Genomic DNA, 674,143 nt, shown 5'->3' with positions numbered 1-674,143 from the left:
CCTGAGTACCGCGGGACACGTGAAACCCCGTGGGAATCTGGGAGGACCATCTTCCAAGCCTAAATACTCCCTAGTGACCGATAGCGTACCAGTACCGTGAGGGAAAGGTGAAAAGAACCCCTGTTAGGGGAGTGAAATAGAACCTGAAACCATGTGCCTACAAGCTGTGGGAGCGGACTTGTTCCGTGACCGCGTGCTTTTTGCATAACGGGCCAGCGAGTTACTCTGTATTGCAAGGTTAAGCGTAAGTGTAGCCGTAGCGAAAGCGAGTCTGAATAGGGCGACAAGTAATGCGGAGTAGACCCGAAGCCGGGTGATCTATCCATGAGCAGGCTGAAGCTTGAGTAAAATCAAGTGGAGGGCCGAACCAGTATCGGTTGAAAACGATTTGGATGACTTGTGGATAGGGGTGAAAGGCCAATCAAACCCGGTGATAGCTGGTTCTCGTCGAAATATATTGAGGTATAGCGTGTAGTTAGTTTTGCGGAGGTAGAGCACTGACAAGGCTAGGGGCCCCACCAGGTTACCAACCCTTATCAAACTCCGAATGCCGTAAAATGATGCTATGCAGTCAGGCTATGGGTGCGAAGGTCCATGGCCGAGAGGGAAACAGCCCAGACCAACAGCTAAGGTCTCGAAATCAATGCTAAGTGGGAAAGGTGGTGGAGTTGCTGATACATCCAGGAGGTTGGCTTAGAAGCAGCCATCCTTTAAAGAAAGCGTAATAGCTCACTGGCCTAGCGATTCTGCGCCGAAAATGTAACGGGGCTAAGCATTGTACCGAAGCTTTGGGTTCATAGTTTACTATGAGCGGTAGACGAGCGTTCTCAGATGGGATGAAGGTGAAGCCGTAAGGCACGCTGGACTAATGAGAAGTGATTATGCTGGCATGAGTAACGATAAAATAAGTGAGAAACTTATTCGCCGTAAACCTAAGGTTTCCTGGGTAAAGCTAATCTTCCCAGGGTAAGTCGGCCCCTAAGGCGAGGCTGAAAAGCGTAGCTGATGGGAAACAGGTTAATATTCCTGTACCTGTATATGTGTGCGATGGAGGGACGCAGGAGGATAGATGATCCGGGTGTTGGATATCCCGGTGCAAGCGTGTAGGCTTGAGGAGTAGGCAAATCCGCTCTTCTTTAAGGCCGAGACGTGATGCCGAGTCTTTAAACGACAGAAGTCATTGATTCCATGCTGCCAAGAAAATCTTCTAAGTTTAGCATATGCAGACCGTACCGCAAACCAACACAGGTAGGTGGGTCGAGCAGACCAAGGCGCTTGAGAGAACTCTGGTTAAGGAACTCGGCAAAATGACCCCGTAAGTTCGCGAGAAGGGGTACTCGATAATGTGATCTTATTTACTTTGTGAGCATTATTGAGGCGCAGTGAATCGGGGGGGGCGACTGTTTACTAAAAACATAGGTCTCTGCTAAGTCGTAAGACGATGTATAGGGACTGACGCCTGCCCGGTGCTGGAAGGTTAAGAGGTGGGGTTAGCTTCGGCGAAGCCCTAAATCGAAGCCCCAGTAAACGGCGGCCGTAACTATAACGGTCCTAAGGTAGCGAAATTCCTTGTCGGGTAAGTTCCGACCTGCACGAATGGCGTAACGATCTCCCCACTGTCTCAACCAGAGACTCAGTGAAATTGAATTCCCAGTGAAAATGCTGGGTACCCGCGGAAGGACGGAAAGACCCTGTGCACCTTTACTGCAGCTTGACATTGGTATTTGATTATTCATGTGTAGGATAGGTGGGAGACTTTGAAGCATGCACGCCAGTGTGTGTGGAGTCACCCTTGAAATACCACCCTTGAATACTTAGATATCTAATCCATGACCGTTATCCGGTGTGGAGACAGTGTCTGGTGGGTAGTTTGACTGGGGCGGTCGCCTCCCAAATAGTAACGGAGGCTTGCAAAGGTTCCCTCAGGCTGATTGGAAACCAGCCGTTGAGTGCAAAGGCATAAGGGAGCTTGACTGTGAGACAGACATGTCGAGCAGGAACGAAAGTTGGTCTTAGTGATCCGGTGGTTCCGCATGGAAGGGCCATCGCTCATAGGATAAAAGGTACGCCGGGGATAACAGGCTGATCGCGTCCAAGAGTTCACATCGACGACGCGGTTTGGCACCTCGATGTCGGCTCATCACATCCTGGGGCTGAAGCAGGTCCCAAGGGTACGGCTGTTCGCCGTTTAAAGTGGTACGCGAGCTGGGTTTAAAACGTCGTGAGACAGTTTGGTCCCTATCCTCCGTGGGCGTAGGAGAATTGAAGAGGGTCTGCCCCTAGTACGAGAGGACCGGGGTGGACGAACCTATGGTGTTTCTGTTGTCGCGCCAGCGGCATTGCAGAGTAGCTATGTTCGGTACGGATAACCGCTGAAAGCATCTAAGCGGGAAGCCCGCCTCAAGATTAGTTCTCCCTGGACATTAGTCCCTAAAGATCCCTTGAAGACTACAAGGTTGATAGGCTGGAGGTGTAAGCAATGTGAGTTGTTCAGCTGACCAGTACTAATAGATCGTGCGGCTTATTTTACAAATTATGGAATTCTCTCTTCTCCCTATTGACTATATATCTCGAACCCTACGGTTCACCAAATTTTCTTGGTGCCCAAGGAGGAGGGGGTACACCCGGTCCCATTCCGAACCCGGTAGTTAAGCCCTCCATCGCCGATGATACTGCATGGTAGCGTGTGGGAAAGTAGGTCGGTGCCAAGGAATCTTTCAAAAGCCCTTCAGTGAAAACTGAAGGGCTTTTTCTGTTGTCTTGCAACAATCAGGCATACCCCTCATAAAACACCTACCTCATTCGTGCTATCCACTCTCGCTGTCGGTGCAGAGTTAGCGCTGGCCAGCTCTCTCGGCAATACACATCCGAGCTAGAACACCTGATGTGCCCTTGTGTCCCCATATCCAGATAAGTGTGAACTGCTCGTAGGGTAGTTCAGACCTGGAGATAGGGTGCGCTTTCCCCCGAAATTCGGACCACCGGTTAAAGTGGAATCTGCGTCCTTAAACCGATAAGGAAGGACGTATGACAAAGAGCAACAAAAGACGGAAGCATTCGGATAAGTTCAAGGCCAAGGTCGCGCTGGAAGCTATCCGTGGCGTGAAAACGTTGGCGCAGTTGGCTGCGGAGTACAAAGTGCATCCCAACCAGATATCCACCTGGAAAAGGCAGCTCCTTGAAAATGCCGAAGGAATCTTTTCCGGTGGCAAGAAAGCCAAGAGCCAGGAGGAGGTCACCGCACCTTTGTTCGAGGAGATCGGTCGGCTCAAGATGGATATCAAGTGGCTTGAAAAAAAGTTGTAAGCCTGCCGCTTGAGGTACGCCGCCAGTGGATCAAACCGGATCGGGAGTATTCCATCCGGCGGCAATGCAAGTTGGCAGGCATTTCCCGCTCGGGGTTTTACTACAAACCTGCAGCCGAGTCCGATGAGAACTTGGCCTTGATGCGTCTCATCGACGAGCAGTATCTGCGTCAGCCGGATTACGGCTCGCCGCGCATGACGGATTGGCTGAAGACACAAGGCCATCAGATCAACCACAAGCGAGTTGAGCGACTGATGCAGCTGATGGGCTTGCAAGCGATTACTCCAGGGCCGCATACGAGTGTCCCCAACCCGGAGCATCCCGTGTTTCCTTATCTGCTGAAAGGAGTTGCCATTGAGCGAAAGAATCAAGTCTGGAGTGCTGACATCACCTACATCCCCATGCAGCGCGGCTTTCTGTATCTGGTGGCAGTGATTGACTGGTGGAGCCGATTCGTATTGGCTTGGGAACTGTCAAATTCCATGGACAGTTCGTTTTGCGTGGACGCACTGAGCAAGGCATTGCGCATCTCCACGCCAGAGATGTTCAATACGGACCAGGGAGCGCAATTCACGAGCCGTGAATTTACCGGCGTTTTGCAGAGCAAGGGCATTGCAATCAGCATGGACGGCAAAGGCCGTGCAATCGACAACGTATTTATCGAGCGGTTGTGGTGGACGGTGAAATACGAGGATGTTTACCCCAAGGCGTATTCTGATGGAATCGAGCTATACCATGGGCTTACGCGCTATTTTCGGTATTACAACGAAGAGCGCGGACATTCGTCGTTGGACAAAAGAACTCCCGCTGCCGTATACAGAGGCAACCTGAATGTTCATTGACTTGGCTCGCAGCCGTTGCTCCGCTCCGCCCTCGGCCCTTCGGGCCGCCCCTGCGGGGACGGGCTACGCTCCACAACGGCTGCGGCGAACCGCCTCCACGGAGGCACAAACTCGGACGCAGGACTCCACCTTAAAAAGGCCGATCAGTGGTCCAAAGGATGGGGGGAGGCGCAGGGGAGATGGGATGATCTTGATATGATAACTTGTGAGTTCAAACTTCATCTAATATATTTGTGTATAGTGTAAGTTTAGCCGCTGAACTGATTATAGATACCGAAATCACTGTTCTTTAGGTGAATCCTTTATTCCATTTTTACCACAATCTTGTGAGGATGCTGGTGGGGCATTTGAAATAGCTTAGGTTTATTACCATGTGATAATCTGAGTTTAGAAGTCTACTCAATCGAAATTGAAATAATGGTTAAGTCTACGTGATCAGCATGCTAAACTCATCAATAGTTTGATTGAGTATTGAGGAGTAATTAGGAGAGGCGTGTATGGCAAAACTAACAATTGTACCCAAAGTCATTCCTATCCGGAATAAAGAACAAACAAAGGAAAAGCTCATACAATCCGTTGGCGAGGTGTTAGCTGAAGTCGGCTTTCAAAAGCTGGGCGTGAATGTTGTGGCGAGGAAAGCAAATGTCGATAAAAAGCTAATCTATCGTTATTTTGGAGGTCTGGAGGGACTGGTAGCAACATATGGTAACACGATTGACTTTTGGCCAAGCGCACAAGAGCTGATAGGTGGTGATTCTTCCACATTACGGAGCATGGAACCGTATGTGCTAGTTTCGTTGTTTTTCAAGCGGTATTTGAGAGCTATTTTACGTAGGCCTCTTACTTTGGAAATATTGGCGTGGGAAGCCATAGAGCGCAATCGGTTAACGATGGCCTTAGAAGACATTAGAGCTAAAACGGCACTCGAGTTTTTTGAACTCATGGAGGAGGATCCGCCTCAAGGTGTAGATCTGACAGCGCTTGTTCTGCTTATGGCGGGAGCCATAAACTTTCTTGCCGTAAGATCAAGAATTCATAGTAGTTTGGGAGGTGTCGACCTGCAAAGTGAAGAAGGGTGGGAGCGAATCGAAAATACCATTGATCAGCTTATGGAAGGTGTGTTGAAGTAGGTGGTCGAAATGAGAAGTAGGATTATGAAAGAAAGGTGCACTATGTAAAACAAAAGGCCCAGAATCATTCTGAGCCTTGATATTATTTATTCTTCCCACGCTTTGTCCAGAGTTGCATCTCTTTCATCTTCTTTCTTCGTTCTCTTTGGAGAGATTTGCACACCAAGGGGAGCTTCTTCTTGTAGCCAAATTTTTCTCTATACTCATCTGTGGTCATATCGTGGCTTGATAAGTGTTTACGTGTGAGTTGCGCTTTCCCCCGAAATTCGGACCACTGGTTAAGGTGGAATCTGCGTCCTTAAACCGATAAGGAAGGACGCATGACAAAGAGCAGCAAAAGACGGAAACATTCGGACAAGTTTAAGGCCAAGGTCGCACTTGAGGCGATTCGTGGCGTGAAGACGCTTGCGCAACTGGCTGCGGAGTACAAAGTGCACCCCAATCAGATTTCCACGTGGAAGCGGCAGCTCCTTGAGAATGTCGATGACATCTTTTCCAGTGGCAAGAAAGCCAAAAGCCAGGAGGAGATAACCGCACCGTTATTTGAGGAGATCGGTCGGCTCAAGATGGACATCAAGTGGCTTGAAAAAAAGTTGTAAGCCTGCCGCTTGAGGTGCGCCGCCAGTGGATCAAACCAGATCGGGAGTATTCCATCCGGCGGCAATGCAAGTTGGCAGGCATTTCCCGTTCGGGATTTTACTACAAGCCTGTAGCCGAATCCGATGAAAATTTAGCCTTGATGCGTCTCATCGACGAGCAGTATCTGCGTCAGCCGGATTACGGCTCGCCGCGCATGACGGATTGGCTGAAGACCCAAGGCCATCAAGTCAACCACAAACGAGTTGAGCGACTGATGCAACTGATGGGCTTGCAAGCCATCACTCCAGGGCCGCATACGAGTGTCCCCAATCCGGAGCATCCCGTGTTTCCGTATCTGCTGAAAGGAGTTGCCATTGAGAGGAAAAATCAAGTCTGGAGCGCTGACATCACCTACATCCCCATGCAGCGCGGCTTTCTGTACCTGGTGGCAGTGATAGACTGGTGGAGCCGCTTCGTGCTGGCTTGGGAGCTATCGAACTCGATGGATAGTTCTTTCTGCGTGGAGGCGCTCAACAAGGCTTTGCGCATTTCTACGCCGGAGGTGTTCAACACGGACCAGGGAGCGCAGTTCACGAGTCGTGAATTTACCGGAGTTTTGCAGAGCAAGGGAATTGCAATCAGCATGGACGGCAAAGGTCGCGCAATCGACAATGTCTTCATAGAGCGGCTGTGGTGGACGGTGAAATATGAGGATATTTACCCTAGGGCGTACTGTGATGGAATCGAGCTATACCATGGGCTTACGCGCTATTTTAGGTATTACAACGAGGAGCGCGGTCATTCGTCGTTGGACAAAAGAACTCCCGCTGCCGTATACAGAAGCAACTTGAATGTTCATTGACTTGGCTCGTAGCCGTTGCTCCGCTCCGCCCTCGGCCCTTCGGGCCGCCCCTACGGGGACGGGCTACGCTCCACAACGGCTACGGCGAACCGCCTCTAAGGAGGCACAAACTCGGACGCCGGGCTCCACCTTAAAATGACCGATCAGTGGTCCAAAGGATGGGGGGAGGCGCAAGTATCTTGAAAGACTTACCACACACACAGCAAAGAATTGATTTCTCACGGATGGCCTTGGCAGGGTCGACCGCATACTCTTCTTCATGTTCAACTATATCACCTTCAGCTATAGCCTTGATGCCGTTGGATAGCTTCTGCACCATTGAAGTGATTTCGTCTTCAGTCATAGTTCTAACACTAGCTTGCGCTTTGACGATCTCCAATGCCTCTTTTAAATAGTCTTCCATTTTTCCCTTCTTAAGTAATAAAATGCAAGGGGCTGTACCAGATAACTAGCCCATATGTCTTCTAACCCACTGTTTCAGTTGTTTAAACTGGCTTCGCGGATTGCTGTTATTAAAACGCCACTCGCATTCCTTTAAAAACAGAGAAAAATGCTTGGTTGGAATGCCGTTGAATTTCCTCATATGGCGTTTGGCCTGGTTCCAAAAATTCTCGATTCCATTGATGTGGTTGTGGCTATCTGCAAACAGCTTCGAGTGGTTGATTCGGAAGTGTTTGAACGCTGACACATCAAGGACATTGTAGCCATACCAGCAGTCCGAGTAAACCACACTGTCTGGCTGGATTCTTTCCTGAATAATGGGAAGCAAGGTTTTACCTTTCGCATCAGGAATCACCTGTGTATAGACCTTCCCGCCCCTTTTAAGGATTCCAAAAACAGGAACCTTACCAGCCGCCCCACGTCCTCTTTTGCCCTTTCGCTTGCCACCGAAGTAGCTCTCATCGACCTCAAATTCGCCAAAATCCATCCCTTCACAGGACTCTTCTACCGCTATGATTTCCCGGAGCCGGTGAAAGTAATAGGCGGCTGTTTTGACGTTCACACCAACCAGATCGGCAGCGCAACGAGCTGTCGTGCCAGCCACAAAATGTTCGATTAAACGAAGCTGCTTGTCCTTGCTCAAACGACTTTTTCGCATTGCCATACCGATAACCCAAAGGAGTTATCTGGTACAGCCCCAAATGCAAATATAAAAAGGATTCCGTGCATGAACCCATAATTTACGATTCTAAAAGTAAACGTAACAGCCGACGCTAGAAGATTTATATTATTTAACCTATACACCTTGTCAATACAAAGAAGAGACCTCTGCGCATCCCCTTTTCGCGTCCGTGCCTTGCGCTCCGCACCCAATTTGATGTTCTGACCGCACCCCAGCTTGGGCTCATTCCCGGCCTTTTCCTGCCATTTCTGGCCGAAATGCCGGATTTTGGACGCACCTCTCCCTTCAGGCTCGCGCCAGTCGAACAGCTTTTTTCAAATTGAACGCCATGGCGAGGATGTGGAACTCTCCCTCCACCTTCTCACGACCCACGTATCGGGACCGAAAGAATGCGTAGCCACGTTTGAGTGTGCCGAAGGCCCGCTCGACTATTTGCCGAATGCTGCTGATGTCACGGTTGCGGGTCTTTTCGAAGTCTGTCAGCCTGCCGCCACGAGGCGTCTTGTCCATGGTTCCGTCCTCCAAATCGCGATCAAACAGAATGTCCCGGTTCTTCCCGCTGCAATAGCCCTTGTCCGCATAAACCCGTGCGCCGGGATCAAGGCCGACGCCATTCACGAGCCGCTCGAATTCGCCCGTGTCCGAATGGTTCGCGGGAGTGATGTGACCACAGAGCAGAAACCCGTCTCGACTGTCCGTCGCGGCATGGAGCTTGTAGCCGTAATAGGCCCGATTTCTCTTGCGGAGCCAGGCCGCCTCCTCGTCATCCGAATAGCTGACCCGGCAGTCCACCGGCCCATCCTGTTCTTCGGCGTCCTCGGAACGGTCCTCAGGCATCACGTCGATAACCTTGCGCGGCCGCCGCTGCGACTCGACTACCGAGGCGTCCACCACGGCTCCCTCACGGACAAGAAGCCCTTGTCCTTCAAGCTGGCGGTTAAGCATGTCGAGCAAGGAGTCCAGCACCTTCAGGCGGATCAAACCGTTACGGAAACGGCATATGGTGGTCTCGTCCGGCACGTCGTCCTCGATGGAAAAACCGGTAAATCTGACAAAGGAGAGCCGGTCGAGCAGCGCCTGCTCCACGCCCGGATCACTCAGGTTGTACCAACGCTGCAAGAGCAGAATCTTGAACATCGCCAGAGGCGGATAGGCGGGATTGCCCACGGCGTTGGCCTTGCGCCTGATCTTCTTGCACAGAAAGGCGTTGATGGGCTGCCAGTCGATGAGTTCGTTGATCTCATCCAGAAATGTGGTCTTGGTTCTGCGGTGCCCCAGGAAGTAATCACCCAACCGAGGTCCTTTCTGCCGAATAGCCATGCCTTCCTCCTTTGGATGGAGAAATAATAGCATAATAAATCAAATAGTTAAAGAGTAAAAGTGTGGGATTTGCCGTGCAGAGGTCTCAAGAAGCATTAGAAAATGCCCTAAAGTGTCACGAGATTGTTGCTACTGCTTGCCTAAGAGGGCTTGGTGAAGTATACGTTTTCTACTTTGCAGCAAATGCAGAAACGAATTTCATGCAATGGAGTGATGAATGACGAACGAAAATGGAAAGATCCATAAGTTGGAAACGGTTAAGGGCGACGAAGAACAAAGCCAGGGAGCAGAAAGCGTTGCTGCAGTTGAAGCAGGAGTCGCAGAAGCTCAAAAAGATATGAGTAAAGTAGCTATGATAGTTTCTTTGCTTGCAGTACTGTTGCTCGTGATTTTCTTTTTTGGCATGAATCGTAATATTGCCGGACTTACTGATGAAGTAAAGTCGTTGGGCATATTACGTGATGATGTTGCCCAGTTGGACCAGCGCATGGTTAAAATGCAAGAAGAAGTTCCTGTTACGATGAAACGGATGCTTGCACACGATCTTGTTAACGAGATGGCCATGAAAGCGTTTTATCTGACAGATACTTTGGAAGATGAAGCCCTGCGCAGCAAAATGCAGGAAGTTCTTGTCGGTCTCAAAGAAGTTCGTACCGGACTAGAGAATTAGTTGTTATATTGCTCTACAAAAAAGGGTGTGACGCTAATGTCACACCCTTTTTTTGTTTGCGTAGATGACCCGCCCCATCCCTGTGGTATGACCAACAGATTTGATCACTGAAATTTCTCTTCGTGCCCGTCGGCATACGAATATCCCGTGATAGCATTAACCAACCAACGCTATTTGATTGAATTATTGCATTCACATTATCCCGTTTACATTTGGGACCCTCGAATAACCAATGCGCTCATTCCAAGATATTAAAAACACAATTCATCCTATAGCCTCTCTTATGACGCCAGGCATGTGGCGTGTGTGGGCTTCAACCGTATTCCTCAGTTTGAATGGCGTATGCATCAAGCTTGCGAGTGAGCATGCACATGTAATGCAAATTGTAACAGTACGAAGCTTTTTAGGGCTGCTGCTATGCATCGCTTCTGCAAAGGGAAATATACAGTCCTTGTTTGGTAGGAATAAACTGTTGTTGAGTGTGCGAGGAGTGTTGGGGATGTTTGCCATGATTGCAACTTTCACGGCTTTTTCCATACTCCCAGTAGCAGAGGCGACAGTCATATTTTTCGTAAATCCTGTGTTGGTTGCATTGTTGGCCTGGCTGGTGCTTGGAGAGAAGGTCGGCTTGATTGGTGGAGTCTCCGTTCTCGTTTGTTTCGGTGGAGTGCGCTTTCCCCCGAAATTCGGACCACCGGTTAAAGTGGAATCTGCGTCCTTAAACCGATAAGGAAGGACGTATGACAAAGAGCAACAAAAGACGGAAGCATTCGGATAAGTTCAAGGCCAAGGTCGCGCTGGAAGCTATCCGTGGCGTGAAAACGTTGGCGCAGTTGGCTGCGGAGTACAAAGTGCATCCCAACCAGATATCCACCTGGAAAAGGCAGCTCCTTGAAAATGCCGAAGGAATCTTTTCCGGTGGCAAGAAAGCCAAGAGCCAGGAGGAGGTCACCGCACCTTTGTTCGAGGAGATCGGTCGGCTCAAGATGGATATCAAGTGGCTTGAAAAAAAGTTGTAAGCCTGCCGCTTGAGGTACGCCGCCAGTGGATCAAACCGGATCGGGAGTATTCCATCCGGCGGCAATGCAAGTTGGCAGGCATTTCCCGCTCGGGGTTTTACTACAAACCTGCAGCCGAGTCCGATGAGAACTTGGCCTTGATGCGTCTCATCGACGAGCAGTATCTGCGTCAGCCGGATTACGGCTCGCCGCGCATGACGGATTGGCTGAAGACACAAGGCCATCAGATCAACCACAAGCGAGTTGAGCGACTGATGCAGCTGATGGGCTTGCAAGCGATTACTCCAGGGCCGCATACGAGTGTCCCCAACCCGGAGCATCCCGTGTTTCCTTATCTGCTGAAAGGAGTTGCCATTGAGCGAAAGAATCAAGTCTGGAGTGCTGACATCACCTACATCCCCATGCAGCGCGGCTTTCTGTATCTGGTGGCAGTGATTGACTGGTGGAGCCGATTCGTATTGGCTTGGGAACTGTCAAATTCCATGGACAGTTCGTTTTGCGTGGACGCACTGAGCAAGGCATTGCGCATCTCCACGCCAGAGATGTTCAATACGGACCAGGGAGCGCAATTCACGAGCCGTGAATTTACCGGCGTTTTGCAGAGCAAGGGCATTGCAATCAGCATGGACGGCAAAGGCCGTGCAATCGACAACGTATTTATCGAGCGGTTGTGGTGGACGGTGAAATACGAGGATGTTTACCCCAAGGCGTATTCTGATGGAATCGAGCTATACCATGGGCTTACGCGCTATTTTCGGTATTACAACGAAGAGCGCGGACATTCGTCGTTGGACAAAAGAACTCCCGCTGCCGTATACAGAGGCAACCTGAATGTTCATTGACTTGGCTCGCAGCCGTTGCTCCGCTCCGCCCTCGGCCCTTCGGGCCGCCCCTGCGGGGACGGGCTACGCTCCACAACGGCTGCGGCGAACCGCCTCCACGGAGGCACAAACTCGGACGCAGGACTCCACCTTAAAATGGCCGATCAGTGGTCCAAAGGATGGGGGGAGGCGCAGAGTTCTTTTGGTGGCGCAGCCTTCATTTTTCTTTGAGAGTGGTGGATCTCTCCCTTTTATGGGAGTTGTCTCCGCATTGGTTGGAGCGTGTTTTTCTGCTGGGGCTATGGTTACTGTTCGAGCCTTGGGACACAAAGAGATCGCACTTTCTCCAGTTTTTTATCTGAATTTGTGCACCTTTGTTGGAACCGTTTATTTTGCCATACAGGACTGGGTGTGGGGATCTTGGGAGCTTTGGTTAATCCTCATAGCTATTGGAGTGCTTACTCATTTTGGTCAGTATTTCATGACCAGAGGGCTGGCGATGGAAACAGCCGGGCGGGGAAGTGCGGTTGGGTATTTCCAAATAGTTTTTGCCATTATCTGGGGAGTGTTGTTCTTTTCAGAGTTGCCAAACCTCTTGGCATTGATTGGAGCGGTGTTCATTTTCTTGGGTACACTTGGGTTGCGTGATCGACCGAAAGGGGCGCCCAATTCCTAATCTTGTTTAACATCCTTATTGTTGTCGCTAACGTTTCAGCTTTGGAATGTCAGTCTCTTGGAAAAGTGTTCCTTTGATTGGGGTGATGCTATCCATTTAAAAAAATGAGCAGTGAGTTGATCATTGTTGTTCAAAAAGCTGTTGACCTGATTGCTTTTACGAGTTATGTCTAATTGAAGAACAGTGAACAACAAAGGTTGTGGTTAGCATGGAGAAACGGTTTATTAGTTTACGCGAAGTGGGACGGCGGTTGGATATACCGCCTTCTACTGTTGTGTATTATAAGGATAAGTTTTCTCGATTTATCCCCTCTGAGGGAGGGGGGGGGAGGCGTCAACGTTACCCTGTAGAAGTGTTGGAGATATTCAGGAGGATACGTGAAATGTTCAATAGCAATTGGTCAACTGAACAAATCGAAAGAGAATTAGCCCTTAAATTTAGCGCATTAATGGGAAGTAGAGCGACTGATCAAAAAGGTGATCAGTTGTACAATGGAAGGGCGGAGTCCTTTGCTCAGGACATTGGTGCCGTTCTCTCAAAGATGTCAGAAGCGCTTGAAGATCAGTCGTTGTTCAGGAGTGAAATCCGTTCCCTTCGTGATGAGGTTGCCGAGCTCAGGAAGGAGCGCAAGGCTTCCGAAGAAATGTATCAGCGTCAACTTGGAGAGCTTGAACAGCAGATTCATGAACTTCGCAAGGTCGCTGCTGCCCGCTCCGGAGCTGGCGACCTGAACTTTCCTTCCAATGAATTCTTGTCTTCGCCGCTCGTCATATGTTCGGAAGGTGAGTATCTGGGGGTTCAAGGTAAGGGGCGCAAGCATTTTACGCTGAAGGATTTCGTGCATCTTATCGAGCGTAAGGTGTCTGATTCGATGTCGGTTGAGACTTCATGGAAAGAGCAAGGTGGGGCTTGGGTTCTTGTGGTTCGGACAAGCGATGCAAAAAAAGAGCGTCAGCAGGATATCGTTTTGGTTTCCAAGAAAACGATTACTCCCAGCAATAATGTCGTAACCGAAATTGTTCGTCTCAATATTGATGGTAATGATGCTCCTGATGCTTTGTTGCTGACGCTGTTCAGGCAACTCAAGTCAGTGTTCAACGGCTAATTTTTTTTGCTGCTGAAAACTCTAGAAAAAATCTTGATTATTTGCCGTGTTTCGCTTATATGTTTTTTGCTAAATGGAGCAAGGTAGTCGGTTTGCGGGTTTGATTAAGGAGAGGGTATGCCCCAGGTTGCTGCAAGAATTACCACAGATCAGGAAAAGTGGCTTAAAGATTATTTCAAGACAAAAAGCGCTGGTGCGGAATTTATTCTGCCTTGGGCTGTCGATGTATTCTTTAAGTCAATTCGTAATGTTTCCAGTGATTTCTCTGTTGCAGAGCTCAAGACAATCCTTGAATCACACAAAGATGTGAAACTGTTACCAAATCAGTCCAAACAGGCCTACCTGATGCTTCGTGTAGAGGAAGCGTGTGATGAGCACAATGTGCATATCCAGCACGGTGCAAGTAAGTCCAATCTTGAAGTTAAACTAAGACGGCTTAGCGATTTGCAGGCTACCGCGTTGATGATTTGGGCTACAGCGTACTGGGTTTCCAAAGCCTGGAATGGTGTGTCGGTCGAAGATTACGTTAAGCTTTCTTGCGGCTAGTTTTTACCTTATCCGGTCAGTTGAGCTGTCCGTATTGCGGTTATCGTTTGTAGGTGCTATCGCCTGCCGATAATCGTTTTTTTTTGGGGGGAGTAGGATATGGGCAGGACGCCATGTGTTTTGACTGTAGCCGGATCGGATTCGGGCGGAGGTGCCGGGATTCAGGCAGACTTGAAAACTATCAGTATGCTGGGTTGTTATGGCGCAAGTGTGTTGACTGCACTCACAGCGCAAAACACCGCAGCTGTGACCGATATCCATGCTCCACCTCCTGTTTTCGTGGCCGAGCAGTTGCGAACAGTATTGAGTGATATTTCAGTTGATGCTGTAAAAACAGGTATGCTTTTTTCTGAGGGTATCATCAGCGAGATAGCTCCCTTGCTTTCCAGGGCCGGTATGCCGTTGGTCGTCGATCCGGTCTGCGTTGCAACATCAGGAGCCAAGTTGCTCAAAGATGACGCTGTTGACGCGATGGTTCGCAAAATTTTCCCCCTCGCTGACATACTGACACCAAATATTCCTGAGGCCGAACTGTTTACTGGGCTAACCATCAACGACCGTGATGATGTGTTCCAGGTCGCGGAAGTGCTTCTCAAAATGGGCCCTAAAAGTGTTTTGATCAAAGGTGGGCATTCCAAATCATGGGCTATTACCGACTGGTTTGTTGAGTCTGGCAAAGAGCCCATTCCTTTTATTCAGCAGCGTGTAGACACACCAAATACCCATGGAACGGGCTGCACATTGTCTGCAGCAATTGCCACTGGATTGGCTCAAGGTAAGAGTCGGGCAGCCGCCATTCAGCGTGCTCAGCGTTATCTCCATCTCGCATTACGGGCGGCATATCGCCTTGGAGAAGGAGGAGGGCCTCCCAACCACATCGCTCCCTGGATCAAGGAAACGGCGCGAAGCACTGTCTTGAAAGAAGTGGAGCAAATCGCTCGGTGGATACAAGAAACACAGCTTGAAAGGCTGTTGGGGGCTGAAAAAAGCAATATTGCGGCTTCGATCCCTTATGCTGATGTCCTTTCGGATGTTGCTTCCTTCTCTGGTGGGCTTATTTCCTCGCATACGGGCCAGGTGTTTGTTGCAGGAGCTCCTGAATTTGGGGTGGAGCAGGCGGTCAGCAAGGCTCTGTTGGCTGTGCGACGTTTCAATGACCAGCTTGCCTGTGGCGTGAGTGTATCCGGGAATACTCCTCTGAAACGAGTGCTACACGATTTGGACACCGAGGTCATGTGGATCGAGCGAAAGCTCAAACCGGATTATCTCTCAAATGATCATGGAGCCTGCGTGGAGTGGGGAGCCTATGAAGGGCTCAAGAAACACGCGTCCCCTGATGAGGTTCGAATCATCGTCGATCCTGGAGATATGGGGTGTGAATCCAGGGTTTATATATTGGAAAAGGATGGCGCTCGCCTGCAACGATTGTTGCTGAAATTAGCTGAATTGGTATCGAAACAGCAGTAAAAATGGCAATCTGAGCACTGTTTCTGCTGTTTAGTGCTGTGGAAGGTTGACATATTGCGTGGAGCTTGCTTAATAAGCACGTTCTTTTTGCGGGCGTGGCGGAATTGGTAAACGCGCCAGATTTAGGATCTGGTACCTCAGGGTTTGGGGGTTCGAGTCCCTCCGCCCGCACCAGGAATTGCAATATTACGCACCAGTAGGGTGTTCAGGAGGATAGGTCGTCATGGAATACAATGTAGAAGAAATTTCCCCGGTAAAACGGAAAATTACGGTGGAAGTACCGGCTGAAGAGGTTAACGCCGCACTTACCACTACCATTGCCCTGTATCGTATGCAGGCAGATGTGAAGGGGTTCCGGAAAGGCAAGGTGCCGTCCTCTGTCGTTGAATCCAAATACCGCAAGCAGGTCTATAGTGAGGCCACCACGGATCTCATCAACTATCAGATCAACGAAATCATGAGCGGTTTGTCCATGCAGCCCATGTCCCGCATTGATGTTGATGCGAAGGAACTGGAACGCGACACCGATTTTAAATACGCCATTGAATTCGAAGTGGCTCCCAAGCTTGATCTCCCTGAGTACAGAGGTTTGAGCGTTGAGGAAGTCAAGGCTGAAGTAACCGAAGCAGAAATTGCCGAAGTTGAAGGTCGCATCCTTGAAAACAATGCCGAAGTTAAAGTGATCGAGGACGTTCGTCCTCCTAAAGACGGCGAAGTTGCAACTGTGACTTTCGGCGCCTACCAGGGTGATAAGGTTGTCGAAGGCATTCAGGCTGAAAACTTTGACCTGCTTCTCGGACAGGGCCAGTCCTTGCCTGAGTTTGAAGAGCTGGTCAAAACTCTTACCACTGGTGAGAGTGGCGAAACTGAAATCACCTTCCCCTCCGATTTTATCAATGAAAATCTCGCAGGTCAGACTGTGACCATGAAGTGCAAACTGCACGCGGTCAAAGAGCGGATCACTCCTGAGATGAACGACCAAGTTGCCAAGAAGGCTGGCTTCAGCGATGTTGAAACCATGCGTAAGGGCATTGAAGAGTCCTACATGAACCAGCGCAAGCAGATGAACAAGTCTGCTGCCCAGTCTCAGCTTCTGTCTCAGCTCATCGAAGGCATCAAAGACTTCCCGCTGCCTCCTGCAATGGTTGAAGATCGTATTGATCGTCTTGTTCAGGACCTGGAGTACAAACTGGATCGTCAGGGCAAGGGGCTTCAGTCTTTGGGTAAAAGCCTGAAGGAAATCCGTGATGGATTCAAGGCTGAAGCTGAGTCTACTGTTAAATCCGAGATATTCCTGCTGGCTGTAGCCGCTGAGGAAGGCCTGGATATCTCTCCCGAAGAGATCGAAGCGACCCTGACTCAGTTGGCAATGCAGACTCGCCAGCCGCTTCACGAACTCAAGAAGTACTACGAGGACAACAACCTCATCGTGCCTCTGAAAGATCGCCTTCTGTGCGACAAGGCTTCCGAGCTCATTTATGATGCAGCCGAGGTCAAGGAAATCGATCCTCCGGCAGCCGGTAGCAAGCCTGCTTCTGCCGAGAAAAACGAAGCTGATGAAGGTGAGGGGCGTTTCGCCAGCAAGGCTGAAGCCGTTGAATGGGCCGTTGCCAACCTGGGCATCAAAGAGTCCACCGCAAAAGGCTATTCTCTGGCCAAGCTGGAAGAGCGAGCTGAAAAATTCTACGCCGAGCAAGGCGAGTAGTTTTTCAACAATAAGCATATTAACGGCGGCCCGGGGTTCCTGGTCGCCGTTTTTCTTTTTTTTACCCCTTGACCATGCTGCACACGTGTCTATTTATAGCTGTGGTAGCGGGGATTTTCTCCTTGTCCTTCAATGGGAAATGTCTCATACTATAATAATTCTAGGGGCTGTACCAGATAACTCCTTTGGGTTATCGGTATGGCAATGCGAAAAAGTCGTTTGAGCAAGGACAAGCAGCTTCGTTTAATCGAACATTTTGTGGCTGGCACGACAGCTCGTTGCGCTGCCGATCTGGTTGGTGTGAACGTCAAAACAGCCGCCTATTACTTTCACCGGCTCCGGGAAATCATAGCGGTAGAAGAGTCCTGTGAAGGGATGGATTTTGGCGAATTTGAGGTCGATGAGAGCTACTTCGGTGGCAAGCGAAAGGGCAAAAGAGGACGTGGGGCGGCTGGTAAGGTTCCTGTTTTTGGAATCCTTAAAAGGGGCGGGAAGGTCTATACACAGGTGATTCCTGATGCGAAAGGTAAAACCTTGCTTCCCATTATTCAGGAAAGAATCCAGCCAGACAGTGTGGTTTACTCGGACTGCTGGTATGGCTACAATGTCCTTGATGTGTCAGCGTTCAAACACTTCCGAATCAACCACTCGAAGCTGTTTGCAGATAGCCACAACCACATCAATGGAATCGAGAATTTTTGGAACCAGGCCAAACGCCATATGAGGAAATTCAACGGCATTCCAACCAAGCATTTTTCTCTGTTTTTAAAGGAATGCGAGTGGCGTTTTAATAACAGCAATCCGCGAAGCCAGTTTAAACAACTGAAACAGTGGGTTAGAAGACATATGGGCTAGTTATCTGGTACAGCCCCTAATTCTAATAATAAGCGTGTCTGACCCTGAGGACAATAAATCATGTCCACACTGCAAGAGGGTTCTGGCGCGCTAAATGATAAACATTAAAGCTTTTCAAGGAGACATGCATGGTCGCCATCCCGATGGTCATCGAAACGACCGGTCGTACAGAACGCGCTTACGACATTTACTCCCGACTTCTCAAAGACCGGATCATCCTTCTCGGCAGTGCTATTGACGACAATGTTGCCAGCTTGATCTGCGCTCAGTTGCTTTTCCTGGAGTCAGAAGATCCGGAAAAGGAAATTTACATGTATATCAATTCCCCCGGTGGATCCGTTTCAGCCGGAATGGCGATTTATGATACTATGCAATACATTTCTGCTCCGGTGGCGACACTTTGCCTTGGACAGGCTGCAAGCATGGGCGCCCTTTTGCTGGGAGCCGGTGAAGCAGGCATGCGTTATGCGTTGCCGCACAGTAGAATCATGATCCATCAGCCTCTTGGTGGAGCCCAGGGGCAGGCTTCTGATATCCATATCCATGCGCAGGAGATTCTCAGACTTCGTGATGAATTGAATGACATTTTGGCCGATCATACAGGTCAGGATATTGAAAAGATCAGAAAGGACACGGAACGAGACTTCTTCATGAGCGCCAAGGAAGCCATGGAGTACGGTATCATCGACAAGGTGATGCGATCCCGCTCTGATGCGACTGAAGAAAAGGACGAAAAAGGTAAGTAGATATGGCTGAGAATGAACAAAAATCCTCTGAACTGAGCTGTTCGTTTTGCGGAAAAACACAGGTGGATGTACAACGCCTGATCGCCGGACCAGATGTGTATATCTGCGACGAGTGCGTTTCGCTTTGTAACGACATTATGGCTCAGGAGACCATCAGTGAGGAGTTCGAAGACGGGCGCTTGCTGCCTCCCCAGGAGATCAAGGCCCTTCTTGATGAATATGTCATAGGTCAGGAGCAGGCCAAGAAGATTCTCTCGGTGGCTGTTCACAACCACTACAAGCGTGTTTTCTACGCCGCAGCTAACAAGAATGCCGACGACGTAGAGATCGATAAGTCCAATATCCTGCTCATCGGGCCTACAGGCTCTGGTAAGACGTTGCTCGCTCAAACACTGGCTCGGGTCCTTAAGGTTCCATTTGCCATCGCTGACGCAACTACGCTTACCGAAGCAGGATATGTTGGCGAAGATGTCGAGAATATCCTTGTGCAGCTTCTGCAGAATGCAGATTATGATATTGATTCGGCTAGTCGTGGTATCATTTATATCGATGAAATCGACAAGGTGGCCCGTAAGGGCGATTCTCCTTCAATCACCCGAGATGTCTCCGGTGAAGGCGTACAGCAGGCTCTGTTGAAAATTATCGAAGGAACCGAGGCGAACATTCCTCCCAAGGGTGGCAGAAAGCATCCGCAGCAGGAGTTTATTCGCATGGACACCTCGAATATCCTGTTTATCCTCGGTGGAGCATTCATTGGCCTGGATACCATTGTACAGAAGCGAAAATCCGGTTCCGGCATGGGATTTGGTGCCAAGGTTGAAGCCAAGAAAGAGATGAACATGAGTGAATCCCTTGCTCATTCTGAGCCTATGGATTTGATCAAGTTCGGTCTTATTCCTGAGTTCATTGGCCGTATTCCTGTGCAGACAGCGCTCGAAGAGCTCACCGAAGAAGATTTGGTGCGCATTCTTCAGGAGCCCAAGAATGCACTGGTGAAGCAGTACAAGAAGTTGTTTGATCTGGACAAGGTCGAGCTTCGCTTTACTGAAAATGCCATGTCTGCCATTGCCCGGCAGGCGATTGAACGTAAAACCGGTGCGCGCGGTCTTCGCAACGTGCTGGAAAAAACCATGCTCGAAATCATGTACAAGCTTCCTTCAATGACAGGAGTTCGTGAGTGCGTGATCAATCAGGCCGTTGTCGACAACGGTATGGAGCCTCTGCTCCTTTATCATCAGGAAGTGAAATCCGCTTAGTTTCAAGCGGTGGATTGGATTGACAATTGATCCAACGGTATTACTTCCAACCATCGACGGCAATCGCTCGCTTCTCCTACATTGGGGGAAGCGGGTGTCGCCATATATGCAACCACTCGGAGGAATAGATGCCGACCTTTGGTTTTGACGGCAAGAAATCCCCTGAAAGCATGAACCTCCCCATGATGTCTCTGCGGGAAGTGGTCATGTTTCCCCGATCCATTGTACCGCTGTTCGTCGGTCGCGAAGCTTCAATCAAAGCGATTGAGACTGCTGTTGCCGATTACGGCAAACAGATTTTTCTCGTAACGCAGAAGTCTCCTGAGAAGGAACATCCTGAAGCAGATGATCTGTACGAGATGGGTACAGTCAGTAAAATTTTGCAAATGCTTCGCTTGCCCGATGGCACCATCAAAGTGCTTTTTGAGGGTGTTTCACGTGCATTGTGGGACCCCAAAGAGAGCAAGCTCATTTATGAAGACATAGCTGAAGATGAGTACCCGCAGGCTACGGTGACCATGCTTCCTGAAGAAGAAGTGGAAAACCCCGAAGCCATGGCGCTTATTCGTGCTGTCCACGAGTCCCTTGATGAATTTGGCAAGGTCAACAAGAAGGTCGCACCTGAGGCCATTCTCGCCATGTCGACGTTGAAGGACGCAGGGCAGTTGGCGGATCAGGTCATGCCACACCTCAAGATCGATTTTGCCCGCAAGCAGGAAATTCTTGAGGAAATGGATGCCATCAAGCGCCTTGAGCGAGTCTATGAACTCCTCTTGGGTGAGATCGAAATTGTTTCCATCGAGAAGCGCGTCAAAGGTCGCGTTAAAGATCAGATGGAAAAGAATCAGCGTGAGTACTACCTGAACGAACAGGTGAAAGCGATCAACAAGGAAATGGGGCGGGAGGATGATCCCCTTGCCGAAGCACAGGAGTTGGAAGATCAACTCGATGCCAAGCCCATGTCCGAGGAGAATCGTGAGCGTGTTCGCAAGGAACTCAAGAAGCTGCGCTCCATGCAGCCTAGCTCCGCTGAATATACTGTTGTCCGCAACTACATCGATTGGGTACTTGATCTCCCCTGGGATCAAGTCAAAAACGATGGCGATGTAGACATCAAACAAGCTAGGGAAATCCTTGATCAGGATCATTTCGGTCTGGAAAAGCCTAAAGAGCGTATCCTCGAGTACCTGGCTGTTCAGACGTTGGTCGAATCAATGAAGGGGCCGATTCTTTGTTTTGTTGGCCCTCCTGGTGTTGGTAAGACTTCCATTGCCAAATCGATTGCCCGCTCCATGGACAGAGAGTTCATCCGACTGTCGCTTGGCGGCGTAAGGGACGAAGCAGAAATCCGTGGTCACCGCCGTACCTATGTCGGTGCCATGCCCGGTAAGATCATTCAGTCTTTCAAACGGGTAAAGAATAACAATCCGGTCATCTGTCTGGATGAGGTCGATAAAATGTCGGCCGATTTCCGTGGTGATCCCTCTGCAGCTTTGCTTGAGGTCCTTGACCCCGAGCAGAACTACGCATTCAACGATCATTACCTTGATCTTGATTACGACCTTTCCAAGGTGTTTTTCATCACAACTGCCAACCAGCTTGAAGGTATTCCATTGCCTTTGCAGGATCGTATGGAGATCATCCGTCTGCCTGGTTATCTTGAGACTGAAAAAGTTGAGATTGCCAAAGGCTTCCTTCTGCCTAAGCAGATTGAGCAGCATGGGCTGAAGCCGGAAAATATCCAGTTGTCTGACAATGCTCTTCTGGACATTGTTCGCTACTATACCCGTGAGGCTGGTGTTCGTAATCTCGAACGTGAAGTCGCCTCTATTTGCCGCAAGTCCGCCATGAAGATAGTGGAGGAGCAGGATAGGGATAAGACGGTTCATGTTACCAAGCAATCCCTTGAGAAAATGCTTGGAGTGCAGAAGTTCACCTATGGTGAACGCGAGCAGGAAGCACAGGTCGGCGTCTGTAATGGTCTTGCCTGGACGCAACTGGGCGGCGAAATGCTGCTTGTGGAAGTGGCATTGATGCCTGGTAAGGGAAAGGTTGAGATTACCGGTAAGCTTGGCGATGTGATGCAGGAGTCTGCCCGTGCAGCCATCTCCTATATTCGCTCCAGATCAGACCTGCTGGGACTCAAGCCGGACTTTAACACCAAGGTTGATATTCACATTCACGTTCCGGACGGTGCTACACCGAAGGACGGCCCGAGTGCGGGTATCACCCTGACAACAGCGCTTATCTCCGCGTTGCTCAACATTCCGGTTCGCCATGATCTGGCCATGACCGGTGAAATAACACTTCGCGGTCGTGTGCTTGCCATCGGTGGACTGAGAGAGAAGCTGCTCGCTGCCCATCGAGGACTCATTAAAACGGTTCTTATTCCCGCGGATAACGAGAAAAACCTCAAGGATGTCCCTAAGGACATTCTCAAGGAATTGGAAGTTATCCCGGTCAAGACAATGGACGAAGTTGTCGACAAGGCCCTTGAGAATGGTGGCGAAGCTGTTCTTATCCCACAGCACGGTGAGCCGCCGCTGGCTAACGAGCTGCTGAAGGAAGAACAACGCAAACCAGCTCGTCAGTAACAGCGGTAAAATGTCAAATATGAGCCGAACGGTTTTGCCGTTCGGCTCTTTTTTATGATAGCGAGTATTACATATGATCAAGATATCGGATAAAGTACTTGGGTCGCTGAAAGAGGCTGCCAGACAGGCCGCACAGAATGCCTATGCCCCCTACAGCAACTTTTCGGTAGGGGCTGCTCTCCTCACGGAAGACGACGTTATTTATGTGGGCTGCAATGTTGAGAATGCCTCATTCGGATTGACCAACTGTGCCGAGAGGACTGCACTCTATTCTGCTGTTGCTGATGGCAGGGGGCGTGGTGATTTCCTAGCGTTATTGCTTTATACGCCGAGCGCTGCGCTTCATTCGCCATGTGGAGCTTGCCGGCAGGTGTTGGCTGAGTTCCTTGCAGCAGAGTCTCTGGTCTATTCTACTTGTGACACCGACGAAACGCTTGTTTGGCATATGGATGAGTTGTTGCCAGACCTGTTTGAAATGCCGGTTGCCGACGAGGTGTAGTGATGTTGATCCCCCAGGAAATCATTCGCAAAAAGCGTGATGGGCATTCTCTGAGTGCAAGAGAAATTGAATTTTTCATTGATGGCTTAAGCAGCGGAAGCATTTCTGAGGGACAGATCGCCGCGTTTGGTATGAGCGTCTATTTCAATGGTATGTCCTTTGCGGAATGTGCAGCCCTTACAGACGCAATGGCTCGGTCGGGAGATATGCTTGAGTGGGACTTGGATGGCCCTGTTCTGGATAAACACTCCACCGGAGGGGTGGGAGACTTGGTCAGCCTGATCCTTGGGCCAGTCATAGCCGCCTGTGGGGGATATGTCCCCATGATCTCCGGCCGTGGGCTTGGGCATACTGGGGGCACGCTGGATAAGTTGGAAGCTATACCAGGGTATACGACCAATATTGGTGTTGATCGATTTCGTGAGGTTGTGCGTGATGTCGGCGTGGCTATCATTGGGCAGACCGGCGACCTGGCACCTGCGGATAAGCGGTTTTATGCGATCCGTGACGTGACGGCCACGGTTGAGTCCATTCCTTTGATCACAGCCTCCATACTTTCCAAGAAGATAGCTGCCGGCCTGGACGCTCTCGTAATGGATGTGAAAAGCGGCAACGGAGCTTTCATGACAAGCCATGATGATGCATGTCGATTGGCTAATAGTATTCAGTCTGTAGCCAATGAGCTTGGCCTGAAACAGATGTCCCTTGTGACTGATATGAGTGAGCCGCTGGCCCCATGTGCCGGAAACGCCCTGGAAGTTGCAGAAGCTGTTCGCTTTCTTACCGGAGAGTCTGTTGATCGCCGAATTATGACCATCGTCAAACCGCTTTGCGCTCAACTGTTGTGTCTTGGAGAGTTGGCTGAGAACCTTTCAGCAGCCAATACCCAGATTGAGAGAGTGCTTGCCAATGGGGAAGCAGCGGAACGATTTGCCCGTATGGTCCATTCTCTGGGCGGCCCGTCTGACTTCATGGAAAAACCACTTTCTTATCTTTCGTCATCTCCAAGGATGGAACAGGTGTCAGCTCCCAGGAGCGGATATGTTGCCAGTTGGGATACGCGGGCGCTTGGAATGGCTGTAGTTGCACTGGGGGGAGGCAGAATGCGTCCTGAGCAATCCATTGATCCTGCTGTGGGATTGTCTGATATTGTTCGTATAGGAACATATGTGCATGCAGGGGATCCACTTGCTGTTGTTCATGGATCTGACCAGAACATGGGAGAAGTTTCAACGATAGTTCAGGAGGCTGTTTGCATAGAGGTGGAACCTCCTGATCCATGTGAAGATATTTATAGCTGTTAACCAATAATTCGAAGATTCAAGGAGTCGACATGGCTGAATTGACGCGAAAGGACAGGGCAATGGGAGCTGTTGTTGGTATGTATATCGGTGACGCCCTTGGACTGGGGCCACATTGGTATTACGACCTGGACAAACTGCGTCAGGACTATGGCGATTGGATTACGGATTACATGGCCCCAAAGCAGGGGAGATACCACGATGGCTGCAAGGCGGGAGATGTTTCGCAGACCGGACAGGTGTCCATGCTTCTTCTCGATTCCATTGTGGATAAAGGAGCGTATGACGAGGACGATTTCACCGATCGTCTGGATGAATTTCTGGATACGTTGGATGGCACTCCAAGTGGCGGACGATATACGGATATTGCCATGCGTGAAGTGTGGAAGGCGCGTAAAGAGAATGTTCCGTGGGGACAGGCCGCAGGTATGGCCGATAGCGGTGAGGCCGCAATACGTGGCGTTATGCTGGCTGCCCGGTACGCAGATGACCCCAGAGAGCTTGCAGCCAAGGCCAAGAGTAATATTCATCTGACACACGCTGAACCGTTCGTAGCCGCCCAGTCGTTGGCGTTCGTGCTGTCTGTTTGCCGACTCATCCGAGGCAAGACATTGGAAAAATCCGGCAAAAGCCTGATGGGGTGGGCGCAGAAGGAGGTCGATCGCGCATTGATCGATGTTTTTTTGCAACCGGGCTTTGTCTATGATGCTGCAACCAGCCCGGCTATTACAATTGACCCTCCATACGCGATTGCGCAGATTTACGGTCTTGCCTGCCAAATGGGTTTCATGGCTCCGGCTGCGTATTGGATGGCCAGCAAATATCCGGATGATTTTGAAACTGCCGTGTTGACGACAATTAATGGTGGCGGAAACAACATGGCTCGGGCGTGCATGACGGGAGCATTATGCGGGGCAATGGTCGGCATTCAGGGAATTCCGGACCGCTTTATTGAGGGATTGGTCGATAAGGATGCAATACTGACCAATGCTGAAGCGATAGCATCCGAGTTGAGCTAAAAAGTTATTGATCTAATTGTGGTCCCAGTAAAGACTGCAGTTGAGCGAAGAGTGACTGTCGCTTGAGCATCTGAATGCCTGGTACCGCTTCGCCCGATGGAGCAGCACTTTGCTTGTGCTTCGCTTCATCGGGGTCAATGCCAAACTGTTGCACGAGCGATTCTTCATCTTCTGCCTTTTCCTCTTTTTTGCCGGGCATTTTTTCGGTTACGGAGGAAAGGCGGGTCTCCATCTTTACGCCGGTCAATTCTTCCAATTCTTTCTCTATTTCCTTGATTCGCTCCCGCTGTTCTTCTGAGGGGCGTCCGTCAGCAAGGGAGAGCAACTGAGAAAGCATGTTTTGTAAAAACAGAACACGCTGCTCCTCTTCAGGAGTCAGTTCTTTCTGGAAGGAAATGGTTGAAGCTTGGGCTTCTTGCTTTTCATGGCTTTTTTCTATCTCTTGATCAAAAGAGGATTGCTTCTGGCGCTTATTTTGAACGCCGGTGAAGTCTTGGAACGGATCGTGCGAATTAACTGATGAAATCATGCAATGACTCCTTGGAATAAATTTCCTTCTTGCATTCATTGCAAAAAGTAGACCTTGGAATCTTTTGCCTTTCTGTCTTTTGAACGAACTGTCCAGCGAATGACTTTCAGTTAAGAGGGAAGGCTTTTAGCGCAAAAAAAGGCGCCCTTCATATGAAGGGCGCCTTTTGGTTAATTCAGCTTGGATGTTATGTTGTGCTCTATCCAGCGATTGTCCCACCACTCAATGGGTTGGACAGGAATGCCTGCAACAGTAACTCCGTAGTGGAGGTGGTCGCCTCCAGCCAGGCCGGTTGTGCCAGTATGCCCAACGATATCTCCCTTGTTGACGGCGTCGCCGGTGTTGACGGTGATGCTGCTAAGGTGAGCGTAGAGCGATTGAAGGCCCAGGCCATGATCAATAACCACTACGTTGCCGTAGATGCCCAAGAAGTCCGCAAAAACGATGGTACCGTTATTGCCTGCCGGGACAGGGGCGTGTTTGATGCTTGCCAGATCCAGGCCGAGATGGGTTTGGAAGTCTACCTTCTTTCCCTTGTACATGTAGTCTCGAGAATCCGCATAGCGTGCTCTGTTCGCTGCGTTAGGAAGACGCTGGAAAGGTCCGCTCCACAGCATAGTGGGTGCAGTATTGCGGCTCAGCTCGACAAGCTTTGCACGGTTTTGCTTGCGAAGGGTATTGTTGATGTAAATGTACTTATCAATGGGCGATCCTTCCTGGGGAATGAGGCTATGGAATTCCGGCAATGTCTTATCAATGAAGGAGTCGGACAGCCGAATTTTATCGCGCCTGAAGTTGCGTGCGTTCGTGTGGTGATTGAAGGCCCGCTGTGCGGAGTTGCCTGCTTTATCGTTTGCGACGATGACCGGCTTGAACTCTGCTGGCGGGGTGTCCCAAGGCATGGCGAACATGCAATAGTAGAGGTTGTTACCATTCGTGGATGATTGTAGGTACGCAGGGAAGAAGCGTTCTCCAAGCTGGATGCCGGTGGTTTCTGCCACTTCGGAAAGCGAGTACACCATCAGCGCCGAACCACCCTGATTGAGGTTATTGGTGTGTGACTGCACATAAATCCGGGGTGGAGTGGCGTCGTATTCATACATCATGGTGGCGCTGGAAAGACCGGCTTCACCGAAGGGGTACAGGGAGGCATCCTGGGCCGAGACATGTAAGGTGAATTCCCCTTCGCTCACTTCACCTTTTGCCAGCACCACGACTTCATCCACTTCAGACACACCACCGGGGTAGTCCTTCTGGATAAGAGGGATGGTCTTGTCTCCCTGGCTCGCGACAATAGTTACCGACTTGAGGCCACTTCCCGTGTCTTTGACGGCAATATGGATTTCAGTCCCCTTGCCGACGTTGGCGGTGTCTGGGCTGATGGTGATGACTGGAGGGTTCGTATCTTTAAGTAACAGAAAGCCTCCAGCCCCTAGAGCCAGTAGAATGATGATAGCGCTTAGCACTGCCGGGAATGATGATTTTTTTTCCTTATTCATGAAGCTACTCTTTGTGTTTATTCATTATGAATGGATTGTCTAGACTATTTCTATACCCTTCCAGCACAGGAAACAAGGGAGTTTTACATGTTAGCTGAAAAGGTAAAAAGTAATGTAAAAAATACAAAAAAGCCGCACCTTTTGCAGGAACGGCTCGTGGATTTTCTATGATAATCTGCCTTATTCGTTCAATGCGTCCATCAGCTTGATGGTCAGTCGCAGGAAATCGGCTTCTGTCAGAATGCCGATGAGCTGGCTGTCTTCAACAACAGGCAGGCATCCGTATTTGTGATTGAGTAGAATCTGTGCTGCATCCTTGAGCGGTGCATCGCTGGCTATGGTGGCAATATCTGTCCGCATTATTTCCCGTATGGGGATGCCGGAGTCGATTTCCTTTTGTGTTTCAGGGTCGAGGTCCGCCAGTTGAGAAATGGTTGCCGAAAGAATGTCACGATGGGTGATTAAGCCGGTAAACACGTTGTCTACGGTCACGATCGGGATGTGTCGTATCCGTTGCAGATTCATGAGTGATCGCGCACTGTGCAAAGAGTCTGTCTCCTTGAGCGAGAAGACCGGGGAACTCATGAGGTCTTTTACTATCATAACTATATCCCTCCGATTAATATATCGTTTCATGGACCACTGAATGTGTCAAGAGGGTGAGGGAGAGTCGCTTGATATCTCTGCGAGAGTTGACTTTAGAGGCATAATCTGGTCAGCATCCCCGAGGAAAAAATCCATTGGTCAGTCGTCATTTTTTCAAGGAGTATTCATGGTTGATCCGGTTCGGTCGAGAGAGCGCATGGTGCGTGAGCAGATAGAGAAGCGTGGCATCTCCGACCCTGCTGTACTCCAAGCTATGAGGACGCTGCCTCGCCATCGCTTTGTTGAAGAAGCGTTGGCTTACAAGGCATATTCGGACTCTCCGTTGCCTATTGGCGAGGGCCAGACCATTTCACAGCCGTATATTGTGGCTCTCATGTCGGAGCGACTGCAGGTCGAGCCGGGGATGAAAACCCTGGAGATTGGCGCAGGCTCCGGATACCAGGCTGCGGTTCTCGATCACATGGGAGCGGACGTATATACTGTCGAGCGCATCAAGAAGTTGTTTTTTGCAGCCCGAAAGCGTTTTATGGATATGCGTATGTTTTCGGTCAAGATCAAGCTGGATGACGGAACCATGGGGTGGCCGGATGAAGCGCCGTTTGATCGTATCATCGTGACAGCTGGAGGCCCGGAAGTTCCTGAGCCTCTTGTTGCCCAATTGGCGGAAAACGGACGAATGCTCATCCCTGTAGGGAACTCCAAGCAGTCTCAAGAGTTAATCCAAATTGAAAAGGTCGATGGAAAGATCGTCCGGACCAATTTGGGAAGCGTCGCTTTTGTTGATTTGGTCGGAAAACATGGCTGGTAACGAAATGAATGAAAAATCGATGACTCTCAAAGAAGCGTTCATGGCCAGCCCCGGCCCTTGCGGTTGCAAAAGTACGTTTTTCCTTTTTCTGAAAGGTTTTTGCATGGGAGGAGCGGATATCATTCCTGGCGTATCCGGTGGTACTATCGCATTCATTACCGGAATATATACGCAACTTGTGGATGCCATCAGGTCCTTTGATATCAATTTTGCTCGTCGATTGTTCCAGTTGGATATTGCGGGTGCACTGGCCGGAGTTCATTTGCGATTCCTGGTCTGTCTGCTTTGTGGCATATTGCTAGCTGTTATGAGCATGGCCAGAGTCATGCATTACATGCTGGCCCAACACCCAATAGCAATCTGGTCCATGTTTTTCGGGCTGATCGCCGCATCGATCTTCGTCATAGGTCGAGGCATCAAACCCATGAGTGTATGCAATATTGGTTTTGTCGGCTTGGGGGCTCTTTGCAGTTTTTTGTTCGTCGGCATGATTCCGGTAAGCACTCCAGAAACCCTTCCATTTATCTTCTTCTGTGGTGCAATTGCCATCTGTGCGATGATTCTGCCGGGAGTAAGCGGGGCGTTTCTCCTTTTGATGCTGGGGAAGTACGAGTATGTGACCGGAGCATTGAAGAACCCCTTTATTGGTGAGAATCTCGTTATATTGAGTGTTTTTGCACTAGGGGCGGTTTCGGGGATAATTGTGTTTTCCCGGTTGCTGCATTATCTTTTACATCGATGGCATGTACCGACTGTCGCTGTCTTGACCGGGGTCATGATCGGAGCGCTCAGGAAGGTCTGGCCGTGGAAGGAAGTGCTCGAATCAACAGTCATTCGTGGCAAGATACATATACTCAGAGAGCAGAACGTCATGCCTGGATTGGATGAAGGCGTTTGGGTTGCTTTGGGGTTGGCACTGCTGGGAGCGGCCGTGGTTTTGTTGTTGGATCACTTCACCAGAAGAAAGGTGATTGTCTAATCGACGATCACCACAAGAATAAGTGAGAAGAGCATGAGTGGGTGCAGATCTGGCTCCTGCGGGGGCGCAAAGGGTGGCGGAAAAAGCGCCAAAATGATGATTCAGGATGAAATGATCAAATCCACATTGGAGAAGATCAAATACAAGCTGTTCATCATGAGCGGAAAAGGCGGTGTGGGGAAAAGCTCCGTTACCGTCAATGTTGCCGCAGCCCTTGCAGACAAGGGGTACAAGGTGGGCATTCTGGATGTCGATATCCATGGCCCCAGCGTGCCGACGCTGCTCGGACTTTCCGGTATGCTTGATGCCGACCGTGGCTCTCTGGTTGTACCCAAAAAATACAACGATAATCTTCGAGTCATCTCGATGGAATCACTGCTCAAGGACCCAGATCAGGCAGTCCTTTGGCGTGGGCCCATGAAAACTTCGGCAATCCGGCAGTTCATTTCTGATACACAATGGGGCGAGTTGGATTTTCTTGTTGTGGATTCCCCTCCGGGCACTGGAGATGAGTCCATGACTGTTTTAAAGACCATTCCTGAGGCTCTTGCTGTCGTTGTCACCACACCGCAGGAAGTGTCGTTGTCAGATGTGCGTAAATCCATTAATTTTCTTCAATACGCCAAGGCGAATATCCTTGGTGTGGTTGAAAACATGAGCGGCCTTATCTGTCCACATTGTCATGAATCCATCGACCTCTTCAAAAAGGGTGGTGGGCGTGAGTTGGCTGAACAGTACGGCCTGGAGTTTTTAGGCGCCATCCCGCTCGATCCGGCGACTGTGGTTGCTGGCGACTTGGGAACGCCTGTGGTACTTATGGAAAATGATTCATTCGCAAAGCAGGGATTCACTGAACTTGCGGAAAAAATAGTGGAAGCTGCTGAGAAAAGCTTTGAAGCAGCCTCCAGTACACATGCTTAGGTAGGACTCATGAACAAAGAAATATTCAATTTACCCAACTGTTTGACGATGACACGCATTCTTGCAGCTCCTATCGTTGTGTTTTTGCTGTATCTGGAGATGTGGTTCGAGTTTCGACTGGGAGCTTATGGAGCGTTCGCCGTATATGCTCTTGCATGCATCACTGATTATTTTGATGGTAAGATAGCCCGGAGTCAGAATACCATCACCAATTTGGGCAAGTTCCTTGATCCCCTGGCTGACAAATTATTGATCGGTTCCGCCTTTATCATGCTCGTACGACTGGGACCGGATTGGCGCGTACCTGCGTGGATTGTCATCATCATTATTTGCAGGGAGCTTGCAGTTACCGGAATGCGTGCAGTGGCAGCGGAGATGGGGGAAGTGGTTGCCGCCGACAAGCTTGGCAAAGCCAAGACCCTGGCGCAGAGCCTGGCTGGTGGTTTTCTGATTTTCCATTATCCGATCATGGGATTCGACCCGAGACCCGTGGGGCAGGTGCTTCTTTGGATTGCGCTTTTATTGACGGTCATTTCAGGTGGTAACTACCTGTATGACTTTTATAAAAAGTGGATTAGCTCTGCCGGGTAGTTCAAACTGAAGATACGTTGTAATCCCGCCGTCGGTTCGCGATGCGCGGGATTTTTTTCTTGGTCAACTTAGTCGGTGAATTGCTTGGTTTTCTTCCATTAGATAATAATGGTCTGGAAAAAGTTTAGACTGTAACAATTGGCTGTATGTCAAGCATAAGTAACTGGTTGGGTATATTGAGTAATTTCGATAGTGACAGAGGTTGGGTAACGTGGTAATGGTAGAGTGTAGTAAGCTAAGCAATTTAACGTATTGTGTGGTCAATATCGCACGAAATCGGGTGAAACCACGATAGTAGTATGACTGACTCCAATTCTGTGAGTTATCTCGTTCGAATAACCAACTGCCTCCAGACTATTCTGGAGCTGGAACCCCAGCTTGAGCGGTTGGAGCATGGCAACTCTCTTCTTGATGAGTTCGCCGTGCTCAAGTCGTTTTTGCAAAAAATTGATGAAGTCGATTTGAGTGAGGCTGATGTTCAGCGCATTGAATCGGCCACGGCTAATTTCCTGAAAGAACTGCAGGCGCCGCTGGCAAGAGCTGAATCGAGTAAGTCAAAAGGGCGCAGGTTGCAGTAGGCGTTATGCGAGGTCGAATTGTACTTATCGCTCTGTTGCTCATTATCAATATGTTTTTGTTGGTACGATTGATATGGAGTGATCAGGGCGTTTTCGCATATTTGGAATTGAAAGGCCGGTACGAGGTACTGCAGGCCCGTCTGAATGCAGTGGATGAAGAGAGTCTGGATTTGAGCCAGGAAATCAGAAGGCTCAAATCGGACAAGGCCTATCAGGAGAAAGTGGTTCGCGAGCGGATGAATTTCGTTAGACAAGACGAGATATTGTACATATTTCCTGACAATGCCGTAGAAAGCGGAGAGCGTGCTGATGAGCGAAAAAATTGAGTGGTACCAAGAAGTTCTTTCTCTGGAGCCAGGCTCCAGGGTCTTTTTTCCGTTGGCGAAGCTGTTTGTGGAAAACGGTATGCCCGAAGAGGCTGTCCACACATTGCGTAAGGGGTTGGACCGTCACCCCGATTATCTTGAAGCGCGTATGTTGCTCGTCGAGTTACTGACGGAGCTTGACAGGGAAGACGAGTTGCACGATCAGCTTGAGCGCGTAATCACTCCTTTGCAGGATTATCCTGCCTTCTGGCGTGGCTGGGCGCGAAGCCTGCCTGCCGATCAACGCGATCTTGCTGTTTTTCTCATGCTGGTCACCTCCAATCTTACTGGTGATACAATCAAGTGGACGGATGTCGTCTTTGAAGGTATCAGCACTCTGGCAAAACGGCTGGTTGGTGCTCCTTTGCCCCCGCCATCTGACAGGGTGACCTCTGTCTGCAAGCCGACCGTCGATACTTTGGCCGACGATGACTTTGTCGATACGGAGTACGAAGTTCCCAAGCTGGGAGGCGGTGCGTTTCGGACAAAGACCATGGCCGACCTTTTGGCTTCTCAGGGAGATGTCGACGGTGCGCTGGAAATTTATCGGGAATTATTACATTCATCGATGTCTGATGAAAGACGTGGTGAATTGAGCAAGCGCATCAGTGAACTGGAAGGAAAAGCTGATACGGGCTTGACGATTGACCGTGGTGAGGATGCGTTCAGCGTCCATTCCAAGAATCGTCTTATTAGTACCTTGGAAACTCTGGCTTCCCGATTCGAGGCCAGGGTTCAGAATTAACAAAGAGTTTCCGAACATCGGCCAGATGCTCGGGTCTTGTATAAAGTTGAGTAACATGAAGAAATGTATCGCGTTGATGCTGACAACGCTGTTTTTGGTTTCCGGTTGTAGTGCTTGGGATACAACGGCTGATTATGCTGTTAAATCCTGGAAAACGACCAAGGATTTTGTTGACCCGCCGCCGCAGATCGACACGGATAGCTACCAGTTTGAGAATCCGAATCAGGAAAAGCTGGCCAAGCTCTTTACCCCGGTCGATGGCCCTCTCACGACACTTGCCCGTTTCGTATACAATACGGACACCATGCCTGACCTGGATTGGCTTGATCTGTTGATGGCCCGGTTCCCGTGGGTGAACAGGGTGGTTGTGACGGATGATGCCGGAACCATCGTGTTCATGCAGCCTGAGTTGCCGGTTAAAAAGATCAGCAAGCCGTTGAAATTTGAAGGAGTCTGGCGAGACATTCGCCTGATGACTGTTGTTGACTATTCTGACCTTGGACCGGAACTGTATATTGGCCGTCCCTATTTCAGAGATGTGGATTTCAGAGGTATCATCGGCGTAGGTTTTGACCCTCGGTCTTTGCTGTCCTTGAGTCCTTCCCCTCAAGAGTTGGTAATTATCCATCCTGGCGCTGGCGTATGGTCGCGAGGTGCCGATGTTGATAAAAAAGGGCTTTTAGAGGTAGATTGGGACGAATTGCTGGAAGATGAAGTGCATGGTCAGGTACAGGTTGGAGAAAAATACTATACGTGGATCGTGCGGTATATCGGATCTGATGCCTATGTCTACGCGACTGAAAGCGTTGATCCCAAAGCCGAGTCCGGTTGGCTCTTCTAGTCTGCCTTATTTTATTTTAGTCAAAGGAATCAAGGATGTCACAGCAGGTTACAGTTACGGAACACATCCTCTTGCACCAGAAGCTGGTGCCGGGAGCAACGGGTCAGTTTACCCGTTTGTTCAATGAGCTGGTACTCTCGGCCAAAATAATATCTCGTGCGGTCAATAAGGCCGGCCTTGTTGATGTACTCGGGTTTACCGGTGATGTTAACGTGCAGGGTGAGGAAGTAAAGAAGCTGGACGAGTATGCCAATCGCATCTTGATCCACAGACTTGCGCGTTCAGGAGTGCTGTGCGCCATGGCTTCTGAAGAGAATGCCGATATTATAGAAGTTCCTGAGACTTTGCCCAGGGGTGAGTACATCATAATATTCGATCCTCTGGATGGCTCGTCCAACATTGACGTCAATGTCAATATCGGGACTATTTTTTCCATTTACAAGCGCAAATCCAGCCCCGATGCTGCCTTGATGTCTGGCGATGTCCTCCAGAAAGGTAGAGACCAGGTCGCTGCCGGGTATATTCTTTATGGTTCGTCTACAATGCTGGTTTTCACCTCCGGCGAAGGGGTACACGGGTTCACTCTCGACCCCAGTGTTGGCGAGTTCATTCTTTCGCATCCGAATATCCGTATTCCCGAACAGGGCAAAATCTACTCCGTCAACGAGGGGTACGAGCGGTATTGGGACCGTGATACGAAAAAGGCTCTGGCATACTTTAAATCACCCAAGAATGCGCTGCGAAAACCCTACAGTGGCCGATACATCGGATCGCTGGTTGCTGATTTTCATCGCAACCTCTTGTACGGTGGCATTTTCATGTATCCTGCTGATTTGCGTGATCCTAAAAAGCCCACGGGCAAGCTGCGCCTCACCTGTGAATGCAATCCCATGGCATACATCGTCGAGCAAGCCGGTGGGATGGCCACGGATGGCTTGACGCCCATTCTGGATATTGAGCCTGATCACCTGCATCAGCGAGTACCGTTTTATTGCGGTTCAATGAATGACGTTCAAGTCGTGCAGGACATCTTCGAATCCGAGGCTCGGAGAAAGAAGAAAAAGTAATGCTTACTCTCGGAATCGAGACTTCTTGTGACGAAACTGCCGTAGCGCTGGTTCGTGACGGGCGGTTGGTGGGTGAAAAGCTTTCCACCCAAATAGATTTGCATGCTTTGTTCGGTGGCGTGGTTCCTGAAATTGCCTCCCGTGAACATCTGCGTATGCTGCCGCGGCTCTTTAATGAGCTGATGGATGAATACGACGTCACACCTCAGATGATCGACAACATAGCTGTTGCCAGGGGACCAGGGTTGTTGGGAAGCCTATTGGTCGGTGTCAGCTTTGCAAAAGGCCTTGCACTTTCAACCGGTGCTTCCCTGGTCGGAGTCAACCATTTGTGGGCGCATTTGCTGGCTGCCGGACTGGAAAGCGAGCTGGTCTTCCCTGCACTTGGCTTACTTGTGTCAGGCGGCCATACGCATACATACCGTATCGATTCCCCAACCGAATTCCAGCTCATTGGTCGGACGTTGGATGACGCAGCCGGTGAAGCCTTCGATAAGGTAGCGAAAGTCCTGAATTTTCCATATCCTGGTGGTCGACATGTGGATAAGTTGGCACAGGAAACCGAACCTGATACCTCGCTCTTCCCGCGGGCATTTATCGACAATCCGAGTCTTGATTTCAGTTTCAGTGGCCTGAAGACGGCCGTTGCAAACTACGTGAATGCCCATCCTGAGTTGATCTTCAAGGAAATGGCAGACGAGGCTGCGCTCGATGCGTTGTCTGGTGAGCGGCGTGCACACTTGTGCCGTGTTTGTGCCTCATTCAACTGGAGCGTGGCAGATACCCTGCGGATCAAAGTTGAACGCGCCTTGAAAAAAAACAAGGGAATGAAAAGTTTGATCGTTGCCGGTGGCGTTGCTGCAAACTCCATGGTGCGCAGCACAATGCAGCGGGTGGCCGACGCCAAAAGGTTGCAGTTGACTTTGCCAAATCTCAACTTATGTACGGATAACGGGGCGATGATAGCATATGCCGGTTCACTTTTAGCCGGAGAAGGGCTGTATCATTCCCTTGATTTGGAAGCTGTACCCCGCGGACGTGTGGTCCCATTGGACTGGAAGGTTGGCAAAAGAGACTGAGACAGGTAGTATATCTCGACTATCCTTGACAGCAGGGTGCGGACAAACCTATTTTATAACAATTAGTGAGCATGTACCGACTTGTATGGGTCGGTTTTATTTAAGCGAATATGACGGCTGGGAGCCGAAAAAAGGAGAATCAAATGGCAAATCAGATTACGGACGGCAATTTTGAACAGGAAGTCATCCAGAGTGAAGTACCTGTCCTTATTGATTTCTGGGCTCCCTGGTGCGGCCCTTGTCGCGCAATGGGACCTGTCATTGATGAGCTGTCCGAAGAGTACGCCGGTCAAGTTAAGATCGTGAAGATGAACGTGGATGAAAACTCCGCAACTCCTGGCAAGTACGGCATTCGTGCGATTCCGACACTCATTCTGTTCAAGGATGGAGAAGTCGTTGACCAGTCCACCGGCGCTGTCTCCAAGAGCAGCATCAAGGAAATGATCACCAAGAAGGCTTTGTAAATAATGAAATCGTATGACGCTGTAGTCATTGGGGGCGGCCCGGCAGGAATGACGGCTGCCCTTTATCTTTTACGGGCTGGTGTGAAAACCGCCATGATCGAAAAGCTTGCTCCTGGTGGCCAGGTTCTCATGACGTCTGAGATTGAGAACTATCCGGGTTTTCCCGGTGGGTTGCAGGGCTGGGAACTCGCTGACAAGTTTGCGGCTCATTTGGACGAACATCCGCTTGAGCGGATCACCGACGAGGTGTCGTCCATTGAGCTTGGGACTTCCATCCACACGATTCATGTCGGTGGTGAAAAGGTTCAGGCGCGAGTGATTATCCTGGCAACAGGTTCACGGTATCGCAAGCTGGGAATTCCGGGAGAAGAACGTCTGCTTGGCAAGGGAGTGTCTTATTGCGCTCTCTGCGATGGCAACTTCTTCCGTGACCGTGACGTGGCAGTGATTGGCGGTGGTAACTCTGCGCTTGAAGAAGCGTTGTATCTCGCTCGTCTTGTCAACAAGGTTTACCTGATCCATCGTCGTGATGAGTTCCGGGGCTTGATTTGTTATCAGGACAAATGCTTCAACAACGAAAAAATCGAAGTTATTCGTAACACCGTTGTTGATGAAATTGTTGGTGTTAATGGAGTTGAATCCGTTTCACTTCGGGATGTTTCCACTGACGCCACTTCAGAGCTCAAGGTGGATGGTGCATTCATTTTTGTTGGTTTCGAGCCTATTCTGGATTTCGTTCCTGAAGTGGTCGAAAAGGATGCCAATGGTATCATTACCGATGTGGAAATGCGCACCAATGTTGCCGGCATTTTTGCGGCTGGAGACATCCGGTCCAAAATGTGTCGTCAGGTAGCCAGTGCTGTGGGCGATGGCGCCACTGCTGCAAACGCTGCTTTCACTTACCTTGAACAACTCGGAATTTAGGAGTCGACATGCGTTCCACGTTGGCTCTGGTCTCTGTCCTTGCCCTTTGGCTCCTGTCGGGCTGTGCCTTGATCGACAGCTACTTCTTGCCGCCGCCGGAAGACACGGCGCAGGAATTGTTTGAAGCTGGAATGGATGCCATGGGCGAGAAGGAGTACGGAGATGCGCAGGAGTACTTCACCAAGATCAAGGATCGGTTCCCTTTCAGCCCATTCGCTCTCAAGGCAGAGCTGGCTTTGGGGGATGCGTATTTTCTTGACGAAGACTACCTGCTGGCACTCGATGCGTATAAAGAGTTTGAGGCACTACATCCGACGAACGAGGATATCCCGTATATTCTTTATCAGATTGGTAACTCCAACTACATGCTTTTTGAGTCAATTGATCGTCGACTGGAGAACATCAAGGAAGGGCTTGAGTATTTCTACCGGCTGCAGGAGACTTATCCCGGTACAAAGTACGCTGATGCAGCTTCTGACCTGATAGTTAAAAGTCGACGAATTCTTGCAGAGCATGAAGTGTATGTAGCTGACTTCTTTTGGCGAACCGAGCAATACGGGCCGGCATGGCACCGGTATCAGTATGTTGTAGAGAACTTCTCCGATGTACCTGATCTGCGTGATTATGCGAGACAGCGAGCTGAATACTCCTATTTCGAGTATCAGAAAACGCTGTCGGAAGAAGAGAGGCTACGTATCCAGAACAGTTGGAAGCTGTGGCTTAAAAAATGGTTATAATTTAAAAAACGGGCGGTCTTCGGGCCGCCTTTTTGTCATCATGAAAAGAGTAACACATGTTTTCCCGGATTGGATTGCTGACCTTGTCCCCGCTGATGAGGTCTTTGCCCGTGCCTATGATCAAATTGCCGATCACAATAGGGCCTGGATGAAAACAGCCATTGCTCGACTCTATGACTGGTATGGCCCGAGGAAGGTGGAGAGTGGAGAGTTCCGTCAGCAATGGCGGGCGGATTTCACCACACGTACACGTTTTCAGACCGTTGATTTTGCAGTGGTACTCTTTGATGGCAGCCTTCTTTCTTCTTCTCGATTGTTGGCGGCGCTTGTTCCTGCTCTTGCCGGCGGTGTTAAGCACGTGCTCGCCGCCCGTGTTGGCAGTGACACGCCGTGGCCGAACTCCATTTTGACCGGGTTGGAGTTGGGCGGGCAGGAATTGGTAGCCAATGTGACAGACGTACAGGCTCGTCGCCTGTTTAATGAGTTAAGGGAAACCGGACTGACCGGAGCTGTAACGGTTCTGGGCCCTCGTGCTGCTGTTATTAAAACGACCGAGTTACAAGCTGCATCACGTATTTCCTTCTGGCGCCCCCGGTTCAGTCGAGCTGCCTCTGTCTGGATGGAGGGAGCAGACACCTTTGATCTCGAAGCATTAGCTTTCACTCACCCTGATATCGTTTTCAGCGTATTTGGCGTCGAAGTAGAGATGCCCGCAGATAATTTTTCCTATGAAGGCGATAGCTTCAGCGAATGTGTTGATGCTATTGTTGATGTGGCGTATCTTCCAGAGGAGCGTGCGAACAGCGCTCAGAGCAAGGCTCGGCTGGTTCTTGGGCCGGGACAGGAAGGTTGCTGGATTTGGCCTGATCTTCACCCTGAGCATTTTCAATTTCATTCTACTGTCTGGACCATCGGAGGTTGACGTGACCAAAACGAATGCCCCTTCTGCGAAGGCGCTCAGAAACCTTCGCAATATCGGTATTATTGCCCACATTGACGCTGGAAAGACCACACTGACTGAAAGAATTCTTTATTATTCAGGAAAAATCCATCGGCTCGGCGAGGTGCATGAAGGCACTGCCACAATGGATTACATGCCCGAAGAGCAGGATCGCGGCATTACTATCATGTCGGCTGTGACATCCTGTGAATGGTCGCCCTGTATGATCAACATTATTGATACCCCCGGGCATGTTGATTTCACCATCGAAGTGGAGCGCTCCTTGCGCGTGCTGGATGGAGCCGTGGGTGTTTTTTGTGGTGTGAGCGGAGTTGAGCCGCAGTCCGAAACCGTTTGGCGTCAGTCTGAATCATACCATGTTCCAAAGCTTGCCTTTGTCAACAAAATGGATCGGCTGGGAGCGGATTTTGAGAATGTTGTCGAATCAATTCGAGGCAAGCTCAAGGCCAATGCCATCCCTATTCAATATCCAGATGGACAGGGCGACGAGTTCAAAGGGGTTTTTGACCTTGTCGAGATGAAGTGCCTTGTTTTCGATCAAGATTCAGACGGTGAGCAGTTTGACGTTGTCGATCTGACAGAAGAGCAGAAAGGCATGTTGGAGCCCTGGCGGGAAAAGCTTATTGAAACGGCCTCGGACAATGATGAGGAAATTCTTGAGCTGTATCTCTCGGGCGAAGAGATTCCAGCTGACAAAATCCGTGCAGCTTTGCGCGAAGCCACACTTGCACAGAAAATCGTCCCGGTGCTGGTAGGGTCGGCGTTGAAGAATATTGGTGTTCAGCCAGTACTCGATGCCGTTTGTCATTACCTGCCAAGCCCTCTGGAAGTCCCACAGACCAAAGGGATTAATCCCAAGACCGGTGATACGGTTTCTTTTGGAGTCTCGCACAAAGAGCCTCTGTCCGCTTTGGTCTTCAAGGTCGCAATGGATTCCGGTCGCAAAATGGCGATGATGCGTATTTACTCCGGAAAGCTCGAGGCAGGGCAAGCGGTGTACAATATCACACAGGATAAGAAAGAGCGGGCTGCCCGACTTTTTCGACTGCATGCCGGACGCAGGGAGAAAATTGATACTGCCTATGCTGGGGACATGATTGGAGCGGCGGGTATGAAATTCGCCAGGACAGGGGATACCCTTTGCCTGGAAGATGCGCCTATTTTGCTGGAGCAAATCGCTGATTATAAGCCGGTAATCTCTTTGGCAATTGAGCCTCGCAACTCTGACGAGTCCGACAAGTTGGATGAGGTTCTCGAAAAGTACCTCATGGAAGATCCTACCCTGGAACTCAAGCACGATGAGAACACGGATCAGATTATTCTTTCCGGCATGGGCGAACTCCATTTGGACGTCATCCTCAAGCGTTTGAAAAGAGAGTACAAGCTGGAGCCACGGTCTGGTAATCCGCAGGTCGTTTATCAGGAAACCATCCGCTCCAAAGGCAAGGCTGAGGGAGAATTTGATCGTGAGTTGGGTGAAGAGGTCCATTACGGTAATGTGCAGTTGACCGTAGAACCCAAAGAACGAGATTCTGGCAGGAAAGTTTCTTTTGAAGTGGATTTGGAGGAGTGGCCTGCCCAGTGGTTGGAAGCGATTGAAGAAGGCATCAGTGATGGGCTTCAGAGCGGTGTCGTGCGCGGTTATCCTGTGCAGGATGTGCACGTTCGCGTTACCGGTTTGAAAAGGCGGGCCAATGATTCCACCGCTGTAGGATATCGCATGGCCTCGGCTATTGCGCTGAAGGAAGCTTTGAATGATGGTGATCCGAAACTCATGGAACCCATCATGTGGGTCGAAGTTTCGGTGCCGGAAGAATTCGTCGGTGATGTTGTCGGTTTACTGGGGAGCAAAGGGGCAAAGATTGAAAACATGATTGACCGTTCTGGTCAGAAAATTGTACAGGGATTTGCCCCGCTAGCCAGTCTTTTCGGCTTTACCACCGATCTACGATCCGCGACCCAGGGGCGTGCTGCATTCATTATGAAATTTAATAGGTTTGATGTTTTGGAGTAGTCGTTGAACGAACTTCGTCGAAGCCCATCGTCGTCTCGCAGGGCCGAAATAGAACAGATCAATAGGTGGAAAGGTTTCAAACGGTGGACCAAGTATTGGTACCTCCGTTTGATGCGTCAAAAATCAAGTCCCAAGAACCTGGCTGCGGCCATGGCCTTGGGGATGTTCATTGGCGCAATGCCGATTATGCCTTTTCAGTCTGTTGTAGTGATTGCCTTGGCCTTTGTAATGCGAGTCAACAAGCTCGCAGCATGGCTTGCAACCTGTTATTCCAATGCGGCAACCATGGTGCCGTTTTACTTCTTCCTTTACGAAATAGGTGAGTTGGTCACCCAGTTGGAAGTGGCTTTTGATCCACAACATCTGGAGATGGAGCAACTTATCCATGCAGGCTGGGACGTGTTTATCGTTATGTTCGCCGGTGGGCTGACGTTTGGTATTCCTGCAACAATTATTACCTATTTCGTGTCCTTGTTTGCTATCCGCAGGTATCGTGAGCGACGGGCTATTCGCCTGCTTCGCAAAAGGTCCGGTACGTGATTTGTTCGGATAGTCTCTTTCCGTTGCTTATTATCTCATTTGATCAGGCGTAATTGCTTTTCTTTCTAATACGGCGTACCCATATTAGGGTAATCAATGTATTTTTATGACAATTGCCAATATTTACCGTTGGGGTAATGGAGAAAAGCATGCTGACTCGTTCGCGATCGCTCGTCATGGGCCTTGGGATAGTTTTATCCTTGATTTTTGCCGGTAGTATGTATGTGGGAAGTTGGACCGCCTTCAGCTTTGGATTGGCCTCGGCAATACTTTGCACGATCGGTTTTACCGCTTTGGCTTCTCGAAATGAGGCGCAAATGAGTTTGGCTCTTGAGCAGCTCATAGAAAACGGTGAGTTGAAAGATTCCAATGTTGCTAAAGAAGTGCTTGGAGAGTCCTTTTCGGACCTGGGTAATCTTCTGAGTGAAACCCGTTTCATGAGCCAGTTCCATAAAAATGCATTGCGTGAGTTGGGCTACCCGGCTCTTGTATGCGACAAAGACGGTCTGATCGTTTTTGTCAGCGTTCCGTTGTGTACTCTGCTCAACAAGAGCGAGCAGGATGTTATCGGTCAAAAGGTCGATAAAGCCATCTACAACAAGGAAAGCGGTGCTCTCTCTGAAGTCGTACTGCAAACAGGCAAAGGCGTAGAGAAGATAGCAACGCTCGATTTGTGGGATGGGCGCAATATTACTGTTCACCTCTACATGAATCCAATTCATGATGATAATGGGGCTGTCATTGGTGTAACAAGCTCTTTTGTTGACATAACCGAAAGCGTGGCGAGCAAGCAGCAGGTTGAAGCTCAGAGCGCCAGTATGAAGCGTGCAGGAGAGCAGTTGAGCGGCCTTGCCGAGCATGTTGCATCGGCGACAGAACTGTTGTCTGCCTCTGCTGACGATCAAGCTCATGGTGCGCAGAAGCAGCGATCACAAACGACTTCTGTTGCAGCGGCCATGGAGCAGATGACAGGGACTGTGCTGGCCGTGGCACAGAATGCATCGGCAACAAGTGAAGCTGCTGATCAGGCAAAGGATTCTGCTACAGAAGGGGCGGCCATGGTTTCCAGGGCCGTTGATGCCATTATTGAAGTTTCTGAATCAGCTGAACAGTTGGGCGAAGATATTGGTGAGCTGAATGGTCAGGCAGGGGAGATTGGCCGCATAATCGGTGTCATCAATGATATAGCCGACCAGACGAATTTACTTGCATTGAATGCAGCCATCGAAGCAGCCCGGGCAGGCGAAGCCGGACGAGGGTTTGCCGTTGTTGCTGATGAAGTCCGAAAGTTGGCAGAGAAAACTGTCGCGGCAACCAAAGAGGTTGAAGAGGCGATTCGCGCAATTCAGCGAGGTTCAAGCCACGCGATGGAATCGATGCAGCAGACGGAAAAGCAGGTGAGCCAGAGTACTGAGCTTTCAAATCAGGCAGGTGAAGTCATTCATCAGATCATGGCGAACATCACGGACATGGTTGATCGGGTGACGCAGATCGCCACGGCCGCAGAGCAGCAGTCGTCTGCAGCTGAGGAAATCAACAGGAGCATTGATGAGATAGCGGAGATAGCCAGTGAAGCTGATGAAGCCGCTGGTCAGGCCGCAGATGCTACTCGCGAATTGGCCGGCCTTGCACAGGAGCTGTTAGGGGTTTCCAAAGGCTTTCTCGAGAATGGAGAAACCCGATTGCGGGAGTCGGATGCTCAGATGAAGGGAATTCTGCTCAAGCTGACACAAGGTTTCGTCCTCAAGGCATACGGCCAGAGTGTCTATGATTCCATGCAGGATGAACTGGGTGGGCCGACCTTCCTGCCCGCTGAAAGCTATCCGGATCAGGTCCTTATGCAAATGGCCGAAGTGGTGTCCTCGTTGAAAGGCATTAGTAAACGAACCTTCTTTCTCGATTTGGGCAAATACACACTGGGTAAGTTTCATGAGATGTATCCCCGTCAGTTCAAGAATGAATCCCTTAAAGAGTTTTACATGCGCATGAACGACATTCACGCTCAACTCACCAAGGATCAGCCGGGAATAAAGCCTCCGCGTTTCACTTTTGAGGACAAAGGGGATGAGTTGTTCATGAATTATCATTCCAATCGCGGGTTATTCGACTATTTCGAAGGTATATTGCTTGGGGCTGCCGATTTCAAAAAAGAACGGGTTACCATTCGAGTCAAGCCCTTCGATGCTACATCGGCGCGAGCGGAGATTACATTTCATGGGAAAGCGTAATCCTTTACGTTAACAAGCAAATTATAATGGGCCATGTGTATCGTTTTCTGCGATACTCGTAGATATTCAGATTCGAACTAGCTTCCAAGACATGTGGAATACAGTGACGTTGTGAGGAGCGCTTAGATGTCCGACGATCTTAATAAGCAGATATTCAAGGAAGAAGCCTACGATTTATTGGGCGAACTGGAGGGAGCGCTTCTCGAACTGGAGGAAGCACCCGATGATATGGATGTGGTGAACCAGATTTTCAGGGCGCTGCATACCATCAAGGGGTCTGGCTCCATGTTTGGTTTTGAGGATATTGCTGAGTTTACACACGAGGTCGAGAGCGTTTTCGACATGGTGAGGAACGGCGATCTGGAAGTTTCCCAGAAGCTGTGCAGCTTGTCGCTCAAATCCAGAGATTACATCAAAATGATGCTGGATAGCTCTGACGATGACGAGGTTATCGCGCCTGAATTGATGGAGGAAATCCTTTCCGGGCTCAAAGAATTGTCCCTCGGCGAAGAGAGTGAAACTGAAGAGGAACCTGTTGCCGAGGTTGAAGAGGAATCCGTTACTGAAGCACAGGAACAATCTGTCAGTACGTTTTATATCAAGTTGATAGCCAAACAGGGAGTAGAGGTTGATGAACCAATGCTCGAAAACCTGTTTGATGAGTTGGTGAAGCTTGGCGATTTCAAAGTCGTTACGCGTCCCGGCGATACTCCGGCTGCTGCTGATGCGCCAAAAAGCTGGGAATTGAGCTTGGTGACTGATGTTCCCAAGGATAATGTCGCGGACATATTTTTCTTTATCGATGTTGACCTTGAAGTTCAGATTTCTGAGGAGGGCGAAGGTCCCGAGACAGAGGCTGCGGGAGAACCTGTAGCTCAAGAGGAGGACACCGCTGCTCAGGTTGAACCTGTTGTCTCTGAGCCAGAAGTTGAACCGAAGGTGGAAGATGTGGAGCCCGTGGCAGAAGAGGAAATGCCAACCGAGGACTCCGACGAAGCCTCGACTCTTCGCCTTGGTGAAATGCTTGTAAAGAGCGGCGATATCTCGGAAGAAGATGTCGAAAAGGCGCTGAAAAAGCAAAAGCCGATTGGACAGATTCTGACCGAAGAAGGCAAGGTCACTCCAGAAAAAATTGAGCAAGTTGTCAAAAAGCAAACTCAAGTCAAGGATCGCGAGATCATTCAGAAACGGCAGGAAGCCATGTCGAGTATTCGCGTAGCGGCTGACAAGCTCGACTTTCTTGTCGATCTCGTTGGTGAGCTAGTTATCGTGCAGGCACAGATTTCACAGGTTGTCAGTGAACGCAGTGATCCGCAAATGACTGCGCTTGCTGAAGAGTTGGAGCGATTAAGTGATGAGTTGCGAGACTCTACACTGGGTATTCGCATGCTCCCGATCGGTACGTCCTTTTCCAAGTTCAAACGGTTGGTTCGTGACCTTTCGGGCGAACTGGGCAAGGAAATCGGATTGCGTACAAGCGGTGAAGATACCGAATTGGACAAGACGGTTATCGAACGTCTTGGCGATCCGTTGGTTCACCTGTTGCGCAATAGCCTTGATCACGGCATTGAGCCGCCTGCAGAACGTGAAGCGGCTGGTAAGCCCGCACAGGGCATGATCCTGCTGTCTGCAGAGCATTCCGGTGGTGAGGTTTTGATCCGTATCACGGATGATGGCCGTGGTATGAGTGCCGATTCTATCCGCGAAAAGGCAATAGAGCGTGGGCTTATTGCCAGTGATGCGGACATGACAGACAAGGAACTGCTCAAGCTCATTTTTGAACCAGGATTCTCCACCGCAAAAGAGATCACAAACGTTTCCGGCCGCGGCGTAGGTATGGATGTCGTTAAGCGGGCAATTGACTCGCTTCGAGGCACCATCGATATCGACAGCAAGCCGGGCAAGGGAACAACCATAACCATTCGGCTGCCGTTGACCCTGGCCATCATTGATGGGCTGCAGGTTCGCGTTGAAGATGAATACTATGTGATACCTCTTTCACTTGTTGAAGAGTGCGTAGAGCTGGCGAGAAGTGATGTTGATGAGCAGTCCGGTCAGCGCATCCTGCATTTACGTGGTGAAATTGTTCCATACATCCATATACGAGACTGGTTTGAGATTGAGGGAGAAAATCCTCCCATCGAGCAGATCGTCATAACAGGCGTCGAGGGAAGCAGGGTTGGAATCGTCGTTGATACTGTCATTGGTGAGCACCAGACAGTGATCAAGAGTCTCAGCCGAGTCTACAAGGATGTCGAAGGTATTTCCGGGGCAACGATTAAGGGTGACGGATCAATAGCTTTGATACTCGATATACCAAGTCTAGTTCGTCGTGTTGTAGCAGAATCGAATTAGCCACAGAATCAGCGAGGACATTTATGCGGAAAGTACGTGTGCTTATTGTTGATGACTCAGCAGTTGTCAGACAAACCCTTGAAGATATTCTCAGTGCTGATCCCGGAATTGAAGTTATGGGGACAGCGAGTGACCCCTATGTCGCAGCCAAGAGACTGAAAAGCGAAGTTCCAGATGTAATTACCCTGGATATTGAAATGCCGCGAATGGATGGCCTGACCTTTTTGGAAAAGCTTATGAAGCAGCATCCAATTCCGGTGGTCATCTGTTCTTCTGTCGCAGACAGGGGAACGAAGAACGGTTTGCGGGCTCTCGAGCTGGGTGCTGTTGAAATAATCACCAAACCAAAAGTCGGAACCAAAAAGTTTTTGGAAGAGTCGCGCATCCGGCTGGTTGATAAGGTAAAAGCTGCCGCTCTTGCCGGTGCAGCAAAGCCGGTGAAACGGCCAGTCAAACCGCTGAAAGTATCTCCCAAGTTGGATGCCGATGCCGTTATCCCCAAGGGAAAACCACAGCCAGTGGGAGCTACGGAAAAAATCTGCTTGGTCGGCGCCTCCACTGGTGGAACAGAAGCCCTGCGGGTTTATCTTGAAGCCCAGCCGGTGAATTGTCCGGCCATTGCCATTGTCCAGCACATGCCGGAACACTTTACCGCAGCCTTTGCCAAGCGGCTCAACTCCATTTGTCAGATTTCAGTCAAGGAAGCCGTAGATGGTGACCCCATGCTGCGCGGTCAGGCGCTGATTGCTCCAGGGGACAAGCATATGCTGCTCAAACGTTCCGGCTCTAAATATTACGTTGAAGTTAAAGACGGGCCCTTGGTATCCAGGCATCGTCCTTCCGTCGATGTGCTCTTTCGTTCAGGAGCTAGGTATGGTGGAAGCAATGTTGTTGCATCCATTATGACCGGCATGGGTGACGATGGTGCAAAGGGTATGAAGGAATTGTTCGATGTGGGCGCGTACACCATTGCTCAGGATGAGGCGTCCTGTGTTGTTTTTGGTATGCCGCAAGAGGCCATCAAGCATGGCGGTGTAAATAAGGTGTTATCATTGGAAAAGATAGCAGCCGAAATGATACGAGCCTGCGGAAAATAACTGCACATGAAAAGGCCCCGAAGCATCGGGGCCTTTTGTTATTTTCTGTCCCGTCCTGAAATAGGTTGACACCCAGAGGACCTATTTATGGAAGACAAATCCAAACAGCGAGTTAGACGCACCCAACGCGATTACACGATGGCCTTTAAATTGTCGGTTGTGGCACAGGTGGAAAAGGGCGAGATGACGTACAAGCAGGCTCAGGCTCTTTATGGTATTCAAGGGCGAAGCACTGTGCTGAAGTGGCTCAGGAAGCACGGCACCCTTGATTGGAGCAAGTCCATGGTACATTCCCGAAAAGACCCAAAAGCCAGAGAAACACCGGTCCAGAAGATCAAACGGCTGGAGAAAGAGCTTGAGGAAGAAAAGATCAAGACCGCGCTTCTCAATAAAATGATTGAGATTTCCGACCGCGAGTTTGGGACTTCTATAAGAAAAAAGCTTACCCCCGAGCTGCACGAAGTCTTCAGAGAGAAAGACAAATAAGCTTGTCTGCTTGTTGCAGGCAGCTCGGGGTCAGTCGGCAGTCCGTGTATCAGGCTGAAAAGCGCCATGATGCACGGGAAGCCATGTATCAGGAGGCAAAGGCCATGGTCCTGAACGTGCGGACCAGGATGCCCCGCCTTGGGACTCGAAAGCTGTACCACCTGTTGAAGGACGCATTTTCCGCAAAGGGAATCAGGCTCGGACGTGATGGGTTGTTTTCCCTGCTGCGGCGAGAGCATATGCTCATCAAGCGACGGAAAAACTATACAAAGACAACCAACTCGAAGCATTGGCTAAAAAAGCATCCCAACTTGTTGAAAGATGTTCAACCGAGATGTCCTGAGCAGGTGTTCGTAAGCGACATTACCTACGTGAATACACGTGAGCAAACATGCTATCTGTCGCTGGTGACAGATGCATTCAGCCGGAAGATAATGGGATACAACGTGAGCCGGGATCTCAGTGCGGAAAGCACAACCAAAGCGCTGGACGCGGCAGTTGAAAACAAGCGAAGGAGGGTGAATACAATTCACCATTCAGATCGAGGACTCCAATACGCTTCTTCGGTCTACCAGAGAAAACTCCAGGAATCCGGCATGGTTCCTTCCATGACAGATGGCTATGACTGCTATCAAAATGCCTTGGCGGAACGGATGAATGGAATTCTGAAGCAAGAGTTCATGGTCACCAAATGCAACGACTTTGCAGAGCTCAATACCCTGGTGAGGGAATCCGTTGAGATATACAATTCACAACGGCCACATCTCAGCCTAGGAATGAGAACGCCAAACGATGTACACGAATCAGGCTGTGGGGCTAGCCCCACAGCCTGATTGAAACCTTCAAAAACCGTCAACCTATTTCAGGACGGCTCATTCCTTTCGAGTGACGATAGATGGTCACGTCAACAGTCTCCCGGGTGACCATGCCTTCAGTCACTATCTTGTCCAGAAACGCGAGAAGCTGCGTCAGATTGTCTGGATGTTCCACTATCTCAACGATAATGGGGAGATCTTCGGAGAGTCGCAGGATTTTTGTGGTGTGCAAGAGGCTGTTGGCTCCAAAGCCGCTCATGCCTCGAAAAACTGTAGCGCCAGCCAGTCCCTGTTTTCTCGCTTCTTCCACTATGACATCCGCAAGCGGTCGACCGTTGAATTTGTCGTCTTCGCCAAGATATATTCGGATTCGTTCCGCTTTTTCCAGCAGTTTCATACGCCCTCCGTGGTGAAACTATATGAGCCGCCCCAAAGCTATTCCTAATAATACAAATACTAACCCGGCTACGGATTGTCCAACAACGTTCAACATTGCCATGGCTACTTGTCCGAATTTGACCAACTCTGCGGTCTCGAACATGTATGTCGAGAAGGTCGTAAAAGCTCCCATGAAGCCCGTGAGGCACAATAATCGTATTTCACTCCCGGGCAAAAGTCTGTTCTCGAAAAAACCCCAGACTAGGCCAAACAGGAGACAACCGACTATGTTCACGGTAAAAGTGCCCAGTGGAAATGAACCACCGACCATGCGCTGGGCGACACCCGAGAGCCAGTATCTGGAGAGAGTGCCGGCTGCTCCACCGATGCAAAGAGACAGGATTTTCATTAACATTGCATTACCTTTGTGCGTAGCGTAGCAAGCAGACAGGAGAAAGCCAATGCCTCTTGAGTGTGAATTGAAATATATAGGCGTCGATTTGGGCGTATTAGATCGCAAGTTGCAGGTCGTGAACGCGAAGTTCTGTGGGCGCTACTTCGAGTCGAATCTAGTCTATGACAAGCCTGGACGCGTACTCAAAGAGTCGGGTGTTCTGCTTCGGCTGAGAGAGAAGGCTGGAGTTGCAGTGCTTACTGTGAAGAAACCTCCCAATGAGCCTGTTTCTCAAGCTGTTAAGGTTTTCGAGGAGATAGAGACAGGCGTTACTGATCATGCGGCCATGAAAAGTGCTCTGGAGGCAATCGGATTTGATGTTGCATTTGCCTATGAAAAGGTCAGAGCAAAGTGGAAGTATCTGAATTGCACCTTGTGTCTTGATATGCTCCCTTATGGTGATTTTGTGGAACTGGAGGGGGATGAGGATAGTATCTTTTCGTGTGCTGCGGAACTGGGGTTGAACGAATACGAAACAACCACCAAGACCTATCACGCCTTGAACATTGAATATCGTGAGAGAATGGGGATGGAGCCTGATGAGAGCTTTGTTTTTTCTTCCGGGGAACGAGAGCGTTTGTTGGAAGAAATCGGTAAAGAATGATAATCCCCACTCGACAGGGCTGTGAATCGAATTTATATTGGAAACTAGGATATAAAAAGCGGATTGTTGGAGAATAATGCCCATGAGTGACCATATAACCGGCGATAAATTTGATTCTGAACTCCTTGATAAGCAGGATGTTCGTGAACCGAGAAAATACAAGGTCCTGCTGCACAATGATGATTACACCACCATGGATTTCGTGGTTGAGGTGTTGATGCGGGTCTTCCGAAAGAATGAGGCCCAGGCAACGGCCATAATGCTTGCTGTACACAATCAGGGATACGGTGTTTGTGGTTTGTACACGGCTGAAGTTGCTGAAACCAAAGTTGATTTGGTGCACCGGTTGGCCAAAAGCGCAGGGTTTCCTCTCAAGTGCAGCATGGAAGGTGAGTAAGTATGACGATGCTCAGTAAGGAATTGGAAAGTGCATTGACAGCCGCTGTCAATGAAGTGAAGCAAAGGAACCATGAGTTCCTTACGTTAGAACACTTATTGTACGCCATATCCATAGAAGAGCAGGGCGAAGAGATTCTGGAGTCGTGCGGAGCCGAAATGGAAAGGCTGCGTGACCAGCTCGGTCGTTTTTTTGTGGAGAACATGGAAGCGCTTCCTGAAGGAACCGAAACGGAAGTGATTCAGACCCTGGGTGTTAGGCGTGTATTGCAGCGTGCTGTATGGCAGAAGAAGGCCTCAGGAAAGAATATTGTCGATCTGGGCGATGTTCTGGCGGCTATGTTTGATGAAGAAGACTCATATGCGGTCTACTTTTTACGTACGCATGATATTTCGCGGCTGGATATTCTGGAGTTCATTTCCCATGGCATGTCTACGGGAGAAGATTGGCATGATCTGGGGAATGAGACCGGCCCCATTGATGAGCCGCTTGATCGTTCCGGGGAAAAGAAGAGCCCGTTGGAAGAGTATACCGTCAATTTGACTGAGCGTGCAGCTCAGGGCTTGATCGATCCGCTTATCGGGCGTGGTGATGAGTTGGAGCGAACTGTTCAGGTGCTCTCAAGACGTCGCAAGAATAACCCGATTTTTGTCGGTGACCCCGGTGTCGGCAAGACAGCCATGGCCGAGGGCCTTGCCTTGATGATTGTCGAAGGGAATGTCCCCAAGGAATTTCTCAGCGCCGAGGTTTACTCGCTCGATATGGGCTCTCTGCTCGCAGGGACCAAGTATCGTGGTGACTTTGAGGCTCGCCTGAAGGGCGTGCTTGGTGAACTCAAGCGCAACAAGGATGCCATCCTCTTTGTGGATGAGATTCATACTATTGTCGGGGCAGGATCTGTTTCCGGTGGCAGCATGGATGCGTCGAATATATTGAAGCCTCTCCTGCAATCCGGTGAGATTCGCTGTATTGGTTCGACCACCTTTGAAGAATATAAGAATCACTTCGAGAAGGATCGAGCGTTGTCTCGCCGGTTCCAGAAGATTGAGATCAGTGAACCCACTGTTGAAGAGACCATCGCCATTCTCAAGGGATTGAAGCCGCACTATGAAGATTTCCACGGCGTCAATTACACGCATTTCGCCTTGAAGGCCGCTGCTGAATTGTCCGAGCGTCATATCACGGATCGTTTCCTGCCTGACAAGGCTATCGATGTGGTTGATGAGGCTGGAGCGCTCTATAAGCTCTCTGGGCGTCCTCGCAAGGGTGATCGTATCAAGGTCTCTGACATCGAAAAGGTTGTGGCCCGTATGGCCCGCATTCCGGCCCGTCGACTGACGGTTTCCGACAAGGCCCGCCTGCAGTCGCTTGAAAGCGATCTCAAGGCTGTGGTCTTTGGTCAGGACGATGCTGTAGACGCCCTTGCCAAGTCCATTAAGCGTTCCCGCGCTGGAATGAGGCAGGCCGGTCGACCGGTCGGGTCATTTCTTCTTACGGGTCCCACCGGGGTTGGTAAGACGGAGTTGGCTCGTCAGTTGGCGTCCGTACTCGATATCGCCTTCCTCCGCTTTGACATGAGTGAATACATGGAAAAGCATGCGGTTGCTCGTTTGATCGGTGCTCCTCCCGGCTATGTAGGCTTTGATCAGGGCGGATTGCTCACGGAAGGAGTGCGAAAGAAGCCTCACTGCGTGGTGCTGTTCGATGAGATCGAAAAGGCCCACCCGGATGTATTCAATATCCTTTTACAGGTCATGGATTACGCCACGCTTACCGATAACAATGGGCGCAAGGCCGACTTTCGACATGTTATTTTATTGATGACCTCCAATGCCGGAGCCAGGGAGATGACCAAGGGAGCCATAGGCTTTACCCGGAATGAACATTCCGACCGAACAGACGGAGCCATAAAGGCTCTGGAGAAGCTGTTCAGCCCTGAGTTCCGTAACCGATTGGATTCCATTGTTACATTCAACGCCCTTGAGCAGCCGGTCATGGAAATGATCGTCGACAAGTTCATCAAGGAATTGAACGACCAGCTTCAGGATCGTCGTGTTGTGGTCAAGTTGACAGATGCTGCACGGAGTCGTCTGGCCGAACTGGGTTATGACTCTCTGATGGGAGCTCGTCCGATGGGGCGGGTTATTCAGACAGAGATCAAGGACTTCATTGCGGACGAACTCCTCTTTGGTCAACTAGCCAAGGGAGGCGTTGTTGTGGTTGATCGAGTAGGCGCAAAGGATGACGTGGCCGAGATCCCGGCTGTGAACGATTCCGGTGAGTTTGTTTTCACCTTCGAGTAGGTCGCAAGAACCAATTAATTATACGTAATTCATGGGGCGGCTTTATGCCGCCCCATTCGTTCCTGGGTATGAAGAATGACCATTTATCGTCTTTTTGAAGAACCGATTTTCCCTGACCCGGAAGAGGCTGAGCCGGATGGTCTTTTGGCGATTGGCGGCGACTTGAGCCCTCAACGTTTGTTGACCGCTTATGCCAATGGTATTTTTCCCTGGTATGCAGAGGATTCACCAATTATGTGGTGGTCCACAAACCCACGCCTTGTCCTTATTCCTCAAGAGTTCCATATGCCGCGCAGTTTGAGGCGTGTACTCAATCAAGGGCGCTTCCAGTTCACCATGGACACGTGTTTCGAGGGGGTGATTACGCGGTGCGCCAGTTCTCCGAGGCCGGATCAGGATGGAACGTGGATAGTGGACGAAATGGTGGAAGCCTATTCACTGCTCCATGAACTGGGGTATGCTCATAGCGTTGAGGCATGGCAGGATGGTGAATTGGTCGGTGGACTCTACGGAATTTCTCTGGGGTCGGTCTTTTTTGGTGAGTCCATGTTCTTTCAAGTCCCGGATGCATCAAAAGCTGCATTCGCCGTGTTGGTGCATCAGTTGCAGCACTGGGGCTTCACAATGATCGATTGCCAACAGACAACGCCGCACTTGTTGCGTTTTGGGGCAAAAGAAATCCAGCGCTATCGTTTCCTTGCCATGCTTAGAGAGGCAATGAAGGTCCCTACCCGTGAAGGGTGTTGGAGTTTTGATGGGCAGTGCTTGCCCTGATCTGCCTAATTATCGACGAATATCACTCTTCGACTATGGGTGGATGCCGATCCAGATCGTACAGTCCTTTCATGGGTAATCCCAATGAATAGCTCGGGATTTTTTCAAACTCGATAATTCCGATACTTTTGTTGGGGGCAATCTGGGAAAGTCCTGTCATTCCACTTGGTACCGGAAGCTCAATGGGGGTGGATCGGATGGCCGTAATCCTTGTGGAATACTGTTCTTTCAGGTAGTTGATTATTGTGTCGCGTTCTTCGGAGGAAAAGGTCTCCAGGATCACATTTCGGCTGCTATCATTCTCACCTTGTTGACCAGAGATCAGCGTGTCCCAGTCGAAATCAGATGCATCGATTGTATCCCAGGTGCTGCGAAACAGATGTACTTCTACATCACGGCGGCCTTTGAAGCTCTTGATAACCATGGAAATGGAATAGCCGTATTGCACATGGTCGTGAGTGGGGGCAGTAGTCTCATTTGTCACTGTGGTGCTCCACGTAAAAATTGATTACCTGTTTAATACTACAATGATCCGGCTAACAGAACAAGTATGACGGTTTAGTAATGCCAGACTTCAAGCTTATCAGCGAATTTACCCCCATGGGGGATCAGCCCGCCGCAATCGGGCAATTGGTAAACGGCCTGCGCTCCGGAGTGCGTGATCAGGTCTTACTTGGTGCCACGGGAACAGGTAAAACGTTCACCATGGCCAACATCATTTCCGAGTTGAACAGACCTGCTTTGATTCTCGCTCCGAACAAGACGCTGGCAGCCCAGCTTTATACCGAGTTCAAGGGACTTTTCCCGGATAATGCCGTTGAATACTTTGTAAGTTATTACGATTATTACCAGCCTGAAGCGTATCTCCCACATTCTGATGTCTACATAGAAAAAGACTCATCCATCAATGACAACATTGATAAGCTTCGGCACGCTGCAACGCATGCGTTGCTGACACGACACGATGTACTCATCGTTGCGTCTGTTTCCTGTATTTACGGTCTTGGTTCGCCGGATTTCTATGCGAAGATGGTTATCCCTGTGGAAGAGGGGCAAACCATGTCCATGGAGCATCTGCTTGAGCGGCTGGTTGAGATTCATTACGAGCGCAACGACTACGACTTCCATCGCGGAACATTCAGGGTGCGCGGTGATGTTGTTGAGATTATTCCTGCCTACAGCCGGGAAAAAGCGTTGAGAATAGAGTTCTTCGGTGACGAGATCGACTCCATTGCTGAAACGGATCCATTGACGGGTGAAGTGAAGGATCGTCTGCGCAAGACAGTTATTTATCCCGGTAGCCACTTTGTCTCTGACAAGGACAACCTGGAACGTGCCATTGAAGATATTCGCAATGAGTTGCAGGAAACCCTGTCCGGGATGAAGAAAAGAAACAAGCTTGTCGAGGCGCAACGACTTGAACAGCGGACGATGTATGACCTCGAAATCATTGAAGAGCTTGGGTACTGTAACGGTATCGAAAACTATTCGAGGCATCTGGATGGCCGTACGGTTGGACAACCTCCGGCCACGTTGCTGGATTATTTTCCGGATGATTTCATTCTGTTTGTGGACGAATCCCATATTGCACTCCCGCAGGTTGGCGGTATGTACAATGGCGATAGGTCCAGAAAGAGTACATTGGTTGATTTTGGTTTCAGGCTCCCATCAGCGCTGGATAACCGGCCGTTGAACTACAAGGAATTTCAGGAGCGGATTCATCAGGCTGTTTATGTGTCCGCCACTCCCGGCGAGTTGGAGTTGGACCTGGCGCAAGGCGTTGTCGTTGAGCAGATCATTCGCCCCACAGGGCTTGTTGATCCCGAGGTCGAGGTTCGCAAGGTCGAAGGGCAGATTGATGATCTGCTGGACGAGTGTAAAAAGCGTCAGGAGAGGGATGAGCGCGTATTGGTGACAACATTGACCAAACGCATGGCCGAGGATTTGAACGACTATCTCAATTCCATGGGCGTTCCATCCAAGTATTTGCATTCCGACATCGATACCCTGGAGCGAATGGCCATCATTCAGTCGCTGCGAGCAGGTGATTTTTTTGTTCTTGTCGGAATCAACCTTCTTCGAGAAGGGCTGGATATCCCGGAAGTATCTCTTGTAGCCATTTTGGATGCGGATAAAGAAGGATTCCTGCGTTCCAACAGGTCGCTTGTCCAGACATTCGGGCGTGCAGCACGTAATGTCGGGGGCAGGGTCGTTTTGTACGCTGACAGGGTAACCGAATCCATGCGAACGGCCATGGAAGAAACATCCAGGCGTCGTGAAAGGCAGCAGGAATACAATGTAGAGCATGGTATCACGCCGCAGACTATTCGGAAAAAAGTTGATACGTCTTTTGCTGAGTTGGGTGGTTCCAGCGCATCGGAATCGATCGTCATGGCTGCAGAGCCTGCTGCTGACTATGGGACCAATCCCAAGCAACTTGCCAAGCACATCAAACGTATGGAGCGGGAGATGCGGGAGGCTGCCAAAGAGCTTGAATTCGAACGTGCTGCTGACTTGAGAGATAAGGTCGCCATGTTACGAGAGCGATTGTTGGAGTTGGGGTAGCGTATGATAGAACGACTGCATAGGCGCATGCTGAAGCTGAGGGCCAAGTCCGGCTCGCTCTGGAGTATGTTTCTCGGCATCGGATACTTATTGTCTGTCTTTGCCTTGGGCATCGCATTCTACATGGGGTATGAGCACTGGGACTTCGCCAGTTCCTTTTATATGGTGGTCATTACCCTTTCCACCGTTGGCTATATGGAAGTCAACGAGTTGTCTGAAACCGGTCGAATTTTTACAGCCTTTCTGATTATGGGCGGCGTTGGCGGATTTGTGTATATCGCTGGTGCTTTTGCTCAGGTCCTTATTGACGGTCGTTTGCAAATCATGTGGGGAAAGCGAAAAATGATGAAGGAAATTAATAAGCTGAGAGGACACTTCATTGTCTGTGGGCATGGTCGAATCGGCAGTATTGTTGTGCAGGAGATCATGGCTGACGGTCATGATGTCGTGGTCATCGAGCAAGACCCTGATTTGATAGACAAGATGGAGCAGGATGGCATCCTGTGTATTGAAGGTGATGCGACAAGTGATGAAATCCTTCTGACCGGCGGCCTGCTGCATGCCAAATCATTGATTTCCGCATTGACCAGTGAGGCAGCCAATGTCTATGTCACACTCACCGCCCGTCAGCTTAACCCTGATATCAATATCGTTGCCCGAGCCGGGGACAAGTCGCACATATCACGATTGGAACTGGCGGGTGCCGACCGTGTCGTTCTCCCGCATTTCATTGGTGGTCTGCGCATGGCCCAGAATGTCCTGCGACCGACCGTTACCAACTTCATTGAACTGGCGGTTCGCGGTGGTATCGACCTGCAAATGGAAGAACTCCTTGTGTCGCCCGGGTCGGAGTTGTGCGAACTGGATTTGATAGATTCAAAAATCCGACCCAGATTCAATCTTATCATCATCGCAATAAAGAAAGGCTCGGGTGAAATGGTGTTTAACCCAGGCCCCAAAGAGATCATCAACGCGAATGACACTTTGCTGGCTGTTGGTAAAAAATCCAATTTGAACGAGATTAAAGAAATCCTGTAACATTACGGAAAAATATATGGTTTCCTCTGACGTCGCTCAGCGCGTTGCTTCGTTGCGCGCAACTATCGAATATCACGATCACAGATACTACGTTCTTGATGATCCAGAAATAACAGATGCCGAGTACGATGCTTTGTACCGTGAACTCGTAGCCTTGGAAGAGGCGCATCCCGAACTGGACGATGCGCATTCTCCTACCAAACGTGTTGGTGGCGAGCCAGCTGTCGGCTTCACTCCGTACGAGCATGCAATGCGCATGTACAGTCTGGATAACGCCATGAACATCGAAGAGTGGTTCACGTTTACAGACAGGGTTGCCAAGGGCATTGGTCGACCTGATGCGGAATACTGGACCGACCCGAAGATGGATGGTCTGGCGGTCGAGGTGATCTACGAGCAGGGAAAGTATGTGAAGGCTGCCACACGTGGTGATGGCTTTGTGGGTGAGGAAGTCACGCACAACATGCGCACACTGATGAATCTCCCGCTGAAGCTGCGGGGTGACAACATTCCCCGCCTGTTGGAGGTTCGGGGTGAAGTTGTCATGTCCAACAAGGATTTTGCCCAGCTCAATGATCGTCAACGCAAGGCTGGTAATAAGGTCTTTGCCAATCCGAGAAACGCAGCGGCAGGCACCATACGTCAGCTTGATCCCAAGGTTGCTGCGTCGCGACCCCTGCGCTTCATGGCGTATGGAATCGGACGAGTTGAGTGGAGCGCTCCGTTGTTCGGCTGGACGAGTCAGAAGGATATTATGGAAGGGCTTCAGTCTCTTGGATTCTCCATTCCGCCGGAAGCAAAACTCTGTTCGTCGAAGCAGGAAGTCGCTGATTATTACCAGCAGCTCATGGAGCAACGGGCATCACTTCCTTTTGAAATTGATGGAGTCGTCGCCAAGCTGAATAATCTGGATATGCAGAGTGCTCTTGGTTTTACCTCGCGTGCGCCGCGGTGGGCGTTGGCTTTGAAATTTCCGGCATTGCAGGCAAAGACTGTCTTGAAATCCATTCGTATCCAGGTGGGGCGAACCGGAGTTCTGACGCCGGTTGCTGAACTGGAGCCGGTGCACCTCGCGGGTGTTATCGTTTCCAACGCCACACTCCATAATAAAGGATACATAGTGGAGCGTGACTTCCGCCTTGGCGATACTGTTCTCATTCAGCGGGCAGGGGATGTCATTCCGCAGGTACTGTCTGTTGACCTCGATCAGCGTCCCGACAATTCTGAACCCTATGAATTCCCCATGGTCTGTCCTGTCTGTGATAGCGAGGCTATCGAAGACGGTGAGGCTGTTCGCTGTACCAACCCTGCCTGTCCGGCCAAAACGGTTCAGCAACTCATCCACTTTGTCTCCAAAGCCGGACTCGATATGGATGGTGTCGGCAAAAAATGGGTAGAACGGCTTGCTTTGGATGGGGTCCTCGACACCCCGGCCGACCTGTTTACCTTGCACTCAACTGATCTGCTTAAATATGGCGGGATGGGAAGTAAATCTGCTGACAAGTTTATCGCAGCCATCGAGAAATCAAAACAAAACGCTCCGTTGTGGCGGTTGATAGCAGGGTTGGGAATTCGACATGTCGGAGAACAGACGGCTCGTGTGCTGGCTGATAATTATGCTGACCTTGATGCCATTGCAGCCGCTTCAGTTGATGACCTCCAGCAACTCAACGATATTGGTTCTGTTGTGGCCGAGAGTGTGGTCGAGTATTTCACCTCGGCCCGTGCTGAAGAGTTGTTTGCTCGTTTCAAGGATGTTGGATTTTGGCCTACGGCTGAAGGAAAGAAAGAGAGCGTTGGAGACTTGCCACTGGCCGAGAAAGTCTTCATCTTTACCGGGTCCCTTCCGGGCATGACACGCGACCAGGCCCAGCAGTTGGTCGAAGAAAAGGGAGGGCGATCGGTCAAAGGGATTTCTAAAAAGGTCGATTATGTTGTTGCCGGTGAAAAGGCCGGCTCCAAGATAGCCAAGGCTGAGAAGCTCGGACTGACCGTACTTGATTTCGATGAATTCATGCAGTTATTGGATGATTCGAAGTAATTGAAAAGAGAGGAGAGAGAGTTATGACTACGGATATCGTTATTCTTGGCGCCAAGGGGCGCATGGGGAATACTTTGGTAAACCTGACTCAGGCCGATGACGACTTGCGGCTGGTCGGCGCGTGCGAACGCCCCGGTAATGCTGATGGCTTGTCCATTGATGGCTGCATTGTTACTGACGATCTGGATGAGCTGCTCCCGCAGGTCCCCGGGGCAGTGATTATTGATTTCACATCGCCCGAAACGTCGGTTGCCACCGCAAAGGTCGCTGCTAAACATGGAAATCCAGTTGTTGTTGGAACTACCGGCCTCAACAAGGAAGAGCAGGCTGAATTGGAAAAGTCTGCGCAGGAAGTTCCGTTGTTCTGGGCGCCTAATATGTCTGTGGGCGTGAATACCCTGCTCAAGGTTTTACCTGCTCTTGTCCAGGCTCTCGGGTCTGAATACGACATGGAAATGGTCGAAACGCATCATAAAATGAAAAAGGACTCCCCCAGTGGAACCGCCCTCAAGCTGGCTCAGTGCCTGGCCGAGGCCCGTGGCTGGGAGTATGATGACGTGAAGAATCACTGCCGCGACGGTATCATCGGCGAGAGGCCTCATGAGGAAATCGGTGTGCAGACGCTGCGTGGTGGGGATGTGGTTGGTGATCACACCATGTTCTTCTTCGGCCCAGGTGAACGCATTGAAGTGACTCACCGCGCTCATTCTCGAGAGACCTTTGCCTCTGGTGCGCTGCGCGCTGCCAAATGGTTGAGCAGCCAAAGCTCCGGGAAATTATACGCTATGGCTGACGTTATTGAGTAGCCAGAGTTACAACATAGATAGCAATAAAGGGCTTCCTGAGATGGAAGCCCTTTTTTATTTACAGGATGGGAGAAAGCAGTCTGGTGAATTTGATGACTGTCTGGGTAATAATACCTTTTTGATGGTATTCATTGGGGCCGGTTTCTTCGCATCGTGCAAAGTCTGCGCGAAACATGGCTTCCACTTCACTACAAAAGCGTTTGTCTTCAACAAGTGCAGTCATTTCAAAATTGAGTCTGAATGAGCGGTTGTCGAGGTTGGCCGTGCCGATGGCTGCAATCTGATCGTCTACCAGAAACGCCTTTTGATGCAGGAAGCCGTGCGTGTATCTATAGATACGAATACCGGGAAGATCGAGATCCTTGAGACAGGCGAAGCCGGCAAGGTAGACGAGAAGGTGGTCCGCCTTCTGTGGCAACATGATCCGAACATCCACACCGCGCATCGCCGCAAGCTGGAGGGCTTTGGTTACCGGACTGTCCGGCACATAATACGGGCTAGATATCCAGAAGCGTTTTTCTGCGGCATTGATTGCTCTGATAAACATGAGCGAACATGACTCCAGGTCGTCCACAGGACCGGAGGAAAGTGTGAGCACATCCGTGTCCCCAGTGGGTGGTGGCATGGTCAGGTCCAGATCATGAACGATACCTGAGGCCCAATACCAATCTTTGGCAAAACTGATGCGCGGGCCAATGGCTGCCGGACCGGAGATGCGGAGGTGAGTGTCGCGCCAGGCCTCGAACCGTTTGGATTTCCCGAGATATTCGTCCCCGATGTTGTGCCCACCGACAAACACTGTGTGACCATCAACAATGACTATTTTTCGATGATTGCGGAAGTTCAGTTGGAAGCGGTTGCCTCTGCCCTTGGTGGTTTTGAAAGGATGAACTTCAACCCCTGCTTCGCGCATTGTCTCCCAATACGACTCGGGCATGGCATGACAGCCTACTTCATCATATAGAAAACGGATTTGGATACCCTGCTGGGCCTTGGCTATGAGCAGGTTCCTGACTTTGTTACCCAGGCTGTCGTTCTTAACAATGAAGAACTGGATATGCACGTACGAGGTGGCTTCTTTAATACCATTCAGAATGGCCTCGAATGTGGCGGGGCCATCGATAAGCAGTTCGACATCGTTTCCGTCAAGGTAGGGGAGTTCTGCAAGTGTTTCAAAGGCACAACGAGGAGCGCCCGGGTTTCGCCGCTCGGAAAGAGCTTTGACAGGCGGTACTTCTCGTGCACTGGCAACCAACTCGTTAATGCGCGATTCTCCCTCACGCATGGCCTCCACGTAGCCGTGAAATTTGTTGCGGCCAAAAATCCAGTAAAGGGGCAGGGTCATCAGTGGAAAGGTAACCAGAGCGATGGCCCAGGCGATTGAACCTTGGGGGGTGCGGGTGTCGCGGACGGCTGCAACGGCTGTGACGACGCCAGCAAACTCTATTAATGTGTAGAGGACACTTAATCCCATCAACCAGTAAGGTATATTCATATTCTCCATGGTTGCTGATTATCAGGAAAAAGTGAAAAGTGAAACTTCTATGGTTGCTGCTTGCTGCCAAATGTGATCAGAATCGATCATTGTTAGCCATAAACACTATTGATCCAGTCTAAAATATGAGCCAATCCAGTCATCCTTTTATCTCCACGCCCAATGGCACACTGCTGAAAATGTCAGTACCCGTGCTGTTTTCGCTGATAGCTGAACCATTGACAGGCTTGGCTGATACCGCATTTGTCGCGCGACTGCCTGGCGCCGCTCCTGTTGCAGCACTTGGTGTCGGCACAATGGCTTTTACTTCCATTTTCTGGGCTTTCACCTTTTTGGGTGTCGGAACACAAACCGAGGTGGCGCAGGCCGAAGGCCGACGAGATCATGAGCAGGCAACCAAGGTCGCCTCGCTGGCTTCGATTATGGCTGCGGGAATTGGTACCGCTTTGATGTTGCTCATGCTTCCGTTCCTGGAAGAGATAGCTTTGTTGCTGGGTGGACAGGGGGAAGTCAACACACTCGCATGCGAATATATGCGCTATCGATTGCTTGGTGCGCCTGCGGTCTTGGTTACCCTTGCGTGTTTCGGTGCTCTTCGTGGTGTACAGGATATGCGTACCCCGTTGTATGTTGCTGTGGGCATCAATGTGATTAATATCCTTTTGGATTGGGTATTGATTTTTGGGCATATGGGGTTACCCGCGATGGGGGTTGCCGGTGCGGCGTTGGCGAGTACCATCAGTCAATGGATAGGCAGTGGCTGGGCGTTATGGGTTCTGTCTCGTAAGCTTGGTTTTACTTTCAATATCCATGGGGCGGGCATTGCCAAGCTTGTCCGAATCGGTGGTGACCTTTTCATACGAACAGGCTCAGTACTGCTCTTTCTGTCCTTATGCACACGCATAGCCAATCTGGCAGGGCCGAATGAAGGAGCTGCCTATCAGGCAATACGTCAGTTTTTCATCTTTTCTGCACTGTTTCTGGATGCCTTTGCACTGACCGGACAGAGTCTTATAGGCTATTTCCTGGGAGCCGATGACAAGCATACAGCACGAAAGGTAGCCGGATTGGTCTGTTTTTGGAGTGTGGTGACGGGATGCATCTTATGCATTGGAATGCTTGTTGGGCAGGATGAGGTGGTGTGGTTGCTCGTTCCTGAACAGGCAGTGGCCGTCTTCATTCCTGCATGGTGGGTGGTGGCTTTGACACAACCTGTCGGGTCCTTGTCTTTTGCAACAGATGGTGTTCATTGGGGAACAGGGGATTTCCGTTATTTGCGCAATGCCATGCTCATAGCTTCTGCCATTGCTGCGACAATAGTCGTTTTCATTGGTTCGATTCGAGCTGATGATGTGTTGGTGTATATATGGCTTGCTACAGCTCTATGGACATGCATTCGTGCTGGACTGGGATTGGTCCGAATATGGCCTGGGGTAGGTATTGCCCCCCTTGGTAAGCAGAATGGTCAAGGTGTTTGATTTTAGTGCTCGGCAAGAAAGGTGAACATAAAAGCATAGGCATCCTGAATCTCTGATTCCAAGGTGTCAATCAGTGACTGCGCTTCAGTCATATCTTGATTTTTGGAAGCGTTTTCCAGCAGCAGACAGCAGTCTCTGACTCCTGTGACCCCCATGGTAGCTGCTCCCCCCTTGAGAGCATGAGCAAGGTGTCTCAGTTTTTCCATGTCCCTGTCTTCGATCGCCTGTCGAATTTCCCCGATACGCTTAGGTTCTTGGGAGATGAAAACAGTGAACATGCGCTTGAGGAAAGGGTGTTTACCTTCCATGGATTCGAGAAATTGATTGTCGACAGCTTGCTTTACCGACATGATCTATCCGCCTATATTGTATTGAGTATTTTGCTTTTGTTTCAAATCAATTTGTAACTGTTGTGTAAATATTCAGCAAGATTTTTGACACAAAAATGACATCCTGCGAATTATACGGAATATCAACAGATAAAGAACCACATCAATGGATTGTTTTGATCCAGAGAGTGGATGATGAGTCGACATTAAAGGGATAAAAAAAGGGAAGGCCAAAGACCTTCCCTTTTGGATGTCGAGTTGCTGGTACTACATTCCGTAGAGTTCAGCACCAGGAATGATGGTGATGTTGTTCTTTTGCAGAATCTCAATTCCCTGTTCTGTCCGATCAAAACGGAAGATCAAAACAGCGGAGTCGCCGGACTGCTGTACGAAAGCGTACATGTATTCAACATTGATCCCTGCATCCTGAAGCATGCTGAGGATGTTGTGCAGTCCGCCCGGATCATCGGAAACCTCGACGGCGACAACTGAAGTGCGGCCCACGGTGAAGCCTTCTTCTTTCAGTTTTTCCTTGGCTTTATCAAAATCAGACACGATGAGTCTGAGGATGCCGAAATCGGAAGTGTCGGCCAGTGAAAGGGCGCGAATATTCACTTTGGCTTCGGAAAGGATACGGGTAACCTCGGCCAGTCGACCGGCACGGTTTTCCAGAAATATGGAGAGCTGATTAACTTTCATTCTATTCTCCTTGGTTGTTGGCGGTTAGCCTTCGTTTCGCTTGTCAATAATGCGTTTTGCCTTACCCATGGAGCGTTCGATCTCCTTGGGGTTGACCAGTCGGACTCTGGCTGTGACGCCGAGGAACTCCTTGATATTTTTCATTACCTTTGATTCCACGCGTTGTAAATTCTTAATCTCATCAGAGAACATGCTGTCACTGACTTCGACCTGAATTTCCAGGGTGTCAAGGTTGCCCTTACGCTCAACGATCAACTGGTAATGCGGTGTGAGGCCTTCCGTTTCGATCAGAATCGATTCGATCTGGGATGGGAAGACGTTGACACCGCGAATGATGAGCATGTCGTCGGAACGGCCTGTGACACGCTTCATACGGGCAGTTGTTCGACCACATTTACACGGCGTGGTGTCGAGGGTGGTCAGGTCGCGGGTGCGGTAACGAATGAGCGGAATGCCTTCCTTGGTCAATGTGGTGAAGACGAGTTCACCTTCTTCGCCCGGACCGACGGGTTCTCCCGTTTCCGGGTCAATGGTTTCGGCAAGGAAGTGATCTTCCTGAATGTGGAGGCCATTTTGTGCCTGCCAGCATTCAATGGCAACGCCGGGGCCCATGATCTCGGACAAGCCGTAGATGTCGATGGCGGTGATCCCAAGCCGCTTTTCAATCTGGAGTCGCATTTCATCGGTCCATGGTTCAGCGCCGAAAATTCCTATGCGAAGTGGCAGTTCCTTGATGTCGATCCCCATCTCTTCACCGGTTTCCGCAAGGAACAAGGCGTACGAGGGGGTGCAGCAAATGACATCTGGCGCAAAGTCTTTGAGCAGCATGACCTGGCGCCTTGTTGCTCCACCCGAAATGGGAATGACGGTAGCGCCTAGGGCCTCGGCTCCGTAATGCGCACCCAGACCACCGGTGAACAGACCATATCCGTAGGCGTTGTGAACGGAATCCGATGCAGTGGCGCCTGCCGCCATGAAGGAACGGGCCATGAGTTGGCCCCAGTTGTCGATGTCACGCTGTGTGTATCCGACGACAGTGGCTTTGCCTGTGGTGCCGGAAGAAGAGTGGATGCGAACAATCTGGTCCTTGGGAACGCTGAACATTCCAAAGGGGTACTGGTCGCGCAGGTCCTGCTTGACCGTGAACGGCAAGAGCGAAATGTCTTTCAGGCTCTGAATGTCGTGAGGTTTGACGCCCAGTTCATCGAACTTTTTCCTGTAGAAGGGGACGTTGGCGTAAACCCGTTCACACAGAGCCCTGAGCCGTTTCAACTGGAGCTTCTCCAAGTCCTCTCTTGGCATGGTCTCGTTTTTAATGTCGTAAATCATCCTCTCTCTCCTTATTGCAGGCCCTCAGCCTTCGTTTATCCAAAAAAAAGACCACGGTCCGGAAGCCCGTGGTCTTTTTGTAGTCAGCATTATGCGGTTTCCACGAACTTCCTAATGGAGGCTCATAAAAAAGAAACTGCGGTTGAATAGAGTAATTTGCATAGGCCGAAGATTGCCCCAAGTTGTCAGTTGCGTCAAGAGGATATCAGGATGGGTTGGCATTGTTGACCATAAAAAAGGCATTGGGAGGCTATATTTCACAACATGAAGTCTCTTTGCTTTTCGCGATATGGAGACATGTCGTTATTGGTGCTGCTTTTCAACGGTATTGTTTGTTTGGGATGGATGTTTATCTTTCACTGGGAACAAGATAACTGGTTGGTTTGCACACTTTGCTTACAACTCGTTCGAGCGCTGAGTTGATATTCATTCAAGGCTGTCGCGTCCGGGTTATATAGTGGGCGGTGAGCTAAATCCGCCGTTGCGGGTATTGGCAAACTCCTTTATGTATTGGCACTCAACATGGTGGAGACAATATGAAGTTCAAGGAATTGGTTGCGGCCAACAGATCCCGACGAAAGTTCGATCAGGCACGTCCAGTTGATGTGGGCACACTCGTCGAACTTGTCGATTTGGCACGACTTGCTCCATCCGGCATGAACAAACAGCCACTTAAATATATAGTAACTGCCGATCAGTCTCAGTGTGAGGATATCTTTCCGTTATTGGGATGGGCTGGCTATTTGAAGGAGTGGCAAGGGCCGGACCCCGGTGAGCGTCCAACCGGGTACATCATTATTTTATTGGACAAGACGATTGCCGACAAAGCCTTCAGTGACCATGGAATTGCTGCCCAGACAATGATGCTGGGGGCAGTGGAGAAGGGCTTGGGCGGATGTATGATAGGTACTATCAAGCGCCGGAAGTTAGCGGAGTTGCTCAAGCTGGATGAACAGTATGAAATTCTCCTGGTTCTTGCCTTGGGAGTGCCAAACGAAAAAGTGGTGATTGAACCACTTTCGACAGACAACAATATCGAGTACTGGCGTGATGCTGACAATATTCACCACGTTCCCAAAAGGGGAATGAGTGAAGTGGTATTGGCACAGTATCCAAAAGGATGATTCGATTAACCAAAATGAGTTGATATATGAAAAAAGAAAAGAAATTCGTTCAGATTCCCAGCGAAGAAAAAGCACGCATGGTGGCAGAGTGGCTCACCGACAAACAAGGTGAAAACATCGTTATCATGGATGTGTCGAAGATCAGTTCTGTGACGGATATGACGCTGATAGTCTCTGCCCGCGGCGTGAAGCACGCTCAGGCTCTGGCTAATCAGCTTCTGGAGAAAGCGGCAGAGAACAGCATCGAATTTCTGGGTATGGAAGGGCAGCAGACCGGTGAATGGATACTGGTGGATCTTAACGATGTACTTATTCACGTATTTATTGATGAACTGCGCGAATTCTACAACATTGAAGGCATGTGGGCTGAAGCCCCGCGGCTGGAAGCGTAACCTACCGAGGGACGAAGATGGCAGAACCTAAAAAGACTCTCCTGTTGATTCTTGATGGCTGGGGGATAGCTCCAGATGGGGAAGGCAATTGTGTAAGCAATGCAGCGACCCCGTATCTCGACAAAGTACTCGGCGCGTATCCTCATACGGAATTGAGGTGTTCGGGACGGGACGTCGGGTTACCTGATGGATTCATGGGGAACTCTGAGGTTGGCCACATGAATATCGGTGGTGGGCGCGTGATCTATCAGGACATGACCCGAATCGATATGGCTATTGAGCAGGGAGAGTTTGCAGGGAATCCGACTCTGGTAGAGCTGTTTCGCAAAACCAAAGCCGGTAGCGGCCGTCTTCATTTGATGGGGTTGGTTTCTGATGGTGGTGTTCATAGCCACCAGAATCACATTTATGCATTGCTTGAAGCCGCTAAGCAGTATGGGCTTGAAGAGGTTTTCATCCACGTCTTTCTGGACGGAAGAGATACGCCACCCACAAGTGGGCTTGGGTATACTCGTCAATTGATGGAAAAGATGGCTGAGTTGGGGATTGGTAAGATCGCAACAATCAGCGGTCGCTACTGGGCCATGGATCGGGATAATCGCTTTGAGCGTGTGGAAGTTGCCTATAAGGCAATGGTCGATGGCGAGGGTGTTCAGATGTCTGACCCCTTGACCGGTATCCAGGCGTCCTACGATGTCGGTGAGAACGACGAGTTCGTGAAGCCCGGCGTTGTCAGCGGTGTCGATGGAAGCATTGGTGATAATGACGGTGTGTTCTTTTTCAATTTCCGGGCTGATAGAGCGCGAGAAATCAGTCGAGCGTTGTTCGAGCCGGAGTTTGCTGAGTTTGCACGTAACCGCCGTCCGAAATTCGCTGAATTTGCGACTATGACGCAATACGAAAGCTCTTTCCCTCTCCCTAATGCTTTCCCGCCTGAGTCATACGATTCCACGCTTGGTGAAGTCGTTTCCGGATTGGGGATGAAGCAATTGCGGATTGCTGAAACCGAGAAGTACGCTCATGTGACCTATTTTCTCAATTGCGGCCGTGAAGAGCCATTCGAGAACGAAGATCGGGTTATGGTGCCTTCTCCTCGCGAGGTCGCAACTTATGACCAAAAGCCACAGATGAGTGCTGATGAAGTGGCTGATATACTTGTTGATAAGTTTGAAGAGTATGATCTTTGTGTCTGCAATCTTGCCAACTTGGATATGGTCGGCCATACCGGTATCATCAGTGCCGCGATGGAAGCGTGTGTGACTGTAGACGGATGTGTGAAGCGTATCGTTGAAACAGTGTTGGATAAAGGCGGTCGGGTTTTACTGACTGCAGATCATGGCAATGCAGAACAAATGATTGCCGAAGATGGCACTCCACATACAGCGCATTCCACTAATCCAGTTCCATTTGTATACATTGAGCAGGGATGTGAGGACGCAACCCTTGAGAAAGGGATTCTCGGTGACATTGCGCCAACGATTCTCGGGCTTTGGGGGGTAGATCAGCCTCAGGCCATGACTGGTAAACAACTGATCAAAAGGGGATAACCGTGGCTGGTAGCAAACCGTTAACACCTGTGAAACCCGCAGGTATGGAAATGATTTTTCTTTACCCATGCCCTCATTGCAGTAGAGAGGTTCCGCTTATCTCGCCGTCACGTCCTGCCATGGCACAATGTGACGCCTGTCGTGAGAACTTTCCTATTGTTCCAGTGGATGATCGAACTATTCGTTATATGAAAGTCATTTTAGCTGGAGGCAAGGCTGCCATTGATCCTGACTTCCTTTGATTGATGAGAGCTAAGCTCTTAAAGATTCGATAGATAAAAAGGGCGACGTACCTAAGGTACGTCGCCCTTTTGTTGTGCTTTGTATTTTGATTGGCCTCGCTCTTGCTATTCTCTTTCCCGATAATCATTTAGCAATGCGGGGGAGTTTTCGCGATGAAGTCCAAGAATTCCAATTTTTTTAGACTGTTGACGTTCAGTGTTTTTGTGATGATCGGTATGCTGGGCTGTGCTGATCAGGCTGTAGCCAGTGAAGAGAGTGTGACAATTCTGTCAGCAAAAGTTGAGTTGCTGACATGGTCACTGGTTGCTTTGGGTGGATGTTCCGTTTTGGGAATGGTTGGGGTGTGGTTGCTTGTGTCACGTAATAAATCAAATAAAATTAAAATTTTGTCAGATTACATGGAGTCGGTGGGCAATGGGTCTGGTAGCTGTGAATCATTAGCTTCCTTAGGTGACAAAATTGGCGAAGCTCGTGGTGGTATACACCATATTGTTAATTACATAGATGAGTTGGAAAAACGGATCAAATCCAACGAAACTGTCCTATTTGAATCAGAGCAAGCAAAGTCTCAAGCTCAAAAGCAAGAAAAAGAAGCGCGTGAAAAGGGTGAGGCTGCTCGTTGCGAAGGGTTGCTTTCAGCTTCCCGGACCCTTGATGTTTCAGTGCAGGGTATAAGTACCGAGGCCCGAAATTTAGGAGAATCCTCTGACCGTGCATTGACAGGAGCTATGGATCAGCAGCGTTATATCACGGAAGCAGTCTCCGCTATGGAAGAAATGAACTCCACTGTTTCAGAGACTGCTGCCAATGCTGAGGCCGCTGCTCAAGAAGCGGTTCAAACAATGGAAAATGCCGGGAATGGGGCAACTATAGTCAGTAAGACCCTTACATCCATCAGCAAGGTTTCTGGTGATTCTCAGGCTTTGACTGACCGGGTCGCCGGGCTTGGGGAGCAGGCGGAAGGGGTTGGCAAGATCATGGGTGTTATATCCGATATTGCTGATCAAACAAACCTGCTTGCGTTGAATGCTGCCATTGAAGCGGCCCGGGCCGGTGAAGCGGGACGAGGGTTTGCTGTCGTGGCCGATGAGGTCAGGAAGTTGGCTGAGAAGACAATGGATGCCACCAAGGATGTTGGGACGGCAATTGACGGTATTCAGGAGCAGGTTCACCTTACCATCAAGGGAGTGCGGGATATGACTGAGCTTGCTGATGGAGCCGCATCGCTTGCTCATGATTCCGGGGAGGCATTGGAAGAAATAGTCCATTTGGCAGAGAGCAGTGCTGATAGGATTCGTTCTATTGCGTCTGCCTCGTCCCAGCAGTCGATCGCCAGTGAAGAGGTGACGCGAACCATTACCGAGATTCATTCCATTTCACAAAATACAGGTGAGCAGATGGAGTCGGCCATGGCGGCCCTTGGTTCATTAACAGCCAGGGTGGACGAGCTTTCAACTATGACGGGTGTTTTTCGCATGGTAGGTAATGGGACCGTGCAGGATGTAATACGCAGGCTCGCTGCTTCACCGAAGATTCATTCCAAGGATCGTGCACAGCAGGAAGACGCCATGCGTAGTGCTTTACGTGCAAATGAATTCCTTGAACTCTTGTACCTTACCGATGCTGATGGAGTACAGACGGTTAGCAACATGGGAGGAAGAGTCACAGACTTTTCGGAAGACAAAATCGCATATGGTAAAAACTGGAAGGACAGAGCCTGGTTTTCCGGTGCAGTTGAAAACAAGACGTTTTATATATCTGAAGTCTATGTTTCTTCTGCTTCTGGAGATAATTGCATCACCGTATCAAGTCCTTTTTTTGATGAGAATGGACAGGTGAATGGTGTCATTGCGGCGGATGTGAGAGTCTAGACTCTCATTGTTATAATGATATTTCAAACGAGTGAGAGAGTAGGGTCTTGTTTGATGGAAGTTAGGCTCCTTTATATTGCATGAGGGCGTTTCCGATGACGATAAGACCCAGCCCTGTAAAAGTTGATGGCAAAATCGTTTCTCCGATGAGGAAGTGAATCAATATAAGCGGAGACCTCTGCGCATCCCCTTTTCGCGTCCGTGCCTTGCGCTCCGCACCCAATTTGATGTTCTGACCGCACCCCAGCTTGGGCTCATTCCCGGCCTTTTCCTGCCATTTCTGGCCGAAATGCCGGATTTTGGACGCACCTCTCCCTTCAGGCTCGCGCCAGTCGAACAGCTTTTTTCAAATTGAACGCCATGGCGAGGATGTGGAACTCTCCCTCCACCTTCTCACGACCCACGTATCGGGACCGAAAGAATGCGTAGCCACGTTTGAGTGTGCCGAAGGCCCGCTCGACTATTTGCCGAATGCTGCTGATGTCACGGTTGCGGGTCTTTTCGAAGTCTGTCAGCCTGCCGCCACGAGGCGTCTTGTCCATGGTTCCGTCCTCCAAATCGCGATCAAACAGAATGTCCCGGTTCTTCCCGCTGCAATAGCCCTTGTCCGCATAAACCCGTGCGCCGGGATCAAGGCCGACGCCATTCACGAGCCGCTCGAATTCGCCCGTGTCCGAATGGTTCGCGGGAGTGATGTGACCACAGAGCAGAAACCCGTCTCGACTGTCCGTCGCGGCATGGAGCTTGTAGCCGTAATAGGCCCGATTTCTCTTGCGGAGCCAGGCCGCCTCCTCGTCATCCGAATAGCTGACCCGGCAGTCCACCGGCCCATCCTGTTCTTCGGCGTCCTCGGAACGGTCCTCAGGCATCACGTCGATAACCTTGCGCGGCCGCCGCTGCGACTCGACTACCGAGGCGTCCACCACGGCTCCCTCACGGACAAGAAGCCCTTGTCCTTCAAGCTGGCGGTTAAGCATGTCGAGCAAGGAGTCCAGCACCTTCAGGCGGATCAAACCGTTACGGAAACGGCATATGGTGGTCTCGTCCGGCACGTCGTCCTCGATGGAAAAACCGGTAAATCTGACAAAGGAGAGCCGGTCGAGCAGCGCCTGCTCCACGCCCGGATCACTCAGGTTGTACCAACGCTGCAAGAGCAGAATCTTGAACATCGCCAGAGGCGGATAGGCGGGATTGCCCACGGCGTTGGCCTTGCGCCTGATCTTCTTGCACAGAAAGGCGTTGATGGGCTGCCAGTCGATGAGTTCGTTGATCTCATCCAGAAATGTGGTCTTGGTTCTGCGGTGCCCCAGGAAGTAATCACCCAACCGAGGTCCTTTCTGCCGAATAGCCATGCCTTCCTCCTTTGGATGGAGAAATAATAGCATAATAAATCAAATAGTTAAAGAGTAAAAGTGTGGGATTTGCCGTGCAGAGGTCTCAAGCGACAAAAAAGGTGACAGGAAAATAAGATTCGCTATCCGTGCTGTCCCTCCACCATCAGGTTTGGCTGCATACTTCATGGCGGTGAGCCAGAGTACGAAAGTGATTCCCATCTCGAAAAGCCCTACGTAGGCGCCTCCTGCAATAGCTTCAAGTGTCAGCGTCGGCATTTGGGAGTATATTAGTGTCGCTATGAATATGAGCGGCAGGGCTGTTGAGAAGTTGAGGAAGAGCCCGACAATGGGGTCAATTATACTTTTCGTGTTTCCTATCCAGTACAAAGCCCAGATGATCGTCGATGTCAGGGCGAGTGTTACTCCCATGGGGTTGGAAAAGTTGAGAGAAAGAATCTGGCCGTGCGTTGATATGATCAGCACCCCTGCATAACTGATCAAGATGGCAACGACCTCTTTGAACCGTAGTTTCTGGCCGAGCAGTGGGACTGACAGAATCGAAAGAGTAATGGCCCAGGTGTAGTTGAGTGGTTGAGCTTCCTGGGCGGGAAGCAAGTCATATGCTTTGAACAAAATAATGTAATACAGGAATGGGTTGAGTACTCCCATACCGGCTGCAAACAGATATTGTCTTGCAGAAAGATGGCGTAGGGCGGTGATTTTCCCCTGAACAATAATTATGGAACCCAGGACCAACAGTGACACTGTGCAGGCGCACAGCAGCAGTTGGATTGGATCAAGATGGCGTAGGGATATCTTGAAGGCTGAGGCGACAGTGGACCAGATGCCCACTGTCGCCAAGCCGTATAATAAGGCTTTTGTGCTGTTGGTCACACTAAATAATTACATGCTTCTTGATGTGGCTGACCACTTCATCCGGGTCATCGGTGACCTTGAAAAGATCCAGGTCATCTTCGTGGCAGAACGAGTTGGTAACAAGCTGATCCTTGAACCAGTCGACAAGGCCACCCCAGAATTCGGAACCAAACAGGATAATGGGGAACGGCTTGATGCGATGTGTTTGAATAAGCACCAATGCTTCGGCCAACTCATCCAGAGTACCATAACCGCCAGGCAGGGCTACATATGCCATTGCGTACTTGATGAACATCAGCTTACGAATGAAAAAGTACCTGAAATCACTGCGGATATGCAGGTATGGGTTGTTGTGCTGCTCCATCGGCAGGTGGATGTGGAGTCCGATGGACTCTCCTCCATTTTCGAACGCTCCTTTATTTCCAGCTTCCATAAGGCCTGGGCCGCCGCCCGTGATCACTGAGTAGCCGGCTTGAGAGAGTTTTTTGGAGATTTCCACGGTCTTTTCGTAAAGGGGTTCTTCCGGCTTGACTCTGGCCGAGCCAAACAGGGATACCGCCGGACCGATATCAGAAAGATTTTCGAAACCATCGACGATTTCGGACATGATTTTGAAAAGTCGCCACGATTCCTGAATGGAAAGGTCGTCGATGAGAAACTGTTTGGAGCGCTGGGTCATGGATATCTCCTTGGTGCGAGTTTGATTACATTATGCATCATGATAGATAGTTGATTGATCGTCGTTAATGATGCATGTAGTTTGAGGATGGATAATGGGTGATATCATCCCGTATGTTTCTCAATACACCGATTTTTTCCCTTTCGGAAGTGGATTATTGCACAGATGGTTGGAAGAATCGGATGAAAGGACGATTTATGAAGATTACCTTTATGGGCGCGGCCCGGACTGTCAGTGGATCCTGTTACATAATCGAATGCGCCGGAAAGCGGTTTGCCATTGATTGCGGGTTGCATCAGGGAAATAAGGAAATTGAAAAAAGAAACTGGAATTTTGATGCGTATGACGCAAAGAATCTTGATTTCATACTGATCACGCATGCGCATATAGACCATAGCGGCTATCTCCCCGCGCTTGTTTCCAAAGGGTATAAAAACCCCATCTACTGCACGGCCCCAACACGTGATCTTCTGGAGATAATGCTTCTTGATTCAGCACATATTCAGGAAATGGAAGCAGAGTGGAGCAACAGAAAGCGGCAGCGGGTGGGGATTCAAACCATTAAAGCCCTCTATACGATTAATGATGCGGAAAACACTATCCCCCTGTTGGCGACGACTGAGTATGATCAGGTCTTTGAACCTGCTCCCAATATCAAGGTAACGTTCAAGAACGCCGGACATATTCTGGGGTCAGCTTTTATCGAGATTGAAGCCATAGAAGATGGGAAAGTCGTTCGATCGGTATTCTCGGGTGACCTTGGACGGCCTGAACAGCTTATCGTTGAAAATCCGGATGATTTTGAAGCTGCTGACTATATATTTATCGAGTCGACCTATGGCAATCGCAACCACCCGGCAGAAGAGGAAAGTCTCGAACAGTTGGCCGCAGCTATTGAGTACAGTTACTCGAACAGAGAGAAAGTGGTCATCCCTGCCTTCGCTGTCGAGCGATCCCAACAAATAATCTATTCGCTGTTTCTTCTGAGCAAACAAGGGCGTTTGCCTGCTGATATGCCAGTGTACCTGGATAGTCCCTTGGCGATTCGTGCCACTGAAATATTTAGAAAACATCCTGAATTCTATGATGAGCAGACGCAGGAATTCATCAAGAATGGTGATCATCCCCTTGATCTTCCCAATCTGCATTTCACGGAAAGCAAGGAGCAGTCCCAGGCGATTAACGAATCCAAAGGCCCCGCCGTTGTTATTTCAGCCAGTGGCATGGCTAACGCTGGTCGCATAAAACACCACTTGCGTCATAATTTATGGAAAGCTGGTGCAAGCGTGGTTTTTGTTGGTTGGCAAGGGGTCGGAACTCCGGGCAGGAAGATTCTTGGCGGTGCTAAGAAAATTAGGATTTTTGGTGAGGAAGTGGCTATTAATGCCAAGGTTTTCACCATCAATGGATTTTCTGGTCACGCTGGACAGGATGATCTTATGGACTGGCTGGGTACCATGCGGGGCAAGTCGGTGAAGGTTTTTCTTGTCCATGGTGAGGCAGAGGTCCAGAAAGAATTTGGTGATCTCATCACCAGTCGTTTCGGATTCGAAGTACATATCCCTGAATACATGGAAGAGTTGGAGCTGGAGCCAGGCGTGGAACATGCTCCAGTCATCGACATGGAAGTGGCCCGGCCCCGTGTGGATTGGGAATACCTGCTCAAGGATTCCGAGTCGTTGTATGACGAACTTCGACAGCGGGTTAAGGATGTGGAGAATCGTCCATGGGTCGATCAGGTGGAGCTGCGTGATAAGCTGCTCGACGTTAACCGCGAGATCATCGCGCTGATTTCTGAGATGTAAATGCGTATTGTTGGTGGTTTATATAAAGGTCGGAAGCTAAAGACCTGTGAAGGACCGGGGTACCGACCTGCAACCATGAAAGTCAGGGAATCAATATTCTCCATGCTCATGGCGCGGGGCGTTTTCTTTGAAGACGTGCGCGTCATAGACATGTTTGCAGGGAGCGGTAGCCTCGGTATTGAATGTTTGAGCCGAGGGGCGGAGACAGCCTGGTTTGTTGAAAAAAACAAAAAAGCTGCGTCGCTGATCCGAAGCAACCTCAAAGAACTGAAAGTCCCTGCTCGCAATGCAAAGGTTGTTACAAAAGACCTGTTTTCCTTGTTGAGCAGCCAGCCTGAAAAACCTTTTGACTTAGTTTTCATTGACCCGCCATACGGTAAGGATTTATTGGTTCCCGCTTTGGAAAAAGCTTTGGCCAATGGATGGATAGCAGATGACGCTTTTGTGTTGGCCGAAGTCGAAAGTACAGTGAAGGCTCCTGATGAAGGAGCTGTAGCGAATATGGAACTTATAACCGACCGTGAATACGGCCAGACCAGGATATTGTTATGGCGGAAGTGAACCCCAAGTTGGCAGTCTATCCCGGAACGTTTGACCCTTTGACAATGGGACATGTCAGCCTCATTCGACGCGGGCTGAAAGTCTTTGATAAAGTTATATTGGCAGTGGCAGAGAGTACCCCCAAGAAAACGCTGTTTTCCATTGAGGAGCGACTGGAGCTTGCCAAGGAAGTGTTCAGAGATGAGCCCAACCTGACTATCGAGCCTTTTAACAACCTCTTGATTGATTACGTGGAGGATAAAGGCGCCGGTGTAATAATGAGAGGGCTGAGGGCTGTCTCGGACTTCGAGTACGAATTTCAGATGGCGTTGATGAACCGAAAACTCGAGCGAGAGATCGAGACGGTGTTCATGATGACCGACTTCAAATGGATGTACCTCAGTTCCACCATAGTCAAGGAAGTGGCTAAATATGGTGGCGATGTTTGCGGGCTTGTCCCCGGTCCTGTAGTTAAAGCTCTTCAGGTCAAATATGGCATGAAGTTTGGCTGTGGGTCCAAGGAGTAGTCCGAATGAGTGAGGCGCCGCCGATCGTTTGCATACTTGGCCCTACGGGGACAGGTAAGACTGCCGCAGCCATAGCTGTTTCTCGTCGCATACCTGCCAGCGTGATCAATTTCGATTCACGACAGGTCTATGCTGACTTCCCTCTTATCACCGCCCAGCCCGATGCAGAGGAGCAGGCAGCCTGTCCGCACTTGCTGTATGGTTTTCTTCCTACTGAGGAAAAAATGAATGCTGCCCGCTTCATCGATCTTGCCATGCGCACTATTGATGAAGTCCGAGCAGAGGGCCGTTTGCCGATACTGGTTGGTGGAACCGGGTTGTATTTGCGCTCGCTGTTGAGTGGCATTGCCCCAATTCCAGAAATACCGACAGATATTCGAGAGTCGGTCCTTGAAAGGGTACGGCTTGAGGGGCCGCAAAAGCTGCATGCCGAATTGGATTCGGTAGACCCTGATTATGCTGCAAAGATCCACCCGAATGACTCACAGCGAAATGCGAGAGCAGCTGAAGTGTATTTGGCAACCGGTCATACTATGACATGGTGGCACACAAATAGTGAACACAAGGCGGCGCCATATACCTCTTTGAAAATAGGTGTGAGCATCGAACTGAATACCCTGGAGCCGAAGCTGGCTCAACGGATAGATGCGATGATTGCCGGGGGTGCGCTTGATGAAGCCCGCTCTGCAATGGCAAGGAATGCTGATCCTGCCGCTCCCGGCTGGACAGGAATCGGATGTGCCGAAGTCCTGGGCTATTTGCGTGATGAGTATACCTTGGAAGAAGCCAAGAAGCTTTGGATCAAGAATACTCGAGCTTATGCCAAAAGACAGATCACATGGTTCAAGAAAGAAGAAAACATTAATTGGTTTTCTCCTGGCGAAAATGACGCCATAGCTGATCTAGTCGAAACCTGGATCAGGGACAGAGGTTAATCCTCGGCTATAAGGGCTAACTGTGAAGGGGAGAGCGCCCAGTTGAGTTGGCCCGCCTTTTCAGAAAAAGAATAATCAATCTGCATTAATCCGCCATTGGTGATGCTCAAGTTCATTTTATCGCTACCCACAAGAAGGTATGATGCGATTTGAGCGAGTGACGGCAGGTGTCCGGCAATGAAGATGGAATCCAAGCCATTGTATTCTCGTAAGAATGCAATGGCTTTCAATGGATCAGCCATTGCTTTGACGGAGTCCGAGATTTCAATGCGGCGTACTGGATATCCTGTGTGTTTTGCAATGATCTCGGCCGTCTGTTGAGAGCGTGTTTTGCGACTGGCGATAATCAGTTCAAATCTCAGGCCGAGAATCTTGGCTGCCTTTGCTGATTTGGTCACCTGCTCTCGCCCGAGGGGGCTGAGCGGCTGATGGGCATCGAGTTCCTTTGGTAATGAGGCTCCGTGCTGCATGAGGTGTATAAGCATACTCGCTCCCAATGATAGTGTTTGATAAAGACTAGCACTGCCGGAACGACACGGCAAGCCGCTTGCGGAAATCGGTCAAGCGCGATACATGAGGGCAGTTTTCCAAGTCATAGCAACCTTTTTTTGATTACCAAGGACCCTACATCATATGTCTTTGAGAATAATTCTTCTGTGTCTCGGTATAGTGCTTGCTTCTCCTGGTGTCGGGGTAGCCTTTGACGGCTACGTGCAAACATTTGAATCCAACGGGACTATCACATGGGGCAATGGCGCCATCACAGTGAAGCGGTCAATTGAGCAGCCGGAAACGGATGATGGGGAGGTAGCGGTTCTCGATCCTCTTGTTACTCGAAAAGCTGTTTCTTCTGCCAGAAAGCAGATGCTGGATATGATCCTGTCCACACGGATAGATGCCAAACAGACCGTTCACTCCTACCTGACTCAGGAGCCGGAATTGGCGACTGAAGTTCGTGGAGTAGTACAGAATTCTCCTCTTGAACGCCCTGCTGTTTTCGATGGGGTCGGCGAGGTAGTGGCTTCTGAGATTCTTCGAGGTCGTCTGGCCGATCTGGTGTTGCCCACGACCATTCCGTTTCAGAGCGGCATTCCCCCAAAGCTTGCCACTACATCGGAAGAAACTGATGCTGAAGGCGGCGAACTCCCCGAGGAAGCGGGTGGTGGAGCCGGTTTGTTTACTGGACTGATTATTGATGCTTCTCATCTTCAGATGACACCAAGCCTGACACCTGTTGTATATGGACAGGATGGAATTGGTGTGTATGGAGCTTTCATGGTGAGCCGGGCTAATGCCGTGGAAAAAGGGGTGGTTGCTTATTCTACCACTGCCGATCCGCTGGCTTTGAAGACTCGTGTTGGCAACAACCCACTCCTCATTCCCGCATCAAGTGCTTTTGGTTCCTGGCGAACCGATGTAATCATTCCCACTCCCATGGCACGATTGGCCCGGGCTATTTTGCAGTCGCATGAAGTTGTTGCAAATTGTCGTGTCGTCATTGTCATGCCTGTGCCTGAATCTTCTGAAGATCCCGAAGCTGTTGAAAATGTTCTGAAATCCGAGGATTTGCAATAAAATGAATTCGTTAAAATATGTTTTTTTCGCTTTAATCTTGAGCGTGGTTACGGTTTCAACAGCATCTGCGGGCGTTGTTGAAGTCTTTGTCCCGGCTGATCCTGAGACATCGGTTATGGCATTGAGAAACAAGGCCATGACAGAAGGGTTTGCCGAGGCCCTGTTGCAGGAAAGTTCACTTATTTTGCCCGGGATTATGAGTGAAGAGCGAGGGACTTTGTTCAAAGAGTACATGGTCACTCGATACAAGCCATATATTCAGGGATATAAAGTCGTATCAATGCATTCGGGTGAAGAGGGTGTTAACCTGACGCTTGATGTGCGCGTTAACAGGAACCTGCTGCGCTCAGCACTGCATAACATGGGGTTGTCTGTCACCTCCACTGAGCCCCTGGGTGCTTCTGTCTCTTTGCCTGAGTCCTTTTCGGAGGAGCAGATTTCAAGTGTTCAGGGATTCATGACTCTGACGGGTATTCGCAATACGCCTGACGCCTTTCCCGCTTTTTATTTTGAGCCTGGACCTGAAGGGACTTTCAAGGGGCGTTTTGAAACTGAAGACAAAGAGTGGACTGCCGTTAGCAAGGATATTTCCGTTGTCTGGTTTACTCTTTGGAGCCGTTATTTCAAGCAGCTTGCCGACAAGAGTGTCGCCAAGGACAAGGAAGTGCTTTCCGTGAACGGGTGGTTTTCCTCTGATGCAGCGCTGGAGTTTGATGCCCGGTTGCGTGGATGGGAAAACGCCGTGCAGGAAGTTGAGCTGGTTGAGTTGGACATGCTGCCGTCTGGAGTCGGTGGAACCTGGACGCTGCGCTATATTGATGCACAGAGGTTCCGTATGCTCTTGCAGTCTTATCTGCCGCAGCGCGGCTTGACCTATCAGTTGGCGGGAGATTCCGTAAAAGAATAGGAGTTGCCGTGGGGCGGGATGCTATTTGGACAGTTCCCAACATCCTTACGATAATCCGGATTCTTCTGACCCCGGTGTTCGTGATGGCTTATATCAGCGAGAACTTCACGCTTGCGTGGATCCTATTTCTGGTTGCAGGGCTGACAGATGCTCTGGATGGTTTTTTGGCCCGTATTTGGAACCAGCGTACGCAGTTGGGGGCCATGCTTGATCCTTTGGCGGACAAAGCTCTTCTTGTTACGACATTTATCTGCCTTGCCGTGAAAGGGTGGTTGCCAGCCTGGGTTGCCGTCCTTGTTGTCAGTAGGGATGCCATTATCATTGGCGGGCTTTCAGTCCTGAATTTTTGGGGAGTGGACGTCCGCAGCAGAATCAGGCCCATCTGGATCAGCAAATTCAACACGGTAGCTCAGATTTTCTTGGTGTTTTTCGTTATGGTCAGTCGTACCTTTGGATTCGATTCCCCGCTTTTTCTGTTTTTTCTCGTTTGGCTGACAGCACTGACCACGATTCTATCCGGAATTGCCTATGTTCGTCGCGGTTTTGAGCTGTTTGCTGAGAATTCACCAGAACCGAAATAACATCCCCATCACGATTTTTGGAAAAACAAAAAGCCCGGCTGCATGTGCAGTCGGGCTTCGATCTTTTTCATAAAGGGAAAGACTAGGCGTCTTCCTTCTTTTTTTCTTCTTCTTTTTTAGGAGTAACGTCGATCTCCTCGGGCTCGTTGGAGGCTTTTTTGAAGTTGCTGATAGCGCGGCCTACGCCATCGCCGATCTCGGGCAATTTCTTGGCACCGAAAATAACCAGGACTATAACAAGGATAATTAAGAGTTCCCAAACTCCGAATCCACCAATCATATATTGCCTCCAAAAGTAAAAGTCTTCATTTCATGAGTGATAGTGGCTATACACCTGACATAGTGTGAGGTCAAGAAGATGGCTCGTTTTGATTTGCCTAAAATTGCGAATGAAAAGGAAGCCGTCTGCCTTTACAATTACTGGTATGGGCTTTACATCTTCTAAGCAAAATCAACCACTATTCCGACTTTGCTCAAGAGTTGGCACATGGTTGGTCAAGGAAGTGTAATGGCTGAAATAGAGAAACTGCCGGGATTGGGATGTCGTCATTTTGCGGCAGGGCGCTGCCTGTATCAGGAGCACCTGAATCCTGGATACAACCAGAAGTGGCGATGTCGAGTCATTTCTCGTTGGGAAGCTGCCTTTGATTCTTTTGTGGAACGTGCCGAATGTTTCAACGTTTCGCAGGAGGCCGTGCCGGATTTGTGGCAGATGCGGTTCAGCCGTATGGCACGGGAAGTTTTGCAGTGTGAAGATTATGTATTCCACCAGGAAGGTGGGGTAGTTGATTGTACTCATGTACAAGATGATATTTGCGTGCTTTTGCTGCCTCTGTGCCAGGGGCGATGCCGCCATTATTCCCTCAATAAGCTCGAGGACTGAAGGAGTCTTATATGTTGCTGTCGTTTCCTTACATGCATTCGGTTCTGTTGTCGGATAATCTCCCTGATTCGCTGGTGGTATTTGACCCGGGCGTTTCCGAGGAAGAGGGTGCGTTTCGCCCTGCCAATCTCCCGCTGGAGAAAAAGGTAGCCATGGCCCTTATCAATGACTGCATCCGATTCGGTGAGCAGTTCAAGGATCCGAGTGAAATGGCGTATTTTGGCGCAGTGACTGCCGATGACTATTATGATGGGTCCTCCATGTCGATTCAGGCCCAACTGACTCGTCAGTTCGATGATGGGACTGGCTCCAAGCAAGAACGAGAATTGAAGGAAGCCACCTCGAAAGCACAGTTCGTTCTGTTGTTGGCGTGGTTTTTCGAAGAAAAAATGATTGAGTTGGCATCAATCGAAGATGGTGTCAGGAATTCATGGAAATCCATGGACAAAACTCTTGGCGTTGACGAAGATGATCGCATTGATGAGCGTGTCCTCGATCTCGGTAACCGTGAGAGCCACACCGGCGGAGCCTCGGACGAGCAAACTGTTCCTTTGCCGTGGAAGCGCATCGTTGAAGCACTGCCAGCTTTTATTTCTGAAGACACCACGCTGCTGTGTACGGATAGTCAGATTATTAGTGAATGGGATGATATGGAAATTTCATTTGCACCGGCAGACACGGTCGATGGGTTGCCGGAAGGGGCTGAAGTAGCCACTTGCCCGGCATGGGTTTTTGCAGGGCGCAGGCGTGAACCGGCTGATCTTCCCTTTGCGCTGAAAAATATTACTGTGGCGATAATTCGATAATTCAGGAGATTTCATGGCAATAGCCAATCAACTTATGAATACAAGCTTGCTCGAAGGACTGAAGTGTGTCGTCTTCGACTGTGATGGCGTTCTCATCGATTCGTTGCAGGCCAACATACATTATTACGGAAAGATCAAAGAGCAGCTTGGGTTGTCTCCGATCACTCCGAGCGAGATCGAGTATGTGCATATGCACACGCACAAGGATGCCATCATTCATATTGTGCCTGAGGATAAACTCGAAGAGGCATGGGAAGCGACCAGGAATTTCGACTCTTCGACGCTTGTTGAGTACCTCAAGCGTTCCGAAGGGGTTCGCGAGTTTGTGAGTTGGCTTCGCAGTGCCGGATTCAAAATGGCGGTTAATACCAGTCGAGGGGAAACCATCGACTTCATATTGAGTCTTATGGACCTGGAGGGCTTTTTCCATCCGGTCATCAACTCCACAAAAGTGGTGACCCCGAAACCGCACCCGGAAGGAATAAACACCATTTTGGGTGTTCATGGTTTGCGCCCGGATCAGGTGGCATATATTGGCGATTCCCTGGTGGATGAAAAGACGGCTCAAGCCTCTGGGGTTCGGTTCTGGGCATACAAGGATCAGAGACTTGATGCGGAAGTGCATATTGAAAGTTTCTGGGATATTAAGGCCGCAATGCAGCAATGCTATCACGGCGATCCTTGCGCGTTTTAGGACTTGATTATTGCACCTTGGTGTGCGAAATTACAATCATTGATATTACCGGCAGTGGGTTATGACCCATGCCTTCTGGAGGATTCATGGACTTGATTGTCCGCGCTATAGCGACTGTACTTGGTTTGGTTCTCAACGCCTATTTCTGGATTGTCATCATATCCGCGTTGCTTTCCTGGGTGAATCCTGATCCGTACAATCCCATCGTGCGCTTTTTGCGCGGTGTGACTGAACCGGTTTTCTACAAGATTCGCTCAATCATTCCTTTCGCCGTTGTGGGCGGCATAGATCTCTCGCCTGTGGTGGTCCTTCTGGCCATTAAGGTGTGTGAGATCGTTGTTGTCGGCAATCTCATGCGGCTTTCCTTTTCTTTGGGCACTGGCGTTCCAATGTAGTGATGCTTTACTTCAAAGAGGTTTCTCTTGAAGGAGGAAGACATGACCGTTTCCAAGATTGATTTACTCAATAAGCAGTTTTCCCGTCGCATGTTCGGGTATTCAACCACTGAAGTTGACCAGTTCATGCTTGAACTGGCTGAGGTTCTTGGTAGTGCCGCGGACATGCAAAAGGGCTTGCGCAAGAAGATCAAGCGGCTGGAAAGGGCTGTCAAAGAGTATCGCCAGAGGGATGAGACATTGCGGGACACCTTGATATCGACCCAGAAAATGGTGGATGATCTCAAGGTCTCGGCTGGCAAAGAAGCGCAACTCATCATTGATGAGGCGCGTGTCAAAGCTGACGCCGCTGTGCAGAGCGGTCACAACCGTATTGCTCAACTGCACGAGGAAATTGAATCCCTCAAAAGACAGAGATCACAGTTTGAGATTCAGTTGAAAGGGTTGCTCAAATCGCACATGGAGATGATTGAGTTGAGCAATGGCCCTGAAAAGGAAAAAACTGAAGAGTTGGAGTCGAAGCTCAAATACCTCAAAAAGGTAGAGTAGTGACCGTGAACGCTCTTGTTCGTCTGTGATAGTAAAAGGTTACAGATTATATTTGACGGATAAAGGTATGTCGAAGCACACTGGAAGTGGTTTAAGTCGGCATCAATTTTTTAATCGCTTTATTCGGAACGTGGTCAAATCATAAATCCAACAGTTTTTGTTGCATTTTTTTAGACGACGTTGAACAAAGAAAAAAGTCAGTTAGCATATACATGCCGATTTGAAGAGTCGGTGAAAGCATCTGACTTACAATAGTACGGACGCACTCGACTTCGCTGCTTTCGGGTGCGGCGGGAAGTCCGTAACAACCAGTAACAAAGGAGCGGTACATGGAAGCCCAAGACCTTGAACTGATTGAAAAGTACGAGGCAGAAGATCCCCAATTGAAGGCTCTGTGGGATCAGCACACTGCATACGAAAAGATGCTCGATAAGCTTGAATCCAAGTCTTATCTGTCTCCCACAGAGACCCAAGAGATCAAGGAACTCAAGAAGAAGAAGCTGGCTGGCAAGACTCAGTTGCAGACCATGCTCGATAAGTACCGTTCGGAGGACTAAATCATGAAATTGACCGGGGCCCAGATGCTGCTCAAGTGTCTGGAGGAGGAAGGAGTTGATGTGATGTTCGGGTTCCCTGGTGGAGCCGTCATCGACATCTATGATGAAATACCCCAATCATCCGTCGAGCATATCCTAGTTCGTCATGAACAGGGTGCCATACATGCTGCTGACGGGTATGCAAGAGCTACTGGCAAGGTTGGTGTATGCCTAGTTACCTCCGGCCCCGGTGCAACAAATGCTGTGACGGGTATTGCCACGGCCTATGCGGACTCTATCCCTGTGGTCATAATTACAGGGCAGGTTCCGAGACCGCTTATTGGCAATGACGCGTTTCAGGAAGTTGATATAGTCGGCATTACCAGGCCGTGCACGAAGCACAATTACCTGGTTCAGGACATCAAGGATTTAGCCGAGACGGTCAAGCAGGCCTTTTATCTGGCCCGCTCTGGCCGTCCCGGTCCTGTCCTGGTGGATTTGCCTAAAGACGTGCAAAATCAGATTGCGGAATTCCACTATCCAAAAGAAGTGGAGATGCGGAGCTACAAGCCGACCAAAAAACCGCATATCGGGCAAATCCGTAAAGTCGTTAAGCTGCTTAAAAAGGCAAAGCGACCTCTTTTCTATACTGGCGGTGGTGTTATTACTTCTGGAAGCCATGAAGAACTTACATGGCTTGGGAAGAAGATGCACATCCCGGTCACATCCACTCTCATGGGGCTTGGAGCTTTTCCAGGCGATGACGAGATGTTCCTCGGCATGCTGGGCATGCATGGAACCTACGCGGCAAATATGGCTGTGAACAATTGTGACCTGCTGCTGGCTGTTGGGGCCCGGTTTGATGACCGCGTCACGGGTAGAATTGATACGTTTGCTCCAAATGCAACCATTGTGCATATTGACGTTGATCCGACATCCATCCAAAAAAATGTTTCAGTCGACGTTCCTCTCGTAGCGGATTGTAAATCTGCTCTGGCTGCCCTGGTCCAGGAGACCGAAGCTTCCATCGATGACTTTGATTGGAAGGAAGCGCATGGAGAGTGGGTTGATCAGGTTCAGGAGTGGAGCACCACACATCCTCTGACCTATACCGATGATAGTGAAATCATCAAACCTCAGTTCGTGGTTGAGACAATCTATGACATCACCAAGGGTGATGCCATTATCGCCACTGAGGTCGGGCAGAATCAGATGTGGGCAGCGCAGTTCTACAAGTACAAAAAACCGAACACACTTCTCACCTCCGGCGGCCTAGGAACCATGGGCTATGGTTTCCCTGCTGCAATGGGTGCCCAGCGCGCGTTCCCTGACAAGCTGGTAATTGATATCGCCGGTGACGGGTCTATCCAGATGTGTATTCAGGAAATGATGACAGTTGTTTGCAATAAACTGCCAGTGAAGATCGTTATCCTGAACAATGGCTACCTCGGCATGGTTCGACAGTGGCAGGAATTGTTTTACGAAAAGAATTATTGTGAAACGTGCATGGATGCACAGCCTGATTTCGTGAAACTCGCAGAAGCTTATGGAGCGGCAGGCTACCGCGTCACAGAGAAGAAGGACGTTGAGTCGACTTTGCGTGAAGCATTTGCCATCGATAAGCCTGTTATTGTTGATATTCGCGTTGCCAAGGAAGAGAATGTGTACCCGATGGTTCCAGCTGGAGCCTCGTTGACAGAGATGCTGCTCGTTTAGGAGATTGACGATATGAGTAAACATACACTTTCCGTCATTGTCGAGAATGAGCCGGGCGTATTGTCACGTGTGGCGGGCCTCTTTAGTGGCCGTGGTTTTAATATTTATTCGCTCAATGTTGCTCCTACTCTTGAGAAAGGGGTGTCGTTGATGACAATCGTGGCTGAAGGTGATGACAACATCATCGAGCAGATTGTCAAACAGTTACGAAAATTGGTTCCTACCATAAAGGTCAAGGATTTTACGGAATTGAATTCAGTGGACCGTGAAATGGTTCTGCTGAAAGTCAATGCTGAGGATTCCAAGCGAGCCGAGATCCTGCGTATTGTTGACATCTTCCGGTGTAAGGTTGTAGATGTCAGCGCCGACGAGTTGACGATTGAGGTGACTGGCGATCAAGGTAAGATCAAGGCCATCGTCGAACTGCTGACTCGTTTTGGTATCAAGGAAATTGCCCGTACAGGCAATGTGGCCTTGAAGCGTTCCATGCAAATCGATCTATAGTTTGCAACCAAGCGATGCTCCGGGCCAGAGGTTTTACCTCTCGCCCGGTTTTGCGCATGTTTATATAATTTAGTAGATTGCGGCCACTTGTGGCGAAAAATATGAGGAGAGAATTCCCATGAAAGTGTATTATGAAGATGATGCGGACCTGAGTTTGTTGAAAGATAAAACCGTGGCCGTTGTCGGTTATGGTAGCCAGGGGCATGCCCATGCTCAGAACCTGCGCGATTCAGGTGTTAACGTCATCGTAGCCCAGCGTCCCGGTGGTCCCAACTATGATCTGGCCAAAGAGCATGGTTTTGAGCCCATGGCTGTTGCCGATGCTGCCAAGCAGGCTGATTTGATCATGATCCTGCTGCCCGATCAGCATCAGGCCCAAGTTTTCGCCAATGACATCCTGCCTCACCTTGAGGAAGGCAACGTCATTGCTTTCGGTCATGGCTTCAACGTTCATTTCCAGCAGATCGTTCCGCCCAAGGGTGTTGACTGCGTCATGATCGCACCCAAAGGCCCTGGTCATCTGGTACGCCGCACCTACACTGAAGGTGGAGCCGTTCCTTGTCTGGCTGCTGTTGCTGTTGATGCTTCCGGCAAAGCCATGGACATCGCCCTTGCATACGCCAAGGGTATTGGTGGAACTCGCTCCGGTGTCATCGAAACCACTTTCAAGGAAGAGACCGAAACCGACTTGTTCGGTGAGCAGGCTGTTCTTTGCGGCGGTTTGACTGAATTGTGCCAGGCTGGTTTCGATACCCTGGTTGAAGCTGGTTACCAGCCTGAAGTCGCATACTTCGAGTGCCTTCACGAACTCAAGCTGATCATCGACCTCATGTATGAAGGCGGCATGGCTAAAATGCGTTACTCCATCTCTGATACTGCAGAGTTTGGCGATTACGTAACCGGTCCCCGTATCATCACTGACGAGACTCGCGAAGAAATGCGTCGCGTATTGAAAGATATTCAAACTGGTAACTTTGCCCGCGATTTCATCCTGGACAACCAGGCTGGACAGGTGAAGCTGAAGACCATGCGTCGCATTGGTGCTGAATCCCAGATTGAAGAAGTTGGTGGCCGCCTCAGAGATATGATGAGCTGGTTGAAAAAGTAGTATGATACTTTGAACTGATTTGAAGGCGATCTCATTTGAGGTCGCCTTTTTTTATGGAGTTGATGATGGCTGGAGAAATGAAAGCGGAAATCTCTCGATCCTTTGTTCTTGAGCTTGCCAATAGTATCAGCAGTCTCGATTCTACTTTTGATGCTGAACACTTCCTGCAAATTCTAGATAATCAATGGATAGATCGTGAGTTGAAAGATCGAATATCCACTGTGGCTAAGGGGCTGGGGGAGGCATTCAACTCTTCCTATTCTGACAGTCTAGAGACTCTGTGTTTGGCAACAGAAGGGTGCTCCGGTCTGAAAGCTCTGACCTTTCCTGAATATGTCAGTCAATTCGGGTTAAATCACTGGCAAGAGTCCATGCATGCCTTGGAGCGTTTTACGTTGCTATGTTCATCCGAGTTTGCAGTGAGAATTTTCATTCGCGCTGATGAAAAGAAGATGATGAAGCAGCTTATGGCATGGGCCGACTCTTCAAATCATCACCTGCGAAGACTTGCTTCTGAAGGATGTCGTCCAAGGCTGCCATGGTCCCAACCTTTAAGACGGTTTATTGCAGATCCAAGCCCTGTCATTGATGTTCTAGAAAAATTGATTGAAGACGATGAAGAGTATGTTTGCCGGAGTGTCGCCAATAATCTTAATGACATATCAAAAGACCATCCTGAGCTGGCTTTGCAATTGGCGGAAAGGTGGATTGTCAAAAAAGGCAAGGCTGCGTGGATCGTCAAACACGGTCTTCGAACGCTCTTGAAAAAAGGTAACACGCAGGCCATGCGGTTGTTTGGTTTTGCTGACCCTTCCTCAATCGCGGTATCAGAGGTAGCCATCGGATCGGGAGTGGTGAGTATTGGTGATTCTGAAGATGTTGTAATTCGTTTCGATGTCGAAAGTTCAGAGCCGGAAAAATTGCGCGTTGAGTGCGCCGTCGGGTATTTGAAGGCAAATGGAAAGCATTCGGAAAAAGTGTTTCAGGTTGGCGAGTACCATCTGGGAAGAGGACAGTACTCCAAGACAAAGCGTCTATCCTTCAAGCAGATGACCACAAGAAAACATTACCCCGGTGAGCATTACATAGTCGCCATAATCAATGGGCAACGAAAAAAGCGTACTGAATTTGTCGTTGAGGAGACTGTGTGATCGGTCGAGCAAGGATTTGATATCCTGCTATTTGGGGATGTTGTCAGTTTAACTGGTCAATGAAGGATGACAGTGATGAGTTGAATGCTTCGGGCTCTTCATAAAAAGGAAGGTGACCACTGTTTTCCAGTACGACGAAACGTGAGCCTGGGATGGAGCCTGCAACAAATCTGCCTGTTGAAGGACCAAAACACATGTGTTTGGAGCGGCCATATATGACCAGTGATGGGATCGAAATACTTGGTAGGATCGGTGTTTGATCTCGGGTCACATAGTCTACGTAGATAGTTCTGGCTGTCTCGTTTGATACTGCGACTTGTTCGGAAAGCATCCATGAAAAGGCATGGGAAGGAGCTTCTCCAGACAAAAACATATTGTGAACGAAGCGAGCTCCAAATGATTCTCTATCGCAGGCCATTTGATCCATGTCAGCTTGCAAAGCCTGAATATTGTTGTTGCGATATGCGTGGATATTCCATGGCGCTGAGGCCATTGGGTATGGACCCGTTTCGACGAAACTGATGGCGGATAGGGCGTCCCCTCCATATTTCTGCCAGTACTCCATGGCAACTGAGCCGCCCATGGACCACCCCAATAGCAGAGCATCTCGGAGCCTGAGAGCTCGAATGACTTCGCGTACATCACGAGCATAGCGAGGAACTGTCTGTCCTCTGAGAGTCGATGGCGATTTGCCGTGCCCTCTGAAATCTATAGTAATGATTTGGTATCGGTTGCTCAGCGTCAATTGTCGTTTCCAGAACGCTGAACTCATTGTCCAACCGTGGAGCAGGATGATCGGCCGGCCTTTGCCGTAAACGTCAACCCAGATTTTTGCGGCATCGGTCGTCATAATCCAACCGCCGACGTGATTGTCGCTTTTTGTTTCTACCGCTTTAAATCTTTCCATTATGAATGAGGGGGCTCTTTGGGTTTTGATTTGATGTCTACCACAGGGGTTCCATCAATAACTTCGATGGGTTCGACAATCAAGTTGGAATTGTTATCAATTGCTTTAAGAGTAACCCTGTGGACACCAATAGGGTTGGGGCGAAAGGGTGAGCGGGTGGTGAAAACGCCACGCATCGGACGATCTTTTATTCCCCTGGGGTGCACCTTGAGAACTGAACGGTCAGCCTTGTGGAGCCACGTGAATATATCAAGTTCTGCTCCCGGCTCCATCTGGTCCAAGCCATCAATGTACGCTGGGTCCAACTCAATTGTAGCCTGAACAGCTCCCGGCTCATCTTCCATTTTGGGCGCTTCTTCCAAATTATCAATGGATGAACGGACATACCCAATAATGACCAACTCCTTGTCCATGGTAGCTCCTACTTGCTGAAATGATCAAAACCTTGAGCCGTGAATGGATGGCCATTGACGGTCAATCCGGGTGTTTGGGTCACATGGCCGATACGTGTGAATCCCGGTACTGACTCGGCCTTGCCTGCTTCAAATGGGGAAACCGTGCCCAACAGCGCGTAGTCTTCCCCTCCTAATATGGCGATTTCAAGTGGGTCGAGTCCGGTGTCTCGCGCATAGGCAATGACATTGCTATTCAGTTGGTCTGCAGAAAGTTGAATGTCGGCACCAAAATCCGGGCCGAGCAGTCGAGGAATGTCTCTTGCCAAGCCATCCGATAAGTCCATTAAACTGCTTACCCCGGCCGCATTGAGCAACGTACCGATGAGGACTTTGGGTTTGGGGCGAAGATGGGCTGCAACGGCCGCAGGGTATGTATCTCGAGCAGCCAGTCCATGTTCTTCCAATGCCAGCCGTCCGGTACGTGCCAGCCCCGTGTCGCCCACCAGGAACAGGATGTCTCCATGGTTGCAGTTCGTGCGGTGGATAAATCCTGTTGAGCCACTGACGCCAAAAATGGATATTGATACCCCCAGTTTATCAGCTCTGGAAATATCACCACCTGCAAGGACTATATCATTTTGGCGGGCAAGATTACCCATGGACTTGAAAAACTCATCCCAAAACGCATCATCAAGATCGGCTGGAGCCATAAGGTCCATGGTGAAGGCAACAGGCTTTGCACCCATACCAGCAATATCGCTTATGTTAACCGCAAGGGCCTTGTAACCGATATCGGCTGCAGAAAAGTACTTTCGGCGAAAATGATAATCTTCGAGAAACAGATCCGAGGAAACACAGTATTGATTTCCGGCTGCCAGAACAGCGCAATCGTCGCCTCGTCCAAGCTGGAGAAAGTCATGCTCGCGCACGAAATATGAGTCGATAAGGTCCAGGAATTGTTGCTCGTTCTTCATTGTCATTCACATGGGTTAGAGTAGTTCGAGGTAGTCGCCAATGATGGTTTTGATGCCAAAACCGGGAAAGTTGACTTTGTACTTGTTCGGTTCAGGTCGGGCTATGATCTTACCTTTGCCGAAAATCTTATGCTTGCAGAATCCGAGTTGTTTGGGGTCGGGTTTCGCGGCTGCATGGTTTTGTGTCGTACTGGATGGCTTCGAATAAGAGGGAGATGTGTACGAGTTTGAGGGGGCATGCCTCTTCTTCTCCAGCCCACCACCATAAGATTCGTTCAACTTGTCGAACACGTTGTTGGGCAGTTCGAGAATGAAGGGGCTTGGCAGGGTCGGATCAGACATGCCGCTTGCCCTGTTGTAAACAGAGCTTGGAACCATCATTTTCAGGCATTCCTTGGCTCTGGTACATGCAACATACATCAATCTTCGTTCTTCTTCGAGGTCTTCTGCTCGCTGCATGGCCTTGCGTGACGGGAAGCGGTCCTCGACAAGGTCAATAATGATTACAGCGCTCCATTCCAGTCCTTTGGCTGAATGGACGGTGGACAAAACTACTGCGTTTTCTTTGCGTTTTTCGTCTTCCGGGTCGCCGTCGAGACTGAGGTCACCGAGGAATTGCTCCATATCGGAATAGCTTGCCGCGATCTGATTCAATTGTTCGAGACCCGCTTGTCGCTTTGGATAATCATCAGGATATTTTTCAATCAATATGGGCTGATAGAATGCGGATATCCGTTCAAGAAGAGCTGCGGGACGGCGTTCGATGGACCGAAGTCCGTTCAGCTCGTTGAGCAATTCTCGAAGCGGTTCATGTTTCTTTGTAATCTTGGCCATATACTTTTCATCGCCGGAATGAATGGCCTGATAAATTTTGGCGACTGTTTTCGGTCCAACGCCCTTGATGTGATCCAAGGCTCGTTGCCAAGCAAGCAGATCATGTGGGTTAAGGACAAGTCGCAGGTAGGAGAGAACATCTTTGACATGGGCTGCTTCATGAAAGCGGATGCCTCCGTATTTTTGATAATCGATCCCTATGCGGGTGAGGGCCACCTCAAGTGGGAATGACTGGTATCCGGCTCTAAACAGGACTGCAATATCATGTAGCAGGTACTTTTTCTTTAACTCCAGGATTTGATCAACGACCAGTCGTGCCTGGGTTTGGTCACTCAAGGGGTAGACGACCTCGGGCAGCTTGTCGCTTTTGAGGTCGGAATAAAGATTCTTGTCAAATTTGGTTGCTGCCCCTGCAAGTATCTCGTTCGTAAGATCCAGAATAGGTTGCACAGAACGATAATTCTGCTCCAGACGAATCACTTTGCCACCATCGAAAATTTTGGGGAAATCCAGTATGTTTTGAACGTTGGCACCTCGGAACGCATAGATCGACTGCGCATCATCACCGACAGCCATGACATTGCCGTTCTTCCCAGCCAGTTGTTTGACTATACGCGCCTGAACAAGGTTGGTGTCCTGGTACTCATCCACCATGATATAACGGTAGCGAGCCTGCAATTGGTTACGAAGCGGTTCATTTTCTTCAAGGAGTTTATCCAGAAGGAAGAGCAGGTCGTCATAATCGACCAAGGCATGCTGCTTTTTGAAATGGGCGTAACCTGTCGCAATTTCGTTCATGTCATCAAGGTAAGGGCTCAAGTGGTACGCCTCTTTTTCCATGATCACTTCAATAGGGGCTTCCTTGTTTCGCGATTTGGTGATCATGTCGAGAAGGGTCCCTTTTTTGGGGTAGGAGCGATCACCCTTGCCAAGCTTCAGGTTGTCTTTGACTTCCTTGCAAATGTTCTCGCTGTCGGCGCGATCCATGAGGGTGAAGCCATTCTCGAACCCGATGTCGGCGGCATTTCGTCGAAGTGTGGCGTAGGCAAACGAGTGGAATGTTCCACCGCTTGTTCCTGTCAGTGGACGACCAAGAATCGTTTCAGCGCGATTGAGCATTTCCTGAGCAGCTTTTCGCGTGAAGGTGAGCAGCAGAATCTGTGCAGGGTCTACTCCTTGTTCAACAAGGTGTGCCAATCTATAGACGATTGTCCTTGTCTTACCCGATCCTGCACCGGCAATTACCAGAACCGGTCCTTCTGTTGTCTGAACTGCCTCACGCTGTGCTTCGTTCAGTTCGTTCTCAAAATCTATAGGCATGGATTATTGTTCCAATATGTTGAAATGGTTCAGAATGATTTTGCCTGTTTCGCGCATTCGTTCTGGAGTCGATCCTTCTGAGTCGTAAAAAACAGCTCCGTGGACAGTGTGCGTTCCTGTGCGCCCATGGTGACTGAAGATTTCTGATCTATCAAACTTTGCCTTGAGATCAAACCCGGGTCTGGTCTGGCAAATGAGGTCAGGCGTTTGAGGTGATGTTGATCCCGGGTAAAGCGTACACCCTGTATGCACCTCTTCCATGACGCGCTCTCCATTTAAGGTCAAGGTCATCAGGCCTTCGCGAATGGAGTCCATCAGTTGTGCCTTGTCGTTATCTGATACGCCTCCCCGGGCAAACCGCGAATCATGTATGTAGATTCGGCCTGGATCAAGAGCGAAAGCCTGGGAGGTTGGGGCGATTATTCGTGCATCCCATTCACTTGCCGGAGTGCCTTCTGTTTGAAGGTAGCCATTATGCTTGAGCCATGTATTGATGCAGACTTCACTCTTCAGCTCAGTGAAGCCATGGTCTGCCAGTACGAGCAACCGTTTGGGGGAGGGCAACTGCTCGAAGCGATCGAGAAAGTCGCCTATGGCATTATCCCAGTGGGCCAGAAATGCTATGCATTGAATGTGCTGCGGATGATCATCATGAAGCACAGCATCCATAAAAAAGTGAAACAGTCTGTCTGTTTCCGTGAAAACATGGATGAACAAATCCCATGAAAGGTCTGGCCACAACAAATCCAGCGCCTGCTTCCGTGATCGGAGTGTATCCCGTAACTCATTAAGCAGGAATGTGAGGTCGGAGCTTCCCCTGTTGGTGTCCGCCTCCAGTTTGTAGTCCAAGTCGGCAAGTTTACCCGCAAGGAATGGAGGATACGCGGCTTTTGCCAGATCATGGGATACGAACCCAGAAACCAACATTCCTTTCATCGGAGCAGCTGGATAGGTGTTGGGCAGATTAACGACCCGGGAAGTGATGCCTGCATCACCCAAATGATCAAAGATCGTTTTGCACTGGATAATGTCTCTGTCGGCTATTGATAATTCATAGGTCGCAGGATCAATGGATGAAAACCCAAACACCCCATGGCGCTCCGGGCCTTCCCCAGTGAAAAAGGAAGTCCAGTTGACCGGGGACAACTCTGGTATTTCTGCGAAAACACTCGTTGCGTTGCTGGCTATGCGATGAATATTGGGAAACGTCCTCCCCAATCGCTTGGCCAGTTTCAGAGACAATCCATCCAGTCCCAGTACAACAAGGCGTTTTCTGGTTGTGTTGGAAGACAGTAGAAGACTCATGATGATTACGTGATCGTGGCCTCGTATTTCTTGAGAAAGAAAGCCGGGTTGTACGAGAGTTTGGCCTTGCGTAAACCTGGATCGCCCAGATCCTGTTCGCGGTTGACGTTGGTATATTCAGCCGCTTCATTTTCCAGGAACATCTGGTTAATGGCCTGATAAACGCCCTTATGCCTGATGTCTCCCTTTTCAAAGTGGATGACGATCGAGTCGTCGCATAACGGCTCAGCAACTGTGTAGGCTATAACTTTGCCTTCTACTCGAAGCGTTGCGCCAAGCAATCCGTGAATTTGGTCAATGTGTTGAAGTACTCTCGTGATCGCGTGGTTTTCCGCTTTAAGCTCTTCTGAAGGATTGTTTTCTTCATACCACTTGTACCACTCATCCTGCATGTCCAAAACTTCCTCTACACACTCAGGAGCCATAGGTTCGTATTGGTAGAGGTACTTCTTCTTAAACTGATTCAGCAGGTTCTTTTTCTTGTGAAATTTCTTTCCTTTGAGGGCGATGAGTTCTTCGATGGAATATATGTAATCCCAGTGATCCCGGTTTTCGGTGAGCGTAATGTCGCCATTGAAGGCTTTTTCCCAGATTTTTGCTAATTCTTCAGGAATTCTGGTGAAGCGCCCGCTGTCACGCATGGCATTGCACATCTTCCAATCATACTCTTCCCATGCTCCGACCGGCGCCCAGTAAATAGTATCTGGTTTGGTCTGGCGTATGAAGCATAATCCTTTGTGAAAGGCCCACTCCAATCCATAGAAATCAGCCCAGCCGAAAATGTTTGCAAAGGAGAAGTCGCTTGTAAGGAGCTGTGGGCATCCTTCCAATGCGTCGTGGTATTCTTTTTGTCTGTCCAGTGTGATTGGTTCGAATTGTAATGTCATATCGTTTTCCCTGGTAAAGGAGTCGTTTTGGGGGTTCGGTTTTTGATCATAGCGAACCGCTGCCAATTTTTGAATGCATAAAAGTACAAAAGAACAGATGCTTGTACTATTTGTGAGCAGAACATGGCAATCCAGATGCCTTCGGCTTCCTGCATCCCGACGTGGCCCAATCCATAGGCCAACGGCAGGCGGATCAGCCACGTGGCCGCTCCCATGATGAACATGTTGTACATGGTGGCACCTGCGCCATTAAAAGCACCTGCCAATATCATACTAGTCAAGGTGAATGGTATCGCGAGCATATTCCACTTGAGATAGCTCACGGCTTGGGCCGCGACGGCTGCATCGCGAGTAAGCAGACCCACCCATGGGGTGATGAATTGCCATACGACAATGGAGAACATGCATATTGAAACAAGGCCCAGTACCAGTATCCTGTATCCAAAAAATTTGGCCTGATCAGGCTCGCGTGCGCCAAGATAGTGTCCTATGAGGATTGAAGCGGTCATGTTGAATGCAAAGGCCGGAAGGAAGAGCAGTGCTTCAATCCGTAAGCCAATGGCCATTCCTGCCAACGCATTAACTGCATTCCAGGGCAGGCTGGCGGTAATTGCATAGAGAACAAGATAACCGGAGTGCCAGACTACCTGCATCAGGCCTGCCGGCCATGCTACCTTGAGCAGGTATGGAAGGGCACGCTTCATCCAGCGCAGTGGAGCGAAGCTGACACGTCGCAGCAGCCCCTGCTTCGCCAGTATGGTCAGATTGAGCAGTGCGCCTGCTGTTACCGATCCGAAAGTGGCCCAGGCGAGTCCCTTAAAACCTATATTGGGCAGGCCGAACATGCCGAGTCCAAGGCCAATATCCAGAAATGTGTTAGCGACTGTAACCAGCATCATTGAGTACAGTGGGAACATGACCTGCTGACGTGCTCGAAATACGGCGTTGGTAATGATGAGAATGTAGTATGGCGGCAAAAGCAGCAGATATACTTCCAGGAAGTAGCTGGTTACAGGCCGCATGGCTTCAGGTACTTGCAATGCTGTGACGAGGAGGCCCTTGAAGGGGAGTCCCAGAATGAGGAAAACCCCACCCAGAAGGGCGGCAAGTATCAGACAAAGGCCCACGTACCGTTTTACACGCTTGTGCAGGCCTGCCCCCATGGACTGGCTGATTGCAGCAACAGAGCCATTGGCGACAGCTACTGCAACAACGAGCAGAAAGAAGAGTGACTGGGAGATGATACCGAGAGATGCCTGAACTTCACGATTGATATGTCCAGCAACCCACACATCAACGAGACCGATGAAAAAGTGAAACACCATCATGATAACCTGGGGCCATGCCAGATTCCAGATGGTGCGGTAGGGCGCTTGTGCCATGTTCGTGCTGAGATCGTTGTTCATGCTGTGAGAGGAGTTTCAGTCGGACCAAGAAGTGGACAGGTCGTTTTGATACAATATGTATCAGATAGCATTTGCCAAGGGGGAAATGATATTTTTTGCAAATTTATAAACTGAATGCGCATCCTTGCCCCTTCATGGTGGACATTGGCTGGTTTAATGCGACGCGTATTACTTTGGAAACATGTGGATTCTGGCTTGCTTGGGGTGCGAGAAGATCGTTAGTGCTGGTGAGGAACATCACCCTCTTCATGAACATGGGTATGCGTGTGAGGTTTGAGTTCCCCTTGGCGAATGTGCCCGTTTCTCATTGCCAGCAATTTGTTTGTTGTTGCGGCCAGAAAGTCCGGTTCGTGTGAAACAACAAGGCGAGCCATTTCCAGATTCTGTAGGATGTCGATCAACCGTTCCTTGGCTTCAGGCGACAGGCCTGTTGTTGGTTCATCAAGAATGAGCACCTCCGGCTCCATGGCAAGAATTGTTGCCAGCGCAACCAGTTTCTTCTCGCCTCCGGACAGTCGGTATGGGACACGATCCTCGAACCCTTTCAGCCCGACACAGCTTAAGGCTTCAGTGGCTTTGCTTTTCGCTTCATCAGCAGATAACCCCTGATTGAGAGGGCCAAATGCGACATCATCGAGAACTGTAGGGCAGAACAGTTGATCATCGGAGTGCTGAAAGAGGAATCCGATCTTCAGCCGGGCCTCGTCAAAACACTTTTTTGAGTCCGATAGGGTACCAAAAAGTCGTACTTCACCTTTCTGGGGCTTGATCAAGCCCATGAGAATGTGAAGCATAGTTGATTTCCCTGCCCCGTTAGGGCCGAATAATCCGACCTGCTCCCCCGGGAAGAGTGAGAAGCTTAGATTTTCCAATGCGTTGTTTCTATTTGGAAAGTGGTACGTTATATCCCGTAGCTCTATTATTGGAGCGGTCATACAAAGACTCTCTTGAAAATATCATTTGTGTGAACAGCGATGATCATCACCATGCAGCCCATTAAAAAGCAATAGTCAGTCACACTGGTAGTGAATGAAGCCAGTGAATAAAATTTCCCCTTGAAACCACGACACATCATGGCTCCATGTACCCGTTCGGCGCGGTCCCAGCTTTTAACCAGAAGCATCCCCACGAGCCAGGCATAGGTTCGATATGTGTGTGTGTTGGTTGTCGGACAAAAACCGCGGGCAGACATGGCCTGGCGCATGGTCTGATACTCTTGGTGAATGACGAAAATATAGCGATACGTGAAGACAAGCAGATGACAGAGCTTGTCCGGTACCTTGAGGGACTGCATGGCTGGACCGAGGTCCTGTACTTTGATGGTCCCCAGCAGCGCTATAAGGGTCAGGATAATGGCATTTGATTTGAGTGTGACAAGCGTGGAAAGCACAAGACCTTCATGCGTCACAGTCAGCGGGCCAATGGTGCCAATAGGGGATCCGGGAGTTGAAAAGGGGATAAATAGCCAGAGGAACGCAATGAATGTATTAACGATCGCCAGTCGGCTCAATACTCTTGCTGGCGATAGTTGTGCGGTCCCGATCAGAACTACGCCAAGTATCAGCATGGCTATCGATTGATCGATTCGTAGCAGCAATGCTGTCGGTACGGTCAGCAGAGTTGCGCATATCAATCGGATGCGGGGATCTATCCCGTGTATCAGAGATTCGCCATGGGCGAACGGTTCTCCCAACGTCGGCACAATTAATCCTTTCTATACAAAGAAATCATGTCTTTCTTCAGTACAATAGGGAGTAGTACATATCACTTGATCTCGCAACATCTGCTGGTCGTTGAGCACGCTACTCGGCTGTTAGCCCTACATTGGGCGCAATGGCAGTTATGGAGGCTATGGCGATTTGAAGAAATTCAGTCAACTCAATACCGAGCTTGTCACACTCACGAATACAGTCGCGATTAACACTGGCTGCAAAGGCCTTGTCTTTCATTTTCTTCTTCAGGCTCTTTGGTTTCATCCCATCTATCTTTGTCGGGCGCACAAGCGCTGCAGCATGAATGAGGCCGGTAACAGTCTCACCGCATCGAAGGGCAAAATCCATTTGTGTGCTGGGTTCTTCAGCCCCATTCATTTCACAGGCATGTCTCCTGATCGCGTTGAGTGCTTCTTCAGGAAGTTTTCCTTCAAGCATATCAACAGTATCCAGCCCATGGCGATCATGATCTTCTTTTGTTGTTGCATAATCGAGATCATGCAACAGACCGCTGATACCCCACAGTTCTTCGTCCTGCCCTAATTTTTCAGCCAGCCCACGCATGACAGCTTCAGACTCAAGAGCGTGGCAGATCAAGTTGTGTTCGTTGTTTTTTGCATGCAGTAATTGCAGCGCTTCTTCTCTGGAAATCATAGCGGCTCCACCTGTTTGATCTATTACAAAATGTGATTGGCCTCTTTCGACAAAAGGCATGTTAGTTGTCTACTGAAAGATAATATAGGAACAGATATGGGGAAAAATGGCATAACAGATTTAATAAAGCCAGCAGGCAACCTCGGTGTCCGCTCCCATTTTTTTGGGTTTCGGTCGCGCGTTGGGGCATTTATCAAAAGCCTCGGGACACCGAGGGTGAAAAGGGCAGCCAGTTGGGGGATTCATGGGGCTTGGCAATTCTCCAGTAAGTGGAATCGGCTCAGCCTGCATTGTCGGGTCAGCATGAAGCACTGATGATAGCAGTGCTTTAGTATATGGGTGTTTAGGATTACTAAACAGCGTGTTTGACGGCCCTGATTCCATGATTCGTCCCAGATACATGACAGCCACGCGGTCCGCCACATGGCTGACCACAGAGAGATCGTGAGAAATGAAAACGTATGTCAGATCAAACTCTTTTTGGAGTTGTTTCAGCAGCTTGATAACCTGTGCCTGGACAGAGACATCCAAGGCTGAGACTGGCTCGTCGCAAACGATGAGTTGAGGATTGAGAGCCAAAGCGCGGGCTACCGCGATTCGTTGCCTTTGACCGCCTGAAAACTCATGCGGATAGCGACTTCCGTGTTCCTCTCGCAATCCGACAAGTGTCAGCAGTTCGTTGCTTCGAGCTTTTCGGTCATACGAAGATCCAATACCGTGGATATCCAGTCCTTCACGGATAATTGAATGGATTTTTTGGCGAGGATTGAGTGAAGAGTATGGATCCTGAAAAACCATCTGCATATTGCGTCGCAGATCCTTTTCGTCCCACGCACTCAATGACTTGCCATTAAAAAGTATATCCCCGGAAGTCATTGGTTCAAGGCCCATCATACACTTTGCCAGTGTAGACTTGCCGCAACCGGATTCTCCGACCAAGCCCAAAGTCTCGCCTCGTTTAACCGTTAAATCCACTCCATCAACAGCTTTAACCCAGTCGGTTTTAAGACCAAGCACTCCGCTTGTAACTTTGTAATATTTTTTGACGTTGATGATTTCCATCAGTGCAGACATACAGATTATTCCTTCTCATGAAGCCAGCAGCGAACGAATCGTCCCGGTTCCGGTTCGGTTAAAGGCGGCAGGATCAATGAACACTTGGAAAATGCATGAGGGCATCGTGGGTGGAATCTACAGCCTTGCGGAAGGTCGAAAATGGACGGAACAATGCCAGGGATGGGGATGAGCTCGGACTTGTCTCCCATAGTGGGGACAGAAGCGAGTAATCCCTCAGTGTATGGATGCAACGGGTTTGAAAAGAGTTGATCCCTATGGGCCAGTTCAACAATTTTCCCTGAATACATGACCGCTATTCGTTGCGCCATTCGTGCAACGACTCCAAGGTCATGGGTGATGAGCATGAGTGAACCATCCATTCGTTCCTTGAGTTCGTTCATGAGATCAAGGATTTGGGCCTGTATGGTTACATCGAGGGCAGTGGTTGGCTCATCTGCAATAAGTAGATCGGGATTACATGAAAGCGCCATGGCAATCATGACGCGCTGACGCATGCCGCCTGACAGCTCGTGCGGATAGGCTTTCGCGACTTTTTGGGGATTGGCGATTCCGACCAGCTGAAGTGAATCCACTGCTTTTGCCAGAGCTTCTTTTTTGGTAAGGTTCTGATGAAGAACCAGTGGCTCGGCAAGTTGTTCATTAATGCGGAACACCGGATTCAGAGCAGTCATTGGCTCCTGAAAGATCATGGAAATGCTGTTGCCGCGAACTGATCGTAGTTCTGATTCATCCATTTCCAGAAGGTCTTCCCCTTTATAGAGTATGGTTCCTTCCGTAATTCGACCGGGCGGGTCCGGGATGAGTCCAAGGATGGAGAGTGCAAGAACTGTTTTCCCGCAGCCGGATTCACCGACTACGGCAAGGGTTTCTCCTTGCATAAAGGATAGGCTGACGGTATCCACCGCCTTGGCTATACCTTGGGGTGATGTAAAGCATGTTGTCAGCTTGCGTATGTCGAGAAGAGGTGTGGACATCATAATACCACGGCTTATAATTTTTTTTATTCTTTATACGGGATAATACTGCAAACGTAAACGAAATCGGGGATATGAAATGCCAAAGGTTATCATAGTTGGAGGAGGCTTGGCCGGAGTGGATTGCGCTTGGCAATTGGCCAACGCCGGTGTTGAGGTAGAGCTGTATGAAATGAAGCCTCACAAGCACTCCGAAGCCCATTCTGAGGACGGTTTGGCTGAGCTTGTATGCTCGAATTCCTTCAGGGCAACTGGTAGCGCTGCGGCTATCGGTTTACTCAAAGAAGAAATGGAAGCGCTCGGCAGTCTGGTCATGGAAGCAGCCTTTGCCACACAGGTTCCCGCCGGTGGTGCGCTGGCCGTGGACCGAACTCTGTTCTCCGAATACGTCACACAGAAATTGGAAGATGCGCCCAATGTTACTGTCATCAGAAAGGAAATTACCTCTCTGGATGCGGAGGAACTGGCCGGGGCTGATGGTGTCGTCATTGCCGCAGGTCCCATGGCGAGTGAAGAGTTGACCCAGAGCCTCATGCAAGTAGTCGGTGATCAACGGTTGTACTTTTACGATGCAATAGCTCCTATTGTGTCCCGGGACTCGATTGATTTTGATAAGGTTTTTTGGGGATCACGTTGGAAGCCCGAAGATGATGATTACCTGAACTGTCCCATGAACGAAGAGGAATACAAGACCTTTGTTGCCGCCTTGGTGGAAGGGGAGAAGGTCAAGCCTCGGGATTTTGAGAAGGAAGTACATTTTGAAGCATGTCTTCCGGTGGAAGCCATGGCAGAGCGCGGGGAAATGACCCTTGCTTTTGGGCCGCTGAAACCCGTTGGCTTTGTCGATCCCAAAACCGGTGAACGACCCTTTGCTATCGTTCAGTTGCGCACTGAGAACAAAGATAAGACCGCGTTCAATCTCGTAGGGTTTCAGACTAAACTCAAATACCCGGAACAAAAACGCGTATTTCGAATGATTCCAGGCCTGGAACAGGCAGAGTTTTTGCGTCTTGGTTCAATTCATCGCAACACATACGTTAATGCTCCCGACGTATTGGATGGTGAGTTGCAATTGAAGGCTCGGCCTGGTTTTTACTTGGCAGGCCAAATCACAGGCGTTGAGGGGTATCTCGAATCTGCCGCTTCCGGTCTGTGGTTGGGGCTGTCTCTGGCTACAAAATTCGAGGGTAAATCCTTGAAGCCTCTTCCGTCGGAGACTGCTTTGGGAGCCTTGCTTGGTCATTTGTCTACTCGTTCTGACAAAGATTTCCAGCCTTCCAATATCAACTTTGGTTTGATGCCGGGGTTGGAAAAGAAAATGAAAAAGAAGTTGCGCAAGGAAGCCTACGGTAAACGGGCTCAGGAAGCGTTCGCCAAATGGATGGAAGCGGTCAAGGCTGAATCCGATTAGCATTTGATGGTGTGATGAGTGTTATAAAAAGACCCTATGAGTACGGGGTTGCTTATTCAATACGTTTTGCGCATGTTACTAAGTATGAATATTTGTATGAGCCGAATTTGTAACAAGGGAGCTAGTCATGGCTGAAAAAACGTACGGACCACAGACACAGGCTCTGCACGCAGGGCATGCCCCGGATACCGATACCGGGTCACGTGCTGTGCCTATCCACTATACAACCGCATACTTGTTTAAGGACGCGGATCATGCCGCCAACCTCTTCTCACTCAAAGAGCCGGGGTACATATATACACGTATTATGAACCCGACGACCTCTGTGCTGGAAGAGCGGCTTGCCGCTTTGCACGGCGGGCTGGGCGCTTTGGCGGTCTCTTCCGGCATGGCTGCTATTTTCTATTCCATCGTCAACATAACGTCTGCGGGGCAGAATATTGTCACCGGCTCCAACCTCTATGGTGGTACGCAGACCTTGTTCGAGCACACCCTGAAACGGTTTGGTATTGAAGCCCGTTTTGTGGATTCCTCCGATCCTGCGAATTTTGAAGCGGCCATTGATGAGAATACCCGACTTGTTTACAGCGAATCAATCGGTAACCCGAGCTGTAATGTGGATAATATTCAGGGTATTGCCGATGTCGCACATACGTACGGTCTGCCTTTCATTCTGGATGCCACAGTGTCGCCTCCGCCGATGTTCAATGCGTTTGAATATGGTGCCGATATAGTTGTTCATTCTTTGACCAAGATCATAGGTGGACATGGTGTGGCAATGGGGGGTGCCATTGTAGAAAAGGGTGATTTCGATTGGGGTGCCAACCAACGGTTCCCAGAATTTACTACCCCTGACCCCACTTATAACAATGTGAATCTGTGGGAGGCTCTTGGAGGTGCTGATGGTAACCCGTGTCCTATCTTTACAGTCAAAGCTCGGATTGGGCTGTTGCGAGATACAGGGGCAGCCATATCACCAGCAAATAGCTTTCAGATAATCCAAGGCATGGAGACACTGCCGCTTCGTGTACAGAAGCATTGTGAAAACGCCCAGAAGGTCGCTGAATTTCTGGACACTCATTATGCCGTGGAATGGGTTAATTACGCAGGTCTGAAAAATCATAAGGACCACGAACGAGCCAAGAACCTGTTCCCTCACGGGCCTGGAGCCGTTTTCGGCTTCGGTGTCAAAGGTGGGCTGGAAGCCGGCCGGACATTCATTAATTCCGTTCAGCTATGCTCGCATCTTGCAAATATTCTCGATGCAAAAACCCTGGTGGTACATCCGGCATCGACCACTCATGGTCAATCCACGCGAGAAGAGCGTTTGGCCGCGGGGGTTCCCGATGATCTCGTTCGTATCTCAGTCGGGCTCGAAGATGTTGAAGATATAATAGAAGATCTTGATCGCGCTTTGATCGCCTCTCAAAAATAATCCAACCCAGGTCGACCAGCACTTTGCTGGTCGACCTTCTTAATACCTCATAGAATATAGGCGTTGCTTTTTTTGCTCGTTTTGTCTACCTCAGTTGGAGTTTCTCTGCTGGGGTTGTCTTTTGTTCTTTTTTTATGAGCAGAATGACTGTTTTTGTTGATGATACGAGCATAATGGAGTCGACGTGAAGAGGGTTCTGCTGGTTGCTGTCTGCATGATGGGGCTATTGATTTCAGTTGGTTGTAAGAAGACAACCACATCCGGTGATATCGGATATTCGTTTTTGTACACTCCCGGGGATCATTTGGAGGAACTGGTTGAAGCTAAAAAGTATGATGAAGCTTCAATGGTTTATAATTCCGAGGAGATGTGGTTTGTGGAGCGCCAGGATGATCAAGAGATCATGTCCCTGTTGCAGGTTGTGTATAAAGAGCTTGATGCTAAATATTTAACCCCACTTGAACAAGAGACTAGCCGAGTTGCAGCGATTCAGTGGCCAGTTGAAAGAAATCAATGGAAAGCCACAAAGAAGACTCTGGACGCATTTTACGTAGATATTCAAAAGTCGGCTTCCATTCGTCTGTTTCAAGCTCCTGGCTTTAAGAGTGATACCATAGATAAAGCCAAGACTACGTTGGCATCCAAGCGTAAGCAGTTAATCGAATATGCACCCACTGCGCTGGGCAAGTATCAGTTAACTACGGATGAGTGTTTTTTTGAAGCATACCCCGTCGAGGTAAATGGTGAGCAGTTTGTCGAGGTCCACGCTGTAGTTTTTCAAGAAACCATTACTAAAGCGAAAGGGAAAGAACTGCTCCATATTAATGAGAAGTATGTCGACTATCTGACCTCGGACCTCAAAACGCTCTTGGCAGATGAGTATTTTTCCGCTCATTGTCCTTCTCCGGAAAAGGCAGACCTCAAGCAGCTTATGGCCGCCTATTCAAAGGTGAACGAAGCTGGCTTGGAAATTGATTCTGTGCCGGGGGTGAAAATTTCATTTCTCGAAGTAACTAGTGAGACACTGAAAGATAAGGGCGTGATCGAGTTTCCGGTGGGAGTCGAGATGGACATGCCTTTTTCCGCTACGAGCGCAGGGCTTAGTAAAGGGTTTGAGCATAAAGATGTGAAGAGTGCCGATATCGTCATTCTTTTCAATTTGGCCTCAACGAAAACCTTTCGACGGGTGGACAGCAGCAACTACGTCAAATCCAAGTTCCTGGCTGGGCATAAACAAGTCAATAACCCTGAGTGGGATGTGCTGCAGGTGGAACTGCAGCAAGCCAACATGGAGATCATGACCAACTCCGGCGGCAGGCTGAGCACAAGCACTGCTAATCCGTATACAAACCTTGGCAATGCACTTGCTAACCTTGGACGAGATCTTCAGATAAATGAAGCCAAGGACAAGGTTGAGGAGTTGAAGGAGAAGTTCAGAAATACCCCTCGGTACATTGATGAGCCCGTGTATGAACCGTATCACTTCCAACGAGTGGAGATGGAAGTCGAAAAGACAGGTACGGTTCAGTATTACGTCATCGATCAGCGTAGAAAGACGTATTATACTGATTTCTTCGACATCCATTCACAGGAGTTTTTCACCGTCGCCTACAATGTTTTGGATGAGGACCCTGATAAGGAAAAGCATCAGACCACAAACGTAACAGAGGTTGTGGTCGATGAATTCGAGGGTGAAGCCATTTCGGTGAAAATTTCCGAATTACTCGACCATTACTCCAAGAACAAAGCGAACCATAAACGGTACGCATCGCTGAGCACCATTCGGAAGGATGTGGTTAAGAATCGTAATGTTGCCGTGGCAAAGGCCAAAGAGAAAGAATACGGATTTGACAAGAAAAAAGATAAGCGTTTTGAAAGTGTGGTGGTCGTTCAGGCTTCCAACTCTTTGGGGACAGGGTTCTACGTTACAAGCAACCTTGTTTTGACCAATTATCATGTGGTGGAAGAACAGAAATTCGTCGAGCTTAAAAAGTGGGATGAAATTGAAACCTTTGGAAAAGTGATAGCCAAAGATGTTCGCTTGGATCTTGCCTTGATCAAGGTTCAGGACAGAGGACTTCCCGTGACATTCTATTCTAAAAAGAAATTACCTGTAGGCGAGACTGTTGAAGCAATTGGTCATCCCAAGGGGCACCTCTTTACACTGACTCGGGGAGTCATCAGCACGATTCGAAAGCATGAGACTGTCATGGGAGTGAAGGGTAAACCGGTAATGTTTGTGCAAACAGATACACCCATTAATAGCGGTAACTCGGGAGGCCCTTTGTTTCTTGGCAATCAGGTTGTCGGGGTAAATGATTGGGGGCTTAGCAAACAGATTTCTGAAGGATTGAACTTTAGTATTCATTATTCAGAAGTGTTTACTTTCCTTGATGATAATAATGTTGACTACCGAAAAGGAAAATAAAATGTTCACTAGATTCAAATATATAGTCTGTGTTGTTTTGGTTTCAATGGTGCTGGCTTCATGTACTGCATCCAAAAGCCGACTGGGGATGGTGCAGAGTCCGGATGGTCTGATGTATGGGTCAGCAATGGATAGGCAGTTTATCGTGGACTCCAGTCTCTTTGTTAACAACAAGATTAAACTGAGAATCCGCAACACGTCTGGTGATCCGGCTTTCAATCTTTATGAGTTCAAAAATCGCCTGGAAAACGCCTACGCTGCACAAGGGTATGAGCCTACGGATGGAAATGATTTTGGTATTCTGCTGGATATCAACGTAAACTACTCCGGCCAAATACAAGAAGACATGCGTGGTGAAGGGCTGTTGGCCGGTGGAGCATTGGGTGGTGTGGCTGGTGCCTATGATCCCATAACAACCGGTTCCGGTAATACATGGGCCAAAGGAACTGCTGGAGCGGTTGTCGGTGCAACAGTTGGCTATATTCTTGGTAGTTACGTGACGGACGACACATATATCATTCGTTCAGACATAACTTTAGCTACTATCGCTCCTAGAGAAGAGAACGATGGTACGACTATCGTCTTCGGAAAGAGTGAGAAGATAAGCCGCAAAAAGAATAACTTCAGGGGCTTTCGTCAGCGTGAGAAAGTTACTTTGGCAGTATATGCTGGTGGCCGAAATGTTGATCAGTCAGAGATTACATCAGGCGTTCAGCAGAGAATGCTGAGAATTTTGACCGATGTAATTTAAAAGCACTGATTCACCTGTGCGATCACTTTCTCTATTGGTGAAAGTAAGATGGTAATTGGAAGCTGGAGTATAGGAAGTGCGTTGTCGCTTTTATGCTGAGTTGTCGAGTTGAAAGCTTAGAAATGCGAAAGCCCCGTTCTAAACGGGGCTTTCGTTGTTTTAATCACCTAGAAAAGTATTTTGTCAGCAGGACGGCGTTCCGGAACTACTTCTTTTTCAATGGTTCCTTCATTGTACTCTTTGCTGACATATAAAGCACAGAAGCAAGCACCGTATTCTTTGATGTCTTCTTCTCTGTAGGTGCAGGGGCAAATGATATCTTTGTCTGCTTCGATCTCGCCGTTGGCAAGACGGCAAGGACAAGCCATGTAACCCAACCGCTCTTTGTTGGTAAGGAGTGATTCAATAAGCGGCATGGTCATTTCCATGTCTTTATTGAAGTAATAGCCTTTGGGCTCTTGAATTTTTTTCAGCGCATCATACAGTTGTTCAGCGTTCATTGATTACTCTGCCTTTTTAAGCGCTTTGTCGATCTTGTCCTTGTGGTATCCGACAACCACTGTGTCCTTTATGACGATAGTCGGAAAAGAAACAGCCGGATTGTGGTCCTTGAGTTCTTTGACGACTTCTTTTCGCTCTTCTCCTTTGAGCTCATCGACATGCACGCAGCTGTATTTTATGCCACATTCATCAAGATATTTTTTTGCATTTCTGCAATGAATACAAGTGGAAAGAGCGTATACTTTCACATCGTCCATCTAGGCCTCCAAGTCAAGCGGTTCACTTTGTCTCTGTCGCAGATATGCATATCAACCATGTCTACCAACGCGACGAGGATGTAAAATTCATTGTGTAAGACCCCACGCTAATTCCTTTGCAAAACAAGTTCAAGTTTTCTGATAGCTATTGAGCAGAGAAATGTCAGGACAAAGTACATGATGAATACCGTAGTCCATATCTCAAAGCTCCTATAGGTTGTGGTCATTATCTGTTGTGCCTGGAAAGTGAGTTCTTCGATGGAGATGACTGACACAATTGCAGAGTCCTTGATAATGGATATAAACTGACCGGCCAATGCGGGGAGCATGCGCTGAAGGGCTTGAGGAAGGATGACGTACCGCAGGCACTGGCTACGGCGCATCCCAAGAGCTGTGGAGGCTTCCCATTGCCCGGTTTCAACGGATTGAACTCCTGCTCGCACAATCTCAGCTATATAGGCTGCTTCAAAAAGAGCCAGGGTCAGGACTGCGGAAAAGAACTGAGGAGCACGGTTAATTGGGCCGATGAAAAAAGATAGTGCTGACTTGTATTCAGTTGGCAAACCATCAATGAAAGTTTCAAGGTTGATGGCCTTCATGATCTGGTCGCCAATGAAGAAATAGAAAATGAAGATAAGTACCAATGGGGGCGTATTTCTGATCAGGCCGATATATGTCGTAGCGATCTGACGCTTGAATAGGGATGGGCTCACACGAAATAGTCCAAAAATGATCCCCACAATGAGCGCCAGGATCGTGCCCCAAATGGAAAGGCGCAGGGTGGTGTAGAGTCCCTGTAGTAGCAGCCCGGCTTCCCAACTGCCGGAGGCATCGTCAAACCGTAGGATATACTGAGGGATTATCTCCCATTTCCAGTGATAATTCAGGCCGGTGGCTGCTTTGAAGACAAGATAAAAGACAGCCCCCGCCAGAGCTGCCAGTATGGCAGCATCCAGCAGGGTAATCTTTAATTTTTTACGATGGTGAGGGTAAGACAAGGTCTACTGCTTACTGAATCTGGTTTTCCCATTCTTTGGAAAAGAACCAATAGTCGTAACGATTTTGCAACCACCCCTTGCTCATGTTGACTCTGACCCAATTGTCCAACCAGTTCAGGAAGTCGTGATCACCTTTGCGTACAGCAAACGAGATTGGCTCTTTGGTGAAGTCTTCGTCCAGAGGGAGGTACAGTTGCTCTGCATACTCTTTTGCCAGATTGAAGGGCAGAGGGTTGGATGCGACCAGGGCGTGAACACGATTGTTCAGCAGTTCCTGGATGGTCTGCGATTCTTCGGCAAAGTACAGCTTTTCTGCTTTGGGAAGAAAGTTCTTGGCTGCTTCGGCAGCAGTTGTCCCAAGTCGCACGGCAATCTTGGTGTCTGGAGTATTGAAGTCTGCAAGAGTTGATCTGTCCCCAGCCTTGGATTTGCTGGCAACGATGGACATCCCCGAGAATTCGTAGGGAATGGAAAAGTTAACCTTGAGATTACGCTGTGGGGTGATGGACATGCCACCGATGATGATATCGAATTTGCCGGTGAGAAGGGCAGGAATGATGCCGGACCATTGTGTGGGAACAAACTCGACTTTGACTCCCATGTCCTCGGCCAGTTTTTTGGCAACTTCGATTTCAAAACCGATATAATCGCCTTTTTTATCTTTCATTGCCCATGGCTTGAATGTGTCGAAGCCGACCTTGATGGTGCCGCGTTTAAGGATGGTTTCAAGCTGGCTTTGATTGCTTTCACTTGCTTGAGCGGTGGTGACGCTGAAAGAAAATGCGAAAATGCAGAGAATGAAAAACAGGAATGTTAATCGGATGGATTTCATACGTAATCTCCTTGGACCAATGTGGTCGATATTATTAAAGTTATGCTTTGCAGGACTCTTGAGCGAAGGTGACATGGGATACTCCCAAAATCGCAATCATGGTTCCTTCTCCCGTGTTGATTGCACGCCAAATGGTCATTTTATACTCCATGTGGTTGGGGTTAAAGCGAAATGCTTTTGGTGCGCCGCTCCATAAAATTGACCAGGCCAGACAGTGTCGTGGTTATGACCAGATATATGGCGGCAACCGTAAACCATATTTCAAAAGTTAAGAATGTTTCCGCATCGATCATCCTGCCTCGCTGTGTCAGATCAAGGATAGCCACCGTAGATACAAGCGCAGAATCTTTGATTAAAGATATTGCCTGACTTGTCAGTGGAGGAAGTACCCGTCTGATTGCCTGTGGCAGGATAATATGTCGATACATCTCCAGCGGGGGCATGCCGAGACTCTTGGCCGCTTCCCACTGGCCTTTGTCTATGGATGTGATTCCAGCGCGGAAAATTTCCGAAGCATATGCCCCCTCAAAAAGCGAGAGCGCAAGGACTGCTGCCCAAAAACCGGACATATCCATGATAGGGGCTATAACAAAATAGATGAAAAAGAGCTGAATAAGGAGTGGCGAATTGCGGATCAACTCCATGTAAAACCGAGCGAGACCTTGTCCCACCCAGGAATTGGACATGCGCAGAAGGGCCGTGGTCAGACCAAACAGCAGCATGAAAACCATTGATATGGCGGTTATCTGCAGGGTGACACCGAGTCCTTGCATAAGTGGCCCCCAGGAGAGACCTCCCTCAGTCATCGTAAAGATATACTGAGGAACCCGGTACCATTGCCAGTTGTATCCAAGCTGATTGGTTCCAAGTAGAACAAACCAGAAAATCACTCCGAGGAGTGCTATGAACTTGAATGTATCCCAAATGGATGAAATGGGAACTCGTTGGAGTAATGGCGGTTTTTCCGAATGCTGCAACGTCATGAATCTGTGGTGTTTATTGATTGGCTACGACCTGTCGAGCTTGTTTGCATAACATAACAGATTCAATCAAATAATCCAGTAACTATTCCTTTTGCAGCGACTCGGCAGCTTTATCATGGCTTGGGAAAGCTTCAATCAGTGACTTGATGCCATCGAATACTTCATCTGGCGTACCGTTGGCGCTGATGGATTTGATCCTGTCCTTGTTCAGTGCAGCCCAGGTCTGGTAGCCCTCGCGGATTCGGTTGTGAAACGAAATGTGTTCAGCTTCAAACCGGCCCTCTTCCTTGGCTTTACCTTCTTCCAGGTTGCGAAGGGTAGCGCGCTTCAATCCGATTTCGGGATCAATATCGAGGAGTATGGTCAGGTCTGGCCACATCGAATCCACGGCAACCTCATTCAGGTGCTGTAACGTGGCTGTGTCTATGCCTCGACCGTATCCCTGATAGACGACTGTTGAGTCGGCAAATCGATCGCACAGTACGACCTTGCCTTCTTCCAGGGCAGGGCGAATTACTTGTGCCACGTGTTGCGCTCTGTCGGCGAGATACAGAAAGAGTTCTGTTATGGGCGTGATATCATCATTGTCGACATGGAGAAGCATTTTTCTAAGCTCCTGCCCAATGCGACTTCCCCCAGGTTCGAGCGTGAGTAACACCTCGCGCCCTTTGGATTCAAAGTACTCTTTGACTTTTAATATCTGCGTCGATTTCCCGGTGCCTTCTATGCCTTCAAAGGTAATAAACATTGGTTCTCCGGCTTGTCGTTTTTCTTTTTCCCCATATCGGGGGTCACGGTCGGACGGAAGACGCTTCGTTCGAGGAATCTGAGGTAAGGCGACCATTGCTGATCAGTTTTTTCCATATCCTCGTACGCCTGATCGATAATGTTGAGTTTGGCGTCCATGTTGTCAGCAAAATGAAGAACAAATGCTTCGGGCGTATTGGGGCGCACAGGGGAGCCGAACTCGTGTTCACCATGATGGCTGGTGATCAAATGCCGAAAATGCAACTTGAGTCCATCATCAAGGGATTTGGATCGCTTGAGAAATGGCTCCAGTTTTTCCTGACCGAGTTGTATGTGACCGAGAAGTCTGCCTTCGTCGGTGTAGTCGTTTGCAAGACCACCGGTGAGTTCCCACGCTTTGCCAAGGTCATGAAAGATTGCTCCGGCCAACAGTGTCTGTCGATCCAGATCTCGGTATACATTGCATATTGCCATGCACGACTGAGCCACGCGGAGCGAATGTTCTAGTAATCCACCGATATATGCATGGTGGACTGTTTTGGCACCAGGAGCCGTCAGCAGCCGATTTCTGATATCATCGTTGCTCAGTACTTTGCGGCAGAACGACTTCCATGGAGCGTATTTCATATGCTCCGTAATCAAGTCTTCGACTTGTTCTAGCAACTCAGTAGGCGGTGTTTTTGATGTCGGAAGGTAATCGGCCAAATCTATTGAAGGCTGGTCTGCACTGACAAGTTCAAGGTGATCAACTTTGAGTTGATTCTTGTCCCTGTAGCTTTCGACAAATCCTTGAACACGAGTTATTTGTCCCGCAACGAGTGAAGGGTATTCTTGGCTTTTAGGGCTCCATATCTTACCATCCACTTTGCCGGTCGCATCTTGAAACGTCAGGTTCCAGTACGGGCCGTTTCGTGACTGAGCCAGACTCGCTGCGCTCAGCATGAAATAGTCATTAACCGGTATGCCGGGGGTCAGGTCTTGAATATATTGCGACTTTTGGGTCACGAATCTTGCTATCTCTTTAGTGTTGAGGTACCTCGCCCATAACCTTAGCCGAAGTGAGCGATGTGAAATGCGGATTGTCCGCTTCAAGGTTAGAAACCCGATTTCACTTGGATTGTCAAATCTAATACCACGGGGTGATCATGAATATACTACTTGCCAACGACGATGGAATCCAGGCCATTGGCTTGCGTTCGCTTTACTTTGCACTTGTTGAAGCCGGACATACGGTTCGAGTGGTCGCTCCCGTGACCGAGCAATCTGCTGTTGGTCACGCCGTAACGCTCTTCATGCCCATCAAAGTCAAAGATTTCCGTGAAAACGGATTTGTTGGGCAAGGAGTACATGGAACACCTGTTGATTGCGTCAAACTCGGCCTTTCAACCTTGCTTGATAAAGCTCCGGACCTCGTTCTTTCCGGTATAAATGCGGGTGCCAATGTCGGGGTCGACATCCTGTATTCGGGTACAGTTTCCGCTGCGACGGAAGGGGCCTTGATGGATATTCCGGCAATGGCTGTATCCATGGATTGCTTCAAACCGACAGACTTGGTCGGACAAGCTCGGTACACCGCAGAACTTCTCGATAAAATCCCTTGGGACAGTTTGGCTCCTAAATGTGTTCTGAATCTCAATTTCCCCAACTGTCCCATCGAAGAGGCCAAGGAAATGGTGGTTTGCGCTCATACTCGCGCGTCATATACAGACTATTATGATACACGTCAGGATCCCAGAGGAAGTGACTACTACTGGCTGAATGGTGCGATTCCACCTGAGAGGATCAGTGCAGATAGGGATAGAGCCTTGTTGACGAAAGGGCATATCACGATGACGCCGTTGCATTTTGACTTCACCGAACGTGAAACAATGCAAGTGCTCAGCGAAAAACTATTATGATGGTTGACGAAAAAATATTTCAGGGCGTATTGTAATTCGTCTTCCTAGGCATTTGTAAAAATAACACAGCACACCAAGTGAGGAGGAAGCTGTATGGCTGTTAAGATCGGTTTGAACGGATTCGGAAGAATTGGCAGATACTTGGCTCGACTAATTGCAGAGAATGATGATCTGGAGTTGGCTGCTGTAAACGCTCGAGCTTCTAATGAAGATCTGGCTCATCTTCTGAAATATGACTCTGTCCACGGTCGCTTCATGGATGTGGAGCCGACAGAAGACGGTTTCGTCATGAATGGAAAACCCGTTACCGTGACCCGTAAAGCTCCCGGCGAGTGGATTTGGGGTGACTTGGGCTGCGATATTGTTGTTGAATCCACTGGTAGCTTCCGTGATAGGGAAAGCTGCGAGAAGATGATTGCATGTGGCGCCAAGAAAGTTCTTATCTCCGCCCCCGGCTCTGACCCTGATTTGACTGTTGTCATGGGTGTTAATGACGAGCTCATCAAGCCGGAGCACAACATTATTTCCAATGCTTCCTGCACAACGAACTGCCTGGCTCCTGTGGCCAAGGTCATCAATGACAAGTATGGGATCAAGCATGGTAATATGACCACTGTGCACTCCTACACAATGAGCCAGCGTATCCTTGATGGTTCCCATAAGGACATGCGTCGTGCTCGTGCTTGCGCTGTCAATATGGTGCCGACCACAACTGGTGCTGCAAAAGCTGTAGGGTTGGTCATCCCTGAGTTGAACGGTGTTCTGGATGGCATGGCTATCCGTGTCCCGACCCCCAACGTTTCCCTCGTGGACTTGGTTTGCGAGTTGGAAAAGCCGGTTACCGCTGAAGAGGTCAATGCGACTTTGAAGGCTGCTGCCAACGACTCCATGGGCTACACCGAAGAGCCTCTGGTTTCGGTAGACTTCATGGGTTCCACCTTTGGTGGCGTGGTCGACAGTTCCCTGACTCGCGTCATGGGCGATACGCAGCTCAAACTTATCATTTGGTACGACAACGAAGCCGGGTTCACGAACCAGTTGCTTCGCTTGACCAAGAAAGTGGCAGGCATGCTCTAATTTGAGAGGATGTCGAGCCGGAAGGCGCTGCTTTTAGCGCTTTCAACGACGTAGATTGGATCCCCCTGTTTCTTATGCAGCAGGGGGATTTTTTTTGGCATTGTGCAAAAAAAGAGACGCCCTTGGAAGAGGGCGTCCCAGTTGTGACATATCTGTATCAGCTCAGGTGTTACGCTTGTGAAGCCCTGACGTCATCACGGAACAACTTGTAGTTGATCGCATCAACGACCGCCTGCCAACTTGCTTCGATAATGTTGTGCGAAACCCCCATAGTGGTCCATCGCTCGTTCTTGTCTCCCGTTTCAATGAGGACGCGAACAAATGATGCTGTTCCACCAGTGTCTCTCACGGCACCGGAAAGAACTCGAACCTTGAAGTCCAACAGTCGTACTTCCTTGAGTTTGGGGTAGAATCGCTCCAATCCTTTTCTGAGCGCTCTGTCCAGGGCGTTAACAGGTCCCATGCCGGTTGCGGCCGTGTGTTCCTGTTGTCCCTTCACGTCGAGGATAACTGTGGCTTCCGTGAACGGTTCCGGGTCTTCTTCTCGCTTGGCGTCCACGACAAAGAAGTTCTTGAAACTGAAGTAGTTCAACTCCTTGCCCATTGCCTGCTGAAGAATCAATTCAAAAGAAGCATCGGCAACAGAGTATTCATACCCCATGCTTTCTTTAAGCTTAAGCTCCTTGAGAAGTCGGTCAACTGTCGGATCATCTTTCCCTAACTCATAGCCCAGTTCTTTGGCTTTGAAGAGGATGTTCGATTTACCCGCCTGATCAGACAGCAGTACGCGCTGCTCATTACCTACAGATTCGGGGGTAATATGCTCATAGGTCTTTGAATCCTTGAGAATCGCGGAAACATGAATGCCCCCCTTATGCGCAAATGCGGATGCGCCAACGTAAGGCTGTCGCATGAAGGGGCGAAGGTTTGCTGTTTCACTTACAAAGTGTGAAGTGACCAGGAGTCGTTTCAGGTTTTCGCGACCGATGGTTTCAATATCCATCTTCAATTCAAGGTTGGGGATAACGGAGCAGAGATTGGCATTGCCGCACCGTTCCCCGTAGCCATTGATTGTCCCCTGAACCTGACTGGCTCCCATTCTCACGGCTTCAACCGCATTGGCGACAGCAAGTTCGGAATCATTGTGCGTGTGAATCCCGAATTCGGCATCAGGAAGAGTCTCCTTGACCGCTTCGATGATCTCAGACAGCCGGTGCGGCATGGTGCCGCCATTGGTGTCGCAAAGAATCAGCTTGTCGGCGCCAGCTTCATAGGCTGTCCTGAGTACTTCCAATGCGTAGTCTGCATTGTTGATATAACCATCGAAAAAATGTTCGGCATCAAAGAACACTTCATCGGTGCGTTCCTTGATGTACCGGACACTGTTACCTATGAGTTCCAGGTTGCGTTCCAGGGGAACACCGAGAGCAATGGTTGCGTGCAGGTCCCAGCTTTTACCGAAAATGGTGATAACCGGAGTTTCAGCTTCCAGAAGAGCTGCAAGATTGGGATCGTTTTCAGGCGTCTTTTTGGCAAAGTGTGTGGAGCCAAAAGCAGCCAGTTTTGCGTTTTCGAAGGTGTGCTTCTTGATATCCTCAAAAAAACGCTTGTCCGTTGGATTGGAGCCGGGCCAGCCGGCTTCAATATAATGGATGCCCAGTTCGTCCAGCTTGTGGGCGATTCTGATCTTGTCTTCGGTAGTCAGGTTCAGTTCTTCGGCCTGGGCACCATCTCGCAACGTCGTGTCATATATGCTTACTTTTCTCATAATGTCTCTAATGGTTCGCCTTCATCAAGATGGAAGGCTTTGTGAAGAGTGCGCACCGCTAATTCGGTGTATTTGTCGTCGATCAGGCATGTGACCTTGATCTCGGACGTGCTGATCATCAGGATATTGATATTCTCATCGGCAAGCGCTCGGAATGCGTGTGAAGCGACTCCGGAGTGGTTACGCATGCCGACGCCGATAATCGAAACCTTCGAGACATTGAGGTTTGAGTTTAGCTCTTCATATCCAATTTCATATTTTAGTTTTTCCAGTGTCTTAATAGTCTGATCTACGTCTGCCCTTGGTACGGTAAACGTCATATCGGTTTTACCGTCCTTGCTCGGATTCTGAACGATCATATCGACAAGGATTTTCTTTTCAGCAAGAGGGGAAAAAATTTGTGCGGACACGCCAGGGGTATCTTTGACGTGTACGAGAGTAATTCGGGCCTGATCCTTATCGTATGCGATTCCGGAAACAAGTACGGATTCCATGGTTTCATCCTCCTGCGTGACTATGGTGCCCGGCTCATCAGCGAAAGTGGAGCGGACGTGAACGGTTACATTGTATTTTTTTGCGAACTCAACGGAACGAATCTGTAGGACTTTAGCGCCCATGCTGGCCATCTCCAGCATCTCGTCATATGCGATCTTGTCCATTTTGCGTGCTTTGGAGCATACATTGGGGTCTGTGGTGAATACTCCCGGGACATCTGTATAGATTTCACAAACATCCGCTTTGATGGCTGCAGCCAGAGCCACAGCTGAGGTGTCTGACCCACCTCGTCCGAGAGTGGTGATACGTTGTCCGTGGTCGCATCCCTGAAATCCGGCAACAACGAGTATGTCGTACTCCTTGAGCATGCCTTTGAGCTTGTTCTCGTCAATATTGACGATACGAGCCTGACCGTACGAGTCATCCGTTTCGACTGGAGCCTGAAAGCCAAGCACCGAGCGGGCTTTGACGCCTTGCTGTTTCAGCAGCATTGCAAAAAGGGCACAGGAAACCTGTTCACCGGTGGAGACTAGGGAATCAGCCTCTGCCGGGTCCGGGTTGTCTGACCATTCATTGACCAAATCCAATAGGCGATTGGTTTCTCCCGCCATTGCGGAAAGAACGACGATGACTTTGTTGCCTGCTCGATAGGGACGGAGCACCTTCTGCATAACTTGACGCTGGCATTCAAGGTTGCGTACCGAGGTTCCGCCAAATTTCTGTACGACGATGTTCATGTTAGCTCTGTGTTCTACTTGATTTTAAATTGATCCGGTAAGGATCGGGCTATATCTAAAGCCGCTCCACTTGTTGCGTGAATAGTCACATTGCGCCCCGTCTTTGACGGAGTCCATATCAAGTGGAGAGCGTTACTAGGCCACTCTTCTTTGTCGAGGAATTGAATCCACTCAACGATTGTCAGCATCAGCGGATTATCAAAACACTCGAACAGCGCGTCATCCGGTGGCATTCCTTCCAATCGGTAGAGGTCGAAATGGGCCACTGGAGGCGTTGTGGGATAGAGGTTGAAAATATTAAAACTCGGACTTGATACTTCCGCCTGGTCTGCCCCCGGCAAAGACTCCACTAATCCGCGCACAAGGGTGGTCTTTCCCGATCCGAGATCTCCCTGCAGAAGCAGGGCGGGAGGACAACTGGTAGCCGCGAAATGCTTTGCCAGTTCTTTTCCAAGGGCAACGGTCGCAGTGCTGTCTGGAAGATGAAGTGCCAATGAGTCCAAAGCGATACCTAGCTCTGCAGCAGCGTTTTCAGAACGTCTTCTTTACCCACCACACCAACAAGGGCTTCATCCTCGATGACGGGCAGCGTATAGAGCTTTTCATTGGCCATCATGGTTGCAATGTCATCAATCTTAGTTGCAGGCGAGATAAATGTCGGGGTCGGAGTCATGGCCTCGGCAACTGTCAGTGCAGAAATCTTGGACATTTCTTTTTCCAACTCCTCATGAGAGGAGATGGGGAAAACTCCATCCAGCAGAGTGAAGAATGAAGGCAGGGTGATTTTCTTTTGCTGAGCCACGAGATCGGATTGGCACAAGATACCAACAACTTTTCCTTCATCAATAACCGGAGCGCCGTTAATCTTGTTTTCCAGCAAGGTCTTTGCAGCGGTTGCAATGTCGGTTTCAGGAGTCAATGTGATGCAATCGGTGGTCATGATATCTTTAGCTGTAAGCATGGTGTAAACTCCTATAGTTCTTGTTGTACTGCTTTGGGCAGTGAGTTGGCTATGTCTAATGCCAGATTGCCTCTGGCTGGAAAATTCTTCTTTAGCAAACGGCCTGTGGCTCCGTGCCAGTAGACGCCAATGCAGGCAGCATCCCGGGGAGTGTGTCCCTGTGCCAACATGGTTCCTATAACACCCGCCAGTACATCTCCAGAGCCTCCGACTGAGAGGTTGGGCTCGCTGAATGGGCTGAGACAGGTCACATCTTGATCGGTAACAATGGTCCCGGCTCCCTTGAGAATCAAGACTGATTTGCATGCCGTAACAAATTGTTGCGCCACGTTCAGCCGATTTCTCTGGATTTCCTCAGTCGTCGAGTTGATAAGTTTCGCCATCTCACCAGGATGTGGAGTGAGTATGGTGTCGTTTCTCAGTTCAGATAGCAACTGCGGATGTTGAGCCAAGGCGTATAATCCATCTGCATCAATAATTGTTCGCGCTGGACACTTTGCAACAAAAGACTTGAGGAAATCAACTGTTTTCCTTGCTCTGCCAAGACCCGGGCCTATGACGACAGAGTCGTATTCAGGGACTTTTTCGAGCAGGATTTCCGCCATGGAAACTTCCCATTCTGATCCACTCCCAAGAGGAAAAGTCATGATATCCGGCGAGTTGGCCTTTACTGATTCACATACTCCCATAGGGCATGTCACCGTGACGAGGCCTGCACCACTCCGTAACGCCCCAATAGCTGTCAGGTGGGGAGCACCGGTTAGCCCCTCGGAGCCTCCGATAACAAGTACTTTGCCTGCCGTTCCTTTATGCATATCCTGTTGAGGAGTGCGCACAGATTGCAACGCATGATCGGATATCAAATAGTGGCGTGTTGAGTGTTTACTCTGTATTTGCTTGGGAATGCCTATGTTGCAAGTGTGGAGGCAACCGACATGCTTCGTTGCTGATGGGAGGCACAATCCCAGCTTTGGCGCCTGGAAGGTCGCCGTAGCATTGGCGTAAACAGCTTCAGGCTGGGCTACCCCATTTAAGCCGTTGAGGCCGGATGGGATGTCTATCGCCAGCACAAAGCTTCTCCTTCCTAATCGATTGATCTCCCTTACGATAGAAAGTGTGGATTCGCGCAGTGTGTCTTTGAAACCAGTTCCGAGTAGGCCATCTATGATGATATCGGGCTGGGGAAGGGGAGCTTGGATGCTGGGCAGGTGAACCATCGAAATGGATAGCTTTTGTGCCCATTTGAGATTGGTGCGCGCATCTCCACGGTATTGCTTTTTCGGTTTTGTGTGAAATACCGAGACCTCAGCCCCAAGATCAATCAGTATGCGGGCCATGGCGAAAGCATCGCCACCGTTATTGCCCGACCCGGCAAAACAGAAGACTTTTTTCCCAGAGACCGAACCATATTCAGAAAGCAGAACATGGACAGCCTCTCGACTTGCGCTTTCCATGAGCGTCAAGCCGGGAATTCCGATGTCACGAATGGTCCTGTTGTCCCATTCTGCCATTTCAGCCGGGGTGGGCAAAGGTTTCAGCATGTTACTCTCTCATGAACTACGATTGTGTTCCTTCCAATATGACTGTGGCGGCTGCCATGTCGCGAGAATGCGTTATGGTGAGATGCACGTTAGTCACTCCCATTGAGCGACACTTGTTCAGCCCTGCCCCAAGGAAGGTGAGGTAGGGTTTTCCGTTGGAAGAATGGAGAATCTCTACACATTTGAAGTGAATGCCTTCTGCAAAACCTGTCCCCAGTGCCTTTACAGCAGCCTCTTTTGAAGCGAACAGGGCTGCCAGCCGGGGGACCGGATGTTTGGGCAATTCAGCTATCTCTTTGTCCGTCAGAATCTTTTGAGCGAATTTTTCGCCGTAAGTATCCCAATTGGACTGAATTCGGGGAATCTCTGTAATGTCCATCCCCAGACCGATAATCATGGCTCTCCTTAGTCAGAGAAGGTTCGAATTGTCTCAACCATATCACGAACGGCTCTATCGAGTCCGACATAGATGGCCTTGGCCATAATTGCATGCCCGATGGAGTACTCTTTGATGCCGGGGACATCTTTAAAAGCCAGAATGTTTCTGTAGTTGAGGCCATGTCCGAGGTTTACTTTAAGCCCTATGCCCTGAGCAAGTTTGATTCCCTGGATGATCTTTTCGAGTTCTGCATTTCGGGCATTTATTTCTTTTGCATCGGCAAAATGGCCCGTGTGGATTTCAATGTATTCTGTACCGATGGCTCGTGCTGATTCGATTTGCTTGGGGTCGGCGTCGATGAAGAGGCTCGAACGAATGCCTTTTTCATGCAGTGGAGCCAGATAGTCGGAGAGTTCTTGTTCACGACCGATGCAGTTGAGACCGCCTTCAGTGGTGAGCTCTTCACGTTTCTCAGGAACCAGACATACGAACTCCGGGTCAGTTTTTAGCGCGATACCCTGCATTTCTTTGGTTGCAGCCATTTCCAGATGCAAACGGGTGTTGCAGGTCTGCTTGATGAGTTCTACGTCCCTGTCCTGAATATGACGGCGATCTTCCCGAAGGTGAACGATAATGCCTGTGGCGCCAGCAAGCTCGGCCATGTAGGCGGCAGTAACAGGTTCTGGTTCTATTCCCATACGAGCTTGTCTGAGTGTAGCAACATGATCGACATTAACAGAAAGTACCGGCATATATTCCTCCGAGATACGTATTAGATTGATATCCGTATTGGTTAAGCCTTCTTGATGCGCTTGGCAACCGTCTAGAATCAGGCTTGTGACTCTTTATCTATTTTTACTTCGAGTTGACACGAAAAGCGAACACAATGTATCCGCATGACCTGATTGAGTACAAAACCTCTATTTCGGAGAAAGACATATGAATGTTTGTATAGTTGGCACTGGGTATGTGGGATTGGTTTCTGCTGCCTGCTTTGCCGAGATGGGAAATAATATTTTTTGTGTGGATGTGAATCCGAAGGTTGTTGAAACTCTCGAAGCCGGCAAAGTGCACATCTATGAGCCGGGTCTGGAAGACCTGGTAAAGCGTAATACGGCGCAGGGACGTTTGAATTTCACCACGAGCCTTGAAGAAGGAATGGCGGATTGCCAGGTCATTTTCATCACCGTGGGAACGCCTAGCCTGCCTGATGGACGCTGCGATCTCAAATATGTTGATGCAGTTGCTCGAGAAATCGGCCAGAAGATGACTGGACCGAAAATCGTCGTTGATAAATCCACAGTCCCTGTCGGTACGGCTGATCGTGTCCGTGGTATTATCAACGAAGAGTTGGAAAAGCGCGGAGAATCAATACCTTTCGATGTAGTTTCCAATCCTGAGTTCCTGAAAGAAGGTGACGCGGTCAATGACTTCATGAAGCCTGACCGGGTTGTCGTTGGAACTGAGAATGCCGAATCCGCAGCCGTTTTGCAGCAGTTGTACGGTCCCTTTGCTCGCAGCCGTGAGAAGCTGATCGTTATGGGAGTGCGTTCTGCAGAGATGACCAAGTATGCCGCCAACTGCATGCTTGCCACCAAGATTTCTTTCATCAACGAAGTGGCCAATATTTGTGAACGCGTCGGAGCGAATGTCACCGAGGTTCGCGCTGGAATCGGCTCTGATAGCCGAATTGGCTACAGCTTTATTTATCCCGGTGTTGGTTATGGTGGTTCTTGTTTTCCCAAGGATGTCAAAGCACTCATCGATACGGCGAAGGATTACGGCTACGAAGCTCGTCTTATTCAGTCCGTGGACAGCGTCAACAACGCCCAAAAGCATGTACTCGCTGATAAGATCAAAGAATACTTCGAGCCTCAGGGTGGGGTGAAGGGACGCACCTTGGCATTGTGGGGAATTGCTTTTAAGGCCAACACTGATGATATTCGTGAGGCATCTGCTACGGAAATCATTAAAGATCTGACAGCGCTTGGAATGAAAGTACGCGCTTACGACCCTGTGGCCAACGAAAGGGCTCGCGAAGAAATCGGAGACATTGAGGGATTGGAGATCATTGACGATCAGAATGCGGTGCTCGAAGACGCCGATGCCCTGGCCGTTGTGACCGATTGGAATCAGTTCCGTGATCCCGATTTTGATAACATCAAGCGTCAATTGAAAGCGCCCATCGTTTTCGACGGTCGCAACCTTTATCAGCCTGAACGTATGGGAGAAGCCGGTTTTGCTTACTTCAGCATCGGTCGACAGCCTGTAAAGTAAATGTACTGAGCCGTCCTGAAATAGGTTGACGGTTTTTGAAGGTTTCAATCAGGCTGTGGGGCTAGCCCCACAGCCTGATTCGTGTACATCGTTTGGCGTTCTCATTCCTAGGCTGAGATGTGGCCGTTGTGAATTGTATATCTCAACGGATTCCCTCACCAGGGTATTGAGCTCTGCAAAGTCGTTGCATTTGGTGACCATGAACTCTTGCTTCAGAATTCCATTCATCCGTTCCGCCAAGGCATTTTGATAGCAGTCATAGCCATCTGTCATGGAAGGAACCATGCCGGATTCCTGGAGTTTTCTCTGGTAGACCGAAGAAGCGTATTGGAGTCCTCGATCTGAATGGTGAATTGTATTCACCCTCCTTCGCTTGTTTTCAACTGCCGCGTCCAGCGCTTTGGTTGTGCTTTCCGCACTGAGATCCCGGCTCACGTTGTATCCCATTATCTTCCGGCTGAATGCATCTGTCACCAGCGACAGATAGCATGTTTGCTCACGTGTATTCACGTAGGTAATGTCGCTTACGAACACCTGCTCAGGACATCTCGGTTGAACATCTTTCAACAAGTTGGGATGCTTTTTTAGCCAATGCTTCGAGTTGGTTGTCTTTGTATAGTTTTTCCGTCGCTTGATGAGCATATGCTCTCGCCGCAGCAGGGAAAACAACCCATCACGTCCGAGCCTGATTCCCTTTGCGGAAAATGCGTCCTTCAACAGGTGGTACAGCTTTCGAGTCCCAAGGCGGGGCATCCTGGTCCGCACGTTCAGGACCATGGCCTTTGCCTCCTGATACATGGCTTCCCGTGCATCATGGCGCTTTTCAGCCTGATACACGGACTGCCGACTGACCCCGAGCTGCCTGCAACAAGCAGACAAGCTTATTTGTCTTTCTCTCTGAAGACTTCGTGCAGCTCGGGGGTAAGCTTTTTTCTTATAGAAGTCCCAAACTCGCGGTCGGAAATCTCAATCATTTTATTGAGAAGCGCGGTCTTGATCTTTTCTTCCTCAAGCTCTTTCTCCAGCCGTTTGATCTTCTGGACCGGTGTTTCTCTGGCTTTTGGGTCTTTTCGGGAATGTACCATGGACTTGCTCCAATCAAGGGTGCCGTGCTTCCTGAGCCACTTCAGCACAGTGCTTCGCCCTTGAATACCATAAAGAGCCTGAGCCTGCTTGTACGTCATCTCGCCCTTTTCCACCTGTGCCACAACCGACAATTTAAAGGCCATCGTGTAATCGCGTTGGGTGCGTCTAACTCGCTGTTTGGATTTGTCTTCCATAAATAGGTCCTCTGGGTGTCAACCTATTTCAGGACGGGACATACCTACAAAAAAAGCCCCCGCTCATATGAGCGGGGGCTTTTTTTGTGTGATTTGGTAAGAGCTAGAATTGCCCTTTGTAGCAGGTTCGGTATTGTAACTCTTGCAGGATGACGCGTTCATATTCCGGGTTGTATTCCAGGTCCAACTGCTCATCCTGATCCAGCAATTTGGCAAGCTGCTGGGTTTCTTCCCAAAAGTCCAAAAGCTCTTCGTCCGCCAGGTTTTTGACCTGTTCTTCGATAGAGGCATGATCGGTGAAGGAAGCGTATTGACCCATATGGTGCGGTCCATCCTTTTTTGTAAAAATTCAAAGAAAATCAGGCGTGTACGCCATTTGTGGTGCCTAAGTTATTCCTTTATCTCCTGTGCGTCAACTCCCTATCGACAACATTGTGTGAGAAGCCATTCAACAGATATGTTTTATTGGAAAAAAAAATGACTGCTTTGCATGGGCGATGGGTATTTCATGCAGCTTCATGGGGACTGAGTGTGTTCCGGGTTTTTAATTGACAAAGATGAGTGTGGTTGACACATTGATGGCGTTGAAATTCGGGATGTTTTTGATAACGTCTGCAAGAGGTGTTCATGAGCGTTGAATACGATGATGCTGTTGATGCTGAAGAGGTAGAGGCGGATCAGAATTTGATCCAGCTGGTAACTTTCAGCATTGGCGAAGAAGAATTTGGTGTAAATATCCTTCAGGTGCAGGAGATTATCCGCACCATGGAAATTACCAATGTCCCGCGTGCGCCGGAATTTGTCGAAGGCGTGATTAATCTGCGAGGCAAGGTGATTCCTATTGTTGACATGCGCAGCCGGTTCGGACTTGAATCGAAAGAGCACGATAAATACACACGTATCATAGTTGTTGAAATCGGCATGATCATTGTTGGATTTGTCGTTGATTCTGTCTCCGAAGTGCTCCGTATTCCTGCCAGTTCCGTACAGCCTCCGCCGCCGGTCGTTGCTGGTATGGATTCCGACTATATTGACGGTGTCGGTAAACTTGAAGACAGACTCCTTATCTTGCTTGATCTCGATTCCCTCATCGATAACGAGGAAATGGAAGCGTTAGGCGCGGTGTAGCCGAAAGGTATTTATAGGTGACAATCCGCCTTTCTCCCGTTAGGGAGGAGGCGGTTTTCTTATTGTATATCCAAACCCGGCCCAGTTCCGGTGCTAATCCATGACGACAAAGCTTCCCCCAGCAATTAACGATTTTATCACAGGATCCAGCGATGTGGTCCGGGTCTTCAAAAGTGGGCCTGCAACCCAAGCGTTTCTTGGAACCTACCTCCTTTCCAAAGGGAAGAGTCCCGTCATTGTCTTGCCTGGAGCGGCTGAATTCAAACAGATGCAAGCACTGCTGGCACTGTTTTCCGGTTCAGATCAATCTTTGTCACCCGTATGGGAGCATGATTGGATTGCTTTCCCTCCCTACCTCGCCCAACAGCCCGACGCGGTTGCTTGGAGTCAGCGTTGGGCTGCGTTGTATGCTCTCCATTATGGTAAAAAGCCATGCGGACTGATTATGACTGTGGACAATCTGTTGCCGCACTGGCCTGCGGCGGAAGTCCTACAGGAAAACTGGGTGACCTTGAACAAGGGCGAGGAGATGTCGCCCGAGATTCTATTGGAGCAGTTGGTCTCGTGGGGCTATACACGGCGTAAGATTGTCACTGGTCCAGGTGATATGGCCATGCGTGGTGATATTCTCGATTTGCATGCCCCGGGTTATGACTTGCCATTGAGATTGGAGTTCTTTGGAGACTTCCTGGAAGAGATTCGGTTGTTCGATGGTGCGACTCAGCGATCGAAAGCTGACCTCGCAGAGGCGGTGCTTTTGCCAGTGGCGCCCGGGATCACCACTGACAGTTACACAGACCAAGCTCGGAGTGTTTGGAAGCGACTGAGAACGACTGGTGAAATGTCCGCTTCTGAAGAGCACGCGTTGACTGAGCGGCTCGAGTCCAATGATGGCTTTGTATGGCCGGGGATGTACTACGAGGAACCGGTAGGACTGGAGGCGCATTTCTTAAAAGACTCAGTGTTTTTGCTTTCATCAGGGAGCACGTTACGAGCTAGGTTGGAAGATCAGGATCAGGCCTGGCGGGACTACGTTGATGAGCAATACCGTCAGCACAGTGTGCGTTGGCCCTTGCGATTTTTTGGACGATCCCACGAGGGGGCTCGTCAGGTATGGCAGGGTTCCCGGCAAATAGTATTTGAAGAATTGACTATTGGTCGCGAGAAAAACGGTATTGATCTGGCTGAGTCCCCGTACAGCGACTTTACCGATTTATTCTGGAAACCCGAAGCCTCCAGACGTCCCTGGTCGGCTCTTATGGCTGGCATTAAAGAGTGGCACCGTACGCAATTTCAGACCATTTTGAGTTTCCGTTCTGAGCGTTCGCGTAAGAAATTTCTTAAACTGGCCGAGCAGGAACACCTGCCCATCTCCCTTGATTATTCGCCGCGAGCACAAGGCATCTTCGCGCTGGTTTCTCCATTGCGAAAAGGAATGGAGTTGGTCTGGAACCAAACCAGAATCTTGGGCGAGGAAGTTCTTCAGCCTGAGCCACCAAGAGCCCATGGTGGCCGAGACAAGGCGTTCAAGGGGCTGGAAAAGTATGATGATCTGAGTGAGGGAGACCTCCTCGTTCACAGAGATTACGGTCTTGCTCAGTTTGGTGGCCTACACAGCATGAAGCTGGGAGATGCTGCCAACGATTACCTGTTGTTGTTCTTTTCCGGTGATGACAAGCTGTATCTGCCGGTTGACCGTCTGAAACTTGTTCAGCGTTTCAAAGGGCCTGAAGGTGCCAAACAACCATCTTTGGATAAGCTGGGCGGCACAAGGTGGGCTAAAACCACCGCTCGTGTTCGTAAAGCCATTGAAAAGATCGCTCATGAACTTGTGGAAATGTACGCTTTCCGTCGTGTCGCAAAAGGGTTTCAATATGGGCCGCTGGATGAAATGTACGCCGACTTTGAAGCGACATTCGGTTTTGAAGAGACCCCGGATCAGGACAAAGCCGTAAAAGATGTATTTCGTGACATGGAAAAGCCTGAGCCCATGGACCGTCTTGTATGTGGTGATGTCGGATTTGGCAAAACTGAAGTTGCGTTGCGTGCGGCATTTCGGGCCGCACTTGAAGGGCTGCAAACAGCACTCTTGTGTCCGACAACGGTCTTGGCCGAGCAGCATTACCAGACATTCATGAAGCGAATGGAAGGCTTCCCTGTCAGGATAGGTCTTTTGAGTCGTTTCGTATCGAGGAAGCGTCAGAAAACAGTTCTCGAAGCTGCGAGCAGGGGGGAAATTGATATACTTATTGGTACCCACCGACTTCTCTCCAAAGATGTCGAGTTGCCGAATCTGGGATTGTTGATTCTGGACGAAGAACAGCGATTCGGGGTCAAGCATAAAGAAAAACTGAAGCAATTCAGAAACAATATTGACGTCTTGACGTTGACAGCCACCCCGATTCCGAGAACGTTGCAACTGTCTCTTTCCGGTATTCGTGGCCTTTCCGTCATTGAAACTCCGCCAGTGGACCGTAAGCCGGTAGAAACGGCTATCAGTGAACGTGACAAATTGGCTCTGCAGGGAATTCTTCGTCGAGAGCTTGATCGTGGTGGTCAGGTCTACTGGGTGTATAACCGTGTGAACGGGCTTGAGCGCGTGGCGGATTTTGTTCGCGAGTTGGCTCCTGACGCCAAAGTCGGGATGGCCCACGGTAAAATGACCGAAAAAGGACTTGAGGAAACCATGCGAGGCTTCTGGCATGGAGAAATCGATGTGCTGGTCTGTACGGCCATTGTCGAGTCCGGGCTTGATTTTCCCAATGCCAACACGCTTATAGTTGATCAGGCGCAGTTATTTGGCCTTGGGCAACTCTACCAATTACGTGGCCGAGTGGGACGTAGCGACAGGCAGGCGTATGCGTATTTTGTTGTTCCAAACGTGGAAGATCTTTCGGAAGTTGTCAGAAAACGCCTTCGCATAATATTGGATATGGATTACTTGGGCGCAGGGTTCAAGATTGCCATGGAAGACTTGCGTCTGCGCGGTGCGGGTAATATCCTTGGTGAAGCTCAGTCTGGTCAGATTGCCAAAATCGGCCTTGATCTATTTTTGGAAATGCTTGAGGAAGAGGTACGGCGTGTGCGAGGAGAGTCTTCGGCGCGAGTCTCGGAACCTGAACTCAACTTCATTTTTGAGGCTCATATTCCAAGCAGCTTCATTCCTGATGCTAAAGAAAGGCTCCGTTACTACAAGGCGTTGTCTGCGGCTGACGACGAATATTCCCTCAGAGAATTGGAGGCGGAGATCAAGGATCGCTTCGGTCACTTACCCGAGCCCGTTGAATCCTTCTTGGGAGTCCTTCGAATCAAGCAGGTTCTGTCGCACCTTCAAGCCGATAGGGCAGAATTGTACCCCGGTAGAATTGTTGTCTCCTGGGGGGACAATGCAGCCTCTACAGATCCACAGGTCCTTTTGAAATGGGTGGATGAACGCAACGACAGAGCCAAGTTGCTGCCTCCGGCCAAACTTGAACTTCGGTACAAAGTGACGGAGTCAATGCGAGTTGCACTTGAAGATGCCGCCCTTGAATTGGAATTGTTGCAGGAGACTCCTGCCGAAGCGGTGAAACAATAATAGTATAGTAGTGAGTCAGAATATGGTGCGGAACATACTTATAGTGGCTGCATTCGTCTTGTTGTTCGGATGTGCCAATGATGCCGATGATATGGGGATTATTGCCAGAGTGAATGGCGATCCCATCTACCTTTCATTGCTTGAGTTTCAGCATGATCAGTTCCAGTCGGATGTGGCCGGTGCATACGTGCCGAGCGTACAGAAACTAAAAGATGAGTATGGCGAAATATTAAGCGACCTGATCGTACATGAACTAGTAGTTCAGGAGTTGGCGCATCGGGATCTGCCTGTTTCGGACCATGAACTGTTGAAAGCTGAAGAGCAGGTTCGAGCCGATTACCCGGAAGGGGCTTTCGATCAGATGCTTGTCGAAGAATATATTGATTTGAAGGCCTGGCGATTGCAGCTTCGCAACCATCTGGCCATGAAAAAATTCTACCAGCAGGTACTTCGTCCTCAAATTAAAATTGATTACAAGGAAGCAGAGCAGTACTACCGAAACCATATTTCCGATTTCTACCTGCCTGAAACCTTACGTATTCTTGTGGTTCGTGGCCCCAGCCGGGGCATTGTCGGCAAAGCTGTAGACAAGTACATGAAGGAGCGCGATTACGTCAGCCTGGAAACAGCGTTTGGTGAAGTGGAAACCCGTGAGGTGGTTATCCATGAAGGGCGACTTTCTGCGGCGTGGAAAAACGCTATATCGGGTCTGGATGTCGGTGAATCGAGTGGGATCTTGACCGATCGTTTCGGGTTCGAGTCCCTGGTGTTGCTCGAACGCAGTCCTGCCAAGGTGCTTGAGCCTGCACAGGCCTATCCATTAGTTGAAAAAGCATTGTTGGAAAAGAAATTGCGGACGGCCTTCCAGAACTGGCTTGATGGTGCAGTCCAAACTGCCAACATTACTGTGAGCAGCCATTTGCTCCCGGATAATGATAAGCTGGAAGATGTGCCTGCAGCAGAAGAGCAGGTCCAGCCTATGGACATGAATGACATAGAGAAAGAGTTGGAAGGCGTCAGTTCTGAAAATGAAGGCTAAATGGGCCATTCCGTTGCATACTTTTCATAAACAGACTAAGATTCGTCAAAAATAATGAGAGCCCCCTTTGGCGGGGAGCTAAGGAGCTGTACGTGGTTCGTTTTTTAGCAATATGGTTTGTTCTGCTGGTTTTCCCTCTGGGGGCAACGGCAAGTGATGCAGTTTATGATCGTATCCTCGTAAAAATTAACGAGGATATAATTACACAATATGATCTTGATGAAGCGATGCAGCCGGTGCTGAAACAAATTGGTGATCGAGAGTTGAGTGCCGCTCAACAGGAACAGGTTGCCGTTTTACGCAAGCAGGCTTTGGAAAAACTCGTTAACGATACGTTGATAGCCCAGGAGATTGAACGATACGGCATTGAGATTTCCAGTGATGCCATCGATAAGGAGATCGAAGCGCTCAAAAGAAACGAAGGGTTAAGCGACGACGAGTTTCTGGAAGTTGTTAAAAGTGACGGGATGACAATTGAAGAGTTTCGTGACCAGTTGAAATCAATTATCGAAAAGCGTGAACTGCTTGGTTATGCCGTGCATAGCAAGGTATTGGTCACTGACACTGAGATCAAGGAAGAATACGAAGCCCGGCGTTCTGCTTATTCCATGGGCAAGATTGTTGAACTTGGAATAATCATGCTTCCGCCTGATGTTGCTGCTCAAGAGGTAAAAAAGCGTATTGAAGACGGTGAATTGACTTTTACAGAAGCTGTTGCAAAATATAGTATTGGCCCGGCCAAGGATTCGGGCGGATCAATCGGAGAAGTCGCTTGGGCGGATCTTGCCGATGATTGGCGCGACTCAATCAACGGCGTTGAAGAAGGGGAAGTTGGCGAACCGCTTACTGTCCGGGGTAACGAATCCTTGTTGTCTCCGATCAAGATCATTGAAGATCAAATGATCCCCCTTGAGGATGTTCGCGACGATATCTTTGAAGATTTGATGGATGAGAAACGGGAAACTGTTTTTAAAGATTATTTTGATAAATTAAAACAACGATCTGTCATTGTTTATATGGATTAAAACAAATTGACATCAACGGAGATCGATATGGATTTTCAGGAGCTCGGGTTAACGCTGAAGCGTGAACGGGAAAATAAAGGGCTGACAATTGAAATGGTCATGGAAGCGACTAAAATCAGTCGCTCCAATATTGTGGCCATGGAAAACGGCGATCGTGCCTCATTGCCTCATCCTGTCTACGCCAAAGGGTTCGTCAAAAGTTATGCACGGTACCTGGGGATGGACGCTGAAGAGCTTTCCCTGGTTGTCGATCAGGAATATCAGGATCAGGCCAATGGACCGGAAGAGCATATTTACGAGGTTTCTCCGGCCGCAGAAAAGGCTTTTCAGGATGGCGGGGAGATGGATTCCAAGCGGAAGTCCAAGTGGCCTACGCTCCTCATCCTGGTTTTGTTGCTGATCGGTGCTGCTATTTTTTTCTTCAATATGAATGGAATGGATGAGCAACAGGATCAGACTCCCGAAGTGAGCATGGAGCAACAAAACGAAAATGTTGCTCCGCAGATGGAGCAACCTGAGCCTGTGGCGCCGGCAGAGGAAATTGCTTCGGAAGAAGTTGTTTCCGATGAAGAGTTTGGTGTTGATGCGTCGGCAGAAGCTGATGTCACCCCTAATGCGTCTGATGAACAGGCTGTAGTTGAGGATGAAGAGCAGGTGGTAGCCGCGACTGAACCTGACCGGTCTGCAGTTGAGGTACAGGAGGATGCTGCGCCTGCTCAGACTGCAGCAACGCCTGCTGAACCTGCGCAGAGAGAGGTCGTGGAAGCTGAAGATCCCAAGTATGCCCATGTGTTGGTTGTCCAGGCTACCACGGATAAAGGTTGCTGGGTTGGCGTGTGGAAGGGAGATGAAGCACGTATGTCTCGCGACTTTGTTTTGCAGAAGGGCGAACCTCTTCGGTTGATGTTCAATACCCCCAGACGCATCCGTATTGGTAATGTTGCCGGAGTCACGGTTACATACAACGGTGCACCATACGAACTCAATAAGTCTAAAAGCAACATCCAGACGTTACGATTTGGACAATAGATATCTTTTCGACCTGCGCATTGGGAGTTGGGCATGAATGCCACTGAAAGAGCGTTGGTTCTGAAGATTGGTCGTTTTCGCGAAGCTGATGTTTGGGTCCGTATGCTGACGCCCAATCGTGGCGTTTTCAATGCATTTGCTTTTGGTGGTAGCAGGAGCCGCCGCCGTTTTGTTGGGTGTCTCGACCCTCTATCTCACGTTTTGTTCACTTTAGGGACCAGCAGGCGCGGTGATTACACTGTGCTGGAAGAAGGCTCTCTGCTGAACAACTTCTCTGAAATTCGGAAGGATTCTGTAAGAACCGGTATTGCTGTCAATTGCATGCGGTTTGTTGAGGCTGTTGAGGTTAACCCTGACGACGCCGGTATAGCGTATGATCTGCTTCTTGAAACGTTGACCATGCTCGATGAGAGTCAGGCCAATCCGGAATTTGTACCGTGGTTGTTCAGGGCGAAGTATGCGTTCGAGTCAGGCTTCACTCCCGACTTTATGGCATGTGGTGCCTGTGGGAAGCCTGTGGGGATGGAAAGTGGGTACAAGTTTGGCATTGAAAGGGGTATGATTGCCTGTCCGACTTGTCTTTCAGCCGGGAAACCGTTAGATGGACTTGCTCGACCAATTTCTACAGGCGCTCTTCGTGCTCTCGACTGGATTCAGCAAAGCACTCCATCAGACTGGGCTACTACAGTCATGGATAGTGAAGTTCGGCGCCAGTGCAGTCAGTTGGTTGAACTGTTTGTAGCCTATCACCTGGGGCTCTCCTGGGATAATGGTATGTATAAAAAGGTATAGTTGGAGAATCTGATGAATTTTCAGGATGTTATATTAAATCTTCAAAATTTTTGGGCCAATTACGGATGTGCCGTTGTTCAGCCGATGGATATCGAGTGTGGAGCAGGTACGTTCAATCCGTCCACTTTCTTTCGCGTAATAGGGCCTGAGCCCTGGAAAACCGCCTATGTGGAACCTTCCCGCCGTCCTACTGATGGTCGGTATGGTGAAAATCCCAACAGGCTGCAGCATTACTATCAGTTTCAGGTAATTTTGAAACCCTCGCCTGATAATGTTCAGGAGCTATACCTCGAGAGTCTTGCGACGCTTGGCATTGATGCCAAGGCGCACGATATTCGCTTTGTTGAGGATGATTGGGAATCTCCGACTCTTGGTGCATGGGGACTTGGTTGGGAAGTGTGGCTCAACGGCATGGAAGTCACTCAGTTCACCTATTTTCAACAGGTGGGCGGTATTGATCTGAAGCCGGTTTCCGTTGAGTTGACATATGGACTTGAGCGTATCTGCATGTACCTTCAGGAAAAAGAATCCGTTTATGATCTGATGTGGAATGACGAGATCACATACGGGCATGTTTTTCACCAAAATGAAGTTGAGATGTCCAAGTACAACTTTGAGTTGTCCAACCCAGAGATGCTCTTTGACCTTTTCAACAAGTTTGAAGCGGAGTGCTTGAACTTGTGTGAAGAGGGGCTGCCTTGGCCTGCATACGATTGTTGTCTCAAGTGTTCCCATTCTTTCAACATGCTTGATGCTCGGGGAGCTATTTCCATTACGGAACGTGCTTCATACATCGGCCGGGTGCGAAATCTGGCTTCCAAGATAGCTCGCCTCTACGCAGATCAGCGTGAGGAAATGGGTTATCCCATGTTGAAGAAATAGTGATATAAATCAGTAGATCAGGAAAGAGAAATATCATGGCCGAATTCGTACTTGAGATCGGAACCGAGGAAATGCCAGCTCGTTTCGTTCCGAAACTGGCAGCAGAACTCAAAGGGGCTTTTACCAAGCTGCTTGATGATGCGATGTTGGAGAACGACGGGGTAGAGACTTATGCTACGCCAAGAAGAATCACCGCTCATATTCCCGCATTAGCGGATAGCCAGCGCAAGGAAGAAGAAACCGTTACCGGGCCTCCTGTGCGGATTGCTTACGATGAGGATGGCAATCTGACTAAAGCTGGTGCAGGCTTTGCCAAAACGCAGGGTGTTGAGGAAAGCGCATTGTTCTCCATGGACACGGGCAAAGGTGAGTACCTTGCTGCAAAAAAGGTTGTCGGTGGTGGGAGCGCTTCGGATATTTTGCCAGAGCTTTGTATCAAGGCAATAGAGTCACTGTCCTTCCCGAAGAAAATGCGTTGGGGTGGATATAACTTCGCTTTCGGACGCCCTGTCCGTTGGCTTCTCGCGCTTCTGGATGAGAACGTTGTAGACTTCACCATTGAAAATCTGCAGTCAGGCCGTTCCACTCGTGGGCATCGTGTAATGGGGCATGGTCCATTTTCCATCGAAAATGCCGCTTCCTACTTCGCTGTGGTTAAAAATGACTGTAAGGTCATCATTGATCCTGAAGAGCGTAAACGGATGATTTTGGAAGATGGAAACCGTCAGGCTGAAGCTCTGGGTGGCGAAGTTGTCTGGAATGACGCTTTGCTTGACGAGGTCGCTAACCTCGTTGAGTATCCTCGGCCTTTGATCGGTGACATTGATGAATTATATTTGGAGCTGCCTCGTGAGGTTTTGTTGACCTCCATGCAGTCGCACCAGAAATCCTTTGGAGTCCAGGGTGCCGATGGAAAGCTGTTGGCACACTTCCTGACCACACTTAACCTTGATCCCACTGATGTACAGTTGGTGAAAAAAGGGTGGGAACGTGTCCTTAAGGCGCGCCTTGAAGATGCTCGTTTCTTCTGGGAAGCTGACTGCAAAGTTGATTTGAATACATGGATCAAAAAGCTTGAGAACGTCGTATTTCTGGGGCCGCTTGGCTCTGTTGGCGACAAGGCTCGTCGTATCGAGGTGCTGTGTACAGAGTTGGCCGAGCGCATTGCCGACAAAAAGAAGATTCTCCCTGGAGAAGTTCAGAAGTATGCAGAGGCCGGTCGATTGGCAAAAGCTGATCTCGTTTCCGAGATGGTCATTGAGTTCGATTCCTTGCAGGGTAAAATGGGTGGTATTTATGCGGCTCGGGCTGGCAAGGGTGAGATAGTTTCCCAAGGCATATATGAACAGTATCTGCCTGCTGGACCCGAAACTCCTGTGCCATCAAGTCTGTCTGGTGCCTTGGTCTCCATGGCTGACAAGGCTGATACACTTGCCGGTTGTTTCGGCCTGGGTAAAAAGCCCACTGGAGCAAATGATCCGTTTGCCCTTCGTCGTTGCGCCCTGGGCATTGCCAGGATCATTATGGAGCATGAGCTTGATATCAACCTCAAAGACTTCCTCGCTGCTGCACAGAATGCATACAGCAAGGATATCAAGTGGAAGGTTGCTCAGGACGAGTCTCTGGAAAACCTCCTCGAATTCTTTGCTCAGCGCCTGAGGGCATTGTTCATTGGGCAAGGATTTGATACTCGAGCTGTTGATGCCGCCATTGGCGCAGGATATGACAATGTCCGTACCTTAAAGGCTCGCCTTGAGGCATTGAGTGCATTCACGAAGGAAGATGACTTTGAACAGGCCGTCCTTACCTTCAAGCGTGCAGCCAATATCATTCGCAAGCAGGGTGCTGAAGCTGGTCAGACCTTGACCGGAGCATATGATCCGGAGCTGTTCCAGGATGAAGCTGAAACTGCTTTTGGTACAAAGTTGGAGACTGTAGCTCCGCACTTTGATGAATTATGGGAAAAAGACGACTTTGCCGGATTGCTTGGTTTGCTTCGCGAGCTGCGTCCGTCTGTAGATGCGTTTTTTGATAATGTTATGGTCATGTGCGATGACAGTGATGTTCGATTCAACCGACTGAACCTCTTGAAGGCTTTGGTCGATCGATTGGGCAGACTTGCTGACTTTAACGCACTGCAAGTCTAAAAAGGCTTGACATCAGGGGGAGAGTCCGTATAAAAGGCCCTCCCTTTGGGGAATAAATGCAATCAATAGCTTTTTAATGCGATAATAAATTGATCAGGAGAAATTACCTTGGCTAATCACAAATCCGCCTTGAAAAGGCACCGTCAGAGCTTGAAGCGTCGTGCACGTAACCGTATTTCCAAGACCCGTATCAAGAACAGCGTGAAGGCTGTTCGTGCTGCTATCGAGGAAAAAGATCTCGCAAAGGCAAATGAGGCCCTTGTTGAGGCTACCTCTGTTCTTGATAAAGCTGCTCGCAAGAATGTTATCCACGCCTCTCAGGCCAAGCGTCGCATTTCTCGCTTGCAGACCGCTGTCAACAAGATTGAAGCGTAGTTAGCTGCAGCTGATTTAGCTACCAATGTAGCCCGCCACACATTTGTGTGGCGGGCTTTTTGCGTTGGGGGATTGCGCATAGTGTCAGAGTGTTAGCAAGAATTAAGTCTTTATGAGCATAATGGTATCGTGTTAGAGAGTCGAAATTGTTTTCGTAATTCCAAAGGAGTAAAAAATGAAAAAAGTTCTCTGTTTTGCGATGGCATTCATGCTGCTGACAAGCATGGCATATGCCTCAGATGCCCCTTGTAAGGCGACGTATGGAAGTAGCGACACCGTCTATAAAGTAGCGACTGGTAGCCCCGGCGAGCTCGGTCTGCTTGAAGTGCTGGCTGAAGCATTTAATGCTGAGCATGGTGTGACTATGTGTTGGGTAAAGGCTGGTTCAGGAAAATCTTTGAAGCTCCTCAAGGCCGGTAAAGTGGACGCATGCATGGTGCATGCTCCGGCAGCTGAAAAGCAGGCTATGAAGGACGGCTGGGCTGTTGGCAGAACACTGATTGGTTCAAATGAGTTTTATATTGTTGGCCCTGCAAATGATCCGGCTGGAATTGCGAATGCTTCCAGTGTTGCTGAAGCCTATGGCAAAATTGCAAAAGCCAAAGCAACCTTCCTGTCCCGTGGCGACAATTCCGGAACACACAAAAAAGAGTTGGCAATCTGGAAAAAAGCGGGTGTCTCTCCGAGTGGTGACTGGTATGTCATTACCAAGGATTTCATGATGACTACGCTTAAGCAGGCTAATGATGTAAAGGGTTACTTCATGACGGACAGCTCCACCTGGGTTGCCGGTATGAAGAATATGGACAATTTGAAGGTGTTGTTCCGTGGCGATCCGATGCTGATCAATACCTATCATGCCCTGGCAATGCCTGAAGGAGCCCCCAAACACGAGCTGGCCGTGAAGTTTATTGAGTTCCTTGGCTCCGAGAAGGGACAGTCGATTATCAGAGACTATGGCAAAGATATGTATGGTGAAGCCATGTATAATGACGCCGAATACGCCAAGCAATATGACCACTAAAAACTAGTAGAGCTTTACGCAGTGAGGGGAATAGTCAGACGACTGTTCCCCTCTTTTGTTATCGACCTTCATTTGCAAGTGTCTCTAGTCTGTTTCGATCAATTATCGTGATTTCCTTACCATCGATTTCAATAATTTCATCTTCAGTAAGACGTTTGAATATGCGTGATAAAGTCTCTTGAATTGTTCCGAGATAAAACGCGATTTGTCCCTTGGGTAAATCAAGTTTGAATGTATCCGAATCCTGTGACGAGCGAAGTAACAGTAAATACGATGCTACACGTGAAGGGGCTTCTTTGAGGCTCAGCTCATCAATTTTATTGACGAGGATTCTAAGGCGTTGGGAAAGCATTGCCATCATTTTCATGGCAAGGTCCGGGTCATCCTTGATCATTTTTTCAAAATCATTTCGTGGGAAGAACAATGCTTTGCACTTCTCGATAGCCTGTCCGTGAGCTGGAAAAGTTCCTCCCTCAAAAACCGGAACCTCCCCAAATGCTTCACCGGGACCAAAGATATGCAGAATCTGCTCTTTGCCAGAAGGGGAGGTGCGAAAAATCTTAACTCGTCCGGTTATGGGCGCAAAAAAACCATGTGCATGGACATCGGCTTCAAAAAGAAGTTCACCCTTGTTGAAAGTTTTTATGTGAGAAATTTCTGCAAGCTTTTTAAATTTTTCATTGGGCAAGCCTTCGAAAAAATTTATCATTTTTACTGCTGATAGTTTATCCATAGCAAAAAAATACTCCTGTATAGTGGAATTCTTCGCTTAAGTTGACCTAAGTCATGGGTATCGTCAAAAAAAAAGTCCATTCTTTGCTCACGGAGACACGGAAATGAATCGAATACTACTATCCATACCCATCCTCGCTTTGATCCTTTTGGGCGCACATGAGTTGCGACAGGGGGACTACGGACTTGCTGCTTCTTTAATTCTATTTCCAACGCTGTTTGTAACACAGCAGTCCTGGCTTCGATTGGCGACTATCGCTGTTTTGGTTTGGGGAGGACTTGAGTGGGCGCAGACAACCGTCAGTTTCATCAGCTTCCGTCAGGCGATGGGTGCTCCTTGGACTCGGTTGGCTACAATCATGGGTGGAGTCATTCTGTTTAATTGTCTTGGGTTGTGGGTGCTGCTGACTAATACGTGCCGCTCTTTCTTCTTGAAAGACTCTGATCAGGGCACTACACGAGCTGCCATGTTTATTTTGACGGTGGTCGGCCTTGCTGCTGCACGTGCTAATGTCTCTTTTCCCATTCTTTTAGCTGATCGGTACTTTATGGGGTGGGGCTGGCTGGAAATATTTTTGCTCGGATTTTATGCCCAGTGGATAGGTGGAAAGATGCTTTCTCCCAAAGGGCACAGAACGAATCGTCCTAGAATTTGGGGCCTGTTTTCAGCAGTGTTTTTCGGTCAATTGGTTTTGGGGCTTATTGGAATGGAGCGTATGTTGATGACTGGAACGCTCCACCTGCCAGTCCCGGCTCTTATCGTCGCTGGCCCGTTGTTTCGCGGAGATGGTTTTTTCATGATCATACTGTTTACAGTCACTGTTCTGCTTGTGGGACCGGCTTGGTGCAGCCATTTGTGTTACATTGGTGCATGGGATGATGCCATGAGTCGAGTGGGGCAACGTCCTGCTCCCTCCAAGCGGATTCGCCGGTATAGCATTTGGGGGCGCTTGGGGACCTTGATTCTAGTGGTCGTTATGGCAGTTGTTTTGAGGCTTTTCGGAGTTTCTGGAGTCAATGCAGTTTTGATTGCAGCAGTTTTTGGTGCAGTTGGATTAGCGGTCATGCTGGTTATATCCCGCAAGGCTGGATTGATGGTACATTGCACGACCTATTGTCCGATGGGCATTGTTGCAAACGTGCTGAGCAAGGTTACTCCATGGCGGATACGAATAGGTGACGGCTGTACTCAGTGCGGAGCATGTTTGACCCGTTGCCGCTATAATGCATTGGACGAAGAGAGCCTTGGCAGAGGCAAACCGGCTATTTCCTGCACCATGTGCGGAGATTGTGTATCGGCATGTCGGCACAGTCAGATTTCATATAATTTTCCGGGCTTGGATGCGGGAAAGGCTCGCACCTTGTTCATAACCCTGATTGTAAGTCTCCATGCCATTTTCCTTGGTGTGGCAAGAATTTAATATACGAAAATAAAATGAGGTAGTTATCATGATTAGCAAGAGAAAAATGATCACCATTGATGAAGAGCTTTGTAACGGTTGTGGCGAATGTGTTCCTGCATGCGAAGAAGGGGCTCTTGCCATTGTTGACGGCAAGGCCAAGCTCGTGAAGGAAATCTATTGTGACGGCCTTGGCGCCTGTCTCGGAGATTGCCCGACCGGCGCTTTGAAGGTGGAAGTCCGTGAAGCTGAAGACTTTGATCCTAATGCTGTTGCAGAACACCTCAAGGCGCAGGGACGGTCTGTGCCTGATCATATGCCCAGCCCTGAAAGCCTTCGTATTAATGAACAAGCTCCTGGTGGTCCTCGCCCAATGGGTGGATGCCCAGGATCTGCTGTACAGTCTCTTTCTCCGTGCGGACAGGCAAACATTCCAACGCAAAATACAGGAGGAGCTTCCGCTCTTACCCATTGGCCTGTCCAGTTGCGTTTGGTTCCGCCCACAGCGCCTTTCTTGAAGGGAGCCGACCTGTTGCTGACCGCCGACTGCGTTCCGGTCGCCATGCCTTCCTATCATAGCGAGTTCCTGAATGGGCGCGTGGTGGTCATGGGGTGTCCCAAGTTTGACAACCAGATGGAGTATGTTGAGAAGCTGGCTGCTATTCTGAGCGAAAGCAAGTTGAACTCCATCACTGTCATGGAGATGGAGGTTCCTTGTTGTGCCTCCATGAGCGCAATCCTTGCTGAGGCTGTGAAACGTTCCGGGAAGCAAGTTGATACCAATCGAGTGACGGTATCACGTACAGGACAAGTCATAGCTGATGTTAAGCTGCAATTTTAAGCCAAGGAGATAAATATGAAGAAGATAGAATTATTCAATGAACATGGATTTAAGGATTTGACCTTTTCCAATTATCTGGTTCATGAGTCTGAGTTTATGAAGGTAATCAATTTCAACTTCAAGGCTGGACAACAACTCCCGGTTCATTCCCATGATCTTGAGGGAGAGTTGACATTGACCATCCTTGAAGGTGAAGGAGAGTTCCTTGGCGAGAATGGCGCTACGATTCCAGCACATACTGGTGATGTCCTGGTTTCGGAAATCGCCGAGCCTCATGGAGTCAGGGCAATCACTGATATGCGTGTGCTGGTCACTATTGCTCCTCCTATCTAAATCGCAAACTCATTATTGGAACAGATAAACATGAGCACTGATAAACTAATCGCCTCATTACCCGCGGGAGCTTGTCGCTCCCGCGGAGAGGGCATTTATTCGATAATGGCTCGCACACCTCTTGGCGATGTTTCAGCGGAAAAACTCAATATCATCAATTCGGTAGTGCAGGATTTCCACTTGCCGGGCGTTCGCGTCACTGGGCGTCAGCGAGTTCAATTGCTTGGTATCAAGGAAGAAGACCTCCAGGCAGTGGTGGAGCGCTTAGGTCAGGTTGGGGAAGTCTGCAAGTATTTTGTCCAAGCATGTGTGGGTAATACTGCATGCCGGTTTGGAATGCAGAATTCTCTGGCCATGGGCGCTGACTTGGAAGCTTTCCTCAATACAACTAACCTCCCTGCAAAACTGAAGAGCGGGGTCTCTGGCTGTTCCATGTCTTGTGCGGAAAGCTACGTACGTGACGTGGGAATGGTGGGTAAGAAAAGTGGTTGGACCATTTTATTTGGTGGCAATGCCGGTAAGCAGGTCCGAAAGGCTGATGTCCTGGCTGAGAGCGTATCTGCAGAAGAAGGGCTGAAAATAATCGGCAAAGCACTTGATTTTTACAGCGAAAACGCCAAGAAGAAGGAGCGCACGGCACGTTTTGTCGAGCGTGTCGGTTTTGAAGCGGTCAGAAAGGCCGTGTTCGACAGATAACTATCTTTTTCAGGAGTTTTCTCATGACGGCAAATGATACGCCCAAAGGGGCTATTCTTCAACGTGACAAGAAGACATATGCCATTGTTCCCCGCACACCGGTAGGCTTGGTAACCCCCGAAATACTGGAAGCACTGGCCAGGGTGGGAAAAAAATATGAAATTCCCATCATGAAGATCACATCTGGTCAGCGTATAGCTCTGGTCGGCCTGGAGCAGGATCAGGTTGATGCTGTATGGGAAGATCTGAAAATGGACGTTGGTCCGGCCGTCGGGCTCTGCGTTCACTATGTCCAAGCTTGTCCTGGCACGGAAGTGTGCAAGTTCGGCGTGAGAGATTCTCTTGGTCTGGGCATCGAGCTGGAGGAAATGTTCGTCGGCAAAGAGTTGCCTGCGAAAATGAAGGTCGGTGTTTCCGGTTGCCCAATGTGTTGTGCGGAGAGTTATGTGCGCGACATCGGCCTCATCGGTAAAAAGAAAGGGTGGACCGTTGTAGTGGGTGGAAATGCTTCCGGAAAACCTCGTATTGCTGATACGTTGGTGGAAAATATCACTCGATCTGAAGCTGTGGACGTTGTTGGACGTTTCATGGATTTCTACAGAGATAATGCGACAAAACGTAGTCGTTCTTCCATGCTTCTCAAGAAGGTCGGGATTGACGCAGTTAAAGCTGCCATTCTTTAGTCCTTTGTCCCATCAGAATCTTTGTGAGTGAATCTAGTTAAGGTTCACTCACATTTTGTTTTTCTTATAAAGAGGTTAGCCGTTTTTTTGCTGGTGTTGCGCATACAGTAAAAGACAGGTACAACCCTTGAGTTGTGCATTTCCCAATGCAAGGAGAAGAGCTTTGCGTATCATTATCATTGGTGCCGGTGAGGTTGGATATCATATCGCACGTCGTTTGGCAGTGGAGAACAAGGAAGTCGTCGTTATCGATACGAGTTCCGAAGCTCTACGCAAGCTTGCAGAAGCATCCGATGTTCAGACCATACGAGGGTCCGGCTCCAGTCCTAAAGTTTTGGAAGACGCAGGGATAGCTCGCGCAGATATTTTCCTGGCGGTGACTGATAGTGATGAGATAAATCTCATTGCCTGTTTTTTTGCCAATATGTTGGGTGGTGAGAAGGTTACCAAGCTGGCCCGTATTCGGGGCAGTATGTACACCAATTACAAGGGCCTGCTTATGGATAAGGGGGCAGGTATCACTAAAATCATCAACCCCGATGAAGAAGTCGTCAACTCGGTACTGCGGCTCATGAGTGTGCCCGGTGCAGTGGAAATCAACGAGTTTGCCGGTGGCAAGATTCGTCTTATCGGCATGAAACTGCCCGAGGATAGCCCTATCGTGGGAATGCAGCTGATGCATCTTCGGGACAGGATCGGCGAAGATTTGGGCCTTGTGATTGCGGCACTTGTTCGCGACGGAGAACTGATCATCCCCAGTGGTCTCGATGAGGTCAAAAAAGGGGACATCGTCTATTTTGTTTGTGACATCCGGGATCAGGATCAGATTGTTGAGCGATTGGGTATCGATACAGAGCCTGTTCGTGAGGTTATGATTATCGGTGGCGGTAATATTGGCTACAAACTCGCCAAAGCGCTCGATAACAAATTTTATCATACTCGTTTGTTGGAAAACAGGGAAAAGCGCTGTCGTTTTCTCTCCGAGCGCCTGGACAGACCTATTGTGCTGATGGGCGACTCCACGGATCAGGATATTCTGCGCGAAGAGAATATTCAGGATATGGATATGGTTATTGCCGTAACCGGGGACGAGGAAACAAATATTCTTACGTGTCTGCTTGCCAAAAGTCTGGGAGCAAAACGAACTGTCACCCGAGTGAATAACTTTGGTTATATGCCGCTCATTGAACCCATTGGTATTGATTATGTTGTGTGTCCGAGACAGTCTGCCATCAACTCCTTACTTCATTTCATTCGTCGTGGTCGAATTATCTCTTCGGTTAATATTCGAGGTGAAGAGGCCGAAGCGCTTGAAGTCATCGCTGTGGAAGGCTCTCCGATAGTTGGCAAAGAAGTTAAAGATATCAACTTCCCACGAGGTTGTCTGATCCTTTGTTTCCAGCGAGGGGATGAAGTTGTCATTCCCCGAGGCGATACCGTTATTGAACCGGAAGATAAGCTCATTATTATCTCGACACGACAGAATATTCCCAAGGTCGAAAAAGTGCTGACGACATCGGTGGAGTTTTTCTAAATGCGCTGGAAGTACGTGCTTCACGTCATAGGTGCTCTTGTTGCCTGCATCGGGTTGACCATGATTTTCCCGCTTGCATGGGGAGCATATTACGGAGATGGTTCTGCCAAGCCATTGTCGTATGCAATGTTTCTTACAGTTGTTTCCGGCGTTGTTTTGTTCTTTGCCTTCCGGGACCCGGAAGCATCCAAAGCCTCTTCCGTAATGACCCACCGGGAGGGGATGGCGATTGTCGCTCTGGGGTGGTTTGCCGCAGGTTTTTTTGGTGGATTACCGTTCTATCTGGCTGGAACATTCGAGTCTGTTGTCGATTGTGTTTTTGAGTCTCTTTCCGGCTTTTCCACCACTGGTGCATCGGTACTCAGCAACATTGAAGCTGTTCCAAGAGGAATCCTATTCTGGCGAAGCCTGACCCATTGGCTGGGAGGCATGGGTATTATTGTATTGTCTCTTGCCATACTGCCGTTTCTGGGCGTTGGAGGCATGCAGTTGTACAAGGCTGAGGTGCCGGGACCCGTCCCTGACAAGCTCAAGCCGCGCATCAAAGATACCGCCATGACACTTTGGAAAGTGTATGTCATGTTCAGTGTGCTGGAAACCATCCTGCTTATGTTTGGCGGCATGGATTTGTTCGATGCGCTCTGTCACACATTCGGAACCATGGCCACTGGCGGGTTCTCCACCATGAACAGTTCGGTGGCAGCGTTTGACAGCGCGTATATCGACTATGTCATCACGGCTTTCATGCTCATAGCCGGTATCAACTTCACATTGCACTATATGCTGCTGAAGGGGCGTTTCGATTCAATAATCAAGGACCCTGAATTTAGAGTCTTTGCTGGTATGGTTGTACTGGCAATAATTGTGATCACGGTTGCCGTCTACCAGGGGCAAAACTACGATAACGTCCCTGATGCGGTTCGGTATACTTCTTTTCAGGTCGCATCCATACTGACCACTACCGGATATGCAACCGCAGACTATGAAATGTGGCCTGGTATTGCTCAGGCAATATTGCTCTTTTTCATGTTTGTCGGTGGCTGTGCCGGGTCAACTGGTGGCGGAATGAAAGTCATGCGTATCATGCTCCTCGTAAAGCACTCATACAAAGAACTGTTTCGACTCATTCATCCCCGTTCTGTCAACCATGTCAAAATGGGAAAGACAGTTGTTCAGGATGATGTAATCAGTGGTGTTTGGGGCTTTTTCATTCTCTGGATCGGGTTGTTTGTACTGGCGGCTTTTATTGTGGCAGGAACCGGGGTGGACGTGGTTACATCCTTTGCCGCATCCCTTGCATGTATTGGTAATATCGGGCCGGGAATCGGCGGGGTAGGACCGACGGATAACTTTGCATGGCTTCCTGACACGGCTAAATGGGTTCTGACCTTTTGCATGGTACTTGGCCGCCTTGAAATCTATACTGTCATCATCCTTTTCGTTCCCGAGTTCTGGCGAAAGTAGTCATGAGCCACAGAACAGGTTAAGATCTCTTTTCACGGCTTACCAGTGAATGAGCGATTTACCGTTTTCTGTAGAATTTTGTAAAATTAAAAGTCTAGAGATTTACTAATAAATCTCTAGACTTTTAATTTTTTAGTATTATTCTAACCTGCTATGCAAGGCTGTGGATTGAGTGGGCACCCTCAGAGGGTTAGTCCACTCTGTAGTGGCATCCCTTGGTTTCTTTATTACGAAGAGCTGCCAAAGTGATAATATAGGCTGTCTGAGAACCGTGAAAAAGGTCAATGATCGGTTTGCTGAGTGGGGTCTGTTTGTAAAAGTCCTGTAAGTCCTTGGTCAGCTTGCGAAGGTCGGTGAATGCACGTGTCAGTCTGTGCTTAGTCCGTGATACTCCGACATAGTTCCACATGGTATTGCGGATATTTGCCCAGTCCTGAGCTACCAGCGCCGGATCTTCATTCTGTTTGTCTCCGTGGGGGACCCAGTCAGGAATGGAGTCATTGAGCTTGCGACTCAATTTTGATCGCGGGCTTGTCCTTTTGGCGATATCTTCACCTGCGCTGTAACCCCATAAGAGTCCCTCAAGCAGTGAAGTGCTGGCTAGGCGGTTAGCGCCATGCACCCCCGTGCAACTGCATTCCCCAGCAGCGTAAAGACGGTCAAGGGTGGTGCGTCCGTTGTTGTCCGCCAATACGCCACCGCAAAAATAGTGTGCAGCCGGAACAACAGGTACTGGGTCGCACTTCATGTCAACACCGATCTTTTGGCAACGATCATAAATGGTGGGAAATCTCTTTGCCACATCGTGCTTTACTTTAGAAACATCCAGGTAAACACAATCATCACCCGAGTGGAGCATTTCGTCCATGATGGCTCGCGTTACAATATCGCGTGGGGCAAGGTCAGCTCGGGAGTCATAGCGGGGCATGAAAGCGTCGCCCTTGCCGTTTATAAGAAACGCACCTTCGCCACGGACGGCTTCGGATACAAGAAAACGCTTTTCACCGCGTTTGGCACCCCCAAACAAGGCGGTAGGATGGAACTGGACATACTCGCAATTCATCAATTGCGCACCAGCTCGGGAAGCCATGGCCAAACCGGACCCTATTGAGCCAGGCGTATTGGTTGTGTGCAGATAAATCTGGCCAATGCCGCCGGTGGCGAGCAGGGTGAAGTTGGACACAATGGTCTCAACAGTCCCGGTTTTTTCATTGAAAACATATGCTCCGACACACTGGTTGGACAAGCTGTACTTGAAATCAAGGTGCTTCGCATGATGCTGTGTCGTCAGCAGGTCGACAGCAGTGCGCCTCGTCAAGACGCGGATATTGTCGTTTGCCTCCAAGGCTTCGCTCAGCACGTCCATTATATTGCGACCAGTATGATCATCGCAATACAATATGCGAGGAAGGCTATGGCCGCCTTCTTTGGTCAGATACCAGTCCCCAGGCTTCCGTTGGTTGAAAGGAATTTCATACTTGTCGAGGAAGATCTTTTGGAGAACCTCTGGTCCTTTACGACAAAGATACCGAACAGCTTTGCCGTAATTGTGTTCCCAGCCAGCCGTTTTTATATCTTTTTCAAGAATCCTGGGGTCATCATTTTCATTGCGATAAACGATTCCGCCTTGAGCCAGCGCAGTATTCCCATTGGCAATGGTATCGCTGGCAGTGATGAGTATTACATCAAGCCCTTTTTCTGCCAGAGTGAGGGCTGCGACAGCCCCGGCGATACCCGAGCCGATAATAAGAGCATCGCTTTGCAGACGGTAGTCGTTCATAGGTCAGATCACTTTGTTAAGAGCATGCTTTGAGCATCCGTTCGAGAGCCAGTTTTGCAGGTTCCTTGATGGAATCTTCTACTTCAACCGGTTGTATGTTTTCTATATTCTCAAGCAAAGCTGCGAGATTAACAAGGGTTATTTTTCCCATATCTTCACAGAGGCTCACAGACAAAGGCTTAATGGTCTTTTCGCCTTCAAACCGCTTGGCAAGTCGTTGGACCAGATTGTCTTCTGTTCCTATGTAGATTGTTGCCCCTGAAGGTGCCTCTTCTACGTATTTGATAAGAAATGTTGTAGACCCATTACCATCAGCAGCCTGGACCACTTTTGGGTCGCACTCAGGGTGAACGACGATCTGAGCCTCAGGCTCTTCCTGGCGGATGTGCTGGATGGTTTCAAGCTGAAATTCTTCATGGATGGGACAAAACCCCGGCCATATGATCAGATCTTTATCGGCGGCCTGGTCAGTAAAGACGTGCAGCTCCGGGTCGCTATCGATGACAGCATCGCTCAAGATGATCCGCTTGTCTTCGGGGATGCCCAGGGTGTTGGCCGTATTTCGGGCGAGGTGCTTGTCAGGAAGAAAGAGAACGGCATCTCCTTGACCCATGGCCCACTCGAGCATGGTCTTGGCGTTAGCAGAGGTGCAGACAGAGCCTCCGAAGCGTCCGACAACACCTTTAACGGCAGCAGAGGAATTTACATAGGTCAGAGGGATTATCTTGCGGCCGTCTTTCTGCAGGATGTTGAGAGTCTTTTCCACATTCTCAGCAATCGCCATATCTGCCATGGGGCAGGTAGCCTCAGTGTTCGGGATATGGATTTTTTGGCCTTCGCGCTGCAGGATTGCTGCGGATTCAGCCATGAAGTAAACTCCGCAAAAAACTATATATTCTGCATCAAGTCCGCTGATCCTACGGGAAAGCTCAAGAGAGTCTCCCCGAATATCCGTATACTGGATGACCTCATCGGATTGGTAGTGGTGTCCAAGAATGGCGAGCCTATCGCCCATGGCCTTTTTAATGGAAAGAATCGTGTCAGTTGCTTTGTTCACAGTGGTCTCCCTCTAGCTAATGGGCACGAATTGCATGCTGAAGTCGCTGGACGGAGCAGAGTGGGTTAGTTGGCCCACGGAAATGTAGTCCGGTCCAAGTTCAGCAACATCTTTTATATTGCTCAAAGTGATATTTCCGCTGATCTCGCTTTCGATGGAGTCAGGGATTAAGGCTAAAGCCTTGGTGACGGTCTCAGCGTCCATATTGTCGAGCATGATTCTTTGAATCTGGCACTTGCTCGCCTCTTCTACCTCTTCCAACGTGCGGCATTCCACCTCAATGGGAGGACAGGGATTGTGCGCATTGTGAAGGGCGGCGACAGCCTGCGTAATAGAACCGGCACGATCAATGTGGTTGTCTTTGAGCATGAGCATGTCCGACAGGGTAAGCCGGTGGTTTTTGGCGCCACCAGCCAGAACAGCGTATTTTTCGGGGAATCGAAGGCCTGGAAGTGTCTTGCGGGTATCCAGCAGTTGAGTATTGGTGCCTTCCAGAGCTTTGACAAAACGAGATGTCATGTTGGCAATGCCGGAAAGGTGACAGAGAAAATTCATGATAACGCGCTCGGCTTTGAGCAGCTGTATCGTTGATCCCTGAAGGGCTGCAACCATGGTGCCTTCCGATACACGTTCTCCTTCCTCAACATTGAGGTGGACCTGGCAGTCGGCTCCACCAAATTCAAGAACAAGTGGGATAATTGGAAGACCGGCCACAACAGTTTCCTGTTTGGCAACGATCATGGCTTGCGTCATGTCGTTTTCATTGAAAAGGCCCATTGAAGTCAGGTCTGAACCGTCTTCAGCCAGTGCAATCCGTATTGTCGCAAGCAGAAACATTCTGGCTTCTGCCTGGAAGAACTCATCGAAAATGTTGGTAGGCATGATAGTATCCCATATTATGTTTGTTGGTTGAAGCCAAGTAAAGCACGGTTTGGCATACGTCAAGGGCACTGCGTGTTGATGAAATATTTCACAAGTCTGCTCCCCGAAATAAGTCTGAATTCTTTGACCTTGGTATTGAATTAAGCTAGGAAATTTCCCCATGAGCGTAAAAGAGGAAATGCACATTAAAGGTGATGAATTGATTGATGGCCTGACAGCTGCCGAGCTTGAAGCTCAGCACCCGGCTGATGCCGCGGAGACCATTGAAGGTCTTGATATGTCGGATCAGGTTAAGTTCGTCAAACAGCTTCCAATCAAGGATGCTGCCGAGTCTATTGCGGAGATGGAATCCAATGACCAGATCGCGCTCATTCAGAATCTGAATAGAGGACTCGCTGCACGCATTGTTAACCAGATGTCGCCGGATGACGCGACTGATCTGTTGGAAGGACTGGACGAAGTCCTCCGTCAGGCTCTTCTTCAGCGAGTGCCTGCGGAAGAGCGAGCCGAACTCAAGACTCTGTTGACGTTTGGTCCTGATACTGCTGGTGGTGTCATGAATACGGAGGTCGTGATCCTTGATCAGGACCTTCATGTTGATGAGGCCATCACCAAATTACGTCAGGAAGTTGAAGATAAGGAAATACCATATTACGCCTACTTGACTGATGCCAAGGATCGACTGGTTGGAGTTGTCTCTTTACGAGAACTCCTGCTTGCCAAACGCGGTGTCAGGTTGAAGGATTTGGTTAAAACGCAGAATCTTATCTCTGTCGGCTATAATATCGACAAGGAAGAGGTTGCGCACCATATCGCAAAATATAACCTGCTTGCTCTGCCTGTTGTCGATTTTGGCAATCGCCTGCTCGGTGTCGTCACTGTTGATGATGTCATTGACATTATTCATGAAGAAGCCAGTGAAGATATGCAGACAATGGTTGGTGCTGGTGCTGATGAAACAACCGATTCGCCCGTTATCTTTTCAGTTAAAAAGCGTATTCCGTGGCTCATTATCAACGTGGCCAACTCGGCTATAGCCGCATATGTTGTCCATTTATTCGATGATACGATTGCAGCCATGGCAATCCTTGCAGCACTTATGCACATTGTTTCCAACCAGGCAGGTAATACGGGACAGCAAGCCTTGGCGGTCATGATTCGTCAGTTGGCAATGGAAAAATTTGATCGTAAAAAAGCGTGGTTCGCTGTTTTTCGTGAGATCAAGATTGGCCTGATCAACAGTGGCCTGATCTCTATGCTCGTGCTGTTGGCAATCATTGCATTTACCGGTGATTTCAAGCTGGCTGCGTGTATGGGAATAGCCTTGGTTATCGACATGTTGGTCGGTGCGTTGGCTGGCTCTTCCATTCCGCTTATTCTTAAGGAAATTGGCCGAGATCCAGCTCAGGCATCATCGATTTTCCTTACGACTATTACGGATGCCATAGGCTTTTGGAGTTTCCTGGGACTTGCAGGCATACTCCTTTTATAGGAGCCAAACATTTGATCAAAAAAAAGCCCGTCACATGCAGTGACGGGCTTTTTTTTGATTGGTGTCCCGTCCTGAAATAGGTTGACACCCAGAGGACCTATTTATGGAAGACAAATCCAAACAGCGAGTTAGACGCACCCAACGCGATTACACGATGGCCTTTAAATTGTCGGTTGTGGCACAGGTGGAAAAGGGCGAGATGACGTACAAGCAGGCTCAGGCTCTTTATGGTATTCAAGGGCGAAGCACTGTGCTGAAGTGGCTCAGGAAGCACGGCACCCTTGATTGGAGCAAGTCCATGGTACATTCCCGAAAAGACCCAAAAGCCAGAGAAACACCGGTCCAGAAGATCAAACGGCTGGAGAAAGAGCTTGAGGAAGAAAAGATCAAGACCGCGCTTCTCAATAAAATGATTGAGATTTCCGACCGCGAGTTTGGGACTTCTATAAGAAAAAAGCTTACCCCCGAGCTGCACGAAGTCTTCAGAGAGAAAGACAAATAAGCTTGTCTGCTTGTTGCAGGCAGCTCGGGGTCAGTCGGCAGTCCGTGTATCAGGCTGAAAAGCGCCATGATGCACGGGAAGCCATGTATCAGGAGGCAAAGGCCATGGTCCTGAACGTGCGGACCAGGATGCCCCGCCTTGGGACTCGAAAGCTGTACCACCTGTTGAAGGACGCATTTTCCGCAAAGGGAATCAGGCTCGGACGTGATGGGTTGTTTTCCCTGCTGCGGCGAGAGCATATGCTCATCAAGCGACGGAAAAACTATACAAAGACAACCAACTCGAAGCATTGGCTAAAAAAGCATCCCAACTTGTTGAAAGATGTTCAACCGAGATGTCCTGAGCAGGTGTTCGTAAGCGACATTACCTACGTGAATACACGTGAGCAAACATGCTATCTGTCGCTGGTGACAGATGCATTCAGCCGGAAGATAATGGGATACAACGTGAGCCGGGATCTCAGTGCGGAAAGCACAACCAAAGCGCTGGACGCGGCAGTTGAAAACAAGCGAAGGAGGGTGAATACAATTCACCATTCAGATCGAGGACTCCAATACGCTTCTTCGGTCTACCAGAGAAAACTCCAGGAATCCGGCATGGTTCCTTCCATGACAGATGGCTATGACTGCTATCAAAATGCCTTGGCGGAACGGATGAATGGAATTCTGAAGCAAGAGTTCATGGTCACCAAATGCAACGACTTTGCAGAGCTCAATACCCTGGTGAGGGAATCCGTTGAGATATACAATTCACAACGGCCACATCTCAGCCTAGGAATGAGAACGCCAAACGATGTACACGAATCAGGCTGTGGGGCTAGCCCCACAGCCTGATTGAAACCTTCAAAAACCGTCAACCTATTTCAGGACGGCTCATGGTACGTCTTTAATCAAGGCCGAGAGAGGCGAGGAGGTCATCTACATCATCCTGGTTTGTGTCGGCTGTTGGACCGGACAGGGTAGATGTTGCCTTGTTTTTAGCCTCTTCGGACAAGGATTCAAAATCTCGTTGTGGCTCTTCTTTCCGCTGTTTGATCATGAGACCTGTCGATAGCATGACTTCTCGGACGATTTTTTCCACCTGTCTGATGGAGTTGATGATGATCTTGATGCGTTGTCCGGTAAGGTCCTGGAAGCTAAGCGTGACCATGATGGTGGACAAATCATTACCAAGGGTGTTGTTGATCTCCTTGAGCGCCTCTCTGTCCTCTTTAGTTACGCCGCCGGACTCGAATCCCTTCACAATTGAAGCGACAGAGCCCTGTAGCTCCTGGAGGTTTTCCACGATCTCAATGATGTCCACTGCTGCTTTTTCCGTCGTCTGCAGTACGGCATCAAGCTGATCTGATGTTTCGCTGAACAGTTCTTCAGGATCGATATCGGCTTCAATAGACTTGATTTCAGATCCGCCCCGAGCGGCCTTTACTTCCCGATAGATTTGCTTGAGACCGCTTTGAAGGTCATCGTTGACTCGGCGATAGAACTCTCCTTCAAGGAGTGTTTGTGACAGATTCTCCGCTATTTCCTTTTCAACCGCCACACTAATGGCGTTTTTGAGCTTGTTTCCAAGGTCGGCGGAAACTTTATCCAATATCTCTTGAACGAGTTCTTCGTTGCCAGTCATACAATCACTCCTCAGGCAATCTAATATTTTGAATTGCGAATTTGTTCCCGTTGTTGTTTGAAGACATACTGGACGATTGCTTCCATGTCGGAACCTCGCAAGTCTACAAACTCGAAACGATAGAGGTTGGTTTCTTCTTCAATGCCCAACACACGCCCTTTGCTGCCGGCCATCCGGACAGGAACCTGGCTCAGAACTATGACGATCTCAAGTGCGCTATCCACTGCAAACTTCTGGGAAGACCTGATTTTAACACCTGCAGCAGACAACTCCATTATTTCAATGTCGTATGGGAAGTCATCCCTGAGGTTGTCCTTACTGAGTATGCCGAGTATCCGGTCCATCTTTCTATCCATCTGCAGTAGAAAGTTGGTGAGATCTTCAGGCAGTTTCGTATTTCGAAAGAGTTCCTCTCGGTTGGGTGCTTCTTCAACGGCATCCCCAGAGAATAGTTGAGAGGATTTCAATGAACGCATGGGACGGGCATACCCCTTCAGTCTGACTGGCACACGTGAAAAAGTTCGTTTTTCGTCGCTCATGCTTTCTCCGAAATGGTTAATTGTTGTCTTCGAGATCCAGTGTCATCGCTTTGACCGGACAAACTCGCGTACACATGCCACAAGCAGAACATTTCTCCACATCGAACAGGACTGTTCTGTCACTCATTTCCAGAATGAGAGCGTCAGTGGGGCACATTGCTGTGCACATACCACAATGAATGCAGGATTCTTCATCTCTGAAAATCTTATGTGCAACAGGGGTTATGCGAATTCCATTTTCCTTGAGGTAGGCAATGCCCTTATGAAAATCTTCCTCAAGACCGGTGAATTCCAGGGTCATGGTCCCTTCATGTCTTGGGCTGATGTCGGCCTTCAATATGTTGATATTCAGGTCAAACAAACGCGCAAGGTTGGACACGATAGGGCGTCCGGACGACTCTGGCGGAAAAGTAAGATATACTATTTTTCTAAAACCTTTAATCACTTCTTTCATTGGTTATCCTGTTTTATCAAATGTATGGCACAAGGAGCCCTGCTGTCGCAAGTGTCAGCAGGTTATTTGTTTTTTTCCAAAAACCGCTTCGCCTGGGTTGCTTCCACAGACTTGGGGAATTGGTTGATGACCTGTTCCATGCGAAGTTTGGCAAGTTCAGGCTTCTTCAAATAATCCCAGCAGTACCCGGCTTTCAAAAGGGCCGATTTGTATTTTGAACTCTTTTTGAACCGTTCAATGACGTCTTCAAAGAGGATGGCAGCCCGGGCGTAATCTTTGAGTTTGAAGTAGCACTGCCCCTGCCAAAAAAAGGCACTGGCAGAAAAAGGATGGCCCTTAAATGTATCTGTGAATTCAGCCCAGTAGGATCGAGCCTTTTCAAACTCGCCTTCCTTGTACAATGCGTATGCTTTGTCATAAAGGGCTTTAGCTGGATCAGCATCTTCTGCAGGCGGGGTAGTGGCAGGGACTGGAGTCGGTTCTCCAACTGTAACCTTTTCCGGGAGACCCTCGGGCGTGGTTTGACCAGGATTCGCCGCCGCTTCTTTTTTCACCTTGGCCATATCAACCTGGAGCTCATTTTCAAGTATGAAAACGATTTCATCCAATTGGCTGTCAAGTCCACCTAACGTCAGGTCAGACTGAGCCGGACCAACTTGTCTATCCAGTCTGATATTGAGCGTATCCACGTTTCCGCGAAGTTTCGCGATATCGGTACGCAGTCCCTGAAGCTCTGCCCACATATCGGCTGTGCGCTGGCGAACAGGTGTTTGTGATTGCTCAATCTCATCCTGCAGTAGGCTTTTGGTTTCAGCCAGCTCGTTTTCAAGCTGTTTGATACGGTTCAGGTCCTGTCGTCTTTCGAGTTGCAACGTTTCAAAGTCTGTTTTCGTGACGCAGCCAGCGACAGAAAAAATCAGTACAGGTAAAAGTAACGCACTAAAAACATTTATTTTTTTGGTCATGGATTTTTGCTCCCTCGTTTTCTTCCGATGAAAAGATACGCCAGTGAGCCTAATATTGGAACAAAAATGCATATTTGAATCCACAGGACTTTTTCATTCGTTGATTCAAATATACGCTTCCAGCAATCGAGTATGGACCACGCTGAAAAGGAAAAGCATAAAGAGACAATGGCAATAATGATGATCCACTGTGTGGAGGTTAGAGCGGAGAAGTCTGCAATCATCAAAAAAGCTCCTTAGGCAACGAAAATCAGCTCGTGGTGTCTCGATGCCGGTTGATAATCAATGAGAAGATGATGCACCCTGCGCCAACAGTGAGGGCGCAGTCGGCAATATTGAATGCAGGCCAGTGATAGTCCCCGACATAAAAGTCGAGGAAGTCGATTACTGAACCTGTACGGATTCGATCGATGAGGTTGCCCACAGCACCGCCTGCGATGAGCCCTAGCCCAGTAATGAGCCAGTTGTCATTTTTTTCAGCGGTTTTGAGCATGTAGAAAATGAAGCCAAGGGCTACAAACGTAATGGCAATGAAGAGCGGCCGCTGCCAACTGATGCTTTCACTGTTGAGAAAGCCCCACGCAGCGCCTCTATTGAGGACGTGGACAAGATTGAACAGGCCGGGAATGATTACCTTGCCTGTCCAAACTTCCATGGTTGAAGTCACCCATAGTTTGGTGGCCTGGTCGATTATGACCATAGCCACCGCCCATATGGATGCTTTGAGATACCGATTCATAGTTTTTACGACAGTGTCTTCAGAACCGCCGTGCAACGGGGGCATGCATCTGCGAATTCAGGATCAGGGCCAAGCTCTTCGCTGATTCGCCAGCACCGTTCGCATTTTTCGCCAGTTGCCGGTTCAACACCAACCTTGACATCTGCGACTTCTTCACGGGCAAATGCGTCTTCCGGCGCGCTTGCTAAATCTTCAAGCTTTACTTGAGAAACAATGAAGAACTCCATGCTGTCAACTTCATTGGATTCGACCATTTTACGAATCTTTTCAGTTGTGTACAGGGTGATGGATGCATCAAGGGATTTACCGACAACACCGTCTTTTCTTTTGGGTTCGATGGCCTTGTTGACCACACCGCGAACAGCGGCAAGCGTTTCCCATTTGGCGCGTTCGTCGCTGGTCATCTCAACAGAATCAGGAGTGAAGCGCAGGGCAAAAACGGTATCGTTTTGGTCAAGGCTTTCCTTGATGGTATTCGGCAGGTTTTGGAATGCCTCTTCTGCTGTAAAGGAAAGTACAGGAGCCATATCCTGAAGGAGCATCAGCAGGACCTGCCACAAGACTGTCTGGGCAGAGCGGCGCTTAAGGCCGTTCTCTTCTTCCACGTACAGGCGGTCTTTGATGATATCCAGGTAGAAGGACGACAGGTCTACGACGCACAGGTTGTGCAGGGTGTGGTAGACCTTGTGGAATTCAAAACCTTTGTATGCATTCTGGATGACATTGTGATGACGAGTGACCATGTCCAGTGCGTACTTGTCGATGGGCAGCATGTCTTCAGGCTTGACGCGATCTTTAGGATCAAAGTCGTTCAGATTGGACAGCAGGTAGCGACAGGTGTTGCGAATGCGGCGATATGCGTCAACCAGGCGATTGAGGGTTTCATCCGAGATACGGATATCTTCCTGATAGTTGGAAGCGGATACCCACATGCGGAGGATTTCAGCGCCATATTTGTCGATGATCTCTTGCGGAGCAATAACGTTGCCGATGGACTTGGACATCTTGCGGCCTTCCGCATCAACAACATATCCATGCGTGAGAACGGTTTTGTAAGGCGGAATGTCTCGGGTGCCTACGGAAGCGAGCAGGGAAGAGTGGAACCAACCTCTGTGCTGATCTGAACCTTCAAGGTAGAGATCTGCCGGGAATCGGGTTTCCTTGCGTTGCTCGACAACGGCCGCATAGGAGGTGCCGGAGTCAAACCAGACATCAAGGATGTCGGTTTCACGTTTCCAGTGCTGACCACCGCACTTGGCGCAGGTCAGTCCTTCCGGAACGATTTCCTCAATGGGAGCTTCAAACCAGTAGTCGCAACCGGTCTCGTGCTGAGCGTACTTGTCACAAATATCGTAGACCCACTGTGCGTCGAACCACGTTTCATCGCAGTCCTCACAGATGAGTGCGGAAATGGGGACACCCCAGTTTCTTTGGCGAGAGATACACCAGTCAGGTCTGTTGGCGACCATGTTGTAAATACGTTCTTCGCCCCAGGCGGGTACCCACTCAACCTGGTTGCGGATGGCGTCCAGGGAGCGCTTTCTCAGGTCGTTTTCGTCCATGCCGACAAACCATTGGGTTGTCGCACGGAAAATGACAGGCTCCTTACAGCGCCAGCAGTGGGGGTAGGAGTGAGAGATTTCTTCCGATGCAAGCAGGTTACCCAGTTCGGTGAGCTTCTCAATGACTTTGGGGTTGGCATCCCAAACATTCAGGCCTGCGAAATGCTCTACCTCAGGCAGGAATTCCCCTCGATCGTTCATGGGAGAGTAAACTTCCAGTCCATACTTGAGGCCGGTCTCAAAGTCCTCACGTCCGTGACCCGGCGCAGTGTGGACACAGCCAGTACCGCTTTCCAGCGTTACGTAATCAGCCAACACAACAGGAGATTCTCTGTCGTAAATCGGGTGCTTGGCTTTTAAGCCTTCAAGTTCAGCGCCTTTGACTGTTGCGACGGTCTTCGGAGCTTCCCACCCAAATTTCTGAGAGCATTCTTCAAGAAGGCCCTCGGCAAGAACGTAGAACTCGCCGCCAACTTCAACGATCACATAGTCAAAGTCGGGATGAACAGCTACAGCCATGTTGTCTGGGATGGTCCATGGGGTGGTGGTCCATATGGCGACATACAGTTTGGAGACATCGATGTCCGCGATTTTGGCGGCGTTGTCGTCTGCCATGGGGAAGCGAACAAAAATGGAGGGGGATGAGTGGTCTTCGTACTCGACCTCCGCCTCAGCAAGAGCGGTACGACAGTCACAGCACCAGTAAATGGGCTTTTTGCCGCGAACCACACCCTCACGTTCCATGAATCGACCCAGTTCGCGAGCAGTAGCTGCTTCATATTCGGGATTCATGGTAAGATACGGTTCGTCCCATACTCCAAGAACGCCAAGGCGTTTAAATTCGTTCCGCTGGGTGTCCAGCCATTTGGAAGCGTAGGAGCGACAAATCTTACGGATAGTGAGTGTGTCGAGCTCTTTTTTCTTCTTTTTGAGTTCTTGTTCAACTTTGTGCTCAATAGGAAGACCATGACAATCCCAGCCGGGGACGTATTGCGCTTTCTCGTTCTGGAGGTTGCGCGATTTGACTACGATATCCTTCAGCACCTTGTTCAGGGCGGTGCCCATGTGAATGTGGCCGTTGGCATACGGCGGGCCGTCGTGCAGCACGTATTCGTTTTCATCGCTGCCAGCGGCAACCATTTTGTCATAAGCCTTGTTCTCTTCCCAAAATTTCAGCATCTCAGGCTCGCGCTGCTTGAGGTTTGCTTTCATGGGGAATTTGGTTTTCGGCAGGAGCAGGGTCTTTTTGTAGTCACTCATTGTTATCGGGTCCTCCGGCAAGATATATCTTTAACTATACAATCGGTTCAAATGAATCGGTGTACATTGGTATAAGAGGTCTCGGAAGTCAAGAGGCACGCCATTTTTGCACACGATTTGGTTACGATTGCGCTAGGCTAAACCATCTGAGCCTGCTACAATCTCGACCGAACAACTCAACATAGAACATTTTTTTGATAAGGAGAATTTATGGGAGTCCATAAGCGTCAACGTGAAGAGGAGAACCGCAAGGACAATTATATCAAAAAGTCCTCGTGCTACCTGCTCGTTGTTATGGCCTTATTGGCTGGAGCATTTATTGGAAACACAATCACCATGCTTTACATGGGACAACAGCGCCCAATGCAGCAGCAGGCTAATGTGCCTCAGAAAAAGCAGTCATCAGCACCTACAGCCGACGCGAGTCGACTGGCAGAACTTGAGGCTGAGGCCGCAGCCAATCCTACCGATTTCGACGCATGGTCGAAACTTGGTCATTACTGTTTTGATAATGGACTGCCCGCCAAGGCTATTGTTGCCTATAAGCGTGCCATTGAGTTGCGGCCCATGCATGTCGGGGTCTGGTCTGATCTTGGTGTAATGTACCGCCGTACCGATCAGTTCGATAAAGCCATTGATGCCTTTCAGCATGCTGCGTCACTTGATCCCAAGCATATCGTTTCTCGTTTCAATATGGGGATAGTCTATCTTCATGATCTGAATGATCGTGAGGCAGCGGCAAAAGCATGGAAAGAAGTGTTGGCTCTTGATCCGAATGCCAAAGCACCAAACGGTCAGCCGTTATCGGAGTTGGTTAAGGGTCTTGGACTGTAATTCAGTTAGCTAAAAATGAAAAACGGCAGCCTTTTTTAAGGCTGCCGTTTTTGTTTTTAGATTCCACCACCATCGATGAACGATTGCTGTAGCGCTCGTGATTGGACGATCTGTGCTCCGGCGGGAACATCTCTTGTAATCCAGACATTACCACCGATGACAGCGCCTCGGCCAATTGTGATTCTACCCAGTATTGTGGCTCCTGCGTAAATGATCACGTCGTCCTCCACCATAGGGTGCCGCGGCAGTCCCTTGATGAGTCGCTCGTCGTCCCCTTTGGGGAAACTTTTTGCTCCCAGGGTGACGCCCTGGTACACGCGAACATTATCTCCGATGACGCAGGTTTCACCTATGACGGTTCCTGTTCCATGGTCCATGAAAAAGGATTTACCAATGGTCGCTCCCGGATGAATATCTATGCCGGTGTCGGAGTGCGCCATCTCCCCAATGATTCTTGGAATGATATCCACTTCGAGTTTGTACAACTCATGCGCAATGCGATGATTCGTCATTGCGCGAATCGATGGATAGCAGAAGATGGTTTCACCATGCGTCTTGGCCGCAGGGTCACCGTCGTAGGCGGCCTCGACATCAGACAACAGGAGTTGTCGGATCATTGGAAGTTTGGTGATGAATTGTCTTGCCAATTCTTTTGATCTTTCAATGCAGTTGGTGCAGCGGTCTGTTTTGGTCTTGTCGCAGACAAAGCAGTATCCACGGTTTATTTGATCAGCCAGTTGGCGTTCTATCTTGTCAAGTTTGGCGCCGATATAATACGGCATCGTATCCGGAGTTATTTCAGATGTTCCAAAATATCCAGGGAACAATACAGTACGTAAATCTTCAACGATACTGGTCAATATCTCTACTGAAGGCATGGGAACGTCTTCAGAGTACCGATGTGAGGCAGGGCCGGAATCTCCAGACTCGACAAGAAGTGCAACAACATCTGCCAGCGTTAAATCTCTATCCGTCATCTCTCAGCCCTTATTCAAACAGGGGAGTGCTCAGGTAGCGCTCGCCAGTATCGCATATGATGAATACAATCATTTTGCCTTTAAACTCGGGACGTTTGGCCAGCTCGATGGCTGCAGCACAGTTCGCACCCGAGGAAATGCCACACAGAATGCCTTCACGCATAATTAACTGTTTCGCCGTTTCGAATGCCGTTTCATTGTCTATGGTGACGACTTCATCAACAACATCCCGGTTGAGTGTGGCAGGAACAAACCCGGCCCCAATTCCCTGAATCATATGGGGAGAAGGTTCTCCACCTGAAAGGACAGGGGATGCTTCGGGTTCAACCGCTACGATGTGTACGGAAGGCTTGTTATTCTTAAGCACAGCCCCAACGCCGGAAACAGTACCGCCAGTACCAACTCCTGCTACGAATGCGTCAACCTGTCCATCTGTGTCTTCCCATATTTCGACCGCTGTCGTTTCGCGGTGTACTGCAGGGTTGGAGATGTTTTCGAACTGCATGGGCATGAATGCGTTGTCAAGTTCGGCAACGATTGATTCAGCTTTGGCAATGGCTCCTTTCATGCCTTTGGCAGCCGGAGTCAAGACGAGTTCCGCGCCAAACCCTTTCAGCAGTTTGCGGCGCTCGATAGACATGGATTCCGGCATTGTCAGTATGAGTCGCAACCCTTTGACTGCACAAATGAAAGCCAGTCCAATTCCGGTATTACCGCTCGTTGGCTCAACCAGTGTTGTGTCTTTGTTGATCCGTCCATCCGCCATGGCCTCTTCAACCATCTTTTTGGCGATGCGATCTTTAACAGACCCACATGGGTTGTTGAATTCAAGTTTGGCAACCAGTGTCGCCTCCAGGCCTTCAGACAGTTTATTCAGCTTGACCAGAGGTGTGCGGCCAACAAGCTCTGTCATGTCTTGTGCAATTTTCATAATTCTCTCCGACTAGTTTTGGGTCGGCAGTTCTTTCTCGGCAGAGAAGGGAGAAAGCTTACGCAGATTTTCGATGAGCTTTGGCATGGTCTCAAGGACAAAATCTATCTCCTCTTCCGTATTGAAGCGGCTGAGGCTGAAACGAATGGAGCCATGAGCAAAGGTAAACGGAACTCCCATGGCCCGAAGAACGTGGGAAGGTTCCAGGCTGCCAGATGTGCACGCGGAACCGGAGCTGGCGCATATGCCCACCTGATCCATCATAAGGAGAATAGCTTCACCTTCAACATACCCAAATGAAATGTTTGAAGTGTTCGGGAGTCGGTTGTCTTTGTCTCCATTGAGGATTGAATCAGGTATGGTTTCCAGCAACCCTTTTTCCAGCTTGTCTCGAAGATTCTTGACGATGGTGTTTTCGGCTTCCATGTTTTCCAGAGCTAGCTGGCAGGCTTTGCCCAAAGCGATGATACCGGTTGTATTTTCGGTACCCGCACGTCGACTACGCTCCTGGTGACCACCAATCAGAAAAGGGCGGAAGGGCAGGCGTTTGCGGACGTACAGTGCGCCTACGCCCTTAGGGGCGTGGAGCTTATGACCTGACAGCGAAAGCATGTCGATAGCAGAACTCTTTAGATCAACGGGGATTTTGCCCACAGCTTGAACGGCGTCCGTGTGGAAGAATACGCCGTGTTCTTTGGCGATTTTTGCCATTTCTTCGACCGGATAGATGTTTCCGGTTTCATTGTTTGCCCACATTACAGAAACGATCGCAGTGTCATCGCGGAATGCCTGACGGTACTCGTCAAGGTCGAGCCGTCCGTGTTCGTCTGTTCCCAGATAGGTTACTGCATACCCTTCTTTCTTTTCGAGGAATTTGCAAAGGCTCAGGATAGCGGGGTGTTCAACGCGAGTCGTGATGATATGTCTTTTATTAGGCTGTGCGTTGAGAGCAGAACGGATCGCCGTGTTATCCGATTCCGATCCGCATGAGGTGAATATGATTTCATCCACATCGCAACCAAGCAGTGCTGCAACGCTTTCACGGGCTTCTTTGAGTTTGACACCCACCTGGCCACCGAAGCGGTGCATCGAAGAAGGGTTCCCATACAGCTCAGTAAAGAAAGGCTTCATTTCCTCGAAAACCGCCGGGTCAACCTGTGTCGTGGCATTATTATCCATATAGATGGTTTTCATAGCTATCCCTCGCGAACGGTGATTGATGGGTCTACCTTTTCCTTGAGCTTGCCTTCAACCAGATTGTTCAATGTCAACTGGCTGGAGGGGCAGTTGGAACACATACCCAAAAATTTGACGATAACTTCAGTCTTATCGATGTCCTGTAAAACGATATCGCCTCCATCAGCCTGGAGAATGGGGCGGATTTCGTCTTCAATGACGGATTCTATGAGGTGCATACGCTGAATGTTTGTCATTCCCTGAGCAGGAAATGTTTCACCTTCATTCGGTGTTTCACACACGCCTTCCCCTTTGGCTTCCTTGAGAAGGCGCTCCAAGTCGTCGATGCACTTTCCACATCCACCGCCGGCCTTGGTGAAGTTGGTAACGTCCTCAACGGTTTTCAGGTCGTTTTCCTTGATGGCGCGAAGAATTTCTTCATCGAAAATACCGAAGCACTCACAAATCAGTTCTCCCTCATGAGAGTGCACAGCTTGAGGCGGTGCTTCACCACGCATATTTTTGATGGCTTGTTCAAGAGCTTCCTGCCCCATGACAGAGCAATGCATTTTTTCGCGGGGCAAGCCACCCAGGTATTCGGCGATATCCTTGTTGGTCAGCTTTTCTGCTTCCTCGACGGGCTTTCCAATCAGCATTTCCGTGAGGGCAGAGCTGGAAGCAATGGCACTGGCACATCCAAATGTCTGGAATTTCGCATCAGTTATTACTCCGTCATCCACCTTGATATAGAGAGTCAGGGCATCCCCACAAGCCAGAGAACCTACTTCCCCGACGCCATCAGCATCTTCAATTTTGCCCGCATTGCGAGGGTTCAAAAAGTGTTCTTTAACTTTGTCGGTGTATTCCCACATGAGGTTCTCCTGGTAAAGATAGTATCAATATAGTTGATAACCTATTCATAGAAAGGGTTTCAACTGTCAACTTTCATCGTAGCATTGAATTGTAAGTACTACTAGTCGTGGTGTAAAGATGGTTTAACGAAGAAATCCGACTTTTTTAGTCGGATTTCGATGGAAGTCGTATGAAAATTAATCAACTATAAAGCCATAACTCCGGGGATCAGAGCGGCTTTTTGGTATATGGCGACAATTACATCACTTGAATCCGCAGCAATTTCTACAGTGATACTTGTATACTTTCCTGTTTTGGATTCCCTTTTTTTGATATCGTGCTCAGGAAACAGTTTCTCGACCTGAGAAAGACTTTGCTGTGGGACTATGAATTTGAAGGTATATGGGCAAGGCCAATCATGGCATTCATCCAGGACCTGCTGAAAGCGGGAGGTTTGATCTGACATGCTTTACTCCTTTGCTGTGTCGTGACTGCCGTCTATATTTGCTCTACGGCTTTGTCAAACTTGGTGTGTACTTCAAGTGAATAATGATATTCTATAAAAAAATTATAAGATACGGTTATCGAATCATCTGATACATCTGTTTGAAAGGAAAACTGTTATTACTATCCCAACGGAAGAGCATATAAATGACTGAACGTGTCGATATACTTGCAGTTGATGATGAGCGAATCAACTTGAAACTCATTGAGGGAATTCTTCGCGGATCGGATTTGAACGTTGTAATGGCGTCTTCTGGTAGCGAAGCGTTGGAGCGAGCTCGTGAGTACGATTTCGCCGTGGCATTACTTGATGTCATGATGCCGGGGATGGACGGTTTTGAGCTGGCGGATAAACTCAGAAGTACAGAAAACAACAAGCATCTTCCTATCATTTTCATTACAGCCATCAGCAAAGAGCAGAGTCATGTCTTTCGTGGATATGAGCTGGGGGCAGTGGACTATTTGTTCAAACCAGTTGAGCCGGCCGTTCTGAGAGGAAAAGTCGGAACTTTTGCCGAGCTGCATCGGAACAAGAGGACTCTTGAAGAGACTACCAAAAGACTTGAATCGACTATCAATGCTCTCGAATCCTCCCAAGCAGCGCTCATTGATTCCGAGCAGCGGTATCGGATGGTTGCAGATTATAACTATGATTGGGAGAGTTGGATAGACCCTGAAGGTAACCCGGTTTATGTGTCGCCGTCGTGTCAAAGGATTTCCGGCTACCCGCCTGACGTATTCTTATCCGACCCGAACTTTTTCGAGCGAATTGTTCATGGTGACGATCTGTTCATCTGGCACAACTACATGAATGACGGAAGCTCTGGTGACGACAGTGGTATCGATTTCCGAATCAACAGAAAGGATGCCCGTGTTCGATGGGTGAGTATGATCAAGCACTCCATTTCCGAGAGTGGCCGTCCGTTGGGAGTCCGAACCAGTATTCGAGATGTCACTAATAGAAAACGTATGGAAGAGCTGTTGAAGCACAGTTCGTTGCATGATCCTTTGACAGGCTTGTCCAACAGGGCTTTGTTTCTCGATCGCGTGGGGCGCGCTATTGAGCGATCCAAGGGGCAGGGCAAAGTCTTTGGTGTACTTTTCATTAATCTGAACAGGTTTCACGCCATCAATGATCACTACGGGCACAGCATGGGGGACAAGCTGCTTGTGAATGTCGGGGTCAGGCTCAAGCAGGTTGTTGGTTCTAGCAATACCGTTGCCAGATTTGGCGGGGACGAATTTGTCATCCTCTTTGAAGACTGTGAAAGAAAAGATCAGATTCGCGATATGATGCGAGAGGTGCGTGCCTCGTTTGAAGAGCCTTTTTCCATTGATGGTGTGGAATTTCCAATTTCTGCCAGCTACGGTCTGGATACAGCTCGCAATGGAGGGGCCGACAGAGAGCAGTTGGTGCACAATGCCAAGCTCGCTATGTATAAGGCTAAAAACACAGGTAAGAACCGCTGCCTCATTTACAATAAGAAGATGCGCGAAGGTATCATAAATGTAGTGGCAGTAGAGACAGACCTTAAGCGCGGATTGAACAACGGTGAATTTGAAGCTCACTTCCAGCCCATAGTCAATTTGTCTGATGGCAGTTTGTATGGATTTGAGGCTTTAGCGCGTTGGAATCACCCGGAAAGGGGTATGGTCAGTCCTGGAGAGTTTATCCCCATAGCCGAGGAAACAGGTCTTATTGTAGAGCTTGGTGAACAGATTCTTGATCAATCTTGCTCTACAATGAACGAGTGGCACAAGCAGTACCCCGAGTATGATCATTTGAATATTGCGGTCAATATTTCTGCAAAGCAGTTTGTTGAAGCATCACTTATTCCGAAAGTTGAATCGATACTCAAAGAGACAGGTTTACCTCCCAATCAACTCAAGCTGGAGATCACAGAGACTGTTGTCATGACAGACGTGGTGGAATCAACCAATCGCCTAAATCTGTTGAAAGGGTTGGGGGTTCTTTTGAGTATTGATGATTTCGGGACTGGCTACTCCTCTATGAGCTATCTGCAGAAATTCCCGATGGATCAGCTGAAGATTGATTTGAGTTTTGTCCGTCGTATGGAAGAATCTACTGAAAACATTGAAATAGTCAGAGCAATAATAAACATGGCTCACAGCCTCAGGTTGCGTGTTGTTGCCGAAGGCATTGAGACCGAAAGACAGCGGGACTTGCTTTATTCCTTGCAATGCGATTACGGACAGGGCTATCTCTACTCAAAACCGTTGCCCAAAGAGAGCGCGGTGGAGTTGCTGCAAAGCATGAGCTGACCATTCGAATCACATTGATCAAGGAGAGTCCCGAAGAATGAACCTGAGCGCACCGCAAATTCTGACGTGGATTATCGGCGTCATCATCGGCCTTGTCGGCATCCTCATTCAGGTGGATGTCATGTCCATACCCGCACTGGAAGACCTGGTGAGGCCTTTCTGGTTGGTCTCTACCGGCTTTATTATACTGGCTGTATCAAATGTCTTTCGGGGGCTGTGACCAGTACGTGCCACACTCCTAATGCAATTACCTGAGAGAGACCTCTGCACGGCAAATCCCACACTTTTACTCTTTAACTATTTGATTTATTATGCTATTATTTCTCCATCCAAAGGAGGAAGGCATGGCTATTCGGCAGAAAGGACCTCGGTTGGGTGATTACTTCCTGGGGCACCGCAGAACCAAGACCACATTTCTGGATGAGATCAACGAACTCATCGACTGGCAGCCCATCAACGCCTTTCTGTGCAAGAAGATCAGGCGCAAGGCCAACGCCGTGGGCAATCCCGCCTATCCGCCTCTGGCGATGTTCAAGATTCTGCTCTTGCAGCGTTGGTACAACCTGAGTGATCCGGGCGTGGAGCAGGCGCTGCTCGACCGGCTCTCCTTTGTCAGATTTACCGGTTTTTCCATCGAGGACGACGTGCCGGACGAGACCACCATATGCCGTTTCCGTAACGGTTTGATCCGCCTGAAGGTGCTGGACTCCTTGCTCGACATGCTTAACCGCCAGCTTGAAGGACAAGGGCTTCTTGTCCGTGAGGGAGCCGTGGTGGACGCCTCGGTAGTCGAGTCGCAGCGGCGGCCGCGCAAGGTTATCGACGTGATGCCTGAGGACCGTTCCGAGGACGCCGAAGAACAGGATGGGCCGGTGGACTGCCGGGTCAGCTATTCGGATGACGAGGAGGCGGCCTGGCTCCGCAAGAGAAATCGGGCCTATTACGGCTACAAGCTCCATGCCGCGACGGACAGTCGAGACGGGTTTCTGCTCTGTGGTCACATCACTCCCGCGAACCATTCGGACACGGGCGAATTCGAGCGGCTCGTGAATGGCGTCGGCCTTGATCCCGGCGCACGGGTTTATGCGGACAAGGGCTATTGCAGCGGGAAGAACCGGGACATTCTGTTTGATCGCGATTTGGAGGACGGAACCATGGACAAGACGCCTCGTGGCGGCAGGCTGACAGACTTCGAAAAGACCCGCAACCGTGACATCAGCAGCATTCGGCAAATAGTCGAGCGGGCCTTCGGCACACTCAAACGTGGCTACGCATTCTTTCGGTCCCGATACGTGGGTCGTGAGAAGGTGGAGGGAGAGTTCCACATCCTCGCCATGGCGTTCAATTTGAAAAAAGCTGTTCGACTGGCGCGAGCCTGAAGGGAGAGGTGCGTCCAAAATCCGGCATTTCGGCCAGAAATGGCAGGAAAAGGCCGGGAATGAGCCCAAGCTGGGGTGCGGTCAGAACATCAAATTGGGTGCGGAGCGCAAGGCACGGACGCGAAAAGGGGATGCGCAGAGGTCTCATAGAAGGTGTCCTTGAGGACGTTACTGCCCGCAAGCAGCAGGAAATGGACCTGAAGCATCTGGCGACCATAGACAGCCTGACCGAAATTCCCAATCGACATCTTTTCTTTGATCGATCCGAAAGAGCATTGAAGCAGGCCAAACGCTACGAGAAGAAAGTGGCTGTCCTCTTCATTGATCTCGATAACTTCAAGTTGGTGAACGATACCTATGGTCATCGTACCGGCGATGAACTCCTCCGGGAGGTGGCGGCTCGTCTGATCAGGCGAATCCGCGAATCCGACACCCTGGCGCGATTGGGTGGCGATGAATTTGGCGTACTGCTGCCTGAAATCGAAACCGAAGAAGCTGCCAAAGTGGTGGCGAGAAGTCTGCTTGAGGAACTTGATCGTCCGTTCATGATAGATGGAGAATCCGTTAATGTGGGGGCGACTATCGGTATCAGTTTCTTTCCCGAAGATGGAAAGGATTGCGTATCCCTCATTAGTCGGGCCGACTCTGCCATGTATGGCGCTAAGCGAAAAACCGGTATCCGGTATGGAACATTTCGTGAGTTTGGAATCCCCAAGTAGCAAATTATAACATATTCGACCTCTCAAAGAAGCGCTTCGTCCTGACGGAGCGCTTCTTTTTTTATTCCGCTTGGGAAAAAAAGCGCAATTTTGTGATGGCGCGGCGAGTGAGGAACTGCACGGGTTCTCGAAGTCTAGACTTTGTTTAGATCGTGAGCAGAGTTAACAAAATAGACGACTTACGAGGTAGGAGATATGCGAAAAAAAGAGCTATGTACTTGACTAAACCCTTTTATCGGGGCATTGAGGACGGTAACTCTGAGAAAATAGTTTTTGTTCGGAGTTCCTAGCAAATTTACTGCCAAAGGACTTGGGTATGGTTTTCAACTGGCTACATTTTGCGATCGTATTGTTCTTGCTTGCGGGCTTCCTTTTTGCCTGTGGGCCATTGATTCTGGCAATGCTGCTTGCTCCGAAAGCTCGGGGCGGGGACGTGGGGATGCCGTACGAGTGCGGCATGGTCCCTTACGGCAGCTCATGGGCGAGATGGGGTGTATCCTACTATGTATACGCCCTGATCTTTCTCGCCTTTGATGTGGACGTCCTTTACCTGTTTCCGGTGTCCACGGCGTACGCAGACGTCGATGGATGGATTCCCTTCGTAAAGGTCTTCATCTTCCTGTTCTTCCTCATTCTTTCCGTCGCCTACTTCTGGGCGAAAGGGGTTTTCACATGGCCGCGCAGGATTCAGTAATGCAAAAGGATTTCCTGACGGCGGGCAAACATCACATGGATGCGCCCATCGTCAACATCCAGCTGGCGCAGGACATACTGGACGTCTGTCGTTCCATGTCCTTGTGGCCGATGACATTCGGGCTCGCCTGTTGCGCCATCGAAATGATGGCTACCGGCATGGCGCGGTTCGACATGGCTCGTTTCGGTGCGGAGGTTTTTCGCCCGTCACCGCGCCAGTCGGACGTGATGATCGTTGCAGGGACGGTCACCAAGAAAATGGCACCGGCAGTTGTCCGGTTGTACGAACAGATGCCCGGTCCCAAATGGGTCATCGCCATGGGGAACTGTGCGATTTCGGGCGGACCGTTCAAAATCAAGGACAACTACAATGTTGTTGCAGGGGTGGACACCCTTATCCCGGTGGATGTGTACGTGCCGGGATGCCCGCCCAGGCCGGAGGGGTTGCTGGAAGGATTCTTCCAGTTGCAGCGCCAGATTACCGGTAAGCGTTGGTGGCCCGTAGCCGCCGAAGTGGAGGGTTAGCCATGTTGCAGGCGCTTGAAGGAATAACCACACAATGCGTGGCCCGACAGGAGAAGGCGACGACTGGTCATGACTGGTCGGTCTTTCTCGCCCCGGGCCAATTGGTCAAGGCTGCGAAACAGCTCTACGCAGCCGGGTATTCGCTTGAGGATGTCCTTGCCCTGGATTTTGAAGAAGGGTTTTTGGTCCTCTATCATTTCAACCGTTGGGATGTGGATGAACGTGTGACGCTTCGTGTGCTGGTGGGAAAAGACAACCCCACGGTGCCGTCCATCGCGTCCGTGTTCGATGGTGCAGAGTGGCATGAGCGTGAGACTCGGGATTTTCACGGGGTGGTTTTTGAAGGAAACCCCAATCTTGTCCCGCTCCTGTTGGCCGCTGAAGATGTGGACTTCCATCCACTGGTCAAAACCGCCAAGGTTCGCAAATCCATCAAGGATATTCTGAGTCTTGGCGAGATCGTTTCCTGTGGCAGGGAAATAGAAGCATTGTTCGCGGAAGAAGAGGCCGAGGAGGCCTCTGATGCGTAGGCCGGGGCAACCGGTCGGTATTTAAACACCGGACTGAGAGTATATGTCGGCTTACCAAAATTTTGAACAGATGACGGGTGATTTCTACACCCAGAAGTTCGAGGCCGGGAAGCAGGACGGAACCTTAATCATTAATATGGGGCCGCAGCATCCGTCGACGCACGGCGTGCTCCGAATAGTGATCGAGGTAGACGGCGAGTACATCGTTCGTGCCGAACCAGTACTCGGGTACCTGCACCGCATGCATGAAAAAATGGGCGAGACTCAGACCTGGGGTGGCTTCATCCCGAATATGGGCCGCGTCGACTACGGACACGCAATGGCCTGGAACTGGGCCTATGTCGGGGCCGTGGAAAAACTGATGGGCATCGAAGTGCCCGAGCGCGCCGAATACCTGCGCGTGATAATGACAGAGTTCAACCGCCTTACCTCGCACCTTCTGTGGTGGGGCGCCTATATCCTCGACCTTGGTGCATTCACCCCCATCATGTACGCGTTCGACGATCGTGAAATGATACTGGACATCCTGCAACGCCCATCGGCTTCCAGGTTGACCTACTCGAACTTCCGTGTCGGCGGCGTACAGATGGACCTCGATGACAAGTGCATCGAAATGATGAAAGCGTTCATCCCGCACTTCAGGGAACGCCTGCCCATGTACCACGATCTCGTCACCGAGAATCTCATTCTCCGCAGACGTATCGAAGGGGTCGGGATCATCGATGAAGACATGTGTCGTCGTTATGGCTGCACCGGACCGGTTGTTCGCGGTGCGGGCGTTCCGTACGACGTCCGTCGCGCCGAACCGTATTCGGTGTATGACCGTTTCGACTTCGATATCCCCACACAGACATCGGCATGCTCGGCAGGTCGGTATCATGTGCGTCTGGCGGAAATGGAGCAATCCATGCGCATCATCGAGCAGGCATTGGAGCAGCTTGACTCCGCAGAAGGCGGGCACATCGTCAAGAAAGCGCCCAAGCCAGCGATGAAACCGCCGGCAGGCGAGGCGTACTTCAATGTCGAGGGCGGACGAGGCAAGGTCGGCGTGTATGTCGTGTCGGATGGATCCAAGGTGCCGTATCGCGTCAAGCTGCGTGCTCCCGGGTTCTCCAACATGAATGCCTTTGCCGAAGCAGCGACCGGGACCATCCTTGCGGATGCCGTCGCCATTCTCGGCAGTCTGGACCTGATCATTCCGGAACTCGACAGGTAGGGTGGAAATATGAATGCATTTATTGAACACATCGTACCGCTGCTGATAGCCGCTGTCGGGGCCATGGTCTGGCTGGGAGTCAACGCATTGGTGCTGGTCTACTGTGAACGTAAGTTCGCCGGCCACATCCAGCGACGTCCCGGTCCATACGAGGTCGGTCCGCACGGCGCATTACAGCCGCTCATCGACGGCCTGAAACTCATGAGCAAACAGCTCCTGACACCGGACAACTCCGATGCAATCCTCTTTTGGATGGCACCGATTCTGTCCATGATTCCGGTGCTCCTGCTCTTCATGCCCATTCCCTACGGTCCGGTTCTGACCGGAATGGAAGTCAACCTCGGTCTGCTTCTGATCCTGGCTTTCTCCAGTTTCAATGGGCTGGCCGTCATTCTGGCTGGTTGGGCATCCAACAATAAATGGGGCGTTCTCGGCGCGGCTCGTGCCGTGGCCCAGACCGTTGCCTACGAAATCCCGCTGCTGCTCACCGTTCTCACGGTCTCCTTCATGACAGGTACACTGAACCTGTCGGAGATCACGCTGATGCAGGGTGGGCATATCGGTAACTGGATTATCTGGAAGCAGCCGCTGGCCTTCCTGATCTTCATCATCGCCATGTTCGGTGAAACGAACCGTGCTCCTTTCGACCTGGCCGAAGCCGAGTCGGAACTGACCGCCGGTTTCCACACGGAATACTCCTCCATGGGATTCGGCCTCTTCTTCATGGCTGAATACGGGTACATGGTCGTCATGTGCTCCGTCTGTTCGGTCCTGTTCCTGGGCGGATTCAACGGTCCCTTCCCCGGCGTGGAAGGGTGGTGGTGGATGCTGATCAAGACATATGCGCTGCTCTTCGTCATGATCTGGGCTCGCTGGACATTCCCCAGGGTACGCTTCGACCAGTTGCTGAATATCAACTGGAAGTGGCTCCTGCCGCTGGCTACCGCAAACCTGCTCGCCACGGCGCTGCTCATCAAGCTGTAGAGGTGTAGGAATATGAGTACATTCAGAAAACACGTCATACAGCCCATATTGGACTGCTGGTCATTGCTGGTCGGTCTCAAGATCACCGGTAAGTACTTCTGCAAACCGCAGGTCACCGTCCACTACCCGCGTCAGGTCATCGATGATGAGAATCTGTCGACCTATGGCGGACACGTGGAACTTATCGGCAAGCCCAAGGATCCGGCCATGCCCAAATGCATCTCCTGCATGATGTGCGTGACCAACTGCCCGAGCAAGTGCCTCAAGCTGGTGAAGCAGAAAGCACCCAAACCTACGCCCGAAGAAGAAGCAGCCATGAAGGCTGCCGAAGAGGCGGGGGAAAAGGTCGTCAAGCCAAAGGCGCCGAAGAATCCGGCCAAGTTTACCTACGATTACACCCTGTGCAGCCTGTGCGGTACCTGTATCGACAACTGTCCGGTGAAATCGCTGAAGTTCTCCAACAACATCTACTGGGTCGCCTCGAGCAGAGAAGAGATGAACATCGACCTCATCGCTCGCCTGAAAGAGCAGGCAACACAAGTGTCTGCATCGGCACCCAAGGCCAAGGCCCAGAAAGCCGAGGCGGAGAAGGAGGCGTAAGTTATGGAAGTAATGGCTAAAGTCGCATTCAGCGTCTACACGCTCATCATTCTGGGCGGATCCATCGTAGCTGTCTCCAGCTCCAGTTTGGTCCGCGCTCTGGTGGGCCTTATCACGACGCTCATCGGTGTGGCCGGCATGTACATGCTGCTGGCAACCCCGTTCATGGCTTTCATGCAACTGCTCATCTACGTGGGTGCCGTTTCGGTTCTCATCTTCTTCGCGGTCATGCTGACCCGTGCGGAGAAGGGCGGGGATGAATCCGGTGCCGCCCCCATGAAGACCTATGTGTTCGGATTGGCGGCCACTATCGCGCCCGCTGCGGTCCTGGGCTGGCTGGTCATGACACGGCCGGTGGAATCCATCGCGGTTCCTGCCGAGGTCACGATCAAGCAACTGGGGCTTGAGCTTATGGGCTCCTACTTTCTGCCCTTTGAGTTGATATCGGTCATCCTCATGGTCGCCATGTCCGGCGCCGTGCTGCTGACCTGGGAAAAGAGGGGGAAGAGATAGATGAGCGCCCTTACCTTATATCAAATTGTAGCGCTGATTCTGCTGTGTGCCGGGCTTTTTGGCCTCACGCAGAGAAGAAGCCTAATCGGTATGCTGATCTGCGTGGAGCTGATGCTCAACGGAGCCGGTCTGTCCATGGTGGCAGCGGCCCAGCTCACGGATTTCAGTGCGGCCCTCGGTCAGCTCGGCACCCTGTTCGTCATGGGACTTGCCGCGGCTGAAGCGACTCTTGTGCTGGCTATCGTCATTGTCGTTGCCAGACGGTTCGGTTCCGCGAGAACCAGTGACATCACTACCTTGAAGGATTAGCTGTTATGAATGGGGTTACCATAGAAAGTGCCCGGATTCTGCTGCCGGTGGTGATTACACTGATCGCACCGCTCTTTGTCTGGCTCATGAGAAAAGATGAGAACAAACGTGAGGCTGTCAGCTTCATTGCTGCTGCAACCACGTTTATGACTGTGTTGTCCATGGCTCCGGCCGTCCTGAACGGCGAAGTCTGGTATTACCATGTAACGACGATCATGCCCGGGATAACCATCGCGTTTGCCGCAGACGGTTTGTCCATGGTCTTCGGCCTGATCGCACCGTTCCTCTGGTTCTTCGTAACCAGCTACAACATCGGCTACATGCGCGGTCTCAATGAACACGCGCAGACCCGGTACTATGTCTGTTTCGCCGTTGCCATCTTCGGTGCCATCGGCGTTGCCCTCTCGGCCAACGTGTTTACCCTGTATCTCTTCTACGAGATCATCACGGTCTTCACGTATCCGCTTGTTTATCATCACGAAGATGAGGAAGCACGGATCGGCGCCCGCAAGTACATCGTTTACTTGATGGGTACCTCGAAGCTCTTCCTCCTGCCCGCGATGGTCCTGACCTACGTGCTGGTCGGTAACCTCGACTTCCACCTGGCGGACATCGTCAACGGCATGTTCACCCCGGAAGTGGTTGCGGAGAGCCCGCGACTTGTCGCGCTGACCTACTGGCTGTTCATCTTCGGTATCGGTAAAGCGGCGCTCATGCCGTTCCACAACTGGCTGCCTTCGGCAATGGTCGCACCGACTCCGGTTTCGGCTTTGCTGCACGCAGTGGCCGTTGTTAAGGCCGGTGTCTTCTGTGTCTGCCGCATCATCCTGTCCGCCTTCGGAACGAAGACCGCCGGGATGCTGACCATGAGTCAGCTCTTTGTCGGCGCACCGGGCACCTGGCTTGGTGATCTCTCCATCGCCCACGGAACCGCGTACATCGCCGGGTTCACCCTGGTGGTGGCATCATTCATCGCCCTGACCAAAGACGACATCAAGGCGCGGCTGGCTTACTCGACGGTAGCCCAGCTTTCCTATGTCGTGGTCGGTGTGACCATGCTGGTCGATGCGGCGGTGCAGGGCGGCGTGATGCATATCGCGCACCACGCCTTCTCCAAGATCACACTCTTTATGGGTGCCGGTGCCATCTATGTGGCCACGCACCTTAAAAAGATATCGCTCATGGACGGACTGGGACGGAGAATGCCTTGGACCTTCGGTGCGTTCGGTATCGCCTCTCTCTCGATGATAGGCATGCCCCCGGTCTGCGGGTTCGTGTCCAAATGGTATCTGGTCAATGGAACACTCGATTCCAACCAGTTGCCGCTGTTGGTTATGCTGCTGCTCAGTACGGCTCTGAATGCCGGTTACTTTGTGCCTATCCTATACCGCGCCTTCTTCAAGGAGCCGGCACCGGAGGCCAATATCAATCAGTATAACGAGGCTTCCAAGACCATGGTTGTGCCGCTGTGCATCACGGCGACCATCTCCGTGTTCCTGGGTCTGTATCCGCAGACGTTCCTGAACTTCGTCAACATTCTGGGCAAGTTCTAGGGGGTATATATGAGTCAACAAGGTTTAGGGGAACTCCTCGCCAAATGGAGAGACAACGCAAAGACGTGGAAGTACATCTTCTTTGCAGTGCTCGGTGTGCTGCTGGTACTCAACGTCCCGTTTGTTTCCCATCATCCGCACTTCGGTCTCGACAAGTACCCCGGATTCTTTGCCGGATTCGGACTCTTTGTCGGTCTGGGCATGGTAATCATCATGAAGAAAATCGTGCAGCCTTTTATCAAGCGCAAGGAGGACTACTATGGAGACTAGTTTCGTCCATCCCTCCATGGCGTTTCTGGCGCTGGCGGCCATTGTGCCGCTTGTCCCGAAAGGGCTGTGGCTGAACAAGGCCTTTCGCGGCACCCTCGGATTGGTTGCGCCGCTGATGGCTATCGCTTCGGTCATGTCGGTGGAACCCGGCATGTACGGAGCCGTCGAATATCTTGATCAAACCCTGACATTGGGAAGAGTGGACAAATTGTCCCTCGTTTTCGGTCAGGTCTTTGCCATTATCGCCTTCATCGGCGGTATATACGGCATGCACGTGGAAGACAGGGGCCATTATGTGGCAGGATCGCTCTATGTGGCAGGTGGCTTCGGCTGCGTGTTCGCCGGCGATCTGCTGACGGTCTTCCTGTTCTGGGAGCTGATGTCCATCGGTTCCACCTTCCTGATCTGGCAGGCACGGACCAAAGAGTCTGTCCGCGCAGGTTTCCGCTACTTCGTGTACCACACGGTGGGCGGTCTCTTCCTGCTGGCCGGTCTGCTGCTCAAGTACAAGGCCACCGGTTCATTCGCCTTTACGGCGGCTGATCCCACGGCAGGTCATTTGTACGACTGGCTGATCCTCGCCGGATTCTGCGTCAACGCCGCTGTGGTGCCGCTGCACGCATGGCTGCCCGATGCCTATCCGAGAGCATCCATCGCCGGTGCGGTGTACATGTGTGCCTTCACCACCAAGACGGCTGTCTACGTTCTGGCCCGCGGCTTTGCCGGGTGGGAAGTGCTGGCTATAGCCGGTACCTGTATGGCGGTCTTCGGCGTACTGTACGCGTGTATCGAAAACAACGCCCGCCGCATCCTGTCCTACCACATCGTTTCACAGGTCGGATACATGGTCGCCGGAATCGGCATAGGTACCGCCATGACGCTCAACGGCGCAGTGGCTCATGCGTATGCCCATATCCTTTATAAGGGTCTGCTCTTCATGGGCACCGGTGCCATCCTCTACGCAGTGGGCACTGCCAAGCTCGATAAGCTCGGCGGTCTGGCCTACAAACTGCCATGGGTCATGGTCTGGTACATGGTCGCGGCCCTGTCGATCTCGGGTATGCCGCTCTTCAACGGCTTCATCTCGAAGACCATGACAATCACCGGTGCGGCCGAGGCCCACCGCGTGTTCCTGGCGCTCGGCATGGAAATCGCCGCTGTTGGTACGTTTATCTCGGTCGGTATCAAGCTCCCATACTTCGCGTTTTGGGGTGGCAAGAAGGAATACACCGGCGAGATCAAGCCGCTGCCGTTCAATATGTACGTCGGCATGGGCATTTGCGGTCTCCTGTGTATCGCTCAGGGTGTATATCCGGACATGCTCTACCGCTATCTCCCGATGGCCGTGGAACATCAGTTCGAGCCCTGGCATATCGACAAGGTCATCAACTCGGGTCTGCTGCTCGGCTTCTCCGGCCTGGCATTCTACCTGACCCGTTCGGTCATCAAGCCCCATGATTATCTCAATCTGGACTTTGACTGGTTCTACCGCCTGATTGGTCGCGTGACCATGCGTGCGGTGTGCTGGCCTGTATCCAAGATTGACGATGTTTGGACCGAGGTCTACCGCACGGTCGGCCTCAAGGCCTTGGTCAAGGCGGGTAGTGGCACCAGTGTCTTCGATAAGAAGGGCATTGATACAGTGGTGGACGGAAGCGCCTATTCCGTCAGGTATCTGGGCAAGGTCGGAGCCAAGGTTCAGACCGCGAATCTGCAGGATTACCTGGCGTTTGCAACCGTTCTTGGTTTGGGCATTTTCGCCCTGGTATGGTACTTCGGCTAAGCCGGACAATCTAAGGAGAGCTCATTTTGGACTTCGGATATCCGGTACTCACACTGTTGATCGCATTCCCGCTTGTGGCGGCATGTGGTCTCTTCTTCATCAAGGCCGCGCCGGTGGTGAGGGTCTACACCCTTGCAGTGTCACTCCTCGAGTGCCTGCTCGCCGTGCCGCTCATGAACTTCAAACTCAACGCTGAATTCCAGTTTGTCGAGAAAATCGACTGGGTCCACCAGTGGGGCCTGCAGTATTATCTCGGCGTGGATGGAATCAGCATCCTCATGGTCCTGCTGACCATAGCGGTCCTGCCGCTGTGCGTTCTGTGCTCTTGGACCTATATCGGCAAGCGGGTCAAGGAGTTCCACTTCTGTCTGCTGTTCATGACCTCATCGGTCCTCGGCGTTTTCTGCGCGTTGGATCTGGTCCTGTTCTATGTGTTCTGGGAGGCCATGCTGATCCCCATGTATCTGCTGATCGCAGTATGGGGCGGCGACGATCGCAAGTACGCATCGTTGAAGTTCTTCCTCTACACGCTGGCAGGCTCAACGCTGCTTCTGGCGGCCATCGTTGCCTTCAGAATCACCGGTGGAACCTTCTCCATCCCCGATCTGATGCAGATGAACTTCAGCTTCCGCTTCCAGTTCTGGGCATTCCTGGCAATGGCCCTCGCCTTTGCCATCAAGGTGCCCATGTTTCCGTTCCATACATGGCTGCCCGCAGCGCACGTTCAGGCGCCTTCGGCCGGTTCCGTCATACTGGCGGCCGTTCTGCTGAAGATGGGAACCTACGGATTCCTGCGCTTCTGCCTGCCGCTCACCCCGGCTGCCAGCGAATACTTCGCCCCGATGATGATCGTGATTTCACTTGTATCCATCATCTACGGCGGAGCCATCGCGCTGGGACAAACGGACATCAAAAAACTGATCGCCTACTCATCAGTCGGGCATATGGGATTTGTCACACTCGGCATCTTCCTCTTCAATATGCGCGGCGTGGAAGGGGCGTTGTTCCAGATGCTGAACCACGGCATCGTCACCGGCGCACTCTTTATGATGATCGGTTGCGTTTACGAGCGCAGCCATAGTCGCGAAATCGAGGATAACATGGGTATGGGCAAGTATCTGCCTGCCTTCATGTTCTTCTGGGGGCTCATGGCCCTGGCCTCATTCGGCTTCCCCGGGACCAACGGGTTCGTCGGTGAGATTCTCGTTTTCGTCGGCGCATTCCAGGAGAGCACCTGGATTGGTTTCCTGTGTGTTCCCGGCGCATTGCTGGCCGCGGCATACATGTTCCGCGTATCGCTCAAGATGGCATGGGGTAAGCCTTCCACGGCCAAGACATGGAAGGATCTGAATGCGCGTGAGTGGGTCTACCTGACCATTCCCGCAGTATTCGTCCTCTGGATCGGTCTGGCACCCACGCCGTTCTTCAAGATCATCGATCCGTCAATTGACAAGCTGCTCAACGACTTCGACAAGCGCAAGGTCGCGCATCTCGAAGAAGGGCAGCCGATGCAAACTGCCGCCAATGACATTCTCAGTGTCTTTGCGGGCAATAAGTAGGGGGCCTTGACGTGAACTACAATCTCAGTCTCATCGTCCCGGAACTCTTCTATCTCTTCCTTGTGGTGGCTTTGATGATTCAAAGCTGCGGCAACAGGGAGTGGAAGCCTGATGTCGAGAAATGGCTGCCTTTTGGAGCCGGTCTTGGCCTGTTTACAACAATTGCAGCCTACAGCGCCCATGGCACACTGTTTTATGATGTCTACAAAGTGGACCTCATGTCACAGTTCTTCAAGATCGCCATTGCGTTCGGCTTCTTTGTCATCGTCCTGAATACATCGCGTCAGCCCACGCTGGCCGACGAGAAACGAGCCGATTATTACATGTTGCTCGGCTTCTCCACCCTTGGCCTGATAATGCTCGCTTCCTGTGTGGAACTGATCACCATCTACCTGGCGTTGGAGCTGGCCTCCTACTCCATGTATGCGATCATCCCGCTGCGGGCCAAGTCCAAGGGTGCTGCTGAGTCGGGCGTGAAGTACATTCTGTTCGGCGCCGTAGCCACGGCTCTGGCGCTGTATGGTTTGTCCTATGTCATGGCCAGCCAGCACACGACGTATATTGCTGAACTCGCCACGAAGAACTGGCACTTTGCCGAGAACCCCATGGCCGTGGTCGGACTCTGTCTGTTCCTTGGCGGGATGTTCTTCAAGCTGGCATTGTTCCCGTTCCACTTCTGGTGTCCGGATGTCTATCAGGGAGCCAGCAACGAGACTGCAGCCTTTGTGGCGACCATGCCCAAGATGGGTGCCATCGTTGTTCTGGTTCGTTTGGCTACTTTCCTTGAACCGGGACTGGAAATCACCACGCTGCTCGCCATACTGGGCGCGTGTTCCATGACCTTCGGCAACCTCAGCGCACTGGTACAGAAGGACCTCAAGCGACTGCTTGGTTTCTCTTCGGTGGCGCACGCCGGGTACATCATGGTCGGTCTGGTCAGCGGCACGCCGGAAGGTCTGGGTGCTGCGGCGTTTTATGCCATGGCCTACCTGTTGATGAACCTGCTGGTCTTCTGGGTCATTTCTCGCGTAGCAGTGGATGGACGAAACCTTGAGTACAGTGACCTGAATGGATTGTACAAGAAGGCGCCGGTGCTGGCGTTCTCCCTCGCGGCCGGTGCGTTTGCTCTTGTCGGGCTGCCGCCGACCATGGGATTCATGGGCAAGTTCTTCCTGATCACCTCTGCATGGGATCATGGATACAACTGGCTGGTTATCATTCTGGTGCTGAACTCCGCCATCGCCATCTACTATTATCTGAGTCTGTTCCGTCACGCCTTCACTGAAGAGAAGGTACCCGGAAATCACCCTGATCCGGATAACGGTTGGTTTGCTTCGGCTGGAGCCGGTATGCTGGCTGCTGCCGTGTTGGTCGTGGGAATCCTCCCGGCGCCATTGTTCAACTTCGCCATTGACGCTGGCAAGGTCCTCTACGGCATCGCTGTCGCTACTGGTGGCGGCGGACACTAGATAGTCCTATTAACGAATATAAGCCCCTGTCTGAAAACCAGGCAGGGGCTTTTTTTATCTAATGAACAGGAATATGTTTTGTAAGAATGAGCGTTTTTTCTGCTCTCACTTGCTTCACCCGTTTTGGGGCGTTATCTTGTAAGAAGGGAGATACAATATGCATGAAACAAGTTTGGGCGGAACGATCCGCGATTACCTGACTGGTGAAGAGATCGATGAAACGACGTTTGAGGAGTTTCGACAGGCGTTGGCGCGCTTCATGGTCGAGGAAAAGGGATATCCCAAGGAACGGCTCAAGGCCAAGTTGCCGTTGACATATTGTGTCGAGGACGAAGAGTTTGAGCGGCCAATTGATCTGGTGTTGTATGATGAGAACGACAAGCCTATCTTTCTGGTAATCTTCTGTGCCGGAGAGGTGGGGACTTTTGAGCGGGAAACAGTCTGTGCAGCCCGACTCATTGAGGGTGGCCCGGTGCCTTTCGCCGTTGTCTCCGATTCCATGGATGCGTCCCTGCTCGATACCCGAACAGGTGAGCTGATCGGCAAGTCCATGCAAGCGATACCTGATTACGAAGCGTTGATGGAGATGGTCAACGAGGCCGAGATTCAGCCTTTGACCGATGAGCAGCGCGACAAGCAGACCCGCGTTTTTCATACATACTGCGGCTTCATATACGGAACGTGCTGCAGTGAATCCTGCTCCTTGCCGCCCATGCCTGAGCGTGTGAAGGGCAGTGAATAGCAGAGGATATCATTTTGCATGAATCAAAAGATAAGCGACCGGTGATAGAGGAGAAATCACCGGTCGCTACACCACAAGAAGCTGACTCTAGTTGTTAGCAGTCCACGAAGACAATGCATCCTTCGGGGCATGAATTCATGATATCCTGCACTTCTTCTTCCGTAACCTGGGAGCGACAAACATACGGCATATCGAGATTGTCGTCCCATTCAAAAACATCAGGGTTCAAGTCGACACAGCCCTGGCACAGGCGGCAATCGCCCAGCTCGATGGCGACCTCACGAAGTTGTGTACAAGTCTTTTTCGTTGTCATGATTTTATAGTAGTAATAGTTCCTATGTTTGACAAGTGCTATTGATACAATTTCCCTAAAATATAAAGGATTGTGGCGTCAACGAATCATGGATGCTTATTTTTGAGCTATGTAAATCGTTGAATCTCAGCCATTTTTGCTCTACGTTGCTCGTTATGGAGTTGAAAAGGAATATATATCTGATTGGCCCCCGGGCTTGTGGCAAGACCAGTATTGGGCGTGCTCTGGCTACATCGTTGGGTGTCGATTTCATTGATACTGACCATGCGCTTGTAGAGAGTGTGGGCATGGAAATTTCCGACTACATCGATGCCAATGGTTGGGATGGTTTCAGAGAAAAGGAAAGCGACATCTTGTCATCGGTTTCCAGCAGTTCTCCGAAAGTGGTCGGATGTGGCGGTGGTATCGTTCTTCGGGAGCAGAATCGTTCTCTGCTGAGTGGCGGCACGGTGATTTACCTGAAAGCTTCTGTCGATACGCTGGTCCAACGGCTGATGGCGGATCCCAATGAAATGCAACGCCCATCATTGACCGGGAAACCACTGGATGAAGAGGTCCGGGAGATTCTGGCAGAGCGTGCGCCTCTGTATGAAAGGTGTGCCGATATTATCCTGCCGGAAGGGGAAATCGATGAGATCGTCCAGTACGCAATGTATAAATTGGACAATATTTCCTGAGCTTTTTGACAGTTCGCCCCGACAGGCATACACCCCGTTGTATGTTTCGAAGTATCTGTAGCACGGTGTCGGTCAAGGAATGACATGCGTTCGAAAGTGATTTCGCCATACTGGCTGCCAATTTTCTTTTTTGCAGGCCCCATTCTTTTGGGAGGACTGGCTCTATATCTGGATGCCAGTCATCCTGGCGGCCCGTTGAGCTTTCTGGATGCCTTGTTCACCGCAACATCGGCCATGTGCGTCACCGGTCTGATTGTTGTTGATACCGGCAGTTACTTTTCTCTCCTCGGCCAGACTATCATCCTGCTGCTGATCCAGCTTGGCGGCCTGGGGATCATGACCTTCACAACCCTGCTGATCTACCTTCTGGGACAGCGTGTTCCGCTGAAAGACCGTTTTGCTGTCGGCCAGACCTTGCTGCATGATCCTTCCTTCAGCCTCCTTCGTTTTCTTCTTCTTGTGGTGGGAGCAACATTTTTCTTTGAGCTGTCTGGAGCAGTGGCGTTATGGCTACTGGACCCTGTCGGGTTCCATCCGTATTCCGCGTTGTTTCACTCCATATCAGCCTTTTGTAACGCCGGTTTCTCTCTCTACCCGGATTCACTGTCCAATTGGAGCGGCGATGCCGGAATCAATATCGTATTCATGGCGTTGATTACCCTCGGCGGGCTGGGATTTTATGTGATTCTGGAGTGCTCCCGCCTGTTGAAGCGGCTGCTGACCAATCGTCATTCGCTCAAGACGGGTATGCCCTTGCTCAGTTGGCATTCTTACATCGTTTTGAAAACATCCGCATTTCTAACGCTTGCAGGGGCCGCGATCTTTTTTATCGCTGAGGGAGCTGCAGGGAATGCTCCTGACTCTTACGGGGAGTGGATCCTTACATCGTTATTCCAGTCTGTGACCAGTAGGACAGCCGGATTCAATACTGTGGATATCGGGACCATGACCAATGTTTCACTGGTCTTCATGATGGCCTTGATGTTTGTCGGTGGCTCTCCCGGTTCGTGTGCCGGAGGAATCAAGACGACAACCTTCCGGGCATTGTGCAGTTTTGTAGCTGCCCAGTTCCGGGGCGAGAGCCAGGTCAGAATCGGGCGTTTCGCCTTGAGTCCGGCGGCGATGAATAGGGCAATCACCCTGTTCACCATGTCCGTTTTGCTGGTATTTGTCGGTACCATCTGCCTCACTTCGCTGGAAAGTGCTGATGTTGCTTCCTATTTGATGGGCAGAGATAAATTTATGGTCAACATGTTTGAAATAGTTTCCGCATTCGCCACCGTCGGTTTGTCCACGGGCATCACCGGTGATCTGAATGGCGCGGAAAAAAGTATGGTAATCGTATTGATGTTCGTGGTCAGGCTGGGGCCTCTCTGGCTGCTGTCCGCATTGAATAGCTGGCAGTCCGAGCGCCGGTACGAATTGCCCTCGGCGGATTTGCCGCTGGGGTAAGGCAGGAGTTGCGTCATGGCAGACAGAAAGGAAATAGGCGTCATCGGGTTGGGAAAATTCGGTTATTCCCTAGCGGAAGCATTGGTTGGCCTTGGTCATTCCGTGGTTGGCGTAGATAATCAGGGCGACAATGTTCGCAAGGCACAGGATAAGCTAACGCAAGTCTTCAGGGCCGATGCCACTGATGAAAAAGCGCTGGAGCAGATCGGCTTCAAGGACCTGGAGCGGGTGATCGTTTCCACTGGCGATTCCATGGAGGCGTCCATTCTTGCGGTACTGAATCTGTTGTCGCTTGGGGTGGAGGAAATCTGGGTCAAAGCAATCAGCGAGGAGCACGAACGGGTGCTTTATAAACTGGGTGTACACCATGTTGTCTTTCCCGAGGCTTTTGTCGCTTTTCAGTTGGCCCAGCGCCTGACCACACCCGGGATTCACGATTACTTCGGGCTAGGGTCGGATGTCGCCACCCGCGAGATACTGGTCAAGTCATGGGCAGGAAAGACCTTGCGTGAACTGGATTTGACCAATACTTTTCATATACAGGTGATAGCCGTTCGCCGCCGGGAGGAAGCAGAATTCAGCTTTGTTCCCAAGGCTGATATGGTATTTGAAGAAGGAGATGTCATTGTGTTGATAGGCAAGACCAATGACGTCATGCGCATAGAGAAATCCTAGGGAGAGAGTATGTACGGAAGTACGTTTGGAGAACTGTTCAGGCTGACCACGTTTGGGGAATCCCATGGCGCGGGGCTTGGGGGAGTAGTTGATGGTTGCCCTGCGGGTATTCCACTGGATGAATCCATCATTCAAAAAGAGCTGGACCGTCGCAAGCCAGGTCAGGGCGGCGTGGCGTCGACCACGCGAAAGGAGCCGGATCAGGTTCGCATTCAGTCGGGTGTGTTTGAGGGAGTGACCACTGGAACTCCCATCGGTTTATTCGTGGAGAATACAAATCAGCGTTCCCATGACTATTCCACTATCAAGGAAATTTTTCGCCCGGGACATGGTGATTTCACCTATACCGGCAAGTATGGCGTTCGCGACTACCGCGGCGGCGGACGTTCGTCCGGGCGGGAGACCGTTTCTCGCGTAGCCGGTGGTGCCATTGCTCAGGAGCTGCTCAAGCAGGAAGGGATTTCAGTATACGCCTACACGGTCGAGCTGGGCGGAATCCCTGCTGAAGTGATTGACTATGAAGGCTCCACAGACAGGGAATATTTCAGCCCGGACCCGGATGCGCCTGCCAAATGGAATGAGTATGTGAGTCAGGTTAAAGACGAGGAAGACACCCTCGGTGGTGTTGTCGAGGTCCGAGCAACCTCGGTTCCCATCGGGCTGGGTGAGCCGGTATTCGGCAAGTTCGATGCCCGTATCGCCCATGCGCTGATGTCCGTTGGTGCAGTCAAGGCAGTGGAAATCGGCGCAGGAACGGAAGCGGCTCGCAAGCGTGGAAGCGAGAACAATGATCCGCTCACACCAGAAGGCTTCCTTTCCAACAACGCCGGTGGGATACTTGGCGGTATTTCCTCGGGACAGGATGTGGTCGCTCGGGCATACGTCAAGCCTATCCCTTCTATTCTTCAGGAACAACGGACGGTTACAGTCGACGGGCAGGAAACGTTCGTGATGATTGGTGGCCGACATGACATCTCAGCTATTCCCCGTATCAATATGGTCCTCAAGTCCATGTTGGCACTGACCATAGCCGACCTCCTGCTCATAGACCGTCGGCTCGGCCGAACCCGCTAGACCGGCTGGACATTGAACAGACCATGGTATAATTATTCGAACATGCTGTTAATACTGAATCGTTTTGCGAGGAAATACGTATGAAGAAATTGATGGTCCTGCTTATCGTACTGGTACTGGCTGGCTGTGGTGCCCAAAAGAGTGATCTTAATATCGGTCATGCCTTTGTCAAAGACGGTAATTGCGCTGAAGCGTTGCCTTATCTGGATCAAACCATCAGTAATCCTGATGACCTGATGGATATAGCGTACGCATTTTTCCTCAAGGCTCGTTGTGCGGAGAAGGCCGGTGAAATGGCCAAAGCATACGAGTACTTATATACAACCAAGCGTGTGACTTGCTATTCGGTTGAACATGAAACCAATGTGAATCTGAATACATATGCCCGCAGTGAGTACTGCCAGGAGGGGCTTCCGGCCAAGCTCAAGGAACTGGAGCCGTCGGCTGGAGATGTAAAAGCCATTAGGCAGCAGGTTGATAGCCGTCTGCACGCCAAGTATCTTGAGCAATTTGTCGTCAACAAATGATAAAATGGTGATTCAGAGACAATCATGAAGTGATCAACGCCCCGATATCCTGCGATGTCGGGGCGTTTTTGTGAAGCGAGTGAGGGGACAAGGTCCAGCCGGTGGCGATGAGGTCTATACTGAGGAGTCGCGCTATGCCATTAACGGATTATTCGGGAGTCGTGGAACGTTTGCAACGTGGGCTTGGCAAAGGGTTTGCCGATGAACCATGGATGCTGAACATGCCGGGGCGATCCATAGCCTGCAAAATTGATCAGTACTATTATCTGGCTGTCATGCCGGGGTTTGTGGATAAGCTGGGCAGGCTCGGGGGATTGTTTCCCGATCAAGTGACCGAGACTCTGGTCCGAACAGGTAATTTCATCACCCGTGCGCCGGAGCGAGACCCTGAAGTGTCGCTGACGGTAGCCTGGGGCGGCAGACCCGTGACGGTCAAGGCGGCGTTTGTTGATGCGGATTTCATCGATAGAGCCGTCAAAACCTACGGGCAGTTCGGCTCGATATTGAATGTGTCGGACCTGAAAATCAGTGGTGCGGACAAGGCCAAAGTCGATGAATTCTTTGAGGGAAAGACGCCTCCTCAAAAGTTGGCATATTACTGATTCCTTCTTCCAACAGCCTGATAAAGCGAATTTTCTTTCAGATAGAAAAACGGCCCGATCTGCACTTGGCAGGTCGGGCCGTCCTTTATGTGATGTGAGCAGGTTTTTTACTGCTGAGTGGTGCTCTTGGGGCAGGTGGAGCTGAGGTAGCAGATTTCACAGCCACCATTGTAGGGATAGGGGGTCAACACGGCGTATTTGCGATTGACGCTTCCCTCTTGGTTCCAGGTAAGCCCCAGTTCGCTGAATGCGCCGAGTACACCTTCGCCCGGACGGGGCAGCGGTGCACATTGTCCGTCGCTCAATTCGGGAATGAATCCCTGTGCTGAACTCATGACCATGGTGATGGCAAGAGCGTGGATCAGCAGACCGTGGGTGGGGGAGTCCTGCCAGATGCCGTCAATGGTGCTGTCTACTTCCTCGTCGAGGTAGATGAGCAGAAATTTGCCTTCACCCTCAGGGTTTTTCAGTTCATATGCCTTCAGGTTATTCGCCGCCCATTTGTCCCAGAAAGGACCGAACTCATCCATCATTTCCTGATCGATGCGCGATTCGCCAGCGATCTCCATGTAATACATGATGTCGAATTCCGGCTTCGGCTCCAAAGGTGTAATATCGTATTTCGCCATGATGCTCTCCTGCATTGGTCATTGTTGTCGGGAGGGATTCAAGTACCCTTTTTCCGTTCCCGGCTCAAGCTTTCCCGTTGATTCTTGATTTACGAGCAATAGTCCTGCTATATATTCAATAGGGTGAAGTATATCGGGCGCATTCATTGTCAATAACCGAGCCAACATGAACGCTGGAGACTCCATGCCCGGAGAACGAGGGGAATCATTATTTGAGCGCCTTACACGGCCAAACGTGAAACATCTTTTTTTGGCCATCCTGATAGGTGTTCTTGCCGGTTACGGCGCGGTGGTATTCAAATACATACTCAAATCAATGCAGTGGCTGTTCTATCAGAACACTGAGGACATGATTTTCATACATGACACCATCCCGTTGTGGATGAAGATTGTCATGCCGGCGGTCGGTGGACTGGTGGTCGGGTTGGTCATTTCTTTCTTTGCCAAAGAAGCAAAAGGGCACGGTGTTCCCGAAGTTATTCAGGCCATCGCATTGCGAGGTGGGCGAATCCGAAAACGTGTGGCGGCTGCAAAGATTTTTGCCTCGGCCGTGACCATCGGTTCGGGTGGGTCGGTTGGTCGAGAAGGGCCAATGGTTCAGATAGGATCGTCCATCGGCTCTTCCATAGGACAACTTTTCAAGATTCCCAGTGTTCATATGCGAACCATGGTCGGTTGCGGTGCTGCCGCCGGTATTGCCGCTACCTTCAATGCCCCCATCGCCGGCGTCCTGTTTGCCCTTGAGATCATTATCGGTGACTTCGGCGTCATGCAGTTCTCGCCAGTGGTCCTTGCATCGGTTACGGCCACGACCATATCCCGTTATTACTTTGGCAACTTCCCTCATTTCAGTATTCCGGCGTATTCCATTGTCTCCCTGTGGGAGTTCTTTTTCTATCCACTCCTTGGCATCCTGACAGGACTTGTCGCCTTGGCATTCACTAAGATTTTGTACTGGTTCGAAGATCGGTTTGAAGCCATGCCGATACCGGACTGGATCAAGCCGGCCATTGGTGGCGGATTGCTCGGCGTTGTTTTCGCCGTCTACCCCCAGGTCTTTGGCGTAGGATATGGTGCCATGAATATGGCGCTGAACAACTCCATGGAGTTGCACCTTTTGGTGGTCCTTGTTTTTGTCAAGATTCTTGCCTCGTCGTTGACACTGGGGTCCGGCGGGTCCGGTGGTGTGTTCGCGCCTTCCCTGTTCATGGGAGCCATGACAGGCGGAGCATTCGGCATGGTGCTCCACGCATTGCTTCCCGGGCAGACATCACTCCCCGGCGCCTATGCGCTGGTCGCCATGGGAGGCGTTGTTGCCGGTACAACGTATGCGCCTATCACCGCCATTCTCATTATCTTTGAAATGTCGGGGACGTATTCCATCATACTGCCGTTGATGCTGACCTGCATTACGGCGACGGTCATGAACTCGACCATTCGCCGTGCCTCCATTTACACCACTAAGCTGCTTCGGCGTGGCATAGATATCGAGGCTGGGCGGGATCGCCATCTGTTGGAGCATCTGCTGGTCAAGGAGGTCATGACCCGTGATGTTGTGACCATACCGGAGTCCCTACCACTGCAGCAGATCATCTGGACATTCAAAACCCAGAATGCCCCGTATCTGCATGTGGTCAATGAAGAAGGGCGACTGACCGGCATCATTTCCTTCCGCGATATCCGAGCTGTATTGCAGGAAGAAGGATTGCAGCAGTTGATCATTGCCATGGACCTTGGAACGCGTGAGCTGGTGACGGTGACCACCGAAGATACGTTGCAAACGGCGCTGGACAGGATTACGGACAGTGGTGTCTCACAGGTTCCGGTCCTTGTACCGGGAGAGCGCGGGACACTGGCCGGTACCTTGACGGAATCGGCCATCAATAATGCCTACAATTCTGCTATCGTCAAACATGAGATCATGAGCGACAGCTCGAAGTAGGAGCGTCGAATGGCAGGCGTTGTACTGCGTTTCGTTGTGTGCTAATTGCCTCGGTTCGGTTGCTGCCGAATTTTTATGCAAGGACGAACGCAATGAATGACATCCGTATCACCGCCACGCTTTCTCTGGATGAGAAGAATCCGGAAGACGCATACATCGACATCAACCTCTCGGTTGACGGCCAGTATCTGCATGAGATCAATGTGTACATTGATCCTGTCGCGCTGGTGACATCATCCACCATGTCCGGTGAGTTTTTCATCTATACCTGTGACTGCGGCAATCCTGCATGTCAGGGCATCGATGAAGGGGTTGTGGTTTCACATACCGACGATACCGTCATCTGGCGTCTTAAAAATCCGATTTCCTGGCCTGCCGATGAGCCTCGCCCTGAATGGGCGCATGACGCAGAGTTCCGTTTTCCCAAAGCTCATTACACGGAGCAGGTCTGCATGGCGCTCGATCACGCCAAACGTTTGGTGCGTGGTTTCAATGTACAGGGAACGCTGTGGGCTGGCCCTGCATTGACAGTTGAAGGGTTACTCGCTTTGGAAATCCCTCAAAATGATGGTTTTTTCGTACAGGAACCCGACGAACACGCTCTCCATTAAGCGTCCGTATATCCCCTGAAAACCCCCGGTTGCTTTAGCTGAACCATTGTTGTACACTTGAGTCACCTTGCTCAAGGCTGCTTCCCCCTTTGGAGAAATCCGAAAGGAGGAGCAGACATGTCTATTGAATCATCACACCACACTGCAGAACGCCTCGTACGAATTGATCGTGCGCCGCCCGGGTGCGTCATGTATTTGCGCGAATAGGGGAGTATTGTTCGCGTTGATCTGTGTTCAGGACTCGGGCCAACGGCCTGCGGGAGGAGTACCTGTTTCCGGAGTGGATATCGTTTCCACTTAATTCTTGCCGAAAACAAGGTGCACCTATGTTGTACATTCCAATTAAAATCTACTCAAACGAACAGAGTGTGCGAAGCAGTGTTGTCTTCGCAGCCATTTGTCTGGGCCTGGCCATAGCCGGGTTCCTCAACATCAAGCAGGCGGATATCCGCATATCGGCCTCACTGGTCCTGATGGTCGGCTTTTGTATTTGCGTCGTCAATGCAGCCGCCGCCATGATGCGGCAGCCCATGCTCAAAGTGCTGGATGACCGGTTCTCGGTGTTCACACCTTTCGGCTATGTCATGATTCGCTTCGGTGAAGTGCTGGCATTCAGGGAAGGGGGTGTTCCGGGGATGAGGACACTGCGCATCGAAATCAACAAGTCGGCCAAGCCCCGATTTTCGTCCGGGGTTGCACGGGCATTGTATGCGATCACCTGGTTGAACTTCACCAACAATATCTCCATCAAGGGGTATATGTTGGGACCTCAACTCGGTCCGGTCATTAAAATGCTCGAAAACCGCCGTCTGGCAGCCGTTCGTCTGGATAGCATCAATGACTATGAGCCGTCTGCGGCTCCGGTGACGGGTTGATTAAAAAAGAAAACCGGGAAGTCCACGTATGGCGGGCTTCCCGGTTGTTTTTTCTTGTTTCGGTTGCAGTTACTTTACAGCCACTTTCATGATGACTTTATGTAGCTGATCGTCCGAAATCATGGGCATGTGTCCGTCTTCGGGAAAGTAGATCCCGAACTGGCCAGGACCGATGGCAGTCCATGCTGATGGTTGGTCGGCATAGAACTGAACATCGTTGCGCGGATCTGATGCCTCGGTTGGTTGCCCGAGGTCTTTGCGCGCTTTCCACCCTATGTTGTCAGTCCCTTCAAGGACGTATTGAATATCGATGTAATTATCGTGCGTTTCAAGCAATGCGTCTTCGGGTTTCCTGCCGAGGCCCATGGCGACCACAGCGTACACCTTGTCGCCATCAACTTCATGGCGACCTTCTTCAAGTATGTTGAGGTCGGTCTGTCGCAGAAAGTCGAAAGCTGTTTTCAAATGTGGGTTGAGTCCCGCATAGAAATCCGCATTGGTTAATACGTCGATGATCATTTGCTTTGTTTACGCTCCGCTTTGAGGGCTGCAAGCAGCGATTCGTCAAGGGAGGGGTGGGCGAAAATGGTGCCGTGCACGTCTTTTTCGGTCCATCCCTGCTCAACGATCATGGTTGCTCCGAGGCAGAGGCGTGAAACATCATGACCCACTGCCGTGATTCCTACGACCTTGCCGCCGGACCATACCACCTTGACAAATCCCTGGGTCGCGGCGTGTGCCTGCGCCATGGGATTGGCTGCCAACTGAGCGGTGGAGGTTTCCGTATTCTCATAGTCGGAGAGGAATGCCTCGTTTTCCATCATACCCACGCGCATGACTTCGGGAGAGCCGTAGAGCACACTTGGCACATGTCCGGATGCGTACGGCGCGTCTGTCTTGCCCGTAATGCGCGAGACAACATAGTGGGCCTGATGGGCAGCGGCATGCGCCAACTGAATCTCGCCGTTGACGTCGCCAATGGCATAGATGTTATCCGCAGCCTGCAAATTGTCGTTCACAACGATCTTGTTGAACTCCAGTTCGATTCCGGCTTCTTCAAGGCCCATGTCAGCTGTGACTGGGCCACGCCCTACCGCTACCAGAATCTTTTCTGCTTCCAGTTTGTCGCGGGTGTCGAGTGTCAACACGCCTTTACCGTCTACAGTCTGTACTCCGGCCACGCGTTTTTCGAGCAGGATATCCCACTTCCAACGCTTGAACACCGAGCGGAGTGCCTTTGAAACAGCGGGGTCTTCCAGGGGAGCCACCCGGTCCATGGCATCGATGACCGTAACCTTGGCACCCATGCGATGGGCTACCTGAGCCATTTCCAGCCCGATGAAACCTGCGCCGACCACGATCAGCGACGAGGGCATGGTTTCCTGGGCCAGGAACATGTTGGAATCAAGAACACACTCTCCATCAGGCTCCAGGCCGGGGAAGAATATTGGTTTTGATCCCGAGGCAACGATCAGATTCTTGTATTCAAGAGTTGTGTCTCCGTCTTCGCCGGAAACGACAACTGTATTGTCTCCACCGAGCTTTCCAAATCCTTCAACGAGTTCCACGCCAGCTTTTTTGAGCTGCATGGCCATGGCTTTTCGGGTGCCGGTCAGGTGTTTTTGCACCCGAGCCTGCAGGGCGGGGAAGTCGACGTTGACTTCACCCGAGGCGACTTTCATCTTCGCCTGATTATGCAGTTCCTCGATGGCTGATGTCGCACCAAGCCAGAGCTTGGTCGGAATGCATCCCCAGTTGAGGCAGGTGCCTCCGAGGACGTCTTTCTCAACCAGTGCGACCGAGAGGCCGAGGTCTGCTGCTTCAACGGCAGCATCAAATCCCCCGGGCCCGGACCCGATTACCACGAGATCATAAATCATCAGTTAACTCCATTGCGCGTGCAGCATGTGTTTCATCCAGACGGGTGACAGGCAGCGTTACAGGGGCCGCCTTGATGGCCTCGGGGTCGGTCTTGGCCTGCTCCGCGATGGCGATCAGGTCGTCGATGAACCCGTCCAGCGTTTCTTTGTTTTCCGTTTCAGTCGGCTCCACCATGAGTGCTTCGGGCACGATCAGCGGGAAGTATACGGTGGGGGCGTGGTGCCCCTTGTCCAGAAGCGCTTTGGCGATATCCAGCGCACGAACGCCGTTTTTGGCCTGTGGTGAGGCCGATGCAACGAATTCGTGCATGCAGATGCGGTCGTAGGGGATATCGAAGTGATCAGACAAACGTTTCCGCATGTAGTTGGCAGCCAGAACCGCGTTTTCGGTTGCGCGGGTCAGGCCAACGCCGCCAAGACGCAGGATGTAGGCGTATGCCTTGAGGTAGACGCCGAAGTTGCCATAGAAAGGTGCAACATATCCGATGGATTTCGGATAGTTGTAGTCAAGGAAGAACTGTCCGTCTTCCTGCTTGGCCACACGGGAGATGGGCAGGAAGTCGACGAGCTTTTCGCTGACGCCGACCGGCCCGGAACCGGGACCGCCTCCACCGTGTGGTGTGGCAAAGGTTTTGTGCAGGTTCAGGTGTACGATGTCGAAACCGGCGTCGCCGACTCGCATTTTGCCCATGATGGCGTTGAGATTCGCGCCGTCGTAATAGAGCAGAGCGTCGACTTCTCGCAGCATTCGGACAACTTCAGGCAGATTCTTCTCGAACAGTCCCAACGTATTGGGACAGGTCATCATCATACCGGCGACTTCATCATCCAGCACTTCCGCGAGGGCGCCCGGATCGACAATGCCGTCCACGGATTCGACCGTGACCACATCATATCCGGCAATGGCAGCGGATGCGGGGTTGGTGCCGTGTGCGGAGTCCGGAACGATGATCTTGGTTTTCTTGTTGCCCTTGTCCTTGTGGTAGGCAGCCATGAGCATGACACCGGTCAGCTCACCGTGCGCACCGGCCATGGGATGCAGGGTGTATGCAGCCATTCCGGTGATTTCGCTGAGCAGATTCTCGGTTTCGTACATGACCTCAAGCGCGCCCTGACACATGCCTCCGGCTCCCTGAAGCTGCGGCAGCACCGGGTGCAGGCGGGTGAACCCGGGCAGTCCGGCAACGGACTCGGTGAACTTGGGATTGTACTTCATGGTACAGGAACCCAGCGGGTAGAAGTTGCCATCCACACCAAAGTTGCGCTGTGAGAGCTTGGTGAAATGGCGAACCACATCCAGCTCGCTGGCGGATGGCAGTCCGATGTCGCCGTCGCGCAACAGGTCAGCAGGAATGTATGCTTCTTCGGCCATGCCTTCGCAGGGCCAGCAGCCTTCGCGTCCGGCTACGGATTTTTCAAAGATGGTTTTCATTTGAGCGCCCCCTTGAGCATCTCGGCAAAGATACCGATCTGTTCTTCGCTGGTCTTTTCCGTGCAGGCCACCAGCAGACCGTTTTCCAAGTCGTCATAGTATTTCCCGAGCGGGAAGCCGGGAACAAAGCCGCGATCCGTCAGCTTGGCGATGACATCAAACGCGTTGACCGGCAGGGTGATGGCAAACTCGTTCCCGAAGGGTCCCTGTGTCAGCATTTCCACACCGTCAATGGCGGTGAGGCGCTCGGCGCAGATATGGGCGCGTTCAATGGAAAGGCGGGCGGCGCGTTTCATGCCGAGTTCGCCCAGAGCGCACATGTGTACCAGTGCGCGCAGGGCGCAGAGGGATTGGTTGGAGCAGATGTTGGATGTCGCCTTCTGTCGGCGGATATGCTGCTCACGAGCCTGAAGGGTCAGGACATAGCCGGTGCGGCCCTCGCTATCCACGGTACGTCCGGCGATGCGTCCGGGCATCTGGCGGACCATCTTCTTGGTGCAGGTCATGATGCCGAGGTAAGGCCCACCGAACGAAAGGGGCAGTCCAAGGGACTGTCCTTCGGCGACGGCGATATCGGCCCCCATGGAACCGGGAGTCTTGAGCAGGCTCTGTAGTACAGGGTAGCTTGAGATGATGGATACGGCCTTGGCTTCGCGACATGCATTGAACAGCTCGGTGAAGTCGTTGATGGACCCGAAGAAGTTAGGGTTCTGCACCAGCAATGCTGCGGTTTCATTGTCGATGGCTGCTTTCAATCCTTCAATGTCGGTCATGCCGCCCTTGTGGGGGACTGTGACGAATTCGAGATCAAGGTTGGAAGTGTAGGAGCCGAGCATGACCCGGTAAATGGGGTTCAGAGCTTCGGAGACAATGATTTTGCGGCGTTTCGTCTTGCGAACGGCCATCATCAGTGACTCGTACAGGGCCGTGCCGCCGTCGTATACGGATGCGTTGGCGCAATCCATGCCCAGCAAGCGGCAGACAGCGGTCTGGTATTCGAAAATTGCTTGCAGCGTGCCCTGGGAAGATTCGGGCTGGTACGGGGTGTATGCGGTGTAGAACTCGCCGCGCATGGTCAGCGCATCCACGGCCGCCGGGATATAGTGATCGTAGAAACCGGCACCCAGGAAGCTGACGCGGTTGGTGACGTTTTTGTCCGCCATGCCTTCCAGCTTGGCGAGCACTTCCATTTCACTGAGGCCTTCGGGCAAGTCGAAACTCTGTGGGCGCATCTCTTCCTTGATCTCGGCAAAGAGATCATCAATGGAATCAACGCCGATGGTTGCGAGCATTTCCCTTACTTCATCTTCAGTATGGGGAACATACGGCATGGGGTTACCCTCTCGTCTGCCTGATGACGCCATCCGTTAATGAACAGATTGCTACCGGCAGCTCATAATAAGTTGATGAAAAGAAAAGGCCGAGACACGGGACGTCTCGGCCTGGAAAGTTCTTCTTAACCTTCGGACTCGATGACGCCGGCATAACCTTCAGCGTCAAGCAATCCTTCGGGTTCGCCCTTGATCTTGAACTTGAGCAGCCAGCCGGAACCGTAAGGCTCTTCGTTCACTTTTTCAGGAGCGTCTTCCAGCTCCTCGTTCACCTCGATGACTTCGCCGGTGACCGGAGCGTAGATTTCGCTGGCGGCCTTGACGGATTCGACAGAACCCATTTCAGAGCCGGCTTCAAAGGTGTCGCCCACTTCGGGAAGCTCGACGAACGTCAGGTCACCAAGCTGCTCCTGGGCGAACTGAGTGATGCCGACAGTGGCAATTTCACCTTCGACCAGCACCCACTCGTGGGATTTAGCGTACTTCAAATCTTCGGGGATCATAGCGTTGCTCCTTGTATTGGAAAAGTTTTGCAGTGCTCTCTACGTTATCCGGCATTCATATCACGGGAAAAAAATGTTGGAAATAGTAAAAAAAATGACGCTTTTCCAGCGGATTGGCTGTTAGTCAACAAAACTCACTTCAAGTGTCAGTTTTTTGACGATCGAGTGTTTGGTCACTGAAAAAATACAGGCAATATTCGTCGGTTATGGATGGAGTAGTGCGGTAGTTGTGTCTTGTTGAAATGTAGATGGTGTCTTTTGTGTTACGCTTTATGTTGACCGTGGCACTTTTGATGTGTAAAAAGTGTCATTGATATGAGTGATTCGGATATGAACATACAAAAAGCAGACAGGCTTTGCACCCTGGACCCAGGGTCTCGTGTTGAGGTCGAGGTCGAAGGGAAGACATGGATTTTAGACCGGGCTGCCGATATGGAAGCTCTCTGGGATGCCATGGATGAGCGTGATCTGGATGAAGATGAGCGGCTTCCTTATTGGGCCGAAGTCTGGCCTGCAAGTGTGCTGCTTGGCCGTCACATCCTGCGCAATGCCGACCTGTTGCGCGGAAAGCCCTGTCTTGATCTCGGTTGTGGTCTTGGATTGACCGGCATGATCGCCAGTTCCGTGGGGGCCGAAGTCATTGCTTTTGATTACGAGTGGCCCGCTGTCCGCTTTGCTCGCCACAATACACACATCAATGATGTTCCACAGCCGGTCTGGGCCTTAATGGATTGGCGGTATCCGGCTCTTCGTCCAAATGCATTCGAGCATATCTGGGGCGGCGACATCTTATATGAAAAACGATTTTTCGATCCGATTATACGACTGTTTCGACATGCACTGGCGCCGGGAGGTTCGATCTGGATCGGCGAACCTGTGCGAACCGTTTCACGGCCGGTATGGGATGAGCTGCGAAACGAAGGATTCAAGCCGGAAAAAATCACAACGGAAAAAGTGGCTCTTTGCGGCCAGAATGCCACAGTGAACCTGTGGGAAATAACCATTCCTTAATACTGGAGGTTTTATGGGCAAGACAATTCGATTCGGTGTATCACTTGATTCCGACCTGCTGGAGAAGTTTGACACGCATTGCGAGGAGCGAAGCTACCAGACTCGTTCCGAGGCCATCAGGGACCTTATCCGCAATACGCTGGTCCAACGTGAATGGGAACAGGCGGAAGGCGATCTCGCCGGGACCTTGACTCTGGTCTACGATCACCATAAATCCGGTCTTTCACAGCGGCTCACCGAGATTCAGCATGATGCGCATGACGTCATCCAGTCTTCGCTGCACGTCCACCTCGATCATCACAACTGTCTGGAAGTGATTATCCTCAAGGGCGATGCGGACACAATCAAGGACCTCGGGCAGAAATTGATTTCAACCAAAGGCGTCAAGCACGGCAATCTCGCACTGACCACCACCGGTCGGGATTTGATCTAACCACGCTGCAACATCACTGCAGTCGTCCGTGGCTTGAACGACGACATTCATAAGAGGAAGCCAAGATGGAAGATGTTCAGAAGCATCAGGCGGCCATCGCCATGCCTATTGATCGGGTTGGCGTAAAAGGGCTGCGTTTGCCCATCATTGTCCGTGACCGAGAGTCCGGCATTCAGCATACCGTGGCTCAGGTGTCCCTTTCCGTTGATCTCCCTGCTGAGTTCAAAGGGACGCATATGAGTCGCTTCATTGAGGCGCTCGAACATTGGTCCGGCGAGCTGGATTATCATTCGTTCCGCACCCTGCTCGATGATGTCGTTGTTCGACTGCAGGCACGCAGCGCCCATGTGCGTTTCGTGTTTCCGTTTTTCCTGCGCCGTCCCTCCCCGAAAAGCGGTGCCAACGGCCTTATGGATTATACCTGTCGAGTCGACGGGTACCTCAAGGAAGGCAAACTGCGGTTCACTTTGGGCGCGGACGTGCCGGTGATGACTGTCTGTCCTTGCTCCAAGGCCATTTCCGAGGAAGGAGCACACTCCCAGCGCGCCGAAGTGCGCATCCGCACCCGCTTTGACGGATTTGTCTGGCTTGAGGATCTCATCGAAATCGCTGAAAAGTCCGGGTCGTGTCAGGTCTACTCTCTGCTCAAGCGTGAAGACGAAAAGTTTGTGACCGAGGCGGCATTCGCCAATCCTACTTTTGTCGAGGATGTCGTGCGCGAAGCGGCCAAGGGGCTTGATGAACACGAACAGATCAACTGGTACAAGGTCGAAGTCGAAAGCTTCGAGTCGATCCACAACCACTCGGCCTTTGCCATCATCGAGGGGGGCGAGTAGCCCTCCCTTGCATGGCGGCGACGACACGGGTATACTTGAGTCTGGCTGTTTCCTCCAAATGCTCGGGAGGGAGTTAGAAAATGTCCGAAGTCAATGCATCCGCGTTATCTGCGCTGAGTACAGTTCAGCAGGTATCCGCCAATAATATCGCCAACGTCAACACGGATGGTTTCCAGCCCAGTTCCGTCGGTCTCGAGACTGGCCCGGAGGGGCAGGGGGTCCGTGTCGGGTCCATCAACCAGTCTTCGGAACAGGGACCGGTCATTGATGGTGTGGAACTGTCCAATACCGACCTCGGGACGGAAATGGTTGATATGATGACCACAAGTAGAGCGTTTTCCGCCAACACCGCCGCCATTCGCGTCTCCGAACAGATGACGGGCCATCTCCTCAATATGGTTGCCTGATTTCATCGGTTGACAACTTCAGATTTTATGTCTTACGGTCTATCATGGCCCGTCTGCGCGCGCTCCTGATTTGGAGCAGAGTACGCCCAGCACGGGCCATACTTGCGTTCTGCATGCAGTGTCGGCCTGTGCCGTGTACATCATGCGAATGCGCTACATAAAATCGTTGGAGACGTTTCAGTTCCGCCTCGAAGCGGTTCTTGTCGGGAGGGAATCCGACAGTGCGACTGTCTCCCAAAAGAGGAAATCATGACTCAGAAGACCGTGAAAACCGATTACGATGTCATTATCGTGGGCGGTGGCCCTGCCGGATTGTTTGCCGCATATTATCTTGGCGAGCATTCCGACCTGGATGTACTGCTTATCGACAAGGGCAAGCGTCCCCTCAAACGGGACTGTCCGCTTTCCGGCGACCAGGAATGTATCAAATGCCGTCCCTGCAATATCTTGTGCGGTGTCGGCGGTGCCGGCCTTTTCTCTGATGGCAAACTGAACTTCATTCACAAGTTGGGCAAGACCGACCTGACACAATTTGTCGGCATCAATGAAGCGCGCGCCCTCATCAATGAAACCGAGGAAATCTTCAACCGTTTCGGAATGGACGGTCAGGTATTTCCCACGGATATGGATATGGCCAAGGACATTCGCAAGGATGCCCGCAAGCACGGTATCGATCTGCTGGTGATCAAGCAGAAGCACCTTGGAAGTGATAATCTCCCGGGGCATATCGCCGGTATGGCCGACTACATCATGGATAAAGGCGTTGCCTTCCACACTTCCGAGAGCGTGAAGGACCTGAAGGTTGAAAACGGCAAGGTGACCGGCGTCGTTACCAGCCGCAATGAATATTCTGCCAAGAACGTCATTCTGGCTCCCGGTCGTGTCGGGGCAGAGTGGGTTGGTCAGGCTGTGCAGCAGCACGGCATCGAAGTATCCCAGCGCGGCATCGAAGTCGGTGTTCGCGTGGAAGTGCATAACGAGATCATGCAGGACCTGTGTTCTGTCATTTACGACCCGACCTTCTTCGTGCGCACCAACAAGTACGACGACCAGACCCGTACCTTCTGCACCAACTACGGTGGTTTCGTGGCGCTGGAAAACTATCAGGATTTCGTGTGCGTCAACGGACACGCGCTGATGAATACCAAGTCCGAGAACACCAACTTCGCGTTCCTGTCCAAGGTTGTGCTCAATGATCCAGTTGAGGATAACCAGGCTTATGGTGAATCCATCGGCCGCCTCGCCACCCTCATCGGCGGGGGCAAGCCGATCCTTCAACGCTTCGGTGACTTGCGTCGTGGTCGTCGTTCCACATGGGATCGCATCGGCAATGGCTACATCGAGCCGACCATGAAAAATGTTGTTCCCGGCGATATCGCCATGGCATTGCCCGAGCGCATCGTCACCAACCTGGTGGATGGACTTGAGCAGTTGAACAACATTGTTCCCGGTGTCTCCAATGACGAGACACTGCTCTATGCTCCCGAAATCAAGTTCTTTGCCACGCAGGTGGAGACCAGGGAGCACCTGGAGACTTCGGTCGACGGCTTGTTCGTGGCTGGCGATGGCCCCGGTGTTGCCGGAAACATCGTAGGCGCGGCAGCTACGGCATTGATACCAGCCAAGGAAATCATCCGTAGAAGCTAATCCGGTTTAAAGAGTAAAATAAGGCCCGGGCTTTCGAGTCCGGGCTTTTTCTTTTGCCATAATGCGCTGTCCCATGTTCGTGAATGTAGGAACATATGGATCGAGATGTATATCTACTTGTTGTAATTAGGTAAAATCGCAGTTCAGATAGAGCGGGAAGGGGTGAGCTACGCAAGCAATGATTACTGGTCTTGCGTCGATCGTGATAGTAATCGTTCTAACCTCTCTGTTTCCCGTGTTATTTTTCGTAAAATTTGTCGGCCAACCGTTGACATGCCGTCATTTTCTTGACAGAGGAAATGTATATTAAAGAAATAGTTGCGGACAGGAACCCAGACGCCTGCCGTTTCATTGAATTGACGCTGGAGGAAAAATGGCTCTCGATTTGAAAGGTATCATTGGCGATAGTCCGGCGTTGACCGGCGTTTTCAAGGTACTGGAAAAAGTTGCACCCACGGACAGCACCGTGCTTGTGACCGGAGAATCCGGTACAGGTAAGGAACTGTTGGTGCGAGCTCTCCACGGCAACAGTGATCGGCATTCAGGTGCTTTTGTTCCCATCAACTGTGGTGCTATCCCCAAGGAATTGCTGGAATCCGAACTGTTCGGCCATGAAAAGGGCGCCTTCACCCACGCTGTCCGTTCGCGGCCAGGGCGGTTTGAGCTTGCAGATGGTGGTACCATTTTCCTCGATGAAATCGGCGAGATGGACCTGTCACTGCAGGTCAAGATTCTTCGCGCCTTGCAGGAAAAGGAGATAGAGCGTGTCGGTGGAACCACCATCAAAAAAGTTGATGTGCGTGTTGTCGCCGCGACCAACCGGGACCTGGAGGACGAAGTTCGGACCGGCCGGTTCCGTGAGGATCTCTTTTATCGCCTGAATGTCATTCCGCTTCACTTGCCGCCTTTGCGCGAGCGGGGAAATGACATCCTGCTCCTCGCCGACCATTTTCTCAATGATCATTGCAAGTCCAAGTGCCGGAAACGCTTGACTATCGACGAGAAAGCCAAACAGATGCTGCTGACCTATTCATGGCCCGGCAACGTCCGTGAGCTTGAGAACTTCATGGAGCGTCTTTCCATTCTGTGCGAAGGTGATGAAGTGACTCCCGAAGACCTTCCGGATAAAATTTTCCATGATATCGGTGAGCAACCACTCAAAAAGGTTGAGGAGACAATCCCCCTGCGCCCTGTCGGTTTTGTATGGCCGACTCTTGGTGATATGGGCGATAAAGATCTCAAGCTCAAAGAGTTTCTGGAGGCGATCGAGGGGCGGCTTCTTTCGGAGGCCCTCGAAAAGGCCGATGGGGTGAAAAACAAGGCTGCCGAGTTGGTGGGCATCAAGCGAACGACCCTCATTGAGAAGTTGAAAAAACGGGGCTTGTTGTAATTGCTTGGGTTTATTTGAGTGAGTGAAAAGGGGATTCTTGCACGGCATTTGCATAACCATTCGACGTGACAGTGAAAAACGCCATAAAAATGATCCAGCCATGGGTGTTGGCCCTTATCATGGGTATGCTTGCAGCGTCCCCGGCTCTGGCTCTTCGTGTGAATTTCAGTTCGCAGGGAGATTCGGATCGTTTGATTTTCGCTTTTGATTCCAAACAATTGCCAGAATTTGAGGTCAGTCGCGTCGGCGAGCGTGAACTGAACATCTCTTTACCCAACGGCATCTGGGACTCTGAAACCAAACCTACCAGCAAAGATTTCCCGGGCAAGCTCGTGGAATCACTCCGAACAACGGAAAATGGGGTCGAATTGGTCACACGAACCAATGCGTTTGGGTACATCAATGTCGCGACTCCGGGAAAACCCGAATTTTTATTACAGATTTTTCGTGATCCCATTGGCGCCCGCTGGAAGGCCCCGGTAGAGCGGCAGGAGACAGTCGCGCCAGAAGCCGATACTCCGGCTGAAAATGTTACTGAGACTGAACCGGTTACCGCTCCTGAGCCGCAGCCTGCTGCTCCGCAGAATACTGCACCACAGGTGCAACCCGCTCCCCAGCCAGCCCAGCCTCAAGCTCAGGGAAATGGGGAAGGCCAGCGGCAGCCGTTTTTTGCCGTTCCATATTCCGTTCGCAATGAAGTGCAGGCCCCGGGGCAGGCAAGTGAACCGGTATCCGGTGCCACTGCTGATCCGGCTCCCGTTCAGGAGGAGCCTGTTGAACCGGTTGCGCCGCAGGAGCCCGAGGTTACGTATCCGCCTTCCAGTGAACTCCGTTTCAAAGTCTCGGATAGTACGCCGGAAGAGGCTGGTTTTGCCGAACTTGCTGAAGAATCTATTCTTGATTCGACTCCGGCTCCCTCTGAGCAGCGTGGAACAGTTGGGGCTGTGACGCCGCCTGTGGACAATGGTGATATAGCCGAAGTTCAAGAGCCTGCATCCGGTTCGGGGGCGGCAGGAGGCAGCGTTGCTCCACCACCCGGAAGTACGGCAGCCTCCGCTCCTACGGTCTCGGGCCAGGGACAGGCTGGTGGGACCGTGTCACCGCCTCCGAGTGTTGTGGAGGGAGCACCGCCACCGGAACCGACCGCTGAAGAGGAAGCTCTCGTTCAGCAGACCATGGAGAATCCGACAGAGCAGCTCTCTGTTCAGGAGCAGATAGCATTGCAGGAGGGGGGCGAAGGTACCCCTGTTCCTGAAGAGCCGGTTGCGGCTGCCGAAGAAGAGTTGCAGGCGGAAGCCGATACTGCTCAGGAAGGTGAGCCGCAGACGCAGGAACAGCTTGATCAAGCGATACGTGACAAGTTGTACGAGGCGCAGTCCATGATGTTCAGCGGCGCCCTCGACAATGCCCTGCCCATGTTTGAGGATATCCTCAAGCAGCCCAATATCCCTGATGATGTCCGTGAGGAAACCCTGTTTGCCGTGGCGGACATCAAGAAGGAGATGTTCAAGGATCAGCTGGACGAAAAATTCAGTGAGATAACTCAGGCTTATATTGAAGCGATGAATGCGAACCCTCGATCCAATCGTGTACCGCGTTCGCTGCTTAATCTCGGGCTCCTGAACCTTCGGATGGGCAACTTCCCGGAAGCCAAGGCCTACTTCAAAATTTTACAGGACAAGTATCCTGATGATGAGAATATTCCCTCCATCAGTTATTACTGGGGTGAATATTACTACAACAAGGGCGACTACAAAAAAGCGGCGGATCAGTTCCAATACCTGATCCAGACGCATCCCGAGCACGAGCTGGTCAAACAGGCTGCCTATTATCTGGCGGACTCCCTGAACAAGACCGGCTTTGTCGAGCAGGCGTTCCAGATTGTCGACTACATAGACAAGCGTTGGCCTGACTACTACATGGAAAATCCGCAGTTCCTCCGGCTTGCCGGTGGCGTGGAAATGAAGCTGGAAAAATGGCCTCAAGCCAAGAATCACTTCTTCACGTATTACAATATCAATCCCGAGGCTGATGGGGCTGATCTTGTACTGGCTCGAATCGGTGATATTTATGTCCGGCAGGGCGAGAATGATGCCGCTCGACAGGTCTATCAGAAAGCGATCAAGGACTTCCCTGACAAGGACGGCGGGCTGATTTCCAAGATGCGTCTGGCAGAGGAAGGTATCTACGACGAGCCGGCCATGGCTGAGATGGCCTCTGTTTTTGATCGTCCGTACAACAAGCGCCCGGAAAATATTTACAAAGAGATTGTTGAGAACCACCCGGACAGTCCCTTGGCACCCATAGCCCAGCTCAAGCTCGCCATGTGGTACGCTTTTAACGAGCAGTACCCGGAAGCGCTGACCGCTGCACAGGACTTTGTCGACCTGTATCCCGAGCACCAACTGGTGGATAGGGCACGTACGCTGGGTGATTCCGTGTTTGCATTGGCTGTTCCCGGCATGATCGAAGAAGAGCGGTATGGGCGTATTGTTCGCTACTGGGAAACATATGACTTCATCGGTCAGGAAGATACCAAGGTCGATGATCAGACTCGACTCAATGTCGCCACAAGCTATTGGAAAGTAGGTCAGCCGGAAAAGGCGCTGGAAATCATCAAGCCGTTTTTGCAGGACAAGCAGATTCCCGGTATTTCCGACGAGGCACTGGGACTGGCTGTTAATATTTATCTAGATGATCTCGCGTGGCAGGAGATTGCCGATCTGGTGGCAATGGCCAAGAAGAACTGGGATCTCAAGCCTGCGCAGTTGCGCCAACTCGATTATGCTCGCGCCATGTCCCTGCAGAATCTCGGGCAGGACAATCAGGCGCAGGCCATGTGGGCCGAACTCGCCAAGGATATGGATGTTGAACCCGCATTCCGCGCCTACGCAATGTACTACATGGCCAAGGCGGCCATGGAGCGGCAGGACCTGCGCAGAGTATTTGTGTACGCACAGGAAGCGCTGACTCTGCTGCTGCAAAATGATGGTGATCCCGAAAAGATCAAGGACGCCGTGCTGATGTCCATCTATGCCACCGAGCGCTCCGGGCGCTATGAAGAGGCGTTGAAGTGGGCCAAGCAGTATGACGAGTACATCAGTGTCGATAATCCTGAATGGGCTTCCACACGCTTCAAGCTCGCTCGCATCTACCGCAAGGCGGGTGCCATGGAAGAATGGAAGCAACTGCTCACCGATATCATTGAGAAGAAGCCGGACAGCCTGCAGGCTCAATTGGCAAAATCCGCTCTGGACACCTATGATCTGGAGCAGCAGGTACAGCAGTATCAGCCTGGCCCCCGATAGAAAGCGTTATTTAGCCATTGAGCGCGTCTGATTGGTTGTCAGCGCGCAACTGGTGGTTTACCCTCATAGATTCCTTTGAACGCCATCCTGCTCAATAATGGAGGTATACTATGCTAAGGCAACCTGTGGTCGCCGGTCGGTTTTACGATGATAATCCGACCCGCTTGAACGAAATGGTGGACAGATTTATGGGCGAATCCCAACAGGACGCTGCTTCAACGTTGTTGGCCATGGTTCCCCATGCGGGATATATCTTTTCTGGCGCGGTGTGCGGACAGACTCTTGCCAAGGCGAATCTGGCCGACACCATCGTCCTGCTCGGCCCGAATCATACCGGGCGCGGTGAACGCTTTTCCGTGTGGAATGAAGGGAGTTGGAATATCCCGGGTGGTTCCGTCTCTGTGGATGAGGAACTGGCAGCCAAACTTCTGGAAGCCACTCCGTTGTTGAGCGCGGATACGGCCGCACATACGGGTGAGCATTCACTTGAAGTCATACTGCCTTTCCTGCATCGCTTGAATCCCAAGACCACGATTGTTCCCATAGCCATTTCGGCATTCGAGTTCGATGCGCTGCAACAGGTCGGGGAGAGTATCGGAGCTGTACTTAAATCGTTGGGCCGCCCCGTGTCCATTGTTGTCAGCTCGGACATGAGCCATTACATCAGTCATGATCAGGCCAAGGAAAAGGATACGCTGGCACTGGATGCAGCCGTGAGCCTGGACCCGCGGGGCTTGTTCTCAACAGTTCGTGAGCATGAAATATCCATGTGCGGCGTTCTCCCGATGACAACCGGGCTTTTTGCTGCTCTCGCAATGGGAGCGACCAAGGGGGATTTAGTGACATATGCCACGTCCGGTGAAGTCTCAGGCGATTTTGATCAGGTTGTCGGTTACGCCGGTGTTCTTGTCAGTTGATTGCAACTAACAAAGCCTCCCTGAAAAGAGAGGCTTTTTTCAAATATGCATCTCGACAACCTGCCGAGCATCAGACATTTCATGAACCACCATTGAATCCCAGGGAAATAGCATCCCCATCGACGATGACAGGAATTCGTCGTCTCCCATCCGAGAGAGCCAGCATCTTATTCATGTTGTCATCAGAAACCAGTACATCAACAAATTCGGCCTGAGGGTAAGCTTCCAAAGCGCGCTTTGTGTGCGGACAGGTCGGTTTTCCGTAAATCACGATTTGCGTCATAGGATACTCCTTCGTAATTAACGGTATCATTATTTCGTTTTTTGTGTCCATCGCAAGGAAGTCTTTATTGCTTCTATTGCCTGCTTCAATGGATTCCCCAGAAAATTTCTATACAGACCATGACTTTGGTTGCGCGGAGCTTTAAACGAAAAAAAGCCGTGACTGCAAAAGCAGTCACGGCTTGATTGTTTATAGTCGGGAGTGACTAGCGACGTCCGCCGCCACGGTTGTCGCGGCGACCACCGCCACGATTGTCGCGTCCACCGCGATTGTCACGGCGACCACCGCGGTCACCACGGTCACCACCGCGAGGTGCAGGGCGCTTGAAGTCGTCCAGGTTGACTTCCTGACCGGCTTCTTCCATGAGCCATGCCTTGCGGGAGAGACGGATGCGTCCGCCGGGTTCCAGTGCGATGCACTTGACCCATACTTCCTGGCCGAGCTGGACCACGTCTTCCACACGTTCCACGCGCTCGAAGTCGAGCTGGGAAATGTGGAGCATGCCTTCCTGGCCGGGGAGAATCTCGACAAGGGCGCCCACTTCGAGAACTTTACGGACGGTGCCGAGGTAGTTCTTGCCCGGTTCGGGCTTCTGGTCGTAGTAGAGGACCATTTCCTTGGCCTTTTCCATGGATGCCATGGTCGGGGCGAAGATGGAGATTTTACCGGAATCTTCGATATCGATGTCGGCTTCGGTCTCAGCAGTGATCGCCTTGATGTTCTTGCCACCGGGTCCGATGACAGAACGGATCTTTTCGGGATCAATGTGAACAACAGCCATCTGCGGAGCCAGCTCGGACAGGGACTCACGCGGGGTTTCCAGTTCTTCGGCCATGTGGTCGAGGATGTGGATACGTGCGTCTTTTGCCTGGTGCAGGGCCTTCTTCAGAACGTCCTGTGGGATACCGGCGATCTTGATGTCCATCTGAATGGCGGTGATGCCATCGCGAGTACCGGCGACCTTGAAGTCCATGTCGCCCAGTGCGTCTTCATCACCGAGGATGTCGGTGAGGATGAAGTACTCGTCGTTCTCCTTGCACAGGCCCATGGCGATACCGGCAACCGGCTCGGTGATGGGGACACCAGCGTCCATCAGGGACAGGGTGGCGCCGCATACGGAAGCCATGGAAGAGGAACCGTTGGACTCCATGATCTCGGAGACAACACGGATGGTGAACGGGAATTCCTCGGGGCTCGGGAGTACCGGGGACAGAGCGCGTTCAGCCAGGGCACCGTGGCCGACTTCACGACGGGAGGTGCCGCGCAGCATACGAGCTTCACCCACGCAGTATGGGGGGAAGTTGTAATGGAGCATGAAGCGCTTGGTAGCATCGCCCAGCAGGGAGTCGTAGCGTTGCTCATCGCGAGTGGAGCCGAGGGTGGCGACTGCCAGAGCAGAGGTCTCACCGCGGCGGAAGAGCACGGAACCGTGGGTCTGCTGCAGCAGGCCGGTTTCGATGGACAGCGGGCGAACCGTGGTGGTGTCGCGGCCATCGATACGCTTGCCTTCTTTCACGATGCGCTCGCGAACGATTTTCTTGGTCATATCGCCGATGACATCGCCAACAGCTTTGAGCTTGGCTTCGTCTTCGGGGAATTTTTCGGCAACAGCTTCCTGTGCCTTTTTCTTTGCAGCGTCCTTGGCAGCATAACGAACCATCTTCTCAGGGGTGGTCAGTGCTTTCTCAAGGTCTTCGGTGATGAAGTCGCCCAGAAATTCAACGATTTCCTGATCCTGCTCGGGGGCAGCGACTTCGAGCTTGGGTACACCGACTTTCTCGCGAAGCTGGTCCTGAATGTCGAAGAGCGGCATGACCTGCTCATGGCCCCAGGCCAGAGCATCGGCAATGATGTCTTCGGAGATGAACTGAGCGCCACCTTCTACCATGACCATGGCGTCGCGGGTTGCCGCGAAGACGAGGTTCAGGGAAGACTGCTCTTCAATACCTTTATAAGAAGGATACAGAACAAACTCGTTGTTCACGTATCCGACACGGGCACCAACGATGGGGCCGAGGAAGGGCATCTTGGAGATGTGGCAGGCTGCGGAAGCACCAGTCAGCGCCAGAACGTCCGGATTGACGTGTTTGTCAGCGGACAGAACGGTTGCAATGATCTGTACTTCGTCGGCAAAACCTTCTGCGAAGAGCGGACGAATAGGACGGTCGATGAGGCGGGAAACCAGGGTTTCGTGCTCGGAAGGACGTCCTTCACGACGGAAGTAGTTACCCGGAACGCGACCGGCGGCGTATGCCATTTCCTGATAGTTACAGGTCAGCGGGAAGAAGCCGCGATCAACGGCAAGGGGCTGGGTAACGGCAGTGACCAGTACGGTCGTATTGCCGGAAGAAATGGTAACTGCGCCGCTTGCCTGTCGGGCGTATTTACCGGTTTCAATAGTGATGTCGATGTCGCCGACATTTGCGGTGACACTGGTCGAATCAAAGGGGGTCAACATATAGTGAATCCTCCAATGTAATAGGTGGATCACTCTCTGCGTAAGGCCCTCGGTGTGGGTTAGCCGGCTTGGGGAGGAGCTTTTGGGATGTAATTGGGAGACAGTGTGTCGCCCAAAAACGCCTTCCGCAGCCAACTAAACGTCGCTTGAGGGGGGAAACGGATCAGCCTGTTACGTTACAGACGGCTCCGTCGCAGAAAGTGACAGAAAAGGGTGGGGGAGACCGAAGCCTCCCCCTTGTACTCGATTGTAAAAGAACTACTTGCGCAGGCCGAGGCGACCAATGAGGTCACGGTAGCGCTGGATGTCCTTGTTAGCAAGGTACTTGAGCATTTTCCTGCGCTGGCCGACCAATTTCAGAAGACCGGTGCGGGAGTGGTGGTCCTTCTTGTGGGTCTTGAAGTGTTCGGCAAGGTACTGGATGCGGGCGGTTACGAGTGCGATCTGCACTTCCGGGGAACCGGTGTCGCCTTCACAGGTCTTGTACTCATCAATGATCTTTTGCTTGTCTTCAGCAGTCATCACCACAGCGATATCCTCCTAGCTAGAGTGTTATTGTATTGTTTGCTTTTCATACGATTCCTTGGCGGCTCAGTCCTGTCCCCACAGGCCACGTAAAATGGACCATTTGGGTTTGTTGTCCTGAAGCTTCGCCTCTACCAGCGCCAGCGGTTTTCCTTCGTGATCAAGCAGCATGGCCTGATCGCCGAGTTCTCCTGCCAGCATTTCTCCCGGTTCATCGTTGACCGGCAGCCAGGTCCCGTTCATGACGAGTCCTGACAGTGGTTCAGTCAATTGAAACCGGGGCCAGTGAGGAAGGGTATCCCGTAAGGGAATCACCTTGTCCGGAAAGGATTCCGGATGCTCCAGAACGTCCGCGAGTTCGTAAGCCTTGTCGAGTCCGAAAGGTTCACTCTCTTCGCGGTTCAGGCTGGTCAGCACAGCGCCGCACCCCATTCGCTTCCCCAAGCTGTGGACCAGGGAGCGTATGTAAGTGCCGGCGGAGCAACTGACCCTGAACGATGCCTCTGGCAATCGTACGTCCAGCATTTCCACATGAGAAATAACTATGGGCTTGATTTTTACCGGTACGTCTTCGCCCGCACGGGCTAAGGCATACAAAGGCTTGCCCTTGTGTTTGGCTGCGGAATAGGCCGGAACTTCCTGCTCTGTCAACTCTTTCCAATATAAAATTTCACGTTCGACATCTTCGGCAGTAACGTTTACTTCGCTTTCTGAAACGGTTTCCCCTTGAATATCGAGGGTATCCGTCGTCATTCCAAGGCGAAATGTTCCGGTATAGGTTTTTGTTGCGCCAGTGAGATACGGACCAAGCTTTGTACCGTGCCCGAGCATGACCAACAAAACACCTGAAGCCAAGGGGTCGAGCGTTCCGGCATGACCGATCTTGTATTGCTTGAGCTGGTGCTTGATGTCGTTGAGACAATCAGCAGAAGTCGGTCCTGACGGTTTGTTCAGAACCAGGACTCCATCGCACTGCTCTTTGCTGCGCTTTCTTTTACGTCCCATCTAGTCCAACTCCAACGCCGCAGTTATGGCGGAAACCAGGAGTTCGCGGGCTTCATCCAGCGGTGCCTCGATGGTCCCGCCGGAAGCGTTTTTATGTCCGCCGCCACCGAATTGGGAGGCTATTTCCTGGACATTGTCGTTGCCGTAGGAGCGCAGGCTGAACTTGTAGCAGTTCTCTCCTTCTTCGCGAAGGATGGCTGCCACACGAACGGATTTCAGGCGGCGGATGAAATTGATGATGTTTTCGGTATCGCCCGAAGTCGTGCCGGTGCGCTCGAAAATTTCCTGTGTGATCGTGCCGACGGCAACGCGTTTGTCTGCAAACAGTTGGACGTCGCTCATGACCTCGGACCACAGGCGCATGCGCTCTTCGCTCCACTGTTTTGTGATGCGCTCATTCATACGGGCAAGGTCAAGTCCGTGGCGGAGCATGGTTGCAGCAAGCTCCAGAGATTCCGGTGTGGTGGAACCATAGGAGAAGAAGCCTGTATCAGTTGCGACAGCCAGGTAAATGCACTCGGCCAGTCCGCCGATCAGCGGGACTTCCAGCTCAGTGGCCAGTTCCGCGATCATGGAACCTACTGCCGGTTGCCTGACATCGACCCAGTTTATTTCGCCATAGTCGCCGTTACCCAGATGGTGATCAATATCGATGATGCGGGTTTGGTCCACCCGTTTCATCAGCTCGTCACCCATACGGTCCTTTGCTCCGCAATCGAGAACAATGGTCCATTTGGGAAGGCGCTCGGGCAGTTCCGTAAGAATCTCGGCAGGCTTGTTCACAAAGTCGTATCGCTGAGGAACGCCGGACGTGTTGTACAGCGTGAACTGCTTACCCAAAGCTTTGAGAATGTGGCCCATGGCACATGTCGACCCGAGGGCGTCGCCGTCCGGGTTGTAGTGCGAGACAACCAGAAAGTCGTCTTCTGAGCGCAGTACTCGGCTAATCTGCTTGATTGGGCTTTCCATACACTACATCCTCAAGAAAATCGTCAAAGATGAAACGCAGTTCCGGAGTATACTGCAATTTCAGGCGGCGTCCGATCTGGGACCGCAGGAATCCGCTGGCTTTTTCCAGACCTGCCTGTACTTCCTTGCGATGTGCTTCGTCGCCGGAGACCGTGTAAAATATTTCGGCTATGCGCAGGTTGGCATTCATCCGAACACCGGACAGCGTAACCAGTTGCAGGCGAGGGTCGTGTGCCTCTTCCACAAGCAAGGTCGCCACTTCGCGCATGACCTGATTTCCCATGCTTACGGCACGGCGGGATGTTGAAGCTTTCATAATATCAATCCTTAGTCCGAGTCGCTGAATATCTCGGTATTACAGTTCGTCAGTTCTGCCGGCGAGATGGCTTCGACCATTGCGAGAGCCTTTGCCAACCGGCTTTCAACCCGGGCGGTTTCATTTGCGGTGGTAACCACGCCCAGTACCAACTTTTCGTGTACATCCATGGCCTCGACTTCCGCTACAGCCACATTGAACTTGTTGCGGAGCTTCTGTTTCAGACTTTGGGCAATCTTGCGTTTTCCCTTGAGGGAGCGATTGCCATGGAGATGAAACTGGAGTGTGAGGACGCCTATGATCATAACTGATTCAGCTGATAAAATAAAACGGGCGGCTCATTTTGCAACAAGCCGCCCGTCAGATAGTGCATATTACTAGTCGATCGTACGGGCGATTTCCTTGTTTTCGAATGCTTCGATGGAATCGCCGACCTTGATGTCGTTGAACTTCTCGAGTCCGATACCGCACTCGTAGCCCTTTGCGACTTCGCGGACATCGTCCTTTTCGCGGCGCAGGGAGGATACTGTACCGGTGTAGATAACCACGCCGTTACGAAGCAGGCGAACCATGGCTCCGCGGGTGATCTTTCCATCGGGTACGTAACAACCTGCAATGGTGCCGGCCTTGGGTACGGAGAAGGTCTGACGTACTTCGGCCTGGCCGAGGTAGACCTCTTCGATATCCGGGGCGAGCATGCCGGACATGGCGTCCTTCACTTCCTGCACCAGCTTGTAGATGATGTCGTAGAAGCGGACTTCGACGCCTTCCTGCTCGGCAACTTCCTTTACCTTGAGGTTGGGGCGTACGTTGAAGCCGATGATAACAGCTTCGGACGCGCCGGCCAGCAGGATGTCGGATTCGGTGATGGCACCGGCTCCACCATGGACAACGTTGATTTTGACTTCGTCCGTGGAGAGCTTGTTGAGCGCTTCGGTGACGGCTTCGAGAGAACCCTGCACGTCAGCCTTGAGCACCAGGTTAAGGGACTGGGCTTCATCGTTGGGCTTGGAGGCGAGGAAGGATTCCAGTGTGACCTTGGTTTTGGCCGACAGAATCTTCTCACGCTGCTTCATTGCTCGGGACTGAGCAATGCGGCGTGCCATCTTTTCCTCATCAACAACGAAGAGTTCGTCACCAGCTTCCGGCAGACCGTCAAAACCCTGAATTTCTACAGGCATAGCCGGTCCGGCCTTTTTCAGCTTCTTACCCTGATCATCAAACATCGCTCTGACCTTACCGAAGTGGACACCGGAAACGAACGAGTCGCCCTGGTTGATCGTACCTTCGGTGATCAGCATGGTGCCAACAGGGCCGCGACCCTTGTCAAGACGCGCTTCAACTATATGACCGCGAGCGTGTTTGTTCGGGTTGGCCTTCAGTTCCAGAACTTCTGCCTGGAGGAGGACCATTTCGAGCAGTTCATCAAGACCTGTACGCTGTTTGGCGGATACATGGGCAAAGATGGTGTCTCCGCCCCAGTCTTCAGGTACGAGTTCCAGTTCGGCAAGCTCACGCTTGACGTTATCCGGGTTCGCGCCTTCCTTATCGATTTTGTTCACGGCAACAACGATGGGAACTCCGGCAGCCTTGGCGTGGCTGACAGCTTCACGGGTCTGATCCATGACGCCATCGTCCGCTGCTACGACCAGGATGACGATATCCGTAACCTGGGCGCCACGCATACGCATGGTGGTAAACGCTTCGTGACCGGGAGTATCGAGGAATACGACTTCACCGCGATCCGTTTGGACATGGTACGCACCGATATGCTGTGTGATGCCGCCTGCTTCGCCGTCTGTGACGTTCGAGAGGCGAATGGCATCCAGCAGTGAGGTCTTACCATGGTCAACGTGACCCATGATGGTAACCACAGGAGGACGAGGCAGCAGATCTTCATCCTTGTCCGCCTCCGTGGGAGTCAGGAATTCCTGCTCATCAAAAGAAACGTTCTCCACTTCGTAGCCGAACTCGCCAGCCAGCAGGGTGGTGGTATCAAGGTCCAGAGACTGGTTGATAGTCGCCATGACACCCATGCCGAACAGAGCCTTGATCAGATCCTGAGCTTTGACACCCATCTGGTGAGCCATGTCGGAAAGACGGATGGCTTCATCAAATCTGATCTTACGCTTTGCGGCCTTCATGGGAGCTGTCTTATGCTGCTCGAGTTTCTGTTGAATATTCTGCCTGCGACCGCCTTTTTTCTTGCGGCCTTTGCGTCCCTGAGGGAATGCGCTGTCATCGAAACGAGCGCCTTCGCGACCCTTGTTGCCGAATTCGACTACGCGGCGATCCTTTTTGCCTTTCTTCTTTTTGCTGCGACCGTCCGGCATGGGCGGTTGGGCAGCAGGCATTCCGGGAGCACCGGGGCGACCTCCAGCAGGACGGCCGGGACCACCCGGACGACCTCCACCAGGGCGACCAGGGCCTCCGGGACCACCGGGGCGACCTCCACCTGGACGTCCGCCACCGGGGCGGCGCGCAGGCTGAGACATGGCCTTGGCTTCTTCGCGAGCCTTGACCTCATTGGGGTCGGGCATGGAAATAATTTTAACTTTGGGAGCTTCAGGCTCCTTTTTCTTCTTCTTTTTCTTCTTTTCAGGCTTATCGCCTTTTGCCGCAGGCTGGGCCTTCTTTTCTTCCTTGGGAGCCGGCGCTTCGACTTCTTTCTCGGCTTTGGCTTCCTCGGATTTGGCTTCTTCCTTGGCAACAGCTTCAGGCTCGGCCTGCTTTTCCGTCACTGCTTCCGGTTCGGGAGTGACCTCTTTTGCAGGAGCTTCGGCTTCTTCAGGCGCGGGTTCGGGCGCTGCCTCTTCTGCCACGGGAGTTTCTTCGGGAGCCTCTTCGACTGCGGGCTTGATCACCCGTACCTTGGGGGCTTCCTTCTTGGCCTTTTGCTTCTTGGCAGGTTTTGCTTCGGCCTCTTCCGCCACTGGCTCTTTGGGGGTCTCTTCCTTGGCGGGCGGTTCGACTTCGGCTTGCGGAGCGGTTTCCTGCGGAGGCTCGGCTTCGGCTTCGGACGGCGCGTCTGCCGTTTCCACAGGTGTTTCCTCCGGGGCTTCCGCCTCGGCTTCCTTGGATTTTTTGCGTCGGCGTCGAACAATGACGCCAGACCCGGTCACACGACGAACTTCGTTCTTCTTGCTACCGGTGCTCTTCAGTTCCGCCTTAAGACGGTCAACATCTTCATCATCGAGAACGGCTTTCTGGCTTTTCGCCTGAATTCCCAATTCTCGAAGTTGTTTGATTATTTCCTTGTTACTGAGTCCTAGCTCAGTAGCCAAGTCTTCTACCCGAACCTTTGCGGTCATTTAAAAACCCCCTTGCGTTTCTTCATCAGGCCCTTGATCATTTTCGGGAAGTGTTCCCGGCAACGGGCCTGGACGCATACGTAAAAACCACGTCCCGGTCTGTTTTTACCCGGGTCCGGAACCGGACCGTCCGTTTCCAGTTCCTTCGCAGTATCCGGACACACATACCTGTCAAGCTCCCCCTTGGGGTAGCGTTGACGACATACAATACACATACGAACAGGTTCGTGAGTCATTCCTGTCTTCTCTGCGTACCGTACCGGCACGGTGTCTATTTTGTCTCCTCGCCCTCGGCGGGAGTCTCGGATTCCTCTTCAGTTGTCTCAGTCGATTCAGTCTCGACTACATCATTTTCCTCAGTTGCCTCGGGCAGTTCTGTCGGAACTTCTTCCGTTTCATTGCTGCCGAAGTCACCGGGAGCCAGCATGTTGATGGCTACGCGGATGTCCGCGATTTTGGTATCGGTCAATCCCTTGACGGAGAGCAACTCTTCATCCGTGGCATTGACGATGGATTCGATGGATTCGAAACCGGCGTTGAAGAAGTTGTCCATGGACACTTCGGCAACGCTTGCGATCTGATCCATACCCTTGCGGGCTGCGTTGAGTTCGCCATAACGGGACTCGGTAAAAATGTCGATCTTCCAGCCAAGGAGCTTGGCAGCAAGCTTGACGTTCTGCCCTTTCCGGCCAATGGCCAGAGTGAGCTGATCGTCGGGGCATACTACTTCCAGCGTTTCTTCTTCCTCATCAACGGTGATGCGGGTGATAACGGCAGGGGAGAGGGCATGCTGGGCGTACATGGCGATGTCCGGAGACCAGACAACGATATCAATGCGTTCGCCTTTGAGTTCCTGAACCACGTTCTGGATACGGGAACCGCGGATACCGACACAGGCGCCGACAGGATCGACGTCGCGTTCGCGGGACATGACAGCAACTTTGGCACGCAGGCCAGCGTCGCGGGCAACACCCATGATCTTGACGGTGGAGTCGGCAACTTCGGGTACTTCGCGCTTGAACAGCTCGATCATGTAGTCCGGGTGCGAGCGGGATACCACGACCTGTGGGCCACGGGATTCCTTGAGCACATCGATGATATAAGCCTGGACGCGGTCACCACGCTTGTAACGTTCCCTGGGGATCTGTTCATCCTTGGGCAGCAGCGCTTCGGTGCGTCCGAGGTTGATGATCCAGCCGGTACGATCACGGCGCTGGATGATACCGCTGGAGATTTCGCCCACGCGGTCCTTATATTCTTCGTAAATAATTTCCTGTTCGGCATCACGCATGCGCTGAATGATGACCTGCTTGGCGGACTGAGCAGCGATACGGCCAAGATCTTCGATTTTGACCGGGAAGCCCATTTCGTCGTCCACGCGGGCATTGGGATCATGTTCCCGTGCGTCTTCCAGGGAAATTTCACTGATGGGATCGTGAACTTCTTCAACAACGACCTTGAATTCAAAGACTTCGATCTCTCCGTTATCTTCGTTGAAGGAGACCTCGATATCCATGGTCTCGCCATATTTGCGAGCCACGGCAGAACGCACGGCTTCTTCGAGAGTGTCGACGAGAAGATCGCGGTCAATGCCCCTGTCTTTGCTAATCTGGTCGATGGCTTTTTTCAGCTCCGACATGATCAAACCTCCGCTCTTCACTCCCTCGGCCCAAACCGATTCGCTGAAGAGAGCTTAATATCTCTGGTGTGTTACCTGTGGTACAACTTAAAATTCATACACAAGACGAACATCTTTGATGTCTGTCCAGTGAAGGGTAACGTCTTCGCCGTCAATTTCCAAGGTGAAGGCATCATCTTCTACGCTTTTGAGTTCGCCGGTGAATTTGCGGCGACCATCAAATACATCGTAGGTCTGGGCGGTCATTTTCTTGCCCATGTAATCGTGCATCTGCTCGGTCGAGAAGAAGCGACGATCCAGCCCAGGCGATGATACCTCGAGAGTGAAAGCGCCGGGAATGATATCTTCGACTTCGAGCATCAATCCAACCTGGCGGCTGACTTTGGCGCATTTGTCAATGGTAGCGCCTCCCTCATCTTCAATATATATCCTTACTATACGCTTCTTGCCCTTGTTGGGAGCTGTAAGTCCCCACAGATTGCAACCGAGAGCCTCTACTTCAGGCCGGATGAGTTCGGTCAGCGTTTCTTCAAAATTTCTGCGCATAGTTTTCTCCGATACAAATAAAAAAGGCGAGCCCGAGCTCACCTACGCGAACCCCGCAAGACCGTACAGACCAGTCATGCGAAAGGCATTGGAGCGGGTGACGGGGGTCGAACCCGCTACTCTCAGCTTGGGAAGCTGACACTCTACCAATTGAGTTACACCCGCTTGGAAACGAGGTTATTTATACACATATAAAATGAATGTCAACAGTGCGGGGGTGTGAGGAAGGCAGCCGAATCTACTATACCGACTATGGTTTTCAGTCAATCGAAAAATGCACACAGGGTTGAAGGAGAGTGACCTCTTCCGTGTCCTCCATATCCTCCAAATGGGGTTGGCATGCTTAGTGCAATTGTTCCTGCCAACAGGAGGACAGCACTATGCGAGATAGTAGTTTAAGCGCATTATTCGGGGCTTTGTCCAATGAAATGAGGATGTCAACCATCGCCAATAATTTGGCGAATGTTAATACGACGGCGTATAAAAAGGATACGATGGCGTTTCACGACGTGTTCACGCGTTTTGCGCATGACAACGTAGTCACCACCAAATCCTTTCTGCGCGACAAGGATATGTTCCCGGACCCGAACATCATGGCCAAGCCGAGGCTTTCGGAACAGGCTGTGGATTTCACCCAGGGCGGCATGCAAAAGACCGGCAATCCACTCGATTTCGCCCTCAGTGGAGAAGGCGTTTTCCGCGTGCAGGCGCCGGAAGGCATATTGTACCAGCGGGCCGGCAACTTTGCCGTTGATGTCAACGGTACGCTCGTCAACAAGGACGGCCATCCCATAATGGTTGATGGCGGTCAGCTCAATATTCCGGCAGGGGCCGAAGTCACTGTCGACGGCGGTGGCGGTATCTATCTTGACGGTCAACCTGCGGGCAATCTTGATCTGGTGACGTTTGACACCATCGGCAAGCTGGAGCGTGTCGGATCGAACATGTTCCGTGCACCCGAAGGCGCTGCCGAGCAGCCACCGGAAGACCTGACCGTACAGCAGGGCTTCTTGGAGAAGGGCAATGTCGAAGTAGTGACGGAAATGGTCTCCATGATTGAGAGCCAGCGATCCTTCGCCATGTACGCCAAGGTGATGCAGAACTCGGATCAGATGGACAGAAAGATGATCACACAACTTTCCAGACTTAGATAAGTAACAGGAGGATAGCAGTTATGATGCGCTCTCTTTGGACTGCTGCGACAGGCATGGTTGCCATGCAGACGCACATCGATACCCTGTCGAACAACCTGGCCAACGTAAATACGACCGGGTTCAAGAAATCCAGGGCCGAATTTGAAGACCTCATGTACCAGACGCTGCAAATCGCCGGTACCCAGAATCAGTCCGGTGGCAGGCTCCCCGTGGGCATGCAGATCGGTATGGGTGTTCGGCCTGTGTCGGTGCACAAGTTCTTTTCGCAGGGTGATTTCCAGAACACCGGCAACCCCCTCGATATGGCCATCGAAGGCAAGGGGTTTTTCCTTGTCGATATGAATGGTGAGGATGTCTACACCCGCGCCGGTGCATTCAAGCTCGATGATCAGGGACGCGTTACTACCGCTGGTGGTCATGTCCTGCAGCCTGAGTTCACCGTACCGCCCGAGACTGTTTCCGTTGTCGTGACCGAAACCGGCAATATCGCGGCTCTGGACAAGGACGGTACGGCATTGGCCGAAGCGGAAATTCAGATTTATCGATTCCAGAACCCAGCCGGTCTGACAGCCATTGGGCGTAACTTCTATCGTGAAAGTGAAGCGTCGGGTGCTCCTGTGGCCGGTACTCCCGGTGATGAGAACTACGGCACGCTCGCTCAAGGATTTCTCGAAGGATCAAACGTGGAAATGGTTGACGAAATGGTCGGTCTGATCGTGGGACAGCGAGCTTACGAAATCAACTCCAAGGCGATCACGACCTCTGACGCCATGTTGCAGACGGCTATCAACATCAAGCGTTAACGGTGAGTAATACGTTAGTAGGAAGGGCGGTACCATGCAAAATGCAAAAGGGACAAATCGGATGAAGACCGGACTGTACATGATGGCGCTGATTGGCATCATGGTTCTGGGCAGTGCCCCCATGTTGGGTGCTGCATCGGGGCCGGGCCAGAATTGGCGTCTGATGGTAAAGAGCGCAGCCTGCGTACAGGGTCCCCGAGTTTTGCTTGGCGAGATTGCCGACCCGTTGCCGGGCGTGGATGCCCGCACCTGGGCGACCCTTTCCAAGCATAAGCTTTGGAAGGCTTCCGACAAGCGGGGACGGCCTGTGACCGTGAGTCGCGACAAACTGCATCAGGTTCTGAAGCATTACATGGGCACCATGGTGAACAACCTCGTGCTGCCGAGCCAATTGACGGTGCAGACCGGCGGCAAGGTCGTGGATGCGGAAGAACTGCGAAACAGGGTTGTCGCTTTTTTGACGCCTCGGGCAAAAGATCTTGGTGGAGAGGTGGTCTTCAAGGACTTGAATCTCCCCATGCATTTCTTTTTCGACAATGAGTACGACAAGCTCAGCATCAACCTGACCGACACCATCAAGCCCGGTCGCAATCAGATACAGCTCAAGGCCGTTTCTTCGGAAGGCAAGATTCTCTCATCCAAGGCAGGGACAGTCTTCCTGAACGTATGGAAGGCGGTACCCGTGGCGGCCAAACCGTTGAATAGAAATGAGCGCGTGACCAAGGATAAGGTAACATTCATGCGGGTTAACCTCGCTTACAAGCCGGAACTTTGGGATGGCACAGGCGGGCCGTGGCGCATGACAAGAACTCTTGGCCGAGGCCAGCCGTTTACCGCAACGCACCTGGAGCCTGTTCCGCTGATCGAGCGGGGGGAAAAGGTCACACTGGTCTACAAGAATGATCGTATACAACTTTCCATCAAGGCCGAAGCGCTTGGCGAAGCCGGAATGGGACAGCAAGTCGGAGTACGCAATTTGCAAAGCAAGCGTACTGTGCGTGGAACCGTTGTTGGCGACAACATGGTCCTGGTTCGATAATCGGAGGATGAACTGATGAGACATCATATTTTTACCACGTTGGCGGCAACATTGCTCGGCTCCACTGTCCTGATGGTCGGGTGTGCTTCCCGGTATGTGGAGCAGCCCATGCCGATTTTGACACCCCCGGTTTACGAGGAGCAGGACCCGACATCCAATCCGGGGTCCCTCTATGATGCCAACCGTTCCGAGTTTCTTTACGACGACAACCGTGCAAGCCGCATTGGTGACATCGTGCTGGTCAAGGTGTCCGAATCCGCTACTACCAATATCAAATCGGAAACCACCGCTGACAAGGAAAACAGCATCAACAATGAAGTGACGGCCATGCCCAACACAGGGATCATCAGCAATATCCCCCTGGCCAAGGAGCTTGGCGCATCGGTTGGTGCAAACATCGGGGCGTCACAGTCATCGGAGTTTTCGGGAACAGGCGAAACCAAGCAGGAATCAAATTTCGAGGCCACCGTGGCAACGCGGATCGTCCGACGTTTGCCCGGCAACCTGTTGCAGGTTGAAGGGGCACGGCGAATCAGGGTCAACGCGGAAACACAATTTCTGGTGGTTCGCGGTCTGATTCGTCAGCGCGACATTGCCTCTGACAATTCCATTCCTTCCACCAGTCTGGCTGAGGCGCAGATCGAAATTTACGGTCAGGGCGTATTGGCTGACAAGCAGAAGCCGGGATGGCTTTCTCGCATACTGGATAACATTTACCCGTTCTAATGACGGTGATGAGCGACATCCTGCATAAAGGTAACGGAGTGAGCGACATGCATACTGACAATCAATCAAAATATATTGACGCAAAGCGGACGGCGAGATCGCTGATGCTGGTCATCCTGGTGATGGCTGCCTCGGTTTTCTGGACCACCGCCATCGTGCCGAGCCCTGCTGAGGCAGCACGGTTGAAGGACATCGCCAGCTTCAGCGGCGTGCGAACCAACGAACTGGTTGGTTACGGTCTGGTGGTCGGTCTGGCGGGAACCGGTGACGGCACCTCCTCGACGTTCACCTTGCGGTCCATGTCCAACATGCTCGAAAAGATGGGTGTGGAAACCAATCCTGACGATCTCAAGCCAAAAAACGTGGCCGCGGTCATGGTCACGGCCAAGCTGCCGGTTTCGGCCAAGCCGGGATCGAGCCTGGATATTACGGTTTCTTCTCTCGGTGATGCAGAGAGCCTGCTGGGTGGAATCCTTCTGGTCACTCCGCTCAAGGGACTTGATGGCAAGGTGTATGCCGTGGCTCAGGGCGCATTGACCATCGGCGGTTTTTCCGCTGTAGGTGAAGCGGCTACCGCACAGAAGAACATCCCCACAGTCGGGCGCATTCCCAATGGAGCGGTGGTCGAACGATCCGTTCCCTTCCGCTTCAATAATCAGGATCGCATGACGGTCAATCTTTCCGTCCGTGACTTTGGCACGACCATGCAGGTGGTGAACAAGATCAACTCGGCTCTTGGCGGCAATTATGCTTCTGCCAAGGATATTTCCACTGTTGAACTGGATCTTCCGGATCAGTTCCGCGGCAATATGGTCCCGCTCATGGCATCGCTTGAGAACCTGTCCATCGCACCCGACGGCAAGGCCAAGGTCGTGGTCGATGAAAAGACCGGTACCGTTGTTCTGGGTCAGGATGTGCGCTTGAGCAAGGTGGCCGTGGCACATGGCAATCTGCAAATCGTGATCGCGGAATCCGAAGATGTGAGCCAGCCCGGTCCGTTCTCTGACGGAACCACGGTGGTCACGCCTCGTACCGACCTGGAAGTGAACGAGCAGAATAACCCGCTGATGTTGGTGGAAGGTGCAACTCTGCAGGAACTGGTTGATGGCTTAAATGCTATCGGTGCCGCACCTCGGGATCTGATTTCCATCATCCGTGCGCTCAAGGCCGCAGGTTCATTACACGCAGACGTGGAGGTCATATAACATGATCAGTTCCGGAATCGATCCCCAAATGATTGCAAGGCAGGCCGATGCCAAGGATGTCGTTCGTTTCAAGCAGGAAATGGACGGACTCAAGCAGCGGTTGGCCGGCGATGGTGACGGCAAGGAAAAGCAACTCCGGAAGGCGTGCCAGGATTTCGAGGCCGTGTTCATCTCCAAGTTGTGGAAGGGCATGAAGTCTACTGTTCCCAAGGAGGGCTACCTCCATTCCAAGCAGGAAGAGCAGTACATGTCCATGTTTGACCGGCAGTTTGCGGAGAAGATGTCACAGGCCGGAGGTATCGGGCTTGCGGACATGATTTACGCACAGTTGAGTGAGAAGCTGAAGAATACCAGCCGCACGACGCTGTCGGGTGGCGTGGATATCAAGCCGCTTGAGCCGCAACCTATCGCCTTGAATCAGCCGACCACCAAGGGCGTTCCCTTGAATCCCTCGGATTCCATGACTCTGGAAGATTGGGGGGGCGCTGCATCTGCCAAGGATGCCGGAAATATTTCCTCGAATGGTGAAGCTATTTCTCAGGATCGAGGAAGAAATGCAGGCGTGCTGACGGATGTAGAGGTCAAGACCCGTCTGGACGAGTTGACGCGCAAGCTTGAAGCGGAACGACTCAAGGCGGAACTGTTGGCAACACAGCCGAACAAGCGGAGTGAAAACTACGGCAAGAATGGATCGAATGCTGTTGGCCGAGATTTTGCAAAGATTGGGTGAATCCTCAATTCCGGCAAAAGGTTCCGGAGTTGATTTGCAAGTAAAAATGTAGTGTTACAATATTCGGAGGCCCCATGATCCAGCTCATAGAGGAAAATTTAGTCCGGCAAAATAAGGCGCTGATGCTTCTTTTCATCCTGTTGGAGGAAGAATTTTCCCGCCTTATGCAGTCCAATCCGCAGAGCGTTTCACAGATCGAACTTTCCATTCAGGAACTCATGCGACAGATCGCTGTCGAGCGTGCCTCCTTGCGTAGAAAGGTTCAGCAGGTTTCCCCAGGTTCTGACCGGGTTGGCGAGCTGCTTGAAAACATGGATGAATCTCGTCGCGAAGCCTTTGAAGGGTTGCTTGGCTTGTTGGACGACACACAGCAGAAGTGTGCTGTTCAGGCTGCCAAGAACCACCAGATGGCAATGGCTCTGTTTGATCAGTCCAAGGGACTCCTCGATTTCATGCACAATCAAGTCAAGCCCAAGAACACCACGTCCTATGCTGCCACGGGGCAGTATGCCAAGGTGTCCAGCAGCGCGCGTATCCTTACCGGGAGGCTCTAAATGTCCTTCGGCGCCAACTCCATACTCGACATGGGCCGATGGGCCCTGTTTGCCTCGCAGGTTCAGCTGCAGGTCACCGGTCAGAACATTTCCAATGTCAACACCGAGGGCTATGCTCGCCGTTCCGTTGTGTTGGAGGAAGGTCCGTACGTCGACTATTCTCCCGGCCAGTTGGGTACCGGCGTCAAGGCCAAGGAGGTCGCACGCAGCTTCGACGAAATGGTCGAGTCATTGTATCTGGAACAGGCGTCGCTCAAGGACAAGTGGGGCAACCTCTGGGAACAGTTGAAGTCGGTTGAAAACCTTCTCAACGAATCCAGTGGAACCGGTGTCAGCAATACGCTTTCCCAATATTTCAATTCCTGGAACGAAGTCAGCCAGCGCCCGGAAAACTACGGCGCACGCCAGTCCGTCGTTAACGATGCTGCCACGCTCATTTCCACTTTGAAGCAGGTGGATGCCGACCTGTCGCTCATGCAACAACGGATCAACTCCACTGTCTCCGCCCAGGTGGATGAGGCCAACAAGCTGATGGCTGAAATTTCCGATCTGAACAAGGAAATTCAGGTTCACCACATCGAAGGCCAGAACAATGCCAATACGCTGCTGGACGAGCGTGCGCGCAAGGTGCGTGAACTCGGCAAGCTGGTTGACATCAAGACCATTGATAACGGCGGTGGCAACTTCACCATTCTGACCAAGTCCGGACAGAACCTTGTGGACGGTGCTTCGCATTTTCAACTTTCCTTTGATTCTCCGAGCAAGACCGTTGACCTGCGGACCGGTTCTACCTTTGAAGGCAACGTATATTTTGATGGCAGTGACGACTTTGAGTACACCATCGAGTTTGTCGGCTCATCGAGCGGCAGCAGTGTGGCTGGACAGGTCACATCAGGCGCCGATGCTGCGCAGTTCCGCGTTTCGCTTGATGGCGGTGTGACTTGGCTTACCGATGATCGAGGCGATCAAAAGCTGTTCAGCGCCCGCGATTACGATTCGCGAGTGAATGTGGAAGGGTTGCAGATCTGGTTTGGCGACTTGGATGATCAAAAGGCCACTCCGAATGGAACATTCCAGGAAGGAGACAGGTTTGTCATCAGCCCGCATCAGGGGCTGTACTGGGTGGAAAACACATCGCATCGGGAAGAGATTACGCCACAGCTGCATTTCAATGGTGAAGAGAATTCGACGCGACTCACCGGCGGGTCCATTGCGGCCATGCTCGCCTTCCGCGACAACTATGTCGGCAGGTACAGGGAGAAGTTGGACAATCTGGCTGAAGGCATTATTTGGGAAACCAACCGCAGACACAGCCAGGGCGCTGGTTTGCAGACATTTACTCAGATCGAAGGCACGTATCAGGTCTCAGACACCACCAAGGCGCTGGCTTCCGACTCCACTGGGCTCGCTTTCGGCGATAGGCTCCAGTCGGGTAGCTCGTTCGTGTATGTGTACAACGAGTCCACTGGGCTGCTGACATCTTCGGCTGCACTCGATTTCGGTGGTGGGGCCACTTTTGATCCCAATACCCATTCTCTTCAAGATGTAGCTGATGCCTTCAACAACACCTATCCCGGCATGGTCAACGCAACCATCGTCAACAACAAGCTCAAGCTAGATGCCGAAGACGGGTTCACCTTTGCCATGGGAACGGACAGCGCCGGATTGATGGCCGGGTTGGGTATCAACACCTTCTTCCGAGGCTCTTCCCCATCGGACATGCAGATCAACGAGAAGATCACGAGTGACCTCGATTATCTTGCCACGGGACATGTCAACGGTGCCGGTGAAATAAACACCGGTGACAACACCACGGCCTTGTCGATGTTTGATTTGCGAGAAGCAAGTATCCAGATTTCCTCGGTGACCGAAGGCACCACTGAAACCACGCTGCTTGATTATTACAACGGCCTGGTGGGCAATGTGGGAACGGACACCAATCGGGCGGAATTCAATCAGAACTTTTATACGACCCTGGCCAATGATCTTGACGAGCGGCAGCAGCAGGTTGCCGGCGTCAACCTCGATGAGGAAATGAGTGATCTCATCAAGTATCAGGCGTCTTACACCGCGGCGGCCAAGCTCATCACCACCGCTGATCAGATGCTGCAGACGATCCTGTCGCTGAAGCCGTAGGGAGGAAAGGGAAATGCGCGTATCGCAACAAATGCTTTTTGACAGGTATGTTTATAACCTGAATACGTCCCTGACTTCCTTGATGGACCTCAACGTCAAGGCGCAGACGCAGAAGCGGATCAACAAGCCGAGCGACGATCCGACCGGAATGACACGTATTCTGGATCACCGGGACACATTGCGTTCCCTTGAACAGTACAAGGAGAATATCTCCACGGCCAAGGGATGGCTGGGTACTGCCGATGAAGCGCTGATGCAGGTCTCGACCATTCTTACCCGAGCCAAGGAGCTTGGGACACAGGCCGCTACCGGTACGGTCGATGAAAACAACCGCGAACAGATCAGTTACGAATTGCGCAGTCTGTTTGAGCAGCTTGTCGGGCTGGCCAATAGTGACTTTGAAGGCAAGTCTATCTTCGGTGGGCAGAAGGTCGACCAGCCCGCATTTGAAGAGATCATGTGGCTGACCACCAACGATGACGATTTCGGCAGTTCCGTGGACTTTACAGTGAACGGTTCGGCCAGTCAGACCGTGTTGGTGCAGTTTGTGGACAACACCGGCACCGTGGGCGTGGGGGAGCAGATGAACCTCTCCAACGCCGGAGTACGTTATTCGATCGATGGCGGTGAGTCGTGGCTGGATGATGGCTATATGAGTTTCAGTGGGGGAGAAGGAACGCTTCATCTCCCATCCAGTGGTACCAGTGTTGACTTCCACAATGATACAATGGTCAGGAACAACGATCCTGACGATGTGAATAATGCGGATGGAACGTGGTTGTGGATTCGTCCTTCGGCGCGTTATCTCGGCGATGACGATGATCCGCCACCATTGGTGGACAAGCTCGGACCCGGTGTTTCAAATATTGATGCCGAAGCTTCGGGGGCATTCCTGAGTACCAATGTCACGGTCCGTATCGACAATACTTCTGCTGTGAATATGGATGAGGAAATTCAATACTCCTACAGTCTTGACGGCGGTATCAACTGGGTGACCGGTAACGTTGCCAACGCCGATACTTCGCCCAACCAATCCACACTCAGCGTGGCCAATGGCGGTATCCTGACCCTGATGTCAAATGGCTCCAATACCTTGGAGCCCGGACAGCAGTTCGTTATTCGGCCGAGGTCCGCTGATATCGATCTGGATATTTCGTCCAGTGAACGGGTCACGGTCAACAATGTCGGCAAGGATGTGTTTGGCGGTATCTATATGGACCCCGACAATGTCCTGGCCGAAGGTGGCAATATCGTGACTCTGGGCAGTGAGAATGCGGGACGGGTGTTCCATTCCAATGGGGCGCCGAATATGGCCATCTCCATTCAAGGTGACGATGAGTACTCCAAGAACCTTTTCGAGGTCGTTGGTAACCTTGTGGCCTTCACTGAAACCAACAATCAAACTGGTGTGCAGCAGGCATTGGCGAATTTGTCCGAGGCCCAGAAGCACATCATGAATTCCATAGCCGACGTTGGTGGTCGCGAAAATCGCATCGCCGTGGGGGAAACCATCATCGACGGCCTGAAGCTCAATGAACAGACACTGGTCAGTTCCATTGAAGATGCGGACGTCAGTGAATTGATGACTGAGTTGGCGCAGCAGCAGATCGTGTACGAGTCCGTTTTACGGTCCACGTCGATGATCATGCAGTTGAATCTTGGCAAGTTTATCTAATAAGGATTCGTAACCTACTGGACGTGCGGTGAAACGTGATGTAGTTCGCATACGAAGGGGTTCGCAGGGAAGCGGACAGCTAAACCCAATGGTGGAACAATGTTGATACTGACCCGGAGACCGGGAGAAAGCCTATATCTGGGCGATAACATCAAGCTGAAGATCCTGAGTGTTCAGGGGAAGCAGATAAAAATCGGCCTGGACGTCCCTGAAGACATGACTGTCTACAGGGAAGAGGTGTATTTGAAGATCAAGGAACAGAACAAGCAGGCGCTGGAATCCAGCCAGCAGGACCTGCTCGCGGCGGCTGCATTATGGTCAGAGATAGAAAACAAAAAATAATGACGAAGCTGGGCGAGCGCGAGATCAGCCCGGAAGGTATCGTATATTTCCCCCGTGGCCTCATTGGCATGGAGAACAAACGGGAATTCGCGCTCCTGAGTGTTAAGGATGAACGGTCCCCGTTCCTGCTGTTGCAGTGCGTGACTGATCCGGGATTGGGCCTGCTTGTGGCAGACCCCTATGCGTTCATGGATGAGTATGATGTCCGGCTGGAGAAGCTGGAAAGAAAGACGCTGAAGATCGAAAACGTCAAGCAGTTGGCCATTCTCGTGACAGTGTCCATCCCACAAAACAAACCCGAAAACACCACTCTTAACCTCCAGGGACCCATTGTTATCAATACCCAGGCGAGGATAGGTCTTCAGGTGCCGCAGACTGACGCGGGATATCCCACCCACTACAATCCCATTCAAAAATAGTATGAATGCGGTGGTAGCTGTTGATATCGCCTGTTAACAACAGCTTACAATGTATCCGATAAATATGGTTGATGAAGGTTCAGCAGGTTTTCCCTGCTGCCTTGAGATGCCATGTATTTTTACCATGCGAGAATTGTTGTTCTCAATAAGGCAAGCGAGTGAGTTATGGAACTGTATGAACAGGGGAGCATCAATATTTGGTCAGACCCGTACATCCGTAAACAGCTGTTGCTGGCGCATTTGAATGCGAATTCAGATGCAGCCAGTCGCAAACCTGAGACTATCAGTGCGACCATTGATTGGATGTTGAAAGATAGTGCCCCCGGGGCATTTATCGATTGGGGATGCGGGCCAGGACTCTATTCCAACGAAATCTCAGCGCGTGGCTGGGATGTGCTTGGAGTTGATATCAATGAAGAGTCAGTAAAGTATGCTGAGAAAAAGGCTTCTGAGAAGACGTTGTCAGCTCGGTATGCCGTCGGCTCATACCTCGATCAGTTGAGTTTCGGAAAATTTGATATTGCCGCCTGCATTTATTGTGACTTTGGTGCATTGAAACCAAACGACAGGGCAGCGTTTCTGGAAAACGTCAAAAATAATCTTGGTGAAGGTGGTACCTTTGTCTTTGATGTCTTTGGCGAACAAGTGTGCGCAGGCAAGACGGAAGGGCGCAACTGGCTTCGCGAGGAAGCGAAAAACTTCTGGTGTGAATCGCCATGCTACGTTCTGACAGAGTGCGAACATTTCAAGGAACAGAGTGTCTGGGGAGATAAATACGTTGTCATCCCGGATTCAGGAGAGCCTTTCAGCACAGTTATCTGGACCCATTACTTCACGGTCGAGGCTATTTCGACGCTTCTGTCCGATTTCGGGTTTGAAATGACAGAGACCAACCAGAATCTGGTGCAAAATGGTGAGTTCATCTCATCTGATGTGATTTTCATTCGAGCAGCGGTGTCAGGTAGCTAAGCTCTGATGCCGTACTCCTGTTGTTGATAAAAGGAACCATCTATACGCTCAGTTGCTGTCCTCAACTCTTCAAGCACAAAAAAGGCCTTCAATGATGAAGGCCTTTTGAATTTTGTTGAAATACGAATTGGTTAGGTCGTGATGGTTCTGTGAGGATTCGACCATAGGAGTAGTGTTGTCAACCATCTGAGTGTGGTGTCAGGTTGATGGAGCGAGGGAGTCGGGCTGCCACTACCTCTTGTTGAATGTGGTCATGTCCTCGGGGCAATAGTCCCTTACTTGACGAAAAGATCCAGGTCGTCGCGAATCAGGTTTGCTGCGGCCTTCTTCACGTCGGGCTTGTATGTGCCGTCCTTGACCTGCTGCTTCAGGCGGTCAACCTTTTCGCGCCGGACATCGGGCGCATCATTGGCTGTCTGCAGGGATGCACCACGCAGACGGGCTTCGGACGAAAGGACCACGCGATCAGCGTTGTCAGCAGTCGTCTTGGCTTGTCCTTGTGACTTCTGCGCCTGCTCGGCCTGACTCTTGTTGTCGATCTTCTTGTTTGCGTATGGGTGTTGGTCCCCTACGATACTCTTGATAACCATATTTTCCCTCCCGAGAGTTCGGGACTATCAAAGCATTGTTTGGTCAACCTTTGACAGTGTTATCTCCCACAACCGCCTCATTACCTTGTTCCTATCGGCCCCGGTAAGTTCGTGCGGTCCGTTTTCCGTATCCCTTAATATCTGAACGTCGGTTCCGTCCACCGGATACTCATAAATAAACCGTGTGCCGAATTCCTCTTCCATCTGTCTCATGATGGCGGCAACAACGGGAGTGTGCTCGGTGTTGACTATCAGATTTTCAATGACCTCGTGCGCTATACGCTCGACCATTTCGCGACGCCTGGCCTGTCGGGCCACATCATCCATAGGGGGCGTGCCTCCCATGGCCTGACGAAAGCGTGCAAGACGCTTGGCGCTTGTAAGCTGCTTTCCATAGGTGCGCAGCATGTTGCGAACTGTAGCCGATTGAGTCTTCACATTAATAGTCCTTCCTTGATTGTTAGAATCGACGCAGGATGAAAAAACTTTAGGGGTGTTTACGCAAAAAATCAAAGAATGTGAACTTTTCTCAAAAGCGGAATCCGACATTTTTTGAAAAAGGTTGAATGTTTTTGTAAATTTATCTACTAAAATGAAGCATTGGTCCACAGGAGAGAATAACTGTTCACCCGCTAAATGGTTTCTAATCCGGCGGCACAGTTTACACAATCATTCTATCTTTATTTGATGGAGAAATCGAATGGGTTTTGACCGGAATTTCGAGTCGGTGCTGGATATTTCTTACGGCAAACATGTCTCCCTGGACGCGTTGCTGCTTCATTTCATGACGGAAAACCATCTGGAATACACCATTGATCCGGACAAAAACGGCTCAATGGAACAACTGCGTTTCATGATGGCCCTCGAAGATGGCGAGTTCTATGCTCCGTGCTCTGATGAGATGTTCATGATGCTGTTGCAGGAAGGGCTGCCCGATGAACTGCTCAAGGATTATCTCAAGCAGTGGAAAACGTTCATCAAGCTGACGCGAAACTTCTGTTCCGAACGGGAGCAGGCCAGCCGCTTCATTCAATTGGCTCGACACAAGTTCCGAATGGTCCTGGCCTCGCCCATCGTTATCCCGTCACGGTTGATGAAGCGACTCATCACTATTTTCATGACCCAGTCGGGAATCGATGATCCGTATCGCTCCATTCGACGGGCGCTCAATCGCCGTGCCGCACGCATTGTCGATTCCGACGTGTACGACAAGATGGTGCATGACTGTCTGGTGGATGACGAAAAGTGCGAACGCATTGATGATCTGCGCCACAAGCTCGACATGCTTGAGGTGGAGCGACTGATGCGCATGTCCACCCTGACCGACAACTGGTCGCCGGAGTCCTTTGATGAGGAGGCACTGCGCAGGGCCAAGATCGATGATGAAATTCGCCAGAGTTCAGAGTTGTTTACTCCGGTCTGCGATGCTCTCGGTAAAGGGGGCGATGACCCGAAACGCATTCTGTACATACCCAACAGAGCCGGTGGGCTGATGTTTGACCTTCAAGTGATCAAGGCCTTGTTGCGCCTTGGACACAGGGTGGTTCTGGCGCTCAAGGAAGGATTCTTTTTCGAGTATCCCACTTTCTGGGACCGTGATGCTGATCCGGTCCTGTCGCAGCGACTCAAGGGCGCACATTTCGTCAGCGAAGATCGACTCTCGAAAAATCAGTTGCTGGCAATCATGGCCCAGCACAATTTCGTGGTCATCTCCGATGGAACCCGGGAAACGTTCAACCCCTATCGCTGTTCGGTGACATTCGCCCGTGCATGGAAGGAGTGCGACATTGTTCTGGCGAAAGGGCGTTCCATGAATAAACGAATGATCGGTTCAAGCCACAATTTCACTCGCGATGTGGTCAGCTTTTACCGAAGCAAGGAAGGCGAGTTCAAGCTCCATTACAAACACAAGCCTGAAAAAGTACACAAGTTCAGCGAGAGCTACATTACTTCCAAGGCTGATGCCATTATCGCGGAAATGCGACAGGCCAAGGCGCAGGGCAACACTGTCATGTTCTATTCGGGGATCATCGGTTCGGTACCGGGGCAGACCAAAGTCGCCATTGAAGTGATCTCCGCTTATGTCAATCATCTCAGAAACACACTTGACGATGCCTACATCATCAACCCCGGTGAGCATTTCGAGGAAGGAATGGACGCCGACGACCTGATGTACATGTGGGAGAAGGTCCAGCGCAGCGGCTATATCAACGTCTGGCGTTTTCAGACGTATTTCGATATTGAAAAGAGCTTCGAGCTGCTGGGACGGAAAGTGCCGCCTGTCTGGACAGGAAAGGATGCCACATATTCCACTGGTTGTACCAAGGAGATGCATATCGCCCTTGACGTCCAGAGGGCATATCCCGAATTGCAGATCATCGGCCCCAACCCGGAAAAATTCTTCCGGCGTCGGGAGTATGGCGTGGGTAAGTTCTGCGATGTCGCAATTGATTCGTGTGGATAATGGAATGTGATTTGAGTGGAAGATGAAAACTGAGTCGATCGAAAGGCGTATCCAAACAGGATGGCGCTGCCTTTTCCTGCTTCTCGCGCTCTGTGTGCTGGCGGCCTGTGTCAAACGCGTCGGCGATGTGAACGATGATGCGACGAAGGTCGCTGTCGAGACCGAAAAGGTGCCCGACGAGAAAGTGGAGGCATCACCAAACGCGTGTGATGTCGTCAAACGACCGACTTCCACTCAGGAGGCACTCGGTCTGCTTCGTTCATCGCGCCAGTTGCGACTGACGTTGCGGGTGGAACCGAAGCCGGAGACCCTGCCGTTTTGCGAGTTGTTTTTCCCACTCAATAGCGAGGAAGGTCTGCAAAGTTCCTCGCGGATTGATCTGAAAAGTCAGGGACTGACTTCATGGACCGCATTGGCCGGCCCGGTGCAGCGCAGCCTGGAGTACGCCCTGAATATGCCGCAGGATCAACCGGCATTGCTTCAGCCTGGCATGTCCCTCAAGTGGGCGCAGGTGGTCAGGTCCCTTGAGGAATTTCTCGACCTGCTGCCGTACCTGGATGAACAGCCGGAACTTCTTGCCAATCGTTTCGTTTGGTATGGCATGAGTCAGAAGCCGCTGATGACCGGGTATTACACCCCGGAGATCGAGGCGAGTCTTACACGGCGACCGGGCTATGATTTCCCGATCTACGGCGTACCTTCCGATCTTCGGTTCGGCATGGTGCGTGGGCATGAGCAGTTTTACCGACTGGACCGCGGGCGGGTACTGCCGTACTATGATCGCGGGGATGTCGATGTTCGCAAGGTTCTCGCAGGGCGGAAGCTCGAAATAGCCTGGGCCAAAGACCCACTCGATGTGTTTTACATGCAGGTTGAGGGATGTGGTCGTTTGCGTCTGCCCGATGGCACGGCGCGTAACGTGCTCTACGGTGCAAAGAACGGCCACGGATTCCGAAGCCTGGGGCGCATTCTTCACGCCAAGGGATTGCTTCCCAAGGGGCGGTTGTCGAAGAATCATGTGAAAAAATATTTTTCCAAGCATCCCAAGGACATGTTCAAGCTGATGGCGGAAAATCGCAGCTACGTGTTTTTCCGGCTTGAAGATTCGCCGCCCGAAGGTACCATAGGAAAGCCGTTGACGCCGATGGTTTCGCTGGCTACAGACCGAAAGCTTCTGCCGCTTGGAAGCGTGCTCGCTTTCGAGGCGGATATCCCCCATGCGAAGAACGGTCGCCCTGTTGGCAAACGGCGGGTGACCGGCATTGGCTTGGCGCAGGATACCGGCACGGCCATCAAAGGGCCGCGGCTGGACTATTACATTGGTGAAGGGAATGAGGTGGAGCCCGTTGCCAATAATATAATGACAAAGGCCACCGTCTATTTGTTGATAAGTAAGGAAGCATTGATAAATGGCTGATATTACATATGATGAACTGAAAGAAATGATTCAGGACGCCGTAGCGCACCAGTTGCGCTCCGTCACCGATTGGCACCTGGGCGATCCTGTGTACGATGATGAGGGAGAGCCTTCTCCCGATCTCGCAGGGGTGGCAGGATTTCGCGAACTCGTGGGCCGCCAGCACTGGGTGAATTTCAAGCTGTGGCACGTGGAAGACCGTGCTCGTCGCAAGGATGTCGATGCCACTGTCATTGCTGATTGCAAGTACGCCATCGACAAGCTCAATCAGAAACGCAACGACCTTATCGAGCGTGTGGACGAGTGTCTGATCGGTATGCTGACCCCGCTGCTTCCGGCCGATGGCGCCGAGCGCTACAACACCGAGACCGTCGGTGCAGCCCTTGACCGTCTTTCCATTCAGGCGCTGAAAATCTACCACATGAAGGAACAGTGCAGCCGCAAGGATGTGGACGAAGGACACGTCAAGCAGTGCTCCGACAAGGTGCTGACATTGCAGCAGCAGCATGAAGACCTGACTCGCGCCATTGTAGAACTCATCGAAGAGTACGAAGCTGGAACCAAGAAGCCGAAGGTGTATTTCCAGTTCAAAATGTACAACGACCCGAGCTTGAATCCGGAACTTTACAAGAACAAGAACTAGGGAAGGAGAGAGCCCTCATGTCCCGCTATGAAACCGTCATCGGGCTGGAAGTACATGCCCAGCTCAAGACGAACACCAAGATTTTCTGCGCCTGTTCCACCAAGTTCGGCAACGATCCCAACGAAAACGTGTGCCCGGTTTGTTCCGGCATGCCCGGTGTCTTGCCGGTGCTCAACGAAAAAGTGGCTGAATATGCATCCAAAATGGGGCTGGCCACCAATTGCACCGTGAATCAGAAGTCTGTTTTCGCTCGCAAGAACTACTTCTATCCCGATCTTCCCAAAGGGTACCAGATTTCGCAGTTCGAGCTGCCCATCTGTGAATTCGGGCATGTTGATATTGAAGTGGACGGCGAGAAGAAGCGGATCGGCCTGACCCGAATCCATATGGAAGAAGACGCAGGCAAGAACATTCACTCCTCTGCCGATAACGCCAGCTTTGTCGACCTGAACCGTACCGGCGTTCCGCTCATCGAGATTGTTTCCGAACCGGATATGCGTTCCGCTGAGGAGGCCGTTGCCTACCTCAAGGAATTGCGTTCCATTCTGCTCTATCTCGGCATCTGCGACGGCAACATGGAAGAGGGCAGCTTCCGCTGTGATGCCAACGTTTCCATCCGTCCCTACGGGCAGGAAGAGTTTGGCACGCGTGCCGAGCTGAAAAACCTCAACTCCTTCCGTCACATTCACAAGGCGATCAATTATGAAGTCGAACGTCAGATCGACCTGATCGAAGATGGTGAAGAGGTTGTGCAGGAAACCCGCCTCTACAATGTAGACAAGGGAACCACGCACTCCATGCGCGGCAAGGAAGAGGCCCACGATTATCGCTACTTCCCGGACCCGGACCTTGTGCCGCTCGTCCTGCAGGAAGAATGGATTGCCCAGTGGCAGTCTGAGCTGCCCGAGCTGCCCAGCGACAAGCGTGAGCGTTTCATGGATGAGTACGAAATGGCTGATTACGACGCCGCTCTGCTCACAAGTGAGTTGGTGGTTGCAGACTATTTCGAGGCTGCCGTGGAAGCGTATTCCGGCGAAATCAAAAAAGTGACCAACTGGGTGGTTGGTGAACTGCTCCCGTTCTGCAACGATACCGAAGTCCAGGCTTGTGATGTTAAGCTTTCGCCTGAAAAACTGGCCGAGCTACTCAAGCTGGTTGATGACGGCACCATCTCCGTGAAAATCGGCAAGGATATCTTCCGTGACTTGTGTGAGTCCGGTGATTCTCCCGCTGATTACGTCAAGGCCAAAGGACTGGTCCAGATGTCGGATACCAGTGAGCTGGAAGCCATGGTTGATCAGGTGCTGGCCGATAATCCTTCTGAAGTCGAAGCCTACAAGGGCGGCAAGACCAAGCTCATGGGATTCTTCATGGGACAGGTCATGCGTCTTTCCAAAGGGCAGGCCAACCCTGGTATCGTGACCAAACTGATACAGGAAAAGCTCTCCTGATAGACGGTGTTTGATGCGCCTTGTCGCGGCTTTTGCGACAGGGCGTACCATGTAGTCGAGGCGGCGAGGCAAATGTAACCAATCAGGAATACAATAGCATGGCATTCCAAGCTCCGACGGAGACAGATAGTGACTGAACATATTCAATATTCTGCTGAAAAAGATGCTCTGATCCTCCTTGACCAACGCTACCTGCCGAACCGTGAAGACTGGTTCGAGTGCAAAACCACGGATGATATCTGTTTCGCGCTGGTGGTCATGGTTGTTCGTGGTGCTCCGGCTATCGGTGTTACTGCCGCTTACGGCTGCTATCTCGCCGGACGCGAAGTGCAGGGCATGGACGGAGATTGGAAAGCCAATCTGGAAAAGAAACTCGACCAGATTCACGATGCACGCCCCACTGCTGTCAATTTGCGTTGGGCTGTTCGCGAAATGCGCCGCATCTGGAAAGAAGCTGGCGATGTGTCCCTCGAAGAACTGCTCTCCATCTGGCTTGAGCGCGCCAAGGTCATCCATGTGGATGATATCAAGATGTGTGAGATGATCGGCAAGTTCGGTGGTGAGTTGATGGATGACGGCGATACCATCATGACGCACTGTAATGCCGGTGCCCTGGCGACTGCCGGATACGGCACGGCTCTGGGTGTTGTTCGCGGTGCCATTGATCAGGGCAAGAAGGTCTCGGTCATTGCCAATGAGACCCGCCCCTTCCTGCAGGGAGCTCGTCTGACCGCCTACGAACTGCACAAGGACGGCATTCCGGTCAAGGTGGCGTGTGATAACGCCTGTGCACTGCTGATGAAGCGCGGCCTGGTGGACAAGGTTGTTGTCGGTGCAGACCGCATCACGGCCAATGGCGATGCAGTGAACAAGATCGGTACATTCGGCGTGGCTGTTTTGGCCGAGCGGTTCGGCATTCCTTTCTATGTTGCAGCTCCTCAGTACACCATCGATATCGAAACCCCCACGGGTGATGATGTCCCCATCGAGGATCGTGACCCGAAAGAAGTGACCCACATCGGTGATCATCGCATCCCACCTGAGGGTGTGGAGGTGTACAACCTCGCCTTTGATCCGACTCCCAATGAACTGATCGCCGGAATCATCACGGAAAAAGGTGTGCTCTATCCCCCGTACACCGAATCGATCAAGAAACTTTTCGAAGAAGAGTAGAGTGACTGTTTTTTTCTGATTTTTAGGGACATGGTGCGTTGCATCATGTCCTTTTTTTTGAAGAAGTGGTCTAGACCGGATTGATAACCAAAATGGAATAATATAGGTTTGCTGGAGTTTTGATCCGATCGTCAAACGTGCGTTTGGCAAACACCAAACTATGAGAGAAGTCTGGAGAGTGTCGTTTTGAAAGTAAAGAGTATCAACACCGTTGTGTCGTTGCTGGTGGCGTTTGTCATTGTGACGACTGTGTGCATCGGCGTTCTGTGGGTGAATAACAGTACCTACAATACTGTGTTTGCCGAACAGAAAGAGGCTATGGACAATGTCGTCAAACAATCCATGGCGGCATTGGAGAGCTATGTCGCTCAAAATGAAAGCACCGTGAACATGCTTGCCACCCAGAAGGTGGTGACATCTGCCCTTCAGTGGAATGATACATATGGCGCGGAAGTGCTTTGCAATAACTTCCTGAGTGCTTCAAAAGGTTTTTGGGCAATCAATGTGTTCGACTCCAGCGGGATGGTGGTGGCTGGATACGATCAGGCAGGAAACAATCTCGCAAATACGGACCAGAGCAACAGCGACTATGTGAAAGCTGTTCTCAGCGGAGAGGTCGAGACCTATATTTCAGATACCATCACCATGGTCGATGATACGGAAAAGACAATGATCTTTGCTGTAGCCCATTCCGTTAAGGATACTGAAGGAAAGGTTATTGGCGGTGTGACTGTGTTTCCTGTGTGGAATGAATTTACCTCAACATTTATTGATCCGTTTCGTGTTGCCAAGAATGGATATGGCTTCATTCTGGATAAGAACGGGCGTATCATTGCCCATGGAGTCAACAGAGATCTGCTGCTCACGGACCTGAGCGACTTGGGATTCGTACAGACCGCCATTTCTAACGCAAACGGCAGTGCCAGTTACGATTGGGAAGGTCGTGACAAGTTCATGCGATTTGGGACTCTGAGTCAAAACGGCTGGACAGTGGTCATGTCTGCCTACGAGACCGACATGGCAGCAGCTGCCCATGAACAGCGGAATGTACTGGCTATTGGCGGCATTGTCGCTGCCATACTTGTCATCGGAATCATGGTGCTGTTCCTGCGCAAGCTGGTTCTTCAGCCCGTGAACGGGATTCTCGAATTTTCGACCAAAGTGGCTCATGGCGATTTGCGTGCAACTCTTGATGGTAAATACCGTTTTGAATTCAATCAATTGGCCGAGCAGATCGACACCATGGTGGATGAGCTCAAGAACAAGCTTGGTTTTTCCGAGGGCGTGCTGAAGAGCATCGCTCTGCCTTGCAGTCTTGTAGGCCCGGATTTCAAAATGCTGTGGGTTAATCAGCAGCTGTGCTCCCTCATGGAACGAAACGGGCAGGTGGACGAGTATGTCGGCATGCCGTCGGGCGAGTTCTTTTACGACGATCCGAGTCGTGAGACTATTTCCGACGAGGCGATCAAGATGCACCAGCAACTGGATCGTGAAATCGACTACACCACCACGAGCGGCAAGGTTCTCAATATCCAGGTGGTAACCACGCCGTTCTACGATATGGATGGTGACATTCTCGGATCATTGACGATCTGGGTTGATGTCACGGAAATACGCAAGCAGCAGAAGCTCATTGAAGAGCAACACAAAAGAATCAACATAGCGGCCAGTGAGGCGGAAGATATCTCCCGCTCCCTGTCCACAGCATCCGAACAGCTTTCCGCGCAGATTGATGAGGCCAACAGTGGAGCCGAGGTACAGCGAAATCGTGTTTCGGAAACCGCAACCGCCATGGAAGAAATGAATTCCACTGTGCTGGAAGTGGCACGAAATGCGAGCCATGCATCCGAAGAGGCAGACCAGGCCCGTGAGCAGGCCAAGAACGGCGAGTCGATCGTCAGCCAGGTCATTACCTCGGTAGGGGATGTTCATTCCCACGCAGAGGAGCTGCGTCGCTCCATGGAAGAGCTTGGCAAGCAGGCTGCCGATATCGGAAATGTCCTTGAAGTCATTACAGATATTGCCGATCAGACCAACCTTCTGGCTTTGAACGCTGCCATTGAAGCGGCTCGGGCCGGTGAGGCAGGACGCGGGTTCGCGGTGGTTGCCGATGAAGTTCGTAAACTTGCAGAGAAGACCATGAGCGCCACGGGCGAGGTCGAGGGTGCCATTGCCCGGATTCAGTCCATGACGAAGAATAATGTCGTGGCTACCGAGAAGGCGGCCCAGGCTGTCTCTCGCAGTACGGATTTGGCGAACGAGTCCGGTCAGGCTCTTGCCGATATCGTTGCTCGCGTGGAAACCGCCTCGGATCAGGTCCGGGCCATTGCCACGGCTTCCGAGCAGCAGTCGGCCACCAGTGAGGAAGTCAACCGCGCCACGGATGAAATCAACAAGATCGCCATGGAGACATCGCACATCATGCGCGAATCAGCCCAGGCCATTCAGGAAGTGGCAACCATGGCGTCACGACTCAATGCCGTTATCGAGGATATGGGCCGTAGTTAGAGATTATAATCGAATGTGTCGGGAACAATAGACTCGACATTTGATTCAAGGTACGCTACTCCCCGCGCTTCCCGTAAAAGGAAGCGCGGGGTTTTTCGAATTTCGAAATCATTACATCTGGAGCCTAATCATGTTGCCTATAGTCGCACTCGTCGGACGCCCCAATGTGGGTAAGTCCACACTTTTCAATCGTCTACTCAGAAAGTCGAGGTCCATCACCCACGACATGCCTGGGGTGACGCGCGATCGGATCTATGGGGAATGCCGCATGGGTGAAGTCCGGTTTGATCTCATCGATACCGGTGGAATGGTTCTGGAATCCGAGGCAACGCCTGAGCTCTCCAAAGATTTTGAGGACGAGATTTTCGAGCAGGCTCAAGAGGCGATCACTGAAGCGCATGCTATTATCTTCGTCGTTGATGGCAAGGAAGGACTGACACCACTGGATCGACAGGCTGCAGAGTATGTGCGCCGCTCAGGTAAGCCCATTTTTATGCTGGTCAACAAGATCGATGGCAGCGAGTTTGAAGCCGAGCTGACAGCTGAATTCCATTCCATGGGGCTGGATTTCATGCCGGTTTCTGCCGCTCACGGGTACAATCTCACTGATGTGCGTAAGCGTGTTCGTAAATTCGTCGTCGGTTTGGATGTTCCCTCAGAAGAAGATGACGGAATTGAACGCGGTCTTAGGTTGACCATGCTCGGTCGTCCCAATGCGGGCAAGTCGTCCATCATCAATGCGGTTATCGGCAAGGATCGGCTCATCGTATCTGATGTGGCTGGAACCACCCGTGACTCCATTGACGTGACCTTTGAGAAGAAAGACAAGCGATACACCTTTGTCGACACGGCTGGTGTTCGCAGGCGCGCCAATATTCAGGACCACCTTGAGAAAATCAGTGTCATCAGAGCGCTGAAGAACGCAAAGCGGTCCGATGTCACAATCCTGACCATTGACATTACCCTTGGCGTTGGGCGTCAGGATAAGCGTCTTATCGAATTTCTCGCCAAGGAGAAGGTGCCGTTTATCGTGGTGGTCAACAAGGCTGACCTCGTGCCCAGGAAGGAAACCAACATGGCGTTGGAAGCTTTCCGCCGCGAACTGCGCATCATTCCGCATGTGCCCATTGTCATGACATCTGCTCACAAGGGCGTCGGGATCGGTAAGCTCCTGCCTTTGGCTGAAGCCATGCGCAAGGAATGCGAAATCCGCATTGGTACCGGCATCCTGAACCGTTCGCTCCAGGCCGTGCTTGAGCGCCAGCAGCCGCCGGTTGTGAAGCGCAGACGTCCGAAGTTCTTTTATGTGACTCAGGCGGATGAAGAGATTCCAACATTCGTCTTTTTCTGCAATGATCACACACTGGTCAAACAGTCATATACGCGTTATCTTGAGAACCAGTTCAGGAAAATGCTGGGCATCAATACAGCCCCGATCAATATCGTGTTCCGCTCCAGTCACGACAAGAAGGAATGGGAAAAGTCGCGAGGAATCTCCGGCATTGGCAAACGTGGCCCGGGCCGCGAACGCATGGGCGGAGCCAAGACTCGTCGCCATGAGACAAAGTACAAGGCGCTCAAGCGCAAACGTCGGAAAGACGCCGAAGCAGAAGACAAAAAGAATAAATAAGGAACAACCTTATTGACAAATATCAGGGGGAAAGGTAGACGTTTTCCCCTCGGAACGACGATTCACATCGCCGTTTCGAAGTGTGGAGAAGTGGCCGAGCTGGCTGAAGGCGCACGCCTGCTAAGCGTGTTATGGGCGTAAAACTCATACGAGGGTTCAAATCCCTCCTTCTCCGCCAGATTTCAAGGGGTTACGTATAAAAACGTAGCCCCTTTTTCTGTGCAAAAAAGAGCCGAAAAACAAAAAGTGTGGAACAAAGTGTGAACATTTTTCCGGGAAACTGAGCCGTCCTGAAATAGGTTGACGGTTTTTGAAGGTTTCAATCAGGCTGTGGGGCTAGCCCCACAGCCTGATTCGTGTACATCGTTTGGCGTTCTCATTCCTAGGCTGAGATGTGGCCGTTGTGAATTGTATATCTCAACGGATTCCCTCACCAGGGTATTGAGCTCTGCAAAGTCGTTGCATTTGGTGACCATGAACTCTTGCTTCAGAATTCCATTCATCCGTTCCGCCAAGGCATTTTGATAGCAGTCATAGCCATCTGTCATGGAAGGAACCATGCCGGATTCCTGGAGTTTTCTCTGGTAGACCGAAGAAGCGTATTGGAGTCCTCGATCTGAATGGTGAATTGTATTCACCCTCCTTCGCTTGTTTTCAACTGCCGCGTCCAGCGCTTTGGTTGTGCTTTCCGCACTGAGATCCCGGCTCACGTTGTATCCCATTATCTTCCGGCTGAATGCATCTGTCACCAGCGACAGATAGCATGTTTGCTCACGTGTATTCACGTAGGTAATGTCGCTTACGAACACCTGCTCAGGACATCTCGGTTGAACATCTTTCAACAAGTTGGGATGCTTTTTTAGCCAATGCTTCGAGTTGGTTGTCTTTGTATAGTTTTTCCGTCGCTTGATGAGCATATGCTCTCGCCGCAGCAGGGAAAACAACCCATCACGTCCGAGCCTGATTCCCTTTGCGGAAAATGCGTCCTTCAACAGGTGGTACAGCTTTCGAGTCCCAAGGCGGGGCATCCTGGTCCGCACGTTCAGGACCATGGCCTTTGCCTCCTGATACATGGCTTCCCGTGCATCATGGCGCTTTTCAGCCTGATACACGGACTGCCGACTGACCCCGAGCTGCCTGCAACAAGCAGACAAGCTTATTTGTCTTTCTCTCTGAAGACTTCGTGCAGCTCGGGGGTAAGCTTTTTTCTTATAGAAGTCCCAAACTCGCGGTCGGAAATCTCAATCATTTTATTGAGAAGCGCGGTCTTGATCTTTTCTTCCTCAAGCTCTTTCTCCAGCCGTTTGATCTTCTGGACCGGTGTTTCTCTGGCTTTTGGGTCTTTTCGGGAATGTACCATGGACTTGCTCCAATCAAGGGTGCCGTGCTTCCTGAGCCACTTCAGCACAGTGCTTCGCCCTTGAATACCATAAAGAGCCTGAGCCTGCTTGTACGTCATCTCGCCCTTTTCCACCTGTGCCACAACCGACAATTTAAAGGCCATCGTGTAATCGCGTTGGGTGCGTCTAACTCGCTGTTTGGATTTGTCTTCCATAAATAGGTCCTCTGGGTGTCAACCTATTTCAGGACGGGACAAACACATTTTGTCGGCCATGAAAAAGGCCCCCGAGGGGGCCTGTCTGGCGGCTATTTGGTTGGTCGCTATTTGACGACCTTGAGGTATTTCGGTTTCCGTGGTCCGTTTTTGGATATTTCTTCCAACTTGTTGGCCACACCCTCGTCCACCCGCATCTTCTCCAGGTAGATCTTGGTTGTTGACGGCCGCTGATGATCAAGCATTTTGCCGATTCTTTCCTCGGGGACTTCGGCCTTGTCGAGCATGTGTGACCCCCAATGCCGCAGGGCATGACCGGTCACGTGTTCGATTTCGATCTTGAGGCGCTTTTCAAGCCGCTTCTTGATGTTTGTGAACAAGTGCTTGATGAGCGATGCGTTGCGCTGATACCGGTTCCCGGACAGTGGGTTGACAAATACGAACGGGCTGTCGGTTTCCCGTTCCCGGAACCGGCGCTTGAGGATCTCGTATACCGTGTCGTTGAGGTGTATCCAGACCGTGGTTATCGTCCCGTCCCGCTTCCCATGCTTGAATCCGGCTTTTCGTTCTGTCAGCTTGACGTTCGTCCATTCCAGCGTCCTGATGCTCCTCCCGCGCTGTATCGTGTTGCACATGATCTCGATGTAGTCCGACTCGTCACCGGGACGGGCCTCGCCACGGTACAACTGCACCGTTTCATACGTCGGCACGGGCCGGGAGTATTCTTCCACGGTGAACGGCTTGATGTCACAGGTAGGGTTGTCGATGTATTGCTTGGTCCGCCTGATCCCGTCTATCAGCCCCCTGGTGATGGCGTGGGTCCACACCGCCCCGATTTCCCTGCAATGCCGGTTGCCTGTCTTGTTCGAACACCCCTCTTGCGCAGAGGCGTGATACATGTACCGCTCGATAAGCGGTGACGGGACGTCGTCAAGCTTCGCATCAATGCCGTCAGGGTGGTGCTGTGCGAGAAATTCCAGGAATCGGGCATAGATTCCGACCTTCCCGCAATACGTCCCTTTTCCCCACCTCGACTTACCCCAGTCAAGGTAATCGTTTGATGCGCCTAAGAAGGTTATGCGGGTCGCCCTCTCCGCTTCCAGGGCCTCCAGCTCCCGCATCTGGAGGATTTCCGTCTCCTTCTCGTTGCCCCATTCTTTGGCTTCCCTTACCGTCTTGAACCCCTGCTTGCTTGCAAGCTTCGTTCGGCCTTCTCGAAGCCAAGCGCGGTACACGATGCCCTTTTTCTTGGTCTTGACCCTTTCCGTGTCCAGTGTGAATCTCGCCATAGTTCACCCCATTCCTCCCGATAATGAACGATTCCACATCTTCCGGGCAGAACAACGCAGACCTCAGCGTCCTTCCGCTCGTTGCAAACGTGTGTGGCCATGTCTGCCACAGGTTGTCCCTGCGGATCATAGCCTTTGTCACCCCCTGCAGGTGGTCCCTCAACAGCGTGTCAATGTCAACCAGCACTCAGCTCCCCCAAACAAAGTTGAAAAACGCCTCCAACTATTAATATCAGCGAGAGCATACCATCCGAAAAAGCCAAATCAACAACTATTTCAACAAGTTGACAGTTCCTGTTTTTTGCATCACGATTTAACACACTAAAAACATTAAAGATATAAAGATATGTGCAAACCACTGCACGCAAAAAAGTTTACGACCCTCAAGCCGGAGGTCGCAAAAAAGGGGGAAGTCGGCGACCCGTTTCCGGGGAGGTTGCGCCGACTTCCATAGAGGAAATGAAGAAGATGACTTAACTATCGCTCCCCGCATATCCTAAAGGCACGTTTTCCGGCCGAGAAAAATGAAGGCGCAGAAAAAAAGGAAGAGGCCCCGGAAGGGGCCTTTGGGTTTGGTTGGCGGGTGGCGGTGGGGGGGCGGTAGCGGTGGCGCTGGGTACGTGGCTGCCGGTCAGATCTCGCCCCTGGCTCTGGCCATCTCGTCTATTTTCTTGTCGATCAGCTCGACCTTACGGTCGCTGATGTCCATGCCGAGCAGCTCCATGGCGACGGCCATGTACCGCATCTGGTCGTCCCTCGTCGCGTCGATCTTGCTGCCGGCGACCTCAGCCATGGCGGCGTATTCAGCGTCGATCTTGTCCTCGTCGAGAGCCGGGACGCAGACACCGAGGTGCCATGTCGCGTCATCCCCGTCACCGACCGCCATCAGTTCGACGGCCCCAGTCGTGAGCGGAGTCACGAAGATCATCGTTCCGGTTTCAATCTGCACGGCGTCGCACAGGGCGACGTTGCCGAGGCCGTCCTTGATCAGCGTTCCGCCGAGGAATGTGCCGATCTGGCCGCACGAGCCGCCGTCGATCGTCAGCGCACGGGGGCCGTTGGAGGCCAGGAACAGGCCCAAGGCCTTAGCGGCTAGGGTGTTGGTTTTGGTGGGCATCTTCTTCATTTTTTCACTTCCTTTTTTTCCGGCTTCCCCGGTCCTGATCGTCGAACCACTCGGAGGTTGATCTTGCCGTCATGCTTGGATTTGATGACGCCGCAAGGTCAAAAGTCAAGACCTAACAGGCTTGAATGTTTGAACAACATACAAAGTTCAGGCGTTGTCAACTATCGCCGGGCGAAAAACGCCTGAACGCCATGGACTTTCCCAGCGGTGGCACGAACGAGATAGTTGTGCCACCGCCTGGTTTATGGGCTATTTGTGGTTCCGAAATGGGGTGAGCCACTCTGCGTCAACCTGCGGCTCGGGGATTGGGCCGACAAACGTATGCCACTTGTCGGGGCAAGTCAGGTCGCACCGCCACAACGGGCGGCCGCAGCCGCCGATCCTGTCGGGATCGTCGTAGTGGGAGATGGCCCTTGGTTCCGGGTCGATGCCATGCTCGAGGAGAAACTGGAGGTAGTCTTCGAGCCTGTTGCGCGGATCCGTGAACCACCACTCGTCCGGAGGCCAGGGGTGGATGTTGGGCAGGTCTGCCTGGGTGAAGAACCTGGTCTGGGGCTTGGCGGTCTTATCGGTCATCGGACACCCCCTGGGCGTCGAGCAGGGAGGCCTGTCCGGCTTTGGGGCAACGCTTGCGCTTTGCAGTGCGGGGGCGGGGGTAGTTTGCCGGGTTGCGGTCGCCGAAGTCCGTGAAGTCAAAATAGCCGGCGTCGTGCAGGACGCGAACGCATCGAACGCCGGCAAAAGGTCGACGAACATTTCCGGCGTAATGTCCAGTTCGATGTCGATGACGCCGTTGGGAGTCTCGACGCAACCGGCCAAGATCATGTTTTCGGAACCGAAGACAACTTCAGCACCGGACAGGAGATTCCCGCCAAATTTTTTGACGAAGATCTTACGCTGGGTGTTTTCGACGCGCTTCACTATTCCGACTTTTAAGAGGGGGTGGAGCAGTTCGGAGGGGTTGATACGTTTGTTTCTGGTCATCATAGACTCCAGAGAGTCTTCCGGCATGAAAATAGTTTCCGCTGACAATGAAGTTTGTCAGCCGCATTGCCAGTATGGCAGTGCGTTACCGGGTCTTCCGACGCTTACATATGTATTTCTTCTATAAGCACTCCAAATAATGCAGATTTTTGTCACTTCCAGATTTCCGGCTGTTCGGCAATCTCGGTCACGACGGCCAATGTCTCTCACAAATCTAAGGCAATGTCAAAAACTTTTTTGTCCAACCTTTATATATTCATTATTAAAGGACTGATGGCAACGCATTTTTTCAATCCGAAAAGTCCAACAAAAACGGTGGTTGCATCAGTCGATCTTGTCGAGATCGCGCTCGAACATCGGAGACCGGACCATGCATGACACCAGGATCCGAACGCTGACGACCATGCATGTCCCAAGCATGACCGGGACGGCATCCCCATCGTTGACGGAAGTGATGGCCGTCTCCGCCGCAAGGAATACCGCCGCCACCCCGGCTAGGGACACCAGGACCGGGAGCCGCAGGTTGCAGTCCCAATGCCCCATGACGGCCCACAAGTAGAGCGGGGTGGTCAGCATGGCCGTCCAGACGGCGTACCAGATCGACCCGCCGGGGCCGACAAGGAACCGGATCACTAACACGGCCACAAGGCCGACGAAGACGGCAACCCATGTAGCGAGATCAAGCCGTGCGATCCCCATGCTATCCCTCCTCTCCATCATCGTAGGTGTCAAGCGGCAGAATGTCCGCCAAAGACACCCGGAGCGTGTTCTCGCCGCTGACGACGCTGGCAATGCCGAGGACGGCCATATCTGCCGCTTCCGACCGGCTGACACCCCACCTTTTTGCCAATCCACTGAGATCCGCTCTGGTCAGATCAGAAAGCAAAAATGTGACCGACGCAATGTCGCCACGTTCGACCCGTTCTATGAACGAATCGTCATCGTACACAACCCTTACGCACGTCGCCAGGGCCGTCGGGAGTGCGATCCCGTTCCGGTTCCATATTTCCAGGATCTCCCTGGCCTCTAGGCACATAGTCAGGTTGATGCGCTTCCACCCCTTGCCGCTGTCGGCCAACTTGACCTTCTTGACTTTCTCCATGTCAGTATCTTCTTCTGGCCTATCTGGCAGGGAACTGGTCGTTGATGGTCGGGAGCCATTCGTGCATCCGCAGGTCCTTGTTTTCAATCCACCACCGAGCCTGGGTCGGGCGGCTCATGGCCTCGAGGATCTCTTCCATCGGAGTCCGCTTCATCCTGGAGAACATCACCGCTTCCTTGCGGCACTTTTCCGCATACGACACTTGGGATGCCGTGCCGGTCAACTCCGGAAGCCCCATCTCGGCATTCGCCAGTGCGGCGGCTTCGCATTCCGCAACGAACCTGGCTTCTTCCTGCGCCTTTTTGCACTTCGGGCAGGGCATCGCTTCCCGGTGTTCGATCTGCCGCTGGACGCTGTGCGCGGGGCCGTTCAACCTGTACTTCCGTTCGTGTCCGCAGCTGTGTCTGACCGTTTCCATCTTCATTCTCGCTTTCGTTATCGTTTCCGTTCCGCCCTTAACGTGAATATTTCACGCCAAGCCCCCTGAAGTCAAGTTTTTGGGCCGAGAAATCCGAACTTCCAAGCATCTCCAGGGTCGCCGAAAAAGCCCTTGGCATCAGGCGTTTTTCGCCCTGAACCGAAGTCTTCGGGGCGGGAATGGATTGAAAAAGAGAAAAAAGATGGCCCCGCCGAAGCGTGGCGGTTCGTGGTTACTTCCAGCCGCTGGTCTTGACGACGGGGTAGCTGGCGCAGACCAGGGACATGGCCATGGCGGCCAGGGCGATGCCGAGGTTGCCGACGACTGCGTTGATGCCGGCGACGACCGCCGAGCCGAAGGCGGCGGACATGAATGCGATCTTGACGAACTTGCTAATCTTCCCTTCTGGGGGATGTTTTCAACGGCCGCACCATGCGGCCATTCACAAGCTTATTCACCGCCGCAGAGGCAACTTGGCCGAAAGATGGGATTGAAATGATGAAAAAGTTGGAAAAAGCATTGGAAAGGTGGTGGGCGGGTGCGGTCCGGATGATGCGGAATGAGGAGCAAGAGCCCCGGTGTGGCGACTTGCTGTTGGCGTTGGCGGTGGGGTTGTGGCAGCTACTCGAGGCGGTCCGGACGATCGGTGGCGGAGTCAAGGAACATTGCCCCATCGCGGGGCAGAACGACCGAGGCGACCACGGCCGCGAATGCGATCAGCATACGCCAGGGGAGACCGGTCTCGACTGCCTTCAGGCCTGTCATGACAAACAGGAACGCGGAGCATGTGGAGGTGGTGGCGATCAGCGCCGGCACCCGACGGGATACCGACCAGTGTCCGGCGATGGCCTAGGCGTTCAGGGTTGCCGAAACGAGGGTCACGGCGAGGGCCAGGTTGACTCCGGTGGAGTCGCACTGGGTCGATGACAGGCGGCAATAGACGGCGGCGACTAGGGCAAGGATTGCCGGCAAGACGGTCGTGAGTTGCAATCTAGCGAGTCCCATTGTTGTCTCCATATTTTTGCGGGAGCCTGACAGTCGGCAGGAATACAGTCAACGGTGCGCTGACACCGTGGATACTGTCCGAGATCGTGTTTTGGACCATGATATCAACAGCCTCGGACCTGGACACCGACCACTGCTCTGCCAGTTCGTCGACCGCCTCGAGAAGGTCGACCGGGATCCGGAGGCCGATCTGGACGAGTTTCCACCGCTTCACTTTTATCCGGAGCGGCTCCCCGACCGACAATCCGTACCGAACGCACGCGATCACCGATGTGGTTGTGTTGATCCCCTGGTTACTCCACCGCTTGATTTGGGCGGCGGTGGAGTGGGCGATCTTGATCGAGATCAGCTTGGTTTTCATATCCATCTTACTCGTCCTCCCCCTGGATCGCCTTCCTGGTGTCGCTGATGATCGCACGGTCAGCTCCGGCCTTTTCGACCTCTCCCAGGACACAACGTGCGATGATTTTCGCGTTCATCAGCAAGTCGACCGACTTGGTCAAAATGTCGTACAGAGGCTCGTGGCCGCCGCCTACGAGGAGGTGACTGGAACCGAAGGCGGCCATGAAAACCGCGTTAAGTGTTCCGAGGCTGACAACACCGCTGGTGTCGCCGTCGACGACAACAACTTTGGTGTTTCCGATGTCGTGTGCGTCCATCAGCCTGAGCAAATCACTCGTCGCCTCGTGCACTTGCGAGCGTAGTCTTCCTGCACAACGTACCGCCCCTCGCTATCCTGTTCAAGCGTGTCCAGCCACTTCCGGCCCCTGTCAGTGATTTCGTTCGTATTCTTTCCCATTGTCTTTCTCTCCCTTCGGTCTTTATTTCGTCTTCGTTTTTTGGTTTCCGGCCCCCGTCCTCCTGCCCGGTTCGTCCGGGCCGGGGGCTTTGCGATTGTAGGTCTTACAGTTCCCGCTCAACGATCTCGGCAGGGACGTAGCTGTCGACTCTGTACTCGAGCCAGTCCTCGTATTGCTCGGTGTCGTCGTCGTACCTGCTGACCAAAAGCCAAGCGTCGTATTCGCGGGTCTCGATGTTCGCGAGTCGCGTCTTCAGGTTGACCGCGTATTCGCCGTCGCTCATGTCCTCTCCGCCGACCAGCCGCTCGACGATCTTGATCTGTGTCCGATTCCCGAAGTCGTCAACTTCGGCAACCCGCATCACGATACCACCAGCCGTATCCTCGCGGGGTTCGATCTCCCACTTTCCGCAGTCACCATTTGCCATCAACTGCCTGTCGTCATCCCAGGACCAGACCTCGCCGTCCGGTCGGCCAAGTTCGCCGAAGTGGGGCAGGTCGAACGTCCGGACAACCTCGTCCAACCTCGGGATTTCGGGGTCGCAGCTGTCACGCTCGTCGGCCGACTGCATTTCGTCGTAAGCGTTCAGGGCGTTGCACAGATCGTCAAGGTCCGTTGCTCCGTTGATTTCCGCGATCATCCGTTCGACCATCTTCTTTCCGTTTTCCTTCGTCATCTTGATTTCTCCGTTTTTTGTTGTTTCTTCGCACCGTCCTGGGACCATTTCCCCATCCGGCATAACATTATTATACTACCACCAAGCCACAGAGTCAAGTCGAGATCGGAAAAAAGTGGAGACAAATCTCGTACTTGAGACGAAAAAGCCTGAGGCTCATGGGTTTTTGGAAAGGATGGAAGGGGATGGAAGAGGGGGAAATCGAGGGATCAGGGAAGGATCGGGAGAAAGAAGGTCCCCGTAAGGGGGGCCAAGGAAATCAAGGACATGTGCCCCCTTCACTCAGCTTCGTGTTCCCATGTCCATGGGGAAGCGTGGGGGAAACGGCCAGACAGAGCCGTCTCAGTACGGGCGACAGGTGATGCTGAAACGGCACGGACGGCCGAGGACATCAGCGGAGCCGCCCACGGTGTTCGGTGATCGAAAACACTGGCGGATTCTTGCGGTTGGATGTCGCCTTGGAACGCTCGAACGCTGTCAGGACCCGGAGCATCATCCTGTCTTCCCGGAGGGGTGGTAGGTCGGACAGGGGTGCCTTGGTGTCGGGGATGGCCGAAAGAAGGTGAGGAGGCGGTCAATCATCCGCATGAAACCTCCGGACGGCGGCTTTGACCACCTTCTCGTCGACGACGTAGCCGAGCGGATTGGTGTCCATCCTGGGCTTCCTGCGTTCGCCAAAGACGTAGATGTTGCCAGCTACATTAAGACGAAAGTCACCATCAAAAGAGTGGTCGACACCACGCTGTTCCAGGACTCCGAGGTGTTTATCGAGAACGCCGCTTTCACGGAACCAGACAAGATCATGGACAAGCATCCTGTACGTCTTGCCGCTTTCGACTCGGCCCCAAGTTTCCCGTTGCGCTTGGTGTCGAGCTGGCTCAGTTCAAGGTATGGCTGTTCGCACACGTAGCACCGAGTCAGCGTTTCGCCATCTTTCCCGGCAATCGTTCCGCCGTTGAAAAACTTGATCCTGGCCATGGTTTTTCTCCTTGTTTCCTGGCCGCCTCATTGCGACCTACAAGCTTATTCGCCGCCACAGAGACAAGTTGGCCGAAAAAGGACCTTGATTGCCGAAAAAAAGGAAAAAATTTCCGCCCCCCTTCACTCTGATGCGGTTCCGGGCGGGGGAAATGGTGTTTTTTGATCAAAAACGATCGAAAAACGGAAAACGGCCGCCTTCTTGAAAAAGCGACCGCAAACATTTTGGAGTCCATAAGGATACAAAGTAAAGTCCACAGGAACCGTACTTAAGAAGGAAAGAAAAAAGTTGGCATCAACTGTCTCGCTCTCCACCGGAAAAACCGGAGCCGACAAACCAAAAAACATGGGCGGTCATTGTTCCAAACAACTTTTTCCTACCAAGACGACCTCGATATCATCTCCGTCACCGAAATCCGGGTAGTATTCCTTGATACGGACTAGGTCCAACTCGGTCATAACCATCCTTCTCGCACGGATCCCGTCGCCGTCATCGGTCTCCGGCAACCCGGCATACCCGGCGACATCAGGACCGCCACGGAGCATATCGTACCGTTCAAGGTTCTCCTCGACGATATCGAGCATCCTGGAGATCAGCTTGTTCGCCCACTGCCGACTCCACCGCCGCCAGTAGACAACGTAATCAACGGCGCCCGGTTCCCATTAGCCGTTCTCGTCGACCGGGAACTTCTGGACACAACCACATTCAAGATACAAGTCCAGGATCTTCCTGGTCATCCTGTCCATCCTGTCCCCGATGACCATTTCGAGATCCCGGCGCATGTGGATGCGGTCGTCTATGCCGACCCGAACACGTTACCGCCCGGAGCCTTCCCAAGTTCGCCGTTCTGTACACATTTGCCCGTGATAGTCCCTGCGTTCCCGGCCTTGTCCCTCTCGTCCACTAGCCAGCGCAGGGCTTCCTCTGCCGATCGGAATTCCTTTTCGTAAGTCATGCCAGCTTATTCGCCTCCGCACAGCAACTTGCTGGCAATGCCCCAGTAAAAGACAAAAAAGATGAAAAAGGGCTTCTTCTACAAGAAAACTGAAGAAAAAGCTGGGCTCCAAGACGAAAAAGAGCGAAGGGTGGAGCGGAAACAGGAAAAAACTGGAGGAAAAAGGATGACTTGGCTTATCTTGATCGGCATTCTGGTGTTTGTCGGCTTTGTCGGCTTTGTCGGCCGGGCAACCCTCGGAGTCATCAGCGGAAGCGGAGGCATGGACTGGGCGGCTCAGGACGATGATGATTACGTGTCGGTGTGGGATGACGACTGGATGGGCAACGACGACATATACACCTTGCCTATCTACTCGTGGATGACATGCAACATTTGGCATGACCCGTTTGCCGACGATTTTTCGTGGTCATCGAGCAGTGACGACGACTGGATGTGGGACAACAGTGATGACTGATTTTCAGGCTGGTTTCTTAGTGGTTTTGGTGCTGGCGATCTGGTTCGGGATCGCCTTGCTTGGGGCGCTTCATGGATCTTGTGGCGATGCTGATGCCGTGGCCTCCGACGACGAGGACGATTTCACGATTTTTTCGGACATCACCGATCCGGCGAAGTCTTACCTGATCGGAAATATTTACTATGATGACGGAGGCGATTGATGGACTTTGCGGCAACCGTTTACAAGGAAGGCCCCCTTGCGGGGGCCTCTTTTGCGTTGAACGGTTTGGTGGTGGCTATTTTCCCTGGGCCTTCCAGGTGCTGAACCAGCGTAACATGTCATCAGCGTCGTGGCCTTTTTCGTCAGCGTATTCCCTGATCTCGTGCTCGGGACGGTCCTTTAAATATTTGTACGCGATGCGGTATTTTCTAGCCCCATCAGGGACCACTTCTGCCTTCTTTTCCTTGATCTCGGCAACTAGGCTCTTGAGTCCCTTGTTGTGTATCAAGTGGTTGAGGAGTGAGCCGAAACTCTTTTTCGCATTTGACTTCACGTATTCGATCACGTCTATGGCGTCAGCCTCCGGCAGGGCGGCCAGGGCGGTGATGAAAGCCTTGTCAGACCTGGAAGCAGGGGGAAGGGCGGACAACACCGTGGGGGATACGGTGGAGGCAGGGATGGGCTCTGGTGTGTCGGATGCCGATTCCTTGGCGACGGGCTGTGCGGCCTGTCTTTTATTCGTCTCGTCGACCAGCTTGTCGAGTGCTGATGCCGTGTCAGCTTCGATCCCGTTTTTGACTACTGCAAATGCCTGGGGGATGCTTTTGGTAGAAAACACGTACCGAGCGTCGTCTGCACGGCCGATCTTCTTGGCGGCGATCAGCCATCCGGTTTTGTCAGCTATCTCCTGCAGACGGGGGCGGACGTATGCCGAGAATGCTCGGCTGACGGGGATGTCGCCACCACGCTCTTCCCCAAGCCACGTTCTGCAAAAGCGCCGTGCGCCAACGTCCAACTTGTTGCCGTGGAAGAGGTGCGTCTGCATCAGTGCGTACAGTGACATGGCAAGTCCGCCCAGCGGGAGAATGTGGCGGAGGGCGAGATAGTGGACCTGGTTCTCGCCGCTTTCAAGTGCGTCGAGGTAATCCTGTGAAAAATCAAGACGCATGGCGGCAGCCCCAACTGGTGACACACCGAAAAGGCGGAATTCCGTCGTCCCGTTCGCGGCCGGAGACTTGATCTCTACGTTCAATCGGCTGTACCTGCGCAGTGCGTTTCTGACCGAGTCGTAGGACGACTTGGCCCTGGTCAGCCCGATTCCATCAACAACGTCTCTGACGTTGACAATGATCGTTCGAACGCTTTCGTCTTTTGCCCTTGCACGGCCGAGAACGCCAAGCACGTAATAGTATGCCGGGGCATCTGTCGGGAGCGGAAGCGTGTCGCCGACTGTCCTGTGCGTCAGCGTGATTTTGCCACGGAGAAAAGTCTGAATTTCGATATCCCTGGCCGTCATCCCGTTGTTCCTGTTTGGATGCGACTCAGCCAACATGCGAAGCTCCTTGACCACTGTCTTGGCCGGGTCGAGCGGGAGGCTGGGCGAATGCGCTTCATTCTTCATTTCTTCTGCCATTTTGAAATACCTTGAGGTTAATACTTGTGCCTGTTGCTTCACTTCTATTTTGATTGAAACAGTAAAGTCAATTGACATAGTGAAATTTAAATCACATTTTTTGAAATACTCATGTGGTTCAGTGCAAAAAGCCATGTGGTTTGATGAAGTATAGCTGGCTTATCATGTGGTTCAATGTAAAAGCCATGTGGTTCAATGCAAAAAGTCGGTGGCAAACCCTTGTCCTGCGCGGGTTTTACAACCTCCTCAAATAGAGAACATATCAAATACAAACTCTACGACGACGAGAGGCATGTCGTCGTTTTTTGTTTTTGATTTTTCAAAGGGTCTGAAATCAAAGCCATCTCGACCGGAGAAGAGTGAAGAATGGCCTATAAGGAGGAAGGTTAGGCGGTCACCGTCGAACTCGTCGCCGATCACGTCCAATACGATGTGCCAGACAGACCCGTAGAAGCGTTCCGTATTCAAAGTGGACTGTCCATCCGTCTTTTGAAGTCAATGCCACCAGAACGGCTGTTTGACCCTTTCCTGACCGCATCGCATCAGCTTCCACGTCTTGCAGAACCGGAGCGGCTTCCGAAACCCATAGAAAAAAACGGCGACCGTCTCGAGTAGGTCCTCCAGCTTCCCCTTAGGGGAAGCCACACTGGTTCCGCCGCCGCCGGAGTTGAGATCCACCTGTGTGGAGACGTATATTACGGGAATGACCGTCCGGCTACCGTCCAGGCTTCCTTCCTTCCGCACCTGTCGCAACCCGCCGCTTCCTCCCTGTCTTTTTTCCGGCCGAAACAACAGACTGAAAGGACTGAAAACCACGCCGCCCAGGCGGGAGGCGAAGGAAATGGAAGGAAATTGAAGTAAAAAAGTAAAGGAAATCAAAGTGAAAATAGCTTGCAGACGCAGGAAATGGCGGCGGCTGTAGCCGCCGGGAAGGCAGAGGGAAACTATAGCGGATGGACTCCTGGTGGCACTGGGTGATTAACCGGATTGAACAAGAAAAAAAAGGAAGCCGTGATGACAAGTCCAGGAAGCGAGTCTTCGGCTACGAGATGGCTGGCAAGAATAAGGTAAAGCGGCCCGAGCTGGTCGACTGCTTTCTCGGCCCGGGCGACGTCATTGCCAGCTCGTACAGTCATCGGTACGTAGTGACCAATGACAGGAGCCTGAGAAGGGCGGTGATCTATTTGTTTCCCCCTGTTCCCCGCTGACCAAGGGCGGCAAGATGCCAGAGTGAAGGGGGCGAGGATCCTTTGGCCCTTTGCGCTTTCCCCCGAAATTCGGACCACCGGTTAAGGTGGAGTCAGCGTCCTTAAACCGATAAGGAAGGACGCATGACAAAGAGCAGCAAAAGACGGAAACATTCGGACAAGTTTAAGGCCAAGGTCGCACTTGAGGCGATTCGTGGCGTGAAGACGCTTGCGCAACTGGCTGCGGAGTACAAAGTGCACCCCAATCAGATTTCCACGTGGAAGCGGCAGCTCCTTGAGAATGTCGATGACATCTTTTCCAGTGGCAAGAAAGCCAAAAGCCAGGAGGAGATAACCGCACCGTTATTTGAGGAGATCGGTCGGCTCAAGATGGACATCAAGTGGCTTGAAAAAAAGTTGTAAGCCTGCCGCTTGAGGTGCGCCGCCAGTGGATCAAACCAGATCGGGAGTATTCCATCCGGCGGCAATGCAAGTTGGCAGGCATTTCCCGTTCGGGATTTTACTACAAGCCTGTAGCCGAATCCGATGAAAATTTGGCCCTGATGCGTCTGATCGACGAGCAGTACCTGCGTCAGCCTGATTACGGCTCGCCGCGCATGACAGATTGGCTGAGGACACAAGGGCATCAGGTCAACCACAAGCGGGTTGAGCGACTGATGCAGATGATGGGCTTGCAGGCCATTACTCCAGGGCCGCATACGAGTGTCCCCAACCCGGAGCATCCCGTGTTTCCTTATCTGCTGAAAGGAGTTGCCATTGAACGAAAAAATCAAGTCTGGAGCGCTGATATCACCTACATCCCCATGCAGCGCGGCTTTCTGTACCTGGTGGCAGTGATAGACTGGTGGAGCCGCTTCGTGCTGGCTTGGGAGCTATCGAACTCGATGGATAGTTCTTTCTGCGTGGATGCGCTCAACAAGGCTTTGCGCATCTCTACGCCGGAGGTGTTCAACACGGACCAGGGAGCGCAGTTCACGAGTCGTGAATTTACCGGAGTTCTGCAGAGCAAGGGAATTGCAATCAGCATGGACGGCAAAGGTCGCGCAATCGACAACGTCTTCATTGAGCGGCTGTGGTGGACGGTGAAATATGAGGATATTTACCCCAGGGCGTACTGTGATGGGATCGAGCTATACCATGGGCTTACGCGCTATTTTCGGTACTACAACGAGGAGCGCGGTCATTCGTCGTTGGACAAAAGAACTCCCGCTGACGTATACAGGGGCAACTTGAATGTTCATTGACTTGGCTCGTAGCCGTTGCTCCGCTCCGCCCTCGGCCCTTCGGGCCGCCCCTACGGGGACGGGCTACGCTCCACAACGGCTATGGCGACCCGCCTCCTCGGAGGCACAAACTCGGACGCCGGGCTCCACCTTAAAAAGACCGATCAGTGGTCCAAAGGATGGGGGGAGGCGCACATGGCTTCGGGCGTGGCCATCTCATGCACAAAGTAGAGAGCGTCGAGCAGGCCCTTCGGCGTGTCCGTATCCGGGTTCATGAGCACATTGACGAGTTGGTCGTAATCGATGCCGTCGGAGGCGGACGGCGGTGGCAACGTCAATCCTCGGCCGTCGAAGTAGGGCTTGTGAGGTTTCAGCAGAGCCAATAGGTGCTCACGCGCGATGGCCTTGAGGCCGTCGGCATGGGCAAAACGCCTGAGATTGTACGTCGCCATTCGTTCTTTCCTCCTTGTTCTTTATAGCCAGGCCGTTCCCGGCGTTTGCGTTTCCGAGCCGGGCCGCCTGACGGCGACGACCTTGCCGATGATGCGCAGCCCATCGTCGGGCCCCACGGGGATCGGTCGATGCTTCCGGTTTTCCGGTCTCAATTCAATTCTCTCACCGCGGATATAAAGCCGCTTCACCGTGGCTTCGTCTTCCAACAACGCGACCACGATGTCGCCGTTTTCAGCCACGGGCTGTTGGCGCACCACCACCAGGTCGCGCTCCCGGATTCCGGCGTCCACCATGCTGTCCCCGGTCACTTCCAGAGCGAAGCACCGGCCTGCCCGAGCGATCCCGCCTTCGACCAGCACCTCTCCGACGATGTTTTCCTCGGCCAGGATCGGTTGGCCGGCCGCCACTCGGCCGATGATGGGGACGGCCACAAGATCGGGGATGTCGTCCACGGGTTCACGGACAACCGCAATGCCACGAGCCTTCCGGGGTTCGCGCTTCAGATAGCCTTTGCGGACAAGTTGGTTCACCTGACCGTGGACGCTGGCATGCGATATTCCGAGGATGTCCGCGAGTTCCTTCATGGTCGGGGGGAACCCCCGCCGGTTCGTGAAGAGGCGGATCTCCTTCAATGTACGGCGTTGCGGCTCTGTTATTTCCTGAACTGGGCGTCTGCCTCGCGGTCTTTGACTCATGTGTATCCTCAACCATCCAAATGGCTTATTTGTGAACGCCAATGGCCGCAGGGCCCAGTCAGGGCAAACTACGGCCACATTACAGGCTGATATTATACGACCTGATAGGCATCAGGTCAATATAAAAAATGTACATGAATCAGGAGGTTTGGGGAATTGCCGGCGGGGATGAGAAGAAGGACCGGTGGTCGGACGCGGGCATAATGAAGCTGCCGGTTGCCCTGAGCGGATCGTCAGTTCATCCGCTCGGCGGTCAGCCTATCCCATATCTTTCGTTGACGTGACCAGTGAGCAACGGCGGCAATGGGACGGACCTCTTTCTCCCGAATCTGGTCACGCCCCTTGACCGTCCGGGGCAGGAAAAGAATCGCTTCTTGGATGTCCGGGGCCAGATTGAGCAGGTTCATGATCTGGGTGATACGTGCGCGCGTCACATAGCCGAGCCTGGCCAGATCAGCGTAGTCCCGCACCTCACCACGCTGGACCAGACCGTCGAAGCGGATTGCCAGGGCCATCAGCTTTGAGACGCGGGGCAGATTCCCCGGCTCGATGCTTCGGTCTTCCTCGCGGAGATGGTTGTCGCTCTTTCTCCTGTTCTTGGGTTTGAAACTGAAGGAGCTCTCCAATCGGCTCAGTCCGGTTCCGTCGGATGCGGTATTTTTCATGCGGACACCTCCCGATTGCGGATGTCGGCCTCGCTGCACAGCGCCTTGACTCCCGGTGAGCGGAAGGTCACGGTCACTCTGCCATCCCGCCCGTCATACCCGACGCGTTCGACGAGGAGTCGGACGATCCGCGTTTGTTCTCGGGGAGACAGCGACTCCCAGACCGGGTCGAAGACCGCCAGCGCTCGGGCCATGTCCCCTTCGTCAACGGTTTCTCTCTGGATGGCGATGACCTCTTCGCGTATGGCGGTCATCCGCTGTTCTATGGTTCGAATCCGATCCTGAAGGTCGGCGAGCTGGTCCATAGCCGCCCCTCCGTTCGAGACGGCGGTGAAGGACTCGCCCACCAGCTTCTGGACTCCGGTGTGCAGCCGTTTGAGTTCACGCTCATGGCCGCGTTGTTCGGTTTCCAGTTCCGCCATGCGCTTGCCGCTCTCTTCTCGAACCTTCGCAGCCGTCGCTGAGATGATTTCCTCATTTCTGCCTATGCTTCGGATGTGTCCGACCACAGCGGTCTCGATCTCGTGCGCGTTGAGCGACTTGGTCGGACAGGATGCCCAGCCTCGTTGCTGGGCGTTCAGGCAGACGTAGTAGCGATACCGTTTGCCGTTGTCCTTGGCCGTGTAGGTATGCACCATCCCGGTGCCGCAGGGGGCGCAGTAGAGAAGCCCCTTCAAGAGGGCTCCGTACTTGTTGCGCACCTCCTTGCCGCCGGTGCTGCCGTTCCGCCGTAGCGCATCCTGCACCCGCTGCCAAAGATCGATGTCAACGATCTCACTGTGTTCGCCGTTGTAGATGGTTCCTTTGTAGTCGACCTTGCCGGTGTAAATCACGTTGGTCAGAAGCCGGAAGAGGCTGCTTTTGCTAAAGGGTTTTCCACCGCGATCCTGGCCCTTCTTGGTGGTCCACCGCTTGGTCTGCCAACCGCGGCGGTCGATCTCCTGGACGACAGGGATCATGGCTCTGTGCTCCAGGTAAAGCTGGTACATTCCCCGGACCTGTGCAGCTTCGTCTTCGTTGACGATCAGCTTTCCGCCCTTCGGGTCCACGTCATACCCGAGAACCGGCATCCCGCCGACCCACTTGCCCTTGCGCCGCGCGGCGGACATCTTGTCGCGGGTGCGCTCCGAGATAATCTCCCGCTCGAACTGGGCAAAGGATAAAAGGATGTTCAAGGTGAGCCGCCCCATGGAGCTGGTCGTATTGAACTGCTGGGTGACCGAGACGAAGCTCACGGCGTGCTTGTCGAAAAGCTCCATCATGCGGGCGAAGTCCAGGAGGGACCGGCTCAGCCGGTCGACCTTGTAAACCACCACGCAGTCGATGTCGCCCGACTCGATGCCAGCGAAGAGCCGCTTGAGGGCGGGCCGCTCCATGTTGCCACCGGTGAAACCGCCGTCGTCGAAACGATCCGGGATGCACACCCACCCCTCGTGTCGTTGGCTCGCGATATAGGCTTCCGCGGATTCCCGCTGTGCGTCGAGGCTGTTGAACTCCTGTTCCAGCCCCTCGTCTGTGGACTTGCGTGTGTAGATGGCGCAGCGGATGGTCCCGTTGGTTCTTGATGCCGACTCCCGGGCTTCTCCCCGGCCACGGTTATTGTTTTTGCTCATTCGTTCCTCCGTTCCTCCTCTCGGGTTTGAGGCTCTTGCCCTTGGCCGCGGCATCGGCGATACCGAAGAAGAGGAACCCGTTCCACTTGCTCCCGGTGACCTCCTGGGCGATGGCTGAGAGGGACTTGTACCGTCGGCCGTCGAACTCGAAGCCGTTGTCGAGTACCTTGACCACAATGTCGCGGCCTTGGAACTCGCGGGCGAGCAGAGTTCCGGGCAGCGGCAGCCTCGGGTCGTGCGACGGGGATATGCGGCTGGTCACCGTTCTCGCTTTGACCTCGGCGGAACCCGAGGCGACCGGATCACGCGGAGACCGCGTTCTCAGGTCAGCGTCATTGGCCAGTTCCTCAGCCCTGCGCCGGGCCCGCTCCGAAAGGTCACCCTCCGCCAGGGCCTGGATTCGCCAGGCGATTCGCTTGCGAAGAAACTCCTTGTGGTAGGAGCGGGTCTCTTCCCCAAAGACCTCGAGGTATTTGTCCCGGAGTTCTCCGACGGTCATCCGGGAGAGCCCCTGGACCTCTTGATACGTTGTTGCTTCCATCCGAAACCTCCTTGGTTCATGGGCTTCGCCCCGCGGGCGGCCCGTCCGCACCGCAATCTCAGGGCGTTAACTCGTGAATGAATGAAGGCTTCGGTGGCCCGGAATATCAAGGCGTTTCTCCGTAAACGCCTAAGATTCTTCAACTTGCGCCACATGCTCTGCCCCACTGCCGGAATCTGGGGCGATTCGGCGTCCGTTTCGGTGGCGCATGTAACCCCGGGCAAGGATCGTAGCGATCTCCGATATCACCTCGTCGAGAGAGATTGGGACGTGTTCGTTGGCCGGCATCCGGTCCTCCTTTTGCGGGAGGCCGCGGAAGGTTTCCGTCATGGATGCCGCGGGACTGGATAGGCCGGTCATCGAGAAGGCCGTTGGAGCCCGTTCGACACCGCCTGAAGGCGATGTCGTCGGCACCCACAACGGTCTCCGATCTCACGGCTGTTTCCGCTGTCTGGTAATCCGCTTGCGCCGGACCCACTGGTCCGGCTTTCGGCAGATACCTACCGGAGGGGAGTTCGAAATGTCGAAGAGGGTGCAAGAATGCAACGGGGCTGTTAAACAAGGCGGGTCGAAAAACGGAGAACGGGAGAATTCGGAAAGGACATTTTCGGTGAGCGCCTGTAACCCACAGGGTTGTGCACGGACCCCAATTATTTCATGTCTTCAAGCGTGGCTCACAAGTCAAGTATGCCATCAGCATAATAACCATTTCATCCACGAATGTATCCCGAGGAATGAATTGATCATCGGGATGGGCCGCAAAACGATGGGTTAGACTCTCGACACATTGTACAACAACAAAGCAAGTATGCTCCAAGCCGCTTTGCCGAACGTCGGGATATAAGCGAAAAAGACCTGCCACCGTTTTGGCGGCTTGTCGTTCAGCTTCGAGCAATGCCTGGTGGACTCGTTCGGGTAGTGGAGTCTCCTCGAGTAAGATATGCTGCAAGCGTGGCTGCCGGGAGTGCATCTCCAGCATCCCCGTTACATAGTCGTGAAGGGCCTCGATTAGGCTATGCTGCTCAACAACCATATGTCCGACCCATTCGTGCAGTCGATGGTTGGTATCGACAATATGCCGCTCGAACAGCGCTGCAGCGATTGCCTCCTTACTGGGAAAATACTGATACAACGTTCCAATGGACACTCCTGCTCGTTCAGCGATACGATTGGTTGTGCCGGCCGCATAGCCGTGAGCCTCGAAAACCTGAGCAGCTGCTACGAGAATAGCATCCACCGTAGCCTTGGAACGACGCTGAACCGGCTGTTTTCGGGGATTTAAACGTTGCTTTTGAGCTGCCACATTCCACACCCTAAATGCGAGTTGACATAATCTGAATTATTATTCATATTTGAAGCAAATGTCAATATCAAAAAAAATTGTTTGAGGACATTAAGATATGACATTCAATTAACGCGATGCAAGGAATTGTTATGACTATTTCATTTAATAATATGAATAATTACTCACTTCAAAGGCCACGCGTCTCAACGACTGTTCTTTCTTTAGGGGGGCTATCCGGACTCAGTGAGGAAGAAGCCCGAGGTCGATTTGAGAAGGAGGGGCCGAACGAACTCCCGTCGAAGAAGAAACGCAGTATGTTGACCATTGGCCTTGAGGTTGCTAGGGAGCCAATGTTCCTTATGCTCGTTGCCGCGGGAAGCTTATATCTTTTCATGGGTGAGCCTGCTGATGCGCTGATGCTGCTAAGTTTCGTATTCGTGGTTATGTCTATCACCGTTATTCAGGAAAGACGTACTGAACATGCCCTTGAAGCATTGCGTGATTTGTCAAGCCCCCGCGCTTTGGTCATACGCGATGGTGTGCACCGGCGGATCGCCGGACGGGAAGTGGTCAGAGGTGACTTGATCGTCCTAAGTGAAGGTGATCGTGTGCCTGCGGATGGCCTATTGCGGCGAAGCATCAATCTTTCGACGGATGAATCGCTGTTGACTGGTGAATCCATTCCAGTACGAAAAACTGCCTCGGAATTAGCCCAACATTTAGACAGGCCGGGAGGCGATGACCTACCATCTGTATTCTCCGGAACTCTGGTTACCGCCGGCCAGGGGGTTGCTGAAATCATTGCCACCGGAGCTGGCTCAGAACTTGGAAAAATCGGCAAGGCACTGGAACGCGTCGATCCGGAGCCAACACTTTTGCAGAAAGAGACCAGAAGGCTGGTTCGTACTTTCGCCATCGTGGGGCTCATGGCCTGTGCACTGGTGGTTGTCGTCTTTGCGATCACCCGTGGTGGTGGCGCCGATGTCTGGAAACAAGGCTTGCTCGCCGGCATTGCCATGGCCATGGCCACCCTGCCCGAAGAGTTTCCTGTTGTCCTGACCGTGTTCTTAGCCTTGGGTGCCTGGCGGATCTCGCGCAGCCAGGTACTGACCCGGCGAATGCCCGCAGTAGAGACGCTGGGGGCGGCTACCGTTTTATGCGTCGACAAGACCGGAACGCTGACCCAAAACCGGATGACCTTGCGCAATCTTGCTGTCTCCGGAAACCTTGTCGATTTGACGGCCCATCGCGATGGCCTGCCCGAGGAATTTCACGGCCTGCTGGAAAACGCTATCCTGGCCAGCAAACGCGATCCCTTCGATCCCATGGAGCGTGCGCTGCACGAGGCTGGCGATCGTTTGATCAAAGACACGGAGCACCTGCATCCGGGCTGGTCGCTGGCTCGCGAATACCCGTTGACCCCTGGCCTGCTGGCTGTAAGCCATGCCTGGTGCACTGGAGACGGCGACGAAGTGGTGGTGGCGGCCAAGGGTGCTCCCGAAGCTATTGCGGATCTCTGTCATCTGAGCCCGGAGCATCAGCAAGCGCTCTCTCGATGGGTGGACACCCTTTCTTCTCAGGGACTTCGCGTTCTGGGTGTTGCACGAGGTGTCACCAGCCAGGAAATTCTGCCTGAGGCGCATCACGACCTTTCGCTGGAGTTGATCGGCCTGCTTGCCTTCGAGGACCCGCTGCGAACGACTGTGCCAGCCGCTGTCGCTGAATGCCGGGCCGCCGGTGTTCGGGTGGTAATGATCACCGGTGACTATCCCGCCACCGCCCAAAGTATCGCCCGCCAAGCAGGACTTTCGAATTGCGATACGGTGATCTCCGGAGCAGAACTCGACCGGATGTCTGACGAGGATTTAGTTGGGCAAATAGATCAAGTGCAGATTTTCGCCCGTGTCGTTCCAGAACAGAAGCTGCGTATCGTTAACGCGCTGAAAGCAAACCGGGAGGTCGTCGCCATGACCGGCGACGGGGTCAATGATGCCCCTGCGCTGAAAGCAGCCCATATCGGCATTGCCATGGGCGGTCGCGGAACGGACGTGGCCCGTGAGTCCTCATCGATAGTGCTCTTGGATGATGATTTTTCGTCCATAGTTGCCGCTGTGCGTCTCGGGCGGCGCATTTTCGACAACATTAAGAAGGCCATCGCCTTTATTCTGGCAGTACACGTACCAATCGCGGGGTTGTCGATGATCCCGGTTTTTTTTGCTGACTGGCCGCTGCTCCTGCTGCCAGTGCACATCGTATTCCTGGAGTTGATAATAGACCCGGCCTGTTCCCTGATCTTCGAGGCAGAGCATGCCGAGGCCAATGTGATGCAGCGCCCCCCCAGGAGTCCGGATGAACGGCTTTTTTCAATGCGGACCATCGGTGTTGCCGTGTTGCAAGGACTAAGTGTTCTTGCAGCCTGCCTGGGTGTGTTCCTGCTATCTCGATCCGGCCATTCGTCAGAAGCCGCACGGGCGCTGACTTTTGCAACCCTGGTTGTGGCTTTCATTGTCATCATTCTCGTCAACCGCTCGTGGACCAAGTCCGCATTTGCGATGCTCTGTGTTCCCAATACTGCCTTAAAATGGGTAGTAACAGGTGCCTGCGCCTTCCTGGCGATTATTCTTTCCGTACCTTTTGTACAACGACTTTTTGACTTTGCACCGCTTCACCCAATGGATGTTGTCTTCAGCTTGGGGGCCGGATTGGTCTGCGTTCTTTGGTTCGAATTACTGAAACTCGGAATACGACGCCAGGAGGCGCGAAATTGACCTTGATGAACATGATATCAAACTGCATATCTCCCCGATGGGGAAAATAAAGGAGTCGATAATGGACTTAGAGGACCTTTTCAACCGTAACCACCGCAGACGCGAACACGGATCTCACGATGATAAAAATAATCACGGGCACTATGGGCATGGAGAAAACCGGCATGCTCCCTTCTACCATGACCATCACAATGATAGTGACCAATGGCGCAAGCACGGTGATCACCAATACAACCATCACAACGATGATTTGCTTAATCTTTCGCATCTTGTGCCCCGTCTGCTTGCCAACAAGAAGATTCTGATCACGGCTGGCATAGTGATTTTAGCAATCATCGTGCTTGCCCTCATCATCATAGTGCCGCTGATAGGTCATGCCATCGATTTTATTAGCAAAAGCGGGCTTCAGGGAGTGATCGACCGACTGCTGCAATTAACGGGTGGAGCGAAGTAGGCGTCTCCATGTGGATTCTGATTTGTTTAGCCACTCGATTGATTAAAGTTAGTCATAATCCATGGTGTTGTGTCCAAAATGGCTTAGATAGAAGGGCTGGAGCGAAATTTTGCCAAACATCCAAATCCGCGCCCGACTATTTATTTGAATAGGGGAAAGAATGCACAAACATAAAACTATAATGGTATCATTGATAGTCATCTGCATCGCAGGATTCGGTGCCTTGTTTTCGGACGTCGTCATGGCCGATAATGAACACGGTTTTGAAAGGCATTTCGAGAGGGAGGACCAGCATAGTATCCCATTCTTGGAAACCGACAATGAGGGCAATGAAACCGCCGGCCAGATGGCTGCATGGCTTCTGCTTGTGGCGAACCTGCCCGTAGCTTTGAGCCTTCTGATAAAGGGGATGAATCGATTTGCGCCTATAGGTGCCGAATTAAAGAAGACACTGGCGAATATTAACCGGATGCAGAAAAAGGCCCTCATGTGGCTGCATTATTATCTCAATCTTTCAATTCTTGGCATTGTCCTATGGCACTGGCTTTCTTCGCGATGCAAGTCGTCAGCCCTGCCTGAACTTGGATTGATTGTTATGGTAACCGTTATCGCTTTGGGTTTTTTCATAAAATTCAAGTTGTGTCCCAAATCCTTTCGCAAGCTTGCTTATCAGATACATACGCAACCTGTTGTTTTTATTGTTATGATTCTGGTTTTGACGATCGGACATCTGATTGTCGATTAACCTTGATTTACAAAGGTGGATGGAAGGCATCTCTTTCAATAACCGGTTGGCCGGAAAGGAGAAGATCATGAATATTTTACGCAACAGAATCATGTGGTGGGTATCGCTGTTATTGCTTTTGGTTGTCTTTGCACCGGAAATTAGTGCAGATGATGACAATAAAGGACATCAACGGCGCGAACGCAAACGCGGTGAAAACAATCATAGTATAGACAGCCACTTGAAACCGGTCAGCAACGCCACTTATGCTGAGCAATGCGGTGCCTGCCATTTTGCCTATCAACCGGAATTATTGCCAGCCGGTTCGTGGAAACAAATTCTTGACGGCACCGATGATCATTTCGGAGAGGCGGTAGACCTCGATGAGGGCGCAAGGCTTGAAATTAGTGGTTATCTGGCATCAAATGCCGCAGACAAATCATCTGCCAAACTGGCCAAAAAAATAATGAGTTGCCTGGGAGGTATGACACCGCTGCGAATCACTGACATTCCTTGTATTCGCAAGGAGCATCATGAAATTACGCCGCAGACAGTCCAAAGAAAGTCTGTGGGTTCATTGTCGAATTGTATCGCCTGCCATCGAACTGGGGAAAATGGCGTTTATGATGATGAAAACGTCTCCATTCCCAAATAAGGAAAGCTGGATATCCTTCAAACTATATCATAGGAAGCAGCAACAGGATGGGGCGAAAAAGATAGTTTCAGCAGATGGTTACAACAGTGAATTCGAATGGTCGAAACGGGTGCCCGGATGCAACCGGGCTGTTAAACAAGGCGGGTCGAAAAACGGAGAACGGGAGAATTCGGAAAGGACATTTTCGGTGAGCGCCCGCAACCCCCAGGGTTGCACCCGGCCCCCGGACTTCGGGCTTCGAAACGGAGAATCAGGGTAAATGTGCGGGCGGGCGTAAGTCGGCGTGGGCACGCCAGAAACGACGAGACCCCGAGGGGATCACCCCACGGGGTCTCGTCGTTAAATAAGAACCGCCGGATTCGGCGGATTGTTTTTTGGCTCCCCGTGTGCAACCCTCTTCATAACCGTTCTCCATCCGGCCTTTGATTCGTAAGCCTTCGATATTCAACGAGTTATCAAAGAGCAGGCCGTTCCCGGCGGACCGGAAGCGGCGTTGATTATGATTTCCGCTTCTATGCCTACAAGATTCCCGATTTCCGACAGCCATCAACGAACGCGGTTTCCGGGGTGGAATTTCACATCTCCCATACGACCTCGCAAGCCAGGTATTCGCTCAGGACCATCCGCACAATAACACCCCCTGTCTCAGCCACCGCATATCGATAACGATCAGGTTGAACTACGATCCAGTCCCCGGAAAGCGGGAGTCGGTCGGGAGACTTACCGAATGCCCTAAGGAATGCACGGCTGCCGATTTCCGGCCACAAGTCGAGCTTGCCGTCGGCAAGCTGCTCGAACGCCGATATTTCCCCGTCACTCAATATCTGCATGGGCGCAAAACTGACTACGGTCGGTTCCTCCAGTTTTGGATACAGCTCATATGCGGCGTGCCCTCTCGCGAGCTTCAGGACCACGTTCCGAACCCGACCGGCCTCCGGTTCCCATATCAAGTTGCCCGCCTCATCTCTTTTCCGAGCCCCCTCTATCCTCCATTGCAGCGCCGGATTACCTTCCAGAATCCGTTTAACGTTGGGACGATGAAGATCAGAGGCCTCTGCGCCGCCGCGGATGACACAATCCAAGAAGCAAGCCAGATATTGCTCATCCAGCGAGAACGAAGCGTTGCACTTTTCGCAGGCACCGACGACCGGTAACTCCGGAGGGTAGGGTTCATCCAATAACACCTTCGACGGAACGTGATCACGCGTGTCGGGACGAGTGCCACAGTAGACGCACATTCCGGTGTGACGTTCATCGATGAATAGGTGTCTTGGGTCCATAAGTCGCCCTGATTTGCTATTTTAAAGACCCCCGGTTCATTGCCTGTCTCTTGCTGATTCGCTCGCCCTGGCTCGGACAGCCGCCTCAATGCGGTCCACACAAGCCTCAGCATTTTTCTTTACTTCATGCTCCCAAATACGGAGGACAAGCCAGCCCTCTCTTCGCAGCTTCTTGAAATTCCGCTGATCCCTGCGGCGGTTTCCTTCTATCTTCTGCCTCCAATATTTGCCGAGTTTATCCTTCCATTGGGGGAACCGCCAGCCATGCCAAAAATCGCCATCAACGAACACTGCAACTCTTGCGCTTGAAAATACCAAGTCTGGTCGTCCAGCAAGTCCATCCTTATGTTTCCGAAACCGCAGACCCCGTGCATGTGAAAGCCTGCGAATCTTCAACTCCGGAGTTGTATCTTTACTCCGGATTCGCGACATCGTGTAGCTCCGTTGCTTCGGCGTGAGGTTGTCTACCATGTTGTCACTTATTCATCACCGCGGCTGGTGTCTACACGCAGACGCCAGACAGCAGTCATTGCTTTGTCGATTCGAACCACAGCCGTGTTTCCATTCATCTCTAGTTCCCGACCGTGAACAACCCGAACGACATCCCCAGAACATGGCAGATCGTCCTCTATCTTCATCCAATCACTTGGTATCTGCTCAACAGATGCATTTTGCCCAGCTATAGTGCCAGAGCGTACCGCGAGACTTAATGTCGTGAGCGAGACGCCCTGAATCAGTCGACTCTCTGCATCTATTACATTGCCTTCAACATGTGAACCGCAGCCAGGGGACCATTCAGGCTTCACTGAAGCCCAGAACGAGGTGCAGAATGGGATGCATACGCATGACTTGCAGCTCTGGGGTGAAGGCGAAGCAAGATCGCTGAAGACGGCTCCATTATTGACCGCGGCATTAATGGTTTGAAGTTGCGTTCTGGCGCTGTTTGCTTCTGCTTCGGCTTCCGCCGGCGAGATTGGAAGTTCACAACGCTGACCGCTACCGCGAACGACAATCCCTTTGGATACATAAATGCCATTTTCACCGGCGAGATAAGCATACAGGCGAAGCTGACGAGCTTCTGAATCAGAAACGGCATCGGCATCTGCTCCAACTACATATCCTGATTTATAGTCAACGACGCTTTCCGATTTGCCGTCGATATGATCGGCGCGACCAACGATTAATCCATCCTTAGAGCACAACCGTGATTCGGTCCGCACTGGCGAGGTCGATGCCCTTAACGTTTCAACGGGTGATCCGGTTGACAACCGAGAAACGGCTATATGCGCTGCAATGATTGAAGTCCGTTCACGATGGAGATTATAATATGGCAGGCGTTCAGGTATGGGGAACTTCAGTTTAACAAGCGGATGGGCTTTTTTGTGTAATGTTCGGACTGTCTCATCAAAGAGTTGTCTTGCAGGAGTGCGGTCGGAGTGGTTTGCTGCCATCAACGTACCGCGGTGCGCTGCTGCGACAACTTCATGAAAGGATGTCCCGAGAATCGCCGCAGGATTGTCGGGAAGCACCCCGTGCCCGCCAAGAGCGTACCATGCAGCCTTGGCCAGACAAGTAAGGCCGGCTTCGTAAATGCTCGGTGTTATGCGGGCGAGTTGAACTAGGTCTGGAGGCTCTGGAGCAAACATGCCTTAATCGACTCCTTATTCATACGGGAAGCGGACGGCATGAAACACAGAGCGCAGCGTCACTCTGAACCCTTGGCCTTGTGCGTCTGCAACAGCGGCAGCCACCTCCGGGCGGAAGTTGGCCGCATCCGTGTCCCAGAGGGGATGGATCAGAATGAATGCTTCGTTGTTGAAGGCGTCGACCCCTCCTGACAGCGTGTCGAATGTCCTTGCCTGCAGGCTGAGGCCCCCGAAATAAGGTGGGGCAATGCGGGCGACCAGATCGAACCAGTAGCTCTCGGTTAGGTCGATGTGGGCGCCGGGGTCGAGAGCCAGCCGTGCCATATCAAGCCCCAGCCTCCAGTCGAGTATGGGATGGTAGGCCATATTCCCGAATTCCCGAAGGCACCGGTGGCAGGAGCTGACGCAGTCGTGGCTGTGCGGCGGCGTAACAAGCGGGCTATGGAATGAATCGGGCGGGGTGCTCCGGGTCCAGGACGGACGCGCCTGCCCCAGCACAAACCGAAGGAGTTCTTCGAAGCGGTTAGGATCTCCGAGGAACGTGCTGTATCCGGCTCCGTTCTCCAGGCTGTCGGAGATGAAAATTCTGGCGGTTGGAGGCGCGAACGGCGTAGAAAAATCGGGAATGGGTTGGATGCCGAGGTCGAGTTCCGACTCGTTTACGTCAAGACTCACTGCGGCGGCCCGCCGGACGAGGAATCCGAATGAGTACCACGCAGCTTTCGCCTCTGGCTTCGACGGATTCAGGCAGAGCCCAACCGGAACAACGTTGATCCCCGCCGCCATGACGTCCGTATTGGATATAGCGGCGAGGGCGCGCCGAACTGGGGGCGTCGCTGAATCAAACGAGGGTCGTTGAATTCGACGTTGCTCGGCGGCAGGGAGATCTCGAAGAGCGCTGTCGAACGCCTCCTCAACCATCCAGAAGTGTCGGTGATCCAGCTTTCGGAATTCAAAGTCGTTTCCATCGTTGTCGTTGATGCGGTAGATTCTGGCCGAACCTGCATCGATGCTGAAGTTCCCGTGAGGTCTGTAGTTGTTCAGTCCGGCTCCCATGCGGGCCCTCAAGGCCCTGGGCGTAAACTCAAAGCCTCCCCGGAACTCGGCTCGGTCGGAAATCCACCACCAAGTGCTGAACCCAGGAGGTTCGGTTAATTCCGCCAGTCGATAGCCGTCCGATCCCTGCGCCGCCGAGCAGAATGGACACGTTCCCATCGGCATTGGCTGCGGGACCAAAGCCTGGCATCGACGGCATACTCCAACCGTCTCCGACTCGCCAAGAGGATTTGGCCCTTCGACGGCGTTGCCCGCCTCTGGGACGAATTCAACTACTCCGACGGCTGTATGAAGCTTGTCGTCCTTGATCGACTGCGCGCCTGGAGCGAACTGACTTATGGCAATGTCGAGCTCCCGGTCGATGATCCCGTATTGAGGAGGCCAGCGAAGCGGCCGCTTATGGTATAGGAACCGCGTCCGCGTCGGGAAGCCGAACATCGGAAAGAAGTGGCCTCGGAAAACTGGACCACTCGATAAGGTGGACATAAACTGCCCGAAGGAGGCAATTCATGTCCAAGACGAGAAAACGTTTCAGCGCGGAATTCAAAGCCCGAGTCGCCCTGGATGCCCTGTCCGGGGAACACACCCTGTCGGAACTCGCCAGCAAGTACGGCGTACACCCCAATCAGGTTTCCCAGTGGAAGAAGCAGGCCAAGGAAGGGATCGTGGCGTCCTTTTCAGGCAAGGCCGTCGGCCGTCAGGATAACGGGGCCCAGATCAAGGAGCTTCACGCCAAGATTGGCCAGCTCACGGTGGAGAAGGATTTTTTGCAACAAGCCTTCGCCAAAATTTGAGCTGTGAGCGAAGGCGAGAGGTGGTCGACAAGACTCACCCCGAGCTCAGTATCCGGCGGCAATGCCGAATTCTCAAGCTGTACCGATCGACGTACTACTACGAACCGATCGGCGAATCTCCGGCCAACCTGGCCCTTATGCGCCGAATCGATGAGTTGTTTATGGAGCTGCCGTTTTTCGGTTCCAGACAGATGCGTAATACCCTACGAGACGAAGGGCAAAGGGTCGGTCGTGAACGGGTACGACGTCTGATGCGTAAAATGGGCCTGATGGCGATTTACCAAAAGCCAAAGACAAGCCATCCGCATCCGCAACATAAGACGTATCCGTATTTGCTGCGGCACAAGGCGATTACGAAGCCCAATCAGGTTTGGTGTGCCGACATCACGTATATCCCCATGACACGCGGCTTCTTATACCTTGTGGCGGTCATGGACTGGCACAGTCGGGCCGTCCTGTCGTGGAGGCTCTCAAACACGATGGATGCTGATTTCTGCGTGTCTGCCTTGGAAGAAGCCCTGAATCGTTATGGGGTGCCGGAAATCTTCAACACCGACCAGGGATCACAGTTCACCAGCTACGAGTTCACACGGACGCTCAGAGAGGCTGGAATTCGTATCTCCATGGACGGTCGAGGCCGATGGATGGATAATGTGATGATCGAGCGTCTGTGGCGTTCGTTGAAATATGAATGTGCTTACCTGCGTGAGATGGGAACCGGAAGCGAACTGCGGCAAGCCTTGGCTTGGTGGTTCGATTTCTACAACAATCGACGTCCGCATTTTGCTTTTGACGGCAAGAAGCCGATGGAGATATATCAGAACCGTTCCAGGCCAGAGGGGGTACCCCCTCTGGCCTGGAACGAAAGAGCGGCGTAGCTCGTAAACGTGTCCACCTTAAAATCGTCGCTCAGTGGTCCGAAGAACCGAGGCCACTTCTGTTTTTAAAGGAATGCGAGTGGCGTTTTAATAACAGCAATCCGCGAAGCCAGTTTAAACAACTGAAACAGTGGGTTAGAAGACATATGGGCTAGTTATCTGGTACAGCCCCTTGTTCTAAACAGTAGTGTCATGGAAAAAGTTATGGATTATTACTCAAATAATTCTGATAACAGCAAAATGATAAAGGCAGCTTTGGAGTCAAGTACTTATGAAGATCTAATGAGTTTTGCACAAGTCTATGAATACCAAGGCATGGCATTGAGATCAGTTTTAATGCATAAAAATGCATTTAATCCTCTTTCTGATAGTGTCTTAGAAAATGTAAAACAAGATTTTCTTGATGTACTAGAGGATGTTTTTAAGTTGTCTTTGTTTAAATTTATTGGTTTCTCCGGGGGATTTGATGATTTAAGAAGGTTTTCTCCTGCGCAGTTGGCTGGTGTTGAATATGCATTTATTGGTGACGCGTTAGATCGTTTGTATGTTCTTTATGTTTTTGAAAAAATAACTGGTAATTCTCTAGTAGAGAATGATGGATTAAAATTTGAAGATCTCCTCGCTCGTAAGTTTGGGCATTTGCTTTATGATGAGCTACTTCCGCAAAAGGTAGAAATTGATCTAAAATCGGTTGATGGAGTGTTTAGCTCTTTGCATAAAATAACACCAGATCAGCCTGAGCTTGATCTGCATAAAGATGTGAAAGAGTTATCGAGGATAGATCCTGACAAGAAGATTTCAGAAGACAATAAGAAAAAAATTATCGATATTTCAAATAGATACAATTTGGAGTTTGCCGCTCATGCAGCTTACGCACTAGGGTATACAGGGTATTATTCGGTTGTTGCAGACATAAGTGTTAAGGGTAAAAGACGGTATGTTTCAATAATGTGTCCTGTTAAGGGCGAGCATGATGGCACGTGTGTTGCTGAATTGGTAAATGACTTTACTGATCATATTACAAATCAATTCGATAAGTATTTGGTTGAAGTTCTGTATGTAAAAATTGATTGGATACCAATTACATCATTAGTTCCTATTCTAATAGTCTTTAGAGATGATGATTATGAAGCTGTTGAGCAATTTGCCAAAGCGCGAGAATTTGATCGTTGTGCTGTATTGTTGCAAAAAATATTAATGATGACAATGCGGAGACGAGGTGGAAAAACATACCATGATATTGATGATTATAATAATTATGGTTTTTGTGTGATGAATGCAGGAGGGTTAGAGAAGGCTGAAGTTGTTTTTAAAGACTGCAATGATGCACATATTGTCTCCAAGATTAACTATGCCTATTTGCAAATGTGCAAAATGAATTATATGAAGTCTAAAAAAATGTACAAGTCTTTGATTAAGCAGCTCACACCTGATTATGAATGCAGGTTTTTGAATTTGGCAATTGTACATGATGAAATTGAAAGTGCACAAACTGTTATTGAAGATGTAATTGCAAGAAATGTTGTTTGTTGGAATGCTGCTTTAATGAGCTCGTATTTACAAGAATCGAGACCTCTGCACGGCAAATCCCACACTTTTACTCTTTAACTATTTGATTTATTATGCTATTATTTCTCCATCCAAAGGAGGAAGGCATGGCTATTCGGCAGAAAGGACCTCGGTTGGGTGATTACTTCCTGGGGCACCGCAGAACCAAGACCACATTTCTGGATGAGATCAACGAACTCATCGACTGGCAGCCCATCAACGCCTTTCTGTGCAAGAAGATCAGGCGCAAGGCCAACGCCGTGGGCAATCCCGCCTATCCGCCTCTGGCGATGTTCAAGATTCTGCTCTTGCAGCGTTGGTACAACCTGAGTGATCCGGGCGTGGAGCAGGCGCTGCTCGACCGGCTCTCCTTTGTCAGATTTACCGGTTTTTCCATCGAGGACGACGTGCCGGACGAGACCACCATATGCCGTTTCCGTAACGGTTTGATCCGCCTGAAGGTGCTGGACTCCTTGCTCGACATGCTTAACCGCCAGCTTGAAGGACAAGGGCTTCTTGTCCGTGAGGGAGCCGTGGTGGACGCCTCGGTAGTCGAGTCGCAGCGGCGGCCGCGCAAGGTTATCGACGTGATGCCTGAGGACCGTTCCGAGGACGCCGAAGAACAGGATGGGCCGGTGGACTGCCGGGTCAGCTATTCGGATGACGAGGAGGCGGCCTGGCTCCGCAAGAGAAATCGGGCCTATTACGGCTACAAGCTCCATGCCGCGACGGACAGTCGAGACGGGTTTCTGCTCTGTGGTCACATCACTCCCGCGAACCATTCGGACACGGGCGAATTCGAGCGGCTCGTGAATGGCGTCGGCCTTGATCCCGGCGCACGGGTTTATGCGGACAAGGGCTATTGCAGCGGGAAGAACCGGGACATTCTGTTTGATCGCGATTTGGAGGACGGAACCATGGACAAGACGCCTCGTGGCGGCAGGCTGACAGACTTCGAAAAGACCCGCAACCGTGACATCAGCAGCATTCGGCAAATAGTCGAGCGGGCCTTCGGCACACTCAAACGTGGCTACGCATTCTTTCGGTCCCGATACGTGGGTCGTGAGAAGGTGGAGGGAGAGTTCCACATCCTCGCCATGGCGTTCAATTTGAAAAAAGCTGTTCGACTGGCGCGAGCCTGAAGGGAGAGGTGCGTCCAAAATCCGGCATTTCGGCCAGAAATGGCAGGAAAAGGCCGGGAATGAGCCCAAGCTGGGGTGCGGTCAGAACATCAAATTGGGTGCGGAGCGCAAGGCACGGACGCGAAAAGGGGATGCGCAGAGGTCTCTTCTAGTAATAGTGACAGTCCTTTTGATCATGTGTATATACTCGCAAATATTAATCTTGAGAGGAAAAGAGGAAGTCTATGCGTGATTTGGCTGAAAGCAAAAGGGTTCACTTAGCGATAGGTATTGGTGGGTTTCTTGTAGGTGTAATAGGATTAGTCTTTGCCGCATCTACATATTATAAATCATATGAAGATAATAAGAAAAGAGATCGTCAGGCTCAAATTGATAAGGCGGAGTCAAGAGAACAAATGGCGTTACTGCGGAAAGAGAATAGCAAGCAGACCCAAGAGATTTTGAAATTTAATAAAATGTTTGATGCAAGTGGGGTTCCAAGGGCCGCAACGAAGAGTTTAGAATTGTATTCTGATTGGGGCTGTACCAGATAACTCCTTTGGGTTATCGGTATGGCAATGCGAAAAAGTCGTTTGAGCAAGGACAAGCAGCTTCGTTTAATCGAACATTTTGTGGCTGGCACGACAGCTCGTTGCGCTGCCGATCTGGTTGGTGTGAACGTCAAAACAGCCGCCTATTACTTTCACCGGCTCCGGGAAATCATAGCGGTAGAAGAGTCCTGTGAAGGGATGGATTTTGGCGAATTTGAGGTCGATGAGAGCTACTTCGGTGGCAAGCGAAAGGGCAAAAGAGGACGTGGGGCGGCTGGTAAGGTTCCTGTTTTTGGAATCCTTAAAAGGGGCGGGAAGGTCTATACACAGGTGATTCCTGATGCGAAAGGTAAAACCTTGCTTCCCATTATTCAGGAAAGAATCCAGCCAGACAGTGTGGTTTACTCGGACTGCTGGTATGGCTACAATGTCCTTGATGTGTCAGCGTTCAAACACTTCCGAATCAACCACTCGAAGCTGTTTGCAGATAGCCACAACCACATCAATGGAATCGAGAATTTTTGGAACCAGGCCAAACGCCATATGAGGAAATTCAACGGCATTCCAACCAAGCATTTTTCTCTGTTTTTAAAGGAATGCGAGTGGCGTTTTAATAACAGCAATCCGCGAAGCCAGTTTAAACAACTGAAACAGTGGGTTAGAAGACATATGGGCTAGTTATCTGGTACAGCCCCTTCTGATTTTCTTAAAAATGAAGCCAAGGCGGCAGTTCACATGAGATTAAAAGAAGCTTCAGAAGCTCTTGAGAAAGAATATGAAAAGCATATAGCCATGGGGGAAGTAGCATACTCACAACAACAATATGGAGATGCTATGACGCACTTTATAGTAGCTTCATATTTCGATAAGGATGCTAATGAGCCTTCCTATTACATAGATAAAATAAGAGCTGAGAGTGGCTTAAATATTCATTATATGAATCATGAAATTAGTCTGGAAAAATCTGCTCCAGGTGCAAGGGTAATTCGAAAAGAAGGAATCGAGTTTGCGCTTGCAGAAAGCAGAAGGTCAGGGGATGTTGTTACATGTGACTTTAAGCTTGTGAATACTAATGATAAGGATGCGGTTTTTTCTTTTAAGGGAGAGACTGCAATTGTGTCGCAAGGAGGGGAAAAGTCTAATATTCAAAAAGTATGGATTTCTAATGAACTCAAGCATCCTGGATCGAAAATTATTCTCTCTAGCAATGAGGTGAGGACAATAAAAGCTAGGTTCATATTGCCGTCAAAAGAACAGGCTATGTCTCTTCAATCTCTTAAAGTGGTAGGGTATTGCAATGGCTCAGAAATTTCAATCAGTTATCCTGATGTGTTATTGCATGGTAGGAATGAGTCTAAAATTAAAAAAGAGCATTCAGACTTAGCTTTGGTGCTTCTAGGGCGTGAAAGGGAAGGTAATATGTTGATATTCAATATGATGGCTACAAATATGAAAAAGAATAGCCCTGTCACCATTACTGGTCTTGGAAATAGTAGGTACGAGAATCAAAGTGGTTTGGATTTAAAGCCAATTAAGCAGAAGTTGCGTGGGAAATTGGAGCATCCAGGGTCTCATATGAAATTAGCTCCCGAACAATCTCTTAAATTCGCAATGGTTTTTGAGAAAGACCGGAGAAATGACGTATCGTTTGGTAAGGGAAAAAGACTCATCATCAGGACTAAAATGTTTGATAGTGAACACTTTTTTGAGTTTGCACTTGATTAAAGGAAAGTTGTTAACAAAAAGGACCGGATATCCGGTCCTTTTTGTTAACAAGATTAATATAAATGAGAATTATCTTTACCTCCGTATGTAGTCTTGGCTGTCTCCGGTAAAGGTGATGAAGTATCTTCTCTTAGTGTGATATGAGGTGCCTTCCTGAAAGAATTTGTCGATGGCGTCAGTGTTTTGGAGCATGAGTCCATATTTCCCTTGTTCGGTATACTCTTGGTATTCATTTCGAGCATCACAATAAGCTGCAATCTCTTCTTCGAAAACGTGCTTGCCTAAGCGAGGGTATATGTATTCGATTAGAGAGTAGAGTGGCTCAATGAATTTAGACCCTTTGGATATTTCACTTATGAGCAAGGCGCATAGAAAACGGTGCTTAGCTCCGTACATACGCTCTGTGGTTATCGCCAGCGCCAGCGGATAGAAAATGACAAATTCGAATGTGAAGATGGAGCCATAGAGAAGCGGAGAATATTTATGAAAAGTGAAACTGAAGATTGCAGCTACACATGCAGCTAATGGGATAGCCCAATAAAACGGGACTAAGAGGTTAGAAGATAGTGGGATTGGTTTGAAGAATTTTGAAGACCTTCCAGGATTTGGTTTGAACGACTTCTTAGACATTGTGTTCCTTTGAGATGTTATATGTTTCAGAAAGTCTCATTGGTAAGCATCCTATATCATCTAATACCATTCGGTGGAACATAAGAACGAAATTGATTCTCGTGAGTATCCGGTGAGTATCCAAAAAAAAAGGCTTACAGAGTTAATCTGTAAGCCTTTGATTTTCTTGGTAGCGGGGATAGGACTTGAACCTATGACCTTCGGGTTATGAGCCCGACGAGCTACCAACTGCTCCACCCCGCGTCACCTGAGAAAGACGTTCTATGTGGACCCATGATTTTTGTCAATCACTTTTCTGGAAAAAGTTGAAATTAGTTTTTTATTGATAATTTTTCAGTGCATTTTCGTTCGGGGCGGTTGCAGTGGTTTACAACGGGCATCAAATTCCGTAATGCATCCTCGATATGAATAAGAAAGAAAAATTTTCCGTGGTGCTGCCGGTTTTCAATGAGCAGGACAACCTTGAGGAGCTCTTCTCTCAGGTCAAGAAAGCCGCAGATTCCACTGGCAGGGAATGGGAAGCCGTATTCGTGGATGATTGTTCCACCGACGGCAGCCTTCCTATTATACGTAGTCTGGCTGGATCGCATGATGAAGTGCGATATGTTGCTTTTGCCGAGAACCGGGGGCAGTCCGCCGCCTTTTGCGCAGGGTTCGACGCTGCCCAGAGCGGCATTGTCGTAACCATGGATGCGGATCTGCAAAACGATCCGGCTGATATTCCGAAGATGCTGGATATGCTCGGTGATGACTGTGACATGGTCATCGGCTGGCGTGCCAAGCGCAAGGATACGTTTATCAAGCGTGTTTCATCCAAGCTGGCCAATTCCATCCGCGATGCCATCGTCGATGACGGTGTCCATGATACCGGGTGTTCACTCAAGGTCATGCGCACGGAAATGTTGCTGAAATTGCCACGATTTAAAAACATGCACCGCTATTTCCCTATTCTGATGCTCAAGATCGGAGCACAGATCAAGGAAGTGAAGGTCAACCACCGTGAGAGATCCGCAGGTGTTTCCAAATACGGTACGCTTGATCGTGCTCTCGCTGGCATATATGACCTTATAGGTGTGCGTTGGCTCATCGATCGGCACATTGATTATGCCGTGAAAGAGAAAAAATAGCGCATGCAATTTCCCGCCTATTGGTGGCTTCTAGCCCTCTTGATTTGTCTCCAGGGGGCTTTTTTCGTTCGAATTACCATTGTACGTCTACAGCGGAAAGAGGTACAACCCCTCTCGCCGAGTGCGGCAGTCGTGTTGTATCTGTCAGCCATACTTGGGCTGGTGTACGCCGTTGTTCAGCGTGATCCCGTTTTTTTTCTGGGACAGGGCTGTCTGCTCGTAGTGTATTATCGAACGCAGCGATTGGAACAAGATAATGAATGATAGAGATAACAAGCTTGGCATGCGGGCCGTTGCCAAGGGACTGGTCATGCTGGCCGGTCTCGGCCTTGCCGTATACCTTGCACGGATGTTCGGCATTGGGGATATGCTCAAGAATACCCAATGGTTCAACGACCATGTCCTTGGCGAAGGTCCGCTGTCAGTGTTTATTTTTCTGGGCGTCGGTGCGCTGTTTACCGCAGTCGGGCTGCCTCGTCAGCTTGTTGGCTTTCTCGGTGGTTTCGCTTTTGGCATCGTGTGGGGAACGGTCCTGTCAACTCTTGGGTCTGGCTTGGGATGCGCGTTGGCATCCTGCTATGCCCGCTGGGGCGGTCGCGAACTCGTAGCCCGAAAGCTCGGTCACAGGATTCAACGCCTTGACGGATTTCTTCGGTATCGCCCGTTCAGGACCGCGCTGGCTATTCGATTTTTCCCACTGGGGAGCAATGCGTTGACCAACCTTGCAGCCGGGATCAGCTCCATTCCACTCGTCCCGTTCATCCTCGGTTCCACCATTGGATATACGCCTCAGAACTTCATTTTCGCCTTGTTTGGCGCAGGCATGAAAAAAGAATCCACCGTGGGAGTGGCTCTTTCGGTCAGTATGGGCATCGTTCTATTTGCCGTTTCAATATGGATCGGAATCGCTGTTTATCGTAGCTACAGAAAAGAAGCCCGCGAGGCGGGCTTGGTTATCGAGGACGATGATTAGCGGTCACACCGCATGAGTCGGCTCAGTCCGTAACGCCACAGCAGCCAGACCGCGACGCCTGTGACAACGCCATAAAGCCAGCCGGCCAGCACATCCGTTGGATAGTGTTTGCCGAGATACACACGAGAGTAGCCGACCACAAGCGGCAACAGAAGCGGCCACTTTTTCAGGCCCGGCCACAGGAACATGGTAAGAATAGCCAGGCACATGGTATTGGCGCTGTGAGCGGAAGGATAGGATGATCCCGCTTCCTTGGTCTGTACAAAGTCTGCAGGCCGCTGACGCCATTCGCCGTCTTCCTGAAAATGGGTCAGGGGGATTGCGTTGAGAGGGCGGACGCGCTTGACGCTTTTCTTGATGTGATTGCTGGTGGCATCGGTTACGCCGAGTCCCAGCACCAGGATGAGAAAGAGTAAAGCCTGACGTCTTCCCTTGAAGTACCAGGTCAACAAGAGGAGCAATGCCCCGACGCCGAACAGAACACTCTGTGACGAAATGATGGGCATGAATATATCAAGCGGCAGCGCACGCAGTTTCTGATTGATGAGAACCAACAAAGTGTGGTCGAGAGCCGGTGTCTGGAAAATCATGATACTCCTTGTTGTGAAAAACTCGGGAAATCAATAGCCTTCTTTGAATCGGTCCGCAATATCTCCGCCTTGTCAAAATCACGAAATTCATTCAAAAGGTACCCCTATGACGAAACCGACACACACATCGCGCATAGCCGTGACCATGCCACGCCTGAGTCAGTATGGCGGGGCAGAGTCCTTTGCCTGGCGTCTGTCCGCAGCGCTGGCCCAGCGCGGTCATGAAGTCGATTTTATTTGTGGGCGGTGCGAAGGCAATGCGCCCGAAGGGGTCAATCCGGTGGTGGTTGGCCGGTTCGGCGGTACTCGGCTGATCAAGCTTCTATGGTTCACTTTCATGTGCGCCCGGAAGCAGAAGCAGGGTGGATATGATCTGGTGTTCGGCATGGCCAACTCGCCCGATCAGGATATTTTACGCATCGGGGGCGGGCCGATTTCCGTCTTCTGGCAGTTGTCCAAGCAGGCATGGCCCGCAGGAGCAGCACGTTCATTCAAGATGCTGCGGCGGCGGCTCAATCCTACCAACTGGGTGATGCATAAGCTGGACAATCTGCGTATGCGGCGTACCAAAAAAGTGGTGGCCGTGTCGCATTTTGTGCGCGATCTCATTTTACAGGCGCATCCCTATCGGACGCCGGAGTCCATCGAAGTCATTTATAATCGCCCGGACCTGTCCAAATTCTCTCAGCCCACGGATGAGGAGCGAGCCGCCTTGCGTCAGCAGGCCGGAATTGAGCAGGGGCGTGTCGTCATAGGTACAGCCGCCACCAATTTCGCTCTCAAGGGAGTGCGGCAGTTGATTACTGCATTGGCGGACTTGCCCGAACACTTCGAGCTTCACATTGCCGGAGGTCGACGCCCGGATAAGTATATCCGGCTCGCGCAGAAGCTGGGTGTCGAAGATCGCGTCCGTTTCCTGGGCAAGGTCGATGACATGGCGTCGTTTTATCGTCGGATAGATATTTTCATCCTTGCCACGTTCTATGATGCCTGTTCCAATGCCGTGCTTGAAGCGTTGGCATGTGGCTGTCGGGTGGCTTCGAGTGCCCGCAATGGAAGTGCATATTTCCTGCCCGATTCTCATGTCTTTCCAGACCCCGCAGATGTTCCTGCAATGACAGCACTGCTTCGCAAAATGGAGAAGGAGGAGCGCCCCGTCGAATTTCAGTGGCCTTCCGACGTTCCTTCGGGTATAGACCCATTCATTTCAATTATTGAATCAATGGTTTCGAAATAATGAAGGTCATGTTTCTGGTCCCGCACGGGACACGTCGCTCTCAGGCGCGGTATCGCGTTTCGCCCCTCGTCCGCTATTGGTCCGAGAAGGGGATTGATGCATTCTGGAAAGAAATGCCGCAAGGCCTGTATGCGCGGTATTCTTTCTTCAGCCGACTGCCGCATGCAGATGTGGTGGTCGTGCATCGTGAGCTATTGTCTTCCTACGAACTTGGCATAGTACGTCGATTGAGCAGGAAGCTGGTATTCGACTGTGCTGATGCTGTCTGGGCGCTTCCGGCTGCCGGTCAGGGGATCATGGCGTCGCGGAATCGATTGGAGCGCGGTTTTCAGCGGATGTGCCAGGGGGCGGATGTTTGTGTTGTAGACAACAAGGCATTGGCCGAAGAAGCTGCCAAATACCAGGATCAGGTGCACGTCGTCACAACCCCAATCGATGTGGAGCATTTTGTTCCGGGGAATGGTGGCAAGAACGGCGGACCGACACTGGTGGGCTGGTGCGGTAATTGTGACAATCAATCCTATGCCGAGCAGGTAATGGGAACGCTGACGCCGCTGACTGGAAGTGTGCAGTTCTCGATTCTGTCAAAAGAGCCGTATGCCGGTCCAGCCCGTGAATACGCCATGTGGACGTCGTGGACTCCGGGGCGTGAAGTCAGCCATCTCCAGGCCATGGATATCGGCCTCGTGCCGGTTCCATCAGATAACAACGGACAGGTCGGAAATGGTATCGAGGCTCTGAAGCTCATGTCCCTCGGGCTGCCTGTGATTGCATCCGATGTAGGCGTTCATGCCGAAATGATCGATCATGGTGTCGATGGATATCTTGTGCGGGATGAAGGGGATTGGGCAAAGTATGTCAAGGTTCTCGCTGACCAGCCCGATCTGCGCCGTCGTATGGGCGAACAGGCCCGAAAGAAAATGGTTGAACACCACGCTCTCGATATTATTGCCCCGCAACTGCGGCGTGTGCTCGGGGTGTAGAGAGACCATTGCTCAACCCGTAATCGGGCGTCAAATCTTCCACTTGCCATGTCTGAGGCGGATTATACGGACAGAGTCGACTGACGTTATTCGGCTATTCGTCTTCAATCGACTTGAGATACCCGTCAAAGTACTCGATGGTTTTCTCAAGCCCCTGTCGTAACGGAACTGTCGGCTCCCATCCCATGGCTTTCTTCGCCAGGGAAATGTCCGGCTTGCGTTGCATCGGGTCATCGGATGGAAGGTCTTTGAAGACGATCTTCGATTTGGAACCCACCAGATCAATGACGTTTTCTGCCAGTTCAAGAATGGTGAATTCTCCGGGGTTACCCAGATTCATGGGACCGGTGAATTCGTCCGGCGTGTCTTCCATGAAGCGGATAATTCCTGTTACCAGATCATCTACATAACAAAAGCTGCGCGTCTGCTCTCCCTTGCCATAGACCGTGATATCCTCGCCGCGAAGGGCCTGAACCACGAAGTTGGACACCACGCGCCCGTCGTCCATGGCCATGCGTGGGCCGTAGGTGTTGAAAATGCGCCCGACCTTGATTCGCAGGTTGTGCTGTCGATTGTAATCGAAAAAGAGCGTTTCAGCACAGCGCTTGCCTTCGTCGTAGCAGGAGCGCAGGCCGATGGGGTTCACATTACCCCAATAGCTTTCTGTTTGCGGATGTACCTCGGGGTCTCCGTATACTTCGCTTGTGGAAGCCTGAAATATCTTTGCCTTGATGCGTTTCGCCAGTCCCAGCATGTTGATGGCGCCGTGTACGCTGGTCTTGGTGGTCTGCACCGGGTCATGCTGATAGTGGATCGGGGATGCCGGGCAGGCAAGGTTGTAGATTTCATCCACTTCGACATAGAGAGGAAACGTTACGTCGTGGCGTAGAATCTCGAAATATGGATTATCCATGAGGTGCAGGATGCTCTCCTTGCGCCCGGTGAAAAAATTATCCACACAGATGACTTCCCGCCCTTTGGAGAGAAGCTGTTCGCAAAGGTGCGAGCCGAGAAAGCCGGAGCCGCCGGTGACGAGAACGCGTTTTCTATTCATGGATATCACGTTGTAAAAAAAGTGTCGCTTTGTCAATGGGCTGGAGGGATGGGAGTCTCTTTTGCCCCTTGCTTTTACCTGCTGAATGTATTCTTTGTATTGATGTTGTTAAAAAATGATGCAAAACCTTGATCTCTTGGCAGTACCATGACAGGTATGTAAGAATAATGATTATCAGCGAGTGAGTAGTATGGTTGTCAATATAGTCGAGTGTTTGAGTGGTGCACAAAAAGCCCGTGGGCTGGTTGTGGTGATCGACGTGTTCCGGGCCTTTTCCGTGGCGTGCTACGCTGTGGAAAACGGGGCGGAGGATTATTACGCCGTGGGTGATGTGGAGCTGGCTCGCTCCCTTGCCAAAGAACACAACGGGGTGCTGGTCGGCGAACGTGATTGCATCAAGATCGAGGGATTTGACTATGGCAATTCTCCCACAGAAATTGAATCCGTTGATTTTACCGGTAAAACGTTGGTTCACACGACCAGCGCCGGTACACAGGGGCTGGTCAATGCCGTGCATGCTGATGAAATCATTACCGGTTCATTCGTCAATGCCGATGCGATCGTCCGCTACATTCGCGCTAAGAATCCGGAACTGGTGACAGTGGTTGCCATGGGGACCGGCGGTGTCATGCGCGCTCAGGAAGACATGATGTGCGGCATGTATATCAAGAATGAACTCGATGAGTATCCAAACTCATTTGAAACACTGAAGACATTTCTTGCCGGGGTTGATAGTGCGGAAAAGTTTTTTGATCCTGAGAAAACCTACGCCCCGGAAAAAGATTTTGAGCTCTGCATGGATCTTGATCGGTTCGATTTCGTGCTCGGAGCCACACCAAATGACGATGGTTCCGTGCGGTTACGAAAAATAACGGTAGCGGACGTATAAATCCTTTAGAGTACCTTTCATGAGCCAAGCTATGCAGAAAGTCCTCATAGTTGATGATTCACAGACAAATCTTGCCCTCCTGGAGCACATGTTGCTGCGGGAGGGGTGTGAGATTGTTTCGGCAGAGTCCGGTCAGCAGGCCATTGAGCTTGTCGCGGAACATGATTTTGCATTGATCCTGCTCGATATACAGATGCCGGAAATGAACGGCTATGAGACCGCCAACCGCATCAAGCTTCTTGAGCGCGGGAAGCATGTTCCGATAATATTCATTACGGCCATTTTTCAGGATGAAGAGAATGTGCGGCAGGGGTATCAAACCGGAGCCGTGGATTATCTTTTTCGGCCTGTCGATGTGGAGATGCTCAAGAGCAAGGTGAAGGTCTTTCTTCAGATGAATGCGCAAAAGCAGCGTCTGGAGCAGGAGATAGAAGAGCGCAAGAAACAGGATGCGACGGTCAGTCTCAGCGAGTTGAAATATCGGGCCATGTTCGAGCGATCTGTGGAAGGACTCTTCCGCGCTTCCGTGGAAGGGACGTTCCTGGAAGTGAACCCCGCCATGGTTCAGATTCTTGGCTATGATTCCGTTGAGGAAGTGATCAACGTGGAAGGGATGCGGCAACGGATCATGCCCAATATCCATGACCAGCAGACGTACCTGGAAACTCTTCGTCGTGACGGCTTTGTCGCCAATTTTGAATTTCTTGCCAAACGCAAGGATGATGAAACCATCTGGTGTTCGGAAAGTTCCCGCCTGGTTGGGGCCGAAGATGGTAAGGAATATATAGAGAGACCTCTGCACGGCAAATCCCACACTTTTACTCTTTAACTATTTGATTTATTATGCTATTATTTCTCCATCCAAAGGAGGAAGGCATGGCTATTCGGCAGAAAGGACCTCGGTTGGGTGATTACTTCCTGGGGCACCGCAGAACCAAGACCACATTTCTGGATGAGATCAACGAACTCATCGACTGGCAGCCCATCAACGCCTTTCTGTGCAAGAAGATCAGGCGCAAGGCCAACGCCGTGGGCAATCCCGCCTATCCGCCTCTGGCGATGTTCAAGATTCTGCTCTTGCAGCGTTGGTACAACCTGAGTGATCCGGGCGTGGAGCAGGCGCTGCTCGACCGGCTCTCCTTTGTCAGATTTACCGGTTTTTCCATCGAGGACGACGTGCCGGACGAGACCACCATATGCCGTTTCCGTAACGGTTTGATCCGCCTGAAGGTGCTGGACTCCTTGCTCGACATGCTTAACCGCCAGCTTGAAGGACAAGGGCTTCTTGTCCGTGAGGGAGCCGTGGTGGACGCCTCGGTAGTCGAGTCGCAGCGGCGGCCGCGCAAGGTTATCGACGTGATGCCTGAGGACCGTTCCGAGGACGCCGAAGAACAGGATGGGCCGGTGGACTGCCGGGTCAGCTATTCGGATGACGAGGAGGCGGCCTGGCTCCGCAAGAGAAATCGGGCCTATTACGGCTACAAGCTCCATGCCGCGACGGACAGTCGAGACGGGTTTCTGCTCTGTGGTCACATCACTCCCGCGAACCATTCGGACACGGGCGAATTCGAGCGGCTCGTGAATGGCGTCGGCCTTGATCCCGGCGCACGGGTTTATGCGGACAAGGGCTATTGCAGCGGGAAGAACCGGGACATTCTGTTTGATCGCGATTTGGAGGACGGAACCATGGACAAGACGCCTCGTGGCGGCAGGCTGACAGACTTCGAAAAGACCCGCAACCGTGACATCAGCAGCATTCGGCAAATAGTCGAGCGGGCCTTCGGCACACTCAAACGTGGCTACGCATTCTTTCGGTCCCGATACGTGGGTCGTGAGAAGGTGGAGGGAGAGTTCCACATCCTCGCCATGGCGTTCAATTTGAAAAAAGCTGTTCGACTGGCGCGAGCCTGAAGGGAGAGGTGCGTCCAAAATCCGGCATTTCGGCCAGAAATGGCAGGAAAAGGCCGGGAATGAGCCCAAGCTGGGGTGCGGTCAGAACATCAAATTGGGTGCGGAGCGCAAGGCACGGACGCGAAAAGGGGATGCGCAGAGGTCTCGAGAGGCTTGTCGTTTTATACGGCAAGCCTCTTGTCGTTAATTCCGTATTTATGATAACGAATCTTGTAATTGGAATAGAATAGCCACCGCTCTTCATGTTCTACATGGGCGGTTCACATTAGGAGGAAAGGAGTTCATGGCTGATTTGAAAAGCTGGAGTCAGGACGAAATAGTCCGGATGCGGCGTGAGATGGATCGTTTGTTTGATGATTTGTGTACCGACTTCGATTTGCCGTCCATGGTTTGTCGCATGACAGGGGATTTGGAACTTCGAGAAGAAGGTGGAACGCTCATCGTTCATATGGAAATGGGGAATATGAACCCGGAGGATGTGAACGTGACTGTCCACGAGCGAGATTTAATCATTTCTACTCATTCCGTTGAAGTCAGTGAGGGCAGAAGAGAAACAAGGACATTCAGAAAGGAAGTTAAGTTACCTTGCATTATTCGCCCCGATAAAGTGGTGGCAGAGTTCGACGACGGAATCCTTGAGGTGCGACTACCCAAGTGTCCGACCCAGAGTGGTCAAAAGATTCAAATCAAGAAAAAGTAGGGAGCCTGCGAATGCCGACAAAGAAGACACCCAATGAAGTTCCCGTTGAAAAAATGAAATGGACCCTTAACTCAAAGCAACTCAAAATTAAAACAACGGATGACCTTGAACCCCTTACCGATATCATAGGGCAGAAGCGTGGAGTGGAAGCCTTCCGATTTGGTATGGGAATGGTAAAGAAAGGGTATAATATTTTTGTGACAGGGCAACCTGGCACGGCGCGTCTGGATACAGTCAAAAAAATGCTGGGTGAGATGGCTGACAAGGCTAAAACGCCTTGTGACCTGTGTTATGTTAATAATTTCAAACACCCGGAAGCACCCATTTTATTGCGTTTCAAGTCTGGGGAAGGCAGCAAGTTCAAAAAGGACATGCAGGACTTTTTAGACAATGTGAAACGGGAAGTTCCACAGCTGTTTGAAAGTGAAGACTATATCGCTCGCAAAAATCAGATTGCCGAAGCTCATGAGAAAAAGATCATGGCATTTTATCAAGCCATTGAAGATCAGGTGAAGGATACCGGGCTGGTAGTAGTCCGAATGCAAATGGGGCCCATTCAGCGCCCGGATGTGGTTCCTTTGGTTGATGGTGAGCCAAAGCGGTTGATTGAATTGGAGGAGATGGTTGAGAAAGGTAGATTCCCCAAAGATGAATATGAGCGACTTAAGGCGAAGCGGCTTGAGCTTAAAGAAGAGATCGACAACATAGTCAATGAACTCAAAAATCTACAGAAAGAGGTGGTTAAAAAACATGATGAGATCGACAGGCTCATGTTCACATCGCTTGCTGAAGATTTCCTGAAACCTTTGAGGGAAAAGTATCCAGATAAAAAAGTTCTAAGGTATTTGGATAGTGTGCTTGAGAATATGGCTGATGAGCTTGATGCCATTAAGGCTCTCGGTGGCCCACCCAAGCAGGGACCTTTCCCTGGCATGATGATGGGAGGTCCTTCTCCTGAAATGGTTTTCAGACCCTATCAAGTCAATTTATTGGTTGATAATGTTGAATCCGAGGGACCGCCTGTCATAGTCGAGTCCTACCCGACGTATCGTAATTTGTTTGGAAGTATTGAACGGGTTCAGGACCGAACTGGTGGGTGGCAGACCGACTTCTCGAAAATTAAAGCCGGCTCTTTTGTAAAAGCCAATGGCGGGTATCTGGTTATCAATCTGATGGATGCCATTTTTGAGCCGGGCGTATGGCAAACACTCAAGCGCTCTCTGAAAACCGAGCAGATCGAAATCGAGACATATGATCCCTACTACTTCATCAGCGCGACAGGGTTAAAGCCTGAGCCTATTGATATGGACGTCAAAGTCGTTGTTCTGGGTAGTCCATATCTTTACATGATGCTTAAGCATTACGACGAGGATGTTCCCAAAATATTCAAGGTTCGTGCTGACTATGAATCCAGTATGGATATTAATGATGACTCCGTTCACCAGTTTGCTCGATTCATTAAAAGCGAAGTGGACAAGTACGAACTGAAGCCCTTTGATATCAGTGGAATCTCAGCTGTCATGGAAGAGGGCGTTCGATGGGCTGGACGACAGGAGAAAATATCTACGGCCTTCCCTGGACTCAGTGACTTGATCAGTGAAGCAGATTATTTTGCTTCTCGGTCTGACAGTGAAATCATCACTGCCGAACATGTGAAGGAAGCGGTGTATGCCAAGGTGTACCGCTCCAATCAGATCGAAGAGCGTATTCAGGAGATGATTGACCGTGGCAGTCTGTTTGTGGATACGGACGGCGAGGCTGTAGGACAGGTCAACGGTCTGGCTGTCTATTCAATGGGTGACTACGCCTTTGGAAAACCCGCTCGGATTACGGCTGTTACAGCTCTCGGCAAGGAAGGTATTATTAATATTGAGCGTGAAGCGGATATGTCCGGGCCAACGCATAATAAGGGGATGCTGATCCTTTCCGGGTATCTCAGGAGTCGTTTTGCCCAGGATAAGCCGCTTTCATTGGCCGCAAGTATCGCCTTCGAACAGTCGTATGGTGGTATCGATGGTGATTCCGCATCTTCGACCGAGCTGTATGCGCTCCTGTCCAGCCTTTCAGGGAAGCCGTTGCGTCAGGATGTCGCCGTGACAGGGTCTGTGAATCAGAATGGAGAGGTTCAGCCCATCGGTGGCGTAAATGAGAAAATCGAAGGGTTCTTCCTTTGTTGTAAGAATGCTGGTCTGACAGGCAAGCAGGGCGTGATGATTCCACATCCGAACGTGAAGGATTTGATGCTTCGCGATGAGGTGATCGACGCTGTCAAAGATGGAAAGTTCCACATTTGGGCGGTCAAGACCATTGATGAAGGAATCAAAATTCTGACAGGCGTAAACGCTGGAAGACGTGGTAAAAACGGCAAGTATCCCAAGAATTCCATTAATGGCTTGGTTGATGAAAAACTGAAGAGCCTTGTTGATGAATTGATGGCGTATGGGAAGGATGAAGACGACAAAAAGTCCAATAAAGCGACTTCTAAAAAGAAGTCTTCTTCAAAAAAGAAGTGACTAAGTAGTAATTAGTCACGTATGGAAGGGGTTGTGATTTTATACGCAACCCCTTTTTATAGTGAGAGTAAAATGAATTTGTTAAGAATGAATATCTGGAGAAAATTGATTCTCGGTGGTTATGTATTAAGCATAATCGGGCTGTTTGCCATTGACTGGGGGTACAACTTTCACATCGGTCATGTTGTTCGTATCACAATCGGAGCTGCAGCTTTTTGGCTTGCCGTCGACAGGTTGTAAATCAAAGTAAATTGGGATCTGGTCTTGACGAAGGGTAGTATTCCGAATATGAAAATTATTAATTAAATCAAAAAGGTTTTTTTATGCGTACTTTCGACAACAATATCCTTCTTCCCAACTCCGTCCTAGTGGTCGGCGTATCTGTAGTAGTGCAGGTAGTAGTAGGTGATGTCGAAATGGACGCACCATAGTGGGATTGTTGCATAAATAGAGTATCAAAACCCCGCCGGTGCAGACCGGCGGGGTTTTTCTTTACCTGCCGGGCCGGCGAGCTAGGAGGCGAAGATGAAACTCAATGGCGCGGAAATCATTATCAAATTGTTGGAGAGGCAAGGGATTTCGACAATAGCCGGAATTCCTGGTGGCGCGAATCTGCCCATGTACGATGCACTGGGCAAAAGTGAGAAAATTCAGCACATTTTAACACGACACGAGCAAGGGGCAGGGTTCATAGCTCAAGGGATGGCTCGAGTAACTGGAAAACCCGCCGTATTTTTCGCTACTTCTGGGCCAGGTGCAACAAACACGCTGACTGCGATTGCAGACGCCAAGCTCGATTCAATACCCATTATTTGCATCACCGGCCAGGTCCCACTGAACATGATAGGAACAGACGCTTTCCAGGAAGTTGACACATATGGACTGAGCGTTCCTATCACAAAACATAATTATCTTGTCCGCTCCATAGAAGAGTTGTTTGACGTTATTCCCAATGCTTTCAGAGTTGCCTGTTCCGGTAGGCCTGGCCCTGTAGTTGTGGATATCCCCAAAGACGTGCAGACAGCGATATACGAGTTTGAATCCTGGCCAGAGCCAGGATGTAGAAATGACTGTACCGATGTTCTTGGTGCAGAAGTTTGCAAGGCGGCAAAGATGATAAACGAAGCTCAGAGTCCAATTTTGTATCTGGGTGGGGGAGTCATTCAATCCGGGGCGTCGGAGCAAGCCGTTGAGTTGGCGGAAACAGGGGCTATACCAACAGCCACATCACTTATGGGACTGGGTGTTATTCCTTCTTCCCACCCTCTGAACCTTGGAATGTTAGGTATGCACGCAGCCCGATATACGAATATGGCGTTGGAGCAGTGCGATCTGCTTATAGCTGTCGGTGTTCGTTTCGATGACAGGGCGACCGGTAAAGTTGCTAAGTTCTGTCCACAAGCCAAAATCATACATATCGATATCGATCCCAGTGAGTTGGATAAAATAAAGACTGCGCACGCTTCTGTCACTGGCGATATCGCCGAGGTCCTGAAATCGTTGATTCCGATGATCCAATCGAAGGATAGGGCAAATTGGTTGGACCAAATTGAAAACCTGAAAGAAGTGCACCCCATGATTATCCCTGGTGCCGATACTGCGACATCTCCGTACGGTGTCATTTGCAAGGCGGCTGAACTTGCAGGAGATGATGTTATAGTCTGTACGGATGTGGGACAGCATCAGATGCGTACGGCACAGGCATATCCGTTCTCTAAGCCTCGTCGCTGGTTGACCTCTGGTGGATTGGGGACGATGGGGTTTGGCGTACCTGCGGCTATTGGAGCGGCTTTGGCCTCACCTGATAGCACTGTTCTTTGTTTCACTGGCGATGGTTCGATAATGATGAATATTCAGGATCTGGCAACCGCCATGGAAAATGATGTTAACATTAAGATAATTTTGACTAATAATAATGCACTTGGTCTTGTGCGTCAGCAGCAGGATTTGTTTTATGGCAAGCGCTATTACGCTTCTGATTACCAGAAGCGGGTTGACTTTGTGACCATTGCCAAAGGGTTTGGCATAGCAACCTATGACTTTGCTGATGAAGGCAATCCGGAGGATATGCTTGCAGAAGCTTTGAGTACGAGAGGGCCGGCACTTATTCATGTACCAATAAGTGCGGATGAACCTGTGTACCCCATGGTTCCTCCTGGGGCTGCCAATTCGGAAATGATTGGAGGTGAAAACCATGCCTAAGCAAACTGTTCTTGAACTGACTGTGAATAACCATCCCGGCGTCATGTCACACATTTGCGGGCTTTTTGCCCGTAGAGCATACAACGTCGAGGGTATTGCCTGTATGCCCGTCAATGGTGGAAAGATTAGTAAAATTTGGCTGCTTGTTGATGTGGCCCAGCCCTTGGATCAGATGGTCAAGCAAGTTGATAAGTTGGAAGACGTAATAGTTGTTGAGCGGCACGACAGTGGGCATGAGGTGTTCAAGGGGATTGCCCAACTCGTTTGATCAGTACTTTTTCATTTGAAGTGCAATATCCAAAAACGTTTCGGTAGCAATGTTTGCCGAAACGTTTTTTATTTTCTTGTCCTTCTTTTGTGTTGAAAAAAGTTTTGACTCTAAAGAAATGGACGTAAGTGCCGATAGGTAAGTTGGGATAGCATAAATTCCCTGTGGAGAACCTATGGCATTGTCGGATGTAGAAAGAAGTCTTCTGTTTAATTATTCTCAACAGCTCCTGCAACAGGATATGTTGACGAATCAACTGTTTGCTGGCTCCAAGGTCGGCCAAGACCTTCGATCACTTGTCCTTGGCGATTCCAACAAGGCAACTACTTTTACCAATCCCTTCGAAGAAGCCATCAGTGGGCGGTTGCGATCAGATTCTGAGACAACTCGGCAGGCTGGTCGAAATGTAGGTGAAGCCGCCTCAATGATGGGTATTGCTCGAAGCAGTATGTCCACCATCGTTGATACCCTTGAATCAATGGAATCCATAATTGAAGATATTGAAGCGGGAAATCTGAGTCCTACAAGTTCAGTTGTTCAAGGAGACTATAATGACCTCCGCGACAAGATTACCGGTTTGATTTCTTCAACGGATTATAACGGGATATACTTTCTGGATAGCACCCAGTGGGGGACTGAGCAGATTAATGCTTCTGGTCAGGTTCATATACAATCCAATGACGACAGTGGGTTCAATGTCAATTTTCATGCAGTGGATGCTGGCACTTCGTCTGTGGATTGGTCTGATTTGAGTGGTGCCGCCCTCAATGGATCGATAGCGACACAAAAGAGCTATGTTGACAGCTTGAAGCAGTGGGCGAGTTCTATCGAGGATATGTACGGAACCAAAGAGGATGCACTTGCCAGTCAACAGATCAATCTGGAAAGTCAGGCACAACTTCTCGATAGTGCCGCCCAAATGCGGAAGCCATCTGACCCGGATTACTCATTGGAAAAGCTGCTCGCTGATCTCATTGTTCGTGAAACAGGAACTATTTATGACACAAATGGATAGCCGAGCTAACTGATCATTCTGACGCTGTTGAACTAAGTAATAGTAAAAGAAAATCGCCCTTCGTGAGAAAGGCGATTTTCTTTAATATATGGAGCTGACGAGCAGGATTGAACTGCCTACCTCATCCTTACCAAGGATGCGCTCTACCGATTGAGCTACGTCAGCTTTCCGTCTTTTTCGAAGAACGGTGAGTCGAATATTTCGTCGACTCACCAGGGTCATTCTTCGTTTGGTCGGGATGAGAGGATTTGAACCTCCGACCCCTTGAACCCCATTCAAGTGCGCTCCCAGGCTGCGCTACATCCCGACGCGAAGTGAGTGTCTATCTGTGGGCGGCTCGATTGTCAATGCTTTTTTTATAAAAAAATGCAACATGATGATTTTTTTATGATTCGTAAGCATAATCCAGAAGGGGCCTTTTGACCAAAATCGACCGGATAATTAAAAAACAACCCCATTTTATAATGGTTTTTTGCACCATGAATGTATATTACTTAGTTTATCGACGCTGTGCAGGGACTCGTTTTCGCTGCTCCTGCCAGCCAAGTTTGTAATTACGTACAATAATCCTCAATAACTCGGGGGAAGTATAATGGCCGACGACGTATTGAAAGACATCAATCAGTTTTTGACCTTTACTCTTGGAAAAGAAATTTTTGCTTTGGACATCGGGACGGTGAGAGAAGTCCTTGAGTTGACTTCTATCACTAAAATTCCCCGCACCCCTGATTACATGCGTGGTGTAATCAACTTGCGCGGACACGCCGTGCCGGTTGTGGACATGCGCTTGAAATTGGGAATGTCCAAGGGAGAGGATACAGTAGATACCTGTATCATCATAGTCGAAATTGAATTCGACGGTGAGTTCACCATCATGGGAGCTCTTGTTGATTCCGTACGCGAAGTATTCGAAATGATGCCTGACACCATTGAGCCTGCTCCGAAGATGGGCGCAGCTATTAATGCTGAGTACATCAAGGGTATGGGCCGCCAGAATGAACAGTTCATCATTATCATCGATATCAACAAGATATTCTCGGCCGAAGAGCTCGCAATGGCCAAAGACATAGCAAGTCTCGGTGGCGGCGCAGATATGCCCGTTGAGGATGCCTCTGCCGCAACTATAACTCTGTAGTTCAAGTAGACTCAAAGAATGAAGCCTCTGCTCCAGATGGAGCAGAGGCTTTTGTTGTTTTGATGATGAGCTTTGCGGGTTGATGGGGGATGAATTAGGCAACACATGGCTTGGCTAGTCCATGTTCTCCCAGTTATACATTTTATCCCACACGATTTTTCCCTGACTTTTTTTGTACTTGCGGAGCAGAACGTACACTGCCCCGGCTCCTCCGTCTTTGGGTTGGGCAGTACAAAAAGCGAGCACCACGCGTTTGAGCGGGTCGTGGGTCAGCCAGGTTTCAGTTTCTCTTCGTAATATGGATTGTCCTCCTGGGGAGTTCTTTCCGCGGCCAGTGACAATCAATACACATCGGTGTCCCTGAAGGTAGCTTTCGCGCAAGAAGAAAAGGAGGTTCTCCTTGGCTTGATCCAGTGTCATCCCATGCAGGTCGAGATGAGCAGCGACGCTGAGGGAACCTGATTTCAGTTGTTGAAATGTTTTGATGTCCAGTCCTCGGACATAGCCATACATATATTCTTCCGTGTACTCCAATTCAAACTCAACCTCTCCACGGAGAAAGCGTTTCAGGTCGTTTTTGGCTCTTTCTTCAGGGTCAGGTATGTTTTGATTGGCTGAAGGAGATGTTGTTGGAGCAACTTGCCGTCCGCCTTTCCCTTCCATCTGCTTGACTCCCTGCATGGCTGAAAGAAAAATTTCTTCTTCCTTTGCTTCGTCATGCTCTTCAGGTTCAGGCTCTTTCTTTTTTTTCTTCTCGTACGGGAGAGAGTAGACGTCCTTCTTTTCTTTTTTAAATGCCAAAGATTTGAGGTCGTTTAAGTTCTTAATTGGTTTTTTTTTGCCCATCTATCGCTCCGCTCGTATTGCTGATGTGATTTGAATGCTTATTGTACCATACAGGTTTTAAAAACAGACTGTTTGGTTCCGTATCATTTGACGATTCACTGGACTTCCAAAGCAGCCTTAAGTAAGAGCCTTTTTTGCAAACAGACTCTTAAAGTGAGGAACTACATGCTGACCATAGAAGACTTGCATGTCAATATTGGCGACAAACAGGTCCTTGACGGGATCAATCTTGAAATAAAGGAAGGCGAGACCTTTATCTTGTTTGGACCTAACGGTTCCGGCAAAACGTCTCTCCTCATGACTCTGATGGGATTCGCCGGTTATGAAGTAACCAAAGGGCGAATCTACTTCAAAGGACAGGACATCACCGAGGCTCCCATGTATGAGAGAGCTCGTCTTGGAGTAGGGATGTCTTTCCAGCGACCGCCTACAATTCATGGTTTGCGCACCAGACATTTAGTCAAGATGTGTGCACGCAAAGGCGAGGTCAATCCTGACATGCTGGCTGATATTGTCAATATGACGGATTTCCTTGATCGTGATATCAACTCCGGTTTTTCCGGTGGTGAAATCAAGCGTTCGGAGCTGCTCCAGCTCATGGCGCAGCAGCCTGACCTTGTGCTTTTTGACGAGCCTGAATCCGGTGTAGACATGGAGAACATGCAGCTGGTTGGTAAGGTTGCTCGAGATGTTCTGGATGGCAACTTCAACGTTGCTCCTGATCTGAGTCTCAAAGAGCGGAAAGAGCGGACCAGGACTGCCGGTTTGATCATTACACATACCGGATACATTCTTGATTACGTTAATGCTGATCGTGGCCAGGTCTTGTATAAAGGACATCTTTGCTGTGAAGGGCGCCCACGTGATATTCTCGATCACATCCGTGAGCATGGCTATCAGGAATGTGTGCGTTGCATGAACTAGCCGCGCTCTAGAAGGATTATCATAATGAAAGAAATCGATCTGTCAGAATTCAAGTTTCAGGGGCTCGAACAGGAGGCCTTGCAGGACCTCAACGACCTTTCCGAGGAAGATAAGGAACAACTGCTCATGGCAGGTGTTGTTTCCGACCTCTCCACTCGATCCGCGTCCTATTTGCAAATGGACCAGTCCGCTGTGCATTGCAGTTCCAAAAACGACGATGTCGAAATCATGGACATCAAGGATGCACTGAAAAAATATGACGGTCTGGAAGAGTATTTCTGGACGTTGGTGGACAAGGATAAGGATGAATTTACCCGTTCCGCTTACGAAAACCTGCACGGCGGCTACTTTATCCGCGTCAAGGCAGGGGCCAAGGTCAAGGAACCAATCCAGTCCTGCCTGATGCTCAAGTCTGAAAACGTTGGTCAGAATGTTCATAACATTGTGATCATTGAAGAAGGTGCCGAAGCTCACATTATTACCGGTTGTTCGGTTGCACACGGCACCAAGGCCGGAGCTCACCTCGGTATTTCCGAGTTCTTTGTCAAAAAAGATGCCTCTCTCACATTCACTATGGTTCACAACTGGAGCGAAAATGTAGCAGTACGTCCTCGCTCTGCCGGTGTGGTGGAAGAGGGCGGCAAGTTTCTGTCGAACTATGTCCTGCTTAAGCCGGTTAAGGATCTTCAGATGTACCCCAGTATTGAAATGAATGGTCCTAACTCTGTGGCTCGTTTCAATTCTGTCGTTGTGGCGCCAAAAGGATCTCATTTGGACATGGGTAACCGAGTCGTCATGAACGCGCCGAATACACGGTGTGAGATCATTGCAAGGACCATCGCAACCGGTGGTACTATTATTAACCGTGGTCATATTGGCGCTCACTACACTCCGAGCAAGGGGCACCTCGAGTGTCAGGGCCTCATACTCGGCGATGGTCGGATTTGGGCAATCCCCGAACTCGACGGTTCGACCGAGGGAGTAGAGCTGTCGCATGAGGCTTCGGTTGGTAAAATTGCGCAAGACGAGATCGAATACCTTATGGCTCGAGGAATGGATGAAGACGAAGCGACGTCTACCATTGTTCGTGGCTTTCTGAATACGGACATCATGGGACTTCCAGAGAAGCTTCAGAAGGAAATCGACAAGCAGATTGAAGAGCTGCAAGCTTCAGACGCTATGTAACTAGCGACAATATATGCTTCGTAAAAAGGCGGGACAATGTGTCTCGCCTTTTTTTATTCAATTAATGACGTTTTATCTGCTAGTTAAGGATGAGCGTTTCTGGGGGATGCTAATGAAGACATGGAGTTAACATGACACTCTTAATGGGTAGGGTTATGAAAAGGTTAAATGAATACTTGAAGAAATAGCGTAGGCATACTAATTACTTTGAAGTTGGAATATGGTGTCGAATATAATTTATGATGAGAAGAGAGGGGCTGATGTCTAAGAAAGACAAGATACTTGTTGCCGCCCAGGAGCTGTTTGCAAAAAGCGGATATGCCGGAACTACCATGAAAATGGTGGCAGAAGAGGCAGAGGTGGCATCCGGTCTGGTCTTTCACTATTTCGACAACAAGGAAAACCTCTTCATGGCCGCAGGAAGTGAACTGATTGATACGATGATCTTGTACCTGCGCGATAGAATTGCAGACTCAGCAAATGGTTGTGAAGCGCTTGGGGCATTTGTCGAAGCGTATCTTGAGTTTACAATTGTTAATGAAAAGACTTTCCCCACTTTGATTCGATGCTCACCATTTAGCGACGATAATCCTGATTTGGATAGGAAAAAAATTGGCGCGAAATTTCGAGAATTGATCGATATGGTTGAAGAAATACTTCTTCGAGGTATCGAAGATGGTTCAATCGTCGATCTACCTGTGACGCAAACGGCGTTCATGGTCTACGCGAATATTGTTGGTGCTGTGCGAACCCGTTTTCTTGCTCCGTATGAGATACCTGGACTGTATGATGAGGCTCGGGATTTCATTTTGCGCAGCGTTCAGACGCCACGCTTGATTGCATCTTGATTGTGATTTAAAATCCTTCCTTATGCCTGGATACAAAGGACATTTGGCCGGCGGGCTTTTCTTTGCCTGCATGGGGCTTGTTGGTGCGGTATTGCTCGGCTGGTGGGTTTTCAATCCGATATCAGCCAGTGCCCTGATATGTTTTTGCCTGCTTGGCGCGTTATTTCCCGATGTTGATACGGATTCTAAAGGACAAAATCTGTACTATGTTGTTTTCGCGCTATTGGACTTGGGGTTGATTCTGAAGAAATATTACATGTGGTCTGCATGGCTGGGCTTTTTTGCCATGCTGCCGGCAATTGGCTCTCACCGAGGATGGACACATACATGGTGGGCAATGCTTTTGGTGCCGGTGCCAATTGTAGCGCTTCCGGTCCTGATTCACGGGATAGATCGATTCGCAGACTTCATTCCATTTTATTTAGCGTTTGCAACAGGATATTTCTCTCACCTCTTATTGGATGGAGAGTTTTGCTAACCAATAAAAGAGCCACTCTCTCAGAGAGTGGCTCTTTTGGTGTGGTAAGCTCTTTTTATTACTAATCGCGCAGTACCGACGCGGTAATTTCCGCAACAGCCTCAAGGCTCGGGCAGACGTGGAAACCAGCCTGTCGCATGGCTTCCAGCTTACTTTCGATACCTCCACTTTTTTCCAGGATGGCTCCGGCATGTCCAAGGCGCTTGCCAGGAGGAGCGGTGCGTCCGGCAATGAATGAAATGACTGGTTTGTCGAATCCGGTTTCCTTTACATATTGCGCCAGATTCTCTTCTGCTGTCCCGCCGATTTCGCCAAGCACGACGACAGCCTTGGTTTCATCGTGATTGCGGAGCATATCAAACATATCAACGAAGTTTGTGCCAATGAATGGGTCTCCACCTATACCAACACAAAGCGATTGGCCGATGCCGCTCTCTGTCAGTCGTGCAGCAACCTCATAGGTTAACGTTCCGCTACGCGACAGAACAGCAACAGGACCGGGGGAGAATGGGATGGTGGGAAGAATTCCAATTTTTGTCTGTCCCGGAACGATAATTCCTGGTGTGTTGGGGCCTACAACTCGCGTTGGGCTTTCTTTGATTTGTTCGAAAGTCGATAACATGTCGTGTTGTGTGATGCCTTCGGTTATGCAGACAGCCCATGGAATTTCATTGCATGCAGCTTCTTGTATTGCATCTGCAGCCATACGAGGAGGAACGAAGATGATACTTGCACCGATTTCGTGAGCTCGTTTGGCGTCAGCGATGGAGTTGTAGACGGGAACTCCCAATACCTCCTGACCACCTTTGAAAGGGGTGACACCAGCGACAATGTTAGCACCGTATTCCTGCATGAGGCGAGTGTGCAGTTGTCCTTCGCGACCTGTAATGCCCTGTACAAGAATAGGAGTATCTTTCTGTATGCCAAAAGAAGCACTGGAAACATACCCGTTATTCTTGGGTCTTTGCTCGGGAGATTGGATATCGGGTGCAGGGAAAGAGACTGTAGGTGCACTGTCGGGCTTCAGGTCAGCGAGGATGTTGATTGCTGATTGCATGTCGGCGGCAAGGTGCAGATTGTCAACATTCAGGCTTTTGAGAATTTCCAACCCTGACTCGGCGTCTTTGCCAGACATGCGTGCAACGATCGGCTTTTTGGGGGCTTTACCATTCAATGCACCTTGCATGGCCAGCGCGACTTTTTCACAGGAGAGTATTCCACCGAAAAGGTTGATGAAAATAGCCTGAACCTGATCGTCACCGAATAGCAGTTCAAGTGCGGTTTGCATACGCTCTTGATCTGCAGCACCTCCAAGGTCAAGGAAGTTGCTCGCTGGCAGTTTGGAAAAGTTGAGTAAATCCATGGTGGCCATTGCCAATCCGGCTCCATTGACCATGAGGCCGACCCAGCCTGGCAGTTTGACAAAGGAAAGGCCTGCATCACGAGCCTCGTTCTCTTCTGGGCTGGCGTGTTCTCGCTGGTAGTATGCTTCCATATCCCTATTGATATCAGCATAGTTGTCATCGATTTCGACTTTGCCATCCAGAGCTAAGAATTCGCCTTCTCCAGTCAGGACCAGCGGATTGATCTCCGCCATGAGTAGCCCGTTGTCCAGTACACAGGAGAAAAGGTTGCTCAATAATTCTGCGAAGCTTTTCAGATATTCTTTTTCCAGATCAAGATGGAAGAATGCGGCGCGAATCTGATGAGGAGCAAGTCCACCGGGAAGTTTGATTTGCTGCACCAGAAGATTGTCGGCTCCCAGATTCTCGATCTCCACACCTCCTTCACGGCCGACTGTCAGCAATATGCACTTTAGCTCCCGAGAAACGGTAAAAGATATGTAGAACTCTCGCTGAATATCGGAAGCGGGTTCAACTCGTATGAAGGGGACGGAGTGGCCTTTTATTTCAAGATCGAACAGCTTTTTGGCCGTTGAAGAAAAATCTGCTTCATTGTCGACACGGAGTATGCCGCCAGCTTTACCTCTGCCACCGGTCAGAACCTGTGATTTAAGAAACCAGGGTGTCGAGAATTCTGGTTTGAAAGAGTCTTCCTGGCCGGGGTAGACAGAATGGCCTTCCGGTACAGGGATGCCGGCGCTGGCAAACAGTTTTTTGCTCTTGTGTTCATTAAGAAGCATGGGTCCCTCTTGGAATCTGTTTTTGTGATATTGGCGTTGTTGTATTACGTTTGGCCTATCGATATACAGAGCATCATATTGCTGCCCTTGAGGATAGTGGGTATATAAAGGAATATCGACAGAAGTGCTAGGAGTTCCCATGGATGATTTCAGAGATTACGCAGATCAGCTACAGCAGGAAGTTGTTTCGGAAATGGCTGAATCGTATTTTGGATCTCGAAAAGATCTCGAAGACAAGATTACTGCTTTCGAGCAGATGGTAGAAGAGTTTCGCTCAAATATTCCAAAACTATTCAGGGCGGCATCTCGCCTCCATATGTTGTTGCTGGATAAGGGAACGATCAGAGATTTTTATATTGCTCTGGACATCTTGCCATCCTGTATCCCTTTTGCTGATGAGTATAACTCTTCAACAAAGATACGGATTCCCTTTGCTTTTACTATGAAGGGGCGATACGAGCGGTGCCTTTGTCGAGCCTATCACCTGTTTCGGGAAGTAGCGGATGAGTACTTGAATGGTCACTACTTTGATGATCCAGAGAACCCCGGCAGAAAACGGCTGACAGTTCACTATCTGCGGCTTAAAGCGTTGGCAGAGTATATTAATGAAGAGGTAGAGCGAGTGAATAATGCTCTGCCGCCAAGTAGTGCGCTGGAATACGTTAAGCAAATGGATACGGTCCAAATGGAGCGGGAGAAGATAATGGGCGAAGCGTGCGAGGTGCAAGGGTGTGCCTTGGATAAAGATCTTCGTTTCCAGCCTATTGATTTTGAGGCTTATGAGCTTCCTGTTGTTCAGGACCTGCCTGCCTTAAAAACTGTTCAGCCAGCCATCATTTCATTTAGTCGAGATATTTATTCGGATCGAAAAGCAGATATTCTTGCATTGCTTGAATCGATAAAAGAATAAAAAAAAGCGACTTCAACAGCGGGATGCGTGTTGAAGTCGCTCAATCTGTCTGATCAGGGCTTAACCGTCTTTATTAATCTGGGAAATAATCTTGTTTAATACTTCGGACACTTCACTTTCTGCGACCTGACATGTTCCAACGGCCTTATGTCCGCCACCACCGAAAGACAACATAAGTTTACCCACGTCCGTCTTGCTGGTTCTGTTGGTTATGGAGTGTCCGACTGTGAGAACCACGTTCTGCTTTTTGAACCCCCATATGACTCGTATGCTGACGTTGCAGTCAGGGTACAGGGTGTAGATCATGAAGCGGTTGCCGCAGTAGATAGGGTCCTGACTGCGTAGATCTATGACAAGGGCATTGTCATAGACCGTCGTATTATCTTTGAGCATTTGGACGAAGTTGTCCTGGTCCTCGTAGTATTTGTCGATACGCTCTTTGACGTCAGGAATCTGCATGATTTTTTCAGCACTTAGAGTCCGACAGTACTCGATCATATCCAACATGAGCTGGTAGTTGCTGATCCGGTAGTTTCGGTATCTGCCAAGGCCGGTTCGCGGATCCATGATGTACCCAAGCAGAATCCAGCCTTCCGGTGCCGTGATGTCTTCAACGGAGAGTTGTGCTGAGTCGACCTTGTCTACAGCGTCGAGCATGGGGGTAAAGGCGTCGGGGAATTTGTCCGCTCCATAGTATTCATATATTACCCGCGCACAGCTTGGCAGAGGTTTGGATGCCCCTTCAAACTCAATGTTTCCCAGCCGTTCCATTTCACTGGTGTGGTGATCGAACCATAAGCCACATCCTTCAACATAGGGGACATTTGCCAAAACATCCTTCCGCCCGACTTCAACTTTTCCATCCTGCAAGTCTTTGGGATGGGCAAAGAGGTAATCATCGATAATTCCAAGGTGTTTGAGCAGGGTAGCGCAGACAAGACCATCAAAGTCAGACCGGGTGACAAGTCTCATGAAACAACTCCGTTATTAGATCATTGTGTTGGGACTGCGACACCTTACGCAGTAAGGCACAGTTAATTGATATTGTTATCTTCCAGGCGAAAAAAAGTCAAAACCCGAGCATTATTATTTGGGCTTTCTATTGATTTTCCCTGCGCGGAGTTCTCGGAGCCTAATCCCAGATTCCCTACCACGGTTCTGCCACTCTGGAGGAAGCGTAGTGGCAAGGATGGTTTGTAGATCTCTCTTGGCTATTTCAGAATAGTCGGTGCCTTGATTTGCTTTTACAAGAGAAAAAAATGCGTTGAATGTATCTGATAGATGCAGAGCCATGAGCAGGTCGACTCGAGTACCTGGTCGCAATTGAGTATACTGCCCACCAATCATATGCCACTTGCTCGCAATTGCACCTCCAGCAACATATACATTGGAGAGTCGAAGACGTTTTGCCAGGTTTTTCGCCATTGTAACCCCTGCGTAGTCATGGCCGTGATGTTTGGGGAGGTCTGGGGTGGGTGTCAGAGTTTTACCGAGATCGTGGCACAACCCCATCCAAGCGGCTAAAGGGTTACCTGCCAGTTTGTCCATTATGCGACAGGTGTGCTCAATGACATTTGTATCATGATATGCCGGTGGGCCTGCCGGGATTGTTTCAGCCGCAAGAAATTCCTCGAACCAGGGAGCAAGGCAATTGCTTTGGGTCAACAGGCGCAAATAGTTTCCTGGACGAGGAGCTGAAAGAGCTTTGACTGTTTCTTGACCAATTCGATCAGCGAACACGGAATCAAGCAGTTCCGCTTTGGCTACCTGTCGCATGGTGTCTATTAACGAAGGGTGAATCGAAAAGTCTGGAAAACGAGCTGCGAACCGTGCGGCTCTGAATACTCGAAGGGGATCATCTATGAATGATTGTTGAGAAGCGGGGCGTAGTGTTTTGCTTTTGAGATCTTCGAGCGCCTTCGGGTGGCAGTAGAGATCTCCGTTTTCATCCAGCAGCAGTGAATTGACAGTGAGGTCTCTGGACAGTAATTCTTCGTTGATGCTTTCGCCACGCGGAAAGGAAAATTCTTGCTTGTCGATGAGGTAAATAGGGAAGGCCCTACCAACCAACTGGGCGGACGGGTGTTTTTGCTCAAACTCCTTTTGGGTGACACCGGTTACCAGATAGTCTCTGTCTATAATCGTGTTTCCCAATAATAAATCGCGGACGGCTCCGCCAGCCAGATATATCTGCATTCAGAAATACTTAGCATAAGGTAAACCATGTTGCCACCAGGAATTTATTTGTGGGAAACGGGTGTTGAACCCATTGTTTCTCCTGTGACGATTGAGCAGGTTGCTGAATCGTGTAGCGGTTGGGCAAAGGATATAAACGATATGGGGCCATGGGGAGACCCTGTTGATATCAATGGTCACGGTGTTTTTCGTAAAAGTGGTCAACACTTGGACACCGTAGTCGTTGTCGTTGGAGAATGTTCTACGACGATGGAGGTTGCTAGATATCTGGCTGATGCTTCCCTGATTGACGAATGGGGGGCTGTTGTCAGTGTTGCTCAGCGGTCGGGCAGGGGGCAGATGCGCAGGCCGTGGGTTTCCCCTCCAGGAAATCTATATGTCTCTGTTCTTTTGCCAGAAATGCCTCAAAGTGGCCCATGGGAGTCAGCTCTTCCGCAGTTGCTCTCCTTGTATTGTGGATACGTCATTGCGAGTGCCATGGAGGTCGTGGGCGGAGCTCTACAAATCAAGTGGCCCAATGATTTGCTTCAGAAGGACAGGAAAGTGGGTGGAATGCTTATAGAGTCCGCCGGGACTTTAAATATTCTGGGGTTCGGACTTAACCTGGACTATTCTCCGCCAGACCAGCAAATGCGTGAAGATCGTGCGGTTCCAGCTGCAAAAATAGAGATTGATTCAACGGTGACAGGCCCTTTGAGCCTTTGGTGGCATCTTGTAAATCGGTTTAAAAACGTGTACGAAGATGTGCTCGACGAGTTGGACCCTCCTGAGTTTTTGTCCGCTTTATTGGATAAAATGGCCTGGGTTGGACATCGCGTTGAGATAAGAGAGAGCGGAGACATATCTTTTTATGCTGTCGTCGTTGGTGTTTCAACTGACGGCGGACTCATTATACGCAAAGCGGAAGGAGAAGCCGTTCTCTATTCCGGTTCTATTGCTCCTCTGTAGCCTCTGTCCAAAACGAGGTGAGGAGATGTTATTGTCATTTTTTTCAGGGAGAACAGTGATTTCCATGCAGCCGAAGTCCTTTGAAAAGGTACTTGAAGAGGTCAAGGGAAAGCGGATTTTAGTGGCTAACCGGGGAATTCCGGCTAGACGCATCTGTCGTTCCATTACAGAGATGTTCAACGCCAAGGCTATCATGACAGCCACAGACGTTGATAAAACTTCTCCCGCTTCCTCGGGTGCCAACGAACTGTTGTTGTTGGGATCGGACCCGCGCGCTTACCTTGACTTGGACAGGGTAATCAGAAAAGCCAAGGCAAATGATGTAGTCGCTATTCACCCGGGTTGGGGATTTGGTTCCGAGGATGATTCGTTCCCGGCTCGTTGCGAAAAAGCCGGCATCATTTTCATTGGCCCCCCGCAGGAGCCCATGCGCATCCTTGGCAACAAAGTCGCCGTACGAAAGCTTGCTTTGGAACAGGATGTTCCGGTCGTGCCAGGCTCGGAAGGTGCCGTTTCCATTCCTGAAGCTCGGGAGATAGCCAAGGAGATTGGCTTCCCGGTAATGCTGAAAGCCGAAGGTGGCGGTGGTGGACGAGGTATTTATGAAGTCTACAAGGATGAAGACCTGGAAAAAGCATTTTCCAAGGCATCCGCCCTTGCGCAGGCCTCTTTTGGCAATCCTCGTTTGTACGTTGAAAAATTGCTCACTTCTGTACGCCACATCGAAATTCAGGTTGTTGCCGATAAATATGGCAATGTTTTCTGTTTTGATGAGCGTGATTGCTCGGTGCAGCGAAACCACCAGAAACTTATTGAGATCACACCTTCTCCATGGCCGAAGTATTCCGAAGAACTTCGTGCACAGTTGAAAGAGTATTCCCGACGCCTCATCAGTGCTGTTGGATACTACTCCCTGGCAACTGTTGAGTTTCTCGTGGACGCAGATGGTGAACCGTACCTTATTGAAGTTAACACTCGCCTTCAGGTTGAGCACGGCATTACTGAGTGTCGCTACGGCATTGACTTGGTGGAAGAGCAGATTGCCATTGCTTTTGGGGCAGAGTTGCGTCTTTCAGAAGAAAAAAACAAGCCTTATCAATGGGCGTTCCAATGTCGTATTAACTGCGAGGATCCTCAAAAGAATTTTGAACCCAACTCAGGGCGTATTACTCGGTATGTTTCTCCGGGTGGACAGGGTATCCGTATCGATTCCTGTGTGGGGGACGGTTACCGCTTCCCCTCCAACTATGATTCCGCTGCTTCATTACTCATAGCATACGGTAATAGTTGGAATAAAGTTGTAGCTTTGATGAAGCGCGCTTTGCGCGAATACATGATCGGTGGATTGAAAACGACCATTCCCTTCCACCGGAAGATCATTGATCACGCCAAGTTCATTGAGGCAGATTACGATACTAATTTTGTTCGCCATAATTATGCAGAGTTGATGGACTACTCTGATCGCGAACCAGATTTCTTCCGTTTGACTCGTCTGGTCGCGGAAATCTCTGCCCTTGGGTACAACAAGTATATTCAGCTTGGAGAATACAGAGGCCGGGAAGACAAGCGGATTGGTCGTTTCCAGTTGGCTGAGTCTCCCGAGGTATCAAGCTGGTTTGAGCCACACATTACTCGTGGAATGGATCGCGATAGTATACTTGATACGCTCCGTAGCGATCGTGAAGCGGGCATTGTCCATATGACCGACACCACGACGCGGGATATCACACAGTCCAACTCGGGTAACAGGTTCCGCCAGGCTGAAGATGCCATTGTTGGGCCTTCGCTTGATAAGTGCGGCTTTTTCTCGCTGGAGAACGGAGGCGGGGCACACTTTCACGTGGCCATGCTCGCCAACATGACCTATCCATTCTCCGAAGCTGCCGAGTGGAACAAGTTTGCTCCCAATACTCTCAAGCAGATCCTTATTCGTTCAACGAATGTGCTTGGCTATAAGCCACAGCCCAAAAATGTGATGCGGTTGACCGGCGAAATGATCAACGAACATTACGATGTTATTCGTTGTTTCGATTTCCTCAACCACATCGAAAACATGCGGCCTTTTGCCGAGGTAGCCCTTAATTCAACGAAGAATATCTTTGAGCCGGCCATTTCATTGTCCTGGGCAAAAGGGTTTGATGTTGAGCGTTACCTGACAGTGACTTCTGAAATCATTCGGATGTGTGCTGATGTCGCCGGTGTGAGCGAGAAAAAAGCTGAGAAGATGATCATTCTCGGCTTGAAGGATATGGCTGGCGTATGTCCGCCGCGCTTCATGAAGGAGTTGATTGGCACCATTACCCAGAGGTATCCTGAACTGGTTGTGCACAGTCATCGTCACTACACGGATGGTCTTTTTGTCCCGACCATGGGGGCGGCAGCAAAGGCCGGTGCGCACATTGTTGATGTTGCGGTTGGTGCTTCTGTTCGCTGGTACGGGCAGGGTGAAGTCTTGTCCACCGCTGCATACATTGAAGATGAAATTGGTCTGAAGACGCATCTTGATAAGGATATGATTCGAGCTACGAACTTTAAGCTCAAGCAGATCATGCCTTACTACGATAAATACACGGCCCCTTATTTCCAGGGGATTGACCACGATGTGGTCAGACATGGCATGCCGGGTGGTGCAACGTCATCCTCACAGGAAGGAGCATTGAAGCAGGGATATATCAAACTGCTTCCGTACATGCTCAAATTCCTTGAGGGAACCCGCAAGATTGTCCGCTATCATGATGTAACTCCTGGTTCACAAATCACCTGGAATACGGCTTTCCTTGCCGTGACTGGAGCATATAAACGTGGCGGAGAGCGTGAAGTACGCCGTCTGCTCAACATTCTGGATGTCGTCAACCTCTGCAAAGAGGATGAACTGACGAGCCACGAACGTAGTGCGCGACTGGACTTGTATCGTGACTCCAATGATGCTTTCCGTAATCTGCTGCTTGGCAAGTTCGGCAAGTTGCCCCTTGGATTCCCTGCAGACTGGGTGTACCAGTCCGCATTTGGAAAAGGGTGGGAAACGGCTATCGCAAAACGGACAGAAGATTCACCTTTGATGACTCTGGCTGACGTTGATCTCGCTGCGGAAAAAGAAGCTCTTCAGAAACGTTTGCACCGTCAACCGAGTGAAGAAGAGTTCGTTATGTATCTCAATCACCCCGGTGATGCGATTACGACAATTGAATTCTGCGAGAAGTATGGAAACATCAACAATCTGCCCGTTGATATTTGGTTTGAAGGCCTGGAGAAGGGTGAAGTGCTCAACTTCCAGGGGAACTGCAAGAAACCGCATAGAATGCGTATTCTCGACATTTCCGAACCGGATGAGAACGGTATGGCAGTTGTTCGCTATGTGCTCGACTCTGAGATCATGAGTCATCAGGTCAAGGTGGCTGAACCTGACACAGGTTCCAAGGATGTTTTGGAGTTGGCTGACCCTGGCAATCCATTCCATGTCGGCTCTCCGAGCAATGGCGATCTTTGGGTTACCCATGTTCGTCCCGGCGATACCGTCAAGGTGGGCGAAGAGCTGTTTAATATATCCATCATGAAGCAGGAAAAATCTGTACTTTCTCCTGTTGATGGAGTTGTTCGTCGTGTCATCAAGTCGGCAAACTACACGGAAGATAAAAAGATGATTCCGGTAGTCGAAGGTGAACTGCTTGTTGAACTTGGGGCCACCGCTGGCGTATGTCCCACGTGTAAATCTGAAGTCCCGAATAGCGACTTCAATTTCTGTCCGACTTGTGGTCAGAAGATGTAAAAAATAATATTAATATAAAATTGGTCCAGTTCTAGCCAGCTAGAGTAATCTGGATTAGATAAAAAACACATTAAAGACTACCAAGGCATAAGACCTTGGTAGTCTTTGTTTTTTGTGGAAATATGATTTGAAATAATACAGTTTCATTGCTCAGAAATTGGTGTTTTGATGATATAATTGGACCATTGGTAGAACCAATAGTTTAATTGACTAACTGTTGGAATTACCTGTAAGCGGGGTCTACTTACTCATTGGGATTTAACTGTATTGTACTCAAAAAAACACTATTGGGATTCTAGACGATCATGAAAAATGAGCACTACTTGCTCAGCAAACATGACGGAATTCCAAGGAGGGCGAAATGGCCAAAACCCAGAAGAAGCCTGCTAAAAAGACTGCGACAGCCAGTAAGGCTGAAGCAAAGCTCGAACGGCTTAAACAACAATTGGTGCTCAATGGTGCCGAGATTAAGTCTATAGGAGAAGAAGCTGAACTCCTTGTCGGCGGTAAAAACTATAATACTGCCATCATCAGCCAGGTGCCGGGGATTCGTGCCCCTGAGTTTCGTGCTATTTCATCCCATGTTTTCCATACCATCCTTGATGAAACCAAGGTGAATGCAGCTGTAGTTCGGTCTACAGTAGACAAAGAATACAACAAGATTGATTGGGCTTCAGATGAGGTCAATCAGGATTCTGAATATCTTCAGCACTTTGTGCGTTTTGTCGGAAAAAAAGTTCGCGAAGAAACTGCGAAGCAGTCCGGCACACCGATCAAACTGCGAACCTTCATTAATAATGTAGTAGATGGATTCGCCACTTCTCCAGAAGGAATTGATCAGCTTCGAATGCGCTCTGTTTTGGTTCAGTCCGCTATCCTTTCTGTTGATCTGCCTAAAGAGATTGTTGACGAAGTCAAAGGTGCCTATCTTTCCATTTGTAAGGAAGCGGGCATGGATGACGTTCCCGTGGCCGTACGTTCTTCCGCAGCCGGTGAGGACAGCCGAAAGAAAGCTTTTGCAGGACTTCAGGATACCTATCTGAACATCGTAGGGGCAGAGACCTGTCTCGAAGCCTACCATTGGGATTGTGCATCCGCATACAACCTGCGTTCAATGACGTATCGTCGTGAAGCAATTCTGGATGCAATCACCAAAGCAGAAGAAACCGGTGACGATTCTATCGCTGAAATTGCAAAGCAGGAGTGGGCCATTGAGCACACCTCCTTGTCTGTTTGCATCATGCGCATGATTAATCCGGTTATTTCCGGTACTGCATTTAGCGCAGATACAGCAACAGGTTGCCGTGGAACGGATCGTAATGATCTGGTTTCCATCGACGCAAGTTACGGCTTGGGTGAGGCTGTTGTCGGTGGAATGGTGACACCTGATAAATTTTATGTATTCCAGCGTGATAGTGAACGCGAAGTCGTTATCCGCTACATGGGATGCAAGGAAAAGAAGATCGTCTACAAAGAAGACGGTAGCGGGACTCATGTCGTCAAGGTTCCTGAGAATGAAGTAAACCGTTGGGCATTGTCCATTGCGCAGGCTGAAATGGTTGCGCAGGGTGTACGGGCTATCTCGAAAGCTTATGATGGTATGATAATGGACACTGAGTTTTGTATCGACAAAACAGATCGTCTTTGGTTTGTCCAGGCTCGTCCCGAGACCCGCTGGAACGAAGACTTTGAGCAACATCCTGATACCATTTTCATGCGTCGTCTTGAAGTCGACAAGAAGGCTCTCGATAGCGCAGAGGTCATTGTAGAAGGTAATGGCGCATCTCGTGGCGCTGGTCAGGGTACAGTGAAATATCTCCGATCTGCGTTGGAACTTAACAAGATCAACAAGGGCGATATTCTTGCTGCCGAACGTACTGATCCGGATATGGTTCCCGGTATGCGTATCGCATCTGCCATCCTTGCGGATGTTGGCGGCGATACCAGCCACGCGGCCATCACATCCCGAGAGCTGGGAATCCCGGCTATTATCGGTATTCAGCGCTTGGAAGCGTTACGATCTCTTGAGGGCCAACAGGTGACTGTTGATGGTTCGCGCGGCAAAGTATACCGCGGAGAACTGCCCCTGGTTGAAGTTGGTGGAGAGATCAACGTCGCCGAACTGCCTCCGACGAAGACTAAAGTCGGCCTGATTCTGGCCGATGTTGGCCAGGCCCTTTTCCTTTCCCGTTTAAGAAATGTTCCTGATTTTGAGATCGGTTTGTTGCGTGCAGAGTTCATGCTCGGCAACATTGGTGTGCATCCTATGGCGCTTGAAGCCTACGATAAGGACACCCTGAACGACCTCGTGGAAGAGAAGCTCGCCGAGATGGACAAGCGACTCACCAAGGTGATGAAGGAGCAGTTGGCGGATGGTCTTATCCGTGTTCCGCTCAAGCTGCGTGAGTATGTCGGTCTCATTACCGGCCTTTCCAAGAAAATGGATTCCCTGGCAGAGCAGGAAGGTTCCCGTTCTACGGATGAGGTTCTTGCCATGCATCGTCAGCTCCGTGAAATGGATCATAAGCTTGATGATCACATTTCCATGGCAACTGACCGACTGGATGTGCTGAAAACATCCATTGACTTGGAAGCACACGTATCCGTCATTCTTGGCTACCACGATATGTTGGAGCCCATGCCCGAACCGCGTACGGAAGCTTGGCAGACTCGTCAGGAGCACGAGCGCATTGTTTGGGATTACGTTGAAAAGATCAAAGATGAGCCGGAAGTTGTTGCTTATCTGGATCAGGTAACCGCCATGCGTGAAGAAGTCGCGCTGAAGATGGGGCTCAAGTCCGAGATGGATGAAGTCGCCACGTTACCTGATCGTATTCGTAAGCTGCTCGAGTCTCGTGGTTATACGACTGGTAAAGAAAACTACATCCAGACCCTCTCGCAGGGACTGGCTCTGTTTGCCATGGCTTTCTATGGAAGCACGATTGTTTACCGAACCACTGACTTCAAGTCCAACGAGTATCGAAATCTGCTTGGTGGCTCCTTGTTCGAAGCATATGAAGATAACCCGATGATTGGATATCGTGGTGTTTCCAGAAATATCCATGACTGGGAACTGGAAGCCTTCAAGCTTGCTCGTGGTATCTACGGCGGCAAGAACCTGAGCATCATGTTCCCATTTGTGCGTACGCTGGAAGAAGCCCGGTCCATGAAGCGATACCTCAAGCAGGTTCACAACCTTGAGTCCGGAAAGGATGAGCTGAAAATTATCCTGATGGCTGAGATTCCGAGTAATGCCATCTTGTGCAAGGAGTTCCTCAAAGAAGTCGACGGATTCTCCATTGGATCCAACGATATGACGCAGATGGTACTCGCCACGGATCGTGATAATGCCAGCCTGCAGCACATCTACGATGAAGAGGACCCTGCGGTTGTGTGGGCGATCCTTTCTGCTATCTTTGCCGGTCAGAAGGTCGGCAAGAAGGTTGGTTTCTGCGGCCAGGGTGTAAGCAATAGTGTCATTCTGAGAGGCTTGGTAGCCATTGCTGGAATTGTGTCGGCATCGGTTGTTCCTGATACATACCACCAGACCAAAATTGATATGGCGGCTATTGAAGCTGAAAATATCAAAACCAGAGACTTGGGCGATTGGCTCAAAAAACAACATATGGTCAATCTGAATAAGTTGCTGGAAGCAAACAGTTACGGCCATATTCTTAAAAAATACAAATCTCCTGAAGACTTCATGGAATGGTATGAAGGCGAACTTGATCGCTTTAGCGAACAGCTTCGTGAACATATGGAGACACCCAAAGAAGAGTTCTATCGCCAGGAAATGGAACAGTTCCGTGGAACTTTCCACAAGCCGGTAATTTATGCCTGCTGGGATTGGAACAACACTGTCGTCGATGCCATGCATCACGCTGGATTTGAATCCTTTGATGAGCAGGAAGCCGCACTCGCAGCCCAGCGAGAAAAAGAGTGGTAGAGTAGGGACTAAATATGAAAAAAGAGGCTTCGTCTAAGACGAAGCCTCTTTTTTTGATCAACTAAAAGGATTTTGCAATCTCGATAGCCTGATTGATGGCTTGTTCTTGTGCTTTTAGGGCGGCGTCAGGTCCTCCTGCCAACGTTGGCTGGACAGTGACTGACTGTATGTCGGTGATACCAATGAAACCAAGATAGTGTTTTACATAGGATGCTTGGAAGTCAAAAGCTGACCCATCTTCATATGCTCCACCACGAGAATAGGCGATAAATGTTTTAGCGCTCACTAAGCCCTCATAGCCATTGGGACCAACCTGGAACGTGTAGGTTGGCTGAGCTATGATATCCATAAAGTGTTTGAGCTTATAGGGTATGGAAAAGTTCCACATAGGTATTGCGAAGACGAGTTTGTCAGCCTTTTTAAAATCATGGATTACTGTTTCCACAGCACTCCATTTTTCCTTTTCGCTATCAGTGAACTCTCGGCCATGCATGATATTGTATTTGCCAACCAAAGTGTCGTTGTCCAGCTCGGGAAGGCTCATTTCATGTAGCTTATAAATTTGAATATTCGCTTTCTCGTCTACTGTTTTCAGTGTGTTTACGAAAGCGTCTGCTACTGCAAGCGAGTGAGATCGAGCTCCTCGCGGAGATGCCTGAATGTAAATGATATTGCTCATGCTGCCTCGCTAGATATTAAACGACTTTGTCAGTGATGCTGCCCATGCCGTCCATTATGGACGTATTGATTGCATGGGAAATATCGATATCTGTGCCAGTTGAACTGAAGTCGGTTCCAGTGCCAAGGAAGTCTGTCGTGCGAGATGCTATCTCTGCTCCTGCAACAGCGTGCTCCATTGTATCTGGACCGCCTTCATTAAAGCCGGAAATAGCTGTGCTTGAGCTATCTTGCATCGACTCTGTCCCTGAAGCCAGGTTCTCCATGGCCATTGATGCAGGCGTGATGGCGGAAATGCTGAAATCGGACATACTTTCCTCCTGTGATTCCTTAACTCATAATATGCCTTACCCATATGGGTAAGGCAAGTGCATTAGAGAAACACGGAAAGCCCTTTACCTATCAGGCAAAGGGCTTGAGTGTCCGAAATTGGCTGCCGGCTATTATGAAATCTTGTCCAGAAAACCCCGTTCGAGATTCTTTAACGACTTGGAGAGCTTCAGGAGGTCGTCTTCCGGGATCTTTCGTATGGTCTTTCCGTCACTGTCGACAATTTCGACTTGGACGGTTTCACCTTCTTCAAGAACATTGAACTTGAGGTTGATATCCTGTTGTTCCAAGTGCTCCTGGGCTTCCTTGATGATGGAATCAAGGTGTGCCTTGTCAAAGTGTTGCTCACCAGAACTGTTTGAGTTTGCTCCATCCTGCTTTGACGCGGCAGCGGGGACAGTTCTGACTGAACCTTGGTCCGGGGCAACCCTGTCCTCGGTTTGGACACGGGTTACGTTCTCCGAACGTACGTTCTGCTTTATGTCATTGGATATTTCGGGGATATTCATGGGCTCCCTCCCTGGTGTTACACGAATCATCCCAACCTAATTCGCCTTCTATGGTCTTGTTATCGGCAACTTTGCGCCTTTCTTTAGGGGTAATTCCTTTTATTATTAAGAATAGGCTAATCTATTAGAAAAACTAAATGGATTGACTGTAATACGTAATTGAACTATGGTTACAAACTCTAAAAATAGTCTGTCATATAGGGGTGTTCAGAGACTGTTGTCGATAATTCTTGATGGAGAAGCCTTAGGCTAATGCCTTTTTATTTGAAGCATCACTTTGATCCACTTGTGGATGAGATTCGTCTTAAGCCGCAAGAGCAGGATGACGGTAGCGTCGACCACTACGAGTTGAATTATATTCAAAACGTTGAAGCCGGTGCTTTACTTGCAGAGTGGGTTGATCCTGAGACTGTTGACTCGAGCGAATATGATGAACGGTTTCTGTTCTCGGAGAAGCGTTTTCCTGCCGGTCGAGGGACTGGCGTTAAGCGACGCGAGCCCGACAAGTTATTTGCCGCAGTGAATGGGTGCGTGCTGTATGATAATGATAAAATTATTGTTAAGCGCAATCTGACTCTTTTGGAGGATATCGATTTTAGAATCGGGAACATTCACTATGTAGGCGATCTTATCATTGGCGGCGCTGTTCGCACCGGATTTTCTGTTCATGCCAATAATATTTCCGTCCAGGGGCAGGTAGAAGGTGCCCACATAGAAGCATTAAACGACCTCAATTGTCGAGGGGGCGTAAAAGGTGGCAAGTCGGCAATGCTGGAAGCAGGGCATTCAATAAAGGTATCATTTTGCGAGTTTGGCACAATGAAAGCCGGAGAGGATGTCATGGTAAAAGGTTCTCTCATGCATAGTCGCGTATACGCGGGTAAACGTCTGGCAGTTGGGGGACGGCTGACTGGCGGAGATTATTTTTCACATGACTATATCTACGTTGGTGAGCAATTGGGAGGTGGGCTTGGAACCGACACATCTTTAGTGGTCGGTTATGATCCTGTCTTGTTGCACGCAGATGAAGAGTATAATCAGCGTATTAAACAACTTCATAAAGACATCGCACTTTATGAAAAATTGTTGAATAAGAATGATGAGCATAAAGAGGAGCTGACAATCAAGAAGGATTCAGCCCAGAAAGAGCTCAGCTTATTGAAGAAATTGAAGAAGAAACTGTGGGAAGGCATTCGGGAATCCGAGAACTTAGATCGCTGTAAGATTCTAGTGACGGGAGTGGTCAAGCCTGGGGTTGAGATCAGTATCGGATCCGCATTCCTCAAAGTGGATGATTTTCTTGAAGACGTATATTTCTATTATGATAATAATGAAGTAAAAATCGGCACAACTGCCAAAAAACTATAAGATAGCTTATGGATATTGCAACGTTAATAGGTCTCGTCGGTGCATTTGGGCTTGTCTTTACCACCATTTTCATGGGTGGTAATGCTGCTGGTTTCCTCGATATACCTTCGATAGTCGTTGTTGTTGGAGGCACTTTTGCCGTTACATTCGTCATGTTTCCAATGGGGACGGTCATCGGCACAATCAAAGTCGGTTTGAAGACGCTTCTATTCAAATCGAACGATCCGCAGGATATTATTCGCCAGATAACGACATTGGCCGATACTGCCCGTAAAGAAAGTCTGGTTGCACTGGAAAAGGTCAACATCGATAATGAATTTCTCAAAAAAGGGGTCATGCTGGTTGTTGATGGCTCCAGCGAAGCGCTTGTGCGAAACGTCATGGAAATTGAACTCGAATTCATGAAACAACGCCATAGACAAGGGCAGGCAGTCTTTAAAGGCATGGGGACCATGGCTCCTGCGTTTGGAATGATCGGAACCCTTATTGGTCTTGTGAACATGCTGTCCAACCTTTCAGACCCCTCCTCAATTGGTCCGGCTATGGCCGTTGCCCTTTTGACGACGTTTTATGGTGCAGTCATGGCAAACTGTGTTTTCCTGCCCCTTGCCACAAAACTTGAAGAGCGCTCAATCGAAGATGCGTTATATATGCAGATCATGATTGAAGGGGTTTCGTCTTTGCAGCGTGGAGACCACCCGTCAGTCGTCAAAGAAAAGCTTGAAGCCTTCCTGGCCCCCGCCATGCGTGAAAACGCAGCGTAAAGCAAAGAAGCATCATTATGGCTGAAAAGGCAGAAGAACAAGTTCAAAGAAAGCCTCCTGAGGAACCCAAAGGGGATGAAGGGCTGCCGGCATGGATGGCCACCTTTGCCGACATGGTGACCTTGTTGCTTTGCTTCTTTGTTCTGCTGTTATCTTTTGCCGAACAAAGCGAGCAAAAGTATCGTGATGCTTTAGGCTCTATCAAGGGCGCCTTTGGCGTTAAGGAACTAAGAGCCGTATCAGATGATATGGCTGAATTTAATACCAGCAAGACAGCCAAGGAAATGGCTGCAAAGATATCACATGACGAGCGCCTTTTGTTGGGTGTGATCATGCGAATCAAATCCCTGCTTGAAGACCAGGATGTGGAGATCAAGGAGGGGACCGGCGTTACTGCTGATCGTGATGGCGTTATCTTCAGTGCCAATTCCTCATCTATGTTTAAGCCTGGGACGGCAGAGTTGACAGGGAATGCCGACACAATTCTAGATAATGTCATCAAAGTCTTGAAAGATTATAAATTAAATCTTGTTGTACGAGGGCATACTGATGATCGCCCGATATCCACACGAAAGTTTCCTTCTAATTGGGAGTTGTCTGCTGCTCGAGCGGCAGTGGCTCTCGATTATATAGTAAATAAGGGCGGTATAGAAATCAGTAGGGCCAAAGCTGTTGGATATGCCGATACAAGGCCTTCTGCACCGAACGACACACCAGAGAACAGAAAAAAGAATCAACGGGTAGAGTTCTACCTTCATATGCCGCAGCGGGATGCGTGGTAATTGGTCATGGCTGAAGAGCAAGTAGAAGAACAAGCGGGTGGGGTTAAGTCTGCGCCACCGAAAAAAGAGGAAGGCATTCCAGCATGGATGGCTACATTTGCCGACATGGTGACATTGCTTCTCTGTTTTTTCGTTTTGTTGTTGTCTTTTACCAATCAGGACATCACCAACTTCCGACTCATGATGGGCTCGATTCAAGAGGCCCTCGGAGTTCAGTTGGAAGATGAATCAGCCCTGGCGACCCCTTACGCTGAGTCGAACTTCAAAGAGCGTAGAAGTGTTCGGGAAAACCGGGAAATTGTTGAGTTGGGCGCTAGGCTGAGAAAGTTTATACGAGCCAAGGACCTAACCAATATGGCTCGAATCAGTAGTGATAAATCCGGTGTGATGTTGCGTTTTGATAACAGTGTAATGTTTCGTAAGGGAACAGCCGAATTGAATCCTCAAGCCCGAGAAGCTATTGCAGTTGTCATACATGGACTTGAAAATAAGAACTTCAACCTTGTTATCCGTGGGCATACTGATGGTGAACGTCCAGAATCTGACTTGTTCTCTTCGAACTGGGAGTTGTCTGCCGCTCGAGCAGCCCGCTGTTTGCGGTATATTCTTGATAACTCTGAAATAGAATCCACACGGATGAAGGCTGTTGGCTATGCCAGTGCAAAGCCTATTTTGCCCAGTACTACTGAAGCGAATAAGCGTATCAACAGGCGGGTTGATTTCTTTTATCTGCCCGTTGGACGAAGCAAGTGGTAGTTGAAAAAACTACTTACTGCTAGTGAACACACCTGTTACTCTTATTGCCCTTCATTAAGATTTAACTTCTCCAATGCAGCATACAGTTGGTCACTCGTTACCGGCTTGGAAATGTAGTCATTCATTCCCATTTTTAAAAATTTATCTCTGTCTCCAGGCATTGCGTGAGCAGTGAGTGCGACAATTGGTATGTCTGATAGGTGGGCCATATCTTTCGATTGACGAATGATATTGGTTGCTTCAATCCCGTCCATGATTGGCATCTGAATATCCATGAAGACACAGTCGTATTCAGCTTTCTTCAATGCTTCTAAGGCTTTTTTCCCATTATCCACACAGGTGGGGGAGTGTCCCATTTTTTGAAGCATTCTGCTGATAGCTATTTGGTTGACCCTGTCGTCCTCTACTATCAGGATCGTATACCTTCCGTGATCATCCTTATTAAGGTTTTTATTGACCGAAAGTTGGGCCATTTGTTCTTTGCTTGGCACTTTCAATTGAAGTGTCACGAACATAGTTGTTCCTTCGCCAAGATCACTATCAACAGTAATTGTTCCATTCATGTGGGTTACAAGGTTTTTAACAATGCCTAGCCCTAAACCTGTGCCTTGGTAACGTCGCGTGTATGTTCCGTCGACTTGTGTAAATGACTCGAATACATAGTTTATCTTGTCGGCAGGGATGCCTATTCCAGTGTCGGCAATTGTGAACAACACTACGATAACATCGTCTTTGGGTCTGATTGGAAGCTTTTGAATGTGAACATGTATTGAGCCGTCTTCAGTAAATTTGACTGAATTGCCAACGAGATTGAAGAGGATTTGACGTATCCGTACTTCATCGCCGATCAAATGAGCTGGAAGGCCGGGTTCAACTTCCATAGTAAGATCAACATTCTTGGAAAGAGCCGAATGCTTGAAGAATTTATAAATGGTCTCAAGTATCTCGTGTAATGAGAACAGTTGACCATGCAGGATGAGCTTGCCAGCTTCGATTTGTGCGATGTTAAGGATGTCATTAATAACATTAAGCAAAACTTTACTCGAGCTGATGGCTGTATCGAGATACTCAAATTGCTCTGTGGTGAGCTTTGTGTCTCGTGTGAGCTGGAGCATACCCAGAATTCCATTGAGTGGGGTACGCAGTTCATGGCTCATGTTCGTAAGGAACTCGGTTTTAGCCTGGTTTGCAGATTCAGCATCCTGCTTGGCCTTGACCAGCGCTGTTTGAATGGCTCTGCTTTCCGTAATATCTTCAGCGATACCAACCATTCGAACACGTATTCCCTTGTCATCATATACAGGAAAAGCCTGAGCTCTTACCCATCTCTGGTTGCTGGTAGGAAGAAGTATCTTGAATTTTTCATCTACTATCTTCCCATCGGTGCGTAATGCGTTGAAAGCGTCTGTCACACGAAAGCGGTCAGAAGTGGGTTCAGGAAACTGGACCACGAGCTAAGGTGGACGTAAGAAGCCCAAAGGAGGCTTTTGATGTCCAGGAAAAGAAGGAACTTTACCGCCGAATTCAAGACCCGTGTCGCGTTGGATGCCTTGTCCGGCGAACACACCCTGTCCGAGCTCGCCAGCAGGTACGGCGTGCATCCCAACCAGGTTTCCCAGTGGAAGAAGCAGGCCAAGGAGCAGATCGTAGCTGGCTTTGCGGGCAAGGCCCAAAAGACCCAACAAAGCGATGAGGCCCGGATAAAAGAGCTTCACGCCAAGATCGGCCAGCTCACGGTGGAGAAGGATTTTTTGCAACAAGCCTTCGCAAAGATATGAGCTGCGAGCGAAGGCGAGACATCGTCGACAAGGGGCATCCGATGCTCAGTGTTCGACGGCAGTGCGAAATCCTCAAGCTGCACCGCTCAACGTACTATTACCAGCCGATCGGCGAGTCCGCGTCCAACTTGGCGCTCATGAAGCGCATCGACGAGTTGTTCCTGGAGTTGCCGTTCTTCGGCTCCCGGCAGATGCGCAACATCCTGCGCGATGAGGGCCATCAACTCGGGCGCAATCGCGTCCGGCGGCTCATGCGCAAGATGGGGTTGATGGCGGTCTATCAGAAGCCGCGAACCAGCCAGCCTCATCCGCAGCACAAGACGTATCCGTATCTGCTGCGCGGCAAGGCGATCACGAGGCCGAACCAGGTGTGGTGCGCCGACATCACGTACATCCCGATGAAGCGGGGCTTCCTGTACCTCGTGGCGATCATGGACTGGCACAGCCGCGCGGTGCTCTCCTGGCGGCTGTCGAACACCATGGAAGCGGACTTCTGCGTGTCCGCCCTGGAGGAGGCCCTGAACCGCTACGGCGTGCCCGAAATCTTCAACACGGACCAAGGCTCGCAGTTTACGAGCTACGAGTTCACACGGACGCTCCGGGAAGCCGGAGCCCGCATCTCCATGGACGGCCGCGGCCGCTGGATGGACAACGTCATGATCGAACGCCTGTGGCGATCACTGAAATACGAATGCGTGTATCTGCGGGAATTGGAAACGGGAAGCGAGTTGCGGCAGGCCCTGGCCTGGTGGATCGATTTCTACAACAACCGCCGCCCACACAAGGCGTTTGACGGCAGAAAGCCGATGGAGATATATCAGGAAGGCCCCAAGCCAGAGGGGGTACCCCCTCTGGCTTGGCCCCACAAGGCGGCGTAGCCTATGAAACTGTCCACCTTAAATTCGCCGCTGACTGGTCCAAGGAAGTGAACCCACTTCTGTCTTCAGCATCAATCGCCATGAAAAACGTATCCGCATTTTCATACAGGGATTCTCTGGTACGCCCCCAAATTATTTCATACGAAGGGCTGACATAGATGATTTTTTCGTTATCGAAATCGGAAATCCAAAAAACTTCATGGATATTTTCGACCAACTGGCGAAACCGTTCTTCGCTTTCTTTATTAGTCTGCTCTCTGGCGTTGATGCGTTGAAGCATGTCATTGAATCTGTCTTCAATGACAGACAGTTCTTTGAATTGCTCCAACTGGCTACTGACGTTTTCATACTGACCTTGAGCTGTTAGCTCAATTGAATCCGTGAATGCCGCAAGGGGCTTAACAATGGATTCTCGCAATTTATATTGTAGTAGATGAGCGAAAATAAAAAACAGGCTCAAGATGATTGTCAGTAGGGCGAAAAGAGGGGCGAGAACTGGCAAGAAAACATCTTTAACAGGCTGAGACCTCAATAAAAGCCAATTATTTGGCTGGATAGAAGCCAATGTCCCATAATAGTAGGTGCCTTCAGATTCATACAGTGCTGTGTGGTTTCCTTTTTCTCTGAAATCGCGGATGATACTTAAGTGACCAATATTCTCTTGAGTCACTACTTTGCTATAGTCTGGATGGGATATGAGGTTGCCATAGTAGTCGCACAGAACCAGTTTTCCCTCTCCAGAAGGAAGCATGTCGGTGAAATGTTCATTGAGAGACTTTATGCTGAGTTCTCCAATGAGAATATTGCCGTTTGTCATGCGCATACCAATATACACGACGACTTTGTGTGTAAGTGGAGAGTTTATTGGTTGGGAGAGTAATGTTGGTTCGTCAGAGACTTTGTCTATGAACGATTCCATGGATATCAGGGAGTCTACCTGGGGCGAGGTGGCCAAAAGCTTGCCATTTGGGCTTAGGTAAACGAGGCGTTCATAGTGTGGGTAGGCAAGAAGAAAATTGCTAAGGACCCAGTGAAACCAGAAGGGATCGTAACGAGTTATACTGGACGAAAGAGAAGCCAGGGCAGATTTTGCATCATTGGTTTGAGATACGACATGTTTGCTTAGAGCTTCAATGAGTACGGTGTTTTGTGATTGAAAATCTCTGCTTTTTTCGTAGGCTGCATAAATGCCGAGCAGCAGTATGATGCATATGCTTGGTATAAGCATCCAACTGTTCAGGTTCCGTTGAACTAACTGCCTTAATGATTCTGTCGCCATAATATTCAAGCCGTGGTTAGCGCATTTCTATTGTCCTGTACTGACCATTTTGAATAGTCGTAATGAAGATCTTTCTTTCAACGTCCCCATACTCATTCAGCCTAAAAGAATTGATGACCCCTTTGATGACAGGGCTTGGCGCTAAACTTTCGACAAGGCCTTTGGAGTTGCCGTTGGTTTTTCTCAGGCCTTCGGCCAACGCCAATACTGATTCATAACTAAATGCAGAAGCAAAGTTTGGAGTGGTCCCAAAGAAGTGGCCTCGGTTCTTCGGACCACTGAGCGACGATTTTAAGGTGGACACGTTTACGAGCTACGCCGCTCTTTCGTTCCAGGCCAGAGGGGGTACCCCCTCTGGCCTGGAACGGTTCTGATATATCTCCATCGGCTTCTTGCCGTCAAAAGCAAAATGCGGACGTCGATTGTTGTAGAAATCGAACCACCAAGCCAAGGCTTGCCGCAGTTCGCTTCCGGTTCCCATCTCACGCAGGTAAGCACATTCATATTTCAACGAACGCCACAGACGCTCGATCATCACATTATCCATCCATCGGCCTCGACCGTCCATGGAGATACGAATTCCAGCCTCTCTGAGCGTCCGTGTGAACTCGTAGCTGGTGAACTGTGATCCCTGGTCGGTGTTGAAGATTTCCGGCACCCCATAACGATTCAGGGCTTCTTCCAAGGCAGACACGCAGAAATCAGCATCCATCGTGTTTGAGAGCCTCCACGACAGGACGGCCCGACTGTGCCAGTCCATGACCGCCACAAGGTATAAGAAGCCGCGTGTCATGGGGATATACGTGATGTCGGCACACCAAACCTGATTGGGCTTCGTAATCGCCTTGTGCCGCAGCAAATACGGATACGTCTTATGTTGCGGATGCGGATGGCTTGTCTTTGGCTTTTGGTAAATCGCCATCAGGCCCATTTTACGCATCAGACGTCGTACCCGTTCACGACCGACCCTTTGCCCTTCGTCTCGTAGGGTATTACGCATCTGTCTGGAACCGAAAAACGGCAGCTCCATAAACAACTCATCGATTCGGCGCATAAGGGCCAGGTTGGCCGGAGATTCGCCGATCGGTTCGTAGTAGTACGTCGATCGGTACAGCTTGAGAATTCGGCATTGCCGCCGGATACTGAGCTCGGGGTGAGTCTTGTCGACCACCTCTCGCCTTCGCTCACAGCTCAAATTTTGGCGAAGGCTTGTTGCAAAAAATCCTTCTCCACCGTGAGCTGGCCAATCTTGGCGTGAAGCTCCTTGATCTGGGCCCCGTTATCCTGACGGCCGACGGCCTTGCCTGAAAAGGACGCCACGATCCCTTCCTTGGCCTGCTTCTTCCACTGGGAAACCTGATTGGGGTGTACGCCGTACTTGCTGGCGAGTTCCGACAGGGTGTGTTCCCCGGACAGGGCATCCAGGGCGACTCGGGCTTTGAATTCCGCGCTGAAACGTTTTCTCGTCTTGGACATGAATTGCCTCCTTCGGGCAGTTTATGTCCACCTTATCGAGTGGTCCAGTTTTCCGAGGCCACTTCTTGCTTCATGTTCAATCCATCCTTTGCAAGTATAGATTCTTTTGAGAATGCGGATATATTTCTATTAAATATCTTATCTGTGCTTTTTCCGCAATGAATCTATTTTTAAAGAGGGTACATGATGATTCTTATCGTAAAGAGTCGCTATCTTGTCAGTATTTGATCAGTGTTCACTTAAGCGCTGAATAGTCGGCTTGCTGCCGCGCCGCAAAAAAGGGTTAGAGATTTTGTATTGCTGGAAAAGAAGTCAAATTAGAGATTTTAATTACTATGATTTCAAACCAAAGTCTTATCTATCGTCAGAGTATAGCTGAAATAATGAGGTAAATTGGTTGATGAAGGGTGTTATTGTAAGTATAGGTTGGCTTGTATTTGCGTGTCGTTTGCTTTGACTGTTTAAGACTGCGCTTTCCCCCGAAATTCGGACCACCGGTTAAGGTGGAGTCAGCGTCCTTAAACCGATAAGGAAGGACGCATGACAAAGAGCAGCAAAAGACGGAAACATTCGGACAAGTTTAAGGCCAAGGTCGCACTTGAGGCGATTCGTGGCGTGAAGACGCTTGCGCAACTGGCTGCGGAGTACAAAGTGCACCCCAATCAGATTTCCACGTGGAAGCGGCAGCTCCTTGAGAATGTCGATGACATCTTTTCCAGTGGCAAGAAAGCCAAAAGCCAGGAGGAGATAACCGCACCGTTATTTGAGGAGATCGGTCGGCTCAAGATGGACATCAAGTGGCTTGAAAAAAAGTTGTAAGCCTGCCGCTTGAGGTGCGCCGCCAGTGGATCAAACCAGATCGGGAGTATTCCATCCGGCGGCAATGCAAGTTGGCAGGCATTTCCCGTTCGGGATTTTACTACAAGCCTGTAGCCGAATCCGATGAAAATTTGGCCCTGATGCGTCTGATCGACGAGCAGTACCTGCGTCAGCCTGATTACGGCTCGCCGCGCATGACAGATTGGCTGAGGACACAAGGGCATCAGGTCAACCACAAGCGGGTTGAGCGACTGATGCAGATGATGGGCTTGCAGGCCATTACTCCAGGGCCGCATACGAGTGTCCCCAACCCGGAGCATCCCGTGTTTCCTTATCTGCTGAAAGGAGTTGCCATTGAACGAAAAAATCAAGTCTGGAGCGCTGATATCACCTACATCCCCATGCAGCGCGGCTTTCTGTACCTGGTGGCAGTGATAGACTGGTGGAGCCGCTTCGTGCTGGCTTGGGAGCTATCGAACTCGATGGATAGTTCTTTCTGCGTGGATGCGCTCAACAAGGCTTTGCGCATCTCTACGCCGGAGGTGTTCAACACGGACCAGGGAGCGCAGTTCACGAGTCGTGAATTTACCGGAGTTCTGCAGAGCAAGGGAATTGCAATCAGCATGGACGGCAAAGGTCGCGCAATCGACAACGTCTTCATTGAGCGGCTGTGGTGGACGGTGAAATATGAGGATATTTACCCCAGGGCGTACTGTGATGGGATCGAGCTATACCATGGGCTTACGCGCTATTTTCGGTACTACAACGAGGAGCGCGGTCATTCGTCGTTGGACAAAAGAACTCCCGCTGACGTATACAGGGGCAACTTGAATGTTCATTGACTTGGCTCGTAGCCGTTGCTCCGCTCCGCCCTCGGCCCTTCGGGCCGCCCCTACGGGGACGGGCTACGCTCCACAACGGCTATGGCGACCCGCCTCCTCGGAGGCACAAACTCGGACGCCGGGCTCCACCTTAAAAAGACCGATCAGTGGTCCAAAGGATGGGGGGAGGCGCAGACAGACACTTTTTAGGAACCTTTTACTTTCATAATTTGGGTTGAAAATGAAAAAAGTACTTCTTTGCTTATCCTTGGTCTTTTTGTTGGCTGCTTGTGGAACTCGGCATCATGATATGGTTTTCGAAAATGGTCATACTTCATTGCCTTCTGAATCCAAGTACACCATAGGCTCTGTTGAAGATGAATCCGGTTATGTGTTTGCGGATGATGAGGAGAGTCTTGATATTGCAGAGAGCATGCGGATTGCGCTTGTCGATGAGTTAAGCGAGGAAGGCTTGTATAGTGAAGAAAATTCCAACTACACGATAGATCTAACAGTAAAAAAATAGGGGCTGTACCAGATAACTCCTTTGGGTTATCGGTATGGCAATGCGAAAAAGTCGTTTGAGCAAGGACAAGCAGCTTCGTTTAATCGAACATTTTGTGGCTGGCACGACAGCTCGTTGCGCTGCCGATCTGGTTGGTGTGAACGTCAAAACAGCCGCCTATTACTTTCACCGGCTCCGGGAAATCATAGCGGTAGAAGAGTCCTGTGAAGGGATGGATTTTGGCGAATTTGAGGTCGATGAGAGCTACTTCGGTGGCAAGCGAAAGGGCAAAAGAGGACGTGGGGCGGCTGGTAAGGTTCCTGTTTTTGGAATCCTTAAAAGGGGCGGGAAGGTCTATACACAGGTGATTCCTGATGCGAAAGGTAAAACCTTGCTTCCCATTATTCAGGAAAGAATCCAGCCAGACAGTGTGGTTTACTCGGACTGCTGGTATGGCTACAATGTCCTTGATGTGTCAGCGTTCAAACACTTCCGAATCAACCACTCGAAGCTGTTTGCAGATAGCCACAACCACATCAATGGAATCGAGAATTTTTGGAACCAGGCCAAACGCCATATGAGGAAATTCAACGGCATTCCAACCAAGCATTTTTCTCTGTTTTTAAAGGAATGCGAGTGGCGTTTTAATAACAGCAATCCGCGAAGCCAGTTTAAACAACTGAAACAGTGGGTTAGAAGACATATGGGCTAGTTATCTGGTACAGCCCCAAAAAATATGAGCCAGGCAATGCATTTGGCAGGTGGTTGATGCCAGGGGCAGGCTCAACTGTTTTGAAGGTTTCGAGCCAGGTCCGAGAATCAGAAATTCTGATAGGTAATATTGAGACTAAGAACACGATCGATGCAGGAGGCGCATATTCGATTGGGGCTTGGAAGTCGATTTTCAGGGACGCTGCAATTGAGATTGTCAAAGAGTTGAAAGAGTCGATGGGGTTAATAGCTGAACCTGCGAAATAGCATGTGGATATAAGCCCTAGATGTATCATATAGGGCTTTTCTGCGTTCTTTGGTCAGAGCAATGGAGCAAGCCCCAAACATCATGAGGAATGCAGCACTGAAAATTGGTGGAAATGTGTAGCGAGAAATTGTTCTTTGTCTTTCTTTATTGTTCAATGAAGAAATTGGAAAAAGGAGGAACCAAAACAAGACTATCTAGACAGATAGTAGGTAGTTGGTGGAGGGAACGCCGACCTACCGCAAAACAGTCTCAAAGCCCGCGCTCCTCGTAACTCCTTGATAATAAACGCCGAAGTCATCTTGCACAACCACTTCCCGACAACCTGACCAGAGAAACGATTTTCTCCCCCGATTTCCCGGCACCGGACGGGGGTGACGGGTTTGTAGTAAGACCGGATACCTGGCGCTTAACCGCAACAACTTCGAATCCGGTTTTCGGACGCCGGTTCGGTTCCCAAAAGCGGAATCGAACTGGACCCGCAGTCGTTCTTAATCTCCAAAACATCCATTGTTAGAAGTACTCTGGCCTTGGGCGGCGAGTATCGGGATCTCCTGTTTTCACCTTTTCAACGGCTTAATAGCTGAGCGGAGAGCCTGAAAGCGGCCCGTTTCGCTCAGAAATCGAACAACTCGCCGAGCAAGGACTTTCGCTTGTGTTGCTTGTGTTTGTAATCGTGATGACGGTCACCTTGGGGATAACGTTGCTCTACGCCATGGTCGCGTCCGGTATCTCGATATGGTTCTTTACCTGATGGGACCGCTTCCTGCATTGACCGTTCGATGATCTTGTCCAGCTCGCCACGATCTAGCCATACACCACGACATTCGGGGCAATAATCGATTTCAATGGACTGTCTTTCCGTCATTACCAGATTGGTTTCTTTGCACACCGGGCATTTCATTGCACGTCTCCTTTCTGTTAAATAAAACATGAGCATAAACTCGTATCATTTTTTTGCCAAACTCGTCTATTCCAAACCTGCTTGCCATTGATGCCGCATGGCCGGACAACTCGTGTCGCAACGTGTCATTTTCCAGCAGGAGCTGTACTTTTTCTGTCCAGGCGGAGATATTCTGCATCGTTTTAAATCCGGTCATGCCGTCAACAACAAAATCATCGATGCCGCTGGCCCTGATCGACACAACGGGCATTGCGCTTGCCATCGCTTCAAGGATAACCATCCCTTGTGTTTCCGAGGTGGACGCGAAAACAAAGATATCACCCAGGCTGTAGTAGGCTGGCATGGTTGCGGGAGGAACCGCGCCTGGAAAGAGCACGGTATCCTGTAAACCTAAAGTCTCGGCCATCTTATAAAGACGTTCCCGCTCAGGGCCGTCACCAATAAGAACAAGCTTGAATTTCCGCGAACAATACTTTGTCAGAAGGGAAACCGCTTCGAGCATGAAGCTTATATTTTTCTCGGCGCTCAATCTGGAAACACTCAACAGCACCAGTTCATCGTTTGCTATGCCAAGCTCAGCGCGCAATCGGGCTCCTTCCAGTTCAGACAGTTTGGCAAACTTGTCGGTTTCGATACCTGTAGGCACGACGAACACGGGAGTCTTCACGCCAATCATGCGCAGATAATGTTCAGAAGCTTCCGTGGGAACGACGATGGCGTTGCATTGGTTGCCGAGCCTCCGCACCAGCGCGTGAGATAGAAAATTGCGAAACAGGGCTTTGGGCAAAGGGACTGCGTAAGAAAAATGTTCCAGCCGTGTATGGTAGGTGTAGACCGCCGGTATCTTTAATCGCCTTGCCATCCAGAGTCCTACTGTTCCCATCCAGTAGGGATGATGGATATGAATCACGTCAGGCGCGAATTCGCGCACTTTTCTGATTGCCGCCAAGGAGAAAATATTTGGCACCACGATCCCTTTGTCGGCCGCTTGCCTAAAAAGACAAGGAAGCCTGAAGACATCACCCCGTTCCTCCGGCGGCTCTACGATTTGTTCGTATTGTGGTGCCAGAATCAGGACGTTATGCCCCAGCTCTTTGAGAACTGAAGAGAGTCGATAGATCGAAATCGGAACGCCGCCAATAAAGGGCAGATAGTTATTGGTGAACATGGCGATCTTGATCTCTCGATCAAGATTCGGTTCGGATGGCTGATTGAAATCAGGATAGTAATCCCGTTCTTTCAACAGGAGTGAATATAGCCAGTAAGCGCTGACAATGAGAAAGCAAACAATAAGCAGGTAATTGAGATAACCGACATAGAACAAAGAATGAATAAAAAACCAGATGCTTTCAACTGTACGAAAGACCGTGTGCTGTCCGATATTCAGCCTGACAGGTTCAATATCCACCTGGCTCCGGCTGACCTGGACCTTCACGTAATGATAAAAACTGCGATCATTGTTGAGAATAAACCCACCTGCGCCACCCGTCACAACAAAAGGAGTACCGTTGTATTCCTGGACTGAAAAGAGCGGCAAATTCGACGAGAAGACCGCTTTTATTCTGGAATCCCGGAACATGGGCATGAGAAGACTACGGAATTCCTCATCTGGCAGATAATCGTCATCGAAATCGAATGTGCCTTTTTTGTCAACCGGCAGAAGAGGATGCCCGACGAAAAGGAAAACATTCTGATTCGGCGCGACTTCAAGCTCTTCCTCCAGCCAGCGGGCCTGCCACTTAAAGGAGGTTTTTCCGGAGCTGTCGAGAAAGATAAATCTGCTGTTCCCCGCTGAAAATGCGAAAACATATGGCCCGTAGTGGTCATAGTATCGGAAACCACCAAAAGTGCCGTGCTCGTTATCGCCAAAAGTCAGGAGATAGGGTTTTTCAAGATGACCCATGGTCCGGTGCAGTGCGCGGTATTTATCTTCGCCTGCACCGCTGACCGCGTTTCCGGCGGAAACGACAAACGCTACATCGCTCTGGTTGAGTTCGGGAATGATCTTTCGCTCAAAAATGCCCACAGAGTTATTGATGTTTCCAACAACGGCGAAACTGAACGTCTCTTCTCCATGCAGAATCGATTCGACGCTCTCAATCTGTTCAGCATGGACGGCACCGTAGTCCTGTTCAAAGAAATTGAGGTAGATCTTATAGAAAATAACCAGGAACAGAATAAGCATGTTTAGATAGAAGAGCGCCCGCCACCATGACAATCTAGCCATTGCCAATCCTCCAACGGGTCAGCTCATGCAAGGTTACGGGGATTCCAATAAGCATGCCGAGGTAGATGGTCAAAAACCGCCAAACCAGTATGATGCCGACCAGTTCGGACGCATGAATGAGCGAGGCGAAAAACAATCCGAAAACACCCTCGGCAAATCCAGCCCCTCCAGGCGACGGCGCGAAATACATGATACAGGTCGACACCACCAGTAGGCCGGTGGTTGTAAAGTAATTCGTCTGATAGCCCGCGCCCCAGAACAGTACAGAGGGGAACGAAAACAAAGAAAGGAGGAAGATAAAGGTAAAGAAGACGGAGAGGAATACGTCTATCCTGTCCCCCCGAACGTAAATTTTCAAACAGCGCGAGAATCGTACCGCTTCCCTGAGAAATTTAGCTTTGATACGCCGCGTTCTTTCATGGCTGGTGAGGCGCAACCAGACCAGCCCTTTGGCGGCCAGGTCGAAGAGTCGCAGCAGCCAGCGTAGACGAAACAACAACACGAGAAAACAGGCGAGGTAGCCGATGGCGACACTGGCCAAAATCCAGCCGACACTGGTCATCATGCCGCCATCCCGGAAATACGGCATTCCCGCGACAAGGAACGGTATGGGGAGAAAAATCAGAAACATCGCAATAAACGTCCGAATGGTTGTCGCCGCCGTGGCCGTGCCAATCGAAACGCCGCGTCGATAAAGAAACCAAACCTGGGCAAAACCTCCGCCAGTCGCCATGGGGGTAATATTGGAAAAAAGAATATTGATGAATGTCAGTTTGCCGAGGTTCCCTGCGGCGAGGTTGTGCCCCGACGCCTTGAGAATGAAGTGCAGGCGCAGTGCATCACTGACAAAATAAATCGTCAGAAGCAGGACGAGTGCGGAAATAACCGGCCAGGACCACAGGTGCTGATTGATAGAAAATGACTGTGCGCCGACCTGCCGATAAATAAAAAAAGGCACGCCACAGCTCAACCCAAGAAACAGTAAGGCGTAAGCAGTCCAGCGAACCGAAACTGCCTTTTTTGTATCCTGCCGCGAGGGTTCCAGGCCTTTTACGCTCACCGACCTACCCTTCATGTCAGTACCGTTGTCACCAGGTAGGCTGTGTAACAGACATAACAGGCCAATAGCACCGCGCCCTCGATACGGTTGATGCGGCCCGGCCCCCGGAACCCATAACCGAAGATGAACAGCGACAGAGTCAGCACGGCCATGACAAGGATGTCGCGGTTGAAGACTTCCGGCCCGACCGCCATAGGGTGAATCGCTCCGGCGATACCCACCACCGCCAAGGTGTTGAACAGGTTGGAGCCGAGGATATTGCCAAGTGCGATGTCATGTTCCCCCTTGCGGGTGGCGATGATCGACGAAGCGAGTTCCGGCAGCGAGGTGCCGACCGCGACGATGGTCAGGCCGATAATCAGGTCGCTGACCCCGAATCCATGGGCGATCTCCACCGCGCCCCAGACCAGGATGCGGGAGCTCACGATAAGCGACACCAGACCCACCACCAGCCAGAAGACCGCACGGCGGATCGGCATGGCGCGGACGTCGAGTTCCTGCTCCACCTCGCTCCCAAGCGCATCGGCTTTTTTCTGCATACCCTGCCAGATGGTCCAGGCCATCAACCCGGCGAATACACAGAGCAACACCACAGCATCGAACCGGGTGATCTCGCCATCCCAGAGTTGCCATGCCGCCAGGGCAGTCACGCCGGTGAGGATTGGCAGTTCCTTGCGCAGCACCTGCGAATGTACGGCGATGGGACTGATCAAGGCCGTCACCCCCAGGATCAGGGCGATGTTGGTGATGTTCGAGCCGTAGGCGTTCCCTAGGGCGATGCCCGGGTTACCCTGCGAGGCGGAAATAGCCGAGACCACCATCTCCGGCGCGGAAGTGCCGAATCCGACGATCAACATGCCGATCAGCAGTGGCGGCATACCGAAATGGCGGGCGGTGGAGGCCGAGCCCTCCACAAAACGGTCGGCGCTCCAGACGAGGAGTGCCAAACCGAAAAAAACAGCGATAAAGGGGAGTGTCATGCCACCCCCCTTTTTATATCAGACAGTCCCGCAAGGCTCTTGATCAGCCCCATGACCATATCCCGCAAATGGTTGTACCACTCGATCATCTTCTGTTTCATCGTCGTCAGTATGTTTTCTTGGGTCTCTTCAATGGAAAGGGCCTTGCCTTGAATCTGCAGGCTTATTCGTTCGGCCCGCAGAGCCGGATCGGGATGGCTGGAAAGAAAGGAATGGCCGCTGCCCAGAGCAGCGAGTTTGTTCAAGGCCGAAACCGCATCCTCCGGCGCATAACCTTGTGCCTTGAGGAACGACAGGCCATAGTCATCCGCCACCTTCTCCTCAAGCTGCGAGAATTGCGCTGCGGTCAAGCGTTGCACCAACCCTCCCAGTTGCGAGCGGGCAATATCCGCCACCACCCCCTCCTGTGCCGCCAGCCCCTTGCGCACAGCGCTGGCGGCATAGGCAAGGCGCAACTGCTTGGCGGTGTGCTGTTTCACGATATGGCCCATTTCATGGCCGATCACAAATCGAAGTTCGCCATCATTGAGCATATCCATCAGGCCGCTGAAAATCCGAATAGATCCGTCCGCCATGGCAAAAGCATTCACCTCGTCGCGCAGATACACCCTGTAATTGAATGTGTAGCCATCCTGCTCATACAGATCGCCGACCAGCGACCGCAACCGCTTGGTATACTGGTTTTCGGGCGGAGCAACCGAATGCTGTTTGTCCATTAAGGCTGATGATTTCCCAGCCAACTCCATCACATCCTGGTCGGAAAGGGTAACGGCTTTAAAGGCATCAACTCCAGCCTCGGTAGCCAGCTGCATATCGGTATTTTCGCAGCCGGTAAGAATTGTGGCCAACCCGGCCACCAGCAGGAGAAAAAAAAGATGTTTGCGCCAACCCAGTAGGGCGCGACCGGATGCAACATTGGCAAAGGCGAGCATCATGCGCCAGCCTCGGCCGCATCGACTGTCCCCGGATTTGTCACCACATGTACGCTTCGTTGCGGAAATGGAATGGTCAGCCCGGCCTTCTCGATTTCCTCTTTGACTCGTTTGTTCAAATCCCAGTAGGTTTGCCAATAGTCTTCAATTGTTGTCCATCCCCTAAGCTGGAGGTTTACGGAACTTTCAGCCATGGAGACAACCATCGTCTCTGGAGCCGGGTCCCGCAAAAAACGTGGCTCTTCCACCGCTATTCTTTTCAACACATCAAGACCGACATCAATAGAATCGGAATACGCGATTCCGATGACGATATCCATACGACGTCTGCCGTTACGCGTGTAGTTCTTGATGTTGTTTCCCCAAATCACGCTGTTAGGCGAGGCTATATAGATTCCGTCGAATGTCTCCAAGATGGAAGTGAACAGATTGACCTCTTTGACGGTCCCCTTGACTGATCCAACCTCGACAAAATCACCGGACCGAAAAGGACGAATAAACAACAACATAATTCCAGCCGCAATGTTGCTTAAGGTGTCCTTTAGGGCCAAGCCGACAGCAATGCCCGCAGCACCCAGCAAGGCGATGATACTCGTCGTGTTCACCCCGAAAATATCAAGAATGAACACACCGCCAATGATATAGATCACATAGCTAGCCGTAGCACAGAGGATGGGCACCAGAGTGGCATCAAGCCTCTCAAAGCGATCATTTGCCTTTTTAATCGAACGTCTTACCCCTTTGGCGACAAGTGTGCAGGCAAAAAGAATTGCGACGCACAACAGAGCCTTATACCCAATGCCAATAATGCTCTCCGAATGGGAATTCCAAAACTCAATAATCATTTATACTCCTCCTATTTATGTGATATTCCCAGCAACATGTGCGAATGCCCCAAGTGATGCCTTCGACATTGCTGCAATTGGCGGGCAGTGGAGGCTGAGCCTTTTACGAAGCGATCGGCACTCCAGACAAGAAGTGCCAGGCCAAAAGCGATTGCTGCATATGCCGTTATCATGATTTCTTTTCTTGTGATCCGCCATCAATCCTGGCAGAACATTGCATATCAAGGAGATCATTTATATTGCCGAAAATCTTTTTGATACTCTTCGGCGGATTTTTCATTGAGCACCTCCGCATCATATCTCCTTCGCGAAAAGCTATTATCACTGCGTCGATCTCTTGCACCGGCTCCAAAAGATTCTTTTTCATGGAACGTAAAAAGATCATGCCAACCATGAAGGTGATGGTTGCCATGAACACAACCCCCCAGGCTCCGGCGTATCCCAATTGCTTAGCATTGGCGTCAGCCCTCCGCATTGCGGCTCGGTTAATATCTCCCAATGTAACGATTGCATTAACCGTTTTCTTCTGAGCAATGTTATTGCCTTTGTACGCATCTTCGTAGTGATGGATAATTGTATCAATGACGGCAGATTCTTCTTTCTCAGTGATATTGTTTTTCGCCTTTGTCAATGCATTGACAAATGATTCGATTAACTCGGCAGAAGGAATCTCAGATGTCTTTATATTCAACAGGGCTGCCAGCATTTCTTCAGATGCTTCAAGTGACACCTCGTTTTGGGAGATGATTACCTCGATTGCCGGAGCCATCCGCATAAATATCCATATCGACCCAAAAGCTATAAGCAGGTTGAGTGCGATAAGAAACCACGCGCCAACTTTCACTGATTGTGCGAGTTTCATAACTGAAACCCCTTGGTTAATTGTGGTATAGCCGCTTCACTCGAGACAATAATCAGATGGTCATTTGCACGTAGAGGATCACTCGGTGATGGCTGGAGAATTCTGGCAGGGCTTCCTCTGCGAATGCCGACTACCATAACGCCAAAACGCTTCGGCAAAGAGAGCTCAATGAGGTTTTTGCCAATCATTGCCGGTTGAATCCGAATCTCCGTGAGATGCAAGTCTTCACCAAGACTCGTATCGACAACTATATCTCTATAAAGCAGTCGGTTCGCAAATCGTTTACCAAACTCCTGCTCAGGGTTAATGACCTGGTGAGCACCGACGAGTTGCAATATGCGTTGATGCATCTTGTCGTTTGCCCGTGCAATTACTACAGGTGCTCCCATTTGGCGCAACAGAGCAGTGCAGATGATGGAAGATTCCTTCGAATCGTCACCTATCGCGCAAACAGCGGAATCCCTCTTGCTGGGCTCCAGACGCGCCAGCTCAACCTCGTCGGTGCCATCGATAACCACTGCCTCTGCCACAAACGCGGCAGCTTCATCGACCAGATTCCTGCTTATATCCACGGCAAGCACCTCTGCTCCCTTGTCGGAGAGTGTCCGGGCAAGAGACATCCCGAACTGACCAAGTCCGATTATCAATATTTGTTGTGACATTCACTGACCTCGCTTCTTATGTTATTGACACGCTTTCCACCGGATGTCTGGTATCGGAAACCGCCTGATCATCGTTTAAAAGCATGAATAAGGTAATCGGCCCGATACGTCCGGCGAACATGGCAATGATGATGATTACCTTGCCTATTTCGTCCAGCAAGGGAGTGGCTCCGGTAGACAGGCCGACCGTGCCTATTGCCGATGTGGCCTCGAAAATCAAATCCCGGGAGGATATTTCCTGGGTGACCTGTAACATCAGTACGACAACAAACCATATAGCCATACCGGAAACAAGAACGGTGACAGCACGATAAATCGTTCCGGAATGAATACGTCTGTTTTGAGTGATGATTTGGTTTTGATTCGTGACATTTGACCAAAAGGTCATCGCAAGTATTCCGATCGTCGTGGTTTTCACGCCACCGGCTGTTCCGCCCGGACTGCCGCCGATAAACATAAAGGCGATCATAATCAGAAGCGTTGGACTCGATATATTGGCAATATCAACGGAATTGAATCCGGCCGTTCGCAGGGTCACCGACTGGAACCACGCATTCTGTATTTTGTCGACTATTGATAATCCACCCAAAACACCATTCCATTCAAAGGCGAGCACAAAAAAAGTTCCCGCTATCAGCAGAGCAACTGTGGTAATCAAAGCGATTCTTGCTGAAATCGGAACGGGTTTTCCTCTCACCCATTTCGGTACAATCAAACTGGTGGCCGGTGCCATCCCCCCGAAAACGATAAGTCCGGCGACAATATGCAGGACAAAAGGATTTGCCTGGTAAGGAATCAAGCTATCAGTTTGCAAGGCAAACCCTGCGTTGCAAAAGGCCGATACCGCTGTGAACAAACCCCTCCAGAGGGCTTGGCTGAATTGATCTCCCGAAGCATAGAACAGCATTGTCAGGGACAACGCACCCAATCCTTCGGCAAGAAGGGTGAACTTGAGAATAGTAGCCAGGGCTCGAATCAGATCCTGATGATTGGTATCTGTCATCGACGCCAAAAGTCGTTCATGCTTGAGACTGAGACGGCGACCCATCGCTTGTAGCGCGACCGTCGTGATACTCATAATGCCGAGCCCGCCAAGCTGAATTAGCAGCAAGATGAATATCTGTCCGACGAGAGTGAAATCATTGGGTGTGTCGAGAACAACGAGGCCGGTCACACACACCGCACTTACAGAAGTAAAGATTGCGTCGACAAGGTCAATGGCACCGTTTTCGGTCGATGCCGGAACAGTGAGTAAGAGCGAACCCACCGTACAAAGGATAAAAAATGTCGTGAACAGGATTCTGCCAGGATGGTTAACTAAAACGTCCCACCAATGATCTTCGCGCTCAAGGATGTTTCGATAACTAGGAATCATCATGAGATTGATAAGACTTACTATACCAACCATTCCAGCGACACTCATTGCCGAAGGCCATAGCAACAAAAGGACTATGGCCAAAATACCGATTGCTGACAGGGCAATGCGTGGCTTTGATCGCATCTTCACTGCCCAGTGGAGAAAAAGAGACTGGGCAATAAGAGAAGAAGCTGCAAAAATGTACAATGCTGGTGAACTCGCAGAGAGCTCTAATGGCAAAGAAACGACGACGACAGCGGGTACTGTCAGAGCAGCCCAACGAGCCCGCTGGAGGCAGCGTTCGACATGATTGCTCCGCTCTCCAGTGATTCTAATGTCAAAATCAAACAACATGGCGGCGACAAAAACAAGACCTACTGAACCGGTAAGCGCAGCAAAGGGACTTGTTGAGAGATACGGGAATGCGGTTATATAGCTCGCAACAGAAGCACCGGCACCAAGCACTTTGCCGAATAATGGACGACGGAAAATAGTCAGAGCGCACACCAAACAGGAGATTGCCGCAATGGCCGAAATGATCAGCTGCCAACTCTGTGGATACACTGACTCGAGTCCGAGAAAAGGGAGCGCAAGCGGACATGGTGAAAGAGCCATGAGAACTCCCTCCAGTCCTATTCGCGAAATATATGCTCGTGATTTCATTTCAGTGGCAGTCCTTATTCCGCCTTCTCGGAAGACACCGGTTTGCTATAGCCATGAATCGGGTTTTTACAGTTTCCCTTATGTGCCATATAGCCATAACCCTGGTTGTTTCCATTCGTTTCCTTGTAAATAATGTATTCGCAGCCATCTATAACGACAATGCTCACGTCTCCTTGCTGAACACGCTTGATTCCGTTTTCTGCCTCAATTTCCATGGCCGTTTTTGCCCTGGGTGGCCTTTCCTGTTCACACCCCATCAAAGCAAAGAAGGCAGCCACAACAATCCACAGGATAAAGAGCTTTCGAGGCCAACTATTCTGTTTTTTGTCTTCATTCATATTTATTCCTTCAAACGCGGCCATTATCCGGCCCCAATCTTATGCTTGACGTCCACATCGAAATTTTCGGCATTGATCTTGGACGTGAGCCGGTCATTATTTAGAACTCGGAGGACCGTTTCGATATCCTCCTCCGTAACCAGAAGTTTGCCGTCTGTTGAGTATTGAATCCCCCAAGCCTCTTTTTCGTTGACTTTTTTGAGGTTTTTCAGAAATGAGGGGTCTTTGTAATAGCCAGCTTTTTTAACCTGAGAGAGCCTTCTTAAACGGCGAAGATTATTCCCGACCAGATCAGAAACCGCAGCCGCATTCTCGAACAAGCCAAGTGAAGAAAATTCTTTGACGATTTCGTCCCGGTTCCGCTCCATGCCTTCTCGAAAATTCAATGCGGTTTCGAAGTTCTTCTTGTCGGCGATAAAAATAATGCCGTCATAAGTGAAGAAGTCGACCTTGCCATCGATGCGGAAAATCTCCTGCTCTCCAAGGTCTACCAGCATATTATTCTGAAACACCATATTGATTAGCTGCATCACCTTTTTGGTGGTCCACCCCTCCGAAACGCGGCGAGCAGAAAAGAGAGGAGGCTGATCCTTGATGTCCAGGCGAGCGATATAAAGCCAGGAACCCAGCAGTGCTTCGTACTGGTCTACTGTCGGAGGGTCTTCATCATCTTGGAGAGTTTGAAGAATGGCTTGTAAATCCGTATCGGCGGTCGGCAAGCCAAGCAGGTTGTCATCCAAGTCGGCCGTGTTGAAATCGTACTCAATCGCCACGTTGGACTTCTTGATTTTTCCTGAGGTTATGCCTCTCAACTTTTTTCTAAGTGGCTCGTCAACATTGACGTGAAAAATGTCATATTTCGCGCTGCGCTGGATAAGCTTGCGCTTGACGACAAAGAAAGAAACCGAGGCGCTGTCCCAGTCAATTGTTTTGATCGTACCGAGTGTTTTTTTTAGCTCGTCCATGTTCACACCTCTGGGTTGCGCTCAGTTACGACATATAGCTGCTCAGATATCTCAACGATTCGACAGCGTTCGTTTTTTCGAAGGCGGGGTCCCTTTACCAGAAAGAAATCCTCGCACTCATTGCCATTCCGTTCGTAATGAACGTCATAGATGTTGTACCCCATCACGGCCAGCACCGGATTGATGAAAATATTGTGGGTTTTCATGGTGAGCCAGTACATGATGAACATGAAAAATCCAAAGCTGAGCAGCAGCTTCAGATTGCCGAGATCCATAACAAAAAAGGAAATCATGTATGGAATGCTGTAATTGATGAGTTCCCCGGAGCGATTGGAAACCGACTTTACGCTTATCGGGGGCGAAGAACTCTTGAGATAACGAACTGCCACCCAAAGGAGAACACAGGACAGAAGGGATAGTCCCAGGATGGGCCAAACAATCTCTGGGTGCATAACCTCTTTTTTGGCAAAATCGAAGTCCTGAATCAAAAAGATTATGGAGAGCGGCGAGTATGCACTCAGAAAAATCAGTAGGGACGACGCGAACCTTAGCTTCATGGTTGTACCTCCCATATCTCACAGGTGGTAGCGTGCAGTGCCGTTCCGGCCTGCTGCAAAACCTGAATGGCTGCCGTTTTAACGTCCATGGCTTACCCCCGTCGCGGTTTGATCTGACTGTTGATAGGTCACGCCGAAGATGGTGTCACCCAGCCACTTCTTGAACGACGGGTTATCGCTGAACTGTTTGAATAACTCGGTGTGGTCGGCCAACAGCTCGATCATGACCCGCTGGAGCGCGGCGTCATGTTCGATTCGGGCGGTTTTCTTGTCGTTGTTTTTCATGGCGTTCTGGTAGGCCACATCGGCACCTACCTTGGCAGGGATCTCCTCGGCGATGACCTTGCGGATTTTGTCGCCATCCTTCCATGCAATATTGCCGAACTGGTCGTTGAACGCCTTGATGATGTTGCTCAGTTGATCCAGCTCTGGTTCCGGTTTGCGCCCGCCGCCACTGGTGGGCACGGGGCCTATTTCAGCATCCTGGTCCGCTAGGCAAACCTTCAGGCTGGTTTTAACCTCGACACGGTAGCTGTCCATGTCGATGGCTTCCAGGATACCCCGGGACAGATCCTCTTCTTTGGGCGCAGGGAGTTTGGGAATCAGGAAATTTAGGAAGATCGACAGTTTCTCCCAAGCTGCATTCGAGAACGGCAGGATGGACGATAGAAAGCCGTAAGTTCGAGTGAAAGCCTTGGATTTACCCTTGAAATCCACCTGTCCGTCTTCGTCGAGATCGGCGTTGTAGGTGGCCACGCAGGCGTCCAGAATCGGGTCGAGCTTGTCGCGGTCCGCGCCGTTCAGGTAGAGCCCCACCAGATCGTCGATTTGCGCCTGCGAATAGACCTGGTAGCCGTCCAGATCCGATTTCAGGTCGTGCAGCTTGTTGGGGTCGGTCTCGTCACTGAGGATGGTGGTGCGGTAATAGGGCTCGAACGACTTCTGGATGATTTCCGAGTCGTTATAAAAATCCAAGACAAAGGTATCGTGCTTTTTCGGGTGGGCGCGATTAAGGCGTGAAAGCGTCTGTACCGCCTTTATGCTTGAAAGCGCCTTGTCCACGTACATCGTGTGAAGTAATGGCTCGTCATAGCCGGTCTGGAATTTGTCGGCAACGATCAGAAAGCGGTACGGGTCCTGCTGGATTTTGTCAGTAATTTGGCTGCTCGGGAATCCATTCAGCGTTGCCTCCGTGACCTTCTTGCCGCCGTACTCGTGCTCGCCGGAAAAGGCCACAATGGGCTCGTAAGGGCTTTTGCGCTCCTTGAGGTAGTCGTTGAAGGCGTGGAAATACTGAATGGCCCGCACGATACCGTTGGTGACGACCATGGCCCGGGCGTGGCCGCCGATTTTGCGGTGGCCGATCACCTGTGCGTGGAAGTGGTCCACCATGATCTCGGCCTTCTCGCGGATGGCGTGCTCGTGGGATTCCACATAGCGGCGCAACTTTTTCTGGGCCTTATTGGCGTCGAAGAGCGGATCGTCCTCCACCGTCTTGGCCAGACGGTAATAACTCTCCACCGGGGTGTAGTTCTTCAGCACATCGAGGATGAAGCCCTCCTGGATGGCCTGTTTCATGGTGTAGCTGTGGAACGGGTGGTGCTTCACGGTGCCGTCGGGTTGAGGGTCCGGCTCGCCGAAGATCTCCAGGGTCTTGTTCTTGGGGGTGGCGGTGAAGGCGAAGTAGCTGGCGTTGGTCACCATCTTCCGGCCTTCCATGATCTTGTTGATCTTGTCCTCGACCGTCTCTTCCCCCTCGTCATCAGAGCCGCCGTAGGGCGCGGTCTCTTCCAGCACACGATTCATCGCGGCAGTGGTCTTGCCGCCCTGGCTGGAATGGGCCTCGTCGATGATGATGGCAAACTTGCTCTTGCGGTGTTCGTCGCCGATCTCATCGAGGATGAACGGGAACTTCTGCACCGTGGTGATGATGATCTTCTTCCCGGCCTTAAGGAATTTGCGCAGGTCACCGGAGTGCTCGGCATGGCCGACCGTGGCGGAGACCTGGGCAAACTGCTTGATGGTGTCGCGGATCTGCTTGTCGAGCACCCGCCGGTCGGTGACCACGATCACCGAATCGAACAACGCCTTGCTCTCGTGCTCCAGCCCCACAAGCTGGTGCGCCAGCCAGGCGATGGAGTTGCTCTTGCCGCTGCCCGCCGAGTGCTGGATCAGGTAGCGCCTGCCGACGCCGCTCTCAGCGGCATTGGCCAGCAGCATGCGCACCACCTTTAGCTGGTGGTAGCGGGGGAAGATCTGCTTGTGCCTTTTTTTGCCGGTCTTCTCGTCCTTTTCCTCCACCACCTGGGCGTAGTTTTCCAGAATGTCGGTCAACCCCGCCTTGGAGAGGGCCTCCTTCCACAGGTAGTCGGTGGCGAGCCCGGCCGGGTTGGGCGGATTGCCAGCACCGTCGTTGTAGCCTTTGTCGAAGGGCAGAAACCACGAGCCCTTGCCCTTGAGGTGGGTGCAGAAACGCACCTCGTGATCATCCACGGCAAAATGGACGACGCAGCGGCCGAACTGGAACAGCAGCTCCTTCGGGTCGCGGTCGCGCTGGTACTGCTGCACGGCATCGAGCACCGTCTGCTTGGTGAGCTTATTTTTGAGTTCGAAGGTGGCGATGGGCAGGCCGTTGATGAACACGGCCATATCGAGGGAGAGCGCGGTCTCGTTGCGGCTGTAGCGGAGCTGGCGGGTGACGCTAAAGATGTTGGCCGCGAACCGTTCCGCCGCCTTCACATTGCCCGGCGTCGGCGTGCCGTAAAAAAGGTCCACATGGGACGGGCCGTGCTTGATGCCGCCGCGCAGCACGTCTACCACGCCGCGCTTGGCGATCTCGCCCTGCAGGCGGTGCAGGAATTGTGTGCGCTTGGGGCCTTCCTCGTCGATGCCGAGAGCCTCATAGGTATCGGGTTGGGTGGCGGCGAGGAACTGCAGCAGTTTGGCCAGGTCGACAGCGTGTTCCCGGTCGTAGTCCTGCGGATCACCCTGAACGTATCCGGCATCCTCCACAAGGGAGGCGACGATGATCGATTCCAGGCCCTTTTCGCTGGTGTCAGTCGGTTTCATCCATGTCCCCCTCGTCATCGATCACGTCATCGGATTCGGCGGTGTCCTCTTCCAGGGCCAGCAGCTCGTCCTCGGCAACCTCCGGCACTTCGATACCACGAACATCCACCTGGCCTGTGACTACATCGGAAATCAGCCGGGTGCGGTATTCGCGCATCAGCTCGATCTCACGTTCAGCCCTTGAAATCGATAGCGGCGGTGATGCGGTCGTTCTTGTAAACGTCCACGTAGTTGCAGAGCAAGACCGGGACTTCGTCCACGTTCGCGTTCTTGTCGACGCCACTGGCCCTGACCGCCGCCAGCGTGCGGAGCCGTCTGGCATCCCAATGCTCCGGAATATCTCCGATCCATTCCACGCCGCTGGGCTTGAGTTTGACGTTGGGATTGAGCCCCCGGGTCACGGCCTGATTGATGACGTTCTGCTTCTGCTCCTTGAGAAGTTCAATGAACCGCCGCTTGTTGCGGATAAATTTTCGGAACAAGCGGTCTTGTGCCTTCAGGAATCGTGCGATGGTTTGCTGCTCTTCCTGAGGAGGGCAGACCACCGGCATGCTCAGAAATTTATCGGGATAGAGCCTGAGCCGGGAAGAGCGAATGCCCGTTGACCGGCAAATGTATTCCGACCGATATCCTCCAATCCGCAACAGGCTGTCGAGATAGTAGTAGTCGTAATCCTGGTTGCTTCTTGGTCGGTAAACACCATAGGCAGGACTCACAATTCCAGCATGGTTCGAGACGCCCAATGCAGACATCCAGGCCCACATCGTATTGATGATCAGATCGCCGGGTTGGCAACGTTTCTGACCGACATTCGACTCGGCCTTGAACATGGTCACGTTCTTCTGGCTGCGGGGAGTCACTCCCGTGATGTGAGACACCGAGAGCATTTCTTCATCGCCTGTTTGGGAGCGATCATCAATCTCTTTGAAGTAATACTTTGCCCGCTTCTCAGGCCAATGTGCTGGAATGTTCCCGACCCAGCTCACTCCCGCGTCTTTGTATTCTGGATAAGGGGCCAGCTTCATCACTCAGCCTCCCCGACAATCTGTTCCAGAAGGCCTTCGGTCTCCTGCTCCAGGGCGTAGATGTCGGCTTTGATCTCATCCAGGGCGCGCATGGGCGCTGGCCGGTAGAAATGGCGGGTGAAGGAGATTTCGTAGCCCACCAGTGTCTTGCCCGGGTCGATCCAGGCATCCGGGGTGTAGGGCAGCACCTCGCGCCGGAAGAATGCCTCGATGCCGCCTTCCTCCAGCAGCGGCACCTGCTCGCTGTCGCGCAGGGCGGTATCCGGCTCGTATTCGACCACACAGGTCTTGCCGTTTACCTCGGCCTCGAACAGGCCGTGAATGGAATCGGGCGTGGTCTTGCCCGGCTTGTGGACCTTCTTCAGCACCGGCGCGGCGTCCTCGCTGGTGTCGCAGAGGTCGCTCTGCAGCAGCTTCTTGCGCTTGGCGGTGAGCTTGACGCCGTGTTTGTCGGCATCGATCTCACAGGCGTCCATGAAGGCGTTGAAGTCCAGGTGCGGACCGGCTCCAAGCGTCTTGGCCACGCGGCGGGCCAGGTTGGCCAGCGGCTCTTCCTTGGCCTTGGCGCAGGCCCGCTCGAACCGACCCAGCCGTGCCGGGCTCAGATCAACGGCAAGACGCAGCGGACGATCCACCGTCACCTTCCAATAGCCAAATGCCTCGTTGGGGAAGATCTTGGATTTCTCGGTTTCGACCGGATTCACCACCAGGTCGCAAATGGCGCGGATGTGTTCCTCGGAGAACTCGCAATTCTTCTTGCCGAGGTTGCGGCGCAGCGGCACGTACCATTCGGTGGCGTCGATGAGCTGGACCTTGCCTCGGCGCGTATCAGACTTGCGGTTGGTCAGGACCCAGATGTAGGTGGCGATGCCGGTGTTGTAGAACATGTTCTCCGGCAGGGCGATGATGGCCTCCAGCCAGTCGTTCTCGATGATCCAGCGGCGGATGTTGCTCTCGCCCTGACCAGCGTCGCCGGTAAAGAGCGACGAGCCGTTGTGGACCTCGGCGATGCGGCTGCCGAGGCGGGTGGTGTGCTTCATCTTGGAGAGCTTGTTGACCAGGAACATGAGCTGCCCGTCCGAGGAGCGGGTGATCATCTTGTATTCCGGGTCGCCACCGTGCTGGGTGACAAAGCGCGGGTCCTTGATATCACCCTTGCCACCCAATCGCTCCAGGTCGGTTTTCCAGCTTTTGCCGTAAGGCGGATTAGAGAGCATGAAATCGAATTCCTGCGACGGGAAGGCATCGCTGGAGAGCGTGGAACCGTACTTCATGTTCTCCGCTTCGGCCCCTTCGCCTTTGAGGAGCAGGTCGGCCTTGGAGATGGCGTAGGTTTCCGGCTGCACCTCCTGGCCGAACAGGTGAATGGAGACGTCCTTGCCGTGGCTTTCGGCCAATTCAGCCAAGCGCTCTTCAGCAACTGTCAGCATTCCGCCGGTGCCGCAGGCTCCGTCATAGACAAGGTAGGTGCCCGACTCGATATCGTCGGCCACCGGCAGGAAGATCAGATCGGCCATGAGCTTGACCACGTCGCGGGGCGTGAAGTGCTCTCCGGCCTCTTCGTTGTTCTCCTCGTTGAAGCGGCGGATCAGCTCCTCGAAGATGGTGCCCATGGAGTGGTTGTCGAGCGCCGGGAGAAGTTCGTTTCCGTCCACGTCCTGCACCGGCTTGGGGCTGAGATTGACGCGGCCGTCGAGAAACTTCTCGATCAGGTGGCCGAGGATGTCGGCCTCGATCAACGTAGGTATCTGGTTGTGGAACTTGAACTTGTCGAGGATCTCCTGGACGTTGGGTGAAAAGCCGTCCAGATAAGCTTCGAAATCGGCCTTGAGCTGTTGTTGCTTGGCGCGGTTCTTCAGGTCACGCAGGGTAAAGGGCGAGACGTTGTAAAAGGCCTCGCCTGCGGTCTGGCAGAGCGCGGCGTGCTGGTTGGCGATTCCGGCCCCGTCAAGCTGTTTCTTCATGCCGAGCACCTTTTCCTTGCTCGGCTCCAAGAGCGCGTCGAGACGGCGGATGACCGTCATCGGCAGGATCACGTCACGGTACTTGCCGCGCACATAAACATCGCGCAGCACATCGTCAGCGATACCCCAGATAAAATTCACGATGCTGTTGTGGATCACATGGTTCATAGCCCGTTATTACTCCTTACGCTTCTTGTCGGTTTCCGCAGGCTCGGCCGCGCCGCCAGCCTTGACCCACGCGTCCACTTCATCTTTCTTGAACTTCCAAAGACGACCCATGCGGTGGGCGGGCATACCATGCTTGTCGATCCACTTGTAAACGGTGTCATTGCTGACCCCGAGGTACTTGCAAATCTCGATTATTGATAACCAGCGGTCTTCCATCTCGTTCATTCTCTTGCTCCACGGGCGCTTTGTTTGTTTGCCACGTCCGCCAGAGGCGAAACGGGAGAGACTGGGCGCACCTCTCCCAAGTTAAAAAACTTCATCAATATACAAAGGCACTATGTGCTATGTCAAACGATCTTTACCGATTTGAGCCGATTATTTTCTATCACGCTCGATGCCAGACGCCGGAGTCAAGCCGAGTGCCGGTTTCAACACGGGGCATCCGGTAGGTCCAGGCTGGAATCGAGGTGCGCTTGCAAAGCACCGCCACCATCACCCGCTGGTACATGCTATGCCCGCCGGGCCGGAAACCTTCCAGCCGGTCGATGGGCGGCAGATCACGCTGCGGGTCGGTGAAGGTCATCAGCTCCCCATGGATCAGATCCCAGTCGCCGGTCGGGCGTCCAAAGCGTGGCGCGCCGATTCCCTGTTGCTTGCGAGCATCGGCCAGTGGGTCGGCGGTGCCTCGGGCCAGGATCAGCCCTTCCGGCACTTCCAGGGCCGGGAACCCGGCGTTGAGATGGTAGAGCCTGCCCCAGACAACGGCCGGTTCGATGCTGCGGGCCTGGGCGCAGAAGCGTTGATGGTTCCAGTAGCCCCGTTTCAGGGTACCGTAGACGAACAGCCGGAGGATGGTCTCGGGAGCGTCTTCCGGGTTTGTGTTCAGCTTCGCGGTGTCTCCAATGTTCATGCATTCACTCCTTCGGGCAGTGTCCCTTTGCGCTCCTGGGGTATGAAGCGGAATTCGCTGTTTTCGATGGCCCGCACATCCTCGTGGCGGATGGTGAGCATGGTCATGGGCGGCACTTCCAGCTCGCGCCAGCCCTTCTCGTTGTCCACGGCAAAGTCGATGAAGGCGGCCTCCGAGGCGTAAAGCACCACCCGGTGCTGGCGGTGGATGAGCAGGCAGAGCGGCTTGTTGCCCTTGAGCACGGTGATGGTGCCGGGGTCGAGCCGCGAGGCCAGCACGGCGCTCATCTGACCGCGACAGAGGGCAAGCGCCTTCTTTAGCCCCTCCTGGTCGATGGGGCCTTCGAGTGCGAAACGGTCGGCCAGGCGGAAGATCAGCTCGCTGTCCACCTCGGCGTAGCGCGGCAGCCCGAGGCGGCGGAACAGATAATCGGCGTTGTAGATGGTGCCATTGTGGGTGCCGATGACGATCCCGGCCCGGATGGGATGGTTGTTGCGGTTGTTGAGCTCGTTGCCCCGGGTGCGCCAGCGGGTATGCCCCATGAGAACGGTGGTCTCGTTGTCGACCTGTCCGAGCAGCTCCTGGAACGGTTTTTCGTAGACCAGCTCGTGCGCCCGCATCGGCCGTTTGAAGATCCGGTGGCTACCGTCGGTCTTGAGCCAGGCCAGACCGGAGGCGTGCGGACCGCGTTCCTCGCTGTGCAGCAGCATGCGGATGAAGAGTTCGCGCAGGTAATCCCGCTCGTCGGGCCGTCTGCGCTTGCGGCCGAAGATTATGCCTACTTGTCCGCACATGGAGCCGGGTCCTCCTTGCCGCCGAAGTTCTTGCCGAGCGGTCTCGTTCCTTCGAGGACGAAGGCCGCGTATTCGCGCCGGTGGTCCGCCAGCCACTCGGCCACCTCCGGGTAACCCATCTCGGCGGTCAGCCGGGTCACCTCCGGGTGGTCGAGCATGTTGGTGCGCCCGGAGAGCCGTACCGTCTCCAGGGCTTCGAGGAAGCGGTCCGGCCAGGGATCGCTGGCCTTGTCGTCGGACAGAAACTCGATCAGGCCGTGCCGGGCCAGACGGGTGAGAAACTCGGCGGCCGCAGCGGCGGCATCCTCCGGCAATGGCTGGGTCGGCCCGCCTTCGATGCCGGAGAGCACCTCGGTCATGTAATCCCGGGGCGCTCGGCTGGCGGTGAACGGCGTCTGGCCGCGCATCAGCTCGACCACCTCAAGGCAGTCAGCGGCCTGGATGGTTTCCCCGCTACCGGGGATCGGTTCGCCGTCCAACGTGGTGGAGCGGATCAGAATCTTCATGGGGCACCTCCTTAAACAGTGAGGCCGGGAACTTGCCCGGCCTCGTTGGTGAGAGTGGTGGTTGTTTCGTCCGGGAGGACGTCCTCCGGTTTGGGCCGTCCGTTCTTGAAGGCGGCGTCGCCCGGCATGTTGGCCATCAGATGCTTGCGGGCGGTCTTGAACTCGTCGCCGATCAGGCCGAGGTGGAGCAGGAAGACCCGGAAGTCGTACTTGGCGCTCTGGGGATCGAAATCCCGCTTGCGGCTGGAGGCAGCCCGGCCATTGAGCGCCTTGGCGGCGACGGCGAGGCAGAATTGCAGGTAGGCCTTGATCCGCCCTGCGTGGAGGGTCGCCTCGAACCAGCGGAACTCCACCGTGCCCCGGTACCAGACGTTGTGCAGGTTGACCCCGTGGTAGCGGCTGTTGTCGTAGTGCTGGGGCTGGCGGTTGTGGTAGCCGTACCAGATGCGGTTGAGCTGGTCCTTGGTGCGGGGGCGATGCTGTTCGATGCGCTGGATCAGCTCGTCGCTGACCGGCCGGGTGTAGCGGTTGAGACGGTCGCGGCTGATGCCGAGGGCGTGGAGGATCAGCGGCTCCTGCTTGTAGATGATCTTGGCCAGGTTACCCAGGTGTCTGCCGTCGAAGGGCGCGGCGTCGATATGGATGTGAATGCCGCACTGGCTGTTGATCTTGCCTCCGGCGCGGCGGATGGCCCGGACCACCTCCTGCAGTTGCGGGATGTCGTCGTAGCCGAGCACCGGGCTGACCACCTCGGCCCGCAGATGGGCCGGGACGCTGGTCAGGGAGGCGTCCCCCACCACCTTCCAGACGCGGCCGCGCAGGTCCTCGACCTCCCATGGGTCATAGCTGCTGGGGATGCCGACATGGCGGACCGTGCCGCCCACCACCGAGTGGATGGCCCAGGCGATCTGTTCCCGGGTGCGTTTTACGGTCTCGATCTCGATCCCGTAGTGGATCTCTTTCAGGTTCATGCGTGCCTCCGTCGTTCGTGGCGCTTATAAGTCGTTGTCTGGCAAGGCTTTTCAGCCTCTGGCTACACCATGAATGAATGCTTCTTTCCGGACACAAATCAAGTAGAAGAACAGCCGAAGACGACATTTAACACCTTTATTTTCAATGACTTGCGAGCTTGGCCGGATTGGGCGGCGCACAGACGGCAGAAACCCCGGAACGGGCTGGCCGTATCCGGGGTTTCTGGGTTGGCGGTGGCAGTGAGCCGGTCAGCCGGAGGCGGTATCAGAGGTGATCAGACTGGCGTGCAGTTCGAGGTTGCGCGACTCGTCGGCTCGCATCCGCGCCAGCAGCGCCGTGAAGGCCTCGGCTTCGTCGGCCGGGAGCTTTGATGCCCGTTCCAGCCGCGCCAGGCGCTGGTGCAGATTCTCCAGCAGTCCCAGGGCGTGGTCGCGGATCAGGCCGTCGCGCTTCTCCTGCGGCGTGGGGATGAACTCGGTCAGGCCGCCTTTGCGTCGAACGATCATGGCCGTGCCTCCTTAGCTCAGGGTCGCGCCCAGCGAATGGATGCGCGGGTAGATCAGCGGCGTGCCGGTCATCTCGGCCTTGTAGCGGACCTTGTTGCCGGTGTTGTCGGTGAAGGTGCGCACCAGGGTGTACTCGGTCCAGTTCTCGTCGATGGGCCGGGTGTCCTGGATGGTCATCGCCTCCCAGGTCAGGCCGCCGTCGTTACTGGCGAACCATTGCAGGGTGGTGCCGCTGGGGATTTGCATCTGCACATAGGCCTTGGTCGATTCCACTCCCTGGGTCAGCTCGTTCTCGCGGGTCAGGTAGGCCCCGGTGGTCTTGTTGAGGTAGCCCACCAGGTTGACGTCGCGGAAGTTGATGGCTGGAGTGTCGTTGGAAAGCGAGCTGCTCAGACGCACGCGGATCTGGACCCGGGTCGCGAGGTTAGGCAGCCGTTCCTCCTCGGCGGGAACCATGGCGTCCCAGGTCACGCCGCCGTCGGTGGAGTATTCCCAGTCGAGGCCGGTGCCCTGCGGGATGGCCGAGTATTCGTCGAGGTTGATGTCGGAGAACTGCACGCCGGTGATCGGCTGGAAGCGAATCATCCCTTCGGACTGAAAGTTGTAGCCGTAGATCTTCATCGCCAGGTCGGAGCCGTTGAGCGGCGTCCAGGTTTCGGCGTTGGAGCTCTCCAGCAGCACGCCTTCCATGTAGGTCTGCTGGGTGATGATGCCCCAGCGGCCCATCTTGCCGAGGGTGGCGGTGCGGACCTTGTAATTAGTGCTGTTGGTCAGCAGCACCACGGCATAGCTGGTGTTGGCCTCGGCGTAGAACGGGTCGTCGAAGCGAATGCGGGTCTCGCCGCTCAGGCTGATCTCGTTCGGGGCCAGCACCTTCTCGGCGAACACCACGCCGTTGGGCAGACCGGTGGTGACGCCGCGAATCTGCACCGTAACCGGGATACTCGGGTCCCTGGCGGTAAACTGCAATCCGATGCTGGAGATCACCTGGTTTTGGGTGAAGCTGAAGGTCTGGGCCAGCGGGTCACGGGGCACGAAGATGGTCTGGGTGCGCCAGACCACCTGCACCACGGGCACGCGGATGATGCGGTTCTCGATGATGCGCTCGATGCGGGTGATGACCAGCGGATCGTTGATCTGCAGGCTGGCCCGAGCCGAGTAGACGCCGTCGGCCATCTCCACGATGCGGTTGCCGTTGCGGGCGTTGGTCGGGATGGTGAAGGAGGCGCTGACCCGACCGGCCTCGTCGCTGATCAGGTTGCTGGCCATCACCTGGCCGTCGCAGCGCAGCACGATGCCGGACTTGCTCGGGGTGAAGTTGATGCCGGTGACGGCGATGCCGGTCTGGCCGCGCCGCCCGAGGTTGGGCGTGATCTGCAGCATGGCCGGGGGCTTGTCAAACACCGCGTAGGGGTTGATGTTGCGCTCCTCGGACCAGTCGTTCTGCTCCACCAGCACGGTCTCGTTGCCCGGCAACAGCGCCAGGCTGCCGAAGAAGCTGGCGTTGCTGCCCGCCTGATCGACCGAGAGCACCGTGGAGTGCGGAATGCGGTCCGGCGCGACGAAACGGGCGATCTCGTTGACCCGGGCATCCCATTCGGCGTGGTAGATGTCCGACTGGGCGGTGTTCGAGAAGTCGTCCGAGTAGATGCCTTTCTTGGTCTGGGCGTCCCGGTTCTGCAGCTCGTTGTTCATCTGGTACTGGGCGTCGTTGTACTTCAGGTCCTCGACGTCCTGGATGATGTCGTGGATCTGGTCCATGGTGATGCGAGTCAGGCCGAAGTTGCGGATCTCCATGTCGGTGGAGTTTGGCGGGCAGTCGATGCTGCACAGCCCCAGGGCGTTTTCCGGCACGATGGGCAGCTTCGGAAAATCGGCCGGAGCCCCTTCCAGCCGCTTGATCTCGGTGGTGGTGGCGTAAACGATGTCGCGACGGCCGAGGTAATAGTCGTAGTCCAGACTGCAGTTGGAGCCGTTCACCGGCTGGTCGCCGAGGCTGCCGCGCCCGAAGTTGATCACGTTGAGGTTGCCCAGCTCGAGCTGCACCGGCGACATGGTGAGTCCGGCCGTGTTGGTGGCCGGAGGCGAAGCGGTGCCGATCTCCTCGACACCGTCGTCGACATAGGAGAGCGCCTCGCTGCCCAGTTCCATCAGTCGCTTGTAGTCGGTACGTGCGCCGTTGGTGGCGGCCCGGTAGACGCGATAGCCGGTCGCGCCGCTGACCGGCAGCCACGAGAGCTTGTTCATCTCACCGGCGGCGGTGGCCCGGGCAATGACCGCAGCGGCGTTGAAGGCCGTCTCGCCCGTGGCGTTGTAGGCGGTCACCAGATAGAAATAGTTTCCGGCCGCCGGATGGTTGGGCTGTCCGAACCAGCCGCTGTCCACGTAGTCGGTGCCCTTGACCATCTGCTTGGTGTAGGTCCAGCGCACCGTGTAGGTGGTGCCGATGGCTGGTTCATTACCGGAGCCGAGCCAGTCGACATGGTTGCCCGACTGCTGCCAGTCCACGCCCTCCTGGAAGATGGTCGCTCCCTGGCTGACCTCGAGGATGTCCACGACGGGATTGGGGTCGAGCAGGTCTTCGCCGCCGCCCACCGAGCCGCGAGTGACGTTGCGGGTAATCTCGACGATGGCTTCCACCTGGGTCGTCTCCTTGAGCGGCGTGGAGTTGACCGGATAGCGGCGCTTGTTGATATCGAAGGTCTTCTGCTCGCCGCGCACCGACTTGGTGGCGATGGATTTGGGCACCAGGGTCGAGGTGGGCAGATCGCGCTGATGCCGGAAGCCCTGGATGTAGGCGCGTCCGGCGTTGGTGATCGCCTCCACGCTGTCGTCGTCGACGCCACCGATGAAGGTGTCGAAGCCCCGCACCAGGTAGCTTCCGGCCTGGTCGAAGGTGCGCTCGGCCAGGTTCTGAATCAGTGAGTTGAGACCCTCGGCGGCGGCGAATGAGAGCTGGTCCTCGGTGATCGAGGAGACGGTGATCCGGCTGCCCGGCAGTGTGCCCAGCAGATCCCGTAGGTAGAGGTTGGACTTCTCCTGCACCGTGGGCGTGACGTCGCCGCTCTCGCGGTCGAACTTGTAGATCGGGATCACCAGGCGCTCGGCCACGTTGTTGGGCAGCGTCTGGCCGCTGGTGTCCGTCGCCTTGAGGGAGAGAACCCATTTTTCCCGCTCGGCGGTGGGCTCGCCGGTGGCCGGATTGATCAGGGCCGGGTCCTGGGTGTAGCCGTAGTTGTACTTCAGCAGCTCCACGTAAACGTAATCGGCCCCGCTGGTGGTGGCCGGGTCATAGGTCAGGGTCGCGCCGCTCACCTGTTCCAGATGGCCGTCGATGTAGACCACGCCCGGGGCCAGGGTCAGGACGTTGGCGGCCGCGCTGACCTCCAGGCCCATGATGATGGAGCCTTCCTTGAACAGGATGTCGGCGATCTTGCGCCGCTCCAGGTTGATGATGTCCTGTTGTTCGTTGAGTTCGGAATCCAGCAGGTCGCGATCCTGATGGTAGCGGATGCGCTTGTAGTTCTTGGTCGGGTCGAATGTCTCGCGTGAGATGCTCATGTTTGAATCCTCCAGTTAGATCTTGATGATCCCGACCAGCTCCACGCGGGTGTCGGAAATCTTGTTGAAGTCGGGAATGTTCTTCACCTCGTACAGGTAGCCCGGGCGCAGCACCTCGCCGGTCGGATTGGTGTCCTGATGGAACACGCCGCCCATGGCGAGATCCCCGGTGACGCTTTCCACGTACTGCACGTCGCCGCCGAAGAAGCCGTATTCGCGGATGGTGATGCCGTTGGCCTCCGCCTCGTCGAAGCGGAAGAAGACACCGATGGTGTTGGTCTCCTCGCCGGTTTCGAGGTAGCGCACGCCGTTGACCAGCAGCGCCCCTTCGGCGTCCTCCTTGAGGAAGGTCCGCTTGTAGTAGCGCTTGCGGGCGCGTTCGTTTCTGAGTCCGGTCTGGCCGATGTCCGGCGCGGGCGGATTCTGCGGGTCGGTGAAGCTGGCATCCCCGTCGCCGATGGCGCAGTGGGTGATGCCGTCCACGGCCTGGCCGAGGAGGAGTTTGGCCGTCAGTATCCGGCCGGTTTTGACGATGAGTCCCAGTGCCATTGCTGTTCTCCTTTAGGTCTGAATTTCGTGGTCTTGATCGATGAGCACCGCGAACAGGATCTGGCGCGTGTCGGCCAGCAGCCCGGCCGGGATTGCGATGCGCTGAACGGTGTCGGATCGGCTGATGTGTGCGCCGGACGTCCGGACACTGGTGTCGTTGCTCCGCAGCCAGGGGCGCGTCACCCGCACCGCCGCGTCGGCATCGATGCCCAGGCGGCCATGAACGACGAGCCACAGGTCGGCGCTCCGGTTCAGGCGGTTGTGGATGACTTGGCCGGTCCTGATGATCCTTGCAATTTCCGCGAGGACAACCGCTTGAGCCTGCGTGGCAACTTCAATGGAGCGCTGAACGCGACAGGAGAGATCCATCTCCGCGAAGATCCCGCGCAGGAGCACCTGGCGGGTGTCCATCTCACTCACCCGTGACCGGGTCACCCTCGCGGAAATATCGATGTCTATCGTAATAGCTGCCATCGGAGCTCCTTAGAGGATCGGGTTTTCCGTGCCGGTCAGGCGCAGCTTGATATCGAGCTTGTTCTGCACCGGCGTGCCCGGGAGCACCGTGCAGCGTCGCCAGAAGGACAACGTCTGCTGGAAGGTCTTGTCGCCGAGATTGAGCGGTGCGCCCTGGATAGCGGTGTCGAGATCCACCTGGGTCAGAGCCAGGCGGTACCACACCGATTCGTCGGTGCCGGTCTCGTCGATGGGATCGAGCACCAGCCCGGTGTAGTCGTAACCGGAATAGACGGTCGCCCCGGCGTTGTGCGCGGCCGAAGCGGTGTTGGCCACGCCCCGTTGCACGGTGAGATTGACAGTGCCGCCGCCGCTTTCGATGAGCATCTGCTCGCCGTCGATGATGATGAGTTCGCCGTCGGCAAAGCGCGGTTCGACCAGCGCGATGCTGGTCTGCGCCAGGTCGATGGCCGAGGCGAGGCTCGTCTGCTCGTTGGCGACGTGGAGTTGCCGATCCTTGATGTCGCCGTCGGTACCGTTGTAGCTCTCGGCCTCGGGACGGCTGAAATCCCCCTCTGAAATCTGCTGCATCAACGCTTCGTCAAGATAGAGATGAATCGCCATGGGTTCTCCTTCAGGTGGGCCACTGGGTGGCGCGATAGTTGTTGGTGGCGGCCTCGAACCCGGCCTGCGCCGGTGCGTGCAGATCCTGCTGACGGAACAGCCAGCGGTAGGAAGGCCGCGACCAGCGGAATCCGGCCTGGTTGAGGCGCATGCGGCTGATGCGCATGGGTCGGGTCCGGTCCACGGAGAGGCGCAGACCGGTGGTGTTGAGCGGGCTCGCGCCCAGCTTCATGGTCTCGACCCGATGGCGCTGGAGAGAGCCCGTGTCCACGTAGACTTCAAGCGAGGCCCGTTCGCCGGCCAGATTCGCATTGCTCAGATACCGGGTGTTCAGGGTGTTCGCGTTGAGCCGGAACACAGGCCCTCTCCGCCGCCATCGGTCGATCCGGTCGACGGCCAGGGTGACGTCCGCGTCGCAGCCAGCGGTGGAGGCGAGCAGCAGATTGCTGATACCGCCCTGGTTGGCGGTGAGGTCGAGACCAGCGTTGAGCCTGGCGCGGCCGAGCTGGAAGCAGAGACGGTGACGAGATTCCAGCGGCAGATGCAGGTCGTACTTGGCTTCCACCCGCTCGGCCGGTTCCGTCTGGTTGCTGAAAAAGAAATCCTTTTGCCGAAAGCAGTAGCGCAGTTCGGTCTCGCCATGGGTCAGCGATTTACGGTTGAGATGGCTTTCGCCGAGCCCGAAACCGCTCTCCAGCACATCTCCTTCGAAATCGCGGCCGGTGTAGATGGGCGTGCAGAAGGAAACCCGGTCCTCGCCGACACGGGTGTACGGAAGCCGCCAGTCGTTGAGGGTCCGGTGGTTCAGACGCATCCGATTCTGGCGGCCGTGAAAACGAGAAACCTTAACGGCGGCCCAGTCGATCTCCGGAATCATCTCCGTGGTGCTGGTGAGCTGCAGCAGCTCCCAGGCCTTCTGCTTGTTGGTCAGGTGACGGCAGGAGCCGAGGTAGGAATGGCCAAGCACGAAGGTCTCGTCGAGAAAGGCCAGCACGATCCGACGAACGGCATTGGCGTGCCCGAAGTCGAGCATCGCGCCGCCTTCGATCCATTCGAGCAGAAACTGGAGCCAGAAACAGCGCGTGCCCGCCGGGTGATGAAACACCAAGGCGTCGCGCAGCCCCTCGGTCTGGTTGAGACACAGCACGCGAAACACCCCGAGGCTGAACACCAGCCCGGGCAGTTTGGCATTGCTGAGCCTGGAACGGGCATTGAGGCGCAGAGCCGAGCGGAAGGTCTCCTGCAGCTCCCCCTGCCAACCAAGCGCGTTGAAGTCGCGCTCGATGGCTGGAATGGTCCCCTTGCGGCGATAGATTTCGACCGCCTCCCGCACGCGGCGGCGCTGGCAGTCTAGCGAGCAGGTGCCGTCCACCTCGAGGCCGACGAGCCTTGCCAGCAGCGGCAGAAAGCGCTCGTCGCAATGATCCACATCGAAGATGGTCGGGAAGTCGTCGATGGCGTGTTTGAGTTCGTCCAGCGTCCCGGCCGGAAGACTCAGGAAGGTGCGCAGGTCTCCGGCCTCGTCGTTGTGCTCGTAAAGCGGCGGCAGCAGGCCGAGCAGATTGTCCTTGAACCAATCCGACATCAACCGGCCCTCCGCAGATCGAGGTTGACGCTGCCGAGAACCGGAATTTCGCCGTGGCGCAGTTCGATGTCCTGCTGCGGCGCGTACAGATGCATGTGGCTGACACCGCGCACGCCGTCGATCAGGGCGACCAGGTCGGAGAAGTGAATGGTCTGGCCGAAGGAGACCTGGTCGAAAGAAAAGAAATCGGAAAGTGCGGCTTCGATGCGGCTGCGCACGTTTTCCAGCGGTTCGCCGGGCCAGATGTAGACCTCGGCGTCGATGGAAACGGGGCGGTAGATCGGGTCGAACAGGTTAATCTCGACCGTGATGACCTTGCGGCGTTCGAGAAACTCGGCGAGGTCCCGCTTGAGCAGCGCCGAGGGCATTCCGCCGCCATTGGGGGCGATGGACAGTTGGACGTTGTAATAGCGGATGTTCTGACAGGCATTGGTGTCGAGCACCTTGGCCTTGGCGACGCCGGGGTAACCTTCGGCGAGCGCCTGGTAATCCTCCAGGGTGACGGCTTTCCAGAGACTGCGCAGCTCCGCCGGTGCCTGTCGGCGGGCGTGTTCGAGGGCTTCCCGCGAAGCGCCGCCGGTGGCGGGCACAGGATTGGTGACGGTCAGGGAAACCTGGCCTCCGTCAAGGTAGATCGGGCTCAGCAGTTGAGTGATCCGGTTCGGTCCGAGGTTTCCCTGGTCCCCGATGGTCTGCAGATAGCTGACAGCGATGGCGCTTCCCTGAGCGGGCACAGCGCCGCTTTGCCCGTCGCCGAAAATCAGGGTGGAGATGTCGAGGGCGTCGAGATCTGCCATGAAATGACGGCTGTCGGCCAGGCTGTCCTGGAAGTGATCGACCTCGCTCCAGGCGTCGTCTCCCACCGAAACGGTGATGGTGCCCTGGGCGATGACGTCGCCGGTCAGGCGGATGCGCTGGAACGGCAGTCCCGTCGAAGTGAAGGTCTCGGTGCGGCGCACGCCTTGCCGGGCCGGGATGTCCACCGAGAGCACGCCTCGCGGGATCAGGCCGTCCTCGACCGTCTCGAAATCCGCTTCGCCGTCACTCAGCAAGGCGCGGCAGGCCGTCCCCGCCGGAATGATCAGGTCCTTGCCGAGCGGGGCGGATAGCCGGAAGCGCAGCGTGGTGGTGGAGGCCACCGGCGAATCCAGCCGGTAGCCGATGAGTTTGCAGAGGTTGATGACGTTCTGGCGCTGGCGGGCCGTGGGCAGGAAAGCCTCCGCCGCCTGGGCGTCCAGGTAGTAGGCCAGCATGTCGCCCACGCCGCAGAACAGATCGAGCAGGACGACACCGAGATCGGAGTGATTGAAATCGGTCCAGCGGTCGGTGAGCTGCGGGATCTTCGCCAGCAGCTCCTGACGGATCGATTCGTAATCCTTGTTGATGTATCCGATGCTTGCGCGGCCCATGGTCTCTCCGGTTTTCGACGGTTATGCGAGAGCTCCTGATGCTCTCGCCACGCCGGTTACTTACCGGAAGGGACCTGGATGTGTCGGAGGCGGGCAGCCTCAGATCGGGCCGCGCAGTTGCCAGACGGGATTGGGCTGCCCGGAGGTGTTGTTGAGGTAGTGGGATTCCTTCTTGCCCTCGAAATAGAACAGACCGATGCGGCCCGGCTCCAGGGTGGTGATCCGGTGAACGGTGCCAGCGGCGTTGTCTTCCGCCTGACTCTGGGTGTCGAAGCCCAGACCGCTCGCGGCCAAATAGAGGGCGTGCTCGGCCTGGGGCGCTTCGGTTTCGGGCGCTCCCTCGAAGACCAGATAATGGCCGTGGTTGTCACCCGGATCGCTGACAATCCACTTGCCGTTGCGGTCCTGAAAGGCTCCCTCGATGTAGGTGACTTCGTATTCTCCCGCTGGCCAGATGAAGGAATCGTCCGGATCGGGGCTCATCTCGGCCGCGTCGAACCAGAGCAGATTAAACAGCGAGCGCACGTCCGGCGACAGGCGCACTGTGCGCACCGGCGGCGGTTCCGGCTCGGGCTCCGGCTGGGGATAGCTGGGCGCGGGATTGTTCGGGTTTTCTCTGTAGAAGGGATAGACCAGGTTGCCGTCAACCTGGCTCTGGATCACCCGGTAGGCAATATGTACCAGTAGCAGATTGCCGTCGATGTTCAGCGGCCGGTCGTCGAAGCGCACCTCCGTGATGATCACCCGCTTTTCCCAGCGCTTGATGGCGTCGATCACGTAATGGCGCAGCAGGCCCTTGAGCACCTCGTCGTTCTGTTCGAACACCAGATCCTTCAGCCGGGAGCCGAACTCCGGATTCATGAACCGTTCGCCGATCCGGGTGCCGAGGATCTGCAGGATGCTTTCGCGGATATGCTCGTGCTCCCGCGAGGTGGCGGTCGAAATCTGGGTGCCGCCGGATACCGACTGAAACCGGAACGGGTAGCGCAATCCCTTGCCGAGAAAGTCATAGCTCATCAGGTACGCTCCTCGCAGTCGATGCCGCATTGACCTGAGCAGCCATTTTCCGAACTGTCGTCGATAGCTTCTCCCTGGAACCGGACCACCAGATCCAGACCGCTCTTGAGTCCCAGATGGATGGTGCCGTCCGCCTCGATCAGCCCGCCGTGGCCGGACTGGCCGCACTGGAATCCCTTGGCTCCGCCGGAGAGCAAACGGACGGCGATGGTTTCACCGATGCCCTCGATACGGCCGATGCCGATGATGTCGATTGGCCCGGCCGGATTAATCAGGCTGATAAACCGCTCCCGGTGATCGACGTCGAGACGGATGCCCTCGGGCAGAACCACCGCGAAGCGTTCCGCGCCCATTGCGGTCGGCTCGATCCCGGCAGGCAGTCCGCTGATACCGGCTGCCTCCTGGGTCGAACGCAGATAGGACTCGACCAGGGTGTAGAGGCGTCCCGGGGCGACCTCGATGGCCGTGCCGGGTCCGGGGGTGATGACCTGCTGTTCCCCTCCGTCGATAACGCAGATTCGCTGGTCGTCCGTGGTCCGCAGGATCATGCCGTCGGGCAAGGTGAAGAACCGGTTGCCGTCCGGCAGATCCCTGGGTTCGGTGCCCGCAGGCAGTTCGACGAAGGGATAGAAATCGGGCTCCGGCTCGACCTGTACCTGATCCAAATACTCCTGGGTCTTGGCCTGCTGGGCCTCCAGATAGGCCTGGGCCTGGCCACGCATCGCCTCCGAGGCGGCGTGACCGGCCTCCAGCAGCGTGCGGATGCCGGAAAGCTCCTCACGGATGCCGGACAGGTGATCGCAGAGCGCCCGTAGCACATACTGCTGTTCTCCGGAATCGGTCTGTTCGATGGTGGCCTGCAAATCGGCGGGTTCTTCGGAAATCATGGACAGCCTCCGTTACATGCCGACGTTGGCGGGTTGGGATTGATAGCTCATGGCGTTGACCGGCGTCACTGTCCCGGTCGTGCCGTCGATTTCGAAGACAGTCCAGACCGTGCCCGGGGCGTTGGGAACGGTGAAGGTCTGCTCACGGCCATCGCTCAGGAATACCTTCACCGATGCTCCGGACTGCGCCAGGCCGGTACTCGGATTGGCGTTGCGGTTGGTGTAGTCGTGGACCGCGTAACGGTAGACGCCGGGGATGAGCCGATGGATGGTGATGGTCTCCGGCCCGTAGGAACTGGTGTCGTCCACGTCCAATTCCGCCGCCTCGTTTTCGATGGTGTGGGAATAGAACACATGGAAGCGGTCGCCCGATGGCGTCGGTCCGGTGAGATGGGAATCAAGATCCCGGGGGTTGAGCCCCCACTGCAACACGATGCGGGCGACCTGGCCGTCGAGTTCGGGCGAGAGAACGATCTGGATGTCGCCGGAGGTGTTGGGGTCGGCGTTCACCCAGCCATGCCAGGCGATGTATCCCGGCGCGGTGACCTCCACGTAATAGAATCCCTCGGGCACGGACAGCTCGAACCTGCCATAGGCGTTGGCAAAGGTCTGGAACGCCGCCGGGCCGGTTTCCGAGCGGCGGAATTCGATCAGCGCGTTGCCGACACCGCTGGTGTTGAGGGCGTTGACCACCATGCCGCTGAGGAAGACCGATGCTCCGCTGGCAAAGTCCGGATGGTCGGCGAACCAGGACGGATCGCGAACCTCCACCAGTACATGACGGAGGCTGTCCCGGACCGAGGATCGCCAGACCATGAGCACGGCATTGCCGATGGTCCAGCCGCAGCGAACGACACCGTCCGGCCCGATCTCCGCGACCTCCGGATTGCTGGAGGTAAAGACCGGGGCGTCCACGTCGCCGCGCAGGGAGAGCGGAACCCGTTGCTCGAACTCGCCAGCGGAGAGGCGGATGGAGCGCGGCTGAACCTCCCAGTGGCTGTAGTCTGACGCGGTATCCGTCATGAAGGAACCTCCACCGGTGCGGAGACGCCGCCGCCATAGACCTCGACCTGGACGTGACGCAGGCTGAGCCGCTCGGGCGAATCCCAGACCAGGATCATGGCCGCCCCGGGAACGAAGCCGCACTCGACATTGCCGTCCTCATCGACACTGGCCACGTCGGGATTGGACGATTCGAACACCGGCGCTTCGGGTAGACCACGGATCGAGAGCGGAATGCGCTGGACGAATGGGGATCGCGAGACCCGGATCAGTTTCGGGAAGACATCCCAGTATTGCGGTTCCTGCGGCTGTTCGAGATTGTTCATGGCGGCCCCCTCAGTTGTCGATGGTGTCGGGACTGCCGGTGACGATGATGGCTCCGCAGGCGGTGATGTCGCCGATGCGGGCGTTGGGCAATCCTTCGGTGATGGTGTCGAAGCTGCCGGTCACAATGGGCGTCACGCCATGCCCAGGGATGGGACAGACGTGCAGATCCCCCATGCGGGCCACAGGCATGCCGTTGTCCAGCGTCCGGCTCGCCCCGGTGATGATGACGCCGCCGTGACTGCTGATGTCGCCGAGTCGCGCCTGGGAGCTCATGGGTTCACCTTCAGCAACAGATGGATCAGAAAGCCGACGAGTCCGCCGATGGTGCTGCCGATGGTCAATACCAGGCCGACGATCTTCCACATGGTCTCGGTCCCCATCTTGGAGCCGACCCGGGCATGCAGCCGGTCGATCTCCTCGGCGTGCCGGTGCAGATCGGAATAGATCGAGCGGACCAGCACCTCGACGTTTTCCTTGTCCGATTTCTTCTCGATTTCACGCTCGATCTTCTCGAGGCGATCCTGGATTTCCCGGCGGTGGTTTTCGAGGATACTGCGGAATTCCTCCCGCCAATGCTCGAAGGTCCGGGCCAGCAATTCCTCGCTGGCCGAGAGTCCGGAGGGCGTTGTTGTTCTTTCTCCCATGCAATGCTTCCTTCAGGTGTTGATCAAGACGGTGTTTGTCGAGCGAATGATGATGTTTCCGGCCACCCCATCCATGAACACGAGGCTGCCGGACTTGTCGGTGGCGCTGATGCTCTCCTGGCCGGGCGCGGCGTTCATGCGCACCACCTGACCGGACTTGTCGGTGAGCCGGATCTGTTCGGCGGCGGCGGTGGAATCGACGAGGATTTCCTGGGTGCCGTTGAGTCCCCAGATGTGAACCTTCTCCCGGCCCTTAGTGGTGTCGATGAGGATTTTCTGCCAGCGGGAGCGGCCCTTGTCGCAGGAAAGGATGTGGACCTTCTCCTTGTCCTGCCAGGCTTCGAGGATCACCTGCTGGCGGCAGAGGTCTGTGAGCTGGATGCGGGCGCGGGAGCCGACGATCTGCGAGGCGATGTCGAGCTGGTCGCCTTTCTCGGCGTCCTTCGTGCCTCGGCGCAGGGCGTTGCCGCTCTGCATCTCCGGCTTCACCTTCCCTTCCATGGTGAGGATCTGTCCGGCGCGGTCGATGATCCGCAGCAGCTCGTCGCCGTCGCGGTCATCGGCCAGGATGGTATGGCCGGTTTCGGTCTTGAGCAGAACCTTCAGGCGCGGACAGTAATACGGCGGATGGCCGTGGTACTTCTTGTGTTCGAGATCGTCATGCCTGTTGGCCTGATGCTCGACCTTGTCCTCGCAGTCATGACAGAAGGCATTCGCGCAGGTGCGCTCCGATTCCTCGGGCTGCTCACCGGGATTGCTCTTGGCCAGCCAGACCCCGGTCCAGATCGGATGCTGGACGACGCCGCCCTCGAACTCGGCCCAGACCGAGGCTCCTTCCTCGGGGACCAGGAACATGCCGGTGTCGTCGTTGCCGCCGTAGGGAAAACAGGGCGCGGCCCATTCGGACCAGTTCTCCCGCCCGCTGCCGAGCACGGCGGGGATTTCCAGCCGGACCCGGCCAAGGCGTTCGGGGTCGTTGTTGTCGCGCACGAAGGCCCGGTACTTGCCGTACCAGCGGTTGCGGTAGCGCTCTTCGGATTGACGGTCGCGGGTTTCAAGCATGCTCCGCCTCCCGCTTTCGACTGGCGTCCCAGGCCAGCCAGCCGCCCAGGCGAACCGCCCAATACATGACCTGCCTTTTCCACAGAGGCACGCCCAGGGCCGCCATCAGTTCGAGAAAGAGGCGGTCGGCCGCAAGCCGCGAGACCTTGCCGGTGTGGTAGAGGTAGTCGTGAACGACGGCCGCCGGGGAATATCGTCCCCAAGGCGGCACCACGCGCCAAAACAGGCGCGGCACCGAGGCGAAGTCGGTCTCGAACCCGGCGGGCACTTCGATGATGCGGCCAGCGCCGGTGCGGACACGGAACGGCTGGGTCAGCCTCGCGGTCATTCCATTGGGCAGAATCTCCACCCGAAGAGGTCCGGAGAGACCCAGCGCGGTGCCCGAAAACAGGGACTTGGTTTCGGCGCTCATGACCGCCACCTCGCCTTGCCCGACTGGCGCACGTCGAGATGGACCCAGGAGGCGTAGACGCCGATGCCGCCCTCGCAAAAGAGTGGAATCTCCTCGGCGATGACCGCCAGTTCCTCGGGTGAAACGCCTGCGGGACAGCTCACGTCGGCCGCCATGCCCAGCGTGTGGAAACTCTGCTCCGCGCCGCCCACCGCCTTGTTGTGCCTGTTGCAGCGGAAGCCGCTGGTGATGGACAGCGGTTTGCCGATGCGGTCGCGCAGCGTCTGCAGGGCGTCGACCAGGTCGGGATGGACTGCAGCCGAATGGCCGCAACAGTTCGTGCCTTTGCAGGCGAATTCCGAACGGTTGAAATTCTTGCTGAGATCACCCATTGCCGCCTCCTTGTGTGACCGCGCCGGAATCCGCGTCGATGGTCACCATGGCTGGCGGCTCGTTTTGCGGCGTGGGCGGGGCCTCCTTGTCGTTGGGTTTGCCCTGGGACTCGGCGGACTTGTCGCCCGCGCCCTTGCCGAGGGCGTTCTTCTTGAGTTTGAGTTCGCAGAGGTAGCCAGCGCCGCTGATGCTGTGGCGCACCGAGTGGCAGTAGTAGATGCCGGAAAACTTCCGTCCCACGCCCTTGATCTCGACGTTCTTCTTGGCGCGTAGCTGGGGAATGCCGATGGTGGCGGCATCCGCCTCGACCTGGCGCAGCTCGGCCTCGCGGAATTTGCCCTCGGCGCTGTCCTGGGCGGGCTCCTGGCGCGGCTCTTCGTGAAAACCTTCGGAACGGTCGAAGCTGGGCACGATCTGCCCCGTCTCCTGTTCCTTGAAGCTGCCTTCGCCGGTGTTGCCGTCGACCAGATAGGTCTGCTTGCCCAGGGCCGTCCGCTCGGGCGTGGTGGCGTTGTTGGCCTTGTGCTCGACCACGTCCTTCTTGCGCGGATCGATGCCGACCGTCTTGGTCTCGACACCCGCGCCCTTGGCTCCCTGGGATTGGGTGCTGGGGCGGAACGAGCGCAGCAGGCCCTTGGTGTCGGTGAAATATTCGAGGGTCAGAAGCGGCGTCTGATCGAGCTCGCGGGGATGGAAATGGAGTTCGTCGTCCTGGATGTAGAAGACATAGCCGCTCACGCCGTCGCCATCGCGGTCGCGGGCCTTTTCCGCCAGCTCCTTGAGGAACTGGGCATCCGAGATGTTGCTTTGGGTGACGCGGAGATGGGTCCCCTTGGTGGCCGTGACCACCGGGGTGAGGCCGTTGGCGGCGGCGATCTGTTCGGCGATTTCCGAATAAAGGATGCCGGGAGCGGGTTTCTGCCAGACTTTTTGGTTCTCCTTGCCCGCGAGCTTGAAGCCCTTGTCGTAGGCCTTGATGCGGATGGTCGGATCGCCGTTTTCCGGGAAGTCGTAATCGATGTCCTTGATGACCGCCTTCTTGCGCGGAGAGAGGTTCCCCACGTAGCCGAAGCGGGCCACGATCTCGTTGCCTTCCTGGAACAGCGGATCGTCGACGAACTGCAGGTTGTGGTCGGTCACCGACAGTTCGAGGACATCCAGCTCCTCCTCGTTGTCGGTGAAGACGAACGAGGTGATTTCCTGGGTGATGTCCTTCGAGAGGTCTTGCCCCTCGATCTGAATCAGAAATGTCGGTTTGAAGGTATCCAGATCCATGCGTATCTCCGGCGGTTCGCAGTTCCCTGCTTACTTACCGGAAGGCATGGCGAGGTGTCGGACGCTTCAGTCGAGCAGGCGCATCTGGACGTGTTCGCGGGAGGGAATGCGCAGCGCCAGACCCGGCTCGAGCGCCAACGGGAAAAAGAGGTCGTTGTAGTCGCAGATGATCCACCAGAGCCGGGCGTCACCCAGATAGCGGTGCGCGAGCAGATCCAGACGGTCGCCTTCGACCACGGTGTGCAGGCGGTCGTCGTGTCTGGGGGTGGTGTCGATGCGCTGGCGCATGCCGACGGAGGTGCCGTCGCTGTCCCGGTAGAGAATGCTGTGGGCGTAGCGGGAATCGCGACCAATCATGAACGTACCTCCGACCAGTTGATGGAACGGTCCACATATTCTTCGAGGACGATGTCCACCTCGGCCCGTTGCGGCAGCAGGTTGTCCCGGTCGAACAGGCCGAAGAACCGCGCCTTCACCTGCCGGACGATGCAGGTCACGCCGGGGTAGAGATCGCCGAAGATGAGCAGCACACGGTGCGGCGCGTTCTTGAGCATGGTTCCGGCGTGTTCCGGATATTGCAGCGAGCGGAGCCAGTCGACCTTCTGTTTGACCGGCCCCTTGAACAGCTCGACCTTGAAGGCGATCCGGCGCGGTTCCCCGGCGACGTACTGGTAGCGGGGATGGCTCATGCCGGGGATCTTGATCGTCGCGTAGTCGGTCGACTTCTCGTCGCTGATGGAGTTGGGGTTGTACTGGAATTCGAGCCGCTCCCCCGTGTCGGCGTCCACCAGATATCCCTTGATGGGCTGTTGATCCCAGGCCATTGCTTACACCTCGGCGATCTCGAGGATCGGCTTGCCCAGTTGTCCGGCCCGGTCCAGTTCCCGCCGCATGCCGTTGGAAATGCCCTTGCCGGTAAACGCCCACACCTCGTCGCAACATTCCATGTAGGCCAGGCCGCAGGCGATGCCCGTCTCCCGCTGCTCGGGAACGCTGTCGTCGGTGAAGGTCGGATACAGCAGATGCGGCGCGAACGGCGCGTGACCGCTTCTCATGACCCGACGGCAAAGCGCCTCGGCGACCCTGACGTTTCGGGCTATGTCGCCCGCGAACGGGCTGCAGACAAAGATGCGTTTCATCGGTTCTCTCAAAGGGTTTCGTAGTTTCTGATCTTCCGCTCCCGAAGATCCTTGTAGACGGCCTCGGCCACCTTCCGGCCATCGATGTTGGTGGTCACGCTCAGTTCCACCGGTCGGTCGGCCAAGCCATTGAGGCGCGAGAGCAGCGATTCCAGCAGTTCGCGCAGCCCCGGACCGGCGTCCTCTCCGTGCATGGGTGTCGCGGGAGCGGTGCGAGCCGGAGCGATCAACCGCTCGGAAGGCACTGTCTCGGCGAGTCCCGATTGCAAGGGCTTCGCTATCGGAGTCGGCGCGGTTGTCTTGGGCCGCTCGATCCCGGCCGGAGCCAGAGAGGCATCTCCGTTTTCCAGTGCCGGTTCCACCGCGAACGGCTGGATATAGCTCTTACTTACCGGCTCGACGGCCGCCGCGACGGTCTGCACGAGGCCGTTCATCGGTTGCGGAGGCGGCGCGGCAGTGGCCATGACCGGCTGGAGCATCAGCATGGCGCTCAGGGCCTTGAGCACCAGGCGCTCGTCCAGACGCGGCACGAGACTCAGCACGCTTTCGATGATGCGTTGCCCAATCGATTCAGCGGGCTGCACGGTCTCGAGCGGTTGCTTCTGCTCGGCCACCTGCAGAATCGGGGTCTGGACTCCCAGCATGGCGCGAGCGGATGAGAGCAAACCGTTGGCGATCCCGGCACTGCGATCCTTGATCGCCTGAATGCCCGCGCTCGCGCCACTGGAAAGCCTCTGCCAGAGGGTTTGCCCCTCGGCACCGGCGTTGGCAAAGATTCGACCGACAGCGCCGGGGACGGCCGACAGCGTGGCAACGATCCGGTTGCGGAGATTGACGGCTCCCGTGGCCAGCGCGTCCCAAGCATTGACCTGGGGCGGTTTGAGCGCCAATACGGGCGTGTCGCCAAACAGGGATTGTTTGAGACCGCCGAAGATGGCACCGGCCTTGGCCGCGACGGTTTGAGCCCCGGAGGTCAACCCATCCCAGAGTTTTCCAGCCATGCGGAAGGGAGCCGAGGCGGCGTCCATGAGGTTGCCGCCCGCCGTCTTGATCTGCTGCCAGGCTCCCGCAGCGGCTGTGAGAATCCCGCGAGTGGCGAAGCCGAACACTTTCGCGGGCAGCGACTGGGTAAGGCTCATGCCGTCGGCAAGGGTCTTGAGCAGCGCGGAACCGGAGGCGGTCAGGCTGGCGAGTGGTCCCTCGCGGGCATCGGAGAACGGCAGCAGATTGCGCAGCTTGCCCAGGGCGTTCTTGAGCATGGTGAAGGGATAGGTCACCGCCGACCAGATCCCTTCGCCCAGGGTGATCAGCAGCTTTTTGCCCGCCTCGAAGAAGGTGGTGTCCCCGGCGAAGAAGGAGCGCACGGTGGCAAACAGCTCACGCAGGGTGCTGATAATCGGCAGATTCAGAATCGCCTGGCCGATCTGTCCAGCGGCGTCGGCCACCAGGCGTCCGATGGAGGTGAATATCCCGGAAATGAAATTCCAGACCCCGACCACCACATCCCGCGCCCAGCGGAACGGGGTGGCAAGAAAATCGTAGACCGCGCCGCCGATGGCCTTGAGACCGTCCAGCAGGGAGATGTCGCCGCTCAGCACCTGCCAGACCGCATAGACGATCTTCCCGGCGGCCATGAAGGCCTCGCCGATCATGCGCACAGGCAACAGGAACTTGTAGATGAACTTGGTCGCTCCGATCAGTGATCCGACGATGGCCTTGCCGACCCAGCCCACGCTGCGCACCACCACCGCCAGGGCTCGCACGATGAGCGACAGGTTCCAGGCCACGATCTTCAGCGCGAACGCCAACCCCTGCAGAAGCACACCGGCGACGATGCCGATAACCGTGCCGAAGGTGCGCCAGGACGACCCATCGGTGGCGCTGGCGGCCACGCCGAAGATCTCCACCACCGAAAAGACTGCGCTGGCCAGCGCCGCATAGGCACTCATCAGGGTGCGGACGGTGGGTTCGAGGATGGCGCGGATGCGGTCAAAGGCATGGGAAAAAGCGCCCCACAATCCGGCCATGGCCTCACGAACCCGGTAATAGGCCTTGAAAACGGTGACCACGAAGCCCAACAGCCCGGCGGATTCGAGCTTCTGGGCCAGTTCGGCCGACATCTGCCCGACGCCGCCGCTGAGCGAACCCACCAGCTCTCTGATCCCCTGGAAGACCAGCGAGACCTTGTTCCAGGCCCCGGTGATGATTTCCTGAATGCCGCCGAAGTTGGTTTCCCAGGCACGTTTGAGCAGATATACCGACAAGATCACGCCCGCGATGATCGCGGTGACGGGCAAAAAATAGGTCGCAACCGCCGAACCCACCCCGGCGAGCGCGGCGCTGATGGCCACGAACCCGGCCTTGATGGCGGGCAGCATGAGTCCCACCATGCCCACGGCGGCGGTGACGGCTCCGGCCACGACCAGAATGGTGCCGAGGGCCATGGATAGTCCAAGGACCACCCGGGTCACGCCCGGCATCGATTTGGCCATGCGCTGCAGGAACAGAATGACGCGGGAGACGCCGTTGATCACCGGCGTGACCACCGGCAACAAGGTGCGACCCAGGATTTCGCTGAGGTTGGCCATCTGCTGGCGCAGAAGCAGGAACCGGGCTCCGATGTCCTGGTTCATGGCGTCGGCCATCTGTTCGGTGACCGCCGTGCCGGTCTTCATGGCTCGGCCCACCGACTGGATATTGCCTTCGAGGCTCTCCATGCCCGCCGACATCTGTAGCAGGAACTTGACCGCCTCGTCGGAGCCGAAGGCCTTCTTCAGCTTCACTTGGGCGGCGGCGTTGGAGAGGTCGGGGAACTGGCGCTTGATCTCCTGCAGGATGGGAACCACGCCCTTGAGACGGCCGCTGGTGTCGGTGAAGGACAGCCCCAGCTCGTCCCCGGCCTCGGCCGCCTTCATGATGAACGCCTTGTACAGCGTGCCCGCCTCGGAGCCGGGCATGGTGGTCTGAAGCTGGCCAAGCACGGCGAGCTGCTCGTTCAGCGGAATGTTGCTCGCAGCCGCCACCGCGCCGATGTTCTTGATGGCGTCGGCCATCTGGGTGCCGTTGGTCTTGAACGAGGCCACGGTCTGCGCCATGGCTCCGGAAAAGGCGGTCGCCCATTCCATGTCGTTCATGTCGGCCATGATGGGCTTGAATATCCCGTAGGCCGTGGTGAAGGTGCCGACCATTTCCTGGGTGGTGGCCTTGGTTGCCTTTGCGGTCATTGCGGCCATGGAGGTGAAAACACCCACGGCCTCGTCGCTCAGGTTGGACAGTGCCGATTTCACGTCATAGGTGGCGGTGATGAAAGCGGCCTTGTCGGCACCGGACCACTGGTTGGTGAAGGATTCGGCGGCGTCCTCGATGGCCCGGAGGTCCTGCACGCCGAGGGACGCCAGCTCGCCAAGGGCCTTTTGGGTCGCGGCGGTGGAGGCGACTAGAACTGCGGGCGCGGCCATCAGGGCCAAACCCGCCCCCAGCATCATGGTGCCTTGCTGGATGCGGTCCATGTTGCGGGTCATCCGCTCGCTGGCATCGGCCACGGTGGAATCGAGGTCCATCATGGAACCACGGATGCGCTGCGCGTTCTGCGAGAACGCATCCTTCATCGATACCACTATGCCCAGTCCGAGATCGCCGTTCATCTATCGCCGTTCCGTTTGCTCACGTTCAAAATCAAGTTGCCGCTCGAGGGCCTCGACGAACTGACGCCGGACCCTGAGCGGCAGCGAGCGGGTTTCCGACCAGCCCCAGTGCAGTCCGCCGTAAGCGAGAAAGAATGCGTCGCTTACAAGCGAACTCCGGGGAACAAAAAAGCCGGTTCGGCCTCCAGACGGGTGCGGATCTTGGTGCCGCAGCCATCGCATTCGGTTTCGACCGAGGTGTCGATTCCCGCGTCGACCCGCGACATCTCCTGCCGCAGCGCGTTGCGGTCGCGCATCGACATTTCCGCCAGGCTCTTCTTGGAGGGAGCCTTGCCGTCGATGTCGAGGACGCGGATGAGCATGGCCGAGGTGATGTTGGGCTCGCGCAGGCTGGCCAGACGCTTTTCCTTGTGGCCATCGAGATATCCGAAGCGCACGGTTTTCTTCGAGCCTGGCAGCTTGAAGGCGAACTCCCGCTCCTCGCCGTAGGGGGTGACCTTGAGATCCTCGAGATTGATGGTCACAAAGTTGGTCATGCGGCAGGAGCTGTTCGGGCAGCTCAGCTCCAGCTCCACCTCGTCGCCGAGGGAAATCTGGCGCAGGCGGACCAGGGCGAACAGCCGGTCACCCGAGAGCAGGTTCATCACCTCGCCGATATCCGGATCGGTCTTGTCGCCTAGCTTCACGAAACAGTTGCGGAGCACCTGGTTGATCGCCTCTCCGGAACGGATCAGGCGCTGGTTGGTGAGCAGTTCTTCCTCGGCCCCGGTCATTTCCCGGAGCTCGAGTTCAATGCCGCTTGGCAGTTCAAAGCTGTACATGGTCGATCCTCCGGTTTAGGTCCAGTATTGGAAGCAGATGGTGAGCTTCTCGATGGTGTTCTCGGTGTTGCCGCCCTCGAGCTCGTCGTATTCGAGCGCCTTCACCCAGGCCCCGTGCAGGGTCCAGCGGCGGGTCTCGTTGCCGGTGCGGTCGTAGCGGACAACGTCGATGTCGCGCATGTAGTCGGCCGGAAGACCGCCGGTGACGGCGTTCACGTCCACCTGTTTCTTGATCCATTCGCGGGCCGCCTCGTCGGAGCCGTCCTGCAGGTTGCCTTTCTCGAGGGTGATGTCCTCGAACTTGACCCGCCCCGCCACCTTCTGGTCGAACATCGAACCGGCCGGGGCAAAGGCCACTTCCTCGAATTCTGTTTTTGGCTCCTGTCCCTTGTGGAACAGGGCCACGTCGAAGCCATTTACCTCGATGGCGAATTGCCAGTTCTGGTAAAGGCTCTTGGGCATGTTTCCGCTTCTCATAGCCGTGTTCTCCCGTTAGATGATTTCTTTGAAGTCCGCGCCGGTGCTGGTCAGGATGAAGTTCAGCTCGATGAACTCCGCCGTCTTGGTCGGCTTGACGAACACGCGGGCCACCATTTCGTTGCGGTCGATGACCGCCGGGGTATTGGTCTCCTCGTCGCACTGGAATGCGAAGTCGTAGAGGCCACCCTTGTCCTTGATGTCCTGCAGGAAGGGGTTGATCAGGCGGCCGAGGGCACGCCAGGTCTGGGGATGATTCGGCTCGAACACCACGAAGCGGGAGGATTCCGAGATGGCTTCCTCCATGAACATCATCAGACGGCGCACGTTGATGCGGTCCACGGCCGAGGGCTGGCTTTGCAGCGTCTTCTGGCCCCAGATGTTGATGCCGGTGTCGGGGAACACGGCGATGACGTTGACCCCTTCCGGATAGAGCACATCGCGCTCGCCACGGCTGGTCTTGTAGGCCAGGGAGAGCGTGTTGAAGATGCGGCCACGGTCGATACCGGCGGGCGCGTTCCAGACGTTGGTCTTCTGGTCGCTGCGGGCGATGCATCCCGCCACCGCGCCGCAGGGCGGCACCAGCTTCTTGCGCGAGTTGACCGGATCGCTGATCTCCAGCCAGGGGTAGTAGAGCGCCGCGTAGGAGGAGTTGAAGGCCGCGTGGCTGTACATCCCTTGTCCCTTGCGGAAGTCGACCGCTTCGAGCGGCTCCAGGTGCATGGGCGTGTCGGCGATGAACAGCAGATCCTTGCGCCCCTCGGCATAGGCGATTCCGGCGTTGATCACCGGCACTGTGGTGACGCCGGGGACCATCAGCAGGTTCAGGGCGTCGATCTCGTCAAAGCCATAGAGGCCGGTATGCTGCGAGGGATCGCCGATGAAGTCCGCATCGGCCAGATCGGTCAGACCATTGTCGCCGCCGCTGAGCGTGAACACGCCCAATGCCGGACGGTCGCTGGGCGTTCCCATTGCTGCGGCCAGATCCTGGACCAAGATGAAATCCGAGCGGTCGTTGATCGCCAGCTCCACATGGTTCGGCAGCGTCTCGTCCATGCTCAGATCCTTGAACACCTCGACCACATCGCCTTTGTGCCGGACCACCAGGTTGAAATGGTGGGCCGGATCGAGAGAACCGTCCTCGATGGAGATGGAGAGTCGGTCGCCCCAGACGCCTTCGTTCACGGCCTCGATCCGCAGGGCGTCGGCGGGCGTCGCCTCCCGGTTCTGCAGCACGATGGAAGATTTGAGCGCCGTCAGGGTGTCCCGGTCGGTGGAGTCGGTGAGATGGGCGATGCGGGTGACGTAGAGGACCGACCCGCCGTTGTCGAAAAACGCCCGTGCGGCGTAGGCCAGATAGCTTTCGTTGATATAGGAGCCGAAACGGTTGATAAACTGTTCCCAGCTCGTCACCAGCACGGGCTTGTTGATCGGGCCTTTCTCGGCCACTCCGACCATGGCAGCCGACGAGGTCGAGATCTGCTTCACATAGAAACTGAAATCCGTTTCCCGGGTGTAAATCCCGGGCGATAGATAGGTCGGCATGGTTATTTCCTCCGCTTGCTGGTGGTCTTGGCCTCATCGTTTCCGGTGTCCTCGGTCGCAGTAGGCGTTTCCGGTTCCGGTGCCGCGCCGCCGGTCAGGTCGGTGATGCGCACCAGGCCGCGTTTTCCGGCGGTCTGGATCTCGGCGGAGAGATCCTTGCGGGCGATGCTCTTGCGCTCTCGCGGTCCGAGGTGGAGGGTTCCCTGGCCGGAGAGGTTGAACGTCAGGGGTTGGAACTTCAGGTTTCTGATCTCGATCACGGTTGTTCTCCTTTACGGTTGAATGGTTCGTTGCTCTGTCACGTCGCCGTGAAATTGGAAGGTCCGGTCCCGGATCAGCCGACCGTCGCGCAGGTCGCCGTCGTACACCGGGCAGGATTCGATGCGGATGCGTCCGGAGCTCTGCCGGAGATTTGAGAGGTTCACCCGGGCCAGGCCACCCAAAGGAACCAGTTCGGTAAGGTTCAGGCTGCCCTGGTCGGCGATGGCGATCTCCGGGTAAAGCTGGAGGAACCGCGACACCGATTCGTGAAAACCAAGCAGTTCGGCCTCCCGGTCCACGGTCACCACCAGGTCGAAATCGAGGTGATAGAGACGGGGAAACCGGCACTCCTCGAAACTCAGCTCCGCGACATTCTTCTCGAACAGGCGGCTCTGGCTGCGGCGGAAACGGTCTTCCGCCAGCTTCGGCCCCTGGAGGATGACGCTGGGGGTACGCTGGACCTCGAACAGGTCATCCGGGAACACCAGCACGGTGTCCGGGTGGATGGCCTGTTTGGCCAGGCGGATCAGGATTTCTGTGACGGTCTGTATCGTGCTCAAGGGACGCCTCCGTTTTCTGCCTGGTTACTTACCGGAAGCGCTGGCGATGTGTCGGAGGCTCAAAGCGCGGAGCGGATCGCCTCGCGATAGTTCTGGAGGATTTGCTCGCGGTACTTCTCCATCACCGGATGCAGAAAGGGTCTAGCGGGGATGACGATGGTCGCGCCGTTCGGATGTTTGATGGTGGCCCCGTACTCCATGACGGCACCGATGTTCACCATGTCTTCCCCGTCCTTGTTGACGGTGCCGCGCAGCAGGCCGACGAACGCCTTGTCGGCCATGATCTTCTGGGTGATGGCGTTGACGAGAAAGCCGGTGTCGATGAGCGCCTTGCTTGAGCCTTTGCGCTCGATGGTGCTCTCGGCGAGTTTGACAAAGGCCTGTCCGCCCGGGGCCTGGGAGCGAATCCCCCGCTGAATCTCGCGTACCAGAAAAAGGACGTTGCGGATCGTGGCCTGACGCAGTGCCGTGGCCAGGCGCGGCCCCATGCCGGAGGTCAGTTTGGCGCGGGCCTTGTCCCAGTCACCGGTTCGCCTAACGCCCATTGAGTTTCACCAGTTGCAGGTTCTTGTGGGTGATGGTGCCGAAGAAGTGTTCTTCTTCTACACTCTGTATGCGATAGTTTTCCCTGTCTGCGACCAGGCGGTCTTCACCCTGGACGTCGGCATCGGGAAGGACACAGGCGAGCGCGTCGATTTTGCCGCTCAGCTCCTCCGGCGGGGTTTCGTTCAGTTCGAGGGGGATGACAGAGACTTCAGCATATTCGGCATCGTCGGTGCCGTAGAGCCGTTCGCCGGGAACCACGCGCAGGACGCGTGCGGTCTGGCCCGAGGAGAGGATCAGCCGGGCGACGTCGGCCACGGCTTCGGCGCGTTCCCGGTCATTCAACAACATCGAGATCGATCCCTTGTTCGTAGATTACCGGCGCAAGGCCGCTCGGGGTCAGAATGTAGGCTTCCTGATCGAGCTGGGTGGCCGGGCGCAACTCGGTGAGCCGCTGGCGGTAGTCCGCGAGCAGATCGGCTTCGAGCTTGGCCCAATGGCCAGGCTGGCCGGTTTTGTCCACCCGCTTGTCGCCGCTGGAAAAAGAAAAGGCGTTGGCGGTGGCCGAGCGCATGACCTGGCAGGCGTGGATCTGCGCCATGATCACCAGGAGCTCCCGAACCTCTCCGGAGGGATCGGGGATGATCTCTCCGGCCGTTACCGTCAGTGTTTGGTCAAGATCGCGGCCGACTCGAAAAACGGCCTTCCGGACGCATCTATCCAGAGTCAGGTCCTCGAAGAGAGATGCGCCCGGATCGGAAAGATCGAGCCGCAGGTCGGCGATCAGATCACTCAGCAGCACCTTGCATGCCCTCCAGACGGCTCTTGAGCGCGTCGATCACCGTGCGGCGTTTTTCGGTTTCCATGTAGCCCTTGAGGGTCTCGGGATTGGCCTCCTCGTTGACCTTGGAGATGGCGTCTGTGGCGGAGAGCTTGCTCAGGTCCACCGGCTCCGCGTCCTGGTCGGGCTCGGGACTCACGACCGGTTCCTGCTTCGGTTTGTCTGCCATGGCCAGGCGTCCGTTTTTCAGGGCAGCCTGGATTTGTTTGGTAAAGTGTTCCACCTCGACGACCTGTCCGGGCTTCAGTTTCAGCCCGGCATCAGGAATGACCAAGATACCGGGCCGGATGTTTTTGATTCGATTCATAACGCATTACCTCCGGGATTATGGAACCAGTTTGATTTTGGCCATGACGTCGGGACGGGTAATGCCCTGGCCGATCTCGGACCACACCAGCCAACCGGTTTTAAAGCGGGTCTTCTGGTCGATGGACTCCGTCTTCAGGTTCTCGCGAACCGGCATCTTTCCGACCTCTTCATCCGGGACGATGATGATCTCGTCCAACGGCATGGAGGCGGTCAGCAGAATGCCGCCGGTGCCGTAGTTTTTGATGACACCCTTCTGACGCAGCTCGAGCTTGGTCTGGGGATCGAGATTCCAGCCGCGCATGTCGTTGAACCGGCGGCCGCGCATGACGATGTACTTCACCGAAAGCTCCAGGTCCTCGATGATCGAGATGGCCTCGTTCAGCGCCTCTTCGGTGAGCACGTCACCGGTGACCTCGATGATGTTGGACGCCGGGATGGCCGAGGACAACACCGAGATGGTACGGCGGTCCATCTCCTTGCGGATGGCGTCGGCGGCGCTGGTCTGGATGTCCATCAGCGTGCCGATGTTGCCATTCTTGAGGACGGAAACATCCACCATCGGATTGGAGTGGATACGGTTGGTGGGGAACTCGACCTCGTCCTTGCCCACCTCCTGCTCCTGGGCGTCGCCATCCTTGCTGATCCAGTGGGCCTTGACGGTCGGTTTCTTCTGGTAGACCGGCCGTTCGCCCTTGGGTAGCGTGTGCTTGGTGAGCAACAGCGAGGAGATCTCCTTGCGCTTGATCTCCTGTTCGATAGGCGCGGCAATGGCGGCGGCCAATGCCCGCATGCCTTCCGGCGACTCGAGAGCCTCGCTCATGAGCCGCGCCATGGTTTCCATGTATTCCTGGGAATGAATCTTCAACTGATTGGTTTTCATGTGCGTTGGCTCCTTGGGTTAGACGAACAGACGGAATTTGAGAACGCCGCTCTGTACGGAGATGGCCTGGGCGACCAGGCGTTCTCCCGCTGCGATACCGTTGGTCAGTCGGCCGTTGGCGGAGACTTTCAGGTCGTCTCCTGCGGCGATAGTCCCTTCGAAGGCGTCGGTCTCGTAAACGCCGCCGTCGCAGTAGATGCCGGGCATCTCTCCACCGGCGTAGTCCTTGATCAGGATGCCGAAGGAGCGCTTGGTGGGATCGGTGTTGACGGCGAACAGGTCGTTGCCGACTACGCGGACCATCTGACCGAGCTGCCCGTCGCCCTGGATGTGGCCATCGCCGTAGGCGAGGCTGCGGTGACACGGATTAATGAATGACATGGTGTTTCCTCCTTATGCGTTGTGTTCCGAGTGTTCGGGAGAGTCCTCGCCGACACGGTTGCGGTAAGCGGCCATGAACCCGTCGCGCAGACGATCCTCGAGCGACACCTTGCGGTCATCCACATCGTGGGGACGGACACCAGCGTCGCTGCGCAGCGGTTGTTCCGTCGATGCTTTGGCGGCGGGCTTGTCCCCCGGGTCGCTGGCGGCGAGTTTCTCCTCCTTGGCCGATTTGGGCAGGCGCTCGTAGGCCGCCTCAGTGGCGGTGAAGGCTTCGTCGGAAAGTTCCGCGAGTCGCTTGAGTTCGGCGTCACGGTCCGCCTCGGAGGCAAAGGAGAGTCCTTGCTTCTCCACCAGACGGGTCAGGAGCTTCTTCGCCCGGGAACGGCAGGCGGCGGCTTTTTGCTCAGCCTCCAGTTCCTGGACGCGTTTCTGCAGCTCGGCCACCTGGGCTTTGAGCTGCCGGTTTTCCTTTTCCAGGTCGGAAACACGGGCCGGGTCGGTCTCTTGCTGCACCGGTTTTTTCTTGGCCGCGTCTGATTCAGTCTTGGCGGCCGGGTCATCGTTGGGTTTGTTTTTGTCTTCCATCGTGGAATCTCCTTCGTGTTGGGATTGGTCGGGTTGGCTCTGAATCGATGCTACCTGCAGAATTCGGGCGTTCTCATCCGCACCCTTGCGGTCGAGCAAGCCCAGTCCGGTAAAGGTGACACCCTGCAGAATTTCGAAGACGGGTTGGCCGTTGAAATCACGACCCTTGAACTTGCGCAGGTGCGTGCAGTAGTCGGCCTTGTTTTGGAAGCGTTTGTGGCAGACCGAACATTCGCCTTCCTGGTAGTCACATTCCATGGAAACCTGGGAGATGATCCCGCGCTTCATCAGCTTGTAAGCGAGTCGAGCCGCCGGGGTGTCGTGGACATAAAGCTCCCCGACGCATTCCACCCGGCCGCCGTTGTCGTCTTCCAGATAATCGGCGGCGACGACACCACCCACGATATCGTTGAACTCCTGAGAGTGCTGCAGATCGACCTTCTTGTTTACGGCTGTCATGTGCCGTCCGGAGAGTTCATCGGCAGTGAAGTGATCGCCGTTTTTGTTGGTGCCGGTGCGGCAGAGCACGAAACTGAACTGGGGGTCGCCCGGTGCCCCGACATCCATACCCTCGGCGCTCAAGCGTTCCGCCTCACCCAAGCGAATGTCCACGGGAATACTGGTGTGGAAGTTCGCGGCAGCGGCCAGCGGCACCGGTTTCATCTCTTGCTCCGCTTTGGCTGTTGAGCCGGGGATGCAGACGAACAGCCGTTCCTTGGCGTTCGAGGCATCTCCGTGCCGGGAGGTGATGACGTAATGGTGATCTTTCGATTTCATCTGGCTTTGCTTGCCGAATGAACCGATGATTTTCTTCATCTCCTGCTCATTCGGATAAGCGTGATCGCGGTAGGAGATCAGCCAGTGTCGGATGTGCTTGGCATTGCCGAGAAAGGTCTGGAAAAACTCGCTGGCATTACTCTTGGTGACCGTCTTGTGGTCGGTCTCGTAATACTTGACCTTGGTGTCGGCCTTGATCTCGAGGCCGTCCCAATAGGTCATGAGCCCCTCCACGAAGTGGTAGGCTCGCTCGTAATTGGTGGTGGAAAATTCGGTGGCGTAGGGCGGGTCGAAATAGGCCAGATCCGCCTTGGCTTTCGGCAGCAGGTCGTTGATGTCGTGACGGTGAGCCTTGTTCTCCTTGCCGTTGTCAAAGACCAGGGCGTTGATGCGTTGCAGGTTTTTGCGCAGACGCTCTTTGAATTCCTCGGGCGTGTCCTTGCGTCGACCGTAATCGGTCGAGGATGAAAAATGCCCGAAACCACCTTTGCCGCTCATGCAGGTCTTGCCCAGGCCAAACAGGGCGATGTCCTTTTTGATGCCGGAGAGTTTGTCGCAGTTGGCGCGGATCGTATCGATCAGAGCATGGACGCCTTTGGCAAAAAAGATCCCCTTGAAATTGTCCTGAACGAAGCTGCCAGCCTTGGCGTTGTCGGCCATGAGCGCTTCAATTTCGTCCTCGCTCAGGCGAACCGAGTTGTTCTCGATGATCGCCCTGGCGGCGTGGTGGCAGTAGCGCAGCCGGTCGTTGGCGATGACCTGGAGGCCCTTGGTCTTGTACATGTAGGCCACGACCGCAGACCCCGAAAAGGCGTCGAGCACGGTGCCAACGCCTTCCGGGGTATGCTTCCAGATCCAGTCGACGAGCTTCTGCTTACTGCCGATGTAGTTGGTGATGTACTTGGGGCGTTTCTCGGGAGGGAGCTCTTCAGGAGCGGACTGTTCGGCGGCCTCGGTCCCAAGCGCATCGGGATCGAGAGTCAACGCCGCATCGGCCTCCAGTAGAAACGCCAGCCTTTCCAGGTCTGTGGCGAACAGTTCCATCAACGTCTCCGGTCAGTTTGCTGTGCTCTCCGCGACCTGCGGGGAGCGTTCAGCGGTTACTTACCGGAAGCGTCGGCGATGTGTCGGAGGGTGACGGCGAATTTCAGCGGGCGGGATTCAGCCTGGCCAGAACGGCCTTCCCGCAGGCGTCGAGGGGGTTGGTGAAACCGGAGTGTTTTTCGAGTTTTCTCTTGCAAAACAGGCGGCAAAAATGTAAATTAACGCGGTTTTGTGGGCCACCCTTGTCGGCCCGAAGAATAACCCTTTTTTGGAGGAATACATGAGTACCGATGGCAGTAGTAGCCCGACTGTGACTCAAACCGTTGTCGAACACGAACCAGAAGACCCCGGCCCTCACCAGTGCTGCGGGGCGGTCATATTGACGTACTCATCCCTCCTCGATTGAGCTGAGACTGGGTTCGCCTCGGGCCGCTCCTTCACAAGTGCGGCCGGACAGGAGGTGAACCATGAAAAATCCCATTCTTGTCCCGGAATTCCGGGAATATCTCTCCCACAATAGCATCGAAGCCCTGCGCGAGATCTGCGAGGCGGAACATCTCGCTGTGGTGGCCAGGGGACTGGCCGCACCTGCCGCTTCACTAATTCCATTCAAACCTTCCATCTTGGGTCAGTCGCCCTTCCAGCCGTTCGAGGGAGGGGTGCGCCATGATTAAAGGACTGTTCAAAACCGCCGCAAATGGTTCGGGGGCGCAATCGTCCACCCGGAGCTCTTTGAATGACCATGAACGGAGATTGGCGGATCTCTGTAACGCGCCTGTCCAGAATGCTATCGATTCGCTTGACGCCTCGCTTGACGGGCTGAGATCCAAGGAGGCGGAAAAACGCCTGGACCAGTATGGTCCGAATGAATTGACCCACCTGAAACGCCTGGGTTTCTTGGCCGACATGTTTAACCGGCTCAAAAGCCCGCTGGTTGTTCAACTCCTCATCATCGCCCTGGTTTCGGCGATCATCGGCGAATTGAAATCCACCGTCATCGTCTCAGCGATGATTGTTCTGAGCGTGGGCCTGTCCTACATTCTTGACCGGCGCTCGACCAGTACCGTCGATTCGCTGGGCAAGCGCGTTCAATCCCGCACCTTCGTGCTGAGGGATGGAGCGGAAACCGAGGTCAGGATATCGGAAATCGTTCCTGGCGATATCGTTCTCCTGCAGGCGGGCTCCATCATTCCGGCGGATCTGCGGCTGCTGGCCGCCAAGGACTTCTTCGTCAGTCAGTCCGCGCTCACCGGCGAATCGATGCCTGTTGAAAAAAAGGTGGATACGTGCGCCACGGACGTCCAGTCGGTCATGGATCTGCCGAACGTCTGTTTTTTCGGCACCTCGGTAACCAGCGGCACGGCGCGGGGCGTGGTCGTGAACACCGGGACCAGCACCTTGTTCGGAGCCCTTTCCGAACGGCTGAACGAAAAGCGCGAGGAAACCAGTTTCGACAAGGGTGTTCGTTCCTTCACCTGGTTGATGATTCGCTTCATGCTGGTGATGGTCATGGCGGTCTTTTTCATTGTCGGTCTGACCAAGGGGAACTGGCTTGAGGCGCTGCTGTTCGGCCTCTCCATAGCCGTCGGACTCACCCCCGAGATGCTGCCGATGATCGTCACCGTCAACCTGGCCAAGGGGGCGCTGACCATGGCCGGGAAGAAGGTTATCGTCAAAAGGCTGCCGTCGATCCAGAATTTCGGCGCAATCGATATCCTGTGCACCGACAAGACGGGAACCCTGACCCAGGACCGGGTGGTCATGGAGCGCCACGTCGATATCCTCGGCAACAGCAGCGAGGACGTTCTCAGTTACGCCTATCTCAACAGCTACTTCCAGACCGGGCTGCGCAACCTGCTCGACCGGGCCGTGCTCGAACACGCCGATCTGAACGTGGAACGGGACTGCCGCCTGGTGGATGAATTGCCCTTTGACTTTCAACGCCGCCGGATGTCCGTGGTGGTGGATTTCGAGGGGGATCACGTCCTGATCTGCAAAGGCGCGGCCGAGGAAATCTATCAATGCTGCACTCATTACCAGATCGATGAAGAGGTCTATCCTCTGATCGACATGATTCGCTCCGATCTGTTCGAGGAGGTCGAGAAACTCAATCGCGACGGGTTCAGGGTACTTGGCATCGCCTATCGCGAATTCCCACGGGCCAAAAAGGAGTTCACCGTTGCCGACGAAGAAAAGCTGATCCTGCTCGGCTACATTGCATTTTACGATCCACCCAAGGTATCGGCCATGGAGGCGATTGAGCTCATGGCCAAAGCCGGGGTTCAGGTTAAGGTTCTGACCGGCGACAATGGCCTGGTGACCGAAAAGGTCTGCCGGGATGTGGGGCTCGCCGTGGGCCGGATGGTCACCGGCTCGGATCTGGCTCAGCTTCCGCCGGATGATTTCTCGAAAACGGTCCAGGACGCCAACGTATTCGTCAAGCTGTCGCCCGCGCAGAAAGAGCAGATCGTCATGGCACTGCGCGCTAGCGGCCATGTCGTGGGCTTCATGGGCGACGGCATCAATGACGCGCCCGCGCTGAAGGCGGCGGATGTGGGTATCTCGGTGGATACGGCGGTTGATGTGGCCAAGGAAGCCGCAGACATCGTGCTGCTCGAAAAAAACCTGCTGGTCCTGGAGGAAGGCATCCTCGAGGGTCGGAAGGTTTTCGCGAATATTGTCAAGTACATCCGCATGGGGGCAAGCTCCAATTTCGGCAACATGTTCAGTGTGGTGGGCGCAAGCTATCTGCTGCCTTTCCTGCCGATGCTGCCGGTGCAGATTCTCACCAACAATCTGCTCTACGATTTTTCGCAAACCGGCATCCCCACGGACAGGGTCGACGAGGAACTCGTCGACAAACCCCTGAAATGGAATATCGACAACATCAAGCGTTTCATGGTCTGGGTCGGGCCGATCAGCTCGATATTCGATTACGCCACCTTCGCCCTGATGTGGTTTTTCTTTCATTGCAGCGATTATCTCAACCCTGCAACCACCGCCGTTCAGAAAGAATCGTTGGCAAGCCTCTTTCAAACCGGATGGTTTGTTGAATCCCTGCTGACCCAGACCTTGATTGTCCACATCATCAGGACCAGACGGATACCTTTTTTCGAGAGCAGGGCTTCGATCCACATGACCATGACTACCCTGCTCATCATGGCCATCGGTGCGTGGCTGCCGTACTCGCCCTTTGCCGCTGACCTGGGGATGGTCCCGCTGCCGCCGATCTATTGGGCCTGGATAGGGCTGTTCCTTGCCACGTACGCCGTTCTGACCCACATGGTAAAGAGCTGGTTTTTCAACCGATATGGAGGTGATTGATGGACACGATACTGGACGCCATTCAGGAAGGCCGGTTGTTCGAACTGCCGGAGAATGACAAATGGCACGCACTGCAATTTCTGGCGCACATCATCGAAGCCTTCCCCGAGACAACCGCCGGAACCGATGTGGTCGGACTGGTCGCTAAAAGGGAAGAAGCGACAAATACCGCCATCGGCAAGGGCTGGGCCTGCCCCCATGCACGTCTGAGCTATGAAGAAGACCTGATGTGTGTCATCGGCTGGAGTCCCAAGGGAATCGATTACGGCGCTCCGGACGGTATCCCTGTGTCGCTCGTCGTCATGTACATGGTGCCGGACAACCAGCGGAATCATTACCTGCGCGAGGTGTCGATACTTGCCAAAACCATCGACGCGCAGCCAGGGCTCGAGAAACTCTGTCAGGCGAAAAACCTGGACGATGTCCGCCACTATCTGCTCGATCTTGTTGAAACGGCCAAGGGTGCGGTTGGTCCGGATGCCCGGGCCAAGATGATCCGGTTGCAGACCAGGGAAACGCTTGAAAAATTTTCGTTTCGCGACCTCTCAAATCTGATTTGCGAGCCAGTAACGCTGGTGGCGGCCGCCGGTTCGGCTTTGCATATCGCCCTCACCCAAAACGGCGAACTGGCGGAACGGCTAGACTCCGCAAGTGATGTGATCGAAAAGATGGCAGCGGTTGGCGTATACCAAACCGGGGACTGGCGGCTTCTGCGTCGGGCAACGGTGAACTATCCGGGAGGGCGTGTCACCTACGATTGCCTCGCTATCAAAATAGCCAAAGACAACTCGAGAGGGGGCAAATAAGATCTCACCGAGGGAAAAACACTTTCTGTCAGGGCCAGTTATTTTCTCAGCCGGGCCAGAACGGCCTTGCCGCAGGCGTCGAGGTAAGGGTATTCACCGGTCTCGGTGATCTCGGAAAAGACCCCGTCGTAAGGAGAGCGGGACAGCCGGTGGTATTCGAGAAAATCCACCGGAAGCGAGGTGGCCCCGGCCTCGACCAGACGGTTGACCACCCAGGCGGCTTCGTCTTTGCGGTCGGCAAGCCCGCTCGGCCCCCGGTCGAGGTAGTACATCTCCACATCCAGACCGGGACCCGGCCCCTGAACCCAGACGCCCACGGGCAAGTATTCCGGCACGGTGGCTTGCCGGTCTGCGATTATCGAGTCGAGCATATAGCGCAGCTTCATGACCAGTCCTCCGCGATCCGGAGATGCTCGGCCAGAAGCTGGGCATCAATTCGGCGGAATCTCTCGGCGTTTTTCCGGCGGTAGGCGATCCAGCGTTGCCAGTCCGCCGCGAGTTCGGGCTCCGACACCGGCTCGATCATTTCGACATGGTGAATGCGGCCCAGGTCGTCGGTCAGCTCGACAATCAGCCAGCCTTCGTCCTCCTTGCCGTCATGTTCGGCCGTCAGGGTGTCTTCCACCCGGACATCCACCACCTTGACGGTGTGGGCGTGCTGGAAGCCCTCGTCGTAACCGAGTGCCTTCCACAACAGCCAGAAATCGGTGCGCAGATGGTTTCCAGCGGTGTCGAAATGGGGAGTGATCCGGGTGACGGTGAAGCTGTCCACCAGGGCGTCCAGAAAGAGATCCCCGGATTCTCTGACGGTCATGCGACTGCCCCGGTTGTTGAACCAGTGCAGCGCTTCCTGCAGCCGTCTTTTCTCCTGTTCGATAAAGTCCTTCATGGTCATTGTTTGCGTTTGCTCCAGCTTTGCGGGGTATGGACGATGTCCTCCACCTTGCGCCCGTCGGGCAGTTTCTTGATGCCGCGCCGGGTGAAACTCTGGATGATCTCCCGACGTTCGTTGTCGCTTCTGGCCACGATGAACTCGATGTTGTCCAGCAGCGTCACCGAGTATTTGAAGATGGTCTCGTTGCCATGGCGCTGCGAGAATCGCTTCCAGTCGTCGATGCTGGCCCCCCGGTTGCGCTGCACGTAGTCGTCGATCACCTTGCCGTAGGCGTCGTGGTCATAGCTGATGGCGTCCATGCGCCGCAGCATCTGTTTCTTGAAGTAGAGGGCCGGTGAGGCGTCGCTGGCCGGTTGCTTCTTGATTCGGGTGAAGAAATAGCTCGCGCCGCCGGTCTGCATGTCGGCCACCGGGGACATTCCGCCCGGAGCCACGCCCATGCGCATCTTCTCGACCGTGCTGACCATGGCTCCGTTGTTCTCCATGATCAAGTCGATGAAGCCGGACATGCTCTCGCCGTTGGTCAGATCGTGGACCAGCGAATAGCCCTTCATCTGTTTTTCCAGCTCCTCATCGGTGATGTCGAACCGGAACTGGTGCCGGTATCCGCCCTTGGCGTCGCGGTCCAGAAAACCCGCCTGGTATTCGCCCAGCGGGTTGTATCCGGAAAGCTGGGTGATGTCCTGAACTCCCAGTTCCTTTTGCCAATAGCCGCGCAGAGCCTGGACCCGCTCGGTGGTGGTGGCATTGCGGTCGTCGAGGGATTTCTGCAGTCGTTTGTAGTCGGCGCTCTTGTCGGTCTTGCGGATGTAGGCGAGCTTTTCGAGATACATCTGCTCGGCGTTTTCCGCCGTGGCCACCCGGGTATCGATCCCAAGCTGTTCGAGCTTTTCCAGCATCGCCTCGACCCGTCCAGGGGTGGCGTCGCCGTCCAGGATCATTTCCAGCTCGCCGCGCTGGGCATAGAGGTTGGTGTCGGACCAGGGGCGATAGCGGACCCGGGTGCCGTCCTCAAAGGTCACGGTGTACTGGTGCCCGTCCTGCATGCGGGAGTTGTGATTGAACAGCGTCCGGTTGTCGATGTCGTCGGCCTCGACGGTGATGGTGCCGGACCCGATCCTGCGCTTGGTATGGGTCACCTTGCCACGTTCCACCTTGAACGGCGGTTTCTCCTTGGGTTTCTGCGCGTCGAGCTTGGGCAAGTACTGATCGAATACGCCGTTGGTGGCCCGGTCCCAGTCGACGGACTCTTCGATCTCCTTGACCCATTTCAGATAGTGGTCCGCCATCTCCTTGACCTTGGGGTCGGCGCTCTTTTGCAGGGTCTCCAGTTTCTTGCGCAGGCGCAGGGCCTTGTCGATCTTGGTCCGGTTGTACTTGCCGTCGCCCACGTGGAAGTTGACGTTTTTGACGGCGTCCAGAATCGTCGGAAAGAAGCTGTCTTCGACCAGCGGTTGTCCCTTTTCCCCGGCCGCCGTCTGCACATACCTGCGCAGCACCTCGTCGATGCGGCGGTCGGTGTCCGGCCGGATCTTCATCTTGACCACGGTGCGCTTCTCCCCCTTGAAGCTCTCGGTGAAGATCAGCGCGTTCTGGTCCTCCACGTCGCCGCTGTCGAAGGGCAGCGTCTTGCCCTGCCAGCCGAGTTTGCGGGCCTCCTCGACCAGGGTCTCTTCGGCGGAGGAGAGCAACTTTTTCTTCCCGGTGGCGGCGCTCAGCTTGTCGAAACGGAAGCCCCGATCCCCCAGCACATCGGCGTAATAGCCTTCGAAGTCCCGCCTGAGATTGTGTTTCCGCTCCAAGGCCAGATCATAGAAATGCCGCAGCCCGGCCGGGTCCTTGGAAAACCGTCCCTCGGCGTAGGGCCGCAGCAGATCGAGGTAATCCTCGTCGGCGATCTTTTCGACTTCCTGGATGTAGCGAAAGGTCGCGTTCGGATCGACCCGTACCTTCCCTTCCTTGGCCGCCCGGAAGACCTTGTTGTAAAACGGCTCTTCCTCGCCGCAGACACCGTTGGGGTGATAGTCGAGCGAGAGCTTGTCCTGCCCCAGAAACTTGAATGCCTGGCCTTTGTCGATGCCGTAGACGCGACCGTCCCGGGCGCGGATGAACTGCTTGGAATGTCCGTCGTGGTTAGCGATCAGCCAGTCGACCACATGCTCGCGCTGGATCTGCTCCAGTTCGATGGTGGTCAGATCCTGTGGCAGGATGTTACGAAAATCGAAGTCGTCCCGCAGATCGGTACGCCATTTCTGGATGGAGCCGGTGCGGCCGTTCAATTGGATGGTGCGCACCTCGATGGAATGGGGGTCGATCAGGCGGCCAATCTTGTAGGCGGCTTCCTCTCCGAAGGCGATGAACTCATCATCCTTGCGGCCAATGGGCTTGAACAGCCATTTGTCGCCGTTTTCGTCGGTCCAGAACTCCTTTTCGTGTGCGCCGCCGACAGCGGCCTTGCCGGATTTCTTGAACTTCGAAGGCAAACCCTTCTGCTGCCATGCGTTATCGTCGGTGGCGAACTCCGCGCCTTTCTTGACGATCTTGGGCTCGGGCGGCTTGACCGGACTCGGTTGTGGAGCCGGTTTCGGCGGCTCTTTCTTCGTCGTGGCGGGCTTGGCAGAAGCGGTTTTCTTCTTGCCGCCATGTTTTTCGGCCCAGGCTGCGTGCTTGGTGTCGATGCTGGCCTGAACCGCCTTGATTTTCGCGGGATCGGTCTCGGTGAAGAGCGTGGTCAGCTCGTCTTTGTTGGCCCACTGCCAATATTGAACCTTGGTCTCCTTGGCGAGGGTCTTGAGCTCCGTCGATTTCAGCTTGCCGACCTGGTCCTGGAAGAGCTGTTTCTTGAGGGCGATTTCCTTGCTGTGGGCCGCCAGCAGATCCTGGGGTAGATCGGTGCCGCCGGAAACCGCCTGTTCCGCCTTGGCAATCGCGTCGAGGAAATCCTTGTAGCCGGTCGGCGTGTCGGGAACGACCACGGCCTTGGCGGCGTCTTCGAGGGCCGTTTTCTGTTTCAGGATCAACTTCTGCTTGGCCTCGTCGACCGCCTTTTTCTTGACCGACTCAGCCATGTCAGTACCGGCCTTCTTCTGCAGCGCCTCGACGAGCTGCTGTTTGTTCTTGAGAATGCCGATACCGTGCTTCTGTTTGGCCGCCGCGAGTTCCTTGCCCATCAGGCCGTTGTGATCCACGCCGGGCTCCAGCTTGTCGAGCAGCTCGATGGTCTCCTGTTTGGTCATATTGAGGGAGATGCCGTTCTCCTTCGCCATCTCATTGAGCTGCTGGGCGGTCATGCCCTCCAGCCCCTCGGCGGGAGGGATCTTTGCCATCTGGGCGGCGAGCAGCTTGGCCTGTTTGAGTTCCGTCTGCTTCAGCCCGAGCAAATCGACCAGTTCTTCCTTGGTCCGCAGCAGGCCGATCTTGTGTTCCTTGAGCTTGGCGCTGAGTGCCGCTCCGGCCAGGTCACCGTGATCGATCCCGGGTTCGGCCAGATCGAGCAGCTTGATGAAATCGGCCTTGGTCCGGGCGATGGCCACGCCGTTCTGTTTCGCCAGGGTCTGGAGCTGTTTGACCGTCAGCGAGCCGAGGTCGGCGATGTCGCCGTTTTCAAAGGCGCTCTTGAGCTTGGCGTTCTCCTTGGCCTGGGCGTCGGCCATGCCTTCCAGCACGTGGGGCGGGAGAATGCAGGCGTCCCCCTGCGATGCCTGGGTGGCGGCCTTGGCGACCATCTCGCTGCCGCAGACGGTCATCGGCCAGGCCACGATATTTGTGCAGCGGCAGTGCGGATGCGCGGGTTGCTGGGGGAACTTGTCGATGGGAAAAGTCTTGCCGTCCAGGCCGCCGCAGACCGGGCACATGCGCTCGTCCTCCATGGCCAGCCATTCCAGTTTCTGGATGCCGACCCGCTCGTGGAACTTGAGCCTGCCCATGTTGTGGGCGCGGAGGACCTCGGTGCGGGCGATCATCTCCATGCGGTACTGGGCCTTGCTGAACACCCGGCTTCCGGCCTGGCGAAAGGAATCCTTGTCGACGATTACCTTCCCCATGTCCCGGACGATGTCGTCGGCTCCCTTGCCCGTGGCGATGCCGTTCAGGATGGTGCGCTTGATCCCGCCTGCGAGTTCGCGATGAACGTCACCGGCGAGTGTGAGGTTGTACTGCGCCATGAAGTCGAGGGCATTGGTGTCGACGATGGTGAACACCTTGGTGGCCAGCTTATCGATGCCTTCGGGCTTGAGGTCGGCGTAGAACGGCAGCGCGGCGTCGGCGAGCTCTCCGATTCCCTGCTGGATGCCGAGCTTGAAGGAGTCCTTGGTCGTCTTGCGAAAGACCAGGGTCTGCTCCCGCTTGAGCCGCTTCATGGTGTCGTCGAGTTCGAGCTGGAGCTTTTCCAGCCCCTTGAGCGCGGCGAGCTTGTTGTCCGGCAGGGAGCCGAGGGAGCGGTACTGAAGGATGGCGCGGGCGACCTCGTCTTCGGCCTGTTTCAGCGCCTGGGTGAGTTGGGCCGTGACCTGGTCGTTGTAGCGGTTGCGGGCCGTCAGGCTTTTCAGTGTGGCCGCCTGGATGCGCTGCTTGAGGTCCGATGGCATCAGCGGGGCTCCCGGCGGTCGATGAAGCGACAGGCCGGGGCGTCGAAGGTGCGCTCGCTGTTGTGGACCCGGCAGTGGTTGGTGTCAGCAATGAAGTGGCTGCACTCGTCGCACACGGCCGCATCGCCGGTGGACTCCAGGTCGCCCGACCAGACCAATGCCGCCTCCGCCGTGGGTTCATCGTCTTCGGCCGGAATTCCGAGCATCTTCCGGGCGCGAGGCACGCTGAGGATGCCGGAGACGACCATATCCACCACCGGCTTCACCTGTTTCTCGTCCATCAGGTCGATCTGCTTGCGTTCGGTCTCGCGGTTGGCAGCCTCGATGTCCGGGTCCAGGTCCATCTTGAGCTGAAGGCTGGAGCGGCTGATGAGTTTGCGGTCGTAGAGTTCGATGAGAAGCTTCTTGAAATCGACCGCGTCGCTGGGGTCGAGGTCGTTGAAGATAAACTGGATGCTCTTGTCGCCGTGGCCGTTCAGCTCCATCCAGTCGTCGAACACCCAGTCGAGGAGCTTGCGTGCGGCCTGTTTGATCTCGCGGATCATGACCATCATCTTCTGCATGCTCACCGAGGCGGTGGCGAAATTCGGGCCGTCGCCGGTCACCAGCGAGCGTGACAGACCCAGGGCCACCACGATGTCTTCCTTCACCTCCTTGACCTTGTCCTCGACGTTGAGGACCTGACCATCGGTGCCGTGGGTTTCGACATTGACGTAGAACGGGACCACCAGGCCGCTTTTCATGTCCATCTTGTTGACCATGTCGCGGACCTGTTCGAGCATCCGCTGGTCCGGCATCACCATCTTCTGGCCGAACGCGCCGCCCACCTTGAGCAGGCGGAACGGCGTGGCCCAGCGCTTGGCGATGGCCTGTTCGGCTCGGCGGTAGTCGCGCAACAGTTCGATGGCTTGAAAGGCGGGAAGCACGAGGGAGTTGCCCCGGGGCGAGAAGGCTGGAGCATCCCATTTGAGGTGGACCACCTGTTCGACGGGCAGCGGGATAGATTCCCCGCCGCCGGGGGTGTCCTCGGGAAATTGCCGGGCCTCGATCAGCTCGCCCTGGGCGTATTTGACCTTGACCGAGACCGGGTTGACGCAGACCAGTTCCTCGATGTCCTGGCCGGACTTGGTGAAGCGCTTGAAGCCGATGGCGTCACCTTTCACCAGGAGCTGAAGAACCATGTCCTTGATGAATTGCGTGACGTTCAACCGCCAGGCGGCCTCCAGAGCCTGCTCCTTGAGGTTCTCGTCATCGCTGGTGATCTTGATCTCGTCGCCCACGGCGAAGGTGCGCCAGGAGTTGACGCAGTTCTTCACCAGCGGCTCCTCGACGTAGTATTCCCAGGCCTTACGGGCGCGTTCTTCCCAGGTGGCAGGAATCGCTTCGGCGGCGTTCACCTTGGCGAAGGCGGCCGAGTCGAGCGCTGCCGCTGCGGCCAGCGGCGCGATGACAAAGCCGGTGGTGTCCAGGCTTTCTGGTTGTTCGTCCTGATGGGCGGTGCTTTCCACGTGATCCTCTCGGTAGTTTCTGCCATGACAGCCGCACATCCGGCCCGTGTGGGCCGAACCCGGCTCGATGCCGGTTACTTACCGGAGCGGGGTGGAAAGCGTCGGAGGATGCGATCAGATGAAGACCGGATTGGTGAGCACGGGTTTGAGCGAAACCACCTCTTCGCCGACCGGGTCGAGATTACCTTCTTCCCGGATCAGCATGGCGCAGCGCACCGCGTCGATGATGTGGTCGTTGCCCTTGGAATAGATGATCTTGCCGTCCCGCAGGGTGTAGGTGTGGGTGGTGAACTGGTCTTCCACCTCCAGGTCGTCCGAGGGGAAAATGACCTGCTTACGCTGTAGGGCTCCGTTGATGAGGCTGGTCATCAGCTCCTTGGTTCGCTTCTTGATTTCCTTGCCGTCCCGCACCGCCAGCCGGGTCATGCCGCCGAAGTCGTATCCCTTGAGCCTGCCTTCCAGCTCCAGCCCTTTGTACTTGTCCAGGGTGAGCAGCTCCTGAACCACGGCCAGACCGTTTCCGCCGTTGTCCACGCCGATGCCCGCCGGGGTGTAGTAACGCTCCAGCAGCGCGATGATCTGGGCGATGTGCGGATAGGAAACGTGTTCAAGATGCACGCGCAGGATCATCTTCAGCAGCGTCCGCTCGCCGATCTCCGTCTCCTGGAATACGACGATCTCGGTGGGGTCGTTGGTGTAGCCCAGGTCGCCGCCAACCCAGAACTGCCCGCTGCGGGGCGTGAGGTTGAGCAGCATCTCCAGCCGGTCGTGGGCCGCTTCCTCAGTGTCGCAATCGCGCAGCTCGGAATCGGTGATGACGATCTTCTGATACTCCAGCAGATCCTGCCTACAGAGGTTGAACTGTTCGACATTGAAGGCCCCATAGGAGGGCTTGCCGTGTTCACCGGCCACCTCGTGCTGCCAGCCGGAACTGTCGCGGCCGCCGTAGAACTCCAGCAGTTCGGCCTCGCGATCTTCGGTCCACAGGGGATTGAGCCAAGACGGCCAGCGGAACACATGGAACTGCTCCGACGAGGTGAGCCGGTAATAGGTGGTGTCGCGCAGGCCGTTGGGCGTGGAGTAGATGCGTAGCGTCCCCCCGGCCTTGAGGCACTGGCGCAGCGCCTTCCAGGCCCGTTCGGTCAGCCAGGCTCCTTCATCGACCCAGACACGGCCAACATGCAGGGACCGAAAGGCGTCACCATAGGCCCCGGCCGGGCGGAAATAGAGCACCGAACCGTTGGTGAACTCCAGCCGGAAATAGGGTTTGCGGTGGATCTTTGGCTTGCCGTACTTGGTCAGAGCGATGCTGTTCATCAGATCCGGGTTGCTGTCGAGCTGGAACTCGATCTCCTCGATGATGGTGTCGAGGTGCCCCTGGTGCGGAGCCGCGATGAGGCCCTGACCGCCCCGGGTGGTGAAAGCGTAATGGAGCGCGTCGGTCGAGAGCACGATGGACTTACCCACGTCCCGTCCGTCGAGGTGGATGATGTTCTTGGCCGGGCAGCGCAGGTCCTCCACCTGATGCGGCCAGTAGTCGCGGCCTGAGCCATCCCGGTTGTAGAGGTAGGCTTGCCCCCACAACACGGGATCGCTCAGGGTCGCCGCAAGTTTGCGCTCCTTGTCGGTTACCGCCATCAGTGCATTCCCGTCCTCAAGGCGCTGCCGAGGATGGTGCCCACCAGTTCCGTCAGGATCTGCTGCACGGCCAGGGTGTTCTTCCGGTCGTGGACAGCCTCCTGAATGTCGATGATGGCCTGGTCCAACTCCGCCCAGGCCCGGTACTGCTGCTGAGCCGCTTCCAGACGGCCGAGGGCATTCTCGATCCGTCCCGCCGCCAGTTCGGTGCCGATTTCGACCAGCGCCTCACCGGCCTGGCGGACGGCATCGCTGTTTTCCTGAAGGATCTCTTTCATTGGCCTGACTCCTGGTTCGAGCCATTGGCCCACTGGTCAAGGGCGTCCACGGCGGACTGCAGGCGCAGGCCGACACCGGTCAGGCGCTCGGCGTCCGGGTGACCGACCTCGCGCAGCGCCTTGTTGGCCTCGGTCACATACTCGGGTGTGTGGCGGTTGACGGTGGCCACCGCCGACTGGATCTGGGCCGGAGGCCGGTAGGTGGCGCAGCCGGTCATGATCCCGGCCAGGGCCAGCGGGATGGTCCATTCGAGGGTCTTCTTCAACATGTTGATCTCCTTTGGTTATGGGTTTGGGGAACATGCAGAAAGATCTCTGCAAACACTTGATTTCCAACGAAATAGAAGCGTCATTGGATGTGACGCGGGATGGTCCCGCATCCACGAAAACCGGAACCGGAGGCAGGCCATGACCTACGACAGAAACCGCCAGCAGGCACTCAAGGCGTACCGAGAAAAGCAGGAGAACATCGCCCGGCTGATCGAGGGCATTCGCGGCAAGCTCGAAGCGGACGCGAAGCAGCCGGACATCACCTGGGCGAGCGTCGGCTCCCTCGGCCACGTCGAAGAACTGCTGCGGGAGCTGGACGAGTTCCTGTCCTGAACACACCGGGCCACCGACAAAGGAGACATCGACATGACCGAATGCACCGTGCATCAAGCCGCCGAGGCTTTCATCGGCCACCTGCGGGAATCCGGAAAGAAAGAGCGGACCCTCTACACCTACCGGAAGGACCTCGACGTGGTTGAGTCCTTCTTCGGCGCGGATCGCCAGCTCGCCGAGATCCGGCTTCCCCAGGTCGGAAAGTTCTACAAGTCCGACCTGCTGCTCAAACTCCCCGACGGCAAGGAGCGGGCTGAGCGCACCATTGCCAAGACCGTCCGGGTGTTCCGCATGATGATGGTCTGGGCCAGGGAGTCGGGGCGAATCGAGGAGCTGCCGCTGCCCAAGAGCACGCCCATGGGCCACAGCCGGGTGAAGGAGTCCAGCGATGAGCAACCGAACGGCTGACCTCGATCTGACGGGCGCAACGGAGGCGTTCTGTGCCCGCCTGTCGGCGGAAGGCCGCTCCCCTGCGACCATAGCCGCATACCGCCGGGACCTCGCCCTGGTGGCCCGCGTGGCCGGGGCGTTGGCCCCGGGCATCGTCTGCCGGGCGGTCACGGCTGGGCTCATTGACCAGGTGCTTTCCGCCGGGGCGGTCACTGAGAGTGAGCGAGGCCCACGCTCGGCGGCCTCGCTCCATCGGATGAAGGCGGCGGTGCGGGCCTTTTTCGCCTGGGCCGCCGAGACGGGCGTGGTCGGTGACAACCCGGCCCGGTCCATCCGCATGCATCGGCTGCCGAGAAAGCTGCCGGTCTTCCTGACTACCGCCGAAAAGAAACGTCTGCTCAAGGAGCTCAAGGGGCGGACCGATTTCTCCACTCTGCGCGACCGCGCCATGATCGAGGTGCTGCTGGGCACCGGGATCAGGCTTGGAGAGCTGGCCGCGCTCGACATGGATGACATCGACCTCGACGCCAAACATCTGCGGGTGCGGGCCAAGGGGAATGTGCCGCAGGTCAAGTTCATCAAGACCGACCTCCGCACATTGCTTCGCCGTTACCTGGCGGAGCGCCGTCGACACGGCCGCCCGGAAATGGAAGCCCTGTTCCTGTCGAACCGGGACGGCAGACTCTGCCAGCGGCAGATTGCAAACCGGCTCGCCCACTGGCTGCGGAAGGCCGGGATCGAAAAGGAATTGACGCCGCACGGGCTGCGGCACACCTTCACCACCCACCTCTACGGCGCGACCAACGACCTGCTCGTGGTGCAGCGGGCCTTGGGGCATCGCGACGTGTCCACCACCCAGATCTATACCCACCTCGTGGACGGCCAGCTCGAGGAAGCCCTCGAACGCCTCTGATCCTTCCGGACCCGACGATGGGAGCGGCCTCGGCTGCTCCTGTTTTCGTCGGCCGAGACAGTGTCGAAGACAGTGAATGACAGTGCCCGCAGAAGAACACATCTGCCGATGATGAATGATCATGACGATGGTTCTCAGCCTCCCTGGCAGAGCGGGAAATATCGATTGACCGGAATTTCTCCTTTTCTGTTTGTCGGCCGCACATGGCTATAACTGCTTGGCTTATGCGCTCCGGGCGCGGAACACACATGGCAATATCTGCTTGGCTTATGCGATGGCCGCTGGCGAAGGAATGGCTGTTTGCGGGGCTTGGCCGGTTCTGCCTGGGGCTCGACATGCCCATATTTACTTGGGTTGTGTGAGAGAGCCCCGGCGTGAACATGCCAATATCTACTTGGGTTATGCGGCTCGGCTTATGCGCACACATGCCAAGCGGATATCGAGAGCTGCAGGAAGAAATCGAGGAGTGGTAATGATGATCGACCGCCGGAGAATGCCGATTCCGAAAGTGCAAGGAACACGTCTTATCCGCAATTCCTGGTGAAGCTGTCTGCCGCAAGTCGCCGTGAGCCGGGGTCATCGGAAAAGCCCTCCATGGTGTTATCCGCAATTCTTTCCGCGTTTCTTGCGGCCGGAGGGTTTCGCGCCCGGTGCGTTGGCGGCCTCGGCCACCTTCTCGAGCAGCGCCGCCGCCCATTCCGCCGGAGAGGTCTGCGGGCCTTTCGGCTCCTCACCCTCGCGGGCAATCTTGGTGGTCTTGAGATCCTTCATGTGGCAGCGGATCATCCGGTCGAGCTTTTCGGCGGCGTCCGTGTTCCCCTCGATCTGGGCGCGGACCAGCTTCACCGAGTAGACGCCCACCAGCTCCACCTGCAGGAAGTCACTGGACTTGTTGAACTCGAAATCCTGGTTGAGGCGGTCGATGATCGCGTCGAACATGTCCTTCTCTTCCGGGGTCAGGCAGCGGTCGGCGAAGATGCCGTGACGCAGCCGGTTCTGGTTGCCCTCGGGCGCACCAGGCCCGCGCCAGGGCGGTTCGGTCTTGCCCTCGTTGCGGTGCCAGCGGTCCAGCGTCTCTTTGTCCGGTTTGTTCAGTGCCACGTGGAAATCCTGCCGAATATTGTTTTCCCAAGCCGGGATACGGGGCGGGAGGCCGATTTAGCCTCCAAACGCGCTCCCGCCGGTTCAGGGGTTACTTACCGGAAGCGGCGCTAAACTGTCGGTCCCGATCCTGTTTTCGTTCGGCGGCGATGATCTGATTGACCCGGCGGGTGGTCACACCGGCGAGGTTGGAGATCTCCTGGCTGCTGATCCCCTGCAGATGAAGGGCAAGCACCAGGTCGCGACGTTCCTGGTAAAACCGGCTCGGTGCCGGGACCCAGAGAATTCCGGTGTAGTGCTTCTGGATCTGCTCGAAGAGTTCCTCGGGCAGGACATCCTTGGCGTTGGCGTAGCGTTTCTTTTTCTTCACGGCTCAATCCTCCACTTTCTTCATCCACGGCTGCGGCACCTCCGGGTTGTAGAACCGCAGCGTGCTGGGACGCCCGGACTTCTGCCCATGGATAATTTCGATAGAACGCTCGGTGACCTCGCCAATCTCCTGATCGCCATCAACGAAACAGACCAGGCCGTAGTCCTCGCCGCAGGGAAACCGGAAGCGGCCCTGGTTCTGATAGAGGCGTGCCTCGGACCAACCCTTGGCCTTGGCCTCCTCACGGATGGCGTCTACCTTGGCGACAGCCTGGGAAGTCACCGGCTGCTTACATTTCCAAGCTTGGTTCCCGGGATAAATCCAGTCCTTTCTGGGAACTTCGGCGGGTTTCTTCTGGGGATCGGGACGAAGCGCGGGTGGCTGGTAGTTCTTCGGGGAAAAGGACTGCAGGACCTCCTGGAGGCTTTCCTTGCCGAACTCCCGGATGGCCAGCTCCTGCATGGCGTTGAATCGCTGCCGCAGCGTGTTCCAGGCATCCTCGGGGAGCTTTCCGGCCTTGTGCGCGGCTTGGGCCGTGACCATGCGGGAACGTAGCCAGGCAAAGTATTCAGGCGACAGACAGCGACACAGCGTGCCGTTGATCTCCCTGTCTTCAGGCCAGTCGCGGGCGTCTTCGATCTTGTGAACGTCGAGCCCGGTGGAGACATAGATGGCGGGCTGCGGTGGTTGCGGTGGTAATGATGGGGTTTCACATCCTGCCGAGGCTTCCCGCCCTCCTGCGGTGTGCTTGATCATGGTTTTCAGAAGGCTCATGGTTTCAGGCTCCAGAAATGCGGGTTAATCGCTTTTCCCGTTACTTACCGGAGCCCAAAGCCAGATGACGGCGGACCGATGCCTTCGCTTGTAATCGTTTTTTGAGCGAGAGGCCGTTTTGTAACTGTTTTTTGAGGTCTCTAAACGCTTTTCGAGAAACTGGCAGGTTCTGCGGTGGATATGTGCGGTGGCTGCGGTGGTCGTGCGGTGGAAGATTTTCTCGTCCCACCGCAGGGGGTAGTTCTTTGTTTGTTATTTGTTTTTAGATAGTTATGAAGAAAGAGAAGAGAGAGTGCGGTGGTTGCGGTGGTATTTGGGGAATGTCTCTCACGCTGGGCCGGAATTTCCCTGGCGTGGGATGTCGGGTTTAGTAGGAAGAAAAAATATTTCAGCCCATAGGGGGTGAGACCTCTGGATTTACCACCGCAACCACCGCAAAGGCCATGAAAGCCTTGTCTGGCAAGGGTTTGGTGTGCGGTGGTCATCCACCGCAAGGGACAGCGGTGATCACCGCACCACCGCAAAAGAAAAGGACGCCCGAGAGCGTCCTGGATGATTGTGGATCGAATTGGTTGAGGTTCAGACCTGGAGAATGTTTTCGACCAGCTTGTAAACCGTGGTGCCGCCAAGGGCTCGTGGCCAGTCGGCACAAGGAGGATTGTCGCGCAGCCTGGCGCGGCGGATGGCTTCATCGATTCGGTCGCGGGTGATCTTGCGTGCGTCGATCCCCTTGTCGTAACCGGGAAGATGCCGCTTCAGCCGGTCGCTGCAATCCCGTGACGATGCGATGCCGGTGCCGTCCTCGAAATGAAGCAGCAGCCAGTATTCGAACTTGGGGTTGCTGAGGGCGAAACCGTAATTGTTGCGTGCCTGAGCCCAGGCATGAAGCTGGTCCAACTGTTCGTCGGTCCACTGATCCTTGTCCACCACGAGCCAGGCTTCGTCGGAGGATCTCAGCTCCTCCTGCCGGAGATGGTCCTCCATCCGTTTCAGTACCTGTGGCGGGGAGCTATCATGGCTACCTTTGAGACAGTTCACCCGGATCACCGATTGCTGGTCATTGAAGATGGCGAAATACTGCGGCTCGGTCTTCACGCCTTCCACCGCGATCACGAACAGTTTGCGGTAGCGACGCTCGCCAAGGGGTCTCTGGAATCTGCGTCTCTTCGGTGGCATCAGTCATCCCCCTCACTTTCTTCGGTGAGGCAGGGATTGGTCAAAGCGCCTCCCAACAGAATCCGGGGAATTCCACCCAGTCGTCCCTGCAGGTAGCTCTTGCGAATGTCCTTGTCGTACCGGACATCCTTGTACTCGCTGAAAGAGAGCAGGTTCGAAGCTCCGGTGGCGTCTCTTTCGGCTACCCACATCTCGTCACGGCGCAGCAGTTGCTGATCCATGAGCAGCACGTCATGGGTGGTCAACAGTAACTGCGTTCTGGTTTCCGTGGAGCAATTGGCGAGGTACGCTTCGAGCAATCTGCGTGTCAGCAGCGTGTGCAGGCTACGGTCGACCTCGTCGATCACGTAGACCTTCTTCGAGACCTGGGCCGACAGCTCAAGAAACGCGGGCAGCAGATCGATCACCCGCTGTGAGCCGTCCGACTCCTGGCGGATCTCGAACTTGGCTTCCGTGCCGTCCGCCTTCGGATGATAGGTCACCAGCTTCTTGGCGATCAATTCACCACCTTTGCGGGTCACCACGAATCGTTCGTTGATCGGCTCGGTCAGCAGACGAACGGTCATGCCTTCCTTGACGTCTTCCTGCAGCTTGGTCTTCAGTGGCTCGGGCAACGGAATGTTCTCGAAAGGGATCTCCTCGCCGCCCAGATGCGCGATGCCGGTGTCGAGTTGCGGCAGCATCTCGTTCATGGTCGAGTAGAGCGGATGCCCCTCGTCGAGGAACTGCTCGAAAGGCTCGAAGCGGGAATCGGGCGCGACCAGCTCGAGCGTGTCCTTGAACCAGTCGTAGACCGGCCGGAAATTGTCGACCTTCTGGGAGACCGAGTTGGTCAGAAAGAGTTGGTTGTCCCGGGTCCCTTTGAAGGCGAACTGGAGGAACTGGTCCTTGGCCAGGGAATCATCGAAGTTGGGCTTTCCGTCCCGACGGTGGTAGAGCACCTTTTCACTGGTGCTGGTTATGACCACCAGCTTCTCTTCCAGAACCGCCTTGCGGGTCACCGCGAAGCTGAACTCGTAAATGATCTCGTCGATCAGCAGCTCGAAGCCAAACCGTGACGGCTGATCGGCCACCTTGGCGTCCAGCCGGAACGGCTCGACAGGAATCAGGCTGTCGGGCTGGGTGCCCTTGACGACCAGCGCCTTGGCGAAACTCAGGGCCTTGAAAAAATTGGTCTTGCCCGACGCGTTGCCGCCATAAATTGCCGCAACCGGAAGAACTCTCGTCTGGTACTTGCCGAGCTTGGGAACCCTGTCTCCATGTTGGCGCTCCCTGCTGGCGACCATCGAAAATGTGACCTGGTTGCGGAAGGACATCCAGTTTTCGAGTGAGAAACTGACTATCATCTTACCGTCTCCTAAAGTGAAATATTCGCTTTATCATGCCTTTAATATAGGCATGGGCGGTCTGAAAGTCAATCTAAAAGAGAAAATATCTCTTTAAACACCTCTGCAGCCGATGCGGTACTCGAAGTTCTTGGTGTGGGCGTTGCGCTGCCGGTCGATGTCGAACCCGGCGTCCCGGATGACGTCCAGGTCGTTGCTGATGCGCCGACCGAGCTGGGCGGGCTTCTTGTATTCGAATTCGAGGTTGAATTCCCGGCCGACCCTGCGCAGCGCCGCGAGCAGCCGTCCCGCCGACACCGGCTCCATGGTGTTCTCGTTCTCGAACCTCACCTGGTAGCGTTCGATGAACCCCACCACGTGGTTTGCCCGGTCGTCCTCGCCGTAGCGGGCTTTCTCGTCCAGCTCCACCGCGTTCCGGTAGGAATGGAAGAGCGATGCCAGCGCCGTTGCGATGGGGTTTGACTCCCGCGCCATCTCCTGGCTGGTGTCGTTGATGGAATGGATCTGCTCGATGAACAGCGGGCTCAGATCCTCGAGTCCGGTGGTCACCTCGTGTTCCTCGGACCCGGCCAGCATCATCAGGTACATCAGGCTCAGATAATCGTTGCACCGGCGCTTGCCATGGGTCGGCATGGTTCGGTGCAGCAGGCGCATGACCTGTTTCTGGGCTCCGTCCCGGATCATCGCCAACACATGGCTGGTCCGCTTCATAATGGCCGAGATGATCAGGTCCCGGTTCTGCTGGATGGCGGAGATGACCTCCGACTCTAGAAAGCAGTCGCTGGCCTGGTTAGCCAGGTCGAAGTTGATGACGAAGGACCTCGACAGGATCTCCGAAAGCTCTCCGCACAGCGGCTCGATGCCGGTGGTGTTCAGCAGGCACTTGGTCCGCTCGGTGATGGTCTCGCTGTCAGTGCCGCTCTTGCGCTTCTCTTTGGCGATGCCGGTGATGCTGGTCAGCATGAAGGTAGTGAGATCCTCGGTCATCTGCTTGACCTCGATGTTGTCGAGGACGATGAGCGGGTTCTGCGAGCCATCGGTGTAGTTCGCCGCGTCGGTGGCTTTCTTGTGCTGGGGCTCGCCGTAAAGCAGCGTCGACGTGATCTTGCTGGCGGTGGTCTTGCCCGATCCGGCCGAACCCTCGAAGCGGGTCATGGGCCGCGTCCCGGCGAAGTCGATCAGCAGGAAACAGGAGAGCCAGGAAAGGATGAGAAAGCGATCCCCCTGCGGACAGGTCATGTTGCCCACCAGCAGATCGACCAGAAGCCGGTCCGCCTCTTCGAGGTCGGCATCGGGCAGGAATTTCAGCGGCTTCATCTTGCGCGAGCCATCCAGGATGATGCCGTCCTCGTTGCCGCCGTTCTTCATGATCTGAATCTCGTCCGGGGTGATCTTGGCGATCTCGTGCTCCGGATTGTTCAGGTTGAAATAGACGGTGTAGGAAGCCACATCGGTGTGCAGCCAGGAAAAATGGTCGCGCACCTGGCCACGGATCATCGCCAGGCTGGGCAGTACCTCGAAAAATGTCCGTCCGCCGTTGGAGGTCGGCACCATGCCCGTGTGCTTGTAGAGCATGGCCGCGTAATGGCGTTTGCGGCCCCGGTCCGGCGAATCCATCCAGTAGATGGCGTTGTCGAAATACATGAACGGCTCGCCCTGCAGGGTGTGAAAGAACTGGGCACCGTTGGCGGTGAACCAGTCGTAAGCGGCCTCGGCGGCCAGTGTGTAGTCGGGAGCGCCGTTCTCCAGTTCCGTGTCGATCAGCACCTCGTCGACCCGGGCGCGGCATGATCCGGGCATCGCGCCGGACATCCGCTTGGCCTTCTTCTTTTCGTTGCGGAACTCGACCTTGCGGTCCTTCTGGATGGCGCGGATCTGCTCTTTCAGGGTGGCCATCGAAACGCCACCGCCGATGCGCTCCTGCACAAGCTTCAGCAGGCGGGCCTGTTCCAGCGGCGACTGCTCGGAAATCTCCCCGAGGATCGGCTCGAGCAGGCGGTTGCGCTCCTCTTCTTCAGCGCCCTCGGGCAGCGAGCGCACGCCGAACTCGATGGGCGTGCTGGCTTCGGCGAGCAGGCGTTCGAAATCCTCCCGGGTATGCCCGGCGGCAATGTAATCGTTGACGTCGATCTTGGCGGTGGCGAGAAGCGCCTCGGCCGCCTGAATCTCTTCGACGGGCCGTCCCGCCAGCAGCTTGGCCAGCTCCTTCGGCCCCACGCTCGCCGTCAGGCCAAAGCGTTCGGTCAGCTCCTGCCGGGCCGAGATTTGTGTCTCCGACAAGGGCAGCGTCACCAGGCGGGTGTCGATCTTGTGTTCGGCCAGGGTGCGAGCGGTTTGCAGCGCCCCTTTGAGACCGGCCTGGGAGAGTTCGTTGTCCTGACAGATATAGACTGTTTCGACGCCGCGCAGCTTGGGGATCAGGCGCTCCCAATCGGCGGCCCGGATGCGGACGGTGACCGGAGATACGGTGGGCAGGCCCAGTTGCATCAGCGCCAGGCAATCGGTCACCCCCTCGGTGATGATCACCTTGCCGGGCCTGGCGAGCAGGCAGTCCTCGTTGAACAGCAGCGCGTTGTTGATGAAATCGGCGACGTAGGGTCGCTGGTGCTCGTCGTGAACCGGCAGCTTCTTGTATTTCCCTTGCTCCCAGCCCACGTCCGGGGTCCACGGCGTTTTACGGCCGATCATGAACACCACCCGGCCACGGCTCCAGTAGGGAAAGACGATGCGGCGCTCGAAAAATGGCGTCAGGCCGTCCTGGCTCGTGGGGCGGAAAGCGCCGGTGGCGGCGAGCTCCCGCTTGGAGAAGCCGTCTTCACCCCCGGTCAGTTGGGCGACCGCGCCGGACGCGTTGTCCGCGTAGCCGATCAGGATATCGTCGATGGTCTCCTCGCTCAGGGCGTATTTGGATTTCAGCCAGTCGAGGACCTCTGGCGACTCCTTGAGCCTGGCATGGTAAAGCCTGGCCAGCGCGGTCAGCGCGTCCTTGACCCTCAGTTCGAAGGCACGGTCGGCCTCTGTCTGGGCCAGACGCTCCTGGCTGAGGCCATAGCGCGACAGCGGCGGCAAGCCCGCCTTCTTGGCGAGATAGTCCCTGGCCTGGCGGTGGCTGTCCGGCATCGGACCAGATTGTCCGGCGGTGACCGAGCCCGTCTGAATGAACTCCACGAGCTGCAGCACGTCGCCGCCGACCCCGCAGCCGAAGCAGTACCAGCCCTGCTTGTCGAGCATCACGTGCAGCGACAGACGAGACTGGCTCTGATGATTGGGGCAGTCACACATCAAGCGCTGGCCGGTCTCCTGGGTGATCCGTCCCGGCAGGAGTTCCCGGCCCACCTCACCGATGTCCATCTCGGTGACGAGCCGATAGTACTCCCTGACGTTATCCGTTCCGCCCATACTCATTCGGCCTCCGCGACACGGGCGAAGTCGTCTTCCGCGTGCTGGGCGGCGTCCAGGAACAGGGGCAGGAAGGTCCGGCGGTCATCCACCTGGCACCGCTTGGCGCAGTTCTGGATGCCCCAGTGATCACCCAGGACAATGGCGGTGCGCCGGGCGCGGGTCACCCCGGTGTAGAGCAGATTGCGGTGGTGCATGAAGGAATGTGCCTTGTGGACCACCACCACGGCGCAGGGGAACTCGGAACCCTGGGTTTTGTGAATGGTGAGCGCATAGGCGAGCTGCAGGTCTTGAAGGTCGGGCGACCCTTTCTCCAGCTCCACCGGCATGCCGTCGAAATCGATGACCAAGGTGCCGTTCGCGAGGACATCGACCACATAGCCGATAGCACCGTTCATCACGTTCAGGTCGTAGTTGTTCCGGGTCTGGATCACCTTGTCGTGCTTGAGAAACGGAGCGCGGCGGCCCATGGCGACCGGCGGCACCTCTGTGTTCCAGAGCTTGCGCTGGATGAGCCGCTGCAGTTCCTCGTTCAGTTCCTTGGTGCCGAGCGGACCCTTGTGGGTCGGCGTCAGCACCTGCACGTCCTTGATGATGTCGAAACCCAGGGCATCGAGCCGCTCCTGAAACAGCTCCAGCAGGAACGAGCGTGCCGCCATCGGATCGGTAAACTGATCCACCAGATACCAATCCCGGCATCCGGATACTGACGCCTCGCTGGTCTTGCGCACCTCGCCCTTGAGAACGGCGGTGCAGTTCTCCTTGAGGACGCCAGCCTGACGCACGACCTTGTCGAGGATGACCGTGGGAATGGCGCGTGTCTGGATCAGATCACGCAAGATGTTTCCTGGCCCAACCGGCGGAAGCTGGTTGTGGTCTCCGACCAACAACACCGTGGTCCGCGACAGGTCAACCGCCTCGAACAGGTGCCAGGCCAGCGGCACGTCGACCATCGAAAACTCGTCTACCACCAGAACATCGGCATCGATGGGGTTCTCCTTGCTACGCGAGAAACCCTTGCCGTCATAGCCGAGCAGGCGGTGGATGGTGGTGCCGCTGCGACCGCTGACTTCTTCCAGGCGCTTTGCTGCCTTGCCGGTCGGTGCGGCGAGCACGACCTCCAGATCGCTCTCCTCGCAGATCGTGTTGATGACCGAAATGGTGTAGCTCTTGCCCGAACCGGCTCCACCCGAAATCAGGCTGATGCTGTGCTGGAGGGCCGAGCGCACCGCTTCAAGCTGCTTCTCGTTCAGCGTCGCTGCGCAGCGCCGAATCAGGGCGTCGAGTTTTTTGATGGAATGGAAATGCGGATTGGGTGTTTCGGCTTGGCCGAACAGCGCAGCCAGCTCCCGCTCCATGCGGACGATCTCCGGCAGAGCGACCACGAAACGTCCGCCGTGGGAATCGCAGGCAAGCGCCTGTTCTCCGATGAGCGCATCGAGGGCGCTCTCGATACGAACCCGGCTGTCCAGGGCATCCATGACCAGCAGCAGATTGGCCTGGTCGACCAGATCCTCGTATTCGATCCAGCAGTGGCCATTGTCCAGGGCTTCACGGATGCAAAACAGCAGACCGGCCCGGATACGGGGAACGTGGTCCTTGGGTGTGCCCAGCTTGCGGGCAATCTTGTCGACCTTCTTGAAGCCGAATCCCCGGATCTCCCGAATGAGGATGTACGGGTCTTCCTTCAGGATATCGAGGCAGTTGCCGCCGAGTCTTTCGACCAGAGTGGTGACCTGATGATGGGTCAGGCCGAATGCCGACAGCCAGGCCATGACGGTGTTGACGCTGCGGTTCTTCAACCATTCGTCACGCAGCCGCCGGGCCGCGTCCAGAGGCAGTCGAGCCTTGAGCGCGATGCGTTCGGGGTCATTCAGAAGGGTTTCTTCAAAGGCGTCGCCGAAACTCTCGACGATCAATCTGGCCTTGGCCGGACCAATGCCCTTGATCTCCGGATGGTTAGCCAGATAGTGGATCAGCCCCTCCGGATCGAGTTCGAGATCGTGCTCCATGCCGTCGACCTTGAACTGACGGCCGTATTTGGGATGGGTGGACCACGACCCGAGCAGGACCACAGGCTGATTTTCCCGGGCGAACAAATTGCCCGCGAACTGGACTTCCTCACCGGTCGGGGTGAGCAGTCGGCCTGCGGAAAACTTGGGTCCGGCATAGTAAACGCGCTCTATTCTTCCCCGGAGTCGCGCCGGGTTACTCTCATTTCTTTTTGGCATCTCGCGATCCTCCGGTGAAAACGTGTCAGGTACTCCTCGACAAAACGGCAGGCGGCCTGCCGGTCCGAGCAGAAGTAGACGGGGACACCGAAGTCGACGACGATGGAGGCGACCGTTCCAATCAGCGCATGCGGGTGGGCATCGCTGCGGTAGCGGCCATCGACCAGATCGCGAAAGTTGCACTCGACAACCACGCAGGCGGATTCGTAGGCGGAGAGCTTTTCTAGCTCGCGGTGAAACCGCTTTCGCCCCCGGATGACGGTGGAGACGAAATCCGTCAGGGATTTGCGCTCCACCGCCACCCGTTCCTCAAGGCCGACCAGTGAGTAATCACCGGCGGGCAGCGCCTTGCGAACCGCCGAAACCTTGTCACTATCGAAGCTGTAGGGCTCCTGTTCGCGGGTGTCGACGACAACGGTGATCCGGTCCATCATCAGAACGGGATCATGTCGTCCATCGCCGCGCCGGGAGCCCCGGCATCGTCGGCCATGACAATGCGACGGTTGAAGTAGATGTTCTCGTTTTCACCGCGAGTGCGTTTGGTCACCTCCAGCTTGATGTTGAGAAGCTGCTCAAGGTGGCCCGGCAGGTCGGAGAGCTTCTGAAGCTGCAGCCCGCAGGTGTAGAGGTCCTGTTTGAGCCACTTGATGTTCTCATTGCTGGCCATGACGTTATTGCGCCAGAGCAGACGGCCCTTGTGGGTCGGCGCGAGAATGCGCAGGGTCCACTTGAGCATGGGATTGCCCGAGGTCTGGGCGCGGGTCAGTTCGACCCGGTCGACGTTGACCTGGTATTTGCCGTCGGGAACGGCCTCGAACTCACGCTCCTCGACTTCGGCGGTTTCGAAGGCGTCGTCGAACTGCGCCAGGTCGAGGTTGCTGTTGGATTGGTTTTCGTAGTGTTCCATGGTCGGATCTCCTTACTGTTGGGGTTTCGCCGCCGCACTCGCGGTCGGCTCCGGCTTCGGCCGGGCGGCACTCGCCGCAGCTCCGGCTGCCGTGTTGTTGAACGCTTTCATGAAGCTCGGAAAATCGAGGGGGATGACTTCGGGGAGTCGGCCGGTGCGGTCACCGGCGTCGTAGTTGGGACTGGGCTTGGTGCGCATCACGCGCTGCCAGACAGGCTTGCCGTCCTCGCCGGTTTTCATGTCCAGGTCGCAGAACAGGATCAGGTCCACCAGGCCGGTGACCAGTTTCCGCGCCTTTTCCGGCAGCGTCGGCACGATGCGGGTGTGTTTGCCGGTCCGGGTCTCGATGTCCCGCTCCTGGGAGTGGGAGATCAGGATCAGCCCATAGGGCAGAAAGGCCAGCTTGTTGATGACGCGCTGGAACTCGTTGTTGATCAGCGCGTAGCCCTTGCCGTAGCCCAGGTCGGACTCGTGCTCGATCTTGAATTTCTTGCAGACGTAGTCCGAGCACATCTTGTAGGCGTTATCCACCGTGTCGACGACGATGGTCTTGAACTCGTGCTTGCCCTCGGCGATTTCCGCGCAGGCTTGCAGAAGATCGTCCCAGCAGGTGATCGGGGTCTGAAACACCTCCAGGGCGTTCAGACCCGGCTCGGTCGCCAGGAACAGTGCGTCATCGGCCTTGGAACACCAGGTGCTCTTGCCGATCTTGCTCGGGCCGTACACCAGGGCGGTGAGGTCCGAGAGCGTGTGTTTGGGTTTGCTTTTGGTCTTGGGAAGCATGGCTTCGTCTCCTTATGGTTGGGATTTAAAACACCGGAGCGGCGTCTTCACCGGCTCCGTCCCGCAGCTCTTCGTGCGGGGCGATCCGTTGGAAATGGTTTTCGATGACGTTGGGGTTGCCGCCCGAGCGGCAGAGCTGGAAGTAGGCGCAGGGCCTTCCGTACTGGAAGCAGTAGCTGGTGTTGCGGTAGAAGGTGTCGCGCCGACGGGCGTCGAGCATGGCCTTGGAGAGTTCCCACAGCTCCGCCCGCAGTTCCTCGAACTGGTCGCGGGAGATGTAGAGCACCTCGCGGTGGAACATGCCCGGCTCGAGGTACTTCTCCTGAAGCCGCTGCTGGAAGGTGTCGTCGTCCTCGGGCAACTTGCGCTTGGCGCTGCTCTTGCCGGTTTTCGACTTGGCGATCAGCTCCGCCCGGCGGGCCTCGAATTCGGCCTCGGTTTCACCCTTGCCCTGGCGCAGCTTGGCCTTGACCAGGACGTTGTAGATGATGCCGCTGACCGTGATGCCGAGGGTCTGCTCCAGGTACCAGGCGTAGAGGATGATCTGGAAATCGGTCCACAGCCGCTCCAGGTAACTGGCATCGATCTGCGAGGCGGTTTTGTGTTCCAGCAGGAAATACTGGCCATCCTGACGGACGATGCCGTCCACCTTCCCGGCGAGAATGAAACTGCGCGAGGTCGCGCCGGTCGCCGGGTTGACGATGGGACCTTCGAAGGTCTTTTCGAGCGCGACGACCTCGAAGTCTTCAGCCGGGTAGTGTTCCGCATAGGCGCTCATCATGGCTCGGGCGAGATGCCAGTCGGCCTGTTGATGATCGTCCTGCGCCCGGTTCGGATAGGTCCGGTCGATGTGGTCGAGGACCTTGGCCAGATCCCGCTCGCCGTGCCAGCACTCCAGGCAATCGTGAATGACCGAGCCGAAGGCCAGATTGGGGTCGCGCTCGAGCGGCACCAGCTCGTCGATGTAGCGCCACTTGCAGGCCATGCGGCAGTTGCGGAACAGCCGCCACATGGAATAGGTGGTGGTCATCAGCTCGCTCATACCGCCACCCCCGCTGTAGCGGCGGCGGGCGCTGCGCGATGTTTGGAGGCGCAGGCGCAGCCCGTCGGCTGAGATCGTTCGATCAGGACCGAGCGTTCGCCGTATTCCTTGGTGGCGAAACCGGTGAAAATGCGGGCGAGGTCGCTGCCGACATCGGTGGAGGCGTCGATCACGCAGGTACGGCGGGCCTTGTCCAAATTGAACCGGCTCTCCATCCGCACACGGGAACGGCCATGCAGGCTTTCGACGGCCAGCATCGCCAGCATGAAAGTGTCTTCCAGTTCCTGGGCCGGGACCGACTCGTCAAAACGGTACTTGTAGGTGTCGTGAGTCATGGTTGAACTCCTCTTTTGTTCAGGTTCTGATTTCCGAGGCCCCGGATAGCCGCACCATGCGGCACGGTGCTTACTTACCGGAGCCGGGGCCGATGCGTCGGAGATCACAGGTAGTCGGTCAGGCCAGACTCGCTGAAAGCCTCGCGCAGCTTGCTCAGCCGGTCGTAGAGGGTGGTTCTGGGAATGCCCATCTCGCGGGCGATTTCGGCCATGGTGCTTTCGTGCAGGCGCACGCACAGATCCCGGAGCTCTTCCGGCAGCGAGGCGATGGCCCGGTCGAGGTCCATGCGGATCTCATGGGCGAGGCGCTCCCTTGTCTCGCGGGTGCCGCTTCCCAGAGAGCCCTCGCTGTCCAGGAAGTCGATCCGCTCGGTGGTGTCGCCTTCGCCGTTGTCGAGGGGTTCGTTGAGTGAGGTTTGGCAGAGCCGCCAGTCCCGGCATTGGGCGAACCGGGCCTCCAGAATGGTGGAGATGTGACGTTCGACGATCCGGGCCATGAAGGTGGTCTTCTTGGCCTTGGCGGGATTGAAATGCCGCATCCGCTGCAGCAGATCGATCATCAGTTCCTGTTCGAGGTCGGGTCTGTCGTCCTCGGTGAATCCGGCCTTGCCTACGAGTTGACGTGCTTTGTGCCGAATGAGGTCGGCGGCATACTTGTCGATGCCGTCGTAAGAATTCTGTGAAACCATCGGGGCCTCCTCGGAGCGAGGAGGAGGTCCGCGTGGGTGTCGGCACGGGCCAGATCACAGGACAAAGCTGTCGCGTGGGCGAAGGGGTCGTAGGTACGCCGCCAATTGCCGTATTCGGCTCGGCGACACCCACAACAGCCTCCGCCATGCGTCCAGCTTGTTGTCCAGTGTCTAAGGGTTCAGGTCGTTACGTGTTCAGGCTGCCCGTTCCTCGATGCGCATCAGGAACGGGAGACCGTGCTTGATCTCGAGCAGGCAGACTTTTCCGCTGCCCATCTGTGCGAGGTGCTCCAGCAGCGCCACGACCTCTTGCTTGAGGATGAAGTCATCCTGGTCGCGCTCGGGCCGAGGACCGCTCTGTCCGCCCAGCTTGATCTCGCGCTCGATGACCGTGTCAGGGGTGAGTTCCGGCTCGCCGTCGCGGACCGGAATGTTGGTGATGCGGCCGAAGTTGATGTCCTGCATCAACTCGATGAGTCGCCGCTTCGGTGGGGTGAGGTGTGCTTTGTTGACTTGTGCCACTGCCAGTCTCCTTGTTCGGAAGTTCTGGCACGCCCGGTGGCCAACCCTGTGCTGACCAATAAAAAACGCCGGATCGCGCCTTCATTGGGGAAGGCGCTACATCCGGCGTCGCAATGGCTACATTTGGCGTAGCGGAAATTTTTTTTAGTTTTTTCTTCCTGGGTGGTCCCGGGTCATTCGTTGACTATCGGGCGGACCTCCCAAACGATCTCCTCTTCGGTCCGGTAGACCGGTTCGTTGCCGCACTTGATGGACTCCTTCAGGTGGACGGCCAGCGGCTTATCGTACTTCTCCAGATACTTGATGGCCCGGTTCACGGCGTTCCGGAAGGCGTCGCGGATGTTCTTCCGTTTGTCGTTGGATTTCCGGAGTTTGCCACCCAGACCAACCGCCTCGTTGATTGCGGCGGTGATCTGTGTCATTTCGTCCTCAAGTCGCTGTATTTCGGCATCGTTGTTTTCTGCCCGGGCTTCTTCAATCTCCCGAAGAAGCTCGTGAGCCGTCTCCCGGTATTGCTCGACGGCCTTGCGGTCGGCAACGAAGCCTGTATCACCCAACGGAACCCCCTGGGTGACCTGAAAACCTTCGTCGGTTTCATTGGAGTTCAGGACCGCGTTGCAGCTATCGATGGCAAACCCGCAGACGATCTCGTAGACCGAGGTTTCTTTGTTGGGCCTCGCCAGGAGGAAGTTGATGTACTCGGCTCCTTTGTCGACACCCGTCACGAGCACCTCGGCGTTGCCGTTAAAGCGTGCGGCCCAGACACCCCCGCGCTTCCTGAAATAGTTGTCCGGCTGCTTCTGCTCGACCGGAATGGCGGGGACTGAGATCACCGATCCCGATTCATAGACCGTCCGAAGCAAGCAGTCTCCTGGCAAGGTGCGCTGGCGGATGGCCGTGATGTTGCGGGCGACCATGGTGTCCATCGCTTCGCAGACCTCCTTGGCGTGGCGCTTGTAAAGGTCATAGACCTTCTGGGCCACGCTTCCGGGGTTCCCATTCAGGTAGCGGAAGACCCGACTCACTTCGCTGAATCGAGCGATAAACTGGGTGATGTCATCCTGATCACGGACCTGGTTGGCACGCTCCAGATACGCGGCCGCCATGATCTTGTCTTCGTCCTTGCTTCGGCTTTGGGTGAAGATGTCGGCCTTGTAGGCATCGACAGGATCATATTGATCGGCCTTCGCCGCAATAACGGCAAAGCGCCGGTCGATGCACTGCGAGCAGGTGCCGCAGTGGGTATGGTGATTGGTCATCTCCCAGGTGTGCGTGCAGGTGGTCGATGCCGCGATCATCTCCTGGCACCCGGCTTTGGTAATGACCCCGACGACGTCAGCCTTGGTTTTCCAGATGTAGGGATTTTCAATGGTGAAGGGTTCGCCAGCCACCAGGCTGATGATTTCCTGAAAGCCTCGGATTACCCTGGGATGAGTGGTGCGCGTTGCTCGGCCGCCGACGACCTGGGCACAGACCGGCAGATTCAGACTGATGACACCGTTCTCGTAGAAACGGACGCTCTTCAGGTTGATCATTTTGGCGATGGTCGCGCCGATTGACACGTAGAGGAAGGAGCGGCTTCGCTGAGTGTACTCGTAGTTCAGCCCCTTGTTCTTGTTGACGCGAACGCCGATGTGGAGCGGAGCGTTTTCCCCGGCCTTGTCGGCGATCATCTTTTCCAGGCGGCGGTGGCGCTTGTTGAGCTTCGGGGTTGACTTGTGGGTCACCAGAACGACCCGGTGCTTTTCGTTCAAGACCTCGTCGATAGCTCCGGCCAGCGAATCCAGCCCGCCTGAAAACATCACCACCTGCTCCGGATAACCGAGAAGACGCCCGTCATCGTTGAAGTCCAGATAGCCCTGGAATGCCTGAGCCTCTGTCAGCTTGGTGAATTCGAAATGATAGCTGTCATCAGACAAGAACCCAAGCGTCGAGCACAGGGCCTGCTGAATCTCCTCACCATTCCAGAAATCCGGGTTCCGGACCGGAATGATGAAATGCAGATTTCTCCGCCAACCATGACCAAAGGAATCAACGTCATCGGCCCCACGGGGAATGGCCTGGTCGGCGCTGTACACATAGGTGGCAATTTCGAGCAGATCCTGGAAGGAATCCGGCACGTCCTTGCTCATCTTTTTGTGGATGTCCTCGATGCGTAAGGTGATCTTGTCCGGCCCATCCTTGCCCCACAACCGCAGGCGCAAATCCCGATCCGGGTTCTCCTCGATTCCGCTGGTCGGTGCGTTTCCGCAGATGATGTAACGCTTATCTTGCATCGGCTCGCGCTCCTTCTTTCAATTCGTCCTTCATTTTCTTCAGCGCATAGGAGGCGAAGCCGTTGGACGACTCCCGGGAGATATCACCGCCTTCTTCGTATTTGTGCTTGGAAAACCAATCCGCCGAAAACTGTTCGACGATCAGGGATGCTTCTTTGCAGTGCGTGGTCAGGGCTTTCTCGAATTGTCCCATTTCATTCATGGTGGCAAAGCGCTGGCCTTCGCCCAGATGGGTCGCCAGCGTTTTTGACAGGAAATAGTTCATGCTCTCGTTGGTCAGCTTGGCGAAGAACGTACGGGACAACTCGCCGAACTCCCGTTTTTTTCCGAGCGACGCCAATGCCGCCTGAACGTCGCTGGCGTCTGGTGTAAACAAGGAGGGCAATTTGGGAGAGATGTGTTCGACCAATGCTCCAACCAAGGCTCGCTGCGACATCTCACCCAAGTCAGAGCGGCTACCGTTGGAATCAAGTTTCCGATCCATTGCCTCTGCAACAGCGGCGGCAACGTCCGGCAATGAGGTGTCCTGCGGCAGATTGATGCCGACCGACAGCAGGTGATCGTTGAAGTTGTCCTTCTTGGCGGCAATGGCAAGCTGGGTCATCAGCCATACCGCCTCGGTAAACCCCTCATCGTTGAGCACAAATGAGAAGGCCTTGTCAGCCGCCCGTATTGTGGCGTTTGCGATCTGGGACACGTCGGCACCGGCCGTGATCAGGCCGACCACCTCTTTCCATGCCCTCGACCTTGGAAGGCTCCCAAGTCTGACGTGCCCCATGTCGATCTCCTTATTGTTCGCGACCCTGCATCGTTATTCGGGCCTCCTGATGACGACGATGCTTCGGGCCTTACGAGCTTCTTTCTTCAAATAGCCTTTACGGACCAGTTGAGCGATCTGCTCGTGGGCGCTCGCGTGGCTGATACCGAGGACTTCCGACAATTCTTTCACCGTTGGCGGCAACCCCTTTTCATCGATGATTTGGCAAATGACCCTCAGCGTCCTGGCCTGCGGGTCGGTTATTTCCGATAGCTTTTTCTTTCCCATGGCGATTGCTCCGTGTCATGGCCACTGAGCGGATTAAGCCCAATTTATGACCAAGAAATATACGACCTGATGAATATCAGGTCAATCAAAAACAGGACTTTTCATCTGATTCCGACATCTTGCTCGTCCTTCCGGTAGGTAACGAACGCAAGTCCGGTTAAAGCCGGGCACAACCAGATAACCGACCAGAGGCGGAGCTGAGGCGGTTGTGGGTGCCATCGAACGCGCATCCCGACCGCCACCGTTTTCTGGCATCCACACCATCCAGCCCCCCGGTCCCACCGGAGGTGTTCGATGTTGGATGTACAGGAAATGAATGATGGGCCGGGGACGGATGACCTTGGCGAAAACGGCAAACCCGGCCGCCTGTCGGGTGAGGCGAGGCTCCAGTCAGCCGCCTCTATTCTGGCCACGGCGATCCTGCGCCGAAAGGCAAAAAACGCATGTGTGGGCAATGAGTTAGAGGTTTTCGAAGATTCTTCCCCTGTGCTCGGAGAAGGACTTGATTCATTGCCGGAACAGAGCATTCATTCATGACAACTCGTCCGGAAACCAAAACAAGGAGTTGAAAATGAATGAGTTACAGAACGCCGCCACCGGCGGCAAGAATCAGGACCGAACCCGAAACTCGGTCCTTCGGCAGATGGCCCTGCTGCAATCCATGTCCCTGGAGCAGCTCCGGGAAAAATGGCTCGACCTCTACGGCGAAGAGCCGCCCCAGTACAAGAAGCAATTCCTCATCAAGCGGCTGGCCTATCGCATCCAGGAGCTTTTCTACGGCGGGCTGTCCGAGCAGGCCAAGGTCCATCTCCAGCAGGCCGCCAAGGAGGACCCGGTAGCCACTGTCAATCGACGCATCCCAGAAGAGCGGAAATCGAACGAGGCGATCCTGCCCGGGACCAGGCTGGTGCGGGTCTGGAACGACCGGCGTTATGAGGTGATCGTCCTTGCCGATGGCTACGAGTTTGAAGGCCGCACCTTCCGGTCGCTCAGCGCGGTGGCCAGGGAGATCACCGGGACCAGGTGGAACGGCAAGGTCTTTTTCGGACTGAAGAAGGTTTACGGCAGAAAAGCCGAGGGAGGTTCGGATGCTTGATAACAGCAATGTCGCGCCGGGCAAAAACAAGACCCTGCGCTGCGCCATCTACACCCGCAAGAGCCACGAAGAAGGTCTCGAGCAGGAGTTCAACTCGTTGGATGCGCAACGGGAATCTGCGGAACACTATATCGAAGCCCAGAGGATGCGTGGCTGGACGGCTCTGCCGGATCGCTACGACGATGGTGGATTCTCGGGTGGGAACATGGAGCGCCCGGGGCTGCGCCGACTGCTGGCGGACATCGACGCCGGGAAGATCGATGTGATCGTCGTCTACAAGGTCGACCGGCTGTCCCGCTCGCTGCTGGATTTCATGAAGATGATCGACCTCTTCAACGAGAAGGGTGTCAGCTTCGTCTCGGTCACCCAGCACTTCAGCACCACCGATCCCACCGGCCGGATGTTTCTCGGCATCCTGATCACCTTCGCCCAGTACGAGCGGGAGGTCATCGCCGAGCGTATCCGGGACAAGGTGGCGGCAGCCAAGCGCCGGGGGAAATACTGCGGCGGCGTACCCATCCTCGGATACGACGTCGACAGGGACAACAAGAAGCTGCTGGTCAACCCCGATGAAGCCAGGACAGTGCAGTACATCTTCCGCCGGTTCATCCAGATCGGCTCGGCCAAGAAGCTGGGCCAGGAATTGAACGAACAGGGTTACCGCACCAAGGCCTGGACCACCAAGAAAGGCAAAGTGCGCGAGGGCTCCGAATGGAACACCGCCCACATCTACCGGCTGCTGAACAACCGGATCTATATCGGCGAGATCGCCCACAAGGACCGCAGCTACCCCGGTGAGCACGAAGGGATCATCGACCGGGCGACCTGGGACAAGGTTCAGGCCATCCTGGAGGACAACAAACCGGTCAAGGTTTCCATGGCCAGGACCAAAATGGTCGCCCCGCTGAAAGGCGTCATCCGCTGCGGCCACTGCGGATGCGCGATGGGACCGACCTACGCCCGCAAGAACGGCCGCCACTACACCTATTACATCTGCCAGAAAGACAGCAAGCGGACCGTGAGCCGATGCCCGCTCAAGCGGATTCCCGCCGGGGACATCGAGCAGGCGGTGATCGAGCAGTTGAGCGCGGTGTTCCGCACACCGACGCTGGTGGCCAAGACTTACTTCGCAGCCCGGGACATCGAGCAGGCAGAGCGGGAGCGGTTGTTCAAGCAGAAAGCCCAGCTCGAGATGGAGTTGTCGCAGGCGCGGGAGCAGGCACTCGAATTGATGAAACCTGGCAACGATCAGACGGGCAAGACCGAGATGCTAACGACGGTCAATCGCCAGGCGGTCGAGCTCTCGAAACAACTGACCCATGTGAGCGAGCGCTGCAAAGCCTACCAGGGGAACAGCATCACGGAACAGGACGTTTCGGAGGCCTTCCAGAATGTCGAGGGCTTCTGGGAAGACCTTTTCCCGGTGGAGCGAAACCGGCTCATCCGACTCCTGGTGGATAAGGTCGAGATCCGCGAGACCGGAATCGACATGGAGCTGCGAACCAACGGGCTGACAACGCTCATCGCCGAGCTGGCTGGTCTGGCATGCGAAGTCACCGAACGGAGGGCAAGCCGATGAAAATGAAGCCGACCATTACCGTAGCCGACAACGGCAACCTGCAGATCCACATCCCGATGTTGATCCGGCGCATGCGCGGCCGCAAGACGGTCATCGCTCCCCAGGCCCTGGATGGAGAGATCCCCGGGGCGCAAGAGCTGGTGCAGTCCGCCATCCTCCAGGCGCTGGCAAGAGCCTTTTCCTGGGCCGACATCCTCGAATCCGGCCAGATCAAGTCCATCAGCGAGCTTGCCCGTACCCTCGACGTCGATGGCTCGTATGTGGCCCGCATTCTCAAGCTGACGACCCTGGCCCCCGACATCGTCGAAGCCCTGATCAACGGCGAGGAACCCAACGGGCTCTCGCTGGCGAAGCTGACCCAGACTTTTCCCGAGGACTGGGCCGAGCAGCGCCGCCAGTTCGGCTTCGTCACCGACTGACGACCGGACCGGAGACCGCCCCAGAGAGCCGACCATCAGCGTCGGCTTTTCTATTTTTTGGGGTAGGAAAGCTGAGTTGACCACGCTTCTTTTCATGGGCGAAGCGGGTGATTTCGAAAAAAACGTCCGGTTGCGGGATCGAACGATGACCTAAGACAACCGCTAAAAACGGCAACCAGCCGTAAACCCATATCAATCAAGGATGTAGCTTTCCGGACGCGCTTCGGACTTCGTCCGGAGAAAACAGAGAATCAGGGACCAAACAGAGAAAGAAAGGCGGGAAGATGGGGAGAATCGATGGTGCGGAGGGGTGATTTGGAAAGATGTGAAACGGGCGCAAACCCTTTAGAAACAAGGGAAAAAAGAAAACCCGTCACCCCGGAGAATGACCCCAGAGAGACGGGTTTGTCTTTTCTAAATGGTGGAGGGAACGACGACCTACCACAAAACAGTCTCAAAGCCCGCGCTCATCGTAACTTGACCTCGGTCGTCAATAGCGGACACCAAACGTTAAGCGATTAACCGCTCTTTGAAATATTGTTGCTCATAGGCTGCGGGCGAAAGATAACCGAGCCTCTTCTGCTTCCGTTTTCGGTTGTAAAAGACTTCTATGTAGGTCGTGATCTCCCGTATCGCCTCCTGCCTGGTCGCATAGCGACGATGATGCACGAGTTCGTTTTTCAAGACGCCCCAGAAGCTTTCAATCGGCGCATTGTCGTAACAGTTCCCGCGACGGCTCATTGAGGCTCGCATTTTGAACTGAACAAGGAGCTTGCGAAACTCCTTCGCGCAGTATTGGCTGCCGCGGTCGGAATGATGGATCAAGCCAGCAGCGGGTCGTTTGGCCGCAACGGCGCGGAACAAGGATTGGGAGACGAGATTCTTCGTCATTCGCTCTCCCATGGCGTAGCCCACGACTTCTCCGGTGTAGAGATCCTTATGGCCGGCAAGATACAGCCAACCTTCCGCCGTGGGGATATAGGTTATATCGGTCACCCAGATCTGGTTCGGGGCGTCCGTGGTAAAATTCTGGTCCAGCAGGTTCTCAGCAACCGGCAACGCGTGATTCGAGTTCGTAGTTGCCTTGAACTTCTTGACCTGCTTGCAGCGCAAGCCCAGCTTTCTGCGAATTCGTTTGATCCGATGAACACCAACATGAACGTCGTGATCAGCCAGATCCTCTTGCAGGCGCTCTGGGCCGTAGGTTGCTTCGGTTCTTCTATGAGCCGCAATAATTTCGAGTTCGAGCCGTTTCTCTTCTTTCTGCCGAGGAGACTCAGGCCGTTTCAACCAGGCGTAAAAGCCACTCGTTGAAACCTCCAGAACCCGGCACAGGAAAGGAACCGGATACTCAGATCGAAACTGTTTTATCAACGCGTACCGGGCAGCGACTCCTTGGCAAAGTACGCGGCGGCTTTTTTTAAGATATCGCGCTCCTGTTTGACCTGAGACAGCTCTCGTCTGACGCGAGCGAGCTCTTGCTCAACTTCGGTCAAAGGACGGCTCTCACTGCCGATATCGTTAAGCTTACCGGCCTTGTGAGCTCTGACCCAGTTCTCCAGGGTCGATTTCGGTAAGGAGAGTTGCCGTGACGCTTCGTATGCAGTCAGGCCGCCTTCTATCACCAGTTTCACGGCTTCGTTACGAAACTCTTTCGAGTAACGACCGTTCGATCTTTTAACCATTGTGACACCTCCGTTCGAGAACGATTGTAAACTTTGGTGTCCGTTATTTTCAACTTAGCTCAACTCCTTGATAATAAACGCCGAAGTCATCTTGCACAAGCATTTCCCACCAACCCGACCAGAGAAACGATTTTCTCCCCTGATTTCCCTGCACCGGACGATGGTGACGGGTTTGCAGTAAAACCGGATACCTGGCGTTGAGCCGCAACAACTTCGAATCCGGTTTTCGGACGCCGGTTCGGTTCCCAAAATGGGAATCGAATAGCCGCCCGGATAGGCTTACTGCAGCCCATACTTTTTCTTGAAATCCCCAATCCAATCTTCGTGTCCGCCCGATTCTTGTATGGCCTCAACAACCATTTGAATGGTCAATCTGCCAACTCGATGACGTAGGTTCTGCGGGATCGCCTCATATAGAAATGGCCACAACCCGCCGTGCGCCATCCCATCATCCGTTGACCTCAAAAAAGCCGGGTTCCTTGCATCGTGCAGCAATATGAAGGTCCCTTGCTTGGCAAAGGCAAACATCGCCTCACGAAAAAACTGGTAGTAGTTCGCAAACGGACATATGGCCCCGTTAGCAAGAGCCGCTTCCGAAAAGCCAAGTTCCTCCAAGCGCTGCCAATATTTCCTGCCGATATGGTGCAAGTAACATTCGCCAAGCCGGTCTGGATATGGATTTCGACCCTCGCAATCACCGCCAGCAAAAACGGAGCATCCTCCAAACTCTCGTTCCACCAGCTTTGCTTCAATAAAGAGGCTGTTGCATGAGCCTGACAGAATGATGTCGATTGACGTGGGCTGGCCATTGTCTTCGTTAAAGACTGATCGGTCGTCGTGCTCAAAAACCGCCTCGACGTCCCCTCCTGGCCATTCGACACCGAGCCTTTCAATCGCAATCTTCAAAGGTTCGAGATCGTTGCGCACAATCAGAGGGCCAATCAGATTGAAGGCCATCGCCTGACTGCTTAGTCCGTGATGCAGGTATTTGTGCAGAGGGAACGAATCCTCGCCGAGATGTCTCTCCTGTTCTTGGCGGATGTAATCCGCGACATCTTCACAAATGAGGTTCATGGGCCAAAGATCATGACGTGCGAGACAGTACCCCATCCTGGGATGGGGTTCGCATCCTCGCTCGCTGAACCATTGTTCCGCAGCCTTACGCAGAGATGCCTCGAAACTCTTGTATCGTGTGTAAGGCCAAGTTCTGGCCAATTGCCGACTATTGGTGTTTTTCATGAAAGCGGTCCTTGCTTGCCAATCAGCCTTTCAGTCAGTTCCAAAGCATCCACCGGCCAGAAGCACTCTGGTCGCGGGCGGTTGACGCCGGGATGTCCGGCCTTGGGGCGGCAGTTCAGGACCTGGGCGACCCACTGGGCGGGTATGGCGTCCAGGCCGTACACCGCGCCAAGTAGCGCCCCACAAATGGCTGCGTTGGTATCGGTGTCGCCACCCCGCATGACCGTATCGACGACGCCCGCTTCAAAGCTCGGGGCATTGAGCAGTTGCCACAGGGCATTTCTGAACGCGATCAACACCCAGCCCTGTTGCTGGACGTAGTCAGCAGGTGGAGCTTCGGCGACTCCTTGGATAGCGTCCATGAGAGCCGGTTCGACTGCCAGGTCGGCAGCCCACTGTTTGATATTCTGGTAAAGCTTCTCGGCCTCGCAGCCCGAGGCAATGGCGTGGGCAATCGCCATGGTAAAAAGCGAGTTCGCCTGAAGGCACGCCGGATTGGGATGCGTCAGAGCCGCGTCCTGCTTGGCCCAGTCGCCCACTGTCTCCAATGGGTGGTTGGCCCCGAAAATGCCCAAGGGGCTGATTCGCATCATGGCTCCGTTGGCCTGGCTGTCGGGGTTCGGACGGCCCCGCAATCCAGTGGCGATGGTCATGCCGCAGTCAAAGGGATCGGAGTCGAGCCAGAATTGATAAGCCTGAAGCGCGGCATTGGGATCATAGGCACCACGTTCTGTCAGCATCCGGGCCAGCAGCAGCGCCATTTCCGAGTCATCGGTCGGCTGACCGGCAATGGTGTTCCATGTGCCGCCATCGGCCAGTTCCCGCACACCTTCTGGGTAGTTGCGGAGGATCTCCTCCGGCGACTGGAACTCTACCAGGCTGCCGAGGGCGTCTCCGGCAAGCTGGCCAAGTAGGCAGCCTTGGGCGCGAGATAGCCTGGGTCGATGATCTGGATTTCTACTGCAGGAGTTCATTCATCCTCTCCTGGAAATAGTTTGGGTATTTCTCCATTACCTCCCTGGCTCCGTCCCGATCTTTTTTCAGCGCCTTCACGAGATCCTTCTTCTGGGTCGCTGTCAGGTTCAAGGATGCGGCGAGGTCCTGAGCGATGACGCGGTCCGAAAAGCCAAGCTCGTAAATGGCAATGGTGGTTTCGGTTGGAAGACCATATTTCAGACGCTTTTGAAAAAGCTGCAGACGATTGATCAGGTCTCCAGTGCCATCTTGGTCGAGGGTTTCGATGAATTCACACACAGCGCCTACAACGAGCGCTCCGTCATAAGCGAGCGTCCCTTCGCAGACATCGACGACATGATCGATTTTGAACTCCCTCCGGCGGGTGCCCCATATCATCTTGGCTTTTCGCTTACGGATGATTTTCAGGAGATCGCTGAAGGGTTTTCCACTGATCCACCCATGCGCGATTTCTTTTAGCACCTCCGGCTTATCGAACTTGGTGAATACGCCACTGTTGATATTCCGGGTAAGCAATGGCCAGGCAAGATCGAGCGCGTCCGTTTCATCAACAATCGAAAGCAGACTGTCGGCGTTGGTATGGACCCACCCCTCGATGACTTGGGCATCTTGAATGCCGTAAAGCGTCCGGCCATAGATTTTACGGCGAGCCGGATCAGTGATGTTTGCAGAGATGTTCCCTGCGAGAAGCTGAAACAACTCGCGGATATGCTCCTTTTTCTGATCATCAGCCAGGAAAAAAGCAAGCGTTTCTTCAGCCAGTCGAATCACATCTTCTTCCGAAAGACCATTTTCTACCTCATCCCAATGAGATAATAGGTAACTCTCAACTGCGCAGATAAGATTGATTCTCCAGGCGATTTGTCGCTCGACACCATCCTTTGAGAATTTTTTGCTCCTGTGTCGAGCAGCTATGTCGGCTGCCAGTTTGCCAACTTCATCAGGGTCACTGATATAGGCCTTGGCAAAATCCAGGGCCTCCATTGTGATGGTGTACTTCTCGTCATCACTCTTGATTGGTTCGAAGATGGATAGGAGATTGCTTACGCAGGGCTCGGAATTGCGAGGTTCTAATAGTTCTTTAACTTGATTCCATCGCCACTTATCATCGTGGGATTTCCTTTTGTCGAATACCACAGGATCTGCAAATAATACACTGCCTTCGGTATGCATCCCCGCACGACCAGCGCGTCCTATAAGGTTGTGGAAGTCACGAACTTTAATTCGTTCTAGTCCTTGGTAAACGCTGGTTACTATAAGATACCTAATCGGAAGATTAACCCCTTGTGCCAGGGTTGACGTGCATATGACAAATCGAATGCTCTCAAGCCGCATCGCGTGTTCAACTGCCAATCGTATTCCATGAGGCGTATTCCCATGATGGGAGAAAATGCCTATCCGAGCACTAATTGCAGATGGACTTTCTGATCCAAGATTCGTGTTGATAAGGTAAATCAGTCTTGAAATTTCGTCCTGGTCAGAAAAGTCCGAAGGAGCAGCCAGAGGCAGCTTTCGCGAGAAGCGTTCTGCAGCCAGCTCACAAAGACCAGATGCAGTGTCCTTTCTTCCACAAAAGATCGCTACTGCCCCTTTTGAAACAAGTTTCAGCCCAAGAAATATTGCTATTTCTCTCCCCTCCGTGGGATTAGGGAAGTATTTTGGTTTGGTTAGCGACTCGCCTTTTTTCCTTTCGAGCTTAATCTTATCAATGACTTGTGGCACAAAATATTCAAGATCTTCAGGACTTTCAGGATTTACATATTTCATCCATCCGGTTCTAATTGCGGCCCCCTTCAGGTCAATGAAGCTGGCAAATGCAACGCTGCGATGTGTTGGCAGTAAATTTTGTCCATCAACAGTTTTGGGTTCCCCGTTCAGCCATTCTCCAACAGCCTCGGCGTTGCTGATGACCGCTGAAATCAGCACCTTCTGGGTTCCTTTGGGAATCATGGAGCGTAGTGACGTCAGGAGCAGCTCGTATGTGATGCCTCGGGTGCCGCTGTCGAACTGGTGGCCTTCATCAAAAACCAGCAGGCCAACATGGGCAGCCAGCTCCGGAGCATGCCGAAGGACATAGAGCAGCTTCTCGGGGGTTACGACCAGGATCTGTTGGTGCCCCAGAAGTTCGGCAATCTCGAAGTCGGTCTGTAGGGCATCGGATAATTCATCCACCTTGGTGGTTTCGTTGTGGAACGCCTCGACGAGGCTGTTCTTTATCTCATGGCACAGCGCCCGGAACGGGGCGATGATGATGGCCAGTGATACGCGCTCAGCCAGGAACGCACTTCGAAGGATCAGCTCCGTTGCCTTCGTTTTGCCAGCGCTGGTGGGCATCTGAACGATGGCAGACTCGCCTTTGAGAACATCCGCCTGGCCCAAAAGGTGTTGTGCAGGCCAAAGTTCCTTGATGAACGAATCCTTTTGCAGCGCATGGAGCCATTTGTGGCGGGGCAGCCCGGAATATGACGGTAACGCCTTCCAGGCGGAATTCTCCAACTTTTTCCTCAGAACGGCCGCGATCACATCACCAAACAGAAGCTGCCTGGGCGTGCCGAATTCATAGACGGCGTCCCGCAGCTTCGTTGCCAAATCGAGGAGATTTTCTTCGCCGTTCCCATCCTCAAAAAACTGGAGAATCCACTTTGAAATCCCGTCGATTAATCCGCCGAACGGCCCCTCAGCTCCATCAAAATAGGTTTCCAAATCGGCCTGCAGCAACCAGAGCAACAGGTCCTCCAAACCATCGCCATCCAGGTCCGGGCAGTCGCCATCGATACGCTTCGCCAATACCGACGCGCTTCCGGGAAGATCGCATAGGTAATAGGAGGCAGAGCCCAGAAGCACGAGGTATGGATCAAGTGTCTCGTTCAGCTTTGATTGGAGGTAGGAGTCGAAAAAGCGGGCGGAAAACAGCAGATTGGTTCTCAGCTCCGAGAGGGAATCGGGATCTGGCTCGTCCCGGTTGATAGCGGCGGCAAGATCGCCCAGCAAACCAATCGAGATAGTGAAGAGCTTGGCCGGATCTTGAGTGATCTTGATGTGATGCTCTTCAGGAACACTGTACTCGAGCATCTTGGCCTTTGACCGTGTGACGCCCAGCAGAAGTTGGGATTTCTGTTCAGGCCTCATCCGCAGCCCTCCTGTAGAGCTCGTGGACGAGTGCCATCATCTGATCCCCTTTGATGACCACTAACGCAAGGTCACCTGAATGCGGATGAGAGGAGGCATCGGTCGAGGATGTCAGGTGGCCGTCAAAAAGCGGATTCTCAAAGAGCGCGACAGCTCCATAAACCTCCTTGTATGGGTGATCCACTTCGTTCTGGAAGCGCTCAATTTTTTCGGCATCATCGAGCTCATTCCGACCGTGCAGCCTTTGCTTGATCGCATTCAAAGACTCCGCCTTCCGTGCGATGTCTTTTGCTGAGCCATCCACAGCATCTTGAAGTCTCGCCTTCGCCTTTTTCCCTGAGAATTGCGCCTTCGCTTCAAAGATCGCCAGTCTATCCTTCGAAGAGGCTTTGCCATCCTTGACGATATGGAAGCCGATGATGTCACTGCCTTTTGTCGACTCGTTCCGGATGGTTTTGTCACCATAGCGAGTGCGTGGAACCCAGTAGCCAAGCAGGTATTCAAGAAAATCGGCAACCAGCACTTCTCCAAAATCGCCAGCGCGGATACTGGGTCCTGGCGCATCTTTTGGGTCCGGGAACTTTATGGTGTTGAGATACTCTCCACGAGAGCACTTGTACCCTCTGCGCCAATAATCAATCTCGCTGTCAAAGCAGTAATGATTCCGGAAGTGTTTCGCCCAGGCCGAGAGCACTGCCTCGTCGTTCTCATGACGGAACTCCCAGACCTCGACCTCCTTGCCGTCGGCGGTCTTCAGTCGTTCGCCGGTGTCGACCAGCCATTTAGTGTGTTCCGAAGTCCAAGGCATTCACGTCCCATCCCTGATTTAGTTGCCCTTCAATTTCAACAGCTCATCGTCCAGTCCATAGCGAACCACGTCGATCCGGTCGCTGCGTTGGGATACAAAATCACCGGTCATCACGGGGAGCTGAAATGGGAAGAATGCCGGGTTGTTCAGGAGCAGCCCCAATGCGCCCTTGGCCTCCGGGGTGGCCAGGAGTGCGGATTCGAACATCAAGATGGCCAGGTTTGGCTCGGCAATGCTCACGGGGGCGGCTTTCTCATAGCAGCCTTTGGCCTCGGAATCCTTCAGGGCTCCCCAGGCGACAAAGGAACGGATGACAAATCTCGCATAGCGGCTCACGGTTTGCCGGTCGCCGTACTGTTCCTTGAGGCGGTTGATGATCTGGGTCTGGGTCACCTGATCCTGCAAGGCCAGCAAACGGCCGGTCTGGCGTGCCACGTTGAACCAGAACGGATAGACCGCCGAGATCATCCCCCAGTGGACCGCTAGGGCCATGGACGGGTTTTCCCGCAGAAACGCCAGCGAGGCATCCCGGAATGGAATCAGCTCGGGGTCAGGAGAGACCCAGATCTTCATCAGGTTGTTGACCACGAAGGTCCGGGTCTGATCGCTTCGCTCGCCCTCTGAGCCGTTGCCTTTTCTGTCCGCGAGGAACTCGTGCAGCTCCTGGCGGATGGTTTTGGCGTCGAGTCCTGCCAGCAGCAGATTGGCTGCTTTCTGCATCCACTCGAAACGAATCGCCTGCTTGATGCCGATGGCTTCGTGTCTTTTTCCCATCACCGTGTTCTCCTTTCAAACTTCACAAGGGGCACGATGACTTCTTCGATGGCTACACCGCCGTGACCTACGATGGCATCTCCCGGGTTCACGAATGCGTCGCGGCCACCGGCCACCAGGGGGAAATAATCTGCGGGCAACCCGACCGGCTGCCACTCGTGGGCAAACGGGAAGGCCCCAGCAACCTGAGCGCGAAGTTCCGGCGTGGGATAGACACGAACCCGCTCGCCGCGAGTTTCGGCAATCACACCTTCAGATGGACGGCCTTTACCGTCGCATTGGATATTGCCGTGATCGGCCGTCAGCCAGACCTCATAGCCGTAATCCAGCAGTTGGCAGACCATCGCGGAAAGAAATCCTGCATGGCACCATTGCTTGATCTGGTTGTGCATCCCGGCCGAACCGAGTTGCATGCCGTGCATGATTTTGTCCACTTTATCCACGACCAGCCCCACCACCTTGGTCTTCCCGGGGTGGATTGCGGAGTCGAGGACGCCCGCAGCATCACCGTCGCCAAGGCCGCGTTGGTAGGCGACATCAAGCCGAGACAGACCATGGCCTTCCCAGAACTGCTTCCAGAGCTTCTCTTCGCTGTTGGTCGAGTTAATGGATGACGGGAAATAGAGCGGCGGTTTGCCCGAGAAGATCGACTGCCGCGATACCGAGGTCAGCGTCGGAATCCAGGCGAAGGTCGCGGATTCCCGCATGACAAGATTGGCATCTTGCTTTTGCAGAAGCTGGCGAATGGTCACCCACTGGTCCAAGGCCAGGCCATCAACTACGATTAGCGCGGCACGGCTGCTACCGGAGTCCTCGATGTCCCTTGCCAGGCGGCGCGGCACATGGTGCAGCATGGCTGGATTGGTCGGCGGCAGGTTGATCAGACTGGAGTAGTGGTCCGCCAGCCAACCGGCGAAGGTCGAGTTCAGTGCATCGCCGATTTCCTTGAGCCGGGTCTGATACTCGGTGCTGTTGCCGCAGTGAACCAGCGAAGAAAGTTCGGCCCATTTCAATGCAAAGGCGGTCCAGTCCGAGTAACGCGCTTCCGCAGAGGGCAGCTCCTTTTCGACCAGGTCAAACAGGCGGGAAATCCGAAGCGCGTCATTGTCCGTGCCGGAGGTGGCGATACCGCTACGGACCCAGGACCCGGCATCCACTTCAATATCTGTGGCTTCGACCGGGGTGAGTTTCCCCTCCAGGAACAGGTTGTCGATGTAGACCTTGATGTCCTGATGGTCGAACGGCAAGCGGTCAGGGCCGGGATACTTGAGGCCGTATTGATGCTCACCATCCCTGGTTCGCACCACAAGGGCATCGCTTCGCGATGTCCCAATAGGCTGTCCTGCCCATTGGTCCGGAGAATCCTCTCGCACCTGATTGGCGCTACCCAGCCGGGAAAGAAAGAGCGGCCAGCGTTCCTGTAAAAAGGCGAAGAAGGCCTCATCGTCCGGAACGATCTCGGAAAGCGGCCAGGCTTTGAACCCATCATGGCCTTTCAGAACCTGGATGAGCCGCTCGGCCAGCATCAGCGGAATTTGGAGCTTGCCGTAGTGCAGGCGCAGCAAGGCGCGAAGCAGCTCCACCTCGTTGGCGATCAGCTCCGCCGCAATGCCGAACACATGGCGGAGAATGAAATCCTTGGTGGCGTTGTCGCCCATGCGATCCGGCGGTGACTTGCGCTGGGCCTCGAATAGCGCGTCCAGCAGGCTCCGGTCGAGTTTCTCGATGACCGGGTAGCTCAGATTGGGAAAGAGCTCCCCCAGGTTGAACGACAGCTTCCGGCCCGCCTGGAGCAGATCGTATGGCAGGGACTCCAGCTCCGCATTCTGCAAGCGAAGGACCACCACCAGATCGGTGTGCTCACCCCGGTCCCAGATCGAACGGTACTTGGACTCATAGGCGTATCTGAATTCGACCGGGTCACTGAACTCGATCAGGTCGAAGCCGCGCCCGCGAAGTTCCAAGGCCAGCTTTTCCTCGGTCAGCAGGCAATCCGGGTCTGCGACCAGGGTCAGCTTGCTGACGTTCGGTACAAAATCGTTCAGGATGGCGTCTCGCCAACTACTCATTGAGCGCCTCCCTTGATGATCCGCAGCATCAGCAGCGGCCGGATTTCCGGCACGATCTGCCTTGCCGATTGCAGTTCATGCCGCCACTCGGATTCGTCCGCATCGCAACGGGACAACCTGAATTGCCGTACCTCCGGCAATCCAACCCGCTCGATGGCCTTGCGGCGCGAGGCAAAGGAAACGATGCCGCGTTCCTCCTCGCGAGCCACAGAGGCGAGATGCGCCTGCTGTAATGCGTCGAACAGCTCCTGTCCGGCTTGCTCTGCCGCTTCCTGCAACCGCTCATGGGCGATGATGGATTCGTCCTGGCCGAGGGTGGCCTGCACCTGGGCTTCCGCTGTCTGCAGCGCATCCCAGATATGCCGGGCCGTGGGCAGAAACAGTTTACCTTCCTCGCTTACGAACACACTGACATAGCCCCGCCGCACCATGGGAATGCGCAGGAGTTGTGTCTTCTGGTGCATCCCGGCCTGAAGGCGGATCTCAAAGAGTCCCCAGAGTCCGGAGATGCTGGCTGGCAACCCGCTCACGCTTACACAAGGCAATGGCTGGCCAGCCGCGATCTGCGGCAGGTTCAAGGCCAGCCCACGGACACGACTGTTTTCAAGATTGAGCAGGGTTGCATCGGTCAGACGATCCGCTTCCCGGGCGTTGAACACGGCTTTGCGATGCTCCTGGCCGTCCGGCCAATTCAGGTCCCACCAGGAACGTTTACGGCTGGCCACACCGCCGTGCGAGTTGAGGTAGCCCACCGTCATCCGCTCCACCCAGTGAGGCAGCGGATGGGAACGCAGACGCTCAGCCGCCTGCACATCCGGCTCCTCGGAGATGCCATAAATGGCGGAGGCCTCGCGCACCTGCTGAATCTCATCGCGAAGCCGAGCCACCGTTTGATCGACGGAGGTTTCGATCCCGTCAGGATTGAGGATGGCCGAGGCGAACACATCCTCGAACAGCTCACCGGCTTGGGCGGAGTCGAGTACGTCGCCAGTCTTGTCGATGCCGAACTCGTCGAAGATTACTGAAAGCTTCTGCTCCAGCACTTCGCGGACCCGGAACTCGACCGAGTCCTCAAACACGAAGTTGATTGCCCGCACCTTCTTGGGCTGGCCGATACGGTCCACACGGCCGATCCGCTGTTCCAGCCGCATCGGATTCCAGGGGATGTCGTAGTTGATGATGACATGGGCAAACTGCAGGTTCAGGCCCTCACCACCCGCGTCGGTGGAAACCAGCACGCGATGCGATTTGCGGAAGGCATCCTGGACCTGCTTACGTTCCTCCATATCCATGGAGCCGTTCAGGGTGACGACCGAGATGCCACGGGCTTCCAGAAACTCTTTCAGCATCTGCTGGGTCGGCACGAACTCGGTGAAGATCAACACCTTAAGGTCCGGTTCGTTTTCCTCGGCTTGCAGTTCGTAGACCCACTCGATCAACGCCTCGGCCTTGGCGTCCGGACCAGCCTGTTCACAGCGAACCGCCGCATCGAGCAGGGTCTCTACATGGCTGCCTTCGCTCTGCAGAGCCGACACATGAGATTTCAGCAGCTCATCGAGCAGCTCCTGGCCGTCCATGTCGTAGAGTTCGGCCATTTCATCGTCTGGGCTTTCCGATCCCTCCGTACCGTTTTCCAGCTCCGCCAGCCGCAGGCTGGCCTGCTGTTCGCCTTCCTTGAGTGCGGCGAGTCGCCGTTCCAGCGTGGTGCGGATCGCCCGGGTGCTGGAGACCACCAGACGCTGCATCAGGATCATCAAAAAGCCGATATGGCGCTTCTTCTCGCGCAGGGCCTGGTTGTAGCCCTCGCGCACATAGTCGGTCACTGCCTCGTAGAGGAGCTGCTGCAGGTGATGACGGCTCTCCCAGGCCACCGGGGCCATCTGCGTCCGCCGGGGTTTGAAGAGCGGCTTGCCGTCGGCATCGATGGCCTTGCGCTTCTCGGTACGGATGACATACGGGGCCACCCGCTCGCGGGAGACGCTGTCCATGTCCGGGAAGGCGTCGTCATCCAGTAGGTTCATCAGGCGATGGAAGGCATCGGTCTTCCCCTGGTGGGGAGTCGCCGAAAGGAGCAGCACATAGGGCGCGGCCTCCGCCAGCCCCTTGCCGAGCTTGTAGCGGGCGACCTGATCGGTGCTGCCGCCCAAGCGGTGCGCTTCGTCCACCACCACCAGATCCCAACCAGCGGTGATCAGATCTTCGAACCGGCTGCGGTTGTATTCGGCAACGCGCTCGGCGGTCCAACCGCGCCGTTTGTCCATGGGCTTGACCGAATCCAGGGAGACGATGACCTGATCGAACATCGACCAGGCTGAGTTCCGGTGGTCCGCGCCTGTAGCCAGGCGCTGCAAGGTGCCGATGTCGTCTCCCAGCACGAGCTGGAACTGCTCGTTGAAGTGCGTCTGCATTTCCGCCACCCACTGGGTGGCGATGCCTTTGGGAGAGACGACCAGAATTCGCCGAACCAGCCCGCGCAGCTTGAGCTCGCGCATGACCAGACCGGCCTCGATGGTCTTACCGAGGCCCACCTCGTCGGCCAGCAGGTAGCGCACGCGGTCGCCGGAGATGGCCCGTGACAAGGCGTGGATCTGGTGCGGCAGTGGAATGACGTTGGACTCCATGGGAGCCAGCAATACATGGCCTTCGGTGGCGCTGGTGGAACCTTCGAGCACCTCGGCCACCTTGGCTGCGGCGGCCACATAGGCAATGCGTCCGGCCTCGATCTCCGGTCGCAGGTCGGCACTCAGCGGCCGCAAGGCGGAGCGGGGCACGCGCACCACCGCGTCCTGGTTCGGCAACCAGACACGGCACACCGTCTGCCCCCACAAGGTCTGTTCTTCGATGACCTTGCAGGCGCTGTTATGAACGGTGCTGTATTGCCATATGGAGCTAGTTCCTCGCACCTCTGCAACTACACTAAAATTATCAGTGGAAAGATCCATGCTAGATTCCTTCAGGTAGTACCGACATATTCCTTACCCCCGTCTCAAGCTGCTGCTCAAGCAATCTAAGCCCATTAGGTGAATTCAGCACTCTGAAATCAAGGCGAAGAACGCCAATAGAAATGACTCCCTTCTGAAAACCGACACTGGTCTCCCATCGTTCGAACTGAGGCACTTTCTCATCTAAGTCTTCTGTAAATGGCTGCACTATCAATCCAGCACGAGTCCCAGCGGACATACAAGAGCAAACCACCTGATAAAAATTGCCCGCGTCCAATTTGTGCTTCTTGGTTTGTGCTTCTGTGCCTATGCGCCCGACATATTTTGAATCGGAAACTAAGATAGGGCGCATACTTTCAGAGCAGTACAAAATATCATCCGGCCTAACATACCTGCTCCTATAACCCAATCCAGGCCCGGAACGCTTCACGAACTCCCAGGTGCTTTGCGCCTGTGTTTTTATGCCAATTCGAGAAGAAATCCGCCTGTAAAGATATGACACCATCGCCTCATAGCATTCATGCATTATGGCGATCACACCGCATATTCTTTTGTCAGATCTTGTAGTTGATACTGAACGACGGCGTGCTCTTAAAAGTTCCTGCGCCAATTCGAAAGGTTCACGGTATATTGACATCCCTGGTGGTAATGGTCTGAGCGTGGGGAACCTGAAAGAATCACTACTTTCTACTTGCGGTAGCCGATCTAGAGCAGCTTTTAAAGCAAGCTGAGTTTCGCGAGCACGCGCTAATCGCTGGAATTCGATTACCGCCCACCTTAACAGATGAATGTATTCATTATTATTAGTAAATTCAGAAAACGAACATGAAACCTTGTGCTGGCGAGTTGGTGATTTGATTAGTTGCTTATGTAAAAGAATCCTGCCACGGACAAAAGATAGTTCTCTCTTAATTCTGTGGTAAGCCAACAGAGGATGGCTTTCAAGGGCCTTCAGAAGTGATTGGGCGAAAAGGCGAGCAAACGGGTCTACGAAGCGCGAGGTTAGCCACGCTGCAGACAACGTACCCGGAAGAATTACCATCCTACCTGGTCCGCCACTCAATACTAAAGCATTGCTTAGTCGAGAAACCCAATGATTCTCGCCCATGAATTTTGGGCGAATGGTGACAAAGACTGGGCCGAGGCTCAAAAATCCTGAAATACCACTAAACCGGATCTGCCTCCGATAGGGATCTAATTGAATAGGAAGCTTTTCCGATAGAGCATTAGTGGATACGAGGCGTCTGTTGCAGACAGATACAGCTTTTTCCAAAAGCTGTATCCCATCGTCCCGCAGTTCTGGAGGAAGAGAGTACCAATGATTCTCTTTGCACTCCATTGTTGAAACTGAGCTATGGTTATTCAAGGATTCTCCTGAACATTATTTTCAGCCGCAATTTCACCTTCTACCTCTTCAACATCTTCAGCTACCTGCTCATCTTCTTGCGGCCATCCTTCCGCACCAATTCCTGCTATAACCTGCATTATTTCCAGCCATTCATCAGTTGTTTGCTCATCTTTTACATGCAGCCACCCGGTCGGCTCCACAAGAAGGTCACCGACTATGATGTCGGCCCCAGAATCAAAAACAAAAAGTCTCTTCTCGTTGGCTTCTCCTCCTAGAATTGTCTTCAATAGCTCCTGCTGATCTCGGAACATCTCCTTAAGTTGGGGAATAACCTTTTCGCGGAATGCTGCTATCAATGCTTGTTTCCTGGACTTTACGGTGCCGGTTTCAGGAGCGAACACCTTCCAGAAATAAGCATGTCCCAGGCGAAAATCGGTGCCTCGAAAAACAGCTATGTTCCGGTTAATTTTTTCTAGCAACTTGCAGGCAAGGAAGGAAATTCTGTTCCACTCATCATGCTCTCCAACATTGAGGAAGCCTTTAACGATTTGAACCTGAAGTTTTAACAGTTCTATGTCCGGGCCTATCTCTATGATTTGGAAACGCCGCCGCAGAGCACTGTCCAAAGGGGCAACAGAACGATCCACAGAATTCATAGATGCCAAGGTGTAAAAATGGAACGGCATTACGAAAATACCATCTTGGGTAACTGGTCCGTTTTCCGGTGGATAGGGCAACATAACCTCTACAGTCAAATCCGTTTGTGTTCCATCCGCTGCCTTGCGCTTATCCACCTCTAGGACGGTAATAAGTTCCCCAAAAATTTCCGCAGTGTTTCCTCTATTGATCTCATCAATTAACAGGAGAGATGCCGCCTCGTGTCCGGCGGCATTTTCAGCCAGTTCTATGAAAGGTCCTTTTTTAACCTTATAAGTGATAGAGCCGCTCGTTGGATCGATATCGGGTCTTAGTCCAGCAACAAAGGACTCGTATGACATGCTTTGGTGGAAAGTGACAAAGAGCGATTTCTTAACAACTTGGCCCTCTGGAAAAGATTGCATAGGGGCAGATTGGAAAGGGTGGTTGAGATCATCTTCGGCAAAAAGAACTGGCGCTATCCCTTGCTCAAAACATTTCTGTACCGATTTCATCAGCCAAGTTTTTCCTGTTCCTGGAGGCCCGTACAGAATTACATTATGAGTCGTTTTCAATGCTTCAATTATGCGGGATATGGTCGGATTCTTCAGAATAATTCCACCTTCATCTCTCAGATCTATAGCCCCATACGCCTTCCCTTCTATTTTTACTCTCAACTCTGTCGGAAGATGATCTAAAGAGCGAATAAACCGAGCGTGGTACTTGTCCTCTTGATCTCGAATTAGCACAATATAAGCGCTATTTTCGTCTGGCCGATCTTCCCTGACAGGTTTGGACCAAGCTATAACAGGATGTGTCCTCTGGTTGTTGAATCTAGCTTCCCCTTCTCGTTGTCCATGCTGAATTCTGAAACTCAATTCCTGTGCCACTAAATCTGGATCACTATTCACAGGTTCAAGTTGAATTGATGCATATTCGCTTTGACCTTCTGCACTCCAAACCAATTCATCATTAGCAAGGTCATCAAGCCATCTTTTGTTTTTCCCAATAGAAATATATGTATGGCCTGTATTCTCTTCAGCATTCTGCAAGACGTCGAGGTCGGTTTTCCCAAGACGTTTGAATACAATGTATTTAATTTTGAGCACACGTTCCTCCTGTCGTACAGAGCTTAAGAGATTCGAGTTATTGCTTGGTCATACCACATGAGCAGCTTGGGATCTTCTTCCAGGACGTTGTTGGGAATCTTTTCAGCCACTGCTACGATTACAGTGTAATCTCTCTCTTGCCAGGCCTTCTTGAAACCGGCTCGAACAGCTTCCAGCCGGAAAACTTTGAGATTCTTCTTGGCACCTTTATATTCCTCGAACTCCTTCAGCAACGCCCTTTCGCGTAATTTTTCGAGATCACCAGCCTTATTTGGATCGGGCACGTACCAGCGATCACGAGCTTTCGCAATGAGCCCTGAATCATCTTTGGGGCGGTTGCGGAACTCCGGCCAGTTAGTCGACAGATAACTGTGAATTTGGCTCGGAACTTCACCACGCCCTTCGAATCGCAAGAAGTTCTGCTCTAGCAACGTAGACAGTTCAAGAGCTTTCTCATTCTTGCTCCACCCACCAATTTCCCTCAAAAACTGTGGGTGGAGATCCTGGAAGGTCTGCGGTTTATCACGGAGAAGGCTTCTCAACCATTCAATTGCCGAAGATTCATCAGAAACAAACAGAGTACCTTGAATCAACCGTTCAACGGTTAAGCGTTTTTTGTCATACTCTGCAGCTTGTTCGGGAAGAAAAAACATCCCATCACGCTCAGCAAACCTCTGTCTAATACCGAGCTGGAATTCTTGATTAGAAATAGGTACGGGATATCCATTCCTAACATAGTAGGCCACCATTTGATCGAACAATATTCTGGAGTCCCTTTCGGTGAGATACGCAACATCACTCCCTACCTTCTTGAAAGTTGGGAGATGAGAAAGATAGTTACGAACAAACTCCCAAACACCGCTCTCTTCTGAGGCAGATGCGTTGAATTTCTCAAGGAATTGAGTTGAAGGCTTGTAGGCGGAGATAATCAAATCCTGGACAACAGCCCCCGGCCTTATATCGGCAAGTATTGTTGTAGATCCTTTATCAAGCTTGCATACCTGAGCAACCACGAAACCTGCTTCAGATATCGCATTTTGTATTAGGTTCCAGACCGAAGCTTGCGTGTTGTGAAACTCTACAGTGAGCCATTTTCCTGGCCTTAATACTCTGTAACACTCTTTAAACGCTCGAAGCATTAACCGGCCGTAATCTTCAAACTCCTTATGCTTTGTTTCATCGATTACTGCTTCTGGTGAATTGTTAGATCTTACCTTTAACCATCCCTCGAGAATCAAGTTCATTTCGCTGTATATGATGTTTGCACCAAAAGGAGGATCGGTATAGATGTAATCAATGCTCTGATCTACAATCTGATCGAGCTTCGTGGCTGACTGCGTTGTTACAAGATGGCCTTCATGGTTTCGTGGCTTTTCACTTTCGGCATCAATGAATTTTTTTATCTTTCTTCTGAGAGAGTCGTAGATATTTTTTTCCATTCGAACGATTGGCATATACAGGTTTCCTGACATGCCTCCACCGCCACCGAAATATCCTTGACGCTCTGATATGACAGTGAAAATTGACGTTAAGCACGATCTAATAGCATTGCGTATGGACGCGTCGTTGATTTCTGCCATACGTTGCCACAGGTCGGCAAAGACCAATCGGTTTCTTTCTGATAGAAACTTGCTAACGTCTGTAATTGCTTTGTCGCCTAACTGAGCGAGCTTTGCTGAGTATCCAGCTGGGTCTATTTCATCAGATGGAATCCACAAAGGTGTATCTTGTAGGGCAGATATCACTTTGCGCACAACATCTCGATCGAAATCGTTTGGCTCTCGGTTAATCCGATTTCTTCCAGACGCAGCATTTACCCAAGCAAGAGATTTTTTCTTTCCATCAGTTGTAAGTACCCGTTCAACTTTCCTTACGTTTAGTTCAGCGCCACATGATGGACACTCAAATTGCTTTTTAGTCTGGACCTTGTTGCCATGGTGAATAACGCCGTGCGGGAAAAACGGAAATTCATGAACACACTCAGGGCAATTAAACACATCCGTCCATACGTAATAGTTAACACTTGTACGCCTTCCGGCATCTTCAGTTTCATACACCCAGCTAAATTTTTTCTCGGACTGCCTTATTAAATTCTCAATTTCTTTTTTGAATAAGTGTTTGTCGAAACTAGACGTATTAACGCTAGAGATAAATGTCGCTATTGGTGAAAGATCGTTGACAATAACATTTCTTCCGCACTCTCTGGCGGCTACGCCCGTCATTCCAGTCCCACAGAAAATGTCCAGTACCAAATCACCTGGGGAGGTGTAGTAGGTAATCAACTCCTTGATAATCTCTGGAGGCACTTTGGTATGATAAGGATGAAATGAATAAACAGGATGCCGACCTGTCGCGGCAAGATCGCCCGAATATGGTTCCGAAACTACTTCCGTTGAGGAAGGATCTCCATATATCGACAAAAATTCCCCAATCCACGGATTAGGACAAGCGGTGTAATACGGCGGATCGCTGAGGTTCAGGATGTCCTCGTCGCTGCCAATGGGAAAGCCTTCGATCTTGCGAAACTCCGGGTCCTGCAACTTCTTGCGCAGCTCCTCGGTAAAGTGGGCGCGGCGAACCTCGTCGTTCTCGAAGGTCATGCCGAGACAGGTCACCGGGCCGGAGGGCTTCTGCGGCTCTTCAAACAGCGAGTCAAACAAACTGGTTTCTTTCATCTTCATATTCCTTTTTGGCGTCTTGTTTCTCAGCTTGGTCACTTCATGGGTGACCAAGCTCGGCGGAGTTGGTCACTCACTTAGTCACTCTTATTCCATGACGATCCGCACCTTGGCCGGGTCCTTGCCCTTGGTGAGCTGATCGATGTACTCCTCAAAGCGTTTCTTCATCTCCGCCGGGGTGGCCGGGCCGTCGGTAACCTGCAGGGCCTGTTGCAGCTCCTGCGCCTTGACGGTGACCTTGACCAGACCGGAGAGCACTTCCTTCAGGGCGTGGACAAAGTTGCTGTCCAGCGGCACCGGCAGTTCTTTCGACTTGATGAAGGCTTCCAGGGGCTCGCGGTCGTCGATCTTCAGCAGGTCCATGTTGGCCTGGGTGATCGGGTCCTCCAGGTTGCTGAGAATGGTGGAGGTCCAGGCCGTCACCATGGCGTCGAGCTGGGCGTCCATCTGGTCGATCATCTGCGAGCCTGCCGCCGTGCCGGTTTCTACCGAAGGCCGGAACCCGCAATGCGGGCAAATGGGCGAGGCGTCGAGGTTTTGCTCGGTCAGGGCGAAGCAGCTTTTCAGTCCGGCCAGGCGGTTCTGGTAATCGGTGAGCTGCTGCCGGGGCATCAGGTCGATACCGGCCAGCTTGAGCAGGGTTTGCAGCCGCTGGTCATTGAGCAGGCCCGCCTTGCGCTTGTCGTCGTTCACCCCCAGCCGGGCCTTGGCGTGCAGGCCGATGTAGGCGACGGTGTAATCCTTCTTCAGCTTTTGCAGCTTGGCCCCGATGCTCTGAGACTGGCTGGCCAGCTCGGTCAGGTCGGCCTGCTTGAGGGCATCGAGCACATCCTGCCGGGTGGTCTTCATGCGATCCACCCAGTCATGCTCGGCGGTCAGCACCGCCTCGGCGGTGGAGAGCCAGGACGCCGTCGGGCTGTGGTCCATGATGAACTCGCGCAGGGCATCCAGCTCATCGAGCGCCTTCACGGCCTTTTCGTGGGCCAGCACCTCGGGAGCGCTGTAGCGGAAGTTTTTCAGCTTACCTGGCGAGGAGTAGGCCTGGAGCGATTCAAAGAAGCCCTTGGCCTCGTCCAGCCCACTGGCCTGGCTGGCCAGGTCGGTGCCCGCGAGCAGATCCAGACCCCAGAAGGAGAGCCCTTCGCGCAGGGTCTGCTGGGTCATGACGATGCGCTTGACGATCTTGCCCACTGCCTGCTGCAGGTTCTGCACTGGCTCGTCCTTGCCCTGGGTGACGAGCTGGGCCATGCCCGGCGTCATGCCGAGCAGTTCGAACAGCGCTTTGAGCGCGGGCAGGTTCCATTCCTTGGGCTGCTCCAGGTGCTTGAAGCGGACCAGTTCGTCCATGCCGGTCGCGGCAAGCTGCTGCAGCCCGGTGGCGTCGAATTTCTTGCCCGGGATGGAGAGCACAATGTCGCCGGAGTAGACCAGGGCAGCCACCAGGACACTCACCCATTCGGGTTCCAGGCGCGAACCGCCCGGGTTCATGTATTCCAGCCCATGGTCGTCCTGGATGATCTCGCTGCGGTTGACCACCTGGCCGTGGCCCTTGGCCTTGACGGCATCGAGGATGAACTTGGTGTACTTCGACTTGTAGGGGTCGATCTTCTCGCCGTCGAGCAGCTCCAGGGCGTCCAGCACGGCGGTTGCCTGCTTGGTGCGGTTCTGCCCGGCGATGGCCCGCAGGGCGTCCTGCGCGGCCTGGGCGCGGTTGTTGCCGGTGATCAGGACCGAGAAGAACGGGTAGTCCGGGGCCTGGTTCTCGAAGTTCGGTGCCAGGCAGACACCGGCAATGGTGTTCACCAGGTCACGGAAATTGATAGTCTCGTGGGGCGACAGACCGGACAGATCGCGGATGGATTTGCCCTTGGCCCATTCTGTCATGGACTTGGCGCGGCCCTGATAAGTGACCTCGAAGGCGTCGCTCATGTGCTTCTGCAGCCACTGGACCAGCTTCTTCAGGAAGCCGTTGGCCTTCGATTCATAGGTGGCCTTGGCGTGGCCCGATGAGGTAGCTGCAAGATCCAGGGCTGCCGCGTAGCTCTTCAGCGCGGTCTGGAATTCCTCGTCGGTGCCTTTCAGGCGGAAGAAGACCTCGTCGTTGACCTTGTCGTCCTTGAAGCGCGGCGGGTCGTTGGGCTGGATGAAGTAGAGGTAGAATTCCCGCTGCGGCACGGCGGTGGAGCGCTCGTTGGGAGCGCCGAAAAAGAGGTAGCCAGTACGGGCGGCCTTGTGTTCCTGCCAGACCAGTTCGTGCTGCCAGATCTTATAGCCGGTCACGTAGGTGGCGTCCTGGCACTCCATGACCCGCTTGAGCGCCTCGTAATAGAAGCGGTCGAGTTGAGCCTGGCCCAGGCTTTCGGCCCGCTTGTCGATCAGGGCGTCGAAGTCGTCGGTCTTCTTCAGGTCGAGATAGAACTGGCGGTTGTCGGCATTAAAGGAAATGAACTGGCCGCTGACCGTTTTGTGGATCTCCCGCAGGACCGTTTCCACATGGGTCTGCAGGTCCTTGTCGGGTTCGTCGCTGCCCAGTTCGGCGATCAGCGGGTCGAACAGGCAGAGGCGGTCGCGCAGTTCCTCGGCGGACGCGCCCATGGGGGCATAGATGTCGCCGGTGGTGAGGCGATGGACGGACAGCGCATGGATCAGGCGCAGTGCCATCGGCTTGTATTGTTTCCGGGTGATGGCGTTTTCGATGCGGGATTCCAGCACCTGGCTGCAATCGATGACCGCCCGAATCTCGGGAATGGCGCGGAACGAGGCGTTCTGCTTGAGCGTGTTCCAGTAGCTGTCGAAGGCGATCAGGCCGGGTTCGTCCTGCGGCACATCCTTGCCGAGGATGCCTTTCATGCCCATGGACAGTGTCTTGAGCACCTCGCGCTTTTCCACCACGGTGACGCGTTCGAATGTGTCGATGTAATCGGGATGCACCGGAAAGAGCCGGACGAACTCATCCATCCGCTCGTTGAGGCCGCCATAGTATTTGGCAAAGGGCATCAGATAGTCGCGGATCTTGGCCTGTTGCTCGGTGGTTTTCTTGAGCAGGCGCTCGGCCACAACGAATTTGACGTCGCTGCGGGCAATGAGGATCTGCTCGAAGCGGTCCTTCACCCGGCGGATGCTGTCGGCGACAAAGGCGAAGCGCGGGCTGTCGAAAATGGCTTCCTGGACACCGGCCATGAAGCGGAAGCGCAGATCCTTGCAGACCTCGCCGACCTCGCGGAGGAAGTTGAGGTCGAGGATCAGCTCCTGATCCTTGCGGGTGCGCAGGTAGTCGAGCAGCTCGTCGACCACCAGCAGCAGGCCGTGTTCAGGGAAGACCTCGCCGAACTTGGCCATCATGTCCTCGAAGGCCCGTTTGTGACTGGTGATGGTGCCCGCCTCGGGGAACACATACTCCACGCCGAGTTTTTCGAGATGCTCTTCCAGTTCGGCCACCAGGATGTCGCGCAGGGACATGGTGGTGGCTCCGATCTCGGTACGGATGACCTTGAACCGACCGGCGATCTGAGAGGCCGCATCGCGGACACCGGCGTGGTTCAGCCCTTCCAGCAGGGAGGCGTCTGCGGCAAGACTGGAGACCACCGACATCAAGTGCGACTTACCGGTGCCGTAGTTACCGACAACCAGCAGGCCCTTGTTGTCGACCGGCTGATCGAACTGCATCTGAGGAATGACAAGCTGCGTGAGCCGTTCGGCCATTTCCTCGGAAATGACATAGGTGTTCACGAGTGTGTGCGCGGCGCTGGATTTGTCCGCGTCACGCAACTGAACGACCGACTCAATCGGGTCGAATTGGATAAGGTCTCCGTATTTCATGCTTGTCCTGCCTCTCTATTGTTTTTTGCCGAATCGACCGTGGCCGTGCCATCCATGCCCACAATCAGCGCATCGACCGAGTCATAGCTGCGGTACTCGGGATGGCCGGTTTCGGCGTACAAAAGCCTCCCGGAATTCATGATTCCGTTCCACGAAGCCACCACGGCCCGGTTTCTCGAAATGGACTGCAGCAGGCGTAAGGGGTCCTGCCGGAGATCCTTGTCGAAAAGGATCTCGAGATTATCCAGCACCACCGGTGACTGCGTCTGGTCAGCGATCTGATCGAGGATGCCCGGCAGCCGCAGTGACCGCTGCTTGGCTGTCAGCTCAAGCAGTTCGCCTGAAAGCGCCAGATTGACGTTAACGACGGATGAGCCGAACTCTTCGGCAATATCCCGAAGAACGCTGGTCTTACCGGAACCGGTCTCACCCACCAGCAATACCAGGCGGTGATACAGCCCTTCGGCTGCCTGGAGGGATCGTTTTATCTTGTCGTGAATCGGCTCGGCCATGGTCGCTCCTTATTGCTCGGTGTCCGGCTTATCGGATTTGTCAGCCGCACCGCCGGAGCGGACCCATTCATCCACTTCGTCTTGTTTGAACATCCAGCGACGGCCGACGCGATGACCGGGCATAGCCCGTTGTTCGATCCACTTGTAGACCGTCTCGTTGCTTACATTCAGGTATTTGCAAATGTCATCGACCGTCAGCCATCTCTCATCCATAGCCTTCGTCCTTCGTTCATCATGTTTTCGGTAAAAGCCCGAAGGTCTCCGGGAAACCCGAAATCCGGACACAGTGCCGCAAATTAACCCCCACAAATTACATTGGCGGATTGCCAAAATCAAGCGTTTTGTGCCGATTAGTGCCGACTTTTCCAAAAAACGGCCTGATTGTCGTTGGTGACCCGGTGACCGTTCTGAGGCGCATACATGGTGTAAGTCCATACCGCACAGGCGATTGAGCCCCTGGCAGCCGCCACCATCACCCGCTGGTACATGCTGTGCCCGCCGGGCCGGAATCCTTCCAGCCGGTCGATGGGCGGCAGGTCGCGTTGCGGGTCGGTGAAGGTCACCAGTTCCCCATGGATCAGATCCCAGTCGCCGGTTGGGCGGCCGAAGCGCGGCGTGCCGATCTCCTGCTGTCTGCGGGTGTCGGCCAGTGGATCGGCGGTGCCCCGGCCCAGGATCAGGCCCTCTGGCACTTCGAGCGCCGGGAAACCGGCGTTGAGATGGTAGAGCCTGCCCCAAACCACGGCCGGTTCGATGCTTTGGCCGTGGGCGCAGAAGCGTTGATGGTTCCAGTAGCCCCGTTTCAGTGTGCCGTAGACGAAGAGCCGGAGGATGGTCTCGGGAGTGTCTTCCGGGTTTGTGTTCAGCTTCGCGGTGTCTCCAATGTTCATGCATTCACTCCTTCGGGCAGTGTTCCTTTGCGCTCCTGGGGTATGAAGCGGAATTCGCTGTTTTCGATGGCCCGCACATCCTCGTGGCGGATGGTGAGCATGGTCATGGGCGGCACTTCCAGTTCGCGCCAGCCCTTTTCCTTATCCACGGCAAAGTCGATGAAGGCGGCCTCCGAGGCGTAAAGCACCACCCGGTGCTGGCGGTGGATGCGCAGGCAAAGCGGCTTGTTGCCCTTGAGCACGGTGATGGTGCCGGGGTCGAGCCGCGAGGCCAGAACGGCGCTCATCTGGCCGCGACAGAGGGCGAGCGCCTTCTTTAGCCCCTCCTGGTCGATTGGGCCTTCGGGCGCGAAGCGGTCGGCCAGACGGAAGATCAGCTCGCTGTCCACCTCGGCGTAGCGCGGCAGCCCGAGGCGACGGAACAGATAGTCGGCGTTGTAGATGGTGCCGTTGTGGGTGCCGATGACGATCCCGGCCCGGATGGGATGGTTGTTGCGGTTATTGAATTCGTTGCCCCGGGTGCGCCAGCGGGTGTGCCCCATGAGGATGGTGGTCTCGTTGTCGACCTGCCCGAGCAATTCCTGGAAAGGCTTCTCGTAGACCAGCTCGTGAGCCCGCATCGGCCGCTTGAAGATGCGGTGGCTGCCGTCGGTCTTGAGCCAGGCCAGACCGGAGGCGTGCGGTCCGCGCTCCTCGCTGTGCAGCAGCATGCGGATGAAGAGCTCGCGCAGGTACTCCCGCTCGTCGGGCCGTCTGCGCTTGCGGCCGAAGATGATGCCTACTTGTCCGCACATGGAGCCGGGTCCTCCTTGCCGCCGAAGTTCTTGCCGAGCGGTCTCGTCCCTCCGAGGACGAAGGCCGCGTATTCACGCCGGTGGTCCGCCAGCCACTCGGCCACCTCCGGGTAGCCCATCTCGGCGGTCAGGCGGATCACCTCCGGGTAGTCGAGCATGTTGGTGCGCCCGGAGAGCCGCACCGTCTCCAGGGCTTCGAGGAAGCGTTCCGGCCAGGGATCGCTGGCCTTGTCGTCGGGAAGAAACTCGATCAGGCCGTGCCGGGCCAGACGGGTGAGAAACTCGGCGGCCGCAGCGGCGTCCTCCTCTGGCAACGGCTGGGTCGGCCCGCCTTCGATGCCGGAGAGCACCTCGGTCATGTAGTCCCGGGGCGCACGGCTGGCGGTAAACGGCGTCTGGCCGCGCATCAGCTCGACAACTTCGAGGCAGTCGGCGGCCTGGATGGTTTCCCCGCTACCGGGGATCGGTTCGCCGTCCAGCGTGGTGGAGCGGATCAGAATCTTCATGGGGCACCTCCTTAAACAGTGAGGCCGGGAACTTGCCCGGCCTCGTTGGTGAGAGTGGTGGTTTCGTCCGGTAGGACGTCCTCCGGTTTGGGCCGTCCGTTCTTGAAGGCGGCATCACCGGGCATGTTGGCCATCAGATGCTTGCGGGCGGTCTTGAACTCGTCGCCGATCAGGCCGAGGTGGAGCAGGAAGACCCGGAAGTCGTACTTGGCGCTCTGGGGATCGAAATCCCGCTTGCGGCTGGAGGCGGCCCGGCCATTGAGCGCCTTGGCGGCGACCGCGAGGCAGAACTGCAGGTAGGCCTTGATCCGCCCCGCGTGGAGGGTCGCCTCGAACCAGCGGAACTCCACCGTGCCCCGGTACCAGACGTTGTGCAGGTTGACCCCGTGGTAGCGACTGTTGTCGTAGTGCTGGGGCTGGCGGTTGTGGTAGCCGTACCAGATACGGTTGAGCTGGTCCTTGGTGCGTGGGCGATGCTGTTCGATGCGCTGGATCAGCTCGTCGCTGACCGGCCGTGTGTAGCGGTTGAGCCGGTCGCGGCTGATGCCGAGGGCGTGGAGGATCAGCGGCTCCTGCTTGTAGATGATCTTGGCCAGGTTACCCAGGTGCCTGCCGTCGAAGGGCGCGGCGTCGATATGGATGTGGATGCCGCACTGGCTGTTGATCTTGCCTCCGGCGCGGCGGATGGCCCTGACCACCTCCTGTAGTTGCGGGATGTCGTCGTAGCCGAGCACCGGGCTGACCACCTCGGCCCGCAGATGGGCCGGAACGCTGGTCAGGGAGGCGTCCCCCACCACCTTCCAGACGCGGCCGCGCAGGTCCTCGACCTCCCAGGGGTCATAGCTGCTGGGGATACCGACATGGCGGACCGTGCCGCCCACCACCGAGTGGATGGCCCAGGCGATCTGTTCCCGGGTGCGTTTTACGGTCTCGATCTCGATCCCGTAGTGGATCTCTTTCAGGTTCATGCGTGCCTCCGTCGTTCATGGCGCTTCTAAGTCGTTGTCAGGCAAGGCTTTTCAACCTCTGCTTACACCATGAATGAATGCTTCTTTCCGGACACAAATCAAGTAGAAGAACAGCCGAAGCAGACATTTAACACCTTTATTTTCAATGACTTGCGAGATTGTCCGGATTGGGCGGCGCACAGGCGGCAGAAACCCCGGAACGGGCTGGCCGTATCCGGGGTTTCTGGGTTGGCGGTGGCAGTGAGCCGGTCAGCCGGAGGCGGTATCGGAGGTGATCAGGCTGGCGTGCAGCTCGAGGTTGCGCGACTCGTCGGCCCGCATCCGCGCCAGCAGGGCCGTGAAGGCCTCCGCTTCGTCGGCCGGGAGCTTTGATGCCCGTTCCAGCCGCGCCAGACGCTGGTGCAGATTCTCCAGCAGGCCCAGGGCGTGGTCGCGGATCAGGCCGTCGCGCTTCTCCTGTGGCGAGGGAATGAACTCGGTCAGGCCGCCTTTGCGTCGAACGATCATGGCCGTGCCTCCTTAGCTCAGGGTCGCGCCCAGCGAATGGATGCGCGGGTAGATCAGCGGCGTGCCGGTCATCTCGGCCTTGTAACGGACCTTGTTGCCGGTGTTGTCGGTGAAGGTTCGCACCAGGGTGTACTCGGTCCAGTTCTCGTCGATGGGCCGGGTGTTCTGGATGGTCATCGCTTCCCAGGTCAGGCCGCCGTCGTTGCTGGCGAACCATTGCAGGGTGGTGCCGCTGGGGATTTGCATCTGCACATAGGCCTTGGTCGATTCCACGCCCTGGGTCAGCTCGTTCTCGCGGGTCAGGTAGGCTCCGGTGGTCTTGTTGAGGTAGCCCACCAGGTTGACGTCGCGGAAGTTGATGGCCGGGGTGTCGTTGGCAAGCGAGCTGCTCAGGCGCACGCGGATCTGGACCCGGGTGGCGAGGTTGGGCAGCCGTTCCTCCTCGGCGGGAACCATGGCGTCCCAGGTCACACCGCCGTCGGTGGAGTATTCCCAGTCGAGGCCGGTGCCCTGCGGGATGGCCGAGTATTCGTCGAGGTTAATATCGGAGAACTGCACGCCGGTGATCGGCTGGAAGCGGATCATCCCCTCGGACTGGAAGTTGTAGCCGTAGATCTTCATCGCCAGGTCGGAGCCGTTGAGCGGCGTCCAGGTCTCGGCGTTGGAGCTCTCCAGCAGCACGCCCTCCATGTAGGTCTGCCGGGTGATGATGCCCCAGCGGCCCATCTTGCCGAGGGTGGCGGTGCGCACCTTATAGTTGGTGCTGTTGGTCAGCAGCACCACGGCATAGCTGGTGTTGGCTTCGGCGTAGAACGGGTCATCGAAGCGAATGCGGGTCTCGCCGCTCAGGCTGATCTCGTTCGGGGCCAGCACCTTCTCGGCGAACACCACACCGTTGGGCAGACCGGTGGTGACGCCGCGAATCTGCACCGTGACCGGGATGCTCGGGTCCCTGGCGGTGAACTGCAGGCCGATGCTGGAGATCACCTGGTTTTGGGTGAAGCTGAAGGTCTGGGCCAGCGGATCGCGGGGTACGAAGATGGTCTGGGTGCGCCAGACTACCTGCACCACGGGCACGCGGATGATGCGGTTCTCGATGATGCGCTCGATGCGAGTGATGACCAGCGGATCGTTGATCTGCAGGCTGGCCCGGGCCGAATAGACGCCGTCGGCCATCTCCACGATCCGATTGCCGTTGCGGGCGTTGGTCGGAATGGTGAAGGAGGCGCTGACCCGACCGGCCTCGTCGCTGATCAGGTTGCTGGCCATCACCTGGCCGTCGCAGCGCAGCACGATGCCGGATTTGCTCGGGGTGAAGTTGATGCCGGTGACGGCGATGCCGGTCTGGCCGCGTCGCCCGAGGTTGGGCGTGATCTGCAGCATGGCCGGGGGCTTGTCGAACACCGCGTAGGGGTTGATGTTGCGCTCTTCGGACCAGTCGTTCTGCTCCACCAGCACGGTCTCGTTGCCCGGCAGCAGCGCCAGACTGCCGAAGAAGCTCGCGTTGCTGCCCGCCTGATCGACCGAGAGCACGGTGGAGTGCGGAATGCGGTCCGGCGCGACGAAACGGGCAATCTCGTTGACCCGGGCATCCCATTCGGCGTGGTAGATGTCCGACTGGGCGGTATTCGAGAAGTCGTCCGAGTAGATGCCTTTTTTGGTCTGGGCGTCCCGGTTCTGCAGCTCGTTGTTCATCTGATACTGGGCGTCGTTGTACTTCAGGTCCTCGACGTCCTGGATGATGTCGTGGATCTGGTCCATGGTGATGCGGGTCAGGCCGAAGTTGCGGATCTCCATGTCGGTGGAGTTGGGCGGGCAGTCGATGCTGCACAGCCCCAGGGCGTTTTCCGGCACGATGGGCAGCTTCGGAAAATCCGCCGGAGCCCCTTCGAGCCGCTTGATCTCGGTGGTGGTGGCGTAAACGATGTCGCAGCGGCCAAGGTAATAGTCGTAGTCCAGGCTGCAGTTGGAGCCGTTCACCGGCTGGTCGCCGAGGCTGCCGCGCCCGAAGTTGATCACGTTGAGGTTGCCCAATTCGAGCTGCACCGGCGACATGGTGAGTCCGGCCGTGTTGGTGGCCAAAGGCGAAGCGGTGCCGATCTCCTCGACGCCGTCGTCGACGTAAGAGAGCGCCTCGCTGCCCAGTTCCATCAGTCGCTTGTAGTCGGTGCGTGCGCCGTTGGTGGCGGCCCGGTAGACGCGATAGCCGGTCGCGCCACTGACCGGCAGCCAGGAGAGCTTGTTCATCTCCCCGGCGGCGGTGGCCCGGGCAATGACCGCAGCGGCGTTGAAGGCCGTCTCGCCGGTGGCGTTGTAGGCGGTCACCAGATAGAAGTAGTTTCCGGCCGCCGGATGGTTGGCCTGTCCGAACCAGCCGCTGTCCACGTAGTCGGTGCCCTTGATCATCTGCTTGGTGTAGGTCCAGCGCACCGTGTAGGTGGTGCCGATGGCCGGTTCGTTGCCGGAGCCGAGCCAGTCGACATGGTTGCCCGACTGCTGCCAATCCACGCCCTCCTGGAAGATGGTCGCCCCCTGGCTGACCTCGAGGATGTCCACCACAGGATTGGGGTCGAGCAGGTCTTCGCCGCCGCCCACCGAGCCGCGAGTGACGTTGCGGGTGATCTCGACGATGGCTTCCACCTGGGTCGTCTCCTTGAGCGGCGTGGAGTTGACCGGATAGCGGCGTTTGTTGATGTCGAAGGTCTTCTGCTCGCCGCGCACCGATTTGGTGGCGATGGATTTGGGCACCAGGGTCGAGGTGGGCAGATCGCGCTGATGCCGGAAGCCCTGGATGTAGGCGCGTCCAGCGTTGGTGATCGCCTCAACGCTGTCGTCATCGACACCGCCGATGAAGGTATCGAAGCCCCGCACCAGATAGCTTCCAGCCTGGTCGAAGGTGCGCTCGGCCAGGTTCTGAATCAGGGAATTGAGACCCTCGGCGGCGGCGAAGGAGAGCTGGTCCTCGGTGATCGAGGAGACGGTGATCCGGCTGCCCGGCAGCGTGCCCAGCAGATCCCGCAGGTAGAGGTTGGACTTCTCCTGCACCGTAGGCGTGACGTCGCCGCTCTCGCGGTCGAACTTGTAGATCGGGATCACCCGGCGCTCGGTGACGTTGTTGGGCAGCGTCTGGCCGCTGGTGTCCGTCGCTTTGAGGGAGAGCGCCCATTTTTCCCGCTCTGCGGTGGGCTCGCCGGTGGCCGGATTGATCAGGGCCGGGTCCTGGGTGTAGCCGTAGCTGTATTTCAGCAGCTCCACATAGACGTAATCGGCCCCGCTGGTGGTAGCCGGATCATAGGTCAGGGTCGCGCCGCTCACCTGTTCCAGATGGCCATCGATGTAGACCACGCCCGGGGCCAGGGTCAGGACGTTGGCGGCCGCGCTGACCTCGAGGCCCATGATGATGGAGCCTTCCTTGAACAGGATGTCGGCGATCTTGCGCCGCTCCAGGTTGATGATGTCCTGCTGCTCGTTGAGTTCCGAATCCAGCAGGTCGCGATCCTGATGGTAACGGATGCGCTTGTAGTTCTTGGTCGGGTCGAATGTCTCGCGTGAGATGCTCATGTTTGAATCCTCCAGTTAGATCTTGATGATCCCGACCAGCTCCACGCGGGTGTCGGAAATCTTGTTGAAGTCGGGAATGTTCTTCACCTCGTACAGGTAGCCCGGGTGCAGCACCTCGCCGGTCGGGTTGGTGTCCTGATGGAACACGCCGCCCATGGCGAGATCTCCGGTGACGCTTTGCACGTACTGCACGTCGCCGCCGAAGAAGCCGTATTCGCGGATGGTGATGCCGTTGGCCTCCGCCTCGTCGAAGCGGAAGAAGACGCCGATGGTGTTGGTCTCCTCGCCGGTTTCGAGATAGCGCACGCCGTTGACCAACAGCGCCCCTTCGGCGTCCTCCTTGAGGAAGGTCCTTTTGTAGTAGCGCTTGCGGGCGCGTTCGTTTCTGAGCCCGGTCTGGCCGATGTCCGGCGCGGGCGGATTCTGCGGGTCGGTAAAGCTGGCATCCCCGTCGCCGATGGCGCAGTGGGTGATGCCGTCCACGGCCTGGCCGAGGAGGAGTTTGGCCGTCAGTATCCGGCCGGTTTTGACGATGAGTCCCAGTGCCATTGATGTTCTCCTTTAGGTCTGAATTTCGTGGTCTTGATCTATGAGCACCGCGAACAGGATCTGGCGCGTGTCGGCCAGCAGCCCGGCCGGGATCGCGATGCGCTGAACGGTGTCGGATAGGCTGATGTGTGCGCCGGACGTCCGGACACTGGTGTCGATGCTCCGCAGCCAGGGGCGCGTCACCCGCACCGCCGCGTCAACATCGACGCCCAGACGGCCATGGACGACGAGCCACAGGTCGACGTTCCGGTTCAGGCGGTTGTTCACGCGAAGCGCGAGGTCAGATCGACGTTCGAGCCGATGGGCGACCCGCACCGCGCTGTCGGCCCGGACCATCAACGTGCGCCTGGCCGGTGCCCCAGAAAACAGATCGAAGAGCGCTCCGGGTTGCGCCGCGCCGATGGCGAGCAGTTCCGGCCGCCGGATGCCTCGGCGGGTGGTGATGGATGCCAGTTGTCCCTTATGCACGGCCACGGCGAATCCTCCCGCTGAGCTTGAGCGCCCGGCCACGGTTCATGGACTCAAGCGTTTCCGGGCGACGCTGGCCGGTGATCGTGGTGATGGTTTTGAGCTTTCCGCTATGCGTTGCCATGGCGTTACTCCTTCACCGCGCACCAGCCGCCGGTGGTCAGGTTGAACACGCGGTAGCTGTCTGTTCCGATTTGAATGGTGTCTTCCGAGGCGACATTGCCGCCGCCCACGGCGAAGATCTCGATGAGTTCGCCGCGCAGTTCCTGGTAGGCTGCGGAGCCGGACATCGAGGCGAGCCAGGGAAAGAGGATGGTGGTGCCGTAGCGCATCTCCGGATCGGTTTCGCCCTGGAGCCCGCCGTGAGCCGCGCCGCAGCGGCCCTGCTGGCCGGACGCGGAGGTCCAGCCGTCGAACTTGTTCACGGCGTAGAAGGTGCCCGGCGCGTTGTAGTAGCTGTTTACGACCGGCTGCGGGTCCTCGCCGATCTTGGCTCCCGATGCGTAATCCCGAACGATGGTCTCGACGGTGATGGTGTTCGGCGTGGCAGCGGTGTCGATGGCGCTCACCCGCACACGTTCGATGCCCGCGTCGTCCTTGATCACATAGTCCTGTCCGGGCGTGACCACGGTGGCGTCGTTGACCTGAAGCACTACGCCGCTTCCTGCAGTGACCGCCGCCTGTGTGAGCGCGACGGCCCCGGACCAGAACCGTTTCAGCAATCCGCTGTAGTGGCCGTAGTAGGTGGAGACGAGCTTGGTCACCACGAAGACGTGGTCCAGGTCGGCGAACAGCCAGAAGATGAAGTCGGCGCTGTCCTCCACCCGCAGGTAGGTGTAACTGGTGTGCGAAGCCTCGTTGACGCCGGTGTGGGTGGCTGCGTCCCAATACTGGAATGCGGCGACGTGAATCCGCCCGGAGGTGGTGCTGATACGGAACTGCAGATAGACGTCCTCAGCCCCGGATTCTCCGTGCGACTTGAAAACGAAATACGGCTGCGGGTCGGCCGACTGGTCGTCGTGCAGGGTCCATCCGGTGGTGGTCACCAGAAAGGTCCGCAGTTGATTGAGCAGGTCGAGCCGACCGTGGGCGAGTCCTTGAATGCTGTGGTATGCCATGGCGGCCTCCTTAGAGAATCGGGTTTTCCGTGCCGGTCAGGCGCAGCTTGATGTCGAGTTTGTTTTGCACCGGGGTGCCCGGGAGCACGGTGCAGCGCCGCCAGAAGGACAGCGTCTGCTGGAATGCCTTGTCGCCGAGATTGAGCGGTGCGCCCTGGGTGGCGGTGTCGAGTTCGCCCTGGGTCAGGGCCAGGCGGTACCAGACCGATTCGTCGGTGCCGGTTTCGTCGATGGGATCGAGCACCAGACCGGTGTAGTCGTAGCCGGAATAGACGGTCGTCCCTGCGTCGTGCGCGGCCGGAGCGGTGTTGGCCACGCCCCGCTGCACGGTGAGATTGACGGTTCCGCCGCCGCTTTCGATGAGCATCTGCTCGCCGTCGGTGATGATGAGTTCGCCGTCGGCAAAGCGCGGTTCGGCCAGCGCGATGGCGGTCTGCGCAGCGTCGATGGCCGAAGCGAGGTTCGTCTGCTCGTTGGCGACGTAGAGTTGCCGGTCCTTGATGTCACCGTCAGTGCCGTTGTAGCTCTCGGCCTCGGGACGGCTGAAATCCCCCTCTGAAATCTGCTGGGTCAGCGCTTCGTCAAGATAGAGGTGAATCGCCATGGGTTCTCCTTCAGGTGGGCCACTGGGTGGCGCGATAGTTGTTGGTGGCGGCCTCGAACCCGGCCTGCGTCGGCGCGTGCAGATCCTGCTGCCGGAACAGCCAGCGATAGGAAGGCCGTGACCAGCGGAAGCCAGCCTGGTTGAGGCGCATGCGGCTGACGCGCAGGGGTCGGGTCCGATCCACGGAGAGGCGCAGGCCGGTGGTGTTGAGCGGGCTCGCGCCCAGTTTCATGGTCTCGACCCGATGGCGCTGGAGAGAGCCCGTGTCCACGTAGACTTCAAGCGAAGCCCGTTCGCCGGTCAGATTCGCATTGCTCAGATACCGGGTGTTCAGGGTGTTCGCGTTGAGTCGGAACACAGGCCCTCTCCGCCGCCATCGGTCGATCCGGTCCACGGCCAGGGTGACGTCCGCGTCGCAGCCAGCGGTGGAGGCGAGCAGCAGATTGCTGATGCCGCCCTGGTTGGCGGTCAGATCGAGACCTTCGTTGAGCCTGGCGCGGCCAAGCTGAAAACAGAGGCGGTGCCGGGATTCCAAGGGCAGGCGCAGGTCGTACTTGGCTTCCGCCCGTTCAACCGGTTCCGCCTGCATGTCGAAGAAGAAATCCTTCTGCCGAAAGCAGTAGCGCAGCTCGGTCTCGCCATGGGTCAGCGATTTGCGGTTGAGATGGCTCTCGCCAAGCCCGAAGCCGCTTTCCAGCACATCCCCGTCGAAGTCGCGGCCGGTGTAGATGGGCGTGCAGAAGGAAACCCGATCCTCGCCGACGCGGGTGTACGGAAGCCGCCAGTCGTTGAGGGCCTTGTGGTTCAGGCGCATCCGGTTCTGGCGGCCGTGAAAACGGGAGACCTTCACGGCGGCCCGGTCGATCTCCGGGATCATCTCCGTGGTGCTGGTGAGCTGCAGCAGCTCCCAGACTCTCTGCTTGTTGGTCAGATGACGGCAGGAACCGAGCGAGGAGCGGCCAAGGACGAAGGTCTCGTCGAGAAACGCCAATACGATCCGGCGCACGGCGTTGGCGTGCCCGAAGTCGAGCATCGCGCCGCCTTCGATCCATTCCAGGAGGAACTGGAGCCAGAAACAGCGGGTGCCCGCCGGGTGGTGAAACACCAGGGCGTCGCGCAGCCCCTCAGTCTGGTTGAGGCACAGCACGCGAAACACGCCGAGGCTGAACACCAGCCCGGGCAGCTTGGCGTTGCTGAGTCGGGATCGGGCATTGAGACGCAGAGCCGAGCGGAAGGTCTCCTGCAGTTCCCCCTGCCAGCCGAGTGTGTTGAAATCGCGTTCGATGGCCGGGATGGTCCCCTTGCGGCGATAGATCTCGACCGCCTCCCGCACGCGGCGGCGCTGGCAGTCCGGCGAACAGGTGCCGTCCACTTCGAGGCCGACCAGTCTCGCCAGCAGCGGCAGAAAGCGTTCGTCGCAGTGATCGACGTCGAAGATGGTCGGGAAGTCGTCGATGGCCTGCTTGAGCTCGTCGAGCGTTCCGGCGGGAAGGCTCAGAAAGGTGCGCAGGTCACCGGCTTCGTCGTTGTGCTCGTAAAGCGGCGGCAGCAGGCCGAGCAGATTGTCCTTGAACCAATCCGACATCAACCGGCCCTCCGCAGATCGAGGTTGACGCTGCCGAGAACCGGGATTTCACCGTGGCGCAACTCGATGTCCTGCTGGGGTGCGTAGAGGTGCATGTGGCTGACCCCGCGCACGCCGTCGATCAGGGCCACCAGGTCGGAGAAGTGAATGGTCTGGCCAAAGGAGACTTGGTCGAAGGAAAAGAAATCGGAGAGTGCGGCTTCGATGCGGCTGCGCACATTTTCCAGCGGTTCACCGGGCCAGATGTAGACCTCGGCGTCGATGGAAACGGGGCGGTAGATCGGGTCGAACAGGTTGATCTCGACCGTGATGACCTTGCGGCGTTCGAGAAACTCCGCGAGGTCCCGCTTGAGCAGCGCCGAGGGCATGCCGCCGCCGTTGGGGGCGATGGCCAGTTGGACGTTGTAATAGCGGATGTTCTGGCATGCATTGGTGTCGAGCACCTTGGCCTTGGCGACGCCTGGGTAGCCCTCGGCGAGGGCCTGGTAATCCTCCAGGGTGACGGCTTTCCAGAGACTGCGCAGCTCCGCCGGTGCCTGTCGGCGGGCGTGTTCGAGGGCTTCCCGCGACGCGCCGCCGGTGGCGGGCACCGGATTGGTGACGGTCAGGGAGACCTGTCCGCCGTCGAGGTAGACCGGGCTCAGCAGTTGGGTGATCCGGTTCGGACCGAGATTGCCCTGGTCTCCGATAGTCTGCAGATAGCTGACGGTGATAGCGCTTCCCTGAGCGGGTACAGCGCCGCTTTGCCCGTCGCCGAAAATCAGCGTGGAGATGTCGATGGCGTCCAGGTCGGCCATGAAATGGCGGCTGTCGGCCAGGCTGTCCTGGAAATGATCGACCTCGCTCCAGGCGTCGTCCCCCACCGAAACGGTGATGGTGCCCTGGGCGATGACGTCGCCGGTCAGGCGGATGCGCTGGAATGACAGCCCCGTCGACGTGAAGGTCTCGGTGCGGCGCACGCCTTGACGGGCCGGGATGTCCACCAAGAGCACGCCTCGCGGGATCAGGCCGTCCTCGACCGTCTCGAAATCCGCCTCGCCGTCATTCAGCAAGGCGCGGCATGCCGTTCCCGCCGGAATGGTCAGATCCTTGCCGAGCGGGGCGGAGAGCCGGAAACGCAGCGTGGTGGTGGAGGCCACCGGCGAGTCCAACCGGTAGCCGATGAGCTTGCAGAGGTTGATGACGTTCTGGCGCTGGCGGGCCGTGGGCAGGAAAGCCTCGGCCGCCTGGGCGTCCAGGTAGTAGGCCAGCATGTCGCCCACGCCGCAGAACAGATCGAGCAGGACGATGCCGAGATCGGAGTGGTTGAAATCGGTCCAGCGGTCGGTGAGCTGCGGGATCTTCGCCAGCAGCTCCTGGCGGATCGATTCGTAATCCTTGTTGATGTATCCGATGCTTGCGCGGCCCATGGTCTCTCCGGTTTTCGGCGGTTATGCGAGAGCGCCTGATGCTCTCGCCACGCCGGTTACTTACCGGAAGGGACCTGGATGTGTCGGAGGCGGGATGCCTCAGAGCGGGCCGCGCAGTTGCCAGACGGGATTGGGCTGTCCGGAGGTGTTGTTGAGGTAGTGGGATTCCTTCTTGCCCTCGAAATAGAACAGACCGATGCGGCCCGGCTCCAACGTGGTGATCCGGTGAACGGTGCCAGCGGCGTTGTCTTCCGCCTGACTCTGGGTGTCGAAGCCCAGACCGCTCGCGGCCAGATAGAAGGCGTGCTCGGCCTGGGGGGCGTTTGTTTCGGGCGCTCCCTCGAAGACCAGATAATGGCCGTGGTTGTCACCCGGATCGCTGACGATCCACTTGCCGTTGCGGTCCTGAAAGGCTCCCTCGATGTAGGCGACTTCGTATTCCCCGGCTGGCCAGATGAAGGAATCATCTGGATCGGGGCTCATCTCGGCCGCCTCGAACCAGAGCAGATTGAACAGCGAGCGCACGTCCGGCGACAGGCGCTCGCTGCGCACCGGCGGCGGTTCCGGATCGGGGTCCGGCCCAGGTTCCGGCTGGGGATAGCTGGGCACGGGATTGTTCGGGTCTTCTCTGTAGAAGGGATAGACCAGGTTGCCGTCCACCTGGCTCTGGATCACCCGGTAGGCGATATGCACCAGCAGCAGGTTTCCGTCGATATTCAGCGGTCGGTCGTCGAAGTGTACCTCCGTGATGATCACCCGCTTTTCCCAGCGCTTGATGGCGTCGATCACGTAATGGCGCAGCAGGCCCTTGAGCACCTCGTCGTTCTGTTCGAACACCAGGTCCTTCAGCCTGGAGCCGAACTCCGGATTCATGAACCGTTCGCCGATCCGTGTGCCGAGGATCTGCAGGATGCTTTCGCGGATGTGTTCGTGCTCACGGGAGGTGGCGGTCGATACCTGGATGCCGCCGGATACCGACTGAAACCGGAACGGATAGCGCAGCCCCTTGCCGAGAAAGTCGTAGCTCATCAGGTACGCTCCTCGCAGTCGATGCCGCACTGTCCCGAGCAGCCATTTTCCGGTGCGCCGTCGTCGATGGCTTCTCCCAGAAAACGGACCACCAGATCCAGTCCGCTCTTGAGTCCCAGATGGATGGTTCCGTCCGCCTCGATCAGCCCACCGTGGCCGGACTGGCCGCACTGGAATCCCTTGGCTCCGCCGGACAGTAGACGGACAGCGATGGTTTCGCCGATGCCCTCGATGCGACCGATGCCGATGATGTCGATAGGTCCGGCCGGGTTGATCAGGGTGATGAACCGCTCCCGGTGATCGACATCGAGGCGGATGCCCTCGGGCAGAACCACCGCGAAGCGCTCCTCGCCCATGGCGGTCGGCTCGATCCCGGCAGGGAGTCCGCTGATACCGGCTGCCTCCTGGGTCGAACGCAGATAGGACTCGACCAGGGTGTAAAGGCGTCCCGGGGCGACCTCGATGGAGGTGCCGGGTCCAGGGGTGATGACCTGCTGTTCCCCGGCGTCGATAACGCAGATTCGCTGGTCGTCCGTGGTTCGCAGGATCATGCCGTCGGGCAAGGTGAAGAGCCGGTTGCCGTCTGGCAGATCCCGTGGTTCGGTGCCCGCAGGCAGTTCGACGAAGGGATAGAAATCGGGCTCCGGTTCGATCTGAACCTGGTCCAGATACTCCTGGGTCCTGGCCTGCTGGGCCTCCAGATAGGCTTGGGCCTGGCCGCGCATCGCCTCCGAGGCGGCGTGACCGGCCTCCAGCAACGTGCGGATACCGGAAAGCTCCTCATGGATGCCGGACAGGTGGTCACAGAGCGCCCGCAGCACATACTGCTGTTCGCCGGAATCGGTTTGTTCGATGGTGGCCTGCAAGTCGGCGGGTTCTTCGGAAATCATGGACAACCTCCGTTACATGCCGACATTGGCGGGTTGGGATTGATAGCTCATGGCGTTGACCGGCGTCACTGTTCCGGTCGCGCCGTCGATTTCGAATACGGTCCACACCGTGCCCGGGGCGTTGGGAACGGTGAAGGTCTGCTCACGGCCATCGCTCAGGAACACCTTCACCGATGCTCCTGACTGCGCCAGGCCGGTGCTCGGATTGGCGTTGCGGTTGGTGTAGTCGTGGACCGCATAGCGGTAGACGCCGGGGATGAGCCGATGGATGGTGATGGTCTCCGGCCCGTAGGAACTGGTGTCGTCCACGTCCAATTCCGCCGCCTCGTTTTCTATGGTGTGGGAATAGAAAACATGGAAACGACCGCCCGATGGCGTCGGTCCGGTGAGATGGGAATCGAGATCCCGGGGGTTGAGGCCCCACTGCAACACGATACGGGCGACCTGACCGTCGAGCTCTGGCGAGAGTACGATCTGAATGTCGCCGGAGGTGTTGGGGTCGGCGTTCACCCAGCCATGCCAGGCAATGTATCCCGGCGCGGTGACCTCCACGTAATAGAATCCCTCGGGTACGGACAGCTCAAACCCGCCATAGGCGTTGGCAAAGGCCTGGAACGACGCCGGGCCGGTTTCCGAGCGGCGGAATTCGATCAACGCGTTGCCGACGCCGGTGGTGTTGAGGGCGTTGACTACCGTGCCGCTGAGGAAGACCGATGCTCCGCTGGCAAAGTCCGGGTGGTCGGCAAACCAGGACGGATCGCGAACCTCCACCAGTACATGACGGAGGCTGTCCCGGACCGAGGATCTCCAAATCATGAGCACGGCATTGCCGATGGTCCAGCCGCAGCGAACGACACCGTCCGGCCCGATCTCCGCGACCTCCGGGTTGCAGGATACAAAGACCGGGGCGTCCACGTCGCCGCGCAGGGAGAGCGGTACCCGTTGCTCGAACTCGCCAGCGGAGAGGCGGATGGAGCGAGGTTGAACCTCCCAGTGGCTGTAGGCTGACGCGGTATCCGTCATGAAGGAACCTCCACCGGTGCGGAGACCCCGCCGCCATAGACCTCGACCTGAACATGCCGCAGGCTGAGCCGCTCGGGAGAATCCCAGACCAGGATCATGGCCGCTCCGGGAACGAAGCCGCACTCGACATTGCCGTCCTCATCGACACTGGCCACGTCGGGATTGGATGATTCGAACACAGGCGCTTCGGGTAGACCACGGATCGAGAGCGGAATGCGCTGGACGAATGGGGATCGCGAGACCCGGATCAACTTCGGAAAGACATCCCAGTAGTGCGGTTCCTGCGGCTGTTCGAGATTGTTCATGGCGGCCCCCTCAGTTGTCGATGGTGTCGGGACTGCCGGTGACGATGATGGCTCCGCAGGCGGTGATGTCGCCGATGCGGGCGTTGGGCAATCCTTCGGTGATGGTGTCGAAGCTGCCGGTCACGATGGGCGTCACGCCATGCCCAGGGATGGGACAGACGTGCAGATCACCCATGCGGGCCACTGGCATGCCGTTGTCCAGCGTCCGGCTCGCCCCGGTGATGATGACGCCGCCGTGACTGCTGATGTCGCCGAGTCGCGCCTGGGAGCTCATGGGTTCACCTTCAGCAGCAGATGGATCAGAAAGCCGACGAGTCCGCCGATGGTGCTGCCGATGGTCAATACCAGGCCGATGATCTTCCACATGGTATCGGTTCCCATCTTGGAGCCGACCCGGGCGTGCAGCCGGTCGATCTCCTCGGCGTGCCGGTGCAGATCGGAATAGATCGAGCGGACCAGCACCTCGACGTTTTCCTTGTCCGATTTCTTCTCGATTTCACGCTCGATCTTCTCGAGGCGATCCTGGATTTCCCGGCGATGGTTTTCGAGGATGCTGCGGAATTCCTCCCGCCAATGCTCGAAAGTCCGGGCCAGCAATTCCTCGCTGGCCGAGAGTCCGGAGGGCGTTGTTGTTCTTTCTCCCATGCAATGCTTCCTTCAGGTGTTGATCAAGACGGTGTTCGTCGAGCGAATGATGATGTTTCCGGCCACCCCATCCATGAACACGAGGCTGCCGGACTTGTCGGTGGCGCTGATGCTCTCCTGGCCGGGCGCTGCGTTCATGCGCACCACCTGACCGGCCTTGTCGGTGAGCCGGATCTGTTCGGCGGCGGCGGTGGAATCGACGAGAATTTCCTGGGTGCCGTTGAGTCCCCAGATATGAACCTTCTCCCGGCCCTTGGTGGTGTCGATGAGGATCTTCTGCCAGCGGGAGCGGCCCTTGTCGCACGAGAGGATGTGGACCTTCTCCTTGTCCTGCCAGGCTTCGAGGATCACCTGCTGGCGGCAGAGGTCGGTGAGCTGGATGCGGGCGCGGGAGCCGACGATCTGCGAGGCGATGTCGAGCTGGTCGCCTTTCTCGGCGTCCTTCGTGCCGCGCCGCAGGGCGTTGCCGCTCTGCATCTCCGGCTTCACCTTCCCTTCCATGGTGAGAATCTGTCCGGCACGGTCGATGATCCGCAGCAGCTCGTCGCCGTCGCGGTCATCGGCCAGGATGGTGTGGCCGGTTTCGGTCTTGAGCAGGACCTTCAGTCGCGGGCAGTAATACGGCGGATGGCCGTGGTACTTCTTGTGTTCGAGATCGTCGTGCCGGTTGGCCTGATGCTCGACCTTGTCCTCACAGTCATGACAGAAGGCATTCGCGCAGGTGCGCTTCGATTCCTCGGGCTGTTCGCCGGGATTGCTCTTGGCCAGCCAGACGCCGGTCCAGATCGGATACTGGACAACGCCGCCCTCGAACTCGGCCCAGACCGAGGCACCTTCCTCGGGGATCAGGAACATGCCGGTGTCATCGTTGCCGCCGTAGGGAAAACAGGGCGCGGCCCATTCGGACCAGTTCTCACGCCCGCTGCCGAGCACGGCGGGGATTTCCAGGCGGACCCGGCCAAGGCGTTCGGGGTCGTTGTTGTCACGCACGAAGGCCCGATACTTGCCGTACCAGCGGTTGCGGTAGCGCTCTTCGGATTGACGGTCGCGGGTTTCAAGCATGCTCCGCCTCCCGCTTTCGACTGGCGTTCCAGGCCAGCCAGCCGCCCAGGCGAACCGCCCAATGCATGAGCTGGCGTTTCCACAGAGGCACGCCCAGGGCCGCCATCAGTTCGAGAAAGACGCGGTCGGCCGCAAGCCGCGAGACCTTACCGGTGTGGTAGAGGTAGTCGTGAACGACGGCCGCCGGGGAATATCGTCCCCAGGGCGGCACCACGCGCCAGAATAGGCGCGGCACCGAGGCGAAGTCGGTCTCGAACCCGGCGGGCACTTCGATGATGCGGCCAGCGCCGGTGCGGACACGGAACGGCTGGGTCAGCCTCGCGGTCATTCCATTGGGCAGGATCTCTACCCGAAGCGGTCCGGACAGTCCTAGCGCGGTGCCGGAAAACAGGGACTTGGTTTCGGCGCTCATGACCGCCACCTCGCCTTGCCCGACTGGCGCACATCGAGATGGACCCAGGAGGTATAGACGCCGATGCCACCCTCGCGGAAGAGCGGGATCTCCTCGGCGATGACCGCCAGTTCCTCGGGCGAAACGCCTGCGGGACAGCTCACGTCGGCCGCCATGCCCAGCGTGTGGAAACTCTGCTCCGCGCCGCCCACCGCCTTGTTGTGCCTATTGCAGCGGAAGCCGCTGGTGATGGACAGCGGTTTGCCGATGCGGTCGCGCAGCGTCTGCAGGGCGTCGACCAGGTCGGGATGGACCGCAGCCGAATGGCCGCAGCAGTTCGTGCCTTTGCAGGCGAATTCCGAACGGTTGAAATTCTTGCTGAGATCACCCATTGCCGCCTCCTTGTGTGACCGCGCCGGAGTCCGCGTCGATGGTCACCATGGCTGGCGGCTCGTTTTGCGGCGTGGGCGGGGCCTCCTTGTCGTTGGGTTTGCCCTGGGACTCGGCGGACTTGTCGCCCGCGCCCTTGCCGAGGGCGTTCTTCTTGAGTTTGAGTTCGCAGAGGTAGCCAGCGCCGCTGATGCTGTGGCGCACCGAGTGGCAGTAGTAGATGCCGGAAAACTTCCGTCCCACGCCCTTGATCTCGACGTTCTTCTTGGCGCGTAGCTGGGGAATGCCGATGGTGGCGGCATCCGCCTCGACCTGGCGCAGCTCGGCCTCGCGGAATTTGCCCTCGGCGCTGTCCTGGGCGGGCTCCTGGCGCGGCTCTTCGTGAAAACCTTCGGAACGGTCGAAGCTGGGCACGATCTGCCCCGTCTCCTGTTCCTTGAAGCTGCCTTCGCCGGTGTTGCCGTCGACCAGATAGGTCTGCTTGCCCAGGGCCGTCCGCTCGGGCGTGGTGGCGTTGTTGGCCTTGTGCTCGACCACGTCCTTCTTGCGCGGGTCAACGCCGACCGTCTTGGTCTCGACACCCGCGCCCTTGGCTCCCTGGGATTGGGTGCTGGGGCGGAACGAGCGCAGCAGGCCCTTGGTGTCGGTGAAATATTCGAGGGTCAGAAGCGGCGTCTGGTCGAGCTCGCGGGGATGGAAATGGAGTTCGTCGTCCTGGATGTAGAAGACATAGCCGCTCACGCCGTCGCCATCGCGGTCGCGGGCCTTTTCCGCCAGCTCCTTGAGGAACTGGGCGTCCGAGATGTTGCTCTGGGTGACGCGGAGATGGGTCCCCTTGGTGACCGTGACCACCGGGGTGAGGCCGTTGGCGGCGGCGACTTGTTCGGCGATTTCCGAATAGAGGATGCCGGGAGCGGGTTTCTGCCAGACTTTCTGGTTCTCCTTGCCCGCCAGTTTGAAGCCCTTGTCGTAGGCCTTGATGCGGATGGTCGGATCGCCGTTTTCCGGGAAGTCGTAATCGATGTCCTTGATGACCGCCTTCTTGCGCGGAGAGAGGTTCCCCACGTAGCCGAAGCGGGCCACGATCTCGTTGCCTTCCTGGAACAGCGGATCGTCGACGAACTGCAGGTTGTGGTCGGTCACCGACAGTTCGAGGACATCCAGCTCCTCCTCGTTGTCGGTGAAGACGAACGAGGTGATTTCCTGGGTGATGTCCTTCGAGAGGTCTTGCCCCTCGATCTGAATCAGAAATGTCGGTTTGAAGGTATCCAGATCCATGCGTATCTCCGGCGGTTCGCAGTTCCCTGCTTACTTACCGGAAGGCATGGCGAGGTGTCGGACGCTTCAGTCGAGCAGGCGCATTTGGACGTGTTCGCGGGAGGGAATGCGCAGCGCCAGGCCCGGATCGAGCGCCAACGGGAAAAAGAGGTCGTTGTAGTCGCAGATGATCCACCAGAGCCTGGCGTCACCCAGATAGCGGTGCGCGAGCAGATCCAGACGGTCGCCCTCGACCACGGTGTGCAGGCGGTCGTCGTGTCTGGGGGTGGTGTCGATGCGCTGGCGCATGCCGAGTGAGGTGCCGTCGCTGTCCCGGTAGAGAATGCTGCGGGCGTAACGGGAATCACGGCCGATCATGAACGCACCTCCGACCAATTGATGGAGCGGTCCACATATTCCTCGAGGACGATGTCCACCTCGGCCCGTTGCGGCAGCAGGTTGTCCCGGTCGAACAGACCGAAGAAACGCGCCTTCACCTGGCGGACGATGCAGGTCACGCCGGGGTAGAGATCGCCGAAGATGAGCAGTACGCGGTGCGGCGCGTTCTTGAGCATGGTTCCGGCGTGCTCCGGATATTGCAGCGAGCGGAGCCAGTCGACCTTCTGTTTGACCGGCCCCTTGAACAGCTCGACCTTAAAGGCGATCCGACGCGGCTCCCCGGCGACGTACTGATAGCGCGGGTGGCTCATGCCGGGGATCTTGATTGTCGCGTAGTCGGTCGACTTCTCGTCGCTGATGGAGTTGGGGTTGTACTGGAATTCGAGCCGCTCCCCCGTGTCGGCGTCCACCAGATATCCCTTGATGGGCTGTTGATCCCAGGCCATTGCTTACACCTCGGCGATCTCGATGATCGGCTTGCCCAGTTGTCCGGCCCGGTCTAGTTCCCGCCGCATGCCGCTGGAAATACCGTTGCCGGTGAACGCCCATACCTCGTCACAACATTCCATGTAGGCCAGGCCGCAGACGATGCCCGTCTCCCGCTGCTCGGGAACGCTGTCGTCGGTGAAGGTCGGATACAGCAGATGCGGCGCGAAGGGCGCGTGACCGCTTCTCATGACCCGGCGGCAAAGCGCCTCGGCGACCCTGACGTTTTGGGCTATGTCGCCCGCGAACGGGCTGCAGACAAAGATGCGTTTCATCGGTCCTCTCACAGGGTTTCGTAGTTTCTGATCTTCCGCTCCCGAAGATCCTTGTAGACGGCCTCGGCCACCTTCCGGCCATCGATGTTGGTGGTCACGCTCAGTTCCACCGGGCGGTCGGCCAGGCCATCGAGGCGCGAGAGCAGCGATTCCAGCAGCTCACGCAGACCCGGACCAGCTTCCTCTCCGCGCATGGGTGTCGATGGAGCGGTGCGAGCCGGAGCGATCAACCGTTCGGAGGGCACCGTCTCGGCGAGTCCCGATTGCAGGGGCTTTGCAATCGGAGTCGGCGCGGCCGTTATGGGCAGATCGATCCCGGCCGGAGCCAGAGAGGCGTCTCCCTTTTCCAGTGCCGGTTCCATCGCGAAAGGCTGGATATAGCTCTTACTTACCGGCTCGACGGCCGCCGCGACGGTCTGCACTGTGCCGTTCATCGGTTGCGGAGGCGGAGCGGCCGAGGCCATGACCGGCTGGAGCATCAGCATGGCGCTCAGGGCCTTGGGCACCAAGCGCTCGTCCAGACGCGGCACGAGACTGAGCACACTTTCGATGATGCGTTGCCCAATCGATTCGGCGGGCTGCGCGGCTCCGAGTGGTTGCTTCTGTTCGGCCACCTGCGGAATCGGAGTCTGGATTCCCAGCATGGCGCGAGCGGAGGAGAGCAAACTGTTGGCGATTCCGGCGCTGCGATCCTTGATCGCCTGAATGCCCGCGCTCGCGCCGCTGGAAAGCCTTTGCCAGAGGGATTGCCCCTCGGCACCGGCGTTGGTAAAGATTCGACCGACAGCGCCGGGCACGGCCGATAGCGTGGCAACGATCCGGTCGCGGACAGTGACGGCTCCCGTGGCCAGCGCATCCCAGGCATTGACCTTGGGCGGCGTGATTGCCAGCTCAGGCGTGTCGCCAAACAGGGATTGTTTGAGACCGCCGAAGATGGCACCGGCCTTGGCCGCGACGGATTGAGCCCCGGTGGTCAACCCATCCCAGAGTTTTCCAGCCATCCGGAAGGGAGCCGAGGCGGCGTCCATGAGGTTGCCGCCCGCCGATTTGATCTGCTGCCAGGCTCCCGCAGCGGCCGAGAGAATCCCGCGAGCGGCGAAGCCGAACACTTTCGCGGGCAGCGACTGGGTAAGGCTCATGCCATCGGCGAGGGTCTTGAGCAACGCGGAGCCGGAAGCGGTCAGGCTGGCGAGTGGTCCCTCGCGGGCATCGGAGAACGGCAGTAGATTGCGCAGCTTGACGAGGGCGTTTTTGAGCATGGTGAAGGGATAGGTCACCGCTGACCAGATCCCTTCGCCCAAGGTGACGAGCAGCTTCTTGCCCGCCTCGAAGAAGGTGGTGTCCCCGGCGAAGAAGGAGCGCACGGTGGCAAACATCTCCCGCAGGGTGCTGATGATCGGCAGATTCAGAATCGCCTGGCCGATCTGTCCGGCGGCGTCGGCCACCAGGCGTCCGATGGAGGTGAAGATGCCGGAAATGAAATTCCAGACCCCGACCACCACATCCCGCGCCCAGCGGAACGGGGTGGCAAGAAAATCGTAGACCGCGCCGCCGATGGCCTTTAGCCCGTCCAGCAGGGAGATGTCGCCGGTCAGTACTTGCCAGACCGCATAGACGATCTTCCCTGCGGCCACGAATGCCTCGCCGATCATGCGCACGGGCAGCAGGAACTTATAGATGAACTTGGTCGCTCCGATCAGGGCCCCGACGATGATCTTGCCGACCCAGACCACGCTGCGCACCACCACCGCCAGGGCTCGGACGATGAGCGACAGGTTCCAGGCCACGATCTTCAGCGCGAACGCCAGCCCCTGCAGAAGCACACCGGCGACGGTGCCGATAACCGTGCCGAAGTTACGCCAGGACGACCCGTCGGTGGCGCTGGCCGCCACGCCAAAGACCTCCACCACTGAAAAGACCGCGTTGGCCAATGCCGCGTAAGCGCTCATCAGTGCGCGGACGGTCGGTTCGAGGATGGCTCGGATGCGGCCAAAGGCATGGGAGAACGCGCCCCACAATCCGGCCAGGGCCTCACGAACACGGTAATAAGCCTTGAAGACGGTGACCACGAAACCCAGCAGTCCGGCGGATTCGAGCTTCTGGGCCAGTTCGGTCGACATCTGCCCGACGCCGCCGCTGAGCGAACCCACCAGCTCTCTGATCCCCCGGAACACCAGCGAGACCTTGTTCCAGGCCCCGGTTATGACATCCTGGATGCCCCCGAAGTTGGTTTCCCAGGCGCGTTTGAGCAGATACACCGAGAGGATCACGCCCGCGATGATCGCGGTGATGGGCAGAAAATAGGTCGCGACCGCCGAACCCACCCCGGCCAGCGCGGCGCTGATGGCCATGAACCCGGCCTTGATGGCGGGCAGCATGAGTCCCACCATGCCTACGGCGGCGGTGACGGCTCCGGCCACGACCAGAATGGTGCCGAGGGCCATGGACAGTCCCAGGACCACCCGGGTCACGCCCGGCATCGACTTGGCCATGCGCTGCAGGAACAGAATGAAGCGGGAGACCCCGTTGATCATCGGCGTGACCACCGGCAGTAGAGTGCGGCCCAGGATTTCGCTGAGGTTGGCCATCTGCTGGCGCAGGAGCAGGAACCGGGCTCCGATGTCCTGGTTCATGGCGTCGGCCATCTGTTCGGTGACCGCCGTGCCTGTCTTCATGGCCCGGCCTACCGACTGGATATTGCCTTCGAGGCTCTCCATGCCCGCCGACATCTGCAGCAGGAACTTGACCGCCTCGTCGGAGCCGAAGGCCTTCTTCAGCTTCACCTGGGCTGCGGCGTTGGAGAGGTCGGGGAACTGGCGCTTGATCTCTTGCAGGATAGGAACCACGCGCTTGAGGCGGCCGCTGGTGTCGGTGAAAGACAGCCCCAGCTCGTCCCCGGCCTCGGCCGCCTTCATGATGAACGCCTTGTACAGCGTGCCCGCCTCGGAGCCGGGCATGGTGGTCTGAAGCTGTCCAAGCACGGCGAGCTGCTCGTTCAGGGGAATGTTGCTCGCCGCAGCCACCGCGCCGATGTTCTTGATGGCGTCGGCCATCTGGGTGCCGTTGGTCTTGAACGAGGCCACGGTCTGCGCCATGGCTCCGGAAAAAGCGGTCGCCCATTCCATGTCGTTCATGTCGGCCATGATGGGCTTGAAGATCCCGTAGGCCGTGGTGAAGGTGCCGACCATCTCCTGGGTGGTGGCCTTGGTCGCCTTGGCGGTCATGGCGGCCATGGAGGTGAAGACGCCCACCGCCTCGTCGCTGAGGTTGGACAGGGCCGATTTCACGTCGTAGGTGGCGGTGATGAAGGCGGCCTTGTCGGCACCGGACCACTGGTTGGTGAAGGATTCGGCGGCGTCCTCGATGGCACGGAGATCCTGCACGCCCAAGGACGCCAGCTCTCCCAGGGCCTTCTGGGTCGCGACGGTAGAGGCGACCAGGGCGGCGGGCACTGCCATCAGGGCCAGTCCCGCCCCCAACATCATGGTGCCTTGCTGGATACGGTCCAGGTTGCGGGTCATCCGCTCGCTGGCATCCGCGACGGTGGAATCGAGGTCCATCATGGAGCCACGGATGCGCTGCGCGTTCTGCGAGAACGCATCCTTCATCGATACCACTATGCCCAGTCCGAGATCGCCGTTCATCTATCGCCGTTCCGTTTGCTCACGTTCAAAATCAAGCTGCCGCTCGAGGGCCTCGACAAACTGACGCCGGACCCTGAGCGGCAGCGAGCGGGTTTCCGACCAGCTCCAGTGCAGTCCGCCGTAAGCGAGAAAAAATGCGTCGCTTACAAGCGAACTCCGGGGAACAAAAAAGCCGGTTCGGCCTCCAGACGGGTGCGGATCTTGGTGCCGCAGCCATCGCATTCGGTCTCCACCGAGGTGTCGATTCCCGCGTCGACCCGCGACATCTCCTGCCGCAGCGCGTTGCGGTCGCGCATCGACATTTCCGCCAGGCTCTTCTTGGAAGGGGCCTTGCCGTCGATGTCGAGAATGCGGATCAGCATGGCCGAGGAGATGTTGGGCTCGCGCAGGCTGGCCAGGCGTTTTTCCTTGTGGCCGTCGAGATATCCGAAGCGCACGGTTTTCTTCGAGCCGGGCAGTTTGAAGACGAACTCCCGCTCTTCGCCGTAGGGGGTGACCTTGAGATCCTCGAGATTGACGGTCACGAAATTGGTCATGCGGCAGGCGCTGTTCGGGCAGCTCAGCTCCAGCTCCACCTCGTCCCCAAGGGAAATCTGGCGCAGGCGGACCAGAGCGAACAGCCGGTCACCCGAGAGCAGGTTCATCACCTCGGAAAGATCGGGATCGGTCTTCTCGCCCAGCCGGACGAAACAGTTGCGGAGCACCTGGTTGATCGCCTCTCCGGAGCGGATCAGGCGCTGGTTGGTGAGCAGTTCTTCCTCGGCCCCGGTCATTTCCCGGAGCTCGAGTTCAGTGCCGCTTGGCAGTTCAAAGCTGTACATGGTCGATCCTCCGGTTTAGGTCCAGTATTGGAAGCAAATGGTGAGCTTCTCGATGGTGTTCTCGGTGTTGCCGCCCTCGAGCTCATCGTATTCGAGCGCCTTCACCCAGGCCCCGTGCAGGGTCCAGCGGCGGGTCTCGTTGCCGGTGCGGTCGTAGCGGACAACGTCGATGTCGCGCATGTAGTCGGCCGGAAGGCCGCCGGTGACAGCGTTCACGTCCACCTGTTTCTTGATCCATTCGCGGGCCGCCTCGTCGGAGCCGTCCTGCAGTGCGCCTTTCTCGAGGGTGATGTCCTCGAACTTGACCCGTCCCGCAACCTTCTGGTCGAACATCGAACCGGCCGGGGCGAAGGCCACTTCCTCGAATTCGGTTTTGGGCTCCTGTCCCTTGTGGAACAGGGCCACGTCGAAGCCGTTTACCTCGATGGCGAACTGCCAGTTCTGGTAAAGGCTCTTGGGCATATTTCCGCTTCTCATAGCCGTGTTCTCCCGTTAGATGATTTCTTTGAAGTCCGCGCCGGTGCTGGTCAGGATGAAGTTCAGCTCGATGAACTCCGCCGTCTTGGTCGGCTTGACGAACACGCGGGCCACCATTTCGTTGCGGTCGATGACCGCCGGGGTGTTGGTCTCCTCGTCGCACTGGAAGGCGAAGTCGTAGAGGCCGCCCTTGTCCTTGATGTCCTGCAGGAAGGGGTTGATCAGGCGGCCGAGGGCACGCCAGGTCTGGGGATGGTTCGGCTCGAACACCACGAAGCGGGAGGATTCCGAGATGGCTTCCTCCATGAACATCATCAGGCGGCGGACGTTGATGCGATCCACGGCCGATGGCTGGCTCTGCAGTGTCTTCTGGCCCCAGATGTTGATGCCGGTGTCGGGGAACACGGCGATGACGTTGATCCCTTCCGGATAGAGCACATCGCGCTCGCCACGGCTGGTCTTGTAGGCCAGGGAGAGCGTGTTGAAGATGCGGCCACGGTCGATACCGGCGGGCGCGTTCCAGACGTTGGTCTTCTGGTCGCTGCGGGCGATGCAGCCCGCAACCGCGCCGCAGGGCGGCACCAGCTTCTTGCGCGAGTTGACCGGATCGCTGATCTCCAGCCAAGGGTAGTAGAGCGCCGCGTAGGAGGAGTTGAAGGCCGCGTGGCTGTACATCCCTTGTCCCTTGCGGAAGTCGACCGCTTCGAGCGGCTCTAGATGCATGGGCGTGTCGGCGATGAACAGCAGATCCTTGCGCCCTTCGGCATAGGCGATTCCGGCGTTGATGACCGGCACCGTGGTGACGCCGGGGACCATCAGCAGGTTCAGGGCGTCGATCTCGTCAAAGCCATAGAGGCCGGTATGCTGCGAGGGATCGCCGATGAAATCGGCATCAGCCAGATCGGTCAGCCCGTTGTCGCCGCCGGTGAGCGTGAACACGCCCAATGCCGGACGGTCGCCGGGCGTTCCCGTTGCTGCGGCCAGATCCTGGATCAGGATGAAATCCGAGCGGTCGTTGATCGCCAGTTCCACATGGTTCGGCAGCGTCTCGTCCATGCTCAGATCCTTGAACACCTCGACCACATCGCCTTTATGCCGAACCACCAGGTTGAAATGGTTGGCCGGGTCAAGGGAGCCATCCTCGATGGAGACGGAAAGCCGGTCGCCCCAGACGCCTTCGTTCACGGCCTCGATCCGCAGGGCGTCGGCGGGCGTCGCCTCCCGGTTCTGCAGCACGATGGAAGACTTGAGCGCTGTCAGGGTGTCCCGGTCGGTGGGATCGGTGAGATGGGCGATGCGGGTGACATAGAGGACCGAGCCGCCGTTGTCGAAAAACGCCCGGGCGGCGTAGGCCAGATAGCTCTCGTTGATATAGGAGCCGAAACGGTTGATGAACTGCTCCCAGCTCGTCACCAGCACGGGCTTGTTGATCGGGCCTTTTTCGGCCACCCCGACCATGGCGGCCGACGAGGTCGAGATCTGCTTCACATAGAAACTGAAGTCCGTTTCCCGAGTGTAAATCCCGGGCGATAGATAGGTCGGCATGGTTATTTCCTCCGCTTGCTGGTGGTCTTGGCCTCATCGGTTCCGGCGTCCTCGGTCGCCGTGGGCTTTTCCGGCTCCGGTTCCGCGCCGCCGGTCAGGTCGGTGATGCGCACCAGGCCGCGTTTTCCGGCGGTCTTGATCTCGGCTGAGAGGTCCTTGCGGGCGATGCTCTTGCGTTCTCGCGGCCCGAGGTGGAGGGTTCCCTGGCCGGAGAGGTTGAACGTCAGGGGTTGGAACTGCAGGTTTCTGATCTCGATCACGGTTGTTCTCCTTTACGGTTGAATGGTTCGTTGCTCTGTCACGTCGCCGTGAAACTGGAAGGTCCGGTCCCGGATCAGCCGACCGTCGCGCAGGTCGCCGTCGTACACCGGGCAGGATTCGATACGGATGCGTCCGGAGCTTTGCCGGAGGTTGGAGAGGTTCACCCGGGCCAGACCGCCCAGAGGAACCAGTTCAGTGAGGTTCAAACTGCCCTGGTCGGCGATGGCGATCTCCGCGTGAAGCTGGAGGAACCGCGACACCGATTCGTGAAACCCGAGCAGTTCGGCCTCCCGGTCCACGGTCACCACCAGATCGAAATCGAGGTGATAGAGTCTGGGAAACCGGCACTCCTCGAAAGTCAGCTCCGCAACATTCTTCTCGAATAGGCGGCTCTGGCTGCGGCGGAAACGGTCTTCCGTCAGCTTCGGCCCCTGGAGGATGACGCTGGGGGTGCGCTGGACCTCGAACAGGTCATCCGGGAACACCAGCACGGTGTCCGGATGGATGGCCTGCTTGGCCAGGCGGATCAGTGTTTCTGTGACGGTCTGTATCGTGCTCAAGGGACGCCTCCGTTTTCTGCCTGGTTACTTACCGGAAGCGCTGGCGATGTGTCGGAGGCTCAAAGCGCGGAGCGGATCGCCTCGCGATAGTTCTGGAGGATTTGCTCGCGGTACTTCTCCATCACCGGATGCAGAAAGGGTCTAGCGGGGATGACGATGGTCGCGCCGTTCGGATGTTTGATGGTGGCCCCGTACTCCATGACGGCACCGATGTTCACCATGTCTTCCCCGTCCTTGTTGACGGTGCCGCGCAGCAGGCCGACGAACGCCTTGTCGGCCATGATCTTCTGGGTGATGGCGTTGACGAGAAAGCCGGTGTCGATGAGCGCCTTGCTGGAACCTTTGCGCTCGATGGTGCTCTCGGAGAGTTTCACGAAGGCCTGCCCGCCCGGGGCCTGGGAGCGAATCCCCCGCTGGATCTCGCGCACCAGAAAAAGGACGTTGCGGATCGTGGCCTGACGCAGGGCCGTGGCCAGGCGCGGCCCCATGCCGGTGGTCAGCTTGGCGCGGGCCTTGTCCCAGTCACCGGTCCGCCTAACGCCCATTGAGCTTCACCAGTTGCAGGTTCTTGTGAGTGACGGTGCCGAAGAAGTGTTCTTCTTCCACACTCTGTATTCGATAGGTTTCCCTGTCTGCGGCCAGGCGGTCTTCACCCTGGACATCAGCATTCGGAAGGACACAGGCGAGCGCGTCGATCTTGCCGCTCAACTCCTCCGGCGGGGTTTCGTTCAGTTCGAGGGGGATGACAGCGACTTCCGCGTATTCGGCATCGTCGGTGCCGTAGAGCCGCTCGCCGGGAACCACGCGCAGGATGCGTGCGGTCTGGCCGGAGGAGAGGATCAGCCGGGCGACGTCGGCCACGGCTTCGGCGCGTTCCCGCTCATTCAACAACATCGAGATCGATCCCTTGTTCGTAGATGACCGGCGTAAGGCCGCTCGGAGTCAGGATGTAGGCTTCCTGATCGAGCTGGGTGGCCGGACGCAGCTCGGTGAGCCGCTGGCGGTAGTCGGCGAGCAGATCGGCTTCGAGCTTGGCCCAGTGGCCGGGCTGGCCGGTTTTGTCCACCCGCTTGTCGCCGCTGGAAAAGGAGAAGGCGTTAGCGGTGGCCGAACGCATGACCTGGCAGGCGTGGATCTGCGCCATGATCACCAGGAGCTCGCGGACCTCGCCGGTGGGATCGGGGGTAATCTCTCCGGCCGTGATCGTCAGCGATTGGTCGAGGTCACGGCCGACACGGAAAACGGCCTTCCGGACGCACCTCTCCAGAGTCTGATCCTCGAAGAGAGATGCGCCCGGATCGGACAGGTCGAGCCGCAGGTCGGCGATGAGGTTACTCAGCAGCACCTTGTAGACCCTCCAGACGGCTCTTGAGCGCGTCGATCACCGTGCGGCGTTTCTCGGTGTCCATGTAGCCTTTGAGGGTTTCCGGATTGGCTTCCTCGTTGACCTTGGAGATGGCGTCGGTGGCGGAGAGTTTGCTCAGGTCCACCGGTTCCGCGTCCTGGTCGGGCTCTGGAGGGGCGAGCGGTTCCTGCTTCGGTTTGTCGGCCATGGCCAGGCGGCCGTTCTTGAGAGCCGCCTGGATCTGCTTGGTGAGGCGTTCCACCTCGACCACCTGACCGGGTTTGAGTTTCAGCCCGGCGTCGGGGATCACCAGAACGCCGGAACGGATGTTCTTGATTCGATTCATCTCACGTCACCTCCCGGATTACGGAACCAGTTTGACCTTGGCCATGATGTCGGGCCGGGTAATTCCTTGACCGATCTCGGACCACACCAGCCAGCCGGTCTTGAAGCGGGTCTTCTGATCGATGGACTCCGTCTTCAGGTTTTCGCGCACCGGCATCTTTCCGACCTCTTCATCCGGGACGATGATGATCTCGTCCAGCGGCATGGAGGCGGTCAACAGAATGCCGCCGGTGCCGTAGTTCTTGATGACACCCTTCTGGCGCAGCTCGAGCTTGGTCTGGGGATCGAGGTTCCAGCCACGCATGTCGTTGAAACGGCGGCCGCGCATGACGATGTACTTCACCGACAGCTCCAGGTCCTCGATGATCGAGATGGCCTCGTTCAGTGCCTCCTCGGTGAGCAGGTCGCCGGTGACCTCGATGGTGTTGGCCGCCGGGATGGCCGAGGAAAGCACCGAGATGGTGCGTCGGTCCATCTCCTTGCGGATGGCGTCGGCGGCGCTGGTCTGAATGTCCATCAGCGTGCCGATGTTGCCGTTTTTGAGGACGGAAACGTCCACCATCGGGTTGGAGTGGATGCGGTTGGTGGGGAACTCGACCTCGTCCTTGCCCACCTCCTGCTCCTGGGCGTCGCCGTCCTTGCTGATCCAGTGGGCTTTGACGGTCGGTTTCTTCTGGTAGACCGGACGTTCGCCCTTGGGCAACGTGTGCTTGGTGAGCAGCAGCGAGGAGATCTCCTTGCGCTTGATCTCTTGTTCGATGGGCGCGGCGATGGCGGCGGCAAGCGCCCGCATGCCTTCGGGCGACTCGAGAGCCTCGCTCATGAGCCGCGCCATGGTTTCCATGTATTCCTGGGAATGGATCTTCAACTGATTGGTTTTCATGTGCGTTGGCTCCTTGGGTTAGACGAGCAGGCGGAATTTGAGGACGCCGCTCTGTACGGAAATGGCGTGGGCGACGACGTGCTCTCCGGCCGCGACGCCGTTGGTCAGGCGACCGCTCGCCGAAACTTTCAGGTCGTCTCCGGCGACGACGGTCCCTTCGAAGGCGTCGGTCTCGTAAACGCCGCCGTCGCAGTAGATGCCGGGCATTTCGCCACCGGCGTAATCCTTAATCAGGATGCCGAAGGAGCGTTTGGTGGGATCGGTGTTGACGGCGAACAGGTCGTCGCCGACCACGCGGACCACCTGGCCGAGCTGGCCGTCGCCCTGGATGTGGCCGTCGCCATAGGCGAGGCTGCGGTGACACGGATTGATGAATGACATGGTGTTTCCTCCTTATGCGTTGATTTGCGAGTGTTCGGGAGAGTCCTCGCCGACACGGTTGCGGTAAGCGGCCATGAACCCGTCGCGCAGACGGTCCTCGAGCGACACCTTGCGGTCGTCCACATCGTGGGGCCGAACACCGGCGTCGCTGCGTAGCGGGGTTTCCGTCGATGCCTTGGCGGCGGGCTTGCCGCCGTGGTCGCTGTCGGCGGGTTTCTCTTCCTTGTCCTTGTCCGCCTTGGCCGATTTGGGCAGGCGCTCGTAAGCGGCCTCGGTGGCGGCGAAGGCTTCGTCGGACAGTTCGGCCAGGCGTTTCAGCTCGGCTTCCCGGTCCTCATCGGATGCAAAGGAGAGCCCCTGCTTCTCCAGCCGGGTGAGCAGTTTCTTGGCGCGGGAGCGGCAAGCGGCCGCCTTTTGTTCGGCTTCCAGTTCCTGGACGCGTTTCTGCAGCTCGGCCACCTGGGCCTTGAGCTGCCGGTTTTCCTTTTCCAGGTCGGAAACGCGGGCAGGATCGCCTTCCTGTTGGGCCGGTTTCTTCTTGGCCGCTTCGACGGCCGGGTCATCGGTAGGTTTGGTTTTGTCTTCCATCGTGGAATCTCCTTCGGGTTGGGATTGGTCGGGCTGGCTCTGAAGGGACGCCACCTGCAGAATCCTGGCGTTCTCGTCCGCGCCTTTGCGGTCGAGCAGTCCCAGTCCGGTGAAAGTGACGCCGTGCAGAATCTCGAAAACGGGTTGGCCGTTGAAATCACGGCCCTTGAATTTGCGTAGGTGGGTGCAGTAGTCGGCCTTGTTCTGGAAGCGCTTGTGGCAGACCGAGCATTCGCCCTCCTGGTAGTCGCATTCCATGGAGACCTGGGAGATGATCCCGCGCTTCATCAGCTTGTAGGCCAGCCGGGCGGCCGGGGTGTCGTGGACGTACAGCTCGCCGACGCATTCCACGCGGCCGCCGTTGTCGTCCTCCAGGTAGTCGGCGGCGACGATGCCGCCGACGATGTCGTTGAACTCCTGCGAATGCTGCAGATCGACCTTCTTGTTCACGGCCGTCATGTGCCGACCGGACAACTCTTCGGCGGTGAAGTGGTCGCCGTTCTTGTTGGTGCCGGTGCGGCAGAGCACGAAGCTGAACTGGGGGTCGCCCGCCGAACCGACATCCATGGCCTCGGTCGCGAGGCGTTCGCCTTCGCCCAGCCGGATGTCCACGGGAATGCTGGTGTGGAAGTTCGCGGCGGCGGCCATCGGAACGGGTTTCTCCTCCCGCTCGGCGCTGGCCTTGGCCCCGGGAGCGCAGACGAACAGACGCTCCTTGGCGTTGGAAGCCTCGCCGTGCTTGGAGGTGATGGCGTAGTGGTGATCCTTGGACTTCATCCGGCTCTGCTTGCCGAAGGAGCCGATGATCCGCTTCATCTCCTGCTCGTTGGGATAGGCGTGATCGCGGTAGGAAATCAGCCAGTGCGGGATTTGCTTGGCGTTGCCGAGAAAGGTCTGGAAGAACTCGTTGGCGTTGGCCTTGGTGACGGTCTTGTGGTCGGTCTCGTAATACTTGACCTTGGTGTCGGCCTTGATTTCGAGCCCTTCCCAATAGGTCATGAGCCCCTCCACGAAGTGGTAGGCCCGCTCGTAGTTGGTGGTCGAAAACTCGGTGGCGTAGGGCGGATCGAAGTAGGCCAGATCCGCCTTGGCTTTCGGCAGCAGGTCGTTGATGTCCTGCCGGTATGCCTTGTTCTCCTTGTCGTTGTCGAAAACCAGGGCGTTGATACGCTGCAGGTTCTTGCGCAAGCGATCCTTGAACTCGTCGGGGGTGTCCTGGCGGCGGCCATAATCGGTGGACGACGAGAAGTGGCCGAAGCCACCCTTGCCGCTCATGCAGGTTTTGCCGAGGCCGAACAGGGCGATGTCTTTCTTGAACCCGGAGAGCTTGTCGCAGTTGGCGCGGATGGTGTCGATCAGCGCATGGACGCCCTTGGCGAAGAAAATGCCCTTGAAGTTGTCCTGAACGAAGCTGCCCGCCTTGGCGTTGTCGGCCAGGAGTGCCTCGATCTCGTCCTCGCTCAGGCGAACCGAGTTGTTCTCGATGATCGCCTTGGCGGCATGGTGGCAGTAGCGGAGCCGGTCGTTGGCGATGACCTGGAGGCCCTTGGTCTTGTACATGTAGGCCACGACCGCAGACCCCGAAAAGGCATCCAGCACCGTGCCAGTGCCCTCCGGGGTATGCTTCCAGATCCAGTCGACGAGCTTCTGCTTACTGCCGATGTAGTTGGTGATGTACTTGGGGCGCTTCTCGGGAGGGAGCTCTTCAGGAGCGGACTGTTCGGCGGCCTCGGACCCGAGCGTGTCGGGATCGAGAGTCAGCGCCGCATCGGCCTCCAGTAGAAACGCCAGCCTTTCCAGGTCTGTGGCGAACAGTTCCATCAACGTCTCCGGTCAGTTTGCTGTGCTCTCCGCGACCTGCGGGGAGCGTTCAGCGGTTACTTACCGGAAGCGTCGGCGATGTGTCGGATGGTGACGGTGAATTTCAGCGGGCAGGGTTCAGCCGGGCCAGAACGGCCTTACCGCAGGCGTCGATGGAGGGGTATTCGTCGGTCTCGGTGATCTCGGAAAAGGCCCCGTCGTAGGGAGAGCGGGACAGCCGGTGGTATTCGAGAAAATCCGCCGGAAGCGAGGTGGCCCCGGCCTCGACCAGACGGTTGACCACCCAGGCAGCCTCATCCTTGCGGTCGGCAAGCCCGTTCGGTCCCCGGTCGAGGTAGTACATCTCCACATCCAGACCGGGACCCGGTCCCTGAACCCAGACGCCCACGGGCACGTATTCCGGGACGGTGGCATGCCGGTCGGCGAGTATCGAGTCGATCATATAGCGCAGTTTCATGACCAGTCCTCCGCGATCCGGAGATGTTCGACCAGAAGCTGAGCGTCGATCCGGTGGAATCTTTCGGCGTTTTTTTGTCGGTAGGCGATCCAGCGTTGCCAGTCCGCCGCGAGCTCGGGCTCCGAGACCGGCTCGATCATTTCGACATGGTGAGTGCGGCCCAGGTCGTCGGTCAGATCGACAATCAGCCACCCTTCGGCCTCCTTACCGTCATGTTCGGCTGTCAGGGTGTCTTCGGCCCGGACATCCACCACCTTGATGGTGTGGGCGTGCTGGAAGCCCTCGTCGTAACCGAGCGCCTTCCACAACAGCCAGAAATCGGTGCGCAGATGGTTGCCAGCAGCGTCGAAATGGGGTGCGATCCGGGTGACGGTGAAGCTGTCCACCAGGATATCCAGAAAGAGATCCCCGGATTCTCTGACCCTCATGCGGCTGCCCCGGCTGTTGAACCAGTGCAGCGATTCCTGCAGCCGCCGTTTTTCCTGCTCGATAAAGTCCTTCATGGTCATTGTTTGCGTTTGCTCCAGCTTTGCGAGGTATGGACGATGTCCTCCACCTTGCGCCCGTCGGGCAGTTTCTTGATGCCACGCCGGGTGAAACTCTGGATGATCTCCCGGCGTTCGTTGTCGTTTCTGGCCACGATGAACTCGATGTTATCCAGCAGCGTCACCGAGTATTTGAAGATGGTCTCGTTGCCATGGCGCTGCGAGAACCGCTTCCAGTCGCCGATGCTGGCCCCCCGGTTGCGCTGCACGTAGTCGTCGATCACTTTGCCGTAGGCGTCGTGGTCGTAGCTGATGGCGTCCATGCGCCGCAGCATCTGTTTCTTGAAGTAGAGGGCCGGTGAGGCATCACTCGCTGGTTGCTTCTTGATTCGGGTGAAGAAATAGCTCGCGCCGCCGGTCTGCATGTCGGCCACCGGGGACATTCCGCCCGGAGCCACGCCCATGCGCATCTTCTCGACCGTGCTGACCATGGCTCCGTTGTTCTCCATGATCAAGTCGATGAAGCCGGACATGCTCTCGCCGTTGGTCAGATCGTGGACCAGCGAATAGCCCTTCATCTGTTTTTCCAGGTCATCCTCGGTGATATCGAACCGGAACTGGTGCCGGTATCCGCCCTTGGCGTCGCGGTCCAGAAAGCCCGCCTGATATTCGCCCAGCGGGTTGTATCCGGAAAGCTGGGTGATGTCCTGGACGCCCAGTTCCTTTTGCCAATAGCCGCGCAGGGCCTGGACCCGCTCGGTGGTGCTGGCGTTGCGGTCGTCGAGGGATTTCTGCAGTCGTTTGTAGTCGGCGCTCTTGTCGGTCTTGCGGATGTAGGCGAGCTTTTCGAGGTACATCTGCTCCGCGTTTTCCGCCGTGGCCACCCGGGTATCGATCCCAAGCTGTTCGAGCTTTTCCAGCATCGCCTCGACCCGTCCGGGGGTGGCGTCGCCATCCAGGATCATTTCCAGCTCGCCGCGCTGGGCATAGAGGTTGGTGTCCGACCAGGGGCGATAGCGGACCCGGGTGCCGTCCTCGAAGGTGACGGTGTACTGGTGTCCGTCCTGCATGCGGGAGTTGTGATTGAACAGCGTCCGGTTGTCGATGTCGTCGGCCTCGACGGTAATGGTGCCGGAACCGATCCTGCGCTTGGTGTGGGTCACCTTGCCGCGTTCCACCTTGAACGGCGGTTTCTCCTTGGGTTTCTGCGCGTCGAGCTTGGGTAGATACTGCTCGAAAACGCCGTTGGTGGCCCGATCCCAGTCGACGGATTCTTCGATCTCCTTGACCCATTTCAGATAGTGGTCCGCCATCTCCTTGACCTTGGGGTCGGCGCTCTTTTGCAGGGTCTCCAGTTTCTTGCGCAGGCGCAGGGCCTTGTCGATCTTGGTCCGGTTGTACTTGCCGTCGCCCACGTGGAAATTGACGTTTTTGACGGCGTCCAGAATCGTCGGAAAGAAGCTGTCTTCGACCAGTGGTTGTCCCTTTTCCCCGGCCGCCGTCTGCACATACCTGCGTAGCACCTCGTCGATGCGGCGGTCCGTGTCCGGCCGGATCTTCATCTTGACCACGGTGCGCTTCTTCCCCTTGAAGCTCTCGGTGAAGATCAGCGCGTTCTGGTCCTCCACATCGCCACTGTCGAAGGGCAGCGTCTTGCCCTGCCAGCCGAGTTTGCGGGCCTCCTCGACCAGGGCTTCCTCGGCGGAGGAGAGCAGCTTTTTCTTGCCGGTGGCGGCGCTCAGCTCGTCGAAACGGAAGCCCCGATCCCCCAGCACATCGGCGTAATAGCCCTCGAAGTCCCGCCGGAGATTGTGTTTCCGCTCCAGGGCCAGATCGTAGAAATGCCGCAGCCCGGCCGGGTCCTTGGAAAACCGTCCCTCGGCGTAGGGCCGCAGCAGATCGAGGTAATCCTCGTCGGCGATCTTTTCGACTTCCTGGATGTAGCGAAAGGTCGCGTTCGGATCGACCCGTACCTTCCCTTCCTTGGCCGCCCGGAAGACCTTGTTGTAAAACGGCTCTTCCTCGCCGCAGACGCCGTTGGGGTGATAGTCGAGCGAGAGCTTGTCCTGGCCCAGAAACTTGAATGCCTGGCCTTTGTCGATGCCGTAGACGCGACCGTCCCGGGCGCGGATGAACTGCTTGGAATGTCCGTCGTGATTGGCGATCAGCCAGTCGACCACATGCTCGCGCTGGATCTGCTCCAGTTCGATGGTGGTCAGATCCTGGGGCAGGATGTTGCGAAAATCGAAGTCGTCCCGCAGATCGGTGCGCCATTTCTGGATGGAACCGGTGCGTCCGTTCAATTGGATGGTGCGCACCTCGATGGAATGGGGGTCGATCAGGCGGCCGATTTTGTAGGCGGCTTCCTCTCCGAAGGCGATGAACTCATCGTCCTTGCGGCCAATGGGCTTGAACAGCCATTTGTCGCCGTTCTCATCGGTCCAGAACTCCTTTTCGTGTGCGCCGCCGACAGCGGCCTTGCCGGTTTTCTTGAATTTTGACGGCAGACCTTTCTGCTGCCATGCGGTATCGACATTGGCGAACTCCGCGCCTTTCTTGCCGATCTTGGCCTCGGGTGGCTTGATCGGACTCGGTTGTGGAGCTGGTTTCGGCGTGGCGGGCTTGGCCGGTGCGGTTTTCTTCTTGCCGCCATGTTTTTCGGCCCAGGCTGCGTGCTTGGTGTCGATGCTGGCCTGAACCGCCTTGATTTTCGCGGGGTCGGTCTCGGTGAAGAGCGTGGTCAGCTCGTCTTTGTTGGCCCACTGCCAATACTGAACCTTGGTCTCCTTGGCGAGTGTCTTGAGCTCTGTCGATTTCAGCTTGCCGACCTGGTCCTGGAAGAGCTGTTTCTTGAGGGCGATTTCCTTGCTGTGGGCCGCCAGCAGATCCTGGGGTAGATCGGTGCCGCCGGAAACCGCCTGTTCCGCCTTGGCAATCGCGTCGAGGAAATCCTTGTAGCCGGTCGGCGTGTCGGGAACGACCACGGCCTTGGCGGCGTCTTCGAGGGCCGTTTTCTGTTTCAGGATCAGCTTTTGTTTGGCCTCGTCGACTGCCTTTTTCTTGACCGACTCGGCCATGTCGGCACCGGCCTTCTTCTGCAGCGCCTCAACGAGCTGCTGCTTGTTCTTGAGGATGCCGATGCCGTGCTTCTGTTTGGCCGCCGCGAGTTCCTTGCCCATCAGGCCGCTGTGGTCCACGCCGGGCTCCAGCTTGTCCAGCAGCTCGATGGTCTCCTGTTTGGTCATGTTGAGGGAGATGCCGTTCTCCTTTGCCATCTCCTTGAGTTGCTGAGCGGTCATGCCCTCCAGCCCCTCGGCGGGAGGGATCTTCGCCATCTGGGCGGCGAGCAGCTTGGCCTGTTTGAGTTCCGCCTGCTTCAGTCCGAGCAACTCGACCAGTTCTTCCTTGGTCCGCAGCAGGCCGATCTTGTGTTCCTTGATCTTGGCGCTGAGCGCCGCTCCGGCCAGGTCGCCGTGATCGATCCCGGGTTCGGCCAGGTCGAGCAGCTTGATGAAATCGGCCTTGGTCCGGGCGATGGCCACACCGTTTTGTTTCGCCAGGGTCTGAAGCTGTTTGACCGTCAGCGAACCGAGGTCGGCGATGTCGCCGTTTTCAAAGGCGCTCTTGAGCTTGGCGTTCTCCTTGGCCTGGGCGTCGGCCATGCCTTCCAGCACGTGGGGCGGGAGAATGCAGGCGTCTCCCTGCGATGACTGAGCGGCTGCCTTGGCGGCCATCTCGCTGCCGCAGACGGTCATCGGCCAGGCCACGATGTTGGTGCAGCGGCAGTGCGGATGCGCGGGTTGCTGGGGGAACTTGTCGATGGGAAAGGTCTTGCCGTCCAGGCCGCCGCAGACCGGGCACATGCGCTCGTCCTCCATAGCCAGCCATTCCAGCTTCTGGATGCCGACCCGCTCGTGGAACTTGAGCCTGCCCATGTTGTGGGCGCGGAGGACCTCGGTGCGGGCGATCATCTCCATGCGGTACTGCGCCTTGCTGAACACCCGGCTTCCGGCCTGACGAAAGGAGTCCTTGTCGACGATCACCTTGCCCATGTCCCGGACAATGTCGTCGGCCCCCTTGCCCGTGGCGACGCCGTTCAGGATGGTGCGCTTGATGCCGTCTGCGAGCTCGCGGTGGACGTCACCGGCAAGGGTAAGGTTGTACTGCGCCATGAAGTCGAGCGCATTGGTGTCGACGATGGTGAACACCTTGGTGGCCAGCTTGTCGATGCCTTCGGGTTTGAGGTCGGCGTAGAACGGCAGCGCCGCGTCGGCGAGTTCTCCGATTCCCTGCTGGATACCGAGCTTGAAGGAGTCCTTGGTCGTCTTGCGAAAGACCAGGGTCTGCTCCCGCTTGAGCCGCTTCATGGTGTCGTCGAGTTCGAGCTGGAGCTTTTCCAGCCCCTTGAGGGCGGCGAGCTTGTTGTCCGGCAGGGAGCCGAGGGAGCGGTACTGGAGGATGGCGCGGGCGACCTCGTCTTCGGCCTGTTTCAGGGCCTGGGTGAGTTGGGCCGTGACCTGGTCGTTGTAGCGGTTGCGGGCCGTCAGGCTTTTCAGGGTGGCCGCCTGGATGCGCTGCTTAAGGTCCGACGGCATCAACGGGGCTCCCGGCGGTCGATGAAACGACAGGCCGGGGCGTCGAAGGTGCGCTCGCTGTTGTGAACCCGGCAGTGGTTGGTGTCAGCAATGAAGTGGCTGCACTCGTCGCACACGGCAGCAATGCCGGTGGACTCCAGGTCGCCTGACCAGACCAATGCCGCCTCCGCCGTGGGTTCATCGTCCTCGGCCGGAATCCCGAGCATCTTGCGGGCGCGAGGTACGCTGAGGATGCCGGAGACGACCATATCCACCACCGGCTTCACCTGCTTCTCGTCCATCAGGTCGATCTGCTTACGTTCGGTCTCGCGGTTGGCGGCCTCGATGTCCGGGTCCAGGTCCATCTTGAGCTGAAGGCTGGAGCGGCTGATGAGCTTGCGGTCGTAGAGTTCGATGAGGAGCTTCTTGAAATCGACCGCATCGCTGGGGTCGAGGTCGTTGAAGATGAACTGGATGCTCTTGTCGCCATGGCCGTTCAGCTCCATCCAGTCGTCGAACACCCAGTCGAGGAGCTTGCGTGCGGCCTGTTTGATCTCGCGGATCATGACCATCATCTTCTGCATGCTCACCGAGGCGGTGGCGAAATTCGGGCCGTCGCCGGTCACCAGCGAGCGTGACAGACCCAGGGCCACCACGATGTCTTCCTTCACCTCCTTGACCTTGTCCTCGACGTTGAGGACCTGACCATCGGTGCCGTGGGTTTCGACATTGACGTAGAACGGGACCACCAGGCCGCTTTTCATGTCCATCTTGTTGACCATGTCGCGGACCTGTTCGAGCATCCGCTGGTCCGGCATCACCATCTTCTGGCCGAACGCGCCGCCCACCTTGAGCAGGCGGAACGGCGTGGCCCAGCGCTTGGCGATGGCCTGTTCGGCCCGGCGGTAGTCGCGCAGCAGTTCGATGGCTTGAAAGGCGGGAAGCACGAGGGAGTTGCCCCGGGGCGAGAAGGCTGGAGCATCCCATTTGAGGTGGACCACCTGTTCGACGGGCAGCGGAATGGATTCCCCGCCGCCGGGGGTGTCCTCGGGAAATTGCCGGGCCTCGATCAGTTCGCCCTGGGCGTATTTAACCTTGACCGAAACCGGGTTGACGCAGACCAGTTCCTCGATGTCCTGGCCGGACTTGGTGAAGCGTTTGAAGCCGATGGCATCACCTTTCACCAGGAGCTGAAGAACCATGTCCTTGATGAATTGCGTGATGTTCAACCGCCAGGCGGCCTCCAGAGCCTGCTCCTTGAGGTTCTCGTCATCGCTGGTGATCTTGATCTCGTCGCCCACGGCAAAGGTGCGCCAGGAGTTGACGCAGTTCTTCACCAGCGGCTCCTCGACGTAGTATTCCCAGGCCTTGCGGGCGCGTTCTTCCCAGGTGGCAGGAATCGCTTCGGCGGCGTTCACCTTGGCGAAGGCGGCCGAGTCGAGCGCTGCCGCTGCGGCCAGCGGCGCGATGACAAAGCCGGTGGTGTCCAGGCTTTCGGGTTGTTCGTCCTGATGGGCGGTACTTTCCACGTGATCCTCTCGGTAGTTTCGGCCATGACAGCCGCACATCCGGCCCGTGTGGGCCGAACCCGGCTCGATGCCGGTTACTTACCGGAGCGGGGTGGAAAGCGTCGGAGGATGCCTCCAGACAAAGTGTTGCCACTTCCGAAAAACTGGTAACGTTTTGTCTGGCTCAGATGAAGACCGGATTGGTGAGGACCGGCTTGAGCGAAACCACCTCTTCGCCGACCGGGTCGAGGTTGCCTTCTTCCCGGATCAGCATGGCACAGCGGACCGCGTCGATGATGTGGTCGTTCCCCTTGGAATAGATGATCTTGCCGTCCCGCAGGGTGTAGGTGTGGGTGGTGAACTGGTCTTCCACTTCCAGGTCGTCCGAGGGGAAAATGACCTGCTTGCGCTGCAGGGCTCCGTTGATGAGGCTGGTCATCAGCTCCTTGGTCCGCTTCTTGATTTCCTTACCGTCCCGCACCGCCAGCCGGGTCATACCACCGAAGTCGTATCCTTTGAGCCTGCCTTCCAACTCAAGCCCCTTGTACTTGTCCAGGGTGAGCAGCTCCTGGACCACCGATAGGCCGTTGCCGCCGTTGTCCACGCCGATGCCCGCCGGGGTGTAGTACCGCTCCAGCAGCGCGATGATCTGGGCGATGTGCGGATAGGAAACGTGTTCGAGATGCACACGCAGGATCATCTTCAGCAGCGTCCGCTCGCCGATCTCCATCTCCTGGAATACGACGATCTCGGTGGGATCGTTGGTGTAGCCCAGGTCGCCGCCAACCCAGAACTGTCCGCTGCGGGGCGTGAGGTTGAGCAGCATCTCCAGACGGTCATGGGCCGCTTCCTCGGTGTCGCAGTCGCGCATTTCGGAATCGGTGATGACGATCTTCTGGTACTCCAGCAGTTCCTGCCGACAGAGGTTGAACTGCTCGACATTGAAGGCCCCATAGGAGGGCTTGCCGTGTTCACCGGCCACCTCGTGCTGCCAACCGGAACTGTCGCGGCCGCCGTAGAACTCCAGCAGTTCGGCCTCGCGATCCTCGGTCCACAAAGGGTTGAGCCAGGACGGCCAGCGGAACACATGGAACTGCTCCGATGAGGTGAGCCGGTAATAGGTGGTGTCGCGCAGGCCGTTGGGCGTTGAGTAGATGCGTAGCGTCCCCCCGGCCTTGAGGCACTGGCGCAGCGCCTTCCAGGCCCGTTCGGTCAGCCAGGCTCCTTCATCAACCCAGATACGACCAACATGCAGGGACCGGAAGGCGTCACCATAGGCCCCGGCCGGGCGGAAATAGAGCACCGAACCGTTGGTGAACTCCAGCCGGAAATAGGGTTTGCGGTGGATCTTTGGCTTGCCGTACTTGGTCAGAGCGATGCTGTTCATCAGATCCGGGTTGCTGTCGAGCTGGAACTCGATCTCCTCGATGATGGTGTCGAGGTGCCCCTGGTGCGGAGCCGCGATGAGGCCCTGACCGCCCCGGGTGGTGAAAGCGTAATGGAGCGCGTCGGTCGAGAGCACGATGGACTTACCCACGTCCCGTCCGTCGAGGTGGATGATGTTCTTGGCCGGGCAGCGCAGGTCCTCCACCTGATGCGGCCAGTAGTCGCGGCCTGAGCCATCCCGGTTGTAGAGGTAGGCTTGCCCCCACAACACGGGATCGCTCAGGGTCGCCGCAAGTTTGCGCTCCTTGTCGGTTACCGCCATCAGTGCATTCCCGTCCTCAAGGCGCTGCCGAGGATGGTGCCCACCAGTTCCGTCAGGATCTGCTGCACGGCCAGGGTGTTCTTCCGGTCGTGGACAGCCTCCTGAATGTCGATGATGGCCTGGTCCAACTCCGCCCAGGCCCGGTACTGCTGCTGAGCCGCTTCCAAACGGCCGAGAGCGTTCTCGATCCGTCCCGCCGCCAGTTCGGTGCCGATTTCAACCAGGGCCTCACCGGCCTGGCGGACGGCATCGCTGTTTTCTTGAAGGATCTCTTTCATTGGCCCGCCTCCTGGTTCGAGCCATTGGCCCACTGGTCAAGGGCGTCCACGGCAGTCTGCAGGCGCAGACCGACTCCGGTCAGGCGCTCGGCGTCCGGGTGGCCGATCTCGCGCAGGGCCTTATTGGCCTCGGTCACGTACTCGGGCGTGTGGCGGTTGACGGTGGCCACCGCCGACTGGATCTGGGCCGGAGGCCGGTAGGTGGCGCAGCCGGTCATGATCCCGGCCAGGGCCAGCGGGATGGTCCATTCGATGGTCTTCTTCAACATGTTGATCTCCTTTGGGTTATGGGTTTGGGGTACATGCAGAAAGATCTCTGCAAACACTTGATTTCCAACGAAATAGAAGCGTCATTGGATGTGACGCGGGATGGTCCCGCATCCACGAAAACCGGAACCGGAGGCAGGCCATGACCTACGACAGAAACCGCCAGCAGGCACTCAAGGCGTACCGAGAAAAGCAGGAGAACATCGCCCGGCTGATCGAGGGCATTCGCGGCAAGCTCGAAGCGGACGCGAAGCAGCCGGACATCACCTGGGCGAGCGTCGGCTCCCTCGGCCACGTCGAAGAACTGCTGCGGGAGCTGGACGAGTTCCTGTCCTGAACACACCGGGCCACCGACAAAGGAGACATCGACATGACCGAATGCACCGTGCATCAAGCCGCCGAGGCTTTCATCGGCCACCTGCGGGAATCCGGAAAGAAAGAGCGGACCCTCTACACCTACCGGAAGGACCTCGACGTGGTTGAGTCCTTCTTCGGCGCGGATCGCCAGCTCGTCGAGATCCGGCTTCCCCAGGTCGGCAAGTTCTACAAGTCCGACCTGCTGCTCAAACTCCCCGACGGCAAGGAGCGGGCTGAACGCACCGTCACCAAGACCGTCCGTGTGTTCCGCATGATGATGGTCTGGGCTAGGGAATCTGGGCGCATCGAGGAGCTGCCGCTGCCCAAGAGCACACCCATGGGCCACAGCCGGGTGAAGGAGTCCAGCGATGAGCAACCGAACGGCTGACCTCGACCTGACGGCCGCGACAGAGGCGTTCTGTGCCCGCCTGTCGGCCGAAGGACGCTCCCCTGCGACCATAACCGCATACCGCCGGGACCTCGCCCTGGTGGCCCGCGTGGCCGGGGAGCTGGCCCCGGGCATCGTCTGCCGGGAGGTTACGGCCGGGCTCCTCGACCAGGTGTTCTCCGCCGGGGCGGTCATCGAGAGTGAGCGAGGCCAACGCTCGGCGGCTTCGCTCCATCGGATGAAGGCTGCGGTGCGGGCCTTTTTCGCCTGGGCCGCCGAGGCGGGCGTGGTCGATGACAATCCGGCCCGGTCCATCCGCATGCATCGGCTGCCGAGAAAGCTGCCGGTCTTCCTGACTGCCGCCGAAAAGAAACGTCTGCTCAAGGAGCTCAAGGGACGGCCCGACTTCTCCGCGCTGCGCGACCGCGCCATGATCGAGGTGCTGCTGGGCACCGGGATCAGGCTTGGTGAGCTGGCCGCGCTCGACATGGATGACATCGACCTCGACGCCAAGCATCTGCGGGTGCGGGCCAAGGGGAATGTGCCGCAGGTCAAGTTCATCAAGACCGACCTCCGCACATTGCTTCGCCGTTACCTGGCCGAGCGACGTCGACATGGCCGCCCGGAAATGGAAGCCCTGTTCCTGTCGAACCGGGACGGCAGACTCTGCCAGCGGCAGATTGCCAACCGGCTCGCCCATTGGCTGCGGAAAGCCGGGATCGAAAAGGACCTGACGCCGCACGGGCTGCGGCACACCTTCGCCACCCACCTCTACGGCGCGACCAACGACCTGCTCGTGGTGCAGCGGGCCTTGGGGCATCGCGACGTGTCCACCACCCAGATCTATACCCACCTCGTGGACGGTCAGCTCGAGGAAGCCCTCGAACGCCTCTGATCCTTCCGGACCCGACGATGGGGGCGGCCTCGGCTGCTCCTGTTTTCGTTGGCCGAGACAGTGTCGAAGACAGTGAATGACAGTGCCCGCAGAAGAACACATCCGCCGATGATGAATGATCATGACGGAGGGTCTCTTCCTCCCGGGCGGAGCGGGAAATATCGATTGACCGGAATTTCTCCTTCTCTGTCTGTCCGCCGCACATGGCTATAACTGCTTGGCTTGTGCGCTCCGGGCGCGGAACACACATGGCAATATCTGCTTGGCATATGCGAGGGCCGCTGCCGAAGGAATGGCTGTTTGCGGGGCTTGGCCGGTTCTGCCTGGGGCTCGACATGCCCATATTTACTTGGGTTGTGTGAGAGAGCCCCGGCGTGAACATGCCAATATCTACTTGGGTTATGCGGCTCGGCTTATGCGCACACATGCCAAGCGGATATCGAGAGCTGCAGGAAGAAATCGAGGAGTGGGAATGATGATCGGCCGCCGGAGAATGCCGATTCCGAAAGTGCAAGGAACACGTCTTATCCGCAATTCCTGCTGAAGTCGTCTGCTGCAAGTCGCCGTGTGTCGGGGTCATCGGAAAAGCCCTCCATGGTGTTATCCGCAATTCTTTCCGCGTTTCTTGCGGCCGGAGGGTTTCGCGCCCTGAGCGTTGGCGGCCTCAGCCACCTTCTCGAGCAGAGCCGCCGCCCATTCCGCCGGAGAGGTCTGCGGACCTTTCGGCTCCTCACCCTCACGGGCGATCTTGGTGGTCTTGAGATCCTTCATGTGGCAGCGGATCATCCGGTCGAGCTTCTCGGCAGCGTCGGTGTTCCCCTCGATCTGGGCGCGGACCAGCTTCACCGAGTAGACGCCCACCAGCTCCACCTGCAGGAAGTCGCTGGACTTGTTGAACTCGAAGTCCTGATTGAGGCGGTCGATGATCGCGTCGAACATGACCTTCTCTTCCGGTGTCAGGCAGCGGTCGGCAAAGATGCCGTGACGCAGCCGGTTCTGGTTGCCCTCGGGCGCACCAGGCCCGCGCCGGGGCGGTTCGGTCTTGCCCTCGTTGCGGTGCCAGCGGTCCAGCGTCTCTTTGTCCGGTTTGTTCAGTGCCACGTGGAAATCCTGCCGAATATTGTTTTCCCAAGCCGGGATGCGGGGCGGGAGGCCGATTTAGCCTCCAAACGCGCTCCCGCCGGTTCAGGGGTTACTTACCGGAAGCGACGGCCAACTGTCGGTCCCGATCCTGTTTTCGTTCGGCGGCGATGATCTGATTGACCCGGCGGGTGGTCACTCCGGCGAGGTTGGAGATCTCCTGGCTGCTGATCCCCTGCAGGTGAAGGGCAAGCACCAGATCGCGGCGCTCCTGGTAAAACCGGCTCGGTGCCGGGACCCAGAGAATCCCGGTGTAGTGCTTCTGGATCTGCTCGAAGAGCTCCTCTGGCAGGACATCCTTGGCGTTGGCGTAGCTTTTCTTTTTCTTCACGGCTCAATCCTCCACTTTCTTCATCCACGGCTGCGGCACGTCCGGGTTGTAGAACCGCAGCGTGCTGGGACGCCCGGACTTCGGCCCGTGGATAATTTCGATAGAACGTTCGGTGACGTCGCCAATCTCCTGATCGCCATCGACGAAGCAGACCAGGCCGTAGTCCTCGCCGCAGGGAAACCGAAACCGGCCCTGGTTCTGATAGAGGCGTGCCTCGGACCAGCCCTTGGCCATGGCCTCCTCACGGATGGCGTCGACCTTGGCGACAGCCTGGGAAGTCACCGGCTGCTTACATTTCCAAGCTTGGTTGCCGGGATAAATCCAGTCCTTTCTGGGAACTTCGACGGGTTTCTTCTGGGACTCGGGACGAAGCGCGGGTGGCTGGTAGTTCTTTGAGGAAAAGGACTGCAGGACCTCCTGCAGGCGTTCCTTGCCGAACTCCCGGATGGCTAGCTCCTGCAGGGCGTTGAATCGCTGCCGCAGCGTATTCCAGGCATCCTCGGGGAGCTTTCCGGCCTTGTGCGCGGCTTGGGCGGTGACCATGCGGGAACGTAGCCAGGCAAAGTATTCAGGCGACAGACGGCGACACAGCGTGCCGTCGATCTCCCTGTCTTCAGGCCAATCGCGGGCGTCCTCGATGTCGTGGATGTCGAGCCCGGTGGAGACATAGATGGCGGGCTGCGGTGGTTGCGGTGGTAATGATGGGGTTTCACATCCTGCCGAGGCTTCCTGCCCACCGGCGGTGTGCTTGATCATGGTTTTCAGAAGGCTCATGGCTTCACGCTCCAGAAATACGGGTTAATTGCTTTTCCCGTTACTTACCGGAGCCCAAAGCCAGATGACGGCGGACTGATGCCTTCGCTTGTAATCGTTTTTTGAGCGAGAGGCCGTTTTGTAACTGTTTTTTGAGGTCTCTAAACGTTTTTCGAGAAACCGGCAGGTTCTGCGGTGGATATATGCGGTGGCTGCGGTGGTCGTGCGGTGGAAGATTTTCTCGTCCCACCGCAGGGGGTGGTGCGTTGTTTATTTATTGTTTATCGATAGTTATGAAGAAAGAGAAGATAGAGTGCGGTGGTTGCGGTGGTATTTGGGGAATGTCTCTCACGCTTGGCCGGAATTTCTCTGGCGAGGAATGCCGGATCGGTGGATCAAAAAAATATTTCAGCCCATAGGGGGTGAGACCTCTGGATTTACCACCGCAACCACCGCAAAGGCCATGAAAGCCTTGTCTGGCAATGTTTTGGCGTGCGGTGGTCATCCACCGCAAAGGACAGCGGTGTTCACCGCACCACCGCAAAAGAAAAGGACGCCCGAGAGCGTCCTGGATGATTTTCCAAGCCACCACGGTGGCGACTCGGAGCGTTTCAGATTGACAGTTGACCCGTTTTCGGACTATATTTAGTCATGTAAAGGAGGATGGATATGAAGCTATCAAGCCAAATCAAACCGATTAGTTACCTGAAAGCCCATGCCGCAGAAATCGTGCGCAACATGTCAGGGCAAGGTGAACCCCTGGTCATCACTCAGAATGGCGAAGCCAAGGTCGTGATGCAGGACATCGAAAGCTATGAGCAAACCCAGGAGACCATGGCCCTTCTGAAGATCCTGGCGCTAGGCTCGCGTCAGATCGAGGAAGGCAAAGTCCAGCCCGCCGGTGATGTCATCCAGCGGCTTCGCGACCGGAGCAAGAGTCGCTGATGACCTTCCAGTTATTTCTGACCGACGATGCGTCACGGGATTTGGAGGAGTTGTACGACTACATTGCATCCCACGATGCGCCGGGAAAAGCGGATTACGTTCTCGATCAAATAGAGAAGGCCTTTTCGAGCCTCTCCGAGAATCCGGAGCGAGGAGCCTATCCAAAAGAACTGCTGGCCATCGGGCTTCGCGAGTACCGTGAGATATTTTTCAAACCCTACCGCATCATCTATCGAGTCATGGCCGAAAATGTTTATGTCATGGTGATTGCCGACGGCCGCCGTGATATGCAGACGTTGCTGCAACGTCGTCTATTACAGGCATAACTCTCCAGTTCTCCTTCATTTTCCCCTGTTCGCGCTGATCCAATACTCGAAATTCTTGGTGTGGGCATTGCGCTGCCGGTCGATGTCGAACCCGGCGTCCCGGATGACGTCCAGGTCGTTGCTGATGCGCCGACCGAGCTGGGCGGGCTTCTTGTATTCGAACTCGAGGTTGAATTCCCGGCCGACCCTGCGCAGCGCCGCGAGCAGCCGTCCCGCTGACACTGGCTCCATGGTGTTCTCGTTCTCGAACCTCACCTGGTAGCGTTCGATGAACCCCACTACGTGGTTTGCCCGGTCGTCCTCGCCGTAGCGGGCCTTCTCGTCCAGCTCCACCGCGTTTCGGTAGGCATGGAAGAGCGATGCCAGCGCCGTTGCGATGGGGTTCGACTCCCGCGCCATCTCCTGGCTGGTGTCGTTGATGGAATGGATCTGCTCGATGAACAGCGGGCTCAGATCCTCGAGTCCGGTGGTCACCTCGTGTTCCTCGGACCCGGCCAGCATCATCAGGTACATCAGGCTCAGATAGTCGTTGCACCGGCGTTTGCCATGGGTCGGCATGGTCCGGTGCAGCAGGCGCATGACCTGCTTCTGGGCTCCGTCCCGTATCATCGCCAGCACATGGCTTGTCCGCTTCATGATGGCCGAGATGATCAGATCCCGGTTCTGCTGGATGGCGGAGATGACCTCCGATTCCAGAAAGCAGTCGCTGGCCTGGTTGGCGAGGTCGAAGTTGATGACGAAGGACCTCGACAGGATCTCCGAAAGCTCCCCGCACAGCGGCTCGATGCCGGTGGTGTTCAGCAGGCACTTGGTCCGCTCGGTGATGGTCTCGCTGTCGGTGCCGCTCTTGCGTTTCTCCTTGGCGATGCCGGTGATGCTGGTCAGCATGAAGGTGGTCAGATCCTCGGTCATCTGCTTGACCTCGATGTTGTCGAGGACGATGAGCGGGTTCTGCGAGCCATCGGTATAGTTTGCCGCGTCGGTGGCCTTCTTGTGCTGAGGCTCGCCGAAAAGCAGCGTCGACGTGATCTTGCTGGCGGTGGTCTTGCCCGATCCAGCCGAGCCCTCGAAACGGGTCATGGGCCGCGTCCCGGCGAAGTCGATCAGCAGGAAACAGGAGAGCCAGGAAAGGATGAGAAAGCGATCCCCCTGCGGACAGGTCATGTTACCCACCAGCAGGTCGACCAGGAGCCGGTCCGCCTCTTCGAGGTCGGCGTCGGGCAGGAATTTCAGCGGCTTCATCTTCCGCGAGCCGTCCAGGATGATGCCGTCCTCGTTGCCGCCGTTCTTCATGATCTGAATCTCGTCCGGGGTGATCTTGGCGATCTCGTGCTCCGGATTGTTCAGATTGAAATAGACGGTGTAGGAAGCCACATCGGTGTGCAGCCAGGAAAAATGGTCGCGCACCTGGCCACGGATCATCGCCAGGCTGGGCAGTACCTCGAAAAAGGTCCGTCCGCCGTTGGAGGTCGGCACCATGCCCGTGTGCTTGTAGAGCATGGCCGCGTAATGGCGTTTGCGGCCCCGGTCCGGTGAATCCATCCAGTAGATGGCGTTGTCGAAATACATGAACGGTTCGCCCTGCAGGGTATGAAAGAACTGGGCACCGTTGGAGGTGAACCAGTCGTAGGCGGCCTCGGCGGCCAGGGTGTAATCAGGTGCTCCGTTATCCAGCTCCGTGTCGATCAGCACCTCGTCGACCCGGGCGCGGCACGATCCGGGCATCGCGCCGGACATCCGCTTGGCCTTTTTCTTTTCGTTGCGGAACTCGACCTTGCGGTCCTTCTGGATGGCGCGGATTTGCTCTTTCAGGGTAGCCATCGAGACGCCACCACCGATGCGCTCCTGCACCAGCTTCAGCAGGCGGGCCTGTTCCAGCGGCGACTGCTCGGAAATCTCCCCCAGGATCGGTTCGAGCAGACGGTTGCGTTCCTCCTCTTCAGCGCCCTCGGGTAGCGAGCGCACGCCGAACTCGATGGGCGTGCTGGCTTCGGCGAGCAGGCGTTCGAAATCCTCCCGGGTATGCCCGGCGGCAATGTAATCGTTGACGTCGATCTTGGCGGTGGCGAGAAGCGCCTCGGCTGACTGGATTTCTTCGGCTGGACGTCCCGCCAGCAGCTTGGCCAGTTCCTTCGGCCCCACGCTCGCCGTCAGGCCGAAGCGTTCGGCCAGCTCCTGCCGGGCCGAGAGCTGTGTCTCCGACAAGGGCAGCGTCACCAGGCGAGTGTCGATCTTGTGTTCGGCCAGGGTGCGGGCGGTTTGCAGCGCCCCCTTGAGACCGGCCTGGGAGAGCTCGTTGTCCTGGCAGATGTAGACGGTTTCGACGCCGCGCAGCTTGGGGATCAGGCGCTCCCAATCGGCTGCCCGGATGCGGACGGTGACCGGCGATACAGTTGGCAGGCCCAGTTGCATCAGCGCCAGGCAATCGGTCACCCCCTCGGTGATGATCACCTTGCCGGGCCGGGCCAGCAGACAGTCCTCGTTGAACAGCAGCGCGTTGTTGATGAAGTCTGCGACGTAGGGCCGCTGGTGCTCGTCATGAACCGGCAGTTTCTTGTATTTCCCTTGCTCCCAGCCCACGTCCGGGGTCCACGGCGTCTTGCGGCCGATCATGAACACTACCCGGCCACGGCTCCAGTAGGGAAAGACGATGCGGCGCTCGAAAAATGGCGTCAGGCCGTCCTGGCTGGTGGGACGGAAAGCGCCGGTCGCGGCGAGCTCCCGCTTGGAAAAACCGTCCTCACCCCCGGTCAGTTGGGCGACCGCGCCGGACGCGTTGTCCGCGTAGCCGATCAGGAGATCGTCGATGGTCTCCTCGCTCAGGGCGTATTTGGATTTCAGCCAGTCGAGGACCTCCGGCGACTCTTTGAGTCTGGCGTGGTAAAGCCTGGCCAGCGAGGTCAGCGCGTCCTTGACCCGCAGTTCGAAGGCACGGTCGGCCTCCGTCTGGGCGAGACGCTCCTGGCTGAGGCCATAGCGCGACAGCGGCGGCAAGCCCGCCTTCTTGGCGAGATAGTCCCGGGCCTGACGGTGGCTGTCCGGCATCGGACCGGATTGCCCGGCGGTGACCGAGCCCGTCTGAATGAACTCCACGAGCTGCAGCACATCACCGCCGACTCCGCAGCCGAAGCAGTACCAGCCCTGCTTATCGAGCATCACGTGCAGCGACAGGCGCGACTGGCTCTGATGGTTGGGGCAGTCGCACATCAAGCGCTGGCCGGTCTCCTGGGTGATCCGTCCCGGCAGGAGTTCCCGGACCACGTCACCGATGTCCATCTCGGTGACGAGCCGGTAATACTCCCTGACGTTATCCGTTCCGCCCATACTCATTCGGCCTCCGCGACACGGGCGAAATCGGCATCCGCGTGCTGGGCGGCGTCCAGAAACAGGGGCAGAAAGGTCCGGCGGTCATCCTCCTGGCAACGCTTGGCGCAGTTCTGGATGCCCCAATGGTCACCCAGGACAATGGCGGTGCGCCGGGCACGAGTCACCCCGGTGTAGAGCAGATTGCGGTGGTGCATGAAGGAATGCGCCTTGTGAACCACCACCACGGCGCAGGGGAATTCGGAACCCTGGGTTTTGTGGATGGTGAGCGCATAGGCGAGCTGCAGGTCCTGCAGGTCGGGCGAACCCTTTGCCAGCTCCACCGGCATGCCGTCGAAGTCGATGACCAGGGTGCCGTTTGCGAGGACATCGACCACATAGCCGATGGCACCATTCATCACGTTCAGGTCGTAGTTGTTCCGGGTCTGGATCACCTTGTCGTGCTTGAGAAACGGGGCGCGGCGGCCCATGGCGACCGGCGGCACCTCGGTGTTCCAGAGTTTGCGCTGGATGAGCCGCTGCAGTTCCTCGTTCAATTCCTTGGTGCCGAGCGGCCCCTTGTGGGTCGGCGTCAGCACCTGCACGTCCTTTATGATGTCGAAACCCAGGGCATCGAGCCGCTCCTGAAACAACTCCAGCAGGAACGAGCGTGCCGCCATCGGGTCGGTGAACTGATCCACCAGATACCAATCCCGGCATCCGCCCACCGACGCCTCGCTGGTCTTGCGCACCTCGCCCTTGAGAACGGAGGTGCAGTTCTCCTTGAGGACGCCAGCCTGGCGCACGACCTTGTCGAGGATGACCGTGGGGATGACGCGTGTCTGGATCAGATCGCGCAGGATGTTCCCTGGTCCCACCGGCGGAAGCTGGTTGTGGTCTCCGACCAGCAGCACCGTGGTCCGCGACAGGTCGACCGCCTCGAACAGGTGCCAGGCCAGCGGCACGTCGACCATCGAAAACTCGTCGACCACCAGGACGTCGGCATCGATGGGGTTCTCCTTGCTGCGCGAGAAGCCCTTGCCGTCATAACCGAGCAGGCGGTGGATGGTGGTGCCGCTGCGACCGCTGACTTCCTCCAGGCGCTTGGCCGCCTTACCGGTCGGCGCGGCGAGCACGACCTCCAGATCGCTCTCCTCGCAGATGGTGTTGATGACCGAAATGGTGTAGCTCTTGCCCGAACCGGCTCCCCCCGAGATCAGACAGATGCTGTGCGTGAGGGCCGAGCGGACTGCGTCGAGCTGCTTCTCGTTCAGCGTTGCCGCGCAGCGTCGAATCAGGGCGTCGAGTTTCTTGACGGAATGGAAATGAGGGTTGGGCGTTTCGGCCTGGCCGAACAGCGAAGCCAGCTCCCGCTCCATGCGGACGATCTCCGGCAGAGCGACGACGAAGCGCCCGCCGTGCGAATCACAGGCAAGCGCGTGTTCGTCGATAAGTGCATCAAGGGCGCTCTCGACACGGACCCGGCTGTCCAGGGCATCCATAACCAGCAGCAGATTGGCCTGGTCGACCAGATCCTCGTATTCGTTCCAACAGTGGCCATTGTCCAGGGCTTCCCGAACACAGAAATTCAACCCGGCCCGGATACGGGGAGTGTGGTCCTTTGGGGTGCCCAGCTTACGGGCGATCTTGTCGACCTTCTTGAAGCCGAATCCCCGGATCTCCCGAATGAGGATGTAAGGGTCTTCCTTCAGGACATCGAGGCAGTTGCCGCCGAGTTTTTCAACGAGGGTGGTGACCTGATGGTGGGTCAAGCCAAAGGCCGATAGCCAGGCCATGACGGTGTTGACGCTGCGGTTTTTCAGCCATTCGTCACGAAGACGATGCGCAGAATCCTTGGGCAGGCGGGCTGCGAGCGTGATGCGCTCAGGGTCCTTCAGGAGGGTCTCTTCAAATGCATCGCCGAACGTCTCAACGATCAACCTGGCCTTGGCCGGACCAATGCCTTTGATCTCCGGATGGTTGGCCAGATAGTGGACCAAACCCTCCGGATCGAGCTCAAGGTCGTGCTCCATACCATCAACCTTGAACTGGCGGCCGTACTTGGGATGGGTGGACCACGTCCCGAGCAGAACCACAGGCTGATTCTCTCGGGCGAACAGGTTGCCCGCGAACTGAACCTCTTCCCCGGTTGGGGTGATTAGACGGCCAGCGGAAAACTTCGGTCCGGCATAGTAGACGCGCTCTATTCTTCCCCGGAGTCGCGCCGGGGTACTCTCATTTCTTTTTGGCATTTCGCGATCCTCCGGTGAAAACGTGTCAAAAACTCCTCGACAAAACGGCAGGCGGCCTGCCGATCCGAGCAGAAGTAGACGGGAACACCGAAGTCGACGACGATGGAGGCGACCGTTCCGATCAGCGCATGCGGGTGGGCATCGCTGCGGTATCGGCCATCGACCAGATCGCGGAAATTGCACTCGACAACCACACAGGCAGCCTCGAAGGCGGAGAGCTTTTGCAGCTCGCGGTGGAACCGCTTGCGCCCACGGATGACGGTGGAAACGAAATCCGTCATGGATTTGCGCTCCACCGCCACCCGGTCTTCAAGACCGACCAGTGAGTAGTCACCGGCTGGCAGCGCCTTACGGACCGCCGAAACCTTGTCGGCATCGAAGCTGTAGGGCTCCTGTTCGCGGGTATCGATGACAACGGTGATCCGGTCCATCATCAGAACGGAACCATGTCGTCCATGGCCGCGCCGGGAGCCCCGACATCGTCGGCAAGAACAATGCGACGGTTGAGGTAGATGTTTTCGTTTTCACCGCGAGTGCGCTTGGTCACCTCCAGTTTGACGTTGAGAAGCTGTTCGAGTTGGCCGGGAAGATCGGAGAGCCGTTGAAGCTGCAGCCCGCAGGTGAAAAGGTCCTGCTTGAGCCACTTGATGTTTTCATTGCTGGCCATGACGTTATTGCGCCACAGCAGGCGTCCCTTGTGGCTCGGCGCGAGAATGCGCAGCGTCCATTTGAGCATGGGGTTGCCCGAGGTCTGGGCGCGGGTCAGTTCGACCCGGTCGACATTGACCTGGTACTTGCCGTCGGGAACGGCCTCGAACTCACGTTCCTCGACTTCAGCAGTTTCGAAGGCGTCATCGAACTGCGCCAGGTCGAGGTTGCTGTTGGATTGGTTTTCGTACTGTTCCATGGTCGGATCTCCTTACTGTTGAGGTTTCGCCGCCGCACTCGCGGTCGGCTCCGGCTTCGACCGTGCGGCACTCGCCGCAGCTACGGTTGCCGTGCTGTTGAACGCTTTTATGAAGCTCATAAAATCAAGGGGGATGACTTCGGGGAGTCGGCCGGTGCGGTCACCGGCGTCGTAGTTGGGACTGGGCTTGGTGCGCATCACGCGCTGCCAGACCGGCTTGCCGTCCTCGCCGGTTTTCATGTCCAGGTCGCAGAACAGAATCAGGTCCACCAGCCCGGTAACCAGCTTCCGCGCCTTTTCCGGCAGCGTCGGCACGATGCGGGTGTGTTTGCCGGTCCGGGTCTCGATGTCCCGTTCCTGGGAGTGGGAGATCAGGATCAACCCATAGGGCAGGAAGGCGAGCTTGTTGATGACGCGCTGGAACTCGTTGTTGATCAGCGCGTAGCCCTTGCCGTAGCCCAGGTCGGATTCGTGCTCGATCTTGAATTTCTTGCAGACGTAGTCCGAGCACATCTTGTAGGCGTTATCCACCGTGTCGACGACGATGGTCTTGAACTCGTGCTTGCCCTCGGCGATTTCGGCGCAGGCCTGCAGAAGGTCGTCCCAGCAGGTGATCGGGGTCTGGAACACCTCCAGGGCGTTCAGACCCGGCTCGGTCGCCAGGAACAGTGCGTCATTGGCCTTGGAGCACCAGGTGCTCTTGCCGATCTTGCTCGGGCCGTACACCAGGGCGGTGAGGTCCGAGAGCGTGTGTTTGGGTTTGCTTTTGGTCTTGGGAAGCATGGCTTCGTCTCCTTATGGTTGGGATTTCAAAACACCGGAGCGGCGTCTTCACCGGCTCCGTCCCGCAGCTCTTCGTGCGGGGCGATCCGTTGGAAATGGTTTTCGATGACGTTGGGGTTGCCGCCCGAGCGGCAGAGCTGGAAGTAGGCGCAGGGTCTTCCGTACTGGAAGCAGTAGCTGGTGTTGCGGTAGAAGGTGTCGCGCCGACGGGCGTCGAGCATGGCCTTGGAGAGTTCCCACAGCTCCGCCCGCAGTTCCTCGAACTGGTCTCGGGAGATGTAGAGCACCTCGCGATGAAACATGCCCGGCTCGAGGTACTTCTCCTGGAGTCGTTGCTGGAAGGTTTCGTCGTCCTCCGGCAGCTTGCGCTTGGCGCTGCTCTTGCCGGTTTTCGACTTGGCGATCAGTTCGTCTCGGCGGGCTTCGTATTCAGCTTCGGTTTCACCCTTGCCCTGGCGCAGCCGGGCTTTGACCAGGACGTTGTAGATGATGCCGCTGACCGTGATGCCGAGGGTCTGCTCCAGGTACCAGGCGTAGAGGATGATCTGGAAATCGGTCCACAGCCGCTCCAGGTAACTGGCATCGATCTGCGAGGCGGTTTTGTGTTCCAGCAGGAAATACTGGCCATCCTGACGGACGATGCCGTCCACCTTCCCGGCGAGAATGAAACTGCGCGAGGTCGCGCCGGTCGCCGGGTTGACGATGGGACCTTCGAAGGTCTTTTCGAGCGCGACGACCTCGAAGTCTTCAGCCGGGTAGTGTTCCGCATAGGCGCTCATCATGGCTCGGGCGAGATGCCAGTCGGCCTGTTGATGATCGTCCTGCGCCCGGTTCGGATAGGTCCGGTCGATGTGGTCGAGGACCTTGGCCAGATCCCGCTCGCCGTGCCAGCACTCCAGGCAATCGTGAATGACCGAGCCGAAGGCCAGATTGGGGTCGCGCTCGAGCGGCACCAGCTCATCGATGTAGCGCCATTTGCAGGCCATGCGGCAGTTGCGGAACAGCCGCCACATGGAATAGGTGGTGGTCATCAGCTCGCTCATACCGCCACCCCCGCTTCGGTGGGCGCTGCGCGATGCTTGGAGGCACAGGCGCAACCCGACGGCTGGGTTCGTTCGATCAGGACCGAGCGTTCGCCGTATTCCTTGGTGGCGAAGCCGGTGAAAATGCGGGCGAGGTCGCTGCCGACATCGGTGGAGGCGTCGATCACGCAAGTGCGTCGGGCCTTGTCCAGATTGAACCGGCTCTCCATCCGCACACGGGAACGGCCATGCAGGCTTTCGACGGCCAGCATCGCCAACATGAAAGTGTCTTCCAGTTCCTGGGCCGGGACCGACTCGTCAAAACGGTACTTGTAGGTGTCGTGAGTCATGGTTGAACTCCTCTTTTGTTCAGGTTCTGGTTTCCGAGGCCCCGGATGGCCGCACCATGCGGCACGGTGCTTACTTACCGGAGCCGGGGCTGATGCGTCGGAGATCACAGGTAGTCCTCAAGTCCGGCCTCGCGGAACGCGTCACGGAGTTTGCTCAGCCTGTCGTAGAGGGTGGTGCGGGGAACGCCCATCTCCCGGGCGATTTCTGCCATGGTGTCGTCGCGCAGGCGTTCGCACAGATCCCGTAGCTCATCCGGCAATGAGGCAATCGCCCGGTCGAGATCCATGCGGATTTCATTGGCGACCCGTTCCCGGGTCATCCTTGGGTGGCTTCCCAGAGAGCCCTCGCTGTCCAGGAAGTCGATCCGCTCGTTGGTATCGCCTTCGCCGTTGTCGAGGGGTTCGTTGAGTGAGGTTTGGCAGAGTCGCCAGTCCCGGCATTGAGCGAACCGGGCCTCCAGAATGGTGGAGATGTGACGTTCGACGATCCGGGCCATGAAGGTGGTCTTCTTGGCCTTGGCGGGATTGAAATGCCGCATCCGCTGCAGCAGATCGATCATCAGTTCCTGTTCGAGGTCGGGTCTGTCGTCCTCGGTGAATCCGGCCTTGCCTACGAGTTGACGTGCTTTGTGCCGAATGAGGTCGGCGGCATACTTGTCGATGCCGTCGTAAGAATTCTGTGAAACCATCGGGGCCTCCTCGGAGCGAGGAGGAGGTCCGCGTGGGTGTCGGCACGGGCCAGATCACAGGACAAAGCTGTCGCGTGGGCGAAGGGGTCGTAGGTACGCCGCCAATTGCCGTATTCGGCTCGGCGACACCCACAACAGCCTCCGCCATGCGTCCAGCTTGTTGTCCAGTGTCTAAGGGTTCAGGTCGTTACGTGTTCAGGCTGCCCGTTCCTCGATGCGCATCAGAAACGGGAGACCGTGCTTGATCTCGAGCAGGCAGACTTTTCCGCTGCCCATCTGCGCGAGGTGCTCCAGCAGCGCCACGACCTCTTGCTTGAGGATGAAGTCATCTTGGTCGCGCTCGGGCCGGGGACCGCTTTGTCCGCCCAGCTTGATCTCGCGCTCGATGACCGTGTCAGGGGTGAGTTCCGGCTCGCCGTCGCGGACCGGAATGTTGGTGATGCGGCCGAAGTTGATGTCCTGCATCAGCTCGATGAGTCGCCGCTTCGGTGGGGTGAGGTGTGCTTTGTTGATTTGTGCCACTGCCAGTCTCCTTGTTCGGAAGTTCTGGCACGCCCGGTGGCCAATCCTGTGCTGACCAATAAAAAACGCCGGATCGCGCCTTCATTGGGGAAGGCGCTACATCCGGCGTCGCAATGGCTACATTTGGCGTAGCGGAAATTTTTTTTAGTTTTTTCTTCCTGGGTGGTCCCGGGTCATTCGTTGACTATCGGGCGGACCTCCCAAACGATCTCCTCTTCGGTCCGGTAGACCGGTTCGTTGCCGCACTTGATGGACTCCTTCAAGTGGGCAGCCAGCGGCTTATCGTACTTCTCCAGATACTTGATAGCCCGGTTCACGGCGTTCCGGAAGGCGTCGCGGATGTTCTTCCGTTTGTCGTTGGATTTCCGGAGTTTTCCACCCAGACCAACCGCCTCGTTGATTGCGGCTGTGATCTGGGTCATTTCGTCCTCAAGCCGCTGGATTTCGGCATCGTTGTTTTCTGCCCGGGCTTCTTCAATCTCTCGGAGAAGCTCGTGAGCCGTCTCCCGGTATTGCTCGACGGCCTTGCGGTCGGCAACGAAGCCGGTATCACCCAACGGAACCCCCTGGGTGACCTGAAAACCTTCGTCGGTTTCATTGGAGTTCAGGACCGCGTTGCAGCTATCGATGGCAAACCCGCAGACGATCTCGTAGACCGAGGTTTCCTTGTTGGGCCTCGCCAGGAGGAAGTTGATGTACTCGGCTCCTTTGTCGACACCCGTCACGAGCACCTCGGCGTTGCCGTTAAAGCGTGCGGCCCAGACACCCCCGCGCTTCCTGAAATAGTTGTCCGGCTGCTTCTGCTCGACCGGAATGGCGGGGACTGAGATCACCGATCCCGATTCATAGACCGTCCGAAGCAAGCAGTCTCCCGGCAAGGTGCGCTGGCGGATGGCCGTGATGTTGCGGCCGACCATGGTGTCCATCGCATCGCAGACCTCCTTGGCGTGGCGCTTGTAAAGGTCATAGACCTTCTGGGCCACGCTTCCGGGGTTCCCATTCAGGTAGCGGAAGACCCGACTCACCTCGCTGAATCGAGCGATAAACTGGGTGATGTCATCCTGATCACGGACCTGGTTGGCACGTTCCAGGTACGCGGCCGCCATGATCTTGTCCTCGTCCTTGCTTCGGCTTTGGGTGAAGATGTCGGCTTTGTACGCATCGACAGGGTCATACTGATCGGCCTTGGCTGCGATCACGGCAAAGCGCCGGTCGATGCACTGCGAGCAGGTGCCGCAGTGGGTATGGTGATTGGTCATCTCCCAGGTGTGCGTGCAGGTGGTCGATGCCGCGATCATCTCCTGGCATCCGGCTTTGGTGATGACCCCGACGACGTCAGCCTTGGTTTTCCAGATGTAGGGATTTTCAATGGTGAATGGTTCGCCAGCCACCATACTGATGATTTCCTGGAAGCCTCGGATTACCCTGGGATGGGTGGTGCGCGTTGCTCGGCCGCCGACGACCTGGGCGCAGACCGGCAGATTCAGACTGATGACGCCGTTCTCGTAGAATCGGACGCTCTTCAGGTTGATCATTTTTGCGATGGTCGCCCCGATGGACACATAGAGGAAGGAGCGGCTCCGCTGGGTGTACTCGTAGTTCAGCCCCTTGTTCTTGTTGACGCGAACTCCGATGTGAAGGGGAGCGTTTTCACCGGCCTTGTCGGCGATCATCTTTTCCAGGCGGCGGTGGCGCTTGTTGAGCTTCGGGGTTGACTTGTGGGTCACCAGAACGACCCGGTGCTTTTCGTTCAACACCTCGTCGATAGCTCCGGCCAGCGAATCCAGCCCGCCTGAAAACATCACCACCTGCTCCGGATAACCGAGAAGACGCCCGTCATCGTTGAAGTCCAGATAGCCCTGGAATGCCTGAGCCTCTGTCAGCTTGGTGAATTCGAAGTGATAGCTGTCATCAGACAAGAACCCAAGCGTCGAGCACAGGGCCTGCTGAATCTCCTCACCATTCCAGAAATCCGGGTTCCGAACCGGAATGATGAAATGCAGATTTCTCCGCCAACCATGACCAAAGGAATCAACGTCATCGGCCCCACGGGGAATAGCCTGGTCGGCGCTGTACACGTAGGTGGCAATTTCGAGCAGATCCTGGAAGGAATCCGGCACGTCCTTGCTCATCTTTTTGTGGATGTCTTCGATGCGCAGGGTGATCTTGTCCGGCCCATCCTTGCCCCACAACCGCAGGCGCAAATCCCGATCCGGGTTTTCCTCGATTCCGCTGGTCGGTGCGTTTCCGCAGATGATGTAACGCTTATCTTGCATCGGCTCGCGCTCCTTCTTTCAATTCGTCCTTCATTTTCTTCAGCGCATAGGAGGCGAAGCCGTTGGACGACTCCCGGGAGATATCACCGCCTTCTTCGTATTTGTGCTTGGAAAACCAATCCGCCGAAAACTGTTCGACGATCAGGGATGCTTCTTTGCAGTGCGTGGTCAGGGCTTTCTCGAATTGTCCCATTTCATTCATGGTGGCAAAGCGCTGGCCTTCGCCCAGATGGGTCGCCAGCGTTTTTGACAGGAAATAGTTCATGCTCTCGTTGGTCAGCTTGGCGAAGAACGTGCGGGACAACTCGCCGAACTCCCGTTTTTTCCCGAGCGACGCCAATGCGGCCTGAACGTCGCTGGCGTCTGGCGTAAACAAGGAGGGCAACTTGGGAGAGATGTGTTCGACCAATGCTCCAACCAAGGCCCGCTGCGACATCTCACCCAAGTCAGAGCGGCTACCGTTGGACTCGAGCTTCCGATCCATTGCCTCTGCAACAGCGGCGGCAACGTCGGGCAATGAGGTGTCCTGTGGCAGATTGATGCCAACCGACTGCAGGTGATCGTTGAAGTTGTCCTTCTTGGCAGCAATGGCAAGCTGGGTCATCAGCCATACCGCCTCAGTAAACCCCTCATCGCTGAGCACAAATGAGAAGGCCTTGTCAGCAGCCCGTATTGTGGCGTTTGCGATCTGGGACACGTCGGCACCGGCCGTGATCAGGCCGACCACCTCTTTCCATGCCCTCGATCTTGGAAGGCTCCCAAGTCTGACGTGCCCCATGTCGATCTCCTTATTTGTCGCGACCCGGCATCGTTATTCGGGCCTCCTGATGACGACGATGCTCCGGGCCTTACGAGCTTCTTTCTTCAGATAGCCTTTCCGAACCAGTTGAGCGATCTGCTCGTGGGCGCTCGCGTGGCTGATACCGAGGACTTCCGACAATTCTTTCACCGTTGGCGGCAACCCCTTTTCATCGATGATTTGGCAAATGACCCTCAGCGTCCTGGCCTGCGGGTCGGTTATTTCCGATAGCTTTTTCTTTCCCATGGCGATTGCTCCGTGTCATGGCCACTGAGCGGATTAAGCCCAATTTATGACCAAGAAATATACGACCTGATGAATATCAGGTCAATCAAAAACAGGACTTTTCATCTGATTCCGACATCTTGCTCGTCCTTCCGGTAGGTAACGAACGCAAGTCCGGTTAAAGCCGGGCACAACCAGATAACCGACCAGAGGCGGAGCTGAGGCGGTTGTGGGTGCCATCGAACGCGCATCCCGACCGCCACCGTTTTCTGGCATCCACACCATCCAGTCCCCCGGTCCCACCGGAGGTGTTCGATGTTGGATGTACAGGAAATGAATGATGTGCCGGGGACGGAAGGTCTCGGCGAAAACGGCAATCCCGGCCGCCTGTCGGGTGAGGCGAGACTCCAGTCAGCCGCCTCCATTCTGGCCACTGCGATCCTGCGCCGAAAGGCCAAAAAAGCATGTGTAGGCAGTGAGTTAGAGATTTTCGAAGATTCTTCCCCTGTGCTCGGAGAAGGACTTGATTCATTGCCGGAACAGAGCATTCATTCATGACAACTCGTCCGGAAACTAAAATAAGGAGTTGAAAATGAATGAGTTACAGAACGCCGTCACGGGCGGCAAGAATCAGGACCGAACCCGAAACTCGGTCCTTCGGCAGATGGCCCTGCTGCAATCCATGTCCCTGGAGCAGCTCCGGGAAAAATGGCTCGACCTCTACGGCGAAGAGCCGCCCCAGTACAAGAAGCAATTCCTCATCAAGCGGCTGGCCTATCGCATCCAGGAGCTTTTCTACGGCGGGCTGTCCGAGCAGGCCAAGGTCCATCTCCAGCAGGCCGCCAAGGAGGACCCGGTAGCCACTGTCAATCGACGCATCCCAGAAGAGCGGAAATCGAACGAGGCGATCCTGCCCGGGACCAGGCTGGTGCGGGTCTGGAACGACCGGCGTTATGAGGTGATCGTCCTTGCCGATGGCTACGAGTTTGAAGGCCGCACCTTCCGGTCGCTCAGCGCGGTGGCCAGGGAGATCACCGGGACCAGGTGGAACGGCAAGGTCTTTTTCGGACTGAAGAAGGTTTACGGCAGAAAAGCCGAGGGAGGTTCGGATGCTTGATAACAGCAATGTCGCGCCGGGCAAAAACAAGACCCTGCGCTGCGCCATCTACACCCGCAAGAGCCACGAAGAAGGTCTCGAGCAGGAGTTCAACTCGTTGGATGCGCAACGGGAATCTGCGGAACACTATATCGAAGCCCAGAGGATGCGTGGCTGGACGGCTCTGCCGGATCGCTACGACGATGGTGGATTCTCGGGTGGGAACATGGAGCGCCCGGGGCTGCGCCGACTGCTGGCGGACATCGACGCCGGGAAGATCGATGTGATCGTCGTCTACAAGGTCGACCGGCTGTCCCGCTCGCTGCTGGATTTCATGAAGATGATCGACCTCTTCAACGAGAAGGGTGTCAGCTTCGTCTCGGTCACCCAGCACTTCAGCACCACCGATCCCACCGGCCGGATGTTTCTCGGCATCCTGATCACCTTCGCCCAGTACGAGCGGGAGGTCATCGCCGAGCGTATCCGGGACAAGGTGGCGGCAGCCAAGCGCCGGGGGAAATACTGCGGCGGCGTACCCATCCTCGGATACGACGTCGACAGGGACAACAAGAAGCTGCTGGTCAACCCCGATGAAGCCAGGACAGTGCAGTACATCTTCCGCCGGTTCATCCAGATCGGCTCGGCCAAGAAGCTGGGCCAGGAATTGAACGAACAGGGTTACCGCACCAAGGCCTGGACCACCAAGAAAGGCAAAGTGCGCGAGGGCTCCGAATGGAACACCGCCCACATCTACCGGCTGCTGAACAACCGGATCTATATCGGCGAGATCGCCCACAAGGACCGCAGCTACCCCGGTGAGCACGAAGGGATCATCGACCGGGCGACCTGGGACAAGGTTCAGGCCATCCTGGAGGACAACAAACCGGTCAAGGTTTCCATGGCCAGGACCAAAATGGTCGCCCCGCTGAAAGGCGTCATCCGCTGCGGCCACTGCGGATGCGCGATGGGACCGACCTACGCCCGCAAGAACGGCCGCCACTACACCTATTACATCTGCCAGAAAGACAGCAAGCGGACCGTGAGCCGATGCCCGCTCAAGCGGATTCCCGCCGGGGACATCGAGCAGGCGGTGATCGAGCAGTTGAGCGCGGTGTTCCGCACACCGACGCTGGTGGCCAAGACTTACTTCGCAGCCCGGGACATCGAGCAGGCAGAGCGGGAGCGGTTGTTCAAGCAGAAAGCCCAGCTCGAGATGGAGTTGTCGCAGGCGCGGGAGCAGGCACTCGAATTGATGAAACCTGGCAACGATCAGACGGGCAAGACCGAGATGCTAACGACGGTCAATCGCCAGGCGGTCGAGCTCTCGAAACAACTGACCCATGTGAGCGAGCGCTGCAAAGCCTACCAGGGGAACAGCATCACGGAACAGGACGTTTCGGAGGCCTTCCAGAATGTCGAGGGCTTCTGGGAAGACCTTTTCCCGGTGGAGCGAAACCGGCTCATCCGACTCCTGGTGGATAAGGTCGAGATCCGCGAGACCGGAATCGACATGGAGCTGCGAACCAACGGGCTGACAACGCTCATCGCCGAGCTGGCTGGTCTGGCATGCGAAGTCACCGAACGGAGGGCAAGCCGATGAAAATGAAGCCGACCATTACCGTAGCCGACAACGGCAACCTGCAGATTCACATCCCGATGCTGATCCGGCGCATGCGTGGCCGCAAGACGGTCATCGCTCCCCAGGCCCTGGATGGAGAAATCACCGGAGCGCAGGAACCGGTGCAGTCCGCCATCCTCCAGGCGCTGGGAAGGGCCTTTTCCTGGGCCGACATCCTCGAATCCGGCCAGATCAAGTCCATCAGCGAGCTTGCCCGTACCCTTGACGTCGATGGCTCGTATGTGGCCCGCATTCTCAAGCTGACGACCCTGGCCCCCGACATCATCGAAGCCCTGATCAACGGCGAGGAACCCAACGGGCTCTCGCTGGCGAAGCTGACCCAGACCTTTCCCGAGGACTGGACCGAGCAGCGCCGCCAGTTCGGCTTCGCCACCGACTGACGACCGGACCGGAGACCACCCCAGAGAGCCGACCATCAGCGTCGGCTTTTTTACTTTAGGGGGCAGGAAACCGGAGTTGACCGCGCTTCTTTTCATGGCCGAGGCGGGCGATTTCGAAAAAAACGTCCGGTTGCGGCATCGAACGATGACCTAAGACAACCGCCCAAAATGGCAGTCAGCCACAAACCCATATCAATCAAGGATGTAGCTTTCCGGACGCGCTTCGGACTTCGTCCGGAGAAAACAGAGAATCAGGGGCCAAACAGAGAAAGAAAGGCTGGAGGATGGGGAGAATCGATGGTGTGGAGAGGTGCTTTGGAAAGATGTGAAACGGGCGCAAACCCTTTAGAAACAAGGGGAAAAAGAAAACCCGTCACCCCGGAGAATGACCCCAGAGAGACGGGTTTGTCTTTTCTAAATGGTGGAGGCGGCGGGAATCGAACCCGCGTCCGAGAATGATCAGCTCAAAGCGTCTACAAGCGTAGGTCCGGAATTAAATTTAACCCAATGGATTGCTCCGGGCCAGACGGCCATTGGGCTAGCGCTTCTTTAGTTTCATGTATTGAGCGAAGGGCAAACCCAATACACTAGCCCTATGATTTGACGATTCCTTCCACCTATAAGGCGTCAGCAGGGGAATCGTGACATGCTAAGCTGTCAGGTGCAATTCTGCAATTAAGCAGCCATTGCGTAATCGTAATTGTCGTTTGCAATTATCTTTTGGTCGATTTTTACGAGGCCATCGACCAACCTCGACTTGCAGCCTTGGCTTCAACAATCCCCGTCGAAACCAGTGCGCCCCCTTTCAAAGAACAATTGGATGTCTCTAATATATGTCCGGCCTGACGTTTGGCAACCTTTTTCACTAATATTTCAGTTTATTTGTTGCTGCCCCAGATTCAAATAAAAAAACAACCTGTTTGAATAGGTTTCAAACAGGTTGTGATTTTACTTGGTAGCGAGGAGAGGAGAGCGTCTCTCCGGGATTTCGGAAGTCATCTCGCATTGATTTTTAGAGAACGATTTTAACAGGTTGGCGCATTCGATCTCGTCGCCAATCTATTTGCATTTGTAGCCCTAACTTGGAGCAGTGGTCAAGGCTATTGGGGCATGGCATCCCATAGGCGGGAGATAACTGGACTGGACAATTCTATCAGAAAAAGTGCAGCTTAGTAAGCTGGTGCTAAAGAACCAAGCTTGCATTACCAGATAACTAGAGATGGCCGGAATGAGCATCGGTAAAGTCACTAAGGGGATTATTGTTATACTTGTTCTCGCGGGGTATTTATTTTCATACCTGGAACCATTGCTGTCCGGTTAAGAACCGTTGGTATCCCAGGATTTCGGCATGAGCATTCACTTCCTAGGCGAAGGTTATTTGATGGACATGTTTGACAGCCCTTCAAAAAGAAAAATGTCCGAATTCTCCTCTTTTTGTGATATGCAGAGGATGTCTAACTCACTGCACAAAAAGGAGATTTCGGACATGGCTCATGCTAACACAATCTTTCATCAAGTGCTATCCCTGATCCCTCGGACTGAATTCGAAGCCCTGGCCAAAAAGTACAGTACCGGCAGGGCGTTCCGGAGTTTTTCCCGGTGGAACCAGTTCGCATGCCTGCTCTTCATCCACCTTGCAGGTCGCCAAAGCATGCGTGACGGCATCCGCAGCCTGGGTGCCAACATCAGGCAAATGTATCATCTGGGGCTGCGCAGCGTGGCACGCTCGACCTTTGCCGATGCCAACTCCAAGCGGCCAGCGGAGTTCTTTCAGGCGATTTTCGGCAAGCTCTACCAGCGTTGCTCGTCCGTGGCTCCTGGGCATAAGTTCCGCTTCAAAGCCAAACTCTACAGCTTCGATTCCTCGGTCATCAAGCTCTGCCTGTCCGCCTTTCCATGGGCATCCTATCGGGCTAAAAGGGGTGGCCTCAAAATCCATACAGTCCTCGATCACGACGGATACCTGCCTGCCTTTGTCCGTGTCACCAATGCCCGACTTCATGACTCCAAGATGGTCAAGATGCTCAGGCTCCCCAAGGGGTCCATCGCCGTCTTCGACAAAGCATACATCAACTATTCCTGGTTTCGGACCCTCAGCGCCTCGGGGCTGTTCTTCGTCACCAGGCTCAAGACCAACGCCGTGTACAAAGTTCTCAAAAGAAACCCGGTTCGGAAAAGCACTGGCGTCACTTCCGACCATGTGATTGTCGTCTTCAGCCAAGACAAGGAACTGCACCTTCGGCGGGTTGGCTACAGGGATCCAGAAACCGGCAAGTTCTACGAATTCCTGACCAATCACTTAAACCTCTCGGCCAAGACCATCGCCGACATCTACAAGGAACGCTGGCAGATCGAGACATTCTTCCGGCTCATCAAGCAAAATCTTCGCCTCAAATCCTTTGTCGGCACCTCGGAGAACGCCGTTCTAAGCCAGATCTACGTGGCCATGATCGCCTATCTCATGCTGGCTTGGCTTAAGTTCAAGTCCAGCGTTGCCTTCAGCCTCCAGGAGATGTTCCAGTTGCTCCAGGTCAACCTCTTCGATCGGCGAGAAATGGAGGACATCTTCAAACCACCCGACGCCTTCCATGACAACATCAACAACGATTACAGGCTACTGAGCTATGTCGCTTAACCGGACAACACTGACCTGGAACATAAATCTGTAATTGATCGATGGAAGAGTGTCGTGGGGCTGTACTATGAGGCAACCGGTGAAATAAGTGAAGAATTACGCCCCCTTCATGACAAGGCTGAATCCGATGATATTGAAGCGCAGTACCAGCTAGGGAAAGCCTACTATGAGGGATCATATGGAGTGCAGAACACAAGTGAAGCTATTGAATGGCTAACTAAAGCAGCTAGTAGTGGCCACATGATTGCTAAGTATGAGTTAGGCAAGCTATATGCCGACAGAAACTATCATTCGTTTAGTTGCGAGAAGTCATTTCATTGGCTCAATTCTTCAATAGAGGATGGGAACATTTCTGGAAAGCTCAGCTTGGCCAATTTCTATACTAATGGAATCTGTGCAGACAAGGACTATGAAAAAGCATTCGACATACTAATCGAAGCTGCTAATGACGGTGTTGTAAAGGCCCAATATCTTGTCGGTTTAATGCTCTCTGAGGGGGTTGGAGTAGAAAGAAGCAACACTAGGGCTGTCAATTGGCTTGAACTGGCATCGCAAGGTGGAAGCGCAAAGGCAAAGCAATCTCTGGCGAAAATGAGGATCAACGAGCACGAACCGAAACTTCCTGCCGAAAAGTGAGTCCATCTAGAGTGTACCCTAGATGAACTACGTCATGTGTCGCCCGGAATGTCTATCTGAGATCAGAAATGACCTTGGTTAACATGATGTCCATCAGGGTCTTACCTCATGCGAGATGATTAATATCACACATCGAAAACCGTCTCACATTGCCACTGAGGAACCCAGTGTTCATGAGCTAATCCGAGAAAAACGGGCATAAGTTCCATAGTCCCACCATCTGGGCCTGCAACGTTTACCACAAGACTTTTGATCTCCCGCAAAGCCACGGTTCAAGCACATTTCCTTGAAAAATGCAGGCAGGCGAAAATCGTTGGTAATCAGTCGGTAGTTTGCACACTGTGCACTGTTGAGGTCTAGTCCAGAAATCCATTTTGAAAGGTTTTTTTGCGCTGGGCAGGCAATCCCCTCATTCGGGCCGGGAAGGTGGCTTCATGGCGATTGTGGAGCTTGTCATGCAGTGATTGTTTGGAACTGATGAGTGATTGCTGTTGGTGATGTGTTTTCGGAAGTAGTAGACTGACCCTCTTCGCATGATGTTGGCGGGTAGGTGGCTTCGGGACATGATCTGGGTCTCCTCACTGTCCCGACATCGGAGTCATTTGGTACACCGATTTGGTACAGTTCGCGAAAGTCCTTCCGAGACCCTCAAAAAAACCAAAAAGAAAGTCCGTAAAATCTGCTGTGATTTCACGGACTTTCGATTTAGTCATGGTAGCGAGGAGAGGACTTGAACCTCCGACTCTGCGGATATGAGCCGCATGCTCTAACCAACTGAGCTACCTCGCCACAAATGTTTTCGCCGAAGCGGAAGTGTGTATAGAACGTCTCCTTGAGCTTGGCAAGTGAAAAATGAAAAAAAATAAAAAATCCTACAAAAACAAGATGATCAACGGAGCAATTGCCAGCCTGTAAACGGCGAAGGGACGCAGTGTCAGCTTGCCTAAAAGGTAAATGAAGCCTTTGATAGCTATCCATGCCGAGATGAATGAAACAAAGAAGCCAATTCCAAGAAAGATCAGATCGTCAGCTGCAAACAAGGAATAACTTTTGAGAAAGTCATACCCTGTAGCCGCAAACATAATGGGAACCGCAGCTATAAAAGAGTATTCCGCTGCAACCTTTCTGCCTGCTCCAAGGATCATCCCGCCCATGATTGTCACTGCTGAGCGGGAGAACCCGGGCCAGAGTGCCAAACATTGAAAGCAGCCAATGCCAAAGGCGAGTGCCGGGGTTATTTCATCCAGGTTAGTGGTTTTTTCTTCCTTGTCGCGACCTTCAACTACGAAGATCATAATTGCTCCCACCGCAAGAGCTATGGCGACTGTCGTCGGCGAAAAGAGATGAGCTTTTATGTATGAGTGAGCCAACAGTCCAATAACGGACGCTGGTATTGACGTTAGTACAAGCAACCATATACCACGAGGCCCGGAAAAGGCTTTTGTAGGATCGGTCTTGAGCAGGCCCATAAATCGATCATAATACAGAACCACGACAGCCAGAATGGCACCCAACTGGATGACGACGTCAAATGTTTCTGCTTTGGGGCCTGTGAAGCCTAGCAGATGGCCTGTTACAATGAGATGACCTGTGCTGGATATGGGAAGAAACTCAGTGAGTCCCTCAACGATCCCAAGAATAACCGCCACATACCATGATTCCATGCGAACCTCTTTTGGTTGGTAGTAATATCATGACATGGCTATAGTAAGAAACACTGTCTTGCAACCCCTTGGAAGGTGGTGTATTTCCTATTTCATACAATGACTACCTGGGAGTAACACGTGACGACCATAATGCCTCAAAGCGAGCTGACTAAAAAAGCCATTGCCTGGATTGCCGAGATGCTTGATCAAAAGGCAGATCAGTCCATCAATGTATTGCTTGAAGAGGCTGCAGTCCGTTTTAATCTGAGTCCCCGGGACTGTGAATTCCTGAAACGTTTTTATACGGAAAGCCAGACCTAGTATCTGCGGTGAAAATTCTCCATAAACAAATATTTGGCGAACTGCTGAAGTTGTTCGGCCTGACTGTGTCGTGCCTTTTGGGCCTGATACTCATTGGCCGTATGCTGCAATTGCGTACATTGTTTTTGTCGCAGAACATCGGCTTTTTGAACATTCTTGAATTGTTCTTTTATCTGACACCGTTCTTCCTCCTGTTGATAATGCCCATTTCGACCATGCTGAGTGTTTTCCTGACATTTCTGCGCATGAGTACGGATAACGAGTTGACAGCGTTGAAGGCGAGTGGTGTGTCGCTGTATCGGATGCTTCCTGCTCCAGTGCTTTTCTGTACAATTTGTACAGTTTTCACTTTCATAATCTCCATATGGGGATTGGCTTGGGGTATGGATATGTTTAAAGTAACACTTTATGAATCCGCCAGAAAACACTCAAAGTTTTCTCTACAGCCAGGTGTTTTTAATAAAGAGTTCAGCGGGTTAACTTTTTATGCTCATCAAGTCGATAATGAGAAGGGCAAGCTGAAATTCGCATTTGTACGAGATCAAACAAAGCATGGAGCGTCTGTTGTTGTAGTGGCGCCCGACGCAGAAATCATTTCTCGTCCAGAGTCTGCTGAAGTGGATATTGTTTTTCATAAAGGGAAAATTTTTAGACAGAATAATGACGAATTGAATGTGTTGAAATTCGGTACATATTCAGTTCGCCTGGACTTGGGCAAGCTGCTGGGAGACTTCAGTTTTTCTGAAGTTAAGGCGAAAGACATGCCTTTGTCTCAACTGGTGGAAATCCGTGATGACCCTTCTAAAGCTCCGCCTGGGGCATCGGATAGATTTCACCGTAAGGTTGATACCGAGTATTTCAAACGGCTGACCCTGCCCCTTGGGTGTCTTATTCTCGGGATGTTCGCAATTCCAATTGCTTATGTCTTTAGAGGGTTGAAACAACAATACGGGCTTGTTCTTTCGATGGGACTCTTTCTTGTCTACTATTCCATGTTTTCCGTTAGTGTCAGCATGGGCGAATCTGGCTCAATCCCTCCGATTTACGGTATGTGGGCACCCAACATCATGTATGTGATCATAGCTCTTCTTGGGATGAAGTACGCGAACGAAGAACGTACGTTGCCGATAGTAGAGTGGGGAACTCACATCGCAGACAAAATCAAAGGGAGAGTTGGATGACAATGTTCGGCGTTTTAAGTCGATATTTGATTCGACAGAATCTCTATTTGATGGCGATTTGCTTGTCAGTAGGCACGTGCATCTACCTGCTTTCAGATGTTTTTGATCGCTTGGATGATTTTATCCGTGCTGGTTTGGGTGCTGAGACTATTCTTTTTTACTTCTTTGTGAAAATACCTTTGATTGTTTCCCAGTTGATGCCTGCCATTTTTCTTTTAGCCATGGTCATCCAGCTCGGAGTGCTATCGCGAAGCAAGGAGATGCTTGCCTTACGTGCCGGCGGCGTATCCTTTGCTTGGTTTATTCGATTTTTCCTGCTTTATGCCATCATATGGAGCTTTGGACAGCTCGTTTTCTCTCAGTTTCTTGGTGTATTCGGCGAAGTTGAAGCCAATCGGATATGGAAAGAGGATGTTCGAAACAAGCAGATAGACGAACTTTCCATCAAGGGTTTGTGGTTTCGAGATGGCCCTTTCATAGTGTATGCAGATGCAGCACATCCTGCCAAAAGCAGGGCTGATAATGTGACGGTGTATGAGTTTGCAACGGATAACCAAGAGTTAATTCGTATCCTGACGGCAAAAAAAGCGCTTATTGATGATAATGGCTGGGGCTTGCTTGATGTGCACGAGCTGGACACCAGGACGTTTGTTTCGCAAGAGCGAACATCGCAGTTCCTGTCTGTACGACAAAACCTGAAAGCGTATGCTGCAGTCGAGTTAAAAGGCGATAAGGCGCAATTGCCTCTCTTGGAGTTGACGCAAGCTATCAAGAAGTTGGAAGAGTCCGGTTCCAATGTAGAGATTCTGAAAACGGTTTGGCATGGCAAGTGGTCCTATGCCTTTTCCATGGCTGTCATGGCACTACTTGCTCTCATGCTCGCAACACTCTCTGAAAATGTGTATGCAAACATTGGCTTTTCACTAATACTGATATTTGTTCAGTATGGTGTTCATGTTGTGGGAGCCACAGCAGGAGAAAAGGGGGTATTACCCCCATTTCTGGCTGCATGGATGGGAAATATCGTGATGGGAGGGGCTGCGTCTTTACGCCTTTTGTGGGTAGCTATGCCCGGCTTCAGTGTTACGGTCAAAAGCTGGTTTGGGCGAGCATAAAAAGGCTATGATAGCTTAGTCATCAATCGCGTAATCGGTAAAGATATCCCACAACTTGGATTCTCCCATGCCAGTTTTACTGGAAAAGCATAATGGCAGCTTGTCCTGCTGGAGAATGTCTTTCCACTGGTTTTGAAGCTTGGCTCTTTCCCGTTGCTTGGGTTTATCCGACTTGGTCAGTATCGGAATAATGGGAATGCCGAGTTTCGCAAGATATGAGGTTAATTCCATATCAATTTTTTGCGGAGTAAGGCGTGAGTCCAGAAGGACGGCGACAGCCTTTAACTGACGATTGTCGCGGATATACGCTTCAATCAGTTTGGCCCACTTTTCGCGTTCGGTTTTTGAACACTTCGCATAACCATATCCTGGTAGGTCAACGATATAGTAGCCATCAGGATTGACGCGATAGTAATTCAAACTTCTTGTTTTACCTGGCTTGGAACTGATTTTTGCTAGCTTTTTACGGCCGGCAAGGCGGTTGACCAGAGAAGACTTACCAACGTTGGAACGGCCTGCCAGTGCGATCTGTGGCTCATCAACGTCTTCAAGTTGCTTGATTTCGTATATGGTTTTGACTAACTCAATTGTTCGGTTCATAAATTTTGTGTTGTTTTTATATTGTTTGTGTCTGGAGATTCCACTTTTCTCCTTTTGCGCTCCATGAGTCAAGTGCGTGGCACAAAATCTGGTAGAGCGAGGAAAACATGCCTAATATCAAGGTTTTGATCCTGAACGGCCCCAATCTGGGACACATCGGGAAGCGTCAGCCGGAAATTTATGGTTCTGAAACCATGGATGATATGCCTGTCATTCTTGATAAACTCATGGGGGATTCCGCGAAGGGGGTCTCCATAATGAATTATCAATCAAATAGTGAAGGAAAGTTGATTGATAGGATGGAGAAAGCCCGCGAAGAAGGCGTTGATGGTATAGTGTTTAATGCTGGAGCATACACTCATACCAGCTTGGCGATTGCTGATTGTCTTGCGTGGATTGAGATACCGTGTGTAGAGGTACACATCAGCAACATCTGGGCAAGGACAGATCAACCTTTGCGGCAGCAATCCATTATGGGGGGCAACTGCATTGGCGTCATTGCCGGATTCGGTATTCTGAGTTATGCCCTCGCTGTTCAGGCGTTGTACCGACATTTGACTGATTAAAAATATGTTTGTGGCCCCGGAGAGGCGGGATAATAATTTGCTGGAGATATTATGATAGCGACTAAAGAGTTCAGAACTGGTCTTAAAATTGAAATTGATGACAAGCCTTTTGAAATTGTTGAATTTCAGCACTTCAAGCCAGGTAAAGGCGGAGCTATGGTCAGAACCAAGCTTCGTCACATGAAAACAGGCCAGATACTCGATAAGACGTTCCGGTCTGGTGAGAAAGTCAAAAAGCCGGATATGGCTGTTGTAGATCAGCAGTTTATTTATAAAGATGGAACAGATTTCGTTTTCATGGACCTTGAGACCTATGAGCAGGTCAATGTTCCTGGTGATGCCGTTGGTGAAAAGGGCGGTTTCATCAAGGAAGGTGATACAGTTAAGGTCCTGCTTTACAATGGCGAACTGATTGGTGTTGACCTTCCTGCCAATGTTAATTTGAGCGTTGCCCAGACTGATCCTGGTGTGCAGGGTGATCGTGTTTCCAATGCCACCAAACCGGCAACAATGGAAACCGGCTTGGTTGTTCAGGTACCTCTTTTCATTAACGAAGGTGATGTTATCAAGGTTGATACTCGTAGCAGCGAGTATTTGGGACGCGAGTAATCGTCCCTTGCAACTCGTTCTATAAACTGCGTAAAAAGGTCGTGGACAGTTCGCTGTTCAGGACCTTTTTTGGGAAGTGAGGAATATACATGGCACGAAGGAAATCAACTGCTCAGTCTGTACACAAAGGGTATGGTAAGGAGTTTGTCGGATTACTGTTTTTGTTTTTTTCGGCATTTCTCTTTTTGAGTTTGTTGTCATTTCATCCCAGTGATCCCAGCTTCAACCAGTCTGTTACTCCCGGTTGGGTTGTTCAGAACGTCGTCGGAGTCGCTGGGTCATATTGTGCCGGATTTCTGGTTGAAATCTTTGGCCTTGGTGCCATGGTCTGGCCTTTTTACTTCCTCTACCTCGGCTTGGCTCGATTCGTATCGAGAATCCGCTTGTCCCGAGTCCGTTGGCTTGGCTTGATCGGACTGTTTATCGCATTCGAAGCATGGGCCATGCATCCTTGGCTCTTTGATGTTCCAGACGACGCGTATGGCTTGATTGGCAGCGGATACCTTGGAAGAGATATTATCACGAGGCTGACGTTGCCGTATCTGCGGCCGCTGGGCTCTCTTTTATTGTGGTTGTTTGTAACCATTGCTTCTTTCCAGGCTTTAGTCGGTTTTTCCTGGGCCACTGTGTGGGAGCACCTGTTGTCTTGGCTCTCGTCTTCAAATGATCGCTTTGCTGAATGGAATGCTACTAGACTTGAGAGAAAGGAAGAGAGAAAAGCGCAAAAAGCTGCTCGAAAAGCAGCCAAGGAAGCAGAGAAGTCAAGCCAAGAGAAAGAACTGGATCTAGAATATGTTGATTTGGAGCAGCCATCCAAAAAACAGAAGGTAAAACACGCTAATACCAAGAAAAAACAAAACAAAAAGACGCCGGTCAGCAAAGCGAGCAAAGTAGTCTCTGGCAACGGAGAGTTACCGAGTTCCGACTTGTTGTCTCCTCCTGCTGATCAAAAGACGAGCCAGACAGCTGAAGTCTTACAGCCCCTTTCGGATAGACTGAAAGAGTGTCTGAATGATTTTAATGTGAATGGTGAGATTCAACAAGTTGTACCCGGACCGGTTGTCACCATGTTCGAGTTCAAACCGGCGCCAGGCGTCAAGGTGAGTAAAATCGAAAACCTCACCGATGACATTGCCCTTGCTCTTCGAGCTGAATCCGTACGAATTGAAGCACCAATTCCGGGGAAAGACAGTGTTGGTATCGAAATACCCAACATTGACAGGGAGACAGTCTATTTACGTGAGGTTCTAGAATCTTCACAATTCGCAAAGAGTTCTTCCCCATTAACACTTGCCCTCGGCAAAGATATTCATGGTGCGACCAAGGTTGCTGATCTTGCCAAGATGCCGCATTTGCTTGTTGCTGGTGCAACTGGAGCAGGTAAGTCAGTTGGAATCAACGGCTTTTTATTGAGCCTGCTGTATAAGGCTGGACCGGACAAGGTTAAGTTGCTGTTGGTTGATCCCAAGCGCATTGAGCTGGCTCCATATGCAGAGTTGCCCCATTTGGTACATCCGGTTGTAACCGAGATGAGTTTGGCCAAGTCTGCACTTGAATGGGCTGTTTTCGAGATGGATTGCCGGTATGAAAAAATGGCCAAAATGGGCGTCCGTAATATCGAAGGGTACAATAAGAAGCTCGAAAGCTATGGGGGGAACCTCCCGGAAGAGTTTGAAAGCTTCAAACCCATGCCATACTTAGTCATTATTATTGATGAGTTGGCTGATCTGATGATGACTGCGGCCAAGGATGTTGAACAGTGTATTGTTCGGCTTGCACAACTGGCTCGTGCTGCCGGTATACATATGATTCTTGCCACGCAACGGCCGAGTGTTGATGTTGTGACCGGCTTGATCAAGGCCAACTTTCCTACGCGTATTTCTTTCTTTGTGACATCAAAATTCGATTCTCGAACCATCCTGGACTCGGTCGGCGCCGAACGCCTGCTTGGCAAGGGTGATATGCTGTTCAAGCCAAGTGGTGGCAAGTTGAAGCGTATGCACGGAGCGTACGTTGATGAAACAGAAATTGCACACGTGGTTAATTTTTGGAAGGAGCATGAACCGCAGAACTTTGATCTGGACTTTTCGGATTGGAAAAAAGATGCTGAAAATTCTGGTGGTTCTGTCGGTGGAGGTGCATCGAACGACCCTGTTTATGATGAAGCGGTACAATTCGTGCTCAGTCAAGGGAAAGCATCCATCTCGTTGTTGCAGCGAAGGTTCAGGATAGGTTTCAACAGGGCAGCACGCTATATTGAGCAAATGGAGATGGAAGGGATACTCGGTCCTCAAGAAGGCAGTAAGCCCAGAAAAGTTTTAGTAAAGGAATAATCTGGAGATCAGTATGCAGGTTAAAAATATATTGGTTATTGCGGCGCTGGTACTCTTTGCCACTTCCCCCTCATGGGCTGCGGAAGTTGATGCAGAGGCAATGCCGAATCTGATTCAGGAAAAATATGAAAATATGGATTCGTTCCAAGCAGACTTTGTACAGGAGCTGACAAACATTGCTAGTGGCGAAGTAGATGTTCGCAAAGGGAAAATCTGGTTCAAACAGCCTTCCAGAGTTCGGTGGGAAACCAGTGAGCCTGAAAAGGAGTTACTCATTGTCGGACCTGATTTTGCCTGGGACTATATTGAAGAAGATGAGTTGGCAATTAAGTATAGCGTGGAGAGCCTGTTAAACTCCAAAACCATCCTTCGCTTCATCTCTGGTCAGGCCAACCTGAAAGAAGATTTTTTTGTTAAAACAGAGTGGGAAGGGGCTGAGGCAGTCCGGGAAAAGTGGGGTAAGGGAAATGTTATCCTGCAGTTGACTCCGAAAGAGCCTGAGCCAGGGATGGTGCTGGCCTTTATCGGTGTTGAACCTGACACAGGCTTACTGCGTCAGGTCATGATCGTAGATTTTTACGGCAACGGCAATGAAGTCCGGCTATCCGGTATTGAACTTGATGTCGCTCTGGATGAGGATATCTTTCAGTTCAGTCCTCCAGAAGGCGTGATTGTGGAGGATAACTCTCAGGGCTTTTAAGCGAGTTCAACTGCCTTTTTGAGAGAGGCTAACTCTCTTTCTGACAGTTCACGCCATTTACCTGGCTTAAGGCTGCCTATGTTGAGCGGCCCCTGTTTTGTGCGGCGTAGCTTCAATATAGTGATGTCGGACTCTGCAAACATCCGTCGAATCTGGCGATTGACACCTTGCGTAAGAGTCATGTCCAGGATTTGCTTCCCATCGGTGTACTTTTTGAGATCGATCAGGACTGGGGCCAGTTTCTCTCCATCCTCCAACGTCATGCCCGATCGCATGGTCTTCAATACTGCATCGGGAACTCTACCACGCACAGTCACTCGGTAGACTTTGGGAAGGTGGAACTTGGGGTGAGTCAGCCGATAACAAAGGTCACCATCGGTTGTTAGAAGTAACAGGCCTTCAGAGAAATAGTCCAAGCGCCCAACCGGGAAAGGGCGAATTTTTTTAAATTTTTCCGGCAATAAATCCAAAACAGTTGTTCTTCCCTGAGGGTCGCTGGCCGTTGTAACAACTTCAATCGGCTTGTTGATCATCAAGGTGATATTCTGTGCTGTTGATTGCAAACCGATGGTTTTGTTGTTGACTTTGACAATGTCACTAGTCGGATCGACTTTGTAGCCAGGTGAGTCTGCCAACTTTCCGTTGACGGAAACCTTTCCGCTAAAGACAAGGTCATCTGCTCCACGGCGAGAGGCAATCCCGCATTGAGCAATAAATTTATTGAGTCGTATTGGCTTGGTATTGTCCATTGTTTTCTCCAACCACAATAACTATCCGTTCGACTGGCATTCGTCAAACCTTTACCAAGTGTAATCATTGTAAAAAAGGCTCTCTATGAAACCATAGAGAGCCTTGAACTTATTCGTTGGAATTAAAGCTAGATACGGATGGTTTTTTCAGCAAGTTGGAAGCTGGTGACAATATCAAGCATGTTTGTAACCTGTCCGACAGCACGTTGATCCATCAACTCAAAATGCTCAAGACATGTACCGCACACCAGGATGGAAACACCTTTGTTTTCCAAGTCCTGAAGTATTCCTATGCAGGATGAATCTTCAGTACTGAGCTTCACACCGCCATTGACCATAACTATTCGCCACAGGTCACTACCGAGTTCTTTGAGGGTTAAAAGGAAATTGTACATCAGTTTTTCACCGAGTACATCATCTCCCCCTCCCATTACATCAGTAGGGAGGAAAACAAGAATCTTGTGTTTAGCTGCAGCTTCAAGCTGTGCATCATCCATTGTTTCACAAGCTGGGCAGTCTTCACTTCTAACACCTTTGACAAGGTAGTCTTCTCCATAAGGCTCTGTGGAAGCAGTATACCCTTGGGTTTTCATGAACCGGGACACATTGTCCTTTGCGGCTTCGTTATCGACTGTCACAGTGATTTCTTCTGGATGATCAGATTCTATGACCTCTTTGCATTTAAGAACAGGTTGAGGGCAGGGAAGTCCTTGGCAGACAATATGTTTTTTAGACATGGTTCACTCCTTTGTGTCCAACCAAGCATAGACTTTGCAATTAGGTCAAATAGAAAACATATATGCTTGATTTGACATTGTATGAGTCCGTCAATGGGTAATCCTCTCTTGCTCTTATATTGGGGTGTAGGTATGAAGAATTCAAAGAACGAGTTTTATCATGAGAATACCCATAGATCCCCTCAAATTAATGCCTGTTTTCTCCCTTGCTTATAAAGGGTGGGTTCGTACGATTCGCTATAAATTCCATGGTGACCTTGAAGGGCTACTAGAAAAGCAAGCCACTGGTGAACACTTTGTTATTGGGCTGTGGCATGATGATTTATTCAACATCATAGGCATGGCGGGAGCTTTTGCGCAAAGATTTGCAGCACTTGTCAGTCAGAGTAAGGATGGGGAGATCGCTGCACAATTGCTGGAGAGCCTGGGACATCGCACCATTCGAGGTTCCAGTTCCCGAGGTGGGCTTAGGGCATTGCTGGAGGTGAAAAGGGTCATGGAGCGAGAAAACGTCATGCCCGCTTTTGCAATGGATGGTCCGCGTGGCCCCCGGCATAAACCCAAAGATGGTATTATTTTAGCTGCACAGATTGCAGGTGCAAAGATTATCCCTTTACGGACATTCTCAAAATCCAAAATAGTATTCGAAAAATCATGGGATAAATTCGTCGTCCCATATCCGTTTACTCGATGCGATGTCTATGTGGGCGAGCCTTTTTCTGTAACTACGAACAAGCTAACTAAAAGTGAACTTGTTTCGGAGCGAGAGCGCTTGGAAGAGCACATGAAGATGCTCGGACCTCAAAAATAAAAAAGGGACGCTAGAGCGTCCCTTTTTTGTTTGCTTGTCTACTTAATCGAGCTTCATACGAGCAGTTCCTTCCTTGTAGAAAGGGAGGGACGTTTTCTTGGCTTCCAGTTCCACACGAGCTGTTTTTATCAGGAAAGTGTCGTTGTCGGCGTCTTCAGCCTTTACGTAAGCCAGAGCAATACAGCACCCAAGGCTCGGAGCAAAAGATCCACTTGTTACGATTCCGGTTTTGTTTCCGTTGGCCAACAATACTTCGTCGTGGTGTCTGGCTGTTCTTCTTCCTTCAATCATTAAGGGAATCAGACATTCATTGACTTTGTCGAGGCCGGATTTTCCTATATATTCAGACTCTTTTTTAAGGAAGAAGCCTGCTCCAGCCTCTTTGGGCGTGTGTTCTTCGTCAAGATCTTGTCCATACAGCGGATAACCGATTTCAAGGCGTAATGTGTCGCGAGCACCTAATCCAACTGGCTCAACCAGTTCATTGGCAGCCAGTTTCTCCCAAACTCCCAAGGCCTGATCTGCAGGCAGATAGAGTTCATAACCCAATTCACCAGTGTAGCCTGTGCGGCTGACGATCATTGAGAAGCCCAGCGAATTATTAGTTTCAAAATTGAAATATTTGAGATGATTCCATTTTTCTCCCATCAATGATTCAAGCACTACGAGGCTCTCTGGCCCCTGTATATCGATCTTTGCTGTTTGGTCACTGATGTCGGTAAGTTGTACCGAGTCCGGAAGGTTGGAAGAAATGTGGGCGAAATCTTTCTCTCGGCATGCACCGTTCACAACGAGCATGTACTCGTCTTCTGCCATACAGTAGATGATGAGGTCATCGTTGATTCCACCACTTTCATTCAGGAGGAATCCGTATCGGCATTTGCCCGGGGCAAGGGTGTTCAGGTCATGGCTCACAACCTTGTTGAGTGCATCCTTAGACCCGGCACCTGTCAAAGCGAACTCTCCCATGTGAGAGATGTCGAATATACCAGCCTTTTCTCTGGTGTGCTTGTGCTCAACGATAATACCTTTGTATTGAACAGGCATATCGAAGCCGGCAAATGGTGCCATTTTTGCTCCGTTTTCACGGTGCCAATCTGTAAGCGGAGTTGTTTGAAGTTTGTCCATATTGCCTCCTGAGCATATTCTTTAGGTAGTTTTAGTCTCGTAGCATGTTTGACCTACGAGATTTCCTAATCGATCTAAACTCATCTAGCAATTGGATAAGTTCATTATAATGAGATCGTATACGTTTGCCGTAAGGAGAAAGTGTTTCTTCGTCAACATTGATATATTTTCTCAGCAAGTACGGATTGGAAATCACATCGCCACCAATGATCAAGACTTTTACAATCAAGCTGTCAAAATAGTTGACAATCTCAAACTTCAATTCATTGAGAGTCTCATTCATCAGTTGCAACATTCGCTCGTATGAAACTGTACTGCCTTTATAATGGCGAGAAGGAAGATCTCCTAGGATACGGATTTTTCGAGCTTGTTGGATTTGATTGAACCGTACCCAAACTTCCTGATGGAGTTGGTGATAATCGTTAAAAGTGTCGTAGTTGTCGGGAGCCAGCAGGTAGCTATCCAACACTCTGACTATTTGCGAGTAGTACTCGTCCGAGTAGTCGATTATGCGATGCATATGCTTTGAAAGCCAAGAATACAGTACCTTCAACCTGTTTTCATGGGTGTCGGTGTTATTGATGATTTCATTGCGCTTATAGTTGATAGCGATTCGATACTCACCTCGAACAATGTCGTTGAGTCGTAAAATCATGTTTTGGACATTTTGAATAATATTCAATGAGTCCAGAGCTTTTCCTGTTATTGGGTGGATGATCTCCTGTCGCAAAACCGAAAGGGCACGATCTTCCCGAACGTTTTTTGAGCTGTATTCATGTTGCTGATACGTCACACGAAGGATAACGACTCGTTTTTTGGGGTCGATGAAAAAACCTTGCTCTCGAAGCATCGTGTTGGTTTCTTTCTGATTCTCATTAACCTGTACCAGAGCTATTTTCTCAACCCTCGGGTACTTTTTCAGATGCCTTGGAGTAGAATCTGGTGGAGACATCATTGTTGTAATGGTCCGGTCGCTTTGGCCCAGCACTCGAACAATGAATCGTTCTCCGGAACGAAGCAGTCGTATGGCAAACATCGCAGATGATGTGCGTCGCTCAGAAACGATTGGGAACCCGTGTAACTCCATCATGAATTGATATACAAACAATCGGTTCTGTTCGTACATCAAGTTGTCGCCCGGCCTGAACTTTCCAATTTTTAGTCCGAACTGCTTCAACTCGCTATCAAGATTTGAAGGCAGTGAAGCGTACATTCCTTGCAAAGTGAATTTCCCGGTCGAGTCAAGCGCCAGAATGTGAGCTCGCTCAAGTTCAAGGAGGAATTGGAGCATGTTACCGTAGTCTTTCATGCTCGTAATGTCCTTCCCATCGTATGTTTTGAGAAAATCCGAGTGATGCCTTTTAGGCAGTCGGCTAAGATATGTCTTGATATTCTGTGCAACAGCGTTGTTTTCGACCATTTCCTGATCAAGATCAGCCATATCTTCCCAGTCTGCAAGGGAATGCAGGGAGTCGTATTGGAAAACTTCCTGAAAGGAGCTTAACTGGCGCTCGAAGGCCACGAGGCTCATCCCCGGGAGCGCCTTGTATTCGTATAAATCAACTTCAAATGAAGGGAGAAGCTCTCTGGCTTCTACAAGAGGATAGTTCTCGACGGTAAAGTAGGGTTTGAGAAGGCAATATTTTATGTGGCAAAAGTCCAGAAATTCCTTGAGTTCCTCAAGAGTTTTCAGGTTTGGGTCAGGCGAGTTCTTACGCCCATATGATTTGAGGCCTGGAGCCTTGCTGAAAGCTTTCTTCCACATGTTATCCCACGTGCTCCCGTGAACAAAATCGACTACTGTCAGATGAAATGGTTACAATATTGTATATTTATACCCATATTGTAGAAAATTCAACGAAATTACCATGATTAATGCTAATTACATTTTCTAATTCATGCTTGTGGCTGATGATGGATGCGTTGACGCATTATCCCTGTTTGTCTACAGTTCCCGTGGCTTTGAGGTGATTGTGTCAACCTTTGCTCTTACGAGGTACTAATGAAGAAGAAAGATCAGTGTCCACGATCTGGAATCAATGAGCAGTATTGCTCCTGCACATACTCTTGTGACAAGCATGGCATTTGTTGCGAATGTCTGCATTATCATCGCCAGAGAGGTGAGATTCCAGCCTGTTATTTCTCTGAAGAAGAAGAGAAGACCTATAACAGGACCGTAGAGTTTTTTATTCAACGCAGAGCCTAAATCAAGTTCTCTTACAAAAGGGCGGTTCTCACCGCCTTTTTTCATGGGGTCAAAAAAATGCGGGATTTCGATATTGATGCTGTAGTTGCTCAGGTTATTCCCATAGTCAGGGAAGCTGGAGAGCTGGTCCGTGATGCTTTTGGGGCGGATAAAAAAATCACCCACAAGGGACGGGTGGATTTGGTAACGGAAACTGATATAGCTGTCGAAAAATTCCTGGTAGAGCGCCTTGCACCTCTTTTGCCTGAAGCTACGTTTCTAGCCGAGGAGTCGGCCAAGGAAACACAGCTGGGAGCATTTACATGGATAATCGATCCGTTGGACGGAACCACCAACTTTGCTCATGGGCTGCCTTTTGTCGCTAATTCAATCGCTCTTTGGCATGAAGACAGAGTTGTTTTAGGGGTAGTCAACCTACCTATACTGGGTGAATTGTTCTCGGCTGTTGAAGGGCGGGGGGCCTATCTCAATGACTCTCGGATATCAGTTTCTGAAGAGGCTTCATTGGATAAAACCGTGATAGCGACAGGATTCCCTTATGCCATTGAGGAACATTTGAACGATGTACTCAATAATCTCGAGAAACTCTTGCCGATTGTTCAGGGAGTGCGTCGTCCTGGAGCTGCAGCCATGGACCTGGCTTATGTGGCAGCCGGTAGGTATGATGGATTCTATGAAAGTGCACTGAACCCTTGGGATACAGCGGCAGGTCTTTTACTTGTGCAAGAAGCAGGGGGGAGGGTCTCTGAGAGAGATTGTGAAAAGGAGTATACCTTTTCATCTCCGAACATACTGGCAACCAATGGACGAATTCACGATGATCTGAGTAAAATTCTGACTGAATGTTAGGGAGCGACCAGTAAACCTGCTTCCCACAGGGTAACGATGTTTGGAGTCAGAAGCTCTCTGAATTCTTTGACAAGACAGGTTAGCTCTTCATTGGAGAAATAGTAACCTTCTTCAACCTCTTTTGAGTTCGGTTTGATGGGCTGTGTGTTTTTTGTCAGCGCATAGATGGTCATGTTTTCAAAGGCAGTTTCAGGGCAGGCTGGAAGCGTTCTGACAAACTGCAGGGACTCAACCTCCATATCCAACTTTTCGTGAAGTACACGAATCGCCGCATCTTCCGTAGATTCGTTTACATGTGGGTGTGTTCGGGCAGAAATATCCCAACGGCCAGGAAAGATGCTTTTTTGCTTATGTCTCTTCTGGAGATATATTTTTCGATCAGAATTGAAAATCATCACCTGAACTGAGCGGTGCTTCAGTAGCTGGCGATGAGTTATCTCTGCTGGTAATGCGGCAATCGGACGATTGTTGTCATCAACAACCTCCAGGAGATGAAGCTGATCATCGGGTGAGCCGTTCTTGTTTTCTTTATTCAATGTGCTGCCTTGAAATCTTTGATTTACTGAATAAGTGTGTATACACTCGTTGTTGGCATATTTCCAGTAGCTAAAATCGCTGCACAAGGGTAGAAATGAATATTGAAGTTGAACGGTTGAACGCCACTGATGTCGACGATCTCATTGAATTGGAACATGCGTGTTTCGAATATCACTGGAGTCGAGACCAGTTTTTGTTGGGATTGGAGCGCGGAGCGTTCATCATTCTTGGGACCCGTACAGATGGCGTCCTTTCAGGATATATTGCTATCTCTATCATCAAAGATGAGATGGAGATACTTAATCTGGCTGTACGCTCAGAGTTCAGAAAGCATGGTTTGGCAACGGCATTGCTGAAGCATGCATTTACTATATGTAAAGAGAGTGGTGTCGCGAAGGGTTTTTTGGATGTGAAAGTTTCCAATGCTCCTGCTATCGAACTGTATCAAAAATTTGGGTACAAGCAGATAGGTGTACGCAAGAAGTATTACCCCGACACCAAAGAAGATGCATTATTGTTTAGGGTTGATTTTGTTTAGGCTCATCATAGGGATAAATCATTATGAAGTTTATTGATCAAGCTGAAATTCAAGGGAAAAAACTGCTATTCAGAGTCGATTTCAACGTTCCATTGGATGGCGATGTCATCACTGACGACAACAGAATTCAAGCGGCTATCCCCACTTTGAAATACGCATTGAAAAATGGTGCCGCTATTATCTTGTGTGCACATCTTGGGAAGCCCAAGGGCAAAGTCGTTCCAGAGTTATCCCTGGCCCCTGTCGCAAAGCGAACAGCTGAACTGTTGGGAATTGATGTTCCGCTTGCGTTCGATTCAGTTGGAGAGAATGCCAGGGTCATGGCTGCCGAACTTAAGCCTGGTCAGGCCATGATGTTGGAAAACCTGCGTTTCAATCCTGAGGAGACCGGTAAAACCGAGCAAGCGCGTGGAGATTTTGGCAAAAAGCTCGCTTCACTGGCGGATGTTTATGTTAATGATGCCTTTGGCGTTGCCCATAGAGAGAATGCATCCGTTGTTGATATTCCAAGACATGCAAAAGAGTGTTGTGCAGGCTTTCTGCTGAAGAAAGAGCTTGAATATCTTGGAGATGCGCTCTCTGACCCCAAACGCCCTTATGTGTGTATTTCCGGTGGAGCCAAGGTCTCTTCCAAGCTTGGAATATTGAACAACCTGCTAGGAAAAGTTGACGACATCATCATCGGCGGCGCCATGGCCAATACTTTTTTGCTCGCTCAGGGACAATCGGTTGGTAATTCACTCGTCGAAAAAGACCTGGTGAATGAAGCCATTGCAGTTATGGAGAAAGCTGAGAAGGCTGGAACCAAGCTCCACCTACCTGTGGATTTTGTTTATGCAGAAGATCACACTGCAACCGAAAAGAGTGGTACCTGCACAGCGGACGCTGTTCCAGATAACGTCATGGTGCTTGATATAGGACCCAAAACAGTTGAGCTCTTCACGTCAGTAATCGCTCAATCCAAAACCATAGTATGGAACGGTCCCATGGGGCTCTTTGAGACTCCTGCTTTTGCTGAGGGGTCTTTTGCCGTTTGTCGGGCGATAGCTGATTTGGATGATTGCATAAGCATTGTCGGCGGGGGAGATACCGATGCCGTGGTTCACGCCCTGCACATGGCCGACAAGTTCAGTTTTATTTCCACAGGTGGTGGATCTTTTCTCGAGTTTCTTGAGGGGAAAGAACTGCCCGCTTTCAAAGCTCTGAAGGAGTGTATGGTAAAATGAAAAAATTAATGGCTGCCAACTGGAAAATGTTCAAAACCAGAGATGAAGCTGTGACCACAGCTCGTAAACTTGTCGAGCTGGTTTCAGGTAAGCTCCCAGACGATCGTGAAGTGCTGGTCTTTCCTCCTTCTACCTGCCTGCATGGTGTAGCGGAAGTTTTTGAGTCTGCTGAGGGGTTCTCGGCGGGGGGACAAAACTTTTATCCTGCGAGTGAGGGAGCGTTTACTGGGGAGTTGTCGCCCGAAATGCTCAAGGATTCAGGGGCAAAGTATGGTTTAACTGGCCATTCTGAGCGTCGGCATATCCTTCGGGAGACTGACGATTTTGTCGGTGATAAAACTACCTTTGGCCTGAAAAAGGGGCTGCGTATTGTACTATGCGTTGGCGAAACCCTCGATGAACGCAAAGGAAATAAGGTTGAAGAAGCTTTAGAGCGACAAATGCGTCAGGGGCTTAAAGATGTACCGACAGAGACTGCACCGGAAGACATCTCCATTGCTTATGAGCCGGTTTGGGCCATTGGGACCGGTGAAGTCGCTGGGCCAAAAGAAATTGAAGAAGCACATGCTTTCGTCAGAAAAACTCTGATTTCCTATTTTGGAGAAAAGGCAAGTGATATCAGGATTTTATATGGCGGAAGTGTGAAGCCCGCAAATTGTGGAGAGATTATTGCGCTTGACAATGTCGACGGAGTATTGGTAGGAGGCGCGAGCTTGGACGGCGAAAGCTTTTCTGAGATCGTTTTGGCCGACTAATCTAAGTGACTGCATACAAGTCAGAAGAAGGATAAGATTTTGGAAACTTTAGTTATTGTCATTCATGTTTTAGCTTGCATCTTTCTGATCGGTGCTGTAATGCTTCAGTCCGGTCACGAGGGGATGGGAGTCATCTTCGGCGGCGGTAGCTCCACAATGTTCGGTAGCTCGGGCGCAGGTGGACTTCTCGTCAAGGTAACCGCAGGGTTGGCAGCTGTCTTTCTGGTGACTTCTTTGACCTACAACGTCCTCACAGGCACCAAGGTTTCTCAAAATGAATCCTTGATGCTCCAGGGCGAGGAAACGGTCCAGCCGATCGTTCCCGCTGAGCAGCAAAAGCCTGCAGTTCAGTTTAAAGATACTGGTAGCGAAGAAAAGAGCGAATAGCTTTTTGATCGTGCCGAGGTGGTGGAATTGGTAGACACGCTGTCTTGAGGGGGCAGTGGAAGAAATTCCGTGGGGGTTCGAATCCCCCCCTCGGCACCATAAATTTAAAGGGTTGCGGTCACCTCACTGCAACCTTTCTCTTTCCCCTCTCAACAGCAGAATGTAGCTGTGTAGTTTGAAAAATAGGCACTGTTCACTGAGCAATCAGTTCGAGCGTGTATAGTGCCGAGGTGGTGGAATTGGTAGACACGCTGTCTTGAGGGGGCAGTGGAAGAAATTCCGTGGGGGTTCGAATCCCCCCCTCGGCACCACGAATTCAAAAGGGTTGTAGCTAATAAGCTGCAACCCTTTTCTTTTTTGATACGGCCATTGTTGCCCGGATGAGAAAAGTGGTCAAATCTTAACGAGATGATTTAAAGGGGCCCAAGCGCAAAGACCTCTGGAGCCTTCTTTTTCACACCATATCCAGCCATTAAGTTCATATTCAGCGTGCAAGATTTCGCCCGTAGTCAAATTGTGTTCCTTGGCAGAATAATTCTTTAAAACTAAAATGTTATTATTATTTATTTCGAGTATTTGTTTAGGAACCCACCCCTCTTTATTTACGCCTTTACAATATACCCAGTTAGCCCAATCCCCTTCAGCATCAGACTCTTCTACAAACTCTAAAACTTCACCTTGCTTGATTTCAATGGGGTGATCTGGTGCTTCAAGGTATTCACTTCTCACTCTATACATCATTACTTTTAACCTCCTTTTTTCTTGGTAAATAGATTATCTATTTTTCTACTGCAAGGAGTACCGAATAGTTTGGGAGCAAGACTCTGAAAGGGGACAGGAAATGCATTTATCCATCTTGGTTTTGCTATCAATACACCGAAGTTCGCACCTGAAGTGTCTCCAAAATTATTCCTAAATATCTATTAGATTCAATCAATTACGGTTTTTTTTATAGATATGGCAGTTAACGGCTTGGCAAGATAAATCAAGAGGAAACCGATTTTTTTTGTCATTGATCGATCCTTATTGAGGAGTGATTACCTCTTGATATGATAGGTAAGAAGAGGAGTATCCGATAAACTGCACCCATCTTCAAATCGTGGGTTGGAGCTTCAATTGGCGAGGTGGGAAATACGACCTATTCTATCATATATTTTAGCCGCTTTTATTATCTTAAAAAATACGGCAAATAAGCTAATAAAAAGAAAGCCAGGAACGCAAAACGTTCCTGGCTTTCAGTTCTTACTATGGTTCTCAATTACTTCATTGAGCCTTTCATGGACTCCAGGACCTTTTCCATGTTGTTGAGGCCATCCATCATCATGGGAATGCCTTCGTCGACATTCTTTTTGGCAAGGCCCATGCCTTTCATGGTGGTCATCATATGTTTGTTCATTTTTTTGGTTCATCCGGCTCAAGAGTACTTTTGGCAAAATGAAAGGACATTCATGAGTCGAAGTACGCTTTAGCTGGATGATCATAAAAATTTAGAAACAACTAGGCGGTGGCATTATTCCCTTACTGTGGTAATCAGGTCACATGTTCGGAACTATCCTTCTGACTGCGGCTGCCCTAATGGTTGGGTACATCTTCTGGCGCATGGGGGGCCTCCCCCTGTTCGACCGCATTTCCTGGCCGATACGCTTGGGCCTCTGTGTCCTGTCCTGGGTCTCCGTCTGGTTGGGCAGAGCGTTTTGTCATGGCCGCGATGAACAATGGGCTTCGGTCATTGAACTTGCTGGAATGAACCTGTTAGTCGTCATTTTTCTCACGTTCGTCCTGCTGCTGTTCGTAGACATCATCACCGGATTCGGTTTTTTCATGCCACGCATGACACCCAAGCTGCGGGGGGCGGCGTTCTTGGCCGGACTGCTCCTGTCGGGATTGGCCATGGTGCAAGGGCTACGTTCGCCTGTAATCACGGAGTACGAGGTAGCCCTGCCCGAATTACCGCTCGACATCGACGGTATGGTCATTGCCGGACTGTCGGACCTTCATATCGGCTCCCAACAGGACACGGACTGGCTCAAAGCTCGCATAGAGCAAACCATGTCCATGCAGCCGGACATGATCGTGCTGCTCGGGGACATCTTCGAGGGACACAGCCTAAACTATGACGGATTGCTGCCCGTGCTACGCACCCTTCGCGCACCGTTTGGTGTCTTTGCGGTTCAGGGCAACCACGAGCAATATGGCCGTGAGGGGAATCCCATGCAGCTCATGGCTGATGCCGGATTCAATGTGCTGCTCAACAAGTGGGAGTCCCCGGCATCGGGGCTGATCATAGCCGGAGTGGAGGATCTAACCATCCACTCACGCATGGCAGCAACCGCAGACCCCATAACCGAAACATTGTCAGACCGTCCTGCCGGGTCCACCGTTCTGCTGTCGCACACCCCACTACGCACCGCAGAGGCGGCTGCACAAGGCGTCGGACTGATGCTAAGCGGCCATACCCACGCAGGGCAAGTTTGGCCTTTCGGTTATCTGGTGCGGCTGCGCTACCCACTGCTGGAAGGACGTCACGAGGTCGACTCGATGACAGTCATCATCTGCCGGGGAACCGGCATTTGGGGGCCGCGCATGCGTCTGTGGAGGCCAAGCGAAATCCTGCGGGTCACCTTACGGTCGAAATAACATCACCAAAAGATAAGCAAAAAAACTCTCGCCCTTTAACCTCAAATTCTTTGGATCATTCTCGTGGTATGCTTACCTCGTCGTCGTCAAACACTCCGACATCAGCACGCTTGTGACATGCAATACAGTTTGAAAGACCACCAATAGATGTTCTTGAAAACACTGAGGCACTCAACTCATGATGTTCTTTTCTTATTTCAGGAATTTCGGTGATGCGCTTTACAATCCGATTCCCCAAATCCCGGGAAATATCCCTAGCTAATTCTCCTTGAACGTTTTCAGATGCCCCTGATGTAAGATAGGTTTCGAGCTCTTCGGCATCCTTGGTGTCTAAACTAAGATCTTCGCCGAAATGCTCACTCGCCCCCTGAATCAAAGCAGCCCACGAGGCCGAATTTAGCAACCCCGGCGGATAGGCCATGTGGCATGAACCGCAAACCGATAGGTAGAGCTCATTTTTAGGGCTGGGCACGGCATCTTCTACCTCCTCTCGATCGTGGTGGTCTTTACGGTGTTTACGACGATCATTATGGTCATCTGCCAAGGCAACAATACTCGATAGAAAACAAGTAATCATTATGAGTCCCACCAAGAGCTTTGACTTACACATGGTTTTCCCTTTTTTTTCATCAAGCAACATACTGATTTTATTCAAACACTTAGCGCTGAGGATAGTATTTTGAATACCATACCTCTAGGGGATAAAAAAGTCCACAAAAAGAAACAAACATCATAAATCACCCCGTCAGGATAAACCGGGACTCATGGATGCCCATGATTCTGAGTTTAAAGAACTCCTTGTCCCGGTAGCCGTAGGCCTGCCGTTTCATGGTTTTGATCTTGTTATTGGAGCCTTCCATCGGGCCTGACGAAATGGGATGATCATACCAAGCCAGAATGCCGAACCTGAATTTTACCATGGTATTGCCCATCTTCACCAGTGGGCCGATCCCTGACGTAGTTGCACGGGCAATCCAGTCGTCCAGGAAAACAAAGGCTTTTGCTTTGTCCGATTGACTCCAAATTTGCCGCAGATCTTCCTTCATATAATAGGCCGTGGCCAATGGCTCATTGAATCGCAGAGCTTCTTTCAATCGTTCCGGTTCATTGCGTTTCTTATTCAGATTTTCTGGATTTTTCAATAGAATCCAGCGACTTCCTTTGAGAACTTCCCGCCCTGGCATGTTTTCCAACTCCTGGAAAATCTTGCGTCGAATCTCTGTCAGTTTGTCGTTCATGAGCTTCACCACGTGGAAATGATCGAACACCAGTGGGACACCTGGAAGGTGGGTCATAACTGCGCTGATGTATGCTATACTCAGATCTGTAGCGACCGCTTGAACCATTGCGCTTGAACGCTTCAGCCGCTTCCAGAATGGATCCAGTGCCTCCGCGCCCTTGCCGTCTCCCACAAATACGATTGCGCCACTTTCAAGGTCCATAACTAGGGTCAAATATTTGTGCCCTTTGCGGACGCTGATTTCATCGATGGCGATATACTTGAGGCCGGACAGAGACGGATTGCCGAAACGACGCTGGAGGTGACGTTTAAAGATGGACTTGATTCCGTCCCACCCGATACCGAGTAAGGCAGATGCATCAAGCATGGTCATCATCTTGGTGAGTGCCAATGCGAATCGCTCAAAAGCCCTTGTGTACCAACGCCTCGGCTCGGCAATCTTCAGGTCGATTCGTCGAACACAGCCACACTTCCGACATTCTACTCGCGGAGCCTCCACACACAGCCAAACAGGTTTGAAGCCGATGGGAACGGTCCTGAGCCACCTCTCAAATGACCCACGTCGAACGACCTCTTGGCTTTTACATTCCGGACATCTGACCAGTTTCGGCTTGGGCCGGACATCAAAGATAATGTTCCCGGCCACAAACGACTGCCGAACATAGTCGAAGCCGGTCAGACCGAAGGCGTGATACATCAAACTCGTGGACATGGTGGTTCTTCCTCCCGATGGTTGGTGGTACTTCCATCGGTTGGACGCCATGTCCTTTCATTTTGTCAAAAGTACTCTTGAGCCGGATGAACCTTTTTTATAGCAGACTGCCAGGCGTGAAACGCAGCTCGTAGCTCATTATTGCTCTCTGCAGCGATAGCCAAGAATTCCTTGAGGTCTGCAAGTTCGTCCGTGTCACCTATGTAATTGCCTTGAGGAGTAAATTCTTCAATTCCCTTGGCAGCATTTGAGTTATTCCCAAGTGGGGCAAACAGGGTTAGTGTGAGGATTACTCCTGACAATACTATTTTACTGACGTGCATTATTACTCCATGAAGTTTGCATATTCCTAACAATGACTATGCCAATACAGGCTTGTCCTTGTATTTTAGTTCGTTAGCCATTTTTTCAAAAACAATCCAGACTGTTTTTGTCAGGTTTAGTGAATATAGTTGCATGTGCATGTGCAAAAAAATGCGCACTGAGTGCGGTCATTTGTGCCTAGTATTATCATATAATTATGGATAATAATCATATTATTAATCGGTCCTGGCGCATTGGAATACTCCCTGCAAGTTAAAAACATGATGTGCGCCTAAAATGGATTAAAATACAGGAGCTTTAATGCTTTTTAGATTTAAATTACTTGTTTTGTTAATGTTTATCTCTCTAATCCCGCTATTGTTGGTTCGTGCAGTTGTGGAAAGGGATATCCTCAATATGGGGGATAAGTTAGCCGAGAGAAGCGAAAATGTTCTAGTTCACAAAGCAAGTAACAGTTTGCAGCGTATAGTTGAGGATTATGCGCGAGTACTTGGGCGTGAACGGCAGCTCCTGGAATCAATTTCTCTACTAATGGCGTCAAAGGTCGAGGGGGTGTTGTATGGACATTCACACATTGTGGACAACGACTCGTTGGACTTGAATGAAGTGCTTAGCAAGGAAATGTTGGCGGATTACTCGTTTATGCATATGGGGGGGCGCCAGCAGCTTTTACATGTGGATTTCAATGATATTACCCTTGATAAAGGGACCATACAACCTGACATGGCAGAGAATCTCGCTTCAATTTTCAGGGATGTGAAAACAAATTACCCAAAACTGATCTTATGGATCGAAATGTCACTCCAGGAGGGGACTGATATCTCGTATCCGAAATTGCAATCCAAGCGGATGATGCGACAGTCGAGGATGCGATCGGGGGCAAATGTGTCTAATAACGCATTAGGATGGACACTGTCGGAAGTTGACTCTTTTACAGGAAAGATGAGTTTTCGTTTTACGTCATTGATAAGGAATGAAATGGGCGAAGTGCAGGGGAGGCTTTCAATAGTAATCCCCGTAGACGCAGTTTTGCACAAGAACTCCCATGTGCAGATGTACTCAGAAGGCTTTCAGTCGTATTTGGTTCGTCCGGCTGCTAATCAAAGCCAACAAAACAACAGCTTACGTATTGTTGCTCAACAATTAGCTCAAAGTGATGAGATGCGGCATTGGCAGATGTCTGATCGCGAGCAATGGCTCAATCCTACCGATATGGAACAGTACTCTATAATGGTAAATAATATTGAAAAGGGAAGAGCCGGTGTCGTCGGAATGCCTGACAGTTCAGGGGACGCTCTTTGGGCTTATGCTCCTATTCAGGAGAATGGGCTTTCTTTATTATTGGTGGTTCCTAGGCAGGATATTGTCAGTGAGGCCCAGACTGCACGAGAATATGTTGTTTCTCAGGTAGATGAGCATAATGGAAAAATTAGTTTAATAGTCTTCGGTGTCGCTATTTTCGTCGTTTTGATTTCCATGCTGCTTGCAAAACTGTTTACTCAAAATATCAGTATTCTCGTTGATACAGTTAAGAGTGTTGCCAAAGGAAATTTTTTGGTCAGAGCACAAGTTCGATCTTCTGATGAGATTGGCCAACTTGCAGCCGCAGTAAACAAGATGGTTCCCGAGCTCCAGGAACGTGTGGCAATGAAGAATCATCTTGAGGTTGCCCAAGAGGTTCAACAGAACTTGCTTCCCTCAGAAAATCCCACATTTTTCTCTTTGGATATTGCAGCTTCAAGTTCGTACTGCGATGAAACCGGTGGCGACTATTATGGGTTCATACCCCGTACCATGAATGGGACCAAGTCATTGGTTGTTGGAGTTGGAGATGTCAGCGGTCATGGTTTTCAGGCTGCACTGATGATGGCTTCGGCTCGTGCCTATTTACGGAGCCAGATAACGAGCGGCAAACCTCTCGCAGAGGCTGTAACGGCCGTTAACGATCTCATGGCTGAAGATTTGGATGAAACCGGGCGATTTATGACGTTGTTTGCCCTTGAGTTGTTTGAAGATGGTTCAGCCAACTGGGTGCGTGCAGGACATGATCCGGCATTACTCTATGATCCTCAAACCGATCAATTTGATGAACTGACTGGTCAGGGGCTGCCACTGGGAGTTCTCTCTGGTGGAGACTATGAATCTGGTGCAATCAGTGGTTTTAAGCCTGGGCAAATCATCATTATAGGCACAGACGGCATTTGGGAATCCACTTCAGATGTAAAGTCCCCGTAAAGTAGGTCCATTGCCAAGTAGAGACTTCTGGCCCAAAATGGGACAGGAGTTTTGCATGCGTAAATCGAAGTTCAGCGAGTACCAGATCGTCAAGATCCTGAAGGCAGTGGAAGGCGGACGAACTGTCGTCGATGTCTGCCGCGAGCACGGCGTGAGCAGCGCCACGTACTACAAGTGGAAGTCAAAGTATGGCGGCATGGAGGCATCCGATATCCAACGGATGAAGGATCTCGAAACGGAGAACCGTAAGCTCAAGCAGATGTTCGCCGACCTCAGCCTGGAAAACATGGCGCTCAAGGATGTGATCGAAAAAAAACTCTGAGGCCAGTTCAACGCAAGGAATTTGTCATGCACATGGTCAACGCGTTTGAGTTGAGCTTGCGCAAGGCATGCGCGGCCATGGGCATCAGTAGGAGCTACTACGCCTACAAGCCGCATCCGCGGGACGACAGCGATGTCATCGCAGCCTTGACTGAACTGGCCGAGAAAAAGCCTACATGGGGCTTCAGTAAGCTTTTCAACGTCCTTCGACAGCAGGACAAGCCCTGGAACCACAAGAAGGTCTGGAGGGTTTACTGCCTCTTGAAAATGAACCTGAAGCGCAAGGCCAAGAAGCGGCTTCCGCAAGCCTCTCGGACGGCAGTGGCCCAACCGCTTGCGCCAAACTATTGCTGGTCGATAGATTTCATGCGGGACACGCTTTACAGCGGTCGCGTCTTCAGGACTTTCAACGCTGTAGATGATTACAACCGTGAGGCCTTGGCCGTGGAGATCGATACCAATATGCCAGCAGGACGAGTGGTAAGGGTGCTGGATCGGGTAGCCGAAGAGCGTGGCGGCTATCCCGAGAGGTTGCGAATGGACAATGGTCCAGAGTTCTCGGGGACTGTCATGGCGGCCTGGGCCGAATCGCATGGCGTGAATCTGGAGTTCATTCAGCCTGGCAAACCCACCCAGAACTCATACATCGAGCGGTTCAACCGAACCTACAGAGAAGAAGTGCTTGATTTGTACGTGTTCAACAGCCTGAGCGAAGTTCGGGCCATTACGGAGGACTTTATCCGTGAGTACAACGAGGAACGTCCTCATGAATCCCTGGGGAATATGTCGCCGATAAATTTTGCTGCCCAAAGGGCAGGGGGTACCCCCTACCCTCTGGGCAACCCCCCGAAAACTGCCGGGAGTCTCTACCGTTAACTGGCCCTATGAAAGGGGACTTTACACAGAGAATGGTGAGTTATTTGGGAAAGAACGTCTGGTGGCCTTCATAAGAGAGAATGCAGGACTGGGCGCAGAGGAAATCATTGAAAAATTGAAAGGTCAACTTGTAGACTTCCGTGGAGTATCGCCACAGAAGGATGATATGACCATCGCTGTGCTAAAAGTCGAGAACCAGCCTCCAAGCATTAAGTAATGTCTGCATGAAAAATGTGACCTATTTTTCTTCTGGTTCGTATAATTAAATAGAACCATGAGCACTAAGCAGATCGATTCATGAATTCGGATCGGGAAAAAGATATAATCAACAAGGTACTAAAAGGGGATCCTGACCCTTTTGGTGTACTCGTGCGCGAACATCAGCGAGCTATTTACAGTCTAATGCTTCGGTACACGGGAAATGCAGATGAGGCTTCAGACCTTGCTCAGGAAGCATTCATCAAGGCATATGGTAAGCTTGAATCATTTGATAAAAGTAAGCGATTCTTCCCATGGCTCTATACATTGGCTCTCAATATTGCACGAGATTGGATTCGTAAAAGAGGAAGAGAGCAAAAAGTCATTGTGCCTGAGTCTATGGATATAAATTATCACCCGGATGACAGCACTAGTCAGTCTCAAACAGACAAGCAGCTTGATGGCGCAAAGGCATTCGATACAATTATGGGATTGGGTCACAAGTACAGGGAGGCGTTAATCCTTAGGTTTAAGTATGGCTTCTCATTCAAAGAAGTAGCTTCAACACTTGAGATTAGTTTGAGCGGTGCCAAAATGCGAGTTCGCAGAGGGTTAGACATGGTAAAGGACAGCCTGATGGAGGATAATGATGAGCAATAAGCACAATGATCATATTCATGATTCAGAATTAATAAACTATATCAAGTCAGTGCCAGAATCCGAGCCACCAATTGATTTTACCCGTTCTGTCATGCAGCAGCTGGCCCCGAAAAAGGTTCCTTTTTGGCGGAAGCTATTAAGTTGGTTTACCAACCCTGTATCGGTTTCCTTCAGTCCTGCCAAAGTAGCCGGAGGCTTAACTGCTGCTGTCATACTAATTATGGTTGGTTTTATTTGGGGAGCAGATAGTACAAAAAATGATCAGTCTTCGGCCATACGTTTCATCATGAATGATCCAGCCAAGGAGGCTCGATCTGTTTCTGTTATTGGCTCATTCAATAATTGGAAACCAGAAGGGGGGTCCATGCGATACGATGCGGAAGCTGGCTATTGGATTCTTGAATCATCGTTACCTCCCGGTAATCACGAGTACAGCTTCCTTATTGATGGAAAGAAAATTCAGCTTGATCCACGTGCCCCAATGATTCGTGATGACGGGTTCGGCAATCGAAATTCTATGATTCTTGTAAGTGATAGTAATGAGCAACATCTTTAAATTGATATTCTTTTCGCTTTCCATCCTTATGCCTGCCAACTTGGCATTGGCAGACGATGTATGGGTTGGAGAAGTAACTGAAAAAGCTTTGGAATGTGGTATTTCCCCCTATCTGATAGAGCAGTTGAAATTATCCGAGGGACATGCAGAAGTAGAAGAACAGTACAAGGTAGCTTTGCTTGCTTCCCTAATTAACGCCTGCAACCATGGATTACCTGTAAGGCCTTTTGAGTTGAAGTTGACTGAGGGGTTGAGCAAGCAGGTGCACCCTTCAAAAATCGTGGTTGTGATGGATCGGATGCGTTTAAAATATATTGAAGCGCAAAGTATTCTTGAGGCTGGAACAGATAACGATGATCCTGAATTATTAACAATTGTAGGGGATGGCCTGGTTAATGGTGTCTCTGGTGAGTTTTTCTCGACTTTCATTGATCGCCACAAAGATCTTCAGGCACCACGATTTTCAATAGGGTTGGAAATGGCTTCATATCTGGTTCAATATGGATTTAATCAATCGTATGTGAATGATATTGTAGATTCATACTCTATTGCTTCCCAAATACCCCCGTCCTGGCGTTACTTTATACGGGTTGTTATTGTTGCCAGAGAAAGGGGAATCTCCGATCTCGCAATCAAAGATGCGGCGATCAAAGGGCTTCAAAATTCAGGTAGCCCCAATGATGTGGCATCTTTACTTGGCTTTACTCTTCGCAACATGCGAGGGCAAAGCAAATAACGGATGGATGTATTAAAAAATGTGACCTGTTGGTTGTTGGCTTCGTATATTAAAATAAGAGCGACAACTACAGATAGAAAATGGAGTCGGTCTGTGAAACGCGTTTTATTATCGGCAATGGTACTGGGAGCTCTTTTTTTGACAGGATGCTCTAAAGTTGTTGGACCGTACTATCTCAACCAGGAAAAATATGCTGAAGGCATTGAAGTCTTGGGAGAGCAACTTCAGGAAAACCCGGATGATGCCTCTGCTGCATACTTTATCGGCAGGTATTATCTGGGGATGAACAAACCCGCCCAGGGATTGCAGTTTTTGGATAAGGCTGTGGCTTTGGATTCAGATAACGCCGACTATGTTTTTTGGCAGGGTGTGGCCCATTGGGCGCTTGCTGACTATCCGCAAGAGCGTGCTGCGTACCAGAAAGCCATATCACTTGACCCAAATCACGTTTCAGCAAATCTCTATCTAGGACATAGCTACCTTGATAAAGGCAAATGGGAACAAGCTCTTATTCGTTACCGTAAGGTGATTCAAATTGATCCTTATAATCCTGAAGCGCTTTTCAATGAAGGGTTAGTCCTTAACAAGCTGGGAAAAAGCGTAGAGGCAAAGAAGTCCTGGAAGAAGTTCCTTGAGTATTATCCGGACGGAAGTCTGGCTATTCAGGCTACACAAAGTTTAAATGTACTTGGTGATTTTACCTACCGGAACTTCATCATCGGGGAGCGCAATGTTCCTTTGCGAAGCATTAATTTTGAAGAGGGGAGTGTTGATCTGAAAGCGGAAAGCAAGAACTCGCTACAAGTGCTGAAAACCATGATGAATACCAACGACAAACTGGCTCTGCACATCGTCACTTATGTTAAAGGTAATAAGTCATTGGCAAAAGCACGTTCAGAAGCAGTTCGTGATTACCTTGTAAATGGTCATCCTGCTCCTTCAGAAAAAAGACTGCCTTTGAGTTGGTTTGGTTCGTCAGAAATAATAACGGTTGATGGGAAGTCGCAGACTGTAGATCAATCAGTACAATTCATCACAGTAGTTAAGTGATGAGAGTGAGGTACACTCGATGAACATTATAAAAAAAGTTACATACATGGTGAGCTGCCTGCTTTTGGCAGGTCTGATAATTGTACCATCTGCTTCCGCGCAAACGGATGATGGGACTGTCGGTGATGACACACAAGTGACTGATCCAGCAGATCCGGGTACTGGTGAGACTACAGAAGGGGAAGAGGGTGAAGATACTGGAGAAGAATCTTCATTTGCTAACCCTGCTCAGGCTGCCAAGGCAGAAAATCTTGCAGCAGCAGCTGCCGAAGCTTCTGCAGAAGAAAACCAGGCCGCAATTGACGCGGCTGAAGCCGACGTTGCAGAGGCTGAGCAATCTGTAACTGAAGCTCAGGAAGCTCTTGATGGCCTCCCTGAAGATGCAACTGAAGAAGAGCAGGCTGCTGCCCAAGAAGCACTGGATGCAGCCGTAGCCAACCTGGAGAGCGTCCAGGAGGAGGCTGACCAAACAATCGCCAATGCTGCATCTGTCGATACAAGTGAAATCTCTTCAATGCGTGAGTCTGGTATGGGCTGGGGTGAAATAGCTCATGAACTGGGCGTCCATCCGAGTGTTCTTGGACTCGGCCACATGAAGCAGAAGGAAAAGCAGACGCAGGCTCGTGCTCAAAAGAATAATAAGAGCATGAATAAGTCCATGGCCAAGTCTCGCTCTACCAAGCGTGATGTGAAAACCGGCAGAGCCAAAACTCCAGGCGGTTCCCGTGGTAACAATGGAAACGCTCAGTCAGACAAGAGCTCTAAGAGCTCTGGAAAGGCTGGTGGCAGTAATGCCGGTGGCAATGGAAAGGGTGGCGGCAAAGGAAAGGGCGGCGGTAAAAAGTAGCACCCTGTAATTGTAAGCATCAAGGGAGCCATCATGGTGGCTCCCTTTTTTATTTGTGGCAGCTAAGAAGTGACAAAAAGGCTGAGCAACTAAGTTGGTTGGTGAAATTGAAATATAAAGAAGTGGTTGTTTATTAACTACTCGGATGAATCTCTTCATCTCCATCCATAGGTATAACAGAGTGACATCCAGGACAGTATTGCCCCATGCTCACACTCAGTTCATATGTACAGTCTTTACAAAGCAAGTGGCCGCACTCGCCACATAGGCTTCCAGAATCTTGGATAGGTTCTCCACAGCGATTACAATACTTATTGGGGCTGTACCAGATAACTAGCCCATATGTCTTCTAACCCACTGTTTCAGTTGTTTAAACTGGCTTCGCGGATTGCTGTTATTAAAACGCCACTCGCATTCCTTTAAAAACAGAGAAAAATGCTTGGTTGGAATGCCGTTGAATTTCCTCATATGGCGTTTGGCCTGGTTCCAAAAATTCTCGATTCCATTGATGTGGTTGTGGCTATCTGCAAACAGCTTCGAGTGGTTGATTCGGAAGTGTTTGAACGCTGACACATCAAGGACATTGTAGCCATACCAGCAGTCCGAGTAAACCACACTGTCTGGCTGGATTCTTTCCTGAATAATGGGAAGCAAGGTTTTACCTTTCGCATCAGGAATCACCTGTGTATAGACCTTCCCGCCCCTTTTAAGGATTCCAAAAACAGGAACCTTACCAGCCGCCCCACGTCCTCTTTTGCCCTTTCGCTTGCCACCGAAGTAGCTCTCATCGACCTCAAATTCGCCAAAATCCATCCCTTCACAGGACTCTTCTACCGCTATGATTTCCCGGAGCCGGTGAAAGTAATAGGCGGCTGTTTTGACGTTCACACCAACCAGATCGGCAGCGCAACGAGCTGTCGTGCCAGCCACAAAATGTTCGATTAAACGAAGCTGCTTGTCCTTGCTCAAACGACTTTTTCGCATTGCCATACCGATAACCCAAAGGAGTTATCTGGTACAGCCCCTACTTATTTTCGTTCATTATGCACCTCAACGAGGTGTATATCCGTAAAAATAATCATAGTCTATAGTGTTTGGTTTATTTAAAGCCGGCCCAAAATTTGTTGAGCCGGCTTTTATTTTAGAATGGATATTTAAGAGTGCTCGCCTCGTTTTTCGATGATTTCCCCATTTTATTGTCGATAGCATTAATGCGAGCTTTAGCTGCTTCTCGCTGCTCTTTGCGGTCGGCACGCTTGACAACTGTCGTCAGAAGGCGCTTGGCCGTTTCATATTTCCCACGTTTTTCATATATGAGCGATGCTCGATACATCGCAGTCAATGCCCAGATGTTTTCTTGTGGATACTGCCAGGCTAAGAGGAGGTAATAATCCAGGGCCTTTTCCGCATTGCGCAAACCTTGTTCCCCCTCACCTAACCAAAATAGCGTTTCAGCTTGCAAAGAAGAGGGCAGGGTGTCTCGCTTATTCCAAAGAGAGAGTAATTGCTCTCGAGCAACTTCATATTTTCGGAGCTGCTGAAAAAGCAGTGACATCCTCAAAACTGTCATCACAGGAATCTCTGCCTGTAAATCAGTCATCAGGTTATACGTTCTCAGAGCCTTCTCGTTGTGGCCAGATTCAAGTTCAATTTTTATCTTTACATCGTACCATTCCATTTTCTGATTTTCACTCAGCGTCTGTTGGTCAATTCTGTTCAGATAAAAAGCTGCTAACTGCAAATCTTTGATTTCTACAGCTTGATCAGCAAGATAAAGAGTTGCCTGAGTCCCAAAGGATGTATTGTCGAATAGATAGGCTGCACGTTTGGCATGTGCCAATGTGGGTTTATCCTGAAAACGTGTTTTCCAATATGCGAGTTGCAGCAGCTTATCCATAGGATAAGTCTTTTCAGAAAGTGTTTGTAGTTTTTCGTCAGGCGAGACAACCCAGAAGGGTGCTTCACTCTTAAGTGAAGCATGGCCTGTGGATTCAGCCAACGTGGTGAATACAGATCGAAGCTGATCGTTGCTCGTTATGCTATCAGGGAGTGCGTTGTTAAAGTCTTTATTAAAGGACAGCGTACCGGCAAAAAGCAGTGAAAGGGGAAGTTCATTTTTGTCTACAGACTCCCATGTGGAGGATGCAAGCGAGAGGTTACCATTCGATAAAGAGAGAGCGAGCTTAACGCTTTTGAGCAAGGACGAGTACTCTTTGGAGATAAGCATGGAATCGAGTTCTTTATCTATGGCTACGATGGCCTCATCAGCAGGCATTCCCAATAAGTTGTTTCTGAATCGAGTCCACGGGGCAGAATCTGGATTGCCTAAAACCCATGCTGATTTGCCCTGAGATACAACAGAGGCAATATTTCCCTGCCAGAAGGCATTTGCCTTTAAATAATTACCATCTTCCAGTGGACTGAGGTCGTTCGGCATTTGGCCAGTTTCTATAGATGTAATGAGGGTAGTCCAAAAAAATCGTACAGCTTGATGTTCAATTTTATTGATTTCAGCTTGGGCTGCATCAAATTTTTCTAATGATATCAGACTGAAGGATTTGACTATGAGCTCCTTGTCTACCTCAGAAAGCATTATTGGTTCTGGGTTGGAATCATTGCTCTTGGCTGGCTGATTCTTTTCTGAAGTCGTAAGCCCCAGTAGCTCGCGCGCTTGCTTCCAGTACTCAGTATCCCAGACTTGTGCACCCACATTGGCGATTCTTTTCAGGGCAGTTTGTTGAACCTCTTGTGATATCGAATACTTGTCACCATATGCCCAGTAGAGCTTTTTCCACACATCCATCCAAATGTATTCCAAGTCATCTTCATCTTTGAAAGCACGTTTTATCGATTTGGGATCATTGAGCTGTTCAGCGGATTGAGTGAACCAAAGCACGGCTTTAGTTAAATTACCCATAGCTCTGTGTGCTTGACCTCCAAGCCAAAGCCTTTGCGCTTCGTGCGTATTGTCCTCGAATGCAGAGCTCATTTCCAATATTTCGAGTGCTTGCTTAGGGGAGTTGAGGTTAAGGTAGACATTTGCTCGTTTGAGCAGTGTTTCAGGAGAGTCGCCAGTGCTTTCCCGAGCAAATTCTTTATCTAATTGGTCCCACGCACCATATTGACGAAGCCATTCTTCGTAGCTTTTTTTGGAGGCGGCCAATCCGATAGATGGAGCTGCAATCAATGAAGCAACTATGACTGCAAAACATGTTGTCTGTAGATGTGTATAAATTTTCATAGAATCGTCGAGGTAAGATGTTTGGGATCAATGACTATGCGTTTCATAGCAGTTAGCAAAGCATCCATCAATGACACACAATCGGTAAGCGTTCAGTCAGTGTCTAATGATGAGGCATGAAAACACGAAAGGGCAAATTTGTTGAAACGATTTCAGCCACACTTTGTTAAAAGTTTACATAATTTACATTATGAGACAACTGTCTATGTGCCTATTATTTATGCATAAAATAGTTAAAGTTAGATTCTGACAGCAAAATTCGGTTTGAGTAATAAGATGCTAACTCTCGAAATGTTCTAAATAAGCCCTTAAAATATTTTTCATGAACATTGATTCATCGGTAAGCCAAAAATGCGTTATTAGCTGCCTGTGCTCGTTTTATGAAAGGTTTATTGGGATAAAAAAAGCCCTCAGCTATTGTAGCTGAGGGCTTTAACTAGATATGTATAGAGACTTTACTCGTCGTCATTCACCGTTGTCGCGTTGAGTTGTTTCAGATACTTATCACGACATTCATAAGAGCAAAAAGTGTGAACTTTCTCCCCTTCTTTGACTCGTATTGATCCTTCTCGGTCAACATATGTTCCGCAAATCGGATCTTTAACCATCTCCCCAGAAGCAACTTTGTCCTTCTGGACCTTCTTCTCATCCATTTCTTTCTTTTTCTTGTCGCCTATGAAGAGCTTGTAAACAAGAAACAGTGCTACGCCGATAACGATGAATTTCAGCATGAAGCGCTCCGTCTATGAAACGTTAGTCTTGCCAGATCTTGTTGCCTTCAATGGTGTACTCAATGCTATTGAGTGCTTCATCGATGGTTGTTCCATCCGGGAAGACGTAATTAGGCTCAATTTCCTTCAGAGGAACAAGTACAAAAGCCCTGTCCTTGGCCCTTGGATGTGGCAAAGTGAGAAAATCACTTTCCATGACCATATCACCCCAGGCAATGATGTCCATGTCGATGGGGCGAGGTCCGCCTGGTTCTTGTCGTTCCCTTCCCATTTGAGCTTCAATGGCAGTGCATGTGGACAAGAAGCCGGAAGGAGCCCATATCTCAGCATCTATTTCGAGCTTAATTACCTGATTAGTGAACCAAGGTTGATCTTTAATTTCACCCTGCGGTTCTGTCAGGTAGGTGTTCGAAAAAGCTTTCAGAGATATTTCATCACCATATGTTTCAAGCAACGTCAGCGCATAGTTGAGATTTTCCTCAGGCTCACCTTGATTGGAGCCGAGGCTGACGTAGCAGATTACAGTTTCGATATCCTGGATACTGCCTCCTCAAGTCTTTCATTGTTGACGGTAAGGGAAATGCGGAAATACCCTTCGCCGGGTGTTCCGAAACCTTGCCCGGGTGTCAGCACGACACCTGTTTGCTTGAGGACATTAGTGACAAATTCGGAAGAAGTGAAGCCTTTTGGTGTATTACACCACAAGTAAAATGATGCTTCAGGGATACGATGCTTGATTCCAGCCTTTGTAAGAGCTGCGGAAACAACGTCACGGCGCTCTTTGTAGATGGCGCGGAACTTCTCTGCGTAAGGCTCCCCTTCCTTGAGTGCTGCGATACCAGCTTCCTGGACAGCCTGGAAAATGCCAGAGTCGACGTTTTCCTTGATCTTGCCAAGGCCGGCAACGAGGTCTTTGTTGCCGACGGCCATTCCAACACGCCAGCCTGTCATGTTGTACGTCTTGGACAGTGAATGGAACTCAATGCACACGTCCTTGGCGCCTTCGCATTCCAAAATGGAGATGGGTTTGTTGGTTGGATCGTAGTAAATTTCAGTATAAGCAGCGTCAGATACGACGATTACGTTGAATTCTTTGGCCTTTTCAATGAGGCGCTCATAGAATTCCTTGGTAGCGGTCGCAGCTGTGGGGTTATTGGGGTAACAGACGAAAATCATTTTTGCTTTAGCCCAGGTGTCATTGGAAACAGCGTCCAAATCCACGAGGAAGTCATTCTCTTCCAGCAAAGGCAGATATTCGACTTCTCCACCGGCAAAGCTGGTAGCGATTCCATATACCGGGTAGTTGGGAGTCGCGACCAGTGCAAGGTCACCGGGATTGATGTATGCCAGTGGGAAGTGGGCAATGCCCTCTTTGGAGCCAATCAGAGACACAACTTCGGTTTCTGCATCAAGATCAACATTAAAACGTTCCTTGTACCAGTCTGCTACGGCCTGACGGTAAGCCAGCATGCCTACATATGAAGGATACTGGTGGTTTACCGGCTTTTTGGCTCCTTCGTGCAGAGCATCGATGATGAACTCTGGTGTCGGAAGATCCGGATCACCAATGCCAAGACTGATGATATCCATACCTTGAGCTGCAACTTCAGCTTTAGCTTTATCAATGGCTGCAAAAAGATATGGGGGAAGGGTCGACAAACGATCTGCAAGTTTGAAATCTGACATCTTTGAGGCTCTCCTTATAAAAAACTGATGAGCAATTTAATAAATATGCACAGACTACCTGTCAATGCGGCGTTGCTCTTTGGGCTGTGGCTTGATAGCTCTTACCAAGCCGGTCAAAATTTTGATTGATAACATGAACATGATATTACTATCTTGTCTAATTCGTTTTGGATATCAATCAAAAGGTCGACGTAATAAAAATGAGTAAAAAAGAACAAGTCTCCCCTTCTCTGCCAACTCACCGATGGGTGGATAGGTATCTAGAGTACGTGCTCATAGAAAAAGGACTCTCTGAGAATAGTTTAGCGTGCTATTCTCAGGACCTGACTTCCCTTCTGTCGTTTTTAAATGATAAATCATTTCGTCTTGAAGATTTGGACGACAAGGTCTTGTTTCTCTATCTCACCCAGTTACGGGCCAAAGGGCTGAAAAGTCGTTCCTTGGCCCGACACTTGTCCTCTCTGCGCGGCTTTTTTACTTTCGCTGTCGAGGAAAAGTGGTTCAAAGAAGACCCTGGGCAGCTTTTGGAGAATCCTAAACTACCTAAAAAGCTTCCAGAATTTTTATCACGAGATGAAATATCTCGTTTTTTGAAGCAACCGAACACTGACTCCAAGCTTGGCATACGTGATGTAGCCATGCTGGAGCTACTGTACGCTGCAGGTCTCAGGGTTTCTGAGCTTATCAGTATTAAGGTTCTCGACTTTGATCCCCAGACAGGGATACTGAGAGTTTTCGGTAAAGGATCGAAAGAACGTCTTGTTCCGATACATTATACAGCTCAAGAAATCCTGAGTACCTATATTGAAGCAACACGTCCTTTATTTAAGCCGCAATCCGATTTCATGTTCCTGAACAGATCAGGTAAAGGACTCTCCAGACAGGGCGTGTGGAAGCTCATTAAGAAGTACGCAGCACAGGCGGGAATTAAACGAAGCATTTCTCCGCATTCTTTCCGGCATTCTTTTGCAACTCACCTGCTGGAAGGTGGCGCAGACCTCAGAACTGTTCAGCTTTTGTTGGGACATGCGGATATTTCTGCTACGGAAATCTACACACACATTCAATCACAACGTCTTAAATCGATACATAATAAATACCATCCTCGCTCGGGTATGTAGTGGAGTGAAGTAAAAAGCATGTCACAGCAGCAAAAGAAACCCAAAATACGAACTAAAACAGTTATCACAGCTCACGCCAATTCCGATTTTGACGCGTTGGCCAGCATGGTTGCGGCCAGCAAGCTGTACCCTGATGCAACTTTGGTTTTTCCAGGCAGTCAGGAAAAAAATCTTCGGAATTTTTTCATTCAAAGCACAACCTATTTGTTTAACTTCAAATCATTCAAGGACATTGAGCCTGAGTCTGTGGAGTTACTGGTTGTATGTGACACGAGACAGAGAGGGCGAATTTCACATGTCGCCCCACTCTTGGATAATCCAGGTCTTCGTATCCACCTCTTTGATCATCACCCAGATACGGATGATGACCTTGAAGCAGAGCAATGCATTCATAAAAATTGGGGATCAACAACTACCATAATATCTCACATGCTGATGGAGAATGGCACTGAATTGACCTCTGAAGAGGCAACTCTCCTAGGCTTGGGGATTTACGAAGATACTGGATCATTCGGGTTCAACACAACCACCCCGGAAGATTTTCAGGCAGCTGGATGGTTAAAAGGGTTTGGGATGGACATCGAGGTCATTAAAGACCTTTTGTCGCATGAGCTTTCTGCCGAACAGATCACCAACCTGGGTGAACTGCTCCAAAATGCAACAAACCATGACATCCATGGCATTGATATTGTCTTTACTGAGATATCAACGGATAAATTTGTGCCTGATTTCGCTCTTCTTGTTCATAAACTCATGGATATGGAAGACATACAGGTTGTCTATGCATTAGGGCGAATGGGAGATCGTATTCATGTCATTGCACGTTCCAAGAACGCCGACGTAAACGTTGGTGCCATATGTGCTGCAATGGGAGGCGGCGGTCATGCGGCAGCAGCTTCTGCTACAATTAAAGACAAAACTCTTGCTGAAGTTCGTGATGATCTGTTTGTTCACCTCTACTCTCAGATCAACCCCCAGATCGTGGTTAAGGGTCTTATGTCCAGTCCGCCTGTCACTATTGAAGATGACAAATCTCTCAGTGACGCTGTTGAGGTCATGACACGGTATGGCCTCAAAGATGTTCCTGTAGTTCAAAAAGATACTATGAAATGCGTTGGAATCATGGGGCATGTGACTGCGGACAAGGCGGTTTCGCATGGACTTGGTGACATGGCTTTAAGTGAGTACATGACACGTAAATTTGAGACTGTGAATGTTGATACTGGTCTCTATAATGTTATGGAAATCATCCTGAGCCACAGACAGCGCATGCTCCCCGTCGTCAATGGAGAAGATATTGTTGGTGTCATCACCAGAACTGATTTGACACACATGCTTATCGAAGAACCGGCACGAATTCCAAAATCATTGTTGCCAGAGCGTCGCCGAGAGCGAAATATAGCTTCTACGGTCAACAACAGATTGCCGCAATCCATGATTGACCTCCTCAAAGTGGCAGGAAAGCTCGCCAGCGAAATGGACACCGAAGTCTACGCTGTGGGCGGGTTTGTCCGCGACATCCTGCTTGGACGGCCAAATCTTGATCTTGACCTCGTCGTCGAGGGAGACGGTATCGAATTTGCGAAAAAACTCGTTGATGAGCTTGGCGGAAGAGTCAAGGCACATACCAAATTCAAGACCGCTGTAGCGATACTGGATGATGGGCAGCGTGTTGATGTAGCCACGGCAAGACTGGAATACTATGAGTACCCTGCTGCTCTCCCGACCGTAGAACTGTCCTCAATCAAAATGGATTTGTACCGGCGTGACTTTACGATCAACGCGCTGGCTTTGCGACTCAATCCCGGTCGTTTTGGTCAGTTGGTCGACTTCTTTGGCGCTGAGCGTGACATTCGTAATAAGACAATCCGCGTACTCCACTCTTTGAGCTTTGTGGAGGACCCGACCCGCATCCTTCGCGCAATCCGATTTGAGCGTCGTTTTGGCTTTCAGATTGGTGGTCAGACCATGCGTCTGATAAAAAATGCCATTCAATTGGAATTGTTTAGCAAGTTGTCTGGAACGCGAGTGATGCATGAGCTTCAGTGGATAATGAATGAACAAGATCCTCTCTCATGCTTAAATCGGATGCAGGAACTCGGCATCATGAAAGCCATTCATCCTTTACTTGAACTTACGAAAGACCGGATTCAGGTTCTTATTGAGTTGGTTAAGGTATATAATTGGTACAAATTACTCTACCTTGAACCCAAAGCTGAGCCTTGGAAGGTTTTTATTCTGGGTATAACAATGGGGGTAAAACGGGAGCAGGTTCCACAGGTTACCGAGCGTTTGCACTTCACTAAACGAGAAGAACGAGAGTTCTTAGTTCTTCGGGACATGATTGGTGAGGCGCTCATGAAACTTATGGGGTGGAAAGAAGGAAAATCCAAACTCAGCAAGCTCTATTTCATACTGCATCCCATTCCTATTGAAGGCGTGCTTTTTCTTATGGCGCGCAGCAGGAAGGAGTATATTCGGAGAAACATCTCTCAGTATCTTTCCGGGCTTCGCTATACTAAAATTGAAGTTACGGGCAATGATCTTAGAGAGTTGGGTATCGAACCTGGCCCTATTTACACTAAAATTCTAACAAAACTCATGGAAGCCAAGATAGACGGCAGAGCGGATACAAAGAAGCAACAACTCAAGCTCGCCAAACGTTTGAGTATCGATCTTGATAATAATAATGATGAAAGTGAGACCTGATGAATGTTTCAGACTTGCCCTGATTGCACAAGCCGTGTAGAAAAATCAGGCTGTTGATGGCGTGGTGCCGCATAGCTACGGTATTGAGTTTATTTCTGAATTGAAAATGGATTGAAAAAATGGATGTCTTATGGGCGCCATGGCGTCTTGACTATATACTGGGGCCTAAGCCTGACGAGTGCGTTTTTTGTATTCCGAGTGATACATCGGAAGATGAGGAAAGATATGTTCTTGCACGTGGAGAACACTGTTTTGTCATCATGAACAAATTTCCTTATAATAATGGTCATCTTATGGTGACCCCGTACCGTCATGTCAGCAATCTCACGGATTTGTCTTTGGAAGAATCCAATGATTGCATGTTGTGGCTTAGACATTGTACATCTATTTTGGAAAAAGCGTTTTCGCCTCAAGGAATCAATATGGGGTTGAACTTGGGAGAAGCTGCAGGTGCAGGAATTGCGCAACATCTGCATTTTCAGATCGTTCCTCGGTGGAACGGAGACGCTTCGTTTATGGCGGTTTTCGGAGAAACTTCCGTCATTCCGGAACATCTGTCTTCAACCTACAGCAGGCTCAAACCGCTGTTTGATGAAATCACATCTTAAGGAGTTTGTTTCATGCGTTTTATCAAAGTGTTATTTTTACTGTTTCTGTTCGTCTTCTCCATTCTGTTCTTTTCGCAGAACAACGACGTTCTTCTTCAGGCTTTCCAGTTCAAGCTTGAAATTCCCTACGCATTGACACTCCATTCCATTCCCCTGCCCTTCGGCGTGATCGTTCTTGCTTCTTTCGTGGCCGGCTCTTTGCTGACCATGGTTTACTTTGCTGCAGACAAAATCCGCTCTGCTTCCAAGCTGAAAGAATGCAAAACCCGCATGGCCAGCCTCGAGCAGGAGTTGAACTCTCTTCGCAACATGCCCATCAGCGAAGACCAGCCATATGCTGCAGTTGAAGAGAAGAAAGAAGAGGAAACAGCGTAGTTCCGATGGCCTGGAAAATCTTCAGTCGCAAAAAAAACACTGGTTACGAGGAAAACGTCAAGGCTGCCAGAGAGGCCGGAGGCGGGGAACTGCTTCCGGCTCAGGATACTCGTGCAGCCATTGAAGAACTCAGCCAGGTTGTTAAAAACGACCCAGAGGCTGTAGAGATCTATCTTGCTCTTGGAAACTTGTACCGTTCCCAAGGGGAGATTGAACGGGCCATTCAGATTAGAAATAGTCTTATAGTGCGGCCGGGCCTTGATCGTAAATTCAAGGCCCGCGCCCTCTTTGAACTTGGTCGGGACTTTCGTCGCGGCGGATTTCTCGACAGGGCAGAAAAGGCGTTTGAGGATGCCTCTTCAAGTGGTTACGATTCCGCACCTATCCAGAGTGAAATGGCACGTCTGGCCGCTGAGCGCGGTGGGTACGAAAAAGCAGCCGACGCTTATGGAAAGCTGGGTCTTCCTTTGCCACAAGCCAATAATCTCGTACGCTTGGCTAAAGAATATTTTAGTGAGGGCAAAGAGTCTCAGGCCCATAGATCGCTTCGGCATGCCATTCGAGCATACCCTGGAGCTATTGAAGCGTGGCTGGAGCAACTTATCCAGGCATATAAGGCTGGAAACACTCGTCGGCTTGGCGATATTTTAAAAGATGCTTTAAGCAAAGTAGCTCCAGAGCTCAGATTCGTACTTCTTGAAGGATTGGTTCAAGAAATGAACCGAGCCGAAAAGAGTATCAGTCAGCCTTTGGCTGATCACACTGAGTGGGAACGCGCAGCCCCTGACAAAGATGTGGCCACTGTAGTGGCATCAACCCTTGAGGGGCAGGAGCCGGATGTACTTCTCCTTTATTACGGTGCTGTATTTTTCCTGCGAGTTGGTAAACGTGAAGAGGCTAAAGATTGGCTTGAAAAAGCACTCGTTCTCCAGCCCGGCTTCTGGCTGGCGCGCCTTGAACTGTTTGAACTGTCCAAAGTTGATCAAACTTTGACGCCCTTCTTCAAAGAGCAGTTGGACTTCTTCATGGGACATGCCAGAAATGTTCGACGGTTTTATTGTCGTCGCTGCGGTCTCAAGCGAGATCAAATCTTTTTCAACTGTCCCAGATGTCGCAGTTGGCACTCTATTGCGTATAGAACTGACTTTTCCCAATAAAACAATTAGATAGTTTATCACGTGGCAAAAAGAAAGCTCACTCCCATGCTCGAGCAGTACCTCCGGTTCAAGGAGGACTACCCGGGTAGTCTGCTGTTTTTTCGCATGGGCGATTTTTACGAATTATTTTTTGAAGATGCCGAAATAGTGGCTCGTGCCGTCCAGATTGCATTGACCAGTCGCAATCCAAATGACGAAACACCGATCCCTATGTGTGGCATGCCCCATCATGCTGTCGAACCTTATTTGAGCCAGTTGCTTGAAAAAGGGTACAAAATTGCCATCTGCGATCAAGTAGAAGATCCCAAGGAAGCCAAGGGATTGGTAAAGCGGGATGTTACTCGTGTTCTAACCCCTGGGACGGTTGTTGAGGATTCCAACCTCAAATCCAAGGCTAATAACTACCTTGGCTCACTATACTGGGACTCGAAAAAAGGATGCGGCGGTGTGGCCTGGTTGGACTTTTCCACCGGGCAATGGTCTGGGTTTTCGAGCAAAAAAGAACCAGAATTATGGCAGTGGCTCGTCAAAATAGATCCGAGTGAACTCCTGTTGCCTCAAGGAGCCAGTGTTCCGCCACAGTATAATGAATTGAGCGGCCAGGTTACCCCGGTTGCTCCTGCCGCCTACTTCGATTTATCATCATCGACAAACAAGGTTAAAGAAGTTCAAGGCACCGTTGACCTTGATATCCTTGATCTTGGTGACAAGCCTGAGTTGGTTCGAGCATGCGGAGCTTTGTTGACGTATGCCGAGAATACGCAGAAGAGCCAACTGGGTCATATTGGCGAATTCAAGCCTCTTAATCTTGGCAAGCATCTCCTTCTGGATGAAGTTACAGAGCGCAATCTGGAAATTTTCAAACGCCTCGATGGAAAAAGTGGGACTGGCACTTTGTGGAAAGTGCTCGACAGAACAATGACTCCAATGGGTGGGCGCCTGCTGGAAGCGCGATTGCGCCAGCCTTGGAGAGACATCAATCCCATTCAAAAAAATCTCGAATGCGTACGATATCTCTTCGATCGAGACCCTCTTAGGGCTGATCTTCGAAGTGCTCTTGACTCTGTATATGACCTGGAACGGTTATCGACCCGTATTTTCTTGGGAAGGGCAAATCCTAAAGATTTCATTTCGTTAAGGCAAAGCCTTAGAATGCTCCCACGTCTGCACGCTCTCCTCACAAATGAAGATTTTACCAGTGCCAAAGAGTTGAATAGCATCGCGAAAAAGTGGGATGCCATGGATGATATCGCATCACTACTTGATTCTTCTCTTGTGGACTCCCCTCCCCCTGTCATTACTGATGGCGGCTTGTTTAAAAAGGGATACGACAGTCAACTTGATGAGTTGATTGACTTGAATGAACACGGGGAAGACCTCTTGAAGAAGCTGCACGAAAAAGAAGTGGCAGCAAACGACATCCCTAAACTGAAATTAGGGTTCAACAAGGTATTTGGCTACTACTTCGAGGTCTCCAAGGCTTTCAAGGGCCAGGTGCCAGATCATTTCATCAGGCGGCAAACACTGGTTAACAGTGAGCGATACATCACGCCTGACCTCAAAGAACTTGAAGACAAAATAGTATCGGCCTCTGAGGAGAGAAAGGTACTCGAATATAAGCTCTTCCAGGTGCTTCGCGAGCAGTTGTCTGCTGTGCGCAGCCGTTTCCTTTTTATGGCGGACGTCATAGCCTCCTTGGACTACTGGCAAGGCTTGGCAGAGGCTGCGCGAATCAATGAATGGTGCAGTCCAGATGTCCATGATGGGATGGAGATTGAGATCGAAGCCGGTCGCCATCCAGTTGTTGAAGATGCCATGGGAAGAGCCAACTATATTCCCGGCGATCTGAAAATGGATCCGCAACGACGTATTCTTCTCATCACTGGCCCCAACATGGCTGGTAAATCGACAGTACTGCGCCAGGTTGCCATTTTAACGATCATGGCCCAGATAGGATCCTTTGTTCCTGCAAAATTTGCCCGTTTAGGGGTAGCTGATAGAGTTTTCTCCCGAGTCGGCGCTTCTGACAACCTTGCCCAGGGTCATTCAACCTTTATGGTTGAAATGACAGAAACAGCACGTATTCTGCGTCAGGCAACCAAGCGAAGCTTGGTTATACTCGACGAAATTGGACGTGGAACAAGCACCTACGATGGACTATCTCTCGCATGGGCTGTCGTAGAAGAACTTTCGACTCGTGCTCGAGGTGGAATCCGCACCCTGTTTGCCACCCATTATCATGAGCTTACTTCGTTGGAAGGTAAGATCGATGGATTGAGGAATCTCAATATAGCTGTCAAGGAATGGAAAGGCGATATCGTGTTTTTACGGCGACTTGTTCCCGGACCCGCGGATAGAAGTTATGGTATCGAAGTTGCCAAATTAGCCGGAGTTCCTCGGGGTGTCGTAGACCGTGCGAGAGAAATTCTTGCGAAACTTGAAGAAAAATCGCACGATAGTCGATCCAAGGGGGCGGTTGAACGCGCTTCACAAACCTTATTACCAGGTTTTGGAGCTCCCCCGATTGAAATTAAGGAAGAACTGGTGGAACACCCTGTCATCACGCAATTGACTGAGCTGGACGTCGACGGCATGACTCCCATTCAGGCCTTGATGCTGTTGAACCAGTGGAAAGATATGATTAAAGGGTGATATATGAGAAAGATCAAACTGCCCTGCCTTCTGCTCGTTGTAACCATCTTTTTTACAGGGTGCGCCCTTGGTAAAAAAGAATGGCCTAGTGCGATAAAAAGCGAAGATAGGTTTTCACTTGAATTACTGTCTGCAACTCGAACGGATGAATGTCTCGCGGTTACCGTTGCTGTATCCGGCGCAGTCCATCGCCTGTATAGAGCAAGTATTCTCTATGAGCAGGTTGGTGGCCCTGGAGGCGGCTGCGAGGAATGCCCTTTTGTACCGCGAAAGGCAAAACATCTTGTCCGCGGTCAGGCTGAATTCAGTTTGGAAAACAACACATTAAGCCTGGGGTTATGCAATCTGTCGCCAGAGCATGATTACCGCTTCCGCATAGCAGGGAAAAGCGAATTGTCCACCAGTCCCATTGTATACACAGACGTATACATCACTACTCATTAATAACTGCATAATGGGAAGGAGAGAGTCCAAATGCATCACTTTGACTACCGTGATGGCAAACTGTTTGCCGAAGAAGTCAGCGTAACTGAACTTGCTGAAACGTACGGAACCCCTTTGTATATCTACTCTGCTGCAACATTCAGACGTCATTTTGAGGCGTTCGATTCTGCCTTCAAGGGGCTTGATCACCTGACATGTTACTCAGTTAAAGCCAATTCCAACCTTTCTGTTCTCAAGCTTCTTGCTGATATGGGAGCAGGTATGGATGTTGTTTCTGGCGGAGAGTTGTTCCGAGCTCTCAAGGCTGGAGTCCCTGCCGAGAAAATCGTCTATTCCGGTGTTGGCAAACGTGCGGAAGAAATACGTCAGGCGCTCGAAGCCGGCATCCTGATGTTCAATGTGGAATCCCTTGCCGAGCTGCACAAGATTGATGAAGTTGCTGGTGAACTGGGTAAAACAGCACGCATAAGCATCCGCATTAATCCAGATGTCGATCCGCAGACGCACCCGTACATTTCAACGGGAATGAAAAAGAACAAATTTGGTTTGGATATTGAGCATTCATTGGAGGCTTATAAAATAGCTATGGAGCTCGATAATATCGAACCTGTAGGTATGGACTGCCACATTGGTTCCCAGTTGACGAATATTGATCCATTCCTTGAAGCTTTGGATAAGTTGCTGAAGTTCTATGAAAAGCTCAAGGAGATGGGACTTGAGATCAAATACCTTGATCTCGGTGGTGGGCTTGGTATCTCCTACGATGATGAACAGCCACCGCACCCCACTGAGTTTGGTGAAGCTTTGGCTGCCCGGTTGAAAGATGTTCCCCTCAAGGTTATTTTGGAACCAGGTCGCGTCATTGCCGGTAATGCCGGTATTATGGTTACAGAAGTTGTGTACACCAAGTCCAACCCGACCAAGAACTTCCTCATAGTTGACGGCGCCATGAACGACCTTATCCGTCCCAGCCTTTACGGTTCATACCACCGAATTGCCGAGGTGGAGCAAAATGGTCGAGATGCCAAGGAATATGATGTCGTTGGTCCCATTTGTGAATCCGGCGATTTTCTTGCTCGCGACAGGGAGCTTCCTGCAGTCGAACAGGGTGAACGAATTGCGCTCTTCTCTGCTGGTGCGTACGGATTCACCATGGCATCCAACTACAATACCCGTCCTCGGGCTTGTGAGCTGATTGTTGATGGCGACACTGTTTCCGTTGCTCGAAAGCGTGAGACCTACGAGGACCTCATAGCAAACGAACTCTAGCTATAACAGGCCGGGGCTTCCCGGCCTTTTTTATTTAAAATCAGTATGGCACGACTTAATACATTCTACCTTGATTCTACCGCATGGCCTAACGAGCCGGATGGATTGGCGTATCTCGAAGGTCCTGAAGCGCGTCATCTCTTAACTGTTCTTCGTACAGAGGCTGGAGATACTGTCCGACTCATTGACGGAGCCGGGAAAGTTGGGTTGTTCTCGCTGGTGGAAGCAGGGAAAAAGCGTGCGATTCTCAAAGCAATAGAAGTCAACACTAGCTCCTCTCATGATAATGGCGTCACACTGGCTATTGGTTGGGGGAAATCGAAGCGTAGGAATTATCTATTTGAAAAGACTGTTGAACTTCAAGGTGATGGTATCATTTTTTGGCCAGCTGCCAGAAGTCAAGGTACTCCTCCTGTCCATCCCAAGGACTCATGGGAGGATAAATGCATCCAAGCTGCAAAACAGTGTGGAAATGTTTTTTTACCCCAACTGGGAGTCTTGAGTAGTATTAACGATTTGAAAGAGCTGACATCCCGTTTCGAGCGCTGTTATCTGGCATGGGAATCGGGAGATGATCACAGTCAGCTTTGCCCGTCGCACCTGACTTCGGGGAAAACGCTCATCGTTATTGGTCCTGAAGGCGGCTTCGACAATCAAGAGGCTGACAAAATCATATCTTTTGGATTTACTCCGGTCACATTGGGAAATTCCATTCTCAGATGGGAAACAGCAGCAACATATTGTTTGAGCCTTGGCTACTATGCCAAACAGGATAGATCATGAAGCTGGAAATTGCAGAATCACAACCATTGGCAGACAGAATTCGTCCCCAAAGTCTGGATGATTTTGTTGGCCAGGGGCACATCCGTAATAGAATTGAAGCATTTACTCAGTCCAAGAGATTGCCAAGCCTTTTGTTGTTTGGCCCTCCTGGTTGTGGGAAATCGACCCTCGCCCTACTCCTTGCGAAATTGACTGGTAAGAAATACTTGCGTGTCAGTGCCCCTGAAGCCGGACTGACGGCGTTGAGAAAAAAGTTGCCGGGGCATGATATTCTGATACTTGATGAGCTGCACCGATTTTCAAAAGCTCAACAGGATTTTTTCCTCCCCATACTGGAATCCGGTGAGATAACCCTGCTGGCTACCACCACGGAAAACCCCTCTTTCAGTGTGACGCGACAATTGCTTTCTCGTCTGCATGTATTGCGACTGAGGACTCTTAGCCGAGAAGAGCTTGAACGAGTTGCACAACGTGGAGCCGAAGAACTCAGCCTTGAGCTTGAAGAAGAGAGTCACAAACTCTTGGCCGCTATGGCTGGGGGGGATGCTCGCACGTTGCTCAATCTGATCGAGTACACCGCCGAGCTTCCTAAAGACAAGAGAACGGCTAAAGCCTTGCGAGAATCGCTGCCGGAAATCGTTGTTCGTGGAGACCGTGACGGGGATTCACATTATGAACTTGCTTCCGCACTGATTAAATCCATTCGGGGAAGTGACCCCGACGCCGCTCTTTACTACTTGGCGTGCTTGCTTGAAAGTGGCGAAGATCCGCGATTTGTTACACGCCGTCTAATTATTTCAGCTTCAGAAGACATTGGATTGGGAGATCCGCACGCACTGACGCATGCCATGTCATGCCATCAGGCAGTTGAAACCATTGGTATGCCCGAAGGATTCATCCCCATGGCTCAGACAGCGGTTTATCTCGCTTTGGCCCCTAAAAGCAATTCCACCTATGCTGCATACAGGACTGCGCAAAAAGAGGTTCGTGACAATGGAGCCAAACCGGTTCCCTTGCATCTGCGCAATGCCACTTCTGCTCTCCAAAGAGAGTGGGGGTATGGACGAGGCTACCTCTATCCGCACAACTTTCCAAAATCATGGGCTGACCAGGATTACCTCCCCAATGAGTTGATCGGCAGACGTTTCTACCACGCCAAGGATCAGGGAGATGAATCAAGGTTGAATTCATGGTTGCGACAGTTCAAGCGTTCCAACAAGTAGCAAACAAAGCCTATGTTGTTAGTTTGAATACAGCTTTTTCCACTCATCAAGGAACAGGATCGCCGTATCCAGTTCTGAAAGCGCGCCCTGCTGTTGGCGGATAGCCCAAACAAGATCTTTGAATGCGACATCCCTGGGCAGCCCAAGTCTATCGGTCAATGCAGTAATCTCTGATGCTAAATGTTCAGGTAAATCTGACAGAACTACGTCTGCATCATTTCGTTGCGGCCACCCTTTCGTGACTTGTTCAGTGAATTGCAACAAAGACTGCATTCGCGACCGATAGGTATGGTCTTCAAGCACCCTTTTACGGGCCTTGGATGTATATTCTTCTCGTTTATCTGGGTTATTTTTGAAGAAATCTATTTTTTCTATCAGCTCTTCCATGGAATTGAATGTTGCCAATTCATCTTCATTGAAAGCTTCATCCATCAGGCTTCGCTTATCAACGAGTTGGAATGCGCCGCAAGCCGCAAGCTCGAAAGTACGTGGATTTATGAAGTCGCCCCCTGTGACCAGATTTTGCGCTTGCACACTTGAGTGAAGGTTCAGATTGATCTTTGTTGCATTGAATATCTTCACACATTCTTCAGGAGAGACTCGGGCACCATTCAACTGAACTAATGGTTCCAGGACATGATCTCCATCCCATTCGGTTCCCCAGATTTTAAAATCAACATGTACCAGTTTCCGAAACGCTATACGACGGTTTGGATACCCGGCTCCCATGAATGAGATAGTGGAACCGAATTTACGCTGTTCAGTGGAAGACAGAGACATCGGCTTATGGAAATCAGGCTGGGCGGCAAGAGGAAGATACAGACCATTAGGTTGACCAATGTTTTTTAGCTCATCAATAAACGGCTGCTTTTGAATGACTGCAAAAATATCGTAAAGAGGGGCAAAAGCTTTCCAGTAGGTAAATAGCTTATAATCCTCCACAAACCACATTGCCGTGGTCACTCCATCGCGACGGAGTCGTTTCAATGCCTGCTGATTGAGTGGAGCTTGAGCTAAAGCCAACACCATATCTGGTTCAAAAGTATCGACTTTGGCGAGTATTGATTGGCTTATCACATTGAGATAGCTGTTTTGCAGGTAACTCAATCTGTCTGTGGTGACCTTCAGATTACTCAACGCATTATACGCGCCATTGAATTCTGGTGCTTCAAAGACTTCTACCAGATGCCCTTCCTGGGCCAATGCAGTGGCGACATACCGTCCGATAGGAAGTGAGCCTCCATAGAGTGGCAATACAACAAGAATACGTAATTGTTTCATTTTATCACTCCATGATGGTTCCAAAGGGAACGAGAGTTGACCAGTCTTTGTCTTGATACAGTTTGCGGATAAAGGGAGTTTCCATTTCTGAAGCGTGAACGTTCTGTCCCGTAAGGAATTGATGAATTATGCTTCGAAAAATCTTTCTATCTTCAGCATGGGAATCTTCACCGGAAGTAGATTCAAAAACAAGACCCAATTCATCAAAGTTACTGATGAAGGTAAGAAGATTATCCGGAGCGTGTGTCCCTTTTTGGGTTACCAAAAACCTATGAAATTCTGGCTTATTAAAGCAATCAAGACATTTCACGTCATATGGGCATGGCTCGCTTTCCAGACATGGAAGGCATGACGTATCAGCTTGAAAAACGGTATGCCCCAAGCCGTAAGGTCCTGTTTCGAAACACCAGGCAGAAGAAAGGAAAAATGCGAGTGTTGGCGTACCCAAATGGGCTGCCAAATGCATGGTGCCTGTGTCCGGTGTAATGAGCAAATCGAGATCGGCTACTACCTCCACAAGCTCCTTCCAATTCGTTTTCCCTGCAAGGTTCACTGTTTTGTCTTGAAGGTGCCTGGGCAGACTTTTAACGACTTTTTTCCCGGCATCCACTTCCCCTTTACTCCCAAGAAGGCATATTGCCGGTGTTTTCAAACTTGAAGCCTTTGTCGTTAGGATCCTTGAGAGAGTCTCTACCGGAAGTGAGCGACGGGATTCACGACCTGAAAGGACAACGCCAACTCCTCCCCCTTTGGGGGTTGCTTGCGGATTGACCTGTGCTGGTGAAATCATATCCGGGCAATAGCCGGCCCAAAAATCCATCAGATTGATCCCCAGCCTCCTGTAGCGGGACCATCGCATCGCCATTGCCGGCCATGTGCCGATTTGCTCCTGACCATTTTTCCAAAAATAACCATGAACAGGCAAATCAGAAAATAGCGCTGCAACCCGAAAGTTTATCGGAGAAAAATTGAGATTGAATACCTCGGAAAAATTCTGCTCACGAAGTGCCTGAAAACTTGATATGTTCTCAAGCAAAACATCCATTGATGCGTGGCTGCTTTTCTCTTTTCCGTGGGCAGCGATAGAATGTACCTTTGTCTCCGGGTAGACGATGCTTGCCAGTGCAGCAAGCGAATGATCTACACAGAGGTGCACCTCACTACCTTCGCGGTTAACAAGAGACTTTACCAACCGTTTGGTTTGGATGAGGTCGCCAAATCTGGCAAGTTGAATAATTAAGTAACGTTTCATTTGGATTCGGTGTTGATGTCAATTAGTTAACGCAAGTCTGGATGATATTGCAAGAAGTAGGCAATTCATGTTTTACATGCGCCTATTCATCCGGTATCAAGAGGCATGCGTTATTACCCGATTTTCGTAAATCTGAAAAATAAGGACTGCTTGGTCGTTGGGGCTGGTGAGGTTGGAAAACGTAAGAGTCAATCCCTCCTTGAAGCCGGAGCAAAATCCGTCTTAATTCTTGATACCAGCGCAGCAGTTTCTGGATTAAAATCCATCCTGGATATGGGGAATGTACAGTTCGAAAGTCGTGAATTTAAAGAAAGCGACCTTGATGGTAAGTTTTTAGTAATGGCTTGTACTTCTAATCAGCAAGTCAACGGCTGGATCAGCCAGCTATGTGAAGACCGTGAAATTCTATGCAATATTGCTGATCAGCCTGAGAAAAGCAGCTTTATAGTTCCGGCTACCTTCAAGCGCGGTGATTTAACCATGGCCATGTCCACGGCAGGAAAAAGCCCGGCCATGGCGCGTCGCATACGTCGTGAGTTGCAGGAGAAATTCGGTGATGAATACGCCCAGATGCTCACACTTATGGGGAGAATTCGTCCCCTTCTACTTGAATTGGGAATGGATACGCAGGATAACACCACTGTATTTCGAGAATTGGTCAATTCCAATCTTCTGCAGGCTCTAGGTAAACATGACCTTGACGCCGCCCGGGAAATACTTGAAGAATCTTTGCCGCAGTCTTTATATGTAAACATTCCGGAGTTACTCGATGGGCTTATTTGAGATTATGCACATCCTCATCATAATGATTTACAGCTTAGGCACGTTGTTGTTTTTGACAGGTGTCTGCACAGCCAATGATCGATTGAAAAAGATTGCTGTCTGGGTAGCTGTTGCCGGTTTCACCCTCAATACTGTAGATCTTGCTGCGATTCTTTTGACAGATTCGGCAGCCATTCTTTCAGGAAAGTTCTATTTCAACATCCTCGCCTGGGCTGTGCTGGGTGTATACTTTTTCCTCTGGTGGCGATTGCGTCTGGAATTTCTGGCTATAACCGCCCTTCCTTTGGCGCTGCTCCTTTTTGTTACATCCATGGCACTGGACGGCATTGTCGTCATCATGCCGCCTGAACTGACAGCATTGTTCTTTGGGCTGCATATCGGAACGCTCATCATCACAATGGGAATGCTGATCATGGCCTTTGGTGCTGGCGCTGCATTTCTCCATTACAACAGAAAGCTCAAGACTAAGGCCGGATTAGCGAGCATGGGGAAGGATATCCCATCGTTGGATAAATTCGATAGAGTCAATAGCCTGGCTGTATCATATGGATTCCCATTGTATACACTGGGACTTTTCTCAACAATCTTCTGGTACTGGATTGCTCCTGACAAGACGTATGCATGGGATGCCATGAAGATAGTCTCCCTGGCAGTCTGGTTCCTTTTCGCTTTTCTCTTTCACCAGCGGCTTGTCATCGGCTGGAGAGGCCGTAAGCCGGCGATACTGACCATATGGGTCTTCATCGGTATGTGTATTTCTCTTATTCACCACACGATTACTTTCAAGGCTCTGCCATGAACAGAAAAATTATACTTATAGGACTCAACCATCGAACTGCAGGCGTTGATGTTCGCGAAAAATTTGCGCTTACCGATGTTGAAAGCGTTGAAAAAGGACTCCTTGCACACTGTCCAGTAGTGGAATGTCTGTGCCTTTCAACATGTAATCGCGTGGAAATTATCGCCATTGCCAAACGCGTTTCCGAGCGTGAGGCTCTGGACTCGATCATAGAGTATTGGGCTGGGATTTGTGGGGGCTCTCCTTCCCTGCTGGTCGAAAATACATACCAGTACACTGACCTGGATGCTGTTAAACATCTTTTCACAGTTGCGTGCAGCTTGGATTCCATGGTTATGGGTGAGCCGCAAATCCTTGGTCAGCTTAAAGATGCATACAGAAAGGCTGTCGAAGAAGGCGCAGCAAAAACAATCATTAATCGAATGCTGCACAAGTCGTTTTCGGTTGCCAAACGTGTGCGTACTGAAACTGCGATCGCTTCAAGCGCAGTTTCGATCAGTTTTGCTGCTGTCGAACTCGCTAAAAAGATTTTTGGTAACCTTGAGGGAACGAAAGCGATGCTCGTCGGGGCTGGTGAAATGGCTGAATTGGCAGCTACTCACCTGTTACAGAATGGCGTTCAGGATATCATCATAGCGAATAGAACGCTTTCCAGAGCCAAGGAATTAGCCAAATCCTTGAATGGTGAACCCATTCAGATAGAAAACATGGCTGACCGGCTGCATGAAGTTGATATCGTGATCAGCTCTACCGGTTCCCCTGTTTCTGTTATCAAGGCTAAAGACGTCAAAGCCGTTCTTAAACGTAGGAAGAATAAGCCTATGTTTTTTATCGATATTGCCGTTCCCCGAGACATAGATCCGAATATCAACCAACTTGATAACGTTTACCTCTACGATATTGATGACTTAAAAGAAGTCGTAGAGGACAACATGGCTCAACGACAGGAAGAAGCTGCAAAAGCTCGGGCGGTAGTTGAAGCCGAAACAGGCACTTTCAGCAACTGGTTGAACTCTCTCGAATTACAACCAACAATTGTCGATTTGGTTGACAAGAACGAAGAAGTCGCCATGAGAGAGTTGGCCAAAACTCTCAAGAAGATAGGGCCGGTAGATGATCGAACACACAAAGCCCTGGAGACACTTGTTTTATCGGTTGGAAGAAAATGTCTTCATGAGCCCATATGCTTCTTGAAGCGACGCACACAGGAAGAAGGCTCTGCGGAACGTTTTATCGACTTGGCGCGAAGGATGTTCAACCTTGATGATGAAGACGTTCCCAGCACCGCGCATATCGACAGAAAAATGAAGACCTGTAGCCCTGAAGACATCGACAGTCTAATAGACGTATCTAAGAATAAGGAACAATAATGCGATCGTATCTTATTGAAGACTTGGTGGAAGCTGACGTTCAAAAAGTAAAAAAAGCCTTCGATGATATGGAGCTGAGAGGACCTCTTGAAGGTATCTATTACCTTCCTTTGCCTGATGATCTTCTCCAGAAAGAACAGATTGATCACAAGGACGAATGTGGTCCATATTTCATGGCTCTCGAAGTGGTTGATGGTGCTTCTGAGATGTCCGAGTTTCAACTCAAACTAGAGCTTTTGACACGTGCCAGAAATAAAATCCGGTGTTCTTGCGTCAATTATGCAACTCCTGAACAGCGTAAGCATATGATTGAATATTTGGACCAGTTCCTGGATGAGCTGGAAATTTCCATTTAGAATGAAAGCGACTTTCGATGATATTCCCCCTTCCCTGCAAGACCTTTTGCCTAAATGGGCACATTTCTGCCTTTATGTAGAGCGCTTCATATCACGTGAGTTGGGGGTCACACTTGAAGGCAAGCGGCTTGTAGTCGGTGTCTCTGGTGGTGTTGATTCGACAGCCTTGCTACTCGCTCTTCATTATCTTTCTTCCCGTAACAACTTTGAGGTCACTACTGTCCATCTAAATCATGAGCTGCGCGATAGTGCAGCCCATGATGCTGCTTGGGTCGATAAATTATCTTCACACCTGAAAGTACCGTGCATCGTCAAATCAGAAAATGTTTCTCGCTTGGCGCAAGAAAATAGTATTGGTATTGAGGAAGCAGGAAGGCTTGCACGATATACGCTTTTTGAGAACGTAAGAACCTCTGAAGGTGCTAATTATGTAGCCTTGGGCCATCATCTCGATGACCTATCAGAAGATGTACTCATGCGTCTTATCAGGGGAACTGGCTGGCCAGGATTATCTGGAATGACAGGCTATGATCCCAAGCGTCAGATTATTCGCCCTTTCCTGACTCTTCCGAAATCAACCCTGATCGCATTTGTGAAGTACCTCACGATCTCGTGGTGTGAAGACGAAACCAATCAGGACACATCCTGGACTCGCAATCGTGTGCGAAATAACTTGATGCCATTGGTGCTCAACGAAAATCCCAATTTTAGAGAGTCTGTCGCACGACTTTGGAAGATTGGTCAAATTGAGCAGGATTATTGGACTGTTAAAACTTCTGAAGCAGATCAGGAGTTGAGTAATGATCTCTTGAAAGATAGCCATCTAGCTCTGCGCCTACGCTTATACAAGCGCTCTCTCGATGATTTAGGTCCTGGTCAGGCGTTGGCGCATACCCTTTTCAAGCTTGATGAAGCATGGATTGAAAAGAAGACAGGCGCAGTTTTCCAGTTCCCAGGTGAAAAAACAGCGACTATTACCCATTCTGGTGTCCTTTTCTCTACCAAGCATTGACTTCCTCAACGTGCCGTTATAAGAGCATGTGATCTTTTGCACAATGTGCCGAAACATCCGTATGGTGTTTCACTCATATCATCAGGAGGAGTATTATGAATATTCTTATTTTTGGCCCCAACGGCTCCGGTAAAGGCACCCAAGGCGACATCGCCAAGGACAAGTACAATCTGGATCACATTGAGTCCGGTGCTATCTTCCGCAAACACATCGGCGGCGGTACCGAACTTGGTCTGAAGGCCAAAGAATTCATCAACAAGGGCGAGCTCGTTCCTGACGATATCACCATTCCCATGGTTCTTGATGTCCTCTCCGGCTCCAATGAAGGTTGGCTGCTCGACGGTTTCCCCCGTTCCCTCGTTCAGGGTGAAAAGCTGTGGGAAGCCCTTCAGAAAGACGGCGTAAAGCTCGACTACGTCATCGAGATCAAGCTGCCTCGCGAAATCGCCAAGGCTCGCATCATGGGTCGCCGCCTCTGCGCCAACAACCCGAACCACCCCAACAACGTTGGTATCCCGGTTATCGCACCTGACGGTGACAAGTGCCGCGTATGTGGTGGAGAACTGTCCGCACGTGAAGATGACCAGGACGAAGAAGCCATCAACAAGCGCCACGACATCTACTACGATGAGGAAACCGGCACCATGGCTGCCTGCAACTTCTACAAGAACATGGAAGGCGCAGAATACAAATTCATCGAACTGAATGGCGAAGATTCCATCGACACCATCAAGGAATACCTGATCAGCCAGCTTGATTAGTATTTCTCAGTAGAGAATGATACAGCCCTGCCGACATCTGTTGGCAGGGCTTTTTTTTGTGTGTCTACTATCTTGATATGTATAGATAGTTAGGGAGCTTAAAATTAGCTCCCTGGATAGTAGCGCCGAAGTCAGAGCTTTGATCTCCTATATTGGCTATCACCTCATACCCTTCTTTCTCAACCAATTGCTGAACTACTTTGGTTTTGTGCTCAAGCGCTGTCAAATCCTTATCCCAGGCTTCTTTGAAGAAAACCATTGTTGCTCCATGTATGCCTCTTTTTTCGAGGTTGCGCATGGTCTGAGCTCGTTGAAAAACATTTCTGCCAGTGACAATAAAGATATCCACACCATCAACGTATTTCAAATACAACTTCAGTATCGGTTCAACAGCGGGGATTTCGGCAGAATCAACCCATCTCTTCCATACGCTTGGAATAAATCTATAGCCTGTCTTTTGATACATGGGTTGATTATTCAAAAGAGTCTCATCAATATCGAAAATAATAGCTGGCCGGATATACTTTTTATTTTTAAGGGATCTGGCAATATAATCATCTGCTTCTGCAGCAACTAATTTCACATCCCTCATGTAAGCGCCCTTTTCGTAATATCGAGCAACATTAAAAAGATTTTCCTGCAAATTAACAGGATATTGCACATCAGTTGTTGAACGAGATGCACAACCAGCACCTGTAATGAAGACCATAACCAACAAAGCAGTAATTGAATGTTTCATGATGGCTACTTAACAAAAAAAGGGGAAGGACAGCTAGTCCTTCCCCTTTTTTATTATTTTAGTTTCTAATCGGTTACGCTTCGACGGCTTCCTCTTCTTCTGGCATGGCGCTGGGGCCAAATCCCAAGAGGATCGGGCTCGCGACAAAGATTGAAGAATAAGTACCAACAAATACACCAATCAGAAGTGCCAGAGCGAAGTCGTGAATAACGGCTCCACCAAGTACGTACAGACAAGCGACAACAAGCAATGTCGTCAATGAAGTCATGATTGTACGCGACAGGGTCTGGTTGATTGAGCGGTTGATGACAGCACCGAAGGACTCGGTGTTCTTTCGGGCGAGGTTGTTTTCGCGGATACGATCAAATACGATGATGGTATCGTTGAGCGAGTAACCAATAATCGTCAGCAACGCCGCAATAATGGTCAAATCGAACTCTTTTCCAAGAATCGAGAAGATACCAACTGTGATAGTCACATCATGAATTAAAGCGGCGACGGCACCGAGCGCATAATTGAGCTTGAGATACCAACAAAGGCCGATGGTGACAGCCATGGCAACGACGATGAGCCAGCCCATATCCAAACCGGTCAGACCGACACCATAAATGGTTCCACCAAGTGCAGCAGCCATAATTCCAGCAGCAGTCCAACGCTGTTCAAAGCGGCCTGAGATGTACACGGCAATGATCAGTACAGCGTAGAACAAAGCCTCAAGGGCTTTAGCTCTGAGGTCTGCACCGACCTTGGGGCCGACCATTTCCAGGCGTTGAATCTCGAAGCCATCGGCTCCCAGATCTCCGGTCAGAGCGTCAGAAACTTTCGTTCTGACTTCCTGAGAAGAGATATTAGAGCTTGATGTACGAATCAGGTATTCATGATCACCCTCGAGGCCCAATGTCTGTACGACCATTCCGGGAAGATCCACATCATTCATGGCTTCTTTTATGACGTTTACATCGTTGGCCTTATCAGCCTTGACTTGAACAATCATACCACCGGCAAAGTCGATACCGTATTTGGGGCCACCTTTAATGAGAAGTGACCCTAGGCCTGCCAAAATGACAATCGCTGAAACAACGAACGCGATCTTCTTCAAGCCGATAAAATCGACTTGCGTATTTGATTTGATTAATTGAAGTCCCATGATCGTCCCCTTAAATGCTCAGCTTGTCGGTTTCGGAACGGCCTTTTGTGTACAGATCGAAAAGGATTCGAGACACAAAAATAGCCGTAAACATGGATGTAATAATGCCAAGCGTAAGCGTTACCGCAAAACCACGAACCGGGCCTGTACCGAATTGGTAAAGGATAATGGCCGCAATAACAGTGGTTACGTTAGCATCCAGGATGGTCAGGGTTGCTTTGCTGTACCCTTCGGCAATGGCGGCTCTAGCAGTCAATCCTCGACGTAGTTCCTCACGGATACGTTCAAAGATAATGACGTTAGCGTCAACAGCCATACCGATAGTCAGGATGATACCTGCAATACCAGGCAGAGTGAGTGTTGCTCCAAAGGCTGCGAGGCCACCAAGAATCAACATGATATTCAAGCAAAGTACAACGTCTGCCACAAATCCGGCAAAGCCGTAGTAAATGACCATGAAAATGAGGACCATACCCATGCCAAGCATGGCGGACATGATACCTTTATCAATAGATTCCTGTCCAAGAGACGGGCCAACAGAGCGCTGCTCAAGGATGTCAACAGGAGCAGGCAAAGAACCGGCTCGAAGCACGACAGCGAGATCACGGGCTTCATCACGAGTGAAGTTGCCGGTGATGGATGCGCGGCCGCCGGAGATCTTTTCCTGAATGACCGGTGCTGAGTAAACTTTACCATCCAGCACAATGGCCATACGCTTGTTTACGTTATCACCTGTCAGGTTGGCAAAAATAGTTCCACCGCGAGCATTAAATGTAATGGATACGTAAGGCTGATTCCAGGTGTCCAACTGGACCTTGGCGTCCGAGATGTACTCACCTGTCAACACGGCATCCTTCTTAACGACGATCGGTGTTTCAGAGTAAGAACCATCAGGGAGTTTGTTCATGAGAACGGAAAGCTCACGCCCAGGAGCCACAATCCCTTTGAGAGCTTTTTCAATATCAGCAGCATCGTCCACCATCTTGAACTCGAGGTGTGCGGTCTGACCAATGATATTAATGGCTCTTTCCGGGTCCTGCAGTCCAGGCAACTGAATCTGAATACGATTCCCCTGCTGCTTGCGGATATCTGGTTCAGCCACGCCGAATTGATCTATTCGGTTACGGATAGTCTTGATGGCTTGATCCAGGGTCAGCTTAGTCATTTCTTCTTTGTATTGGGGAGAAACGGCTAAAATATACTTAATTTTTCCACCGTCCAGTGACTCGGTCGATTCAACGTTGAAGGGGCTGTAATCGTTTACAGCACTTTCAAACTGATCTTTTTGGTCACCTTTGAGTAGGGTCATTTCAATCCGACTGTCGGACAAAACAGTTGGACGTAAGACAAAAACTTCTTCGTCCCTTGCAGTTGCCTTGAGATCATCACCGAGGCGAGCAAGATTGTTTTGCATGGCAGTGTCCATATCGACACCAAGAGTCAGGTGGATACCACCCTTCAGGTCCAGACCGAGATTGACCGCGTCGCCAGGTAGTATGTTTGCGAGCGACGACCCTGCAACGCCGGGAATGGAAGGCAACATGTAGCCAAGTCCAATCGCCAGTACGATCAGGGTTGTGATGATTCTTATGCGCAGACTCTGCATGAATTCTCCCTTAATACGAACAAGTTACAACCGGATTTCTAAACTTCATCAAACATAAGCGCGGACCAGGCCACTTTTACAGTGGTCCGGTCCGCACGGAAGTCCATTTCCGGTTGTCAAGCCTACTTCTTCTTTTCGTCTGCAGCGGGCTTGCCGTCTTTGTCGGCGACGAAACCACGCTTAATGACAACATTGACTCCCTGGGCAATTTCGATAGTGAGGTTGTCACCGTCAATTTCGGAAATAGTGCCGAGGATGCCGCCATTGGTCCAGACCTTGTCACCCTTCTTCAGGGCGTCCAGCATGGCTTTGTGCTGTTTTTGCTTCTTTTGCTGCGGGCGGATGAGCAGGAAGTAAAAGATAGCGAACATCAAAACCAGCATCGGCAGCGGACCACCAAGAATACCAGCCAGTCCACCGGGCGCGCCTCCACCACCAGCAGGCGGAGCCATTGCGTAGGCTACGGAATCGAAGAACATAGTTCCTCCAAACAGGGTAATAAAGTTCATCAACTTAAAGCTGTTAACACGCAACGTACAAGTTGCCGTAAGGACGATGAGAGAAAGGTCGTATCTTTACGAAGCTCTCATCCATAATTTCTTTACTGTCCAGCTTCAGTTCTTTGGCGTAGTCTTCGACAAGTTCCTTAATTATTTCAAGATCATCCGAGTCAACCGGCTGCGCTTGCAAACCGGGCCCCAGTTGATATTCAGGCACCTCGCCGCGGACATAAATTACGCCGCCATGCATCCCTGTTCCGAGACTTCGTCCCGCAACAGGCGCATCAGGCTTATCAGAAAACATACCCAAGAGCAAAATAATTCCGCCAGCCATATATTCACCGAGGAAGTCGCCAGCCTTGCCGCCCACGACAATTTTAGGCTGATGATCAAGGTAGGCTTTCATATGTATTCCGACCCTATACCCTACGTCACCCTGGATAAAAATATCACCACCGCGCATTGCGTAACCAATGACATCGCCAGCAAGTCCTTCGATGACAATTCGACCTCCGTCCATGGTGTTTCCGACCCCATCCTGCGCATTGTTATGAATGCGGATATAGGGACCGCGCATAAAAGCTGCCAAATCCTGGCCTGGCACACCATAAATGTCGAATTTTATATCACCTTCAAGGGCAGTCCCAATATACCGTTGACCGTTGCAATCCTTAAGGATGAAGTGGTTCACACCATCTTCGATGCAGGCTCGGATTTCTTCATTGAACTGCTTATAATATGTACGCCCTGCGGTCAGGGTTTTCTGTTTTCTTTTGGTGACCATCTAATCCTCCATATCCACGATGACTGGTTCACCGGCCTTGGGCATCCACACCCTGTCAAGTTCTGGACATACATCTCTGACTGCAGACTCTTCACTGGACATGAAAATCATGTCATCTTTTTCTGCAACCAGAAGCGGGCGCAGCTTAATGCGATCGTTTAGCCCCATCAGACGATTGTTGTCTGCAACCAGAATAGCAAAGGGACCATTCAGCATCCCCGGGCCATAGGTGGCTCTGAGAGTTGTGTACAATTCCTTGTCCTGATCATCCATCTTCTCAATTTCATCCCAGAACGGAGGAGCAAAACACTTGGCTGCCAGCTCCCACGACAGACCATGTTTACGAATAAGCAAGTCAAGCTCATAGGCAACAACTTCGGTATCCGTCATCATGGTGCAGAGATAGTCATGCTCGCAAAGGTAACGTCTGTTGATACCGTAGGATGAGATCTCACCATTATGCACGATTGACCAGTTAAGAATGGTGAACGGATGCGCTCCACCCCACCAACCGGGGGTGTTCGTCGGAAAGCGGTTATGACCAGTCCAGATGTACGCCTTGTACTCTTCAAGTCGAAAAAGTTCGGCTATCTCTTCAGGAAAGCCAACACCCTTGAATGCTCCCATATTTTTGCCGCTCGATACAACAAATGCTCCGGGAATGGATGTGTTGATTTTCATGACAACAGCAACAACATAGTCTTCCTCACCCAATTCAGCGAATTCGTTATCCGGCCTTTCGGGGACAGTGACGAAATACCTATTGAACTCGGGAGGATTTGGGATTGCCAGTGTCTTGCGTGTAGGAATCGGCTCGTAATGATGCATGTCAAAGTACTTTCGCAGCAACTCTTCGGAAGCCGGAATTGCCGAACTATTGTCATACATCATGTGGAAACAGTAGTGATCCGCGTGATCTGGATAGATTCCATAAGCAGCAAATCCGCCACCAAGGCCGTTACCTCTATCGTGCATGCACGTCATGGCTTGAATCGGCATGTCGCCGGGAATCAAGCCTCGCTTTTTATTAATCACTCCGAATATGCCACATCCGGAAATGTCTTTTTCAAAGTCGTAATATCTATCAGGCGCTTTCATGTATTCCTCTCTCTAGTCCTGCTCTTCCCAACCCGGATTCCAGGTTTCCTTGAAGAAATCATCGGGCCACATAAGAACATCCGGTTCACCGGCCAGAATCTGTTTCTTGGCATCTTCTGGAACAGCCATCTGGAACTTGACGAACGCTGTGTACATTCCAGCCATGTCAATATCCCCAACCAGCACATATCCAACCATCCGATCATTTTTGAAAACCAATTTGCGGTAGCTTTTTTTCTTTTGATCCAAAGAAGTAGCCACTTCGTATGAGGCATCATTTTCGGGAGGGTTAACGGTACCGACGGAAATTGTTGGCAAGCCGTAAAATGAAATAGAATTCATGGCGAGGGAGCCAGTAAATTCAATACAGGAGCCTGCCATGTTTTTACCTGCGCAGAATCCTTGATTATACGCATTAGTCCAGATGGGAATTACTCGATCATCGCCGAACAGCAGGTCCTTGGCTTGTGCAACGTCGCCTGCGGCAAAAACGCCTTCAGCGCTGGTGCACATGTTGTCGTCGACTTTGATACCTCGGTCCACTTCAATGCCGGAGTCTTTGGCCAAATTGTAGTTGGGAACGACACCGATCGCGATAACAACCGCATCTGCCTGGAGAAAATCTCCGTCAGTCAGGTGAACACCTTTAAGGTTGCCATCAGAATCGCGTTGAATCTCCTTGGCGCTCACTCCACATCGAACATTGAGTCCAACTTCTTCGAGGCGTGCTCCAGCGAGAGAAGCTGCATTTTCATCGAATGCCAGACTCAGGATTCGAGGAGATAGCTCAAGAATGGTCACGTCCACTCCCCTGTCGAAAAGGGATTCGCCAGCTTTCAGGCCGATGAGTCCACCACCGATGACCACTGCCCTTTTTATGTCCTTCGCTTTAGATATAAGCTGCTGAGCGTGATCAAGGTTAGTGAAGTTATACACATCAACGCCATCCGAGCCAGGAATCGGCGGTGTGAAAGGGATGCCACCTGTTGCTATGAGCAGGTTATCGAAGCCAATGGATTCACCTTTATCAGTCGAGACAGTCTTGGCGCTCGTATCGATCCCGGTCACTGTCGTGCCAAGCTTAAGCGTCACATTAGATTTTTCGTAAAACTCCTTGGGACGAAGAGACAAACGTTCTGGCCCAATCTTGCCTGCCAACAGGTAGGAAATCAGTGGGCGTCCGTATGCAGGAGAATCTTCAGAACCGATAACCAGTATTTCGTTTTCGGTGTCGACTTTGCGGAAGCCTTCAATGGCGCCGATAGAGGCGATACCGTTGCCGATAATTACATATTTCATGGCAAATCCTAATCTCTCTCTTCGTATTTCAAAGCAGCGTTGGGACAGGCCGAAACACAGGCAGGACCTTCCTCTCTCCCTTCGCACAGATCACATTTGACAATTTTGCCTTCTGTTGGGTGTCTTCTGATGGCTCCGTAGGGACATGCCATAAGGCACGACCAGCACCCAACACACTTTTCCCTGTCATAGACCGTGCGACCTGTTTCAGGGTCTTTATGCAGTCCGCCAGAAATGCAGGCTGCCACACAGGAGGGTTCGTCGCAGTGCCGACAACTGATCGCTACACACGTATCGCCTTTTTCAAAGACACGTTTGCATGCAGACAGTCCGTCTTTTCCACGTTCTTCACGGTAAGCTATGATCAAATCTTTTGATTTTGAGTGAGCTGTGATGCAGGCCAACTCGCAGAGATGGCAACCAATGCAATATTCTTTGTCCGGATAGACTCGTTTCATGTGGTCCTCCGCTTAACGCCCGGCGTGCTTGATGCCGAGAATATCAAGTTCAGTATCAGACAAACCGACACCGCGCAGTTTGTCGCGATTGCCTCTCAGGGACTCAATGGAGTTCAGCCCCATTCCGCCCAACATCTCTTCGATTTCATGTCCCCACGCATTGATGAGGTTGGTCAGCTTCTTCGCTGCGATATCAGGGTTCTGACGCTTGGAAAGCTTGGGATCATTTGTAGCGATGCCCCATGGACACTTACCAGTGTAACAGCGTCCACAAATTGTACATCCGACAGCGATAAGCGTCGCGGTTCCAATGTAAACAGCGTCAGCTCCCAGAGCGATCGCCTTGATGACATCACCAGAACAACGAATACCGCCTGCTGCGACGATCGAAACGTTGTTTCTGATCCCTTCGTCACGGAGGCGCTGGTCAACCTGTGCCAATGCCAACTCAAGCGGGATACCCACGTTGTCACGAATCATGGCCGGTGCTGCGCCTGTACCGCCGCGCATACCATCAACTGTGATGATGTCCGCACCGGCTCGAGCTATACCTGAAGCAATGGCTGCGACATTGTGTACGGCAGCGATCTTAACGGAGACCGGAGCTTTGTACTCGGAAGCTTCTTTCAGAGCATAAATGAGCTGCAACAGGTCTTCGATCGAGTAGATATCGTGATGCGGAGCAGGCGAAATAGCATCGGACCCGATAGGCACCATTCTGGTTTCAGAAACCTTGTCGTTGATTTTCTCACCAGGCAAGTGTCCGCCAATACCTGGCTTTGCTCCCTGCCCTACTTTAATCTCAATTCCGACTCCTGCTTTGAGGTAGTCTCTGTGCACGCCGAAACGCCCTGAAGCGACCTGAACGATGGTGTTCTTTCCATATTTGTAAAGAGACTTATGCAGACCACCTTCACCAGTGTTGTAGGCCGTTCCCGTTGCAGTTGCGGCCCTGGCCATAGCCCGATGAAGGTTGAAGTTGATCGCACCAAAACTCATAGCAGCAAACATGATGGGAACATCAAGTTCGATCTGCGGGGTCAACTTTGTCTTAAGCTCAGGCTTTCCATTGGCACCAGTGGTGATGTTGACCTTTTTGGGCTTTGCTCCCAAGAATGTCTTCAACTCCATTGGCTCACGAAGAGGGTCAATTGATGGATTTGTCACCTGGCTTGCATCCAACAGAATGCGATCCCAGTATACAGGAATATCAACGGGGGATCCCATGCCAGCAAGCAGGACACCACCAGTGTCTGCCTGTTTGTAAATATTCTGGAGAAATACAGGGCGCCACAGATTGTTAGTTCTGAAATCCGAGGGTTTATTTCGGATATTCAATGCTGCAGTGGGACAAAGAGCTTCACAGCGATGGCAGCCAATACATTTTGTATTGTCATGCTCTACTTTTTCGCGGGCCTCATCCCAATAGTGGGCATCATACGAACATTGTCGGACACAAACCTTGCAGTTGATGCAGAGCTTCTCGTCTCGGTCAATGCAAAACTCATGGTAGTTTTTATTGATGGATTGAAACAACAAGACGGGTTTCCTTCTTTGCGTTTTGCCAAAAAAGTAATCTTAGCAACTAAGACCTCTGACGGCTTTTGGTGTTTTTCACATTTAGAGTAAAAATACCCACCCTTGACGGATTAACAACAAACCACATCTATCCAGTTTATGTCAAGAGCCATGTTAAACCACTGCAAACAATGACATAATCACATTTGTCAAAAGAGGAAAACAGGTCTATATCAAGTCATACAGCGAACATTACAGCTACAACTCTACAATTCACACTCGATCGCATCGCTATTTCAGCCTACATTTATGTATCTTGCTCACTGACTAAAATGTTTTTTATGGGAAGTCTCTTATTAATGATAATGAAAGAGCATTGCGTGCCTGAGTATTTGTGCTTGACTCTTTGGGGTTCTATCAATAAGTAACAACACATGCATAACAATTTTGACCGCTTTAGCTTCTTTTCCTTTTTTAGCTTTCGCTTTTTTAGAAGCGCCTGCGGTCTTGGTGTGTGTGCATAATCAATAATTAAAGTACATAATCAACAAGGGTCGCAGGCGTTAAGCCGGCGACCCTTTTTCTTTGCCCTACGCCGGCTTGACGACTCGCCCCACAAAGAGAGAGGTAAGGATTATGATGTTGGGTTTAGGTAGCGTCGAAATAGCATTGGCGTTTTGGTTGAGTATAGCATCCGCCCTGCTGTGTGTTGTTTACGGAATTGTGAACTGGAACAATACAGGCAAAAGCGATTCCGGGGAGGATGTGTAAATGGAAGGCAAATTACTTGGAATCGCTTTATATCTCATCGTTATTTTCTATCTTGGCCTCAAAGCATGGCAACGAACAAAAGTCTCCACAGACTACATGCTGGCAGGCCGACAAATGAATCCATTCATATTAGCCATGTCCTATGGCGCGACATTTGTTTCCACTTCAGCGATCGTTGGTTTTGGCGGGGTTTCCGGCATGTTTGGAATGTCCCTGCTTTGGTTGACCTTTCTTACAATTTTTGTGGGCATCTTCATTGCCATGGTCTTTTTCGGAAAAAGAACCCGGCGAATGGGGCTGGCTCTGGATTCTCATACTTTTCCCGAATTCCTCGGACGTCGATACAATTCCAAGTTCATCCAACAGTTCACAGGCGGCATAATCTTCATCTTCATTCCCGTCTATGCTGCTGCAGTGTTAATCGGTATTTGCCGTATGCTTGAAGTCGCTTTCCCGGCTGTGAGCTACGGAGCATGGCTGGTTATCGTTACGGCCCTTGTTGCCATGTATGTCATCACAGGCGGATTGAAAGCAGTCATGTACACTGATGCCTTTCAGGGCAGCATCATGGCTGTCATGATGGTAATCCTTGTCGTGACAACATACTCAATGCTCGGAGGTGTCACAGAAGCACATCAGGCTCTTACGGATATGGTCAACCTTATCCCGGAGAAACTGATTAAAGGCGGACTTACCGGGTGGACAGAAGGACCTGCTGTCAAATCCCCGATTGGCCTTACAATTTATACGACGATTATTTATGGTGTTGGAATCGGTGTGCTTGCTCAGCCACAACTGGCCATTCGCTATATGACCGTACCTTCTGATCGTGAACTGAACCGAGCTGTTGCAATTGGCGGCATCTTCATTCTTTTGCTCACAGGAGTTGCGTTTGTAACTGGTGCACTTTCCAACGTCATCTTCTACAAGGAGTTCGGAAAGATCTCCATCGCAATAGCTGAAGGCAATTTTGATAAAATCATTCCAATCTACATCGACAAAATAATGCCCGGATGGTTCTCTGGTTTGTTCCTCGTCGCCATGTTTGCCGCCGCGATGTCAACCATGAGTTCCCAATATCACGTTGGTGGGACATCACTGTCTCGCGACTTCCTGGAGCAGCATGTGAAGATTGGAAATAGTGGTTCTGCAATGAAGCTGAACCGACTGGGAGTCACTATCACTGTTGTAGCGACACTGGTTTGGGCATGGCTTCTTCCTGGCGGAGTCATAGCTCGTGCAACTGCATTCTTCTTCGGTTTGTGCGCAGCTTCATTCCTCCCCATTTATGTCTTGGGACTTTACTGGAAAGGAATGACAAAAACCGGAGCCAAGGTTTCCATGGTCGGCGGCTTTGCTATTTCCATGTTCTGGCTCCTTTTCATCCACCTCAAGGAAGCCAAGCCCATCGGTCTCTGTGAAGCCTTGACCGGTAAGGTGACTCTCGTCGCCGATGCCACACCAATGTCTTGGATGTGGTTGCTTCAGTGGGTTGATCCCAATGTTGTTGCCCTTCCCTTCTCACTGTGCCTGGCCATTGGAGTCAGTCTCGCGACCCGACGATTGAAGCAGAGTCACTTGAAAGCCTGTTGGGCCGGTTTCTAGTATCACTTCAAGCAACGTAATAATTTGAACGCCGGATCACTCAGATTCGGCGTTCTTTTGTATTCCGTGTTTGACAGCTAGGGGTTGGAAGGACAATAACAATTCAACTCAAACGAAAAGGATTGGATCAAGATAATGAGAAAAATTGATGTAAATGTTAAATTTCTTCATGAAGTTTGGAAAGAAAACACTCTTGAATATGCGACTCCTCATTCAGCCGGACTCGACTTGAGAGCTTGCATTGATGAAGAAGATCTGGAGATTTCCCCAGGTGAACGTGCAACCATTCCTGCAGGTATTGCCATTGAAGTCTGTGACCCTAGCATGGCGGGTTATATTTTTTCTCGAAGCGGCTTGGGTACAAAGGAAGGATTGACCGTCAGCCAGGGGGTTGGCGTCATCGACCCTGATTACCGTGGTGAAATCAAGGTTTCATTACTGAACACATCAAATGAAGTTCGAAAGATTCAACGCGGTCAGCGGATTGCTCAGTTAGTCTTTATGCCGATATTCCAAGGCATCATCAATCCTGTAGAAGAATTGGGATCAACTGACAGAGGTGTCGGCGGGTTTGGGTCAACCGGGAAATTGTAATGGGAAATGTTATGAGCAATAAATTTGACGCAATAAAAGAGCGGGAATCCAACCTTCTTTGCAATACCTATGGCCGCTACCCCATAGCCATATCCAAAGCCAAAGGTTCTCGCTTGTATGATCTGGACAACAACGAGTATATCGACTTTTTATCCGGTATCGCTGTTTGCAGTCTTGGGCATTCGAGAGATGATCTTGCAGACGTCATGTCTGAACAAGCCCGAAAACTGGTACATATTTCCAACTTGTTCTATCAGGAGCCACAACTGGAACTGGCTGAGAAATTGCTTTCGACATGTGCTGCGGGAAAGGTCTTTTTCAGTAACTCTGGTGCGGAGGCGAACGAAGGGGCTATCAAACTGGCCCGCCGATATATGCGCAAGGTCAGAAAAACTGATCGATACGAAATTATCACCTTAGAGAAATCGTTCCATGGTCGAACTCTGTCAACCCTGACCGCAACAGGTCAGGAAGGACCGATCAAAGACGGTTTCTCCCCCCTTCCAGACGGTTTTGTCACCGTTCCATTTGGTAACATGAACGCTTTACGAGGCGCTGTTGGTCAAAATACGGCGGCGATCATGATCGAAATGGTTCAGGGGGAAGGTGGCGTACGCCCTCTCCCAACTGAATACGTTCGAGATATCGTTGATCTTTGCAAGGAAAACGGATTGTTACTCATAGTTGATGAGGTGCAGACAGGTCTTTGTCGTACCGGACGTTTCTGGGCCCATCAGCACTACGGTATACAGCCGGACATCTTCACTTCCGCCAAGGCGTTGGCCAACGGTCTCCCCATGGGCGCTGTGCTCTGCTCAGATGAAGTTGCCAAAGGTTTTGAGCCGGGCTCTCATGCGACGACCTTCGGTGGTGGCGGTGTCGTTTCAGCGGTTGCTTCCAAAGTAATTGATATTATGCTTGAAGAGCGCCTGGCAGAGCGTGCTATTGCGTTAGGGCAACTCGCAACAGAGGAGATTGAGCGCATTCGTATCAAGCACCCCGACAAGATAGTCGGCTCGCGTGGATTGGGCCTTCTTTTCGGCATTGAGCTTGCGTTTAACGGAACAGAAGTCTGGAAGCGTTTACTTGCCAAGCGCATAATATGTAATTTGACCCAGGGGACAATCCTGCGCCTTGTTCCTCCTCTTACAATAGAAGAGGACGACATCCGTACGTTTGTAAACGAACTGGACAGCATTCTTGGTGAGGTGGACGCATCTTGACCACATGAAGGCAAGCACGTATTCTCTTAATTAGAGGTTACTGAGATGTCAGATATTGGAGCACTGGAATCGATCAGCGAGTATGCGCCAAATCGATTTGAAGAAAAACGGGATGAAGTAGAACCCGTCAGAGAAGAGCCAAAGGAGCAAATCCAGGCAGCTCCAGTGAAAGCCCATATGGAACAACAAGATCAAAAGACCACTATACAAGCCTTTCAATATACTGGGAAAGGCTCATTTATTGACAAAGTATTCTAGTATTAAATGAAGGGGCTGTACCAGATAACTCCTTTGGGTTATCGGTATGGCAATGCGAAAAAGTCGTTTGAGCAAGGACAAGCAGCTTCGTTTAATCGAACATTTTGTGGCTGGCACGACAGCTCGTTGCGCTGCCGATCTGGTTGGTGTGAACGTCAAAACAGCCGCCTATTACTTTCACCGGCTCCGGGAAATCATAGCGGTAGAAGAGTCCTGTGAAGGGATGGATTTTGGCGAATTTGAGGTCGATGAGAGCTACTTCGGTGGCAAGCGAAAGGGCAAAAGAGGACGTGGGGCGGCTGGTAAGGTTCCTGTTTTTGGAATCCTTAAAAGGGGCGGGAAGGTCTATACACAGGTGATTCCTGATGCGAAAGGTAAAACCTTGCTTCCCATTATTCAGGAAAGAATCCAGCCAGACAGTGTGGTTTACTCGGACTGCTGGTATGGCTACAATGTCCTTGATGTGTCAGCGTTCAAACACTTCCGAATCAACCACTCGAAGCTGTTTGCAGATAGCCACAACCACATCAATGGAATCGAGAATTTTTGGAACCAGGCCAAACGCCATATGAGGAAATTCAACGGCATTCCAACCAAGCATTTTTCTCTGTTTTTAAAGGAATGCGAGTGGCGTTTTAATAACAGCAATCCGCGAAGCCAGTTTAAACAACTGAAACAGTGGGTTAGAAGACATATGGGCTAGTTATCTGGTACAGCCCCTAAATGAATTGCGTTATTACCGGCCGGGAGCACAGGCTCCCGGCCTTATCTTTTCCAACAATGGAGTTTACATGTCCACATTGCTCAAAATAGAATTCACGATCCCGGAAGAAATGGCTGATGAAGCAGGTCTCTTCATTTCCTCTAAAGTTCCTCATGGCTGGGAAGAAACTCCCGTCGACAATGGCCGCCACATGACCATGTATCTTGAAGATCATCCTCTGGGAATGGAGATTGTCAGCGAGTTCAAGAAAGAATTCCCAACTGTTGAGGTGAAGCATTCCGAGCAGGAATCTGAAGATTGGGCTATGGCTTGGAAGGATTTCTTCAATCCGGTCAACTGCGGCGAAACCTTCAGGATTCTTCCTCCCTGGCTCGAAAACGGTGAAGACGACAACACCACGCACATCGTTATTGAACCCAAAATGGCATTTGGTACAGGACACCACCCTACCACTGCTCTCTGTTTGGAAACAATCGGTGCTCTGGCTCAAAAGGATATCATTAAGACCAACCAAACTTTCCTCGATCTTGGCACAGGTTCCGGAATACTTGGAATAGGAATGTGTAAGCTGGGATTACAGGGAACAGGCCTGGATATCGATCCGCAGGCCATTGTTTGCGCTGTCGAAAATGTCCAAAAGAACCATGTCGATCAAAACATTGACCTGGCCGTTGGCAGCATTGAGTGCCTTGAAAAGAGTCAGCTTTTTGATGTAGTCGTGGCTAACATTCTGTCCGGTCCACTTATTGAAATGGCCAGAGATATCATTTCGCACGTCAAGCCCGGTGGTGTCCTGATCCTTTCCGGCATACTCGCGGGTAATCAGGCAGACACCGTAGCAGATGTTTACGAACGGCAAGGTATTGGCAAGCCCGAGCGTTATGTTCAGGGCGAGTGGGAATGCCTTGTCTGGGAACAAGTCGGAGAATAATGACTTCAGCCGCTACCACAAGGTCCATGTATGAAGCAATGCTCGACGCCCTCGGCCCCAGTGACTGGTGGCCGGGGGATACTCCGTTTGAGGTCATGGTCGGAGCTATTCTGACGCAGAATACCAATTGGAGTAATGTGGAAAAGGCAATCAGCAACCTCAAGGAGCATGACCTTCTTGCGCCCTTTCAAATGGCGGAATTGCCACTCAAAGATTTAGCTAAACTAATTCGTCCCGCTGGTTATTATAATGTGAAAGCCAGACGGTTAGCAAATCTACTCAACTTCCTGAAAAATGAAGTTGCATACGACATACAAGCCTTGAAAGAGTATCCTCTTCATGCGCTACGTCCCAAGTTGTTGTCTATAAACGGCATTGGGCCGGAAACGGCTGACTCCATACTTCTTTACGCCTTGGAAAAGCCGAGCTTTGTCATCGATGCGTATACATTTCGAATGATGTCCAGACACGGCTTCGTCTTTGAGGGGATGGAATATCATGAACTTCAAACGCTTTTCATGGACGCTCTGCCTGAAGATGTGGCAACCTACAATGAATGTCATGCACTGATAGTGCGTATAGGCAAACAGTGGTGTAAAAAACGCAACCCGCTGTGCCAAACCTGTCCTCTAAAAGACTATCTAACCAACTGACTCGATGAAAATTCCTTTCCTGATCTGCACCCTGCTTCTCTTACTCCACCCTTACCCATCTTTTGCTGAGGATAAGGGTGAAGTATTACATGAGTCGTTACAACGACAACATCAAGAAGCTGACGACAAAGAACTCAGGGTTCGAGAACTAACCAAACAAGCGGGAAAAATTTCAACACAACTTTCTGACATTGAACATGATATCAGACTGTTGCAAAAGAAAATCAATGATCAGGAAAGTACTCTTGCAGCTATACGAGGGAATGAACAGGAAGCAAGAAAGGCACATTATGCCCTTGAAGAAGAAAAAAAGAAGATAATGAATGAATTGCGCAGCTTGTTACAGGCTCTGTGGCCGGTACACATGCAAAGCATTCAATCAAAGTTCAAAGGCACTGAAAGCTGGGATATGTTTGATCGCCGTTTCAACTGGTTGTCAGATATTTATGGTGCCGCCACCGAAAAGCTCAAAGAAGCACGTGTCAATTCCGGGAAAATATCTCGCAACCTTGAACGTCAACGGTTACTTGAAGAAGAAGCTCAGGCTCAGTTGACCGAGGTGAACAAAAGCAAAGATCGACTGCTGAACAGCAAGCTGGCCTTACGCAAACGGTTACGAGTTGTTCGCAATGAACGTCAGAATACAGAAAAGGAACTGAGTGAGATTCTGGATACCATCCAGGAACTTAAATACCAATTGCAGTCCCAAAAGACCAAGCAGTTTGGGATGTATAAACGAAGTCTACCATGGCCGGTGGATGGTCGTATTGTTTCAGGGTTCAACCTCAAAGCCAAACCACCTGTTCGAGGTTGGGTACTCTCAGCAAACGACACCGCTAATGTCCAGTCGGTTTTCTGGGGCAAGGTAGTACACAATGACACATTACGCGGTTTTGGACATGTTATCATTGTGTATAATGGTTATGATTACTACAGCCTTTATGCATACTTATCCGAAACCTTTGTCCGAAATGGTCAGGAAGTCGAAAAGAATGAACCCTTGGGGGTGGTGGGATACAACCCCAAGACAGGCGGCCCTGGTCTGTATTTTGAATTGCGTTTTCACCAAAAACCAATTAACCCAAAGCTTTGGTTGACTACAGCTAAACGCTGATTCGACCTGGATGATAACACTACTCCGTTCCACGGGAGGACGTATGCGTATAACGCTCTGGATTGTTTCTTTTCTCTTGTTATTCACCTTAGCGATTGCCCCCGGGCCTACCATCGCCGCGAAGGATGATCACTTCCAGGCGCTTAAACGATTTTCGCAAGTGCTTGATATGGTTGAGAGCTACTATGTTCAACCCATTTCACGCAAAGAGCTCATCGACAATTCCATTAAAGGGATGATCGAAGAGCTCGACCCGCATTCCACTTACCTCACTCCTGAAGATTACAAGGATATGCAGGAGCAGACCGCTGGTAAATTCTCTGGAATTGGCATTGAGATCAGCATGGAACAAGGACGACTCATTGTTGTCGCTCCGATCGAAGACACACCGGCTTACAAAGCTGGATTGCTTGCTGGTGACCTCATTCTTGAGATTGATGGTGAATCTACCCAGGACATGACCTTGATGGATGCAGTCAAACGCATCCGTGGCGAAAAAGGGACCACTGTTGATCTCCTCATTCTCCATAAGGAAGCCAACAAGCCTATCGAAGTCCCCATTGTTCGCGGCACCATTCCCATTATCAGCGTAAAGTCTCAGTCACTTGAAGATGGTTACATGTATCTTCGATTGACAGGTTTCAAAGAGTCCACCACCAAAAACATGCGTGAAAAGATCAGGGACTACCAAAAAGACCACACCCTTAAAGGTATCGTTCTTGACTTGAGAAATAACCCAGGTGGTTTACTTGGTCAGGCAGTATCGGTTGCTGATACCTTCATTGAAGACGGCACAATCGTCTACATCCAAGGCAAAGACTCTGCCAATCGCAAGGATTTCTATGCATCCAAGAATGCAAGCGAAGTAAAGGTTCCAGTAGTTGTTCTGATCAATGCTGGCTCTGCTTCTGCTTCGGAAATCGTGGCAGGCGCACTTCAGGATCACAAGCGAGCCCTGATTATGGGTGAACGCTCTTTCGGAAAGGGATCGGTCCAGACTATTATTCCCATGACCGATGGTTCTGGAATCAAATTGACCACAGCGCTCTACTACACTCCGAACGGCCGATCCATTCAGGCAAAAGGTATTGAGCCTGATTTGCGCATCCCGTTCCTCGCTCCGACTGCGGACGAAGACAAGGCAATGCGTAAGCGATTCACTGTTCGTGAAAAAGATCTGAGCCGACACCTTGAAAATGGCAGTGAGCCTCAAAAGGTGAAAGACAAGGATGCTGAATTGTCCAAGGAACGCCTTGAACAAGACAACCAGCTCAGAATGGCTTTGGAGTTGGTCAAGACTCTCCCGAAGCTCAAAGAGATTAATTAAAAGCAGGAATAGTCTTCCATGGACGAACGTTCGCAGGAAGAAACCAAACAAGAAAGGACCGGATTGGACAGCCTTCTCTCAAGGCTGTACCAACCCGGTCCGTTGGTTTTCTTTTTCACAGTCATATTTTTGGGGTTGCTGGCATTAGGGTATTTTCTTCTCACAGAAGAGACTCCCCCGCCAAAGGTCGTTGCGGATACGACTATTGTCGAAAGCCCTACTCCTGCTCCTCGCATTTATGAAGAAGACACGAGTTCGCACCTTGAAGATATAGTTAAAAAGGTCGATCTCTCCATAATACAAACCATGCGCGACATGGGCTTGGAGATGAACAAGCTGGAACTCTTGGACGTAGAAATACGTCGTCATGAGAATGAAGGATACCATTACCAGGTACTCCAAATGCCTCCCATGAATGACTATGGTGTCTTTCGCAAGAACCTCAAAGCACGAATGGCCCAAAGAGAATGTACGGCGGAAGTTGAAAGCGAGGCAGATCACGAACTACTCATATCCATTGCAGGGGTTCCAACTCATAGAATACTCTTGAAGACCATCCCCATGGCTCTTCCAACTCCTGAACACAAAGGTCCTAAACTAGCAATCGTCATAGACGATATTGGTGAAAACCTCGCAGTTCTGAATGGCCTGATCAATCTTGATTTCCCAGTGACATATGCAGTTTGGCCACACGCCACGCACACTCGAAAGTCAGTGAAAATCATACTAGAAAAACAGCAGGATTTGATAATTCACTTCCCGATGGAACCCAAGGGGTACCCTCGTTACAATCCAGGTGAAGATGCCTTGTTCGTGGATATGACGGCCGACGCCATCAGGAAACAGGTTGCTGCCAACATCGCGCAGGTTCCAGAAGCGATTGGCGTCAACAACCATATGGGATCACGCTTCACGGGATATGCAGCGGGCATGAAGGTCGCGCTTGAGGAGTTTAACAAGCAAGGGCTCTTTTTTCTCGATAGTCTGACTACAGGCAAAAGTGTCGCCAGACAGACTGCGGCCAATGTGGGCATTCCTTTTTATGAACGCGACATTTTCATCGACAACGTCAAGGATGTGAATGCCATAGTGCATCAACTCAAGAAGGCAGAAAATGTTGCAATGAAGGAAGGCTACTCCATTGCAATCGGCCATCCTTATAAAGAAACCGTCGATGCACTTGAAAAATGGGCGAAAAATAGAAACAATTCCATTCAACTCATCCCCTTGTCTTCTTTGAAGCCTGAATAAAAAAGGTAATGTTATTATAGCGTGTTACCTTTTTACTAGAGAGTTTCTAAATAAACTCACCAAACTTATTCCCTATACAGGGGGCGAACTATTGCTTTCACGACCTCCCCTGTGTAACATTTTCTTAAGTTATCGCGTCTTATGGTCGAATAGACTAATTGAAGTCGGCCCATTTTTTGCTAACTGTTTTTTTATGTTCAATTTTACGACGCAGGCAAAAGCATGACGTGTAATATGGTAAATGAGAGAGGCTTTGTTATATGAGCAAAATCCTCGAACAAGATGAAGTTGATGCCCTCCTCCGAGGGTTGTCAGGCGGGGATGTCGAAACGGAGACCGAGATACCAGAAGATGATTCTGGTGTTGTCGCGTTTGATTTGGCCAATCAGGATCGAATCATTCGTGGTCGCATGCCTGTTCTTGAAATCGTCAATGACCGCTTTGCACGACTCTGTACAAACGCATTGGCGAATACCATGCGCAAACGGGTCGACATCAACCCTATCTCAATTGATATGTCCAAGTTCGGAGACTTCATGCGTTCCCTGCCTGTCCCGACTTCCATTTCCATTTTCAAGATGGACCCTCTCAGAGGCAATGCCCTTCTGGTTGTTGACTCGAGACTGGTATTTGCACTGGTAGAGAACTTTTTTGGTGGGGCCGGTAGTCAACCCAAGGTTGAAGGCCGTGACTTCACTCCCATTGAACAGGCGATCGTGGAACGGGTTGTTAAGATTGCCCTGACCAATATGGAAGAATCCTGGAAGCCTGTTCATGAAGTGCATGTGGAAATGCTCAGAACAGAAGTCAACCCTCAGTTTGCAGCCATTGTCCCGCCGTCCGACGTCGTAATTGTCGTAACTTTTGAAGTCGAACTGGAGAATGCCATTGGTTCATTGATTGTCTGCCTCCCCTACGCAACCATGGAGCCAATCCGCTCCAAACTGCATGCATCGTTTCAATCCGAACGATTGGAAGTGGACCATGTGTGGATCAACCGCTTCAAGGAACGCTTGATGGAAACACCTGTCGAAATGGTCGTCAGATTGGGCAAGACAACCATCAGCGGTCGGCAGTTACTCTATTTGCAGGAAGGCGATATCATTTTGTTGGATACCGACGAAGATGAGTTGCTTGAAGCAGAAGTTGAAGGGGTCAGAAAATTTCATGGACTGCCTGGACGAGTCAAAGGCAATAAGTCATTCCAGGTCGTCTCCGAAGAAGAGATACGATATTAATAAAGCCTCCTAAAAAAGGCCGCACTATGCGGCCTTTTTTTTATGCTCTCTCACGTCAAATGCTCTTGACTTTAATTGTGCCCAAAGAAGTGGGTTCAGGAAACTGGACCACGAGCTAAGGTGGACGTAAGAAGCCCAAAGGAGGCTTTTGATGTCCAGGAAAAGAAGGAACTTTACCGCCGAATTCAAGACCCGTGTCGCGTTGGATGCCTTGTCCGGCGAACACACCCTGTCCGAGCTCGCCAGCAGGTACGGCGTGCATCCCAACCAGGTTTCCCAGTGGAAGAAGCAGGCCAAGGAGCAGATCGTAGCTGGCTTTGCGGGCAAGGCCCAAAAGACCCAACAAAGCGATGAGGCCCGGATAAAAGAGCTTCACGCCAAGATCGGCCAGCTCACGGTGGAGAAGGATTTTTTGCAACAAGCCTTCGCAAAGATATGAGCTGCGAGCGAAGGCGAGACATCGTCGACAAGGGGCATCCGATGCTCAGTGTTCGACGGCAGTGCGAAATCCTCAAGCTGCACCGCTCAACGTACTATTACCAGCCGATCGGCGAGTCCGCGTCCAACTTGGCGCTCATGAAGCGCATCGACGAGTTGTTCCTGGAGTTGCCGTTCTTCGGCTCCCGGCAGATGCGCAACATCCTGCGCGATGAGGGCCATCAACTCGGGCGCAATCGCGTCCGGCGGCTCATGCGCAAGATGGGGTTGATGGCGGTCTATCAGAAGCCGCGAACCAGCCAGCCTCATCCGCAGCACAAGACGTATCCGTATCTGCTGCGCGGCAAGGCGATCACGAGGCCGAACCAGGTGTGGTGCGCCGACATCACGTACATCCCGATGAAGCGGGGCTTCCTGTACCTCGTGGCGATCATGGACTGGCACAGCCGCGCGGTGCTCTCCTGGCGGCTGTCGAACACCATGGAAGCGGACTTCTGCGTGTCCGCCCTGGAGGAGGCCCTGAACCGCTACGGCGTGCCCGAAATCTTCAACACGGACCAAGGCTCGCAGTTTACGAGCTACGAGTTCACACGGACGCTCCGGGAAGCCGGAGCCCGCATCTCCATGGACGGCCGCGGCCGCTGGATGGACAACGTCATGATCGAACGCCTGTGGCGATCACTGAAATACGAATGCGTGTATCTGCGGGAATTGGAAACGGGAAGCGAGTTGCGGCAGGCCCTGGCCTGGTGGATCGATTTCTACAACAACCGCCGCCCACACAAGGCGTTTGACGGCAGAAAGCCGATGGAGATATATCAGGAAGGCCCCAAGCCAGAGGGGGTACCCCCTCTGGCTTGGCCCCACAAGGCGGCGTAGCCTATGAAACTGTCCACCTTAAATTCGCCGCTGACTGGTCCAAGGAAGTGAACCCACTTCTCAACATGCAATATTTTTCGACTAAAAAAGAGAGGAGTTCCAAATGAAAAAGATTTTGCTTGTTATGTTCGCATTGGTTGCCATGTGCTCCAGTGCCTTTGCTGGAAAAGTATATACGATCAGCGTCACCCAAATCGTTGAACACCCTGCACTCGATGCGCTTCGTAATGGAGTGTTGGATAGGTTGAAGGAGAAAGGTGTCGAGGTCAAAGCCAATATTCATATTGCGCAAGGCAATCCGGCTACCAATACCCAGATCGTCAGCCAGATGTTGGGGGAACAGCCTGATCTGGTACTGGCTATCGCCACCCCTGGGGCTCAAGCCTCTGCTCAAAAGATCAAGAATATTCCTATTCTATTCACAGGTGTTACCGATCCTGTTTCTGCCGGACTTGTTAAGAATCTGGACAACACAGATGGTACGAACATCACCGGTATGTCTGACTTCAGCCCAATGGACAAACATGTGGGCCTGATTAAAGAGATCGTTCCCGGCGCTGAATCAATTGGCGTTATATACAACGCTGGTGAACCCAACTCCGTTGTCTTGGTCGAGAAACTCAAAGAAGAAGCGGCAAAAGCAGGCCTGAACGTTGAGGAAGCGACCATCGCTAACTCCAGTGGAGTGTATCAGGCAGCAAAAAGCCTTATCGGGCGCGTGAATGCCATTTACATTCCGACAGATAACACGGTTGTTTCCGCCATTGAATCCGCCGTCAAGGTCTGCCGCCAAAACCGTCTGCCCCTGATTGTTGGCGATGTTGATTCCGTTGCTCGCGGTGCCATAGCTGCTGTTGCGGTCGACTACTACAAGATGGGACTCCAAACCGGAGACATGGCCTATAAGATTCTTGTAGATGGAGTTAATCCGAGCGATATGCCGGTTGAATTCCTCCATGACCTCAACCTGCATGTGAACAAAAAAGCTGCTGCTTCCATGGGGGTGACTCTGCCTCAGCCTACCGTAGATCGTGCAGCTAAGGTCATTGAATAGCTTCGATGTGATATTTGCGTATTTTCCGCAATAAGTATACAAGGCGCGTTGTTTGTAACGCGCCTTTTTCTTTTGTTTTGACCTGAGTCTGAACAATTGAAATATCCACCAATACCAACGACGGGACCAAAATATGACAGCATACGCATTGTTTGGAGCCTTAGAACAGGGGTTTGCTTATGGGCTCATGGTTATTGGTGTATATTTAACCTTTAGAATACTTGATTTTCCTGACCTTACTGTTGATGGAACCCTCCCACTCGGAGCTGCTGTTACAGCGGTAACAATCACCTCGGGTTATTCACCGGTACTGGCCATTTTTATTGCCGGATGTGCCGGCTTTCTGGCTGGAGCCATCACAGGCATACTCAATACCAAATTCAAGATTCTACATCTGCTCGCTTCAATCCTGACTATGATTGCTCTGTACTCCATCAACCTTCGGGTCATGGGGCGTCCCAATATGAGTCTGCTGGGCAAAGATACTGTTGTAGATTGGTTTATGGCAGCAACAGGCTGGCTGCCGCACATTTCCACCCCTGCCCTCTTTTTTTCTATCTGTGTTGTAGCCGTTGCTATACTGATTTGGTTTCTGCACACCGAAAAAGGACTTGCATTTCTTGCAACCGGCGACAATGTCCAGATGATTACTAGTCAGGGAGTAAACACCGATAATGTAATCATATTTGGCGTCGGGCTTTCCAACGCACTTGTAGCTATCTCCGGCTCTCTTGTTGCACAGAACCAGGGCGCTGCAGATGTCAATATGGGTGTAGGTACCATTATCGCTGGCCTTGCCTCAGTCATTATCGGCGAAACAATTTTCGGGAACAAAACCATTGCTCGGGCCTTGATTGCCGCCCTTCTGGGGTCTGTCATGTACAGAGTCGCCATTGCCCTTGCTCTCGGCCTTAAACTCGGTGACTTCAGCTTCACACCAAGCGATTTGAATCTGATAACGGCACTTCTGGTTGTCACAGCGTTAGTTATGCCCCAAATGAAAAAGCGCTTCATGGCTGGGAGATAGAAATGATCAGCATCAAAAGTTTGTCCAAAGCCTTCAATAGAGGTGACGTCAACGAAGTACAAGCTTTGAACAATGTCAGCCTTGAGGTGAATGCCGGGGATTTTATCACGATTATCGGCTCAAACGGCGCTGGTAAATCAACATTCCTGAACGCCTTAGCGGGTTCATTTTCATTGGATTCCGGAAGTATCGTTTTGGACAGCGATGATATTGGAAGGTGGCCGGAATACAAACGGGCTGGAGTTATTGGTAGAGTCTTCCAGGATCCCCTGCTTGGCACCTGTGCAGGAGCTACCATTGAACAGAATCTTGCCATGGCTATCAAGCGAGGGATGAAGCGAGGACTAGGGCTGGGAGTCAAGAGTAAGGATCGCGATTTTTTCCGACAAAAACTATCCATTCTCGATCTTGGATTGGAAGATAGGCTCAAGACTTTGACAGGTCTTTTGTCTGGAGGGCAACGACAAGCGCTTACAATGCTGATGGCCACGTTGGTCAGACCCAAGCTGTTGTTACTCGATGAACACACTGCTGCTCTTGATCCCAAGACAGCCGGCATGATCCTTGATCTTACCGAAGACATTGTCTCGTCCCAGCAACTGACCGCCCTTATGGTCACACACAATATGAATCAGGCCATTACCATGGGCAACAGACTCATCATGTTTCATCGGGGTGAAATCGTGATGGATATCGCTGGCGAGGAAAAGAAGAATCTCAAAGTCGAAGACCTTCTGCTGCGGTTCTCCGAACTGCGTGGTGAAGCGGAAATCTCCGACAGAATGCTATTGTGTTAAGGCTGTTTTTCCGGACAGTCTTTTGGATTAATTGAAAACCATGTCGTTGCGGCATACGTGACATGCAATTGGAGGCTAACTATGGCTATTGAAAGAACTTTTTCCATCATCAAACCAGACGCCGTTGAGCGGGGTCTTATTGCCGATATTCTTAAAATGATCACCGATTCCGGTTTGAAGATTGTTGGCATGAAGATGCTGCACATGGACAAAGCCAAGGCTGAAGGTTTTTACGCCGTTCACAAGGAACGCCCTTTCTTTGGAGAACTGGTTGATTACATGATCTCCGGTCCTGTAGTTGTCTCTTGCCTTGAGGGAGAGGATGCAATAGCCTCTTACCGCAAGCTGATGGGCGCTACCAACCCGGCTGAAGCAGAAGAAGGAACCATTCGCAAAGCCTTTGGTGTAAACCTGCAGAACAACTCCTGTCATGGCTCCGATGGACCTGACACTGCTAAAACCGAGGTAGCTTACTTCTTCAACGAAGACGAACTGGTGGGATAATGACAAAGAAAATCGGATTCATAGGTGTAGGCAACATGGGCTCAGCCATTATCAAGGGACTCGCTTCCCGTGATGATGTCGAAATTCATGGCGTGGACCTTCACGGAGTCGCATTGGCCAAACTTGGTAAAGAGTGCGGTCTTGTAGCTCAGGATTCAGCTAAGGATTTGGCAAAGGTATGTGACTATATCGTTATTGCCGTCAAACCGCAGCATGCTGAGCCTGTCGTTAAGGACATCTCCAGAGAGCTGACCGCAGATAAATGCCTGATCTCCATTTGTGCCGGGCTGACAACAGCCCATTTCAAGGAGTGGACAAAACACCAGAGTCCGGTTGTACGGGTCATGCCGAACACCCCTGCCCTTGTTAATGAAGGTGTTTTTGCCATCTCTCTGGAAGATTCAGATCTGACGGATGATATGAAGGAAACAGTGCCTTCCATTTTTGAGGGTATCGGCCAGGTTCATATACTGGCTGAAAAACAATTCGATGCCTTTACTGGTGTCATTGGCTCCGGCCCTGCATACGTCTACTACTTCATGGAATCCATGATTGAAGCTGGCGTTGCATTAGGACTCACCCGACAGCAAGTCACAGAAATGGTCAAAGGTCTTTTCCTTGGCTCTTCCAAGCTTGCCAGTGAGTCGGAGTTCTCAGTGACTCAGTTACGCGAGATGGTCAGTTCCCCTGGTGGAACGACTATTCGAGCTCTAATGCACTTCGATAGACAGGCTGTGAAAGGCGATATTATCGATGCAGTATTCGAGTCGTATAAGCGGAGCATCGAACTAGGCAAATAAATCAAAGGGCTCCAAATGGAGCCCTTTTCTCATTCTTTAATCCCCTAAAATTAGATTACCAATCCTATTTCCAACATGACAATCCAATCTACGCTTTCAATTGTTTTTATAGCATTGGGAGCAAGCATCATGCTGTTCAATCTGTTCTATTATCGACGAACGTTGACAAGCATTCAAAAGCAAACAACAGATATTCCGAATCGTATCTGCACCATGATCAAGGCCCACCTTTTATTTATGGGCTTTTTCTTTCTGAGCTATCTCTACGTATTATATATTTTTTCTGTCTCTGACATTCCCGGCTCTCTATTAGTCTCACTCATCTTCTTCTTTGGCGCAATCTTCGTGCTGGTCGGTATTCATATTCAAAACAGACTTTTCGCAAACCTGGAAACAAATCGATTAAATTTAATCAACTCCAATAACAGACTCCAGTTCGAGCAAGAACAGTTAATCGAACTCAACCGTCAACTCAAAACTGAAATTGAGGGACGCATAGCAGCTCAAGAGTCTGATCAGCTAAAAACGGATTTCCTGGCTAAAGTATCTCATGAGCTGCGGACTCCCCTGACTTCCATATATGGTTTTGCACAATTGCTGAATAAGCAGGTCTTGGCACTTGATCCAGACAACGGCAATTTTGAAGCCAAGCAAAAGCAGCTTCAGGATAATCTTGAGATCGTCAGCATAGAATGCCGCCGCTTAACGCGCCTTATCAACAATGTATTGGATTTAGAGAAAATCGAATCAAACCAAGTAATTTGGAACAATCAGAAGGTAAGTATTCACGAGATAGTTCAAGAGTCCTACGCAGCGGTTGAGGGGCTTTGGGTAAATACTGAAAAAATTCGTTTCACTACCAGCATTCCCAATGATCTTCCATTAATCAATGTAGATAAAGATCTTTTCATTCAAGTATTTGTGAACCTGATTAGCAATGCTGTCAAGTTCATGGATCAAGGGGTCATCGATCTGACAACTCACCAAAATGATGATGAAATATTCATTTCACTTTCTGATGAAGGGGTCGGCATACCTCCCGAACATATCAGTAGTGTGTTTGATAAATATTTCTTCAAAAAATCCATGAACCCCATGGGTGGGAAAAAAATCGGAACAGGTCTCGGATTACCTATCTGTAAAGAGATAGTAGAGCATTACGATGGCGAAATTACTGTTGAATCAACCCTTGGACAAGGGAGTACGTTCACAATTCGTCTTCCCAAATCAGTAGTTATCAAAAAAGACTAAACTCAAAACGACTTTAGCGAGAATCAAGCCGATCGAAGCAACCAGGGCTGTTCTTCTACAAAGATCGATCAACTGGTTAATTTTGAATGAGTGCCATTTTTCATTGAGCGGCCCTAAAATCGGCTTATTTTTCGCCTCTCCGAAATACATTGTTTCTCCGCCCATCTGCCCTCCTATCAGCCAAGCAGCCATTGACATTGGCCAGCCGGCATTAGGGCTTTCCATTTTTCTCGCATCAACCTTGAAGTGTTTTTTTGCATTACGTGTGTCAAGGCTCATCAGCTTACCTGCAAAATACATTGCCCATGCAGTAAGACGCGCCGGTATGAAGGCCAAGACATCGTCTATCTTTGCGCCAGCATACCCTAACTGCTCAAACCGATCGTTTTTATAGCCCCACATGGAGTCCATGGTAGATACTGTTTTGTATACCCAAAGACCTGCTGGCCCGGTTAAAACAAGATAAAACAGTGGTGCTATAAAACCATCATTGAGGTTTTCACTGATGGTCTCAGCCAATGATCTACGAATTTCATCTTCGTTCATGTTGGCAGTATCACGGCTCACGAGCATCGAAAGAGCACGTCGTGCTTCTTCTAAACTTCCTCGTTCCACCAGATCCCCAACATGACGACCTTCCTTGAGCAAACAGCCAAGTGCTAAACCCGCGTAGGAAAAATAGATGCCGAACAGCATACCAATGATCGGGATAGACACAAGCAATGTGATGACGCCCCAGGAGAGAGCGCATAAAAGCAGAAGAGTAAAGACACCTGCCAAACGCAGATTACTCAAGTGCAAACGTACCTTGGACTCAATAAAATCCAAGGCATTACCTATATAACGAACAGGGTGTGGAAAATTGTAGGGGTCACCAATCACACTATCAAGCACGATGGCAATGACAGGGATCAGAATTGACATCATCAGCGCATCAGACATTTTCTAACTCAACTTATGCACAGAAAAAAGGCCGGGAGGAAATCCCCCGGCCTCATTATTCCTAGTTTTCGAAGTACGATCTGAGTAACGCACTCCGAACGGGATGGCGCAACTTGCGTAGTGCCTTGGCTTCGATCTGACGAATACGCTCACGTGTAACGTTGAAGAGTTTACCAACTTCTTCCAACGTGTGGTCAGATTTTTCGCCGATACCGAAACGCTTACGAAGGACCTGCTCTTCTCTCGGTGTAAGATCGGATAAGACAGAAGCAATCTGCTCGCCGAGCTTTGTCGAAACGACTTCTTCGGCAGGCGCGGTTGCCTTCTTATCTTCAATGAAATCGCCGAGGCTGGAATCTTCCTCGTCACCAATCGGTGTCTCAAGAGAAATGGGTTCCTTGGCGATCTTGAGCACTTTCTTCACTTTCTCAAGTGGGTAGTCCATGCGCTCCGCAATTTCTTCGGGGGACGGGTCACGTCCCAGCTCCTGCACCAGATAACGAGAGGTCCTGATCAATTTATTGATGGTTTCAATCATATGAACAGGAATACGAATTGTTCTGGCCTGATCGGCAATTGCGCGAGTAATGGCCTGGCGAATCCACCATGTTGCATACGTCGAGAACTTGTACCCTCTCTGGTACTCAAACTTGTCAACGGCCTTCATGAGACCGATGTTACCTTCCTGAATCAGATCAAGGAACTGCAAGCCACGGTTGGTGTATTTCTTGGCGATTGAAACAACAAGACGCAAGTTGGAACGAATGAGTTCCTGCTTGGCACGCATGGCTGTCTGGTTACCACGCTTGATGCGCCACAGAACTTCTTCCAGGTCATGAACGGAGTGACAACACTTGTCCTGAAGACGATGCATGATCTCCAGTTTACCAGCGAGCATTTCCTTGAAAGAGAAGAACTCCTCCACTGTCATGCCAAGTGTATCTGCAGCAACAACAGGGTTAATCTCTCTGTCATCCACTTGCTTGAACAATTCTTCAATTTCGCTCTTTGTCTGTCCAACGGAAAGGACGTACGCAGAGAGGTCGCGCTGGCAGTTGTGCATTTGACGCACGTAATCGTTGACCGTTTCAATAATGCGGTCAATGAGCGTCTTTTCCAACTTGATATCACGAAGTCGGTTTACGATTTCCTCTTTATAGTTGAGGATATCTTTCTGTACGCCGTACACTCGCTTATCCGGCAGCGCACAGTAGTCCAGCTTTTCGTAAATCTTCTTTTTCTTATTGTAGAGCTTTTTGACTTCAGCCAACAGGTGAATAACCCGCTGGCGTTGGTTCATCTCATCTTCGCTCGGGTCATCTTCCTCAATTGTCTTGACGACATCCTTGAGTTTGACTCGACCTTCTTCAAGATCTTCACCAACGCTAATAAGCTCTTCAACAGCTACCGGCACCTCTATCAGAGAGTAGAGAACATCCAGTTCGCCATTTTCAATTTTCTTGGCGATAACAACTTCACCTTCGCGATCCAAAAGAGCCACAGATCCCATTTCACGAAGATACATTCGCACGGGATCAGTTGACCGGGATGCGTAATCGGCAGAATCATCATCTTTTTCTTCAAGCTTCAAACTCTTGTCATCAGGATCAAACTTCTTTTCATTGCCGTCGTCATCGACGAGTGCAATGCCCATTTGATCAAAGATGGCATGAATTTCTTCCATCTGCTCCGCAGAGTTGTAATCTGAAGGCAAGGCCTTGCTCAACTCGTCGTATGTCAGGAACCCTTTCTTTTTACCTTTGGCAATAAGGGTTTTGAGTTGCTGGATTTCCTTAATGTTGCTCATCGTCCCTCCTGAGAGATTCTTCCAAGGCCCGAAAACAATCGTTTATTCGCTGTTGGTCGCCACTCAGCTGCGCTTCATGTAAAGCCTGCTTGAGTTGCCGCCTGCTTTGCTTTTGCTGTCCATCCGCGATTTTATTGCAGATATGCTTCCATTCGTCCAGTAAAGCGTGACCTGTCAAAATCGAGTCACGCATTTCTTCACGGCATCTGATGTAATAGCTTTTTTCCTGAGGATTCAGCATGCCTAGTAGTTGACCATGCTGCGTATTTATTAGCTTTTCCCAGAATGCCTTAGCCCACTCTGTAACGAGAATGTTAGCAAATCCTTTTTCCACCAACGCCGGGATATAATCCGGATATTGGATGGGAAATTTCAAAAAATACCGATCGTCTTTGTCATCCTTGCCTGTAGATAATGGCCCACCCTGGTTCGCTTGCATTGGCTCTGGTTGGCGTTTTGGTTGCTGTCGAGGTGGTTGATGGGTATTGCGCGGTGGCGCTGAAACACCAGCATCACGCCTGAAATCCACTTCTGATAACCCCAAACCGCTTGCCAGACGAGGTAAGTAATACGCCCGCAACGAAGGATCGGACAATTCCGATAAAAAGTTCTTGGCCCAAGCCACAATATCCCTTGGAGCAAAGCTTGCCCTCAAGGTATTCATACAAAATTGCAATCCGTCAGGAGCCGCATTCATGCATTGCTCCAACCCTTCAGTTCCCTGTTCCTGCAGCAGACTGTCGACATCCTCGCCATCAGGCATCAGTATTACGTTGCAAGCAACACCGTGCTGCAGAATCATTCGACTACTTTTCAAAGCCGCCTTTCGACCTGCCTCATCTCCGTCAAAAATCAGATCTATACGAGAGCAAAACCCTGCTACCCGTTTCACCTGATCCGAGGTCAGTGCTGTTCCCAATACACCGCAGGAATCCGTATACCCAAACTGATGCAGCGTAATAACATCCATGTATCCTTCAGTCAGGATCGCCCGCTTGCTGCGAGTCATGGTCGATCGCGCCAGGTTCAGGCCGTACAAGTGCTCACCCTTCTTGTAAATCGGCGTATCTGAGCTGTTGAGATACTTTGGTTCTCCATCTGTAATTATTCTGCCGCCAAAAGCAATAACCTTCCCCGATAAATCTTGAATGGGGAAAATGAGTCTTCCACGGAACCGGTCGTAAACATTGCCTTTATCATTCGAAGAAAGCAAACCGGCTTCCACGCCATCCTCTTGATTTCTTCCTTTTGACTTGAGATAATTGTCCAAACCATGCCAATCGTCAGGACTATAGCCCAGACCGAATTTCTCGATTACGTCGCGAGTAGTGCCGCGGTCATGGAGGTATCTCAGCGCAACGTCACCAGCAGCCATTTTTAGATTGCGCTGGAAAAACGAGCTTGCCTCAGCATGCATTTCAATAAACATGCGGTTGCGGGCTTTCCTTTGTGCAGCATGGGGATCATGTGGAACAGAGGACAACTCGATACCGGCTTCGGCTGCGAGTTGCTCCAGGCTTTCCCGAAATTCCAGGCCATTTATTCTACCGTGAAAATCAAGCACATCACCAGAAGCCTGACAACCAAAGCAATAAAAGAATCCTTCCTCATCATTGACTGACATGGAAGCAGTCTTTTCCTGATGAAACGGACAAAGGCCGACCCAACGCCCGGAAACCGGCTTCAGGTCGACATAACGGCTCACTATCTCTTTAATACTGATACGAGCTTTAACCGCTTCTACAGCGCTTCTGTCCACAATGAGACTCCTGAAAACTGCCTGCTATTTTAATTTGACCTCAGTCATGCCATCTCCACCTCGCTCTTCATTCGCAAGATTGAAGGAAGCCACTGCAGGGTAATGCTTCAGAAATTCATGAACCTCGCGACGCAAGGCCCCTGTCCCACGGCCATGTACAATTTCCATTTTTCCCGCCCCCTTGCGTAAGGCTCCATCCATGGCTCTTTCCAATTCAGCTAGTGCCATGTCTGCACGATTACCGCGCAAGTCAACTTCTACAACAAGGTCAGAGGGTTCTTTGGAAACAGTACTCGGCCCTTTGGAAGCGGCCGCTTTTGTCTTACCGGCAGGTCCAAGGTGCTCAGCCTTTACCCACATAGCCACACCACCGATGTCAACTTTCACCTGCTTTTTCCGCTGGTTGACCTCAAGTACTGTGCCGGGTTTATTCCATGCCTGATACGACACTTTGATGCCAGGTACAATATCTTCAAAAGAAAACTTAGGCTTTGCAGTAGGCTTTGTCGGAGCCAGTCCATCTACCTTTTCTTTGACTTCAGCCAATTTCTTACGAGCTTCCTTACGCCCAAGCTTCTCTGCTTGCCATTGCTTTACAATAGTCTGAGCTTGCGACTGGATGTTGTCCAACACCTTGCCTCGCTCTTTTTGGAAACGCGTTTCAAGGTTGGCTCGTTTCTTTTCAAGTTTGGCCCGTTCAATCTCAACAGCCTCAAGCTCTTCTTCCCTCTGAACAGCCATTTCGTTCAGTCGATCAAGCACAGAAGTCGTATCAGAACCATCCAACAAAAGGTATTTCTCAGCCCTTTCGAGGATTTCGGCAGGCATGCCGTGTTCTCGTGCAACATCAAGGGCAATGGAGGCGCCAACCTGGTCGTATGCAAGCTTAAACAACGGCTTTTTGGTTCCTGGATCAAACAACACGCTGGCGGCACGGACATAGTCATTGGCCATAGCGTAAGCCTTCAATGCCGGGAAATGAGTTGCGATGAGCGTTGTAGCCCTTTTCTCCACTAAAGAATCAATCACAGCTTGGGCCAATGCTGCGCCTTGTGTGGGATCAGTTCCAGCTCCAAATTCATCAAGAATGAATAAGGTTTGAGAATCAATGCTATCCCAAGCTCGTTTCAGATATTGAATCTGAGCTGTAAACGTCGATACATTTTCTTCGAGGGACTGCTCATCTCCCATGACAACAAAAATATTTTTCCACAAAGGCAGCGTAGAGCCTTCGGCAGCAGGCACTGGAAGACCGGAAAAAGCCATTAAGCTTATCAAGCCCAATGTTTTGAGGCAGACGGTTTTACCACCGGCATTGCCGCCACTGATGATGAGAGCATGTTGTCCCGACAGCAGCTCAATAGTTAAGGGCTGAACTCCCTCATCGGACAAGGCCAGCAAAGGATGTCGTGCCTTCATCAGTTTCGGGTTGCCTTCATCGACAACCTGAAGAGCATGCCCATCGTACTTGTTCGAAAGCGCTACCTTGGCCATCAGTATGTCGAGATTCACCAGTCCGGCATACGCCTCTTCAATGCCTTCGAGTTCATCACGAATAAGTCCTGTCATGTACTTGAGGACTTTGTACTCTTCCTCCCGCTCTTCTTTCTTCAATTCTTGAAGGCGGTTGTTGGTATCAACCAGAAAGATGGGCTCGAAGTAACAGGTTTCGCCTGTCTGAGAATAATCGTGAATGATGCCTTTGATTTTGTTTTTGAAATTCACCTTGAGAGGTAATACATACCTGTCAGAAGAAATCGTCATGAATTCTTCCTGAATGGCATTTCCAAGATTCTCACTCAAAATAAAATCTTTAACGCGCTTGGTGCACCGTTGATGTATGCTGCGAATCTCCTGCCGAACATCCATCAAACCAGGAGAGCTCTCGTCTTTGATTCTGCCGTCAGGGTCTAGGCATCGTTGAATAGCCGAAACCGTTTTAACCGGCCATTCATAGGCAAACAGAGACTTCCAGAGAATGTCCCAACCCCTGTCTTCAAATCCTCGCAAGGACTCACGACAGAAGTATACGTTGTCCAACACCTGCTTAAGTGCAAACAAAGCATCTTGGTCTATCACTACTGCTTGACGATCAAGGTAAGTGAACAGCCCATCAATGGGAGGGAAACTCTTTAAAGAAAAACCAGACTCTTTAACCCAGGCTGCACCCTGCTCGAAAAGCGTGGCGCTGTGATTCACCGCTTCCAAAGAATCAAGAGGACAGATTTTCAGACAAGCCTCAGCCCCTGCCTCAGAGACAGTTAGACCTGAGAGAGAGTTAAGAATCTTGGGAAATTCCAATACTTGCAGTGTTCTGGATTCCATGTGAACCAATGCCTAAGGCTAGATATTGATAACAACGAAGGCTGTTCGAAAAGAGCATTCTTCAAAGACGGAAAAACTCAACCTCAAACGTGTTCACGTTCTGGTTGAGTCGCACCGCAGCACTATCAAGTGATGCTTTTTTCAACAGCCTTATGCGGACAGCTTGGCCTTAACCATATCACTAGCTTTCTTGCCGTCGACCTGTCCTTTGTATGCGGCCAAAACCGCACCCATTACTTTACCCATTTCCTGCATACCGGAGGCTCCGGTATCAGAGATAACCTTTTCCACTGCGGCCTCAAGTTCTTCATCGGAAAGCTGCTTAGGCATGTAGGCTTCAAGTTCCACCAACTCATCGGCTTCCTTTTTCGCCAAGTCCTCTCGACCTGCATTTGTTTACTGATCGAATGCATCTTTACGCTGCTTCACCTGCTTGGCTATCAGTTCAAAGACGACATCATCGGAAAGGGAATCGGACTTCTCATCGATCATCCGGTTTTTGATGGCCGTCTTGAGATGCCTCAAGACGGCCACTTTTACCGTGGATTTGGCCTTGTAGGCCTCGATGTAGTCCTTGTCTATTTGTTTTAACAGACTCATGCTACATTCCGCGCATTTTGCGCATTTTCTTGGCAAGCCTTTTCTTAGCAGCAGCTTTCTTTTTCTTCTTCTGCACGCTGGGCTTTTCGTAGTGTTGACGCTTCTTCAACTCAGACAGAATACCTGCCTTCTCAACCTGCTTCTTGAAACGACGCAGGGAAATGTCGAAGTTGTCGCTATCATCGAGATAAACGCCGGGCAATGTAAATCACCTCCTCGGTGAACCGCTCGCCTAAATATTGGATGCGAGCTGGCGAAATAAGAGAACCCTGATACATTTATAATCCATAAAAGGCAATCAAAAATTCGTTTTATTAAAAAAGAAAAACCCACTGAGATAATCTCAGTGGGTTTAGTGATCGAAAAGAAACTTTGGGCTTAATGATCAGCTTTCTTTGCGTCACGAATGGACTGGAAGACTGTTACAGCCAAACCAAGACCAATGACGCCCAAGACGACGTAAAGGACGCCGAAGAAGACAAAGTGATCAGGCATCCACCAAGGCAAATCCATGGGGAGCGGACTTTGGACAGTTTCACCGTGAATCATCATGAAATTTTCTCCTGATTATTTTACGGCGTCCTTGAGGAGCTTGCCGGGACGGAATTTGACGACTTTAGTAGCCGGAATCTTGATTTCAGCGCCAGTACGAGGGTTACGACCAACGCGAGCCTTGCGTTCGTCTACGGCAAATGTGCCGAAACCGGTCAGAGTAAGTTTGCCTTCTTTTACGAGCGTGTCTTCCACGGTCTCCAAGAATGCATTCAGGGAACGTTCGGCATTCGCCTTTGTCAGGTTTGCCTTTTCCGCGATTTTGACAACCAAATCAGCCTTTGTCATCAGTCCATCCTCCTCAATAAGATTAACCTAAGTATCGGTTGAAGTGCTTTCGAAAGCGAAAAAAACACGTCGGCACTTCTTTTCCTAACAACTTTTCTCTTGGCCTTAATGGAACTTTCGATTTGTGTCCAGTCCGAGCAGTTAAAAAAATGGAAAAAAACTCTGTTATATGGTGTTTTCCGAGGGGGATGGACCACTCTCCACCCCCTTGTTTGCACTTGAGAAAGTCACTCAAAAATCACTAACTACGGTCTTTTGTGAAAATCAGAACGATAGCACATTCGATAACCGCTTAAACTGGTCTGGAGTCAGATTTTCGGGTCGAGCCTTGGGGCTGACCTCCTCGTTTTCGAACCAAAGTTCTACACCTTTTGTCCATTTCTTTTTCAGTATAGATGACAATTGCTTCCTTCGTTGTTGAAAAAGCATTTTGATCAACTTCGCCAGTGCATCAGGATTCTCCGGCCATTGGGCCATTGGAAGCGGCCTGAAAGCAACAACGGCAGAATCAACCTTGGGGCGAGGTCGGAAAACTGTCGGCGGAACTTTGAAGAGATACCTTGTGTCAGCAAAGTTGTTTACCCAGGCTGTCAGTCCGCCATACGTCTTGTTTCCAGGCTGGGCAGTCAACCTCATGGCGACCTCATGCTGTACCATGAAAATGGCTCGCTCCATTGTTTTGACCTGGCTGACAATATCCCAAATCAACTTGGAGCCCACATTATAGGGAAGATTCCCCATAATTTTACACTGATTAAGTGTATTGAGTGAGTTCCAGTCAAACTCCAATGCATCCCCTTCATGCATTTCTATAGATGGATATTGATCCAGCAACTGCGAGGCAAGTTCATCGTCTTTTTCCAGAACCATAAACCGTTCTGGTCCCTCTTCAATGATGAATTTGGTCAACGCCCCCTGCCCCGGACCAATTTCCAATATGACATCCTGCTCATTGATTTCCGCAGATTGCACTATTCGACGGCATATATTTTGATCCTGCAAAAAGTTTTGCCCAAGGCTTTTCTTTGCTCTGTATGGTGTATCTTTACTCATTTTTACTCCCTCTTAGGCATTGATTCATGGTGACTAGCTTAACTGCATGCCGCCTGCAACCATATTGACACCCTATCAATTGTAGACTTATGAGTTCACGGTATTTACCATTTGGAGGTTGTATCATGAATTTGCGAGATTATATCAGAGATATTCAAGACTATCCCAAGGAAGGGATTGTCTTTTTCGACATTACACCTATTCTCAGCGACCCGGACGCATTCCGACATACGGTCGACTGCCTTGCAGAGAAATTCAAGGACTCAGGAGCAACGAAGATCGTTGCAGCAGAAGCTCGAGGTTTCATCTTTGGCGCTCCCTTGGCGTACAAGATGGGCATTGGATTCGTACCGGTTCGGAAACCTGGCAAACTTCCTCATAAAAACCGCTGTGTTTCTTACGATTTGGAATATGGCACGGACACACTTTGCATGCATGAAGATGCTATCGCAGAAGGTGAAAAAGTACTGGTAATCGACGACTTACTCGCCACGGGTGGCACGGCCGAAGGCATGCTTAAACTGGTTACCGAGGCTGGTGGAGACATCGTAGGTTGTGGTTTTGTCGTGCAACTCGGATTCCTCGATGGTCCCAAGGTCATGAAAGATTCCGGGCACAATCACTGCTTCCTTCTTGAAATCGACTAGCGAGTGAATATGACTAAAATCGGAATTATAGGCGGCAGTGGACTGGATAACCCCGACATTCTACAGGATGCACAAGACATCAATGTTGAAACGGCGTTTGGAGCCCCCTCTTCCCCTTTGAAAACCGGTCGCATTGAAGGGCGCGAAGTCGCCATACTTGCTCGCCACGGTCGAGAGCACACAATCCCTCCGACATTCGTCAACTACAAGGCTAATATCCAAGCGTTGAAAGAGGTTGGTTGCAGTCAAATTCTGGCAACTACCGCCTGTGGTTCTTTGCGTGAAAAAATCGACCGGGGCCATTTGGTTATTCTCGATCAATTCATTGACTTCACCAGACGCCGCGATGTGTCCTTCTTTGATTCCTTTGAGCCGCACAATGCAGTGCATACAGGCATGGCAGAACCTTTCGACAAGAATATGCGCAATACCTTGATCAAAGGATGTGAAGACCTCAACATAACGCACCACAAAACTGGAACGGTCATTACGATTGAAGGCTCACGTTTTTCAACTCGTGCCGAATCAAACATGTTCCGCATGTGGGGCGCAGACGTTATCAACATGAGCGTTGCCCCTGAGTGCATTTTTGCGAACGAGGCTGGCATCCCCTATGCCGCTGTGGCGATGAGCACAGACTACGACTGCTGGAAGACTGATGAAGCTCCTGTAACATGGGACGATATTCTGGAAGTCTTCAAAGGGAACGTTGAGAAAGTGATTTCCCTGCTCAAGGAAACAATCCGCAATATAGATTAGAATGACAACACCTTTGCCCGATTGCGATCTGCTGGTCCGCGCCGACACAATTATCACTCAGGATGAAAAGCGCCGGATCATAAGCAACGGGGCCGTTGTCATCAAAAATGATATCATCGCTGACATAGGTACATATGCTGACATGGAGTCAGCATATGCACCTATTGAACGACTGGACATGGTCGGCAAGATTCTGATGCCCGGCCTAGTCAATGCCCACACTCATTTACCCATGACGCTACTCAGGGGGGTCGCTGATGACCTTCCCCTAATGCGTTGGCTGGAAAAACACATATGGCCAGTAGAGCATCAACTCACAGAGGAGATGCTGCGTATAGGAGCACGCATTGGGTGTGCTGAATTAATCAGAACCGGGTGCACCTCATTCTTAAACGGTTACTTTAAGGAATTCACAACTGGAGATGAAGCTAATCAGGCTGGACTACGTGCCGTCTTGGGCGAAGGATTTTTCAGTTTTCCATCTCCAATGTTTCCAACAGCCGAAGATTGTTGGAAAACAATACGAGAGCTACATAGTAAATACAGTAGCAGCCAGCTCATCAGTACGGCTGTAACTCCCCACGCGGTATTCACCGTAAAGCCCGGCGACCTTGAAGCCAGCTACCATCTTGCAAAAGATTTGGGTCTCCAATGGCAGATCCACCTGGCTGAGTCTCCCGAAGAAACAGCCATTTGCCTGGACAAGTACGGCAAACGCCCGGTTCAACTGTTGGCGGATTTAGACCTGCTTTCGCCATGTACAACTCTTCACCACTGTGTTGATGTGACAAGCGAAGAGATTGCCCTCTTATCTGAACGCCAGGTAAATGTTGTTCACAACCCCTCATCCAATCTTAAGCTGAATTCCGGAATATCACCTGTTCAGGAGATGCTTGACGCTGGTGTTGTTGTCGGACTTGGAACTGATGGCGCTTCAAGCAATAATCAACTGAACATGTTTAGAGAGATGGGGTTGGCCGCACTCATAGGTAAAGTTCGCCAAAATGATGCGTCAGCCGTAAATGCTCAGTCGGTACTGGATATGGCAACACGAGGCTCAGCAAACTGTTTGGGGATGAGTGAGCTTGGACAGATTGCAATTGGAAGTCCGGCGGATTTGATTGCATTTGATTTATCCTCACCCAACATGATGCCAGTATACAATCCGATTTCACATTTGGTTTATGCAAGTACGGGTCATGAAGTGTGCATGACAATGGTTGGAGGTAAAATTCTTTATTTATATGGAAATTACTGGACAATGGACATAAAAGCATTGCATTACGATGCGTTGCGAGCAAAAGAATGGGTTGTTTCGGTGGCTAAAAAGTAAAATCAAGTCTAAAAAAACTTGACAACCACCCCCCATGGTGCATATCGAATTCTGCTCTTGCACCACAAACGAGATTAATATGCTTTCGGAGCATAATTTTAGCCGATTCATTTTTTAGGAGGAAGGCACACAATGGCCAAGAAAAAAGCTATTTCCCTTGAGGGCGCTGTAAAGACTGATGAAGGTCTCAGCTACAAGGGCATGATCATGGAAGAAATTGTTGAGAAATGTGAAGGTTGCGAACGTGTTGCTGCTGTAGAAGGCGGCAAGTACTGCCCTGCCTACGCCCAACCTGCAATGAAATGGGCTCACGGTGTTTGCAACTTTGCCACCCACGTCCGTGCAGAGGTTGACAGCGCCGGTGCGGTCAAGGTCAACCCGCTGAAGGCATCCAAACGTGCCGCTCGCGGTCGCTAGGAACCAGTTTCAGACAAGGGGCGGGGCTTGGACCCCGCCTTTTTTTTTGCTTTGAGTACAAACAACAGCTATTAAAATGGCAGCCGGAGGCGTCGTTTATGAAATCAGTTTTTGATACGATAGAAAAACAATCTGATCGAGTAGTCGAACTGCAGACCGCTTTGACTGCCATTCCTGCCATGGGCCCTAAAAATGGCGGGGACGGAGAAAAAGAAAAAGCAGATTTTCTTTTATCCTACCTGAAGTCCATGGGAATTGCTGACATTCGTGAATATCGTGCTCCGGACGAAAGCGTCAGTTGCGGATACCGACCTAGTGTGGCAGCCATCATACCTGGCAAAAACACAGAAAAAACCCTGTGGGTTATTTCGCACACCGATATCGTTCCTCCGGGCGATCTGGGATTGTGGAACTCAGACCCATACACCGTGGTTCGCGATGGCGATGTCATTACTGGCCGCGGAGTCGAAGACAATCAGCAAGGAATAGTTTCCTCCCTGTTGACCGCCCATGCTCTGATTGACAATGGGATCACCCCTGAAATCAATTACGGTATGATATTCATTGCAGATGAAGAAACAGGCTCGACCTTTGGCCTTGACTACCTGCTTCGCGAACATGAAGAGCTTTTCAAAAAAGAAGACCTTATTCTTGTCCCGGATTTTGGTGAATCGACTTCCGATATGGTCGAAGTTGCAGAAAAGTCCATGTTCTGGTTGAAAGTCATAGTTGAAGGCAAGCAATGCCACGCCTCCACTCCAGACCAGGGGATTAATACTCTTGTCCCGGCCTCTGCAATGATTCTCAAGATTAAACAACTTGAAGATATTTTTGATGCGGAAAATCCCATATTCGATCCTCCTCGCTCGACTTTTCAGCCGACAATGAAGGAAGCAAACGTTACTAACGTCAACACCATTCCCGGGCGCGATGTCTTCTACGTCGATTCCCGCGTAATGCCTGAATACGACCTGGACGAAATCCTCGACCAGATTAAAGTATACGGCAAAGAAGTTGAAGACGAATACGGCGTAACCATTTCTTATGAAGTTCCGATGCGCGAACAGGCTGCTCCGGCAACACCGGAAGACAGTGAGATTGTCCAAAAGACCATTGCCAGTATCAAGCGGGTCTACAACAACTCTCCGCGCCCCGTTGGCGTTGGTGGCGGCACCGTAGCCGCTCTGCTTCGCCGCAAAGGCTACCATGTCGTTGTATGGGCCACCCTCAACCACTGCGCTCACCAGCCCAATGAATGGGCCTCGATAAAGAACACGATCGGTGATGCAAAAGTTATAGCCGACATGCTGATCTCCTGATTCAGCCTACAGCCATGGATAAAGCTCCTTTTCCGCAGAAGTTCGACCTTATAGTCGTGGGCGCAGGTCATGCCGGCTGTGAAGCTGCCATGGCATCTTCCCGGCTTGGTCTGAAGACGTTACTGCTGACGATCAACATTGATAGGATTGGCCATCTCTCATGCAACCCAGCCATCGGCGGGCTTGCAAAAGGACACATGGTCAAAGAGATCGATGCACTGGGTGGAATGATGGGACTGTGGGCGGATGCCGCCGGGATACAGTTCCGCATTCTGAATACTCGCAAAGGTCCAGCCGTTCGCTCGAGTCGCGCTCAGATTGATCGCGCCGAGTATATGCGCGTTGTCCAAAAATCGATTTTTTCCCAGGACAACCTTTGGGTCTTCCAAGACACCGCTTCCGAAATACTTGTCGAAGATGGTCGAACCTGCGGAGTTAAGACCGAGTTGGGCGAATCAATCCCGTCCGACGCAGTACTGCTCACTACCGGGACATTTTTGAAAGGGTTGATGCACGTTGGGCTCAGCAACTTCAAAGGTGGCCGCTTTGGTGACCCTGCATCCAATACACTTTCGGATTCGCTCAGGTCACTTGGATTTGAGCTGGGAAGACTAAAAACCGGAACAACTCCACGCTTGCTGAAGTCGACCATCGATTTCGACAAAATGCAGATCCAGCCTGGTGATGATCCACCTCAGCCTTTCAGCTTTCGCAACAAGACGGTTCCTCTGGAGCAGGTCCCCTGCTATCTGACGTATACCAATCCGGAAGCCCATGATGCTATCCGAACCGGATTCGACCGTTCTCCGATGTTCACCGGCGTCATTGAAGGAACTGGTGCCAGATACTGCCCTTCCATTGAAGACAAGGTTGCCCGGTTCCCGGAAAAGGACCGGCATCAGGTCTTTGTCGAGCCAGAGGGGTTGGACAATCCTGAAATGTATCCTAGCGGCATACCGACCAGCCTCCCTTTTGATGTTCAAAAAAAAATGGTTGCAGCAATTGTCGGCTTGGAGAATGCCCAAATTGTTCGCCCTGGCTATGCCATCGAATATGACTTTGTCCCCCCGACTCAGATGAAGCCGACTCTGGAGACCAAGCGTGTCGACGGTCTATATATGGCCGGACAAATCAATGGCACCTCCGGCTACGAAGAAGCTGCAGCACAAGGCCTCTGGGCAGCACTGAATGTTGCTGCAAAACATGATGGCCGTGAACCATTCCTGCTTTCGCGTGATCAAGCATATATGGCTGTCCTGGTTGATGATTTAGTCACCAAAGGAACGCTGGAGCCATATCGCATGTTCACTTCACGCGCAGAACATCGACTGCTGCTTCGTGAGGGAAATGCCGATCAACGCCTGACCCCCAAGGGGCGCGAAGTTGGTCTTGTCGACGATCAGCATTGGGAAATTTTCACACGTAAAGAAAACCAATTACAGACCGTAATTGAGGCCATGAAATCAATACGGATCAAACCGAATGCAGAAAACAGGGAAATAATGCGCTCGATTGGCGCATCGATCCCAGGCAAAGCCGTCGAGCTGGCCGCCCTGCTTCGTCAACCTCAGATGACAATTGAAGAACTTGAGGTCTTCTATCCACAATTGGCTGAGATGGATGATGCAGTATTACGGGAAGCTGAAACACAGCTTCGTTATGAAGGGTATCTTGTCAAACAGGAAGAGCTTGTCAAAAAATTCAAGCAACTTGAAAACGTAACATTACCGCCTAGCCTGGATTATGCAAATGTTGCAGGGCTCACTACGGAAGTAAAAGAAAAGCTGACGAACGTGCAGCCCATGACGCTTGGACAGGCCAGTCGCATTTCAGGCGTTACACCTGCCGCCATATCCTGTTTGGAAATCCACCTTAAAAAGCTTGGTTTTTTGTAACAATCCTTCTCTTGTCGTCCTATTGACAGGGGGTCTTCCACTGTCTAAATAGCTCTTATGCAATGATGCTTGTGTCTAATAGCAAAAACAGATTTCAGTAACACCTATCAAGGAGTCTGGTCTTGGACGAAGGGTCTGACAGTCGATTCATCAACATTATTAAAAAAATTTTTGGCAATAACAGCCAACATCTGGAAGAGCACATTCTTGAAGCAAAGGCTGAAGGCGAAATCGACCGCGATGAAGTCTCAATGCTTCTCAACATACTTGATTTCGATGAAAAACGAGTCACCGAAATCATGGTACCCAGAAGAGACATGGTCTGTGCTAATGATCAGCAGACCGTGCAGGATGTTGCTCACCTTATAGTTACACAAGGTGCTCATTCGCGTATTCCGGTTTACACTGAAACCAGGGATCACATCATTGGTGTTGTCCACTCAAAGGATTTGCTGATCCCTTTGCTGAAAGGAAAGGATAACCTTCCCATCACAGATATCATGCGTCCTGCTTTTTTCGTTCCTGAAGAAAGTAAGCTTGATTCGATTCTTTCTTCCTTTAAGCGAGAAAAGCTCCACATGGCCATTGTTCAGGACGAGTATGGTGGGACATCGGGCATGGTTACCATGGAAGACGTTCTTGAAGAAATCGTCGGCGAAATTGCCGATGAATACGACGAGGTACGCCCCGATGACATTCAGGAATTGCCCAACGGGGTCTTCATAGTTTCAGGACGAACTCCACTGGAAGAAGTTTGTGAAAAGTGTTCACTGGCACTGGAAAGCAACGATGTCGACTCCATAGGTGGGTACATTGCTGCCATGGCTGGACGAATCCCCAACCAGAATGAATTTTTCACGTTTGGCGGACGGCGCTTCACAATACTTGAAGCTGACGATCGGCAAATCTGGTCAATCCGGATAGAAATCCTGGAAGAGGCCTAGGTGCTCTCCCTCGTTGTCTTTGCAGCACTGGGAGCCTGGATAGGTTTTGCCAATCCACTGCTACACTTTCCCCTGGCCGCATTGCTATTTCCCCTATGTCTTTCATGGATTGGCCTCAGGGCAACATCCGCTAAAAAGGCATTTAAATACGGGTGGATCGCAGCTCTTCTGGCCGGTGTTGGAATAGTATATTGGGTCGTCATCCCTGTTCAGATATATGGCGCCCTCCCCTGGTACATAGCCTTACCATGCCCAGTACTCCTGGCCGGAATACTGGGCCTTTACTATGCAGGCTATTCCCTGCTCATGTATAAAGCTGGCCGCCGACTGCAAGGAGTATCCCTTTGCTTGGTTGCCGGCGTACTTTGGGCTGCAATGGAAATAGCCATGGGAACCATGTTTTCCGGCTTTCCATGGATGAACCTGGGGTCAGCTTTCGTACCCTGGGTTTATGCCATCCAACCAGCTTCACTGGTGGGCGCATATGGATTGTCAGGCATACTTACCTCTCTTGCTGTGGCCTTGCTGCTCTACTCAACCTACAGAAGCACACCACTACTCGCTGTGAGCTTGATATTGTTCATAGGAGGCTATGGTGTCTATCGGGTTGATTTTAGCAAACAGCCTGAACCTGACGTTATGGTTTCGATCATTCAGGGAAACGTGGATCAAGCCCAAAAATGGGAACAAAAATTCCAGGCTGAAACGGTCAATACCTATATTCAATTGACACAGGAAGCCATTCAGAAAAATCACTCCAAAATTGTTGTATGGCCTGAAACAGCCATGCCGTTCTATTTGCAGGATAGAACTCCTTTCAACGACTCCATTCAGGGATTGGCAAAGGACTCTGGTGTACATATTGTCACAGGCTCCCCTGCATACAATGTCATCAACCTGAAAACGAGAGCGTATAACCTCCTCAACCGAGCCTGGTTGATCGATGAGACTGGTAGAATGACGCAGTCTTACGACAAAGAACACCTGGTTCCCTTTGGTGAGTATATGCCTTTGCAGGAATGGGTTCCTTTTGAAAAGCTGGTTAAAGCCGTCGGGAATTTTGTGCCCGGGAAGAACAATTCGCCGCTGATCAGTGACGGCATTGCTCTTGGCGTGCTGATTTGCTATGAAGGCGTCTTTCCGGAACTTGCCCAGAAGCAGGTTGAAAAAGGAGCAAGTGCCCTTCTTAATATTAGTAATGATGCGTGGTTCGGTGACACTTCAGCTCCTCGGCAGCACCTCAATCTGTCTGCCATGCGAGCGGTAGAGCAAGGTCGGTGGCTGATACGGTGCACCAATAATGGGATATCAGCATTCATAACACCAATTGGTAGCGTCCAGAGTACAACAGTACAATTCAAGGCTGAGACTTTAAGCAGCCAGGTTGCTCCGATCAAAGACAAGACAATCTACCATCAGTATTTCACTCGGATTAAAACAAGCATAATTATACTTGCCGTACTAAGCATTGGCTTTTTATTCTTCCCAAGACGAAAAAAAGATACATAGGATCAATCATACATGTCGGACTATGCTGAATTAAAATCACTTTCCTCTGATCTTTTAGAGCAATTCGCATCCCTTTGGGGGCGTCTTTGACTATGCTCAAACAGACAAGCGACTTGAAGAAATAGAAACAGAGCTTTCCGCACCTGGTGCTTGGGACAAGCCGGATGAATTGACTCCAACTCTTAAGGAGAAGAGTCAGTTAAGTACTAAAAAGCAGATGTATGACGATCTGATCGAGGCCAAGGAAGATCTCGAGGCCTGGCTTGAGCTAGCCAACGAAGACCTTGATGAAGAAGTCCTCACAGCATTGGAAAAACAGATAAAACTGTTTTCTTCACATCTTGCCAGCACTGAACTGGCGACCATGTTCACATTTGAGCATGATAAAAATAATGCAATTCTGGAAATACACCCCGGGGCCGGCGGAGTCGAATCGCAGGATTGGGCTGAAATGCTACTCAGGATGTATAACAGATATGCCGAACGAAAAGGTTTTAAAGTCACACAACTCGACTTTCAACCTGGAGATGAAGCCGGGATTAAATCCGTCACTATTCAAATCGAAGGGCTGTACGCATACGGCTTGCTTAAAGGTGAAGTCGGCGTACATCGACTCATCCGTATCTCTCCCTTTGACTCTTCCGGGCGCCGTCATACTTCCTTTGCCTCGGTAGATGTTTATCCGGACATGGACGATGATATCGAGATCGAAGTAAAAGATGAAGATCTGAGAATCGACACATTTCGTTCAAGCGGGCCCGGCGGTCAAAGCGTCAACAAAACGAGTTCTGCCGTGAGGATTACCCATATCCCCACTGGTATCGTTGCCCAGTGTCAAAATGAAAAATCGCAACACCGAAACAAGGCCACAGCACTGAGGCTCATCAAGGCTCGCCTTTATGAAGTAGAGCTCAAGAAGATAGAAGAAAGCCGCAGGCAGGACTACGAATCCAAAGAAGCCATTGCCTGGGGAAGTCAAATACGGACATACACCCTGCAGCCCTATCGCTTAGTGAAAGATCATCGATCCAATAGTGAGGTCGGTAATGTTGAAGCTTTTCTGGATGGGGATCTGGATGAAATGATCAGAAACCACCTACTCTACATTCATGCGCATGGATAAACTATCTCAGTTCCCGGAAAATGAGTTGGCTGCTGAATTGGCTCGACTACAGGAAGAGTTGGGGAGCCATGCTACCGGCTCAACCGATGCAGAAAACACCCTATGGATTTTCAGGCAGATTCAAGGTGTGTCCTCAGATCAATGGGAAGACATTTCTCAAAAATACGACTTGGGTAATTGGCTGACGCTGCCTATAGATGGTAGTGCATACCCTCAGTTGAAACAATTTCAGGAAACCCTGGAACGACTGGCGTATCAAACAGAACACGATGCCTTAACCGGGCTTGCTAACCGCAGGGCTTTTGACCGTACTCTTGATATTGAAATCGAACGCTCCAAAAGGGCCAAGACACCGTTATCAATCGCCATTTTTGATCTGGACAATTTCAAATCCATCAATGACACCTATGGTCACCCAAAAGGTGATGAGGTTCTGGCCACATTTGCTAAAAAGCTCCAGAAAACAACAAGGCGTTACGACCTGGCGGCACGTTACGGCGGTGAAGAATTTGCTCTCATCATGGCAGGCTCGGGGCTTGTGAAAGCCCAACGTTTGTTACGCCGTCTGTTAGGCGAATTCAGAGAGATAGAGTTTGAGCGAACCGATGGCGACGGGACGTTCAGTGTAACGACATCTGTCGGGCTCACCTGCTTCAAAGGAAGTTCTGGGGTCACAGCCGAGGAACTTGTCAAACTTGCCGATGATGCTTTGTATGAAGCCAAGACCACTGGCAAGGATCAGGTCAAAGTATCCAAACTACTTTTTGTCGACAATGTTCCGAACGACACTTTGGTTCAGGCCAATGAAAAGCAATTCCTTTTTGGTGGAAAATAATGGAGACAGGACATGAATAGCAACAACACTTTGAGTCTTGCCATCATGAGCGGCAAGGGTGGCGTTGGAAAAACCAATATAGTGCTCAACCTTGGATACGCCCTTCATCAGGCAGAAATGACTGCCATGCTTATGGATTGCGATCTCGGATTGGCCAATCTGGATGTCCTACTTGGCATCTCTCCAGACCGGAATCTTCATGACCTTATCCAAAATGGCGTAGATGCAGAAGATGTGCTCTACCCCATCGAGGATGGATTCGACATGCTGCCTGCCACCAGCGGCGTGCCGGAATTGGTTGAAATGGATGAGGATATTCAGGAAATTCTTTTCACCAAGTTGATCACTCTTGCTGGTGAGTACGACTACCTGATGTTGGACCTTGGAGCGGGAATCAGTCAGACCGTTCTGCAAATGGCATCCCTTACACAATTGCGAATTGTAGTTGTCACTCCGGAGCCAACATCATTGACGGACAGCTACGCAATGATCAAAGTCCTGGCGACCCAGCATGACGTGAAAGACTTCCTTGTAGTAGTCAACCAGGCCACTTCCGCAAATGAGGCCAAACAGACATTCGAGCGTCTTGCTGCAGCATGTAAAAACTTCTTGAATATCGAACTGAGAAACTTGGGTTTCATCCATCAGGACTCAGCTTTGGTAGATTCCGTTCGCCATCAGACACCTCTTCTGAAGCATGCACCAAACTCAAAAGCAAGCAATGATATCAGGCAGTTGGCAAGCAAGATCATGCGCTACCGCCAAGATAATAAAGAGCGGATTGCAGCACGTCCGATTTTAAAAGACCTTATTTCTTCGTAAAAAGTAAATAAGGGGTTGACGAAAAGAGCCAAATTTCGGCATAGTTAGTGAGAATTTATGATACTTTTACGTATCGATGTTGACAGCCGTGGTTCACGAACGCAGAAAACTCAATGTCTCAGGGGGACATCATGAACAAGAGCGAACTGATTAAGGCTCTGTCCGAAGAGAAAAAAATGCATGTTGACGAAGCAACCAATGTTGTTGGAGCTTTCGTTGATTCCGTTAAAGAAGCACTCCTCCGCGGCGATCGTGTTGAAATTCGCGGTTTCGGTAGTTTCAAGATCAAAGAATACGACGGATACACCGGCCGTAATCCCAAGACCGGAAGCGTTGTTCAGGTCAGACCCAAAAAGCTCCCCTTCTTCCGCCCAGGCAAAGAGCTGAAAGAATTTATCAACGAATAGATGCATTGGTTAACATATTGCCTGCTTTGTGGGGCACTTCTCCTGTGTAGTAGTGCTGCGCATGCAGAGCAACCGTTGTTGAGTATTCTCTATTCGGCAAATACGTTTGGCACGGTGCGACCATGTCCTTCATGAGGTGGTAAAACCATTGGAGGTGTGGCCCGGCGGGCCACGTATTTTTTTGATGTGCATCGTTCTACGGCTCCGACAATCAAGGTCTCTGGCGGATACGAGTACCTGAGTCCGGAGAGCACATCCCTGCCCCTTTCTGATCTGAAGGGTTTAGTAAAAGCCTATGACTTCATTGGCTATGATGTAGGTTTGTTATCAAAAGAAGAAGCTGCTTTTTTTGAAGAATCAAACTGTGTTCCAGATTCGTCCCGAAAAACGGCGGAGAAAGAACCATTCACACTGATCACTTTAGAGACAGGCGAAAAAATCGGTTTTTTGCGGTTTCCATCACTTGATGAAATCGACCAAATCCCAACTGATGCCACTCTAAACTCTCTTTCAGATCAAATCAAAAAACATAAGCAAAGCGTGAACTTGCTTATAGGTATCACAGATTGGGGTTGGAAAGTTGAACGAGAGTTTTTGGCTAGAAATCCGGAACATATTCCGGACATACTGTTAGGCAGTGGTAATGGATCCGGCGTCACAGGGCGTATCCTGGCCGATGGTAGATGTATTTGGTACAGGACATACAATAAGGGGAAAACGGTGATCGAGGTCAAACTGCTTGCTTGGCCCGACCGTACTAAACCTTTTGCATGGTCTGAACCTGAGAAAATCATCTCTCAATCAATCGGCTTAAGTGACAAATATTATGACAACCCGGAAGTAGCTAACTTTTTCAAGTAAAGGCTACTCACTGCAAACATGCAAGACATCCAGGAGGATGAAAATGGAATTTCGAGGAGCATTTACCGCTCTTTCCACACCATTTACGAATGGTGAAATTGATGAAGAAGCCTACCGCGCATTCATTGAATGGCAGATAGAACAAGGCATTGACGGCCTTGTCCCTTGTGGCACCACAGGCGAAGCCGCAACAATGAATCATGAAGAGCAAGGACGCATCATATCCATTTGCGTCGATCAAGCTAAAGGCCGAGTCCCTGTTGTAGCCGGAGCCGGTTCAAACTCGACCAAAGAAGCCATCCAGTTAACAAAGCTCGCCAAGGATGCCGGAGCAGACGCAGCCTTGCAGATTACTCCTTATTACAACAAGCCTACCCCAGGTGGACTGGTGGAACACTTCAAGGCTATTGCCAAAGAAGTTTCCATGCCCTTTGTCATATACAATGTTCCTGGTAGAACTGGCTTGAATCTGCTTCCTGAGCATTTGAAAATGATCGTGGACGCAGTACCCGAAGCTATTGCTGTGAAAGAGGCAACAGGAGACCTGAATCAGGCCGCACAGGTAATAGAGCAGTGTGGAAAGGATTTTAATCTCCTCTCAGGCGATGACTTCACCGTACTTCCCCTCTTGGCCGTTGGTGGACGCGGTGTGATATCCGTCATTTCGAACATTATGCCTGCTGCCATGAGTGGAATGTGTAAGGCTTTCTTTGAGAAGGATCATGAAAAGGCGCTTGATCTTAGCCTTCTTATGGCACCGGTGAACCGTGCCATGTTCATGGAAACCAACCCGATCCCAGTCAAAACATCACTTAAGATGATGGGGCTTTTCAAGGAAGCGGAATTCAGGCTGCCTATCGTTCCACTTCAGCAAGAGAATCTACCGAAGCTAGAAGCTGTGCTGAAAGAAGCCAAAGTCATTTAGTAATAGAGCTCACTAAAAAAGCGGAGAGGTTGCAACCTCTCCGCTTTTTTTTGGGCTTTTACCTACCATTATTTGCCCCCCTACTTCAAACAAAAAAAGCCCGGTGCGTATGCACCGGGCTAACTTTGCGCTCAATAACAGATCTGCTTAGCCTTCGAAGGCTTTGATGAAGTTAGGAGCAACCTGCTTCTTGCGGCTCATAACGCCATCCAGGTAGACAGGCTCGCCCTTGGTGGCGACACCAAAAGCTTTTTCGACGACAGTAGGATCGTCGGATGCGATCAGCATCTCGGAGCCTTCTTTCATGATATCGGTCAAAAGCAGGAAGACGGAGTGACGGCCGTCAGCTTTGACTTTCTCGATTTCAGCCTGGAGAGCTTCTTTGTGAGCATCCAGCATGGACAGATCAACAACTTCCAGCTGGCCGATGCCAACTTTGTTGCCGGACATATCGAAATCTTTGTAGTCGCGGAAGACCAGTTCACTGGCGGAAGCGCCGTCAACAGCGGACTTGACCTTGAACATTTCCATGCCCAGAGCTTCGATGTCTTCAACACCAGCAATCTTGGCCAGAGCTTCTACAGCAGCCTTATCCTGGTCAGTGCAAGTGACAGACTTGAACATGACGGTGTCGCTCAAGATAGCACACAACAGGATACCAGCAACGTTAGCCGGGATCTCGATGTTGTAGTAGTCGTACATAGCCTTGATTACGGTACCGGTACAGCCAACAGGCCAAACCCACATTTCAAGAGGATTCGGAGTGGTTACGTCGCCCAACTTGTGGTGATCAACAACAGCGATGAGTTCGCCCTTGTCCAGATTCTCGATGGTCTGAGAGATGTCAGTGTGGTCAACCAGGATAATTTTCTGGTCGGTAGCGTCAGTGACAACTTCCGGAGCAGCAAAACCAAACTTCTCAAGAACGAAAGCAGACTCAGGGGCAATTTCGCCCTGGGTGATAGCTTTGGCTTCCTGACCACGCTTGGTGAAAAGATCAGCAACAGCAATAGCGGATGCAACGGTATCCGTATCCGGATTCTTGTGTCCAACAACCAAAATAGCCATATCAAAATCCTCCTAATTAAATGAATCCTGATGAACAGGAAAAATCACTCGTTGAATAGAATGTGCCAAATATCACAAACTAGATCGGCTGCCAAGTTAAAAACACCCGGAAATAACGAAAACAGCGATGATTGTAATACCTGTAGTGAGGACAATGTTAGCTTGTTTCAGTCGCAATGCCATTAATCCGCCGATAGAGGCCGCTATCCACAAATGAGGCCAGGAAATTTTAATCGTGGTAAACAGCGTGGGATACAACCCTGCTACAAACTGAAATGTGAAATACAACACAAGCGTTGAAACATAGAAAAGGCCCCATGCAACAACAAACGTTCTGCCGGCAGATCGTGCGACGATTTGAGTCGGAATAGCGTCAGACTCTGGATTTCGAGCCCAATTGAGCAACCTGTTGTAGTTCACTCTCTCCCTGTCTCGAATCACTCCTTCCATTTTCGCTCCAAACCACGCCATGGGCATACTGGCGAAGAAAATGAAAACCATTTGAGATGGGGTTTCATATCCTAAAAAGGTCGCAAGCGATAATGCGGAAAACGTGGCAGCTGTCAGATGAGGAGGAATAAATGTGCCAACAGGGATCAAATCTAACCAGAAAAGCTCAAAGAAGATGGCAATATAGAGGCTGAGGGTGTAGTCACCTGTCAACACACCCCAGAAAAGGCCTACGACAAGCGGACGTTCAATAAATCCAATACTAATTACATATCGGAACAAGGAAAAGAGGGCAAAAAAAAAGCAACAATGGCAAACCAAGCAAAAGGACTTGTGACCGGCATACCTAGAACCTCACCTGAACAGGATCATTGGGAACACAACGAAAATCGAGTTCAACGCCTTTGCGTGATAACACTTTCAAACAGTGTTCATCGTCATCAGAGAGTGCAACACTTGGTGAAATTTGCTTTTTTCCAGGGCTGTAATGGACGTTGCCAATGTTTAATGACGCAAAGCAAAATCCACGGTCATATGCTTTTTTAGCATCAGAACAACTAGAAAACAGTATAATGACAGATCCACTGTTCTGACTGCCGAGAAAATCAATCTTTGCAGAAAGGTCGTCAATACCAACAAAAACACTGGTGACACTGTGTGGTATGGCAAGCGACATTATTTCTTGTTGGAGGGCATCTTTTGACAACTCATCGTTGGCCACAACAACAACTTCTGCCCCGGTATAAGGCAACCATGTTTCAATGATTTGGCCGTGGATCAAACGATTATCAATTCGAACAAGAGTCACGGGGCTTCCTATTTCTTAGTCCTTTTGCGCAGCATGGCACCAGCAACTTTGATACCTTGTGTTCCTGCAACGCGTACTTTCTCCGCCAATGGCTCCAAATCCATAGCCCTGCCCTGTATAGCTGCTACGAGCATCGGCAGATTCACACCGGTAATGACTTCCAGTTTTTCGGACTTCATGAGTGAAAGACTCATGGTCGTAGGAGAACCACCAAAAAGGTCGGTCAATGCCAGCACACCTCGCCCTTCATCTACGGAACGAATCGCCTTGCGGATTGACTCCATGGTTTCATCAACCCCCTTTTCGACATCGACCCCAACTGCAACACAATTCTCCTGTGGACCCAGCACGCTGGTGCCAGCCTCAAGCAGGGACTGCCCAAAGTCCCCATGTGTCACTATTACAACACCTATCTGTCGGGCTTTTTTCTTCTCTGATACAGTCATGTTTATCCAAGTTCCATGTGTCTGTGTTCAATTGTGACTGCATACCCTTTTTCTTTCAGTGTCGCCAGCAAGGACTCTGCAACAGAGACAGAACGATGACGACCGCCTGTGCAGCCCAGGGCCAGAGTTATTCTATAGCGACCTTCATTCGCATACAACGGCAGCATATATGTTATGAATTCAAGAAATTTTTCGTTGAACCCACGCCCTTCTTCACTTTCAAGAACATATTTTTGAACGGCATCGTCCAATCCGGACATCTGTTTGAGTGAGGCATCAAAGTATGGGTTCGGTAAGAATCGTAAATCAAATACGAAATCGGCCTCAGTTGGAACGCCATACTTGAAGCCAAACGTAATCACATGAACCCGCATTCCAGAGCCGAGTTCCTGAATAGCATCCCATTTGCTTTGAATGACACGTCGCAAGTCGTGAACAGAATAATCGGTCGTATCTAACACGAGGTCAGCATTTTGCCGAATGGTGCTCAAAAGCTCTTTTTCGTGCTCAAGCGCTTGTTCCAACCCCAAAGATTGACTCTCAAGAGGATGCATCCTCCTGGTTGTCGCATAACGCCGAACCAGTTCGGATCGTTTTGCTTCAAGGAAAAGAACCTGTGGTTTAAAACACAAAGCCTGGAGCTCGCGCAAAGCTTCATCCCAGCTCTCCACCAACTCCAATTGACGCATGTCCATGCCAAGCACCAGGCCCCTATATCGGGAGTCCTGCCGAATCATCAATTCGGCAATTTTGGCCGACATGCCAGCGGGCAACCCATCAATAGAGAAGAAGCCGAGATCTTCAAACACCTTAAGTGCGGTACTTTTCCCTGATCCGGAAAGACCGGTTACAATAACCACGGGAAATGAATTGCATGTACTCAAGAAGAGACCCTTTGCGAATTATACGTCTTGTAGAAGCTTCCAGAGTTCTTCAACATCTTTGGCTTCCATGAACCGTTCTCGAAATTCTTTATCTTTAAGCACTCTGGAAATCTGAGCGAGTATCCGAAGATGCATCCCCGCGATTTGCTCGGGAGCAAGCACCAGGAAAAAAATAGAGCACGGACGATTGTCCAGCGCTTCAAAGTCAACCCCTTCAGGGCTTCTTCCTACGACAACAACGACCTTTTCCAGGTTCTCCAGTTTACCATGAGGAATGGCAATGGAGTCTCCGATGCCCGTAGTGCCGAGTTTTTCACGATCAAGAAGGACACGGACTGCGTAGTCCGTGTCCAATTCGGAAAGAGCTTTACCCACAGGGGATATGAGTTCCATCAAAACCCCCGACTTTGAGTCGGAAGTCAGATTGGGAAGGATCAAATCCTTCTCCAGATAATCACCTAATTTCATAATTTAATTACCAGGATCAATCAGGCCGTAATCGCCGTTCTTCCGCCTGTAAATGACATTAACACCTTCTGTTTCCGCATTCAGGAATACGAGGAAATCATTGTCGAGCGAATTCAGTTGCAATGCAGCCTCATCAATGGACATTGGCTTGGGTTCATATGTGTCGGTGCCAACAATGGTAGGTCCGGCCTCCCGATTGCTTTCTTCATAAGCGAAGAAATTGGTCTGCACCTTGTTGCCTCGCCCGGAACGGACGCGAGACTTCATCTTTTCACGCATCTTTCGAAGTTGTGCTTCCAACTTGTCAACGACCATATCAATGGTCGCATACATGTCTTCGGAGTCTTCATACGCTGATATATGGATATTATCGGCATTCAGGATAACATCGGCCTTATGGCGAAACTTGTCGACCGACAGGTTTACCTGAAGATCGGCCTCATCGGAGTCGGAGACGAACTTGCCTACCTTTTCAAATCGCTTTTGTGCATAGCCCTTCAAATGATCGGACGGCTCAAAATCCTTGAAAGTGAAGCTTATGTTCATGTGCTACCTCCTGTTTATAGGTCCAACAAGTTCAAAATCAGAAGTACTGCTTGCGCTTGGACGAAGATGGAATCCCCATTGCTGAGCGATACTTGGCTACGGTACGCCTGGCGATGTTCACCTCAAGCTTATCCTTGAGTATTTCGCCAATTTTTTCATCGCTCAACGGTTTCTTCGTATCTTCTTCGGCAATCATCTGTTTAATGAGTGCCTTAACGCTCTCCGAACCCACCTGGGAACCATCGTCAAGATCCAACGCACTGTTGAAAAAGAACTTCAACTCAAATATCCCGTGCGGAGTGGAAACATACTTGCTCGTGGTAATCCGGCTAACGGTGGATTCATGCATTTCGATGTCTTCAGCAACCTCCTTGAGTATGAGTGGCTTCAACTTTGTGACGCCCACTTCAAAAAACTCTTTTTGAAAACGAATAATACTTTCAACTACTTTATACAAAGTTCTCTGCCGTTGGTACAGACTTTTCATCAACCAGGCTGCAGAACGCATCTTTTCTTGAAAATACTCTTTCTCTTTCTCGACAGCTCCGCGCATGGAGTCCATGTAGAAAGAATTCATTTGCAGTCTCGGCATCCCATCTTCATTCAGAATGATGACAAACTCATCACCATACTTGTAAACGAAAACATCAGGACTTACATAGTGCGGTTCAGTACTGGAAAAATTGGTACCGGGCATCGGATCAAGTGTCTGCATGAGATCAAGATATTCCTTGAGTTCTTCCATGGATATCTTGAACTTCCGCGCCAACGGCTTGTATCGATTCTTTTCGAGGTCTTCCAGGTGATCCCTGACAAGGGATTGGAGGATGGGATCGTCGTACCCAAGAACCTCCATCTGCACTTCCAAACACTCTTGGGGGGTCCGTGCGCACACACCAACCGGATCGAGGCGCTGAATGCGATGAACAAGGTTGTCGATTTCCTCATCCGTTGCGGGGACCATGGATCGTATCTCATCATTGGATGCCTGGAGGTATCCATTATGATCGATATTCCCTATGACCGCTTCGCCTATTTCAATCTCTCGCTCAGTAAAATTGGACAAACGCATCTGCCAGTGGAGATGACCTTCCAGCGAGGGCTTGGATGCCAGGCGAGCTTCAAACGACACCCCTTCTTCCGGGACTTCAGAGTCCCTGGATGCCGCTTGCTTGGATGTACTGGAAAATTCACCAAGATAGTTTTCCCAGTCAGCAGTCCGAACAAGTTCCTCTTCAGCCTGGGACTCTGTCAACTCTTCTCGCTCAGGAATTTCAGTTTCCGTTTCTGCTTCATCCAGAAACGGATTCTCCATCAATTCCTGCTGAACAGTCTCCAGCAGCTCCAAACGCGAAAGTTGCAGCAGCTTGATGGCTTGCTGCAGCTGAGGCGTCATGACCAGTTGCTGCGAGAGCTTGAGTTGTTGTCTAAGTTCGAGTCCCATATACCAGCCTTAAGGCATGCTTCCAAATACTGCCTAAATTGAATCCATTAATAAAAACCAAATAACTTGAATATCATTATGACACACTGAAAACCATGTGGCAAGCGTGCAAATATAACTATTGAAAAATATGAACTATTTTACAAACAATCGCCCCATGAAAAAAGTGTACCAACGTTTACATGGAGTGTAAATCGACTTATCAAAATAAGGCTTGATAAACTACAATCTGAAGTCTTCACCAAGATAAATTTGCCGAGCCTGACTGTCTTCAACAATCTCCTCTGGCGTACCTTCAAGAATTACCGTTCCCTCATAGACGAGATATGCCCGATCACAAATATTCAAGGTTTCTCTGACATTATGATCGGAAATCAGGATACCGATCCCCATGCTTTTCAAGACTGAAATGATTTCCTGAATATCGATTACAGCAATCGGGTCGATTCCGGCAAAGGGCTCGTCGAGAAGAATAAACTTCGGATTCATTATCAACGCCCGAGCGATTTCCAAACGACGACGCTCACCACCAGACAAAAACATGGCTGGTTGATCCGCCAATTTCGTAATCCGGAACATCTCCATCAATTCTTGAGCACGGGCATTCTGGTCTGCTCGGCTCAGAGCTGTTTGTTCCAATATGATTTCAAGATTCTGTCGTACGGACAGTTTTTTGAAAATGGAACTCTCCTGAGGCAGATAGCTGACCCCCATTCGGGCGCGTTCATGAAGAGGTTTATTGGTGAGAGGCTCATCACGCAGTGTCACCCTACCTGTATTAGGTTTGACAATGCCAACGAGCATGTAAAAGGTGGTCGTCTTGCCTGCGCCATTTGGCCCCAACAACCCAACGACCTCCTGGGGGTTCAACTCTAGGTTGATAGAGTGAACAACCTCTTTTTGCCCATATCGCTTGGACAGATCAGCAGCAACAAGACCCTGTGACATTATGGTACCTTCACGCCTTCCGGGGTCATGAAGACAGCCCGCACACGCTTTCCGTCACCACCGACAACTTCACTACGGTTTTCACGTGCATAAAAATTGATAACGTTACCACTCAGGCTGTTGGAACCATCCTGAAGTTTGGGGTTGTCTTCCATCTTGAGGAGCTGACTGGAAACATAATACGTCAGCTTTCCGCAGGATCCTTTGGATGTTCCTTTCTCTGCACGGACATTGCCCTCTGCAACGATACGATCAATGGAATCAGAGGTTAATGATGAACCTTGAGTGGTAGTGAGGAATGCCGTCAGCTTCTCTGACCAGAGGGTCAGCTTTCCATGAATTGCTACGACGTTGCCGACAAAGGACACGGTCTTTTTCGCCTCATCGTATATCATTCGATCTGAAGTAATCTTTACAGGTGCCCCTGTAGCTTCGAGTCCCCCACTACTTTTAGCCTTTTCAGGCTGTGCGCTCACTCCAGATTTGATTTCTCCAGTACCTGATACTCCGGAACTCTCTTTGCCTGCCCCACTCACAGGAACCAAGTATGCTGCATTGGCATATCCGACAGCATTATTCAAATCCCTGACTTTCTCATTGAGGTTGAAAATCGCGTACCAATCATCTTTCAGGAAATCGACTTTGACACGTTGCTTTTTCGCAAGCGTGACCACGTGTTCACCTTGAGGGGATCGTTTATCACGAACATTCAAATTCGCGGTTGCTTCTCGAATCTCGCCCCAATCCTGAGCCATAGCAAAACCAAAACTGCAAAATAACAGCAAAAAACTACATAGAACGACATGAACAATTCTCATGATTTGCATATGATTTCCCTACTCTTTGAATGGGGTTCCCTCTAGATTATTGGATGCAAGCAAAGCAACGACATTTCCGGCAGCGAGCATTTGGCGTGTAGCAAGATTGATTTCTACAGTATCGGCGGTCAGCGTCATGTCCGGTCGACGAACAGTGACCCCGCCCTTGAGGTATACCATTTCAGCGGAACCGAGGTACTCCATCTCTTTTGCCTCAAGTTCCATATCGCCAAAACGCCCTCCGACGTTCTCATACAATGTGAGGTTGTCCTTGCGTTGATCGACGATCCCTCGATCGCCTCTGACGTATACTTCCTTTCGATCCTCACCATAAAACGCCGTCAACTGAGGTCGTTCTACGCCAACAAGGCCCTGCCCCTGATTATACTTCGCAGAAGTGGCAAGCAGCTTCCAACTCAACGCACCTTGCTGTCCCTGAACCAGCTCAATATCTTCAGCTTTGATAGAGGATTCATCAATCAGTTCCTGCTGTGTCTTGTTGGTCTGGTCAGCCTGCTGAACCGATGATTCGGGATCAGTAAAGTACATTCTTTTGACTGCCATGCCGACAGCCAAACCGATGGAAAGGATAAGCAGCGAAATAAGCGCAGGACGCCTTTTCATTTAATCAACCCACTGCTTCTTTGCTTCTTCAAGTAGTCCTTGAGCTTCCAGCAAAAAAGAAATGGCTTCACGAACAGCCCCATCTCCGCCTTTGCGAGAAGATATCCAGTCTGCAGCGGCTCTTACCTCTGGTTGTCCATTGGGTACACTCATAGCCAAGCCGACAAGACTCATGGCTCCGAGGTCGATCCAGTCATCACCCATAAATGCAACTTCAGACGGAGAAATACCGATTTCATCACAAATTGATTCAACGATAGGCGCCTTGCGGTGATGGCCGGGATGATAGTGCTGAATACCCAACTCGCGTACACGAGTCTCCACTGGCTTTTGGTTGAGACCTGTAATGACACCAATCTCCAGTCCGGCCGATTGGGCTAGCTTGATCCCAAGGCCGTCCTGAACGTTGAAACGCTTCATGGCAAGACCATTGTCGTCATAATACAGGCCGCCGTCAGTCAGGACACCATCAACGTCGAGCAACAACAGCTTGATGCTTTTGGCGATCTCCACTGCGCGATCACTCATTGTTGATCTCCCAAATAGCCTTCAACCGGATCAGCAATGCTTCCACCTTATCAAGAGGCAGGCTGTTGGGCCCATCACACATGGCGTTTTCCGGATCAGGATGAGTTTCCATGAATACACCGTCGGCACCAGCAGCCACAGCCGCTGAAGCCAAGACAGGGACATACTCGCGCTGTCCGCCGGATGAACTGCCCTGTCCTCCGGGCAATTGGACCGAGTGCGTCGCATCGAAGACAACCGGGACGTCAAACTTCTTCATTTCAGATATGGCGCGCATATCGACGACAAGGTTGTTGTAACCGAAGGTTGCCCCTCGCTCAGTCAACCACACCTGTTCATTGCCAGATGCTCGAACCTTGTTGACGGCATTTTTCATGTCCCATGGAGCCAGGAACTGCCCTTTCTTGATATTGATGACTGCACCAGTCTTGGCTGCTGCAACCAACAAATCTGTCTGACGGCAAAGAAATGCAGGAATCTGCAGAACGTCAGCAACCTCAGCCACCCGAGCAGCCTGCTCAGGATGGTGGATATCAGTGACGATCGGCAGCCCTGTTTCCTTTTTCACTTCAGCCAGAATAGACAGACCATCATCCATGCCAGGGCCGCGAAAGCTCGTAACAGATGTTCGGTTCGCCTTGTCAAAAGAAGACTTGAACACGAGAGTCAGCCCTAAGTTGTCCGCAATCTTCGCAAGAGTCGATGCGGTCTTCAGGCTGATCTCTCTATTCTCAATGACGCACGGTCCGGCCAGAATGAACGGACCGGACCGGCTTGATTCATACAAATTGTTGAATGACAACTAGTTGCCCCTCTTTTCTTTATCCTTTTTGGCAGCTTTAATGAAGTCTCTGAACAAAGGATGCGGATCCATTGGCCTGGACTTGAATTCCGGGTGGAACTGGCAGCCGAGGAACCAGGGATGATCGGGCAATTCTACGATTTCCATCAAAGACTCGTCCGGAGCTGTTCCGGAAAGAACCATACCGTTCTCTTCAAACTGCGGAATGAACTCGTTATTGAATTCAAAGCGATGACGATGACGTTCATCAATATTGACAGTCTTGTAGGCCTCGTAGGCAACGGTATTCTTCTTCAGCTTACATGGGTAGGAGCCAAGACGCATGGTTCCGCCCTTGTCAGACTCTTCACACCGTGTTTCCGTTTTCTTGGTGCGGAAGTCATACCATTCTTTCATGAGATAAATGATATTGTGTTCCGTATTCATGTCGAACTCTTCGGAGTTGGCACCCTCAAGTCCGATCACGTTACGGGCAAACTCAATGCAAGCACACTGCATGCCCAGACAGATACCGAAGAAAGGCACCTTGTTCTCACGAGCAAACTTGATTGCCTGGATTTTCCCTTCGACTCCACGGGAACCGAAGCCACCGGGAACGAGGATACCATCAAGTCCAGCCATCTTCTTGGCGATATTCTTGGCGGTCAGCTTTTCGGAATTAAGGTAAACAAGTTCGACTTTTACCTCATTGGCAACACCGCCATGTACCAATGCCTCGTGCAAGCTCTTGTAGGCTTCCGTCAGGTCAACGTATTTTCCAATGATACCGATACGGACAGACCCGCTTGGATTCTGGAGCGTGTGGACCAGCTTTTCCCACGGCTCAAGCTCTGCGTTCTTTGCAGGGAGTTTAAGAAGAATGGCGATTTTCTGATCGACGCCCTCTTCATAAAACTTCTGGGGCACTTCATAGATGGAAGAAACGTCAACGCCTGTGAAAACAGCATCGGAATCAACATCACAGAACAACGCAATCTTACGCTTGAGGTCAGCTTCAAGCTCGACTTCAGAACGACAGATAATGATGTCGGGCTGAATACCGACACTGCGGAGTTCCTTGACCGAATGCTGAGTAGGCTTGGTTTTCAACTCACCTGCGGCCTTGATGTACGGAACCAAGGTCAAATGGATGTAGAGAACGTTCTCTTTTCCGAGGTCGTTCTTGAGCTGGCGAATCGCTTCAAGGAAGGGCTGACCTTCGATATCTCCAACGGTTCCGCCGATCTCAATCAGAGCGACGTCTTCACCATTGGGAAGGTTGATGACAGCCTCTTTGATGGCGTCGGTAATATGCGGAATGACCTGAACAGTACCACCGAGATAATCGCCACGACGTTCCTTTTCGATAACGGAGTTGTAGATCGAACCGGAGGTGTAGTTGTTCTGCTGGCTCAGGGAAGTACCGAGGTAGCGCTCGTAGTGACCAAGGTCGAGGTCAGTTTCGGCACCGTCATCGGTTACATAAACCTCACCATGCTGGAAGGGGTTCATGGTGCCTGGATCAACGTTGATGTATGGATCCAGTTTCTGGATGGTCGCTTTAAGCCCCCGTGCCTGGAGGAGTGCGCCAATGGATGCTGCGGCCAGTCCTTTGCCCAAAGAAGACAAAACACCGCCCGTGATAAATATGAATTTGGTTTTCATACGAAAGAAAGCCCCTTCGTTCTGCTTGAATTATATGGAAATACAGTAACAATCAACATGGCTCATCCATGTTGACTGTCACGCGCCGGACACGTATGTTGCAGCCCAGCAAATAGCTGCTTCGCAAATTTTGCAGGGTACAGCCACAAAGTCAATACGAAGAGGAGAATTTAATGGCCCCCGTTAATGCCTTAGTCATAACCGGATACGGTACCAACTGTCACAACGAGTCCGCATACGCTCTGAAAGCAGCGGGTGCAGACCTTGTAGATATAGCCTATTTTTCTGATCTTGCATCCGGTCATGTGAACATGGAAAAATATAATTATCTCCTCTGCCCCGGCGGATTTTTGGATGGAGATGATCTTGGCGCAGCGCAGGCTGCCGCCCTTCGCTGGAGATGGTCCACAACTGAAAATGGAAAGCCCGTTCTTGATCAGCTGAAAACTTTTTTTGATAATGGTGGAATAATTCTCGGCATCTGCAATGGATTCCAATTGCTCTGCAAGTTAGGATTACTTCCGGCCATTGGCGGCAAGTACTTTGAACGCCAGGTATCGCTGTCATATAATGATTCCGGACGTTTTGAAGATCGATGGGTTACTCTTAAAATCAATCAGGAATCTCCGTGCGTCTTCACAAAGGGTATTGAGTATCTTGAAGTACCCATTCGTCACGGTGAGGGAAAAATTATTCCCATGGACGATGCCATGCTTGATGAGATCGTCAAAAACAATCTGCACGCTGTCCAGTATGTCGACCCAGAAACCAGAGAGATCACTCAGGAGTACCCGCAGAATCCGAACGGATCTCCTTTGGGAATTGCCGGCCTGACTGACCCAACAGGAAGAATTTTTGGTCTGATGCCCCACCCTGAAGCGTATAATCACCCGACAAACCACCCGTCCTGGACCCGTGGTACTGATGGTGAAATGCCTCTCGGACTCGCCATGCTTGAAGCTGGCGTACAATACCTCAAGAACCAATAAGGCGCTTGTAGGGCAATGAAGATTACTCCCCCTCCAGATGCGCCTGCCGGATCATCCTGGCGAGCGTTGATGGATGTGGCATTCAGTGAAGCATGTAAAGCGGCAAAAACAGGTGAAACTCCTGTTGGAGCCGCTTTATTCACTCGTACCGGGACGTTGATTGCCAAGGCTCACAACCGTCCGATCGGACTGAATGATCCAACAGCCCACGCTGAGATATTATGTCTCAGGCAAGCATCCGAGGTGATGGGCAACTACAGGCTCAATGATACCATCATGGCCGTAACGCTTGAACCCTGCCTCATGTGTACTGGAGCATTGATTCATGCTCGCGTCGGCGGGATTGTCATGGGAGCCCTTGACTCGAGAGCGGGGGCAATTATTTCAAACCTCAATGGCCATGACCTCTCTTTCACTAATCACCGAATGTGGTACATTGAAGGAGTCATGGAAGAAGAGTGCAGTAGTCTTTTAAAACGTTTTTTCCTCGAAAAAAGGAAACAATAGCCTTTGCGGGCAAGACTCACCTTATGAGACCAAAGGAGTAAAAATGAAACTTGCTTTACCCACTCGAGATGGCGTCATTGACGATCATTTCGGTCATTGCGATCATTATACAATTGTAACTCTTGATGATGATAACAATATCCTGAAGAAAGAAGCCATGGACTCCCCTGAAGGATGCGGATGCAAATCCGACATCGCTCCGGTCCTGGCTAATATGGGTGTAAAGGTCATGCTCGCAGGCAACATGGGCCAGGGAGCAATCAACATACTCCAAGCAAACAAGATCAAGGTCATCCGAGGCTGCAACGGTCCTATTGATGACGTGGTCGACAAGTGGCTCAAAGGCGAACTCAAAGACACGTTGATTGAATGCGATCACCACAACTGCCCGAGTAATGAGATCAAACTCTAATCACTACCCAAAGGTACACCCAGACAACATCCTCTTTTTGTAAAACTACTTGCAACTAAAGGCGAGTCTGATTATAAAGCGATTCCACATTGGCGCTAGCCATATAATAATGCGGAGAGGTAGCGAAGTCCGGCCGTAACGCGCTCGACTCGAAATCGAGTTATGGGTCAAACCATACGTGGGTTCGAATCCCACCCTCTCCGCCAAGAACTTGAAAACATTGGACATTCTTCCAAAAAGCGCTCGTCAGAGCGGTGGGTACACAAAACGGGTACACACAAGGAGGATTGTCCAATGTCTTTTTCTGCCCCATCCTACCTCACCAGCCATCGAAATGGCCTCTATTTTCGACTTCGAATTCCAAGCGATTTGCGCCCGGTCATGGGCATGCAAGAATTCAAGAAGTCGCTCAAAACCAGATACTTGAGAGAAGCTCGGCCTAAGGTTATAAGACTGGTCACTACCTCGCATGCGATATTTGATGAATTTCGTAAAAGGAGGGATGATGTCATGTCTGGTAGATTAAGTCGTGAAACCATACGCCGCATCGCTCAGCAATGGCTCGATGAGGCGCTCGAAGAAGAACGTGAATACCGCCTCTCCCGTTCATGGGAGCTAGACGAGCTGGACAAGCGCAATGAACAGCTCACAATCCTTGCCACAGACGCCCAAGAAGCTCTTGAATGCAGCAACCTCAAGAAGGTTGAAGGTAGAGCCTCAGAACTACTGGATCGTGAAGAAATGGATGTTGAAAAGGACTCCAAAGAATACCGTGAGTTCTGCGCTGCCCTGCTTGAAGTTGAAGCAAGATTCCTGAATGCAGCTCGCAAGACAGGCTTTGTAGGAATCCTCCAAGGCCAAGAGCAGTCTCAAGTAGTGCAACCGACTGTTCCAACACCTCCCCCATCTCCATCAATCCTCGAAGCAATCGATAAGTACATCGAGTTCAAGACGGAAGGTCCTAATCCGTGGGGTGCTGCAAGTCGCAAGGATATACCACCACAATTGAAGCAGTTCGCTGAGCTGGTCAAAATGGGTAATGCCCAATTGACCATGAGTGAATTGTCACGCGACCACATGAAAGGCTACTGGAAAAAGGTCCAGAAACTGCCAGGAGCAAGGATTAAACGGTACAAGGACAAAACTCTGCATCAATTGCTTCGGATGAGTATCCCAGAAAAGGATCTCTACAAGCCGAAGTCTCTCGAAACACGCTTCACTGCCATACGCTCGTTCCTGAACTGGTGTGAGCTTGAAGGATACATCGACAAGGCCAAACCACTGAACAAGGTTCTCGAAGTCCCTGGAGGCAAGGCTGCAGCAAAATCACAACGCAGGGCTTTCACTGAGGACGAGCTGAAACGACTTTTCAGCCCCGACACATACAAACGCCGTAACTTGCGCAAAGACTGGCAATACTGGCTTCCGCTTCTGGGCTTATTTACAGGAGCTCGCTTAGAAGAGCTCTGTCAGCTCTCAATAACAGATATTCGTGAGGAGTCCGGCGTCTGGATCATGGACATAAACGATCAAGGCAAGGATAAACACGTAAAGACGGAAGCAGGTAAGCGCCTGGTTCCGATTCATCCATATCTTGCCAATGAGCTTGGCTTCTTAGCTTTTGTCGACTCAAAGCGCAGAAGAACGACCAAACGTCTTTTCAACGACCTACCACCAGATGTGAAAGGCAAGTATTCCCATGCGGCGTCAAAATGGTTCACTCGATTCAGGCGCAAGCAGAATGTAGGCGCTCAGGAAGGCGTAAGCGATGTTACCTTCCACTCATTCCGCCACACCTTTATTACCAGGGCAAAGCTACTGGATCTGGCAAGGTACAAAGTCAAAGAGGTAGTCGGCCATGAGCAAGGCGAGTTTGACGATGTAACGGCAGGATATGAAGGGAACTATCCCGTTGAAACGCTGTTAAATGATGTTGTTGCTAAGATCGATTTCCATGAAATGCTTGATTTGGGTCACCTCGAAGGAAGCTACTAAGCCTCACAGAAGTTCGTGGATCCGCAACTAAAAATTCAAACGTCCACTTTATTAACTGATTTTATTAATAGTATTTAAAAATATCCTAAAATTGATACTTCGAGGATTTACGCCTCAATATGAAAGTGTTACTAACAGAGTGAAAACTCTAAAAACCTTTCACTCAAGTATTTAATAGGATTTTTGTGGAATCATCAGCTTACAATGGGGAAATTGTCGCAGGCTCGCTTCTGATCCCTGAAAGCAGAGTCATAGCTAACCTTCTTAGAGAAGGTGCCAACGATCACCTATTTCACCAGAAAGTAATAATTGAAAACATTCTCCAGAAAAGAAGCCCAGCCAGCGCGAAGCGTCAAGCTAAGTTGATCCGCAATCGGCTGGGTTCTTTTGATGGGGAGCTGTTGCAACTCATACAGAATGGCTCCCACGAGCAGGCTGTACAACTACTCTTGGCTTCGGCCATTATGCACAGTCATTTGTTGGGGGATTTCATCAAACAGGCTATCACAACACAGATCAAGACCTACCAGAAAGAAATCTCATATCGCGACTGGGATTACTTCTTTGAGGAATGTAAGCATCGCGACCCCTCTCTTGAAAAATGGGCTGAATCGACCACCAAGAAAGTCCGTCAGGTCATTTTTCGAATTCTTGCCGAAGCAGGCATCATTGATTCGACTCGGACAATGAATCTACTCCCATTTTCGCTACTCCCCGAAGTCAAGGAATTGCTAGAAAAGCATGGCCATGTATACCCATTAGATTGCCTGGAGATTTTTCGATGAAAGCATCATTGGACCAACGCTTAAACAGAGTGATAGACCGGATCTTGTCTAAAGAACTGCTTTCAAACGCAGGTCTTGGCAATGAGATTGGTTTTTATATTTTTGATTATGATCCAGCCGAAGAAATGAAAGTCCGAGGCTTCCTCCGAATTGTTGAAGAACAACTGCCAAAAAGAAAACCTGGTATTCGGTTTGTGCACATAAATTTATTCAGCTTGATTGTGGAGTACCTGCAAGATCGAAAATTGCTTGACCGAGCCTTTGAATTGCAAAAAGCCAAAGGGAGTGAAGAGCTCCTCAAAGCGCTGAAAGGCCCACTTCACGAATTAAAAATAGCCAAATATCTCGTTGAGAAGGCTAAGCCTGAACAACAGGATGTCATTCTCATGTCTGGCGTTGGGAGTGCTTGGCCTATTTTGAGGAGCCATACTCTACTAAACAGCCTTCATCCTCTTATGGAGGATACTCCCTTGGTTGTCTTTTACCCTGGCAAATATGATGGACAAGGGCTCAGACTTTTCGGGAAGCTGAAAGAAAGCAACTATTACCGAGCATTCCAACTCGTTCCAGACCCGACCGCTGCTTAGGAGATACATGATGCAAATACGAAATATTTTTTCCAAGGATCTATTCCGTCCCATCAATGGCGTTGTCAAAGCTGACCAGCAGGATGATGCTGTCGTGTGGCAAGAGCTTGAAGAATATGTTGTGACTAAGGAACTGGATCAACACTTCCGCAAGTTCTTCGAGACATACCTTTACTCAATCTCAAACGGCCATGATCCCAATGTCGCTAGCCGTATTGGTGTTTGGGTCTCTGGATTTTTTGGATCTGGTAAATCTCATTTCATCAAGATTCTTTCATATCTGCTGAACAACCGTGCAGCCACCTCACCCTTGTCTGAAGACACACGGCGTTCCGCTGAGTTCTTTGACACCAAGATCAAGGATCCGATGCTGCTGGCTGACATTAAAAAATGTACTACCAGCGATACGGATGTGATCCTCTTCAACATCGATAGTAGAGCGGACTCCCGCGACGGCTGGGGAGCTATCCTTTCCGTTTTCTGGCGAGTTTTCAACGAAATGCAGGGATACTCTGGCGACGATCCCCACATCGCTGAAATGGAACGCTATCTGACGGAAAAGGGAAAATACGAGGAGTTCTGCAGTCAGTACAAAACGCTCACTGGTGATAACTGGGTTGAGGAGCGTGATGCATATTACTTCCGCAAAGACGAACTTGTCGAAGCACTTTCCAACACACTCGGGCAAAGTAAAGAATCAGCTTTAGATTGGTTCGATAACGCCGAAAAGACGCTGAGCGTGACTATTGAGAACTTTGCCAAACGGGTGAAGGAATACCTTGATAGGAAAGGTAAAGATCATCGCATTATCTTTCTCGTTGATGAAGTCGGCCAGTTTATAGGTAACAATGGCAATCTCATGCTCAACCTGCAGACCATCACCGAGGATCTTGGACGTGTTTGCCAAGGTCGGGCCTGGGTTGTGGTTACCTCCCAAGAAGACATCGATGCCGTCCTCGGAGATCTCAAGGCTACAAAAGCTAATGACTTCTCCAAGATTCAAGGCCGTTTCAACACCCGCCTTGCTCTGTCTAGCTCCAACACAGATGAAGTTATCCAGGCTCGTCTGCTTGAAAAAACATCAGATGCCTCCAGTGAGCTGGAAACGCTGTTTGATGCTAAGGGAGACATCATTAAAAGCCAGCTTGACTTCACGCACGACAGCGCGGCTTTGCGCACATACAAAGACAAGCAAGACTTTGTTGGCAACTACCCCTTCGCACCATACCATTTCCAATTGATCCAGAAGATCTTTGAGTCAATCCGTAAGGCAGGAGCTACCGGGATGCATCTCAGCCGTGGTGAGCGCTCCATGCTCGATGCCTTCCAGTCTGCGGCCAAAAATATCTCAACCAAAGGCATTGGCGCTCTGGTGCCCTTGTATGAGTTTTATCCGGCTATCGAGAGCTTCCTGGATACAGCGGTCAGCAGGACCATCGACCAGGCGGCAGAGAACGACGAGCTTCAAAAGCCGTTTGACGTCCACCTGTTGCAAACGCTCTTCCTTATTCGCTACGTGGACATCGTCAAGCCCAACGTAGACAACCTCGTTACTCTATTCATCGACGAGGTGGATGCTGACCGCCTGGCGTTGAAAAGGAAAATCGAAGAAGGACTGCAGCGTCTCGAAAAGCAAACTCTCATCAGTCGTAATGGAGATCTTTATTTCTTCCTCACAAACGAGGAACGGGATGTCAGCCGAGAGATCAAAGGCGTAGACATTACCCCCAGCGATGAAACCAATTTGCTGGCGGAAATCGTTTATACCGACATCATCAAGGGACCAGACAAACACCGATATAAGCCGAACAAGCGAGACTATGCATACAGCCGCCTGCTCGATGGTCACCCATTCAGCTCGAAGCTGGATCAGGAGATTGGCGTCGAGATCATCACGCCTCTGTTCTTTGAGCACGATGCTTTCAATGCCCTCAAATGCACCATGTACACGTCTGAACATTACGGGCGTGTTCTGATCCGACTGCAGGACAGCAAAGAACTTGGACGAGAAATCCGGTCATACCTGCAAACGGATAAATACATCAGACAGAAAAGTGATGCATCTCAGTCCAATAGCTTCAAGAAAATCCTCCGCGATAAGCAGGATGAAAACAGGGAACGCCGTATTCGGATAACCGGACTACTGGAAAACCTGATGCCCGGTGCCGACGTGTACGCCATGGGACAGACCCTCACGCTCAAAGCCTCGACCCCGCGTGTCCTGGTTGAAGAGGCGCTCAACTATATCGTCGAAAACCTCTACAACAAATTCAGCTACCTCAAAAAGCTCGAAGATGATCCTGTTCGTGAGATCCGGTCTGTTTTGCTGTCGAATGACGTGAGTCAGATGGAGCTGGAGAAAGGTCTCACCAACATCAACGCGGACGCTATTCGCGAAGTACGGGAGTTTATTGACCTACAAGTGGCTCGCAATCACCCCGTGCTCTTGAATGAGCTCGTCGACCGTTTTGGAAGTAAACCCTACGGTTGGCCAGAGTTCGAAATAGTGCTTCTGGTGGCTCGCCTGCTTATGGCCGGAGAGATCAACCTGCTTTCTGATGGTTCCAGCTTGGAGCCTCGGGATGCGGTGGATCCGATGACCAAAGTGAATAAGTGGAAGACCATCAAGATCATGAAGCGCAAAGTGCCTTCCAAGGATCAGATCGAGAAGGCTCGCAAGCTTTGTCAGACGCTATTCGGTAAAAATGGTCCTGAAGCATTGGATGATCTTGAACGAACCATCCGAAATGAACTCGGTGGTTGGCAGGAAAGCCTGAAACAATACCAACCCCTTGCTCAGACCGGGAAATTCCCTGGAGACAGCGAGATTGCTGACGGCCTTGCCACAATACGGTCGGTCTTGAACATCCGCGACACCTTCGAATTCATCAATCGTTTCAACGAGAAAAAGGAAGATCTTCAGGATGCCAGTGACGATCTTCACGACCTGAAGGACTTTTACACGAACCAACGCCCAACCTGGGAGAAACTACTGAGCGCCCTTGATGAGTTCGAAAAGAACGAAACCGCGCTCAATAAGGACGCTGTCGCAAAAGCGGCGTTGAAGCAGCTTCGAACCATTGCCGAGGCTCCTGCCCCGTATGGCATGCTCAAGGATGTTGACACCCTTGTATCCAAAGTGACCACCATCAATGAAACTTTGGTAGCTGATAAGCGCCAGAAGGCCATGCTGGAGCTGGATGCTAAGATAGATCTCATCACCAAAGAACTCGAAGCGATGAAGGCGGACGGCGAGTTCCGTAATAAGGTCCTTTACCCACTGCAGCAGACCAAGCTGGCCATCGAACAAGATACTTCCATCCCGAACATCTCATATCGAATGGAAGGTTTCCAGGAAGCCGTAGACGAGGCCCTAGATACCATTGAACGCAAGAAGCAGCCTGAGCCAGATAAGCCAGGTAAAGAGCCTGCTCCGGTCAAACAGACCAAGATCGTCAAAGCAACCTCCGTCGCTTCCAAAGCATACATCGAATCACCCGAGGATGTTGATTCATATGTAAAGGCGCTCAAGGAAGCACTGCTTGCAGAACTGAAAAATGACGTTCGAATCCGACTCCAATAATCTCACATAGAACGAAGATACGAGAAATACATGTCCATCAATCGAAATATACTCAAATCCTATGCGCCCCAGGCTCGCCGCGAATTCATTCAGGCAGTGACTGACAGGGCCAGCGTCCTCGGCCTATCGGCAAAGAAAATCGAGCCAGTGGAAGTAAAAGGCGACGTCGCCATAATTGCAGGACGACCATTTCCCAAGGATGTGGCAAAACGCCGCAAGAAGCTCGAAGAACGCATCAAGATCAAAGGCTTTCAGCAGGTCATGGAAACGGTGCCCTACACATGGTTCAACCGTTTCTGCGCATTACGCTACATGGAATTGCACGACTATCTCGGGCATGGATACCGCGTACTCAGCAACCCGAGCGGATCTGATATCCCGGAGATCCTTGAGAAAGCCACAAGCGTGGATCTGCCTGGATTGGACAAGGACAAAGTGGCGGAATTGCGTCTGGCTGGTGACAAAGATGCCGAGTTGTATCGCCTGCTGCTGGTCACACAATGCAATAACCTGCATCGCGCTATGCCAATGATGTTCGAGGCTGTTCATGGCGCATCAGAGCTGTTGCTACCTGAGAACCTGCTCCAGACCAATTCGCCCATCCGAAAGCTGGTGAACGATATTCCTGAGGAGAACTGGTCCGAGATCGAGATCGTGGGTTGGCTGTACCAGTTCTATATCTCGGAGAAGAAGGACCAGGTCATCGGCAAGGTCGTCAAGAGCGAGGACATCCCGGCGGCGACGCAGCTCTTCACGCCTAACTGGATCGTTAAATACATGGTTCAGAACACGGTCGGTCGTAAATGGCTCATGACCTACCCGGCGTCCTCCATCAAGGACAAAATGGAGTTCTACATCGAACCTGCCGAGCAGGAAGACGATGTCCAAGCCAAACTGGACGTCATTACCCCCAATGAGCTGAACCCGGAAGAACTGACCTTCATGGATCCCGCTTGCGGCTCCGGTCACATTTTGGCCGAAGCCTATGACCTGTTCAAGGAAATCTATCTGGAGCGCGGCTACCGCACACGTGACATCCCCCGGCTCATCCTGGAGAAGAACCTCTACGGCTTGGATATCGATGATCGTGCCGCCCAACTTGCCCGGTTCACCGTGCTCATGAAAGCACGAGCTGATGATCGGCGTATTCTCGATCCTGAAAATCCCGCCAAAGTCAACATCATGGCCATTCAGGAGAGCAAGGGGCTGGATGTGGACGAGGTGGCGAGGGTGCTGCTTCGGGAACGAGTCAAAGAGATCGGCGGCAAGGGGACGCAGCAGTTGTCCCTTGTGCAGCCCAGGATGTCCCAGGCCAGCCTGAGTACTTCGGAAAAGCCGGATGTTACCAAGGAGGAGTTGTACTCGCTGTTGCACCTGTTCGAGGAAGACCTTTGGTTCATTGCTCACGGTGCATGACCGTCTCAGGGACGCTCTGTCCAGGCTGGAGAATCTGGTTGCCAAGGCACTGACTGCTTCGGACATGGAGTCTCGAAGGTGGGCTGAGACGCTTTTGCCGTTGGTCACCCAAGCAAAACTTATCGCAAGGCAGTATGGCTATGTAGTTACCAACCCGCCGTACATGGGCGGTAAGGGATTGAACCCTGCTCTAAAAACGTTCCTTAAGGACAACTACGCTGACGTGAAATCCGACCTCTTCTCAGCCTTTGTGGTGCGGAACTTCGAGATGTCGGAAGATAACGCGCAGCTTGGCTTCATGTCCCCCTTCGTGTGGATGTTCATTTCCTCCTACGAAAAGTTGCGGGACTATCTGATCGACGAGAAGACCATTACGTCCTTGATTCAGCTCGAATACTCGGGCTTTGATGGGGCAACGGTCCCCATCTGCACGTATACACTTGCCAACAGCCACCTGCAGAACCTCAAGGGTAGCTTCATCCGCCTGTCCGACTTCCGTGGTGCAGACAATCAAGCTCCGAAGACTCTGGAAGCGATTCGAAACAAGGATTGCGGCTGGTATTACACAGCCCCTGCCTCTGACTTCAAGAAGATTCCTGGGAGTCCGATTGCGTATTGGGCCAGCAGCAACACAATAAAGGCGTTTGAGAATTTTGATCCTGTTTGTAAGAACTACACGGTAAGCCCTGGAATAAGAACGGGAAAAGATGAATGGTTCCTACGTTTTTGGTTTGAAGTCTCAACGGACAATATACAATTCAATCTGTCGAGTGCGTCACAAATGGATATTAACAATAAGTGGTTTCCATTGCACAAGGGCGGGGATTACAGAAAGTGGCATGGAAACTGCGAACACATAATTGACCTCAAGAATGAAGGAGAAAGTATTAAGGATAAAAGTCCTGATTTCAGACTGAGAGACAAAAAATTCTACTTTAAGCAGTATGTATCATGGTCGAGAATTAGTTCATCTGACATTGCCTTTAGATATTATCCAAAAGGAGTACTTTTTTCAGATGCTGGTCCGGGAGTTTTTTCTGAGGATGAGTCTTTATGGCTGATGGCAGCCCTAAACTCTCCAATAGGGAACCATTTTCTGCGATTAATAAACCCAACTTTGAACTATCAAAAAAAAGACATCGAGCTGGTTCCTTATGTTCAAAGACCATCCGATGAAGCCTGTTCAAAATTGGAAGAGTTATTCAAGCTTTCAAAATTTGATTGGGACGCAAGTGAAACAAGTTGGGATTTTTTAGGAAGCCCTTTAATAAACAATGAATACAAAGTTGAAAATGCATACGAGAAACTGACAGTTGAATATAAAAGCACAACTCAGAAGATCAAAAGCATTGAGGAAGAATACAATTCTTTTTTTATCACTGCACTTGGGCTACAAGAAGAGCTTTGCGCCTCCCCCCATCCTTTGGACCACTGATCGGTCTTTTTAAGGTGGAGCCCGGCGTCCGAGTTTGTGCCTCCGAGGAGGCGGGTCGCCATAGCCGTTGTGGAGCGTAGCCCGTCCCCGTAGGGGCGGCCCGAAGGGCCGAGGGCGGAGCGGAGCAACGGCTACGAGCCAAGTCAATGAACATTCAAGTTGCCCCTGTATACGTCAGCGGGAGTTCTTTTGTCCAACGACGAATGACCGCGCTCCTCGTTGTAGTACCGAAAATAGCGCGTAAGCCCATGGTATAGCTCGATCCCATCACAGTACGCCCTGGGGTAAATATCCTCATATTTCACCGTCCACCACAGCCGCTCAATGAAGACGTTGTCGATTGCGCGACCTTTGCCGTCCATGCTGATTGCAATTCCCTTGCTCTGCAGAACTCCGGTAAATTCACGACTCGTGAACTGCGCTCCCTGGTCCGTGTTGAACACCTCCGGCGTAGAGATGCGCAAAGCCTTGTTGAGCGCATCCACGCAGAAAGAACTATCCATCGAGTTCGATAGCTCCCAAGCCAGCACGAAGCGGCTCCACCAGTCTATCACTGCCACCAGGTACAGAAAGCCGCGCTGCATGGGGATGTAGGTGATATCAGCGCTCCAGACTTGATTTTTTCGTTCAATGGCAACTCCTTTCAGCAGATAAGGAAACACGGGATGCTCCGGGTTGGGGACACTCGTATGCGGCCCTGGAGTAATGGCCTGCAAGCCCATCATCTGCATCAGTCGCTCAACCCGCTTGTGGTTGACCTGATGCCCTTGTGTCCTCAGCCAATCTGTCATGCGCGGCGAGCCGTAATCAGGCTGACGCAGGTACTGCTCGTCGATCAGACGCATCAGGGCCAAATTTTCATCGGATTCGGCTACAGGCTTGTAGTAAAATCCCGAACGGGAAATGCCTGCCAACTTGCATTGCCGCCGGATGGAATACTCCCGATCTGGTTTGATCCACTGGCGGCGCACCTCAAGCGGCAGGCTTACAACTTTTTTTCAAGCCACTTGATGTCCATCTTGAGCCGACCGATCTCCTCAAATAACGGTGCGGTTATCTCCTCCTGGCTTTTGGCTTTCTTGCCACTGGAAAAGATGTCATCGACATTCTCAAGGAGCTGCCGCTTCCACGTGGAAATCTGATTGGGGTGCACTTTGTACTCCGCAGCCAGTTGCGCAAGCGTCTTCACGCCACGAATCGCCTCAAGTGCGACCTTGGCCTTAAACTTGTCCGAATGTTTCCGTCTTTTGCTGCTCTTTGTCATGCGTCCTTCCTTATCGGTTTAAGGACGCTGACTCCACCTTAACCGGTGGTCCGAATTTCGGGGGAAAGCGCACTTGCCCCAGAAATTGAAATTCATAGAGTAACTTTGACTAGCAACCCCCACTACCGATACGGCCCTGGTAAAACAGGAGAAGAATACGAATCCCTTCAGCGCACCGACACTATAAAAGAACTCATCTCCTACGCCATCGGCTGCATGATGGGCCGCTATTCCCTAGACGAGCCTGGGTTGATCTATGCCTACAACGGCAACGAAGGCTTCGATCCATCCCGCTACACCACCTTCCCGGCGGACGAGGACGGCATCGTTCCTGTGATGGATGACGACTGGTTCGAGGACGACGCCACCAACCGCTTTGAGGAGTTCATCAAGGCCGCTTGGTCGCCCGAGACGCTGGACGAGAACCTGAAGTTTGTCGCCGACAGCCTAGATCCCAAGCGAGGTGAGGCGTCTATCGACACCATCCGGCGTTTCATCAGCCAGAAGTTTTTCAAGGACCACCACCTCAAGGTCTACAAAAAGCGTCCCATCTACTGGCTCTTCTCCAGCGGCAAAAAACGCGCTTTCGAGTGTCTCGTCTACCTGCACCGCTACAACGAGAACACTCTTGCCCGTATGCGAGCCATGTACGTCACTCCACTGCAGGGTAAGTACAACGCCCGAATCGATTACCTGGACAAGGAAAAGGACAACGCAGGTTCAGCCACTGCAGCCAGAAAGCTGCAAAAAGAGTTGGATACCATGCGCAAGAAGCAGCAGGAACTCCGCGAGTTCGATGAGCTGCTCCGCCACTACGCAGACCAGCGCATCCCCCTCGATCTCGATGACGGCGTAAAGGTCAACTACGGCAAGTTCGGCAAGCTGTTAGCTGAAGTGAAAGCAGTGACCGGAAAGAAGCCGGAATAGGAGATCTGGAATGGGAATGTATGAAGGCCTATTAAGAGATTTTGCTGTGAGGACAAAGGCAAATCTTGAGTATATTGATGAAGCTTGGGAACTCCAAGAAAGAGAAGGCTTGGAAGACCGTAGAGTTTTTAATGTGACACAGCTTATTAACTCTTGCTTAGGTATGGTGGTTTTCATGAGCGAGAATGGAATTGCTCCGAATATACCAATTCAAGAATTCTGCCCTGAAATGAAGTTCATCACAAGACTTGACGTACGCAATTCAAATCGGAACTTAAATGCATTTCTGAAACGGTTTCGTAATGCAATCTCGCATTGCCACATTGAAGCCTATGGAACTGAAACTGACATTGAAGGTTTCAACCTTTGGGATGGCCCACCAAATGGGGCAATCAACTGGCGCATTGAAATGAACACAGCTAGCATTCGAGCACTGGCATTAGCTTTGGTGGGGCTTGTCGAAGATAATTATCCACCAAATCCGAGAAGATAAATGGACGCCTCAAAAATCACCGAATCTCTTTCCAAGCTTTTCCACGCTGAAGGCTGTCGCATTGTTTTTTGGAATGATCCAGATCAGGAGTTCCTTGAAACTGTTGCGGAGCTAGATCTCGATGGAGTCACGCTGATTAATAGCGATAACGAAAGCCTGCTGGAACTTAAAGTAAAGCTTGAGCTGGAAGACACGACTAGGAAGTATCTGATCTACTCACCAACAATAGAACCTGCCCCCGAGGATGACTGGCTGCTCGACATTCGCTTGTATAGCCGCTCTTTCCATGCGGATCGTGCATCCATACTCATGGGAGAACTTGGACTTACCAGTCAGAGCATGCGAGCCCATTTGAGCGACAGGAAGAAATTCCTCAACAGCAAAGAACGAGTTAGCCGTCTGAAAAAGCTTGTAGCATCCGAGGATCAGGAACGAGACATCGATATGAAGATCATCGCCGTGCTCAGCCGTGCAGATCAGGCAGGCATTTTCGACATACTCATGAAGCTGTTTGGTGAGATGTGCTCCGATGATACTTGCGACTTCAAGTCTCCGACTAAGGCATGGCAAGACATCGAGAAGTTCGATCTCGCACCATTCTTCTGGGATCAAATGGCCAAGACCTTCGGCTATGATGCCGAAAATCCTAGTCTATCCGACCTGCTGATACGGCTGTTGGTGAACGACTTTGCAAACACATTGCACGGAGATGTCCCTGGACCTCTGGCTCATTTCATCCTCACTCAGAAAGCACTGGCAACCAATGCCTCTGTTTTCGTCTCGCAATGGCGCAGCAATCTGAACCACTATCGCCAGTACGTGACCATTGCTCGTGAAATAGCAAAAGAGCTACGTCTCGACGAACATATCGTTGGGTACGACGAACAGGCTCTCATCGACGTCATGACCTTTGAGGAAGCCGAACGGCAGATCATCCGTTCATTGCGCACCAGAATAACACAAGGACGCCTTGAAAAGCCTGAGGAGCTCGGACCTGTTATCCTGCGCAGAAAAGACGGTCATTGGGCCACCATCAAGCTTGATGAGTATGGCGATAATGGAAACATCTACGCCACAACCTACGACGCTCTGGATGCCGTTCTGGAGCTACTCACGTTGCGCAAACAGTATGACCTTGGTCTGAGCTATGCCACTGCTCAAGCCATGTATCAGGCGTACACGTCCGAATTATATCGCTTCGACCAGCTTTACCGCTTGTTCCACGAGAAAGCGGATACGGTTGAGCTTGCAGGATGGGACGTTCTCAAGGACGTTCAGAAGGTTGTGGAAAGCTGCTATGGCGGCTGGTATCTCGACCAACTGTCTGTAGCCTGGGGCGGCTTCATTGAAAACGCATCTGGCCAGGAAGACGGATTGCTGCAACGTTGGTCTATTTCCGACGTTCGCAATCAGCAAGACTTTTTCACAACGCAGGTCAAACCCATTTTACAATCTCATCCTCGAAGTAAGGTCTTTGTCATTATCAGTGACGCACTGCGATACGAGGTGGCCGAAGAGCTGACTCGGGATGTCAACTCCAAGTTCCGTTTCAAGGCTCAGCTTTCATCCCAGCTTGGTGTTCTTCCCAGTTATACCGCTTTGGGCATGGCCTCCCTCCTGCCACGCCGTGAGTACGGCTACAAAGAAGGAACCGACCAAGTTCAAATAGATGGTCAGTCCTGCGCTTCTCTTGAGCAGCGAGGAGCGATTCTCGCTGATGTGGATGGTATCGCTATTAAAGCTGATGCGTTACTTGCCATGAACAAAGAGGAAGGCCGAGAATTGGTCCGCCCCTGGCGAGTGATATACCTCTATCATGATGAAATTGATGACACAGGTGATACAAGAAGCTCAGAAGGACGTGCTTTCCTTGCAGCTCGAAACACAATCAATAAAATCAGTAGATTGATAAGTTTTATCGTAAACAGCCTAAACGGCTCCAATGTCTTCGTAACAGCGGATCACGGTTTCATTTATCAAGACACGCCTCCCACATCTCTGGAACGAAGCGATCTGGGCATCAAACCCGAGGGCGTCATCAAAGCCAAGAAACGGTATGTCATTGGCAAGGATCTGGGAGTCTCTGAAAAGGCATGGCATGGTTCCACACGAACCACGGCTGGCACTTCTGATGACATGGAGTTCTGGATTCCCAAAGGCATCAATCGCTTTCACTTTGCCGGAGGAGCCCGTTTTATCCATGGAGGAGCGCTTCCTCAAGAAATCGTTGTGCCCATAGTTCAGGTTAAAGAGCTGGAAGGTAAAGCGGCAGAGAAAGAAGCTGCAAAACAGGTTGAAGTTTCCCTGCTTGGATCAACCCGCAAGATCGTCAACTACATCCAAAAGTTCGAGCTAATCCAAACGGAAAAAGTTGCTGGGAAAACTATACCGAGAACTCTCGTCATTTCCCTTCGTGACGGCGATACTCCAATCAGTAATGAAGAAACAGTCACCTTCGACAGCGCTTCTGATTCCATGGAAGAACGCAAGCGCACAGTGAAGCTCATGCTCAAAAAAGGTGATTACAATAACCGCAAAGAGTATTCTCTGGTGCTCCGAGATCCAGCAACACAGATTGAATATGAACGAGTGCCTATGACCATCGACTTGGCATTTATCAATGATTTCTAAGGATATTGAAATGGAAAATGAAGCCATCAGTCTCGATACACTTCTCAATGAACACTTTCAGGGCAAGGTAGTCCGCAAGGATCTCACCAAGCTTCTCAAAGAAGGAGCGAATGTCCCTGTTTACGTTCTGGAATATCTTCTGGGTATTTATTGCGCTTCGGACGATGAAGAGGTCATCCAAGACGGCATCAAGAGCGTTAAGGACATCCTCTCACAAAACTACGTGCGCCCTGATGAAGCGGAAAAGGTCAAGTCGACAATCCGTGAACGTGGAAGCTTTAAGGTCATTGATAAGGTTACCGTCAAACTGAACGAGAGACGCGATTGCTACGAGGCTTTCCTTTCGAATTTAGGAACCAAGGGAGTTGAAGTATCGAGCAACACGGTCAAACAGTTCGAGAAGCTATTGGTCGGAGGCATATGGTGCATCATTTCCATCAACTACTTCTTCGAGGAAGGTCAGAAAGGATCTCCGTTCTCGATTAGCGAACTCAAGCCTATCCAGATGCCCAACATGGATATGCAGACTGTGTATGAAGGCCGTAGAAAGCTGACCGAAGAACAGTGGCTTGATGTGCTGATGCGTTCAACGGGCATTGAACCTACCGCCATTGAAGAGCGCGTGAAGTGGCATCTTCTTTCCAGGCTTATTCCTCTGGTCGAAAACAATTACAACATCTGCGAGCTTGGACCTCGTGGAACGGGCAAGAGTCACGTTTATAAAGAGATCAGCCCGAGCAGCATCCTTGTGTCCGGTGGGCAAACAACCGTTGCTAACCTGTTCTACAACATGAGCAGTCACAAAGTCGGTTTGGTTGGTGTATGGGATGTAGTCGCCTTCGACGAGGTTGCCGGGATCAGCTTCAAGGACAAGGACGGCGTGCAGATCATGAAGGACTACATGGCATCAGGTTCCTTCTCCCGAGGCCGTGACGCTATCAGCGCCAACGCCTCTATGGTCTTTGTCGGCAATATCAACCAAAGCGTCGACACACTGGTAAAGACAAGCCATCTGTTTGCACCGTTCCCGGAGGCCATGATCGACACAGCGTTCTTTGACCGCATGCACTGCTATACTCCCGGATGGGAGATCCCCAAGATGCGTCCAGAATTCTTCACAAATCAATATGGGCTCATCGTGGACTATATGGCGGAATACTTCCGTGAGATGCGCAAGACCACCTTTGCCGACGCAATCGATAAGTATTTTAGACTGGGTAATAACCTCAACCAACGAGACACAATTGCTGTCCGCAAGACGGTTTCAGGCCTGCTCAAGCTGCTATACCCTCATGGGGAGTTTACCAAAGAGGCCGTCGAGAAGTGCATCCGTTACGCCTTGGAATGCCGCAGACGCGTCAAGGAGCAACTCAAAAAGCTCGGTGGAATGGAATTCTATGATGTCCATTTCAGCTACATCGACAGCGAAACCATGGAAGAAAAATTCGTCAGTTTGCCGGAGCAAGGAGGCGGATCTCTGATCCCGGAAGGACCGCTCAATCCGGGCACGCTTCACACCGTTGGATCTGGCGGGTCTGCTCATCTTGGCCTGTATCGTATTGAGCTGCAGGTGACAGCCGGAAACGGCAAGTTCTCTATCTCTGGAGTTGGATCCGGTATGCAGGCCAAGGAGCCACTTCGTATCGCATTCGATTATTTCAAGGCCAATGCCAATCGAGTCAGCGCATCATCCAAACCTGGAGATCGTGACTATCACCTGCATATTGTTGATTTGCACAACGCAGGTCCGAATAGCACAATGACTCTCTCCAGTTTCATTTCGCTATGCTCTGGTCTGCTGGGTAAGCCAGTCCAGGGAAGCTTAGTTGTTCTGGGGGATATGAGTCTTGGAGGCAGTATCATACCTGCCAGCGATTTGGCGGCAACACTTCAGCTTGCCTTTGATGCAGGGGCCAAACGAGTGCTGATTCCCATGAGCAGCGTTGGGGAAATCCCCACGGTTCCAGGTGAACTCTTTGCCAAGTTCCAAACCAGTTTCTATTCAGATCCTATCGACGCTGTATACAAGGCTTTAGGCGTTGAATGATATTAAATGAAATCAGTATGTTGAAAATTAAGACCCACTAGTAAGTAGAATAAAAATTCAATACAACAGGAGTTAACCCTCACTAGTAAGCAGGAGGAACTCAACCGAGCCCGTGATAGCTGTCAAATTTTGAGGTTAAGAATTAAGGCCCACTAGTAAGCAATGAGAACTCTGGACACGACAGGCTGATAATTGTCCCCACTATGTAAGCATTAGGAGCGTGGTTAGATTTAAGGCATTTATCAAGCTCTCGTATGGATCTGCAATTAAGGCCCACTATGTAAGCAGCCAAAACGTAGCTGAGGTAGACCTGTCAGACGCAACTTGAAAGCGCAAAGAATTAACCCACACTAGTAAGCAAAAGAACAAAGCTAATTTGAAAGGGCATGCCATTTATTTGGTGTGCCCTTTTCTCATGCCCTCAAACAAACCAAATCAAAAAAATCAAGGAGGTTCAAATGTCTCAAACTATTATCCCTGTTAAACATGATGAAGTATCCTTTTGCGGAACTGAAATTCTAGCAGCTATCTCAGATGACGGACAATGTTACTTTTCGCCTCGTCATGTATGCCAGGACATTGGTTTGGACTGGGCAAGTCAATTCACTAAAATTAAGAATGATCCATTTCTGGCGAGTCTCATACGCAATATCACAACGCAGCTACCTGGGACATCACAACGCAGGACCTATACGATGTTGCCAATAGCAGCACTTGCCGGATGGCTTTTTACAATCAAGAGGGCTCGTCCAGAAGTACAAGACAAGGTAAATCTATACCGCTTGGAGGCTTTTCACGTCTTGCATAACTGGTTTCAGAAAGGGCTCAAAGATGACCCTGCCGTTATACGAAATATTAAACAAAAGAATAATATATCCCCGGCAGCAACTCGCCAGTGGGCGGGCAAACAGGAGAAGGAGCAACACGATGCTTCGAGTTTAGCGACACGTCTTGAATTAGCTGCAGCGGAACTAAGACGAAAAGAAAATGCTCAAAGACAATTGTAAAAGCAACCCACTGGGGCGACGGCTTCTGGACCCAGTATGCCGAGCAGGGGCCAGCCGAAGTCGCCCTGGAGGAGCGCTTAATCACCTCTTTACCAGCAGCAAAACCACTCAAGAAGAAAAGAGTGTAAAATCAAATATTAACAGTTAACCCTCACTAAGTAAGCATACAGCTTCCAGGTTACACCTGAGCTCGACTGTCTGCACACCAGTCAGATCCATGCTCAGTTCACATACATTCCTTTTGGTCAGGCGGGATAGCCATAGCGCGTCTCGCCTTTTTCTATGAACGGCCAAATTCGGCCATAAACAAATGGAGGACTCATATGCGAGTTCATACAAAGACATCATTCAGGTTCGGCAAGTGGCTGAAAGCCTGCTCAAACGGGCTTTCCATGAAGAAACGATCCAAGACACTACAAAGATGGCTTCAGCAGTTTAGGAGCCTTTGTAGCGACTTTCATGAAGAAACCAAGACAACACTCCACGACTGGAAGCAGGATCTTGGACAGAAAGGCAGGAAAGCGCTTCGGGTCTCCTGGGCATTCCTCATCCCCAAAAGGATAGCTTGGAGGGCAGCATGAATAGTAAGCTGAGAGCCCCTTCGCTGGACACGTTGTTGAAGACTGAATTCCCGCCACGAGAACACTTGCTCAAGCCGTGGCTTCGAGACGGAGAAAGCGCCATGATCTACGCCCCTCCTGGTGTCGGCAAGTCCATGCTGACACTGACGTTGGCTTTGGTCATCGCTGGCGGTGGAGAGTTCATGGGCTGGAAAGCCATCAAGCCACGCCGGGTCTTATTCGTAGACGGAGAAATGCACATTCAGGACATCATCGAGCGAGCCAAGATCCTTCTACCGGGATTGAATCTCGACGAAGAGCTGACTGGCCAAAACATCACCGTTCTTGCTCGACAGTATCAAAGACCAGACGCTGACTTCCCAGACCTTGCGTTGGAGGAAGGACGTGAGTCGATGCTGGATCTTGCAACGATGGATGAAAAGACAAACCCATATCACATTGGGAGCTATGACCTTGTGATCCTAGACAACCTCTCGACCTTGGCATCCATCAAAGACGAGAACGACGCAGGAGACTTCAACGAGGTTCTCCAGTTCCTGATGAAACTTAAACAAGCAAAGGTAGCTTGTATTCTCGTTCATCATTCAAATAAGAACGCAAACAACTATCGTGGTTCTTCGAAGCTTGCCACGACCTTTGAGGTTATCCTCGGTCTCAAAGCGGTTGAGTCGATCCAATCGAATGGGACGTCTTTCAGACTGTGCTGGGACAAATTCCGGTGTCCGAGAGATGAGACCATTCAAGAACGGGAAGTGTGGCTGGAACCCAACGAAGACCTGGGCGCTCTTTGGAACTCACGACAGTCAAAGGACGACCAGATTCAGACCATCATCAATATGCTCAAGACATTGGAGTATCCGACACAGGATGCACTCTGTGAAGCATTACCTTTCGAATGCAGCAAGTCGAAGATGTCCAAGCTGAAGAGCCAGGCCATTGCCAATGGTTTCATCAGCAAGAAAGAATGGAATGAATTGCTGTCTATGGCTGCGGAGAGTCAGAAGCAGGTAGACGAGGAAGAAGACTATTAGTTGCGACTCAGCGAGTAAGAGTAACTCGCTGACCGCACCTATCTTCCTACCTTCTTTCAGTTTCCAGTTTCTTTACCCTTATAGACCGGAAACTGGAAACTACTCATTCCTTGTCCCTTACCCATCCCATCAACGCCTGGTTGGCAGGCACAAACTACAAGGAGGTCGCATGTCGACACCCTCATGGCTGCGTCTTGCTCAATGCAAATCTGCAAGGCGCACTTGCGACGTCCCCGGCTGTTTCAGAACTGTACAGAAATGGGGACGCTATTGTGATGCACACGATGACCGTTGTCAGCGTACAGGAGATCCCCGAGGCCACACAGTGACCAAAGGAGAACTCGCTCCATACCTGTCCTCGGTTTACCGTTTCCTTAATGAGAACGGAGACCACCCGGCAATTATAGGAGCGTATGACGTACTGGATCGTCTGCTCCAATCTGCTCAACCTCGACGTGTCTGGTCTGGCAGCAAGTCACCCTGGGAACGCACGAACAACTGGCTAGTTCACCTTCGGGAAAGCCATGTCGAGCCGAAGGACATGATGGCAACCATCGTCGCCATGTTCCTTTACCAGGAGCTGTCTCCAGAGTCATTCAGGAGCGACAAGCACTTCAGGCATCAAATGGTGGTCAGACTGTTACGTCTGGCACCAACACGACGAGATCCATTCACACACCGCAGAAAGGATCGCATCACGGTAGGCGTTCGGGATTTTCTTTCCGAGCGCCTTTGTCATTCTAAGCTCGGCGCACTGGCGCTGAGGATCGCTAAACATATCGCGCAGGATGAAAACCAGAAAAACGACTTCCTGCGCTGCGATATTGACGGATACCACGTGCCCTTTAGCCACAACTAAAAATATAAGGAGTTAAACCTATGAGAGACCTCTGCACGGCAAATCCCACACTTTTACTCTTTAACTATTTGATTTATTATGCTATTATTTCTCCATCCAAAGGAGGAAGGCATGGCTATTCGGCAGAAAGGACCTCGGTTGGGTGATTACTTCCTGGGGCACCGCAGAACCAAGACCACATTTCTGGATGAGATCAACGAACTCATCGACTGGCAGCCCATCAACGCCTTTCTGTGCAAGAAGATCAGGCGCAAGGCCAACGCCGTGGGCAATCCCGCCTATCCGCCTCTGGCGATGTTCAAGATTCTGCTCTTGCAGCGTTGGTACAACCTGAGTGATCCGGGCGTGGAGCAGGCGCTGCTCGACCGGCTCTCCTTTGTCAGATTTACCGGTTTTTCCATCGAGGACGACGTGCCGGACGAGACCACCATATGCCGTTTCCGTAACGGTTTGATCCGCCTGAAGGTGCTGGACTCCTTGCTCGACATGCTTAACCGCCAGCTTGAAGGACAAGGGCTTCTTGTCCGTGAGGGAGCCGTGGTGGACGCCTCGGTAGTCGAGTCGCAGCGGCGGCCGCGCAAGGTTATCGACGTGATGCCTGAGGACCGTTCCGAGGACGCCGAAGAACAGGATGGGCCGGTGGACTGCCGGGTCAGCTATTCGGATGACGAGGAGGCGGCCTGGCTCCGCAAGAGAAATCGGGCCTATTACGGCTACAAGCTCCATGCCGCGACGGACAGTCGAGACGGGTTTCTGCTCTGTGGTCACATCACTCCCGCGAACCATTCGGACACGGGCGAATTCGAGCGGCTCGTGAATGGCGTCGGCCTTGATCCCGGCGCACGGGTTTATGCGGACAAGGGCTATTGCAGCGGGAAGAACCGGGACATTCTGTTTGATCGCGATTTGGAGGACGGAACCATGGACAAGACGCCTCGTGGCGGCAGGCTGACAGACTTCGAAAAGACCCGCAACCGTGACATCAGCAGCATTCGGCAAATAGTCGAGCGGGCCTTCGGCACACTCAAACGTGGCTACGCATTCTTTCGGTCCCGATACGTGGGTCGTGAGAAGGTGGAGGGAGAGTTCCACATCCTCGCCATGGCGTTCAATTTGAAAAAAGCTGTTCGACTGGCGCGAGCCTGAAGGGAGAGGTGCGTCCAAAATCCGGCATTTCGGCCAGAAATGGCAGGAAAAGGCCGGGAATGAGCCCAAGCTGGGGTGCGGTCAGAACATCAAATTGGGTGCGGAGCGCAAGGCACGGACGCGAAAAGGGGATGCGCAGAGGTCTCTATGAATAAAAACATTACCTTTGCCAACGACTGCGAACTGACAGACATCCTGATTGCTACTCTGGAAAATGAGTATGAAGACTATGACTGCAAAATGGAAAAACTCTTGGACTGGTGCGAGCAAGAAACCGGACTCCAGCTTCAGTGTATTACTGAATATGCAGAAGCGATCGTCAAATCGACTATGGAATCTCGCCGTGAATTGGGCGAACGGATGAATGAATTCATGCCTAAGATTCAGTTACTGGACGACCTTCGTGCAGCCTACAGGAAGGAAGTGGAACGCCTGAAAGGTGAACTGGACTTCTCCGACTTTGATGAGGTCGTTTCAGTCTTAACAGCGCTGGAATATGTCAAACAGACTGATTCTGAATTGGCGGCTGTGGCTTTTGGCGCGTTCTGCTCAATGGCACCTGGAGAAATCAAAGAAATGATCGACGACAAATTAGCAGAGATGTTCCCTGGAATTCAGCCTACCCATCACGATTCCCAAGGCAATGTGTTTTACTCACTTGGCAATATAACCAATGAGCTGAACGTCTCAGTCGAAGAGATCAATACGATGATTAACAAAGGTGAGATCGAGATGATCGACGGCAGAAAGCTATCTTCAATCTCAACAAACAACTAAATCCAAAGTGGGGCGAGGGCCGTTGCGTCCTCCCCCTTGATAATACCTCAGCATATTTTACTACAAAAATCTGAGCGCCTTTCTGATATTATCCTTTCCAAGTTTCCCCCCTACCCGGCCCTTCAAAATTATATAAGTTAGCTGCTTGTAAATTTATTAAATTATGGCCTGACCATGCTTACTAATCGTGCCCAAAGACTATTGACACATTATTATTTTTTCTGTTTATCAAATTGCCAAACGAACGTTATGCAAATTGAAAAGGAGTGAGTCGTGGAAGGCAAGTTCGTATCATATCTGCGTGTCAGCACAGAAAGACAAGGAAGAAGTGGTCTTGGTATTGAAGCCCAGCGTAAGGCTGTTGAAGACTATTTGAATGGTGGCCAATGGGAACTTCTTGAAGAGTACGTCGAAGTTGAAAGCGGAAAGAATGATGACCGTCCTGAACTGAAGCAAGCTCTTGAGCATTGTGATTTGACTGGAGCAACACTCCTCATCGCAAAGCTCGACCGTCTGTCTCGTGACGCATACTTTTTGCTCGGTCTTCAACGTTCTGGCGTCCGCTTCGTATGTGCCGATATGCCTGAAGCAAATGAACTCACAGTAGGCATTATGGCGTTAATAGCACAGGAAGAGCGTAAACGTATTTCAGAGCGAACAAAGGCCGCTCTGGCAGTTGCAAAGGCACGTGGGGTAAAGCTAGGCAATCCAAAGGGTGCTAAACATCTCCAAGGTCTTGGAAATGATCCAGCTGTCAAAAAGATCAAGGCCAATGCTAATCATCGTGCGGAACGACTTCGTGGTCAGATTACCAAGCTGCTCGAACAAGGGATCACCAGTGCGAATGGGATTGCGACTGAGCTGAATAGAAACAGCATCAGAACACCTCGTGGAGGGCAATGGTATGCGGCAAGTGTTCAACGATTGATGAAGCGTTTAGAGCTAGCTTAAACAGCATTTCCGCTTTTTTTCACGCGTCTATCCAAGGACGACCCGTGCTTGACTTAAACGTCACCAAACGGGTACACAAGCAGAGAGTATAAGCCCACGATCTTTACGAAGAATGTCATATATAATCAATCGGTTAGGCGGGAAGAAAAAACATACTCCCACCCTCTCCGCCATTTTGTTATAAAAGCCCTGCTATTTTAACTGATAGCAGGGCTTTTCGTATGGCTTTGATCTAGAGTGGATAAGTAATCTCAAGAGTATGCTTCAAGCACGCCATGTCATCTGCTTTTAGACTACCTTCATAATATTTAGGCGATGAGGCCTGTACAAATGGACATTATATTTTAATTGATCATCTTTAGCGATAAACCATTATTTGATATTACAGTCAAAACACTGGAGTGTACGATGGGTATCAAATGGAAATTGCTGTTGATAGTTAGTCTGCCAATAACAGCCATGGTTGTTATGCTTTTTGTTGCTCTGTGGAGCTTCAGAACAATCGATTCTAAAGTGGATGAAGTCAATTCAATTCATATGGATAGAGCCACAATGATTGATGCAGACCGCGATGCTTACCAAGCTCAAGCTGCTGCATCCTCTGCATTGAAGGCTACGACTTCTGAAAGCCTTAACGGATTTCTCAAGTCCAGTGACGAAAACCTTCAGCAAACCTGGGATCGAATCGCTGGGCCAGCCAAGAATTTCCCATCAAACATGAAATCTGTCTTTGAGGAATTCAAGCAAAACTATTCCAAATGGAAACAGACGAATGAACGGATTTTCAAGCTTACAGCTGAAACACTCGATGCAAATATTCAACGCAATGAAGCAGAAGCAAGGGCGTTAGCTTCATTTGGCGGCATGCGCGACGTTATAGATAATCTTGGAGAAATGATTAACCAGGAGCTCAACACTTCAGACCTGGGAATAGAGCGTCGACTAATCTTGGAAGAAGCTCTTTCTGTGGTGCTCAATGCAGATCGCGATGCTTACCAAGCATACGTCGCACAGCTACTCATAACGCGATCTTCAGATATTGAAATTGTCAAAGGGTTGGCTGATTCTTTTCATGAGAATGTCAGCCAAACAAATGAACGCATCAATAAGGGATGCGAGCTGGTGGGATACCAGGCAAATGTTTTGAAAACCGAGTTCAACACCCTCTTTTCTTCTTGGAAGGATGCGAGCTCCAATACAGTTGATTTAACAAGAGACAATATTCAAAAAAATATTGAAAAGAATCAACTTATGGCCGCCAGCGAGATACGTTTTGAAGAAATGCGCGGTACAATAGATAACTTGGGCGAAATGGAAGTTGCGCATGTAGAAGCCAATCTCGCCAATCTCGAAGATATTATCAACAACACCATTATGCTCTACTTGATCATAGCAATTATATTTGTATTGATCTCAATAGTCGTGACGCTGCTCTTTGCTACGAGAGTTGCCAGAGATATGAAAAAGAGTGCTGATGTAGCTACCACCCTTTCCCAAGGAGATTTCTCTGTCCAACTCAATGTGAACAGAAATGATGAGATAGGCACACTGGCTACCGCATTTAGCGAGATGATCGAGAACCTCAAACGCATAGTTCATGACATTCAGGATGCCACCACCACAGTAGCAACAGGCAGTCAGGAACTGGCCAGCTCTTCTGAAACGCTCAGTGCCGGTGCTACCGAGCAAGCGTCTGCTGTTGAGGAAGTTTCATCAGCAATGGAAGAAATGTCCGGTAGCATTGGGCAAAACACGCATAGCGCCAATCAAACAGAGGAAATTGCCCGTAAGACCGCAGAAGATGGAAGAAAAGGCGGACAGGCCGTCCATAAGACAGTTACTTCCATGACGCAGATAGCGGAAAAAATATCCATCATTGAAGAGATAGCACGTCAGACCAATCTGCTGGCTTTGAATGCGGCAATTGAGGCGGCACGTGCAGGTGAGCATGGGAAAGGCTTTGCAGTTGTAGCTGCAGAAGTTCGCAAGTTGGCAGAAAAATCAGGAGAAGCGGCTAATGAAATCAGCGAACTATCGAGAGCATCCGTCGAAGTTGCTAAACAAGCGGGAGATATGCTGGAGAAAATAGTCCCTAATATTGAACAAACATCAGAATTAATTCAGGAAATAAGCACAGCCAGCAATGAGCAAAATACCGGAGCGAACGAGATTAACAGGGCCCTTCAACAGCTTGATAACGTTGTACAAGCCAACGCCGGCTCCTCAGAGGATGCATCCACCGCCAGCCAACTTTCGGCAAAGGCAATGCAACTAGAACGGACGATTTCCTTTTTCAAGCTAGGAAAAACTGACAGCCAAGAATACGCACATCCACTGACTTCAAAAGTGGAAGTGGTCCCGAGCCAACCTCAGGCCCTGGAAGATGATTCGAGCTTTGAGCGCTTCTAGAGACAGAACACCAAAAAAGCCGCATTTTCATGCGGCTTTTTTTTGGTTCATCCGGCTCAAGAGTACTTTTGGCAAAATGAAAGGACATTCATGAGTCGAAGTACGCTTTAGCTGGATGATCATAAAAATTTAGAAACAACTAGGCGGTGGCATTATTCCCTTACTGTGGTAATCAGGTCACATGTTCGGAACTATCCTTCTGACTGCGGCTGCCCTAATGGTGGTTCATCCGGCTAAAGCGTACTTTTGACAAAATGAAAGGACATGGCGTCCAACCGTTGGAAGCATCACCAACCAGCGGGAGGAGTAATCACCATGTCCACGAGTTTCATCTACCACGCGTTCGGCCTGCGAGGCTACGACTACGTTCGGCAGGATTTCATCGCAGGCAACATCATCCTGAAAGTGCAGCCCAAGGATGACTTGATTCGTTGTCCTTGCTGCCATTCCAGAAACATCATTCGCCACGGCTTTGCCGAAAGATGGGTTCAGACTGTGCCCATCGGTTTCAAGCCCGTCTGGCTGGTCATTCCCGTCCAACGGGTAGGATGTCGCAATTGCGGCGTCATTCGTTTGATCGACATTCAGATCGCCGAGTCCAGGCGCTGGTATACGAAAGCCTTTGAGCGATATGCTCTCGCCTTGGCAAAAAAGATGACGATTCAGGATGTTGCCGATCTGCTGGGCGTCGGTTGGGACACCATCAAATCAATCTTCAAGCGCTATCTGTTTCGCCGTTTCTCAAGTCCCAGCCTGGGAAAGATCAAGTATATCGCCATCGACGAAATCAGCGTCCGTAAAGGGCAAAAGTACCTCACGCTGGTCATGGACCTCGAAAGTGGCGCAGTCGTCTTTGTTGGTGAAGGACGAAGTCGAGAAACGCTTACCCCGTTTTGGGAACGTCTCAAGAAGACAAAAGCCAAGATTGCGGCTGTGGCGACGGACATGAACGCAGGCTACATCAGCGCTGTCATGGAGAACTTGCCGAATGCGGCTATCGTGTTTGACCGGTTTCATGTGGTCAAGCTGATGAACGAGAAAATCACGCAGATCCGCCGCCAGCTCTTTCGGGAACTCACCTCGCCACTTGAAAGGAAAGCGGTCAAAGGAACTCGATGGATTCTTCTGAAAAACCCCGAAAATCTGGATGAAAGCCGTGATGAAAAGGAGCGCTTGGATGAAGCGTTGCGGCTGAACAAACCTCTGGCGACAGCCTACTATCTGAAAGAGGATTTGCGGCAACTCTGGTCCCAGCCGAACAAGGCGACGGCAGAGAAAGTCATCAACGACTGGATCGCCAGAGCCGAAGCCTCGGAGATACGCCCTTTGCAGATCATGGCGAGGACGCTTGCCTCGTATCGTTTCGGCATTCTTGCCTATTACGACCATCCCATCTCATCAGGCCCAATCGAGGGAACCAACAACAAGATCAAGACGCTGAAACGACAAGCCTACGGATATCGGGATACCGAGTTCTTCAAGCTCAGGATCATGGGAATTCACGAAGCGAAGTACGCTTTAGCCGGATGAACCTTTTTTTTTGGGTTACCCATTGCAATTATTTAGAGATGGCTTCCGTGGGACATGTTTCAATAGCTTCATCAACACAGTCTGCTGATGAATCTTCAGCAATAACAGTCGCTTTTTCACCGTCTGCATCCATTTCAAACACATCAGGGCAAATTTCTACACAAGATTCGCAACCAATACACTCGTCCTGATCAATAACAATAGCCATGATGTTTCCTCCAAAAATATAAATGGTTAACAAAAAAACCACATCGGTTTATCGTACTTATACACTTTCATACATTTTTGATGCAACCATTTTTATCTTTTTAGATATTAGCACATTACCCTGTTGGCATGTTTAAACTATTAACGTACATGCTCCCAATGTTCGAGACACTGTCGCTTATACTCATTGTTACGGTAGCCGGATTTGTTCAAGGCCTTACCGGATTCGGATTCGGTTTAATAGCCCTTCCACTTCTTGGCTTCTTTATTCCGTTCAAAACGATCATCCCACTGGTTTTGCTTTTGGGGCTGATCATCAATGCCACATTGAGCGTTCAGTTAAGAAAATCTGTCCATCTGGCGACCATTTCGACACTGTTCCTGATCACCTTGCCGGGAATCCCCATTGGAGCATACATACTTAAGCAAACTTCTGCTGAAGTATTATCGATTATCCTCGGTATCATAATGATCGCGTTTACGAGCTATCAATTACTGGCCAAACCAACGCAAAAGGTCCTCGGCCTGCCTATCACCCTTGCTACAGGTTTCACTTCCGGGATACTGGCTGGAAGCATTGGTGTCGGCGGTCCACCCGTAATAATTTATTCTGCCATACAGCCTTGGTCCAAGAACGAAGTTAAGGGCACCCTTGCTCTGTATTTCCTCATCAGCAGTTTGCTGGCAATTCTCTCACAGGCATACGCAGGATTGATAACAAAAGAAGTAATTGAGTATACGCTTCCAGCGATTCCCGGGCTTTGCTTAGGTATTTTTTGCGGAATCTATGCGTTCAAAAGGATTTCTGACAACGGATATAAAAAACTGGCGATTTTGTTGGTATTTTTCTTGGGATGGATGATGATCGCAAAAAACATATTCCCCTTGTGAGAAATACTATCGCTCTTGTAGTCCGTGATACAGTGCTTCAAAATATGGATACAGCAGATACTCCATTACCGTGCGTTCACCGGTCTTGATACCGACAAGAAGACGCATACCCGGGTAGAGTTGATATGTCCGTCCCTCTTTCTGAAAGCTATCCTGTTCGGTTTCCACTAGTACACGATAGTATGTTTCATTTTCGCGATTGGTAATGGCATCCGGGCTGATTCGGTGAACCTTGCCATGGAGACTGCCGAACATTCGTGCATCACCAGTTGCCAGTCGCACAGATGCATTCTGGCCGACATGAACATACCCGATATCTCCTAATGGCAAATGGACTTCGACAACCAGTTTGTCATCAGCCGGAACTATATCCAGAATAGTCATTCCGGCCTGCACCACTTCCTTTTCACCCGTCACATAAATTGTTTTAACAATCCCCTTGGAAGGCGATCTGACTACTGTTCTTTCAAGACTGTCTTCCATTTTTCTCAGGCGCTGTGACAATTCCAACAATTCACGACGGGACTTGCGAAGATTCTCCTGAACGTCTTCATGAAACGAGTTGGCAATCTGGTCGAGCTCCTGTCTGGCGTTGGTCAGCATGGACCGTGTCCGAGCCAAAGCTGCATTGTCTTCTTCGATTTTGCTTACAAGAGCAGACTCTTCCTTGAGGAAGCCCAGGTGTTTATATCTTGTCGTCAACTTATCCTTGAGCAACTCTTCGCTAATGGCGATCTGCTCCCGAACATACTTAAGATTTTGCCGCTGATTTCGTATTCGTGCGGAAATCTCATGAATATCCTGCTGACGCTGTTTTACCTGCTCAAGCTGTGCACTTATATCGTTCACGACCCTTTCCCGCCTGGCCTCATACAAATCACTGGCCTGCTCCAAAAGGGAGTTTGAAATGGTACCCAGCTCTGCCGGAACAGCAAAGGGAACAGAATAAGGTTCTATCTGCTTGTCCTCGACATCTGTCGTAAACCATAATGCTTCAGCTTCCAGCCGAGCTACCCGGACCTGCAACGACGCAATCCGAACGTTCAACTCCTCAAGAGTCGAATCACTCGCAGTAGCCTCCAGTTCTATCAATGGCTGACCAGCTTCGACAGTATCGCCTTCATTCACCAGGATCGAATGAACAATCCCCCCTTCCAAATGCTGAATTCTCTTCACCTTTGAACTAGGTATGACCTCCCCAACAGCATCGCTGACAATGTCCAAAGGCGCCCAGGAAGCCCAGGCAATGAAACTGACACAAAAAACAACACAAAGATAAAAGAAGAGCCTTGTGGAAGTATTGATGCCGCAAGATGATTTTGATTCCGGATTCGACATCATGCATCCCCTGCTTTGCCGTGTCTTTCGTCACTACCAACCTTGACGACAGCCACCCTTGGCACCGGCTTGCTATCTAAATCAATAATTTTATTGTAGCCTTGTATAATATTAGGATCCTGTGAGACCACAACAATGGTCACACCGCGCTTTCTCAGAATATTCAAAACAGTGTAAACGGCTTGGCACCCCTCTTTATCCAAACCATCTGTGGGCTCATCAAAAATAGCGACTTTACCGCCACCGACAAGCGCTCTGGCTAGGCCCAGACGTTTACGTATGCCAACCGGAAGCGTCTTTCCGCCATCTACAGCCAATGAATCAAGTCCACGAAGCGAAGCATCAAGGTACCGCTTCAGATCAGCCAAACGAATGATTTCATCAAGATCTGCAGTATCAATATCTTGAGCCGACATAATGATATTATCTCTGAAAGTGCCGTCGATAAACATTGGCTCCTGCGGGACATACATAATCTGTGAACGCCACCAGTCCGAAGATATTTGCCGGAGATCAACGCCACCTATCAACAGTTGCCCCCGAGTAGGTTCGACAAGACCGACCAGCATTTTGCAAAGTGTCGTTTTTCCAGTCCCATTTTTCCCAATGATGCCAAGAACGGAGCCACTTGGGATCGGCAGCGTAAGAGATTCAATCAAAGGACCTGTTTGCCCTTCAAACATTATCGAAAGATCCTGCAAAGCCATTTGCCCGCTGAAGTCCGGTGGATGCGATGCATTTTCACGCTCATGAGGAAGTTGAGAAAACTCCGATATCAATTCCTGAGCCGCCTTGGCTTTTCCCATCATTTGCACGGCCTGCATAAAACCTGACGAAATATGGAGAGCCTTGGCCGACAGGATACTGACGCCAATGAGAGCCCCCACTGACAGGCTGCCAGACACCACCAGTTTTGCACCAACAGCATATATGGCGACCTTCAAAAGAGCGCTGAGCCCCTGCATAAGCGCAGCAGTCCAGCTCCTGCTGTGCAGTACAGAATTCCTGATAGCACCTATCGCCGCATACTGGTTTTTCCACAATGAAAGAAGAAATGGTCCAGCACCATGAATTCGTACCGACTCAATACTATTTATTGCTGACAGCATGCTGCTGCTGTGTCCCATCGACTCTTTTCTGAGGGCCTCATCCACCTTGTTGATATGCGAACTATTTACATATGCGGTCAACATGCTGACAACGGTAGCCGTGAGCGTGATTAACGCTAACAAAGGACTGATTAAATAGATTGCCAATATAAAAATCAGATAAAACGGCATATCCAAGACAGCACTCACGCGCTGACTTTCGAAAGCCGCTTGAATAACTCTGGGTGCAGCCACCAATTGCTGTATCTTATTGCGAGAAAACGAGTGAAGCGCCATGTATTGTACTTTTGTCAGCGCCTCGTGAACGGAAGTCTGCCAGGCCATGTCAGGTTCCACACTCAGAGCAGCGCACATGCGCATTCTAACCAGTGAAAAACCGACATTGAGAACAACGGCAATGACCATGCCAGTGGTCAAAGTATACAGCGTACCATCAAAGCCATAACCGATGTACCGGCTCAGAATCTGTATGACGAAAATAGGAGATGCAAGAAACAAAAGGTTGACGAACAACGAGGCAACAAGAATTTCGCCTGCGAGTGCTTTAGAGCCTTGCATTCTTATAAACAGCTCTTTCATTCCGGCTCCTGGCACTGGTTCTCTATTGTAGTAAATGGGCTCAACACTACATCTGTACAATGTCTTCCGTAATCAAACCCATTTGATACAGGAGCGTATACCCGGCAATGATGGTATCGATGTCCGTGGCAACCTTTGCGCTGATTGCATTGATGTAGTCTCGTTCGCCAACGAGGATATCCAGCAACCGAACCTCTTCACCCATCGCTTTCTTTTTCTTCACCAGCCCGAGGAATTCCCAGGTTATGTTGGCCTGTGATTCATACAATTCCACGTTTTTTTGCAGTGTAGTCAGTTCCAGCCATGCATTTCGCACACTTTCCTCAATGGTACGCTGCCGATCCAGGAGCATCCGCCGAGTGCTGTTCATATCTGATTGGACAGAAAGGATATCCTCCTGATCACTGAACCCGGAGAATAAATTGTATGTCATCTGAAGCGAGCCACGCTGCTCATTACGAACTCCCTCATTACCCTGATCATTCTCCATCCGCTCTGCTTCGAGTACCGCGTCGAATTTAGGAAAGTAATCAGACTTTTCCGACTGAAGGTCACCGGCCAATCGCTCAAGTGTGTGACGCGTTTCAAGCAGTAACGGGTTGTTTTCAAATGCAATGGCCACGGCTTCGTCGACATTAGCCGGCAGAAACTTGCGTGGGACACTGATTGGCGACATCGCCGCTACCTGACTCTGATCTGGAGTAAAACCGAAAATGGACCTGAAATTGTTGATGGCTGTCAGAAGTTCCCGCTCCTGCGTCACCCGGTATGACTGTGTGCCAGCTAATTGGCCTTTGACCTGCAATTCTTCGTAAGAGTACCCGGCTCCACGCTCCACAAGGATTTCCTGCATCCCTGAAAGCTCTTTAATGCTTTCCTCCGAGCGCTTGGCGTATTTGACCAGCTCTCTTGAACGAACGACACGTAAGTAAGCTGTAATCCCAAGTGCCAGTATCTCCTGCTTTGCCTGAGCCAGCTTTGCTTCGTGCTCACGAACCACTCCCTCAGCAGACTCAATCCTTCCTGACACTTTTCCGAAATCATAAATCAACTGTCGCGCTGTTACCGTTTGCTCGTTCCGATTCATCTGAGTTGCGGTCACTTGGGGTTTATCAATATTCTCCCTTCCGCCTTCTATCGTTGCATCAAGCCGTGGCAACCACCCGCCTTTAGCGCTTTCCTTCGCATGCTCAACAGATAGCAAACGCTCTTCAGACGCCTTGATTCTGTCATGGTTGTCAACAAGCTGCTGTAGAAGTTCAGGTAAGTGCATGGAGCGAACTTCCTGAGCACAGACATCAGAAGCAGCCAAGGGAAGCACGAAAACTGCCAGCATAACATGTAAAAACAAATGCACCCTTTTCAAAGCCAACTCCCGTGTGTATATTGTGAACTGAAAATGTTCACTAATAATTTCAAACGATTAAAATATTACTATTAATTCGTAACCTATTTTTTAAAAGAAAAATTAGTATTGTGCAACTATGATCACATTTTTAGTTAAATAATTCAATAATTAGACTCGTCACAAGCAAACCACTATGAACCATAAAATAGCCAAGGGACAATGGACCATTGCCATTGCAGGCAGTGTAACAACACTTCTGGCTTTGTTTTTGTGCGTGACTCACTTCCCACTGGGTAGACACATAGATCACATTATTTATGACCAATTCCTACAAAAAAACCACACCCCTCCAGTTACACGAGTCCCTCTTATAATTGATATAGATGAACGCAGCCTTCGCGAAGCGGGTCAATGGCCGTGGCCCCGATACCAGGTAGCCTTCCTGTTAAAAACGTTGCAACAGTATGAAGTTGCGGCCGTGGCTACCGATATTATCTTCGCGGAACCCGACATGAGTTCGCCAATTAATATTCAAAGGAATATCAAGAATATTCTCGGGGTCGACATCAAATTTTCCGGCCTGCCGGATTCACTGAAAGACAATGACAAATTACTTGCAAGCAATTTGAAGACCGGTCCATTCATTTTGGGTTTCGATTTCATAACAAATCCGGATCAGGCCAAAGGAATTGACGCAAACTGCGAACTCACCCCAATTAACCCCACTATCATAAGCAGCCCTGGCGCCATTCCAGTACATGAGGCTCTTCCACAAGCGGTTTCTGCCATATGTCCGCTTCCTCTCTATTCCAGCAATGCTCCTGGCGCAGGCTTCATCACCATTGCTGCCGACGAAGACGCCATCTACAGACGAGTGCCGCTTCTATTTAGCTGGGAAGAAAACGTTTACCCCAGCCTTGCTCTTGCAGCTCTCCGACAGGCGTTTCCTGAACAGAATGTAGTCGTGAAATTAAACGAACGTGGTGTGCAATCCATTCGATTTGGCAACTCTGTTATTCCAACAGATAGACAGGGCAAAATGCTGATCAACTACAGAGGCCCTTCGCGCACTTTTGATTACATCAGCGCAATCGATATACTGCAACGCAAAGCCAGTCCCGCTGACCTAAAAGGGCGTATAGCTTTCATAGGCACCTCCGCTGCAGGCCTCAAAGACATCAGGCCCACCTCTCTCGACCCCGGCTTTCCTGGCGTTGAAGTACATGCAACAATTGTCGACAACATTCTATCCGGACAACCTGTCCGGCAGCCTGAGTGGGCTATTCTGATAGAATTATCTGCAGTTGTGATAACAGGGGCAGCAATAACGATATTGCTCATGTGGACGAACGCTCTATGGCTTAGTGTACCCGCAGTCATCCTTTCGCTGGGAATATGGTTTGGAAGCTCAGCCCTTTTCACTCATTTTCACTTCTTTGCATCGCCCCTATATCCAATATTCACATTGGTCATAACTTTTACTTTCATAACGGCAATCAAGTACTGGCGAGAAGAAAAAGCAAAAGAATACATACACAGTGCGTTCTCCCATTATCTTGCACCGTCCGTTATCTCACAAATAATGGAAAGCCCTGACTTGTTGAAACTTGAGGGTCAGGAAAAGGAAGTGTCGATACAGTTCTCCGACGTACGTGATTTCACCTCCATATCCGAGAAACTCCCGCCTAAACAGGTAACCACCTTGCTGCATGATTATTTGACCCCCATGACCGAAATCATAACCCAGCACAATGGCACGCTGGACAAATTCATTGGCGATGCGGTCATGGCTTTCTGGAATGCGCCCGTTGATGTCGAAAATCATCAGATTAAGTCAGTGAAAGCAGCTCTTGCCCAACAAAAGGAGCTCGCTAAACTGAATAATATCTTTCTGGAAAGCTATGGAATAACAATCCAGGCAGGCATTGGACTTCACTCCGGTTTGGTACATGTCGGGAATATGGGAACCACGGAGCTTTTTGACTACACCTTGATAGGCGATAACGTGAATCTGGCCTCACGGATCGAGGGATTAACTAAATTTTACGGCCTGGAAATTCTTGTTAGCAGAAGTATCGTTACTGCTTGCGGTGATGATTTTCTCTTCCGCTTCATAGACAAGGTCAAAGTAAAGGGGAAAGCCAAACCTGTCGCTGTTTACACGGTATATGAGCATGATGATGTTGATCATCGGATAGAAGAATTCAATCTTTTTGATAAGGCATTAGAGTCATACGCTAAAGGCCAATTCGCCGAGACCATGGAACTAATACGCAAACTGAAGACATTTGGAACTGATGATGTTCTTTACAGTCTTTATGAAAAGCGATGCAATACTCTGATAAATAACCCGCCCGAAGTATGGGACGGAATTTATCAACATACAAAGAAATAAAAAAGGGACCACGCAAACGCAGTCCCCTGATTAACCTTCGTATCATCAAGTCTTACGGATTATTCATCATGCCTTCGATGAACTCATCCGGCCACAGCGCAGGTGAAGGATCTCCTTCAGTCAGGCGCTTCTTGGCGTCTTCATCCAGTTTGAAGCCATTTTTAATGAAGCTCGTATAAAAGCCGGCGGCATCAATATCACCTATGAGGATGCAGCCCACAAGCTTATCGTCTTTGAAAATGAGCTTTCTATACACACTTCTCTCACGATCAAGGTGGACATCTGTTTCATATCCCTCATCACCGTCGAGATTTGTTTCGCCAACCGAAATTGTTGCCAGTCCGTAATAGGTAATGGAGTTCATGGACAGGCCACCGGTATAGGGATTGTTGGCGCCAGCCATGTTCATTCCAGCATACCTTCCCTGTGAATAGGCATTCGGCCAAATGGGGCGAACAGTGAACTCTCCGGTCAACAAGTCCCGAGCTTCTGCAACGTCACCTGCAGCAAAGACGTCTTCGTCATTGGTGCCCATGTAATCGTTGACTCTGATTCCCTGATTGGTCTCAATTCCGGCCTGAGTTGCCAGCCCCATATTCGGTCGCACACCTGCTGCAACGATCACGACATCTGCTTCAACTAATCCTTCATCAGTTTCAACACCTTTGATGGTTCCATCACCCAGGCGGACAATTTCCTTTGTACCGCACCCTTGAAGAAAACGAATACCGTTTTTCTCGAGGTGTTCAACGATCAATTCACTGGCAGTATCATCAAAATATGTCCGCATGATACGGGACCGGACCACAATTGTTACGTCGACACCTTTTTCTGCGAAACCTTCAGCAGCCTTCAAAGCAATAAGCCCTGCTCCAATGACCACGACCTTCTGGACCTTATCCACCAACTCACGCAACGCCTCGGCATGTGCAACCGTAGTAAAATTGTGGACTCCAGGCCCTTCAATGCCTGGCAGTGGAGGCTGAACAGGGGACCCCCCTGTAGCAATGAGCAGTTTGCCGTATTGAACCTCTTCCCCGCTGTCCAGGATCAACTTGTTTTCTGCTGAGTTGATCGAGAGGACACGTGAGCCAAGCTTCATTTCTACATTGTTTTTCTTGTAGAATTCTTCTGGGCGGAACGGGAGTGTTTCAAATTTGATCTTGTCAGAAAGATAATAGGAAATGAGAGGACGCCCATATGTTGGCACCTCTTCGTCACTGACAACCAAAATACTCCCCGATGTATCATGTTGGCGAATCCCTTCGATTGCTCCGATAGCGGAAACGCCATTTCCGACAATTACGTAATCCATGTTTTCTCTCCCTCATTAAGTGTTTGAGCTTTTTGCCAAATATGACAAAATTGAAGCTTTTCACTATTGCGAACTGTTTTCCTACCTATTTTTTTGTCAAAAATCCATAATTATAAATTTAAACAGGTGTTTCAGGTTAAACTCTTAAAATATTTAAGATAATGGGTGTTTGCAAGATCATTCAAGACAAGTTATTTAAAGCACCTTCAAAACCGTAACTCCAAAGAGAATTATCCCGTGAGTATAAAAGGTAATAAAGTACTGATAGCAAACAGAGGCGAAATAGCTGTTAGAATCATGGAGGCCTGTCATGAGCTCGGCCTTCCGTTCGTTGCTCTGTATACAAAAGAAGACAAAGAATCCGGACACACTGACGTTGCCCGCAAATTGGGTGGAGAGCAGTCCCTGTACCGCATCAACAATTATCTCGACGCAGGAGACATCCTTTCGGTTGCCGATGAAGCTGGGGCCACAGCCATTCATCCCGGGTATGGATTCTTCTCGGAAAACTACCGCTTTGCACGACGCGTGACAGAGCGAGATCGTCCCATGACCTTCATCGGCCCTTCCTGGCGGGTGATCAGGGACTTGGGTGACAAGATCAATACGAAACGCCTTGCTCGTAAGCTCGGCGTCCCAACAGTTCCCGGCTCAGACCGAGCCATTTACGACGAGTTGGAAGCCGAATCCATTGCTCAGAGTCTTTTCGACTTTCAGGAAAAGATGGGCATTTCCCGCCCGGTCGTTTTGGTCAAGGCATCTGCCGGTGGTGGTGGAATGGGTATTGACGAATGCGAAGACATGGCGCGTTTCAGACAAACGTATCGTCGCATCCGCAACTTCTCACTCCGCACATTCAACGATGAAGGCATACTCATCGAGCAGCGCGTATTCGACTTCAACCACCTGGAAGTTCAGATCGCTTCTGATCGCTCTGGAACCAATCCTGTTCACTTCGGCACCCGTAACTGTTCGGTTCAGTCTCCCGGACTGCAAAAACGTATCGAAGTGGCACCAGGCTTTTGGCCACAGGGCATGAACTACACATTCAACGCTCAGAAACTCCTCGACGACATCACTGAATACTCCCTCTCCATTGCCCGAGAGATCAAATACGACAACGTCGGGACATGGGAATGGATCGTCACTCCACAAGGAGAGCCTTTCCTGATGGAAGTTAACACACGCATCCAGGTTGAGAATGGTGTTTCCGCAGATATTGCTTCTGTTAAAGGAAACAACGACGTTAATCTGATCCGCGAGCAAATCCGCATCGGCCTGGGCGAGCCACTTGGCTACAAGCAGGAAGACGTCACCTTTGACGGGGTCAGCATTGAATACCGACTGATTGCCGAAGACACCGACAACGGATTTGCACCCTGGGTTGGCATGATTCAGGAGTTGGGCTGGCAGAAAAAGGATTGGATCCGTTTCCATACTCACGTCCCCCAAGACAGGCCGTATCAGATTCCCACGGAATACGATCCGAACCTGGCCCTGGCCATCATCTGGGGTAAAGATCTGGCCGAAGCCAAAGAGCGAGGCGTTGCCTTCCTCAAGGATTTGAAGCTCAACGGCGCAGACTCCAGTGGCCTGGACATGAAATCAAATATTCCGTTCCTTATTGAAAAGACGGAAAATCTTCTTGAATTCTAAAAGACAGCACTATGAATATAGACAAAAAACTCAATGAGTTACTAGAACGGGTCAACTATGCCCGCGAGATATTAGGTAATAAACAGCGCCCGGAGCTTGACGCTTTTGCTCAAGAAATCGGCAAGTTTCCTGCCAAATATAATCATGAGGCCGAGGACAAGCGCATCCGAGCAGTCGAAGCACTGGGCAAGCGTCTGGAAGCTGTCGAAGCTGCCATTGACGGTCAACTGACCGCCATGGACAAGGTCCGCATCGTCAGGCATCCCCAGCGTATCTGTCTGAAAGACATCCTGGAAAACGTCTACGACAATTACACTGAAGTCGGTGGAATGGACGAACACTCCATCGACCCCGGCATGGTCATTGCCCGTGCGTACATTACGCGCCGTAAGGGCAAAAAGATCATCAACCAGCCTGTTATGGTTGTTGGGCAGGAAAAAGGCCATGGACAGGAGTTTCGTAACGGAGGCTCCATCAAGCCATGGGGTAACTCCAAGGCCTTGAAGTACATGAAAGTTGCCGCCCGTGAGCAGATTCCCATTCACGCTTATGTCAACACCCCCGGCTCCTACCCTATTGAGGACTACCCGGGAGCGGCACAGCAAATTGCTGAAAACATATATGAAATGGCGGGAATCCCCGTTCCTATCATTGCCATCTTCTCCGAAGGCGGGTCTGGCGGTGCTGAAGCCATCGGAATGGCTGACAAGCGACTCATGCTTTCCCACGGCTACTATTCGGTTATTTCACCTGAGGGAGCCGCAGCAATTGAAGGTCGCATCAAATCGACCGAACGCGCTCCGACCGAACTGATTGAATCCTGCGCCATAGCGCAGCAGATCACCGCTCAGGACAACCTGAAGAACGGTTACATTGATGAGATCATCCAAGAGCCGCCCCTCGGTGCTCGCGCCGATCATTTTGACTTCTATAAGCAGGTACGTGATCAGGTCGTCAGGGCAACCGATGAGGTTACTCTTTCGGTCCGTGGACTTCGACTCTTTCGGGCAATTGCCCTCCGTCACTTCCGTAAACACACGGATATCATTGTCAGATGGACAATGAATGACACTGCTCGCGAGCGATTGATCTCACGCCGTTTCAAAAAATATCGCAAGCTTGCCAAACATGCTTTCAAAGACAACCGATCGATGCTGGAAAAGCTGAACGCTACCAGCAGCGGTATTGTCTCCAGCACCACTTCAATCATCCTGTATGATCTGGTAAAGCCCTTCAAGCAACGCATCAGCCGTGTTTGCGAAGAGACCATGGATGAAATCCATGTCGTAACAGGTAGAGTCGATGCCCTGTATCGCAACATATCCAAAAAACTCGGTATAAAATCCGAGGTAGAACGACAGCAGGAAATTGATCTGACAGGTCTTTCAAAAGCCGAAGGCTCAGAAAGTCTTGTGGTGAACGGAAATGGCTATGTCAGCCCACAAGCCAAGCTCGACAGGGAAATATCTTGCCCTCATTCGGAAAAGCGAGGCTGCCTCGATATCTGGGCGCGAGACCTGTTCACCGATTTTGCCGGAGTGTGTCCGCATTGCGGTTACAACTTCCCCATGGAATACCAATGGTATCTCCACAATATATTTGATGAAGATTCCATCCGGGAATTCAACCGCGACATCTCATGCGGCAACCCAACCGGCTTTCCCAACTTTGAAAAGCGCGTTGAAGCCGCAAAAGAGAAAACCGGACTTGAGAGCGGCTGCATGACCTTCAATGCTTCTCTTGAAGGGATCCATCTGACCTGCGCCACACTGATCGCCAACTTCCGAGGTGGCTCGGTTGGAGCTGCAGAAGGTGAGAAATTCATCCGAGCCCTGGAGCTTGCTCAAACCAAGCACCAGCCTTTCCTGGCGTATGTCCATGGAACAGCCGGAATTCGCATTCAGGAAGGCGTTAACGGCTTGATTCAGATGCCGCGCTGTACCATGGCCGTCAGAAAGTACATTGAAGCCGGTGGGCTCTACATCGTGCTCTATGACACCAACTCCTATGCTGGACCGGTTGCATCCTTCCTTGGCTGTTCCCCCTATCAGTATGCCGTACGCTCTTCGCGACTCGGGTTTGCTGGACCGGGCGTTATCAAGGAAACCACCGGTATCGAGATTCCGCCGGATTATCATAACTGCTTCAAAGCACTCTCCCGAGGACATATCCAGGGAGTCTGGAGCAGAAAAGACATCAGGAAGAACCTGCAGCACACCTTTTTGACCATTGGTGGTAGAAACCTCTACTACCGATAAGTCAGAATAGACATCAAGCACTAAAGGGGCGGTCGCATTAGCGGCCGCCCCTTTTAATTGGTTGCGTATTTTTATCTCAGAGGTTTGATATCCTGATGTGTAACCCAATTAATCGACAACCGTAACTGCGAGGTAACAATAGAGATCAGTTGGCATGTAGGTATGTGTGACTAGGATTCAGGAGAGCCATTCTATTCAATCACATGTGACTTGGATTAGTATCATATGAGCAACTCACTGCTATTTCGATTATTCACCAACCGAAATCCAACCAAACAGGACGAATCTATGCACACGGAACTTCCTCAACTTCTCATGGCAAATGAGTGTTGCGGGACAAGTAGTCACCATGCTTTGATCCTCATTGCAATCAAGGATTACTCCATCCTCAAAGAAATGTACGGGATCAGTTTTATCGAGCAATTGGAGTTTGAACTGAAGCAAATCCTGACAGACTCAGAAAACACTAGCAATGACAATACCCTACAACACGTTGGGCCTGGAGAAATGGCTATCTTAATCCCTCATAAAGGAAATGCCGCCGATCTCGCATATAAATACAAAATACAGGCCCAGAACGGACTGAAGAAAACCATGTATCGCCAAACCGGACTGGGTATTGATTTGGGCATGGGCTATGCTTTGCTCAATAATGAAAGCGGTTTCAACCTTACATCCCAGTACGCAACCGCTCTCGTTGAGGCAAGGCGAATGATACGCATCCCTTTGAACATGAAGGGACTATCCATAGCCAATCGTTTCAATAGTGTGTTGTCCGATCGCCTCATATCAACTGTATTCCAACCTATTCTCGATTTTAAAACCGGCAGCATTTTCGGCTGGGAGGCTTTGACTAGAGGCCCCGCAGGATCATCCTTCGAATCTCCGGTGGTTCTCTTTGAAACAGCCGAACAATTGGGAAGATTGTTCGCCCTGGAGAAACTTTGCAGGGAGTCGGCAGTAGCCAGTATAGGCATGCTGGCACCAGGACAACGGCTTTTTCTTAATATCCACCCTAAAACCATGGCTGACCCGGAATTCACCCCGGGTAAGACCCTTGAATTGATGGAACAAGCCGGATTGACCCCTGACAACATCGTTTTTGAAATTACCGAGCGACACAGTGTTCAGGAGTTTGCACTATTCCACCGCACACTCGATCACTACCGCAATCAGGGATTTAAAGTCGCAGTGGATGATGCAGGAGCTGGGTACGCTGGCCTGACGACTATCGCAGAAATGCAGCCGGATTATATCAAGCTTGATAAGTCGCTGATTTCAGGCATCCACAAAGATCCTGTAAAGCGGGCATTGGTGGAAACGACAGTCACTTTTGCAGATAAAATCGGGTCCAAGATCATAGGAGAAGGAGTCGAATCAAAAGCCCAAGCTGTATGCCTCAAGGATATTGGAGTACATTGCGGCCAGGGGTATTTCATCTCACGTCCCAGCTTACCTAAACCAACATTGACCAAAGAGTGTCTTGACCTCCAATCCGTTAGCGATGTGACTAATAAAAGCATCACCTGCTCTATCCCGGTGGGCGACATAGCCAAAGCGCCCCATGCTCTTCCCCCATCGTTCCTCGTCTCAGACGCACAAAACTTTTTCAAGAAGAACAACAGGTTCAGCAATATCGTCATAGCAGAAAACGATATGCCTATTGGTTTGGTAATGGAATACCACCTCAACCGACAACTTTCTTCCCAGTATGGTGTCGCACTGTATTACAAACGATCCATTGACTCGGTAATGGATTCAAAACCACTGATTGTTGACATCGACATGCCGGTTGAACAGGCAGCTCGAAAAGCAATGAAACGGGAGCCGCTCAAGGCCTATGATGACATCATAATCACCAGAAAAGGCTATTTGTATGGTGTTGTCTCGGTTCAAAGCCTACTCAATGCACTTGCAAAAATTCAGATCGACATGGCCAAAGGGACCAATCCTCTCACTGGTCTGCCCGGGAATGTATCCATTGAACGCGAAGTGGAAAGCCGTATTCAACAAAACAAGCGATTCAGCATCATTTACGCGGATTTGGATCACTTTAAAGTATACAATGATACCTACGGATTCAAAAACGGTGATCAAATCATACGACTCGCAGCAGACATCATGAGTTGGGCCATGAAAAAGCACTCGGACAAGGATTCCCTACTCTGCCATATCGGTGGTGACGACTTCGTTCTTATGACCAACCCACAATCAGTCGAACGAATCTGCAAGTCCATCACACGTTGTTTTGGCCGATTGGTTAGCAACTGCTATTGTACTGAAGACCGAGAGCGAGGCTGGATTCAAGCTGTGGGGCGTGATGGCAAAGAAGGAAAGTTTCCACTTATCACGATCTCTCTTGGAGTCATCGAAATATGTGGTCAATGCTCGTTGATGGAAATTGGCGAGCGAGCAGCCCACATCAAGAAGTTCGCTAAGTCCAAGCCGGGGAACTCCGTAGCGCTGGATAGGCGTCCCCCTTTGGGTACCGAATAAAAAAGGCGCTCTTTGTAAGAAGAGACCTCTGCGCATCCCCTTTTCGCGTCCGTGCCTTGCGCTCCGCACCCAATTTGATGTTCTGACCGCACCCCAGCTTGGGCTCATTCCCGGCCTTTTCCTGCCATTTCTGGCCGAAATGCCGGATTTTGGACGCACCTCTCCCTTCAGGCTCGCGCCAGTCGAACAGCTTTTTTCAAATTGAACGCCATGGCGAGGATGTGGAACTCTCCCTCCACCTTCTCACGACCCACGTATCGGGACCGAAAGAATGCGTAGCCACGTTTGAGTGTGCCGAAGGCCCGCTCGACTATTTGCCGAATGCTGCTGATGTCACGGTTGCGGGTCTTTTCGAAGTCTGTCAGCCTGCCGCCACGAGGCGTCTTGTCCATGGTTCCGTCCTCCAAATCGCGATCAAACAGAATGTCCCGGTTCTTCCCGCTGCAATAGCCCTTGTCCGCATAAACCCGTGCGCCGGGATCAAGGCCGACGCCATTCACGAGCCGCTCGAATTCGCCCGTGTCCGAATGGTTCGCGGGAGTGATGTGACCACAGAGCAGAAACCCGTCTCGACTGTCCGTCGCGGCATGGAGCTTGTAGCCGTAATAGGCCCGATTTCTCTTGCGGAGCCAGGCCGCCTCCTCGTCATCCGAATAGCTGACCCGGCAGTCCACCGGCCCATCCTGTTCTTCGGCGTCCTCGGAACGGTCCTCAGGCATCACGTCGATAACCTTGCGCGGCCGCCGCTGCGACTCGACTACCGAGGCGTCCACCACGGCTCCCTCACGGACAAGAAGCCCTTGTCCTTCAAGCTGGCGGTTAAGCATGTCGAGCAAGGAGTCCAGCACCTTCAGGCGGATCAAACCGTTACGGAAACGGCATATGGTGGTCTCGTCCGGCACGTCGTCCTCGATGGAAAAACCGGTAAATCTGACAAAGGAGAGCCGGTCGAGCAGCGCCTGCTCCACGCCCGGATCACTCAGGTTGTACCAACGCTGCAAGAGCAGAATCTTGAACATCGCCAGAGGCGGATAGGCGGGATTGCCCACGGCGTTGGCCTTGCGCCTGATCTTCTTGCACAGAAAGGCGTTGATGGGCTGCCAGTCGATGAGTTCGTTGATCTCATCCAGAAATGTGGTCTTGGTTCTGCGGTGCCCCAGGAAGTAATCACCCAACCGAGGTCCTTTCTGCCGAATAGCCATGCCTTCCTCCTTTGGATGGAGAAATAATAGCATAATAAATCAAATAGTTAAAGAGTAAAAGTGTGGGATTTGCCGTGCAGAGGTCTCAAGAAACAAAGAGCGCCTTTGTAAGCATGTATTATCGGGTAAGTCGACGGAACTTGATTCTGTGCGGCTGATCAGCATCCACGCCAAGACGCTTTTTGCGATCCTCAACGTAATCACTGTAGTTACCTTCGACAAACTCCACCTTGGAGTCACCCTCAAAGGCAATGATGTGGGTCGCGATTCGATCCAGGAACCAACGATCGTGGCTGATAACCAGTACACAACCGGCAAAGTTCTCCAAACCATCCTCAAGGGCGCGCATAGTGTTCACATCGAGGTCGTTGGTTGGCTCATCCAAGAGCAGAACGTTTGCGCCTGACTTGAGCATCTGGGCCATGTGAACTCTGTTTCGTTCACCACCAGACAGGACTGCAACATCCTTTTGCTGGTCGGAACCGGCAAAATTGAACCGAGAGCAGTAGGCTCTGGCATTGATGTCTCGATCGCCCAGTTTGATGAATTCGGCGCCTTCGCTGATGATCTCATATACCGTTTTACCGGGGACCAGGGATTCACGATTCTGGTCCGCATAAGCCAACTTGACTGTCTGACCCGTCTGCATTTCGCCGGAGTCAGGAGTCTCCTCACCGGTAATCATCTTGAAAAGCGTGGATTTACCCGCACCGTTCGGACCGATGATACCAACAATTGCGTTGGGCGGAAGGATGAAGTTCATGTCCTCCATCAACAACTTGTCGCCCATGGATTTAGTCACATTCTCAGCAACAACAACCTGTTTGCCAAGGTGCGGTCCCGGCGGAATGTAGATCTGCAGATCATCTGCAAGACGTTCACTCTCATGAGAGACCATAGCCTCGTACGCATTGATACGTGCCTTACCTTTGGCTCGACGCCCCTTCGGGGACATCTTGATCCACTCCAATTCGCGAGAAAGTGTTTTCTGGCGCTCGGCGTCCTGTTTGGCTTCCTGCGCAAGACGATTCTGTTTCTGCTCCAACCATGAGGAGTAGTTCCCCTTCCAGGGAATTCCTCGTCCTCTGTCGAGCTCAAGAATCCAGCCCGCAACATTATCAAGGAAGTAGCGATCGTGAGTTACAGCGATGACTGTACCCGGGAAGGTGGAAAGGAATTTTTCCAACCATGCAACCGAGTCGGCATCAAGGTGGTTGGTAGGCTCATCAAGAAGCAGAATATCAGGAGACTGCAAGAGCAGACGGCACAGAGCAACACGACGCTTTTCACCACCGGAAATCACCTCAACCGAAGTGTCCCCGGGAGGGCAACGCAAAGAATCCATGGCCATGTCGAGGCGGGAGTCGATATCCCATGCGCCCTTGGCGTCCATCAACTCCTGAACCTGGCCCTGACGCTCGATAAGAGCATCCATTTCCTCGGGCTCCATCGGCTCGGCAAACTTCTCGTTGATCTCGTTGTATTCACGGATGATATCCATGATTTCCTTGACGCCTTCCTCTACGACTTCACGCACGGTGCGCGTTTCGCCTATCAGAGGTTCCTGCTCAAGGTATCCGACTGTGTACCCGTCCTTAACATGTGTCTCGCCGTCGAACTCGGTATCTACACCGGCAAGGATCTTCAGCAAGGAACTCTTACCCGAGCCGTTCAGACCGAGTACGCCGATCTTGGCGCCATAAAAATATGATAGAGAAATATCCTTCAGTACTTCGCGTTGACCATGACGTTTGGTCACTTTGTACATGGAATAAATAATCTTTTCTGACTCGTTACTCATTTCTACCTCAAAAATGATAGTTTACATCAAGAGCCAGATGAGTCTCAAAGAAGCATGACTTTGTAAAGGGAAAAGGGGAGCTTTCGCTCCCCTTTCGATTTATGCATATGATTGCAGGACTTTTTTCAATTCCTCTTTGTCGTATCGCTTCTTGGCGAGGACCTCGGAGGTTGGATACGGTTCCTTGTCATTTTTATACAAAACCCCCAGGGGAATCTTGTCCGGGAACTCGTCAGCAAGCTTCATTGCTGCAATCCAGTCGCTGGGATCATGATCTTCAAGGATATAACTATGCTCCTTGTACCATCCAAATGTATTAACCTTGTTGAAGGATACGCAGGGCTGCATGATGTCAATCAGGGCAAACCCCTTGTGTTCGATGCCTGCCTTTATCATGGAGGCGAGGTGATCGGTTTCACCCGTAAAGGCACGCGCAACAAAGCTGGCTTTCATGGAGATGGCAACAGCCACAGGGTTGAAAGCCTCGGAAGGCACGCCGTCCGGCTGTGTTTTGGTGACCTGACCACGGGTGGTCGTCGGACTGCCCTGCCCTTTGGTCAAACCATAAATCTGGTTATTGTGAACCAGAAGGGTAATGTCCATATTTCGACGAATGGCAGCCAAAAAGTGGTTTCCACCTTCACCGTAAGAACAACCATCACCTGACTGACAAATGACAGGCATCTCAGGGTTTGCCATCTTCATGCCTTGGGCCACCGGCAGAGAACGCCCATGCAACCCGTTGAACATGTTGCATTTCATGTAATGCGGAGTCTTTGCAGCCTGACCAATGCCCGACGAAACAAGAATTTCATGAGGTTGAAGCCCAAGGCCGACAAGTGCCTCTTTCATGCCTTTGAGCAAGGGAAAGTTACCACATCCCGGGCACCAGCTCGTATCAAATTCACCGTATTGTTCAATGGAGACCATATTCACGCTCCTTAAATTATAGACTTGAGTCCCTTGAGGACATACTGCGGCGACAACGGACGACCATCAAAACGAAGGACGTAGCTTCCAACCCTGAACCCTGTTTCCTGGGCCACCAGCTTGGCGAACTGCCCGGTCGCATTGCCTTCAACGGCAACGACTTCACCAGCAGACTCAAGGTAATCCATGAACTGCTCCTCACGCAGTGGATAAACTTGCTTGAAATGCAGGACACTGACTTTCTTGCCTTCATACTTGTCCGCAGCTTCAAGACAGGCTCCGACAGATGAACCCCAGCACATCAAAAGGACATCTGGGTTCTCTTCACCGTAATAATCGGGACCAATCACATCCTGCCAAATGCCGCACCCTTTCACGAGGCGCTTTGAATTCTGGCGAACGCGATTATCAGGATCTTCAGTCATGGAGCTGTTCTCAGCATGCTCATGCGAATCTGCGCGGACCAGTTGTTCCGAAAAGCCGGGAATAAGTCGCGGAGAGATTCCATCTTCGGTCAGTTCGTAGCGCAGATATGGGTCTGCATCCGTTTCGAGCATGGGGTCCGCCACCTCTGGAAGCGTGTCGACATCAAACATTTCGACATCCCGATAGGAATCAGCCAGATACTGATCAGATAAGACGAACATCGGAGTCTGGTACTGCTCGGCAAGGTCAAACGCCCTATGCGTAAGGTAAAAGCACTCCTCTACGGTTCCGGGAGCAAAAATGGCGCGGGGAAACTCACCATGTCCTGCATAAAGGACTAGGTTGAGATCAGCCTGTTCAGTTCTGGTTGCAAGTCCGGTTGCAGGTCCTGGCCGTTGAACAACAATTGTAACCACCGGCGTTTCCGATACACCGGCAAGGCTTATTCCCTCGGTCATGAGGGCAAAGCCTCCACCGGAGGTTGTCACCATTGCCTTGGCTCCGGCAAAGGATGCGCCAATGGCAATGTTCATAGCAGCAATTTCGTCCTCAACCTGTTCATACTTCATGCCCAGGTGCCGCCCCTTGGTGATCATGGTCGTGGCCACCGAAGTGGATGGTGTCATCGGGTAAAATGAAACAAAATTGCAACCGGCTGCCAACGCCCCCATCGCAATAGCTTCGTTACCATGCATCATCAGCTTGGTCTTACCTTGACTTTCGGGAAGTTCCAAACAAGTGAAGTCCACTTCCTGACTCTTTGCCCATTCATAGGATTTGTGCAGAACTTCGAGATTGGATTTGACGATATCGTCACCCTTTTTCTCGAATCGTTCTTTGAGTAATTTCTCCAGAATAGAGGGATCGACACAAACAGATGCACCCAGCACGCCAAGCGCCACCACATTGTAAAACAACTGCTTGGGAGCCAGTTCCTTGAACGGAATCTTCAGCGCTTTGTGGTCGCCTGTATCAATGTCATCACCGGCAATGATAATGCCATTATCCGTGAGCTCATCGGCATGCAGTTCGACGGTTTCTGCAGTCAGAGCAACCAATATGTCGATATCTTCCGTATGAGACTCTACAGGGGTTGAGCCGAATCGAATGGAGAAAAAGTTATGCCCTCCACGGATACGCGACATGTAGTCCTGATTGACCAGCATGTGGTATCCAGCTCTCGTTACGGCTTTTGCCAACAATTGCCCCACGGTGGCGAGACCTTGTCCCGCTTCACCACCAATGACAACATTCATATTCGCTTCCGACATCGCTACTCCTTTTCAAGGCGTGAATCGTTTGATGGCCGATGGACAACAAAGTCCATCGGCCATCTTGTGAGGTTGCTATTCGGTCGGTTCAGTAAACACCCTTGTGCCCAGATCGCGATCCAACATAAAGAGACCGCCTCCGTCGCCCACGAGTTTGAGCTTGCCGACGATGTCGCCGACACTATCTTCTTCTTCGACCTGCTCAGAGATGAACCACTGCAGGAAGATTCCTACAGCGTGGTTCTTTTCCTCCACAGCCAGGTCGGCAATGGCGTTGATACGTGCAGTCACACCCTGTTCATGCTCCAAAGCATTCTCGAACGCAGCCAGAGGAGTTTCCCAGGACACCTGGGGAGCTTCGATCTGACCAAGTTTAGCATGACCGCCAGCTTCATTGATATAATTGAAGAATTTCATCGCATGGAACATTTCTTCCTGATACTGGGCAAACATCCATTTGGAAAAGCCGCCCAATCCTTCCTGAGCAAAGTGCGATGACATGGAAAGATATATATGTGCGGAGTAGATTTCCCAATTCATTTGATCAATAAGAGCAGCCTCAAGTTTCTGGCTCAGCATGTAAACTCCTTTCTCTTTAATATCAGCCTGTTAAAATAAACGAATAACAAAAAAGGTGATCAATGCAACATCGCATCGTTCACAATGATATAATGCAAATCATAATTCACCACTTTTCCTTACAATTTGCAAGGTGAAGAGGAATAGATTTGCTTATTTCAACGTATTGGACAAAAACATGGTGCGCAATCGATGCGCAAGGTGGGTGCTGCGTTTGCCTGCGGTGGCATTGTTCAATCCAATCTGAAAAGCACGCTCACTGCCTACCATGACAGCCAGTTCTCTGGCTCTGGTAAGTCCTGTGTATAACAGGTTCCGCTGCAACAGCATGTAGTGCTGAGTAACCACCGGCATGACAACGGCAGGATACTCACTTCCCTGAGATTTATGAACGGATACGGCATAGGCAAGGCTCAGTTCATCAAGCTCACTCGACTCAATGACAACCTGATTGCCATCAAATTCGATGAATAGTTCCTGATCGTCCGGATCAACTTCCAGAATCCAGCCGAGGTCCCCATTAAAGACTTCCTTGTCGTAGTTATTCTTCATCTGAATAACACGATCGCCCTCACGAAATGTCGAGAACTTTCGTTTAATCTCCGGCTTATGCGGAGAAGGCGGATTGAGCCGCTCCTGCAAAGCTGCGTTCAACGCCTGGGTCCCGACATCCCCTTTATGCATCGGAGTCAAAACTTGAATGTCACGAAGCGGGTCAAGGCCGTATCGATCCGGGATGCGATCACAAACACTATCAAGGATCAGCTTCTGAACCTTGGCCGAATTCTCTTGCGGAATCCAAAAGAAATCAGCTTCCGGTGCCTGCTGCGGATGCTGCCGGGGGAACTGGCCATTGTTTATTCTATGCGCATTAACAACTATAAAACTTTCCTGCGCCTGTCGAAAAATATGGGTAAGAACAGCGCACGGGACACGTTTGGAATCAATAAGATCACCAAGGATATTTCCCGGGCCAACGCTGGGCAACTGGTTTACATCACCAACCAGAATCAAACGGCATGTATGGGGAAGAGAACGTAGAATGGCTACAAAAAGATGCGCATCCACCATACTGGCCTCATCGATGATAAGCACATCACCTTTGAGCTTCTGATCCTCGCAGTAGTGAAAGCCGCCATCCGGCTGAT

General features: G+C 52.3%; 654 protein-coding genes, 10 tRNA genes, 2 rRNA genes, 1 other RNA gene and 5 pseudogenes (2 of these 672 running past the window's edge). 323 read left to right on the top strand and 349 right to left on the bottom strand.

Annotation, left to right across the window (positions count from 1 at the left end; genetic code table 11):
- The 4 genes from DPRO_RS04765 to DPRO_RS04750 all read left to right on the top strand — a co-directional run.
- Positions 1-2,529, top strand: a 23S ribosomal RNA gene (locus DPRO_RS04765) (it extends 409 nt beyond the left edge of the window).
- Positions 2,530-2,596: 67 nt separating this feature from the next.
- A 5S ribosomal RNA gene (rrf, locus tag DPRO_RS04760) occupies positions 2,597-2,711 on the top strand.
- Between the two features lie 316 nt (positions 2,712-3,027).
- Positions 3,028-4,148 (top strand): IS3 family transposase gene (locus DPRO_RS04755; protein ID WP_097010299.1). Its coding sequence is split into 2 segments (ribosomal slippage): positions 3,028-3,304 and positions 3,304-4,148, totalling 1,122 coding nucleotides; the frame shifts between segments, so codons are not numbered across the junction.
- A gap of 497 nt (positions 4,149-4,645) precedes the next feature.
- Positions 4,646-5,278, top strand: coding sequence for a TetR/AcrR family transcriptional regulator (locus DPRO_RS04750; protein ID WP_097011028.1), 633 nt, complete (start codon positions 4,646-4,648; stop codon positions 5,276-5,278).
- A gap of 82 nt (positions 5,279-5,360) precedes the next feature.
- On the opposite strand, the pseudogene DPRO_RS04745 reads toward DPRO_RS04750, so the two are convergent.
- Positions 5,361-5,525 (bottom strand): annotated as a pseudogene (locus tag DPRO_RS04745) (MucR family transcriptional regulator); the annotation flags it as partial.
- Positions 5,526-5,598: 73 nt separating this feature from the next.
- Between DPRO_RS04745 and DPRO_RS04740 the strand changes: the two are divergent.
- Positions 5,599-6,719, top strand: a protein-coding gene (locus DPRO_RS04740; protein ID WP_097011027.1) for an IS3 family transposase whose coding sequence is annotated in 2 segments (ribosomal slippage) — positions 5,599-5,875 and positions 5,875-6,719 — 1,122 coding nt in all. Because the reading frame shifts where the segments join, the coding sequence is not laid out codon by codon here.
- A gap of 172 nt (positions 6,720-6,891) precedes the next feature.
- Here DPRO_RS04740 and DPRO_RS04735 read toward each other — a convergent pair.
- The 3 genes and pseudogenes from DPRO_RS04735 to DPRO_RS04725 all read right to left on the bottom strand — a co-directional run.
- Positions 6,892-7,122: pseudogene (locus DPRO_RS04735) on the bottom strand (MucR family transcriptional regulator); the annotation flags it as partial.
- 45 nt (positions 7,123-7,167) lie between these two features.
- Positions 7,168-7,818, bottom strand: coding sequence for an IS1595 family transposase (locus DPRO_RS04730; RefSeq protein WP_097012874.1), 651 nt, complete (start codon positions 7,816-7,818; stop codon positions 7,168-7,170).
- 309 nt (positions 7,819-8,127) lie between these two features.
- Entirely contained in the window at positions 8,128-9,195 is a 1,068-nt protein-coding gene (locus DPRO_RS04725; RefSeq protein ID WP_097010253.1) for an IS5 family transposase, read from the bottom strand.
- Positions 9,196-9,379: 184 nt separating this feature from the next.
- On the opposite strand from DPRO_RS04725, the gene DPRO_RS04720 reads away from it, so the two are divergent.
- The 16 genes from DPRO_RS04720 to DPRO_RS04645 all read left to right on the top strand — a co-directional run bounded on the left by DPRO_RS04720 (position 9,380) and on the right by DPRO_RS04645 (position 25,441).
- A complete protein-coding gene (locus tag DPRO_RS04720; RefSeq protein ID WP_097011025.1) occupies positions 9,380-9,832 on the top strand; it encodes a hypothetical protein in 453 nt (150 codons plus the stop codon).
- 232 nt (positions 9,833-10,064) lie between these two features.
- Positions 10,065-10,562, top strand: a complete 498-nt coding sequence (locus DPRO_RS04715; RefSeq protein ID WP_097011024.1) for an EamA family transporter — start codon at positions 10,065-10,067, stop codon at positions 10,560-10,562.
- A gap of 10 nt (positions 10,563-10,572) precedes the next feature.
- Positions 10,573-11,693, top strand: a protein-coding gene (locus tag DPRO_RS04710) for an IS3 family transposase (protein WP_097010299.1) whose coding sequence is annotated in 2 segments (ribosomal slippage) — positions 10,573-10,849 and positions 10,849-11,693 — 1,122 coding nt in all. Because the reading frame shifts where the segments join, the coding sequence is not laid out codon by codon here.
- A gap of 184 nt (positions 11,694-11,877) precedes the next feature.
- Positions 11,878-12,348 carry a DMT family transporter gene (locus DPRO_RS04705; protein ID WP_157917369.1) on the top strand — a complete coding sequence of 157 codons (471 nt, stop codon included), beginning with the start codon at positions 11,878-11,880 and terminating at the stop codon, positions 12,346-12,348.
- A 208-nt stretch (positions 12,349-12,556) separates the two neighbouring features.
- Positions 12,557-13,453: a MerR family transcriptional regulator gene (locus DPRO_RS04700; RefSeq protein ID WP_097011022.1), complete on the top strand. Its 897-nt coding sequence runs from the start codon at positions 12,557-12,559 to the stop codon at positions 13,451-13,453.
- A 117-nt stretch (positions 13,454-13,570) separates the two neighbouring features.
- Complete coding sequence (locus DPRO_RS04695; RefSeq protein ID WP_097011021.1) at positions 13,571-13,999, top strand: hypothetical protein; 429 nt, start codon at positions 13,571-13,573, stop codon at positions 13,997-13,999.
- A gap of 99 nt (positions 14,000-14,098) precedes the next feature.
- On the top strand, positions 14,099-15,466 hold the full coding sequence (thiD, locus tag DPRO_RS04690) for a bifunctional hydroxymethylpyrimidine kinase/phosphomethylpyrimidine kinase (protein WP_097011020.1): 1,368 nt from the start codon (positions 14,099-14,101) through the stop codon (positions 15,464-15,466).
- Between the two features lie 89 nt (positions 15,467-15,555).
- Positions 15,556-15,640 (top strand) — tRNA-Leu (locus DPRO_RS04685).
- Positions 15,641-15,689: 49 nt separating this feature from the next.
- Positions 15,690-17,171, top strand: a complete 1,482-nt coding sequence (tig, locus tag DPRO_RS04680) for a trigger factor (RefSeq protein WP_097011019.1) — start codon at positions 15,690-15,692, stop codon at positions 17,169-17,171.
- 204 nt (positions 17,172-17,375) lie between these two features.
- Entirely contained in the window at positions 17,376-18,026 is a 651-nt protein-coding gene (locus DPRO_RS04675; protein ID WP_097012874.1) for an IS1595 family transposase, read from the top strand.
- A 128-nt stretch (positions 18,027-18,154) separates the two neighbouring features.
- Positions 18,155-18,772, top strand: a complete 618-nt coding sequence (gene clpP, locus DPRO_RS04670) for an ATP-dependent Clp endopeptidase proteolytic subunit ClpP (protein ID WP_097011018.1) — start codon at positions 18,155-18,157, stop codon at positions 18,770-18,772.
- A 2-nt stretch (positions 18,773-18,774) separates the two neighbouring features.
- A complete protein-coding gene (gene clpX, locus DPRO_RS04665; protein ID WP_097011017.1) occupies positions 18,775-20,028 on the top strand; it encodes an ATP-dependent Clp protease ATP-binding subunit ClpX in 1,254 nt (417 codons plus the stop codon).
- A 128-nt stretch (positions 20,029-20,156) separates the two neighbouring features.
- Complete coding sequence (gene lon / locus DPRO_RS04660; RefSeq protein ID WP_097011016.1) at positions 20,157-22,622, top strand: endopeptidase La; 2,466 nt, start codon at positions 20,157-20,159, stop codon at positions 22,620-22,622.
- 73 nt (positions 22,623-22,695) lie between these two features.
- Entirely contained in the window at positions 22,696-23,121 is a 426-nt protein-coding gene (locus DPRO_RS04655; RefSeq protein WP_097011015.1) for a cytidine deaminase, read from the top strand.
- Positions 23,122-23,123: 2 nt separating this feature from the next.
- Positions 23,124-24,425 carry a thymidine phosphorylase gene (deoA, locus tag DPRO_RS04650; protein WP_097011014.1) on the top strand — a complete coding sequence of 434 codons (1,302 nt, stop codon included), beginning with the start codon at positions 23,124-23,126 and terminating at the stop codon, positions 24,423-24,425.
- Positions 24,426-24,454: 29 nt separating this feature from the next.
- A complete protein-coding gene (locus DPRO_RS04645; RefSeq protein ID WP_097011013.1) occupies positions 24,455-25,441 on the top strand; it encodes an ADP-ribosylglycohydrolase family protein in 987 nt (328 codons plus the stop codon).
- 4 nt (positions 25,442-25,445) lie between these two features.
- Here the strand turns inward: DPRO_RS04645 and DPRO_RS04640 are convergent, their stop codons facing one another.
- From DPRO_RS04640 to DPRO_RS04630, 3 genes are all read right to left on the bottom strand, one after another.
- Positions 25,446-25,970, bottom strand: a complete 525-nt coding sequence (locus DPRO_RS04640) for a hypothetical protein (RefSeq protein ID WP_097011012.1) — start codon at positions 25,968-25,970, stop codon at positions 25,446-25,448.
- Positions 25,971-26,140: 170 nt separating this feature from the next.
- On the bottom strand, positions 26,141-27,469 hold the full coding sequence (locus DPRO_RS04635; protein ID WP_097011011.1) for a M23 family metallopeptidase: 1,329 nt from the start codon (positions 27,467-27,469) through the stop codon (positions 26,141-26,143).
- Positions 27,470-27,649: 180 nt separating this feature from the next.
- A complete protein-coding gene (locus DPRO_RS04630) occupies positions 27,650-28,072 on the bottom strand; it encodes a CBS domain-containing protein (protein ID WP_232005707.1) in 423 nt (140 codons plus the stop codon).
- A 169-nt stretch (positions 28,073-28,241) separates the two neighbouring features.
- Between DPRO_RS04630 and DPRO_RS04625 the strand changes: the two genes are divergently transcribed.
- The 20 genes from DPRO_RS04625 to DPRO_RS04530 all read left to right on the top strand — a co-directional run bounded on the left by DPRO_RS04625 (position 28,242) and on the right by DPRO_RS04530 (position 48,688).
- The gene (locus DPRO_RS04625; RefSeq protein WP_097011009.1) at positions 28,242-28,883 is read left to right on the top strand and encodes a protein-L-isoaspartate(D-aspartate) O-methyltransferase; all 642 of its coding nucleotides are present in this window, start codon (positions 28,242-28,244) and stop codon (positions 28,881-28,883) included.
- Entirely contained in the window at positions 28,873-29,862 is a 990-nt protein-coding gene (locus DPRO_RS04620; protein WP_232005706.1) for a DUF368 domain-containing protein, read from the top strand. The genes DPRO_RS04625 and DPRO_RS04620 overlap by 11 nt, the downstream gene beginning before the upstream one ends.
- 33 nt (positions 29,863-29,895) lie before the next feature.
- On the top strand, positions 29,896-30,783 hold the full coding sequence (locus DPRO_RS04615; protein WP_097011008.1) for an Mrp/NBP35 family ATP-binding protein: 888 nt from the start codon (positions 29,896-29,898) through the stop codon (positions 30,781-30,783).
- 9 nt (positions 30,784-30,792) lie between these two features.
- Positions 30,793-31,374 (top strand): CDP-diacylglycerol--glycerol-3-phosphate 3-phosphatidyltransferase, encoded by a 582-nt coding sequence (pgsA, locus tag DPRO_RS04610; protein ID WP_097011007.1) that lies wholly within the window; start codon positions 30,793-30,795, stop codon positions 31,372-31,374.
- A gap of 299 nt (positions 31,375-31,673) precedes the next feature.
- The gene (locus DPRO_RS04605) at positions 31,674-31,952 is read left to right on the top strand and encodes a hypothetical protein (protein ID WP_097011006.1); all 279 of its coding nucleotides are present in this window, start codon (positions 31,674-31,676) and stop codon (positions 31,950-31,952) included.
- A 5-nt stretch (positions 31,953-31,957) separates the two neighbouring features.
- Complete coding sequence (locus tag DPRO_RS04600; RefSeq protein ID WP_097011005.1) at positions 31,958-32,278, top strand: FtsB family cell division protein; 321 nt, start codon at positions 31,958-31,960, stop codon at positions 32,276-32,278.
- Positions 32,262-33,062 (top strand): tetratricopeptide repeat protein, encoded by an 801-nt coding sequence (locus DPRO_RS04595; RefSeq protein ID WP_097011004.1) that lies wholly within the window; start codon positions 32,262-32,264, stop codon positions 33,060-33,062. The genes DPRO_RS04600 and DPRO_RS04595 overlap by 17 nt, the downstream gene beginning before the upstream one ends.
- A 55-nt stretch (positions 33,063-33,117) precedes the next feature.
- The gene (locus tag DPRO_RS04590; protein ID WP_097011003.1) at positions 33,118-33,903 is read left to right on the top strand and encodes a hypothetical protein; all 786 of its coding nucleotides are present in this window, start codon (positions 33,118-33,120) and stop codon (positions 33,901-33,903) included.
- Between the two features lie 35 nt (positions 33,904-33,938).
- Complete coding sequence (gene fbp, locus DPRO_RS04585; protein ID WP_097011002.1) at positions 33,939-34,970, top strand: class 1 fructose-bisphosphatase; 1,032 nt, start codon at positions 33,939-33,941, stop codon at positions 34,968-34,970.
- Positions 34,970-36,049, top strand: a complete 1,080-nt coding sequence (gene tsaD, locus DPRO_RS04580) for a tRNA (adenosine(37)-N6)-threonylcarbamoyltransferase complex transferase subunit TsaD (protein WP_097011001.1) — start codon at positions 34,970-34,972, stop codon at positions 36,047-36,049. The genes fbp and tsaD overlap by 1 nt, the downstream gene beginning before the upstream one ends.
- 143 nt (positions 36,050-36,192) lie before the next feature.
- Positions 36,193-36,513, top strand: a complete 321-nt coding sequence (gene trxA / locus DPRO_RS04575; protein ID WP_097011000.1) for a thioredoxin — start codon at positions 36,193-36,195, stop codon at positions 36,511-36,513.
- A 3-nt stretch (positions 36,514-36,516) separates the two neighbouring features.
- Positions 36,517-37,437: a thioredoxin-disulfide reductase gene (gene trxB / locus DPRO_RS04570; RefSeq protein WP_097010999.1), complete on the top strand. Its 921-nt coding sequence runs from the start codon at positions 36,517-36,519 to the stop codon at positions 37,435-37,437.
- 8 nt (positions 37,438-37,445) lie between these two features.
- On the top strand, positions 37,446-38,174 hold the full coding sequence (locus tag DPRO_RS04565; RefSeq protein WP_097010998.1) for an outer membrane protein assembly factor BamD: 729 nt from the start codon (positions 37,446-37,448) through the stop codon (positions 38,172-38,174).
- 40 nt (positions 38,175-38,214) lie between these two features.
- Positions 38,215-39,096 carry a hypothetical protein gene (locus DPRO_RS04560; RefSeq protein WP_097010997.1) on the top strand — a complete coding sequence of 294 codons (882 nt, stop codon included), beginning with the start codon at positions 38,215-38,217 and terminating at the stop codon, positions 39,094-39,096.
- A gap of 1 nt (position 39,097) precedes the next feature.
- Entirely contained in the window at positions 39,098-41,149 is a 2,052-nt protein-coding gene (gene fusA, locus DPRO_RS04555) for an elongation factor G (RefSeq protein ID WP_097010996.1), read from the top strand.
- Positions 41,150-41,197: 48 nt separating this feature from the next.
- Complete coding sequence (locus DPRO_RS04550; protein ID WP_407681403.1) at positions 41,198-41,689, top strand: DUF2062 domain-containing protein; 492 nt, start codon at positions 41,198-41,200, stop codon at positions 41,687-41,689.
- 317 nt (positions 41,690-42,006) lie between these two features.
- Positions 42,007-43,917, top strand: coding sequence for a methyl-accepting chemotaxis protein (locus DPRO_RS04545; RefSeq protein ID WP_232005705.1), 1,911 nt, complete (start codon positions 42,007-42,009; stop codon positions 43,915-43,917).
- A 126-nt stretch (positions 43,918-44,043) separates the two neighbouring features.
- Positions 44,044-46,272, top strand: coding sequence for a chemotaxis protein CheA (locus tag DPRO_RS04540; RefSeq protein ID WP_097010994.1), 2,229 nt, complete (start codon positions 44,044-44,046; stop codon positions 46,270-46,272).
- A gap of 23 nt (positions 46,273-46,295) precedes the next feature.
- Entirely contained in the window at positions 46,296-47,369 is a 1,074-nt protein-coding gene (locus DPRO_RS04535; RefSeq protein WP_097010993.1) for a protein-glutamate methylesterase/protein-glutamine glutaminase, read from the top strand.
- Positions 47,370-47,456: 87 nt separating this feature from the next.
- A protein-coding gene (locus DPRO_RS04530) for an IS3 family transposase (protein ID WP_097010824.1) occupies positions 47,457-48,688 on the top strand; the annotation gives its coding sequence in 2 pieces (ribosomal slippage) (positions 47,457-47,811 and positions 47,811-48,688; 1,233 coding nt in all).
- Positions 48,689-48,707: 19 nt separating this feature from the next.
- On the opposite strand, the gene DPRO_RS04525 is transcribed toward DPRO_RS04530, so the two are convergent.
- Complete coding sequence (locus DPRO_RS04525) at positions 48,708-49,067, bottom strand: DUF190 domain-containing protein (protein WP_097010992.1); 360 nt, start codon at positions 49,065-49,067, stop codon at positions 48,708-48,710.
- 18 nt (positions 49,068-49,085) lie between these two features.
- Complete coding sequence (gene crcB, locus DPRO_RS04520; protein ID WP_097010991.1) at positions 49,086-49,463, bottom strand: fluoride efflux transporter CrcB; 378 nt, start codon at positions 49,461-49,463, stop codon at positions 49,086-49,088.
- Positions 49,464-49,509: 46 nt separating this feature from the next.
- Here crcB and DPRO_RS04515 point away from each other — a divergent pair, with 46 nt between their 5' ends.
- The 4 genes from DPRO_RS04515 to aat all read left to right on the top strand — a co-directional run bounded on the left by DPRO_RS04515 (position 49,510) and on the right by aat (position 53,580).
- Complete coding sequence (locus DPRO_RS04515) at positions 49,510-50,106, top strand: class IV adenylate cyclase (RefSeq protein ID WP_097010990.1); 597 nt, start codon at positions 49,510-49,512, stop codon at positions 50,104-50,106.
- Positions 50,107-50,188: 82 nt separating this feature from the next.
- The gene (clpS, locus tag DPRO_RS04510) at positions 50,189-50,503 is read left to right on the top strand and encodes an ATP-dependent Clp protease adapter ClpS (protein ID WP_097013645.1); all 315 of its coding nucleotides are present in this window, start codon (positions 50,189-50,191) and stop codon (positions 50,501-50,503) included.
- 8 nt (positions 50,504-50,511) lie between these two features.
- Complete coding sequence (clpA, locus tag DPRO_RS04505) at positions 50,512-52,806, top strand: ATP-dependent Clp protease ATP-binding subunit ClpA (protein WP_097013644.1); 2,295 nt, start codon at positions 50,512-50,514, stop codon at positions 52,804-52,806.
- A gap of 75 nt (positions 52,807-52,881) precedes the next feature.
- Entirely contained in the window at positions 52,882-53,580 is a 699-nt protein-coding gene (aat, locus tag DPRO_RS04500) for a leucyl/phenylalanyl-tRNA--protein transferase (RefSeq protein ID WP_097010989.1), read from the top strand.
- A 22-nt stretch (positions 53,581-53,602) separates the two neighbouring features.
- On the opposite strand, the gene DPRO_RS04495 is transcribed toward aat, so the two are convergent.
- Entirely contained in the window at positions 53,603-54,064 is a 462-nt protein-coding gene (locus tag DPRO_RS04495) for a hypothetical protein (RefSeq protein ID WP_097010988.1), read from the bottom strand.
- 80 nt (positions 54,065-54,144) lie between these two features.
- Here DPRO_RS04495 and uvrB point away from each other — a divergent pair, with 80 nt between their 5' ends.
- The 4 genes from uvrB to dapB are packed head-to-tail and all read left to right on the top strand — an operon-like array spanning position 54,145 to position 60,030.
- Positions 54,145-56,145: an excinuclease ABC subunit UvrB gene (uvrB, locus tag DPRO_RS04490; protein ID WP_097010987.1), complete on the top strand. Its 2,001-nt coding sequence runs from the start codon at positions 54,145-54,147 to the stop codon at positions 56,143-56,145.
- A 3-nt stretch (positions 56,146-56,148) separates the two neighbouring features.
- Positions 56,149-57,183, top strand: coding sequence for a potassium channel family protein (locus DPRO_RS04485; RefSeq protein WP_097010986.1), 1,035 nt, complete (start codon positions 56,149-56,151; stop codon positions 57,181-57,183).
- Positions 57,184-57,199: 16 nt separating this feature from the next.
- Entirely contained in the window at positions 57,200-59,224 is a 2,025-nt protein-coding gene (ligA, locus tag DPRO_RS04480) for an NAD-dependent DNA ligase LigA (RefSeq protein ID WP_097010985.1), read from the top strand.
- 23 nt (positions 59,225-59,247) lie between these two features.
- Complete coding sequence (gene dapB, locus DPRO_RS04475) at positions 59,248-60,030, top strand: 4-hydroxy-tetrahydrodipicolinate reductase (RefSeq protein WP_097010984.1); 783 nt, start codon at positions 59,248-59,250, stop codon at positions 60,028-60,030.
- A gap of 58 nt (positions 60,031-60,088) precedes the next feature.
- Here the strand turns inward: dapB and cls are convergent, their stop codons facing one another.
- The gene (gene cls, locus DPRO_RS04470; protein ID WP_322788588.1) at positions 60,089-61,525 is read right to left on the bottom strand and encodes a cardiolipin synthase; all 1,437 of its coding nucleotides are present in this window, start codon (positions 61,523-61,525) and stop codon (positions 60,089-60,091) included.
- Between the two features lie 125 nt (positions 61,526-61,650).
- Here cls and DPRO_RS04465 point away from each other — a divergent pair, with 125 nt between their 5' ends.
- Entirely contained in the window at positions 61,651-63,003 is a 1,353-nt protein-coding gene (locus DPRO_RS04465) for an MATE family efflux transporter (protein WP_097010982.1), read from the top strand.
- Positions 63,004-63,005: 2 nt separating this feature from the next.
- On the opposite strand, the gene DPRO_RS04460 is transcribed toward DPRO_RS04465, so the two are convergent.
- The 3 genes from DPRO_RS04460 to DPRO_RS04450 all read right to left on the bottom strand — a co-directional run bounded on the left by DPRO_RS04460 (position 63,006) and on the right by DPRO_RS04450 (position 65,360).
- Positions 63,006-63,353: an Hpt domain-containing protein gene (locus tag DPRO_RS04460; RefSeq protein WP_097010981.1), complete on the bottom strand. Its 348-nt coding sequence runs from the start codon at positions 63,351-63,353 to the stop codon at positions 63,006-63,008.
- A gap of 246 nt (positions 63,354-63,599) precedes the next feature.
- Positions 63,600-64,031: an ACT domain-containing protein gene (locus DPRO_RS04455; RefSeq protein ID WP_097010980.1), complete on the bottom strand. Its 432-nt coding sequence runs from the start codon at positions 64,029-64,031 to the stop codon at positions 63,600-63,602.
- Positions 64,032-64,055: 24 nt separating this feature from the next.
- Complete coding sequence (locus tag DPRO_RS04450) at positions 64,056-65,360, bottom strand: phenylacetate--CoA ligase family protein (RefSeq protein ID WP_097010979.1); 1,305 nt, start codon at positions 65,358-65,360, stop codon at positions 64,056-64,058.
- A gap of 536 nt (positions 65,361-65,896) precedes the next feature.
- Between DPRO_RS04450 and DPRO_RS04445 the strand changes: the two genes are divergently transcribed.
- The 5 genes from DPRO_RS04445 (at position 65,897) to DPRO_RS04425 (ending at position 70,537) form a co-directional block, all read left to right on the top strand.
- Positions 65,897-66,484 carry a nitroreductase family protein gene (locus tag DPRO_RS04445; protein WP_097010978.1) on the top strand — a complete coding sequence of 196 codons (588 nt, stop codon included), beginning with the start codon at positions 65,897-65,899 and terminating at the stop codon, positions 66,482-66,484.
- Between the two features lie 26 nt (positions 66,485-66,510).
- Positions 66,511-66,876 (top strand): ribosome silencing factor, encoded by a 366-nt coding sequence (rsfS, locus tag DPRO_RS04440; RefSeq protein ID WP_097010977.1) that lies wholly within the window; start codon positions 66,511-66,513, stop codon positions 66,874-66,876.
- Positions 66,877-66,893: 17 nt separating this feature from the next.
- Positions 66,894-68,423, top strand: a complete 1,530-nt coding sequence (gene gpmI / locus DPRO_RS04435) for a 2,3-bisphosphoglycerate-independent phosphoglycerate mutase (protein WP_097010976.1) — start codon at positions 66,894-66,896, stop codon at positions 68,421-68,423.
- 44 nt (positions 68,424-68,467) lie between these two features.
- Positions 68,468-68,665, top strand: coding sequence for a hypothetical protein (locus DPRO_RS04430; protein ID WP_097013643.1), 198 nt, complete (start codon positions 68,468-68,470; stop codon positions 68,663-68,665).
- Between the two features lie 153 nt (positions 68,666-68,818).
- Positions 68,819-70,537: a methyl-accepting chemotaxis protein gene (locus DPRO_RS04425; protein ID WP_232005704.1), complete on the top strand. Its 1,719-nt coding sequence runs from the start codon at positions 68,819-68,821 to the stop codon at positions 70,535-70,537.
- Between the two features lie 317 nt (positions 70,538-70,854).
- Here the strand turns inward: DPRO_RS04425 and DPRO_RS04420 are convergent, their stop codons facing one another.
- Genes DPRO_RS04420 through DPRO_RS04410 form a run of 3 tightly spaced genes read right to left on the bottom strand, consistent with a single transcriptional unit; the run spans position 70,855 to position 73,426 of the window.
- Entirely contained in the window at positions 70,855-71,922 is a 1,068-nt protein-coding gene (locus DPRO_RS04420; protein WP_097010253.1) for an IS5 family transposase, read from the bottom strand.
- A 6-nt stretch (positions 71,923-71,928) separates the two neighbouring features.
- The gene (locus DPRO_RS04415; protein WP_097010975.1) at positions 71,929-72,765 is read right to left on the bottom strand and encodes a DMT family transporter; all 837 of its coding nucleotides are present in this window, start codon (positions 72,763-72,765) and stop codon (positions 71,929-71,931) included.
- A 1-nt stretch (position 72,766) separates the two neighbouring features.
- Positions 72,767-73,426 (bottom strand): LOG family protein, encoded by a 660-nt coding sequence (locus tag DPRO_RS04410; protein WP_097010974.1) that lies wholly within the window; start codon positions 73,424-73,426, stop codon positions 72,767-72,769.
- Positions 73,427-73,623: 197 nt separating this feature from the next.
- Here DPRO_RS04410 and DPRO_RS04405 point away from each other — a divergent pair, with 197 nt between their 5' ends.
- From DPRO_RS04405 to miaA, 4 genes are read left to right on the top strand one after another with little or no spacing between them, the layout of a single operon-like run.
- Positions 73,624-75,231 (top strand): MBL fold metallo-hydrolase RNA specificity domain-containing protein, encoded by a 1,608-nt coding sequence (locus tag DPRO_RS04405; RefSeq protein WP_097013641.1) that lies wholly within the window; start codon positions 73,624-73,626, stop codon positions 75,229-75,231.
- The gene (gene rsmD / locus DPRO_RS04400) at positions 75,232-75,792 is read left to right on the top strand and encodes a 16S rRNA (guanine(966)-N(2))-methyltransferase RsmD (RefSeq protein ID WP_097010973.1); all 561 of its coding nucleotides are present in this window, start codon (positions 75,232-75,234) and stop codon (positions 75,790-75,792) included. It begins immediately after the preceding gene.
- On the top strand, positions 75,780-76,298 hold the full coding sequence (gene coaD / locus DPRO_RS04395) for a pantetheine-phosphate adenylyltransferase (protein WP_097010972.1): 519 nt from the start codon (positions 75,780-75,782) through the stop codon (positions 76,296-76,298). The genes rsmD and coaD overlap by 13 nt, the downstream gene beginning before the upstream one ends.
- 5 nt (positions 76,299-76,303) lie before the next feature.
- On the top strand, positions 76,304-77,233 hold the full coding sequence (miaA, locus tag DPRO_RS04390; RefSeq protein ID WP_097010971.1) for a tRNA (adenosine(37)-N6)-dimethylallyltransferase MiaA: 930 nt from the start codon (positions 76,304-76,306) through the stop codon (positions 77,231-77,233).
- Here the strand turns inward: miaA and sixA are convergent.
- Positions 77,230-77,718, bottom strand: coding sequence for a phosphohistidine phosphatase SixA (gene sixA, locus DPRO_RS04385; protein ID WP_097010970.1), 489 nt, complete (start codon positions 77,716-77,718; stop codon positions 77,230-77,232). The two genes, miaA and sixA, sit on opposite strands and share 4 nt — an antisense overlap.
- A 148-nt stretch (positions 77,719-77,866) precedes the next feature.
- On the opposite strand from sixA, the gene DPRO_RS04380 reads away from it, so the two are divergent.
- The 3 genes from DPRO_RS04380 to DPRO_RS04370 all read left to right on the top strand — a co-directional run bounded on the left by DPRO_RS04380 (position 77,867) and on the right by DPRO_RS04370 (position 80,296).
- A complete protein-coding gene (locus DPRO_RS04380; RefSeq protein ID WP_157917368.1) occupies positions 77,867-78,808 on the top strand; it encodes a hypothetical protein in 942 nt (313 codons plus the stop codon).
- A 43-nt stretch (positions 78,809-78,851) separates the two neighbouring features.
- Positions 78,852-79,715, top strand: a complete 864-nt coding sequence (locus tag DPRO_RS04375) for a hypothetical protein (RefSeq protein WP_162291144.1) — start codon at positions 78,852-78,854, stop codon at positions 79,713-79,715.
- Between the two features lie 83 nt (positions 79,716-79,798).
- Positions 79,799-80,296 carry a CDP-alcohol phosphatidyltransferase family protein gene (locus tag DPRO_RS04370; RefSeq protein WP_232005702.1) on the top strand — a complete coding sequence of 166 codons (498 nt, stop codon included), beginning with the start codon at positions 79,799-79,801 and terminating at the stop codon, positions 80,294-80,296.
- A gap of 82 nt (positions 80,297-80,378) precedes the next feature.
- On the opposite strand, the gene tatA is transcribed toward DPRO_RS04370, so the two are convergent.
- Positions 80,379-80,576, bottom strand: a complete 198-nt coding sequence (tatA, locus tag DPRO_RS04365; RefSeq protein WP_173806740.1) for a twin-arginine translocase TatA/TatE family subunit — start codon at positions 80,574-80,576, stop codon at positions 80,379-80,381.
- Positions 80,577-80,804: 228 nt separating this feature from the next.
- On the opposite strand from tatA, the gene DPRO_RS04360 reads away from it, so the two are divergent.
- From DPRO_RS04360 to DPRO_RS04315, 10 genes are all read left to right on the top strand, one after another.
- Entirely contained in the window at positions 80,805-81,179 is a 375-nt protein-coding gene (locus tag DPRO_RS04360) for a hypothetical protein (protein ID WP_097010966.1), read from the top strand.
- Between the two features lie 11 nt (positions 81,180-81,190).
- A complete protein-coding gene (locus DPRO_RS04355; RefSeq protein ID WP_097010965.1) occupies positions 81,191-81,985 on the top strand; it encodes a hypothetical protein in 795 nt (264 codons plus the stop codon).
- A gap of 13 nt (positions 81,986-81,998) precedes the next feature.
- Positions 81,999-82,679, top strand: a complete 681-nt coding sequence (locus DPRO_RS04350) for an HAD family hydrolase (RefSeq protein ID WP_097010964.1) — start codon at positions 81,999-82,001, stop codon at positions 82,677-82,679.
- Positions 82,680-82,765: 86 nt separating this feature from the next.
- The gene (locus DPRO_RS04345; protein ID WP_097010963.1) at positions 82,766-83,074 is read left to right on the top strand and encodes a YggT family protein; all 309 of its coding nucleotides are present in this window, start codon (positions 82,766-82,768) and stop codon (positions 83,072-83,074) included.
- Positions 83,075-83,116: 42 nt separating this feature from the next.
- Positions 83,117-83,623 (top strand): DivIVA domain-containing protein, encoded by a 507-nt coding sequence (locus DPRO_RS04340; RefSeq protein WP_097010962.1) that lies wholly within the window; start codon positions 83,117-83,119, stop codon positions 83,621-83,623.
- 329 nt (positions 83,624-83,952) lie between these two features.
- A complete protein-coding gene (locus DPRO_RS04335) occupies positions 83,953-84,180 on the top strand; it encodes a DUF465 domain-containing protein (RefSeq protein ID WP_097010961.1) in 228 nt (75 codons plus the stop codon).
- 3 nt (positions 84,181-84,183) lie between these two features.
- Positions 84,184-85,875, top strand: a complete 1,692-nt coding sequence (gene ilvB / locus DPRO_RS04330; RefSeq protein WP_097010960.1) for a biosynthetic-type acetolactate synthase large subunit — start codon at positions 84,184-84,186, stop codon at positions 85,873-85,875.
- Between the two features lie 12 nt (positions 85,876-85,887).
- Positions 85,888-86,379: an acetolactate synthase small subunit gene (gene ilvN / locus DPRO_RS04325; RefSeq protein WP_097010959.1), complete on the top strand. Its 492-nt coding sequence runs from the start codon at positions 85,888-85,890 to the stop codon at positions 86,377-86,379.
- Positions 86,380-86,497: 118 nt separating this feature from the next.
- Positions 86,498-87,487, top strand: coding sequence for a ketol-acid reductoisomerase (ilvC, locus tag DPRO_RS04320; protein ID WP_097010958.1), 990 nt, complete (start codon positions 86,498-86,500; stop codon positions 87,485-87,487).
- Positions 87,488-87,549: 62 nt separating this feature from the next.
- Positions 87,550-88,638, top strand: a complete 1,089-nt coding sequence (locus DPRO_RS04315; RefSeq protein ID WP_162291143.1) for a DNA alkylation repair protein — start codon at positions 87,550-87,552, stop codon at positions 88,636-88,638.
- A 43-nt stretch (positions 88,639-88,681) separates the two neighbouring features.
- Here DPRO_RS04315 and DPRO_RS04310 read toward each other — a convergent pair whose 3' ends face one another.
- From DPRO_RS04310 to DPRO_RS04255, 12 genes are all read right to left on the bottom strand, one after another.
- On the bottom strand, positions 88,682-89,545 hold the full coding sequence (locus DPRO_RS04310) for an alpha/beta fold hydrolase (RefSeq protein WP_097010956.1): 864 nt from the start codon (positions 89,543-89,545) through the stop codon (positions 88,682-88,684).
- Positions 89,545-89,958 (bottom strand): tRNA (N6-threonylcarbamoyladenosine(37)-N6)-methyltransferase TrmO, encoded by a 414-nt coding sequence (gene tsaA / locus DPRO_RS04305; protein ID WP_097010955.1) that lies wholly within the window; start codon positions 89,956-89,958, stop codon positions 89,545-89,547. The genes DPRO_RS04310 and tsaA overlap by 1 nt, the downstream gene beginning before the upstream one ends.
- 8 nt (positions 89,959-89,966) lie before the next feature.
- On the bottom strand, positions 89,967-90,914 hold the full coding sequence (gene thiL, locus DPRO_RS04300) for a thiamine-phosphate kinase (RefSeq protein ID WP_173806738.1): 948 nt from the start codon (positions 90,912-90,914) through the stop codon (positions 89,967-89,969).
- Positions 90,915-90,929: 15 nt separating this feature from the next.
- Positions 90,930-93,068, bottom strand: a complete 2,139-nt coding sequence (locus tag DPRO_RS04295; RefSeq protein ID WP_097010953.1) for an ATP-dependent helicase — start codon at positions 93,066-93,068, stop codon at positions 90,930-90,932.
- Between the two features lie 3 nt (positions 93,069-93,071).
- Complete coding sequence (locus DPRO_RS04290; RefSeq protein WP_097010952.1) at positions 93,072-94,373, bottom strand: alkaline phosphatase family protein; 1,302 nt, start codon at positions 94,371-94,373, stop codon at positions 93,072-93,074.
- A gap of 5 nt (positions 94,374-94,378) precedes the next feature.
- Entirely contained in the window at positions 94,379-95,260 is an 882-nt protein-coding gene (locus DPRO_RS04285; protein ID WP_097010951.1) for a DUF2156 domain-containing protein, read from the bottom strand.
- On the bottom strand, positions 95,257-96,666 hold the full coding sequence (locus DPRO_RS04280) for an MATE family efflux transporter (protein ID WP_232005701.1): 1,410 nt from the start codon (positions 96,664-96,666) through the stop codon (positions 95,257-95,259). Before DPRO_RS04280 ends, DPRO_RS04285 begins: the two co-directional genes overlap by 4 nt.
- 218 nt (positions 96,667-96,884) lie before the next feature.
- A complete protein-coding gene (locus DPRO_RS04275; protein WP_097010950.1) occupies positions 96,885-97,601 on the bottom strand; it encodes an energy-coupling factor ABC transporter ATP-binding protein in 717 nt (238 codons plus the stop codon).
- Entirely contained in the window at positions 97,598-98,368 is a 771-nt protein-coding gene (gene cbiQ, locus DPRO_RS04270) for a cobalt ECF transporter T component CbiQ (protein WP_097010949.1), read from the bottom strand. The genes DPRO_RS04275 and cbiQ overlap by 4 nt, the downstream gene beginning before the upstream one ends.
- A 100-nt stretch (positions 98,369-98,468) precedes the next feature.
- The gene (locus DPRO_RS04265) at positions 98,469-99,032 is read right to left on the bottom strand and encodes an HD domain-containing protein (protein ID WP_097010948.1); all 564 of its coding nucleotides are present in this window, start codon (positions 99,030-99,032) and stop codon (positions 98,469-98,471) included.
- Between the two features lie 120 nt (positions 99,033-99,152).
- The gene (locus tag DPRO_RS04260) at positions 99,153-100,106 is read right to left on the bottom strand and encodes an ABC transporter ATP-binding protein (RefSeq protein ID WP_097010947.1); all 954 of its coding nucleotides are present in this window, start codon (positions 100,104-100,106) and stop codon (positions 99,153-99,155) included.
- Between the two features lie 5 nt (positions 100,107-100,111).
- Positions 100,112-101,083, bottom strand: coding sequence for an ABC transporter ATP-binding protein (locus DPRO_RS04255; RefSeq protein ID WP_097013638.1), 972 nt, complete (start codon positions 101,081-101,083; stop codon positions 100,112-100,114).
- Positions 101,084-101,162: 79 nt separating this feature from the next.
- Here DPRO_RS04255 and trmFO point away from each other — a divergent pair, with 79 nt between their 5' ends.
- From trmFO to traT, 4 genes are all read left to right on the top strand, one after another.
- Positions 101,163-102,494 carry a methylenetetrahydrofolate--tRNA-(uracil(54)-C(5))-methyltransferase (FADH(2)-oxidizing) TrmFO gene (gene trmFO, locus DPRO_RS04250; protein WP_097010946.1) on the top strand — a complete coding sequence of 444 codons (1,332 nt, stop codon included), beginning with the start codon at positions 101,163-101,165 and terminating at the stop codon, positions 102,492-102,494.
- Positions 102,495-102,621: 127 nt separating this feature from the next.
- Positions 102,622-103,929: an O-acetylhomoserine aminocarboxypropyltransferase/cysteine synthase family protein gene (locus DPRO_RS04245; protein ID WP_097010945.1), complete on the top strand. Its 1,308-nt coding sequence runs from the start codon at positions 102,622-102,624 to the stop codon at positions 103,927-103,929.
- Between the two features lie 184 nt (positions 103,930-104,113).
- Positions 104,114-106,357 carry a S1C family serine protease gene (locus tag DPRO_RS04240; RefSeq protein WP_097010944.1) on the top strand — a complete coding sequence of 748 codons (2,244 nt, stop codon included), beginning with the start codon at positions 104,114-104,116 and terminating at the stop codon, positions 106,355-106,357.
- The gene (gene traT / locus DPRO_RS04235) at positions 106,332-107,108 is read left to right on the top strand and encodes a complement resistance protein TraT (protein WP_162291142.1); all 777 of its coding nucleotides are present in this window, start codon (positions 106,332-106,334) and stop codon (positions 107,106-107,108) included. The genes DPRO_RS04240 and traT overlap by 26 nt, the downstream gene beginning before the upstream one ends.
- Before the next feature lie 167 nt (positions 107,109-107,275).
- On the opposite strand, the gene DPRO_RS04230 is transcribed toward traT, so the two are convergent.
- From DPRO_RS04230 to DPRO_RS04200, 7 genes are all read right to left on the bottom strand, one after another.
- Positions 107,276-107,608: a ferredoxin-thioredoxin reductase catalytic domain-containing protein gene (locus DPRO_RS04230; protein WP_097010942.1), complete on the bottom strand. Its 333-nt coding sequence runs from the start codon at positions 107,606-107,608 to the stop codon at positions 107,276-107,278.
- A 3-nt stretch (positions 107,609-107,611) separates the two neighbouring features.
- Positions 107,612-107,866 carry a glutaredoxin family protein gene (locus DPRO_RS04225; protein ID WP_097010941.1) on the bottom strand — a complete coding sequence of 85 codons (255 nt, stop codon included), beginning with the start codon at positions 107,864-107,866 and terminating at the stop codon, positions 107,612-107,614.
- Between the two features lie 107 nt (positions 107,867-107,973).
- Positions 107,974-108,864 (bottom strand): amino acid ABC transporter permease, encoded by an 891-nt coding sequence (locus DPRO_RS04220; protein ID WP_097010940.1) that lies wholly within the window; start codon positions 108,862-108,864, stop codon positions 107,974-107,976.
- A gap of 10 nt (positions 108,865-108,874) precedes the next feature.
- On the bottom strand, positions 108,875-109,696 hold the full coding sequence (locus DPRO_RS04215) for a transporter substrate-binding domain-containing protein (RefSeq protein ID WP_097010939.1): 822 nt from the start codon (positions 109,694-109,696) through the stop codon (positions 108,875-108,877).
- Positions 109,697-109,857: 161 nt separating this feature from the next.
- Positions 109,858-110,469, bottom strand: a complete 612-nt coding sequence (locus tag DPRO_RS04210; RefSeq protein WP_322788587.1) for an amino acid ABC transporter permease — start codon at positions 110,467-110,469, stop codon at positions 109,858-109,860.
- Between the two features lie 292 nt (positions 110,470-110,761).
- A complete protein-coding gene (tmk, locus tag DPRO_RS04205; protein ID WP_097010937.1) occupies positions 110,762-111,427 on the bottom strand; it encodes a dTMP kinase in 666 nt (221 codons plus the stop codon).
- A complete protein-coding gene (locus DPRO_RS04200; RefSeq protein WP_407681402.1) occupies positions 111,403-112,431 on the bottom strand; it encodes a 3'-5' exoribonuclease YhaM family protein in 1,029 nt (342 codons plus the stop codon). The genes tmk and DPRO_RS04200 overlap by 25 nt, the downstream gene beginning before the upstream one ends.
- Positions 112,432-112,571: 140 nt before the next feature.
- Between DPRO_RS04200 and surE the strand changes: the two genes are divergently transcribed.
- Both surE and gap read left to right on the top strand, forming a co-directional pair.
- A complete protein-coding gene (gene surE / locus DPRO_RS04195) occupies positions 112,572-113,324 on the top strand; it encodes a 5'/3'-nucleotidase SurE (protein ID WP_097010936.1) in 753 nt (250 codons plus the stop codon).
- A 93-nt stretch (positions 113,325-113,417) separates the two neighbouring features.
- Positions 113,418-114,401, top strand: a complete 984-nt coding sequence (gene gap, locus DPRO_RS04190) for a type I glyceraldehyde-3-phosphate dehydrogenase (RefSeq protein WP_097010935.1) — start codon at positions 113,418-113,420, stop codon at positions 114,399-114,401.
- Positions 114,402-114,570: 169 nt separating this feature from the next.
- Here gap and cimA read toward each other — a convergent pair whose 3' ends face one another.
- The 7 genes from cimA to DPRO_RS04155 are packed head-to-tail and all read right to left on the bottom strand — an operon-like array spanning position 114,571 to position 121,034.
- Positions 114,571-116,169 (bottom strand): citramalate synthase, encoded by a 1,599-nt coding sequence (cimA, locus tag DPRO_RS04185; protein WP_097010934.1) that lies wholly within the window; start codon positions 116,167-116,169, stop codon positions 114,571-114,573.
- A complete protein-coding gene (locus DPRO_RS04180; RefSeq protein ID WP_097010933.1) occupies positions 116,166-117,401 on the bottom strand; it encodes an aspartate kinase in 1,236 nt (411 codons plus the stop codon). The genes cimA and DPRO_RS04180 overlap by 4 nt, the downstream gene beginning before the upstream one ends.
- Positions 117,402-117,415: 14 nt before the next feature.
- A complete protein-coding gene (gene tsaE, locus DPRO_RS04175; RefSeq protein ID WP_097013636.1) occupies positions 117,416-117,895 on the bottom strand; it encodes a tRNA (adenosine(37)-N6)-threonylcarbamoyltransferase complex ATPase subunit type 1 TsaE in 480 nt (159 codons plus the stop codon).
- A 17-nt stretch (positions 117,896-117,912) separates the two neighbouring features.
- Positions 117,913-118,362: a CBS domain-containing protein gene (locus DPRO_RS04170; RefSeq protein WP_097010932.1), complete on the bottom strand. Its 450-nt coding sequence runs from the start codon at positions 118,360-118,362 to the stop codon at positions 117,913-117,915.
- Between the two features lie 11 nt (positions 118,363-118,373).
- The gene (locus DPRO_RS04165; protein ID WP_097010931.1) at positions 118,374-119,903 is read right to left on the bottom strand and encodes an NAD(P)H-hydrate dehydratase; all 1,530 of its coding nucleotides are present in this window, start codon (positions 119,901-119,903) and stop codon (positions 118,374-118,376) included.
- A gap of 16 nt (positions 119,904-119,919) precedes the next feature.
- A complete protein-coding gene (locus DPRO_RS04160) occupies positions 119,920-120,300 on the bottom strand; it encodes a holo-[acyl-carrier-protein] synthase (RefSeq protein WP_097010930.1) in 381 nt (126 codons plus the stop codon).
- A gap of 8 nt (positions 120,301-120,308) precedes the next feature.
- Positions 120,309-121,034, bottom strand: a complete 726-nt coding sequence (locus DPRO_RS04155) for a pyridoxine 5'-phosphate synthase (protein WP_097010929.1) — start codon at positions 121,032-121,034, stop codon at positions 120,309-120,311.
- Positions 121,035-121,221: 187 nt separating this feature from the next.
- Here DPRO_RS04155 and DPRO_RS04150 point away from each other — a divergent pair, with 187 nt between their 5' ends.
- Positions 121,222-122,559 (top strand): UDP-glucose dehydrogenase family protein, encoded by a 1,338-nt coding sequence (locus tag DPRO_RS04150; RefSeq protein ID WP_097010928.1) that lies wholly within the window; start codon positions 121,222-121,224, stop codon positions 122,557-122,559.
- Positions 122,560-122,607: 48 nt separating this feature from the next.
- Here the strand turns inward: DPRO_RS04150 and DPRO_RS04145 are convergent.
- A protein-coding gene (locus tag DPRO_RS04145) for an IS3 family transposase (protein ID WP_097010824.1) occupies positions 122,608-123,839 on the bottom strand; the annotation gives its coding sequence in 2 pieces (ribosomal slippage) (positions 122,608-123,485 and positions 123,485-123,839; 1,233 coding nt in all).
- 103 nt (positions 123,840-123,942) lie between these two features.
- Entirely contained in the window at positions 123,943-124,158 is a 216-nt protein-coding gene (locus DPRO_RS04140; protein WP_097010927.1) for a hypothetical protein, read from the bottom strand.
- A 308-nt stretch (positions 124,159-124,466) separates the two neighbouring features.
- Between DPRO_RS04140 and DPRO_RS04135 the strand changes: the two genes are divergently transcribed.
- The 10 genes from DPRO_RS04135 to DPRO_RS04090 all read left to right on the top strand — a co-directional run bounded on the left by DPRO_RS04135 (position 124,467) and on the right by DPRO_RS04090 (position 136,857).
- Positions 124,467-124,967 carry a chemotaxis protein CheW gene (locus DPRO_RS04135; RefSeq protein ID WP_097010926.1) on the top strand — a complete coding sequence of 167 codons (501 nt, stop codon included), beginning with the start codon at positions 124,467-124,469 and terminating at the stop codon, positions 124,965-124,967.
- A 100-nt stretch (positions 124,968-125,067) separates the two neighbouring features.
- Positions 125,068-128,544 (top strand): transcription-repair coupling factor, encoded by a 3,477-nt coding sequence (gene mfd, locus DPRO_RS04130; protein ID WP_097010925.1) that lies wholly within the window; start codon positions 125,068-125,070, stop codon positions 128,542-128,544.
- Between the two features lie 10 nt (positions 128,545-128,554).
- On the top strand, positions 128,555-129,583 hold the full coding sequence (locus DPRO_RS04125; RefSeq protein ID WP_232005700.1) for a peptidylprolyl isomerase: 1,029 nt from the start codon (positions 128,555-128,557) through the stop codon (positions 129,581-129,583).
- Positions 129,584-129,675: 92 nt separating this feature from the next.
- Positions 129,676-130,608, top strand: a complete 933-nt coding sequence (locus DPRO_RS04120) for a SurA N-terminal domain-containing protein (protein WP_232005699.1) — start codon at positions 129,676-129,678, stop codon at positions 130,606-130,608.
- A gap of 27 nt (positions 130,609-130,635) precedes the next feature.
- On the top strand, positions 130,636-131,637 hold the full coding sequence (locus DPRO_RS04115; protein WP_097010922.1) for a helix-turn-helix domain-containing protein: 1,002 nt from the start codon (positions 130,636-130,638) through the stop codon (positions 131,635-131,637).
- Positions 131,638-131,670: 33 nt separating this feature from the next.
- Positions 131,671-132,429: a DNA repair protein RecO gene (gene recO / locus DPRO_RS04110; RefSeq protein WP_097010921.1), complete on the top strand. Its 759-nt coding sequence runs from the start codon at positions 131,671-131,673 to the stop codon at positions 132,427-132,429.
- 12 nt (positions 132,430-132,441) lie between these two features.
- Positions 132,442-133,311 carry a glycine--tRNA ligase subunit alpha gene (glyQ, locus tag DPRO_RS04105; protein WP_097010920.1) on the top strand — a complete coding sequence of 290 codons (870 nt, stop codon included), beginning with the start codon at positions 132,442-132,444 and terminating at the stop codon, positions 133,309-133,311.
- Positions 133,312-133,346: 35 nt separating this feature from the next.
- Entirely contained in the window at positions 133,347-135,458 is a 2,112-nt protein-coding gene (glyS, locus tag DPRO_RS04100) for a glycine--tRNA ligase subunit beta (RefSeq protein ID WP_097010919.1), read from the top strand.
- Between the two features lie 108 nt (positions 135,459-135,566).
- Positions 135,567-135,833: a 30S ribosomal protein S20 gene (gene rpsT / locus DPRO_RS04095; protein WP_097010918.1), complete on the top strand. Its 267-nt coding sequence runs from the start codon at positions 135,567-135,569 to the stop codon at positions 135,831-135,833.
- A 175-nt stretch (positions 135,834-136,008) separates the two neighbouring features.
- Complete coding sequence (locus tag DPRO_RS04090; protein WP_097010917.1) at positions 136,009-136,857, top strand: substrate-binding domain-containing protein; 849 nt, start codon at positions 136,009-136,011, stop codon at positions 136,855-136,857.
- Between the two features lie 58 nt (positions 136,858-136,915).
- Here DPRO_RS04090 and DPRO_RS04085 read toward each other — a convergent pair whose 3' ends face one another.
- The gene (locus tag DPRO_RS04085; RefSeq protein ID WP_097010916.1) at positions 136,916-137,590 is read right to left on the bottom strand and encodes a Crp/Fnr family transcriptional regulator; all 675 of its coding nucleotides are present in this window, start codon (positions 137,588-137,590) and stop codon (positions 136,916-136,918) included.
- Positions 137,591-137,693: 103 nt separating this feature from the next.
- Here DPRO_RS04085 and DPRO_RS04080 point away from each other — a divergent pair, with 103 nt between their 5' ends.
- The 7 genes from DPRO_RS04080 (at position 137,694) to DPRO_RS04050 (ending at position 144,540) form a co-directional block, all read left to right on the top strand.
- The gene (locus DPRO_RS04080; protein ID WP_097010915.1) at positions 137,694-139,010 is read left to right on the top strand and encodes a 4Fe-4S binding protein; all 1,317 of its coding nucleotides are present in this window, start codon (positions 137,694-137,696) and stop codon (positions 139,008-139,010) included.
- A 28-nt stretch (positions 139,011-139,038) separates the two neighbouring features.
- Positions 139,039-139,830, top strand: a complete 792-nt coding sequence (locus DPRO_RS04075; RefSeq protein ID WP_097010914.1) for an ATP-binding protein — start codon at positions 139,039-139,041, stop codon at positions 139,828-139,830.
- Between the two features lie 15 nt (positions 139,831-139,845).
- Complete coding sequence (locus DPRO_RS04070) at positions 139,846-140,163, top strand: cupin domain-containing protein (protein WP_097010913.1); 318 nt, start codon at positions 139,846-139,848, stop codon at positions 140,161-140,163.
- A gap of 30 nt (positions 140,164-140,193) precedes the next feature.
- Positions 140,194-140,859, top strand: a complete 666-nt coding sequence (locus tag DPRO_RS04065) for a nitrite/sulfite reductase domain-containing protein (RefSeq protein WP_097010912.1) — start codon at positions 140,194-140,196, stop codon at positions 140,857-140,859.
- Positions 140,860-140,882: 23 nt separating this feature from the next.
- On the top strand, positions 140,883-141,542 hold the full coding sequence (locus DPRO_RS04060) for a nitrite/sulfite reductase domain-containing protein (RefSeq protein WP_097010911.1): 660 nt from the start codon (positions 140,883-140,885) through the stop codon (positions 141,540-141,542).
- Positions 141,543-141,705: 163 nt separating this feature from the next.
- Positions 141,706-143,076, top strand: coding sequence for a Trk system potassium transporter TrkA (gene trkA / locus DPRO_RS04055; protein ID WP_097010910.1), 1,371 nt, complete (start codon positions 141,706-141,708; stop codon positions 143,074-143,076).
- A complete protein-coding gene (locus DPRO_RS04050) occupies positions 143,077-144,540 on the top strand; it encodes a TrkH family potassium uptake protein (RefSeq protein WP_097010909.1) in 1,464 nt (487 codons plus the stop codon). It abuts the gene before it with no gap.
- Between the two features lie 190 nt (positions 144,541-144,730).
- Here DPRO_RS04050 and nadB read toward each other — a convergent pair whose 3' ends face one another.
- The 3 genes from nadB to nadC are packed head-to-tail and all read right to left on the bottom strand — an operon-like array spanning position 144,731 to position 148,259.
- Positions 144,731-146,320 (bottom strand): L-aspartate oxidase, encoded by a 1,590-nt coding sequence (gene nadB / locus DPRO_RS04045; RefSeq protein ID WP_097010908.1) that lies wholly within the window; start codon positions 146,318-146,320, stop codon positions 144,731-144,733.
- 16 nt (positions 146,321-146,336) lie between these two features.
- Complete coding sequence (gene nadA, locus DPRO_RS04040) at positions 146,337-147,377, bottom strand: quinolinate synthase NadA (protein ID WP_097010907.1); 1,041 nt, start codon at positions 147,375-147,377, stop codon at positions 146,337-146,339.
- 12 nt (positions 147,378-147,389) lie between these two features.
- Positions 147,390-148,259 (bottom strand): carboxylating nicotinate-nucleotide diphosphorylase, encoded by an 870-nt coding sequence (gene nadC / locus DPRO_RS04035; protein WP_097010906.1) that lies wholly within the window; start codon positions 148,257-148,259, stop codon positions 147,390-147,392.
- Positions 148,260-148,419: 160 nt separating this feature from the next.
- On the opposite strand from nadC, the gene mgtE reads away from it, so the two are divergent.
- Positions 148,420-149,751: a magnesium transporter gene (gene mgtE / locus DPRO_RS04030; RefSeq protein ID WP_097010905.1), complete on the top strand. Its 1,332-nt coding sequence runs from the start codon at positions 148,420-148,422 to the stop codon at positions 149,749-149,751.
- Between the two features lie 103 nt (positions 149,752-149,854).
- Positions 149,855-151,086 (top strand): IS3 family transposase gene (locus DPRO_RS04025; RefSeq protein ID WP_097010824.1). Its coding sequence is split into 2 segments (ribosomal slippage): positions 149,855-150,209 and positions 150,209-151,086, totalling 1,233 coding nucleotides; the frame shifts between segments, so codons are not numbered across the junction.
- Positions 151,087-151,138: 52 nt separating this feature from the next.
- Here the strand turns inward: DPRO_RS04025 and DPRO_RS04020 are convergent.
- The 7 genes from DPRO_RS04020 to ileS all read right to left on the bottom strand — a co-directional run bounded on the left by DPRO_RS04020 (position 151,139) and on the right by ileS (position 157,395).
- Positions 151,139-151,876 (bottom strand): protein phosphatase CheZ, encoded by a 738-nt coding sequence (locus tag DPRO_RS04020; RefSeq protein ID WP_097010904.1) that lies wholly within the window; start codon positions 151,874-151,876, stop codon positions 151,139-151,141.
- Between the two features lie 20 nt (positions 151,877-151,896).
- Positions 151,897-152,415: a PilZ domain-containing protein gene (locus DPRO_RS04015; RefSeq protein ID WP_097010903.1), complete on the bottom strand. Its 519-nt coding sequence runs from the start codon at positions 152,413-152,415 to the stop codon at positions 151,897-151,899.
- Positions 152,416-152,431: 16 nt separating this feature from the next.
- Positions 152,432-152,869 carry an NIL domain-containing protein gene (locus DPRO_RS04010; RefSeq protein ID WP_097010902.1) on the bottom strand — a complete coding sequence of 146 codons (438 nt, stop codon included), beginning with the start codon at positions 152,867-152,869 and terminating at the stop codon, positions 152,432-152,434.
- 62 nt (positions 152,870-152,931) lie between these two features.
- Entirely contained in the window at positions 152,932-153,834 is a 903-nt protein-coding gene (locus tag DPRO_RS04005; protein WP_097010901.1) for a tetratricopeptide repeat protein, read from the bottom strand.
- Complete coding sequence (locus tag DPRO_RS04000) at positions 153,831-154,058, bottom strand: PLD nuclease N-terminal domain-containing protein (protein ID WP_097010900.1); 228 nt, start codon at positions 154,056-154,058, stop codon at positions 153,831-153,833. The genes DPRO_RS04005 and DPRO_RS04000 overlap by 4 nt, the downstream gene beginning before the upstream one ends.
- A gap of 26 nt (positions 154,059-154,084) precedes the next feature.
- Positions 154,085-154,573, bottom strand: coding sequence for a signal peptidase II (lspA, locus tag DPRO_RS03995; protein WP_097010899.1), 489 nt, complete (start codon positions 154,571-154,573; stop codon positions 154,085-154,087).
- A gap of 5 nt (positions 154,574-154,578) precedes the next feature.
- Positions 154,579-157,395: an isoleucine--tRNA ligase gene (gene ileS, locus DPRO_RS03990; RefSeq protein ID WP_097010898.1), complete on the bottom strand. Its 2,817-nt coding sequence runs from the start codon at positions 157,393-157,395 to the stop codon at positions 154,579-154,581.
- A 210-nt stretch (positions 157,396-157,605) separates the two neighbouring features.
- On the opposite strand from ileS, the gene DPRO_RS03985 reads away from it, so the two are divergent.
- Positions 157,606-158,229: a tetratricopeptide repeat protein gene (locus DPRO_RS03985; RefSeq protein ID WP_097010897.1), complete on the top strand. Its 624-nt coding sequence runs from the start codon at positions 157,606-157,608 to the stop codon at positions 158,227-158,229.
- 56 nt (positions 158,230-158,285) lie between these two features.
- On the opposite strand, the gene epsC is transcribed toward DPRO_RS03985, so the two are convergent.
- From epsC to DPRO_RS03960, 5 genes are all read right to left on the bottom strand, one after another.
- Entirely contained in the window at positions 158,286-159,206 is a 921-nt protein-coding gene (gene epsC / locus DPRO_RS03980) for a serine O-acetyltransferase EpsC (RefSeq protein WP_097010896.1), read from the bottom strand.
- A 10-nt stretch (positions 159,207-159,216) separates the two neighbouring features.
- On the bottom strand, positions 159,217-160,137 hold the full coding sequence (gene cysK, locus DPRO_RS03975; protein WP_097010895.1) for a cysteine synthase A: 921 nt from the start codon (positions 160,135-160,137) through the stop codon (positions 159,217-159,219).
- A 12-nt stretch (positions 160,138-160,149) separates the two neighbouring features.
- Positions 160,150-161,331 (bottom strand): cysteine desulfurase NifS, encoded by a 1,182-nt coding sequence (gene nifS, locus DPRO_RS03970; protein WP_097010894.1) that lies wholly within the window; start codon positions 161,329-161,331, stop codon positions 160,150-160,152.
- Positions 161,332-161,333: 2 nt separating this feature from the next.
- Positions 161,334-162,185, bottom strand: coding sequence for a Fe-S cluster assembly protein NifU (gene nifU, locus DPRO_RS03965; RefSeq protein WP_097010893.1), 852 nt, complete (start codon positions 162,183-162,185; stop codon positions 161,334-161,336).
- Between the two features lie 185 nt (positions 162,186-162,370).
- Positions 162,371-162,631 carry a DUF493 domain-containing protein gene (locus DPRO_RS03960; protein WP_097010892.1) on the bottom strand — a complete coding sequence of 87 codons (261 nt, stop codon included), beginning with the start codon at positions 162,629-162,631 and terminating at the stop codon, positions 162,371-162,373.
- A gap of 185 nt (positions 162,632-162,816) precedes the next feature.
- Between DPRO_RS03960 and DPRO_RS03955 the strand changes: the two genes are divergently transcribed.
- The 18 genes from DPRO_RS03955 (at position 162,817) to DPRO_RS03870 (ending at position 179,796) form a co-directional block, all read left to right on the top strand.
- Positions 162,817-164,952 carry a putative bifunctional diguanylate cyclase/phosphodiesterase gene (locus tag DPRO_RS03955; protein WP_097010891.1) on the top strand — a complete coding sequence of 712 codons (2,136 nt, stop codon included), beginning with the start codon at positions 162,817-162,819 and terminating at the stop codon, positions 164,950-164,952.
- Between the two features lie 37 nt (positions 164,953-164,989).
- Positions 164,990-165,172: a hypothetical protein gene (locus DPRO_RS03950; protein ID WP_097010890.1), complete on the top strand. Its 183-nt coding sequence runs from the start codon at positions 164,990-164,992 to the stop codon at positions 165,170-165,172.
- 91 nt (positions 165,173-165,263) lie between these two features.
- Complete coding sequence (locus DPRO_RS03945; RefSeq protein ID WP_097010253.1) at positions 165,264-166,331, top strand: IS5 family transposase; 1,068 nt, start codon at positions 165,264-165,266, stop codon at positions 166,329-166,331.
- A 131-nt stretch (positions 166,332-166,462) separates the two neighbouring features.
- On the top strand, positions 166,463-167,050 hold the full coding sequence (locus DPRO_RS03940) for a GGDEF domain-containing protein (RefSeq protein ID WP_232005697.1): 588 nt from the start codon (positions 166,463-166,465) through the stop codon (positions 167,048-167,050).
- A gap of 316 nt (positions 167,051-167,366) precedes the next feature.
- On the top strand, positions 167,367-167,744 hold the full coding sequence (locus DPRO_RS03935; protein WP_097010888.1) for an NADH-quinone oxidoreductase subunit A: 378 nt from the start codon (positions 167,367-167,369) through the stop codon (positions 167,742-167,744).
- Positions 167,723-168,268 (top strand): NADH-quinone oxidoreductase subunit B, encoded by a 546-nt coding sequence (locus DPRO_RS03930; protein WP_097010887.1) that lies wholly within the window; start codon positions 167,723-167,725, stop codon positions 168,266-168,268. Before DPRO_RS03935 ends, DPRO_RS03930 begins: the two co-directional genes overlap by 22 nt.
- A 2-nt stretch (positions 168,269-168,270) precedes the next feature.
- A complete protein-coding gene (locus tag DPRO_RS03925; protein ID WP_097010886.1) occupies positions 168,271-168,798 on the top strand; it encodes an NADH-quinone oxidoreductase subunit C in 528 nt (175 codons plus the stop codon).
- Positions 168,799-168,841: 43 nt separating this feature from the next.
- The gene (locus tag DPRO_RS03920) at positions 168,842-170,014 is read left to right on the top strand and encodes an NADH-quinone oxidoreductase subunit D (RefSeq protein WP_097010885.1); all 1,173 of its coding nucleotides are present in this window, start codon (positions 168,842-168,844) and stop codon (positions 170,012-170,014) included.
- A gap of 9 nt (positions 170,015-170,023) precedes the next feature.
- A complete protein-coding gene (gene nuoH / locus DPRO_RS03915) occupies positions 170,024-170,998 on the top strand; it encodes an NADH-quinone oxidoreductase subunit NuoH (RefSeq protein ID WP_097010884.1) in 975 nt (324 codons plus the stop codon).
- Positions 170,999-171,010: 12 nt separating this feature from the next.
- The gene (locus tag DPRO_RS03910; protein WP_097010883.1) at positions 171,011-171,598 is read left to right on the top strand and encodes a 4Fe-4S binding protein; all 588 of its coding nucleotides are present in this window, start codon (positions 171,011-171,013) and stop codon (positions 171,596-171,598) included.
- A 3-nt stretch (positions 171,599-171,601) separates the two neighbouring features.
- Positions 171,602-172,111, top strand: coding sequence for an NADH-quinone oxidoreductase subunit J family protein (locus DPRO_RS03905; protein ID WP_097010882.1), 510 nt, complete (start codon positions 171,602-171,604; stop codon positions 172,109-172,111).
- A complete protein-coding gene (nuoK, locus tag DPRO_RS03900; RefSeq protein ID WP_097010881.1) occupies positions 172,112-172,420 on the top strand; it encodes an NADH-quinone oxidoreductase subunit NuoK in 309 nt (102 codons plus the stop codon).
- A gap of 5 nt (positions 172,421-172,425) precedes the next feature.
- Positions 172,426-173,973, top strand: a complete 1,548-nt coding sequence (locus tag DPRO_RS03895) for a monovalent cation/H+ antiporter subunit D family protein (RefSeq protein WP_097010880.1) — start codon at positions 172,426-172,428, stop codon at positions 173,971-173,973.
- Positions 173,974-173,982: 9 nt separating this feature from the next.
- On the top strand, positions 173,983-174,243 hold the full coding sequence (locus tag DPRO_RS03890) for a hypothetical protein (protein ID WP_097010879.1): 261 nt from the start codon (positions 173,983-173,985) through the stop codon (positions 174,241-174,243).
- Positions 174,233-176,026 (top strand): Na(+)/H(+) antiporter subunit D, encoded by a 1,794-nt coding sequence (locus DPRO_RS03885; protein ID WP_097010878.1) that lies wholly within the window; start codon positions 174,233-174,235, stop codon positions 176,024-176,026. The genes DPRO_RS03890 and DPRO_RS03885 overlap by 11 nt, the downstream gene beginning before the upstream one ends.
- A gap of 23 nt (positions 176,027-176,049) precedes the next feature.
- On the top strand, positions 176,050-177,585 hold the full coding sequence (locus DPRO_RS03880) for a complex I subunit 4 family protein (RefSeq protein WP_097010877.1): 1,536 nt from the start codon (positions 176,050-176,052) through the stop codon (positions 177,583-177,585).
- A 74-nt stretch (positions 177,586-177,659) separates the two neighbouring features.
- Positions 177,660-179,054, top strand: a complete 1,395-nt coding sequence (locus tag DPRO_RS03875) for an NADH-quinone oxidoreductase subunit N (protein WP_173806834.1) — start codon at positions 177,660-177,662, stop codon at positions 179,052-179,054.
- Between the two features lie 157 nt (positions 179,055-179,211).
- Positions 179,212-179,796, top strand: a complete 585-nt coding sequence (locus DPRO_RS03870) for a type I restriction enzyme HsdR N-terminal domain-containing protein (protein ID WP_097010875.1) — start codon at positions 179,212-179,214, stop codon at positions 179,794-179,796.
- A gap of 94 nt (positions 179,797-179,890) precedes the next feature.
- Here the strand turns inward: DPRO_RS03870 and DPRO_RS03865 are convergent, their stop codons facing one another.
- Positions 179,891-180,109, bottom strand: coding sequence for a 4Fe-4S domain-containing protein (locus tag DPRO_RS03865; protein WP_097010874.1), 219 nt, complete (start codon positions 180,107-180,109; stop codon positions 179,891-179,893).
- Between the two features lie 155 nt (positions 180,110-180,264).
- Here DPRO_RS03865 and aroL point away from each other — a divergent pair, with 155 nt between their 5' ends.
- From aroL to DPRO_RS03835, 6 genes are all read left to right on the top strand, one after another.
- Positions 180,265-180,786: a shikimate kinase AroL gene (gene aroL, locus DPRO_RS03860; protein WP_173806832.1), complete on the top strand. Its 522-nt coding sequence runs from the start codon at positions 180,265-180,267 to the stop codon at positions 180,784-180,786.
- Between the two features lie 84 nt (positions 180,787-180,870).
- Positions 180,871-182,238, top strand: a complete 1,368-nt coding sequence (locus tag DPRO_RS03855; protein WP_097010873.1) for a TrkH family potassium uptake protein — start codon at positions 180,871-180,873, stop codon at positions 182,236-182,238.
- A 15-nt stretch (positions 182,239-182,253) separates the two neighbouring features.
- Positions 182,254-182,913, top strand: a complete 660-nt coding sequence (locus tag DPRO_RS03850; RefSeq protein ID WP_097010872.1) for a potassium channel family protein — start codon at positions 182,254-182,256, stop codon at positions 182,911-182,913.
- Positions 182,914-182,922: 9 nt separating this feature from the next.
- A complete protein-coding gene (gene aroC, locus DPRO_RS03845) occupies positions 182,923-183,987 on the top strand; it encodes a chorismate synthase (protein ID WP_097010871.1) in 1,065 nt (354 codons plus the stop codon).
- An 80-nt stretch (positions 183,988-184,067) separates the two neighbouring features.
- On the top strand, positions 184,068-184,514 hold the full coding sequence (locus DPRO_RS03840) for a tetratricopeptide repeat protein (RefSeq protein ID WP_097010870.1): 447 nt from the start codon (positions 184,068-184,070) through the stop codon (positions 184,512-184,514).
- A 134-nt stretch (positions 184,515-184,648) separates the two neighbouring features.
- A complete protein-coding gene (locus DPRO_RS03835) occupies positions 184,649-185,116 on the top strand; it encodes a hypothetical protein (RefSeq protein WP_097010869.1) in 468 nt (155 codons plus the stop codon).
- Between the two features lie 107 nt (positions 185,117-185,223).
- On the opposite strand, the gene DPRO_RS03830 is transcribed toward DPRO_RS03835, so the two are convergent.
- On the bottom strand, positions 185,224-185,745 hold the full coding sequence (locus DPRO_RS03830) for a hypothetical protein (RefSeq protein ID WP_097010868.1): 522 nt from the start codon (positions 185,743-185,745) through the stop codon (positions 185,224-185,226).
- Between the two features lie 184 nt (positions 185,746-185,929).
- Here DPRO_RS03830 and DPRO_RS03825 point away from each other — a divergent pair, with 184 nt between their 5' ends.
- From DPRO_RS03825 to DPRO_RS03815, 3 genes are all read left to right on the top strand, one after another.
- On the top strand, positions 185,930-187,687 hold the full coding sequence (locus DPRO_RS03825; RefSeq protein WP_097010867.1) for a chloride channel protein: 1,758 nt from the start codon (positions 185,930-185,932) through the stop codon (positions 187,685-187,687).
- A 92-nt stretch (positions 187,688-187,779) separates the two neighbouring features.
- Complete coding sequence (locus DPRO_RS03820) at positions 187,780-188,298, top strand: hypothetical protein (RefSeq protein ID WP_097010866.1); 519 nt, start codon at positions 187,780-187,782, stop codon at positions 188,296-188,298.
- A 326-nt stretch (positions 188,299-188,624) separates the two neighbouring features.
- Positions 188,625-189,173, top strand: coding sequence for a hypothetical protein (locus DPRO_RS03815; protein ID WP_097010865.1), 549 nt, complete (start codon positions 188,625-188,627; stop codon positions 189,171-189,173).
- 69 nt (positions 189,174-189,242) lie between these two features.
- Here DPRO_RS03815 and DPRO_RS03810 read toward each other — a convergent pair whose 3' ends face one another.
- From DPRO_RS03810 to gcvH, 5 genes are all read right to left on the bottom strand, one after another.
- Entirely contained in the window at positions 189,243-189,692 is a 450-nt protein-coding gene (locus DPRO_RS03810; RefSeq protein ID WP_097010864.1) for a YhcH/YjgK/YiaL family protein, read from the bottom strand.
- Positions 189,689-191,053 (bottom strand): dihydrolipoyl dehydrogenase family protein, encoded by a 1,365-nt coding sequence (locus DPRO_RS03805; RefSeq protein ID WP_097010863.1) that lies wholly within the window; start codon positions 191,051-191,053, stop codon positions 189,689-189,691. Before DPRO_RS03805 ends, DPRO_RS03810 begins: the two co-directional genes overlap by 4 nt.
- Positions 191,043-192,485: an aminomethyl-transferring glycine dehydrogenase subunit GcvPB gene (gene gcvPB, locus DPRO_RS03800; protein ID WP_097010862.1), complete on the bottom strand. Its 1,443-nt coding sequence runs from the start codon at positions 192,483-192,485 to the stop codon at positions 191,043-191,045. The genes DPRO_RS03805 and gcvPB overlap by 11 nt, the downstream gene beginning before the upstream one ends.
- Positions 192,482-193,816, bottom strand: coding sequence for an aminomethyl-transferring glycine dehydrogenase subunit GcvPA (gcvPA, locus tag DPRO_RS03795; protein ID WP_097010861.1), 1,335 nt, complete (start codon positions 193,814-193,816; stop codon positions 192,482-192,484). Before gcvPA ends, gcvPB begins: the two co-directional genes overlap by 4 nt.
- A gap of 125 nt (positions 193,817-193,941) precedes the next feature.
- Positions 193,942-194,319 (bottom strand): glycine cleavage system protein GcvH, encoded by a 378-nt coding sequence (gcvH, locus tag DPRO_RS03790; RefSeq protein ID WP_173806736.1) that lies wholly within the window; start codon positions 194,317-194,319, stop codon positions 193,942-193,944.
- Between the two features lie 330 nt (positions 194,320-194,649).
- Here gcvH and DPRO_RS03785 point away from each other — a divergent pair, with 330 nt between their 5' ends.
- The 8 genes from DPRO_RS03785 (at position 194,650) to amrB (ending at position 204,268) form a co-directional block, all read left to right on the top strand.
- Entirely contained in the window at positions 194,650-195,330 is a 681-nt protein-coding gene (locus DPRO_RS03785; protein WP_097010860.1) for a class I SAM-dependent methyltransferase, read from the top strand.
- A gap of 13 nt (positions 195,331-195,343) precedes the next feature.
- A complete protein-coding gene (gene nikR, locus DPRO_RS03780; RefSeq protein ID WP_097010859.1) occupies positions 195,344-195,763 on the top strand; it encodes a nickel-responsive transcriptional regulator NikR in 420 nt (139 codons plus the stop codon).
- Positions 195,764-195,828: 65 nt separating this feature from the next.
- Positions 195,829-196,599 carry a GTP cyclohydrolase FolE2 gene (gene folE2 / locus DPRO_RS03775; protein WP_097010858.1) on the top strand — a complete coding sequence of 257 codons (771 nt, stop codon included), beginning with the start codon at positions 195,829-195,831 and terminating at the stop codon, positions 196,597-196,599.
- An 80-nt stretch (positions 196,600-196,679) separates the two neighbouring features.
- Positions 196,680-197,006 (top strand): flagellar basal body rod protein FlgC, encoded by a 327-nt coding sequence (locus DPRO_RS03770; protein ID WP_097010857.1) that lies wholly within the window; start codon positions 196,680-196,682, stop codon positions 197,004-197,006.
- Positions 197,007-197,255: 249 nt separating this feature from the next.
- A complete protein-coding gene (locus DPRO_RS03765; protein ID WP_097010856.1) occupies positions 197,256-198,653 on the top strand; it encodes an NAD(P)/FAD-dependent oxidoreductase in 1,398 nt (465 codons plus the stop codon).
- A 373-nt stretch (positions 198,654-199,026) separates the two neighbouring features.
- Complete coding sequence (locus DPRO_RS03760) at positions 199,027-200,043, top strand: sigma-54 interaction domain-containing protein (protein WP_097010855.1); 1,017 nt, start codon at positions 199,027-199,029, stop codon at positions 200,041-200,043.
- A gap of 65 nt (positions 200,044-200,108) precedes the next feature.
- The gene (locus DPRO_RS03755; protein WP_232005696.1) at positions 200,109-203,351 is read left to right on the top strand and encodes a tetratricopeptide repeat protein; all 3,243 of its coding nucleotides are present in this window, start codon (positions 200,109-200,111) and stop codon (positions 203,349-203,351) included.
- A gap of 110 nt (positions 203,352-203,461) precedes the next feature.
- Entirely contained in the window at positions 203,462-204,268 is an 807-nt protein-coding gene (amrB, locus tag DPRO_RS03750; protein ID WP_097010854.1) for an AmmeMemoRadiSam system protein B, read from the top strand.
- 79 nt (positions 204,269-204,347) lie between these two features.
- On the opposite strand, the gene uxx1 is transcribed toward amrB, so the two are convergent.
- The 12 genes from uxx1 to DPRO_RS03690 form a co-directional block, all read right to left on the bottom strand.
- Entirely contained in the window at positions 204,348-204,551 is a 204-nt protein-coding gene (gene uxx1 / locus DPRO_RS03745; protein ID WP_097010853.1) for a UXX-star selenoprotein family 1, read from the bottom strand.
- A 205-nt stretch (positions 204,552-204,756) separates the two neighbouring features.
- Entirely contained in the window at positions 204,757-207,009 is a 2,253-nt protein-coding gene (gene pnp, locus DPRO_RS03740; protein WP_097010852.1) for a polyribonucleotide nucleotidyltransferase, read from the bottom strand.
- A gap of 258 nt (positions 207,010-207,267) precedes the next feature.
- Entirely contained in the window at positions 207,268-207,537 is a 270-nt protein-coding gene (gene rpsO, locus DPRO_RS03735) for a 30S ribosomal protein S15 (protein WP_097010851.1), read from the bottom strand.
- Positions 207,538-207,600: 63 nt separating this feature from the next.
- Positions 207,601-208,539 (bottom strand): tRNA pseudouridine(55) synthase TruB, encoded by a 939-nt coding sequence (gene truB, locus DPRO_RS03730; RefSeq protein ID WP_097010850.1) that lies wholly within the window; start codon positions 208,537-208,539, stop codon positions 207,601-207,603.
- Positions 208,540-209,508, bottom strand: a complete 969-nt coding sequence (locus DPRO_RS03725; RefSeq protein ID WP_097010849.1) for a DHH family phosphoesterase — start codon at positions 209,506-209,508, stop codon at positions 208,540-208,542.
- Positions 209,483-209,824, bottom strand: coding sequence for a 30S ribosome-binding factor RbfA (gene rbfA / locus DPRO_RS03720; RefSeq protein WP_097010848.1), 342 nt, complete (start codon positions 209,822-209,824; stop codon positions 209,483-209,485). Before rbfA ends, DPRO_RS03725 begins: the two co-directional genes overlap by 26 nt.
- Positions 209,825-209,835: 11 nt before the next feature.
- Entirely contained in the window at positions 209,836-210,129 is a 294-nt protein-coding gene (locus DPRO_RS03715; protein ID WP_097010847.1) for a DUF503 domain-containing protein, read from the bottom strand.
- Positions 210,130-210,201: 72 nt separating this feature from the next.
- Positions 210,202-213,135 carry a translation initiation factor IF-2 gene (gene infB / locus DPRO_RS03710; RefSeq protein ID WP_097010846.1) on the bottom strand — a complete coding sequence of 978 codons (2,934 nt, stop codon included), beginning with the start codon at positions 213,133-213,135 and terminating at the stop codon, positions 210,202-210,204.
- Positions 213,132-213,371 (bottom strand): YlxR family protein, encoded by a 240-nt coding sequence (locus DPRO_RS03705; protein WP_097010845.1) that lies wholly within the window; start codon positions 213,369-213,371, stop codon positions 213,132-213,134. Before DPRO_RS03705 ends, infB begins: the two co-directional genes overlap by 4 nt.
- 35 nt (positions 213,372-213,406) lie before the next feature.
- Complete coding sequence (nusA, locus tag DPRO_RS03700) at positions 213,407-214,774, bottom strand: transcription termination factor NusA (protein WP_173806734.1); 1,368 nt, start codon at positions 214,772-214,774, stop codon at positions 213,407-213,409.
- 87 nt (positions 214,775-214,861) lie between these two features.
- Positions 214,862-215,320, bottom strand: a complete 459-nt coding sequence (locus DPRO_RS03695) for a ribosome maturation factor RimP (RefSeq protein ID WP_097010844.1) — start codon at positions 215,318-215,320, stop codon at positions 214,862-214,864.
- 89 nt (positions 215,321-215,409) lie between these two features.
- Positions 215,410-215,485 (bottom strand) — tRNA-Gly (locus DPRO_RS03690).
- A 215-nt stretch (positions 215,486-215,700) separates the two neighbouring features.
- On the opposite strand from DPRO_RS03690, the gene DPRO_RS03685 reads away from it, so the two are divergent.
- The 12 genes from DPRO_RS03685 to DPRO_RS03630 all read left to right on the top strand — a co-directional run bounded on the left by DPRO_RS03685 (position 215,701) and on the right by DPRO_RS03630 (position 227,072).
- Positions 215,701-216,474, top strand: a complete 774-nt coding sequence (locus tag DPRO_RS03685) for a flagellar hook-basal body protein (RefSeq protein WP_097010843.1) — start codon at positions 215,701-215,703, stop codon at positions 216,472-216,474.
- 20 nt (positions 216,475-216,494) lie between these two features.
- Positions 216,495-217,277, top strand: a complete 783-nt coding sequence (gene flgG / locus DPRO_RS03680) for a flagellar basal-body rod protein FlgG (RefSeq protein ID WP_097010842.1) — start codon at positions 216,495-216,497, stop codon at positions 217,275-217,277.
- Between the two features lie 34 nt (positions 217,278-217,311).
- A complete protein-coding gene (gene flgA / locus DPRO_RS03675) occupies positions 217,312-218,316 on the top strand; it encodes a flagellar basal body P-ring formation chaperone FlgA (RefSeq protein ID WP_097010841.1) in 1,005 nt (334 codons plus the stop codon).
- A gap of 15 nt (positions 218,317-218,331) precedes the next feature.
- Positions 218,332-219,042, top strand: coding sequence for a flagellar basal body L-ring protein FlgH (locus DPRO_RS03670; protein ID WP_097010840.1), 711 nt, complete (start codon positions 218,332-218,334; stop codon positions 219,040-219,042).
- A 122-nt stretch (positions 219,043-219,164) separates the two neighbouring features.
- Complete coding sequence (locus DPRO_RS03665; RefSeq protein WP_232005777.1) at positions 219,165-220,247, top strand: flagellar basal body P-ring protein FlgI; 1,083 nt, start codon at positions 219,165-219,167, stop codon at positions 220,245-220,247.
- Between the two features lies 1 nt (position 220,248).
- Complete coding sequence (locus tag DPRO_RS03660; RefSeq protein ID WP_097010839.1) at positions 220,249-220,977, top strand: rod-binding protein; 729 nt, start codon at positions 220,249-220,251, stop codon at positions 220,975-220,977.
- A gap of 74 nt (positions 220,978-221,051) precedes the next feature.
- On the top strand, positions 221,052-221,531 hold the full coding sequence (gene flgN, locus DPRO_RS03655) for a flagellar export chaperone FlgN (protein WP_097010838.1): 480 nt from the start codon (positions 221,052-221,054) through the stop codon (positions 221,529-221,531).
- Entirely contained in the window at positions 221,532-223,667 is a 2,136-nt protein-coding gene (flgK, locus tag DPRO_RS03650) for a flagellar hook-associated protein FlgK (RefSeq protein WP_097010837.1), read from the top strand. It begins immediately after the preceding gene.
- 13 nt (positions 223,668-223,680) lie between these two features.
- Positions 223,681-225,342 (top strand): flagellar hook-associated protein FlgL, encoded by a 1,662-nt coding sequence (gene flgL, locus DPRO_RS03645; RefSeq protein ID WP_097010836.1) that lies wholly within the window; start codon positions 223,681-223,683, stop codon positions 225,340-225,342.
- A 99-nt stretch (positions 225,343-225,441) separates the two neighbouring features.
- On the top strand, positions 225,442-225,684 hold the full coding sequence (gene csrA / locus DPRO_RS03640) for a carbon storage regulator CsrA (protein ID WP_097010835.1): 243 nt from the start codon (positions 225,442-225,444) through the stop codon (positions 225,682-225,684).
- On the top strand, positions 225,684-226,103 hold the full coding sequence (gene fliW / locus DPRO_RS03635) for a flagellar assembly protein FliW (RefSeq protein WP_232005695.1): 420 nt from the start codon (positions 225,684-225,686) through the stop codon (positions 226,101-226,103). Before csrA ends, fliW begins: the two co-directional genes overlap by 1 nt.
- A gap of 165 nt (positions 226,104-226,268) precedes the next feature.
- Positions 226,269-227,072 carry a class I SAM-dependent methyltransferase gene (locus DPRO_RS03630; RefSeq protein WP_097010833.1) on the top strand — a complete coding sequence of 268 codons (804 nt, stop codon included), beginning with the start codon at positions 226,269-226,271 and terminating at the stop codon, positions 227,070-227,072.
- 275 nt (positions 227,073-227,347) lie between these two features.
- Here the strand turns inward: DPRO_RS03630 and flgM are convergent, their stop codons facing one another.
- Both flgM and DPRO_RS03620 read right to left on the bottom strand, forming a co-directional pair.
- Positions 227,348-227,662, bottom strand: coding sequence for a flagellar biosynthesis anti-sigma factor FlgM (gene flgM / locus DPRO_RS03625; RefSeq protein WP_097010832.1), 315 nt, complete (start codon positions 227,660-227,662; stop codon positions 227,348-227,350).
- 27 nt (positions 227,663-227,689) lie between these two features.
- Complete coding sequence (locus DPRO_RS03620; RefSeq protein WP_173806732.1) at positions 227,690-228,100, bottom strand: DVU0524 family FlgM-associated protein; 411 nt, start codon at positions 228,098-228,100, stop codon at positions 227,690-227,692.
- 262 nt (positions 228,101-228,362) lie between these two features.
- Between DPRO_RS03620 and DPRO_RS03615 the strand changes: the two genes are divergently transcribed.
- The 8 genes from DPRO_RS03615 to DPRO_RS03580 all read left to right on the top strand — a co-directional run bounded on the left by DPRO_RS03615 (position 228,363) and on the right by DPRO_RS03580 (position 239,126).
- Positions 228,363-230,126, top strand: coding sequence for an ARMT1-like domain-containing protein (locus DPRO_RS03615; protein ID WP_097010831.1), 1,764 nt, complete (start codon positions 228,363-228,365; stop codon positions 230,124-230,126).
- A 22-nt stretch (positions 230,127-230,148) separates the two neighbouring features.
- Positions 230,149-231,543: an MltA domain-containing protein gene (locus DPRO_RS03610; RefSeq protein WP_097010830.1), complete on the top strand. Its 1,395-nt coding sequence runs from the start codon at positions 230,149-230,151 to the stop codon at positions 231,541-231,543.
- On the top strand, positions 231,536-232,186 hold the full coding sequence (locus tag DPRO_RS03605) for a DUF4254 domain-containing protein (RefSeq protein WP_097010829.1): 651 nt from the start codon (positions 231,536-231,538) through the stop codon (positions 232,184-232,186). The genes DPRO_RS03610 and DPRO_RS03605 overlap by 8 nt, the downstream gene beginning before the upstream one ends.
- Before the next feature lie 17 nt (positions 232,187-232,203).
- A complete protein-coding gene (gene gatB / locus DPRO_RS03600) occupies positions 232,204-233,637 on the top strand; it encodes an Asp-tRNA(Asn)/Glu-tRNA(Gln) amidotransferase subunit GatB (RefSeq protein ID WP_097010828.1) in 1,434 nt (477 codons plus the stop codon).
- A gap of 129 nt (positions 233,638-233,766) precedes the next feature.
- Complete coding sequence (mtnA, locus tag DPRO_RS03595) at positions 233,767-234,810, top strand: S-methyl-5-thioribose-1-phosphate isomerase (RefSeq protein WP_097010827.1); 1,044 nt, start codon at positions 233,767-233,769, stop codon at positions 234,808-234,810.
- Between the two features lie 186 nt (positions 234,811-234,996).
- Entirely contained in the window at positions 234,997-237,318 is a 2,322-nt protein-coding gene (locus DPRO_RS03590) for a methyl-accepting chemotaxis protein (RefSeq protein WP_097010826.1), read from the top strand.
- Between the two features lie 130 nt (positions 237,319-237,448).
- A complete protein-coding gene (gene der / locus DPRO_RS03585) occupies positions 237,449-238,948 on the top strand; it encodes a ribosome biogenesis GTPase Der (RefSeq protein WP_097010825.1) in 1,500 nt (499 codons plus the stop codon).
- An 84-nt stretch (positions 238,949-239,032) separates the two neighbouring features.
- A tRNA-Ser gene (locus DPRO_RS03580) sits at positions 239,033-239,126 on the top strand.
- 145 nt (positions 239,127-239,271) lie between these two features.
- Here DPRO_RS03580 and DPRO_RS03575 read toward each other — a convergent pair.
- The 14 genes from DPRO_RS03575 to DPRO_RS03525 form a co-directional block, all read right to left on the bottom strand.
- Positions 239,272-240,503, bottom strand: a protein-coding gene (locus DPRO_RS03575) for an IS3 family transposase (protein ID WP_097010824.1) whose coding sequence is annotated in 2 segments (ribosomal slippage) — positions 239,272-240,149 and positions 240,149-240,503 — 1,233 coding nt in all. Because the reading frame shifts where the segments join, the coding sequence is not laid out codon by codon here.
- Between the two features lie 107 nt (positions 240,504-240,610).
- Complete coding sequence (locus DPRO_RS03570; RefSeq protein ID WP_097010823.1) at positions 240,611-241,792, bottom strand: tyrosine-type recombinase/integrase; 1,182 nt, start codon at positions 241,790-241,792, stop codon at positions 240,611-240,613.
- A 631-nt stretch (positions 241,793-242,423) separates the two neighbouring features.
- A complete protein-coding gene (locus tag DPRO_RS03565; RefSeq protein WP_097010822.1) occupies positions 242,424-242,918 on the bottom strand; it encodes a hypothetical protein in 495 nt (164 codons plus the stop codon).
- A 249-nt stretch (positions 242,919-243,167) separates the two neighbouring features.
- The gene (locus DPRO_RS19940) at positions 243,168-243,494 is read right to left on the bottom strand and encodes a hypothetical protein (protein WP_157917366.1); all 327 of its coding nucleotides are present in this window, start codon (positions 243,492-243,494) and stop codon (positions 243,168-243,170) included.
- Positions 243,484-243,729, bottom strand: coding sequence for a hypothetical protein (locus DPRO_RS19935; RefSeq protein ID WP_157917365.1), 246 nt, complete (start codon positions 243,727-243,729; stop codon positions 243,484-243,486). The genes DPRO_RS19940 and DPRO_RS19935 overlap by 11 nt, the downstream gene beginning before the upstream one ends.
- Positions 243,730-244,226: 497 nt before the next feature.
- Entirely contained in the window at positions 244,227-244,601 is a 375-nt protein-coding gene (locus tag DPRO_RS03555; protein WP_097010820.1) for a hypothetical protein, read from the bottom strand.
- A 1-nt stretch (position 244,602) separates the two neighbouring features.
- Positions 244,603-245,004: a hypothetical protein gene (locus DPRO_RS03550; protein WP_097010819.1), complete on the bottom strand. Its 402-nt coding sequence runs from the start codon at positions 245,002-245,004 to the stop codon at positions 244,603-244,605.
- A gap of 19 nt (positions 245,005-245,023) precedes the next feature.
- Positions 245,024-245,422, bottom strand: a complete 399-nt coding sequence (locus DPRO_RS03545) for a hypothetical protein (RefSeq protein ID WP_162291141.1) — start codon at positions 245,420-245,422, stop codon at positions 245,024-245,026.
- 232 nt (positions 245,423-245,654) lie between these two features.
- Positions 245,655-245,792, bottom strand: coding sequence for a hypothetical protein (locus DPRO_RS19930; RefSeq protein ID WP_157917363.1), 138 nt, complete (start codon positions 245,790-245,792; stop codon positions 245,655-245,657).
- A 479-nt stretch (positions 245,793-246,271) separates the two neighbouring features.
- Positions 246,272-246,427, bottom strand: coding sequence for a hypothetical protein (locus tag DPRO_RS19925; RefSeq protein WP_157917362.1), 156 nt, complete (start codon positions 246,425-246,427; stop codon positions 246,272-246,274).
- A complete protein-coding gene (locus DPRO_RS03535) occupies positions 246,414-246,794 on the bottom strand; it encodes a ribbon-helix-helix domain-containing protein (protein WP_097010816.1) in 381 nt (126 codons plus the stop codon). Before DPRO_RS03535 ends, DPRO_RS19925 begins: the two co-directional genes overlap by 14 nt.
- Position 246,795: 1 nt before the next feature.
- A complete protein-coding gene (locus DPRO_RS03530) occupies positions 246,796-247,086 on the bottom strand; it encodes a hypothetical protein (protein WP_097010815.1) in 291 nt (96 codons plus the stop codon).
- Positions 247,086-247,226, bottom strand: coding sequence for a hypothetical protein (locus DPRO_RS19920; RefSeq protein WP_157917361.1), 141 nt, complete (start codon positions 247,224-247,226; stop codon positions 247,086-247,088). Before DPRO_RS19920 ends, DPRO_RS03530 begins: the two co-directional genes overlap by 1 nt.
- Positions 247,227-247,330: 104 nt before the next feature.
- Positions 247,331-247,903, bottom strand: a complete 573-nt coding sequence (locus DPRO_RS03525) for a hypothetical protein (RefSeq protein WP_157917360.1) — start codon at positions 247,901-247,903, stop codon at positions 247,331-247,333.
- 562 nt (positions 247,904-248,465) lie between these two features.
- Here DPRO_RS03525 and DPRO_RS19915 point away from each other — a divergent pair.
- A complete protein-coding gene (locus DPRO_RS19915; protein ID WP_157917359.1) occupies positions 248,466-248,813 on the top strand; it encodes a hypothetical protein in 348 nt (115 codons plus the stop codon).
- A 191-nt stretch (positions 248,814-249,004) separates the two neighbouring features.
- Here DPRO_RS19915 and DPRO_RS03510 read toward each other — a convergent pair whose 3' ends face one another.
- From DPRO_RS03510 to DPRO_RS19910, 3 genes are all read right to left on the bottom strand, one after another.
- The gene (locus DPRO_RS03510; RefSeq protein WP_097010811.1) at positions 249,005-249,229 is read right to left on the bottom strand and encodes a hypothetical protein; all 225 of its coding nucleotides are present in this window, start codon (positions 249,227-249,229) and stop codon (positions 249,005-249,007) included.
- 6 nt (positions 249,230-249,235) lie between these two features.
- Positions 249,236-249,466, bottom strand: coding sequence for a hypothetical protein (locus tag DPRO_RS03505; RefSeq protein ID WP_097010810.1), 231 nt, complete (start codon positions 249,464-249,466; stop codon positions 249,236-249,238).
- A gap of 212 nt (positions 249,467-249,678) precedes the next feature.
- The gene (locus tag DPRO_RS19910) at positions 249,679-249,837 is read right to left on the bottom strand and encodes a hypothetical protein (RefSeq protein WP_157917358.1); all 159 of its coding nucleotides are present in this window, start codon (positions 249,835-249,837) and stop codon (positions 249,679-249,681) included.
- A gap of 166 nt (positions 249,838-250,003) precedes the next feature.
- Between DPRO_RS19910 and DPRO_RS03500 the strand changes: the two genes are divergently transcribed.
- Together DPRO_RS03500 and DPRO_RS03495 are read left to right on the top strand one after the other, a co-directional pair.
- Positions 250,004-250,294, top strand: coding sequence for a hypothetical protein (locus tag DPRO_RS03500; protein WP_157917357.1), 291 nt, complete (start codon positions 250,004-250,006; stop codon positions 250,292-250,294).
- Entirely contained in the window at positions 250,287-250,496 is a 210-nt protein-coding gene (locus tag DPRO_RS03495; RefSeq protein WP_097010808.1) for a hypothetical protein, read from the top strand. Before DPRO_RS03500 ends, DPRO_RS03495 begins: the two co-directional genes overlap by 8 nt.
- 75 nt (positions 250,497-250,571) lie before the next feature.
- On the opposite strand, the gene DPRO_RS03490 is transcribed toward DPRO_RS03495, so the two are convergent.
- Positions 250,572-251,909, bottom strand: coding sequence for a hypothetical protein (locus DPRO_RS03490; RefSeq protein WP_097010807.1), 1,338 nt, complete (start codon positions 251,907-251,909; stop codon positions 250,572-250,574).
- 495 nt (positions 251,910-252,404) lie between these two features.
- Positions 252,405-252,788 carry a hypothetical protein gene (locus DPRO_RS03480; protein ID WP_097010805.1) on the bottom strand — a complete coding sequence of 128 codons (384 nt, stop codon included), beginning with the start codon at positions 252,786-252,788 and terminating at the stop codon, positions 252,405-252,407.
- A gap of 74 nt (positions 252,789-252,862) precedes the next feature.
- On the opposite strand from DPRO_RS03480, the gene DPRO_RS03475 reads away from it, so the two are divergent.
- Entirely contained in the window at positions 252,863-253,117 is a 255-nt protein-coding gene (locus DPRO_RS03475) for a PIN domain-containing protein (RefSeq protein ID WP_097010804.1), read from the top strand.
- A gap of 123 nt (positions 253,118-253,240) precedes the next feature.
- Positions 253,241-254,361, top strand: a protein-coding gene (locus DPRO_RS03470) for an IS3 family transposase (protein ID WP_407681385.1) whose coding sequence is annotated in 2 segments (ribosomal slippage) — positions 253,241-253,516 and positions 253,519-254,361 — 1,119 coding nt in all. Because the reading frame shifts where the segments join, the coding sequence is not laid out codon by codon here.
- 143 nt (positions 254,362-254,504) lie between these two features.
- Here DPRO_RS03470 and DPRO_RS03465 read toward each other — a convergent pair.
- The 6 genes from DPRO_RS03465 to DPRO_RS03440 form a co-directional block, all read right to left on the bottom strand.
- The gene (locus DPRO_RS03465; RefSeq protein ID WP_097010803.1) at positions 254,505-254,792 is read right to left on the bottom strand and encodes a hypothetical protein; all 288 of its coding nucleotides are present in this window, start codon (positions 254,790-254,792) and stop codon (positions 254,505-254,507) included.
- Between the two features lie 21 nt (positions 254,793-254,813).
- The gene (gene lexA, locus DPRO_RS03460) at positions 254,814-255,488 is read right to left on the bottom strand and encodes a transcriptional repressor LexA (RefSeq protein ID WP_097010802.1); all 675 of its coding nucleotides are present in this window, start codon (positions 255,486-255,488) and stop codon (positions 254,814-254,816) included.
- A 233-nt stretch (positions 255,489-255,721) separates the two neighbouring features.
- Positions 255,722-256,153 (bottom strand): hypothetical protein, encoded by a 432-nt coding sequence (locus tag DPRO_RS03455; protein ID WP_097010801.1) that lies wholly within the window; start codon positions 256,151-256,153, stop codon positions 255,722-255,724.
- Complete coding sequence (locus tag DPRO_RS03450; protein ID WP_097010800.1) at positions 256,150-257,766, bottom strand: recombinase family protein; 1,617 nt, start codon at positions 257,764-257,766, stop codon at positions 256,150-256,152. The genes DPRO_RS03455 and DPRO_RS03450 overlap by 4 nt, the downstream gene beginning before the upstream one ends.
- Complete coding sequence (locus DPRO_RS03445) at positions 257,750-258,307, bottom strand: DUF2924 domain-containing protein (RefSeq protein WP_097010799.1); 558 nt, start codon at positions 258,305-258,307, stop codon at positions 257,750-257,752. Before DPRO_RS03445 ends, DPRO_RS03450 begins: the two co-directional genes overlap by 17 nt.
- Before the next feature lie 655 nt (positions 258,308-258,962).
- Positions 258,963-259,610 carry a TetR/AcrR family transcriptional regulator gene (locus DPRO_RS03440; RefSeq protein ID WP_162291140.1) on the bottom strand — a complete coding sequence of 216 codons (648 nt, stop codon included), beginning with the start codon at positions 259,608-259,610 and terminating at the stop codon, positions 258,963-258,965.
- Positions 259,611-259,741: 131 nt separating this feature from the next.
- Here DPRO_RS03440 and DPRO_RS03435 point away from each other — a divergent pair, with 131 nt between their 5' ends.
- From DPRO_RS03435 to DPRO_RS03420, 4 genes are all read left to right on the top strand, one after another.
- Positions 259,742-262,360, top strand: coding sequence for a cation-translocating P-type ATPase (locus DPRO_RS03435; protein WP_232005694.1), 2,619 nt, complete (start codon positions 259,742-259,744; stop codon positions 262,358-262,360).
- A gap of 61 nt (positions 262,361-262,421) precedes the next feature.
- Positions 262,422-262,814: a hypothetical protein gene (locus DPRO_RS03430; protein WP_097010796.1), complete on the top strand. Its 393-nt coding sequence runs from the start codon at positions 262,422-262,424 to the stop codon at positions 262,812-262,814.
- 241 nt (positions 262,815-263,055) lie between these two features.
- The gene (locus tag DPRO_RS03425) at positions 263,056-263,559 is read left to right on the top strand and encodes a hypothetical protein (RefSeq protein WP_232005693.1); all 504 of its coding nucleotides are present in this window, start codon (positions 263,056-263,058) and stop codon (positions 263,557-263,559) included.
- A gap of 67 nt (positions 263,560-263,626) precedes the next feature.
- Positions 263,627-264,193, top strand: coding sequence for a diheme cytochrome c (locus DPRO_RS03420; RefSeq protein WP_097013629.1), 567 nt, complete (start codon positions 263,627-263,629; stop codon positions 264,191-264,193).
- Positions 264,194-264,768: 575 nt separating this feature from the next.
- Here DPRO_RS03420 and DPRO_RS03415 read toward each other — a convergent pair.
- The 4 genes from DPRO_RS03415 to DPRO_RS19905 are packed head-to-tail and all read right to left on the bottom strand — an operon-like array spanning position 264,769 to position 267,794.
- Positions 264,769-265,473, bottom strand: coding sequence for a hypothetical protein (locus DPRO_RS03415; RefSeq protein ID WP_097010794.1), 705 nt, complete (start codon positions 265,471-265,473; stop codon positions 264,769-264,771).
- A gap of 36 nt (positions 265,474-265,509) precedes the next feature.
- Positions 265,510-265,944 (bottom strand): very short patch repair endonuclease, encoded by a 435-nt coding sequence (locus tag DPRO_RS20705; RefSeq protein ID WP_097010793.1) that lies wholly within the window; start codon positions 265,942-265,944, stop codon positions 265,510-265,512.
- 8 nt (positions 265,945-265,952) lie between these two features.
- The gene (locus tag DPRO_RS03405; protein ID WP_097010792.1) at positions 265,953-267,119 is read right to left on the bottom strand and encodes a PD-(D/E)XK nuclease family protein; all 1,167 of its coding nucleotides are present in this window, start codon (positions 267,117-267,119) and stop codon (positions 265,953-265,955) included.
- A gap of 15 nt (positions 267,120-267,134) precedes the next feature.
- A complete protein-coding gene (locus DPRO_RS19905; RefSeq protein WP_157917355.1) occupies positions 267,135-267,794 on the bottom strand; it encodes a DUF1998 domain-containing protein in 660 nt (219 codons plus the stop codon).
- Positions 267,795-268,684: 890 nt separating this feature from the next.
- On the opposite strand from DPRO_RS19905, the gene DPRO_RS03395 reads away from it, so the two are divergent.
- The 7 genes and pseudogenes from DPRO_RS03395 to DPRO_RS03370 all read left to right on the top strand — a co-directional run bounded on the left by DPRO_RS03395 (position 268,685) and on the right by DPRO_RS03370 (position 274,792).
- Positions 268,685-269,847 (top strand): IS3 family transposase gene (locus DPRO_RS03395; RefSeq protein WP_097010279.1). Its coding sequence is split into 2 segments (ribosomal slippage): positions 268,685-268,957 and positions 268,960-269,847, totalling 1,161 coding nucleotides; the frame shifts between segments, so codons are not numbered across the junction.
- Between the two features lie 59 nt (positions 269,848-269,906).
- Positions 269,907-270,002: pseudogene (locus DPRO_RS20445) on the top strand (IS1595 family transposase); the annotation flags it as partial.
- Positions 270,003-270,039: 37 nt separating this feature from the next.
- A complete protein-coding gene (locus DPRO_RS03390) occupies positions 270,040-271,455 on the top strand; it encodes a hypothetical protein (protein WP_157917354.1) in 1,416 nt (471 codons plus the stop codon).
- 14 nt (positions 271,456-271,469) lie between these two features.
- Complete coding sequence (locus DPRO_RS03385; RefSeq protein WP_097010253.1) at positions 271,470-272,537, top strand: IS5 family transposase; 1,068 nt, start codon at positions 271,470-271,472, stop codon at positions 272,535-272,537.
- 224 nt (positions 272,538-272,761) lie between these two features.
- Positions 272,762-273,070, top strand: a complete 309-nt coding sequence (locus DPRO_RS03380; protein WP_097010789.1) for a hypothetical protein — start codon at positions 272,762-272,764, stop codon at positions 273,068-273,070.
- A gap of 24 nt (positions 273,071-273,094) precedes the next feature.
- On the top strand, positions 273,095-273,745 hold the full coding sequence (locus DPRO_RS03375) for an IS1595 family transposase (protein ID WP_097012874.1): 651 nt from the start codon (positions 273,095-273,097) through the stop codon (positions 273,743-273,745).
- 57 nt (positions 273,746-273,802) lie between these two features.
- Entirely contained in the window at positions 273,803-274,792 is a 990-nt protein-coding gene (locus DPRO_RS03370; protein WP_097010788.1) for a hypothetical protein, read from the top strand.
- A 75-nt stretch (positions 274,793-274,867) separates the two neighbouring features.
- Here DPRO_RS03370 and DPRO_RS03365 read toward each other — a convergent pair whose 3' ends face one another.
- Positions 274,868-275,422, bottom strand: coding sequence for a hypothetical protein (locus tag DPRO_RS03365; protein ID WP_097010787.1), 555 nt, complete (start codon positions 275,420-275,422; stop codon positions 274,868-274,870).
- 167 nt (positions 275,423-275,589) lie between these two features.
- A tRNA-Met gene (locus tag DPRO_RS03360) sits at positions 275,590-275,665 on the bottom strand.
- 161 nt (positions 275,666-275,826) lie between these two features.
- Between DPRO_RS03360 and DPRO_RS03355 the strand changes: the two genes are divergently transcribed.
- Together DPRO_RS03355 and DPRO_RS03345 are read left to right on the top strand one after the other, a co-directional pair.
- Positions 275,827-276,549 carry a glycosyltransferase family 2 protein gene (locus DPRO_RS03355; RefSeq protein WP_097010786.1) on the top strand — a complete coding sequence of 241 codons (723 nt, stop codon included), beginning with the start codon at positions 275,827-275,829 and terminating at the stop codon, positions 276,547-276,549.
- A 256-nt stretch (positions 276,550-276,805) separates the two neighbouring features.
- Positions 276,806-277,522 carry a TVP38/TMEM64 family protein gene (locus tag DPRO_RS03345; protein ID WP_097010784.1) on the top strand — a complete coding sequence of 239 codons (717 nt, stop codon included), beginning with the start codon at positions 276,806-276,808 and terminating at the stop codon, positions 277,520-277,522.
- Here the strand turns inward: DPRO_RS03345 and DPRO_RS03340 are convergent.
- A complete protein-coding gene (locus tag DPRO_RS03340; RefSeq protein WP_097010783.1) occupies positions 277,519-278,112 on the bottom strand; it encodes a phosphatase PAP2 family protein in 594 nt (197 codons plus the stop codon). The genes DPRO_RS03345 and DPRO_RS03340 overlap by 4 nt on opposite strands.
- Before the next feature lie 106 nt (positions 278,113-278,218).
- On the opposite strand from DPRO_RS03340, the gene DPRO_RS03335 reads away from it, so the two are divergent.
- Together DPRO_RS03335 and DPRO_RS03330 are read left to right on the top strand one after the other, a co-directional pair.
- Positions 278,219-279,349, top strand: coding sequence for a glycosyltransferase family 4 protein (locus DPRO_RS03335; RefSeq protein ID WP_097010782.1), 1,131 nt, complete (start codon positions 278,219-278,221; stop codon positions 279,347-279,349).
- A complete protein-coding gene (locus DPRO_RS03330) occupies positions 279,349-280,332 on the top strand; it encodes a glycosyltransferase family 4 protein (RefSeq protein ID WP_097010781.1) in 984 nt (327 codons plus the stop codon). The genes DPRO_RS03335 and DPRO_RS03330 overlap by 1 nt, the downstream gene beginning before the upstream one ends.
- A 94-nt stretch (positions 280,333-280,426) precedes the next feature.
- Here DPRO_RS03330 and DPRO_RS03325 read toward each other — a convergent pair whose 3' ends face one another.
- A complete protein-coding gene (locus DPRO_RS03325) occupies positions 280,427-281,386 on the bottom strand; it encodes a UDP-glucuronic acid decarboxylase family protein (RefSeq protein ID WP_097013628.1) in 960 nt (319 codons plus the stop codon).
- A gap of 190 nt (positions 281,387-281,576) precedes the next feature.
- On the opposite strand from DPRO_RS03325, the gene DPRO_RS03320 reads away from it, so the two are divergent.
- From DPRO_RS03320 to DPRO_RS03280, 9 genes are all read left to right on the top strand, one after another.
- Positions 281,577-282,275, top strand: coding sequence for a 2-phosphosulfolactate phosphatase (locus tag DPRO_RS03320; protein ID WP_097010780.1), 699 nt, complete (start codon positions 281,577-281,579; stop codon positions 282,273-282,275).
- 31 nt (positions 282,276-282,306) lie between these two features.
- Positions 282,307-283,104 (top strand): response regulator, encoded by a 798-nt coding sequence (locus tag DPRO_RS03315; protein ID WP_232005692.1) that lies wholly within the window; start codon positions 282,307-282,309, stop codon positions 283,102-283,104.
- Between the two features lie 14 nt (positions 283,105-283,118).
- Positions 283,119-284,186 (top strand): IS5 family transposase, encoded by a 1,068-nt coding sequence (locus DPRO_RS03310; protein ID WP_097010253.1) that lies wholly within the window; start codon positions 283,119-283,121, stop codon positions 284,184-284,186.
- A gap of 283 nt (positions 284,187-284,469) precedes the next feature.
- The gene (locus tag DPRO_RS03305; protein ID WP_097010778.1) at positions 284,470-284,886 is read left to right on the top strand and encodes an Hsp20/alpha crystallin family protein; all 417 of its coding nucleotides are present in this window, start codon (positions 284,470-284,472) and stop codon (positions 284,884-284,886) included.
- An 11-nt stretch (positions 284,887-284,897) separates the two neighbouring features.
- A complete protein-coding gene (locus DPRO_RS03300) occupies positions 284,898-287,399 on the top strand; it encodes a Lon protease family protein (RefSeq protein ID WP_097010777.1) in 2,502 nt (833 codons plus the stop codon).
- A 33-nt stretch (positions 287,400-287,432) separates the two neighbouring features.
- Complete coding sequence (locus tag DPRO_RS03295) at positions 287,433-287,639, top strand: hypothetical protein (protein WP_157917353.1); 207 nt, start codon at positions 287,433-287,435, stop codon at positions 287,637-287,639.
- A 285-nt stretch (positions 287,640-287,924) separates the two neighbouring features.
- Positions 287,925-289,601 carry an acetolactate synthase large subunit gene (gene ilvB, locus DPRO_RS03290; protein WP_097010775.1) on the top strand — a complete coding sequence of 559 codons (1,677 nt, stop codon included), beginning with the start codon at positions 287,925-287,927 and terminating at the stop codon, positions 289,599-289,601.
- On the top strand, positions 289,594-289,869 hold the full coding sequence (ilvN, locus tag DPRO_RS03285) for an acetolactate synthase small subunit (protein WP_097010774.1): 276 nt from the start codon (positions 289,594-289,596) through the stop codon (positions 289,867-289,869). The genes ilvB (DPRO_RS03290) and ilvN (DPRO_RS03285) overlap by 8 nt, the downstream gene beginning before the upstream one ends.
- Positions 289,870-290,044: 175 nt before the next feature.
- A complete protein-coding gene (locus DPRO_RS03280; protein ID WP_097010773.1) occupies positions 290,045-290,884 on the top strand; it encodes a flagellin in 840 nt (279 codons plus the stop codon).
- An 89-nt stretch (positions 290,885-290,973) separates the two neighbouring features.
- On the opposite strand, the gene DPRO_RS03275 is transcribed toward DPRO_RS03280, so the two are convergent.
- Together DPRO_RS03275 and DPRO_RS03270 are read right to left on the bottom strand one after the other, a co-directional pair.
- Positions 290,974-291,049, bottom strand: a tRNA-Thr gene (locus DPRO_RS03275).
- A 65-nt stretch (positions 291,050-291,114) separates the two neighbouring features.
- A tRNA-Pro gene (locus DPRO_RS03270) sits at positions 291,115-291,191 on the bottom strand.
- A gap of 285 nt (positions 291,192-291,476) precedes the next feature.
- Between DPRO_RS03270 and DPRO_RS03265 the strand changes: the two genes are divergently transcribed.
- The gene (locus DPRO_RS03265; protein ID WP_097010772.1) at positions 291,477-292,019 is read left to right on the top strand and encodes a chemotaxis protein CheW; all 543 of its coding nucleotides are present in this window, start codon (positions 291,477-291,479) and stop codon (positions 292,017-292,019) included.
- A gap of 114 nt (positions 292,020-292,133) precedes the next feature.
- Here DPRO_RS03265 and DPRO_RS03260 read toward each other — a convergent pair whose 3' ends face one another.
- A complete protein-coding gene (locus DPRO_RS03260; RefSeq protein WP_097010771.1) occupies positions 292,134-292,865 on the bottom strand; it encodes a Smr/MutS family protein in 732 nt (243 codons plus the stop codon).
- A gap of 165 nt (positions 292,866-293,030) precedes the next feature.
- On the opposite strand from DPRO_RS03260, the gene DPRO_RS03255 reads away from it, so the two are divergent.
- From DPRO_RS03255 to DPRO_RS03240, 4 genes are all read left to right on the top strand, one after another.
- Entirely contained in the window at positions 293,031-293,789 is a 759-nt protein-coding gene (locus tag DPRO_RS03255) for an ABC transporter ATP-binding protein (RefSeq protein ID WP_097010770.1), read from the top strand.
- Between the two features lie 24 nt (positions 293,790-293,813).
- Positions 293,814-294,974 carry a SufB/SufD family protein gene (locus DPRO_RS03250; RefSeq protein ID WP_097010769.1) on the top strand — a complete coding sequence of 387 codons (1,161 nt, stop codon included), beginning with the start codon at positions 293,814-293,816 and terminating at the stop codon, positions 294,972-294,974.
- Positions 294,975-295,234: 260 nt separating this feature from the next.
- Complete coding sequence (locus DPRO_RS03245) at positions 295,235-295,822, top strand: TetR/AcrR family transcriptional regulator (RefSeq protein WP_097010768.1); 588 nt, start codon at positions 295,235-295,237, stop codon at positions 295,820-295,822.
- 22 nt (positions 295,823-295,844) lie between these two features.
- Positions 295,845-296,300, top strand: a complete 456-nt coding sequence (locus DPRO_RS03240) for a metal-dependent hydrolase (RefSeq protein WP_097010767.1) — start codon at positions 295,845-295,847, stop codon at positions 296,298-296,300.
- 61 nt (positions 296,301-296,361) lie between these two features.
- Here DPRO_RS03240 and sucD read toward each other — a convergent pair whose 3' ends face one another.
- A complete protein-coding gene (gene sucD / locus DPRO_RS03235; RefSeq protein ID WP_097010766.1) occupies positions 296,362-298,443 on the bottom strand; it encodes a succinate--CoA ligase subunit alpha in 2,082 nt (693 codons plus the stop codon).
- Between the two features lie 139 nt (positions 298,444-298,582).
- Here sucD and DPRO_RS03230 point away from each other — a divergent pair, with 139 nt between their 5' ends.
- The gene (locus tag DPRO_RS03230) at positions 298,583-299,353 is read left to right on the top strand and encodes a hypothetical protein (RefSeq protein WP_097010765.1); all 771 of its coding nucleotides are present in this window, start codon (positions 298,583-298,585) and stop codon (positions 299,351-299,353) included.
- 60 nt (positions 299,354-299,413) lie between these two features.
- Here the strand turns inward: DPRO_RS03230 and DPRO_RS03225 are convergent, their stop codons facing one another.
- Both DPRO_RS03225 and DPRO_RS03220 read right to left on the bottom strand, forming a co-directional pair.
- Entirely contained in the window at positions 299,414-300,325 is a 912-nt protein-coding gene (locus tag DPRO_RS03225) for an exopolyphosphatase (RefSeq protein ID WP_097010764.1), read from the bottom strand.
- A gap of 114 nt (positions 300,326-300,439) precedes the next feature.
- Positions 300,440-301,549, bottom strand: a complete 1,110-nt coding sequence (locus DPRO_RS03220) for an HD domain-containing protein (RefSeq protein WP_097010763.1) — start codon at positions 301,547-301,549, stop codon at positions 300,440-300,442.
- A gap of 27 nt (positions 301,550-301,576) precedes the next feature.
- On the opposite strand from DPRO_RS03220, the gene DPRO_RS03215 reads away from it, so the two are divergent.
- The 3 genes from DPRO_RS03215 to DPRO_RS03205 all read left to right on the top strand — a co-directional run bounded on the left by DPRO_RS03215 (position 301,577) and on the right by DPRO_RS03205 (position 310,209).
- Positions 301,577-302,497 carry a biotin--[acetyl-CoA-carboxylase] ligase gene (locus DPRO_RS03215; protein ID WP_097010762.1) on the top strand — a complete coding sequence of 307 codons (921 nt, stop codon included), beginning with the start codon at positions 301,577-301,579 and terminating at the stop codon, positions 302,495-302,497.
- A 64-nt stretch (positions 302,498-302,561) separates the two neighbouring features.
- Positions 302,562-306,263, top strand: a complete 3,702-nt coding sequence (locus DPRO_RS03210) for a pyruvate carboxylase (RefSeq protein WP_097013627.1) — start codon at positions 302,562-302,564, stop codon at positions 306,261-306,263.
- A 361-nt stretch (positions 306,264-306,624) separates the two neighbouring features.
- Entirely contained in the window at positions 306,625-310,209 is a 3,585-nt protein-coding gene (locus tag DPRO_RS03205) for a PEP/pyruvate-binding domain-containing protein (RefSeq protein ID WP_097010761.1), read from the top strand.
- Between the two features lie 61 nt (positions 310,210-310,270).
- Here the strand turns inward: DPRO_RS03205 and DPRO_RS03200 are convergent, their stop codons facing one another.
- From DPRO_RS03200 to DPRO_RS03190, 3 genes are all read right to left on the bottom strand, one after another.
- On the bottom strand, positions 310,271-310,888 hold the full coding sequence (locus DPRO_RS03200) for an FMN-dependent NADH-azoreductase (protein WP_097010760.1): 618 nt from the start codon (positions 310,886-310,888) through the stop codon (positions 310,271-310,273).
- 16 nt (positions 310,889-310,904) lie between these two features.
- Positions 310,905-311,198 carry a hypothetical protein gene (locus tag DPRO_RS03195; protein ID WP_097010759.1) on the bottom strand — a complete coding sequence of 98 codons (294 nt, stop codon included), beginning with the start codon at positions 311,196-311,198 and terminating at the stop codon, positions 310,905-310,907.
- Positions 311,199-311,330: 132 nt separating this feature from the next.
- Positions 311,331-311,726 (bottom strand): flagellar protein FlaG, encoded by a 396-nt coding sequence (locus DPRO_RS03190; protein WP_097010758.1) that lies wholly within the window; start codon positions 311,724-311,726, stop codon positions 311,331-311,333.
- A gap of 288 nt (positions 311,727-312,014) precedes the next feature.
- On the opposite strand from DPRO_RS03190, the gene DPRO_RS03185 reads away from it, so the two are divergent.
- Genes DPRO_RS03185 through DPRO_RS03170 form a run of 4 tightly spaced genes read left to right on the top strand, consistent with a single transcriptional unit; the run spans position 312,015 to position 315,396 of the window.
- Positions 312,015-313,094: a FapA family protein gene (locus DPRO_RS03185; protein ID WP_232005691.1), complete on the top strand. Its 1,080-nt coding sequence runs from the start codon at positions 312,015-312,017 to the stop codon at positions 313,092-313,094.
- An 8-nt stretch (positions 313,095-313,102) separates the two neighbouring features.
- The gene (locus DPRO_RS03180) at positions 313,103-313,858 is read left to right on the top strand and encodes a motility protein A (protein ID WP_097010756.1); all 756 of its coding nucleotides are present in this window, start codon (positions 313,103-313,105) and stop codon (positions 313,856-313,858) included.
- A gap of 17 nt (positions 313,859-313,875) precedes the next feature.
- On the top strand, positions 313,876-314,640 hold the full coding sequence (locus DPRO_RS03175; RefSeq protein ID WP_097010755.1) for an OmpA/MotB family protein: 765 nt from the start codon (positions 313,876-313,878) through the stop codon (positions 314,638-314,640).
- Positions 314,641-314,646: 6 nt separating this feature from the next.
- Positions 314,647-315,396 (top strand): flagellar motor protein MotB, encoded by a 750-nt coding sequence (locus tag DPRO_RS03170; protein ID WP_097013626.1) that lies wholly within the window; start codon positions 314,647-314,649, stop codon positions 315,394-315,396.
- Positions 315,397-315,437: 41 nt separating this feature from the next.
- Here the strand turns inward: DPRO_RS03170 and DPRO_RS03165 are convergent, their stop codons facing one another.
- The gene (locus DPRO_RS03165) at positions 315,438-316,808 is read right to left on the bottom strand and encodes a PAS domain-containing hybrid sensor histidine kinase/response regulator (RefSeq protein ID WP_232005690.1); all 1,371 of its coding nucleotides are present in this window, start codon (positions 316,806-316,808) and stop codon (positions 315,438-315,440) included.
- Between the two features lie 78 nt (positions 316,809-316,886).
- Between DPRO_RS03165 and DPRO_RS03160 the strand changes: the two genes are divergently transcribed.
- Positions 316,887-318,052 (top strand): IS3 family transposase gene (locus tag DPRO_RS03160; protein WP_097010545.1). Its coding sequence is split into 2 segments (ribosomal slippage): positions 316,887-317,162 and positions 317,165-318,052, totalling 1,164 coding nucleotides; the frame shifts between segments, so codons are not numbered across the junction.
- A gap of 1 nt (position 318,053) precedes the next feature.
- On the opposite strand, the gene DPRO_RS03155 is transcribed toward DPRO_RS03160, so the two are convergent.
- From DPRO_RS03155 to DPRO_RS03145, 3 genes are all read right to left on the bottom strand, one after another.
- On the bottom strand, positions 318,054-319,331 hold the full coding sequence (locus tag DPRO_RS03155; protein ID WP_097010753.1) for a PAS domain-containing protein: 1,278 nt from the start codon (positions 319,329-319,331) through the stop codon (positions 318,054-318,056).
- Positions 319,332-319,347: 16 nt separating this feature from the next.
- The gene (locus tag DPRO_RS03150; protein WP_157917352.1) at positions 319,348-319,635 is read right to left on the bottom strand and encodes a type 1 periplasmic-binding domain-containing protein; all 288 of its coding nucleotides are present in this window, start codon (positions 319,633-319,635) and stop codon (positions 319,348-319,350) included.
- Between the two features lie 9 nt (positions 319,636-319,644).
- A protein-coding gene (locus tag DPRO_RS03145) for an IS3 family transposase (protein ID WP_097010279.1) occupies positions 319,645-320,807 on the bottom strand; the annotation gives its coding sequence in 2 pieces (ribosomal slippage) (positions 319,645-320,532 and positions 320,535-320,807; 1,161 coding nt in all).
- A gap of 540 nt (positions 320,808-321,347) precedes the next feature.
- Here DPRO_RS03145 and DPRO_RS03140 point away from each other — a divergent pair.
- The 3 genes from DPRO_RS03140 to DPRO_RS03130 all read left to right on the top strand — a co-directional run bounded on the left by DPRO_RS03140 (position 321,348) and on the right by DPRO_RS03130 (position 323,664).
- Positions 321,348-322,468, top strand: a protein-coding gene (locus DPRO_RS03140) for an IS3 family transposase (RefSeq protein ID WP_407681385.1) whose coding sequence is annotated in 2 segments (ribosomal slippage) — positions 321,348-321,623 and positions 321,626-322,468 — 1,119 coding nt in all. Because the reading frame shifts where the segments join, the coding sequence is not laid out codon by codon here.
- A gap of 220 nt (positions 322,469-322,688) precedes the next feature.
- Positions 322,689-322,973: a hypothetical protein gene (locus tag DPRO_RS03135; protein WP_157917351.1), complete on the top strand. Its 285-nt coding sequence runs from the start codon at positions 322,689-322,691 to the stop codon at positions 322,971-322,973.
- Between the two features lie 40 nt (positions 322,974-323,013).
- Positions 323,014-323,664: an IS1595 family transposase gene (locus DPRO_RS03130; RefSeq protein WP_097012874.1), complete on the top strand. Its 651-nt coding sequence runs from the start codon at positions 323,014-323,016 to the stop codon at positions 323,662-323,664.
- 880 nt (positions 323,665-324,544) lie between these two features.
- On the opposite strand, the gene DPRO_RS03120 is transcribed toward DPRO_RS03130, so the two are convergent.
- The 55 genes and pseudogenes from DPRO_RS03120 to DPRO_RS02860 all read right to left on the bottom strand — a co-directional run bounded on the left by DPRO_RS03120 (position 324,545) and on the right by DPRO_RS02860 (position 375,183).
- The gene (locus DPRO_RS03120) at positions 324,545-324,796 is read right to left on the bottom strand and encodes a TFIIB-type zinc ribbon-containing protein (RefSeq protein ID WP_232005689.1); all 252 of its coding nucleotides are present in this window, start codon (positions 324,794-324,796) and stop codon (positions 324,545-324,547) included.
- Positions 324,774-327,059 (bottom strand): glycosyltransferase, encoded by a 2,286-nt coding sequence (locus DPRO_RS03115; RefSeq protein WP_097010748.1) that lies wholly within the window; start codon positions 327,057-327,059, stop codon positions 324,774-324,776. The genes DPRO_RS03120 and DPRO_RS03115 overlap by 23 nt, the downstream gene beginning before the upstream one ends.
- Positions 327,052-328,119, bottom strand: coding sequence for a lysylphosphatidylglycerol synthase transmembrane domain-containing protein (locus DPRO_RS03110; RefSeq protein WP_232005688.1), 1,068 nt, complete (start codon positions 328,117-328,119; stop codon positions 327,052-327,054). Before DPRO_RS03110 ends, DPRO_RS03115 begins: the two co-directional genes overlap by 8 nt.
- Before the next feature lie 11 nt (positions 328,120-328,130).
- Entirely contained in the window at positions 328,131-329,099 is a 969-nt protein-coding gene (locus DPRO_RS03105) for a calcium/sodium antiporter (RefSeq protein ID WP_097010746.1), read from the bottom strand.
- On the bottom strand, positions 329,096-330,034 hold the full coding sequence (locus DPRO_RS03100; RefSeq protein WP_097010745.1) for a M48 family metallopeptidase: 939 nt from the start codon (positions 330,032-330,034) through the stop codon (positions 329,096-329,098). Before DPRO_RS03100 ends, DPRO_RS03105 begins: the two co-directional genes overlap by 4 nt.
- A complete protein-coding gene (locus DPRO_RS03095) occupies positions 330,031-330,876 on the bottom strand; it encodes a mechanosensitive ion channel family protein (protein WP_097010744.1) in 846 nt (281 codons plus the stop codon). The genes DPRO_RS03100 and DPRO_RS03095 overlap by 4 nt, the downstream gene beginning before the upstream one ends.
- 169 nt (positions 330,877-331,045) lie before the next feature.
- The gene (locus DPRO_RS03090) at positions 331,046-331,738 is read right to left on the bottom strand and encodes a hypothetical protein (RefSeq protein WP_097010743.1); all 693 of its coding nucleotides are present in this window, start codon (positions 331,736-331,738) and stop codon (positions 331,046-331,048) included.
- A complete protein-coding gene (locus DPRO_RS03085) occupies positions 331,735-332,400 on the bottom strand; it encodes a potassium channel family protein (RefSeq protein WP_097010742.1) in 666 nt (221 codons plus the stop codon). Before DPRO_RS03085 ends, DPRO_RS03090 begins: the two co-directional genes overlap by 4 nt.
- A 16-nt stretch (positions 332,401-332,416) precedes the next feature.
- Entirely contained in the window at positions 332,417-334,372 is a 1,956-nt protein-coding gene (locus tag DPRO_RS03080) for a TrkH family potassium uptake protein (RefSeq protein ID WP_097010741.1), read from the bottom strand.
- 62 nt (positions 334,373-334,434) lie between these two features.
- Positions 334,435-334,758, bottom strand: coding sequence for a hypothetical protein (locus tag DPRO_RS03075; RefSeq protein ID WP_157917350.1), 324 nt, complete (start codon positions 334,756-334,758; stop codon positions 334,435-334,437).
- Positions 334,759-334,781: 23 nt separating this feature from the next.
- Entirely contained in the window at positions 334,782-335,723 is a 942-nt protein-coding gene (locus DPRO_RS03070) for a Kiwa anti-phage protein KwaB-like domain-containing protein (protein ID WP_097010739.1), read from the bottom strand.
- Between the two features lie 2 nt (positions 335,724-335,725).
- Positions 335,726-336,016 (bottom strand): ACT domain-containing protein, encoded by a 291-nt coding sequence (locus tag DPRO_RS19900; protein ID WP_157917349.1) that lies wholly within the window; start codon positions 336,014-336,016, stop codon positions 335,726-335,728.
- A 260-nt stretch (positions 336,017-336,276) separates the two neighbouring features.
- On the bottom strand, positions 336,277-336,369 hold the full coding sequence (locus DPRO_RS20440; protein ID WP_232005687.1) for a winged helix-turn-helix domain-containing protein: 93 nt from the start codon (positions 336,367-336,369) through the stop codon (positions 336,277-336,279).
- Complete coding sequence (locus DPRO_RS03060) at positions 336,359-339,349, bottom strand: type I restriction endonuclease subunit R (RefSeq protein WP_097010737.1); 2,991 nt, start codon at positions 339,347-339,349, stop codon at positions 336,359-336,361. Before DPRO_RS03060 ends, DPRO_RS20440 begins: the two co-directional genes overlap by 11 nt.
- Positions 339,336-339,506 (bottom strand): hypothetical protein, encoded by a 171-nt coding sequence (locus DPRO_RS20370; protein ID WP_197706493.1) that lies wholly within the window; start codon positions 339,504-339,506, stop codon positions 339,336-339,338. Before DPRO_RS20370 ends, DPRO_RS03060 begins: the two co-directional genes overlap by 14 nt.
- 16 nt (positions 339,507-339,522) lie before the next feature.
- The gene (locus DPRO_RS03055) at positions 339,523-340,377 is read right to left on the bottom strand and encodes a restriction endonuclease subunit S domain-containing protein (RefSeq protein ID WP_197706492.1); all 855 of its coding nucleotides are present in this window, start codon (positions 340,375-340,377) and stop codon (positions 339,523-339,525) included.
- Positions 340,374-342,506, bottom strand: coding sequence for a type I restriction-modification system subunit M (locus DPRO_RS03050; protein ID WP_097010736.1), 2,133 nt, complete (start codon positions 342,504-342,506; stop codon positions 340,374-340,376). The genes DPRO_RS03055 and DPRO_RS03050 overlap by 4 nt, the downstream gene beginning before the upstream one ends.
- Before the next feature lie 9 nt (positions 342,507-342,515).
- Positions 342,516-342,731: a helix-turn-helix domain-containing protein gene (locus tag DPRO_RS03045; RefSeq protein ID WP_097010735.1), complete on the bottom strand. Its 216-nt coding sequence runs from the start codon at positions 342,729-342,731 to the stop codon at positions 342,516-342,518.
- A 160-nt stretch (positions 342,732-342,891) separates the two neighbouring features.
- A complete protein-coding gene (locus tag DPRO_RS03040; protein WP_097010734.1) occupies positions 342,892-343,416 on the bottom strand; it encodes a gamma-glutamylcyclotransferase family protein in 525 nt (174 codons plus the stop codon).
- Entirely contained in the window at positions 343,413-344,210 is a 798-nt protein-coding gene (locus tag DPRO_RS03035; RefSeq protein ID WP_097010733.1) for a class II glutamine amidotransferase, read from the bottom strand. Before DPRO_RS03035 ends, DPRO_RS03040 begins: the two co-directional genes overlap by 4 nt.
- Positions 344,195-344,716 (bottom strand): DUF5049 domain-containing protein, encoded by a 522-nt coding sequence (locus DPRO_RS03030; RefSeq protein WP_097010732.1) that lies wholly within the window; start codon positions 344,714-344,716, stop codon positions 344,195-344,197. The genes DPRO_RS03035 and DPRO_RS03030 overlap by 16 nt, the downstream gene beginning before the upstream one ends.
- An 11-nt stretch (positions 344,717-344,727) precedes the next feature.
- The gene (locus DPRO_RS03025) at positions 344,728-345,687 is read right to left on the bottom strand and encodes an amidoligase family protein (RefSeq protein WP_097010731.1); all 960 of its coding nucleotides are present in this window, start codon (positions 345,685-345,687) and stop codon (positions 344,728-344,730) included.
- 249 nt (positions 345,688-345,936) lie between these two features.
- Positions 345,937-346,194, bottom strand: coding sequence for a VrlD (locus DPRO_RS03020; protein ID WP_097010730.1), 258 nt, complete (start codon positions 346,192-346,194; stop codon positions 345,937-345,939).
- 12 nt (positions 346,195-346,206) lie between these two features.
- Positions 346,207-349,755, bottom strand: coding sequence for a DUF4815 domain-containing protein (locus DPRO_RS03015; RefSeq protein WP_097010729.1), 3,549 nt, complete (start codon positions 349,753-349,755; stop codon positions 346,207-346,209).
- A gap of 15 nt (positions 349,756-349,770) precedes the next feature.
- Positions 349,771-350,304 carry a hypothetical protein gene (locus DPRO_RS03010; RefSeq protein WP_022993018.1) on the bottom strand — a complete coding sequence of 178 codons (534 nt, stop codon included), beginning with the start codon at positions 350,302-350,304 and terminating at the stop codon, positions 349,771-349,773.
- Between the two features lie 12 nt (positions 350,305-350,316).
- Positions 350,317-350,778, bottom strand: a complete 462-nt coding sequence (locus DPRO_RS20435) for a hypothetical protein (protein WP_232005686.1) — start codon at positions 350,776-350,778, stop codon at positions 350,317-350,319.
- A gap of 9 nt (positions 350,779-350,787) precedes the next feature.
- Positions 350,788-351,381 (bottom strand): hypothetical protein, encoded by a 594-nt coding sequence (locus tag DPRO_RS03000; protein WP_097010728.1) that lies wholly within the window; start codon positions 351,379-351,381, stop codon positions 350,788-350,790.
- A gap of 10 nt (positions 351,382-351,391) precedes the next feature.
- Positions 351,392-352,966 (bottom strand): phage tail protein, encoded by a 1,575-nt coding sequence (locus DPRO_RS02995; RefSeq protein ID WP_097010727.1) that lies wholly within the window; start codon positions 352,964-352,966, stop codon positions 351,392-351,394.
- Positions 352,966-354,375: a baseplate J/gp47 family protein gene (locus DPRO_RS02990; protein ID WP_097010726.1), complete on the bottom strand. Its 1,410-nt coding sequence runs from the start codon at positions 354,373-354,375 to the stop codon at positions 352,966-352,968. The genes DPRO_RS02995 and DPRO_RS02990 overlap by 1 nt, the downstream gene beginning before the upstream one ends.
- A gap of 99 nt (positions 354,376-354,474) precedes the next feature.
- Entirely contained in the window at positions 354,475-355,392 is a 918-nt protein-coding gene (locus tag DPRO_RS02985) for a GPW/gp25 family protein (protein WP_097010725.1), read from the bottom strand.
- Positions 355,392-356,279 (bottom strand): hypothetical protein, encoded by an 888-nt coding sequence (locus DPRO_RS02980; RefSeq protein ID WP_097010724.1) that lies wholly within the window; start codon positions 356,277-356,279, stop codon positions 355,392-355,394. The genes DPRO_RS02985 and DPRO_RS02980 overlap by 1 nt, the downstream gene beginning before the upstream one ends.
- A gap of 12 nt (positions 356,280-356,291) precedes the next feature.
- Positions 356,292-357,302: a hypothetical protein gene (locus tag DPRO_RS02975; protein WP_097010723.1), complete on the bottom strand. Its 1,011-nt coding sequence runs from the start codon at positions 357,300-357,302 to the stop codon at positions 356,292-356,294.
- The gene (locus DPRO_RS02970) at positions 357,299-357,607 is read right to left on the bottom strand and encodes a hypothetical protein (RefSeq protein ID WP_049675259.1); all 309 of its coding nucleotides are present in this window, start codon (positions 357,605-357,607) and stop codon (positions 357,299-357,301) included. Before DPRO_RS02970 ends, DPRO_RS02975 begins: the two co-directional genes overlap by 4 nt.
- A gap of 10 nt (positions 357,608-357,617) precedes the next feature.
- The gene (locus tag DPRO_RS02965) at positions 357,618-357,881 is read right to left on the bottom strand and encodes a PAAR domain-containing protein (protein WP_011366988.1); all 264 of its coding nucleotides are present in this window, start codon (positions 357,879-357,881) and stop codon (positions 357,618-357,620) included.
- Positions 357,878-358,252: a hypothetical protein gene (locus DPRO_RS02960; protein WP_011366987.1), complete on the bottom strand. Its 375-nt coding sequence runs from the start codon at positions 358,250-358,252 to the stop codon at positions 357,878-357,880. The genes DPRO_RS02965 and DPRO_RS02960 overlap by 4 nt, the downstream gene beginning before the upstream one ends.
- A gap of 12 nt (positions 358,253-358,264) precedes the next feature.
- Positions 358,265-359,314, bottom strand: coding sequence for a phage baseplate assembly protein V (locus tag DPRO_RS02955; protein WP_097010722.1), 1,050 nt, complete (start codon positions 359,312-359,314; stop codon positions 358,265-358,267).
- Positions 359,307-359,726: a DUF1353 domain-containing protein gene (locus DPRO_RS02950; protein WP_097010721.1), complete on the bottom strand. Its 420-nt coding sequence runs from the start codon at positions 359,724-359,726 to the stop codon at positions 359,307-359,309. Before DPRO_RS02950 ends, DPRO_RS02955 begins: the two co-directional genes overlap by 8 nt.
- Positions 359,723-360,097 (bottom strand): YcbK family protein, encoded by a 375-nt coding sequence (locus tag DPRO_RS02945; RefSeq protein WP_022661716.1) that lies wholly within the window; start codon positions 360,095-360,097, stop codon positions 359,723-359,725. The genes DPRO_RS02950 and DPRO_RS02945 overlap by 4 nt, the downstream gene beginning before the upstream one ends.
- The gene (locus DPRO_RS02940; RefSeq protein WP_097010720.1) at positions 360,090-361,373 is read right to left on the bottom strand and encodes a phage late control D family protein; all 1,284 of its coding nucleotides are present in this window, start codon (positions 361,371-361,373) and stop codon (positions 360,090-360,092) included. Before DPRO_RS02940 ends, DPRO_RS02945 begins: the two co-directional genes overlap by 8 nt.
- Before the next feature lie 66 nt (positions 361,374-361,439).
- Positions 361,440-361,730, bottom strand: coding sequence for a LysM peptidoglycan-binding domain-containing protein (locus tag DPRO_RS02935; RefSeq protein WP_097010719.1), 291 nt, complete (start codon positions 361,728-361,730; stop codon positions 361,440-361,442).
- Positions 361,727-362,197, bottom strand: coding sequence for a CIS tube protein (locus DPRO_RS02930; RefSeq protein WP_011366981.1), 471 nt, complete (start codon positions 362,195-362,197; stop codon positions 361,727-361,729). The genes DPRO_RS02935 and DPRO_RS02930 overlap by 4 nt, the downstream gene beginning before the upstream one ends.
- A 3-nt stretch (positions 362,198-362,200) precedes the next feature.
- Positions 362,201-362,512: a DUF7768 domain-containing protein gene (locus DPRO_RS02925; RefSeq protein ID WP_097010718.1), complete on the bottom strand. Its 312-nt coding sequence runs from the start codon at positions 362,510-362,512 to the stop codon at positions 362,201-362,203.
- Positions 362,513-364,956: 2,444 nt separating this feature from the next.
- Positions 364,957-365,970 (bottom strand): annotated as a pseudogene (locus tag DPRO_RS20700) (phage tail tape measure protein); the annotation flags it as partial.
- 329 nt (positions 365,971-366,299) lie between these two features.
- Positions 366,300-366,977 (bottom strand): T4 family baseplate hub assembly chaperone, encoded by a 678-nt coding sequence (locus tag DPRO_RS02915; RefSeq protein ID WP_097010716.1) that lies wholly within the window; start codon positions 366,975-366,977, stop codon positions 366,300-366,302.
- Positions 366,978-366,992: 15 nt separating this feature from the next.
- On the bottom strand, positions 366,993-367,439 hold the full coding sequence (locus DPRO_RS02910; RefSeq protein WP_225940361.1) for a phage tail protein: 447 nt from the start codon (positions 367,437-367,439) through the stop codon (positions 366,993-366,995).
- Positions 367,440-367,469: 30 nt separating this feature from the next.
- Positions 367,470-368,999: a phage tail sheath C-terminal domain-containing protein gene (locus tag DPRO_RS02905; RefSeq protein ID WP_097010715.1), complete on the bottom strand. Its 1,530-nt coding sequence runs from the start codon at positions 368,997-368,999 to the stop codon at positions 367,470-367,472.
- 2 nt (positions 369,000-369,001) lie between these two features.
- Complete coding sequence (locus DPRO_RS02900) at positions 369,002-369,259, bottom strand: hypothetical protein (RefSeq protein WP_097010714.1); 258 nt, start codon at positions 369,257-369,259, stop codon at positions 369,002-369,004.
- A gap of 12 nt (positions 369,260-369,271) precedes the next feature.
- On the bottom strand, positions 369,272-369,820 hold the full coding sequence (locus DPRO_RS02895) for a hypothetical protein (RefSeq protein ID WP_039644722.1): 549 nt from the start codon (positions 369,818-369,820) through the stop codon (positions 369,272-369,274).
- Positions 369,821-369,879: 59 nt separating this feature from the next.
- Positions 369,880-370,365, bottom strand: coding sequence for a phage virion morphogenesis protein (locus DPRO_RS02890; RefSeq protein ID WP_097010713.1), 486 nt, complete (start codon positions 370,363-370,365; stop codon positions 369,880-369,882).
- Positions 370,355-370,714, bottom strand: a complete 360-nt coding sequence (locus DPRO_RS02885) for a hypothetical protein (RefSeq protein ID WP_097010712.1) — start codon at positions 370,712-370,714, stop codon at positions 370,355-370,357. The genes DPRO_RS02890 and DPRO_RS02885 overlap by 11 nt, the downstream gene beginning before the upstream one ends.
- Positions 370,701-371,165 carry a hypothetical protein gene (locus DPRO_RS02880; RefSeq protein WP_097013625.1) on the bottom strand — a complete coding sequence of 155 codons (465 nt, stop codon included), beginning with the start codon at positions 371,163-371,165 and terminating at the stop codon, positions 370,701-370,703. The genes DPRO_RS02885 and DPRO_RS02880 overlap by 14 nt, the downstream gene beginning before the upstream one ends.
- Positions 371,152-371,511 (bottom strand): hypothetical protein, encoded by a 360-nt coding sequence (locus DPRO_RS02875; protein ID WP_097010711.1) that lies wholly within the window; start codon positions 371,509-371,511, stop codon positions 371,152-371,154. Before DPRO_RS02875 ends, DPRO_RS02880 begins: the two co-directional genes overlap by 14 nt.
- An 18-nt stretch (positions 371,512-371,529) precedes the next feature.
- The gene (locus DPRO_RS02870) at positions 371,530-372,393 is read right to left on the bottom strand and encodes an HK97-fold major capsid protein (RefSeq protein ID WP_097010710.1); all 864 of its coding nucleotides are present in this window, start codon (positions 372,391-372,393) and stop codon (positions 371,530-371,532) included.
- Between the two features lie 18 nt (positions 372,394-372,411).
- Positions 372,412-372,774, bottom strand: a complete 363-nt coding sequence (locus DPRO_RS02865; protein ID WP_097010709.1) for a hypothetical protein — start codon at positions 372,772-372,774, stop codon at positions 372,412-372,414.
- Positions 372,775-372,786: 12 nt separating this feature from the next.
- Complete coding sequence (locus DPRO_RS02860; RefSeq protein ID WP_097010708.1) at positions 372,787-375,183, bottom strand: DNA adenine methylase; 2,397 nt, start codon at positions 375,181-375,183, stop codon at positions 372,787-372,789.
- Between the two features lie 467 nt (positions 375,184-375,650).
- Between DPRO_RS02860 and DPRO_RS20225 the strand changes: the two genes are divergently transcribed.
- Genes DPRO_RS20225 through DPRO_RS02845 form a run of 3 tightly spaced genes read left to right on the top strand, consistent with a single transcriptional unit; the run spans position 375,651 to position 379,313 of the window.
- Entirely contained in the window at positions 375,651-375,857 is a 207-nt protein-coding gene (locus tag DPRO_RS20225; RefSeq protein ID WP_162291139.1) for a hypothetical protein, read from the top strand.
- Entirely contained in the window at positions 375,850-378,507 is a 2,658-nt protein-coding gene (mgtA, locus tag DPRO_RS02850) for a magnesium-translocating P-type ATPase (RefSeq protein WP_097010706.1), read from the top strand. Before DPRO_RS20225 ends, mgtA begins: the two co-directional genes overlap by 8 nt.
- Positions 378,507-379,313: a PTS sugar transporter subunit IIA gene (locus DPRO_RS02845; protein WP_097010705.1), complete on the top strand. Its 807-nt coding sequence runs from the start codon at positions 378,507-378,509 to the stop codon at positions 379,311-379,313. Before mgtA ends, DPRO_RS02845 begins: the two co-directional genes overlap by 1 nt.
- A 38-nt stretch (positions 379,314-379,351) precedes the next feature.
- Here the strand turns inward: DPRO_RS02845 and DPRO_RS02840 are convergent, their stop codons facing one another.
- From DPRO_RS02840 to DPRO_RS02810, 7 genes are all read right to left on the bottom strand, one after another.
- Positions 379,352-379,684 carry a hypothetical protein gene (locus DPRO_RS02840; protein WP_232005685.1) on the bottom strand — a complete coding sequence of 111 codons (333 nt, stop codon included), beginning with the start codon at positions 379,682-379,684 and terminating at the stop codon, positions 379,352-379,354.
- A gap of 11 nt (positions 379,685-379,695) precedes the next feature.
- On the bottom strand, positions 379,696-380,202 hold the full coding sequence (locus tag DPRO_RS02835) for a hypothetical protein (RefSeq protein ID WP_232005684.1): 507 nt from the start codon (positions 380,200-380,202) through the stop codon (positions 379,696-379,698).
- 2 nt (positions 380,203-380,204) lie between these two features.
- Complete coding sequence (locus tag DPRO_RS02830) at positions 380,205-384,794, bottom strand: minor capsid protein (protein ID WP_097010702.1); 4,590 nt, start codon at positions 384,792-384,794, stop codon at positions 380,205-380,207.
- A complete protein-coding gene (locus DPRO_RS02825) occupies positions 384,794-386,302 on the bottom strand; it encodes a phage portal protein family protein (RefSeq protein WP_097010701.1) in 1,509 nt (502 codons plus the stop codon). The genes DPRO_RS02830 and DPRO_RS02825 overlap by 1 nt, the downstream gene beginning before the upstream one ends.
- Positions 386,303-386,416: 114 nt before the next feature.
- Complete coding sequence (locus DPRO_RS02820; RefSeq protein ID WP_097010700.1) at positions 386,417-387,940, bottom strand: terminase large subunit domain-containing protein; 1,524 nt, start codon at positions 387,938-387,940, stop codon at positions 386,417-386,419.
- Complete coding sequence (locus DPRO_RS02815) at positions 387,940-388,218, bottom strand: hypothetical protein (RefSeq protein WP_011366961.1); 279 nt, start codon at positions 388,216-388,218, stop codon at positions 387,940-387,942. Before DPRO_RS02815 ends, DPRO_RS02820 begins: the two co-directional genes overlap by 1 nt.
- Entirely contained in the window at positions 388,215-388,487 is a 273-nt protein-coding gene (locus tag DPRO_RS02810; protein ID WP_097010699.1) for a hypothetical protein, read from the bottom strand. Before DPRO_RS02810 ends, DPRO_RS02815 begins: the two co-directional genes overlap by 4 nt.
- Positions 388,488-388,626: 139 nt before the next feature.
- On the opposite strand from DPRO_RS02810, the gene DPRO_RS02805 reads away from it, so the two are divergent.
- Genes DPRO_RS02805 through DPRO_RS02795 form a run of 3 tightly spaced genes read left to right on the top strand, consistent with a single transcriptional unit; the run spans position 388,627 to position 390,124 of the window.
- Positions 388,627-388,821, top strand: a complete 195-nt coding sequence (locus DPRO_RS02805; protein WP_011366959.1) for a hypothetical protein — start codon at positions 388,627-388,629, stop codon at positions 388,819-388,821.
- A gap of 33 nt (positions 388,822-388,854) precedes the next feature.
- Complete coding sequence (locus DPRO_RS02800; RefSeq protein WP_097010698.1) at positions 388,855-389,229, top strand: hypothetical protein; 375 nt, start codon at positions 388,855-388,857, stop codon at positions 389,227-389,229.
- Complete coding sequence (locus DPRO_RS02795) at positions 389,210-390,124, top strand: tyrosine-type recombinase/integrase (protein ID WP_097010697.1); 915 nt, start codon at positions 389,210-389,212, stop codon at positions 390,122-390,124. The genes DPRO_RS02800 and DPRO_RS02795 overlap by 20 nt, the downstream gene beginning before the upstream one ends.
- Positions 390,125-390,724: 600 nt before the next feature.
- On the opposite strand, the gene DPRO_RS02790 is transcribed toward DPRO_RS02795, so the two are convergent.
- The 17 genes from DPRO_RS02790 to DPRO_RS02710 all read right to left on the bottom strand — a co-directional run bounded on the left by DPRO_RS02790 (position 390,725) and on the right by DPRO_RS02710 (position 408,120).
- Positions 390,725-391,225, bottom strand: a complete 501-nt coding sequence (locus tag DPRO_RS02790) for a hypothetical protein (RefSeq protein ID WP_097010696.1) — start codon at positions 391,223-391,225, stop codon at positions 390,725-390,727.
- A gap of 91 nt (positions 391,226-391,316) precedes the next feature.
- The gene (locus tag DPRO_RS02785) at positions 391,317-391,595 is read right to left on the bottom strand and encodes a hypothetical protein (RefSeq protein WP_097010695.1); all 279 of its coding nucleotides are present in this window, start codon (positions 391,593-391,595) and stop codon (positions 391,317-391,319) included.
- A 3-nt stretch (positions 391,596-391,598) separates the two neighbouring features.
- Positions 391,599-392,369, bottom strand: coding sequence for a hypothetical protein (locus tag DPRO_RS02780; RefSeq protein WP_097010694.1), 771 nt, complete (start codon positions 392,367-392,369; stop codon positions 391,599-391,601).
- 579 nt (positions 392,370-392,948) lie between these two features.
- Entirely contained in the window at positions 392,949-393,545 is a 597-nt protein-coding gene (locus DPRO_RS02775) for an RloB family protein (protein WP_097010693.1), read from the bottom strand.
- Positions 393,545-394,891, bottom strand: a complete 1,347-nt coding sequence (locus tag DPRO_RS02770; RefSeq protein ID WP_097010692.1) for an AAA family ATPase — start codon at positions 394,889-394,891, stop codon at positions 393,545-393,547. Before DPRO_RS02770 ends, DPRO_RS02775 begins: the two co-directional genes overlap by 1 nt.
- Before the next feature lie 93 nt (positions 394,892-394,984).
- Positions 394,985-398,290, bottom strand: a complete 3,306-nt coding sequence (locus DPRO_RS02765) for a CHC2 zinc finger domain-containing protein (protein ID WP_232005683.1) — start codon at positions 398,288-398,290, stop codon at positions 394,985-394,987.
- Positions 398,291-398,292: 2 nt separating this feature from the next.
- Positions 398,293-400,521: an SF1B family DNA helicase RecD2 gene (gene recD2, locus DPRO_RS02760; protein WP_097010690.1), complete on the bottom strand. Its 2,229-nt coding sequence runs from the start codon at positions 400,519-400,521 to the stop codon at positions 398,293-398,295.
- On the bottom strand, positions 400,473-400,955 hold the full coding sequence (locus DPRO_RS02755) for an ERCC4 domain-containing protein (RefSeq protein ID WP_013258639.1): 483 nt from the start codon (positions 400,953-400,955) through the stop codon (positions 400,473-400,475). The genes recD2 (DPRO_RS02760) and DPRO_RS02755 overlap by 49 nt, the downstream gene beginning before the upstream one ends.
- The gene (locus DPRO_RS02750) at positions 400,955-401,428 is read right to left on the bottom strand and encodes a DUF669 domain-containing protein (protein ID WP_011367844.1); all 474 of its coding nucleotides are present in this window, start codon (positions 401,426-401,428) and stop codon (positions 400,955-400,957) included. Before DPRO_RS02750 ends, DPRO_RS02755 begins: the two co-directional genes overlap by 1 nt.
- Positions 401,429-401,440: 12 nt before the next feature.
- The gene (locus DPRO_RS02745; protein WP_011700579.1) at positions 401,441-402,211 is read right to left on the bottom strand and encodes an ATP-binding protein; all 771 of its coding nucleotides are present in this window, start codon (positions 402,209-402,211) and stop codon (positions 401,441-401,443) included.
- A gap of 25 nt (positions 402,212-402,236) precedes the next feature.
- Positions 402,237-403,253, bottom strand: a complete 1,017-nt coding sequence (locus DPRO_RS02740; protein ID WP_097010689.1) for a PD-(D/E)XK nuclease family protein — start codon at positions 403,251-403,253, stop codon at positions 402,237-402,239.
- On the bottom strand, positions 403,250-403,588 hold the full coding sequence (locus DPRO_RS02735; RefSeq protein ID WP_097010688.1) for a hypothetical protein: 339 nt from the start codon (positions 403,586-403,588) through the stop codon (positions 403,250-403,252). Before DPRO_RS02735 ends, DPRO_RS02740 begins: the two co-directional genes overlap by 4 nt.
- A 104-nt stretch (positions 403,589-403,692) precedes the next feature.
- Positions 403,693-404,277 carry a sigma-70 family RNA polymerase sigma factor gene (locus tag DPRO_RS02730; protein ID WP_097010687.1) on the bottom strand — a complete coding sequence of 195 codons (585 nt, stop codon included), beginning with the start codon at positions 404,275-404,277 and terminating at the stop codon, positions 403,693-403,695.
- Positions 404,278-404,472: 195 nt separating this feature from the next.
- Positions 404,473-404,799, bottom strand: coding sequence for a hypothetical protein (locus tag DPRO_RS02725; RefSeq protein ID WP_013514524.1), 327 nt, complete (start codon positions 404,797-404,799; stop codon positions 404,473-404,475).
- 173 nt (positions 404,800-404,972) lie between these two features.
- A complete protein-coding gene (locus DPRO_RS02720) occupies positions 404,973-407,075 on the bottom strand; it encodes a 7-cyano-7-deazaguanine synthase (RefSeq protein WP_097010686.1) in 2,103 nt (700 codons plus the stop codon).
- The gene (locus tag DPRO_RS02715) at positions 407,065-407,853 is read right to left on the bottom strand and encodes a hypothetical protein (protein WP_097010685.1); all 789 of its coding nucleotides are present in this window, start codon (positions 407,851-407,853) and stop codon (positions 407,065-407,067) included. Before DPRO_RS02715 ends, DPRO_RS02720 begins: the two co-directional genes overlap by 11 nt.
- Positions 407,854-407,886: 33 nt before the next feature.
- Complete coding sequence (locus DPRO_RS02710; protein ID WP_022992976.1) at positions 407,887-408,120, bottom strand: LexA family protein; 234 nt, start codon at positions 408,118-408,120, stop codon at positions 407,887-407,889.
- A gap of 294 nt (positions 408,121-408,414) precedes the next feature.
- Here DPRO_RS02710 and DPRO_RS02705 point away from each other — a divergent pair, with 294 nt between their 5' ends.
- Genes DPRO_RS02705 through DPRO_RS02690 form a run of 4 tightly spaced genes read left to right on the top strand, consistent with a single transcriptional unit; the run spans position 408,415 to position 411,214 of the window.
- Positions 408,415-408,657, top strand: a complete 243-nt coding sequence (locus DPRO_RS02705) for a hypothetical protein (RefSeq protein WP_041248519.1) — start codon at positions 408,415-408,417, stop codon at positions 408,655-408,657.
- A 34-nt stretch (positions 408,658-408,691) separates the two neighbouring features.
- The gene (locus DPRO_RS02700; protein ID WP_013219093.1) at positions 408,692-409,216 is read left to right on the top strand and encodes a DUF2924 domain-containing protein; all 525 of its coding nucleotides are present in this window, start codon (positions 408,692-408,694) and stop codon (positions 409,214-409,216) included.
- A complete protein-coding gene (locus DPRO_RS02695; RefSeq protein WP_097010618.1) occupies positions 409,209-410,795 on the top strand; it encodes a recombinase family protein in 1,587 nt (528 codons plus the stop codon). Before DPRO_RS02700 ends, DPRO_RS02695 begins: the two co-directional genes overlap by 8 nt.
- A complete protein-coding gene (locus DPRO_RS02690; RefSeq protein WP_097010684.1) occupies positions 410,792-411,214 on the top strand; it encodes a hypothetical protein in 423 nt (140 codons plus the stop codon). The genes DPRO_RS02695 and DPRO_RS02690 overlap by 4 nt, the downstream gene beginning before the upstream one ends.
- Positions 411,215-411,724: 510 nt before the next feature.
- Here DPRO_RS02690 and DPRO_RS02685 read toward each other — a convergent pair.
- The 60 genes from DPRO_RS02685 to DPRO_RS02395 all read right to left on the bottom strand — a co-directional run bounded on the left by DPRO_RS02685 (position 411,725) and on the right by DPRO_RS02395 (position 477,998).
- A protein-coding gene (locus tag DPRO_RS02685) for an IS3 family transposase (RefSeq protein ID WP_097010683.1) occupies positions 411,725-412,899 on the bottom strand; the annotation gives its coding sequence in 2 pieces (ribosomal slippage) (positions 411,725-412,614 and positions 412,614-412,899; 1,176 coding nt in all).
- 279 nt (positions 412,900-413,178) lie between these two features.
- On the bottom strand, positions 413,179-414,138 hold the full coding sequence (locus DPRO_RS02680) for a PGN_0703 family putative restriction endonuclease (protein ID WP_097010682.1): 960 nt from the start codon (positions 414,136-414,138) through the stop codon (positions 413,179-413,181).
- Complete coding sequence (locus tag DPRO_RS02675; RefSeq protein WP_097010681.1) at positions 414,135-415,112, bottom strand: ADP-ribosylglycohydrolase family protein; 978 nt, start codon at positions 415,110-415,112, stop codon at positions 414,135-414,137. The genes DPRO_RS02680 and DPRO_RS02675 overlap by 4 nt, the downstream gene beginning before the upstream one ends.
- Positions 415,096-418,242 carry a DEAD/DEAH box helicase gene (locus tag DPRO_RS02670; RefSeq protein WP_097010680.1) on the bottom strand — a complete coding sequence of 1,049 codons (3,147 nt, stop codon included), beginning with the start codon at positions 418,240-418,242 and terminating at the stop codon, positions 415,096-415,098. The genes DPRO_RS02675 and DPRO_RS02670 overlap by 17 nt, the downstream gene beginning before the upstream one ends.
- Positions 418,232-419,050, bottom strand: coding sequence for a Hachiman antiphage defense system protein HamA (locus DPRO_RS02665; protein ID WP_097010679.1), 819 nt, complete (start codon positions 419,048-419,050; stop codon positions 418,232-418,234). The genes DPRO_RS02670 and DPRO_RS02665 overlap by 11 nt, the downstream gene beginning before the upstream one ends.
- Positions 419,051-419,068: 18 nt before the next feature.
- Positions 419,069-419,824 carry a hypothetical protein gene (locus DPRO_RS02660; RefSeq protein ID WP_011927925.1) on the bottom strand — a complete coding sequence of 252 codons (756 nt, stop codon included), beginning with the start codon at positions 419,822-419,824 and terminating at the stop codon, positions 419,069-419,071.
- Positions 419,824-421,893, bottom strand: coding sequence for a BREX-3 system phosphatase PglZ (gene pglZ / locus DPRO_RS02655; protein WP_097010678.1), 2,070 nt, complete (start codon positions 421,891-421,893; stop codon positions 419,824-419,826). The genes DPRO_RS02660 and pglZ (DPRO_RS02655) overlap by 1 nt, the downstream gene beginning before the upstream one ends.
- Positions 421,890-424,835 carry a DEAD/DEAH box helicase gene (locus DPRO_RS02650; protein WP_097010677.1) on the bottom strand — a complete coding sequence of 982 codons (2,946 nt, stop codon included), beginning with the start codon at positions 424,833-424,835 and terminating at the stop codon, positions 421,890-421,892. The genes pglZ (DPRO_RS02655) and DPRO_RS02650 overlap by 4 nt, the downstream gene beginning before the upstream one ends.
- 1 nt (position 424,836) lies before the next feature.
- A complete protein-coding gene (locus tag DPRO_RS02645; RefSeq protein WP_157917346.1) occupies positions 424,837-426,201 on the bottom strand; it encodes a 5-methylcytosine restriction system specificity protein McrC in 1,365 nt (454 codons plus the stop codon).
- Entirely contained in the window at positions 426,198-427,928 is a 1,731-nt protein-coding gene (locus tag DPRO_RS02640; RefSeq protein WP_097010675.1) for an McrB family protein, read from the bottom strand. Before DPRO_RS02640 ends, DPRO_RS02645 begins: the two co-directional genes overlap by 4 nt.
- 23 nt (positions 427,929-427,951) lie before the next feature.
- Positions 427,952-430,603, bottom strand: a complete 2,652-nt coding sequence (locus tag DPRO_RS02635; protein ID WP_173806728.1) for a DNA methyltransferase — start codon at positions 430,601-430,603, stop codon at positions 427,952-427,954.
- Positions 430,604-430,693: 90 nt separating this feature from the next.
- Positions 430,694-434,425 carry a DUF6079 family protein gene (locus DPRO_RS02630; RefSeq protein ID WP_097010673.1) on the bottom strand — a complete coding sequence of 1,244 codons (3,732 nt, stop codon included), beginning with the start codon at positions 434,423-434,425 and terminating at the stop codon, positions 430,694-430,696.
- Positions 434,422-434,937, bottom strand: coding sequence for a BREX-3 system P-loop-containing protein BrxF (brxF, locus tag DPRO_RS02625; RefSeq protein WP_097010672.1), 516 nt, complete (start codon positions 434,935-434,937; stop codon positions 434,422-434,424). Before brxF ends, DPRO_RS02630 begins: the two co-directional genes overlap by 4 nt.
- Positions 434,938-434,946: 9 nt before the next feature.
- Positions 434,947-435,150, bottom strand: a complete 204-nt coding sequence (locus tag DPRO_RS02620; protein ID WP_011927933.1) for a helix-turn-helix domain-containing protein — start codon at positions 435,148-435,150, stop codon at positions 434,947-434,949.
- Positions 435,151-435,287: 137 nt separating this feature from the next.
- Positions 435,288-435,827, bottom strand: a complete 540-nt coding sequence (locus tag DPRO_RS02615; RefSeq protein ID WP_097010671.1) for a gamma-glutamylcyclotransferase family protein — start codon at positions 435,825-435,827, stop codon at positions 435,288-435,290.
- On the bottom strand, positions 435,824-436,621 hold the full coding sequence (locus tag DPRO_RS02610; protein ID WP_097010670.1) for a glucosamine 6-phosphate synthetase: 798 nt from the start codon (positions 436,619-436,621) through the stop codon (positions 435,824-435,826). Before DPRO_RS02610 ends, DPRO_RS02615 begins: the two co-directional genes overlap by 4 nt.
- A complete protein-coding gene (locus DPRO_RS02605; RefSeq protein ID WP_097010669.1) occupies positions 436,606-437,127 on the bottom strand; it encodes a DUF5049 domain-containing protein in 522 nt (173 codons plus the stop codon). The genes DPRO_RS02610 and DPRO_RS02605 overlap by 16 nt, the downstream gene beginning before the upstream one ends.
- Positions 437,128-437,138: 11 nt before the next feature.
- Positions 437,139-438,095, bottom strand: coding sequence for an amidoligase family protein (locus DPRO_RS02600; RefSeq protein WP_097010668.1), 957 nt, complete (start codon positions 438,093-438,095; stop codon positions 437,139-437,141).
- 249 nt (positions 438,096-438,344) lie between these two features.
- On the bottom strand, positions 438,345-438,602 hold the full coding sequence (locus DPRO_RS02595) for a hypothetical protein (protein ID WP_039644649.1): 258 nt from the start codon (positions 438,600-438,602) through the stop codon (positions 438,345-438,347).
- Between the two features lie 12 nt (positions 438,603-438,614).
- Positions 438,615-442,163, bottom strand: a complete 3,549-nt coding sequence (locus DPRO_RS02590) for a DUF4815 domain-containing protein (protein WP_097010667.1) — start codon at positions 442,161-442,163, stop codon at positions 438,615-438,617.
- Between the two features lie 15 nt (positions 442,164-442,178).
- Positions 442,179-442,712, bottom strand: coding sequence for a hypothetical protein (locus DPRO_RS02585; protein WP_097010666.1), 534 nt, complete (start codon positions 442,710-442,712; stop codon positions 442,179-442,181).
- A gap of 12 nt (positions 442,713-442,724) precedes the next feature.
- Positions 442,725-443,186 (bottom strand): hypothetical protein, encoded by a 462-nt coding sequence (locus DPRO_RS02580; protein ID WP_097010665.1) that lies wholly within the window; start codon positions 443,184-443,186, stop codon positions 442,725-442,727.
- Complete coding sequence (locus DPRO_RS20600) at positions 443,173-443,304, bottom strand: hypothetical protein (protein WP_269459705.1); 132 nt, start codon at positions 443,302-443,304, stop codon at positions 443,173-443,175. Before DPRO_RS20600 ends, DPRO_RS02580 begins: the two co-directional genes overlap by 14 nt.
- A gap of 4 nt (positions 443,305-443,308) precedes the next feature.
- Positions 443,309-444,298 carry a hypothetical protein gene (locus DPRO_RS02575; RefSeq protein WP_097010664.1) on the bottom strand — a complete coding sequence of 330 codons (990 nt, stop codon included), beginning with the start codon at positions 444,296-444,298 and terminating at the stop codon, positions 443,309-443,311.
- A 10-nt stretch (positions 444,299-444,308) separates the two neighbouring features.
- Positions 444,309-444,902, bottom strand: a complete 594-nt coding sequence (locus DPRO_RS02570; protein WP_097010663.1) for a hypothetical protein — start codon at positions 444,900-444,902, stop codon at positions 444,309-444,311.
- A gap of 10 nt (positions 444,903-444,912) precedes the next feature.
- Positions 444,913-446,487: a phage tail protein gene (locus tag DPRO_RS02565; RefSeq protein ID WP_097010662.1), complete on the bottom strand. Its 1,575-nt coding sequence runs from the start codon at positions 446,485-446,487 to the stop codon at positions 444,913-444,915.
- Positions 446,487-447,896, bottom strand: coding sequence for a baseplate J/gp47 family protein (locus DPRO_RS02560; protein ID WP_097010661.1), 1,410 nt, complete (start codon positions 447,894-447,896; stop codon positions 446,487-446,489). Before DPRO_RS02560 ends, DPRO_RS02565 begins: the two co-directional genes overlap by 1 nt.
- A 99-nt stretch (positions 447,897-447,995) precedes the next feature.
- Positions 447,996-448,925: a GPW/gp25 family protein gene (locus DPRO_RS02555; RefSeq protein ID WP_097010660.1), complete on the bottom strand. Its 930-nt coding sequence runs from the start codon at positions 448,923-448,925 to the stop codon at positions 447,996-447,998.
- Positions 448,925-449,815: a hypothetical protein gene (locus DPRO_RS02550; RefSeq protein WP_097010659.1), complete on the bottom strand. Its 891-nt coding sequence runs from the start codon at positions 449,813-449,815 to the stop codon at positions 448,925-448,927. The genes DPRO_RS02555 and DPRO_RS02550 overlap by 1 nt, the downstream gene beginning before the upstream one ends.
- A gap of 12 nt (positions 449,816-449,827) precedes the next feature.
- Positions 449,828-450,838 carry a hypothetical protein gene (locus tag DPRO_RS02545; RefSeq protein ID WP_097010658.1) on the bottom strand — a complete coding sequence of 337 codons (1,011 nt, stop codon included), beginning with the start codon at positions 450,836-450,838 and terminating at the stop codon, positions 449,828-449,830.
- On the bottom strand, positions 450,835-451,143 hold the full coding sequence (locus tag DPRO_RS02540) for a hypothetical protein (RefSeq protein ID WP_020886740.1): 309 nt from the start codon (positions 451,141-451,143) through the stop codon (positions 450,835-450,837). The genes DPRO_RS02545 and DPRO_RS02540 overlap by 4 nt, the downstream gene beginning before the upstream one ends.
- 10 nt (positions 451,144-451,153) lie before the next feature.
- A complete protein-coding gene (locus DPRO_RS02535; RefSeq protein WP_011366988.1) occupies positions 451,154-451,417 on the bottom strand; it encodes a PAAR domain-containing protein in 264 nt (87 codons plus the stop codon).
- Positions 451,414-451,788 (bottom strand): hypothetical protein, encoded by a 375-nt coding sequence (locus DPRO_RS02530; protein ID WP_097010657.1) that lies wholly within the window; start codon positions 451,786-451,788, stop codon positions 451,414-451,416. The genes DPRO_RS02535 and DPRO_RS02530 overlap by 4 nt, the downstream gene beginning before the upstream one ends.
- A gap of 12 nt (positions 451,789-451,800) precedes the next feature.
- Positions 451,801-452,850, bottom strand: a complete 1,050-nt coding sequence (locus DPRO_RS02525) for a phage baseplate assembly protein V (RefSeq protein WP_097010656.1) — start codon at positions 452,848-452,850, stop codon at positions 451,801-451,803.
- Entirely contained in the window at positions 452,843-453,262 is a 420-nt protein-coding gene (locus tag DPRO_RS02520; protein WP_097010655.1) for a DUF1353 domain-containing protein, read from the bottom strand. Before DPRO_RS02520 ends, DPRO_RS02525 begins: the two co-directional genes overlap by 8 nt.
- Entirely contained in the window at positions 453,259-453,633 is a 375-nt protein-coding gene (locus tag DPRO_RS02515) for a D-Ala-D-Ala carboxypeptidase family metallohydrolase (protein WP_097010654.1), read from the bottom strand. Before DPRO_RS02515 ends, DPRO_RS02520 begins: the two co-directional genes overlap by 4 nt.
- Entirely contained in the window at positions 453,626-454,909 is a 1,284-nt protein-coding gene (locus DPRO_RS02510) for a phage late control D family protein (RefSeq protein WP_097010653.1), read from the bottom strand. The genes DPRO_RS02515 and DPRO_RS02510 overlap by 8 nt, the downstream gene beginning before the upstream one ends.
- 66 nt (positions 454,910-454,975) lie before the next feature.
- Complete coding sequence (locus DPRO_RS02505) at positions 454,976-455,266, bottom strand: LysM peptidoglycan-binding domain-containing protein (protein ID WP_097010652.1); 291 nt, start codon at positions 455,264-455,266, stop codon at positions 454,976-454,978.
- Positions 455,263-455,733, bottom strand: a complete 471-nt coding sequence (locus DPRO_RS02500) for a CIS tube protein (RefSeq protein WP_011366981.1) — start codon at positions 455,731-455,733, stop codon at positions 455,263-455,265. Before DPRO_RS02500 ends, DPRO_RS02505 begins: the two co-directional genes overlap by 4 nt.
- 3 nt (positions 455,734-455,736) lie before the next feature.
- The gene (locus DPRO_RS02495; protein ID WP_097010651.1) at positions 455,737-456,048 is read right to left on the bottom strand and encodes a DUF7768 domain-containing protein; all 312 of its coding nucleotides are present in this window, start codon (positions 456,046-456,048) and stop codon (positions 455,737-455,739) included.
- A gap of 8 nt (positions 456,049-456,056) precedes the next feature.
- Positions 456,057-459,692 (bottom strand): phage tail tape measure protein, encoded by a 3,636-nt coding sequence (locus DPRO_RS02490; RefSeq protein ID WP_097010650.1) that lies wholly within the window; start codon positions 459,690-459,692, stop codon positions 456,057-456,059.
- A 143-nt stretch (positions 459,693-459,835) separates the two neighbouring features.
- Positions 459,836-460,513, bottom strand: a complete 678-nt coding sequence (locus DPRO_RS02485) for a T4 family baseplate hub assembly chaperone (protein ID WP_097010649.1) — start codon at positions 460,511-460,513, stop codon at positions 459,836-459,838.
- Positions 460,514-460,528: 15 nt separating this feature from the next.
- Positions 460,529-460,975 carry a phage tail protein gene (locus DPRO_RS02480; RefSeq protein WP_232005682.1) on the bottom strand — a complete coding sequence of 149 codons (447 nt, stop codon included), beginning with the start codon at positions 460,973-460,975 and terminating at the stop codon, positions 460,529-460,531.
- Positions 460,976-461,005: 30 nt separating this feature from the next.
- Complete coding sequence (locus DPRO_RS02475; protein ID WP_097010648.1) at positions 461,006-462,535, bottom strand: phage tail sheath C-terminal domain-containing protein; 1,530 nt, start codon at positions 462,533-462,535, stop codon at positions 461,006-461,008.
- 2 nt (positions 462,536-462,537) lie between these two features.
- Complete coding sequence (locus DPRO_RS02470) at positions 462,538-462,795, bottom strand: hypothetical protein (RefSeq protein ID WP_020886729.1); 258 nt, start codon at positions 462,793-462,795, stop codon at positions 462,538-462,540.
- Positions 462,796-462,807: 12 nt separating this feature from the next.
- Positions 462,808-463,356 (bottom strand): hypothetical protein, encoded by a 549-nt coding sequence (locus DPRO_RS02465; RefSeq protein ID WP_097010647.1) that lies wholly within the window; start codon positions 463,354-463,356, stop codon positions 462,808-462,810.
- 59 nt (positions 463,357-463,415) lie between these two features.
- On the bottom strand, positions 463,416-463,901 hold the full coding sequence (locus DPRO_RS02460; protein WP_097010646.1) for a phage virion morphogenesis protein: 486 nt from the start codon (positions 463,899-463,901) through the stop codon (positions 463,416-463,418).
- Positions 463,891-464,250, bottom strand: a complete 360-nt coding sequence (locus DPRO_RS02455; protein ID WP_097010645.1) for a hypothetical protein — start codon at positions 464,248-464,250, stop codon at positions 463,891-463,893. The genes DPRO_RS02460 and DPRO_RS02455 overlap by 11 nt, the downstream gene beginning before the upstream one ends.
- A complete protein-coding gene (locus DPRO_RS02450) occupies positions 464,237-464,701 on the bottom strand; it encodes a hypothetical protein (protein ID WP_029917954.1) in 465 nt (154 codons plus the stop codon). The genes DPRO_RS02455 and DPRO_RS02450 overlap by 14 nt, the downstream gene beginning before the upstream one ends.
- Positions 464,688-465,047 carry a hypothetical protein gene (locus DPRO_RS02445; RefSeq protein WP_097010644.1) on the bottom strand — a complete coding sequence of 120 codons (360 nt, stop codon included), beginning with the start codon at positions 465,045-465,047 and terminating at the stop codon, positions 464,688-464,690. The genes DPRO_RS02450 and DPRO_RS02445 overlap by 14 nt, the downstream gene beginning before the upstream one ends.
- An 18-nt stretch (positions 465,048-465,065) precedes the next feature.
- Positions 465,066-465,929: an HK97-fold major capsid protein gene (locus DPRO_RS02440; RefSeq protein ID WP_027182228.1), complete on the bottom strand. Its 864-nt coding sequence runs from the start codon at positions 465,927-465,929 to the stop codon at positions 465,066-465,068.
- An 18-nt stretch (positions 465,930-465,947) separates the two neighbouring features.
- The gene (locus tag DPRO_RS02435; RefSeq protein ID WP_027182227.1) at positions 465,948-466,310 is read right to left on the bottom strand and encodes a hypothetical protein; all 363 of its coding nucleotides are present in this window, start codon (positions 466,308-466,310) and stop codon (positions 465,948-465,950) included.
- 12 nt (positions 466,311-466,322) lie between these two features.
- A complete protein-coding gene (locus DPRO_RS02430; protein ID WP_097010643.1) occupies positions 466,323-468,719 on the bottom strand; it encodes a DNA adenine methylase in 2,397 nt (798 codons plus the stop codon).
- Positions 468,720-468,822: 103 nt separating this feature from the next.
- Positions 468,823-469,176, bottom strand: a complete 354-nt coding sequence (locus tag DPRO_RS02425; protein ID WP_097010642.1) for a hypothetical protein — start codon at positions 469,174-469,176, stop codon at positions 468,823-468,825.
- The gene (locus DPRO_RS02420) at positions 469,173-469,679 is read right to left on the bottom strand and encodes a hypothetical protein (RefSeq protein WP_232005681.1); all 507 of its coding nucleotides are present in this window, start codon (positions 469,677-469,679) and stop codon (positions 469,173-469,175) included. Before DPRO_RS02420 ends, DPRO_RS02425 begins: the two co-directional genes overlap by 4 nt.
- 2 nt (positions 469,680-469,681) lie before the next feature.
- Complete coding sequence (locus DPRO_RS02415; RefSeq protein ID WP_097010640.1) at positions 469,682-474,256, bottom strand: minor capsid protein; 4,575 nt, start codon at positions 474,254-474,256, stop codon at positions 469,682-469,684.
- Positions 474,256-475,764 carry a phage portal protein family protein gene (locus tag DPRO_RS02410; RefSeq protein ID WP_097010639.1) on the bottom strand — a complete coding sequence of 503 codons (1,509 nt, stop codon included), beginning with the start codon at positions 475,762-475,764 and terminating at the stop codon, positions 474,256-474,258. Before DPRO_RS02410 ends, DPRO_RS02415 begins: the two co-directional genes overlap by 1 nt.
- A gap of 163 nt (positions 475,765-475,927) precedes the next feature.
- Entirely contained in the window at positions 475,928-477,451 is a 1,524-nt protein-coding gene (locus DPRO_RS02405; protein ID WP_097010638.1) for a terminase large subunit domain-containing protein, read from the bottom strand.
- Complete coding sequence (locus DPRO_RS02400; protein ID WP_011366961.1) at positions 477,451-477,729, bottom strand: hypothetical protein; 279 nt, start codon at positions 477,727-477,729, stop codon at positions 477,451-477,453. The genes DPRO_RS02405 and DPRO_RS02400 overlap by 1 nt, the downstream gene beginning before the upstream one ends.
- Complete coding sequence (locus DPRO_RS02395; RefSeq protein WP_097010637.1) at positions 477,726-477,998, bottom strand: hypothetical protein; 273 nt, start codon at positions 477,996-477,998, stop codon at positions 477,726-477,728. Before DPRO_RS02395 ends, DPRO_RS02400 begins: the two co-directional genes overlap by 4 nt.
- A gap of 140 nt (positions 477,999-478,138) precedes the next feature.
- Between DPRO_RS02395 and DPRO_RS02390 the strand changes: the two genes are divergently transcribed.
- Genes DPRO_RS02390 through DPRO_RS02380 form a run of 3 tightly spaced genes read left to right on the top strand, consistent with a single transcriptional unit; the run spans position 478,139 to position 479,636 of the window.
- Positions 478,139-478,333, top strand: a complete 195-nt coding sequence (locus DPRO_RS02390) for a hypothetical protein (protein WP_011366959.1) — start codon at positions 478,139-478,141, stop codon at positions 478,331-478,333.
- 33 nt (positions 478,334-478,366) lie between these two features.
- Positions 478,367-478,741, top strand: a complete 375-nt coding sequence (locus DPRO_RS02385; protein WP_097010636.1) for a hypothetical protein — start codon at positions 478,367-478,369, stop codon at positions 478,739-478,741.
- Positions 478,722-479,636 (top strand): tyrosine-type recombinase/integrase, encoded by a 915-nt coding sequence (locus DPRO_RS02380; RefSeq protein WP_097010635.1) that lies wholly within the window; start codon positions 478,722-478,724, stop codon positions 479,634-479,636. Before DPRO_RS02385 ends, DPRO_RS02380 begins: the two co-directional genes overlap by 20 nt.
- 600 nt (positions 479,637-480,236) lie before the next feature.
- Here the strand turns inward: DPRO_RS02380 and DPRO_RS02375 are convergent.
- The 3 genes from DPRO_RS02375 to DPRO_RS02365 all read right to left on the bottom strand — a co-directional run bounded on the left by DPRO_RS02375 (position 480,237) and on the right by DPRO_RS02365 (position 481,881).
- Positions 480,237-480,737, bottom strand: coding sequence for a hypothetical protein (locus DPRO_RS02375; protein WP_022992986.1), 501 nt, complete (start codon positions 480,735-480,737; stop codon positions 480,237-480,239).
- A gap of 91 nt (positions 480,738-480,828) precedes the next feature.
- A complete protein-coding gene (locus tag DPRO_RS02370) occupies positions 480,829-481,107 on the bottom strand; it encodes a hypothetical protein (protein ID WP_097010634.1) in 279 nt (92 codons plus the stop codon).
- 3 nt (positions 481,108-481,110) lie between these two features.
- Positions 481,111-481,881: a hypothetical protein gene (locus DPRO_RS02365; RefSeq protein WP_097010633.1), complete on the bottom strand. Its 771-nt coding sequence runs from the start codon at positions 481,879-481,881 to the stop codon at positions 481,111-481,113.
- Between the two features lie 648 nt (positions 481,882-482,529).
- Here DPRO_RS02365 and DPRO_RS02355 point away from each other — a divergent pair.
- On the top strand, positions 482,530-482,805 hold the full coding sequence (locus tag DPRO_RS02355; protein WP_020886703.1) for a type II toxin-antitoxin system Phd/YefM family antitoxin: 276 nt from the start codon (positions 482,530-482,532) through the stop codon (positions 482,803-482,805).
- Entirely contained in the window at positions 482,805-483,131 is a 327-nt protein-coding gene (locus tag DPRO_RS02350; protein ID WP_097010631.1) for a type II toxin-antitoxin system RelE/ParE family toxin, read from the top strand. The genes DPRO_RS02355 and DPRO_RS02350 overlap by 1 nt, the downstream gene beginning before the upstream one ends.
- A gap of 15 nt (positions 483,132-483,146) precedes the next feature.
- Here the strand turns inward: DPRO_RS02350 and DPRO_RS02345 are convergent, their stop codons facing one another.
- From DPRO_RS02345 to DPRO_RS02290, 12 genes are all read right to left on the bottom strand, one after another.
- Positions 483,147-486,455: a CHC2 zinc finger domain-containing protein gene (locus DPRO_RS02345; protein ID WP_232005680.1), complete on the bottom strand. Its 3,309-nt coding sequence runs from the start codon at positions 486,453-486,455 to the stop codon at positions 483,147-483,149.
- Between the two features lie 2 nt (positions 486,456-486,457).
- On the bottom strand, positions 486,458-488,686 hold the full coding sequence (gene recD2 / locus DPRO_RS02340) for an SF1B family DNA helicase RecD2 (protein WP_097010629.1): 2,229 nt from the start codon (positions 488,684-488,686) through the stop codon (positions 486,458-486,460).
- Positions 488,638-489,120 (bottom strand): ERCC4 domain-containing protein, encoded by a 483-nt coding sequence (locus tag DPRO_RS02335; RefSeq protein ID WP_097010628.1) that lies wholly within the window; start codon positions 489,118-489,120, stop codon positions 488,638-488,640. The genes recD2 (DPRO_RS02340) and DPRO_RS02335 overlap by 49 nt, the downstream gene beginning before the upstream one ends.
- Entirely contained in the window at positions 489,120-489,593 is a 474-nt protein-coding gene (locus tag DPRO_RS02330; protein WP_097010627.1) for a DUF669 domain-containing protein, read from the bottom strand. The genes DPRO_RS02335 and DPRO_RS02330 overlap by 1 nt, the downstream gene beginning before the upstream one ends.
- 12 nt (positions 489,594-489,605) lie before the next feature.
- On the bottom strand, positions 489,606-490,376 hold the full coding sequence (locus DPRO_RS02325; protein ID WP_097010626.1) for an ATP-binding protein: 771 nt from the start codon (positions 490,374-490,376) through the stop codon (positions 489,606-489,608).
- A gap of 26 nt (positions 490,377-490,402) precedes the next feature.
- Positions 490,403-491,419 (bottom strand): PD-(D/E)XK nuclease family protein, encoded by a 1,017-nt coding sequence (locus DPRO_RS02320; RefSeq protein ID WP_097010625.1) that lies wholly within the window; start codon positions 491,417-491,419, stop codon positions 490,403-490,405.
- On the bottom strand, positions 491,416-491,748 hold the full coding sequence (locus DPRO_RS02315) for a hypothetical protein (protein WP_097010624.1): 333 nt from the start codon (positions 491,746-491,748) through the stop codon (positions 491,416-491,418). The genes DPRO_RS02320 and DPRO_RS02315 overlap by 4 nt, the downstream gene beginning before the upstream one ends.
- A 104-nt stretch (positions 491,749-491,852) precedes the next feature.
- A complete protein-coding gene (locus DPRO_RS02310) occupies positions 491,853-492,437 on the bottom strand; it encodes a sigma-70 family RNA polymerase sigma factor (RefSeq protein WP_097010623.1) in 585 nt (194 codons plus the stop codon).
- Between the two features lie 195 nt (positions 492,438-492,632).
- A complete protein-coding gene (locus DPRO_RS02305; protein ID WP_029895093.1) occupies positions 492,633-492,959 on the bottom strand; it encodes a hypothetical protein in 327 nt (108 codons plus the stop codon).
- 173 nt (positions 492,960-493,132) lie between these two features.
- Positions 493,133-495,235: a 7-cyano-7-deazaguanine synthase gene (locus DPRO_RS02300; protein WP_097010622.1), complete on the bottom strand. Its 2,103-nt coding sequence runs from the start codon at positions 495,233-495,235 to the stop codon at positions 493,133-493,135.
- Positions 495,225-496,013 carry a hypothetical protein gene (locus DPRO_RS02295; protein WP_097010621.1) on the bottom strand — a complete coding sequence of 263 codons (789 nt, stop codon included), beginning with the start codon at positions 496,011-496,013 and terminating at the stop codon, positions 495,225-495,227. Before DPRO_RS02295 ends, DPRO_RS02300 begins: the two co-directional genes overlap by 11 nt.
- A 33-nt stretch (positions 496,014-496,046) precedes the next feature.
- Positions 496,047-496,280: a LexA family protein gene (locus DPRO_RS02290; RefSeq protein ID WP_022992976.1), complete on the bottom strand. Its 234-nt coding sequence runs from the start codon at positions 496,278-496,280 to the stop codon at positions 496,047-496,049.
- A gap of 294 nt (positions 496,281-496,574) precedes the next feature.
- On the opposite strand from DPRO_RS02290, the gene DPRO_RS02285 reads away from it, so the two are divergent.
- From DPRO_RS02285 to DPRO_RS02270, 4 genes are read left to right on the top strand one after another with little or no spacing between them, the layout of a single operon-like run.
- Positions 496,575-496,817, top strand: coding sequence for a hypothetical protein (locus DPRO_RS02285; RefSeq protein WP_097010620.1), 243 nt, complete (start codon positions 496,575-496,577; stop codon positions 496,815-496,817).
- A 34-nt stretch (positions 496,818-496,851) separates the two neighbouring features.
- The gene (locus tag DPRO_RS02280; RefSeq protein WP_097010619.1) at positions 496,852-497,376 is read left to right on the top strand and encodes a DUF2924 domain-containing protein; all 525 of its coding nucleotides are present in this window, start codon (positions 496,852-496,854) and stop codon (positions 497,374-497,376) included.
- On the top strand, positions 497,369-498,955 hold the full coding sequence (locus tag DPRO_RS02275) for a recombinase family protein (protein WP_097010618.1): 1,587 nt from the start codon (positions 497,369-497,371) through the stop codon (positions 498,953-498,955). The genes DPRO_RS02280 and DPRO_RS02275 overlap by 8 nt, the downstream gene beginning before the upstream one ends.
- Entirely contained in the window at positions 498,952-499,374 is a 423-nt protein-coding gene (locus DPRO_RS02270) for a hypothetical protein (protein WP_029895104.1), read from the top strand. The genes DPRO_RS02275 and DPRO_RS02270 overlap by 4 nt, the downstream gene beginning before the upstream one ends.
- Positions 499,375-499,793: 419 nt before the next feature.
- Here the strand turns inward: DPRO_RS02270 and ssrA are convergent.
- Positions 499,794-500,177, bottom strand: a transfer-messenger RNA (tmRNA) gene (gene ssrA / locus DPRO_RS02265).
- A 683-nt stretch (positions 500,178-500,860) separates the two neighbouring features.
- Between ssrA and DPRO_RS02260 the strand changes: the two genes are divergently transcribed.
- Both DPRO_RS02260 and DPRO_RS02255 read left to right on the top strand, forming a co-directional pair.
- Positions 500,861-502,009, top strand: a complete 1,149-nt coding sequence (locus tag DPRO_RS02260) for an IS4 family transposase (RefSeq protein WP_157917345.1) — start codon at positions 500,861-500,863, stop codon at positions 502,007-502,009.
- A 54-nt stretch (positions 502,010-502,063) separates the two neighbouring features.
- Positions 502,064-502,645, top strand: a complete 582-nt coding sequence (locus tag DPRO_RS02255) for a tetratricopeptide repeat protein (protein WP_097010616.1) — start codon at positions 502,064-502,066, stop codon at positions 502,643-502,645.
- 712 nt (positions 502,646-503,357) lie between these two features.
- Here the strand turns inward: DPRO_RS02255 and DPRO_RS02250 are convergent.
- Both DPRO_RS02250 and DPRO_RS02245 read right to left on the bottom strand, forming a co-directional pair.
- Positions 503,358-503,434, bottom strand: a tRNA-Met gene (locus DPRO_RS02250).
- An 83-nt stretch (positions 503,435-503,517) separates the two neighbouring features.
- Entirely contained in the window at positions 503,518-504,309 is a 792-nt protein-coding gene (locus DPRO_RS02245) for an undecaprenyl-diphosphate phosphatase (RefSeq protein WP_097010615.1), read from the bottom strand.
- A gap of 120 nt (positions 504,310-504,429) precedes the next feature.
- Here DPRO_RS02245 and DPRO_RS02240 point away from each other — a divergent pair, with 120 nt between their 5' ends.
- From DPRO_RS02240 to DPRO_RS02230, 3 genes are read left to right on the top strand one after another with little or no spacing between them, the layout of a single operon-like run.
- Positions 504,430-504,612, top strand: a complete 183-nt coding sequence (locus tag DPRO_RS02240; protein WP_097010614.1) for a hypothetical protein — start codon at positions 504,430-504,432, stop codon at positions 504,610-504,612.
- 8 nt (positions 504,613-504,620) lie between these two features.
- Positions 504,621-505,793 (top strand): LPS export ABC transporter permease LptF, encoded by a 1,173-nt coding sequence (gene lptF, locus DPRO_RS02235; protein WP_097010613.1) that lies wholly within the window; start codon positions 504,621-504,623, stop codon positions 505,791-505,793.
- Positions 505,790-506,908, top strand: a complete 1,119-nt coding sequence (locus tag DPRO_RS02230; RefSeq protein ID WP_232005677.1) for an LptF/LptG family permease — start codon at positions 505,790-505,792, stop codon at positions 506,906-506,908. Before lptF ends, DPRO_RS02230 begins: the two co-directional genes overlap by 4 nt.
- Before the next feature lie 15 nt (positions 506,909-506,923).
- On the opposite strand, the gene yihA is transcribed toward DPRO_RS02230, so the two are convergent.
- Positions 506,924-507,508: a ribosome biogenesis GTP-binding protein YihA/YsxC gene (gene yihA, locus DPRO_RS02225; RefSeq protein ID WP_097010612.1), complete on the bottom strand. Its 585-nt coding sequence runs from the start codon at positions 507,506-507,508 to the stop codon at positions 506,924-506,926.
- A 107-nt stretch (positions 507,509-507,615) separates the two neighbouring features.
- Between yihA and DPRO_RS02220 the strand changes: the two genes are divergently transcribed.
- The 4 genes from DPRO_RS02220 (at position 507,616) to DPRO_RS02205 (ending at position 511,716) form a co-directional block, all read left to right on the top strand.
- The gene (locus DPRO_RS02220; protein ID WP_097010611.1) at positions 507,616-508,074 is read left to right on the top strand and encodes a type II 3-dehydroquinate dehydratase; all 459 of its coding nucleotides are present in this window, start codon (positions 507,616-507,618) and stop codon (positions 508,072-508,074) included.
- Positions 508,075-508,125: 51 nt separating this feature from the next.
- Positions 508,126-508,683, top strand: a complete 558-nt coding sequence (gene efp, locus DPRO_RS02215; protein ID WP_097010610.1) for an elongation factor P — start codon at positions 508,126-508,128, stop codon at positions 508,681-508,683.
- A gap of 89 nt (positions 508,684-508,772) precedes the next feature.
- The gene (locus tag DPRO_RS02210) at positions 508,773-511,016 is read left to right on the top strand and encodes a DNA translocase FtsK (RefSeq protein WP_097010609.1); all 2,244 of its coding nucleotides are present in this window, start codon (positions 508,773-508,775) and stop codon (positions 511,014-511,016) included.
- A 13-nt stretch (positions 511,017-511,029) separates the two neighbouring features.
- Positions 511,030-511,716, top strand: a complete 687-nt coding sequence (locus DPRO_RS02205; protein WP_097010608.1) for a LolA family protein — start codon at positions 511,030-511,032, stop codon at positions 511,714-511,716.
- On the opposite strand, the gene DPRO_RS02200 is transcribed toward DPRO_RS02205, so the two are convergent.
- Positions 511,713-512,465, bottom strand: coding sequence for a pseudouridine synthase (locus DPRO_RS02200; RefSeq protein WP_097010607.1), 753 nt, complete (start codon positions 512,463-512,465; stop codon positions 511,713-511,715). The genes DPRO_RS02205 and DPRO_RS02200 overlap by 4 nt on opposite strands.
- A 128-nt stretch (positions 512,466-512,593) precedes the next feature.
- Positions 512,594-513,202 (bottom strand): sulfurtransferase-like selenium metabolism protein YedF, encoded by a 609-nt coding sequence (gene yedF, locus DPRO_RS02195; protein WP_097010606.1) that lies wholly within the window; start codon positions 513,200-513,202, stop codon positions 512,594-512,596.
- Positions 513,203-513,362: 160 nt separating this feature from the next.
- On the opposite strand from yedF, the gene DPRO_RS02190 reads away from it, so the two are divergent.
- Positions 513,363-514,013: a lysophospholipid acyltransferase family protein gene (locus tag DPRO_RS02190; RefSeq protein WP_097010605.1), complete on the top strand. Its 651-nt coding sequence runs from the start codon at positions 513,363-513,365 to the stop codon at positions 514,011-514,013.
- A 42-nt stretch (positions 514,014-514,055) separates the two neighbouring features.
- Here DPRO_RS02190 and gcvT read toward each other — a convergent pair whose 3' ends face one another.
- Together gcvT and DPRO_RS02180 are read right to left on the bottom strand one after the other, a co-directional pair.
- The gene (gene gcvT, locus DPRO_RS02185) at positions 514,056-515,141 is read right to left on the bottom strand and encodes a glycine cleavage system aminomethyltransferase GcvT (RefSeq protein WP_097010604.1); all 1,086 of its coding nucleotides are present in this window, start codon (positions 515,139-515,141) and stop codon (positions 514,056-514,058) included.
- Positions 515,142-515,172: 31 nt separating this feature from the next.
- Positions 515,173-516,906, bottom strand: coding sequence for a hypothetical protein (locus DPRO_RS02180; protein ID WP_097010603.1), 1,734 nt, complete (start codon positions 516,904-516,906; stop codon positions 515,173-515,175).
- A gap of 237 nt (positions 516,907-517,143) precedes the next feature.
- Between DPRO_RS02180 and DPRO_RS20425 the strand changes: the two genes are divergently transcribed.
- Positions 517,144-517,347, top strand: a complete 204-nt coding sequence (locus tag DPRO_RS20425) for a DUF6485 family protein (protein ID WP_097010602.1) — start codon at positions 517,144-517,146, stop codon at positions 517,345-517,347.
- 57 nt (positions 517,348-517,404) lie between these two features.
- A complete protein-coding gene (locus DPRO_RS02170; protein WP_097010601.1) occupies positions 517,405-518,196 on the top strand; it encodes an inositol monophosphatase family protein in 792 nt (263 codons plus the stop codon).
- Here DPRO_RS02170 and DPRO_RS02165 read toward each other — a convergent pair.
- Positions 518,193-518,732, bottom strand: coding sequence for an NUDIX hydrolase (locus DPRO_RS02165; RefSeq protein WP_097010600.1), 540 nt, complete (start codon positions 518,730-518,732; stop codon positions 518,193-518,195). The two genes, DPRO_RS02170 and DPRO_RS02165, sit on opposite strands and share 4 nt — an antisense overlap.
- Positions 518,733-518,827: 95 nt before the next feature.
- Here DPRO_RS02165 and rimI point away from each other — a divergent pair, with 95 nt between their 5' ends.
- The 6 genes from rimI to DPRO_RS02135 all read left to right on the top strand — a co-directional run bounded on the left by rimI (position 518,828) and on the right by DPRO_RS02135 (position 521,950).
- Complete coding sequence (gene rimI, locus DPRO_RS02160; protein WP_097010599.1) at positions 518,828-519,271, top strand: ribosomal protein S18-alanine N-acetyltransferase; 444 nt, start codon at positions 518,828-518,830, stop codon at positions 519,269-519,271.
- A 23-nt stretch (positions 519,272-519,294) separates the two neighbouring features.
- Positions 519,295-520,497, top strand: a complete 1,203-nt coding sequence (locus DPRO_RS02155) for a phosphoglycerate kinase (protein ID WP_097010598.1) — start codon at positions 519,295-519,297, stop codon at positions 520,495-520,497.
- Entirely contained in the window at positions 520,494-521,252 is a 759-nt protein-coding gene (gene tpiA / locus DPRO_RS02150; protein WP_097010597.1) for a triose-phosphate isomerase, read from the top strand. Before DPRO_RS02155 ends, tpiA begins: the two co-directional genes overlap by 4 nt.
- Before the next feature lie 39 nt (positions 521,253-521,291).
- A complete protein-coding gene (secG, locus tag DPRO_RS02145) occupies positions 521,292-521,639 on the top strand; it encodes a preprotein translocase subunit SecG (protein ID WP_097010596.1) in 348 nt (115 codons plus the stop codon).
- A 12-nt stretch (positions 521,640-521,651) separates the two neighbouring features.
- Positions 521,652-521,738: transfer RNA gene (locus DPRO_RS02140), tRNA-Leu, on the top strand.
- A 125-nt stretch (positions 521,739-521,863) separates the two neighbouring features.
- Positions 521,864-521,950 (top strand) — tRNA-Leu (locus DPRO_RS02135).
- Between the two features lie 82 nt (positions 521,951-522,032).
- Here DPRO_RS02135 and DPRO_RS02130 read toward each other — a convergent pair.
- On the bottom strand, positions 522,033-522,380 hold the full coding sequence (locus DPRO_RS02130; RefSeq protein WP_097010595.1) for an SH3 domain-containing protein: 348 nt from the start codon (positions 522,378-522,380) through the stop codon (positions 522,033-522,035).
- A gap of 517 nt (positions 522,381-522,897) precedes the next feature.
- Complete coding sequence (locus DPRO_RS19885) at positions 522,898-523,035, bottom strand: hypothetical protein (RefSeq protein ID WP_157917343.1); 138 nt, start codon at positions 523,033-523,035, stop codon at positions 522,898-522,900.
- A 143-nt stretch (positions 523,036-523,178) separates the two neighbouring features.
- On the opposite strand from DPRO_RS19885, the gene DPRO_RS02125 reads away from it, so the two are divergent.
- Positions 523,179-524,276 (top strand): metallophosphoesterase, encoded by a 1,098-nt coding sequence (locus DPRO_RS02125; RefSeq protein ID WP_013513350.1) that lies wholly within the window; start codon positions 523,179-523,181, stop codon positions 524,274-524,276.
- A gap of 55 nt (positions 524,277-524,331) precedes the next feature.
- Here the strand turns inward: DPRO_RS02125 and DPRO_RS02120 are convergent, their stop codons facing one another.
- The 3 genes from DPRO_RS02120 to DPRO_RS02110 all read right to left on the bottom strand — a co-directional run bounded on the left by DPRO_RS02120 (position 524,332) and on the right by DPRO_RS02110 (position 526,551).
- Complete coding sequence (locus tag DPRO_RS02120; RefSeq protein ID WP_097010594.1) at positions 524,332-524,916, bottom strand: diheme cytochrome c; 585 nt, start codon at positions 524,914-524,916, stop codon at positions 524,332-524,334.
- 97 nt (positions 524,917-525,013) lie between these two features.
- Positions 525,014-526,228: an ISL3 family transposase gene (locus tag DPRO_RS02115; RefSeq protein ID WP_097010593.1), complete on the bottom strand. Its 1,215-nt coding sequence runs from the start codon at positions 526,226-526,228 to the stop codon at positions 525,014-525,016.
- Positions 526,229-526,293: 65 nt separating this feature from the next.
- A complete protein-coding gene (locus DPRO_RS02110) occupies positions 526,294-526,551 on the bottom strand; it encodes a hypothetical protein (protein ID WP_097010592.1) in 258 nt (85 codons plus the stop codon).
- 301 nt (positions 526,552-526,852) lie between these two features.
- On the opposite strand from DPRO_RS02110, the gene DPRO_RS02105 reads away from it, so the two are divergent.
- The 8 genes from DPRO_RS02105 (at position 526,853) to DPRO_RS02075 (ending at position 534,031) form a co-directional block, all read left to right on the top strand.
- Positions 526,853-528,787 (top strand): SpoIIE family protein phosphatase, encoded by a 1,935-nt coding sequence (locus DPRO_RS02105; protein ID WP_097010591.1) that lies wholly within the window; start codon positions 526,853-526,855, stop codon positions 528,785-528,787.
- A 55-nt stretch (positions 528,788-528,842) separates the two neighbouring features.
- A protein-coding gene (locus DPRO_RS02100) for an IS3 family transposase (RefSeq protein WP_097010305.1) occupies positions 528,843-529,984 on the top strand; the annotation gives its coding sequence in 2 pieces (ribosomal slippage) (positions 528,843-529,104 and positions 529,104-529,984; 1,143 coding nt in all).
- The gene (locus DPRO_RS20695) at positions 529,908-530,201 is read left to right on the top strand and encodes a SpoIIE family protein phosphatase (protein ID WP_407681395.1); all 294 of its coding nucleotides are present in this window, start codon (positions 529,908-529,910) and stop codon (positions 530,199-530,201) included. The genes DPRO_RS02100 and DPRO_RS20695 overlap by 77 nt, the downstream gene beginning before the upstream one ends.
- Positions 530,202-530,281: 80 nt before the next feature.
- Complete coding sequence (locus tag DPRO_RS02095; protein ID WP_097010590.1) at positions 530,282-530,842, top strand: RNA polymerase sigma factor; 561 nt, start codon at positions 530,282-530,284, stop codon at positions 530,840-530,842.
- Positions 530,829-531,398: a hypothetical protein gene (locus DPRO_RS02090; protein WP_097010589.1), complete on the top strand. Its 570-nt coding sequence runs from the start codon at positions 530,829-530,831 to the stop codon at positions 531,396-531,398. The genes DPRO_RS02095 and DPRO_RS02090 overlap by 14 nt, the downstream gene beginning before the upstream one ends.
- Complete coding sequence (locus DPRO_RS02085) at positions 531,382-532,134, top strand: hypothetical protein (protein ID WP_097010588.1); 753 nt, start codon at positions 531,382-531,384, stop codon at positions 532,132-532,134. The genes DPRO_RS02090 and DPRO_RS02085 overlap by 17 nt, the downstream gene beginning before the upstream one ends.
- Before the next feature lie 93 nt (positions 532,135-532,227).
- A complete protein-coding gene (locus DPRO_RS02080) occupies positions 532,228-533,184 on the top strand; it encodes a tetratricopeptide repeat protein (RefSeq protein WP_232005676.1) in 957 nt (318 codons plus the stop codon).
- Positions 533,185-533,320: 136 nt separating this feature from the next.
- Entirely contained in the window at positions 533,321-534,031 is a 711-nt protein-coding gene (locus tag DPRO_RS02075) for a hypothetical protein (protein ID WP_157917340.1), read from the top strand.
- A gap of 333 nt (positions 534,032-534,364) precedes the next feature.
- Here the strand turns inward: DPRO_RS02075 and DPRO_RS02070 are convergent, their stop codons facing one another.
- The 5 genes from DPRO_RS02070 to DPRO_RS02050 form a co-directional block, all read right to left on the bottom strand.
- The gene (locus DPRO_RS02070; RefSeq protein ID WP_097012874.1) at positions 534,365-535,015 is read right to left on the bottom strand and encodes an IS1595 family transposase; all 651 of its coding nucleotides are present in this window, start codon (positions 535,013-535,015) and stop codon (positions 534,365-534,367) included.
- Between the two features lie 157 nt (positions 535,016-535,172).
- Positions 535,173-537,272, bottom strand: coding sequence for a tetratricopeptide repeat protein (locus tag DPRO_RS02065; protein WP_097010585.1), 2,100 nt, complete (start codon positions 537,270-537,272; stop codon positions 535,173-535,175).
- A gap of 455 nt (positions 537,273-537,727) precedes the next feature.
- Complete coding sequence (locus DPRO_RS02060; RefSeq protein ID WP_097010584.1) at positions 537,728-538,003, bottom strand: transcriptional regulator; 276 nt, start codon at positions 538,001-538,003, stop codon at positions 537,728-537,730.
- A 22-nt stretch (positions 538,004-538,025) separates the two neighbouring features.
- The gene (gene folK, locus DPRO_RS02055) at positions 538,026-538,523 is read right to left on the bottom strand and encodes a 2-amino-4-hydroxy-6-hydroxymethyldihydropteridine diphosphokinase (protein ID WP_322788597.1); all 498 of its coding nucleotides are present in this window, start codon (positions 538,521-538,523) and stop codon (positions 538,026-538,028) included.
- Positions 538,523-539,689, bottom strand: coding sequence for an LL-diaminopimelate aminotransferase (locus tag DPRO_RS02050; protein WP_097010582.1), 1,167 nt, complete (start codon positions 539,687-539,689; stop codon positions 538,523-538,525). The genes folK and DPRO_RS02050 overlap by 1 nt, the downstream gene beginning before the upstream one ends.
- A gap of 200 nt (positions 539,690-539,889) precedes the next feature.
- Between DPRO_RS02050 and xerD the strand changes: the two genes are divergently transcribed.
- From xerD to DPRO_RS02000, 10 genes are all read left to right on the top strand, one after another.
- Positions 539,890-540,810: a site-specific tyrosine recombinase XerD gene (gene xerD, locus DPRO_RS02045; RefSeq protein WP_097010581.1), complete on the top strand. Its 921-nt coding sequence runs from the start codon at positions 539,890-539,892 to the stop codon at positions 540,808-540,810.
- A gap of 18 nt (positions 540,811-540,828) precedes the next feature.
- Positions 540,829-543,519 carry a CBS domain-containing protein gene (locus tag DPRO_RS02040; RefSeq protein ID WP_097010580.1) on the top strand — a complete coding sequence of 897 codons (2,691 nt, stop codon included), beginning with the start codon at positions 540,829-540,831 and terminating at the stop codon, positions 543,517-543,519.
- 119 nt (positions 543,520-543,638) lie between these two features.
- Positions 543,639-544,127 (top strand): HIT family protein, encoded by a 489-nt coding sequence (locus DPRO_RS02035; protein WP_097010579.1) that lies wholly within the window; start codon positions 543,639-543,641, stop codon positions 544,125-544,127.
- Between the two features lie 12 nt (positions 544,128-544,139).
- Positions 544,140-544,502: a LapA family protein gene (locus DPRO_RS02030; protein WP_097010578.1), complete on the top strand. Its 363-nt coding sequence runs from the start codon at positions 544,140-544,142 to the stop codon at positions 544,500-544,502.
- Positions 544,503-544,507: 5 nt separating this feature from the next.
- Positions 544,508-545,659, top strand: a complete 1,152-nt coding sequence (locus DPRO_RS02025; RefSeq protein ID WP_097010577.1) for a tetratricopeptide repeat protein — start codon at positions 544,508-544,510, stop codon at positions 545,657-545,659.
- 45 nt (positions 545,660-545,704) lie between these two features.
- Positions 545,705-548,311: a DNA mismatch repair protein MutS gene (mutS, locus tag DPRO_RS02020; protein WP_097010576.1), complete on the top strand. Its 2,607-nt coding sequence runs from the start codon at positions 545,705-545,707 to the stop codon at positions 548,309-548,311.
- Positions 548,312-548,314: 3 nt separating this feature from the next.
- The gene (locus tag DPRO_RS02015) at positions 548,315-548,755 is read left to right on the top strand and encodes a hypothetical protein (protein WP_097010575.1); all 441 of its coding nucleotides are present in this window, start codon (positions 548,315-548,317) and stop codon (positions 548,753-548,755) included.
- A 30-nt stretch (positions 548,756-548,785) separates the two neighbouring features.
- Entirely contained in the window at positions 548,786-550,024 is a 1,239-nt protein-coding gene (gene lysA, locus DPRO_RS02010) for a diaminopimelate decarboxylase (RefSeq protein ID WP_097010574.1), read from the top strand.
- A gap of 45 nt (positions 550,025-550,069) precedes the next feature.
- Positions 550,070-550,807, top strand: a complete 738-nt coding sequence (locus tag DPRO_RS02005; protein ID WP_097010573.1) for an RsmE family RNA methyltransferase — start codon at positions 550,070-550,072, stop codon at positions 550,805-550,807.
- Entirely contained in the window at positions 550,804-552,030 is a 1,227-nt protein-coding gene (locus DPRO_RS02000) for a replication-associated recombination protein A (RefSeq protein WP_097010572.1), read from the top strand. Before DPRO_RS02005 ends, DPRO_RS02000 begins: the two co-directional genes overlap by 4 nt.
- An 18-nt stretch (positions 552,031-552,048) precedes the next feature.
- Here the strand turns inward: DPRO_RS02000 and DPRO_RS01995 are convergent, their stop codons facing one another.
- Together DPRO_RS01995 and DPRO_RS01990 are read right to left on the bottom strand one after the other, a co-directional pair.
- Complete coding sequence (locus DPRO_RS01995) at positions 552,049-553,311, bottom strand: CgeB family protein (protein WP_097010571.1); 1,263 nt, start codon at positions 553,309-553,311, stop codon at positions 552,049-552,051.
- 4 nt (positions 553,312-553,315) lie between these two features.
- On the bottom strand, positions 553,316-554,563 hold the full coding sequence (locus tag DPRO_RS01990) for a glycosyltransferase family 9 protein (RefSeq protein ID WP_097010570.1): 1,248 nt from the start codon (positions 554,561-554,563) through the stop codon (positions 553,316-553,318).
- Between the two features lie 105 nt (positions 554,564-554,668).
- Between DPRO_RS01990 and DPRO_RS01985 the strand changes: the two genes are divergently transcribed.
- The 6 genes from DPRO_RS01985 to DPRO_RS01960 all read left to right on the top strand — a co-directional run bounded on the left by DPRO_RS01985 (position 554,669) and on the right by DPRO_RS01960 (position 559,644).
- Entirely contained in the window at positions 554,669-555,346 is a 678-nt protein-coding gene (locus DPRO_RS01985) for a precorrin-2 dehydrogenase/sirohydrochlorin ferrochelatase family protein (RefSeq protein WP_097010569.1), read from the top strand.
- On the top strand, positions 555,333-556,145 hold the full coding sequence (gene ccsA / locus DPRO_RS01980) for a cytochrome c biogenesis protein CcsA (protein WP_097010568.1): 813 nt from the start codon (positions 555,333-555,335) through the stop codon (positions 556,143-556,145). The genes DPRO_RS01985 and ccsA overlap by 14 nt, the downstream gene beginning before the upstream one ends.
- Positions 556,142-557,515, top strand: a complete 1,374-nt coding sequence (hemA, locus tag DPRO_RS01975) for a glutamyl-tRNA reductase (protein ID WP_097010567.1) — start codon at positions 556,142-556,144, stop codon at positions 557,513-557,515. Before ccsA ends, hemA begins: the two co-directional genes overlap by 4 nt.
- A gap of 26 nt (positions 557,516-557,541) precedes the next feature.
- Positions 557,542-557,871: a hypothetical protein gene (locus tag DPRO_RS01970; protein ID WP_322788582.1), complete on the top strand. Its 330-nt coding sequence runs from the start codon at positions 557,542-557,544 to the stop codon at positions 557,869-557,871.
- A 1-nt stretch (position 557,872) separates the two neighbouring features.
- The gene (gene tilS / locus DPRO_RS01965; RefSeq protein WP_097010565.1) at positions 557,873-558,883 is read left to right on the top strand and encodes a tRNA lysidine(34) synthetase TilS; all 1,011 of its coding nucleotides are present in this window, start codon (positions 557,873-557,875) and stop codon (positions 558,881-558,883) included.
- 95 nt (positions 558,884-558,978) lie between these two features.
- Complete coding sequence (locus DPRO_RS01960; protein WP_097010564.1) at positions 558,979-559,644, top strand: adenylate kinase; 666 nt, start codon at positions 558,979-558,981, stop codon at positions 559,642-559,644.
- Positions 559,645-559,711: 67 nt separating this feature from the next.
- Here the strand turns inward: DPRO_RS01960 and DPRO_RS01955 are convergent, their stop codons facing one another.
- From DPRO_RS01955 to DPRO_RS01915, 9 genes are all read right to left on the bottom strand, one after another.
- Positions 559,712-560,383 (bottom strand): HAD family acid phosphatase, encoded by a 672-nt coding sequence (locus tag DPRO_RS01955; RefSeq protein WP_097010563.1) that lies wholly within the window; start codon positions 560,381-560,383, stop codon positions 559,712-559,714.
- A gap of 73 nt (positions 560,384-560,456) precedes the next feature.
- Positions 560,457-561,530 carry a protein translocase subunit SecF gene (secF, locus tag DPRO_RS01950; RefSeq protein WP_097010562.1) on the bottom strand — a complete coding sequence of 358 codons (1,074 nt, stop codon included), beginning with the start codon at positions 561,528-561,530 and terminating at the stop codon, positions 560,457-560,459.
- 10 nt (positions 561,531-561,540) lie between these two features.
- A complete protein-coding gene (gene secD, locus DPRO_RS01945; protein WP_097010561.1) occupies positions 561,541-563,136 on the bottom strand; it encodes a protein translocase subunit SecD in 1,596 nt (531 codons plus the stop codon).
- A gap of 122 nt (positions 563,137-563,258) precedes the next feature.
- Positions 563,259-563,615 (bottom strand): preprotein translocase subunit YajC, encoded by a 357-nt coding sequence (gene yajC / locus DPRO_RS01940; protein ID WP_097010560.1) that lies wholly within the window; start codon positions 563,613-563,615, stop codon positions 563,259-563,261.
- A 43-nt stretch (positions 563,616-563,658) separates the two neighbouring features.
- Positions 563,659-564,420 carry a GltB/FmdC/FwdC-like GXGXG domain-containing protein gene (locus DPRO_RS01935; RefSeq protein WP_097010559.1) on the bottom strand — a complete coding sequence of 254 codons (762 nt, stop codon included), beginning with the start codon at positions 564,418-564,420 and terminating at the stop codon, positions 563,659-563,661.
- Complete coding sequence (locus DPRO_RS01930; RefSeq protein WP_097010558.1) at positions 564,421-565,518, bottom strand: class II glutamine amidotransferase; 1,098 nt, start codon at positions 565,516-565,518, stop codon at positions 564,421-564,423. It lies immediately after the preceding gene.
- Positions 565,519-565,530: 12 nt separating this feature from the next.
- Positions 565,531-566,817: an NAD(P)/FAD-dependent oxidoreductase gene (locus DPRO_RS01925; RefSeq protein ID WP_097010557.1), complete on the bottom strand. Its 1,287-nt coding sequence runs from the start codon at positions 566,815-566,817 to the stop codon at positions 565,531-565,533.
- Between the two features lie 8 nt (positions 566,818-566,825).
- Positions 566,826-567,275: a 4Fe-4S dicluster domain-containing protein gene (locus DPRO_RS01920; protein WP_097010556.1), complete on the bottom strand. Its 450-nt coding sequence runs from the start codon at positions 567,273-567,275 to the stop codon at positions 566,826-566,828.
- A 12-nt stretch (positions 567,276-567,287) separates the two neighbouring features.
- A complete protein-coding gene (locus DPRO_RS01915; RefSeq protein ID WP_097010555.1) occupies positions 567,288-568,814 on the bottom strand; it encodes a glutamate synthase-related protein in 1,527 nt (508 codons plus the stop codon).
- 615 nt (positions 568,815-569,429) lie between these two features.
- Between DPRO_RS01915 and DPRO_RS20690 the strand changes: the two genes are divergently transcribed.
- The 19 genes from DPRO_RS20690 to DPRO_RS01825 all read left to right on the top strand — a co-directional run bounded on the left by DPRO_RS20690 (position 569,430) and on the right by DPRO_RS01825 (position 587,232).
- Positions 569,430-569,564 carry a symporter small accessory protein gene (locus DPRO_RS20690; protein WP_407681394.1) on the top strand — a complete coding sequence of 45 codons (135 nt, stop codon included), beginning with the start codon at positions 569,430-569,432 and terminating at the stop codon, positions 569,562-569,564.
- The gene (locus DPRO_RS01910; RefSeq protein ID WP_097010554.1) at positions 569,565-571,169 is read left to right on the top strand and encodes a sodium:solute symporter family protein; all 1,605 of its coding nucleotides are present in this window, start codon (positions 569,565-569,567) and stop codon (positions 571,167-571,169) included.
- 135 nt (positions 571,170-571,304) lie between these two features.
- On the top strand, positions 571,305-571,763 hold the full coding sequence (gene dut, locus DPRO_RS01905; RefSeq protein WP_097010553.1) for a dUTP diphosphatase: 459 nt from the start codon (positions 571,305-571,307) through the stop codon (positions 571,761-571,763).
- 11 nt (positions 571,764-571,774) lie between these two features.
- Entirely contained in the window at positions 571,775-572,986 is a 1,212-nt protein-coding gene (locus DPRO_RS01900) for an aspartate aminotransferase family protein (protein ID WP_097013623.1), read from the top strand.
- Between the two features lie 45 nt (positions 572,987-573,031).
- The gene (locus DPRO_RS01895) at positions 573,032-573,244 is read left to right on the top strand and encodes a hypothetical protein (RefSeq protein ID WP_097010552.1); all 213 of its coding nucleotides are present in this window, start codon (positions 573,032-573,034) and stop codon (positions 573,242-573,244) included.
- A gap of 52 nt (positions 573,245-573,296) precedes the next feature.
- Entirely contained in the window at positions 573,297-573,947 is a 651-nt protein-coding gene (locus DPRO_RS01890) for an IS1595 family transposase (RefSeq protein WP_097012874.1), read from the top strand.
- 88 nt (positions 573,948-574,035) lie between these two features.
- The gene (gene prmA, locus DPRO_RS01885) at positions 574,036-574,899 is read left to right on the top strand and encodes a 50S ribosomal protein L11 methyltransferase (RefSeq protein ID WP_097010551.1); all 864 of its coding nucleotides are present in this window, start codon (positions 574,036-574,038) and stop codon (positions 574,897-574,899) included.
- Positions 574,899-575,552 (top strand): endonuclease III domain-containing protein, encoded by a 654-nt coding sequence (locus DPRO_RS01880; protein WP_097010550.1) that lies wholly within the window; start codon positions 574,899-574,901, stop codon positions 575,550-575,552. The genes prmA and DPRO_RS01880 overlap by 1 nt, the downstream gene beginning before the upstream one ends.
- Before the next feature lie 4 nt (positions 575,553-575,556).
- Positions 575,557-576,666, top strand: a complete 1,110-nt coding sequence (locus tag DPRO_RS01875; protein WP_097010549.1) for a murein hydrolase activator EnvC family protein — start codon at positions 575,557-575,559, stop codon at positions 576,664-576,666.
- Between the two features lie 43 nt (positions 576,667-576,709).
- Positions 576,710-577,993, top strand: coding sequence for a S41 family peptidase (locus DPRO_RS01870; protein ID WP_097010548.1), 1,284 nt, complete (start codon positions 576,710-576,712; stop codon positions 577,991-577,993).
- A gap of 18 nt (positions 577,994-578,011) precedes the next feature.
- Entirely contained in the window at positions 578,012-579,244 is a 1,233-nt protein-coding gene (locus tag DPRO_RS01865) for a divergent polysaccharide deacetylase family protein (protein WP_097010547.1), read from the top strand.
- 260 nt (positions 579,245-579,504) lie between these two features.
- Entirely contained in the window at positions 579,505-580,482 is a 978-nt protein-coding gene (gene fliM, locus DPRO_RS01860; protein WP_097010546.1) for a flagellar motor switch protein FliM, read from the top strand.
- Between the two features lie 151 nt (positions 580,483-580,633).
- A protein-coding gene (locus DPRO_RS01855) for an IS3 family transposase (RefSeq protein WP_097010545.1) occupies positions 580,634-581,799 on the top strand; the annotation gives its coding sequence in 2 pieces (ribosomal slippage) (positions 580,634-580,909 and positions 580,912-581,799; 1,164 coding nt in all).
- Positions 581,800-581,902: 103 nt separating this feature from the next.
- The gene (locus DPRO_RS01850) at positions 581,903-582,853 is read left to right on the top strand and encodes an ABC transporter substrate-binding protein (protein WP_097010544.1); all 951 of its coding nucleotides are present in this window, start codon (positions 581,903-581,905) and stop codon (positions 582,851-582,853) included.
- A gap of 133 nt (positions 582,854-582,986) precedes the next feature.
- The gene (locus DPRO_RS01845) at positions 582,987-583,880 is read left to right on the top strand and encodes an ABC transporter permease (RefSeq protein ID WP_097010543.1); all 894 of its coding nucleotides are present in this window, start codon (positions 582,987-582,989) and stop codon (positions 583,878-583,880) included.
- 2 nt (positions 583,881-583,882) lie between these two features.
- Entirely contained in the window at positions 583,883-584,677 is a 795-nt protein-coding gene (locus DPRO_RS01840; RefSeq protein ID WP_097010542.1) for an ABC transporter ATP-binding protein, read from the top strand.
- Positions 584,678-584,758: 81 nt separating this feature from the next.
- On the top strand, positions 584,759-585,181 hold the full coding sequence (gene ndk / locus DPRO_RS01835) for a nucleoside-diphosphate kinase (protein ID WP_097010541.1): 423 nt from the start codon (positions 584,759-584,761) through the stop codon (positions 585,179-585,181).
- A complete protein-coding gene (gene proC, locus DPRO_RS01830; RefSeq protein WP_097010540.1) occupies positions 585,181-585,981 on the top strand; it encodes a pyrroline-5-carboxylate reductase in 801 nt (266 codons plus the stop codon). The genes ndk and proC overlap by 1 nt, the downstream gene beginning before the upstream one ends.
- A gap of 75 nt (positions 585,982-586,056) precedes the next feature.
- Positions 586,057-587,232, top strand: coding sequence for a sensor histidine kinase (locus tag DPRO_RS01825; protein WP_097010539.1), 1,176 nt, complete (start codon positions 586,057-586,059; stop codon positions 587,230-587,232).
- Here the strand turns inward: DPRO_RS01825 and cbiB are convergent.
- The 9 genes and pseudogenes from cbiB to rsmA form a co-directional block, all read right to left on the bottom strand.
- Positions 587,209-588,174 (bottom strand): adenosylcobinamide-phosphate synthase CbiB, encoded by a 966-nt coding sequence (gene cbiB, locus DPRO_RS01820; protein WP_232005673.1) that lies wholly within the window; start codon positions 588,172-588,174, stop codon positions 587,209-587,211. The genes DPRO_RS01825 and cbiB overlap by 24 nt on opposite strands.
- 61 nt (positions 588,175-588,235) lie before the next feature.
- Complete coding sequence (gene rpoD / locus DPRO_RS01815; RefSeq protein WP_097010538.1) at positions 588,236-589,981, bottom strand: RNA polymerase sigma factor RpoD; 1,746 nt, start codon at positions 589,979-589,981, stop codon at positions 588,236-588,238.
- Complete coding sequence (dnaG, locus tag DPRO_RS01810) at positions 589,968-591,740, bottom strand: DNA primase (RefSeq protein ID WP_097010537.1); 1,773 nt, start codon at positions 591,738-591,740, stop codon at positions 589,968-589,970. Before dnaG ends, rpoD begins: the two co-directional genes overlap by 14 nt.
- A gap of 24 nt (positions 591,741-591,764) precedes the next feature.
- Complete coding sequence (locus DPRO_RS01805) at positions 591,765-594,065, bottom strand: endonuclease MutS2 (protein ID WP_097010536.1); 2,301 nt, start codon at positions 594,063-594,065, stop codon at positions 591,765-591,767.
- A 150-nt stretch (positions 594,066-594,215) separates the two neighbouring features.
- Positions 594,216-594,665, bottom strand: a pseudogene (locus DPRO_RS01800) (GatB/YqeY domain-containing protein).
- 1 nt (position 594,666) lies between these two features.
- A complete protein-coding gene (rpsU, locus tag DPRO_RS01795; protein ID WP_015413817.1) occupies positions 594,667-594,867 on the bottom strand; it encodes a 30S ribosomal protein S21 in 201 nt (66 codons plus the stop codon).
- 176 nt (positions 594,868-595,043) lie between these two features.
- Entirely contained in the window at positions 595,044-595,217 is a 174-nt protein-coding gene (locus tag DPRO_RS01790) for a hypothetical protein (RefSeq protein ID WP_157917339.1), read from the bottom strand.
- Positions 595,218-595,232: 15 nt separating this feature from the next.
- A complete protein-coding gene (locus DPRO_RS01785) occupies positions 595,233-595,505 on the bottom strand; it encodes an HU family DNA-binding protein (RefSeq protein WP_097010535.1) in 273 nt (90 codons plus the stop codon).
- Positions 595,506-595,769: 264 nt separating this feature from the next.
- Positions 595,770-596,558 carry a 16S rRNA (adenine(1518)-N(6)/adenine(1519)-N(6))-dimethyltransferase RsmA gene (rsmA, locus tag DPRO_RS01780; protein WP_097010534.1) on the bottom strand — a complete coding sequence of 263 codons (789 nt, stop codon included), beginning with the start codon at positions 596,556-596,558 and terminating at the stop codon, positions 595,770-595,772.
- A 125-nt stretch (positions 596,559-596,683) separates the two neighbouring features.
- Between rsmA and DPRO_RS01775 the strand changes: the two genes are divergently transcribed.
- From DPRO_RS01775 to dapA, 14 genes are all read left to right on the top strand, one after another.
- Positions 596,684-597,205 carry an adenine phosphoribosyltransferase gene (locus tag DPRO_RS01775; RefSeq protein WP_097010533.1) on the top strand — a complete coding sequence of 174 codons (522 nt, stop codon included), beginning with the start codon at positions 596,684-596,686 and terminating at the stop codon, positions 597,203-597,205.
- Between the two features lie 9 nt (positions 597,206-597,214).
- Entirely contained in the window at positions 597,215-597,964 is a 750-nt protein-coding gene (gene mtnP, locus DPRO_RS01770) for an S-methyl-5'-thioadenosine phosphorylase (RefSeq protein ID WP_097010532.1), read from the top strand.
- A 1-nt stretch (position 597,965) separates the two neighbouring features.
- The gene (locus DPRO_RS01765) at positions 597,966-599,297 is read left to right on the top strand and encodes an amidohydrolase family protein (RefSeq protein WP_097010531.1); all 1,332 of its coding nucleotides are present in this window, start codon (positions 597,966-597,968) and stop codon (positions 599,295-599,297) included.
- A gap of 132 nt (positions 599,298-599,429) precedes the next feature.
- Complete coding sequence (locus DPRO_RS01760; protein ID WP_097010530.1) at positions 599,430-599,714, top strand: PxxKW family cysteine-rich protein; 285 nt, start codon at positions 599,430-599,432, stop codon at positions 599,712-599,714.
- A gap of 98 nt (positions 599,715-599,812) precedes the next feature.
- Positions 599,813-601,033 (top strand): M20 family metallo-hydrolase, encoded by a 1,221-nt coding sequence (locus tag DPRO_RS01755; RefSeq protein WP_097010529.1) that lies wholly within the window; start codon positions 599,813-599,815, stop codon positions 601,031-601,033.
- A 14-nt stretch (positions 601,034-601,047) separates the two neighbouring features.
- Entirely contained in the window at positions 601,048-602,928 is a 1,881-nt protein-coding gene (gene mnmG / locus DPRO_RS01750; protein ID WP_097010528.1) for a tRNA uridine-5-carboxymethylaminomethyl(34) synthesis enzyme MnmG, read from the top strand.
- Positions 602,929-603,050: 122 nt separating this feature from the next.
- Positions 603,051-603,872: a hemolysin family protein gene (locus tag DPRO_RS01745; RefSeq protein ID WP_097010527.1), complete on the top strand. Its 822-nt coding sequence runs from the start codon at positions 603,051-603,053 to the stop codon at positions 603,870-603,872.
- On the top strand, positions 603,873-605,381 hold the full coding sequence (lnt, locus tag DPRO_RS01740) for an apolipoprotein N-acyltransferase (RefSeq protein ID WP_097010526.1): 1,509 nt from the start codon (positions 603,873-603,875) through the stop codon (positions 605,379-605,381).
- Between the two features lie 12 nt (positions 605,382-605,393).
- Positions 605,394-606,504 (top strand): peptide chain release factor 2 gene (gene prfB / locus DPRO_RS01735; protein WP_097010525.1). Its coding sequence is split into 2 segments (ribosomal slippage): positions 605,394-605,468 and positions 605,470-606,504, totalling 1,110 coding nucleotides; the frame shifts between segments, so codons are not numbered across the junction.
- Complete coding sequence (locus DPRO_RS01730) at positions 606,497-607,339, top strand: GGDEF domain-containing protein (protein WP_232005672.1); 843 nt, start codon at positions 606,497-606,499, stop codon at positions 607,337-607,339. Before prfB ends, DPRO_RS01730 begins: the two co-directional genes overlap by 8 nt.
- Positions 607,340-607,351: 12 nt before the next feature.
- Positions 607,352-608,161, top strand: coding sequence for a MinD/ParA family protein (locus tag DPRO_RS01725; protein ID WP_097010523.1), 810 nt, complete (start codon positions 607,352-607,354; stop codon positions 608,159-608,161).
- Positions 608,162-608,292: 131 nt separating this feature from the next.
- The gene (locus tag DPRO_RS01720) at positions 608,293-608,568 is read left to right on the top strand and encodes an HU family DNA-binding protein (RefSeq protein ID WP_097010522.1); all 276 of its coding nucleotides are present in this window, start codon (positions 608,293-608,295) and stop codon (positions 608,566-608,568) included.
- Positions 608,569-609,429, top strand: coding sequence for a UshA-like (seleno)protein family 2 (locus DPRO_RS01715; RefSeq protein ID WP_420705228.1), 861 nt, complete (start codon positions 608,569-608,571; stop codon positions 609,427-609,429).
- Between the two features lie 43 nt (positions 609,430-609,472).
- Positions 609,473-610,354, top strand: a complete 882-nt coding sequence (gene dapA / locus DPRO_RS01710; RefSeq protein WP_097010520.1) for a 4-hydroxy-tetrahydrodipicolinate synthase — start codon at positions 609,473-609,475, stop codon at positions 610,352-610,354.
- A gap of 147 nt (positions 610,355-610,501) precedes the next feature.
- Here dapA and DPRO_RS01705 read toward each other — a convergent pair whose 3' ends face one another.
- From DPRO_RS01705 to DPRO_RS01640, 14 genes are all read right to left on the bottom strand, one after another.
- Complete coding sequence (locus DPRO_RS01705) at positions 610,502-611,422, bottom strand: manganese-dependent inorganic pyrophosphatase (protein WP_097010519.1); 921 nt, start codon at positions 611,420-611,422, stop codon at positions 610,502-610,504.
- A 96-nt stretch (positions 611,423-611,518) separates the two neighbouring features.
- A complete protein-coding gene (locus tag DPRO_RS01700) occupies positions 611,519-612,193 on the bottom strand; it encodes a PTS sugar transporter subunit IIC (protein ID WP_097010518.1) in 675 nt (224 codons plus the stop codon).
- A 25-nt stretch (positions 612,194-612,218) separates the two neighbouring features.
- A complete protein-coding gene (locus tag DPRO_RS01695) occupies positions 612,219-612,680 on the bottom strand; it encodes a PTS sugar transporter subunit IIB (protein ID WP_097010517.1) in 462 nt (153 codons plus the stop codon).
- An 8-nt stretch (positions 612,681-612,688) separates the two neighbouring features.
- Positions 612,689-613,126, bottom strand: a complete 438-nt coding sequence (locus DPRO_RS01690) for a PTS sugar transporter subunit IIA (protein ID WP_097010516.1) — start codon at positions 613,124-613,126, stop codon at positions 612,689-612,691.
- A 2-nt stretch (positions 613,127-613,128) separates the two neighbouring features.
- Positions 613,129-614,010, bottom strand: a complete 882-nt coding sequence (gene rapZ / locus DPRO_RS01685) for an RNase adapter RapZ (protein WP_097010515.1) — start codon at positions 614,008-614,010, stop codon at positions 613,129-613,131.
- 18 nt (positions 614,011-614,028) lie between these two features.
- Positions 614,029-614,478, bottom strand: a complete 450-nt coding sequence (locus tag DPRO_RS01680) for a PTS sugar transporter subunit IIA (protein WP_097010514.1) — start codon at positions 614,476-614,478, stop codon at positions 614,029-614,031.
- Positions 614,479-614,481: 3 nt separating this feature from the next.
- Positions 614,482-615,024: a ribosome hibernation-promoting factor, HPF/YfiA family gene (gene hpf / locus DPRO_RS01675; RefSeq protein WP_097010513.1), complete on the bottom strand. Its 543-nt coding sequence runs from the start codon at positions 615,022-615,024 to the stop codon at positions 614,482-614,484.
- 37 nt (positions 615,025-615,061) lie between these two features.
- Positions 615,062-616,468 carry an RNA polymerase factor sigma-54 gene (gene rpoN, locus DPRO_RS01670; protein ID WP_097010512.1) on the bottom strand — a complete coding sequence of 469 codons (1,407 nt, stop codon included), beginning with the start codon at positions 616,466-616,468 and terminating at the stop codon, positions 615,062-615,064.
- Between the two features lie 222 nt (positions 616,469-616,690).
- Positions 616,691-617,416: an LPS export ABC transporter ATP-binding protein gene (gene lptB / locus DPRO_RS01665; protein WP_097010511.1), complete on the bottom strand. Its 726-nt coding sequence runs from the start codon at positions 617,414-617,416 to the stop codon at positions 616,691-616,693.
- Positions 617,416-618,243 carry an LptA/OstA family protein gene (locus DPRO_RS01660; protein WP_097010510.1) on the bottom strand — a complete coding sequence of 276 codons (828 nt, stop codon included), beginning with the start codon at positions 618,241-618,243 and terminating at the stop codon, positions 617,416-617,418. The genes lptB and DPRO_RS01660 overlap by 1 nt, the downstream gene beginning before the upstream one ends.
- A gap of 9 nt (positions 618,244-618,252) precedes the next feature.
- Positions 618,253-618,858 (bottom strand): LPS export ABC transporter periplasmic protein LptC, encoded by a 606-nt coding sequence (gene lptC / locus DPRO_RS01655; protein WP_097010509.1) that lies wholly within the window; start codon positions 618,856-618,858, stop codon positions 618,253-618,255.
- On the bottom strand, positions 618,859-619,386 hold the full coding sequence (locus DPRO_RS01650; RefSeq protein ID WP_097010508.1) for a KdsC family phosphatase: 528 nt from the start codon (positions 619,384-619,386) through the stop codon (positions 618,859-618,861).
- Positions 619,379-620,188, bottom strand: coding sequence for a 3-deoxy-8-phosphooctulonate synthase (gene kdsA, locus DPRO_RS01645; RefSeq protein ID WP_097010507.1), 810 nt, complete (start codon positions 620,186-620,188; stop codon positions 619,379-619,381). The genes DPRO_RS01650 and kdsA overlap by 8 nt, the downstream gene beginning before the upstream one ends.
- Positions 620,189-621,832 carry a CTP synthase gene (locus tag DPRO_RS01640; RefSeq protein ID WP_097010506.1) on the bottom strand — a complete coding sequence of 548 codons (1,644 nt, stop codon included), beginning with the start codon at positions 621,830-621,832 and terminating at the stop codon, positions 620,189-620,191.
- A 173-nt stretch (positions 621,833-622,005) separates the two neighbouring features.
- Here DPRO_RS01640 and DPRO_RS01635 point away from each other — a divergent pair, with 173 nt between their 5' ends.
- From DPRO_RS01635 to DPRO_RS01590, 10 genes are all read left to right on the top strand, one after another.
- The gene (locus DPRO_RS01635; RefSeq protein WP_097010505.1) at positions 622,006-622,821 is read left to right on the top strand and encodes a phosphoribosylformylglycinamidine synthase subunit PurQ; all 816 of its coding nucleotides are present in this window, start codon (positions 622,006-622,008) and stop codon (positions 622,819-622,821) included.
- Positions 622,822-622,836: 15 nt separating this feature from the next.
- Positions 622,837-623,328 carry a nucleoside deaminase gene (locus tag DPRO_RS01630; protein WP_097010504.1) on the top strand — a complete coding sequence of 164 codons (492 nt, stop codon included), beginning with the start codon at positions 622,837-622,839 and terminating at the stop codon, positions 623,326-623,328.
- 43 nt (positions 623,329-623,371) lie between these two features.
- The gene (locus tag DPRO_RS01625; RefSeq protein WP_097010503.1) at positions 623,372-623,740 is read left to right on the top strand and encodes a NifB/NifX family molybdenum-iron cluster-binding protein; all 369 of its coding nucleotides are present in this window, start codon (positions 623,372-623,374) and stop codon (positions 623,738-623,740) included.
- Positions 623,741-623,853: 113 nt separating this feature from the next.
- A tRNA-Ser gene (locus tag DPRO_RS01620) sits at positions 623,854-623,946 on the top strand.
- Positions 623,947-624,034: 88 nt separating this feature from the next.
- Positions 624,035-625,735 carry a site-specific integrase gene (locus DPRO_RS01615; protein WP_162291138.1) on the top strand — a complete coding sequence of 567 codons (1,701 nt, stop codon included), beginning with the start codon at positions 624,035-624,037 and terminating at the stop codon, positions 625,733-625,735.
- A gap of 185 nt (positions 625,736-625,920) precedes the next feature.
- On the top strand, positions 625,921-626,520 hold the full coding sequence (locus tag DPRO_RS01610; protein ID WP_157917337.1) for a DUF1819 family protein: 600 nt from the start codon (positions 625,921-625,923) through the stop codon (positions 626,518-626,520).
- Positions 626,517-627,107, top strand: a complete 591-nt coding sequence (locus DPRO_RS01605; RefSeq protein WP_097010500.1) for a DUF1788 domain-containing protein — start codon at positions 626,517-626,519, stop codon at positions 627,105-627,107. Before DPRO_RS01610 ends, DPRO_RS01605 begins: the two co-directional genes overlap by 4 nt.
- Positions 627,108-627,114: 7 nt before the next feature.
- Entirely contained in the window at positions 627,115-630,690 is a 3,576-nt protein-coding gene (gene brxC / locus DPRO_RS01600; protein ID WP_232005669.1) for a BREX system P-loop protein BrxC, read from the top strand.
- Between the two features lie 30 nt (positions 630,691-630,720).
- Positions 630,721-632,106 (top strand): BREX-1 system adenine-specific DNA-methyltransferase PglX, encoded by a 1,386-nt coding sequence (gene pglX / locus DPRO_RS01595; RefSeq protein ID WP_197706491.1) that lies wholly within the window; start codon positions 630,721-630,723, stop codon positions 632,104-632,106.
- On the top strand, positions 632,099-633,541 hold the full coding sequence (locus tag DPRO_RS01590; protein WP_097010498.1) for an Eco57I restriction-modification methylase domain-containing protein: 1,443 nt from the start codon (positions 632,099-632,101) through the stop codon (positions 633,539-633,541). Before pglX ends, DPRO_RS01590 begins: the two co-directional genes overlap by 8 nt.
- A gap of 143 nt (positions 633,542-633,684) precedes the next feature.
- Here DPRO_RS01590 and DPRO_RS01585 read toward each other — a convergent pair.
- Positions 633,685-634,805 (bottom strand): IS3 family transposase gene (locus DPRO_RS01585; protein WP_407681385.1). Its coding sequence is split into 2 segments (ribosomal slippage): positions 633,685-634,527 and positions 634,530-634,805, totalling 1,119 coding nucleotides; the frame shifts between segments, so codons are not numbered across the junction.
- Between the two features lie 105 nt (positions 634,806-634,910).
- Between DPRO_RS01585 and DPRO_RS01580 the strand changes: the two genes are divergently transcribed.
- The 13 genes from DPRO_RS01580 to DPRO_RS01520 all read left to right on the top strand — a co-directional run bounded on the left by DPRO_RS01580 (position 634,911) and on the right by DPRO_RS01520 (position 651,194).
- A complete protein-coding gene (locus DPRO_RS01580; RefSeq protein WP_197706490.1) occupies positions 634,911-635,732 on the top strand; it encodes a BREX-1 system adenine-specific DNA-methyltransferase PglX in 822 nt (273 codons plus the stop codon).
- A 10-nt stretch (positions 635,733-635,742) separates the two neighbouring features.
- Positions 635,743-636,225 (top strand): HEPN family nuclease, encoded by a 483-nt coding sequence (locus DPRO_RS01575; protein WP_097010497.1) that lies wholly within the window; start codon positions 635,743-635,745, stop codon positions 636,223-636,225.
- Positions 636,226-638,856 carry a BREX-1 system phosphatase PglZ type A gene (pglZ, locus tag DPRO_RS01570; RefSeq protein ID WP_097010496.1) on the top strand — a complete coding sequence of 877 codons (2,631 nt, stop codon included), beginning with the start codon at positions 636,226-636,228 and terminating at the stop codon, positions 638,854-638,856.
- Complete coding sequence (brxL, locus tag DPRO_RS01565) at positions 638,846-640,903, top strand: protease Lon-related BREX system protein BrxL (protein WP_232005668.1); 2,058 nt, start codon at positions 638,846-638,848, stop codon at positions 640,901-640,903. The genes pglZ (DPRO_RS01570) and brxL overlap by 11 nt, the downstream gene beginning before the upstream one ends.
- Positions 640,904-641,361: 458 nt before the next feature.
- A complete protein-coding gene (locus DPRO_RS01560) occupies positions 641,362-641,910 on the top strand; it encodes a phage antirepressor N-terminal domain-containing protein (protein ID WP_157917336.1) in 549 nt (182 codons plus the stop codon).
- Positions 641,911-642,233: 323 nt separating this feature from the next.
- Complete coding sequence (locus DPRO_RS01555; RefSeq protein WP_097010493.1) at positions 642,234-642,491, top strand: hypothetical protein; 258 nt, start codon at positions 642,234-642,236, stop codon at positions 642,489-642,491.
- Positions 642,488-643,522, top strand: a complete 1,035-nt coding sequence (locus DPRO_RS01550; RefSeq protein WP_097010492.1) for an AAA family ATPase — start codon at positions 642,488-642,490, stop codon at positions 643,520-643,522. Before DPRO_RS01555 ends, DPRO_RS01550 begins: the two co-directional genes overlap by 4 nt.
- Positions 643,523-643,847: 325 nt before the next feature.
- Positions 643,848-644,381, top strand: a complete 534-nt coding sequence (locus tag DPRO_RS01545) for a hypothetical protein (RefSeq protein WP_097010491.1) — start codon at positions 643,848-643,850, stop codon at positions 644,379-644,381.
- A gap of 78 nt (positions 644,382-644,459) precedes the next feature.
- Complete coding sequence (locus tag DPRO_RS01540) at positions 644,460-645,527, top strand: IS5 family transposase (RefSeq protein WP_097010253.1); 1,068 nt, start codon at positions 644,460-644,462, stop codon at positions 645,525-645,527.
- Positions 645,528-645,674: 147 nt separating this feature from the next.
- Positions 645,675-646,304: a hypothetical protein gene (locus DPRO_RS01535; RefSeq protein WP_097010490.1), complete on the top strand. Its 630-nt coding sequence runs from the start codon at positions 645,675-645,677 to the stop codon at positions 646,302-646,304.
- A gap of 273 nt (positions 646,305-646,577) precedes the next feature.
- Positions 646,578-647,255 carry a recombinase family protein gene (locus DPRO_RS01530; RefSeq protein WP_097010489.1) on the top strand — a complete coding sequence of 226 codons (678 nt, stop codon included), beginning with the start codon at positions 646,578-646,580 and terminating at the stop codon, positions 647,253-647,255.
- A gap of 408 nt (positions 647,256-647,663) precedes the next feature.
- Complete coding sequence (locus tag DPRO_RS01525) at positions 647,664-649,664, top strand: methyl-accepting chemotaxis protein (RefSeq protein WP_232005667.1); 2,001 nt, start codon at positions 647,664-647,666, stop codon at positions 649,662-649,664.
- A gap of 315 nt (positions 649,665-649,979) precedes the next feature.
- Positions 649,980-651,194 carry an ISL3 family transposase gene (locus DPRO_RS01520; protein ID WP_097010316.1) on the top strand — a complete coding sequence of 405 codons (1,215 nt, stop codon included), beginning with the start codon at positions 649,980-649,982 and terminating at the stop codon, positions 651,192-651,194.
- Positions 651,195-651,222: 28 nt separating this feature from the next.
- Here DPRO_RS01520 and DPRO_RS01515 read toward each other — a convergent pair whose 3' ends face one another.
- Positions 651,223-651,402: a ferredoxin gene (locus tag DPRO_RS01515; RefSeq protein WP_097010488.1), complete on the bottom strand. Its 180-nt coding sequence runs from the start codon at positions 651,400-651,402 to the stop codon at positions 651,223-651,225.
- A gap of 158 nt (positions 651,403-651,560) precedes the next feature.
- Here DPRO_RS01515 and DPRO_RS01510 point away from each other — a divergent pair, with 158 nt between their 5' ends.
- A complete protein-coding gene (locus DPRO_RS01510; protein ID WP_157917335.1) occupies positions 651,561-652,292 on the top strand; it encodes a sulfite exporter TauE/SafE family protein in 732 nt (243 codons plus the stop codon).
- A 6-nt stretch (positions 652,293-652,298) separates the two neighbouring features.
- Here DPRO_RS01510 and DPRO_RS01505 read toward each other — a convergent pair whose 3' ends face one another.
- The 3 genes from DPRO_RS01505 to DPRO_RS01495 are packed head-to-tail and all read right to left on the bottom strand — an operon-like array spanning position 652,299 to position 656,654.
- Entirely contained in the window at positions 652,299-653,630 is a 1,332-nt protein-coding gene (locus tag DPRO_RS01505) for an HlyD family type I secretion periplasmic adaptor subunit (protein WP_097010486.1), read from the bottom strand.
- The gene (locus DPRO_RS01500) at positions 653,630-655,318 is read right to left on the bottom strand and encodes an ATP-binding cassette domain-containing protein (protein ID WP_097010485.1); all 1,689 of its coding nucleotides are present in this window, start codon (positions 655,316-655,318) and stop codon (positions 653,630-653,632) included. Before DPRO_RS01500 ends, DPRO_RS01505 begins: the two co-directional genes overlap by 1 nt.
- Positions 655,319-655,364: 46 nt before the next feature.
- Positions 655,365-656,654 carry a TolC family protein gene (locus DPRO_RS01495; protein ID WP_097010484.1) on the bottom strand — a complete coding sequence of 430 codons (1,290 nt, stop codon included), beginning with the start codon at positions 656,652-656,654 and terminating at the stop codon, positions 655,365-655,367.
- 205 nt (positions 656,655-656,859) lie between these two features.
- Between DPRO_RS01495 and DPRO_RS01490 the strand changes: the two genes are divergently transcribed.
- Positions 656,860-659,061 (top strand): CHASE2 domain-containing protein, encoded by a 2,202-nt coding sequence (locus DPRO_RS01490; RefSeq protein WP_097010483.1) that lies wholly within the window; start codon positions 656,860-656,862, stop codon positions 659,059-659,061.
- Between the two features lie 52 nt (positions 659,062-659,113).
- Here DPRO_RS01490 and DPRO_RS01485 read toward each other — a convergent pair whose 3' ends face one another.
- Positions 659,114-660,376: an NAD(P)/FAD-dependent oxidoreductase gene (locus DPRO_RS01485; RefSeq protein WP_097010482.1), complete on the bottom strand. Its 1,263-nt coding sequence runs from the start codon at positions 660,374-660,376 to the stop codon at positions 659,114-659,116.
- A 237-nt stretch (positions 660,377-660,613) separates the two neighbouring features.
- On the opposite strand from DPRO_RS01485, the gene DPRO_RS01480 reads away from it, so the two are divergent.
- The 3 genes from DPRO_RS01480 (at position 660,614) to DPRO_RS01470 (ending at position 666,786) form a co-directional block, all read left to right on the top strand.
- Positions 660,614-662,032 (top strand): biotin carboxylase N-terminal domain-containing protein, encoded by a 1,419-nt coding sequence (locus DPRO_RS01480; RefSeq protein WP_097010481.1) that lies wholly within the window; start codon positions 660,614-660,616, stop codon positions 662,030-662,032.
- 11 nt (positions 662,033-662,043) lie between these two features.
- Positions 662,044-664,290 (top strand): carboxyl transferase domain-containing protein, encoded by a 2,247-nt coding sequence (locus tag DPRO_RS01475; RefSeq protein WP_097010480.1) that lies wholly within the window; start codon positions 662,044-662,046, stop codon positions 664,288-664,290.
- 288 nt (positions 664,291-664,578) lie between these two features.
- Positions 664,579-666,786: a GGDEF domain-containing protein gene (locus tag DPRO_RS01470; RefSeq protein ID WP_097010479.1), complete on the top strand. Its 2,208-nt coding sequence runs from the start codon at positions 664,579-664,581 to the stop codon at positions 666,784-666,786.
- Positions 666,787-666,953: 167 nt separating this feature from the next.
- Here the strand turns inward: DPRO_RS01470 and DPRO_RS01465 are convergent, their stop codons facing one another.
- From DPRO_RS01465 to recD2 (DPRO_RS01440), 6 genes are all read right to left on the bottom strand, one after another.
- A complete protein-coding gene (locus DPRO_RS01465; RefSeq protein WP_097010253.1) occupies positions 666,954-668,021 on the bottom strand; it encodes an IS5 family transposase in 1,068 nt (355 codons plus the stop codon).
- 85 nt (positions 668,022-668,106) lie between these two features.
- Positions 668,107-669,789, bottom strand: a complete 1,683-nt coding sequence (gene ettA / locus DPRO_RS01460) for an energy-dependent translational throttle protein EttA (RefSeq protein ID WP_097010478.1) — start codon at positions 669,787-669,789, stop codon at positions 668,107-668,109.
- Between the two features lie 99 nt (positions 669,790-669,888).
- The gene (locus DPRO_RS01455) at positions 669,889-670,719 is read right to left on the bottom strand and encodes a 2-oxoacid:ferredoxin oxidoreductase subunit beta (RefSeq protein ID WP_097010477.1); all 831 of its coding nucleotides are present in this window, start codon (positions 670,717-670,719) and stop codon (positions 669,889-669,891) included.
- 11 nt (positions 670,720-670,730) lie between these two features.
- Positions 670,731-672,416, bottom strand: coding sequence for a 2-oxoacid:acceptor oxidoreductase subunit alpha (locus DPRO_RS01450; protein WP_097010476.1), 1,686 nt, complete (start codon positions 672,414-672,416; stop codon positions 670,731-670,733).
- A 75-nt stretch (positions 672,417-672,491) separates the two neighbouring features.
- On the bottom strand, positions 672,492-672,995 hold the full coding sequence (locus DPRO_RS01445) for a ferritin (RefSeq protein ID WP_097010475.1): 504 nt from the start codon (positions 672,993-672,995) through the stop codon (positions 672,492-672,494).
- A 153-nt stretch (positions 672,996-673,148) separates the two neighbouring features.
- Positions 673,149-674,143, bottom strand: partial view of an SF1B family DNA helicase RecD2 gene (gene recD2 / locus DPRO_RS01440; protein ID WP_097010474.1) — the 3' end only. The gene runs 1,216 nt beyond the window's last position; 995 of the gene's 2,211 nt are visible here — the last part of the coding sequence; the start codon falls outside the window, past its right edge; the stop codon is at positions 673,149-673,151.

Source organism: Pseudodesulfovibrio profundus, assembly GCF_900217235.1.
Taxonomy (GTDB): domain Bacteria; phylum Desulfobacterota; class Desulfovibrionia; order Desulfovibrionales; family Desulfovibrionaceae; genus Pseudodesulfovibrio; species Pseudodesulfovibrio profundus.
This window is presented reverse-complemented; position numbering and strand designations above follow the sequence as displayed.

Excerpts from the sequence above, each read along its gene's own strand:
- DPRO_RS03630 (WP_097010833.1), top strand. The coding sequence starts at position 226,269 with ATGGAACTGTATGAACAGGGGAGCATCAATATTTGGTCAGACCCGTAC.
- DPRO_RS03075 (WP_157917350.1), bottom strand. The coding sequence starts at position 334,758 with ATGAATGAAGACAAAAAACAGAATAGTTGGCCTCGAAAGCTCTTTATC.
- ilvN (WP_097010959.1), top strand. The coding sequence starts at position 85,888 with ATGAGTAAACATACACTTTCCGTCATTGTCGAGAATGAGCCGGGCGTA.
- DPRO_RS01455 (WP_097010477.1), bottom strand. The coding sequence starts at position 670,719 with ATGGTCTCCATTGAACAATACGGTGAATTTGATACGAGCTGGTGCCCG.
- nadC (WP_097010906.1), bottom strand. The coding sequence starts at position 148,259 with ATGCCTACCAACATTTTCGATGAGTTCTTCCAGGCAGAAGCCAGAATG.
- DPRO_RS02200 (WP_097010607.1), bottom strand. The coding sequence starts at position 512,465 with ATGGACAATACCAAGCCAATACGACTCAATAAATTTATTGCTCAATGC.
- DPRO_RS02680 (WP_097010682.1), bottom strand. The coding sequence starts at position 414,138 with ATGAAAAACACCAATAGTCGGCAATTGGCCAGAACTTGGCCTTACACA.
- DPRO_RS03955 (WP_097010891.1), top strand. The coding sequence starts at position 162,817 with ATGACTGAACGTGTCGATATACTTGCAGTTGATGATGAGCGAATCAAC.
- DPRO_RS02600 (WP_097010668.1), bottom strand. The coding sequence starts at position 438,095 with ATGAACCTGAAAGAGATCCACTACGGGATCGAGATCGAGACCGTAAAA.
- proC (WP_097010540.1), top strand. The coding sequence starts at position 585,181 with ATGACAAAGAAAATCGGATTCATAGGTGTAGGCAACATGGGCTCAGCC.
- DPRO_RS04545 (WP_232005705.1), top strand. The coding sequence starts at position 42,007 with ATGAGTTTGGCTCTTGAGCAGCTCATAGAAAACGGTGAGTTGAAAGAT.
- DPRO_RS19900 (WP_157917349.1), bottom strand. The coding sequence starts at position 336,016 with ATGATTTCCTTTTTTGTTATGGATCTCGGCAATCTGAAGCTGCTGCTC.
- DPRO_RS04715 (WP_097011024.1), top strand. The coding sequence starts at position 10,065 with ATGCGCTCATTCCAAGATATTAAAAACACAATTCATCCTATAGCCTCT.
- lexA (WP_097010802.1), bottom strand. The coding sequence starts at position 255,488 with ATGAGTCAAAGACCGCGAGGCAGACGCCCAGTTCAGGAAATAACAGAG.
- DPRO_RS01625 (WP_097010503.1), top strand. The coding sequence starts at position 623,372 with ATGAAACTTGCTTTACCCACTCGAGATGGCGTCATTGACGATCATTTC.
- DPRO_RS02380 (WP_097010635.1), top strand. The coding sequence starts at position 478,722 with ATGAGCAACCGAACGGCTGACCTCGACCTGACGGCCGCGACAGAGGCG.
- crcB (WP_097010991.1), bottom strand. The coding sequence starts at position 49,463 with ATGTTAATGAAAATCCTGTCTCTTTGCATCGGTGGAGCAGCCGGCACT.
- DPRO_RS03170 (WP_097013626.1), top strand. The coding sequence starts at position 314,647 with ATGGCTGAAGAGCAAGTAGAAGAACAAGCGGGTGGGGTTAAGTCTGCG.
- rsmA (WP_097010534.1), bottom strand. The coding sequence starts at position 596,558 with ATGAGTAAAGATACACCATACAGAGCAAAGAAAAGCCTTGGGCAAAAC.
- DPRO_RS19940 (WP_157917366.1), bottom strand. The coding sequence starts at position 243,494 with ATGACCGATAAGACCGCCAAGCCCCAGACCAGGTTCTTCACCCAGGCA.
- DPRO_RS02260 (WP_157917345.1), top strand. The coding sequence starts at position 500,861 with ATGGCTCATGCTAACACAATCTTTCATCAAGTGCTATCCCTGATCCCT.
- pnp (WP_097010852.1), bottom strand. The coding sequence starts at position 207,009 with ATGTTGACCCCCTTTGATTCGACCAGTGTCACCGCAAATGTCGGCGAC.
- DPRO_RS01985 (WP_097010569.1), top strand. The coding sequence starts at position 554,669 with ATGCGTTATTACCCGATTTTCGTAAATCTGAAAAATAAGGACTGCTTG.
- DPRO_RS02635 (WP_173806728.1), bottom strand. The coding sequence starts at position 430,603 with ATGAAAGAAACCAGTTTGTTTGACTCGCTGTTTGAAGAGCCGCAGAAG.
- ilvC (WP_097010958.1), top strand. The coding sequence starts at position 86,498 with ATGAAAGTGTATTATGAAGATGATGCGGACCTGAGTTTGTTGAAAGAT.
- DPRO_RS03260 (WP_097010771.1), bottom strand. The coding sequence starts at position 292,865 with ATGGGCAAAAAAAAACCAATTAAGAACTTAAACGACCTCAAATCTTTG.
- gcvH (WP_173806736.1), bottom strand. The coding sequence starts at position 194,319 with ATGATCCCCGAAGATTTGAAGTACGCTAAATCCCACGAGTGGGTGCTG.
- DPRO_RS04115 (WP_097010922.1), top strand. The coding sequence starts at position 130,636 with ATGGATTTTCAGGAGCTCGGGTTAACGCTGAAGCGTGAACGGGAAAAT.
- DPRO_RS01760 (WP_097010530.1), top strand. The coding sequence starts at position 599,430 with ATGGCCAAGAAAAAAGCTATTTCCCTTGAGGGCGCTGTAAAGACTGAT.
- DPRO_RS04460 (WP_097010981.1), bottom strand. The coding sequence starts at position 63,353 with ATGTCGGTAAAGCAAGCTGTCGACAATCAATTTCTCGAATCCATGGAA.
- DPRO_RS03265 (WP_097010772.1), top strand. The coding sequence starts at position 291,477 with ATGGCCGACGACGTATTGAAAGACATCAATCAGTTTTTGACCTTTACT.
- lon (WP_097011016.1), top strand. The coding sequence starts at position 20,157 with ATGCCGACCTTTGGTTTTGACGGCAAGAAATCCCCTGAAAGCATGAAC.
- DPRO_RS02320 (WP_097010625.1), bottom strand. The coding sequence starts at position 491,419 with ATGAGCGAGCTGATGACCACCACCTATTCCATGTGGCGGCTGTTCCGC.
- DPRO_RS03090 (WP_097010743.1), bottom strand. The coding sequence starts at position 331,738 with ATGAAACTCGCACAATCAGTGAAAGTTGGCGCGTGGTTTCTTATCGCA.
- DPRO_RS02400 (WP_011366961.1), bottom strand. The coding sequence starts at position 477,729 with ATGAAAGAGATCCTTCAAGAAAACAGCGATGCCGTCCGCCAGGCCGGT.
- DPRO_RS02105 (WP_097010591.1), top strand. The coding sequence starts at position 526,853 with ATGCTTTTTAGATTTAAATTACTTGTTTTGTTAATGTTTATCTCTCTA.
- truB (WP_097010850.1), bottom strand. The coding sequence starts at position 208,539 with ATGGGACGTAAAAGAAAGCGCAGCAAAGAGCAGTGCGATGGAGTCCTG.
- DPRO_RS03905 (WP_097010882.1), top strand. The coding sequence starts at position 171,602 with ATGGAAGTAATGGCTAAAGTCGCATTCAGCGTCTACACGCTCATCATT.
- DPRO_RS02490 (WP_097010650.1), bottom strand. The coding sequence starts at position 459,692 with ATGAACGGCGATCTCGGACTGGGCATAGTGGTATCGATGAAGGATGCG.
- DPRO_RS03855 (WP_097010873.1), top strand. The coding sequence starts at position 180,871 with ATGCGTTCGAAAGTGATTTCGCCATACTGGCTGCCAATTTTCTTTTTT.
- DPRO_RS02025 (WP_097010577.1), top strand. The coding sequence starts at position 544,508 with ATGGCCTGGAAAATCTTCAGTCGCAAAAAAAACACTGGTTACGAGGAA.
- DPRO_RS03785 (WP_097010860.1), top strand. The coding sequence starts at position 194,650 with ATGAACATACAAAAAGCAGACAGGCTTTGCACCCTGGACCCAGGGTCT.
- DPRO_RS03345 (WP_097010784.1), top strand. The coding sequence starts at position 276,806 with ATGAATGATAGAGATAACAAGCTTGGCATGCGGGCCGTTGCCAAGGGA.
- DPRO_RS03850 (WP_097010872.1), top strand. The coding sequence starts at position 182,254 with ATGGCAGACAGAAAGGAAATAGGCGTCATCGGGTTGGGAAAATTCGGT.
- DPRO_RS02990 (WP_097010726.1), bottom strand. The coding sequence starts at position 354,375 with ATGGGCCGCGCAAGCATCGGATACATCAACAAGGATTACGAATCGATC.
- DPRO_RS03280 (WP_097010773.1), top strand. The coding sequence starts at position 290,045 with ATGGCATTGTCGGATGTAGAAAGAAGTCTTCTGTTTAATTATTCTCAA.
- sixA (WP_097010970.1), bottom strand. The coding sequence starts at position 77,718 with ATGCTTATACACCTCATGCAGCACGGAGCCTCATTACCAAAGGAACTC.
- DPRO_RS02275 (WP_097010618.1), top strand. The coding sequence starts at position 497,369 with ATGCTTGATAACAGCAATGTCGCGCCGGGCAAAAACAAGACCCTGCGC.
- DPRO_RS03760 (WP_097010855.1), top strand. The coding sequence starts at position 199,027 with ATGGCTCTCGATTTGAAAGGTATCATTGGCGATAGTCCGGCGTTGACC.
- DPRO_RS03685 (WP_097010843.1), top strand. The coding sequence starts at position 215,701 with ATGCGAGATAGTAGTTTAAGCGCATTATTCGGGGCTTTGTCCAATGAA.
- recD2 (WP_097010629.1), bottom strand. The coding sequence starts at position 488,686 with ATGCCAAAAAGAAATGAGAGTACCCCGGCGCGACTCCGGGGAAGAATA.
- DPRO_RS03085 (WP_097010742.1), bottom strand. The coding sequence starts at position 332,400 with ATGTCACAACAAATATTGATAATCGGACTTGGTCAGTTCGGGATGTCT.
- DPRO_RS03335 (WP_097010782.1), top strand. The coding sequence starts at position 278,219 with ATGACGAAACCGACACACACATCGCGCATAGCCGTGACCATGCCACGC.
- DPRO_RS01550 (WP_097010492.1), top strand. The coding sequence starts at position 642,488 with ATGAATAGTAAGCTGAGAGCCCCTTCGCTGGACACGTTGTTGAAGACT.
- DPRO_RS02050 (WP_097010582.1), bottom strand. The coding sequence starts at position 539,689 with ATGTCAGATTTCAAACTTGCAGATCGTTTGTCGACCCTTCCCCCATAT.
- DPRO_RS19925 (WP_157917362.1), bottom strand. The coding sequence starts at position 246,427 with ATGGGACTCGCTAGATTGCAACTCACGACCGTCTTGCCGGCAATCCTT.
- DPRO_RS03430 (WP_097010796.1), top strand. The coding sequence starts at position 262,422 with ATGGACTTAGAGGACCTTTTCAACCGTAACCACCGCAGACGCGAACAC.
- DPRO_RS03320 (WP_097010780.1), top strand. The coding sequence starts at position 281,577 with ATGGTTGTCAATATAGTCGAGTGTTTGAGTGGTGCACAAAAAGCCCGT.
- DPRO_RS02535 (WP_011366988.1), bottom strand. The coding sequence starts at position 451,417 with ATGAGCTCCCAGGCGCGACTCGGCGACATCAGCAGTCACGGCGGCGTC.
- DPRO_RS02985 (WP_097010725.1), bottom strand. The coding sequence starts at position 355,392 with ATGAGCTATGACTTTCTCGGCAAGGGATTGCGCTACCCGTTCCGGTTT.
- DPRO_RS04170 (WP_097010932.1), bottom strand. The coding sequence starts at position 118,362 with ATGCTTACAGCTAAAGATATCATGACCACCGATTGCATCACATTGACT.
- DPRO_RS04015 (WP_097010903.1), bottom strand. The coding sequence starts at position 152,415 with ATGAGCGACGAAAAACGAACTTTTTCACGTGTGCCAGTCAGACTGAAG.
- lptB (WP_097010511.1), bottom strand. The coding sequence starts at position 617,416 with ATGTCACAGGGTCTTGTTGCTGCTGATCTGTCCAAGCGATATGGGCAA.
- DPRO_RS01690 (WP_097010516.1), bottom strand. The coding sequence starts at position 613,126 with ATGACTGTATCAGAGAAGAAAAAAGCCCGACAGATAGGTGTTGTAATA.
- DPRO_RS01900 (WP_097013623.1), top strand. The coding sequence starts at position 571,775 with ATGAGCAATAAATTTGACGCAATAAAAGAGCGGGAATCCAACCTTCTT.
- thiL (WP_173806738.1), bottom strand. The coding sequence starts at position 90,914 with ATGAAGAACGAGCAACAATTCCTGGACCTTATCGACTCATATTTCGTG.
- aroL (WP_173806832.1), top strand. The coding sequence starts at position 180,265 with ATGGAGTTGAAAAGGAATATATATCTGATTGGCCCCCGGGCTTGTGGC.
- DPRO_RS03885 (WP_097010878.1), top strand. The coding sequence starts at position 174,233 with ATGGAGACTAGTTTCGTCCATCCCTCCATGGCGTTTCTGGCGCTGGCG.
- thiD (WP_097011020.1), top strand. The coding sequence starts at position 14,099 with ATGGGCAGGACGCCATGTGTTTTGACTGTAGCCGGATCGGATTCGGGC.
- DPRO_RS03405 (WP_097010792.1), bottom strand. The coding sequence starts at position 267,119 with ATGTTTGCTCCAGAGCCTCCAGACCTAGTTCAACTCGCCCGCATAACA.
- DPRO_RS02525 (WP_097010656.1), bottom strand. The coding sequence starts at position 452,850 with ATGCTTGAAACCCGCGACCGTCAATCCGAAGAGCGCTACCGCAACCGC.
- fliM (WP_097010546.1), top strand. The coding sequence starts at position 579,505 with ATGAGCAAAATCCTCGAACAAGATGAAGTTGATGCCCTCCTCCGAGGG.
- DPRO_RS03450 (WP_097010800.1), bottom strand. The coding sequence starts at position 257,766 with ATGAGCAAAAACAATAACCGTGGCCGGGGAGAAGCCCGGGAGTCGGCA.
- DPRO_RS01535 (WP_097010490.1), top strand. The coding sequence starts at position 645,675 with ATGAATAAAAACATTACCTTTGCCAACGACTGCGAACTGACAGACATC.
- DPRO_RS02745 (WP_011700579.1), bottom strand. The coding sequence starts at position 402,211 with ATGCTTCCCAAGACCAAAAGCAAACCCAAACACACGCTCTCGGACCTC.
- DPRO_RS02690 (WP_097010684.1), top strand. The coding sequence starts at position 410,792 with ATGAAAATGAAGCCGACCATTACCGTAGCCGACAACGGCAACCTGCAG.
- DPRO_RS02280 (WP_097010619.1), top strand. The coding sequence starts at position 496,852 with ATGAATGAGTTACAGAACGCCGTCACGGGCGGCAAGAATCAGGACCGA.
- DPRO_RS03215 (WP_097010762.1), top strand. The coding sequence starts at position 301,577 with ATGTTGCCACCAGGAATTTATTTGTGGGAAACGGGTGTTGAACCCATT.
- DPRO_RS02500 (WP_011366981.1), bottom strand. The coding sequence starts at position 455,733 with ATGGCCTGGGATCAACAGCCCATCAAGGGATATCTGGTGGACGCCGAC.
- DPRO_RS02085 (WP_097010588.1), top strand. The coding sequence starts at position 531,382 with ATGAGCAACATCTTTAAATTGATATTCTTTTCGCTTTCCATCCTTATG.
- DPRO_RS03715 (WP_097010847.1), bottom strand. The coding sequence starts at position 210,129 with ATGATCATAGGCGTCCTCACACTCCAGTTTCATCTCCATGGCAATCGC.
- DPRO_RS01465 (WP_097010253.1), bottom strand. The coding sequence starts at position 668,021 with ATGCTATTATTTCTCCATCCAAAGGAGGAAGGCATGGCTATTCGGCAG.
- DPRO_RS02720 (WP_097010686.1), bottom strand. The coding sequence starts at position 407,075 with ATGCAAGATAAGCGTTACATCATCTGCGGAAACGCACCGACCAGCGGA.
- DPRO_RS04060 (WP_097010911.1), top strand. The coding sequence starts at position 140,883 with ATGACGGCAAATGATACGCCCAAAGGGGCTATTCTTCAACGTGACAAG.
- DPRO_RS01765 (WP_097010531.1), top strand. The coding sequence starts at position 597,966 with ATGACAACACCTTTGCCCGATTGCGATCTGCTGGTCCGCGCCGACACA.
- clpA (WP_097013644.1), top strand. The coding sequence starts at position 50,512 with ATGCTCAGTAAGGAATTGGAAAGTGCATTGACAGCCGCTGTCAATGAA.
- DPRO_RS02590 (WP_097010667.1), bottom strand. The coding sequence starts at position 442,163 with ATGAGCATCTCACGCGAGACATTCGACCCGACCAAGAACTACAAGCGC.
- DPRO_RS02670 (WP_097010680.1), bottom strand. The coding sequence starts at position 418,242 with ATGAGGCCTGAACAGAAATCCCAACTTCTGCTGGGCGTCACACGGTCA.
- DPRO_RS04445 (WP_097010978.1), top strand. The coding sequence starts at position 65,897 with ATGAAGTTCAAGGAATTGGTTGCGGCCAACAGATCCCGACGAAAGTTC.
- DPRO_RS04335 (WP_097010961.1), top strand. The coding sequence starts at position 83,953 with ATGGAAGCCCAAGACCTTGAACTGATTGAAAAGTACGAGGCAGAAGAT.
- DPRO_RS02345 (WP_232005680.1), bottom strand. The coding sequence starts at position 486,455 with ATGGGCGGAACGGATAACGTCAGGGAGTATTACCGGCTCGTCACCGAG.
- DPRO_RS02520 (WP_097010655.1), bottom strand. The coding sequence starts at position 453,262 with ATGAGCGCCGAAACCAAGTCCCTGTTTTCCGGCACCGCGCTAGGACTG.
- DPRO_RS03135 (WP_157917351.1), top strand. The coding sequence starts at position 322,689 with ATGAAAAAAGTACTTCTTTGCTTATCCTTGGTCTTTTTGTTGGCTGCT.
- DPRO_RS04590 (WP_097011003.1), top strand. The coding sequence starts at position 33,118 with ATGAAGAAATGTATCGCGTTGATGCTGACAACGCTGTTTTTGGTTTCC.
- DPRO_RS02485 (WP_097010649.1), bottom strand. The coding sequence starts at position 460,513 with ATGTACAGCTTTGAACTGCCAAGCGGCACTGAACTCGAGCTCCGGGAA.
- DPRO_RS01955 (WP_097010563.1), bottom strand. The coding sequence starts at position 560,383 with ATGAAACATTCAATTACTGCTTTGTTGGTTATGGTCTTCATTACAGGT.
- DPRO_RS04625 (WP_097011009.1), top strand. The coding sequence starts at position 28,242 with ATGGTTGATCCGGTTCGGTCGAGAGAGCGCATGGTGCGTGAGCAGATA.
- DPRO_RS02060 (WP_097010584.1), bottom strand. The coding sequence starts at position 538,003 with ATGCTGAAATTCATCGTTATCGGCGTAGCACTGTTTCTTGTTTACAAG.
- DPRO_RS03000 (WP_097010728.1), bottom strand. The coding sequence starts at position 351,381 with ATGGCGATTCATCTCTATCTTGACGAAGCGTTGATGCAGCAGATTTCA.
- DPRO_RS02425 (WP_097010642.1), bottom strand. The coding sequence starts at position 469,176 with ATGAAACTGCGCTATATGATCGACTCGATACTCGCCGACCGGCATGCC.
- DPRO_RS03820 (WP_097010866.1), top strand. The coding sequence starts at position 187,780 with ATGAATGACATCCGTATCACCGCCACGCTTTCTCTGGATGAGAAGAAT.
- DPRO_RS20435 (WP_232005686.1), bottom strand. The coding sequence starts at position 350,778 with ATGGCAGCTATTACGATAGACATCGATATTTCCGCGAGGGTGACCCGG.
- deoA (WP_097011014.1), top strand. The coding sequence starts at position 23,124 with ATGTTGATCCCCCAGGAAATCATTCGCAAAAAGCGTGATGGGCATTCT.
- DPRO_RS03670 (WP_097010840.1), top strand. The coding sequence starts at position 218,332 with ATGAGACATCATATTTTTACCACGTTGGCGGCAACATTGCTCGGCTCC.
- DPRO_RS01490 (WP_097010483.1), top strand. The coding sequence starts at position 656,860 with ATGAACCATAAAATAGCCAAGGGACAATGGACCATTGCCATTGCAGGC.
- DPRO_RS01730 (WP_232005672.1), top strand. The coding sequence starts at position 606,497 with ATGGATAAACTATCTCAGTTCCCGGAAAATGAGTTGGCTGCTGAATTG.
- DPRO_RS02385 (WP_097010636.1), top strand. The coding sequence starts at position 478,367 with ATGACCGAATGCACCGTGCATCAAGCCGCCGAGGCTTTCATCGGCCAC.
- DPRO_RS04065 (WP_097010912.1), top strand. The coding sequence starts at position 140,194 with ATGAGCACTGATAAACTAATCGCCTCATTACCCGCGGGAGCTTGTCGC.
- DPRO_RS03220 (WP_097010763.1), bottom strand. The coding sequence starts at position 301,549 with ATGCAGATATATCTGGCTGGCGGAGCCGTCCGCGATTTATTATTGGGA.
- DPRO_RS03305 (WP_097010778.1), top strand. The coding sequence starts at position 284,470 with ATGGCTGATTTGAAAAGCTGGAGTCAGGACGAAATAGTCCGGATGCGG.
- DPRO_RS03475 (WP_097010804.1), top strand. The coding sequence starts at position 252,863 with ATGGACTCCTGGTGGCACTGGGTGATTAACCGGATTGAACAAGAAAAA.
- DPRO_RS04355 (WP_097010965.1), top strand. The coding sequence starts at position 81,191 with ATGTTGCTGTCGTTTCCTTACATGCATTCGGTTCTGTTGTCGGATAAT.
- gcvT (WP_097010604.1), bottom strand. The coding sequence starts at position 515,141 with ATGGACAAACTTCAAACAACTCCGCTTACAGATTGGCACCGTGAAAAC.
- DPRO_RS04380 (WP_157917368.1), top strand. The coding sequence starts at position 77,867 with ATGTCTTTGAGAATAATTCTTCTGTGTCTCGGTATAGTGCTTGCTTCT.
- DPRO_RS20440 (WP_232005687.1), bottom strand. The coding sequence starts at position 336,369 with ATGGACGTTAAAACGGCAGCCATTCAGGTTTTGCAGCAGGCCGGAACG.
- DPRO_RS03610 (WP_097010830.1), top strand. The coding sequence starts at position 230,149 with ATGAAAACTGAGTCGATCGAAAGGCGTATCCAAACAGGATGGCGCTGC.
- yajC (WP_097010560.1), bottom strand. The coding sequence starts at position 563,615 with ATGTTCTTCGATTCCGTAGCCTACGCAATGGCTCCGCCTGCTGGTGGT.
- DPRO_RS02885 (WP_097010712.1), bottom strand. The coding sequence starts at position 370,714 with ATGTTGTTGAATGACCGGGAACGCGCCGAAGCCGTGGCCGACGTCGCC.
- ndk (WP_097010541.1), top strand. The coding sequence starts at position 584,759 with ATGGCTATTGAAAGAACTTTTTCCATCATCAAACCAGACGCCGTTGAG.
- DPRO_RS02445 (WP_097010644.1), bottom strand. The coding sequence starts at position 465,047 with ATGAATCGAATCAAGAACATCCGTTCCGGCGTTCTGGTGATCCCCGAC.
- DPRO_RS03020 (WP_097010730.1), bottom strand. The coding sequence starts at position 346,194 with ATGATCGTTCGACGCAAAGGCGGCCTGACCGAGTTCATCCCCACGCCG.
- surE (WP_097010936.1), top strand. The coding sequence starts at position 112,572 with ATGAATATACTACTTGCCAACGACGATGGAATCCAGGCCATTGGCTTG.
- DPRO_RS02975 (WP_097010723.1), bottom strand. The coding sequence starts at position 357,302 with ATGACGGATACCGCGTCAGACTACAGCCACTGGGAGGTTCAGCCGCGC.
- DPRO_RS02735 (WP_097010688.1), bottom strand. The coding sequence starts at position 403,588 with ATGACTCACGACACCTACAAGTACCGTTTTGACGAGTCGGTCCCGGCC.
- yedF (WP_097010606.1), bottom strand. The coding sequence starts at position 513,202 with ATGTCTAAAAAACATATTGTCTGCCAAGGACTTCCCTGCCCTCAACCT.
- mgtE (WP_097010905.1), top strand. The coding sequence starts at position 148,420 with ATGAGCGTAAAAGAGGAAATGCACATTAAAGGTGATGAATTGATTGAT.
- DPRO_RS03550 (WP_097010819.1), bottom strand. The coding sequence starts at position 245,004 with ATGGAGAAAGTCAAGAAGGTCAAGTTGGCCGACAGCGGCAAGGGGTGG.
- DPRO_RS03510 (WP_097010811.1), bottom strand. The coding sequence starts at position 249,229 with ATGTTTTTTGGTTTGTCGGCTCCGGTTTTTCCGGTGGAGAGCGAGACA.
- DPRO_RS03810 (WP_097010864.1), bottom strand. The coding sequence starts at position 189,692 with ATGATCATCGACGTATTAACCAATGCGGATTTCTATGCGGGACTCAAC.
- rbfA (WP_097010848.1), bottom strand. The coding sequence starts at position 209,824 with ATGAAAGCTTCAACATCCCGCCGTGCCGTAAGCATGGGAAATCAGGTC.
- DPRO_RS02575 (WP_097010664.1), bottom strand. The coding sequence starts at position 444,298 with ATGGCATACCACAGCATTCAAGGACTCGCCCACGGTCGGCTCGACCTG.
- DPRO_RS04150 (WP_097010928.1), top strand. The coding sequence starts at position 121,222 with ATGAATGTTTGTATAGTTGGCACTGGGTATGTGGGATTGGTTTCTGCT.
- dut (WP_097010553.1), top strand. The coding sequence starts at position 571,305 with ATGAGAAAAATTGATGTAAATGTTAAATTTCTTCATGAAGTTTGGAAA.
- cysK (WP_097010895.1), bottom strand. The coding sequence starts at position 160,137 with ATGAAAATTGCACAAGACATGACAGAGCTTGTTGGCCGCACACCTCTG.
- DPRO_RS03535 (WP_097010816.1), bottom strand. The coding sequence starts at position 246,794 with ATGGATATGAAAACCAAGCTGATCTCGATCAAGATCGCCCACTCCACC.
- aat (WP_097010989.1), top strand. The coding sequence starts at position 52,882 with ATGACCATTTATCGTCTTTTTGAAGAACCGATTTTCCCTGACCCGGAA.
- DPRO_RS02510 (WP_097010653.1), bottom strand. The coding sequence starts at position 454,909 with ATGGATCTGGATACCTTCAAACCGACATTTCTGATTCAGATCGAGGGG.
- DPRO_RS03210 (WP_097013627.1), top strand. The coding sequence starts at position 302,562 with ATGCAGCCGAAGTCCTTTGAAAAGGTACTTGAAGAGGTCAAGGGAAAG.
- DPRO_RS02220 (WP_097010611.1), top strand. The coding sequence starts at position 507,616 with ATGCCTAATATCAAGGTTTTGATCCTGAACGGCCCCAATCTGGGACAC.
- DPRO_RS01445 (WP_097010475.1), bottom strand. The coding sequence starts at position 672,995 with ATGCTGAGCCAGAAACTTGAGGCTGCTCTTATTGATCAAATGAATTGG.
- pglZ (WP_097010496.1), top strand. The coding sequence starts at position 636,226 with ATGGACGCCTCAAAAATCACCGAATCTCTTTCCAAGCTTTTCCACGCT.
- DPRO_RS01660 (WP_097010510.1), bottom strand. The coding sequence starts at position 618,243 with ATGCAAATCATGAGAATTGTTCATGTCGTTCTATGTAGTTTTTTGCTG.
- DPRO_RS02710 (WP_022992976.1), bottom strand. The coding sequence starts at position 408,120 with ATGGGAAAGAAAAAGCTATCGGAAATAACCGACCCGCAGGCCAGGACG.
- DPRO_RS03365 (WP_097010787.1), bottom strand. The coding sequence starts at position 275,422 with ATGTCTAAGAAGTCGTTCAAACCAAATCCTGGAAGGTCTTCAAAATTC.
- DPRO_RS01960 (WP_097010564.1), top strand. The coding sequence starts at position 558,979 with ATGAATATTCTTATTTTTGGCCCCAACGGCTCCGGTAAAGGCACCCAA.
- cbiB (WP_232005673.1), bottom strand. The coding sequence starts at position 588,174 with ATGTCTGATGCGCTGATGATGTCAATTCTGATCCCTGTCATTGCCATC.
- ettA (WP_097010478.1), bottom strand. The coding sequence starts at position 669,789 with ATGAGTAACGAGTCAGAAAAGATTATTTATTCCATGTACAAAGTGACC.
- DPRO_RS02740 (WP_097010689.1), bottom strand. The coding sequence starts at position 403,253 with ATGAGCGAGCTGATGACCACCACCTATTCCATGTGGCGGCTGTTCCGC.
- DPRO_RS02970 (WP_049675259.1), bottom strand. The coding sequence starts at position 357,607 with ATGAACAATCTCGAACAGCCGCAGGAACCGCAATACTGGGATGTCTTC.
- DPRO_RS02835 (WP_232005684.1), bottom strand. The coding sequence starts at position 380,202 with ATGAAGGACTTTATCGAACAGGAGAAAAGACGGCTGCAGGAAGCGCTG.
- DPRO_RS03445 (WP_097010799.1), bottom strand. The coding sequence starts at position 258,307 with ATGGAAGCAACAACGTATCAAGAGGTCCAGGGGCTCTCCCGGATGACC.
- DPRO_RS03830 (WP_097010868.1), bottom strand. The coding sequence starts at position 185,745 with ATGGCGAAATACGATATTACACCTTTGGAGCCGAAGCCGGAATTCGAC.
- DPRO_RS02665 (WP_097010679.1), bottom strand. The coding sequence starts at position 419,050 with ATGCCTTGGACTTCGGAACACACTAAATGGCTGGTCGACACCGGCGAA.
- DPRO_RS03420 (WP_097013629.1), top strand. The coding sequence starts at position 263,627 with ATGAATATTTTACGCAACAGAATCATGTGGTGGGTATCGCTGTTATTG.
- traT (WP_162291142.1), top strand. The coding sequence starts at position 106,332 with ATGTTGACTACCGAAAAGGAAAATAAAATGTTCACTAGATTCAAATAT.
- nifS (WP_097010894.1), bottom strand. The coding sequence starts at position 161,331 with ATGAAAACCATCTATATGGATAATAATGCCACGACACAGGTTGACCCG.
- DPRO_RS04485 (WP_097010986.1), top strand. The coding sequence starts at position 56,149 with ATGATAGAACGACTGCATAGGCGCATGCTGAAGCTGAGGGCCAAGTCC.
- DPRO_RS02475 (WP_097010648.1), bottom strand. The coding sequence starts at position 462,535 with ATGCCGACCTATCTATCGCCCGGGATTTACACTCGGGAAACGGACTTC.
- DPRO_RS04070 (WP_097010913.1), top strand. The coding sequence starts at position 139,846 with ATGAAGAAGATAGAATTATTCAATGAACATGGATTTAAGGATTTGACC.
- coaD (WP_097010972.1), top strand. The coding sequence starts at position 75,780 with ATGGCGGAAGTGAACCCCAAGTTGGCAGTCTATCCCGGAACGTTTGAC.
- DPRO_RS03570 (WP_097010823.1), bottom strand. The coding sequence starts at position 241,792 with ATGGCGAGATTCACACTGGACACGGAAAGGGTCAAGACCAAGAAAAAG.
- DPRO_RS03950 (WP_097010890.1), top strand. The coding sequence starts at position 164,990 with ATGAACCTGAGCGCACCGCAAATTCTGACGTGGATTATCGGCGTCATC.
- DPRO_RS03945 (WP_097010253.1), top strand. The coding sequence starts at position 165,264 with ATGCTATTATTTCTCCATCCAAAGGAGGAAGGCATGGCTATTCGGCAG.
- DPRO_RS04005 (WP_097010901.1), bottom strand. The coding sequence starts at position 153,834 with ATGACCAAAAAAATAAATGTTTTTAGTGCGTTACTTTTACCTGTACTG.
- DPRO_RS04565 (WP_097010998.1), top strand. The coding sequence starts at position 37,446 with ATGCGTTCCACGTTGGCTCTGGTCTCTGTCCTTGCCCTTTGGCTCCTG.
- efp (WP_097010610.1), top strand. The coding sequence starts at position 508,126 with ATGATAGCGACTAAAGAGTTCAGAACTGGTCTTAAAATTGAAATTGAT.
- DPRO_RS01470 (WP_097010479.1), top strand. The coding sequence starts at position 664,579 with ATGCACACGGAACTTCCTCAACTTCTCATGGCAAATGAGTGTTGCGGG.
- DPRO_RS02965 (WP_011366988.1), bottom strand. The coding sequence starts at position 357,881 with ATGAGCTCCCAGGCGCGACTCGGCGACATCAGCAGTCACGGCGGCGTC.
- tilS (WP_097010565.1), top strand. The coding sequence starts at position 557,873 with ATGAAAGCGACTTTCGATGATATTCCCCCTTCCCTGCAAGACCTTTTG.
- DPRO_RS02210 (WP_097010609.1), top strand. The coding sequence starts at position 508,773 with ATGGCACGAAGGAAATCAACTGCTCAGTCTGTACACAAAGGGTATGGT.
- DPRO_RS01925 (WP_097010557.1), bottom strand. The coding sequence starts at position 566,817 with ATGAAATATGTAATTATCGGCAACGGTATCGCCTCTATCGGCGCCATT.
- DPRO_RS03545 (WP_162291141.1), bottom strand. The coding sequence starts at position 245,422 with ATGGAAACGGTCAGACACAGCTGCGGACACGAACGGAAGTACAGGTTG.
- DPRO_RS03255 (WP_097010770.1), top strand. The coding sequence starts at position 293,031 with ATGCTGACCATAGAAGACTTGCATGTCAATATTGGCGACAAACAGGTC.
- DPRO_RS02070 (WP_097012874.1), bottom strand. The coding sequence starts at position 535,015 with ATGCGAAAAAGTCGTTTGAGCAAGGACAAGCAGCTTCGTTTAATCGAA.
- DPRO_RS04605 (WP_097011006.1), top strand. The coding sequence starts at position 31,674 with ATGACTGACTCCAATTCTGTGAGTTATCTCGTTCGAATAACCAACTGC.
- DPRO_RS03155 (WP_097010753.1), bottom strand. The coding sequence starts at position 319,331 with ATGGCGACAGAATCATTAAGGCAGTTAGTTCAACGGAACCTGAACAGT.
- DPRO_RS02620 (WP_011927933.1), bottom strand. The coding sequence starts at position 435,150 with ATGGATGAGAGATGGCTGACGGTCGATGACATTTGCAAATACCTGAAT.
- DPRO_RS03505 (WP_097010810.1), bottom strand. The coding sequence starts at position 249,466 with ATGCTCGATATCGTCGAGGAGAACCTTGAACGGTACGATATGCTCCGT.
- DPRO_RS04640 (WP_097011012.1), bottom strand. The coding sequence starts at position 25,970 with ATGATTTCATCAGTTAATTCGCACGATCCGTTCCAAGACTTCACCGGC.
- DPRO_RS02415 (WP_097010640.1), bottom strand. The coding sequence starts at position 474,256 with ATGCCGTCGGACCTTAAGCAGCGCATCCAGGCGGCCACCCTGAAAAGC.
- DPRO_RS02540 (WP_020886740.1), bottom strand. The coding sequence starts at position 451,143 with ATGAACAATCTCGAACAGCCGCAGGAACCGCACTACTGGGATGTCTTT.
- tig (WP_097011019.1), top strand. The coding sequence starts at position 15,690 with ATGGAATACAATGTAGAAGAAATTTCCCCGGTAAAACGGAAAATTACG.
- DPRO_RS03765 (WP_097010856.1), top strand. The coding sequence starts at position 197,256 with ATGACTCAGAAGACCGTGAAAACCGATTACGATGTCATTATCGTGGGC.
- DPRO_RS04000 (WP_097010900.1), bottom strand. The coding sequence starts at position 154,058 with ATGATTGCAGACTTCTCCGCTCTAACCTCCACACAGTGGATCATCATT.
- DPRO_RS04310 (WP_097010956.1), bottom strand. The coding sequence starts at position 89,545 with ATGGAAAGATTTAAAGCGGTAGAAACAAAAAGCGACAATCACGTCGGC.
- mfd (WP_097010925.1), top strand. The coding sequence starts at position 125,068 with ATGACGACAAAGCTTCCCCCAGCAATTAACGATTTTATCACAGGATCC.
- DPRO_RS02435 (WP_027182227.1), bottom strand. The coding sequence starts at position 466,310 with ATGTCATTCATCAATCCGTGTCACCGCAGCCTCGCCTATGGCGACGGC.
- epsC (WP_097010896.1), bottom strand. The coding sequence starts at position 159,206 with ATGACGGATAGAGATTTAACGCTGGCAGATGTTGTTGCACTTCTTGTC.
- DPRO_RS03615 (WP_097010831.1), top strand. The coding sequence starts at position 228,363 with ATGGGTTTTGACCGGAATTTCGAGTCGGTGCTGGATATTTCTTACGGC.
- csrA (WP_097010835.1), top strand. The coding sequence starts at position 225,442 with ATGTTGATACTGACCCGGAGACCGGGAGAAAGCCTATATCTGGGCGAT.
- DPRO_RS03705 (WP_097010845.1), bottom strand. The coding sequence starts at position 213,371 with ATGACTCACGAACCTGTTCGTATGTGTATTGTATGTCGTCAACGCTAC.
- DPRO_RS02775 (WP_097010693.1), bottom strand. The coding sequence starts at position 393,545 with ATGCCACCGAAGAGACGCAGATTCCAGAGACCCCTTGGCGAGCGTCGC.
- nusA (WP_173806734.1), bottom strand. The coding sequence starts at position 214,774 with ATGTCGGAGCTGAAAAAAGCCATCGACCAGATTAGCAAAGACAGGGGC.
- DPRO_RS03300 (WP_097010777.1), top strand. The coding sequence starts at position 284,898 with ATGCCGACAAAGAAGACACCCAATGAAGTTCCCGTTGAAAAAATGAAA.
- DPRO_RS03605 (WP_097010829.1), top strand. The coding sequence starts at position 231,536 with ATGGCTGATATTACATATGATGAACTGAAAGAAATGATTCAGGACGCC.
- DPRO_RS04615 (WP_097011008.1), top strand. The coding sequence starts at position 29,896 with ATGAGTGGGTGCAGATCTGGCTCCTGCGGGGGCGCAAAGGGTGGCGGA.
- fliW (WP_232005695.1), top strand. The coding sequence starts at position 225,684 with ATGACGAAGCTGGGCGAGCGCGAGATCAGCCCGGAAGGTATCGTATAT.
- DPRO_RS04420 (WP_097010253.1), bottom strand. The coding sequence starts at position 71,922 with ATGCTATTATTTCTCCATCCAAAGGAGGAAGGCATGGCTATTCGGCAG.
- DPRO_RS02800 (WP_097010698.1), top strand. The coding sequence starts at position 388,855 with ATGACCGAATGCACCGTGCATCAAGCCGCCGAGGCTTTCATCGGCCAC.
- trxB (WP_097010999.1), top strand. The coding sequence starts at position 36,517 with ATGAAATCGTATGACGCTGTAGTCATTGGGGGCGGCCCGGCAGGAATG.
- DPRO_RS02980 (WP_097010724.1), bottom strand. The coding sequence starts at position 356,279 with ATGATTTCCGAAGAACCCGCCGATTTGCAGGCCACCATCGAACAGACC.
- flgK (WP_097010837.1), top strand. The coding sequence starts at position 221,532 with ATGTCCTTCGGCGCCAACTCCATACTCGACATGGGCCGATGGGCCCTG.
- DPRO_RS04210 (WP_322788587.1), bottom strand. The coding sequence starts at position 110,469 with ATGCAAGGACTCGGTGTCACCCTGCAGATAACCGCCATATCAATGGTT.
- DPRO_RS03385 (WP_097010253.1), top strand. The coding sequence starts at position 271,470 with ATGCTATTATTTCTCCATCCAAAGGAGGAAGGCATGGCTATTCGGCAG.
- DPRO_RS20370 (WP_197706493.1), bottom strand. The coding sequence starts at position 339,506 with ATGCGCGAATACCGCACCCGGCTGATTTCCGATGTAGTCACAGGCCAG.
- DPRO_RS20425 (WP_097010602.1), top strand. The coding sequence starts at position 517,144 with ATGAAGAAGAAAGATCAGTGTCCACGATCTGGAATCAATGAGCAGTAT.
- tatA (WP_173806740.1), bottom strand. The coding sequence starts at position 80,576 with ATGATTGGTGGATTCGGAGTTTGGGAACTCTTAATTATCCTTGTTATA.
- amrB (WP_097010854.1), top strand. The coding sequence starts at position 203,462 with ATGCTAAGGCAACCTGTGGTCGCCGGTCGGTTTTACGATGATAATCCG.
- DPRO_RS19885 (WP_157917343.1), bottom strand. The coding sequence starts at position 523,035 with ATGAACAAACATATGATGACCACCATGAAAGGCATGGGCCTTGCCAAA.
- DPRO_RS02940 (WP_097010720.1), bottom strand. The coding sequence starts at position 361,373 with ATGGATCTGGATACCTTCAAACCGACATTTCTGATTCAGATCGAGGGG.
- secF (WP_097010562.1), bottom strand. The coding sequence starts at position 561,530 with ATGGGACTTCAATTAATCAAATCAAATACGCAAGTCGATTTTATCGGC.
- rpoN (WP_097010512.1), bottom strand. The coding sequence starts at position 616,468 with ATGGGACTCGAACTTAGACAACAACTCAAGCTCTCGCAGCAACTGGTC.
- trxA (WP_097011000.1), top strand. The coding sequence starts at position 36,193 with ATGGCAAATCAGATTACGGACGGCAATTTTGAACAGGAAGTCATCCAG.
- DPRO_RS01845 (WP_097010543.1), top strand. The coding sequence starts at position 582,987 with ATGACAGCATACGCATTGTTTGGAGCCTTAGAACAGGGGTTTGCTTAT.
- DPRO_RS04360 (WP_097010966.1), top strand. The coding sequence starts at position 80,805 with ATGGCTGAAATAGAGAAACTGCCGGGATTGGGATGTCGTCATTTTGCG.
- DPRO_RS02295 (WP_097010621.1), bottom strand. The coding sequence starts at position 496,013 with ATGGGGCACGTCAGACTTGGGAGCCTTCCAAGATCGAGGGCATGGAAA.
- DPRO_RS02270 (WP_029895104.1), top strand. The coding sequence starts at position 498,952 with ATGAAAATGAAGCCGACCATTACCGTAGCCGACAACGGCAACCTGCAG.
- DPRO_RS04085 (WP_097010916.1), bottom strand. The coding sequence starts at position 137,590 with ATGGATAAACTATCAGCAGTAAAAATGATAAATTTTTTCGAAGGCTTG.
- sucD (WP_097010766.1), bottom strand. The coding sequence starts at position 298,443 with ATGCTTCTTAATGAACACAAGAGCAAAAAACTGTTTGCCAGCGCCGGC.
- DPRO_RS02090 (WP_097010589.1), top strand. The coding sequence starts at position 530,829 with ATGATGAGCAATAAGCACAATGATCATATTCATGATTCAGAATTAATA.
- tsaD (WP_097011001.1), top strand. The coding sequence starts at position 34,970 with ATGCTTACTCTCGGAATCGAGACTTCTTGTGACGAAACTGCCGTAGCG.
- DPRO_RS01650 (WP_097010508.1), bottom strand. The coding sequence starts at position 619,386 with ATGAGTGATCGCGCAGTGGAGATCGCCAAAAGCATCAAGCTGTTGTTG.
- lptC (WP_097010509.1), bottom strand. The coding sequence starts at position 618,858 with ATGAAAAGGCGTCCTGCGCTTATTTCGCTGCTTATCCTTTCCATCGGT.
- gcvPA (WP_097010861.1), bottom strand. The coding sequence starts at position 193,816 with ATGCCGTATGTTCCCCATACTGAAGATGAAGTAAGGGAAATGCTCGCA.
- DPRO_RS01605 (WP_097010500.1), top strand. The coding sequence starts at position 626,517 with ATGAAAGCATCATTGGACCAACGCTTAAACAGAGTGATAGACCGGATC.
- tsaA (WP_097010955.1), bottom strand. The coding sequence starts at position 89,958 with ATGGACAAGGAGTTGGTCATTATTGGGTATGTCCGTTCATCCATTGAT.
- DPRO_RS04430 (WP_097013643.1), top strand. The coding sequence starts at position 68,468 with ATGGAAATGATTTTTCTTTACCCATGCCCTCATTGCAGTAGAGAGGTT.
- DPRO_RS03190 (WP_097010758.1), bottom strand. The coding sequence starts at position 311,726 with ATGAATATCCCCGAAATATCCAATGACATAAAGCAGAACGTACGTTCG.
- DPRO_RS04315 (WP_162291143.1), top strand. The coding sequence starts at position 87,550 with ATGATGGCTGGAGAAATGAAAGCGGAAATCTCTCGATCCTTTGTTCTT.
- DPRO_RS03175 (WP_097010755.1), top strand. The coding sequence starts at position 313,876 with ATGGCTGAAAAGGCAGAAGAACAAGTTCAAAGAAAGCCTCCTGAGGAA.
- DPRO_RS01510 (WP_157917335.1), top strand. The coding sequence starts at position 651,561 with ATGTTCGAGACACTGTCGCTTATACTCATTGTTACGGTAGCCGGATTT.
- DPRO_RS04720 (WP_097011025.1), top strand. The coding sequence starts at position 9,380 with ATGACGAACGAAAATGGAAAGATCCATAAGTTGGAAACGGTTAAGGGC.
- DPRO_RS03330 (WP_097010781.1), top strand. The coding sequence starts at position 279,349 with ATGAAGGTCATGTTTCTGGTCCCGCACGGGACACGTCGCTCTCAGGCG.
- trmFO (WP_097010946.1), top strand. The coding sequence starts at position 101,163 with ATGCCAAAGGTTATCATAGTTGGAGGAGGCTTGGCCGGAGTGGATTGC.
- cimA (WP_097010934.1), bottom strand. The coding sequence starts at position 116,169 with ATGAGAAAAGTAAGCATATATGACACGACGTTGCGAGATGGTGCCCAG.
- DPRO_RS02795 (WP_097010697.1), top strand. The coding sequence starts at position 389,210 with ATGAGCAACCGAACGGCTGACCTCGATCTGACGGGCGCAACGGAGGCG.
- DPRO_RS02430 (WP_097010643.1), bottom strand. The coding sequence starts at position 468,719 with ATGGAACTGTTCGCCACAGACCTGGAAAGGCTGGCGTTTCTACTGGAG.
- DPRO_RS02005 (WP_097010573.1), top strand. The coding sequence starts at position 550,070 with ATGGCACGACTTAATACATTCTACCTTGATTCTACCGCATGGCCTAAC.
- DPRO_RS01785 (WP_097010535.1), bottom strand. The coding sequence starts at position 595,505 with ATGACAAAGGCTGATTTGGTTGTCAAAATCGCGGAAAAGGCAAACCTG.
- DPRO_RS03250 (WP_097010769.1), top strand. The coding sequence starts at position 293,814 with ATGAAAGAAATCGATCTGTCAGAATTCAAGTTTCAGGGGCTCGAACAG.
- DPRO_RS03325 (WP_097013628.1), bottom strand. The coding sequence starts at position 281,386 with ATGAATAGAAAACGCGTTCTCGTCACCGGCGGCTCCGGCTTTCTCGGC.
- DPRO_RS02290 (WP_022992976.1), bottom strand. The coding sequence starts at position 496,280 with ATGGGAAAGAAAAAGCTATCGGAAATAACCGACCCGCAGGCCAGGACG.
- DPRO_RS02860 (WP_097010708.1), bottom strand. The coding sequence starts at position 375,183 with ATGGAACTGTTCGCCACAGACCTGGAAAGGCTGGCGTTTCTACTGGAG.
- hemA (WP_097010567.1), top strand. The coding sequence starts at position 556,142 with ATGAACAGAAAAATTATACTTATAGGACTCAACCATCGAACTGCAGGC.
- DPRO_RS01840 (WP_097010542.1), top strand. The coding sequence starts at position 583,883 with ATGATCAGCATCAAAAGTTTGTCCAAAGCCTTCAATAGAGGTGACGTC.
- clpS (WP_097013645.1), top strand. The coding sequence starts at position 50,189 with ATGAGTGACCATATAACCGGCGATAAATTTGATTCTGAACTCCTTGAT.
- DPRO_RS04370 (WP_232005702.1), top strand. The coding sequence starts at position 79,799 with ATGGCTTATATCAGCGAGAACTTCACGCTTGCGTGGATCCTATTTCTG.
- DPRO_RS02440 (WP_027182228.1), bottom strand. The coding sequence starts at position 465,929 with ATGAAAACCAATCAGTTGAAGATCCATTCCCAGGAATACATGGAAACC.
- fbp (WP_097011002.1), top strand. The coding sequence starts at position 33,939 with ATGTCACAGCAGGTTACAGTTACGGAACACATCCTCTTGCACCAGAAG.
- DPRO_RS04730 (WP_097012874.1), bottom strand. The coding sequence starts at position 7,818 with ATGCGAAAAAGTCGTTTGAGCAAGGACAAGCAGCTTCGTTTAATCGAA.
- DPRO_RS02110 (WP_097010592.1), bottom strand. The coding sequence starts at position 526,551 with ATGCACGTCAGTAAAATAGTATTGTCAGGAGTAATCCTCACACTAACC.
- DPRO_RS02205 (WP_097010608.1), top strand. The coding sequence starts at position 511,030 with ATGCAGGTTAAAAATATATTGGTTATTGCGGCGCTGGTACTCTTTGCC.
- DPRO_RS01910 (WP_097010554.1), top strand. The coding sequence starts at position 569,565 with ATGGAAGGCAAATTACTTGGAATCGCTTTATATCTCATCGTTATTTTC.
- DPRO_RS03045 (WP_097010735.1), bottom strand. The coding sequence starts at position 342,731 with ATGAACGAGATGGAAGACCGCTGGTTATCAATAATCGAGATTTGCAAG.
- DPRO_RS02955 (WP_097010722.1), bottom strand. The coding sequence starts at position 359,314 with ATGCTTGAAACCCGCGACCGTCAATCCGAAGAGCGCTACCGCAACCGC.
- DPRO_RS02780 (WP_097010694.1), bottom strand. The coding sequence starts at position 392,369 with ATGAGCCTTCTGAAAACCATGATCAAGCACACCGCAGGAGGGCGGGAA.
- DPRO_RS02945 (WP_022661716.1), bottom strand. The coding sequence starts at position 360,097 with ATGGGTGATCTCAGCAAGAATTTCAACCGTTCGGAATTCGCCTGCAAA.
- uvrB (WP_097010987.1), top strand. The coding sequence starts at position 54,145 with ATGCCAGACTTCAAGCTTATCAGCGAATTTACCCCCATGGGGGATCAG.
- dapA (WP_097010520.1), top strand. The coding sequence starts at position 609,473 with ATGGAATTTCGAGGAGCATTTACCGCTCTTTCCACACCATTTACGAAT.
- DPRO_RS02995 (WP_097010727.1), bottom strand. The coding sequence starts at position 352,966 with ATGTCGGATTGGTTCAAGGACAATCTGCTCGGCCTGCTGCCGCCGCTT.
- DPRO_RS04165 (WP_097010931.1), bottom strand. The coding sequence starts at position 119,903 with ATGCTGAAACCTTTGCCCACCCCGGCTGAAATGGCAGAATGGGACAAC.
- DPRO_RS03040 (WP_097010734.1), bottom strand. The coding sequence starts at position 343,416 with ATGAACATTGGAGACACCGCGAAGCTGAACACAAACCCGGAAGACGCT.
- DPRO_RS04280 (WP_232005701.1), bottom strand. The coding sequence starts at position 96,666 with ATGAACAACGATCTCAGCACGAACATGGCACAAGCGCCCTACCGCACC.
- DPRO_RS03050 (WP_097010736.1), bottom strand. The coding sequence starts at position 342,506 with ATGAACCATGTGATCCACAACAGCATCGTGAATTTTATCTGGGGTATC.
- DPRO_RS02660 (WP_011927925.1), bottom strand. The coding sequence starts at position 419,824 with ATGGGAAAAAGACACGAAGCCATCGGCATCAAGCAGGCGATTCGTTTC.
- yihA (WP_097010612.1), bottom strand. The coding sequence starts at position 507,508 with ATGAACCGAACAATTGAGTTAGTCAAAACCATATACGAAATCAAGCAA.
- miaA (WP_097010971.1), top strand. The coding sequence starts at position 76,304 with ATGAGTGAGGCGCCGCCGATCGTTTGCATACTTGGCCCTACGGGGACA.
- DPRO_RS02420 (WP_232005681.1), bottom strand. The coding sequence starts at position 469,679 with ATGAAGGACTTTATCGAGCAGGAAAAACGGCGGCTGCAGGAATCGCTG.
- DPRO_RS03555 (WP_097010820.1), bottom strand. The coding sequence starts at position 244,601 with ATGGGGATCGCACGGCTTGATCTCGCTACATGGGTTGCCGTCTTCGTC.
- DPRO_RS02890 (WP_097010713.1), bottom strand. The coding sequence starts at position 370,365 with ATGGGCGTTAGGCGAACCGGTGACTGGGACAAGGCCCGCGCCAAACTG.
- DPRO_RS02390 (WP_011366959.1), top strand. The coding sequence starts at position 478,139 with ATGACCTACGACAGAAACCGCCAGCAGGCACTCAAGGCGTACCGAGAA.
- DPRO_RS04645 (WP_097011013.1), top strand. The coding sequence starts at position 24,455 with ATGGCTGAATTGACGCGAAAGGACAGGGCAATGGGAGCTGTTGTTGGT.
- DPRO_RS03725 (WP_097010849.1), bottom strand. The coding sequence starts at position 209,508 with ATGGAAAGCCCAATCAAGCAGATTAGCCGAGTACTGCGCTCAGAAGAC.
- DPRO_RS03815 (WP_097010865.1), top strand. The coding sequence starts at position 188,625 with ATGTTGTACATTCCAATTAAAATCTACTCAAACGAACAGAGTGTGCGA.
- DPRO_RS02230 (WP_232005677.1), top strand. The coding sequence starts at position 505,790 with ATGACAATGTTCGGCGTTTTAAGTCGATATTTGATTCGACAGAATCTC.
- hpf (WP_097010513.1), bottom strand. The coding sequence starts at position 615,024 with ATGAACATAAGCTTCACTTTCAAGGATTTTGAGCCGTCCGATCATTTG.
- DPRO_RS01615 (WP_162291138.1), top strand. The coding sequence starts at position 624,035 with ATGTCTTTTTCTGCCCCATCCTACCTCACCAGCCATCGAAATGGCCTC.
- DPRO_RS01775 (WP_097010533.1), top strand. The coding sequence starts at position 596,684 with ATGAATTTGCGAGATTATATCAGAGATATTCAAGACTATCCCAAGGAA.
- DPRO_RS02925 (WP_097010718.1), bottom strand. The coding sequence starts at position 362,512 with ATGAAACGCATCTTTGTCTGCAGCCCGTTCGCGGGCGACATAGCCCGA.
- DPRO_RS03530 (WP_097010815.1), bottom strand. The coding sequence starts at position 247,086 with ATGGACGCACACGACATCGGAAACACCAAAGTTGTTGTCGTCGACGGC.
- DPRO_RS03370 (WP_097010788.1), top strand. The coding sequence starts at position 273,803 with ATGAGATTAAAAGAAGCTTCAGAAGCTCTTGAGAAAGAATATGAAAAG.
- DPRO_RS02930 (WP_011366981.1), bottom strand. The coding sequence starts at position 362,197 with ATGGCCTGGGATCAACAGCCCATCAAGGGATATCTGGTGGACGCCGAC.
- DPRO_RS02455 (WP_097010645.1), bottom strand. The coding sequence starts at position 464,250 with ATGTTGTTGAATGAGCGGGAACGCGCCGAAGCCGTGGCCGACGTCGCC.
- DPRO_RS04160 (WP_097010930.1), bottom strand. The coding sequence starts at position 120,300 with ATGATTATCGGTCTGGGGATGGACATTACAGAGATTCCCCGAATTCAG.
- rpoD (WP_097010538.1), bottom strand. The coding sequence starts at position 589,981 with ATGAGCAACATTAAGGAAATCCAGCAACTCAAAACCCTTATTGCCAAA.
- DPRO_RS04260 (WP_097010947.1), bottom strand. The coding sequence starts at position 100,106 with ATGTCTGCACTGATGGAAATCATCAACGTCAAAAAATATTACAAAGTT.
- DPRO_RS02610 (WP_097010670.1), bottom strand. The coding sequence starts at position 436,621 with ATGTGCGGACAAGTAGGCATCATCTTCGGCCGCAAGCGCAGACGGCCC.
- DPRO_RS04265 (WP_097010948.1), bottom strand. The coding sequence starts at position 99,032 with ATGATTTCCAGAGAAGAAGCGCTGCAATTACTGCATGCAAAAAACAAC.
- DPRO_RS02870 (WP_097010710.1), bottom strand. The coding sequence starts at position 372,393 with ATGAAAACCAATCAGTTGAAGATTCATTCCCAGGAATACATGGAAACC.
- DPRO_RS04695 (WP_097011021.1), top strand. The coding sequence starts at position 13,571 with ATGCCCCAGGTTGCTGCAAGAATTACCACAGATCAGGAAAAGTGGCTT.
- gap (WP_097010935.1), top strand. The coding sequence starts at position 113,418 with ATGGCTGTTAAGATCGGTTTGAACGGATTCGGAAGAATTGGCAGATAC.
- DPRO_RS03565 (WP_097010822.1), bottom strand. The coding sequence starts at position 242,918 with ATGAAGAAGATGCCCACCAAAACCAACACCCTAGCCGCTAAGGCCTTG.
- DPRO_RS01485 (WP_097010482.1), bottom strand. The coding sequence starts at position 660,376 with ATGGATTACGTAATTGTCGGAAATGGCGTTTCCGCTATCGGAGCAATC.
- DPRO_RS02755 (WP_013258639.1), bottom strand. The coding sequence starts at position 400,955 with ATGATGGACCGGATCACCGTTGTCGTCGACACCCGCGAACAGGAGCCC.
- DPRO_RS04630 (WP_232005707.1), bottom strand. The coding sequence starts at position 28,072 with ATGATAGTAAAAGACCTCATGAGTTCCCCGGTCTTCTCGCTCAAGGAG.
- DPRO_RS01630 (WP_097010504.1), top strand. The coding sequence starts at position 622,837 with ATGAAGATTACTCCCCCTCCAGATGCGCCTGCCGGATCATCCTGGCGA.
- DPRO_RS03340 (WP_097010783.1), bottom strand. The coding sequence starts at position 278,112 with ATGATTTTCCAGACACCGGCTCTCGACCACACTTTGTTGGTTCTCATC.
- DPRO_RS02180 (WP_097010603.1), bottom strand. The coding sequence starts at position 516,906 with ATGTGGAAGAAAGCTTTCAGCAAGGCTCCAGGCCTCAAATCATATGGG.
- DPRO_RS02125 (WP_013513350.1), top strand. The coding sequence starts at position 523,179 with ATGTTCGGAACTATCCTTCTGACTGCGGCTGCCCTAATGGTTGGGTAC.
- aroC (WP_097010871.1), top strand. The coding sequence starts at position 182,923 with ATGTACGGAAGTACGTTTGGAGAACTGTTCAGGCTGACCACGTTTGGG.
- DPRO_RS04215 (WP_097010939.1), bottom strand. The coding sequence starts at position 109,696 with ATGAAATCCATCCGATTAACATTCCTGTTTTTCATTCTCTGCATTTTC.
- DPRO_RS20705 (WP_097010793.1), bottom strand. The coding sequence starts at position 265,944 with ATGGTAGACAACCTCACGCCGAAGCAACGGAGCTACACGATGTCGCGA.
- DPRO_RS02845 (WP_097010705.1), top strand. The coding sequence starts at position 378,507 with ATGGACACGATACTGGACGCCATTCAGGAAGGCCGGTTGTTCGAACTG.
- DPRO_RS03230 (WP_097010765.1), top strand. The coding sequence starts at position 298,583 with ATGGATGATTTCAGAGATTACGCAGATCAGCTACAGCAGGAAGTTGTT.
- DPRO_RS03665 (WP_232005777.1), top strand. The coding sequence starts at position 219,165 with ATGGCTGCCTCGGTTTTCTGGACCACCGCCATCGTGCCGAGCCCTGCT.
- DPRO_RS01635 (WP_097010505.1), top strand. The coding sequence starts at position 622,006 with ATGGCCCCCGTTAATGCCTTAGTCATAACCGGATACGGTACCAACTGT.
- DPRO_RS04350 (WP_097010964.1), top strand. The coding sequence starts at position 81,999 with ATGGCAATAGCCAATCAACTTATGAATACAAGCTTGCTCGAAGGACTG.
- DPRO_RS01705 (WP_097010519.1), bottom strand. The coding sequence starts at position 611,422 with ATGGCTATTTTGGTTGTTGGACACAAGAATCCGGATACGGATACCGTT.
- ligA (WP_097010985.1), top strand. The coding sequence starts at position 57,200 with ATGGTTTCCTCTGACGTCGCTCAGCGCGTTGCTTCGTTGCGCGCAACT.
- DPRO_RS03805 (WP_097010863.1), bottom strand. The coding sequence starts at position 191,053 with ATGATTTATGATCTCGTGGTAATCGGGTCCGGGCCCGGGGGATTTGAT.
- DPRO_RS02130 (WP_097010595.1), bottom strand. The coding sequence starts at position 522,380 with ATGATGTATAGAGTGAGAAGTGAATACCTTGAAGCACCAGATCACCCC.
- DPRO_RS02815 (WP_011366961.1), bottom strand. The coding sequence starts at position 388,218 with ATGAAAGAGATCCTTCAGGAAAACAGCGATGCCGTCCGCCAGGCCGGT.
- DPRO_RS02310 (WP_097010623.1), bottom strand. The coding sequence starts at position 492,437 with ATGGTTTCACAGAATTCTTACGACGGCATCGACAAGTATGCCGCCGAC.
- DPRO_RS04230 (WP_097010942.1), bottom strand. The coding sequence starts at position 107,608 with ATGAACGCTGAACAACTGTATGATGCGCTGAAAAAAATTCAAGAGCCC.
- DPRO_RS03825 (WP_097010867.1), top strand. The coding sequence starts at position 185,930 with ATGCCCGGAGAACGAGGGGAATCATTATTTGAGCGCCTTACACGGCCA.
- brxL (WP_232005668.1), top strand. The coding sequence starts at position 638,846 with ATGATTTCTAAGGATATTGAAATGGAAAATGAAGCCATCAGTCTCGAT.
- recD2 (WP_097010690.1), bottom strand. The coding sequence starts at position 400,521 with ATGCCAAAAAGAAATGAGAGTAACCCGGCGCGACTCCGGGGAAGAATA.
- DPRO_RS01560 (WP_157917336.1), top strand. The coding sequence starts at position 641,362 with ATGTCTCAAACTATTATCCCTGTTAAACATGATGAAGTATCCTTTTGC.
- DPRO_RS04020 (WP_097010904.1), bottom strand. The coding sequence starts at position 151,876 with ATGACTGGCAACGAAGAACTCGTTCAAGAGATATTGGATAAAGTTTCC.
- DPRO_RS02035 (WP_097010579.1), top strand. The coding sequence starts at position 543,639 with ATGGATGTCTTATGGGCGCCATGGCGTCTTGACTATATACTGGGGCCT.
- DPRO_RS04525 (WP_097010992.1), bottom strand. The coding sequence starts at position 49,067 with ATGAAACTGCTGGAAAAAGCGGAACGAATCCGAATATATCTTGGCGAA.
- DPRO_RS02615 (WP_097010671.1), bottom strand. The coding sequence starts at position 435,827 with ATGAACATTGGAGACACCGCGAAGCTGAACACAAACCCGGAAGACACT.
- gcvPB (WP_097010862.1), bottom strand. The coding sequence starts at position 192,485 with ATGAAAACCATCTTTGAAAAATCCGTAGCCGGACGCGAAGGCTGCTGG.
- DPRO_RS02805 (WP_011366959.1), top strand. The coding sequence starts at position 388,627 with ATGACCTACGACAGAAACCGCCAGCAGGCACTCAAGGCGTACCGAGAA.
- DPRO_RS01680 (WP_097010514.1), bottom strand. The coding sequence starts at position 614,478 with ATGAAATTAGGTGATTATCTGGAGAAGGATTTGATCCTTCCCAATCTG.
- mgtA (WP_097010706.1), top strand. The coding sequence starts at position 375,850 with ATGATTAAAGGACTGTTCAAAACCGCCGCAAATGGTTCGGGGGCGCAA.
- der (WP_097010825.1), top strand. The coding sequence starts at position 237,449 with ATGTTGCCTATAGTCGCACTCGTCGGACGCCCCAATGTGGGTAAGTCC.
- DPRO_RS02905 (WP_097010715.1), bottom strand. The coding sequence starts at position 368,999 with ATGCCGACCTATCTATCGCCCGGGATTTACACCCGGGAAACGGATTTC.
- DPRO_RS02865 (WP_097010709.1), bottom strand. The coding sequence starts at position 372,774 with ATGTCATTCATTAATCCGTGTCACCGCAGCCTCGCCTACGGCGATGGC.
- DPRO_RS04010 (WP_097010902.1), bottom strand. The coding sequence starts at position 152,869 with ATGAAAGAAGTGATTAAAGGTTTTAGAAAAATAGTATATCTTACTTTT.
- DPRO_RS03060 (WP_097010737.1), bottom strand. The coding sequence starts at position 339,349 with ATGAAACCGACTGACACCAGCGAAAAGGGCCTGGAATCGATCATCGTC.
- DPRO_RS04405 (WP_097013641.1), top strand. The coding sequence starts at position 73,624 with ATGAAGATTACCTTTATGGGCGCGGCCCGGACTGTCAGTGGATCCTGT.
- DPRO_RS03495 (WP_097010808.1), top strand. The coding sequence starts at position 250,287 with ATGACTGATTTTCAGGCTGGTTTCTTAGTGGTTTTGGTGCTGGCGATC.
- DPRO_RS03200 (WP_097010760.1), bottom strand. The coding sequence starts at position 310,888 with ATGAGCAATATCATTTACATTCAGGCATCTCCGCGAGGAGCTCGATCT.
- DPRO_RS03870 (WP_097010875.1), top strand. The coding sequence starts at position 179,212 with ATGCATGAAACAAGTTTGGGCGGAACGATCCGCGATTACCTGACTGGT.
- DPRO_RS02190 (WP_097010605.1), top strand. The coding sequence starts at position 513,363 with ATGAGAATACCCATAGATCCCCTCAAATTAATGCCTGTTTTCTCCCTT.
- DPRO_RS03105 (WP_097010746.1), bottom strand. The coding sequence starts at position 329,099 with ATGACACTCCCCTTTATCGCTGTTTTTTTCGGTTTGGCACTCCTCGTC.
- prmA (WP_097010551.1), top strand. The coding sequence starts at position 574,036 with ATGTCCACATTGCTCAAAATAGAATTCACGATCCCGGAAGAAATGGCT.
- DPRO_RS01525 (WP_232005667.1), top strand. The coding sequence starts at position 647,664 with ATGGGTATCAAATGGAAATTGCTGTTGATAGTTAGTCTGCCAATAACA.
- DPRO_RS01890 (WP_097012874.1), top strand. The coding sequence starts at position 573,297 with ATGCGAAAAAGTCGTTTGAGCAAGGACAAGCAGCTTCGTTTAATCGAA.
- DPRO_RS04275 (WP_097010950.1), bottom strand. The coding sequence starts at position 97,601 with ATGACCGCTCCAATAATAGAGCTACGGGATATAACGTACCACTTTCCA.
- DPRO_RS03895 (WP_097010880.1), top strand. The coding sequence starts at position 172,426 with ATGAATGGGGTTACCATAGAAAGTGCCCGGATTCTGCTGCCGGTGGTG.
- DPRO_RS02120 (WP_097010594.1), bottom strand. The coding sequence starts at position 524,916 with ATGTTGCTTGATGAAAAAAAAGGGAAAACCATGTGTAAGTCAAAGCTC.
- DPRO_RS02565 (WP_097010662.1), bottom strand. The coding sequence starts at position 446,487 with ATGTCGGATTGGTTCAAGGACAATCTGCTCGGCCTGCTGCCGCCGCTT.
- DPRO_RS02595 (WP_039644649.1), bottom strand. The coding sequence starts at position 438,602 with ATGATCGTTCGACGCAAAGGCGGCCTGACCGAGTTCATTCCCTCGCCA.
- DPRO_RS02840 (WP_232005685.1), bottom strand. The coding sequence starts at position 379,684 with ATGCTCGACTCGATAATCGCAGACCGGCAAGCCACCGTGCCGGAATAC.
- DPRO_RS02515 (WP_097010654.1), bottom strand. The coding sequence starts at position 453,633 with ATGGGTGATCTCAGCAAGAATTTCAACCGTTCGGAATTCGCCTGCAAA.
- DPRO_RS02155 (WP_097010598.1), top strand. The coding sequence starts at position 519,295 with ATGAAGTTTATTGATCAAGCTGAAATTCAAGGGAAAAAACTGCTATTC.
- DPRO_RS03010 (WP_022993018.1), bottom strand. The coding sequence starts at position 350,304 with ATGGCACTGGGACTCATCGTCAAAACCGGCCGGATACTGACGGCCAAA.
- DPRO_RS03310 (WP_097010253.1), top strand. The coding sequence starts at position 283,119 with ATGCTATTATTTCTCCATCCAAAGGAGGAAGGCATGGCTATTCGGCAG.
- lysA (WP_097010574.1), top strand. The coding sequence starts at position 548,786 with ATGCATCACTTTGACTACCGTGATGGCAAACTGTTTGCCGAAGAAGTC.
- DPRO_RS03525 (WP_157917360.1), bottom strand. The coding sequence starts at position 247,903 with ATGACGAAGGAAAACGGAAAGAAGATGGTCGAACGGATGATCGCGGAA.
- mtnP (WP_097010532.1), top strand. The coding sequence starts at position 597,215 with ATGACTAAAATCGGAATTATAGGCGGCAGTGGACTGGATAACCCCGAC.
- DPRO_RS03070 (WP_097010739.1), bottom strand. The coding sequence starts at position 335,723 with ATGGACGAGCTAAAAAAAACACTCGGTACGATCAAAACAATTGACTGG.
- DPRO_RS04090 (WP_097010917.1), top strand. The coding sequence starts at position 136,009 with ATGAAAAAAGTTCTCTGTTTTGCGATGGCATTCATGCTGCTGACAAGC.
- DPRO_RS03130 (WP_097012874.1), top strand. The coding sequence starts at position 323,014 with ATGCGAAAAAGTCGTTTGAGCAAGGACAAGCAGCTTCGTTTAATCGAA.
- DPRO_RS03835 (WP_097010869.1), top strand. The coding sequence starts at position 184,649 with ATGCCATTAACGGATTATTCGGGAGTCGTGGAACGTTTGCAACGTGGG.
- DPRO_RS03355 (WP_097010786.1), top strand. The coding sequence starts at position 275,827 with ATGAATAAGAAAGAAAAATTTTCCGTGGTGCTGCCGGTTTTCAATGAG.
- DPRO_RS02765 (WP_232005683.1), bottom strand. The coding sequence starts at position 398,290 with ATGGGCGGAACGGATAACGTCAGGGAGTACTATCGGCTCGTCACCGAG.
- DPRO_RS02395 (WP_097010637.1), bottom strand. The coding sequence starts at position 477,998 with ATGTTGAAGAAGACCATCGAATGGACCATCCCGCTGGCCCTGGCCGGG.
- DPRO_RS02555 (WP_097010660.1), bottom strand. The coding sequence starts at position 448,925 with ATGAGCTACGACTTTCTCGGCAAGGGGCTGCGCTATCCGTTCCGGTTT.
- DPRO_RS04245 (WP_097010945.1), top strand. The coding sequence starts at position 102,622 with ATGGCTGAAAAAACGTACGGACCACAGACACAGGCTCTGCACGCAGGG.
- DPRO_RS04155 (WP_097010929.1), bottom strand. The coding sequence starts at position 121,034 with ATGCCGGTACTTTCTGTTAATGTCGATCATGTTGCTACACTCAGACAA.
- DPRO_RS03925 (WP_097010886.1), top strand. The coding sequence starts at position 168,271 with ATGTTGCAGGCGCTTGAAGGAATAACCACACAATGCGTGGCCCGACAG.
- DPRO_RS04410 (WP_097010974.1), bottom strand. The coding sequence starts at position 73,426 with ATGACCCAGCGCTCCAAACAGTTTCTCATCGACGACCTTTCCATTCAG.
- DPRO_RS03025 (WP_097010731.1), bottom strand. The coding sequence starts at position 345,687 with ATGAACCTGAAAGAGATCCACTACGGGATCGAGATCGAGACCGTAAAA.
- DPRO_RS02875 (WP_097010711.1), bottom strand. The coding sequence starts at position 371,511 with ATGAATCGAATCAAAAACATCCGGCCCGGTATCTTGGTCATTCCTGAT.
- DPRO_RS04075 (WP_097010914.1), top strand. The coding sequence starts at position 139,039 with ATGATTAGCAAGAGAAAAATGATCACCATTGATGAAGAGCTTTGTAAC.
- DPRO_RS04455 (WP_097010980.1), bottom strand. The coding sequence starts at position 64,031 with ATGAAAGTTAATCAGCTCTCCATATTTCTGGAAAACCGTGCCGGTCGA.
- DPRO_RS01755 (WP_097010529.1), top strand. The coding sequence starts at position 599,813 with ATGAAATCAGTTTTTGATACGATAGAAAAACAATCTGATCGAGTAGTC.
- DPRO_RS02300 (WP_097010622.1), bottom strand. The coding sequence starts at position 495,235 with ATGCAAGATAAGCGTTACATCATCTGCGGAAACGCACCGACCAGCGGA.
- DPRO_RS20600 (WP_269459705.1), bottom strand. The coding sequence starts at position 443,304 with ATGGCAACGCATAGCGGAAAGCTCAAAACCATCACCACGATCACCGGC.
- cls (WP_322788588.1), bottom strand. The coding sequence starts at position 61,525 with ATGAATATACCTTACTGGTTGATGGGATTAAGTGTCCTCTACACATTA.
- folE2 (WP_097010858.1), top strand. The coding sequence starts at position 195,829 with ATGGAAGATGTTCAGAAGCATCAGGCGGCCATCGCCATGCCTATTGAT.
- DPRO_RS01920 (WP_097010556.1), bottom strand. The coding sequence starts at position 567,275 with ATGAAACGAGTCTATCCGGACAAAGAATATTGCATTGGTTGCCATCTC.
- DPRO_RS02630 (WP_097010673.1), bottom strand. The coding sequence starts at position 434,425 with ATGAAATACGGAGACCTTATCCAATTCGACCCGATTGAGTCGGTCGTT.
- tmk (WP_097010937.1), bottom strand. The coding sequence starts at position 111,427 with ATGTTTATTACCTTTGAAGGCATAGAAGGCACCGGGAAATCGACGCAG.
- glyS (WP_097010919.1), top strand. The coding sequence starts at position 133,347 with ATGGCCGAATTCGTACTTGAGATCGGAACCGAGGAAATGCCAGCTCGT.
- mnmG (WP_097010528.1), top strand. The coding sequence starts at position 601,048 with ATGGATAAAGCTCCTTTTCCGCAGAAGTTCGACCTTATAGTCGTGGGC.
- tpiA (WP_097010597.1), top strand. The coding sequence starts at position 520,494 with ATGAAAAAATTAATGGCTGCCAACTGGAAAATGTTCAAAACCAGAGAT.
- DPRO_RS04290 (WP_097010952.1), bottom strand. The coding sequence starts at position 94,373 with ATGAGTCTTCTACTGTCTTCCAACACAACCAGAAAACGCCTTGTTGTA.
- DPRO_RS01520 (WP_097010316.1), top strand. The coding sequence starts at position 649,980 with ATGTCCACGAGTTTCATCTACCACGCGTTCGGCCTGCGAGGCTACGAC.
- DPRO_RS03465 (WP_097010803.1), bottom strand. The coding sequence starts at position 254,792 with ATGGCGACGTACAATCTCAGGCGTTTTGCCCATGCCGACGGCCTCAAG.
- DPRO_RS04540 (WP_097010994.1), top strand. The coding sequence starts at position 44,044 with ATGTCCGACGATCTTAATAAGCAGATATTCAAGGAAGAAGCCTACGAT.
- DPRO_RS03030 (WP_097010732.1), bottom strand. The coding sequence starts at position 344,716 with ATGAAGATTCTGATCCGCTCCACCACGTTGGACGGCGAACCGATCCCC.
- DPRO_RS02585 (WP_097010666.1), bottom strand. The coding sequence starts at position 442,712 with ATGGCACTGGGACTCATCGTCAAAACCGGCCGGATACTGACGGCCAAA.
- DPRO_RS02335 (WP_097010628.1), bottom strand. The coding sequence starts at position 489,120 with ATGATGGACCGGATCACCGTTGTCATCGATACCCGCGAACAGGAGCCC.
- ilvB (WP_097010775.1), top strand. The coding sequence starts at position 287,925 with ATGAAACTCAATGGCGCGGAAATCATTATCAAATTGTTGGAGAGGCAA.
- DPRO_RS02460 (WP_097010646.1), bottom strand. The coding sequence starts at position 463,901 with ATGGGCGTTAGGCGGACCGGTGACTGGGACAAGGCCCGCGCCAAGCTG.
- DPRO_RS01495 (WP_097010484.1), bottom strand. The coding sequence starts at position 656,654 with ATGCTGGCAGTTTTCGTGCTTCCCTTGGCTGCTTCTGATGTCTGTGCT.
- DPRO_RS02960 (WP_011366987.1), bottom strand. The coding sequence starts at position 358,252 with ATGGGAGAAAGAACAACAACGCCCTCCGGACTCTCGGCCAGCGAGGAA.
- nikR (WP_097010859.1), top strand. The coding sequence starts at position 195,344 with ATGGGCAAGACAATTCGATTCGGTGTATCACTTGATTCCGACCTGCTG.
- DPRO_RS04345 (WP_097010963.1), top strand. The coding sequence starts at position 82,766 with ATGGACTTGATTGTCCGCGCTATAGCGACTGTACTTGGTTTGGTTCTC.
- DPRO_RS04050 (WP_097010909.1), top strand. The coding sequence starts at position 143,077 with ATGCGCTGGAAGTACGTGCTTCACGTCATAGGTGCTCTTGTTGCCTGC.
- DPRO_RS03435 (WP_232005694.1), top strand. The coding sequence starts at position 259,742 with ATGACTATTTCATTTAATAATATGAATAATTACTCACTTCAAAGGCCA.
- DPRO_RS04425 (WP_232005704.1), top strand. The coding sequence starts at position 68,819 with ATGAAGTCCAAGAATTCCAATTTTTTTAGACTGTTGACGTTCAGTGTT.
- gatB (WP_097010828.1), top strand. The coding sequence starts at position 232,204 with ATGTCCCGCTATGAAACCGTCATCGGGCTGGAAGTACATGCCCAGCTC.
- DPRO_RS02705 (WP_041248519.1), top strand. The coding sequence starts at position 408,415 with ATGTTGGATGTACAGGAAATGAATGATGGGCCGGGGACGGATGACCTT.
- DPRO_RS01895 (WP_097010552.1), top strand. The coding sequence starts at position 573,032 with ATGTCAGATATTGGAGCACTGGAATCGATCAGCGAGTATGCGCCAAAT.
- DPRO_RS03770 (WP_097010857.1), top strand. The coding sequence starts at position 196,680 with ATGTCCGAAGTCAATGCATCCGCGTTATCTGCGCTGAGTACAGTTCAG.
- DPRO_RS20690 (WP_407681394.1), top strand. The coding sequence starts at position 569,430 with ATGATGTTGGGTTTAGGTAGCGTCGAAATAGCATTGGCGTTTTGGTTG.
- mutS (WP_097010576.1), top strand. The coding sequence starts at position 545,705 with ATGCTCGAGCAGTACCTCCGGTTCAAGGAGGACTACCCGGGTAGTCTG.
- DPRO_RS03240 (WP_097010767.1), top strand. The coding sequence starts at position 295,845 with ATGCCTGGATACAAAGGACATTTGGCCGGCGGGCTTTTCTTTGCCTGC.
- DPRO_RS01865 (WP_097010547.1), top strand. The coding sequence starts at position 578,012 with ATGGACGAACGTTCGCAGGAAGAAACCAAACAAGAAAGGACCGGATTG.
- DPRO_RS01935 (WP_097010559.1), bottom strand. The coding sequence starts at position 564,420 with ATGGTCACCAAAAGAAAACAGAAAACCCTGACCGCAGGGCGTACATAT.
- DPRO_RS02950 (WP_097010721.1), bottom strand. The coding sequence starts at position 359,726 with ATGAGCGCCGAAACCAAGTCCCTGTTTTCGGGCACCGCGCTGGGTCTC.
- DPRO_RS01555 (WP_097010493.1), top strand. The coding sequence starts at position 642,234 with ATGCGAGTTCATACAAAGACATCATTCAGGTTCGGCAAGTGGCTGAAA.
- nuoK (WP_097010881.1), top strand. The coding sequence starts at position 172,112 with ATGAGCGCCCTTACCTTATATCAAATTGTAGCGCTGATTCTGCTGTGT.
- DPRO_RS04560 (WP_097010997.1), top strand. The coding sequence starts at position 38,215 with ATGAAAAGAGTAACACATGTTTTCCCGGATTGGATTGCTGACCTTGTC.
- DPRO_RS19920 (WP_157917361.1), bottom strand. The coding sequence starts at position 247,226 with ATGGGAAAGAATACGAACGAAATCACTGACAGGGGCCGGAAGTGGCTG.
- DPRO_RS03205 (WP_097010761.1), top strand. The coding sequence starts at position 306,625 with ATGGCCAAAACCCAGAAGAAGCCTGCTAAAAAGACTGCGACAGCCAGT.
- DPRO_RS04225 (WP_097010941.1), bottom strand. The coding sequence starts at position 107,866 with ATGGACGATGTGAAAGTATACGCTCTTTCCACTTGTATTCATTGCAGA.
- DPRO_RS01505 (WP_097010486.1), bottom strand. The coding sequence starts at position 653,630 with ATGTCGAATCCGGAATCAAAATCATCTTGCGGCATCAATACTTCCACA.
- DPRO_RS02820 (WP_097010700.1), bottom strand. The coding sequence starts at position 387,940 with ATGGCGGTAACCGACAAGGAGCGCAAACTTGCGGCGACCCTGAGCGAT.
- glyQ (WP_097010920.1), top strand. The coding sequence starts at position 132,442 with ATGAATTTTCAGGATGTTATATTAAATCTTCAAAATTTTTGGGCCAAT.
- DPRO_RS02770 (WP_097010692.1), bottom strand. The coding sequence starts at position 394,891 with ATGATAGTCAGTTTCTCACTCGAAAACTGGATGTCCTTCCGCAACCAG.
- DPRO_RS04725 (WP_097010253.1), bottom strand. The coding sequence starts at position 9,195 with ATGCTATTATTTCTCCATCCAAAGGAGGAAGGCATGGCTATTCGGCAG.
- uxx1 (WP_097010853.1), bottom strand. The coding sequence starts at position 204,551 with ATGACGCAAATCGTGATTTACGGAAAACCGACCTGTCCGCACACAAAG.
- DPRO_RS04080 (WP_097010915.1), top strand. The coding sequence starts at position 137,694 with ATGAATCGAATACTACTATCCATACCCATCCTCGCTTTGATCCTTTTG.
- DPRO_RS01500 (WP_097010485.1), bottom strand. The coding sequence starts at position 655,318 with ATGAAAGAGCTGTTTATAAGAATGCAAGGCTCTAAAGCACTCGCAGGC.
- DPRO_RS02285 (WP_097010620.1), top strand. The coding sequence starts at position 496,575 with ATGTTGGATGTACAGGAAATGAATGATGTGCCGGGGACGGAAGGTCTC.
- DPRO_RS02915 (WP_097010716.1), bottom strand. The coding sequence starts at position 366,977 with ATGTACAGCTTTGAACTGCCAAGCGGCATTGAACTCGAGCTCCGGGAA.
- DPRO_RS01450 (WP_097010476.1), bottom strand. The coding sequence starts at position 672,416 with ATGTCGGAAGCGAATATGAATGTTGTCATTGGTGGTGAAGCGGGACAA.
- DPRO_RS01995 (WP_097010571.1), bottom strand. The coding sequence starts at position 553,311 with ATGAAACAATTACGTATTCTTGTTGTATTGCCACTCTATGGAGGCTCA.
- DPRO_RS04595 (WP_097011004.1), top strand. The coding sequence starts at position 32,262 with ATGAGCGAAAAAATTGAGTGGTACCAAGAAGTTCTTTCTCTGGAGCCA.
- ilvB (WP_097010960.1), top strand. The coding sequence starts at position 84,184 with ATGAAATTGACCGGGGCCCAGATGCTGCTCAAGTGTCTGGAGGAGGAA.
- DPRO_RS04750 (WP_097011028.1), top strand. The coding sequence starts at position 4,646 with ATGGCAAAACTAACAATTGTACCCAAAGTCATTCCTATCCGGAATAAA.
- DPRO_RS03315 (WP_232005692.1), top strand. The coding sequence starts at position 282,307 with ATGCAGAAAGTCCTCATAGTTGATGATTCACAGACAAATCTTGCCCTC.
- DPRO_RS03180 (WP_097010756.1), top strand. The coding sequence starts at position 313,103 with ATGGATATTGCAACGTTAATAGGTCTCGTCGGTGCATTTGGGCTTGTC.
- DPRO_RS04535 (WP_097010993.1), top strand. The coding sequence starts at position 46,296 with ATGCGGAAAGTACGTGTGCTTATTGTTGATGACTCAGCAGTTGTCAGA.
- DPRO_RS03935 (WP_097010888.1), top strand. The coding sequence starts at position 167,367 with ATGGTTTTCAACTGGCTACATTTTGCGATCGTATTGTTCTTGCTTGCG.
- pgsA (WP_097011007.1), top strand. The coding sequence starts at position 30,793 with ATGAACAAAGAAATATTCAATTTACCCAACTGTTTGACGATGACACGC.
- DPRO_RS01870 (WP_097010548.1), top strand. The coding sequence starts at position 576,710 with ATGCGTATAACGCTCTGGATTGTTTCTTTTCTCTTGTTATTCACCTTA.
- dapB (WP_097010984.1), top strand. The coding sequence starts at position 59,248 with ATGACTACGGATATCGTTATTCTTGGCGCCAAGGGGCGCATGGGGAAT.
- DPRO_RS03015 (WP_097010729.1), bottom strand. The coding sequence starts at position 349,755 with ATGAGCATCTCACGCGAGACATTCGACCCGACCAAGAACTACAAGCGC.
- DPRO_RS02000 (WP_097010572.1), top strand. The coding sequence starts at position 550,804 with ATGAAGCTGGAAATTGCAGAATCACAACCATTGGCAGACAGAATTCGT.
- DPRO_RS02115 (WP_097010593.1), bottom strand. The coding sequence starts at position 526,228 with ATGTCCACGAGTTTGATGTATCACGCCTTCGGTCTGACCGGCTTCGAC.
- rimI (WP_097010599.1), top strand. The coding sequence starts at position 518,828 with ATGAATATTGAAGTTGAACGGTTGAACGCCACTGATGTCGACGATCTC.
- clpP (WP_097011018.1), top strand. The coding sequence starts at position 18,155 with ATGGTCGCCATCCCGATGGTCATCGAAACGACCGGTCGTACAGAACGC.
- recO (WP_097010921.1), top strand. The coding sequence starts at position 131,671 with ATGAATGCCACTGAAAGAGCGTTGGTTCTGAAGATTGGTCGTTTTCGC.
- infB (WP_097010846.1), bottom strand. The coding sequence starts at position 213,135 with ATGACCGCAAAGGTTCGGGTAGAAGACTTGGCTACTGAGCTAGGACTC.
- DPRO_RS02095 (WP_097010590.1), top strand. The coding sequence starts at position 530,282 with ATGAATTCGGATCGGGAAAAAGATATAATCAACAAGGTACTAAAAGGG.
- DPRO_RS01805 (WP_097010536.1), bottom strand. The coding sequence starts at position 594,065 with ATGGAATCCAGAACACTGCAAGTATTGGAATTTCCCAAGATTCTTAAC.
- DPRO_RS02330 (WP_097010627.1), bottom strand. The coding sequence starts at position 489,593 with ATGGAACAGTACGAAAACCAATCCAACAGCAACCTCGACCTGGCGCAG.
- DPRO_RS03500 (WP_157917357.1), top strand. The coding sequence starts at position 250,004 with ATGACTTGGCTTATCTTGATCGGCATTCTGGTGTTTGTCGGCTTTGTC.
- nuoH (WP_097010884.1), top strand. The coding sequence starts at position 170,024 with ATGAATGCATTTATTGAACACATCGTACCGCTGCTGATAGCCGCTGTC.
- DPRO_RS02700 (WP_013219093.1), top strand. The coding sequence starts at position 408,692 with ATGAATGAGTTACAGAACGCCGCCACCGGCGGCAAGAATCAGGACCGA.
- DPRO_RS04635 (WP_097011011.1), bottom strand. The coding sequence starts at position 27,469 with ATGAATAAGGAAAAAAAATCATCATTCCCGGCAGTGCTAAGCGCTATC.
- DPRO_RS01880 (WP_097010550.1), top strand. The coding sequence starts at position 574,899 with ATGACTTCAGCCGCTACCACAAGGTCCATGTATGAAGCAATGCTCGAC.
- DPRO_RS02030 (WP_097010578.1), top strand. The coding sequence starts at position 544,140 with ATGCGTTTTATCAAAGTGTTATTTTTACTGTTTCTGTTCGTCTTCTCC.
- DPRO_RS02935 (WP_097010719.1), bottom strand. The coding sequence starts at position 361,730 with ATGATTGGTCGCGATTCCCGCTACGCCCACAGCATTCTCTACCGGGAC.
- DPRO_RS02040 (WP_097010580.1), top strand. The coding sequence starts at position 540,829 with ATGTCACAGCAGCAAAAGAAACCCAAAATACGAACTAAAACAGTTATC.
- DPRO_RS02065 (WP_097010585.1), bottom strand. The coding sequence starts at position 537,272 with ATGAAAATTTATACACATCTACAGACAACATGTTTTGCAGTCATAGTT.
- xerD (WP_097010581.1), top strand. The coding sequence starts at position 539,890 with ATGAGTAAAAAAGAACAAGTCTCCCCTTCTCTGCCAACTCACCGATGG.
- DPRO_RS02750 (WP_011367844.1), bottom strand. The coding sequence starts at position 401,428 with ATGGAACACTACGAAAACCAATCCAACAGCAACCTCGACCTGGCGCAG.
- pglZ (WP_097010678.1), bottom strand. The coding sequence starts at position 421,893 with ATGAGTAGTTGGCGAGACGCCATCCTGAACGATTTTGTACCGAACGTC.
- flgA (WP_097010841.1), top strand. The coding sequence starts at position 217,312 with ATGCAAAATGCAAAAGGGACAAATCGGATGAAGACCGGACTGTACATG.
- DPRO_RS03415 (WP_097010794.1), bottom strand. The coding sequence starts at position 265,473 with ATGGACCCAAGACACCTATTCATCGATGAACGTCACACCGGAATGTGC.
- DPRO_RS03095 (WP_097010744.1), bottom strand. The coding sequence starts at position 330,876 with ATGATTATTGAGTTTTGGAATTCCCATTCGGAGAGCATTATTGGCATT.
- DPRO_RS02545 (WP_097010658.1), bottom strand. The coding sequence starts at position 450,838 with ATGACGGATACCGCGTCAGCCTACAGCCACTGGGAGGTTCAACCTCGC.
- DPRO_RS03245 (WP_097010768.1), top strand. The coding sequence starts at position 295,235 with ATGTCTAAGAAAGACAAGATACTTGTTGCCGCCCAGGAGCTGTTTGCA.
- DPRO_RS02170 (WP_097010601.1), top strand. The coding sequence starts at position 517,405 with ATGCGGGATTTCGATATTGATGCTGTAGTTGCTCAGGTTATTCCCATA.
- DPRO_RS04655 (WP_097011015.1), top strand. The coding sequence starts at position 22,696 with ATGATCAAGATATCGGATAAAGTACTTGGGTCGCTGAAAGAGGCTGCC.
- brxF (WP_097010672.1), bottom strand. The coding sequence starts at position 434,937 with ATGGCCGAGCCGATTCACGACAAGATAAAACGATCCCTCCAGGCAGCC.
- nadB (WP_097010908.1), bottom strand. The coding sequence starts at position 146,320 with ATGAACGACTACCGTCTGCAAAGCGATGCTCTTATTATCGGCTCGGGT.
- DPRO_RS02405 (WP_097010638.1), bottom strand. The coding sequence starts at position 477,451 with ATGGCGGTAACCGACAAGGAGCGCAAACTTGCGGCGACCCTGAGCGAT.
- DPRO_RS04450 (WP_097010979.1), bottom strand. The coding sequence starts at position 65,360 with ATGATTTACGACATTAAAAACGAGACCATGCCAAGAGAGGACTTGGAG.
- DPRO_RS02605 (WP_097010669.1), bottom strand. The coding sequence starts at position 437,127 with ATGAAGATTCTGATCCGCTCCACCACGCTGGACGGCGAACCGATCCCC.
- DPRO_RS02530 (WP_097010657.1), bottom strand. The coding sequence starts at position 451,788 with ATGGGAGAAAGAACAACAACGCCCTCCGGACTCTCGGCCAGCGAGGAA.
- DPRO_RS03425 (WP_232005693.1), top strand. The coding sequence starts at position 263,056 with ATGGCCGATAATGAACACGGTTTTGAAAGGCATTTCGAGAGGGAGGAC.
- DPRO_RS03930 (WP_097010887.1), top strand. The coding sequence starts at position 167,723 with ATGGCCGCGCAGGATTCAGTAATGCAAAAGGATTTCCTGACGGCGGGC.
- DPRO_RS03940 (WP_232005697.1), top strand. The coding sequence starts at position 166,463 with ATGCGCAGAGGTCTCATAGAAGGTGTCCTTGAGGACGTTACTGCCCGC.
- rsfS (WP_097010977.1), top strand. The coding sequence starts at position 66,511 with ATGAAAAAAGAAAAGAAATTCGTTCAGATTCCCAGCGAAGAAAAAGCA.
- DPRO_RS01875 (WP_097010549.1), top strand. The coding sequence starts at position 575,557 with ATGAAAATTCCTTTCCTGATCTGCACCCTGCTTCTCTTACTCCACCCT.
- DPRO_RS03890 (WP_097010879.1), top strand. The coding sequence starts at position 173,983 with ATGAGTCAACAAGGTTTAGGGGAACTCCTCGCCAAATGGAGAGACAAC.
- DPRO_RS01515 (WP_097010488.1), bottom strand. The coding sequence starts at position 651,402 with ATGGCTATTGTTATTGATCAGGACGAGTGTATTGGTTGCGAATCTTGT.
- secD (WP_097010561.1), bottom strand. The coding sequence starts at position 563,136 with ATGCAGAGTCTGCGCATAAGAATCATCACAACCCTGATCGTACTGGCG.
- DPRO_RS03375 (WP_097012874.1), top strand. The coding sequence starts at position 273,095 with ATGCGAAAAAGTCGTTTGAGCAAGGACAAGCAGCTTCGTTTAATCGAA.
- DPRO_RS04135 (WP_097010926.1), top strand. The coding sequence starts at position 124,467 with ATGAGCGTTGAATACGATGATGCTGTTGATGCTGAAGAGGTAGAGGCG.
- DPRO_RS02715 (WP_097010685.1), bottom strand. The coding sequence starts at position 407,853 with ATGGGGCACGTCAGACTTGGGAGCCTTCCAAGGTCGAGGGCATGGAAA.
- DPRO_RS03865 (WP_097010874.1), bottom strand. The coding sequence starts at position 180,109 with ATGACAACGAAAAAGACTTGTACACAACTTCGTGAGGTCGCCATCGAG.
- DPRO_RS02480 (WP_232005682.1), bottom strand. The coding sequence starts at position 460,975 with ATGCCCAAGAGCCTTTACCAGAACTGGCAGTTCGCCATCGAGGTAAAC.
- DPRO_RS03920 (WP_097010885.1), top strand. The coding sequence starts at position 168,842 with ATGTCGGCTTACCAAAATTTTGAACAGATGACGGGTGATTTCTACACC.
- DPRO_RS02695 (WP_097010618.1), top strand. The coding sequence starts at position 409,209 with ATGCTTGATAACAGCAATGTCGCGCCGGGCAAAAACAAGACCCTGCGC.
- DPRO_RS04285 (WP_097010951.1), bottom strand. The coding sequence starts at position 95,260 with ATGACATTACAATTCGAACCAATCACACTGGACAGACAAAAAGAATAC.
- DPRO_RS02315 (WP_097010624.1), bottom strand. The coding sequence starts at position 491,748 with ATGACTCACGACACCTACAAGTACCGTTTTGACGAGTCGGTCCCGGCC.
- DPRO_RS01720 (WP_097010522.1), top strand. The coding sequence starts at position 608,293 with ATGAACAAGAGCGAACTGATTAAGGCTCTGTCCGAAGAGAAAAAAATG.
- DPRO_RS04675 (WP_097012874.1), top strand. The coding sequence starts at position 17,376 with ATGCGAAAAAGTCGTTTGAGCAAGGACAAGCAGCTTCGTTTAATCGAA.
- DPRO_RS02365 (WP_097010633.1), bottom strand. The coding sequence starts at position 481,881 with ATGAGCCTTCTGAAAACCATGATCAAGCACACCGCCGGTGGGCAGGAA.
- DPRO_RS19910 (WP_157917358.1), bottom strand. The coding sequence starts at position 249,837 with ATGACTTACGAAAAGGAATTCCGATCGGCAGAGGAAGCCCTGCGCTGG.
- DPRO_RS02505 (WP_097010652.1), bottom strand. The coding sequence starts at position 455,266 with ATGATCGGCCGTGATTCCCGTTACGCCCGCAGCATTCTCTACCGGGAC.
- DPRO_RS03910 (WP_097010883.1), top strand. The coding sequence starts at position 171,011 with ATGAGTACATTCAGAAAACACGTCATACAGCCCATATTGGACTGCTGG.
- DPRO_RS02910 (WP_225940361.1), bottom strand. The coding sequence starts at position 367,439 with ATGCCCAAGAGCCTTTACCAGAACTGGCAATTCGCCATCGAGGTAAAT.
- DPRO_RS04180 (WP_097010933.1), bottom strand. The coding sequence starts at position 117,401 with ATGAACATCGTCGTACAGAAATTTGGCGGAACCTCGGTACGCAACCTT.
- DPRO_RS20225 (WP_162291139.1), top strand. The coding sequence starts at position 375,651 with ATGAAAAATCCCATTCTTGTCCCGGAATTCCGGGAATATCTCTCCCAC.
- brxC (WP_232005669.1), top strand. The coding sequence starts at position 627,115 with ATGATGCAAATACGAAATATTTTTTCCAAGGATCTATTCCGTCCCATC.
- DPRO_RS19930 (WP_157917363.1), bottom strand. The coding sequence starts at position 245,792 with ATGTCCGCCGCCTTCGGCTCGGCGGTCGTCGCCGGCATCAACGCAGTC.
- flgG (WP_097010842.1), top strand. The coding sequence starts at position 216,495 with ATGATGCGCTCTCTTTGGACTGCTGCGACAGGCATGGTTGCCATGCAG.
- DPRO_RS01930 (WP_097010558.1), bottom strand. The coding sequence starts at position 565,518 with ATGAAAGCGCCTGATAGATATTACGACTTTGAAAAAGACATTTCCGGA.
- DPRO_RS03455 (WP_097010801.1), bottom strand. The coding sequence starts at position 256,153 with ATGAAAAATACCGCATCCGACGGAACCGGACTGAGCCGATTGGAGAGC.
- nifU (WP_097010893.1), bottom strand. The coding sequence starts at position 162,185 with ATGTGGGAATACACCGACAAAGTTAAAGAACACTTTTTGAACCCTCGC.
- DPRO_RS04600 (WP_097011005.1), top strand. The coding sequence starts at position 31,958 with ATGCGAGGTCGAATTGTACTTATCGCTCTGTTGCTCATTATCAATATG.
- DPRO_RS03875 (WP_173806834.1), top strand. The coding sequence starts at position 177,660 with ATGATTCAAAGCTGCGGCAACAGGGAGTGGAAGCCTGATGTCGAGAAA.
- DPRO_RS01790 (WP_157917339.1), bottom strand. The coding sequence starts at position 595,217 with ATGATGATTCACGGTGAAACTGTCCAAAGTCCGCTCCCCATGGATTTG.
- DPRO_RS02550 (WP_097010659.1), bottom strand. The coding sequence starts at position 449,815 with ATGATTTCCGAAGAACCCGCCGACTTGCAGGCCACCATCGAACAAACC.
- DPRO_RS04515 (WP_097010990.1), top strand. The coding sequence starts at position 49,510 with ATGCCTCTTGAGTGTGAATTGAAATATATAGGCGTCGATTTGGGCGTA.
- DPRO_RS01575 (WP_097010497.1), top strand. The coding sequence starts at position 635,743 with ATGGGAATGTATGAAGGCCTATTAAGAGATTTTGCTGTGAGGACAAAG.
- DPRO_RS02810 (WP_097010699.1), bottom strand. The coding sequence starts at position 388,487 with ATGTTGAAGAAGACCCTCGAATGGACCATCCCGCTGGCCCTGGCCGGG.
- DPRO_RS02355 (WP_020886703.1), top strand. The coding sequence starts at position 482,530 with ATGAAGCTATCAAGCCAAATCAAACCGATTAGTTACCTGAAAGCCCAT.
- DPRO_RS04700 (WP_097011022.1), top strand. The coding sequence starts at position 12,557 with ATGGAGAAACGGTTTATTAGTTTACGCGAAGTGGGACGGCGGTTGGAT.
- DPRO_RS02350 (WP_097010631.1), top strand. The coding sequence starts at position 482,805 with ATGACCTTCCAGTTATTTCTGACCGACGATGCGTCACGGGATTTGGAG.
- DPRO_RS01725 (WP_097010523.1), top strand. The coding sequence starts at position 607,352 with ATGAATAGCAACAACACTTTGAGTCTTGCCATCATGAGCGGCAAGGGT.
- ilvN (WP_097010774.1), top strand. The coding sequence starts at position 289,594 with ATGCCTAAGCAAACTGTTCTTGAACTGACTGTGAATAACCATCCCGGC.
- DPRO_RS02495 (WP_097010651.1), bottom strand. The coding sequence starts at position 456,048 with ATGAAACGCATCTTTGTCTGCAGCCCGTTCGCGGGCGACATAGCCCAA.
- DPRO_RS03960 (WP_097010892.1), bottom strand. The coding sequence starts at position 162,631 with ATGTCAGATCAAACCTCCCGCTTTCAGCAGGTCCTGGATGAATGCCAT.
- DPRO_RS02245 (WP_097010615.1), bottom strand. The coding sequence starts at position 504,309 with ATGGAATCATGGTATGTGGCGGTTATTCTTGGGATCGTTGAGGGACTC.
- DPRO_RS02675 (WP_097010681.1), bottom strand. The coding sequence starts at position 415,112 with ATGAACTCCTGCAGTAGAAATCCAGATCATCGACCCAGGCTATCTCGC.
- flgN (WP_097010838.1), top strand. The coding sequence starts at position 221,052 with ATGATCCAGCTCATAGAGGAAAATTTAGTCCGGCAAAATAAGGCGCTG.
- DPRO_RS03695 (WP_097010844.1), bottom strand. The coding sequence starts at position 215,320 with ATGCGCAGAAATTTTGAAGAAACGCTGACCGAACTCATCCGGCCTGAA.
- DPRO_RS03985 (WP_097010897.1), top strand. The coding sequence starts at position 157,606 with ATGGGAGTCCATAAGCGTCAACGTGAAGAGGAGAACCGCAAGGACAAT.
- DPRO_RS01475 (WP_097010480.1), top strand. The coding sequence starts at position 662,044 with ATGAATATAGACAAAAAACTCAATGAGTTACTAGAACGGGTCAACTAT.
- DPRO_RS02015 (WP_097010575.1), top strand. The coding sequence starts at position 548,315 with ATGAGAAAGATCAAACTGCCCTGCCTTCTGCTCGTTGTAACCATCTTT.
- DPRO_RS03035 (WP_097010733.1), bottom strand. The coding sequence starts at position 344,210 with ATGTGCGGACAAGTAGGCATAATCTTCGGCCGCAAGCGCAGACGGCCC.
- DPRO_RS03225 (WP_097010764.1), bottom strand. The coding sequence starts at position 300,325 with ATGAGACTTGTCACCCGGTCTGACTTTGATGGTCTTGTCTGCGCTACC.
- ileS (WP_097010898.1), bottom strand. The coding sequence starts at position 157,395 with ATGAGTGACTACAAAAAGACCCTGCTCCTGCCGAAAACCAAATTCCCC.
- pglX (WP_197706491.1), top strand. The coding sequence starts at position 630,721 with ATGTCCATCAATCGAAATATACTCAAATCCTATGCGCCCCAGGCTCGC.
- ccsA (WP_097010568.1), top strand. The coding sequence starts at position 555,333 with ATGGGCTTATTTGAGATTATGCACATCCTCATCATAATGATTTACAGC.
- DPRO_RS02325 (WP_097010626.1), bottom strand. The coding sequence starts at position 490,376 with ATGCTTCCCAAGACCAAAAGCAAACCCAAACACACGCTCTCGGACCTC.
- clpX (WP_097011017.1), top strand. The coding sequence starts at position 18,775 with ATGGCTGAGAATGAACAAAAATCCTCTGAACTGAGCTGTTCGTTTTGC.
- DPRO_RS01990 (WP_097010570.1), bottom strand. The coding sequence starts at position 554,563 with ATGAAACGTTACTTAATTATTCAACTTGCCAGATTTGGCGACCTCATC.
- DPRO_RS04295 (WP_097010953.1), bottom strand. The coding sequence starts at position 93,068 with ATGCCTATAGATTTTGAGAACGAACTGAACGAAGCACAGCGTGAGGCA.
- rsmD (WP_097010973.1), top strand. The coding sequence starts at position 75,232 with ATGCGTATTGTTGGTGGTTTATATAAAGGTCGGAAGCTAAAGACCTGT.
- DPRO_RS03390 (WP_157917354.1), top strand. The coding sequence starts at position 270,040 with ATGGAAAAAGTTATGGATTATTACTCAAATAATTCTGATAACAGCAAA.
- DPRO_RS04340 (WP_097010962.1), top strand. The coding sequence starts at position 83,117 with ATGACCGTTTCCAAGATTGATTTACTCAATAAGCAGTTTTCCCGTCGC.
- DPRO_RS01850 (WP_097010544.1), top strand. The coding sequence starts at position 581,903 with ATGAAAAAGATTTTGCTTGTTATGTTCGCATTGGTTGCCATGTGCTCC.
- DPRO_RS01825 (WP_097010539.1), top strand. The coding sequence starts at position 586,057 with ATGACAATCCAATCTACGCTTTCAATTGTTTTTATAGCATTGGGAGCA.
- DPRO_RS03490 (WP_097010807.1), bottom strand. The coding sequence starts at position 251,909 with ATGGCAGAAGAAATGAAGAATGAAGCGCATTCGCCCAGCCTCCCGCTC.
- DPRO_RS03120 (WP_232005689.1), bottom strand. The coding sequence starts at position 324,796 with ATGACGGAAAGACAGTCCATTGAAATCGATTATTGCCCCGAATGTCGT.
- DPRO_RS02830 (WP_097010702.1), bottom strand. The coding sequence starts at position 384,794 with ATGCCATCGGACCTCAAGCAGCGCATCCAGGCGGCCACACTGAAAAGC.
- DPRO_RS02570 (WP_097010663.1), bottom strand. The coding sequence starts at position 444,902 with ATGGCGATTCACCTCTATCTTGACGAAGCGCTGACCCAGCAGATTTCA.
- flgM (WP_097010832.1), bottom strand. The coding sequence starts at position 227,662 with ATGGTTATCAAGAGTATCGTAGGGGACCAACACCCATACGCAAACAAG.
- DPRO_RS03195 (WP_097010759.1), bottom strand. The coding sequence starts at position 311,198 with ATGTCCGATTTCAGCATTTCCGCCATCACGCCTGCATCAATGGCCATG.
- DPRO_RS01540 (WP_097010253.1), top strand. The coding sequence starts at position 644,460 with ATGCTATTATTTCTCCATCCAAAGGAGGAAGGCATGGCTATTCGGCAG.
- lspA (WP_097010899.1), bottom strand. The coding sequence starts at position 154,573 with ATGAATCGGTATCTCAAAGCATCCATATGGGCGGTGGCTATGGTCATA.
- flgL (WP_097010836.1), top strand. The coding sequence starts at position 223,681 with ATGCGCGTATCGCAACAAATGCTTTTTGACAGGTATGTTTATAACCTG.
- DPRO_RS03100 (WP_097010745.1), bottom strand. The coding sequence starts at position 330,034 with ATGATGCTCGCCTTTGCCAATGTTGCATCCGGTCGCGCCCTACTGGGT.
- DPRO_RS03660 (WP_097010839.1), top strand. The coding sequence starts at position 220,249 with ATGATCAGTTCCGGAATCGATCCCCAAATGATTGCAAGGCAGGCCGAT.
- DPRO_RS03380 (WP_097010789.1), top strand. The coding sequence starts at position 272,762 with ATGCGTGATTTGGCTGAAAGCAAAAGGGTTCACTTAGCGATAGGTATT.
- DPRO_RS03115 (WP_097010748.1), bottom strand. The coding sequence starts at position 327,059 with ATGGCTAGATTGTCATGGTGGCGGGCGCTCTTCTATCTAAACATGCTT.
- DPRO_RS04255 (WP_097013638.1), bottom strand. The coding sequence starts at position 101,083 with ATGTCCACACCTCTTCTCGACATACGCAAGCTGACAACATGCTTTACA.
- DPRO_RS04140 (WP_097010927.1), bottom strand. The coding sequence starts at position 124,158 with ATGGGTCAATACGCTTCCTTCACCGATCATGCCTCTATCGAAGAACAG.
- DPRO_RS02560 (WP_097010661.1), bottom strand. The coding sequence starts at position 447,896 with ATGGGCCGCGCAAGCATCGGATACATCAACAAGGATTACGAATCGATC.
- DPRO_RS04620 (WP_232005706.1), top strand. The coding sequence starts at position 28,873 with ATGGCTGGTAACGAAATGAATGAAAAATCGATGACTCTCAAAGAAGCG.
- DPRO_RS01640 (WP_097010506.1), bottom strand. The coding sequence starts at position 621,832 with ATGAAAACCAAATTCATATTTATCACGGGCGGTGTTTTGTCTTCTTTG.
- gpmI (WP_097010976.1), top strand. The coding sequence starts at position 66,894 with ATGGCAGAACCTAAAAAGACTCTCCTGTTGATTCTTGATGGCTGGGGG.
- DPRO_RS03080 (WP_097010741.1), bottom strand. The coding sequence starts at position 334,372 with ATGGCTCTTTCACCATGTCCGCTTGCGCTCCCTTTTCTCGGACTCGAG.
- DPRO_RS03840 (WP_097010870.1), top strand. The coding sequence starts at position 184,068 with ATGAAGAAATTGATGGTCCTGCTTATCGTACTGGTACTGGCTGGCTGT.
- DPRO_RS02730 (WP_097010687.1), bottom strand. The coding sequence starts at position 404,277 with ATGGTTTCACAGAATTCTTACGACGGCATCGACAAGTATGCCGCCGAC.
- DPRO_RS04465 (WP_097010982.1), top strand. The coding sequence starts at position 61,651 with ATGAGCCAATCCAGTCATCCTTTTATCTCCACGCCCAATGGCACACTG.
- DPRO_RS02650 (WP_097010677.1), bottom strand. The coding sequence starts at position 424,835 with ATGGATCTTTCCACTGATAATTTTAGTGTAGTTGCAGAGGTGCGAGGA.